Annotated in this window: 802 protein-coding genes, 6 tRNA genes, 1 other RNA gene, 3 pseudogenes and 2 riboswitches; of the genes and pseudogenes, 422 read left to right on the forward strand and 390 right to left on the reverse strand. The window is 61.9% G+C overall.

The annotated features are described in order from the left end of the window. Positions 1 to 79 precede the first annotated feature (79 nt). Entirely contained in the window at positions 80 to 1,642 is a 1,563-nt protein-coding gene (locus BLS41_RS01315; RefSeq protein ID WP_074762589.1) for a DHA2 family efflux MFS transporter permease subunit, read from the forward strand. Between the two features lie 101 nt (positions 1,643 to 1,743). Here BLS41_RS01315 and BLS41_RS01320 read toward each other — a convergent pair whose 3' ends face one another. The 4 genes from BLS41_RS01320 to ada all read right to left on the reverse strand — a co-directional run bounded on the left by BLS41_RS01320 (position 1,744) and on the right by ada (position 6,505). Next, positions 1,744 to 2,262: a hypothetical protein gene (locus tag BLS41_RS01320; RefSeq protein ID WP_074762590.1), complete on the reverse strand. Its 519-nt coding sequence runs from the start codon at positions 2,260 to 2,262 to the stop codon at positions 1,744 to 1,746. 208 nt (positions 2,263 to 2,470) lie between these two features. Continuing rightward, complete coding sequence (gene gshA / locus BLS41_RS01325; protein WP_074766195.1) at positions 2,471 to 4,087, reverse strand: glutamate--cysteine ligase; 1,617 nt, start codon at positions 4,085 to 4,087, stop codon at positions 2,471 to 2,473. A 319-nt stretch (positions 4,088 to 4,406) separates the two neighbouring features. Next, positions 4,407 to 5,324, reverse strand: a complete 918-nt coding sequence (locus BLS41_RS01330) for a DNA-3-methyladenine glycosylase family protein (protein WP_074762591.1) — start codon at positions 5,322 to 5,324, stop codon at positions 4,407 to 4,409. Then, positions 5,321 to 6,505 (reverse strand): bifunctional DNA-binding transcriptional regulator/O6-methylguanine-DNA methyltransferase Ada, encoded by a 1,185-nt coding sequence (ada, locus tag BLS41_RS01335; protein ID WP_074766197.1) that lies wholly within the window; start codon positions 6,503 to 6,505, stop codon positions 5,321 to 5,323. The genes BLS41_RS01330 and ada overlap by 4 nt, the downstream gene beginning before the upstream one ends. Before the next feature lie 424 nt (positions 6,506 to 6,929). Between ada and BLS41_RS01340 the strand changes: the two genes are divergently transcribed. Further along, positions 6,930 to 7,355: a VOC family protein gene (locus BLS41_RS01340; protein ID WP_074762592.1), complete on the forward strand. Its 426-nt coding sequence runs from the start codon at positions 6,930 to 6,932 to the stop codon at positions 7,353 to 7,355. A gap of 9 nt (positions 7,356 to 7,364) precedes the next feature. Here the strand turns inward: BLS41_RS01340 and BLS41_RS01345 are convergent, their stop codons facing one another. Both BLS41_RS01345 and BLS41_RS01350 read right to left on the reverse strand, forming a co-directional pair. Then, positions 7,365 to 7,919, reverse strand: coding sequence for a YaeQ family protein (locus BLS41_RS01345; RefSeq protein WP_074762593.1), 555 nt, complete (start codon positions 7,917 to 7,919; stop codon positions 7,365 to 7,367). Between the two features lie 143 nt (positions 7,920 to 8,062). Continuing rightward, positions 8,063 to 9,040: a LysR family transcriptional regulator gene (locus tag BLS41_RS01350; RefSeq protein ID WP_074762594.1), complete on the reverse strand. Its 978-nt coding sequence runs from the start codon at positions 9,038 to 9,040 to the stop codon at positions 8,063 to 8,065. Positions 9,041 to 9,226: 186 nt separating this feature from the next. Here BLS41_RS01350 and BLS41_RS01355 point away from each other — a divergent pair, with 186 nt between their 5' ends. The 4 genes from BLS41_RS01355 to araH all read left to right on the forward strand — a co-directional run bounded on the left by BLS41_RS01355 (position 9,227) and on the right by araH (position 14,799). Continuing rightward, the gene (locus tag BLS41_RS01355; protein WP_074762595.1) at positions 9,227 to 10,675 is read left to right on the forward strand and encodes an aldehyde dehydrogenase family protein; all 1,449 of its coding nucleotides are present in this window, start codon (positions 9,227 to 9,229) and stop codon (positions 10,673 to 10,675) included. Positions 10,676 to 11,005: 330 nt separating this feature from the next. Next, on the forward strand, positions 11,006 to 12,010 hold the full coding sequence (locus tag BLS41_RS01360) for an arabinose ABC transporter substrate-binding protein (RefSeq protein ID WP_074762596.1): 1,005 nt from the start codon (positions 11,006 to 11,008) through the stop codon (positions 12,008 to 12,010). Between the two features lie 130 nt (positions 12,011 to 12,140). Continuing rightward, the gene (gene araG, locus BLS41_RS01365) at positions 12,141 to 13,715 is read left to right on the forward strand and encodes an L-arabinose ABC transporter ATP-binding protein AraG (protein ID WP_074762597.1); all 1,575 of its coding nucleotides are present in this window, start codon (positions 12,141 to 12,143) and stop codon (positions 13,713 to 13,715) included. A gap of 79 nt (positions 13,716 to 13,794) precedes the next feature. Further along, a complete protein-coding gene (gene araH, locus BLS41_RS01370) occupies positions 13,795 to 14,799 on the forward strand; it encodes an L-arabinose ABC transporter permease AraH (protein WP_074762598.1) in 1,005 nt (334 codons plus the stop codon). A 255-nt stretch (positions 14,800 to 15,054) separates the two neighbouring features. Here araH and sap1 read toward each other — a convergent pair whose 3' ends face one another. After that, positions 15,055 to 15,393: a surface attachment protein Sap1 gene (sap1, locus tag BLS41_RS01375; RefSeq protein WP_074762599.1), complete on the reverse strand. Its 339-nt coding sequence runs from the start codon at positions 15,391 to 15,393 to the stop codon at positions 15,055 to 15,057. A gap of 534 nt (positions 15,394 to 15,927) precedes the next feature. Here sap1 and BLS41_RS01380 point away from each other — a divergent pair. Both BLS41_RS01380 and BLS41_RS38215 read left to right on the forward strand, forming a co-directional pair. Next, positions 15,928 to 16,107 (forward strand): hypothetical protein, encoded by a 180-nt coding sequence (locus BLS41_RS01380; protein WP_074766199.1) that lies wholly within the window; start codon positions 15,928 to 15,930, stop codon positions 16,105 to 16,107. Between the two features lie 197 nt (positions 16,108 to 16,304). Next, positions 16,305 to 16,493, forward strand: coding sequence for a hypothetical protein (locus BLS41_RS38215; RefSeq protein WP_143026196.1), 189 nt, complete (start codon positions 16,305 to 16,307; stop codon positions 16,491 to 16,493). A gap of 152 nt (positions 16,494 to 16,645) precedes the next feature. Here the strand turns inward: BLS41_RS38215 and BLS41_RS01390 are convergent, their stop codons facing one another. Both BLS41_RS01390 and BLS41_RS01395 read right to left on the reverse strand, forming a co-directional pair. Continuing rightward, a complete protein-coding gene (locus BLS41_RS01390; protein ID WP_074766201.1) occupies positions 16,646 to 17,071 on the reverse strand; it encodes an HIT family protein in 426 nt (141 codons plus the stop codon). 89 nt (positions 17,072 to 17,160) lie between these two features. Continuing rightward, positions 17,161 to 18,096: a GlxA family transcriptional regulator gene (locus tag BLS41_RS01395; RefSeq protein WP_074762601.1), complete on the reverse strand. Its 936-nt coding sequence runs from the start codon at positions 18,094 to 18,096 to the stop codon at positions 17,161 to 17,163. A gap of 176 nt (positions 18,097 to 18,272) precedes the next feature. Between BLS41_RS01395 and BLS41_RS01400 the strand changes: the two genes are divergently transcribed. Continuing rightward, complete coding sequence (locus BLS41_RS01400; protein ID WP_074762602.1) at positions 18,273 to 19,082, forward strand: SDR family NAD(P)-dependent oxidoreductase; 810 nt, start codon at positions 18,273 to 18,275, stop codon at positions 19,080 to 19,082. 131 nt (positions 19,083 to 19,213) lie between these two features. Here BLS41_RS01400 and BLS41_RS01405 read toward each other — a convergent pair whose 3' ends face one another. From BLS41_RS01405 to BLS41_RS01435, 7 genes are read right to left on the reverse strand one after another with little or no spacing between them, the layout of a single operon-like run. Continuing rightward, entirely contained in the window at positions 19,214 to 20,332 is a 1,119-nt protein-coding gene (locus BLS41_RS01405) for a diguanylate cyclase (protein WP_074762603.1), read from the reverse strand. A gap of 60 nt (positions 20,333 to 20,392) precedes the next feature. After that, a complete protein-coding gene (locus BLS41_RS01410; RefSeq protein WP_074762604.1) occupies positions 20,393 to 21,412 on the reverse strand; it encodes a chemotaxis response regulator protein-glutamate methylesterase in 1,020 nt (339 codons plus the stop codon). 4 nt (positions 21,413 to 21,416) lie between these two features. Next, on the reverse strand, positions 21,417 to 23,861 hold the full coding sequence (locus BLS41_RS01415) for a hybrid sensor histidine kinase/response regulator (protein ID WP_074762605.1): 2,445 nt from the start codon (positions 23,859 to 23,861) through the stop codon (positions 21,417 to 21,419). Continuing rightward, the gene (locus BLS41_RS01420) at positions 23,858 to 24,526 is read right to left on the reverse strand and encodes a chemotaxis protein CheW (protein WP_074762606.1); all 669 of its coding nucleotides are present in this window, start codon (positions 24,524 to 24,526) and stop codon (positions 23,858 to 23,860) included. Before BLS41_RS01420 ends, BLS41_RS01415 begins: the two co-directional genes overlap by 4 nt. Before the next feature lie 7 nt (positions 24,527 to 24,533). Next, positions 24,534 to 25,982 (reverse strand): CheR family methyltransferase, encoded by a 1,449-nt coding sequence (locus BLS41_RS01425; RefSeq protein ID WP_074762607.1) that lies wholly within the window; start codon positions 25,980 to 25,982, stop codon positions 24,534 to 24,536. Beyond that, positions 25,979 to 26,443 carry a chemotaxis protein CheW gene (locus tag BLS41_RS01430; RefSeq protein ID WP_074762608.1) on the reverse strand — a complete coding sequence of 155 codons (465 nt, stop codon included), beginning with the start codon at positions 26,441 to 26,443 and terminating at the stop codon, positions 25,979 to 25,981. The genes BLS41_RS01425 and BLS41_RS01430 overlap by 4 nt, the downstream gene beginning before the upstream one ends. Before the next feature lie 57 nt (positions 26,444 to 26,500). Next, positions 26,501 to 28,126 (reverse strand): methyl-accepting chemotaxis protein, encoded by a 1,626-nt coding sequence (locus tag BLS41_RS01435; protein WP_074766205.1) that lies wholly within the window; start codon positions 28,124 to 28,126, stop codon positions 26,501 to 26,503. Between the two features lie 294 nt (positions 28,127 to 28,420). Between BLS41_RS01435 and BLS41_RS01440 the strand changes: the two genes are divergently transcribed. After that, entirely contained in the window at positions 28,421 to 28,765 is a 345-nt protein-coding gene (locus tag BLS41_RS01440) for an ecotin precursor (RefSeq protein WP_074762609.1), read from the forward strand. 69 nt (positions 28,766 to 28,834) lie between these two features. Here the strand turns inward: BLS41_RS01440 and BLS41_RS38870 are convergent, their stop codons facing one another. The 3 genes from BLS41_RS38870 to mnmE all read right to left on the reverse strand — a co-directional run bounded on the left by BLS41_RS38870 (position 28,835) and on the right by mnmE (position 31,998). Continuing rightward, complete coding sequence (locus tag BLS41_RS38870) at positions 28,835 to 28,996, reverse strand: hypothetical protein (protein ID WP_171910180.1); 162 nt, start codon at positions 28,994 to 28,996, stop codon at positions 28,835 to 28,837. Positions 28,997 to 29,240: 244 nt separating this feature from the next. Next, the gene (locus tag BLS41_RS01445) at positions 29,241 to 30,428 is read right to left on the reverse strand and encodes a tyrosine-type recombinase/integrase (RefSeq protein ID WP_074762610.1); all 1,188 of its coding nucleotides are present in this window, start codon (positions 30,426 to 30,428) and stop codon (positions 29,241 to 29,243) included. 175 nt (positions 30,429 to 30,603) lie between these two features. Further along, positions 30,604 to 31,998 carry a tRNA uridine-5-carboxymethylaminomethyl(34) synthesis GTPase MnmE gene (gene mnmE / locus BLS41_RS01450; RefSeq protein ID WP_074762611.1) on the reverse strand — a complete coding sequence of 465 codons (1,395 nt, stop codon included), beginning with the start codon at positions 31,996 to 31,998 and terminating at the stop codon, positions 30,604 to 30,606. A 367-nt stretch (positions 31,999 to 32,365) separates the two neighbouring features. Between mnmE and BLS41_RS01455 the strand changes: the two genes are divergently transcribed. Next, positions 32,366 to 32,770: a transcriptional regulator gene (locus BLS41_RS01455; RefSeq protein ID WP_074762612.1), complete on the forward strand. Its 405-nt coding sequence runs from the start codon at positions 32,366 to 32,368 to the stop codon at positions 32,768 to 32,770. Between the two features lie 196 nt (positions 32,771 to 32,966). On the opposite strand, the gene yidC is transcribed toward BLS41_RS01455, so the two are convergent. The 4 genes from yidC to rpmH all read right to left on the reverse strand — a co-directional run bounded on the left by yidC (position 32,967) and on the right by rpmH (position 35,638). Beyond that, positions 32,967 to 34,628 (reverse strand): membrane protein insertase YidC, encoded by a 1,662-nt coding sequence (gene yidC / locus BLS41_RS01460; RefSeq protein WP_074762613.1) that lies wholly within the window; start codon positions 34,626 to 34,628, stop codon positions 32,967 to 32,969. Between the two features lie 30 nt (positions 34,629 to 34,658). Beyond that, complete coding sequence (gene yidD / locus BLS41_RS01465; protein WP_006050604.1) at positions 34,659 to 34,889, reverse strand: membrane protein insertion efficiency factor YidD; 231 nt, start codon at positions 34,887 to 34,889, stop codon at positions 34,659 to 34,661. A 115-nt stretch (positions 34,890 to 35,004) separates the two neighbouring features. After that, positions 35,005 to 35,484 carry a ribonuclease P protein component gene (rnpA, locus tag BLS41_RS01470; protein WP_074766207.1) on the reverse strand — a complete coding sequence of 160 codons (480 nt, stop codon included), beginning with the start codon at positions 35,482 to 35,484 and terminating at the stop codon, positions 35,005 to 35,007. 19 nt (positions 35,485 to 35,503) lie between these two features. Continuing rightward, entirely contained in the window at positions 35,504 to 35,638 is a 135-nt protein-coding gene (gene rpmH, locus BLS41_RS01475; RefSeq protein WP_004198824.1) for a 50S ribosomal protein L34, read from the reverse strand. A 384-nt stretch (positions 35,639 to 36,022) separates the two neighbouring features. Here rpmH and dnaA point away from each other — a divergent pair, with 384 nt between their 5' ends. The 3 genes from dnaA (at position 36,023) to gyrB (ending at position 41,509) form a co-directional block, all read left to right on the forward strand. Beyond that, positions 36,023 to 37,600, forward strand: a complete 1,578-nt coding sequence (dnaA, locus tag BLS41_RS01480; protein WP_216350599.1) for a chromosomal replication initiator protein DnaA — start codon at positions 36,023 to 36,025, stop codon at positions 37,598 to 37,600. Between the two features lie 220 nt (positions 37,601 to 37,820). Next, a complete protein-coding gene (gene dnaN / locus BLS41_RS01485; protein ID WP_074762615.1) occupies positions 37,821 to 38,924 on the forward strand; it encodes a DNA polymerase III subunit beta in 1,104 nt (367 codons plus the stop codon). 113 nt (positions 38,925 to 39,037) lie between these two features. Then, entirely contained in the window at positions 39,038 to 41,509 is a 2,472-nt protein-coding gene (gyrB, locus tag BLS41_RS01490; protein WP_074762616.1) for a DNA topoisomerase (ATP-hydrolyzing) subunit B, read from the forward strand. 301 nt (positions 41,510 to 41,810) lie between these two features. Here gyrB and BLS41_RS39485 read toward each other — a convergent pair whose 3' ends face one another. Next, on the reverse strand, positions 41,811 to 42,191 hold the full coding sequence (locus BLS41_RS39485; RefSeq protein ID WP_253189597.1) for a lysozyme inhibitor LprI family protein: 381 nt from the start codon (positions 42,189 to 42,191) through the stop codon (positions 41,811 to 41,813). Between the two features lies 1 nt (position 42,192). Then, positions 42,193 to 42,630: a hypothetical protein gene (locus BLS41_RS39490; protein WP_253189598.1), complete on the reverse strand. Its 438-nt coding sequence runs from the start codon at positions 42,628 to 42,630 to the stop codon at positions 42,193 to 42,195. A gap of 236 nt (positions 42,631 to 42,866) precedes the next feature. Here BLS41_RS39490 and tnpA point away from each other — a divergent pair, with 236 nt between their 5' ends. The 10 genes from tnpA (at position 42,867) to BLS41_RS01545 (ending at position 55,872) form a co-directional block, all read left to right on the forward strand. After that, positions 42,867 to 43,241, forward strand: a complete 375-nt coding sequence (gene tnpA, locus BLS41_RS01500) for an IS66-like element accessory protein TnpA (protein WP_083379920.1) — start codon at positions 42,867 to 42,869, stop codon at positions 43,239 to 43,241. Continuing rightward, complete coding sequence (gene tnpB, locus BLS41_RS01505) at positions 43,238 to 43,576, forward strand: IS66 family insertion sequence element accessory protein TnpB (protein WP_074762618.1); 339 nt, start codon at positions 43,238 to 43,240, stop codon at positions 43,574 to 43,576. Before tnpA ends, tnpB begins: the two co-directional genes overlap by 4 nt. A 63-nt stretch (positions 43,577 to 43,639) precedes the next feature. Continuing rightward, positions 43,640 to 45,220, forward strand: coding sequence for an IS66 family transposase (tnpC, locus tag BLS41_RS01510; RefSeq protein WP_074762619.1), 1,581 nt, complete (start codon positions 43,640 to 43,642; stop codon positions 45,218 to 45,220). 606 nt (positions 45,221 to 45,826) lie between these two features. Beyond that, positions 45,827 to 48,319: a type VI secretion system Vgr family protein gene (locus BLS41_RS01515; protein WP_074762620.1), complete on the forward strand. Its 2,493-nt coding sequence runs from the start codon at positions 45,827 to 45,829 to the stop codon at positions 48,317 to 48,319. A gap of 16 nt (positions 48,320 to 48,335) precedes the next feature. After that, on the forward strand, positions 48,336 to 49,226 hold the full coding sequence (locus BLS41_RS01520; RefSeq protein WP_074762621.1) for a DUF4123 domain-containing protein: 891 nt from the start codon (positions 48,336 to 48,338) through the stop codon (positions 49,224 to 49,226). Further along, positions 49,223 to 51,793 carry a T6SS effector BTH_I2691 family protein gene (locus BLS41_RS01525; protein WP_074762622.1) on the forward strand — a complete coding sequence of 857 codons (2,571 nt, stop codon included), beginning with the start codon at positions 49,223 to 49,225 and terminating at the stop codon, positions 51,791 to 51,793. The genes BLS41_RS01520 and BLS41_RS01525 overlap by 4 nt, the downstream gene beginning before the upstream one ends. Before the next feature lie 3 nt (positions 51,794 to 51,796). Then, the gene (locus BLS41_RS01530) at positions 51,797 to 52,894 is read left to right on the forward strand and encodes a DUF6708 domain-containing protein (RefSeq protein ID WP_074762623.1); all 1,098 of its coding nucleotides are present in this window, start codon (positions 51,797 to 51,799) and stop codon (positions 52,892 to 52,894) included. A 196-nt stretch (positions 52,895 to 53,090) separates the two neighbouring features. Then, positions 53,091 to 53,621 (forward strand): hypothetical protein, encoded by a 531-nt coding sequence (locus BLS41_RS01535; RefSeq protein WP_074762624.1) that lies wholly within the window; start codon positions 53,091 to 53,093, stop codon positions 53,619 to 53,621. A 68-nt stretch (positions 53,622 to 53,689) separates the two neighbouring features. Further along, complete coding sequence (locus tag BLS41_RS01540; RefSeq protein ID WP_074762625.1) at positions 53,690 to 53,947, forward strand: PAAR domain-containing protein; 258 nt, start codon at positions 53,690 to 53,692, stop codon at positions 53,945 to 53,947. Positions 53,948 to 54,387: 440 nt separating this feature from the next. Continuing rightward, the gene (locus tag BLS41_RS01545; RefSeq protein WP_143026198.1) at positions 54,388 to 55,872 is read left to right on the forward strand and encodes a hypothetical protein; all 1,485 of its coding nucleotides are present in this window, start codon (positions 54,388 to 54,390) and stop codon (positions 55,870 to 55,872) included. Positions 55,873 to 56,788: 916 nt separating this feature from the next. On the opposite strand, the gene BLS41_RS40060 is transcribed toward BLS41_RS01545, so the two are convergent. Next, a complete protein-coding gene (locus tag BLS41_RS40060; RefSeq protein ID WP_074762627.1) occupies positions 56,789 to 56,974 on the reverse strand; it encodes an ElyC/SanA/YdcF family protein in 186 nt (61 codons plus the stop codon). Between BLS41_RS40060 and BLS41_RS01555 the strand changes: the two genes are divergently transcribed. Next, entirely contained in the window at positions 56,973 to 57,485 is a 513-nt protein-coding gene (locus BLS41_RS01555; protein ID WP_253189599.1) for a hypothetical protein, read from the forward strand. The two genes, BLS41_RS40060 and BLS41_RS01555, sit on opposite strands and share 2 nt — an antisense overlap. Before the next feature lie 470 nt (positions 57,486 to 57,955). Here BLS41_RS01555 and BLS41_RS01560 read toward each other — a convergent pair whose 3' ends face one another. The 18 genes and pseudogenes from BLS41_RS01560 to BLS41_RS01645 form a co-directional block, all read right to left on the reverse strand. Next, positions 57,956 to 58,243: a PAAR domain-containing protein gene (locus BLS41_RS01560; RefSeq protein ID WP_074762628.1), complete on the reverse strand. Its 288-nt coding sequence runs from the start codon at positions 58,241 to 58,243 to the stop codon at positions 57,956 to 57,958. 93 nt (positions 58,244 to 58,336) lie between these two features. Further along, positions 58,337 to 59,356 (reverse strand): hypothetical protein, encoded by a 1,020-nt coding sequence (locus tag BLS41_RS38225; protein WP_143026199.1) that lies wholly within the window; start codon positions 59,354 to 59,356, stop codon positions 58,337 to 58,339. A gap of 33 nt (positions 59,357 to 59,389) precedes the next feature. Beyond that, positions 59,390 to 59,914, reverse strand: coding sequence for a hypothetical protein (locus tag BLS41_RS01570; protein WP_143026200.1), 525 nt, complete (start codon positions 59,912 to 59,914; stop codon positions 59,390 to 59,392). Between the two features lie 30 nt (positions 59,915 to 59,944). Further along, positions 59,945 to 61,597, reverse strand: a complete 1,653-nt coding sequence (locus BLS41_RS01575) for a hypothetical protein (RefSeq protein ID WP_143026201.1) — start codon at positions 61,595 to 61,597, stop codon at positions 59,945 to 59,947. A 98-nt stretch (positions 61,598 to 61,695) separates the two neighbouring features. Beyond that, the gene (locus BLS41_RS01580; protein ID WP_074762632.1) at positions 61,696 to 62,241 is read right to left on the reverse strand and encodes a hypothetical protein; all 546 of its coding nucleotides are present in this window, start codon (positions 62,239 to 62,241) and stop codon (positions 61,696 to 61,698) included. Positions 62,242 to 62,633: 392 nt separating this feature from the next. After that, entirely contained in the window at positions 62,634 to 63,239 is a 606-nt protein-coding gene (locus BLS41_RS01585; RefSeq protein ID WP_074762633.1) for a DUF6708 domain-containing protein, read from the reverse strand. A gap of 20 nt (positions 63,240 to 63,259) precedes the next feature. Then, positions 63,260 to 63,595: a hypothetical protein gene (locus BLS41_RS01590; protein WP_074762634.1), complete on the reverse strand. Its 336-nt coding sequence runs from the start codon at positions 63,593 to 63,595 to the stop codon at positions 63,260 to 63,262. A 4-nt stretch (positions 63,596 to 63,599) separates the two neighbouring features. Then, entirely contained in the window at positions 63,600 to 64,139 is a 540-nt protein-coding gene (locus BLS41_RS01595) for a hypothetical protein (RefSeq protein ID WP_074762635.1), read from the reverse strand. A 359-nt stretch (positions 64,140 to 64,498) separates the two neighbouring features. Next, positions 64,499 to 65,215: an immunity 52 family protein gene (locus tag BLS41_RS01600; protein WP_253189600.1), complete on the reverse strand. Its 717-nt coding sequence runs from the start codon at positions 65,213 to 65,215 to the stop codon at positions 64,499 to 64,501. A gap of 20 nt (positions 65,216 to 65,235) precedes the next feature. Continuing rightward, on the reverse strand, positions 65,236 to 65,823 hold the full coding sequence (locus tag BLS41_RS01605) for a restriction endonuclease fold toxin 5 domain-containing protein (protein WP_074762636.1): 588 nt from the start codon (positions 65,821 to 65,823) through the stop codon (positions 65,236 to 65,238). After that, positions 65,823 to 66,173, reverse strand: a complete 351-nt coding sequence (locus BLS41_RS01610; protein ID WP_074762637.1) for a hypothetical protein — start codon at positions 66,171 to 66,173, stop codon at positions 65,823 to 65,825. Before BLS41_RS01610 ends, BLS41_RS01605 begins: the two co-directional genes overlap by 1 nt. Next, positions 66,166 to 66,713 (reverse strand): annotated as a pseudogene (locus BLS41_RS40065) (DUF4123 domain-containing protein). The gene BLS41_RS01610 and the pseudogene BLS41_RS40065 overlap by 8 nt, the downstream one beginning before the upstream one ends. Further along, on the reverse strand, positions 66,662 to 67,057 hold the full coding sequence (locus BLS41_RS01620; protein WP_074762638.1) for a PAAR domain-containing protein: 396 nt from the start codon (positions 67,055 to 67,057) through the stop codon (positions 66,662 to 66,664). The pseudogene BLS41_RS40065 and the gene BLS41_RS01620 overlap by 52 nt, the downstream one beginning before the upstream one ends. A gap of 53 nt (positions 67,058 to 67,110) precedes the next feature. Beyond that, positions 67,111 to 68,073, reverse strand: coding sequence for a DUF3592 domain-containing protein (locus BLS41_RS01625; protein WP_083379923.1), 963 nt, complete (start codon positions 68,071 to 68,073; stop codon positions 67,111 to 67,113). Positions 68,074 to 68,102: 29 nt separating this feature from the next. Beyond that, the gene (locus BLS41_RS01630) at positions 68,103 to 69,179 is read right to left on the reverse strand and encodes a formylglycine-generating enzyme family protein (protein WP_074762640.1); all 1,077 of its coding nucleotides are present in this window, start codon (positions 69,177 to 69,179) and stop codon (positions 68,103 to 68,105) included. Between the two features lie 42 nt (positions 69,180 to 69,221). Further along, entirely contained in the window at positions 69,222 to 71,309 is a 2,088-nt protein-coding gene (locus BLS41_RS01635) for a hypothetical protein (RefSeq protein ID WP_074762641.1), read from the reverse strand. A gap of 33 nt (positions 71,310 to 71,342) precedes the next feature. After that, entirely contained in the window at positions 71,343 to 74,039 is a 2,697-nt protein-coding gene (locus tag BLS41_RS01640) for a type VI secretion system Vgr family protein (protein WP_074762642.1), read from the reverse strand. A gap of 773 nt (positions 74,040 to 74,812) precedes the next feature. Continuing rightward, positions 74,813 to 75,679 (reverse strand): AraC family transcriptional regulator, encoded by an 867-nt coding sequence (locus tag BLS41_RS01645; RefSeq protein WP_074762643.1) that lies wholly within the window; start codon positions 75,677 to 75,679, stop codon positions 74,813 to 74,815. A 261-nt stretch (positions 75,680 to 75,940) separates the two neighbouring features. Here BLS41_RS01645 and eat point away from each other — a divergent pair, with 261 nt between their 5' ends. The 3 genes from eat to eutC are packed head-to-tail and all read left to right on the forward strand — an operon-like array spanning position 75,941 to position 79,584. Beyond that, the gene (eat, locus tag BLS41_RS01650; RefSeq protein WP_074762644.1) at positions 75,941 to 77,344 is read left to right on the forward strand and encodes an ethanolamine permease; all 1,404 of its coding nucleotides are present in this window, start codon (positions 75,941 to 75,943) and stop codon (positions 77,342 to 77,344) included. A gap of 48 nt (positions 77,345 to 77,392) precedes the next feature. Further along, entirely contained in the window at positions 77,393 to 78,787 is a 1,395-nt protein-coding gene (locus BLS41_RS01655) for an ethanolamine ammonia-lyase subunit EutB (RefSeq protein ID WP_074762645.1), read from the forward strand. Next, the gene (eutC, locus tag BLS41_RS01660) at positions 78,784 to 79,584 is read left to right on the forward strand and encodes an ethanolamine ammonia-lyase subunit EutC (protein WP_074762646.1); all 801 of its coding nucleotides are present in this window, start codon (positions 78,784 to 78,786) and stop codon (positions 79,582 to 79,584) included. The genes BLS41_RS01655 and eutC overlap by 4 nt, the downstream gene beginning before the upstream one ends. 21 nt (positions 79,585 to 79,605) lie before the next feature. Here eutC and BLS41_RS01665 read toward each other — a convergent pair whose 3' ends face one another. Together BLS41_RS01665 and adh are read right to left on the reverse strand one after the other, a co-directional pair. Further along, positions 79,606 to 80,001 (reverse strand): DUF779 domain-containing protein, encoded by a 396-nt coding sequence (locus BLS41_RS01665; RefSeq protein WP_074762647.1) that lies wholly within the window; start codon positions 79,999 to 80,001, stop codon positions 79,606 to 79,608. 86 nt (positions 80,002 to 80,087) lie between these two features. Further along, a complete protein-coding gene (adh, locus tag BLS41_RS01670) occupies positions 80,088 to 81,608 on the reverse strand; it encodes an aldehyde dehydrogenase (RefSeq protein ID WP_074762648.1) in 1,521 nt (506 codons plus the stop codon). A 327-nt stretch (positions 81,609 to 81,935) separates the two neighbouring features. On the opposite strand from adh, the gene BLS41_RS01675 reads away from it, so the two are divergent. After that, a complete protein-coding gene (locus tag BLS41_RS01675; protein WP_074762649.1) occupies positions 81,936 to 82,964 on the forward strand; it encodes a helix-turn-helix domain-containing protein in 1,029 nt (342 codons plus the stop codon). A 61-nt stretch (positions 82,965 to 83,025) separates the two neighbouring features. Here the strand turns inward: BLS41_RS01675 and BLS41_RS01680 are convergent, their stop codons facing one another. Beyond that, positions 83,026 to 85,434, reverse strand: a complete 2,409-nt coding sequence (locus BLS41_RS01680) for a heavy metal translocating P-type ATPase (RefSeq protein ID WP_253189601.1) — start codon at positions 85,432 to 85,434, stop codon at positions 83,026 to 83,028. 91 nt (positions 85,435 to 85,525) lie between these two features. Between BLS41_RS01680 and cadR the strand changes: the two genes are divergently transcribed. From cadR to BLS41_RS01715, 6 genes are all read left to right on the forward strand, one after another. Continuing rightward, on the forward strand, positions 85,526 to 85,957 hold the full coding sequence (gene cadR / locus BLS41_RS01690; protein ID WP_074762652.1) for a Cd(II)/Pb(II)-responsive transcriptional regulator: 432 nt from the start codon (positions 85,526 to 85,528) through the stop codon (positions 85,955 to 85,957). A gap of 99 nt (positions 85,958 to 86,056) precedes the next feature. Next, positions 86,057 to 86,257, forward strand: coding sequence for a hypothetical protein (locus BLS41_RS01695; RefSeq protein ID WP_074762653.1), 201 nt, complete (start codon positions 86,057 to 86,059; stop codon positions 86,255 to 86,257). Positions 86,258 to 86,308: 51 nt separating this feature from the next. Then, positions 86,309 to 87,712, forward strand: a complete 1,404-nt coding sequence (gene dbpA, locus BLS41_RS01700; RefSeq protein ID WP_074762654.1) for an ATP-dependent RNA helicase DbpA — start codon at positions 86,309 to 86,311, stop codon at positions 87,710 to 87,712. 317 nt (positions 87,713 to 88,029) lie between these two features. Then, positions 88,030 to 89,184: a pyridoxal phosphate-dependent aminotransferase gene (locus BLS41_RS01705; protein WP_074762655.1), complete on the forward strand. Its 1,155-nt coding sequence runs from the start codon at positions 88,030 to 88,032 to the stop codon at positions 89,182 to 89,184. A 76-nt stretch (positions 89,185 to 89,260) separates the two neighbouring features. Continuing rightward, positions 89,261 to 90,055 carry an ABC transporter substrate-binding protein gene (locus tag BLS41_RS01710; RefSeq protein WP_074762656.1) on the forward strand — a complete coding sequence of 265 codons (795 nt, stop codon included), beginning with the start codon at positions 89,261 to 89,263 and terminating at the stop codon, positions 90,053 to 90,055. A gap of 95 nt (positions 90,056 to 90,150) precedes the next feature. Continuing rightward, positions 90,151 to 91,011 (forward strand): helix-turn-helix transcriptional regulator, encoded by an 861-nt coding sequence (locus tag BLS41_RS01715; RefSeq protein WP_074762657.1) that lies wholly within the window; start codon positions 90,151 to 90,153, stop codon positions 91,009 to 91,011. Here BLS41_RS01715 and BLS41_RS01720 read toward each other — a convergent pair whose 3' ends face one another. The 4 genes from BLS41_RS01720 to BLS41_RS01735 all read right to left on the reverse strand — a co-directional run bounded on the left by BLS41_RS01720 (position 91,012) and on the right by BLS41_RS01735 (position 94,729). Then, complete coding sequence (locus tag BLS41_RS01720) at positions 91,012 to 91,599, reverse strand: LysE family translocator (protein WP_074762658.1); 588 nt, start codon at positions 91,597 to 91,599, stop codon at positions 91,012 to 91,014. It abuts the gene before it with no gap. A gap of 164 nt (positions 91,600 to 91,763) precedes the next feature. Next, positions 91,764 to 92,858, reverse strand: a complete 1,095-nt coding sequence (gene serC / locus BLS41_RS01725; RefSeq protein ID WP_074762659.1) for a 3-phosphoserine/phosphohydroxythreonine transaminase — start codon at positions 92,856 to 92,858, stop codon at positions 91,764 to 91,766. After that, complete coding sequence (locus BLS41_RS01730; RefSeq protein ID WP_074762660.1) at positions 92,855 to 94,126, reverse strand: ATP-grasp domain-containing protein; 1,272 nt, start codon at positions 94,124 to 94,126, stop codon at positions 92,855 to 92,857. The genes serC and BLS41_RS01730 overlap by 4 nt, the downstream gene beginning before the upstream one ends. A 527-nt stretch (positions 94,127 to 94,653) precedes the next feature. Beyond that, positions 94,654 to 94,729: transfer RNA gene (locus BLS41_RS01735), tRNA-Lys, on the reverse strand. A gap of 204 nt (positions 94,730 to 94,933) precedes the next feature. Here BLS41_RS01735 and BLS41_RS01740 point away from each other — a divergent pair. Together BLS41_RS01740 and BLS41_RS01745 are read left to right on the forward strand one after the other, a co-directional pair. Then, positions 94,934 to 95,338 carry a PaaI family thioesterase gene (locus BLS41_RS01740; RefSeq protein WP_074762661.1) on the forward strand — a complete coding sequence of 135 codons (405 nt, stop codon included), beginning with the start codon at positions 94,934 to 94,936 and terminating at the stop codon, positions 95,336 to 95,338. A 50-nt stretch (positions 95,339 to 95,388) separates the two neighbouring features. After that, positions 95,389 to 96,264, forward strand: coding sequence for a patatin-like phospholipase family protein (locus BLS41_RS01745; protein WP_074762662.1), 876 nt, complete (start codon positions 95,389 to 95,391; stop codon positions 96,262 to 96,264). 165 nt (positions 96,265 to 96,429) lie between these two features. Here BLS41_RS01745 and BLS41_RS01750 read toward each other — a convergent pair whose 3' ends face one another. Beyond that, positions 96,430 to 97,443, reverse strand: coding sequence for a D-2-hydroxyacid dehydrogenase family protein (locus BLS41_RS01750; RefSeq protein WP_074762663.1), 1,014 nt, complete (start codon positions 97,441 to 97,443; stop codon positions 96,430 to 96,432). Between the two features lie 377 nt (positions 97,444 to 97,820). On the opposite strand from BLS41_RS01750, the gene BLS41_RS01755 reads away from it, so the two are divergent. Together BLS41_RS01755 and BLS41_RS01760 are read left to right on the forward strand one after the other, a co-directional pair. Beyond that, the gene (locus BLS41_RS01755; protein ID WP_074762664.1) at positions 97,821 to 99,677 is read left to right on the forward strand and encodes a phosphoenolpyruvate carboxykinase (GTP); all 1,857 of its coding nucleotides are present in this window, start codon (positions 97,821 to 97,823) and stop codon (positions 99,675 to 99,677) included. A gap of 343 nt (positions 99,678 to 100,020) precedes the next feature. Then, positions 100,021 to 101,121, forward strand: coding sequence for a LysR family transcriptional regulator (locus tag BLS41_RS01760; RefSeq protein ID WP_074762665.1), 1,101 nt, complete (start codon positions 100,021 to 100,023; stop codon positions 101,119 to 101,121). A gap of 144 nt (positions 101,122 to 101,265) precedes the next feature. Here the strand turns inward: BLS41_RS01760 and BLS41_RS01765 are convergent, their stop codons facing one another. From BLS41_RS01765 to dprA, 3 genes are all read right to left on the reverse strand, one after another. Beyond that, entirely contained in the window at positions 101,266 to 103,956 is a 2,691-nt protein-coding gene (locus tag BLS41_RS01765) for a DNA topoisomerase III (RefSeq protein ID WP_074762666.1), read from the reverse strand. 265 nt (positions 103,957 to 104,221) lie between these two features. Next, the gene (locus BLS41_RS01770) at positions 104,222 to 104,599 is read right to left on the reverse strand and encodes a thioredoxin family protein (protein ID WP_074762667.1); all 378 of its coding nucleotides are present in this window, start codon (positions 104,597 to 104,599) and stop codon (positions 104,222 to 104,224) included. A gap of 71 nt (positions 104,600 to 104,670) precedes the next feature. Next, positions 104,671 to 105,948: a DNA-processing protein DprA gene (dprA, locus tag BLS41_RS01775; RefSeq protein ID WP_074762668.1), complete on the reverse strand. Its 1,278-nt coding sequence runs from the start codon at positions 105,946 to 105,948 to the stop codon at positions 104,671 to 104,673. Between the two features lie 243 nt (positions 105,949 to 106,191). On the opposite strand from dprA, the gene def reads away from it, so the two are divergent. From def to BLS41_RS01845, 14 genes are all read left to right on the forward strand, one after another. Next, entirely contained in the window at positions 106,192 to 106,695 is a 504-nt protein-coding gene (gene def / locus BLS41_RS01780; protein WP_074762669.1) for a peptide deformylase, read from the forward strand. 31 nt (positions 106,696 to 106,726) lie between these two features. Further along, positions 106,727 to 107,716, forward strand: a complete 990-nt coding sequence (fmt, locus tag BLS41_RS01785; protein ID WP_074762670.1) for a methionyl-tRNA formyltransferase — start codon at positions 106,727 to 106,729, stop codon at positions 107,714 to 107,716. 113 nt (positions 107,717 to 107,829) lie between these two features. Further along, on the forward strand, positions 107,830 to 108,483 hold the full coding sequence (locus BLS41_RS01790; protein WP_074762671.1) for a LysE family translocator: 654 nt from the start codon (positions 107,830 to 107,832) through the stop codon (positions 108,481 to 108,483). A 105-nt stretch (positions 108,484 to 108,588) separates the two neighbouring features. Beyond that, positions 108,589 to 109,446 carry a zinc metalloprotease HtpX gene (gene htpX / locus BLS41_RS01795; RefSeq protein ID WP_074762672.1) on the forward strand — a complete coding sequence of 286 codons (858 nt, stop codon included), beginning with the start codon at positions 108,589 to 108,591 and terminating at the stop codon, positions 109,444 to 109,446. 227 nt (positions 109,447 to 109,673) lie between these two features. Then, on the forward strand, positions 109,674 to 111,113 hold the full coding sequence (gene rsmB, locus BLS41_RS01800; RefSeq protein WP_074762673.1) for a 16S rRNA (cytosine(967)-C(5))-methyltransferase RsmB: 1,440 nt from the start codon (positions 109,674 to 109,676) through the stop codon (positions 111,111 to 111,113). Beyond that, positions 111,110 to 111,709 carry a DUF4390 domain-containing protein gene (locus BLS41_RS01805; RefSeq protein WP_074762674.1) on the forward strand — a complete coding sequence of 200 codons (600 nt, stop codon included), beginning with the start codon at positions 111,110 to 111,112 and terminating at the stop codon, positions 111,707 to 111,709. The genes rsmB and BLS41_RS01805 overlap by 4 nt, the downstream gene beginning before the upstream one ends. Then, positions 111,699 to 114,119 carry a sensor histidine kinase gene (locus tag BLS41_RS01810; protein WP_074762675.1) on the forward strand — a complete coding sequence of 807 codons (2,421 nt, stop codon included), beginning with the start codon at positions 111,699 to 111,701 and terminating at the stop codon, positions 114,117 to 114,119. Before BLS41_RS01805 ends, BLS41_RS01810 begins: the two co-directional genes overlap by 11 nt. Continuing rightward, entirely contained in the window at positions 114,120 to 114,809 is a 690-nt protein-coding gene (gene esaR, locus BLS41_RS01815; RefSeq protein ID WP_074762676.1) for a response regulator transcription factor EsaR, read from the forward strand. It begins immediately after the preceding gene. Positions 114,810 to 114,904: 95 nt separating this feature from the next. After that, a tRNA-Phe gene (locus tag BLS41_RS01820) sits at positions 114,905 to 114,980 on the forward strand. A 392-nt stretch (positions 114,981 to 115,372) separates the two neighbouring features. Continuing rightward, positions 115,373 to 116,107 (forward strand): 7-cyano-7-deazaguanine synthase QueC, encoded by a 735-nt coding sequence (gene queC, locus BLS41_RS01825; RefSeq protein ID WP_074762677.1) that lies wholly within the window; start codon positions 115,373 to 115,375, stop codon positions 116,105 to 116,107. Between the two features lie 89 nt (positions 116,108 to 116,196). Then, positions 116,197 to 116,829: a 7-carboxy-7-deazaguanine synthase gene (queE, locus tag BLS41_RS01830; RefSeq protein WP_074762678.1), complete on the forward strand. Its 633-nt coding sequence runs from the start codon at positions 116,197 to 116,199 to the stop codon at positions 116,827 to 116,829. Positions 116,830 to 116,838: 9 nt separating this feature from the next. After that, positions 116,839 to 117,282 (forward strand): 6-carboxytetrahydropterin synthase QueD, encoded by a 444-nt coding sequence (queD, locus tag BLS41_RS01835; RefSeq protein ID WP_143026272.1) that lies wholly within the window; start codon positions 116,839 to 116,841, stop codon positions 117,280 to 117,282. 206 nt (positions 117,283 to 117,488) lie between these two features. Further along, the gene (locus BLS41_RS01840) at positions 117,489 to 118,271 is read left to right on the forward strand and encodes an HpcH/HpaI aldolase family protein (protein ID WP_074762680.1); all 783 of its coding nucleotides are present in this window, start codon (positions 117,489 to 117,491) and stop codon (positions 118,269 to 118,271) included. Further along, on the forward strand, positions 118,268 to 118,981 hold the full coding sequence (locus tag BLS41_RS01845) for a tetratricopeptide repeat protein (RefSeq protein WP_074762681.1): 714 nt from the start codon (positions 118,268 to 118,270) through the stop codon (positions 118,979 to 118,981). The genes BLS41_RS01840 and BLS41_RS01845 overlap by 4 nt, the downstream gene beginning before the upstream one ends. A gap of 64 nt (positions 118,982 to 119,045) precedes the next feature. Here BLS41_RS01845 and rodA read toward each other — a convergent pair whose 3' ends face one another. From rodA to BLS41_RS01870, 5 genes are all read right to left on the reverse strand, one after another. Further along, a complete protein-coding gene (rodA, locus tag BLS41_RS01850) occupies positions 119,046 to 120,194 on the reverse strand; it encodes a rod shape-determining protein RodA (RefSeq protein ID WP_074762682.1) in 1,149 nt (382 codons plus the stop codon). Between the two features lie 10 nt (positions 120,195 to 120,204). Then, entirely contained in the window at positions 120,205 to 122,529 is a 2,325-nt protein-coding gene (gene mrdA, locus BLS41_RS01855; protein ID WP_074762683.1) for a penicillin-binding protein 2, read from the reverse strand. Positions 122,530 to 122,683: 154 nt separating this feature from the next. Continuing rightward, positions 122,684 to 123,196 carry a rod shape-determining protein MreD gene (mreD, locus tag BLS41_RS01860; RefSeq protein WP_074762684.1) on the reverse strand — a complete coding sequence of 171 codons (513 nt, stop codon included), beginning with the start codon at positions 123,194 to 123,196 and terminating at the stop codon, positions 122,684 to 122,686. Next, entirely contained in the window at positions 123,193 to 124,317 is a 1,125-nt protein-coding gene (mreC, locus tag BLS41_RS01865; RefSeq protein ID WP_074762685.1) for a rod shape-determining protein MreC, read from the reverse strand. The genes mreD and mreC overlap by 4 nt, the downstream gene beginning before the upstream one ends. A 153-nt stretch (positions 124,318 to 124,470) precedes the next feature. Continuing rightward, entirely contained in the window at positions 124,471 to 125,514 is a 1,044-nt protein-coding gene (locus BLS41_RS01870; protein WP_004189550.1) for a rod shape-determining protein, read from the reverse strand. 379 nt (positions 125,515 to 125,893) lie between these two features. Between BLS41_RS01870 and gatC the strand changes: the two genes are divergently transcribed. The 5 genes from gatC to BLS41_RS01895 all read left to right on the forward strand — a co-directional run bounded on the left by gatC (position 125,894) and on the right by BLS41_RS01895 (position 131,226). Beyond that, positions 125,894 to 126,193, forward strand: coding sequence for an Asp-tRNA(Asn)/Glu-tRNA(Gln) amidotransferase subunit GatC (gene gatC, locus BLS41_RS01875; RefSeq protein ID WP_074762686.1), 300 nt, complete (start codon positions 125,894 to 125,896; stop codon positions 126,191 to 126,193). A gap of 203 nt (positions 126,194 to 126,396) precedes the next feature. Then, the gene (gene gatA, locus BLS41_RS01880) at positions 126,397 to 127,884 is read left to right on the forward strand and encodes an Asp-tRNA(Asn)/Glu-tRNA(Gln) amidotransferase subunit GatA (protein WP_074762687.1); all 1,488 of its coding nucleotides are present in this window, start codon (positions 126,397 to 126,399) and stop codon (positions 127,882 to 127,884) included. 5 nt (positions 127,885 to 127,889) lie between these two features. Then, complete coding sequence (gene gatB / locus BLS41_RS01885) at positions 127,890 to 129,368, forward strand: Asp-tRNA(Asn)/Glu-tRNA(Gln) amidotransferase subunit GatB (protein ID WP_074762688.1); 1,479 nt, start codon at positions 127,890 to 127,892, stop codon at positions 129,366 to 129,368. 187 nt (positions 129,369 to 129,555) lie between these two features. Continuing rightward, positions 129,556 to 130,395: a PPK2 family polyphosphate kinase gene (locus tag BLS41_RS01890; protein ID WP_074762689.1), complete on the forward strand. Its 840-nt coding sequence runs from the start codon at positions 129,556 to 129,558 to the stop codon at positions 130,393 to 130,395. A gap of 51 nt (positions 130,396 to 130,446) precedes the next feature. After that, positions 130,447 to 131,226: an exodeoxyribonuclease III gene (locus BLS41_RS01895; protein WP_074762690.1), complete on the forward strand. Its 780-nt coding sequence runs from the start codon at positions 130,447 to 130,449 to the stop codon at positions 131,224 to 131,226. A gap of 27 nt (positions 131,227 to 131,253) precedes the next feature. On the opposite strand, the gene BLS41_RS01900 is transcribed toward BLS41_RS01895, so the two are convergent. The 7 genes from BLS41_RS01900 to argB all read right to left on the reverse strand — a co-directional run bounded on the left by BLS41_RS01900 (position 131,254) and on the right by argB (position 138,602). Continuing rightward, positions 131,254 to 132,489, reverse strand: coding sequence for a M48 family metallopeptidase (locus BLS41_RS01900; RefSeq protein ID WP_074766214.1), 1,236 nt, complete (start codon positions 132,487 to 132,489; stop codon positions 131,254 to 131,256). Positions 132,490 to 132,524: 35 nt separating this feature from the next. Next, positions 132,525 to 133,919, reverse strand: a complete 1,395-nt coding sequence (locus BLS41_RS01905) for an AmpG family muropeptide MFS transporter (protein WP_074762691.1) — start codon at positions 133,917 to 133,919, stop codon at positions 132,525 to 132,527. A 14-nt stretch (positions 133,920 to 133,933) separates the two neighbouring features. After that, positions 133,934 to 134,542: a methionine biosynthesis protein MetW gene (gene metW, locus BLS41_RS01910; protein ID WP_074762692.1), complete on the reverse strand. Its 609-nt coding sequence runs from the start codon at positions 134,540 to 134,542 to the stop codon at positions 133,934 to 133,936. After that, a complete protein-coding gene (gene metX / locus BLS41_RS01915) occupies positions 134,539 to 135,684 on the reverse strand; it encodes a homoserine O-succinyltransferase MetX (RefSeq protein WP_074762693.1) in 1,146 nt (381 codons plus the stop codon). The genes metW and metX overlap by 4 nt, the downstream gene beginning before the upstream one ends. 306 nt (positions 135,685 to 135,990) lie before the next feature. Continuing rightward, positions 135,991 to 136,680 (reverse strand): nucleoid occlusion factor SlmA, encoded by a 690-nt coding sequence (gene slmA / locus BLS41_RS01925; protein WP_074762694.1) that lies wholly within the window; start codon positions 136,678 to 136,680, stop codon positions 135,991 to 135,993. Further along, positions 136,647 to 137,450: a pyrimidine 5'-nucleotidase gene (locus tag BLS41_RS01930; protein ID WP_074762695.1), complete on the reverse strand. Its 804-nt coding sequence runs from the start codon at positions 137,448 to 137,450 to the stop codon at positions 136,647 to 136,649. The genes slmA and BLS41_RS01930 overlap by 34 nt, the downstream gene beginning before the upstream one ends. A 252-nt stretch (positions 137,451 to 137,702) precedes the next feature. Then, positions 137,703 to 138,602, reverse strand: coding sequence for an acetylglutamate kinase (gene argB / locus BLS41_RS01935; protein WP_074762696.1), 900 nt, complete (start codon positions 138,600 to 138,602; stop codon positions 137,703 to 137,705). Between the two features lie 260 nt (positions 138,603 to 138,862). Here argB and BLS41_RS01940 point away from each other — a divergent pair, with 260 nt between their 5' ends. Beyond that, positions 138,863 to 139,099 carry a cysteine-rich CWC family protein gene (locus BLS41_RS01940; protein ID WP_074762697.1) on the forward strand — a complete coding sequence of 79 codons (237 nt, stop codon included), beginning with the start codon at positions 138,863 to 138,865 and terminating at the stop codon, positions 139,097 to 139,099. Between the two features lie 68 nt (positions 139,100 to 139,167). On the opposite strand, the gene BLS41_RS01945 is transcribed toward BLS41_RS01940, so the two are convergent. After that, a complete protein-coding gene (locus BLS41_RS01945) occupies positions 139,168 to 140,805 on the reverse strand; it encodes a tetratricopeptide repeat protein (protein WP_074762698.1) in 1,638 nt (545 codons plus the stop codon). A gap of 124 nt (positions 140,806 to 140,929) precedes the next feature. Between BLS41_RS01945 and BLS41_RS01950 the strand changes: the two genes are divergently transcribed. Both BLS41_RS01950 and BLS41_RS01955 read left to right on the forward strand, forming a co-directional pair. After that, on the forward strand, positions 140,930 to 142,240 hold the full coding sequence (locus tag BLS41_RS01950) for an ATP-binding protein (RefSeq protein WP_074762699.1): 1,311 nt from the start codon (positions 140,930 to 140,932) through the stop codon (positions 142,238 to 142,240). Further along, entirely contained in the window at positions 142,237 to 142,779 is a 543-nt protein-coding gene (locus BLS41_RS01955) for a response regulator transcription factor (RefSeq protein ID WP_074762700.1), read from the forward strand. The genes BLS41_RS01950 and BLS41_RS01955 overlap by 4 nt, the downstream gene beginning before the upstream one ends. Positions 142,780 to 142,881: 102 nt before the next feature. On the opposite strand, the gene hslU is transcribed toward BLS41_RS01955, so the two are convergent. From hslU to BLS41_RS02000, 9 genes are all read right to left on the reverse strand, one after another. Next, entirely contained in the window at positions 142,882 to 144,231 is a 1,350-nt protein-coding gene (gene hslU, locus BLS41_RS01960) for an ATP-dependent protease ATPase subunit HslU (RefSeq protein WP_074762701.1), read from the reverse strand. A gap of 9 nt (positions 144,232 to 144,240) precedes the next feature. Next, positions 144,241 to 144,777, reverse strand: a complete 537-nt coding sequence (gene hslV, locus BLS41_RS01965) for an ATP-dependent protease subunit HslV (protein ID WP_074762702.1) — start codon at positions 144,775 to 144,777, stop codon at positions 144,241 to 144,243. A gap of 458 nt (positions 144,778 to 145,235) precedes the next feature. Further along, positions 145,236 to 145,655, reverse strand: a complete 420-nt coding sequence (gene dksA / locus BLS41_RS01970) for an RNA polymerase-binding protein DksA (protein WP_012431412.1) — start codon at positions 145,653 to 145,655, stop codon at positions 145,236 to 145,238. A 764-nt stretch (positions 145,656 to 146,419) separates the two neighbouring features. Further along, positions 146,420 to 147,523, reverse strand: a complete 1,104-nt coding sequence (locus BLS41_RS01975) for a CobW family GTP-binding protein (protein ID WP_074762703.1) — start codon at positions 147,521 to 147,523, stop codon at positions 146,420 to 146,422. A 190-nt stretch (positions 147,524 to 147,713) separates the two neighbouring features. Continuing rightward, complete coding sequence (locus tag BLS41_RS01980) at positions 147,714 to 148,916, reverse strand: class I SAM-dependent rRNA methyltransferase (protein ID WP_074762704.1); 1,203 nt, start codon at positions 148,914 to 148,916, stop codon at positions 147,714 to 147,716. Between the two features lie 118 nt (positions 148,917 to 149,034). Further along, positions 149,035 to 149,961 (reverse strand): tyrosine recombinase XerC, encoded by a 927-nt coding sequence (xerC, locus tag BLS41_RS01985; RefSeq protein WP_074762705.1) that lies wholly within the window; start codon positions 149,959 to 149,961, stop codon positions 149,035 to 149,037. 40 nt (positions 149,962 to 150,001) lie between these two features. After that, positions 150,002 to 150,724 carry a DUF484 family protein gene (locus BLS41_RS01990; protein WP_074762706.1) on the reverse strand — a complete coding sequence of 241 codons (723 nt, stop codon included), beginning with the start codon at positions 150,722 to 150,724 and terminating at the stop codon, positions 150,002 to 150,004. A gap of 152 nt (positions 150,725 to 150,876) precedes the next feature. After that, entirely contained in the window at positions 150,877 to 151,740 is an 864-nt protein-coding gene (gene dapF / locus BLS41_RS01995; RefSeq protein ID WP_074762707.1) for a diaminopimelate epimerase, read from the reverse strand. Between the two features lie 113 nt (positions 151,741 to 151,853). Further along, entirely contained in the window at positions 151,854 to 152,738 is an 885-nt protein-coding gene (locus tag BLS41_RS02000) for a lipid A biosynthesis lauroyl acyltransferase (RefSeq protein WP_074762708.1), read from the reverse strand. Between the two features lie 287 nt (positions 152,739 to 153,025). Between BLS41_RS02000 and metK the strand changes: the two genes are divergently transcribed. Further along, positions 153,026 to 154,216: a methionine adenosyltransferase gene (gene metK / locus BLS41_RS02005; RefSeq protein WP_074762709.1), complete on the forward strand. Its 1,191-nt coding sequence runs from the start codon at positions 153,026 to 153,028 to the stop codon at positions 154,214 to 154,216. A 255-nt stretch (positions 154,217 to 154,471) separates the two neighbouring features. Here the strand turns inward: metK and BLS41_RS02010 are convergent, their stop codons facing one another. Beyond that, positions 154,472 to 154,840 (reverse strand): hypothetical protein, encoded by a 369-nt coding sequence (locus tag BLS41_RS02010; protein WP_074766216.1) that lies wholly within the window; start codon positions 154,838 to 154,840, stop codon positions 154,472 to 154,474. On the opposite strand from BLS41_RS02010, the gene BLS41_RS38235 reads away from it, so the two are divergent. Next, entirely contained in the window at positions 154,839 to 155,183 is a 345-nt protein-coding gene (locus BLS41_RS38235) for a hypothetical protein (protein ID WP_143026204.1), read from the forward strand. The two genes, BLS41_RS02010 and BLS41_RS38235, sit on opposite strands and share 2 nt — an antisense overlap. A gap of 129 nt (positions 155,184 to 155,312) precedes the next feature. After that, on the forward strand, positions 155,313 to 156,074 hold the full coding sequence (locus BLS41_RS02015; protein ID WP_074762710.1) for a phytanoyl-CoA dioxygenase family protein: 762 nt from the start codon (positions 155,313 to 155,315) through the stop codon (positions 156,072 to 156,074). An 87-nt stretch (positions 156,075 to 156,161) separates the two neighbouring features. Here the strand turns inward: BLS41_RS02015 and BLS41_RS02020 are convergent, their stop codons facing one another. Next, a complete protein-coding gene (locus tag BLS41_RS02020; protein ID WP_074762711.1) occupies positions 156,162 to 156,368 on the reverse strand; it encodes a DUF3185 family protein in 207 nt (68 codons plus the stop codon). A 230-nt stretch (positions 156,369 to 156,598) separates the two neighbouring features. Between BLS41_RS02020 and mgrA the strand changes: the two genes are divergently transcribed. Then, a complete protein-coding gene (gene mgrA, locus BLS41_RS02025) occupies positions 156,599 to 157,642 on the forward strand; it encodes an L-glyceraldehyde 3-phosphate reductase (RefSeq protein WP_074762712.1) in 1,044 nt (347 codons plus the stop codon). A 63-nt stretch (positions 157,643 to 157,705) separates the two neighbouring features. Here mgrA and BLS41_RS02030 read toward each other — a convergent pair whose 3' ends face one another. The 5 genes from BLS41_RS02030 to BLS41_RS02050 all read right to left on the reverse strand — a co-directional run bounded on the left by BLS41_RS02030 (position 157,706) and on the right by BLS41_RS02050 (position 165,919). Continuing rightward, a complete protein-coding gene (locus tag BLS41_RS02030) occupies positions 157,706 to 157,891 on the reverse strand; it encodes a hypothetical protein (RefSeq protein ID WP_074762713.1) in 186 nt (61 codons plus the stop codon). 279 nt (positions 157,892 to 158,170) lie between these two features. After that, positions 158,171 to 159,382, reverse strand: a complete 1,212-nt coding sequence (locus BLS41_RS02035) for an MFS transporter (protein ID WP_253189602.1) — start codon at positions 159,380 to 159,382, stop codon at positions 158,171 to 158,173. Positions 159,383 to 159,841: 459 nt separating this feature from the next. Then, positions 159,842 to 161,392: an efflux transporter outer membrane subunit gene (locus BLS41_RS02040; RefSeq protein ID WP_143026205.1), complete on the reverse strand. Its 1,551-nt coding sequence runs from the start codon at positions 161,390 to 161,392 to the stop codon at positions 159,842 to 159,844. After that, positions 161,389 to 162,651, reverse strand: a complete 1,263-nt coding sequence (locus BLS41_RS02045) for an efflux RND transporter periplasmic adaptor subunit (protein WP_074762715.1) — start codon at positions 162,649 to 162,651, stop codon at positions 161,389 to 161,391. Before BLS41_RS02045 ends, BLS41_RS02040 begins: the two co-directional genes overlap by 4 nt. Positions 162,652 to 162,736: 85 nt before the next feature. Next, a complete protein-coding gene (locus tag BLS41_RS02050) occupies positions 162,737 to 165,919 on the reverse strand; it encodes an efflux RND transporter permease subunit (RefSeq protein WP_074762716.1) in 3,183 nt (1,060 codons plus the stop codon). 394 nt (positions 165,920 to 166,313) lie between these two features. On the opposite strand from BLS41_RS02050, the gene BLS41_RS02055 reads away from it, so the two are divergent. Together BLS41_RS02055 and BLS41_RS02060 are read left to right on the forward strand one after the other, a co-directional pair. Next, positions 166,314 to 166,526 carry a hypothetical protein gene (locus BLS41_RS02055; protein WP_074762717.1) on the forward strand — a complete coding sequence of 71 codons (213 nt, stop codon included), beginning with the start codon at positions 166,314 to 166,316 and terminating at the stop codon, positions 166,524 to 166,526. A gap of 140 nt (positions 166,527 to 166,666) precedes the next feature. After that, a complete protein-coding gene (locus tag BLS41_RS02060) occupies positions 166,667 to 167,695 on the forward strand; it encodes a serine/threonine protein kinase (RefSeq protein WP_074766219.1) in 1,029 nt (342 codons plus the stop codon). Between the two features lie 43 nt (positions 167,696 to 167,738). On the opposite strand, the gene BLS41_RS02065 is transcribed toward BLS41_RS02060, so the two are convergent. Beyond that, positions 167,739 to 169,640, reverse strand: coding sequence for a DUF3857 domain-containing transglutaminase family protein (locus tag BLS41_RS02065; RefSeq protein WP_074762718.1), 1,902 nt, complete (start codon positions 169,638 to 169,640; stop codon positions 167,739 to 167,741). 325 nt (positions 169,641 to 169,965) lie between these two features. Between BLS41_RS02065 and BLS41_RS02070 the strand changes: the two genes are divergently transcribed. Then, the gene (locus BLS41_RS02070) at positions 169,966 to 170,724 is read left to right on the forward strand and encodes a PepSY-associated TM helix domain-containing protein (RefSeq protein ID WP_074762719.1); all 759 of its coding nucleotides are present in this window, start codon (positions 169,966 to 169,968) and stop codon (positions 170,722 to 170,724) included. 64 nt (positions 170,725 to 170,788) lie between these two features. Here the strand turns inward: BLS41_RS02070 and BLS41_RS02075 are convergent, their stop codons facing one another. From BLS41_RS02075 to BLS41_RS02105, 7 genes are all read right to left on the reverse strand, one after another. Then, positions 170,789 to 171,811, reverse strand: coding sequence for an XdhC family protein (locus tag BLS41_RS02075; protein ID WP_074762720.1), 1,023 nt, complete (start codon positions 171,809 to 171,811; stop codon positions 170,789 to 170,791). Further along, positions 171,784 to 172,371 carry an SRPBCC family protein gene (locus BLS41_RS02080; RefSeq protein WP_074762721.1) on the reverse strand — a complete coding sequence of 196 codons (588 nt, stop codon included), beginning with the start codon at positions 172,369 to 172,371 and terminating at the stop codon, positions 171,784 to 171,786. Before BLS41_RS02080 ends, BLS41_RS02075 begins: the two co-directional genes overlap by 28 nt. After that, the gene (locus BLS41_RS02085) at positions 172,362 to 173,624 is read right to left on the reverse strand and encodes a vWA domain-containing protein (RefSeq protein ID WP_074762722.1); all 1,263 of its coding nucleotides are present in this window, start codon (positions 173,622 to 173,624) and stop codon (positions 172,362 to 172,364) included. Before BLS41_RS02085 ends, BLS41_RS02080 begins: the two co-directional genes overlap by 10 nt. After that, on the reverse strand, positions 173,621 to 174,520 hold the full coding sequence (locus tag BLS41_RS02090; RefSeq protein ID WP_074762723.1) for an AAA family ATPase: 900 nt from the start codon (positions 174,518 to 174,520) through the stop codon (positions 173,621 to 173,623). The genes BLS41_RS02085 and BLS41_RS02090 overlap by 4 nt, the downstream gene beginning before the upstream one ends. A 144-nt stretch (positions 174,521 to 174,664) precedes the next feature. Then, positions 174,665 to 175,462: an FAD binding domain-containing protein gene (locus BLS41_RS02095; RefSeq protein ID WP_074762724.1), complete on the reverse strand. Its 798-nt coding sequence runs from the start codon at positions 175,460 to 175,462 to the stop codon at positions 174,665 to 174,667. Positions 175,463 to 175,483: 21 nt separating this feature from the next. Further along, positions 175,484 to 177,880 carry a xanthine dehydrogenase family protein molybdopterin-binding subunit gene (locus BLS41_RS02100; protein ID WP_074762725.1) on the reverse strand — a complete coding sequence of 799 codons (2,397 nt, stop codon included), beginning with the start codon at positions 177,878 to 177,880 and terminating at the stop codon, positions 175,484 to 175,486. A 10-nt stretch (positions 177,881 to 177,890) separates the two neighbouring features. After that, entirely contained in the window at positions 177,891 to 178,466 is a 576-nt protein-coding gene (locus tag BLS41_RS02105) for a (2Fe-2S)-binding protein (RefSeq protein WP_074762726.1), read from the reverse strand. Positions 178,467 to 179,112: 646 nt separating this feature from the next. Here BLS41_RS02105 and BLS41_RS38245 point away from each other — a divergent pair. Together BLS41_RS38245 and BLS41_RS02115 are read left to right on the forward strand one after the other, a co-directional pair. Beyond that, positions 179,113 to 179,721 (forward strand): PAAR domain-containing protein, encoded by a 609-nt coding sequence (locus tag BLS41_RS38245; RefSeq protein WP_253189603.1) that lies wholly within the window; start codon positions 179,113 to 179,115, stop codon positions 179,719 to 179,721. 2 nt (positions 179,722 to 179,723) lie between these two features. After that, positions 179,724 to 180,335, forward strand: a complete 612-nt coding sequence (locus BLS41_RS02115; RefSeq protein WP_074766223.1) for a type VI secretion system amidase effector protein Tae4 — start codon at positions 179,724 to 179,726, stop codon at positions 180,333 to 180,335. 541 nt (positions 180,336 to 180,876) lie between these two features. On the opposite strand, the gene BLS41_RS02120 is transcribed toward BLS41_RS02115, so the two are convergent. The 9 genes from BLS41_RS02120 to BLS41_RS02165 form a co-directional block, all read right to left on the reverse strand. Further along, positions 180,877 to 182,268, reverse strand: coding sequence for a branched-chain amino acid transporter BcaP (locus BLS41_RS02120; protein WP_074762727.1), 1,392 nt, complete (start codon positions 182,266 to 182,268; stop codon positions 180,877 to 180,879). Between the two features lie 302 nt (positions 182,269 to 182,570). After that, positions 182,571 to 183,227, reverse strand: a complete 657-nt coding sequence (rqpR, locus tag BLS41_RS02125; protein ID WP_074762728.1) for a response regulator transcription factor RqpR — start codon at positions 183,225 to 183,227, stop codon at positions 182,571 to 182,573. A 10-nt stretch (positions 183,228 to 183,237) separates the two neighbouring features. Next, positions 183,238 to 184,083: a sensor histidine kinase gene (locus BLS41_RS02130; protein ID WP_074762729.1), complete on the reverse strand. Its 846-nt coding sequence runs from the start codon at positions 184,081 to 184,083 to the stop codon at positions 183,238 to 183,240. 437 nt (positions 184,084 to 184,520) lie between these two features. After that, positions 184,521 to 185,291: a ferredoxin--NADP reductase gene (locus BLS41_RS02135; RefSeq protein WP_074762730.1), complete on the reverse strand. Its 771-nt coding sequence runs from the start codon at positions 185,289 to 185,291 to the stop codon at positions 184,521 to 184,523. Positions 185,292 to 186,037: 746 nt separating this feature from the next. Further along, on the reverse strand, positions 186,038 to 186,997 hold the full coding sequence (locus BLS41_RS02145; RefSeq protein ID WP_074762731.1) for an ABC transporter permease: 960 nt from the start codon (positions 186,995 to 186,997) through the stop codon (positions 186,038 to 186,040). A gap of 30 nt (positions 186,998 to 187,027) precedes the next feature. Then, positions 187,028 to 188,065 (reverse strand): ABC transporter permease, encoded by a 1,038-nt coding sequence (locus BLS41_RS02150; protein WP_074762732.1) that lies wholly within the window; start codon positions 188,063 to 188,065, stop codon positions 187,028 to 187,030. Beyond that, positions 188,055 to 189,629 carry a sugar ABC transporter ATP-binding protein gene (locus BLS41_RS02155; RefSeq protein WP_253189657.1) on the reverse strand — a complete coding sequence of 525 codons (1,575 nt, stop codon included), beginning with the start codon at positions 189,627 to 189,629 and terminating at the stop codon, positions 188,055 to 188,057. The genes BLS41_RS02150 and BLS41_RS02155 overlap by 11 nt, the downstream gene beginning before the upstream one ends. 322 nt (positions 189,630 to 189,951) lie before the next feature. After that, positions 189,952 to 190,971, reverse strand: a complete 1,020-nt coding sequence (locus BLS41_RS02160) for an ABC transporter substrate-binding protein (protein WP_074762734.1) — start codon at positions 190,969 to 190,971, stop codon at positions 189,952 to 189,954. Between the two features lie 113 nt (positions 190,972 to 191,084). Further along, positions 191,085 to 192,137, reverse strand: a complete 1,053-nt coding sequence (locus BLS41_RS02165) for a LacI family DNA-binding transcriptional regulator (RefSeq protein ID WP_074762735.1) — start codon at positions 192,135 to 192,137, stop codon at positions 191,085 to 191,087. Between the two features lie 337 nt (positions 192,138 to 192,474). Between BLS41_RS02165 and BLS41_RS02170 the strand changes: the two genes are divergently transcribed. Continuing rightward, the gene (locus tag BLS41_RS02170; RefSeq protein ID WP_074766225.1) at positions 192,475 to 193,458 is read left to right on the forward strand and encodes an aldose 1-epimerase; all 984 of its coding nucleotides are present in this window, start codon (positions 192,475 to 192,477) and stop codon (positions 193,456 to 193,458) included. A gap of 83 nt (positions 193,459 to 193,541) precedes the next feature. On the opposite strand, the gene BLS41_RS02175 is transcribed toward BLS41_RS02170, so the two are convergent. Then, on the reverse strand, positions 193,542 to 194,339 hold the full coding sequence (locus BLS41_RS02175) for an endonuclease/exonuclease/phosphatase family protein (RefSeq protein WP_074762736.1): 798 nt from the start codon (positions 194,337 to 194,339) through the stop codon (positions 193,542 to 193,544). 90 nt (positions 194,340 to 194,429) lie between these two features. Further along, positions 194,430 to 194,975, reverse strand: coding sequence for a hypothetical protein (locus BLS41_RS02180; RefSeq protein ID WP_074762737.1), 546 nt, complete (start codon positions 194,973 to 194,975; stop codon positions 194,430 to 194,432). A 305-nt stretch (positions 194,976 to 195,280) separates the two neighbouring features. Here BLS41_RS02180 and BLS41_RS02185 point away from each other — a divergent pair, with 305 nt between their 5' ends. The 4 genes from BLS41_RS02185 (at position 195,281) to BLS41_RS02200 (ending at position 199,208) form a co-directional block, all read left to right on the forward strand. Further along, complete coding sequence (locus tag BLS41_RS02185; RefSeq protein WP_074762738.1) at positions 195,281 to 196,258, forward strand: AAA family ATPase; 978 nt, start codon at positions 195,281 to 195,283, stop codon at positions 196,256 to 196,258. A gap of 267 nt (positions 196,259 to 196,525) precedes the next feature. Then, positions 196,526 to 196,960 carry a DUF4148 domain-containing protein gene (locus BLS41_RS02190; RefSeq protein ID WP_074762739.1) on the forward strand — a complete coding sequence of 145 codons (435 nt, stop codon included), beginning with the start codon at positions 196,526 to 196,528 and terminating at the stop codon, positions 196,958 to 196,960. A gap of 373 nt (positions 196,961 to 197,333) precedes the next feature. Next, on the forward strand, positions 197,334 to 198,440 hold the full coding sequence (locus tag BLS41_RS02195; RefSeq protein WP_074762740.1) for an NAD(P)/FAD-dependent oxidoreductase: 1,107 nt from the start codon (positions 197,334 to 197,336) through the stop codon (positions 198,438 to 198,440). Positions 198,441 to 198,896: 456 nt separating this feature from the next. After that, positions 198,897 to 199,208 carry a high-potential iron-sulfur protein gene (locus BLS41_RS02200; protein ID WP_074762741.1) on the forward strand — a complete coding sequence of 104 codons (312 nt, stop codon included), beginning with the start codon at positions 198,897 to 198,899 and terminating at the stop codon, positions 199,206 to 199,208. A gap of 457 nt (positions 199,209 to 199,665) precedes the next feature. Here BLS41_RS02200 and BLS41_RS02205 read toward each other — a convergent pair whose 3' ends face one another. Both BLS41_RS02205 and BLS41_RS02210 read right to left on the reverse strand, forming a co-directional pair. Continuing rightward, positions 199,666 to 201,192 (reverse strand): amidase, encoded by a 1,527-nt coding sequence (locus tag BLS41_RS02205; protein ID WP_074762742.1) that lies wholly within the window; start codon positions 201,190 to 201,192, stop codon positions 199,666 to 199,668. Positions 201,193 to 201,451: 259 nt separating this feature from the next. Next, positions 201,452 to 202,150 carry a dienelactone hydrolase family protein gene (locus tag BLS41_RS02210; RefSeq protein ID WP_074762743.1) on the reverse strand — a complete coding sequence of 233 codons (699 nt, stop codon included), beginning with the start codon at positions 202,148 to 202,150 and terminating at the stop codon, positions 201,452 to 201,454. Between the two features lie 285 nt (positions 202,151 to 202,435). Between BLS41_RS02210 and BLS41_RS02215 the strand changes: the two genes are divergently transcribed. From BLS41_RS02215 to BLS41_RS02225, 3 genes are all read left to right on the forward strand, one after another. Further along, a complete protein-coding gene (locus BLS41_RS02215) occupies positions 202,436 to 203,539 on the forward strand; it encodes an NAD(P)H-dependent flavin oxidoreductase (RefSeq protein WP_074762744.1) in 1,104 nt (367 codons plus the stop codon). 491 nt (positions 203,540 to 204,030) lie between these two features. Then, positions 204,031 to 205,176 carry a branched-chain amino acid ABC transporter substrate-binding protein gene (locus BLS41_RS02220; protein ID WP_074762745.1) on the forward strand — a complete coding sequence of 382 codons (1,146 nt, stop codon included), beginning with the start codon at positions 204,031 to 204,033 and terminating at the stop codon, positions 205,174 to 205,176. A 141-nt stretch (positions 205,177 to 205,317) separates the two neighbouring features. Further along, entirely contained in the window at positions 205,318 to 206,334 is a 1,017-nt protein-coding gene (locus tag BLS41_RS02225) for a cupin-like domain-containing protein (protein WP_074762746.1), read from the forward strand. Between the two features lie 136 nt (positions 206,335 to 206,470). Here BLS41_RS02225 and BLS41_RS02230 read toward each other — a convergent pair whose 3' ends face one another. Continuing rightward, positions 206,471 to 207,988 carry a collagen-like triple helix repeat-containing protein gene (locus BLS41_RS02230; RefSeq protein WP_074762747.1) on the reverse strand — a complete coding sequence of 506 codons (1,518 nt, stop codon included), beginning with the start codon at positions 207,986 to 207,988 and terminating at the stop codon, positions 206,471 to 206,473. A 258-nt stretch (positions 207,989 to 208,246) separates the two neighbouring features. After that, positions 208,247 to 209,458 (reverse strand): MFS transporter, encoded by a 1,212-nt coding sequence (locus BLS41_RS02235; protein ID WP_074762748.1) that lies wholly within the window; start codon positions 209,456 to 209,458, stop codon positions 208,247 to 208,249. 203 nt (positions 209,459 to 209,661) lie between these two features. On the opposite strand from BLS41_RS02235, the gene BLS41_RS02240 reads away from it, so the two are divergent. From BLS41_RS02240 to BLS41_RS02250, 3 genes are all read left to right on the forward strand, one after another. After that, the gene (locus BLS41_RS02240; protein ID WP_074762749.1) at positions 209,662 to 210,324 is read left to right on the forward strand and encodes a HugZ family pyridoxamine 5'-phosphate oxidase; all 663 of its coding nucleotides are present in this window, start codon (positions 209,662 to 209,664) and stop codon (positions 210,322 to 210,324) included. A gap of 396 nt (positions 210,325 to 210,720) precedes the next feature. After that, complete coding sequence (locus BLS41_RS02245; protein WP_074762750.1) at positions 210,721 to 211,026, forward strand: H-NS histone family protein; 306 nt, start codon at positions 210,721 to 210,723, stop codon at positions 211,024 to 211,026. A 282-nt stretch (positions 211,027 to 211,308) separates the two neighbouring features. Continuing rightward, positions 211,309 to 212,538, forward strand: a complete 1,230-nt coding sequence (locus tag BLS41_RS02250; RefSeq protein ID WP_074762751.1) for a cation diffusion facilitator family transporter — start codon at positions 211,309 to 211,311, stop codon at positions 212,536 to 212,538. Positions 212,539 to 212,612: 74 nt separating this feature from the next. On the opposite strand, the gene BLS41_RS02255 is transcribed toward BLS41_RS02250, so the two are convergent. The 3 genes from BLS41_RS02255 to BLS41_RS02265 all read right to left on the reverse strand — a co-directional run bounded on the left by BLS41_RS02255 (position 212,613) and on the right by BLS41_RS02265 (position 214,432). Next, positions 212,613 to 213,071 (reverse strand): Lrp/AsnC family transcriptional regulator, encoded by a 459-nt coding sequence (locus tag BLS41_RS02255; RefSeq protein WP_012431468.1) that lies wholly within the window; start codon positions 213,069 to 213,071, stop codon positions 212,613 to 212,615. 90 nt (positions 213,072 to 213,161) lie between these two features. Then, the gene (locus BLS41_RS02260) at positions 213,162 to 213,791 is read right to left on the reverse strand and encodes a 3'-5' exonuclease family protein (RefSeq protein ID WP_074762752.1); all 630 of its coding nucleotides are present in this window, start codon (positions 213,789 to 213,791) and stop codon (positions 213,162 to 213,164) included. Further along, positions 213,788 to 214,432: an MBL fold metallo-hydrolase gene (locus BLS41_RS02265; protein WP_074762753.1), complete on the reverse strand. Its 645-nt coding sequence runs from the start codon at positions 214,430 to 214,432 to the stop codon at positions 213,788 to 213,790. The genes BLS41_RS02260 and BLS41_RS02265 overlap by 4 nt, the downstream gene beginning before the upstream one ends. Before the next feature lie 638 nt (positions 214,433 to 215,070). On the opposite strand from BLS41_RS02265, the gene BLS41_RS02275 reads away from it, so the two are divergent. Beyond that, a complete protein-coding gene (locus BLS41_RS02275; protein WP_429250632.1) occupies positions 215,071 to 215,682 on the forward strand; it encodes a septal ring lytic transglycosylase RlpA family protein in 612 nt (203 codons plus the stop codon). A gap of 116 nt (positions 215,683 to 215,798) precedes the next feature. Here BLS41_RS02275 and rsmI read toward each other — a convergent pair whose 3' ends face one another. After that, positions 215,799 to 216,677: a 16S rRNA (cytidine(1402)-2'-O)-methyltransferase gene (rsmI, locus tag BLS41_RS02280; RefSeq protein ID WP_074762756.1), complete on the reverse strand. Its 879-nt coding sequence runs from the start codon at positions 216,675 to 216,677 to the stop codon at positions 215,799 to 215,801. A gap of 556 nt (positions 216,678 to 217,233) precedes the next feature. Between rsmI and BLS41_RS02285 the strand changes: the two genes are divergently transcribed. From BLS41_RS02285 to BLS41_RS02315, 6 genes are all read left to right on the forward strand, one after another. Beyond that, positions 217,234 to 217,638, forward strand: a complete 405-nt coding sequence (locus BLS41_RS02285) for a YraN family protein (RefSeq protein ID WP_074766227.1) — start codon at positions 217,234 to 217,236, stop codon at positions 217,636 to 217,638. 275 nt (positions 217,639 to 217,913) lie between these two features. Beyond that, positions 217,914 to 218,501, forward strand: coding sequence for a phosphoheptose isomerase (locus tag BLS41_RS02290; RefSeq protein ID WP_074762757.1), 588 nt, complete (start codon positions 217,914 to 217,916; stop codon positions 218,499 to 218,501). A 26-nt stretch (positions 218,502 to 218,527) separates the two neighbouring features. After that, positions 218,528 to 219,322, forward strand: a complete 795-nt coding sequence (locus tag BLS41_RS02295) for a BON domain-containing protein (RefSeq protein WP_074762758.1) — start codon at positions 218,528 to 218,530, stop codon at positions 219,320 to 219,322. Positions 219,323 to 219,354: 32 nt separating this feature from the next. Next, a complete protein-coding gene (locus BLS41_RS02300; protein WP_253189658.1) occupies positions 219,355 to 219,654 on the forward strand; it encodes a c-type cytochrome in 300 nt (99 codons plus the stop codon). A gap of 76 nt (positions 219,655 to 219,730) precedes the next feature. Beyond that, a tRNA-Ala gene (locus BLS41_RS02305) sits at positions 219,731 to 219,806 on the forward strand. Between the two features lie 570 nt (positions 219,807 to 220,376). Continuing rightward, positions 220,377 to 221,294, forward strand: coding sequence for a replication initiator protein A (locus BLS41_RS02315; RefSeq protein ID WP_074762761.1), 918 nt, complete (start codon positions 220,377 to 220,379; stop codon positions 221,292 to 221,294). Between the two features lie 500 nt (positions 221,295 to 221,794). On the opposite strand, the gene BLS41_RS02320 is transcribed toward BLS41_RS02315, so the two are convergent. Next, positions 221,795 to 222,658: a hypothetical protein gene (locus tag BLS41_RS02320; protein WP_143026208.1), complete on the reverse strand. Its 864-nt coding sequence runs from the start codon at positions 222,656 to 222,658 to the stop codon at positions 221,795 to 221,797. Positions 222,659 to 223,003: 345 nt separating this feature from the next. Between BLS41_RS02320 and BLS41_RS40070 the strand changes: the two genes are divergently transcribed. From BLS41_RS40070 to BLS41_RS40275, 3 genes are all read left to right on the forward strand, one after another. Next, complete coding sequence (locus BLS41_RS40070) at positions 223,004 to 223,303, forward strand: TraK family protein (protein WP_171910185.1); 300 nt, start codon at positions 223,004 to 223,006, stop codon at positions 223,301 to 223,303. 331 nt (positions 223,304 to 223,634) lie between these two features. Beyond that, a complete protein-coding gene (gene traJ / locus BLS41_RS02335) occupies positions 223,635 to 223,988 on the forward strand; it encodes a conjugal transfer transcriptional regulator TraJ (protein WP_074762765.1) in 354 nt (117 codons plus the stop codon). Between the two features lie 461 nt (positions 223,989 to 224,449). Continuing rightward, the gene (locus BLS41_RS40275; RefSeq protein WP_074762766.1) at positions 224,450 to 224,638 is read left to right on the forward strand and encodes a plasmid mobilization protein; all 189 of its coding nucleotides are present in this window, start codon (positions 224,450 to 224,452) and stop codon (positions 224,636 to 224,638) included. 437 nt (positions 224,639 to 225,075) lie between these two features. Here BLS41_RS40275 and BLS41_RS02345 read toward each other — a convergent pair whose 3' ends face one another. Then, positions 225,076 to 225,411 carry an HVO_A0114 family putative DNA-binding protein gene (locus tag BLS41_RS02345; RefSeq protein WP_074762767.1) on the reverse strand — a complete coding sequence of 112 codons (336 nt, stop codon included), beginning with the start codon at positions 225,409 to 225,411 and terminating at the stop codon, positions 225,076 to 225,078. 1,434 nt (positions 225,412 to 226,845) lie between these two features. Here BLS41_RS02345 and BLS41_RS38255 point away from each other — a divergent pair. From BLS41_RS38255 to BLS41_RS02360, 3 genes are read left to right on the forward strand one after another with little or no spacing between them, the layout of a single operon-like run. Continuing rightward, the gene (locus BLS41_RS38255; RefSeq protein ID WP_143026209.1) at positions 226,846 to 227,298 is read left to right on the forward strand and encodes a hypothetical protein; all 453 of its coding nucleotides are present in this window, start codon (positions 226,846 to 226,848) and stop codon (positions 227,296 to 227,298) included. Continuing rightward, positions 227,295 to 227,885: a hypothetical protein gene (locus BLS41_RS02355; RefSeq protein ID WP_074762768.1), complete on the forward strand. Its 591-nt coding sequence runs from the start codon at positions 227,295 to 227,297 to the stop codon at positions 227,883 to 227,885. Before BLS41_RS38255 ends, BLS41_RS02355 begins: the two co-directional genes overlap by 4 nt. Positions 227,886 to 227,929: 44 nt before the next feature. Beyond that, complete coding sequence (locus BLS41_RS02360) at positions 227,930 to 228,355, forward strand: hypothetical protein (protein ID WP_074762769.1); 426 nt, start codon at positions 227,930 to 227,932, stop codon at positions 228,353 to 228,355. A 552-nt stretch (positions 228,356 to 228,907) separates the two neighbouring features. On the opposite strand, the gene BLS41_RS02365 is transcribed toward BLS41_RS02360, so the two are convergent. The 3 genes from BLS41_RS02365 to BLS41_RS02375 form a co-directional block, all read right to left on the reverse strand. Continuing rightward, complete coding sequence (locus BLS41_RS02365) at positions 228,908 to 229,174, reverse strand: hypothetical protein (RefSeq protein WP_074762770.1); 267 nt, start codon at positions 229,172 to 229,174, stop codon at positions 228,908 to 228,910. Positions 229,175 to 229,380: 206 nt separating this feature from the next. After that, complete coding sequence (locus tag BLS41_RS02370) at positions 229,381 to 229,812, reverse strand: hypothetical protein (protein ID WP_143026211.1); 432 nt, start codon at positions 229,810 to 229,812, stop codon at positions 229,381 to 229,383. A 93-nt stretch (positions 229,813 to 229,905) separates the two neighbouring features. Continuing rightward, positions 229,906 to 230,541 (reverse strand): hypothetical protein, encoded by a 636-nt coding sequence (locus tag BLS41_RS02375; RefSeq protein WP_074762772.1) that lies wholly within the window; start codon positions 230,539 to 230,541, stop codon positions 229,906 to 229,908. A gap of 168 nt (positions 230,542 to 230,709) precedes the next feature. On the opposite strand from BLS41_RS02375, the gene BLS41_RS02380 reads away from it, so the two are divergent. From BLS41_RS02380 to BLS41_RS02435, 12 genes and pseudogenes are all read left to right on the forward strand, one after another. After that, complete coding sequence (locus BLS41_RS02380) at positions 230,710 to 231,291, forward strand: hypothetical protein (RefSeq protein WP_143026212.1); 582 nt, start codon at positions 230,710 to 230,712, stop codon at positions 231,289 to 231,291. Positions 231,292 to 231,381: 90 nt separating this feature from the next. After that, complete coding sequence (locus tag BLS41_RS02385; protein WP_074762774.1) at positions 231,382 to 231,657, forward strand: hypothetical protein; 276 nt, start codon at positions 231,382 to 231,384, stop codon at positions 231,655 to 231,657. Beyond that, positions 231,650 to 232,180 (forward strand): hypothetical protein, encoded by a 531-nt coding sequence (locus BLS41_RS02390; protein ID WP_074762775.1) that lies wholly within the window; start codon positions 231,650 to 231,652, stop codon positions 232,178 to 232,180. The genes BLS41_RS02385 and BLS41_RS02390 overlap by 8 nt, the downstream gene beginning before the upstream one ends. A 51-nt stretch (positions 232,181 to 232,231) precedes the next feature. Continuing rightward, positions 232,232 to 232,468 carry a hypothetical protein gene (locus tag BLS41_RS02395; protein WP_074762776.1) on the forward strand — a complete coding sequence of 79 codons (237 nt, stop codon included), beginning with the start codon at positions 232,232 to 232,234 and terminating at the stop codon, positions 232,466 to 232,468. Further along, a pseudogene (locus BLS41_RS02400) lies at positions 232,465 to 233,419 on the forward strand (tyrosine-type recombinase/integrase). The gene BLS41_RS02395 and the pseudogene BLS41_RS02400 overlap by 4 nt, the downstream one beginning before the upstream one ends. Before the next feature lie 215 nt (positions 233,420 to 233,634). Next, positions 233,635 to 234,006, forward strand: coding sequence for a hypothetical protein (locus BLS41_RS02405; RefSeq protein ID WP_253189604.1), 372 nt, complete (start codon positions 233,635 to 233,637; stop codon positions 234,004 to 234,006). A gap of 360 nt (positions 234,007 to 234,366) precedes the next feature. Then, positions 234,367 to 234,978, forward strand: coding sequence for a recombinase family protein (locus BLS41_RS02410; protein WP_074762777.1), 612 nt, complete (start codon positions 234,367 to 234,369; stop codon positions 234,976 to 234,978). 145 nt (positions 234,979 to 235,123) lie between these two features. Beyond that, on the forward strand, positions 235,124 to 238,363 hold the full coding sequence (locus BLS41_RS02415) for a helicase-related protein (protein ID WP_074762778.1): 3,240 nt from the start codon (positions 235,124 to 235,126) through the stop codon (positions 238,361 to 238,363). Further along, positions 238,360 to 240,153 carry a GmrSD restriction endonuclease domain-containing protein gene (locus tag BLS41_RS02420; RefSeq protein ID WP_074762779.1) on the forward strand — a complete coding sequence of 598 codons (1,794 nt, stop codon included), beginning with the start codon at positions 238,360 to 238,362 and terminating at the stop codon, positions 240,151 to 240,153. The genes BLS41_RS02415 and BLS41_RS02420 overlap by 4 nt, the downstream gene beginning before the upstream one ends. Then, a complete protein-coding gene (locus tag BLS41_RS02425; protein WP_074762780.1) occupies positions 240,150 to 240,947 on the forward strand; it encodes a DUF4391 domain-containing protein in 798 nt (265 codons plus the stop codon). The genes BLS41_RS02420 and BLS41_RS02425 overlap by 4 nt, the downstream gene beginning before the upstream one ends. A 26-nt stretch (positions 240,948 to 240,973) precedes the next feature. Further along, positions 240,974 to 243,025, forward strand: a complete 2,052-nt coding sequence (locus BLS41_RS02430; protein ID WP_074766233.1) for a site-specific DNA-methyltransferase — start codon at positions 240,974 to 240,976, stop codon at positions 243,023 to 243,025. Between the two features lie 10 nt (positions 243,026 to 243,035). Continuing rightward, a complete protein-coding gene (locus BLS41_RS02435) occupies positions 243,036 to 246,029 on the forward strand; it encodes a type III restriction-modification system endonuclease (RefSeq protein ID WP_074762781.1) in 2,994 nt (997 codons plus the stop codon). A gap of 246 nt (positions 246,030 to 246,275) precedes the next feature. On the opposite strand, the gene BLS41_RS02440 is transcribed toward BLS41_RS02435, so the two are convergent. Continuing rightward, positions 246,276 to 247,406, reverse strand: coding sequence for a site-specific integrase (locus tag BLS41_RS02440; protein WP_074762782.1), 1,131 nt, complete (start codon positions 247,404 to 247,406; stop codon positions 246,276 to 246,278). A 313-nt stretch (positions 247,407 to 247,719) separates the two neighbouring features. Beyond that, complete coding sequence (locus tag BLS41_RS02445) at positions 247,720 to 249,432, reverse strand: methyl-accepting chemotaxis protein (protein WP_436971992.1); 1,713 nt, start codon at positions 249,430 to 249,432, stop codon at positions 247,720 to 247,722. Positions 249,433 to 249,890: 458 nt separating this feature from the next. On the opposite strand from BLS41_RS02445, the gene BLS41_RS02450 reads away from it, so the two are divergent. The 4 genes from BLS41_RS02450 to BLS41_RS02465 all read left to right on the forward strand — a co-directional run bounded on the left by BLS41_RS02450 (position 249,891) and on the right by BLS41_RS02465 (position 255,787). Further along, positions 249,891 to 250,592: an NAD(P)H-binding protein gene (locus tag BLS41_RS02450; protein WP_074762784.1), complete on the forward strand. Its 702-nt coding sequence runs from the start codon at positions 249,891 to 249,893 to the stop codon at positions 250,590 to 250,592. 181 nt (positions 250,593 to 250,773) lie between these two features. Then, positions 250,774 to 252,327 carry a sensor domain-containing diguanylate cyclase gene (locus tag BLS41_RS02455; RefSeq protein ID WP_074762785.1) on the forward strand — a complete coding sequence of 518 codons (1,554 nt, stop codon included), beginning with the start codon at positions 250,774 to 250,776 and terminating at the stop codon, positions 252,325 to 252,327. A 437-nt stretch (positions 252,328 to 252,764) separates the two neighbouring features. Continuing rightward, a complete protein-coding gene (locus BLS41_RS02460) occupies positions 252,765 to 254,330 on the forward strand; it encodes a methyl-accepting chemotaxis protein (RefSeq protein ID WP_074762786.1) in 1,566 nt (521 codons plus the stop codon). A 149-nt stretch (positions 254,331 to 254,479) separates the two neighbouring features. Then, positions 254,480 to 255,787, forward strand: a complete 1,308-nt coding sequence (locus tag BLS41_RS02465; protein ID WP_074762787.1) for a solute carrier family 23 protein — start codon at positions 254,480 to 254,482, stop codon at positions 255,785 to 255,787. Positions 255,788 to 255,892: 105 nt separating this feature from the next. Here BLS41_RS02465 and BLS41_RS02470 read toward each other — a convergent pair whose 3' ends face one another. Continuing rightward, positions 255,893 to 257,548 (reverse strand): Na+/H+ antiporter, encoded by a 1,656-nt coding sequence (locus BLS41_RS02470; RefSeq protein ID WP_074762788.1) that lies wholly within the window; start codon positions 257,546 to 257,548, stop codon positions 255,893 to 255,895. Between the two features lie 408 nt (positions 257,549 to 257,956). Here BLS41_RS02470 and BLS41_RS02475 point away from each other — a divergent pair, with 408 nt between their 5' ends. Both BLS41_RS02475 and BLS41_RS02480 read left to right on the forward strand, forming a co-directional pair. Next, positions 257,957 to 259,234: an EAL domain-containing protein gene (locus tag BLS41_RS02475; RefSeq protein ID WP_074762789.1), complete on the forward strand. Its 1,278-nt coding sequence runs from the start codon at positions 257,957 to 257,959 to the stop codon at positions 259,232 to 259,234. A 35-nt stretch (positions 259,235 to 259,269) separates the two neighbouring features. Then, complete coding sequence (locus BLS41_RS02480) at positions 259,270 to 259,971, forward strand: copper homeostasis protein CutC (protein WP_074762790.1); 702 nt, start codon at positions 259,270 to 259,272, stop codon at positions 259,969 to 259,971. Between the two features lie 103 nt (positions 259,972 to 260,074). Here the strand turns inward: BLS41_RS02480 and BLS41_RS02485 are convergent, their stop codons facing one another. From BLS41_RS02485 to BLS41_RS02525, 9 genes are all read right to left on the reverse strand, one after another. Then, complete coding sequence (locus tag BLS41_RS02485) at positions 260,075 to 263,662, reverse strand: indolepyruvate ferredoxin oxidoreductase family protein (RefSeq protein ID WP_074762791.1); 3,588 nt, start codon at positions 263,660 to 263,662, stop codon at positions 260,075 to 260,077. A 247-nt stretch (positions 263,663 to 263,909) separates the two neighbouring features. Then, positions 263,910 to 264,896, reverse strand: coding sequence for an ion channel (locus BLS41_RS02490; protein WP_074762792.1), 987 nt, complete (start codon positions 264,894 to 264,896; stop codon positions 263,910 to 263,912). Positions 264,897 to 265,127: 231 nt separating this feature from the next. Continuing rightward, entirely contained in the window at positions 265,128 to 265,373 is a 246-nt protein-coding gene (locus BLS41_RS02495) for a hypothetical protein (protein ID WP_074762793.1), read from the reverse strand. Between the two features lie 60 nt (positions 265,374 to 265,433). Beyond that, entirely contained in the window at positions 265,434 to 265,664 is a 231-nt protein-coding gene (locus BLS41_RS02500) for a hypothetical protein (protein WP_074762794.1), read from the reverse strand. Positions 265,665 to 265,793: 129 nt separating this feature from the next. Beyond that, entirely contained in the window at positions 265,794 to 266,702 is a 909-nt protein-coding gene (locus BLS41_RS02505; RefSeq protein ID WP_074762795.1) for a carbohydrate kinase family protein, read from the reverse strand. Further along, the gene (locus tag BLS41_RS02510) at positions 266,699 to 267,982 is read right to left on the reverse strand and encodes an AGE family epimerase/isomerase (RefSeq protein WP_074762796.1); all 1,284 of its coding nucleotides are present in this window, start codon (positions 267,980 to 267,982) and stop codon (positions 266,699 to 266,701) included. The genes BLS41_RS02505 and BLS41_RS02510 overlap by 4 nt, the downstream gene beginning before the upstream one ends. Continuing rightward, positions 267,979 to 268,965: a LacI family DNA-binding transcriptional regulator gene (locus tag BLS41_RS02515; protein ID WP_074762797.1), complete on the reverse strand. Its 987-nt coding sequence runs from the start codon at positions 268,963 to 268,965 to the stop codon at positions 267,979 to 267,981. The genes BLS41_RS02510 and BLS41_RS02515 overlap by 4 nt, the downstream gene beginning before the upstream one ends. Before the next feature lie 213 nt (positions 268,966 to 269,178). Further along, positions 269,179 to 271,026: an EAL domain-containing protein gene (locus BLS41_RS02520; RefSeq protein WP_074762798.1), complete on the reverse strand. Its 1,848-nt coding sequence runs from the start codon at positions 271,024 to 271,026 to the stop codon at positions 269,179 to 269,181. Between the two features lie 272 nt (positions 271,027 to 271,298). Further along, positions 271,299 to 272,327: a bile acid:sodium symporter family protein gene (locus tag BLS41_RS02525; protein WP_074762799.1), complete on the reverse strand. Its 1,029-nt coding sequence runs from the start codon at positions 272,325 to 272,327 to the stop codon at positions 271,299 to 271,301. Between the two features lie 575 nt (positions 272,328 to 272,902). Between BLS41_RS02525 and BLS41_RS02530 the strand changes: the two genes are divergently transcribed. From BLS41_RS02530 to BLS41_RS02540, 3 genes are all read left to right on the forward strand, one after another. Then, a complete protein-coding gene (locus BLS41_RS02530) occupies positions 272,903 to 273,505 on the forward strand; it encodes a hypothetical protein (protein WP_436971993.1) in 603 nt (200 codons plus the stop codon). Between the two features lie 614 nt (positions 273,506 to 274,119). Then, positions 274,120 to 275,205, forward strand: a complete 1,086-nt coding sequence (locus BLS41_RS02535) for a porin (RefSeq protein WP_074762800.1) — start codon at positions 274,120 to 274,122, stop codon at positions 275,203 to 275,205. Positions 275,206 to 275,414: 209 nt separating this feature from the next. Next, entirely contained in the window at positions 275,415 to 276,347 is a 933-nt protein-coding gene (locus tag BLS41_RS02540; protein ID WP_074762801.1) for a LysR family transcriptional regulator, read from the forward strand. 192 nt (positions 276,348 to 276,539) lie between these two features. On the opposite strand, the gene BLS41_RS02545 is transcribed toward BLS41_RS02540, so the two are convergent. Next, positions 276,540 to 277,499, reverse strand: a complete 960-nt coding sequence (locus tag BLS41_RS02545) for an NAD(P)H-dependent flavin oxidoreductase (RefSeq protein WP_074762802.1) — start codon at positions 277,497 to 277,499, stop codon at positions 276,540 to 276,542. Between the two features lie 353 nt (positions 277,500 to 277,852). Here BLS41_RS02545 and BLS41_RS02550 point away from each other — a divergent pair, with 353 nt between their 5' ends. Then, the gene (locus BLS41_RS02550) at positions 277,853 to 278,743 is read left to right on the forward strand and encodes an alpha/beta fold hydrolase (protein WP_074762803.1); all 891 of its coding nucleotides are present in this window, start codon (positions 277,853 to 277,855) and stop codon (positions 278,741 to 278,743) included. A 287-nt stretch (positions 278,744 to 279,030) separates the two neighbouring features. Here the strand turns inward: BLS41_RS02550 and BLS41_RS02555 are convergent, their stop codons facing one another. The 6 genes from BLS41_RS02555 to BLS41_RS02580 are packed head-to-tail and all read right to left on the reverse strand — an operon-like array spanning position 279,031 to position 283,192. After that, a complete protein-coding gene (locus BLS41_RS02555; RefSeq protein WP_074762804.1) occupies positions 279,031 to 279,951 on the reverse strand; it encodes an MBL fold metallo-hydrolase in 921 nt (306 codons plus the stop codon). After that, on the reverse strand, positions 279,948 to 280,424 hold the full coding sequence (locus BLS41_RS02560) for a MaoC family dehydratase (RefSeq protein WP_074762805.1): 477 nt from the start codon (positions 280,422 to 280,424) through the stop codon (positions 279,948 to 279,950). The genes BLS41_RS02555 and BLS41_RS02560 overlap by 4 nt, the downstream gene beginning before the upstream one ends. Next, a complete protein-coding gene (locus tag BLS41_RS02565) occupies positions 280,421 to 280,663 on the reverse strand; it encodes a DUF1289 domain-containing protein (protein WP_074762806.1) in 243 nt (80 codons plus the stop codon). The genes BLS41_RS02560 and BLS41_RS02565 overlap by 4 nt, the downstream gene beginning before the upstream one ends. A gap of 31 nt (positions 280,664 to 280,694) precedes the next feature. Then, on the reverse strand, positions 280,695 to 281,216 hold the full coding sequence (locus BLS41_RS02570) for a YbaK/EbsC family protein (RefSeq protein ID WP_074762807.1): 522 nt from the start codon (positions 281,214 to 281,216) through the stop codon (positions 280,695 to 280,697). 52 nt (positions 281,217 to 281,268) lie between these two features. Further along, positions 281,269 to 282,195 carry a hydroxymethylglutaryl-CoA lyase gene (locus tag BLS41_RS02575; protein ID WP_074762808.1) on the reverse strand — a complete coding sequence of 309 codons (927 nt, stop codon included), beginning with the start codon at positions 282,193 to 282,195 and terminating at the stop codon, positions 281,269 to 281,271. Between the two features lie 55 nt (positions 282,196 to 282,250). Continuing rightward, the gene (locus BLS41_RS02580; RefSeq protein WP_074762809.1) at positions 282,251 to 283,192 is read right to left on the reverse strand and encodes a 2-hydroxyacid dehydrogenase; all 942 of its coding nucleotides are present in this window, start codon (positions 283,190 to 283,192) and stop codon (positions 282,251 to 282,253) included. Between the two features lie 326 nt (positions 283,193 to 283,518). Between BLS41_RS02580 and BLS41_RS02585 the strand changes: the two genes are divergently transcribed. Then, positions 283,519 to 284,121 (forward strand): RBBP9/YdeN family alpha/beta hydrolase, encoded by a 603-nt coding sequence (locus tag BLS41_RS02585; protein WP_074762810.1) that lies wholly within the window; start codon positions 283,519 to 283,521, stop codon positions 284,119 to 284,121. Positions 284,122 to 284,270: 149 nt separating this feature from the next. After that, positions 284,271 to 285,296 carry a sulfate ABC transporter substrate-binding protein gene (locus tag BLS41_RS02590; RefSeq protein WP_074762811.1) on the forward strand — a complete coding sequence of 342 codons (1,026 nt, stop codon included), beginning with the start codon at positions 284,271 to 284,273 and terminating at the stop codon, positions 285,294 to 285,296. A gap of 117 nt (positions 285,297 to 285,413) precedes the next feature. Here BLS41_RS02590 and bioB read toward each other — a convergent pair whose 3' ends face one another. The 11 genes from bioB to BLS41_RS02645 all read right to left on the reverse strand — a co-directional run bounded on the left by bioB (position 285,414) and on the right by BLS41_RS02645 (position 298,940). Continuing rightward, positions 285,414 to 286,502, reverse strand: coding sequence for a biotin synthase BioB (bioB, locus tag BLS41_RS02595; RefSeq protein ID WP_074762812.1), 1,089 nt, complete (start codon positions 286,500 to 286,502; stop codon positions 285,414 to 285,416). Between the two features lie 35 nt (positions 286,503 to 286,537). Continuing rightward, positions 286,538 to 287,284, reverse strand: a complete 747-nt coding sequence (gene bioD, locus BLS41_RS02600) for a dethiobiotin synthase (protein WP_436971972.1) — start codon at positions 287,282 to 287,284, stop codon at positions 286,538 to 286,540. A 23-nt stretch (positions 287,285 to 287,307) separates the two neighbouring features. After that, positions 287,308 to 288,492: an 8-amino-7-oxononanoate synthase gene (gene bioF, locus BLS41_RS02605; protein WP_074762813.1), complete on the reverse strand. Its 1,185-nt coding sequence runs from the start codon at positions 288,490 to 288,492 to the stop codon at positions 287,308 to 287,310. Continuing rightward, complete coding sequence (gene bioA, locus BLS41_RS02610) at positions 288,492 to 289,853, reverse strand: adenosylmethionine--8-amino-7-oxononanoate transaminase (RefSeq protein WP_074762814.1); 1,362 nt, start codon at positions 289,851 to 289,853, stop codon at positions 288,492 to 288,494. Before bioA ends, bioF begins: the two co-directional genes overlap by 1 nt. Positions 289,854 to 291,225: 1,372 nt before the next feature. Next, positions 291,226 to 292,548 (reverse strand): dienelactone hydrolase family protein, encoded by a 1,323-nt coding sequence (locus BLS41_RS02615; RefSeq protein ID WP_074762815.1) that lies wholly within the window; start codon positions 292,546 to 292,548, stop codon positions 291,226 to 291,228. Between the two features lie 636 nt (positions 292,549 to 293,184). Further along, entirely contained in the window at positions 293,185 to 293,634 is a 450-nt protein-coding gene (locus BLS41_RS02620; protein ID WP_074762816.1) for a YchJ family protein, read from the reverse strand. 61 nt (positions 293,635 to 293,695) lie between these two features. After that, positions 293,696 to 294,373 (reverse strand): SDR family oxidoreductase, encoded by a 678-nt coding sequence (locus BLS41_RS02625; RefSeq protein WP_074762817.1) that lies wholly within the window; start codon positions 294,371 to 294,373, stop codon positions 293,696 to 293,698. Positions 294,374 to 294,427: 54 nt separating this feature from the next. Then, positions 294,428 to 295,636, reverse strand: coding sequence for an acetyl-CoA C-acetyltransferase (locus BLS41_RS02630; RefSeq protein WP_074762818.1), 1,209 nt, complete (start codon positions 295,634 to 295,636; stop codon positions 294,428 to 294,430). Then, positions 295,629 to 296,405, reverse strand: coding sequence for a carbonate dehydratase (gene can, locus BLS41_RS02635; protein WP_074762819.1), 777 nt, complete (start codon positions 296,403 to 296,405; stop codon positions 295,629 to 295,631). The genes BLS41_RS02630 and can overlap by 8 nt, the downstream gene beginning before the upstream one ends. Before the next feature lie 90 nt (positions 296,406 to 296,495). Further along, positions 296,496 to 298,307, reverse strand: a complete 1,812-nt coding sequence (gene aceK, locus BLS41_RS02640; RefSeq protein ID WP_074762820.1) for a bifunctional isocitrate dehydrogenase kinase/phosphatase — start codon at positions 298,305 to 298,307, stop codon at positions 296,496 to 296,498. A 219-nt stretch (positions 298,308 to 298,526) separates the two neighbouring features. Further along, complete coding sequence (locus BLS41_RS02645; RefSeq protein ID WP_074762821.1) at positions 298,527 to 298,940, reverse strand: MerR family transcriptional regulator; 414 nt, start codon at positions 298,938 to 298,940, stop codon at positions 298,527 to 298,529. Between the two features lie 203 nt (positions 298,941 to 299,143). On the opposite strand from BLS41_RS02645, the gene BLS41_RS02650 reads away from it, so the two are divergent. Further along, positions 299,144 to 300,217, forward strand: coding sequence for an MBL fold metallo-hydrolase (locus tag BLS41_RS02650; protein ID WP_074762822.1), 1,074 nt, complete (start codon positions 299,144 to 299,146; stop codon positions 300,215 to 300,217). 95 nt (positions 300,218 to 300,312) lie between these two features. Here BLS41_RS02650 and BLS41_RS02655 read toward each other — a convergent pair whose 3' ends face one another. From BLS41_RS02655 to argS, 5 genes are all read right to left on the reverse strand, one after another. Beyond that, positions 300,313 to 301,899, reverse strand: a complete 1,587-nt coding sequence (locus BLS41_RS02655) for an ABC transporter substrate-binding protein (protein ID WP_074762823.1) — start codon at positions 301,897 to 301,899, stop codon at positions 300,313 to 300,315. A gap of 425 nt (positions 301,900 to 302,324) precedes the next feature. Next, positions 302,325 to 303,098, reverse strand: a complete 774-nt coding sequence (locus BLS41_RS02660; RefSeq protein ID WP_074762824.1) for an SDR family oxidoreductase — start codon at positions 303,096 to 303,098, stop codon at positions 302,325 to 302,327. A gap of 15 nt (positions 303,099 to 303,113) precedes the next feature. Continuing rightward, the gene (locus BLS41_RS02665; RefSeq protein WP_074762825.1) at positions 303,114 to 303,752 is read right to left on the reverse strand and encodes a thiol:disulfide interchange protein DsbA/DsbL; all 639 of its coding nucleotides are present in this window, start codon (positions 303,750 to 303,752) and stop codon (positions 303,114 to 303,116) included. 155 nt (positions 303,753 to 303,907) lie between these two features. Then, positions 303,908 to 304,732: an SPOR domain-containing protein gene (locus BLS41_RS02670; RefSeq protein ID WP_074762826.1), complete on the reverse strand. Its 825-nt coding sequence runs from the start codon at positions 304,730 to 304,732 to the stop codon at positions 303,908 to 303,910. Between the two features lie 61 nt (positions 304,733 to 304,793). Then, positions 304,794 to 306,584, reverse strand: coding sequence for an arginine--tRNA ligase (gene argS / locus BLS41_RS02675; protein WP_074762827.1), 1,791 nt, complete (start codon positions 306,582 to 306,584; stop codon positions 304,794 to 304,796). 517 nt (positions 306,585 to 307,101) lie between these two features. Between argS and BLS41_RS02680 the strand changes: the two genes are divergently transcribed. Then, the gene (locus BLS41_RS02680; protein ID WP_074762828.1) at positions 307,102 to 307,428 is read left to right on the forward strand and encodes a DUF1840 domain-containing protein; all 327 of its coding nucleotides are present in this window, start codon (positions 307,102 to 307,104) and stop codon (positions 307,426 to 307,428) included. 125 nt (positions 307,429 to 307,553) lie between these two features. On the opposite strand, the gene BLS41_RS02685 is transcribed toward BLS41_RS02680, so the two are convergent. The 7 genes from BLS41_RS02685 to BLS41_RS02715 form a co-directional block, all read right to left on the reverse strand. Beyond that, positions 307,554 to 307,763 (reverse strand): acid-shock protein, encoded by a 210-nt coding sequence (locus BLS41_RS02685; protein WP_074762829.1) that lies wholly within the window; start codon positions 307,761 to 307,763, stop codon positions 307,554 to 307,556. Between the two features lie 155 nt (positions 307,764 to 307,918). Beyond that, positions 307,919 to 310,636: a methionine synthase gene (gene metH / locus BLS41_RS02690; RefSeq protein WP_074762830.1), complete on the reverse strand. Its 2,718-nt coding sequence runs from the start codon at positions 310,634 to 310,636 to the stop codon at positions 307,919 to 307,921. A 156-nt stretch (positions 310,637 to 310,792) separates the two neighbouring features. Then, positions 310,793 to 311,863, reverse strand: coding sequence for a homocysteine S-methyltransferase family protein (locus BLS41_RS02695; protein WP_074762831.1), 1,071 nt, complete (start codon positions 311,861 to 311,863; stop codon positions 310,793 to 310,795). 283 nt (positions 311,864 to 312,146) lie between these two features. After that, entirely contained in the window at positions 312,147 to 312,404 is a 258-nt protein-coding gene (locus BLS41_RS02700) for a BTH_I0359 family protein (protein WP_074762832.1), read from the reverse strand. 119 nt (positions 312,405 to 312,523) lie between these two features. Continuing rightward, positions 312,524 to 313,312 (reverse strand): alpha/beta fold hydrolase, encoded by a 789-nt coding sequence (locus BLS41_RS02705; RefSeq protein WP_074762833.1) that lies wholly within the window; start codon positions 313,310 to 313,312, stop codon positions 312,524 to 312,526. A gap of 190 nt (positions 313,313 to 313,502) precedes the next feature. Next, a complete protein-coding gene (locus BLS41_RS02710; protein ID WP_074762834.1) occupies positions 313,503 to 314,837 on the reverse strand; it encodes a DUF3108 domain-containing protein in 1,335 nt (444 codons plus the stop codon). Positions 314,838 to 314,983: 146 nt separating this feature from the next. Next, positions 314,984 to 315,883 carry an IclR family transcriptional regulator gene (locus BLS41_RS02715; RefSeq protein WP_074762835.1) on the reverse strand — a complete coding sequence of 300 codons (900 nt, stop codon included), beginning with the start codon at positions 315,881 to 315,883 and terminating at the stop codon, positions 314,984 to 314,986. 145 nt (positions 315,884 to 316,028) lie between these two features. On the opposite strand from BLS41_RS02715, the gene BLS41_RS02720 reads away from it, so the two are divergent. From BLS41_RS02720 to rfaE2, 6 genes are all read left to right on the forward strand, one after another. After that, positions 316,029 to 317,012, forward strand: a complete 984-nt coding sequence (locus BLS41_RS02720; protein ID WP_074762836.1) for a fumarylacetoacetate hydrolase family protein — start codon at positions 316,029 to 316,031, stop codon at positions 317,010 to 317,012. Between the two features lie 309 nt (positions 317,013 to 317,321). Then, entirely contained in the window at positions 317,322 to 318,569 is a 1,248-nt protein-coding gene (locus tag BLS41_RS02725; protein ID WP_074762837.1) for an ABC transporter substrate-binding protein, read from the forward strand. A 65-nt stretch (positions 318,570 to 318,634) separates the two neighbouring features. Beyond that, positions 318,635 to 319,546 carry an enoyl-CoA hydratase/isomerase family protein gene (locus BLS41_RS02730; protein ID WP_074762838.1) on the forward strand — a complete coding sequence of 304 codons (912 nt, stop codon included), beginning with the start codon at positions 318,635 to 318,637 and terminating at the stop codon, positions 319,544 to 319,546. 142 nt (positions 319,547 to 319,688) lie between these two features. Next, the gene (locus BLS41_RS02735; RefSeq protein ID WP_074762839.1) at positions 319,689 to 320,450 is read left to right on the forward strand and encodes a PhaM family polyhydroxyalkanoate granule multifunctional regulatory protein; all 762 of its coding nucleotides are present in this window, start codon (positions 319,689 to 319,691) and stop codon (positions 320,448 to 320,450) included. 555 nt (positions 320,451 to 321,005) lie between these two features. Continuing rightward, complete coding sequence (locus tag BLS41_RS02740) at positions 321,006 to 321,878, forward strand: ferritin family protein (RefSeq protein WP_074762840.1); 873 nt, start codon at positions 321,006 to 321,008, stop codon at positions 321,876 to 321,878. A gap of 171 nt (positions 321,879 to 322,049) precedes the next feature. After that, positions 322,050 to 322,532 (forward strand): D-glycero-beta-D-manno-heptose 1-phosphate adenylyltransferase, encoded by a 483-nt coding sequence (gene rfaE2 / locus BLS41_RS02745; protein ID WP_074762841.1) that lies wholly within the window; start codon positions 322,050 to 322,052, stop codon positions 322,530 to 322,532. Between the two features lie 64 nt (positions 322,533 to 322,596). Here the strand turns inward: rfaE2 and BLS41_RS02750 are convergent, their stop codons facing one another. The 3 genes from BLS41_RS02750 to BLS41_RS02760 all read right to left on the reverse strand — a co-directional run bounded on the left by BLS41_RS02750 (position 322,597) and on the right by BLS41_RS02760 (position 324,647). Next, the gene (locus BLS41_RS02750; protein WP_074762842.1) at positions 322,597 to 322,836 is read right to left on the reverse strand and encodes a hypothetical protein; all 240 of its coding nucleotides are present in this window, start codon (positions 322,834 to 322,836) and stop codon (positions 322,597 to 322,599) included. 63 nt (positions 322,837 to 322,899) lie between these two features. Further along, entirely contained in the window at positions 322,900 to 323,724 is an 825-nt protein-coding gene (locus tag BLS41_RS02755) for a type III pantothenate kinase (RefSeq protein WP_074762843.1), read from the reverse strand. Beyond that, entirely contained in the window at positions 323,721 to 324,647 is a 927-nt protein-coding gene (locus tag BLS41_RS02760; RefSeq protein WP_074762844.1) for a biotin--[acetyl-CoA-carboxylase] ligase, read from the reverse strand. The genes BLS41_RS02755 and BLS41_RS02760 overlap by 4 nt, the downstream gene beginning before the upstream one ends. Positions 324,648 to 324,753: 106 nt before the next feature. On the opposite strand from BLS41_RS02760, the gene BLS41_RS02765 reads away from it, so the two are divergent. The 10 genes from BLS41_RS02765 to BLS41_RS02810 all read left to right on the forward strand — a co-directional run bounded on the left by BLS41_RS02765 (position 324,754) and on the right by BLS41_RS02810 (position 333,554). Further along, positions 324,754 to 325,887: an MlaE family ABC transporter permease gene (locus tag BLS41_RS02765; RefSeq protein WP_074762845.1), complete on the forward strand. Its 1,134-nt coding sequence runs from the start codon at positions 324,754 to 324,756 to the stop codon at positions 325,885 to 325,887. Next, positions 325,884 to 326,762, forward strand: coding sequence for an ABC transporter ATP-binding protein (locus tag BLS41_RS02770; protein ID WP_074762846.1), 879 nt, complete (start codon positions 325,884 to 325,886; stop codon positions 326,760 to 326,762). Before BLS41_RS02765 ends, BLS41_RS02770 begins: the two co-directional genes overlap by 4 nt. Before the next feature lie 16 nt (positions 326,763 to 326,778). Beyond that, a complete protein-coding gene (locus tag BLS41_RS02775) occupies positions 326,779 to 327,741 on the forward strand; it encodes an MlaD family protein (RefSeq protein WP_074762847.1) in 963 nt (320 codons plus the stop codon). A gap of 76 nt (positions 327,742 to 327,817) precedes the next feature. Further along, complete coding sequence (locus tag BLS41_RS02780; RefSeq protein ID WP_074762848.1) at positions 327,818 to 328,444, forward strand: ABC-type transport auxiliary lipoprotein family protein; 627 nt, start codon at positions 327,818 to 327,820, stop codon at positions 328,442 to 328,444. Between the two features lie 31 nt (positions 328,445 to 328,475). Further along, complete coding sequence (locus BLS41_RS02785; protein ID WP_074762849.1) at positions 328,476 to 329,633, forward strand: VanZ family protein; 1,158 nt, start codon at positions 328,476 to 328,478, stop codon at positions 329,631 to 329,633. A gap of 171 nt (positions 329,634 to 329,804) precedes the next feature. Next, positions 329,805 to 330,128, forward strand: coding sequence for a (2Fe-2S) ferredoxin domain-containing protein (locus BLS41_RS02790; protein WP_074762850.1), 324 nt, complete (start codon positions 329,805 to 329,807; stop codon positions 330,126 to 330,128). Between the two features lie 9 nt (positions 330,129 to 330,137). Then, on the forward strand, positions 330,138 to 330,782 hold the full coding sequence (locus tag BLS41_RS02795) for an alpha/beta hydrolase (RefSeq protein WP_074762851.1): 645 nt from the start codon (positions 330,138 to 330,140) through the stop codon (positions 330,780 to 330,782). Positions 330,783 to 331,101: 319 nt separating this feature from the next. After that, positions 331,102 to 332,331 (forward strand): D-alanyl-D-alanine carboxypeptidase family protein, encoded by a 1,230-nt coding sequence (locus BLS41_RS02800; RefSeq protein ID WP_074766239.1) that lies wholly within the window; start codon positions 331,102 to 331,104, stop codon positions 332,329 to 332,331. Between the two features lie 13 nt (positions 332,332 to 332,344). After that, positions 332,345 to 333,313, forward strand: coding sequence for a D-amino acid aminotransferase (locus BLS41_RS02805; RefSeq protein WP_074762852.1), 969 nt, complete (start codon positions 332,345 to 332,347; stop codon positions 333,311 to 333,313). Beyond that, on the forward strand, positions 333,276 to 333,554 hold the full coding sequence (locus BLS41_RS02810) for a DUF493 family protein (RefSeq protein WP_074762853.1): 279 nt from the start codon (positions 333,276 to 333,278) through the stop codon (positions 333,552 to 333,554). Before BLS41_RS02805 ends, BLS41_RS02810 begins: the two co-directional genes overlap by 38 nt. Positions 333,555 to 333,564: 10 nt before the next feature. Here the strand turns inward: BLS41_RS02810 and BLS41_RS02815 are convergent, their stop codons facing one another. Beyond that, on the reverse strand, positions 333,565 to 334,533 hold the full coding sequence (locus tag BLS41_RS02815; protein ID WP_074762854.1) for a transcriptional regulator GcvA: 969 nt from the start codon (positions 334,531 to 334,533) through the stop codon (positions 333,565 to 333,567). A 98-nt stretch (positions 334,534 to 334,631) separates the two neighbouring features. Here BLS41_RS02815 and BLS41_RS02820 point away from each other — a divergent pair, with 98 nt between their 5' ends. From BLS41_RS02820 to lipA, 3 genes are all read left to right on the forward strand, one after another. Further along, entirely contained in the window at positions 334,632 to 334,958 is a 327-nt protein-coding gene (locus BLS41_RS02820; protein WP_074762855.1) for a DUF2917 domain-containing protein, read from the forward strand. Between the two features lie 309 nt (positions 334,959 to 335,267). Further along, positions 335,268 to 335,993 carry a lipoyl(octanoyl) transferase LipB gene (lipB, locus tag BLS41_RS02825; protein ID WP_074762856.1) on the forward strand — a complete coding sequence of 242 codons (726 nt, stop codon included), beginning with the start codon at positions 335,268 to 335,270 and terminating at the stop codon, positions 335,991 to 335,993. A 13-nt stretch (positions 335,994 to 336,006) separates the two neighbouring features. Beyond that, positions 336,007 to 337,014, forward strand: a complete 1,008-nt coding sequence (gene lipA / locus BLS41_RS02830; protein ID WP_074762857.1) for a lipoyl synthase — start codon at positions 336,007 to 336,009, stop codon at positions 337,012 to 337,014. Between the two features lie 255 nt (positions 337,015 to 337,269). On the opposite strand, the gene BLS41_RS02835 is transcribed toward lipA, so the two are convergent. Beyond that, positions 337,270 to 338,040, reverse strand: coding sequence for a DeoR/GlpR family DNA-binding transcription regulator (locus BLS41_RS02835; protein ID WP_074762858.1), 771 nt, complete (start codon positions 338,038 to 338,040; stop codon positions 337,270 to 337,272). 408 nt (positions 338,041 to 338,448) lie between these two features. Here BLS41_RS02835 and ugpQ point away from each other — a divergent pair, with 408 nt between their 5' ends. From ugpQ to BLS41_RS02880, 8 genes are all read left to right on the forward strand, one after another. Continuing rightward, positions 338,449 to 339,219: a glycerophosphodiester phosphodiesterase gene (ugpQ, locus tag BLS41_RS02845; protein ID WP_074762860.1), complete on the forward strand. Its 771-nt coding sequence runs from the start codon at positions 338,449 to 338,451 to the stop codon at positions 339,217 to 339,219. A 72-nt stretch (positions 339,220 to 339,291) separates the two neighbouring features. After that, positions 339,292 to 340,404 carry an ABC transporter substrate-binding protein gene (locus tag BLS41_RS02850; RefSeq protein ID WP_074762861.1) on the forward strand — a complete coding sequence of 371 codons (1,113 nt, stop codon included), beginning with the start codon at positions 339,292 to 339,294 and terminating at the stop codon, positions 340,402 to 340,404. A gap of 88 nt (positions 340,405 to 340,492) precedes the next feature. After that, positions 340,493 to 341,431, forward strand: a complete 939-nt coding sequence (locus BLS41_RS02855; protein WP_074762862.1) for an ABC transporter permease — start codon at positions 340,493 to 340,495, stop codon at positions 341,429 to 341,431. After that, positions 341,428 to 342,219, forward strand: coding sequence for an ABC transporter permease (locus BLS41_RS02860; RefSeq protein ID WP_074762863.1), 792 nt, complete (start codon positions 341,428 to 341,430; stop codon positions 342,217 to 342,219). The genes BLS41_RS02855 and BLS41_RS02860 overlap by 4 nt, the downstream gene beginning before the upstream one ends. A gap of 19 nt (positions 342,220 to 342,238) precedes the next feature. Beyond that, on the forward strand, positions 342,239 to 343,309 hold the full coding sequence (locus BLS41_RS02865; RefSeq protein WP_074762864.1) for an ABC transporter ATP-binding protein: 1,071 nt from the start codon (positions 342,239 to 342,241) through the stop codon (positions 343,307 to 343,309). A 363-nt stretch (positions 343,310 to 343,672) separates the two neighbouring features. Beyond that, on the forward strand, positions 343,673 to 344,953 hold the full coding sequence (locus BLS41_RS02870; protein WP_074762865.1) for a dicarboxylate/amino acid:cation symporter: 1,281 nt from the start codon (positions 343,673 to 343,675) through the stop codon (positions 344,951 to 344,953). A gap of 36 nt (positions 344,954 to 344,989) precedes the next feature. Beyond that, complete coding sequence (locus BLS41_RS02875; protein ID WP_074762866.1) at positions 344,990 to 346,990, forward strand: sensor histidine kinase; 2,001 nt, start codon at positions 344,990 to 344,992, stop codon at positions 346,988 to 346,990. A 23-nt stretch (positions 346,991 to 347,013) separates the two neighbouring features. Next, positions 347,014 to 348,363 (forward strand): sigma-54-dependent transcriptional regulator, encoded by a 1,350-nt coding sequence (locus BLS41_RS02880; RefSeq protein WP_074766241.1) that lies wholly within the window; start codon positions 347,014 to 347,016, stop codon positions 348,361 to 348,363. A 79-nt stretch (positions 348,364 to 348,442) separates the two neighbouring features. On the opposite strand, the gene BLS41_RS02885 is transcribed toward BLS41_RS02880, so the two are convergent. Then, entirely contained in the window at positions 348,443 to 348,973 is a 531-nt protein-coding gene (locus tag BLS41_RS02885; protein WP_074762867.1) for a peroxiredoxin family protein, read from the reverse strand. Positions 348,974 to 349,309: 336 nt separating this feature from the next. Here BLS41_RS02885 and BLS41_RS02890 point away from each other — a divergent pair, with 336 nt between their 5' ends. Next, complete coding sequence (locus BLS41_RS02890) at positions 349,310 to 349,840, forward strand: hypothetical protein (protein ID WP_074762868.1); 531 nt, start codon at positions 349,310 to 349,312, stop codon at positions 349,838 to 349,840. Between the two features lie 332 nt (positions 349,841 to 350,172). Here BLS41_RS02890 and BLS41_RS02895 read toward each other — a convergent pair whose 3' ends face one another. Then, complete coding sequence (locus tag BLS41_RS02895) at positions 350,173 to 351,777, reverse strand: YifB family Mg chelatase-like AAA ATPase (protein WP_074762869.1); 1,605 nt, start codon at positions 351,775 to 351,777, stop codon at positions 350,173 to 350,175. A 120-nt stretch (positions 351,778 to 351,897) separates the two neighbouring features. After that, positions 351,898 to 352,158 (reverse strand): accessory factor UbiK family protein, encoded by a 261-nt coding sequence (locus tag BLS41_RS02900; protein WP_074762870.1) that lies wholly within the window; start codon positions 352,156 to 352,158, stop codon positions 351,898 to 351,900. 397 nt (positions 352,159 to 352,555) lie between these two features. Between BLS41_RS02900 and BLS41_RS02905 the strand changes: the two genes are divergently transcribed. From BLS41_RS02905 to ptsP (BLS41_RS02935), 7 genes are all read left to right on the forward strand, one after another. Continuing rightward, on the forward strand, positions 352,556 to 352,894 hold the full coding sequence (locus BLS41_RS02905; RefSeq protein ID WP_006048089.1) for a P-II family nitrogen regulator: 339 nt from the start codon (positions 352,556 to 352,558) through the stop codon (positions 352,892 to 352,894). A gap of 44 nt (positions 352,895 to 352,938) precedes the next feature. Next, complete coding sequence (locus tag BLS41_RS02910) at positions 352,939 to 354,426, forward strand: ammonium transporter (RefSeq protein WP_074762871.1); 1,488 nt, start codon at positions 352,939 to 352,941, stop codon at positions 354,424 to 354,426. Between the two features lie 246 nt (positions 354,427 to 354,672). Then, positions 354,673 to 355,962: a glutamate--cysteine ligase gene (gene gshA / locus BLS41_RS02915; RefSeq protein ID WP_074762872.1), complete on the forward strand. Its 1,290-nt coding sequence runs from the start codon at positions 354,673 to 354,675 to the stop codon at positions 355,960 to 355,962. A gap of 102 nt (positions 355,963 to 356,064) precedes the next feature. Next, positions 356,065 to 357,021, forward strand: coding sequence for a glutathione synthase (gene gshB / locus BLS41_RS02920; RefSeq protein ID WP_074762873.1), 957 nt, complete (start codon positions 356,065 to 356,067; stop codon positions 357,019 to 357,021). Positions 357,022 to 357,393: 372 nt separating this feature from the next. Further along, the gene (locus BLS41_RS02925; RefSeq protein WP_074762874.1) at positions 357,394 to 357,921 is read left to right on the forward strand and encodes a PTS sugar transporter subunit IIA; all 528 of its coding nucleotides are present in this window, start codon (positions 357,394 to 357,396) and stop codon (positions 357,919 to 357,921) included. Positions 357,922 to 358,050: 129 nt separating this feature from the next. Beyond that, positions 358,051 to 358,320, forward strand: coding sequence for an HPr family phosphocarrier protein (locus BLS41_RS02930; protein WP_074762875.1), 270 nt, complete (start codon positions 358,051 to 358,053; stop codon positions 358,318 to 358,320). 310 nt (positions 358,321 to 358,630) lie between these two features. Continuing rightward, positions 358,631 to 360,376 carry a phosphoenolpyruvate--protein phosphotransferase gene (gene ptsP, locus BLS41_RS02935; RefSeq protein ID WP_074762876.1) on the forward strand — a complete coding sequence of 582 codons (1,746 nt, stop codon included), beginning with the start codon at positions 358,631 to 358,633 and terminating at the stop codon, positions 360,374 to 360,376. A gap of 84 nt (positions 360,377 to 360,460) precedes the next feature. Here ptsP (BLS41_RS02935) and BLS41_RS02940 read toward each other — a convergent pair whose 3' ends face one another. The 3 genes from BLS41_RS02940 to gpmA form a co-directional block, all read right to left on the reverse strand. After that, positions 360,461 to 361,219, reverse strand: a complete 759-nt coding sequence (locus BLS41_RS02940; protein WP_074762877.1) for a HesA/MoeB/ThiF family protein — start codon at positions 361,217 to 361,219, stop codon at positions 360,461 to 360,463. 163 nt (positions 361,220 to 361,382) lie between these two features. Continuing rightward, positions 361,383 to 362,957, reverse strand: a complete 1,575-nt coding sequence (locus tag BLS41_RS02945) for a S41 family peptidase (RefSeq protein WP_074762878.1) — start codon at positions 362,955 to 362,957, stop codon at positions 361,383 to 361,385. 316 nt (positions 362,958 to 363,273) lie between these two features. Further along, the gene (gene gpmA, locus BLS41_RS02950) at positions 363,274 to 364,020 is read right to left on the reverse strand and encodes a 2,3-diphosphoglycerate-dependent phosphoglycerate mutase (RefSeq protein WP_074762879.1); all 747 of its coding nucleotides are present in this window, start codon (positions 364,018 to 364,020) and stop codon (positions 363,274 to 363,276) included. Positions 364,021 to 364,157: 137 nt separating this feature from the next. On the opposite strand from gpmA, the gene BLS41_RS02955 reads away from it, so the two are divergent. The 5 genes from BLS41_RS02955 to BLS41_RS02975 all read left to right on the forward strand — a co-directional run bounded on the left by BLS41_RS02955 (position 364,158) and on the right by BLS41_RS02975 (position 367,133). Then, on the forward strand, positions 364,158 to 364,583 hold the full coding sequence (locus tag BLS41_RS02955) for a rhodanese-like domain-containing protein (RefSeq protein ID WP_074766243.1): 426 nt from the start codon (positions 364,158 to 364,160) through the stop codon (positions 364,581 to 364,583). Then, positions 364,580 to 364,840 carry a glutaredoxin 3 gene (gene grxC, locus BLS41_RS02960; protein WP_028199035.1) on the forward strand — a complete coding sequence of 87 codons (261 nt, stop codon included), beginning with the start codon at positions 364,580 to 364,582 and terminating at the stop codon, positions 364,838 to 364,840. Before BLS41_RS02955 ends, grxC begins: the two co-directional genes overlap by 4 nt. A 175-nt stretch (positions 364,841 to 365,015) precedes the next feature. Beyond that, complete coding sequence (gene secB, locus BLS41_RS02965; protein ID WP_074762880.1) at positions 365,016 to 365,486, forward strand: protein-export chaperone SecB; 471 nt, start codon at positions 365,016 to 365,018, stop codon at positions 365,484 to 365,486. Between the two features lie 22 nt (positions 365,487 to 365,508). After that, positions 365,509 to 366,507: an NAD(P)H-dependent glycerol-3-phosphate dehydrogenase gene (locus BLS41_RS02970; RefSeq protein WP_074762881.1), complete on the forward strand. Its 999-nt coding sequence runs from the start codon at positions 365,509 to 365,511 to the stop codon at positions 366,505 to 366,507. 101 nt (positions 366,508 to 366,608) lie between these two features. Continuing rightward, a complete protein-coding gene (locus BLS41_RS02975) occupies positions 366,609 to 367,133 on the forward strand; it encodes an O-acetyl-ADP-ribose deacetylase (protein WP_074762882.1) in 525 nt (174 codons plus the stop codon). 31 nt (positions 367,134 to 367,164) lie between these two features. Here BLS41_RS02975 and trmL read toward each other — a convergent pair whose 3' ends face one another. Further along, positions 367,165 to 367,635, reverse strand: coding sequence for a tRNA (uridine(34)/cytosine(34)/5-carboxymethylaminomethyluridine(34)-2'-O)-methyltransferase TrmL (gene trmL, locus BLS41_RS02980; RefSeq protein ID WP_074762883.1), 471 nt, complete (start codon positions 367,633 to 367,635; stop codon positions 367,165 to 367,167). 18 nt (positions 367,636 to 367,653) lie between these two features. Further along, positions 367,654 to 368,373, reverse strand: coding sequence for a ComF family protein (locus BLS41_RS02985; RefSeq protein ID WP_171910187.1), 720 nt, complete (start codon positions 368,371 to 368,373; stop codon positions 367,654 to 367,656). 166 nt (positions 368,374 to 368,539) lie between these two features. On the opposite strand from BLS41_RS02985, the gene BLS41_RS02990 reads away from it, so the two are divergent. The 8 genes from BLS41_RS02990 (at position 368,540) to BLS41_RS03020 (ending at position 375,874) form a co-directional block, all read left to right on the forward strand. After that, the gene (locus BLS41_RS02990; RefSeq protein ID WP_074762885.1) at positions 368,540 to 369,508 is read left to right on the forward strand and encodes a methyltransferase domain-containing protein; all 969 of its coding nucleotides are present in this window, start codon (positions 368,540 to 368,542) and stop codon (positions 369,506 to 369,508) included. Between the two features lie 302 nt (positions 369,509 to 369,810). Beyond that, positions 369,811 to 370,287 carry a DUF2244 domain-containing protein gene (locus BLS41_RS02995; protein ID WP_074766245.1) on the forward strand — a complete coding sequence of 159 codons (477 nt, stop codon included), beginning with the start codon at positions 369,811 to 369,813 and terminating at the stop codon, positions 370,285 to 370,287. 64 nt (positions 370,288 to 370,351) lie between these two features. After that, positions 370,352 to 371,992, forward strand: a complete 1,641-nt coding sequence (gene coxB, locus BLS41_RS03000; protein ID WP_074762886.1) for a cytochrome c oxidase subunit II — start codon at positions 370,352 to 370,354, stop codon at positions 371,990 to 371,992. Positions 371,993 to 372,035: 43 nt separating this feature from the next. Beyond that, complete coding sequence (ctaD, locus tag BLS41_RS03005; protein ID WP_074762887.1) at positions 372,036 to 373,649, forward strand: cytochrome c oxidase subunit I; 1,614 nt, start codon at positions 372,036 to 372,038, stop codon at positions 373,647 to 373,649. Between the two features lie 143 nt (positions 373,650 to 373,792). Then, complete coding sequence (locus BLS41_RS39340) at positions 373,793 to 373,927, forward strand: cytochrome oxidase small assembly protein (RefSeq protein WP_216350600.1); 135 nt, start codon at positions 373,793 to 373,795, stop codon at positions 373,925 to 373,927. Between the two features lie 72 nt (positions 373,928 to 373,999). Then, a complete protein-coding gene (locus BLS41_RS03010) occupies positions 374,000 to 374,623 on the forward strand; it encodes a cytochrome c oxidase assembly protein (RefSeq protein ID WP_074762888.1) in 624 nt (207 codons plus the stop codon). A 35-nt stretch (positions 374,624 to 374,658) separates the two neighbouring features. Beyond that, on the forward strand, positions 374,659 to 374,868 hold the full coding sequence (locus BLS41_RS03015; protein ID WP_074762889.1) for a DUF2970 domain-containing protein: 210 nt from the start codon (positions 374,659 to 374,661) through the stop codon (positions 374,866 to 374,868). Positions 374,869 to 375,016: 148 nt separating this feature from the next. After that, on the forward strand, positions 375,017 to 375,874 hold the full coding sequence (locus BLS41_RS03020; RefSeq protein ID WP_074762890.1) for a cytochrome c oxidase subunit 3: 858 nt from the start codon (positions 375,017 to 375,019) through the stop codon (positions 375,872 to 375,874). Between the two features lie 275 nt (positions 375,875 to 376,149). Here the strand turns inward: BLS41_RS03020 and BLS41_RS03025 are convergent, their stop codons facing one another. Next, the gene (locus BLS41_RS03025) at positions 376,150 to 376,359 is read right to left on the reverse strand and encodes a twin transmembrane helix small protein (protein WP_007179452.1); all 210 of its coding nucleotides are present in this window, start codon (positions 376,357 to 376,359) and stop codon (positions 376,150 to 376,152) included. A 111-nt stretch (positions 376,360 to 376,470) separates the two neighbouring features. Here BLS41_RS03025 and BLS41_RS03030 point away from each other — a divergent pair, with 111 nt between their 5' ends. From BLS41_RS03030 to BLS41_RS03050, 5 genes are all read left to right on the forward strand, one after another. After that, positions 376,471 to 377,199 carry an SURF1 family protein gene (locus BLS41_RS03030; RefSeq protein WP_074762891.1) on the forward strand — a complete coding sequence of 243 codons (729 nt, stop codon included), beginning with the start codon at positions 376,471 to 376,473 and terminating at the stop codon, positions 377,197 to 377,199. An 82-nt stretch (positions 377,200 to 377,281) separates the two neighbouring features. Further along, on the forward strand, positions 377,282 to 377,944 hold the full coding sequence (locus BLS41_RS03035) for an SCO family protein (RefSeq protein ID WP_074762892.1): 663 nt from the start codon (positions 377,282 to 377,284) through the stop codon (positions 377,942 to 377,944). Positions 377,945 to 377,966: 22 nt separating this feature from the next. Further along, on the forward strand, positions 377,967 to 379,076 hold the full coding sequence (locus tag BLS41_RS03040; protein ID WP_074762893.1) for a COX15/CtaA family protein: 1,110 nt from the start codon (positions 377,967 to 377,969) through the stop codon (positions 379,074 to 379,076). Between the two features lie 5 nt (positions 379,077 to 379,081). Continuing rightward, positions 379,082 to 379,987 carry a heme o synthase gene (cyoE, locus tag BLS41_RS03045; protein ID WP_074762894.1) on the forward strand — a complete coding sequence of 302 codons (906 nt, stop codon included), beginning with the start codon at positions 379,082 to 379,084 and terminating at the stop codon, positions 379,985 to 379,987. Between the two features lie 4 nt (positions 379,988 to 379,991). Further along, complete coding sequence (locus tag BLS41_RS03050) at positions 379,992 to 380,609, forward strand: SCO family protein (protein WP_074762895.1); 618 nt, start codon at positions 379,992 to 379,994, stop codon at positions 380,607 to 380,609. A gap of 72 nt (positions 380,610 to 380,681) precedes the next feature. Here the strand turns inward: BLS41_RS03050 and BLS41_RS03055 are convergent, their stop codons facing one another. After that, positions 380,682 to 380,972 (reverse strand): YciI family protein, encoded by a 291-nt coding sequence (locus BLS41_RS03055; RefSeq protein ID WP_074762896.1) that lies wholly within the window; start codon positions 380,970 to 380,972, stop codon positions 380,682 to 380,684. Between the two features lie 279 nt (positions 380,973 to 381,251). On the opposite strand from BLS41_RS03055, the gene BLS41_RS03060 reads away from it, so the two are divergent. Continuing rightward, positions 381,252 to 382,064 (forward strand): MetQ/NlpA family ABC transporter substrate-binding protein, encoded by an 813-nt coding sequence (locus BLS41_RS03060; RefSeq protein ID WP_074762897.1) that lies wholly within the window; start codon positions 381,252 to 381,254, stop codon positions 382,062 to 382,064. 63 nt (positions 382,065 to 382,127) lie between these two features. Here BLS41_RS03060 and BLS41_RS03065 read toward each other — a convergent pair whose 3' ends face one another. Next, positions 382,128 to 383,054, reverse strand: coding sequence for a bifunctional helix-turn-helix transcriptional regulator/GNAT family N-acetyltransferase (locus tag BLS41_RS03065; RefSeq protein ID WP_074762898.1), 927 nt, complete (start codon positions 383,052 to 383,054; stop codon positions 382,128 to 382,130). A 382-nt stretch (positions 383,055 to 383,436) separates the two neighbouring features. On the opposite strand from BLS41_RS03065, the gene BLS41_RS03070 reads away from it, so the two are divergent. The 5 genes from BLS41_RS03070 to nagE all read left to right on the forward strand — a co-directional run bounded on the left by BLS41_RS03070 (position 383,437) and on the right by nagE (position 390,836). Further along, positions 383,437 to 384,171 carry a GntR family transcriptional regulator gene (locus tag BLS41_RS03070; RefSeq protein WP_074762899.1) on the forward strand — a complete coding sequence of 245 codons (735 nt, stop codon included), beginning with the start codon at positions 383,437 to 383,439 and terminating at the stop codon, positions 384,169 to 384,171. A gap of 86 nt (positions 384,172 to 384,257) precedes the next feature. Beyond that, positions 384,258 to 385,361 carry an N-acetylglucosamine-6-phosphate deacetylase gene (gene nagA / locus BLS41_RS03075; RefSeq protein WP_074762900.1) on the forward strand — a complete coding sequence of 368 codons (1,104 nt, stop codon included), beginning with the start codon at positions 384,258 to 384,260 and terminating at the stop codon, positions 385,359 to 385,361. Next, a complete protein-coding gene (locus tag BLS41_RS03080) occupies positions 385,354 to 386,361 on the forward strand; it encodes an SIS domain-containing protein (RefSeq protein ID WP_074762901.1) in 1,008 nt (335 codons plus the stop codon). Before nagA ends, BLS41_RS03080 begins: the two co-directional genes overlap by 8 nt. Before the next feature lie 11 nt (positions 386,362 to 386,372). Then, positions 386,373 to 388,970 (forward strand): phosphoenolpyruvate--protein phosphotransferase, encoded by a 2,598-nt coding sequence (ptsP, locus tag BLS41_RS03085; RefSeq protein WP_074762902.1) that lies wholly within the window; start codon positions 386,373 to 386,375, stop codon positions 388,968 to 388,970. An 87-nt stretch (positions 388,971 to 389,057) separates the two neighbouring features. Further along, entirely contained in the window at positions 389,058 to 390,836 is a 1,779-nt protein-coding gene (nagE, locus tag BLS41_RS03090) for an N-acetylglucosamine-specific PTS transporter subunit IIBC (RefSeq protein ID WP_074762903.1), read from the forward strand. Positions 390,837 to 390,934: 98 nt separating this feature from the next. Here the strand turns inward: nagE and cydX are convergent, their stop codons facing one another. The 5 genes from cydX to rpoH form a co-directional block, all read right to left on the reverse strand. Further along, on the reverse strand, positions 390,935 to 391,054 hold the full coding sequence (cydX, locus tag BLS41_RS03095) for a cytochrome bd-I oxidase subunit CydX (RefSeq protein ID WP_074762904.1): 120 nt from the start codon (positions 391,052 to 391,054) through the stop codon (positions 390,935 to 390,937). A 28-nt stretch (positions 391,055 to 391,082) separates the two neighbouring features. Next, positions 391,083 to 392,219, reverse strand: coding sequence for a cytochrome d ubiquinol oxidase subunit II (cydB, locus tag BLS41_RS03100; protein WP_074762905.1), 1,137 nt, complete (start codon positions 392,217 to 392,219; stop codon positions 391,083 to 391,085). 38 nt (positions 392,220 to 392,257) lie between these two features. Then, complete coding sequence (locus BLS41_RS03105; RefSeq protein ID WP_074762906.1) at positions 392,258 to 393,853, reverse strand: cytochrome ubiquinol oxidase subunit I; 1,596 nt, start codon at positions 393,851 to 393,853, stop codon at positions 392,258 to 392,260. Then, positions 393,843 to 394,103, reverse strand: coding sequence for a cytochrome oxidase putative small subunit CydP (cydP, locus tag BLS41_RS03110; protein WP_074762907.1), 261 nt, complete (start codon positions 394,101 to 394,103; stop codon positions 393,843 to 393,845). The genes BLS41_RS03105 and cydP overlap by 11 nt, the downstream gene beginning before the upstream one ends. Positions 394,104 to 394,463: 360 nt before the next feature. After that, on the reverse strand, positions 394,464 to 395,399 hold the full coding sequence (gene rpoH, locus BLS41_RS03115) for an RNA polymerase sigma factor RpoH (RefSeq protein ID WP_074762908.1): 936 nt from the start codon (positions 395,397 to 395,399) through the stop codon (positions 394,464 to 394,466). A gap of 410 nt (positions 395,400 to 395,809) precedes the next feature. On the opposite strand from rpoH, the gene BLS41_RS03120 reads away from it, so the two are divergent. Together BLS41_RS03120 and BLS41_RS03125 are read left to right on the forward strand one after the other, a co-directional pair. Further along, complete coding sequence (locus BLS41_RS03120) at positions 395,810 to 396,325, forward strand: acyloxyacyl hydrolase (protein WP_074762909.1); 516 nt, start codon at positions 395,810 to 395,812, stop codon at positions 396,323 to 396,325. Between the two features lie 43 nt (positions 396,326 to 396,368). After that, a complete protein-coding gene (locus tag BLS41_RS03125; protein WP_074762910.1) occupies positions 396,369 to 396,752 on the forward strand; it encodes a nuclear transport factor 2 family protein in 384 nt (127 codons plus the stop codon). A 145-nt stretch (positions 396,753 to 396,897) separates the two neighbouring features. Here BLS41_RS03125 and ybiB read toward each other — a convergent pair whose 3' ends face one another. Continuing rightward, positions 396,898 to 397,875 (reverse strand): DNA-binding protein YbiB, encoded by a 978-nt coding sequence (gene ybiB, locus BLS41_RS03130; RefSeq protein WP_074762911.1) that lies wholly within the window; start codon positions 397,873 to 397,875, stop codon positions 396,898 to 396,900. Between the two features lie 309 nt (positions 397,876 to 398,184). On the opposite strand from ybiB, the gene BLS41_RS03135 reads away from it, so the two are divergent. Continuing rightward, entirely contained in the window at positions 398,185 to 398,883 is a 699-nt protein-coding gene (locus tag BLS41_RS03135; protein WP_074762912.1) for a fumarylacetoacetate hydrolase family protein, read from the forward strand. 29 nt (positions 398,884 to 398,912) lie between these two features. Then, positions 398,913 to 399,557 (forward strand): maleylacetoacetate isomerase, encoded by a 645-nt coding sequence (gene maiA, locus BLS41_RS03140; protein ID WP_074762913.1) that lies wholly within the window; start codon positions 398,913 to 398,915, stop codon positions 399,555 to 399,557. 100 nt (positions 399,558 to 399,657) lie between these two features. Here maiA and ftsY read toward each other — a convergent pair whose 3' ends face one another. After that, positions 399,658 to 400,797 carry a signal recognition particle-docking protein FtsY gene (gene ftsY, locus BLS41_RS03145; RefSeq protein WP_074762914.1) on the reverse strand — a complete coding sequence of 380 codons (1,140 nt, stop codon included), beginning with the start codon at positions 400,795 to 400,797 and terminating at the stop codon, positions 399,658 to 399,660. 241 nt (positions 400,798 to 401,038) lie between these two features. On the opposite strand from ftsY, the gene rsmD reads away from it, so the two are divergent. The 3 genes from rsmD (at position 401,039) to BLS41_RS03160 (ending at position 402,602) form a co-directional block, all read left to right on the forward strand. After that, positions 401,039 to 401,653 (forward strand): 16S rRNA (guanine(966)-N(2))-methyltransferase RsmD, encoded by a 615-nt coding sequence (gene rsmD / locus BLS41_RS03150; protein WP_074762915.1) that lies wholly within the window; start codon positions 401,039 to 401,041, stop codon positions 401,651 to 401,653. Between the two features lie 112 nt (positions 401,654 to 401,765). After that, positions 401,766 to 402,281, forward strand: coding sequence for a pantetheine-phosphate adenylyltransferase (coaD, locus tag BLS41_RS03155; RefSeq protein ID WP_074762916.1), 516 nt, complete (start codon positions 401,766 to 401,768; stop codon positions 402,279 to 402,281). Between the two features lie 63 nt (positions 402,282 to 402,344). Further along, complete coding sequence (locus BLS41_RS03160) at positions 402,345 to 402,602, forward strand: YfhL family 4Fe-4S dicluster ferredoxin (protein ID WP_074762917.1); 258 nt, start codon at positions 402,345 to 402,347, stop codon at positions 402,600 to 402,602. Positions 402,603 to 402,685: 83 nt separating this feature from the next. On the opposite strand, the gene hisC is transcribed toward BLS41_RS03160, so the two are convergent. From hisC to BLS41_RS03200, 8 genes are all read right to left on the reverse strand, one after another. After that, positions 402,686 to 403,756, reverse strand: coding sequence for a histidinol-phosphate transaminase (gene hisC / locus BLS41_RS03165; RefSeq protein WP_074762918.1), 1,071 nt, complete (start codon positions 403,754 to 403,756; stop codon positions 402,686 to 402,688). Between the two features lie 54 nt (positions 403,757 to 403,810). Then, positions 403,811 to 404,413 carry an aminoacyl-tRNA hydrolase gene (gene pth / locus BLS41_RS03170; RefSeq protein WP_074762919.1) on the reverse strand — a complete coding sequence of 201 codons (603 nt, stop codon included), beginning with the start codon at positions 404,411 to 404,413 and terminating at the stop codon, positions 403,811 to 403,813. A gap of 150 nt (positions 404,414 to 404,563) precedes the next feature. Next, positions 404,564 to 405,184: a 50S ribosomal protein L25/general stress protein Ctc gene (locus BLS41_RS03175; protein ID WP_074762920.1), complete on the reverse strand. Its 621-nt coding sequence runs from the start codon at positions 405,182 to 405,184 to the stop codon at positions 404,564 to 404,566. A 163-nt stretch (positions 405,185 to 405,347) separates the two neighbouring features. Next, positions 405,348 to 406,304, reverse strand: a complete 957-nt coding sequence (locus BLS41_RS03180) for a ribose-phosphate pyrophosphokinase (RefSeq protein ID WP_006048037.1) — start codon at positions 406,302 to 406,304, stop codon at positions 405,348 to 405,350. 47 nt (positions 406,305 to 406,351) lie between these two features. Then, a tRNA-Gln gene (locus BLS41_RS03185) sits at positions 406,352 to 406,428 on the reverse strand. Between the two features lie 52 nt (positions 406,429 to 406,480). Then, positions 406,481 to 407,362 carry a 4-(cytidine 5'-diphospho)-2-C-methyl-D-erythritol kinase gene (ispE, locus tag BLS41_RS03190; protein ID WP_074762921.1) on the reverse strand — a complete coding sequence of 294 codons (882 nt, stop codon included), beginning with the start codon at positions 407,360 to 407,362 and terminating at the stop codon, positions 406,481 to 406,483. Positions 407,363 to 407,436: 74 nt separating this feature from the next. Further along, complete coding sequence (gene lolB, locus BLS41_RS03195; RefSeq protein WP_074762922.1) at positions 407,437 to 408,069, reverse strand: lipoprotein insertase outer membrane protein LolB; 633 nt, start codon at positions 408,067 to 408,069, stop codon at positions 407,437 to 407,439. Then, positions 408,069 to 409,910: a tetratricopeptide repeat protein gene (locus BLS41_RS03200; protein WP_074762923.1), complete on the reverse strand. Its 1,842-nt coding sequence runs from the start codon at positions 409,908 to 409,910 to the stop codon at positions 408,069 to 408,071. Before BLS41_RS03200 ends, lolB begins: the two co-directional genes overlap by 1 nt. Before the next feature lie 87 nt (positions 409,911 to 409,997). Here BLS41_RS03200 and mutM point away from each other — a divergent pair, with 87 nt between their 5' ends. Both mutM and mutY read left to right on the forward strand, forming a co-directional pair. After that, the gene (mutM, locus tag BLS41_RS03205; RefSeq protein WP_074762924.1) at positions 409,998 to 410,828 is read left to right on the forward strand and encodes a bifunctional DNA-formamidopyrimidine glycosylase/DNA-(apurinic or apyrimidinic site) lyase; all 831 of its coding nucleotides are present in this window, start codon (positions 409,998 to 410,000) and stop codon (positions 410,826 to 410,828) included. 7 nt (positions 410,829 to 410,835) lie between these two features. Continuing rightward, on the forward strand, positions 410,836 to 411,975 hold the full coding sequence (gene mutY / locus BLS41_RS03210) for an A/G-specific adenine glycosylase (protein ID WP_171910188.1): 1,140 nt from the start codon (positions 410,836 to 410,838) through the stop codon (positions 411,973 to 411,975). 5 nt (positions 411,976 to 411,980) lie between these two features. Here mutY and BLS41_RS03215 read toward each other — a convergent pair whose 3' ends face one another. The 11 genes from BLS41_RS03215 to kdsD form a co-directional block, all read right to left on the reverse strand. Then, positions 411,981 to 412,616 (reverse strand): LON peptidase substrate-binding domain-containing protein, encoded by a 636-nt coding sequence (locus BLS41_RS03215; protein ID WP_074762926.1) that lies wholly within the window; start codon positions 412,614 to 412,616, stop codon positions 411,981 to 411,983. A gap of 39 nt (positions 412,617 to 412,655) precedes the next feature. Then, positions 412,656 to 413,549: an RNase adapter RapZ gene (gene rapZ / locus BLS41_RS03220; protein WP_074762927.1), complete on the reverse strand. Its 894-nt coding sequence runs from the start codon at positions 413,547 to 413,549 to the stop codon at positions 412,656 to 412,658. Positions 413,550 to 413,646: 97 nt separating this feature from the next. After that, positions 413,647 to 414,615 carry an HPr(Ser) kinase/phosphatase gene (gene hprK / locus BLS41_RS03225; RefSeq protein WP_074762928.1) on the reverse strand — a complete coding sequence of 323 codons (969 nt, stop codon included), beginning with the start codon at positions 414,613 to 414,615 and terminating at the stop codon, positions 413,647 to 413,649. 142 nt (positions 414,616 to 414,757) lie between these two features. Next, positions 414,758 to 415,273 (reverse strand): PTS IIA-like nitrogen regulatory protein PtsN, encoded by a 516-nt coding sequence (ptsN, locus tag BLS41_RS03230; RefSeq protein WP_074762929.1) that lies wholly within the window; start codon positions 415,271 to 415,273, stop codon positions 414,758 to 414,760. Positions 415,274 to 415,550: 277 nt separating this feature from the next. Continuing rightward, positions 415,551 to 415,907, reverse strand: coding sequence for a ribosome hibernation-promoting factor, HPF/YfiA family (gene hpf, locus BLS41_RS03235; RefSeq protein WP_042328814.1), 357 nt, complete (start codon positions 415,905 to 415,907; stop codon positions 415,551 to 415,553). Between the two features lie 170 nt (positions 415,908 to 416,077). Continuing rightward, positions 416,078 to 417,595: an RNA polymerase factor sigma-54 gene (locus BLS41_RS03240; RefSeq protein WP_074762930.1), complete on the reverse strand. Its 1,518-nt coding sequence runs from the start codon at positions 417,593 to 417,595 to the stop codon at positions 416,078 to 416,080. Positions 417,596 to 417,792: 197 nt separating this feature from the next. Further along, a complete protein-coding gene (gene lptB, locus BLS41_RS03245) occupies positions 417,793 to 418,578 on the reverse strand; it encodes an LPS export ABC transporter ATP-binding protein (protein ID WP_074762931.1) in 786 nt (261 codons plus the stop codon). Further along, positions 418,575 to 419,246, reverse strand: a complete 672-nt coding sequence (lptA, locus tag BLS41_RS03250; RefSeq protein ID WP_074762932.1) for a lipopolysaccharide transport periplasmic protein LptA — start codon at positions 419,244 to 419,246, stop codon at positions 418,575 to 418,577. The genes lptB and lptA overlap by 4 nt, the downstream gene beginning before the upstream one ends. A 29-nt stretch (positions 419,247 to 419,275) precedes the next feature. Beyond that, on the reverse strand, positions 419,276 to 419,875 hold the full coding sequence (gene lptC / locus BLS41_RS03255; RefSeq protein ID WP_074762933.1) for an LPS export ABC transporter periplasmic protein LptC: 600 nt from the start codon (positions 419,873 to 419,875) through the stop codon (positions 419,276 to 419,278). Next, positions 419,872 to 420,432, reverse strand: coding sequence for a KdsC family phosphatase (locus BLS41_RS03260; RefSeq protein WP_074762934.1), 561 nt, complete (start codon positions 420,430 to 420,432; stop codon positions 419,872 to 419,874). Before BLS41_RS03260 ends, lptC begins: the two co-directional genes overlap by 4 nt. Continuing rightward, on the reverse strand, positions 420,432 to 421,415 hold the full coding sequence (gene kdsD, locus BLS41_RS03265; protein ID WP_074762935.1) for an arabinose 5-phosphate isomerase KdsD: 984 nt from the start codon (positions 421,413 to 421,415) through the stop codon (positions 420,432 to 420,434). Before kdsD ends, BLS41_RS03260 begins: the two co-directional genes overlap by 1 nt. Before the next feature lie 160 nt (positions 421,416 to 421,575). Between kdsD and BLS41_RS03270 the strand changes: the two genes are divergently transcribed. From BLS41_RS03270 to purU, 5 genes are all read left to right on the forward strand, one after another. Then, positions 421,576 to 423,579 carry a monovalent cation:proton antiporter family protein gene (locus tag BLS41_RS03270; RefSeq protein WP_074762936.1) on the forward strand — a complete coding sequence of 668 codons (2,004 nt, stop codon included), beginning with the start codon at positions 421,576 to 421,578 and terminating at the stop codon, positions 423,577 to 423,579. Positions 423,580 to 423,701: 122 nt separating this feature from the next. After that, on the forward strand, positions 423,702 to 424,268 hold the full coding sequence (locus BLS41_RS03275) for an adenine phosphoribosyltransferase (protein ID WP_074762937.1): 567 nt from the start codon (positions 423,702 to 423,704) through the stop codon (positions 424,266 to 424,268). 39 nt (positions 424,269 to 424,307) lie between these two features. Then, entirely contained in the window at positions 424,308 to 424,922 is a 615-nt protein-coding gene (locus tag BLS41_RS03280; RefSeq protein WP_074762938.1) for a LysE family translocator, read from the forward strand. 37 nt (positions 424,923 to 424,959) lie between these two features. Continuing rightward, positions 424,960 to 425,829, forward strand: a complete 870-nt coding sequence (locus BLS41_RS03285) for an NUDIX hydrolase (protein WP_074762939.1) — start codon at positions 424,960 to 424,962, stop codon at positions 425,827 to 425,829. 131 nt (positions 425,830 to 425,960) lie between these two features. Further along, positions 425,961 to 426,830: a formyltetrahydrofolate deformylase gene (purU, locus tag BLS41_RS03290; protein WP_074762940.1), complete on the forward strand. Its 870-nt coding sequence runs from the start codon at positions 425,961 to 425,963 to the stop codon at positions 426,828 to 426,830. Between the two features lie 131 nt (positions 426,831 to 426,961). On the opposite strand, the gene BLS41_RS03295 is transcribed toward purU, so the two are convergent. The 3 genes from BLS41_RS03295 to uvrA all read right to left on the reverse strand — a co-directional run bounded on the left by BLS41_RS03295 (position 426,962) and on the right by uvrA (position 432,428). Beyond that, positions 426,962 to 428,188, reverse strand: a complete 1,227-nt coding sequence (locus BLS41_RS03295; RefSeq protein ID WP_074762941.1) for a PepSY-associated TM helix domain-containing protein — start codon at positions 428,186 to 428,188, stop codon at positions 426,962 to 426,964. Between the two features lie 246 nt (positions 428,189 to 428,434). Beyond that, a complete protein-coding gene (locus tag BLS41_RS03300; RefSeq protein WP_074762942.1) occupies positions 428,435 to 429,520 on the reverse strand; it encodes an AI-2E family transporter in 1,086 nt (361 codons plus the stop codon). Positions 429,521 to 429,554: 34 nt separating this feature from the next. Further along, on the reverse strand, positions 429,555 to 432,428 hold the full coding sequence (gene uvrA, locus BLS41_RS03305; protein WP_074762943.1) for an excinuclease ABC subunit UvrA: 2,874 nt from the start codon (positions 432,426 to 432,428) through the stop codon (positions 429,555 to 429,557). A gap of 362 nt (positions 432,429 to 432,790) precedes the next feature. Here uvrA and BLS41_RS03310 point away from each other — a divergent pair, with 362 nt between their 5' ends. Both BLS41_RS03310 and BLS41_RS03315 read left to right on the forward strand, forming a co-directional pair. Beyond that, complete coding sequence (locus BLS41_RS03310; RefSeq protein ID WP_074762944.1) at positions 432,791 to 433,984, forward strand: MFS transporter; 1,194 nt, start codon at positions 432,791 to 432,793, stop codon at positions 433,982 to 433,984. 178 nt (positions 433,985 to 434,162) lie between these two features. Further along, on the forward strand, positions 434,163 to 434,696 hold the full coding sequence (locus BLS41_RS03315; protein ID WP_074762945.1) for a single-stranded DNA-binding protein: 534 nt from the start codon (positions 434,163 to 434,165) through the stop codon (positions 434,694 to 434,696). A gap of 94 nt (positions 434,697 to 434,790) precedes the next feature. Here BLS41_RS03315 and BLS41_RS03320 read toward each other — a convergent pair whose 3' ends face one another. Further along, entirely contained in the window at positions 434,791 to 435,591 is an 801-nt protein-coding gene (locus BLS41_RS03320) for a bestrophin-like domain (RefSeq protein WP_074762946.1), read from the reverse strand. A gap of 303 nt (positions 435,592 to 435,894) precedes the next feature. Here BLS41_RS03320 and BLS41_RS03325 point away from each other — a divergent pair, with 303 nt between their 5' ends. After that, the gene (locus BLS41_RS03325; RefSeq protein ID WP_074762947.1) at positions 435,895 to 437,547 is read left to right on the forward strand and encodes a methyl-accepting chemotaxis protein; all 1,653 of its coding nucleotides are present in this window, start codon (positions 435,895 to 435,897) and stop codon (positions 437,545 to 437,547) included. Between the two features lie 103 nt (positions 437,548 to 437,650). On the opposite strand, the gene BLS41_RS03330 is transcribed toward BLS41_RS03325, so the two are convergent. From BLS41_RS03330 to BLS41_RS03355, 7 genes are all read right to left on the reverse strand, one after another. Further along, on the reverse strand, positions 437,651 to 438,460 hold the full coding sequence (locus BLS41_RS03330; RefSeq protein ID WP_074762948.1) for a c-type cytochrome: 810 nt from the start codon (positions 438,458 to 438,460) through the stop codon (positions 437,651 to 437,653). Then, positions 438,457 to 440,082, reverse strand: coding sequence for a b(o/a)3-type cytochrome-c oxidase subunit 1 (locus BLS41_RS03335; protein ID WP_074762949.1), 1,626 nt, complete (start codon positions 440,080 to 440,082; stop codon positions 438,457 to 438,459). The genes BLS41_RS03330 and BLS41_RS03335 overlap by 4 nt, the downstream gene beginning before the upstream one ends. Beyond that, positions 440,069 to 440,641, reverse strand: coding sequence for a cupredoxin domain-containing protein (locus tag BLS41_RS03340; RefSeq protein WP_074762950.1), 573 nt, complete (start codon positions 440,639 to 440,641; stop codon positions 440,069 to 440,071). Before BLS41_RS03340 ends, BLS41_RS03335 begins: the two co-directional genes overlap by 14 nt. 2 nt (positions 440,642 to 440,643) lie before the next feature. Next, a complete protein-coding gene (locus tag BLS41_RS38880) occupies positions 440,644 to 440,817 on the reverse strand; it encodes a hypothetical protein (RefSeq protein ID WP_171910189.1) in 174 nt (57 codons plus the stop codon). Positions 440,818 to 440,865: 48 nt separating this feature from the next. Further along, positions 440,866 to 442,179, reverse strand: a complete 1,314-nt coding sequence (locus BLS41_RS03345) for a c-type cytochrome (RefSeq protein WP_074762951.1) — start codon at positions 442,177 to 442,179, stop codon at positions 440,866 to 440,868. Next, complete coding sequence (locus BLS41_RS03350) at positions 442,176 to 442,892, reverse strand: c-type cytochrome (RefSeq protein ID WP_074766247.1); 717 nt, start codon at positions 442,890 to 442,892, stop codon at positions 442,176 to 442,178. The genes BLS41_RS03345 and BLS41_RS03350 overlap by 4 nt, the downstream gene beginning before the upstream one ends. Before the next feature lie 500 nt (positions 442,893 to 443,392). Further along, a complete protein-coding gene (locus BLS41_RS03355; protein WP_074762952.1) occupies positions 443,393 to 444,280 on the reverse strand; it encodes a LysR family transcriptional regulator in 888 nt (295 codons plus the stop codon). A 99-nt stretch (positions 444,281 to 444,379) separates the two neighbouring features. Between BLS41_RS03355 and BLS41_RS03360 the strand changes: the two genes are divergently transcribed. The 7 genes from BLS41_RS03360 (at position 444,380) to BLS41_RS03390 (ending at position 455,083) form a co-directional block, all read left to right on the forward strand. Beyond that, positions 444,380 to 445,705, forward strand: a complete 1,326-nt coding sequence (locus BLS41_RS03360; RefSeq protein WP_074762953.1) for an MFS transporter — start codon at positions 444,380 to 444,382, stop codon at positions 445,703 to 445,705. Positions 445,706 to 445,948: 243 nt separating this feature from the next. Further along, the gene (locus BLS41_RS03365) at positions 445,949 to 446,638 is read left to right on the forward strand and encodes a response regulator (protein WP_074766249.1); all 690 of its coding nucleotides are present in this window, start codon (positions 445,949 to 445,951) and stop codon (positions 446,636 to 446,638) included. Between the two features lie 108 nt (positions 446,639 to 446,746). After that, positions 446,747 to 447,391: a response regulator gene (locus BLS41_RS03370; protein ID WP_074762955.1), complete on the forward strand. Its 645-nt coding sequence runs from the start codon at positions 446,747 to 446,749 to the stop codon at positions 447,389 to 447,391. Positions 447,392 to 447,634: 243 nt separating this feature from the next. Next, the gene (gene aqpZ, locus BLS41_RS03375; protein WP_074762956.1) at positions 447,635 to 448,381 is read left to right on the forward strand and encodes an aquaporin Z; all 747 of its coding nucleotides are present in this window, start codon (positions 447,635 to 447,637) and stop codon (positions 448,379 to 448,381) included. A gap of 58 nt (positions 448,382 to 448,439) precedes the next feature. Beyond that, positions 448,440 to 452,894, forward strand: coding sequence for a transporter substrate-binding domain-containing protein (locus BLS41_RS03380; RefSeq protein ID WP_074766251.1), 4,455 nt, complete (start codon positions 448,440 to 448,442; stop codon positions 452,892 to 452,894). Between the two features lie 649 nt (positions 452,895 to 453,543). Continuing rightward, positions 453,544 to 453,978 carry a CHRD domain-containing protein gene (locus tag BLS41_RS03385; protein ID WP_074762957.1) on the forward strand — a complete coding sequence of 145 codons (435 nt, stop codon included), beginning with the start codon at positions 453,544 to 453,546 and terminating at the stop codon, positions 453,976 to 453,978. A gap of 118 nt (positions 453,979 to 454,096) precedes the next feature. Further along, entirely contained in the window at positions 454,097 to 455,083 is a 987-nt protein-coding gene (locus tag BLS41_RS03390) for an alpha/beta hydrolase (RefSeq protein WP_074762959.1), read from the forward strand. On the opposite strand, the gene BLS41_RS03395 is transcribed toward BLS41_RS03390, so the two are convergent. After that, complete coding sequence (locus BLS41_RS03395) at positions 455,053 to 455,892, reverse strand: EcsC family protein (protein WP_074762960.1); 840 nt, start codon at positions 455,890 to 455,892, stop codon at positions 455,053 to 455,055. The genes BLS41_RS03390 and BLS41_RS03395 overlap by 31 nt on opposite strands. A gap of 139 nt (positions 455,893 to 456,031) precedes the next feature. On the opposite strand from BLS41_RS03395, the gene BLS41_RS03400 reads away from it, so the two are divergent. Further along, entirely contained in the window at positions 456,032 to 457,627 is a 1,596-nt protein-coding gene (locus BLS41_RS03400; protein ID WP_074762961.1) for an MDR family MFS transporter, read from the forward strand. A gap of 31 nt (positions 457,628 to 457,658) precedes the next feature. Continuing rightward, complete coding sequence (locus BLS41_RS03405; protein ID WP_074762963.1) at positions 457,659 to 458,120, forward strand: MarR family winged helix-turn-helix transcriptional regulator; 462 nt, start codon at positions 457,659 to 457,661, stop codon at positions 458,118 to 458,120. A gap of 129 nt (positions 458,121 to 458,249) precedes the next feature. Here the strand turns inward: BLS41_RS03405 and BLS41_RS03410 are convergent, their stop codons facing one another. Further along, positions 458,250 to 459,527 carry an amino acid deaminase gene (locus tag BLS41_RS03410; RefSeq protein ID WP_074762964.1) on the reverse strand — a complete coding sequence of 426 codons (1,278 nt, stop codon included), beginning with the start codon at positions 459,525 to 459,527 and terminating at the stop codon, positions 458,250 to 458,252. Positions 459,528 to 459,684: 157 nt separating this feature from the next. Here BLS41_RS03410 and BLS41_RS03415 point away from each other — a divergent pair, with 157 nt between their 5' ends. From BLS41_RS03415 to BLS41_RS03425, 3 genes are all read left to right on the forward strand, one after another. Beyond that, positions 459,685 to 460,575: a MurR/RpiR family transcriptional regulator gene (locus BLS41_RS03415; RefSeq protein ID WP_074762965.1), complete on the forward strand. Its 891-nt coding sequence runs from the start codon at positions 459,685 to 459,687 to the stop codon at positions 460,573 to 460,575. A gap of 4 nt (positions 460,576 to 460,579) precedes the next feature. Continuing rightward, complete coding sequence (locus tag BLS41_RS03420) at positions 460,580 to 462,061, forward strand: N-acyl-D-amino-acid deacylase family protein (RefSeq protein ID WP_074762967.1); 1,482 nt, start codon at positions 460,580 to 460,582, stop codon at positions 462,059 to 462,061. A 76-nt stretch (positions 462,062 to 462,137) separates the two neighbouring features. Continuing rightward, entirely contained in the window at positions 462,138 to 462,524 is a 387-nt protein-coding gene (locus tag BLS41_RS03425; RefSeq protein ID WP_062126077.1) for a RidA family protein, read from the forward strand. A 75-nt stretch (positions 462,525 to 462,599) separates the two neighbouring features. Here the strand turns inward: BLS41_RS03425 and queF are convergent, their stop codons facing one another. The 3 genes from queF to ilvA are packed head-to-tail and all read right to left on the reverse strand — an operon-like array spanning position 462,600 to position 465,924. After that, positions 462,600 to 463,424 carry an NADPH-dependent 7-cyano-7-deazaguanine reductase QueF gene (queF, locus tag BLS41_RS03430; RefSeq protein WP_074762969.1) on the reverse strand — a complete coding sequence of 275 codons (825 nt, stop codon included), beginning with the start codon at positions 463,422 to 463,424 and terminating at the stop codon, positions 462,600 to 462,602. Continuing rightward, complete coding sequence (locus BLS41_RS03435; protein ID WP_074762971.1) at positions 463,421 to 464,323, reverse strand: 5'-nucleotidase; 903 nt, start codon at positions 464,321 to 464,323, stop codon at positions 463,421 to 463,423. The genes queF and BLS41_RS03435 overlap by 4 nt, the downstream gene beginning before the upstream one ends. A gap of 32 nt (positions 464,324 to 464,355) precedes the next feature. Further along, the gene (gene ilvA, locus BLS41_RS03440) at positions 464,356 to 465,924 is read right to left on the reverse strand and encodes a threonine ammonia-lyase, biosynthetic (RefSeq protein WP_074762973.1); all 1,569 of its coding nucleotides are present in this window, start codon (positions 465,922 to 465,924) and stop codon (positions 464,356 to 464,358) included. A gap of 589 nt (positions 465,925 to 466,513) precedes the next feature. Here ilvA and BLS41_RS03445 point away from each other — a divergent pair. From BLS41_RS03445 to BLS41_RS03535, 19 genes are all read left to right on the forward strand, one after another. Further along, positions 466,514 to 470,608 carry a DUF3683 domain-containing protein gene (locus BLS41_RS03445; RefSeq protein WP_074762975.1) on the forward strand — a complete coding sequence of 1,365 codons (4,095 nt, stop codon included), beginning with the start codon at positions 466,514 to 466,516 and terminating at the stop codon, positions 470,606 to 470,608. Positions 470,609 to 470,642: 34 nt separating this feature from the next. Further along, positions 470,643 to 471,071 (forward strand): HIT family protein, encoded by a 429-nt coding sequence (locus tag BLS41_RS03450; protein WP_074766253.1) that lies wholly within the window; start codon positions 470,643 to 470,645, stop codon positions 471,069 to 471,071. An 87-nt stretch (positions 471,072 to 471,158) separates the two neighbouring features. Then, on the forward strand, positions 471,159 to 471,572 hold the full coding sequence (locus BLS41_RS03455) for a gamma-butyrobetaine hydroxylase family protein (RefSeq protein ID WP_074762977.1): 414 nt from the start codon (positions 471,159 to 471,161) through the stop codon (positions 471,570 to 471,572). Positions 471,573 to 471,639: 67 nt separating this feature from the next. Further along, complete coding sequence (gene ubiE, locus BLS41_RS03460) at positions 471,640 to 472,371, forward strand: bifunctional demethylmenaquinone methyltransferase/2-methoxy-6-polyprenyl-1,4-benzoquinol methylase UbiE (RefSeq protein ID WP_074762979.1); 732 nt, start codon at positions 471,640 to 471,642, stop codon at positions 472,369 to 472,371. Between the two features lie 38 nt (positions 472,372 to 472,409). After that, positions 472,410 to 473,402, forward strand: coding sequence for a Tim44 domain-containing protein (locus BLS41_RS03465; protein WP_074762980.1), 993 nt, complete (start codon positions 472,410 to 472,412; stop codon positions 473,400 to 473,402). A 153-nt stretch (positions 473,403 to 473,555) separates the two neighbouring features. Continuing rightward, on the forward strand, positions 473,556 to 474,200 hold the full coding sequence (locus BLS41_RS03470) for a ubiquinone biosynthesis accessory factor UbiJ (RefSeq protein ID WP_074762982.1): 645 nt from the start codon (positions 473,556 to 473,558) through the stop codon (positions 474,198 to 474,200). A 15-nt stretch (positions 474,201 to 474,215) separates the two neighbouring features. Then, entirely contained in the window at positions 474,216 to 475,793 is a 1,578-nt protein-coding gene (ubiB, locus tag BLS41_RS03475; protein ID WP_074762983.1) for a ubiquinone biosynthesis regulatory protein kinase UbiB, read from the forward strand. 176 nt (positions 475,794 to 475,969) lie between these two features. Next, entirely contained in the window at positions 475,970 to 476,593 is a 624-nt protein-coding gene (locus tag BLS41_RS03480) for a class I SAM-dependent methyltransferase (protein WP_074762985.1), read from the forward strand. A gap of 208 nt (positions 476,594 to 476,801) precedes the next feature. Beyond that, complete coding sequence (locus BLS41_RS03485) at positions 476,802 to 477,215, forward strand: FmdB family zinc ribbon protein (RefSeq protein WP_074762987.1); 414 nt, start codon at positions 476,802 to 476,804, stop codon at positions 477,213 to 477,215. 73 nt (positions 477,216 to 477,288) lie between these two features. Beyond that, positions 477,289 to 477,942 (forward strand): DUF502 domain-containing protein, encoded by a 654-nt coding sequence (locus BLS41_RS03490; RefSeq protein WP_074762989.1) that lies wholly within the window; start codon positions 477,289 to 477,291, stop codon positions 477,940 to 477,942. Positions 477,943 to 478,029: 87 nt separating this feature from the next. Continuing rightward, on the forward strand, positions 478,030 to 479,829 hold the full coding sequence (gene aspS / locus BLS41_RS03495; RefSeq protein WP_074762990.1) for an aspartate--tRNA ligase: 1,800 nt from the start codon (positions 478,030 to 478,032) through the stop codon (positions 479,827 to 479,829). 193 nt (positions 479,830 to 480,022) lie between these two features. Further along, positions 480,023 to 480,526 (forward strand): dihydroneopterin triphosphate diphosphatase, encoded by a 504-nt coding sequence (gene nudB, locus BLS41_RS03500; RefSeq protein ID WP_074762992.1) that lies wholly within the window; start codon positions 480,023 to 480,025, stop codon positions 480,524 to 480,526. Continuing rightward, positions 480,523 to 481,782, forward strand: coding sequence for a cardiolipin synthase ClsB (gene clsB / locus BLS41_RS03505; RefSeq protein WP_074762994.1), 1,260 nt, complete (start codon positions 480,523 to 480,525; stop codon positions 481,780 to 481,782). Before nudB ends, clsB begins: the two co-directional genes overlap by 4 nt. A gap of 274 nt (positions 481,783 to 482,056) precedes the next feature. Continuing rightward, the gene (locus tag BLS41_RS03510) at positions 482,057 to 483,634 is read left to right on the forward strand and encodes a tetratricopeptide repeat protein (protein ID WP_074762996.1); all 1,578 of its coding nucleotides are present in this window, start codon (positions 482,057 to 482,059) and stop codon (positions 483,632 to 483,634) included. 249 nt (positions 483,635 to 483,883) lie between these two features. Further along, entirely contained in the window at positions 483,884 to 484,483 is a 600-nt protein-coding gene (locus BLS41_RS03515; RefSeq protein WP_074762998.1) for a TetR/AcrR family transcriptional regulator, read from the forward strand. A 101-nt stretch (positions 484,484 to 484,584) separates the two neighbouring features. Beyond that, entirely contained in the window at positions 484,585 to 486,372 is a 1,788-nt protein-coding gene (locus BLS41_RS03520; protein ID WP_074762999.1) for an acyl-CoA dehydrogenase C-terminal domain-containing protein, read from the forward strand. Between the two features lie 145 nt (positions 486,373 to 486,517). Beyond that, positions 486,518 to 488,953 carry a 3-hydroxyacyl-CoA dehydrogenase/enoyl-CoA hydratase family protein gene (locus BLS41_RS03525; RefSeq protein WP_074763001.1) on the forward strand — a complete coding sequence of 812 codons (2,436 nt, stop codon included), beginning with the start codon at positions 486,518 to 486,520 and terminating at the stop codon, positions 488,951 to 488,953. Positions 488,954 to 489,089: 136 nt separating this feature from the next. Then, positions 489,090 to 490,289 (forward strand): acetyl-CoA C-acyltransferase, encoded by a 1,200-nt coding sequence (locus BLS41_RS03530; RefSeq protein ID WP_074763003.1) that lies wholly within the window; start codon positions 489,090 to 489,092, stop codon positions 490,287 to 490,289. Positions 490,290 to 490,420: 131 nt separating this feature from the next. Then, complete coding sequence (locus BLS41_RS03535; RefSeq protein WP_074763005.1) at positions 490,421 to 491,191, forward strand: enoyl-CoA hydratase; 771 nt, start codon at positions 490,421 to 490,423, stop codon at positions 491,189 to 491,191. A 60-nt stretch (positions 491,192 to 491,251) separates the two neighbouring features. Here the strand turns inward: BLS41_RS03535 and fdhD are convergent, their stop codons facing one another. After that, entirely contained in the window at positions 491,252 to 492,088 is an 837-nt protein-coding gene (fdhD, locus tag BLS41_RS03540) for a formate dehydrogenase accessory sulfurtransferase FdhD (protein WP_074763006.1), read from the reverse strand. A gap of 130 nt (positions 492,089 to 492,218) precedes the next feature. Here fdhD and BLS41_RS03545 point away from each other — a divergent pair, with 130 nt between their 5' ends. Next, on the forward strand, positions 492,219 to 492,695 hold the full coding sequence (locus tag BLS41_RS03545) for a nitrate reductase associated protein (RefSeq protein ID WP_074763008.1): 477 nt from the start codon (positions 492,219 to 492,221) through the stop codon (positions 492,693 to 492,695). Between the two features lie 434 nt (positions 492,696 to 493,129). Next, positions 493,130 to 496,240 (forward strand): sensor domain-containing protein, encoded by a 3,111-nt coding sequence (locus BLS41_RS03550; protein WP_074763009.1) that lies wholly within the window; start codon positions 493,130 to 493,132, stop codon positions 496,238 to 496,240. A gap of 86 nt (positions 496,241 to 496,326) precedes the next feature. Here the strand turns inward: BLS41_RS03550 and BLS41_RS03555 are convergent, their stop codons facing one another. After that, entirely contained in the window at positions 496,327 to 496,941 is a 615-nt protein-coding gene (locus BLS41_RS03555; protein WP_074763011.1) for a glutathione S-transferase, read from the reverse strand. A 160-nt stretch (positions 496,942 to 497,101) separates the two neighbouring features. On the opposite strand from BLS41_RS03555, the gene BLS41_RS03560 reads away from it, so the two are divergent. After that, the gene (locus BLS41_RS03560) at positions 497,102 to 498,043 is read left to right on the forward strand and encodes a LysR substrate-binding domain-containing protein (RefSeq protein ID WP_074763013.1); all 942 of its coding nucleotides are present in this window, start codon (positions 497,102 to 497,104) and stop codon (positions 498,041 to 498,043) included. A gap of 217 nt (positions 498,044 to 498,260) precedes the next feature. Further along, positions 498,261 to 498,590, forward strand: a complete 330-nt coding sequence (locus BLS41_RS03565) for a DUF4148 domain-containing protein (protein WP_074763015.1) — start codon at positions 498,261 to 498,263, stop codon at positions 498,588 to 498,590. 220 nt (positions 498,591 to 498,810) lie between these two features. Here the strand turns inward: BLS41_RS03565 and BLS41_RS03575 are convergent, their stop codons facing one another. Then, positions 498,811 to 499,203 (reverse strand): acyl-CoA thioesterase, encoded by a 393-nt coding sequence (locus tag BLS41_RS03575; protein WP_074763019.1) that lies wholly within the window; start codon positions 499,201 to 499,203, stop codon positions 498,811 to 498,813. A 307-nt stretch (positions 499,204 to 499,510) separates the two neighbouring features. Between BLS41_RS03575 and BLS41_RS03585 the strand changes: the two genes are divergently transcribed. Then, positions 499,511 to 501,400 carry an ABCB family ABC transporter ATP-binding protein/permease gene (locus BLS41_RS03585; protein WP_074763023.1) on the forward strand — a complete coding sequence of 630 codons (1,890 nt, stop codon included), beginning with the start codon at positions 499,511 to 499,513 and terminating at the stop codon, positions 501,398 to 501,400. 93 nt (positions 501,401 to 501,493) lie between these two features. Here BLS41_RS03585 and murU read toward each other — a convergent pair whose 3' ends face one another. Both murU and BLS41_RS03595 read right to left on the reverse strand, forming a co-directional pair. Continuing rightward, the gene (gene murU / locus BLS41_RS03590) at positions 501,494 to 502,201 is read right to left on the reverse strand and encodes an N-acetylmuramate alpha-1-phosphate uridylyltransferase MurU (RefSeq protein WP_074763025.1); all 708 of its coding nucleotides are present in this window, start codon (positions 502,199 to 502,201) and stop codon (positions 501,494 to 501,496) included. 9 nt (positions 502,202 to 502,210) lie between these two features. Next, a complete protein-coding gene (locus BLS41_RS03595; protein WP_074763026.1) occupies positions 502,211 to 503,290 on the reverse strand; it encodes an aminoglycoside phosphotransferase family protein in 1,080 nt (359 codons plus the stop codon). Positions 503,291 to 503,513: 223 nt separating this feature from the next. Here BLS41_RS03595 and BLS41_RS03600 point away from each other — a divergent pair, with 223 nt between their 5' ends. The 4 genes from BLS41_RS03600 to rsmA all read left to right on the forward strand — a co-directional run bounded on the left by BLS41_RS03600 (position 503,514) and on the right by rsmA (position 509,415). Continuing rightward, complete coding sequence (locus BLS41_RS03600; RefSeq protein ID WP_074763028.1) at positions 503,514 to 505,886, forward strand: LPS-assembly protein LptD; 2,373 nt, start codon at positions 503,514 to 503,516, stop codon at positions 505,884 to 505,886. A gap of 73 nt (positions 505,887 to 505,959) precedes the next feature. Further along, positions 505,960 to 507,351 carry a peptidylprolyl isomerase gene (locus BLS41_RS03605; protein ID WP_074763030.1) on the forward strand — a complete coding sequence of 464 codons (1,392 nt, stop codon included), beginning with the start codon at positions 505,960 to 505,962 and terminating at the stop codon, positions 507,349 to 507,351. A gap of 13 nt (positions 507,352 to 507,364) precedes the next feature. Beyond that, complete coding sequence (gene pdxA, locus BLS41_RS03610; RefSeq protein WP_074763032.1) at positions 507,365 to 508,375, forward strand: 4-hydroxythreonine-4-phosphate dehydrogenase PdxA; 1,011 nt, start codon at positions 507,365 to 507,367, stop codon at positions 508,373 to 508,375. 209 nt (positions 508,376 to 508,584) lie between these two features. Beyond that, the gene (rsmA, locus tag BLS41_RS03615) at positions 508,585 to 509,415 is read left to right on the forward strand and encodes a 16S rRNA (adenine(1518)-N(6)/adenine(1519)-N(6))-dimethyltransferase RsmA (protein WP_074766255.1); all 831 of its coding nucleotides are present in this window, start codon (positions 508,585 to 508,587) and stop codon (positions 509,413 to 509,415) included. Between the two features lie 91 nt (positions 509,416 to 509,506). On the opposite strand, the gene BLS41_RS03620 is transcribed toward rsmA, so the two are convergent. Then, a complete protein-coding gene (locus tag BLS41_RS03620) occupies positions 509,507 to 510,433 on the reverse strand; it encodes a DMT family transporter (protein WP_074763034.1) in 927 nt (308 codons plus the stop codon). A 551-nt stretch (positions 510,434 to 510,984) separates the two neighbouring features. On the opposite strand from BLS41_RS03620, the gene BLS41_RS03625 reads away from it, so the two are divergent. The 3 genes from BLS41_RS03625 to BLS41_RS03635 all read left to right on the forward strand — a co-directional run bounded on the left by BLS41_RS03625 (position 510,985) and on the right by BLS41_RS03635 (position 513,004). After that, positions 510,985 to 512,106: a porin gene (locus BLS41_RS03625; protein ID WP_074763036.1), complete on the forward strand. Its 1,122-nt coding sequence runs from the start codon at positions 510,985 to 510,987 to the stop codon at positions 512,104 to 512,106. Positions 512,107 to 512,193: 87 nt separating this feature from the next. Then, on the forward strand, positions 512,194 to 512,580 hold the full coding sequence (gene gloA / locus BLS41_RS03630) for a lactoylglutathione lyase (protein WP_074763037.1): 387 nt from the start codon (positions 512,194 to 512,196) through the stop codon (positions 512,578 to 512,580). 25 nt (positions 512,581 to 512,605) lie between these two features. Further along, complete coding sequence (locus tag BLS41_RS03635; protein WP_074763039.1) at positions 512,606 to 513,004, forward strand: nuclear transport factor 2 family protein; 399 nt, start codon at positions 512,606 to 512,608, stop codon at positions 513,002 to 513,004. 138 nt (positions 513,005 to 513,142) lie between these two features. Here BLS41_RS03635 and BLS41_RS03640 read toward each other — a convergent pair whose 3' ends face one another. From BLS41_RS03640 to BLS41_RS03675, 8 genes are all read right to left on the reverse strand, one after another. Then, a complete protein-coding gene (locus tag BLS41_RS03640) occupies positions 513,143 to 514,039 on the reverse strand; it encodes a M48 family metallopeptidase (protein WP_074766257.1) in 897 nt (298 codons plus the stop codon). Between the two features lie 42 nt (positions 514,040 to 514,081). Then, on the reverse strand, positions 514,082 to 514,840 hold the full coding sequence (locus BLS41_RS03645; RefSeq protein ID WP_074763041.1) for a lysophospholipid acyltransferase family protein: 759 nt from the start codon (positions 514,838 to 514,840) through the stop codon (positions 514,082 to 514,084). A 49-nt stretch (positions 514,841 to 514,889) separates the two neighbouring features. Then, positions 514,890 to 515,444, reverse strand: a complete 555-nt coding sequence (gmhB, locus tag BLS41_RS03650; protein ID WP_074763043.1) for a D-glycero-beta-D-manno-heptose 1,7-bisphosphate 7-phosphatase — start codon at positions 515,442 to 515,444, stop codon at positions 514,890 to 514,892. A gap of 10 nt (positions 515,445 to 515,454) precedes the next feature. After that, positions 515,455 to 517,554, reverse strand: coding sequence for a glycine--tRNA ligase subunit beta (gene glyS, locus BLS41_RS03655; protein ID WP_074763045.1), 2,100 nt, complete (start codon positions 517,552 to 517,554; stop codon positions 515,455 to 515,457). A 15-nt stretch (positions 517,555 to 517,569) separates the two neighbouring features. Then, the gene (gene glyQ / locus BLS41_RS03660; protein WP_074763047.1) at positions 517,570 to 518,577 is read right to left on the reverse strand and encodes a glycine--tRNA ligase subunit alpha; all 1,008 of its coding nucleotides are present in this window, start codon (positions 518,575 to 518,577) and stop codon (positions 517,570 to 517,572) included. Between the two features lie 198 nt (positions 518,578 to 518,775). Then, positions 518,776 to 520,386 carry an FMN-binding glutamate synthase family protein gene (locus BLS41_RS03665; RefSeq protein WP_074763049.1) on the reverse strand — a complete coding sequence of 537 codons (1,611 nt, stop codon included), beginning with the start codon at positions 520,384 to 520,386 and terminating at the stop codon, positions 518,776 to 518,778. A 261-nt stretch (positions 520,387 to 520,647) separates the two neighbouring features. Beyond that, complete coding sequence (mnmA, locus tag BLS41_RS03670) at positions 520,648 to 521,790, reverse strand: tRNA 2-thiouridine(34) synthase MnmA (RefSeq protein ID WP_074763051.1); 1,143 nt, start codon at positions 521,788 to 521,790, stop codon at positions 520,648 to 520,650. Positions 521,791 to 521,849: 59 nt separating this feature from the next. After that, positions 521,850 to 522,329: an NUDIX hydrolase gene (locus BLS41_RS03675; protein ID WP_074763053.1), complete on the reverse strand. Its 480-nt coding sequence runs from the start codon at positions 522,327 to 522,329 to the stop codon at positions 521,850 to 521,852. A 210-nt stretch (positions 522,330 to 522,539) separates the two neighbouring features. Here BLS41_RS03675 and BLS41_RS03680 point away from each other — a divergent pair, with 210 nt between their 5' ends. The 3 genes from BLS41_RS03680 (at position 522,540) to BLS41_RS03690 (ending at position 525,570) form a co-directional block, all read left to right on the forward strand. Beyond that, complete coding sequence (locus BLS41_RS03680; RefSeq protein WP_074763054.1) at positions 522,540 to 523,682, forward strand: Re/Si-specific NAD(P)(+) transhydrogenase subunit alpha; 1,143 nt, start codon at positions 522,540 to 522,542, stop codon at positions 523,680 to 523,682. A 101-nt stretch (positions 523,683 to 523,783) separates the two neighbouring features. After that, a complete protein-coding gene (locus tag BLS41_RS03685; RefSeq protein ID WP_074763055.1) occupies positions 523,784 to 524,116 on the forward strand; it encodes an NAD(P) transhydrogenase subunit alpha part 2 in 333 nt (110 codons plus the stop codon). Then, entirely contained in the window at positions 524,116 to 525,570 is a 1,455-nt protein-coding gene (locus BLS41_RS03690) for an NAD(P)(+) transhydrogenase (Re/Si-specific) subunit beta (RefSeq protein WP_074763056.1), read from the forward strand. The genes BLS41_RS03685 and BLS41_RS03690 overlap by 1 nt, the downstream gene beginning before the upstream one ends. Positions 525,571 to 525,722: 152 nt before the next feature. Here BLS41_RS03690 and BLS41_RS03695 read toward each other — a convergent pair whose 3' ends face one another. The 8 genes from BLS41_RS03695 to BLS41_RS03730 form a co-directional block, all read right to left on the reverse strand. Beyond that, a complete protein-coding gene (locus BLS41_RS03695; RefSeq protein WP_074763057.1) occupies positions 525,723 to 526,463 on the reverse strand; it encodes a helix-turn-helix transcriptional regulator in 741 nt (246 codons plus the stop codon). Positions 526,464 to 526,644: 181 nt separating this feature from the next. Next, positions 526,645 to 527,028 (reverse strand): VOC family protein, encoded by a 384-nt coding sequence (locus BLS41_RS03700; RefSeq protein WP_074763058.1) that lies wholly within the window; start codon positions 527,026 to 527,028, stop codon positions 526,645 to 526,647. 199 nt (positions 527,029 to 527,227) lie between these two features. After that, positions 527,228 to 528,520: a THUMP domain-containing class I SAM-dependent RNA methyltransferase gene (locus BLS41_RS03705; RefSeq protein WP_074763059.1), complete on the reverse strand. Its 1,293-nt coding sequence runs from the start codon at positions 528,518 to 528,520 to the stop codon at positions 527,228 to 527,230. A gap of 220 nt (positions 528,521 to 528,740) precedes the next feature. Further along, entirely contained in the window at positions 528,741 to 530,894 is a 2,154-nt protein-coding gene (locus tag BLS41_RS03710) for a site-specific recombinase (protein ID WP_074763060.1), read from the reverse strand. Position 530,895: 1 nt separating this feature from the next. Next, entirely contained in the window at positions 530,896 to 531,642 is a 747-nt protein-coding gene (locus BLS41_RS03715) for a PqiC family protein (protein ID WP_074763061.1), read from the reverse strand. Then, the gene (locus tag BLS41_RS03720; RefSeq protein ID WP_074763062.1) at positions 531,639 to 533,300 is read right to left on the reverse strand and encodes a PqiB family protein; all 1,662 of its coding nucleotides are present in this window, start codon (positions 533,298 to 533,300) and stop codon (positions 531,639 to 531,641) included. Before BLS41_RS03720 ends, BLS41_RS03715 begins: the two co-directional genes overlap by 4 nt. Continuing rightward, positions 533,293 to 533,943: a paraquat-inducible protein A gene (locus BLS41_RS03725; protein ID WP_074763063.1), complete on the reverse strand. Its 651-nt coding sequence runs from the start codon at positions 533,941 to 533,943 to the stop codon at positions 533,293 to 533,295. Before BLS41_RS03725 ends, BLS41_RS03720 begins: the two co-directional genes overlap by 8 nt. Before the next feature lie 7 nt (positions 533,944 to 533,950). Further along, positions 533,951 to 534,742 (reverse strand): paraquat-inducible protein A, encoded by a 792-nt coding sequence (locus BLS41_RS03730; RefSeq protein ID WP_074763064.1) that lies wholly within the window; start codon positions 534,740 to 534,742, stop codon positions 533,951 to 533,953. A gap of 424 nt (positions 534,743 to 535,166) precedes the next feature. Between BLS41_RS03730 and BLS41_RS03735 the strand changes: the two genes are divergently transcribed. From BLS41_RS03735 to BLS41_RS03750, 4 genes are all read left to right on the forward strand, one after another. Then, positions 535,167 to 535,727, forward strand: coding sequence for a cytochrome b (locus BLS41_RS03735; protein WP_074763065.1), 561 nt, complete (start codon positions 535,167 to 535,169; stop codon positions 535,725 to 535,727). A gap of 10 nt (positions 535,728 to 535,737) precedes the next feature. Further along, positions 535,738 to 536,298, forward strand: a complete 561-nt coding sequence (locus tag BLS41_RS03740) for a YceI family protein (protein ID WP_074763066.1) — start codon at positions 535,738 to 535,740, stop codon at positions 536,296 to 536,298. Positions 536,299 to 536,379: 81 nt separating this feature from the next. After that, on the forward strand, positions 536,380 to 536,946 hold the full coding sequence (locus BLS41_RS03745) for a YceI family protein (RefSeq protein WP_074766260.1): 567 nt from the start codon (positions 536,380 to 536,382) through the stop codon (positions 536,944 to 536,946). Positions 536,947 to 537,256: 310 nt separating this feature from the next. Then, positions 537,257 to 538,534 carry an MFS transporter gene (locus BLS41_RS03750; RefSeq protein WP_074766262.1) on the forward strand — a complete coding sequence of 426 codons (1,278 nt, stop codon included), beginning with the start codon at positions 537,257 to 537,259 and terminating at the stop codon, positions 538,532 to 538,534. Positions 538,535 to 538,639: 105 nt separating this feature from the next. Here BLS41_RS03750 and secF read toward each other — a convergent pair whose 3' ends face one another. The 5 genes from secF to queA form a co-directional block, all read right to left on the reverse strand. Beyond that, complete coding sequence (gene secF, locus BLS41_RS03755) at positions 538,640 to 539,590, reverse strand: protein translocase subunit SecF (RefSeq protein ID WP_074763067.1); 951 nt, start codon at positions 539,588 to 539,590, stop codon at positions 538,640 to 538,642. A gap of 18 nt (positions 539,591 to 539,608) precedes the next feature. Continuing rightward, positions 539,609 to 541,696, reverse strand: coding sequence for a protein translocase subunit SecD (gene secD / locus BLS41_RS03760; RefSeq protein WP_074763068.1), 2,088 nt, complete (start codon positions 541,694 to 541,696; stop codon positions 539,609 to 539,611). 115 nt (positions 541,697 to 541,811) lie between these two features. Beyond that, a complete protein-coding gene (gene yajC / locus BLS41_RS03765; protein ID WP_007179286.1) occupies positions 541,812 to 542,141 on the reverse strand; it encodes a preprotein translocase subunit YajC in 330 nt (109 codons plus the stop codon). A 198-nt stretch (positions 542,142 to 542,339) separates the two neighbouring features. Further along, the gene (gene tgt, locus BLS41_RS03770) at positions 542,340 to 543,554 is read right to left on the reverse strand and encodes a tRNA guanosine(34) transglycosylase Tgt (RefSeq protein ID WP_074763069.1); all 1,215 of its coding nucleotides are present in this window, start codon (positions 543,552 to 543,554) and stop codon (positions 542,340 to 542,342) included. Positions 543,555 to 543,684: 130 nt separating this feature from the next. Continuing rightward, positions 543,685 to 544,740 (reverse strand): tRNA preQ1(34) S-adenosylmethionine ribosyltransferase-isomerase QueA, encoded by a 1,056-nt coding sequence (gene queA / locus BLS41_RS03775; RefSeq protein ID WP_074763070.1) that lies wholly within the window; start codon positions 544,738 to 544,740, stop codon positions 543,685 to 543,687. A 148-nt stretch (positions 544,741 to 544,888) separates the two neighbouring features. On the opposite strand from queA, the gene recG reads away from it, so the two are divergent. The 8 genes from recG to ubiA all read left to right on the forward strand — a co-directional run bounded on the left by recG (position 544,889) and on the right by ubiA (position 554,565). Beyond that, complete coding sequence (recG, locus tag BLS41_RS03780) at positions 544,889 to 547,288, forward strand: ATP-dependent DNA helicase RecG (RefSeq protein ID WP_074763071.1); 2,400 nt, start codon at positions 544,889 to 544,891, stop codon at positions 547,286 to 547,288. 127 nt (positions 547,289 to 547,415) lie between these two features. After that, complete coding sequence (locus tag BLS41_RS03785; protein ID WP_074763072.1) at positions 547,416 to 548,375, forward strand: LysR substrate-binding domain-containing protein; 960 nt, start codon at positions 547,416 to 547,418, stop codon at positions 548,373 to 548,375. 226 nt (positions 548,376 to 548,601) lie between these two features. Beyond that, complete coding sequence (locus BLS41_RS38885; protein WP_171910190.1) at positions 548,602 to 548,742, forward strand: hypothetical protein; 141 nt, start codon at positions 548,602 to 548,604, stop codon at positions 548,740 to 548,742. Between the two features lie 92 nt (positions 548,743 to 548,834). Continuing rightward, positions 548,835 to 550,289 carry a catalase gene (locus tag BLS41_RS03790; protein ID WP_074763073.1) on the forward strand — a complete coding sequence of 485 codons (1,455 nt, stop codon included), beginning with the start codon at positions 548,835 to 548,837 and terminating at the stop codon, positions 550,287 to 550,289. A gap of 12 nt (positions 550,290 to 550,301) precedes the next feature. Next, positions 550,302 to 550,529 carry a hypothetical protein gene (locus BLS41_RS03795; RefSeq protein ID WP_074763074.1) on the forward strand — a complete coding sequence of 76 codons (228 nt, stop codon included), beginning with the start codon at positions 550,302 to 550,304 and terminating at the stop codon, positions 550,527 to 550,529. Between the two features lie 152 nt (positions 550,530 to 550,681). Then, entirely contained in the window at positions 550,682 to 551,182 is a 501-nt protein-coding gene (locus tag BLS41_RS03800) for a Dps family protein (RefSeq protein WP_074766264.1), read from the forward strand. A gap of 371 nt (positions 551,183 to 551,553) precedes the next feature. Then, on the forward strand, positions 551,554 to 553,413 hold the full coding sequence (gene ilvD / locus BLS41_RS03805) for a dihydroxy-acid dehydratase (RefSeq protein ID WP_074763075.1): 1,860 nt from the start codon (positions 551,554 to 551,556) through the stop codon (positions 553,411 to 553,413). A gap of 288 nt (positions 553,414 to 553,701) precedes the next feature. Next, the gene (ubiA, locus tag BLS41_RS03810; protein ID WP_074763076.1) at positions 553,702 to 554,565 is read left to right on the forward strand and encodes a 4-hydroxybenzoate octaprenyltransferase; all 864 of its coding nucleotides are present in this window, start codon (positions 553,702 to 553,704) and stop codon (positions 554,563 to 554,565) included. A gap of 313 nt (positions 554,566 to 554,878) precedes the next feature. Here the strand turns inward: ubiA and proC are convergent, their stop codons facing one another. The 6 genes from proC to BLS41_RS03840 all read right to left on the reverse strand — a co-directional run bounded on the left by proC (position 554,879) and on the right by BLS41_RS03840 (position 561,968). Next, on the reverse strand, positions 554,879 to 555,694 hold the full coding sequence (gene proC / locus BLS41_RS03815) for a pyrroline-5-carboxylate reductase (RefSeq protein ID WP_074763077.1): 816 nt from the start codon (positions 555,692 to 555,694) through the stop codon (positions 554,879 to 554,881). Between the two features lie 57 nt (positions 555,695 to 555,751). Continuing rightward, the gene (locus BLS41_RS03820) at positions 555,752 to 556,450 is read right to left on the reverse strand and encodes a YggS family pyridoxal phosphate-dependent enzyme (RefSeq protein ID WP_074763078.1); all 699 of its coding nucleotides are present in this window, start codon (positions 556,448 to 556,450) and stop codon (positions 555,752 to 555,754) included. A 39-nt stretch (positions 556,451 to 556,489) separates the two neighbouring features. After that, positions 556,490 to 557,716: a glycolate oxidase subunit GlcF gene (glcF, locus tag BLS41_RS03825; protein ID WP_074763079.1), complete on the reverse strand. Its 1,227-nt coding sequence runs from the start codon at positions 557,714 to 557,716 to the stop codon at positions 556,490 to 556,492. Positions 557,717 to 557,724: 8 nt separating this feature from the next. Beyond that, on the reverse strand, positions 557,725 to 558,813 hold the full coding sequence (glcE, locus tag BLS41_RS03830; RefSeq protein WP_074763080.1) for a glycolate oxidase subunit GlcE: 1,089 nt from the start codon (positions 558,811 to 558,813) through the stop codon (positions 557,725 to 557,727). A 139-nt stretch (positions 558,814 to 558,952) separates the two neighbouring features. Beyond that, positions 558,953 to 560,446, reverse strand: a complete 1,494-nt coding sequence (locus BLS41_RS03835; RefSeq protein WP_074763081.1) for an FAD-linked oxidase C-terminal domain-containing protein — start codon at positions 560,444 to 560,446, stop codon at positions 558,953 to 558,955. Positions 560,447 to 560,552: 106 nt separating this feature from the next. Beyond that, on the reverse strand, positions 560,553 to 561,968 hold the full coding sequence (locus BLS41_RS03840; protein ID WP_074763082.1) for an FAD-linked oxidase C-terminal domain-containing protein: 1,416 nt from the start codon (positions 561,966 to 561,968) through the stop codon (positions 560,553 to 560,555). Positions 561,969 to 562,223: 255 nt separating this feature from the next. Here BLS41_RS03840 and BLS41_RS03845 point away from each other — a divergent pair, with 255 nt between their 5' ends. After that, positions 562,224 to 562,787 carry a cob(I)yrinic acid a,c-diamide adenosyltransferase gene (locus BLS41_RS03845; RefSeq protein WP_074763083.1) on the forward strand — a complete coding sequence of 188 codons (564 nt, stop codon included), beginning with the start codon at positions 562,224 to 562,226 and terminating at the stop codon, positions 562,785 to 562,787. Between the two features lie 9 nt (positions 562,788 to 562,796). Here the strand turns inward: BLS41_RS03845 and BLS41_RS03850 are convergent, their stop codons facing one another. From BLS41_RS03850 to BLS41_RS03880, 6 genes are all read right to left on the reverse strand, one after another. Further along, positions 562,797 to 563,129: a helix-turn-helix domain-containing protein gene (locus BLS41_RS03850; protein WP_074763084.1), complete on the reverse strand. Its 333-nt coding sequence runs from the start codon at positions 563,127 to 563,129 to the stop codon at positions 562,797 to 562,799. After that, entirely contained in the window at positions 563,126 to 563,470 is a 345-nt protein-coding gene (locus BLS41_RS03855) for a type II toxin-antitoxin system RelE/ParE family toxin (protein WP_074763085.1), read from the reverse strand. Before BLS41_RS03855 ends, BLS41_RS03850 begins: the two co-directional genes overlap by 4 nt. 225 nt (positions 563,471 to 563,695) lie before the next feature. Continuing rightward, entirely contained in the window at positions 563,696 to 564,769 is a 1,074-nt protein-coding gene (gene aroG / locus BLS41_RS03860) for a 3-deoxy-7-phosphoheptulonate synthase AroG (RefSeq protein ID WP_074763086.1), read from the reverse strand. Between the two features lie 373 nt (positions 564,770 to 565,142). Beyond that, positions 565,143 to 566,609, reverse strand: coding sequence for a metalloprotease TldD (gene tldD, locus BLS41_RS03870; protein ID WP_074763087.1), 1,467 nt, complete (start codon positions 566,607 to 566,609; stop codon positions 565,143 to 565,145). A gap of 85 nt (positions 566,610 to 566,694) precedes the next feature. After that, positions 566,695 to 567,558, reverse strand: a complete 864-nt coding sequence (locus tag BLS41_RS03875; protein ID WP_074763088.1) for a carbon-nitrogen hydrolase family protein — start codon at positions 567,556 to 567,558, stop codon at positions 566,695 to 566,697. Between the two features lie 149 nt (positions 567,559 to 567,707). Beyond that, complete coding sequence (locus tag BLS41_RS03880; RefSeq protein WP_074763089.1) at positions 567,708 to 571,925, reverse strand: YhdP family protein; 4,218 nt, start codon at positions 571,923 to 571,925, stop codon at positions 567,708 to 567,710. Positions 571,926 to 572,111: 186 nt separating this feature from the next. Between BLS41_RS03880 and glnE the strand changes: the two genes are divergently transcribed. Beyond that, complete coding sequence (gene glnE, locus BLS41_RS03885; RefSeq protein WP_074763090.1) at positions 572,112 to 574,904, forward strand: bifunctional [glutamate--ammonia ligase]-adenylyl-L-tyrosine phosphorylase/[glutamate--ammonia-ligase] adenylyltransferase; 2,793 nt, start codon at positions 572,112 to 572,114, stop codon at positions 574,902 to 574,904. Between the two features lie 213 nt (positions 574,905 to 575,117). Here glnE and recN read toward each other — a convergent pair whose 3' ends face one another. Both recN and BLS41_RS03895 read right to left on the reverse strand, forming a co-directional pair. Beyond that, positions 575,118 to 576,788, reverse strand: coding sequence for a DNA repair protein RecN (recN, locus tag BLS41_RS03890; protein WP_074763091.1), 1,671 nt, complete (start codon positions 576,786 to 576,788; stop codon positions 575,118 to 575,120). Positions 576,789 to 576,869: 81 nt separating this feature from the next. Further along, on the reverse strand, positions 576,870 to 577,772 hold the full coding sequence (locus tag BLS41_RS03895) for an NAD kinase (RefSeq protein WP_074763092.1): 903 nt from the start codon (positions 577,770 to 577,772) through the stop codon (positions 576,870 to 576,872). Positions 577,773 to 577,982: 210 nt separating this feature from the next. Between BLS41_RS03895 and hrcA the strand changes: the two genes are divergently transcribed. The 3 genes from hrcA to BLS41_RS03910 all read left to right on the forward strand — a co-directional run bounded on the left by hrcA (position 577,983) and on the right by BLS41_RS03910 (position 580,665). Next, on the forward strand, positions 577,983 to 579,002 hold the full coding sequence (gene hrcA / locus BLS41_RS03900) for a heat-inducible transcriptional repressor HrcA (RefSeq protein WP_011486855.1): 1,020 nt from the start codon (positions 577,983 to 577,985) through the stop codon (positions 579,000 to 579,002). A 176-nt stretch (positions 579,003 to 579,178) separates the two neighbouring features. Then, a complete protein-coding gene (gene hemH, locus BLS41_RS03905) occupies positions 579,179 to 580,258 on the forward strand; it encodes a ferrochelatase (protein ID WP_074763093.1) in 1,080 nt (359 codons plus the stop codon). After that, entirely contained in the window at positions 580,258 to 580,665 is a 408-nt protein-coding gene (locus BLS41_RS03910; RefSeq protein WP_074763094.1) for an RNA-binding S4 domain-containing protein, read from the forward strand. The genes hemH and BLS41_RS03910 overlap by 1 nt, the downstream gene beginning before the upstream one ends. Here BLS41_RS03910 and BLS41_RS38890 read toward each other — a convergent pair. Then, positions 580,637 to 580,798, reverse strand: coding sequence for a hypothetical protein (locus BLS41_RS38890; protein WP_171910191.1), 162 nt, complete (start codon positions 580,796 to 580,798; stop codon positions 580,637 to 580,639). The two genes, BLS41_RS03910 and BLS41_RS38890, sit on opposite strands and share 29 nt — an antisense overlap. Positions 580,799 to 581,182: 384 nt before the next feature. Here BLS41_RS38890 and grpE point away from each other — a divergent pair, with 384 nt between their 5' ends. From grpE to pabB, 5 genes are all read left to right on the forward strand, one after another. Then, entirely contained in the window at positions 581,183 to 581,767 is a 585-nt protein-coding gene (gene grpE, locus BLS41_RS03915; RefSeq protein WP_074763095.1) for a nucleotide exchange factor GrpE, read from the forward strand. A gap of 55 nt (positions 581,768 to 581,822) precedes the next feature. Continuing rightward, on the forward strand, positions 581,823 to 582,263 hold the full coding sequence (locus tag BLS41_RS03920) for a thioredoxin family protein (protein ID WP_074763096.1): 441 nt from the start codon (positions 581,823 to 581,825) through the stop codon (positions 582,261 to 582,263). Positions 582,264 to 582,416: 153 nt separating this feature from the next. Next, complete coding sequence (dnaK, locus tag BLS41_RS03925) at positions 582,417 to 584,369, forward strand: molecular chaperone DnaK (protein WP_074763097.1); 1,953 nt, start codon at positions 582,417 to 582,419, stop codon at positions 584,367 to 584,369. Between the two features lie 269 nt (positions 584,370 to 584,638). Further along, positions 584,639 to 585,781, forward strand: a complete 1,143-nt coding sequence (gene dnaJ / locus BLS41_RS03930; protein WP_074763098.1) for a molecular chaperone DnaJ — start codon at positions 584,639 to 584,641, stop codon at positions 585,779 to 585,781. 26 nt (positions 585,782 to 585,807) lie between these two features. Then, positions 585,808 to 587,709: an aminodeoxychorismate synthase component I gene (gene pabB / locus BLS41_RS03935; protein ID WP_074763099.1), complete on the forward strand. Its 1,902-nt coding sequence runs from the start codon at positions 585,808 to 585,810 to the stop codon at positions 587,707 to 587,709. A 134-nt stretch (positions 587,710 to 587,843) separates the two neighbouring features. On the opposite strand, the gene BLS41_RS39930 is transcribed toward pabB, so the two are convergent. From BLS41_RS39930 to BLS41_RS03970, 8 genes are all read right to left on the reverse strand, one after another. Then, positions 587,844 to 587,978: a hypothetical protein gene (locus BLS41_RS39930; RefSeq protein WP_290439516.1), complete on the reverse strand. Its 135-nt coding sequence runs from the start codon at positions 587,976 to 587,978 to the stop codon at positions 587,844 to 587,846. A 170-nt stretch (positions 587,979 to 588,148) separates the two neighbouring features. Beyond that, positions 588,149 to 588,964 (reverse strand): 3-methyl-2-oxobutanoate hydroxymethyltransferase, encoded by an 816-nt coding sequence (gene panB, locus BLS41_RS03940; RefSeq protein ID WP_074763100.1) that lies wholly within the window; start codon positions 588,962 to 588,964, stop codon positions 588,149 to 588,151. A gap of 36 nt (positions 588,965 to 589,000) precedes the next feature. Next, complete coding sequence (locus tag BLS41_RS03945) at positions 589,001 to 589,681, reverse strand: deoxynucleoside kinase (RefSeq protein ID WP_074763101.1); 681 nt, start codon at positions 589,679 to 589,681, stop codon at positions 589,001 to 589,003. Continuing rightward, a complete protein-coding gene (gene folK / locus BLS41_RS03950) occupies positions 589,678 to 590,223 on the reverse strand; it encodes a 2-amino-4-hydroxy-6-hydroxymethyldihydropteridine diphosphokinase (RefSeq protein WP_074763102.1) in 546 nt (181 codons plus the stop codon). The genes BLS41_RS03945 and folK overlap by 4 nt, the downstream gene beginning before the upstream one ends. 49 nt (positions 590,224 to 590,272) lie before the next feature. Then, positions 590,273 to 591,883, reverse strand: coding sequence for a polynucleotide adenylyltransferase PcnB (pcnB, locus tag BLS41_RS03955; protein WP_074763103.1), 1,611 nt, complete (start codon positions 591,881 to 591,883; stop codon positions 590,273 to 590,275). Beyond that, a complete protein-coding gene (locus tag BLS41_RS03960) occupies positions 591,880 to 592,566 on the reverse strand; it encodes a histidinol-phosphatase (RefSeq protein ID WP_074763104.1) in 687 nt (228 codons plus the stop codon). The genes pcnB and BLS41_RS03960 overlap by 4 nt, the downstream gene beginning before the upstream one ends. Continuing rightward, positions 592,559 to 593,341 (reverse strand): DnaA regulatory inactivator Hda, encoded by a 783-nt coding sequence (hda, locus tag BLS41_RS03965; protein ID WP_074763105.1) that lies wholly within the window; start codon positions 593,339 to 593,341, stop codon positions 592,559 to 592,561. Before hda ends, BLS41_RS03960 begins: the two co-directional genes overlap by 8 nt. 72 nt (positions 593,342 to 593,413) lie before the next feature. After that, positions 593,414 to 594,490, reverse strand: a complete 1,077-nt coding sequence (locus BLS41_RS03970; RefSeq protein ID WP_074766265.1) for an AI-2E family transporter — start codon at positions 594,488 to 594,490, stop codon at positions 593,414 to 593,416. Between the two features lie 100 nt (positions 594,491 to 594,590). Here BLS41_RS03970 and purM point away from each other — a divergent pair, with 100 nt between their 5' ends. Then, a complete protein-coding gene (gene purM / locus BLS41_RS03975; RefSeq protein WP_074763106.1) occupies positions 594,591 to 595,649 on the forward strand; it encodes a phosphoribosylformylglycinamidine cyclo-ligase in 1,059 nt (352 codons plus the stop codon). A gap of 100 nt (positions 595,650 to 595,749) precedes the next feature. On the opposite strand, the gene miaA is transcribed toward purM, so the two are convergent. Then, positions 595,750 to 596,709 (reverse strand): tRNA (adenosine(37)-N6)-dimethylallyltransferase MiaA, encoded by a 960-nt coding sequence (gene miaA, locus BLS41_RS03980; RefSeq protein WP_074763107.1) that lies wholly within the window; start codon positions 596,707 to 596,709, stop codon positions 595,750 to 595,752. Positions 596,710 to 596,730: 21 nt separating this feature from the next. After that, complete coding sequence (gene mutL, locus BLS41_RS03985; protein ID WP_074766267.1) at positions 596,731 to 598,833, reverse strand: DNA mismatch repair endonuclease MutL; 2,103 nt, start codon at positions 598,831 to 598,833, stop codon at positions 596,731 to 596,733. 232 nt (positions 598,834 to 599,065) lie between these two features. Here mutL and BLS41_RS03990 point away from each other — a divergent pair, with 232 nt between their 5' ends. Further along, positions 599,066 to 599,737 (forward strand): VTT domain-containing protein, encoded by a 672-nt coding sequence (locus tag BLS41_RS03990; RefSeq protein WP_074763108.1) that lies wholly within the window; start codon positions 599,066 to 599,068, stop codon positions 599,735 to 599,737. A gap of 194 nt (positions 599,738 to 599,931) precedes the next feature. Here the strand turns inward: BLS41_RS03990 and BLS41_RS03995 are convergent, their stop codons facing one another. Both BLS41_RS03995 and BLS41_RS04000 read right to left on the reverse strand, forming a co-directional pair. Then, entirely contained in the window at positions 599,932 to 600,744 is an 813-nt protein-coding gene (locus tag BLS41_RS03995) for a mechanosensitive ion channel family protein (RefSeq protein WP_074763109.1), read from the reverse strand. Positions 600,745 to 601,036: 292 nt separating this feature from the next. Next, on the reverse strand, positions 601,037 to 601,477 hold the full coding sequence (locus BLS41_RS04000) for a hypothetical protein (protein WP_366486123.1): 441 nt from the start codon (positions 601,475 to 601,477) through the stop codon (positions 601,037 to 601,039). Positions 601,478 to 601,857: 380 nt separating this feature from the next. On the opposite strand from BLS41_RS04000, the gene BLS41_RS04005 reads away from it, so the two are divergent. Then, complete coding sequence (locus BLS41_RS04005) at positions 601,858 to 602,937, forward strand: lactonase family protein (RefSeq protein WP_074763110.1); 1,080 nt, start codon at positions 601,858 to 601,860, stop codon at positions 602,935 to 602,937. A 119-nt stretch (positions 602,938 to 603,056) separates the two neighbouring features. On the opposite strand, the gene BLS41_RS04010 is transcribed toward BLS41_RS04005, so the two are convergent. From BLS41_RS04010 to ydfG, 10 genes are all read right to left on the reverse strand, one after another. Further along, entirely contained in the window at positions 603,057 to 605,168 is a 2,112-nt protein-coding gene (locus tag BLS41_RS04010) for an arabinofuranosidase catalytic domain-containing protein (RefSeq protein WP_366486124.1), read from the reverse strand. 1,006 nt (positions 605,169 to 606,174) lie between these two features. After that, a tRNA-Lys gene (locus BLS41_RS04015) sits at positions 606,175 to 606,250 on the reverse strand. 180 nt (positions 606,251 to 606,430) lie between these two features. Continuing rightward, on the reverse strand, positions 606,431 to 607,180 hold the full coding sequence (ybgF, locus tag BLS41_RS04020) for a tol-pal system protein YbgF (RefSeq protein ID WP_074763112.1): 750 nt from the start codon (positions 607,178 to 607,180) through the stop codon (positions 606,431 to 606,433). A gap of 20 nt (positions 607,181 to 607,200) precedes the next feature. Beyond that, a complete protein-coding gene (pal, locus tag BLS41_RS04025) occupies positions 607,201 to 607,710 on the reverse strand; it encodes a peptidoglycan-associated lipoprotein Pal (protein ID WP_074763113.1) in 510 nt (169 codons plus the stop codon). A 33-nt stretch (positions 607,711 to 607,743) separates the two neighbouring features. Beyond that, on the reverse strand, positions 607,744 to 609,036 hold the full coding sequence (tolB, locus tag BLS41_RS04030; protein WP_074763114.1) for a Tol-Pal system beta propeller repeat protein TolB: 1,293 nt from the start codon (positions 609,034 to 609,036) through the stop codon (positions 607,744 to 607,746). A 140-nt stretch (positions 609,037 to 609,176) separates the two neighbouring features. Beyond that, positions 609,177 to 610,211: a cell envelope integrity protein TolA gene (gene tolA, locus BLS41_RS04035; protein ID WP_074763115.1), complete on the reverse strand. Its 1,035-nt coding sequence runs from the start codon at positions 610,209 to 610,211 to the stop codon at positions 609,177 to 609,179. Continuing rightward, a complete protein-coding gene (gene tolR, locus BLS41_RS04040) occupies positions 610,208 to 610,654 on the reverse strand; it encodes a protein TolR (RefSeq protein WP_074763116.1) in 447 nt (148 codons plus the stop codon). Before tolR ends, tolA begins: the two co-directional genes overlap by 4 nt. Before the next feature lie 10 nt (positions 610,655 to 610,664). Next, the gene (gene tolQ, locus BLS41_RS04045) at positions 610,665 to 611,342 is read right to left on the reverse strand and encodes a protein TolQ (RefSeq protein WP_012431821.1); all 678 of its coding nucleotides are present in this window, start codon (positions 611,340 to 611,342) and stop codon (positions 610,665 to 610,667) included. Between the two features lie 156 nt (positions 611,343 to 611,498). Continuing rightward, complete coding sequence (ybgC, locus tag BLS41_RS04050) at positions 611,499 to 611,975, reverse strand: tol-pal system-associated acyl-CoA thioesterase (RefSeq protein WP_074763117.1); 477 nt, start codon at positions 611,973 to 611,975, stop codon at positions 611,499 to 611,501. 58 nt (positions 611,976 to 612,033) lie between these two features. Further along, the gene (ydfG, locus tag BLS41_RS04055; protein ID WP_074763118.1) at positions 612,034 to 612,780 is read right to left on the reverse strand and encodes a bifunctional NADP-dependent 3-hydroxy acid dehydrogenase/3-hydroxypropionate dehydrogenase YdfG; all 747 of its coding nucleotides are present in this window, start codon (positions 612,778 to 612,780) and stop codon (positions 612,034 to 612,036) included. Between the two features lie 238 nt (positions 612,781 to 613,018). Next, a riboswitch (ZMP/ZTP riboswitch) is annotated at positions 613,019 to 613,127 on the forward strand. A 166-nt stretch (positions 613,128 to 613,293) separates the two neighbouring features. Between ydfG and glyA the strand changes: the two genes are divergently transcribed. The 7 genes from glyA to BLS41_RS04090 all read left to right on the forward strand — a co-directional run bounded on the left by glyA (position 613,294) and on the right by BLS41_RS04090 (position 618,093). Then, positions 613,294 to 614,541, forward strand: coding sequence for a serine hydroxymethyltransferase (glyA, locus tag BLS41_RS04060; protein WP_074763119.1), 1,248 nt, complete (start codon positions 613,294 to 613,296; stop codon positions 614,539 to 614,541). A 6-nt stretch (positions 614,542 to 614,547) separates the two neighbouring features. After that, positions 614,548 to 615,030: a transcriptional regulator NrdR gene (gene nrdR / locus BLS41_RS04065; RefSeq protein WP_042328342.1), complete on the forward strand. Its 483-nt coding sequence runs from the start codon at positions 614,548 to 614,550 to the stop codon at positions 615,028 to 615,030. A 204-nt stretch (positions 615,031 to 615,234) separates the two neighbouring features. After that, complete coding sequence (locus tag BLS41_RS04070) at positions 615,235 to 615,795, forward strand: GspH/FimT family pseudopilin (protein WP_143026214.1); 561 nt, start codon at positions 615,235 to 615,237, stop codon at positions 615,793 to 615,795. Continuing rightward, positions 615,792 to 616,238, forward strand: a complete 447-nt coding sequence (locus tag BLS41_RS04075) for a type IV pilus modification PilV family protein (RefSeq protein WP_074763121.1) — start codon at positions 615,792 to 615,794, stop codon at positions 616,236 to 616,238. Before BLS41_RS04070 ends, BLS41_RS04075 begins: the two co-directional genes overlap by 4 nt. After that, a complete protein-coding gene (locus BLS41_RS04080) occupies positions 616,235 to 617,044 on the forward strand; it encodes a PilW family protein (protein WP_074766271.1) in 810 nt (269 codons plus the stop codon). Before BLS41_RS04075 ends, BLS41_RS04080 begins: the two co-directional genes overlap by 4 nt. A gap of 158 nt (positions 617,045 to 617,202) precedes the next feature. Continuing rightward, positions 617,203 to 617,646, forward strand: a complete 444-nt coding sequence (locus tag BLS41_RS04085) for a pilus assembly PilX family protein (RefSeq protein WP_436971994.1) — start codon at positions 617,203 to 617,205, stop codon at positions 617,644 to 617,646. 9 nt (positions 617,647 to 617,655) lie between these two features. Next, complete coding sequence (locus tag BLS41_RS04090) at positions 617,656 to 618,093, forward strand: type IV pilin protein (protein ID WP_074763122.1); 438 nt, start codon at positions 617,656 to 617,658, stop codon at positions 618,091 to 618,093. 68 nt (positions 618,094 to 618,161) lie between these two features. Here the strand turns inward: BLS41_RS04090 and BLS41_RS04095 are convergent, their stop codons facing one another. The 3 genes from BLS41_RS04095 to BLS41_RS04105 form a co-directional block, all read right to left on the reverse strand. Continuing rightward, positions 618,162 to 618,659, reverse strand: coding sequence for a DUF3318 domain-containing protein (locus BLS41_RS04095; protein WP_074763123.1), 498 nt, complete (start codon positions 618,657 to 618,659; stop codon positions 618,162 to 618,164). A 132-nt stretch (positions 618,660 to 618,791) separates the two neighbouring features. Continuing rightward, positions 618,792 to 619,178, reverse strand: a complete 387-nt coding sequence (locus tag BLS41_RS04100; protein ID WP_074763124.1) for a phage holin family protein — start codon at positions 619,176 to 619,178, stop codon at positions 618,792 to 618,794. A gap of 155 nt (positions 619,179 to 619,333) precedes the next feature. Then, positions 619,334 to 619,636: an ElaB/YgaM/YqjD family protein gene (locus BLS41_RS04105; RefSeq protein ID WP_028198798.1), complete on the reverse strand. Its 303-nt coding sequence runs from the start codon at positions 619,634 to 619,636 to the stop codon at positions 619,334 to 619,336. Positions 619,637 to 619,978: 342 nt separating this feature from the next. Between BLS41_RS04105 and BLS41_RS04110 the strand changes: the two genes are divergently transcribed. After that, on the forward strand, positions 619,979 to 620,617 hold the full coding sequence (locus tag BLS41_RS04110) for a peroxiredoxin (protein ID WP_074763125.1): 639 nt from the start codon (positions 619,979 to 619,981) through the stop codon (positions 620,615 to 620,617). Positions 620,618 to 620,767: 150 nt separating this feature from the next. On the opposite strand, the gene BLS41_RS04115 is transcribed toward BLS41_RS04110, so the two are convergent. Beyond that, positions 620,768 to 621,958 carry an acyl-CoA dehydrogenase gene (locus BLS41_RS04115; protein ID WP_074763126.1) on the reverse strand — a complete coding sequence of 397 codons (1,191 nt, stop codon included), beginning with the start codon at positions 621,956 to 621,958 and terminating at the stop codon, positions 620,768 to 620,770. Between the two features lie 93 nt (positions 621,959 to 622,051). Here BLS41_RS04115 and BLS41_RS04120 point away from each other — a divergent pair, with 93 nt between their 5' ends. Beyond that, complete coding sequence (locus BLS41_RS04120) at positions 622,052 to 622,837, forward strand: IclR family transcriptional regulator (protein WP_074763127.1); 786 nt, start codon at positions 622,052 to 622,054, stop codon at positions 622,835 to 622,837. Positions 622,838 to 623,082: 245 nt separating this feature from the next. Here BLS41_RS04120 and BLS41_RS04125 read toward each other — a convergent pair whose 3' ends face one another. Continuing rightward, positions 623,083 to 623,916 carry an EAL domain-containing protein gene (locus BLS41_RS04125; RefSeq protein WP_074766275.1) on the reverse strand — a complete coding sequence of 278 codons (834 nt, stop codon included), beginning with the start codon at positions 623,914 to 623,916 and terminating at the stop codon, positions 623,083 to 623,085. Between the two features lie 401 nt (positions 623,917 to 624,317). On the opposite strand from BLS41_RS04125, the gene BLS41_RS04130 reads away from it, so the two are divergent. From BLS41_RS04130 to fahA, 3 genes are read left to right on the forward strand one after another with little or no spacing between them, the layout of a single operon-like run. Next, positions 624,318 to 625,697, forward strand: a complete 1,380-nt coding sequence (locus BLS41_RS04130) for an MFS transporter (RefSeq protein WP_074763128.1) — start codon at positions 624,318 to 624,320, stop codon at positions 625,695 to 625,697. A 36-nt stretch (positions 625,698 to 625,733) separates the two neighbouring features. Next, positions 625,734 to 627,092 carry a homogentisate 1,2-dioxygenase gene (gene hmgA / locus BLS41_RS04135; RefSeq protein WP_074763129.1) on the forward strand — a complete coding sequence of 453 codons (1,359 nt, stop codon included), beginning with the start codon at positions 625,734 to 625,736 and terminating at the stop codon, positions 627,090 to 627,092. Beyond that, complete coding sequence (fahA, locus tag BLS41_RS04140) at positions 627,089 to 628,405, forward strand: fumarylacetoacetase (RefSeq protein ID WP_074763130.1); 1,317 nt, start codon at positions 627,089 to 627,091, stop codon at positions 628,403 to 628,405. Before hmgA ends, fahA begins: the two co-directional genes overlap by 4 nt. A 133-nt stretch (positions 628,406 to 628,538) precedes the next feature. Here fahA and BLS41_RS04145 read toward each other — a convergent pair whose 3' ends face one another. The 3 genes from BLS41_RS04145 to BLS41_RS04155 all read right to left on the reverse strand — a co-directional run bounded on the left by BLS41_RS04145 (position 628,539) and on the right by BLS41_RS04155 (position 632,082). Further along, positions 628,539 to 629,699 carry an MFS transporter gene (locus BLS41_RS04145; protein WP_083379926.1) on the reverse strand — a complete coding sequence of 387 codons (1,161 nt, stop codon included), beginning with the start codon at positions 629,697 to 629,699 and terminating at the stop codon, positions 628,539 to 628,541. Positions 629,700 to 629,866: 167 nt separating this feature from the next. Beyond that, a complete protein-coding gene (locus BLS41_RS04150; protein WP_074763132.1) occupies positions 629,867 to 631,033 on the reverse strand; it encodes an MFS transporter in 1,167 nt (388 codons plus the stop codon). Positions 631,034 to 631,254: 221 nt separating this feature from the next. Then, entirely contained in the window at positions 631,255 to 632,082 is an 828-nt protein-coding gene (locus BLS41_RS04155; protein WP_074763133.1) for a crotonase/enoyl-CoA hydratase family protein, read from the reverse strand. 93 nt (positions 632,083 to 632,175) lie between these two features. On the opposite strand from BLS41_RS04155, the gene BLS41_RS04160 reads away from it, so the two are divergent. Next, entirely contained in the window at positions 632,176 to 632,793 is a 618-nt protein-coding gene (locus BLS41_RS04160; RefSeq protein WP_074763134.1) for a plasmid fertility inhibition factor family protein, read from the forward strand. A 49-nt stretch (positions 632,794 to 632,842) separates the two neighbouring features. Here the strand turns inward: BLS41_RS04160 and BLS41_RS04165 are convergent, their stop codons facing one another. Further along, positions 632,843 to 633,847 carry a 2-hydroxyacid dehydrogenase gene (locus tag BLS41_RS04165; RefSeq protein WP_074763135.1) on the reverse strand — a complete coding sequence of 335 codons (1,005 nt, stop codon included), beginning with the start codon at positions 633,845 to 633,847 and terminating at the stop codon, positions 632,843 to 632,845. Between the two features lie 616 nt (positions 633,848 to 634,463). On the opposite strand from BLS41_RS04165, the gene aspT (BLS41_RS04170) reads away from it, so the two are divergent. From aspT (BLS41_RS04170) to BLS41_RS04205, 8 genes are all read left to right on the forward strand, one after another. Next, positions 634,464 to 636,146, forward strand: a complete 1,683-nt coding sequence (gene aspT, locus BLS41_RS04170) for an aspartate-alanine antiporter (protein WP_074763136.1) — start codon at positions 634,464 to 634,466, stop codon at positions 636,144 to 636,146. A gap of 150 nt (positions 636,147 to 636,296) precedes the next feature. Continuing rightward, entirely contained in the window at positions 636,297 to 637,979 is a 1,683-nt protein-coding gene (gene aspT, locus BLS41_RS04175; protein WP_074763137.1) for an aspartate-alanine antiporter, read from the forward strand. Between the two features lie 90 nt (positions 637,980 to 638,069). Then, entirely contained in the window at positions 638,070 to 639,734 is a 1,665-nt protein-coding gene (locus tag BLS41_RS04180; protein WP_074763138.1) for a bifunctional aspartate transaminase/aspartate 4-decarboxylase, read from the forward strand. 147 nt (positions 639,735 to 639,881) lie between these two features. Further along, complete coding sequence (locus BLS41_RS04185; RefSeq protein ID WP_074763139.1) at positions 639,882 to 641,105, forward strand: pyridoxal-phosphate-dependent aminotransferase family protein; 1,224 nt, start codon at positions 639,882 to 639,884, stop codon at positions 641,103 to 641,105. A gap of 494 nt (positions 641,106 to 641,599) precedes the next feature. Continuing rightward, the gene (locus tag BLS41_RS04190) at positions 641,600 to 642,790 is read left to right on the forward strand and encodes a carboxylate--amine ligase (protein ID WP_253189611.1); all 1,191 of its coding nucleotides are present in this window, start codon (positions 641,600 to 641,602) and stop codon (positions 642,788 to 642,790) included. Between the two features lie 93 nt (positions 642,791 to 642,883). Next, entirely contained in the window at positions 642,884 to 644,137 is a 1,254-nt protein-coding gene (locus tag BLS41_RS04195; RefSeq protein WP_074763140.1) for an FAD-dependent oxidoreductase, read from the forward strand. Between the two features lie 119 nt (positions 644,138 to 644,256). After that, on the forward strand, positions 644,257 to 645,141 hold the full coding sequence (locus BLS41_RS04200) for a polysaccharide deacetylase family protein (RefSeq protein ID WP_074763141.1): 885 nt from the start codon (positions 644,257 to 644,259) through the stop codon (positions 645,139 to 645,141). 165 nt (positions 645,142 to 645,306) lie between these two features. Beyond that, positions 645,307 to 646,527: a glycosyltransferase gene (locus BLS41_RS04205; protein WP_253189612.1), complete on the forward strand. Its 1,221-nt coding sequence runs from the start codon at positions 645,307 to 645,309 to the stop codon at positions 646,525 to 646,527. Positions 646,528 to 646,941: 414 nt separating this feature from the next. Here BLS41_RS04205 and BLS41_RS04210 read toward each other — a convergent pair whose 3' ends face one another. After that, complete coding sequence (locus BLS41_RS04210; RefSeq protein ID WP_074763143.1) at positions 646,942 to 647,367, reverse strand: hypothetical protein; 426 nt, start codon at positions 647,365 to 647,367, stop codon at positions 646,942 to 646,944. A gap of 363 nt (positions 647,368 to 647,730) precedes the next feature. Here BLS41_RS04210 and BLS41_RS04215 point away from each other — a divergent pair, with 363 nt between their 5' ends. The 6 genes from BLS41_RS04215 to BLS41_RS04240 all read left to right on the forward strand — a co-directional run bounded on the left by BLS41_RS04215 (position 647,731) and on the right by BLS41_RS04240 (position 656,635). Continuing rightward, positions 647,731 to 649,944 (forward strand): GNVR domain-containing protein, encoded by a 2,214-nt coding sequence (locus tag BLS41_RS04215; RefSeq protein ID WP_074763144.1) that lies wholly within the window; start codon positions 647,731 to 647,733, stop codon positions 649,942 to 649,944. A gap of 140 nt (positions 649,945 to 650,084) precedes the next feature. Beyond that, on the forward strand, positions 650,085 to 651,185 hold the full coding sequence (locus BLS41_RS04220; RefSeq protein WP_074763145.1) for a glycosyltransferase: 1,101 nt from the start codon (positions 650,085 to 650,087) through the stop codon (positions 651,183 to 651,185). A gap of 6 nt (positions 651,186 to 651,191) precedes the next feature. Next, entirely contained in the window at positions 651,192 to 652,388 is a 1,197-nt protein-coding gene (locus BLS41_RS04225) for an O-antigen ligase family protein (RefSeq protein WP_074763146.1), read from the forward strand. A 135-nt stretch (positions 652,389 to 652,523) separates the two neighbouring features. Beyond that, positions 652,524 to 653,417 (forward strand): glycosyltransferase family 2 protein, encoded by an 894-nt coding sequence (locus BLS41_RS04230; protein WP_074763147.1) that lies wholly within the window; start codon positions 652,524 to 652,526, stop codon positions 653,415 to 653,417. Positions 653,418 to 653,448: 31 nt separating this feature from the next. Continuing rightward, complete coding sequence (locus BLS41_RS04235; RefSeq protein ID WP_253189613.1) at positions 653,449 to 655,260, forward strand: hypothetical protein; 1,812 nt, start codon at positions 653,449 to 653,451, stop codon at positions 655,258 to 655,260. Between the two features lie 79 nt (positions 655,261 to 655,339). After that, positions 655,340 to 656,635: an oligosaccharide flippase family protein gene (locus tag BLS41_RS04240; RefSeq protein WP_074763148.1), complete on the forward strand. Its 1,296-nt coding sequence runs from the start codon at positions 655,340 to 655,342 to the stop codon at positions 656,633 to 656,635. Between the two features lie 71 nt (positions 656,636 to 656,706). Here BLS41_RS04240 and BLS41_RS04245 read toward each other — a convergent pair whose 3' ends face one another. Next, positions 656,707 to 657,918, reverse strand: coding sequence for an MFS transporter (locus tag BLS41_RS04245; RefSeq protein ID WP_074763149.1), 1,212 nt, complete (start codon positions 657,916 to 657,918; stop codon positions 656,707 to 656,709). 414 nt (positions 657,919 to 658,332) lie between these two features. Between BLS41_RS04245 and xdhA the strand changes: the two genes are divergently transcribed. Genes xdhA through xdhC form a run of 3 tightly spaced genes read left to right on the forward strand, consistent with a single transcriptional unit; the run spans position 658,333 to position 662,878 of the window. After that, positions 658,333 to 659,862 carry a xanthine dehydrogenase small subunit gene (gene xdhA, locus BLS41_RS04250; RefSeq protein ID WP_074763150.1) on the forward strand — a complete coding sequence of 510 codons (1,530 nt, stop codon included), beginning with the start codon at positions 658,333 to 658,335 and terminating at the stop codon, positions 659,860 to 659,862. A 38-nt stretch (positions 659,863 to 659,900) separates the two neighbouring features. Continuing rightward, entirely contained in the window at positions 659,901 to 662,279 is a 2,379-nt protein-coding gene (gene xdhB / locus BLS41_RS04255) for a xanthine dehydrogenase molybdopterin binding subunit (protein ID WP_074763151.1), read from the forward strand. A 32-nt stretch (positions 662,280 to 662,311) separates the two neighbouring features. Beyond that, the gene (gene xdhC / locus BLS41_RS04260) at positions 662,312 to 662,878 is read left to right on the forward strand and encodes a xanthine dehydrogenase accessory protein XdhC (protein ID WP_083379977.1); all 567 of its coding nucleotides are present in this window, start codon (positions 662,312 to 662,314) and stop codon (positions 662,876 to 662,878) included. Positions 662,879 to 663,117: 239 nt separating this feature from the next. Here the strand turns inward: xdhC and BLS41_RS04265 are convergent, their stop codons facing one another. From BLS41_RS04265 to BLS41_RS04275, 3 genes are all read right to left on the reverse strand, one after another. Further along, entirely contained in the window at positions 663,118 to 664,101 is a 984-nt protein-coding gene (locus BLS41_RS04265; protein WP_074766280.1) for a LysR substrate-binding domain-containing protein, read from the reverse strand. Between the two features lie 336 nt (positions 664,102 to 664,437). Then, positions 664,438 to 665,091, reverse strand: coding sequence for a 2-hydroxychromene-2-carboxylate isomerase (locus tag BLS41_RS04270; protein WP_074763153.1), 654 nt, complete (start codon positions 665,089 to 665,091; stop codon positions 664,438 to 664,440). 93 nt (positions 665,092 to 665,184) lie between these two features. Beyond that, entirely contained in the window at positions 665,185 to 666,801 is a 1,617-nt protein-coding gene (locus BLS41_RS04275) for a TAXI family TRAP transporter solute-binding subunit (RefSeq protein ID WP_074763154.1), read from the reverse strand. 690 nt (positions 666,802 to 667,491) lie between these two features. Here BLS41_RS04275 and BLS41_RS04280 point away from each other — a divergent pair. Both BLS41_RS04280 and BLS41_RS04285 read left to right on the forward strand, forming a co-directional pair. Next, the gene (locus BLS41_RS04280) at positions 667,492 to 667,839 is read left to right on the forward strand and encodes a BON domain-containing protein (RefSeq protein ID WP_074763155.1); all 348 of its coding nucleotides are present in this window, start codon (positions 667,492 to 667,494) and stop codon (positions 667,837 to 667,839) included. Between the two features lie 331 nt (positions 667,840 to 668,170). Continuing rightward, on the forward strand, positions 668,171 to 668,419 hold the full coding sequence (locus BLS41_RS04285) for a hypothetical protein (protein ID WP_074763156.1): 249 nt from the start codon (positions 668,171 to 668,173) through the stop codon (positions 668,417 to 668,419). A gap of 127 nt (positions 668,420 to 668,546) precedes the next feature. On the opposite strand, the gene BLS41_RS04290 is transcribed toward BLS41_RS04285, so the two are convergent. Then, positions 668,547 to 669,335, reverse strand: coding sequence for a sulfite exporter TauE/SafE family protein (locus tag BLS41_RS04290; protein ID WP_074763157.1), 789 nt, complete (start codon positions 669,333 to 669,335; stop codon positions 668,547 to 668,549). A gap of 303 nt (positions 669,336 to 669,638) precedes the next feature. Continuing rightward, complete coding sequence (locus tag BLS41_RS04295; protein ID WP_074763158.1) at positions 669,639 to 670,280, reverse strand: LysE family translocator; 642 nt, start codon at positions 670,278 to 670,280, stop codon at positions 669,639 to 669,641. Positions 670,281 to 670,613: 333 nt separating this feature from the next. Here BLS41_RS04295 and BLS41_RS04300 point away from each other — a divergent pair, with 333 nt between their 5' ends. The 4 genes from BLS41_RS04300 to BLS41_RS04315 all read left to right on the forward strand — a co-directional run bounded on the left by BLS41_RS04300 (position 670,614) and on the right by BLS41_RS04315 (position 675,615). Next, positions 670,614 to 671,507, forward strand: coding sequence for a LysR family transcriptional regulator (locus BLS41_RS04300; protein ID WP_074763159.1), 894 nt, complete (start codon positions 670,614 to 670,616; stop codon positions 671,505 to 671,507). A gap of 302 nt (positions 671,508 to 671,809) precedes the next feature. Beyond that, a complete protein-coding gene (locus tag BLS41_RS04305; protein ID WP_074763160.1) occupies positions 671,810 to 672,790 on the forward strand; it encodes a hydroxymethylglutaryl-CoA lyase in 981 nt (326 codons plus the stop codon). Next, positions 672,787 to 674,010 (forward strand): CaiB/BaiF CoA transferase family protein, encoded by a 1,224-nt coding sequence (locus BLS41_RS04310; protein ID WP_074763161.1) that lies wholly within the window; start codon positions 672,787 to 672,789, stop codon positions 674,008 to 674,010. Before BLS41_RS04305 ends, BLS41_RS04310 begins: the two co-directional genes overlap by 4 nt. Before the next feature lie 117 nt (positions 674,011 to 674,127). Further along, on the forward strand, positions 674,128 to 675,615 hold the full coding sequence (locus BLS41_RS04315) for an MFS transporter (RefSeq protein WP_074763162.1): 1,488 nt from the start codon (positions 674,128 to 674,130) through the stop codon (positions 675,613 to 675,615). Positions 675,616 to 675,713: 98 nt separating this feature from the next. Here BLS41_RS04315 and BLS41_RS38895 read toward each other — a convergent pair whose 3' ends face one another. Then, complete coding sequence (locus BLS41_RS38895) at positions 675,714 to 675,854, reverse strand: hypothetical protein (protein WP_171910192.1); 141 nt, start codon at positions 675,852 to 675,854, stop codon at positions 675,714 to 675,716. A gap of 227 nt (positions 675,855 to 676,081) precedes the next feature. After that, positions 676,082 to 678,031 (reverse strand): hypothetical protein, encoded by a 1,950-nt coding sequence (locus BLS41_RS04320; protein WP_074763163.1) that lies wholly within the window; start codon positions 678,029 to 678,031, stop codon positions 676,082 to 676,084. Between the two features lie 896 nt (positions 678,032 to 678,927). Here BLS41_RS04320 and BLS41_RS04325 point away from each other — a divergent pair. Beyond that, positions 678,928 to 680,013: a glycosyltransferase family 4 protein gene (locus BLS41_RS04325; RefSeq protein WP_074763164.1), complete on the forward strand. Its 1,086-nt coding sequence runs from the start codon at positions 678,928 to 678,930 to the stop codon at positions 680,011 to 680,013. A gap of 48 nt (positions 680,014 to 680,061) precedes the next feature. Here BLS41_RS04325 and BLS41_RS04330 read toward each other — a convergent pair whose 3' ends face one another. The 4 genes from BLS41_RS04330 to BLS41_RS04340 all read right to left on the reverse strand — a co-directional run bounded on the left by BLS41_RS04330 (position 680,062) and on the right by BLS41_RS04340 (position 685,540). After that, a complete protein-coding gene (locus BLS41_RS04330) occupies positions 680,062 to 682,413 on the reverse strand; it encodes an RICIN domain-containing protein (RefSeq protein WP_253189614.1) in 2,352 nt (783 codons plus the stop codon). Positions 682,414 to 682,587: 174 nt separating this feature from the next. After that, a complete protein-coding gene (locus tag BLS41_RS04335) occupies positions 682,588 to 683,040 on the reverse strand; it encodes a GDP-mannose mannosyl hydrolase (protein ID WP_074763166.1) in 453 nt (150 codons plus the stop codon). 49 nt (positions 683,041 to 683,089) lie between these two features. Next, on the reverse strand, positions 683,090 to 683,236 hold the full coding sequence (locus BLS41_RS38900) for a hypothetical protein (RefSeq protein WP_171910193.1): 147 nt from the start codon (positions 683,234 to 683,236) through the stop codon (positions 683,090 to 683,092). A gap of 111 nt (positions 683,237 to 683,347) precedes the next feature. Next, complete coding sequence (locus tag BLS41_RS04340; RefSeq protein WP_143026215.1) at positions 683,348 to 685,540, reverse strand: hypothetical protein; 2,193 nt, start codon at positions 685,538 to 685,540, stop codon at positions 683,348 to 683,350. A gap of 885 nt (positions 685,541 to 686,425) precedes the next feature. Here BLS41_RS04340 and BLS41_RS04345 point away from each other — a divergent pair. The 9 genes from BLS41_RS04345 to BLS41_RS04385 all read left to right on the forward strand — a co-directional run bounded on the left by BLS41_RS04345 (position 686,426) and on the right by BLS41_RS04385 (position 698,886). Next, entirely contained in the window at positions 686,426 to 687,415 is a 990-nt protein-coding gene (locus BLS41_RS04345; RefSeq protein ID WP_074763168.1) for a helix-turn-helix domain-containing protein, read from the forward strand. Positions 687,416 to 687,503: 88 nt separating this feature from the next. Beyond that, positions 687,504 to 689,087, forward strand: a complete 1,584-nt coding sequence (locus BLS41_RS04350; RefSeq protein WP_074763169.1) for a sugar phosphate nucleotidyltransferase — start codon at positions 687,504 to 687,506, stop codon at positions 689,085 to 689,087. 61 nt (positions 689,088 to 689,148) lie between these two features. Further along, the gene (locus BLS41_RS04355; protein WP_074763170.1) at positions 689,149 to 690,534 is read left to right on the forward strand and encodes an undecaprenyl-phosphate glucose phosphotransferase; all 1,386 of its coding nucleotides are present in this window, start codon (positions 689,149 to 689,151) and stop codon (positions 690,532 to 690,534) included. A gap of 71 nt (positions 690,535 to 690,605) precedes the next feature. Next, positions 690,606 to 691,745 (forward strand): polysaccharide biosynthesis/export family protein, encoded by a 1,140-nt coding sequence (locus BLS41_RS04360; protein WP_083379927.1) that lies wholly within the window; start codon positions 690,606 to 690,608, stop codon positions 691,743 to 691,745. A gap of 58 nt (positions 691,746 to 691,803) precedes the next feature. Next, a complete protein-coding gene (locus BLS41_RS04365) occupies positions 691,804 to 694,038 on the forward strand; it encodes a polysaccharide biosynthesis tyrosine autokinase (protein WP_074763172.1) in 2,235 nt (744 codons plus the stop codon). A gap of 85 nt (positions 694,039 to 694,123) precedes the next feature. Then, the gene (gene gmd / locus BLS41_RS04370) at positions 694,124 to 695,242 is read left to right on the forward strand and encodes a GDP-mannose 4,6-dehydratase (RefSeq protein WP_074763173.1); all 1,119 of its coding nucleotides are present in this window, start codon (positions 694,124 to 694,126) and stop codon (positions 695,240 to 695,242) included. A 4-nt stretch (positions 695,243 to 695,246) separates the two neighbouring features. Next, a complete protein-coding gene (locus tag BLS41_RS04375) occupies positions 695,247 to 696,194 on the forward strand; it encodes a GDP-L-fucose synthase family protein (RefSeq protein ID WP_074763174.1) in 948 nt (315 codons plus the stop codon). Between the two features lie 160 nt (positions 696,195 to 696,354). Next, positions 696,355 to 697,497: a glycosyltransferase family 4 protein gene (locus tag BLS41_RS04380; RefSeq protein WP_074763175.1), complete on the forward strand. Its 1,143-nt coding sequence runs from the start codon at positions 696,355 to 696,357 to the stop codon at positions 697,495 to 697,497. Positions 697,498 to 697,554: 57 nt separating this feature from the next. Then, positions 697,555 to 698,886, forward strand: coding sequence for a glycosyltransferase WbuB (locus BLS41_RS04385; RefSeq protein WP_074763176.1), 1,332 nt, complete (start codon positions 697,555 to 697,557; stop codon positions 698,884 to 698,886). Between the two features lie 29 nt (positions 698,887 to 698,915). Here the strand turns inward: BLS41_RS04385 and BLS41_RS04390 are convergent, their stop codons facing one another. Next, positions 698,916 to 699,413, reverse strand: coding sequence for a hypothetical protein (locus BLS41_RS04390; protein ID WP_074763177.1), 498 nt, complete (start codon positions 699,411 to 699,413; stop codon positions 698,916 to 698,918). A 184-nt stretch (positions 699,414 to 699,597) separates the two neighbouring features. On the opposite strand from BLS41_RS04390, the gene BLS41_RS04395 reads away from it, so the two are divergent. After that, entirely contained in the window at positions 699,598 to 700,248 is a 651-nt protein-coding gene (locus tag BLS41_RS04395; RefSeq protein WP_074763178.1) for an LbetaH domain-containing protein, read from the forward strand. Between the two features lie 225 nt (positions 700,249 to 700,473). Then, entirely contained in the window at positions 700,474 to 702,210 is a 1,737-nt protein-coding gene (locus tag BLS41_RS04400) for an FAD-dependent oxidoreductase (RefSeq protein ID WP_074763179.1), read from the forward strand. Positions 702,211 to 702,328: 118 nt separating this feature from the next. Here the strand turns inward: BLS41_RS04400 and BLS41_RS04405 are convergent, their stop codons facing one another. Together BLS41_RS04405 and BLS41_RS04410 are read right to left on the reverse strand one after the other, a co-directional pair. Then, positions 702,329 to 703,543 (reverse strand): glycosyltransferase, encoded by a 1,215-nt coding sequence (locus BLS41_RS04405; protein WP_074763180.1) that lies wholly within the window; start codon positions 703,541 to 703,543, stop codon positions 702,329 to 702,331. After that, positions 703,540 to 705,051 (reverse strand): hypothetical protein, encoded by a 1,512-nt coding sequence (locus tag BLS41_RS04410; RefSeq protein WP_074763181.1) that lies wholly within the window; start codon positions 705,049 to 705,051, stop codon positions 703,540 to 703,542. Before BLS41_RS04410 ends, BLS41_RS04405 begins: the two co-directional genes overlap by 4 nt. A 283-nt stretch (positions 705,052 to 705,334) precedes the next feature. On the opposite strand from BLS41_RS04410, the gene BLS41_RS04415 reads away from it, so the two are divergent. Beyond that, entirely contained in the window at positions 705,335 to 706,498 is a 1,164-nt protein-coding gene (locus BLS41_RS04415) for an acyltransferase family protein (RefSeq protein ID WP_074763182.1), read from the forward strand. Between the two features lie 102 nt (positions 706,499 to 706,600). Here BLS41_RS04415 and BLS41_RS04420 read toward each other — a convergent pair whose 3' ends face one another. Further along, on the reverse strand, positions 706,601 to 707,788 hold the full coding sequence (locus tag BLS41_RS04420; protein WP_074763183.1) for a glycosyltransferase: 1,188 nt from the start codon (positions 707,786 to 707,788) through the stop codon (positions 706,601 to 706,603). A gap of 349 nt (positions 707,789 to 708,137) precedes the next feature. Between BLS41_RS04420 and BLS41_RS04425 the strand changes: the two genes are divergently transcribed. Together BLS41_RS04425 and BLS41_RS04430 are read left to right on the forward strand one after the other, a co-directional pair. Beyond that, positions 708,138 to 709,391, forward strand: coding sequence for an oligosaccharide flippase family protein (locus tag BLS41_RS04425; protein ID WP_074763184.1), 1,254 nt, complete (start codon positions 708,138 to 708,140; stop codon positions 709,389 to 709,391). Beyond that, complete coding sequence (locus BLS41_RS04430) at positions 709,391 to 710,464, forward strand: glycosyltransferase (RefSeq protein ID WP_074766282.1); 1,074 nt, start codon at positions 709,391 to 709,393, stop codon at positions 710,462 to 710,464. Before BLS41_RS04425 ends, BLS41_RS04430 begins: the two co-directional genes overlap by 1 nt. Positions 710,465 to 710,568: 104 nt before the next feature. Here BLS41_RS04430 and BLS41_RS04435 read toward each other — a convergent pair whose 3' ends face one another. Next, positions 710,569 to 711,024, reverse strand: a complete 456-nt coding sequence (locus BLS41_RS04435; RefSeq protein WP_074763185.1) for a hypothetical protein — start codon at positions 711,022 to 711,024, stop codon at positions 710,569 to 710,571. On the opposite strand from BLS41_RS04435, the gene BLS41_RS04440 reads away from it, so the two are divergent. Then, positions 710,999 to 711,964, forward strand: a complete 966-nt coding sequence (locus BLS41_RS04440) for a hypothetical protein (RefSeq protein ID WP_143026216.1) — start codon at positions 710,999 to 711,001, stop codon at positions 711,962 to 711,964. The two genes, BLS41_RS04435 and BLS41_RS04440, sit on opposite strands and share 26 nt — an antisense overlap. A gap of 375 nt (positions 711,965 to 712,339) precedes the next feature. On the opposite strand, the gene BLS41_RS04445 is transcribed toward BLS41_RS04440, so the two are convergent. Next, complete coding sequence (locus BLS41_RS04445) at positions 712,340 to 712,954, reverse strand: hypothetical protein (protein ID WP_074763187.1); 615 nt, start codon at positions 712,952 to 712,954, stop codon at positions 712,340 to 712,342. A 281-nt stretch (positions 712,955 to 713,235) separates the two neighbouring features. On the opposite strand from BLS41_RS04445, the gene BLS41_RS04450 reads away from it, so the two are divergent. From BLS41_RS04450 to BLS41_RS04475, 6 genes are all read left to right on the forward strand, one after another. Next, on the forward strand, positions 713,236 to 713,634 hold the full coding sequence (locus BLS41_RS04450) for a hypothetical protein (protein ID WP_253189615.1): 399 nt from the start codon (positions 713,236 to 713,238) through the stop codon (positions 713,632 to 713,634). A 398-nt stretch (positions 713,635 to 714,032) separates the two neighbouring features. Beyond that, the gene (groES, locus tag BLS41_RS04455) at positions 714,033 to 714,323 is read left to right on the forward strand and encodes a co-chaperone GroES (RefSeq protein WP_007178996.1); all 291 of its coding nucleotides are present in this window, start codon (positions 714,033 to 714,035) and stop codon (positions 714,321 to 714,323) included. Between the two features lie 54 nt (positions 714,324 to 714,377). After that, positions 714,378 to 716,018, forward strand: a complete 1,641-nt coding sequence (groL, locus tag BLS41_RS04460) for a chaperonin GroEL (RefSeq protein WP_074763188.1) — start codon at positions 714,378 to 714,380, stop codon at positions 716,016 to 716,018. A gap of 469 nt (positions 716,019 to 716,487) precedes the next feature. Next, positions 716,488 to 718,017 (forward strand): asparagine synthase (glutamine-hydrolyzing), encoded by a 1,530-nt coding sequence (gene asnB / locus BLS41_RS04465; RefSeq protein WP_074763189.1) that lies wholly within the window; start codon positions 716,488 to 716,490, stop codon positions 718,015 to 718,017. Continuing rightward, a complete protein-coding gene (locus BLS41_RS04470) occupies positions 718,011 to 718,427 on the forward strand; it encodes an FAD synthase family protein (RefSeq protein ID WP_074763190.1) in 417 nt (138 codons plus the stop codon). Before asnB ends, BLS41_RS04470 begins: the two co-directional genes overlap by 7 nt. Positions 718,428 to 718,560: 133 nt before the next feature. Next, positions 718,561 to 720,003, forward strand: coding sequence for a CDP-glycerol glycerophosphotransferase family protein (locus BLS41_RS04475; RefSeq protein ID WP_074763191.1), 1,443 nt, complete (start codon positions 718,561 to 718,563; stop codon positions 720,001 to 720,003). A gap of 169 nt (positions 720,004 to 720,172) precedes the next feature. Here the strand turns inward: BLS41_RS04475 and BLS41_RS04480 are convergent, their stop codons facing one another. Beyond that, positions 720,173 to 721,033, reverse strand: a complete 861-nt coding sequence (locus BLS41_RS04480; protein ID WP_074763192.1) for a hydroxymethylpyrimidine/phosphomethylpyrimidine kinase — start codon at positions 721,031 to 721,033, stop codon at positions 720,173 to 720,175. A 288-nt stretch (positions 721,034 to 721,321) separates the two neighbouring features. On the opposite strand from BLS41_RS04480, the gene BLS41_RS04485 reads away from it, so the two are divergent. From BLS41_RS04485 to BLS41_RS04525, 9 genes are all read left to right on the forward strand, one after another. Beyond that, the gene (locus BLS41_RS04485; RefSeq protein WP_006047743.1) at positions 721,322 to 721,492 is read left to right on the forward strand and encodes a rubredoxin; all 171 of its coding nucleotides are present in this window, start codon (positions 721,322 to 721,324) and stop codon (positions 721,490 to 721,492) included. Between the two features lie 335 nt (positions 721,493 to 721,827). Further along, complete coding sequence (locus BLS41_RS04490) at positions 721,828 to 723,249, forward strand: FimL-related protein (RefSeq protein WP_074763193.1); 1,422 nt, start codon at positions 721,828 to 721,830, stop codon at positions 723,247 to 723,249. A 231-nt stretch (positions 723,250 to 723,480) separates the two neighbouring features. Next, positions 723,481 to 724,059, forward strand: a complete 579-nt coding sequence (locus BLS41_RS04495; RefSeq protein WP_074763194.1) for a YqgE/AlgH family protein — start codon at positions 723,481 to 723,483, stop codon at positions 724,057 to 724,059. Further along, positions 724,056 to 724,496 carry a Holliday junction resolvase RuvX gene (ruvX, locus tag BLS41_RS04500; protein WP_074763195.1) on the forward strand — a complete coding sequence of 147 codons (441 nt, stop codon included), beginning with the start codon at positions 724,056 to 724,058 and terminating at the stop codon, positions 724,494 to 724,496. Before BLS41_RS04495 ends, ruvX begins: the two co-directional genes overlap by 4 nt. After that, on the forward strand, positions 724,483 to 725,010 hold the full coding sequence (gene pyrR / locus BLS41_RS04505; protein ID WP_074763196.1) for a bifunctional pyr operon transcriptional regulator/uracil phosphoribosyltransferase PyrR: 528 nt from the start codon (positions 724,483 to 724,485) through the stop codon (positions 725,008 to 725,010). Before ruvX ends, pyrR begins: the two co-directional genes overlap by 14 nt. 252 nt (positions 725,011 to 725,262) lie before the next feature. After that, positions 725,263 to 726,288 (forward strand): aspartate carbamoyltransferase catalytic subunit, encoded by a 1,026-nt coding sequence (locus BLS41_RS04510; protein ID WP_074763197.1) that lies wholly within the window; start codon positions 725,263 to 725,265, stop codon positions 726,286 to 726,288. Positions 726,289 to 726,494: 206 nt separating this feature from the next. Then, complete coding sequence (locus tag BLS41_RS04515; protein WP_074763198.1) at positions 726,495 to 727,775, forward strand: dihydroorotase; 1,281 nt, start codon at positions 726,495 to 726,497, stop codon at positions 727,773 to 727,775. A gap of 61 nt (positions 727,776 to 727,836) precedes the next feature. Then, the gene (locus tag BLS41_RS04520) at positions 727,837 to 728,616 is read left to right on the forward strand and encodes a lysophospholipid acyltransferase family protein (protein WP_074763199.1); all 780 of its coding nucleotides are present in this window, start codon (positions 727,837 to 727,839) and stop codon (positions 728,614 to 728,616) included. 36 nt (positions 728,617 to 728,652) lie between these two features. Beyond that, positions 728,653 to 729,489, forward strand: a complete 837-nt coding sequence (locus tag BLS41_RS04525; protein WP_253189616.1) for a 2OG-Fe(II) oxygenase — start codon at positions 728,653 to 728,655, stop codon at positions 729,487 to 729,489. A 47-nt stretch (positions 729,490 to 729,536) separates the two neighbouring features. On the opposite strand, the gene BLS41_RS04530 is transcribed toward BLS41_RS04525, so the two are convergent. Continuing rightward, a complete protein-coding gene (locus BLS41_RS04530) occupies positions 729,537 to 730,412 on the reverse strand; it encodes a symmetrical bis(5'-nucleosyl)-tetraphosphatase (RefSeq protein WP_074763201.1) in 876 nt (291 codons plus the stop codon). A gap of 203 nt (positions 730,413 to 730,615) precedes the next feature. Here BLS41_RS04530 and BLS41_RS04535 point away from each other — a divergent pair, with 203 nt between their 5' ends. From BLS41_RS04535 to BLS41_RS04620, 18 genes are all read left to right on the forward strand, one after another. After that, complete coding sequence (locus BLS41_RS04535) at positions 730,616 to 731,527, forward strand: GDP-mannose 4,6-dehydratase (protein ID WP_074766287.1); 912 nt, start codon at positions 730,616 to 730,618, stop codon at positions 731,525 to 731,527. A gap of 437 nt (positions 731,528 to 731,964) precedes the next feature. Further along, positions 731,965 to 733,026 (forward strand): dTDP-glucose 4,6-dehydratase, encoded by a 1,062-nt coding sequence (gene rfbB / locus BLS41_RS04540; RefSeq protein WP_074763202.1) that lies wholly within the window; start codon positions 731,965 to 731,967, stop codon positions 733,024 to 733,026. Positions 733,027 to 733,036: 10 nt separating this feature from the next. Further along, positions 733,037 to 733,930: a glucose-1-phosphate thymidylyltransferase RfbA gene (rfbA, locus tag BLS41_RS04545; RefSeq protein WP_074763203.1), complete on the forward strand. Its 894-nt coding sequence runs from the start codon at positions 733,037 to 733,039 to the stop codon at positions 733,928 to 733,930. Then, positions 733,915 to 734,466 carry a dTDP-4-dehydrorhamnose 3,5-epimerase gene (rfbC, locus tag BLS41_RS04550; RefSeq protein WP_074763204.1) on the forward strand — a complete coding sequence of 184 codons (552 nt, stop codon included), beginning with the start codon at positions 733,915 to 733,917 and terminating at the stop codon, positions 734,464 to 734,466. Before rfbA ends, rfbC begins: the two co-directional genes overlap by 16 nt. 12 nt (positions 734,467 to 734,478) lie before the next feature. After that, a complete protein-coding gene (rfbD, locus tag BLS41_RS04555) occupies positions 734,479 to 735,405 on the forward strand; it encodes a dTDP-4-dehydrorhamnose reductase (protein ID WP_074763205.1) in 927 nt (308 codons plus the stop codon). A gap of 311 nt (positions 735,406 to 735,716) precedes the next feature. After that, positions 735,717 to 737,132: a mannose-1-phosphate guanylyltransferase/mannose-6-phosphate isomerase gene (locus BLS41_RS04560; RefSeq protein WP_074763206.1), complete on the forward strand. Its 1,416-nt coding sequence runs from the start codon at positions 735,717 to 735,719 to the stop codon at positions 737,130 to 737,132. Position 737,133: 1 nt separating this feature from the next. After that, positions 737,134 to 737,952: an ABC transporter permease gene (locus BLS41_RS04565; protein WP_074763207.1), complete on the forward strand. Its 819-nt coding sequence runs from the start codon at positions 737,134 to 737,136 to the stop codon at positions 737,950 to 737,952. Between the two features lie 4 nt (positions 737,953 to 737,956). Continuing rightward, a complete protein-coding gene (locus tag BLS41_RS04570; RefSeq protein WP_074763208.1) occupies positions 737,957 to 738,733 on the forward strand; it encodes an ABC transporter ATP-binding protein in 777 nt (258 codons plus the stop codon). A gap of 288 nt (positions 738,734 to 739,021) precedes the next feature. Beyond that, entirely contained in the window at positions 739,022 to 740,404 is a 1,383-nt protein-coding gene (locus BLS41_RS04575) for a phenylacetate--CoA ligase family protein (protein ID WP_074763209.1), read from the forward strand. After that, complete coding sequence (locus tag BLS41_RS04580) at positions 740,401 to 741,984, forward strand: polysaccharide deacetylase family protein (RefSeq protein ID WP_074763210.1); 1,584 nt, start codon at positions 740,401 to 740,403, stop codon at positions 741,982 to 741,984. The genes BLS41_RS04575 and BLS41_RS04580 overlap by 4 nt, the downstream gene beginning before the upstream one ends. After that, on the forward strand, positions 741,981 to 743,102 hold the full coding sequence (gene wecB, locus BLS41_RS04585; protein WP_074763211.1) for a non-hydrolyzing UDP-N-acetylglucosamine 2-epimerase: 1,122 nt from the start codon (positions 741,981 to 741,983) through the stop codon (positions 743,100 to 743,102). The genes BLS41_RS04580 and wecB overlap by 4 nt, the downstream gene beginning before the upstream one ends. Further along, positions 743,095 to 744,372, forward strand: coding sequence for a glycosyltransferase (locus tag BLS41_RS04590; protein WP_074763212.1), 1,278 nt, complete (start codon positions 743,095 to 743,097; stop codon positions 744,370 to 744,372). The genes wecB and BLS41_RS04590 overlap by 8 nt, the downstream gene beginning before the upstream one ends. 10 nt (positions 744,373 to 744,382) lie before the next feature. Next, the gene (locus BLS41_RS04595; protein ID WP_074763213.1) at positions 744,383 to 745,513 is read left to right on the forward strand and encodes a glycosyltransferase; all 1,131 of its coding nucleotides are present in this window, start codon (positions 744,383 to 744,385) and stop codon (positions 745,511 to 745,513) included. Between the two features lie 286 nt (positions 745,514 to 745,799). Next, a complete protein-coding gene (locus BLS41_RS04600) occupies positions 745,800 to 747,224 on the forward strand; it encodes a UbiA family prenyltransferase (protein ID WP_074763214.1) in 1,425 nt (474 codons plus the stop codon). Positions 747,225 to 747,227: 3 nt separating this feature from the next. Continuing rightward, positions 747,228 to 748,544 (forward strand): FAD-binding oxidoreductase, encoded by a 1,317-nt coding sequence (locus tag BLS41_RS04605; protein WP_074763215.1) that lies wholly within the window; start codon positions 747,228 to 747,230, stop codon positions 748,542 to 748,544. Next, positions 748,541 to 749,281: an SDR family oxidoreductase gene (locus tag BLS41_RS04610; protein WP_074763216.1), complete on the forward strand. Its 741-nt coding sequence runs from the start codon at positions 748,541 to 748,543 to the stop codon at positions 749,279 to 749,281. Before BLS41_RS04605 ends, BLS41_RS04610 begins: the two co-directional genes overlap by 4 nt. 142 nt (positions 749,282 to 749,423) lie before the next feature. After that, entirely contained in the window at positions 749,424 to 749,843 is a 420-nt protein-coding gene (locus tag BLS41_RS04615) for a GtrA family protein (protein ID WP_436971973.1), read from the forward strand. Between the two features lie 235 nt (positions 749,844 to 750,078). Next, a complete protein-coding gene (locus BLS41_RS04620) occupies positions 750,079 to 751,257 on the forward strand; it encodes a hypothetical protein (RefSeq protein WP_074763218.1) in 1,179 nt (392 codons plus the stop codon). 48 nt (positions 751,258 to 751,305) lie between these two features. Here the strand turns inward: BLS41_RS04620 and BLS41_RS04625 are convergent, their stop codons facing one another. From BLS41_RS04625 to BLS41_RS04670, 10 genes are all read right to left on the reverse strand, one after another. Then, positions 751,306 to 752,946: a hypothetical protein gene (locus BLS41_RS04625; protein WP_074763219.1), complete on the reverse strand. Its 1,641-nt coding sequence runs from the start codon at positions 752,944 to 752,946 to the stop codon at positions 751,306 to 751,308. A gap of 280 nt (positions 752,947 to 753,226) precedes the next feature. Next, positions 753,227 to 754,414, reverse strand: a complete 1,188-nt coding sequence (locus tag BLS41_RS04630) for a class I SAM-dependent methyltransferase (protein WP_074763220.1) — start codon at positions 754,412 to 754,414, stop codon at positions 753,227 to 753,229. A gap of 509 nt (positions 754,415 to 754,923) precedes the next feature. Beyond that, positions 754,924 to 755,802: a hypothetical protein gene (locus tag BLS41_RS04635; protein ID WP_074763221.1), complete on the reverse strand. Its 879-nt coding sequence runs from the start codon at positions 755,800 to 755,802 to the stop codon at positions 754,924 to 754,926. Continuing rightward, positions 755,799 to 756,392 carry a histidine phosphatase family protein gene (locus BLS41_RS04640; RefSeq protein WP_074763222.1) on the reverse strand — a complete coding sequence of 198 codons (594 nt, stop codon included), beginning with the start codon at positions 756,390 to 756,392 and terminating at the stop codon, positions 755,799 to 755,801. Before BLS41_RS04640 ends, BLS41_RS04635 begins: the two co-directional genes overlap by 4 nt. A 15-nt stretch (positions 756,393 to 756,407) precedes the next feature. Further along, the gene (locus BLS41_RS04645) at positions 756,408 to 757,463 is read right to left on the reverse strand and encodes a glycosyltransferase family protein (protein WP_074763223.1); all 1,056 of its coding nucleotides are present in this window, start codon (positions 757,461 to 757,463) and stop codon (positions 756,408 to 756,410) included. A 1-nt stretch (position 757,464) separates the two neighbouring features. Next, the gene (locus BLS41_RS04650) at positions 757,465 to 758,448 is read right to left on the reverse strand and encodes a glycosyltransferase family 4 protein (protein WP_074763224.1); all 984 of its coding nucleotides are present in this window, start codon (positions 758,446 to 758,448) and stop codon (positions 757,465 to 757,467) included. Continuing rightward, positions 758,435 to 759,508 (reverse strand): glycosyltransferase family 4 protein, encoded by a 1,074-nt coding sequence (locus BLS41_RS04655; RefSeq protein ID WP_074763225.1) that lies wholly within the window; start codon positions 759,506 to 759,508, stop codon positions 758,435 to 758,437. Before BLS41_RS04655 ends, BLS41_RS04650 begins: the two co-directional genes overlap by 14 nt. Continuing rightward, a complete protein-coding gene (locus tag BLS41_RS04660; RefSeq protein ID WP_253189618.1) occupies positions 759,505 to 762,576 on the reverse strand; it encodes a glycosyltransferase family 4 protein in 3,072 nt (1,023 codons plus the stop codon). Before BLS41_RS04660 ends, BLS41_RS04655 begins: the two co-directional genes overlap by 4 nt. A gap of 97 nt (positions 762,577 to 762,673) precedes the next feature. Further along, the gene (locus BLS41_RS04665) at positions 762,674 to 764,842 is read right to left on the reverse strand and encodes a glycosyltransferase family 2 protein (protein ID WP_074763227.1); all 2,169 of its coding nucleotides are present in this window, start codon (positions 764,840 to 764,842) and stop codon (positions 762,674 to 762,676) included. Continuing rightward, positions 764,839 to 765,822: a glycosyltransferase gene (locus tag BLS41_RS04670; RefSeq protein ID WP_074763228.1), complete on the reverse strand. Its 984-nt coding sequence runs from the start codon at positions 765,820 to 765,822 to the stop codon at positions 764,839 to 764,841. The genes BLS41_RS04665 and BLS41_RS04670 overlap by 4 nt, the downstream gene beginning before the upstream one ends. Positions 765,823 to 766,501: 679 nt before the next feature. Here BLS41_RS04670 and BLS41_RS04675 point away from each other — a divergent pair. The 4 genes from BLS41_RS04675 (at position 766,502) to BLS41_RS04690 (ending at position 771,489) form a co-directional block, all read left to right on the forward strand. Continuing rightward, positions 766,502 to 767,461, forward strand: coding sequence for a UDP-glucose 4-epimerase family protein (locus BLS41_RS04675; RefSeq protein ID WP_074763229.1), 960 nt, complete (start codon positions 766,502 to 766,504; stop codon positions 767,459 to 767,461). A gap of 41 nt (positions 767,462 to 767,502) precedes the next feature. After that, a complete protein-coding gene (locus tag BLS41_RS04680; RefSeq protein WP_074763230.1) occupies positions 767,503 to 768,525 on the forward strand; it encodes an MraY family glycosyltransferase in 1,023 nt (340 codons plus the stop codon). Positions 768,526 to 768,536: 11 nt separating this feature from the next. Beyond that, complete coding sequence (locus tag BLS41_RS04685; protein ID WP_074763231.1) at positions 768,537 to 770,414, forward strand: polysaccharide biosynthesis protein; 1,878 nt, start codon at positions 768,537 to 768,539, stop codon at positions 770,412 to 770,414. Between the two features lie 454 nt (positions 770,415 to 770,868). Then, the gene (locus BLS41_RS04690; protein ID WP_171910196.1) at positions 770,869 to 771,489 is read left to right on the forward strand and encodes a class I SAM-dependent methyltransferase; all 621 of its coding nucleotides are present in this window, start codon (positions 770,869 to 770,871) and stop codon (positions 771,487 to 771,489) included. 447 nt (positions 771,490 to 771,936) lie between these two features. Here the strand turns inward: BLS41_RS04690 and BLS41_RS04695 are convergent, their stop codons facing one another. After that, positions 771,937 to 773,217, reverse strand: coding sequence for a hypothetical protein (locus BLS41_RS04695; RefSeq protein WP_143026217.1), 1,281 nt, complete (start codon positions 773,215 to 773,217; stop codon positions 771,937 to 771,939). A gap of 912 nt (positions 773,218 to 774,129) precedes the next feature. On the opposite strand from BLS41_RS04695, the gene BLS41_RS04705 reads away from it, so the two are divergent. Next, complete coding sequence (locus BLS41_RS04705; RefSeq protein WP_074763235.1) at positions 774,130 to 775,692, forward strand: glycoside hydrolase family 32 protein; 1,563 nt, start codon at positions 774,130 to 774,132, stop codon at positions 775,690 to 775,692. Positions 775,693 to 775,787: 95 nt separating this feature from the next. On the opposite strand, the gene BLS41_RS04710 is transcribed toward BLS41_RS04705, so the two are convergent. Next, positions 775,788 to 776,027 carry a hypothetical protein gene (locus BLS41_RS04710; protein WP_143026218.1) on the reverse strand — a complete coding sequence of 80 codons (240 nt, stop codon included), beginning with the start codon at positions 776,025 to 776,027 and terminating at the stop codon, positions 775,788 to 775,790. A 223-nt stretch (positions 776,028 to 776,250) separates the two neighbouring features. Next, positions 776,251 to 777,351, reverse strand: coding sequence for an MraY family glycosyltransferase (locus tag BLS41_RS04715; protein ID WP_074763237.1), 1,101 nt, complete (start codon positions 777,349 to 777,351; stop codon positions 776,251 to 776,253). A 285-nt stretch (positions 777,352 to 777,636) separates the two neighbouring features. Here BLS41_RS04715 and BLS41_RS04720 point away from each other — a divergent pair, with 285 nt between their 5' ends. Together BLS41_RS04720 and BLS41_RS04725 are read left to right on the forward strand one after the other, a co-directional pair. Next, positions 777,637 to 779,205, forward strand: a complete 1,569-nt coding sequence (locus tag BLS41_RS04720) for a methyl-accepting chemotaxis protein (RefSeq protein WP_074763238.1) — start codon at positions 777,637 to 777,639, stop codon at positions 779,203 to 779,205. A 298-nt stretch (positions 779,206 to 779,503) separates the two neighbouring features. Next, positions 779,504 to 781,045 (forward strand): hypothetical protein, encoded by a 1,542-nt coding sequence (locus BLS41_RS04725; protein ID WP_074763239.1) that lies wholly within the window; start codon positions 779,504 to 779,506, stop codon positions 781,043 to 781,045. Positions 781,046 to 781,116: 71 nt separating this feature from the next. Here the strand turns inward: BLS41_RS04725 and galE are convergent, their stop codons facing one another. From galE to BLS41_RS04750, 5 genes are all read right to left on the reverse strand, one after another. Continuing rightward, positions 781,117 to 782,139 carry a UDP-glucose 4-epimerase GalE gene (gene galE, locus BLS41_RS04730; protein ID WP_074763240.1) on the reverse strand — a complete coding sequence of 341 codons (1,023 nt, stop codon included), beginning with the start codon at positions 782,137 to 782,139 and terminating at the stop codon, positions 781,117 to 781,119. A gap of 13 nt (positions 782,140 to 782,152) precedes the next feature. Further along, positions 782,153 to 783,301: a glycosyltransferase family 4 protein gene (locus BLS41_RS04735; protein ID WP_074763241.1), complete on the reverse strand. Its 1,149-nt coding sequence runs from the start codon at positions 783,299 to 783,301 to the stop codon at positions 782,153 to 782,155. A 70-nt stretch (positions 783,302 to 783,371) separates the two neighbouring features. Beyond that, positions 783,372 to 784,202: a glycosyltransferase gene (locus tag BLS41_RS04740; RefSeq protein WP_074763242.1), complete on the reverse strand. Its 831-nt coding sequence runs from the start codon at positions 784,200 to 784,202 to the stop codon at positions 783,372 to 783,374. Beyond that, entirely contained in the window at positions 784,199 to 785,461 is a 1,263-nt protein-coding gene (locus BLS41_RS04745; protein ID WP_074763243.1) for an oligosaccharide flippase family protein, read from the reverse strand. The genes BLS41_RS04740 and BLS41_RS04745 overlap by 4 nt, the downstream gene beginning before the upstream one ends. 144 nt (positions 785,462 to 785,605) lie before the next feature. Continuing rightward, positions 785,606 to 785,797: a hypothetical protein gene (locus BLS41_RS04750; RefSeq protein WP_074763244.1), complete on the reverse strand. Its 192-nt coding sequence runs from the start codon at positions 785,795 to 785,797 to the stop codon at positions 785,606 to 785,608. On the opposite strand from BLS41_RS04750, the gene BLS41_RS04755 reads away from it, so the two are divergent. The 4 genes from BLS41_RS04755 (at position 785,796) to waaA (ending at position 790,828) form a co-directional block, all read left to right on the forward strand. After that, on the forward strand, positions 785,796 to 787,190 hold the full coding sequence (locus BLS41_RS04755; protein WP_074763245.1) for a phosphomannomutase/phosphoglucomutase: 1,395 nt from the start codon (positions 785,796 to 785,798) through the stop codon (positions 787,188 to 787,190). The two genes, BLS41_RS04750 and BLS41_RS04755, sit on opposite strands and share 2 nt — an antisense overlap. Positions 787,191 to 787,448: 258 nt before the next feature. After that, positions 787,449 to 788,450 carry a lipopolysaccharide heptosyltransferase I gene (gene waaC, locus BLS41_RS04760; protein ID WP_074763246.1) on the forward strand — a complete coding sequence of 334 codons (1,002 nt, stop codon included), beginning with the start codon at positions 787,449 to 787,451 and terminating at the stop codon, positions 788,448 to 788,450. A gap of 58 nt (positions 788,451 to 788,508) precedes the next feature. Further along, complete coding sequence (locus BLS41_RS04765; protein WP_074763247.1) at positions 788,509 to 789,393, forward strand: Kdo hydroxylase KdoO; 885 nt, start codon at positions 788,509 to 788,511, stop codon at positions 789,391 to 789,393. Positions 789,394 to 789,514: 121 nt separating this feature from the next. Further along, entirely contained in the window at positions 789,515 to 790,828 is a 1,314-nt protein-coding gene (waaA, locus tag BLS41_RS04770) for a lipid IV(A) 3-deoxy-D-manno-octulosonic acid transferase (RefSeq protein ID WP_074763248.1), read from the forward strand. Positions 790,829 to 790,942: 114 nt separating this feature from the next. Here the strand turns inward: waaA and ureG are convergent, their stop codons facing one another. From ureG to BLS41_RS04840, 14 genes and pseudogenes are all read right to left on the reverse strand, one after another. Continuing rightward, complete coding sequence (ureG, locus tag BLS41_RS04775; protein ID WP_074763249.1) at positions 790,943 to 791,587, reverse strand: urease accessory protein UreG; 645 nt, start codon at positions 791,585 to 791,587, stop codon at positions 790,943 to 790,945. A gap of 11 nt (positions 791,588 to 791,598) precedes the next feature. Further along, positions 791,599 to 792,279 (reverse strand): urease accessory protein UreF, encoded by a 681-nt coding sequence (locus BLS41_RS04780; RefSeq protein WP_074763250.1) that lies wholly within the window; start codon positions 792,277 to 792,279, stop codon positions 791,599 to 791,601. Continuing rightward, on the reverse strand, positions 792,266 to 792,964 hold the full coding sequence (gene ureE / locus BLS41_RS04785) for an urease accessory protein UreE (protein WP_074763251.1): 699 nt from the start codon (positions 792,962 to 792,964) through the stop codon (positions 792,266 to 792,268). The genes BLS41_RS04780 and ureE overlap by 14 nt, the downstream gene beginning before the upstream one ends. A gap of 2 nt (positions 792,965 to 792,966) precedes the next feature. After that, the gene (gene ureC / locus BLS41_RS04790; RefSeq protein ID WP_074763252.1) at positions 792,967 to 794,673 is read right to left on the reverse strand and encodes an urease subunit alpha; all 1,707 of its coding nucleotides are present in this window, start codon (positions 794,671 to 794,673) and stop codon (positions 792,967 to 792,969) included. Between the two features lie 49 nt (positions 794,674 to 794,722). Then, on the reverse strand, positions 794,723 to 795,028 hold the full coding sequence (locus BLS41_RS04795) for an urease subunit beta (RefSeq protein WP_074763253.1): 306 nt from the start codon (positions 795,026 to 795,028) through the stop codon (positions 794,723 to 794,725). Between the two features lie 33 nt (positions 795,029 to 795,061). Further along, positions 795,062 to 795,364, reverse strand: a complete 303-nt coding sequence (ureA, locus tag BLS41_RS04800) for an urease subunit gamma (RefSeq protein WP_011487082.1) — start codon at positions 795,362 to 795,364, stop codon at positions 795,062 to 795,064. 215 nt (positions 795,365 to 795,579) lie between these two features. Then, positions 795,580 to 796,392, reverse strand: coding sequence for a transporter substrate-binding domain-containing protein (locus BLS41_RS04805; RefSeq protein WP_074763254.1), 813 nt, complete (start codon positions 796,390 to 796,392; stop codon positions 795,580 to 795,582). A 334-nt stretch (positions 796,393 to 796,726) separates the two neighbouring features. Continuing rightward, positions 796,727 to 797,608 (reverse strand): urease accessory protein UreD, encoded by an 882-nt coding sequence (locus tag BLS41_RS04810; protein WP_074763255.1) that lies wholly within the window; start codon positions 797,606 to 797,608, stop codon positions 796,727 to 796,729. A gap of 146 nt (positions 797,609 to 797,754) precedes the next feature. Continuing rightward, positions 797,755 to 798,447, reverse strand: coding sequence for an urea ABC transporter ATP-binding subunit UrtE (gene urtE, locus BLS41_RS04815; RefSeq protein ID WP_020065119.1), 693 nt, complete (start codon positions 798,445 to 798,447; stop codon positions 797,755 to 797,757). A gap of 61 nt (positions 798,448 to 798,508) precedes the next feature. Beyond that, entirely contained in the window at positions 798,509 to 799,372 is an 864-nt protein-coding gene (gene urtD / locus BLS41_RS04820; RefSeq protein ID WP_074763256.1) for an urea ABC transporter ATP-binding protein UrtD, read from the reverse strand. Further along, positions 799,369 to 800,553 (reverse strand): urea ABC transporter permease subunit UrtC, encoded by a 1,185-nt coding sequence (gene urtC / locus BLS41_RS04825; RefSeq protein WP_074763257.1) that lies wholly within the window; start codon positions 800,551 to 800,553, stop codon positions 799,369 to 799,371. Before urtC ends, urtD begins: the two co-directional genes overlap by 4 nt. 1 nt (position 800,554) lies before the next feature. Then, positions 800,555 to 802,204, reverse strand: a complete 1,650-nt coding sequence (gene urtB / locus BLS41_RS04830) for an urea ABC transporter permease subunit UrtB (protein WP_074763258.1) — start codon at positions 802,202 to 802,204, stop codon at positions 800,555 to 800,557. A 282-nt stretch (positions 802,205 to 802,486) separates the two neighbouring features. After that, positions 802,487 to 803,788, reverse strand: coding sequence for an urea ABC transporter substrate-binding protein (urtA, locus tag BLS41_RS04835; RefSeq protein WP_074763259.1), 1,302 nt, complete (start codon positions 803,786 to 803,788; stop codon positions 802,487 to 802,489). A gap of 550 nt (positions 803,789 to 804,338) precedes the next feature. After that, positions 804,339 to 805,436: pseudogene (locus BLS41_RS04840) on the reverse strand (DUF3443 family protein); the annotation flags it as partial. A 64-nt stretch (positions 805,437 to 805,500) separates the two neighbouring features. On the opposite strand from BLS41_RS04840, the gene BLS41_RS39500 reads away from it, so the two are divergent. After that, the gene (locus BLS41_RS39500; protein WP_253189684.1) at positions 805,501 to 805,815 is read left to right on the forward strand and encodes a hypothetical protein; all 315 of its coding nucleotides are present in this window, start codon (positions 805,501 to 805,503) and stop codon (positions 805,813 to 805,815) included. Positions 805,816 to 805,870: 55 nt separating this feature from the next. Here BLS41_RS39500 and BLS41_RS04845 read toward each other — a convergent pair whose 3' ends face one another. The 5 genes from BLS41_RS04845 to BLS41_RS04865 form a co-directional block, all read right to left on the reverse strand. Then, positions 805,871 to 806,323, reverse strand: a complete 453-nt coding sequence (locus tag BLS41_RS04845) for a DUF2844 domain-containing protein (RefSeq protein ID WP_074763261.1) — start codon at positions 806,321 to 806,323, stop codon at positions 805,871 to 805,873. A gap of 207 nt (positions 806,324 to 806,530) precedes the next feature. Then, on the reverse strand, positions 806,531 to 807,829 hold the full coding sequence (locus tag BLS41_RS04850) for a DUF3443 domain-containing protein (protein WP_074763262.1): 1,299 nt from the start codon (positions 807,827 to 807,829) through the stop codon (positions 806,531 to 806,533). A 56-nt stretch (positions 807,830 to 807,885) separates the two neighbouring features. Then, entirely contained in the window at positions 807,886 to 808,359 is a 474-nt protein-coding gene (locus BLS41_RS04855) for a DUF2844 domain-containing protein (RefSeq protein WP_074763263.1), read from the reverse strand. Positions 808,360 to 808,741: 382 nt separating this feature from the next. Next, positions 808,742 to 809,065, reverse strand: coding sequence for a rhodanese-like domain-containing protein (locus tag BLS41_RS04860; RefSeq protein WP_074763264.1), 324 nt, complete (start codon positions 809,063 to 809,065; stop codon positions 808,742 to 808,744). Positions 809,066 to 809,119: 54 nt separating this feature from the next. Then, positions 809,120 to 809,773 (reverse strand): protein-L-isoaspartate O-methyltransferase family protein, encoded by a 654-nt coding sequence (locus tag BLS41_RS04865; protein ID WP_074763265.1) that lies wholly within the window; start codon positions 809,771 to 809,773, stop codon positions 809,120 to 809,122. A gap of 457 nt (positions 809,774 to 810,230) precedes the next feature. Here BLS41_RS04865 and BLS41_RS04870 point away from each other — a divergent pair, with 457 nt between their 5' ends. The 6 genes from BLS41_RS04870 (at position 810,231) to BLS41_RS04895 (ending at position 817,201) form a co-directional block, all read left to right on the forward strand. Next, positions 810,231 to 811,307, forward strand: coding sequence for a LacI family DNA-binding transcriptional regulator (locus BLS41_RS04870; protein WP_074763266.1), 1,077 nt, complete (start codon positions 810,231 to 810,233; stop codon positions 811,305 to 811,307). Positions 811,308 to 811,309: 2 nt separating this feature from the next. Further along, positions 811,310 to 812,797, forward strand: a complete 1,488-nt coding sequence (locus tag BLS41_RS04875; RefSeq protein WP_074763267.1) for a sugar ABC transporter ATP-binding protein — start codon at positions 811,310 to 811,312, stop codon at positions 812,795 to 812,797. Further along, a complete protein-coding gene (locus BLS41_RS04880; RefSeq protein ID WP_074763268.1) occupies positions 812,778 to 813,791 on the forward strand; it encodes an ABC transporter permease in 1,014 nt (337 codons plus the stop codon). Before BLS41_RS04875 ends, BLS41_RS04880 begins: the two co-directional genes overlap by 20 nt. Positions 813,792 to 813,888: 97 nt before the next feature. After that, entirely contained in the window at positions 813,889 to 814,851 is a 963-nt protein-coding gene (locus BLS41_RS04885) for a substrate-binding domain-containing protein (protein WP_074763269.1), read from the forward strand. A gap of 86 nt (positions 814,852 to 814,937) precedes the next feature. Next, positions 814,938 to 815,987 carry a sugar phosphate isomerase/epimerase family protein gene (locus BLS41_RS04890; RefSeq protein ID WP_074763270.1) on the forward strand — a complete coding sequence of 350 codons (1,050 nt, stop codon included), beginning with the start codon at positions 814,938 to 814,940 and terminating at the stop codon, positions 815,985 to 815,987. Between the two features lie 62 nt (positions 815,988 to 816,049). After that, entirely contained in the window at positions 816,050 to 817,201 is a 1,152-nt protein-coding gene (locus BLS41_RS04895; protein WP_074763271.1) for a Gfo/Idh/MocA family protein, read from the forward strand. A gap of 46 nt (positions 817,202 to 817,247) precedes the next feature. Here the strand turns inward: BLS41_RS04895 and BLS41_RS04900 are convergent, their stop codons facing one another. The 3 genes from BLS41_RS04900 to BLS41_RS04910 all read right to left on the reverse strand — a co-directional run bounded on the left by BLS41_RS04900 (position 817,248) and on the right by BLS41_RS04910 (position 819,782). Beyond that, positions 817,248 to 817,508: a hypothetical protein gene (locus BLS41_RS04900; protein WP_074763272.1), complete on the reverse strand. Its 261-nt coding sequence runs from the start codon at positions 817,506 to 817,508 to the stop codon at positions 817,248 to 817,250. A gap of 125 nt (positions 817,509 to 817,633) precedes the next feature. Continuing rightward, on the reverse strand, positions 817,634 to 818,794 hold the full coding sequence (locus tag BLS41_RS04905; protein WP_074763273.1) for an ABC transporter substrate-binding protein: 1,161 nt from the start codon (positions 818,792 to 818,794) through the stop codon (positions 817,634 to 817,636). Positions 818,795 to 818,840: 46 nt separating this feature from the next. Continuing rightward, positions 818,841 to 819,782, reverse strand: a complete 942-nt coding sequence (locus tag BLS41_RS04910; protein WP_042327765.1) for a CysB family HTH-type transcriptional regulator — start codon at positions 819,780 to 819,782, stop codon at positions 818,841 to 818,843. A 218-nt stretch (positions 819,783 to 820,000) separates the two neighbouring features. Between BLS41_RS04910 and BLS41_RS04915 the strand changes: the two genes are divergently transcribed. From BLS41_RS04915 to cobA, 6 genes are all read left to right on the forward strand, one after another. Further along, complete coding sequence (locus tag BLS41_RS04915) at positions 820,001 to 821,680, forward strand: nitrite/sulfite reductase (RefSeq protein ID WP_074763274.1); 1,680 nt, start codon at positions 820,001 to 820,003, stop codon at positions 821,678 to 821,680. A gap of 22 nt (positions 821,681 to 821,702) precedes the next feature. Then, on the forward strand, positions 821,703 to 822,245 hold the full coding sequence (locus BLS41_RS04920; RefSeq protein WP_074763275.1) for a DUF934 domain-containing protein: 543 nt from the start codon (positions 821,703 to 821,705) through the stop codon (positions 822,243 to 822,245). Next, positions 822,242 to 823,000, forward strand: coding sequence for a phosphoadenylyl-sulfate reductase (locus BLS41_RS04925; RefSeq protein ID WP_074763276.1), 759 nt, complete (start codon positions 822,242 to 822,244; stop codon positions 822,998 to 823,000). The genes BLS41_RS04920 and BLS41_RS04925 overlap by 4 nt, the downstream gene beginning before the upstream one ends. A gap of 143 nt (positions 823,001 to 823,143) precedes the next feature. Then, complete coding sequence (gene cysD / locus BLS41_RS04930; RefSeq protein ID WP_074763277.1) at positions 823,144 to 824,106, forward strand: sulfate adenylyltransferase subunit CysD; 963 nt, start codon at positions 823,144 to 823,146, stop codon at positions 824,104 to 824,106. 25 nt (positions 824,107 to 824,131) lie between these two features. After that, positions 824,132 to 825,448, forward strand: coding sequence for a sulfate adenylyltransferase subunit 1 (locus tag BLS41_RS04935; protein ID WP_074766289.1), 1,317 nt, complete (start codon positions 824,132 to 824,134; stop codon positions 825,446 to 825,448). A gap of 73 nt (positions 825,449 to 825,521) precedes the next feature. Beyond that, positions 825,522 to 826,277, forward strand: a complete 756-nt coding sequence (gene cobA / locus BLS41_RS04940; protein WP_074763278.1) for a uroporphyrinogen-III C-methyltransferase — start codon at positions 825,522 to 825,524, stop codon at positions 826,275 to 826,277. A gap of 28 nt (positions 826,278 to 826,305) precedes the next feature. On the opposite strand, the gene BLS41_RS04945 is transcribed toward cobA, so the two are convergent. Continuing rightward, a complete protein-coding gene (locus BLS41_RS04945; protein ID WP_074763279.1) occupies positions 826,306 to 827,331 on the reverse strand; it encodes an AraC family transcriptional regulator in 1,026 nt (341 codons plus the stop codon). Between the two features lie 133 nt (positions 827,332 to 827,464). Here BLS41_RS04945 and BLS41_RS04950 point away from each other — a divergent pair, with 133 nt between their 5' ends. The 4 genes from BLS41_RS04950 to BLS41_RS04965 all read left to right on the forward strand — a co-directional run bounded on the left by BLS41_RS04950 (position 827,465) and on the right by BLS41_RS04965 (position 831,390). Beyond that, the gene (locus BLS41_RS04950) at positions 827,465 to 828,397 is read left to right on the forward strand and encodes a 3,5-dioxohexanoate:acetyl-CoA acetone transferase (RefSeq protein ID WP_074763280.1); all 933 of its coding nucleotides are present in this window, start codon (positions 827,465 to 827,467) and stop codon (positions 828,395 to 828,397) included. Between the two features lie 78 nt (positions 828,398 to 828,475). Next, positions 828,476 to 829,819 (forward strand): MFS transporter, encoded by a 1,344-nt coding sequence (locus tag BLS41_RS04955; RefSeq protein WP_074763281.1) that lies wholly within the window; start codon positions 828,476 to 828,478, stop codon positions 829,817 to 829,819. Positions 829,820 to 829,841: 22 nt separating this feature from the next. Further along, positions 829,842 to 830,582 carry a 3-oxoacyl-ACP reductase FabG gene (gene fabG / locus BLS41_RS04960; RefSeq protein ID WP_074763282.1) on the forward strand — a complete coding sequence of 247 codons (741 nt, stop codon included), beginning with the start codon at positions 829,842 to 829,844 and terminating at the stop codon, positions 830,580 to 830,582. A gap of 16 nt (positions 830,583 to 830,598) precedes the next feature. Beyond that, positions 830,599 to 831,390 (forward strand): SDR family oxidoreductase, encoded by a 792-nt coding sequence (locus BLS41_RS04965; protein ID WP_074763283.1) that lies wholly within the window; start codon positions 830,599 to 830,601, stop codon positions 831,388 to 831,390. A gap of 78 nt (positions 831,391 to 831,468) precedes the next feature. Here BLS41_RS04965 and BLS41_RS04970 read toward each other — a convergent pair whose 3' ends face one another. From BLS41_RS04970 to lptF, 3 genes are read right to left on the reverse strand one after another with little or no spacing between them, the layout of a single operon-like run. Beyond that, positions 831,469 to 831,852 (reverse strand): sirohydrochlorin chelatase, encoded by a 384-nt coding sequence (locus BLS41_RS04970; RefSeq protein ID WP_074763284.1) that lies wholly within the window; start codon positions 831,850 to 831,852, stop codon positions 831,469 to 831,471. 11 nt (positions 831,853 to 831,863) lie between these two features. Beyond that, positions 831,864 to 833,012, reverse strand: coding sequence for an LPS export ABC transporter permease LptG (gene lptG, locus BLS41_RS04975; protein ID WP_074763285.1), 1,149 nt, complete (start codon positions 833,010 to 833,012; stop codon positions 831,864 to 831,866). 3 nt (positions 833,013 to 833,015) lie between these two features. Beyond that, positions 833,016 to 834,110 carry an LPS export ABC transporter permease LptF gene (gene lptF, locus BLS41_RS04980; RefSeq protein ID WP_074763286.1) on the reverse strand — a complete coding sequence of 365 codons (1,095 nt, stop codon included), beginning with the start codon at positions 834,108 to 834,110 and terminating at the stop codon, positions 833,016 to 833,018. A 137-nt stretch (positions 834,111 to 834,247) separates the two neighbouring features. Here lptF and BLS41_RS04985 point away from each other — a divergent pair, with 137 nt between their 5' ends. The 3 genes from BLS41_RS04985 (at position 834,248) to BLS41_RS04995 (ending at position 837,000) form a co-directional block, all read left to right on the forward strand. After that, positions 834,248 to 835,771 carry a leucyl aminopeptidase gene (locus BLS41_RS04985; protein ID WP_074763287.1) on the forward strand — a complete coding sequence of 508 codons (1,524 nt, stop codon included), beginning with the start codon at positions 834,248 to 834,250 and terminating at the stop codon, positions 835,769 to 835,771. 76 nt (positions 835,772 to 835,847) lie between these two features. Beyond that, positions 835,848 to 836,264, forward strand: coding sequence for a DNA polymerase III subunit chi (locus BLS41_RS04990; protein WP_074763288.1), 417 nt, complete (start codon positions 835,848 to 835,850; stop codon positions 836,262 to 836,264). 109 nt (positions 836,265 to 836,373) lie between these two features. Next, a complete protein-coding gene (locus BLS41_RS04995; RefSeq protein WP_074763289.1) occupies positions 836,374 to 837,000 on the forward strand; it encodes a DUF2486 family protein in 627 nt (208 codons plus the stop codon). Between the two features lie 65 nt (positions 837,001 to 837,065). Here BLS41_RS04995 and BLS41_RS05000 read toward each other — a convergent pair whose 3' ends face one another. Both BLS41_RS05000 and ilvD (BLS41_RS05005) read right to left on the reverse strand, forming a co-directional pair. Next, a complete protein-coding gene (locus tag BLS41_RS05000; protein ID WP_074763290.1) occupies positions 837,066 to 837,404 on the reverse strand; it encodes a c-type cytochrome in 339 nt (112 codons plus the stop codon). Positions 837,405 to 837,527: 123 nt separating this feature from the next. After that, entirely contained in the window at positions 837,528 to 839,201 is a 1,674-nt protein-coding gene (ilvD, locus tag BLS41_RS05005; protein ID WP_074763291.1) for a dihydroxy-acid dehydratase, read from the reverse strand. 252 nt (positions 839,202 to 839,453) lie between these two features. Between ilvD (BLS41_RS05005) and BLS41_RS05010 the strand changes: the two genes are divergently transcribed. Beyond that, the gene (locus tag BLS41_RS05010) at positions 839,454 to 840,437 is read left to right on the forward strand and encodes a LysR family transcriptional regulator (protein WP_074763292.1); all 984 of its coding nucleotides are present in this window, start codon (positions 839,454 to 839,456) and stop codon (positions 840,435 to 840,437) included. Between the two features lie 142 nt (positions 840,438 to 840,579). Continuing rightward, positions 840,580 to 841,485 carry a prolipoprotein diacylglyceryl transferase gene (lgt, locus tag BLS41_RS05015; protein WP_074763293.1) on the forward strand — a complete coding sequence of 302 codons (906 nt, stop codon included), beginning with the start codon at positions 840,580 to 840,582 and terminating at the stop codon, positions 841,483 to 841,485. A gap of 113 nt (positions 841,486 to 841,598) precedes the next feature. Here lgt and BLS41_RS05020 read toward each other — a convergent pair whose 3' ends face one another. The 5 genes from BLS41_RS05020 to BLS41_RS05040 form a co-directional block, all read right to left on the reverse strand. Beyond that, positions 841,599 to 842,330: an SIMPL domain-containing protein gene (locus BLS41_RS05020; protein WP_074763294.1), complete on the reverse strand. Its 732-nt coding sequence runs from the start codon at positions 842,328 to 842,330 to the stop codon at positions 841,599 to 841,601. A 191-nt stretch (positions 842,331 to 842,521) separates the two neighbouring features. Then, positions 842,522 to 842,980, reverse strand: a complete 459-nt coding sequence (locus BLS41_RS05025) for an EVE domain-containing protein (RefSeq protein WP_074763295.1) — start codon at positions 842,978 to 842,980, stop codon at positions 842,522 to 842,524. Positions 842,981 to 843,110: 130 nt separating this feature from the next. Next, a non-coding RNA gene (gene ssrS / locus BLS41_RS05030) (6S RNA) lies at positions 843,111 to 843,292 on the reverse strand. A gap of 95 nt (positions 843,293 to 843,387) precedes the next feature. After that, entirely contained in the window at positions 843,388 to 843,702 is a 315-nt protein-coding gene (locus BLS41_RS05035) for a cell division protein ZapA (RefSeq protein WP_074763296.1), read from the reverse strand. Beyond that, on the reverse strand, positions 843,699 to 844,055 hold the full coding sequence (locus BLS41_RS05040; protein WP_074763297.1) for an ATPase: 357 nt from the start codon (positions 844,053 to 844,055) through the stop codon (positions 843,699 to 843,701). Before BLS41_RS05040 ends, BLS41_RS05035 begins: the two co-directional genes overlap by 4 nt. Positions 844,056 to 844,261: 206 nt before the next feature. Beyond that, positions 844,262 to 844,518: riboswitch (cobalamin riboswitch) on the forward strand. Positions 844,519 to 844,609: 91 nt separating this feature from the next. Between BLS41_RS05040 and BLS41_RS05045 the strand changes: the two genes are divergently transcribed. Genes BLS41_RS05045 through cobC form a run of 6 tightly spaced genes read left to right on the forward strand, consistent with a single transcriptional unit; the run spans position 844,610 to position 850,988 of the window. Beyond that, entirely contained in the window at positions 844,610 to 846,565 is a 1,956-nt protein-coding gene (locus BLS41_RS05045; protein WP_074763298.1) for a TonB-dependent receptor domain-containing protein, read from the forward strand. Positions 846,566 to 846,592: 27 nt separating this feature from the next. After that, the gene (locus BLS41_RS05050) at positions 846,593 to 847,654 is read left to right on the forward strand and encodes a FecCD family ABC transporter permease (RefSeq protein WP_074763299.1); all 1,062 of its coding nucleotides are present in this window, start codon (positions 846,593 to 846,595) and stop codon (positions 847,652 to 847,654) included. After that, positions 847,654 to 848,493, forward strand: coding sequence for an ABC transporter ATP-binding protein (locus tag BLS41_RS05055; RefSeq protein ID WP_436971974.1), 840 nt, complete (start codon positions 847,654 to 847,656; stop codon positions 848,491 to 848,493). Before BLS41_RS05050 ends, BLS41_RS05055 begins: the two co-directional genes overlap by 1 nt. A gap of 34 nt (positions 848,494 to 848,527) precedes the next feature. Further along, complete coding sequence (cobT, locus tag BLS41_RS05060; protein ID WP_074763300.1) at positions 848,528 to 849,589, forward strand: nicotinate-nucleotide--dimethylbenzimidazole phosphoribosyltransferase; 1,062 nt, start codon at positions 848,528 to 848,530, stop codon at positions 849,587 to 849,589. 47 nt (positions 849,590 to 849,636) lie between these two features. After that, positions 849,637 to 850,413 carry an adenosylcobinamide-GDP ribazoletransferase gene (locus BLS41_RS05065; RefSeq protein WP_074763301.1) on the forward strand — a complete coding sequence of 259 codons (777 nt, stop codon included), beginning with the start codon at positions 849,637 to 849,639 and terminating at the stop codon, positions 850,411 to 850,413. Then, the gene (gene cobC / locus BLS41_RS05070) at positions 850,398 to 850,988 is read left to right on the forward strand and encodes an alpha-ribazole phosphatase (RefSeq protein WP_074763302.1); all 591 of its coding nucleotides are present in this window, start codon (positions 850,398 to 850,400) and stop codon (positions 850,986 to 850,988) included. The genes BLS41_RS05065 and cobC overlap by 16 nt, the downstream gene beginning before the upstream one ends. 30 nt (positions 850,989 to 851,018) lie before the next feature. Here cobC and BLS41_RS05075 read toward each other — a convergent pair whose 3' ends face one another. The 4 genes from BLS41_RS05075 to cobU all read right to left on the reverse strand — a co-directional run bounded on the left by BLS41_RS05075 (position 851,019) and on the right by cobU (position 854,576). After that, positions 851,019 to 851,948 carry a cobalamin-binding protein gene (locus tag BLS41_RS05075; protein WP_074763303.1) on the reverse strand — a complete coding sequence of 310 codons (930 nt, stop codon included), beginning with the start codon at positions 851,946 to 851,948 and terminating at the stop codon, positions 851,019 to 851,021. A 69-nt stretch (positions 851,949 to 852,017) separates the two neighbouring features. After that, positions 852,018 to 853,082, reverse strand: coding sequence for a threonine-phosphate decarboxylase CobD (gene cobD / locus BLS41_RS05080; protein WP_074763304.1), 1,065 nt, complete (start codon positions 853,080 to 853,082; stop codon positions 852,018 to 852,020). 4 nt (positions 853,083 to 853,086) lie between these two features. After that, on the reverse strand, positions 853,087 to 854,022 hold the full coding sequence (gene cbiB / locus BLS41_RS05085) for an adenosylcobinamide-phosphate synthase CbiB (RefSeq protein ID WP_074763305.1): 936 nt from the start codon (positions 854,020 to 854,022) through the stop codon (positions 853,087 to 853,089). Beyond that, entirely contained in the window at positions 854,022 to 854,576 is a 555-nt protein-coding gene (gene cobU, locus BLS41_RS05090) for a bifunctional adenosylcobinamide kinase/adenosylcobinamide-phosphate guanylyltransferase (protein ID WP_074763306.1), read from the reverse strand. Before cobU ends, cbiB begins: the two co-directional genes overlap by 1 nt. A 170-nt stretch (positions 854,577 to 854,746) precedes the next feature. On the opposite strand from cobU, the gene BLS41_RS05095 reads away from it, so the two are divergent. Both BLS41_RS05095 and BLS41_RS05100 read left to right on the forward strand, forming a co-directional pair. After that, entirely contained in the window at positions 854,747 to 856,198 is a 1,452-nt protein-coding gene (locus tag BLS41_RS05095) for a cobyric acid synthase (RefSeq protein ID WP_253189662.1), read from the forward strand. Positions 856,199 to 856,347: 149 nt separating this feature from the next. Further along, the gene (locus tag BLS41_RS05100) at positions 856,348 to 856,764 is read left to right on the forward strand and encodes a DoxX family protein (RefSeq protein ID WP_074763308.1); all 417 of its coding nucleotides are present in this window, start codon (positions 856,348 to 856,350) and stop codon (positions 856,762 to 856,764) included. 233 nt (positions 856,765 to 856,997) lie between these two features. Here BLS41_RS05100 and BLS41_RS05105 read toward each other — a convergent pair whose 3' ends face one another. Further along, on the reverse strand, positions 856,998 to 857,417 hold the full coding sequence (locus tag BLS41_RS05105; protein WP_074766293.1) for a PaaI family thioesterase: 420 nt from the start codon (positions 857,415 to 857,417) through the stop codon (positions 856,998 to 857,000). 232 nt (positions 857,418 to 857,649) lie between these two features. Between BLS41_RS05105 and BLS41_RS05110 the strand changes: the two genes are divergently transcribed. Continuing rightward, positions 857,650 to 858,291, forward strand: coding sequence for a ParA family protein (locus tag BLS41_RS05110; protein ID WP_074763309.1), 642 nt, complete (start codon positions 857,650 to 857,652; stop codon positions 858,289 to 858,291). Positions 858,292 to 858,692: 401 nt separating this feature from the next. On the opposite strand, the gene panD is transcribed toward BLS41_RS05110, so the two are convergent. From panD to BLS41_RS05130, 4 genes are all read right to left on the reverse strand, one after another. After that, positions 858,693 to 859,079, reverse strand: a complete 387-nt coding sequence (gene panD, locus BLS41_RS05115) for an aspartate 1-decarboxylase (protein WP_012432059.1) — start codon at positions 859,077 to 859,079, stop codon at positions 858,693 to 858,695. Positions 859,080 to 859,133: 54 nt separating this feature from the next. After that, positions 859,134 to 859,967, reverse strand: coding sequence for a pantoate--beta-alanine ligase (gene panC, locus BLS41_RS05120; protein ID WP_074763310.1), 834 nt, complete (start codon positions 859,965 to 859,967; stop codon positions 859,134 to 859,136). Between the two features lie 219 nt (positions 859,968 to 860,186). Beyond that, positions 860,187 to 861,062 carry a segregation and condensation protein A gene (locus tag BLS41_RS05125; protein ID WP_074763311.1) on the reverse strand — a complete coding sequence of 292 codons (876 nt, stop codon included), beginning with the start codon at positions 861,060 to 861,062 and terminating at the stop codon, positions 860,187 to 860,189. Between the two features lie 5 nt (positions 861,063 to 861,067). Continuing rightward, the gene (locus BLS41_RS05130; protein ID WP_074763312.1) at positions 861,068 to 861,253 is read right to left on the reverse strand and encodes a DUF3460 family protein; all 186 of its coding nucleotides are present in this window, start codon (positions 861,251 to 861,253) and stop codon (positions 861,068 to 861,070) included. A 234-nt stretch (positions 861,254 to 861,487) separates the two neighbouring features. On the opposite strand from BLS41_RS05130, the gene BLS41_RS05135 reads away from it, so the two are divergent. Together BLS41_RS05135 and BLS41_RS05140 are read left to right on the forward strand one after the other, a co-directional pair. Beyond that, positions 861,488 to 863,332: an autotransporter assembly complex protein TamA gene (locus BLS41_RS05135; RefSeq protein ID WP_074763313.1), complete on the forward strand. Its 1,845-nt coding sequence runs from the start codon at positions 861,488 to 861,490 to the stop codon at positions 863,330 to 863,332. Between the two features lie 40 nt (positions 863,333 to 863,372). Then, positions 863,373 to 867,788, forward strand: coding sequence for a translocation/assembly module TamB domain-containing protein (locus BLS41_RS05140; protein ID WP_074763314.1), 4,416 nt, complete (start codon positions 863,373 to 863,375; stop codon positions 867,786 to 867,788). Positions 867,789 to 867,926: 138 nt separating this feature from the next. On the opposite strand, the gene metG is transcribed toward BLS41_RS05140, so the two are convergent. Together metG and BLS41_RS05150 are read right to left on the reverse strand one after the other, a co-directional pair. Beyond that, positions 867,927 to 870,065 (reverse strand): methionine--tRNA ligase, encoded by a 2,139-nt coding sequence (metG, locus tag BLS41_RS05145; protein ID WP_074763315.1) that lies wholly within the window; start codon positions 870,063 to 870,065, stop codon positions 867,927 to 867,929. A gap of 400 nt (positions 870,066 to 870,465) precedes the next feature. After that, positions 870,466 to 871,119, reverse strand: coding sequence for a YiaD family glycine zipper/OmpA-like lipoprotein (locus tag BLS41_RS05150; protein WP_074763316.1), 654 nt, complete (start codon positions 871,117 to 871,119; stop codon positions 870,466 to 870,468). 338 nt (positions 871,120 to 871,457) lie between these two features. On the opposite strand from BLS41_RS05150, the gene apbC reads away from it, so the two are divergent. The 5 genes from apbC to BLS41_RS05175 all read left to right on the forward strand — a co-directional run bounded on the left by apbC (position 871,458) and on the right by BLS41_RS05175 (position 877,114). Then, positions 871,458 to 872,546, forward strand: coding sequence for an iron-sulfur cluster carrier protein ApbC (gene apbC / locus BLS41_RS05155; RefSeq protein ID WP_074763317.1), 1,089 nt, complete (start codon positions 871,458 to 871,460; stop codon positions 872,544 to 872,546). A gap of 120 nt (positions 872,547 to 872,666) precedes the next feature. Beyond that, positions 872,667 to 873,200, forward strand: coding sequence for a superoxide dismutase family protein (locus BLS41_RS05160; RefSeq protein ID WP_074763318.1), 534 nt, complete (start codon positions 872,667 to 872,669; stop codon positions 873,198 to 873,200). 273 nt (positions 873,201 to 873,473) lie between these two features. Next, positions 873,474 to 874,043: a dCTP deaminase gene (gene dcd / locus BLS41_RS05165; protein WP_074763319.1), complete on the forward strand. Its 570-nt coding sequence runs from the start codon at positions 873,474 to 873,476 to the stop codon at positions 874,041 to 874,043. A gap of 87 nt (positions 874,044 to 874,130) precedes the next feature. Then, complete coding sequence (locus BLS41_RS05170) at positions 874,131 to 876,416, forward strand: arginine/lysine/ornithine decarboxylase (RefSeq protein ID WP_074763320.1); 2,286 nt, start codon at positions 874,131 to 874,133, stop codon at positions 876,414 to 876,416. Positions 876,417 to 876,418: 2 nt separating this feature from the next. After that, a complete protein-coding gene (locus BLS41_RS05175; RefSeq protein ID WP_074766296.1) occupies positions 876,419 to 877,114 on the forward strand; it encodes a lysozyme inhibitor LprI family protein in 696 nt (231 codons plus the stop codon). 45 nt (positions 877,115 to 877,159) lie between these two features. Here the strand turns inward: BLS41_RS05175 and BLS41_RS05180 are convergent, their stop codons facing one another. The 4 genes from BLS41_RS05180 to zwf all read right to left on the reverse strand — a co-directional run bounded on the left by BLS41_RS05180 (position 877,160) and on the right by zwf (position 882,552). Continuing rightward, entirely contained in the window at positions 877,160 to 878,086 is a 927-nt protein-coding gene (locus BLS41_RS05180) for a bestrophin family protein (protein WP_074763321.1), read from the reverse strand. Between the two features lie 187 nt (positions 878,087 to 878,273). Beyond that, complete coding sequence (locus BLS41_RS05185) at positions 878,274 to 880,190, reverse strand: bifunctional transcriptional regulator/glucokinase (protein ID WP_074763322.1); 1,917 nt, start codon at positions 880,188 to 880,190, stop codon at positions 878,274 to 878,276. Then, a complete protein-coding gene (gene pgl, locus BLS41_RS05190; protein WP_074763323.1) occupies positions 880,168 to 880,899 on the reverse strand; it encodes a 6-phosphogluconolactonase in 732 nt (243 codons plus the stop codon). Before pgl ends, BLS41_RS05185 begins: the two co-directional genes overlap by 23 nt. Positions 880,900 to 881,088: 189 nt before the next feature. Beyond that, a complete protein-coding gene (gene zwf / locus BLS41_RS05195) occupies positions 881,089 to 882,552 on the reverse strand; it encodes a glucose-6-phosphate dehydrogenase (protein ID WP_074763324.1) in 1,464 nt (487 codons plus the stop codon). 575 nt (positions 882,553 to 883,127) lie between these two features. Here zwf and BLS41_RS05200 point away from each other — a divergent pair. From BLS41_RS05200 to BLS41_RS05215, 4 genes are all read left to right on the forward strand, one after another. Continuing rightward, a complete protein-coding gene (locus BLS41_RS05200; protein ID WP_074763325.1) occupies positions 883,128 to 884,375 on the forward strand; it encodes an ABC transporter substrate-binding protein in 1,248 nt (415 codons plus the stop codon). Between the two features lie 211 nt (positions 884,376 to 884,586). Then, positions 884,587 to 885,525 (forward strand): carbohydrate ABC transporter permease, encoded by a 939-nt coding sequence (locus BLS41_RS05205; RefSeq protein ID WP_074763326.1) that lies wholly within the window; start codon positions 884,587 to 884,589, stop codon positions 885,523 to 885,525. Further along, positions 885,515 to 886,372 (forward strand): carbohydrate ABC transporter permease, encoded by an 858-nt coding sequence (locus BLS41_RS05210; RefSeq protein WP_074763327.1) that lies wholly within the window; start codon positions 885,515 to 885,517, stop codon positions 886,370 to 886,372. The genes BLS41_RS05205 and BLS41_RS05210 overlap by 11 nt, the downstream gene beginning before the upstream one ends. Before the next feature lie 108 nt (positions 886,373 to 886,480). Beyond that, positions 886,481 to 887,596 carry an ABC transporter ATP-binding protein gene (locus tag BLS41_RS05215; RefSeq protein ID WP_074763328.1) on the forward strand — a complete coding sequence of 372 codons (1,116 nt, stop codon included), beginning with the start codon at positions 886,481 to 886,483 and terminating at the stop codon, positions 887,594 to 887,596. Positions 887,597 to 887,714: 118 nt separating this feature from the next. Here the strand turns inward: BLS41_RS05215 and BLS41_RS05220 are convergent, their stop codons facing one another. From BLS41_RS05220 to trxB, 4 genes are all read right to left on the reverse strand, one after another. Beyond that, positions 887,715 to 888,632: a LysR family transcriptional regulator gene (locus BLS41_RS05220; protein WP_074763329.1), complete on the reverse strand. Its 918-nt coding sequence runs from the start codon at positions 888,630 to 888,632 to the stop codon at positions 887,715 to 887,717. A gap of 109 nt (positions 888,633 to 888,741) precedes the next feature. Beyond that, positions 888,742 to 889,401 (reverse strand): glutathione S-transferase family protein, encoded by a 660-nt coding sequence (locus BLS41_RS05225; protein WP_074766298.1) that lies wholly within the window; start codon positions 889,399 to 889,401, stop codon positions 888,742 to 888,744. A gap of 109 nt (positions 889,402 to 889,510) precedes the next feature. Beyond that, a complete protein-coding gene (locus tag BLS41_RS05230) occupies positions 889,511 to 890,269 on the reverse strand; it encodes a Smr/MutS family protein (protein WP_074763330.1) in 759 nt (252 codons plus the stop codon). A 401-nt stretch (positions 890,270 to 890,670) separates the two neighbouring features. Beyond that, a complete protein-coding gene (gene trxB, locus BLS41_RS05235) occupies positions 890,671 to 891,672 on the reverse strand; it encodes a thioredoxin-disulfide reductase (protein ID WP_074763331.1) in 1,002 nt (333 codons plus the stop codon). A 380-nt stretch (positions 891,673 to 892,052) separates the two neighbouring features. Between trxB and BLS41_RS05240 the strand changes: the two genes are divergently transcribed. Beyond that, on the forward strand, positions 892,053 to 894,362 hold the full coding sequence (locus BLS41_RS05240; protein WP_074763332.1) for a DNA translocase FtsK: 2,310 nt from the start codon (positions 892,053 to 892,055) through the stop codon (positions 894,360 to 894,362). Between the two features lie 320 nt (positions 894,363 to 894,682). Continuing rightward, positions 894,683 to 895,417 carry an outer membrane lipoprotein chaperone LolA gene (gene lolA, locus BLS41_RS05245; RefSeq protein ID WP_074763333.1) on the forward strand — a complete coding sequence of 245 codons (735 nt, stop codon included), beginning with the start codon at positions 894,683 to 894,685 and terminating at the stop codon, positions 895,415 to 895,417. A 212-nt stretch (positions 895,418 to 895,629) separates the two neighbouring features. Here the strand turns inward: lolA and cytX are convergent, their stop codons facing one another. Further along, positions 895,630 to 896,946, reverse strand: coding sequence for a putative hydroxymethylpyrimidine transporter CytX (gene cytX, locus BLS41_RS05250; RefSeq protein WP_074763334.1), 1,317 nt, complete (start codon positions 896,944 to 896,946; stop codon positions 895,630 to 895,632). 376 nt (positions 896,947 to 897,322) lie between these two features. On the opposite strand from cytX, the gene BLS41_RS05255 reads away from it, so the two are divergent. The 7 genes from BLS41_RS05255 to BLS41_RS05285 all read left to right on the forward strand — a co-directional run bounded on the left by BLS41_RS05255 (position 897,323) and on the right by BLS41_RS05285 (position 904,472). Next, complete coding sequence (locus tag BLS41_RS05255; RefSeq protein WP_074763335.1) at positions 897,323 to 898,636, forward strand: replication-associated recombination protein A; 1,314 nt, start codon at positions 897,323 to 897,325, stop codon at positions 898,634 to 898,636. A gap of 148 nt (positions 898,637 to 898,784) precedes the next feature. Then, positions 898,785 to 900,080 (forward strand): serine--tRNA ligase, encoded by a 1,296-nt coding sequence (gene serS, locus BLS41_RS05260; protein WP_074763336.1) that lies wholly within the window; start codon positions 898,785 to 898,787, stop codon positions 900,078 to 900,080. Positions 900,081 to 900,264: 184 nt separating this feature from the next. Further along, positions 900,265 to 900,355 (forward strand) — tRNA-Ser (locus tag BLS41_RS05265). 211 nt (positions 900,356 to 900,566) lie between these two features. Further along, complete coding sequence (locus BLS41_RS05270) at positions 900,567 to 901,871, forward strand: NAD(P)/FAD-dependent oxidoreductase (RefSeq protein ID WP_074763337.1); 1,305 nt, start codon at positions 900,567 to 900,569, stop codon at positions 901,869 to 901,871. Further along, positions 901,856 to 902,725: a DUF1365 domain-containing protein gene (locus BLS41_RS05275; RefSeq protein ID WP_143026219.1), complete on the forward strand. Its 870-nt coding sequence runs from the start codon at positions 901,856 to 901,858 to the stop codon at positions 902,723 to 902,725. Before BLS41_RS05270 ends, BLS41_RS05275 begins: the two co-directional genes overlap by 16 nt. A gap of 12 nt (positions 902,726 to 902,737) precedes the next feature. Then, positions 902,738 to 903,949 (forward strand): SAM-dependent methyltransferase, encoded by a 1,212-nt coding sequence (locus BLS41_RS05280; RefSeq protein ID WP_074763339.1) that lies wholly within the window; start codon positions 902,738 to 902,740, stop codon positions 903,947 to 903,949. A 1-nt stretch (position 903,950) separates the two neighbouring features. Next, on the forward strand, positions 903,951 to 904,472 hold the full coding sequence (locus tag BLS41_RS05285; RefSeq protein WP_074763340.1) for a chalcone isomerase family protein: 522 nt from the start codon (positions 903,951 to 903,953) through the stop codon (positions 904,470 to 904,472). A 19-nt stretch (positions 904,473 to 904,491) separates the two neighbouring features. On the opposite strand, the gene BLS41_RS05290 is transcribed toward BLS41_RS05285, so the two are convergent. From BLS41_RS05290 to BLS41_RS05300, 3 genes are all read right to left on the reverse strand, one after another. Next, positions 904,492 to 905,553, reverse strand: a complete 1,062-nt coding sequence (locus tag BLS41_RS05290; protein WP_074763341.1) for an alpha/beta hydrolase — start codon at positions 905,551 to 905,553, stop codon at positions 904,492 to 904,494. An 83-nt stretch (positions 905,554 to 905,636) separates the two neighbouring features. Then, positions 905,637 to 906,941, reverse strand: a complete 1,305-nt coding sequence (locus BLS41_RS05295) for an Nramp family divalent metal transporter (protein WP_074763342.1) — start codon at positions 906,939 to 906,941, stop codon at positions 905,637 to 905,639. A 126-nt stretch (positions 906,942 to 907,067) separates the two neighbouring features. Further along, positions 907,068 to 908,045: a ferritin-like domain-containing protein gene (locus BLS41_RS05300; RefSeq protein WP_074763343.1), complete on the reverse strand. Its 978-nt coding sequence runs from the start codon at positions 908,043 to 908,045 to the stop codon at positions 907,068 to 907,070. A 573-nt stretch (positions 908,046 to 908,618) separates the two neighbouring features. Between BLS41_RS05300 and map the strand changes: the two genes are divergently transcribed. The 6 genes from map (at position 908,619) to BLS41_RS05330 (ending at position 913,188) form a co-directional block, all read left to right on the forward strand. Further along, complete coding sequence (map, locus tag BLS41_RS05305) at positions 908,619 to 909,404, forward strand: type I methionyl aminopeptidase (RefSeq protein ID WP_074763344.1); 786 nt, start codon at positions 908,619 to 908,621, stop codon at positions 909,402 to 909,404. Positions 909,405 to 909,654: 250 nt separating this feature from the next. After that, on the forward strand, positions 909,655 to 910,188 hold the full coding sequence (locus BLS41_RS05310; protein WP_074763345.1) for a GNAT family N-acetyltransferase: 534 nt from the start codon (positions 909,655 to 909,657) through the stop codon (positions 910,186 to 910,188). A gap of 268 nt (positions 910,189 to 910,456) precedes the next feature. Continuing rightward, a complete protein-coding gene (minC, locus tag BLS41_RS05315) occupies positions 910,457 to 911,308 on the forward strand; it encodes a septum site-determining protein MinC (protein ID WP_074763346.1) in 852 nt (283 codons plus the stop codon). 104 nt (positions 911,309 to 911,412) lie between these two features. Next, complete coding sequence (minD, locus tag BLS41_RS05320) at positions 911,413 to 912,228, forward strand: septum site-determining protein MinD (RefSeq protein WP_007175863.1); 816 nt, start codon at positions 911,413 to 911,415, stop codon at positions 912,226 to 912,228. Positions 912,229 to 912,242: 14 nt separating this feature from the next. Beyond that, positions 912,243 to 912,497, forward strand: a complete 255-nt coding sequence (gene minE, locus BLS41_RS05325) for a cell division topological specificity factor MinE (RefSeq protein WP_074763347.1) — start codon at positions 912,243 to 912,245, stop codon at positions 912,495 to 912,497. Between the two features lie 379 nt (positions 912,498 to 912,876). Continuing rightward, the gene (locus BLS41_RS05330; RefSeq protein WP_074763348.1) at positions 912,877 to 913,188 is read left to right on the forward strand and encodes a YXWGXW repeat-containing protein; all 312 of its coding nucleotides are present in this window, start codon (positions 912,877 to 912,879) and stop codon (positions 913,186 to 913,188) included. A gap of 230 nt (positions 913,189 to 913,418) precedes the next feature. Here BLS41_RS05330 and BLS41_RS05335 read toward each other — a convergent pair whose 3' ends face one another. Next, the gene (locus tag BLS41_RS05335; protein WP_253189622.1) at positions 913,419 to 914,939 is read right to left on the reverse strand and encodes a chloride channel protein; all 1,521 of its coding nucleotides are present in this window, start codon (positions 914,937 to 914,939) and stop codon (positions 913,419 to 913,421) included. 258 nt (positions 914,940 to 915,197) lie between these two features. Here BLS41_RS05335 and waaC (BLS41_RS05340) point away from each other — a divergent pair, with 258 nt between their 5' ends. Both waaC (BLS41_RS05340) and BLS41_RS39935 read left to right on the forward strand, forming a co-directional pair. Next, positions 915,198 to 916,202 (forward strand): lipopolysaccharide heptosyltransferase I, encoded by a 1,005-nt coding sequence (gene waaC, locus BLS41_RS05340; RefSeq protein WP_074763349.1) that lies wholly within the window; start codon positions 915,198 to 915,200, stop codon positions 916,200 to 916,202. A 630-nt stretch (positions 916,203 to 916,832) separates the two neighbouring features. Next, a complete protein-coding gene (locus tag BLS41_RS39935; RefSeq protein ID WP_268960452.1) occupies positions 916,833 to 916,967 on the forward strand; it encodes a hypothetical protein in 135 nt (44 codons plus the stop codon). A gap of 27 nt (positions 916,968 to 916,994) precedes the next feature. Here the strand turns inward: BLS41_RS39935 and BLS41_RS05345 are convergent, their stop codons facing one another. From BLS41_RS05345 to BLS41_RS05365, 5 genes are all read right to left on the reverse strand, one after another. Beyond that, positions 916,995 to 917,174 carry a hypothetical protein gene (locus BLS41_RS05345; RefSeq protein ID WP_074763350.1) on the reverse strand — a complete coding sequence of 60 codons (180 nt, stop codon included), beginning with the start codon at positions 917,172 to 917,174 and terminating at the stop codon, positions 916,995 to 916,997. Positions 917,175 to 917,410: 236 nt separating this feature from the next. Further along, positions 917,411 to 918,718 (reverse strand): MFS transporter, encoded by a 1,308-nt coding sequence (locus tag BLS41_RS05350; RefSeq protein WP_074763351.1) that lies wholly within the window; start codon positions 918,716 to 918,718, stop codon positions 917,411 to 917,413. A gap of 594 nt (positions 918,719 to 919,312) precedes the next feature. Beyond that, positions 919,313 to 919,846: an energy transducer TonB family protein gene (locus tag BLS41_RS05355; protein ID WP_074763352.1), complete on the reverse strand. Its 534-nt coding sequence runs from the start codon at positions 919,844 to 919,846 to the stop codon at positions 919,313 to 919,315. Positions 919,847 to 920,203: 357 nt separating this feature from the next. Further along, on the reverse strand, positions 920,204 to 921,610 hold the full coding sequence (gene argH / locus BLS41_RS05360; RefSeq protein WP_074766300.1) for an argininosuccinate lyase: 1,407 nt from the start codon (positions 921,608 to 921,610) through the stop codon (positions 920,204 to 920,206). Positions 921,611 to 921,759: 149 nt separating this feature from the next. Then, positions 921,760 to 922,584: a helix-turn-helix transcriptional regulator gene (locus tag BLS41_RS05365; protein WP_074763353.1), complete on the reverse strand. Its 825-nt coding sequence runs from the start codon at positions 922,582 to 922,584 to the stop codon at positions 921,760 to 921,762. Between the last annotated feature and the right edge of the window lie 162 nt (positions 922,585 to 922,746).

Raw genomic sequence — 922,746 nt, forward strand, 5'->3', positions numbered from 1 at the left:
TGATCCGGCATGTAAGCACGCCATTCGTCAGGCGTGAGAAGACTGCCGTGACAAGCTTTCCCGATTGAGGAGAAAAAATATGGATGCCACGGCTTCCGCTGCCACGCTGCCCGCCGCCGAACCTGCGCCGCTAAAGGGCGGAGCGCTCGCGTTACTTACCGTCGGCCTGGCCCTGGGCACCTTCATGGAGGTGCTCGATACGTCGATTGCGAACGTCGCCGTGCCGACCATTTCCGGCAGCCTCGGCGTCGCGACCAGTCAGGGCACGTGGGTCATCTCGTCGTATTCGGTGGCGTCGGCGATTGCCGTGCCGTTGACCGGCTGGCTCGCGCGGCGGGTCGGCGAGGCAAAGCTGTTCACGCTCTCCGTGCTGCTTTTCACGATCGCGTCGGCGATGTGCGGTTTCGCGCAAAACTTCGAATCGCTGATCGGGTTCCGGCTTCTGCAAGGGCTCGTTTCCGGGCCGATGGTGCCGCTTTCGCAGACTATTCTGATGCGCTCCTATCCGCCGGAGAAACGCGGCCTTGCGCTCGGGCTCTGGGCGATGACCGTGATCTGCGCGCCGATCTTCGGTCCCGTGATGGGCGGGTACATCACCGATAACTACACGTGGCCGTGGATTTTCTATATCAACGTGCCGATCGGCGTGTTCTCGGCGGTGTGCGCGTACATCCTGCTGCGCGGCCGCGAGACGAAAACCAGCAAGCAGCGTATCGACGCAGTTGGCCTTGCGCTGCTCGTGATCGGCGTGTCGTGCCTGCAGATGATGCTCGACCTCGGCAAGGACCGCGACTGGTTCAACTCGACGTTCATCGTCACGCTCGCGGTGATCGCGGTGGTGTCGATTGCGTTCCTGCTGGTTTGGGAAACGACGGACAAGGAGCCGATTGTCGATCTCTCGCTGTTCAAGGACCGCAATTTCGCGCTCGGCGTGGTGATCATTTCGTTCGGCTTCATGGCGTTCTTCGGGTCGGTCGTGATCTTCCCGTTATGGCTTCAAACCGTGATGGGCTACACGCCGTGGCTCGCAGGGCTGGCGACCGCGCCGGTCGGTTTGCTCGCGCTGGTGCTGTCGCCGATGATCGGCAAGAACATGCATCGGCTGAATTTGCGGATCGTGGCGAGCTTCGCGTTCATCGTGTTTGCGTTCGTGTCGTTCTGGAACTCGACTTTCACGCTCGACGTGCCGTTCAATCACGTGATCTGGCCGCGTCTCATACAAGGGATCGGCGTGGCCTGCTTCTTCGTGCCGATGACGACCATCACGCTTTCAAGCGTGTCGGACGAGCGGCTGGCGAGTGCGTCGGGTTTGTCGAACTTCTTCCGGACGTTGTCGGGTGCAATCGGCACGGCGATCAGTACGACATTCTGGGAGAACGACACGATCCACCATCACGCGATACTGACCGAGTCGGTCAATGTGTATTCGGCGAACACCAACGCGTATAAGGATGCACTGGCAAGCCTCGGTCTTTCCGGCGACGGCCTCACCGCGCAGTTGAATCAGACCGTGACCGCCCAGGCTTACATGCTGGCGACCAACGACTTCTTCCGCATTTCCTGCGCGGCGTTTCTGGTGCTTGCGGTGCTGGTCTGGATCACGAAGCCGCGCAAGGGAGCGGGGCCTTCGATGGGGCATTGATACGCTAATGCGTTTGATGCGCGTGATGCATCAACGCGTGAAGAAGACAGGCGCGCACAAGTGAGATTTTTCCTCACATGTTGCGCGCCTTTTCCATTGCGTTATTGCGACATTGCCTCGCCGTTCGCCGCCGGAATCGACTGACCTTGCGAAGCATCCGGGTGCGCAGCCGCCGCCGGAGATTGGGACGGCGTCGTGCCGCTCTGCGGCGTGTTCGCCCCCGCTGCGGTTCCTCGCACGAATTCCTTGAAGTCCGCGCCCGCTTCCCACGGGTTCGGCTTGCAGCCCATCGACCCGTCGCAATGAGCAGCAAAGCCGATGGTCGCTGTGCCATCGGGATTCGCGGTACGCGTGATCTGATACGCGAGCGCGCGCTTGCCGCCGTCCGGTCCGGCAGTCTGGATCAGCGAACTTGTAGACGATTCGATCTTGTACTTCGAATGGCTCTCGACCCAAGTTTGCGCGCGTTGCCACCAGAGATCGCATTGGGCGCTATTCGAGCAAGTCAACGGTGTGGTCGCGACCTGCATGACGTCCGGATTGACCTGCCCTTGCGTCGAACACCCGGCCGCCGCCGTACCGAGAACACACAGCGCGGCCAGTAGAGTTTTGTTTATCACGTTCAGCCCTCCCCTCGATGGAGCGTTTCGTATCAGTTTGGACCGTGGCATCGGTAGGGTGTTTCATCTGGATCAGAGAAACGTCGCAGCGCGCGGAGAATTTGCCGATCGCATTCAGACTCCGTCGCGTCGCGATGTAGACGTTACCTGCGTGCAATAAAAAAGCGGCCACCCGGGCCGCTTTTTCCTTACTTCATCCACTCGTTTTTCAGACGCTGAACCGGTTCAACGTATAGGCACGATAAGCCGCGACGAATGCGTCGAATGAACCGACTTCTTCGCGCTCAAGTTTGGCCTGTTCATCGAGCGACTGAGTGGCGAGATCGCTGAACGCTTTCGCCTGCTCTGCATCCAGCGGACGCTCGCGGAAATACGCAGCGTGCGCTTCACTCTGTTCGAGACCGAACGCGAGGAAACTCTGCTGCTTGTCGCGCATGGTTTGCAGCACACGCGCCGATGGCGTCAGCGACGCGTCCGCGAGCTTCGCGCGTTGAACCTGCACCGAGCGCGCGTGCGCATCGCCACCTTGCAACGCGTCGAGCGCGGCTGCGGCCGCTTCGATCTTGACCAGCAACTCGTTCGCCCAGTCGAGCATCGCAACCGGTTGACCGTCGCGCACCAGTTCGAGGCCCGGCTTGCGGCCTTCCATCGTCACGCGACCGAAGTTCTGGTTGGCTTCCGCGTAGGCATCGGGCGGCAACGGCGCGCTGTCGTCGAGTGCGCAAACCAGCAGATAGGCGTCGAGAAAGCGCGACGTCTCCAGCGAAATGCCGCTCGGCTCGAACGGGTCGATATCCATGCAGCGCACTTCGACGTATTGCACGCCGCGCGCGGCCAGCGCATGCAGCGGTCGCTCGCCCGGATGCGTGACGCGCTTCGGACGAATCGTCGAGTAGAACTCGTTTTCGATCTGCAACACGTTGGTGTTGATCTGCACCCATTCGCCGTCGCGCTGCGTGCCGATCTGCTCGTACGCGGGATACGGCTGGCTCACGGCTTTAGCGAGCGCGTCGAGATAGCCCGGCAGCGTGTCGTAGTCGGCATGCAGCGCGGCTTGCGCGGTGGTGTTCGAGTAGCCGAGATCGCTCATGCGCAGGCTGGTCGCGTACGGGCGATACAGCGTGTCGGCGTCGAACGTTTCCAGCGTGTGCTTGCGATCGCGCAGGAAGCGCCGATCCAGCGCCGGCGATGCGCCGAACAGATACATCAGCAGCCAGTTCGTGCGGCGGAAATTGCGGATCAGCGCGAGGTAACGTTCGGACTGGAAATCGACCGCGTTCGCCGTGGATGGCTGATCGGCGTGCAGCACGCGCCAGACTTCTTCGTTCAGCGAATAGTTGTAGTGAATGCCCGCGATGCACTGCATCGTGCGGCCGTAGCGCAGTGCGAGGCCGATGCGATACACGTACTTCAGCTTGCCGATGTTCGAGTCGCCGTAATTCGCGATGGGGATGCCGTCGTCGGTATCGGGCAGCAGTCCCGGCATCGAGTTGTTCCACAGGATCTCGTCGCCGAGATTCGCGTAAACAAAGCGGTGCAGCGTATCGAGTTTGTCGAGCGTGATCGCGACGTCGTGTTCGGCCGGCGTGATCAGTTCGAGCAGGGCTTCTGAATAGTCGGTAGTCAGCGACGGATGCGTGAGCGCCGACCCCAGCGCACGCGGATGCGGCGTCAACGCGAGCTGCCCCTCATGCGTAACGCGCAGGCTTTCCTTCTCGATGCCGCGCAGGCCACGCGTCAGCGCATCGCGCTGCGGGCCTGAGGTCAGCACGGACAGGCGGTGCAGAAACGCGTCGGTCGTGCGGGAAGATGTGGTGTTTGGCATTGATGCGAGTCGGGCGTTGTCGGCCGCCATGTGCCGCGTGACTGCGTGCGGCAGCACTGCGCGGTTGACAACGTTCGGCGGAATTTTCAGTAGCGGGCACTTTAACATCTCGCTACGACGCCTGCTTGAGGCCGCTTCGGCCGCCTGTCCAGGCCCGCCAGTCAGCGATTCCGCCTGCTTTTTCAGACGAACCGGCCACGTTGCACGTTGTCGCTATCGTCACCACTCTACTCGTCGGCCGGTCCTCGCGCGATTCGCGTTTGTCCCTGAAAAACACTCTCTGCTCAAGCCGCAATCCGGTCGTTGGATTGACCGTGTATCAGCCGCCGCGCGCCGCGCCCGCACGGTCCGCGACTTCGTTCCACAGATGCATCGCTGCATACGCGCGCCACGGCCGCCACGCGTCGGTGCGCGCGCGCTGCTGCGTGGGCCGCACGAGCGACGGATCGCGCGCGGCGATCGACTGCATCAGCACGAGATCCCATGCCGGCCAGGCGTCGGCGTCGCGCCATGCGCGCATCGCGACATATTCGACGGTCCATGGGCCGATGCCGGGCAGCGCGAGCAGGGCCGCACGTAAACTGTCCGCATCGACGACGTTGCTGTCGACCGGCACGTCGCCGGTTGCGACCGCATGCGCGAATCCCTGCAACGCTGCCACACGTTTCCCCGGCATGCCGATCTGCGCGAGATCGACGGCGGCCAACGCGGCTGGCGTCGGAAAACGCCACGCGGTGCTTTCATGCGGATGTCCGTCGATACGCTCGCCCGCGCGCTGCACGAGGCGTCCGATGATCGTGGTTGCCGCCTTCACGCTGACCTGCTGGCCGACGATCGCGCGCACCACCAGTTCGAAGCCCGACCACGCGCCCGGCACACGCAGGCCGGGCACCGCTTCGACCAGCGGCGCGAGCCACGGATCGGCGGAAAGTTCGGCACCGATCTTTTTCGGATCGGCGCGCAGGTCGAACATCCTTGCAATCGGGACGGCGAGTGCGTCGGCGTGACGGCTCACCGGCCCTTCGATGCTCGCCACCACACACCGTTTTCGCGGATGCCGCCGCACGCTCAGCGTGCCGCTGTCGCCGGCCCAGTCGATGGCTCGGCGATACGCGCCGTCTTCGACGGCTTCGACGCCGGGCGTCGCGCGTCCGCCGAAAAAGCGCAGCAGGCGCGGCCAGTCGAACGGGGCTTTGAAGGGCAGTTCCAGGGTTGCGACGTCGTCAAGCGTACTCACGCGGCGTGATCCAGTTTGGTGGTGGGAGGAAGTTTTTGATCGTCGGAGCGCGACTTCCGGGCGCGGTCGTTTGGGCGTGGCGCAGCGCCGCCCGCATGCTGCGCCTCGTTGTCGAGCAGCGCGGCCTTGCGCGGCAAGCCCCAGCGATAACCCGCCAGCGCCCCGCCTTTCTGCACGACACGATGACACGGAATCGCCAGCGCGACCGGATTCGTCGCACAGGCCGTCGCCACGGCGCGCACGGCACGCGGCGAGCCGATCGTTTCGGCGATCTGCGAATAACTGCGCGTTTCGCCGTACGGAATGCGCCGCAGCGCGTCCCACACGCGTTGCCGGAACGAGGTGGCGGCGATATCCAGCGGCAGGTCGAAGTCCTGACGCGTGCCGCGCAGATACGCGTCGATCTGCGCGATGAACGGCGCAAGCTGTTGGGCGTCGTCCAACACCTCTGCATTGGCGAACTCACCGCGCAATTCGTCGATCAGCGGAGTTTTCTCGTCGCCGAAACCGATTTTGCAGATGCCTTTGCCGGTGGCCGCGACCAGCACGAAGCCAAGCGCGGTCGGCGCAATCGCATAGCGCACCGTCAGCCCCGCGCCCTTGCGACGATACGCGGACGGCGCCATGCCCAGTTCGGCGGGGGCGCTGTCGTACATCCGCGACGGCGAGCCGAAACCGGCGTCGAGCGTGGCGCGCGTGACGTCGGCACCGCTGCGAAGCGCGTCGCGCAACGCGGCGCCCCGTTGCGCCGCCTGATACTGACGCGGCGACACGCCAACGACGCGCTTGAACAGACGCTGCAGATGGAACGGGCTGACATGCACGGCGTCGCTCAATTGCGCGAGCGTGAGGCGCTGCTGCGGATCGGCATCCAGCGCGGTGCACGCGCGCTTCACGATTTCGAGTTCGCGCGGCAGACCGCCCGGCTGGCAGCGCTTGCAGTCGCGGAAACCAGCGGCGCGGGCGGCGTCGGCATCGGTGAAAAAAGCCACGTTCTCGCGACGCGGCTGACGCGACGCGCAAGACGGACGGCAGAACACGCCAGTCGTCTTGACTGCGTAGAAGAATGCGCCGTCGGCCTGCTGCTCGCGACGCGTGACGGCGGCCCAGCGCTCGTCGTCGGAAGTCCAGGCGGTGACGGGCTCGGTGTCAGTGTCGATGAAATCGGTGATGCCGTTCATGATGGTTTCCGATAGACGGTCGAGGTCGATGCTCACCAATTTACGCGGTAAGCCAACACACTACGCCCCGGTTCTTGCTCTGTCATTCCGCGCTTCGTATCGACGGAAAGCCCCGTTGGGCGGGCCTCTTTGTCAAACCTTGTCAAAAACTGCGACAATTTGGCCCAATATCGGGTTTTCCCTTAAAAAGTTATTGCGTCGCACCAACCCCATGTGTATATTAGGAACTGTCTCCTCCATGTCTCCTCCTGATATGGATTCAGCCCGCTCCACATCGAGCGGGCTTTTTTTCGTCTGTAGTTTCCGCATTTCACCGATTGATCCGGCCCTTCTGACCGTTTCAACTCGCGCGCCCGTGCAGCGCCGCCCAATCTTCTACACTGGCAATTCCATCCGTTCTGCGAAATAGCGAAGGGCGTGCGCCATGAAAATCCACATTCGCGAGATCGATCACGTTGTCATCCGGGCCACGGACGTCGCGGCCATGGCGCGTTTCTATTGCGATGTCCTCGGATGCAGCATCGAAAAAGAGCAGCGCGATCTGGGCCTGACGCAATTGCGCGCCGGCCGCTCGCTGATCGATTTGCTGCAGGTCGGCGCGAAGCTCGACCACGCCGAAAACGGCGTGCCCGGCGCGGGGCGGAATATGGATCACGTGTGTTTGCGCGTCGAATCGTTCGACGCCGACGCGCTGAAAGCGCATCTCGCCGCGCACGGCGCCCGACTGGGCGAACAAGGCGTGCGCTACGGAGCGGACGGTTTTGGGCCGTCGCTGTATCTGTTCGACCCCGAGGGCAATATGGTCGAACTGAAGGGGCCGCCGGAAGCGGCCCGCGTGACGTCGATCTGAGCGATCAGATCACGCGTTGGCGGGTTCCTTCAACACCGTCCACTCGATCTTCACCGCGTCCGCGTCGGCGCTGCCGAGCCAGGCTTCGCCGTCCTGCACCGTGCATTGCAGACGCATCGTGCGTTCTGCCAGCGAGCCGAGCGACGCAGCGATGTCCTCGCCGAGCGACCACACCGTCACGTTGCGCATGCGCTCAACCTTGCTGCGCACGCCTTGCCACCAGATGTCCGAAGTCCGGCCGCCATAAGCGATCACGATTACTTCATTCGAGCGTCCGCTCGCCTTCGCAATCCGCCGTTCGTCCGGCTGACCGACTTCGATCCACGTTTCGATCGCGCCGGTCAGGTCCTTCTGCCACAAATCGGGCTCGTCGACATCCGACAAACCTTTGCAGAATTCGAGGCGTTCCTGCGCGAACAGCGCGAACGCGGCGACGCGGACCATCATCCGTTCGTCGGTTTCGGAGGGATGGCGGGCGATCGTCAGCGAATGGTCGGCGTAATAGTGCCGGTCCATGTTGGCGATCTGCAGTTCCGCCTTGTAAATCGTCGATTTGAGAGCCATGCCGTTACTAAACCAGGCGCTCGCTCCACCGGAGCGAACAGAAAAAGAATCGTCGACGGCGCGTTGCCGTTTTCCGTGTTTGTTGTACATCGCTGGTTCCTCCCCGAGCCGTTAAGCGGCCGTCATACGTGGGAAGGAAGCATTTATCGCGCCACTGCCGCCTCGGAGGGGGTGCCGTAGACCTCGGCGGCGGCTTCCCGCAAGGCATCGAGCACGACGGAGGCCGCCGGCGAAAGCAGATGCGACTGGCGCGTGATGATACCGAATGTATCCATCCTGCACGGTAAATCGATCAGAATACGCTTCAGCACTCCGTACTGTTGGTACTGACGCGCCACTTCGTCAGGTAAAACCGCCAACATGTCGCTTTGAAGAAGGAGGCTCGAAATCGCCAGAAAATTGTTCGTATTGACCACGTTTTGCGGCGGATTCAGCCCGATTTGCGAAAACACCAGATCAAAGCGATGGCGCAGAACGCTGCCCGGCGGGTGCAAAACCCAGCTTGCGTTGACGATTCCGCGCAGTGTCAAACCTGTCTCATTTTCGAGAGGATGGCCGGGCCGCGCGACCACGCAGAGCGGTTCGTCGGCGAGCGGTTCGTAGCGAACCTCGGCCTTGAACTGGTTTTGCCGCTCCAAAACCCGGCCGATCATGATGTCGAGTTCGCCTTCCGCGAGCCGCGGCAGCATCACATCCGAGGTTTCGACCTCGGTCCAGATCTGCAATTGTGGATAACGTTCTTTCACGCTGGCGATCGCGCGCGGCACCATCGTCGCGGCCGCGGCGGCAATCACGCCGATCCGCACCTGCCCGGCGAGCCCGGCGCGCAGCGCGGAGATTTCATCGTGTGCGTGGCTCAGGTTCGACAGCACCATGCGCGCGTGCCGGATCATCACTTCGCCATATAACGTGGCGTGCATACCGTGCGGCGTCCGGTCGAACAGGCTGACCTCCAGCATGTCCTCCAGTTCTTTCAGCAGACGCGACGCAGCCGGCTGCGTCATGCCGAGCACGTCGGCGGCCCGCCGCACGTTGCCCTCCTCTTCCATTGCCGCCAACAGCAGCAACTGGCGCGTCTTGAGCCGCGCCCGCACGAACCAGTTCGAATAGCTACGCGTCATGCATGTCTCCGAGCTTTTTTGGTGAACGGTTTAACGCCGATCCGCCGGAAGCTTTATCCCGGTCAGGCTCCATGATGCCATACCAGAATTGATATCTGGATGGCCTAAAAAGGGATTGGAAAGTTATTGGGGCCGCTCATACCATTCGTGGACTTTCCGAGCTTCCCACATGCCCCCATTCCGTCGATGAACCGCGATCCACTCGTTCCGCTGGTTGCCAGTCCGTTTCGCCATTACATCAATGGCGGATGGGAGACGGGCGCGACCACGGGCGTGTCGTTCAATCCGTCGGATCTGGACGAGCCGGTCGGCGAGTACGTTCGCGCCGACGTGCGCCAGACCGATGCGGCCATCGAAGCCGCGCACGCGGCGTTTCGCGAGTGGTCGCTGGCGTCGGCGCAGCGTCGCGCGGATGCGCTCGACGCCATCGGCACAGAAATGCTGGCGCGGCGCGACGAACTCGGCCGGCTGCTCGCGCGCGAGGTCGGCAAAACGCTGCCCGAGGCCACCGCCGAGGCGACCCGCGCGGGGCAGATTTTCAAGCAGTTCGCGGCTGAAGCGTTGCGGGCGTTCGCCGAACCGGTGGCGTCGGCGCGTGCCGATATCGAGATCGACGTGACGCGCGAACCGCTTGGCGTAGTCGGCATCATCACGCCGTGGAGCGCGCCGCTGGCGATTGCCGCAGCGAAGATCGGCGCTGCGATCGCTCACGGCAATTGCGTGGTGTTCAAACCGGCTGAATCGGCGCCGGCCTGCGCGGCGGCGCTGGCGTCGATCGTCAGCCGCGCGGGTTTGCCCGCCGGCGTGTTCAATCTCGTGATGGGCAGCGGCCGGCAGGTCGGCAAACGGATCGTCGCGAATCCGCTGGTCGCGGCGATCAGCCTGACCGGATCGGCGGAAACCGGCTCGCGCGTGCTGCAAGTCGCCGCCGCTCGCCAGGCACGTGTGCAACTCGAGATGGGCGGCAAGAATCCGTTCGTCGTGCTGGCCGACGCCGATCTCGACGGCGCCGTCGATGCCGCGCTGAACGGCGCCTATGGCTCGGCCGGTCAACGCAGCACGGCATCGGCGCGGCTGATCGTCGAACGCGCGGTGTTCGAGCCGTTTGTCGCGGCGTTGCAGGCAAAACTCGCCAGGCTTTCCGTCGATCACGCGTTGAAGCACGGCACCGATATCGGCCCGGTCGCCAACGCCGCGCAACTGGAGCGTCACCTCGACTACGTGAAGATCGGCCAGCAGGAAGGCGCGCAACTGTTGCACGGCGGCGTTCAGCTGGAGCGCGCGACGCGTGGTTACTTCTTCGAACCGGCGCTGTTCGTCGGCGAACCTGAACACCGCATTGCGCGGGAAGAGATTTTCGGGCCGCTCGCCGTCGTGCTGCGCGCGGACGATTACGAGCACGCGCTGCATCTGGCGAACGACACCACCTACGGCCTTTGCGCGGGAATCTGCACGCGCTCGCTCAGCCGCGCGCGGCATTTTCGCCGTCATGCGCAAAGCGGCCTGGTGACGATCAATCTGCCGACGACCGCCGTCGAACATCACGCGCCGGGTGGCGGCCGCAAGGCCTCGGCGTACGGCGCGACCGACGCGGCCTTCTGGACGGCCGTGAAAACGGCCTACGTGGCGGGCTGATCGTGACGCGTGCTGTCTGCGCCGCCCGCGCCGTCCGTGTCGCCATTCGCGTTGCCGCGCACGGCGTCGTTGCCTGCCAGGCGACGCGGCCCGGCGCCGATTTACTGCTTGCCGCGCGACGTGACACGAGAAACGCCACGCCGCGCGTCGCTTACCCACGCTCCGGCTAACACCGCCGGGCATGGCCCCCGCTGCGAAAAATGAAATCAAAGCAGCTTTTCAACCTCAGCAACCACGATGTATGCGACGGGAGCAAGTGATTTGCGTGAGACAGGGGCAACCCGCCGATCGACCGCAAAAGCGCCGATTCCAGATCAACAGGAGACAGAAATGACCAGCAAGCTTCGCCGTTTGACCCTTACCGCCATCGCGGCCGCCGCCCTCGCCGCTCCGTTTGCCGCGCAGCTTTCCGCCCACGCGGATCAGCCGCTCAAAGTCGGCTTCCTCGTGAAGATGCCGGAACAGGCGTGGTTCATCAACGAACAGAAAGCCGCGACGGCGCTCGGCCAGAAGGACGGCTTCACGGTCGTCAACATCGGCACGCCGGATGGCGAAAAAGTGCTGGCCGCGATCGACAACCTCGGCGCACAAGGCGCGCAAGGCTTCGTGATCTGCGCACCCGACGTACGTCTCGGACCGGCGATTCAGGCGCGTGCGAAACGCTACAACATGAAGTTCGTCACCGTCGACGATCAGCTGGTCGACTCCACCGGCAAGCCGCTCGCGAACGTGCCGCATCTGGGCATGTCTGCGTTCAAGATCGGCAATCAGGTCGGCACGGCGATCTCCGAGGAAATGAAGCGTCGCGGCTGGAAGCCTGAAGAAGTCGGCGCGCTGCGCATCACGAACTACGAACTGCCGACCGCGAAACTGCGCACCGACGGCGCAACGCAAACGCTGCTGGCCGGCGGCTTCAAGAAGGAAAACATTTTCGACGCGCCGCAAAAGACGACCGATGACGAAGGCGGCTTCAACGCATCGTCGCCGGTGCTCGCGCAGCATCCGAACATCAAGAAGTGGGTGATCTTCGCGCTCAACGAAGAAAGCGTGCTGGGCGGCGTGCGCGCGACCGAGCAGCTGCACATTCCGGCAGCGGACGTGATCGGCGTCGGCATCAACGGTGCGGGCGAAGCGTTCGCCGAGTTCCAGAAGAAGGAACCGACGGGCTTCTACGGCACGATCGCCGTCAGCTCGACGAACCACGGCAAGGACAGCACGGAAAACCTGGTCGAGTGGATCAAGGCCGGCAAGCAGCCGCCCGCCGATACGCAAACCACCGGCAAGCTGATGGTGCGCAGCAACTGGCAGGACGTTCGCAAGGAACTCGGTATTTAAGCGGGCCATCAGCGGAAATAAGCAGGATAGCGAAGCAAGACGGCGGAGCCTGACTCCGCAAGTTGCGGGCCGTGCGCGCGTGGAGGCGCAAGCGGCCCGCAAAGTTGTTCACCAGCTTGAGGTTTTTCCAATGATGTCCTCACACACAGAGTCTTCCGGCGACGCATCGGTGTCGGCTTCGGCGGCCGCATTGGCGCCCTCGCCTGCGTTCGAGTCCGGCGCGGAACCGTATCTGCAACTCGACGGCATCACCGTGCGTTTTCCCGGCGTGCTCGCGCTCGATCAGGTTTCGCTGGAAGTGCGGCGCGGCGAAGTCCATGGTCTGATGGGCGAAAACGGCGCGGGCAAGTCGACCTTGCTGAAGGTGCTGTCCGGCGTGAATCAGCCGGCGGCCGGCACGTTGTCGCTGGGCGGCGTCGAACAGCAATTCACGACGACCAAGGCCGCCATCGAGGCGGGCGTCGCGATCATCTATCAGGAACTGCACCTGGTGCCGGAATTGACCGTTGCCGAGAACCTGATGCTCGGCGCGCTGCCCAACCGCTTCGGCGTACTCGACGAAAAGGCGCTGGTGTCGCGCGCGATGCGCGAACTGGAACGGCTCGGCGAAAAGATCGATCCGTCGCAGCAGGTGAAGAATCTGTCGATCGGACAGCGGCAGATGATCGAAATCGGCAAGGCGCTGATGCGCGACGCGCGCGTGATTGCATTCGACGAACCGACGAGTTCGCTGTCGTCGCGCGAAACCACGCAGTTGTTCCGGATCATTCGCGCGTTGCGGGCCGAGGGGCGCGCGATCATTTACGTCACGCACCGGATGGAAGAAGTCTACGAACTGTGCGACCGCGTGACGGTGTTTCGCGACGGCCGCCGCATCGATACGTTCGAAGCAGGCGCGGGACTCGACCGCGAGCGTCTGATTAGCTGCATGGTGGGCCGCTCGATTGCGGACGTGTACGGCTATCGCTCGCGAGAACTCGGCGACGTGCAACTCGCCGTCAAGGACCTGATGGGACGCGGCTTGCGCGAACCGGCTTCGTTTTCGGCGCGCAAGGGCGAGATCGTCGGCTTTTTTGGGCTGGTCGGCGCGGGCCGGTCCGAATTGATGAAGCTGATCTACGGCGCGGTCAAACCGGCTGCCGGCGAGATCACGCTCAAAGGCAAACCGGTGCGCTTCTCGACCCCGCGCGATGCGGTGCGTGCGGGCGTCGCGCTGTGTCCGGAAGATCGCAAGCAGGAAGGCATTGTGTCGATCGCGTCGGTGTCGGACAACCTCAACATCAGTTGCCGCCGCCACTTCAGCCGCTTCAACGTGCTCAACGGCCGCAAGGAAGCGCAGACCGCGAAGGAGTTCATCGCCAAGCTCGCGATCAAGACGCGTAACGGCGACACGCCGATCGGCACGCTGTCGGGCGGCAATCAGCAGAAAGTGATTCTGTCGCGCTGGCTCGCCGAAGAGATCGACGTGTTCCTGATGGACGAACCGACGCGCGGCATCGACGTCGGCGCGCGCAGCGAAATTTACGGGCTGCTGTATGGGCTGGCCGAAGCGGGCCGCACGGTGATCGTCGTGTCGAGCGATCTGGCCGAGGTGATCGGCGTGGCGGATCGCGTGATCGTGATGAAGGAAGGCTGCATCGTCGGCGATCTGCCGAAAGCGCAAGCCACGCCCGATGCGCTGATCAAGCTCGCCCTGCCCCGCTGACCTCGCTACACATTCGACACAACACAACACGACTCAGGCCAAAGCAATTGAATCGCGCCATTGAAATGGAATAAACATCATGAATACACCTTCGACCGATTCCTCGACCCCAGCGGTCGCGTCTGCCGGCATAAGCGCGCGCGCGGCGCGCACGTGGGATCTGATCAACAAGTCCGGCATTGTGATGGTGTTCATCATCCTGTTCGCGGTGCTGTCGTTCACCGTGCCGGACTTTCTCAGCTCGCGCAATATTCAGGGCTTGCTGCTTTCCGTCACGCTGATCGGCTCGATCTCCGTCACGATGATGTTCGTGCTCGCGCTGGGCGAAGTCGATTTGTCGGTGGCGTCGATCGTCGCGTTCGCGGGCGTGGTGGCGTCCACGTTGATCACCGCGACGCATAGCGTGCTGCTCGGTGTCGCAGCCGGCGTGCTGGCCGGGGGCGCGGTCGGTCTCTTCAACGGCGTGCTGGTCGCGCGCTACAAGATCAACTCGCTGATCGTCACGCTCGCGATGATGGAGGTCGTACGCGGCCTCGCGTTCATCACGTCGAACGGCGACGCGGTGATGATTTCCGAAGAGCGTTTCTTCGACCTCGGCGGCGGCTCGTTCCTCGGCATTTCGTATCCGATCTGGAGCAACATCGTCGGCTTCGTGCTGTTCGGCTTTCTGCTGAAGAAGACCGTGTTCGGCAAGAACGTGCTGGCCGTCGGCGGCAATAGCGAAGCGGCGTTGCTCGCGGGTTTGCCGGTGACGCGCATCAAGATCACGGTGTTCGTGCTGCAGGGTCTCGTGACCGGCTTCGCGGGCGTGATGCTCGCCTCGCGGATGAGCCTCGGCGACCCGAAGACCTCGGTCGGTCTCGAACTCGGCGTGATTTCCGCGTGCGTGCTGGGCGGCGTCTCGCTGACCGGCGGTGTCGCGACGATTTCGGGCGTGCTGGTCGGCGTGCTGATCATGGGTTCGGTGCAGGACGCAATGAGCCTGCTGAACGTGCCGACCTTTTATCAATACCTGATTCGTGGCGGCATTCTGCTGCTGGCGGTGCTGTTCGACCAGTTCCGCCGCAGCAAGCGCGTGCATTGAGGTTTTAGCCGGTTATCAGTTGTTCCTGCGCTTTTGCGAGAAGGCGTCTGCCGATATGGATTGCAATCAATCCATATCGGCTTTTTTATGTGCCTGGCTCACGTGTTAAAAACAAAAACGGCCGGGCATTTTTTAATGCCTGGCCGCTTCTTGAAACTCACAGGTTCACACGTCCGCCACTTTATAAAAAGTCAGGCGAATTACGCACGCAAAACCGCATTCCAGGGTTAATCGCCCCGAATTACCGCAGTCGGCTTATTGCTTGATAAAGCGATCGTTTGCCCACAGGCCTTCGGTATCGCTATTGCCGGAATTTACGAATTCAACGTCGTGTCCGACGACGCGAATCACGCGGAAACTCGAATCGGCAGGCGTCGATACGCACTGATATCCGGAGAAGAATTCCTGCATCTTCTGCTGTTCGCCGGCTTGTGCGTGCTGGTCAGCGGCGTCGAGTTTATCTTTCGACAGACACCCGTACGCATTAGCCTTGAATTGAATAGTTTGCTGCGGCTTGACCATGACGTCTTGCGCCTGAACGGTCGCGGCAGCCAAACCCGCAATAGCGAAAACAACGGCGATTCGTGCTTTCATATTTTCCTCCGGTGCGGGGCCGATACTCAGGTTAGCTATGTATTTAACTTTAACGTTGAACCCGCATCTAGCACTTTAGGAGAATGAGAAAGAACGACAAGCACATCTTGTGTGCGGTCGCAACAGTGGCGAATTGTCGCAGCATGCGTGATGGGTGCTTAAACCTTGAGCAGCCGCTTGAATCTTCCTGATTGAAACGGATAACTAAAAAATCGTCGGATCGCGCTGCTTTAACCCGTAAAGCTTTGCGCTGCGTATTGGCGTAAACGAGAATCGCCAATTAAGTGATTTAATACATTCGAAGCACTTGATTTGTGCGTCGCACACAAAGTCATTCAGCCGACTAATAGAAAAATGCGAAATAACGGTTTACGTGCAGGACATAAACGGTGCCAGCCAGGCGGGCAGGATCGTGCGAGCTTGAAGCGAAGTCCTGTTATCGCGGACAACCCAACGCACTTCTAAGCCCCCGGCGCTGTGCGGGCATGTGCGGTGCTCTACAATAAAATCATGCTCCTGCGATCGGAGGCCACCGTGATCGAGCAACTGATATTGGGCATTTTTCTGATCATTCCGCTGCTTATCGTCGCGTTTCTTTTCTCCGACGAGTTGTGGCAGGAACACCGCCATCTCCACGATATGAGGCCGCTACACGTCAGACCGCGGCGGATCGACTGGCGGCATCCGTTACGCCGCTCCCGCGAGCGTCACTGAGCCGTCAATCTCTATCGATTCATCTCCTGTTCCGCATGCTGCACTGCATGAAAAGGGCCGCTATCTTAAAATGGCGGCCCTTTGAACAGGAGTTCTCGTGCGCAAATTGATGTCATTGATGCTGCTGGCCGTCACAGCAAGCGCCTTCGTGCCGACCGCAGCCGAAGCGCGTACCGTGTGCCAGCGCGTATGGATGCATGGCCGTCTGGTCACGCGTTGCCACCATGTGCCGCCGCATCACCACCACCATTACCGTCGTCCGCCGCCGCCGCCGCATCACCATGGTCCGGGGCCGTATCATCGGTAAAAGAATTGAGAACCCGCTGCGTGCGGGTTTTTTTATGGGCATCCGCCAACAAAAAAGCCTGCCGTTTCCGGCAGGCTGAAAAAAGAGATCCACACTCAATGCCTTGCGGGTACAAGGCAAATTCCAGTCTAGTCGCCCAACGCGTGCTGCTGGTTTCAATGGCCTTTACAGTTGTTACGGCGCGTGACTACATTCGGCCAACGCGTCGGATCGAAGGGTTGTCGAAAGCCGTCAATCCGCGCGCCAATGCGAGCGAATGCGCTTGGCGAGCGCTTCGAGCGTGTCCGCATCGGCGGCGTCGCGCGCATGCATTTTCAGCGGCTGGCCCTCCCAACGCGGGATCACGTGAAAGTGAACGTGCGGCACCGTTTGTCCCGCCGCCGCACCGTTGAACTGACCGATGAACACGCCGTCCGGGCGCAACGCCGCGCGAACCGCAATCGCGAGTTTCTGCGTCATGCGCATGCACGCCGTCAACGACGCATCCGACAGCTCGAAAATCTGCGCCGCCTTTTCCTTCGGCACGACCAGCAGATGACCGTCGGCCTGCGGCATCAGGTCCATGAAGGCGAGGGCGGCGTCGGTCTCGGCTACTTTGATGCACGGCAGTTCGCCACGCAAAATCCTTGCGAAGGGATTGCTGTCGTCGTAAGTCATCGGGCTTCCTTTGCGGGTGCAGGTTACGAATTGCGGGTGGATGTCGATTTCGGAGATCACGCGTTCGGCTTCATTGTCCACCACATCTGTTACGGCGCGCGGGCTGCGCGTTTAATTGCTTGAGGCGGCTGGCCGTACGCGCGCAAAAAGGCGCGGCGCATCCGTTCGGTATCGACAAAACCGGTGTCCGCCGCGACCGCTTCCATCGAGTGACGACCGGCTTCGAGCATCGTGCGCGCGGCCTCGACCCGCAACGCCTCGATCGCTTTCGCGGGCGACTGCCGCGTCTCGTCGCGAAACGCGCGGCTGAATTGACGTGGACTCAGATGCGCAACGCCCGCCAGTTGCTCGACCGTCAGCGGCTCGCGCAGATTGTTTTTCGCATACGACAGCGCGTTCTGGATGCGGTCGGATTTCGGCTCGAGATCCAGCATCGCCGAAAACTGCGACTGACCGCCCGCGCGCCGGTGATACACCACGAGCTTTTTGGCGATAGTGCGGGAAATATCCGCGCCGAGATCGCTTTCGACCAGCGCCAGGCATAAGTCGATGCAGGCCGTCATGCCGGCGGAAGTCCACACCGAACCGTCGACGATAAAAATGCGGTCGTCGTCGACCCGCGTGTCGGGAAAGCGCTGCTGCAAATCGCGTGAGTACGCCCAATGGGTGGTTGCGTGGCGGCCGTCGAGAATTCCCGCTTCGGCCAGCACGAAAGCGCCCGTGCAGATGCTGGCGGTTCGGCGCGACGCGGCGAGCGCGTCGTTCAGAAAACTCAGCAAGCCCGGCGAAGACGGCGCAATTTCCATTGCGCCGGTGACCACCACGGTGTCATACGCCGGATCGCCGAATTGGCGCGACGCGATTTCGACGCCTGAGGAACTGCGCACCATCCCGCCGAGCTCGGAGATGATCTCGACCTCGTACACCGGCTCGCCGAGTTCGCGATTCGCCAGTTCGAATATCGACACCGCCACCATGTCCAGGATCTGGAAGCCAGGAAAAACGACCACTCCCACGTGTTTCATCGTGGCGTCCTAAAAAGAGGTAAATACGACATTTGAGACAAGAGGCTACGTGCCTAGACTTGCTTCGTCAACAGCGCCAAACCAGATGGAACGGCGCGGCGGCACAGGTTTTCCCATTCACTTGATGGACGAAGCAGGCAGCGGCATATGGCTCGCCGCCCGCATGGAGAATTGAGATGGCAACGCAAGCAGGCAAGGGAACGGCAGTGGTGACAGGCGCATCGTCGGGCATCGGCGCGGTGTATGCGGATCGCCTCGCACGACGTGGTTACGACCTGATTCTGGTCGCCCGGGATGTCAATCGTCTAAACGAGCTGGCTGGGCGTCTGACGAAGGAGACGGGGCGTCACGTGGAGTCGATCGGCGCCGACCTGACCGTGAAAGCCGACGTGCGCCGCATCGAGGCACGGTTGCGCGAAGATCGCGCAATCACGCTGCTGGTCAACAACGCGGGCGTCGGCGCGACGGCGTCGCTTATCGACTCGAACGTGGACGAGCTCGAAAAGATGATCGATCTGAACGTGACATCGCTCACCCGTCTGACGGCGGCGGCCGTGCCTGGCTTCGTCGAGCGGGGTAACGGCGCGGTGATCAACATTTCGTCGATAGTGGCGCTGTCGCCGGAAATGCTGAACGGCACTTACAGCGGCACGAAGGCTTACGTGCTGAATCTGACGCAGTCGCTGCATCACGAAGTCGGCGGCAAGGGCGTGCAATTGCAGGCGGTGTTGCCGGGCGCGACCAGCACGGCTTTCTGGGATCGGGCAGGCCTGGCTGTCGAACATCTGCCGGCACAGATCGTGATGACCGCGGAGGACATGGTGGACGCCGCGCTCGCCGGATTCGACCAGGGTGAACTGGTGACGATCCCATCACTGCCCGATGCCGCCGACTGGGAGCGCCTGAACGATGCGCGTCAACGCTTGCAGCCGAATCTGTCGCATAAGGAGCCGGCGGCGCGTTACGCGGAAGCGAAGGCGGCTTGAACGGGGTTTATCTGTAAAAAAACGCGCCCGGCAATCTCGCCGGGCGCGTTTTCAGTTGCGCTCTACCTGTAGCAAGCGACAAGTGACAGACGACAAAGCGCAAGTGACAAGCGACAGATGACGCGCAGCACTCAACCCGTCACGGCCACCTGATTTTTTCCGTCCCGCTTCGCCCGATACAGCGCGATGTCAGCGGCTTCGATCAGCGTCGTCACCGGGTCTGTCAGGGACGGCACCAAAGTCGCCGCGCCGATGCTGATCGTGACGATCCCGCTGGCAGACACCGAATGCGGAATCCCCAGCCCCTCGATGGCGAGGCGGATCTTTTCGGCCAGCAAACGCAAGCCGCCCGACGACGTCCCCGGAATCACGACCGCGAACTCCTCGCCGCCGAAGCGCGCGGCGAGATCGGGCGAACGTCCCAGGCACGATTCGATCGTCTGGGCGACGCGTTTGAGCACTTCGTCGCCCGCCACGTGGCCGTAGGTGTCGTTGTAGGCCTTGAAGTTATCCACATCGATCATCAGGAAGCCGAGGCCCGACTTGTCGCGCATGCCGCGACGCCATTCGGCCGACAGATACTGGTCGAGATAACGCCGGTTCGACAGCCCCGTCAAACCGTCCGAATGCGTGAGCCGCTGCAATTCCAGATTGGTCGCGAGCAATTGCTGTTGCGACTGGCGCAGCGCCTGATACGCCTCGTCGCGCTGCAACAGGTTCAGGTACGAGCGCGAGTGATAGCGAATCCGCGCGATCAGTTCGATCCGGTCCGGCAGCTTCACCAGGTAATCGTTCGCGCCCGCCGCGAACGCCGCGCTTTTCACCAGCGGTTCTTCCTTGGTCGACAGCACGATGATCGGAATGTCGCGCGTGGCCGGATTCTGCCGATACTGCCGCACCAGCGTCAGGCCGTCCGTGCCCGGCATCACCAGGTCTTGCAGGATCACGGTCGCGCGCGTTTCCTCGGCGATCATCACCGCGTCTTCGGGCGACGCGCAGTAATGAAAATCGACGCTCGCTTCATCGGCCAGCGCCTGGCGGATCGCCTCGGCGATGATCGCCTGGTCGTCGACCAGCAACACCATGATCGGACACTCGGCAGCCGGCGGATTGCCGAGGATGCGCGCGAGCGCGTCGTCGACGGCGAGATTGGACGCATCCGCCCCGTCCAGCACCGGTGCCTGCGCAGTCGCGTCGTGTCGGGCGAGTTTTGGCGCGGCGGTGTTCTGTTTCGGTTCAGGAGTGTCCATGGTGTTCTGCCAGAATAAATGTCAATGAATCGCGGCGCATTTGCAGGGACCGGTGTGTGCCTATCGCGCGCCGACCGCAGCCGCCAGCGCGGCGGCGATGCGGGGCAACGGAAGAATCGCGGCGGCGGCGTCGAGCGCGGCGGCCGCCTTCGGCATGCCGTACACCGCGCAGGTCGCCTCGTCCTGCGCGATCGTGTGATAGCCCTTGGTCCGCATGGCCTTGAGTCCGATTGCGCCGTCGCGTCCCATGCCGGTCAGCAGCACGCCGAATGCGCGCGCGGGCCAACGGGCCACCACGCTGTGAAAAAACACATCGACGGAAGGACGATACGGCGTTTCTTCCGGCACACGCGTGTAGCCCAGAACCGAGGGCAACTTCAGATGCAGATGGTCGTCGGTGGCGGCGAGCAGCACGACGCCTGCTTGCGGACGGTCACCCTCGACGGCGATGCGCACCGGCAACGCCGACTGCTGATTCAGCCAGTCCGCCATGCCTGCGGCGAACGCAGCGTCGACATGCTGCACGATGACGGTCGCTGCCGGGAAATCTTTCGGCAAGCCGGCGAGCAGCGTGGCGAGCGCGGCCGGCCCGCCCGCCGACGCGCCGATCGCCACCAGCGGCGTATCGCGCGTCGTCGTCGTGTTCGAGCCAGCCGCACCGGCTGCCGCGCCGGGCGTATGGCGCTCCCTGACCAGCGCACCGATCCGGTCGATTTTCGCGATCAGCGTCGCGATGCTCTTGTGCGCATCGGGGCCGCTGAGCGAGGGCGTATCGACGGCGTCGAGCGCGCCCGCGCCCATCGCTTCGTAGACCCGCCACGCGTTCGCGCCCACGTCGACGGTGACGATCAGGATCGCGCACGGCGCGCGCGCCATGATGCGGCGGGTGGCCTCGATCCCGTCAACATTCGGCATGACGAGGTCCATCAGCACGATGTCGGGCCGTTGCGCCGTGCAGAAGTCGACCGCCTGCTGGCCGTCCTGCGCGACCCACAGCACGTCGTAATCGTGGCGCGCGGCGAGCGCCCGTCGCAGCGCCTCGACGGCGAGCGGCATGTCGTTGACGATTCCGATCTTCATTGATTTACCCGTAGGCCTCGCCGATCAAATCACGCACGGCATCGAGCAGTGCTTCGTCATGAAAGCTGCCTTTCGCGAGATAGTAATCCGCGCCCGCATCCAGCCCGGCGCGGCGGTCCTCTTCGCGATCCTTGTACGAGACGATCATCACCGGCAGCGCCTGCAATTGCGGATCGCGTTTGATGAGCGTGACGAGTTCGATGCCGTCCATGCGCGGCATGTCGATATCGGTAATGACGAGGTCGAAGCGCTCGCCGCGCACGGCGTTCCAGCCGTCCATGCCGTCGACGGCGATCGTCACGTCGTAGCCGCGCGTGGCCAGCAGCTTGCGTTCGAGTTCGCGCACGGTGAGCGAGTCGTCGACCACCAGCACGCGGCGGGTCGCGCGCTGGGTCACGTGCGCGCCGCTGTGTTGCGCGTGCCGGAGGTCGCCGCCGGCCACCAGTTTTTCGACCGACCGCAGCCAGTCGTCGACATCGGCGATCAGCACCGGGTCGCCGTTTTCCATCAGCGCGCCGGCGGTGATGTTGCGGATCTTGCCCAGACGCGGGTCGAGCGGCTGCACGACCAGCATCCGCTCGCCGAGAAAACGGTCGACCACGACGCCGTAGGTCTGCGGTCCGTCGCCGATCACGATCATGCAGACGGTGCCGGTGTCGTCCACGGGCGGCGCGGTGTCGAGAATCTGATGCGCGGTGACGACGCCGATGCGCCGCCCCGAAAACGCAATGTGCTGATGGCCTTCGAGCAATTCAATTTCCGCGCGGCTCACCTGCAGCGTGCGGTTCACGTGCGCGAGCGGCACCGCGTACGGCTCGCCCGCGACTTCGATCAGCAGACTGCGGATCACCGACAGCGTCAGCGGCAACTGCAATTGCACGCGCGTGCCGAGTCCCGGCTCGTGCGTGATGCGGACCGTGCCGCGCACGCGTTTGACGACGTCGTGAACCGCGTCGAGTCCGACGCCGCGGCCGGACACGTCGGTTACCTGATCGCGCAATGAGAAGCCCGGCAGGAAGAGGAATTCGAGCAATTCGGCTTCGGACAGCCGCGCGGCGGTTTCATCGCTCGCGAGTTTTTTGCGAACGATCGATGCCCGCAACACGTCGAGATCGATGCCCGCGCCATCGTCGGATACGGTGATCAGCAATGCACCGGCCGTGTGACGCGCGTCGAGCGTGAGCGTGCCTTCCTCCGGCTTGCCGCGCGCGGCGCGCACGGCGGGCGCTTCGATGCCGTGATCGAGCGCGTTGCGCAGCATGTGGCCGAGCGGCGCTTCGAGCAGATCGAGGATGTCGCGGTCGACCTGGGTCGATTCGCCGACCAGTTGCCAGCGCACTTTCTTGCCGAGCGAGCGCGCGACGTCGCGGACCATCCGCGCGAGTCCGCTGGTGCCGTCGCCGAACGGGCGCATCCGGCATTGCAGCGCGGCGTCGTAAAGCTGTTGCGACAGATGCGTCGAGCGGCGATCGAAGCTCTCCAGATCGGCGAGACGATCGGCCAGCAGATGCTGCGATTCGGCGGTGAGGCGGCGCACTTCTTCGAGCGCGGCCTGGGCGCGCGGGTCGAGCTTCAGGTCCGCGAGCGTTTCGTGGAGCTGGTCGAGCGCACGGGTGCTGTCGCGCTGCACGCGTTTGACCCGCAGCATCGATTGCGCGAAGGGTTTGAGCCAGCGCGATTCGACCAGCGATTCGCCCGACAGCGACAGCAGGCGGTCGAGGTTGTCGGCACGCACGCGGAGCATGCGGCCGGGTTCGGAGGTGGTGGCGGCTGCGTTGCTGCTTCCGGTCACAACGGGCGATGTGGCTGTTTCGTTTGCAGGCGAAGGTGAAGGCGCTGGTGCGGCTTCCGCGCGCAAGGCTTCTGCCAGCAGATTGAAGGCGGCGTCTGGATCGGCGTTGCTCGAAGCGGGAGTCGCAACAGAAGCCGTAGCCGCGCTGCCGGCCGCAGCACCCGGCGTTTCAACAGCCACACTCGGCGCAGGCACTGGAGCAGGCGTCGAAGTCACCTCCGCAACCGTCCTCGCTATCACCTCACGCCGCGAAGGCGCGCCATGCGGCGGCACATTCTTCATCCGCGCCTGCAACGCGGCCACGCATGCGCCGACCGCCTCACGCGCCGATTCATCTTCATCGTTGCCAAGCCGCGCGACGATATCGACGCCGCGCAGCAACTCGTCGATCCACGCGGCATCGAGCAACGCTCGACCTTCCTGCGCGGCGACGAAGCAATCTTCCATCGCGTGCGCCAGATCGACGCCGACCGGCACGCCGACGATCCGCGCCGCGCCCTTCAGCGAATGCGCGGCCCGCATGCATGCTTCGAGCGCGGTGGCGTCGTTCGGCGTGCGGTCGATCACCAGCAGGCCGTCGTTGAGCACGCGCGCCTGAGTCCGCGCTTCTTCGCGGAACAGGTCGATCAGCGACGGGCGGCGCGGGTCGTCCGTCATCCCAGACTCCGGTTCAAGGTGTCAAACAGCGCGTCGGCGTCGAGCAGGCCGACGCTCATGCCGCGCCACGGCGCAACCGCGCGTGTGTGCGCGGCGGCCGCTTGCGACAACGTGGCGGGCGGCGCGCAGAAAGTGGCCGACGTCAACCGATGCACACCGTCGACCTGATCGACGGGAAACACCGCATGTTCTTCGTCGCGCGATACCACCAGCAGGCGCGGCAAATCGTGTCGCGCGCGACCTTCCGGTGCGGCGGCGTCGGGCTCGAATCCAAGCAGGCGAGCGAGCGACAGGCACACCAGCAATTCGCCCTGCACGTTGACCACGCCTAGCACCGCGCGATGCTGCCGGTGCGGCAACGTGTGAATCGGCCGCGTCTGCACGATGCGTTTGAAGATCGACGTGGGCAGCGCGAGCCATTCATCGCCGATACGGAAAACGAGGAACGAGTCGCTCGCTCCTTGCGCATTGTGGGGAGCACGCGGCTCAGGACTGCGGCTATCGTGCTGCGAAAGATCGACCAGCGGAATCGGCCGTTCGAGCAGTTTGGCCGCAGCCGTTTCGAACACCGGGCAATTCAGGCAGCGCACGTATTCGTCGAGCCGTTCGCACGACGAATCGCCGCGCACGCCGATGCGGTTCCAGCAATCGTCGACGGCGATCATGCGCTCTTCAATCACGCGACACCCCTTGTGCGCGCGACGCGCGTTGCATCAGCAGACGCGCACCGGCGCGGTCGCCTTCGAGTTCGAGCAGCGTCGCCAGATGCGCGAGCGCCTCGGTGTGCTGCGGGTCGAGATAAAGCGCCTTGCGATACTGGCCGCGCGCGAGATTCGTGTCGCCGTTCGCGTCGGCGAGAACACCGAGCAGGTAGAACGCATCGGCGTGCGGCGGATGCTGTTCGAGATACACGTTGACCGCGCTCGCGGCTTCGGCGAGACGGCCCGCATCGGCGAGCGCGTGTGCGGCGTCGAGCGTGTCGCGGGCGGCGTTGGTCGGTGCGGTGACGGCGGGCGCGGGTGAGCCGTACGCGTGCGCAGAGAGCGTTTTGCCCGAGTTCAGCGGTGCGGAGCCGTTCAGCGAAGACGAGCGGGGTGTCGCGCCACTGGCGGGCTGGGCAAACTGCGTCACACCTTCGAACGCCGTTCGCGCGACTGGATCGGGCCACGCAAAAGGCTCGGCCGAAAAAACCTGCGCGGGCGCGAGCGCGGGCACCGTCGAATGCGTCATCGCGAGTGCGGCGGCGCCCGCGAGCGGCGCGGCGTGCCAGCTACTCAATGGCGTGTCAGCCGATACCGCGCGATGAAACGCGAACGCCAGCGGAATCTTCGCGGACTGCATGCCGTGGCGTACCAGCAGGCCGGTTTCCGCCGGACCGACGAACAGCGTGCCGTTTTCGGCCAGCACGCTATTGAGCGCCTGCAATGCCGTGTGCTGCGTTTCGCGGTCGAAATAGATCAGCACGTTGCGGCAGAACACGAAGTCGTAGACGCCAAGCGCCGACGCATCGAGCTGCATCAGATTCGCGCGCGAAAATCGCACCGTGTCGACGATGCGCGGCGCGAGCCGCCAGCCGTCTTCGATACGCGTGAAATGCGCGTCGCGAAACGCAAACGCATTGCCGCGAAACGAATTGCGGCCGTAGATCGCGCGCTGCGCTAGTGCGAGCGAGCGCTCGCTGATATCCATCGCGTCGATACGAAACTGCGTGCCGTCGATACCCGCGTCGAGCAGGGTCATCGCAATCGTGTACGGTTCTTCGCCGGTGGAGCAGGGCAGACTCAGAATGCGCAGCGGCAGCCCGGCGGCGCGTCCGTGCAGGCGTTCGCGCGCGAGCTTCACGAGCGCCTTGAACGCGTCGGCGTCGCGGAAAAACCACGTTTCCGGTACGACGACCGTTTCTATCAGCGCCTGCACCATCGACGGCGATATTTGCGTGGCTTCCCAGTAGTCGGCGAGGGTGCCGTCGGCGTGACCGTCCGCGCGCCACGCGGCGGCGCGTTGATCGACCGCGCGCTCGATCGCGCTATGGCCCAGCGACGCCGCATCCAGCCCCATCGTCCGATGCAGCAGTTCGGCGAAACGCCGGTAAAGCGGCCCGTTGTCGTGGTGCGCGTTCATGCGTGCGCCTCGGGAAACAGCAGCGCTTTTACATCGTCGGGCAGCAAATGCTCGACGCGAATCCATTGCACCAGACCACCTGCTTCACTCGCGACGGGGCCGAGATAACGCGCGTTCGGCATGTCCAGACCGGTTGCCTGAAACGCGTCGGCGTCGAGCCGGATCGTGCGTGTCGCGCCTTCCAGCAGCAACGCGAGCATCCGCACCTGTCCGGCATGCGGATAGCGAACCAGCACCACCCGCGTCGACATCAACTGTGCGGCGGGACGGCCCAGCGCAAGCGCCGGCAGATCGATCACCGGCAGCGGCGTGCCGTCGTGATCGAGCACGCCCGCGACCCACGACGGCGCGCCGGGAATCGTCTTCGGCGGCGACTGCGGCGTGAGCGGCATCAGACGCTCCACCTGCGTCGCGTCGATGACGTAGCGTTCGCTATCGAGCGTGAAGAGGATAAAAAGCATCGGCGTGTGGGCGGGCGGTAGGTGGACTGGCTTTGACGGGCGCGCGGTCGCGCACCGTCAGGCCACGACCTTGAAACGCGACACGCCCGTGCGCAGACTGTTGGCGACGTGCGTCAGGTCGTCGATCGCCTGGGTCGACTGACGCAGCGATTCCGCCGTCTGCTGCGCGGCCTCCGACAGTTGCGTCAGCGCCTGCGTGATCTGCTCCGCGCCGGTGGCCTGCGTCTGCATGCCATCGTTGACCATCGAGAAGCGTGGTGCCAGTTGCTGCACCTGCTGGATGATCTGCGTGAGATGGCCGCCGACGTTCTGCACGTCGAGCATGCCGCGCCGCACTTCCTCGGAGAACTTGTCCATGCCCATCACGCCCGCGGCCACAGCCGACTGGATCTCCTTGACCATCTGTTCGATGTCGTAGGTCGCGACGGCGGTCTGATCGGCGAGGCGGCGAATTTCGGTGGCCACCACTGCGAAACCGCGTCCGTATTCACCGGCCTTTTCGGCTTCGATCGCCGCATTCAGCGACAGCAGGTTGGTCTGATCCGCGACCTTGGTGATGGTCGCGACCACCTGGTTGATGTTGCTGGCCTTCTCGTTGAGGATCGCGAGCTTCGCGTTGACCGACCCGGCCGCTTCCATCACGAGGCGCATGGTTTCTTCCATGCGCGCGAGACCCGCGTGCCCGGTGCCCGCGAGCGCCGCCGACTGGCCCGCCACTTCCGACACTTCGTTCATCGTGCGCAGCAGGTCGCGCGAAGTCGCAAAAATTTCACGCGAGGTTGCACCGATTTCGGTCGTCGTCGCGGCGGTTTCGTTCGCGGTGGCCTGCTGTTCGCGCGACGTCGCGGCGATTTCCGTCACCGACGTCGTTACCTGCACCGCCGACTTCTGCGCCTGGCCGACCAGCGCGGTGATTTCGTCGGTCATGCGGTTGAAGCCCGCTTCGAGCGCACCGATTTCATCCGCGCGATTCAGGTGCAGGCGCTGCGTGAGATCGCCCGTGCGCATCACGTCGACGACCTGCAACACCTTGGCCATCGGCGTCGTGACCGCGCGCAGCAGCCAGTAGCCGGCCAGCACGGCCGCGAGCGCGGCGAGCAGCAGCATCACGAGCAACACGACGCGGGTCGTCTCGACCGACTTACGGATGCTTTCGGCAGCCTGGTCCGCGTAACCCTTGTTGTTGTCGACCAGCTTGCGCATCGAGATCCGGCCGGTTTCCCAGACAGGCGTCAGCTGCGCGTTGAAAATGCGCGCGGCGTTGTCTTTCGAGGCGGGCAGGTTGCTCAGCAACGCGTTCTGGATCGGCAGATATTGCGCGTGCTGCTGACGGAAATCGTTGAAAAGATCCCGGTCGACGTCGCGGAAAATCGTCGCGCCGTAGTCGCTGAGAAGCTTCTGAAGGGTCTGCTGGGTCTCCTGCAAACGCGTGGTGTCGCGCTTCACGGAGTCAGGGTCCGCATCGACATAGATCAGCCGCTGCGTGACGCTGTAGTTCTCGAACCAGGCCGCGCGCATCGCGGTGGCGTAGTAGAGGCCGGGCATCGAGTCCTGCTGCTGACTCTTTGCGTCGTGATCGATACCGCCGAGTTGTTCGAAAGTGACGATTGCCATTGCCAGCATCACGATCAGTACGATCCCGAAGCTGCACAGAATCCGTTGCCGGATGGTCCATTGTTTCACGCGCACGCCCCTTACTTTTTTTGGCTTTGTCTCGATCCCAGTGTGTTGCTACCGGTCTGCGCTGGGATCAGGATCGGAAAGCTCTGCGGGTCGTCAGATTTGTCCGACGGGTTATGCGGCGAATTTTACATTGATCGGGGGATTGTTTGAGCCTGACTAATTGCCGGTAGACGAACACGCCTGGCAGGCTGACGGAGTGCGGTTACACCGTAATGTCCGGTTACCACTTGCAGCATCTATTTCTATGTACTCCCTTCACAATTCCTTTCATGCCTGAACGGCGTGGAGATGAACATGAAAAAGATCGCAGTGGCGTTGGTGATGGTCGGGAGTCTGAGCGTGGCGGGGCAAGCGTCGGCTCATGGCAATGGCGGCGACGTGGTCGGCGCGCTGATTGGCGGTGCCGTGCTGGGCGCGGTGGTTTCGTCGGCGTTGGCGCCAGCGCCGGTGGTCGCTTACCAGCAACCGGTCTACGCGCAGCCGGTTTATGCACAACCGGTGTATCAGCAGGCGCCGGTTTACCCGGGGCCGCCGCCGGGATACTGCTATGACCAGTACCAGCGCGCGTACGTCGCGTGCGGTGCGCCGCCACCCGGGCAGTACGGCTATGCGCAACCGCAGCCTCAACCGGGCTGGTAAGCGCCTTCGAGCACTACAGTTAAAAAGGCCGTCGCATCGCGCGACGGCCTTTTGTTTTATACGCGCCGCTCAGTGACGGTGATGCAGCCATTCTGCATAGTGCGTGTCGAGCCAGCGCTCAAGCCGTGGCGGCTTGGTGGTGTGTCGATAGTGGGACGATGCCCAGATTGCTACGCCGACCAGCAGCATCACAGCGGGCCCGAGCAAATAAGCGATCAACGATTCAGACATCGGAGCCTCCATAACGACGTGCATCGATGCTTCAGTTTAGGCGATCAAATCGGGGAAGGATGGGTGTGTTGCAGCGGGTTTCGAGGCGTTGGGGTTATTATTTTTATAACCTGATGAGTTGGCTGTTTTCCAAGGCGGGATGAGGGTATCGCATCTATATTGCCTGCTTGTGTACCATAATCCGCATGTTTGACCACAGGGGTGCACCTAGCCACTGACACGCCGATCCCGTTTTTAAACGCGCTCACCGTTTGCTGTCAGCCGCGATCTGCATGTCGACAAAATCCGCCCAACGCTGAGCAATGCGACGTTTTTCCGCCGCCGTCTGCTGATCCTCTTCCTGCGACGCGCCGCTCGACGCCGGATCGGGCTTATCGGATTCCTGCGCCATCGTTCGCAAATGCGTGGACGCCGTGCGCCGAAAGTCATGCAGAACAAAATGTTCCACCTCCAGCCCAAGCGCCTTGACCGCCTGATTCAGCGTGCTTCGGGCAATCGGCCGGTCGTCGCCCCTGACGCTCGGGAACACGAAATTCCTGCTAGCCCTGGCGTGATGAAGCTCACGCAGCATCGACACGGCCTGGCGCGACAGATAGACATGCTGATCCCGGTCCGCGTTGAGCCGCGCGGCGGGAATGGTCCAGCGCGCGTCGTCCAGATCGAACTCGGCCCAGCGTGCTTCGACCAGGTCCGACTTTCGTACCATCGTCAGAACCAGCAGATGCAGCGCCAGCTTCAGCGGCCGACGAATGCTCGATGCGTCGATTGAGCGGAGCAGCGTGCCGATTTCTTCGCCGGACAGCACGCGAGTGCGGCTGTCGAAAGTGGCGATGGAACGCGCCGACACGACATCCGCGGGATTGCCGGACGCGAGTTGCCGCGCGATCAGATACTCGTAAAGGCGTTTGACGACGTTGCGCGTATGCAGCGCCATTTTTGGCGAGCCACGGCTCTTGATGCTCTCGCAGATCGCGACGATGTCATCGGGCGTGACCGCGTTGATCGGCTTGCTGCCGATGGCGGGCAACACGTCCTTATCGAGCGCGCGGCGGGTGGTGCGCCGATATTCGGCCGATTTGCCCGACATCGCCGTCGACAGATACAGCTCGGCGGCCTCGCGCAGCACGTCCGCCTTGCTTTCCGCGCCGCGGTCGCGCCGTGCGGTCGCCACCGGCGAGACGCCCTGGTCGACCATTTCCGCGTACTTCTGCGCCTTGGCTCGCGCGACGCGCAGCGAGATCATCCGGTAATCGCCGATGGTGGCGAGCGGCTGACGTTTGCCGTTCAGCGTGTAGCGGAAGCGCCAGATTTTGGTGCCGGTCGTCATGACCTCGATGACGAGGCCGTTGCCGTCGGCGACACAGTAGCGGGTGGCGCGAGGTTCGAGCGCGCGAATCTGGGATTCGGTGAGGGGTACGGCCAGGCGGGGCATGCGTTTGGATCGTTAAGGCGGAACAGTGCGGATTTTAAGCCTTTCACACGACTGTGTACCAAAGACTTTAAGCTTTTTGGGTCAACCGGAGTTCGCTATGGGGTAGCAGGCGGCCGACCCTTTACGCTAGAAACCTCAGTGAATTGAGGGCGTAAGGCGATAAGGCGTCTAGCCGTCACTTGCCAATACAGAATCTGCTGAAAATCACTCCGAGTAGATCGTCGGAACTGAATTCCCCGGTAATCGAGTTCAACTGATCCTGCGCCAGCCGCAATTCTTCAGCGAACAGATCCAGTGCCTGCGAGTTCTGATCGGCATGCGCGGCGGCTGTCGCCAGATGTTCCTGCGCGGCCCGCAAAGCAATCAGATGACGCTCGCGCGCGAGATAAACGCTCTCCGCGCCCGCCTGCCAGCCGGCGATCCGCAGCAATTCGTCGCGCAACAACGCGACGCCGTCGCCCTGTTTCGCCGACAAACGCACTTCGCTGAGATCGCGATCCGCGTCGAGCGCTTGAGTCGCCGGTGCCTGGCCGGTCAGATCGGTCTTGTTCATCACACGCACCACCGGCACTCCGCCGGGGAAGCGGCCAGCGATGGTTTCGTCGTCAGCCGTCATGCCGGTGCGGGCGTCGAGCAGATGCAGCACCACGTCCGCGCGCTCGATCTCGTTCCACGTGCGCGCGATGCCGATCTTTTCCACCTCGTCTTCGGTATCGCGCAGACCGGCGGTGTCGATTACGTGCAGCGGAATGCCTTCGATCTGGATGGTCTGCGCGACCTTGTCGCGCGTCGTGCCGGCGATCGGCGTGACGATTGCCAACTCCGCGCCGGCCAGCGCGTTCAGCAGCGACGACTTGCCGACGTTCGGCTGTCCCGCCAGCACCACCGACAACCCCTCGCGCAGCAACGCCCCCTGCCGCGCTTCGCTCAGCACGTGCGCGAGACGCTCGCGGATGCGCGCGAGCTTGCCGCGCGCGTCCGCGGCTTCGAGGAAGTCGATTTCCTCTTCCGGGAAATCGAGCGTCGCTTCGACCAGCATCCGCAGCGTGATCACTTCTTCGACCAGCGCGTGAATGTCTCGTGAGAACGCGCCGTCGAGCGAACGGCCCGCCGAGCGCGCGGCGGCTTCGGTGCTCGCCTCGATCAGATCGGCAACGGCTTCGGCTTGCGCCAGATCCAGCTTGTCGTTCAGAAAAGCGCGGCGAGTGAATTCGCCCGGCTCGGCCAGACGCAGACCGAATTCGCGACCCGCGTCGATGCAGCGTTGCAGCACGAGTTGCAGGACGACCGGGCCGCCGTGGCCTTGCAGTTCGAGCACGTGTTCGCCGGTGTACGAATGCGGCGCCGGGAAGTAGAGCGCGATGCCGCGGTCGAGCGCGCTGCCGCTGGCGTCGAGAAACGGCACATAGCTCGCGTGACGCGGCGCGAGCGCCTGGCCGGTTAGCGTCTGCATCAGCGGCTGGGCTGCTGCCTCGCCCGCCCGGCCGAACGAAATCCGCACGACACCGATGCCTCCACGGCCGGGCGCGGTGGCAATGGCGACGATCGGATCGGAATCGGTGGTGAGCATGGGAACGTGGCAAAAAGCGGGAAGAGGGAAGGGCCGGCACAGATGGCGCGGCGAGGCATTGTAACGCGGGTGCATTCGACGGCCGCTGCGCTCCACAGAGGACTACGTCGCTTGGCCAGTATTTCGCATGACCTAAGATTTATCTCAATCAAGCTACGATTGTTATCTGCACACCTAGGAATATTTAAGATAGGTTAAGACACGCGTCGCCCGAAAACGCCCGCCAGATAAAGAAAAGATGAAAAAAATCAAATCTGGCAGAACGCTTTGTCCACCTGGGACGGCAAGCTAAATCTATCTCAAATACGCTAAAACGAAGCTTGGTCAGTTGTCAACTGGTTAGACACTCAATTGCACAATCTGGCTCATGCCGACCACCAAAGAAAAAGCAGCCTTCGCCAAAAGGTTGAAGGAATCGCTAGAGCCGCTGAAGATTCGCGGCGGGACCAAGCTCGCCACCGAGTTCAATCGCCGATATCGCGGCGAGCGTCCGGTTACACCGCAAACCGCGCACAAATGGCTCACCGGTACGACGATTCCGATGCCGGACAAGTTGCGCACGCTGGCCGAATGGCTGGGTGTCAAAGAGCATTGGCTTCACTACGGATCGCCGCCTGCGGAAAACAACCGGGGAATGGCGCGTGGAGAGAAGTATCCGCCGACACCCGAAACCATCGAACTTGCTTCGAAGATTGCGTCGCTCAATCCGAAAGACCGTTCTCTGGTCGAAGAAATGATTGTGCGCTTTTACGGCGACGACACGGAGGAGTGATTGGGCGGCGCTTTCCGAGCGCTACGCCTTATCTTTCTGAAGACCAGGGCGAGCGCCTCCAGAGCCGCTTCAGGACGACCCCAAAGCAATAAAAAAAGCCGCTCGGTTCGCACCGGGCGGCTTTTTGCATCTGCACTGCAAGCTGGCTTTCAGCTTCGACGGAGAAGGGCGTTTCGCCCTCTCCATCGTTCGAACATCAAGCCGCTTTCGGCGTCTTCGGCTTACCCATCATTCGCGTGATGTAGTACTGCTGCGCGATCGACAACACGTTGTTCACCACGTAGTACAGCACCAGACCGGCCGGGAAGAAGAAGAACATGACCGAGAACGCGATCGGCATGAACATCATCATCTTGGCTTGAACCGGGTCCGGCGGCGTCGGGTTCAGCTTGGTCTGCAGGAACATCGAGACGGCCATCAGCACCGGCAGGATGAAGAACGGGTCTTGCTGCGACAGATCGTGAATCCACAGAATCCACGGTGCGCCGCGCATTTCCACCGACGACAGCAGCACCCAGTACAGCGAGATGAACACCGGAATCTGAATCACGACCGGCAGACAGCCGCCGAACGGATTGACCTTCTCGGTCTTGTACAGCTCCATCAGCGCGGCGTTCATCTTCTGCGGATCGCCCTTGAAGCGTTCGCGCAGCGCCGTCATCCGCGGCGTGATCGCCTTCATGCGCGCCATCGACTTGTAGCTCGCAGCCGACAGCGGGAAGAACACGGCCTTGATCAGCAGCGTGAGCAGCACGATCGACCAGCCCCAGTTGCCGACATAGCTATGAATCTTCTCGAGCAGCCAGAACAGCGGCTTCGCGATGATCGTGACCCAGCCGTAGTCCTTGACCAGTTCCAGGCCCGGCGCGATGCCTTCGAGCATGCGCTCTTCTTCCGGACCCGCGAACAGGCGTGCCGACACGGTGGTCGTCTGGCCCGGCGCGATGGTCGGCAGCGGCTGCTTCACACCCACGCGATACAGCGACGGATCGATTTTCTCGACGTAGATGTCGCGCTTCACGCCATGTTCAGGAATCCACGCCGACGCGAAGTAATGCTGGACCATCGCGATCCAGCCGTTGTCGGCCGAGGTCGCGTAATCCTGCTTGTTCTTGTCGATGTCGCCGAACGTCATCTTCTGGAAGTGATGCTGGTCGGTGTAGACAGCCGGCCCGATGAACGTGTGCGAGAAGCGCGGCGTTTCCACCGGCTGGTCGTCGCGCACCAGTTCCATATAGACCGACGGCGTCACCGGCGTGCTGCCGACGTTCTGGATCTTCGTCTCGACACCGATCACGTAGCTGCCGCGCGTGAACGTGTAGGTCTTGATGACCTTCACGCCACCCCTTTCCGGCGACTCGAAGCTGAGGCTGAACGACTTTTCGTCGCCCGTCAGCTCGGTCTGCTGATTCGGCATCAGCGTGAAAATGTCGTTGTGGTTCGGGAAATCGCCGCCGAGCAGGCCCGTGCGCGCCAGATACGTGTGGTTGTTCGTACGGTCGAACAGCGTGATCACGAGATCCGGCGTCTTGCCGTCGCCCTGCTTGACGAGCGACAGCTTCGACAGCGTACCGCCGCGCGTGTCGATCTCACCGCTATAGACGTCGGTGCTGAACTTGACGAGTTGCGACTGCGTGGCCGCCGGCGCATTGCCGGGAGCGGCTGCGTTGGTGGCCGGCAGATCGGCGGGCTGGGTTCCAGGCGTCGTCGTTCCCGGTGCGGCGCTACCAGTCGTGCTGGTCGGCGTGGCGCTCGGGAAGAACATCGACTGGCGTCCATGGTCGCGTTGCCAGTTGTCGAACAGCATGACCGCTGACATGAAAAAGATGACCCATAGGACGGTGCGTTTGATATCCATGCGTTGTCTCAGTGTCGATGGAACGGCGCGTCAGCGCTTTTCAGAAGTGGGAGGCGGGACGAGATCGATGCCGCCCGCGGAAAACGGGTGGCAGCGGCAAATACGCCTGGCGGCGAGATAAGTCCCGCGCGCGGCGCCATGATACTGGATTGCTTCGCGCGCGTAATCAGAGCAGGAAGGGTAAAAACGGCACCGGTTGCCGAGCATTGGGCTCACGGCAAGCTTGTAAAAACGCAATAAAGCGATGAGTACCGTTTGCATGGCTGGTGCGGCCGGACTGCGCCGCGCAACGTGGAGTACCGGGTGACGCCCGCCTGGCAAGGCTGCCGAAGCTGCTTGGGCTTCAGGAGCCGCAAAACGGGCGGTCACTTGAGCGTCATTCCGACTTGGGCGCTTCCGCGGGCGGCGCCTCACGACGGGTAATTTCGCGCGCTGCCTTGTCGAGCAACGCCTCGATTTCGCTACGGCACAGCGCCTTCAAAGACGGCGACGAGGCGCTCGGCAAAGCCTTCTTGTCGAAACGCGTGTGCAAACGCAGCAGCACATCCCAACCGCCGAGTTCCGCACGACGCAGCCGGAAGGCTTCACGCGCGATTCGGCGTACCAGATTACGCGTGGCCGCGCGCGGCGCATACTTCTTGCCGATCACGAGACCTAAGCGAGCGTCATTGCCGGTGGGCCGGCCGTACACCACGAAGTGCGGCGTGCGGCGCCACGGGTGCAAACGAAAAACGGATGAAAATTCATCCGTTTTCAGCAGCCTTGCGGCTTTGGGGAAGGCGGCTTGCGCTGGCAACGGAACCGAGCCCGGTTGCTGCGCCCCAGCCGCTCCCGCATCACCGCGGGCTTCGGTCACAGCGCGCAATCTGCTCGCCTTAGATGGCGAGGCGCTTGCGGCCCTTCGCGCGACGTGCGTTGATGACCTTGCGGCCACCTGCGGTCTTCATGCGAACGCGGAAGCCGTGGGTGCGCTTGCGACGGGTAACGGAAGGTTGGTAAGTACGTTTCATGTTGCTCTCACTTGATCGAAAAAAAACCGCGCGATCATCGCTGAAAGCGCAATGGCCGGAGGTTTACTGAAATTGGTTTTCGCGGAACCCGCTATTTAAACTGGTTTTCCGTTGGCCGTCAATAGTTTAGCCTGGTTCAGCCGAGCCCTGGGCCTGGTTCGGTAGGTGATCCGTCCCTGTGGATAACTCCCTTGCGGGTCCGTTTACGCGTTAGAATCTCGCCTTACTTCCCAAAAATCCTGCACGCCGCTCCGGCTCGCTTGCCCCGCAAACCCTTGTGGCACAAGCGCCTGGAGCCGTTACGCCTGGCTGCTCAGGGCCTTGTTGCGCGCACGCAACGGGGGCAGCGGCGACCGCCGTGCACACCATAACGACAGCAACTCGATGAACGATTTCTGGCAACACTGTTCCGCATTGCTGGAGCGTGAGCTTACGCCCCAGCAGTATGTGACGTGGATCAAACCGTTGGCCCCGGTCGCCTTCGACGCCGCTGCGAACACACTCAGCATCGCCGCGCCGAACCGCTTCAAACTCGACTGGGTCAAGAGCCAGTTCTCCGGCCGCATTTCCGATATGGCCCGCGATTTCTGGCAGGCCCCGGTCGACGTGCAATTCGTCCTGGACCCGAAAGCCGGCATGCGCGCCCCCGCGGCTGCGGCGCCGGCCCAGGCTCGCCCTGCGTCGTCCGCGCCGATGGGCAGCCATGCTGGCGGCGGTGCCGCCGTGGACGCAGCCGTCGGCGCCGTGCAGGCCGCACAGATCGCACGCGCCAATCAGGCAATGTCCGCGCAGAACGCGAACGCCCGCGCGGCAGCCGAAGACGCCGCCGACCTCGATCTCCCGAGCCTCGACGCGAACGAAGCTGCGGCTGCGCGACGCACGTGGCGGCCGGGCCAGAGCGCCGGCTCATCCAATAGCGGCGAAAACGACTCGATGTACGAGCGCTCGAAGCTGAACCCGGTTCTCACGTTCGATAACTTCGTGACCGGTAAGGCCAACCAGCTGGCGCGCGCCGCGGCGATCCAGGTCGCTGACAACCCCGGCATCTCGTATAACCCGCTGTTCCTGTATGGCGGCGTGGGCCTGGGCAAGACCCACCTGATTCACGCTATCGGCAATCAGCTTCTGATGGACAAGGCGGGTGCGCGCATCCGCTATATCCACGCGGAACAGTATGTGTCCGACGTGGTGAAGGCTTATCAGCGAAAGGCGTTCGACGAGTTCAAGCGCTATTACCACTCGCTCGACCTGCTGCTGATCGACGATATTCAGTTCTTCTCCGGCAAGTCGCGTACGCAAGAGGAATTCTTCTACGCGTTCGAGGCGCTGGTTGCGAACAAGGCGCAGGTGATCATCACCAGCGACACGTATCCGAAGGAAATTTCGGGTATCGACGACCGCCTGATCTCGCGCTTCGACTCCGGCCTGACGGTCGCGATCGAGCCGCCCGAACTGGAAATGCGCGTCGCGATTCTGATGCGCAAGGCACAGTCGGAGTTCGTGAGCCTGAATGAAGACGTCGCGTTCTTCGTCGCCAAGCATCTGCGCTCGAACGTGCGCGAGCTGGAAGGCGCGCTGCGCAAGATCCTCGCGTATTCGAAGTTCCACGGCCGCGAAATCACGATCGAACTGACCAAAGAAGCGCTGAAAGACCTGCTAACGGTGCAGAACCGGCAGATTTCGGTCGAAAACATCCAGAAGACCGTGGCTGACTTCTACAGCATCAAGGTCGCGGACATGTATTCGAAGAAGCGTCCAGCGAACATCGCGCGGCCGCGTCAGATCGCGATGTATCTGGCCAAGGAGCTGACCCAGAAGAGCTTGCCGGAAATCGGCGAGTTGTTCGGCGGGCGCGACCACACCACCGTGCTGCACGCAGTTCGCAAAATTGCCGACGAGCGCAGCAAGGACGCGCAACTGAACCACGAATTGCACGTGCTGGAGCAGACCCTGAAGGGCTAAACGGCCGCGATGGAAAAATCGACCTGTTTATTTCCAAACTCGCCCCCATTTTAGTGAGGCGGTTCTGTTTTCAGGCACAATACAGGTTTAACCGCCCGGCGGCCGCGGGCGGATTTCACGCCGTGACAGGCGCTGCATTGCGCCGGCGGGGAGCCACGGCTGCATGCTGGAACGCTTACCTGGCAAGGCGCGCAGGCCGTCATATCAACGAAGGAACTCTATGCAACTGGTCAAGACCGAACGCGATAACCTCCTCAGGCCGCTGCAAACTGTGAGCGGCATCGTCGAACGCCGCCATACGTTGCCGATCCTCGCCAATTTGCTGATTACCAAGAACGGCCCTGACGTGTCGTTCCTGTCGACCGACCTCGAGTTGCAGATCACCACGCGTGCCGATTTCGGCGTGGGCGCTGAAACGGTCGCGACCACGGTGGCAGCACGCAAGCTCCTCGACATTCTGCGCGCCATGCCCGACGGGCAGGTCACGCTCACGCTGAACGACAAGCGTTTGACCGTGCAATCCGGCAAGAGCCGTTTTGCGCTGCAAACCCTCGCAGCAGACGAATTCCCGACCGTCGCGCAAGCCAAAGACTACGGCGCGAGCCTCGTGGCTCCGCAAAAGACATTCCGCCAGTTGCTCGGCATGGTCCATTTTTCGATGGCCCAGCAGGACATTCGCTACTACCTGAACGGCATGCTGCTGGTGGTAGACGGCGACCAGCTGATGGCGGTCGCGACAGACGGCCACCGTCTGGCGTTTTCGTCGATGAAGATTGAAGGCTCGTTCCCGCGTCAGGAAGTCATCATTCCGCGCAAGACAATCCTGGAATTGCAGCGTCTGCTCGAAGATATCGACGACACGCTGAAAATCGACATCGCGCAAACGCAGGTGAAGTTCACATTCGGCCAGGTCGAACTGGTGTCGAAGCTGGTCGAGGGCAAGTTCCCCGACTTCCAGCGCGTGATTCCGAAGTCGCACAAGAACCAGTTCCTGATTGGCCGCGAAGAACTGCAGCGCTCGCTGCAACGCGCGGCAATTCTGACGTCGGACAAATTCAAGGGCGTGCGCTGCATCATCGAGCCGGGCCAGTTGAAGATCATGTCGACCAACGCCGACCAGGAAGAGGCGCAGGAAGAACTGGAAATCGCTTACACCGGCGACAGCGTCGATATCGGGTTCAACGTCACGTATCTGCTCGACGTGCTCGCGAACCTGAAGGTCGACATGTTGCAAGTGAGCCTCGGCGACGCCAGCTCCAGCGCGCTGATCACGATTCCCGAGAACGACGAATTCAAATACGTTGTGATGCCGATGCGCATCTAACGCGTCCAATACCGAGAACACACCAAGGGGCGCAGCGCCCCTTTGGCGTTTTTATGGTGTTTTGAAAAGTCCCGAGCAGCAACCAAGCAGCAACGCAGAACCGGAAAAAATCCATGACTGAAACGAACAATACGCAACCCGACAACAGCTACGGCGCCTCGTCCATTCAGATCCTCGAAGGTCTGGAGGCTGTGCGCAAGCGGCCGGGGATGTACATCGGGGATACATCGGATGGCACCGGTTTGCACCACCTCGTGTTCGAAGTGCTCGACAACTCGATCGACGAAGCACTGGCAGGCCACTGCAACGACATCCAGGTGATCATTCACGCGGACAATTCCATCTCGATCACCGACAACGGCCGAGGTGTGCCGACCGGCCTGAAGATGGACGACAAGCACGACCCGAAGCGCAGCGCCGCTGAAATCGTGATGACCGAGTTGCACGCCGGCGGCAAGTTCGACCAGAACAGCTACAAGGTGTCCGGCGGTCTGCACGGTGTGGGCGTGTCGTGCGTGAACGCGCTGTCCGCGTGGCTGCGTTTGACCATTCGCCGCGACGGCAAGAAGCACTTCATGGAATTCCACCGTGGCGTGCCGCAAAACCGCGTGATCGAAGAGATCGACGGCGTGGCTGTTTCGCCGATCCAGATCACCGGCGACACCGAGAATCGCGGCACCGAAGTGCACTTTCTTGCCGACGAGACGATTTTCGGCAACATCGAATATCACTACGACATTCTGGCCAAGCGCATTCGCGAGCTGTCGTTCCTGAATAACGGCGTGCGCATCAAGCTGACCGACCAGCGCACCGGCAAGGAAGAAGATTTCGCGTTCGTGGGCGGCGTGAAGGGCTTTGTCGAGTACATCAACAAGAACAAGTCTGTGCTGCACCCGAACATTTTCCACATCAGCGGCGAGAAAGACGGCGTGGGCGTGGAAGTGGCCATGCAGTGGAACGACAGCTACAACGAAAACGTGCTGTGCTTCACGAACAATATTCCGCAGCGCGATGGCGGCACTCACCTGACCGGGTTGCGTGCGGCGATGACGCGCGTGTTGAACAAGTACATCAACGATCACGAAGTCGCCAAGAAGGCGAAGGTCGAGACGTCTGGCGACGATATGCGCGAAGGGTTGTCGTGCGTGCTGTCGGTGAAGGTGCCGGAGCCGAAATTCAGCGCGCAGACGAAGGACAAACTGGTGTCGTCGGAAGTGCGTGCGCCGGTGGAAGACGTGGTCGCGAAGGCACTCGAAGAATTCCTGCTGGAAACGCCGAACGACGCGAAGATCATTTGCAGCAAGATCGTCGATGCAGCGCGCGCGCGCGACGCGGCTCGAAAGGCGCGGGAAATGACGCGCCGGAAGGGTGTGCTCGACGGCGTTGGCTTGCCGGGTAAGCTGGCGGATTGCCAGGAGAAAGATCCGGCGAAGTCCGAAATTTATATCGTCGAGGGTGACTCGGCAGGCGGCTCGGCGAAGCAGGGGCGCGACCGGAAGTTTCAGGCGATTTTGCCGCTGCGCGGCAAGGTGCTGAACGTCGAGAAAGCGCGTTATGACAAGCTGCTTTCTTCGGAGCAGATCGTCACGCTGATTACGGCTTTGGGTTGTGGCATCGGCAAGGAAGACTACAACCTCGAGAAGCTGCGTTATCACCGCATCATCATCATGACCGATGCTGACGTCGACGGCGCGCACATCCGCACGCTGCTGCTGACGTTCTTCTATCGTCAGATGCCGGAGATGATCGAGCGTGGGTATATCTATATCGCGCAACCGCCGCTGTTCAAGATCAAGGCAGGTAAGGACGAGCGGTATCTGAAGGATGAGGCTGAAGTTAATGCGCACATTCTGAAGCTCGCGCTGCAGGGTTCGGAACTGGTTTCGTCCGATGGCGCTACGCCGATTACCGGCGATGCATTGGGCGAGCTGGCTCGGGCTTATTTGCTGGCTCAAGGCGTTGTTAACCGGTTGAGCCGGTTGTATGACGCTGGGGCGCTTGAGGCAGTGATGGATGGGGTTGTGATCGACCTTTCTAGCGAAGCTGCGGCTGAAACGTCGGCGATTGCCCTGGAAGCGAAGCTGCGCGACGATCCGTTGAAGCCTGAAGTCAAGGTCACGACGATGTATGACCCGGTGCGTGAATTGCGCTCGCTGCGTGTTGCGCGGACTCATCACGGTAATCAGAAAATCTCGGTGCTGGATCAGGATTTCCAACTCACTGCTGATTATCAACAGCTGATCAATACCGCTAATACGTTTAAGGGCTTGATTCAGACTGGCGCCGTTATTAAACGTGGTGAGCGGAGTATGGCTGTCACCGACTTCAAGAGCGCGATGAAGTGGCTGCTGGCTGATGCTGAGCGCAATGTCTCGAAGCAGCGCTATAAGGGCTTGGGTGAGATGAACCCCGGTCAGCTTTGGGAGACGACGATGGATCCGACCGTGCGTCGCTTGCTTCGTGTGCAGATCGAGGATGCTATTGCGGCTGATGGCATCTTTACGACGCTCATGGGGGATGATGTGGAGCCGCGGCGTGCTTTCATTGAGTCGAATGCTTTGAGGGCGGGGAATATTGATGTTTGAGGCTGTTGTGTAGGTTGTCAGAGATAGTGAAAAACGAGTCACTGAGATGAAAAAAATTTCTCAGTGTTCGTGAAAAATTAGGATCTTCGTTGTAGCCCGGTCGACTGCCAATGTCTTCCGGGCTATTTTATTTTCTGGTATCGAAAATCCCACCTTATTAAAGGATGCGAGATTTAATACATCGAATATTGCACATTGCACCAGTGAAAATGATCAAGCGACGGGGATGTTTAAATTTGTCCCTCTTCTGGATTTGCAAATTTGTTTTGCACGCTGTCACCATCGCAGCCGCACGGCAGGGTCAATCGCCCTCCTGATTCGAGTCGTCGTCCGGGTAGGACGGATCGGCGGTCGCAATCTTGCCCTTTATATACTGGATGCGCGCACGATATGCGTTCAGCAGGCATGCGTTGTCGTTACACGAGTTCCGCACTTTCCTGATCCAGTTGATCTGGTCCAGCCGAACAGGGTCCTGATACGAAATCTCCTTTGAATCGGTCAGCAGCATCGCGACGTAACCACGATTGACTGTCGTGTCCAACTTGACCAGTTCGGGATCTTTGCAGATGAGGTGCTCGACATTCGTGTCGGCTTTCTTGCAATCGAAACTCTGTTCGGCATTCACGGGCGCGTGCGCCTGACGTTCGTACAGATAAGCCCAGGACCCATCTAGCAGCACCATTTCATCCGGCGACCTTGTAAATCATCGCCGAGCGCAACCCGACGCACAGCGGCGCGTCTGCTTCGCCGAGGATGTACGTATCAGTCAGCGCATCGCCTTTCGCATGGAACTTGGTGTTCAGGAAAGCATTGAATTTATCTCGCGAGCCGAAGGAGTGGGAGATGACTGGGTCGACATAGAAGTTCATCCTCTTGTCCACCCTCACGCTGCAATTGTGGCCCGTATAGTGAAATACGAACGTGCTGTTATCGAAGGTAAGGAATCCAGCCGTCAGCGGATTGACCGGAAATGGGAGGTCATGTGAGTCGCGGCCCTGCTCGAATTGCGCAGCACCCGTCATTCGATACGTGTCTTGAGCGGCTGCATGGAGCGGCAACAGAAGTGTCGCAATCAGAAGGAATAGGCACTGCTTAAGTTTCTTCATGGCGAAAATAGACATCGATCGTTCAGTGATTTGAATTGTAAGTGCCCAGGCAGAACATATCGTGCTCTCGTTCCCGCCGGGTTGAGAGTTTGACCGAATGCATCTGGCGCGTAGACGGCGCGTTTTACTAAAGTACGCAATGCAGTCCTTTGTAAGCGCCCGGTCATCTCATCTTGAGTTGCGCTGAAAGTCGTGGGAGCATCGTGTGCACTTAAATAGGTGGACACGTGAACACTATTGAAGAAGGAGTAGTGCCTGGCCGTCGACGACGCCGGCGCTACAGTATCGAGTTCAAGGCTCAGGTTGTGGCAGCTTGCCAGGGGCCGGGGGTGTCGCTCGCGGCTATCGCGTTGCACCACAAGCTGAACGCCAATCTGCTTCGACGCTGGGTCGAGCAGGCCGAAACGAACGATTGTGTGCTTGTGGCCCGTAGCGACCTGACAGCGCCCCCATCAGCGGCGCGGACACCGACACCGGAATTTGTACCGCTGCCACTTGAGATGCGAAACACGCGTACAGCTGAGATTCGCGTCGAGGTGCGTCGCGCGGACCTGTCGATAACGGTGAGCTGGCCAACCTCAGAGGCAGCGCAATGCGCCGCCTGGCTGCGCGAGTGGCTCGCATGATCCGTATTGATCAGGTGTGGCTGGCAGTTGACCCGCTGGACATGCGGGCCGGATTCGATACGGCACTGGGTCGGGTGATCAACGTGTTCGGCGCCGCGCATCCACACCATGCGTACCTGTTCGCCAACCGGCGGGCCAACCGCCTGAAGGTCCTGGTTCACGATGGGATTGGCATCTGGCTGGCCGCGCGACGGCTGAATGAGGGCCAATTCGTCTGGCCGCGCGCCGGTAGCGAGCCCAGGCAATACGCGCTCACGCAGGAACAGCTCGAAGGTCTGGTAGTGGGTTTGCCGTGGCAGCGCATCGGCGCGAACGGTGTGATCCGTGTCATTTGAAGACGCCAGGGACGTAAACAGTCGCGCTTTCGCGCTCTCCGGGGTTCTGGCAGACTCGTCTGCATGGACCTGCCAGCCGACCTCAATGCTCTTAGCCCGGAACAGTTGCGTGCGCTCGCCACACAATTGATTGCGCGCGTCGAAGACAGGGACCGGGAGATCGAGGAGAAGACCCGCGAGGTCGGTGAGAAAGAGCGGGAGCTACGCTACCGGCAGACCCGGATCGACCAGTTGACCCACGAGATATCGATTCTCAGACGTTATCAGTTCGGCAAGCGCAGCGAGCAGGTCAGCCGCGATCAGATGAATCTGCTGGATGAGGCGATTGACGCGGATCTCGCCGCCATTGAAGTTGAGCTCGAGCAACTTCAGCCACAAGACACCACCGGGCCGCTACCCCAACAGCCGAAGCGTGCCGCGCTGCCGGCGCAATTGCCACGCACAGAGATTCGCCACGAACCGCAGAGCACCGTATGCCAGTGTGGCTGCGAGCGAGTGCGCATCGGCGAAGACATCAGCGAGAAGCTGGACTACACGCCGGGCGTGTTCACCGTGGAGCGGCATATCCGTGGGAAGTGGGTGTGCAGACACTGCGAAACACTGATTCAGGCTGCGGTGCCAGCGCACGTCATCGACAAGGGCATCCCGACCGCGGGACTGCTGGCGTCAGTGCTGGTTGCCAAGTACGCCGACCACCTTCCGCTGTACCGTCAGGAGCAGATCTTTGGGCGAGCAGGCGTCGCGATTCCGCGCTCGACATTGGGCGCATGGGTCGGCACGTGCGGCGTGCAGCTAGAACCGCTGGTCGACGCGCTGCACCAGGAAATCCTGCAGCAGGGTGTGCTGCATGCGGATGAGACGCCGGTACAGATGCTCAGTCCGGGCAAAGGCAAGACACATCGCGCGTATCTGTGGGCATATACGCCGACGCATTACAGTGAACTGCGCGCCGTGGTCTACGACTTCGCCGACAGCCGTGCAGGCGAACATGCCCGCGCGTTCCTCGCTGGCTGGCAAGGCAAACTGGTATGCGACGACTACAGTGGGTACAAGGCTGGATTCCAGCAGGGCATCACTGAAATCGGATGTGCGGCGCACGCGAGACGCAAGTTCTTCGATCTGCACACTAATCACAGCAGTCAGATCGCCGCGCAGGCGCTGCCGTTCTTCGCTGCGCTTTACGACATCGAGCGTGATGCCGTAACACTGCAAGCTGAGGAACGCTACACCCTCCGGCAAAGTCGGGCCAAACCGGTTTGCGACGCACTTCACGAATGGATGACGGCGCAGCGCAAGCTGGTGTCGGAAGGCTCGGCAATTGCCAAAGCGCTGGATTACAGTCTTAAACGATGGGATGCGCTGACCCGCTATCTCGATGATGGTCACGTGCCTATCGACAATAACTGGGTTGAGAACCAGATACGCCCTTGGGCTATTGGCAGGTCGAACTGGTTGTTCGCTGGTTCACTTCGAGCCGGAAAACGAGCCGCAGCCATCATGAGTCTGCTACGTTCAGCGCAACTGAATGGGCACGAACCACACGCCTATCTGAAAGACGTCCTCACACAGCTGCCAACCCACAGGGCCAGCGATATCGCGACATTACTGCCTCATCGCTGGCAACCAGCGGACCCTGTTCGATAATTCAATTCGTCAAGGCGGGTTTGCCGGTCGCTTACAGTCCTTTGCCAAATCGGGCTCAACTGTTGCGTAAGGACTGACGGTACAAAAAAGAAAACTACCGAGGAAGCCATCGTTGATTAGGAGCAGCGTCACATAAGTCGCCAGAAGAACTGCAACGATAGTTGTGCCATACCGCCACCCGCAAAAGAGTTCAACACATCGCCTGATTGCGCACTCCTCGATATCTGCGAGCCTGAATTTGCTGAATGTTCGCGAGCAGTTCAAGGAGCAATCGAGCCTGGCAGCTCGTCAAACGAACTCACCAATCATTGTTCATGCACTTTCCGCGTCGGTTAATCGCGCCTATTCATGCACACCAATTGCCCGTTATTAACTGCTGTTTTCAGTGTGATAGCGCCAACCGCAATCCTTTCAGTATTAACGGAAAATTTCCCGTTTAAATTTAAAACGGTAAAAAATCCCATTATGCCGCATGCATCAATTAAAGGAATTTCTTTCCTCTTTAATCGATTGACCATTCTGGCTGGCTTGATTTGATACCTTTTCGTCTGAAGAGTCGTTAAAATCGCTTGGCGCCGATTTGGGCAGAATAAAAAAGGAATCGCCGTGTCGAATCTTGCTCAGGATTTCAAGGCTCTGCTGGGGGGCAGGCAGCAGGGGCGTATTCTCACGATGTCATTTCCGCATAACGATGCCCCCGCGCAGGTCTTGCTCGCGAACCGGCTCGAAGGCACGGAAGCTCTGTCGCGCGATTTTGAGTTCACGGTCGAGATCCTCTCCGATAATGCTGCGCTTGCACTGAAGGATTTCATCGGCAAACTGCTCAGCGTCCAACTCGTTCGGGGGGATGGATCGTTACGCTATTTCAGTGGCTACGTGTTTGCTTTCCGTCACGTTAAAACCGATGGTGGTGTCGCATATTATGAGGCTCAGATCGGTCCGTGGCTGCAATATCTGAAACTCCGTCGCAATAGTCGCCTCTTTCTCGACCAGAATCTCCATACCCAGGCGACGACGCTGCTCAGTGATTACGGTGTCCTGCCTGCCTGGGACTGGCATGTACATGGCGAAGATCCGTCCATGACAATGGCCTGCCAGTACAACGAGGACGATCATAACTATCTGAGTCGCCGCTGGGAAACAGCGGGTTATCTGTACTGGTACGAACACACGAGCGGCGGCCACAAGCTGGTGGTAACCGACGCGTCAGTGGACGCAGTGCAGATTGACGGTCCAAGCGCCGAAGTCCGTTTTCAGAGCGAAGCCGGATCGCAGGAAGAAGATGGCATCGCAAACTGGGCGCCAGTGCGCCAGATGATGCCGACGCAGGTCGCGCTCTCCAGGTTTGACTTCAAGAACCCCCGGCCAGCTACGGTTGATATGCCGACGGTCAACAAGCAGGGAAGCGTTCCGCAACTCGAGGATTACCAGTATGCCGGCGCGTATGGATTCAAGCCCGGGCAGGATGGCAACGATGTCGCGCGCCGCAGGATGGAGGAAATTGAGGCAGCGGCCAAACACTTCGACGGAGAGGGCAACAGCCGCTATGCGATGCCCGGGCGCTGGTTCCGCCTGACGGACCACTACGGCAGCGCCGTTTCAGGCGACGCAAGCAAAAGCGAGTTCCTCATTGTCTCCGTGCGCCATGTGGCGTCGAACAACTACCTCCAGGGCACGGAGACGGCTGCGGAATACAGCAATGAACTCACATGCATCCGCCGCAGCATTCCCTGGCGCCCGGGTCGGGGCTATAACAGCGTCGACACCCGCATCCTGGCCCCCCAGACAGCGACCGTTGTCGGCCCCACTGGACAAAGCGTCTACGCAGACCAGTATGGCCGTTGCAAGCTCCAGTTCCACTGGGATCGGGACGCGAAGGGCGACGAAACCAGTTCGACCTGGGTGCGCGTGGCTTCGTCCTGGAGCGGCGGTGAGCAAGGGGGCGCCGCTCCGCCAAGAATTGGATCGGAGGTGATAGTCCAGTGGCTCGAGGGCAATCCGGACCGGCCTATCGTTACGGGTCGCGTCGCCAACGAGAAGAACATGCCCTCATGGCAGCTACCGTCCCAGAGCGCGCTGATGGGATTCCGCTCGCGGGAACTGGACGGAGCGAGCGGCAACACCGCCGGCGGCCGCAGCAATCATCTCCTGTTTGACGACACGGCCCAGCAGATACAAACGCAGTTACGCAGCGACCACCAGAACAGCCAACTCTCGCTCGGCTACGTTACCCGTATCGAAAACACCGCGGGTCGCCAGGACGCGCGTGGAGAAGGGTTCGAATTGCGCACGGACGCTGTCGGTGCGATCCGCTCCGGCAAGGGCATGCTTATCAGCACCGATCCTCGTCCGCAGGCCAAATCGCATCTGTCGGACGTGAGCGAGCCTGTCGATCGACTCGGGAAGGCGCAGACCCTGCATGGGCAGTTGGGCAAGCTTGCACAGCAATATCAGGCACAGGATAGTGGAGCGGACCAGTCGAGCGTCGCCGACGTCCTGAAGACCCAGAACGATGCCATCAAAGGCAGTGGTGGGACCGTGAGTGGCAGCGGAAGCAGCAACGGCGGTTCATTTCCCGAACTCAATGATCCCTACGTCGTTGTTGCCAGCCCTGCTGGGGTTGCCATCACCACGCCTGGGTCGTCCCATCTTGCGAGCGGGCAGCATGTGGCGCTGACATCTGGCGAGGACGTTTCGATCGCCGCGGGTAAGTCATTGCTCGCGAGCGTGTCGGAGAAGTTTTCCCTGTTCGTGCACAAGCTTGGCATCAAGCTGATTGCTGCTAGCGGCAAGGTGCAGGTGCATGCGGAGAACGACGAACTTGAGCTACTGGCTAAAAAAGTCGTCAGCCTGATCAGCACGACTGACTGGATCAACATCACCGCGAAACAGGGGATCAAGCTGACTGCGGGTAACAGCCAGTTTGTTATCAGCGCGGACGGGTTGAACGGGTTTACGCCCGGCAGCAACCTGATTCACGCCGGTAGCCACGGCACGATGGGCCCGCAAAGCGTTCCGGCGCAATTCCCAGGCGTAGATCTCTGCTCTTCGTTGTCGAGCGGCGCGGCTCAAGCCGGCAACGCTTCAATCGCCCTGTAGTCCTCGAATGAACAGAATGACTTCACCGATGTTGCCCGTTCCCGAAGTCTCGACCCCGTTGGAGCGTGGTTTTTTGCTGATCGAGCCAGCGACGCTCGTGCATGTGCCTGACCTGAGGCGATTCGGCATGCGTGCGTGCACGCCGCGCGTCCTTGCGCATCGCGAGGAACTGATGCCGAGACTCCTTGATGTCGAATCTCTCGCAGCGGATATGCGTGAAACAGTAACCGGCTACTGGCTGGATGAAATCGAGACCGAACGGCCGCCGGTCGTGTGCGCCTGGATCGACAGCGACGCCGATGTCGACACGCTCGCGGAACACATCGCCCGCTATCTGGTTGGTCCGGGCACAAATGGCCAGTCGGTTTTCTGGCGGTACTACGACCCGCGGGTACTGAGCCTGACGCTGGCAATCTTCGACGCCGCGCAGCGGCACGCGCTGCTCGGTCCAATCAAAAACTGGCAGTTCGCGTGGGCGGGCCATCGCTGGAGCGTACCAGGACCTGGCGTGTCGTCGGACGCACTCGAAGGCTATGTTCCGGCGTGGCCGCGTCCCGAACAGTGGCCCCGCGTCGACCGCAGCGATGTCGCTGTACGCGTCCTGAATCGGCTCGCAGCGATGCCCATTGAAGAGGTGGAACGGTTGCCGGGCAAATTTGACCGGACTTTCTGCGATGTCGTCCAGCGCGGCGTAACGATGGGGGTTGACGATCTCGCGGATTACACGTGGCATTGCCTGCGATATGGCGCGGCATTCGAGCAGCATCCGGCGATCGTTAGCGCGTGGACGGCGCTCAGCCGCCACGATACCACTTGGCCCGACGTGAAGGCGCGCCTCACGCCTGGCGATTTCCAGCATTTTGAACAGGCTTCCCGCTCGCAGACGGCGGAGAGGATCAAAACATGACAGTTTCTTGCCCACTGTGCGATCGAAAATCGCTCCTGATCTATCCTGTCCGCTACGCAGTTGCGTGCCCGCTCGGGGCAGCTAAAGCCCCATCGCTGTCGGGCAACTTCAAAATCGACGCCCGCGCTCCGCAGTCTGTGGCGACTGCTCGATACACGCTGCGCTCACTGCGCCCTGGCTACCTCTACACCTATGACGAGAAGCGTCAGCGCTTGCGGGCGTACATGGTCCTTGAGGACGGAATCATGTGGAGTTTCCCGCCCGGGATACGGCCGCCGCCGGGCGACGCGGAGCAGGAACTGACACGAGGCTGCGCGATGGCCGGCGACCTCAAATTCGAGTCGCTCGGCCGTTGCATTGACGTCGAACATACTCCTGGTGTGGACGAGGCGACGAATTTGTGGATGGGCTGGTCTAACGTGCAGTGGACCAAGTCACTCGTCGAGAAGGTCTCGGATGCGACCTGGCGCAAGCTGCACATGCAGTGCATCAACGTGCCGGCGATGCTGGCGGGAAGTGCGACCGACACTGGCGAGTTTCAGGCGTCGCATGCGAAGGTCGCGCACTTTGCGATGGACGAAAAGGCGATGAAGGACGCTTTCGGCTTTAGCAACCGGGCACCGCAAGACGAGATCAAATTGCGCCAACGTAATCTGGTAAAGCGCATCGGAGACGCGATGGCTCAATCTCCGATCAAGAAGGGGTTTGTCGTGGCGGTCAACGATCCGGTCGCCGTTACGAACGACCTAGCAGAACTGACGGTCCCGAATCTGAACAACGGCTTTGACCAGGTTATCTACTGGAAGTGGATGTCAGCGCAACTCCTCGAGCGGGCGGAGTCGGGTATTCGGGGGAGCGCGCGCACGATGACCGGCATGTCGTATGGGATATCGAAGACGATCACGGATGCTAACGTGCTCAATGCGAAGGCAGGCGTTGAGCAGGCGCCAGACGCAGTAGGGCTCTTCAGGTTTCTCTACAACGCGGCCAAGACGGGAAGCTTTGATCAGGCGTTGAAACAGGACGAGCAAAACATAAACGACATTCCCGGCGCACAAACGAGATCGGAGAACGAGGCGTGGGAAGACGCAACGACCAAGATCGGGCCAGATGGCAAGCCTACGAGCGTGCTGGACGAAAAGGCATTAGCGAATTTCAAAACGGAATACCAGAATGCCCTGACCGCGTTTAAACCCAAATGGCAACCGCTTGTTCAGGCTCACGCGGACTGGTTAAAGTCGCAATTGCTGGCCGAATGGATGGCTGGTGTGAGCGACGTGAAGGACATCCGCAGCGGCTTTGCCTACAGCGAATCCTGTGCACAGGCGATTGGCGTCGCCGCGGGCACAGAGGATTGCAAAAAGGTGCTCGACGATTGGCTGAGCAGCACCCAGGCGTCAAACATTCGTAATGTGTACGCACGTGCGTTGATGTTCAATCAGGACGACCTGATAAAGGCGGCGGACTCACAGGTACATGGCTCGGATATCCAGTACGAGAATTTCCTGAATATCTACAAGGAAGCTTTCAAGCGTGTCGAAAAAAATGCCACTGCATCTGCGCTGCGTGACAGGCTTGTTGTAACCACGGCCAATTACATCGTTGCGACTCTTACCAAGGGAACGCGAGGCGCAGCCTGGGGATTCACAATGATCCGGCTGTCGTTGCACGCGGGTGTACGCGTGACGCCATCGCAGGTCAGCAAAGTCGCGATGCGCACTTGGTTGCTGGCTCAGGCAAAGGAACTGGGCGTGCAACTGGATGGCGACCGAACCGAACAACGCGCTTCCGCAACACAGGTCGCCAAACAGGTTGTTAAGGGGACACCTCCCTCCAATCCCGATGTAGTGGCCTACGAGCTGGACACGGACGCACTGGTTAGCTCAGGAAGGCTCGACGCTAGCGAGGTCAGTAGTATCAAGATCGCCGGAGTGGAAACCACACGGAAGTGGTTGGGATCGTCAGCTCCAGTAGAGTTCCATCAAGGCGTGGCGACAGTCATCTTCCAGATGGCGACGTTGACCTTCGCCGCCAAGGACTTCTTGGGCAGTGATGAATTTAACAAGACCGATACCTCGATAAAACTACTAGCGTGCATCGTGTCGATTTTAGGGAATATTGTCGAGACCGCATCGGAGACCGTACGCAGCGGTCCAGCTCATCCGCTTGCAGCCTATATTACGAAGCAATGGGCGGGTGCGAGCGAATGGGCTGAAGTAGGCGCCAAGGTCGGCCGTGGGATGGGGGCTGCGGCAGGCATTGGGCTAGCCTTGATCGACATTTTTAAAAACATGCCGGAATCTGTTCGCAACAAAGAGTACGGTCTTGGTTTTTTGTACTTCTTAAGCGGATCGCTCGGGGCTTACCTCGCAATTGGCGCGTATTTGCAGGTTATTCCGGGCTTCTGGATTGCATTCGTTGCTTCGATACTCGTTGGCATCGCCATTGCCGTTTTCAAGGCATCGGAAATGAAAGACTGGATCTCGCGTTGCAAGTTCAGTGCAGGTGAGCACTACCCCACGCTCGAAGCTGAAGTTCGCGCGTTTACGTCGGCCGCTGGAAGCTAAGCCATGGACGAGCGATTGATGAAGAAGTGCATCGGCCAGCCTGTGCCCGAGTGGGATATGGCACACAGGTTGCCGATCAACCGACCTGTCGGTCCAGAGGTTCAGGATTTCGGGGCGACCTTTTGTATCAACTCCACGTTCATGGATGTGACGGAGCCGTCATACCTGGACAAGCAATGGGTGCTGGCAGGGGCCGCGCTAGCCTGCGCGGGTATGGCTATCGGCCCATACGGTTATGTGATTTCTCATGCCGAACCAGGGCCGGCGTTCTGGATGTTCGCTTTCGACTGCCTGGCTCTTCTAGTTGTCGCGGCGTTCGGCTCGTTGGTGTGGAAAATTGCGCGAGGCCTGGTATTTGGTCTGAAGTACCGGCCGATTCGTTTCCACCGCAGTGAAGCCAGGCTCTACGCAATTCGTACACGGCGGTACTTCGTCAAGCCTGGCGACGGCGATGTCGTATGGGAAGCTCCGTGGACCAGCGATTCGATCTTCTGTCTGCACCGCGAGGAAACGCCATTCGGGACGGTATTTCACATCCGGCACTATACGGTCGATGCCAAAGGCAACGTCGTCCGGGCGTTCTCGATCGGCCGGGAGTGGACTGGCAAGGCACAGGTTGAGATGGCCTTGGCGCAGTGGAATTACTGGTGCAGGTACATGAGCGACGGGCCGAGTCGCTTGCCGAAGCCTATGCTGTTCCACACCCAGCGCGAAACGCTGCGAGAGTCGTTCCTGTTTTCAATGTATGGCTTCGGAATGCGTGCCCCCGCGTTTTTGCGCATTATCATGATGCCGCAGATCCTGCTGTTCACAGGATTGCGGGCTCTCGCAAACGTAACCAACCGTGCCCCGGTCTGGCCAGCCGACGTTGAAAAAATCAGTTCGATTGCGCAGAACGACCCCTATGCAGAGCCGCGCCACAAAACCCCGGTCGGCTGGGGAGACACCGTGCTGGCCCAGCAACGCGGCGACTATCCAGAGAACCCGAAGGCGCGGGCTGAAGACTGGACTGGTGAAGCCGATGGCAAGGTACACGCGGTAGTCTGGCTCGCGAATCCGGCCGCTCTTGTGGCAAGGTCCGCTGTGCGAGGGGCGCAATGAAAGATGAAGCAGTGAGCGGCCGATACGGTTTCTCGCCAATGCGACGCGTCGGGACACGGTGTGTCCGGACGCTGTGCGGCGGAGCCAGACGATCCGTATGCGCAGCCACGCACGGGAACCCACTGTTAGTGGGAAGAACTGTGTTGGCGAAAAGGCGGGGCGACTACCCGGTCAATCCAAGGGTGCGAGTCCGAAGATGAAGAATGAAAACGGACGAAGCATGATGCAAACAAGCTTTAAACCAGTACGCAATAGCTTCGCCACTGACGCTATCGCTGCTCTATTTATCGCACTTGCTTTGCTCACCGGCTGCACCCGAAGCAACGCTTCGACAGACGATGTTGTCGAGGCGGCCGTCAGATCAGCGCTGCCCAATGAAAAGGCTATCAAGTTCGACGGATTGTACGAAACCACTCCCGATTTGTACGGATCCAGCGAAACACCGAATTACAAGCGCAGGTTCACCTGCGGGTACGTTACCTATACGAATGAGGCCGGGAAATCCATCAGGGCGCGCTTCATCTATCTTTCTCATTCAGACGATCCGTCGCAGGCCGGTCAAAATTTTCTCAGCGTAGAGAAGCCCGAAATAAACTATGGGATTCGCGATGAAGAAAATGGCGGTAAATATGTGACTTCATTCGAACTGACTGGATGGAATCGATCGTGTACCGATGCCGGGCATCCCAAGACTTTCAGCGGCGTTGCTCCAGAAAGCATTGAATAAAATGGATCTGCGTCGGGGTTGGTTTCATTCGGCCGGCGACGCGACAAATGAGCAATGTGAGGCCAGAAATGAAAGACGAAGCTGGGCGTGGCGTGATCCGCTTGAACGACAAGACGACACACGGTGGGCATGTGACGACCGCCAGCGATAACTTCAAGGTACTGGATGTGCCCGTCGCACTCGAAGGCGACAAAACCTGGTGTCCGCAGTGTCAGGGCACCTATGCCATCTTGCCGAAGGACAGCACGCGCAAACATCTCGGCAAAGCGGTCGCCTATCACGGGGACCCAACCGAGTGCGGTGCGACGTTGATCGCGTCGCTGTAAAATCAGCTTGTTGTTTCTGGATCGCGCTGTTCAATTGCAGCGAGGACTCGCGTGAGCGGACTGGCGATGGGCTCGAGACATCCGACGCTGTAGTCGTGAGTAGGCGTGGGTGATTTCATGGTGAAAACGCCGATCGGCAAACCGGCGCCTGGGTTGGGCTCGGCGCACCGTTGCCAGTCGGTTGTCGGGTGGCGCCAGCATGCAGGAGCGGGAATGGTCTTCGCATCAACTCGACCGGCACGCCGGTAACTGAATCTTTGTTCATTTTGAAGCAGGGTTTCATGGCGGCAGCCATGGAACGCGGGCTTTTCCCATCGTGCAAACGCAAGCCGATTTTCAGACGCTCGGGCTGCGAAACATCTGTTACCGCGGTCACTTGGGTCGGCGTCCAGTCCTTTATATGCCGACGCGTACCAACTATCCGAGGAAAACCAAGCCCGATGTCTAAGTCAAAACGATTGCGCCTGATCTACGGCGTAACTCTTTCATTGATCCCCCTCGCATTTCTCCTACTGCTCGCCCGGGGCAGCGAGGATTGGGGCGGCACGACGCCGCCGGACAAGTTGTTGAGCACCACGTCAATTGAGGGGCAGACGCCTGACTTTTGCGCACCGCTGATTCGCACGCCACACGCTACATGGCTGTTGACGTCTCAAAAGGACGACAACGCGATGCCGACATGGAAGGTTGATCCGTCGACCCTTGCGCTGGACACGCTGTTGCCACCAGCGAAAAAGAAAGCTAAAGCCGACGACGATTCACAGATATCCCAGTACTTGCCGAAGAGCTCGAACTGGACCACCCTGATTTCGAAGCTCGATGCAAAGGGCGTGTTCCTGCCGGTCGCCATTGTTCCGGACATGACGTGCTTGAGCGCTACGCCTGATGGCACGACGGTGTATGCGCTGACCGGGCTCGGCGTTCCTCAGGGGCTGGCGATCGGCGACTCGAATCAGAAAACCCGGCAGACAGCAGTATTCCGGACCGATGATCAGGGCGTGCATTGGACGTGGCTGAAGAACGGCTTTTTCCCGGAGGCGGCACAGTGGGGGGAGAATTTGCGGCCGTCTTTCTATAACAGTCGTGAAGTGTGGGCCTGGACAGAGTTCGACGACCTCACGCTGCCTGGTGAGGTCCTCAGCGAGGGTGGCACTCCGTTGCAGTCGGTTCTGCGTCTGTATTACTCCGCTGATGGAGGCGCGAGCGCGCAGCAGGTGAAGGCAAACGCGCCGATCGCCATGAGCCGCGACGAGGCGGTCAAGCAGTTCCCTGCCGATGCAGAAGCGGATAGCAGCGGCGCCAATGACAAAACAACCGGCTTTGTTGTGCAGGTGAGCGACGACCGCGCGATCGCGTGGCTGTCGCAGTCGTTCTATTACGGCATTGCCGGTGACCATCTGGCGAAACTGTACGCCGTACTCGATCAAATGGAGTTGCGGCGTGAAGGGCAAACCTGGGTCATGGGGCCCCCGAAACGCACGGCGAGCGCGAACCTGAAAAGCGTGACGCGCACGCCTGATGGCCAGATATATGGCGTGATGGCGCGCTCAAGAGCCAATGACGTCGTCGCGCGGTTCGATCAGGCTTCGCGCGCCTGGATACCATTGGCGTCTACGCCCAATTCCTTCTCACCGCTGCCGGCCGAGATCACTGTCGACGATCTATGGGCGAGCAACAAACACCTCGTTATCAGTCTGAGCTCGATTTACTTCGTGCCACGCCTTCTCTATCCGTTCGGCTACGACAACGCCACTATCCACGGTGGAGCGGATTATTACTCGGACGACGGTGGTCGGCACTGGACGCACCTGAAGGTTCCGGCGGGCATTCTTGCGTTTGATCCACGCACGGACGAACTCCTGGCGTCGCCGTTTGAAAACTGGCAGTCGACAGCGCCGATTCACGCTTATCAGTTGGGAAAATAGCGGGTGGCAAAGGCATTTGATAAGTTAATTTCTGCGACGCGACGTCCATTCGCGCCGCTGTCATCGGCACCTGTAAATTGATACACCGTCGGCAATGAGGAATTGATACACCTCGACGAAGGGATAATGGCCGCTTTGAGCGGCGATGATCTCGTACGAGAGATACACTTACGTGTCCGGCATCGTGACGAGCACGCCAGTTCGATTGCGCCCGCGCCTGGTTTTCGTGGTAGTCGGCGTCGACGTTCCCGCTGACACGCCGCGGCCGAGCAGTACCGTTGATGAGGACCCGCAAAAGGGAATGAAACGGTTGCCGCAAACAGGACAAAGTCGGGCCGATTTGATGATAGCGCTTCACGCTGATATCACAAGAGGGTTCGTCATGCCCGGGGCGAATCAGCCTTCGGAGTCTCCAGGCGGCGGCCCGCCCGGGACGATCTCCCCGCTTTCTACGGACGCTGGTTTGTTTTCGTGGCTCGAGCCGCATTCCGGCCCGCCTAGGCCAGTGATGAAGTCGTCATCAATCAAGGGTCGCATCCAAACGCTACTACTTCGGCGCGAAAGTAGGCCAGTCGCGAGAACTCCGTCGCACCCGACACGACGTCTTTGTCGCAGCTTCGCGTAAGTCTTTGTTTTTTTGTATGCGCAGTCGCATTAACTGTGGCGCCCTACGGTAGGGGTAGACGCATAACCTGAGAATTTGAGACCCATAAGTTGAAAAACTTATGGGTCTTTTCAATTGGCTGCGTGGATTTATCGAATTGAGTCGGTGACGGTGGAGGAATTGAGGATATCGTTGCAGCAACTTTTGGGCAGCACTGCATGTCGCTGTTACCGTCCCGCAGGATCATCCCAAAAATCAACTCTGAGACAGCACCAGATAATCGCAGGGGTCTCCCGGATAGCCAAGTAAGTATCACGGTTCAAAAAAACCAGAGTAGCTTCGGGCCACATAACTAAATCCAAATCCCTTTAAGGTAGTCACTACCCGCGGTACATGAAAATACTGCGTGACAACGAGAGCACTCTTCAGATGGTACGTTTTCATATAGGCGCTTGCGTTTCTAGCAGTGTCCCATGTTTCAAGACCCATGCTATCCATGACTATTTTGGGCGGAACGAATCCGACTTTTTGGGAGATGAATTTGTTCAAGTTGTCATTGATCGGACTGTTTTTGTCGTTTTGCTGTGCGGGATCCTATGCACAGACTGATGGTGGGGATCATGAGTCCATTCAGACTGCTGCTGGCACGCTGTCTATCGTGAAAGTGGAGCACATAAAAGCAGACGGCGTTACCTTTAATGCCTCGTTGGACGGTGCAAAATTCGACCAGCTTTATGGATCTCGCTATACCTACTACACAGATTCCGCCGGAGCGGACAGCCCAGCTACGCGCGTAGTGGTCCAGGACTTCATTGGCGGATTCTCCGATACTTCCTCTGTGTCCTTATATGATTTCAGAAGAAAACCACCGGTTGCTTTGCCGATCAGTGGCAAGCTCGATGTGGATGACGTTCGTTGGACCGACAGCGCCGTATTGCTGAGTGCGAATGGCAAGTGGTATTCGTTCTCCCGCAATAAACTGTCGCGTTCACATGATCGCTGGAAATAATCCTTGTGGAACGAATCAGCAGTACCGGATTAACATCTCGAGCCACGGTGATTGCGTCTACGTGTTCGACGCGCAGTCGATTGTCGGACCTGTATTTAGCCGAGCGCGATGGCGCTGCTCCGGAACTCATCGACGGGTTCAACAGCCACGATTCCCACTGCCGATTTGTGTTCGGACACACCGGCGCGTTCATGGCAATAGCACCCAGGATCGCAGGGTGGCAGAGTTGGTGCGACTGACCTCCGACCTCCTGCCGAGTCGAGGCTGACAAGCTGTTTCAGCGTCAGCCTTGGGGAGGCTTCGCGATGCATCGACCGGAGGTAGGTGAGTTGCCCCACGGGACGTAAGCGAGTGGACTATTCATAGATGTCCCGCAGTTCACGCGCGTTGCTTTCCTTGAACGGCATCCTTGCATGTTTCTTTGACAACTCACCGTCCGCCGCCTTACAAACTTTGATTGATGGCAATCATCATGTGCCCACCGACATTGACTGTTGCGAAGCAACGAGCTTCGGTGGCGGTTCACACTTGCAGATGCAAAGATCGTCGCTCAAAGCGGCATGCCGGCCATCGGGCGAGGTCATCGCTTGACGCGGACCATCGCATTTGATTTTTCCCGTGGTATTGCAAGCCGGACATTGCACGTCATCGCCTTCGTGAGCGACATCCCGGCCTTCGAGCCGGATCGTCGTTGGGATGGCGACTACCGTTCCGTTAGCGGTGCTCTTGTCGCCGTTAAGGATTAAAAAGCGTTTCATAAAAAGATGGCGTGTTCTTTTCTTGGTTAGCTCACCGATGGTCTCGCCCGAGGAAGAGAAATCAAGATATGTCCACTCGGTTAGCGCTACCCCTCATGGCTTGATCGCTATTTGGTCGGCTCTAATCCACCGAAGCAAATGTTTGCCAGAAGCACCGACATAGTCCACGTATGCCCAGCCGGATGGCGACTGCTTCAATACCGTCACTACATCGTCCCGGACCAGATAGGCCCGGCTCACCTGTGCATCATCCGGTGCCATATATAGCGTTGCTTTTGTCGCAGATATCGTAGCCGCGCGATGTTCGCCTTCCCCGACTGCGGGCGCTGGCGTACTGGCAGCATCACCATATGCATTTGAAAACGCGGCGTCGATCAGACGCGCATCATTGTGCGCGCCTGCCGTATGCAGGGCTGCCGCAATCTTTTGATAGCTCTCGCGATTCGCAGGCGACGGCGGATCGCAACGAAGAAGATTGTCGGCGCCGGAGTCGTCGTCAATGACTAACCGTGCCGGCTGACCTGCATTGACAACGCGCAGCAGTCGGCTTACCGACGGACGGTCGCGCTTCAGCATCACGTTGGAGTCTTCGTCCTTGCCCCACTGAGCGGGCTGGCCCGCCTGCCAGCCTGCTCCGCATATCTCACCGGTTTGATCGGCAGTGATACATCCCGTGCGTATCTCAATGACGGAACAGTATTCCCGACTTAATACGGACTCCGCCTGTCCTGGTCCCGACGAGACCGTCCCCGATTCAACTCGCCCAATAACGACGTATTGTCCAGACGGTGAGATATCGGTCTCGCTTGGCGGTTCAATTTCTGTACCGCCCGCGTTCGATTTGCCGGCTCCAGGCAACAGGCTGAACGTCGCTCCGTTTGGGAAATGAAAGACCGCTTGCCGCCAGGTACGCTCGGGTAATGGTGCTTGAGGGTTCGAAGCGCTGCTATAGAAAATGGCTGCGCCGCCCGGCAAAGCGAACCGAAATGTGGACGATGGCTCCGCAACAAATACTGTCACGGCAGCACCGCAGGTAAGCAGTAGGGCCGATGCAATCACTGCACCGACGCGAACAGCACGCGCGCCGGAAAAGCCAATTCGAAACCGCGACATACTTACGTCCATAATTTTGAAGTTACGTTTTTTTCAAGATGGCATTCCCAAGGCCTGGACCAGATGCTGATATCGCACGGGCGCGACCGACACGCCGTTGACCTGCGCCATAGAGCGCGATGGCCCATAATCCTGCAGGATACTGGTTTCGTACGCAGACCTGTTCGCCCCCCACTCTGCGGGATTGCGGGGCACCTGCGGATTGTGCTGAAAGAAGCGATCCAACGACGTTTTCATACTGACTGGCGTTGCCCGGGGCCAATTGACGTCCTGATCCAGAACGGTCGCGCGACCCAGTGGCGATTGCAAATAGTCCTTGATCTGATAAGCGTATCCACTGGGACTCTTACCAATCGCTTGATTCAGACGATCAACGAAGTCCTTGACTTGCAGTTCCTGGTATAACGGCGACGACACGGCGTGAGCCATCGAGGCCACCGGTGGACATTGGACCGGCTTGCCAAATGTGTCGATTGAGCAGTCGCGTCGCAATGCGTTGAAAAGCTCATCGCCGATGATGCGAGCGCCGTTCGTAAATGTCGGATGTGCGTACCCCAACGCTGCGTCCTGGCCCGAACCGGTGACAGTTCAACCGCAGTTGGAAAAATACCGCTGATACTCGGCTGGATGCGCGTCTCGAAAACACGCGATCTGGGTCGCCAACTCGCCTTGGCTCGCCTGGCCACGAATGGTCTTCTGCATTGCCCCCGCGCTGATGATGGCAATGTCGATTGCCTGGACCGTATCCACCTTGCCTTCATTCTGCGACATGGCGCGCAGAATCTTCTCTTCGGTTTCGCTCAATGTCCCATTTGCACGCATCGTCGCCAACGCTGGACAATCGCCCAACGAGATCGAACCCGAATGCTGCGGTCCATACCAATACGTGTGGGCGTCCTTTTTGAAACGGGTTCCGGTAACGGGCATGCAGCAGCCGCAAGCACAGGCGTCGGGATCAAAGAAATTCCCTACGATGCCGACCGGGTGTAAGTGATAGACACTTGGTGAGGACACGGGATTCAATGCCGCCGCGCACGCATCCCACATCTGCAAGAGCTTGATTCGCTCTTTCTCTATTTTCCAGTACGGTAGACCATCGTGCATGAAGGGGTCGAGCGCATCCCATTTGCTCATCGGGCCGCCCCATTCGCTCTCGTATTTCACGACCAGATGATCGACGAGGTTTGCACGCCATTTCAGGTTCAAAGCGGTAAGCAGATTCTGGCCGCCGACCTTGCCTTGTGCTTGGTCTTTCGGCGTCAGGATCTCATCCAGTTTTGCGATCAGCGCATCGCTTTTTGCCGCGTTGAAGCTGGCTTCGAAAGCCGTCTTTTCGTCTGCCGTTGCGTTATCGCCTTTGAGGTAAAGAAAACGCTTGTAGAGATCGGCGGTCGTCAGATTCGAAGACAACAGTTCGAAACCGGCCCGCGCCCACTTGTTCTGGAGCGAGACATCCGGCTGCCCGGATCCGCAAACGAAGCCGTTGACCGTATTCATCGTGGCGTCACCTGCGTCGACTTCGTACCAGGTTTGCTTCTTGTCGTCCACGTGCTCAGTCAAACCAGCGAGATTGACGATGCGCGTGTAATCGCTTGTTCTAGACGGCGCTGCTGACAACGACAAAGGAAAGGAATTCCACGCACGCCGCGTGCTTTGGCTCGCCAACTCGCTACGTGCAATCCAGTAATTTGTTGTGCTGGCGGTCCCGGACGCCCTGGTCTGCACCTTCGTCCACATTCCCGTCTGCGGCGCGTCGGTCGCGAGCGTCACGGTAGTGTTCGCCGGTAGAGTCAAATCACCATCGGTCTTATAGCTGTACAGATTTGCGCCCTTCGACAGCACTAGTTGAGTCTTCGGTTCTCGCGTCAATTGCGCTGCACGTGTCCGGCTGCGCGCAAGGAATGCGTCTCCCAATGAATGAGTTTGCGGTTCCCGCAAATTGGCGTAGGACCAGGTCGGAGGGCTCTTGACCTTGTCAGCCTCGCGATTCATCCGGGCGAGTACATCGCTCTGGTAAGAGTCTTGCCATGCCGCTGACACGGCAACCCCACCATTGCCACTTAGCGCAGCGAGAATGGGCACCCATGCCTTGAGCCAGTTGAAGAACGTGCGGCGTCGAGCTTTCGGTGCTGCGCTTTGCAACGAGTCGATGCTGTCGGGCAGGCCGAGGAACCGGCACTGCTCCAATCGGCCCTCGACAACGTGCAGTGACGACAAGCCGTCTTTCCCCTGAATTTTCATATGCTGGGTCTTATGATTGACCGTCTATTTTCGGGTTGATCCATTGGCTTTGAAGCTCGCAACGCCGTCTGTTTTCCAGCCTGATCGTGATTCGGCACCTAGTCACGTCCTGCCTCGGTAACGCCACGCCAGCGCATCATCTTGCCCCACGCAGTTGCAAAAAGGTTTGCTGCGCCACCCAATACGACGAGTCCAACCAGGCCGTTCACCCAGTAGGAAGAAACCAGCCAGGGCAAGCATCGAGTGACTACGCCTAGCCCCTGAGAGATAGCGATCATCACACCCGTGCCGACGACCCAGCCTCCCAGCAACCAGCGCGCTCTGCGATTCATGACAGACGCGACATCCAGGTGATAGCACACTCTTGCGAAGTAGTAGGTGAGGACCGCGGACAGAATTGTCAGGAAGACGCTTGTATCCGTGAAATCATCGGTGAGAGTAACGGTACTCCATCGCTGCGAAGGTGTGCCGGCCTCTCCCAGCAGAATGGGCTGAGTGACCGGGTGATTAAAATGAATCCAGGTGGCGATGCCAAGGTGTTCAACGACAGATGCGAGGAGTCTTTGGCAAAACAGCCCGAATAAGATGGCGAGGGCGCCAGCCAGGTAAAAGCGCAATCGCTCGTGACGAACGGGTCGGTCCATGTGTCCAGTAGCTGGTTTGTTTCGTTCGGAGAGGTCAATTCCTTTCCGTCGTTGCGTTGCGCGTCCGGCAACCGTGGGCGAGACAGCCCCTGCACCAGTGCCAATTCCGTATGCGGATCGAGATCGGCCTTCTGACGAGTGCGGACGATGACGAGCATCCGCTCATCGGCCATGGCCCGCAGCGGCTGCGAATCGGCATGAAGCCACCGCAGTTCACCGTCGACCCTTGCTCTTCCAGAAGGAAACGCAGACGGCCCTGACTCGCCAGAACGGTGACTGCCACCCAATAGTGTTCGACTGTTCTTTCGATTAAGAACGTACCCCGACAGCGATTATCAGATACCCGCTGCGATTGAGTGTCGGGAACGATGTGACGTTACGACACGAGTTGCTTACGCGCCCGCGTCCTGCCCGACGGGCTGCCCTTTACATTCACCGCTTACGCTTTCGGGCCAAACTGGCTCGCGGCTGGTCACCTGTCCGATGTAGTGAAGCAGGGCGGTCAGTAACGCGAACGGCCGGACAATCCACATCAGAAGCGTCATAGGGCTGTTTCCTTCTGCAATCACATTCCGGTCCGTGCGCGTTACGAGTCTGTACGAGTTCGTGGGCGATACAGCTGTCGGCACAAATTCGAGATAGGGGAGCGAGACTGGTCCGTCGTTAATGTAGCGGCGGAAATATTCGAACTGGTCATTGAGAGTCGCGACAATCGAACCGCCGCTGTCCGTTGATTCATCCGATAGCGTCGTGACCCGGCTCCCGACCGAGAACGATTGCGTGACATTCTGACTCTCGTCCAGCACGTGACATCGAATATTGAAACTCGTTGTCCGCGAGACGGCGTCCTCGTCGCGCCGTTGCACGTAGAAGAACGCCTTTTCCCTGGGAACCGCAATGACGCCTTTCGAGCCTGCGACACGATAGGCGTAGACCATTCGGATTTGTCGATTGAATCGAATCGGAAAACGCCGCCACGTGAAGTTTTCTTTTTGCATCCCCCGTAGCCCTGGAAGCACTACGCCGAAACCGAAAAGGGCCAGTCGCCCCATGAACAATCGAGCAAAAGCGAGTTCCGTCGGGCCAACATTGGTGGGATATCCGTCAGGCAGTAGATGCCTCCACCTAGCACGAGCAGCCCTGCAATAACGACCGCCAGGAACCCATACGAAAACATGCCGCGCTGTTGAAATGCGACGTTCGTACTCTCGAGAAATACTTCATTCATCGAGAATACCGAAAAATCATCGCGCGGCTTCTCGCTAGCAGTCGTGTCGATCTTGAGCTGACGCAGCTTCTCGTCATCGGCTAACGAGCGGTTCAATTTCACCCACACCATGCCATCCCATGCCATTTGATTACGCTCCAAGTCCGTAATAGGCCTCCTGTTCTTCCTCGAACGAAGTGAATCGGTCGGCCTTCTTGTTGGTCCCGAAATAGCTCCGACCGAGGAATTCCTTAAGCTCTGATTCCTTAAAAAACATGATGACGAGGCTGATGGCTATCAGAAGAAGAGTCAATGGAAGAACGGAGGCAGCAAACAGTTCGGTCGTGACGCAGAAAAGCAGTGCAAGGCTGAAGCCGGCGGAGGCCGCCGTACGCGATGGCCAACCAACATGGCCCTCACGCCACTGCGAAACCATGTTGGAGATGTCCCAGCCCACACCGACCAATGCGCCGGGCACTGCGAGATAGCGACCGGCTTTCAGAAGTCCTTCCGCCGCATCTTTCGTCAGAAATCCTGGCAAGCGTAAAGGTGTCTTGATGGCAGCTTCCACAGTTCTCCCAGCGAACGCTGCCCCGCCTGCCGCCATGCCGACGATCGACGCCCAGAACTTGGACTTGGCTTCAAGGCTATTAAAGTGCGTTGCCTTTTCTGCTGGCGTCACCGGCACCACGTGCTACCCCAGGCGATGCGCCCATATCCGTTCCACACCCGGAAGATTCGGGGTCGGACTACGTGGTATCAGCAAAGCGCGAACAAATTGTATGCGGATATGGGATATACAACTTTGCGCGCTACAGGCAGTATGTGAAATAGCTAGCGATCCTATGCATTCGAGATAACGAATTGGCTTCGTTCACTTTTCATAGTATTTGCCGGTCCCGAAACAGTATCAAGAACTGGTTCTGCAGCGCCTTAGAACCGACAAATGACGACGGCTAGTTCGTTCAAAAATAACGCGGCGATTGCAGACCATAATCCCCCTGCTGCATTTGGATTGCTCGATAAGCGCGGACGTAACATCCGGCAGACTTAAAGTTCCGTAAATAGCGGAAGAAGATCCTGATCGACCAAACGAATCTCGATTGAATTAGCAACCCTTACATGTTCAGGATTTGCAGCGGAGAAAGGCTCGTCAATTACGCTGACTATAATTGTTCCTTTCTGTTGTTTGCCCTCCATTACGGGGATCAAATCACGTGCTTCGGGTACCTCAGCGGTCGTGAGCACGCGTGGGAGATACAGCATCCATCCCGCTCCGGGCCGATTCTCAAAGACTTTTTGTTCAGAAAAATACTTGAACGAGCCCACCTGAACGCTGGAAGCAGGCCAGATACGGGTCGCCTCAGCGACTATGTCGGCAACGGCCTCATGATTCGTAAATGCCATGACGCCTTTTGTGCGCAGCCTTAATGAGCACAAACTGCCAACGCCGAGAAGATCCGTAAAAACCGCCCCTCCCTTCCCCTCAATCCCATTCCACACACCAAGTGAGCGTGTCCCCGGATAGGTGGATGCTTCGGCATTTGCCATTGCAATGGCGGCTGTAGTCGGTCCGGTGACGTCGAAGGCGCGATTGAGCATTGAAGCTTTTTCAGTGGCTGCGGGTGGGTACCACTGATCGATGGGTAGCTGTGTCCGTTGCAAAGCGATGGCAAATTGCCACAACCAGCCATACTCGGTTTCAATTGAGGGCAGCTCTGGCTGAGGCAGTCGAAAATTCAATTCCAGATTCAGGCTAAAAGTCATGTTCTCAATCGATTCCAAATTTACTGCAGGGGTCGAAGCTCTGTACGAATGAGCGGCGCCGTGCTTTGAAAGAGTTGCGTGAAGTACCGATAGCTCATCGGCTGCATGAAGTACCAGTGTAGCTGGGTTGGTGGATTCGAAATTGCGACAGTATTCTGGGCGAGTGCCTGGGTCTGCATTTTTCGAACGCCGAATACTTCATAAAACATCTTCGGCTCGCCCGTATCACCATCAAAAAACTGATCATATTTCGCCTTCGCCTCTTCCAACTGGCACAGCGATGTCCGAAAACCGTCGAAATCGAGCCCGCTGAAATTCCATTCTGTCCCTGCTGCAAATCCCGTCACCTGAGCCTGATACGCGCGTGAGGTATCCGACATGTTCCAGTTGCGCGTCACGCGATTACCCGCATCCGGTGGACATTTCTTGCACGGCTCATCCGTCTTCGGCATGGTGCGCACGACCGGCTGCGTCTTGCTTTCGTCTTCAGCATGATCGCCTGGAAGTGCGAGTATCGCGGCCGTAGCGGTGCCCCCTACTAGTGCGGAGAATGCTTCTGCGAGCACCGCGCCTGCGGCCTCGACAAGCGGAATAGCCAATACAACCATCACGGTTTCCCCTGTGCACGGTCTATGAGCTTACGTCGTGCTACCGCAAGCACATCCTCGAATCGCTCCTCGACTGGACGCCCCGGTTTGGCAAGCCACGCGGCTATGGCAGGTTTGCGATAGAACTCAGGAACATCGGCCTCGACGTAAAGGAACTCAAACAGACCTTTGTCCTGCCGAAAACCTATTTTCTTTGCATCTTTGTACGCTCGAACCAACCTGTCCAGTAGACTCGGATCATCGGCAAACCGCGGACTATCGCGCACAATGTCATCACGAATCGCTGCGACAAAATTGCGTTCATCGCTTGCACACAATGCCGCCCATTGATCTTCAGTCAGTTCAAGCATGATGAGATACCTGAAAGCGTTTGCCATCGAGCAGGCCGTGCCATTCGTCTATGTCGCCGAAATAGCTGCAGCGTGCGTGGTTGTCCAGCGCATTGAACAGAGGCACGAAAACGCGCGGATCCCAGAACCGGACCAGTGCGATCTTGCCGCTGGGAAGTTTCATGTCGAGTTTGCGCTGAAGCGTTGCCACGGCGATTCGATGTCCTGAGTCGTGAAGAGCCACATGACGCCAGGACGCACCTGCTCGAGTTCTTCGAGCGAAGCGAGCGCAGCCGCTTCCGGCTCAGTGAGATCGATGACCCACGGCCCCGCGTCTGAAAGCGGTTCGTCCTGCGTGCCGGCAAATAGTGCATGAATAGCGCCCCAGTGCCGCTTGATCCGAGTGCCAACGTGCCGTTCGTACTGGAGACCATCGACAAGGGCATAAGCGCGCAGTTGAGGAGTAGCGATTTGCAAACGCTCGATCCGTTCGGCGAGAGGTTTCGGTATCACGAACGCACCACCGTAGAAGCACCCGTTTCGGCCGCGTGCGCAAGGCACTCCCGGCAGATGGTCGGAGCGACTGCGGCAATCGCAGGGTCCGCAGCAGCAGGAGCGTCCGCCATCGACTCTGGGACGTTTCCCGTCGTTACCGATTGCGCCGCGATCAATACCGCGCCGCAAGCCGTCTTGTCGCCATGAAAGGCAAGCGGGACACCTTCAATCGTCATCGCCGGGTTCTGCGTCGTCACGATCGGGAAGGTGCCTTTGCATTTCGGGCATTGCACGAGGTCTCCAAGGCGTGCGGCGCGCCGGCCGCCATCACCGACACCGGTCGTTGCCGATGCGGAAATAATTTTTCCGCCGTGGGACGTCGTATCGCCTTCACATGCAATTGAACTCATACGTCACCTGTTCTGAATCTTGATAGAAAAATGCATCATATTGAGCGGGCTGATCATTTTTCTGACGCCCCTTGCGCGCTGTTCGATGACGAAGCACGTTTGCGACTACGCCCACTGAAATCGATCGTGCTGACAAAGAACACCCCCATGGCAAAGAATGGCAGCCCGATAGCGAAGAGAATCGCGGCAAGGCCCCAGTGTTCCCAAAAACTGTCGATCATTGCCCGTTCGGGTGTGTCTTCGTCGTACAGAACGTCCACTACCTCGCCTTCGCGCAGATCGTTGTGCCGCGACGAGGAACCTTGAACAAATGTGATCTGCCTTCCGGTATTCGTCCTGAACACGACAACTGCTGAATAGAGATACGAATGCGGCTTGTAGTGCGGTTCGATTTCGATCTGATTGACCACATGGCCTTGTGCGTGTCTGAAGCTCGCGATGATCCGCCGTTCATGCATTACCGCTGCGGCGCTCCCCATCAGAAAAGCGGCGCCGATCACAATCGGAATCAGGCAGACCATCAGGTTTTGCCGGTTACGTTTCCGTTTGCGCTGCGCATGGGAAAGCGCCTTACGCGACCGCGCGCTCGGACAATCGGTCTTGTAAAACGCCAATCCAATGCCTGAAAACACCGCGCCCAACACAGCCACGACCGCGACCGGAAACCAGCGCTGACCAAAGTCGTCGATGATCACTGACCGGCCCGGTGCCGACGGATCGTAGAAAACGCGCAGCGGCTGACCAATGTCGTATGCGGGTTGGGTCGACGACGTCCCTCCGGTCACTTCTTCATGGCGCCCGTCGGTCGTTGTGAACGCCACCACAGGCTGGTACGAACGCCACGCTCGACCATCCTGATCGAAACGTACGACGGTGCCCTCGACTCGCGTCATGCCGTGCGTAGCCACGAGAGAAGACGCCATCCATATCAGCGCGAACGTGAGCGCGCCCAAGCCGATCACCAGCATAAAAAGGGTGCTCTTGCTGAGCGCTGAGGCTTCCGGCAAGTTAGTCATTTCCTTGCCTGCGCAGTCTCGTTCGCGGTTCACTGGCCAAGGGCGACGGGCTGGTTTAGTACGCAGCGAAAGCCAACGTCGGACTTCGCGCTATCCGGCGCAAGGCCGCTACGGTCTATGACGAGATGAATCCGGCTATCGGTTGCGTAACGGATGCTTCGAAGCACACCATTAGCAGGGCCACGCGGATCATGCTGCGGGCTGTGGCTATAGTAGTTCTTGTCGAACCAGTCATATGTCCATTCCTTGCCGTAGCCGAACACGTCCGAGATACCCTGCCGGTTGTCTCCGTACGTTCCTACCGGGCGGCTGAAAGCCGGCTCCGGGCTTGTTCCTTTGCCCTTCGCGGTGATGATGTCGTCCATTTGCGTTACGTCGTACTTCCCATCGCTAACAGATACCTCGGTACTCGGAATCACCCACTTTTCGCCACGTGATCGAGCGGCATATTCCCATTGCGCTTCGGTCGGCAAATCGAGCGGCAAACCGGCAATCTTGCCGGCCCATTGACAGAAATCCCGCGACTGCTGCCATGTGACAAACGCGGCGGGGAAGTCAGGAAATCTGAATTGCAGGTCATAGGCCTCGTTGATACCGACGGGTGGCAGATGATTTGCACGTGTATAGAGATCGAAATCGGCAAACGTGACCCGGTGTTTCAGGATCGAATAGCTATCCACGGTAACGTTATGTGCCGGTGCGGCGCCTTCATTCGCCGAGTAGGGCAGTTTTTCCTTCGATAACTCCGGACCGAAATCTCCCATCAGGAATTCACCGCCATCGACGAAGACGAACTCCTTCCGGAGCCTGTTCTTGAGTGCTGTCAGTTCGTCGCCGCTGGGTGACGGCAGCGTTTTGAAATAGTTATCGAGAATACTAACGGTGTCATCGTACGGTTTCCCATGCCCCCAGTTCAGAACAAGACTGATGTGTTCCCAGACGCTCTTCGACGGCGACGGAGTAGTGATCTCGCGAATGAGACGTTCTTTGTCAGCAGGCGCATTCACGTCGACTTTGTCTGCGAAAGCGGCGTGCGAGATGAAGAGTGAGACAGTAGCCAACACCTTGAACGACTTTCCCCAGGCACGATTAGACAAGTGACTCATGCGGCAAAACTCCTTTGCTCTTTGTTAGACGGATTTTGCCGTTCAAGCCATCTGGGTGTCGGAACCGGCGGTTTGTGTCGGATTAAGCCAGGCGACATTTGTTCCTTCCTGCATTGCGTACGCCGGTGTGTCGTTAAACGCAAACCGGAAGCCAGGTGCCGGCGCGTCGCGCGGGCGATCCTCTAGCATAGCCAGTTGGTCCATTCCGATAATTTTCCCAATCTCGGCACGTGCATACGCAGGATCGCCCTGCTGGCTAAAATCCGGCGATGTTGACTGGTAGACGTTCTTTACCTCATTTTTTACCTGAGCAGCGGCAATAACCCGGCTAATTGCAGACGCCGCTTCCGTTCGAAGTTCGTCGAACTGATCACCAATTGACTTCAGCGCGTAGAGCAAGTAGCCCTTCACTTCCGCCAGGCTATTCAGCAACGAGTCGTGGGCGTTATGAATGGCCTCAATAAACTGCTTGGGCTTGGTACGTACAAACTCCTGCAATGCCATGACTATCTCGCGCTCCTGCTGGCCGACATAGTTTCCGATTTCCCGGCCCGTTACCAGGGCGAGCGTGCACATTGCACAGAATGTCTTGAACGCGGTGTCCGCGAAGTATTTCAGATTTTTGTCGCCTGCAAACGCAATCTGGGTCTTGGCCCACCACGCGAATTCGGCCATATAGACAACGTCGACCACGGCTTCGACTTCGCCTTTCAAGCCAACACCCACGCATAATCCCGCCTTCATCAGGATTCTGAACTTGCCGTCGTAAGTGATGTGAAATGCTGCCTGTGCTCCGGCCCCAGCCTGACCGCTTACACCAGGCTTAACGGATGCGAACGCCGTCCATTTGACCTTCTCTTCCGGACGTCGCCACTGGAAGGCGCCTTCGATCGACGCTTCAGCCTCGACACCGGCAAACGCCTTAAGGTCCGCGCCTATGTCTTCCTTAACCTCGACTTTGGTTACGTCAACCTTGGTCGCCTGCATCTGCGCGAGGTTTCTCTTAACGCGCGTCCCCTTCACTTGCTGAGTCTTGCCGTCCCGGCCCAGCTTGAATTCGACGCCACCCTCCGCAAGGAGACTCGCTCCGCACGATGCCTCAGCTTTCATCGTCGTCGATATGCGAAAGAATCCCAAGTTGGTGTCCGGTGTGTGCGACCATGAATAGCCGCCTGAGCTATCTTGAGTCGGCGCAGGAATCCACAGTTCGAGCCCGGCTTTCGATGGCAGGAAGAACATAGCTTTCAGATTGCCGTCCGCGAGGACAGCGCCTACTTCGCCCTTACCTTTCGCCGAAACCGCTACTTCCCCGCGGAGGTGTAGAGCGTCGTCAAAAGATTTGACGGTGCTTTCGGCGCTGGCGGTGGCTCCTGCCCCGGCGAAAAGCCGCAGTAATTGCGCTCCACCAGAAAATTCACTCATCGCCGCTGGATCGTCCGGGGACTTGAAGTTGGCGTTCTTGTTGAAAGCTGCTGTTAATTGGGGAGCCCAGTCACAACCAAAGGGCGATGTTTTCCATTCATGGTATTTGGTTTTCTTGAACGCCTCGTTGAGCTTTTCTGAAATCTTGTCGTGGTCGAGCTCATACTTGCCAGTCGTTGCGTTTTTGACGAGAAACGACTTGAGTTGAGGTTTATCAGAGTCGAGTTTGTATCGCCGGAAGTGGCTCGCGACCTTGGACGAGCGAACGTACGTAAAGCGCTGACCAACATAGCCATCCTTTCCGGACTTCATTTTTTTCAATGGAAGGAGTTCCCACACGCCGTCTTTGTTAAACGCCGGCGTTTCCTCCAATTCCTTGTGGACGGCTTCGGTCGCTGCCTCTTCCTTTTGAATGGCAGTCTTCAGGTTCGCCTCGAGCTGCGGCCGCAGAGACACATTGGATTGCTGATCAAGCCAGTTTGCATGCGCAATACCGAGTTGTTGGCGCGCTTCGATCAAACCCTCAGCAAGCTTGCTCATTAGAGCAATTTCCTCGGCCACCGGCCCGACAGACTCGACCGGGCATTCAAAAATTTCGGTGGTGTCGGGGTAGAAGAAGTAGAGGGGGGACTGCGTCGCCTTCGCATCCGCCGTGCTTCCTTCGTCACCGTTGGTACAGCTTAGCCCCGCGACTTTCTGGTCACTCATGATCTCAACTCACCCGTCGTGTTGTTGTCGGTTTTATGCCTGATCATCTTCATGGAACATTTTCAGATTCTGTTCCCTAGTGCCTGTGAAGACCCGCACCGTCTTACCTTCGGCGTCGGTAATGCCACGTGCCAGAATCTGACCGTCGCTACCCTCAATACGATACGGCGCGAGTGGCATTACATTGCCAGTCGTCTCGTCCTTGAGGACGAACTGTTGATCGTTGACGACAGACTTTGGCAGCGCGGGCGGCTGTCCGTCGTATCGTGTCGGTCCCGTGAACGAATGTTCCGAACCTTTGATGTCTATCTGGCCAGGTGCATGTACCTGAATGTTCCCGCCACTGATCCTGATATATGCGCCACCTGATGTGAGCAGGATTTCCTTTTCCGCACTGAGCTGGATCGCATCGGTTGATGATGAAATCTTGATGCCCTTGCTCGCCAGCAAATCGATACCATCGGTCTGAGCCTGAATTTCGAGCTTGCCCCGCGCCGCGATCAACTTCATACCGAGCTTGTACGCAAACAGACTAATCCTGTCGACGGCATTGGCGACGAGGCTTTTTCCGGTGGCGATATTCATATCGCTATTGGCCGACATTGTGGTGTTCTCACCGGCGTGAATGTGAACGCTCGTGGGCGTGGTAATCCCCACCCCTTTGGGCGAAGCAAGCAGCAGCACGGGATCACTAAAGCCGTTCGCCGTACCTGAGCCGCCTGAGGCATCCTGCCCCGGACTTGCAGTCCCCGCCGTCGCCCCGCCGTACCCGGATTGCGTGGCACTGGTGAAAGTCTTCAGCGAATCGATCGCTTGCATGTCGGCCGCGCCATGCTGTTTCGCCGTATCCGATGTGGCGCTCAATAGCTGCTGGCCAGCGGATAGCTGACTGCGTGCTTCGCTGGCGTCGAGCTGATCACCATTGGCGGCGGCCCGGCCAAAGGTGCTGATGTAGAGGCCCTTCTGCGAACGGATTGCCCCGTAGGCATCGGTGGCAAGTTCGAAGCCGGTCCCGCGGAACTGGCCGCGTTGGTTATCGCTCTGGGAGACGAGATAGCCTAGATTAAGCTGTGCCGCGGTCTGGGTGCTGTACAGCTGGACACGATTCTGAGCGGTCGTGTCGTCGAGAACGAGCTGGTTATAGCCGGACCCTTTGTGTTCTTTGGACTTATAGCCAGAGAGTTGGCCTTGGGTATGCCACTGCGGAGTACTCGCGCTGTTGTACACCCGCCCGGTGATCAGAGGGCGATCCGGGTCGCCATCCACATAGGTTATGACCACTTCCTGGCCGATACGTGGCGTAAACACACCGCCCCAGTTGTTGCCGGCATTCGGATAGGAAACGCGAACCCAACAGGAAGCTTTTTCATCACCACTGTTCAGCCGATCCCAATGCATGCGTACTTTCACGCGGTTTAGCTGATCAGTGAATACTTCCTCACCGGACGGCCCGACAACTGTGGCCGTTTGCGTCGGCATCACAGGCTTGCGATGATCGAATGGACTACGGAACGGCACGGTTCGACGTTGCGTTTCGACGGTCGCCATGAAAAAACCCGTGCTGCCGTCGCTCGGCTGGGTTGCGGCTGCAGGCTGGGCTGCCCCGAAGCTCGCACGCATCGCGTCCACCTTCGCTTGTAAGCTATGGGGAAACTCGACGCGGCTGCGCGATACCGGCAAATTATTCTCGATTACCCATTCGATCGACAGCACGGCAAATTGCCGCTCCTGTACATTGCCGCTGTCATGACCGGGATGGTCTGTTAGTTCAAACCATTGTCCCGCATCAAGCTGACGCAGCGCGCCTGTGCCGTGAAAACGCTTGGCGCGCGACTCCCATTCCTCCATCCGGATTTTGGATAATGCGTCGCCCCGGTCTTGCGTAAGATACGTATACGCGCCGGAATACTCGTAAATTTCAGCCTGTGACGGTAGTGATCCCTGATTCCCGATAGTAGGAATATTGGTGCCCTTTGCATAAAGCGGCGATTTATAGTCGAACGTGCTGGTTACGATCGAGGTGCTCTGCAAGGTTCTGGTCCCCGACCATTGGACCAGCGCATCGGCTTCGCTATTCGTGCCTGCGCGATAGAACTCGACCGTTTGTGGAGATGCTGGTTTGAAAGAGTCGAGATTATCGGTAACGACGAGTTTGTGCGATTGGCCGTCGTTAGACTGTTCAAAATAGCCGTACCAGCCCTCCGCCTCCATCAGCCGATTAACGAAATTCCAGTCATCTTCATATTGAACACAGAATGATCGCGGCTGCACCGGCTTGCTGAGTGCAAAACGAAAGGCACCTTGCGCTTGTGGATGCTGATTGAATACCTCAGTGATGATTTCGTCGACCGTAACATCCTGCCATATGCGCGCATCACGGCGGAACCGAAGAAAATGCAGCCAGCAGGCAAAACTGATCTGATAACTGGTGAGGCCTCCATCTGAACCTAATCGCCGAGCAGTATGAACAAATCCATGCATTGGACGATAAGATTTGTCTGTTTGCTGTAACCAAAGCGTAACGGGTTGCGCAATCAGTTGTTTTAATTCAATGTTTTCGTCTGCGGATGCTACGTCGATAGTAAACGAGTAATCGCGGCCCACCCGGCTGCTCCCAACTACCCGTTGCACCAGCACAGTATTGGAGCCGAGCGGCGTATCCAGTTTTACCAGACGCTCATTCTGGAAAATGCCCGAATGAATCTGATCGATTAAGTCAGCTGCCCCCATTTTTCTTGCGCTCCGTCGCTGTCGTTCTTTGTTTGTCGCCGACCGATTTTAAGTCTGATGATAAAAATGGTAAACAGTGTGCCTGGATATTTGCTTTTTTTAATTTGACGAACAAATTTTCGGAAATAAATTCTCAAATCAAAGTTTGAATTAAATCAGATTGCGAAATTTTTTCCGTAGTGAGCTATTTGATTGGTATTTTTAATGCAAAACGAATAACTCTCGTTGAGCGTAACTCGGACCTTGCTCAAAAAAAATAGACACGCGCATCAAACTAGCGTTTGTTACGCCACGAATGCTTCGGCAAAGTCATCTCATTTGGTTGGCAAATTAGCGAGGGCGCTTTTTTTCCTGGTCCAATTGGCCGGATTCAGACCCAAGCGACGCCGCACTCTTCCACAGCCCCGAAGGTTATCCACACCCCCCTCTGGATAACTTTTGTACAAGCCCCCTGGCAGCTTGTGGGCGAAACTTTGATAACAACGCCGGTTAACCAGGTCATCAAAAAGTTGTCCCTGGCTCCGTGTTCCTATCCGCGTTAACTCCGCAGGCTTATGGTTTACGCAGCCCCTTGATACGTAAACGAAGTTCCAAGTTATCCACAGCCAGAGGCGAGGCTTGTTAACTATTACTACGTATACGTATACAAAGAATATAAAAACCAGAGAAGCAGGCAGAGCACCTGCATCACAAGCGCGCATCAAGCATGCAGACCGGCAACGTAAACGTCATCCGTAAACATCGGACCACGTATACCCAGCCCATCAAACCCGTCACTTCAACGGTAAACATATCTCCGTCACCAGATCCGCCGGCGCCGTGTCCTTCGGACTATTCAAATACTCTTCAAACACCGGCGCATCCGCCGCTTCACGACCGGACTGCACAAGCCACGTTCCATACAACCACTCATACGCTGCCCGCATATCGCTATAAGGACCTTTGTGCCGCAACACCGCATATTCCCCGCCTCGCACGGAAGTCGCCAAAACCGGCGCTTTCGCCGTCACCGCCGCCAACACCCGCTGCGGCAACAAAACCCCTGCCTTCGACCGCAACGCATTTTCATCAACCACACCGGGATCATCTAGATAAATCCCGATCATCCGCATTTCCGCCTCCAGCAGATTATGTCGGGCCAGCCAGCCGAACAAAGCATCAAACGCCTTGCCGATCTGCATATACGGTCCAATGTGATCCACCGTTAAAAGCGTAAACGGCTCGACAGAACGGATATCCACTTCGCGCATCGTCATTTGATCGTCTCCTGAGAGTGCCGGACGGAACCGGCTATGCGTACCTCGCTTGCGATACTGCGCCGGCGGCACGCCGAACACCGCACGAAAAGTACGGGAAAAAGACTGCAGACTGCTGTAACCGGAGCGCTCGGCAATCTCGGCAATCGACATCGAACCGTTCGCCAGATGTCCCGCCGCGTGATGCAACCTCAGCCGGCGCACAGTCGTGGCGACCGTCTCGCCATACATCGCCTGATAAATCCGATGCCAGTGATACGGCGACAAACACGCGATTTCCGCCAGATGATCGATGTCGAGCGGCTCATCGAGATGATCGTAAATATGGTCGAGCACACGTGCCAACCGCGTTTCATAGCGGGCCCGGCTACTGGAATCATCCATGACAGAGCGGAGAGGAATAACGAAAACCAAAAGTACCACGTCCCCGTTTACCAAATCCTGCGGAGTTAACCCGCTACCGAATCCGCGTAAACGCGATAACAGTGACCCGGTAAACAAACGCCATCCACCGCAAAACTTTGCCGAATTTCGATAACACCCTCGAATAATGGCTCCCTACCATCGGCTGAAGCCTGTCTGTCAGCCCACGCGTAAACGTCGCGAACCGACGCTACGCACCAACGCCAACCTCGGGAGCCTCCGATGAAACCAGAGTCCAGCAGTCAGCCCATCGGCAAAATCGTGCATCACGAGCTCAAGCAGACGCTTGGCACATGGCAGTTATGGGGTATTGCAGTCGGCCTCGTCATCTCGGGCGAATACTTCGGCTGGAGCTATGGCTGGGCGAGTGCGGGCACCCTCGGCTTCGTTATCACGGCGATCTTCATTGCCGCGATGTACACGACCTTCATCTTCAGTTTTACCGAACTCACCACGTCGATCCCACACGCAGGCGGCCCGTTCGCGTACGCGCGCCAGGCGTTCGGCCCGACCGGCGGCTATCTCGCGGGCGCCGCGACGCTCGTCGAATTCGTGTTCGCGCCACCGGCGATCGCGCTCGCCATCGGCGCCTATCTGCACGTGCAATTCCCCGGCCTCGAACCGAAGCACGCGGCAATGGGCGCGTATCTCGTCTTCATGGCGTTGAACATCGTCGGCGTGCAGATTGCCGCGGCGTTCGAGTTGTGCGTGACGTTGCTCGCGATTTTCGAACTACTGGTTTTTATGGGCGTCGTGTCGCCTGGTTTCCGCTGGTCGAACTTCACAACCGGTGGCTGGTCGGGCGCGAATACCTTCAGCATGGGTTCGTTCCACGGCATGTTCGCGGCGATTCCGTTCGCCATCTGGTTTTTCCTCGCGATCGAAGGTGTCGCGATGGCCGCCGAAGAAGCCAAAAATCCGAAGCGCTCGATTCCGATCGCCTATGTCACCGGCATTCTGACGCTGGTCGTGCTCGCCATTGGCGTGATGGTGTTTGCCGGCGCGGCTGGCGACTGGACCAAGCTCTCGAACATCAACGACCCGCTGCCGCAAGCAATGAAATTCATCGTCGGCGAACATAGCGGGTGGATGCATATGCTCGTGTGGCTCGGCCTGTTTGGTCTCGTCGCGTCGTTTCACGGCATCATCCTCGGCTATTCGCGACAGATCTTCGCGCTGGCTCGTGCGGGTTATCTGCCGGAGTGGCTTTCGAAGGTGCATCCGCGTTTCAAGACGCCGCATCGCGCGATTCTCGCGGGCGGCGTGGTCGGCATTGCCGCGATTTATAGCGATGAGTTGATCCAGTTCGGCGGCCAGACGCTGACGGCGAACATCGTGACGATGTCGGTTTTTGGCGCTATCGTGATGTATATCATCAGCATGTTGTCGCTGTTCAAGCTGCGCCGTACTGCGCCGAACATGGAGCGTCCGTTCCGCGCGCCGCTGTTTCCGTTGTTTCCGGCGTTCGCGCTGGTGGCCGCGGTGATCTGTCTGGCGACGATGGTCTACTTCAATTTTCTGGTGGCGATCGTGTTTGCAATCTTTCTCGCGCTGGGCTACGTCTACTTCCTCGCGACGCGCCATCAACGCGATGCGGCGCCGTCGGATGCATTGCTGGAAGAGTGACATAGCGGATCGAGCCGCTGCGCGAGCAGCGGCGATGGAGTCGTAATCATGAGCTACACCGAGTCGATCGGCAGTCGAACGTACCGGTTTGCCGATCTGAAAACGCTGATGGCGAAAGCCAGTCCGCAACGTTCCGGCGACCAGCTCGCGGGCGTCGCGGCAGCCAGCGAAGAAGAACGGGTCGCTGCAAAAATGTCGCTGGCGCAGGTGCCGTTGCGCACGTTCCTTAACGAGGCGCTGATCCCGTACGAAAGCGACGAGGTCACGCGTCTCGTGATCGACGGGCACTCGCCGCAAGCGTTCGCCGAGATCGCGCATCTCACGGTCGGCGATTTTCGCAACTGGCTGCTGAGCAGCACGACCGATGCCGACGCGCTCACGCGCATCGCTGCCGGGCTCACGCCGGAGATGGTCGCGGCGGTGTCGAAGCTGATGCGCAATCAGGATCTGATCGCGGCTGCGCGCAAGCGTCCGGTGATCACGCGGTTTCGCAACACGGTCGGTTTGCCCGGCCGCATGTCGGTGCGTCTGCAACCGAATCATCCGACCGACGACGTCAAAGGCATCGCTGCATCGATGCTCGACGGTCTGATGTACGGCTGCGGCGACGCGATGATCGGCATCAACCCGGCCAGCGACAATCTCGCGGCCATCACGAAGCTGCTGGTGATGATCGACGACTTCCGTCAGCGCTACCAGGTGCCGACGCAATCGTGCGTTCTCACGCACGTCACCAATACGATTGCGGCAATCGAGAAGGGCGCGCCGGTCGATCTGGTGTTTCAATCGATCGCGGGAACGGAGAAAGCGAACGCAGGCTTCGGCATTTCGCTCGCTCTGTTGCAGGAGGCGTACGAAGCGGGCTTATCGCTGAAACGAGGGACTGTCGGCAACAATCTGATGTACTTCGAAACGGGGCAGGGCAGTGCGTTGTCTGCAGACGCGCATTTCGGCGTCGATCAGCAAACGTGCGAAGTGCGCGCGTATGCCGTCGCGCGCAAGTTCAATCCGTTTCTGGTCAACACAGTGGTCGGCTTTATCGGACCCGAGTACCTGTACGACGGCAAGCAGATCACGCGCGCAGGTCTCGAAGATCACTTCTGCGGCAAGCTGCTCGGCGTGCCGATGGGTTGCGATATCTGCTACACCAACCATGCCGAAGCGGATCAGGACGACATGGACAACCTGCTCACGTTGCTCGGCGTAGCAGGCATCAATTTCATCATGGGCATTCCGGGCGCGGACGACGTGATGCTCAACTATCAAAGCACGTCGTTCCACGACGCGCTTTATGTGCGCGACGTTCTCGGTTTACGCCGTGCGCCGGAATTCGAAGAATGGCTTGAGTCGATGCAGATCACCGACGCGCGCGGCGCGTTGCTGAGCGCATCGCCGCAACAGCCGCTGCTCGAAGGCGCACGCGACTGGATGGGAATTGCATGAGCGACTTCCTCGAAAAGAATCCGTGGAATGCGTTGCGGCAGTTCACTAATGCACGCATTGCATTGGGCCGCGCGGGCAGCAGTTTGCCGACTGCGCCGTTGCTGGCGTTCAACCTGTCGCATGCGCAGGCGCGCGACGCCGTGCATCATCCTCTAGATACCGGGGCGTTGCATCAGCAGTTGCGGGAACAGGGCTTCACGTCGCTGGACGCGCATAGCGCAGCGCCGGATCGCGAGCACTACCTGAGGCGTCCCGATCTGGGTCGCCGTTTATCGGAGGAGAGTCGTGCAGAACTTGTGCAGGTCGCTGCAGAACCGAGCGACGTAGTGTTCGTCATCGGCGATGGTCTGTCGGCGTTCGCTGCGTCAAAGCAATCCATTCCGCTACTACAGGCCGTATGCCCGCAATTGAAGGATTGGAAGATCGGGCCCGTAGTCGTCGCGCGTCAGGCGCGGGTCGCGTTAGGCGATGAAATCGGAGAATTGCTGAACGCAAAATTGGTGGTGATGCTGATCGGCGAGCGGCCAGGTTTAAGTTCGCCCGATAGCCTCGGCATCTACCTGACTTACGCGCCAAAGGTAGGTTGCAGCGACGCGCAACGCAATTGCATATCGAACGTGCGTCCCGAAGGACTCGACTATCCGTTGGCCGCGCACAAGCTGCACTACCTGCTGACCAACGGCCGACGCCTCGGGCTCACCGGCGTCGGTCTGAAAGACGACAGCGACGCGCAGCAGCTTGCAGGCACAAGCACCGCGCCCGCCGTGAGTGACGACTCAAATCCGGGCGCAGCGTAATACACCGTCGCATACCTTCGATTACGCGTCCGCTTTCTCCACAGGATGCGTTTCGAGCCACGCGTTCTCGTCGTCTTCGAACAACCTGGAGCGCGTCAAAAACCGCAGACCGCTGGGACGCTCCAACGAAAACATCCCGCCATTTCCCGGCACCGCGTCGATGATCAACTGCGTGTGCTGCCAGTACTCGAATTGCGATTCGCTCATGTAAAACGGCACGCCAGCAATGAAGCCGAGTTTCACGTCGGAGCCACCGACCATGAACTCGTTCTTCGGAAACATCATCGGGGCGCTGCCGTCGCAGCATCCACCGGATTGATGGAATATCACGTCCCCATGTTCGGCGCGTAATTTGTCGATCAACTCGATGGCGGCAGGCGTCGCGATTACGCGCGCGACTTTCTTTTCATCGGTCATCACATGCCCTCGCTGAAAAAGAGCGGGCCGCGTCATGCGGCCCGCCCGAACCGACTCGTTAATGCAGGGTTACATCAGGACGACTTTCAGAAAAACCCGAGCGGCTTGTCGCTATAGCTGACCAGCAGGTTCTTGGTCTGCTGATAGTGGTCGAGCATCATCTTGTGATTTTCACGTCCGATGCCCGACTGCTTGTAGCCGCCAAACGCCGCATGCGCCGGATACGCGTGATAGCAATTGGTCCATACGCGGCCAGCCTGAACTTCACGGCCGAAGCGATACGCGCGCGTGCCGTCGCGAGTCCACACGCCGGCGCCCAGGCCGTACAGCGTGTCGTTGGCGATTTCGAGTGCTTCTTCTTCGTTCTTGAAAGTCGTCACCGACACGACTGGCCCGAAGATTTCCTCCTGGAAAATGCGCATCTTGTTGTGGCCGCGGAACACGGTCGGCTTCACGTAGTAGCCTTTGCTCAACTCGCCGTCGAGCGTATTGCGTTCACCGCCAATCAGACATTCGGCGCCTTCCTGTTTGCCGAGATCGACATACGAGAGGATTTTTTCAAGCTGTTCCTGCGACGCCTGCGCGCCGATCATCGTCTTGCTGTCGAGCGGATGCCCTTGCGTAATCGCGGCGACGCGCTTCAGCGCACGTTCCATGAAGCGGTCGTAGATCTTTTCTTCGATCAGCACGCGCGACGGACACGTGCACACTTCGCCCTGGTTCAGCGCAAACATCGTGAAGCCTTCGAGCGCCTTGTCGAAGAAGCTGTCGTCTTCGTTCATCACGTCGGCAAAGAAAATGTTCGGGCTCTTGCCGCCGAGTTCGAGCGTCACCGGAATGATGTTCTGGCTCGCGTACTGCATGATCAGACGGCCCGTCGTGGTCTCGCCGGTAAACGCGATCTTGGCGATGCGTTTGTTCGACGCGAGCGGCTTACCTGCTTCGAGACCGAAGCCGTTCACCACGTTGATCACGCCGGGAGGCAGCAGGTCGTGTATCAGTTCGAGCAATACGAGGATCGACGCGGGTGTTTGTTCCGCTGGCTTGAGCACGACGCAATTGCCGGCTGCGAGTGCGGGTGCAAGCTTCCACACGGCCATCAGAATCGGGAAATTCCAGGGGATGATCTGGCCGACCACGCCTAGCGGCTCATGAAAGTGATACGCGACGGTGTCGTGATCGATCTCGGAGATACCGCCTTCCTGCGCACGCACGGCGCCGGCGAAATAGCGGAAGTGATCGATGGCGAGCGGAATGTCGGCGGCCATCGTTTCGCGCAGCGGCTTGCCGTTGTCAATCGTTTCGGCGACCGCGATGCGTTGCAGGTTCGCTTCCATCCGGTCGGCGATGCGGTTCAGGATGTTCGCGCGCTCTGCGACGGACGTTTTGCCCCACGCTACTTTCGCTTTGTGCGCGGCGTCGAGTGCGAGTTCGATATCGGCTTCACGCGAACGGGGAATCGACGTGAACGGCTCGCCGGTAATCGGCGACACATTGTCGAAGTACTCGCCGCCCACCGGCTTGACCCATTCGCCGCCGATGAAATTCGCATACTGCTTCTTGTACGGGAATTCGGTGGTCAGAAACTGCATCTCTGCATGATTCATCTGTGTGCTCCTCACATGTTTGAATGGGCTATATACGGCGAGATATTTCGCTCGACCGTGACCGGCTAGAGCTAGAAGCGTGCCAATGCACCGCACTAGTGATCCGTGCACGTGGAGAAGGCACATTTGTGCAATTGCGCGCATCGTCGTGTTCAATCCCTTGGCGATGGTGCGCTGCGTTTCTGAGCAATCTGGGAAAGGGTGTTCAGGAATTGAGCAGGGCGCGGCGAGTGTGGTGGCATTTCAAACAGGAAAGGCTGCGAGCGGGTTCGGCATGGGAATTGCCTTCTATTGCGGCTTGTTATTCCCTTTCTGCGCCCATCTCGTATGACGATTGATGCCCGAGACGATCGCCTGACACATTCCGCGCCGAGCCCGCAACCAAGCTTCTGCGTGCAGACACACGTCGCCTACGACGCCGACGAGCAGGCGCGCAATCTTCACGGCTGGAACCAGACTTACGACCAGTTGACCGCGGGCTGCTTCGTCGGCGGTCTGACGGAGCTGTGCGTCGACGATATGCAGGTGTTCGTCGAAACGACGAGCCACACGCTGCGGCAAACCTGTGAGGTGCAGAAAGACGCGTACTGGTTCGGCATTCCGACCTGCCCGTTGGGCACGGGCCGAATCGATGCGCAAATTATTTCCGCCGACGCTCTGGCGTTTCGTCCGGGCGGCGTCGAGTTCGAACTACTGACGTCCGCGGGGTATGAGATTTTCGGCGTGGTGGTAACGGGTGAAGCATTGCGTCGTTATGCAGCGGATATCGAGGGCGTGAGCCTCGACGAGCATCTGCCGAACGCGCAGGTCGTGTCGATCGGTGCGGAGCGCAAGGAGCAGTTGTGCGCGTCGCTGCGCCAGTTGCTAGGTGGCGGTGCGGCGAGCGATGCGCCTTTGACTTCAACGGCGCGTAGCAACTTGCAGGCATCGGTACTGGCGTCGCTGTTCGACGTCGGCGCGTTGTCGGCGTGCGAAGGCGTTGCGATGCCCGCACGTCCGCGTCGTCAGTCTATTGTTTGGGAGGCGCGCGACTATGTGCTAGCCAATCGGGACCGCGCGATCAACGTGCCCGAATTGTGCGAACGGCTGCACGTGAGCCGTCGAACCTTGCAGTACTGCTTTCAGGACGTGCTCAACATGGCGCCGGCCACGTATCTGCGCGCGATCCGTTTGAATGGCGCGCGCCGCGATCTGTCGAATGCCGCGCGCGAATCGCGCTCCGTGCAGGACGTGGCGGCGGCGTGGGGCTTCTGGCATCTGAGCCAGTTTGCAACCGATTATCGGAAGATGTTCGGCGTGCGGCCTTCGGAGACGTTGAAGGCGGCGGCGGGTCGTCTGGCTGAATTCGCTCACTAGCCGCGCGTGGCGCAGCTAGCAGGCGAGCATTAAAACGGTCACACCGGAATCGCTGCGCAATTCATTTGCGCAGCAAACGCAAGCCATTACCGACGACCAGCAAGCTCGCGCCGACATCGGCGAATACTGCCATCCACATCGTGCCGAGACCCATCAGCGTCAGCACGAGAAACACGCTCTTGATGCCGAGCGCCAATGCGATGTTCTGCACCAGCACCGCATGCGTCGCCTTCGATAAACGGATGAACGACGGAATCTTGCGCAGGTCGTCGTCCATCAACGCGACGTCGGCGGTTTCGATAGCGGTGTCGGTGCCCATCGCGCCCATCGCGAAGCCGATGTCGGCGCGTGCCAACGCGGGGGCGTCGTTGATGCCGTCGCCGACCATGCCCACGGTCGCGCCATTCGCTGACCACTGCGCGACCGCGTTCAACTTGTCTTCCGGCAACTGATTGCCGCGCGCTTCGTCGATGCCGACCTGTTGCGCGATGGCGGTTGCGGTGTGCGGGTTATCGCCGGTGAGCATGGCCGTGCTCACACCGAGCCGTTGCAACTCGGCAATCGCAGCGCGGCTCGTTTCCTTCACCGTGTCGGCGACGGCGAACAGCGCGAGCACGTGTTCGGCGTCGGCCAGCATCACGACAGTTTTGCCCCGCTGTTCGAGCGAATCGAGACGCGCTTCGAGCGACGCGGAACAGCGCCCCAATTCTTCGATCAGCCGATGATTGCCGAGCCAATACGATGTGCCTTCGATCTCGCCACGCACGCCGCGTCCGGCGAGTGCTTCGAAAGCATCGACCGGGAGTTGGCCGACGTTTTCGGCTTTAGCCGCTACAGCAATCGCCATCGACACCGGATGATCCGAACGCCCGGCGAGACTCGCGGCGAGCGTACGATAACGAAGCGCGTCGCCTTCAATCTTTGCAACGGCGATCAACTCGAACTCTGTCTGCACCGGCTTGCCGTGCGTGAGCGTGCCGGTTTTATCGAGCGCGAGGCGGGTCAGCTTGCGGCCTTGCTCCAGATAAGCGCCGCCCTTGATCAGAATGCCCTTGCGCGCGGCCGCAGCCAGCCCGCTGACGATTGTCACGGGCGTTGAGATCACCAGCGCGCACGGACACGCGATCACCAGCATCACCAGCGCCTTGTAGACCCACTCGTGCCACAGTCCGCCGAATAGCAGCGGCGGCACGACCGCGACCGCAAGCGCGATCGCGAACACGATCGGCGTATAGACCCGCGCGAATTGATCGACGAAACGTTGCGTGGGGGCCTTGGTGCCCTGCGCCTCTTCGACGGCGTGGATGATCCGCGCAAGCGTCGTGTTGCTCGCCGCAGCCGTAACGCGGTAGTCGAGCGAACCCGCCTGGTTGATCGTGCCGGCGAACACCGCGTCGCCTACCGTTTTGTCGACCGGCAGGCTTTCACCGGTGATCGGCGCCTGATCCACGCTCGAACGGCCCGCGATTATTTCCCCATCCAAAGCGATCCGCTCGCCCGGTTTCACGCGAACCACTGCGCCCAATCCGATCGCGGCGAGATCGGTGAGCTGCCAGCCGCCGTCGGGTTGCTGCACGCTGGCCTGTTCGGGCGTGAGCTGCATCAATCCCTGGATCGCGTTGCGGGCGCGGTCGAGCGACTTCGCCTCGATCAGTTCGGCGACCGTGAAGAGCACCATCACCATCGCGGCTTCCGGCCATTGACGCAGGATCAGCGCGCCAGTGACGGCAATGCTCATCAGCGCGTTGATGTTCAGATTGCCGTTGCGGATCGCGAGCCAGCCCTTGCGGTACGTCGTGAGGCCGCAGGAGGCGATTGCGAGGATCGCAAGCAGCGCAGACACCCAGGCGGGTGCGCCGAGCCAGCCAGCAGCCTCTGACGCCGCCGCAGCGACGCCAGCGAGCGCAAGCGGCCACCAAGGTTTGACGGGCGCTTGCGGAATGGCGGCCGATTGGCCGTCCTGACCGGCATCCGCGAGTTCGGGCGTGAAGTCGAGCGAACGGAGCGCGGCGAGGATCGTGTCGAGCGCGTCGGGTGCGTGGACGACGGTCAGCACGCGCTGCATCAGGTTGAAGTCCATGCTGCGAACTTGCGGCATGCGGCTGAATTTCTTGCGGATCAGCGCTTCTTCGGTCGGGCAATCCATCTGCATGATGCGGATGGCGGTACGCATATCGCTGCCGACGGCTTCGGAGCGCGGCAGGCGCACGGGTGTGACGATGGCAGGCGCGGCGGCGCAGCAGGCTGCGTCGTCGTGGCTGTGCGCGTGATCAGGTCCGCCGCCATGGTCGTGATTACACCCATGCCCGGCTTCGTGCCCGTGATCGTGCCCCGACTCCGGCTCATGCGCATGCTCGTGCGCATGGTGCCCGCAGCCGCCCACATCCTGTTCCAAAGCCTCCGCAGCCGTGCCCGCGGGCTTTTCGCGGGCTTCCAGACGCTCTTCTTCGGGATGGCTAACGTGACGCATAGTGGCTTCCTGGGTCGATTTGTGGTCTAGTAAACACCTTGAAGCCACTACAAGGTCAAGGTCGCCTTCAAGACCATCACCCGGAGGGCTCATGAAAATCGGCGAACTGGCGAAAATCGCCCATTGCACGACCGAAACCATCCGTTTCTACGAAAAAGAGGGCCTGTTGCCCGAAGCGGAGCGTACCGAGGCCAATTACCGCAGTTACTCGGCGAAACACGTCGAACGGCTGCGATTCATCCGTAATTGCCGCGCGCTCGACATGACTCACGACGAAATCCGCGCTTTGCTGCGTCTGACCGACGCACCGGCAAACGGCTGCGGCGGCATCAACGCGCTGATCGAAGAACACATCGCGCACGTCGACACCCGCATCAACGAACTGAAGCAGCTGAAAACGCAGCTCACCACGCTGCGCGAGCAATGCCACGGCGAACAGAGCGTCGAAGACTGCGGCATCGTGCACGGTCTGACCGACATGGATGTCAGCGCGCCGCGGGTGCGGCACACGCATCTGGGTTGAAAAAGCTTCCCGTAGTCCGGCAGCAGTGACCTTATTTATGGCCGGGCGGTTCATCGCCGACCCGCCCGATCAACCATCGAATCAAGCTGGAGAATCAACGTGTTTACCTGCAGAAATCAGTCCTGCGACGCGCAGTGGGAAATGTCGGACGTCGTCATCAAGAACGAAGGACAAGGGCTCCTGTTCCGTTGCCCGATGTGCGGCGCGCGCAATTACGTCGAACGCTTCGAAGGCGAAGACGGCGAGGTGCTGTACGAGCAGCTCGAAGGCCGTCCCGCCGACGGTCCGATGGCCGAATAATCCGCAGCCTTCGTTGCCTCAGCCGCTTAGCCCATATCGAGCCATCATCTTATGAACAGTCCCACTCCCGCCGGCGCGCCGTTTAGCGAACTGGCGCTGCCGCCCGCGACTCTCGCGAATCTGTCGCAACTCGGCTATGTCGAAATGACGCCGATTCAGGCGGCGAGCTTGCCGATCGCGCTCGCCGGCCACGATCTGATCGCCCAGGCGAAAACCGGCAGCGGCAAGACCGCGGCGTTTTCACTGGCACTGCTCGCGCGTCTCGACGTGCGCAACTTCGCTGTTCAGGCGATGGTGCTGTGCCCGACGCGCGAACTCGCCGATCAGGTCACTCAGGAAATCCGCCGCCTCGCGCGCGCGGAAGAAAACGTCAAGGTGCTGACGCTGTGCGGCGGCACACCGATGCGTCCGCAAACCGCGAGCCTCGAACACGGCGCGCACATCGTGGTCGGCACGCCGGGCCGCATCATGGATCACCTCGAGCGCGGCAGCTTGCCGCTGCAATCGCTGAACACGCTGGTGCTCGACGAAGCCGACCGCATGCTCGACATGGGTTTCTTCGACGACATCGCGACGGTGGTCAAACAGTGTCCGAAAGAACGTCAGACGCTGCTGTTCTCGGCGACGTACCCGGAAGGTATCGTCAAACTGAGCCAGCAGTTTTTGCGCAACCCGAAGGAAGTGAAGCTCGCCGAGCGGCACGACAACACCAAGATCCGTCAGCGCTTCTATGAAGTCGAAGAAGACGGCCGCCTGCATGCGGTTGGATTGCTGCTGAATCACTACCGTCCGGTGAGCACGCTCGCGTTCTGCAACACCAAGCAGCAGTGCCGCGATCTGCTCGACGTGCTGCGCGCGCAGGGTTTTCACGCGCTCGCGCTGCATGGCGAACTGGATCAGCGTGAACGCGATCAGGTGCTGATCCAGTTCGCAAACCGTAGCTGCTCGGTGCTGGTCGCGACCGACGTCGCCGCGCGCGGTCTCGACATCGCGCAACTCGAAGCCGTGATCAATGTCGACGTGACGCCGGACCCGGAAGTGCACGTGCACCGGATCGGCCGCACGGGCCGCGCCGATCAGGAAGGCTGGGCGCTGAGCCTCGCGAGCATGAACGAAATGGGCCGCGTCGGCAGTCTCGAGCAGGCGCAGAAGCGTGAAGTCGAATGGCACAAGCTGTCCGAACTCACGGCGGCGAGCAACGAGCGCCTGCTTCCGCCCATGGAGACGCTGCAGATTCTCGGCGGCCGCAAGGAAAAGATCCGTCCCGGCGACGTACTCGGCGCGCTGACCGGCGACGCGGGTTTTGCCGGTTCGCAGATCGGCAAGATCAACGTGACCGAGATGTCGACCTATGTGGCCGTGGAGCGCAGCATCGCGCGCGAAGCAGTGCGCAAGCTCAGCGCCGGCAAGGTGAAGGGCAAGAAGGTCAGAGTCCGCCTGATGGACGACGCCTGACACTTGACGCTTGACAAGAGCCGGCTGCACTGCCGTAGCCGGCCCTTCATACCGCTTCGTGCATCACATTACGTCATACCTCTGCTGTTCTCCGCGTACTTCGCGCGACCTTGTTTCTCCCCCCAAAGCCCGATCTGAGTAGCGTTGTCCGCAATGGCGCGTCTTTACGCGAGCCATGACATAAACGCATGCCGCGCATGACAAAGTTTCGATTGTGAGCGTTCTTTGGCTGATGCCTAATCACTCCACCGGGATGGATCGCCGCGCCGTTGGCCGTCCGCGAATCCCCTGCTGGATGGAGAAAGGGAGAAAGCCTTATGCAGAGCGCCACGCAAGCCCGCTCGAAACTGCCCGATGTGGGTACGACGATTTTTACCGTGATTGGTCAACTGGCCGCGCAACATGACGCGCTGAACCTGTCGCAAGGCGCGCCGAATTTCGCGCCGGACGCGAAGCTGGTCGACGGTGTCGCTCAGGCCATGCGCGACGGTCACAATCAGTACTCGCCGATGGCCGGCATCATGGCGTTGCGCGAAGCGCTCGCCGACAAAGTCGAGACGCTGTACGGCGTGCGCTACGACCCAGCTAGCGAAGTGACCGTGATCGCCAGCGCGAGCGAAGGGCTGTATTCGACGATCAGCGCGTTAGTGCATCCCGGCGACGAAGTGATCTACTTCGAACCTTCGTTCGATAGCTACGGCCCGATCGTCCGTTTGCAGGGCGCGACGCCGGTGGCGATCAAACTCTCGCTGAGCGATTTTCGCGTGAACTGGGACGAGGTCGCGGCCGCGATCACGCCGAAGACGCGCATGATCATCATCAACACGCCGCACAATCCGACCGCGACCGTGTTCAGCGAAGACGATATTGCGCGGCTCAAAGCGATCACGCGGAACACCGATATCGTGATTCTCGCCGACGAAGTTTACGAGCACGTGGTGTTCGACGGCGCGAAGCATCAGAGCATGGCATGCCATTCCGAACTCGCTGAACGGAGCGTGATCGTGTCGTCGTTCGGCAAGTCGTATCACGTCACGGGCTGGCGTGTGGGTTACTGCCTCGCGCCCGCTGCATTGATGGACGAGATTCGCAAAGTCCATCAATTCATGGTGTTTTCCGCCGATACCCCGATGCAGTACGCGTTCGTCGATGCATTGGCCAATCGCGAAAGCTATCTCGGGCTTTCCGCGTTTTATCAGCAGAAGCGGGATTTGCTCGCGCATGCATTGCGCGAGTCGCGCTTCGAGTTGTTGCCGAGCGAAGGCAGTTTCTTCATGCTCGCGCGTTTTCGCGGCTTCTCCGACGAGAGCGATAGCGATTTCGTGCTGCGCCTGATTCGCGATGCGCGTGTCGCGACGATTCCTTTGTCGGCGTTTTATAGTGACGGCACCGATTCCGGTCTGATCCGCCTGAGCTTCTCGAAGGACGACGCGACGTTGATCGAAGGTGCGCGGCGTTTGTGCGAGATCTGATCGCTGCGTCGTGGCGTCAATTGCTTTTTCAGCGTGGGCGCCGAGAACACAATCGTAGAGAAAAAGGGACCTGTTTATGAAGTTGCTCAAGCCGCTATTGGCATTGGCCTGCGCATTTGCATCGTTCGCCACCGCATCCGCCGCGAGCGCTGCCGACACCTCGACGCTACGTTTCGGGCTCGAAGCGCAGTATCCGCCGTTTGAGTCAAAGGGCGCGAACGGTCAATTGCAGGGGCTCGATATCGACGTCGGCAATGCGGTCTGCGCCGCTGCGCATATGACGTGCAAGTGGGTCGAAACCTCATTCGACGGTTTGATTCCGGCGCTGCAAGGCCGCAAGTTCGACGCAATCAATTCGGCGATGAACGCGACCGAACAGCGTCGCCAGGCGATTGATTTCACCACGGTCGTGTATCGCGTACCGTCGCAGTTGATCGCACGGCGCGACAGCGGCCTGCTGCCGACGACTGCATCGCTCAAGGGCAAACGCGTGGGCGTGTTGCAGGGATCGATTCAGGAAACCTTCGCGAAAACGCATTGGGAATCGGCGGCCGTCACCATCGTCCCGTATCAGGATCAGAACCAGGTTTATACCGATCTCCAGGCCGGCCGCCTCGATGCCACGCTCGTTCTCGCGCCCGCAGGACAAACGGGTTTTCTGTCGAAGCCCGACGGCAAGGACTATGCATTTGTCGGCCAGCCGGTGCGCGACGACAAGATTCTCGGCAGCGGTATCGCGTACGGAATTCGCAAGGGCGATACGGCGCTGCGTAATCAGTTGAATGCGGCGATCGCGAAAGTGCAGGCCGACGGCACCGTGAAAACGCTGGCGGCGAAGTATCTCGGCGATATCGACGTGAGCGCCAAATAAGCTCATACGCGTGTGCTTGTTGACGATGCATTTGACGGCTAGGATACGTAGGCTTCGCTACGGCGAGGTCTACGTAACAACCGGAGAGCGCGTAAATGAGCGACGCAGCGACAACGGCAACACCAGCCGCAACTCACGCGAACAATGCTTCGGCGCCGAAGTTCTGGCGCAGTGACGCACTGCCGTTCATCGAAGCGCGTTCCATCGAAGATGGCCGCTCAGTCTGCTACGCCAGGCACTCGCACGAAACGTTTTCGATCGGCGCTGTTATCGGCGGACGCAGCGTCTATGTGAATCGTCACGCACATGAGTGGATCGGCGCGGGTGCTGTCGTCATGATGAATCCCGACGACGTGCACGCATGCAATCCCGTCGCCGACGAGCGCTGGTCGTATCTGATGCTGCATGTCGATGTAGCGTGGCTCACGAAACTGCAACACGAACTGGGGTTCAGCGAGAATCACGCGTTTCGCGCGTTTTCTCAAACCATGTCGCTGGACCCGACGTTATTCGATGGCTTGAGCAAGCTACACGCGATTCTCGTCGACGCCGACGCTGAGTCGCTGCGCAAGCAAGGCGCGGCGATTACATTCTTCTCGGAAGTGCAGCAGAAACTGAATCCCGCGTCGTCGAAGCCGTATTACGACGCAAGCCATCAACTCACGCGAGCCGCAGAATTCATCGCTGAAAACTGCACGCAGGCGCTAAAACTCGAAGACGTTTGCAAGGCCGCGGATTTGTCCGCGTCGCATCTGATTCGTGCTTTCAAACAACGCTACGGAATGACGCCGCACGCGTATCTGATCAACCGCCGTATTCAATACAGCCGCGCGCAACTCAGACGCGGCCGTCTGATCGCCGACGTCGCGCTTGACGCCGGTTTCGCCGATCAGGCGCATTTGCAGCGCACGTTCAAACGGCTGGTTGCTGCGACGCCAGGGCAGTATCGCAGTTGATCACGCGATCAGCAGATACAACGCGCTCGCCGCGAGCAGCGCTGCCATCACGCGATTGAATAGCTGCACCCGTTTCGGGTCTTGCAAGTATTTGCGCAGAAACGTGCCGGCATAAGCCCAGCTCGCAATCGATAAATAGCAGACCACGAAATACACCACCGCGAATTGCCAGACGAGGCCGCCGTCGCCTCCGGCTGCATACGCACCCATGCCGGCTAGCGACGCAAGCCATGCCTTCGGATTCAGCCATTGCATCGCTGCGCCATAAGCGAAGGAGGGTCCGCGGGACGGTTTGTCGGCGCCGAGTTGACCGTTGTCGACGGCGAGTTTGTAGGCCATGTAAAGCAGAAACGCGACGCCCGCCCATTTGACCGTGTCGATCAGATTCGGAAAATAGAGAAGCAACTCGTGCAGACCGAGTCCGATGAGCAGAAGCAATACCGTGAAGCCAACCGTTGCGCCGCTGACGTGCCGCATGCTCGCGGCGAGCCCGTGCTGCGCACCCGCGCTCAGTGCGACGACATTCACCGGGCCCGGTGTGATCGAACTGGCCAGCGCGAACGCGGCCATGGAAAGTAAAACGGTCATCTGATGCCTCGATACGTAAGCGCGCAGGAATGGCGACGCTCAACGGTATCGGGCAACGGCGGCGGCGTATTGAAGGAAATTGCTGTTTGATCCGCTGCATGCGGGGCAGCAGGTCGAAAAAAAAGCCCGATCGCAGGATCGGGCTTTTTCTTTTGCCGGAGGCTTCAGGCGTGTTGCAGACTGAATTCGGCCAACGCGTTCACCAACGTGGTCACCGCTTCTTCAGTCACCGCGTTATACAGCGACGCACGCAGACCGCCGATCGAACGATGCCCTTCCAGTCCGATGATGCCCTGTTCACGAGCGGCATTGATGAACTCTTCGCCAAGCCGTTCATCGCGGAACTTGAAGGCGACGTTCATCTGCGAGCGCCAGCGCGGGTCCGCGTGGATGGTCACGACTTCGCTCAACGCGTCGAGCGTGTCATACAGATGCTGCGACTTGCGCTCGTTGATCTGCTGCATCGCGTGCAGGCCGCCGATGTCGTCGCGCAGCCAGCGCGTGATCAACGTCAGCACGTAGATCGCAAAAACCGGCGGCGTGTTGTAGTTCGAACCGTGCGTCACGTGCGTGCGGAAATCGAGAATAGCCGGCAGACTGTCCGGCACGCGCTCGAGCAGCGAACGCTTCACGATCGCGACCGTGACGCCCGCCGGACCGAGATTCTTCTGCGCGTGCGCATAGATCATCGAGTAGGCGTCGGGCTGGATTGGCTTCGACAGAAAATCGGACGACATGTCCGCGATCAACGGCACGCGCGGCGTCTTTTCGTAGACGGGAAATTGCAGCCCTTCGACCGTTTCGTTCGTCACGTAATGCAGATACGCGGCGGAGTCGTCGATAGCCAGTTGTTCCAGATCGGTCAGTTGCCGATAGCCGGTCGCGTGGCCGTCCCACGCAATTTTGCGCTCCGTGACCTTCGCGGCCTCCGAGGTCGCGCGGCCGCTCCAGTAACCCGACGTCACGTACTCGGGCGGCGCGAAGCCTTTGCCCGCGAAGTTCATCGGGATCATCGCGAATTGCAGGCTGCTGCCGCCTTGCTGGAACGTGATCGCGTACTCGTCCGAGATGCCGAGCAACGTGCGCAGATTGTTTTCTGCTTCGTCCAGAATCGCGCGGAACCAGTCCGAACGATGGCTCATGCCGAGTATCGACACGCCGGTGTCCGGCAGCGCGGTAATCGCGATGCGCGTTTGCTCCAGCACCGATTCAGGAAGGGCTCCGGGACCACCGGAAAAATTCAATGCATTGGACTTCACTGCGCCTCCGAGGCCGTCGGTTGAACTGTGTTTGCACTCGCAGCGGCGCTGCGCAGCATCTGATGAAATGCGTCGGAAACCCGGCGAATTTGCGGCAATTTGTACGGGTAGGCGCTGGCGTCATCCATGTCGTGAATCACCATGCCCGTCGCGATTTCGAAGATCAGCAGGCGGCCGTCGCTGGTTTCCGCGCAATCGAATCCGACGTAATCGAGGCCGGTCAATTCGCTGATGCTGCGAAACGCGTCGCGGTGGCGCACAGCGAAATCGTCGTCGAACGTTCTCATGATTTGCGCTTCTTCTTCGCGCCGGTCCGCATTCGCTAGCATTTCTGCGTATGGGTAGTGGACCATCCAGTCCTTCGAAATGCCCATATGGCACACGAACGGCTTGCCGTCGATGATCACGATCCGGTACTTGCGGAATAGACCATCGGCGCTGCTGTAGTCGATGAACGGCGCCATGTAGTATTCGCCGGCGTCGGACTCGGCCAGGTAGGCTGTGAGGTCCTGCGCGTCGGATACTTTTGCGAGGCCTTGTCCCGCGTGCGATCCGCGCGGCCGGATGATGAACGGATAGCCGGTGCCGAGCACTTCGCTCAAGTCGAAGGTTCCGGACGCCGCCTGATCGACCTGCTCGCGCGACAGACGCACCGTGCGCGCCATGCAGATGCTGGGGACTGCGCCCAGCAATTCATACGCGGCGTCGCGGGTCGTCTTCGCGACGTGTTCGGAGCGGTTCAGCACGCGGCGGTCGGTGCCGTTGGTCAACGCGGCGATTTGTGCGTGAACCGCGACGGTTTCATCCGACGCACAGGCCGCGACGAACACCACGTCGTGCGGCGGCAAGACGGTATTCGACGGCGAGTGTGAGTCGACGTAAAGCGCTTCGATTTGCAGATCGGCGTTCTCGACCAGGCACTCGAACGGCGTGTTCGCCATCAGATCACCGGGCGCTTTCAGAACCAGCACTCTCACTGGAGCTTGAGCGGTCTGCACATTTTTCAGGCGGAACCGCCGCGTGATTTGCAGTGCCTGCTGCTGGACGGCAAGCGCCGCCGCCTTCTCGTATTTCATTTCCAGCACGAGCGACAAATCGAGCAGCGCGTAGGGATCGTCGTGTTGCCTGACGTGTTCGAGCAGGCCTTCGCCGAGCGGCGTCAGATCGCTTCCGGCGGTGGCGGCGCGAAGCAGCGTCGCCAGTCCGAGCGGCTGATAGAGCCACGGATGAGCGGCATCGCCGGTTAATTCAGTTTGAACGGTAGTCATGAAGGGCGCGTTTCAGTGGAGCACTACCCAAGGCGTAAGACGGCATCTGGTGGCATCGCTCTTACGTGGAGTTCACTCGGGTTATTGACGGTGAGCGATCGGTCCGGCTGTTGCTGCTTCACCTTCCGCAGAGATCGCGACGGTGCGCGACGTGTCGATTGCACGGGACAGTCGGGCCGGGTTCGCGCGTCGCGTTGCAATTGCCATACAGTTTTCCTTCGATTAAGACGTCTGGATTCGTGTATCGACAAAGAGTCCGCCACGTCGCATTGAACCCACGGTACGAGCCCATCATACGAGCGCGCGGCGGAAGCAAATGGGGGAAAAGAGGGGCTATTGACTGCTTAATCCCGAGACTTTGGGATGAGAGATTTTTGGGCTTCGAGCTGAGGTGAAGCGGGGGAGGTGCGGTTTCTTCGACGTGATGTGCTGTATCAGGCCGTACGCGTATGGGCAAATCGATTTGCCGGCGAGCGCTGAAAAGCAAAAAGCCCGGTCAGCTTTCGCTAACCGGGCTTCAAAATGCTTGGTGGGGCGTGAGTGACTCGAACACTCGACCTACGGATTAAGAGTCCGCTGCTCTACCAACTGAGCTAACGCCCCCAACAGAAACGAGATTATGCAGTAACTTCCTCGCCTTGCCAAGTCCCTTTCGCAGATTTCTTAAAAATATTTGCGTTGACGGGTTCGAGGGCTCCCTCGACCGCCGTGACGCCATGGAGAAGGCGCGGGCTTCGCCGTCCCGGTATTATGTCGCGGACACCATGCCGCTCGAAGCGTCGCGCGGCATTCGACCGGGGGCCCGCCATGGACGACAAAGAGATCAACGAGCTGCTCGACCGTATTCTTGCCCCATGGGTCCGCGCGCTGACGCTGACCCCGGTCAAGGTCGATGAAGAGAGCGCTACGTTACGCCTGCCGTTTTCCGGTGGCCTGCGTCATTCGGGCGGCGTGATTTGCGGGCAGGTGTTCATGGCCGCCGCCGACACGGCGATGATCGTCGCCATTTCCGCTGCGCTCGGCGGCTTCAAGCCGATGAGCACGGTGTCGCAAAACATTAATTTCATGCGTGCTGTCCGCAAGGGCGACGTGCTGATCACCGCACGCGTGCTGCGCATGGGCCGCAATCTGGTGTTCGGCGAGGTCGAATTATTCGACGAAGGCGGCCACATGGCCGTGCACGCGACCACGACTTACGCGCTGGTCGACTGAGACCGGCCACACCGCGTCAGAAAGCACTCAGAGGAAAAGGAAAAATCAGGATGTTCGATCAGGTCGTATTCGCGGGCGGGGGCAATCGCTGCTGGTGGCAGGCAGGTTTCTGGGACGTCGTGCAGCCGGAGCTGAAAATCCGTCCGCGCGTCATCACCGGCATTTCGGCCGGCGCCGCCACCGCGTGCATGCTCTACACGCGCGATTCCGACTGGGTCATGCGCTACTACGAAGACGCGCTGCGCCACAACACGCGCAACGCGTACTGGGGCAATCTGCTGCGCGGAGAATCGGTGTTTCCGCACTACCGCATTTACCGGCAGGCGCTGCTCGATATCTACGGCGAGAAATTTTCGACGCTCGCCGATGCGCCGGAAATCCGCATCGGCGTGTCGCACCTGCCGCGCTGGCTTGGCGCGCGCAGCGCGGTCGCGGCGGGTCTGATCGCGTACAACATCGAAAAATATGTACGCAAGACGCTGCATCCAACCTTGGGTCAGTCGCTCGGTTTTCATCCGGAATTCGTGCGCGCGCAGGATTGCGCGAGCGTCGAGGATCTCGCGGATCTGATCCTGCAGTCGTCGAGTACGCCGCCTTTCACGCCGGTTCTGCGACGCAACGGGCGTCCGGTACTGGACGGCGGAATGGTCGACAACGTGCCGGTCGGCGCGCTCGACGCCGATGCGCCCGGCAACGTGCTGGTGATGGTCACGCGTATTTATCCGCGGCCGCAGATGTTTGTCGTGCCGCACGGCGTGCAGCAACGACTGTATGTGCAGCCGTCGCGCAAGGTGCCGATTTCGAGCTGGGATTACACGAGCCCTTCGCAGATGGCGCACGCGTATAACCTGGGGCGTGTCGACGGCGAGGCTTTTCTGGAGCGCATGCCGGATCTGCTGGAAGCGGGGGCACACGAGGCGCGGTGAGGGGCGTGGCGGCGAGCAGGCCCGCTAGACAAACGCTGAATGCTGCGTGTGTGCTGAAAAAATAGACCTCGCCGCGTGGCACCTGTCGAGCGTGCCAGCGCGGCCAAAGCCAATACGTAACGGTCAAAACGGTCAACGCTCGACGCGCACCCGCCCCGCAAAAAACTACCGCCGACGCCCGCCCTGCAACGCCTCGGGATTCGCCACGCTGGTCGTATCGCCAGAATCGAACGCCAGAATGTTGTTGAAAGCCGCGGTGAAATACAACTCGTAGCTCTCGCGTTCCACATAGCCGATGTGCGGTGTGCAGATCACGTTTTCCATCCGAAGCAGGCTGTAGCCCTGCAGGATCGGCTCGCTTTCATACACGTCGATGGCGACCATCCCCGGACGGTTGTGCGACAGCGCATTCACCAGCGCGTTTTCGTCGAGCAGTTCGGCCCGGCTTGTGTTCACGAGCAGCGCGGTCGGCTTCATCCGCATCAGGTCTTCCTGCTTGACGATGCCACGCGTGTCGTCATGCAGACGCAGATGCAGCGACAGCACGTCGCTCTGTTCGAACAACTCTTCACGGCTTTCGGCCACGCCATAACCATCGGCGCGAGCCGCTTCACGCGAATGCTCGCGGCCCCAGATCAGCACGTTCATGCCGAACGCCTTGCCGTATCCCGCGACCAGACGGCCGATCTTGCCGTAACCCCAGATGCCCAGCGTCTGACCGCGCAAAACCTGCCCCAAACCGAAGTTCGGCGGAAGCGCCGACGTCTTCAGACCGGATTGCTGCCAGGCCCCTTGCTTAAGGTTTGCCACGTATTGCGGAATGCGCCGCTGCGCCGCCATGATGAGAGCCCACGTCAGTTCGGCGGGTGCGATCGGCGAGCCAGTGCCTTCCAGCACGGCGATACCGCGTTCGGTACAAGCCGCCAGATCGATATGGCCGGCGACTTTGCCGGTCTGGCTGATCATGCGCAAACGCGGCAGTTTGTCGAGCAGTTGCGAGTTGATACGGGTACGTTCGCGAATCAGGACAAGCGCGTCGACTTCGGAAAGACGGCTCGCCAGCTGGCCGAGACCGCGCACGGTGTTGTTGAAAACTTTGACTTCATGGTCGGCCAGCAATTGAAAGCAATCGAGCTTACGAACGGCGTCCTGATAATCGTCGAGGATGGCAATCTTCATGGTATGTGTCTTGCGGCGCACCGTGACGGTGCGGAACGGAGTGTTATGCTGACTGTCCCACCATGTGACCCAGGTCACATGCCGGTCTGGCTGGATGCCTTACCGTAGAAGCTGCTGCGAAGAACGGCAGCGCCACGTTAAAGCTGATTGACATCGTTTTTAACAGTTTGTTGCGTGTTGAGGCAAGCCGCTTTACAGACGGTTGCAGAAGCCCCGTCAGCAGGCGTCTCCGCCCGACAAGCTGGTTGGCCCAGGTTGACCTGCGCAATTATGCGTCGAGTGGTGGAAACATCGGCGCGAAGAATTGAAATGCCTCTCGCATGCAGCGTCGCCGGGCTTGTACCGTTTTTCTATTGCTACAAAACGGAGACAGGTCGATGAATCATCCCTCATTCGAAGGACAGCCCGCTATCGAGGCGCCCGCGTGGGTCAAACACCGAAAACTGATCGACTGGGTTCAGCGGGTTGCCGCCAGAACCAAGCCGGACAGCATCGTCTGGTGTGACGGCTCGCAGGAGGAATACGACCGCCTGTGCGCACAGATGGTCGCGGCGGGCACCCTCAGGAAGCTCAATCCCACGAAACGTCCCAATTCTTATCTGGCATGGTCCGATCCATCCGACGTCGCGCGCGTCGAGGATCGCACGTTCATCTGCTCGCAACGCGCGGAAGATGCCGGCCCCACCAACAACTGGGTCGCCCCGGCCGAAATGCGCACTACGCTCGACGGTCTGTTCGAAGGCGCAATGCGCGGCCGCACGATGTACGTGGTGCCATTCTCGATGGGCCCGCTCGGCTCGCCGATCGCGCACATCGGCGTCGAATTGAGCGACAGCCCGTATGTGGTCACCAACATGCGCATCATGACGCGCATGGGTCGCAAGGTGTACGACGTGCTGGGCGAAGACGGCGAGTTCGTGCCCTGCGTCCACTCGGTCGGCGCGCCGCTTTCGGCGGGGGAGCAGGACGTCGCGTGGCCGTGCAACAAAACCAAGTACATCGTCCATTTCCCTGAATCGCGTGAAATCTGGAGCTACGGTTCGGGCTACGGCGGCAACGCGTTACTCGGCAAAAAATGTTTCGCGCTACGGATCGCGTCGACGATGGGCCGCGACGAAGGCTGGCTCGCCGAACACATGCTGATTCTCGGCGTGACGTCGCCGGAAGGGCGCAAGCATCATGTGGCGGCGGCGTTTCCGTCGGCGTGCGGCAAGACCAACTTCGCGATGCTGATTCCGCCGGAAGGTCTGAACGGCTGGAAAATCTCCACGATCGGCGACGATATCGCGTGGATCAAACCGGCTCAGGACGGCCGTCTGTACGCGATCAACCCCGAGGCCGGTTATTTCGGCGTTGCGCCGGGCACCAGCGAAAAGACCAACTTCAACGCGATGGCCACGCTGAAGGAAAACGTGATCTTCACGAACGTCGCGCTGACCGACGACGGCGACGTCTGGTGGGAGGGCATGACCGACGAGCCGCCCGCGCATCTGATCGACTGGCAAGGCAAGGACTGGACGCCGGCCAGCTCGAAGGAAAGCGGTCGCAAGGCGGCGCATCCGAACGCGCGCTTCACGGCGCCCGCGTCGCAATGTCCGTCGATCGACGCCGATTGGGAAAACCCGGCAGGTGTCGCGATCGATGCGTTCATTTTCGGCGGTCGCCGTTCGACCACCGTGCCGCTCGTCACCGAGGCGCGCAACTGGGTTGAAGGCGTCTACATGGCCGCGACCATGGGCTCGGAAACGACCGCTGCCGCTGCCGGCCAGCAGGGCGTGGTGCGCCGCGACCCGTTCGCGATGCTGCCGTTCTGCGGCTACAACATGAGCGACTACTTCGGCCACTGGCTGAAAACCGGCGAACGTCTGGAACAACTGAACGCGAAGCTGCCGAAAATCTTCTGCGTGAACTGGTTCCGTAAGGGCGCGGACGGCAAGTTCGTGTGGCCGGGTTTCGGCGAGAACATGCGCGTGTTGAGCTGGATGGTTGGCCGGATCGAAGGCACGACGCGAGGCGAGGAGCATACGTTCGGCGTGTCGCCGCACTATGACGACATCGACTGGCGCGGCTTGAATTTCAGCCGTGAGCAATTCGAGCAGGTCATTTCCGTCGATGACGCAGCGTGGCGCGACGAACTCGCGCTGCACGCCGACCTTTTTGACACATTGCAACAAGGGCTCCCGCCCGCGTTGCAGCAGACCAAACGCTCGCTCGAAGAGAAGCTCGCCGTCTAGCTACGTGAGTATTCACTCTCCTGAAAAGACCGCCTTCGGGCGGTTTTTTATTTGTGATCGATCCCCGAATAGCGATTTTTTCTGAATCCGCAATGCCGGAATGACCTTTGCATCTATTCGCACAAAAAAGACAGTTCAAGGTGCGGTGCAGCAGATTGTTTCTTTTTTCGGATCAATCGACGGTCATGCCCCACATTGGGGAGCAGAGTCGCACGAAAATTGACAATATTTCGGCTGTTGTGGGCAACTTATGCACGATTTCGCGAGTCGTAGGAGAATTCCAAGTTCGCTTCACTGGTTTTCACTAATTGTCAGGAAGCTGTAACACGGCAGGAGTTGTCCTATGGATCATTTGCAGTCGATGCGAGTTTTCGTCAAAGTGGCGGATCTCGGCAGTTTTGCCCGCGCTGCGAGCGCGATGGATATTTCCAACGCAGTTGCCACCCGTCACGTAGCCGACCTCGAAGGGCGTCTTGGTACGCGGCTGCTCAATCGCACAACCCGCAGCTTGTCTCTGACCGAATCGGGTCAGGTGTATCTCGAGCGTGCGCGCCAGATTCTCGACGAACTGGAAGACGTCGAACAGATGGTGGTCGCGCGCAATCATGAACCCGTCGGCACGTTGCGAATCGTCGCGCCGGTGGTGTTCGGGCTGCATAACCTCGCACCCGTACTTCAAACGTACGCGGAGCGCTATCCGAAAGTTATTCCCGATGTCACGCTGGTCGACCGGCAGGTCGATCTGGTCGAAGAAGGTTTCGACGTTGGCGTGGTGATCGCGCGGCAAATGCGCAGCGCGAGCATTGTCACGCGGCGTCTCACCACCGGTTGCATGACAGTGTGTGCAACGCCGGCTTATCTCGAGAAGCACGGCACGCCGACGCGTCCCGAGCATTTGCTGGAGCATCCGTGCCTGAGTCTGCCCTCTGAGTATTGGGGCGACGAACGTGTGTTCACGGGACCGGAAGGCGAAGTGCGTGTGCGTCCGTCTAACGTGATCGTCGCGAACAATACGGAAATGCTGCGGCAGTTTGCGTTGCTCGGCATGGGCATCGCGATTTTGCCGAGCTATCTGATTGGCCGTGATATGACGCGCGGGCGCCTCGTGCGTCTGCTCGGCGATTACCGCTTGCCGCAGGTCGAGATCAACATTGCGTATCCGAGCCGCCGTCACTTGCCGGCGAAGGTGCGCACGTTCATCGACCATCTGGTCGAGCATTTCAGCCAGACGCCGAACAGTCTGCTTGGCGAACAGTGGATCAAGGACGGGCTGGAGCGTCACACGACGTCGTCGTTTGATTCCGCCGACTCTTCGATGCCGCCGGAAGCATTCGACGGTGCTGAGCCGCTGTCGCGGCTGCTGGACAGCGAGTTGTCGCCGGTGTCGTCGAACCTGGCGAAGACGACGAATCGTCCTCGGCCGACGGCGTTGTCGCCGCTCTGAAAGATGGTTTAGCCGGCATGTGTCGCTGGTGAAAAAAAGGCGCAGTCACGTTAAGTGACTGCGCCTTTTTTTTGGCCATTGCGGAAGAGCGATTCAAGCAACGGGCTGGAAACAACCTGCGTTCCAGCCGTCACCGGCTCCCGATCAGGAGCCTGTTTTACGCGCTACCGCTTTCTTCGCAGGTGCTTTCTTGGCGGCAGCGGTTTTGGTCGCAGGCGCCTTCTTGGCCGCGGCCGTTTTCTTCGCCGCCACCTTCTTTGCCGGCGCTGTCTTCACGGCTACTGCTGTGCCTTCGTCGTCGGAGTCCGACTCCGCTTCCGGTGCAGCTTTGGCAGCCGACTTGGCCGCCGCAGTCTTGGCGGCAGTCTTCGCCGACGGTTCCTTCTTCTCGAACTCGAAGCCGACCTTGCCGTCGGGCTGCCGGACGAGGAACGCCTTGAAGTTGCGACCGGTGCGCGACGACTTGAAGTTGGTCAGCAGATCCGTGCGGCCCTCTTCGAGCAACTTCGCCATCTGCTCGCGGGCAATTTCCTGCTGCAAGATCACCTTGCCCGAACGGAAATCGCAAGTCTTCGGGTTGGCAACCGAGTTCTCGCAGACGTAGCTCATGCCGTGCTCGAACACGCGGCCCTTGCACTTCGGACACGCGCCGACCGGCTGCTGGTCGGAGAAATCAGGCGGTTCGCCGTCTTCGCCGCCCGCATCCTGACCGAAGTCGAATTCGAGCTTGTAGTTCTTGATTTCGTCGTCGAGCGACAGCTTCAGGATTGCCGAGAACGGACGGCCCATCTTGCTGCGGAAACCCGACAGCGGTCCGATCGTCTTGTTCTGCAACAGCTCTTCGACTTCCGGGATTTCGAACTGACGGCCGCCCGGAATCTTCGAGATCGAGAACTCGCATTTCGAGCACGCGAAACGCCGGTAGTTTTCCTTTACCTGACCGCCGCAATTCGGACAAGGTGTCTGCAACGTCGCGTAATCACCCGGGATCGTGTCCGAATCGTATTCCTTCGCGCGCTTGACGATGGTCTGCGTCATGCGGGCGATTTCCTGCATGAACGCGTCGCGCGGCAGGTTGCCGCGTTCCATTTGCGAGAGCTTGTATTCCCACTCGCCGGTCAATTCCGGTGCGGTCAGTTCCTTCACGCCGAGGCCGCGCAATAGCGTCATCAGCTGGAATGCCTTGGCGGTCGGAATCAGATCGCGGCCTTCGCGGATCAGATATTTCTCACCCAGCAGACCTTCAATGATGGCGGCGCGTGTAGCCGGCGTGCCGAGACCCTTGGCGGCCATTGCTTCGCGCAATTCGTCATCTTCGACGAGCTTGCCCGCGCCTTCCATCGCCGACAGCAACGTCGCCTCGTTGTAGCGTGCGGGCGGCTTCGTCACCAGTTGCTGGGCGGCGATCTTGTCGGTCTTGACCTTCTCGTCCTTCTGCACCGGGACGAGGTTCGCGTCTTCACCGCTGATTTCGCGGCCATAGACCTGCAGCCAGCCCGGTTCGACCAGCACCTTGCCTTCGGTCTTGAAATGATGACCGACCACTTCGGTGATCCGCGTGGTCACGCGATATTCGGCGGCCGGGAAGAACACCGACAGGAAGCGCTTCACGACCAGGTCGTAAAGCTTCTGCTCGGGCTCTGACAAATTCTTCGGCGCCTGCGCCGTCGGAATAATTGCGAAGTGGTCGCTGATCTTCGAGTTATCGAAGATGCGCTTGTTCGGCTTCACCCAGCCCTTGTCGAGCACCTGCTTCGCAAACGGCAGGTAGTTGTTGCTCTCCTTGAGCATGCCGAGCGTGTCCTTGACCGTATCCATATAGTCTTCCGGCAGCGCGCGAGCGTCGGTCCGGGGATAGGTCAACACCTTGTGCTTTTCGTACAGCGCCTGGGCAAGACCGAGCGTGTTCTTCGCCGAGAAGCCGAAGCGGCCATTGGCCTCGCGCTGAAGGCTGGTCAGGTCGAACAGTGCCGGCGACAGTTGCGTGGACGGCTTCGATTCTTCCGTCACGGTGCCGATCTGGCCGCGGCAGGCAGCGACGATCGTCTCGGCGGCAGGGAGCGCCCACAGACGCGAATCACGCTTTTCCGGATCGAACTCGTCGCGCTTGAATTTCGGGTCGAACCAGCGGCCTTCGTAGAAACCGTGCGCGCAGACGAACTCCGCCTTCACTTCCCAGTAATCGCGCGGCACGAAGCGGCGAATCTTTTCTTCGCGTTCGACGACGATAGACAGCGTCGGCGTCTGTACGCGCCCGACCGTGGTCAGGAAGAAGCCGCCGCCCTTGCTGTTGAACGCGGTCATTGCCCGCGTGCCGTTGATGCCGACCAGCCAGTCCGCTTCGGAGCGGCAGCGCGCGGCATCCGCGAGCGGTTGCATTTCTTCGTCGCTACGCAGACGTGCGAAGCCGTCACGGATCGCGCCGGCCGTCATCGATTGCAGCCACAGACGCTGTACCGGCTGTTTGGCTTTTGCGTGCTGCGCGATCAGGCGGAAAATCAGCTCGCCTTCGCGCCCCGCGTCGCATGCGTTGATCAGACGATCGACGTCTTTACGCTTGAGCAGCTTCGTCAGCACCTTCAGGCGCGACTCGCTCTTGGCGATCGGATTCAGATCGAAATGTGGCGGAATGACGGGCAGGTTGGCGAAGCTCCACTTGCCGCGCTTGACTTCGTAGTCTTCGGGCGCGGCAATTTCCAGCAAGTGGCCGACTGCCGAGGAAAGGACGTAGTCGTCGCTTTCGTAGTATTCGTCATGCTTGGTAAAGCCGCCCAAAGCGCGCGCGATGTCGTTCGCGACGGAAGGCTTTTCGGCGATGATCAGTGCTTTGGACATGACTCGATGTGAGGTTGGTAGATCCGGGTTGATGGCCTTGAGTGCGCTTTTGCTAGCGCGACCCTCGTTTGCGACCTTTGCGACCCATTAACGACCGCTTTATAGCACACGGCGCGAAGGCGGCGTGTCAAGTGCCATAAAATGCGCGCCATCATAATTGCGCGCTCTGTCATTGGGCAAGCAGCGTCAGACGTGCCGCGCGCTGTCTTGCGTAACGCTTCCGGCACCCTTTGCCGTCAAGCGCGGACGTCCGCTGATGGTTGCTCTAGGCAACCGTGAGCGCGGGCCGCAGCTTGGGCGCGCCGCTGACGCCGGGCACGGCCGTCAGGTCCGACAACATCCGTTCAACAATCGACGCCTGTGGCAAAACCGTACCGAAAAAACGTGTCGTGACCGAGTCTTCTATCAGGATGGTCGGGAAGTTCTCCACATCCAGATCGTCGAAGCGGTCTGCATGGTTTTCAATGTCGATCCATGCGAAACAGATATCCGGATGCCGGTCGGCCAGCTTGTCAAACGCGTCCCGGTATTCACGGCAGGTTCCGCACCATTCCGCGCACAGGCAGGCAACGAACAGTGTGTCGGGTTCGTTGACGCGCTCGGCAATCCGGTCTTGATCGGTGTCGAGGTTCAGCGCGGGCATGGGACGTTTTCCTTGGATACTTTGTTCAGGTGCTTTGGCGCGAATGTAGCACGGCCGATCCGGAACGGCGGTCAACCCTTATCGGCGCCAGCCTGTTTCGGGCTCGTGCGGACGAAGCGGCCGCCGGGCAGCACGGCCACCTGGCCGGCCAGTTCGAGTTGAAGCAGGGTGGTTTGCAAGGTCGAGTCCTCCATCTCGGTGCGGGCGGCCAGAATTTCAAGCGTGGCGGGGGAGTGGCCGAGCGCGATGAGGAGGCGGTGGGCCTCGGAATTGAGGGTATGGGCGGGCGCTTGAGGCCCGGATTCTTCCTCCTGCGCAGCGACGCACACGTGCGAGGCCGCCAGCCCACCCTGAATGCCTGCCGACGCGGATGCAGCAACCGGACGCTGCGATTCAGGGGTATCCCAAGGCAGCGTTTTCTGCGAAGTTCGCGCTGCGTTGACAGTCGGCCGACGTGCAAAGCCAAGTTCTTCGAGCACCTCGTCGGGCGTTTCCACCAGCCTCGCCCCCTGCTTGATGATCCGGTGACAGCCGCGCGACAGCGGCGCGTGAATTGACCCGGGCAACGCGAAAATATCGCGCCCCATTTCATTGGCAAGCCTGGCGGTGATCAGCGAGCCGGAGCGCATCGCGGCCTCGACCATCACGACACCGCTGACGAGCCCTGCGATCAGCCGGTTACGCTGCGGGAAATTGGCGGCGCGCGCCGGAGTGCCCAGCGGCCATTCCGACAGGATCGCCCCCTGCACAGCAATTTGCCGCGCCAGAGCGTGATGCGCGGCGGGATACACGAGATCAGCGCCGGTGCCGATCACCGCCACCGTGCCGCCGATGCCTTCAAGACCGCCCCGATGCGCCGCGCCGTCAATGCCGAGCGCCAGCCCCGACACGACGGTGACGCCCGCCGCGGACAATTCGCGCGCAAACCGCTCTGCATCTTCGACGCCTTGTGGCGTCGCGCTGCGACTGCCCACCAGCGCGACCGCCCGGTTGTGCAACAGATCGAGCCGGCCCTTTATATATAGCAGCGGGGGCGGATCGGGCATGGTCAGCAACGCGGGCGGGTACGCGGGATCATCTAGCGTCACGACCTGATTGCCGGGTTGCTCCGTCCACGAGATCACCGCGTCGAGCTGAGCGTCGAATTCGGGGGGTGTGGGAGCCAGTACGGCGCGTGCCGCAGCTTCGCCGGCGATTGCCGCCAGCGTCGCCTGAGTCTGGTTAAAAATCGCTTCAGGCAGACCCAGGGCGCCGAGCAGCAGACGCAGTGCGGCGGGCTTAAGCCCCGGTGCAAGCGACAGCCGCAGCCAGGCGGCAAGTTCGACAGAGGTTGCGGGGAGGGTGTGCATTGCGGGTCGCTCCTCTTGCAGGGCCTGCGGGCAGGCGGGCGCCATGCTAAAATTTTCATCATCCGAAATAACTGCGGCGCCGCGCCCACCCGCGCGGGCTCGTCGTTTAGCGCAAGTGGCGCGTTGAATCGAACCGGTTCGACAGCATCTATCCTCGGCGTATTGCGACGGGCTCACAACCTGGCCGAACGGCCAACGCGAGCCTTCTCCCGGTCAGCGGCGCCCAAAAATACACTCAAGATCATGGCTTTACTGAATATCCTCAATTACCCGGACAAACGGCTTCACAAGATTGCGAAGCCGGTCGAGAAGGTCAACGACCGCATCCGCCGTCTCGTCGCGGACATGGCCGAAACCATGTATGCCGCGCCCGGCGTCGGCCTCGCCGCGACCCAGGTCGACGTGCATGAGCGCGTGATCGTGATCGACGTGTCGGACACGCACAAAGAGTTGCTCGCGTTCATCAACCCGGAAATCATCTGGTCGAGCGACGAGAAGAAGCTGAACGAAGAGGGCTGCCTGTCGGTGCCGGGCATTTACGACAACGTCGAGCGCGCCGAGAAAGTGCGCGTGCGCGCGTTGAACGAGAAGGGCGAAACCTTCGAGCTGGACTGCGAGGGGCTGCTCGCCGTGTGCATTCAGCACGAAATGGATCACCTGATGGGCCGCGTGTTCGTCGAATACCTGTCGTCGCTGAAACAAACGCGCATCCGCAGCAAGATGAAGAAGCTCGCCCACGCGATGTAATGCGCGGCCACCTCGTCTACTGTTCCCATTCATGAGCCATTCGTTGCGCGTCATTTTTGCCGGTACGCCGGAGTTCGCCGCGGCCGCGCTGGCCGCGATTCACGGTGCCGGTTTTCCGGTGCCGCTCGTGCTGACCCAGCCCGACCGGCCCGCCGGACGCGGCATGAAATTGCAGGCAAGCCCGGTCAAGCGTTATGCGCAGGAGCACGGTCTCGCCGTTGCTCAGCCGACTTCGCTGCGCCGCGCCGGTAAATTTCCCGAGGAAGCCGCAGCGGCAATCGACCAGCTGCGCGCCACGCCGCACGACGTGATGGTGGTGGCTGCCTACGGCCTGATCCTGCCGCAGGAAGTGCTCGACATTCCGCCGCTCGGTTGCATCAACATTCACGCTTCGTTGTTGCCGCGCTGGCGCGGCGCCGCGCCGATTCATCGCGCGATCGAAGCGGGCGACGCCGAAACCGGCATCACGCTGATGCAGATGGATATCGGCCTCGACACCGGCGCAATGATCTCCGAAATCCGCACCCCCATTTCCGCCGACGACACCACCGCGACCCTGCACGACCGTCTCGCGCAAGACGGCGCGAAGCTGATTGTCGACGCGCTGCTCGAACTCGAGCGCAGCGGCAAGCTGGCGTCGACCCCGCAGCCTGCGGACGGCGTGACGTACGCGGAAAAAATCGGCAAGCACGAGGCCGCACTCGACTGGCGCAAGCCGGCCGAGGTCCTAGGGCGCCAGGTTCGCGCGTTCGACCCGTTCCCCGGCGGCGTGGGCACGCTCGAAGATGGCAGTTCGATCAAGATCTGGGCTGCTGCGCCGATCAAGGCTGCGGGCAGCAGCGGCGCGCCTGGAACGATCGCCGAGGTTGGCGCGGAAGGCGTTGTAGTGAACTGCGGCGAAGGTGCGTTGCGTCTCACGCAATTGCAGAAACCCGGCGGCAAGCGCCTGCCCGTGCGCGAATTTCTTGCTGGCTCCACGTTGGCTGCCGGACAGCGCTTTCAACTTCCCGAAGCAAATTAACAGCTTTGCGCTGTTACGAACATCGCCCGTCCGGACGATGTTCGCTGCGCCCGCCGCATGGCCTGCCGCGCGTTAGAATCCTTCATGCAACAGCTTATGTTTCGAGGATTCCAATGTTCGGCATCACCCATTTCGAGTTTTTCATCGTCGCGGTATTTCTTCTGAACGTGACGCCCGGCCCCGACACGGCCTATATCGTCGGACGCAGCGTCGCTCAGGGGCGCGGTGCGGGCATGATGTCGGCACTGGGCATCTCAGCGGGTTGCTGCGTGCACTCGCTGGCCTGCGCATTCGGTTTGACCGCGCTGCTGGCTGCATCGACCACGGCGTTCAGCGTCATCAAATTCGTCGGCGCAATTTATCTGATGTATCTCGGCGTGCGGCTGATTTTCGCCAAACCGTCGGCAGACGACGCAAACACGGCGACAGCGGGCGAAGCGCGCGCGGCCGGCGCACCCAAGTCGCTCAGGCAGCTTTTCCTGCAAGGCTTCTGGACCAATGTGCTAAACCCGAAGGTCGTGCTCTTCTTTGTGTCGTTCTTTCCGCAATTCGTCACGACCGGCAGCGATCATAAAACCTTCGCGTTCCTCACTCTCGGCGCGGTGTTCGTATTGATGAGCATGATCTGGAACAGCTTTGTCGCGTGGATCGCGGGTAGTGTGACGCAGCGCTTCTCCGGCAAGCCGTCGATGAAGAAGTGGCTGGATCGCGGTGTCGGCAGTGCGTTCGTCGGACTGGGTATCAAGCTCGCCACTGCATCAAGATGATTGAATTTTCTCTACCCGCCCATATCTAACAGTTCGCTTACAATCGGGCGACGCGATCACGCGGCGCAGAGATGAAGCCCGCACTTAGGGTAAGGAGTAGCAAACATGTTTAATTGGGTCAAAACCGCGATGTTGATGGCCGCGATCACGGCCCTTTTCATCGTGATTGGCGGGATGATCGGCGGGTCGCGCGGCATGATGATCGCGCTCGTGATCGCCCTCGGGATGAATTTCTTCTCATACTGGTTTTCGGACAAGATGGTTCTGCGCATGTACAACGCGCAGGAAGTCGACGAAAACAGCGCACCGCAGTTTTATCGCATGGTGCGCGAGCTGGCCACGCGCGCTAATTTGCCGATGCCGCGCGTGTATCTGATCAACGAAGACGCGCCGAACGCGTTTGCCACGGGGCGCAATCCGGAGCATGCGGCGGTTGCCGCTACCACCGGCATTTTGCGCGTGCTGTCCGAGCGCGAAATGCGCGGCGTGATGGCCCACGAACTGGCGCACGTGAAGCATCGCGACATCCTGATCTCTACTGTTTCGGCGACCATGGCCGGTGCGATTTCCGCGCTGGCGAATTTTGCGATGTTCTTCGGTAGCCGTGATGAAAACGGCCGTCCGTCGAATCCGATTGCCAGTATCGCTGTCGCGTTGCTGGCGCCGATCGCCGGTGCGTTGATCCAGATGGCGATTTCGCGTGCACGTGAGTTCGAAGCTGACCGTGGCGGCGCGCAGATTTCGGGCGACCCGCAAGCGCTTGCTTCGGCGCTCGACAAGATCCATCGTTACGCGAGCGGTATTCCTTTCCCTGTGGCCGAGCAGCATCCGGCCACCGCGCAGATGATGATCATGAATCCGCTGTCGGGCGGTGGCATCGCGAATCTTTTCTCGACGCACCCGGCCACGGAAGAGCGCGTCGCCCGTTTGATGGAAATGGCGCGCACGGGGCGCTTCGATTAAGCAGTCGCGCTTCAAAACGTTTCACAAAAAATTCACGACACGCTTCCACGGCGCTAGCGTGAAGCAAAAAAGGCGAGCCTTCCGGCTCGCCTTTTTTTCGGGCAACAAGGTTTGCGCGTGAACAAAGCCATTGCCGCAGTCCGCCAGCGGCGGCTCCCGCCCTGCGCCACGCTACAATGCACGCTGATTGCGCTGCGCGCACCGCGCGGCCTGCACTTGTTTCTTTCATGACACCAAAGCCTTCTTCGCGTTCAGCTTCTTCTGCAGCGCGCCCGCGCGAATTCCGTTTGTCGGTGTTGCATCTTGCGCCCGAGTCGCTGGGCTTTGCGCTCGACAGCGCTGGTCAGGCGATCGGCGCCGTGCGTCTCGGCGCAGCGTTGCCGGCTGCGCTGCAATCGGTCTTCGTGTCCGCGCCTGAGGGCACCGTTGCTGCCGCGCGCGGGGCGGTGCAGGACATCGCGTATCGCACGATGCGCCGTCTCGCTACTGCTGAATGGCTGATCGCAAAGCTGGTGAAGAAGGCGCCGCCGCCGCACGTCGGTCACGTGCTCGCCTGCTCGCTCGCGTTGCTGATCGACGACGAAGCCAACGCCGCTTATGCGCCGTTCACCGTGGTCGATCAGGCGGTCAGCGCGATTGCCGCTCGCCGCGAATTCTCGTTCGCCAAGGGACTTGTCAACGCGGTGCTGCGCAATTTCCTGCGCGAGCGTGAGACGCTGCTGAACGCTGCACAAGCCGACGAAGTCGCGCACTGGAACTACCCAGCGTGGTGGATCGACGCCGTGAAGCGCGCGTGGCCCGACACGTGGCAGGCGGTGCTCACAACCGGCAATACGCAAGGCCCGCTCACCTTGCGCGTGAACGCCCGTCACTCGACCGTCGACGCGTATCTGCAAGTTCTGCAAAATCATCAGATTGCCGCGAGCCGTATCGGTGATTACGCCGTCAAGCTCGACACGCCGATCCCGGTGGACCGCATCCCCGGCTTCAGCGACGGTGTGGTCTCGGTGCAGGACGCCGGTGCGCAACTCGCCGCGCAACTGCTCGGCGTGCGCGACGGCATGCGCGTGCTCGATGCGTGCGCGGCGCCCGGCGGCAAGACCGGTCATCTGCTGGAACTGGCGAATCTTCAGCTCGTGGCGCTCGAAAGCGATGCATCGCGTGCAAGGCGGATCGGCGAAAATTTGCGGCGGCTAAAGCTCGATGCTGAAGTGCGGATCGGCGACGCGGGCACGCCGTCGAAATGGCACGACGACACCGACCAGCCGTTCGACCGCATCCTCGCCGACGTTCCGTGTTCGGCATCGGGCATCGTGCGGCGTCACCCGGATATTCGCTGGCTGCGCCGCGCATCCGATATTCCCGCGCTGGTCGCCGAACAGCGCCGCATACTCGAAGCGCTCTGGCCGCTCGTGAAACCAGGCGGTGAATTGCTTTACGTTACGTGTTCGATCTTCCCCGAAGAAGGCGAGTTGCAGGCGCAGTGGTTTGGAAACAAGTATCAGGATGCGGTACGATTGGACGCGCCGGGACAACTGCTGCCATCAGTCGCTCGCGCGCCCGCCGAGACCTCGGCCGGTTCCGATGCCGGACAATCCGCTGAAAACAGCGCCGGTGCGAACTCAGACCACGACGGATTTTTCTACGCGCGCTTCCAGAAACGGTGACCATCAAACGCTTCTTCCCGCTTCGGCTCGCTGCCGTGCTCTGGATTGCGCTGGCCGTATGGCTGGCAGCACCGGGCGTGGCGCATGCCGACTCGATCGCGGTGCAGCGGGCGTCGCTGCAGGCTGACAGCAGCGGCTGGAGTCTCGACGCGCGTTTCGACTTCGACCTGAACAGCAATCTCGAAGACGCGGTCAACAAGGGCATCCCCCTCTACTTCACGACCGACTTCGAACTAAGCCGGCCGCGCTGGTACTGGTTCGACGAGCAACCGGTGAGCGTGTCGCAAAGCATTCGCCTGTCGTTCCAGCCGCTGACGCGCGAATACCGCGTGTCGAGCGTGTCGTCGGGCGGGTTGCAGCTTGGTTTCAGCACACTCAAAGACGCGCTCGCGGTGATCAAGCATGTCACGTCCTGGCATGTGATCGACCGCAATCAGGTGCAGACCGGTGAGACCTATACCGCGTCGGTGCGCATGCAACTCGACATCGCGCTGATGCCCAAGCCGTTCCAGATCGACGCGGTGAACAACCGCGACTGGAACCTCGCCTCCGAATGGAAGCGCTTCACCTTCACGGCGGCCGAACGTGCTAAATAAAGTGCGCTCATCCACAACCAGCGTCAGCAGCCTCGTCGTGCGAGTGCTGGTGTCGACGGTCGCGGTCACGGCCGTGCTGCTGCTCGTGCTGCTCGCCGCGGCCAGCGCCAATACCGAATTCTTCGACCGCTATTACCAGTGGCTGTACGCCGCCAACGTCGCGGTTGCGATGATCTTTTTGCTGGTCGTGGTGACGCTGGTCGTCATCATTATTGCGAGGTTGCGCAAGGGCAAGTTCGGCACGCGACTATTGGCGAAGCTCGCGTTCTTCATGGCGCTGGTCGGTGTGGTGCCGGGCGGCATCATCTACATCGTCTCGTATCAGTTCGTGTCGCGTAGTATCGAGTCGTGGTTCGACGTGAACGTCGAAACCGCGCTCACGTCCGGCCTGAATCTCGGGCGCGGCATGCTCGACGCGTCGCTGTCCGATCTGCAAACCAAGGGCCGCCTGATGTCCGAGCAGCTCGCCAGCGCGGACGCGGCCGGTACCACGCTGACGCTGCTGCGCTTGCGCGATCAGTTCGGCGTGCAGGATGCGACGATCGTCGAGCCTACGCGCAGCATGTCCGGCGCGACGCCCGAGATGCACGTGGTGGCGCAGGCATCGAGCAATTACGCGACGCTCGTGCCGAACGACCTGCCCACTCCGCTGATGATCGATCAGGCGCGCGGTCGCGGCTATGCGGCGATCGAGGGAGAGGTGGACGGCGATCCGAACGCACACGGCGGCAAAGGCGCATTGCGTCTGCGGATCGTGCAGCGTATTCCCGATTCGAATGCCGCGCTATTGCAGCCTGTCGAGCGCTTCCTGCAACTCACGCAGCCAGTGTCGCCAACGCTCGCGCGTAATGCCGACGCGGTTCAGCGCGCGTATCGCGAGTATCAGGAAAAGGCGTTGGGCCGCACCGGTCTGCGCAAGATGTACATCGGCACGCTGACGCTCGCGCTGTTCCTCGCCACCTTCATCGCGATGATGCTTGCGCTCGCGCTCGGCAATCAGCTTGCGCGGCCGCTGTTCCTGCTCGCGCAGGGCACCAAGGAAATTACCGAGGGCGACTACACGCCGAAGCGCGAAATCAAGTCGCGCGACGAATTGGGTTTTCTCACGCAGTCGTTCAACGCGATGACGCGGCAGTTGTCGGAAGCACGCGCGGCGGTTGAGAACAATCGCATCGCGCTTGAGCATTCGAAGGCGTATCTGGAGAGTATTCTCGCGAATCTGACCGCCGGCGTGTTCGTGTTCGACCGGCAGTTCAGACTAACCACGGCGAATCGCGGCGCCGAGCGGATTTTCCGTCAGCCGTTCCAGGCGGTGCTGGGTTCGTCGCTCGATCAGATTGGCGTGTTGAGCGAATTTGGCGGGATGGTGCGCAAGGCGTTTGCCGATCGCGAAGCGGCGAGCGGCGACGGCCACGACGATCGCGGACATTGGCAGCAGCAGTTCTCGGTCGGCGTGCCGGGCGAAACCGATCCGCTCACGCTGCTTGTGCGCGGCGCGCGGCTCGTGTCCGCGACCGACCGCGATGCCGAAGACATGCAGACCTCCGGCTACGTCGTGGTGTTCGACGATATCTCCGACGTGATTTCCGCGCAGCGTTCGATTGCGTGGGGCGAAGTCGCGCGGCGGCTCGCGCACGAGATCAAGAATCCTCTCACGCCGATTCAGCTTTCCGCCGAGCGTCTGCAGATGAAACTCGCCGACAAGCTCACGCCCACCGACGCCGATTTTCTGAAGCGCGGCGCGACCACGATCGTGAACCAGGTCGCGGCAATGAAGCAGATGGTCGACAATTTCCGCGACTACGCGCGCACGCCTCCGGCAGTGCTCGCGCATCTGCAGCTGAACGACCTGGTCAGCGAAGTGCTCACGTTGTACGGTATCGAAGAGGGTAAGGGCGCGATTCAGGTCGAGCTCGCGGCATTGCCGGCGATTCGTGGCGACGCGACGCAATTGCGTCAGGTTATCCACAACCTGCTGCAAAACGCACAGGATGCGGTGGCCGATGTCGAGCATCCACGTGTGTTGCTCGAGACGAGGACAGTAGAATACGGTGACCCCGACGCGGAAGGCAAAGTCCGCGTCGCGGTGCGTCTGACCGTGTCGGATAACGGACCGGGGTTCCCCGCGCGCATCCTCACACGCGCATTCGAACCTTACGTGACGACCAAGGCCAAAGGTACGGGCCTGGGACTTGCGATGGTCAAGAAGATCGTCGACGAGCATGGCGCGCGCATCGACATTCGCAATCGCCTGAAGGCGGGCGACGTGATCGAAGGCGCGCAAATATCGATTCTCTTCCTTCAACTGGCAGACGATGCCGCGGCGCCTGGTTCATCGGGCCCGCGTCCGGCGCACGTCGGTGCGTCGCAGGGAAAGACAAAAGCAACAGTGCAGACAAGGGCAGCGTAAATGGCAACCATCCTGGTGGTAGATGATGAAATGGGCATCCGGGAATTGCTCTCGGAGATCCTGAGCGACGAAGGGCATGTCGTGGAGGCCGCTGAAAATGCGCAGGAAGCGCGCGACTTCCGCTTGCGTCAGGCACCGGACCTGGTGCTGCTCGACATCTGGATGCCGGACACCGACGGCGTGACTTTGCTCAAGGAGTGGGCCGCGCAAGGTCAGTTGACGATGCCGGTGATCATGATGTCCGGTCACGCAACGATCGACACGGCAGTTGAAGCGACCAAGATCGGCGCACTCAATTTCCTCGAGAAGCCGATTGCGTTGCAGAAGCTGCTGAAGGCCGTCGAGCAGGGTCTCGCGCGCGGCAATGCGGCGGCCGCTCCCGGCGGCGCGGCAGCTAAGCCGGTGATGCCGGTGAGTTCGTCGGCGGTGGCGTCGGCGGCTGCGTTGCCGATGTTGTCGACCGACGGCATGGGCAGTGGTGCGCTGGCTGCGCAAACCGCGTCGATCTCATTCGACATTCCGTTGCGCGATGCACGCGACGCGTTCGAGCGCGCTTACTTCGAATATCACCTCGCGCGCGAAAACGGCAGCATGACGCGCGTCGCTGAAAAGACGGGGCTTGAGCGTACTCACCTGTATCGCAAGCTCAAGCAACTCGGCGTCGATCTCGGCAAGAACAAAGGCGAGTAAAGCTCACGGGGTGCGGACGAAACCCTCCCCGAAAGATTTTTTTGGGAAGGGGCTTGCCAGACCGCTGACCCCTTGTTATGATTTCGTTCTTCGTTGGCCCGGTAGCTCAGTTGGTAGAGCAGCGGATTGAAAATCCGCGTGTCGTTGGTTCGATTCCGACCCAGGCCACCAGGATTCGGCCCCAGGAACTCGCAAGATTCCTGGGGCTTTTCCTTTTCTGACGGGTAATGACGGGCATCCAATGGCTTCGGCATTGCGGGCGCGATGCAACGGGCCGCGCTCGGCGGTATTCAGCATCGCGTGATAAAATCGCGCCAGTTCAAGGACTTGCACGCAAGTGTGCCGCCTGATCGGCGATTGAGCGCAGCGCGGCATGCGCTGCCACCCGCCCCGAACCCTTCGCCCGACGATTAACGGTATAAGCGCCCAGCGACTCTGCATGCGGAAGGCGCGGCCTATACTGCTTTGGGCCGGCAGCAGTGCCGGCACGCGTCGCGCCGCGTTGCTTGCATGGCGCACCTCGCGCAGCGCGACGTGGCACTCATCATTCACGGAGTTTCACGGTGATCCGCAACGACGCTAAACGTAGCGCTCTGGTGCTGTTTTCCGGCGGCCAGGATTCCGCCACGTGCCTCGCCTGGGCGCTCGAACGTTATGAAACGGTCGAAACGCTCGGCTTCGATTACGGCCAGCGACATCGCGTCGAACTCGAATGTCGCGAAGGTTTCCGTCAGGCTGTGACGCGCGCATTTCCGGCTTGGGCCGACCGTCTCGGCGAAGATCACATGATCGACCTGTCGGTGCTTGGCTCCATCAGCGATACGGCGATGACGCGCGAGATTGAGATCGAAGCAACGGCCAACGGCTTGCCGAACACGTTCGTGCCAGGCCGCAATCTGATGTTCATGACCATCGCGGCAGCCATCGCTTTCCGGCGCGGTCTGCAGGTGCTGGTTGGCGGAATGTGTGAGACGGATTTTTCGGGCTACCCCGATTGCCGCGACGACACGATGAAGGCATTGCAGGTCGCGCTGAATCTCGGCATGGACACGCGCTTCCTGCTCGAAACGCCGCTCATGTGGCTCGACAAGGCCGATACGTGGCGTCTCGCGCATCAATTGGGCGGTGACGAACTGGTTGAGCTGGTACGCGTCGAGACGCATACCTGTTACGTCGGTGAACGCGCTGAGTTGCATTCGTGGGGCTTTGGTTGTGGCGAGTGTCCGGCGTGCCGCTTGCGCAAGCGCGGCTACGAAGCGTATCTGGCTGGTGAGAACGTCACCGAGTCGCCGCTCTGATCGCGCAGTAAGTTGAACCGCGCGGCGCGACGGTTCAACGACTCGTCGGATCACGCAAAAATTTTCAGGAACAGAAGGCAGGAAGCAGCATGACTTACGCGGTCAAGGAAATCTTCTACACGTTGCAAGGCGAGGGCGCGAATGCCGGGCGTCCGGCTGTGTTCTGCCGCTTCGCCGGCTGCAATCTGTGGTCGGGCCGCGAAGAAGATCGTGCCGAGGCCGTGTGCCGTTTTTGCGATACCGATTTTGTCGGCACCGACGGTGAGAACGGCGGCAAGTACCGCACCGCCGAAGACCTCGTGGCGATGATCGCGTCGCTCTGGCCGGAAGGCGAGGGTGAGCGTTTCGTCGTCTGCACGGGCGGCGAGCCGATGCTCCAGATCGATCAGCCGCTGGTCGATGCGTTGCATGCCGCCGGCTTTGAAATCGCCATTGAAACTAACGGCTCGATGCCGGTGCTGGAAACGATCGACTGGATCTGCGTGAGCCCGAAGGCCGACGCGCCGCTCGTCGTGACTAAAGGCAACGAACTGAAGGTCGTGATTCCGCAGGACAACCAGCGTTTGTCCGAGTATGCGAAGCTCGACTTCGAGTATTTCCTCGTCCAGCCGATGGACGGCCCGTCGCGCGACATCAACACGAAGCTCGCGATCGACTGGTGCAAACGCCATCCGCAATGGCGCCTGTCGATGCAGACCCACAAGTATCTGAACATTCCCTGATTTGCCGTGCTGACGATTACCCGAAAACTCGAATTCGACGCGGGCCACCGCATCCCCGATCACCGTAGCCAGTGCCGCAATCTGCACGGCCATCGTTATGTGCTCGAAATCACGCTGCAAGGCGATCTGGTCGACACCGAAGGCGCGCCCGATCGCGGCATGGTGATGGACTTCGCCGACGTGAAGTCGCTCGCCAACGAGCACCTGGTCGACAAGTGGGATCACGCGTTTCTGGTCTACGAAGGCGACGCACAGGTGCGCGGCTTTCTGGAGACGATGGCCGGTCACAAGACGGTCGTGCTGGACCGCATCCCGACGGTCGAAAATCTTGCCGCCGTCGCGTTCGACCTCCTCGCAAGCGTGTACGACGCTCACTACGGCGTGAACATGCGTCTGCAGAAGCTGCGTCTGTACGAGACGCCGAATTGCTGGGCCGACGTCGTCCGCGATTAAACCCAGGGTCGGAGCACCGACCCAACCTCCGCGTTTTTGTCACGGTATGATCGCTTCGATAACCAAACGGAGCGAGACATGCCGGTCACCGCATTGCGTCGCAGCAGGCAACCGGGACATCGGCGTCCCGGTTTTTGCCGAACCTCACAGGTCAGCCAGTTTTCCCGCCGCGCAGGCGAGCGGCCCGCTCATCAAGGAGCGCGCCGATGAGCACCTTCACCAATCCCCTCAAGCAACGTCTGACGGAAACCGATCCGCTGTTCGGCTTGTGGCTGTCGCTCGGTAGCGACGCCGCCGCCGAAGCGCTTGCGCACGCCGGTTTCGACTGGCTGCTGATCGACATGGAGCACGCACCGAACGACAGCGTCGACGTCGCGTCGCAATTGCGCGCGATCGCCGCCGCGCATCTGCCGAGCGAGCCGGTGGTGCGCGTGCCCGCAAGCGAAGGCTGGCTCGTCAAGCGTGTGCTCGATGCCGGCGCGCGCACGCTGATGTTCCCCAACATCGAATCCGCCGATGAAGCCGCGCACGCCGTGCGGCTCACACAATATCCGACCGCCGAGGCGCGCGACGGTCAGCGCGGTGTCGCCGGCGTGGTCCGCGCGTCGGGCTATGGAATGCGGCGCGATTACGTGCAGACGGCCAACGCGCAGATCGCGACGATCGTGCAGATCGAGTCGGCGCGCGGCTTGCAGGAGGTCGAGAAGATCGCCGCGACGCCGGGCGTCGATTGCCTGTTCGTCGGACCCGCCGATCTGGCCGCGAGCCTCGGTCATCTTGGCGATGCGAAGCACGCCGACGTGCAGGCGGCGATGGCGCGCATCGTCAGCGCTGCTGATAAGGCCGGCATTGCCACCGGCATTTTTGCGATGGATGTCGCGAGTGCAAAGCAGCATCGCGACGCCGGATTCCGTTTTATCGCTCTGGCCGCCGACGTCATGTGGATGTTGCGCGCAACCCGCCAGGCGCTGCAGGAGGTGAGGTCATGAAGGGGATGGTGCAGGGCGTCGCATTGCGTGTCGCGGTCGCGACAGCATTGCTGGCGGGTGCGGCAGTAAATGGATCGGCGTATGCGCAGGACCGGGTCGCGAAGTCGAATGACCCGCAGACGCAAACTGCGGTCGCCGACTACAACGCCGGCAATCTGGGCGCGGCGCTGACTGAGTTCCGTCAGGCCGCGGAGCGCGGCAGCCGGCTCGCCGAGTTCAATTACGCGATGATGCTGCTCAACGGCGAGGGCACGGCCGCGAACGTCGAGGAAGGCAAGAAGTGGCTGCGCAAGGCCGCCGACGCCAACATGTCGCACGCTCAATATGTGTACGGCAAGATGTACGACGATGGCGAGTTCGTCGGGCGCGATCCGGTGGAGGCGCACCGCTGGTTCCTGAAGGCGGCCGAGCAGGGCCATGTGCAGGCAGAGCTTGCGCTTGCCAACCAGTTCCTCGACGGACGCGGTACCGGGCGCGACAACCAGCAGGCGTTCGTCTGGTACAAGAAGGCGGCGCAGGGCGGCGACATGACCGCGCAATACGTGACCGGCTCGTTCTACGAGCGCGGCGGCGATGGCGTCGACAAGAACCTGAACGTCGCGCGCGCGTATTACGCGGCGGCGGCGGCGCAGGGTGATCCGGCGGCGCGCTTGAAGTATCAGCAACTCAGCGCGCAATTGCGGGATCAGAAGGAAGTCAAACCGCAGTAAACGCAAAAGGGGCGCTTCCTGACATGGAGCGCCCCTTTGCGTGTGGTTCTGCCGATAAACCGCGCTAACTCTGCATCAACCGCTTCTGTCGCGCGACGCTCATGATCAGCCCGATCGCAACCCCCAGCGTGGTCAACGCGGTGCCGCCGTAACTCATGAACGGCAAGGGCACGCCGACCACCGGCAAGATCCCGCTCACCATGCCGATGTTGACGAACGCGTAGGTGAAGAACGCCATCGTCAGCGAGCCGGCCAGTAATCGCCCGAACAGGGTTGCGCCATTGGCCGCGATATACAAGCCCCGCGCTATCAGTAGCATGTAGAGCGTGAGCAGCACGACCCCGCCGGCCAGTCCAAACTCCTCGGAGAACACCGCGAAAATAAAGTCAGTGTGCTTCTCGGGGATGAACTCCAGATGCGCCTGCGTGCCCTTCAGCCAGCCTTTGCCCAGCGGACCACCCGAGCCGATCGCAATCACCGCCTGGATCGTGTGGAAGCCCTTGCCGAGCGGATCGGAAGTCGGATCGAGCAGCGTACAGATCCGGTGCTTCTGATAGTCGTGCATCAGCGGCCATTGCACTTCGGGCTGACAGATCTTGTCCTGGAACGTGGCGATGGCAGCGACGGCGATCACGCCTGCAACCAGCACCGGCACGATCAGCTTGAAACTCAAACCCGCGAAGTAAATCACGAAGAGACCGGCCGCGAAGACCAGCACGGCGGTTCCGAGGTCGGGCTGCTTCGCGATCAACGCGACCGGCACGATGAGAATCACGAAGCCGACCAGATAGTCGTACCAGCGCATCACGCCTTCGCGTCGCTGGTAGTACCAGGCGAGCATCAACGGCGTGGCGATCTTCAGGATTTCAGACGGCTGGATCACCACGCCGACATTGATCCAGCGCTTGGCGCCTTTTCGCGTCAGTCCGAATGCCGCGACCGCTATCAGTAGCGCGATCCCGAATGTATAGAGCGGGACCGCGAAGCGCATCAGCGTGGTGGGTGGCACATTGGCGAGCGCCCACATCAGCACGAACGTCAGCAGAATGTTGCGCAACTGGTCTTCCACGCGGCCCGGCACGTCCAGGCTCGCGCTGTACAGCGTGACAATGCCCACGCACAGCAGCAAAAACACGATCAGTGCGAGCGGACGGTCGAAGCCCGCGAACATCTTCTTCAGGCGGTCGATCCAGGCGCGCTTGTCGAATTGCATGCCTTTCTCCTTACTCGTCTATGCCGCCGGAAACCGGCTGGCGTGGCGACGCGGCGTGCACGTCGTCATCCCGTGAAGGAGCGGTGGCCGTAGGCGCGGGCTCGCTGGCAGGACGGGGTTTATGCGGTGCGCCGGATTTACGCGACGCAGAATTTTTTGCAGTGGAAGAAGCGGACACCGCCGCAGATGCACCCGCCGCGCCCGCTTTGGCAGCCGACGCCGCGACCGGTGCGGAAGCCGGATTCGCTCCCGAAGCCGCACCCGCCGCAGCAGCGGAAGCGCCCACCGCCGCCGACGCCGCGCCGGGAATCGGCAATGCGGTGAAACCCGCCGCGATCCTGACCGGCTGCGGTTCCTGAGGCGCAGGCGCATCGCCGACTTCAGGCGCGGACGCGTCCTGAGTCGCAGACGCCGCCGCTGCCACAGCCGCCGCTTCAGCACCCGGCTTGTTCTTGTCGACGAGGTAGTAGTCGAGCACCTTGCGCGCGATCGGCCCCGCCGATTCCGCGCCCCAGCCGCCATTTTCAACGATCAGCGCGACGGCGATTTTCGGGTTGTCCACCGGAGCGAAGGCGGTGAAAAGTGCGTGGTCGCGCAGATGCTCGGCGATGGCATGACCTTTGTAGTTGGCGCCTTGCAGCGAGTACACCTGCGCCGTTCCGGTCTTGCCGGCCGCCTGATACTGCGCGCCGATAAACAGTTTGGCCGCCGTGCCGTTCGATATCACGCCTTCCATCGCATGCTTGATGATGTCGATGTCCGACTGTTTGACGTCGATCTTGTCGCTCGGCGCGCGCACGACCGCGCGGGTGTCTTTGGTGATCGGGTTTTCGATGTCGCGCACCAGGTGCGGCTTCATCACGACGCCGTTGTTCGCAAGCGTGGCGACGGCGTGAGCGAGCTGCAGAATCGTGAACGAGTTGTAGCCCTGGCCGATGCCCAGGCTGATCGTTTCGCCTTCGTACCAGCGTTGCTGTTCGGGGCGGCGGTAGGCTTTGCGCTTCCATTCCGTCGACGGCAGGATGCCCTTGGCCTCGCCCGCGATGTCGATGCCGGTGATCTGGCCGAAACCCCACGGCTTCATGAAATTGGCGATGTTGTTCACGCCGAGATCGTGCGCGAGCATGTAGAAATACGTGTCGTTCGACACCACGATCGCGCGGTTCATGTCGACCCAGCCCTGGCCCGAGCGCACGTCGTTGCGGAACGTATGGCCGCCGAACGTGTAGAAGCCCGGGTCCTGGAAGCCCCAGCCGGGCGTGCGCTTATGCAGTGTCAGCGCGGCCAGCGCCATGAACGGCTTGTACGTCGAACCCGGCGGATACGTGCCGTGCAGCGGACGGTTCAGCAGCGGGTGGTCCGGTGAGTTGTTCAGGTCGTCCCAGGTCTGCTGATCGATCCCATCGACGAAAGAATTCGGATCAAAGCTCGGCGCCGACACGAACGCGAGCACGTCGCCGGTGGACGGCTCGATCGCCACCAGCGCGCCGCGACGGCCCGCGAATGCCTGCTCGGCGACCTGCTGCAAGCCGATATCGAGCGACAGCACGAGGTTGTTGCCCGGCGTCGCCTGCGTGCGCGACAGCGTGCGCACAGGGCGGCCGCCGGCGGTCACTTCGACTTCCTCGAAACCGGTCTGGCCGTGCAGTTCCGTCTCGTAACTCTGCTCGACCCCGATCTTGCCGATGTAGTCGGTGCCCTTGTAGTTGTTCGCGTCCAGGCGCGGATCGTAGTGATCCGGATCGCTGTCGTTCTGGTCGCTGGCGTCGTCGATCCGGTCCTGATCGCGCTGCGAAATCCGGCCGATGTAGCCGATCACGTGCGCCGCAGTCGGCCCGAGCGGATATTGGCGGAACAACCGCGCGCGCACTTCGACGCCGGGGAAACGGAAGCGCTGCGCGGTGAAGCGCGCGACTTCGTCGTCGGTGAGGCGGGTGCGAATCGGCAGACTTTCGAAGTTCTTCGAGTCTTCCTGCAGCTTCTTGAAACGGCGACGGTCGCGCGCGTCGATCGACACGACCGTCGCCAGATTGTCGATCACGTTTTCGAGCGAGTCGTTCAGCTTGGACGGCGTGATTTCGAGCGTGTAGGCCGAGTAGTTTTTCGCCAGCACCACGCCGTTACGGTCGGTGATGATGCCGCGGTTCGGCACGATCGGCGCGACGGAAATGCGGTTTTCGTCGGCCTGCAGCGAGTATTTGCTGTAGTGCCAGACCTGCAGGAACAGGAAACGGAAGCCGATCAGCCCGAAGCAGACGAACACGAACAGACCCGCCGCCGCGACGCGCAGGCGGAATTTCGAGAGCTGTTGCTGGGTGTCCTTGAATTCGGTCATGCGATTCTGCAAAAGGCCGGACGACGGCCATCATGAGTGTGCGCCCAATCCGGCCGGAACCGGGAGGCATGAACAGCGATGCGCGTCGGGCGGGCCGGCGAGGCGGGTTCCGTTCGGGTGAAGCAACGGAACGGCCGGCGGGCCCGATGCGGGATCAAATTGGCCGCGTGTCGTCCGGATCGGCCGGGCGGCGTTGCGGCATCAGCAACAGCACGCTGGCGATCGGCCACAGCGCAGCTTCGACGAAACCGTCGATCAGATAACCCCAGCCCGGAAACGCCGCGCCCGTCAGCAGACGGATCACGAACGGCACCAGTTGCGCGACGACCAGCAGCGGCATGACCGCGAAAGTCTGCACGCCAAGCGACATCCACAGCACGCGGCGGTGGATCGTAATCGCGCCATACGACAACAGCGTATACGCCAATGCGTGCTCGCCGAGCAGGCTGGCGTTGTGGACATCCATCAGCAAACCGAGGAAAAACGCGATGCCCATGCCGACTTTGCGCGGCTGGTGCACGTTCCAGAACAGCAGCACGAGGGCCACAAAATCCGGCACGCCGACGAGGCGTCCCCACGGCATCAGATTCAGCAGGAACGCCGCGGCGAGGCTGAACGAAATGAAGTACGGATTGACCGGCTGCAGAATATATTGCGGACGGTTCATGGGTTAGCCCCCGGCGTGGCTTGCGGCGCCGCGTTTTTCTGCGGGGCCGGTTTCTTTTGGGCGGCGGATTTCTTCTCCGCGGCGGCGGCTTTGGCCGGCGCTTTTTCCGCGGACTTCGCCGGTGCGGCTTTTTCGGGCACGGCCTTTTCACCGGCCGCTTTTTCGCCCGGCTTCGCGGCGGATTTGTCGGCTGCTGCCGGCTTGCCGTCCGCTGCCTTGGCGCCTTTTTTCTTCGCTTCTTTCGCGGCCGTGGCGGCGTCGGGTTCTTCGGCCGGACGCGGCGGCACGTTGTTCACGTAGTGCAGCACCAGCAACTCGCGCGCGCCGCGTACCGGTGCAACGGGCAGACAGATCACGCGGGCAAAAGCCGTGTCGGCCTGCTTGTCGACGCGTACCACCTTGGCGACCGGCAAGCCCGGCGGATACACGCCGTCGAGTCCGCTCGTGACGAGTTCGTCGCCGGTTTGAACGTCGGCGCTGATCGGCACGAAGCGCAGATCGAGCGTATCGCCCTTCGGCGTGCCGTAAATCACACTCCGCAAACCAGTTCGCACGATCTGCACCGGCACGGCCTGGTCTTTGTCGGTGAGCAGCGTGACTTCGGCCTGCAGCGGAAACACCCGCGTGACCTGGCCAATCACGCCGTCTTCGTTGACGACCGGCGAACCGTTCTGGATGCCTTGTTGCGCACCACGCCCGATCACCACCTTCTGCGTGAACGGATCGCGTGTGTCGTACTGGATTTCGGCGGGCAGCGATTCCGTGGTCGAGCGCTGCGACAGTTGCAGCAACGCGCGCAAATGGGCGTTTTCTGCGGCAAGCTCGGCGGCCGTATTGGCCTGCTGCGAGAGCTGCAGATCTTTGGTGTGCAGTTTTTCGTTTTCGCTGCGCAGTGTCGCGCTGGTCACGGCCAGATCGGCGGCGCCCATGAAGATATCGCGCGGCACGAGCGCCGCGCGTTGCAACGGATAAAGACCCGCGCCGAGCACGCCACGAACGATTTCGAGCGTTTGAAAACGTGCATCGGAGATCAGCAACGCCACCGCCAGCACGACGAAAAACACGAGCCGTGCGAGTGCGGATGGGCCTTGCTTGAACAGGGGCGGCGGACTGTATTCCATGGTCGGCGCCGGGGGCGTGAGCAGTGGTGTGAGACGGCGGCGCGCGAGGGACGCGCGCTCAGCGCGCGGCGGCTGGTTGGCCCAGCCAATGACAAACCGGCCCACATGGGGCGGTTTGCCAGATCCGCGCTACTGACATGGAGACGGGCTCGCTTACTCGTACGAGAAGATGCTGCCCAGCTTGTCCATGCGTTCGAGCGCCATGCCCGAACCGCGCACGACGCAGGTCAGCGGGTCTTCGGCGACGAGCACCGGCAGGCCGGTTTCTTCGGCGAGCAGGCGGTCGAGGTCGCGCAGCAGTGCGCCACCGCCGGTGAGCATCATGCCGCGTTCGGCGATGTCCGCGCCGAGTTCCGGCGGCGTTTGCTCGAGCGCGATCTTCACCGACGACACGATCTGGTTCAGCGGATCGGTGAGGGCTTCGAGAATTTCGTTGCTGGAGATCGTGAAGCTGCGCGGAATGCCTTCCGACAGATTGCGGCCCTTCACTTCCATTTCCTTGACTTCGGAACCCGGGAACGCCGAGCCGATTTCCTTCTTGATGGCTTCGGCGGTTTGCTCGCCGATCAGCATGCCGTAGTTGCGGCGGATGTAGTTGACGATAGCTTCGTCGAACTTGTCGCCACCGACGCGCACCGAGCCCTTGTACACGATACCGCCGAGCGAGATCACGCCGACTTCCGTCGTGCCGCCGCCGATGTCGACGACCATCGAGCCGGTTGCTTCGGACACCGGCAGACCTGCGCCGATAGCAGCAGCCATCGGTTCTTCAATCAGGTAGACCTGCGAAGCGCCCGCACCGTGCGCGGCTTCCTTGATTGCGCGACGCTCGACCTGGGTCGAACCGCACGGCACGCAGATGATGATGCGCGGCGACGGCGAGAACATACGCGATTCGTGGGCAGTCTTGATGAACTGCTTGATCATCTGTTCGGTGACGGTGAAGTCGGCGATCACGCCGTCTTTCATCGGGCGGATTGCCTCGATGTTGCCCGGCACCTTGCCAAGCATCTGCTTGGCTTCCTTACCGACTGCCTGGATAGTTTTCTTGCCGTTGGGACCGCCTTCCTGGCGGATCGAAACGACCGACGGTTCGTCGAGAACGATACCCTTGCCACGCATGTAGATGAGCGTGTTGGCAGTGCCAAGGTCAATTGCCAGATCGTTGGAGAAGTAGCTGCGAAGAAAACCGAACATTCAAAATCCTGTCTCGCTGGGGGCCGGGCCTCGCAACGTATGCGTAGGGTGGCAGCGGAAAATTTAACAGCTTCAACCGGGCGGACGCTGCGCCACTGGCACTTGAAACTGCAGGGGAGTCTACCGGAGGCCGTTGCAAAGCCAAGTCGGAAAATTCCGAACTATCTTTGGGAATTGTTCAGAAAGGACTTGGTAAGTCGGTCCGGGTTTGGGTCGAACGCGTAATGATACCTTATAATTTTGGATGATTTAAAGGAAACGGGTGGCAGTTTTTGCCCCCGCTGACCCCTTTTTCCAAGTTGTTTCATTACGTCGTAACTTCCTGTCGCAGCGCGGGTTTTTCGTACTGCGGCGGTCCACCACAATTTCCGGTGACTGCATGGCTCTGACCTTGACCGATGTTAAACGCATCGCGCATCTCGCACGGCTCGAACTGGCCGACGCCGACGCTGAGCACACGCGTGCCCAGCTCAACGACTTTTTCGGGCTCGTCGAGCAGATGCAGGCGGTCGATACCACTGGCATCGCTCCGCTTGCCCATCCGATCGAGCAGATCGAAGACGTCGCGCTGCGTCTGCGTAACGACGCCGTGACCGAAACGGTCGAACGTGAAGCCTTCCAGCGCCCGGCGCCGGCCGTACAAGACGGCCTGTACCTTGTGCCGAAGGTGATCGAGTAAGACCCGCGTAGCAAGATCGGCGCGCCTCGCGAGTGAGCGGGCAGCATGTTTTCGGCGCAAGGTCGTCAGAAGGCAGGCTGCATTCCGCGAAAGACGCTTGCGGGCCCGCCGTCTCCGGCTTCCTCGGCTCGGCTTGCCGGCGGGCAGCCGAACGCCTCCACGGCAGCGTCACCGCGCTGCCGCGCTTTCCAGGATAAAACGCAATGCATGAAAAAAGTCTGACCGAGCTGCGCGCCGCACTGGCGGCCAAGGAATTCTCCGCAGTCGAACTGGCGCAGCATTACCTCAAGCGGATCGACGCAGCCAATAGCCTGAACGCGTTCATCCAGGTCGATTCCGAACTGACGCTCGCGCAAGCCAAAGCCTCCGACGCGCTGCTGCACACCGGCCACGCGGGTCCGCTGGTCGGCCTGCCGATCGCGCACAAAGACGTGTTCGTGACGAAGGGCTGGCGTTCCACGGCCGGCTCGAAGATGTTGTCGAACTACGAAAGTCCGTTCGACGCGACCGTGGTCGCGCGTTTGCAGAACGCCGGCATGGTCTGCGTGGGCAAGACCAATATGGACGAGTTCGCGATGGGTTCGTCCAACGAGAATTCGTACTTTGGTCCGGTGCAGAATCCGTGGGACATCAAGGCGGTGCCGGGCGGTTCGTCGGGTGGCTCGGCGGCGGCAGTGGCTGCGCGTCTCGCGCCCGCCGCGACCGGCACGGACACCGGCGGCTCGATCCGTCAGCCCGCGTCGTTCTCCGGCATCACCGGGATCAAGCCGACGTATGGCCGCGTGTCGCGTTACGGGATGATCGCGTTCGCTTCGTCGCTGGATCAGGGCGGTCCGATGGCGCAAAGCGCCGCCGACTGCGCGACGCTGCTCAACGCAATGGCAGGCTTCGACGAGCGCGATTCCACCAGCCTCGTGCGCGACGACGAAGACTACACGCGTTACCTCGGCAAGCAATGGAAAGAAGGCGACGCCAGCAAGCCGCTCGCCGGTTTGCGCATCGGCCTGCCGAAGGAATATTTCGGCGCAGGTCTAGCCGACGACGTCCGCGCTTCGATCGACGCAGCATTGAAGCAATACGAAGCGCTCGGCGCCACGCTGGTCGACGTCTCGCTGCCGAAAACCGAACTGTCGATCCCGGTCTACTACGTGATCGCGCCGGCGGAGGCGTCGTCGAACCTGTCGCGTTTCGACGGCGTGCGCTTCGGCCATCGCGCCGCTGAGTACCGCGATCTGCTGGACATGTACAAGAAGTCGCGTGCCGAAGGGTTCGGCCCGGAAGTGAAGCGCCGCATCATGGTCGGCGCGTACGTGCTGTCGCACGGCTACTACGACGCGTACTACCTGCAGGCGCAGAAAATCCGCCGCATCATCGCGCAGGATTTCCAGGAAGCGTTCAAGCAGTGCGACGTGATCATGGGGCCGGTCGCGCCGTCGGTGGCGTGGGACCTCGGCGCCAAGGGCGACGATCCGGTGCAGATGTATCTGGCCGACATCTACACGCTGTCCGTGAGCCTCGCCGGTTTGCCGGGCATGAGCGTGCCGTGCGGTTTCGGCGCGGGCGCGAATGCGCAGCGTCCGGTGGGTCTGCAGATCATCGGCAACTATTTCAATGAAGCCCGGATGCTGCAGGTGGCCGACGCGTTCCAGCGCGCGACCGACTGGCACCGCAAAGCACCGGCAGGAGTGTGAGCACCATGGCAACACAATGGGAAGTCGTGATCGGTCTCGAGACCCACGCGCAACTGTCGACGAAATCGAAGATTTTCTCCGGCGCCGCCACGCAATTCGGCGCAGAGCCGAATACGCAAGCCTGTCCGGTCGATCTGGCGTTGCCGGGCACGTTGCCGGTGATGAACCGCGGCGCGGTTGAACGCGCGATCGAATTCGGTCTCGCGATCGGCGCCACCGTCGCGCCGCGCAGCATCTTCGCGCGCAAGAATTATTTCTACCCCGATCTGCCGAAGGGCTACCAGATCAGCCAGTACGAAATTCCGGTCGTGCAGGGCGGCCAGGTGACCATTCAGGTTCCGGCCAACGAAAAAGCGGGCAAGGAAGCGTACGAAAAGGTCGTCAACCTGACGCGCGCCCACCTCGAAGAAGACGCGGGCAAGTCGCTGCACGAAGACTTCGCGGGCATGACCGGCATCGACCTGAATCGCGCGGGCACGCCGCTGCTCGAAATCGTCACCGAGCCGGAAATGCGCAGCGCGGCCGAAGCGGTCGCTTACGCGAAGACGCTGCACACGCTCGTCACGTGGCTCGGCATCTGCGACGGCAACATGCAGGAAGGCTCGTTCCGTTGCGACGCAAACGTGTCGGTGCGTCCGGTCGGTCAGGCTGAATTCGGCACGCGTGCCGAGATCAAGAACCTGAACTCGTTCCGCTTCCTCGAAGAAGCGATCCAGTACGAAGTGCGTCGTCAGATCGAGTTGATCGAAGACGGCGGCACGGTGGTTCAGGAAACGCGTCTGTACGATCCGGACAAGCGCGAAACGCGCTCGATGCGCAGCAAGGAAGACGCGCACGATTACCGCTATTTCCCCGATCCCGATCTAATGCCGCTCGTGATCGACGCGGCGTGGATCGAGCGCGTGAAGAGCGGGATGACGGAACTGCCGGTGGCGATTCAACAGCGCTTCGTGTCGCAATACGGCCTGACGCCGTACGACGCGAACGTGCTGACGTCGAGCAAGGCGATGGCCGCGTACTACGAAGCGGTGGTCGTCAAGGTCGGTCCGTCGAACGCGAAGGTCGCGGCTAACTGGCTGATGGGCGAAGTGTCGTCGCAACTGAATCGTGAAGGGCTGGAGATCGACGCGTCGCCGGTGTCGTCCGCGCAACTCGCGTTGCTGTTGCAGCGCATTGCCGACAGCACGATCTCGAACAAGATCGCCAAGGAAATTTTCCTCGCGATCTGGGAAGAGAAGGCCACCGACGAAGCCGCCGCCGACCGCATCATCGAAGCGAAGGGTCTCAAGCAGATTTCGGATACCGGCGCGCTCGAAGCGATCCTCGACGAAGTGCTTGCCGCGAACCAGAAGTCGGTCGAGGAATTCCGCGCGGGCAAGGAAAAGGCGTTCAACGCGCTGATCGGCCAGGCGATGAAGGCGACCAAGGGCAAGGCCAATCCGGCGCAGGTGAACGAACTGCTGAAGAAGAAGCTGTCGTCCTGATCCTGACGGAAAGAAGTACGGTTCAGGCGCACAGGCTGTCACGTCAAAGCGCCTGAACCACAGTAAGCCGCAGTAACACAGCATGCAAGACGGGCTGTTGCCGGAAACGAAAGTGGGGCAACGGCCCGTTTCATTTGGCGGGCCCGTTTTTGCGCCCGCGCAAAAACGCAGATCACGGAGTGTGTGGATGGCGAAGCGACCCGAACTCGACGATTTCCGCGTGCCGTATTTCGACGACGGCAAGAAAAACAACAAGTTCTCGCTCGACCCTTTCGACCCGGCGGCGAAGCCGTTTTCGACCGGCTCGAAAGATTCGGACCGCGCGCGTCTGTCCGAGATCGGAGCGCAACTCGACAATCTGCAGGAGCGTCTGCATGCGCAGCGCAAGCGTCGCGTGTTGCTGGTGCTGCAAGGTATGGACACGAGCGGCAAGGACGGCACGATCCGCGCGGTGTTTCACGAAGTGGATCCGCTCGGTTTGCGCATCGTGCCGTTCAAGGCGCCGACACCTGTCGAACTCGCGCACGACTTTCTGTGGCGCGTGCATTCGCAGGCACCCGCTGCCGGCGAGTTGACCATCTTCAACCGTAGCCACTACGAAGATCTGCTGGTGCCGACTGTGCTCGGCGAACTCGATGCGAATGCATTCGAGCAACGCTGCTGCCACATTCGCCAGTTTGAGGAAATGCTGGCGTATAGCGGCACGACCATCATCAAGTGCATGCTGCACATTTCGAAAGACGAGCAGCGCAAGCGTCTGCAGTCGCGTATCGACGATCCGACCAAGCACTGGAAATTCGACGTCTCCGATCTCGACGCGCGCAAGCAGTGGGACAAATATCAGGCGGCGTATCGCGACGCGCTGGCCGCGACATCGACGGATTACGCGCCGTGGTACGTGATTCCCGCCGACTCGAAAACGCACCGCAACGTGATGGTCGCCGAGCTGCTGCTGCGCGAGCTCGAAGGCATGAAGCTCGAATATCCGCCCGCGAAAGAATCGCTGAAGGGCGTCAAGGTCGAGTGACCTTGCCCTTCGACATATCGCTATCGAAACGAATCGACATAAAGGAACGACATGTTGCGTGTGATTACCGCCAACCTGAACGGCATCCGCTCAGCGGCAAAGAAAGGCTTTTTCGACTGGTTCGGCGAACAGAAAGCCGACGTGCTGTGCGTGCAGGAAATCAAATGCTCGCAGGACGACATGACGCCGGAATTCATGGCACCGCACAATTTCACCGGCTATTTCCAGCATGCGGTGAAGAAGGGTTATAGCGGCGCGGGCGTGTACACACGTCATGAACCGGATGAAGTGATCATCGGTTTCGGCAGCGAAGAATTCGATCCGGAAGGGCGCTATGTCGAACTGCGCTTCGGCAAGCTGTCGGTGATTTCGGTGTATGTGCCGTCGGGATCGAGCGGCGAAGAGCGTCAGCAGGCCAAGTTCCGTTTCATGGACGAGTTCATGCCGCATCTGACCGAACTGGCGAAGGACCGTGAAGTGATCGTGTGTGGCGACGTGAACATCGTCCACAAGGAAATCGACATCAAGAACTGGAAGAGCAACCAGAAGAACTCGGGTTGCCTGCCGGAAGAGCGCGCGTGGCTCGACACGCTGTTCGACGACGTGGGTTATGTCGACGTGTTCCGCACGCTCGATCAGCGGCCGGAGCAGTACACGTGGTGGAGCAATCGCGGTCAGGCGTATGCGAAGAACGTCGGGTGGCGGATCGATTACCAGATCGCGACGCCGGGCATCGCGGGCAAGGCGAAGCGCACCGACGTGTTCCGCGATATCAAGTTCAGCGACCATGCGCCGCTGACCGTCGATTACGACCACAAGGTCAAGAAGTAAGCACCTCGCGGCCCGCGTCGCTGAATCTCAGTCGCGGGCCGTCTTGCGGCGGGGGCGGCCCATGCCGGCGTAGTCCGGCAACGCATCCACCGATTTGCCGATCGCTTTCGCGTACAGCGGCAACATATCCGGCAGGCGCTTGATGATGTCCGCACGCCGCGCCGGCGTGTACGGATGCACGTAAATGAAGCCCCGGTCGCGATCGCCGCGCGTGGCGTCGGCGAGCTTGTCCCACAGCGTGACGGCGGCGCGCGGATCGAAGCCCGCGCGCGACGCGATATCGCTGCCGATCACGTCGGCTTCCGTCTCGTCCGTATTCTCATATTTCATTTCCAGCAGCCGCGAGCCGATGCCTAGCGGCGCCGCGCCGAGATCGGCGAGTCCGAACAGTTGCGGGATCGTGCCCGACGAATCGAGCTGGCTGGACTGAAGCTGGCCGAGCCGCTCGCGAGCGTGCTCGCGCAACGCGTGCGCGATTTCGTGGCCGATCAGCATGCCGAGTTCGTTATCGTTCAGACGCACCCGATCGAGCAGCCCGCTATACACGACGATCTTGCCGCCCGGTAGGCAGTACATGCGGATATCGGTGGAGCGCACGACCGCCACGTCCCACTTCCAGTTTTTGGCCCGCTCGTTCCACTTCAGCGAGTACGGGATCATCTTGGAGACGATCGAGCTGACACGGACGACGTGTGCGTCTGCGTCGCCATACAGGCTTTTCGCGTGCTCGGCGCCGTAAGTGATCTGGCTGAATTCCTCGGCGGCCTGGCCTTCGAGTACCGGCGAAGGAATCAGGTTGCGGAACACCATGTAGCCGCCGTAACGCAGTTGCGTGTTCGGCGTGGTGTACGGCGGCGGGGACGCGGGCGCGCTCGCTGCGGCGGCCGGGGGCGTCGAAGTCGCTGACGGCGTTCTGGCGGTGGCCGGCGCTGGCGAAGATTGCGCAGACGAGGTTGACGTGGCGGCTGGCGCCGTGGCATTGGCCGGGCTGGAGCCGCTATTCGCCGCCGATGCCCCTGCCCCCGATGTCGCGTTTTCAGCGCTTGCTGCGACCGCTGCCGATTTTGCTGACGGCGCTGCTGCGCTGCCATTCGAGGTCGTCGCCGATGACGGCGCGCTCGCGTTAGCGTTAGGGTTGGCGGCAGGCATTGCCGTCGCGTACGCGCTCGACGGCAATGCGGACCACGCGACGCTCGCGCTGCCGACCGCCCACGCCGCATACAGCGCTGCACGGCGGGCTTTAAACCGCGTCGTTCGAGACATGCGCACGCGACGTGTACGCGTTGAATGCAGCGCCTTCACGACCGGGCTCTCCACGGTGCGATACGCAGCAGAAGCAGCATGCCCGGCACCGCCAGCGCGGTACACACGAGGAAGTAGTCGAACCAGCCGATCTGCGCGACCACGTAGCCGCTCGCTGCCGATGCCAACGTACGCGGCACCGAAGCCAGGCTGGTGAAGAGCGCGAACTGGGTAGCCGTGTAGCGCGGATCGGTGGTGCTGGCGATATACGCGGTGAATGCCGCCATCGTCAGGCCGGTGGCGAAGGTTTCGAGGCCGTAGACGAGCGCGAGCGCGACTGAACGCGGTTCGAGCTGCACGGCCCAGTCGATGCCAAACAACGCGAGCAGCTTCGTCGTTCCCTGACTGATCCCGACGGCAATGTCGTAAATCGCCGCGAGACCGGGCGATGCGGGGCCGAGATGCGCGAGCCACGCAAAACCGAGCGTCGACACCATTTGCAGCACGCCGAAAATCCACAGCCCCTTGCCGATGCCAATTTTCATCAGCCAGATTCCGCCGACAATCCCGCCCGCCAGACTCGCGCCGAAAGCCGTGGTCTTCGCAATCACGCCGATCTGCGTACGCGAAAAACCGATGTCGAGGAAAAACGACGTGGATAGCGTGGTCGCCATCGTATCGCCGAGCTTGTACAGGAAGATGAAGCCGAGCACGAACAACGCGCCGCGCCATCCGTCGCGCTGAATGAATTCGCGGAACGGCAGCACGATCGCGTCGCGCAGATTCTTGGGCGGCGTGCCATGCACTTCGGGTTCGTTGACGACCAGCGTCATGATCATGCCCGGCAACATGAACGCGGCCGTCACGATGAACACGGTGGTCCACGGCAAATGGTCGGACAGAATCAGCGCGAGCGAACCGGGCACCAGCGCCGCGATCTTGTACGCGTTCACGTGTACCGCGTTGCCGAGCCCTTGCTGCGTATCGCTAAGCAACTCGCGCCGGTAGGCGTCGATCACGATGTCCTGACTCGCGCCAAAAAACGCGACCAGCGCGGTCAAAGCCGCGACCGTCCAGATCGAATCGCGCGGCGAAACGAAGCCCAATGCCGCAATCGCGCCGGCGACGAGAATCTGCGTGACCAGCATCCAGCCGCGCCGTCTGCCCGGACGCCAGCCCGGAAAGCGCGGCACGTAGCGGTCCATCAGCGGGGCCCAGACGAATTTCCAGGTGTACGGGAATTGAATCAGCGCAAAGAGGCCGATTTCCTTCAGATTGACGCCTTCGGAGCGTAGCCAGGCCTGCACCAGGTAGACGAGCGTGAACAGCGGCAATCCCGACGTAAAGCCGAGAAAGACGCAGATCAGCATGCGCGTATTCAAAAACGCGCGCCAGCCGGGATGTTCTTCGTGAGCGGAAAGTGCAGGCGCCTCTTGCGGCGGGTTCGACATGTGGTTTGCTTGCGTTAGCTTTTCTTGACGCGATAGACCGCAAGACTACCACGCCAGTTCACGCCCCATCGCACCACCTGCCCGTCGTGCAGCACGACCCGGTCGAGAATTTCGATGCCGACTTCGGGCGCGAGCGCTTCGAAATCTTCAATCGTCAGAACACGAACGTTCGGCGTGTTGTGCCACTGGAACGGCAACGACTTCGACACCGGCATCCGGCCTTGCAACACCGAGAGCCGGTGCGCCCAATAACCGAAATTCGGAAACGACACGATGCATTCCTTGCCCACCCGCACCGTCTCGCGCAGGATCGCCGCGGTCTGATGAATGGTTTGCAGCGTTTGCGACAGAATCGCGAAATCGAAGCTGCCGTCTTCGAACAGACGCAGCCCGTCTTCCAGATTCTGCTGGATCACGTTGACGCCGTTTTGCGTCGACGCCAGCACGCCCGCATCGTTGATTTCGATGCCGTAGCCCTGCACGTCCAGTTCTTCGGTCAAGAGCGACAGCAGCGAGCCGTCGCCGCAGCCGAGATCCAGCACGGTGGCGCGCGGTTCGACCCAGCGGGCGATCGCGCGAAAGTCCGGGCGCAGCGCCAGGTAATCGAGTGCTCGCTGGTTCATGCGTTCACCTCGTTCGAAATGCGTTCGTAATAGGCGCGCATCAGGTTGTGATAGCGCGCGTCGTCGAGCAGGAAGGCGTCGTGGCCATGCGGCGCGTCGATTTCCGCGTACGTGACCGTGCGCTTGTGATCGAGCAGCGCCTTCACCAGTTCGCGCGAACGGGCCGGCGCGAAACGCCAGTCGGTGGTGAAACTGGCGATCAGATATTTCGCCGTGGTGTGCGCGACCGCCTTGGTCAAGTCGCCTTCGAAGTCCTTGGCGGGATCGAAATAATCGAGCGCGCGGGTGATCAGCAGATACGTATTCGCGTCGAAGTAATCGGCGAATTTGTCGCCCTGATAGCGCAGATACGACTCCACTTCGAACTCGACGTCGAAGTTGAAGTTGTACTTGTCCAGCGCACCTTCCGCGCGACGCAGCGAGCGGCCGAATTTCTCGGCCATGTCGTCGTCCGACAGATAGGTGATGTGGCCGATCATGCGCGCGACCCGCAAGCCGCGCTTCGGCTTCACGTTGTGCGCGTAGTAGTTGCCGCCGTGGAAGTCGGGGTCCGACAGGATCGCCGAGCGCGCGACCTCGTTGAACGCGATGTTTTGCGCCGACAGCTTCGGGGTGGACGCCACCACGATGCAATGCGCAACGCGTTCCGGATACATCATGCTCCACGCGAGCGCCTGCATGCCGCCGAGACTGCCGCCCATGACCGCCGCGAAACGGGTGATGCCGAATTCATCGGCGACGCGCGCCTGGGCGTTGACCCAGTCCTCGACCGTCACGACGGGAAAAGCCGCGCCGTACGGGAGGCCGGTGGCCGGATCGACGCTCATCGGGCCGGTCGAGCCGAAGCACGAGCCGAGGTTGTTCACGCCGATCACGAAGAACTTGTCGGTGTCGAGTGGCTTGCCGGGGCCGACCATGTTGTCCCACCAGCCGACGTCTTTCGGGTTGTCCGCGTAGACGCCCGCCACGTGATGCGACGCGTTGAGCGCGTGGCACACCAGCACGGCATTGCTGCGCGCGGCGTTGAGCGTGCCGTAGGTCTCGACCATCAGGTCGTAACCGGCGAGCGAGCTACCGTTCTGCAACTGCAGCGGCTCGGAAAAATGCATTTTTTGGGGAGCGACGATACCGATCGATTCCATTCATTCCGCCATTTAACAAAAACTGGGCGGCTAGATGGCGTCGGCGAGGCACGGAGGAAAGACTGTGTGCGCGGCTGACGACCTCTTTAGCCGCATTTATAGTGAATCGCGGGAGGTTTCCCACGATTCGCGCGCCCGCAATCGAGTCAGCAAATCGGCGCGTAATCAGGTATTCAGCAGGTATTCAGGGTGTTCCGGCTGACGGCGCCATGTGTTTCGGGCAACGCAGTCAGGCGCAAAGTATAGCGGAAAATCTCGCGCCACAGCGTCGTGAACGCCCGCCTGGCATGCTGCAAGCCGGGTGGATTACTGAAGAATCAGCAGCAGTTGCGCGTCGGCGTGTTCGACGGGCTGGCGGACGAAACCGCTGCGCACATAACGATGCCAGCGTCCGATGATGTAGCTCAGCAGCAGGCTCGCACGGATCGCGGGATCGTAGCCGGCGGGGAGCGGAACGGCGTTCGCGCTTTCGCCCGGATGGGCGTTCGCTTCTGTCTGCGCGAGCCGCAAGCACTGTTTCAACGACGCTTCAACGCGCTCGAGCATCTGATTGACGCGCTCGGTCAGCCGTTCATGCTCGCCGACCAGCGCCTCGCACGTCAGCACACGCGTCATGCCAGGATTCTTCGCAGGAAAATTGAGCAGCATCAACGCAATGGAGCGGGCTTGAAGCACGCCGTTGCTTTCTTTGTCCGCGATCTGATTGATCAGGCCGAACAGCGTTTGCTCGATAAATTCGATCAGCCCTTCGAACATCTGCGCCTTGCTGGCGAAGTGGCGGTACAGCGCAGCTTCCGATACGCCGAGCCGGGCGGCGAGCGCTGCCGTGGTGATTTTTTCGCTTTTCGGCGCTTCGAGCATCGCGGCGAGCGTTTGGAGAATGTGCACGCGACGCTCGCCCGGCTTCAGGCGCTGTGCACGCGGTGCGGCGGGCGCAGCGTGCGATGTGGGTTCGTGTTCGGCTAAGGCTTCGTCAGGCTTGTCGATCGGCTGCATGGCTGTCGTCCCGGCTGCTTTCCCTTCAATCGAACCGAGCGGGTGCCCAGTCGAAGCGATTTTAACGAACGAATGGTCCGGTCGACATAGTGCGGACGGCCAGTGCCCGGCAGGCGCGTCGGGGTGCCGTCCGCGTGCGGTTTGCGCGGCAGATGGCCGGTTATCCACACGGTGCGGATGCCCAGGCGCCGGTAGTTTTTCAGATGTGAGCGCGTGTCTTCGACGAGGATCGCGTCTTTCAGCGACACGTGCGCGTCGCGCATGGCCCGGCGCAGCATCGCATGGTCGGGCTTGGCGCGCCAGAAACGGCGGTCGCGCATGTGCTCGATCGCGATCACCTGTTCAAACAGACGTTCGATGCGCAGTTCGGCAAGCACCGCACGCGCGTACTTTTCCGGCGCGTTGGTCAGCACGATCTTGCGGCCCGGCAGCGCGGCGACGAGGCGCGCGACGCCGCGTTCGTAGCGGATCATCGAGCCGAGATCGGGGAAGTCGTGCACGACTTTCAGAAAATCGTTACCGTCGACCGGATGATGACGCGTCAGACCGAGCAGCGCCGCGCCGTAGCGCTGGGTGTAGCCGCTGCGCAGACGGTTCGCTTCGTCGATATCGACTTGCAGCGTGTCGATGATGTACTGCGTCATTCCCTGATTGATGGCCGGGAAGATGGCGTGCGAAGCGCGATGCAGCGTGTTGTCGAGATCGAATAGCCAGACCGGGCTGCCACCCGCGATATGCGGACGACGGCGGCGGGAAGTCGGAGTGCGCATGATGGGAAAGCGTCGTTCAGACGTGAGCAGTCGCTGCAATTAGCGAACCGGAAAGGTTCGGCGAGCAGGCGGCGACAGAAGAAGGGGATGTGTACCGGCGCGCGGTGAAGGCGCGGGGCGGGCGGTTGCGTTGGCGGGAGTTTGCGTACGTAGCGCACCCGGTGCACAGGGCGTGCGACGCGGCAACGCAACCGCATGGCACATAGGACACGCCGTGGCGGCGTGCCCTATGTGCCGGGTTTGATGCAGGAATCAATGTGAGCGGATCATCGTGCCGAACGGCTGTTCGGTGAGAATTTCCAGCAGCAACGAGTGCTCGATACGGCCGTCGATGATGTGCACCGAGCGCACGCCGCTCTTGGCAGCATCTAGTGCCGACGAGATTTTCGGCAGCATGCCGCCGGAAATCGTGCCGTCGGCAAACAGCCCGTCGATTTCGCGTGCCGACAGATCGGTCAGCAGATTGCCTTCCTTGTCCATCACGCCGGGGATGTTGGTCATCATCACGAGCTTTTCGGCGTTCAGCACGACCGCCAGCTTGCCCGCGACCAGATCCGCGTTGATGTTGTACGACAGACCGTCTTCGCCGAAACCGATTGGCGAGATGACCGGGATGAACGCGTCGTCCTGCAACGCTTTCACGACCGCCGGGTTGATCGCCTCGACTTCGCCAACCTGGCCGATGTCGACGTACTGGCCCGGGTTGTCGCGATCCGGCATCAGCATCTTGCGTGCGTGGATCAGCGCGCCGTCCTTGCCCGTCAGGCCGACTGCATGGCCGCCGAAATGGTTGATGAGCGTGACGATGTCCTGCTGCACTTCGCCGCCGAGCACCCATTCGACGACTTCCATCGTCTCTTCGTCGGTGACGCGCATGCCCTGGATGAACGTGCCCTGTTTGCCGATTTTCTTCAGCGCCTGGTCGATTTGCGGACCGCCGCCGTGCACGATGACCGGATTGATACCGACCAGCTTCAGCAGGATCACGTCGCGCGCGAAGCCTTGCTTCAGGCGCTCCTCGGTCATGGCGTTGCCGCCGTATTTGATGACCACGGTCTTACCGTGATACTGGCGAATGTAGGGCAGCGCCTCGGCCAGAATTTCAGCCTTCAGGGTGGGCGCGATCTGCGAAAGGTCGGGAAGCTCGGACATGGCGGCGGGCTCAGGCAGGAACAGTTAAAACAGGCGGAATTGTACAGGACTGGCGCGCTGCAACAGGGTTTTCGATACGTGCGCCGGCACCGGACGGCACAGGCTTTGCGCACCGCGCAATCGCGGGCCGCAGTGCCAGCCGACGATCGAGCGTACCGCGCTTGCATGACGCTTGTGAATTAGCCGAACGGACGATTCACGCGGGCTGGCCAGTCGTGGCATCATTTCCCGACCGATCCCCCGGCGCTTCACCGCTTGTTATGAAACCGTCCGCTTCCCGCTCTGAAAGCAGCGTGCGCTGCCCGCGCTGCGGCAACTCGTTCGATTGCGGCAGGCATGCGCAGCCGTTCGACTGCTGGTGCCGCGAGATGCTGTCGTTGCCAGCCGACCGGCTCGATCCTGCCATCAAGTGCGTGTGCCCGGAGTGCCTGGCTGCGGAGATTGCAAAGGCGGCGGCTCAGTCAGGACCTGGAACTGGCAGTAACGAAGGTCTGTGAGGTTTCCGGACAGAAAAGCCGCGCAACCGCGTCGCTGCTTCAACGAAATGAAATGAACGCTCCAGCGTCTATTTGGACCGGTGTTTTTCCGCGAGTGAACCCAGATCGCGGGCAACGGCCTCCAGAACCGGCTCCCATTGGGCGAACTGCGGCTGCCGGTAAAGCGTCGCGCCCGGATACCACGGGCTGTCGGTACGATCGAGCAACCAGACCCAGTGCGGATTGACGTCGAGCAGCACCCAGGTGCGCTGGCCGAGCGCGCCGCTCAAATGCGCGACCGACGTGCAAACCGTAATGACGAGATCGAGGGCGCTGATAAACGCGGCGGTGTCGTCGAAGCTTGCGAATTCGGCGGTGTAGTCAGCCAGCGGCAGGCCGGCTGCTTGTGCCGTGGCGACGTCTGCGGTCGCGCCAGGCTGCAATGAATAGAACGCTACGTTTCGCAGACCACCGAAATGCGCGGCATAGCGCTCCAGGTCGACACGCCGGAACGGATTGCGTTGATGCCCCAGGCTGCCGGTCCACGTCAGACCGACTTTCAGTCGCGGCTCCTGCTCAAGCCGTTTTTTCCACGATGCGCTGGCTGCGGTGTCTGCGAAGAGATACGGCGAGGCGGCCGGGATGGTGTCTTCGCGCGTGTCGAATATCCACGGCAGGCTGAGCAACGGGATTTCGTAGTCGAATGGCGGTAGCGCATCGACGCCGCCGCCCGCCGAGTAGTTATCCACCTGGCTACCGAGACTGCGCGGCAGCAACGCCCCGAGTTGCGGAAACGAATTCCAGATAACGCGGCCGCCGTCGTCGTGAACGCGCTTTGCCAGCATCGGGATATAGCGGCAGAACTGCAATACGTCGCCCATGCCTTGTTCGCCCCACACCAGCAGCGTTTTTCCGGCGAGCGATTCGCCGCGCCACACCGGCGCGGGCATGGCAGGACGGTGTCCCTCCAGTTCACTCGAGCCGTCCCAGCGTGCTTCGTGCAGCGGCCAGCCTTCAGCGTAATTTCCGCGCATGAGTTCCAGCATGGCGAGATTGGAGCGCATGCTGGGGTCGCCGGGGGCCAGCGAATGGGCCGTTGCCGCTGCTTGCACCGCGTCTTCCCAGCGTTGCGCTTCACGGAGCGTCAGCGCATAGTTGTTCAGCGCCAACGCGTTGTCAGGAGCGCATTGCACGGCGCGTGCGCCGGCCTCGAGTGAGCGCGGCAAATCGAGTTTCGTGCGGTACACGTTCGCGAGATTGATCCAGCTTTCACTCTCATTGGGCGAGTCGCGCACTGCGTCTTTCAGTAGCGCTATCTGTTCGTCCCTGTCTGCGCCGGTGAGCATCAGTGCGCAGGCGAGGTTGTTGCGCAGCAGCTGCAGCGTCGGCTTGATGGCGAGCGCGCGGCGATACGGTGCGATGGCTTCGCCATGGCGATTCGCCAGCTGCAACGCGTAGCCGTAACGGAAATGTGAAATGGCGCGATGCGGATCGAGTTGCGCAATAATGGCGGCGAGTTCCACTGCCTCGCCATGGCGCTGTTGCTGGAGCAGGTTGGTCAGCAGCAATTCGAGCGAAGCGTCGTCGAGTGGATGCAGTTTGGCCGCGGCTTCGAGACAACTGGCTTCCGTTTGCGCAGTGCCGCTTTCGCGGGCCTCGGCCGCACGGCGCAGAAAAGTGAGGAACGCTGATGAGGCCTGAGCCTCGGTCTCGGAGTTAGTTTGCATGGGGCGGGGCGCCGTGGAAGAAGCGGTGACCAGAACCGGTCAGTGCGAGGCTGTTGCTATCGGTATGTTAGTAGCAGTGAGGCTGCAAGAAAATGGGACGGATCCGAACAGGTAAACTGAATTGATGCATCGAATAACCAACACCGGCCGGGTCAACCTGGGTCATCTGTTCTGGCTGCGCAGCCTTGCCATTATCGGCCAGCTGATGACGATCGCCGCCGTGCAGACTTTTATCGGCGTGCATTTGCCGTTGCCGGCCATGCTGCTCGTGATCTCGCTCGAAGTACTGTTCAATGCGATCACATGGTGGCGCGTGTCGCAACAGCGGCCCGAGTCGAACATGGAATTGTTCGGCCAGATCTGGGTCGATCTGGGCGCGTTGTCCGCTTTGCTGTTTCTCTCGGGCGGCACCACTAATCCGTTCGTTTCGCTTTATCTCCCGTCGCTTGCAATTGCCGCCGCCGTGCTGCCGTGGTACCTGATGGCATGGCTTGCCGCGTTTGCCGTCGCCTGCTATGCGGTGCTCGGTTTCGAATCCGTGCCGCTCAATCTGGACAACCCGGCGAACCTGTTCGACTACTATCGCGCCGGGATGTGGGTCAACTTCATGGTCAGTGTCGGGCTGATTGCGTGGTTCGTCGCGCGCATGTCGCGGGCTCTGCGGCTACGTGACGCAGCGCTCGGAGAGGCGCAGCAGCGCTTGCTGCACGACGAACGGGCGGTCGCGCTGGGCGTGCAGGCTGCGACCGTCGCACACGAAATCGGTACGCCTCTGTCTACAATCGCGATGCTGTCCGAAGAATTGCGCGACGCCGCGCGCACCGACGAAGGGCTCGCGCCCTACACCGCCGACCTCGAACTGCTCGAACAGCAAATGTCGTTGTGCACGTCGGCGCTTGCGCGTTTGCGCAGCCGCGCGTCGACGACCACGAACCGGCAACTGATCGGCGAGTGGCTCGAATCGTTTGGCGAACAGTGGCGTCTGCGCCATCCGCACGTGAAGTTCGAACAGATCGGCGTGCCGCCTGCCGATGTCAGCCTTGACGATACCGTAGCCGTCAGTCAGATTCTGACGATCCTGCTCGACAACGCCGCGCGCGCCAGCCGCGATCACGTGACGTTATCCTGCGAGCTTGCGCCGCACGGTGACCAGATCGTGTTCGAGGTCTGCGATGCGGGGCCCGGCATTCCGGCCACGTTGCGCGGCTCGCTCGGCGCGATGCCGGTGGACAGCACCCAGGGCGGTCACGGCGTGGGCCTTTACCTGGCATTTTCGGCGGCGAAACGTCTGAGAGGATCGATCGAATTGACCGATGTCAGCACGATCAAGCCGCGAGGCACGCGCGCGGTCCTGAAGCTTCCACTCGCCGGACACAAATTTACGGGCGCAGGCCGTCAAGGTGCTGCGCCATCCAACACGGAGAAACAGGCATGAGCGAAAAGAATTTTCTGGTGATCGACGACGATGAGGTGTTCTCCGGCATCCTCGCTCGCGGTCTGACGCGGCGCGGTTACACGGTGAGCGAAGCGCACAACGCCGACGAGGCGATCAAGCTGGCGAACCAGCAGAAGTTCACGCAGATCACGGTGGATTTGCACCTTGGCAATGACTCCGGTTTGACGCTGGTCGCGCCGTTGCGCGATTTGCAGCCCGACGCGCGCATGCTGGTGCTGACCGGCTATGCGAGCATCGCGACGGCAGTGCAGGCAGTCAAAGACGGCGCGGACAATTACCTCGCGAAGCCGGCAAACGTCGAAACGATTTTGTCCGCATTGCAAAGCGAAGCGAGCGCGCTGCAGGCGGAAGAGGCGATCGAGCATCCCACGCCGCTGTCGGTCGCGCGTCTGGAATGGGAGCATATTCAGCGCGTGCTGGCCGAGCACGGCGGCAATATTTCGGCGACTGCGCGAGCATTGAACATGCATCGCCGGACCTTGCAGCGCAAGCTGGCGAAGCGGCCGGTCAAACAATAAGCCGTCGTTGCGACCGTAGCGTCAATGCCATGAAAAAACGGGCTGCCTTATAAAAAGGCAGCCCGTTTTTTATGCTTCAAAGTTTGGATCTACGTCAGGCGATCACAGCACGTAACGCGACAGATCTTCGTCCTCGGCAACTTCGTTCAGCGCGCGATCCACGTAAGCCGCGTCGATCTGCAGCTTGTGACCCGAGTGATTGCCTGCCGAGAACGACACTTCTTCAAGTAGTTTCTCGATCACCGTGTACAGACGCCGTGCGCCGATGTTCTCGGTCTTCTCGTTGACTGCGTACGCGATTTCGGCGAGGCGGCGAATGCCGTCGTCGGCGAATTCGAGGTGCACGTCTTCGGTCGCGAGCAATGCCTGGTATTGCTTGACGAGGCTTGCATCCGTGGATACGAGGATCGATTCGAAGTCGTTCACCGACAGCGAATCGAGTTCGACGCGAATCGGGAAACGCCCCTGCAATTCGGGAATCAGATCGCTCGGCTTGGCCAGATGAAACGCGCCGCTCGCGATGAACAGAATGTGGTCGGTCTTCACCATGCCGTACTTGGTGTTGATCGTCGTGCCTTCGACCAGCGGCAGCAGATCGCGCTGCACGCCCTGACGCGACACTTCACCACCGCCGCTGCCTTCACTGCGCGACGCGATCTTGTCGATTTCGTCGAGAAACACGATGCCGTTCTGCTCGACGTTCTGGACGGCCTTGGTTTTCACCTCTTCGTCGTTGAGCATCTTGCCCGCTTCTTCGTCGGTGAGAAGCTTCAGCGCTTCCTTCACCTTCAGCTTGCGGCGCGTTTTCTTGCCGCCGCCGATGTTCGCGAACATCGAGCGAATCTGCTCGGTCATGTCTTCCATGCCCGGAGGACCCATGATGTCCATGCTGGCTTGCGGCTGTTCGACGTCAAGCTCGATTTCCTTGTCGTCGAGCAGGCCTTCACGCAGACGCTTGCGGAAAGTCTGACGCGTGCTGCCGCTTTCGTCGGCGGTGTCGGTGGCGCTCGAACTTGCACCGAAGCCGACCGCGCGCGCGCTCGGCAGCAGAATATCGAGGATGCGGTCTTCGGCCAGATCGCCCGCCTTGGTCCGCACTTTGCGCATTTCGGTTTCGCGGGTCTGCTTGACCGAGATTTCGATCAGATCGCGCACGATGCTGTCCACGTCGCGACCCACGTAGCCCACTTCGGTGAACTTGGTCGCTTCGATCTTGATGAACGGCGCGTCGGCAAGCTTCGCCAGGCGTCGCGCGATTTCGGTTTTGCCGACGCCGGTCGGTCCGATCATCAGAATGTTTTTCGGCGTGATTTCCTGGCGCAGCGGGTCTTCGACCTGCTGACGGCGCCAGCGGTTACGCAGCGCGACGGCCACGGCCTTCTTCGCGCGGCCCTGGCCGATGATGTGTTTGTCGAGTTCAGAGACGATCTCTGCAGGGGTCATTGTGCTCATCGTGGGTCCTTACTCGATCGTCTCAATGACGCGGTTGTGGTTCGTGTAGATACACATGTCGCCGGCAATCTCCAGCGACTTCTCCACGATTTCGCGGGGCGACAGTTCCGTGTTCTGGGCCAGCGCAATCGCCGCGGCTTGCGCATACGAACCACCCGAACCGATTGCGCAGATGCCGCCTTCGGGGTCGAGCACGTCGCCGTTGCCGGTGATGACGAGGGTGGTGGTGGCGTCGGCGGTAATCAGCATGGCTTCCAGACGGCGCAGCATGCGGTCGGTGCGCCAGTCTTTCGCGAGTTCGACGGCGGCGCGCGTGAGGTTGCCCTGGTGTTTTTCCAGCTTCGCTTCGAAGCGGTCGAGCAGCGAGAAGGCGTCGGCCGTGCCGCCGGCGAAGCCGACCAGCACCTTGCCGTTATAGATGCGCCGGACTTTCCTCGCACCGCCCTTCATGACGATGTTGCCCAGTGTCACCTGGCCGTCGCCGCCGAGCGCGACCTTGTCGCCGCGGCGCACGGAGACGATCGTCGTGCCGTGAAATTGCTCCATATGCGTTCCTCTTTGCAAAACGGGTAGGACGCAGCAGCGCGGTGCGCTACCGCATGAATCCTGAAAGCGGACGGCGCGCGACATTGAAAGCAGGCACTCAGGTCGGCGCGCTCGTGCAGCGCATGTCCGATTTATTTTAGGGCGTACGCGGTCATATCAAGAGCCGCCAGAAGGCATAAGACAAAAAACAGGTGATTGAGAACGGAAGAGGGGAGTGACGCAAATCGGAACGTGCGTCGGAGTGGTGTTCGAGATCGCGTGCGCGGAATCGCGCGAGGAAAGCCGCGTGCAGCAGTGAGTACCCGCTTACGTGGCAGGTCGCGTCGCATCGCGCGAAGCCGCATTTCCCAATGGGCGGCAACCGCTGTCGCACAAAAGAAAAAAGGCGCACGGAGCACCGTGCGCCTCTCGACGAAGCAGCGTGTCAGGGCGCGGAGCCGAAGCCGCGCCGGTGGCGATCAGTCGCCGAACAGCTTCTGGCGCAGTTCGCGGCGTTCCTGCGCTTCGAGCGACAGGGTGGCAGTGGGACGTGCGAGCAAACGCGGAATGCCGATCGGCTCGCCGGTTTCTTCGCACCAGCCGTAGTCGCCGGAATCGATCCGCGCGATGGATTGCTGCACCTTCTTCAGCAGCTTGCGCTCGCGGTCGCGCGTGCGCAGTTCGAGCGCATGCTCTTCCTCGATCGTCGCGCGGTCGGCCGGGTCGGGCACGATCACCGTTTCGCGAAGATTTTCGGTCGTTTGGCCGGCATTGCGGAGAATGTCCGCCTGCAGTTGTTCGAGCTTGTTCTTGAAGAAGGCGAGCTGATCCTCATTCATGTAATCCTTGTCGCTCATCTTCAGGATTTCGGCTTCGGTCAAGAGTCGTTTCGTCGTCATCTGGCTTACTTCTTCAATGTGAGGCAAAACTCTTACATAGTGCCCGCACTTTCGTATTGCCCGCAAAGGCGCCTTGAGGACGCGAAAGCGCAGGCGGGCACGGACGGTGGACTGTCGTGACGCCGAAGCGCCTGGCGCCCACACGCCGGGCGTCGCAACGCCAATGCGGGGCCGAACTCCTCTGGAAACCGATTCTCAAATGCTCCTGAGGTATTGCTTGCCGGCAGCGACCTTTTCAGGCTGTGCCAGCCGGCATTGTCGGCGTGATTTCCGGACAAGATTTTCCGGCGCCGCTTCAGGCCCGGCGCGGCATACGCGCATACCGGGCAATTCGTTGTCATTCTCCAGTGGGCACGTATTGTAACTGAATCACAATCCCGCACCGCATCTGGTGAAAATCCCCTTGCGGCGCACTGATATCCCGAAAATATAACGCGCGTTGAGCCAAAAAGCGATGGTAGTGCACGCTTTAATGCAACAGGGTTTTCACGCGTTTTTCACACATGCGATCTTTAAGGGACCGTTCGGCCACTCACGCACGTATTTAGCAGATGATTAACGCCATCTGCGATTTATTTTGCGTCGATACCGATGTCGTGGGAATTAGCATATTGCGTGCCGCCCGGTAGATGCGACACGGTGGATCTGCTTTTCCGGTTAAGGCGGTTCGGCGAATCACGAGGGGTGCAAAAAGCACAAACAGTGCAAAAGATGCCACCCGCAACGCGCCGAACGCGCTAACCCATTCACTTATGCGAGCCCGCTCAGGCGAGGCAGGCGTCCAGACCGTCGGTGATCAGGTCTTGCGGCAGTTCGATGCCGATAAACACCATCTTGTTGGTCTTTTTCTCGATCGGCTGCCATTTGGCGGCCAGATCGCTGCCCATCATCTGATGTACGCCCTGGAACACGACCTTGCGATCCACGCCCTTCATATACAGCACGCCCTTGTAGCGCAGCAGGCGTTCACCGTAAATCTGCAGGATGCCGCCGAGGAAGTCTTCGAGCTTGTTCGGATCGAACGGGCGGTCGTTGCGGTACACGAACGACTTGATCTTGTCGTCGTGATGCGCGTGATGGTGATGTCCGTGGTCGTGGCCTTCGTGGTCGCACTTGCCGTGGTCGTGATCGCAATTTTCGTGATCGTGCCCGGCGTGATCCGCGTGCGTATGGCCGTGCTCGTCATGCGCGTGAGCGTGGCTGTGTGCGTGTTCGTCCTCGACGAGGAAGTCCGGATCGATTTCGAGCTTCGAATTCAGGTTGAAACCGCGCAGGTCGAAGATTTCCTTGATGTCCGCTTCGCCGAAATTGACGGTCTTGACCGCGGCGCGCGGGTTCATGTGAAGCAGGCGGTGACGCAGGTCGTCTACGTGCTTTTCGTCGACCAGATCGGCCTTCGTGATGAACAGGCGATCGGCGAAACCGACCTGGCGCTGTACCACTTCGTGCTCGTCGAGCTGATGGTTCGCATGCTTCGCGTCGACCAGCGTGATGATCGCGTCGAGCAGGTATTCGCTGGCGATCTGGTCGTCCATGAAGAAGGTCTGCGCGACCGGGCCCGGATTGGCAAGGCCGGTCGTTTCGATCACGACGCGGTCGAAATCGACCAGACCCGAGACCTTTTGCGATGCCAGATCGCCGAGCACGCGCGACAGGTCGCCGCGAATCGTGCAGCAGATGCAGCCGTTGCTCATCTGGATGATCTGCTCGCTCGTGTCCTGCACGAGAATTTCGTTGTCGATGTTCTCTTCGCCGAACTCGTTCTCGATCACGGCGATCTTCATGCCGTGCTTTTCATTCAGGATGCGCTTGAGCAGGGTCGTTTTGCCGCTGCCGAGAAAGCCGGTCAGGATGGTGACTGGGATCATGTTGGTCGCCTGTATGTACGTGAAACGGTGCGTAATTGGGTGAATTCGCGGTCGGTAAGCGGGCGCGGCAGCCTCGCGGCGCGCAGCCCTGTCCAGCCGGTTATTGAAACATATCTGCCGGGCCTGCGCTGGCGAGCCGCAATGCGCGACGCCATCGGCGGCCTGAAATAGCCATAGGAACTATGGGCGATCAGGCGATTTGCAACAGCAGGCCCTTGAGGTATTCGCCTTCCGGGAAAGCCGTCAACAGCGGATGATCCACACCCGCGCCGAGGCGCTTCAGAATGCGGGCGTCGACGCGGGCGTCGGCAGCCGCGCTGGAGACGATCTTCTGGAACAACTCCGAGTCGATCGCGCCGGAGCACGAGTAGGTGAACAGCAAGCCGCCCGGGCGCAGCAGTTTCAGGCCGGTCAGGTTGATGTCTTTATAAGCACGTGACGCGCGGTCCACGTGTTCTTTCGACGGTGCGAATTTCGGCGGATCGAGCACGATCAGGTCGAAACGCTCGCCTTCGTCGTACAGACGGCGCAGCGTCTTGAACGCGTCGGCGTCGAGCCACGTGGCGCGTTCGGCGTCGAAGCCGTTGGCCGCGACGTTCTGCTGGGCCAACGTCAGAGCTTCACCCGATGAATCGACCGAAACCACGCGCTTGGCGCCGCCCTTCAGCGCCGCCAGCGAGAAACCGCCGGTGTAGCAGAAGCAGTTCAGCACCTCGCGATCCTGCGCGAGTTGTTGCACCAGCAGGCGGTTGTCGCGCTGATCGACGTAGAAGCCGGTCTTATGGCCGTTGAGCACGTCGACGTGATAGCGCACGCCGTTTTCGCTAGCGATCAGCTTGTCCGACGGCGGTTCGCCCGCCAGCACGCCGGTGATCTGCTCAAGCCCTTCCTTCTGGCGGATCGACACGTCCGAGCGCTCGTAGACGTTCGGGCAACCGGTCGCGCCGACCAGCGCCGCGACGATCGCTTCCTTCCACGCTTCGACGCCCGTCGCCATGAACTGGCAGACCAGCTGGCTGCGCTGACCTTCGTCTTCGGCGACGTAGTGATCGACGATCAGGCCGGGCAGGCCGTCCGCTTCGCCGAAAATCAGCCGCACTGCGCCGGTGTCGTGGACCATCGTCTGACGATGTGCGAGCGCGCGCTGCACGCGGCGCTTGAAGAACGCGTGGTCGATCGGCTCGCTTTCGTCGAAGCTCCACACGCGGGCGCGGATCTGCGAATGCGGGCTGTAGGCGGCGCGTGCGAGGAAGCGGCCGTCGTGCGCGCGCACCAGCACGGTCGCGCCGGGCGCGGGATTGCCGTCGACGCGGTCGATCGCGTTGGCATAGACCCACGGGTGGCGGCGCAGCAGCGACTTTTCTTTCGACGGTTTGAGCGTAACGGTATTCATCAGGATGTCAGCAGGGCAATGAGCGGTGAACGATTAACCAGGTGGCGGGGTGGCCGGATGGCAAAACGCTCACGGCGGGGACAGCGAAAAGGGGACGACAAAACCGCAAAAAGCGGCGTCAGTCGCGTTTTTTGGCGCGCGGATGCGCCTGATCGTAGACCTTGGCGAGATGCTGGAAATCGAGCCCGGTATAAACCTGCGTCGCGGTGATGCTGGCGTGGCCGAGCAACTCCTGAACGGCGCGCAGATCGCCGCTCGACTGCAGCACGTGCGTGGCGAACGAATGCCGCAACACGTGCGGATGCACGTTGGCGGGAATGCCGGCAGCCAGCGCCGCGCGCTTCACGCGGTCTCGCACGACATTCGGCGACAGCCGGTTGCCGCGCGCCGACAGAAAGAGCGGATGCGGATCGTGCTTCACCATCTGGTCGCGCACCGCGAGCCAGGCTCGCAAAGCTTCCAGCGCCTTGCTGCCGACCGGCACGAGGCGGCGTCGGTTGCCCTTGCCGAGCACTTCGACTTCGGCGGAATCCAGCTTGAGCCAGCCGGCGGAGCGGTAGCCGTCGGCGTCGGTGTACCGCGCGTCGAGACCGACCAGTTCCGCGAGACGCAGCCCGGACGAGTAGAACAGTTCGAGGATCGCATCATCGCGCAAACCTTCCGCCGATTCAGGGCGCGGGCTGTCCATCAGGCGCGCGGTGTCGTCGACGGAGAGGGCTTTGGGCAGCGTCTTGGCCTGCTTCGGCGCGCGCACGGCGGCGACGGGGTTGGCCGGCAGATCGATGCGGCCGGCGAGCCAGCGATAAAACGCGCGCCACGCCGACAACCGGTGGCTGATCGAGCGAGCCGTCAGTCCGCCCGCGTGCGCTCGCGATACGGCGCCGCGAATGTCCACGGCGGTGAGGCTTTCCAGCGGCCGGCCTTTGGCCAGCAACCGGAGTTCTTCGAGTTCGTGCGCGTAGCCGCGCAGCGTATGCGCCGACAGCCGCCGCTCATGTTCGAGATTCGACAGATAAGCGGCGATCGGGTCGGCGGCGTCGGTCACGGTGGGCTTGGGCGGCGGCTGGCGCGGGATGATCGCAGGATCAGCGCGGCAAAAGGCGGCTCAGCGCGGCGCTGGCCAGCGCGCCGATCTGCGTCAGGAAGTCGGTGGCCATGCCGTCGTGGAAGCGGCGTGCGTCCGCCGAGCCCATCACCAGCAAGCCGAACGTGGGCGCGTCTTCCTTGCCTTCGGGGTCGCGCAGCGCAAGCAGTGCGATCGATTCGGTGACGTGCGGCTGATCGGCTGCGCCGTTGCCGGAGGCGTTTTCATCGCTCGCTGCGTTCGCTGCCGGCATCAGCCATTGCGCGGCTTCGAAGCCCGTGTTCGCGCCGCAATACGGCGACGTGAGGCTGCTCGCGAAAATGCGCACTTCCTCGCCGGTATGACGTGCGAAATCGGCCTGTGCGTAAGGCTCGGCGACATCCCACACGCGCAGTGCCGCTTGCGGCACGTCGAAGATTTCGCGCAAGCCGGTGGCGATGGTGCGCGGCAATGCGTACGGATCGCGCTCGCCCAGCACGCGAATGGTCCAACGGTTGAATTTCGACGCGATGCTGTCGTTCTCGTGACCGTAGCGCAGCAATTCGGCCAGGCGCCGTTCGAGATGCTTGTTCTTGTCGCGCAGCATTTCCATCTGCCGCTCCTGCAGCGACACCGCGGCTTTGCCATGCGGGTTCGCAAGCCGGATAGTCGCGAGCATTTCCGCGTGGTCGGCGAAGAATTCGGGGGTGGCGAGCAGGTAGTCGGCGACTTCGCGATCGTTCATGGTTTCGGCTAAAGGACTACGGGACGCCGCCTGAGGCGGCGCATCGGTCAATCAGTTCAGGCGGCCGTTAATCGTCGATGACGCGCGTCGATGAGACGCTACCTGCTTCGATAATCGGCCAGCCAGTCATTCAATCCGCTCGATCGGGCCGGTCAGTCGGCCAGCTCGATTTCGGCCGAGAAGACGGTCGCGGCGGGGCCGGCCATCAGCAACGGCTCGTTTTCCTTCGCGCTGTCCCACGTGATGGTGAGCTTGCCGCCGTGCGTGTGCACCAGCACCGGCGCATCCAGCAGACCGCGACGGATGCCCGCGGCCACCGCCGCACACGCGCCCGTGCCGCAGGCCAGCGTCTCGCCCGCGCCACGTTCGTAGACGCGCAGCTTGACCTCGCTACGGCCGACGATCTGCATGAAGCCCGCGTTCACCCGCTGCGGAAAGCGCGCATGCTTCTCGATCACCGGACCTTCGACCAGCACCGGGAATGCCTCGACGTCGTCGACGATCTGCACCGCGTGCGGATTGCCCATCGACACCACTGAAATCCAGCGGGTCGTGCCGTTCACGTCGAGCGGCCAGAGCGTGTCCGCGCCTTCGCGGCGGCCCACGATCCCTTTGGTGGCGAACGGCACGCGTTCCGGTTCGAACACCGGCGCGCCCATGTCGACCAGCACTTCGCCGTTTTCCTGCATGGTCAGCGTGATGGTGCCGTTCTGCACCTGCACGCGCACTGTGCGTTGATCGGTGAGGCCGTTGTCGCGCACGAACTTGACGAAGCAGCGCGCGCCGTTGCCGCAATGCTCGACTTCGCCACCGTCGCAATTGAAGATGCGGTACCTGAAATCGACGCCTTCAATGGTGGGCTTTTCGACCAGCAGAAGCTGGTCGGCGCCGACGCCGAAATGCCGGTCCGCGAGCGCGCGCACCTGCGCCGGCGTCAGGTTGACCGGTTGGGTGTAGCCGTCGAGCACGACAAAGTCGTTGCCCGCGCCGTGCATTTTGGTGAATTTCAATTTCATCGCGCTATTGTAAGTGACGCGCCCGCGGGTGCGCCGAACGCCGCATTATTTCCGCGTTCGGGCGCTTTTTTCGCGGACTCGGTGGATTACGTTGGGCGTGCCGGTCGTGCCGATCAATAAACGCTCGGGTCGCCTGGCGGCCGGGTCTTGAAGCGCTTGTGCACCCAGTAATACTGCTCGGGAATCAAAGGAATCTGTTCTTCGAGAAACGCGTTCATTCGACGTGCGTCCGCGTCGTCGTCGCCGGTCGGATAGTTGTCCCACGGCTTGAACACCTTCAGCCGATAACCCTTGTAGTTCGGCAGCACCTCGCCGATGAACGGCACGACCTGCGCATGCCCGACCTTCGCGAGACGTCCCACGGCGGTCAGCGTGCAGGTCGGCACACCGAAAAAGGGCACGAAGGTGGAATTGCGCGCGCCGTAATCCATGTCCGCGCCGAGCATCACCGGTTTGCGTTCGCGCAGCCAGCGCAGCACGATGCGCGCGCTGTCGGCGCGGCTCGCCATATCCGCGCCGAAACGCGCCCGCGCCGCTTTGGCGACTTCGTCGAGTTCATGGTTCGACATCGGCTGATAAAGCGAACCGCACTGGCGCTTGAGCGAGTAATTCAGAAAGATCGAGCCAGCCTCGATGCCCACAAAGTGAAAGCCGAGCAGCAGCGTAGGCGGCATATCCGGGTCCGTCAGATCGATTTCGCTGTCCACCTGGACCAGCTTCTCGAGCTTTTTCGCGGAGCCGAACCACTGCACGCTGCGCTCCAGATAGCTGCGGATCGCGTGGCGAAAATGCTTCTGCGCGACGTCTTCGCGGCGCTCGTCGCTCCATTCCGGGAAGCACAACTTCAGATTGATATGAACGATGCGCTTGCGCCGGCTCGGAATCTGATAGAGCAGCCAGCCGAGGCCGTCACCGAGACGGGCGATGAACCCGTACGGCAGCAGCGCGAAAAGTTTTAGCAACCCGATCGCGAGCTTCACCCCATATCGGCTCAGCATGCGGCCTCCGAAAAGGAGGGGTGACACGTAACGGGTTTCAGGAAAGCGGAAAAGTTGTCGTAATACCGCACTCGTGGACACTCTGTGACAATCAATGGAAGTCGCTATAATAAGGGCTTCGCCGAGTTAATAGACAACTTGCGGGGCGAAGCTGGCAGGTGCGATCCACGTGTTAATCGTGTGAAAAGCGCCGGTCGGTCAGGTAATCCGCTAAAGCGTCGCCGCTTCAGACTCCCGAAGCTGGCTACGTGAAACTCAACCGTAACCACACAACAGGAGTCTGCAACGTGGCAAACGACTATCTCTTCACTTCCGAATCCGTCTCCGAAGGCCATCCCGACAAAGTCGCGGACCAGATTTCGGACGCCATTCTCGACGCCATCCTCGCGCAGGACAAATATTCGCGTGTCGCAGCCGAAACGCTGTGCAACACGGGTCTCGTCGTGCTGGCCGGTGAAATCACCACGACCGCGAACGTCGATTACATCCAGGTCGCGCGCAACACGATCAAGCGCATCGGCTACGACAACACCGACTACGGCATCGACTACCGCGGCTGCGCGGTGCTCGTCGCGTACGACAAGCAATCGCCGGACATCGCCCAGGGCGTGGACCGCGCGCACGACAACAACCTCGATCAAGGCGCTGGCGACCAGGGCCTGATGTTCGGCTATGCGTGTGAAGAAACGCCGGAACTGATGCCGTTGCCGATCCACCTGTCGCACCGTCTGGTCGAGCGTCAGGCGAATCTGCGCCGTGACGGCCGTTTGCCGTGGCTGCGCCCGGATGCGAAGTCGCAGGTCACCGTGCGTTACGTCGACGGCAAGCCGCATTCGATCGACACCGTCGTGCTGTCCACGCAGCATTCGCCGGACATCGATCTGAACACGCTGCGCGAAGCTGTGATCGAAGAAGTCATCAAGCCGACGTTGCCGGCTGACCTGATCAAGGGCGACATCAAGTTCCTGGTGAACCCGACCGGCCGTTTCGTGATTGGCGGTCCGCAAGGCGACTGCGGTCTGACGGGCCGCAAGATCATCGTCGATACGTACGGCGGTGCTGCTCCGCACGGCGGCGGCGCGTTCTCGGGCAAGGACCCGTCGAAGGTCGACCGTTCGGCGGCTTACGCCGGCCGTTACGTCGCGAAGAACATCGTGGCCGCTGGTCTGGCTTCGCGCTGCCTGATTCAGGTTTCGTACGCGATCGGCGTGGCTCAGCCGACCTCGGTCATGGTCAACACGTTCGGCACGGGCCGCGTGTCGGATGCGACGATCACGCGTCTGGTGCAGGAGCATTTCGACCTGCGTCCGAAGGGCATCATCCAGATGCTGGACCTGCTGCGTCCGATCTACGAGAAGAGCGCTGCGTATGGCCACTTCGGCCGCGAAGAGCCGGAATTCACGTGGGAAGCCACCGACAAGGCTCTGGCACTCGCCGAAGCCGCCGGCACGGAACCGGTTGCCGCGCTGGCTGAATAAGCGCTAGCCGCACACGTTTCAGAAGCGAAAAACCCCGCACGGCGAAAGCCGTGCGGGGTTTTTTGTTGCCGGTTGCGTTGCGCTGAACAGCAGCGAGATGAAAGCGCGGTTTCCGTCCGAACTGCGCAAGCCAGGGTGCTCGCTTAAGCGCACCTGGATCATGCTGGTTACAGCCAATACCTGCATCGCGCTGTTTGCCGTCCAGGTCGCGCCAACGCTATTGCATCGCGTTGAAAAGCTGCTTTAACGATTCGCTCAGCGGCTCGAAAACGCGAACGCGAACCAGCCCGTGCTGCCGTTCGTCGACATCCGGCGCGGCTTGCGGCTCGTGTTCTTCGGCGCGGCGATGGCAATGCGCTTCTTCAGCGACAGATGCAGCGGCGTCGGTTTGCGCAGCAGCGTGCGAAGTGAAAAGCGTCGCGAACTGCCCTGCAATCGCAATGCGGAGAAGAATGTGTGGAACCACGTGCGAATGCCGTCGACGGCTTTCGCATCGCGCCACTGTTCGCCTAATGCGCGGGTGCGCGTGGCGTGGTGACGCAGCGCGCGCATCACATGACGGCGCGCAGGACGCGCCGCTTTCAGCGCGGCGCGGGTAAGACGGGTGCTCAGAAGAGTATGCATGGCTTCACAAGTGGGCAATGTGTCGCGCGACGGAAAGTGCGCCATTAGCAGCACCAAATGTGCCAATAACGGCGTCGCGATAAACGGCACGAATGCCCGGAATTCGACTGAAAAAAGCGCGGAGGCCGACGGCTCGGGCCTTGACGGCCGGTGCACGGTGCAAAAACGCGGGAGTGACGATCAACATGCGTGCAGGCTACACGCGATTCGTGACGCCAGAAAGTCGGTTTTTACCCTGCGAATACGGGTTTTTACCGGGTTGATCGCAGCGCATACCGGATCGATCGCGCCCTTTGCGGTCGATTATCGTGCGTGTTTGCCCATTCAACGTGCCACCCAATAAATCGCGACGCGTGAAAGTAGTGCGTAAGGCGGTAAGGTCATCGCGACTCGCGGCACGGTGAAACTGCGCGCACCGCCATCGCGCCCGTTTTACAATCGAGCATCAGTTAGTGAACAGTAACGGAACACCATGTCACTTCATTCGAAGAAAGAGCAGATTCATACGTTGCGGGAGCAGGGTTTTGTCGTCGTGCCCGGATTGGTGTCACCCGAGCGCTGCGAAGAACTGAAGCAGATTGCGCAGCAGCAGTTGGTCGAAGCCGCCACGCCGATCGAGTTCGAAGCGGATCTGCAATATCCGGGCGCGCCGTCTTCGAAGCATGCGCCTGGCGGACATACGGTGCGGCGTTTGCTCGACGCATATGGCCGTCACCCGGCGTTTGCGCAATGGGCGACCGCGCCGGAAATCCGCGGCTGGATGGAACTGTATTTCGGTGAAGAGCCGCGTCTGTCGCGTGCGCATCACAACTGCATGATGACCAAGCACCCGGCGTACGGCAGCCTGACCGGCTGGCATCGCGATGTGCGTTACTGGTCGTTCGAGCGGGACGATCTGGTGTCGGTGTGGCTCGCGGTAGGTTCCGAAACCGTCGACAACGGCGCTCTGTGGCTGGTGCCGAAATCGCACAACGCTCCGTTCACATCGGATCGTTTCGATGAAGCCAAGTTTTTCCGTTCGGATCTGGAAGAAAATCAGGCGTGGATTCGCAGTGCCGTGTCGCCCGAACTCAAAGCCGGCGACGTGGTGTTTTTCCACTGCAACACGCTGCATTCAGCGGGCAAGAATCTCAGCGATCAGGTGAAGTTTTCGCTCGTGTACACCTATCACGGTGCGAGCAATGTGCCGTTGCCGGGAACCCGGTCGGCGGCGAAGCCTGAGGTGGCGTTTTAATTTGCCGATTCCGGCAGCGGCGCTTGAATGTGTTTAATCAGCATTCGAACAGACAGACCACCAGGCGCCGCGCCAATCACGAATCCATTACCGCTTGCGTCCGGACAACGCCATGCCGGTGATTCCCGCAAGCGTCGCCACCACGCCACCCACGATCAGCATGATCGCCTTGTTGCTCGGCGAACCGGTGAAAAAGCGCGCGACGTCGCTGCTCACCGAATTGAACGCCTGCCCGCCGAAATACAACAACACGATACCGCCGACAATCAGCGCGATCGAAATCGCTTTCGTCATCTGATGCTCTCCCTTGACTTTGATCGGCCAAAGTTTAGGGGAGCGGTCAGCAATCGTCCATCCCGCATACTGGGCGCATGCACGTCTCGCTTCGATTGGCTAACATAGCGGTCTGCCTGCCGCTTTACCTCGATAAAACAGACAACAGATCGCAGCAGAACGCCTCCGCAGCACGCGATTGCCTCACGCCCGCAATGACCGGGTGACTTCCACCAACAAGGACACAAGCAATGGCTTACGAAGCAGCTTCAGAACGCTATTCGGACATGCAGTACCGCGTCTGCGGCAAATCGGGTCTCAAACTGCCGGCGCTCTCGCTCGGCCTGTGGCACAACTTCGGCGACACCACGCCGATCTCCACGCAGCGCGACATCCTGCGCACGGCCTTCGATCTCGGCATCACGCACTTCGACCTCGCGAACAACTACGGCCCTCCGTACGGCAGTGCGGAAACGAATTTCGGCCGCCTGTTCAAGGACGACTTCAAGCCGTATCGCGATGAACTGCTGATCTCGTCGAAGGCGGGTTGGGATATGTGGCCGGGTCCGTACGGCCAGGGCGGCGGTTCGCGCAAGTACGTGCTCGCGAGTCTCGACCAGAGCCTGCAACGCATGGGCCTCGACTACGTCGACATTTTCTATTCGCATCGTTTCGATGCGGACACGCCGCTCGAAGAAACCGCCGGCGCATTGGCGACTGCGGTTCAGCAGGGCAAGGCTCTGTACATCGGCATTTCGTCGTACTCGGCAGCGAAGACGCTCGAAATGACGAAGCTGCTCGCCGAATACAAGGTGCCGATGTTGATTCATCAACCGGCGTACAACATGCTCAACCGCTGGATCGAGCATGAGTTGCTCGATACGCTGGAGCAGGTCGGCGCGGGTTCGATCGCGTTCACGCCGCTCGCGCAAGGTCTCTTGACCGGCAAGTATCTGAACGGCGTGCCGGACGACGCGCGCGTCAACAAGCCGGGTGGCGGCTCGCTGAAGCAGGAGCATTTGAGCCCGCAAAATATCGAGCACGTGCGCAAGCTGAACGACATCGCCCAGCGTCGCGGACAAAGCCTCGCGCAGATGGCGCTTGCGTGGGCGCTGCGCGATCCACGCGTGACGTCGGTGCTGATCGGTGCGAGCCGTGCTGAACAGGTGCGCGAGAACGTCGGCGCGCTGAAGAACCTCGCGTTTTCGAAGGACGAACTCGCCGAGATCGATCGCTATGCGACCGAAGGTGGAATCAACCTCTGGGAAAAGCCGTCCACGGATCAGGCGATCTGATCCGCGAAACGTCACCCCGTCAGTAGAAAAGCCGCCCGTGAGGCGGCTTTTTTTGCGCTGTCGCTAGACCAGTGCGGGCAATCCTTCGACCAGCGCGACCGCGCACATCACGCCGATCAGCGCGCCAACGACCCGCAGCGCGTTGTGCCGCAATTCCGTCTTGCAGGGAAGCGCGCCGACAAACAGCGCACCGGCCAGCGCCATCGGAATCACCAGGATGAAATCGCCGATCGTGAAGTAGGTCGTCATGGTTGTCTCCTTATGTATTACTGGCGAAGGCGGCGGCTCCTTTCATGGAGTCATGTATCGCCAAAGCTCAGTTTGAGTATAGGAGACAGTTTGACCAACATAACGACGCCCGGCGGCGTTTCGACAGCTATTCGCAAGCTGCTGAAACCAGAGCCATCAAGGCTCGCCGAGATTGGCGCGGCGCAGCAAAACGCGAAGAAAAAATGAAGCGTTTGCTTACGTCGTCCTTACTTTTTGATCGTATTTCATGCGATACGGATTACAACGTGACTCGCGCGATCACCTCGCGATTTGTTCGCGTCCGCGTAACCGGGTCGCCGCAACAATGCCGATAACGAGCAGCGTGCCGACCAATCCGGCGACGCCGTTCCAGCCGTGATTTGCCCACACATGACCGCCGTACGAACCGATCAGGCTCGACCCGGTGTAATACGCGAGCAGATACAGCGCGGCCGCCTGGCCTTTCGCTTCTTTCGCGAGGCGACCGACCCAGCCGCTCGCCACCGAGTGTCCGGCGAAAAAGCCGAACGTCACGCAGGCAATGCCGGCTGTGATCGCGGCCAGCGGATGGAGCAGCGTGAGCGCGAGACCGAGCACCATCAGCAGCAGGCTGGCGGTGAGCACACGCGCGCGGCCGAACGTGTCGGCCATGCGTCCCGACCACGGCGATGCAACCACGCCCGTCAGATACACGACGAAGATCGCGCCGATTTCCGTTTGACTCAACTGGTACGGCGGCGCGAGCAGCCGGTAACCGATGTAGTTGTACAGCGTGACAAAGCTGCCCATCAGCACGAAGCCTTGCAGGAACAGCAGCGGCAGGCCGGGTCGCGTGAATTGCTTGAGCAGCGCCGTGCGGTGATGCGCGAAGCCGAGCCCGCGGCGCGGCACGAAATGGCGTGACGGCGGCAGCAGCGCGCGAAAAGCGAGCATCGACAGAAGACCGAGCACGCCGATCGTGCCGATCGCGACGCGCCACGAGAACAGATCCGCGACCACGCCGGTGATCACGCGACCGGCCATGCCGCCGATTGCAGTGCCGCCGACGTAGAGGCCCATCGCGAGCCCGAGGCCGTCGGGATGCACTTCCTCGGCGAGGTAGGCCATCGCGACGGCGGGCACACCGCCGAGCGCGAGGCCTTCGAGCGTGCGCAGCACCAGCAGTTGATGCCATTGCGGCGCGATCGACACGCAGATCGTCAGCACCGCGGAGACGGTGAGCGAGAGCGTCATCAGCTTGTGACGGCTCCATCCTTCCGAAACGAAACCGGCGACAAAAATGGCGAGCGCGAGTGCAGCGGTGCTGAACGACAGCGACAGGCTGGACTGCGCGGGCGTCACGTTGAACGTCGCGGAGAACGCGGGCAGCAACGGCTGTACGCAGTAAAGCAGCGAGAATGTGGCGTATCCGGCGAACAGCAGCGCGATGCTGGCGCGCCAGTAGGCTCGCGAACCGCGTTCCAGGTAGGGGATATCAGCGACGTCGGACAAGGCGGAGGCGGTGAAGGAAGCAGACGAAGTGGGAGCAGCCGATGAAGCAGTCCGGTGGGATTCCGGCGAGGGGGTCACAAAAAAATCTCCTGGGAGGAAGCGAAGTCTTCGAAGGAGTTAACGATACGCTGAAAAGAACGATTGGGTTGGCGGGGCGGGCAGCGGGGATAGATGAGAGGGGGGAGGCAAGGGCGAAGGGCGAAGGGCGAAGGGCGAAAACCGGAGAGCGAGAGCACAAGGCGCAAGGCACAAGGCACAAGGCACACGGCGAGATAGCGCGGGGCCAAGTCGGCTTGTCGTGAAGCGCGAGGGGGCGTTGTTCACGCACGCACGAAGCGAAATAGCGACGGATTAAGCGGCATTGCTAATGCGTTCAGTCCAGCGCGGGAGCGTGGAAGCACCAAAAAAGCCACGTCACTCGCCTCAGCACCTTTCCCCTCGCCCGCAAAAAAACGCCGCTCAACCGTGCGCCGCCCCGGCCCCCGCCCCCGCCCCCGTATCGCTCGCGCTCGCAGGCGCCGGCGGATGCACGATCTGCTCATCAGTCGGCAGATCTGACACGTTCCAGCCGCCGCCCAATGCCTTCACCAGCGCGACGCTCGCAGCCATCCGCCGACGCGCGATCGACACCGCATTGCGCTCATTCGTCAGAGCCGTAGTCTGCGCGACGACCACATCCAGATAGGTAATCGCGCCGTTCTTATAGCGGTCCGACACGACCGCCAGCGACCGTTGCGCGGCGCTTACCGCGTCGTCCTGCGCGCTGGCTTCCTGTTCGAGCACACGCAGCGCGGCGAGATTGTCCTCGACCTCGCCGAAGGCCGTGAGCACCGTTTGACGGTATTGCGCGACGCTTTCGTCGTAGTGCGCGCGCGCCTGTTCTTTCACGGATGCGCGTCCGCCGAAATCCAGCAGCGTGCCCGCGAGCGCCGGTCCGAGCGACCACAAGCGGCTCGGCGCGAGCAGCCACTGGCTGTAGTTGGTCGCTTCGAGTCCGTCCGTCACCGACAGCACGAGGCTCGGGAAAAACGCCGCCGTCGCCACGCCGATCTGTGCGTTCATATCGGCAACCTGTCTTTCCGCCGCTGCAATGTCGGGCCGTCGCTCAAGCAACGTGGACGGCACGCCCGCTGCCGCCACCACCGGCACGGCCGTGAGCGGCGCAACCGGCAACGAGAAAGTGGAAGGCGACTGGCCGATCAGGATCGCGATCGCGTGTTCGAGCTGCGCGCGCTGCACGCCGAGATCGAGTGCCTGTGCCTGCGTGGTTTTGAGTTGCGTTTGCGCCTGCGCGACGTCGGCGTCGGTGGCGATGCCGCCCGCGTAACGATGCTGCGTCAGATCGAGCGCTTCGCTGTAGGCCTTGAGCGTGTCGTCGAGAAGCTGGCGCTCCTGATCGAGTCCGCGTAGCTCGAAGTAGTCGGTGGCGAGTTCGGCCTGCATCGACAGAAGCACGGCCTGGGCGTCGGCGGCACTGGCTTGCGCCTGGGCTTTCGCGCCTTCGACGCTGCGCGACACGCGACCCCACAGGTCAGGTTCCCACGACGCGTCCGCTTGTACGAGGTAGTCGTTCAGCGTGAGGCCAGCGGTCGATTTGTGCAGCACGTTCTCCGACGACCGTGCCCGCGAATAGTTGCCATTTGCGCTGACGACCGGGAAGAAGCTCGACCGGTATTGCGCGACGGTCGCGCGGGCGGCGCGAAAGCGCGCTTCGGCCGACTGCACGTTCTGGTTGGCGGTGGCGACCTGCTGTTCGAGCGAATCGAGCGATGGGTCTGCGTAGATGTTCCACCAGGCGCCGCGCGTGAGCGTATCGGCGGGCTGCGCAGGTTGCCAGCCGCTGCCCGCGAGTTCCTTGTAGGTGGCGGCCGTGGTGGTGGGCGGCTTCACGTAGTCGGGGCCGACGGTACAGGCGGTGAGCGCGAACACAAGCGCAGCGACTGACCAAACTCGCGTATAAGCGCGCCCGCGTGACCGTGTGGATTCGCCGCGTGAGACCAGCGCGTTCATGACGACGCCTCCGCTTTCCCTTCGCCGCCTGGCGCTGCGGAAGCACCAGAAGCACCCTTCGCGTTATCCGCCTTGCGCGGTGCAATCCGCACCGCCGCTCCGTCGACGATCGAATCCTGCGGATTCAGAATCACCTGTTCGTTGCCTTGCAAACCCGACGCAATCGCCACACGTGTGCCGAAGTCCGTTCCCAGCGATACCGGCAACAACCTCACCTTGTGATCGGCGTCCACGGTCGCGACCTTCACGCCATCCGGGCGAAACAGAAATGCGTTGCCCGGTAGCGTGAACGGCGCCTCGCCTGTGCCCAACGCAAAATGCACCTGCGCATACGCACCCGGCAGCAATTCGCCGCTGCGATTGTCGACATCGACTTCGACCAGCATCGTGCGTTGTTGCGCATCGACTGCGCCCGCCGTACGCGCCACCGTCCCCGGATAATGCTTCGATGGCGTTTCCGTCAGCGTCAAAAACGCGCTCTGCTGCGCGCGGATTTGCTGTGCGTATGCCTGCGGCACGTTCACATACACTCGCAGACGATCCGCCTGCGCAACATGAAACAGTTCCTTCGTCGGACCGCCCGCGCTGCCCGCGTCGATCAGCGCGCCGACATCGACATTGCGCGCGGTCACCGTGCCGTCGAACGGCGCGTAGACCTTCTGGAACGATTGCGTTTTTTCGAGTCGCGCAACGTTGAAGCGCGCGGCGTCGAGCGTGGCTTTTTTCGCCAGCATGTCGCCAACTTTTTCCTCGGTTTCCTGCTTCGATACCGACTTGCTTTTCAGCATGTCGGTCCAGCGATCGGCGGTGCTTTTCGCCAGCGCGTAATTGGCCTCGGCATTCGCGAGATCCGCGCGGGCGGCGCGCAACTGATCGTCCACTTCGGGCGTGTCGATTTCCGCGAGCAACTGGCCGCTCTTCACATGTGCGCCGATATCGGCGTACCACTTCTTCAGATAGCCGCTGGTGCGTGCATAGATCGGCGTGTCGAGAAAAGCCTGCACATTGCCGGGCAAAACAAGATCGAGCCCAACCGACGACTTCTGCGGCCGCACCACTTCGACGCTCAACTGGCTCGCATGCTCCGCATCGCGTTCGAGCGCGGCGTGCGCATCGTGACGCGACCAGATGCCTTGCGCGGCGAGCGCAATCACGGCCAACGCCACCGCGACGGCAATTGCGCGAGTGCGCTTCGTTTTTGCGGGACGGTGCGCAGTATCGGTATCGGAACTGGAACCGTCCGGACGTTTTGCTTCCATCAGACTTCCCCTGTGAAGATGCGTGGGCAGTCGGCGCTGCCTCTTGTGTAGCGTGTCATTGCGATGGCGATGGCGTTAGTCGGCTTCATGGTTTCTGCACCACGTGTTCGGCCGCGCGCAGACGCCGCGCCGCGAGCCGTTTGTAGATCATCGAGAACACCACCGGCACGAAGATCAGCGTCGCCAGCGTGCCGACCGTCAGACCGCCGATCACCGCGCGCCCGAGCGGCGCGTTCTGCTCGCCACCTTCGCCGAGACCGATCGCCATCGGCACCATGCCGATGATCATCGCGAGCGCGGTCATCAGCACCGGACGGAAACGCGTGAAGCCTGCTTCGATTGCCGCGCGCGTGGCGTCGCCGTGTTCGAGTAACTGCTCGCGCGCGAAGCTGATCACGAGAATCGCGTTGGCCGTGGCGATACCGATACACATGATCGCGCCGGTCAGCGCGGGAATCGACAGCGTGGTGTGCGTGAGAAACAGCATCCACACGATGCCCGCGAGCGCACCCGGCAGCGCGGTGATGATGATGAACGGATCGAGCCACGACTGGAAATTCACGACGATCAGCAGATACACCAGCAGGATCGCGAACACGAGCCCGGCGAACAGACCCGAGAACGAATCGTTCATGGTCTGCACCTGGCCGCGCACTTCGATAGTCGATGTTTTCGGCAGCTCCGCCTTCGAGTCGTCGATGATCTTGCGGATATCGTCCGAGACGCCGCCGAGATCGCGACCGTCGGCGGTGCCGTAAATATCGATCGTGGTCTGCGCGTTGTAGTGGTTGATCGTTGCATTGCCGGCTTCGCGCTTCATCGTCGCGAGCGAGCCAAGAATGTTGCTGCGACCGTTCGCGTTCAACGGAATATTCGCGAGCGATTGCAGCGAATCGATCGTGTATTGCGGCGCTTCCGTGATCACGTTATAGCTCACGCCATTGCGCGGATTGAGCCAGAACGTCGGCGTGGTTTGCTGGCTGCCCGACAGCGTGATCAGCAGATTGCTCGCGATGTCGTGTTGCGAGAAACCGGCTTGCTGTGCGCGCGTGCGGTCCACGTCGATGAAAATACGCGGCAAATCCGCAGGCTGCTGGATGCGGGCATCGGCGAGACCCGGCACTGCGCGCAGACGGTTCAGCAACTTCGCAGCAAACACGCGATTGCCCGCGACATCGCGGCCCACGATCTGAATATCGATCGGCGACGGCATGCCGAAATTCAGCGTCTGACTGACGATATCCGCCGGTAGAAACGCGAACTGCACGCCGGGAAATTCGTCGGTGAGCGTGCGCCGCAGCGTGCGAACGTAATCGGCGCTCGGATGATGATCGGGATTGAGCGTGATGAGCACGTCCGCATCCGACGTGCCGATCGTGCCGGTGCTGCCGTACGAAAGATTGATACCCGACACCGGCAAACCGATATTGTCGATGATCGAATGCAACTCGCCCGCAGGGATCAACTGACGAATGCGCGTATCGACCCGATCGGTCATGACCGCTGTTTCTTCCACACGCATGCCGGTTTTCGCACGCAGATGCAGCGCGATGGTGCCTGCATCGACGGCCGGGAAAAAGTCGCGACCGATAAACGGCACGAGCAGCATCGACGCGCCACAGCAAACCAGAAACAGCGTAACGAAAAGACCCGGCCGCGCAACGCGTGCTTCGAGGAACACGCGATAACGGTCGCGCAAACGCGAGAAGCCGCGCTCGAATGCATAGTGAACCCGCATGAACGGATTGCGCGTTTGCACAGACCCGTGATGCGCGGTCGTCGCCACATGGTGATGGCGTAGCAGGTATTTCGCGAGCGTCGGCACGAGCGTACGTGAGAAGAAATACGACGCCAGCATCGCGAACACCACGGCTTCCGCGAGCGGAATGAACAGATAGTGCGCGACGCCCGTCAGCATGAACATCGGCACGAACACGATGCAGATGGACAGCGTCGACACCAGCGTCGGAATCGCAATCTGATGCGCGCCGTCGAGAATCGCCTGCTCGAGATTTTTGCCCTGTTCCAGTTGATGGCTGATGTTTTCGATCGCGACGGTCGCATCGTCCACCAGAATCCCGACCGCGAGCGCGAGGCCGCCGAGCGTCATGATGTTGATGGTTTCGCCGAGCATCGAGAGCGCGATGATCGATGTGATCATCGACAGAGGAATCGACACGGCGATGATTAGCGTTGCGCGCCAGTTGCCGAGGAACAACAGAATCATCAGACCTGTCAGGCACGCGGCGATCAACGCTTCGCGCAATACGCCCTGCACGGAAGCACGCACGAATAGCGATTGATCGGCAACGGGGTCGATATTTAGCGACTCGGGCACGAGATTGCGCAGCGTTGGCATCATCGATTTGATGCGGTCGACGATTTCCAGTGTGGACGTATTGCCGCTTTTGTTAATCGTGAGCAGCGCCGCGCGTTGGCCGTTCACGCGCACGATATTGGTTTGCGGCTGGAAGCCGTCGCGAACATGCGCGACATCGCGAATATAAACGGTGCCGTTCGCGGTGGATCTGATCGGAATATTGTTGAGGCCGGCGAGCGAATCCGGGCTGCCGTTCATTTCCACCGAGTATTCAGTCGAGCCGATTTTCGCGGTGCCCGACGGCAGAATCAGGTTCTGCGCGGTGACCGCGTTGACCACATCGAGCGGCGACAGATTGCGCTCCTGCAATTTGCGCGAATCGATATCGACCATGATCTGCCGCTGCTTGCCGCCATACGGCAATGGCACCGACGCGCCGGGCACGGTGGCGAGTTGCGTCTTCAGAAAATTATTGCCGAAGTCGAACAGCTCCTGCTCGGTCAGCGACGCCGACGACAACGCGAGCCGCAAGATCGGCACCGTCGACGCGTTATAGCGCAGGATATTCGGCGGCGTGATGCCAGGCGGCAGCGAGCGCAATTGCGTTTGCGACAGCGCGGTGACCTGAGCCAGCGCTTCGTCGATATTCGCGTGCGGCTGGAAAAAAATCTTGATGACGGCGATGCCGTTCAGCGAAGTCGATTCCGTATGTTCAATATCATTGACGGTGGTCGCGAGGCCGCGCTCGTAATTGAGCACGATGCGCTTTTCCATTTCGTCGGCGGGCAGACCGTTATACGACCAGATTACCGAGAGCACCGGTATATCGATGTTCGGGAAAATGTCGGTGGGCGTACGAAGAATGGTCAGCGGCCCGACGATCAGAAGTAGCAGGGCCAGGACGACAAAGGTATAGGGGCGCCGAAGCGCGAGTCGAACAATCCACATGACTAGCGCAATCGATAAATGCCGATGACAGCGAGCTTACGCGGCCCGCAAACGTTGCAAATAAGCTGGACGTTGTGCACGTTTTTGATATCTCCCCCCGGGTGGGTTTATGATTGTCTCGTTACGACGCGTTAAGCCGAGATGATGGTTTGAGCGAGCCGTAATTGGAATAGGGCGAAACGACGGGTGAAGCGGTTTTTACCTGCATTTTTGATATTTTCGTTTGCACTTTCCAAAGTCCCTTAAAACGGGAACAATGACTTTCAACCTCTCACGCGTATCACGCGCAGCAGATTGGGTGCGTAAGCAACGTTATCGACGGAGCGACGCTTTTATCATCACCTTGACCGGCGCGAAATCATAAAGCCGGCTACGGGAGAAACGGGGAAACATCATGCAAATCGGTTCCATTGTCCGATCGGTGCACATCGCCGTGCCGCAAGGCGCGCGCGGAATTGTCATGCGCATTCTGGGCGACATGGCCATGGTTGCGTGGTACGCGGGCGAGCCCGGTACGTCGCAGCACCTGAATACTGAACCCTTTTTTCTCGAAGACCTGATCGATACGGGCGAGCAGGTGCGTCCGTCCAGCGCGCAGATACATTGATCGTGCTGTGAGTTTCGCTACGTGCGCGCGATGTTAAGCGTGTTGTAAGTCACGCTGAAGTCGCCGTGTCATTCGTATGTTCAACCGCAACGTGAGCCGTGGCCCTCGTCTTTGACGGCGGCGCGGCGCACAATGCGGGCATGAACGACGACATTTCCGATCCTCAGGACGGCGCCACTAGCGCCGCGCCTTTCGCCCGGCTCCAGCCGGAAATCGTGCTCGACGCGCTCGACAGCGTGCTCAGCACGGCAGGCGTGCGCACCGATGGCCGCATGCTGCCGCTCAACAGCTACGAGAACCGTGTGTACCAGGTGGGCGTCGAAGACGGTCCGCCGGTTGTCGCGAAGTTCTATCGTCCGGAGCGTTGGAGCGATGCCGCGATTCTCGAAGAGCACGCGTTCGTCGCCGACCTCGCCGCGCGCGAGATTCCGGCAGTGCCCGCGCGCGTACTTGATGGCCGCACGCTGCATACGTTCGACGGCTACCGCTTTTCGATCTTCGAGCGACGCGGCGGTCGCGCGCCGGACCTCGACCGTAGCGACACGCTCGAATGGCTTGGGCGGTTTATCGGCCGCATTCACGCGGTTGGTCAGACGCAAAATTACGCCGAACGTCCTACGCTCGACATCAACACCTTCGGCTACGAGCCGCGCGACTTTTTGCTCGCGCAGCGTTTCGTCCCCGACGACGTTCGCACTGCATGGGAAACCGTTGTGAATCTCGCGCTCGAAGGTGTGGAGCGCGCGTTCGAGCGTGCCGGCGAAATTCGCATGCTGCGAATGCACGGCGATTGTCATCCGAGCAATGTGTTGTGGACCGATGCCGGCCCGCATTTCGTCGACTTCGACGATAGCCGGATGGGTCCGGCCGTGCAGGATTTGTGGCTATTGCTACCGGGCGAGCGTGCCGAGGCATCGCGTGCGCTGGCCGATCTGCTCGCCGGATACGAAGATTTCTGCGAATTCGAGCCGCGCGAACTCTATCTGGTCGAAGCGTTGCGCACACTGCGGCTGGTTCACTATCAGGCGTGGCTTGCGCGCCGCTGGGACGACCCCGCGTTTCCCGCAGCGTTTCCGTGGTTCAACACGCAGCGCTACTGGGAAGACCGCATCCTCGAAATGCGCGAGCAACTCGGCGCCATGCAGGAAGGGCCGCTCTGGCCGGTTTGAACCCTGCGATTCGAGTTTCGAGTGTGGCGGCGTGCAATACGCTTCAAGGCGCCTGCGACGCCACACTCGATGACTCCACCAGCGTCGACTTCACAATCACCTCGGCGCGCACGTCTCGCCCGATCGCCTCGATCGCCGGACGCATCTGCGCGAAATCGTCGGGCGAGCACACGTCGCTATCGAAATGCGTGGTGCCGTCGCGAGTCATCGTCACCACGTTGCTCGACGGATCGAATGCGTATTGCGACTGGAAATCGACGAAGCGGTCTTGTGCGCGCTTCGCCTCCGGCATATCGAGCACATGGAAGTTGGCAGGCAACTCGATGCGCGCATGTTCGTGCAGCGACAGGTTGTGGCAAACGAACGGCTGCGTGCGCCGCCGCTCGCCGAGCCAGTAACGCGTATCCGCTTCGACGCCGCCGGCGAGACTCGTCAGCGCGCGAATCGACGCCGCCGCGCCGGGCACGACCAGACTCTCCAGCGTGCCTTTCATCGTGATCGTCAGCGGGCCGTCGGCCACGTTCAGATCGTTGGTGCTGAGCGTGGCCGTGCCGCGCAGGTTCGCGCCGCGCAACTCGGCCTGAATCGACTCCTCGCGCTGCGACGGTGTCTGCATGCGCAATCGCGCACGCGCCTGTTCCGCGAACGGGCCGTTGTCTTCCAGCCTGTACGTGAAGCTCGCCGAGCCGTCGGGATCGACCTTGATCGACAGATCGGTGCTGCGTTTCATCAGCGCGGTAGCGGGCGTATTGGCGAGCACGCCGTCGCCGACGAGCACGGTCGGGCGGTTCATATCGGTGGAAGGCAGAAAGCCGAATTCGACATTCGATGCGGTCGAATCGGCGTATTGCTGCAAGTCCGGCAGCCACGTGATGACGTGATTGATGACGCCGTAACCCGGCACGCTCGGCAGCGTGTAGATCGTGCCGCTGCTGATCAGCGCGGGCTCGTTGCGCACGCCGACCGCGTCGAGCAGCGCACCGTACAGCGCGACGTGATCCTTGCAGTCGCCATAACGATTCGCGAGGATCGCGCTCGCGCTGTGCGGCACGACCGCGCCGCGCCCGACGTTGATCGCCACGTAGCGCACATTGCGGCGGACCCAGTCGTACAGCGTTTTCGCCTTGTCGCGCGGCGTGCGGTCGTGCGCGGTGAGTTGCTGCGCGAGCCTCGTGATTGCCGGATCGTGCGCGCCCGGGTCCGCAGCCGATTCGCGATAGGTCGCGGCGAAGGCGGCGTAGTCGGGAAAGGTCGACACCATCAGCCGGTCGCCATACGACACGTACGCAATCGAGCCATTCTCCAGCCGACTGAAATGCGCCTTGTCGTAGCGGAATTCGTAACGCGTGCGGCCGTTCAGTGTGACCGGTGATTGCGCGGTGAAACCCCTGGCGTCGGCATAAAGCGGCTTGCCGGCGGGCAGGTCGTAGATCAGACGGAAGTTGTGGGTCGGCGCAAGATCGGGCGGCGTGAAGTCGCTGAATTCGCCGGGCACGATCGGCTGCTTCTGCGTCTTGCGATACGCCAGATGCACGCGCGCGCCCGGTTCGACCGCCGGGAACACGATCACCTTTTCCTGGATGTCCTGGAACATCGGCGCGTCGAACGAACGGGCCTCCTGTACGTCGCGGATCTGGTCGGGCTGCACCTCGTGACGCACGCCGTCGGCGGTCGTCGTGTACGCCTCGAGAATCTGCACGTCCGCCATGTTCCGGTTGAACCAGACGTATTGCTGCGCCACCCGCGCGACGCCGGCCTCGCTGTTCACGCGCAGCGTCAGGGAATCGAGCTTGGAATACGAACCGTCGGCGTTGACGGTGAAGGTTTGCGTCTCGCCTTCGTTGGTATACGGATCGTCGAGTTTATCTGCGACGCTCGCGCTCGCGACGTGGATGCCGGCAAGCCAGCCAACTGAAACGACGCAAAGCACGGAAAAGAATCGCATGGCAGGCAGGTATCCGAACGCGCAACGTTGACGGGATCTGGAGCTAGAGTCGGGTTGCGCCGCGAGCTTGTCAAGCGCCTGCAACACGTTGCGATTGAGCAAAGCGGGTAAATGTGTAATGATAGTCGTTCTCAATTGAAAGGCATCGCCAGCTTCGGTCACATTTCTCCTCCTCTGTGACCGCCAGCCAGCCTTTCGATCAGGACGACCTGGACCGCAAGCCGGGTCGTCCGCCTTCTGACACTTTCCCTCACCGCTGCCGTATGAGCGCGCGCCTCCCCCAGTGTGCCGTCGACGGATCGAGCTGATGCCGCCTGGAGCCTGGATGAACGCCCCCGTTTCAATCGATGCAAAGTCCGCTGCCGGCCAGCGCACGCAATCCACCGCCCATACCGAATACACCGCCCATCAGCCGCCGCGCACGCATCATCTGATGGATGACGCCGAGCAGGCGGCGCGGCGTCAGCGTTCGCGCCGCTCGAATTTCATCAAGTGGCTGCGTAAGGTGCATGGCTGGGTCGGCTTGTGGGGCGCGGTGCTGGGTTTGATGTTCGGCGCGACCGGGTTCCTGCTGAACCATCGGGCCGGGCCGCTGAAAGTGTCGACGGGCGAGCCGATCGTCGAGGAAATGCAGATTCCCGTGCCGCAAAAACCGCTGCATTCGCCGATGGATCTGGCGAAGTGGCTCAAAGCCGAATTGAAGCTGGACGGCAAGCCGGGACGCGCGCGGCGCGAGCCGGCGCATCCGGTCGCGTGGGGCGATCACAGCGCGATGCAGCCGGAGTTCTGGCAGGTCGGCATCATGGGCCCGTCGCAGAACGTGCAGGCGGAGTACTGGGTGGGCAATGGCTTTGTCGCGGTAAAACGCACGCACAACAGCTTTCTCGCGACGATGAACAATCTGCACAAGGGCGCGGGTTTGAGTGTCGGCTGGGTGCTGCTGATCGATACGATCGCCGGCAGTCTGATCCTGCTTTCGCTGACCGGCGTGCTGCTATGGACCGAGTTGAACAAGCGCCGCGTGGTGGGCGTGGTGCTGGTGGGCGGGTCGATTGTCGCGACCGTGGTGTGCGCGTTGATGTGAGCGCTTGGTGTGGCGGCGAGCGTTGGGCGTTAGCGGTTGCCGGTTGCCGGAAAACGCCCCGCGTTCAAACGCTGCAGGCTGCACCGCCCGAAGCCGCGACTTCCCGAGCCGCCTTCGCACCTTCAACCTGAAGCAGCGTCGGCAGCGACACGCCGTTCTTCGCCGCCGTCACCTCGGCGAGTATCGAAACGGCAATTTCAGGCGGCGTCCGGCTGCCGATATAAATGCCAACCGGTCCATGCAAACGGGCCAACTCCGTCTCGTTCAGGTCGAACTCTTTTAGCCGCTCGCGCCGCGCCTGGTTATTCCTTCGTGAACCCAGCGCGCCGACATAGAACGCGGGCGTTTTCAACGCTTCCATCAAAGCGAGATCGTCGAGCTTCGGATCGTGCGTAAGCGCGATCACCGCGCAGCGTTCGTCGAGTTTCATGTCGATCACGGTATCGTCCGGCATGGTCCGAACGATCTTCGTGCCGGGGATATGCCACTCCTCCGTGTACTCCTCGCGCGGATCGCACACGGTGACCTGATAGTCGAGTCCCACTGCGATCTGGCACAGATAGCGCGACAACTGCCCCGCGCCGATCACCAGCATCCGGTAGCGCGGACCGTGGATGGTCAGCAGACGCTCGCCGTCGAAATGCACGCCGTCCGTCGCGAGCGCCGCATCGAGCCGGACCGCACCGGTACTCATTTCGACCTGACGCGCGACCAGACGCCCGTCCTCTACCGCACGGCACAATTCGGCGATGCCGCTTTGCAGCGTCAACGGTTCCAATGCAAGCTGGATCGTGCCGCCGCACGGCAGGCCGAAACGATGCGCTTCCTCCGCGGTGATGCCGTACTTCACCGCCTCCGGGCGCGTCTGTTCGATTCCCCGTTGCCGCACGCGGTCGATCAGATCGTCTTCGATGCAGCCGCCCGACACTGAGCCGACCACGAGCCCGTCGTCGCGGACCGCGAGCATTGCGCCCTCGGGACGCGGCGACGAGCCCCACGTCTTCACGACCGTCACCAGTAGCGCGCGATGTCCTTCCTCCAGCCAGCGTGCGCTGGACTTCAGGACTTCGAGATCCACGCTGTCCATGATTTCTTCCTCTTGGTTGGGTCTGCGTCGGCGTCGGTGCCGTCGTTCGATTGCGTGTCCTGCGTGGCGGCATCGACGGCGGATGCTTCTTCGATCGCATCAGCCGACGCGCCATCCTCTCCCGCAACATGCGCGCCAAATCGCTTGAAGAATTCGCCGGCGATCTTGCGCGCCGCGCCGTCTACCAGCCGCGAGCCGATTTGCGCCAGCTTGCCGCCGACTTGCGCGCTTGCCGTATAGCTTAACTTCGTTGCGTTTTCGCCGTCGGCTTCGAGCGCGACCCGCGCGTTGCCTTTGGCGAAACCCGCAGCGCCACCCTGGCCTTCGAACACGATACTGTAGGTGTTCGGCGCGTCGATGTCGGTCAGTTGCATGCGTCCCTTGAAACGGGCCTTGACCGGGCCGACCGCGGCGCTCAGCGCGACCAGATACGCGTTCTCGCCGTCCGCTTCGATGCTTTCGCAACCGGGGATGCAGGCGCGCAGCACCTCGGTGTCGTTCAATGCATCCCATGTTTGCTGCTGCGAAACTGGCAGCGTGTGAGTTTCGGTCAATTCCATGACGTTGCTCCCGAGGTAGCTTTGGCGGCAAGCGCGGGGCGAGGCGCGCGCGTGAGTTGCGCGAGATCGCGGCCGAACGCTGCCAGGCTGTCCAGATTGTGAACCGGACGATGCGCATCGACATACGGCAGGATCGCCTGCACGCCACGCGCCTTCGGAGAAAAGCCGCTAAACCGCAGCAGCGGATTGAGCCAGACAATGCGATGCGCGAAGCGTCGCAGGCGGGCCATTTCGGTATCGAGTACGTCGATGGCTTCGTGATCGAGGCCATCGGTGACGAGCAGCACGGTCGCACGTCCGGTCAGCACGCGCCGCGCCCAGCGCCGGTTGAATTCCGCGAGTGCCGCACCGATGCGCGTGCCGCCCGACCAGTCGACCACCTGATCGGTGAGCGTCGCAATCGCCACATCGGGATCGCGTTCGCGCAGCGCGCGCGTCGCGTTGGTGAGCCGCGTGCCGAACAGAAACACCTGCAGGCGTTCGCGCGATTGCAGCAGCGCGTGGCAAAAATAAAGCACCGCGCGCGAGTAGCTGCTCATCGAACCGGAGATGTCGAGCAGCAACACGAGCGGCGGTTTGCGTTCGACCACCGCGCGATATTTCCATACCGTCCAGTCGCCGCCCGCGCGCACCGCGTGCCGGGCACTCGCGCGCAAATCGGCATGCGTGCCATGCGATGACGCTTTCAGGCGACGCGTCGGCTCGGTGGCGAGCGGCAGACGCTGGCCACGAATCAGGTGACGCAAGCTGCGCCATTCATCGGCGGAAAGGGTGTCGAAATCTCGGTGACGCAAGCGCTCTTCCGCGCTGAACGTGACGTGCGCGTGCAACTCGTGCTGCTCGGTCTGCTGCGGCGTTCTGGTGTGCGGCGACGGCGGCGCGCGGACGGCGAGGGCATCGGCGAGACGGTTGTTGCGTTTGGGCGGCGGCAGGCCGTCGCGAACTTTTGGTAGCAGCAGCGCGCGCAGTTTGCCTTCCCAATCCGGGTCGCGCCAGAACAGCGCGAACGCGGCGTTGAAGAGTTCGCGCTCGTCGGGCGCGCAGACTAGCGAGGCGGCGAGCGCGGCGCGCACGTCGTCGCGCCGGCTGAGGTCGATCCAGTGCAGAGCGGCGAGGGCATCGACGGCCTGGGCGGGCGACATCGGCAAGCCCGCGCCGCGCAGCACGCGCACGAAGTGAACGACGTTGCGCGCGAGTGTTGGAGTTTGGTCTGGCGTCTCAACCGTTGCGCCTGAAGGGGATTGCCTGGTCATGCTGACGATCCCGGTGCGGGCGCGAGACACTGCGCAATCTGCGCGGCATCGACGCGCGCCAGATCGTCCTGATACTTGAGCAGCACACCCAGCGTGTTCTGCACCGATTGCGGATCGAGTTCCGTCACCGACAGCGCTTCCAGCGCGCGGCACCAGTCGATCGTCTCGGCAATGCCGGGCGCTTTGAACAGATCCATGCCGCGCAGCCGGTGCACGAAATCGACCGCCCGCCGCTGCAATTCCGCCGATGTCTGCGGCGCGCGAGCCGCGACGATCTCCAGTTCCCGATCCCGCTCGGGATAGCCGATCCATTGATACAGACAGCGGCGCTTCAACGCGTCGTGCACTTCGCGCGTGCGGTTCGAGGTCATCACGACGAGCGGCGGTTGCGCTGCGCGCACGGTGCCGTATTCAGGAATCGACACCTGGAAGTCCGACAGCAGTTCGAGCAGGAACGCTTCGAACGGCTCGTCGGCTCGATCGATTTCGTCGATCAGCAGCACGCGCCTCGCGCCGGGATGGTTTTCATCGGGCATCAACGCTTGCAGTAGCGGACGCTTCAGCAAAAATTCGCCGCGATACAGCGTGTCGTTATCGGGCCGCTCGCCGGCGGCTTCCGCGAGACGCAGCGCCATGATCTGACGCGGATAGTCCCACTCGTACAGCGCGCTCGCCGTATCGAGTCCCTCATAGCATTGCAGACGCAGCATCGTGGTGCCGAGCATTCCCGCTGCGGCTTTCGCGAGTTCGGTTTTGCCGACGCCCGGCTCGCCTTCGACGAACAACGGCCGCTCCATCCGCAGCGCGAGATAGAGCGCGGTCGCGAGTTCGCGGCTGGCGAAATAACGTTGCGCGGCGAGTTGCGCGAGGGTGTCGTCGATTGAAGCGGGTTGCATGGCGGTCCTGAATCTGCGCGCCTGATTGACGCCCGACTGGCATCTAAGTGACGCCGATGAAGCCTGACAAACGGGCGAGCTGCGATAAAACGAGAACGGGGCTGACGTGCCGAAATAAAAGCACGCCAGCCTGTTCGACGATCGCTAGCCGTTCGCCTTCGCCACCGCTCGCGCGGCGAGCACCGGGATCAGGTGCGCGCGATAGTCGGCGCTAGCGTGCATGTCGGTGTTCAGATTCGCCGCCGACACACTCACTCCGCGCGCGGCCTCCGGCGTGAAATTCGCCGACAGCGCGCTCTCCAGCTCCGGCACACGAAACACCGACGCCGCCGCGCCCGTCACCGCCACTCGCACGCCGCTCGCGAACTTCGCGACGAACACGCCGACCAGCGCGAAGTGCGACGCGGGATTGCGGAATTTCTCGTAGGCCGCACGCTCGGGCACCGGAAACTCGACCGCGACGATCAACTCGTCCGGCTCCAGCGCGGTTTCGTACATGCCGACGAAAAAGTCCGCCGATGCAATCCGCCGACGCTCGGTGACGATGGTCGCGTCCAGTGCCATCGCCGCCGCCGGGTAGCACGCGGCCGGATCGTTGTTTGCCAGCGAGCCACCGATCGTGCCCAGCGCTCGCACCTGACGGTCGCCGATGTGCGCGGCGAGATCGGCGAGGCCGGGCGATACGCGACGCAATTCCGCGTGCTCCGCGACATCCGCGTGGCAGACGGCGGCGCCGATCGTCACCGTGCTGGCATCCACGCTGATCGATTTGAGCGCGGGAATGCGCGTCACGTCGACCAGTTGCGACGGTTGTGCGAGACGCAGCCGCATCGTGGGCAGCAGGCTCTGGCCGCCGGCCAGGAATTTCGCGTCGCTGTCGGCGGTGAGGATGGCGGCGGCCGCTTTGGGATCCGTCGCGCGTTGATACTCGAATGAATACATGTCGATTCTCCGCTCAGGATCTCAATGGGGTTGCGCGTTGCCTTGCTTCGCCGCGTGAATCGCGGACCACACGCGATGCGGCGTCGCGGGCATCTGCAGATCGGTCACGCCGAGCGGCGCAAGCGCATCGATGATCGCGTTGATCACCGCCGGCGGCGAGCCGATCGCGCCGGCCTCGCCGCAGCCCTTCACGCCGAGCGGATTGTGCGTGCACGGCGTGCCCTTCGCGGTCTCGACGGTGAAGTCGGGCAGATCGGACGCGTGCGGCATCGCGTAATCCATGTACGAGCCGGACAGCAACTGGCCGCTGTCGTTGTCGTACACGCAGCGCTCCAGCATCGCCTGGCCGATGCCCTGCGCGAGCCCGCCGTGCACCTGTCCTTCGACGATCATCGGATTGATCACGTTGCCGAAATCGTCCACGGCGGTGAACTGCTGGATGCGGCACACGCCGGTATCCGGATCGACTTCGACCTCGCAGATGTACGCCCCGGACGGATAGGTGAAGTTGGTCGGATCGTAGAACGCGCTTTCTTCGAGACCGGGTTCGAGCACGTCGAGCGGATAGTTGTGCGGCACGTACGCCGCGAGCGAAATGTCGGCGAATGCTTTCGTGCGATCGGTGCCCGCGACGCGGAACACGCCGTCCTTGAACTCGATATCTTCGGCCGCCGCTTCCAGCAGATGCGCGGCGATTTTCTTCGCCTTCGTTTCGATCTTGTCGAGCGCCTTCATGATCGCCGAGCCGCCGACCGCAATCGAGCGCGAGCCATACGTCCCCATGCCGAACGGAATCCGCCCCGTGTCGCCGTGGACGATCTCGACGCTTTCCAGCGCGATGCCGAGCCGGTCGGCGACCACCTGCGCAAAGGTCGTTTCGTGTCCCTGGCCATGACTGTGCGAACCGGTGAACACGGTGACGGAACCGGTCGGGTGCACGCGAATCTGTCCGACTTCGAAGAGGCCCGCCCGCGCGCCCAACGCGCCGGCGATATTCGACGGCGCGAGGCCGCATGCCTCGATGTAGCACGAGTAGCCGAGGCCGCGCAGCTTGCCGTTCTTGGCGGATTCCTGTTGGCGGGCAGCGAAGCCTTTGACGTCTGCGAGTTCGAGCGAACGCGCGAGGATCGTCTCGTAGTCGCCGGTGTCGTAAGTGAGGCCGACCGGCGTCGCGTACGGAAAATCGCGGATGAAATTGCGGCGGCGAATCTCGGCCGGATCGAGCTTCATTTCGCGCGCGGCGGTTTCGACCAGACGCTCGACGACGTAGGTCGCTTCGGGACGGCCCGCGCCTCGGTAGGCATCGACGGGAACGGTGTGGGTGAAGACCGCTTTCACTTCGGCGTAGATCGCGGGCGTCGCGTACTGGCCCGCGAGCAGCGTCGCGTACAGGATGGTCGGCACGCTCGACGCGAACGTGGACAGATACGCGCCCATGTTCGCGATGGTGTGGATGCGCATGGCGAGGAACTTGCCGTCGGCGTCCATCGCGAGTTCGGCTTTCGTCACATGATCGCGGCCGTGCGCGTCGGACACGAACGCTTCCGAGCGCTCGGCTGTCCATTTCACCGGACGGCGGATTTTCTTCGACGCCCAGGTGAGCGCGACGTCCTCTGCATACAGAAAGATCTTCGAACCGAAGCCGCCGCCAACGTCCGGCGCGATGATGCGCAATTTCGACTCCGGCAGCGACAGCACGAACGCGGCCATCAACAGACGCTCCACGTGCGGGTTCTGATTCGCGACGTAGACCGTGTAGCTGTCGTCCTGCGGCGAGTAACTCGCGTTGACCGCGCGCGGTTCGATCGCGTTCGGCACCAGCCGGTTGTTGACGATGTCGAGTGTGGTGACGTGGGCGGCTTTGGCGAATGCGGCGTCGGTGGCGGCTTTGTCGCCGTGGCCCCAGTTGTAGCAGACGTTGTCGGGCACTTCGTCGTGGACCGCGGGCTGGCCCGCATCGGCTGCATGCGCTGTGTCGACGACGGCGGGCAGCACGTCGTAATCCACGTCGATCAGTTCGGCGGCGTCTTTCGCGGCCTTGATCGAATCGGCGATCACGAGCGCGACCTGGTCGCCGACGTGGCGCACTTTCGTATGCGCGATGACCGGGTGCGGCGGCTCGTTCATCGGCTTGCCGTCAGTGCTGTGGATCAACCAGCCACAAGGCAATCCGCCGACGTTTTCAGCGGCCATGTCCGCGCCGGTGAAGATCGCGATCACGCCGGGCGACTGCTTTGCCGCCGCGATGTCGATGCTGTTGATCTTCGCGTGCGCATGCGGCGAGCGCAGGAACACCGCGTAGGTTTGCTGCGGCAGGACGATGTCGTCGGTGTACTGGCCGTTGCCGGTCAGAAACCGATAGTCTTCCTTACGTTCGACCGAGGCGCCGATCAGATGGGGGGTGTCGGGTGCGTTCATCGTCGGCTCCTCAGGCGGTGACTGGCGCGGTGGCCGATGCGCTGGCTGCGTTCGCTGTATTCGCATGGGCGGCGGTGTCGGTGTCGGCGCTGGTCGCGGCGGTGGCCGCGTTGCCGGCGGACTTCATGCCTGCTGCGCCTTCGAGGACTGCCTTGACGATGTTGTGATAGCCCGTACAGCGGCACAGGTTGCCGTCGAGCTGTGCGCGGACGTCGTCGCCGGTGAGGTCGGGCTGGCGTTGCACGAGCGAGACCGCGCTCATCACCATGCCGGGCGTACAGAAGCCGCACTGGAGACCGTGACAGTGTTTGAACGCTGCTTGCATCGGATGCAGGGTGCCGTTCTGCGCGAGCCCTTCGATGGTGGTGATTGCCGCGCCTTCGGCTTGTACCGCGAGGATGTTGCAGGATTTGATCGCGCGGCCGTTCAGGTGGACTGTGCAGGCGCCGCATTGAGCCGTGTCGCAGCCGATGTGCGTGCCGGTGAGGCGTAGCTGGTCGCGCAGGAACTGGACAAGCAGGGTGCCGGGTTCGATAGACGCGGTGACTGGCGCGCCGTTCACCGTCAGACTGATGCTGATCGCCATGAAGTTGTCTCCTGATGGGGTGAGACCGGACCTTCGGGTTTTGGCTGCTTTTTCGTCGTTTCTGGCTTTGCTTTGTTGGTCTGCTGTGCTTCGGGTCCGGTGTTGGGGGACTGCTGCTTTTTTCTTACGGGTGTGCCGAAAAGTAAAGCACAAATTGGACGGGGGCGCTATGAGGGGAAGTTTTTTGCGCGGGGCGCTGGGGGTGGGTGTGGTCTTTGGGTGTTGGCCTTTCCTTGTGATCGCGGTGGTCTATTGGCGTTGCCCCTGTGCGGGGCGGCACTCACTTTCTTTGCCGCCGCAAAGAAAGTAAGCAAAGAAAGCGGGCTCACACCGCTAGCTCATAAGTGGGTCCCCTGGCTTGGAGGGGGCAGTGGTGCATCTGGAATCGGTGCGCTCGCACACTCAGCGTTGATGACAAGGCAGTCGTCCGCTCTCACACCGCACTGCGTGCGTCGCGGTGGGTTTGCTTGGGAAACCGGGGTTTAGATCCAACAAACGGGTGGATTCAAGGGTGGATTTTCTGTCCCTATTTTCATATTTATCCTATTTTTATCTGCCCCGGCTTTGTCGAGGATTGACGGGGGTTGGATTTTACGGCGCGGCCAAGTGAAGTAGCTCGAGTGACCACACGAGTGGAATGTTGGGGATGTTGCGCTGGCTCCCGTTCACGTTAGGAAATCACATCAACAGAGGAGCGTTCATGCATAGAGCAATGATCCGGCACGGTGATCCAACGACAACTGGTGGTTTTGTAATGGCCTTTAGTTCCACCACGTTCGACGATGGACGACGGATTGCCCTTCATGGCGACGAGGCAACTTGCGGCATCTGTCAGGGAGTCTTCAAGATATTCGGCAGTGGAACCGATGCGACAGAAAACGGAAGGGCAACTGTTTTACATGGTGATCCGGTCATCTGTCCGTGCGGTAAGAACAAGGTGTTCGTCGTCAGCGATCCGGGCTGTCATGTCGAAATAGAAACCGGCGTGGCGCGACCAGGCGGCGCTGCATCGGCGGCGCGATCCGCGATGGCAGCTGGTGCATCTATCGCGCGCTACGACGAGCAAGTTTGTCCCGCAATTCAGGGGGAGGGGGCGCTCAACGGCTATCCGTATTTCATCGAGACGACCGACGGCCGCATGTTCTTAGGACGAATCGAGGGAAGTGGTCCGCTGCCTCGGATCGAAACGGACATAGCCGACACGTACACGGTCTATTGGGGCGACGAAGCTCTTGCAAGACAGAATGGATGCTGAAGATGCCAAACAAGAAAACAGTTGTCCAGACTAATACGACGCAGAACTCAATCAAGGAAGTGCGACTAAAGGCTCTGACTTTCCACGAGCTGTGGGACAACTACGTCACGGGCGATCCCTATGACGATCCGAGCGGCCAATACAGCAATCAGTGTGCAATTCGCATGAGTGCTACATTCCATCGAGTTGGCATAGAGATGAAATCATTTTCGCAAAAACTGATTGCGCCTATGCCCGGCAAGCCCACCCTTGGCCGGATTATTCTCGATGGTAAGCCGACCGCAACGCGGGCCTTCGAGTTAGCCGAATGGCTCAAACTTGGTCCAATCGCGGGTCTCGCTGAACCTCAAGACATTGCGGGTCCCGGATGGCGGGACAAGGTAACAGGCCGTACGGGAATGATATTTTTCTTTGGCTACTGGCAACAGGACGGCGACTCCATCAATGATTTGAGCGGCGGTCATATTGATTTGTGGAATGGTTCGAGATTGACCAACAACGGGATTCTCGGCGTCGCAGAAAATTTTCTTCGATTCAGGCTGAACCGCCCCACCGGCCCCGGCTTTTCGGACTTAAGCAAGTCGAAACAGATTTTGTTCTGGGAAATGAAATGAAGCGGGTATGGGGCAGTTTGCTTGCCGTAGCAATCGGGTTTGCGGTGGCATTGCGCCTGGGGGATTCGGCCAGGTGGAATCCATGGCCCGAAAAGTCTTATCACGGATGTTATGAGATTGACGCTTGTAACGTCCCTTGGTGGCTTATCGCAGTTTTCGTTTTATGGCTCGTGGGTCCGCCCGTGATCTATGGGTGCGTCGCCTATGTCGGCATCGGCCGAAAATGGTCGGCTATGCGCTGGCTCGTTACCGGGTCAACTCTACTTTTGGGAACGATAACCTTCTACATATCCTGGTATGCCTACCGAGCATTTATTTGAGTGCGGCAGGGGCAAGAATGATCCTGGCAGTCACGCTTGCGACCGCGGCGTTACGACTGTATTGAGAGGACGTGTAGATGTAAGTCGTGAGGAAGATGTGCAGAGGAGCTAAGAAGCTAAGCGCCGCCCCAGATAGGGGCAGCACTAATAAACCACCGCGAGATCAAGACAAAGCTGATATTTTCGCAACACCCTCCTCAGGGCCGTAAGCAACTTTCCGGTCACCCCGCCAACTTCGAATTCCGCCGCGAATACCCGAAATAAATCACCATCCCGATCACCAGCCAGATACCAAAAGCCGCCCACGTCACACGCTGAAGATTCAGCATAAGAAAGAGACAGGACGCAACAGCGAGCACCGGCACAACCGGCACGCCAGGGCACTTAAAAGCGCGTGGCAAATCCGGATGCGTTTTCCGCAAAACCAGCACGGCAATCGACACCATCGAAAACGCTGCCAGCGTCCCGATATTGATCAGCTCAGCCAGCACATTCAACGGCACGAGCGCGCCGATCAGGCCGAAGAAAATCCCCACGAGCCAGGTCGTGAAAAACGGCGTCGCGAATTTCGGGTGCAGGCGCGAAAGCCGCTCCGGCAGAAGCCCGTCACGCGACATCGCGAAGATCACGCGCGTCTGTCCGTAAGCCATCACGAGAATCACGGTCAACATGCCGAGCACGGCGCCGAGATCGATAAAGCCCGCCACCCAGGTTTGCCCCGCCTGCTGCAACGCATAAGAAACCGGATGCGAAATGCCCGCGAACTTCGCCGACGGCACGATCCCCGTCACCACCGCCGCGACCGCGACGTACAACACAGCGCACACGCCAAGCGAAGCAATAATCCCGATCGGCAGATCGCGTTTCGGATTCTTCACCTCTTCCGACGCCGATGACACCGCATCGAATCCGATAAACGCGAAGAACATCACCGCTGCCGCGCCGAATACGCCGTTCCAGCCGTTCGGCATGAACGGATGCCAGTTGGCCGGCGTCACGTGAAACACGCCCACGCCGATCACCAGCAACACCACCGTCACCTTGATCGCGACCATGATGTTGTTGATCCGCGCGGATTCGCGAATGCCGACCGACAACAACGCGGTAATCGCCATCATCACCAGGAATGCGGGCAGGTTGAACAGCGTGTGCTGTCCAGCCACCGCGCCGGGCGCGGCGCTCAACGCAACCGGCAAAGAAACGCCGAAGCCCGACAGCAACGATTGCAGATAGCCCGACCAGCCGACCGATACCGCCGACGTCGCCAGCCCGTATTCAAGCATCAGATCCCAGCCGATGATCCACGCGGCCAACTCGCCGAGCGTCGCGTACGAATACGTATAAATGGATCCGGCGACCGGAATCGTCGACGCGAATTCCGCGTAGGCAAGCGCGGCGAAACCGCACGCGATCGCCGCGATGATGAACGACAGCATCAGCGCCGGGCCGGCCTGAACGGCGCCCGTGCCGGTCAGCACGAAAATGCCGGTGCCGATAATGGCGCCGACACCGAGGAAGGTCAGATCGAGTGCGCCGAGCGCTTTCTTGAGGCCGGCGTTCTGAGCGCTCGACGCGATCATGTGCTCGACGCTTTTTGTTCGAAACAGGGACATTGGCGTGGGTCTCCAGTGGTGCACGCGTGTTGCGCGCCGAATGTCGGGGAAACCCACGATTTTAACGGATGCGAAGCACTGCACTATTTTGGGACGTACCGCACGGGTTGTACCGGCCGGGCGGAAACTCCCGGCGGTAGGGGCATCGGGCGCGACGTTCGTCCGCCGAACGCAAAACGGCAGCAAAGCTTTCGCGCGATGCGGGATAAATGGGGAGGGAATCTCTCCGTTGCAAACTCGCCGTGTGAGCGGCGAGTTATTCAGCAGACGTAGGACAAATGCAGAGGCAAAAGCGCAGGCGTTCAGCCCGCCATTGCCGGATTCAGATCGACGAGCCGGTTGCTCATCACGTAGAAGGTCAACTCGGCGTTGTTGCGCAGCTTCATTTTCTCGAGCAGCCGCGTGCGATACACGCTAACCGTCTTCACCGATAGCGACAGCGTCGCCGCAATATCGGTCAGCCGCTTGCCGGACGCGAGCATGCACAGCGTCTGATATTCGCGATCGGAGAGCTTTTCGTGCGGCAACTGTTCGCCGTCGAAGGAAACGTAGTCGGCGAGCGCTTCGGCCATCGCCGGGCTCACGTATTTGCGGCCGGCCGCGACCTGCTGGATCGCGCAGATCATCTGCGCGGCATCGACCGTTTTCGACAGATAACCCGACGCGCCCGCCTTCAGCGCGCGCACCGCGTATTGATCCTCGCGATACATCGAGAACATCAGCACGGCCACGCGCGGCGCTTTGCGCTTCAGGCGCTTCAGCACTTCGACGCCGTTCATGTCGGGCAGACCGATGTCGAGCAGCACGACGTCGTAAGTCTGATTGCCGACGGCTTCGAGCGCCTCGGTACCGCTTTGCGCCTCGGTGACTTCACGCGCCACACCACGGTCGATCAGCAATTGACGCACGCCCTGGCGGACCACGGCGTGATCTTCGGCGATCAGAATGCGCAGGCTCATGACCGGTCGCTCACGATTGCAGCGCGTGCCGTTCGGCGCGCGGCGCTTGCGCCAGCATCGCGTCCCACGCAAAGCGTGCGCGCACGAGCGTACCGCGCGATGGGGAGCCGCTTGCGTCACCGCGTCGGGCGCTGACGCGCAACGTGCCGTCGAACGCGGCGCAGCGTGCCTGCATGCCGCTCAGGCCGAAATGCCCGCGCTGGTTGCCTGCATGGCGAGCCAGTCCGATGCCGTCGTCGCTGACGAGCAGCGTGAGGTGCTGGCGGCTGGTTTCGATCCGCACATCGGCCGATTCGGCGCGCGCGTGCTTCGCAATATTGTTCAGCGCTTCCTGGGCGACACGGAATACGGCCAGCGCGGCGTCGGCGGGCAGGCGCGTGAGGCGCACGTCGGCGGCGCAGACGAAACTCGTGCGCAAGTGCGTGCGGGTCGAGAAGTCGCCGGTCCAGTGCGCGAGTGCGCCCACAATCCCTGCTTCGAGCGACGGCGCATGGAGTTCCGCCACCGCCTGTTGGCTCGCGGCGCACGCGGCGTCGAGCGAACGGCCGGCGACGGCGAGTGCGGCCGCGCATTGCGACGGCGCGTCGGCGGGCAGCCAGGTTTCGACACCGGCCAGCGCAAAGCGCATCGCGGTCAGTTCGGCGCCCACGCCGTCGTGCAGTTCGCGCGCCACATGGCGGCAAGCGGCTTCACGCGCCTGAACCAGTTCCGCCGACAGTTCGCTGACCCGTGCGCGCAGCCGTGCAAGTTCGCGTTCGACCGACGACGACGGCGCGGCAACGTCCGCGTCGAAGCCGTCACGCGTCGGCGACGAAGGGGGCTGGGTGTTGAACGGGACGACAGTCAGCGTATCCATAATGTTTCCTGATCAGGAAGCGATGTGGACAGCAAAGCAGGGGCGCAACGGCTGCGCGAAGACGAAAGAACGCATGCGAGTCTCTAGCCTCCAGATACGACCGTCTGACGGAATTCCGTGACGGACAAAACGCTATGGTGAGAGGTAACGAAATTTACATTCAGTAACAAGCTAGCTGGTTGCTAGAAGACTTGTCAAATCGTCTGATTGTGCGGCGCGATGATATCTCAAAAAAAGAAAAAATGCAGGCCCATCAAGGCTTAGAGCTTGCTTTTCATGCAATGGTTGATGATTTTAAACAACGCATTTGTAGGAAGAATACCGACATTGAATGTTAAATGTCGGTTGTGTCATTTGTAACCTGGCCAATAAAAAAAGGAGCCAGAAGGCTCCTTTTTTTGATTCCGCGACATGGTGTCGCGCGTTAGCAACGTGGCTTAGCCGACGAATGCTTTTTCGACAACATAGTGACCCGGCGAATTGTTGCTGCCTTCCTCGAAACCGAGGTCGTCGAGCAGTTTGCGGGTGTCGCGCAGCATGTGCGGGCTGCCGCAAAGCATCACGCGGTCGTTTTCGAGCGAGAAGCCCGGCACGCCGAGGTCGGCGAACAGCTTTTCGGTTTCGATCAGCTCGGTGATGCGGCCGCGGTTCTGGAACGCTTCGCGTGTGACCGTCGGGTAATACAGCAGCTTTTCCTGGACCAGTTCGCCGAGGTGCTCGTGCGCCGGCAGGTGGTCGGTGATGTATTCCTTGTACGCGAGTTCGTCGACGAAACGGCAGGTGTGCGTGAGCACTACGCGCTCGTAACGGTCGTAAATGTCCGGATCTTTAATGATCGACATGAACGGCGCGAGGCCCGTGCCCGTGGACAGCAGCCACAGCGTCTTGCCCGGCAGCAGGTTGTCGGCCATCAGCGTGCCGACCGGCTTCTTGCCGATCAGGACTTCGTCGCCGACCTTCAGGTGCTGCAGACGCGACGTAAGCGGACCGTCCTGCACCTTGATGCTCAGGAATTCGAGATGTTCTTCGTAGTTCGCACTGGCGAGGCTATAAGCGCGGATCAGCGGCTTGCCGTCGACTTCGAGGCCCACCATCGTGAACTGGCCGTTTTCGAAACGGAACCCCGGGTCGCGCGTGCAGGTGAAGCTGAAAAGCGTATCGGTCCAGTGATGGACGCTCAGGACGGTTTGTGAATTCAGGTTGCTCATGGCTTCTTGGATAGTGCGAAAACAAAGGCGGCCAGTCGTTGGAGCCGGCCGGCACGGCAAGGGCGATGCTGCGCTAACCCGTGGTCGGGAGTCACGCGCAATCCGCTATTTTACCGCGCTCGCTGGCTGGAGGCTTGCGACGCGGCGATTGAGCGTGTGATGCGGGTTGCCGGACCTGGAAGCGGCGGCGCCGGCTAGCGATTCAGGCGGGCGTCGCGAAGTACATCGGCGGGAGTGCTGCCGCGCTTCAGCAGGGGTACGGCGATCGGCGAAAACCGCGCTGGGCGGTTGCGATCGGCTGCCTGGCAGACGCCGTAAAGGCACGCCGCGTGGGCAACATTTTCAGGATGATACCGAAACGCGGCGTGCACTGCAGCATTGACCCTGCTGATAAAACTGGCAAATGGGAATGCGGTGCGGGGTGGCGGGGGAGTGCGGGGCGGTGGCGCGGCGAGGGATTCGGAAGGCGGAGGAGTCGATTTTTGGTACACAGAAGCTAGTTCGGCTTGATGAAGGTTTCTCAAATACGCCGTTGATAACGGATTTTTAGCGATCTCTTATCCGTTCACTCTGAGATGTATAAAGCGTGCTGACATGTGACAAGAGACAGATGGCAAATGCGACGCACACGGTTGTCTGCCGATTTGTGGAAGCCAAGGCGGCAAACAGAACCTTGCCGCCTCGACTCAAACACTTTCACTGCATTTCACGCGTCTGGCGAAATTCAAGCGAGCTAAACCAACCCGTCAAGCCGCCGCAACCACCCGCTTCTTGCCGCGCTGCTTCAACACCCGAGCCTGCAACACGATCACCAGCAGCAGGAACACGCCGCGAATCACCGACTGCCAGTAAGCCGACAAGCTGATAAACCCCAGTCCGTTCTCGAAGTTCAGCAGGTTGAACACAAGCCCGAGCAGCAGCACGCCGGCAATCGTCATCGCGACCGAACCTTCGCCGCCGGTCAGCAGCGTGCCGCCCAGCACCACCGCCGAAATCGCGAACAGCTCCCAGCCGACGCCCTCGTTCGGCTGCCCCGCGCCAAATTGCGCGGCGAGGATCACGCCCGCCATGCCCGCCAGCAAACCGCTCACCGCGTAAGCCAGCACCAGAGTCCGGTCGACGTTCAAGCCCATCAGCCGCGCCGCTTCCTCGCTGCCGCCGATCGCGAGCGAATGTCGTCCGAAACGCGTGCTGCGCAGTGCCAGCCAGCCGGCCACCGCCGCGACGACCGCGACGATCCCGGGAATCGGCAGGCCGAACAGATCGCCTTGTCCGAAGTTGCCGAAATTCGAGTCCGACGCGATCGACACCGCGTCGTTCTTGCCCAGCAGCAGCGCGACGCCGTGCGCGCCGAGACTGGTCGCGAGCGTCACGATAAATGGCAGGATCTTGAGCCGCGTGATGATCAGCCCGTTGAGCACGCCGACCGCGAGTCCTGCAACGCAGCCCGCTACGACCGCGGCCAGGCCGCCGTACGGGCTCGCCAGTGCCGCGACGACGCTCGCCAGAGCCGCCACCGTGCCGACCGACAGATCGATACCGCCGGTAATGATCACGAACGCCATGCCGATGGAGATCAGCGCGAACATCGAGTTGTAGCGCCAGAATGACGTGATGTTGTACGCCGAGCCGAAATGGTCATAGCGCACGAGGCCGAAGATAACCAGCGCGGCCAGCGCAACCAGGATAGGAAGATTCTTTTTCATCGCATCGAGTCCAGAAGTGTCCTTGAGGCGTCAGCGCGAGCGCCGCTGCACATAAACCGCCGCGACGATGATGCCGGCCTTCACCACGAGTGCCGCCGCATCGGGAATGCCGTGCGCGAGCAGCGTGTAACGCAGCAACTGGATGATCAGCGCGCCGATCAGCGTGCCGCCGATATACGCCTTGCCGCCCGTCAACGCCGTGCCGCCAACCGCCACCGCTGCAATCGCATCGAGTTCGACGCCGAGGCCGACCACGTTCGCATCGGACGACGAATTCACCGAGATCGAGATCAGCCCGGCCAGACCCGCCAAAGCCGCGCACAACGTGTACGCGATCAGCTTGATGGTGGCAGTCGGCACGCCGCACAGATACGCGGCCTTTTCGTTGCCGCCGGTGATCAGCAGGTATTGGCCGAACAGCGTCTTGCGAACCACCCACACGAACAGCGCGACCAGCGCCAGCATCAGCAGAACCTGGAAGGGCACGCCCGCGACCTTGCCGAGCGCGATCCACTGGAATGCGGGCGTGTTGAACGCCTGCAGGCTGCCGTCGGTGACGACCTGCGCGATCCCGCGTCCGGCGATGAACAGCACCAGCGTTGCGACAATCGGCTGAACGGCCAGCCTCGTCACCAGAAAGCCGTTAAACACGCCGCACAGCGCCGCGGCCAGCACCGGCAGCACGAAGGCGAGCGCGATCCCGCCGGGCCCCGCGATGTTCAGGAACAGCATCGGCGCGAGCGCACCGGAGATCGCCATCGACGCGCCCACCGACAGATCGATCCCGCCTGTCGCCACCACCAGCGTCATGCCGATGCCGACGATCACGATCGTCACCACCTGCGTCATGTTGACGTTGAAGGTTTGCAGCGACCAGAAGTGCGGCGTGAAGATCAGGTTGAACAGCACCATCGCGAGCAACACGATGACTTCGCGCTGCATCGCGAGATGCCGCCATTTCTGCACCGTGCTCGACGATTTGGTGCGGGTCGCGCTGGCCGGCGACGAACCGCTGTCGACCTGGCGCCCTTCGGGTTGCAGTGTTTCGGTATGCAGCTTAAGCGCCATGACGGTCGCCCTCCAACGCGTCTTCGATATGGGCGGCGTTTGCCGTTTGCGCGGCTTCGGCCAGTTGCGAATGACCTTCGCTGCCGTACGCGATCGCGTCCATGATCGTGGTCTCGCTCATGTCGGCGCCATTCAGTTCGGCGACCGTGCGGCCGTCGCGGATCACCACCGCGCGGTCGGCCACGGCGGTCAACTCTTCGAGTTCGGACGCGGACAGCAGCACCGCGAGTCCGGCGTCGCGCAATTCGCGGACGATCTTCGCCACGTCCGCTTTCGCGCCGACGTCGATACCGCGCGTCGGTTCATCGAGCAGCAGCAGCGACGGTTCGGCGGCGAGCCAGCGCGCCAGCAAAACCTTCTGCTGATTGCCGCCCGACAGTTCGCGGATCGGTTGATCGGCGGAACGCAGTTTGATGCCGAGCGACGTGATGAAACGGTCGACAATCGCCTGCTGTTTCTTCACATCGACGACGCCGTTTTTCGCCAGCGTGCGCAGACAAACCAGCGTGAGGTTGTCGCGCACCGACAGTTCGGGGACGATGCCTTCGCCCTTGCGGTCTTCGGTGAGATAGGCGAGGCCGCGCGCGATCGCGTCTTGCGGCGACTTCAGCGCGACCGCTTCGCCGCCGATCGACAGCGAGCCTTGCTCGAGCGGATCGGCGCCGAACATCAGCCGCATGGTTTCGGTGCGGCCCGAGCCGAGCAGACCGGCGAGACCGACTGCCTCGCCTGCATGCACGGCGAGCGACACGTCGTTCACTTTCGGATGCGCGCTCAGGTTGGCGGCGGCAATCGCCTGCTTGCCGCGTCGCGCGAGGTTCGCTTCGCGCGACGCGGTGTCTTCCTGCACGACGGCGGCGAGCGTGCGGCCGAGCATCGTCGTGACGAGTTGCAGCTTGTCCATCTCGGCCATCGTGCTTTGCGCGACCGTCTGACCGTCGCGCATCACCGTGACGCGGTCACACAGTGCGTAAAGCTCGTCGAGCCGGTGCGACACGAAGATCACCGCGCGGCCGTCGTCGCGCAGCTTGCGCACCACGGTGAACAACAGTTCCACTTCGCGTTCGTCGAGCGACGACGTGGACTCGTCCATGATGACCATCTTCGCGTCCGACGACACCGCGCGCGCCAGCGCCACCATCTGCTGGATCGCGGTCGAATAGCGGCCAACCGGTTTCTTCACGTCGATCTGCAAACCGAATGATTCGAGCAAAGCGCTGGCGCGTTGCTGCACCGCGCGCCAGTCGATCAGACCGTAACGGCGCGGCTCGCGTCCGAGAAAAATGTTTTCCGCGACCGAGCGAAACGGCACCAGGTTGATCTCCTGATAAATCGTGCTGATGCCCGCTTCACGCGCCTGCTTCGGCGTGCGGAAATCGACTTCGCGGCCCTCGAAGCGTACGCTGCCCGACCCGCGTCGATATGCGCCGGTCAGGATCTTGATCATCGTGGATTTGCCCGCGCCGTTCTGGCCGATCAGCGCGTGAACTTCGCCTGCTGCGACGCTCAGATTCGCGCCACGCAAAGCGGGTACGCCGCCGAAGCTGATGCCGATATCCTGCATCTCGAGCAGCGGCGAACGGTTAAGGGGGGAGTGTGGCGTCTGCGTGCCGGATTCCGTCACGGGGTGTCCTCCTGATGCGGTGCTGCGTGTGCTGCACGGGCAAATTGCCGTGCACGTCCGGACTCGATGCAGGGGCGTCTCAGATCGTCGTCGGATCGTGAGTCGGATCATGTTACGCCGCATAAAAGCGAAGCGACGGTCCGTGCAATCACGGGCGCGTCGCTTCGAACCCTTCCCGTCACCCGCTTCCCGAGGAGACGGTTGTCAAAGCGGGTGACTTTCCTGCTGCAACGCTTCTCTACAGCTGATCGTGGCTAGTCGATCAATAGCCGTACTGCATGTTCTGCTGGACGTTGTCCTTGTCGTAGAACTTGTCGGACACCTTGACCCACGTCGGGATCTTTTCACCCTTCGCATAACGCTGGGCGACGTCGCAGGCGAGCGGGCCGAAGAACGGGCTCGACTGCACGCTCGCGCCGAGTTCGCCGGCGGCGATGGCGTCCATGCCGCCCTTGGTGCCGTCGATCGTCACGACCTGGATGTCCTTGCCCGGCTGCTTGCCCGCAGCCTTGATCGCGGCGATCGCACCGAGCGCCATTTCGTCGTTATGTGCGTAGACCGCGGTCACGTCCGGGTGTGCCTGCAACAGCGTTTCCATCACCTGACGACCCTTGTCGCGTGCGAAGTCGCCGCTTTGCGAAGCGATGATCGTCATGCCGGGATTCTTCGCGACGACTTCGTCGAAGCCCTTCTTGCGATCGTTCGCCGCCGACGCGCCGGTCGTGCCTTCCAGTTCGATGATCTTCGCCTTGCCGCCGGTCGCTTTCACGAGCCAGTCGGCTGCGCGATGGCCCTGATCGATGAAGTCCGAGCCGATGAACGTGATGTAGTCGCGGCCCGCCTTCGCCACCGACTGATCGACGTCACGGTCGACCAGGATCACCGGAATGCCGGCCTTCTTGGCTTGCAGAACGATCGGTGCGAGCGGCTTTTCTTCGCGCGGCGGGAACACCAGCAGATCGACGTGCTGCGCGATCATGCTCTGGATGTCCGAGACCTGTTTGGAGTTTGAGCCGTTGGCGTCGGTCATCACGACCTGCCAGCCGCACTTCGCGGCGACGTCCTTGAACGACTTGGTTTCCGCGAGACGCCACGGGTTGTTGCTTTCGGTCTGCGCGAAGCCGACCTTCAGCGGGGTCTTGGTCGCCAGTTTGGGCAATCCGTCGTCGGCGTGCGCGGTGGCGACGCCGAGACCGATTGCGAGTGCCAGCAGCGAACCTGCCAGCGGACGAATCTGATGCTTGCGCGCGAGTTTGCGCGACTGCGTATTGAGCGACGCCATGTCTTCCTCCAGTACCTGGTGAGGTAGGTGTGTATTTGCTTTTTGTGTTTCTTTGCCGGCCGCGTTTTCTGCTGACCGGACGTGCCGATTATTCCACCCGGAATTATTATCGGTCAATCACTAATAATATTAATTATTGGCTTTTTTGCCTCGGTAATTACCCTGACCGACGCGCGTTCGACCAGCGGACCATCGAGCTTGACCATCCGGTGACGCACCGGCGCACCGGCCGACCGGTTGTGTTCTTCCTGCAGCAGGGTTTCGACGGCCCAGCGCCCCAGTTCATAGTTCGGGAGCACGACGGTCGATAGCGGCGGGTGCGTGTGACGGGCGATTTCCTGGTCGTCGTAACCGAGCACCGACACGTCTTCGGGCACGCGCAAGCCGAGTTGCTTCAGCGCTTCGATTGCGCCGATCGCGGTCAGGTCGTTCGCGCAGAAAATCGCGGTGGGCGGGTTGGCTTCGCGCATCAGCGAGAGCGTCAGTTCGAAGCCGAGGCCGGAACTCCAGTCGCCGTCGCGCACGAGTTCCGGTGCGTAAGGCAGGTCGGCGGTGGCGAGCGCGGTGCGATAGCCTTTGAGACGATCTTTCGACGCATCCTGCCAGGGTTCGCCGTTGATAAACCCGATCCGTCGATGCCCCGATTGCAGCAGGTAATCGGTCGCGAGATGACCGCCCGCAGCCTCCGCCGGAACGACCGACGAAAACCCGCCGTCGCCCGTGTAGCAGTTCAGCAGCACGGTCGGAATCTGCGACAGCGCGGCGGGCGGCGTCACCTTGCGCGTGTAGACCGTCGCGTAGATCACGCCGAACACGTGCGGATTCGCGAGCACCGTGTCGAGCACCTGCTTCTCGATGTCGGCGTTGCCGTGCGTCGAGTAGACCGCCAGCATTTTGCCGGCCGCATAAGCGGCGTCGCGTGCACCGTCGGCATTTACCACGGGATGCGGGCTGGTGGAAATTTCATCGGCGAGATAGACGATCAGATTGCGTTCGTCGGTCGATGTCGCGACCGGTTCGCGCAGCGACAGCCGGTAGCCGAGATCGTGCGCGGCCTTCAGCACCTTGTTGCGGGTGGCCTCGGAGAACTTCGCGCCGGTCGCGTTGTTCAGGACCAGCGAGACAGTGGATTGCGACACGCCAGTGAGTTTGGCGATGTCGGTCATGGTCGGACGGCGTTGAGTCGATTTTTTCATTGTGCGGGCCGCGCGGTAGCGGCGCAAAAGCGGGAGCATGCCGTAGGCATCGTGATGGTGACGGTACCACTAATAATATGCGCGCGGCAACGCGCGCTAACCCGCCATTTGGGACTTTTCTGCACACGTGGATAGGCCCGGTAAGACAAATTTATTACTAATAATATTGACCAATGTGCTTTGGCGTGCGATTCTCGGTCGCGCGGACTTCGAAGGTCCGTCGGCTGCGCGCTGTGTGCGGCACGCAAAAGGAGACACCGATGCGCGTATTTGCCGCCATCCGCCCGAGGCCACGCCTCTTCTGACCATGCGCGACGTTTCCTTGAATTCAATTCAACCGATTGCCACCGACCTCGCGTGGCTCGACGATCCCGTGATTGCAGCCGGGCTCGTCACGCTGAAGGCCGGCGCGTTGCGGGCCGTGCTCGCTCCCGAAGTGGGCGGCGCGCTCGCGGCTTTTTACGAAGTCACACCCGATGGTCCGCTGCACTGGCTGCGGCCCGCCGCACCGGAAGCATTCGCCGAGCGCGATCCGCTGAAGATGGCGAGTTTTCCGCTGTTCCCGTATTGCAACCGGATTCGCGACGCGCGTTTCGAGTTCGACGGCGCGACTATCGACCTGAGCGGCAACGACCTGCGTTTCGCGCATGCGCTGCATGGGAACGCGTGGAGGCATCCGTGGCAGGTGGGCGCGCGCACGGAGCGCGCGGTGGAGCTGCATTTCGAGCACGAGCCGGACGTGCGCGAGCCGGGCGACTGGCCGTTCCGTTACCGGGCGCAGCAGCGCATCGAGTTGCGTGACGGGGCGCTGGTTATCACGATGTCCGCGCAGAACCTGGCTGAAGGGCCTATGCCGTTTGGGATGGGGCATCACCCGTACTATCCGCGCACCGCGCAGACGCGAGTGCATGCGAACGTGCAGGCGATGTGGCATGCCGACGCCGACGTGCTGCCGACGCATCTCGGTCCGCATCCCGCAGTCGACGCGTTGCGCGAAGGCATGTCCGCCGACGCATTCAACCTCGACAACAATTTCGCCAACTGGACGCGCGAGGCGGTGATTGCGTGGCCCGACGAACACCGTCAACTGACGATGACCGCCGATGCGCCGTTCGATCACATGGTGGTATTCGCGCCGGCCAACGATCCGCAACTGTGCGTGGAGCCGGTGACGAACACGACGGATTCATTCAACACGGCGGGTCAGCGGGAACAGGTGGGCGGCTGTGTGTTGCAGCCGGGCGAGGAGATTGCCGCGACCTTGAAGTGGACACCGCAGCGGGCGGCGTAGTCGAGCGGTTTTTGTCGCTCGTTTGACAAGAAAAAGAGGCGGCCTGTGAAACTGGCCGCCTCTTTGCATTTAAAAGCCCTCGCTCACTCCACCCGCAAGCGCGCCATATAGGGCAAATGATCCGACAGCCACGCGGTTTCCTGCGTCGGCTGGATCCACTCGACGGGCTGCATGCCGCGCACGAACATCTTGTCGAGCGCGAGCGCCGGTGAAAACGCCGGGAACGTGCGGCCCGATTCGCCCAGCAACGTCGCCACTTCCTGCAAACCGTGCTCGCGAAACAGCGGCACCGAATCGTTGCGCCAGTCGTTGAAATCGCCGGCCAGCACGAGCGGTCCTTCCGGCGCTTCCTTTTCGATCCAGTTGGCGATCCAGTGCATTTGCCGCAAACGTGCCGGGCGTGTGAGCGCGAGGTGCGCGCACAACAGCGTGACCGAATGACCGCCGAACGTCGCGCGCGCGACCAGCAAACCACGCTTCTCGAAGCGATGCGCGGAGATGTCCCAACGTCCGCCGAGATCGAGCGGATGCGGCGACAAAATGGCATTGCCATGCCGCCACGACGGTTTGAACACGTTCGGTCCGAGCGCGACTTCGAGTTCCAGCGCGCGGGCAATTTCCGTGGCCTGGCAGTGCCAGACATCGTTCAACGGATCGCCGATGGGCGCGCCGAAACTGCTGGCCAGCACCGGCGACGGCATGCGCCGCGCCATCGCTTCCTGCAGGAAATAGGCGTCGGCGTGAGTCGACTGGACCCAGCGCTGCATCGCCTGCCACGCCTGAAAACCTAATGGTGTACGGCCTTTGTGCAGGTTCCAGCTCACCGCGACGAAATCGTTCGGCGCAAGGTTCTCGCGGATCAATTCTTCTGGGTTTCGCATGCCGCGTTATCCACGTGTTCTGTTTTGAGGGCTTGATTTACGCGCGCCTGGTCAGCCTCGTAGTGACCGGTTCGGCGCGCGGCGTTCATGTCACTTTGCATTGCTGTTGCCGTTGCTGCCGTTGTTGCCATTGCCGGCGGCGTTGCTGCTGCTGTCGGCGAGATTCGCACGCACGCGATAGACCAGGTTCGGATTCTTGTCGACAATCGTCCAGCTTGCCCACTGCCCCGGCGCCACCATCAAGCCAGGGTGACTCGCGTTCACCTGACGCGGCTGCGGCGGCAACTTGCAGCCGGTGTCGGTTTGCTGCGCGGTGCTGTCTTCGAGCGTTTCCTGTGCGTCGATTGAAAGCATCACTTCGTTCGCGTCGGCCCGCAGCGGCGACACCGTCAACGTGCGCGACAGATCGATGCTGCCGCCCGGCTGATCCTTACAGCCGACGTTATGCTGCACGACCTTGTGATGCGTATCCGTACGCGCCTGGCCGACGGTGGTGGTGCCGTCGAACGCGTCGATCTGCTGACCGTCGCGCATCACCTGCAACTGCCATTGCACGACCTGCGGCTCCGGCCGTTGTTGCGCGTTTGCAAGCAACGAAGTGCCGAGCAGCACGGCCACGATACTGGTTTTCCACATAGAAGGAATCTCCGGTCACTGCGCCGGCCCGAGGCGTCAAAGGGCCATCTTACCCCTGATGGGGACAACGATTTTCTGACACGTCAAACGGGGCCGGGTTCAGCAACAATCCATTTCAGATAAGGACACTTCCGGGCGAAAACAACCTGGCGCGCGCAGGGAAGCGGGCAGTCGTCATGGTCGCGCCGTTAGCAGCAGAGCCATGAGACTGCTGGCTTGCAAGGGAATATGTCGTCGATACACTGGACTTGAAACGGTGCCCATCAAGCGCCGCCACAAGCAGGACCAGCCAGACGGGGTAAGCGATGACAACAGCAATGGTCAAACAGGAAATCGCCGTGGCGTCTTTCAGCCGTGTGTACGACCTCGATCAGGTCGAAACCGCGCTGAACGATCTGGGCGAGGGCGCGAACGACGCACTCCGCGCAACCTACGAGAAGATGCTGAAAACCGGCAACCTGCGCTTTTGCGTGAAGCCGAACCGGATGCCGTCGATCGACGATCTGATCGACGCGCTGCCGAATTTTTCAGCGCCGCTCGACGACATCCGCAAGCAGGTCGCGCTGTGTCTCGAAACCGAAGACCGGCTCGAACTGATGCCGATCCTGCTGCTCGGCGATCCCGGCATCGGCAAGACGCATTTCGCCAAGCAACTGGCGCGTCTTCTCGGCACCGCTTACCAGTACGTGGCAATGAGTTCGCTGACGGCCGGCTGGATTCTGTCCGGCGCGTCGTCGCAATGGAAAAACGCGAAGCCGGGCAAGGTGTTCGATGCGCTCGTGAACGGCAGTTACGCGAACCCCGTGATTGCCGTCGATGAAATCGACAAGGCGACCGGCGACTCGCAATACGATCCGCTCGGCGCGCTGTACGCGCTGCTGGAACATGACACGGCGCAGACGTTCATCGACGAATTCGCGGAGATACCGATCAACGCGGGCAATGTGATCTGGATCGCGACGGCAAACGACGAGCGCTCGATCCCCGAGCCGATCCTGAACCGGATGAACGTGTACGAGATTCCGTCGCCGGACCGCGACGGCGCGCGGCGTATCGCGCAGGCGATCTACGACGAAATCCGCTCGGCGCATAACTGGGGTCTGCGTTTTCCCGAAACGCTCGGCGACGACGCGCTCGACGCGCTGATCAAGGCCTCGCCGCGAGAAATGCGTCGCGCAATGCTGAATGGATTTGGCTCGGCGCGGATCGCCGGACGCGACCAGATTGAATCTGGCGATATCCGCCTGGACTATGGAAATCGTCGAAAACCGATTGGTTTTTGAGGTTTTTTGCCCGTTTTTCGCAGAAAAGCCGCCTTCGGGCGGCTTTTTTTCGGCCGAAAACCGGCTATCTCTGCTGGAAGCTAAATGAATGCCACAGCAATTGTTGCTAATTTTGAGATACTAAGTTGAAATCAATCGGTCTAGTTTTTCGATAGTCGGGGAATACACTGAGCACCAACGAATGACGGCAAGCGCAACGAAGCGAAACGTCACTCCCGAATGCACAGAAAGCACAGAACCCGAATTCAACGACTATTGGAAACCATCATGAGAACCGCTTCCTTCGCTTTGCTTTTCTCCGCTGCTATCGCTGCACCGGCTTTCGCTAGCGGTTATGGTCCGGCCACGTCGTATCGCCCGGAAGTCGCGAGCTACACGCAACCGAGCGGCGTAACCCGCGCTGAGGTGAAGGCTGATGTGGTGCGCGCCCGCGCTGCCGGCGAACTGAATCAGAACCCGTACGCGCCGATTTCCGCCGACAGCGTTAGCGCCGCGCCCGGCAATGGTCCGAAGACGCGTGCGGAGGTCAAGGCCGAGTTGGCCCAAGCGCGCGCCAACGGTGAGTTGAACGTGAATCCGAATGCGCCGGCTTATGTGCAGGAGCTCGCGGTTGGCGGCTATTCGGTGCCGCGTGCTCAGGCGCGACCGCGGACGGTGGCGGCTGTTGCTGCGTCGAACCGAGTAGTGACGACGCAAAACTGAATCTGGAAGACCGGCCGTTCCAGCCTGATACGGTCTGTCCCGCCTCACGCCTGACACCTCAAGCCTGGCTCCGCGCACCGTCCCAAAAGCGGTACACGAAGAAACCGCCCAGGAAGCAAGCGTTAGCACTTTCGACGGCGTACACTGAATCAGTCCAACCGATGCGCGCCAGACGCGCCCAACATCGAATGCCCGCAGCCGTTCAGACTGCGGGCATTTCTGTCTGCGCGTCGTCGTACAATTTTGCGCAGCGGTTGTGCAAGGGCAGGTGCGTGTGGCATCGAGCAGTTTGCAATATTCGAGCGTCGCATCCTGTCTTCTTCTTATTGGCTGAACGAGGCAGCGCGCGGTGAAGTTAGCCGCGTCAAGGGACATGGATCAAATCGAATGTGTTGTGATCGGCGCAGGCGTGGTCGGTCTCGCCGTGGCGCGCGCGCTGGCGGCGCGGGGACGCGAAGTGATCGTGCTGGAAGCCGCCGAGGCGATCGGCGTCGGCACCAGTTCGCGCAATAGCGAAGTCATCCACGCGGGCATCTACTATCCGCGCGGCTCGCTGAAGGCGGCGCTCTGCGTGCGCGGCCGCGAAATGCTCTACGACTACTGCGTCGAGCACAACGTACCGCATTCGCGGTGCGGCAAGCTGCTGGTCGCCACCTCGCGTAATCAGATTCCTCAGCTCGAAAGCATCATGGGCAAAGGGCGCGACAACGGCGTGCTCGACCTGATGCGAATCACCGGCGACCAGGCGCAGGAACTCGAACCCGAACTCGAGTGCGTCGAAGCGGTGTTCTCGCCGCAGACCGGCATTGTCGACAGTCACCAGTTCATGCTGGCGCTTCAGGGCGATGCCGAGCGCGACGGCGCAGTGTGCGCGTTTCACGCGCCGGTCGAAGCGATCGAAGCGAGTAACGGGCGCTTCATCATCGAGGTTGGCGGCGATGCGCCGACAACGATCAGCGCCGCGTGCGTGATCAACAGTGCCGGGTTGTACGCGAACAAGCTCGCGCGCAAGATTCGCGGGCTCGATGCGCGTCACGTGCCGCCGCTGTATCTGGCGCGCGGCAACTACTTCGGCATCTCGGGGCGAGCGCCTTTCAGCCGCCTGATTTATCCGATGCCGAACGAGGCCGGCCTGGGGGTGCATCTGACGATCGATCTCGGCGGCCAGGCGCGTTTCGGTCCCGATGTCGAATGGGTCGACGCGATTAATTACGATGTCGACCCGCATCGCGCGGACTCTTTTTATTCGGCGATTCGCGCGTACTGGCCCGCGCTGCCTGACAACGCGTTGCAGCCTGCGTATGCGGGTATTCGTCCGAAGCTTTCGGGGCCTGGCGAGCCGGCAGCCGATTTCGTGATTCAGGGACCGGCCGCGCATGGCGTGCGGGGGCTCGTCAATCTGTTCGGTATCGAGTCGCCGGGTTTGACTGCGTCGCTCGCGATTGCGCAACGGGTTTGCGAGTTGAGCGGACGGGCGTAGTTAATGCGCGATACGGCACGGGATCAAAGCGCGAGTTGAGCGGCTCGCGCCAGCCATTCCCGGTTTGGCGCTTACGCTCGCTCACCGCTCACCGCTCACCGCTCACCGCTCACCGCTCACCGCTCACCGCTCACCGCTCACCGCTTACCGCTTACCGCTTACCGCTTACCGCTTACCGCTTACCGCTCACCGTTCACCGTTCGCCACCCGCCACCCGCCACCCGCCACCCGCCACCCGCCACTCACGCTATCCCGCTCCGTACCCACCTCGCTATTCGCTTTCACTCTCGCAGACCACAAAACCGCCGGGCACCCACACTCGCCGCTTTCGCTCCGACTAACTACCAATTCGGTTATCTCCAGCATTTGGGCCGTCACGCGCGACGGCTTCATTGCTATCCTTGGGGACCGCTGTCGAAGAACGGCGATCGGTTCACTAAACAAAGCGAGTCCCCCATGAAATCATCCCGTCGTACGTTTCTGATTACGAGTATTGGTTTGGCATCCACGTTTGCGCTGTCGCGCCAGGCTTTCGCTGATGCTCCGAAGGTCGCCGAGACCGATCCGACCGCACAGGCGCTCGGCTACAAGGCAGACGCGAGCAAGGTCGACAAGGCGAAATTCGCCAAATACGCAGCCGGCCAGGACTGCGGCAACTGCAGCTTCTACCAGGCGAAAGCCACCGACCCCTACGGCAATTGCCCGATGTTCGCGGGCAAGCAGGTCGCGAGCAAGGGTTGGTGCAGCGCATACAACAAGAAGAGCTGATCGGCGGTTCGAGCGGCGTCGCTTGCCGCGGGTATCGTGCCGCTCGCGTGTGCATCGGACAGCGGCGGGTCGCCCCTCATGCCGGCGCGGGCTCTTCGTCTTCAAACCATCCCGTGGACGTGTGCCGCGTGCGACGCACCCTGGGTGCACGCCCGGCACTCGATTCTGAAGGCGTTATCCGCCGCACGCGGACGACGCCTTTTGTCGCTTGAAAACCGAGTGTGCGCGACGCTCGGCGAGTTCTTCAGAAGTCATGGCCGGGAAGTGTGGTGCGGACTCGCATCGACTCATCGCGCTCATGGTGACGAATGACGGACTCGTCCGCTATCTGTCGACTTTCGCGGTCAAGCAACCGAAGCCGCCTGTATTCCGTGCCACAGATCACGTCGATCCCGATACGCAGCGCAAGCCTGCGTGAGCGATTGCATCGTGTGAATCGTTCACGCCGACTCGACCACTAACTCCGCGCCTTCATCAACGGAGGACGTTTGTCGAACCACGGACGCGCGGCTTCGAGTTGCGCCGCGAGCCGTAACAACGTTGCCTCTCCACCAATGCGCGCCGCGAACTGCACCCCGACCGGCAACCCACGCGCATTCCAGTAAAGCGGCACCGACATCGCCGGCTGGCCGCTCAGATTGAACACCTCCGTGCAGCCCGCCCACGCAAACGCCTTGTTCGACGCTTCGGTGAGCAGCTTTTTCATCAGCGCTTCGAGCGGCATCGCGGTCACGGCGCGCATCTGCATGCGTTCCGCCGACGTGGGTTGCATCTCGCCAATCTTGATCGGCGCCGACGCGAGCGTCGCACACAGCACGACGTCGAACCGGTTCAGCAGATCGCTCAGATGGTCTGTAATTCGACGCTGTTCTTCGAGCGCGGCGGGCAGTCCGCGCTCGCCGAGTTTGCGTCCGACATGCGCCATCGCCCAGGTCGAGATTTCGAATTCACTGCGCTGCGGTTTGTGTCCGGTGATGCGCTCGGCGTTCAGCACGAGGTCTTCCGCCGTGACCGACCACAGCGTCAAAAACGCATGACGTACCGCCGCAAAATCGATACCGAGCGACACCGGCTCGATGTTATGGCCGAGCGAACTCGCGAGTTGCGCGGCGTCTTCGAGCGCGGCGCGCGAGTCTGCGGATAACGACGGCGCGAGCATCGCGTCGGTCACGTACGCGATGTTCAGCGGTTTGCAAGGCTCGCGGCTCGCGCCGAGAAAAGTACCGGGCGCGCCGAGCGGACGATCAGCATTGCCCGCAAGGAGATCGAGCAGCAACGCGCTGTCGCGCACACTGCGCGAGATCGCATGATCGATGCCGAGGTCGCCCGCGCCTGGCGGCGTTGCGCGCGGCACGCGTCCACGGGATGGTTTGAGGCCGAACAGTCCGCAGCACGACGCCGGAATGCGGATCGAACCGCCGCCGTCGGATGCGTGCGCGAGCGGCACGATACCCGCGGCAACGGCTGCCGCAGCGCCGCCGCTCGAACCGCCCGGCGTATGGTCCAGATTCCATGGATTGCGGCACGCGCCAAACAGTTCGGGCTCCGTATAAGGCATCTGGCCGAGTTCGGGCGTGCTGGTCTTGCCGAAGATATTCAACCCCGCTGCTTTGGCCAGCGCGACCACGGGCGCATCTTCGGCGGGAACGAAATGGCGGTAGTGACGGCTACCCATCGACATGCGCAGTCCCGCGACGGGAGCGCCGAGATCCTTGATCAGATAGGGCACGCCGGCGAGCGCGCTTTGCGTGATCGTGCTATCAGCAGCATGCTCGCCGTTCGAACGAGCCGTGCGATTCGCGTCGTCGCGTGACGCCCGTTGACGGGCTGCGTCGTAGTCTTTCAGCACAATCGCGTTGATCGCGGGATTGACGGCTTCAGTGCGCGAAATCGCGATGTCGATCAATTCGCGTGCGCTGGCCTGGCGGGTTCGCACGAGTTCGGCGAGGCCGATGGCATCATGGGCGAGATAGTCTGATTGCACGGCGGATGGGCCCTCGTTATCGAGTTTGTCGAGTGTTGGATCAGCCGCTTTTTCCTGCGCGCGATGGGTTGGCCTGAGTCGTTTTCACGTCGCCATATTCGACTGCCGCGCATGGAAAAAGACGGCGTGCCGTGTTGCCGGCACACCGTCTTCGAGAGACTACCCGAGATAGGCGCGAGTGAGTGATTCGCGCATTCGATTCGCGCGTTCGATTGGCGCGGATCAAAGCGCCATTCAAACGCGTCAATTCAACCGCGAATTACATACGCTCGCCGAGGAAAGTCAGTGTACGGCCATGCGCCAATGCGGCGGCGCGCTGGTTATACGACGCGCGGTCCGAGCAATTGAAACCGTGATCGGCGTTCGGATAAATGTTGAACTCGACATCGGTGCGGCCTGCGAAGCGTTCCTGAATCTGACCGACGTCCGACACGGGAATATGCGCGTCGAGTTCACCGTAGTGGAACTGCATCGGCACCTTGATGTTCGGCACCAGATCGAGCTGGTTCTGGATGCCGCCGCCGTAATAAGCGACCGCGCCGTCGACCGAACCTTGCGCCGCCGCCAGATACGCGAGCCGTCCGCCGAAGCAGTAGCCGATGGCCGCGACCTTGCCCGTCACTTCCGGCATCGCGCGCAATGCGGCGGCGGCGGAGCCGATATCGGCGACGGCTTCATCGACCTTGAGCTTTTGCATCAGTTCGATGCCCTTGTCGCGATCCGCGCCGTTGTACGTCAATTCGACGCGCGGCTGCACGCGCCAGAACACGTCCGGCGCGAGCGCAATGTAGCCGTCTTGCGCGTATTGATCGGCGACCGAACGGATGTGGCTGTTCACGCCGAAGATTTCCTGAATGATGATGACGGCCGGTCCCTTGCCGCCTTTAGGCAGCGCCAGGTAGCCGCCGAAACTGTCGTCGCCGGCGGGGATGTCGATCCATCGGGAAGTCGTGCTCATACTGTTCTCCATAGCCCGCACGATGCCGCGCGGAGTCGGTCTTGATGAAACGCCGGAGGCCGGAATGCCTGAAGCGGGCGCTTAGTTTGCCATCAAAAGAACGGCCTTGCAGTGGCCCCGGAAGCGCGCTGAAACGCAGCGTGGGCGTGCCTTTTGCCGATACGAATCTCGTAAGGCGATTGAAACGTTCTCGATAATTCATTTCTCTGCCGAGGGGCGTCTCGGTAGAGTCGGGAATAGTGGCGCGTGCTGATTGCGCGCGTATTAACCGGATAGGAGCGATTCATGAGCGAAGGCAATTTTGTGACGCCGTTTGCCGAGCGTTTTCAGATGCGGGTTCCCGTAATACAGGCGCCGATGGCGGGCGGCGCGACCACGCCGGCGATGGTGGCCGCCGCGTCGAACGCGGGCGGCTTCGGTTTTCTGGCGGGCGCGGCGCTGTCGCCCGAGAAAATTGCGAGCGAAGTCGCGGCGATTCGCGCGCTGACGGATCGCCCGTTCGGCGTGAATCTGTTCGTGCTCGATCCGGCCTCGCCCGATGAAGCGACCGTGCGCGGCGCGCTCGAAGCGATCGATCCGTTGCGCGCCGATCTCGGCTTGCCGCCGGGTCAGCCGCTCGAACGCTACGCGCCGGATTTCCGCGCGCAACTGGAGATGCTGATCGAATTGCGCGTGCCGGTGGCGAGCTTCACATTCGGTCTGCTTTCCGCCGATGACGTCGCCCGCCTGCATGCCAACGGTCTATATGTAATAGGCACCGCGACGCACGTTGCCGAAGGCCTCGCCTGGCGCGACGCGGGCGCCGATGCGATCGTCGCGCAGGGCGCGGAAGCGGGCGGCCATCGCGGCACGTTTATCGGCGCATTCGAAGACGCGCTGATCGGGACCATGACGCTCGTGCCGCAACTCGTCGACGCAACGGATCTGCCGGTGCTGGCTGCGGGCGGCATCATGGACGGCCGGGGCATCGTCGCGGCGCTGTCGCTGGGCGCGCAGGCGGCGGTCATCGGCACGGCGTTTCTCACCTGCGAAGAGAGCGCTATCCCGCAGGCATGGAAAACCCGGGTGCGTAATATGTCCGACACGTCGACCACGGTCACCCGCGCGATCACGGGCCGTCATGCACGCGGTATCCGTAATCCGTTGATGCAACGTCTGAGCGAAGCTGCTGAAAAGACCGCGCCGTATCCGGTGCAGAACGCGTTGACGCAGGAACTGCGTCAAACTGCTGGCCGCGCGCAAAACAGCGACTACCTCTCGTTATGGTCGGGCCAGGGCGCGCCATTGGGTCGCGCGCGCCGCGAAGCTTTGAGTGCCGCCGAATTGATGGCCCAACTCGAACAGGAATGGCTTGCGGCAACGGCCAGAATTGCCGCGTTCAAACGTTGATTTCGCATGACTCGGGCGCGTCGCGCGGCTGCGTGCGGTGCGCCTCATTTTTAAGCACGAAAGCGTTTCGAATCATGAGTCGTTTAACCCGTGTTTAACCCATGTTTTGGCCGTCTTTAACCGTCTTTAAAGCCAGGTTCAACCCTCCAGAAAAGCATGTCAACGTGCTGTCAGAGGAATTCCTCACATAGCGGAAACCCGCATGGGCTGGTGCTTTCCAGCCTTTTCTCCTGACCGGCGCGAGCCACTGTTGGATAAACGCTATTAGTGTTCATCCCACTTTCTCAAAAAAGCCCCACAAATTAATTTGATCACCTACACTTGCGCGCAAGTACGGTTTGCCGCCTGCCACAAACAGCCCGGCAGATTTACTGGCCAAGTGCATGAACGATGCAACCGGCGTGATCGTCCACGGGACTGAGCGACACGTGTTGGGGAAGCGGGGGCACAGGGCGATTACGTTGTTTTTGGGACCGAAACTGGAGACTTACATGAACATCAAGATTCAAAAGCTGTTGCCGATCAGCGCTGCGGCGATGCTCTTCGCAACGTTGGCAACATCGGCAGCAGCCGACACGGTCGTCAAGATCGGTCACGTTGCGCCGTTGACCGGCGGTATCGCTCACCTGGGTAAAGACAACGAAAACGGCGCGCGCCTGGCAGTTGAGGAAATCAACGCCAAGGGCCTGACGATCGGTGGCCAGAAAATCACGCTGCAACTCGATCCGCAAGACGATGCAGCCGACCCGCGCACGGCAACTCAGGTCGCGCAGAAACTGGTCGACGATAAGGTCGTCGCAGTGGTCGGTCACCTGAACTCGGGCACGTCGATTCCGGCTTCGAAGATCTATAGCGATGCAGGCATCGTGCAGATCTCGCCGTCGGCAACGAACCCGGCCTACACGCAGCAAGGTTTCAAGACGACGTACCGCGTCGTCGCGACCGATGCGCAACAAGGTCCGGCACTGGCTAACTACGCAGCGAAGGGTCTGAAAGTGAAGAGCGTCGCGATCGTCGACGACTCGACCGCTTACGGCCAGGGTCTCGCGAACGAATTCGAAAAGACCGCCAAGTCGCTGGGCCTGAACGTGATGTCGCATGACGCGACGAACGACAAGGCTGTCGACTTCCGCGCGATTCTGACGAAGATCAAGGGCGAAAACCCGGACGCGATCATGTACGGCGGCATGGACGCTACCGGCGGCCCGTTCGCGAAGCAAGCCAAGCAGCTTGGCCTGCGCGCGAAGGTGCTGGCAGGTGACGGCGTCTGTACCGACAAGCTGTCGGATCTGGCTGGCGACGCAACCGACAACATCGTCTGCTCGGAAGCCGGTATGGCGCTCGAGAAGATGGCTGGCGGCCCGGCGTTCCTCGCCAAGTATCAGAAGCGTTTCGGTCAGCCGATCCAGATTTACGCACCGTTCACGTATGACGCTGTGTACATCATCGTCGACGCTATGAAGCGTGCAAACTCGACCGATCCGGCGAAGATTCTCGCAGCCATGCCGGCAACGGACTACAAGGGTGTGATCGGCGAAACCACGTTCGACTCGAAGGGCGACCTTCAGCACGGCGTGATCTCGCTGTACAACTACAAGGCAGGCAAGAAGACGCTGCTCGACGTAGTGAAGATGTAAATTTTGTTTAGTCGAAGGCGGCAATCTGGCTGCTTTCGATTAACGGATTAAAAAGGCACGCGCGCTGAAAAGCCCGCGTGCCTTTTCTTTTGTGCGCGCGCAGACGAGACTGTCGGCTCGAACAAACGCGAGGGGAATGCAGTGACCACGATCACCCGTTCAATCGACGACGAATGGCGGCGCTGGATCGCCGAAAATCTGCTGCTGGACGCAGCGCCGCCCGCATTGCATGGCGCGCTGGTCAGCCACGGTTTCGATCCGGCCGAGGCCACGCGGGAAATCGAGGCGGTACTCGCGAGTCCTTATTTTCACGGTGCGACACGTTTGCGCAATCGTTTGCGAAAGCGCGAATGGATTTTGTCGGTGTATGGCGAGTTGAGCCGGATGCGTGCGTCGGGCGGCATGATCGAACGTCGCGAACGACTGTCGCGCGATGAGTTTTTTGAGCAGTACTACTTCCAGAACCGGCCGGTGATTATCACCGGCGCATTCGATTTCTGGCCGGCACGTACGCGGTGGAATTTCGACTATTTGCGCGAGCGTTGCGGCGATTGCGAAGTCGAGGTGCAATTCGGCCGCGAGTCGGATGCGAATTACGAAATCAATCAGCCGCAACACAAGCGGATGATGCGCTTCGCCGATTATGTCGATCTCGTTGCGCACAGCGCTCCGACTAACGACTTCTACATGACAGCGAATAACACGTCGCACAATCGCGCGGCGTTGGCGGCATTGTGGACGGACGTGCCGGTCATTACCGAATATCTCGATAAGGATTCGCCCGACACCGGTTTCTTCTGGATGGGGCCGCCGGGAACCCGAACGCCGTTTCACCACGATCTGACCAATAACTTCATGGCGCAGGTGATCGGCCGCAAACGGATCAAACTCGTGCCTTTATCGGACACCGCGCATATGGCGAATCATCTGCACTGTTATTCGCAGGTGGACGGCGCGGCGATCGACTACGAACGTTTTCCGTCGATGCGAAATGCGCAGTTGGTCGAATGCACGCTGTCGCCAGGCGAATTGCTGTTTCTGCCGATTGGCTGGTGGCATTACGTCGAAGGGCTGGAAGCGTCCGTCACGATGACGTACACCAATTTTCTGCGCAGTAACGACTTCTCGCGCCGCTACGACACCTATCACGAACTATGAAGCGTGCGTGAAAGCGCGAATCGTTTAGCCGCTTTAAAACTCTCAACAAAAAAAAGGCGAGCCGGTTGCCCGGCTCGCCGCTCCCCTATAGCGCTTGTTAATGCCGCGCCTTTATTTGCCGTCGTTATACAAAGCGTTATTTCTTCGTCGTCAGATTGGTGAGACCGCCGAGCAGGCCGCCGCCGGAGGTCGTGCCGCTGGTGCCGCCAGTACCGCTCGTCGTCGCGAGGGCGCCGGTCAGCGTGCCCGTGACGGTGGTCAGCAAGCCGGTGATCGGCGCGAGCGGATTGGCGGCCGTGCTGCCGCTGCCGGTTCCCGTGGCCGAGCCGAGTGCGCCGGTCAGTGAAGACACCGCCGATGTCACCGGTGCCAGCGGATTGCTGCTGCCGCCGGCCGCGCCGCTCAATGCGCCGGTGACCGTGCCCAGCACGTTGGTGAGCGGTGCGAGCGGACTACTGCCCGACGTGCCGCCGCCAAGGCTGGTCAGACTGCCGGTCAACGTGGTGACCACGCCGGTGATCGGCGCGAGCGGGCCACCGGACGTGCCGCCGCCCGACAGGCCGCCGCTCAACGTGCCGGGCAACGCGGTGAGGATGCTGGTCAGCGGTGCAAGCGGATTACCCGATGTGCCGCCGCTGCCGCCCGGATTCAGCAGACCCGTCAGACCGCTGAGCGGACTCGTGCCTGCCGTGCCGCCGGAGGTCAGCAGAGCGCCGGCTGACGTCACCGTGTCGCCGAGTTTGGTCACTACGTTGCCGAGGTTCTGGCCGATCGCGTTGTTGGTGGCGCTGCCGAGCTTGCTGCCGGCGCTGTCGAGGCCATGGCCGATGGTCGACAGCAGGCCGTTCAGCGGCGAGCCGAGACCGGTCGTGTCGCCGACGGTTTGGGTCGTTTGCGCGAGTGTGGCCGTGATCGGCGTGATGGCGGTGCTGAGTGTCTGCGTGACTTGCTGGATCGGGCCGGTCGTCAGTTGTGAGGTGAGTTGCGTGCCCACGCCGCTGACGGTGGTGCCGAGTGTCGAGACGACGGTGCCGAGCGGCGTGGTCAGCGGGCTGAGCGCCGCCGTCGGGCCGCTGCCGAGACTGGTCACGAGCTGGCCGGCGCTGTTCACGGCCTTGCCTGCATCGTTGACGAGATTGCCGCTGCTCGCGAGCGTCGTGCCGAGCGGATCGCTGGAGTTGCCGAGCTGGCCGAGGCCGTTGGCCGCGCCGGTGCCGAGCGCGGTGACGCCGTTACCGAGATTCGATACGACGCTGCCGAGTGCGGTGGTGGTCGCCTGATTCGCGCCGGGGATCGCGGTGAGACCGATCTGGTTGCCGATCGCGGACACGGTCTGACCCGTCGCGGTGACGACGTTGCCGGTGTTTTGAACGACCACGCCGATTGGGTTGGCGCTGGTTGGGGTTGGCGTTGGCGTTGGCGTTGGTGTCGGTGTGGGTGTCGGCGTTGGCGTCGGTGTCGGTGTCGGTGTCGGTGTCGGTGTTGGCGTGGGAGTCGGAGTCGGCGTAGCCGTCCCACCGCCCGTACCCGTCCCACCGCCCGCACCCGAGCTGCTTCCCACGCCAGGTTTCGTCAGCGTGCTTCCGCACCCTGTCAGGACGATCATCGACGTCACGCATAAGGCGATCGCCGTCAGTTTGAATGTGCGCTGCATGGTCTGCTCCCCGTAATCTGAAGATTGTTGGGGTAGCTAACTGCAAGGCCTATGCCATTTGTGTTTTCAGCGAAATCGCGCGCCACAAACCATATAAATCAACGGGTTGTGGGGAGGTGGGCACGGCGGGGAAGGCAGGAATACAGCGATGTGTCGGGGGAACACATCCGCGTGCCGCCCATGCGTAACGTAACGTAAGGCGGCACGTCTTCATAAGCAGGAGAGGCGAAGCGGATCAAGCGTCGCCGTGTCCTGTCGTCAGATTTTCAGGCGACGCAGCACCCTGGGACCCACCATCGCAATCGCCGCGGAACAGACCGCGACGACCGACAGGCCAATCGTCAGATTGGTCAACTGCGTCACCGCGCCGATGATCACCGGCCCCAACAACAGCCCGAAGTACGCGAGCCCCGCGACGTGCGCGAGGCCTTCTGCCGCGTGGACGCCTTTCACATTCGCCGCCGCCGCGAACAGCACCGGCATCATGTTCGCGAGCCCGAGTCCGAGCAGCGCGAAACCCACGAGCGCCGCGACCGGATTAGGCAGCAGCAGCGCGTCGACCATGCCCGCGCAGGCGAGCGTGGCGCTCATCATCACCAGTTGCGGGGCGCCGAAACGGGCGCGCACGGCGTCGCCGGCGAACCGCGCGGCCGCCATGCCGCCCGAGAACGCCGCATATGCCGCACTGGCCATCGCGGGCGTGGCCAGCACGACGTCGCGCATATAGACCGTGGCCCAGTCGTACATTGCGCCTTCCGCGATCAGGGCGACGAGCGCCATCGTGCCGAGCGCCCACAAGGCCGGCGAGCGCCAGCGGCTCGCGCGCGGCGTCGCGGAGTCGGGATGCTCGGCGTGCGGCACATGCGGCAAGACGGACGGACAAGCCGCCACCAGCACCAACGCGCTCACCGTGGCAGCCAGCGCGAGATGGACGGCGGGCGGCATGCCGCGCGACAGCAAGGCGCCGCCGACCGCCGCGCCGAACATCCCGCCCAGGCTGAACATGCCATGCAACGACGACATGATCGGCTTGCCCACGGCTTTTTCGACGGCGCTCGCTTCGGCGTTCATCGCGACGTCGAGCGTTGCCATGCCCGCACCGAACACGGCGAGCGTGACCAGCAGCATCCAGTACGCGGGCACGATCAGGATCAGCGCCGCGCAGACGGCCATCACCAGGCCGCCGGTCAGACAGGCGCGGCGTGTGCCGACCCGGGCAATCCAGGAAGCGTTCGTCACCATCGCGCCGATCGAGCCGCCGGCCACGGCGAGCAGCGCGAACGACAGCATTGCCGCGTTCAGATGGAAGCGGTCGCGCACTGTCGGCACGTGGACCCCCCACGACGCGTACATCATCCCCGCGATAAAAAACACCGCCATCGTGGCGAACCGGGCGCGCTGCCGCTCGGTGTCGGACAGGTCGCGGTGAGCGGCGGGTAAGGCGGCGATGTCGGAAGAGTGGTCGGGCACTGAGATCTCTGGAGGAATGTCGTCAGAAAGCGGGTTGAAAGCGGATTTCCGATTTTATCGAAGCGTGCTGTCTTATGCTTGGAAGGCCGGGGCCGATATGGGTGGCTATTGGGCTATTGGCGATCATCCGGCTCGAACGTGACAGACAGCGGACTTGCGCTGTCGGTTTTTGTGATCCGCTTCATCCATCGAGGTACGCGCACTTGAACATTCCTTCTCACGCACCGTTGAATCTGCTGCATACGGCCGCTGTCGGCACGCTCGCGACGCACGCGCGCCAGCCCGAAGGCTTTCCCTATCCGACCGTGCTGCCATTCGCACCCGACGCGCGGCATCGCCCGACCATTCTGGTGAGCCGGCTCGCCGAGCACACGCACAACCTGCATGCCGACCCGCGCGCCGGTTTTCTGGCCGTCGACGCTCCAGACGGTGATGTGCTGAGCAGCCAGCGCGTCACCTTGCTGGGCAGGTTCGAACCGGTCGATTCCACTCCCGAAGTCGTGCAACGCTATCTGCGTTATCACCCCGAAGCCGAGCGCTACCTCGTTCTCGGCGACTTTACGTTCTGGACGATGCGGGTCGAACGGCTGCGATATATCGGTGGATTCGGTGCAATGGGCTGGCTTGGCGGCGACGAACTCGACCCCTTGCCACCGCTTGCTCACGATGAAGAGAATGCGCTGATCGCGCAATTCGGCAATCAGGCAAACCGCACTGGCGGTTTTCAACTGTTCGGCGTGGATAGATATGGGATCGATCTGAAACAGAACGGCGCGCGTATCCGCTTTCCATTCGACGAACCTCGTCTCGATAATGAAACCTTGCATGCCACGCTAGAAGTTTGCATGCAGCGCTACGCGAATTAGATTGGTTGGGACATCCGAAAAAACACTTGATCGGCTATAAAGGCTTACGGCTGTGGGTCGCAATATGATCCGATAATTCATGTGAAAGTTCTCACGCCATGAAATGTTTCCGCGAAATGCTTACGTTAAATTTCATTTTTTGATAATTAATCCCATAAATACCACCGGCAACAGAGATTTTCAGCAGAGTATGAAATCAGCTATTTGAAAGGGAGTCTTCAGGTTCTGGGTGGAATGGAAAGTTTTTGAAACGAAGATAGATTAATTTTTCACGGACGCTTTTGCGGATTTTCTATTTTGTGTTAATCTCGCCATCAAATTCCGAGGCATGAACATCTTCAAAGGGCAAGCTGGCTTAAGACTGGCAGTCATTTATCCAAACAATCAAGGGCACCTATGTCTTCCTACAAGGAACTACTCGCTCAGCGCGAAAAGCTCGAAAAGCAGATCGAAGAAGCGAAGTCGCGTGAATACGCAGAAGTGTTGAATGAGATCAAGCAGAAAATGGCCGATTACGGCATTACGCTGGCTGAACTCGGTGGTGGCCGCGCAGCGAAAGGCGCTGTTAAAGCTGGTCGTCCGCGTGCAGGCGTCGCACCGAAGTATCGCGACCCGGAGAGCGGCAGCACATGGTCGGGCCGTGGCAAGCCGCCGCGTTGGATCGCAGGTCTTGATCGCGAAAGTTTCCTGATCGAGAAGTAAAGTCTGACGGTATTAGCTAGGCTTCAGGTAATACATAGGGTGTCAATCGGCTGCGCTTAACGCGCGCTGTCGGAGTCTAAGAAAAACCGCGTACCGCTCAGGGCGCGGTTTTTTTATTGCGCCGACAAATCGCATTTTGTCGCAAGTACTTCAGGTAACTGGAACACGAATACTTTTCGTTTCGATAAGCGGATGATTTAAAAGGATTTTTTAAGGCCTTTCGAGTGTGGGTCGAAGCCCGCCGGGTAGAATGAAGCAATTGAACTTTTACCGGTTTCCCAGATGCTTTCCGCCACTGCCGCCCAATCTGCCGAGAAACATCACGTTGCGCGCAAAAGCACTTTTGCGAGTATCGCGCTCAACACGGTTCTGATGGCGTTACAAATCGTCGTTGGAACGTTTGCGCACTCACAGGCATTGATTGCCGATGGCGTCCATTCTCTTGCCGATCTGATTTCCGATTTTGTCGTGCTGATTGCCAATCGCCATAGCGGCGCAAAGCCCGACGCCGATCACAATTACGGACACAGCCGTTATGAAACAGTCGCTTCGCTATTTTTAGGCGCTTTGCTGATTGCGGTCGGCGTCGGTATGTTATGGCGCGCTGGAACGCGTTTGGCCGATTTGCAAAGTATTCCGGCGGTTCATATCAGCGCGGCTGTCGTCGCGGTACTGGTTCTGATTTCCAAAGAGAGTCTGTTTCGCTACATGTTGCGTGAAGCGCAACGCGTGCGTTCGGCCATGCTGATTGCAAATGCGTGGCATGCGCGCTCTGATGCGGCGTCATCGCTCGTGGTCGCGATTGGGATTATCGGCAGCATGGCGGGCGTGCGTCTGCTTGATCCGATTGCCGCGGCGATTGTGGGATTTATGGTCGCGCGCATGGGTTGGATGTTCGGCTGGGACGCATTGCAGGATCTCTCCGACCGCGCACTCGACGAAGCCGCCACCGCCGACATGCGCGCGCTATTGCTCGCGACGCCTGGCGTGCGCGGTCTGCACGAAATGCGAACTCGCAAAACAGGAGATTTCGCGCTGGTCGACGCGCATATTCTGGTTGATCCGCTGATCTCGGTATCGGAAGGGCATTACATCGCCGAGTTGGCGCGCTTGCGCGTGCTGACCGACAACCGGGTGCTCGACGCGCTGATTCACGTCGACCCGGAGAACGATGCAATAGCGCGTCCGCCGGTCGATTTGCCGCCTCGCGAGCGGGTGGTCGCGGAAGTCAATGCTGCGTTAGCCGCGAGCGGTGTGCAGGCTGCGTCGGTGAATATTCACTACCTGAGCAGCGGACTCGATGTGGAGGTGGTGTTGCCGGCGTCTTTCCGGGCTTCGGATGGTGGCGCGCAAAACGTGACGTCGATGGTTGATCTGGACGCGCTCAAGCGACGTCTGGGCGTCCGAAGGTTGAGCGTGTTGCAGGAACTGGATGTATCCGCGCCGGAAAGCTCTCAAGCCAGGAAAGCGTGGCCTGCTGGAAAAGCCGTCGGCCCCATAAAGACCGCATAGCCGTTGGTATCCATATCGCTCGCCCAATTCCCAAACGGCCTGACCATTAACGCGACGCGTACCGCCTCACACTCTCAAAGCGGCAACTGCGTATCAAACTTGATTTCGCGCAGCACGACGCTCGTACGAACCTGCGCGACGGCGGGAATCTTGAAGATGCGTTCGTGCAGAAAGCTGTCGTACGCCTTGATGTCCGGCGCGACGATTTTGAGGATGTAATCCGACTCGCCGGTCGTGCTGTAGCACTCGGTCACTTCGGGGCAGGTGGCAATCTCCCGCTCGAACTGTTCGACGCCGCCTTCGGTGTGCCGCGTGAGATGAATATGCGCGAGTGCGCAGACGTGCAGCCCCAGTTTTTCACGATCGAGCAGCGCCGTGTAGCGCTGGATCACCCCCGACTGTTCCATGTCCTTGATGCGCCGCCAGCAGGGAGTGCTCGACAGGCCGACCTGGTCGGAAATTTCTTGCACCGATCGGCGTGCGTCGAGCTGCAAAAGGCGCAGGATTTTTTGTGAGAACGTATCGAGTGTCAACTGCGCCTCCGTTTGCGTCGCCGTATCAACGCATGGTAGAGGGCGCGAAAACGAAACGCAATGCAAACCGGCTCTCGCGAGGGAGTTTGCCTAATTTGCCGGTTCCTCGGCGGCGTTTTGTCCTAAGCCGTCCCCATCTTTTGCAGCAGCGAGAAGGGTTGCCTGATTCGCGCGCAACTCTTTCAGCATGTTGCAGAAAAGCGCGCCCTGTTCGATCGCGTCATCCAGCGCGACGTGCGTGTGCGGGTGATCGTCGAACCACTGCTTCGGAAAGCGCGGTTTGATGTTCTTGCGATACGGCAGCCCGGTCATCGCGAAGGCGAGCGTCTTGATGTCGAGCGCCGACCACGAGAATGGGCAGCGTCCGACAAAACGCATCATGTACCAGAACATGTAGGTGAAATCGAAGCCCGCCGGCATCGCGACGAAAACCGGTTTGCCCGGCAGCGCTTCGACCCAGTCGACGTAGGCCGTCAACGCGGCTTCGGGTGTCCGCAAATCTTTGCGGCACGCTTCCCACGCGTCGGGCTGAGTCTTCCACCAGGCTTCCTGCACGGGATGCGGCTTCGCGCCGTCGAGCAGTTCGAGATTCGCGGAGAAGGTCGAGATCAGCCGCTTGTCTTCCGTGTACGCAGCGGACGCGAAACTGAGCATCGAATGCGGGCCGGGGATCGGGCCGTCTGCTTCGACATCGGTGCTGACATAGATTTCGCTGCTCATGCTTGCACCCCGTCGGCGACGTAAGGATTAGTGCGACGCTCGGCGCCGAATGTCGAGGTAGGACCGTGGCCCGGCACGAACGTGACGTCGTCGCCGAGCGGCCAGAGTTTTTCGCGGATCGACCGCACGAGGTCGGCGTGATTGCCGCGCGGGAAATCCGTGCGGCCGATCGAGCCGGCGAACAGCACGTCGCCCACCAGCGCGAGCCGATGCTCGCGGCTGAAGAACACCACGTGGCCCGGCGTATGTCCGGGGCAGTGGTAAACCTCGAGGGTTTCGTCGCCGAATTGCACGGTGTCGCCGTTTTGCAGCCAGCGATCCGGCTCGAACGCGTCGGCGGCCGGAAAGCCGAAGCGCGTGCTCTGATCCGGCAGCTTGTCGAGCCAGAAACGCTCGTCTTCATGCGGACCTTCGATCGGCACGCCGTAGTGCGCGGCCAGCGTCTTCGCTCCCGCACAGTGATCGATGTGTCCGTGCGTCAAAAAAACTTTTTCGACCGTCACGTTCTGACGCGCGATTTCGCCCTGGATGACGTCGAGGTCGCCGCCCGGATCGACGACAGCCGCACGTCCGGTTGCTCCGCAAACGAGCAGCGAACTGTTCTGCTGGAACGGCGTGACGGGGATCAAAGTGACTTTCATGGGTGACGGCGCCGCTGGAAAAAGCTTGATTGTACCGGCGTCCTGCCGGTGTCTCCCGGTTGTCATGGCGGCTCAAAAACAGCGCTTGCACCGGTCGATCTTTGCGTTAAATGTGAAGATTGGCCAAGGTTTACAGTCGGTTACCGTCTCGATTTTTTGTTTTAGGTATAATGGTGGTCATGTACAGGTAACTGTGCTGCCACAAGGCGATGCGTCCCCATCACAAATGGGAGCGCGGATCGCCACTCAAGTATGGGCTGTCGCGTTTGTCGACGGCCATCAAGTATCGAAGCTTTTCGATGCACACGTCTTGCCCAGCCAGGCGCCGCGCGCCTGCAACGGACTTAACTGCCGTGACGCTGGGTGGGGCCTACGCCGCCGTTCCTGTGCGCTGAGTTCCGCGCGCAAGAACGTGTTTGCCACGTTCGATGGCGGCATGTGGGGTCTGGTCAGGCTGCCGGGGACAGGTTGCGCCAGACGTGAAAATTAACCGTGCGGTAGCGGCTGAATGAGCCGCATCCGGGCTTTGACGTACTGCGCTTGTCAGCGCGGCGCGTTGTCGTCCATTGCCGCCGGAGTCGCAGGCAACACGCATAACTTTTCGCGTGATGCGGCTCGACAATTTGATTGCACGTCTTATGAAAACTCGGTTAACCCGCAGTCTGGGGACTGTTTTTGCCTTTTTTGTACTGGCCGGCTGTGCTACGCCGCCAGGCGCCACGGACACGTCAGCAAACGACGTGCCGCGCAGCACGAAAAACGCACAGGCAGCTTCTTTCGGACCGCAATCCTTCGGTAGCGCGCCGGCTTCGAGTACGGCCGATAAGGCTGCTCAGGGCACCTCGCTGGCGAATGCCCAGCCTCTGACTGATGAAGGTTCGGATGTGTCGGACTTTCACCAGACAGGTCGCGCCTCCTGGTACGGCCGTGGCTTCCATGGCCGCCGTACCGCGAATGGCGAACGCTACGACATGCATGCGCTGACCGCCGCGCATCGCACGTTGCCGCTCGGCTCCTATGTTCGTGTGACGAATCCGGCCACGTCGCGCTCGGTCGTCGTGCGCATCAACGACCGCGGGCCGTATGCGCGCGGTCGCGTGATCGATCTGTCGATGGCTGCCGCAGCCGCGCTCAACATGCGCCATGCGGGCACTGCACGGGTCCAGATCGAAGGTCTGACGCAGCAGGAAGCGCGCGCGGAGATGAACGAAACGCTGGCATCGAACTCGGGTTCGAGCGCCGACAAGTAATCCGCTGACATCGACGAGGGCGTCTGACGCGCTCTTGCCGCTGCACATGGCGCAGATTGCCGTGCACACATAAAAAAAGCCGCGTGATTACGCGGCTTTTTTTCGTCTACTTTCTTTCAGTCTTCTTCTTTTTTCAGCGATAACGCGCGCGTGTAGAGCGCGTTGCGCGATGCCCCCGTGATGGCCGCGGCGACTTTTGCCGCGCTGCTCACCGTCAACTCTTCCAGCAGGATATTCAGTAGGGCGTCGTGGTCGTTCTCGCCAGCGGCTTCCGGCGACGCGCCTTCCACGACCAGCACGAATTCGCCGCGTTGGCGGTTCGGATCGGCCGCGAGCCATGCTGGCCCTTCGGCCAGGGTGCCCTGGTGTAGCGCTTCGTGTAACTTCGTCAATTCCCGTGCGATCAGCAGACGACGCTCGCCACCGAACGCATCGGCCAGTGCCTGCACCGTTTCGACGATCCGGTGCGGAGCTTCGTAAAACACCATCGCGTGAGGATGTTGCGCGAGCGATTGCAGCGTGGTGGCGCGGGCCTTGGATTTCGGTGGCAGGAAGCCGAGGAACGAGAACGTGGCGACCCAGTCACCCGCCGCGCTCAATGCCGTTGCAAGTGCGCTCGCGCCGGGCAGCGGGATGACCGGGAAGCCCGCTTCACGCACCGCATCGACGAGTTTCGCGCCGGGGTCCGAGATACCGGGCGTGCCCGCGTCGGACACATAGGCGACGCGCTCGCCTGCTTGCAGGTGCTCGATCAGGCGCAGCGCGGCGGCGCGTTCGTTGTGCTGATGCACGGCCACGAGCGGCTTCGAGATGCCGTAGCGCGCGAGCAGTTGGCCGGTGTTGCGGGTGTCTTCGGCGGCGATGCGGTCCACCAGTCCGAGTACATGCAAAGCGCGCAGCGTGACGTCGGCGACATTGCCGATCGGCGTGGCCACCACATACAGCGCGGCGGCGGGATATTGCTGCCCTTGCGCGAGTTCGGAGAGAGGAGTCATGAGGCAGAAGACGCAAACGGACGTAAGGAGGCCGACATTGTGCCACGCGAGGGATGGGTGTTATGAACGGGGTTCGGGGGCGGAGGGCAAGGGTGTGGACGACGGTTGCCCCGGTGAATCGACGATGCCGACAGCCGGTGGGCGGGAAAGGGCTGGGATGGAAGGGGCTGAGCGGAAAAGGGCTGGACGGGGAGCCGCCGGGCTGGAAACGCCTGCGGGGGAAACGACAGGACAGGAAATGCCCGCAATAAAAATGGCGGCGAAGAAAGCGACCGGGCAGGAGGCAGTTGTGCGGGAGACGGCAGGGCAGGAAATGTCCGCGATGAAAACGGTGGCGAAGAAAGCGACCGCGCTGGCAACGACCGCAAAGGCGGCAAGCGAGCAACAAACGACCGCAAAGGAAATAAGCACGCAGGCAACCACTGTGCTGGAAACGATCGCAAAGAAATCCATCGAGCGGAAGCTTCTCGCCCAGAAACCTGGCGCGCAGGGAGCCGCGCCACAACGAACGACAACAACAAAATCAACCGCCTCAAAGTCGACCGCTACCCGTCCAATCGCCAAAGCGCCCGCTCCCGACAACTTTTCCACGCCCCCCGGGTCCAAACTCGTCGGCTCGGCTTTTGAAACACGTGCCCAAGAATTTCTGCAGCGCCAGCGTCTGCATTTCATCGCGCGCAATGTGTCGTGCCGGGGCGGCGAGATCGACCTTGTGATGCGGGATCGCGACGGCTCGCTGGTCTTCGTCGAAGTCCGCGCGCGTAGGCAGCGTCAATATGGCGGCGCGGCGGCGAGCATCGGTTGGGTCAAGAAGCAGCGCATCGTGCGCGCGGCGCAGCACTATCTCGCCACGCATAGCCGCTTCTCACGCGATCAACCCGCGTGCCGATTCGACGTGATTGCGTTCGAAGCCGGCCGGCTAGTGTGGTTGCGCGATGCGTTTCGCGCCGATGAAGTCTGACGCGGTGCGCGGGTATCGTCCGTGAGTGCGATAAACTTGCGCTCGCGTGCGGGCCTTGGGGCAGCGCCGATAACCATGCGGCAATGCTGGGCCGGTGCAAAAACGGCGCAAAAAACCGGTGTGCAGAGCAGCGTATTTCACGATGCATTCGCGCTGACGTATTGCGCAGCGTTGTATGTCGCTGGCCGGTTTTATCGGCGTGACGCAACTTCGCAATATGACTTCACAACAGGACCGCGCAGTGCGGTCCATTCGCGGTAGAAGATAGAGACTCGATGTCAGTCGAACGTATTCAACAACACTTCCGCGACAGCGCGGCAGTCAAACTCGAAGCCCTGGAATCCCTGTCGATGCCGATCGCCGCAGCGATCGACACGATGTTTGGCGCGCTCGCCAACGGCAACCGCATTCTCGCGTGCGGCAACGGCGGCTCGGCCGCCGACGCACAACATTTCGCCGCCGAACTGATCGGCCGGTTCGAACGCGAGCGGCCAGGCTTGCCGGCTATTGCACTGAGCACCGACACGTCCGTGCTCACCGCCATCGCCAACGACTATTCGTTCGAGCAGATTTATTCGAAGCAGGTGTGGGCACTCGGCCAGCCCGGCGACGTGTTGCTGGCGATCACCACGTCCGGCAATTCCGCGAACGTGCTTGCCGCGATCGAAGCCGCGCACGAGCGCGAAATGATCGTGGTCGCGCTGACCGGCAAGGGCGGCGGACGTATGCAGGACGTATTGAGCGATACCGACATCCACGTATGCGTGCCGTCGGATCGCACCGCGCGCATCCAGGAAGTGCACCTGTTGACCATCCACTGTCTATGCGACGGCATCGATGCCATGTTGCTGGGCGAAGACTGAGATTGATTCCGAAGGAGAGCTAGTTGATGAGCGTATTCCGCGTCAAGAAGACACTGGTGAGAACCGTGCTGGTGGTTGGGTTCGCGGCGGGGCTGTCCGCAACGTTGCAGGGATGCTTTCTCGCCGTCGCGGGCGCGGCGGGCGGCAGCGCGCTGGTGGCGACCGACCGGCGCACGCTCGGCGCGCAGACCGAGGATCGCGAGTTGCAGGTGAAGGCGCTCTCGCAGATCAGCCAGAATCTGCCGGATTCCGCGCATGTGAACGTTGCGGTGTTCAATCGCCGCGTGCTGCTGACCGGCGAGGTGGCGGGCGAGGGCTCGAAGCAACGCGCGGAGAGCATCGTGCGTGGCTTGAATAACGTGAATACCATCGTCAACGAACTGGCGATCATGCCGGCCAGTTCGTTCTCGTCGCGCACCAACGACACGTACCTCGAAACGCGCGTGAAGACCGCGCTGATCGCCGAGAAGAACATCTCGGCGAACAACTTCAAGGTGGTGGCCGAGCGCGGTTCGGTGTACCTGATGGGCCTCGTCACGATGGATGAAGGCAATCGCGGTGCGGATGTCGCGAGCCGGGTGCCGGGTGTGACGCAGGTCGTGAAGGTGTTCCAGTACATTCAGCCGCAGGAAGCCGCAGCGGCGGCAACGGCGGCGGCCACGGCGCCGGTGGCCGCTTCGCAGCCGGATACGAGCGAGCCGACGGTTGGCGCGATACCGGATTCATCGGTGAGCGCGCGGCCTCTGGATCAGCAGGCGCCCGCGCCGGTTAGCAATTCGAACTCGGTGCATCCGGGGAATCCGAAGGCGACGTCGCCATGAAGCGTGTCGGCTTTATCGTGAGCGCTGCGGTGATGCTTGTTGTTGCAACCTCGGCTTATGCCGCCGATGCGCCGCGCGGGCAGAGCATCGCCAACGCAAATGCGTGCATGGGATGTCACGCGGTGGATCGCAAGCTGGTGGGGCCATCGTTCCAGCAGATCGCCGCGAAGTACAAGGGCGATGCACAGGCGCCGACGAAACTGGCGCGTAAGGTGAAGGACGGCGGCTCCGGCGTGTGGGGCATGATTCCGATGCCGGCGCATCAGTCGATGAGTGATGCGGACATTCGTACAGTGGTGGATTGGGTGCTTGCGGGGGCGCCTGGGAAGTAGCGGGTTTTTAAGGGTTTTGCCGGGTTTTTGGGCGGGGGAAAATGGAAAATCGCTGTGCTAGAATTATTTGCACGTCGGGGGGGTAGCTCAGCTGGGAGAGCGTCGCGTTCGCAATGCGAAGGTCGGGAGTTCGATCCTCCTCCTCTCCACCAAGTTTTTCTTTAGAAACAACGCACTACGTCTTGCGATGTAGTGCGTTGTTTTGCTTTTTGAAGCAGAATTCTGCACTTGAGGTGTGGGGAATTTGTGGCAGAGGCTCGGGTACGCGTGGTGCCGGCGAAGGTGTAAAAAATTTGTTCGGAAAAGACCGTGAGCTAAATGTCTCGACCGACGAATCTTGCATGCATCAGCAAACCACTGCGGCCATGTGCATGAATTGAACATGGCCCAAACCGGCCACTATTCATGCAAGCTCTGATCACAGTCGACCAGCTTTCCCACTTTCTGCGTAAGTCTGTCGCAAGTATTCGCAGCGACGCCACGCGCAATCCGACCGCACTTCCCCCCATTTGCCGAATCCCTGGCACCAAACGCCTGCTGTGGCGGATCGAGGATGTCGAGAGTTGGCTCGCTAGTCATGTAACGGGCAACACGGCTTCGCGAGAGGAATCGATGTCAGGTCAGGAGCCTCGCCGGGGGCGGCCCACCAAAGCGGAACAGCTTGCAAAACAAAAGCGGCTTTCCGAGCGAGAGCACTCTGACATGCGGTCGCGAACGAGGGCTTGAAGTTGCAGCCTCGTGACTATGCTGCGCCGGAGAAGGAGCCGACGGACCTACGCGCACAGCGAGACTTTTTTATCGCCGACCGTCTTGGGTGCGCACTGAAGGCCGATATTGCGAGCATGGAGGTGCCGATCTTTTCACTCTCCACGCGACGCGACTTGTCCATTGGTCATTGGGAGAGCCAAGACGGCACTCGCCGCGTTACGGTAACTCCAAGCGTACTTGGCCGCGCAACGCAACATGACAAGGACGTGCTCATCTACCTGACTTCCCAGCTCGTTGCTGGTGCCGACCGTCAGCAGGCGGGCGTCGACAATCGTAAGATTCGCTTTACTGCATACGATTTCCTCAAGACGACGGGCAGAGGGACCAGCGGTGCCGAATATAAGGCCCTTGCAACGTCGCTGGATCGACTGCATGGAACATCGATAAAAACGAACATCGCAACAGGTGGTGTACGAATCGAAGACACCTTTAATCTCATAGAGCGATGGACGACTGTATCGAGGTGCGACCGACCCGAGACGATGTCAGCTCTTGAAGTGGTACTGTCGGATTGGCTGGTCAACGCCATTCGCTCATTTGAGGTGCTCACGTTGCATAAGGCATATTTTTCCCTCAGAAAGCCTCTGGAGCGACGACTATACGAACTAGCTCGCAAGCACTGCGGTCATCAGCCTACCGCACAAATCGGACTCGACCTTCTGCGACGAAAGGCTGGGAGCAAGGCGACCCTGAAGGAATTTCGCCGGATGCTGCGAGAGATCGTGTTGGCTGACTCGCTACCCGAATATCGATTGTTTCTCAATATGCGGGATACGGTCACCATTTACACGAGGGACAACCGTAAGCTTGCACGAGCTGTCTTAGGCAAAGTCACCGACCTAGGATCTATCGTGTTATCGCCCACCGAGTGAGAAACTGGCTTGCAAGGGACGCGTGTTATTGCCCACCAAAGGCTGTGGATAGATGCGTGTTTTCTCCCACCGCCGGATCGTGGGTTCACACACTGATCCAGGAGACGTCTTCCCGCTGGATGTGGCATTTGCGCCCGGTCGCGTTGGTCTAACGCGCGCGCGCGATTCTTTAACTTTTAGATTCTTTAACGAGTCGACGCGGACTCGATTGTGGATTGTTCGACTCGGCACAGTCGGCTCATAGTTGTTTGCGACACAGCGTCGAGTCGAACAAGTGACCAATGCAAAGTGGACACGTGACAGATGACCTATGGAGCGGGTGACAGATGGGCTATAGAAGTTGACGGCTGGCCGTTGAGCATTTCACCGAGTCGGCGGGGGAGCTCAAGATGACCTATTGTGAAAGCTGTGTCGAAGGCGGTTTTACCCGCCCGGCATTGCGTCGCGGGGATTGACTGGTCTGCCCGATACGACGCCTCACGCCAACCTTTCCGGAGCCGCTATGGCGTGATAAGAGCGAGTTCCACTTTCTGCTCCTCGGAGCAAAACTCCCTCGGATTCAACACATACGCTTGAACGTCACTCGTGTCGATTGCAGTGCGATACGATGGCTCACGTTTCAACCGATCGAGCTCCGTTGCGACCAGCTCGCTGTTGAGTTCATCGTACAGGCTGAAATTTGCGAACGCGCTGAGCGAGCGTAGATGCCAGCGAACTTCGGGAGCGTCTAGGCATATGCGGACGCATCGATAAGCCCCGGCGCCGCCGGTTTTGGCTAGTCTATTGACACTTTGGTGCAACCGATACATCGCAATGGATTCGGTGAGATCACGCAGTTCTAACTCAGGCCCATACATCAAATGGCGGGCTAGCAACGAAGCCTCGAAGTTATGCAGGGATTCCTCGAAAGGTAAGCCGGAACCAGCGAATAATTCTGGATCTGCGTCCGGCTTCGGAAGAGGCGATTGATACACGCTCGCGCCACAGATCGACCATAAGTCCTCTGGTGGTCCCCATAATGCCTCCCAAAGCCGCTCCGGACCGCTCCAGTGATTGCTGTAAATGTCGGGAAGCAATCTCGCTAGGTAACTAAGCGTGGCCTTCGACAGAGGGGATTCTCCTTTCGCGAATGGGTACCACTTCTTCTGATCCTCCGTCGCCTTCAACTGTCCGCTCTTTGCATTGGCGTCGCTGCCTGATTTGGGGATGTGCGTCCAAGTCGCCGTTTGCGCGTCGAACCACCGACCGAACTGGTTCGGGTTTGCCGAGCCGGAACGCCGTATCGCTTCCCACATGAAAGTGACCGCCATCAAACGGCGTCTACGTAATTCCTCTGTCTTAGTAGGTTGATCAACGGTCGACATTTGAGCGTCTCGGTGGTGTAAAAAAAAAGGAAAGTTCCTACCGGGAAGTTTAACTCTATCTTGCCAATAATCATCCGAATAGGACGTGATTATCCATTTTAGGCAAAGCATGGAAACAACACTTGAACTCCTGCAAGCACGGTATGGGGCAGTGATGACGTTGGAACAACTGGCACAGACGTTAAGCAGGAAACCTGAAGGACTCCGCATGGCTCTACTCAGCTCGAACGAAGCATGGGCCGTGTCTTTGAACGCCAGCAAACGCTATATCGGGCGGCGAATGTACTTTTCGACTGAACTCGTTGCCGAACTCTTGTCGGGTCGTAGAATTAGCGGGGAGACTGAGTGACATCCCAGACATTGTCGGAGCGAATCGCCGCGAAGATGCTAGCTAATTCGAATTCCCCTCGCCAACACGCAAACCGTGCGCATTTTCTCGCTTTACGGGCGCAAATCCGATCGGCATTGGATGATGGATGGTCAATGCTAGCGATATACAAAACGTTGCATTCTGATGGAGCGGTTCAATTCAGTTATCAAGCGTTCCGCCGCTACGTCAAGGAGCTGGCTCGCGAGGAAAGTGTCGAGGTCAATGCGGACGTATCGCCTCGATCGCCCAAGGACTTGTCGCAGAGGATGCGATGAACCCACGCTGATAACACGCGACGCGCCAACGATGTAATGTCGAAAAAAAATCAAGACAAATGCGTGCAATACCTGTCGCAGCAGTACGTAGCCGTACAGCCACTGTTCAATTTTCACTACGTCCTTTGTATTACGCGCATGTTGTGGCTGCATCTCGATCGCCCATGGAATATTTATTGATATGAAGCCGGGCAAGACAGGTGGTGTAGGCCTACGCGGTTGCGCGTAGGCCTACACCACTATCGCCATATTCGCGCTTTGCACTCGACGTCGATCTTAGTCTGTGAAGCTGGTCGACGACCTCAGACAAAAATCAATTTGGACGCCAAAAATGAACGACCTTCCGCGGAGAAATTTCCAACCTATTCGCGTCTGGTGCCTGCCGGAGGAAAAGGCACAGATTGAGGCGAACGCTCGCGTTGCTGGCTTGAGCGTCTCTCGATATCTGCGTAATGTTGGTATGGGCTACAAGATCAAAGGAGTGATCGACGCCAATCTCGTTAGAGATCTCGCGAAAATAAATGGAGATCAGGGGCGTCTGGGCGGTTTGCTGAAGCTGTGGTTGACCAACAGCGAGAAGCTTGGAAGCGAAGACCCCGATCGCATGCGCCGTGTCATTCACGGGGTCCTCGAACGGATTAATACAACGCAGAGTGCAATGCTCGACCTTGCCCGCAAGGCATGAAAAAGGTTTAGCCGCTAAATTATTTCAACTGGGCAAGGCGCTCACGTCTGACGAGCAAGTATTGGGAAGGCAGGTTCGGAAAAAATGAGGAGAATAGTAGCCGCGCTCCAATCAAAATTTCGTAAGCGATGCTTTGAAATTAGCACAAACGCCAAAAGCAGAATTTCGGGTGTCTTCTGGAGATAGTCTGCAGATTTATCGATTTCGTATCTACAAAATACTAACAGTTTCCTGCTGATGTATTACCTCGTTTCGGCGGTGTTCTGAAAATTTCTTGGGCAGTTTCAGGCACTTCCGATAACTTCGCGATGAAATGCCGGGCAAGATAGGTGATGCAGGCCTACGCGCAAGCGCGCAGGCCCCCCATCACATTCCCTCGTTCGCGCTTCGCGCTCAACTACGGGTCTTGCTCTGCTAGGCCAGTCGGCTACCGCCGATAACAGTCGAAATTGGCGTTCACGATGGAGGACGTGCTGACTAGAAACCACCAACCGATTTGCAGCGGGCCTCTGCTGGAGCAGAAGTCGTGGATTGAGGCGACCGCTCGCGATGCTGGCCTGAGCGTGTCTCGGTATCTGCGCAGTGTCGGTACGGGCTACAAGATCGATGCCATGCCGAAACTCGTGAGGGAGTGGAGATCAGGAATTTAGCCGCTAAACGCGAGTGAGCCGCGACGAAATTTAGCCGCTAAATCTTCTCAACCGCGCAAGGTGTTCAGCACCGAAGAGGAAGCAATCAAGAAGCAGCTTTTTGAGGAGTTGGTGGCAAGGTTGGGGCAAGCGGTAGATGCCGGCCGCGTAAGCAATCGCAAGCGGCAAACCCGTCGACGACTAGCTGAGCGTATCCGTGAAGAACGAAAGGCGCTGCAGTGATCGGTCCTCGGGTCTTCATAAAGAAACGGCTGCGGTCGAAGCATGCTAGCGTTCGTGTCCCGCCAAAGCGGGTCGTCATACGAAGAAAGGTGCTGAAGAAGTAGCGCCTTTGTGACAGACGCGCGAACCGGGTGCTGAACACCAGAGCCGTTTGTCGTCCTCCATCTGAGGTTTGCTAGGGAGCCAATCTCACAGCAAATGGGGCGCATGCCCCCCTATATCAGCATGAAATCCACGTGCATGTTGTCGTACGGAAATACGACGGTGCCGTCGGCTTGCCGCTCGAGTATCCCGACGTTTAGCAGAGCCTGAACATCCTGACGGATCGCCCGCACGTTGCGGTCTGCGCGGCGCGCAAGCTCATGAAGGGATTGCGGCCCGGCCGCGGTCATCAACTTCATGATCGCCCAGCGTCCGGGTGTGAGTGTCTCAAGCAGCAAATCTATTGACGCGAAAGTAACGCGTGCGCCTTGAGACTCGCCTTTCATGGCGGCGACGACCCGCGCCGAAAAAACGTCTCGAGTATCAACGCTCAAAGTAACGGTGCGCATGACGATCCTCCGTCAGTGTTTCGGGGGCAGCGGTCAGTGTAGCGTGCCGTCAAGGGCAAAAGGCTGACGCGAATTATATCGACGTTCATATGCAGCACCGGTGCCTATGGATGAGCCACCGCGAGAATGGTGGCAAGGCGCAAGCGATGCCGATGTGCGCCGATCCACAGGGGAAGCTGTTCTGGATGATCGCACTTGGTAACGGAACGACTGAGCGTTACTCCCCTGCCGCAGGCGAGCGCCTACGCCACGGTCTGGCGTCGCGTAGCCGCGGCTAACATCGCGACGAAGATCGGAAACCACACGTTCCTTGCTACCGGCATCACAACGGCTTCAGCCTGGCCGAGGCGGGGCGGGATCATCTGTAGCTATGACGGTGTCCTGTGATGCGATCAATTGGTCCATGATGGCTTTCGCGAGATGTCACAACTGCGTCTCGGTCTCGGGCAGAGCCTGAGCGTTCCGTGATGAACGGCAGACTTCGGATGGGAGCGAGCAACACTGCGACACCAAGTTCTGGGAGCGGGGCGATTCTCCTTCGCGAGCCGTGCGCAAAAGGTTCATGATGAATTCCGAACTGGCCGCCGAATTGGCCGACGAGGCACAACTGAAGAACGCTATACGCGAGTTGCGCAGGCTCCGAAAAGAAAGCGGGCCCCTTAATCGTGCATGGTCAGATACACGTCTCACCAGACAGCGCTACGAGCGAGAATACGCGTTCGCGGTCAAGCAACTACGGGAACGGGAGAATCAAATCATGGATAAATTATGGCCCTATCTCGCTAAGATCGAGCAGCTAGAGAAACAGGTGAGGAAGTTGGATCGAAAGATGCGGAAAGCGCATTCCGGCTCGAAAACTAATCCGACCAGACGGCAGCGAGCTCCATGATGAAGCTCGCTGTCCTATCGCGTGCTCGAAGCAGATGAGCTGCTTGGAGAAGCGCTGGCGAGCACAAAAGACGGCAGCGTGAGCAGACCGAGGGCAGACCTTAACAGGCAGCACACCGGTTTCCCTGGGCGGCATCGAAGGTCAAACCGGTACCGCTGGCGTGCGTCATCTGATCGGCGATAGCAACCTAATTTGTACCGGGAGCAGCGTTGCAAAAGAGATTTTGCGCAGCGTGCGTACGGAGCATGAGCGAATTTCCGCATTCACGATTTGCGTAGCACCTTCGCATCATGGCTTGTGATGGACGGAGTTTCGCTGTATGTAGTGAAAAGGATCTGTTGGGGAATTCGTTGGTTTCGGTCACAGAGCGGTCCGCCCATCTTTCGCCAGCACAGGGAGAGCGGCGGGGGATACCTTGAGGTCGCCAATCGGTTTTCAGGCCGTCGACTTGGAGGTATTGTTCGACGTGTTTCGACACGGTGCTCTTGTATGTCAGGGCGAACAGTGATAAGTTGCGGAAAAATATTATCTAAATGGGGCGCTTGGTGAGCGGAAAGACGTTTGCACATAATTATGCGATACAGGTACAGGCTGCGGTAAATAACGAGTGTACTTGTCCTCCGACTAATGCTCTTCCCATTAAGGAAGATGTGACCGTCTTTCGTTGGACATTTAATCCGCTCACGAACCAAAGTTTCGTTCCGCAAGGGGTCTCAAGTCCGACCATTTTGAATAAAAAGAGTTGCGAGAAGAAATGTGCCTATTTCTCGCTATCTTTTTATAAATCGGAGCTAGAGTCTCGGTCCGCATGGAAATATATCAAAAAGAATGTGCCAAATTTCCATCAAATCGTGGGCGATGCGGTCGCCAAGGGGCATTTGGAGGCTGGCGATGGTTTGCTTACGCCAGTTGATAAAAAGGGACACGTGGAGCTGCACGAGGATGTTGGAAACATTCCTTGGCAACAGCGATTTACGATTATTGGAACACTGCCATGAGGAAGCTCGAGGGAAAAACGGGCGGCGTCCTTACATACAAAAATATAGAGTGGGTTTGCGATATTCTCGAATATGAAATACCTCTGCTGTCTTTTTATAAGTTAGGGCGAAAACTTCTTTTCTGTTTGTGGGTGGAAAGGGAGAAGAGCAATGATAGATATCTGCTTTTTGATGTCTCCGCCGCGAATCTTGCTTCTTATTTCTCGGCTGATCTTTCGTTGCTGGAGATTATCGAAAATTCTACCCGAATAATTGCATTTGAGAGTAATGGAAAAGGTAGAAAAAATCTCCGGTTTGTGAAGTTTGAGAAGCTTTTTGACGATTATCGTCCGGCAGAGGATTCATATTTCGATCCCGCTTACGCTACTGATGACGCTGTCGAGTTGGCGAAGGAAAAGCAGGGGGATTATTATATTAATATCGATGGCGAATGGTATCTTGAAGACTGGTCGGATGTGACGCATGTTTACAAGCAAGTTTATGCGTTTAATCATTCGATTCGAAATATAGATGCTCCGCATGTCGCTAAAGTTCAATCTGGAATAAATAGTCTTCCTTTTAGGGGGGGTACAGCGTTGTTAATGTGATCAATTCGATGCAAGAGTCAATCCCGGCGACAGGACGCGTCCGGGTGGACTCGATTAGCTACGCGTCTCCGGGTCATATTGGCCTGAAGGTGGATGTTGCCGTTGCTAAAGACGTTGAAAGAGTGATGAAAGCTGTTTCGGGCGATGACGACTTCGAGGGTTTGAGAACCGTTTTTCGAGAGTGCCATAGTTTCCTCGTCGACAACGGACTTGCGACGTTGAGTTCCAGTGAATTCAACAAAGGTTACGCCTTGTACGAGGAGCTGACGGCGTCACTTCGTCAGTTCGCGGTCGAGCTATTAGAGCGCACGGGTCACGGTGCGGACATCAAGAAGATGGTGTCGGACGACTTTGCATTGCCGTTAGTGAAGACGCTGCTCGCGTACGTACGGCGAATCATGCGTCTGCGTCGGTATCTGGACGATGGCCTGATCACGAAGTTTGGCGGAAAACCGATCGAGAAAACATAGCAGTGAGTGAACGAACTGGAAGGAAATTGGATGGGCTGGTGATTTGTGGCTCGGGCGTTCGTAAACTCGCCGTCTGAAATGGCTCTCGTTGCGTTGTTGTTTTGACACCGACGTGAGAGCTAGTTGACGCGTGAAAATAGGGCTGCGAGATGTGCGTGCGCATTGTAGAGTGCGAATCGCGGCCCTCGAGGGCCGCGATTCGTTCTAGAGCAATCATTGTCGACCACTTCGCGGGAAAAAGTCCGCGGTAGCTAGGCCCATTAACTAGGCGGCCATCGCAATCGAATAGCGTACTGCGTGGCCGTGTACATCAGACGTTATGTCAAAGCGTGATTTGCCGAAATGCCGAGTTAGTTAACTCTTGAAGGCGCTCGAGCTTGATCACCGAAGTAGGAGGGGGCGCTCCTCAGAAAGTTAGCCCCCTCGGACGATACTGGTACATTACTCCCGCTGGCTTCACCAAGCAGTTTCCAGCGTCTAGAAGACTCAACGTATCGGCAACTCGCCAACGTCCACACCGTGCGTCGGTATGGACTGCCGGTCCAGGCGGCACTACTTGCCGTTCTTTCGTGCGTTCTTACGCAACTGGCTGATCCGCGCCTCACTCAGCCCTAGATAGTCTGCCGCGCCTTTGTTAGACCCGAGCGAGTTGGCAAGGTCATCTGCAAAGCGGGCCTTTCCATTTGCAGTGTGTCCGTTGTAAGTGGCCTTCGCCACCGCGCGAGTCACTTCTGCCTCCCTACGGATCGCCTGCGCTGCTGTCGCCAATCCAAATGCAACGACTTTCTCAAGCGCCTCAAGTTCCGGGTTTGTCGCCATTTGCGTTGCTCCGAAGTTTGAAAATGTGTTGTAGGGCAATGGGCGCCCTGTCCTGTGGCAGCCAGCGTATCGCCAAACGGCACGAACACCATTTGACACATCAATAGCGCCGTTGCAGAGAAGTCGCAGTGAGCCACATCATCCGCCTGGCAGCCATGCAAGAAAGTTTAGCATATTGATTCTTTAAATTTTAGTTAGCTAAAAAATCAAAAGTCTACCGGTTGCCAATTGACGGGCGAACTCATGACCTGACTAATCCGACCTTGGGTCACGTTGTACGTTCTAGCGACATCCCTGCCAGAAATGCCGTTGGAGATGTCAAACTTAATGGCAAGTTTCCGCAAGACGATTAGGTTCTTCTGCAGAACATCGAAATGCCTAGCTTGGTGCTCCATCAGAAGAGGAACGAAGGAAGGAGCTGGAAGCATTGCAACACTTTGTGCCCTTCCGTGTGCCTGAGCCATCGCCTCATGCACGATTGCCGTTGACTCCCGGATCTGTTGCATGATGTCGAACATCATCTGGTACTCATTCGGATCCATCTCAACAAAGTCCTTTAGCGAGATAAATTTTTTTGTATCAACTTTGGATGTCCAGCGTACGAAGAGCCTGCCCGCCATCTTTCCATGAGCGTTCATGGAAAGATGGCGAAAACCGAGTGGTATGGGAAGTGCGCTGCGGCACCACTCAGGAGCCACCAGAGCTAGAAGAGACGCTGGCGTAACGCGAGCCTACTCCGCCTGGATCCGGTCGAAGATTTTCTGGCCATCCGGTGCGCCCGACATTGTCCTCAGAAAGACGACATTGCGGTCGAGGATCGTCCGGACCTCCGCGGCAGACAGGGGCTCCTCCAGCACCTTGAAGTCCGATAGAACCTGATAGTGGCATTCATCGGCGTTGCCCTCGTATTCGGCCTTCAGTGTCTCGCCTGTGCCCTTGCCGTACGCCACAATGCCTTTGCCGTTCTCGTAGAGAAACACCACATCGTTTTTCTGGATACGGTCGATGTTGAGTTTCCAGTCTCCGTAGAACGCCGCCGCGATCCCTTCTTTCAGCATGCGCTGGTGACTTTCAATGCTATGCCGCTTGTTGGTGTTGAGGATATGAAAACGTGGCGCGCCATTCGTTTCGGAAGCATCGGCGTCGCGGTTAAGCCGTTCGCTTTCGTTGAGCTGCTCAATCGCTTCAATGGCCTGCTGGATGCCTGCCCGCATCAGTTGACGCATGGCTTCCTGCCTCGTCAGCGAGCACTGTTCGGCGAACTCCTCGATGAATGACTGTTCCTCCGGGGCGAGCCGGATGGTGCTGGCGATCAGTTCTTTCTTAGCGCTCTGTGCGCGCCGGATGATGTCGGTCAACTCGCTCATGGTTTCTTGTTCTCGTATGGCTGAAGTGACACCATCATATCTATGAATTGAAAAAGATTCAAATTTAAATCAAAAAAGAACTCAATGTAATTCACATTTGATGTGACTTATGAAGTCGTGTTGTTGTGTGTGATAGTGTTTTTTATCAAATATATATAGAGAGAGACCATGGCAACGGAATCGAATGAAACCAAGGGAAGCACGCGTGACGTTGTGTTGCCTGGAACAGTGACTGATCTCGTCAAGGCGGTACGAGAGATCTTGGGACTGGCAAAAGATTTACGAGAGTTCGCGGGTTGGGGCATCGATGCGTTGGACAAAGGGCATCGTCGACGGGCGGCAAAAAGCGTTGATGCATTGACATTTGGTCCGGATCTGACCCGGCGTCCGCTAGAACGCATTGCCGCGGGACAGGGCACGGCAGACGACTATGAGCTGATCGCGAGGCGGCTGGGCGAATCTGCTGGCACCGTTGAGGAGAGCGTCGCGCGGTTGGAAAGGTATCGCGACAGGCTGCGCGAAGCCTATGGGCTTGCGGCGGCCAACAAGCTGACGGATGTCCTGCGAGGTTATCGCGGCAAGCTGACGTTACGCGACGCGCTGATGTTGATGGTCGACGATTTCCGGGGCGATTTGTCTTCAACGGAGGCTCTGCAATACCAAGCCCAACATATATTGATCTCAATTGACCAATTGAACGCCGATCTCATTCAGCTGCACGACCTCATCATAGAACCAGCGCGCCCATGACGGCTCACACAGCTCTAATTCCTTCCATACCTTCTACCCCAGTGATGGGATTGAGGGTCGTTGACTCATGAAACAACCACGCGAGGTCATATGGGCACGACAGCCACACTGGACACCTGTGAATCGGCGGACGGCACCACGTCATGGCGGCTGTATGAAGAGCTCTTCGAGTCGGGCGCGGTCTATCTCGAACTAAAGGGGGTGCCGGTCGAGCTGGAAGTCACCGCGCAGGCACAGACCTGCCTCGTGGTGCGCCTGCCGCTCGACCTGGCCAGGCGGCTGGCCACCGCGAACGTCACGCCGGTCCAGTGGGACGAGATCGCGAAAAATCGCACCCTTGGAAAGGGGGGCACGCACAGTGAATGATCTTCAGGATCCGTTGACCGGCGACGCGGAACGTCATTACCTGCACTCCGTGCTGCGCGAAAGGATCGTCGAACACGCATTTGTGGGCGACGCGCTGCGCCGGCTGTGGCAGCGCGGCGTCACCGACGTCGAGGTAATGCGCTCCGAGTTCGACGCGGGCGGCTATGACCTGGTGATGAGTTATCGCCAGACTGTCCGCCACATCCAGTTCAACGTGATGGTGGCCGGGGGCAAACGGGCGAGCGTCACGGCGAGCCTGAAGCTGATGGACAAACCCAGCGGCTGCATCCTCTGGATCGTGGTCACCGATGCGCTGGAGTTCCACTCCTTCCTGTGGTTCGGCAATGCACCCGGCGAGCCGCTGCCCGACCTCCGGACACTGAAGACCGCGACCCACACAAAAGCCAATGCAGAAGGCATGAAGCGGGAGCGACCCGGCCAGCGGACCGTGCCGCGGAGCGCCTTCACGCCGCTCGCGTCACTGGATGACGTGCTCGAGTGGCTTTTTGGGCGGCTGCCATGAGTCACTGCCCGGAGCCAGACAGCGTCACCACGCACCATCAAGGGAAGCACGATGCTTGAATATCAGGACAGGGTTATCCAGGAAGTCGCCGCCTGCACCTGCGACCGGTGCCAGAAACGCATGATGCCGGACGATTACGATTCCGGCTGGCATGAGCGCGTGTCGCTGTCGTTCCGCGGCGGCTTCGGGTCCATTTTTGGCGATGGTAATGAGGTTAGCGTCGATCTCTGCCAGCAGTGCGTCAAAGATACGCTTGGCGCCTGGCTGCGGATCACGCCCCAGTCATGAACCAGCTCATCATCCCGGGTGGCATGACCCCGCCCGCACTGGTCATTGCGGCGGGCGAGCGGGCTCGCATCCGCTTCTTGGAATTCTTTACAGCGGCGATCCGCAACTCGCACACGCGCCGCGCTTATGCACGGGCAGCCAGTAACTTCCTGACGTGGTGCGCCGACGCCGGCGTGATGTCGATTGATGCGGTGCAGCCGCTGCACGTCGCCACGTGGATCGAAATGCAGACGCAGACGTCCTCGGCACCCACCGTCAAGCAGCAGCTCGCGGCGATCCGCCACCTGTTCGACTGGCTCGTCACGGGGCAGGTCGTTCCGCACAATCCGGCCGCGTCAGTACGCGGCCCCAGCCACACCACAAAGAAGGGCAAGACGCCGGCGCTGGATGCGACCGAAGCGCGCCACCTGCTCGACAGCATCGATGTGACCACGCCGATTGGCCTGCGCGACCGGGCGCTGATTGCGCTGATGGTGTTTTCGTTCGCGCGCGTCGGCGCCGCGCTGGCGATGCGCGTCGACGATGTCTATGTGCAGCAGCGCCGCCTGTGGGTGCGGCTGCGCGAGAAGGGTGGCAAGGAACACGAGATGCCCTGTCACCACACACTGGAAACTTACCTGCACGAATATCTAGAACAGACGGGCCTGCGTGATGAACCGAAAAGTCTGCTGTTCCGCACGATCGCACGCGGCACCGCGCAGCTGAGCGCGCGAGCGCTGCCGCAGGCGAACGCGTATGCGATGGTGCGACGGCGCGCGCTCGCGGCCGGCATTGCTACAGCGATCGGCAATCACGTTCCGCGCGACCGGTATCACCGCCTATCTGGAAAACGGCGGCACGCTCGAGAACGCCGCGGCGATGGCCAACCACGCATCAATGCGCACCACGCAGCTGTATGACCGGCGCCGCGCCGACATCAGCCTGGATGAAGTCGAGCGGATTCGCCTATAGCGAATACTTGGCTCTCCGACCCGGTTGGTGACGCACCTCGGTCACGAAGATCTGGTGTGCCTCGATCCGAGATGCAGACGAATACAGTAGCGAGTGTCAGCATTTTGGGTGCGGTGATAAATAGCGTGCCTTCTGTCGGGTGATGAGCGATAGCTCAGATAGGAGGCTACTGCGTTCGCGACGCCGAAGATGCGGAGTTCGACGATCTTTTCTCCATGAAAGTACGGCCCATGACCATAAGTCCCGAATTGGCCGAAGAACTGCGGCGAATGGCCCTTATCAAGGCTGATCAGCGACAACAGAAAGCCATTTGGCTGGAATTGCGCGAGCTGCGCGCTAAGCTACGCCCGATCGATCGCGCGTGGTCCGATACGCGGCTCGCCCTTCAACGATACGAATCGGATTACAAGTATGTGGTGCCGAAGCTTAAGGAGCGGGAGGCCCAGCTTCTGGATGAGATGCATCCGTTCCTTCAGCAAATTGACGCGCTGGAGAAGGAGGCGAGGCGGCTGGATCGCAAGATACGCAAAGCGCAGCGAGCTAGTGAGCGCGCGTCGGCGGGTTTGGACAAATCGAGCAAGCCCTGAAACCCGGGTTGCGACTGATGCATCAAGGTCTGCATATGCGGCGCATCAGCCGCTACCCGTGCGCAGCTGCTTTCCAGCGTCGGGCGGGGCTTTCTTCCGTGTTGCCATGCTCATCTCATTTATTAGTCGTGCCCTCATTAATTTGGGCGATCCATCGTATTAGCAACAATGAATATTTTCAAGGGAAGCTTGGTTGCTTGAGACGGGTAACGAGCTGGAGTGTTCTTATCCCAGTGTGTTGAGCAATAGTCAAGAAAACGGTGGTTTCCCGAACACCGATAATCCTCATGCGAATGCCTGTTGGAAAAGTGGTCAGACTGTTAAAATTCTCGTCAATCTTTCAGCGTCCGGAAATTGTCAATGAATCAACGGATTGGCTATGCCCGAGTTTCGACCGATGACCAGAACCTGGACTTGCAGCGCGATGCGCTGAACCTCGCAGGAGTTCAGTGCATCTACGAAGAGATGGCGAGCGGGAAGGCTGGTGGCCGCCAGGAGCTTGACCACTGTCTGAAGGCATTGCGCGCGGGTGACACCCTCGTTGTGTGGCGACTGGACCGGCTTGGTCGCAGCTTGCCCGATTTGGTACGAATCGTCGCCGAGCTGGAAGAGAAGACTATCGGCTTCGTGAGCATCACCGAAAAGATCGAGACCTCCAGCGCGGCCGGCAAGCTGGTCTTCCATGTCTTCGCCGCCTTGGCGGAGTTCGAGCGCAACCTGATTCGCGAACGCACTCAGGCAGGTCTTGCAGCAGCGCGCGCGCGAGGCCGGGCTGGAGGTCGAAAGCCGAAGCTGGATCCGCGCCAAATAAAAGAGATCAAGCGGCTGATGTCCGACCCGACTATCCCGGTCAACCAGATCGCGCAACGCTACAAGGTCTCACGGACAACCATTTACAAGGTAGCACCCCGTAGCCAAGCGCTGGCTGTTGGTACGCAGGCAGACGCAAGCGGGACTGAGCTGCACCGGTGAAGGTGTCCCATGAACGCAGTAGAAATCGTATCAGCAGTCTCAGAGCTGGCGACGCCCGTCCCTTCTGTAATTTTTTTTCGATGCTGCTGCGGATTTGAACTCGCATCAGGCCGAAGGTGCTCTACATCAGCGGGGATTAATAGTCGTGAAACTGATAAATAACAGTGGCTTAGATCGCGTCATTGATCTGATGCGCCCACATCTTGGGCCGGGGCAGCAATTTGGTTGCGTAACACCGTTGTTCTCGTTGTTCGCTTTCGCTGAACTACGCGACGCTCTCGCCAAGTTGGAACGGGTACAGCTCATCCTTCCCCCTGCTGATGACGGACTTGACTTCCTTGGCGGCGAGGGCGACCGGGCTGCGCGGAATCGGCTGCATGCCCGTTGGCTGGCCAACCAGTGCGCCAAGTGGCTCAATGGCCGCGTTGAACTGCGCCGCGCGCATGGCCGTGTGCCGCAGGGCGCTGCTGTCATGCGCGCACCAGACGGCACGCCTGATCAGGTAGTGATGGGTTCGTTCGCGTTCAGTACAGATGGCTTGGGCCTGACACCCGGCAACCCCCTGAATCTGATCCAGGCGTCTGAATCAGCCGACGAGGCAGCACAGCTCGCCCGCTGGTTTGATCAGCAATGGTCCACGCTGCAGGTGCAGCCTGACATGAGGGCGGCCCTGATCGAAGTTCTGCAGGGCATGGGGCAGCACCACGCGCCGTTCACGATTTACGCCCTGATCTTGAATCACCTATTCGGGAATCGTGGCGAAGAGATGGACGAGGAGCGTATCGTCAAATCGGCCACCGGTATTCGCAACACCGTCGTTTGGAAGAAACTGTTCAAGTTTCAGCGCGACGGTGTTATTGGCGCCATTGACAAGCTGGCACGCTTCGGGGGGTGCATCATTGCCGACAGTGTAGGTTTGGGGAAAACCTTCGAGGCGCTGGCCGTCATCAAGTATCACGAGCTGCGAAACGACCGCGTGTTGGTGCTGGCGCCCAAGCGTCTGCGCGACAACTGGACGCTCTACAAGGCCAACGACAAACGCAATGTGCTCGCGGCCGATCGGTTCAACTACGACGTACTCAACCATACCGACTTGTCGCGCGACGGTGGCCACTCCGGCGATATTGACCTGCACCATGTGAACTGGGGCAACTACGACCTTGTGGTCATCGACGAGAGTCACAACTTCCGCAACAAAAAGTCGCCGCGCCAAGGCACCGAGACCCGGTACGACCGGCTTATGCGTAAGATTATCAAAGAAGGCGTCAAGACCCGCGTGCTGATGTTGTCGGCCACGCCAGTTAACAACCGCCTGGCTGATCTGAAAAATCAAATCGCCTTTGTCACCGAGGGCGACGACACCGCATTGGTTGAGCACGGCATCGACAGCATCGAGCAGACCACGCGCAAAGCGCAAACCCAGTTCAACCGCTGGCTGGACATGGACGAGGCCGAGCGCACGCCCGGCCACCTGGTCGAGATGTTGGGCTTTGATTATTTCACGCTGCTGGATCACCTAACCATCGCGCGTTCGCGCCGACATGTAGAGAAGTATTACGGCACGGCCGAGACCGGCAAATTCCCGGGCCGCCTGCCGCCTATAAACATCAAGGCCGACGTGGATCTGGCAGGCCAATTCCGCGCCATCAAGGACATCAACCTTGAAATCAGGCGCCTAAACCTAGCCAGCTACGCGCCGCTGCGCTACGTGCTACCGCACAAGCAGGCCGCCTACGACGCCAAATACAGCACCGAAATCCGGGGCGGCGAGAGCTTCTTCCGCCAGGCTGACCGCGAAGAGAGCCTGATCCATCTGCTGCGAGTCAACGTGCTCAAGCGCATGGAGAGCGCTGTGTCCTCGTTCTCGCTGACCGTGCAGCGGCAACTCAAAGACGTTGAAGCTGTGCTGGCCCACATCGAGAATCATGCAGAGGGCGTCGAGGAAATCGACATCGCCGACGTGGACATCGACGACCCTGCATTCGAATCACTGCTGGTAGGGCGCAAGGTTAAGGTGTTGCTCAGCGATGTGGACCTGATCCGGTGGAAGCAAGACCTCATCGAAGACCGCAATCGCCTGGCCACGCTGCTGGCCGCAGCCCAACAGGTAGACGCGGCGCGCGACGCCAAGCTGGCCAAACTGCGCGATATGATCGAGCAGAAGTGCCGCGCGCCCATAAACGTCGGCAACCGCAAGATAATCGTCTTCACCGCGTTCTCTGACACGGCGCAATACCTGTACGCCAACCTCGCGCCGTGGGCCAAGTCCGTACTTGGTGTGGATGCTGGATTGATTACCGGCAGTGCCGGCATCCAGACCACCTTACCCGGCTTGCGCAAGAGCATGAGCAGCGTGCTGTCGGCCTTCGCGCCGCGTGCCAAGGAGCGGCCAGCAGACATGGCGGCAGAGGGGGAAATCGACTTGCTCATCGCCACAGACTGCATCTCCGAAGGTCAGAACCTGCAGGACTGCGACTGGCTGATTAACTACGATATCCACTGGAATCCGGTGCGGATCATCCAGCGCTTCGGTCGTATCGACCGTATCGGCTCGCCTAACCGGAACATCCAGTTGGTGAACTTCTGGCCCAATATGGAACTGGAGGAATACATCGGCCTGGAACAGCGGGTAAGCGGGCGCATGGTGTTGCTTGATGTCTCGGCCACGGGAGAGGAAAACCTCATCGAGCAGCAGTCGGGCAACCAGATGAACGACCTGGAGTACCGGCGCAAGCAGTTGCTCAAGCTGCAGGACACGGTCATCGACATGGAAGACCTGAGCAATGGCGTGTCCATCACCGACCTGACGCTGACCGACTTCCGCATCGATTTGGCGCAGTACCTCAAGGAACAACCCGGCCACCTCGACAGCTTGCCGCTCGGCACCTACGCCGTCACCACCAGTATCGATGCCGACATTCCCCCAGGCGTCATCTTCTGCCTGCGAGCCGAAGGAGCAGTGGCCGCCAAAATGGGCAACAGTGGGCAGCACTCCGACTACCCCCTGGCGCCGATCTATCTGGCTCATGTCGGCGATGACGGCACCGTGCTCCTGCCGTACCCTCAGGCCAAGCGGATTCTCGACCGGCTCAAGCGTCTTGCCCTCGGGCGCGAGCTGCCTGACGACGCCGCCTGCGTGAGCTTCGATAGGGGCACGCGGCAGGGTGAGGACATGCGCCATGCCCAGAAGCTATTAGCTGCAGCCGTGGCGTCTGTGGTGGGCAGGAACGAGGAGCGGGCGGTAGCCAGCTTGTTTTCGCCCGGTGGCACCCACGCCATGAAGGGTGAATTCGCCGGCAGCAATGATTTCGAGGTGGCTGCCTTTTTGGTGGTGCTTCCAGACGGAGGCCAAACGATCTTGCCAAACACAAAGGGAGCCTTATGAGTTTCAGGACTGCCGAGCCAGCATTGAAGGACGTGCTCGATGACATTGCCAAGGGCAATACTCAATTGCCGGACTTCCAGCGCGGGTGGGTTTGGGATGACAACCACATCAAGTCTTTGATCGCCAGCCTATCACTGTCGTACCCCATTGGGGCTGTGATGTTCCTCGAAGCCGGTGGGGTACCCTTCAAGCCACGGCTCTTTGAGGGCGTAGCGCTTCAGCCAGCACCGAAGCCCAAAACGTTTGTGCTGGATGGCCAGCAGAGGCTGACCTCGATGTACCTGGCTTTACGCAGTGGCCAGCCTGTCAAGACACGTACCGAGAAGGGCGCCGAAATACGCCGGGTCTATTTCCTTGACATGGTCAAATGCCTTGATCCTGACGCCGATCGTGAGGATGCCGTCGTTTCCGTGCCCGAAAGCCTGCAAGTCACATCCGATTTCGGACGCAAAGTCGATCTGGACATCAGTACGAGCGCAGCGCAGTTCGAGAAACGCATGTTCCCGGTATCGCTGTTGTTTGACATTCAGGGTTTCATGACTTGGGAGAGCGGTTTCAGCGCGCACTTCCAATTCGGCGCTGAGGCCATGCAATTCATGCAGCAGTTCCGTAATGAGATTTGGCTTCGCTTCCAGCAGTTCAAAGTACCAGCCATTGAGTTGACCCAAGACACCCCGCGTGAGGCTGTTTGCCAAGTATTCGAAAAGGTCAATACTGGTGGGGTAACGCTGACAGTCTTCGAGCTGATGACAGCGACCTTTGCGGCGGACGTCGGCGAGTTCAATTTACGGGAAGACTGGGAAGCGCGCCTAGAGCGCCTCACGGCCAAGCACGATGTACTGAATGCAGTGGACGGCACAAGCTTCCTGACGGCAGTCACGTTGCTGACCAGCTACCGGCGTCACCTCGAAAAGCAGACCGCCGTGTCCTGCAAACGCGCCGATGTTCTCAGACTCTCATTATTAGAGTTCAAAGCGTTACAGACCTCGCTTGAAGCAGGCTTCAAGCGGGCTGCAGAGCTGCTGGCAGAAGAAAAGATATTCGACGTACGCAGCCTACCTTATGCGACGCAGTTGATCCCATTGTCCGCGATCTGCGCTCAGTTGGGGGACAGAGCCACACAGCACGGCGTCAAACAGAAGCTGCTTCGATGGTACTGGTCAGGGGTAATGGGTGAGCTGTATGGCGGAGCCAACGAGACCCGCTTTGCGATGGACATGCAGGATGTGGTCGCGTGGGTCGACGGTGGGCCGGAACCTCGAACGGTCCGCGACGCCAACTTTGCCCCCGCGCGCTTGTTGTCGTTGCAGAGCCGGTTGGCTGCTGCCTACAAGGGCCTTGCAGCCCTGCTGATGAAGCATGGCGGCCGTGACTTCGTTAGCGGCACCCCCATTGACCTGAACTCGTACTTCAACAACGCAATTGACATACACCACATCTTTCCCCGCGCTTGGTGCGAGAAGCAGACCCTTCCAAGGGAAAAGTGGAATAGCGTGATCAACAAGGCACCCTTGGCGGCAGGTACCAACCGATTCATCAGCGGCGACGCGCCGAGTGTGTATCTCGCGCGCATTCAGAAGGCCAAGCAAGTTGATCCGACCAGCCTTGATGACTTCTTGACCTCTCACGTCATTCCAGTGCCGCAACTTCATGCTGACGACTTTGACGGCTTCATTCGCTTGCGCGCCGTTGCATTGCTGAATCTCATCGAGCAGGCCACTGGCAAGGCCGTCCCGGGCCGTGACAGCGAGGAAACAATGAAGGCGTTCGGTGGCGCTCTGGCTGTATGAGCGACACGCTGACCCAAATGCTCATCGGTGCCTTGGGGCTGCCAGCTAGTTGCCGTGTGGACCAGCGCGTCCCGAAGAAGATGCTTGTCGAGAACGGTGCACCAACGAGTGCCGACAAGCGCCTGATCAACGACAGTATCGAAGAGATCCAGTGGGTTGCGGCGTTGAAGCCCAACACCGTGGGTGTGACCGAGTATCGCGACGACGAGCGCGAATACCTTGAGGTGGCGGTGCTATGCGTCACCGCGCGCCATGCGCCCTTGGTCGATGGTGCAGGCGCGATAAAGAAGCCAGTCAACATCACGCGTTTGGCCGAGCTGGTGCATCGCGCCGTGCCTTACCCCGTGCTATTGCTACTGGCCGCACCGCAGTGCCTGAACCTGTCGCTAGCACATAAGCGCTGGGCGCAGAACGAGGCCGGCAAGGTAGTGCTGGAAGGCGAACTGGTCACGGTAGAGTTCTCGCCTGATCTGACAGCTGAACACGCCTTTGTGCAGGCCCTTGGTTTGGCCTGTCAGCCTCAGGCAAGCTTGCTGGCCCTGTATCAGGGCTGGATGGACTGCCTGACGGCTTGGCAGGCGGCGCTTTACACCGGGACTTTTACGATGGATGGTACGGCCGCGCAAGCAGCCGCGCGCCGTGAGGCCCTGCGCACATGCCAACGGCTCGAGCTGGAGGGTGCGCGCCTGCGTGTGCTCGCGGCTAAGGAGAAGCAGATGGCCAAGCAAGTGGAACTGAATCTGCGCTTGAAGCGCATCAACGCTGAGCTCGTATTGGCGCGCGAACAACTTTGAAGACGATGAACATGACAGAGATGCAGATGCAAAAACTAGAGGCAGGCAGTCCGGAAGCTAAGTCTTCGGACTTGGTGGCAGGCAACATTGAGCAGCTCAAGGCCTTGTTCCCGGAACTGATCACCGAAGGCACCCACGGGGTGGCTGTGAACTTGGACGTGCTTAAGGCACTGGTGGGCGACCAGACCGCCGCCGATGCCGAAGAGAAGTACGGCCTGAATTGGCACGGCAAGCGACGGGCTCGCCAAGTGGCGCTGACGCCCAGCACTGGCACGCTGCGTCCGTTCCCAAGCGAAAGCGTCTCGTGGGACACCACGCAGAACCTGTTCATCGAAGGCGATAATCTTGAAGTGCTGAAGCTTCTGCAAAAGAGCTATGCGGGCAAGGTCAAGCTGATTTACATCGATCCGCCGTACAACACGGGTAAGGACTTCGTGTATCGGGATAACTTCCACGATAACGTAAAGAATTACTTGGAATTAACAGGGCAAATCGAGAGTGATCAGAAAATCAGCTCCAATACAGAAACAAGTGGCCGTTTTCACACCGCGTGGTTGAATATGTTTCTTCCGAGGCTAAAGCTGGCGCGCGATTTGTTGCGTAAAGATGGGGTTATTTTCATCAGCATTAACGACAAGGAACTTGCCAACCTCAGATGCCTTGGCAACGAAATATTCGGCGAAGAGAATTTTATCGCAAGCCTGGTTTGGGAGAAGGGCAGAAAAAATGACGCTCGACGCTTTTCCGTCGGGCATGAGTATGTCGTTGGATACGCCAGAGATCTAAGTCATATAGAGGAGATTTTGCCTCCTTGGCGTGAGCCTAAAGAGGGAGTTGCAGAGATCATTGACGAATATCTCCGACTGAAAAGTATTCACGGCTCCTCATATGAAAGAATCTCGGAAGGGTTGGTGGCGTTTTATCGCGAACTATCGGTCGATGAACCATCAAAAAAATATTCACGTTCGAGGTTCGTTGATGCTCGGGGGATCTGGCGCGACAACAATATTTCTTGGCCTGGCGGCGGTGGGCCAAAATATGTACTTGAACATCCCGTAACAAAGCAACCGTGCAAAATACCGGATGATGGTTGGCGCTTCGTTGAGGAAACGATGAAGCGAAAAATTGAGGATGGTTATGTGCAATTCAGGGAGGATCATACAAAGTCGCCTTTCTTGAAATCATATCTCTATATTGATGATCCTTCAGGAGGGTCAGAGGAGGATGTCGCCGGTGAAAAGCTCCAAGTAATGGGGAGCGTATTCTATAGACATTCCCAGCCATCAACTGATGTGATGAAAGAAATTCTGGGCGAAAAGGTTTTTGATAACCCTAAAGATCATATGATACTTGCGCGATTGATTCGTTATTGCACAGGTCCAGAAGATTTGATTTTGGACTTTTTTGCAGGATCGGGATCGACCGGACACGGGGTATGGGAGCTTAACGCGCACGAAGGTGGAAGTAGAAGATTTTGTTTGATTCAACTCCCTGAGCGCCTTGATGCGGAAAATGCAGATCAAAAGCTTGCGGAGAAATTTTGTGAACAAATCGGGCGCCCCAAGACAATCGCCGAGATAACCAAGGAGCGCTTGCGACGCGCAGCGCACCAGCTCAAATCGAAATACCCCAAATTCTCGGGGGATACAGGGTTTCGTGTTTTCAAGCTCGACCAATCAAACATTCGTCCCTGGAACCCTAGCGCAGATGATCTTGGGGAAACGCTTCTTAGCCACCAAGAACACCTGTTGGAGGGGCGCTCTGAATCAGATATCTTGTATGAACTGCTGATCAAGCTCGGCCTTGATCTGTGCGTGCCCATTGCTACCCGGAAGCTCGGCGGCAAGGTTGTTCATTCGGTCGGGGGCGGTGTCCTCATGGCCTGCCTAGCCGTATCCATCGTTGACGCCGAAGTAGAGACCGTGGCCAAGGGCATCATTGACTGGCACAGCGAACTGGCACCCGCCGGGGAAACGACTTGCGTGTTCCGTGACAGCGCATTTGCTGACGACGTGGCCAAGACCAACATGGCGGCGATCCTGGAGCAGAACGGCATCCAGAACGTGCGTAGTCTGTGAGGGCCGGCCGATGAAACTCCACTTCGAACCGAACCTTGATTACCAGCTCCAGGCGATTGAAGCCGTCTGCGACCTGTTCCGTGGACAGGAGGTATGCCGCACCGAATTCACGGTGATGATGAAGCTGCCCGACCAGCAACTGACGCTGGGCGTGGCCGAGACCGACCTTGGCGTTGGCAACCGGCTGACGCTGCTGGATGATCAGCTTTTGCAGAACCTGCGTGACGTGCAATTGCGCGGTGGCCTGGCGCCGTCCAGTGTGCTGGCCTCGGGCGACTTCACAGTGGAAATGGAGACAGGTACGGGCAAGACCTACGTCTACCTGCGCACGATCTTCGAGCTGAACAAGCGCTACGGCTTCACCAAGTTTGTCATCGTCGTACCCTCGGTTGCAATCAAGGAGGGTGTCTACAAGTCGCTGCAGATTACCGAAGACCACTTCAAGGGCATATATGCCGGGGTACCGGTGGACTTCTTTCTGTACGATTCCAACAAGCTGGGGCAGGTGCGCAACTTTGCCACCAGTTCGAACATTCAGGTGATGGTAGTAACGGTCGGCGCCATCAACAAAAAGGATGTCAACAACCTCTATAAGGACAGCGAGAAGACCGGCGGCGAGAAGCCCATCGACCTTATCAAGGCCACGCGCCCCATCGTCATCGTGGATGAGCCACAGAGCGTGGACGGCGGCCTGACCGGTGCCGGCAAGACCGCGCTGGACGCGATGAACCCGCTGTGCACGCTGCGCTATTCGGCTACGCATGCCGACAAGTACCACATGGTGTTCCGGCTCGATGCGCTAGACGCCTACGAACGCAAGCTGGTCAAGCAGATCGAGGTGGCGGCGGCCACTATCGAGGACGCGCACAACAAGGCCTTCGTGCGGCTGGTGTCGGTCAGCAACAAGCGCGGCTCCATCAGCGCGAAGGTAGAGCTGGACGTCAAAACGGCCACGGGTGTGAAGCGGCAGGAGGTGGCGGTGACCGACGGCGACGACCTGCAGCAGACCACCAAGCGTGACATCTATGGCGACTTCCGCGTCGGCGAAATCAACACGGCCAAGAGCGAAGAATTTCTGGAACTGCGCTACCCCGGTGGCGAAATCTTTTTGGCCATTGGCCAGGCCTATGGCGATGTCGATGCGCTGGCGGTGCAGCGTGAGATGATTCGCCGCACCATCCGCGAACACTTGGAAAAGGAGAAGGTGCTTCGCCCGAAGGGCATCAAGGTGTTGTCGCTGTTCTTCATTGACGCCGTGGAGCGTTACCGTCGGTACGATGCAGAGGGGAACGCAGCGAAGGGCGATTACGCTCGTGTCTTTGAGGATGAGTACCGGCGCGCGGCCAAGCTGCCGGCCTACCAGAGCCTGTTTGCCGAAGTGGATTTGGCTCATGCCGCAGAGGAGGTGCATAACGGCTACTTCTCCATCGACAAGAAGGGAGGCTGGTCAGATACAGCCGAGAACAACGCCGGAAACCGTGAGAACGCCGAGCGGGCCTACAACCTGATCATGAGGGACAAGGAAAAGCTACTCGACTTCGATACGTCGCTGAAATTCATCTTCTCGCACTCGGCGCTGAAGGAGGGCTGGGACAATCCGAACGTGTTCCAGATTTGCACCCTGCGGGAAATGGGCTCCGAGCGCGAGCGTCGGCAAACCATCGGCCGGGGCTTGCGATTGTGCGTGGATCAGAAGGGCGAACGTGTGCGCGGCTTCGAGGTGAACCGCCTGACGGTAATCGCGACCGAGTCATACGAGCAGTTCGCCGAGAACTTGCAAAAGGAAATTGAGGCCGACACTGGTATCCGCTTCGGCGTGCTGGAACCGCACCAGTTTGCCGCCGTCGCCGTCAAGGCGGCCGATGGTACGCTGACGCCGCTGGGCGTGGAACAGTCCAAGGCGCTGTGGGATCACCTGAAAGCGGCTGGGCACGTTGATGGCAAGGGTAAGGTCCAGGACTCGCTGAAGTTGGCCCTGAAGAACGGCACCTTGGCGCTGCCGGAGGCCTTCGAGGCGCAGCACGACCAGATTGCTGAAGTTCTGCGCAAGGTATCCGGCCGGCTGGAAGTGAAGAATGCCGACGAGCGCAGGGATGTGCCGCTACGCAAAGGCAAGGACGGTAAAGCTGTCTATCTTTCCGACGAATTCAAGGCGCTGTGGGATCGCATCAAGCATCAAACCACTTATCGCGTGCAGTTCGATAACGCCAAGTTGTTGGATGATTGCATCGCTGGTCTGAAGAAGGCCCCAGCCATTGCCAAGGCGAGACTGCAATGGCGCAAGGCCGACATTGCCATTGGCAAGGCCGGTGTGGAGGCTGCCGAGAAGGAAGGCGCAGCCACCGTTGTCCTGGACGAGACAGACATCGAGTTGCCGGACCTGCTGACCGATTTGCAGGACCGCACTCAATTGACGCGCCGTAGCATCATCACCATCCTGACCGATAGCGGCCGTATGGATGATTTCAAGCGCAACCCGCAGCAGTTTATCGAGCAGACGGCGGAGATCATCAACCGCTGCAAGCGTCTGGCGCTGGTGGACGGCATCAAGTACCAGAAGATTGGCGACGACCATTTCTACGCCCAGGAGCTGTTCGCCAAGGACGAGCTGACGGGCTACCTGCGCAACATGCTGTTGGACACGAGACGATCCATCTACGAGCACGTTATCTACGACTCGGATACCGAACGTAAATTCGCCGAAGCACTGGAAACGAACAATGGCGTGGTGCTTTACGCCAAGCTGCCAAGCTGGTTCAAGGTGCCCACCCCGCTGGGACCATACAACCCGGATTGGGCCATCCTGTTCGACCAGGATGGCACGCAGCGCTTGTATTTCGTCGTGGAGACCAAGAGCAGTCTGTTCACCGATGACATGCGCAGCAAGGAGGACGCCAAAATGGAGTGCGGCAAGGCGCACTTTGCAGCGCTGGGAGGGACCGAAAATCCTGCCCGTTATCTCGTGGCGACGTCGTTTGGCGATGTGCTTAAGACGATGGAATGACATCGTCTTCTTTCTCCACGTATCAGCCCAGCTTCGGTACAGGTATCAGTGTCAATGGTATTTTCATCGTGCGGTGGACTGTTTCAGGCGAAATGCCGTACCCGTGCTGGGATTTTCTGATTTATTGATAATCGAGTGGGAATCGGCAGACTTCTGAGGGGGTCGCTTAAGCCATCTTGACGCCCGAAGGAGAGGGCGTCTGGGGGGCATTTCTGGGGGCATGACGCCTGCAAGCTGCTATTGGAGTTACGACAGTTTCTTTGCTAGGTCCTCGGCTCGTGGGTGGTAGTAACGCATTAACATGCGAGGATCTTTGTGGCCCGTTATCTTTGTCAGTTCGTGCATGGGGAAGATCGACGCTAACCGGGAAGTCGCCTCGTGTCGCAAGTCGTGAAAGCGAAGATTGGTCAAGAACTTACCATCTGGCTTCAGTTTGGCCGCCCTGCATTCATCGACGTAAATCTTGCGGGCGCGCGCCACAGCGCGCTCGAAGGCTCTGGTAACTGCGTCGCTGCGAATCTCGAATATGCGATCTGTGTTCTCTTCGCCGCCGTCAGACGTATTATCCTTGACGTCATTCCGCGCATCTTGCAGCGTCTGAAGTACGGAAACAGCGCGCGAAGACAAAGGTACGTCACGGGCGTCTCCGTTCTTCGTCGACGGTAGGTGTGCGACGCGGCGATCGAGGTCCACATTAGCCCACAACAGGGAGACGATCTCGCCCCGACGCATTGCTGTTTCGACGGCCAACCAGATGATGGACGGTAGCAGCGCCGAGCTGCTAGCCCTTGCTACGCGTTCAAGCTCGCCGTCTTGCGCGCAGCGTTCGGACTGGGGTTCGTCTCCGCTTAGCGTACCGATAGGTGCGTCGCTGACAGCAATGCGCCGTGTGCGCGCGTTGTTGGGCTGCGGCTTTCGCACTAGCTCGACAGGATTTGAAAGGCTTTCCATGCCCCATTCTTTGCGAGCAATGTTAAACACATGCGACAGGACCGCTAAGCGTCGCAGCACTGTCGCAGGCTTGTACTCCTTCAGCCATTCGTCCCGGAGCTTCGCTACGTCTGCGCTGCGGATCGTGGCTAGCGGTCGCCTCGCTAGGTCAACCGCCTTGTAGCTCTTTAGGACGGAAATTTCCTGCGCTGCTCCTCTTTTTGATAGCGATACTTCTTCCTCATAGCGGTTCACCGCCTCATAGAGCGTTGTCGCTTCGGCCTCACTGCGGCTGACCCATACGCCGCGCGACATCTCCGATTCGATCATGTTGGCCCAAGCTTCTGCCTCGGCCTTGGTTGTAAACGTTTGGCTTTGCGCTGGATAGCCGCGTCGGCGGACCTGTGCTTCCCATTGGTACTGCCCACGCTTGCGGATGGTTGGCATTTCTCGATTCTTGAGCTGAGTGTGGCAATATTGTGGCAAATAATCGAGAATGAGGATATAGGCATTGATTTTATTGAAGAGACTTTTACATTCGCAATGCGAAGGTCGGGAGTTCGATCCTCCTCCTCCCACCACGGAACTCACAAAACACAAAAACCGGCTAAAAGCCGGTTTTTGTGTTTTAGAACCAAGCGTTTCGGCCCAGCGTATTCTTTCTGTCGAGGGCTTAAACCGATCACGCCTAAAAAAGCACCGCTCCACAATCGCCGCCCACACAAGCACGGCGCATCCCTACAACAATAAAAAACCAACCTCAAAACCGATCCCACCCGTCATCCGCATTAGCGCCTGTCGTCGCTGCCCCCGCGAGCGCCGGCACAGCCCCCGAACTCACCCGCACAGCTTTCCGCGCGAGCACCGGCGCACGCGTAGCCACAGCTACTGGTACCCCCCCACGCCCCACCGCATCATACGAACCACCACCAGCCGCAGCCGCAGCCGCAGCCCCCACCCCCCCCTCAACCACCCGAAAAAACCCCACCACCTCATTCAACTGCACCCCCTGATCCTCCATCGACCGCGAAGCCGCTGCCGCCTCCTCGACCAGCGCCGCATTCTGCTGCGTCACGTTGTCCATCTGCGTGATCGCGATGTTCACCTGTTCGATCCCGCGACTCTGCTCGCTCGAAGCCGCCGCGATCTCCGCCATGATGTCCGTCACTCGCGACACAGCCAGCGTCACTTCGCTCATCGTCTTGCCAGCTTCACTCGCGAGCGCCGAGCCATCGCGAATCTTGCCCACCGAGTTCGCGATCAGATCCTTGATCTCCTTCGCCGCACTCGACGATCGCTGAGCCAGACTTCTCACCTCGCTCGCGACCACCGCAAAACCACGACCCTGTTCGCCCGCCCGAGCCGCTTCAACCGCCGCGTTCAACGCCAGAATATTCGTCTGGAAAGCAATCCCTTCAATGATCCCCGTGATATCCGCGATCTTGGTCGAGCTCTCGCTGATCTCCTGCATCGTGCCGACCACCTGACCGACGACCAGACTGCCTTTCTGCGCCACCGACGAAGCATTCGCGGCCAGCGTGCTGCCTTGCTGCGCGTTGTCGGCGTTCTGCTTCACGGTCGACGTCAGTTCCTCCATGCTCGACGCCGTTTCCTGCAACGAAGCCGCCTGCTGCTCGGTGCGCTGGCTCAAATCCATATTGCCGGCGGCAATCTCGCGTGCGGCACCGGCAATACTCGCGCTGCTGTCGCGCACCCGCGAGACGATCGCGGTCAGGCGCTCGTTCATCTCACGCAATGCACCCAGCAGCTTGCCGGTTTCGTCATTGCTATCGACGACGATGCGCGTGCGCAAATCGCCTTGCGACACGGTCCGCGCGACGTCGATCGCGAGACGCATCGGCCCCGTCACCGAGCGCGTAATCAGCACGCACGCGCCAATCGCGAGCATGACGGCGATCGCGCAGAAGGCGATCAGCAGATTGCGCTGGTTCTCGTAATGCATCGCGTATTCGTTGATCAACTGTTCCTGACGGCTATGCGTGTAGTCGGCATACGCGTCGGTCGCGCGCACCAGTGCGGCGAGCAGCGGCCGGCACTGGTTGTCCATCTTGACGATCGCTTCGTCGCGCCGGTTGGTCAGCGCGAGGTTGACGATGTCTGTCGCGACGGGGCCGTAAGACGCCTCCACGCGATTGATCTCGGCGGCAAGGCTGCGCGCCTTCTCGGACGTATCGGTCGCGCCCGTCAACATGTCGTTGAGCTTTTTCAGATTGGTTTGCACGTCTTCGTGCGCGCGCAGCACGTCGGCCTTTTCGAGGGCGACGTCTTGCGGTGTCGTCACGAGCACGAGATTGCGCGCGGCGATCGCGCGGCGGTCGACGGCGGTCCGAATTTGCGCCGCAACCTCCGCGCGCGCGTTGATGCCGTGGACAAAACTGGTGAACCCATCCGTCGAATCGCTAAGCGCCTTCAATGAAAGGCCGGAAACCGCGACGACGATGACAGACAGCATGCCGAAACCGGCAATCAGTTTGCTTTTGATTGTGAGATGCTTAAAAGTCACGATTTTCTTCTCCAATAACGAAACGTGAAAAGCGTTCGTATGGACTCTCAGGTCCGGGCAGGGAGCGTCTATGTGAACGCCGAAGAATTGGCGAACCTGCGCTGTTTATCCCTCGGTCCGGCAAGGTGCCGTATTCAATGCGCACCTGTGCCGGCCAAATGGGTATCCCATCTACCGGATATCGGACTATTCGAGACAGGACTTAAGCCAGATCGGGTAAATCTCTATGACATTGCACAAGATGAATGGAGAAAAACGATTTTGGTAGAAATTTGCACGTTTTTAGGCACATGATGAAAACTTGCGTTTGTCACTTTATTCAGCGTTTGCATGAGAAATGGCTCAATCTCACGCTTGACGCATGAATTTGAGCGCCGCCGGCCGGACGCGATCACGGAGTCAACAAAATGAAAGTTCTGATATTCGGCGCGACAGGGATGGTCGGCCAGGGTGTGCTGCGCGAATGTCTGCGGGCGCCCGATGTCGAGGCGGTGCAGACGGTCGGCCGCACGGCCAGTGGGCAGCTCGATCCGCGCCTCGTCGAAATGGTCCACGCGGACCTGATGGACTACCGGAATGTGGAAGCGCAACTCGCCGGGTTTGATGCGTGCTTCTTCTGCCTGGGCGTTTCGTCGGCGGGGATGAGCGAGGCGGACTACGCGCGCCTCACTTATGACCTCACGCTGGCCGCCGCGCAAACGCTCTCCCGCCTCAACCCGCAGATGACCTTCGTCTATGTCTCCGGTGCGGGCACCGACAGCACCGAGCACGGCCGCAGCATGTGGGCGCGAGTGAAAGGCCGCACGGAGAACGCGCTGCAACGGCTGCCGTTCAAAGCCGTGTATCTGTTCCGTCCCGGCGTGATCCAGCCGTTGAACGGCGCACGGTCGAAAACCCGCTCGTACCGGTTGTTCTACACGCTGACCAAACCGTTCCTGTCGACGTTGCGCGCGATGTTCCCCAACCACATTCTGAGTACGGAAGACATCGGCCAGGCGATGCTGGCGGTCGCGCGTCACGGCGCCAGCAAAGCGGTGCTCGAAACCGCCGACATCCGCGCGCTGAGTCGTGAGTCATCCTCTGCGCCTGTGGGGCTGCACGCGGGTTAGGGCTCAGACGCACCGAGCGCACCGAGCGTCACAACCGTCGGGCAAAGGCCGCAAAACCGGGTCTGTTCGATCAATCGACGCGTGGGCGCGTCTGTTACGCTAACGTTTCACTTGCCGTGCCTTCGCTGCGCGGCCCACTTTTTCACGCGCGAAAGTCCGCGCATGCCAGATCGAATAGTCCATGGTGACGCGTCGACCGAACATCGTGATTGCGATCAGTATCGTGCTAGCGGGCGCGATCCTCGCCATTGCCGTGTGGGTGCTGGCGCAGATGCGCGACGACGCATTGCGCCGCGCTCAGGACTCCGTCTTCAATGTGTCGCTGCTGATCGAGAAGGACGTCTCGCGCAATCTCGAGATCTTCGATCTGTCGTTGCGTGCGGTCATGGAAGGTCTGAAGCAGCCGGGCCTGATGGAACTGAAGCCGGAAATCCGTCAGATGGTGCTGTTCGACGGCTCGGCCGGCGCGCGGGACTTGGGGTCGCTCTTCGTGTTCGACGAGAACGGTAACGTTGTCTTCGACTCGCAAGCCTCGCCGCCGCGCAAATTCAATGTCGCCGATCGCGATTACTTCAAGGTGCAGCGCGATTCACCGAACGTGGGCCTGTATATCAGCCATCCATTCATGCCGAAGGCGCGCAACAGGGAAATCAGCATCGCGTTGAGCCGGCGCATCTCGCGGCCGGACGGCAGCTTTGGCGGCGTGGTGGTCGGCACGATACGGCTGGCGTATTTTCATCATCTGTTCGACGGCATGAACCTCGGTCCCGGCGGATCGATGGCGTTGATGCTGCGCGACGGCACGATGCTGATGCGGCGTCCTTACGATCCGAAAGTTGTCGGCATCAGTCTGGCCGGCACCGCGAACTATTCGCGCTTCGTCAATCAGCCGAGCGGGGACTTCTTCGGCACGGCGTCGATTGACGGCGTGGAGCGCTGGTACGCATTCCGCCATATCGACATGTATCCACTGATTCTCGATGTCGCGTTATCCACGCACGATATCTACGCCCAGTGGAGGCACCGCGCGTGGATCATCGGCTCGCTGATCGCCGCGCTCGACGCGACGATCATCGCGCTCGCGTTTCTGTTTTCGCAGCAGTTGCACCGCCGCCGCGCAGCCGAAGACGAACTGCGCGAACTGGCGCGCACCGACGGGCTGACCGGCCTGAATAATCGCCGCACGTTCGAAGAGCATCTCGACGCGGAATGGCGGCGCGCGCAGCGCAGCGGGTGGCCGCTGTCGATGCTGCTGATCGACGTCGACAGTTTCAAGGGTTTCAACGATCTGTACGGCCACTCGGCAGGCGACGAAGCGTTGATCACGGTGGCGCGCAGCATTGCGCAGAGCGTGCGGCGTCCGGGCGATACCGCGGCGCGCTACGGTGGCGAAGAGTTCGCCGTGTTGTTGCCGGATACGGACGAAGCCGGGGCGGCGTGCATCGCCGAGCGGATTCGCGCTGTCGTGCAGGCGCGCGAGCTGCGTCATGTGGCGAGTTCGCATCACGTGCTGACGGTGAGCATTGGCGTGGCGACCGCGCAGGGTCAGGTAATCGCGACGAGCCGTGAGCTGGTCAATGCTGCTGACCGCGCTCTGTACGACGCCAAGGATGCGGGCCGTAATCGCGTGGTGCGTTATGGCCAGGCGGAAAATGCGTCGAATGCGGATGCCGGTCATTCGCCGGATACGCAACCTGATTCCGCGCCGGAAACGGCAATGCGAAGCGACACCTGAAGCGACCTGAAGCGATCGATTGACTTCGCCATTCCGTTCGCGGCGCGCGCGAGCGGAGCGTCCAGCGAAAGGGCAAAAAAATGTCCACGTTGGGGAAACTGAGCGAAAGTCGGAGAGGTTCAACAAGATTGCAAACAACGTCGCCTACGCTTTTTATCGCGTGATGCAGCGGCGAGTCTAAGGTGCCTTCCGGCGCCGTAAATATCAGACAGATTCGAGTCGACGCGCACCTCACGCGATCCACGTCGATGCCCGGCATTCGCGCTCGACGCCTTACATCATCCTGTCCTCGTTATTCCCGCCATAGGTCGCTTCAGGTCCGCTGATCGCGGCCGTAAAGGAGTGGGGCGCGTAGCCACGTATCCGATAAATCGCGAAATGTTCGCGGTTGCGTGGCGGCCCGAGCGACCCGCCGTCGCGATTTGAAGGATGCCGAGATGAAGTGGTTCGACCGCATGACTGTATTCAGGAAACTGCTGCTGGCGTTCGCCGTGGTGATCGGCTTTTGCGTGGTGATCGGCGGGATGTCGCTGAGCAAGCTGTCGTCGATGCACGCGATTACCGACGCCATCTGCGACAAGCACATGGACGGTCTCTACTGGATGGAAGAGGCGAACCGCCACAAGATCGATTCGGATCTCGCCGCCGCGAATCTAGGCTATGCCACCGATGACGCCGGTCGTCAGAAGTTGAAGGACGGCATCGTCGGATCGTTGAAGGACATGCACGCCGCTTACGACTCGTATCGCGCGTCAATCGCGACCGCCAAAGGCCGGGCGATGTTCGACGACGTGATGAGCAAATCGGCCGTATGGGAGAGCATCGTGCATCAGCAGATCGGGCTGGAGCCGATTCCCGCCGGTGTCGATAACGCCGAACTGGTGCGCCGCGCGATTGCGTCGAGCGAGGCATTGCGCGACCGCATTACCGCGTTGATCGACTATCGCCGTCAGCAAGCCAACGACGCGCAGCAGGAAGCGACCGCCGATTATCAGCACATGGTGATCGTGATGAGCGTGCTGGTGCTCGCCGCAATTGTCGCGGGCACGTTGCTCGCGGCGGTGATCGCGCGGCGTCTCGCGCGGCAACTCGGCGGCGAGCCGGGTTACGCGATGCACATCGCTAACCGTATCGCGGACGGCGATCTGAGCGTGCGCGTCGACACTCGCGCGGGCGACTCCGACAGCATGCTGTTCGCGCTCTCCAACATGCGCGAGCGGCTGGCCGGGATCGTGTCGGGCATCAGCGAATCGAGCGAATCGATCCTGCTGGCGTCGGGCGAGATCGCGCAGGGCAACACCGATCTGTCGCAACGCACCGAGGAACAGGCCGCCGCGTTGCAGCAGACCGCGTCGAGCATGCAGGAACTGACGTCGACGGTGAAGATGAACGCCGAGAACGCGCAGCAGGCGGGCGGCGTTGCGCACGGCGCGTCGGAAGTGGCGGTGCGCGGCAGCGGCCTGGTCGGCGACGTGGTCGACACCATGCGCGAACTGGCGGCGGGCTCGAAGCGGATGACGGACATCATCGCGGTGATCGAAGGGATCGCGTTTCAGACCAACATTCTCGCGTTGAACGCGGCGGTCGAGGCGGCGCGCGCGGGCGAGCAGGGGCGCGGCTTTGCGGTGGTCGCGGGCGAAGTGCGTTCGCTCGCTCAGCGCAGCGCGGTGTCGGCGAAGGAAATCAAGGAACTGATCGAAAGTTCGACTGCACGCGTGGGCAGCGGCGCCGAACTCGCCGAGCGGGCCGGTCAGACAATGGCCGAAGTCACACATGCAGTGAAGCGCGTGACCGACATCATGGGCGAGATTTCGTCGGCGTCGCACGAACAGAGCACCGGCATCGAGGAGGTGAACCGCGCGGTCGCGCAGATGGACGACGTGACCCAGCAGAACGCGGCGCTGGTCGAGCAGGCGGCGGCTGCGGCGGCGTCGATGGCGGATCAGGCGAGACAGTTGCAGGCGGCGGTGACGGTGTTTTCGCTGGAGCCGAAGCGCGGGTGAAAGTCGTCAGTGCGTGGGGGCGGCGCCCCCTCGTTTTGCCGCGCTTGCCACGTCCCATGGCACTCCGTACACTCGCGCCTAATTCCTGAGCAGCGGTTTTTTCGCCGCCGTTCAGCACAAAACACGCCGAATAGAGGAGAACCCCCGCCATGGCCGATTCGTACTTCCCACGCTGGCGCCGCCAGCCTGCCGCTGCCGAGGGCAGTATCGTCGGCACCGACGAACGCCTTGCCTGGCCGCAAATGTTCGCCATGGGCATCCAGCACGTCGTCGCGATGTTCGGTTCGACCGTGCTCGCGCCGTTGCTGATGGGCTTCGATCCGAACCTGTGTATTTTCATGTCCGGTATCGGCACGCTGCTGTTCTTCGTGCTGGTCGGCGGACGGGTGCCGAGCTATCTCGGTTCGAGCTTCGCGTTCATCGGTCTGGTGATCGCGGTGACGGGCTACGGCGGGCACGGTCCGAATCTGAACATTCCGGTGGCGCTGGGCGGGATCATCGCGTGCGGCGTCGTGTACGCGATCATCGGGCTGATCGTGTCGGCGGTCGGTACGCGCTGGATCGAAACGCTGATGCCGCCGGTCGTCACCGGCGCGATCGTCTGCGTGATCGGCCTGAATCTCGCGCCGATCGCGGTGCATGGCGTGAGCGGCAGCAACTTCGATTCGTGGATGGCGCTGGTCACCGTGCTGTGCGTGAGCGCGGTCGCGGTGTTCGCGCGCGGCATGATGCAGCGTCTGCTCATCCTGATCGGCCTGCTGATGGCGTATGTGATTTACGCGATCGTCACGAACGGACTTGGCATGGGCAAACCGATCGATTTCGCGATCGTCGCCAACGCTGCGTGGTTCGGCTTGCCGCACTTTACGTCACCGGTGTTCGACCCGAAGGCGATGGCGTTGCTCGCGCCGATCGCGGTCATCCTCGTCGCGGAAAATCTCGGCCACATCAAGGCGGTCAGCGCGATGACCGGCCAGAACCTGGACCGCTACGTCGGCCGCGCGTTTCTCGGCGACGGCCTCGCGACCATCGTTTCCGGCTTTGCGGGCGGCACGGGCGTGACGACGTACGCGGAAAATATCGGCGTGATGGCCGTGACCAAGATCTACTCGACGCTGGTGTTCGTGATTGCCGCCGTGATCGCACTGGTGCTCGGCTTCTCGCCGAAATTCGGCGCGGTGATCCAGACGATTCCGGGTCCGGTGCTGGGCGGTGTGTCGATTGTGGTGTTCGGCCTGATCGCGGTGACGGGCGCGCGTATCTGGGTCGTCAACAAAGTCGACTTCTCGGACAACCGCAATCTGATCGTCGCCGCCGTGACGCTGGTGCTGGGCGCAGGGGACTTTTCGCTGAAGCTCGGCGGCTTTGGTCTGGGCGGGATCGGCACCGCGACGTTTGGCGCGATCATCCTCTACGCGCTGTTGAGAAAACGCTCGGCGCAAGGGCCGGTGGCCTGATTTTTTGCCCTCGCAATAAGCGGGGGCAGTGGGTGGCGGCTAGTGGTTCCTTTCCCGTTGCCGGGGCCAGGGAAACGGAAGCCGCCACCCGTACCGCAAAAAGCGTTACTTCCTCCGCGCCGTCAGCGCCGTCTCCGACAAATCCACTTCGCGCATCAGCTTGTTCAACGTCTCATCGTTGATGTCCTGGCTATTGCGCAGCGCCAGCAACGCCTTGCGCTCGGCACGCATCGCCGCCAGCTTCATCCTGAACTCGAGCGCGTCGGCGCGGCGTGCCATTTCCCTCGGCTCTTTTTCTTCGTCGAGCGTGGCGAGGCGCCGCCGGTAGAGGTCCATCACGCGCGCGGTGACATCCGCCGCATACGCCGACTCCGATTCATCCAGATTCGCGCATTCGGTATCGTGCACTTCGTCGACTGCGCGAATCGCGGCTTGCGCGGCGGCCGTGCGCGCGAGCGCTTCCTCGGCGGCGTGCGGATCCTTGCCCCGCCGCCAGCCGTTCAACAACACCGGCAACGCGCCGACCGCCACCAGCAGCGACAGCAGAATCACGCCCGATGCGATGAAAATCGCCAGATCGCGACCAGGTAGCGGCGTGCCGTTCGGCAGCAGCTCCGGCAGCGACAGCACGCCCGCAAGCGTCACCGCGCCGCGCACCCCGGCTACCGTCGTGACCGACACCATCCTCAAGCCGGGGACCGCGTTCGACACCCCTTGTTTCGCCGCGCCACGGCTCGCGAAATAGCGCAGCAGCCAGACCCACACGAAGCGCATCGCGTAGAGCGCGAGCGCCACCGCCGCGATGTAGCCGATCAGCAGACCGACTTGCGCGTTACTGGTTTCGTGCGCGTCGAGCAGCGCGCGGCCCAGAATGTGCGGAAACTGCAGCCCCAGCAGAATGAACACCATCCCGTTGAAGACGAACTCGATCATCGTCCACGTGCTGCTTGCACGAACTCGCGACGACACCGGGCCTTCGGTCACGACGCTCGTGTAGTTCATCGTCATGCCCGCAGCCACGGCGGACAGAATGCCCGACAGCCCGAGGCGTTCCGCGATCAGATACGCGGCGAACGGAATCAGCAGCGTCATTACGACGCCGGGTGCGGGATCGCCCTCTTCGGTGAGACTGAAAAAATGCGCCGACACGAAGCTGAACAGCCAGCTCACCGCCGCGCCCACGGCCAGCCCGCCCACCGCGATGACCACGAAACTGATCGACGCGTCGCGCAGCGAAAACACGCCGGTCATCGCAGCGGCGATGGCGAACTTCAGCGCGACGAGACCCGACGCGTCGTTCATCAACGCTTCGCCTTCGAGGATGTGCATCAGCCGCCCAGGAATGCGGTCCTTGCCGACGATGCCCGACAGCGCCACGGCATCGGTCGGCGACAACACCGCCGCGAGCGCGAATGCGACCGGCAGCGAAATGGCCGGCACCAGTGCATGCACGAAGTAGCCGACCACCAGCACCGTCATGAACACCAAGCCGAGCGCGAGCATCAGGATCGCGCGGCGGGCCATGAAGAATTCGCGCTTGGGAATGCGCCAGCCATCCGCGAACAGCAATGGCGGAATGAACAGCAACATGAAGATTTCAGGATTGAAGCTGACGTGCAGGTCGAGCCTCGGCCACGCGAGCAATGCGCCGATGGCGATTTGCACGAGAGGCAGCGGCAGCTTGAACGGCAACGAGCGCGTCAGGACGCCGGAGCCCGCGACGGCGAGCAGAAGAATCAATACGGTGAAGACTATTTCCATCGGTCTATTTCTACGGATATAACGAATGTTTCCTCGGAGATTTTCGACGATGCCGCCGCGTAGCGTTCACGAGGGGCAAGGCCGCAGTTTAGCCCGAGCACGAGAAAGGCTATTGTCAGCCGCGCATTGCGCGCTCGAGGTTGGCGGCGAAGGCCGGCAGCAAAGCGCTTCAGAACGCGTCAAATCGGGCAACTGAAAGCCCGCGCACCGCAACGGTGCGCGCTACGCCCACGCTCGGCGCACGAACCTTTCCGCCGGTGCAATCTTCGGTCGAAACTGATTTGGAATGTGCGTCAGCGTGCGCATGGAGCTTGCTTAAGCAGTAACGATGACGCACATTTGAGAAACGGTGCCGAGGTTGTTCGCCTCCGCGTTCGGACCGGGCCGGCTCTTGCGTGAGAGGACTGCATGACGATTGCGCAACAGGATAGAACGGCCAGCGTGCCGCATGGTTTCGATGTCGAAGTGACGTCGGGGCTTCAACGTTTTTCAGCGCAGCATGGCGAGCTGACGCTATCGAGCGTGTTTCAGCCGATTTTCAGCCTGTCGCATATGCGGGCGGTCGGCTACGAAGGTTTGCTGCGCGCGCACGACTCGCTCGACCGCCCCGTGTCTCCGCTCGACGTGTTCGGCGAGGCCGCGCGTGTCGGCGACGTGCTGCAGGTGGACCGGCTTGCGCAGACACTGCATCTGGAAAACTTCAAGGTGCTCGGTGCCGAGCGTGAGTGGCTGTTTCTGAACGTGCATCCGGGCGCGCTCACCGATCCGTATCTGTCCGCCGCGTTGCTGGCGACGCTGCGGCGGCTCGATTTGCCGCCGCGCCGGATCGTGCTCGAAGTGCTGGAACAACGTGCCGAAGACCTGGAGCGTCTCGCCGATGCGGTGCGTCAGTTCCGCGAGCGCGGCTTCCTGATCGCGCTCGACGATTTCGGCGCGGGGCATTCGAACGTCGAGCGGATCTGGCAACTGAATCCCGACATCGTCAAACTCGACCGGGTGATGCTGTCGCACGCCGCGCATCGTGCGGATATGGCGACGATCCTGCCGGGCCTCGTTGCGTTGCTGCACGAGGCGGGCAAGCTGGTGTTGATCGAAGGCGTGGAAACGGAGCACGAAGCGCAGATGGCGCTCGCCTGCAACGCCGACTTCGTGCAGGGCTTTTTCTTCGGCAGACCGAACCCCGGTGCCGCCGATGCCGTGCACGCGACTGCCTGCATCAGCGAACTCACCGAGCGTTATCGCGATCTGGCCGAAGCGCGCGAGCGCCGCAGCGCGAGTCGTCTGGCGCCGTATTTGCGGGCCTTCGAGCGCGCGGCCGAGCGGCTTGCCGCAGGTGAGCCGCTCGAAGAGGTGTGCTGGAATTTTCTCGCGCTCGATCACGCGGCGCGCTGTTTTCTGCTCGATGCGAAGGGCAAGCAGGCGGGCCGCAACGTCGTGTTGCGAGCCGACCGGGCCGCGCACGAAACGCGCTTTTTGCCGCTCGCCGATGCACAAGGCGCGAACTGGCTGCGTCGGCCGTATTTCCGCGATGCGATCAATGCGCCGGAACGTGTGCATGTGACGCGGCCTTATCTGTCGATCAACGAGGCGTTGCCGTGTGTGACGTTGTCGGTGGCGACGCGGGTCGGCGATCAGACTTGCGTGCTGTGCGGCGACATCGACTGGATGGATGAAGAGCGGTTCTGAGATGATGTCGTTTTTAACGACCGTCTGCCGCGCTCATGTCCATCCTGCTCGAAGTCATTGCCACGACCGTTGCCGATGCGCGTCTCGCCGCGCAAGCCGGCGCTGACCGGATCGAACTTGTCACCGCGATGGGCGAGGGCGGTCTGACGCCGAGCGTCGGCCTGATCGAAGCGGTGGTCGCGGCCGTCGAGATACCGGTGAATGTGATCGTGCGGCCGCATAGCCGCTCGTTCACTTACGACTCCGACGACTACGCCGTCATGCTGCGCGACGTTCGGGCCGTGAGAGCGGCGGGTGCGAACGGTATCGTGATCGGCATGTTGAATGGCGATGGCGAGATTGACCGGGATGGACTCGAACGTGCGATCGATGCCGCCGACGGACTCGCCATCACCTTCCATCGTGCATTCGATGAAACGCGTGATCTTCAAAAAGCGCTGGACGTGTTGCTTGGTTTCGATGCGGTGACGAATGTGCTGACGTCGGGCGGGCAAGCTTCGGTGCTGAACGCCGAGGACACGATTCGCGAATTGGTGCAGCAGGCTCGCGGGTCGCATTGCACGGTGCTCGCGGGTGCGGGTTTGACGGTCGATGCAATCGAGGGCTTCGTGACGCGAACGAAAGTCGACGCGGTGCATTTCGGTTCGGGTGTTCGCGTGGGAGGGAGCGGGCTTGCGGCGGTGGATATTGCGAAAGTCGCACAGGTGCGGACGTTTTTGAATAACGCAATCGAATAGCTAACTTGCCGTGCAACGTGCAACGCGTAACTAAAAAGCCGCTTCGAATAAATTCGAAGCGGCTTTTTTTCACAGCTGGCAATGCACGTCACCCGCAAGTCACTTACTTCGCTACAACCACCGGAATCCCCCGCAACTGCCCAGCGCCCTTCATCTCCTCCAGCGACTTCCTGACGGACTCGCCCGTCGCTGCGTCGATCAGCAAGCGTGCCGCCAGTTCACGCTCGCCGCGCTTCACACCCGCCAGATTCGCCAGCTTCACATGACCGTAACCGCGTACACGCGCATGCAGATCGGCAAGCTTCGCCACGTCTTCCAGGTTATTCGCGTCGAGCTTCGCGAGCGCACGCTGCAGCGTGGTTTCGTAATCGCCGGCGAGTTCGCGCTCCATCTTGCGCTCCAGTGTGCGGCCAAACGGATCGAGCACCGTGCCGCGCAGACCGCGCCATTTCGCCAGCATGCCGAGCACCGGCCACATCCATTTACCGAAGGTTTTCTTGACCGGATTGACGCCGGGTTGCGCGCGGCTCAGCGTAGGCGGCGCGAGGTTGAACTTGATGCCGAAGTCCTTGCCCGCGACGCCTTCGAATTGCGCTTCGAGTGCTTCACGGAAGGCCGCATCCGTATGCAGACGCGCGACTTCGTATTCGTCCTTCACCGCAAGCAGCCGATAAAACGTCGTAGCCACCGCGCGCGCCACGCGTTCGCTTTGAGCATCGACTGAATGTTCAGCGCGGCGCGCCGCATCGACCAGCGCGCGATAACGCTTCACATACGCAGCGCCGCCGTAAATTTGCAGACGCCCTTCGCGATGCGCGATCAGTTCATCGAGCGTATCGACGCGAATGCCGGGCTTGGCAAGATGCCGCGCCTGCCACAGCGATTCGAGCGCAGCCGGATCGTGCGCCGCCATCCGGCCGATCGAAAACGCCAGTTGGTTCATCGTCACCGCGACGTTGTTCAATTCGATCGCGCGCATCATCGCCGCGAACGAAACCGGGACGAGGCCGAGTTGCCACGCGTAGCCGAGCATCAGAATATTCGCGCCGATCGTATCGCCGAGAAAACGGGTGGCGAGTGCCTGAGCGTCGCAAGTGGACATGCGCTCCGGTCCCGCCGCGTGGCGCATCTTGTCGATTAGCGCGCCGGCGTGCAGCGTCGCGTCCGGGTTCGTCACGAAGGTCGCGTTCGGAATCGCGTGCGTGTTGACGACGATTCGGGTGCGGCCGTGACGCACCGTTTGCAACGCATCGGCGCTGGCGCCGACCACCATGTCACAGGCGAGCAGCACGTCGGCCTGTTGCGTGTCGATACGCACCTGGTTCAGCCATTCGTCGCGCGCGGCGAAGCGCACGAACGACAACACCGAGCCGCCTTTTTGAGCAAAGCCCATGAAGTCGAGCACCGACGCGCTCTTGCCTTCCAGATGCGCAGCCATGCTGATCAACGCGCCGACTGTCACCACGCCCGTGCCGCCGACGCCCGTCACCAGGATGTCGTACGGTGCGGCGTCCAGATGCGTCGCGGGAATCGGCAATGCTTCGACGTGGGCGGCGAGCGCTTGCGGATCGAATGCGACGCCTGCGGCTTTTTTCAGCTTGCCGCCTTCGACGGTGACGAAGCTCGGGCAGAAGCCGTTCACGCACGAGTAGTCTTTGTTGCACGACGACTGATCGATCCTGCGCTTGCGACCCAATGCCGTTTCAACCGGTTCCACCGACAGACAATTCGACTGCACGCCGCAATCGCCGCATCCTTCGCATACCTCTTCATTGATAAAGAGACGTTTGTCGGGATCGGGAAACTCGCCTTTTTTCCGGCGACGACGTTTTTCCGCCGCGCACGTCTGGTCGTAAATCAGCACGGTGACGCCGTCGGTGTCGCGCAATTCGCGCTGCACGGCATCCATTTCGCTGCGGTGATGGAACGTGGTGCCCTTCGGAAACTGATCGTGATGGCCGTCGTATTTTTCCGGTTCATCGCTGACCACGACGAAGCGCGATACGCCTTCCGCTTCCACCTGACGCGCGATCTGCGGCACCGAGATGCTGCCGTCCACCGGCTGGCCGCCGGTCATCGCGACTGCATCGTTATAGAGAATCTTGTAGGTGATGGTCGCTTTCGCGGCGACCGCCTGGCGGATCGCGAGAATGCCCGAGTGAAAGTAGGTGCCGTCGCCGAGATTCTGGAATACGTGACGCGTTTTCGTGAACATCGAATGCGATGCCCAGTCCACGCCTTCGCCGCCCATCTGAATCAGGCCGGTGGTGTCGCGCTCCATCCACGAGGCCATGAAGTGGCAGCCGATGCCTGCCTGCGCGATCGAACCGTCGGGTACTTTCGTCGACGTATTGTGCGGACACCCCGAGCAGAAATACGGCGTACGTTTCACGCTATCCGCTTCGTTCGACAGAATTTGCGGTGCGACCAGATCGACCACGCGCTCGCGCCGGTCGAGTGCGGGTTTGTGCCTGGCGAGCCACGTCGCGAACACCGGCAGAATGCGCGACGGCCGCAATTCGCCGAGCGACGACAGCAGCATCGTGCCGTCCTCTGCATTCTTGCCGACGATAACCGGACGCGTGCCTTGCGTGCGGTTGTACAGATAGTCCTTGATCTGCTGCTCGATGACCGGACCTTTTTCCTCGATCACCAGCACTTCGGACAAGCCGGAAACGAACGCATCGATCCGAGTCATTTCGAGCGGAAACGACAGGCCGACTTTATAGATGCGCACACCGGCGGCATCCAGATCGGCGACGGTCAGATCGAGCCGGCGCAGCGTCTCCATCAGATCCAGATGCGCCTTGCCGCACGTGACGATCCCCACGTTCGCATGCGGACTCGGCGCGATCCATTTGTCGATGCTGTTCACGCGCGCAAAGTGCCGTACGGCGTCGAGCTTCGCGTGCATCCGCGATTCGATGGTGAGACTCGGCAGATCGGGCCAGCGGTTGTGCAAGCCACCGGCTGGCGCGGCGAAATCGTGCGGCGCGGCCCATTCGGTTTGCAGCGCGTCGAGATCGACGGTCGAGCCTGATTCGACCGTTTCGGAAATTGCCTTGTAGCCGACCCACGCGCCCGAGAAACGCGACAACTCCCAGCCATACAGGCCGAATTCGAGCATGTCCGCGATATTCGACGGATTCACCACCGGCATGTGCCACGCCATCATCGCGAAGTCGCTTTGATGCGGCATCGACGACGACACACAGCCATGGTCGTCGCCCGCCACGACCAGCACGCCCCCATGCGGCGACGAGCCGTACGCGTTGCCGTGCTTCAGCGCATCGCCCGCGCGATCCACGCCCGGGCCTTTGCCGTACCACATCGCGAACACGCCTTCGACGGTGCGCTCCGGGTCCGATTCCACCCGCTGCGTACCGAGTACGGCGGTGCCGCCGAGTTCTTCGTTGATCGCGGGCAGGAAGCGGATTTCACTCGCGGTGAGCAGTTTCTTCGCTTTCCACAACTGCTGATCGACCATGCCGAGCGGCGAGCCCCGATAGCCGCTGATAAACCCGGCGGTGTTCATCCCACGCGCCTTGTCGAGCGCGCGCTGCATCAACGCGAGACGTACCAGTGCCTGCGTGCCGGTCAGGAAGATGCGGCCGCGCGCGGCGGTGAGGTTGTCGGACAGCTTGTAATCGGCCAGTGCGGGCGTGCCGTCGATGGGCAGGCGAGCGGTCATGGGTGAGTCTCCGTTGTTATGGCATCCGCAGCGCTGGTTGGGGACCACGAGGTGACGCTGCGGAAGAGACTCTATTTTTTAGCGCCGATTAGAGTGATTTATTCCTACTTTGATGGACGGCAAGCGAATACGCGCGAAGAGCCGCGCGTTTTAATGAAGTTTTGAGGTGGATTTGCCATGCGGAGGCGGCCTTCGGGTATGCCCTGGGACCCTGCATACCGTTGCGCGCGGCTTCGGAAAACGCGATCTATCGCGCTGCCGCTTGCGTCTCGACGTCCGCTGCAAGAGGTGCTGCATCGAGCGGCAGGATCTCGTCGAAATGTGCGTAATCGATATGGCTCACGCCGTCGCGCTCGCTCATGATGTCAGCGAAACGGTGATGCCAGTAAATCTGCTCGCACGCCCACAAGTGGCGAGCCTGCATGGTTTGCGACGTCGATTCGTCGACCCCTTCGAGCGTGAGCAGCAGCGTCGTATCGCGCGCTTTCAGCGTCTCGGCGTTTTCGCCGAACAGCGGACTGTTTTCGTCGATCACATGCATCACCAGCCAGCCGAGTTTGAACACTGGATGCTGATCGCGCACGAGCGTCAGGTCGTAGAGCTTGCGCATCGGGAAGCCTTCAATGGAGGTTTCCTGACGCATGATCCGCAGCCTCGCGCGCGCTTCGGCGATCACGTTCTGACGCGCGTTGGCGGCGCGCACCATCAGCGTCATGCGGCCGTCGAGCGGCCGCACGACCGCATAGCGGGCAAACACGATCTTCGCGTGCGGCCGCGAAAAGCGCGCGAAAATCAGCCCGGTCGCCAACGCAATGCCCGACATGCCGACGAAGATTTCCAGCGTGGCGATCCAGTGCGCGTAGATGGTCGCCGGATGCATGTCGCCATAACCGACGGTCGCCAGCGTCTCGACGCTGAAGAAGAAGGCGCCGCCGAAGCCCTTCGGAAACTGATTCGCAATCGATCCGTCGCCGAGCATGTAAAGCGTGGCGAAGGCGGTGTTGAGCAGCAGGAACAGCACCGCGAGCGACACGAAAAATATCGGCCAGCGAACCACCAGCGCGCGGTGATAAAGGTCCTGCCACAGTGGCGTCGGCATGCCGTGTTCGATGACCGTGCGATCGTCCAGACGCAATTCGCGGCTGCCGCGTGCGCGACGCTTTTGCGCGTCGGTGCTCGCTTCGGCGTCGCCGGTTGCGAATCCGGAAGGACGGTCTTGTGGTTCAGTGGCCATCGCGTGCTCGTGGAAAAGAAAACGCGCAAAGCGTAGCACGCCGGTTTGCGCGTGGAAGCGGATTTTCGGCGGGCTCAGGCGTGAAAAATGAGCGGTGAAAACGGCATCTGTGCAGCCGTGGTTGCAGCCTGATTCGAGCCTGTACTTTGAGTCGAAAACACTGCGCGTAAAGCAGGCGGCGGGTCAGCGTCCGCGTAGCGAGGCAAACCGGATCAGACCGAAGCGCAGTCGTTACGGAAACGCTCGCGGCTTCGGAATGCCCGCGCCATGTTCGATATCGACGACCGCCTGCTGGTGCGCCGCCGCTACAGCTTCGGCTTCGTCGCCATAGCCGCCGTCGCCGCCGATCGTCGTCCACGATTTGACGGCTTTCTCGCGATGACGGATTTCGTACTCCGCGTCCCAGCGCGCGCCGTTCAGTTCGATGGGGCGGACGTGTATCGAGTACACGCCGTAGAGGAAGAGTTGTTCAGCCATGGTTGCCTCCGGCCGATGTGTGCAAGGCGGCGCCGCGCGGCAAACGCAGCGCCTGCGCGTCTACAGTTCGATTTCCCCGAGGATGCGGTGCGCGAGCGCCTTGGCTTCTTCCAGCGCTTCTTCCGGTGTCGACGAGGTGGCTTCTACTTCGTATTGCGTAGTTTCCTGATCGGAGCCGGAGTCGCCGTCGTCGCGCGAGAGGGTGACCACGCCCTGCCAACTATCCGCGCCGACCTGTCTGATCGACGCGGTGGCCGTGTAGATGCCTTTGGTGTAGGTGATGTCGTCCATAACGTCGCTCCGTCTTCCAAAGGTTTCGGTTTTTCATCGTAGCACGATGATGGAGCTTCGTTTTCCCGCCATGCGGCGGTGGGCGGCGCTCCTGTCGCATGACAATGCGCGCCGCACATGGCACCCGAATTACAGCAGCGCGACCACTTCGTCGAGCGACGGCGCATGCGCGCCCGAATGGCGGCAGGCCGCAGCTCCTGCCGCCAGCGCGAAGCCGAGATGCTCGGACCAGCCGCGTTGCGGCGCGGTCATCAGGCTGAACAGCAAGCCGCCGATCGACGCGTCGCCGGCACCGACGGTGTCGACCACTTCGACGCGCGGCGGACGTGCTTCGATCACCGCCGCACCGTCGATCAGCATCGCCGATTCCGGTCCGCGCGTGACCATCACGACCGCGGCCGGGTTCATCGCGCGCAATTGGGCGAGCGCGGCGGCTTCGTCGTCGGTCTTGAACAGCAGGCGCAAGTCTTCGTCGGATACCTTGATCAGATCAGCCAGCGCGGCCATTTTGCGGAGCGTCGGCTCGTAACCGTGTTCCATCAGATTGCGGTAGTTCGGATCGAAGCTGATCTTCACGCCACGCGAACGCAACTCGGCAGCCAACGCGGCCAGCGTATCGCCGAGCGGCTGACGCACGAGGCTGATGCAACCGAAGTGCGCCCACTTCACATGCGCCATCCAGCCAGCCGGCAGCTTCGCGGGATCGAACGCGAGATCGGCGCCGTTTTCGCCCATGAAAAAGTACGCCGGCGGATGGGTCTGATGAACGATCGCCAGCAAAGGCGGCCGCTCGACGCGCTGCAAAAAGCGCATGTCGAGACCGGCGGCGACGCTCGCGTTCCACAAGTCGTCGGAGAAATTGTCGACGCCGAGCGAGCCCGCGCTCGCGGTTGGCAAGCCGAGCCGCGCGACGCAGCGCGCGACGTTCCAGCCCGCACCGCCCGGGTGCGACAGCCATTGCGACGCGCCGGTCCGGACGAGATCGGTGAGGATGTCGCCCGCCGAAACGAAGAGGGGAAACTCTGGGGTCGCGCTCATTGTGCTTTCTCCACGGACTCAGAAGAAGTGGCCGCGCCGTCGGGCAACGCGTGAGCGAGCACTTCGTAGCACGCGCCCATCGTGTGATAGTCGGTCTTGCCGGCCGGGCTCTTTTCGTCGCTGTACTTGCGGTTGTCGCAGGTGAGGATGCGATACCACGCGCCGTACTGGTGATCGACGAAATGCGTCCAGCTATAGCGCCAGATCTCGTCGTACCAGTCCCAGAAACGCTCATTGCCGGTGCGCTTGCCGAGCAGCGCGGCGGTCGCGAAAGTCTCGGCCTGGACCCAGAAATACTTGTCGTGATCGCAGACGGTGCCGTCCGGGCCGAAGCCGTAATAGAGGCCGCCGTGGTTTTCGTCCCACGCGTGCGTCATCGCGGCGTCGAACAGTTCGATCGCGCGCGGCAACAGCCACGGCAGCGGCCGGAAGCGTTCGAGAATCAGCAGCAGCTTCGCCCATTCCGTCTGATGTCCCGGCTGGAAACCCCACGGGCGGAAGATGTTCGAGCTGTCTTCTTCGTTGTAATGCCAGTCGACCGACCAGTCCGCGTAAAAGTGCTCCCACACCAGACCCTGCGACAGCTTCGCCTGACGCAGCGTGATGTTCGACGCGACCCGCTCGGCGCGGTCCAGATAAACGAGATGGCCGGTCGCTTCGTGCGCGGCCAGCAGCGCCTCGGTGGTGTGCATGTTCGCGTTTTGCCCGCGATACGAACTGACCCGCCATTCGGGCGATGCTTCATCGGCATAGAGACCGGCGGCGGCGTCCCAGAAGCGGTGTTCCATCAGCTCGAAGGTCGCGCCGATCATCGGCTTCGCTTCTTCGATGCCGGCCATCGCCGCATGCGAATACGCGAGCAGCACGAACGCGAGGCCATAGCAATGACGCGTGGCGTCGAGCGTGCGCTTATGGCCGTCGCGCCATTCGAGTTCCCAGTCGTAACCTTCGTGCTGCGCGTCCCAATGCGCGTCGCGCAGAAAGCGCAAACCGTGACGCGCGTATTCGAGGTGCTTCGGGTCGCCGAACTGGCGATACGCCATCGCGTAATTGAACACGTAACGGCAGCTGCTCACCAGGTGGCGCGTGGTTCTGTCGTAGATCGAACCGTCGTCGCGGAAGAAATGGTAGAAGCCGCCGCTCGGGTCGAACACGTTCGGCGCGTAGAAATTCAGCGTGTCCTCGACATGCGAGAGCAGAAAGTCGCGGCTGCGGAAACTCTCGACAGGCGGCACCGCAGCGGCGTTGTTAGCAGGATGAAGCGGATCGGATTGCGTCATGGCGTTTTCACCAGCGTACTGGCGCGGGCAATGAGTTGAACGGGCAAGCGGACTTCCAGCTCGGCGGGCGCTTCTTCAAGCAGTAGTTCGACGCCGCGCCGGCCGAGCGCTTCCTTGTCGACGGAGAGCGTCGAAAGCGGCGGTGTGGCATGCGCGGCGGCAGGGATATCGTCGAAACCGATGATCGCGATGTCTTCGGGCACGCGCAAGCCGCGCGCGTGGCAAACGCGCAGCGCGGCGAGCGCGGCGGCGTCGTTATAGGCAAATACAGCGTCGGGGCGCGGGCCGGGTGCATCGAGCAGCCGATGCATCGCGCGCGCCGCGCCGGTGTCGGGGTCGAGGCCTGCGTCGATCGTCAGTTCCAGCGACGGGTCGAACAGCAGCCCCGCTTCGAAAAACGCCTTGCGGTAGCCGAGCGCGCGCTGCGCGATGCTGAAGTGCGCGAGCGACCCGCCGATAAACGCAATGCGCTTGCGTCCCTGTTCGAACAGGTGCCGCATGGCCAGCATCGCACCCGCGACATTGTCGAGATTCACCGAGCGCAGGCCGGGCGCCCACAGGTCGATCAGCACCAGCGGGCGCTGCATGGCGACCAGCGTGGTCAGCGTTTCCGGTTCGACGAACCCGGCGATGGCGACCGCGTCCGGCGCGTGCAGGCGCATCTGCTGGATCACGTCTTCGGTCGGGCCAGCGGTCAGCACCGACGGCACGATGCCGCGCTCGCGGCAGGCGTCTTCCACGCCGTGCAGCACGTGCGAAAAGAACGGGCTGGCCGCGAAGTTATTGTGCTGACGATGCAGCAGGAAGGTCAGTCGACGGATGCGCGGGCGCAATTGCGCCGCGTCGTAGCCAAGTTGGCGCGCGGTTTCGACGACGCGCTCGCGGGTGGCTTCGGAGAGCCCGGGCTGATTCTTCAAGGCCCGGGAGACGGTGCCGATCGACACGCTGGCCGCTCGGGCGACATCGCGGATGGTTGTGGCCATCGAATGAAGCGGCACGCCAAGGTGCGGCCGCGGGGTGTTGGGGTTCGGGCGATTGTATAGTAAAACGCTGCTAAAACTGCCCGCCCAAGGTGCCGAAGACACCCGGAAATACCCGTAGATGTTGACGCTGGCTCGGAATATGCTGTTTAGTAAAACAAGCTAAACACGTTGCTCGCGTGACCGAAGCCTGGCCTCGATCCTGGCCTTGCTCAATCAGGCATCCAGCGGCGCAGCTTCACGCTGTCCCTTCAACAACACCGCGCTTTCGTCGGCGTCGATCAGCACTAAACCGCTGCTCTCGTGTTTGGCGCGCCGCTTCGCCACCGCGGCGATCGACGCGATCTGTTCGCTGTTGTATGGCGTGACGTCGCTTGCCGGTTCGACGCGCACACAGCCAATCGCCATCGTCACAAAGCCGAAGAAGGTCGGATTGCCGCGCCGGTCTTCTCCGTGGATGCCGCCGGCAAGCCGGTCCGCCGGCGCGTAAAAGCGCTGCGCGCCTTCGTTGAACAGATGGATCGCGCGCAACACGCGCTCGCGCCAGTCGTCGCTCTGGAACAGGATCAGGAAGTCGTCGCCGCCTACGTGTCCGAGGAAGTCGCGGGTCGGCTCGCACACGTCGGCGAGCACGGCGGCGGCGAGTTTCAGCACTTCGTCGCCTTGCCAGTAGCCGTATTGGTCGTTGAACGGCTTGAAGTGGTTCAGATCCACGTAGCACGCATGGAAACCGGCCTGGTTGTCCAGTAGCCGCGCAATGTGCGAACTGATCGGGATATTGCCCGGCAGAAAGGTCAGCGGATTCGCGTAGCGCGCCGCTTCGAGACGGACTTCGGTGACCGCGCGCACCAGGCTTTCGCCCGTGCCGAGGCCCGCGTATTTGCCGTTCTCGGTAATCACGAAGCCGTCCGCGAGATAGCGCTGATCGTCGCTGGCGAGAAGCCGCGCCATCTGCTCGACCGTCATCGATTTCTCGATCAGGACCGGCGACGCATTCGCAAACTGCATGCACGGCTTCTTGCCGAACAGCTCGCGGTGATACGGCAGCGCATAGCGGTCCATGAAACTGCGCCGGTTGATCAGCGCGACCGGTTCGTCGCTTTCGATCACCGCCACCGCGTGCAGTTCGGGCAGGCGATTGAACAGGTCGAGCACGTTGTTATTGGTCGCGTGACGCGGCAGCGCGGGCGCGTGGACCAGCATCCTCTCCGACGCCATGCCGCCCGACGGCGACGCGCTGCTGACCGCGCGCGTGGTCTCCGGGAACACGGCGATGTGCCCGGCGCGCATCGCGTCGCGGGCCGCTTCGCTCACCTTGAGCGCAGGTTGCGCGTGCGGACGGCCGAAGAAAAAGCCTTGCCCGTAGCCGATCCCCATGTCGCGCACCACGATCAGATCCGCTTCGTTCTCGATGCCCTCGGCCACCAGCTGCGCGCCGCTCGCTTTCGCGAAGTGCTGCATCGCGCGGACGGCCTCGAACTTGAGCGGATCGCTGGCGATGTCGTGAATGAAGAAGCGGTCGATTTTCACGACGTCCGGTTGCAGCCGTACCCACAGATTCATGCTGGCGTTCGCGGTGCCGTAGTCGTCGAGCGCGAATTGCGCGCCGGTATCGCGCAACGCCGCGACGACCGGCGCGAAGTCGGCCATGTCGGGAATCGCACTTTGCTCGGTCAACTCGATCACGATCCGCTGCGGATCGATGCCGCAATCGCGCAGCAGCGCCAGAGTGTCTTCGCGTGCGGCGGCCAGCTGGCGGATCGCGCCCGCGCTGAAATTGAGGAACAGCTTGCCGGCGGTATCGAGTTTCGCGAACGTTTCGATACAGGTGCGCGCGGCAGCGCGCTCCAGTTCGATCGCGCAACCTTCGGCCAGCGCCTGCGAAAACAGCGCGAACGGCGCTTCGAGCGGTGTGCCCGCCGGGCCGCGAATCAAGCCTTCGTAGCCGAGGATCGCCCCGTCTTCGAACTCCACGATCGGCTGGAACACGGCGGACAGCTCACGCCGGGCGATCAACTCCTCGATGCGCGGCGCAGCGGATCGGGAGGGCGAACGAGGTTGCATGGCAGGAGGGCGTAGCGATCGATCTACGGCTTATCGGCGATTCCAGTTTCGAAGTTAAGTGAATTTTTAATGAAATTAAGCACTGTTGTGGTGCTTCGGAGCATTTCTGAGATGCGGTCGGCGGCCGATTGAGAAACGTCTTATGCCATCAGGCTGAGGCGACAGCGCGGGCGTTTGGGCGTGAAATAACAAAAAAGCCGCACGAGGCGGCTTTCTTCACATGACGCTCAGGGAGGGCGCTTATGAACGTTCTGTTTGCATTGCGCGCGTATTTACCGACGCGCGACGGCGGCAGCAGCCCGCTCGCGCGAGGCGGGGTGAGTCTCGCCGCTGATATCGCGCGCGCCCCAGCGCTGCGCGAGCGCGGCGCACACCATCAGCTGGATCTGGTGGAACAGCATCAGCGGCAACACGACGGCGCCCACCGCGTGCGAGGCGAAGATGACCTTGGCCATCGGCACGCCGGCCGCGAGGCTCTTCTTCGAGCCGCAGAAAATGATGGTGATCTGATCGGCGCGGTTGAAGCCGAGCCGCTTGCTGACGAAGATCGTCAGGCCCAGCGCCAGCGCGAGCAGCACGGCGCACACCACCAGCAGACCGCCGAGCGCGGACAGCGGAATCTGATGCCACAAGCCTTCGTTCACCGCCTCGCTGAACGCGCCGTACACCACCAGCAGGATCGAACCCTGGTCGACGAACTTCAGCACGCCGCGATTGCGCTCGATCCACTTGCCGATGAGCGGACGCAGCAGTTGACCGGCTACGAACGGCACCAGCAGTTGCAGCACGATGTTGCCCACCGTATGCCACGGCGAAGCGCCGCCGCCGGCAGCCTGATTGGTAACGACGACGCTGACGAGCGCGGGAGTGATGAAGATGCCGAGCAGGCTGGACGCGGACGCGCTACATACCGCCGCCGGCACGTTGCCTTTGGCGATGGAAGTAAACGCGATAGACGACTGGACAGTCGACGGCAGCGTGCAGAGGAAGAGGACCCCCGCATAGAGCGCCGGCGTGACAAGTGGCGAAAGGATCGGTTTAAGCGCGAAGCCGAGCAGCGGAAAGAGCGCGAACGTGCTGAGAAGTACGACCAGATGGAGCCGCCAGTGCGTCGCGCCCGCAACGATCGCTTCGCGTGAGAGCTTGGCACCGTGCAGAAAGAACAGCAGGCCGACCGCCACGTTCGTCACCCAGTTGAAGCCGATGGCGGCCTGCCCGTGAACCGGCAGCAGGCTGGCGAGGATCACGGTGCCAACCAGGCACAGCGTGAAGTTATCGGGAAGCAGTTTCGGGCGAGCCATGTCGGAATCTCGATTCGGTGATGCGCACTGGCGCGGAAGGGGCGCGTAACAGCGCCACCTTAGGCTATGGGAAACGGCTATTGTTGTTGAAAATCGATTGAAAAAGCAAATTCATTTGCCGAATCGATTAATGAATGTTGTGCATTAAGAATGTCGTGTTAGCAGGACTTGATGGAATGCTTCGGGCCGTCTTTCAGTATTGGTCAGGGTGTCGGATTGGTCCATCCTGTTTTGACAATCGGAAGCAAAAGTGGTGGCTGGAAGAAGCGCCGATTCGTCATACGCGAGAGCGTTTCGCAGGGTGCCGAAAAGCCCTGCCGCCAAGCTGTTCCGATGCGTTCGCGCAAGTGCTGTGTCGCACAAAAACGTCGCAGTAACAAGGTGTTACATCCAGGGAGGAGGCCTAACACTTTTTGGCTCGACACCCTCCGCCGACGCCCATAAATTACGGTTCAAAGGCCGTCGGGATACCACGCACCGCGAATCGAACGCGTTGTTCGTAGCGTCCCAGAACAAGTCCGTTGCAGCTCGAACGGCGGACTTCAGGCAAGTCTTCGGGCGTGAGAGTCACCAAGGTGGACGGGTTGTCGAGAACGAAGCACTGGGCGCTGGGCGCGGTTATTGCCGTGTTGTGCTCGTTCGTCCATGCAAAAGGACCGGGCGTGCCGCACGGCGGCGGTGGTTTTTCCGGTATGCATTCGGGTGCTTCCCCGGGTGCTTCCTATTCGCATGCGCCGGATCGCTCCATGCGTGCGGACATGCGCGGCGGCGGTAACGTCCGTTACTCGGGTGCGCCTGCAGCAAGATCAGGCCGATATCAGGCGGCTGATCGCAATGCACGAGCATCGCGTGGCGCCGCAAACTATGCCAGCGACAGGTATGCCGACGGTTTTCACGGTGCCAATGGTTTTGGTGTCTATAGTCCCAGCGTGCGCGGCCTCACCACACCGTCCCATTATCCCGATGACGGCCGTGGCCGCATGCAGTACGCCGGCGCAATTACGCAGGTTAGCGCCGAGTCCCGCTCGGTGCCGCGACCGCCTCCCAATGCGCCCATGCGCTCCGGTTCGATTCGCGCCGACGTCGCCCGCTATAACGAAGAGCGTGGTGCTTCACGTGTGATGCAGCGTCAGAGTGACGATCCGCGTCAGCCGGAAGGGTCGCCGTACCGTAACTAGTAGTTCAAGCGGGTTCTCCGCAGACCTGTATTTAACTTCATCAATTCAGATAGCTGACCGGTACGATTACTGCGCGATAATTTCGCGCGTCCTGTTTCCTGTTCGCCGCCTCTGCTGCAAAAATTCAAGCTGCAATCCTCGCTCGATCGGCTCGTTTTTGCCGCGTCGCTCAGCTTTCCGCGCTCGTCCGCTTTAATCCGCCACTAATCCCGCCGCTCAATGTGACGTTTCGACGCCACACTTTTTTGAAAACGCTCGGCAGTCATACCCTTCCCGTCGTCAAATCTCACCCGTTCTGCGGCAGTGCGTCATTCGTATGTCATCAGATGTCTGAAAGCGCCGCGTAGCTTGGCCTCCAGGCCATTTTGCGCGATGCAGCGAATTCGATCGCGACGCCGTGCGGATGACGAAGACTGCAGCTGTAGCAGGTCGATAAGCGACAAAACTAATCAGACCGATATACCCGCAATAACCAACGATATTTTTGTCCATAAAAATGGTCCGCAAAGATGGTCCCGCCCAGCTTGGTTCGACGATCGAACGGACAACAACAAAAGTTCACGCGAGCTCCCTTTCGCACAGCCACACCTTTTTTGACAAAGACAGGAGAACCCATGAAAACAAGCAACAGCAGTGCGCTGAAGACCATCCTCAAGGCAACCGCGTGTGCCGCTCTGCTGGCCAGTGCATCGTCTGCTTTTGCGCAATCGAGCGTGCAGCTTTACGGTCAGGTCGACGAATGGGTCGGCTCGCAAAAATTCCCCGGCGGAAAAAGCGCAGCAGTGGTGTCCGGCGGCGGTATGTCGACGTCGTACTGGGGCTTGAAGGGTTCTGAAGATCTGGGTAACGGCTACAAGGCGATTTTCGCGCTGGAAGGCTTCTTCCTCGCGCAGAACGGCCAGTACGGCCGCTTCACCGGCGACACGATGTTTTCGCGTAACGCGTACGTGGGCATCGAATCGCCGTACGGTACGATCACCGCCGGCCGTCTGACGACGCCGCTGTTCGTGTCGACGATTCTGTTCAACCCGTTCGTCGACTCGTATGTGTTCTCGCCGATGATTTACCACACGTACCTCGGCCTCGGCACGTTCCCGACGTACTCGACGGACCAGGGCGTGACCGGCGACTCGGGCTGGAGCAACGCGGTGCAGTACTCGTCGCCGAACTTCAACGGTTTGAGCGCGACGGCAATGTACGCACTTGGCAACACGACCGAAAACGGCGCGAAGAAGTGGAGCGGCCAGGTGCTGTACTTCCACGGCCCGTTTGCGGCGACGGCGGTGTACCAGTACGTGAACTTCAACAACACGCCGGGCGACCTGGGCAGCTTCGACACGTCGGGCGTGCCGGGCCTGAAGAGCCAGAGCGTCGGCCAAGTCGGTGTCTCGTACGACCTGAAGTTCGTCAAGCTCTACGGTCAGTACATGTACACGTACAACGACCAGCAGGTCACGAGCTGGCACGTGAACACGGGACAAGGCGGCGTGACGGTGCCGTTCGGCCCGGGCTCGATCATGGCGTCGTACGCGTATTCGCGTAACGGCGGCGGTTCGAACCAGACGCGTCAGACGGCGGCAGCGGGTTACGACTACCCGCTCTCGAAGCGCACGGACGTCTACGCGGCTTATCTGTACGACCACATCACCGGCCAGTCGAGCGGCAATACGTACGGCGTCGGTCTGCGCGCGAAATTCTAAACGCGTCGATCCTGCCAGGTGGCGTCTGCTTGCAGACGCCACCTGGCGGTTGGTCAATCAGCACAATTAGCATCCTCCTTTCAAAAGCCCGCCTTCTTCCGAAGGCGGGCTTTTGCGCTTCTGGAACTGACCCAGTGCGAGGTTTGCCGACCATCTTTTGATAAACGCGGCAAAATGTCGTCGATTAATTCCTGAAGCGAGCGATTGAGATGGATACCCTCGTCAGCATGAAAGTGTTCCGCCATGTGGTCGAAGTCGGCAGTTTTGTCGGCGCGGCCGAGCGGATGGAGATGTCGGCGGCGATGGCGAGCAAGCACGTGATGCATCTCGAACAGCAACTCGGCGCGCGTCTGCTGAACCGCACCACGCGGCGCGTCGCTCCGACCGAGGCGGGGCGCGAATACTACGAGCGGCTGAGCCAGGCGCTCACCGAGCTCGACGAAGCGGGTCAGGTGGTCGGCGCGGCGAGCGTCGTGCCGCAGGGGCGCTTACGGGTGTCGTCGCTGTCGGCGTTCGGCTTGAGCTATGTGATGGCGGCGGTCGGCGACTACGCCGCGCAATATCCGCAAGTCACCGTCGATATGACCTTGTCCGACCGCGTGGTCGAACTGATCGACGAGGGTTTTGATGTCGCGATCCGGGCTTCGCCGAGCGGGCTGAAGTCGTCGTCGCTGATCGCGCGGCAGATCGCGACGGCGCATCTCGTGCTGTGCGCGTCGCCCGCGTATTTGCGACGGCACGGCACGCCGAAGAGCGTCGCCGATCTCGCGCGCCACAACTATTTGCAGTACGCAGGCGTGTCGGTGCCTGAAATCGCGACCGGCGAGACCTCGCCGCGTGTGCGTCTGTCGGGCAATCTGATCGTCAATCATCTGGAGGCGCAGCGCGTGCTCGTGCTGCAGGGCGCGGGTATCGCGATGCTCGGCACCGAGGTGATCGGCCCGGATCTGGCCGAGGGTCGCCTCGTGCCGCTGCTGGTGGACGAAGTGCCGCCACGCGAGCTGCCGATTCACGTGGTGTATGCAAGCCGGCGGCATTTGTCGGCGAAGGTGCGTTCGTTCGTCGACTTTCTCGCTGAGCGGTTCACGAACGAGTCGCTGTGGCCGTCGCTTGAGCAGATCAGGGAGTTGGCGGTGGGGTAGCGGGGTGTTGCGGGCGGCTTGTATTCGACGCCTCGCAGCCAGTCATTGCTGGCGGGTGCAACTGGCGAAGGACTTAGCCTGTCGCCGAGCGTCTGCGGGAATTTTTTAAGCCGAGGTTCGACCTGATCTTAATGAACCCCGGCATCTCACCCAACCAACAACCCCATCAGGTGAGCACTCAGTCATCGCCCCTTAGCGCGCAATTCCCAGCCGCGCCTTCGCGTCGTCATATTCCTTCTTCAGACGCTGCACCAGTTCACCCACGCTCGGCACGTCGTCCATCAGACCGACGCCCTGGCCTGCGCCCCAGATGTCTTTCCACGCCTTCGCCTTGTCGCTGGCGAAGTTCATCGCACTCTTGTCCGACTCCGGCAGCGCGTCCGGGTCCAGCCCCGCGTTCACGATGCTTTCGCGGATGTAGTTGCCGTGCACGCCGGTGAACAGGTTCGTGTAGATGATGTCCGACGCGTTGGAATTGACGATCGCCTGCTTGTAGCTCTCGACCGCGTGCGCTTCCTGGGTCGCGATAAAACGCGTGCCCATGTAGGCGAGGTCCGCGCCCATTGCCTGCGCGGCGAGAATCGAGCCGCCGTTGGCGATCGAGCCGGACAACACGATCGGGCCGTCGAACATGCGCCGCACTTCGCCGACCAGCGCGAACGGCGAGGTCGTGCCCGCGTGGCCGCCCGCGCCGGACGCCACCAGGATCAGACCGTCGACGCCCGCTTCGAGCGCCTTCTGCGCGTGGCGCAGGTTGATCACGTCGTGCAGCACGATGCCGCCGTAGCTGTGCACCGCGTCGACGATTTCACGCGCGGGCGCGCGCAGGCTCGTGATGAAAATCGGCACCTTGTGTTCGACGCACACGCGCACGTCGTGCTCGAGCCGAGTATTCGACTGATGGACGATCTGGTTGACCGCAATCGGCCCGATGATCGCGTCGGGATGGGCGGCCTTGTGTTCGGCGAGTTGTGCCTGGATCTGCGTGAGCCATTCGTCGAGCAGTTCTGCGGGGCGCGCGTTCAGCGCCGGGAACGAACCGACGATCCCGGCCTTACATTGGGCCAACACGAGTTCGGGATAGCTGACGATGAACATCGGCGAAGCGACGACCGGCAACGCTAGGTTTTGCAGAACGGCGGGCAATGCCATAGTGCGAGTCTCCTGATTTGGACGAACCGGCGCGACGTTGAGCGCCCGGCGTTTGATGAGTTTAGCGGCACATGGAACGGCGCATATGGCGGCGCAGCCAGCGTGCAGTTCGCCGCGACTGACCGGCGTTCACACTGCCTTCACGACCACGCTTCCAGATGCAAAACCATGTCCGTCCGAAAATTTAAGAACGGTCGTTCGATTATAGGCGAAGCGTGACGCGTGCGCCGTGCGGCATCGTTTGGAACAGTTGGAAGGAGAGTTCAGTTTCTACGTTTGCGTGGGTTACCCCACTGGTGCGGACAGATTGCGCTTTTACAATGCTCGAACTCCCAAACGACAAGAGAGACGCCATGGCCTTCGAGAATTTCACGCCCTTTCGCGTCGCCGTGGGCGATGTCGACATTTTCGGAGTGAAGGGAGGCGCGGGGCCGCCATTGCTGCTGCTGCACGGTCATCCGCAGTCGCATCTGATCTGGCAGCGCTGCGCCGCTCGGCTGGCTGCGCACTTCACCGTGATCGCGACCGATCTGCGCGGTTACGGCGCGTCGGGCAAACCGGCCAGCGACGCCACGCACATGCCGTATTCCAAGCGCACGATGGCCGCCGATCAGGTCGCGGTGATGCGCCATTTCGGCTTCGATAAATTCCTCGTGTGCGCGCACGATCGCGGTGCGCGCGTCGCTCACCGGATGGCGCTCGATCATGCCGACGCCGTCGAGCGTCTGATGCTGCTCGACATCGCACCGACGCTGGCGATGTACGAAGCCACCGACCGCACGTTCGCGACGCACTATTTCCACTGGTTCTTCCTGATTCAACCCGAGCCGCTGCCCGAAACACTGATCGGCGCAAACCCGGCCGCTTACGTCGATGCGGTGATGGGCGGCCGTCACGCGGGACTCGCGCCGTTCGAACCCGCGTCACTCGACGCCTATCGCGCCGCGCTCGCGCAACCCGGCGCGGTGCATGCGATGTGCGAAGACTATCGCGCGTCGGCGAGCATCGATCTCGAGCACGACCGTGCCGATATCGAACGCGGTAACAAGATTGGTTGTCCGCTGCGCGTGCTGTGGGGCGATAAAGGCGTGATCGAAAAGTGCTTCGATGCGCTTGCCGAATGGCGTCGTGTGGCGCGCGACGTCAGTGGGCGTTCGCTGTCATGCGGGCATTACATACCCGAAGAGGCGTCGGACGAACTGGTTGCGGAGATGCTGTCTTTCTTCGAAGCAGTCGAGCAGTAAGTACCGAACGATGATACGGATTACGGAATAAATAAAAGGAGATCATTGTTCATATGAGCGGAGCAATGATCGTGACTCTGGCGACAGGAGACCTGCTGACAGAGGTGTCTGCGGATCTAAAACATAGCGTCAACATTCTGTAGGGAAATCACCGATGCGGTCCAAAAACCCGCGCGCGTATCATCCGTACAGACGCTGATCACGTCCGACAGAATTTCCGCCGCTCGCCTTGATGGTCGAGCGGCTTTCTTTTTGTGCCGACGGTTTTGTGCCGCCGCGCGAAGTCTTCACCGTTCACGCGCAAGAACCCGCGCACCGTCTATCTCCAGCGGCCCATTCTTCGCCGCAAGTTCATCGACAATATCCGCTATCAGCGCAGGCCATTGGTCTCGCGGCTTGAGTATCGATGCCGCGGCGCGCATGACGTCGGCGTCGTCGAGAAGCTCTTGCAGTTCGTCGAAACTCATTGCGCGGACGTCGAGCAGCTTGAATACGATCAACACCTTCAGCGCATTTTTCGCGTTGCGCGCGGGATCGGCACGCAACCATGCGAGCCGCGAAAACGCTCTTTCAAGCGCATGTTCGACATTCGTGAACGGTGCGCCATGACCGGGAATCACCACGCGCACATCCAGTTCCGCTATGGCTTCGAGCACGGCCTGCTGTTCAGCGAAACCGCTTTCGCCTTCCAGTTCAGGAAAGATCACGCCGAAGCCGTTTTCCCATAACGCGTCCGCGCTGATCAGGATGCATTCGTCCGCGCAATAAAGCATCAGCGAATGCGGGTCGTGACCGGGTGCGCCGAGCACTTGCCAATCGAGTGCGCCGAGCCGCAACGACGCGCCCGGTGCAATGGTGCCGTTGAAGGTGAAGCGGTCGCAGGTCTGGCCGGTCGCGCGAAATGTCAAACGTGCTTCGTCCCAGGCGCGAACGTTGCCGGCTTCCGATTCGGGGATCAACGTGCGGCACGGCCACGTTGCCTGCAATAGCGCGTTGCCGCCGCAGTGATCCGAATGAAGATGTGTGTTCACGATCAGATCGAGCGGTCGCGCGCCCAGTGTCTGCCGCACCAGCGCGAGCGTTTGCGGCGCGTGTGTCGCATAGCCTGTGTCGACGAGTGCCGTGCAATTTGCGTCGGTCAGCAGCACATTGTTCGACGACAGCCAGCCCCGTTCAAAAACGCGGATCGATTCCGGCAGCGCGATCATTGCGCGCCCATTTGCGCATCGACACGCGTGGACGCAGCTTCAGGTTTCGGCATCACCAGAATGGTCGACGTGCCGGTCAGCATCGTGTCGCCGCGTTGATTCACGACAGTGCCTTCAAGATGCGCGAGATCGCCGTTCAGGCTCGCCTTCCAGTGCGCGTCGCGCACGCGCCAGGTCATGGTTAGCGTGTCGTTCGCGTGAACCGCTTTTTTTAGCTTGATGTCGAACTCCAGGCCGAGCGGCTGCGCGTAAGTCGAAAAATGCGTGGCCAGCAGTGCCATGAAATGCGCGGTGGGCTGCGTGCCCGATGCAATCAATCCGCCGAAGCGGCTTTGCGCGGCATAGGCGTCGTCGTGATGCAGCGGGTTGAGGTCGTTGACGAGCGTGGCGAACGACTTCACCGAATCGGCCGATAACTCCAGCGTCGAACTGAAGCTCTCGCCAATCGTGACGATGCGTGGCGCGGCGGTCATTGCGGGCCTTTCGGTTGTTGCGCGTGCGTGGCCATGAACTGCGCGTGGCGCACTTCGATCTCGTCCCAGACCGCGCGTTTTTTATCGTCGTCGAATAGCGACCAGCCGGCGATTTCCTCGATGGTGCGCAGACACCCTTCGCACCATCCGGTCGACGCATCCATCCTGCACACGCTGATGCACGGCGACAGCACGGAGCCGTCGTCGTCCTCGTTATCGTTGCGCTCGCTGGGGGTCATCTCGTTAGCCTGTTACCCGTTCGGTTCCCCGTCACGCCGTTTCGCGCAGCGCCACGTCGACCACCGGCGCGCCCGTCAGCGTGACCAGTTCCTGCGCCGTCAGATTGAACACCGCATGCGGATGACCGGCGGCAGCCCACAGGCTGTCGAGCGCGAGCAGATCGGCGTCGATCAACGTAACGGGTTCGGTCGCGTGCCCGATCGGGCACACACCGCCAATCGCATAGCCCGTTTTTTCGCGGACAAACTTCGCGTCCGCCCGGCCGATCTCGCCGACGTGCGCGGCCACTTTCTTCTCATCCACGCGATTCGCGCCGCTGGCGACCACCAGTACCGGCGCATCGTCTTCACGGCGGCGAAACAGAATCGACTTGGCGATCTGCGCCACCGAGCAGCCGAGTCCGGCGGCGGCTTCGGCGGAAGTCTTGCCGGTCTCCGGCAGCATCACGATCCGGCCGGCGTGACCGCGTTCGCGCAGCAATTGCGCGACACGGCGAGCCGCGTCGGGTAGCGCGGTGAGATCGTCGGATTCGAGAGACGCGTAATCAGTCATCGTTTCAGGTCCTGATTGAGTGAGCGTGTTGCACAAAAAATTCGACGGAACGTCAGACGCAGTTCGCCGCTTCGCTGCGCGCCTTCGCGAGCAGCGCTTTACCGGCGCGCGACACGTTCGGGCGTCCGATCGACGTCGAAATGAAATCGCCGATCGCAACGACTTGCGCGAGGTCGATACCGGTCTCGATGCCGAGTCCGTTCATCAGATACAGCACGTCTTCGGTCGCGACATTGCCGGTCGCGCCCTTCGCATACGGACAGCCGCCGAGCCCCGCCACCGAAGCGTGATAAATCTCGATGCCTTCCTGCAACGCCGCGTAGATGTTCGCGAGCGCCTGGCCGTACGTATCGTGGAAATGGCCCGACAGACGCTCGCGCGCAAACACTCGGGTCACGGCGTCGAACACTTCGCGCGTGCGCTTCGGCGTGCCGACGCCAATCGTATCGGCGATATCGATTTCATCGCAGCCGAGCGCAGCGAAGCGTTCGACCACGTCCACCACCGACGCCACCGGCACCTCGCCCTGATACGGGCAGCCGAGCGCGCACGACACGCTGCCGCGAATCCGTATGCCATGTTCCTTCGCCGCCTGCGCAACCGGCGCGAAGCGGTCGATGCTTTCCGCGATGCTGCAATTGATGTTCTTCTGCGAAAACGCTTCGCTGGCCGCGCCGAAGATCACGATCTCGTCGGCACGCGCGGCGAGTGCGCCTTCGAAGCCACGCAGGTTCGGCGTCAGCACCGAGTAGATCGTGCCCGGACGACGCGCGATACCGGCCATCACGTCGGCGCCGTCGGCCATTTGCGGCACCCATTTCGGCGACACGAACGACGCTGCCTCGACATTGCGAATACCCGCCGCCGACAGACGGTCGATCAACTCGACCTTGGTCGCGGTGGGCACGAATTCTTTCTCGTTCTGCAGCCCGTCACGCGGACCGACTTCGACGATTTTCACTTGCTGTGGGAAGGTCATGTTCTGTCTCCTGCCGCGGTGGCGGCGCTTTTTCAGTCTGATTCCAAGGTGCCGGTCAGTATCCGCGTTCCAGATTCACCACGCCGCTCACGGCTTCACCGCGCATCAGCGCGTTGATTTTTCGCGCGACCTGCTCGACGCTTTCGCTGCGCAATGTCAGCGCGGAGACGTGCGGCGTGATCGTGATACGCGCTTCGCGCCAGAACGGATGATCGGGCGGCAACGGTTCTTCGTGGAACACGTCGAGCGTGGCGGCGCTTAGTTGGCCGCTTGCCAATGCATCGAGCAGATCCGCTTCGACCAGGTGCCCACCGCGCGCGACGTTGATCAGATACGCGCCGTGAGCGAGCTTCGCGAACACCTGTGCGTTCAGCACGCCGCGCGTGTCCGATGTATGCGGCAGCAGGTTCACGAGTACTTTCACGCCGTCGAGAAACGCGTCGAATTGCGCTTCGCCGGCGAAGGTCGTGATGCCGTCCACCTGCCTGGCGCTGCGGCTGTAGCCGCGCACCGGCATGCCGAACGACGCGACGGTTTGCGCAACGTGCGCGCCGAGTACGCCGAGTCCAAGCACTCCGACCGTAAAGCTGTCTCGCGGATGCGGTTCGAGCGCCTGCCAGCGGCGTTCGGCCTGCAGCGTCTGATATTCGTCGAATCGACGCAGATAGCGCAGCACCGCGTGCGCCACATACTCGGCCATTTGCGATGCCATGCCGCCATCTTCGAGACGGATCAATTGCGCGTTGCGCGGCAACGTGCCGGGATGGTCATGTTCGAGCGCGAGGATTGCGTCGACGCCCGCGCCGAGATTGAAGATCGCGCGCAAGTCGTCGCGGCCGGCCAGCATTTCATGCGGTGGCCGCCACACGACCGCGAAGTCGGCCGGCGCGGTATCGCCCGGTTGCCATTCGCGCAATTCGGCCTCGGGCAGCGCGCGGGCGAAATCGTGCAGCCACCCGGCAGCGTCGGCATGCGGCATGTAGAAGAGGATTTTCATACGGTCCTGGAGATGCCAGCGTTGCCCGGACGGATCGCGTCCGCGTCACGATACGACGGCTGCGCTGGTTCCGACGGCGCTTGCGGCATGAAGGCTCCTTCGTCGATGGAAGCTTCATTCTACTTTTTCGACGCCGATCGCGCGCGATTGCGAACGGACGTGCGGAACGGCGGCGCGCGCGCCAGTTGGGCACGCTGGTCCGATTTGCCACGGCGGCTACGGTGGTTGGCCGCATTTGCCCCATAACCAAAGCACAAAAACTTGGTTCATCCCCGAGGCTCGGCGCGTGACAATCATTTCCCGGATTCCCGCAGCGAGGCACCGACATGCTTTCATGCACCAAATCGACATGGCCGCCGCGACTCGTCACCGTTCCCGGCCTGCACGGCAGTGAAGGCGCGCATTGGCAGACATGGCTGGAGCGTCAGTTCGCGCGTTCGCTGCGCGTCGAGCAGGCCGATTGGGATGCACCCGATGTCGCGCAATGGGCCCAGTCGTTGCGCGATCTGCTCGCGCGCGAGCGCGGGCCGTTCGTGCTGGCCGCGCATAGCTTCGGCTGCCTGGCGACCGCGCATGCGTTGGCGCAGTCGTCGTATGCGAACGATGTCGTCGGCGTGCTGTTCGTCGCGCCCGCGAGTCCGCAGAAATTCGCGTTTGCCGGACCTTTCGAGGCGCGGCGTCTCGGCGTGCCGTCGATTCTGATCGGCAGCGAAACCGATCCGTGGATGTCGCTGGCCGGTTCGCGCGAACTTGCGCAGCGCTTCGGCAGCGCGTTCGTGAATCTCGGCGATGCAGGGCATATCAACACGGCAGCCGGTTATGGTCCGTGGCCGCGCGCAAAATATTTCATCGATACGCTCGTGCATTGCGCTGCACCGCTGCGCTTTCGCGAAGACACATTCGAGGTCGCGCAGCACGCGTTCGTTTGAACGAAATCGGTGGGCATTGCGGCGCATTGAAAACCTGTCAAAAGACGCGCCGGGACCGCGGCCGAGCTGGTAAGCAATCCGTTAGAATCCCGCTTCACGCTGCATATTCGTGCGGCGACCGGTTTTTATCATCGAAAGGCGGGGACAAGATGGCAGGCAAGACGGGGACTTCGCGCTGGCTCGCAGCCGGCATGACGGCAATCACGCTCGCGTTGGGAACGCTGTCGACGGCACACGCCGACACGTCGTTGCTCAACGTGTCGTACGACGTGACGCGCGAGTTGTACAAAGACATCAACGCCGGTTTTGTCACGGCCTACAAACAGAAGAGCGGCGAGACCGTGTCGATCCGCCAGTCGCATGGCGCGTCGAGCGCGCAGGCGCTGTCGGTGCTGCAAGGACTGCAGGCCGACGTCGTGACGATGAACCAGCCTAACGACATCGACCTGCTCGCGGAAAAGGGGCAACTGGTGCCGGCCAACTGGCGCGCGCGTCTGCCGGACGACAGCGCGCCGTACACCACGACGATGGTGTTCCTCGTGCGCAAGGGCAACCCGAAGCACATCAAGGACTGGGACGACCTCGCGAAGCCGGGCGTGCAGGTGGTGATCGCGAATCCGAAGACGTCGGGCAATGGGCGCTATGCGTATCTCGCCGCGTGGGGTTTCCGCAAGCAGCACGGCGGCACCGATGCGCAGGCGCTCGACTTCGAAAAGGCGATCTTCAAGAACGTGCCGGTGCTCGATACGGGCGGTCGTGGCGCGACGACTACGTTCACGCAACGCGGTATCGGCGACGTGCTGGTGACGTTCGAAAACGAAGTCTCGCTGATCGACACGGGCGTGGGCGCGGGCAACTTCGAGGCGGTGTATCCGTCGGTGAGTTTGCTGGCGGCACCGCCGGTGACGATCGTCGACAAGGTGGTCGACAAGCGCGGCACGCGCAAGGAAGCGCAGGCGTATCTGGACTATCTGTGGTCGCCGGCCGCGCAGGAAATCATCGCGCAGCATCATCTGCGTCCGCGTGACAAGAACGTGCTGGCCAAACATGCCGCCGAGTTCAAGTCGATCAAAACCTTCACCGTCGAAGAGATGTTCGGTAGCTGGCAAAAAGCGCAGCAAACTCATTTCTCCGATGGCGGCACGTTCGACCAGATCATCGTCGACAAGAAGTAAGCCGGGAGTTTGATTTTGATGTGAGAAGGGCCGCGTGTCGTGAGACACGCGGCCCTTTTTTATTCATGCATTCACGCGAGCGTTTTACTGCCCGCGTTGCCGTTCAATGCTCAATACTCAGTTCGGCGCGGCGTGCTTGTCGCAGCCATGCTCGCAACCGCTTTGATCCAGCGGCATCTGCTGCGACGCTTCGGCGCGAATGCCGAGGCGTTCGAGCAGTTTGCGATCGGCTTCAGCTTGCGGATTGCTGGTGGTCAGCAACTGATCGCCGTAGAAAATCGAGTTCGCGCCGGCGAGGAAGCACAACGCCTGCAACGCTTCGTCCATCTGCTCGCGACCGGCCGACAGACGCACCATCGCCTTCGGCATCGTGATACGCGCAACCGCGATCGTGCGCACGAATTCGAACGGATCGATGGCTTCCGTGCCGGTCAACGGCGTGCCTTCGACCTGAACCAGATTGTTGATAGGCACCGATTCCGGATATGGCTCCATGTTCGCCAGTTGCGTGATCAGACCGGCGCGCTCACGACGCGATTCGCCCAAGCCCACAATCCCGCCGCAGCACACGTTGATACCCGCATCGCGCACACGTTCGAGCGTGTCGAGACGGTCCTGATACGTGCGTGTCGAAATGATCTGACCGTAGAACTCCGGCGACGTATCGAGGTTGTGGTTGTAGTAGTCGAGGCCCGCGTCGCGCAGCGCTTGCGCCTGGTGCGTTTCGAGCATGCCGAGCGTCACGCAGGTTTCGAGGCCCATCGCCTTCACGCCGCGAATCATGTCCTTGATCGGTTCGAGATGACGGTCCTTCGGATTGCGCCATGCAGCGCCCATGCAGAAGCGCGTCGCGCCGTTTTCTTTCGCGACCTTCGCGGCGGCGAGCACTTCGTCGACCGGCATCAGCTTGTCGGCGGCGAGGCCGGTGTCGTGATGCACCGATTGCGGACAATACGCGCAGTCTTCCTCGCAACCGCCGGTCTTGATCGACAGCAGCGTCGACAGTTGCACGGTGTTCGCGTCGAAATGTTCGCGGTGGGTTTGCTGGGCGCGGAACATCAGGTCGTTGAACGGCAGTTCGTACAGCGCGACGATATCGGCGACGCGCCAGCGCGCGACCTGCTTTGCTTCGGCGGCTGCCGCGTTGGCGTTGTTGTTCGCTGCGGCTGCATCGGCTGCCGTCGGGGTGATGTTCAGATGCGTCATAGGGCAATCCTCTTGGATAGATGGGATGTTTAGGATCAGCGTTGCGCGTTGGTCTGTGTTTCAGACTGCAATGCGCGCAACGTCTGCAAAAGACGGTTGATATCGAGTTGGTCGGCCGCGAGTTCGGGCGATGCCGGGCTCAGGTGCGGCACGATGCCGAGCAGCGGCGCGTCGTGTTCGCGCGCGAGATGCTCGCGGATCGACGCGATGTTTTCGTCGGGGAACGTCATGTCGGGATCGACGCGATTCGCGACCCAGCCCGCGAGCGTCAGGCCGCGTGAAGCGATGGCTTCGGCGGTCAACAGCGCATGGCTGATGCAGCCGAGGCGCATGCCGACCACCAGCACGACTGGCAGCTTCAGCGCGACGGCGAGATCGGCGGTGTCTTGCGTCGCCGTCAACGGCACGCGAAATCCGCCGACGCCTTCGACCACGACGATGTCCGCGCGCTGCACAGCTTGCGCATGGCAATCGACGATATGGTCGACGTCGAAGGTCACGTTTTCCAGCGCGGCGGCGATATGCGGCGCTGCGGGTTCCTTCAGCAGATACGGCGTGCGCATGTCCGGCGGCAGCAACACGTTCGACGCGGCGTCCAGTTGATCCGCGTCCTCGTTGTGCAGCACGCCGTCCAGTTCGAACGCGCCGGCGGCGATCGGTTTCATCGCGGCGGCTTGCAGGCCTTCGCGGACAAATCCGCGCAACAGGGCCGACGAAACGAAGGTCTTGCCGATTTCCGTATCGGTACCGGTGACGAATAAAGAGAGTGCGTTTTTGTTCATACCGTTGATGCTTTTAAGACCGTTCATACCGGTTGCGCAGCGACTTGCTGCAAGCCGGCTTCGAGCCGGTCGAGATCCGCGTGCGAGTGCGCCGCCGACAGCGAAATGCGCAAACGCGACGTGCCGGACGGCACCGTGGGCGGACGAATGGCGGGCACCCACAGCCCCGCGCGATCGAGCGTGGCCGCGATGTCGAGCGTCGCATCGTTGGCACCGATGATCAGCGGTTGCACGGCAGTGTGCGAATCGACGGGAATCCACGGGGTGGCTTTCAGCATCGCGCGCGTGCGCTCGATCAATTGCTGAAGATGCGCACGCCGTTCGTCGCCTTCCTCGCCGCCGATAATCCGCAAGCTCGCCGACACCGCGTGCGCCGCAGCGGGCACCGACGCCGTCGTGAAGATGTACGGACGCGCGCGCTGCACCAGCCATTCGATCACGGTCTCGTGCGCGGTAACGAACGCGCCCGAGACGCCCGCGGCCTTGCCGAGCGTGCCGATCGAAATGAGATTCGGCGAACGCAACGCGGCCTGCGCAACCGCGCCCCGTCCTTGCGGACCGAGCACGCCGAAGCCGTGCGCATCGTCGACGATCAGCCACGCGCCGTGCTGTTCCGCGAGTTCCAGCAGACGCGGCAGCGGCGCGATATCGCCATCCATGCTGAACACGGTATCGGAGACGATCACTTTTACTTCGGCGTCCGACGCGTCGAGCATCGCGCTCAACGCGTCCATATCGCAGTGCGGATAGATCTGCACGTCCGCGCGCGACAGACGCGCTCCGTCGATCAGCGACGCGTGATTCAGCGCATCGGAAAAGAGCGTCGTGCCGCGGCCCGCGAGCGCGGTGAGCGTCGCGAGATTCGCCATATAGCCGGTGCTGAAGTAGAGCGCGCGCGGGTTGTCGACGAAGCCGCCGGTGAACTCCGCGAGGTCGTCTTCGAGTTGTGCGTGCGAGCGCGAGTGGCCGCCGAGCAGGTGCGAGCCGCCGCTGCCCGCGCCATAGCGCCGCGCGCCTTCGGCGATGGCTTCGATCAGCAACGGATGCGCGGCCAGGCCGAGATAGTCGTTACTGGCGAAGCCGATCATCTCGCGGCCGTCGACGGTCATGTGCGCGGCGCACGGCGTGTCGGCAGTGCGGCGGCGACGGCGCAGCCCGCGTTCGTCGATCTCTTTCAGACCTTGCGCGAGGGTGTCTAGCAGATGCATCAGCGCACCTCCGCGAGTGTGGCTTCGAAGGTGTCACGCGTGCGCGAGGCGAGCAGCGCGAGTTCTTCGTCATCGAGGATGTACGGCGGCATCAGGTACACCGTGGTGCCGATCGGGCGCAGCAGCAGTTCGCGTTGCAGCGCGTTTTCGAAGAAGCGGCGCGAGAAAGTTTTCGCGTGCTGCGCGTCGTCGATCACGGCGTCGAACGCGAAGATCGTGCCGCAGTTGCGCAGATTGCGCACTTGCTTGTGATGGGCGAGAGGCGCGAGCGCGGCTTTCAGTTTCGCGGATTTCTGCGCGTTGACGGCGAGCACGTTGTCGCTCGCGAACAGGTCGAGCGTGGCCAGCGCTGCACGGCAGGCGAGCGGATTGCCGGTGTACGAGTGCGAATGCAGGAAGCCGCGCGCGGTGTCGTCGTGATAGAAGGCCGCGTAGATTTCATCGCGCGACAACACGATCGACAGCGGCAGATAACCGCCGCTAATCCCTTTCGACAGACACAGAAAATCCGGCCAGATGCCTGCTTGTTCGCACGCGAAAAAAGTGCCGGTGCGGCCGCAGCCGACCGCGATTTCGTCGGCGATCAGATGCACGCTGTACTCGTCGCACAGCGCGCGCAGGCCGGCGATGTACGACGGATCGTGCATCGCCATGCCGGCCGCGCATTGCACGAGCGGCTCGACGATCAGCGCGGCGATTTTCGTTGCGCGTGAGTCGAACAGCGCGCGAACGTGGTCGAGCGCGCGGCGGGCGACGTCGGCGGCGGATTCGCCGGGTTGCGCGAGGCGAGCGTCGGGGGACGCGACGACGTGCGCGTTGCGGATCAGCGGGTCGTACGCGTCTTTGAACAGCGCGACGTCGGTGACGCCGAGCGCGCCGATGGTCTCGCCGTGGTAGCTGTTGGCGATGCAGACGAATTCCTGCTTATCCGCGAAACCGCGATTGCGCCATGAGTGGAAGCTCATTTTCAGCGCGATCTCGACGGCGGACGCGCCATCCGACGCGAAGAACGCATGGCCGAGCGTGTTGCCGGTGAGCGCGTGCAGGCGCTCCGCGAGTTCGATGGCCGGCTCGTGCGTGCAGCCGGCGAGCATCGCGTGTTCGAGGGTGTCGAGCTGATCTTTCAGCGCCGCGTTGATGCGCGGATTCGCGTGGCCGAACAGGTTGACCCACCAGGAGCTGATTGCATCCAGATAACGGTGGTTGGCGCGATCGTAGAGCCACGCGCCCTGTCCGCGCGCGACGGGGATCAGCGGCAGACGTTCGTGGTGCTTCATCTGGGTGCAGGGGTGCCATACGGCACGCAGGCTGCGGGCGACCCAATCTTCCGGGGCGACGGATTGTGCTGCTGAGTTTTCCAAAGGGGTACTCCAACGGTGCTTTTTTGCCGCGTTTTTTGCCGCTGCGCGGGGGCTTTTTAGGGCCCTGTCAGGGACGATGCGCCTGGTTTTTGCGCGCGGCGCGCGGCTTTTGGCGGGCGTGCGGGGTCGAGATTAGCGGTTTATTTGGGGTTCTGCACTAGCTGTTGGAGGGGCTGTTTTCCATGCTGGGCGGGGGTTTGGCGATGTTTGGGGCAGGTGCGTTCAGTTCGGGTGGGAAGGTCGCTGATGGGCGGAGTTAGCGACGGCAAAGTGGTTGGACCTTATGGGGGAGGTTTGGGCCCTGCGGGCCGGCTTTTGGGGTTTTTGGTTTTTTTGGGGGTGTTGGTCTGTTTTTGTTTTTTGGGCTAGGGGGTGGGTTCTTTGCGGTGTTGGCTTTTTTGTGGCCACGGTGGTTTATTGGCGTTGCCGTTGTGGTCTTGGCTGTGTTGGCCTTTCCTTGCTTTCACGGTGGTCTATTAGCACTGCCCCTGTGCGGGGCGGGGGTTGAGCTTTTGTTGGCTGCGCCCTTTGGCGGTGTTCTTCGGGGTGTTGGCCTTTCCTTGATGTCACGGTGGTCTATTAGCGTTGCCCCTGTGCGGGGCGGCACTCACTTTCTTTGCCGCCGCAAAGAAAGTAAGCAAAGAAAGCGGGCTCACACCGCTAACCATTAAGCGGGTCCCCTGGCTTGGAGGGGGCAGTGGTGCATCTGGAATCGGTGCTCCCGCGCACTCCGCGTTCGTGACAAGGCAGTCATTCGCTCCCACTCCGCACTACGTGCGTCGCGGTGGGGTCTGCTTGGGAAACCAGCGGTTTTTGTTCCGCTGCCGAGGGACCGTTGCCCCGCATTCGTGATGACATGCAATGGAGCAATGCGAACACGCCAGAACGCTGAGGGAGAAGAAGCAGCAAGTCTTCTCCGCACTAAAGGCAACTAACTGACCGCACGCGTCGAACGGCCCGATTGGCGTGCGGTGCACGGTAGCTGGTGAAGTGCGGGAAGGGGGGAGGATTGATGCGGGAATTGCTACGCGGTTGTTTGCGACCGGACGATAGAAGTATTGTGGGCGCCAGGGATATCGATTGGTTTGATGAACGACCGCGACGGCGCGCGGAGCGTCGCCGGAAGAATGACTGCTGTGTCACTGACGTGGAGTGTGCGGGGGCACCGATTCCAGATGTACCACCGCCCCCTCCAAGCCAGGGGACCCGCTTAAGAGCTAGCGGTGTGAGCCCGCTTTCTTTGCTTACTTTCTTTGCGGCGGCAAAGAAAGTAAGTGCCGCCCCGCACAGGGGCAGAGCTAATAGACCACCGTGACATCAAGGAAAGGCCAACACCTTAGGAGCACACCCAAAACCAAGCGCCCCGCGCAACCTAGTTCCGACTAGCAATAGCCCGCTGCCCTTCATCGGCAGCAGCAGAATCAGCACCCCGACCGCCGCCATCCGCCGTCTGCGAAGACTCCTTCCCCCAGACCACCGAATTATCCACCGCATACAACCGGCAAGGCACAGCACTCTGCTTCTGGCAATTCGCCACCGCCACGGACATCGGATCGTCCCCGCCTTCAGCCCACGACCACGCCCCCGAATCCGACACGGCAAACGCGCGGCTCGGATACTGATGCAGGAAGTTCCGATATCCCGCGCGACCCGCTTCGTCGACATACGGCACGGCGTCGACCGCATCGACCGCAGCAAAGCCGCTCGCGCTCGGCAGCGACGGATCGGACACCTGATACCGCACGCCCGTCGGCATGCCTACCCGCGCCAGAAACGCCTCGACAGCCGGCCACCACACATGCACGCCATCCCGATCGCCGACCAGGCGGTGCGCGTCGTTCTTGTAGCTGCCGTAATCGACCATCTTCGCGCTCGCACCGTGCGCGCCAAACGCGGCGTACATGCCCGCGACCAGCGGCGCATTCCAGACCGAATCGTTATCGCCGTACATCCACAGCGACGGCACCGTGGTCTTCTCGCCGTAAGCGCCAAACGCGCGCGTCAGATTGCCCTGCCAGTCGGTACACGCATCCTGCCGCAAACCGCCCGAGAAATTGATCAGTGCCCGCACGCCGGGCGCGGCTTCGGTGCCGTAGGCCATCGTCGCCAAACCGCCGTGCGATGTGCCGGCGACGACGATATGCGTCGCATCCACGTAAGGCTGCTTCGACATGTAGCTGATCGTTGCCGCCACGTCGCCGGCCTGACCGAGGCCATTGCGTTCGACGTCGCAGCCATCCTGTTCATACGCGCCGTCGGAATGGCCGAAGCCCTGGCGGTTCGGTGCGACCACCACATAGCCACGACGGACGAATTCGCGTGCGAACGGCAGCGGATCGCTGCGTTCCTGCGTACGCGGATCGCCAGGAATCTTGCCGTGGTTGAACACGATCATCGGAAACGGGCCTGGGCCGTCCGGTTTGTAGATCGTGGTTTCGAGCGTGATCGTGCCGTCGGCATCGACCGGCACGCGGATGATCTTTTCGTTGAGGCTGGCCGTGGGCAGATAGACGTCGTCGAGCGCGATACGCGGCACGTGTGCGCGTGTCAGCGGACCCGGCTGGTTGTCGGCGAGCGAAGCGGTGCGCGCATCGGCGAGAGAGGCGGCGAGCGGATCGGCATGCGCGACTGCGACAGCGCACGTAGCCGCTGCACAGATCACCACACACTTCGTCAGAACCTTGCTGAACACCATTGACGCACCCACCTCTAAAACCTGCCCTGAACACCGTGCGCCGTTCGCCGGAATATTGCTGACGTTTTCCTTTCGTCCGCATTTTCGACAAACAAAAACACACTCGCGTACGGAGTGCGCTATGCGCACGCACGCTAATCGAGATCGCACGGGATGAACCCAAACGGCCGACGCGACCCCACGCGCCGATGATGAGCGCCACCTTGCTGCCTGGGACCGCCGCCGAACCCACACTCTCTGGTGAACGGCAGGACCCCCTGCGCATTTTGCGGAGCCGCTATGGAGCGCCTCTCGCAATGTGACGTCATGAAGCTACGGCCTCATCCTGGCACGACAATTTTGTTTTGTGCAATCAAGGAGAACCCGCGACGAAAAATTTGCCGCAAGCTTTTTCATTCGATGAGCCTACGGGCCAGCAGGGCGCGGCGGTGATTGGCTGCACGAAGTAATCGAAGGAAAGGTGCTGGCTGTGGTGTCGAGCCAACACGAAAAAAGGCCCTGATATCAGGGCCTTATGTGAATGCAGAAGGAAGGGTCAGGGTCGTTGCGGGACGCGCGGCGCTAACGAACAAGGCGCAATGCGATCAGCTTGTCGAACGAAATATTTGGAAACGCTCGCAGAGGCGGTCGTCGCGATTATTCGCTGACGTCGCCGTCGACATAGAGCCAGCGTCCGTCGTCGCCGCGTACAAAGCGGCTCAACTCGTGCAGCCGGTGCGCGCGGCCGCCCACCTTGTATCGTGCGACGAATTCGACGGTCGCATGCCGGTCGTCGGTCTCGGCGAATGCCTTGATCTGCAGTCCGAGCCAGCGCGGCGCATCGGGGGCGGCGGGGTCTGCGTCGAGATCGGCGGGGCAGGTGTGGGGCGCCCACGTGGCCCGCAGATAATTCGTTGCCCCGACAACATACGCGCTGTAACGCGAGCGCATCAGTTCGAGCGCGCGAGGTGCGGTTTCGCCGCCGTCAATGTAGCGGCCGCAACATTGCGCGAAGCGGGGCGCTTTGGCCCCGTTGCGCTGATCGGGCGCGGCGCCGCCGCAGGGACAATCGGATGGTCGTTGCATCGACAACAGTTGCTTATTCATTGGACTTTTAGCGAGGATCGCGAACGATCGGAGTTTCCACTGCAAGCGCCGCAGCGCGCTTTTACCAGTCGAGCGGCGTGCCGTCGTATTGATAGAAACGGCCGTTGAACGCATCGCGCGATGCAGCGGCCTGTGCGAGCACATCACGCATGCCGGTAACACTGCGCGCGGGATCGATCGCTGCCTGTGCGCCGCCCATGTCGGTGCGCACCCAGCCCGGATGCAACGACACGCACGTTGCGCGCTGTGCGTCGAGCGAGGCCAGCTTCAGCGCGTCGTTCAACGCCGCCTTGCTCGCGCGATACAGCCAGCCGGTCGTGCCGCTCGTATCGCTGATGCTGCCCATCTTGCTCGAAATCACCGCGAATACGCCGCCCGCGTCTTCGACCAGCGGCAGCAGGATCGGCATCAACTGCATCGGACCGCGCACGTTGGTGCGCATCACGTGATCGAAGTCTTCGGCCGTAACTGTTTCGATGCCTTCGGTTTTCGGACCGTACACGCCCGATACGATGATCGCCGTATCGAGCCGCTCACCGTCGAGCTTCCAGCCGAGCGCGGCGATGTCCTGAGGTTCGGTCACGTCGACTTCGAAAGTCTCCGCGCCGAGTTCTTTCAATGCATCGAGCGCTGCGCCGTCGCGCGCGGTGGCGAGCACGCGCCAGCCGCTCTTTTTGTATTGCCGTACGAATTCCTGGCCGATGCCCCGCGATGCACCGACGATCAACACTGTCTTCATCGAATACCTCAATCTGTTTAAAAGTGCGGTTTGAAAAGCACCGCGAATAGCGTGTTAAACCAGTTCGATACCCATTGCCGTGGCTTCGCCGCCGCCGATGCACAACGTCGCCACCCCGCGCTTCAGTCCGCGTTTTTTCAGCGCGCCGATCAGCGTCACGAGAATGCGCGCGCCCGATGCGCCAATCGGATGGCCGAGTGCGCAAGCGCCGCCGTTCACGTTGACCTTGTCGTGCGGCAGACGGTGTTCCTTCATCGCTGCCATCGTCACGACGGCGAACGCTTCGTTGACTTCATACAGATCGACTTCATCGGCACGCCAGCCGTTTTTCTCGAACAGCTTGCGAATCGCGCCGATCGGCGCGGTGGTGAACTTCGCCGGTTCCTGCGCGAAAGTCGAATGGCCGACCACGCGCGCAATCGGCTCGACGCCGAGCCGCTTCGCCGTCGATTCGCGCATCATCACGAGCGCCGCTGCGCCGTCTGAAATCGATGACGAATTGGCCGCCGTCACGGTACCGGTTTTGCTGAACGCGGGCTTCAGCGTCGGGATCTTGTCGAGGTTGGCCTTGAACGGCTGTTCGTCGCGATCGATGCTGACTTCGCCTTTGCGGCTCGCCACTTTCACCGGCGCGATTTCCCATGCGAACGAGCCGTCTTCGTTTGCACGTTTTGCGCGATTCAGCGACTCGACCGCGAACGCGTCCTGCGCCTCGCGCGTGAAGTCGAACGACGATGCGCATTCCTCGGCGAAGGTGCCCATCAGGCGGCCTTTTTCGTACGCGTCTTCGAGGCCGTCGTAGAACATATGGTCGATCACCTGGCCATGTCCCATACGCATGCCGCCACGCGCCTTCGGCAACAGGTAAGGCGCATTCGTCATGCTCTCCATGCCGCCCGCGACGATCACGTCGACCGAACCTGCTGCGAGCATGTCGTGCGCGAACATCGCCGCGCGCATGCCGGAGCCGCACATCTTGTTGACCGTCGTGCTGCCCGTGCTCAACGGCAAGCCCGCACCGAGCGCCGCCTGACGCGCGGGCGCCTGGCCGAGGCCGGCGGGCAGCACGCAACCCATCACCACTTCATCGATCTGCTCGGGCTTCAGCCCCGCGCGCTGGACGGCGGCTTCGATCGCGGCCGAGCCTAGCTGAGGCGCGGTGAGCGCGGCGAAGTCGCCCTGAAACGCGGCCATCGGCGTGCGTGCCACACCGACGATGACAATCGGATCAACCTGGTTTGCATTCATGTTTGTCTCACTCATGTTTTAGCTCCTTGATCACACCTTCGACGATAGCCGGCACGTCGCCCAGTTGCGCGGCATCGGCCGCGACCATGTCGTTGTCCGTTTTGTGCGCGCCGGTCGCCGACACTGCCGCGACGCACTCCCTGTACGTCGATTCGAGCGACGCGGCGTCGCCGACCGTCATGCCGAGATTGCGCACCTTGCCGTCGTGCACGCCATACGCCCAGCCGTGCACGGTCAATTCCTGGCCGCGCGCCCACGCATCGTTGACGATGGTCGTGCGGCACACGTTCATCACCTGCTCAATCGTATTCAGTTCGACCAGGCGCCGATGACGCACTTCACCAATCGGCCACTCCTCGATCAGCGCCGCGTGCTTGCTGCGCACGTCCTGCACGTGAGCGAGCCAGTTATCCGCGAGACCCACGCGGCGGCCGTGAAGTGCTGCTGCCACGCCCGAGCAGCCGTAGTGGCCGACCACCATGATGTGCTTGACCTTCAACAGATCGACCGCGAACTGGATCACCGACAGACAGTTCAGATCGGTATGCACAACCACGTTCGCGATGTTTCTGTGCACGAACACTTCGCCCGGCGGCAGGCCGATGATCTGGTTCGCGGGCACGCGCGAATCGGAGCAGCCGATCCACAGATATTCGGGCGCCTGCTGATGCGCGAGACGCGAGAAGAACTCGGGATCTTCGGACAACTTGCGCGTGACCCATGCGTCGTTGTTCTCGAAAAGATGCGCGAGCGGATGGGAAGAATTGGATGCGTTCGTGGTCATTTTGCGTCTTGTGGTTGATCGACCGGCCGACGCGTTCAGGCGATTCAGGCGGTCGAAGTCGTTACATAAGGTTCGGGCGATGCACGCGTGTCACGCGGCTCGCATGTTGCGTTCGTCGTCAGCGGGGGCGGGTGCGAAACGCTCGGGATATCGCACGCAAAAACGCACGCTGTTGTCGTACGGAAAAAAGTCGGGCAGTTCGCCTTTCAATAGATGATCCTTGTGCCGCTGCCACAGCGCAGGATCGAAAAAGTCCGCGTGATGCTGCATGAAGGCGCGGCGCACGCGCGGGTCGCCGAGCAGAAAAGTGCCATACGTCTCCGGGAAAATGTCGTGCGGGCCAACCGAATACCACGGCTCGCCCGAGAGTTCGTCTTCCTCGTTACGTGGCGCAGGCACCGCACGCACGTTGCAATCGGTCAGATATTCGATCTCGTCGTAGTCGTAAAACACGACCCGGCCATGACGTGTCACGCCGAAATTCTTGTACAGCATGTCGCCGGGAAAGATGTTCGCCTGCATCAGTTCTTTCACTGCATTGCCGTACTCGCTGATGCCGCGGTCCACGTCTTCGTCGCTGCCGTTTTGCAGGAACAGATTGAGCGGCACCATGCGCCGTTCGATATACAGATGCCGGATCACCAGGTTGTCGCCGTCGTATTCGATCAGCGACGGCACTTCCTTTTCAAGCTCGCGCACCAGCGCTTCGTCGAGCCGCGAAACGGGCAACGCGACGCTCGAATATTCGAGCGTGTCGGCCATGCGACCTAAGCGGTCGTGTCGTTTGACGAGCTGATATTTCGCCTGAATCTGCGCGCGCGTGGTTTCTTTCGGCGGCGGAAAGTTGTCTTTGATCAGCTTGAAAACGTACGGAAAGGAGGGCAGCGTGAACACCAGCATCACTAGCCCCTTGATGCCGGGCGCGATGATAAAACGGTCGCTCGAATGCGACAGGTGATGCAGAAGATCGCGATAGAACAGATTCTTGCCCTGCTTCTGCAAACCCACCGACGTATAGATTTCCGCCTTCGGTTTGCCAGGCATGATCGTGCCGAGAAATTCGACATACGCGGATGGCACTTCCATATCCACGAGAAAATACGAATGCGAAAAGCCGAAGATGATCAGCAACTGGTCGCGCTTGAGCAACACGGTGTCGAGTGCGAGCACGCCGGGTTTCACATGACGCAGCGGCACCGCAAACGGCAGCAGCGAATCGCCATTGATAATTCGCCCGACGATGTACGCCGATTTGTTCCGGTAAAACAGCGACGACAGCACGTGAATCTGGAAGTTAGGCGCTTCGTCAAACGCGCCGAACGCTTCGTGAATGGCCTGCATCACGCAGCCGACATCGCGTGTCAAATCTTCGAACGGAGGCTCGAGCTGGAAGTTGGTGACGATCCGTTCAAGCGTCGCGCGCAACCCGTCTTTTCCCGGGTAATACGCGCGATAAGTCGGTTTCGCCGCGGGTTCGTCGTTCTCGATATAGTCGGTCGAAATGGCCGGCCGCACGAAAATGAAATCGTTGTTGAAATACGAGCGGTGCAGGATCTTGCAGCACACCGAATTGAAAAACGTTTCCGCGCATTCGGGCTGGCGGTGCGTGGTCAATAAACCAATGTAGTGCAGCTTGATCTGCTGCCAGACTTCGTTGTCGATGTTCTCGGCGTCGTATTCGTCTTCGAGCAGAACAACGCATTCGGCAACGCGTTCGTCATACGAAGTAATGCGATCACGCGCGAGCTTTTGCAGAGCGTGCCAGTCGGCCGTTTCGAACAGCGTTTTGGCGTGAATCGCGGCGTCGCGGAAAATACGGTAATGCCGGTCGAATCCTTCGAGCATCGTCTGGGCGACGTCGAAGCCGATTTGCGACGACAGCAGTTTGGGGAAGTGATTCATGTCGACCGTGCATTCGTCTCATGTCGTGAAGACACCCGTGATTGTATCGTCCGGGTGGGCCCGCGACGCATCGCGCCGCTCGACTCACGCGCGCGCGCCTTGTGAGCGTTAGCAGGCGTTCGCCGACTTTCAGACTAACTTCGCTCAATGCTTCGGTTCGACATGCAATGAGCGGTGCAATTCCAGCGAAAAATATTTTCCAGTACGCGTTTCCTGAGGCTATTCGTTCACGCCGAGCTTGCTATCGCGTGCCCCGCTTTCAAGCAGCGCGCGCGCCTGCGCTTCATATTGCAGGAGATCTTCGAGCGTGGCGTCGAGGTCTTCGCGCTGACGTTCGAGCACTTCACGATGACGCGCCACCGTCGAAAGGAACGCCTGCAATTGCGGCACGGTGTCGGTCGGCGACTCGTACACGTCCAGCAGATCGCGGATTTCCGACAGCGTGAAACCGAGCCGCTTGCCGCGCAGCGTGAGCTTCAAACGCGTTCGATCGCGGCCGGAATAAACGCGCCGCAAGCCGCTCGATCCTTCGCGGCTCGGCGCGAGTAAACCCTGATCTTCGTAGAAACGGATAGCGCGCGGTGTGACGTCGAATTCCCGCGCGAGCTCGGTGATCGTGTATTGCGTGTTCATCGGGGCATCCCGTGGCCGGGCAGAAAGTCGGATTGAACGATAGAATCTAGACGTTTACGTTATCGTCAACCTGAGTTGAAATCAACCACTGCTGCACCCACGGCGTAATAGCGCGAAAACGCAGGGCAAAACGCGCCACAACCACGCTGACCGGCATCGCACACCTCGCCATGCCGGACAGCCGACGGAGGAAGACATCCCCAATGAATGCACTCGAACATCAACTCCAATATCCGTTCAACGACACCTTGCCTGAACCCGGTCACGCGATGCAGGTCGCGCCCGGCGTGTTCTGGCTGCGCATGCCGCTGCCTTTCGCACTCGACCACATCAATCTGTGGCTGCTGCGTGACGAGATCGACGGCAAGCAGGGTTGGACGGTGGTGGACTGCGGCATTACGTCGGACACGATCAGGCAGAACTGGGAGACCGTGTTCGACTCGGTGCTCGACGGTCTGCCGGTGCTGCGTGTGATCGTCACGCATTGCCATCCGGATCACATCGGCCTCGCGCACTGGGTGTGTACGGGCGGCGACAAAAAGCGCTGGGACGCGCGCCTGTGGATGACGCTAGGCGAGTACATGCAGGCTCGCGTGATGGCCGCCGGGGACGGCTCCAATGCGGGCGGCGAGGCAGCGGCGCGGCACTTCGCGCGGCATGGTCTGAACGACGAGGAATCGCTCGAGAAGCTGCGTAATCGCAAGAGCTACTACTCGAGCCTCGTTCCGGCGATTCCGGGTCAGTACCGCCGTCTGCGCGAAGCCGACGGCGTGACGATCGGCGGCAAGACCTGGCGCGTGGTGACGGGCTTCGGCCATTCGCCCGAGCACTGCGCGTTGTATTGCGAAGAGACCGGCGTACTGATTTCCGGCGACATGGTGCTGCCGCGCATTTCGACCAACGTGTCGGTGTTCGACATCGAGCCGGAAGGCACGCCGCTCGCGCTGTATCTGGAATCGCTAGGACGCTACGAGACGATGCCGGAAGACACGCTCGTGCTGCCGTCGCATGGCAAGCCGTTTCGCGGCGTGCGCACGCGTATTCGTCAGTTGCGCGAGCATCACGATGCGCGGCTGGCCGAAGTGCGCGAAGCCTGCGCGCAGAAACCGCAAAGCGCCGCCGACATCGTGCCGCTGATGTTCAAGCGCCAACTCGATATCCATCAGATGACGTTCGCGCTTGGCGAAGCGCTCGCGCATTTGCATCTGCTGTGGCTCGCGGGTGAGTTGAAGCGCACGCAGGACGCGGACGGAGTGATTCGTTTCGCGCCGGCCTGATTCACGTCAGTGCATTGATGCGGCAATAAAAAAAGCCCGGTTGTGCAAACCGGGCTTTCTTCTGTGTACCTTCGCGCCTTCGGGCGAGCGCTGCTTTACTGCACCGACACCGCCCCAAAGTTCACGCGACCAAACGGACTGACGTGATACCCGCTCACGTTCGTGCGCGTAATCGCCGACGCGGTCGGGTAACCGAGCGGAATCCACAGCGCCTGATCGTGAATGATCTGCTGCGCCTGCTCATACGCCTTCGTACGTTTGGCGATATCCGGCGTCGCCTTGCCGTCGGCAATCAGCTTGTCCAGATCCTGATCGCAGAAACGCGCGAAGTTGATGCCCGACTTCACCGCGTTGCAGCTGAATAGCGGCGACAGGTAATTGTCCGGGTCGCCGTTGTCGCCGGCCCAGCCCATGAACAGCGAGTCGTGCTGCCCCTGCTTGGCCTGCTTGATCAGCTCGCCCCATTCGATCACCTTCACGTCCGCCTTCACGCCGATCTTCGCGAAGTCCGCTTGCAGCAATTCGGCGCCCGCTTTCGGATTCGGATTCAGCACGCTGCCGTTCGGACGCACCCAGATCGTCGTCTCGAAGCCGTTCGGATAACCCGCATCGGCGAGCAGCTTTTTCGCCTTCGCCGGATCGTACGGCCACGGCTTCACCGACTTGTTGTAGCTCCACGTATTCGGCGGATACGGGTTCGTGGCCGGGGTCGCGGTGTTGTCGAACACGGTCTTCAGATAGGTGGTGCGGTCGAACGCCATGTTCAGCGCGGCACGCACTTTCTGATTGTCGAGCGGCTTCTTCTGCGTGTTCAACGCGACGAACGCGGTCATGAACGCAGGCGTTTGCACGATCGCGAGCGACTTGTCGTTCTTCGCGTCGGCGAGATCCTGCGGTTTCGGCGACAACGCGATCTGGCATTCGCCCGCCTTCACCTTTTGCGCGCGCACCGTGGCGTCCGGCGTGATCGCGTAGATCAGGCGGTCGATCTTCGGCTTCGGCCCCCAGTAGCCCGGATTCACGTCATAGCGGATCACGGCGTCTTTCGTGTAGCTCTTCAGCGTGAACGGTCCGGTGCCGATCGGCTTCGCGTTCAGATCGACCTGCTTGCCCGCCTTCAGCAACTGGTCGGCATACTCAGCCGAATAGATCGATGCAAAACCCATGGTCAGGATCGACACGAAAGTTGCATCCGGCGAGTTCAGTTCGAACTTCACCGTGTTGTCGTCGACCTTGGTGATCGACTTGATGAGCTTTGGCAAGCCCATCGACTGCGCATGCGGGAAGCCGCTTGCGCCCGCCACCTTGTGCCACGGATTGTTCTCGTCGAGCATGCGTTCGAACGTGAACACGACGTCGTCGGCATTCAGCGCGCGGGTGGGCTTGAAGTAGTCGGTGGTCTGGAACTGCACGTTCGGCCGCAGATGGAACGTGTATGAGAGGCCATCCGCGCTTGCTTCCCATTTGTCGGCCAGCGCCGGGACGACTTTCTTCGCGGCTTCGTCGTACGAGACCAGCGAATTGAAGATCACGTCCGCCGATGCGTTGGTCGTGACGAGCGAATTGAACTGCACCACATCGAAGCCGTCGGGGCTCGACTCGGTACAGACGGTCAGCGGTTTGGCGAGCACGAGCGCGGGGGCCGTGAACAGTACGGCGGCTGCGAGCAGTTTGAAGCGCATAGGTTCTCCCATAACGAGCGCAGTCAGGCAGTGCGTCTGGTTGTGTGTGTAGCGGTGACGAGGGACGAGGTTGGGCGTCGTCCTGATTGTGATACGTTTCCGGCGCTGGCGCATGGCTCGGGTGACGCAGGCCATGCGTGTGGCGGCCTTCGCGAAAGCTTATCGAAGGGTGATTATGGCGACAACAATTTAATCCACATATCCATATGGGCTCGCGGACGCGGTGGCGCTGTTGCGCGCGTAGACGCGACGGCGGCTGATTGCGGCGGTGCGTAGCCGGAGCGGATGTGTGGCTGTTCGCTATCTGGCTCGCAGCGAAACAGCGCGTGATCGGCGTTGGTTAGCCGGTTGCGTGAACGTAGACAGTCGGGAGAGTAGGGCGAAGAGCGCGACGAACCGAACGGCGTCGCGCGGACCAGCAAGCGCTATTCCGCAGCCACGCGCGGCTTGCGCGGCGCGCGTTCGAACGCGCGATCGTAGAGCCAGCGCGGCAGCACATGCAGCAGCATTGCGACGATACGCATCTGCCATGGAAACACCGCGAACGCCGTTTGACGCTCGATCGCGCGCGTCGCTCTGGCGGCGAAACGGTCGGCGTCCATCAGGAACGGCATGGTGTACGGATTGTGCTCGGTCATCGGCGTGCGGATATAGCCGGGGGCAATCGTGACCACGCCCACGCCGAGCGGCCGCATTTCGACGCGCAATGCCTCGAGATACTTGAGCGCCGCCGATTTCGACGCGCTATATGCGCCCGACCCCGGCAAGCCCCGCACGCTCGCGACGCTGGCAATGCCGACCAGCGTGCCGCGTTTAGCCGCGACCATCGCGGCCGCGAACGGCTCGAACGTGGCGACCATGCCGAAGTAATTGATGTCCATCACTTCGCGAAACGCACGCAGATCGCCGTGCCCGGTGACCGCGCCGCGACTGATGCCCGCATTGGCGATCACCACGTCGGGCAAGCCGTGCTGCGCGATGAACTGCGCAGCCGCATCGGCGAGCGCTTCGGCGTCGCGGACGTCGACGGAATAGATCGAAACAGTGTTCTGGGGATGGGACTGCTGGAACGCGGCGAGCGCTTCGCCGCGGCGGGCAACGAGGCCGAGAATCGCGCCGCGCGCCGCGTAGTCGGCGGCGAGCGCGAGGCCAATGCCACTCGACGCGCCGGTAATGAAAACCTTCAGCGGTGAACTCATTCCGGCGCCCCGTCTTTACATCTTCTTCGCGCGGATTTGCGAGACCAGGTAGTCGAGCACCTGGATCGTGCCCGGCAGGCTGTCGGTCGCGGCCGGACCCGTTTCATACTTGCCTTGCACCGCGAGCGTCGGCACGCCGTCGATCTTGTAGTCGTCGAGCAGCTTCTTGTCCTTCTGCAACGCGCTTTGCGTCGAGAACGAGTTGTACGCTTCCATGTACTTCTTCGGATCGACGCCGTTCTTCGCGAGGAATTTGGCCTGATCTTCCGGCGTCAGCAGATAGTTCTTGTTGACGTGGATTTCGTTGAACACCTTCGGCGTCAGTTCCTGAGCGACGCCCAGCGCGTCGAGCGCATGGTACATCTTCGAATGCGGAATGAAGTCGTCGCGGAACGCCACCGGCACGCGCTTGAACACGACGTCGGGAGCCTGCTTCTTCACCCATGCTTCGAGGTACGGGTTGAATTCGTTGCAGTGCGGGCAGCCGTACCAGAAGAATTCGGTGACTTCGATCTTGCCCGCCGGCACGTCGGTCGGCTGCGGCGACGCCAGCACGGTGTAGTCCTTGCCCGACACCGGCGCGGACGGCGATGCATGCGCCGTAGCGGCGATCAGGCCCAGCGAGAGAAACAGAATGCTCAGCAGCTTTTTCATGTTGTGTGATCCAGGTTGGCAATAAAGCGGTGGCGCCACGCAAATGTCCGTCACCGCTTCTCAGAGTCAGACGATGTTCTATCGCCCATCGGGCTGTGACCCGCGCGGCTCGCCGATAGTTCGGCTGGCTGCGCGCGCCAAGGTTTACCGTTTATTTATTGTTTGGTGAAGCGGATGACCGCCGTATCGACACCAGCATCCGACAGACGCTGACGATTCGAATTCATGTCCTCGAATTTCGAGAACGGTCCGATACGCACGCGATAGTACGTCACGCCGCCTGCATCGCGCTGGGTGACCTTCGATTCGAAGCCTTGGAACGCAAGACGCGCGCGTTGCTGTTCGGCGTCGGCGGCAGTCTTGTACGCGCCTACTTGCAGGAAGTAGCCGGTGTTCGCATCGCCCGGAGCCGGTGCGGCCGCCGCAGCCGAACCCGGCTTGGCGTTGCTATTGGCGTTAGCCGTGGTGGTGGTCTTCGGTGCGGAACCTGCCGCGGTGGCAGCCGGTGCGCTCGATGCCTGCGGCTTCTTCACAGGAGCCGGAGCGTTGGCCGTTTCGTTGCCGTTATCCAGCGAAGGCTTCGGCGCGACAGCCGTGCCGTTTGCATTGCCGGCCGACGGCGGCACTTCGATGATCTGCGGCTCTTCCGCGATACCCGACTGGGTTTGCGAATTGGTTTGACCCGGCGCGGTGTTCGGCGGCGCCGGTTGCGCGGCTTGCGGCACCGGCTGGCCCGGCGTCTTGCCTTGCAGCGGACGGTTCGGATCGTATTGCGTGTTGCCCGCGTTGGAGTCTGACGCCGCGGGCGGCGCGACCTTCGACACGAACGGCGTAGGTGCCCGGGTGATATACAGCGCCACCACTACCGCGATCGCCAGGCCGACGATCAGGCCCAGCACGATGCCGAGAAAAGTGCCCCCGGTTTGCTTCGATTGCTTTGTTGTGCGGCGTGGTTTTGCCATCGTACGAATCACCTGCAAAAAGAATCCTGGAACGGCCGCCGATTATAGCGACGGCCGCATGCATGTTGCGCCGGAGGACTTACATCTTGGCGGGAGCGGAGACGCCGATCGTCGCGAGACCGTTGGCCAGCACCTGACGCGTGGCCGCGAGCAGCGCCACGCGTGCATTGCGCTCGGCTGCATCGTCGACCAGCACACGCTCGGCCCGGTCATTGTAGAACGAGTGGAATTCCCCGGCGAGGTCGCGCAGATAGAACGCGACCGCGTGCGGCGCGAGTTCGTCGGCGGCATGTTGCAGCATGTCCGGGAATTCGGCGAGCTTGTTCAGCAGAGCCATCGCGCGTTCGCTGGTGAGCGGCGACACGTCCACGCTCGCGAGCGTGCTTTCGTCCGTGCTGTAGCGTGCCTTGCATTCGGCGATCACCGAGCAGATGCGCGCGTGTGCGTATTGCACGTAATGGACCGGATTTTCGTCGTTCTGCTTCAGCGCGAGGTCGATGTCGAACACGAATTCCGTATCCGCCTTGCGCGAGATCAGGAAGAAGCGCACCGCATCACGGCCGCGGCGAATGGTTTCTTCGTCGATCAGATCGACCGCTGCTTCCTGCCCCGGCGTTGCGCCACCCGACCATTCGATCAGATCGCGCACCGTCACGTAGCTGCCCGCGCGCTTGGAGATTTTCACCTCTTCGCCGTTACGCATGACCGTGACCATCTTGTGCAGGATGTAGTCAGGATAGCCCTTCGGAATGCCGATGCCGAGACCTTGCAGGCCGGCGCGCACGCGCGCGATCGTGCCGTGGTGGTCCGAGCCCTGAATGTTGATGACCTTGGTGAAGCCGCGTTCCCACTTGGCGACGTGATACGCGACGTCCGGCACGAAGTACGTGTAGGTGCCGTCTTTCTTGCGCATCACGCGGTCTTTGTCGTCGCCGTCGTCGGTGGTGCGCAGCCAGAGGGCGTCGTCCTGTTCGTAGGTCTTGCCCGCGGCGACCAGCGCGTTGACGGTTTTCTCGACGCGGCCTTCGGTGTACAGCGACGACTCCAGATAGTACTGGTCGAACTTCACGCCGAACGCCTGCAAGTCCATGTCCTGTTCGCGGCGCAGATACGCCACGGCGAAGCGGCGGATCGCTTCGAGATTCTCGACATCGCGCGCACCGGTGACGGGCTCGCCGTCGCTGGCGGCCACGGTCGCGCCGTCCAGATAGTCCTTCGCGATGTCGGCGATGTACTCACCGTTGTATGCCGACGCCGGCCAGCCTTCGTCACCGGGGGCGAGTCCACGGGCGCGCGCCTGAGTGGACTGCGCGAGCGTGTGAATCTGCACGCCGGCGTCGTTGTAATAGAACTCGCGATGCACGTCCCAGCCTTGCGAGGTCAGCACGTTGGCGAGCGCGTCGCCGAGTGCGGCCTGGCGGCCATGGCCGACGTGCAGCGGACCGGTCGGGTTCGCCGACACGAATTCGATCAGCACATGTTTGCCGGCGTCGCGCTGCGAGCGGCCGAACTTGTCCTGCTCGGCGAACACGGCGGCGATCACTGCCTGCTTGGCGGCGGCGGCGAGGCGCAGGTTGATGAAGCCGGGGCCAGCCACTTCAGCCGCGTCGATCAGGCCTTTGGCCTGCGGCTGCGCGAGCAGCGCGTCGACGATCTGCTGGGCCAGCTGGCGCGGATTCGCGCGCAGCGGTTTGGCGAGCTGCATCGCCACATTGCACGCGACGTCGCCGTGCGCGGCGACCTTGGGTCGTTCGAGCGTGATGGTGGGCGACACAAAAGCGGCTTCGGTCGCGCCTTGCGTGGCTTCTGCGACCTGCTTCACCGTGTCGGCGAGCAGTGTTTCGAGGGTATGTTTATGTGCGGGCAGCATGCTTGTTGCGAGTCCAGTGAGGCAATCCGGTGATGCGGGAGAGGCGGCGGCCGTGCGTCGGGCGTTTAGCGTCGGGCACGGCCGGTTCGTCAGAAGCGTGGAAAGCGGCGTTGCATTTGTCGCGGCTCAATCTGGCCGCCCTCGGCGCTCAGAGCAACCGGGCCGGTCCGTCAGGCACGTTGCCTGCAACGCGGTCAGGCGATGCATCGAGCGAGGCAGGGCAAAGTGCGATGGCGTTGGCTGCTGCAGTTAGCCCTCAGGCAGCATCCGGGCAGACTCGGCCACGATGCCTGTAGTCGAGTCGTCCAGCCACGCACTTCTGCGCTTTGCCCCGCGCGGTGCGTTGCAGCGCGCTTTTCCGTTCAGACGGATTTTAGCAGGTGCTAATATGTTCAATGAGATGCCCAGCAAGGGCCGTGGCCGCCAAACCTGTGTGGCGAGTCAACGTAGTGCGCGCCGGCAGCCGCTTTTTTAGCCGCCCGCGCGTCAGATCCGACATAACGAAAAGGGAACAGTCATGCTGATTACTTTCAAATGCCGCGCTTGCCCAGACGTGATGATGCTTGAGAATCTGGCACAGTATCTGGTCGGCATTGTCGGCAAACGCCTTGGAGAACGCGGCGTCATTACTCACGACGAAGCGGGCGAAGCCATCACCAAACTCGAAGCTGCCATCACCTTCGACAAGCAGGAACGCGCCGAGCACGACGGCCATTTCCACGAAGGCGAAGAGGGCCACGAGCATCACGAGATTCCGCCGGGGCTGGCGCAGCGCGCGTATCCGTTTCTCGACATGCTGCGGGCCGCGCAGAAGGAAAACGCGGATATCGTGTGGGGTTTGTGATCGGGCGTAATGCCTGATCGCGGAGCTTGCCGAAGCGCCTCCCCGCTGCACCAATAAAAAGAGCCCGCTGAACGCGGGCTCTTTGTCATTCGAAGGTCCGCATCCGGCGGACCTTGCTGCGCGGCTTACTGGCTGGCGGCGTCTGCCGGAGCGGCGGCGGGGGCCGACGCGCCTTTCTTCACTTTCTTCTTTTTCGGCTTCTTGACGTGTTTCACGGTCGGCGGCGAATACGAACTGACCGCGCTCGCGGCGCCCGGCGCGGCCGGCTGGGCCAGCGCGACCGAGGTGCCCAAGGCCAGTGAAACAGCAGTCAATAACAGCGTCAGCTTCTTCATACGATTTTCTCCGTTGACGATTGCAAATTAATAAGCCGACGCGTTGTGCTCGCGCCTGGCGGGATAAAACCGGTTCAGTCTACAAAGACGAAAATTACGCTGCCGCAAATATTCAGTCTTTCAGACCCGATATAGTGGGTTTCCCGCCACAAGGCTTACAGCAAAGGCGCCAACGCCCGTTCGGCGTCCGCTTTCGACAGCGACATGCGCTGTGCAAAGTCTTCGACCTGATCCTGGCCGATCTTGCCGACCGAGAAATACGTGCTGTCCGGATGCGCCAGATAGAAGCCCGACACGCTGGCCGCCGGCAGCATCGCCAGCGATTCGGTCACGCTCATGCCGATTTCGGTGGCTTGCAGCACGTCGAACATGTCGCGCTTGACCAGATGGTCCGGGCACGCCGGATAGCCCGGTGCCGGGCGGATGCCGTGATATTTCTCGGCGATGAGGTCGTCGTTGGACAGGTTTTCAGCGTTCGCATAGCCCCACAGGTCGCGCCGCACGCGAGCGTGCATCGCTTCGGCGAAGGCTTCCGCGAAACGGTCGGCGAGCGCTTTCAGCATGATCGCGCTGTAGTCGTCGTGGTCCTTTTCGAACTGCTTTTCCTTCACGTCGACGCCCAGACCTGCCGTGACCGCGAACATGCCGATGTAGTCGGCTACGCCCGATTCTTTCGGCGCGATGAAGTCGGCGAGCGACCGGTTCGGCCGCATCACGCCGTCCACCACCGGCCGCACGCTTTGCTGACGCAGATTGCGCCATGTGAGTGCGACTTCGGTGCGCGATTCGTCTGTGTAGATTTCGATGTCGTCGTCGTTCACCGTGTTGGCGGGCAGCAGCGCGATCACGCCGTTGGCCTGCAGCCAGCGGCCCTGGATCAGACGCGCGAGCATCGATTTGCCGTCCGAAAACACGCGACGCGCCGATTCGCCGACGATCTCGTCGTTCAGGATGGCCGGATACGGGCCCGCCAGGTCCCACGTCTGGAAGAACGGACCCCAGTCGATATAGTTTGCGAGGTCGCTCAGGTCATAGTTCTTGAACACGCGCCGGCCGATGAACTTCGGCTTGACCGGCTGGTAGCCCGACCAGTCGACCTTGGCCTTGTTCGCGCGCGCTTCGGCGAGCGTGACCATCGGCTGCGCTTTCTTGTTCGCGTGCTGATCGCGGATGCGGTCGTAGTCGGCCTTGAGGTCGTCGACATATTTCGCCGCGCCTTCGTCGGACAGCAGGCTCGACGCCACCGACACCGAACGCGACGCGTCCGGCACGTACACCACCGGTCCTTCGTAATGCGGCGCGATCTTCACGGCGGTGTGCACGCGCGAGGTCGTTGCGCCGCCGATCAGCAGCGGAATCTTCTTGACGCGGAAATAGTCGTCGCGCTGCATTTCCGACGCGACGTAGGCCATCTCTTCGAGACTCGGCGTGATCAGGCCCGACAGCCCGATGATGTCCGCGCCTTCGACCTTCGCCTTCGCGAGAATGTCGTTGCACGAGACCATCACGCCCATGTTGACGACTTCGAAGTTATTGCACTGAAGCACCACCGAAACGATGTTCTTGCCGATATCGTGCACGTCGCCCTTGACGGTCGCGATGACGATCTTGCCCTTCGCGCGCACGTCCGCGCCGGCTTCGGCCATCAGCTTCTTTTCTTCTTCGATGAACGGAATCAGATGCGCGACGGCCTGCTTCATCACGCGCGCCGATTTCACCACCTGCGGCAGGAACATCTTGCCCTGGCCGAACAGATCGCCGACCACGTTCATGCCGTCCATCAGCGGACCTTCGATCACGTTGATCGGACGGCCACCTTCGGCCGCGATCCTCGCGCGCACTTCTTCAGTGTCTTCGACGATGAAGGTCGTGATGCCCGACACGAGCGCGTGCGCGAGACGCTTTTCGACCGGCTGGTTGCGCCACTCGAGATTCTCTTCTTTCTTCGCCGCGCCGGTTTTGAACTTGTCGGCGATTTCGAGCAGGCGGTCGGTCGCGTCGTCGCGACGGTTCAGCACCACGTCTTCGACGCGGTCGCGCAACTCCGGGTCGAGCTCGGCATACACGCCGAGCTGACCCGCGTTGACGATGCCCATGTCCATGCCCGCCTGGATTGCGTAGTACAGGAACACGGTGTGGATCGCCTCGCGCACCGGATCGTTGCCGCGAAACGAGAACGACACGTTCGACACGCCGCCGCTCACCTTCGCGTACGGCAGGTTCTGCTTGATCCAGCGGGTGGCTTCGATGAAGTCGACCGCGTAGTTGTTGTGCTCCTCGATACCCGTGGCGACCGCGAAGATGTTCGGGTCGAACACGATGTCTTCCGGCGGGAAGCCCACTTCGTTCACGAGGAAGTCATACGAGCGTTTGCAGATCTGCGTCTTGCGCTCGAAAGTGTCGGCCTGGCCTTGTTCGTCGAACGCCATGACCACGGCAGCCGCGCCGTAACGGCGAATCAGGTTCGCGTGATGACGGAACGCTTCTTCGCCTTCCTTCAGCGAGATCGAGTTGACGATCGCCTTGCCTTGCACGCACTTCAGACCCGCTTCGATCACTTCCCACTTCGACGAGTCGATCATGATCGGCACGCGCGCGATGTCCGGCTCCGACGCGATCAGATTCATGAAGCGCACCATCGCCGCTTTCGAATCGAGCATCGCCTCGTCCATGTTGACGTCGATCACCTGCGCGCCGTTTTCGACCTGCTGGCGTGCGACCGCGATCGCGTCGTCGAACTGGTCGTTCAGGATCATTCGCGCGAACGCTTTCGAGCCGGTCACGTTGGTGCGTTCACCGACGTTGATGAAGAGCGTCCCGGACGTGACGTTGAACGGCTCGAGGCCGGAAAGGCGCATGGTGTGATCGGTCATGGCGTATATGCGAATCGATGGCTTGCGTTTTAGGTGCGGCGGGGATGCATCTTTGTTTGCTGCTGGTGCGGCTGCTTCTGCTGCGGTTGTTGCTGTTGCTGTTGCCACGACACGGCTGGAGGCACGCGTGAGCGCGACCTCGTGCCGTGTCGTCGATCAGGCCGCGTCGCGATACTGGGTCGGCCACTGGCGCGGCTTGATGTCGGCCAGCGCCTTGGCGATTGCCTCGATATGCTCCGGCGTCGTACCGCAGCAACCGCCGGCGATATTGACCAGACCGGCTTGCGCGAACTCCTTCAGCAAGCCCGACGTATCGGCCGGCAATTCGTCGAAGCCCGTATCGCTCATCGGATTCGGCAAACCGGCGTTCGGATAGCACGACACGTAGGTGTCGCACAGCTTCGCCAGTTCGGCGACGTACGGGCGCATCAGCGCCGCGCCCAGCGCGCAGTTCAGGCCGAACGTGAGCGGTTTCGCATGACGCAGCGAGTTCCAGAACGCCTCGACGGTCTGACCCGACAGAATGCGGCCCGACGCGTCGGTGACGGTGCCCGAGATCATGATAGGCAGACGCTCGCCGGTGTCTTCGAACAATTCGTCCAGTGCGAACAGCGCGGCTTTTGCATTGAGCGTGTCGAAAATCGTTTCGACGAGGAACAGGTCGCAGCCGCCGTCGAGCAGCGCTTTGGCCTGCTCGTAGTAGGCGGCGCGCAGTTCGTCGAACGTGACGTTACGCGCGCCCGGATCGTTGACGTCCGGCGAGATGCTTGCGGTTTTCGGCGTCGGTCCGATCGCGCCCGCGACGAAGCGCGGCTTGGTCGGCGTCGAATACTTGTCGCAGGCGGCGCGCGCGAGCTTTGCCGATTCGATGTTCATCTCGACTGCAAGCGCTTCCATTCCGTAGTCGGCCTGGGCGACCGTAGTCGCGCCAAACGTATTCGTTTCGATGATGTCCGCGCCCGCTGCGAGATATTGCTCGTGAATCTCGGCAATGATCTGCGGCTGGGTGATCGACAGCAACTCGTTGTTGCCTTTGATGTCGCGCCCGTAGTCCTTGAACCGCTCGCCGCGATAACGCGCTTCGTCGAGCTTGTAGCGCTGGATCATCGTGCCCATCGCGCCGTCCAGGATCAGGATGCGCGACTTGAGCAGCGCGGGAAGCGCCGCGCCGCGCGTGTAGGCGGCTTCGGAGCGGACTGGCTTGGCGGTTTGAGCGGGCTGGGTCATGGCGGACAAGGGCTTGCGCCGGCTTTTTCAGGAAACCTGTCATTGTAGCCGTTGCCGGGACGATTCGCCCGGCGCGGGCGGGCCGTGCTGTAGGGACTCTCGACGCCGGCTTCGCCTGATCCGGCTTGAACGACGCGAAACGGCCGCAGAAAAGAAAACGGCCCGGCAGGCGGGAAGCCTGCTGAGCCGTTCGATTCCTGCTGACCGCCTTATAAAGGCCGCCGGTTATGCCGGACGGCGCGGTCGATAGGTGTCGCCAAAAACGTTAAGCCGAACCCTGAGATCAGTGAAGGATCACTGGTTGATGCATCAGGCTGTCGAACTGGCCGAGAAACTCGTCTACTTCATCCAGCGACGGTTCCTCTTCGATCAGCTTTTGCACATGCTCGCGAAAACGTGCCGCCATCGCACCGTCGATGTAGATTTCGCGCTGCATATTCTTGTCCACGATCTCATACCCACCCGACTTCATCGCCAGCAGACCTTCCTGCGGCGGAAACTCTACGACACAATAATTGGGGCTGTTGTAGATCATTTGCATGGCGACACTCCTTATTTCCGTTGGCTCCTGGCCGTTCCTGCACCATAAATGGAGCGTGTGGTGTGGAATTCAAGGGGTGGGTCCGGGGATGACGCTTGTGAAGCTTCCGAACCTACCGGTTAGACCGGCCTTTCAAGAAACGTTTCAAGCAGTGCAGCAAAACGGTGAGATTGCTCGATGGGGGCAAGATGGGCAGCATCGAGAAGTTCGAACTGTGCGCCTTCGATGGCGTCTGCTATTGCCTGCGTGGTAGCAGGTGGTGTGCCCGAGTCGTGGCGCCCCGCCACGGTCAGGGTTGGGCAACGAATGTTTCCCAGCTTACTGCGTACATCGAATTCGCGCAGGGCTTCGCACGCCATTGCGTATCCTTCTGGCAACGTCTGCACCAATACTTCACGAATTGGCTCGACAGCTTCGGGATGCGCAGCCTGGAAACCGGGCGTCAGCCAGCGGCTCAACGTGTTCGGTGTAAGCGCTGCCATTCCGTCCGAACGTGCGGCATGCGCGCGTTGATCCCACGTGCTGCGGCCTTCGGGGGCGGTGCCTGGCGTGCTGTCGGCGATCGTCAACGTGTCGACTCGCTGGGGGTGGTCCAGGGCGAATTGCTGCGCGATCATGCCGCCCATCGACATGCCGACAAGATGCGTCGTGGGTGCGCCGAGTGCGTCGAGCAGCGCGGCGAGATCGTTTGACAGATCGCCGACACTGAACGGTTTGGCCGAAGCCGCCGTCTGGCCATGACCGCGCACGTCGTAACGCAGCACGGTGTAATCGTCGCGGAAATAGCCGGCGAGTTGATCCCATACGGATAAATCGCCGCCGAGTTGATGGATGAACGTCAGCCAGGGGCCGCCGCCCTCGTTGCTCAACACGTAGCGCGTTTCGATGCCGTCGATGTTCACTTGCATGCGGGCTCCTTGAAGGGATCGCAGTGGAAGATCCGTTTGCGCGCGCTGCATCTCGTGATCCGCCTTCATATCATCACAAGGCTGATTGATATACGCAGCATTCGCGCGAACGGTTGCAACAGACGTGCGAGTCGTGAGCGTCGCGGAAGTTTCGGCGATCTTCAGAGGCCTTATTCGGATTCTGCAGACGCTAAGGCTTGGGGTTGCCGGAGTCGGTTGGAGCGGGGGCGGCCGCAGGGGCCGCATCGACCGTAGCTGCCTGGGGAGTGGCAGGTGACATGCCGGCAGAATCCGCCGGCATGGCGGATGCGGCGTCCTTGCCGGTTTCATTTGCCCCTTCTTTGCCGTTGTCATTGGCACCGGCACCAGCACCAGCACCAGCACGGCCATCCGACGAACCCGTCTCGTCGATGTTCAATTTGCCGCGCCATACCAGTTCGAACTGCGTGCCATTCGGTTCCGTTTGAACGATGCGCGCGGGCAGCCAGCCGAGCGACGGTGCAAGCCACACGTCGATGCGTCGCAGGTCGCCGTCATGCCGGGGCAGGCGTTTGAAATGACGCGTTTCCAGATAGCCCTGGTCGGTGCGGATGGTTTCGTCGCCAATCGTCTCGACCGGCCAGTTTTCGCCGCTATTGTTGTCGACCACGAAGAACTGTCGCGTCACGCCCGGCTTATACGCGGACGGATCGCCGCGCACCAGGCTCGCGAGCTGCATCACCATGCTGAAGCGGTCTTGCGCGCCGTCGGTCAGCGGCAGCGTGTCCGGGGTCCGCGTAAAGCCGATTTTCTTGTCCGTGCGATTGAAGATCGCGATGTCTTCCGCGCGACGACCGCGTTTCTCGCTGTACTGGTCCGGCGCGAGGCCGAAGGCATCAATACGGCCGCGGCTCGAGTAGACGAATGGACCGACGAAAGGCAGCGGCACGGACACGATCATTTCGTAGCCTTTCGCGTTGCTGGTCCAGTGGATCGTACCGGGCGCATTGCGCACGCCGTTATAAAACGTGTCGTACTGCATTTCAGCCGATGGCGGAACGGAAAACTTCACGCCGGACGACGCCTGGGGCGCGCTAGCCGCAACGGGTGCGCTTGCGGCTCCCGTACTGGCGTTGGCGCCCGGGTTAGCGGTGTTGGCCGTTCCCGCAGCACTGGCTGCGTCCGATGCTGCCGTTGCCGGCTGCGCCTGCTTTTCCTCGTGTGCAGGCTGAAGCGCGGTCAGTACATGCTCGCGCGGCGGACTTGCAGCCGCTTTGCGCGCAGGAGCCGGCGCCGGTTGCACAGCAGCGGCGGGTTTGCTCTCGACACGCTCGGGTGTCAGCAGTTTGACCTGCACCGGCACGTGCTCGTTATCCGGCGGATTCAGCGACGCCCGATTGTGCTCGAACCATTGTGCGGCGATCCAGTGCACGACGACCACGGTCGCCAGCACAGCGGCCCAACGCCACGCGCGCGAACCGCGCCCTGACTCGCCGGGCGGCGGGCTATCGGAGCGGGAGCGGCGGGGGGCGGAGGCTGCGGCCATCGGCGAGTGAATGTGTATTGGAGAACGTGGTCTGGACGGGAGCGAATACGAGAAGCACGACAAGCGATCAAACGAACCGGTTCGACCGTCACGCCGCAAACGATGTTCCTCGAACTCCGGCGATCCCCGGCCTCAAAAGCCTTACATCACCTGTCTTCGCAGCGGGGCGTCGCACTATACCCCAGCTCGTACGACAGCTTTTGCGCGCATTCCCGCAAAGCCAGATCGATCTCACCGCCCCAGCGAATATCGAATGCGCCTTCGTGTCCCAGCGCGACGAGACCCATCGCAAGCTCGCCCGTCGAATCGAACACGGGCATGCAGAACGCGTGAATGGTCGGCAGCAACATACCTTCGACGCGCGCCGCTTCGTGCTCGCGCACCTGGGCGAGCACTTTGCCGACCTCATCATGCGTGCGTGGTCCGTTCATATGCGCCGACCGGCGTGAATCCGTCAGTTCCCGTTCGAGCATCGCGGCCGTCTTGCTTGCGGGCAAATACGCGGCGAACAGCAGGCCGGTCGCGGAACTGAGCAGCGGCATCACATCGCCGAGTTTCAGCGACGCCTTCGCGGGATGACTCGACTCCATCCAGTGGACCATGGTCGGCCCCTGATTGCCCCATACCGCGATACCCACGGTGAGATCGAGCCGGTCGCGCAATTCGGCAAGCGCGATGCGCGCGAGTTTCACGCCGTCGACGCGTGCGAGCCGCGCGAGTCCCAATTGCAGCGCAAAGCCGCCGAGTTCATAGCGGCCCGACAGCGGATCTTGCGACACGACGCCAAGCCGCAGAAAGCTCACCAGATAACGGTGCGCCTTCGCCGGACTCATCCCCGCGCGCTGCGCGAGATCGCGCAGCATCATCGCGCGAGGTTCGTGGGTCAGCACGTCGAGCAACCTGAACCCGACCTCGATCGACTGAATGCCCGAACGCAGCTTCTCTTCGCCGGAGTCGGCGCTGTCGTCGTCGGCTTCGGGGGCGTCGAGCGGTTCAGCGGAGTCGGTATCGGTACGGATCGCGCCGGAGCGGGCAGTTGGAGGCATGAGCGAGGCGCAGCAAGCGCGTTCAGAAGCAGTGAAAGAAGTGAATGACGACGCGCCCGCCGAAAACCCTCTCCCACTTGGGCCGCGCCGATTCACCATCGTAGAATAGATTCCCTCCATCGTCACTAACACGGTTCACTCCCCTATGAAACTTGCCACGCTGAAGGACGGCACGCGCGACGGCCAACTGATCGTCGTGTCCCGCGACCTGCATACCGCGGCCATCGCCGACGCGATCGCGCCCACCATGCAGCGCGTGCTCGACGACTGGGCCTTCTACGCGCCGCAATTGCACGACCTGTACGACGCGCTCAACCAGGGCCGCGCGCGCAACACCTTCGCGTTCGACGCGCGGGAGTGCATGGCGCCGCTGCCGCGCGCATTCCAGTGGGCCGACGGCTCGTCGTACGTGAATCATGTGGAACTCGTGCGACGTGCGCGCGGCGCGGAAATGCCGCCCGAGTTCTGGACCGATCCGCTGATGTACCAGGGCGGCAGCGACGACTTCATCGGACCGAAAGACGACGTGCTGTGCGCATCCGAAGCGTTCGGTATCGACTTCGAAGCGGAAGTCGCCGTGATCACCGGCGACGTGGCGATGGGCGCGACGCCCGACCAGGCGCTGAGAAGCGTGCGCCTGATCACGCTGTGCAACGACGTGTCGCTGCGCAACCTGATCCCCGCCGAACTCGCGAAGGGCTTCGGCTTTTTCCAGAGCAAGCCGGCCACGTCGTTTGCGCCGGTCGCGGTGACGCCCGATGAACTCGGCGAACACTGGCGCGAAGGCCGCGTGCATCGTCCGATGATCGTGCATTGGAACAACAAGAAAGTCGGCCAGCCGGATGCCGGCACCGACATGGTGTTTCACTTCGGCCAACTGATCTCGCACGCCGCGAAAACGCGCAACCTGCGCACGGGCGCGATCGTCGGCTCGGGCACGGTGTCGAACAAGGACGCGAAACGCGGCTACTGCTGTATCGCCGAGAAGCGCTGCCTCGAAACCATCGAGCACGGTGCGCCCCAAACCGAGTTCATGAAGTTCGGCGATACGGTGAAGATCGAAATGTTCGACGAAGCGGGCAAATCGATTTTCGGTTCGATCGATCAGAGCATCGCGCCGCTGGATTGAAGCATCAGGGACGTGCGGAGCGCGGCATGAGACTGCGCCCGTATGTGCCGAAGCCGGCAGAAGCGAAGGGTTTCGCCCGATGCCGTTGGCATTGCGCGCCGCTACACTGACTGGCGCAGCGCGATAGAGGGGTGATTGGAGGCCTGCGCTGAGCTTGCGCGTAAGACCCGGCCTCACGCAGTGAAGCCTGCAAATCACGCAGGGGCGGGGCAAGAGAAACATGGCTTGAACCACGGCCACACAACAAGCAATGCTCAAGCAGCGCATCGGCAGCAGATCAAAACGAAAAACCGACGTGAGGAGACAGGCATGCCGCGATTTGAACGATCCACCGAACCGGGAAAGCGGCGCGCTCGCGCGTCGCATGTGAAGCAAAGCGCATCGGACGCCCGGTTCGCAAAACGTGCCGCCGCGTTGGGCATTTCGCTCGCGGGCGCTCTGGCTGGCGCATTACCCGCTGTCGCACTTGCCCAGGTCAAGATCGGCCTCGTGCTCTCGTTGACCGGACCCGCTGCGTCGCTTGGCATTCCCGCTCGCGACACAGTCGCGCTGCTGCCCAAACAGATCGGCGGCCAGACGGTCGAATACATCGTGCTCGACGACGCGTCCGATACCACGCAAGCCGTGCAGGACACCAAGAAGCTGATCTCCGAAAATCACGTCGACGCGATCATCGGTTCGTCGATCACGCCGAATTCGCTCGCGATGATCGACGTGGTCGCAGAAGGTGGGACGCCGATGATCTCGCTGGCGTCGTCCGCGAAAATCATCGAGCCGGTGGATGCAAAACGTCACTGGGTATTCAAGACGCCGCAGACCGACGCGATGATGGCGTCCGCGATCGCCGAACACGCGAGCACGCACAACGTCAAAACCATCGCGTTCATCGGTCAGGCCGACGCGCTCGGCGAGACCTTCTACGCCGAGGTCGCCAAGTTTGCGAAACTGCATCACATCGACATGGTGGCGAGCGAGCGCTTCAATCGCACGGACCCGAGCGTCACCGGCCAGGTTCTGAAGATTCTCGCGACGCATCCCGACGCGGTGGTGGTCGGCGCGGCCGGCACACCCGCCGCGCTGCCGCCGAAGACGCTTCGCGAGCGTGGCTATAAGGGCTTGATCTATCACAATCATGGCGTCGGCAATAACGACTTCCTGCGCGTATGCGGCGCCGATTGCAACGGCACGTTCCTGCCCGCAAGTCCGGTGCTGGTCGCCGCGCAATTGCCCGCGGATCATCCAGCGAAACGGCTCGCGCTCGACTACATCGCGCGTTTCGAAGCGCAGCATGGAGCGGGTAGCGTGTCGGCGTTCGGTTCATATACGTGGGACGCGGGCGTGCTGCTCAATCATGCGGTGCCGATTGCGGCGAAAGCGGGCGCGCCCGGCACGCCAGAGTTTCGCCGCGCATTGCGCGACGCGCTCGAAACAACCCAGGGTCTCGCGGATACCAACGGCGTCGTCAACATGAGCGCCACCGATCACCTCGGCCTCGATCAACGGGCGCGCGTGATGGTCGAAATCAGCAACGGGAAGTGGGTTTATCAGCCGCGTTAAAAAAACGTTAGTGGACGGCTCTCGACCCCGGTTCAACAGTTTCAGCGACACACGGATTGCTCATCATGTCTCACGCACCCTCTTCTTCTGCGCCGCATGGCAACGACGCGTATTACGCGCGCTATCAATCGCTTCAGTTGCACCGGCATCCGCACGGCGTGCTCGAAGTCGTGATGAACGGCGAGGGCGCGAACAAAAGCGGCCTCGCCACCGCCAACGCGCGCATGCATTTCGAACTCGCCGAAATCTGGCGCGACATCGACCGCGATCCCGACACGCGCGTCGCGATCATTCGTGGCGAAGGTAAAGGTTTTTCGGCGGGTGGCGATCTGCAACTGGTCGAAGACATGGCGACCGATTTCGACGTGCGCGCCCGCGTGTGGCGTGAGGCGCGCGACCTGGTCTACAACGTGATCAACTGCAGCAAACCGATCGTCTCGGCGATGCACGGCCCTGCGGTCGGCGCGGGGCTTGTCGCCGGATTGCTTGCAGACATCTCGATTGCAACGAAGACAGCGCGAATCATCGACGGTCATACGCGGCTCGGCGTAGCCGCCGGCGATCATGCGGCGATCGTCTGGCCGCTTTTGTGCGGCATGGCAAAAGCGAAGTACTACCTGCTGCTGTGCGAACCGGTGAGCGGCGAAGAGGCGGAACGTATCGGCCTCGTGTCGCTCGCCGTCGACGAAAACGATTTGCTGCCCAAAGCATTCGAGGTCGCGCAGAAGCTGGCCAACGGCTCGCAAACGGCGATTCGCTGGACCAAATACGCACTGAACAACTGGCTGCGCTCGGCGGGCCCCGCGTTCGATACCTCACTCGCGCTGGAATTCATGGGCTTTGCGGGCCCGGACGTTCGCGAAGGCGTGAACTCGCTGCGCGAACGTCGCGCACCCGATTTCGGCGCCGCCGACCCCTGGCGCGACGCGCCGCAAACGCCGTCCGCAGGCGACTCGGCGAGTGGCGAGCGGTCCTGATTGCGCGTGTCGCACGGTATGATTGAAGTGGACCCAGATCGAAGCCAGGCCGGGTCTGGCTCGACATCGAGCAGAACCCGAACCTGAATCAGACGCGCGCGGGACGGCGCTCACCTTCCCCTTATGCAGCGAGGCGACAAGCATGACCGACACGACTAATTCCACGCCGCCGTTTCCCGGCTTTCCTGGTTTTCCGCCCGCTGAAATGCTCGAACGCATGTGGGGCATGATGCGGATGTCGCCGTTCGGCTCGGCCTTTCCCGGTGCGCAATCTGGCGGCAATCTCGGCCCCTCGCTGTCGATGATGTCGGACATGATGGCGCCGCTCACCAATGTCGAGGAACTCGACAAGCGCATCACCGACATGCGCGCGGTCGAGCAATGGCTCAAGCTGAATCTGAGCATGTTGCAGTCGGCGATCCAGGCGCTCGAAGTGCAACGCGCGACGCTCGCCACGTTGCGTGCGTTTGGCGCTTTCGCGCAGTCGTCGATGTCGCAACCGGCTGCGGCCAATGCGCCGAGTCCTGCTCCGGCCACGGGCTGGCCGCATCCGGCGGCGCCTGCTGCTGAAACTGCTGCGCAGAGCGCGTCCGCATCTGAATCGACCGAAAACGACGAGGACGAAACGCCCGCCACGCCGCCATTCGACGCGTCTGCGTGGTGGAATCTGCTGCAATCGCAGTTCAATCAGATCGCGCAGTTCGCGGTGGCGCAGCCCGCAGCGGCGGCTGCGGCGGCAACGGACTCGGCGGCGAACGCATCCGCAGCGGGCGGAGCGGCAGAGGAGCCGCCAGGCGAACCGGCGGCAAACGCGGAACCCGCAGCCAAACGGCCGACGGCAAAACGCGCGGCTTCATCGACCAAACGTAGCGCTAGCGCGTCAACCGCGAAAAAGTCTATTTAAGGGCAGGAATTAAAGGCGGTTCGGCAAGCCATGCAACGCGCGAAAAGTCCGTTGGGCCGACGTGACACAGAACGACAAAATCGCCGTCTGTCATGGTTTTGCCGTGAATTGTCCGCGACACTTGGCCCACTGCTCGCTTCATTGAGAAATGTCAATCGGGCGGCTCCTATAGGGCGGGTTCAGTAAAGGCCGCGTGCTATCATTGTGTAAGCTTTATTTGGCTTTTGGGCGTGCGCTGACAAGAACCAATCCAGCCGCCCTGTATCATTCGCCGCCGGTAACACCGGCGCAGGGCTGGACGGTGCGGTTTTCATCGCAGACTGGCTCGACCTCAGGCATAGGGTATCCCTCACCCACGGTTGGCCGCATCGCGCGTAACTTACGGTTAGGCGCGCTTGCGCAAACGCCCGGACTTCTTTGCTGCCTGGTGCATCTAGGCAGTGGATTACCGCGTAAAATCGAATGTTTGGCCGACGCAAGGTATGTTTCGTGCGTCGTCAGTCAAGTGCTAAACGTAGCAGACACACACAGTATGCGCAGAACAGGGGTGGGACTATGAACACCATGCTTTATCCGGAACTTTATAAATCGCTCGAATCCGTTCGATGGGACATGGAGAAAGACATTCCCTGGGACAAGTTCGATGCATCGCTATTGACCGACGAGCAGGCTGCGACGATCAAGATGAATGCGATCACCGAATGGTCGGCGTTGCCCGCCACGGAAATGTTTCTGCGTGACAACCATCACGACAGCGATTTCTCCGCGTTCATGAGCGTGTGGTTCTTCGAAGAACAGAAACATTCGCTGGTGCTGATGGAATATCTGCGCCGCTTCAAGCCGGAAATGTGCCCGACCGAAGAAGAGCTGCACGCTGTGCGCTTCGAGTTCGATCCGGCGCCGCCGCTCGAAACGCTGATGCTGCATTTCTGCGGCGAAATCCGTCTGAATCACTGGTATCGCCGTGCGGCAGAATGGCACACCGAGCCGGTCATCAAACAGATCTACGAAACCATTTCGCGCGACGAAGCGCGTCATGGCGGCGCGTATCTGCGCTACATGAAGAAGGCGATGTCGCAAACCGGCGACATCGCGCGCGCTGCATTCGCGAAGATCGGCGTGCTGATGGCGTCGGCGCGTCGCACTGAGAAGCCGTTGCATCCCACGAATCTGCACGTGAATCAGGCACTGTTCCCGCGCGACACGATCCAGTCGCGTCTGCCCGATCCGGAATGGCTCGAGCGCTGGCTCGACGAACAGATCCGTTTCGACGACGGCTGGGAAAAGAAGGTGGTCGAACGCATTCTGCACAACCTGTCCATTCTGTTCGAGCGCACGTTCAACACCGCGCAGGAACTGAACCGTTACCGCAAGGAAGTGGTCGCGCGTTTGCAGGCCGAACAGAAGTCGAGCGAACAGCCGGCTTGATGTGTTCGGGTTCGTAATCCGGGGCGCGGGTTGCTTAGCTTCCACGCTCCCGCTGCGAACAGAATCAAGGTTTTGAGAACGGTCCGACAGGCGCGAGCTTGCCGGACCGTTTTGCTTGATACCGTCCACGCTGTATCGTGACGGCCACTTCTACTTATTTCTCACTCCGTCATGGCCGCAATTTTCGAACGCAAGATTCTTTCGCGCGATGCATTGGCGACGCTGCGCCCCACGCTCGACGCCCCTGTCGTGTTCACCAACGGCGTGTTCGACATCCTGCATCGCGGGCACGTGACGTATCTCGCCGATGCGAAGGCGCTCGGCGCATGTCTGATTGTCGGCGTGAATAGCGATGCTTCGGTGCGCATGCTCGGCAAGGGCGACGACCGGCCGATCAACAACGAAGCCGACCGGATGGCGCTGCTGGCCGCGCTGGAAAGCGTCGACTACGTGGTGTGCTTCGGCGAGAAAACGCCGGTCGATCTGATCTCGGCGCTGCGCCCGGATGTGCTCGTCAAAGGCGGCGATTACGATATGGATGCGTTGCCCGAATCCGCGATTGTGCGTGGGTGGGGCGGCAAGGCGCTGGCGATTCCGTTCGAGCATGATCGCTCGACCACGGCGCTGTTGAAGAAAGTGCGGACGCAGGGCTGAAGGCCGCCGCTTACGTTGTGCAACGAGCCTGAACGCGGTCAGGCTCCGCGAGTGCCACGGGCTTTTACTGCGCCAACTCCGACGCCGCGATCGGCACCGCAGGCGCCGGTCCGCCGACAACCGGTTGATCGGCCGCTTCGGCAGCCGTGACCGGCTGCACTTTCAACCACTCCGAATTCACCTGCCGGTTCAGATGATTCGGCTCGCGTCCGCCCGCCGTGGGCGACGGGCCGAAAACGCCGCGCACCGCGACGAATGCCAGCACGTTGGCAAGAAACAGGATGGCGATCGGCCAGCGAAGCATTGTGGGTTTTCCCAGTCCAAAAAAGTTGAGCCGCCGCTATCTATCCCGATAGCGGGGCGCGATTCAGGCGTCGTGATCCTGCGCGTGCGCGGCGGCAATCAGCGCCAGGCCGGACAGCACCAGCGAATCGTGGCGAGTATGCGGCACTTTGAGCGCGCTCGCCACTTCATCCACGGCACCGCCGCTGACTACCAGACGCACCGAAACCTGCCATTCATCCTGCAGGTCGCGCCACATCCGCTCGATCAAACCGGCCTGCGCGAGCGTGCAACCCGCCGATAGCGAACGCGGCGTGTCGGTTGCGAAAAACGGCCCGCGGCGCGGCGACTCAGATGCGCCCGACGTGCCCGCAGTGCCGAGCAGACCGCGCGCCGCGCTGGCGTCGAGCGTCGGCAGTTGCGCAGTGTGCTCGCCGAGCGAGCGCATCATCAAGGTCCAGCCGGGCGCGATCAGGCCGCCGACGAAACAGCCGTCCGCGCGCAATGCTTCGAGCGTGGTCGCGGTGCCGAACGTCGCAATCAGCAGATGCTCGCCCGGAAACGCCGCGTGCGCGCCGATCATGCCGGCCCAGCGATCGCTGCCGAGCGCGTGCGGCGTGGTGTAACTGTTGGTCACGCCGCATTGCTGGGCGCGCGCGCGGATCGTCGTGAGCGGCAGTTGCGGCCAGCGCGCGTCGAGCAACGCAGCGATGCGCGCCGCGACCTGTTCGCCCGCGACATTCGAGAGCCACGCGCCACACGGCATCGGCAGATTCGACCAGGCGGGACGATCGTCGCCGCCATGCGTCAGCGCGCCGGACGCGAGTTGCGCGCCGTCCGCGTAGACCATCGCCCATTTGATCCGGCTATTGCCCGCATCGATCAGCAGATAAGGCGCGCCGCTCGTCATGCAGCACCGTCGGCCAGACGCAGCGAAACATCGCCGGTAGCGATCGTCTGACGGCCGGTGGCCGTGTCGAGCAGCAATTGACCGCGCTCGTCGACACCCGCCGCCACGCCGCGCGCGAGTTCTTCACCTTGTTCCAGCAGCACGACTTCGCGGCCCGCGTATGCATGCACCGCGTTCCAGCGAGCCTGGAACGGCGCGAAGCCTTCCGCGCCGAAGCGCTGCAGCGCGGGTTCGAGCGCGTTGAGTTCGGCGGCGAGCGTGTCGGTGAGGTTGGCGTTCGGCAGCGCGCGTTGCAACGCGGTCGGCACCGTGCCGCGCGCCTGCGGGGGCGCGGCGGCGTTCAGCGCGCCGACTTTGGCCGCGAGTTCGTCCGCGCCCTTCACATTGGTGCCGATGCCGATCACGACGGCGCTCGCGTCGTCGGTGCTCCACGCAGTTTCGATCAGGACGCCGGCCAGCTTGTCGCCTTCGAGCAGCACGTCGTTCGGCCATTTCAGCGCGATCTGACCGGGACCGGCGACCGGCAGCGAGCGCAAGCCGTCGACCAGCGCGACGCCCACGGCAAGGCTCAGGCCCGCCAGTCCTTCGAGCGGACGTGGCAGCACGCACGCGACCGAAAACAGCAGCGCATTGCCCGGCTCCGCATACCACGGACGACCGCGCCGTCCACGCCCGGCGGTTTGCAGATACGCGACCCGCACGATCGGCCGCGGCAGTGCATTCGCTTTACGCGGCAGCGCCTTGACGCGCGCCATCAGGTCGGCGTTGGTCGAGCCGGTTTCCTCGACGATTTCGATCGGCCAGTCGTGCGCGTGCGCGCCGAACAGCGCGACGGCGCGTCCACGGTCGATACGCCAGTCGGCGCCGTTGTCAGCGGAAGCAGCGGCTGCCGCGCCTGGGGAGGGAGTCTTGGAAGCATTCATGGCTCATATTGTAGCGACAGCCAACCCTATGGGGTTTAGAGCACGGCCCATCCGCCGCGCCTTCGTTACAATGGCCCCTAATCCGATAACCAGATTCTCGCGATCCTTGAACTACGACACTCCGCCCGGCCTTGAAGTCGCGGCAGGCAGCCAAGGCAAGATCGTCCGGCTCTCGGGCCAGTGGACGGCGCTCGCGCTCGCCCGCGACAAGGCCACCGGGCACGTGATTCCGCAGTTGCGCTCGCTGGCCGGCGCCCAGGGCATCGGTGCGTGGGACCTGTCGCGCATCACGCGGATGGACCACGTCGGCGGACAGGCACTGTGGCGCGTGTGGGGCCACAAGATGCCCCCGGACACCGAACTCACCGATACGCAGCGCGACATTTTCGAGCGCATCGCGTTGCTCGACACGGTGCGCGAAAAAGCCGAACCGGTCGTCAAGTTCGATCCGTTCACGCGTCTCGGTCTCGCGATCTTCTCGTTCTTCGAACACCTGTACGGCGGCGTGAGCATGCTCGGGCGCGTGGTGCTCGATCTGTTCGCGATCCTGCGCAATCCGAAAATCACGCCGTGGACCGAAATCTCGGCGAACGTGTACAACGCCGGCGCCCGCGCGTTGCCGATCACCGCGCTGGTCGCGTTTCTGATCGGCATCGTGCTCAGCTATCTGTCGGCGCAGCAATTGCGGCTCTTCGGTGCGAACCAGTTCATCGTCAACATTCTCGGGCTGGCGGTGATTCGCGAACTCGGGCCCGTGCTCTCGGCGATTCTGGTGGCGGGGCGTTCGGGCTCGGCGATCACCGCGCAAATCGGCGTGATGCGCGTGACCGAAGAACTCGATGCAATGCGCGTGATGGGCATCCCGCACGGCCTGCGGCTGATCCTGCCGCGCGTGCTTGCGCTGGGCGTGGCGATGCCGTTGCTGGTGATGTGGACCAACGTCATCGCGTTGACCGGCGGTGCGCTCGCAGCCAAGGTGGTGCTCGGCATCGACATGAGCTTTTTCGCGCGCGCGCTGCCGGGCGTGGTGCCGGTCGCGAATCTTTGGATCGGCCTGGGCAAGGGCGTCGCGTTCGGCATGCTGATCGCGATCGTCGGCTGTCACTTCGGTTTCCGTATCAAGGCCAATTCGCAGAGTCTCGGCGAAGGCACGACGACCTCGGTGGTGACCTCGATCACCATCGTGATTCTCGCGGACGCGGTGTTCGCAATCCTCTTCCAGAATGTGGGGCTAGGATGATCGCGCCACTCACTCAGGCCGTACGCGGCCAGCCGATGCCGTGCATCGCCGAGCCGGTGATCGAAGTCAACGACATCACCAAGCGCTACGGGCGCAACATCGTGCATCAGCATCTGAGTCTGGACGTGCGGCGCGGCGAGATCATGTCGATCGTCGGCGGTTCGGGTTCGGGCAAGACCACGCTGGTGCGGCAGATTCTCGGTCTCGAGAGTCCGTCGTCCGGCACCATCAAACTGTTCGGCGAAGACCTCTCGACCATCTCGCCGGAAACCGCGCTGCTGATGCGCAGCCGCTCCGGCATGCTGTTCCAGCGTGGCGCGCTGTTCTCGTCGCTGTCGGTGTTCGACAACATCGCGCAGCCGGTGCGCGAACTCGGCAAGGTGCCCGAAGACCTGCTGCGCGACATCGTGATGCTCAAGCTCGAAATGGTCGGACTGCCTTGCAAACACGCATCGAAGATGCCGTCGGCGCTGTCGGGCGGCATGGTCAAGCGGGTCGGCATTGCGCGCGCCATCGCGCTCGAACCCGAGTTGCTGTTCCTCGACGAACCGACGGCCGGCCTCGATCCGCAGGCGTCCGATGAATTCGTCGAACTGATCTCGGCGCTGCATCGCGCGCTGGGATTGACGGTGGTGATGGTCACGCACGACCTCGACACGATGATCGCGCTGTCCACCCGCGTCGCCGTGCTGGCCGACCGCAAGGTGCTGGTCGCCGCGCCGGTCGAAGAGGCGGCGGGTGTCGACCATCCGTTTATCCGCGAATATTTTCTCGGCCTGCGCGGGCGGCGCGCGTTGCAGGCGCTGCCGCCGGAGCGGCGCGCGAAGTTGCCGCGTGCCGCGCTAGAGACGGCATCGTCCGAATTGCCGCTGTGAACCTGGGAACCTGACAATGGAAAACAAAGCACACGCCTTCTGGGCCGGGCTCTTTACGGTCGTCCTGCTGGTGGCCATTGCGCTGGCGGCATTTTTGTTCAACGTCGACCGCTCCGTGCGGGTGCCGTACGATCTGATTGCGCGCACCAACGTTACGGGGCTGTTCGCCGACGCGGCGGTGCGCTATCGCGGCCTCGACGTGGGCAAGGTGCAGTCGATCAAATTCGATCCGGATCATCCGGGGCAGATTCTGGTCCGCATTCTCGTCGATACGCACGCGCCGATCACTCATTCCACGTTCGGCAGCCTTGGCTTCCAGGGCGTGACGGGCATCGCCTTTATTCAACTGGACGACAATGGGCGCGACCTGCGGCCGCTGCCTTCGTCGATCCACGATGTCGCGCAGTTGCCGATGCGTCCCGGCTTGCTCGACCAGTTGCAGCAACGCGGCGACATCCTGCTGCGCAAGCTCGAAAAAGTCACCGACGACGTGAACAATATGCTGTCGCCGGAAATGGTCGCGCAGTTGCACGGCACGGCGGCCAGTATCCAGAAGGCGGCCGACGGCATCACCACGCTGACCCAGCAGATTTCGCCGGCCACCGGCAAGCTGCCCGCGACGATCGATCAACTCGATCGCACGCTCGCGTCGACCAATCAGCTCATTACCAGCCTGAACCGGCCGGATGGTCCGTTCGAGATGAATCTGAATAAGGTCGGCACGGCCGCGCAACAGGCCGGCGACGCGTTGGCGCAGATGAACGTGTCGGTGCAGGACCTGTCGGCGCGAGTCGGTTACGACACGCTGCCGCGCGTCAATTCGCTCGCCGACGACGTGCGCACGGCGGTTCGCTCGGTCGACCGCGCGGCGGACACGTTGAGCACCAACCCGCGTAGCCTGCTGTTTGGCGCTCCGCGCCCGGCGCCGGGTCCGGGCGAAGCGGGCTTCACGTGGCCGGCCGCGCACACGGCTCACTGAATCACTGAATCACTGAATCACTGAATCACCGAATCACCGAATCACTGAATTTGAAGTTCGAACAAAGGAAGATCCCATGTCACGCTCGATTAACCGATTGTTGTCCACGAGCGCCGCGCTGGCGGTGATGCTCGCGTTCGGCGTGCTGGCCGCCGGTTGCGCGGGCACGCCGGCCGCGCTCGCGGACATTCGCTATGACTTCGGACCGCCGAATCCGGCGGCGTCGGCGGGCACGTTGCCGGCGGTGAAGGTGCTCGACGTGACCGCGCCCGAGACGCTCGAATCCGACCGGCTGGTGTATCGCCTCAGCTACGCCGACGCGCAGCAGACTGCGTCGTACGCGAACAGCCACTGGACCATGATGCCGTCGCAATTGCTGACCCAGCGTTTGCGTAACGCGCTCAGTTCGCGCGGCACGGTGCTGACGGGTTCCGATGGCGTAGCCGCGCCGGTGTTGCGGGTCGATCTGAGCGAGTTCGAGCAGGTGTTCGACAGCCAGGCGGAAAGTCACGCCGCGATCACCGCGCGAGTCACGCTGACACAAAGCGGCAAGGTGCTGGGCCAGCGCACGTTCATCGCGCGCGCCCCGGCGAGTTCCGCCGATGCCGCTGGCGGCGCGCAATCGCTAGCCGCCGCCAGCGATGACCTCGTGTCGCAAATCGGCGCGTGGCTTGGCGTGCAGGCGCTGGTCGCCGCCCAATGACGGGCTGGCAGCGCACGCAACGGAGCGCTGCATGAGCGAACGACCCTGGCTGCGCCGGCCCTCGGCGCTGGCCCGGCAGGCGCTGCTGCTGTACGCCGCGCTGATCGTGTACGGTTCGTGGTATCCGTTTTCCGGCTGGCGCTCGCTCGGTCTCGCGCCGTTTGCCTATCTGTCCGATCCCATGCCGCAGTATCTGACGGCGTTCGACGTCGTCACCAACGTGCTCGGCTATATGCCGTTCGGCGCGCTGGTCGTGCTCGCGGTTTATCCGCGCTGGCGGGGCACGCTGGCGGTTGCGCTGGCGTTCGTGCTCGGCGGCATGCTGTCGGGCGTGATGGAAGCCGTGCAGACCTATCTGCCCACTCGCGTTGCCTCCAATCTCGATCTGGCCGCGAACGCGCTCGGCGCGTTGCTCGGTGCGGCGATGATGTCGCCTGCAACCGGCGCGCTGCTCGATCGCGGTCTGTTGCGACGCCTGCGGCTGCTGTGGTTCGAGCGCGACCGGCCCGCGCTGGCGTGCCTCGTGGCCGCATGGCCGTTTGCGACGATGTATCCCGCGCCGCGTCTGTTCGGGCTCGGCAACTGGCCGCGCGCGTTGTGGCTGCGTTTCGATTCGACCACGCAAGATGCGCTGCTCGCGTGGACGCCGCCGGGCTGGCACGTCGGCGCGTGGCCGGCGCTGGTCGCCGCATGGTTGCCCGACGACACGTGGGAAGCCGTCATCACCACGCTCAATCTGTTCGCCGCGCTGATGCTGGCTTCGTTGCCGGTCAGGCGTCATGCGCCGCGCGTGCGTCTGCTGATCCTTTTTATTCTGACCACCTTGTGCGTGAAAGCGGGCGCGACGTTCCTGCAATCGCAATCAGGCCTCGCATTCGATTGGGCGACCCCGGGCGCGCTGATGGGGCTGCTGGGCGGAACCGTTCTTGCGCTTCTGGCCTTGCCCTTGCGGCGCAGAGCACGCGGGCTGCTGGCTGGCGTCGCGCTGACGGTCGCGCTGGTGTTCGTCAACCTGCTGCCGGTGAATCCGTATTTCGATGTCGTGCTCGCCGACTGGCGGCAGGGGCGTTATCTGCACTTCAACGGACTCGCGCACTGGCTCGCGTGGATCTGGCCTTATGCGGCGCTGGTGTGGATGGCGTACGTGGCCGAGCAGGCGTGGCTGAAGCGGCGCACAAAGCGGCCGTGAGTGCCGGTGAGTGCCGATCAGCGCTCACCGAAGCGCTCGCGAGCGGACTTTTCACCCACCTTCGCGCGGCCGACGCCGCTTGACCCCGCTCGCTATAATCGTTCGCACAACCGGCACGGCACCGTGCTTACAACGGCATTCCCCCACTCTTACACTCTCGCCCAAGACACCATGGACTCCTTCTACAAGTACCACGTCTTTTTCTGTCTCAATCAGCGGGACCCCGGCGCCGAGCGCCCGAGTTGCGCGAACTGCAACGCGCAGGAACTGCAGGAGTACGCGAAAAAGCGCGTGAAGAAACTCGGTCTCGCCGGCCCCGGCCAGGTGCGCATCAACAAGGCGGGGTGTCTGGATCGCTGCGAATTGGGACCGGCACTGGTCGTGTATCCGGAAGGCGTCTGGTACACCTACGTCGACGAAACCGATATCGATGAAATCGTCGACTCGCACCTTGCAAACGGCAAGATCGTCGAGCGTCTGAAAATCGATCAATAAGCCTCGAATATGAACGTTCATACGAAGAAGTATCTGATTGACGGCCCGGTCGGCAAGATCGAGGTCGCGCTGGATCTGCCCGACGAAATGCGCGAAAACGGCGCCGCGCCGCGCGGCATCGCGCTGGTCGCGCATCCGCATCCGCTGTTCGGCGGCACTATGGACAACAAGGTCGCGCAGACGCTCGCGCGCACGCTGACCGGCCTGAACTACGTGGTGTACCGGTCGAATTTTCGCGGCGTCGGTCAGACCGAAGGCGAGCACGACGCGGGCATCGGCGAGCGCGACGATCTGCGCGCCGTGCTCGATCACATGCGCGCCGAAGCCGGGCAGGGCGATCTGCCGCTCGTGCTTGCGGGCTTCTCGTTCGGCACCTTCGTGTTGTCGCACGTCGCCGCGAAGTTGCGCGAAGAAGGCGCGGCAATCGAGCGGATGGTGTTTGTCGGCACGGCGGCGAGCCGCTGGGAAGTCGCGCCGGTTCCGGAAAACACGCTCGTCATTCACGGCGAAACCGACGACACCGTGCCCATTCAATCCGTCTACGACTGGGCGCGGCCGCAGGAATTACCGGTGGTCGTGATTCCGGGGGCAGAACACTTTCTGCATCGCAAGCTGCACGTGCTGAAACGGATCATCGTCGATGCATGGCGTTAAGCCGTGCTCCGCGCGCGTTTTTCACGCTACAGGCCTGTAAAAACCAGACTTTATCGGTATGGCCCCAGCAAAGTTGGCGGAAATGCGCGCGTATAATGAGCGCTCTTTTTTGGGCGCAGCCCCGCCTGTCCGGCAGTTCGCGCGACGCGTAGTCTTATCTCGCGCGCAGCGGTGACGGATGCAGGGCGAACTGCGCGAACCGATCGCGTCGCCGGAAGTCCAAAGGGCGCCGCGCCGTTTTACGGCCAGACGCTCGCCGACCGGCTCTTCCAAACAATGCGCCCTGCGCGCGATGTATTTTTCCGCACGAATCGACCCTATGCGTTTCTCCACCACCGGCCGCACGTCAATCCCGTCAGTTATTTCCTCCGCTCCCCACAAGCTTAGCCGCGCCGTCACCCTCGGCGCCGTGTTGACGGCAACCCTTGCCGCCAGCACCGCTTTTGCGCAAGTGCCGCCGCCCGCGGTCAACGCGCGTTCGTGGGTTCTGGTCGACGCCACCAGCAACCAGGTGCTCGCGTCCGGCAATGCCGACGAGCGCGTCGAACCGGCCTCGCTGACCAAGCTGATGACCGCGTATCTCGTCTTCGAAGCACTGCAGACGAAGAAGATCACGATGGACCAGGCCGTGATGCCGAGCGAAGCGGTGCGTCGCGTGAAGACCGACGAATCGCGCATGTTCATCGAGGCGAACAAGCCGGTGACCGTGCACGACCTCGTGTACGGCATGATCATCCAGTCGGGTAACGACGCGGCGATCGCGCTGGCCGAACTGGTCGGCGGCAGCGAGTCGCAGTTCGTCGTGATGATGAACAACGAAGCGCAGAAGCTCGGCATGAAGCACACCCACTTCGCCGACGTGAACGGCATGCCCGACCCGCAGCACTACACGTCGGCGGGCGATCTGGCGATCCTGTCGGCGCGTCTGATTCGCGACTTCCCTGACTACTACAACATCTTCTCGGTCAAGGAATTCAAGTACAACAACATCAAGCAGCCGAACCGCAACCGTCTGCTGTGGATCGACCCGACCGTCGACGGCCTGAAGACCGGCCACACGCAAGCCGCCGGCTACTGCCTGATCGCGAGCGCAAAGCGTCCGCTGCCGGGCGCGACCGACGCGTCGCGCCGTCTCGTCTCGGTGATGATGGGCGAGACCAAGGAACACGACCGTGTGCAGGACAGCCTGAAGATGCTGAACTACGGCTACACCGCGTACGACACGGTGCGTCTGTACAAGGCGGGTCAGGTGGTCGGCACGCCGCGCGTGTACAAGGGTTCGCAGGACAGCGTGCAGATCGGCGTGAAGAGCGACCAGTACATCACCGTGCCGAAGGGCATGGCCGACAAGGTGAAGCCGCAGATCGACCAGGTCGACACGCTGATCGCGCCGATCGCGAACGGTCAGCAGGTCGGCACGGCGAAGCTGATCGCCGACGGCAAGGTGCTCGCGCAGTTCCCGGTGGTGGCGTTGCAGGCTGTGCCGCAAGCGGGCGTGGTCGGCCGCGTGTGGGATTCGCTGATGCTGATGTTCAACAAGAAGAAATAAGAGCCGGTTCGCAATGTCCGCAGCAGTTTCTGATGTGTCGCCAGATCCGATCGTTTATCTGAATGGCGAGTTGGTGCCGTTGTCCGAAGCGCGCGTGCCGGTTCTCGACCGCGGCTTTATTTTCGGCGACGGCATTTACGAAGTCGCGCCGCTGTATGCGCTCGAAGGCGGCCGCACGGCGTTCCGATTGCCGCAGCATCTGGCGCGGCTGGCCCGTTCGGTCGACAAGATCGGCATCGTCAATCCGTTTAGCGACGCCGGCTGGCGCGAGCTGATCGGCCGCGTGGTCGACGCGAACGAGGCCGACGGCAGTTTGTCCGCCGGCCAGGACGCAATTGCCTATATTCAGGTGACCCGCGGTGTCGCGAAGCGCGGCCACGCGTTCCCGGCCGGCATTCAGCCGACCGTGTTCGTGATGGTCACGCCGCTCAATCTGCCGGACGCCGCGCAGCGCGCGAAAGGCGTGCGTTGCGTGAGCGCCGAAGATCGCCGCTGGCTCAATTGCGATATCAAGTCGGTGTCGCTGCTGGGCAACGTGCTGATGGCGCAATTCGCCGCCGAAAACGACGCGTTCGAGACGATCCAGTTCCGCGACGGCATGCTGACCGAAGGATCGTCGTCGAATGTGTGGATGGTGAAGGACGGCGTGCTGTCGGCGCCGCCGCGCAGCAACAAGATTCTCGAAGGGATTCGCTACGGGCTGATCGAAGAACTCACGGCCGAGTGCGGCGTCCGCTTCGAAGCACGTGAAATTGCCGAAGCAGAGCTGCGTGCCGCCGACGAGATCATCGTCAGTTCGGCGACCAAAGAAGTGCTGCCGGTCACGCAACTCGACGGCCAGCCGGTCGGCGAGGGCAAGCCGGGCGCGGTCTTTGCGGCGTTGTACGCGGCGTATCAGCGAGCCAAGGTTAAGGAAGCGCAGCAAGCGCAGCAAGGAGCAACGAATGAATCAGCCGAACAACCCGAACGACTCACTGTTTGATTTTCCCTGCGATTTCCCGATCAAGATCATGGGCAAATCGCATCCGGAATTCGCCGAAACGATCGTGACGGTGGTCCGTCAGTTCGATAACGAAGTCGATGCATCGCGTGTGGAAACGCGTCCGTCCAGCGGCGGCAATTACACCGGCCTGACGGTCACCGTGCGCGCCACGAGCCGCGCGCATCTCGACGACATTTATCGCGCGCTGACCGGCCATCCGATGGTCAAAGTGGTGATGTAAAGCCTATGTATTACGGCGTGACGCGCAATGCGTCCGCCGACAGACCGGCGCCTGCCGAGGGACCTACCTCGCAGGCCCGGTCGAACAGTTTCTTGAAGCGCCCCACCTCGTCGAACACCCAGTCGTGAAACGCCTTGACCCGCGCGGTTTCGATCATTTGCGGCGGGCAGATGAAGTAGTACTGCCACGGGCTCGGGCCATCCACGTCGAATAAGCGCACCAGACGGCCCGCCGCGATTTCGTGCATGGCCAGCGAGCGGCGCGTGAGCGCGACCCCCTGGCCGTCGATGGCCGCCTGCAACAGATTCGACGAATCCTGATAAAGCACGCCGCGCTTCGGCTCCGGCCAGTCGGTGAGACCGGCGGCGTCGAACCACGGACGCCACAATTCGTCGTCGGAACGCAGTAGCGGGACTTTGGCGAGATCGGCCGGAACTTGCGGCAGTTTTCCGCCGTTGAAATTCGGCGAGCACGCCGGGAAGAAAATCTCCTCCAGCAGCAATTCCGCGTGCAGCCCCGAATATTTGCCGAAACCGAAGCGGATGGCCACGTCGACGTCGTCGCGCGCAAAGTCTGTCAGCGCATTGGTGGACAACAGTTCCAGATCCCATTGCGGATGCGCCTCGATGAAGCTGCCGATGCGCGGCGTCACCCAGCGCGCCGCGAACGACGACAGCATCGACACCACCAGCCGCCGCTCGCGGTCGCCAGCGCGGATTTCGCGAGTGGCATCGGCGAGCGCCATCAGCGCGGTGCGCACGTGCGTGGCATAGCGACGGCCGGTTTCGGTGAGCCGCACGCGCTTGCCGTCGCGCGCGAATAGCGACACGCCAAGCTCGGCTTCGAGCGCGCGAATCTGGTGGCTGACCGCGCCGTGCGTGACGAATAGCTCGTCGGCGGCGCGCGAAAAGCTTTCGTGCCGGGCGGCGGCTTCGAACGCCTTGATCGCGTTCAATGCGGGGAGTTGCCGGAGGTCCATCGCAATATTTCTCACATAGAGGTGAAAATAGATCGTTTTGCGTAAGTCCTTGCTACGCCTACGATTGTAGCCATCAAACGATTTTTGGCGAGGGCATCATGCGAGAAATTTCCTCTAGTATCGCCTTTGAAATTCGCACAGGCGAAACGCTTCCGTTGAAGGTGGCGCGCAGTACCAAACTGGTGGTGCATGGCGGCGCGGTCTGGGTGACGCGCAGCGACGACATTCACGATTACTGGCTGCAACCGGGACATACGTTGCGGTTGCGGCGCGGCGAACGGCTGTGGTTGAGTGGCGAGGGCGTCGTCCCGGCGAAGATCGCGTTTTCTGTGCCGACGCGCTGCGACGAGCGCGCGTTGAACTGGCTCGCGCGGGTCGGCGAACGAATGGTGGCGCGGATGCGCGGAGGGTGGCGCACGGTTTGAGCATTCCCAGCGGGGCGGTTGGTAGGGGATGAGCGCGGCAGGGGCGAGAACACGGCGACGGCGACTTCAAGCGCCTCGCCTTGCCCGTGTCTGCTGTGTCTGCACCTGCATCTACACCGAGGCCAACGCCAACGGCTCTGACCTCGATCCGCACTTCTTGCGCAGCAGACGACGCCCCCGTATCAAGCCGGATTGCCAGCGCATCACGCGCCAAGCTAGGTCCAGCTTGGCTTTGCAGCGATTCGGCCAACAACGTGCTCACCTTCGCCCCCGGCGAAAATTCCCACTTTTCGGTAAACTAGCGGGATTATGTCCGCCACTCCGGTTTCACCGTCTCCCTCGTCCGCCACGGCGCCGCTAACGCTGCGCTGGTTGCGCAACGAACCCTACGAAGCCAGTTTCGAAGCGATGCGCGCGTTCACCGACTCGCGTACCGCCGACACCCCCGACGAAATCTGGCTTGTCGAGCATCCCCCCGTCTTCACGCTAGGCCAGGCCGGCGATCCGGCGCACCTGCTGGCCGCCGACAGCGGCATTCCGCTGGTCAAAGTCGACCGTGGCGGGCAGATCACGTATCACGGTCCCGGACAGGTGGTCGCCTACCTGCTGCTCGATCTACGCCGACGCAAGCTGATGGTGCGCGAGATGGTCACGCGAATCGAGCAGGCCGTGATCGACACCCTGGCGGCGTATAATCTCGCCGGAGAACGCAAGGCGGGCGCCCCCGGTATCTACGTGGCGCCCGGGCCGGACGCCGGGTTGCACGCTGGCGCCAAGATTGCGGCGCTGGGTCTGAAAATCCGCAACGGCTGTAGTTATCACGGCGCGAGCCTGAACGTGAAGATGGATCTGCGGCCGTTCCTGGCCATCAATCCATGCGGCTACGCAGGGCTCGAAACGGTCGATATGGCAACGCTGGGTGTTGTCGCCGGCTGGGAAGACGTGGCCCGTACCTTTGCAGCATGCCTCACCGCAAACCTCGACGGCAGTCCCGCGGCCGTCGCCCAACCACAGGCCGGTGCGCTCACCGCCTGACTGGACCGAACGAATGACTGACGTTACCGCGAACCTCGCAACTTCTTCCTCGCCCGACAGCGCGCCGGCTTCCGCCGCTGCCTACGACGCCACCGCGAAGCAGAAGGCGCAAGCCAAAACTGCCCGTATCCCGATCAAGATCATCCCGATTGAAAAGCTGAAGAAGCCCGACTGGATTCGCGTGAAAGCGGCCACGGGAAATTCGCGTTTCTACGAGATCAAGCAGATTCTGCGCGAACACAATCTGCACACGGTGTGTGAAGAAGCGAGCTGCCCGAATATCGGCGAATGCTTCGGCAAGGGCACCGCCACGTTCATGATCATGGGCGACAAGTGCACGCGCCGCTGCCCGTTCTGCGACGTCGGCCACGGCCGTCCCGATCCGCTCGACGTGGACGAACCCGGCAACCTCGCCCGCACCATTGCTGCGTTGAAGCTGAAGTACGTGGTGATCACCAGCGTCGACCGTGACGATTTGCGTGACGGTGGCGCGGCTCACTTCGTCGAATGTATTCGTCAGACGCGCGAGTTGTCGCCGGAAACGCGTATTGAGATTCTGACGCCGGACTTCCGCGGCCGTCTCGACCGCGCGCTCGGCATTCTGAACGCCGCACCGCCCGACGTGATGAACCACAATCTGGAAACGGTGCCGCGTCTGTACAAGGAAGCGCGCCCGGGTTCGGACTACGCGCACTCGCTGAAGCTGCTGAAGGACTTCAAGGCGCTGCATCCTGACGTCGCGACCAAGTCGGGCATCATGGTCGGCCTCGGCGAAACCGAAGAAGAAATTTTGCAGGTGATGCGCGATCTGCGTGAACACAATGTGGACATGCTGACCATCGGCCAGTATCTGCAGCCGTCGGAACACCATCTGCCGGTGCGCTCGTACGTGCACCCGGACACGTTCAAGATGTACGAGGAAGAAGCGTACAAGATGGGCTTCACGCACGCGGCTGTCGGCGCAATGGTTCGTTCGAGCTATCACGCTGATTTGCAGGCGCATGGGGCTGGCGTGGTCTGAGCGACTTCCGATTCGCGATGATCGATGCTGTTGAAAAAAGCCCGCGAAAGCGGGCTTTTTTATGCGTGCGACGATTCGGTTGAATGCGCTTCACGGGAAAAATCGCATTAACTCCACGAACTCTCTCTCCGCTTCAAATGCTCCTGCGGATTCGCCCCAGCGTCTTCCTGAAGATCGAGGTGAACGTGCCTGTGTTTTGTTAGCCCAGCCCGGTATGTGAGGCACAAGCTCTCCCGCCTCAGTTCAAGCTCACCCTCAAGCCAGCACAACCTCGTCGAGCTTCTTTTTCAGCGCGGCAAAATCGGCGGCTTCGGCCGCCTTTTTATTCGTGACGAGCACATCGATCCTCTCGACCGGGCAATACGAAATGCGGCTGCGCTGGCCGATCTTGCTGTAGTCGGCGAGGATCGCCACGCGATCCGCGTTGGCGACCATCGCGCGCGCGACCTCGGTTTCCGCGTGGTCGTAACTGGTCGCGCCATGCCGGTGATCGATGCCGACCGGCGACAGCAGCGCGAGATCCGCGCGATAGCGGTGGATATCGAGCACGGTCGTCGCGCCTGTGGTCGCCATCGTTCGATCGCTGATCGAACCGCCCAGCAGAATGACTTCGTTAGCCGCATCGGCCTGGTCGATCACGCCGCGCATTTTCAACGCGACATCGATTGAATTCGTGACGACGGTCAGGTTCGCCAGTTTCGCCAGCTCTTCGGCGAGCGCCGCCGTGGTGGTGCCCGCATCGACGAAAAGCGTCTGGCCGCTCGCGATCAAACCGACGGCGGCCTTGGCAATCGCCGTCTTGGCTTTGACGCGCATGTGCGCGCGTTCGGCGATCGGCGCTTCGTCGGCGGGCTTGATCGCACCGCCATGCACGCGGCGCAGCTCACCGAGCGCTTCGAGATCGAGCAGATCGCGCCGCACCGTCTCGCGCGACACGCCGAGATCCGTCATGATCCGCTCGGTCGACACACGTTGCAGCGTGGACAGCAACGCGCGAATTCTCTGATGACGGTCTTCCTGCCACATGCATTGTCCCTCGCTGAGTGTGCGCGTCTAGCTGTTCGTATTCATAGCCGCATCGTGGACACGGATGTGTGTCCGAACGATGTCAGGCAAGCTTTTCAGGCTGGATTGTGTTGTATTTTTTTGGCACCTTGCAACTTTGTGCGTTTCATTTTAGCCTTCGCAAATTGAAACGTCGCGCCTGTTCTGTTGCGCGGCAAGGTGTGCCGTCAGTGCGGCCGGCGTCGTCAGCTTCGTCATCCTGACAATGGTCTTGCAACGTCCGCGCATCAAAACGCGCGATACTACGCGCGGGTCTCGCACGTGAAATCCGAAGCCTGAATCGCTATGCATCACGGTCGCGCCGACGTGTCGGCGGCCGCAAACGTGTCGAGAGCAAAACCAACCGCTTTATCTGGAAGGTGACGGGACGTGGCAAACGGGATTGATCACTGGCCTTATCCGCGACTGGTCGCGCATCGTTGCGGCGGCACGCTCGCGCCGGAGAACACGCTGGCCGGCTTTGACGCATGCGTGCGTTACGGCTACCGGATGGTCGAATTCGACGCCAAGCTTTCCGCCGACAACGAACTCTTTCTACTTCACGACGATACACTCGATCGCACCACCAACGGCCACGGCGCAGCCGCCGATCACACATGGCAACAGCTTGCCGCGCTCGACGCAGGCGCGTGGCGTGGTCAGCAATTCGACGGCACGCGTCTGCCGACACTTGCCGACGCGGCGCAGCGTTGCAAGCGCGACGGCATTGCCGCCAACATCGAAATCAAACCGTGTCCGGGTCGCGATGTAATCACCGGGACGCTGGTCGCGCAACACGCGTCGACGTTGTGGCAGGAACAAACGCCGTCGTTGCTCTCTTCGTTTTCATTCGACGCACTGGCCGCCGCGCGCGATGCCGCGCCGTCACTGCAACGCGGCATGCTGTTCGAAGAAGTGCCGGCCGACTGGCTGCGCATCGTGCGTGAACTGGACTGCGTGTCCTTGCATGCGAGCCACCGCTATCTGAGCGAGCCGCTGATCGCGCAGATTCACGCAGAGGGATTGCGCGTGCTCGCGTACACGGTGAACGACCCGGCGCGCGCGCAACTGCTCGCGCAATGGGGTGTCGACATGATCTGCACGGATCGCATCGATATCTTGCCGCACGATATGTTCTCCGCGCCGGTCGATTCTGTCTGAGCGAAGCAAGCGCGGTTGTTCGAATTAGAAATTTTCCAAACGTAGCAATTTCGGCAAAGGATGGGGAAGACTATGAACCGCACCGCGTTAGCTCGCATACTTTCGATGTCGGCCGTTGCGGGCGTCGCCGCCGCTGGTGTCAGCAGCGCATCGGCGGCGCCGCTCGACGCGCTGATCGCCGCGGCGAAGCAGGAGGGCCAGCTCAGCGTGATCGCGTTGCCGCACGACTGGTGCAACTACGGGCAACTGATCCCGGGCTTCGAGAAGAAGTACGGCATCAAGGTGAACGAACTGAATCCGGATGCGGGTTCCGGCGACGAGATCGAAGCGATCAAGGCGAACAAGGGCAACAAGGGGCCGCAAGCGCCTGACGTGATCGACGTGGGCTTGTCGTTCGGTCCGACCGCGAAGGCCGAAGGTCTGCTGCAACCGTACAAGGTCGCGACGTGGAACTCGATTCCGAAGGAATCGAAAGATGCGGACGGTTACTGGTACGGCGACTATTACGGCGTGCTCGCATTCGAAGTGAACGCCGACATGATCGACAAGGCGCCCGCCGACTGGAGCGATCTGCTGAAGCCCGACTACAAGAACGCGGTGTCGCTGGCGGGCGATCCGCGCACGGCGAATCAGGCGATCCAGGCGGTGTACGCAGCCGGTATCTCGCAAGCCAAAGGCAACGCGACCCAGGCCGATAAAGCCGGCCTCAAATACTTCGCCGATCTGAACAAGAGCGGCAACTTCGTTCCGGTGATCGGCAAGGCGGCCTCGCTTGCGCAGGGCACCACGCCGATCATCGTGCGTTGGGACTACAACGCGCTCGCCGACCGCGACACGCTGAAGGGCAATCCGAAAGTGCAGGTCGTGATTCCAAAGACGGGCGTGGTCGCGGGCGTGTACGTGCAGGCGATCAGCGCCTACGCACCGCATCCGAATGCAGCGAAGCTGTGGATGGAATACCTGTACTCGGACGAAGGCCAGATCGGCTGGCTGACCGGCTATTGCCATCCGATGCGCTACAACGAACTCGTCGCGGGCAAGAAAGTGCCGCAGGCGTTGCTCGACAAGTTGCCGCCGCCGTCGTCGTACAAGAACGTGGTGTTCCCGACGCTGTCGCAGCAGGACGCGTACAAGGACACGATCACGAAGCAGTGGGACGCGACCGTCGGCGCGAACGTCAAGTAAGCGACATCGCAGGGTTCAACCGTAGCGTGCGCGCCGCTGATTCCGAGCGGCGCGCATTGCATTTGCCAGATTGCTGCAAGGGTGAGCTATGAGCGCTTCATCGGATGGCGGGTCGGTGCAGCCGGAACTGCTGGTGCCGACCGTGCCGGGTCCGGCGCCTCGCGTCGATGGTCCGGGGCGCGCGTCGCCGTTACTTGCGTGGATCGGCGTCGTGCCGTTCTTCGTCTTCGCGCTGATGTTCCTGATTCTGCCGACCGGCTTCCTGATGATCGGCGCGTTCCAGGATGCGCAAGGCCACTTCACGCTCGCGAATCTGCGCGATCTGCTGGAACCGAGCATCCTCGACGCGTACTGGATCAGCTTCAAGGTCAGTGCCGCATCCGCATTCGGCGGCGCGGTGCTCGGTTCGCTGCTCGCGTGGGCGGTGGTGCAGGGCAAGCTGCCCGGCTGGATTCGCCCTACGCTGATGACGTTTTCCGGCGTCGCGTCGAACTTCGCCGGCGTACCGCTCGCGTTTGCTTTCATCTGCACGTTGGGACGCGTCGGGCTCGTGACGGTTCTGCTGAAAAAGTACCTCGGTTTCAATCTGTACTCGACCGGCTTCAGCATTCTCAGTTTCACCGGCCTCACGATCACCTACCTGTACTTCCAGATTCCGTTGATGGTGCTGATGGTCACGCCCGCGCTCGACGGCCTGAAGCGCGAATGGCGCGAAGCGTGCGATTGCCTCGGCGGCACGGCGTTTCAATACTGGCGCCATGTCGCGCTGCCGGTGCTGATGCCGAGCATTCTCGGCGCGGCGTTGCTGCTGTTCGCCAATTCGTTCGGCGCGGTCGCCACCGCTTATGCGTTGACGGGCAGCTCGCTGAACATCGTGCCGATCCTGTTGTTCGCGCAGATTCGCGGCGACGTGATGCACAACCCGAACCTCGGTTACGCGCTTGCATTGGGGATGGTGGTTGTCACCGGTCTGTCGAATGGCGGCTATATCTGGCTGCGTTCGCGCGCGGAAAGGGGGCGTCGATGAAAAGCCAGTCGCGCGTGGGCGCGTGGACCGCGGTGATCGTCGGCTCGCTGTATTTTCTGATTCCGCTGATCGCCACTTTCGAATTCAGCCTGCGGATGAAGCGCGGCGTGTATAGCTTCGAGGCTTACCGCGTCGTGCTGGCCGATCCGCGTTTTCAGGCCTCGTTCGGCTACTCGATTCTGATCGCCATCCTGACGATCGTGATCGGCATCCTGCTGGTGGTGCCGACGGCGTACTGGGTGCAGTTGCGTCTGCCGAAGCTGCGGCCGGTCGTCGAATTCATCACGCTGTTGCCGCTGGTGGTGCCGGCCATCGTGATCGTGTTCGGCTATCTGCGCATTTACAACAGCAGTTCGATTCTGCCGCTCACCGGCAACGAACGCGCGACCGATCTGCTGCTCGTGTTCGGCTACGTGACGCTCTCGCTGCCGTATATGTACCGCGCCGTCGATGCGGGTCTGCGTGCCGTCGATGTGCGTTCGCTGACCGAGGCCGCCGAATGTCTCGGCGCGAACTGGCCGACCATTCTGTTCAAGGTGATTTTCCCGAATATCCGCTCGGGCATTCTGTCGGGCGCGTTTCTCACCTTTGCGGTGGTGATCGGCGAATTCACGATTGCCAGCTTGCTCGACCGGCCCGCGTTCGGCCCGTATCTGCAATTGATCGGCGCGAATCGCGCGTATGAGCCGTCGGCGCTCGCGATCATTGCGTTCGCGATTACGTGGGCGTCGATGGGATTGATTCAGGTATTCGGCTCGGCTCGCGCGTTGAGCGGACAAAAAGTTTGACGGACTGAGACAGCAAACCATGGCATTCCTCGAGATCGAGAATCTGCACAAGACGTTCGGCGCGAACACGGCGCTGCATCACTTCGACATGCAGATCGAGCGCGGCGAGTTCATCACGTTCCTCGGACCCTCCGGCTGCGGCAAGACGACGGTGTTGCGCATGATCGCGGGCTTCGAAACGCCGACGCGCGGCATCATCCGTCTCGCCGACAAGGACGTTACGCACTTGCGCACGCGGCAACGCAAAGTCGGCATGGTGTTTCAGTCGTATGCGCTGTTTCCGAACATGACGGTGGCCGAAAACATCGGCTTCGGACTGAAGATCGCGCGTCACACTCAGGCGGAAATCGGCAAGCGCGTTCAGGAGATGCTCGACCTCATTAAACTGCCGCAACTCGGCGAGCGTTATCCGTGGCAACTGTCGGGCGGCCAGCAGCAGCGCGTGGCGCTGGCGCGCGCGCTGGCCGGCAAGCCGCAGGTGTTGCTGCTCGACGAGCCGCTCTCCGCGCTCGACGCCAAAATCCGCATCTCGCTGCGCCAGGATATTCGCGCGTTGCAGCGCGAACTCGGCATCACGTCGATTTTCGTCACGCACGATCAGGAAGAGGCGCTGTCCATTTCCGACCGGATCGTCGTGATGAATGAAGGGCGGGTCGAACAGATCGGCTCGCCATCGGAGATTTACAACTATCCGCGCACCCGGTTTGTCGCGTCGTTCGTCGGCACGTTGAATATTCTGGCGGGACACGTGGTCGATCCGGCGAGCGGCAAGATGGTCGTCGACGGTCAGGAGTTGACTACGACGCAGCAACTGCCGGCGGACGATGCGGGCAAGAAGCGCCTGCTCGCGCTGCGCCCCGAGGCGATCGTTCTGGAGCCTGCCGCGCCGGGTCGCAACACGTTAAACGCGACCGTCGAAGAAGTGAATTTTCTCGGCGCGGTGGTGCGCATCAGAACGCGCATCAAAGACGCAGTGATTTCGCTCGACGTGTTCAACGATCCGAATCGCGGTTTGCCGGAACGGGGGCAGCCTGTGTCGCTCGGTTTCTCGCACGAGAATCTGCTGGTGCTGGAAGAGGGCGCGGTTTAAACCCGCTCAAAAGTGCTTGGGGTTTTCCCGTAGACCGCGCCGCAGGCAATTCCGGATTCCCCGACAGCCCTTGTCCGGATTTCCGGAATCCCGGACGCCTTGCGCGTTTATAAGATAAAAAATCAATAAAAATCAACGTGTTAAGGCAATATTAAAGCTGGCATCGACCTTGCGAAATAGATAACGCGGCCGCAACGGTCCGACAACTAAAGCAAGGAGACAACGATGTCTGATTTCCCTTCCCGGTATTTCTGAATTCGTCGTCTTGTCGCGGCCTGATGCCGTGCACGAGCGTGACGACTATTCGTTCGCGAGATGCGCAAGCTGGCAGGCCTTGAGCTCATCCCCCTAGCAGGAACCATCGTGAAGAAACCTATCCACAAAGTGCTGTACGTCCAGGTGATCGTGGCGATCATCATCGGTATCGCGCTCGGGCATTTCTACCCGAGCCTCGCCGTCGATATGAAGCCGCTCGGCGACGGCTTCATCAAGCTGATCAAGATGGTGATCGGACCGATCATCTTCTGCACGGTGGTGACGGGCATTGCCGGCATGGAAGACATGAAGAAGGTCGGGCGCGTCGGCGGCAAGGCGCTGCTGTACTTCGAAATCGTGTCGAGCTTCGCACTGGTGCTCGGCCTGGCTGCTACGCACCTGCTGCGTCCGGGCGCGGGCTTCAACATCGACCCGGCCACGCTCGACAGCAAGGCAGTCGCGTCGTACGCCGCCAAGGCGCACGGCCAGACCACGGTCGACTTCCTGATGCACATCATCCCGGACACGCTTTCTTCGGCGTTCGCGCAAGGTGAAATCCTGCAGATCCTGCTAATCGCGCTGCTGTTCGGCGCGGTGCTCGCCACTGCGGGCGAGAAGGGCAAGGTCGTGACGAACTTTATCGAAGGGCTGTCGCACATCCTGTTCGGCATTGTGCGCATCATCACGAAGCTGGCGCCGATCGGCGCGTTCGGCGCGATGGCGTTCACCATCGGCAAGTACGGCATCGGCTCGCTGCTGCCGATGCTCAAGCTGATCGGCACGTTCTATCTGACGTCGATCGTGTTCGTGGTGGTCGTGCTCGGCCTCATCGCGCGCGCGGTGGGCTTCAACATCCTGCGCTTCGTGGCGTACATCAAGGAAGAGATGCTGATCGTGCTCGGCACGAGCTCGTCCGAAGCCGCGCTGCCGCAACTGATGCTGAAGCTCGAAAAGCTCGGCTGCTCGCGCTCGGTGGTGGGTCTCGTGGTGCCGACCGGTTACTCGTTCAACCTCGACGGCACCAACATCTACATGACGATGGCCGTGCTGTTCATCGCGCAGGCAACCAACACCGACCTCACGTGGACGCAACAGCTCACGCTGCTCGCGGTGACGATGCTGACCTCGAAGGGCGCAAGCGGCGTGACCGGCGCGGGCTTCATCACGCTGGCCGCGACGCTGGCCGTGGTGCCGACCATTCCGCTGTCGGGCATGGTGCTGATTCTCGGTATCGACCGCTTCATGAGCGAATGCCGCGCGCTGACCAACATCGTCGGCAACGGCGTGGCGACGGTCGTGGTGTCGGCATGGGAAAAGGAACTGGACCGCAACAAGCTGAATGCCGCGTTGCGCGGTGAGGTCGCGGTCAAAGAGCCGGCTGGCGTTTAAGCCGCTCACGTCTTCTCATACAGCGGACACCTGCGTATGAAACCGGTGTCCGCAAGCCAGTCCCAGCCGCCGTCGGCAATGGAAGCTCAAGCCGACGGCGCGTCGCCTTATGCCACAATGTCCGATCCTCATCGATCGGATATTGCCAACGTGACCCGCCGCCTGTTGATCCTCTTCGCGCTCGTTGCCGGGCTCGCGGCGGCGTGTGGACTCACCTACAGCATCGCGTGGAAAAGCGGTGTCGACACGTTGCGGCGCAACGCCGCCGTGCGGGCCGACCGTACTGCCAGCGCGCTGAAAAGCACGCTTGAGCGCTATGAGTCGCTGCCGTATCTGCTGGGCGAACATCCGATCGTGCAGGACGTGCTGATCGATCCCAGTCCGGCCAACGTCAAGCGCGCCAATCTCTATCTCGAAGACCTAAACCTGCACGCGCGGGCCACGGTCACCTACATTATTTCGTTCGAAGGCTACTGTGTCGCTGCCAGCAACTGGCGCGGTCCGGGCAGCTTTGTCGGCGCGAGCTATCAATTCCGGCCGTATTTTCTCGATGCGGTGAACGGCGGCGTGGGCCGCTTTTTCGGCATCGGCACGATTTCGCAGGCGCCGGGCTACTACATCTCGCAGCCAGTGCGGCGCGACGGCAAGATTGTCGGCGTGGCGGTCGTCAAGCTCGATCTGGAATGGTTTCAGGGTGTCGACGCAAGCGAACCGCTTCTCGTCACCGACGACCACGGCGTGATCTTTCTATCGTCGGTGCCGGCGTGGAAATATCACACGATCCGTCCGCTGTCGGGACCGGTCGCCGATTCGATCTATCAGGCGCGCCAATATGCGCAGCAACCGATTGCGCCGCTACCGGTGTCGATCGAGCGCACGCTCGAAGGCAACGCGCAGATCGTGCGGATTGGCGGCGGCCGTTATGCGCCGCGCTACCTCGCGTCGCGCCGCAGCATGGGCGAGCCGGACTGGCATCTGATCACGATGTCGCCGGTCGATCCCGTCGACGCCGATGCGCGCAAGGCGACCATCGTCACGGGCTTCGGTTACGTGTCGCTCGTGTTGCTCGCGTTCTACTGGCGCATGCGCCGCGCCCGCGTGCGCGAGGTGATGCGCAGCCGCGCGCTGCTGCAAAAGGCGTATGCGGAACTGAACCGGCGCGTCGCCGAGCGCACCGCCGATCTGTCCGAAGCGAACGAACAGTTGCAGAGGGAAGTCGCCGAACGCACGCGCGCCGAGCAGGAACTGCGCGCCGCGCACGACGAACTGATCCAGGCGAGCAAGCTCGCCGCGCTCGGTCAGATGGCGGCGGGCATCACGCATGAGTTGAATCAGCCGCTGGCCGCGCTACGCAGTTTTTCGGACAACACGCGTGTGTTGCTCGAACGCGGCGATCAGGCGTCGGCGCGCGAGAATCTCGAAGCGATCGCGTCGCTCACCGAGCGCATGGGCAAGATCACCAATCAACTGAAGCTGTTCGTCGGGCGGGCGCGGCCGCGCAGTGCGCGCGCGCCGATCATGCGGGCGTTGCGCAACGTCGTGGGCTTGCTGCAAAAGCGCTTGCAGGGTGTCGAACTCGGCTACGCGCTGCTCGACGCGGACAGCGGCACGCGCACGCCGCTCAGCCTCGCCGACGACCATCCCGAACTGATCGCCCATTGCGACGATCTGCGGCTCGAACAGGTGCTGATCAACCTGCTTGGCAATGCACTCGACGCAACCTCGGGGATGAACCCGCCGCGCATCGTCATCGGGATCGAAGTCGGTGAAACAAGCCTGTCGTTCGTGGTGAGCGACAACGGCCCCGGCATTCCCGACGACGTGCTGCCGCGTCTGTTCGAGCCGTTCTTTACGACCAAGGAAATGGGCCAGGGACTGGGCCTCGGGCTCGCAATTTCGTCGTCGATTGCGCGCGATTGTGGCGGCACGCTGGTGGCGCGCAACGCGCCGGACGGCGGTGCATCATTCGTGTTGACGCTGCGCCGCGCGCGCGTGCAGACGAGCCACACTACGGACCCGCTCACCACGGGCTCCTGAATCGGAATCAGATGGAAAACGACATGAACCACGGCCTGCAGGTGCTGTATATCGAAGACGACGAACTGGTGCGCCGCGCCAGCGTCCAGAGTTTGCAACTGGCGGGCTTCGAAGTGATCGGTCACGCGTCGGTGGAATCGGCGGCGAAGATGATCAGCGCGGATTTCTGCGGCGTGATTGTCAGCGACATCCGCCTGCCCGGCGCGAGCGGTCTCGATCTGCTGGCGCAATGCCACGAACGCGCGCCCGACGTGCCGGTGATTCTGGTGACGGGTCACGGCGATATTTCGATGGCGGTTCAGGCGATGCGCGACGGCGCGTATGACTTCATCGAGAAGCCGTTCGCGTCCGAGCGTCTGATCGAAACAGTGAGGCGCGCGCTGGAGCGGCGCAAGCTGGTGCTCGAAAACACGGCGCTGCGGCGTGAACTGGCCGAACAGAATACGGTGGCGCCGCGGATCATCGGCCGCAGTCCGGCGATCGAGCAGGTGCGCCGGTTGATCGCCAACGTCGCGCCGACCGACGCGTCCGTGCTGATCAACGGCGACACGGGCGCGGGCAAGGAGTTGATCGCCCGCAGTCTGCACGAATTGTCGCCGCGTCGCGACAAGCCGTTTATCGCAGTGAACTGCGGCGCGTTGCCGGAGCCGATGTTCGAATCGGAGATGTTCGGCTACGAGCCGGGCGCGTTCACCGGCGCCGCGAAACGCCGGATCGGCAAGCTCGAACATGCGTCGGGCGGTACGCTGTTTCTCGATGAAATCGAGAGCATGCCGCTCGCGTTGCAGGTCAAGCTGCTGCGCGTGCTGCAGGACGGCGTGCTGGAGCGCCTTGGCTCCAATCAGCCGATTCGCGTGAATTGCCGCGTGGTGGCTGCGGCCAAGGGTGACATGGCCGAGCATGTCGCGGACGGATCTTTCCGGCGCGACCTGCTGTATCGGCTGAACGTGGTGACGATTGCGCTGCCGCCATTGGGCGAGCGTCGCGAGGACATCGTGCCGCTGTTCGAACATTTTCTGCTGGATGCGGCGGTGCGCTATCAGCGTCCCGCGCCGATCCTCACCGACCGGCAGCGGGCGAGCCTGATGCAGCGCGACTGGCCGGGCAACGTGCGCGAGTTGCGCAATGCCGCCGATCGCTTCGTGCTAGGCATCGCCGAGGACCCCGTCATGTCTTTCGCCGCCGACGAAGCGGCCGCGCAACCGCTGAAGGAGCGTATCGAGCAATTCGAACGCGCGATGATCGCGGAGGCATTGGAGCAGGCGGGCGGAGCGGTCGCGGTCGCAGCGGACCGGCTACAACTCGGCAAGGCCACGCTCTACGAGAAGATCAAGCGATATGGCCTGGCGGCCAAAGGGGAAGGGGAGCGGTGAGGAGCGAATCGCGCCGGCGCATTATTGCGATGCCGGCGCGTTTGATTCAGGTATCAGATGTAGCGACGATGCCGCGCGTTCAGGCTGCTTTCAGCGCTTTTTCCAGCAGCTGGTCGAGTTCCGCGAATTCCGGCTCGCCCACGTAGCGCTTCAGAATCTTGCCGTCCTTGTCGACGAGGAACGTGGTCGGCGTGAGCTGGACGTTGCCGAACTGCTTGGCGGCCGAGCCGTCGTCCATCGCAACCTTGAACGGCAACTGACGCGTTTGCGTGTAATTGGCCACGTACATCGGCGCGTCGTAGTTCATCGCGACCGCGACGAATTCCAGACCCTGGCCCTTGAAGCGGTTATAGGTCTGGACCATCTGCGGCATTTCCTTCATGCAGGTGTCGCAGTTGGTCGCCCAGAAGTTGACGAGGTAGACCTTGCCCTTGAGGTCGGCGGTCGAAACCTTCTGGCCCGACAGCAGCGTGAAAGTCGCGTCCGGCACACGTTGCTGGCCGGCAAACGCGAAATAGCCGGCAACGGCGAGTGCAATCGCCACGGCAGCCACGATGACGTAGCGAAGCGGGCTGGTTCGCTTGACGGCGGTAGACGGGTTGGAGCTCATGAACGGGAACCTCGAGAGTCGCGCGGAGCGCGCGGGACAGTGGTCGGTTGTGGGCTTTCGGCCCGGTGCTTGACAACTGCGCCATTGTAGCTCCATTCACCACGACGACGCAGGAGCGCGGGCGGGAGCGGATAATGGGGCTTCATGTTCCCGTCAGTCCGATCTTCTGTCCCTATGTCCCGATTCGATTTTGGCGTTTATCGTTTGATCGTCCGTGTGGTGCGTCGTCGCTTTCCGGCTAAAGGTGGTTCGCGGCTTGCGCAGGCCCACGCCCGGTTTTCCAGTTCAGCATCGGCTTTCGCTAGCAACCCGTCTGCAAAACCGCAACTTCGGGCCATGCTTCGCACGACGGCCTGCGCGCTGGTGCTCGGCGCCGCGCTGACCGCCTGTTCGCCGACCTTCGACTGGCGAACCATCATGAACAACGATAACGGCTACACCGTCGATCTTCCCGCGAAGCCGAGCAGCGACCAGCGGGCTGTACAGATCGACGGAAAGCCCATGCAGATGGCAATGCAGACTGCCGAAGCCGGCAACGCCGTGTTCGCAGTCGGCACCGTGATGCTGCCCGACGACGCCGATGCCACCCAACGTGCCGCACTCGAATTCCTGCGCGACGGCCTCGCCCGCAATCTGAGCGCCGCGCCAGCCGCGCATGACGTGCAAATTCCGTTAGCCGCGGGCGGTAAGGTGCCCGGTCTGGAAATGCAGCTAAGCGGCGAGGCTGGAGCGCAGCACGAAACGCGCACCATCTATGCCCGACTGGTGGCGCACGGTCACCACGTCTATCAGGCCGCGATCATCGCCGCCAAACCGCTCCCTCAAGAGCAGGTCGATCAATTTTTTTCGTCGTTTCAACTGTATTGAAGCGGTACTTTTGCCCGGTTCAGCGCACTTTTAAATGAGTTAACTCAGTGAAAGTTTCTTCGTAACATCGTGCGCTAATCCCCGGTTTACGTTGAAGTTTTTCCTATCCACACGTTACCTGTGGATAACTCTGTTGAGAACTCTGCCAGATTTGCCGCAAAAGCCCATCCCGTGGGCATTCTGTCAGACGCGAGTTACGCAAGGTCTTTGAAAAAAACCAATGAAATCAACGGTTTTCTGGAGGGCCTTTCAATGCGCCTTTCAGTTGTTTCTAAATCTAACGAAGGCTTGAACTTGTGCATAAGTCAAGTCTTGACAGCGACTTTTTCTCTTTATACCGAGCCAAAAGCTCGCCGATACTGAATCGCCTCCGCAATCTGCGCGGCGCTCGGCATGGTGGCGCCCGCGAGGTCGGCGATAGTCCGCGCGACTTTCAGCACGCGATAGTAGGCTCGCGCAGACCAGCCAAAACGCTCGCCCGCTTCGCGTAGCAGCGCCTCGCCTGCGGCGTCCGGGCGACAGACGTCGTCCACCTGACGTCCGCCCAATTCGCGGTTGGTCATGCCTTGCCGGTTGATCTGACGTTCGCGTGCAGCGGCGACGCGTTGTGCAATTGGCGCGCTTGCTTCACCGGCCACGGCGGCGCGGGCCGACAGTTCCGCGGGCGTGAGCGCGGGAATTTCCAGCTGGATATCGATCCGGTCAAGCAGTGGGCCGGATAGCTTGCGCAGGTATCGCGCAGCGACGTCCGGCGTGCAGCGACAGCGGCCGCCAGGATCGCCCCGCCATCCGCATGGGCACGGATTCATCGCGGCGATCAGCTGGCACGCTGCCGGGAAGTCTGCCTGCAGCGCCGCTCGCGAAATGGTGATTCGGCCGGCTTCAAGAGGTTCACGAAGGGTCTCCAGCGCGTTCCGGTCGAATTCCGGGATTTCGTCCAAAAACAAAACGCCCAGATGAGCCAAAGTGATCTCGCCGGGCTGCGGTGGATTGCGTCCCCCGACCAGCGCCGCCGCACTCGACGAATGATGCGGCGAGCGAAACGGTCGTTGCCGCCATTGAGCTGGTGAGAAGCCCGCCCGGCTGGCCGACAGCAACGCGGCGGAACTGAGCGCTTCGTCGTCGGTCATGGGCGGAAGCAGACCAGGCAGCCGCGCGGCGAGCATCGACTTGCCCGCGCCGGGCGGCCCGATCAACAGCACGTGATGTCCACCGGCTGCCGCGACCTCCAGCGCCCGGCGAGCCGCGCGTTGGCCGATCACATCGGCCATGTCGGGAATGAGGGCCGGTGTGATTCCGGCCAGGTCGGGTGCGGCTACGGGGTAAAGCCGCGCGTCGGGCGCGTCTGCCAGATGGGCGCATAGTGACGGCAGATCCGCCGCGCCATAAACATCGACGCCGGGCACCAGGGCCGCTTCCGCTGCGCTGGCTGCAGGCAGGTAGAGCTGCGGAGTGCGCTCCGTCGGCATCTGGCCCGTCAGGGGCTCGCCACACGACGAAATCGTAGGGGAAGATGCCGGGCAGCCAGACGAACCGCCGCCGCTGCGCGCGGTCCCGCAAGCCATCGCGAACGCTCCGCGCATTGGCCGAAGCGCACCAGTCAACGACAGCTCGCCCGCAAATTCTCGATGCAGCAGCGATTCAGCGGGGATTTGCCCGCTCGCCGCGAGAATGCCGAGCGCGATCGGCAGATCGAAACGACCGGACTCTTTAGGTAAATCGGCGGGAGCCAGATTGACGGTTATTCGTCTGACGGGGAAATCGAAGCTGCAATTCTGCAGCGCCGCGCGCACGCGCTCGCGGCTTTCGCGTACTTCCAGATCGGGAAGGCCGACGATCGAAAAAGAGGGTAATCCGTTGGCGAGGTGGACCTCGACGGTTACTTCGGGCGCGCGGCCAGAGGCCGGCGCGCGACTGCGCACCACGGCAAGCGACATGTTTTCTCCCGTCGGACCGCGTGCCAAGGCGCGCGCGAGTCCCCTAAAACGCTGATGACGTCACGGCTCGCTTGCCTGTGATGTGCAGCACTACGCAGCCACGCGGCTGCGGCTGAAGCGTTAAGGCGTTTGGGTTGCCGTGACGGGCAACTTCTGTTCGAGCTCGGCGACACGGCGCTCCAGCTCTTCCAGACGGGCGCGCGTACGTACCAGCACCTGCGTCTGCGTATCGAATTCTTCGCGCGTGACCAGATCGAGTTTCGAGAAGCCCTGCGACAGCATGGCTTTGACGTTGCGTTCGACATCTTTGGCCGGCGAGTTCTTGAACAGCTCGCTCATGCGAGCCTGAAAATCGTTAAAAACGTCGTTCGGTTGTTTCATGGTGTTCCCCTTGGTGCACAAAAAATGTGCATGTTTCGTTACGTCTGTGCTTTGTTACGGCGAATGGGCTGTCTTGGTGCGTGCCCTGTTGAGTGCCGCCGCCGCATGAGCGCCTTTGGTGCGCGGCCATGCGTTGAAAACCTTCGAACACTCTAGCAACGATCCATACGCCGCGCCACCGTCCCCCGCCCGCGTTGGCCATCCGGCCAGGGCGGTTTGCGCCCCTTCTCAAAGACGCGCGGTGCGCAGTCTGACACAACATGGCATGCGAGTTGCTGTTACTGCCCCGCGCGCCCTGTCGGGAGCTTTTTACCGGCAGGCGAACGAGGCCACGCGAACGGGTTACGGGTACGCAAACGGGTTAGCAACGGGTTTAGCAAACTAAGCGAGGGATTTCATGAAACTCATTACCGCAATCATCAAGCCGTTCAAGCTCGATGAGGCGCGCGAAGCCTTGTCGGCCATCGGCGTCTCGGGCATCACGGTGACGGAAGTCAAGGGTTTTGGCCGTCAGAAAGGCCACACGGAGTTGTATCGGGGTGCTGAGTATGTGGTCGATTTTCTGCCGAAGGTGAAGATCGAGGCGGCTGTCTCGGACGACATCGTCGACCAGGCGATCGAGGCGCTCGAACGCGCGGCACGCACGGGCAAGATCGGCGACGGCAAGATTTTCGTCACGCCGATCGAGCAGGTGATTCGGATTCGCACCGGGGAGACCGGCGCGGACGCTCTGTAATACGAAAAGATAGCGACACAGATAGCGATAAGAGGAAACGAAAGATGCGCAAATTATTGATGTCCTTGCTGATGGCCGGTTCGCTGCTCGCGGGCGGTATCGGCGCTGCCCTCGCGGACGACGCGTCGGCTCCCGCAGCCGCTTCGGCGCCTGCCGACACGACGGCCAGCGCGCCGGCACCGGACGCTTCGGCACCGGCCGCCGCACCCGCAGCGTCGGCACCGGATGCGACCGCTTCCGCTCCGGCTGATGCATCGGCCGCGGCTGCTGCCGCACCGGCTGCTCCGACCGCGCCGTTCTCGGTCGATTCGTCGAAGATCAATTCGGGCGACACCGCCTGGATGCTGACCTCCACCGCGCTCGTGCTGTTCATGACGATCCCGGGTCTGGCGCTGTTCTACGGCGGCATGGTCCGCAAAAAGAGCGTGCTGGCGATCCTGATGCAAAGCTTCGCGATCACCTGCCTGGTGTCGATCATCTGGGTGGTGATCGGCTACACGCTGGCCTTCACGCCGGGTAACTCGTTCATCGGCGGCTTCTCGCGCTTCTTCATGGCGGGCATGAACTACATCAAGGGCGATAAGGCCACTACGCTGACCGTCAGCCACCTGGCCCCGACGATCCCGGAAACGGTCTATGTCGTTTATCAGATGACGTTTGCGATCATCACCCCGGCACTGATCACGGGCGCGTTTGCCGACCGTATGAAGTTCTCGGCGATGCTCGTGTTCATGACGCTGTGGTCGATCATCGTCTACTCGCCGATCGCGCACATGGTCTGGGAACCGACCGGCTGGCTGGCTACGGCAGGCATCCTCGACTTCGCGGGCGGCACGGTGGTGCACATCAACGCCGGTATCGCGGCGCTGGTCTGCGCGCTGGTGCTCGGCAAGCGTGTCGGCTACGGCAAGGAAGCCATGGCGCCGCACAACCTGACGCTCACGCTGATCGGTGGCGCGATGCTGTGGGTAGGCTGGTTCGGCTTCAACGCGGGTTCGGCAGTGGCGGCTGACGGCCGTGCCGGTTTCGCGATGTTCGCAACGCAAGTGGCAACCGCAGCAGCAGCACTCGCATGGATGTTCGCTGAATGGGCGTCCAAGGGTAAGCCGTCGGTGCTCGGTATCGTGTCGGGCGCAGTGGCAGGTCTGGTGGCAATCACGCCGGCTTCGGGCTTCGTCGGTATGACGGGTTCGCTGGTGATCGGTATCGTTGCAGGCGTGGTCTGCTACTGGTCGGCAACGTGGCTCAAGCACAAGCTCGGTTACGACGACTCGCTCGACGCGTTCGGCGTGCACTGCATCGGCGGTATCGTGGGTGCGCTGCTGACGGGTGTGTTCGCGGTGAAGGACATCGGCGGCGCGGACGGCAGCATCGTTCTGCAAGCCAAGGGCGTGCTGACGACGCTGATCTACAGCGGCGTGGTGAGCTACATCCTGCTGAAGGTCATCGACATGGTGATGGGCATTCGCGTGACGGAAGAACAGGAACGCGAAGGTCTGGACGTGAGCCTGCACGGCGAACACGTCGAATAAAGCATCGACCTGAAGTCTCCGCGGGCCCGTGCTCCCGGGCTCGCCGGATTACGAACAAGCGCAGCGATTTTGGCCCGCCTTCATGGCGGGCTTTTTTCTTGCTGGCACTCCTGGAAACAGTAGATTTCCCTGCCTATCATCCCAATAGCGAGAATGCATTCGCGTCCGCTTGCGATTGGAGAAACCGTCCCCAAATGGACAAAGCATTGGCTTTACAATCTTTTTTCTCCAGTCTGCGAGTGATCAATGGTTCCGCACCTAGTTACGGCGTTAAACGGCCCGCTGCTCGATCTTGAGCGGAAGATCCTCGACGCTACGCCCGCAATCGAACGCTGGTTCCGGCTCGAATGGCAGGAGCACACGCCGCCGTTCTACTGTTCCGTCGACCTGCGCAACGCGGGCTTCAAGCTCGCGCCGGTCGACACCAATCTATTCCCCGGCGCATTCAACAATCTGCCGCAGGAAGTGCTGCCGCTCGCGGTGCAGGCCGCGATGGCGTCGATCGAAAAGATCTGTCCCGACGCGAAAAACCTGCTGGTGATTCCCGAGCGCCACACGCGCAACGCCTTTTACCTCGAAAACGTCGCCCGGCTGGCCGCGATCATGCGCCAGGCGGGCCTGAACGTGCGTTTCGGCACGCTCGACGAAAGCATCAACGGACCGGTGACCATCGCATTGTCCGATGGTCAGAAGCTGGTGCTCGAGCCGCTCGAGCGCTCGCAGCGGCGCCTCGGCCTGAAGAATTTCGACCCGTGTTCGATTCTGCTGAACAACGATCTGTCTGGCGGCATCCCGCCGATTCTCGAAAATCTGCACGAGCAGTATCTGCTGCCGCCGCTACATGCAGGCTGGGCGGTTCGCCGTAAATCGACGCATTTCTCGTGTTATGACGACGTTGCGAAGAAGTTCGCGAAAATGGTCGAAATCGATCCGTGGATGATCAATCCTTACTTCGCGCACGTCGAAGGGGTCGATTTCCAGGAGCGTATCGGCGAAGAAGCGCTGGCCGATGCGATCGACGGCGTGCTGAAGAAGATCGCGAAGAAGTATCGCGAGTACGGCATCTCCGAGAAACCGTATGTCGTCATCAAGTCCGATGCGGGTACCTACGGCATGGGCGTGATGACGGTGCACGACGCGTCCGAAGTGGCCGCGCTCACCAAGCGCGAACGCGCGAAGATGGCGGCGACCAAAGACGGTCTCGAAGTGCACGACGTGATCGTGCAGGAAGGCGTGTACACGTTCGAGCGCATCGGCGAGGAAGTGGCCGAGCCGGTCGTCTACATGATCGACCGTTACGTGGTCGGCGGTTTCTACCGCGTGCACGGCAGCCGCGAGCGCGATCAGAATCTGAACGCGCCCGGCATGCACTTCGTGCCGCTCGGCTTCGAACATACGGCCTTGCCCGACGCGCACGCCAAGCCGGGCGCGGCGCCGCCGAACCGCTTCTACATGTACGGCGTGGTGGCCCGTCTGGGGCTGCTGGCCGCATCGGTCGAACTGGAAAAGACCGACCCGGAAGCGATCCAGGTCTAAGCCATCCTGAATGAGCGATGGCGGCATGCGTGCCGCCATCGTCATTTTCAACGACTATATTTACGAACAATGCCAAGCCCGTCAGGGCGCACCGGGAGCTTCATGGATATTCTTTTCATCGCCGATCCGCTCACGCAATTCAAGATCTACAAAGATTCGACTTACGCGATGATGGCCGAAGCGGCACGCCGCGGGCATGTGGTGTACACGTGCGAGCCGAAGCATCTGGCGTGGACGGGCGGCGACGTCGAAGCGAACGTGCAGCGTTTTGCGATTGTCGGCGACGTGACCGATCTGCATCGCGACGTCTGGTATGCCGCCGATCCCGCCGCGCCGCGCTCGCTGAAAAGCTTCAGCGCCGTGGTGATGCGTAAAGACCCGCCGTTCGACATGGAATACGTGACGTCGACGTGGCTGCTGGAAATGGCCGAACGCGGCGGTGCACGCATTTTCAACAAGCCGCAGGCGATTCGCGATCATTCGGAAAAGCTCGCAATCGGCGAATTTGCGCAGTTCGTCACGCCCACGCTGGTCACGCGCGACGCAACGCGTCTGCGGGCGTTCCACGAAGAACACGGCGACGTGATCCTCAAGCCGCTCGACGGCATGGGCGGCATGGGCGTGTTTCGCGTGAAAGCCGACGGCATGAACCTCGGTTCGATCATCGAAATGCTGAGTCACGACGGCGCGCGTTCGGTAATGGCGCAGAAATTCATCCCCGAGATCAAGGATGGAGATAAGCGCATTCTGTTGATTGGCGGTGAAGCGGTACCGTATTCGCTCGCGCGGATTCCTCAGGGGAATGAGGTGCGCGGGAATCTGGCTGCCGGCGGGTTGGGTGTTGCGCGACCGCTGACCGAGCACGATCGCAAGATCGCCGACACGCTTGCACCGGTGCTCGCCGCGCGCGGTCTGCTGCTGGTCGGACTCGATGCCATCGGCGACTGGCTGACCGAAGTCAACGTGACGAGCCCGACGTGTTTCCGCGAAATCATGGATCAGACCGGCTTCGACGTAGCAGCCATGTTCATCGACGCGCTGGAGCGTGCGGCAGCCTGACGAAAGCGGCATGATGCCGCCATCGCCGCGCCCTTGAATGCACGTGGCGACCCCCAAACTGGGTAGTAAATCCGCATCACGCGCGACACCGGATTTGGCGCGAAAATGAGCCTGCTACAATGCCCGCTCTTTCGCGCCAAGCCGGTTCAACAGCTTCCATGAGAGGCTTTCGACGTGGATTGGCGGACTATGCACGAGCAGTTCCGCAGGCAACTTCGGCAGGCAAGGCATGCAGTCCCGAGCCATGCTTCGCGAGCCGCTCGTCAAATGGTGCGTTCCAGCTCTCGTGACTGACGGCCGGTCGAGGGCGCTTGGGGAACGGGTTTCGTCCCGCTCCACAGTTCGGGGCCGTTATTTTGCAGTAAGGCTGACATGGCAGGCATTCTGATCATTGCGCACGCTCCGTTCGCCACCGCGTTGCGCGATTGTATTTCGCATATCTATGGTGGCTTGCCGGCTCGGATCGGCGTGATCGACGTTTCGCCGGATTGCGACCCTGTCCAGATGGTCGCGTTCGCGAATTCGGAAATCGAGCGCCTCAAGGAAGAAAACGGCGCGCTGGTGCTGACCGATATGTTTGGTGCGACACCGGCGAATATCGCAGGGCGCCTCGCCACCACGCCGAATGTGCGCGTGCTGTGCGGCGTCAATCTGCCGATGCTGGTGCGCGCAGTCTGTTATCGCGCGACGCCGCTCGACACCTTGGTCGACAAGGCGCTTGCAGGTGCGACCAAGGGCGTGCATGCCATCGGACCCGCTACGCCAGCGCCTGTCGCGCCCGCTGCGGCTTCCGGCGACTGCCTGCCCGCGCTACCGCCAGAGGCTGCCGCCGACACCTGTGTGCCGGCACTCCCCGAGGGCGCCGACCTGACACAAAAGGCAGACTCGGCAGGTTTATAGACAACTCGCGAGTCAGTCCTGGCGAAGCAGTCCGCAGATCGACCGACGCTTCGGGCCACGCTTCAAACGCAATGCAACTGGTTTGCAGTTTCATCTTCCACAACCTACTTACCCGCGCTTCGGACCATCATGCTGCAACAGGAAACGACTATTGTGAACAAGCTGGGGCTGCACGCGCGCGCGTCGGCCAAGTTGACGCAACTCGCGGGCAACTTCCAGGCTGAAATCTGGATGAGCCGCAATGGCCGCCGTATCAATGCGAAGAGCATCATGGGAGTGATGATGCTGGCAGCGGGTATCGGCAGCACCGTGTTGATCGAAACAGAAGGCGCCGACGAAAAAGACGCGATGGACGCATTGCTGAAACTGATTGCCGATAAATTCGGCGAGGGCCAGTGATCAGCGCGCACTCGTCGCGATGAGCGCTAACGCCGCGGTTGTCCGCGGCGTTTTTTTTAGCGCGTGACAATGCGCAGACGAAAGTCGCTGAGGTCGCAGTGAAGTGAAAAGTTGTTCGCGCGTAACTGCATGATTCGTGTTGGCGGAACGCAAGCATACGGACGTACGAGCCATGACGATGACGATAATTCGTGCTGCACTGCACACAGCCCCGGCCTACTTGCAAAGGACGCGGAATTTATAATGAACAACACAGTCTGAGAGCATTGCAGCGGTTTGCCGCGGCATCACACAACTAGAGGAGGTGCGCGTGTCCTTCACGCTGCATGGAATTCCCGTGTCACGCGGTATCGCCATCGGGCGGGCCTATCTGATCGCCCCGGCAGCACTTGACGTAGACCACTATCTGATCGAACCGGCCCAGATCGAAGGGGAGGTCGAACGCTTTCGCGCGGCCCAGCAACATGTACATCGGGAGCTGGACACGCTGCGCGCCGATCTCGCAGCAGATGCGCCGAGCGAGATGGGCGCGTTCATCAACGTTCATTCAATGATCCTGAACGATGCAATGCTCGTTCAGGAAACCATCGACCTGATCCGCACGCGCCGCTACAACGTGGAGTGGGCGCTCACGGAGCAGCTCGAACGCCTGTCGCGCCATTTCGACGATATCGAAGACGAATATCTGCGTGAGCGGAAAGCCGACATCGAGCAGGTGGTGGAGCGCGTGCTGAAGGCACTCGCTGGGGCGTCGACGGCGCTCGATGGCGTACACGGCACGTGCGACGAAATGATCGTGGTCGCGCACGACATCGCGCCGGCCGACATGATGCAGTTCAAGACGCAGACGTTCCAGGGCTTCGTCACGGATCTCGGCGGACGCACGTCGCACACGGCAATCGTCGCGCGCAGTCTCGGCATTCCGGCGGCGGTCGGCGTGCAGCACGCGAGCGCGTTGATCCGCCAGGACGATCTGATCATCGTCGATGGCGATCATGGAATTGTGATCGTCGATCCCGCGCCGATCGTGCTCGAAGAGTATTCGTATCGGCAGAGCGAAAAGGCGCTGGAGCAGCGCAAGCTTCAGCGCCTCAAATTTTCGCCGACGCAAACGCTGTGCGGCACGCGCATCGAACTGTGCGCGAACATCGAGTTGCCGGAAGACGCACGCGCGGCGGTCGATTCGGGCGCGACCGGCGTAGGCCTGTTCCGCACCGAGTTCCTGTTCATGAATCACAAGGACCGTCTGCCGGAAGAGGAGGAGCAATTCGCCGCGTATCGCCGGGCGGCCGAGTTGATGAACGGTCTGCCGGTCACGATTCGCACGATCGACGTCGGCGCCGACAAGCCGCTCGATTCGATGAGCAGCGGCGATGGTTACGAAACTGCCGCGAACCCTGCGCTGGGGCTGCGGGCGATTCGCTGGAGCCTCTCCGAGCCGCAGATGTTCCTGACGCAGTTGCGCGCGATTCTGCGCGCATCGGTGTTCGGCACGGTGAAGATTCTGATTCCGATGCTTGCGCATGCGCAGGAAATCGACCAGACGCTCGATCTGATCCGCGAAGCCAAGCGTCAACTGGACGACGCCGGCATCGCGTACGATCCGAACGTTCAGGTCGGCGCGATGATCGAGATTCCGGCGGCTGCCATCGCGTTGCCGTTGTTCCTGAAGCGGCTCGATTTTCTGTCGATCGGCACGAACGATCTGATCCAGTACACGCTGGCAATCGATCGCGCGGATAACTCTGTCGCGCATCTGTACGATCCGCTGCATCCGGCCGTGCTGCATCTGATCGCGTTCACGCTGCGTGAAGCGAAGCGCGCGGGCGTGCCGGTGTCGGTCTGCGGCGAGATGGCGGGTGATCCGGCGTTGACGCGTCTGTTGCTCGGCATGGGCCTCACCGAGTTTTCGATGCATCCGAGCCAGATCCTGGTGGTCAAGCAGGAGGTGCTGCGCTCGCATCTGAAGACGCTGGAGAAGCCGGTGGCCGATGTGCTGGCTTCGTTCGAACCGGAAGAGGTGCAGGCAGCATTGAAGCTGGTGTCGCTGGCTTGATGGCTCGCTGGTTTCGCTGCCTGAAATGACAAACGCCGCACATGTGCGGCGTTTGTCATTTAGCGTCCAGAAGAAACAGGTTCATCAATCGTGATGCTTCGATCCGCATACCGGGCAATCCGGCTGACGCGCAATGCGCATCGTGTTCCATTCCATGCGTAACGAATCGAGCATGGTCAACCGGCCGACCAGAGGCGTACCGATTGCGCCGATCACCTTGAGCGCTTCAGCCGCCTGCATCGATCCGATGATGCCGACCGTCGGTGCGAACACGCCCATGGTCGAGCACGCGACTTCCTCGAACGGCTGGTCTTCGGGAAACACGCACGCGTAGCACGGCGACGCCTGATCGCGGAAATCGAACGTGCTGATCTGGCCGTCGAAGCGCAACGCCGCGCCCGACACGAGCGGCACGCTGTGCTTCACGCACGCACGGTTGATCGCATGACGCGTTGCGAAGTTATCGGTGCAATCGAGCACGACCGTCGCGTTCGGCACTTCGCGATCGAGCCAGGCATCGTCGACACGCTCGGCCACCGCGTTCACCACGACTTCAGGATTGATCTGCGCGATCGCGTCGCGGCCGGACTCCACCTTCTTGCGCCCAACCGACGCGCTCACATGAAGGATCTGCCGTTGCAGATTGGTCAGATCGACGGTATCGGCATCGACCAGCGTCAGCTTGCCGACGCCTGCCGCCGCGAGATACATGGCGGCTGGCGAACCCAAGCCGCCTGCGCCGACGATGATCGCGTGAGCATCGATAAAACGCTGCTGCGCTTCTATGCCGATTTCATCGACGAGGATGTGGCGGGAGTAGCGGAGGAGTTGATCGTCATTCATGGCGGAGCGCGTGAGTGTGTCGCGCGATGGACGGCAAACCGGAGGTCTGCAGCGCGCGTTTCGTGTTGTTATTTTAATCGCGCAGAGGGTGGGATCGCTGAGGGTGATACTGCGTGTCTGCGCCGCAAGAGTTGCGGCGCAGACACGCTGACAGGCTTGCTGCTTACTTACCTTGCGTTGCCGGAGCCGAGGCCGGCGCCGTGCCCGATGCGCCCGGAACCGGCTGCGTCGGCTTCACTGCGACCGGCGCGGACGCCGAAGTTTCCGGCTTGTTCTGCGCGAGACGGCGCTCGGACAGCGACTTCGATTCCTGCACCGGCTTGCCTTCGAGCTTGTTCAGACCTTGCTGCATCATGAAGTCGTCGGCCGAACCGAATTCAACCGGCTTGCGATCACGATCTTTCTGACGCTGTTCCGGCGTCTTCTTGTCGTTCGCTTCTTCGAGCAGGCGCAGTTGGTCCATACGGTCCTGTTCGCGCTGTTCCGCTTCCTTCTTCTCGTTCGGATCTTGCGTGTTCGCAAGGTGATTCGAGTAGTCGACTTCACGGGTCACGAGTGCGTCGTCCGGATCGCCGTCTGCGTATTGATCGACCGCGACGTCAGGACGGATGCCCTTGTTCTGGATCGAACGGCCGCTCGGCGTGTAGTAGTACGCCGTGGTCAGACGCAGCGCGGTGTCGGCGGTCATCGGGCGGACGGTTTGCACCGAGCCCTTGCCGAACGTGGTCTTGCCGACGATCAGCGCACGGCGTTGATCCTGCAGCGCGCCAGCGACGATTTCCGACGCCGATGCCGAGTAGGCGTTGGTCAGCACGACCATCGGCACGGTCTTGAAGATTGCCGGGACGTCTTTCAGCGGATCGCTGTCGAAAGATTGCAGACGGTAGTTGTCGTACGTGTCGCGGTAGACCTGCTTCGAGTCCGGAATCTGACCGTTGGTCGACACCACCACCGAGTTCGGCGGCAGGAACGCGCCTGCTACGCCGACCGCGCTTTGCAGCAGACCGCCGCCGTTGTTACGCAGATCGAGGATCAGTCCCTTCAGGTTCGGCGACTGGCGCGCGATGTCTTGCAGCTTCGCTGCGAGATCCGGCACGGTGCGTTCCTGGAAGCTGGTGATACGGACATACGCGTAGCCCGGTGCGAGCACCTTGCCCTTGACCGACTGCACCTTGATGATGGCGCGCGTGACGGTGAGCGGGAACGTGCGGTCGTCGGTCTTGCGGAAGATCGTAAGCGTGACCTTGGTGCCCGGATCGCCGCGCATCTGCTTGACCGCCTGGTCGAGCGTCATGCCGCGAACCGGCTTGTCGTTGATACGCGTGATCAGGTCGCCCGGACGGATGCCTGCGCGGAACGCGGGCGTGTCTTCGATCGGCGAAATCACCTTGATCAGGCCGTCTTCCGACGAAATTTCGATGCCGAGACCTGCGAAGCGACCCTTGGTCTGCTCCTGCAGTTCTTCGTAATCGGTCTTGTCGAGGTACGACGAGTGCGGGTCGAGGCTCGACACCATGCCCTTGATTGCGGCGGTGAGGAGCTTTTTATCGTCGACCGGTTCGACGTATTCATGTTTGATCTGCCCGAACACTTCGGCGAAGAGCCTGAGCTGGTCTAGCGGCAGCGGTGCGGTGGCACTGGCGGGCTGCTGTGCCGAAGCGGAAAGTTGCAGGGTGGCAAATGCCCCGGTAGCAAGGCCCACGGCAATCAGGCCGATATTTTTCAGGTTCTTTCGCATAGAGTCTGTTGCGGTCGGAAGCGCGTGGCAGCGTCGTTAGAGATTTGGACGGACAAGTATAACTGCACACTCGCCCAGTCAGGGCGCGGCGCAGGCAATCGTGATTCGACAGCATGCTACGGGCCTGGTTCGTGGGATCAGGCTCGCGATTGCAAAGAATGGTGCGGTAGCGCGCGCAGGATGGCGGAGCCCGCCTGCGTGCCCGATGTCAGCCGCTCTTGCTGGTCTTCGCAAAACTGTATTTCCGAACGGCCGGTGCTGGTGGCCGTGGCTCTTTGGTGGTTTCAGCGAAGGGCCACAGCCGGGTACGTTGGACTTAGCCCGCTTTGCCCTGCTTCGCGACGGCGGCTTGCGCCTTCGCGATCGCGTCCTGGTCGCCGAGGTAGTAATGCGTGATCGGCTTCAGGTTTTCGTCGAGTTCATAGACGAGCGGCACGCCATTCGGAATATTCAGGCCGACGATGTCGTCGTCGGAAATATTGTCGAGGTACTTGACCAGCGCGCGGATCGAATTGCCGTGCGCGGCTATCACGACTTTGCGGCCCGACTTGATGGCCGGCGCGATCGACTCGTTCCACAGCGGCAGCACGCGCGCCACGGTGTCTTTCAGGCACTCGGTGAGCGGCAGCTGCTCGCGCGGCACCTTGGCGTAACGCGGATCGCTGTACGGCGCGCGCTCGTCGGTCGGCTCGAGGGCCGGCGGCGGCGTGTCGTAGCTACGGCGCCAGACCAGCACCTGTTCGTCGCCGAACTTCGCGGCCGTTTCCGCCTTGTTCAGACCCGACAGCGCGCCGTAGTGACGTTCGTTCAGACGCCACGAATGCACTACCGGCAGATACATCAGATCCATTTTGTCCTGCACGTGCCACAGCGTGCGGATCGCGCGCTTGAGCACCGACGTGTACGCGATGTCGAACGAATAGCCGGATTCCTTCAACAGCACGCCTGCCTGCTGCGCTTCGCTGTTGCCCTGTTCCGTGAGGTCGACGTCGACCCAGCCCGTGAAGCGGTTTTCCTTGTTCCACGTCGATTCGCCGTGGCGGATGAGAACGAGTTTGTACATGAGATTGCCGGTCGGTAGTGAGGAAGCGGTCAAGCGCTGCGGAGGTCCTCTAGAGGAGCGCCGCCATCGCGTCAGACGGTTATTTTATAATGGGTCGATTGCCCTTTTCGATTTCTCTCTTTTTCGGCGGATTTTCCGTGAAGTTTTTCACTGATTACACAAACCTTGTACTGATCGCGATCGTCCTCATCTCCGGTGGGTTGCTGCTGTGGCCGACGATCAGCCGGCGCGGCCGTGGTGGCCTGTCGGCCGCTGAAGCCACGCAACTGATCAACCGGCGCAATGCGGCGGTTATCGACCTGCGTCCCGCCGCCGACTACGCCAAAGGGCATCTGCCCGCGGCACGGCACCTTGAATTCGCTGAATTGCAGGCGAAAGTCGCGCAACTCGTGAAGAACAAGAGCAACCCGGTGCTGCTGGTGTGCCAGACCGGCCAGCAGTCGAACAAGGCAGCGCGTATCGTGCAGGATGCAGGGTATGCGGAAGTCCATGTTCTCGAAGGCGGTGTCGACGCCTGGACGAAAGCCGGTATGCCGGTTGTGAAACAAGGAGCAGCCAAGTGAACAAAGTGATCATGTACAGCACCCAGGTGTGCCCGTATTGCCAGATGGCCGAACGTCTTTTAAAGTCGCGCGGCGTCGAGCACGTTGAAAAGGTACTGATCGACAAGGACCCGGCCCGTCGCGAAGAAATGATGACCCGGACCGGTCGTCGCACGGTGCCGCAGGTGTTCATCGGCGAGACGCATGTCGGCGGTTACGATGATCTTTCCGCGCTCGATCGCGCGGGCGGTCTGATGCCGCTGCTCGAAGCCGCCTGAACCCGCTGTCCGAAGTCGTGCGCCCGCGGGCGTGCGATCGGGCGGCTTAAGCAGGCGGGTGACACACAAGCCGCCGCAATGTCGTCCCAACGGGGCGCACTATGCGGTGCAACGATCTGGCGGCCCATGCAGTCATGGGTCGCTGCCATGCATATCAATCAGGAATCACTCAATCATGTCCGACGAGAATAACCAGCCGTTCTTCAACATTCAGCGCATCTATTTGAAGGACATGTCGCTCGAGCAGCCGAATTCGCCGGGCATCTTCCTCGAGCAGGAAATGCCGTCGGTCGAAGTCGAAGTCGACGTGAAGGCCGAGCGTCTCGCCGACACCGTGTTCGAAATCCTCGTCACGGGCACGGTCACGGCCAAGGTGTCGGACAAGGTTGCATTCCTGATCGAAGCCAAGCAAGCCGGCATTTTCGACATCCGCAACATCCCGGCTGAGCAGATCGACCCGCTGGTCGGCATTGCCTGCCCGACGATCCTGTTCCCGTACCTGCGCTCGAACATCGCCGACGCGATCACCCGCGCTGGTTTCCCGCCGATCCACCTGGCCGAAATCAACTTCCAGGCACTGTACGAGCAACGCCTCGCGCAGATGGGCAGCCAGGAAGGCGCGGCGCAGAACGGCGTCACGCACTAACGTGTCGCAGGCAGTGCCGGCTATGAAGGTTGCTGTCCTCGGCGCCGGTGCATGGGGCACGGCCCTCGCCGGGCACCTGGCCCTACGGCACGACACGCTGTTGTGGGCGCGCGAGTCCGCGCTCATCGACGATCTCCGCGCTTCGAACGAAAACGCCCGCTATCTGGCGGGCGTTGCTTTGCCGCCCGCGCTTCGCTACGAAGCGGACCTGCTCGCAGCGCTCGACCACGCGCTCGCCGACGACGCGTTGTGCGTCGTGGCAACGCCCGTGGCCGGTCTGCGCGGTCTGTTCCGGGCGATGCGCGACGCGGGCAAGGTGCCGGCGCATATCGTGTGGCTGTGCAAGGGGTTCGAAGCCGAGTCGCAGTTGTTGCCGCATCAGGTGGTCGCGGCGGAATTGCCGGCGCATAGCAGTAACGGCGTGCTGTCCGGCCCGAGCTTCGCGCGCGAAGTCGGGCAGCGTCTGCCGGTTGCGTTGACGATCGCGAGCGCGTCCGCTGCGTGCCGCGAGCATACGGTTGCCGCGTTTCATCACGACGCGATGCGCATCTATACCGGCGACGACGTCGTCGGCGTGGAAGTGGGCGGTGCAGTGAAGAACGTGCTGGCCATTGCAACGGGCATCGCCGATGGACTCGGCCTCGGTCTGAATGCGCGTGCGGCGTTGATCACGCGCGGGTTGGCCGAAATGTCGCGCCTCGGCGTGACGCTCGGCGGACGGGCGGAGACGTTCACCGGTTTGACCGGTCTGGGCGATCTGATCCTGACCGCAACCGGCGATCTGTCGCGCAATCGTACGGTGGGCATGCAACTCGCCACTGGCCGTACGCTCGACGATATTCTCGGCGCGCTCGGTCACGTTGCCGAAGGCGTGCGTTGTGCGCAGGCGGTTCTCGCGATTGCGCGTGCTCATGCAATCGAGATGCCGATCACGCAGGCGGTTTGCGCCGTGCTGTTCGACGGCGTAGCGCCTCGCGACGCCGTCAGCGCCCTGCTGCGGCGCGATTCCAAAGCTGAATAAGCGTTGTCTTTCAGCCGTTTAGCGTGGTTCGACGCTGAACGGCTGCTCAATTTCGCGGTCCACGTTTTTATCGATGCTTCGGATCGGCGAGGTTTCCCATCATGTTCAGGTTCAACGGATGCACGCTGGAAGCATGCGTGGTCGACATCACGACGCTTGCTGTGGACGCGATCGTCAACGCGGCGAACACGTCTTTATTAGGTGGAGGAGGCGTGGACGGCGCGATTCATCGCGCGGCGGGAAAGGAGTTGCTGCGCGAATGCGAAACGCTGGGCGGCTGTGCGACCGGCGACGCGAAACTCACCGGCGGCTATCGCTTGCCCGCCAGGCACGTGATCCACGCAGTTGGCCCGGTGTGGCGGGGCGGCGCGCACGGCGAGGCTGAATTACTGGCCTCCTGCTATCGCCGGTCGCTGGAAATCGCGCAGCAGGCGCAGTGCACGAGCATCGCGTTTCCCGCGATCAGTTGCGGGATCTACCATTTCCCCGCCGACCAGGCCGTGCAAATCGCGCTCAATACCGTGCTCGGGACGCTCCCGCGCACGCCGCAAATTGAACGAGTGGTGTTCGCCTGTTTCGACGACGCCATGTTCGCGCGCTATGAAGCGGCATTGAATCAGCGCTGAAAGCGGCACCTGACGCCGCCTTTACGCGATCTCAAGCGCCGCCGTCGAAGCCCGTCTGGCGCCACGCTTCGAACACCACGATTGCCACCGTATTCGACAGATTCAGGCTGCGGTTGCCGGGTCGCATCGGCAGACGGACGCGTTGTTCGCCCGCGAACTGGTCGAGCACCGAGTCAGGCAGGCCGCGCGTTTCGGCGCCGAACACAAACCAGTCGCCCGACTGGAAAGCATGCTCGTGAAAACGGCCCGAGCCGCGCGTCGTGAACGCGAACATGCGCGACGGATCAGGCGTCTCCTTGGCGACGAACGCTGCCCAATCGGCATGCACATTCATTTGCGCATATTCGTGATAGTCGAGGCCGGCGCGGCGCAGCTTGGCATCGTCGAGCGGAAAGCCGAGCGGCTCGATCAGATGCAAACGCGCGCCCGTATTGGCGCACAGGCGAATCACGTTGCCGGTGTTCGGCGGAATTTCCGGTTCTACGAGAACGACATTGAACATAGCGAGATCAGTAGGAGACTAGTTTTTTGGAGTGCGCAGCGCGACGAAGTTCGTGACCCGTCGTGCGCCAGCTGCTTTGAGCGTGTGGGCGAGCGCTTCGAGTGTGGCGCCGGTCGTCATGACGTCGTCCACAATACCAACGTGCAGACCGCGCACCGGTTTAGCGACCCGGAACGCGCGCCCCACGTTCTGCCGACGCGCGTCGTGATCGAGCCGTGACTGCGGTGCCGTGTCGAGCACCCGTTGCAGCAAGGTTGCATCGCTTCGTACTCGCAGCGCGCGAGCCAGCGGTTTCGCGATCTGCCAGGCCTGGTTGTAACCGCGCTCGGTGAGGCGTCGGCGAGCCAGGGGCACGGGTGCGATCACGTCGGGCCAGTCGGTTGAGTCATCCGCCGCGTCTTGTGCGAGCCGCGCGAGGCGTCGTGCGAATTCGTCGGCGAGCATCAGCCGGGCGCGGAATTTCAGACCGACGGCCAGCGTGTCCAATGGCGGACGGTAATCGGCGAGGGCAAAACTCGCGTCGAACGGCGGCGGCGCATCGCTGCAATCCCCGCAGCGAAACGAAGCGCGGCTCGAACGACCTGTGCGGCCCGCGCGACGCGAGGACGCCAGCGGCACCGCGCACACCGTGCAGCGCGAGCGCGCTTCGTTCCAGTAGGCTTCGTCACAGCCACCACACAACACGTTATGCGACAAATTGCCACATAACGCGCAGAGATTCGGTAAAGCGATTTGCACAACCTGGGGCCATACCGAATGCCAACTGCTCGCGAAACGCGAGAAGCTGCTAGCGAAAGACGAAGAAGAGGGGCGGAATGGCACGTGTGGGCGACCGCGAGGGCCGTTCGGCTGAATGCAAATAAGCGAACGAGTATACTTCGTGCTCTACGCCAGCACGACACCCATGTCCCCAACTCCCGCTCAATCTGGCCGTCCGGCCTATGATTCCCGGCGCCTCCGGCGTATTTTCGACCGTCGCGCCGAGACTTTCGGCGACGTCGCATTCCTGCCGCGCGAAATTGCGCAACGCATGCGCGAGCGTCTCGACTTCATCAAGGTCGCGCCGACGAGCGTGCTCGACGCCGGTTGCGGCGCGGGCGAAGACATCCCCGCACTGCGCGAACGCTTTCCCGAGGCACCGGTGTTCGGCACCGATCTGTCGCGCGGGATGCTCGCACGAGCGTTACACCATGACTCCGGCGACACCAGCTGGCGGCGCTTTTTGCCGGCATCGCTCGGCAAGGCGCTCGGCGCGCGTGGTCCGCGATTCGCGCAAGCCGACTTTTCCGCGTTGCCGTTTGCGGGCGGCGCGTTCGAGTTCATCTGGTCGAATCTCGCGTTGCATTGGCACTCGCGGCCCGATCTCGTGTTCCCCGAGTGGCAACGTGTACTCAAGGTGAATGGTCTGCTGATGTTCAGCACGCTCGGCCCGGACACGCTCAAGGAGCTGCGCGGCGCCTATGCTGAAGTAGAGGCGGCTCACGGTGCGGCATCGCGCAAGCATGTGATCGATTTCGTCGATATGCACGACCTCGGCGATATGCTGGTCGAAAGCGGCTTCGAAATTCCGGTGATGGACCAGGAGACGATCACGATCACGTACAAGTCGCCCGAGTCGCTGCTTGCCGATGTGCGGCGCTGGGGCGCTTATCCGTTCGAACGTGACACGGCGTCGGCTGCCCCGGCGGCGCGCCGGTTGCACAAGGCTTTGCTGGCTGCACTGGAAGCGCGTCGTCGCGCCGACGGCACCATCGCGCTGACTTTCGAAGTGATTTACGGACACGCGTGGAAGGCCGTTCCGAGGACTACCGCGGAAGGGCACGGCATCGTTCGAATCGAGGACATTGGCAGGGGTTCACAGAGGAATCGTTGACGCGGAAAGAGGGCATCTGTTATGTCTGAAATTTCCGCTTCAAAAAGACCCGCAAAAGACCCGTGAAAATGGCGGAAAGGCTTGTCCTGTCGGGCTTTCGGGCCAATCGGGGCTTGCTTGTGGATGCTCTGGATCGCGCCTATAATGCGTCAGTTTGTCGCCCGGAGTTCCCACATCAGGCGCGGCAGACCGAGGCGCAGGGCTGCAACATGAAGTGAAGCTGAAGTGACGCGGTATGGTTCATGCGGCCAGATTTCTGGCAGCAAGGAATGGCCGAAGGCGGTGATTCGCAGGAGGCAGCGTTGGGCGCATCAGATCATCTGTTGGCAGATTCTGAGCCGGTCCTCAAAGACTGGACGATGAAACGCAACTGCTCGATCTCGCCCCGGCAGTTCATCTGTCTCTACGTGTCACTTGCGTTGTTCTCGCTGGCAATTGCATTCATGCTGGTTCTGGTCGGCGCCTGGCTGGTGCTGCCGTTCACCGGAATCGAATTGCTGGCGGTCGGTATCGCCTTTGCCATCTATGCGCGTCATGCTGTGGATTACGAGCGGATCCGGCTGTATCCGAATCGGCTCGTGATAGAGCAGGTCAGTGCCGAGCAGCTTACGCAGTTCGAATTCAATCCGTGCTGGGTGCGGATCGAGCCGGGCGCAACGCCGCGTGACCACATCAAACTGGTTTCGCGCGGCCAGACGATCATGATCGGGCAACATCTCGCGCAGTATCGGCGCGCGCAGTTCGCAGACGAATTGCGTATATGGCTCGCACGTTGTTAGACGTGCCAGGCACGAAGCGTTCAACCGGAATGCGAGAAAGCTGCCAGCGGGGTCGAGAGTTTGAATGGAAAATTTGGGTAAGGAAGCTATGAAAACAATCAAGCGAGCGCTCATGGGCGTGCTGGCGACAAGCGGACTGCTTTTCGCCGGAGCTGCCCTGGCAGTAGGTGATGCTCCTGGCGGCCCTGCCGTCAACGCCATCAACCTTCAGCCGCCTGCGTCAAAAATCGCTGAGGAGCTATTCAGCCTGCATATGTTCATGCTGGCGCTTTGCACGGTGATTTTTGTCGGCGTGTTCGCCGTGATGTTTTATTCGGTCTTTGCGCACCGCAAATCGAAAGGCCATAAAGCTTCGAATTTCCACGAAAGCACCACGGTCGAAATTATCTGGACGATCGTGCCGTTCGTGATCGTCGTCTTGATGGCGCTGCCCGCCACCAAGACCGTCGTCGCGATGAAGGACACCTCGAACGCCGACCTCACCATCAAGGTCACCGGCTATCAGTGGAAATGGGGTTACGACTACGTGAAGGGCCCGGGCGAGGGCATCGGCTTCCTGTCCACGCTGGCTACGCCGCGTGCGCAAACCGACGGTCATGAACCGATCGGCACGCTGTATCTGCAGGAAGTCGACAATCCGCTGGTCGTCCCGGTCGACAAGAAAATCCGCATCATCACCACTGCGAACGACGTGGTCCACTCCTGGTACGTGCCGGCATTCGGCGTGAAGCAGGACGCGATTCCGGGCTTCGTGCGCGATACGTGGTTCAAGGCTAACCGGGTCGGCACATTCCGCGGCTTCTGTACGGAACTCTGCGGCAAGGAACACGCGTTCATGCCGGTCGTAGTCGAAGTGCTGTCCGCAGACGACTACGCGAAGTGGGTGGACGTGCAGAAGAAGAAAATGGCCGCAGGCCAGGACGATCCGAACAAGACCTACACGTTGGCAGAGTTGATGGAGCGAGGCGGCAAGGTGTATGCAGCGAACTGCGCGGTGTGCCACCAGCCGACCGGCAAGGGCGCGGGCGAATTCCCGGCGCTCGACGGCAGCAAGATTGCCAACGGCCCGATCGCCCAGCACGTCAGCCTCGTGCTGAAGGGCAAGAACGCAATGCCTTCGTGGGCGCCGACGCTGAACGACGTCGAAATCGCTTCGGTGATCACGTACGAACGTAATTCGTGGGGTAACCACACCGGCGACATTCTCCAGCCGAAGCAGGTCGCGGATGCCCGTAACGGCAAGCTGCCCGAAGGCGGCGACCATCTCGCCGACGCGGGCGCGGCGGCGGCTGCGAGCGGTGCGGCTGCAGGCGCAAGCGGCGCAGAAGCGGCATCGGCCGCGCCGGCAGCCGCGGCACCTGCATCCGATAACGCAGCGGCGCCGCAGGCCGACCTGCCGGCGAGCGTCTACTTCGACACGGGCAAGAGCACGCTGCCGGCTGACGCGAAAGCGGCAGTCGACGCAGCCGCGGCCTACGCGAAAGCGCATCCGGACGCGAAATTCACGTTGTCGGGCTACACCGACGCCACCGGTTCCGCCGAGCTCAACGCGAAGCTCGCGAAGACCCGTGCCGAAGCCGTGCGCGACGCGCTCAAGGCAGCCGGCATCGCAGAAGACAAAATTATTTTAAAGAAACCGGAAACGGTCACTGGCGGCAGCGACGCAAAAGCAGCACGACGCGTTCAGATCGACGCGGCTGCCTGACGTATTCACGGAAAGCACGCAGTATTCGCTTTAGGAGATTGTCATGTCTAGCATCGGACACGATGTAACCGCGGGCCACGAGCACGTGCACGGCGACCATGCACACGAACTGCCGCATGGCTGGCGTCGTTGGCTGTTTGCAACCAATCACAAAGACATCGGTACGCTGTACCTGATCTTCTCGTTCACCATGTTCCTGTCCGGGGGCGTGATGGCGCTGGGGATCCGTGCCGAACTGTTCGAACCGGGCCTGCAGATCATGCGTCCCGAGTTCTTCAACCAGTTGACCACCATGCACGGCCTGATCATGGTGTTCGGCGCGATCATGCCGGCGTTCGTCGGCTTCGCGAACTGGATGGTGCCGTTGCAGATCGGCGCGTCGGACATGGCTTTCGCGCGGATGAACAACTTCAGCTTCTGGCTGCTGCCGGTGGCGGCGGTGTTGCTGGTCGGTTCGTTCTTCGCACCGGGCGGCGCGACCGCTGCGGGCTGGACGCTCTATGCTCCGTTGTCCACGCAAATGGGCCCGGGCATGGACTTCGCGATTTTCGCGGTCCACTTGATGGGTGCTTCGTCGATCATGGGCGGCATCAACATCGTCGTGACGATTCTGAACATGCGCGCCCCCGGCCTCACGCTGATGAAGATGCCGATGTTCGTGTGGACGTGGCTGATCACCGCATATCTGCTAATCGCGGTGATGCCGGTTCTGGCGGGCGCGATCACGATGGTGCTGTTCGATCGCCACTTCGGCACGTCGTTCTTCAACGCGGCAGGCGGCGGCGACCCGGTGATGTACCAGCACATCTTCTGGTTCTTCGGGCACCCCGAGGTCTACATCATGATCTTGCCGGCGTTCGGGATCGTGTCGCAAGTGATCCCGGCGTTCTCGCGCAAGCCGCTGTTCGGCTATAGCTCGATGGTGTACGCAACGTCGTCGATCGCGATCCTGTCGTTCATGGTCTGGGCGCACCACATGTTCGCGACCGGCATGCCGGTGACGGGCCAGCTGTTCTTCATGTACGCGACGATGCTGATCGCCGTGCCGACCGGCGTGAAGGTGTTCAACTGGGTCGCGACGATGTGGCGCGGTTCGCTCAGCTTTGAAACCCCGATGCTGTTCGCCGTCGGCTTCCTGATCGTGTTCACGTTCGGCGGTCTGTCGGGCCTGATGCTGGCGATGGCGCCGCTCGACATCCAGTATCACGGAACCTATTTCGTGGTCGCGCACTTCCACTACGTGCTGGTGGCGGGGTCGCTGTTCGCGCTCTTCTCCGGCTGGTACTACTGGGCGCCGAAGTGGACCGGCTGGATGTACAACGAAACGCGCGGCAAGATCCACTTCTGGGCGTCGATGTTCTTCTTCAACCTCGCGTTCCTGCCGATGCACTTCGTCGGTCTCGCCGGCATGCCGCGTCGTTACGCCGACTACCCGGCGCAGTTCACCGACTGGAATCAGGTTATTTCGATCGGCGCGTTCGGCTTCGGTCTGGCGCAGGTCTACTTCCTGTTCGCGGTTGCACTGCCGGCCTACCGTGGCGGCGGCGAGCTCGAAGAGGCGGGCGACAAGCCGTGGGACGGCGCAACGGGCCTCGAATGGACCGTGCCGAGCCCGGCTCCGTTCCACACGTTCGAACATCCGCCGACCGTCGAATAAGCGGTTGGATTCTGGCGGGAGGCCTGGCTCTGGCGGCATCGTCTGGATGCAGCGAGTCGAACCAGGCTTCCACCAGCAGGCGGTGGCGCTCCAGTTACGAACCGGCGCATCCGCCAGTCACAAAAGCATTCAGAAAGTCGAGCATGACGCGCAATCCACAGGAAAGACGTACGCCGGAACAGATTCGCGCGGGCAACAGGCGGATTGGGTTGGTGATGTTTGTGATCGCGGCGATTTTTTTCGCGAGCGTCATCATCAAGCAGCGCTGGTTCACCTGAGGTTCGCCCGGCGGTTGGTTTAGCAGCAGCCTCACCGCTGAAATCTGGTTAGCAGGTTTGTTGAGGATTCAGATGTCGACGCAACCGCCGGCTCAGGCCGACCGCTCTTTCAACCGTGTGATGCTGATCAAGCTGTTCATCGTCGCGGCGATGATGTTCGGCTTCGGGTTCGCGCTGGTGCCGATGTATCGGGCGATCTGCCAGATTACCGGGATCAACAACCTCGTTCAGCGCGATGCCACGGTGCGCGAGGCAAAGAATACGCAGGTCGACATGAGCCGCACGATTTCAATCGAATTCGATGCGAACGCACGCGGCCCGCTCGGTTTCAAGCCGGAACAGCGCAGCATGGACGTGCATCCGGGCGAAGTGACGACAGTGATGTACGAGGTCAGCAACGAACAGGCGCGCACGATCCAGGCGCAAGCCATTCCGAGCTATGCGCCGAAGCAGGCCACCGAGTACTTCAGAAAGATCGAGTGTTTCTGCTTTACGCAGCAGACGTTGACGGCGAACCAGACCAGACGCTTGCCGGTCGTGTTCGTGGTCGATCCGAAGTTGCCGAAGGACGTGAAGACGATCACGTTGTCGTACACGTTTTTCGAACTGAACACGCCGGCAGCGGCGACGGCCGGCAGCGCGGCGCCCACTGCCAGCACGACGAATCCGGCGGCGGCTTCCGCCAATCCCGCGTGACGGCAGCGGCCGTCGGCGAATGAAGACGAGACGAGATGAGCGATAACGGCGGCAGTCCGCGCAAAAGCAGTTTTGGTCAGTCGATGCGTGCCGTGTTCTGGTCGTTTTTTGGCGTGCGCAAGCGCCGCGATCTGGAAGCGGACGCCACGCAACTGAATCCGCTGCATGTGGTTGCTGCTGCGTTGATCACTGCGGCAATTTTCATTGGCGTGCTGATTCTGGTCGTGCGCGCGGTGGTCGGTTAAAGCGGCGCGCGTGCAGGCGACGTAGTGATGAGAGCCAAGGGCGGAGACAGCGGGCCCACGAATTAGAGAGAAGCGATGCGGTATCGACGCGTCGCCGAGGACACAGCCGGACATTCCGGAACAACTGGACTGAAGTGGAGAATCAAGAATGAGCGGTCAAAACGAGAGCCCGTACTATTTCGTACCGCATCCGTCGCGGCATCCGATCAGCGCCGCTATCGGGTTGCTGGTCATGCTCGGATCGCTTGCGGCCTGGATCAACGAACACGACTGGGCGCCGATTGGCGTCGTGGCCGGCTTGTTGTGGCTGCTCTTCACGCTGTGGCACTGGTTCGGCGACGCGATTGCCGAATCGGAAGGCGGCATGTACGGCAAGAATGTCGACAAGTCGTACCGCTGGAGCATGAGCTGGTTCATCTTCTCCGAAGTGATGTTCTTCGGTGCGTTCTTCGGCGCGTTGTTCTATGCGCGTGAAATTGCGCTGCATCAACTGGGCAGTCTCGATTACAAGCTGATCTGGCCTGATTTCTCGGCGGTCTGGCCGAACAACGGACCGGCTGCGCTGGTGTCGCAATACAAGTCGATGCAGCCGTGGCCGGTGCCGACCATCAACACGGCGTTGCTTCTTTCGTCGGGCGCGACGTTGACGGTGTCGCACCATGCGCTGCGCGAGAATCATCGCAAGAAAGCGATCATCTGGCTGGCGGCTACGCTCGTGCTGGGCGTGTGCTTTCTGTTCCTGCAGGGCTTCGAATATTTTCACGCGTACAACGAACTGAATCTGACGCTGGCTTCGGGCGTGTACGGTTCGACGTTCTTCCTGCTGACGGGTTTCCACGGTTTCCACGTGTTTCTCGGCGGCACGATGCTGGCGGTGGTGCTGGCACGGCTGATTCGCGGTCACTTCACGGCCGAGCATCACTTTGCGTTCGAAGGCGCCGCCTGGTACTGGCACTTTGTGGACGTCGTGTGGCTTGGGCTGTACGTCGTCGTGTACTGGCTGTAACGCAATCTGGTTTGCGCTGACCGGTTATCCGGAGTGTGCAGGCCGTTCGCGCAACGCCGCTCGCGGCGAGCGCAAGCAGTAGGTAACGATCAAAGCAGCGCCGCCCTCGACCCTGTCAGGGCGGCGTTTTGTTTGGCGGATTGGAGGGCGGGTGTCGACGGTGAGCAATGTTGCCACGCGCTCGAGACAGCAGACGCAGCGGTAAATCAGTTGCAGTCTTGATCGCTCGCGAGCAGCCGGCAATGGCCGGCCGACGCGAGAGTTGATCGCCGGACTCAGCGTCCGTACGGAATACCGGTGGACTGAATCCAGCCCATCCAATGCGCGAAGAGGATGAACAGGAACAGCGAGATCGACAGACCCACCCGCGTGGCGAGCGACCAGACCATCCGTTTGGTTTTGCCCTTGTCATGCATCATGAAATACAGCGCCGACACCATGCTGGCGATGATCAGGACGAAGGCAATGGGAACGAGAATGTGCATGGAGCTAGCTGAAACCAGAAAGCGCAGAGGCAAGACGTTTATTATCGCACCGCATGCGGGCGTTTGCCGCAGGTTCCAGGCGTCGACGCCAGCACCGCTGGAGCGCGTTCAATGAAGATTCGCCTGATCCCCGCGTTGCTGATTCTGCTGGTGATCGTCGTGACCGTGCGCCTCGGTTTCTGGCAGCGCGACCGTGCGCATCAGAAGGAAGCGCTTGAGGCGCATATCACGCAGTTCGAGAATGCACCCGCGCAGCCGTTGGGCAGCGCACCGGTCGAATTGAAAGACATCGAGTTTCATCGGGTGAAGGCGCGCGGCACGTTTGTCGCGGATAAGGTCGTCTACCTGGATAATCGTCCGTATAACGATCAGCCCGGCTTTTACGTCGTGATGCCTTTTAAACTGGCCGACGGCGGTTACGTGCTGGTCAATCGCGGCTGGCTGCCGCGCAATATGAGCAATCGCGAAACCATCGCGCCCTATACGACGCCACCGGGCGAAGTCGAGATCGAGGGTATCGTGCGCGCCGACGCGTCACGCGCTTTCGAGTTGGGGCAGGGCGGCTCGGCCGCGCATCAGTTGATCCGCCAGAATCTGGATACCGCCGCGTACGCAGCGGAAACCGGGCTGCCGCTGCACCCGTTCGTGATCCAGCAATTGAGCGACGACGGCGACCAACTGGTGCGCGACTGGCCCGCACCGGATAACGGCGTCGAGCGAAATTACGGCTACATGTTCCAGTGGTGGGGCATGGCGGCGGCGGCTCTGGTTTTCGGCCTGTACGCCGCGCGCCGCGCCGCCAGAAAAGAGCAGACGCAAGAGCACGCGCCGGGCGCGTAATGCAGCACGTATGCGGTGTGCCGGCCGGTCTGCCCTGCGCAGAAGGCGATCCCACCGCGCAATCACTGAAAGAGGTCCTGTAGTGTCGACGCAATCTCCCCGTTCGCCGCAAGCCCGCAAACCCGCCGCGCCGGAAGCGATGCCCGGCCAGCCCAACGGCCCCGGCTCCTGGAAAAGTGGCCGCTGGATTCTGCTGCTGCTGGTGATCATCGGCGCCGCGCCGATTGTCGTGTCGTATTTCACGTACTACGTCATCAAACCAACCGGCGGCAGCACGAGTTACGGCACGCTGGTCGAGCCGCAACGGCCGATTCCCGACTCGCTCGTGGTCACCGGTGAAGACGGCAAACCGCTGAAGCTCGACACCTTGCGCGGCCGTTGGCTGATGATCTCCGTCGACAGCAGTTCGTGCGACAAAGCCTGCGTCACGAAGCTCTATTTCATGCGGCAAATCCGCGCAGCTCAGGGGCCGGAACGCGAGCGCGTCGTAGAAGTGTGGTTGCGCACCGATGCAGACAAGGTCGCAGACGTGATACAAACCGCCTATCCCGAAACCAGCATGCTGGTCGCCGACCCGGCGCAGGTGTCGGCGTGGCTGCCCACCGATAAGGGCACCAAAGTGACCGACCACCTCTATCTGGTCGATCCGAACGGCAATCTGATGATGCGTTTTCCGAAAGATCCGAACCCGAGCAAGATCAAGGGTGACGTGACGAAGCTGCTCAAATGGTCGAGCATCGGCTGATGTCGCAAACAGGGTAAGAAAGATGTTCGTACTGCAACTGGCTTTGATCGGCCTGTGTATCGCGTTGTTGCCGCTGTCCTACGTGTGGGTCAAGGCCGACGACAACAAATTCCGCAAGCTGGTCTGGCTGACCACCTTCCTCACGCTCGATCTGGTGATGTTCGGCGGCTTCACGCGCCTCACCGATTCCGGGCTCGGCTGTCCGGACTGGCCGGGCTGTTACGGCACGTCGTCGCCATTTATCGCGCATGCGGCAATCACGGCTGCGCATCAGTTGATGCCCACCGGGCCGGTCAGCATGTCGAAGGCGTGGATCGAGATGATCCACCGTTACTTCGCGATGGCGATCGGCGTGCTGATCATCGCGCAGACCATCATTGCGTGGACTGCGCGGATCAGGCGCCGTCCGTTGCACGTGTCGCCGTGGTGGCCGACCTCGCTGTTGCTGCTGATTCTGGTGCAGGGCGCGTTCGGCGCATGGACCGTGACGATGAAGCTGCAGCCGATCATTGTGACCACCCACCTGCTGCTCGGTCTTGCGCTGCTCGGCACGCTCGGCTGGCTCGCAGCGCGGCTCACGCCGTTGCCCGCATTCGAGCCGGAAATCGCGCGATGGCGCGTCGCGGCGCTCGCGGGTCTGATTCTGCTGATCGCGCAAATCGCGCTGGGCGGCTGGGTCAGCACGAACTACGCGGTGCTCGCGTGCACCGACTTCCCGACCTGCAACGGCCAATGGATTCCGCCGATGGACTTCGCGCATGGCTTCCATCTGTGGCGCGCGCTCGGCATGACCGGTGACGGCGACATGATCACCCAGGACGCGCTGGTCGCGATCCACTGGACGCACCGCACCTTCGCGATCGTCGTGGTGGCTTATCTGGCGTGGCTCGCGCTGAAGCTGCGCCGCTTCGAATCGCTGCGGCGGCCGGCGAGCGGCGTGCTGCTGGTGGTGATCATCCAGTTCGTCACCGGGCTGTCGAATATCGTCCTGCAATGGCCGTTGCCGATTGCGGTCGCCCACAACGGTGGCGCCGCGATCCTGCTGCTTTTGCTCGTTATGTTAAACTTTCGGATCGCTTATAGCCGTCCCGGCCGCGCCTCGCTCCCTGCGCGCGACGCCGCGCCAGCGTGACCTCCATGGACAGCACAACACTCTCCCAAACACCCGGTAGCCGGGTCTCCCAGTACATCGCCCTGACGAAGCCGCGCGTCACGCATCTCGCCGTGTTCTGCGCCGTCATCGGCATGTTTCTTTCGACGCCCGGCATGGTGCCGTGGACCGTTCTGATCGGCGGTACGGTCGGTATCTGGCTGCTCGCGGGTGCCGCGTTCGCCATCAATTGCCTGGTTGAACAGAAAATCGACGCGAAAATGCGTCGCACGTCGTGGCGTCCGTCGGCCCGCGGCGAGATCACTACCGCGCAGATTCTGCTGTTTTCTGCGGTGCTCGGCGGCATTGGCATGTACACGCTGTATCGCTTCGCCAATCCGCTGACCATGTGGCTCACCATTGCCACTTTCGTCGGTTATGCGGTGATCTACACGCTGTTGCTGAAACCGGCTACGCCGCAGAACATCGTGATCGGCGGTGCATCGGGCGCGATGCCGCCCGCGCTCGGCTGGGCCGCAGTCACCGGTCACGTGCCAGGCGACGCATGGATTCTCGTGCTGATCATCTTCGTGTGGACGCCGCCGCATTTCTGGGCGCTCGCGCTGTATCGCCGCAAAGACTACGAAAACGCCGGTCTGCCGATGCTGCCGAATACGCACGGCGAGAAGTACACGCGTCTGCATATCCTGCTGTATTCGTTGATCCTGTACGCAGTCACGCTGATGCCGTTTATCTCCGGCATGAGCGGGGTCGTGTATCTGGTTTCCGCCGTGCTGCTGGGCGCCGTGTTCCTCGCCTATGCGTGGAAGATCTATCGGGAATATTCGGACGATCTGGCGCGCAGAATGTTTCGTTACTCGATCGTCTATCTGTCGCTGCTGTTTGCCGCGCTGCTGATCGACCACTATGCGCGTGCCCTGATCGGCGCGTAATACCATGCTCAAAAATCGCTTCGCGCGCGTGGCGCGTGCTGCTGTAGTGGCTTGCGCGCTCGGCGGCGCGTTGCTGGTGGCGGGCTGCGGCAAGCAGCCGCCGGCCTTCACCAATCTCGACATCACCGGCAATACGCAGTTCGGCAGCAATTTCTCGCTGCCCGACACGTCTGGAAAAATCCATACGCTGGCGGATTACAAGGGCAAAGTCGTCGTGCTGTTCTTCGGCTACACGCATTGCCCCGATGTTTGCCCGACCACGATGGCGGAGTTGTCGCAGGCGTTGCAGCAACTCGGTCCTGAAGACGCCAAGCGCGTTCAGGTGCTGTTCGTCACCGTCGATCCCGAGCGCGATACGCCTGAATTGCTCGCGCAATACGTGCCGGCGTTTAACCCGACTTTTGTCGGCTTGAGACCCGCCGATCAGGCGCAACTCACGAAGATCACCAAGGACTTCCGCGTCTACTACGCGAAGGTGCCAGGCAAGACGCCCGACAGCTACACGATGGACCACACGGCCGCGAGCTATGTGTTCGATACGGACGGCAAGCTGCGTCTGTTCGCGCGCGACGGTCAGGGCGCGACGCCGTGGGTGCACGATTTCAAGCTGCTGCTCGACTGATATTGCAGGGGCAAATGAAATGGGCGCGTGATTTGATCACGCGCCCATTTTCAATTCAGGTCGCGGTAATTCTCAGTCCGGTATCGGCAGATTCAGACCCGGCGCGAGACGCGTGGTCTTGAACTCCGTCACGTCGTAGTGCGCGAGCTTCTGCACGACGAACGGATCGGTGGCGAGAATTGCGTCCAGTTTGTCCCGCTCGATGCGCACCGCCAGGATAATGCCGCCGTCGCGCGGCAGTTTCGGGCCTGCGGCCACGAAAATACCTGCTTCGAAGTATTTGGTCAGGAACGCGCGATGCGCGTCCAGCGCATCGTCGATACGGTCGAGCGGGGCGGTATAGGTGACGTTGATGACGTACATAGGCGTTCTCGAAAGCAATGGACTGAGCCGCTCACAGGCGCGGCCACGGTTTTCAATTATCGGTCAGACGCCGCCTGATTGCGTGCGCGGCGAGAGTGCAACGACGCGCGCCGCCCAACCCGCATACCCATATGCGATCGGGGTATTTCCCATCCCGCCGGGCATATGAGACCATTTAGGGCTCAGTTGGCGGAGCGCTCGCCTTGCAGCGAATCGCCGCCGGCTTCCACCAGAATCTGACATCGATCAGAGCATCAACCAGAAACAGCGAGAAACACCATGCAGCGCAGAAACATTCTTAAAGCCCTCTCGGCAGTGATCGCCGGTGCGGCGATCTTCACCAGCTTCGGCGCGCACGCCGACGACAAAGTCATCAAGGTCGGCACCATCGGCGGCCCGGATGCGCAGATCTGGGAAGTCGTCACCAAAGTGGCGAAGCGCGAAGGCCTGAACGTGAAGGTCATCGAATTCAACGATTACGTGCAGCCGAACGCCGCGCTCGACGCAGGCGATCTGGACGCAAACAGCTTCCAGCACCAGCCGTACCTCGACAGCCAGATCAAGCAGCGCGGCTACAAGCTCGTCAACGCAGGTCTCACGTACATTTCGCCGCTCGGCGTCTACTCGAAGAAGATGAAGTCGGTGAAGGACCTGCCGCAAGGCGCAAAGGTCGCTGTGCCGAACGATCCGTCGAATGAAAACCGTGCGCTGCTGTTGTTGCAGTCGCTGGGTCTGATCAAGCTGAACGCGGGTGCGGGTACGGGCGGCAATAACGCGACCCCGCTCGATATCGCGGAAAATCCGAAGAAGATCAAGTTCGTCGAACTCGACGCAGCGCAATTGCCGCGCACGCTGGCTGATGTCGACGCTGCCGTGATCAACACGAACTTTGCGCTTGCAGCTGGCCTGCAACCGACCAAAGACGCGATTGCGCTCGAAGACATCCACAGCCCGTACGCGAACCTGATCGCTGTGCGCGCTCAGGATAAGGACAAGCCGTGGGTCAAGAAGCTGGTCGCCGCTTACCAGTCGGAAGACGTGCGCCAGTTCATCAAGACGCAGTTCAAGGGTTCGATGGTCCCGTCGTTCTAAGCGACGCGTGACCGGGTGCAGGCTCGCGCGGCTTCATGTTCGCGCCGGGCCTGCGCTTCAACGCTACAAATCCAGCTCCCACCTTTCGACCGTCAGGTCCTTGCCGAAACGGCGCTCAGCCGCTGTGCCGGCCAGCCGGAAACCGGCGCGCTCGCAGAGCCGGCGCGGTTCGCCCAGCATGCTGGCCGTGGTCAACGTGAGTTTTGTGTAACCCACGCGCCGCGCGAATCGCACGCATTCGCTGACCAGTTGCGTGCCGATCCCGAGCCGCTGCACGTCCGGCTCGACCCACAGCAAGCGCATGCCTGCCACCGTCGTCGATACCGCTACGACGCACACCGAACCCACCACCATGCCGTCCTGTTCGGCAATCCAGCACGTCTCGCGTAGTGGATCGTTGCGCTGCGTGTAATCGGCGACCACTTTCGCGAGCAATCCCTCGAACGAGCGGTCCCAGCCGTATTCCGCCGCGAACCACTGCGCCTGCCGATGCACCAGCCATCCGCATTCGCCCGCGCGCGGCTGACGCAGCGTAATCAGTTCGTGTTTGGGTTTGCCGCCGAGGATTCGCTCGATCAATCTCATCGCCGTGATCAACCGTTCCTGCGTGAGCGCCGTCAGGTCGTCGAGCAGCGCGCACACCTCTTCGATTGCAGCCGTGTCGAGCGGCGCATAGGCCGCGTGACCGATGTCGGTCAGGGCGATTAGCGACTGCCGCGCGTCCAGGTCGGACGGACGGCGCGTAATCAGATTGCGTCGCTCGAAACTGGTCAGCAGACGGCTGAGATAACCGCTATCGAGACCGAGCGCCCGCCCCAGCACGGAAGCTGTCTGCGCACGTCCGCGATACAGCTCGTGCAGCACGCGCACTTCCGTTAGTGAGAATTCGCTTTTTGCGAGGTGCTCATGCAGAGCCCCGATGTGCTGCGTATAGAAACGGTTGAAATGGCGGACGGCCTGAGCACGTCGCAGCGCCTCGGAATCGGTCAAAGGCTGCTCCCCGGGGAATTGTTATGGCTTGGTACACACAACTATATTTGAACGTAACTCTTTGACAAAGCCAGCCACGCAAAGCGCGCGGCGTTACTGGGCTGTGCTGGTATTGAAGAGGTATTAATCGTGCTGCCGGATTCGATAGCGACAGCCCTCGTGAAGCGCTCACAGGTATCTTTCAATAGCCCGAATACGGGTAAATCCTTATCTCGAAAAAGGCTGCCCAGAAGCGCTTTCAAACCTCCAGAAGCCTTATCTGGTAAGGCTTTGCACGCTCCGATACCACCATGGAACCACTCGATTGACTGGTATTATGTTGGTTATATAATGGGCTCTCATTTTTCGTAGGCCGGTCTCTTTACAGCAGCCCCGGAGCCCCATGGAAACTCGCTGGTCCGCATTGATGCCCGACGCTCGCAACGTCACGCCGCTGTATTTGCAGCTGGCGCGCAATCTGGCGACGGCGATCCACTGTGGCGTGTGGTCGGCGGGTGAGGCACTGCCGTCGGAGCGCACGCTGTCGGACGCCATCGGCGTGTCGCGCATCACCGCGCGCAAGGCTATCGAGCTGCTGGTCGAACAGGGTTTGATCCGGCGGGCGCGGGGCGCGGGCAGCTTCATCACGCCGCGTGTCGAAGATCCGCTATCGCGGCTCACCGGCTTCACGAAGAAAATGCAGCAACGCGGTTTCCAGCCGGATTCGGTCTGGCTCGAGCGCGATATCCGCGCCGCCAACCGTGACGAACTGGTGCATCTCGGGCTGTCGCCCGGCGCGGCGGTGGCGAGTCTGCGGCGGCTGCGCCGCGCGGACGGCATCGTCATGGCGGTCGAGCATTCGGCGCTGCCGGCGGCGATCGTGCCCGATCCGCAGGCCATCGGCGTATCGCTTTACAGCTATCTGGAGCAGCGCGGGGCCGCCGTGGTACGCGCGTTGCAACACTTCCGGGCGGTCAACGCGTCGAGCGAAATCGCCTCGCTGATGGATATCGAACCGCGCACCGCGCTGCTTGTCATTACCCGTATCGGCTATAGCGCCGATCAGCGCGCAATCGAGCTAACCGACACGTATTGCCGCGACGACTACTACGACTTCGTCGCTGAATTGCGCACCTGAAAGCCGGCCACGCGGCCGGCCGCCCGATGCGGCGCCAGCGGGCGCGATTCAGTCACACCCCGTATTACGCCTCACCAGAGAGACTCATGCTGACCGGAAACATACTCACCACCGATGGGTGGATTCACGGCACGCTCGAATACGAAAACGGCCGCATCACGGCGCTGACAGGCAATCCCGTCGATCCGTCGACGAACGACGCGCCGTACATCCTGCCCGGCTTCATCGATCTGCACGTGCATGGCGGCGGCGGTTCCGACGTGATGGAAGCGGGCGACGCGATCGAAGTGATCGCCCGCACGCATGCGCGTTTCGGCACGACGAGCCTGCTCGCGACCACCATGACCGCGCCGCGCGACGAACTGATGAACGTGGTCGCCGGACTCGGCAACAACGCGAAGGCGCGCACGCCGGGCGGCGCGCGCGTGCTCGGCGTCCACCTGGAAGGGCCGTACATCAACCCCGGCAAGCTCGGCGCGCAGCCGGACGCGGCGGTCTCGGCGGTGATGGACGAGGTGCTGAAGTATCTGTCGATCGCGCCGATCCGCGTGGTTACGCTGGCACCGGAAATCGCCGGTCACATGGAGATCATCTCCGCGATGGCCGCGCGCGGCGTGCGCGTGCAACTGGGCCACTCGCTCGGCACCTACGACGACGCCGTCGCCGCGCTGAAGCACGGCGCGTGCGGTTTCACGCACCTGTTCAACGCGATGTCGCCGCTGCATCACCGCAATCCAGGACTCGTCGGCGCGGCGCTCGCGCACGCCGAATTCGCAGAAATCATTCCCGATCTGCTGCACGTCCATCCGGGCGCGATCCGCGCCGCGTTGCGCGCGATTCCGCGTCTGTACGTGGTGACGGACAGCACGTCGGCCACCGGCATGCCCGACGGCGAATACCGCCTCGGCAGCCAGCATGTGACGAAGTGCCTGGGGGGAGTGCGACTCGCCGACGGCACGCTCGCCGGCAGCACGCTGACGATGGATCAGGCGCTGCGCAATCTCGTCTCGATCGGCTTGCCGATCGCCGATGTATCAAACCGTTTGTCGCGCTACGCCGCCGACTATCTCGGCATCGAAGACCGCGGCCGTATCGCGCGCGGTGCGTGGGCCGATCTGGTCGTGTTCGATCGTGAACTGGCGTTGACCGCGACTTACGTCGAAGGAGAAGCAATTGTCGAATATGCTTAAAGAGGCGCTGGCGTCCGCAGAAACGGTCGCCGCGCAACTCTCGGACACCTCGCATGTCGAGGCTCTCGCCGCGAAGCTGGCCGAACAGCCGCGCCATGTCGCGCTGACGGTCGCGCGCGGCAGCTCGGACCACGCCGCGAGCTACTTCGCGAGCCTGACGATGAGCCGCATCGGCGTGCCGGTCGCGTCGCTGCCGATGTCGGTCGCGACGTTGCAGCAAGCGCCGTTGCAGGTGCGCGATCAGCTCGCGCTGGCGTTCTCGCAATCGGGCAAGAGCCCGGATCTGATCGGCACGATGCAGGCGTTGCGCAACGCGGGCGCGCTGACCGTGGCTGCCGTGAACGCGCCGGGTTCGCCTCTGGCCGATGCCTGCGAATGGCAATTGCCTCTGGTCGCCGGCCCGGAATTGAGCGTCGCGGCCACCAAGAGCTACATCGCGATGCTGTCGATTTCCGCGCAACTGGTCGCGCATTGGCAGAAAGACGCCGACCTGCTCGGCGCATTGAAGACGCTGCCCGATGCGCTGCAAAGCGCGGGCAAGCTCGACTGGTCGAAGGCCGTGGAAGAACTGCGCGGCGTTGAACGCATGATCGTGATCGGCCGCGGGCTCGGTCTCGCGATTGCGCAGGAAGCCGCGCTGAAACTGAAGGAAACCTCCGGCATTCAGGCCGAAGCGTTTTCAAGCGCGGAAGTGCGCCATGGTCCGATGGAACTGATCGACCGTGATTACCCGTTGCTGGTTTTCGCACCGCGCGGCCCCGAACAGGCAGGCCTGCTGCAACTCGCGCGCGACATGCAGGCGCGCGGCGCACGCGTGCTGCTCGCCGCACCGGACGACGTGCCCGAAGCGACGTTGCCGCTTGCCACCACCGCTCATGCGGCGCTCGATCCGATCGCCGCGATCCTGTCCTTTTACGTGATGGCCGCCGGCCTTGCCGCCGCTCGCGGACGCAATCCCGATGCGCCGCGCCATCTCAACAAAGTCACCGAAACTCACTGACGAGAAATCAGATGCGACGTGTCGAGGAGTCCCGCTTGAAGAGCCATTCTGAAGGCCACATTGTTTTGCTGGCGCCGCTGACCGGCCCAGTCGTGCCGCTCGCGCAGGTGCCCGACCCGGTGTTTTCGGGCGGCATGTTCGGCGACGGCATCGGTGTCGATCCGCTCGAAGGGCGGCTGGTCGCGCCGTGCGACGGCACCGTTACCCATCTCGCGCGCACCGGTCACGCGGTCACGCTCGCGACTGCGGAAGGCGCCGAGATCCTGCTGCATATCGGTATCGACACGGTCGAACTGAACGGCAAGGGTTTTGCGCCGATGATCGAGCAGGGCGCGCAAGTGCGTGCCGGCGACGTGCTGATCGAGTTCGATCAGGATCAGGTCGCGCTGAACGCGCCGAGCCTGGTGTCGGTGATCGCGATTGCGAATTCGGATGCGTTCGAGATCGTCGAGCGCGTGGAAGGCGGCATCGTGAAGGCGGGTGAAACGCCGCTGCTGGTGCTGCGTGCACGCGCCGGCGAAGCCGCCGACGCGTCGCGTCAACTGAGCGCCACGAAGGTGATGGACGAAGCTCGTCGCCAGGTCACGCTGATTCACGCGGGCGGTCTGCACGCTCGTCCTGCGGCGCGGGCGCGTGAAGCCGCGCGCGGTTTCGAGGCGCGCGTCGAAGTGCGCTACGAAGGGCGCAAGGCGGCGATCGAAAGCGTGGTCGGCCTGCTCGGTCTCGGCGCGGGCGAGGGCGCGACGGTCGAGTTGCTCGGCGTCGGTCCGCAAGCTCAGGCCGCGATCGATGCGATCGCGCACGAATTGACGCGTGAAGCGCACGGTGAAGTCGAACAGGCAAAGCCCGCGCGCCAGGCATCGTCGCCGGTGACCCTGGCCGCGGCCAGTTCCGCAGGCGAGCCGCTCGCACCGAACACGCTTGCTGGCGTTTGCGCGTCGCCGGGCGTCGCGGTCGGCAAGCTGGTTCGCTGGGACGACGCGGACATCGATCCGCCGGAGCAGGCGGCGGGTACGTCGGCGGCGGAAAGCCGTTTGCTCGACAAGGCCATCGCCACCGTCGACGCGGACCTCGACACGGTCGTGCGCGATGCGTCGCAACGCGGCGCGGTGGGCGAGGCGGGCATTTTCGCGGTGCATCGCGTGTTGCTCGAAGACCCGACGCTGCTCGACGCTGCGCGCGATCTGATCAGCCTCGGCAAGAGCGCGGGCTTTGCGTGGCGCGAAGCGATCCGCGCACAGATCGGCATCCTGAATAAAGTGGAAGACGCGTTGCTCGCGGAACGCGCCGCCGATCTGCGCGACATCGACAAACGCGTGCTGCGCGCGCTTGGTTATACAAATGCGTCGGCTCGCACGCTGCCGGACGAAGCCGTGCTCGCGGCGGAAGAATTCACGCCGTCCGATCTGTCGTCGCTGGATCGTTCGCGGGTGACCGCGTTGGTGATGGCGCGCGGCGGTGCCACGTCGCACGCCGCGATTCTCGCGCGCCAGGCTGGCATTCCCGCGCTGGTCGCCGTGGGCGATGCATTGCATGCGATTCCCGCCGGTACACAGGTTGTGGTGAACGCCACCGCCGGCCGTCTGGAATTCGCACCGACCGAAGTCGATGTCGAACGGGCGCGCGTGGAGCGCAGCCGTCTCGCCGACGTGCGCGAAGCAAATCGCCGCACGTCGCAGCAGGCGGCCGTCACTTCGGATGGCCGCGCGATCGAAGTCGCCGCGAACATCGCCACGCTCGACGACGCGAAAACCGCCGTCGACAACGGTGCCGATGCAGTGGGCCTGTTGCGCACCGAACTGCTGTTCATCCACCGCGCGTCTGCGCCGACCGTCGACGAACATCGGCAGAGTTATCAGGGCATTGTCGAAGCGCTGAACGGCCGCACCGCGATCATCCGCACGCTCGATGTCGGCGCCGACAAGGAAGTCGATTACCTGACGCTGCCGCCTGAACCGAACCCTGCGCTCGGCCTGCGCGGCATCCGTCTCGCTCAGGTGCGCCCGGACCTGCTCGACGATCAGCTGCGCGGCCTGCTTGCCGTGCAGCCGCTCGGCGCGGTGCGCATTCTTCTGCCGATGGTCACCGATGTCGGCGAACTGATCCGCATCCGCAAACGGATCGACGAACTGGCGCGCGAGTCGGGCCGCACTGAGCGAATCGAAGTCGGCGTGATGATCGAAGTGCCGTCGGCGGCCTTGCTTGCCGATCAACTCGCGCAACACGCGGATTTCCTGTCGATCGGCACCAACGATCTGACGCAATACACGCTCGCGATGGACCGCTGCCAGGCCGATCTCGCTGCGCAAGCCGATGGTTTGCACCCGGCCGTTCTGCGCCTGATCGCGGCCACCGTGCAGGGCGCGGAAAAGCACGGCAAATGGGTCGGCGTTTGCGGCGCGCTCGCGGGCGATCCGCTTGCGATGCCGTTGCTCGTCGGCCTCGGCGTGACCGAACTGTCGGTCGATCCGGTGTCGGTGCCGGGCGCGAAAGCGCGCGTGCGCAACCTCGATTATCAACTGTGCCGTCAACGCGCCCAGGATGCGCTGGCGCTCGAATCGGCGCAGGCGGTAAGAGCAGCAAGCCGCGAAACCTGGCCGCTGGACTGAACCCCACACAGTCCGCAGCGGGCTTCGCTGGATGAGTACCCATAGCTACAACATTTAACGACCACGAGACAAGGATTGGAGATATCAATGGATGGGAATCCGTTTCTGAAGATTCAGCGCCTGGGACGCGCGCTGATGCTGCCGATTGCGGTGCTGCCGGTCGCCGGCCTGCTGCTGCGCCTCGGTCAGCCCGATGTGTTCAACATCAAGATGATCGCCGACGCGGGCGGCGCGATTTTCGACAATCTGCCGCTGCTGTTTGCAATCGGCGTGGCAGTGGGTTTCGCGAAGGACAACAACGGCGTCGCGGGTCTCGCGGGCGCGATCGGCTATCTGGTCCAGATCGCGGTGATGAAGGACATCAACGACAAGCTGAACATGGGCGTGTTGTCCGGGATCGTGGCGGGTATCGTCGCGGGCTTGCTGTACAACAAGTACAAGGACATCAAGCTGCCCGATTACCTCGCGTTCTTCGGAGGGAAACGCTTCGTGCCGATTGTCACGGGGGTGGTCTGTCTGATACTCGGCATTGTGTTCGGCTACGTGTGGCAGCCGGTGCAGACCGTGATCGACACGGCTGGCCACTGGCTGACGACGGCGGGCGCGCTCGGCGCATTCGTGTTCGGCGTGCTGAACCGTCTGCTGCTGGTCACGGGTCTGCATCACATTCTCAATTCGCTGACGTGGTTCGTATTCGGCACCTTCACGCCGCCGGGCGGCGCTGCGGTGACGGGCGACCTGCACCGCTTCTTCGCGGGCGATCCGACTGCCGGAACCTTCATGACCGGCTTCTTCCCGGTGATGATGTTCGGCCTGCCGGCCGCGTGTCTCGCGATGTACCACGAAGCACCGAAAGAACGTCGCGCGATGGTGTTCGGCCTGCTGGCGTCGATGGCACTGACGTCGTTCCTGACCGGCGTGACCGAGCCGATCGAATTCAGCTTCATGTTCCTCGCACCGGTGCTGTACGTGATCCATGCGCTGCTGACGGGCCTGTCGCTCGCCATCTGCTCGGCGCTCGGCATTCACCTCGGCTTCACGTTCTCGGCCGGCGCAATCGACTACGTGCTGAACTACGGTCTGTCGACCAAGGGCTGGTGGGCGATTCCGATCGGTATCGTGTACTCGGTGGTGTACTACGGGCTGTTCCGCTTCTTCATCCGCAAGTTCAATATGGCGACGCCGGGCCGCGAACCCGCTGCTGCCGACGAACAGGTCGATTCGTTCTCGGCTGGCGGTTTTGTGTCGCCGGTGGCAGGCGCTGCGGTGCCGCGTGCGCAGCGTTATATCGCGGCGCTGGGTGGCGCGGCGAATCTGTCAGTGGTGGATGCGTGCACGACGCGTCTGCGTTTGTCGGTGGTTGATCCGAACAAGGTGTCCGAAAGCGAACTGAAGACGATCGGCGCGCGGGGCGTGCTCAAGCGCGGCGCGACGGCAGTGCAGGTGATCATCGGACCGGAAGCGGACATCATCGCCGATGAAATTCGCACGGTGATGGCGCAGGGTGGTGGTGAGGCAGCGAAGCCTGCGGTTGCTGCGGCTCCGGCCGCTGCTGCATCGGCGCCGGTAACCCATGCGGCGGAAGGCAATCACGGCGGTCCGCTCGACCCGGACCCGCTGCGCTGGCTCGCGGTGTTCGGCGGCGCGGGTAACGTGGTATCGCTGGATGCGGTGGCGTCGACGCGTCTGCGTGTCGTCGTGCGCGATCCGTCGGCGGTGGATCGTCAGCGTCTGGCTTCGCTCGATACCGCGTGGGTGTCGGCGGATACGTTCCACATCGTCGTCGGCGACTCGGCGCGACGCTACGCCGACACGCTCGCGACTCGCATGTCGCAAACCGGCGGCGCAACGCCTCTGCCTGCATGACGTAACGCGTAGTTGCATGAAATAAAAAAGCGGCACCTTGATTCGATTCAAGGTGCCGCTTTTGCATTCACCGTCAAACTTCTTCCGGTGACTACGCTTTAACGTTTATCGGATTGCCTGGCGTCGATCCACGCCCCGCGCGATTCGAGCCACAGCACGTTGATAATGCCGAACGAAAGCGCCACGCCAATCCCGAGAATCCAGCTGAAATACCACATCGCAAACTCCTGTTAGGCGCAATGCCGTTCAATACATCGAATGGTGATTTTCTTTGAGCGCGGCGGCGGTCACTTTGCCGCGCATCACGCGATATACCCAACTCGTGTAAATCAGAATGAGCGGCAGGAAAATAATCACGGCGACCAGCATGATTTGCAGCGTCATGCGGCTCGACGTGGAATCCCACATGGTCAGGCTGCTGCGTCCATCGAGCGACGACGGCATGATGAACGGAAACATCGAGAAGCCGGCCGTCAGAATCACGCCGATCACCATCAGCGAGGTCGACAGGAACGCGCTCTTTTCGAAGCGCGAACGCGCGAGCAACATTGCCAGCACGCCGCCGACCACACCGGCCAAAGGCGCGACCACCATCCACGGATAATTCGCGTAATTGGTGAGCCACAAGCCGGGCGCGCCGATCACGGTTTTCATCAACGGATTGGCGACCGCGTCGAGCGGCGGCGCGTCGACGATCTGATAGCCGCCGATCATCGTCGCGACCAGTGCGCCGGCAATCAGGAACAGCACGACGGCGCACAGCGCGGCAATGCGCAGCGCCAGCGACGCGCGCTCGGCGACGATACCGTCCGACTTGATTCTCACGAAAGCCGCGCCGTGCGCAGTCAGCATCGACACACTGACCAGTCCGCACAACACCGCGAACGGATTCAACAAGCCGAAGAAACCGCCGTGATACGTGACGCGCAGATCGGTATCGAACGAGAACGGCACGCCTTGCAGCAGGTTGCCGAACGCGACGCCGAACACCAGCGCAGGCACGAAGCCGCCGACGAACAAACCCCAGTCCCACGCAGTGCGCCAGCGCGGATTCTCGCGTTTGCCGCGATAGTCGAAGCCGACGGGACGGAAAAACAGCGCGAATAGAATCAGCAGCATCGCGAAATAAAAGCCAGAGAACGACGCCGCGTACGCCAGCGGCCATGCAGCGAACATCGCGCCACCCGCGGTGACAAGCCAGACCTGATTGCCCTCCCACGTTGCCCCGACCGTGTTCACGACGATGCGCCGTTCGGCATCGGTCTTCGCGATGAAGGGCAGCAGGATCGCGGCGCCCATGTCGAAGCCGTCGGTGAGCGCGAAGCCGATCAGCAGCACGCCGATCAACACCCACCAGATCAATTTGAGGGTTGCGTAATCCATGATTATTTTTCCCTTGAAGCGCAGTAGCGAGCGGCGAATCAGACGGCCGAGTTGGTCGGCAGCGGCTGATTCAGCGGCTGTTCGGTTTCATGGTGATAACGGCCCGTGTGCAGCGACGAAGGCCCGAGCCGCGCGTACTTGAACATCAGCATGATTTCGATGATGAACAGCACCGTGTAGAACAGCACGAAGCCCGCGATGCTCAGATACAGATCGCGCGGCGTCAGACTCGACGCGGCGAGATTGGTCGGCAGAATGCCCGCGATACTCCACGGCTGACGCCCCATTTCCGCGACGATCCAGCCGAACTCGGCCGCGAGCCACGGCAACGGAATCGCCCACACGGCCCAGCGCAGGAACCAGCGGCGCTTCTCCAGCAACAACGTGCGTTGCGCGCAGAACCAGAACGCCAGCACGAACGTGGCGAGGAACAGCAGGCCAAGGCCGACCATCAGGCGGAACGAGAAGAACAGCGGCAACACCGGCGGAATGGTTCGTTCGGCAGCCTGAGCAATCTGATCCGGCGTGGCGTCGGTGACGTTCGCGGTGAACGGTTTGAGCAGCAGCCCGTAACCGAGGTAGTCCTTGTGATTTTCAAAGTCGGCTTTGGCTTCGTCGGTCGCATCGCCCTGCTTCAGCTTTTGCAGCGCGGCGTACGCCACCATGCCTTCCTTGATACGCGCCTCGTTACGCGTGATCAGATCTTTCAGACCGATCACGGGTTCATCGAGCGAACGGGTGGCGATGATACCGAGCGCGTACGGCACGCGAATCGCGTAATCGGTGCGCTGTTCCTTCTGATTCGGAATGCCGAATACCGTGAACGACGCGGGCGCGGGCCGGGTCTCCCATTCGGACTCGATGGCGGCGAGTTTCACTTTCTGGACTTCGCCGGTGGTGTAACCCGATTCGTCGCCGAGAATGATCACGCACAACGTGGAAGCCAGTCCGAAACCCGCGGCAATCGCAAACGAACGCAGCGCGAACTCGGTGTCGCGGCGCTTCAGCAGATACCACGACGACACGCCGAGCACGAACATCGCAGCCGTCACATAACCCGCCGACACCGTGTGCACGAACTTGACCTGCGCGACCGGGTTGAACAGCACGGAGAAGATGCTGTCGAGTTCCATCCGCATGGTCTGATAGTTGAAGGTTGCGCCGACCGGGTTGTTCATCCAGCCGTTGGCGACCAGAATCCACAGCGCCGACAGATTCGAGCCGAGCGCGACGAAGAACGTGACGATCAGGTGCTGCACTCTCGACAGCCGTTTCCAGCCGAAGAAGAACAGGCCGACGAAGGTCGATTCGAGGAAGAACGCCATCAAACCTTCGACGGCGAGCGGCACGCCGAAGATGTCGCCAACGTAATGCGAGTAATACGCCCAGTTGGTGCCGAACTGAAACTCGAGCGTGAGGCCGGTGGCGACCCCCATTGCAAAGTTAATGCCGAAGAGCTTGCCCCAGAACTGGGTCATGTCTTTATAAATCTGTTTGCCGGTCATCACATAAACCGATTCCATGATGACGAGCAGCCACGACAACCCAAGCGTGAGCGGTACGAACAGAAAGTGATAGAGCGCCGTGATGGCGAACTGGAGGCGCGACAGTTCTACGACTTCGCTAACGGGCATGTTGATCACCTTGAGACGGATGCGAGGCAGGCACGGACAACAATGCCTGTGCGACTTGTTCTGGCGGCATGCTCATATGCACCGCCTGCGGATGATTGAAAAATGTGTATTTGAGCGCCATCAGCAGAACGAACTTGATGGCGAGAACAATGGCTACGTCCCGAGCCATTGTTGGCCCGCGTACCCACCGGGTGAACCGCTGACGCCAGCGTGAACGGCGGGTAGTGCTGCGATTGAGGGCTATGGTCATGATCGGTCGAATCGACTTCACACCGGTTGTACCGGCTGGACCCAGACCGTTTTGGAGATCTGGATAGTGCACCCCGATTTTAGGAGCGGAACATGGCGCTCCATTCGCCAGCGGCGCGGCATTGTGTCGCGAAATTTGCCGCGTTTAATCAGTATTGCAACGTGGTTTGTGATACGTCAAGAAAGCCTTTGAACGTCGGGGCTGGTCTTGCGTCGATGAGGGGGGAGTGCGCGACCCGTTGAGTGAGTCGTTGTAGCGGGCGAAAAAAAGCCCCGCCATCTTGCGAGAGCGGGGCTTTTACGGCCATTCAGCAGTTGATTGCTACACCGGGGCGAACCGGCATGCGTCAGACTTCAGACGTTACGCGTATTCGGTCAGCGCACCGCGCATTTTCTTCATTGCGCTAGCTTCGATCTGCCGGATACGTTCGGCCGACACGCCGAACTCGTCGGCCAGTTCGTGCAGCGTCGAGCCGCCCGAACCGTCGTCTTCCACCTTCAGCCAGCGTGCCTCGATGATGCGGCGGCTGCGGGCGTCCAGTGCATCCAGCGCACTTGCGATACCGTCGCTTTGTAGCTTGTCGCGCTGACGCGAAGCCAGCACGGCGGTCGGTTCGCTATGCGAATCGGCGAGATAGGCGATCGGCGCGTACGACTCTTCGCCGTCTTCGACCTGGCCTTCCAGCGCGATGTCGCCGCCGGACAAGCGCGTTTCCATTTCGGAAACCTCTTCGCGCTTCACGTTCAGCTCTTTAGCCAGATCGTCGATCTGGTCCGGCGTGAACGCGCCCAAGCCCTGCTTGTGGCTGCGCAGGTTGAAGAACAGTTTGCGTTGCGCCTTGGTGGTGGCGACCTTCACCATACGCCAGTTGCGCAGAATGTATTCGTGGATCTCAGCCTTGATCCAGTGCATGGCGTACGACACGAGCCGCACGTTCTGCTCCGGGTCGAAGCGCTTCACGGCCTTCATCAGGCCGATGTTGCCTTCCTGGATCAGGTCGGCATGCGGCAGCCCGTAACCCAGATAGTTGCGCGCAATCGACACGACCAGCCGCAGGTGCGACAGGACGAGTTTGCGCGCGGACTGCAGGTTCTCCTGCTCGCGAAATTCGGTGGCGTACTGGCGTTCTTCCGCCGGCGTCAGCATCGGAATCCGATTAACGGCCTGGATGTAGGCGTCGATATTGCCCAGTTGACCGGGCAGCATAGAGGAATGCGAGAGCGCCAGTGCACCTGCCGAAGCGGCCTTAGCCGACGACGGGCTCAGAGTACTCGGAAGGGTCATTGCATGGCTCACGTAAAAAACTCCTTTGGAATCAGACAAAAGCGTATTCAGTAAACGACTCCAGCGATGGATGTTAGCACTCTGATTTACCGAGTGCTAATACTTAGAGCGCGTAGGGTCATCCAAGTTCCGTGAATTCCTATTGAAATTCAGATTTCAATAGCCATCATACGCGCTTGTTACCTGCCCTGTGCAGTGCGTAGGATTTACCGGATTTTGCGCTGTGGCTCTCATTAATGGCTTGAGTTTTCTCTATTTGAAGTCAGTAATTGCGAGAGTTTTGATTTATTCATACGATTCATCTAAAACTGATAGTCGTTAGAATACGCAAAAGAGAAGTGCATTAATAAACGTCTGCGAGTGCGGGTGTTAGATGGACAACAAAAAATAATGCTTTTCGCGATCTGGCTCTAAAAGGCGCGATGGTTGCCTGGCTGCTGGGAGCGTCCGGGCTGGCTTCAGCAGACCAGTTCGGCGTACAGATGGGCGCAGGCGTCGGCGACCGGCATATCAAGAAGTTGGACCTCGGCCTCGCGTGGGACCCGAATCTGACGTGGTGGTACATCGGCGACTGGCACTTCTCGCTGATCGGCGAAGCGCACGCGTCCTGGTGGCACACTAACGAAGGCGACGTGCACGGCAACGTCGGCGAGATAGGGGTCACGCCGGTGATCCGCTTCATCAGGAGTTCGGGGATGGTGCGGCCTTATATCGAAGTGGGCGCCGGTGTCCGCCTGCTGTCGACCACACGCATTTCTTCGACCTTCTCGGTCGCCACCGCGTTCCAGTTCGCCGACATGGCCGGCGTCGGCCTGCAGTTCGGCGGCCACCAGCAGTATCTGGCCGGCTACCGCTTCCAGCATATTTCCAACGGCGGTATCAAAGAGCCCAATCCTGGTATAAATTTCAGCCAGCTATATTTGCAATATAACTTTTGACGACCGTGGCCCCGTTCGGCCTACCGGTGCAAGGGGCTGAGCAATGGCGGCAAAGTTAATCGAAGCGATTCGCGGGCTCGAACGAGAGCGATTTCGCGCGATGGTCGACGGCGACGGGCAATCGCTCGACACGCTCCTCGCGGACAACGTGAGTTACGTTCACACGAACGGCAAGCGTGAGACGAAGCGGCAGTTCATCGACGGGATTACGGGCGGGCGCCGCCGTTATCGGCAGATCGAAGTGCAGTCGCAGGACGTGCTGCCCGTGGGACCCGAGACGTGCGTCGTCACGGGTCGGGCGCTGATCGAGATGGAGGCGAATAGCGGCGCGCTGCTGTTTCCGATTGCGTACACCGCCATTCATACGCAGGAAGACGGGCAATGGCGGTTGATTGCGTGGCAGGCCACGCGATGCGCGCTGGAGTGAGTTACGTGCGGGTCCGTGTGCGGACAGTTTCCCGGAACAGTGTGTCGTGTTGACTCAAGCTGCTGGAGCTTCGGAAGCGCGGCGCAAGATCAATTCGCGGACTCGCTGAATGAGTTTGCTCCAACGAACCAAACTCACTCCCGCCTCAAGCCGCAATCTTCGCTACATCCACAATCAACTCGACCTGTCGCTCGATCGCGCTCGGCACAGGCGCTTCGCCGCGCAGCACCGCGCTGATCCACGCGGCGGTGGTCTGCGCATCGCGCGCCTCGGGCAACTCGACCTCGGGCGCATCCGGCGACGAGCGCTCGTGCGGCACGCGCGTTTCGCACACGCCATCGTGCAACCAGTCGACCTGCACTTGTCGCCGCGTATCCGCGACCGCCTCGCCTTCGGTGCCGCGCGCGAGCAACGCACCGCCGGCCGCCGCATCCGGATGCGTGTTGAACAGTTGCGTGAGACTGTCGCGATACGGCGGATGCGTGTAGTTCACCAGACGCAGCCCGGCCGGCGCGAACGGCTGAAGAATCTTCACGAGCGTATGCGTCGAATTGCGCACCCCCATCCGTCGACGCAAGCCGAGAAGCCGCGCGAGCTTCGGCGCGAGCACGTCGATCGAGGCGAACGCGAGACGGCGCTCGGCGAGGCCATCTTCGATATCGGCGTGCGACTGCGCGTGCGGAATCTGCAGATGCGTGAAAATTTCCGCGCTCGTCACGCGGCCCGGATCTTCGGTTACGCCATGCACCAGCACCGGCACGCCTTCGCGCGCCAGCAGTAGCGCGAGTAGCGGAACCAGATTCGGCTGCTTACGCGCGCCGTTATACGACGGAATTGACACGGGCCGGAATTCGCCGTGCGGCAGATGAACCGCCTCGAACGACGCATGCGCGCCCGCCAGCATCGCGGCGAGTTCGTCGGCGGTCTCACCCTTCACGCGATACGCGAGCAGCACCGCGCCGAGTTCGAGTTCGCCTACCCGGCCGTCGAGCATCGCCGTGTACAACTCGCGGGTGTCGTCGGCGGTCAGCGCGCGGGCGCCGTTCGGGCCACGGCCGATTTCCTTGATGAAGCGGGCGCAGGGGAAGGGGGTGTCGTGGGCGGTATCGGCGGAATCGGTCATCGGGCGCAAATGGGACGTGGTGACGGCCCGCTTTCGAACGGTTCGCCACGGTATTCAAGGGACGTTACAGGGGACGTTATTGGGTGTGAGTATCGCATCTATGGCGATCCCGCGAGACGGCCGCCTGGCAGCGCAGGCGTTGAAGGCGTACTTGACGGGCGTTTCGTACGGGCACCGTAAGCCCTTCGTACTGGCTTCGTAGGGCGCCTGCGCAAGCTTGCCGGCCTGCCGCGCATCGTGCTTTGCAGCGCGTTAAACTCGATGTTTTATCGCCGCGTCGGCGGCCTCAATCGAAGAATGGAGAACGGGATGAGTTATGTATTCGCACCCGCACCGCAGGTGGCGGTGCCGGTCGTGGGATCCAGCGAGCAATTCGCGGTGCGCCGCATCTACTGCGTCGGGCGCAATTACGAAGCCCACGCGCGCGAGATGGGACACGATCCCGACCGCGAGCCGCCGTTCTTCTTCAGCAAGCCCGCCGACGCTGTGGTCTACGTCGCGCCCGGCGAGACCGGCGAGTTTCCGTATCCGTCGCTGACGAAAAACGTCCACTTCGAAATGGAAATGGTCGCGGCAATCGGCAAGGGCGGCAAGGACATCGCGGCTGAAAGCGCGCTCGATCACGTCTACGGTTACGCGCTCGGTCTCGATATGACGCGCCGCGATCTGCAGGGCGAGGCGAAGAAAATGGGCCGTCCGTGGGACACCGCGAAGGGCTTCGATCACTCGGCGCCGATCGGTCCGATTCATCCGGCGGCGACGGTTGGCCATATCGGCAAGGGTTCGATCTGGCTGTCGGTGAACGGCGAGGACAAGCAGCGCTCGGACGTGTCGCAACTGATCTGGTCGGTGGCCGAGACGGTCGCGTATCTGTCGACGTTGTTCGAACTGCAACCCGGCGACCTGATTTTCACCGGCACGCCCGAGGGCGTTGGCGCGGTCGTGAAGGGCGATCTGATGAAGGGCGGTGTGGACGGGCTCGGCGAGTTCAGCGTGCGCGTCGTCTGATGAGTTCAGGCGTGGAGGAGACAGACAACATGAAGCTCTACAGTTACTTCCGGAGCTCGGCGTCCTATCGGGTGCGCATTGCGCTGAACCTGAAAAATCTGCCGTACGACTACGTGCCCGTGCATCTCGTGCGCGACGGCGGCGAGCAGCTCAAGCCCGAATATCGCAAGGTGAATGGGGACGGCATCGTGCCGACTTTGGTCGACGGACACGAGGTGATGCCGCAGTCGCTCGCGATCATCGAGTATCTGGACGAAACCCATCCCGAGCCGCCGCTGTTGCCGGGTACGCCGGCCGACCGCGCATATGTGCGCTCAGTGGCGTTGCAGGTGGCGTGCGAGATTCATCCGGTCAACAATCTGCGCGTGCTGAAGTATCTGAAGCACACGTTGCGGGTCGACGACGACGCGAAAGACGCGTGGTATCGCCATTGGATCGAAGCGGGTTTCACGACGCTGGATGCTCACCTGGCAGGCAGCGCACGTACCGGCAAACTGTGCTTCGGCGATACGCCGACGCTCGCCGACGCGTGCCTGATCCCGCAGGTGTTCAACGCGCAGCGCTTCAAGGTGGACACGGCGAAGTTTCCGACCATCCAGCGCATTTACGACCACGCGATGCAGATCGATGCGTTTGCCCGTGCGGCGCCTGGTGTGCAGCCGGATACTGAGTGATGTGATGGCCGGTAGTGTGGCCTGAACGCAAAAGGGGCACTCCGTGGAGTGCCCCTTTTTTCATGTGCTTCTATCGGAGAATGCGGCGCTGCCCGCTGGTTCAACCGCCCAGCAGCGCGTCCGAAAACTCTTCCGCACTGAACGGCTGCAAATCTTCGACCTTCTCGCCGACGCCGATGAAATACACCGGAATCGGGCGCTGTCGCGCTATCGCGGCGAGAATCCCGCCCTTTGCCGTGCCGTCGAGCTTGGTGACGATCAGGCCGGTGAGGCCGAGCGCGTCGTCGAACGCTTTGACCTGCGCGAGCGCGTTCTGGCCGGTATTCGCGTCGATCACCAGCAGCACCTCGTGCGGCGCGCCGTCGTGCGCTTTGCCGATCACGCGCTTCACCTTGCGCAACTCTTCCATCAGATGCAGCTGCGTGGGCAGGCGTCCGGCCGTGTCGGCCATCATCACGTCGATCTTGCGCGCACGCGCCGCACCGACCGCGTCGAAAATCACCGCAGCCGGATCGCCGCTTTCCTGCGACACCACCGTCACATTGTTGCGCTGACCCCAGATCGCCAGCTGCTCGCGCGCGGCGGCGCGGAACGTGTCGCCCGCGGCCAGCAGCACCGACTGGTTAAAGCTTTGCAGATGCTTGGCAAGTTTGCCGATGCTGGTCGTTTTGCCCGCGCCGTTCACGCCCGCGATCATCATGACGAGCGGCTGCGCGCGGCCGAGCATCAGCGATTTTTCGAGCGGTTTGAGCAGGTCGATGAGCAGCGTGCGGAGCGCGGCCTTGACCTGTTGCGGATCGGTGAGCCGTTCGGTACGCACCTTCTCGCGTAACGATTCGAGCAGGAACTCCGTGGCTTCGACGCCCGCGTCCGACATCAGCAGCGCGGTTTCGAGTTCTTCGTAAAGCTCCTCGTCGATCTTCGTGCCGACGAAAATACCGGTCAGACTCGAACTGGTTTTCGACAGACCGGTTTTCAGACGAGTCAGCCACGAGCGCTTGGCGCTGGCGTCCTGCGCGGGCGCCGGGACGATTTCGACGGTCTCTACGGTTTCGAGCGCGGGCTCGTCGAACCCGGGTTCCGGCTCGATGACAGCCGGAGCAGCCGGAGCGGGCGTGTCGACGCGCACCGGCGCTTCGACGGCTAGCTCGGGCGTCGAGCCTTCAGGCGCCGTCTGCGACTCGTCTGCCGCGGTATCGGACTCTTTCGAACCCTTGAATCGTTTGAAAAAGCTGAACATGATCTGGCGTGGTGAGAGCGCGCGCCGATGCGCGCAGCCGGTACGAACCGGCGGAAGCGGCAGGCAGCGTTGCGTTTGCGGGATGCAAGGCGCTGGAAGCCGCACATTTTATCAGGCGCGCCGCCGACCGTCGTATCGGCCGAACGGCCAGGCTGGACGCCGGCTGCCCCTGTGGTAACGTTGGCGCTCCGGCTCGCACATATCTGCGGTGCGAGCGCCTTCATAAAGTAATCGAAACTGCATGCCCCGTTCAGCACCCTCACGCGCCCATGGCGCTTCGTCCAAAGGCGGTAAGCCGCACGCGATCCGCATTATCGGCGGCGACTGGAAGCGCACTCCGCTGCCTGTTCTCGACCTCGACGGCTTGCGCCCTACGCCCGACCGCGTCCGCGAAACCTTGTTCAACTGGCTCGGCCAGAATCTGGACGGCCAGCGCTGCCTCGATCTGTTCGCCGGCAGCGGCGCATTGGGCTTCGAAGCCGCGTCGCGCGGCGCGGCGCGGGTTCTGATGGTGGAGCGCAATGCGCGCGCCGCCAGCCAGCTGCGCGCCAACCAGGAACGCCTCGCTGCGCGCACGATCGAAATTGCCGAAGCCGACGGTTTGCGCCTCGCCGCGAGTCTCGCGCCCGGTTCGTTCGACGTCGTGTTCCTCGACCCACCGTTCGACGGCGATCTGCTCGGCAAAGCGCTCGCTCTGGTCGTGCCGCTCGTCGCCGCAGAAGGCTTCCTTTACGTGGAAGCAGCCGAGGCGCTCGAACTCGACGGGAACGAGTCGCTGGCCGGATGGGAGATCGTGCGGCAAGGCAAAGCCGGCGCTGTCCACTTCCATTTGCTGCAGCGCGAAAATAAGGAATAATGCGCGTTCCAAAATAAGCGCCGGGCGGTTTATAGTCACGCGCGCAGTCGGTGCCAAATGCGTCGCGTGGACGCTTTGACGTGGCCCTTTGTCTGAAGAGAGGAGAAGTCTCATGGTAGTCGCCGTGTACCCGGGCACGTTCGACCCGCTGACGCGCGGTCACGAAGACCTCGTTCGGCGCGCGTCGAGCATTTTCGACACGCTGGTAGTGGGTGTGGCCGACAGCCGCAACAAGAAACCGTTCTTCACGCTGAAAGAGCGCCTCGATATCGCTCATGAAGTGCTCGGGCATTATCCGAACGTTCAGGTGATGAGTTTCAAAGGCCTGCTGAAGGATTTTGTGCGTAGCAACAATGCGCGGGTGATTGTGCGCGGTCTACGTGCAGTATCGGACTTCGAATATGAGTTCCAGATGGCGGGGATGAACCGCTATTTGTTGCCCGACGTCGAAACCATGTTCATGACGCCGTCCGACCAGTACCAGTTCATTTCGGGCACGATCGTGCGAGAAATCGCGCAGTTGGGCGGCGATGTCAGCAAGTTCGTGTTTCCGTCGGTCGAAAAATGGCTGAAGGAGAAGGTTGCTGCGCTCGATCCGAATAGCGACGCTTCGGCGGCGCAGGTGTAACCGGCATAAACTGTCGGTTTGACGGATTAAAGTCGGCTTCGGCCGGCGTGAAGTGAGAGAAGCATGGCCTTGATGATTACCGACGAGTGCATCAATTGCGACGTATGCGAGCCTGAGTGCCCGAACGACGCAATTTCGATGGGCCCGGAAATCTATGTGATTGACCCGAAGAAATGTACCGAGTGCGTCGGCCATTTCGACGAGCCGCAGTGTATTCAGGTGTGTCCGGTCGAATGTATTCCACGCGACCCGGAACATCTCGAAACACCCGACGGCCTGATGGCGAAATATCACGCGCTGCAGGCAGAGAAGGGCGAATAACTTTTTGCGGCTTTAAACGATCGTGATGGATAAAAAATGGCGAGGCCTTGGTGGCCTCGCCATTTTTTTGTAGCGGCGTCTGCTTAGGCGCTGAAAATCTCACGCAGCGCATTGAGCAGAATCTCGCATTCGGCATCGGTGCCGACCGAAATCCGCAGATGCTGGTCGATCCGCGGCGCCTTGAAATGGCGCACGATAATCTCCCGCTCCCGGAGACGCCGCAAGAGCATCGCCGCGTCATGCGCCGGATGGCGCGCGAACAGCAGATTCGCCGCCGACGGCACCACATCGAATCCCAGCGCAGTCAGCCCGGACGCCAACCGCTCGCGGCTGGCAATTACCTTGGCGCAACTGTCGCGGAACCATGCATCGTCCTCGTAAGCGGCGGTGGCGGCTGCTTGCGCCAGCCGGTCGAGCGGGTAGGAATTAAAGCTGTCCTTCACGCGGTTCAGCGCGTCGATCAGCTCGACATTACCGAACGCGAAGCCAACGCGCATGCCGGCCAGCGAGCGCGACTTCGATACCGTCTGAACTACCAGCAGATTCGGATGGCGATCGATCAGCGTAATCGCCGATTCAGCGCCGAAATCCACATAGGCTTCGTCGATTACCACGACTGAATCGGTATTTTTCTGCAGTAGACGCTCGATATCGGCGAGCGGCAAAGGCCGGCCGGTCGGCGCGTTCGGGTTCGGGAACAGCACGCCGCCGTTCGGCGCGGCGTAGTCGTCGACATTGATCGCAAAACTGTCGTTAAGCGGAATTGTCCGGTATTCGACTTCGAAGAGCCGCGCGTAGGTCGGATAAAAGCTGTACGTGATGTCCGGAAACAGCAGCGGTTTGTCGTGCTTGAGCAGGGCCTCGAACGTGAGCGCCAGCACTTCGTCCGAGCCGTTGCCCGCGAATACCTGATCTGCGCGAATGCCGTGATAAGCGGCCACCGTTTCGCGCAACTTGCGCGCGGTCGGATCGGGATAGCGACGCAGCGACTCGCCGGCCTCGCCCAATTCGCGCCGGATCGCGTCGAGCACGCGCGGCGACGGCGGATACGGATTCTCGTTGGTATTCAGCTTCACCGGGTGCGCGAGCACGGGCTGCTCGCCCGGCACATACGGCGTCAGACGGTGAACGATGTCACTCCAATAGCGGCTCAAGCGATTCTCCTGTCGATACGGTAACGGCGGCGGTCCATCAACGAGCGGTGCAATTCAGGGATTGCGATGCAACTGCATCATCGCGCGCTCGAGTTCGCCCTTGATAACCTGCGGCATCACAGCGAGCGCACGCTCGACCGATGCGTCAATCACTTCCTGCTCTTCACGTCGCGGCGGCTTCAGCACGTAATTGGCGACGTCCGGCTTCGCGCCGGCCCGAGCGCTCTCAGGAATCAGGTCACGCGGATGACCGATGCCGATCCGCAGCCGCCAATACTGCTGTGACGAAAGATGGGCGGTAATGTCCTTCAAGCCATTATGGCCGCCGCTTCCACCGCCGAGCTTCAGCTTGACGCTGCCCGGTGGCATATCGAGCTCGTCGTGCGCGACGAGAATCTCATCGGGAAGAATCTTGAAAAACTGCGCCACCGCGACGACCGATTGACCTGAGCGGTTCATATAAGTCTGCGGTTCCAGCAGATGCACTTCTTCGCCGTGCAGCCGCGCTTTCGCATAAAAACCGTGGAAACGCCGCTCGTCGCGCAGCGTCGTTCCGGCTTCGCGGGCCAGTTGATCGACCAGCCAGAAGCCGGCGTTATGGCGCGTCGCGGTGTATTCGGCGCCCGGATTGCCGAGCCCGACGATCAGCTTGATCATGATTGCGTAGGTCCGTCTGGCTCGACGCGCAAGCGCGGCCGGGCCGAAAAAAACCGAAAAAAAACCCGCCGGGGAGAACCTCGGCGGGTCACATCGACCGTTTCATTGAAACGGATCGAGAGGATTGCTTGCTCTGAACCTGACAGGTTCTTAAGCAGCCGGTGCGTCGCCTTCGGCAGCAGCAGCGGCGTCGCCTTCAGCGATTGCGCCAGCCGGGATCGTTGCAGCAGCGACGACCGGGTTTTCTGCTTCGACGTGAGCAACCAGCGAAACGCCAGCCGGCAGTGCGATGTCTTTAGCGTGAACCGATTGACCCGCTTCGATCTTCGCCAGGTCGACTTCGATGAATTCCGGCAGTGCCGACGGCAGGCACTCGACTTCCAGTTCATTGACGACGTGCGAGATCACCGCGCTCGACAGCTTGACTGCCGGGTTCGATTCCTGGTTCATGAAGTGCAGCGGCACCTTGGTGTGCAGCTTCTTCGATGCGTCGACACGTTGGAAGTCCACGTGCAGCACGAGCTGACGGAACGGGTGGTATTGCACGTCGCGCAGCAGAACCTGTTGCGACTTGCCAGCCACTTCCAACTCGAGGATCGACGAGTGGAAAACTTCTTTCTTCAGCGCGTGCCAAAGGGCGTTGTGGTCCAGTTCGACCAATTGCGTGTCAGCACCAGCGCCATATACGATGCCCGGGGTCTTGCCCGAGTTACGCAGGCGGCGGCTCGCACCCGTACCTTGCAAAGAACGCTCGAAAGCGACTACTTTCATGTTGAATCTCCAATGCACTGCCCGCGACCAGGCAGTAAAAACGGGGCCTCCAAGCCATTACGGCTGAGGCCCCAGAGCTGCGGCACGAACCTTCGTTCGCTCGCGCCGATTGTGCAAAAACGCAGCGGTCGCCTGTGGCAACACGCTGCGTCTTCGCAAATACTTAACTTTCAGCGAACAGCGACATCACCGAATCGCCGCGACGAATGCGCGAGAACGTTTCGGCAAGCAGGCCGGCGCTGGTCAGCGAACGGATCTTTGCGCACGAGCGGGCTTCTTCGCCGAGCGGGATCGTGTCCGTGACAACGAGTTCGTCGAGTGCGGAAGCTGCGATACGCTCGCCTGCGCCGCCCGACAGAACCGGGTGAGTAGCGTAAGCGAAAACCTGCTTCGCGCCGCGTTCCTTCAACACCTGAGCTGCCTTGCAGAGCGTGCCGGCGGTGTCGACCATGTCGTCCATGATCACGCAGGTGCGGCCTTCGACTTCACCGATGATGTTCATGACTTCTGCAACGTTCGCTTTCGGACGACGCTTGTCGATGATCGCGAGATCGCAGTTCAGCTGCTTCGCCAATGCCCGGGCACGCACCACGCCGCCGACGTCCGGCGAAACGACCAGCAGGTTCTCGTAGTTCTGCTTGCGCAGATCGCCGAGCAGCACGGGCGTAGCGTAGATATTGTCGACCGGGATGTCGAAGAAGCCTTGAATCTGGTCGGCGTGCAGATCCATCGTGATGATCCGCTCGACGCCGGCGATTTCCAGCATGTTCGCCACGATCTTCGCCGAAATGGCGACGCGCGCTGAACGCGGGCGACGATCTTGACGGGCATAACCGAAGTAGGGGATGGCAGCAGTGATCCGGCCGGCGGATGCGCGCTTGAGCGCATCGACCATGATCATCAGTTCCATCAGATTGTCATTCGCCGGCGCGCACGTGGATTGCAGGACGAAGACGTCCTTACCACGCACGTTTTCCTGAATCTCGACCTGGATTTCACCGTCCGAGAAACGGCTAACCATTGCTTTGCCGAGGGGAATACCGAGGATTTTGACGACTTCCTGTGCAAGCGCGGGATTCGCGTTGCCAGTAAAAACCATCAGGCCGTCATGGCTGCTCATCATGCACCTGCTTCAGGCTGGGGGGCGAGGGGAAATGCGAGAAATTTTGGCAGGGGAGAAAGGATTCGAACCTTTGCATGCCGGAATCAAAATCCGGTGCCTTAACCAGCTTGGCGACTCCCCTACACTAACTTTGAGCTCCGCCGAACGTGGAGTTTCGTTCGACGATGCAAAACTTATGACGCGAAAGTAAAGAGTGGATGTTGATCGAGACCTTGTGCCACTGCGCTGTTCCATTCGCCGGGCAGTTTGGCTTGCGCCGCTTCTGCTTCAGCTTTACTACGAAACGCTGCAAAAACACTTGCACCTGATCCAGACATCCGCGCTGGCGCGATACTTTCAAACCATCGCAACACTTGCGCTACTTCCGCGTATTTTCCTACGACAACCTGCTGCATGTCATTGCGGCCAAAACTTTCTGGCCAATCAGTGTTGCAGCTAAGTCCTGCAGGAAAGTCCGTAATTGTGAGGGGTTTCGAATCTCTTGTCAACGATTTTTCGGAGAAAATCGCTGCAGTCGGAACCTGCACCCTCGGCGTTACTACCAGAAAGTGACGCGGCGGCAATTGTACAACGTCTAAAGTCTCTCCGACACCCTGCGCAAACGCGTTTTTCCCAAAAACAAAGAAGGGTACGTCTGCGCCGAGCGTTAGCGCCAACTCCTGCAATTCCTGGCGCGGCACATTGAGTTTCCACAGGCGATTCAGCGCGAGCAAGGTAGTTGCCGCGTCGGAGCTGCCGCCGCCGAGACCGCCGCCCATCGGCAGACGCTTCTCAATTTCAATGTCGACGCCTTCGTTCGAACCCGTGTGATTTTTCAAAAGCGTTGCTGCGCGCACGGTGAGGTCATGCTCTGCCGGCACGCCCGCGATTTCGGTGCTACGCGTGATAAGGCCGTCGTCGCGTCGCGTGAAATGCAGCGTGTCGCCCCAGTCGAGCAACTGGAAAACCGTTTGCAGCGTGTGATAACCATCCGGCCGGCGGCCGGTGATGTGCAGGAAGAGGTTGATTTTCGCTGGCGCGAGGCAATCGCGCAGCGAGTCGGTGGTTTCAATCATGAGTCGAGGCTACATGCGCCAACTGGCGCAGAAAAGGCGGCAAGGTTGTGCCAGCAGACGCGGGCTGCTGAGTGTTACTGATCCAGCACGAGCTTGATGTCGAGCGGCGGCTCGGCGCGGCTCAGGTTCAGACGTTTCACGCCAGTGGCCGGTGCGTCGGCATAGGCGAGATAGTCGATCGTCCAGCCGTCCTGCGTGATCTGCTTCAGCCGCGACGGCTGCTCCGGATCCTTCTCGGTCTTCGCGCGCGACGTAGGCGCCGGCGAAGGTTGCAGCCAGTAGCGTAGTCCTTCCACCGGCAGCGCGAAACCCAGCGCATTCTGCATCAGCGTGGAGACGTTATCTGCGGTGAGCGGCTGGCGGTTGGGCAATTCGAGCGTGGCCGATGCCGGCGACGAAGTCACGATCGCCAACGTCTGCCCAAGCGGGTTACGCAACTGGATGGTGACGGTGTCGCCCGTTTCCTGCCACGCAAAATTACCGTAAGCATTGCGCTGCGTGCCGTTCTGATCGTTGTACTGGACCGCGAACCGGCCCTGATAGGAGCGGGTGGTTTGCGCGGTGACCGAGGTCGCCGCATTCGACGTGGACGGCCCCTGCGGCTTCACCGACGCACAACCGGCCAGCGCGACAACCGCCGCCGCCGCGAATCCGAGTGCCGCGCCGCGCGGCGCCCGGGGAAAGGAAATCAAACGGGAAAGATGCATCAAAGATCGTTCACCTGAAGACGTTGCAACGTTTTAACCAGCGTGTCGTTATCCGGCTCAAGCTTGCGCGCCTCGCGGAAAGCCGCGCGCGCCTGATCCTGATCGCCGCTTTTCCAGAGCACTTCGCCGAGGTGTGCGCCAATTTCGGCGTTCGGCTGCATGTCGTACGCTTTGCGCAGCAGCTTGATCGCATCGGTCGTGTCGCCCATCCGGTACTTGACCCAGCCGACGCTGTCCATGATGAACGCGTCGTTCGGAGCCAGCGACGATGCCTTCTCGACCAGTTTGTCCGCTTCCGGCAGGCGCTGATTGCGGTCGGCAAGCGAATAGCCAAGCGCGTTGTACGCCTGCGGATTGTCCGGCTGCGTCTGGATCAGCTTGCGCAACTGGGCTTCCATCACGTCGTAATGACCGTTCTTTTCGGCGGCCATTGCGTAGTCGTAAGCGAGATCGGGGTCGTCGGGGAAAGCGGCCGTGGCTTGTTGCAGCCGCGACTCCGCTTCCGGGTAACGCTTCGCGTCGAACAGGATCGCCGCATCGGTACGGGCGATCAGCGCGAGATCGCGTGCGTCCGGCGTCTGCAATTCGGCGAGCAGCTTACGCGCGTCGTCGGTCTTGCCCTGCTTCGCGAGCAGTTGCGCGCGCGTGATCTGCGCCGGCACATATTGCTGGCTCGACGGCGAAATCTTGTTCAGCCAGTCGCTCGCCGCCGCTTCGTTTTTCTGTTCCAGCGATAGTTGCGCGAGGTAGATATACGCCTGACCCGCATCTGCACCCGGCGTTTTCTCAGCCTGCGTTGCGTATTGCGTCAGATAAGTCTGCGCGGCGCTGAAATCCTTCTGCTGAATCTTGATCAGCGCGAGCGCCATCAGCGGCGTGAGGTCGTTCGCGTTGGCCTTGTGCATGATCTCGAACTGCTTCTGCGCGTCGTCCAGACGGTCGCTGGCGAGATACATCTGCGCCAGCGCGAGACGCGCGTCATGCGATTTCGGGTTGGCCTGCACGTACTTTTCGAGCGATGCAATGCCTTCCTTGCGCTCTTCCGGGCCCATTTGCGACAGCGTGAGCGCCGCCGGCAAATAGTCGGGCTTGAGCGTGAGCGCCTGTTCGAGCGACTTGCGCGCACCCGGCGCGTCGTCGGACAGAATCTGCTGACGCGCGATGGCCAGTTGCGCTTCCGGCCGGTTCATGTCGTTCTTCAGCAAGTCTTGCAGCACGTGCAGACCGCCAATCCGGTTCGGACCGCGCGAAAGCAGAAGCTGTAGCGCGAGGATCGCGCTGCCGCGATTCTCCGCGGGTACGCGTGCGAGTTCGCGTGCGAGGATCGGGCTGGCGTCGTCGGGCTTGCCGGACAGCACGAGCAGCGACGCGTCGAGTTGCGCGGCGCGCTCCGAACTCGGCGCATACTGCTGCCACAATTGCGCGGCAGCCAATGCGTCTGACGGGCTTTGCGCGGCCAGCGCGATTTCGGTGGCGCGTTGCGCCATGCGCGGATCGTGCGTGTCGCGTGCAAGGGCTAGATAGGTTTGATAGGCCGGTGCCGGCTGGTCGCGTTGCAACGCGACTTCGGCGGCAAGCACCTGGAATACGATCTGGCTCGACAGCGACACGTCAGGCAGGGATTTCTGATCTTCCGCCGATGCCGGCCCCAGCGGGTCAGGCAACGTGACCGAGGTGTCGTCCGAGTCGGGAGACGGGTCCTGCGCGTGCGCGGGTACGGCAGCCAGCGCCCAAACGGCAAGCGCTGCTGCGCCGAGCATACGGCGAGCGGACACGGCGTGCGGAACTCGGGATGCGCTAGCCGGGCGCTTCGAAAACAGCTTCACGAAGGACAGGTTCATGGAAATCCGTTCAATGTTTCGGACGATTGTAACGCGCTCGCTACAATAAGCGCACAACCACTCACGCAAGTTGCAGACCAGTCAGAGATGCCAGAGTTGCCAGAAGTTGAGGTTACCCGAAGGGGAATCGAACCGTATGTGTCCGGGCGCAAGGTTGAACGCGTCGATGTGCGTACGCCCGCATTGCGCTGGCCGATTCCGGCCGACCTTGCGAAAACCTTGCGCGGCCACGTCGTGCGGAAAGTGGAGCGGCGCGGCAAGTATCTGCTGTTCGAGATCGATGCTGGCTGGTTCATTGTGCATCTTGGCATGACCGGCACGCTGCGGGTGCTGCGTCACGTGCCGCATCCGCCGGAGGCTGCGAAACACGATCACGTCGACTGGATTTTCGACGACTTCATTTTGCGCTATCGCGACCCGCGCCGCTTTGGCGCGGTGTTGTGGCATCCGCGGGAAGCGGGCGACATCCTCGAACATCCGCTGCTCGCGAGTCTCGGTGTCGAGCCGTTTTCGCCCGCGTTTTCCGGCGCGCTGATGCATCGGCTCACGCGCGGCCGCAAGGTGTCGGTGAAACAGGCGTTGCTGGCAGGGGAAATCGTCGTGGGCGTCGGCAATATTTATGCGTCGGAGAGCCTGTTTCGCGCGGGCATCCGGCCGACCACCGCCGCGGGCCGCGTTTCGCTGGTGCGCTACGATCTGCTGGCCGACGCCGTGCGCGTGACGCTCGCCGCCGCGATCGAGAAGGGCGGCAGCACGCTGCGCGATTTCGTCGGCAGCGATGGCGAAAGCGGTTACTTCCAGCTCGACTATTTCGTCTATGATCGCGCGGGGCTGCCGTGCCGCGTGTGTGGAACGCCGATCAAACAGATCGTGCAGGGGCAGCGCTCCACGTATTTCTGTCCCACCTGTCAGCGCTAAATCTTCAATGCCTTCTCGCATAACTCCGCGTTCAACGTCGCGTTCGGTGTCGCCTAACGCGTCTGAGGCGCCTGCATTTCCCTCCATGCCCGATTTTTCCGCGCGGCTGATCGCGTGGCAGCGCGTGCACGGCCGTCACGATTTGCCGTGGCAGAACACGCGCGATCCGTATCGCATCTGGCTGTCGGAGATCATGCTTCAGCAGACGCAGGTGTCGACGGTGATTCCGTACTACGCGAAATTTCTCTCGCGTTTTCCGGATGTCGCGGCGCTCGCCGCCGCGCCTTCCGATGACGTGATGGCTTTGTGGGCCGGCCTCGGCTACTACACCCGCGCGCGCAATCTGCATCGTTGCGCGCAGGTCGTGGTCGAGCAGCATGGCGGCGCGTTTCCGGCATCGGTCGAAGAACTCGCGGAGTTGCCCGGCATTGGCCGTTCCACGGCAGCGGCGATCGCGTCGTTCGCGTTCGGTGCGCGCGCGACAATTCTCGACGGCAACGTGAAGCGGGTGCTCGCGCGCGTCTTCGGAGTGGAAGGTTTTCCGGGCGAAAAGAAGGTCGAAAATGCGATGTGGACGTTGGCGGAATCGCTGCTGCCTTCGAATGCATCGGACGCCGAAGTCAGTTCGTACACGCAAGGTCTGATGGATCTCGGCGCGACGTTGTGCGTGCGCGGCAAGCCGGATTGCCTGCGTTGTCCGTTCGCACCGGATTGCGTCGCCAACGTTACGGGGCGTCAGCGTGTATTGCCGACATCGCGTCCGAAGAAACTCGTGCCGACCCGTCGAACGTGGATGCTGGTGCTGCGCGACGGCAATGCGGTGATGCTGGAAAAGCGTCCGCCGTCGGGAATCTGGGGCGGTCTGTGGAGTCTGCCCGAGGCTCCTGATGAAGCCTCACTCGCCGAGCGAGCACGCAGTTTGGGTGGAGACGGCGCGGTCTCGGCACTCGCGCCGTTCACTCACGTATTCACGCACTTCAAGCTGGATATTGAGCCGCGGCTCGCAGAACTGGACGGCAGCGTTGGCGTGCTGTCCGCACTAGGCGACGCGGACACCGCGTGGGTCGCGCTCAGCGATCTCGATTCTTTCGGCGTGCCCGCACCCGTGCGCAAGCTGCTGGACAGCTTGCATGGCTCGCTGATCTGATTAATTCACAGCAACTGATGCTGCTGCATGTAATGATGAACTACGTCGATCCGCGCGCCGGCGTCCTGTAGTTCCATCAGTTTTTGTCGGGCGCGTAACGCAATCGGCAGCACTTCGGCAAGCCGGTTCGACACCCACGACGGATCGTCGAGCCTGAAAGGCTCCGCGAACGGCAAGCTGTCCGGGTCCCGTTCGCGGATCGTCGAGATGATCCGCTCGAGCACTTCCGCGCACGCGCCGAATTTGGCGAGCAACTCGTTGCCTTCGAGCGGCGCGTCTTCGCCAAGCGGCTCTGCCATCCCCACCAGCAGGCCGCTGCTTTCCACGCGATGCGAGAGCAGCCGGAAACGCTTCGTGCCTCGCGCGCGAATCAGCAGCATGCCGAATGCTTCGACGTCGCACTCTTCGATTTCAGCGAGACAGCCGATCGCCTCGGGCACTGAAGGCTCTTCTTCGCGCGCCACTTCCGCGCCGCTTTTTAGCATGCAGACGCCAAACGGCGTCTTTTCGCGCAGACATTCGCGCGCCATGTCGAGATAGCGCGCCTCGAAGATTTTGAGTGGCAGGAGGCCGTCGGGAAACAGCACCGTATGCAGCGGAAACAGCGGCACATCGGCAAGCACAGTAGAAGTAGAAGACATGGCGCAACGCTTCGAGTTGAGGCCGCGCGATGCGGCCGGTTAAGCCACTAACTTCGATGATTCGTCGGCATCAACCGGCGCATCGCGGTGCCGCACAATCACATTCGCCGATGCTGCGAGACGCGCGGCAAGCGTCTCCGCGATGAACACAGAACGGTGCTGACCACCGGTACAGCCGATCGCGACGGTCAGGTAACTGCGGTTGTCGTCGCGGAAATGCGGCAGCCATTTGGCAAGAAACTTTTCGATGTCGTCGATCATTTCATGCACGACCGGCAACGCATCGAGAAAATCCATTACCGGTTTGTCGAGGCCGGTGAGCGGCCGCAATTCATGATCGTAGTACGGGTTCGGCAGCGTGCGTACGTCGAAAACAAAATCGGCGTCGAGCGGCACGCCGCGCTTGAATCCGAACGATTCGAACATCAGCACGAGCCCCGCATCTTCCTGCTCGATGAAGCGCTTGACCCACGCGCGCAACACGTTCGCGCGCAGATTGCTGGTATCGATCTGATGGCCGAACTCGGCGAGACCCGCCACCAGTTCGCGTTCGCGCTCGATGGCTTCCGCGAGCGACGTGAGCAGGCCGACATCGGCGTCATGCGCAGTGGAGCCGGACAACGGATGACGGCGGCGGGTTTCGGAAAAGCGTTGAATCAGCGACTGCGTACTCGCGCTCAGGAAGAGCACACGTACGTCGTGGGAGCGTGAAAGGTCGCGGATCATGGCGGGCATTTCGTCGAGCGATGCGCTCGATCGCGCGTCGATCGCGACCGCGAGGCGTTCCTGCTTGTCTTCGGCGAGATACGTGGCGAGTTGCGGCAGAAAACGCGGCGGCAGGTTGTCGACGCAGTAATAGCCTGCGTCTTCAAGCGCGTTCAGGGCAACTGACTTGCCGGAGCCGGATATACCGGTGATCAGGATTATGCGCATGGCGTCGTCGAAACAGTACGTTTCATCATAGCATCTGGTCCCTATGCGCGTCCCTGCGGCCAGATGTCCGCCGCAGGCGTTTCACGGGTCGCGAAAATCAGATCAGTTTGCCGGGAAACTGGCTGTCGGGGTCTTGCATGGCGAGACGCTGGCGATCCATGAAATCGCGCAACGTATCGATACCGCGCAGTTGCAGGATCGTGTTGCGCACGGCCGCTTCGACCAGCACCGCAAGGTTGCGGCCCGCGGCCACCTGGATCGTGACCTTGCTGATCGGCAGGCCGAGCACGTCGACGGTCTGGCTCTCCAGCGGCAGGCGCTGGAATTCGCCATCGGGACGGCGCACCAACTGCACGATCAGCTTCAATTTCATTTTCCGCCGAACGGCCGTTTCACCAAAAATCGTCTTGATGTCGAGCAGGCCGAGACCGCGCACTTCGAGCAGATTTTGCAGCAGAGGCGGGCAGCGCCCTTCGACGAAGTCGGGGCCGAGGCGCACGAAATCCACCGCGTCGTCGGCAACGAGGCCGTGACCACGGCTGATCAGCTCCAGGCCCAACTCGCTCTTGCCGAGCCCTGAGTCGCCGGTGAGCAGCACACCCATCCCGAGGATGTCGAGAAACACGCCGTGCAGCGTGGCGCGCGGCGCCAGAATGCGCGACATGTACAGACGCAGGCTGTCGATTACCGCGGCAGCGGACATTGGCGTGGTGAACAGCGGCGTGGATGAACGCGTGCAGCGCAGCACCAGTTCCGGCGGCGCCGCGACGCCGCCGGCCACCACCAGAAACGGCGGTTCCAGCGCGATCAGCTCGGCCATGTGGCGCGAGCGGTCGTCGTCGGCCTGACGTGTGTAGTAGTCGATTTCGGCGTCGCCGAGCACCTGGATCCGGTTCGGGTGGATCAGGTTCAAGTGGCCGACAAGGTCGGCGCTCGACGTGGCATTGGCGACCGATTCCGAAGAAAAGCCGCGCTCCCAGCCTTCATGCCCCGTCAGCCAGCTGAGTTTCAGCATGGCGGCGTTGTCGTCGAAAATGCTTTGGGCGTTGATGCTGGACGTGTCCATGAGTCAGTGACTCCAGTGTGGGCCGCGTACCGGGCAGAGAAGCGGCCGCGCTAACGCGCGCCGCGAGCCTCGCCAGGCGACACCCGCATGCGGATGGAAATAACGCATGCGAATAATCGGCGTGCGGATAACCGCCGATGCATCAAGGTTGCCACTGAGTAAGCAGGCGATGCAATGCTTCGCGGTCTTCTTCCGTGTGCAGGCGCTCGCGGGCGTCGCGATCCGACAGCAACTGGGCGATTTCCGAAAGGATTTCGAGGTGTTGCTGAGTGGCCTGTTCGGGCACGAGCAGGAAGATCAGCAATGAGACGGGCTGGCCGTCGGGCGACTCGAAGGGGATAGGTTCGGCAAGACGGACGAACGCGGCGAGCGGCTGCTTCAAGCCTTTGATCCGGCCGTGCGGAATCGCGACGCCTTCGCCCAGCCCCGTCGATCCGAGGCGCTCGCGCGCGAACAGATTGTCAGTGACCGTGCTACGGGCGATGCCGTTCTGGTTCTCGAAGATCAGGCCCGCTTGCTCGAACACGCGTTTCTTGCTGGTGACCGACAGTCCGACGACGACGTTCTCGAGGGGAAGAAATTTGGCTAAACGATTCATGTTGACAGGCGAAAACGTGGCCTGGGTTCTCCTCGCTGGGGCGTTTGAGTGGCGTTCCATTCGTTCGATGCTCGCGAAGACGTACGTTGGAGTCCAGAAGCACAGGACTCCGGCAGACCGACTTCCGTATGAGCTAGCGTGACCCCGATGGTAACCGGAACATTATAGAACAGGGTAGCTACGGATGGTGCGGCGCGCCATCCATGCGTGGTGGGTTTTTAACGGTTTAGTCCAAAAGCCGTATTGCCACGCAAAAAAGGCGTTCCTGAAACGAAAAACCGCCCGATTCCGGGCGGTTTGGCAAGTACGGAAAATGAGGAAAAACCTCTAATTTTCCTTATTGCGGCGGGACGTCGAGTTGCGGCGCCGGTTGATACTTGATCGCATCGTGCTGATGACCTTGCAGACGATCTTTATGGCGTATCACCTGCCGGTCGAGCTTGTCGATCATCAGATCGATCGCAGCGTAGAGATCGCTGTCACAGCTCTCGACGAAGATGTCCTTGCCTTTCAGATGGAGGTTGATTTCAACCTTTTGACGCTTGTCCTTTTCCTTGTGGTTGTCGACCGAGAGGACCACACTGCCGTCGATTACCTGATCGAAATGTCTTAGCACCCTATCCAGTTTGGTGATCACGTATTCGCGCAACGCAGGCGTTACTTCGAGGTGGTGTCCACTGATCTGCAGATTCATAGTGCTTCTCCAAGCTAGTGGCCGCTTGATCCGCACGATGACAGGTGTCCGGTCGATCTGTCGGCTTGCCTGAGTCGCCCCCCGGTGACTGACTTCTGGCAGGTCGCATCGGCCGGCCTGTCCGCCAACTGCGGAGCGGCCGGTAAATGCCCGCCACGGAAGGCGACGGGCTATAGAGACTTGCGCAGGTTGACTGCCGGAATCTTGAGAGCTTCACGATACTTCGCTACGGTACGCCGTGCGACCACGAAGCCCTGTTCCGCCAGCAGTTCGGCTATGCGGCTGTCTGAGAGAGGCGATTTCGGGTTTTCCGCTCCTATCAGTTGCTTGATGAGCGCGCGAATGGCCGTTGAAGACGCCGCGCCGCCCGTGTCGGTCGAAACGTGTGAGCCGAAGAAGTACTTAAACTCCAGCGTCCCAAAAGGGGTCAGCATATATTTGCCGGTTGTCACACGCGAGACAGTTGATTCGTGTAGGCCCAGCGTATCAGCAATTTCCCGCAAAACCAAGGGGCGCATGGCAATTTCGCCGTGCACAAAAAAGCTCTTCTGACGCTCGACAATGGCTTGCGCGACCCTCAGGATCGTCTCGAAACGCTGCTGGATATTCTTGATCAGCCAGCGGGCTTCCTGCAGTTGCTGGCGCAACGATCCGCTGCCCGGATCGCCCCGGTTATTGCGCAGAATGTTCGCGTACAGATGGTTGATGCGCAGCTTCGGCACCACTTCGGGATTCAGTTCTGCCTGCCAGCCTTGAGCCGTTTTGCGCACCATGATGTCAGGTACGACATAGTCAGCTTCGGCCTTGCCGTAGGCGGCGCCCGGAAACGGTTCGAGCGAGCGGATCAACACATGCGCGTCGCGCAGGTCGTCGTCGCTGGCCTTCAGGTGTTTGCGCAGACGCGTGAAATCGCGTGCCGCGAGCAGTTCCAGATAGTGCGCAACGATGTCGAGCGCGAGCGTTCGCGTGGGCGACGTATCGAGCCGCAACAGTTGCAGCCTCAGGCACTCCGACGCTGAACGCGCGCCCACGCCCGCCGGATCGAAGCTGTGCAGAAGCGCCAGCGCGGCGTTCAGTTCGTCGACATCGACTTCGAGTTCTTCGGGCAGATCGGACAGCACTTCTTCGAGCGTGGCGGCAAGATAGCCGTCGTCGTCGAGCGATTCGATCAGGAAAGTGATCAGCGCCCGGTCGCGTTGACCCGCCTGGGTCACGCGCAGTTGCGCCATCAGGTGATCGCGCAGCGAGGTGCTCGATTCGTGGATTTGCAGCGGCGGCATGTCGTCGTCGTCGGACGCGTTGCCGGAACGGCCGTAGTCGTCGAGATTCCACTGCGACGCGTCGCCGTTGCTGTCGCCGGAGAGGCCGTTGTATTCGTCGACACCCTGCGGCTCGCCGTTCTCGGCGCGCTCGTTGCTGCTGGTGGACGAAGACGATCCGTTGCCGCCCATCTGGTCGGACGGCACGGAAGAATTGGGTGCCTGCGCGATCAGCGAGCCGTCGGCCGCCACGCGCAATGGGCTCGCAATCCAGTCGTCCTCGTTTTCGAGGAGCGGATTCTGCGAGATCGCCATCGCGACTTCCTGCTGCAATTCGAGCGTAGACAGCTGTAGCAGCCGGATGGACTGCTGCAGTTGCGGGGTCAGCGCAAGATGCTGCGATAGGCGGAGTTGGAGGCTGGCTTTCATGGCAAATTGAGATTCATTGTAAAGAGTTTGCCACGACCGCGATACATTGCGGAATTCGCAATTACGCGCGCGCCCGTTTTCGGCGGCACCAGGCGCAGAACGGCCCAGGTCAAAAGTGCTGATGTGCGGTTGCCGCAAAAATAGTGCGGCAAGGGTTCGCGGAGACGCCCTCACGTCGTCCGCAATCCCTTGTGTGCTTACATGCGGAAGTGCTCGCCCAGGTAGACGCGCCGCACGCTTTCGTTTTCGATGATTTCGTTCGGCGCACCGGCGGCCAGCACGCTGCCGTCGCTGATGATGTACGCGTGATCGCAGATGCCGAGCGTCTCGCGCACGTTGTGGTCGGTGATCAGCACGCCGATATTGCGCTGCTTCAGAAACTTGACGATCTTCTGGATTTCCAGCACCGCGATCGGGTCGACGCCCGCGAACGGTTCGTCGAGCAGAATGAAGCTCGGATTGGTGGCCAGCGCGCGTGCAATTTCAACCCGCCGACGCTCGCCGCCCGACAACGACAGCGCCGGATTCTCGCGCAAATGCCCGATCTGCAACTCGTCGAGCAGGGCTTCGGTGCGGCTCGTGATGGTGTCCTTGCTAAGCCGCTTGCCGTTCTCTTCGTGCTGCAATTCAAGCACGGCGCGAATGTTTTCTTCGACGGTGAGCTTGCGGAACACCGACGCTTCCTGCGGCAGATACGACAGGCCGAGCGAAGCGCGCTTGTGGATAGGCAGCAGGCTGATCGATTTGCCGTCGAGGTCGATTTCGCCGGCATCGAGCGGCACGAGGCCGACGATCATGTAGAACGACGTCGTCTTGCCGGCGCCGTTCGGGCCGAGCAGGCCGACCACTTCGCCGCTTTTCACGTCGAGCGACACGTCTTTGACGACCGTGCGCGAACCGTAACGCTTCTTCAGATTACGCACGACCAGCGAACTGCTGGTGCCGGCCGGCTTGCGATTGGGGAGGGACGCGGAGGAGCTCACTGAGTCGGCGCTCCCTGGATCGTGGTGGACGGCACGAGCGTGGCCGACGCGCCGGTCAGCGGCGCGGCGCCGCCATTGCGCGGCGACAGCATCGCGCGCACGCGGCCGGTCGGGTTGCCCGGGCCGGCGACGTCCTTGCCAGCCTTCGCGGTATAGAAGTCGTTCTGGCCGTCGTACGTGACGACGCTGCCGTGCACCTGATCCATCACCGTCGACAAACCTTGCAGGCGTCGGACCGTGGCGTTCGTGGTGAGCGTAGTCAGATCCTGCTTGCCGTCGTAGTCGATACGAACGGCCGTGCCTTCGATGTATTCGTCGAGACCTTCGCGTTTCTGCCGGAAATACGACAGATTGCCGCCGGTGGACGTACCGGTTGCGTACTGATAACCCTGCGGGTCTTGCGTCACTTCGACGCGATCGGCCCTGATCACGATCGTGCCTTTGGTGGCGACTACGTGGCCGGTGAAGATGTTGACCTGCTTGAGGTCGTCGTAAGTCATGTTGTCCGCTTCGATGTTGAGCGGCTTGTCCTTATCGGCGCGATCCGCGTGCGCGAGCGGCGCGAAGCCGGCCAGCGGCAACGCGACGATCAGCGCAGCGAGTCCGGCGCGGCACGCGGACAGGGTGCGCGTGCGGCCGGTATCAAAACGGGGGAACGATTCGTTCATGCAGTCACGCCTGGAATGGATTACCCGGGTTACTTGGGCGAGCTGCCGCCGGCGTCGGACGCGGCGATCGCGCCTCTTACGTTGCCGAACAGCTGCATCACCCGGGTGACGTTGTTGTAGTTCATGCCGCTGGCAGTCATCACCGACATGCCGCGCTGAAGTTTAACCGGCTTTTCAGTCTCGATCACATCGTCGTTGACCAGCACCCTAAAATGCTGTGAATCCGCTTGCATCTGCGGATCGCCGCCGCCGGGCGCACGCAGGATGCGCGCGTTGTCGTACAGGTCGACGATCGATGCGTCGGCGTTCACCTTGCCGGTGTCGCCGGTCGCGGTGACGATCGGCTTGCCGGGCTGGAACGCACGCATGGCCGGTTTGACCAGATCGCTCAGTTCGTCGTCTTCGTAATGAATCAGCGACTGGGCGGTCAGCCGGTATTGCGTCGAGCCCGACTGATCGAGTTCGGAAACCGAGAAATTGTCGGCGAAATAGTCCGGCGTGTGTTCTTTCGGACGCACCACGCCTTCGTTCTGCCGCGGCAGCGTGGCTTGCAGCAGCCACCACGTGATACCGGCGAGCGCAGCCATCGCGACCAGCGGGATCAGGGAAGTCAGGCGAAACTGGTTCATCCGACGAGGCCTCGCTGTTCGCCGCTGCACGCAGCCGCCAGCAGCGCTTCATATTTGTGCTGCGCGCGCAACAGCGTATCGACGACTTCGCGCGCCGCGCCGTGGCCGCCGCGCGCCTCGCTGACCCAATGGGCCCGCGCGATCACTTCAGGATGCGAGTTGGCCGGAGCCGCCGCGAAGCCGACCTTCAGCATCACGGCAAGATCGACCCAGTCGTCACCCATGTAGCCGCATTCTTCGGCCGTCAAGCCAGTTTTCTGCAAGAGGTCCGCAAACGCCTGAGGTTTGTCCTGAATGCCCTGATAAACGTGCGTGACGTTCATCTCTTTCGCCCGCGCCGCGACGATGCCCGACTTGCGCCCGGTGATGATCGCGGTGTCGATGCCGGCTTCGCGCAGCAGCTTCATGCCGTGGCCGTCCATCGAATGGAAGCCCTTCATCGTGTCGCCTTCCGCCGTGAACAGCAGGCCGCCGTCGGTCAGTACACCGTCGACGTCGAAAATCATCAGCTTCACGCGGCTGGCGCGTTCGGTTGCCGTAGCAGGGGCGATGGCCATCAGATCACCTTCTTCGAGAACAGGTCGTGCATGTTGAGTGCGCCGATCAGCTTGCCCGCTTCATCGACGACCAGCATCTGATTGATACGGTGACGCTCCATCAGTTCAACGGCTTCGACCGCGAGCTGGTCCGGACCGATGGTGCGCGGGCCGGCCGTCATGACCGAAGCAATCGACAACTGGCGGAAATCGCCGTCGCGTTCGAGCACGCGGCGCAAGTCGCCGTCGGTGAAGATGCCGGTGACGCGCTCGTCGCTATCGACGATCGCGGTCATGCCCATGCGCTTGGCGGTCAACTGGAACAGCGCGTCGCGCACGGTTGCTTCAGGCGTGACCTTCGGCACCTGGTCGCCGGTGCGCATCACGTCGCGAACGTAGGTAAGCAGGCGCCGGCCGAGCGCGCCGCCAGGATGCGAGCGCGCGAAGTCGTCGCGTCCGAAACCGCGTGCGTCGAGCACCGCGACCGCGAGCGCGTCGCCGAGCGCAAGCGCGGCGGTGGTGCTGGCGGTGGGCGCGAGATTCATCGGGCAGGCTTCTTTCGACACTGCGGAATTCAGATGAACGTCGGCCAGTTGTGCGAGACTCGACGACGGGCGTCCGGTCATCGCGATCAGCTTCGCGCCGATCCGCTTGATGAGCGGCAGGATCGCCACGAGTTCTTCGGTTTCACCGGAATTGGACAGCGCGAGGAACACGTCGTCGGACGTGACCATGCCGAGGTCGCCATGACTGGCTTCCGCAGGATGCACGAAGAACGCCGGTGTGCCGGTGCTGGCCAGCGTGGCCGCGAGCTTGCGCGCCACATGGCCGGATTTGCCGATGCCGGAGACGACCACGCGCCCACGGCAACCCAGGATGAAGTCGATCGCCCCGACGAAACCATCGTCGAGTTGATCGCGAAGCGCGCGCACGGCGTCCGCTTCGATGTCGAGCACGTCACGAGCGAGCGCGAGTGCCCGGTCGCCATTGATTTTCGCTATCATTCGCGAAGTATAGCAAAGGCGCCTGTTCGCCGCGCCGGGCCTGCTGTGCCAAGCCGCTGCCTTTATCAGCCTTTTTACTGGCCCCTCAACCTTGTCGCACGGCGTTTTCGTGCGCGGTTCCGCTGACGAACGAGGACGCTTTACCCATGCGTTTTTGCCGATGATCTCCCCGCTCGAAATGACGCTGTTCCTGCTGCTGGCATCGGTGGCGGGCGTGGTGATATTTCGCTTTCTGAATCTTCCACCGATGCTCGGCTATCTGACGGTCGGCATCGTCGTCGGGCCGCATGCGTTTGGTCTGATCCCGGATTCGGTTGGCGCGCAGAATCTGGCCGAGTTCGGCGTCGTGTTCCTGATGTTCTCGATCGGGCTGGAGTTTTCGCTTGCGAAACTGCGCTCCATGCGCCGGCTCGTGTTCGGCCTCGGCCTGCTGCAGGTGATTGGCACGATCGCGGTCGCGGTGACGCTCGGCTTCGTGCTGGAGCGCTGGGTGCATATCACGTGGCAGGCGAGCGTGGCGCTGGGCGGCGCGCTCGCCATGTCGTCGACGGCGATTGTCAGCAAGATGCTCGCGGAGCGGCTCGAAATCGAAACGGAGCATGGGCGCAACATTTTCGGCGTGCTGCTGTTCCAGGATCTGGCGGTGGTGCCTCTGTTGATCATCATCGCGGCGCTCGGCGGCCGCTCGGACGATCTGGTCAGCGCGCTCGGCATCGCGGCGATCAAGATCGTCGTCGCACTGGCGCTGCTGCTGATCGTCGGTCAGCGCTTCATGACGCGCTGGTTCAACGTGGTCGCGCGGCGCCGCTCGCAGGAACTGTTCATTCTCAATCTGCTGCTGGTGACGCTGGGCGCCGCGTTCATCACCGATAAATTCGGCTTGTCGCTGGCGCTCGGCGCGTTTATCGCGGGCATGCTGATCGCCGAAACGCCGTACCGGCATCAGGTGGAAGAAGACATCAAGCCGTTTCGCGACGTGCTGCTCGGGCTGTTCTTCGTCACCACCGGCATGCTGCTGAATCCGCGCGTGATCTGGGAGCATCCGCTGATCGTGCTCGGCTTCCTGATCGGCCCGATCGTGTTGAAGGCGGTGATGATTACCGGCCTGTCGCGTCTGTTCGGCGCGTCGCCGGGCGTCGCGATGCGCACCGGCATCGGTCTCGCGCAAGCGGGCGAGTTCGGCTTCGTGCTGCTGAATCTGATTCTCGACCGCCACCTGGTCGACGCCACGTTGTTGCAGGCGATTCTCGCGGCAATGCTGCTGTCCATGCTCGCCGCGCCGTTCATGATCCAGAACGCGGACCGGATCGTGCTACGTCTGTCTTCAACTGAATGGATGATGCAGTCGTTGCAGATGACGCGTATCGCCACGCAAAGCCTGAAGCAGAGTGGTCACGTGATCATTTGCGGTTACGGTCGTGCCGGGCAGAATCTGGCGCGCATGCTGGAACACGAAGGTTTGTCGTACGTAGCGCTGGATCTCGACCCCGACCGCGTCGCGGCAGCCGCGGCGGCGGGCGAGTCGGTCGTGTTCGGCGATGCCGGGCGGCGCGAGTCGCTGCTCGCCGCCGGTATTCACCGCGCGGCGACGATCGCGATTACCTATGCGAACACGCCGTCGGCATTGCGCGTGCTGCACAACATCCACGAGCTGGAGCCGACGTTGCCGGTGATCGTGCGTACCGTCGACGACGCCGATCTGGAAAAGCTGCTGGCCGCCGGCGCGACCGAGGTGATTCCGGAAATCGTCGAGGGCAGTCTGATGCTGGCATCGCACACGCTGGTGGTGATGGGCGTGCCGATGCGGCGCGTGGTGCGCCGGGTCGAGGAAATGCGCGACGAGCGCTATGCGCTGCTGCGCGGCTATTTCCATGGCGCCGACGACGTGGACGACGACGACGGTCACGAACAGGTGCGGCTACAATCGGTGCCGGTCGACGCAAACGCGGACGCGGTGGGCCGCACGCTGGCGGACCTCGGGCTGTTCGACGTGGGCGTGGAGGTGACAGCGATCCGCCGGCACGGCATTCGCGGCGTCGAGCCGGACCCGTCCACCAAACTGCGCGCGAGCGACATCGTGGTGCTGCGCGGTCTGCCCGAACAACTTGCGGAAGCCGAGGAACGGCTGTCGAAACACCGTCGCGCGGGCGCTGCCGCCGCGTGATTCACGCAGGCAGATTGATGCAGCAGGGGCTGGTGCCCCAAGGCGGCGCTGCGCACGCAGACCGCTGCTGATCCAGTTTTTCATCGTTTCATCGGACCTCTTCAGGTCCATCCGGAGACATCATGTCCAACGCGCTCGTGAGCGCGCCGCTCGATGCGGCCGACTACATCAAAAGCCATATTCGTACGGTGCCTGACTGGCCGCAGCCGGGTGTGCAATTCCGCGATATCACGCCGCTGTTGCAGGAGGCGAAGTCGCTGCGCATTCTGACCGACCTGTTCGTGCAGCGCTATATCGAGGCGAAGCTCGACTACGTGGCGGGCCTGGATGCGCGCGGTTTCATCATCGGGCCGATTCTCGCGCATGAACTGAACATCGGCTTCATTCCGATCCGCAAGGCGGGCAAGCTGCCGTACAAGCGGCTCTCGCAATCGTACGAACTCGAATACGGCACCGCGACCGTCGAGATTCACGAAGATGCGTGCAAGCCGGGCGACCGCGTGCTCATCATCGACGATCTGATCGCGACCGGCGGCACGATGATGGCCGGCAAGATTCTGCTCGAGCGGCTCGGCGCGGTGGTGGTCGAGGGCGCAGCGATTGTCGATCTGCCCGAACTCGGCGGCTCGAAGCTGCTGCGCGAAGGCGGTCTTGAACTCTACACGGCGACCTCTTTCGACGGCCATTGAGCGCGGCGCTTCCGGCTTCACATCAAGAAGGTAACGACGATGCCCAACTTCCTGCTGTTTCTGGCGACCTCGATTGCGATCACGGTCGCGCCCGGCCCGGACAACCTGCAAGTGCTCGCGCGAGGCATTTCGCAAGGACGCGCGGCGGGACTTGTCGCCGCGCTCGGTTTCGCCGCCGGCATCACATTTCACACGACGCTCGCGGCGCTCGGCGTGGCGGCGTTGCTGCGTTCGTCGCCGCTCGCGTTCGAGGCGATCAAGCTGGCCGGCGCCGCGTATCTGATCTGGATCGGCATCAAGGCGCTGCGCAGCCAGGGGCTCGCGACCGCGCATGAACGCGCCGCGCAGCCGCTCGCCACGGTGTTCCGCCAGAGCGTGCTCGGCAATCTGCTGAATCCGAAGGTGACGTTGTTCTTCGTCGTGTTCCTGCCGCAGTTCGTGCAGCCGCATGGCGCACAGGGCGTCACACTGCAGATGCTCGAACTCGGCGCGCTGTTCATGTTGCAGACCCTGGTGGTGTTTTCGCTGTTCGGCGTGTGCGCGGGGATGATCGGCGGCTGGCTCAAGCGTCGGCCGCGCGTGGGCGTGTGGCTCGACCGCCTCGCCGGGGCGACGTTTATCGCCATTGGAATTCGCGTCGCGCTGCGCGACTGACGTGATCGCATCACCGCAGACAGTTCGGAGTTTTCAGATGACTTTGCCTTGCATCACCGCCGCGCGCCGCTTCGACGCCGCGCTTCATCGGCCGTTCCGGATCGGCGCCGAACAGGTCGGCTGGATTCGCTCGGGCGATGTGCCGTTGCTCGCGCGCTGGCCCGACGTGTTCGACATCGGCGGCGCGGGCGTGACGCTGGCAGCCGCGTTCAATACAGTCGATTTGCGCAGCGCGGCGCTGGGTTCGGTGATCGGCGCGCTCGCCGCCGAAGGCCTCATTCCGGGCTGGCGCAACGAGACTTACGCGATCCGCAATGCGTTCGACGCCGCGCCGCTCGCGTACATCGAACGCGCGGCGTCGCGCTTCTTCGGCACGATGACCTACGCGGTGCATCTGAACGGCGTCGTAGAATATGCGGATGGCGGGGCGGCCTATGGCGGCGGGCCCCCGCAATTGTGGATCGCGCGCCGCAGCGACACCAAGGCCACCGACCCCGGCATGCTCGACAACGTGGTCGCGGGCGGGATCGGCTGGGGCTTCGGCGTCGAAGCGACGATCATCAAGGAATGCTGGGAAGAAGCCGGTATTCCCGAGGAAATCGCTGCGCGTGCCGTCGCGGGCCGTACCGCGTATGTGTTGCAATCGCTGCCGGAAGGCACGCAGGCCGAGCAGATTTTCATCTACGACCTCGCGTTGCCCGCCGATTTCGCGCCGCGCAATCAGGACGGCGAAGTGGGTGAGCACCGGCTTGCGCGTATCGATGAAGTGGCGCGCTGGATCGAGGAAGGCGCCATGACCGTGGACGCAAGTCTCGCCACGCTGGATTGCCTGCTGCGCCGCCGCTGGATCGATGAAGAGGCGTGTGCGGGAATCGATGCGTTGTTTGCGCCGCCGGCGCCTGATTGAGCATCGGCTGGCTCTGGCGCAAAATCAGCCGCTCATCGGTAGGCACCGCCGCACACCGCATAACGAAACACGCTGCAACGAGCAGTACAGACTGAACAAACCACGCAATGAAGAAGGGAGTCACCCAGGTCATGTCGACCGATCACAGCTTTATTCTCAAACTGTCGTGCGCCGACCGGCCCGGCATCGTGCACGCCGTGTCGGGCTTTCTGTTCGAGCGTGGCAGCAACATTCTCGACTCCGCGCAGTTCGGCGATAGCGGCACTGGCGAATTCTTCATGCGCGTGCATTTTCAGCAGGTCGGCGGTGATCCGGGACTGGATGCGCTGCGCGCGTCGTTCGGGACGCTGGCCGAGCAGTTCGGCATGCGTTGGGAGATGCACGACGCGTCGGTCAAACCGCGCGTGGTGATCATGGTGTCGAAGATCGGGCATTGCCTGAACGATCTGCTGTTCCGTTTCCGCACGGGCCAGCTTGGGATCGAGATCGCAGCGATCATCTCGAACCACAAGGAGTTCTACCAGCTTGCCGCGAGCTACGACATTCCGTTCCATCACTTCCCGCTGCTGGGCGGTACGCCCGACGCGAAGGCCGCGCAGGAAGCGCGCGTGCTCGAAGTGATCGACGAACATCAGGCGGACCTGGTGGTGCTCGCGCGCTACATGCAGATCCTTTCGCCGAAGCTGTGCGAAGCGCTCGCGGGCCGCGCGATCAACATTCACCACTCGTTCCTGCCGAGCTTCAAGGGCGCGAAGCCGTATTACCAGGCGTTCGACCGTGGCGTGAAGCTGATCGGCGCGACCGCTCACTACGTGACGACCGATCTCGACGAAGGTCCGATCATCGAGCAGGAAGTGGAGCGGGTCGATCACAGCATGACGCCGGAGCAACTGACGGCAATTGGCCGCGATGTGGAGTGCGTGACCCTGGCGCGTGCGGTGAAGTGGCACGTCGAGCATCGCGTCGTGTTGAACGGTAGCAAGACGGTGGTGTTCCGCTAAGCGACGTTCAATCGCCGCGCTTCGAAAGCCCGCTGGCATGGTCCATCCAGCACCATGCCAGCCGCTGCAAGCGTGCGCCGGTTCATGCCGGCGCAAAACCTCTGATCGACCTTCCAGAATTTCCAGACCGTCTAGGACCGCGCCGCCGATCGGCCCGCATCGCGTCCAGCATTCGCGTTTTGCGCCGAGCGGCGGCGCGCATTCATCTTCTTCAGCCAGATCAGCAGACCCGTCGCACTCAGCACGGCGACCGCGATACCCACGGCGCTGATCAGAATCCGTCCGCCAAGACCGAGGATGCGCCCCGAATGCAGCGGGAATTGCACCTGCAGGAACACATCCCCGGCCGAACCCTTTCCGGGAATCTGCTTGCTGAGCAGCTTGCCGGTGGCCGAATCCCAATACATCCACGGATTGCCGAGGCCCATATCGCCGTGGTCGTTGCCCGGCGTGTAGTAACCCACGCCGTACGCGTGCAGGAATTGCACGTAGTAGAGGCCGCCCGGGGGCACGTGCAAGTTCTGCGCACGGCCAGCCTGTTCGGCCAGTTCGACGATGCGCTCGCGGCTCAGCACCTGATCGCCCGGTTGCGGCGCTCGCAGGATTTCAGGGTTGTTGAGCGGGTCGGGCGTGAGCGTCGACAGCTTCGACACGATCGGCCGAACCACGGGCGCGGCGAGATTCATTGAGATCGACGTCAGCGCGACGATCATCAGCAGACCCCAGATCCACACGCCGCCCGAGCGATGCAGGTCGAATGTGAGCGCGTAGCCGCCGCGCTTCAAACGAAACGCAAACGACTTGCGCCACGCCTTGAAGCTCGGAAACGACAGCCACAGCGCGATCACGCTATCGAGCAGCCAGACGATGCCGACGATCCCCATCAGCCAGGTGCCGATATCGATGCCGCTGGTGAACGGCAATTGCAGCGTGTAATGCAGCTTGTAGATGAACGGCAGCAGGTTCAGCCGCGACAGCGACACGGCGCCCCACAGGCGGCGTCCCTGAATGTCGCCGGTGACCGGATCGACGGCAATCTGGTCGAAATCGAGCGCGTACGGCTGCTGGGTCGCGGGATCGGTGCGCGGCAGCACCATCATCTGCAATGCCCGGCCGGGTTCGACCGCGAGCGGCAAAAACGTCACCTGCAGACGCGGATCGGCGGCTTCCACGTGGCGCGCGAGTTCCAGCGCCGACTGTGTGGGTCCGGCCGTGCGCGCGTTGAAGAACGACGGGTTTAGCGCTGCATCGAGTTCATGATCCCACGCGATGATCGCGCCGGTCAGGCCGGCTACGAACAGAAACAACGCGGTCAAGACGCCGAACCATCGGTGCAGACGGACGAGCTGGCGTCTCATGCGCGAGCCGGCAGGGCAGGGCGGAAATACGGACGGGAGGTCACGATCGCAGGCTTAATGTAAACGGGAATTATTCGCATCTTATGGGTTGATGCGAACTACTGCAAGTTTCCCGCCAATTGGCCGAAGCTAAAGGAGCAAGCGAAGGGGCAAGCGGGGCACTGACGCCTTGTCCGCTTGAATTGCGGTGCTAAATCGAGACAGCATCCAGCTTGCCGTCCCGATTTGCCAGGATGTGTTTGGGGGTCACACCAGCCGCAAGTAGATCAGTTCGCGCTTGATATACGCGTAGAAAATCGGCGCAGCAACCACGCCGGGAATGCCGAACGCGGCTTCCATCACGAGCATCGCGATCAGCAACTCCCACGCGCGCGCTTCGATCTGGCCGCCGACAATGCGCGCGTTCAGGAAGTATTCGAGCTTGTGAATCAGGATCAGGAACGCGAGCGACATGACCGCCGCCGGAAAGCTGACCGACAGCGCGACCGCGACGATGATCGTGTTCGACATCAGATTGCCGATCACCGGCAGCAGCCCGAGGATGAACGTGACCAGCACCAGCGTTTTCGACAGCGGCAGCCGGTCGTGAAAGATCGGCAGGATCACCAGCAGGAAGATGGCGGTGAACACCGCGTTGATCGCGGAAATCTTGACCTGGGCGAACACGATGCGGCGGAACGCATCGGCGAAACGCGTCACGCGCGTGACGAAGGCCGTGGACAGCGGCAGCCGGTGCATCTGCTTCTGCGCGCCGACCGCGATAATCGCACCGATGATCATGCCGATCAGAATATGCGTGAAGCCGCGCGCCGCCGTCGTGCCGCTTTGCTGCAGCATGTTGGCGTGCGTGTGCATCAACTCTTCGGCTTTGGCCTTCATCTGCTCGGTATCGACCGGCAAAGAATTGGCGATGAACTGCGGAATCCGGCCGCGTGCCTCGTGGATCAACTGCATGGCCTGGTCGAGCAGGTTCTGCACGCTCGGCACGTCGTTCTCGAAATGCTCGATGATGCCGAGCGTGAGACCGGTAAGTGCGCCCACGATCACGGTCGACAGAATCACCACGGCCAGCCAGCGCGCGCGCTTGCTCGACATGTGGCGCTCGATGCGCGGCGCGATGGTGTGGACGAGCTGAAACACCAGCAGCCCGGCGAGCAATGCGCCGAGCAGCTTCAGTTCGATCACCCCCCACATGCCCACCAACATCAGAACGTAACTGCCGATTTCGACTGCCGACAACTTCGGCAGGCTCATGTCGCTAGTCAGCCTGACCGGGCGTGGGCGTAGGTCCTGCACCTGCCCGTCGTCGCGCGCCTGATTCCGCTTGGCCATGGCTTCTTCCGTCTCCAACCCGTGATGTGCAGCGTTACTTTTTACTGGCCGACCGCTTCAGCAGCGGCGCCAGATACTTGCCGGTAAAGCTTGCTTTCGACTTCGCCACCTGCTCCGGCGTTCCTTGGGCGATGATTTGCCCGCCGCCCGCACCGCCTTCCGGACCGAGGTCGATAACCCAGTCGGCCGTTTTGATTACATCGAGATTATGCTCGATGATCACCACAGTATTACCTTGATCACGCAACCGATGGATCACTTCCAGCAGCAGCGCGATGTCGTGAAAGTGCAGACCGGTGGTCGGTTCGTCGAGGATGTATAGCGTGCGACCCGTGTCGCGCTTGCTCAGTTCCAGCGAGAGTTTGACGCGCTGCGCTTCGCCACCTGACAGCGTGGTCGCCGACTGGCCCAGGCGGATATAGCCCAGACCCACGTCCAGCAAGGTTTTCAGCTTGCGCGCGACGACCGGAACCGGCTTGAAGAACTCATGCGCGGCCTCGACCGTCAGGTCGAGCACTTCGCTGATGTTCTTGCCTTTGTACTGGACGTCGAGCGTTTCGCGGTTGTAGCGCTTGCCGTGGCAGACGTCGCAAGGCACATACACGTCCGGCAAAAAGTGCATCTCGACCTTCAGCACGCCGTCGCCCTGGCAGGACTCGCAGCGCCCGCCCTTCACGTTGAACGAGAAACGGCCCGCTTCGTAACCGCGCTCCTTGGCGGCGGGAACGCCCGCGAACAGTTCGCGAATCGGCGTGAAGAGGCCGGTGTAGGTCGCCGGGTTGGAACGCGGCGTACGGCCGATCGGCGACTGGTCGACGTTGATCACCTTGTCGAAGTGCTCGAGCCCTTCGATCGATTCAAACGGCGCCGGCTCGGTGGACGAGCCGTACAGATGCTGCGCGACCGCGTGATACAGCGTGTCGTTGATCAGCGTCGACTTGCCCGAACCGGACACGCCGGTCACGCACGTAAGCAGCCCGACCGGCAGATCCAGCGACGCATGCTGCAGATTGTTGCCATAGGCCTCGATGATCCGCAGACGTCGTTCGTCCGGCGCTTTGCGCTCGTCCGGGAATTCGATGTTGCGCGCGCCGGACATGTACTGCCCGGTCATCGACGCCGCGTTCGCCTGGACCTGCTTCGGCGTGCCCTCGGCGATCACCATGCCGCCGTGTTCGCCCGCGCCGGGGCCCATGTCGACCACGTAGTCGGCCATGCGGATCATGTCTTCGTCGTGCTCGACGACGATCACCGAGTTGCCGAGATCGCGCAGATGCTTGAGCGTGGCGATCAGCCGGTCGTTGTCGCGCTGATGCAGACCGATCGACGGTTCGTCCAGCACGTACATCACGCCGGTGAGCCCGGAGCCGATCTGCGACGCGAGCCGGATGCGCTGCGCCTCGCCGCCCGACAGTGTTTCTGCACTGCGTTCGAGCGACAGGTAATCGAGCCCGACGTTATTCAGGAACATCAGACGCGCGACGATTTCCTTCACGACCTTGTCGGCGATCTCGCGTTTCGAGCCTTCGAGCCGCAGCGTCTGGAAATAGCCGAGCGCGTCGCGCAACGGCCAGCCGCTGATTTCGAAGATGCCGCGCGCGTCTTCGTCGTGGCCGATCCGCACGAAGCGCGCTTCGCGGCGCAACCGCGTGCCGGCGCAAGCCGGGCACGCCTGGTTGTTCTGATACTTGGCGAGTTCTTCGCGCACCGCGACCGAATCGGTCTCGCGATAACGCCGCTCCAGATTCGGGATGATCCCTTCGAACACATGCTCGCGTACCGATGTGCGGCCGCGTTCGTTGATGTACGAGAACGGGATTTCCTGCTTGCCCGAGCCGAACAGCAGAATCTTGCGGACCTTCTCCGGCAGGTCTTCGACGGCGGTGTCGATGTCGAACTCATAGAACGCCGCGAGACTTTGCAGCATCTGGAAGTAGAACTGGTTGCGCCGGTCCCAGCCCTTCACCGCGCCCGCCGCGAGCGACAGCGACGGATGCGCGACCACCCGCTTCGGATCGAAGAACGTGATCTGGCCGAGGCCGTCGCACTCCGGGCACGCGCCCATCGGGTTGTTGAACGAGAAAAGGCGCGGCTCCAGTTCCTGCAACGAATACGAGCAGATCGGGCACGCGAACTTCGAGCTGAACAGCTTCTCCTTGTCCGTATCCATCTCGAGCGCGATCGCGCGGCCGTCGGCGAGACGCAATGCCGTTTCGAACGACTCGGCGAGCCGCTGCTTCATGTCCGGCCGCACTTTCAGACGGTCGATCACCACGTCGATCGTGTGCTTGTCGTTCTTCTTCAGCTTCGGCAGCGAGTCGACTTCATAGATCTTCGCGACGCCTTCGTTGGCCGTACCGCCGCCCGAGCGCACCCGAAAACGGATGAAGCCCTGCGCCTGCATTTCCTCGAACAGCTCGACGTGCTCGCCTTTGCGATCGGCCACGACCGGCGCGAGGATCATCAGCCGGGTTTCTTCGGGCAATGCGAGCGCGGCGTCGACCATCTGCGAGACGCTTTGCGCTTCGAGCGGAATCTCGTGGTCGGGGCAGTAAGGTGTACCGACACGTGCGAATAATAGTCGCAGGTAGTCGTGAATTTCGGTGACGGTGCCGACCGTGGAACGCGGATTATGCGACGTCGCTTTCTGTTCGATCGAGATGGCCGGCGACAGACCTTCGATCAGGTCGACGTCCGGTTTTTCCATCAGTTGCAGGAACTGGCGCGCATAGGCGGAAAGGCTTTCGACATAGCGCCGCTGCCCTTCCGCGTAGAGCGTGTCGAACGCGAGCGACGATTTTCCCGAGCCGGAAAGGCCCGTGATGACGACGAGCTTGTGACGGGGTAAATCGAGGTTGACGTTCTTCAGGTTGTGGGTGCGAGCCCCACGAATACGGATTTGTTCCACGGATTTATTCCATGAACTGGCGGAAAGAGGAAGGGGCTAAACCTGCTACTATAACGACTTTTCGAGACCGCCGTTACGGCTTCCTGACAGCTGGAATCAGGCATAAGGCAAGCTGTAAGGCAGCGGTTCAGCGCCGCGGGAAAGAGGTCTAACTGGGGCCGTTTTCCGCGAGTACAAGGCACCCCCAGGCACCGCGACGCACCGCAAGGCGCAAGTGGGAATGCAACAGGGCCGCAGGTTTCCACGCCGCGCCGTTCGCATCCCGCCGTCACGCCGTCGTTGTGGTCAGCCGCCGGTTGCGGCCGTCCAGCGGGCCGACTGTCTGCGGTGCGCAACCCAGCTCATTCAAAGAAACGTTCCCGATGTCCAATCCGTCCGCTACATCCACACGCATGAGCGCGCCTGAAATGCGCGCGACCGTGTCGCTTGCCGCTATCTTCGCGCTGCGCATGCTCGGCCTGTTCATGATCATGCCGGTGTTCTCGATCTACGCGAAATCCATTCCGGGCGGCGACAACGTGCTGCTGGTCGGTATCGCGCTAGGCGCGTACGGCGTGACGCAGTCCATGCTCTACATCTTCTACGGCTGGGTGTCCGACAAGATCGGCCGCAAGCCGGTCATTGCCACGGGCCTGCTGATCTTCGCGATTGGCAGCTTCGTCGCGGCGGGCGCGCACGACATGACGTGGATCATCGTGGGCCGGGTGATTCAGGGGATGGGCGCGGTGTCCTCCGCCGTGATCGCGTTTATCGCCGACCTGACCGCCGAAGAACATCGCACCAAGGCGATGGCAATGGTGGGCGGCAGTATTGGCGTGTCGTTCGCGGTGGCGATTGTCGGTGCGCCGATCGTGTTCCAGTGGGTCGGCATGAGCGGCCTGTTCACGCTGGTCGGCATCTTCTCGATTCTGGCGATCGGCCTCGTGCTGTGGGTCGTACCCGATGCGCCGAAGCCGGTGCACGTACGCGCGCCGTTCCGGGAAGTGCTGCATAACGTCGAACTGCTGCGTCTGAATTTCGGCGTGCTGGTGCTGCATGCCACGCAAACCGCGCTGTTCCTCGTCGTGCCGCGCATTCTCGAAGGCGGCGGTCTGCCGGTCGCGTCGCACTGGAAGGTGTATTTGCCGGTCATGGGCCTGTCGTTCGTGATGATGGTTCCGGCGATCATCGTCGCCGAAAAGCGCGGCAAGATGAAGGCCGTGCTGCTGTCCGCGATCGGTCTTATCCTGATCGGCCAGTTGTTATTGGGCGTCGCTCCGCATACGATTCTGAGTGTGGCGGCGATCCTTTTTGTGTACTTTCTCGGCTTCAATATTCTCGAAGCTTCGCAGCCTTCGCTGGTGTCGAAGCTGGCTCCCGGAACCCGCAAGGGCGCGGCCGCCGGCGTGTACAACACCACGCAGTCGATCGGTCTTGCGCTGGGCGGAATGATCGGCGGATGGCTGCTTAAAGTGGATGGTCAAAGCGCTGTGTTCTTTACGTGTTCGGGGCTCGTCTTTTGCTGGCTTATAATCGCCGCAAAGATGAAACAGCCGCCGCGCAAGGTCAGTACGTAACACGCGAAGCTTCGCGACAAATCGCGAAGCTCGCGGCGCACTCGGGGGCACATCCCGACATCACCCAGAACTCACCCGGCGGCGGGCAGAGGCGTTATTCCCGGCTCGGCCCGTCAGCCATGAGACGCGAAAACGCGCATTGCCGCGCCGCCCGCAACGGAATCAACAGGAGAAACTCATGGCATCCGTGAACAAGGTCATTCTCGTCGGCAATCTCGGAGCCGATCCGGAAGTCCGTTATCTTCCGAGCGGCGACGCAGTGGCGAACATCCGCCTTGCGACGACGGACCGGTACAAGGACAAGGCGTCCGGCGAAATGAAGGAAGCGACTGAATGGCACCGTGTGTCGTTCTTCGGCCGTCTGGCGGAAATCGTTTCCGAATATCTGAAGAAAGGCTCGTCGGTCTATCTGGAAGGGCGCATCCGCACCCGCAAGTGGCAGGCGCAGGACGGCACCGACCGTTACTCGACCGAAATCGTCGCCGAGCAGATGCAAATGCTGGGTGGCCGTGGCGGCTCGATGGGCGGTGGCGGCGACGAAGGCGGCTACAGCCGTGGCGAGCCGTCGGAGCGTAGCGGCGGCGGTGGTGGTGGCCGTGCGATGTCAGGTGGCGGTGCTCCGCGTGGCGGCAATGCTGGCGGCGGTGCAAGCCGTCCGAGCGCGCCGGCTGGCGGTGGCTTCGATGAAATGGACGACGATATTCCGTTCTAATCGAAGCGCTCACGCTGCATCGACGCACAAAAAACCCACGCAATCGCGTGGGTTTTTTTATGGCCGATCATGATCGGCATAGCATTCCGGCATTTCACCGCCGCAAATGCGTCAACGCGTCCCGCATCGACGCACTAGAAACCACAATCGGCCCCGTGAACGGCGTATCCAGATCCACGATCACATAGATCGCCGAAGCAATCGACACTGCTCCTAGCGAGATCGTCACCAGCGCCAGCGCATTGCGCGGCGTAATCAGCCCGAAGCTCAGAAAGATCACGCACAGCCAGAACGTCAGTGTCCGGAAAAACGGCTGCGAGATCGAACTGTGCGCCTCTTCCAGAATCTTCCAGCGCGCGTCGACGACTCGCCGGTATTGCGTCAACGCGTCGTCGAGCGCGCGTTGTTGCAGCGGATCGCTCGTGTGCAATCGCCGCAACTCCGTTCCGACCGCGGTCAGCATGTCGCCCAGCCGGAAGTTCTCCAGAGTCTGCGTGCCGCTCGACGGACCGAGGTCTTTCGGATAATCACCGGTCGGCAGCGGTTCGGTCGGCCATGTCGACGCGATGGCCGCCGCCGTGTACTGGCGCAGCAGGCGACGCGCTTCGCCGGTTGCGTCGCCGAATGCCCGCAACGTGGTGTCGAATTCGATCAGATCGGCGGAATACGTGCGTAAATCGTTCGACGCGGTATCGAAACCGGCCTTCGCGGACGCCGTCATCAACCCGAGCACCAGCGCGGCGAACGTCACCAGCATGCCGATCACCAGCTGGATCAGCTGCACGGTTTCATGCGCCTTGTGCTCTTCGGGCAAAAGCGGGCGTACCCACACGCCCACGCCGGTGGCGATCAGCAAAAGCGCGAAAACGAGTAGAGCGGAACCGACTTCCGACATAGACATGCTCCGAAAAACGTCTGCTTCGCCACTGTCCATCAACTGCGTTCGAACGAAAACCGGGATAGTCCCGTAAGGCGGCGGTCGGCGTGAACGCCAGTCTGGACGGGCAAATGTTGATCTGCGGCAACGATCTGCCTTACCAACCATAAAGTTTCCGGTAATCCCGCCGTAGTCCCTCAATGTGGTGGTCGCTTAAATTTTAGACACAAGTTGCGGACCGGGCCGAAGGGTTTGGGCGCAGCACGCATGGCCGAGGCTATTGCAAATGTGCGGTCAGGCAGCCCAATGGAGACATGCCCGATGTTGAGAAATCTGTCGATTCGTACCTGCCTCACCCTGATGATCCTGCTGTTCGGCGTCGCGTTACTGCTGGGCGCCGCAGCGGGATTGCTGTCACTGCGTTCGAGCAACGCGTCGTTGCAGCAGATGTACACGGTGGACACCCCCGCCGTCGCCGATCTCGAAGGAAGTTCCGGGCAACTGCTGCGCCTGCGCCTTGCGCTGGCGACGTATGCGTCGCTGGTCGAACTGAACGATCAGGATGGCGCTAGCGCCGTGCTCAAGCGTTTCGATGTCTACCAGAAAGCGTCCGACGACCGCCTTGCCCACTATGTGAGCCGCGCGAGCGCCGATGCCGATGAACAGCGTCTGATCAAGGACATGCAGGACAAGCGCGACACCTTCCTGCGCGAAGGCGTGGCGCCGGCCCTGACCGCGCTCAAATCCGGCGACAAGAACGCATTCCAGCAATTGCAGGCGCACAAGCTGCCGTCGCTGTACAGCGCGTACGAGAAGGCGATGCTCTCGCTCGAACAACTCCAACTCGATCACGGCGCGCAGCGCTATCAGGACGCGCAGGATCTGTTCTACGTGATCTGTGTTGCGGTCGCGATCGGCATGGTGGTGTCGCTGCTCGCTTCGTGGATCGGCCGCGCGGTGTTGATGCGCGCGATCGTCAGTCCGGTCGATGCGACCATCGCGCAATTCCAGCGCATTGCCAACGGCGACCTGACGAGCCAGATTACCGTGACCAGTAACAACGAAATGGGCCGTCTCGCGGCTGCGTTACGCACCATGCAGGAGTCGCTGATCGCGACCGTGAGCGCGGTCCGTCAAGGCACCGAATCGATCGATACCGGCGTGAGCGAGATCGCAGCCGGTAATACGGATCTGTCGCAACGCACCGAAGAGCAGGCGGCATCGCTCGAAGAAACGGCGGCGAGCATCGAGCAGCTGACCTCCACGGTCAAGCAGACGGCGGAAAACGCGAAGCAGGCGAGTTCGCTCGCACAGGGCGCATCGAGCCTCGCCGCGCAGGGCGGTGAGTTGACCGAGCAGGTGGTGGGCACGATGCATGGCATCGTCGACGACTCGCGGCGCATGGCGGACATCATCGGCGTGATCGAAGGGATCGCGTTTCAGACCAATATCCTCGCGCTCAACGCGGCGGTCGAGGCGGCACGCGCAGGCGAGCAGGGGCGCGGTTTCGCGGTGGTCGCGAGCGAAGTGCGCTCGCTCGCGCAGCGCAGCGCAGCCGCGGCCAAAGAGATCAAAGGCTTGATCGACGCGTCGACGGCGCGCGTGCAGGCCGGCTCGCAACTGGTCGAACGCTCGGGGTCGACCATGACCGAGATCGTCAACTCCATCGCTCGCGTAAGTTCGATCATGGGCGAGATTGCTGCGGCCGCGACCGAGCAGAGTACCGGTATCGATCAGGTCAACCTCGCCGTCGCACAAATGGATGAGGTGACGCAGCAGAATGCTGCGCTGGTCGAACAGGCTGCTGCGGCTGCGAGTTCGCTGGAAGACCAGGCGCGCCGGTTGTCCGCGGCCGTGGCGGTGTTCCAGACGGGCAATGGCAGTGCCGGATTGGCTGCACAGTCGGGTGGCCGGCGTGGCGGAGCGGGCCTCAAACCGGCGCTGCGCGACGCAGCCGGGTACGCAACAGCCTGAAGCAAAAGACGCCGCGGTCGGCTCACGCATGAGCCTCGCGGCGCTTCTTTCATCGATGGATCGGGATCAGAGACGGCACGCGCCGCAAAGAACCACACACCCGTTACCGCATCTGCGCGTAGTAATTCGCCAGCCCGTCGATCTCGGCGGGCGTCAATTGCCGCGCCACGTTCCGCATCTGCTCGTTGATGTCGTTGTGCCGCGCGCCGGAAGCGAACGCGCGCATCTGCGCCGCGAGATAAACCTCAGACTGTCCGCCTAACCACGGCGCCGCGCCTTTCCGGTCGAGTTGCCCGTGACACGCCGCGCACGGCGCGATATTGCGCTCGGGATCGCCCTGCATCGCGAGCTTCACGGCGTTCGCATCGGGTTCGTCGCCGCGCGGCAGAACTTCGGCTGCGGGCGGTCTCGGCAGCGACGCGTAATAAGCGGCGAGATCCTCCAGATTCTGATTGCTGCGCCCCGCGATGATCGCCTGCATGACCGCGCTTTGCCGCAGACCGTTCTGGTAATCGCGCAATTCCTTGTAGATCACGTCGGGGTACTGTCCCGCCAACGCCGGAGCGGTGACCGGCGGCGTGCCGGTCACGCCGTGACACATCGAGCAGTTTTGCGTCGCGATGGTCGCGCCGCGTCCGATCGAATCCGCGGTGGGATGGATCCATGGCGAAGGCGGCAACACGACCACTTCGCTCGGCACCGGTGCGTTTCCACTCGAACCGTTGTACCAACTCGACGGCACGCCCGCCGCGCCGCAAATCGTCGCCCACAGACTGCGATCGCCGAATGCGCTGCTCGCCGACGGCAGCCAGATAAAGCCGATCAGAATCCCCACGACGGCAATCGCAATCGTGCCGCCCACGCTCCACGTGAACCACGGGTTACGCAAGCTGAAGACGCGTTCTTCGCTCATCGCTGCGCTCCGATGATGACGGCCGGCACGGAAGTTTGCGGCAGCCTGAGCAACTGCACGATCGGCACGCTGTAGTTGACGACCGTGAGGCCGATCATCAGCGCAACCCACAAGCCGAAGCTGTTGAGCGCGGCGGGCACGCGGTCCACCGGATGCGCGGCGGTCGCAAAGCGGAACTCTTGCGCCTCGATTGCCGGACCGAATTGCGATTTCGCGAGGATATAGATGAACAGCACGCCGGACGCGACCAGCACCAATCCGCCGACCGCCGACATCCCAACCCAGAAGCCCTGATCCTGCATGCCCGACATGTTGTAGTCGTAATAGGCCATGCGACGCGGCGCGCCGAGCAGGCCGACGTAATGCCACGGCAGCGTCACGACCATCATGCCGATGAACCACAGCCACAATTGCGTACGGACCAGCTTCGCCGAGAAGATCGCGCGGCCGGTGAGTTGCGGCCACAGTTCGTACGCGATCGCGAAATACATGATCACGATCGCGCCGCCGAAGATCAGGTGGAAGTGCCCGGTCACCCACTGCGTGTTGTGCACCGTCGAGTTCAGCTGATAGCTCATGTTGATGAGCCCGCCCGCGCCGCCGAAGCCCAGCATCACGAACGAAAATGCGATCACCAGCATCATCGGGTTTTGCCACGGTAGCGCGGTGAGCCAGCCGAACGCACCTTTGCCGCCACGCAACCGCCCCGCGATTTCGACGGACGCGCAGATCGTGAACACCGTCAGCAGCGTCGGCACCGACACCATGCCTGTGAATACCGCGTGCAGGAACTTGAAGCCGGAGCCGACCTGCGGATCGGCGAACAGATGGTGGATGCCGATCGGCATCGCGAACACGAGGAACAGGATGAACGACACGCGCGCCATCGAATCGCTATACAGCCTTCCGCCGATCGCGCGCGGCACCAGCGTGTAGTACGCGATATACGCGGGAATCAGCCAGAAGTAGACGATCGCGTGCAGTGTCCACGAGAACAGGATGCGCGAGAGACCGGCGTCGATGGTGTGCGTGAGGCCGAACGCGACCGGCAGGATCTGGAACAGAATCTCCAGCGCCGCGCCCACGGCGGTCCACGCCCACAGATACGCACCCGCCACGTTCGCGAACATCGCGAGCGGCACGGGCTTGCCGGGGTTCGAGCGCTTCCACACGCGCAGATTCACGTGCATCAGCGCGACCCAGATCCACGAGCCGACCACCACCAATACCACGCCGAGGTAGTAGAACGGACTGCCGATCATCGGCGGATAGAAGGTGTAGAGCACCGAAGCCTTGCCGAGCGCGACCGGCACCATCGCCATTACCGCGCCGACCAGCAGCAGATAAAACGCGGCCCACGCCCATTTGAGACCGACCAGACGCTGCGCGAGCGCCAGTTCGACGATCGCGTAACCGAAGCCCATCGACACCAGCGTCGGCATCACGTACGCCATCACCGAACCGTGCGCGGTAACTGAGCGGTAATACAACTCGGGGTCGCCGATCCACGGCACCAGCGGGCTGCGCACCAGCATCTGCCAGGCGCCGAGGAACAGCGCGATCAGAAACGCGATGAAGGCGAGCCAGAAATGGGCGAGAACGAGTCGCTTAGCGTGGAACACAGCTCAGCCTCCGTGATTGTCGGGCCATCGCGAAGAAGGTGGCTTTGTCGATCACCTTCACGTGCGCCCACATCGTCTGATGGCCGAAGCCGCAGAATTCGTGGCACGGCATGTTGTGATCGGCGGGATGGTCGAACTGCGTGTTCAGCGTCGCGACGTAGCCGGGCACGACCATCGTGTTGATGTTCGTATCGGTGACGAGCAGGCCGTGCACGACGTCGGCGCTGGTGGTGCGGATCGTGATCGGCGTATCGGCGGGCACCAGCAGGCATTGCGGCGTGAACGAGTACTGCTGCGCGATGAAACGCACCATCACCGAGCCGTCGGGCTGCACCGCGCTGCCCAGGTTGTCTTCGACGAATTCGCCGGACAGTTGCAGCCGCGACGGGTCGATCGTCTCGACACGCGACGGAGGCATCATCGCCCAATGCAGGCCGGAAAAGACGATCACGGCCAGCATCAGCACGATCAGCCCGACCGCGAAAATCGCCCAGCGCCGTTCGGCGCGTAGTGCGACCGAGTGGCCGCTATCCGGTTGATGATTCGATTCGGTCGACATGGTCAGTGGATTACGCCGCGCGGCAGAAACGCGAAGAAGTAGAAGGCGAACCAGATCGCCATGACGATCACCGTCGCGACCCCGGCGACGGCAATCGCGCCATGCGGGCCGGACGCGACGACGCGTTCCACTTCGTCATCGGTGGGCGGCGCGCCGGGGGTGTCGTTCGGTCTCATGTCGGTTGGTTCTCCAGAGCAGCGGTTCAGCGGTTCGGTACGCGTGACTCAATGCAGCGGCGCGTTGCGCAATTCGTTGACCTGGCGCGCGTCCACCGGCTGGCCATGATTGCCCCACGCGGTGCGGATGTACGTGACCACCGCAGCCGCTTCGGTGTCGTTCAGTTCCTGCGCGAACGGCGGCATGCCGTACGGTTCGGGATTGCGCATCGTGCCGGGCGGGAATCCGCCGTTCAGCACGATACGGATCGGATTGACCGCCGAGTCCATTTCAATCGACTGATTACCCGCGAGCGGCGGGTAATGCTGCAGATGTCCTTCGCCGTTTGCGCCGTGGCAGAGCGCGCATTTGTCGGCGTAAATTTTTGCGCCGAGCGCGAACACGTTGGTATTGGTCGGCGCGCTCGGCCCCGACTTGCGACCGCTGTTGTCCGGCAGGCTTTTCAGATAGATCGCCATCGCGCGGATGTCTTCGTCGGTCAGGTATTGCAGGCTGTGATAGGTGACTTCGGCCATCGGGCCGTACACCGCGCCGCGATCGGAAATGCCCGCCTGCAACAGGTCGACGATGTCCTTGATGCTCCAGTCGCCGAGACCGCCGTCCTTATTCGACGTGAGCGACGGCGCGTACCAGTTCTGCACCGGAATCAGACCGCCCGCGAACTGATCGCGCTTGGACGAGCCGCCGAGCATGTTGATTTTCGTGTGACACATCGTGCAGTGTCCGAGCCCTTCGACCAGATACGCCCCGCGATTCCATTCGACCGATTTGTTCGGATCCGGCTTGAATTCGCCCTCGCGGAAATACAGCGTGCGCCAGCCGTATAGCAGGTCGCGCTGGTTGTACGGGAAGCGCAGCGTGTGCTTGCGGTTGGCCTCACGCACTGGCTCGACGGTCTTCAGGAAAGCGAAGATCGCGTCCGAGTCTTCGCGCGTGACCTTCGTGTATTGCGCGATCGGCATGGCCGGGTAGATCAGCTCGCCGTTCGGTTTGCGGCCGGTGCGCATCATCTTGAAGAACGCTTCCTGGCTCCACGAGCCGATGCCGTATTGCACGTCCGGCGTGATGTTCGGCGAATACAGCGTGCCGAACGGCGTTTCCATCGCGAGACCGCCCGCGAACAGCCTGCCGCGCGGCGCGGTGTGGCAGGCGATGCAGTCACCCGCGCGCGCCAGATATTCGCCGCGTTTGACGATTTCGGGACGGGTGTCGGCCTGCACGCCCGACGCGGCAGCGGGTGTTGCCGAGGCGGCTTCGGCAGCGTGACTTTGGGCTAAAAACGGCGCAGGCAGCGAATGCAGAAGCATGGCGCCGCCGCCCAGGATCAAACCGGCCATCAGCAGGCGAAATGTCGGCTTCATTGCGGTTGACTCCCGCATGCAAGAGGCAGCGGCCCAGCGGCCGACGCTGCGGGACGCGGGTCGTCCGGACGCGGCTGGCGCGCGAGCCAGCTCGACACGGCGGTGATGTCCTTGTCGCTCAGCTTGACCGCGATCGAATGCATGCAGTCGGGTGCGAGCGCGTGACGCGTGCCCGAGCGCCAGGTGCCCATCTGTCCGGCGATATAGCTCGCGTGCAAGCCGAGCAGGCCGGGAATGCCGGGCTGCGTGCCTGTCATCCGCGCGCCGTGACAAGCGATACACGCCGGGATCTTGCGCGCCGGGTCGCCGTGCATGACGAGCCGCTCGCCAGCGGCGAGCGTGGCTGCCGGAACGTCGCTGTTATCGGGAGCGGGATACGGCGGTTGCAGATCGGCGAAATACTGGCTGATCTTGCGTAGATAGTCGTCGGGCAGGAAGGCGAGCAGGTAGCCCATCGGCGGATAAGTCCGGCCGCCGTCACGAAACGCGCTGAGCTGATTGAACAGATAGTCGGCTGGTTTGCCGGCAATGCGCGGGAAGTAGTCGTTGTTCAGCCCCTGGCCTTGCACCCCGTGACACGACGTGCACGCACGAATGCGCTCGTCCATTGCCGAGGGCATCGCGCCGGAGGCGTCCGTGGCCGCCAATGCCGCGCCGCTCCACATGACGTAAAGCACGAGCAAAACCGAAGATCCGATAGTTCTACGCTGCACGCCAGGCCTCGTTGGGGAACGTTCTTTTTTATCGATTTGATTCTCACGCATTCGCGCGCGGATTCACTCAGAAATCTCGCGGGCGAATGTATGTCGGGCTGTCGGTCTTTTATAGCAACTGCATAACAGCGAATCAGAACGGACTTATTCCGGAACGCGAAGTGTTAATGCATGAACTGTGACGGCACTATGTCGAGACAGCTATTTCTGGTGCGCTTTAGCTTCGACTTTGGGTGCGACTTTAGTACGGCGATGCAATTGCATTTTCAAACACAATGATCTGCCTGAATGCGCCGAGGGGCGGCGGCTTTCGGGCTGCGGCGAATAACGCTTGAAACGAATCTGAAACGTCCGGCAGCGAGTGTCAGGTTGCAGCAATTTATGCGGTGCGTCAACAGCAAAACAAAGGCCGGTTGATTGTGTGCCGCAACAATCATAGGAGGTGATTTGCGCGCTTTCAACTCGCCATTGCGCACCAACTGATATGGATCATTGGATGCTCAGGCAAACAATTGCATTAACGCGGTTCGCGCATTGCTGACAAGTTCGCTTTCGCCGATTCGCCCTGGCAGCAAATGAAACTCGACCGCCGGCAATGCGGGCAGTCCGATGCTCGAAGGACACGCGACCACGCCGCCGCCAATCGACGATTCGTTCAGGCAGGAAATGCCGAGTCCAGCCTTCAACGCCAGTTGCAAACCCGCGACGCCGGACGCGGAATGTGACACCACGTAGGGCACTTTGTGTTCGTCGAGCAGTTTGACGACAAAGCGCTGCAACTGACACGTCGACGGCAGCAAGACCAGAGGATAGGGCGTGGGGGGACCCGACGAGGTGTCGGCGGCGCTGACCCATAGCAGTTTCTCGCGCCGCACCACGGTGCTTTGCGCACCGCTGCGCCGGCCAGCGGCGCGCGGCTTGCCGGTGCCGAGCCGCAATGAAAGGCCGATGTCGAACCACGCGTCGTCGGCCGCACTGCTGTCGATGGACGCGCTCGGCATCACCGTGACATGCAGCTTCAATCGCGGATGCTGTTCGGAAAACGTTTTCAGAATCCGTGCGATGTCGTGCGGACGGTAATAGTCGGTGATCGCGATGCGCAACTCGCCGTCGAGCGAACGGCCTTGCAGGTCTTCGAACGCCGCTTCGCTCATCGCGAGAATGCGCCGCGCGTGGTCGAGCAGGCGGTTGCCAGCGGGCGTCGCGCACACGCCCTGTTTGCTGCGCACGAACAACGGCTGGCCCGCGCGTTCTTCAAGTTTTTTCAGCTGCTCGCTCACCGACGATTGCGACAGAAAAACACGCTCCGCGCCCGCTGAAACGCTGCCCGATTCGGCGACGGCGACGAAGGTCCGCAACTGTGTGAAGTCGAATCCGCGTTGATTCATGATTCGGTATATCCGATGGATGTTATCTATATTTCCGGCTTTTCCGATGGAATGCCCAACCGTAGGATACCTCCAGAATCTTTGCAATTGGAGCGAGTCATGGGAAATGAGGCAATGGCGATTGCGGTGGCTGCACAAAAGCGTTCGGCGGCGCATCGATGGAAGGTGCTCGGGGTCGGCTTTGCCGCGAACGCGAGTTTTTCGGCGGCATTTTCGGGAATTCCAACGACGGCGGTTTTTCTGCGCGCGGGCTATCACCTGGACAATGGCGGTTTAGGGCTCGTGCTCGGCATGCTCGGTCTCGGTATTTCGGTCAGCGAGTTGCCTTGGGGGTTGCTGACCGATCGCTGGGGCGACCGTCGGGTGCTGCTGCTCGGGCTGCTGTCGACCGCTGCCGCGCTTGTCGGCCTCGCACTGTTCGTGGTGCCGGGCGACGCGCATGTGCCGAGTGTGACGGTGCTTGCGCTGGGACTTCTGCTGGTCGGCCTGCTCGGCGGCAGTGTCAACGGATCCAGCGGCCGGGCTGTGATGGCGTGGTTTCGCGAGGGGGAGCGCGGGCTCGCGATGAGCATCCGGCAGACGGCAGTGCCTGCGGGCGGCGGACTGGGCGCACTGGTGCTGCCGGCGCTTGCGTCGAGATTCGGCTTTGCGAGCGCTTATGGCGCGCTGGCGCTTGCGTGCGCGATCACAGCGGCGTTTGCGTGGCGCTGGTTGCATGAACCGTCGCACGTCGATTCGGACGACGCGATCCGCTCACTTGCGGCGCAAGGCGCGACTGTATCGGCGGCTATGCCGAAGCAGGTCTCGCCGTTGCGCGATATCGGCATCTGGCGCGTCGCGCTCGGCGCGGGCGCGTTGTGCGTGCCGCAACTTGCCGTGCTCACTTTCGGGACAGTGTTCCTGCACGACTTCAGCCGGGCCGGCGTGCTGGCGATCAGCGTGACGATGGCGGCCGTGCAGACGGGCGCGGCGATCGCGCGAGTCTGGAGCGGCGGCTGGACTGACCGGCGCCGCAATCGACGGGCATATATGCGCGCGTGCAGCCTGCTGACGGCCGTCCTGTTCGCCGTGTTAGCTCTCGTGACCGGCGTCGTGGGCATGCATCACATCACGATGACCGCGCTGCTCGCGGTGCTGATCGTGCTGGGGGGCGTGAGCGCGTCGGCGTGGCACGGCGTCGCCTTCACCGAACTCGCGACGCTGGCCGGCACGAGTCGCGCGGGCACGGCGCTGGCAATTGGCAACACGTGTGTTTTTCTCACGTTGTTTCTGACTCCGCTGGCGATCCCGCCGCTGTTGTCGATTGGATCGTGGCCGATGGTTTGGGCGGTGGCCAGCGCCTGTGCGTTGCTCGCGTTGCCCATTTTTCCGCGCGCGATCCGGGCGCGTGAGGCACAAGCGGCGCGAGCCTGTGATGCAATCTGACGCTTAATCGGATTTGCACTTTCCGGCATAAAAAATAAATGGGTGTTCGAATAATCCACGTAATAAGCTGGCGAAAGAGATTTTCTATATTTGAATCGCATATCTAAGTAATTTGTCATTCAGAATTATTCGCTCCCGTTTCGGATCGATCCGATATTTATCGCCGGAAAAATATCTGACCATGGAGGTGGAACTGGTCGTGCCGGATAGCCTGGAAAAGTCAGGCAGGGAGAAGAAGAAATGATGAGCGACACCACAGAGACAGGCAAACCCGTTCGGGCGATCATCGCTGACGACCATCCATTGGTTCTGCTGGCGATCAACAATCTGATGAACGGCTACCCGGACATCGAGGTTGTCGGCCGCGCAGCAGACACCACCGACCTCTTCACGGAGATCGAACGCAACCCCTGCGATCTGGTGCTCATGGACCTCTACATGCCGGGTTCGTCGGAAAGTCACGGGCTGGAGGCCATCAGGCAATTCAAGACGCGTTATCCGAAGGTCGCGCTCGTCATCCTCACCATGGAGACCGAGGCGACTGCGCTGCAAAAAGTGATTTCTCTCGGCGTCGACGGTTTGGTGAGCAAGCGCGACCGGATCGATCTGATCCACGTGGCAATCGTCATGGCAATGGCCCGCGAATGCTATATCGGCCCCGCAATTCGTGCGCAGATTGCCGACGCCAACGTGACCCAGCGACTCGATTTCGTCCATACCATGTTGTCGCGCCGCGAGCTCGAGGTGTTCACACAATACGCATCAGGGTTTGGCGTCAGCGAGATCGCCGGGCGTCTCGGGCGCAGCGTCAAAACGATTAGTGCACAGAAATGCGCGGCAATGCGCAAGTTGTCATTACAGAGCGACGCGGAGTTGTTCCGTTTCGCCGTCGAGCACGGCGTGGTGTCCGACGCGCAAGCGCCAGGTCGTTGACGAACCGGCGACGCGTCGCATGCGTGGCGCGTCGAATATAAAAAGTATTGGCATTGCCCGGGGAAGCACGTCGCGTGCTGGGCATGACAATCGAAAAGACAGCTAAAAATGACACACAAGATACGCGTCGCCGTGGCCGACGATCATCACTGCGTTCGTGCCGGCATCCGGTACCTGCTGCAGGACAACCCGAATATCGAGGTCGTCGGTGAGGCATCCGACACGCATGGTCTGGCGGTACTGCTGGATGCTCACCCGTGCGACGTTGTCGTCTCGGATATCGGCATGCCGGGAATCGACGGCGCGAGCAACTCGGTGTCGTTCCTGCGCCGCGTGTTGCGAGGCGGGCCGCGTCCTAACGTCATTGTGCTGACCATGAATTGTCATCCGCCTATGCTCGGCGGCCTGCTGAACATAGGTGTGACTGGAATCGTCAGTAAGCGTGACGCCGTGTCGGCTTTGATCGACGCGATCGAGGCCGTCGTTGCCGGTGAGATTTATCTGTCGGAGCAAGCGAGTATCGCGATCGGGAGCGCTGATCCGGAGCCACAGCTCCGCGCCGGCGTGCTCAGCGCACGTGAGTGGGAGGTGTTCCAGCTCTACGTGCAGGGCATGGCGGTGAGCAGGATTGCGGCGCGTTTGCAGCGTAGCGGCAAGACTATTAGTACGCAAAAGCGCAGTGCAATGCGCAAGCTCGGATTGGAAACAGACTCTGAACTGATCGAATACGCCCGGCAAATCGGCCTGGCCTGACAGAGGGCAGGTGGTGCGCTGTCCGAAAATCGTTCTGATGACGAAGGAATTTAAGAGTTTTCCCATTGGTACGTCGAGGTTCCCCTTCGATAATTCTGAATTCATTGAGACTGCATTGCTCGATTGCCGGATGGCAAAGGTGTTCTGCGATCCTGAGTGATAGAGCGCGAGAATATTCAGGGTGGATGCCTTAGTGCAATTGTGCGGCGCCGTCTGCCTCGTACACAGAAAATGGGAGGGGCGATGGTTGCGTTAGGTAAGCGTTTGTGTGGCGAAGGAATCGGGACTGCGTGGATCGTGTTCGTCGGCTGTGGCAGTTCCGTGCTGGACACCCGTGCAGTTTTGCAGGGCTATGGCGGACTGGAGATGTCGCTAGCATTTGGTCTCGCATTTATCACGGCCAGTTATGCGTTCGGAAAGACCTCGGGCGCGCATTTCAATCCTGCTGTCACCGTCGGTTTTACTGTTGCACAACGTTTTCCCGTTAAGGATCTGCTGCCCTATATCGTCGCGCAAACTCTCGGCGCGATTGCGGCTGCTGCGTTACTCCTCTACATCGCGAACGGGCGCCCAGGTTTCGATTTAGGTGCGAGCGAATTCGCGGCTAACGGTTTTGGCGAACATTCTCCTGCCGACTATCCAATGCATTCGGCGTTGGTCGTCGAATTTGTGCTGTCTTTCGCGTTTGTCATTGCGAGCCTGTCGATTGTTGGCCGTGAAAAGCTGGCGTCGATTGCTCCGCTGGTCGTCGGCGCGTGCTTGACGCTTGCTTATCTGGTATCGATTCCGGTTACCAACGGTTCGATTAATCCCGCCCGCTCCACGGCTCAGGCGCTGTTTGTCGGCAATTGGGCGCTGGACCAACTGTGGCTGTTCTGGGCTGCACCATTGGCGGCTGGCATCGTCGCCGGGGTCCTGTTTCCCTTCCTGAAAGAAAGCTCCGATTCGTCACGCGTCGCGCTTGCGGATGGTCAGGGGGATATCGCGTGAGTTGATCCCGGTGACAAATGTTCTGTTCATTCGCCGTTTTCTCCAGCGTATCGCTTTGATGCCAGCGCTCAAACGCACGGCGTTGTGTCTGCTCGCGGCGCCCTTATTGCTGGCCGTGCAAATGACGTCTGCCGCGCAGACACCTGGGGTTCAACCAAGTTCTCCAGCCGTCCACGCTTTTCCTGAAAAATTGACTGTCGGTGTACTCGCCGGCGGGTGGATGCCGTTCGACGTGTTGCAGGACAATCGGCTCAGTGGCGTCAGCGGTGACTATTTGCGCGCGCTGGTCGGACAAAACGTCGTTATCGAAACCAGGACGTTTGCGGATATGCCGCAACTATTTGCGGCTGCCTGCGCCGGTCGAGTCGACATCGTGATGAGCCTTGCCCGCACTCCCGAGCGCGAACGTTGCATCAACTTCACTGCGCCTTATTTCCACTCGACGGTCTCGGCGGTTGTGCGCAGGAATGGCGAGCAGTACGCCGGCGTAGCTCAGCTCGCCGAAGCGCGCATTGCCGTCGAGCGAGGTTTTGCTCTTGAACGTTCGATCCGCGACGGCTTTCCGCGCGCGGAGATCGACACGTTTGCCTCCACGCGCGCGGCGCTCGCCGCAGTAGTCCGTGGCGGCGCCGACGCTTATCTCGGTTTTACGCCGGTCGTCCAGTACGAATTGGGTACTGAGGAATTCCGAGATCTGCGGGTTGCGTTCGAAGAAGCGGGCCGAACGTCCGACTTACGCTTTGGCGTGCCGCGCGGCAACACGTTGCTGCGAGATCAACTGAACCAGGCGCTTGCGTCGATGAACCCTGCCGACAGCGCTGCGATCCGCTTGCGCTGGTTGTCCGGCAATTTCGACTCGGAGCCGGAAACCGGCACTCCTCGCCTCGATCTGAGCTTGCAGGAAAAAGCGTGGCTTCGCTCGCTGCCGCCATTGAAAGTCGGCTTCGACAGTAACGGACCGCCGTTCAGCTATGTCGACGAGATGGGCCGTCCCGCTGGCATCGCCGCCGACTATCTGGCGTATCTGAGCCGGAGCCTCGGCGTGGCGTTCAACCGCGCGCGCACGTCCGACTGGGCCTCCACGATCGACGCCTTTCAGCGCGGCGACCTCGCCATTCTCGCCACTGCGTCCAACAACGGCCCGCATCTCAAGAATGCGGAGCATACGCAGGTGTACGAAAGCTATCCGATGGTGATCGTTGGGCGCGCGGGGGAACCGGCCGCGCGGTCGCTGGAGGATTTCGCATCGCGCCGGGTCGTTATTCCATCGCATGTCGCCGGTTCGGGTTCGCTGGCGCTCGAAGCTATTCCGGCCGACCACATCGTCGTCGCGCCAAGTCTCGACGACGCGCTGCGAATGCTCAAGTCCGGTGAAGCGGATGTGGTGGTGGGAAATGTGGCCGCGGTCGACCCTCTCCTCAGAACGCGTTATGCCAATGTGCTCAAGATACTTGGCACGATCGACGAGTTCGATTCGCTCGATTTCGCCGTGCGCTCCGATCTGGCTCCGCTTGCGGGACTGATCGATCGCGCGTTGCAAGCCATGCCGGCTTCGGAAAAGCAGCGCATCCGCCAGAAATGGGTGACGGCCCCTGCGCCGGACAATGGAATCTGGAGCGTGACAGCAGTGCGGCTGCTGCCGGTGCTGATCGGTATCGGCGTGGCGTTGCTGGTTACGTTGCGCGCATATTTGTTGTTGCAACGTGAAGTCCGGCTTCGCAAGGAAACCGAACGCGAGCTCGCACTGCAGCTCAACTTCCAGGAAACCATGATGGAGACCGTGCCGTATCCGCTCGTTGCAAAGGGGCTGGATGGACGCTACATGGCGATCAACCGGGCCTACGAGGAAGCGTGCGGAATGAGCCGCGAGGAAGTGATGGGACGCACCTCGCAGGAGGTGCTGACTTGGGGCGAAGCTAACAGCCGCGTTCTGGACGACGTAACGCGCGACATACTGAAAGGCGGCTACATCGCGCAGGTGGAATTGCAATTCGAGACACGGGAGGGGGAGTCACGGCACGGTCTGTTCTGGACCAGCGTGTGCAACGGTAGTGACGGCAAACCGGCGTACATCCTCGGAACCATGATCGACATCACCAATATCCGGCGCACCGAAATGCTCGCGCGTGAAACCGAACGGCGTCTTTTCGACGTGACTCGCTCATTGCCTGCCGTGGTGTTCCAGATGCAGCGCACGTTGGACGGTGTGTATTCGTTTCCGTTTATCAGTGGCGACACGCGACTTCTGTCGGGCAGCAGTGGCGAAGTCCAGACTACGCCGTTCGGCGAAGACGCGCCGTCAACCAGCCGCGATCTTGTCGATTTCCATCGGGTATCTGAGCAGGACCGGCCATTCGTGCTGGCTGAGTTGGAGCGTTCAGCTAGCGGCGAAACGCCTGTGCATATGGAGTTTCGTCTCAATGGCGAGCTTTCGCCCAGGTGGGTGCGCGCCGAACTGGTTCCGCGTCGCGAGGCGGATGGTCGCGTCGTATGGAGCGGCTACTGGGTGGATGCGAGCGTGGAGCGGGCCCGTTCCGAGGAGCTTGCACGAGCGCGTGACGTGGCGGAAGCGGCATCACGCGCCAAAGACGATTTTTTCGCCATGATGAGTCACGAAATCCGTACGCCGATGAACGGCGTTCTGGGTCTTGTCGAAGTGCTGGAACGCACGCCGCTGAATACGGATCAGGGCGAAATGCTGGGCATGATCCACGAGTCGGCGGGCGCTTTGTTGCAGATACTCGACGACTTGCTCGATTACTCGAAAATCGACGCGGGCCGGCTGACGCTCGAAGCCGAGCCGATCGACATACGTGAACTGGTCGACAATGCTGTCGGTCTCCTCGCGGGCCGCGCGCATGAGAAGGGGCTGAAGGTGCGAGTGGGCATCGCGTCGGAAGTCGCGGCGGTGTTGCGCGGCGACAGCGTTCGTCTTCGGCAGATTCTGTTTAACCTGCTCGGCAACGCAATCAAGTTCACGCCACAGGGCGAAGTTGAAGTGGCGGTGTCGGTTGTTGCTCAGAACGGCGATGCCCAGACGCTCGAAATGATCGTTGAGGACACCGGCATCGGCATCGCGTCGGAAGTTCAGGCGAGTCTGTTCGAGCCGTTCGTCCAGGCGGAATCGTCCACTACACGCCGCTTTGGTGGTACGGGTCTTGGTTTGACAATCTGCCGCAAGCTGATCGATCTGATGAGCGGCACGCTCACGCTACGCAGCGAAGTCGGCAAGGGCACTCGCATGATCGTGCGGCTGACCATGCCCGTAGAAGCGCAGCGCTACCACGTGAGCGGTTTGCGCGGAAAGCGTGGAGTCGTGCTGACCAACGACTCGCATGTCGGCCTGGCGCTGATGAACTTCGGGCATGCGCTCGGACTTCAGTTGCACAGTTTGACGCCCGACGCTGGTGAATTGCGCGATCGCGCTGCCTTGTCAGAAATCGATTTGCTGTTCGTCAGTGAAGACGTGACGTTGCCCGCGAACGTCGGCTTGGGTACACGTGTTATTTGCCTGACCGAGAAACCGAAGCCGTCCGGTTATCGCATTCTCGACAATAGGGTGCGTGTCAGCATTAATCCGATTTCGTGGCGCGGCCTCGGTGCCGCGTGCGCCGCCGCTATGACCGGGCTGCCGTCTATTGCGCCGCGTTTGGCGAGCGTTTCGCGCACGCCGGAAGGTGTCACGACGCCGCCGGACCGTGAACAGGCCATCGCCAGCGGTCGGCTGATTCTCGTCGCGGAAGATCACCCGGTTAATCAGGAGTTGATCCGTCACCAACTGGCGTTGCTCGGTTTTGCTTGCGACCTGACAAACGACGGCGTAGAAGCATTGGCCGCATTGGAGCACGCGAGCTACGGATGTCTGATCACGGATTGCCATATGCCGAACATGTCTGGCTATGAGCTGACGAGGCGGATTCGCGAAGGGGAGCGGGCAGGCGCGCATCGTCTGCCGATTCTGGGCATCACGGCGAACACCGCGCCTGAAGACCTGAATCTCTGTAGGGAGGCAGGAATGGACGACTGCCTTATCAAACCGACCCGGCTCGCCACGTTACGCGATTATCTGAGTCGCTGGTTCGGCACCGATAGCGCCAGACAAATCGCGCCTGCGGAGGCCGTCGCGGCGTCGGAACCTGTCAGGCCGGTTGCTTATGGCGAAGCCGAGCCGTTTGTCCCCGTGGACCTTAGCCATATGACGCAATTGTGGGGCAGCGAATCGACCGTCAAGGCGTTGCTTGACGCGTTTGTTTCGTCCGTGAGGGAGGATATACAGTCGCTGTCGCCGTTGCTCGAGATCGTCGAGATTCACCTTTTGCGCGAGTGGCTTCATCGTGTGGCGGGGGCTGCCAGCGTGTTGCAATATCCGCCATTGCTCAATGCAATTGACGGATATCGTCGCGACATTGCCGTCAACCCTACAGAGCAGGTGCGCAGCGACGGGCTGGCGTTGATCCGCAAATGCAATGCGATGCTGGATGGCATCGAGCAGCAGGCGGCATTGCTCGCGTAGGTTTTTGTTGCACGAGGAGGGGGCGACTACTGGCGTGTTTCGAGCGCGATTGCTAGATAGACGCGCACGTCGCCCGAAAAAAGTAAAACTGTAAGGCGAAAAAAAACGCGGCCGAAGCCGCGTTAAAGATTTGGAGACTTCCCTCGATGAAGGAGTCACTTCTCGCAGGCCGAAGCATAACCGGGATAGCCCGGTTGATTCACTACAAAATCCGCAATTAACTGTTTGAGGAAATCGATTAAAACGGCAATGCCGCGTCGATCGTCGTCATTGGATTCTGCAGTCAAACAATGTGTTTGGGCTGATTTGACGTCACTCAACCAGATCTATTTCTGTTGGCAGACGCGTTTAAATACGTAGCTCGTAGGCCTTGGTTCTATCAAAATCTTTGACCAGATTGATAGCCACAAGCGCCAACGTCGTCGTAAGTCAACGTATCGCTGACCGGCACGGACAACTGCAAGTCCAGCGCTTCGCCAGGCACAACCCGCGCAAAAAGAACACTCGCGCCCGCTATATCCCGCGTCCCAATGGTCAACCTTCCATGGTCCCTTTCTGAACATCCGCAAAGCTTTTGCACTAGTATGTGGTGGCTTCGCACGCGGCCGAAAAGTCGGTGCGGCGATGCATCAAAAGTCTGGAGAAGACCATGCTTACGCTGCGAAAACTGAATCTGGCTGTGGTGTTGTGGGCGTTGGCGTCCGGCGTCGCCTTCGCTGATACCGTGGCCCTGAAGGCCGATCTCGAACCGTCAAGCGAAGTGCCGCCGCGCGTCAGCCACGGGCACGGCATGCTGAACGCCACGTTCGATACATCGACGAAATCGCTGCAATGGACCGTCACTTATGAAGGATTGAGCGGTCCGGCCACCGCCGCCCACTTTCACGGTCCGGCGCCAGTCGGCCAGAACGCGAAGGTCCAGGTGCCGATCGACAAAGGCGCGCTTGCCAGTCCGATCAAGGGATCAACGGCGCTCACCGAGCAGCAGGTTACCGATCTGATGGCCGGGCAGTGGTACTTCAACGTGCACACCGCGCAGAACCCGATGGGTGAAATCCGCGGACAGGTGTTGCCCGCAAACTGAACGTCGGCGTAGCCGAATCCAAGGCGGGCGAACATTTTTGAGATTAGAACCCGCCGTCGATCGACGCGGCCTGGAACACACGTACCATGACGGGACCCTACAGAAGGAGCCTGTCCCGATGAGTTGGCAAAGTGCACTCGCATGCTGGTATTTGCGTCGGCAGTTCCGACCGGAAACGCTCAAGCCGCGCATCAACGTCGAGCGGGCGCGTGCGTTGACGGCGAAGCGCGTCTGGTCGCCGCGCGTGCCTCGAGACTGGCGGTTGCGCGAGCTATATGGCGCGAACGACATGCCTTTGCGCGGCGAGTGGCTCGAACCCGCAACTAACGCGACGTCACCCGAGGCCGGCCCGACCGTGCTGTACTGTCACGGCGGCGGCTATTACTTCTGTTCACCGCGTACGCATCGCTCGATAGTGTTCGGACTGGCGACGCGTGCGCATGCGTCGATCTTTTCCCTCGAATACCGGCTTGCGCCCGAGCATCGTTTCCCAGCGGCACTCAATGATGCGACCGCCGCCTATCGTCGACTGCTCGCCGACGGCATCGCGCCCGAGTCGATCGTGATTGCCGGTGATTCGGCCGGCGGCGGTCTCGCGCTCGCCGCGTTGGTCGCGCTAAGAGACGCAGGTGATCCGCTGCCGGCCGGCGGCTTGCTGTTCTCGCCGTGGACCGATCTCGCCGCGACCGGCGCCAGCCTCAGCACCAATGACAGCGTCGATCCCATGTTCTGCGGTGCCGCGATCAAACGTGCCACGGAGGTTTATCTCGGTGATGCTTCGCCCGCGGACCCCTACGCTTCGCCCCTCTACGCTGACCTGCACGGCTTGCCGCCGCTTTTCCTGATGGCGGGTAGCACGGAAGTGCTGCTCGACGACTCGCAGCGTGTCGCCGATAACGCACGCGCGGCGGGTGTCGATTGCGAGCTTGAGGTGTGGAAGAAAATGCCGCATGTGTGGCCGATGTTCGCGCCGTTCATCCCGGAGGCGAACCGCGCGCTCGATCACGCGGCTGCTTTCGTGCGACGCGCGACGAGCCGCGCCATGAAGGCCACCAACCCCACCAACGCCGCCACTCAACCGTCGAGCGTGACGTCCAGCGTCTGATAGACGGCCTCGATGGTGGGCTGGCCATATTGCCGTTCCAGCCGTCGCACGGTGAAGTGTCCGTGCGCAACCTGCTGGAAGTGGTCGATGAAAACCGTGTTGACCATCGCGCCGAGCACCGCGCCGATCGCCGGAATCGACTTGGCGGCGATCTGCTCGCTCACCTGCACCGAAAAGCGCGCAGCAATCGCGTTCAGCAGCCGCAACAAGGCCGCCGAGCCGTGCGCGCTGAAGCCCTTGGTCGCGATCTCCGAAGACGCCTTCGATACCGCCTGCGCCAGCGCGCCCCGCATGATGAAGTAGCCGAGATCGGCGTCGTCGTCTTCGCTCGACGTGCCGCCCATGCCGAGCACCGTCAGACATTGCAGCTGCGTTTCGATCGACGTCAGATCCTCGCCCTCGCTGCGCGCAATATCGCAGATCGAGCGGAACATCAGCGTGGTGGTGACCGGCAATTCGACGGGCAGCGCGAATAGCCCGAATGCGCCGCCGGCCGCCCCGGTGGTCGCCACCGCGAATTTGTGCAGCAAATTGCTCGGCCGGTCGGGCACGATGAGTGGCGTAGCATCGCGGCGACCCAGCGTACGCAGCGCGATCGACAAACATTTGCGCAGCGCCAGTTCGGTCGCATCGGTGACCTTGGCGTTGGCGAAGGCCGGAATACGCGACATCAGCTTTTCGATCGGCGCGCCGACGATGCTCGCCAATTTCATCGCAAGCGCGGGGCTTTCGAGTTGATGTTTTGCGCGTTTTAGCGCTTTGAGATCCTCGTCGGATAACGATGATGTGGTCAGCGAACTCGGTTGCATGGGCCTCCCTGGCGTCATGTCATGTGCTTTCTTCAGTCGATTGCCACCGCCGCGAAGGCAGGTGGCACGTCCCGCTTAGAGCGTCGCAGCATGGTATGATTCCCGATCATTTGACGAGTCAACTGTTGCTCTATCAAAAATGGCTGTCCATACCGCGGCTCACCACTCGAGTGGGCAAGTCTTACCGTTCCGTGAATCCTTGCTGGCGATGCTCGGCATCTCCTTCGTCACGATGCTGGTCGCGCTCGATCAGACCGTGGTCGGCACCGCGCTGCCCACCATCGTGTCGGAACTCAGGGGCTTCGAACTCTACGCGTGGGTTGCCACGTCGTATCTGCTGACCTCCGTCATTACCGTGCCGATTTTCGGCCGACTCGGCGATTACTACGGGCGCAAACCGTTCGTGATCGCGTCGATCGTCGTGTTCACGGCAGCGTCGGTGCTGTGCGGCGTCGCCAACAACATGCTGTTTCTCGTGCTTGCGCGCGGCTTGCAGGGCATCGGCGGCGGGATGCTGGTCGGCACCGCGTTCGCGTGCATTCCCGATCTGTTTCCCGATTCGGTCGTGCGTCTGCGCTGGCAGGTGCTGATGAGTTCGGCGTTCGGGATCGCCAATGCCGTGGGGCCGTCGCTCGGCGGTTTTCTCACGCAGTATTACGGATGGCGCTCGGTTTTCTACGTGAATCTGCCGGTTGGTTTGCTGTCGCTGTTTTTCGTGTGGCGTTTTCTGCCGCATCTGCGACACGTCGAGCATAAGGGCAAGATGCGGCTTGATTGGCCCGGCGCGTTGCTGATCGCCGTCGCGCTTGGTTCGCTGCAACTGTTCGTCGAGATGCTGCCGAAACAAGGCTCGACGCTTATCGCGTTCGGGCTGCTCGGCTTGAGCATCGTATCGGCCTATGCGCTGTGGCAGTGGGAAAAACGCTGCCCAACCGCGATTCTTCCCGTCGACATGTTCCGCAATCGCAGCCTTTCGGCGCTGTTTCTGCTCGCCGTGCTCGGCGGCTTCACGATGTTCTCGATGCTGTTCTACGCGCCGCTGCTGTTCCAGGGCGGCTTCGGCATGTCGCCGAAAGAAGCGGGGCTCGTGATCACGCCGCTGGTCGTGTTCATCACGATCGGCAGCATTGCCAACGGGCGCATCGTGTCGCGCGTGCGTAATCCGAATCTGATGCTGTATGTCGGCTTTGCGCTGATCGCGTTGTCGTGCCTCGGGATCGTGGTCGCGACGCGTTCCATGTCGCAATGGGTGCTGATGTCGTTCATGGTGCTCGGCGGCCTCGGGCTCGGCTTCGTGATGCCGAACCTGACCATCTTCGCGCAGCAGACGGCGGGCCGCGAGCACCTCGGCATCGCCACGGCGCTGCTGCAGTCGCTGCGGATGATTGGCGGCATGATCGGCACGGCGCTCACCGGCACGCTGATCAGCCATATGTACGCGAGCGGCGTGCGCAGCGCGCTGGAAAGCGCGAACGCATCGCACTGGTTCAGCGATCTCGGCGATCCGCAAATCCTGATCAATCAGGGCGCGCAAACCGCGCTGGTCGACCAGTTGACGCACGCGGGCCATAACGGCGCAATGCTGCTCGAAAGCGCGCGCGAATCGCTGGTGGCCGCGATTCATCTGGGGCTCGCGATGGCGGCGATCATCGCGGTGGTGTCGGTGTGGCAAAGCCGCCGCGTGCCGCCGATCAAGCTCCAACGCAAGCTCGAACCCGTGATTCACGCGGACTGATTTTTTAGACTGACGGTTTTACAGATACATCATGGAAGAACAGGATCGCGTCGCTGTCATGCAGCAATTCGGCAGGACTTATCGGGCGTTCATGTCGGCATTCGAGGCGCACGTCGGCCATCCGTTGCCGCGCTGGCGCATTCTGCTGGCGCTGCACGATCAGGCGGGCGAGGAGATGTCGCAGAAGCGTCTGGTCGAGCGCCTGCGTGTCGATCCCGGCGCGCTGACGCGTCAGTTGAAGACGCTGGAAGGATTGGGCTGGATCGTGCGCAGCATGGATGAGCGCGATAACCGCGTGACCAACGTGCGTCTGACGGAAGCGGGGCAATCGGCGACTGAAGCCAGCTTGCCGCGTCGCAATGCGTTTTTGCACGACACGATGACCGCATTGCCGGACGATGCGATGGGCGCATTGTCGGGCGCGCTGAAGCTGCTCGAGGTGAGGATCGGGGAAGTGGCGGCGACGGCGGGTGCGCGCGGCGCGGAGGAGTGAGGTGCTGCTGATTGCTCGCGGTGTTCAACTGGGTTTGAAGCCCAGCTATCTTCGCCGGGCAATCTCACGAACCATGAACCACGAACAGCGCGCCTTGTTGCCGCAACAAGACGCGCCGTCCGCGAAAAATCAGAAGAACGTTTCGATCACTTCAGTCACCCGATATTCCGGGTCGACCACCAGCAGCTGACGCCACTTGTCGAACGTCAGACACGGATGCGAGATGTCGAACGCAATCATGTCGCCCACCTTCAGATCGGCGCCCGCGGGAATCCGCAGATACGCGTGCTGATCCATCATGCCGAAAATCTCCCAGCCTTCGTTCGATGCGATATCGCGCGGCGCGTCGTTACCCGGACGGTAATGACGCGACGGTTCCGGCATGCCTGCGTCGAAAGCGGCGTCGCGCTTGCCGAGACCGATGATCGCGCGATCCGGCTCGGGAATGGACTGCACGTACGCCCACAACTGCAGCGCGGGCAACAGGCCTTCGCCCATTTTCTTCGCCACCGGATTGCGCGCGAAAATATCGGTTTGCGCCTTGCGATACACGCCGACGTCGTGCGTCAGATAGCAGCCGGGCCGCAGCACGATTTCGACCTTGCCGGTCTCCGACGCCTTCACGAATTCTTCCGCGACCACGTCGTACCACGCTGATCCCGCGCCCGACAGCACGGCGGGCGTGCGCGCGAAACGGCCTTGCTCGACCAGATCGCGCGTAATCGCGACCGCGCTTTGCAGGAAGTCGCGCACTTCGTGCTCTTCCTTCAACACACCTTCATACAACTCGACGCCAGCGAGCTTCAGGATCTCGGGATAGCGGGCAATCGCTTCGAGCACCGCATTGCGCTGCGCTTCGTCGCGCACGCCAGTGCGGCCGCCCGGCACGCCGAGTTCGAGCAGCACCTGCAGCGGTTTCTTCACCGACGTGAAGAACTCGCCCAACTGTTCGACGCCTTCGACCGAATCGACGAGACAGAAGAATTCGAAGTCGTGGTCGCTCAGCAACTCTGCGATCATCATCATGTTGTGACGGCCGACCAGCTGGTTAGCCATCAGGATTCGCGACACGCCGCCGTGATACGCCGCCCGCACCTGATGCGCGGTGGCCAGCGTGATACCCCACGCGCCGGTTTCAAGCTGCTTGCGAAACAGTTGCGGCGCCATCGTGGTTTTGCCGTGCGGCGCGAGCTTGACGCCGTATTCCGCGACGAACGCCTGCATCCATTTCAGGTTGTGTTCCACCCGATCCGCATACAGCACGGCAGCCGGCAGGCTGACGTCCTCGTTCAGCAGATTCCACTCAAGACGCGCGGCATCCGTCAGCTGGATGCTGGTGCCCGGAACGATGCCCAAGCCCTTGCTATAAGGATCAATCGTTGCGCCCTGATAGTTTGTAACTTTCATGTCTCCAAGCTCCATCGTCCGGTTAAATTGAATCGAAGTTGACTTTACCATGTTACCGAAAGTACGATGTTCGGTGAAATGTTATTTAGTACCACGTTTGGTGCAACCGTCGTCGCGAGGTTCTTTGCCAGCCTCGCACGACACCCCACAGTCTGCAATGAACTCAACCGCCGAACCGCTGGCTTTCGACATCGTCGCGCGCATCGCCGAATGCGCGCCGGAACTGCGCTCGGCCGAACGCAAAGTTGCCGCGCTGATCCTCGACGACCTCACCGGCGCGTCGCGCGCGAGCATCGGTGCGCTGGCACAGCAGGCGGAAGTCAGCGTGGCGACCGTCACGCGCTTTGCCAAAGCCGTGGGTTGCCGCGACGTGCGCGAGTTGAAACTGCGGCTCGCGCAGGCGGCGGCGGTCGGTCAGCGCTTCCTGCAACCGGGCGGTCCCAGCGACGCACCGGAGCCGATCGCTACTCGCGTATTCGACGAACTGCAAACCGCGCTCGCGCATAACCATCAATTGCTGCGGCAGGCGCCGCTCGGCGATGCGGCCGCCGCATTGCGCGAAGCCAGAATGATCTACGTGTTCGGCATGGGCGGCGGTTCGACCGCGCTCGCCGACGAAATGCGCTTCCGCCTCGTGCGCCTCGGGCGGCCCGTCGCGACCTATCAGGACGGCTTGCTGCAACGTATGGTCGCGAGCACCGTGTCGCGTGAATGCGTGGTGATCGCGCTGTCCACCACCGGGCGCGTGCCCGAGATGGTCGAGAACTGCAAGATCGCGCGCAGCTACGGCGCGACCGTGATTGCACTGACCGCGCCGGCGTCGCCGCTCGCGCGCCTGGCCGATTGGGTGATCCCGATCGTCGCCTTCGAAACCGATTTCATTTACAAGCCGTCGTCATCGCGCTACGCCATGATGATGGCGCTCGATGTGCTCGTCACCGAACTTGCCGTCAGCCAGGGCGACGAGAGCCGCGAATTGCTGCGCCGCATGAAGCACGCGCTCGACACGCACCGCGGCGGCGGCGATCGACAACCGTTAGGAGACTGAATCCATGCATTCGCATCCCGAAGCCGCCGACACGCTGATTGTCGGCGCGCAACTGTACGACGGTACGGGCGCGCCGCCTGTCGAGCGCGACGTGGCGATCCGCGACGGCCGCATCGCCGCGATCGGCAATCTGTCGAACTGGCTCGCCGAAGAAGTGATCGAGGCCAATGGCCGCGCGCTGGCGCCGGGCTTTATCGACGTCCACACGCACGACGACACGCACGTGATCCGCTCGCCGCAAATGCTGCCGAAAATCACCCAGGGCGTGACGACGGTGATCGTCGGCAATTGCGGGATCAGCGCGTCGCCGGTTTCGCTGAAGGGCGATCCGCCCGATCCGATGAACCTGCTCGGCGAGCGCGACGCGTTCCAGTACCCGACCTTCGCCGCTTATGTCGATGCGGTGAATAAAGCGCGTCCGGCGGTGAATGTCGGCGCGCTGATCGGTCATACGGCGTTGCGCAATAACCAGATGGACCGGCTCGACCGCGCGGCAACGCCGCAGGAAATCGACGGCATGCGCGCGCAGCTCGAAGAGGCGTTGGCAAACGGCGCATTGGGTTTGAGTTCGGGCCTCGCGTACGGCTCGGCGTTCGCTGCGCCGACCGAAGAAGTAATGGCGCTCGCCGAACCGCTCGCCGCAGCCGGCGCGTTGTACACGACGCACATGCGCACCGAGTTCGACGCGATTCTCGACGCCATGGACGAAGCGTTCCGCGTCGGTCGTCACGCGCATGTGCCGGTGGTGATCTCGCATCTGAAGTGCGCGGGTCCGTCGAACTGGGGGCGCAGCGAGGAAGTGCTGAAGTCGATCGAAGGCGCGCGGCGTCTGCAGCCGATCGGTTGCGACTGCTATCCGTACAACCGCAGTTCGTCGACGCTGGACCTGAAGCAGGTCACGGGCGATATCGACATTACGATTACCTGGTCCGAGCCGCATCCCGAGATGGCGGGCAAGCTCGTGAAGGAGATCGCGGCGGAGTGGGGCGTCACGCAGCAGGAAGCGGGCAAACGCCTGCAGCCTGCGGGCGCGGTGTACCACAACATGTCCGAAGACGACGTGCGGCGCATCCTCTCGCATCCGGCGACGATGGTCGGCTCGGATGGCTTGCCGAACGATCCGTTGCCGCATCCGCGTTTGTGGGGCGCGTTTCCGCGCGTGCTCGGCCATTACGCGCGCGACGCCGGTTTGCTGCCGCTCGAAGAAGCGGTGCGCAAGATGACGGGTTTGTCGGCGCGTCGTTTTGGCCTTGCACAACGCGGCGAAATCCACATCGGCTATCACGCCGACCTGGTGTTGTTCGACCCGGCCAAAGTGCGCGACGCGGCGACGTTCGAGAAGCCGCAGCAAGCCGCAGACGGCATCGACGCAGTGTGGGTGAACGGCGTGCTGTCGTATCGCGACGGCGAAGTGACGGGCGAGCGCGCCGGGCATTTCGTGGCGCGCGGCGCGGCGTCGAAGGGTGACGCGCGCGGCGCGTTCTGATTTTATTCAACCGATTGATGGCGGTGCGCGCAGCGACGGTGTCGAACGCGCGCCCAACTTTTTAAGGAGCATGAAGATGAAGCGATATGGCGTGGAAGGCGGAAAGGGCACGGGCGGTCAGGTGATGCCGTTTGCGCGTGCGGTCGAAGCGGACGGCTGGCTGTTCGTGTCGGGCCAGACGCCGATGGAAAACGGCGAAGTGATCAACGGCGGCATCGTCGAGCAATCGCACAAGGCGATCCAGAACGTGTTCGCGATCCTGAAGGAAGCCGGTTACGGCGCGGAGCATGTGGTCCGCTGCGGCGTGTGGCTGGACGATCCGCGCGATTTCGCGTCGTTCAACAAGGTGTTCCGCGAGTACTTCGGCGAGAATCCGCCGGCGCGCGCTTGCGTGGTGTCGTCGATGGTGATCGACTGCCGCGTCGAAGTGGATTGCGTGGCTTACAAGAAGCCGGCGGCTTAAGGCTTAAGGCTTAAGGCTTAAGGCTTCTGATTCGCCGCAGGGTTGATCGCAACCTCTGCGGCGAGTCGGGCTGCTTTACTGTCGGGCCAGGCGCATGTTGTCCGGCATCGGCAGGTTGTAGTTCGTGCGGAACGGGTTGATGTCGAGTCCGCCGCGCCGCGTATAGCGCGCATACACCGCGAGCTTCACCGGCTTGCAGACCTTCATCAGGTCGATAAAAATCCGCTCGACGCATTGCTCGTGAAAGCCGGTGTGATTCCGGTACGAGATGATGTAGCGCAGCAAGCCCGCGTGATCGATTTGCGGACCCACGTAGTGAATCTGTACGGTGCCCCAATCGGGCTGACCCGTCACCGGGCAATTCGATTTCAGCAGATTCGAAAACAGCGTTTCCTCGACCGGCGATTCATCGTGCGCGGCGCTCAGCAGCGACGCGTCCGGGTGATAAACGTCGGTGTCCAGATCCAGCCGATCCAGCGACAGGCCTTCGAATTCTTCCATTTGCAGCTTGCCGAATTCATACGGCGCGGTCAGATGAACCGACACGGTGGCGCCGCACGACGCGGACACGTCGCGCTTGATCGTGTCGCGCACCGCATCCATCGATTCGAACGACGTCTGCGCAAACGAGCCCAGATAAAGCTTGAACGACTTCGACTCGACGATATTCGGCGAGTCGGCCGGCACGAAGAACGTGGCGACCGCGATTTGCGGTTTGCCGCGCGCGTTCAGCCACGACAACTCGTAAGCGTTCCAGATGTCCGTGCCGAAAAACGGCAACTGCGCGCCGATGCCGATCGCCTCGCGCGCGTTCTTGCGCGCGATCGGGAACAGCAACGACGCGTCGTATTGTTCGGTGTAAGTGGATGCCTTACCCAGCGGTGATTGTTCGGGTGTCATGATGCGTTCACGATGCCACTCAGCACGTGCCCGGTCGCCGTCACGACGCGGGCCGATTCGCAATGGCCAATTTGGTCGTCGAAGAAAAAGTCGGGCTCGAACTCGCGCAGAAATGCGCTCTTGTCGAGGCCGCCGAGGAACATCGCTTCGTCGATTTCGATGTTCCACGCCATTAAAGTGCGGATCGCGCGCTCGTGGGCGGGCGCCGAACGGGCCGTGACCAATGCCGTACGAATATGCATCGGCGCGGCTTCGTCCGCGAGTTTTTGCAGCCGATGCAGCGCTTCGAGCAAGGGCTTCAACGGGCCGTCCGCGAGCGGCAAATTGCGGTTGTGAATCTCGTGGCCGACGAATGCTCGCAGGCCGTCTTTCTGGAAAACGCGTTCGGCTTCGTCGGAAAACAGCACCGCGTCGCCGTCGAACGCAATCCGGATTTCGTCCGGATATTTACTCGCCATTTTCGCCGATTCGGGCAACACGCGCGCGGCCGGGAATCCGGCGGCCAATGCATCGCGCACATCGTCCTGATTCGCGGACAGAAACAGCGACGCGTTCAGCGGCTTCAGATAGCCGAACGGTGCGCGTCCGCGCGTGAACACGCCGCGCTCGATCGCGAGACCGTGCTCGCGGCACGAGTGAAACGCGCGCAGTCCGCTGATCGGATCGCTGCGCGACAGGATCACCACTTCGACGCGGTGGCCGCCGGCATTCAACGCCAACAGCTTGCGGATCAGCGGAAACGCGACGCCCGGTTTGGCGGGCACGGTCAGCCGGTCGCGCTGCAGCGCTTCGTACGCATGCAGATCGCCTTCCTCGTACACGCGGTTCTCTTCCTCGAAGTCGAACAGCGCGCGCGACGAGATTGCCACTACCAGTTTGTCGACGAGCGAGAGAGCCATCTGCGGGTTTTAGTCCTGTCGGTTCGGATTGTTCAGGCGAGGAACAGGCGATAAACCGGGTTCTTCGTCTCTTCCCAGTACGGATAGCCGAGCGTCGTAAGGAATTTGTCGAACCCGTCGTTCTCGGTCATCGGCACCTGGATGCCGACGAGGATCGAGCTGTAGTCCGCGCCCTGGTTGCGGTAATGAAACAGGCTGATGTTCCAGTTCGGCGCCATCGACGACAGGAATTTCATCAGCGCGCCCGGCCGTTCGGGAAACTCGAAACGGAACAGGCGTTCGTCGTGCGCCAACGGCGAGCGCCCACCGACCATGTAGCGGATGTGCTGCTTCGACAGTTCGTCGAACGTGAGGTCGACGGTGGCGAAGCCGTGCGTTTCGAATGCGCCTGCTATCTGCACGGACTCACTGCGGTTTTTCGTTTGCACGCCGACGAAGATATGCGCGGAGTTCGCATCCGCGATGCGGTAGTTGAATTCGGTGACACTGCGCGTGCCGACCAGCTCGCAGAAGCGCCGGAAGCTGCCGCGTTCTTCGGGGATCGTCACCGCGAACACGGCTTCGCGTGCTTCACCGACTTCGGCACGCTCGGCCACGAAACGCATGCGGTCGAAGTTCATGTTCGCGCCGGACGTGATCGCGATCAGCGTCTGGTTTTCGATGCCTTCTCTTTCCGCGTACTGCTTGGCACCTGCTACCGCCAGTGAGCCGGCTGGTTCAAGCACGCTGCGCGTGTCCTGGAACACGTCCTTGATCGCCGCGCACAATGCATCGGTGTTCACGAGCAGCACATCGTCGAGATATTCGCTGCATAGACGGAAGGTTTCTTCGCCGACCAGCTTCACGGCCGTGCCGTCCGAGAAAAGGCCCACTTCGTTCAGCGTGACGCGTTCACCGGCTTTCAGCGACGCGGCCATCGCGCACGAATCGTCGGTCTGCACGCCAATCACCTTGATCTCCGGGCGCACCGATTTCACGTATGCCGCGACGCCCGCCGCCAGACCGCCGCCGCCAATCGGCACGAAGATCGCGTGAATCGGACCTTGATGCTGGCTTAGAATTTCCATCGCCACTGTGCCTTGGCCTGCAATCACGTACGGGTCATCGAACGGATGCACGAACGTCAGGCCGCGTTCTTCCTGGAGCTTCACCGCATGGCCGTAGGCGTCGCTATACGACTCGCCGAACTGCACGACTTCGACCGTTGCGCCGCCATGCGCGCGCACCGCATCGACCTTCACTTGCGGCGTGGTGGTGGGCACCACGATGATCGCCTTCACGCCCATGCGAGCCGCCGACAACGCCACGCCCTGCGCATGATTGCCCGCCGATGCGGTAATCACGCCACGCTGCAACGCATCCGCCGGAATATGCGCCATCTTGTTGTACGCGCCGCGCAGCTTGAACGAGAACACCGGCTGGTTATCCTCGCGCTTCAGATACACCGGATTACGCAGCCGCGCCGACAGATTCGGCGCATGTTCGAGTTCGGTCTCGCGGGCCACGTCGTAGACGCGCGCGGTCAGGGTCTTTTTCAGGTAGTCGTGGGAAGCCATGCGGGTGGCGCGGTGCGCTTTGTGAGACGGGAAAGCGTCAATGATAGCGCCAACGGTGCGGGCTCTGGCCTTTGGCGTCTGCGGGAAAGCCGGGGCGACGTCGCATCTGGACTGCTTTTACGTACCGCTGAGGCTGCGTTCGGGCTTCAGCGAGGTTGTGTCGAAAGCGGCTCGAACCTGCGTGGAAAACAGGCGGAACCGCAGCCGAACACGGCCCCAAAATCCCCACCCGACCATCCGGTCGATAAATTCTCCGCATGCCCGAACACAGCCAATTCTTTCCCGATTCTTTCCAAAAACGCGCAAACTCCCGTCCCACCTCCGATTTCACCCGTCAACGCGTGGCGGAATCATGCGGTAGAATTCCGTTTTGGAATAAGGATCGGAAGATGCACTGGCAGCCTCAGATCGCCCACTTGATGCCCGTCCCGCGTGAGTCCTGCCCCGCGGCGGAGCGTCTCGTCCGCCACGCACGATCGTGTAGCTGTATCTGAGCGCCGCGAAGAGACCGATGCGATCAGGCCGTCGGTTGTGCTTCGCTCCCCAAGAAGATTTCCAGCATTGCGCCCCACGCGCATTGTCATCCGACGCCTCCCAGTGAGCGCGCCCGGTTGACCTACAGAGTCGTCCAAACATGAACGCACCTCAAGTTTTCGATCCGCACGGTGCCGCCGCTGCGGTGGCCGCTGATCCCGAAGCGCGTCTGCGCGAAATTCCCTATAACTACACGTCGTTTTCCGACCGCGAAATCGTCATCCGTCTGCTAGGCAACGATGCCTGGGACGCGCTGGCCGAATTGCGCGCGGAACGCCGCACCGGTCGCTCGGCGCGGATGCTGTACGAAGTGCTGGGCGATATCTGGGTCGTGCGCCGCAATCCGTATCTGCAGGACGACCTGCTCGACAATCCGAAACGCCGCGCGATGCTGATCGAAGCGCTGCATCACCGGTTGTCGGAGATTGAAAAGCGCCGTCGCGCCGACCTGGTCCAGCATGGCGATGAAGCCGGTATCGACCGTGCTGCCCGCGTCGAAACGCTGGTGCAGGCCGCGCGCCGCGCCGTCGACGAGTTCGCGAGCGAGTTCCAGAAGACCTACGACCTGCGCCGCCGCGCGACCAAGGTTCTGGGCAAGGTCACCGAAAAAGACAACATCAAGTTCGACGGTTTGTCCCGCGTGTCGCACGTGACCGATGCGACCGATTGGCGCGTCGAGTACCCGTTCGTCGTGCTCACGCCGGACACCGAAGTTGAAATCGCCGGCATGATCAAGGCGTGTTTCGAACTCGGTCTGACCGTGATCCCGCGCGGAGGCGGCACGGGCTACACCGGCGGTGCGGTGCCGCTCACGCCGTTCTCGGCCGTCATCAATACTGAGAAGCTTGAACAGCTCGGCGCGGTCGAAATGACCGAATTGCCGGGCGTCGACCGCAAAGTCGCGACGATTTTCTCGGGCGCGGGCGTCGTGACGCGTCGCGTGACCGAAGCGGCCGAGCAGGCCGGTTTCGTGTTCGCGGTCGATCCGACCTCGCTCGATGCGTCCTGCGTCGGCGGCAATGTGGCGATGAACGCAGGCGGCAAGAAGGCCGTGCTGTGGGGCACGGCGCTCGACAATCTCGCCTGGTGGCGGATGGTCGACCCGGAAGGGAACTGGCTCGAAGTCACGCGCCTCGACCACAACATGGGCAAGATTCACGACATCGAAGTTGCGCGGTTCGAGCTGAACTGGTTCGACGGCAACTATGCGCCGGGCGAGAAGCTGATGCGCACCGAGTCGCTCGACATCAAGGGCCGCGTGTTCCGCAAGGAAGGCCTCGGCAAGGACGTCACCGACAAATTCCTCGCCGGCCTGCCCGGTGTGCAGAAGGAAGGTTGCGACGGGCTGATCACGTCCGCGCGCTGGGTGCTGCACAAAATGCCTGCGCATACCCGCACCGTCTGCCTCGAATTCTTCGGCCAGGCGCGCGAAGCGATTCCGAGCATCGTCGAAATCAAGGATTACCTGTTCGAGACGTCGCGCCAGGGCGGCGCGATTCTCGCTGGTCTGGAGCATCTGGACGAGCGCTATCTGCGCGCAGTCGGCTACGCGACCAAGAGCAAGCGCAACGCGTTTCCGAAGATGGTGCTGATCGGCGACATCGTTGGCGACGACGCGGATGCGGTTGCACAAGCCACGTCGGAAGTCGTGCGCATGGCTAACGGCAAGAGCGGCGAAGGCTTCGTCGCGGTCAATGCCGAGGCGCGCAAGCGCTTCTGGCTCGACCGCAGCCGCACGGCCGCGATCGCCAAGCACACCAACGCGTTCAAGATCAACGAAGACGTGGTGATCCCGCTCGACCGCATGGGCGAGTACACGGACGGCATCGAGCGGATCAACATCGAACTGTCGATCAAGAACAAGCTGCAACTGGTCGACGCACTCGAAGCGTTCTTCCAGGGCGGCAAGCTGCCGCTCGGCAAGAGCGACGACGCGAACGAAATTCCGAGCGCCGAACTGCTCGAAGATCGCGTCCAGCAAGCGCTCGATCTGCTAAAACGCGTGCGTACGCGCTGGGAATTCCTGCGCGACAAGCTCGATCTGTCGTTGCGCGAGGCGCAGCACTATCTGGTCGGTCTCGGCTACGAAGCGCTGGCGGAAAAGTTCGCCGATCGCGTGGATACCCAGGCCGACGCTCGCGTGTTCGACCTGACGCAGGACCGCACGATCCGCGTGTCGTGGAAGCAGGAAATCCGCGCCGAATTGCGCCAGATTTTCAATGGCGGCGAATTCAAGCCGATCCTCGAGGAAGCGCAGGCGATCCACAAGCAGGTGTTGCGCGGCCGTGTGTTCGTCGCGCTGCACATGCACGCGGGCGACGGCAACGTTCACACGAACCTGCCGGTCAACTCCGACAACTACGAGATGCTGCAGGACGCCCACACGGCGGTCGCGCGCATCATGAAGCTGGCGCGTTCGCTCGACGGCGTGATTTCCGGCGAGCACGGCATCGGCATCACCAAGCTCGAATTCCTGACCGACGACGAGATCGCGGAATTCCGCCAGTACAAGCAGCGCGTCGATCCGCATGGCCGTTTCAACGCAGGCAAGCTGCTCGAAGGCGCGGATCTGCGTAACGCCTACACGCCGAGCTTCGGGCTGATGGGCTATGAATCGCTGATCATGCAGCAGTCCGACATCGGCGCGATTTCCGAGTCGATCAAGGACTGTCTGCGTTGCGGCAAGTGCAAGCCGGTCTGCGCGACGCACGTGCCGCGCGCGAACCTGCTGTACAGCCCGCGCAACAAGATTCTCGCGACCTCGCTGCTGGTCGAAGCGTTCCTGTACGAAGAGCAGACGCGCCGCGGCGTGTCGATCAAGCACTGGGACGAGTTCAACGACGTCGCCGATCACTGCACCGTCTGTCACAAATGCGTGACGCCGTGCCCGGTGAAGATCGACTTCGGCGACGTGACGATGAACATGCGCAACCTGCTGCGCAAGATGGGCAAAAAGAAATTCAACCCGGGCAACGCGGCGGGCATGTTCTTCCTGAACGCGACGAATCCGCAGACCATCAACCTCGCCCGTACGGCGATGATGGGCGTCGGCTACAAGGCGCAGCGCCTCGGCAACGAAGTGCTGAAGAAGTTCACGAAGAAGCAGACGGCGCACCCGCCCGCATCGGTCGGCAAGCCGCCGGTCACGCAGCAGGTGATCCACTTCATGAACAAGAAGATGCCGGGCAATCTGCCGAAGAAAACCGCGCGCGCATTGCTCGATATCGAAGACAACAAGATTGTCCCGATCATCCGCAATCCGAAGACGACCACGGCCGACACGGAAGCGGTGTTCTACTTCCCGGGCTGCGGCTCCGAGCGTCTGTTCTCGCAAGTCGGTCTCGCCACCCAGGCGATGCTGTGGGAAGCGGGCGTGCAAACCGTGCTGCCGCCGGGTTACCTGTGCTGCGGCTATCCACAGCGCGGCTCGGGTCAGTTCGACAAGGCCGAGCAGATCGTCACGGATAACCGCGTGCTGTTCCACCGCGTCGCCAATACGCTGAACTACCTCGACATCAAGACGGTGGTGGTGTCGTGCGGCACGTGTTACGACCAGCTCGCCGGTTATGAATTCGAGAAGATTTTCCCGGGTTGCCGGATTATCGACATCCACGAATTCCTGCTGGAGAAGGGCATCAAGCTCGAAGGCGTGAACGGCGTCCGCTACATGTACCACGACCCGTGCCACTCCCCGATCAAGACGATCGACCCGGTCAAACTGGTCAATCAGCTGATGGGCTCGGAAAACGACGGCTACAAGATCGAGAAGAACGATCGGTGCTGCGGCGAATCCGGCACCCTGGCGGTGACGCGTCCGGACATCTCGACGCAGGTCCGCTTCCGCAAGGAAGAGGAAATGCGCAAGGGTGCGGCCAAGCTGCGCGGTATTCCGCTGGTCGCCGAGGCCGGCGCGAACGCGATCAATACGGCCAATGCGTCAGCCGGTTCGGCGGGCGCGCCGGAGGGCTCCGTGCTGAAGGCCGGCGACGGTCCGCAGCCGAAGGGCGCGACCGACGTGAAGATCCTGACGAGCTGCCCGTCCTGCCTGCAAGGCCTGTCGCGCTACAACGAAGACGCGGGCACCGAGGCGGACTACATCGTCGTCGAGATGGCGCGTCACGTGCTGGGCGAAGACTGGATGGCGGACTACGTCCAGCGGGCGAACAATGGCGGAATCGAGCGCGTGCTGGTTTAATGGCACGACTGACGATTTTTGCCTGAGGACGACGATGGACTGCGTTTTTTGTCGTGAAGACGGCGGCGATGTGCTGTGGCAGGACGACACCCTGCGTGTCGTTCTCGCCGACGAACACGATTACCCGGGCTTCTGCCGGGTGATCTGGAATCAGCACGTTGCCGAATTTTCCGATCTCGCCGCGAGCGATCGCGATCGCGTGATGCAGGCCGTGTACGCGGTCGAACGCGCGATCCGGCGCATTCTTCAGCCGGTCAAGGTGAACCTGGCTAGCCTCGGCAACCAGGTGCCGCACGTGCATTGGCACGTCATTCCGCGTTTTTCGAACGACGCACATTTTCCGCTGCCCATCTGGGCGCCGCGCCAGCGCACGGTGTCCGAAGCGATGCTGTCGTCGCGCCGCGCGCAAGCCACATTGCTGCGCGAAGCGGTGCGGCAGGAAATCGAACAGGCTCTTGGCTGAGCACGGCCAGACTCGCCGCTTCACACTTCGCGTGGCGGAAGTGGCGAAAAAACTGCCGCGGCCCGGCAATTTCTTACGAGGCTCATCATGAGCGGATTGACCCCTCAGACTCCAGTACCGACCGGAATGGTCGTGCATTCGAAATCGCGCGTACTCGAATTGCAGTATGCGAACGGCGAATCATATCGGCTGCCGTTCGAACTGCTGCGTGTTTATTCGCCGTCGGCGGAAGTGCAGGGCCATGGCCCGGGCCAGGAAACTTTGCAAACCGGTAAGCGGGAAGTGACGATCACGATGATCGAAGGCGTCGGCAACTACGCCGTTCAGCCGACTTTCTCGGACGGGCACGCTTCTGGCATCTATTCGTGGGACCTTCTGCACGACATGGCCCTGCGGCAGGACGAACTCTGGCGCGATTATCTCGCCAGGCTTGAGGCGGCCGGTGTCGACCGCGATACGCCGATGGTGCCAACTGGCGCTGCGCACGGGCACTGTCACTGATACGATTCGCCCCGAACGCCGCACTGACGCGGCGCAACATTTCAGAATACGCGAAAGGACGAGCGCGATGAGCAAAACCCACTTCGGCTTTCAATCGGTCGACGAACAGGACAAGGCGCAAAAGGTGGCGGGCGTATTCCACTCGGTCGCCTCCAACTACGACTTGATGAACGACCTGATGTCGGGCGGATTGCACCGGGCGTGGAAGATGTTCACGATCGCCCAGGCTAACGTGCGGCCGGGCTTCAAGGTGCTCGACATCGCCGGGGGCACGGGCGATCTGTCGAAAGCCTTCGCGAAACGCGCGGGCGAAACCGGCGAGGTCTGGCATACCGACATCAACGAATCGATGCTGCGCGTGGGCCGCGACCGTCTGCTGGACAAGGGCGTGATCACCCCGGCGCTGCTGTGCGACGCCGAGAAAATTCCCTTCCCGGACAACTACTTCGATGTGGTGACCGTGGCATTCGGCCTGCGCAACATGACGCACAAGGATGTCGCGCTTGCGGAAATGCGTCGCGTGCTGAAGCCAGCCGGGCGTCTGCTGGTGCTGGAATTTTCGAAGGTGTGGGATCCGCTCAAAAAGGTCTACGACGTCTATTCTTTTAAGGTGTTGCCGTGGCTCGGCGAACGCTTTGCGAAAGACGCCGAGAGCTACCAGTACCTCGCGGAATCGATTCGTATGCATCCGGATCAGGAAACTTTAAAAACAATGATGGAACAAGCAGGTCTCGACGGCGTCAAATATTACAATTTGTCAGCTGGCGTGGTAGCTTTACATGTGGGGACCAAATACTAGGGTTCCTAACCCATCGATTTTTAAAGGAAAGTACGAAAATGTCCGATTCAAATGTGTTATCTCCCCGTAAGGTTGGGCGCTCGCTGGTGAGAAGAATCGGACTGATCGCGGTGGTCGGTCTGATCATGGCCGGCTCGCTCGCTTCGCTCGATGCGGAAGCGCGCCGCATGGGCGGTGGCCGTAGTCTCGGCCGTCAGTCGAATACCGTTCAGCAGCAACAGTCGGCGCCGTCGCAGCCTTCCCAAAGCAATCAGGCCATGCAGCAGCGTGCGCAGCCATCTACTACACCGACTCCGCCCGCCGCGCCTAACCGTTCGCGCTGGCTCGGGCCGATCGCGGGTCTTGCCGCCGGTCTCGGTATCGCCGCGCTGCTGTCGCACTTTGGTATGGGCGAAGCGTTCGCCGGCATGATGGCGAACGTCATCATTCTTGCGGTGATCGCGATGGTCGTGATCTGGCTGATCCGCCGCTTTACGGGCCGCAAGCGCGATTCGGCGCAACCGGCTTACGCGGGCGCGTCGCCCTCGCTGAATGCGGGCAACACCGGCTATAAGCCGATGGAACCGCGCTACAGCGCGCCGCCGTCGGGCTCGTACCTCGAACCGCAAGGCAATCCGCTGACCACGCCGTCCATCAATCCGATGCCCGTCGTGCCGGCCGGCTTCGATTCCGAGGCGTTCCTGCGCAACGCGAAGGTGTATTTCGTGCGCTTGCAAGCCGCATGGGACGTCGGCAACGTGGAAGACATCCGCGAATTCACTACGCCGGAAATGTTCGCCGAAGTGCGTGTCGATCTGGCTTCGCGTGGTTCGGAATCCAATCAGACGGACGTGGTTCAACTGAACGCCGAGTTGCTGGGCGTCGAAGAACGCGCGACCGAATACTTCGCGAGCGTGCGCTTCTCCGGCCTGATTCGAGAAGCGCCGGGTGCGGCGGCTGAGCCGTTCGTCGAGGTCTGGAATCTGTCGAAGGCGAACCGCGCTGGCGAAGGCTGGCTGCTTGCGGGCATCCAGCAGGTGGCGCAGCACTGAGCCGTCGGCGAGGCAACGCACAGGTGGCGCGCGTTGCCCTGACCGGATACCCAACGTTGGCCGTTCGGCTGAGCAAGCCGCGAAGCGAACGGACGTTACAATAGGAACCCGCGCGAGCACCTCGTTCGCGCGGGTTTTTTCTTGCCACTTTCGATGACCCTCGCCGCCAAGCCCTTCGCTGCTGCTGTCAATCATCTGCTCGCCCGCGAATCGTGGGCTCGTGAGCGCCTCGTCCCTTATGCGGGCAAGACTGCCCGGCTGTCGTGTCCACCGGTCGTGCTGACGCTGCTCGTACAGCCGGACGGCTATCTGGGCGCGGTTTCCGAATCCGATACGCACCAGTACGACGTGACCATCTCGGTGGCGTCGGACGCGTTGCCGGCCTTTGTGCAAGGCGGCCAGGCCGCCGTGATGAAGCACGTGAAGTTAGAGGGCGACGCCGAGTTCGCCACCGTGATCGCGAAGCTCGCCGAGCATTTGCGCTGGGAGCCGGAAGAAGACCTGTCGAAGCTGATCGGCGACGGTCCGGCATGGCGGGTTGCGTCGGTCGTGCGAACGGTCGGCGAACATGTGCAACGCACCGGTCGCAATCTGCTCGACACGGCCGCCGAATATCTGCTCGACGAGAATCCGCAACTGGTGCGGCGTACCGCGCTTGAAGATTTCAACGTCGAACTGGCCCGCGCGCGCGATGCATTGGCGCGCGTGGAAAAACGCATCGAGCGTCTTGAACAGAAGGTCGAAGCCCGCGGCGCAGATGCGCCGGGCGGCGCCGCCACGTCGCGCGGCACGCGCTAGTCACCGGGCACTACTATGCGTTTTCTGCGTTTCCTCAAGATTTTTTTCACGGTCATCCGGTTCGGTCTCGACGAGATGATGCTGAGCCGCGTCAACGACCGGCGCGTGCGTTTGCTGCTGCGTATCACCACCATCGGCCGAAAGTTTGACGCGCCCCCGGGCGTGCGTTTGCGGCTCGCGCTCGAAAGCCTCGGCCCGATCTTCGTCAAGTTTGGCCAGGTGTTGTCTACGCGGCGCGATCTGTTGCCAGTGGATATCGCCAACGAACTGGCGAAGCTTCAGGACCAGGTTCCGCCGTTCGATTCGGCGGTGGCAATCGGGCTGGTCGAGAAGTCGCTCGGCGCTCCCGTCGACGTGTTATTCGACGACTTCGAGCGTGTGCCGGTGGCGAGCGCGTCGATCGCGCAGGTCCACTTCGCGAAGGTGAAGGCCGGCCAGCACGCGGGTAAGGCGGTCGCGGTTAAGGTGCTGCGCCCGAACATGCTGCCCGTGATCGACTCTGACCTTGCGTTGCTGCGCGACATCGCCGTGTGGGCCGAGCGGTTGTGGGCCGACGGCAAGCGACTGAAACCGCGCGAAGTGGTCGCCGAATTCGACAAATATCTGCACGACGAACTCGACCTGATGCGCGAGGCCGCCAACGGTAGCCAGTTGCGGCGTAACTTTGCCGGGCTCGATCTGCTGCTGGTGCCGGAAATGTATTGGGAGTTCTGCACGCCCACGGTGCTGGTGATGGAGCGCATGGTCGGCGTGCCGATCAGCCAGGTCGAGACGCTGCGCGCGGCGGGCGTCGACATTCCGAAACTGGCGCGCGAAGGCGTCGAGATTTTCTTTACCCAGGTGTTCCGCGACGGCTTTTTTCACGCCGATATGCACCCGGGCAACATTCAGGTGAGTCTCGATCCGGCGCATTTCGGCCGCTATATTGCGCTGGATTTCGGCATCATCGGCGCGTTGTCTGACTTCGATAAGAACTATCTCGCGCAGAACTTCCTCGCGTTCTTCAAGCGCGACTATCACCGCGTCGCCACGTTGCATCTGGAGTCGGGCTGGGTGCCGCCCACCACCCGCGTCGAAGAACTCGAGAGCGCGATTCGCGCGGTGTGCGAGCCGTATTTCGATCGCGCGCTGAAGGATATTTCGTTGGGGCAGGTGCTGATGCGGCTGTTCTCGACGTCGCGCCGCTTCAACGTCGAAATTCAGCCGCAACTCGTGCTGCTGCAAAAAACCATGTTGAACGTGGAAGGCCTAGGGCGCTCGCTCGATCCTGAACTGGATCTGTGGAAAACGGCCAAGCCTTATCTCGAACGCTGGATGAACGAGCAGATCGGCCTGCGCGGCTGGTACGAGCGTCTGAAGATCGAAGCGCCGCAGTGGAGCAAGACGCTGCCGCAGTTGCCGCGCCTGATTCATCACGTGCTGGCGGAGCGTCACGACAACACGCGCGGCGCGAACGACGAGATGATTCGCCAGATTCTGCTCGAGCAGAAACGCACCAACCGGTTGCTGCAAGGCTTGCTGATGTTCGGTGTGGCGGTCGGTGTTGGGGCGGTGCTGGCGCGGGTGGTGCTGGCGCTGGCTTATGGCGGTTGATCGACGGCTTTTGATTTCAGCGTCCGAATCCTGCGATCGATTTTCGCATCTGACGCAGGCGCCTGATTTCACGTCCGACGCGGGATCGCATTTCCGGCAAGTGAGCCGGTGGCGGATTACCGCGTCCATTCCGGCACCCCAATCCGGCGATTGACGGCAAAACTGCGAGGCTTTCCATGAGCGACCCGACCCGCGCTTCCGCGCCTGACTTTGCGACCCGCGATCCCAACTCCCCAGCTTTCTGGGACGAGCGTTTCGAGCGCGGATTCATGCCGTGGGATCAGGCTGGAGTGCAATCGGCATTCCGCTCGTTCGCCGAGCGCCACAGCGGCGCACCCGTGTTGATTCCGGGATGCGGCAGCGCCTACGAAGCGGTCCTGCTCGCCGGACAAGGCAACCCCGTCCGGGCAATCGACTTCTCGCCGGCCGCCGTCGCGGCGGCGCAACAGCAGTTGGGCGAGCAACATGCGAACCTGGTGGAGCAGGCGGATTTCTTCACCTACGAGCCGCCTTTCACGCTCGCGTGGATTTACGAGCGCGCGTTTCTCTGCGCATTGCCGCTGGCTCGCCGCACCGACTACGCGCAACGGATGGCCGATTTGTTGCCCGCCGGCGCGTTGCTCGCGGGTTTCTATTTCATCGGCGCGACGCCCAAGGGGCCGCCGTTCGGGATCGAGCGCGCGGAGCTGGACGCGTTGCTCACACCGTACTTCGAGTTGATCGAAGACGAAGCGGTGAACGACTCGATCGCCGTTTTTGCAGGACGTGAGCGCTGGCTCACCTGGCGTCGTCGCGGATAGGAGCACAGGTGAGCACCGCCGGGCACGAGCGCAAGCGCCAAAGTGCCGTCGCCCGAGAATCTGCACTTGATTCACACACAGCCGCCCCAATTTGCGTGAACGGCGGCTGCGTCGACCATTGGTTCCTGAATTCCGGGGAACCCATAGTGTTTGCGGCTATAATTCAAGGCTTTGCAAGCGTTTACAAGATTTCAGTAGGGAAAAGATCATGCCGATCTACGCTTATCGTTGCGAGTCATGCGGTTTCGGGAAGGACGTGCTTCAGAAGATGAGCGACCCCCAGTTGACGCAGTGTCCCGAGTGCGGGAAAGACACCTTTCGCAAGCAGGTCACTGCTGCCGGTTTCCAGTTGAAGGGCTCCGGCTGGTATGTAACCGATTTCCGCGGCGGCAATGGCGGCACCAGCGCGCCAGCCAAGCCCGACGCAAATGGCGGTTCGAACGGCGCAAATGCCGGTTCGGGCGAGAATGCAGCGGCTGCCAATAACGGCGCCGCGAAATCCGACACGGGCTCGGCGAGCAGCACGGCCGCAACCGGTTCCTCGAGCGCAGCCGCAACGCCGGCCGCATCTGCTGCCGCACCGGCCGCTTCGGCGAGTTCGAGCGGTTCCGGCAGCGCCTAGTGGGACTGCCGCCTTCAGGCGGCGCACACACAGCGCGTAGAGCTTCGGCTCGCGCGGCTTTCTGGCGGTACACATGACGACGAAAAAAACGACGCTCAAATCGGTGTTCCTGACTGGCCTGCTGGTGCTGGTGCCTCTGGCTATCACACTGTGGGTGCTCGGTCTGATCATCGGCACGATGGACCAGACGCTGTTGCTGCTGCCCACTTCGTGGCAGCCGGAACGGGCTATCGGCTATCGGCTGCCCGGGCTCGGCGCCGTGCTCACGCTGGCGTTTATCTTTGTCGTCGGGCTGTTGACGCAGAACTTCATTGGGCAGAAGCTCGTGAAGTGGTGGGAATTGCTGGTCGCTCACATTCCGGTGGTCGGCCCGATCTACACCAGCGTCAAACAGGTGTCCGACACCTTGCTGTCGAGCAGCGGCAACGCGTTCCGCAAAGCGCTGCTGATCGAATACCCGCGCCGCGGCTCCTATACGATTGCGTTTCTGACCGGCATTCCGGGCGGCGACGTGGTCAACCACCTGAAAGAAGATTACGTCAGCGTGTATGTGCCGACTACGCCGAACCCAACGTCCGGCTTCTTCCTGATGGTGCCCAAGAGCGAAGTGATCGAACTCGACATGACAGTCGACGCCGCGCTCAAGTACATCGTCTCGATGGGCGTCGTGGCGCCGTCCGCGCCTCCGGCGCCGGTGCGCCGCACGACAGTCGAGCCTCCGCTGTAATGCCGGCGCGCAAGTTTCACGCAGTGTTTCACCGGGTGTTTCACTGCAGCGCGCCGATCAACCAATGCATAACGAAAGACAAACATCATGTCGATGAGAACTGAATACTGCGGTCTGGTGACCGAAGAACGTCTGGGCCAAACCGTCTCGCTGTGCGGCTGGGTGAGCCGCCGCCGCGACCATGGCGGCGTCATCTTCATCGACCTGCGCGATCGTGAAGGCCTCGTTCAGGTCGTCTGCGACCCCGACCGCGCAGAAATGTTCAAGGCCGCCGAAGGCGTGCGCAACGAGTTCTGCCTGCAGATCAAGGGTGTCGTGCGCAGCCGTCCGGAAGGCACGACCAACGCCGCATTGAAGAGCGGCAAGATCGAAGTGCTGTGCCACGAACTGATCGTGCTGAACGCATCGGTCACGCCGCCGTTCCAGCTCGACGACGACAACCTGTCGGAAACCACGCGCCTCACGCATCGTGTGCTCGACCTGCGCCGTCCGCAGATGCAGCACAACCTGCGTCTGCGTTACCGCGTGTCGATCGAAGCGCGTAAGTACCTCGACTCGCTCGGCTTCATCGACATCGAAACGCCGATGCTGACCAAGAGCACGCCGGAAGGCGCGCGCGACTACCTCGTGCCGTCGCGTACGAACCCGGGTCAGTTCTTCGCGCTGCCGCAGTCGCCGCAACTGTTCAAGCAGTTGCTGATGGTCGCGAACTTCGATCGCTACTACCAGATCGTCAAGTGCTTCCGTGACGAAGACCTGCGCGCCGACCGTCAGCCGGAATTCACGCAGATCGACTGCGAAACCTCGTTTCTGTCGGAACAGGAAATTCGCGATCTGTTCGAAGACATGATTCGTCACGTGTTCAAGGAAACGATCGGCGTTTCGCTGGACGAAAAATTCCCGGTCATGCTGTATTCGGAAGCGATGCGCCGCTTCGGTTCGGATAAGCCCGACCTGCGCGTGAAGCTCGAATTCACTGACCTGACCGACGCGGTCAAGGACGTCGACTTCAAGGTGTTCAGCACGCCGGCCAACACGAAAGACGGCCGCGTCGCGGCCATCCGCGTGCCGAAGGGCGGCGAGCTGTCGCGTGGCGATATCGACAGCTACACGGAATTCGTGCGCATCTACGGCGCGAAGGGTCTCGCGTGGATCAAGGTCAACGAAGTGGCGAAGGGCCGTGACGGTCTGCAAAGCCCGATCGTCAAGAACCTGCACGACGAAGCGGTCAAGGCGATCATCGAGCGCACCGGCGCGCAAGACGGCGATATCATTTTCTTCGCGGCAGATCGCGCGAAGGTGGTGAACGACAGCCTCGGCGCACTGCGTCTGAAGATCGGTCATTCGGAGTTCGGCAAGGCCAACGGTCTGGTCGAAACCGGCTGGAAGCCGCTGTGGGTGATCGACTTCCCGATGTTCGAATACGACGAGGAAGACAACCGCTACGTGGCCGCGCATCACCCGTTCACGAGCCCGAAGGACGAGCACCTCGAGTATCTGGAAACGGACCCGGCGCGCTGCCTCGCGAAGGCCTACGACATGGTGCTGAACGGCTGGGAAATCGGCGGTGGTTCGGTGCGTATTCACCGTGAAGAAGTGCAGAGCAAGGTGTTCCGTGCGCTCAAGATCAACGCGGAAGAAGCGCAGGCCAAGTTCGGCTTCCTGCTCGACGCGCTGCAATACGGCGCGCCGCCGCACGGTGGTATCGCGTTTGGTCTGGACCGCATCGTCACGATGATGGCCGGCGCCGACTCGATCCGCGACGTGATCGCGTTCCCGAAGACGCAACGCGCACAGTGTCTGCTGACGCAGGCGCCGAGCGAAGTCGACGAGCGTCAGTTGCGCGAGTTGCACATCCGCGTGCGTACGCCGGAACCGAAGGCGTAATGGCTTGAATTCACTGGCTTCATGCCATTGACTGCTGTCTTAAAACGACAGCAAAGCACCCGAAAAAGGCGCAGGAGGAAACTCCCGGCGCCTTTTTCTTTTTTTGCGTTACAGTCGAAGCAACTGCTTTCGAGCGTTTATTCGACCCTCCGCCGACATGTACCGCGCATAGGTTGCGCCCAGCTTTTACACCATGCCGAAACCGCCGAAAATTCCACAATCTGTCCTCGTCGTTATTCATACGCCCGCGCTCGACGTGCTGCTGATCGAGCGCGCCGACCATCCGGGGTTCTGGCAGTCGGTGACCGGCTCAAAAGATGCGCTCGATGAACCGCTCGCCGAAACGGCGGCGCGCGAAGTCGCCGAAGAAACGGGCATTGTGGTGGGCAGCGGTCTCGTACCGCCGGGCGCGTTGTTCGACTGGCAATATTCGATCGAATACGAGATCTATCCGGAGTTCCGGCATCGCTATGCCGAAGGCGTGATCCATAACACCGAACACTGGTTCAGCGTGCAGGTGCCGGAGCAACTCGAGGTGACGCTCGCACCGCGCGAGCACACCGCGTTTATGTGGCTGCCTTATGAAGAGGCGGCGTCGCGCTGCTTTTCATCGTCGAATGCGGATGCGATTCTGCAGTTGCCCAAGCGACTCGGCGCGCGTCTGTCTGGCGGGTTTTCCGCGGAGCGCAGCCGGTGAGCTCGGGCGGCGCAGGCCGTTTTGCCCGTTTGCGTCATGCGCTGCTCGGCCGCCGTTACTGGCAACGTTATCGCTTCACCAGCGACAACGATGTCAAGCTGCTGCGTTCCGGCGACGAGTTTTTCAGCGCGCTGATCGAACGGATCGACGAAGCGCAGCACGACGTCGTACTCGAAACCTACATCTTCTGCTACGACAAGGCCGGGCAAGCGGTGAGCGCGGCGTTGCTGCGCGCGGCCTCGCGCGGCGTGAAAGTGCGCGTGATTACCGACGGCATCGGCACCGCGCGTTTGACGATGTTCAACGAATGGCCGCTGGCCGGCATCGACCATCGCATTTACAACCCGCATCTGTTTGGACGTTTCGGATTTTCGCGCACGCATCGCAAGCTCGCGGTGGTCGACGACCAGTTTGCGTATTGCGGCGGCATCAATATCGTCGACGACTACGAGAACAACGGCGAGACGCTGCCGTTCCGGCGCTGGGATTTCGCGGTCGAGTTGCATGGGCCGGTGGTCGCCGACGTGCGGCAGGCGTTCGAGGTGCAGTGGCGACGGATCCGGCTCGGGCATCGGCCGATCGAGTCGCTGGAACCGGATCTCGGCACGCAGACGTCGGCATCGCTCGGCAGTTTGCGTCGTCGTCGCCGGCGCCGTAACGAGGAGTTGTGGGCGGGCGGTCAGCCGTGCGTCGCGTTTGTCGCGCGGGACAACCTGATCAACCGTCGCGCGATCGAAAAGGCGTATCTCGCCGCGATTGGCCAGGCGCGTCATGAGGTGCTGCTCGCCAATCCGTATTTCATGCCGGGGCGCAAACTGCGGCGCGCGCTGGTGTTCGCGGCGCGGCGCGGGGTGGTGGTGAAGCTGATCATCGGGCGCAAGGAATTCAAGGCGCTGGATTACGCGGTGCCGTTCCTGTATCACGCGTTGCTGCGGGCCGGCGTGCAGATCGCCGAGTATGAGAAGACGCTGCTGCACGGCAAGGTCGCGGTCGTGGATTCGAACTGGGGGACGGTCGGCTCGTCGAACCTGGATGCGTTGAGCCTGATGCTCAACAACGAGGCGAACGTGGTGCTCGTGAACGACCCGGCGATCGACGGTTTGCGCGACGCGATCCTCGGCGCATTCAAGGACTCGCGACGGATCGACGAAGCGCGATACGAAGCGCGGCCGGCGGGCGAGCGGGCGCTGAACTGGGTTGCTTATACGACCTACCGCGTGGCGATGAAGCTGTTGACGGTTGGCGGGTACGACTAGCAGAGGGCGGAGCTTTACGAGCCGATTTCCGCACGACGGCGAAATCACACAAAGGCCAATACCTACGTCGGGAACACGGTCAAGCCTTTCCCAACATCATTGCAGACCTTTCCTAAAGGTCCTTTCCCAACCCCAAACCATAATCACCGCTCGCCAGGGGTCGAGCGTCCGGCACAACGACCTCTCCACATCAAGCAGCGTTTGCCGGTGGCACTGCATCGCGCACCGTGAGCGCCGCAGCGAACCGGCCTGTCATGGAGGCTCGTCCGTTCATATGCCCGCTCATCCCCGCGTTCCATCCGACAACAGCAGCACATCGACTCTCCACGAGCAGGCCATCGCCGCGTATCAGGCCGGTCAGCACGACACCGTCCAGGCGCTCGCTGGGCAAATCCTGACGCTGGATAGCCAGCATACCGGCGCGATGCATCTGAATGGCCTGCTGGCGCTTGCCGCCGACCAGCCGCAACTTGCGCAGGCCTGGCTCGATCGGGCCATCCAGATCGGCCCGGAACCGATCCTGTACAACACGCTCTACGCCATCCACCTCAAATTGGGCGATCACGCCGGCGCCATCGGAAGCTTGCGCAAAGGACTCGCGCTACAACCGGATTTCGTCGCCCTCCACTACAACCTGGCGTTGACGCTGCAACATCTCGACTGTCCTGAAGACGCCGCGATCAGTTACCGTCGGACGCTCGAACTCGATCCCGATCACTCCGCCGCGCACAACAACCTCGGCCGCGTCTTCGCGGACCTGGGCGATACGCAAAAAGCCGAGCATCACTACCGCCGCGCGCTCGAACTCGCGCCGGCGAATCTCGTCGCGCGAAACAACCTCGCGATGGTGCTGCTCGCCACCGGCCGTTATCAGGAAGCGTGGCCTTATTTCGAGGACCGCTGGGTCAGCTTCCGTCACGCCGACGGAAGCCCCGCGCGTGTGCCTTTTCAGGCGCCGCTGCCGAGGTGGTTGAGTGACACGCGGTCCACGATCAGTGAAGCCGGGACCAAGCGTATTCCCGGCGAACGCCTGCTGGTACTCGACGAGCAAGGCTACGGCGACAGTCTGCAATTCGTGCGTTACCTGCCGATCGCGCTCGAACGCTTTGCGCTGGTCGGCTATGTGTGCCCACCGCCGCTGCGTCGTCTGTACGAAGAGTCGTTGTGTTTGCGCTGGCCCGGCCTCGTGCTGCTCGACGAAACGCCGTCCGGTCCGGGCAACTGGGACCAATACTGCCCGCTGATGTCCTTGCCGATGGCATTCGACACGCAACTCGCGACCATCCCCGCGAATACGCCTTACCTCTACGCAGATTCCGCGCGTGCCGCCGCCTGGCGTTCACGGCTCGACGCGTTGCCGGATTCGCATATGCCGCGCGTCGGCGTGGTGTGGGCGGGCGGCCATTCGGGCATCGCGGTGGACCGGCGGCGCAGCCTCGCGGCCGCTCAAATCGCGCCGCTGCTCGCGCTGAATCAGATTCACTGGATCAGCCTGCAAAAGACCGACGATCCCGCCAAGCTCGCTGATCCGGCCAGCCACGCGCGTCTCACGGACTGGACCGCCGACCTCGCCGATTTCGCAGATACCGCCGCGCTGATCGCGAACCTCGATCTGGTAGTTTCCGTCGATACGTCGGTCGCGCACCTCGCCGCGGCCATGGGCAAACCGGTCTGGCTGCTCAACCGTTTCGCGGGTTGCTGGCGCTGGCTGCGAGGCCGCGACGACAGTCCGTGGTATCCCAGCCTGCGTCTTTTCACGCAAACCCAGCGCGGCAACTGGGACGAGGTGCTAACACGGGTAGGCGCGTCACTCCAGCAGCGTTTTCCCCAGCAAAACCCACGCCCCTTCTAGATTCCAACTCGCTGCTGCATCATGTCAGCCGGCAGCGACAATCCGTCAAAACAGATTGGCCGATCTGCAACAATTGTCTAACGACAAAGGCCTCTAAAAAATCTGATTCCTCTGATTGACGGATGTCGCAAAATTGGGACTCGGTTAGAAACCGGTTTCTAATAAAGTCCTTGTTTCGCGGACGGCAGCACTCAATAATAGTACGGCCGTTCGATTTTCTTTCGGTCTCATTAGAACGGTAAAACAGCTATGCGAAAAGGCGAACAAACACGAGTCGCGATTCTTGAAGCGGCACTCGATCTGGCAAGCCGCGACGGACTGGAAGGTCTGACGATCGGCCTGCTGGCCGAGCGCATGCAGATGAGCAAGAGTGGTGTGTTCGCGCATTTCGGGTCGCGCGAAGATTTGCAGGTCGAAGTCGTGCGCGAATATCACCGTCGTTTTGAAGAAGAGGTGTTTTTCCCGAGTTTGCGCGAGCCTCGTGGCTTGCCGCGTTTGCGCGCCATGATTTCACGCTGGATCGAGAAACGCATTCAGGAAGTGACCACTGGGTGCATCTATATCAGCGGCGCGGTCGAATACGACGACCGTGCAGACAGCCAGGTGCGTGAGCAACTGGTGTCGAGCGTGACGATCTGGCGAGCGGCGCTCAATCGCGCGATTTCGCAGGCAATGGAAGAAGGGCATCTGCGCGCCGACACCGATCCGCAGTTGATGCTGTTCGAACTGTATAGCTTCACGCTCGGTCTGCATCATGACGCACGTTTCCTGCACTTGCCGGACGCCGTGCGCCTCACGTGGGCCGCGCTGGAAAAATTGATTGTTTCGTATCAAAGCGAAAGCCGTTAGCAGCGTCGTCGGGAACCTACACGGATTCGGCGGCATAGAAAGTTCCGATCCACGGACTCAGCTAACAGCCTGGCTTCTTGTCAAACTTGGGAGAGAGAGTCATGGGACAGTACGCCGCGCCGCTGCGCGACATGCAATTCGTGTTGCACGAACTGCTTAACGTCGAAGCCGAAATCAAGCAGATGCCAAAGCACGCTGATCTCGACGCCGACACGATCAACGCCGTGCTCGAAGAAGCTGGCAAGTTCTGCTCCGAAGTGCTGTTCCCGCTCAACCATAGCGGTGACCAGGAAGGCTGCACGTACGTCGGCGACGGCGTCGTGACCACGCCGAAGGGCTTCAAGGAAGCGTATCAGCAGTATGTGGAAGCCGGCTGGCCCGCCTTGGGCTGCGACCCGGAATACGGTGGCCAGGGCCTGCCCGCATTCGTCAACAACGCGCTGTACGAGATGCTGAACTCGGCCAACCAGGCGTGGACGATGTACCCCGGTTTGTCGCACGGCGCGTACGAATGTCTGCACGCGCACGGCACGCCCGAGTTGCAGAAAGCGTATCTGCCGAAGCTGGTGGCGGGTGTCTGGACCGGCACGATGTGTCTGACCGAGCCGCATTGCGGCACCGACCTCGGCATCCTGCGCACCAAGGCCGAACCGAATAGCGACGGCTCGTACGCGATCAGCGGCACGAAGATTTTCATCTCCAGCGGCGAACACGATCTCGCTGAAAATATCGTTCACCTGGTGCTCGCGCGTCTGCCGGGCGCACCGAACGGTACGAAGGGCATTTCGCTGTTCATCGTGCCGAAGTTCGTCCCGAACGAAGCGGGCGAGCCGGGCGAGCGCAACGGCGTGAAGTGCGGTTCCATCGAACACAAGATGGGCATTCACGGCAACGCAACCTGCGTGATCAATCTCGACAACGCGAAGGGCTGGCTCGTCGGCGAGCCGAACAAGGGCCTCAACGCGATGTTCGTGATGATGAATGCCGCGCGTCTGGGCGTCGGCATGCAGAGCCTGGGTCTGACGGAAGTCGCGTATCAGAACTCGCTCACGTACGCGAAAGAGCGTCTGCAAATGCGTTCGCTGACCGGCCCGAAGGCACCGGAAAAAGCCGCCGATCCGATCATCGTGCACCCCGACGTGCGCCGCATGCTGCTCACGCAAAAGGCCTATGCCGAAGGCGCGCGCGCGTTCTCGTACTGGTCCGCGCTGCATATCGACAAAGAGTTGTCGCACGCCGACGAATCGGCGCGTAAGGAAGCCGCCGACCTCGTCGCGCTGCTCACGCCGATCCTGAAAGCGTTCCTGTCGGACAACGCGTTCGAAGGCACCAATCACGCGATGCAGATTTACGGCGGCCACGGCTTCATCGCCGAGTGGGGCATGGAGCAGTACGTGCGCGACGCGCGTATCAACATGATCTACGAAGGCACCAACGCGATTCAGGCGCTCGACCTGCTGGGCCGCAAGATCCTCGGCGACATGGGCGCGAAGATGAAGAAGTTCGGCAAGCTGGTGACGGATTTCGTCGAAGCTGAAGGCATCAAGCCGGAAATGCAGGAGTTCGTGAACCCGCTCGCGGACATCGGCGACAAGGTGCAGAAGCTGACGATGGAAATCGGCATGAAGGCCATGCAGAACCCGGACGAAGTCGGCGCCGCTGCCGTGCCGTATCTGCGTACCGTTGGCCATCTCGTTTTCTCGTACTTCTGGGCCCGCATGGCACGCATCGCGCTGGACAAGGAAGCATCGGGCGATCCGTTCTACAAGGCGAAGCTCGCCACCGCACGTTTCTACTTCGCGAAGCTGCTGCCGGAAACGGCAATGACGATCCGTCAGGCACGCGCGGGTTCGAAGTCGATGATGGACGTCGAAGAGTCGCTGTTCTAAGCGAACGCACAACATCGAGGCAGACGCCGCGCGCGACAAAGCGGCGGCGTCTGGTTTCAGTCAGCCTCAAAGCCAGCCTCAAGACACACATCGCGAAGCGTTCAAGAAGCTTCGCGACATCCGCATAACTCCCCGGAGGAACGACGTGAGCAATCTGATCATTCGCAAGGTAGCCGTGCTCGGCGCCGGCGTGATGGGCGCGCAGATCGCCGCGCACCTGATCAACGCCAAGGTGCCCGTACTGCTGTTCGATCTGCCCGCTAAAGAAGGCCCGAAGAACGCGATCGCGCTGAAGGCGATCGAGAATCTGAAGAAGCTGTCGCCCGCGCCGTTCGGCGTGAAGGACGACGCGCAATACATCCAGCCCGCCAATTACGACGACGACATCGCGAAGCTCGCCGAGTGCGACGTCGTGATCGAAGCGATCGCCGAACGGATGGACTGGAAGCACGACCTGTACAAGAAGGTCGCGCCGCACCTCGCACCGAACGCGATTTTCGCGACCAACACGTCGGGTCTGTCGATCACGGCGCTGTCCGAAGGTTTCCCGGATGAACTGAAGGCGCGCTTTTGCGGCGTGCACTTCTTCAATCCGCCGCGCTACATGCATCTGGTCGAACTGATCCCGACCGCGACGACGCGCCCCGAGATTCTCGATCAGCTCGAATCGTTCCTGACGAGCGTGGTCGGCAAGGGCGTCGTGCGTGCAAAAGACACGCCGAACTTCATCGCTAACCGTGTCGGTATTTTCTCGATCCTCGCCGTCATTACCGAAGCCGCGAAGTTTGGTCTGCGTTTCGACGAAGTGGACGACCTGACCGGCTCGCGTCTGGGTCGCGCGAAATCGGCGACGTTCCGTACCGCCGACGTGGTCGGTCTCGACACGATGGCGCACGTCATCAAGACGATGCAGGACACGCTGAAGGACGACCCGTTCTTCCCGGTCTACGAAACGCCGGCTGTGCTGGCCGAACTGGTGAAGAAGGGCGCGCTCGGTCAGAAGACCGGCGGTGGCTTCTACAAGAAGGAAGGCAAGGCGATCAAGGTGCTCGACCCGAAGACGGGCGAGTACGTCGATGGCGGCGCGAAGGCGGACGAGCTGGTTGGCCGCATCCTGAAACGTCCGGCGGCAGAGCGTCTGAAGCTGCTGCGCGAATCGGAGCATCCGCAGGCGCAGTTCCTGTGGGCGATTTTCCGCGACGTGTATCACTACATCGGCGTGCATCTGGAATCGATCGCCGACAACGCGCGTGACGTCGATCTGGCTATCCGCTGGGGCTTCGGCTGGAACGAAGGTCCGTTCGAAGGCTGGCAGACGGCGGGCTGGAAGCAGGTCGCGGAATGGGTGCAGGAAGACATCGCGGCGGGCAAGGCGCTGTCGAACGTGCCGTTGCCGTCGTGGGTGCTCGAAGGCGTGGTCGCCGAGAAGGGCGGCGTGCATACGAACGAAGGTTCGTGGTCACCCGCTTCGAAGTCGTTCGTGCCGCGCTCGTCGCTGTCCGTCTACGACAAACAGGTGTTCCGCGCGCCGCTGGTCGGCGAGACGTCGGCCGATCCGAAAACCTACGGCAAGACGCTGTTCGAAACCGACGCCGTGCGTGCATGGGTCGACGATCGCGCGGGCGAGAACGACGTGCTGATCGTGTCGTTCAAAAGCAAGATGAACACGATCGGACCGTCGGTGATCGACGGTCTGACGCAAGCCATCGAACTGGCCGAGAAGGATTACAAGGGCCTCGTCGTGTGGCAGCCGACTTCGCTGAAGCTCGGCACGCCGGGCGGTCCGTTCTCGGCAGGCGCCAACCTCGAAGAGGCGATGCCCGCGTTCATGATGGGCGGCGCTAAGGGCATCGAGCCGTTCGTGAAGAAGTTCCAGCAAGGCATGTTGCGCGTGAAGTACGCAAGCGTGCCGGTGATCTCGGCAGTGTCGGGCATTGCGCTCGGCGGCGGCTGCGAACTGGCGTTGCATAGCGCGAAGCGGGTCGCGCACATCGAGAGCTATATGGGTCTCGTCGAAGTCGGCGTGGGTCTGGTGCCGGCGGGCGGCGGTCTGAAGGAAGCGGCGCTGCGCGCAGCGGAAGCCGCGACGCAAGTCGGCGCGACGACCGATCTGCTGAAGTTCGTGCAGAAGTCGTTTGAGAATGCAGCGATGGCGAAGGTGTCGGCTTCCGCACTCGACGCGCGCACGATGGGTTATCTGAAGCCGTCGGACACGATCGTGTTCAACGTGTTCGAACTGCTCGACGTCGCGAAGAAGGAAGCGCGTGCGCTGACCGCGGCGGGTTACCGTCCGCCGCTGCGCGTGACGCAGGTGCCGGTGGCTGGCCGCTCGGCGATTTCGACGATCAAGGCGTCGCTCGTGAACATGCGCGATGGCCGCTTCATCAGCGAGCACGATTACCTGATCGCCGGCCGGATCGCGGAAGCAGTGTGCGGCGGCGATGTGGAAGCGGGCAGCCTCGTCGACGAAGAATGGCTGCTGCAACTGGAGCGTCGTGCGTTTGTCGATCTGCTGGGTACGCAGAAGACGCAGGAACGGATCATGGGCATGCTGCAGACCGGCAAGCCGGTACGTAACTAAAGCGCGGAACGAACGCGATAAAACTGCATGGGGTGGGAGTAAGCGCTAAAGCGCTAACTCCCACCGACCGCGAAAAGACTGCATGGGGTGGGAATAAGCGCTAAAGCGCTAACTCCCACCGACAAAGGAGCCAAACATGGCAAAGCAATTGCAAGATGCATACATCGTCGCCGCGAGCCGTACGCCGATCGGCAAGGCGCCGCGCGGGATGTTCAAGAACACGCGCCCCGACGAACTGCTGGTGCACGCAATCAAATCGGCCGTCGCACAAGTGCCGGGCCTCGACACCAAAGTGATCGAAGACGCGATCATCGGCTGCGCGATTCCGGAAGCGGAACAAGGCCTGAACGTCGCGCGCATGGGCGCGCTGCTCGCCGGCCTGCCGAACACGGTCGGCGGCGTCACGGTCAACCGTTTCTGCGCATCGGGCCTCACGGCGCTCGCCATGGCCGCTGACCGCATCCGCGTCGGCGAGTCGGACGCGATGATCGCCGGCGGCTGCGAATCGATGAGCATGGTGCCGATGATGGGCAACAAGCCGTCGCTGTCGCCGCATATTTTCGATCGCAATGAAGACGTGGGCATCGCGTACGGCATGGGCCTGACGGCCGAGAAAGTCGCCGAGCGCTGGAAGATCAGCCGCGAAGCACAAGACGCGTTCTCGGTCGAATCGCACCGCCGCGCCATCGCCGCGCAGCAAGCGGGCGAGTTCAACGACGAAATCGCCGCGTACACGATCACCGAACGCTTCCCCGACCTCGCCACCGGCGAAGTCCGCGTGAAGACGCGCGAAGTGTCGCTCGACGAAGGCCCGCGCGCGGAAACGACGCTCGAAGGCCTCGCCAAGCTTCGCACGGTGTTCGCGAACAAGGGCTCGGTCACGGCGGGCAACAGCTCGCAGACGTCGGACGGCGCGGGCGCGCTGATCGTCGTGTCGGAGAAGATGCTGAAGGAATTCAACCTGACGCCGCTCGCACGTTTCGTCAGCTTCGCCGTGCGCGGCGTGCCGCCGGAAATCATGGGCATTGGTCCCAAGGAAGCGATTCCGGCTGCGTTGAAGGCCGCCGGTCTGAAGCTGGACGACCTCGACTGGATCGAACTGAACGAAGCATTCGCTGCGCAATCGCTGGCGGTGATTCAGGACCTCGGTCTCGATCCGTCGAAGATCAACCCGCTGGGCGGTGCGATCGCTCTCGGCCACCCGCTCGGCGCGACGGGCGCGATTCGTGCGTCGACGGTGGTGCACGGTCTGCGTCGCCGTAACTACAAGTACGGCATGGTGACGATGTGCGTCGGCACGGGCATGGGCGCGGCGGGCATTATCGAGCGTCTGTAATTGTTCACCCCAGGTTCTCGCCATCACGAGTGACGAACCCGATGAACGGTTCGCAGGCTGCCAGGCTTGCGAACCGTTTTTACATTTGCATCCACAGGAATTCCCAGCAGGACTACGAGGAGATGAAGGAGATGACGATGGATATCCTGGTCGAGCGCGCCGACGGCGTGTTGACGATTGCCTTCAACCGGCCCGGCAAGAAAAACGCGATCACGGCCGCGATGTACCAGACGATGGCCGACGCGATGGTCGAAGCGCACGGCGACGCGTCGGTGCGCGCGATCCTGATTCGCGGCAGCGCAGGCATTTTCAGCGCGGGCAACGATCTCGAAGATTTCATGAAGACGCCGCCGATGGGCGAGAACGCACCCGTGTTCCAGTTCCTGCGCGCGCTCGTGTCGGCGGAAAAACCGGTGGTGGCGGCGGTCGCGGGTCCGGCTGTGGGCATCGGCACGACCTTGCTGCTGCATTGCGATCTCGTCTACGCGGGCGACAACGCGAGTTTTTCGCTGCCGTTCACGCAACTCGGACTGTGCCCCGAAGCGGCGTCGAGCCTGCTGTTGCAGCGGGTCGGCGGTTATCAGGCGGCGGCGGAAAAATTGCTGCTCGGCGAAGCATTCGATGCCGCCGAAGCGCAGCGCATGGGCTTCGTGAATCGCGTGTTGCCGGCCGGCGAGGTCGATGCGTTTGCCGCTTCGCAGGCTGCGAAGCTCGCAGCGCTGCCCGCGTCGTCGTTGCGCGTGACGAAGAGTCTGATGAAGCGCGCCAGCCAGCAGGAATTGCAGACGCAGATGTCGGAAGAAGCCGTGCATTTCGGCAAGATGCTGCTCGCGCCGGAAGCGCGCGAGGCGTTCAAGGCGTTCTTCGAGAAGCGCAAGCCGGATTTCCGGCAATTCGACTGATCGATTGGATGGCCAGGAGCGTCCGGTTCTGCGCTGGACGCTTCGCTTCAACGCTTCATTTCACCGCTGCGGCTGCAAGGTGTCGTAGTCGACGTAGCCGTTTTCGCGGCAGAAGCTCACCAGCCGCACGCCCGCGTTGCGGGCAATCGTAATCGCCAGCGACGACGGCGCCGAAATCGTCGCGACCATCGGCACATCGACGCGCGCAGCCTTGCGCACCAGCTCATAACTCGCGCGGCTCGACAGAAACACGAAGCCGTCGCGCGTATCCTCACGATCGAGCACGAGCTGGCCGATCAGCTTGTCGAGCGCATTATGACGGCCGACATCCTCGAACGCGTAACGGATCGCGCCTGACGCGTCGCACCATGCCGCCGCGTGCAGGCCACCGGTGAGTTTGGTCAGCGCCTGATGCGCGGGCAGTTCACGCGCGGCGCGTGCAATCGCATCGGGTGCGAGCCGCTGCAAAAAGCCGGTGTCGGGCACCCGCTCCGGTTTCAGATCCAGCAGATCGATACTTTCGATGCCGCACACGCCGCAGCCCGTGCGCCCCGCGAGCGCCCGGCGCTTCTCCTTCAGCGCGACGAAAGCCTGCTGCACCACCTGCAAGTGCACTTCGGCGTGCGGCAATTCTCCGTCGTCGTGTAATTCGACTTCAATATCCTGAATGTCGCTGCCGCGTTCGACGATCCCTTCCGAGATCGCGAAACCTACCGCGAACGCTTCCAGATCGCGCGGCGTGCACATCATCACCGCATGCGAAATGCCGTTGAAGACGAGCGCGACCGGCCATTCCTGGCCGACGTGATCGGTGACGGATTCGACCGCCGCGCCGCGATGCCGGTGCACCTGGCGCTCCACTGCGCCGGGTTGTCCGGCGGTGTCCAGTTCGTTCAAGCTGCTTTACTCCTTTGGATGCCGCACGCGCGCAGGCGGTTGCCGTAGCGGGCCGCCGTCGCGCGAATAAGGTTCTAAAATACCTCAAGCTGGGCTTGCACGCTGCCCGCCATCCACGAGGAATACTGTCATGGGACTCAACGAAGCGCCGCTTCTGTTCAACTTCGAGGTCGAGTCTTCGGAGAATTTCACTTATATCCCGATGTCGGTGCGTTTCAATCTCGACCGCTTCGGGCTGCGTATTTCGCTGGATCAGTGGCAGTCGCTGCCGCTCGAAGACCGTAAGCTGCTGGCGCGTTTTCCCGTCGACGAAGACGCGCAGATCGAGCCGAATTTCGATCATGCGCTGTTCGAAATGCTGCGCACCCACGCGAATGTCGAGCCGGACTGGTTCACGCCGGAGGAGTCGCCCGCGTGGCGCCGCACCGACAGCGTGCCGGACGGTGTGACGCGGCAGGCGGAACTGGCGGGGCTGGCGAGTCCGAGCGTCGACCGCTGGGCGGAGCTGGAGCCGTTCAAGCGCTACGTGCTGGCGAAGCTGTCGCGCAAGCCGGAGGCCAACCACGACTTCATCCCGGCGATGAAGGAGTTTGGCGCGGCGGAGTAAGCGGGGCCGTTCAGTCAGCATCGCCAGATATTGGCGCTTAAGCCGCCAGTCCGCAGATATCGCCGCGGTCGTCTAAACCTGACCGACTGTTTCGCGCTGTCGTCTGCCGGTCACGGAGCGTGCTTCGACATCTCGTGCAGCCTGCCGACGCATTCGTCCCGCTTCTTCCGACTGTCATACGTTTGCCGCGAGACGTCGATATAAACGCGTCGCACAACGAACCTCAAGCGCAAACGTTGTCGCCGAAACCTGGCGTGAAGCCGCACCGCACAACGCCTCTCCAGCGCTCATTTTTTTCATCCTCACACCCTCAACCCTGCCAGAGCCCTGCCGTTATTCATGGGTTGGCGCGTAAAAAGACTCCAATCGATGCGGCCCGACGCACCGAAAGCGACACGCGCTCCCGCACTCGGAACGATTGACGTTCGGAACCCATGACTCTTTTCTTATCGAAGCGGCTGCTGATCAACATCGCGGTCGTCGTCGCCGCGGTCGGTGCGAACGCGTTCGTCGCCTACACGCAGATTTGCGGTCAACGCGACGCCGACACGCGCATGCTGCGGTCGATGAGCGTGCGCCAGAATCTCGACGCCTATCACGCGGCGCTCGACGACGGCCTCGCCGCGCTCAGCCGTTTCGAAGCGTCGGACAAGTCCGAGCCGGTCAGCGCGGCCGCCGCGATGACCAGCCGGCTTACCGATCTGGAGCGTCATCTGGGCGACTCGTTGAGCGACGAACCCGCCGCGCTGGCCGCGCTGTCGGCGCTAGCCAAAGACAGCCACGCGCTCGAACACGATATCGAAGACGCGCTGCTGAGAGACCCCAGCGTCGGCGCGCAGGCGTCGCACGCGTGGGCCGCGTCGACCTACACACATCTGAGCATCGGACTCGATCGCGTCGAAGCCGGGCTGGCCGCGCTGCGCAAAGAGGAAAACCGCGCGTTGCAGGCGTCGTTGGCGGCGTCGGCGAACGAGACGCAGCGCGCGATGTTCGTGCTGATCGTGACGATGCTGGCGGGCAGCGTGCTGCTGTTCGTGACCTTCGGCGCGCGCGACAAGAGCGCGCGCGAAAAGCTGCGGACGCTGCGCGCGGTCGGCCGCAACGACGAACGTTTTCGCGGACTGTTCGCCGATCATCCGGTGCCGATGTATATCTTCGACCGCGAGACGCTGCGCTTTCTGGCCGTCAACGCGGCGGCGGTCCAGCAATACGGTTATTCGGAGAGCGAATTCCTCAATATGTCGATTCGCGCGATCCGCTCGCACGGCGAGATTTCGCGTCTCGAATCGCATCTGCAGCGCAGCGACGCGCTCGGCTATGGCCGCACGATGGCGGGCATCTGGCATCACAAGCGCAAGGACGGTTCGTCGATCAGCGTCGACGTGTCGTATCACGCGCTCGATTTCATCGGACGCGCGGCGCTGTTCGTGCTGGCCGTCGACGTGACCGACCAGATCAACGCGGAAGCCGAAGCACAGCGTTCGAACCAGATGCTCGAAGCGGTGATCGACAACATCCCGCAGCGTATTTTCTGGAAGGACGAGGAGTCGCGTTATCTCGGCTGCAACATGGCGTTTGCCCGCGATGCGGGGCTCGCGTATCCCGAGCAGGTGGTCGGCAAGAGCGACGCCGATCTGCCATGGCGCGCATTCTCCGAGATGCTGCACAAGCACGACAAGGAGGTGATGAGCACCTCGATGCCGAAGATGAATTTCGAAGTCGACTTCGTGATCGACGGCGTGCATCGCACCACGATTACCAGCAAGCTGCCGTTCACCGACGGCGACGGCCGCGTGATCGGCGTGCTCGGTTCGTACACGGACATCACCGAGCGCAAGCGCGCCGATCTCGCGCTGCGTCTGCAAAGCCGCGCGCTCGACGCCAGCGTCAACGCGATTCTGATTACCGCGCCGTCGCCGACCGGCAATCTGATCGAGTATGTGAACCCGGCTTTCATGCGCATCACCGGCTACGATCCCGCCGAGGTGATCGGCCACGATTGCCGCGTCTTGCAGCGCGACGACCGCGAGCAGGAAGGCGTCGCGCTGATCCGCCAGGCGCTGGCGGCGAACCGCGAGGTGAGCGCGGTGGTGCGCAACTATCGCAAGGACGGCGCGCTGTTCTGGAATCAGCTGTTCATCGCTCCGGTGCCGAACGCGGAAGGCATGATTACGCATCACATCGGCGTGATCAACGACGTGACCGACCTGATGCGCTATCAGGAGCAACTCGAATATCAGGCCAATTACGATAGCCTCACGCGTCTGCCGAACCGGAACCTGCTGCGCGACCGGCTGGAGCATTCGCTGATCGTCGCGCAACGGCATCACTCTGGCGTCGCGGTCGTATTCCTCGATCTGGACGGCTTCAAGAACGTCAACGACAGCCTCGGACACAGCGTCGGCGACCGGCTGCTGGCGGTGGTCGCCGAGCGGCTCGCGCGCTGTTCGCGGACCAGCGACACGGTCGCGCGTCACGGCGGCGACGAGTTCGTGATCGTGATGACCGATACCGTCGACGAACAATCGCTGATCGCGTGGATGGAGCGCGTACGCGCGTCGATTGCCGAACCCGTGTGGCTCGACGGCACCGAGCTTTATGTCGGCTGCAGCATGGGCGCGAGCCTGTTCCCGCAAGACGGCGACGATGCCGAAACGCTGATGAAAAAGGCCGATCTCGCGATGTATCGCGCGAAGGACATGGGCCGCAACACGTTCCAGTTCTATCAGCCGGAGATGAACGCGAGCGCCGGAGCGCGGCTGAATCTCGAACGGCGTTTGCGGCGCGCGCTGCGCGACAACGAGTTCCTGCTGCATTACCAGCCGCAGGTGGACATCGAGACCGGGCAGATTGTCGGCACCGAGGCGCTGGTGCGCTGGCTCGACCCGGAAGTCGGGCTGGTGCCGCCGTCGTCGTTTATTCCGATGGCCGAGGAAAGCGGGTTGATCGGGCCGCTGACCGAATGGGTGCTGCGCGAGGCGTGCCGGCAGAACAAGGCTTGGCAGGACGAAGGGCTGCCGTCGGCGCGCGTGTCGGTGAATCTGTCGGCGCGGGTGTTCCAGCAGCGCGATATCGCGAGGCTGGTGATGCAGGTGCTCGACGAGACCGGACTCGAACCGCAATATCTCGAACTCGAACTGACCGAAAGCGCGATCATGCGCAACGCCGAGGAAGCGGTGTCGATGCTCAACGAGTTGCACGCGCTGGGCATCGGTCTTGCCATCGACGATTTCGGCACCGGTTATTCGAGCCTCAGCTATCTGAAACGCTTCCCGGTGGACCGGTTGAAGATCGACCGGTCGTTCGTGTCGGATATCGGTGTCTCGGGTGACGACGAGACGATCACGTCCGCGATCATCGCGCTCGCGCATTCGCTGAAGTTGCAGGTGATTGCCGAGGGCGTGGAAACGTCCGCGCAACTCGACTTCCTGAGAGAGCGCGCGTGCGATGAAATGCAGGGCTTCTATTTCGCGAAGCCGTTGTCGACGGATGCGATTGCGCAGTTGATGCAGGGTGGCGTGGGGATGGAGTTGGAGACGGCGTAGGGGGCGTGGGGCTGTTGCCCCTGGATTGGCCTTCGCCCCTCCACCGCCTGCCCCTTGCAACTGTTGGGCTCATCGCCCCCTCGCCGTTACTTCGCCGGTGTCTCCACAAACACCGGTAACGCCTCCGCCAACGCCGAAAACGCCTGCAAATGCGGATGCTCCGCCTTGTCGACGATCTCCGGCAACATCATCTGGGTGAAATCCCACGCTACCGCCACGGTGACGTCCGCTGCATCGAACTGTTCCTGCCGGGTTGGCAACGTCGCCGCCGCGACTTCGCGTTCGAGTTCCGCGTAAGCGGCGAGCAGCTGCGTGCGCACCCGCTGGACCCATGGCTCGTGCTGCTTCTCCGCCGGCCGCAGATTGCGCTCGTAGACGATCTGCACCGTCTTCTCGCAGGCGGCCAGCGCGAGGCCGGTCAGGCGGGCGGCACGCAGCGCGTCGTCGGGACGGGTGGGGAACAGGCGCGGCTCCGGCCCGGCGAGCGTCGCCAGATATTGAAGAATCACCGTCGAATCCATCACGCAGCGGCCGTCTCCGGCGACCAGCGTCGGCGCCTTGACGACCGGGTTGATCTTCGCGAACTGGTCGTAGGTGCTGAACACCGAGACCGACTCGTGCTCGAAGTCGAGTTTCATCAGTTTGAGACAGATAGCGACTCGCCGGACGTACGGCGAGTCGAGCATTCCGATCAGTTTCATGTCCATTCCGTTAGAAGTTCTATCATTGTGCGTCCGGGCCTGATGCAACGAGGCACTGGTCCGACAGGCATGGGCCGTCACGCATTCACCCGATAGATTAAGCATCTCCGGGCATCAAAAAAAGCGACAATTACCGACGATCTCCGTCAGAATTTCTTACATGAAGCCGATTCCGCCACTTACCGCGCTCCGCTGTTTCGAGGCCGTCGCCCGTTTGGGCGGCGTGACCCCGGCGGCGCGCGAGTTGCATGTCACTCACTCGGCGGTCAGTCAGCAGATCAAGGTGCTCGAAGACGTGATGGGCGTCGTGCTGTTCATCCGCGAGGCGCGCGGGCTCAGGCTGACCGAAGAAGGGCGGCTTTACGCGCTCGACATTCGCGCGGCGCTGCGCGACATCACGCAGGCTACCCGCCGCGCGCAGGCACGTCCGCATGAAAGCGAACTGGTGATCTCGACTTTGCCGTCGTTCGCGCAGCACTGGCTGGTGCCGCGGCTGGCGAGTTTTCGGGACGCGCATCCGTACTATCGGGTCCGGCTGCTCACCAGTCTGCAGATCGAGGATTTCCGCCAGGGCGTCAGCGATATCGGCATTCGCATGGGGCAGGGACATTGGCCCGACGTCGCGCAACAAAAGCTGTTCGACGACGACATGGTCGTCGTCGCCGCCCCACATTTCGCGCTTGGGCCGAATGGCCGCCTGCCCGTCACCGCCGGGGACGTGCTCGCCTGTCCGCTGATCTCCAGCCCCGACGCGCCTTGGGCCGACTGGTGCCGGGCGGCGCAGGTGGCCGAACCGGCGGCGCAGAGCGTGGTGTTGTCCGCGAACGACTCGAATATCGTGATCGGCGCGGTACGGGCGGGGCAGGGTGTTGCGCTCGAACGACGCAGCCTGGTCGCGCACGCATTAGCGCAACGCGAACTGGTGCAGATCACCGATATCTGCGTGCCTTATCCCTACCCGTATTGGCTCGTATGGCGGCAGCGCGAAATTCTCGACGCCCGTCAGGCGCATTTTGCACAGTGGATCGAAGGACAAGTTGATGCTTATTTGCGCGGCGGCGGCGCTTTACCGGCCCATCCTGCGACGCTCCGAACGGCGTAGCTGGTGCTTCGCGCAGGCAAAAGCAATTTGCTCATGAATTTCAGTCGTATATATTCGTGGTTCCCATTTCAAAGCTGGCTGGGAAACACGAAGAAACACGAAGCACCGATTCAGGCAGCGTTTCGCCCGTCCGTTCGAGCGTCATTTTCGCTGCTCATACCCGGTTCCGGGCGCTGCGTTGTCGACTGACTATCCGCCAAACCGACTGGAGAGAACAATGTCGTCTTCACCTGCAAAGAAACTGGCTGTGCTGTTGACATCGGTTGTACTAAGCGTGGCAGCCGCCGCGCCTGCGTTTGCACAAAGCGGCGGCGGAGGAGGAGGCCCGGCTGGCGATAATTCCGACGCGGCGAAAGCGGACACCGGAACGCGGCCGCACACCACGAAGGCGGAGCGCAAAGCTGCGCACAAACAAGCGCGAGCGAAGAAAAACGCCGAGTTGAAGAAGCTGGAGGCGAACGGCTATAACCCGGCGGCCAAAGATCCGAATTATCCGAACAATATCCAGAAGGCCGAGAAGAAAGCAGGAGAAGGTGCGAGCCAGTAAGCGGGGGGCTATCCGCTTGTGAAGCTTGTGTGGGCTGCAGAACCGCGAACGCTACCTTCGAAGCAACGAAGCAACGAAGCAACGAAGCAACGAAGCAACGAAGCAACGAAGCAACGAAGCAACGAAGGTCAACGCATGAAGCAAAACGAGGCGCGAAAGCGCCTCGTTTTTTTATTTGTGCATCGGCCGCGGCAGCAAGCGCGGCTTTAGCGGCAGAAACTCAATCCAGCACCGGCAACGCGCGCGGACGACGGTCGCTGTCGGTTGCGACATAAGTCAGCATCGCTTCGGTGACCTTCACGACGTCTTCGGTCAGGCTCATGCGCTGCGCGTAGACCTCGACGGCCACCGTCACCGACGTATTGCCCGTCTTGACGATATCTGCGTAAAAGCTCAGCAGATCGCCGACGAACACCGGCTGCTTGAACACGAACGAATTGACCGCGATGGTCGCCACCCGCCCGTTCGCGCGACGGCTTGCCGGAATCGAGCCGGCAATATCCACTTGCGCCATGATCCAGCCGCCGAACACGTCGCCGTGGACATTCGCGTCCGACGGTTGCGGCACGACGCGCAGCGCGCAAGACTTTTGCGGGAGTTGAGGATCGGACATCGGGGGCACCCTTGAAAAACGTGTTTGGCCTGGTCGGCTCGACTGGCAGGCGGGGATTTCACGACAACGGCAGCCATCAACGGTGCAACGCGACGTGTACGGCACGAACCGCGCGGCCACGCTGCGGCCAGCGGCCGGACAGCCCGTGAAAAGCGGCGCCAGCCAGCTTCTGCGACAATAGAAAGATCAGGAATTGTACGGGAAAGCGCCCAGCCAGGTCGCGCGGGAACGCAGTGTGCCAGTCGGCACGCGGCGCTCGGCGCACCGCTGCGAACTCCGGCATTTCCACTTTCCCCAGCCGATCCCCATGCGCCGCACGCCTTCGTCCGAACCCTCGCCGATTTCCACCCAGCCTCGCAACGACTGGCAGACCATTCTGTCGCTGCTGCCGTATCTCGCCACCTATAAATGGCGTGTCGGCTTCGCGCTGAGCTGCCTGATCGGCGCGAAGGTCGCCAATCTCGGCGTGCCGATCGTGATGAAGAAGATCGTCGACGGCCTCGCGTCGGTGCAGCATCTGACGGCGCTCGGCCGCGCGCACGACGCGCCCGGCATCGTGCTGCTGGGCGGCGTCGGCCTGCTGGTGGTCGCGTATGCGGTGGTGCGGCTGTCCACGTCGCTGTTCACCGAATTGCGCGAGATACTGTTTTCGAAAGTGACCGAAAGCGCGGTGCGTCAACTGGCGCTGAAGGTGTTTCGTCATTTGCATGCGCTGTCGTTGCGGTTTCATCTCGAACGGCAAACGGGCGGCATGTCGCGCGATATAGAGCGCGGCACGCGCGGCATCACGCAACTCATTTCATATTCGCTGTACAGCATTCTGCCGACGCTCGTCGAAGTCGGTCTCGTGCTCGGCTTTTTCGTCGTCAAGTACGAAGCGTATTACGCGGTCGTCACGTTTATCGCGCTGACCGTGTACATCGTTTTCACGGTGAAGGTCACCGAGTGGCGCACGCATTTTCGTCGCACGATGAACGACCTCGATTCGAAAGCGAATTCGCGCGCGATCGATTCGCTGCTCAACTACGAGACCGTGAAGTACTTCGGCAATGAGGAGTGGGAGGCGAGCCGCTACGACGAAAATCTCAAGCGTTATCGCACGGCGGCGATCAAGTCGCAGCGTTCGTTGTCGGCGTTGAATTTCGGGCAGCAGGCGATTATCGGCACGGGCCTCGTGTTCATTCTGTGGCGCGCCACGCAGGGTGTGATGGCCGGGCGCCTCACGCTCGGCGACCTGGTGCTGATCAACACGTTCATGTTGCAGCTTTATATTCCGCTGAATTTTCTCGGCGTCGTGTATCGCGAACTGAAGCAGAGTCTGACCGACATGGATCGCATGTTCACGCTGCTCGGCGCCAGCCAGGAAGTGCCCGATCTCGAGAATGCGCCCGCGTTGCAGGTGAGCGGTGCGCAGGTGCGTTTCGAGCACGTGAATTTCGCGTATGAACCCGCGCGTCAGATTCTGCACGACGTGAGCTTCACGATTGCCGCGGGCACGACGACGGCGGTCGTCGGTCATAGCGGCTCGGGTAAATCGACGCTCGCGCGGCTGATGTTCCGCTTCTACGATCTGGACCGCGCAACCGGCGGTGCGATTACGATCGACGGTCAGGATATTCGTGACGTCACGCAGGATTCGCTGCGCGCGTCGATCGGCATCGTGCCGCAGGACACGGTGCTGTTCAACGATTCGATCTACTACAACATCGCTTACGGCCGGCCGTCGGCGACACGCGACGAAGTGATCGCGGCGGCGCGGGCCGCGCATATCCACGAGTTCATCGAAGGGTTGCCGAAGGGGTACGAAACGCCGGTCGGCGAGCGCGGTTTGAAGTTGTCCGGCGGCGAAAAGCAGCGCGTGGCGATTGCGCGAACCATCCTGAAGAATCCGCCGATCCTGTTATTCGACGAAGCCACGTCCGCGCTCGATTCGCGTTCCGAGCGCGCGATCCAGCACGAACTCGATCAGATCGCACGCGAGCGGACGACGCTGATCATCGCGCACCGGTTGTCGACGGTGGTGCACGCGCAGCAGATCATCGTGATGGACAAGGGGCGGATCGTCGAACGCGGCACGCATGCCGAGTTGCTGCGCGCGAACGGACTGTTCGCGCAGATGTGGGCGTTGCAGCAGCAACGCACGGAGCAGTCGCCGGAGCCGATGGAAGCGGTCGGCGCGGGGGCGGGTGGGCAGTGAGGGGGCTCGGCTCGGCGTGCTTGCCGGCAGGCGGGCGGGCGAAGTAGCGGCTGAAACGCGTCCCCGAGTTGTCGCGCTCGCGGGCTTTCGCGTTCAGCGCGCCTTCAGCCGCTGATCCAGCTCCTGCAATTGCCCCGGCGTCCCGACGTTCTCCCATAAGCCTTCATACAACTCGCCGCTCGCGAGTCCGCGCCCGATCGTGTCGCGGTAATACGGCGACAGTGCGCGACGCGTGCCGCGCGGCAGATCGCGGAACATGCGCGTGTCGTAAAGCCCGATGCTGCCGAAAGTCAGACGCGGCTGCGCATCCAGAGACAGAACGCCGTCGACCAGACCAAAATCGCCATTCGGATGAAACACCGGATTCGGCACCATCACCAGATGCATGCCCGGCTCGTCGAGCGCCTTCAGCCGGTCGGCATGGCCATGCAGCGTGGCGTAATCGAAATCGGCGTACACGTCGCCCGCGACTGCGAGAAACACCTCGCTCGCGCCGTCGTCTTCCAGCAGCGGCAGCGCCTGCACGATGCCGCCCGCCGTTTCCAACGCCTCACCTTCGGCCGAGTAACGCAATTCGACCTGCCAGCGCGAGCCCTCACCGAGCGTCGACTCGATCTTGTCGCCGAGCCACGCGTGGTTGATCACAATGGTTTGAAAACCGGCCTGCGCGAGCCGTTCGATCTGCCACACGATCAGCGGCTTACCGCCCGCTTCGAGCAAGGGCTTCGGGCACGCGTCGGTCAGCGGACGCATCCGTTCGCCGCGACCCGCGGCAAAAATCATCGCTTTCTTCAAGGACATGGTGAACGGTCAGAACGTGTAGCCGACTTCATTCGCGCGGCCTTCGAGTTCGTCGAGCAGCTTCGCGAACGGACGCAGCGGCGCGTAGCGTTCCGCCACCTTGCGCGCATAGCCGATGAAACGCGGCAGATCGTTCATGTAGTGGGGCTTGCTGTCGCGGTAGTTGATCCGGCAGAACAGGCCGAGCACCTTGATGTGCCGTTGCAGCCCCATCCACTCGAGCTGACGGTAAAACTCGCCGAAATCGGGATCGACCGGCAGCCCCGCTTTCTTTGCCCGTTCCCAGTAATACACGAAGCAGTCGAGTTCGAACTCCTCGTCCCAGCCGATGAACGCATCGCGCAGCAGCGACGCGACGTCGTAGGTAATCGGGCCGTACACCGCGTCCTGGAAGTCGAGCACGCCGGGATTCAGCGGATTCGGCTGTGACGCGATCATCAGGTTGCGCGGCATGAAATCGCGCAGCATGAACACTTGCGGTTGCGCGCGGGCGCTCGCGATCAGCAGCGCGAAGGTGCGGTCGAGCAGCCCACGGGTTTTGTCGTCGACCTCGCGCCCCAGATGGCGGCCGATGAACCACTCCGGCAGCAATTCCATCTCGCGGCGCAGGAACGCTTCGTCGAACGCCGGCAGCACGCCTTCGCGCGACGTGAGTTGCCAGCGGATCAGCGCGTCGAGCGCGTCGCGCATCAGCGTGCGGGCGCGGCGCGGATCGTCGCCGGTTTGCGCTTCGGTCAGCGCGCCGAGGTACGAATCCGTGCCGAGATCGGTCACGAGCATGAGCCCGGCGTCGAAATCGACCTCCAGCACGCGCGGCACATGTACGCCCGCCGCGTCGAGCAATTGGGCGACCTGCACAAATTCGCGGCACTTTTCGGGCGGCGGGGCGTCGACGGCGATCAGCGAACCGCTGTTTTCGCCTTCCGCTGCCTTACCGGCGACACGGAAATAGCGCCGGAAACTGGCGTCGGATGATGCCGGAGCAAGCGTGTCGAGTTCGAGCGCATAGCGCGCCGCATGGCCTTTCAGCCAGGTCTTGAGCAGTTGCAGGCGGGAGTCGGAAGTGTCTTGGGAGGGAGGCAGCGTCATGTAAACCGGCGGCAAATTCTTAGGGGCAACGTCTTGCCATATAATACCCCACGACTTTTTTGACGCGACTCACGCTGGCTTTTTGCGCGTTCCGCTTCACCGCCCGCCTCATCGTTCGACAGATTGTAAATATTGATGTGCAGCCGACTGTCACGGTCGGGATGTGCAGGCGGTGGATCGTGACTGCAAAAGCTGACGGACGGGCCGATTCGCCAAACGATACATGCCGCCTAGACAGCTTTCCCAAACGACTCCCTCTTGTGCTGCCGCGCCGCGCAAAAGGCGGCTCGTCGCGGCGTTGATCGCCGTTCCGGGCCTGATGCCCGCGCTTGCGCACGCCCAGCTGGTGGGAGAAGCCGCGCAGCCGCAATCCATTTACGAGCCTTGGGGCATGCGGCTAGCGCCGCAGCTCGAGGATCATCCATTGCAGGCCGGCCAGACGCCGGCCACATTCGTTCTCGGCGACACCGCCAGCGGCACGATCGACCAGGACCTGGCGGCGAAGGGTTCGGCCGAAGTGCGCCGCGGCACCACCGTGATCAAGGCCGACGCGCTGCATTACGATCAGGACACGGACATGGCCGATGCTTACGGCAATGTTCACGTCCTCAACAGCGGCAACTCGTTCATCGGCCCCGACGCGCATTTGCGGGTGGATTCGACCGAAGGCTTCATGACTTCGCCGAAATACCACTTCACGCTGACAGGCGGCTCGGGCAGCGCCGAACGCGTCGATCTGCTCGACTCCGAGCGCTCGGTGTTCACGAAGGGCACCTACACGGCCTGCTCGTGCGAGACAAACCCGGCCTGGTACATCAAGGGCAGCGAGTTCGATTTCGACACCGGCGCGGACGAAGGCGTCGCGTACAACAGCGTGCTGTTCTTCCAGGGCGTGCCGGTGTTCGCGTCGCCGTGGCTGTCGTTCCCACTGTCGGGCGAGCGGCGCAGCGGGCTGTTGCCGCCGACGTTCTCGCTGAGTTCGACCAACGGCTTCGAGCTGTCGGTGCCGTATTACTTCAACATCGCGCCGAATCGCGATCTGACGCTCACGCCGCGTCTGATCTCCAAGCGTGGTGTGCAGTTGCAGAGCACGTTCCGCTATCTGTCGCCCACCTATTCGGGTTCGATCACCGGCGAGTTCCTGCCTGACGACCACCTGACCCATACCAACCGGTACGCGCTGTACATCCAGCACAACCAGAATTTCGGTAACGGGTTCGGCGGCTACATCTACTACAACAAGGTCTCGGACAACACGTATCCGGAAGACCTGTCGTCGTCGGTGAATCAGTTCATGAACGGCACCCAGCTCCTGTATCAGCAGGAAGCCGGGTTGACCTACAACAACGGCCCGTGGTCGGTGCTCGCGCGTGAACAGCACTGGCAGACGCTGACGCCGTCGATCGCGCCGTATGGCCGCGAGCCGCAGTTGAACGTGAAGTACGCGAAGTACAACATCGGCGGCTTCGACTTCGGCGCCGAGGCCGACTACACGAATTTCCGGATTACCACGGCGGATCTGAGCGAAGGTCAGCGGGTGATGTTCAACCCGTACCTGTCGTATTCGGTGGTCGGGCCGGGCTATTTCGTCACGCCGAAGGTGCAATGGCACTTCGCGTCGTACAACCTGAACAACATCGGCACCGACCTGAGCGGCGTGCCGAACGCGCAGAAGAACTTCACCGAGTCGATTCCGACGCTGAGTTTCGACACCGGCCTGACGTTCGAGCGTTCGGTGAGGATTTTCGGCGCGGACTATATCCAGACGCTGGAACCGCGCCTGTACTACGTGTACACGCCGTACCGCAATCAGGAAAACGCGCCGCTGTTCGACACCGCCGACTCCGACTTCGGACTGGCGGAGATTTTCACGCCGAACACGTTCGTCGGTAACGACCGCATCGCCGACGCGAACCGTCTGACGGCCGGCATCACCACGCGCTTCATCAACCCGGCTACCGGCGATGAGCGGGCGCGTTTCGTGATCGCGCAGCAGTACTATTTCCAGGACCAGCGCGTCACACTGGAGCCGAGCCAGACCAGCACGCAGGCCACCCATTCGGACCTGATCGCGGGCGCGTCGGTCAAGCTCGGGGCCGGTTTCGCTTCGGAAACGGCGTTCCAATATAATGCCGACAACAACGAGTTGATCAAGACGAGCGTCGGCTTCGGCTTCAGTCCGGCCACCGGCAAGGTGATCAACGTCGGTTATCGCTACACGCGCGCGAACACCACGCTGGACAACGAGCCGATCAACCAGATTCTGGTGTCGGGCCAATGGCCGCTCAGCCACCGGGTGTACGGCGTAGCGCGTTTCAATTACGACCTGGGCGGGCACCGGATCGTCGACGGCCTGATCGGTATGCAGTACGACGCCGATTGCTGGACGCTCGGCGCGGGGATCCAGCGCTACGCGAACGGGCTGAACACGTCGGGGCAGAATCAGTCGAGCACGCGGTTCCTCGCGCAGCTGACGTTCAAGGGCTTGTCGAGTGTCGACAACGGGCTGATGACCGCGTTCCGCAACGGCGTGGCCGGCTATACGCCGTTGCCGCCGCCGCCTCCGCCGGAATCACGTTTCACCAATTACGAATGACGAATGACGCTGCGCGATCATTCATGGCATGCGAAAAGACGGGCCAGGCGCGCCCGACATCATTGGAGTATCTGTGGCAATCATGAAAAAGCTTCGCTTGGCAACGCTTGCGGCCGGTCTGGTCGCCGCAGCGTCTTTCCTGTCGGTTGCGCCGGTTCAAGCTCAGGCGCTGCCCGGCACTAACGGTAGCAGCGGCAACCTCGGCAATGACGGCCAGACGGTCGACACCATTGCCGCAGTCGTCAACAACGGTGTCATTACGCGGCGTGAACTCGACGAGCGCATGGGCCTGATCACGCGCCGGCTGAATCAGCAGAACGCGCCGGTCCCGCCGGTCGATCAGTTGCGTCAGCAGGTGCTCAACCAGATGGTGCTGGAGCGCATCCAGTTGCAGAAGGCGAAAGACGATGGCATCACCGTCGACGACGCCGCCGTGCAGAAAACGCTCGAGCGTCTGGCGCAGGCGAACAACATGTCGCTTGAAATCTATCGTGCGCGGATCGAGGCGCAAGGGGTGCCTTGGACCACGTTCACCAGCGACGCGCGTACCGAACTGACGCTGTCGCGTCTGCGTGAAAAGGAAGTGGACAGCAAGATCACGGTGTCGGACGGCGAAGTGGCGAACTACATCGCCAGTCAGCGTGGCCCGAATGCGGGTGCGACGAGCGACCTGCATATCCAGCACATCTTCACCAAGGCGCCGTTGAACGCGTCTGAAACCGATATCGAAGCTGCGCAGAAAAAGGCCCAGGCTTTGCTGGCCGAAGCCAAGGGCGGCGCCAATTTCCAAAAGCTCGCGAAGTCGAATTCGCAGGCTCCGGATGCGTCGAAAAACAGCGGCGATCTGGGTTTCCTGGCACCGTCCAAGCTGCCGCCTGAATTCGTGAAGGCTGCGTCGGCGTTGCGTCCGGGCGAGATCAATCCCGATCTGATCCGCACCAGCGACGGTTTCGAAATCGTGCGCCTCGTCGAGCGTCGCGTGGGTCAGGGCAATAGCTCCGACGCGCCGAAGCTCACGCAAACGCACGTGCGCCACATCCTGTTGCGTGTCGGCGACGGCATGTCGGAACCGCAAGCGCGTCAGAAGCTGCTCGACATCAAGAGCCAGCTGGCAGCAGGCGGCGACTTCGAGAAGTTCGCCCGCACGTACTCGCAGGACGGTTCGGCGTCGCAAGGCGGCGATCTCGGCTGGATCAGCCCGGGCGAAACGGTGCCGGAATTCGAGCGCGCAATGAACAATTTGCAGGACGGTCAGGTCAGCGACCCGGTTCGCAGCGAATACGGTTATCACCTGATTCAGGTGCTGGGCCGCCGCGAAGCAGAAGGCTCGGTTTCGCAGCAGATGGATCTGGCGCGTCAGGCAATCGGTCAGCGCAAGGCGGAGCAGGCTTACGCCGACTGGCTGCGTGAACTGCGCGACACGGCCTACGTGGAAGTGAAGCCCACGCTGTCGAGCGCCCGTTAAGCGTATCGCCATCATGACAAGCGCCGCCAAGCCCTCCAGCCTGCCCTTGCAGATCGCGATCACGACCGGCGAACCTGCCGGCGTCGGCCCCGAACTGACGGCGCAGGCACTGGCCGGCGCAGCGGCGCACTGGCCCAACGCGCAATTCACCGTGCTGGGCGACGCCAACCTGCTCGCCGAACGCGCGCAAGCCGTGGGCGTCGATTGGACTGCGCTGGTGGCGGACGGCAAGCGCGTGCGCGTGCAGCATACGGCGCTCGGCGCGCCGTCGGTGGCGGGCAAGCTGAACGCCGCCAATGGCCGCTACGTGCTCGATCTGCTCGATAGCGCGATCGACGGCGCGGTGGCTGGCACCTTCGACGCGATCGTTACCGCGCCGCTGCAAAAAAGCACGATCAACGACGCTGGTGTGCCGTTCACCGGCCACACCGAATATCTGGCCGAGCGCACCCACACGCCGCGTGTGGTGATGATGCTGGCCGGCACCGGCAAGCGGCCGCTGCGCGTGGCGCTCGCGACCACGCATCTGCCGCTGAAGGACGTTTCCGCTGCGTTGACGATCGAGAGCATTCTCGAGACGCTTGCGATCGTCGATCGCGATTTGCGCAATCACTTCGGCTTGCCCGCGCCGCGTATCCTCGTGACGGGGTTGAACCCGCACGCGGGCGAAAACGGTTACCTGGGGCGCGAGGAAATCGACGTCATTTCGCCGGCGCTCAAGCGCGCGAACGATCAGGGTATCGACGCGCGTGGTCCGTATCCGGCTGATACGCTGTTTCAACCGCGTTATCTGGAACAGGCCGACTGCGTGCTGGCCATGTTCCACGACCAGGGCCTGCCGGTGTTGAAATACGCGACGTTTGGCGAAGGCATCAACATCACGCTCGGCTTGCCGATCATCCGCACGTCGGTCGATCACGGCACCGCGCTCGATCTCGCCGGCACTGGCCGCGCCGATTCGGGCAGCCTGATCGCCGCGATCGACACGGCGGTGTCGATGGCGCAACATCGTCGCACCAGCTGATTAAACGCGGCGAACCGGTTTTCGCGCGGTTCGTGTTGAAGTTGTTGGACATGTGAAGTGGTGCGTGAACGATGCCGCGCCGTTGCCTGATCCACGACGCGATAACATACCGCGACACGATGCGCAGCCTGCGCGGTCCGCGCAGCCGAATTCGGCGCGCCACGCGCATTCTTTTCTTTAAGCAGTTTTCTTTCTTAGCGTTTTCTTCGATGTCCACCAGCAGACAGCAACAGGGCCGGCACCAGGGTCATATCGCGCGCAAGCGTTTCGGTCAGAATTTTCTGGTCGACATGGGCGTGATCGATTCGATCGTCGACGTGATCCGGCCGCAACGCGGCGAGCGCATGGTCGAAATCGGACCGGGGCTCGGCGCGCTCACCGCGCCGCTGATCGAGCGCCTCGCTACGCCCGAAACGCCGTTGCACGCGGTCGAACTGGACCGCGATCTGATCGGGCGTCTCAAGACGAAGTTCGGCGATCTGCTCGAACTGCATGCGGGCGACGCGCTCGCATTCGACTTCGGTTCGCTGGCCGCACCTGGCGACAAGGCGTCGCTGCGTATTGTCGGCAATCTGCCGTACAACATTTCGAGCCCGCTGCTGTTTCACCTGACGTCGTTCGCGGATCGCGTGATCGATCAGCATTTCATGCTGCAAAACGAAGTGGTCGACCGGATGGTTGCCGAGCCGGGCACCAAGGCGTTCAGCCGTCTTTCGGTGATGCTGCAATACCGCTATGTGATCGACAAGCAGCTCGATGTGCCGCCGGAGTCGTTCAATCCGCCGCCGAAGGTCGATTCCGCGATCGTGCGGATGATCCCGTACGAATTGCACGAGTTGGCGCCCGTGAACGAGCGGGTGCTCGGCACGGTGGTGACGGCGGCGTTCTCGCAGCGTCGCAAGATGTTGCGCAACACGCTCGCGGAATTTCGCGATTCGGTGGATTTCGACGCGATCGGCTTCGATCTGCAACGCCGCGCGGAAGACGTGCCGGTTTCCGAGTACGTACGTGTCGCGCAGATCGTGGCGGAGAAGAAGTAGCGGGGTTTTGAGTTCGGTTGTGCTGCGGCGTCAACGTCGCAGCCTGAGGCCAGTGTTGGTTTGGCAGGGCCCCGAGCCCCTGCCTAAGCCCTCAGCGTCTGGTAGGCGCATTGACCAGCGCGATCCCGGTCAGCACCAGCACGGCAGCCATCAGAAAGCGCAAGCTGAACGACTCACCGAGCAGCAGCACGCCGAACGTCACGCCGAACAGTGGCGTCAGAAACGAAAACACCGACAGACGCGACGCGATATAGCGCGTCAGCAGCCAGAACCACACCAGATAGCTGACGAACGCCACCACCACCGCCTGATACGCGAGACTGGCCAACGCCAGCGGCGTCACGGTTTCCACGCGAACCTGGCCGAGCCCGAGCGCCAGCGCTAACAACACCACCGCCGACACCGTCAATTGATACAGCAGCGTCTTGCTCGCGCTCGATTGAGCGAGGCGCGTTGCACGCACCACCACGGTCGTCGCGGCCCATGCGATGCCGGCCAGTACGCCGAGCGCGTCCCCGGCCCCGCCCGAGAGCGTCGAGCCGCGCGCGGGGTGCCCATGCAGGAAGCCGTCGGCGAATGCCAGCGACATCCCCGCGAACGCGACGAAGATGCCGATCCACTGAACTCGCCGCATCCGTTCGCCGTCGACGAACCAGTGCAGGCCCAGCGCCGTAAAGCACGGTGCCGTGTATAGAAAAACCGCCATGCGCGACGCGCTGGTGAGCGTCAGTCCGAGAAAGATGCAGACGAACTCGGCGGCGAACAGCATGCCCGCGAGCAGGCCCGCACCCAGCGTGCCGTCGTCGCGAAACAGCGGCGTGCCGCGCGAGCGCGCCCAACCCCACACCAGCACGGCCGCAATCGCGGAGCGCAAGCCCGCTTGGAACACCGGCGGCAGCGCCGCGTTCGTGCTCTTGATCGCCACTTGCTGCAGTCCCCAGATCGCGCACAGGCCGACCATCAACAGGATCGCGAAACTATCCGGGGCGCGGCGTGCGGGTAGGGCGGTGGTGCTCATGGGCCGATGGGTGGTGTAGTGGCGAGATCGGTGAGGGGACGGAGCGATTGACAGTATCCGATGCGGCACCGAATCGCACTAGTCGGTCGAACGGCTAATTGCCTGATGCAGCGGTTTCGAGGCGGTAAATGGGCCGCTGGTCTGCATCGAACGCGTCAAATGGGGCAATCGCGGCGGCGGGTAATCGGCTTTTTACGAACCCCTCCAGCGCGAAACCGCCACCGCAACTCACACGATAACAAACCGGCTCCATCCGCAAAACGAAGCCCGTATCTCCTACGCGTGCTTCCCATCGCCCGCAAGCTTTTTTGCCTTCTTAGTTGCGAACCTGGCAACACCCGCGCAACACGTCCCCTGACTAATTTCTTGGCACCGCCGTTTCGCGCTAAGGTGCGAACTCAAGCGCTTCATCAGGAAATTCGTACGGACTGCGTGATAGCCGGATCAAAGCAGCGCCACGCGTCCAATGCAGGAACGCACGAGCAGCACAGCACGCTGCCGCCGCCGACGAACCCGGTCCGCGCCCAGCGGAGCCGGTACGAGGAGACGAGATGAGAAACCTGAGCAGGTGGCTGGCAACCGTCGTGCCGGTGACGTTGGCGTCGTTGAACGGTCAGGCCGCGCACGCGCAGTCCAGTGTGACGCTCTACGGTGTCGTCGACGAAAGTGTTCGCTATCTGACCAACGTGAACAAAGCGGGCGATTCGTCGATCGGACTCGGCGTGGGCGGCCTCACGCAAAGCCGCTGGGGCCTGAAAGGCGTCGAGGACCTGGGCGGCGGATGGTCGACCTTCTTCAAACTCGAAAACCGCTTTTACATCAACAGTGGACAAAGCGATCCCACGCTGCCGTTCTTCAACGAAGCGCAAGTGGGTGTGCGCTCGAATTCGTTCGGCCAGGTGATCCTCGGGCGGCAGTACAACGTGATGATCGAAGGCATCACGATCGGCGGCTACGGCAGCAATCTTTGGATTCCGTACGATTTCAGCTTCCAGCCTGAAGTCACGATGACCGGCGGCATCTGGACCAGCAACCAGGTGCAGTATCAGGCGAAATACAACGGCTTCAATTTCGCGGCGGGTTACGCGTTCGGCGGCAATGCGGGCAATTCGTACGGCAGCCAGGTCGGCGCGGCCGCCGCTTATGCGCCTGCGGGCGGTCCGTTCAGCATCGGCGGCGCGTACGAGGAATCGAAGGATTCACTCAACGGCGCGGCATTGAAAGCGTGGACGTTCGGCGGTTCGTACACGTGGAATCACACGCGCTTGTCGGCGGGCTATATCGTCAATCAGCGCGATGCGGGCTTTTCCAATTTCGCGGACGGACCGTTTTCCGCGCCCGTGCTGGCCGCGCTCAAATACACCGATTTCGCGCGACGCCGGATGATCATGGGCGGCATCACGCAGCAGGTCGGCAACGCGTGGCACTTCGCCGCCAACGTGTGGCGCACGCTGCAGGACGGCACGACCGCCGAGAAGGACGGCTCGGCGTGGCAGTATCAACTGGTTGCCGACTACAACCTGTCAAAGCGCACCGACGTCTATCTGGAAGGCGATTACTCGCTGTACCGGGGCGATCTGATCGGCGCGCAACTGCAAGGCATCAACGGGATCGGGCTCGCACAGAAAAGTACGCAACTCGGCCTGATGGCGGGGCTGCGGCATCAGTTCTGAGCGCCCGGAAAACTGCGCCGCGCCCTGCAGCGCCGCGTGATTCCGGGTACATTGACGGTCTCGTTTTCACGTAACAGGGAGTGCACAATGCGCCTGCTTCATACCATGCTCCGGGTCGGCGACCTGGACCGCTCAATTGCCTTCTACACCGAATTGCTCGGCATGAAACTGCTGCGCCGCGAAGACTATCCGGACGGCAAATTCACGCTGGCGTTCGTCGGCTACACCGATGAACGCGACGGCACCGTGCTTGAACTGACGCACAACTGGGACACGCCTTCGTACGAACTCGGCAGCGGGTTCGGCCACCTCGCGGTGGAAGTCGAAGACGCCTATGCTGCGTGCGACAAGATCAAGGCGCAAGGCGGCACGGTCGTGCGCGAAGCCGGCCCGATGAAACACGGCACCACCGTGATTGCTTTCGTCACCGACCCGGACGGCTACAAGATCGAGTTCATCCAGAAGAAAAAGTAACCGGACGGCGGAGCAGGCTCAAACAATGAACAACGATAATCCCTACTTCAAAGAACTCGACGACATTCACGTTGAAATTCAGGCATTGTTCGACGGCTCCGCGGACGATGGCGCGCTGCAGCGAATCGTGGCGCGCTTCGCGCCGCAATTCACGCTGGTGATGCCGTCCGGCGCCGCTCTCGATCACGCCGGCTTGCGTGAGACTTTCGCGAAGTTGCGCGGCGCGCGCCCCGGCTCGCAGATCACGATTCGCGACATGGAGATCGTCGCGGAGTATCCGTCGGGCGCGGTGGTGAAGTACCGCGAGTATCAGCGCGACAACACGGGCAATGCGAACGTGCGGCGCTCGACGGCGGTGCTGGATCTCGACGCGCAGGGCAAGGTGACGTGGCGTCATCTGCAGGAAACGTTCTGCGCGGAATGAGCGTTGAACGCCGCTGCCGGTCGTCAGGACCGGTCAGGATTGGCGGATAGCGGCTAGCCGCTGCGTTAACGCAAACCCGCAAACCCGCAAACCGGCGCTTCTTGCTGAAGCGCCGGCTTTACAAACAGGAAGCGCAGATCAGAGCGTCGGCAGCAATTCCGGCGGATGCGACTTCAACGTCTGCCGCGCCTCGCGGAATTCCGGAAAAATCGATTCGACCGTTTGCCAGAAGCGCGGACTGTGATTCATCTCACGCAGATGCGCGAGTTCGTGCGCGACGACGTAATCGATAATGGACAGCGGAAAATGAATCAGTCGCCAGTTCAGGCGAATCTTGCCGTCACTCGAACAACTGCCCCAGCGCGTAGCCGCTGACGAAAGCGCATACGCGCGATAGTTCACGCCCAGCTTTTCCGAATAAATGGCGAGACGTTCGCCGAACAGCCGCTTGGCTTCGCCTTGCAGCCAGCCTTGCACGCGGTCCTTGATCTGCTGCGGATCGGCCTGCAACGGTAACGGCACCTGCAACGCCGCGTCTTTTGCGTTGAACGCCAGCATGCCCTGCGGCGCGCCGAGTGTCACCCGCACCGGCTGACCGAGATACGGCACCTCGGCGCCGTCTTTCCAGTCGACTTTCGGCAATGCGCGTTGTTCGACACGCGTTTGCCATTCGATCAGTTTCGTGAAAATCCAGCGCTGCTTTTCGGTGATCGCGGTTTCGATATCGGCGAGCGTGACCCAGCGTGGTGCAGTGATGGTCAAACCGGTGCTGTCGATTGCAAAACCAATCGAGCGACGCGCCGAGCGTTTCAACGCGTAGTGCAGCGTGCGTGAGCCGATGGTCACGCTGCGCAGCTTGCTGCCGTCGGGTGCGAGCAGTACGGCTGGCCGTTGCTCGACCGGTGAACCCGTTGAAGACAAAGGCGCAGACGGTGACGGAGACGACGACGTCGACCCCGGCTCGGCGAAGAGCGGGAGATCGAGCTGCCGGTTATCGAGCGCCGCAGCGGGCTGCGACGTGGGAGACTTCTGCATCGGATTCGCTTCGCGCAATACGCCTTCGAGGGCGTGGGCGCGTCAGATTGGTGCGGCGGCGGAATCGCTTTCCGCCGCGCGATACGCAGTGGGATCGATACGGCGCATTTCAGCTTCGATCCACTGTTCGACGCGCGTGTTCACTTCGTCGGGCGTGAGCCCCGTCGTCTCAATCGGCTTGCCGATGGACACTGTGACTATACCCGCATATTTGAGAAACGAGTTGCGCGGCCATACGCGTCCGGCGTTGTGCGCGATCGGCACGACCGGTGCGCCGGTTGCGATCGCGAAGCGCGCACCGCCGGTTTTGTATTTGCCTTTCTTGCCAGTGGGCGTACGCGTGCCTTCCGGAAACATGATGACCCAGGCGCCTTCCGCCATCCGCGCCTTGCCTTGCTTGATGACGGAATCGAACGCGTACTTGCCTTCCTTGCGATCGATATGAACCATCTTCAGCATGCCGAGCGCCCAGCCGAAGAACGGCACGTACAACAATTCGCGCTTGAACACGTAGCACAACGGCTTCGGCATCAACGCGGGGAACGCGAGCGTTTCCCACGCGGATTGATGCTTCGACAACAGCACCGCCGGACCATCGGGCAGGTTCTCGAAGCCCTCGATCCGGTAGCGGATACCGTTGAGCCAGCGCACCGTATTCAGCGTCGCGCGACACCAGCCGGCAGCCATCCAGTAACGATTGTCGGCGCGCATGAACGGGAACGCGATGAAGCATGCGGTCGCGTAAGGCACCGTGAACAGCACGAAGTAAATCAGCAGCAGGAACGAACGAATGAAGCGCATCGGCGTGGTCTTTGAGGGGTGGGGACGCGCGTGACGGGGGTGACGCGCGTCACTCCTGGGCGTTGGCGAGGAAGTCGAGCGCGAACGCTCGCAGGTCGTCGTGAACGATCGTGCCTTCAGGCAGGTTGCCGTTTGCAAGTGTCTTGCGGCCCTTGCCCGTGAGCACCAGATGAGTCGGATGGCCGAGCGCCGCGCCCGCTTGCAGATCGCGGATCGCGTCGCCGACGACCGGCGTATTGGCCGGTTCGACTTCGAAACGTTCGTTGATCATCTTCAGCATGCCGGGCTTCGGCTTGCGGCATTCGCAGTGATCTTCCGCCGTATGCGGGCAGAAAAACACCGCGTCGATGCGCCCGCCGACTGCCGCCGCCATGCGATGCATTTTCAGATGCATCGCGTTGAGCGCGTTCATGTCGAACAGCCCACGGCCGATGCCCGACTGGTTGGTCGCGATCGCCACGCGATAACCGGCCTGGTTCAGCCGGGCGATTGCTTCGAGTGAACCGGGCAGGGCGACCCATTCGTCCGGCGACTTGATGAACGCGTCGGAGTCGACGTTCACCACGCCGTCGCGGTCGAGGATCACCACTTTTTTGGTCGGCATGGCGCGGGGCTCAGGCAGCGAGTCGGGAAATGTCGGCGACGCAGTTCATCTGCTGATGCAGTGCGCCGAGCAACGCCAGACGGTTAGCGCGCAACGCCGGATCTTCGGCGTTGACCATCACGTCGTTGAAGAACGTGTCGACCGGTTCACGCAACGCGGCGAGCGCGGTGAGCGCGCCCGTGTAGTCGCGTGCGGCGAGTTGCGTCTGCACGCGCGGCGCGACCTGTTCGAGCTGCGCATGCAATGCCTTTTCCGCCGATTCGATCAGCAGCGTGACCTGCACGCCACCGGTCGCGCCGCCTTCCGACTTCTTCAGGATGTTCGAGATGCGCTTGTTGGCCGCCGCGAGCGATGCCGCTTCGGCCAGCGTCGCGAACTCGCGCACAGCGTCGAGACGCGCGACGATGTCGTCGAGACGGGTCGGGTTCAGTGCCAGCACCGCGTCGATTTCACCGGCCGCGTAGCCACGCTCGCGCAGCAGACCGCGCAGGCGGTCCATGCTGAATTCGTAGATGGCTTGCGTCGAATCGGCGACATTCGGCACTGCGGCGAATTGCGCGTAAGCGGCGCGCAGCAGTTCGACGAAGTCGACCGGCAGTTGCTTCTCGACGAGGATACGCAGCACGCCGAGCGCATGACGGCGCAGCGCGAACGGGTCTTTCTCGCCGGTGGGTTGCAGGCCGATGCCCCAGATGCCGACCAGCGTTTCGAGCTTGTCGGCCAGCGCGACGACCGTGCCGGTCGCGGTGGCGGGCAACGCGTCGCCCGAGAAACGCGGCTGATAGTGTTCCGAACACGCGAGCGCGACTTCTTCCGGCTCGCCATCGTGGCGCGCGTAGTACGTGCCCATCGTGCCTTGCAGCTCTGGGAATTCGCCGACCATGTCGGTGATCAGGTCGGCCTTGGCGAGACGCGCGGCACGCGTGGCGAGCGCCACGTCTGCACCGGTCATCTGCGCGACGGCGCCCGCCAGCGCTTCGACGCGCTCGACGCGTTGCAGCGCCGACCCCAGCTTGTTGTGATACACGACGTTCGCGAGCAGCGGCACGCGCTCGGCGAGCGGCTTCTTCTTGTCCTGCTCGAAGAAGAACTTCGCGTCGGCCAGACGCGGGCGCACCACACGTTCATTGCCTTCGACGATATCGCCCGGCGTCGACGTTTCGATGTTCGACACGATCAGGAAGCGCGAGCGCAGCTTGCCGCTTGCATCGGTCAGCGCGAAATATTTCTGGTTCGTCTGCATCGTGAGGATCAGGCATTCCTGCGGCACCTGCAGGAACTCGTCCTCGAAATTGCACGAGTAGACCACCGGCCATTCGACCAGCGATGTCACTTCGTCGAGCAGCGATTCGGGCATCACCACCTGGTCGCCATTGGCTTGCGCGAGCAGATGCGTGCGGATCGTTTCCTTGCGGTCGACGAAATTCGCGACCACGCGGCCTTTGTGCATCAGCGTTTCAGCGTACGCGTCCGCGTGCTGGATCGCCACGAGGCCGTCAGACAGGAAGCGATGGCCGAGCGTGGTGTCGTCCGCGTCGATGCCCAGTGCGCTGACCGGCACGACCTCGTCGCCGTGCAATGCGGTCAGACGCTGCACCGGACGCACGAACTGCACATTCGTGCCGTCCGGACGCTGATAGGTCATGACCTTCGGAATCGGCAGCTTGGTGAGCGTTTCGTTGAGCGCTTCCTGCAGGCCGTCGGCGAGCGTCGCGCCCGGCGCGGCATAGCGCAGGAAGAACGCTTCGGCTTTACCGTCCTGCGCGCGCTCCAGATCGTTCACCGAGAAATCGGGGAAGCCGAGCGCCGCGAGTTTCTTCGCGAGCGGTGCGGTGGGTTGACCGTCCTTGTCGAGTGCGACGGAAACCGGCAGCACTTTTTCGCGCACGTGTTTTTCCGGCGCAACTGCGCGGACGTTTTTGATCGTGACCGCGAGACGGCGCGGCGTTGCGTAACGTTCGAACGACACGTCGCCGTCGATCAGGTCGCGCGCCGCGAGGCGCTGCGCAATGCCTTCGGCGAATGCATCGCCGAGACGCGCGAGCGCTTTCGGCGGCAGTTCTTCGGTGAGCAGCTCGACGAGCAGGGTAGCTTGATGGGGTTGAGTCATGAGGTGATGTTCTCGTCAGTCCGGGTCGATCTTGCGTTCGACTTTCAGCGGCGGCGCCCAGGCGGGCATCGCGGCATCTTGCGCGTCGGTGGTGAGGCCGGGCACACCGTGCACCGGATTGCCGAGCATCGGGAAACCGAGCTTTTCACGCGACTCGTAGTAAGCCTGCGCGACCAGGCGAGACAGCGCGCGAATCCGGCCGATATAGGCCGCGCGTTCCGTGACCGAAATCGCGCCGCGTGCGTCGAGCAGGTTGAACGTATGACCAGCCTTCAGAACCAGTTCGTAGGCGGGCAGCGCGATCTGTGCTTCGATCATGCGCTTCGCTTCGGCTTCGTAGCTGTTGAAGAACGTGAACAGCAGGTCGACGTTCGCGTGCTCGAAGTTGTACGTGGACTGTTCGACTTCGTTCTGGTGATACACGTCGCCGTAAGTCAGACGACGGATTTCCGGGCCGTTCGGGCCTTGCTCTTCCCACTCGGTCCACACCAGGTCGTAGACGTTTTCGACCTTCTGCAGATACATGGCGAGGCGTTCGAGGCCGTAGGTGATTTCGCCGAGCACCGGCTTGCAGTCGAGACCGCCGACTTGCTGGAAGTATGTGAATTGCGTCACTTCCATGCCGTTCAGCCACACTTCCCAGCCGAGACCCCACGCGCCGAGCGTCGGGTTTTCCCAGTCGTCTTCGACGAAACGCACGTCGTTCTGCTTCAGGTCGAAGCCGAGTGCTTCGAGCGAGCCGAGGTACAGGTCGAGGATATTTTCCGGCGCCGGCTTGAGCACCACCTGGTACTGGTAGTAATGCTGCAGACGGTTCGGGTTCTCGCCATAACGGCCGTCTTTCGGACGACGCGACGGCTGCACATAAGCGGCGCGCCACGGCTCGGGGCCAATGGCGCGCAGGAACGTATGAACATGGGACGTGCCAGCGCCGACTTCCATGTCGATCGGCTGGAGCAACGCGCAACCCTGCTTGTCCCAATAGGACTGCAGTGTCAGGATGATTTGCTGAAACGTGAGCATGAAGTGCCTTTCGGGCAGTGGGCCGACCCGTAAGCGCCGAAGCGCTCGGGATGGCCGTGGAGCGAAGTGCTAAACCGTAGATTTTAACGGAAAGGGAAGGGGGTGTCCGTTTTGCGGGGTCGGACGCGAACGTGTGCGGTTTTTGATCGACAAGGGGCCGCATGGTGCGGCCCCCGGCTCATCGGTCGCGGCGTGCGGTCAGGTCGCCGCCAACTCCACCTTCGGCGAAAACGAATCGCTTTGCGCGACCGGCCAGTACTTCTCGAACAGCGAATAACGATATTTGTTGTTCAGCAGATCGTTCGGTTCCAGATACTTCAGCAGTTCCGACATCAACCGCACTTCATGCGACGACACGCGCCGCACGATGTGATGCGCGCGCAATTCCGCCGGATGCTTCAATCCGGCAGCCTGAATGATTTCCTTCAGCGCGTGCAGCGTGTTGTGGTGGAAGTTGAACACGCGGTCGGCCTTGTCCGGCACGACCAGCGCGCGCTGACGCACCGGATCCTGAGTCGCGACGCCGGTTGGGCAGCGTCCGGTGTGGCAGGTTTGCGCCTGGATGCAGCCCACCGCGAACATGAAGCCGCGCGCCGCGTTGACCCAGTCGGCGCCGATCGCGAGCGTCTTTGTGATATCGAACGCGGTGATCATCTTGCCGCTCGCGCCGATCCGGATACGCTGACGCAGGCCGATCCCGACCAGCGTGTTGTGGACCAGCAGCAGCCCTTCCTGCAACGGTACGCCGACGTGATCGGTGAATTCCAGCGGCGCGGCGCCGGTGCCGCCTTCCGCGCCATCCACGACGATGAAGTCCGGCAGGATGCCGGTTTCCAGCATCGCCTTCGCAATGCCGAAGAACTCCCACGGATGTCCGATACACAGCTTGAAGCCGGTCGGCTTGCCGCCCGACAGCGTGCGCAGGCGATCGACGAATTCGAGCAGCCCGCGCGGCGTCGAAAACTCGGAGTGCGTGGCGGGCGAGATGCAGTCGCGGCCCATCGGCACGCCGCGCGTTTCCGCGATTTCCGGCGTGATCTTCGCGGCGGGCAGCACGCCGCCGTGACCGGGCTTCGCACCCTGCGACAGCTTCACTTCGATCATCTTCACTTGCGGCTCGGCGGCCTGCTTCGCGAATTTTTCCCCGCTGAAGGTGCCGTCGTCGTTGCGGCAGCCGAAGTAGCCCGACGCGATTTCCCAGATGATGTCGCCGCCATGTTCGCGGTGATATTTCGACATCGAGCCTTCGCCGGTGTCGTGTGCGAAGTTGCCTTTTTTCGCGCCGAGATTCAGCGCCATGATCGCGTTCGCCGACAGCGAGCCGAAGCTCATCGCCGACACATTGAAGATCGACATCGAATACGGTTGCGCGCGATCGGGGCCGACGACGACACGGAAGTCGTGGTTATCGAGCGTGGTCGGTGCGAGCGAGTGGCTGATCCATTCGTGCGCGACGGCTTTGACATCGAGTTCGGTGCCGTACGGGCGGCTGTCCACGTCATTCTTTGCACGCTGATAAACGATGCTGCGCTGAACGCGCGAGAAAGGTTTTTCGTCGGTATCGTTTTCAACGAAATACTGGCGGATTTCCGGTCGAATAAATTCGAACATGAAACGGAAATGGCCCCACAGCGGATAGTTGCGCAGAATCGCGTGACGTTGCTGGGTGAGATCGAACACGCCGAGCGCGACGAGCGCGAGCGGCACGATCACGCACAGCCACGAAAGATGATGATTGACGGCGAGCACCGCGCAGACGGCCAGCAGCGCAACTGCGCACCACATGGCCAGATAACGTCGAGAAAACATGGGGACTCCAGTGCAGTGAAGATCGTCACGGCGGGATCGTCGACGCTGTCGGCACAGACGGAATCCACCGCGCGGGAAAACTGGCGACTGCTTGTTATGGTGAAGCTGCCCTCGACCAGGAGCGCCGGGGCGTGGGTGCGGCGCGAAGAAAATACGCCAGGTTGAAAACGAAACGCTTGAACGCAAAAAAGGAAACTGCGGCGGCGAACGTGACCAGACCTCACGATTCGCTGCCGCTGCCGCTGCCGCTGCCGCTGCCGCTTAGCGCCCGCCCAGCAGCGCCGCTTTTTGCGGCTGACGCGCGACCGGCTGCCCCGTCACCGCATGTTCGATAATGCCGCCGCCCAGGCACACGTCGCCATCGTAGAGCACGGCCGATTGCCCTGGTGTGACAGCCCACTGCGCGGCGTCGAAAGTCAGTTCGAAGAGGCCTTCGCTGGCCGCCGTGTTGAACGTGCACGGCGCATCCGCCTGGCGGTAACGCGTTTTCGCGCCGCACGCGAAGCCGTCCGCCGGCGGTTCGCCCGCGACCCAGCTTGTGTTGCCCGCGCTCAGCGTGTGGCTCAGCAGCCACGAGTGATCGTGCCCTTGCGCGACGTACAGCGTGTTCGACGGAATGTCTTTGCCGGCCACAAACCACGGTTCGCCGCTGCCTTCCTTGCTGCCGCCGAGGCCGATGCCCTTGCGCTGACCGAACGTGTAGAACGCGAGTCCGATGTGTTCGCCGACGAACTTGCCGTCGGTGGTTTTCATCGGGCCGGGTTGGGTCGGCAAATAGCGGTTCAGGAAGTCGCGGAACGGCCGTTCGCCGATAAAGCAGATGCCGGTCGAGTCCTTCTTTTTTGCATTCGGCAAAGCGATCTGTTCGGCGATTTCACGCACCTTGGTCTTCGGAATCTCGCCGAGCGGGAACAGCGTTTTCGACAACTGCGCCTGATTCAGCCGATGCAGGAAGTACGACTGATCCTTCGTATGATCGAACGCTTTCAGCAGTTCGAAGCGGCCATTGTTCTCGCGCACGCGCGCATAGTGGCCGGTCGCGATGGTTTCCGCGCCGAGCGACATTGCGTGATCGAGGAAGGCCTTGAACTTGATTTCGGCGTTGCACAGCACGTCCGGATTCGGCGTGCGGCCGGCCGAGTATTCGCGCAGGAATTCGGCGAACACGCGGTCCTTGTATTCGGACGCGAAATTGACCGCTTCGACGTCGATACCGATCAGATCCGCCACCGACACCACGTCGATCCAGTCCTGCCGCGTCGAGCAGTATTCGCTGTCGTCGTCGTCTTCCCAGTTTTTCATGAACAGGCCGACCACGTCGTAGCCCTGTTCTTTCAGCAGCCACGCGGTAACCGACGAATCGACGCCGCCCGACATGCCTACTACGACTTTCTGCTTGCTCATAAGGTGCTCACTGGGTGCTGCATCACTGCATGGATCGTGGGGATGGCCGCTCGTGACGGCTACCTTTTTTGCCCGACCGAATGCGTATGCACGAAGTCGAGCGGGAAACGCCGGCCTGCGAGGTAATCGTCGATGCACTGCATGACGAGCGGCGTGCGATGCCGTTCGGGACACGCGCGCAGTTCGTCGGCGCTCATCCACAACGTACGGACGATATCGGGGTCGAGTGCGCGCGCCGCGTCGGGTTCGCCGCTCGCGCCGCAATAGGTGAAGCGCAAATACGTGACGCCCTCACTGCCGGGACGCTCGAAATGGGTCATGTACATGCCGACCAGCGCCTCGGGCGCGAACGGATGGGCCGTTTCTTCGAGCGTTTCGCGGATCACCGCGTCCAGCAGCGATTCGCCCGCCTCCAGGTGGCCGGCGGGCTGGTTCAGGCGCAAGCCGTCGACGGTATGTTCCTCGACGACGAGGAAGCGCCCGTCACGCTCGACAATCGCCGCCACAGTGACGTGCGGCAGCCAGGTTTCCGGTTTCATGGGTGCGCATTTTACCGTTTATAGGCCGGGGCTGCCGGGAAGCGGGTTGGGCGTCGCGATGCCCCTCGCATCCGCCGAAGCCCCCGTATTGTCCCCGGTTTTGGCGAACAGACGGTTTCGGTTAAAGTGGGGCGTTAGCCGTTGCACTTGCAAGCCGGCGTGCCTCGTCGGCGGAACTGTCGTCAAACAGGAAGTCGAGGAGGAACAACGATGCACATCGGAGTGCCAGCCGAGACGCGCGCGCACGAAACCCGTGTCGCCGCGACGCCTGAAACGGTCAAGAAATACGTGGGCCAGGGTCATCGGGTCACGATCCAGAGCGGCGCCGGTACCGGTGCAAGCTTTCCTGACGACGCCTTTACAGCCGCCGGCGCGGAAATCGTCGACGCGGCAAGTGCTTTCGGCGCCGATCTCGTCCTCAAAGTCCAGTCCCCGACCGATTCCGAACTGCCGCTGCTAAAACGCGGCGCTGTCCTGGTCGGCATGCTCGACCCGTTCAATACCGAAAATTCCGCAAAACTCGCCGCAGCGGGCGTCACCGCGTTCGCGCTGGAAGCCGCGCCGCGCACCACGCGCGCGCAGAGCCTCGACGTGTTGTCGTCGCAGGCAAATATCGCCGGGTACAAGGCGGTGTTGCTGGCGGCGACGCTGTATCCCCGCTTCATGCCGATGCTGATGACCGCCGCCGGCACCGTCAAAGCCGCGCGCGTGCTGATTCTCGGCGCGGGCGTCGCCGGCTTGCAGGCGATCGCGACGGCCAAGCGCCTGGGCGCGGTGATCGAGGCGTCGGACGTGCGTCCGGCAGTGAAAGAGCAGATCGAATCGCTCGGCGCGAAGTTTCTCGACGTGCCTTACGAAACCGATGAGGAGCGCGAAGCCGCGCAGGGCGTCGGCGGCTACGCTCGGCCGATGCCGCCGTCGTGGCTCACGCGGCAGTCGGAGCTGGTCCACGAGCGGGCCAAACAGGCCGACGTGGTGATCTCCACCGCGCTGATCCCCGGGCGCGCTGCACCCACGCTGATTTCCGTCGACACCGTGCAGGCGATGAAACCCGGCTCTGTGCTGGTCGATCTCGCCGCCGGACGCGGTGCGGAATACGAAGGCCGGCGCGGCGGCAATTGCCCGCTCACCGAAGCGGACCAGGTGGTGACCAGACATGGCGTGCAGATCGTCGGCTATACGAATCTGGCGTCGATGGTGCCTGCCGACGCGTCGTCTTTATATGCGCGCAACCTGCTCGACTTCCTCAAGCTGATCATCACGAAGGAAGGCACGTTGAACATCGATCTCGCGGACGACATCGTCGCGGCCACGCTGCTGGCCCGCGACGGCGAAGTCACGCGCAAGGGCTGAGCAACAGTGATGCATGGGACCGGCGCAGGTGCGTTGCAAAGTCGAACGCGAACCCGCTAACTCCGGTCGACCGCTATAAATTGCATGGGAGGAGAGTGGCAATGGAAGTCATCAACCACACCGTCATCAACCTGATCATCTTCGTGCTGGCTATTTACGTCGGCTACCACGTCGTCTGGAACGTCACGCCCGCGCTGCACACGCCGCTGATGGCCGTGACCAATGCGATTTCGGCGATCGTGATCGTCGGCGCGATGCTCGCTGCGGGTCTCACGCTCGGCACGCCCGGCAAGTTCTTCGGCACGCTCGCGGTCGCGCTCGCGGCGGTCAACGTGTTCGGCGGTTTTCTCGTCACGCGGCGAATGCTGGAGATGTTCCGCAAAAAAGAACCGAAGAAGCTCATCGCCGATAAGACCGCCAAGGAGAACGCGTAATGAGCCTGAACGTCGTCACGCTGCTTTATCTGGTCGCGTCGGTCTGCTTCATTCAGGCGCTTAAGGGGCTCTCTAATCCGAAGACGGCGCGCGTCGGCAATACCTTCGGCATGGTCGGGATGGCGATTGCGATTCTCACGACCATCGCGCTGATCATCAAGGAAGCCAACGCGCTCGGTTCGAACCTCGGGCTTGGACTCGGCCTGCTGCTGGTCGCATTGGTGGTCGGCGGCGCGGTCGGCTCGTTCGTCGCCGCGCGCGTCGAGATGACCAAGATGCCGGAACTGGTCGCGGCCATGCACTCGCTGATCGGTCTCGCAGCCGTGTGCATTGCCTATGCGGTGGTCTCGGAACCGGCCGCATTCGGCCTCGTCGATCCCGAGTATCCGGTGCCGGGCTTCCTGCCGTTCGGTAACCGCATCGAACTGTTCATCGGCACCTTCGTCGGCGCGATTACGTTTTCGGGCTCGGTGATCGCGTTCGGCAAGCTGTCGGGCAAATACAAGTTCCGGCTGTTTCAAGGCGCGCCGGTCGTGTACAGCGGGCAGCATCTGATCAACCTGATGCTCGCCATCGCAATGCTCGGCTTCGGCGTGATCTTCTTTCTCACGCAGTCGTGGCTGCCGTTCATCATCATGACGATCATCGCGTTCGTGCTCGGCGTGCTGATCATCATCCCGATCGGCGGCGCGGATATGCCGGTCGTCGTGTCGATGCTGAATTCGTATTCGGGCTGGGCGGCGGCGGGCATCGGCTTCTCGCTGAACAATCCGATGCTGATCATTGCGGGCTCGCTGGTCGGCTCGTCGGGCGCGATCCTGTCGTACATCATGTGCCGCGCGATGAACCGCTCGTTCTTCAACGTGATTCTCGGCGGCTTCGGCAACGAAGCGGGCGCGGCGGCCGCAGGCGGATCGGCGGAACAGCGTCCGGTCAAATCCGGTTCCGCCGACGACGCGTCGTTCATGCTCGGCAACGCCGAAACCGTGGTGATCGTGCCGGGCTACGGGCTCGCCGTGGCACGTGCACAACATGCGCTGAAGGAGTTGACCGACAAGCTGGTCGAGAAGGGCATCGAGGTGAAGTACGCGATTCACCCGGTGGCCGGACGCATGCCCGGCCACATGAACGTGCTGCTCGCCGAAGCCGAGGTGCCGTACGACATGGTGTTCGAGATGGACGACATCAACGGCGAGTTCGGCCAGGTGGACGTGGTGCTGGTGCTCGGCGCGAACGACGTGGTGAATCCGGCGGCGAAGAACGATCCGAAGTCGCCGATTGCGGGCATGCCGATCATCGAGGCCTATAAGGCGCGCACGGTCATCGTGAACAAGCGCTCGATGGCGGCGGGTTATGCCGGGCTCGACAACGATCTGTTCTACATGGACAAGACGATGATGGTGTTCGGCGATGCGAAGAAGGTGATCGAAGACATGGTGAAGGCGGTGGAGTGAGCGGAGGGAAATCGCGGGCTGCGTGATTGCGGCTCGCGATTTTTGCGATGCGGAGCGGGGCGCGAGGGCGAGCCCAGAGATCGCGGCGGGCCGGGCTCCTGCGATGTATTTCCGCTAGCTTAGACCAGGCTACTGAACCGAAAAACCGCTGCTCACCGCGGCTTCGCATTCACATGCCGCAACAGATCAGCGAGCCGTCTGCCTTCCTGATCCGGGTACTGCTCCAGCACCCGCAAATCGCGCATCTTCTCCAGCGAAAAGTTGCGGAAATCGCCGCGCAATTCGCACCATGAGCCGAGCGTCCAGCGTGCGCCCCAGTAGGCGAGCGCGAGCGGCCAGACGCGCCGCTCGGTCGCCGCGTGATTCGCATCGACGTACGCGAAACTCACCACGTGGCGTGCGTCGATCGCGCGATGCAGCGTGTCCAGTTGCGCGGAAAACGCTTCCTTGATGTGAAACGACGGCGCGAAGATCGCCAGCTTGTCGATGGTCGCGCGCTTGTCGGCAGGCATTGCCGATGCGATCTTCGCAAGCGCCCCGCGCGCGCCGCTCGCGAAATCCGCGCCGCCCCACGATTCGAGCATGCGTGCGCCTGCGGCCAGCGCGGCGAGTTCATCGACGGTGAAGGTAAGCGGCGGCAGGCTCGCCGCGCGGCTCAGCCGGTAGCCGATGCCGGCCTCGCCCTCGATCGGCACGCCCGACAGTTGCAGATCGCGGACATCGCGATAAACCGTGCGCAGCGAGATGTTCAGCCAGTCCGCGAGTTGCTGCGCGGTGGTCAGGCGGCGTCCGCGCAGCAGTTCGGCAATCTGGAACAGGCGGTCGGCGCGGCGCGTCATCGTGGGCGTCTTGTAAAAAAGGACGGGAACGGTCCCGCGATGATAGCGCCGCATGGTGCGCTCCGGTCAAGGGTCGCTGGGGCGGGGGCTTTGTCATGCCGGCCTCATCGGGCGCTGTGTCACGTCGCTCCACGGCTCGGTGCGTTACAGGTCCGGTACTGCACTGCACGCCCGCAGCCATGCACAGGCGAAGGCTCACGCAAGCACCGCCCGCCGCCGCAAACCGCCACGCATTTCACCCTTTAGTCAGCGAATGCAGCCCGACGCGATTGCCTTCCGTATCGGTAAAAAACGCGATGTAGCCGATATCCTGCGGCAACTGGATCACCGGCCCGTCGGTCTTGCCGCCGGCTTTTTCGATACGGGCGAGGACGGCGTCGACATTCGGCTGCGCAGTCAGATAAACGCAGACGCCGCCGCTGGCGGGCTTCATCGACGGATTGTGGACGATTGCGCCGCCGGTGGCCGGGTCGTCGTAGCTGAACACGGCAATCGGCTGATCGCCGAATTGCTGGCGATTGAGTTTGACGTCGAGCGCGGTTTCGTAGAAGCGGACGGCGCGATCGAAGTCGACGGAAGGAATTTCGAACCAGGCAATGACTTTCGATGATGCGGACATGACACTCTCCCTGCAAGGTGGACGGCGGGTAAGCCGCGAAAATCGCCGGATGGCGTGAAGAGGAGTGTGCAGGGGGGCTACTGACAGCGTGGTGTCAGCAGGGTGAGTGGGCATCAGACGAAAAAAAACCGCAGAGCCAAAAGCCCCACGGTTTTCATTGCATCGACAAAACCAGCACGTGCGCAAGAAGCGCTTGGCTTTACTCCGCCGGCGTATCGTTCTGCGGCCGCTGACGCACGCTGCCCGCGATCAGATCGAAGCGGAACAACCGGCATTCCAGCGCGCCGTTGAACAGCGGCGTTTTCGTCGATTCGCGCAAACGCAACTGCCCCGGCAACTTACGATCCGACGTCAGAATGAACGCGTGCCAACCGGTGAAGCGCTGCTTCAACGCGTCGCCGAGCAACTTGAAAAACTCGCTGTCCGGCGCTTCTTCCTGAATGCGGTGGAAGCTGTCGTCGTCGCGATTCTCACGATTGCCGCGACCTTCGCGAATCTCGCCGCGCGCATTGCGCCCGCGCACTTCGATCCGCTCGCCATACGGCGGATTCGCCACGAGAATGCCCGCGTCCGAACCCGGCGGCGTCATGCCGCGCGCGTCGACCTGCTTCAGCGGAATGTTCGGCAAGCCGGCGCGCTGGAAGTTGGCGCGCGCCTTGTCGAGCATGTCGCCGGAAATATCACTGCCGAAAATCTGCAGATCGGCACGCGAAGTGCGCGCTGCGTGTCTGGCGTCCAGCGCGGCGCCCTTCAGCGCCTGCCAGGTTTTCGTTTCGAATTGCTTGAAGCGCTCGAAGCCGAACATCCGGTCCGCGCCCGGCGCAATGTTCAGCGCGACCTGCGCGGCTTCCGCGAGGAACGTTCCGCTGCCGCACATCGGGTCATACAGCGGCGTGCCGGCGGTCCAGCCGGTCAGACGCAGGATGCCTGCGGCGAGGTTCTCGCGCAGCGGCGCCGCGCCCTTGTCGAGACGCCAGCCGCGCTTGAACAGCGGATCGCCCGAGGTGTCGAGATAGAGCGTGCAATCGGTCGCGGTCAGGAAGGCGAACACGCGGACATCGGGGTTGCCGGTGTCGATGCTCGGCCGCGCGCCGCTGACTTCGCGCAGACGGTCGCAGATCGCGTCTTTCACACGCAGTGTCGTGAATTCGAGGCTGCGCAGCGGCGACTTGATCGCGGTGACGTCCACCCGCAGCGTTTCGTTCGCCGAGAACCACTGTTCCCAGCGCTGTTCGACGGCGAGCGCGTAAATATCCTGTTCGTTGCGATACGGCCGATGCGCGATTTTCAGCAGCACACGGCTCGCGAGACGCGAATGCAGGTTGGCGGCCATGCCGGCGGCCCAGCCTCCGCGGAAATGCACGCCGCCCGGCACCTGCGCGCCGGCGATGAATTGTGCGCCGTTCAGATGTTTGGCGGCAATTTCGGCGAGTTCGGTCGCGAGCGAGGCTTCAAGGCCGCGAGGGCAAGGGAGGAAGAAATCGAAGGACATTGAGGTTGCCGGAAGGCGTTAGATAAGGCGCTATTGTACGCGGTCGAGGTGGCGCGCCATGGGGGATTGCGTGGAGGGCCGCGCAAGCAGTGCGGCGCGGCGCATGCCGATCGGGACCGGCGACGCCGCGGGCGCGTTCCACGCTTGAGCTTCATGGCTGCGCACGAGCACAACGCAGCGGCCCCGTTCATTCGTTAGAGCCGCCGCGCCCGGGTTTGCCTTACCGCGCTTCGCGCTCCGCTTTCGCCGGCCACACCAGTTCCAGCGGATGCCGGAACACCCGCTGCCAGATCGCACCGCGCAGCGAGCGCACCGCATTGCGCCGCAGATCGCGCGATTTCACCGCCATGTAGAACGCGAGCGCGAAACTCACGGCGACGTTGAGAATCGCCATGCTGCCGACACCCGCCACCGCCCACCACAACTCCGGCAGCTTCAGCGCCCCCTTGCCGAGCACGCCGAGCGCGACGCCGATCGAACCGGCGCTGAGCGTCACGTGACGCACTTCGAACGAGAAGGCGAAGGCGGTCAGGATCGCGGGCACGAGTCCGAGCATCAGGCCGAGCGTGATATTGCCGACGACCCCTGCCACGTTCGCCCGGCAAAAGTGTGCGATCCGGTCGGCCCCCGCTGCGCCGAGCGTGATCCGCAGACGGCGGTTGTAGGCGAGCGCATCGGCGACGCGATGCAACACGAACCAGTTGTCCGCCCAGCCCGCGAGCAGACTCGACGACCACAGCAGTACGCCGGTCAACGCGGCGTAGAACGGCGTCGGTCCCCAAAGCGAGAACGAGTGCAGTGTGGCGTGCGCTTTTTCCGGCGAAATGATGTCGGCATGAAACAGCGCATGCCACAGCAACTGCACGCCGAGACACACGGGAAACACCAGCAGAACGTTGCCGAGCACGGCGGCGGCTTGCGTGCGCATCAGCGCGGTCACCGAACTCACGAAACTGTCGACACCCGCAGGTGTGCCCACGCCGTCGAGTTCGCGAGCGAGGGTGGGTGCGGTCATCGCCGGCTGCTTGGTGGCGAGCGAGAAGTGCAGGAAGTGCATCAGCAGGAAGCTGGCCGCGTAGTTGATGCCGGCCAGCAGTCCTTCGAACATCGCGTGGAAATGCGCGCCGGTAATCGCGAACTTCACGCAGACCGTGACGACGGTGACGAGTCCGCCGCCGGCCGCCATCCGCAGCATCTTCAGATACTCGGCGCGGTCGCGGGCGATGTAGTGCTCGCCGGTATCCGCGCTGTATTCGACGACCTTGCGCGCGAGCAGCGAAAAGTTGCTGCGCATCAGGTGCGCGACGCTCTGGCTCGCATGATTCGCGTTGACGAGTTCGGCGGTCAGACGTGCGCTCGCATGCGGATCGTCGTGCGCCATCCAAGCATTCAGCAGATGCTCGGCGCGCACGATCCGCATGCGCATCCGTTCGACCTGGAACACGATGTCGACGCTCACGCCGTTGCGGTACAGGTGCGCGAAGACTTTGTCGGTGGCGCCACGGCATTCGTCGAGCAGCAGGCGCAGGTAGTTCACTTCGCGCAGCAGCTGATCCTGCGGACCACCGGCCGCGAACGCGTGATGCGCGGCTTCGACGGCGAGCATCGCGCGCGTGAGGCGGTAGAACGGCTGCTTTTCCATCGCCACGCGGACGTCGCTGGCGTCGCTCACGTCGTGCGAGTCGTGCACGTTGTCGCCACTGTCGTGACCGGCGCGCGTGCCGCCCAGGCGGCTGCGCACCGTTTGCGACAACCCCGTCGAACTGATCTGGCAGGTCAGGTTGTGCAGCGCGGCCAGCAGGTCGAGCGAAAACGGCGTGGCGTCGCGCTGCTCGTCGCCGTCGGCGGCGTAGTCGAACAGCGCGTGAATGCGTATCAGCAGATCGGTGGGCAGCGCGGCGATCCATTCGGCGTCGCGCTCCGAGCTGAACATCAGTGTGACGATCGCGGTGAGGTCGCGGCGGTTCGGCGCGGGCGGGATCAGCGACGCTTCGAGGCGCTCGAACAACGCGCCGAAGAAGCCCGAATGCACCGGCATGCCGGCGTCGCAGAGCAGCGAGAGGCCGTCGCTTTCACGCAGCAGCCTGCGCAGAATGCCGGCGACGTTCGCTTTCCACGCGGGATTGCGGTCCAGCACATGGAGCAGGTAACGGATGCGCGTATGCGGCGGGGTCGATTGAGATGGCGTGTTTTCAGCGGCGGCGGGTTGCACCGCGCGGCCCCGGCGAATCCAGTGCGCCAGTTCGATCAGCCATTCGCTGCGTTCGGGGTAGGGCGCGGTGCGGTCGGCGATCGCCAGCAACGCATCGAGCTGGTGACCGCCGTCGCGTGAAGCACGCCATTTCTTGATGAATCGTTTGATCGAATCGAACACTTCAGGCGCCAGTGCCCGTGCTGCCGGCTGCCGACGGACACGCCGGCACGATCACGTTCGCCTTGGCCGAAGACGAAGAAGACGAAGACGCCTGTGAATTCACCGCCGCCATCGCCTTCACCGCCGACGCAACCTGCACGGAAATCTGCTGCAACGCCTGCCGATGACCATCGACCAGCGCGTCATACCCGCCGCTGACCGGCTGATTGACCACACTGCGGCACGTCATCACTGCGTTGCTGCTGACCGAACGCACGCTCCACACCGCGTCGATCAACGCGTGCGAGCCGGGCCACGACTCGAAGCGCTGCACGTTCATGCTGACCCGATACACCGGCGTCGCATTCGGATGAGCCGTGCCGTACACGTCGATGGTGCCGAGCTGCTGCGTCAGGTCGGTCGACAACGCACGCCGGATTTCGTCGCCGGGCAGCGACGCCCAGCGCTCCTCTTCGAGCACCCGGACCTGGGTCGGGCCGGTTTGCACGACCAGCTGATTCTTCGCGACTTGCGGCGGCACGTCGATCGGCGCGACTTCGATCATCCATGCCGGAGCGGCCGAGGTTCGGGCCGTGGCGAGCGGAGCCGGGGCTGCGGCGGACGCCGACGCGCCGTCCGCGCCCAGCGTGTAAAAGCGGCTCGCCGGCGACGAACACGCGGCCATGGCGACCAGCGCGGCCAACGCGCCGGCATACACAGCGCCGCGGACGAGCCCGCGCGGCGGGCGGGGGGGCCGGGCAAACATCATGGTTTATCTCCTGATTTACCGCGCAACAGCGATTCGGGATGACGCTCGAGGTAATCCGACAGCGCGTTCAGCGACTGCAACGTGCGCGTCAATTCCTGCAACGCCTGATGAACATCCGACTGCAACGGCGAGTCCTGCTGCAACGTCGCCTGTGCCGAGCCGAAGGTCTGCTTGGCCGCCGCGAGCGTGTCGCGGGCTTCCGGCACGACTTCCTTGTCGAGCCGCTTGAACAGGCCGTCGGCGTTCTTCAGCGCGCTGTTCAGGTTGTCGCCGATCTGATCGAACGGAACCTTGTCGAGCTTCTTCGCGATATCGGCGACCTGCACCTGCAACTCGTCGAGCGTGTTCGGAATGGTCGGCAATTCGAGCGGATCGCTGGCGACATCAACCGTAGCTGGCGGCGCCTTCGGGAAGATATCCAGCGCGACGTACAACTGGCTCGTCAACAGATTGCCGGTGCGCAACTGCCCGCGCAGACCATGCTTGACGAGCGCCTGCAACAGGCTCTGGCCCGCCAGGCTGCCCGGCTGCGGCGCAGTCTCGCGGAAGCGCTTGCCGAGGCGGTCGGGGTAGATGTTCATCGTCACCGGCATCGTGAAGCTGCGCGTCTTCGGGTCGTAGTCGATGCCGATGTTGGTCACCTGGCCGAGCACGATGCCGCGGAAATCGACCGTTGCGCCGATCGACAGCCCGCGCAGCGACTGGTTGAAGTTCATCACCACGCGCAGCGGCACGCCGTCCGGCTCGCGCATCGCGTCCGATTCGTCCGAGCCGAGGCGGAACGTCATGTTGTTCGGCGCCTGCGCGCCGACGCCCTGACCCGGCGGCGACTGGAACGACAGACCGCCGACGATCACCGTCGCGAGCGATTGCGTGTTCAGCTTGAAGCCGCTCGAATCCAGCCGCAGATCGACGCCGCTCGCGTGCCACCAGCGCGAGTTGGTGCCTACGTACTGGTCGAACGGCGCGGACACGAACACTTGCATGGTCACGCCGGTGCCGTCCTTATCCAGTGAGAAGCCGACCACCTGGCCGACCTGCACGCGCCGATAGAAGATCGGCGAGCCGATGTCGATCGAGCCGAGCGAGTCGCCGTGCAGGATGAACTGATGGCCCTTCTGGTCGCCGGTAATGGGCGGCGGCGTTTCGAGGCCGACGAAGTTTTTCTCGGAATCGGTCGAACGGCCCGCGTCGGTGCCGATGTAAGCGCCGGAAAGCAACGTGGTCAAACCCGACACGCCGCTCGCGCCGACCCGTGGCCGCACCACCCAGAAGCGCGAATCCTTGACCGCAAAGTGTTCGCCTTCCTTGGTCAGTTGCACTTCGACGAGAACGTGCGACAGGTCTTTCGACAGCGTGATGGTCTTCACCGAGCCGACCGTCACGTCCTTGTACTTGACCTGGGTCTTGCCGGGTTCGAGACCTTCGGCGCTGATGAAACTGATCGTGATGGTCGGGCCTTTTTCCGTGACCGATTTGATCACGAGCGCGATGCCGATCAGCGCGGCGATCAGCGGAATCACCCAGACGAGCGACGGCAGCCAGCGGCTGCGCGGCTCGATCTCGGGGTCCGGCAATTGCGGCGGCAGCTTCGGTCCGTTCGAATCGCTGCGCGGCGCATCGCTGGAAGCGGGCGTCGGTCCTTGCGGGCTAGTCATGGTGAAGATCCTGAGGTTTTTGAGTACTGCCTTCCACGTGGTCCCAGATAAGGCGTGGATCGAATTGCATGGATGCCAGCATGGTCAGAATCACCACCGAACCGAAGGCGATCGCCCCCGGCCCGGCGGTAATCACGGCAAGCGATTTGAAGCGCACCAGCGCCACGGTCAGCGTGACGACGAACACGTCGAGCATCGACCAGCGGCCGATCCGCTCGACCATCCGGTACAGCGTGGTGCGCTGGTCGGGCCGCCAGCGCGAGCGGCGCTGCGCGGTGACGGTGAGCAGCACGAGCACGGAGAGCTTGAGCATCGGCACCATGATGCTGGCGACAAACACGATGATCGCGAGCGGCCAGTCGCCCGAGGTCCAGAAATACACGACGCCGCTCATGATGGTGTCGTCTTCGGAACCGAGCAGCGACGCCGTGTGCATGACCGGCAACAGATTCGCCGGAATATACAGCAGTGCGGCGGCGATCAGCAGCGCCCATGTGCGCATCAGGCTGTCGGGGTTGCGCGAGTGAAGCTGCGCGCCGCAGCGGGTGCAGTGCTGCGGCGTGATGGAGCGGATGCGCGGTTCGACGCGTCCGCACGCGTGGCAGGAAACGAGGCCCGCGCGCCGGGCAGTGACGTATTTCATCGCGATGTCATCCCTGATGAGGCGCGGGCGGCACGCCGCCCGGCGCAGCGGGTTTCGCGTCCGGCTGAGCGGCGGTTTGCGTCGTCGGCGGCAGATCGTGCGGCAGATCGTGCGGTGCAGGCGGCCCGGCGACCGAGCCGACGGCGACCGCCGCGCTGTCCGCCGAAGTGCGCGGCAATGGCCGCTGACTGCGATCGCCGAGTTCGTCGGCGAGATCCCACAGCACGCGCGGATCGAACGTGACGACCACCGCGAACATCAGCGTCAGCACCCCGAACGCGAACAGCGCCGCTTCCGGGATCACGCGCGCGAGGCTGATCATCTTCACGATGGTGATCAGCACGCCGAGCATGAACACTTCGATCATTCCCCACGGCCGCACGAACTGGATCGCGCGCAGCACCCGGTTGAACGCGGGCGGCACATAACCCGCGCGCAGCGGGATCAGCACGTAAAGCAGTGCAAGCAGTTCGGTGAGCGGGAAGAGGATGGTCGAGCAGAACACCATCACGGCGACGATCTGCATGTCCTCGTCCCACAGCGCGATCAGCGCGCCGAACAAGGTAGTTTGCGAGGTGATGCCGTTTGTTTCGAGTTCGACGATCGGGAAGCCCTGGGCGATCAGAAAGGTGATCAGCGCGGCCAGCGTCATCGCGCAGATGGCGTCGAGCTTGCGCGCCACGCCGCGATAGAGCGTCGCTCCGCAGCGCGGACAGCGCGCGGACACGCGCCCCACAAGCCGTGGCTTGCGGAACAGCGTATCGCACTCATGGCACGCGATCAGGTTGTCATGTTCCATACGGCAGAAGGGCAAACGACGTGAGGAGAAGCGTGCAAGGCCGGTTTTTATACGGGTCGGACGAAAGTGTGGAGCAATAGTACCAAACGCGGCTTCCAGGCCGCACCGGGCCTTGCTCCGCGCGCGGACGAACGGATCTTATACCGTGCGCAAGTACCGGACGACATGGCTCTGACAACCTCCGTCCCTAATTGTTCAGCCGCCGCCTGCTCCCTTTGCAAAATTCGGACCAGCCCGTCTCCATCAGAGTGCAGCCAGCTTTTTGCGCTTGCGGTAGCATGGCGCCCTTGACGTGTACCGCAGCGCGCCGCAGCAGACCTATGCCCGCTTCCGAGCCGCCGATGCCTCGTGCATCGACGTTGGAAACCAGGGAATAGCAGGGCAAGTTGCGTCGTTAACCTCTCTTAGCTTGCGTTGATCAGTCATGGCACTCAATCCTTCATTTGGCGGCAGGGAGTCGTACACGCGCACGGCCATTGCATTTCACTGGCTGATCGCGCTGCTGATCGTCTGCGGCTTCGCGCTCGGCTGGGTGATGACCGACATCCCCGGCTTCACGCCCACCAAGCTGCGCTACTTTTCCTGGCATAAATGGATCGGCGTGACCGTCTTCGCGCTCGCGATCCTGCGCATTCTGTGGCGCGCGACTCACACCGCCCCGCCGATGCCGCGCCGCATGCCCATGTGGCAGCGCGGCGCCGCGCATCTCGTGCATCTGCTGTTGTATGTGCTGATGGTCGCGATTCCCGCCTCGGGTTACCTGTATAGCTCGGCGGCCAATGTGCCGGTGGTCTACCTCGGGCTGATTCCGCTGCCGCGTCTGATCGCTCCGGACCCGCATCTCAAGGAATTGCTGAAAACCGTTCATATCACGCTGAATTACACGTTGCTCGTGCTGGTCGCGCTGCATGTGCTGGCGGCGCTCAAGCATCAATGGCTGGATCGCGACGGCCTGCTGTCGCGCATGCTCCCTTTCCTCAAGTAAAAGGATCCCCATGAAGGTCTCGTTTTATCGCTATATGCTCGCCGCGTTCGCCGCGGCCTCGCTGACCGCAGCCGGCAGCGCGCTGGCTCAGGTCGATGTCGCGAAGAGTTCCGTGACGGCGACCTCGAAGCAGATGAACGTGCCGGTGGAAGGCAAGTTCAAGAAATTCACCGCGCAGATCAAGTTCGATCCGGCGAAGCCCGCCGACGGCAGCGCGCAGTTGACCATCGACGTGGGCAGCTACGATCTCGGCGACGAAAGCTACAACGACCAGGTGCGTGGCAAGGACTGGTTCGACGCGAAGACTTTCCCGAACGCGACGTTCGTGTCGAGTGCGATTGCGGCGGCGGGCGGCAACCAGTTCAAGGTGACGGGCAAGCTGACCATCAAGGGCAAATCGCAGACGGTGACCGTGCCGGTCACGGTGACGCAGCAGGGCGGCACGCAAACCTTCGACGGTTCATTGCCGATCAGGCGTTTGCAATTCGATATCGGTACGGGCGAGTGGAAAGACACGTCGGTGGTCGCCGACGATGTGGTGATCAAGTTTCATATCGTTTCAAGCAAGTGACGTTCGTGAAGTCGTGACACTCGCCGCGCGGTTCGGCGAGGCTTTTTTACAGATACCCAGGAGCATGAATTGAAGACATCCCTGTTGATCGCGGTTGGCGCGCTGGCTTCTTCGTTGTCGCTCGGCGCGTTTGCCGCCGACACTTACCAGCTCGACCCGACCCACACGTATCCGAGTTTCGAGGCGGATCACTTCGGCGGCCTGTCGGTGTGGCGCGGCAAGTTCACGAAAAGCTCCGGCACGGTGACGCTCGACCGCGCAGCCAAAACCGGCTCCGTGGATGTGACCGTCGATCCCGCTTCGGTCGACACCGGCAATGCCAAACTCGATGAGCATCTGAAGACGGATGCGTTCTTCGACGTCGCCAAATATCCGTCTGTGACTTACAAGGGCACCGATATCAAGTTCGATGGCGACAAGCCGGTCGAAGTGATCGGCAATCTGACGATTCGCGGCGTGACGAAGCCGGTGAATCTGAAGATCGAATCGTTCAAGTGCATGCAGCATCCGATGCTCAAGCGTGAAGTGTGCGGCGTGGAAGCAAGCGCGCAATTCAATCGCGCCGATTTCGGTATGGATTTCGGTGTGAAATACGGTTTCAGCATGGAAACGAAGCTGCATATCCAGACTGAAGGAATCAAGCAGTAAGCGCTTCTTTTCTGCTTCTGCATGACGGCTTTTAATACCGTTATCGAATAGCGCAGCGCATTGCGCCGCAACACAAAACCGCTTCATCCGCATTCGCGATGAAGCGGTTTTTTATTGCCTGTGCGGCCTGATAACGCAAATTAAAGCCGTATGCGGCAGTGCTTTCAATTTGCCACTCGCATTGGATTAATTTTCAAGTTAAATAGAGCGCTGAAGCCGAACCGGTTATGCGCGTATCCGGTTCGGACAAAGTCGGGTTATCAGAGGAAAGGCCCGCATCAAAAATATGGCGCGCAAACTGGAGATCTCGATGAACGCAACGACAGCAACAAGCATCGCGGGGAGCCGACAGAATTCATGGCGGGCAGTAGTCGCCGCGTCGATCGGCAATGCGCTGGAATGGTTCGACCTGGTGGTGTACGGCTTCTTCGCAGTGATCATCTCGAAGCTGTTTTTTCCGGCCGGCAACGACACGGTCTCGCTGCTGCTGACGCTCGGCACCTTCGGCGTGTCGTTCTTCATGCGGCCGCTCGGGGCGATCGTGATTGGCGCGTACGCCGATCGCGCCGGACGCAAAGCTGCGCTCACACTGTCGATCCTGCTGATGATGAGCGGCACGCTGATCATCGCCATCTTGCCGACCTACCAGAGCATCGGCCTTGCCGCGCCAGTGATCCTCGTGATTGCGCGTTTGATGCAGGGCTTCTCGGCGGGCGGCGAATTCGGCAGCGCGACCGCCTTTCTCGCGGAACACGTGCCGGGGCGGCGCAGCTTCTTCGCGAGCTGGCAGGTGGCGAGCCAGGGGCTGACCACGCTGCTGGCGGCGGGCTTCGGTGTGTTGCTCACCGGCCAGTTGTCGCCGGAACAGATGACCACCTGGGGCTGGCGTGTGCCGTTCTTTTTCGGTCTGCTGATCGGGCCGGTCGCCTGGTACATTCGCACGAAGCTCGACGAGACGCCCGAGTTTCTCGCGGCGGAAACGACGGACACGCCGCTGCGCGACACCTTTGCGAGCCAGAAGCTGCGGCTCCTGATTGCGATCGGCGTGGTGGTGCTGGGGACCGTATCGACCTATCTCGTGCTGTTCATGCCGACTTATGGCGTGAAGCAACTGGGGCTGGCGCCGTCGGTGGCGTTCTCGGCGATTGCGCTGACCGGTGTGATCCAGATGGTGTTCTCGCCAGTGGTCGGGCATCTGTCGGACCGGCGCGGGCGGACGACGATCATGCTCGGCTCGGCAGTGCTGCTGCTCGTGCTGATCAATCCGGCCTTCGTGTATCTGGTCGCGCATCCGACCTTTGGCACGCTGATCGCGTTGCAGATCGTATTCGGCTTTCTGATGACCGGTTACTTCGCCGCGTTGCCGGGCCTGCTGTCGGAGATGTTCCCGGTGCAGACGCGCACGACCGGCATGTCGCTCGCCTATAACATCGCGGTGACGATTTTCGGCGGCTTCGGGCCGTTTATCATCGCGTGGCTGATCAGTGTGACGGGATCGAAGGCCGCGCCGAGTTACTACATGATTTTTGCGGCGCTGGTGAGTCTGGTGGCGTTGATCGCCGCGCGGCGCAAGCTGGGTTTCCGTTGACTGTTATCTTGAGAGTCTTGAAAGCGCGGCTGTAAAACGCGGCTGTAAAAGCAGAAGGCCGGTTCTTTCGAACCGGCCTTCTGCTTTGCACCGTCTATCTAAAAATCAGACTTGCGCGCCCGCATTCGGGTCGTTCGGATCAGCCCGGTCTTTCTTGTCCTTCAGCAGATCTTCGCGCTTCACGCCGAGCCACATGGCCAGCGCCGCAGCGACGAACACCGACGAATAGATACCGAACAGAATACCGACCGTCAGCGCCAGAGCGAAGTAGTGCAGCGTCGGACCGCCGAACAGGAACATCGACAGCACCATCATTTGCGTACAACCGTGCGTGATGATGGTTCGCGACATCGTGCTGGTGATCGCGTGGTTGATGACTTCGGCCACGGTCATCTTGCGTTCGCGACGGAAGGTCTCACGAATCCGGTCGAAAATAACGACCGATTCGTTCACCGAGTAGCCGAGCACGGCAAGCACCGCAGCCAGCACCGACAACGAGAACTCCCACTGGAAGAATGCGAAGAAACCGAGAATGATCACCACGTCGTGCAGGTTGGCGATCACGCCGGCTACTGCGTACTTCCATTCGAAGCGGAACGACAGGTAAATCACGATACCGATCACCACGCAGGCGAGCGCCATCAGGCCGTCGGTGGCGAGTTCCTTGCCGACCTGCGGGCCGACGAACTCGACGCGCTGCAACTGCACCTCAGGCGTGTCGGCCTTCAGCGCGCCCATCACCTGGTCGCTCTGTTGCGCGGACGTGAAGCCCTGCTTGAGCGGCAGACGGATCAGCACGTCGCGCGAGGTGCCGAAGTTCTGCACCTGAGCGTCGGCGTAACCGAGTTTGGCCAGCGTGTTGCGCACCGGATCGAGCGGCGCGGTGCCCGGATATTGCACCTCGACAACCGTACCGCCGGTGAATTCCACCGACAGATGCAGCCCGCGATGCGCGAGGAAAAACACAGCAGCAAGGAACGTCAGCAGCGAAATCACGTTGAAAATCAACGCACGCTGCATGAACGGAATGTCTTTGCGAAAACGGAAAAATTCCATGGTCTTGTTCTCCGGGACTCAGCGGGATGAACCCGGTTTCTGCGGCGTGCTCGACGAACCTTGCGTCGAACCCGACGTCTGGTCCGACGTGCCCGGCGCATTGCGGCGACGCACGGTCGGCTTGCCGCCGCGCGCCTGCTCGATGGCTTGCTGCGCCTTCGACTTGCCCTTGGTCACCGCGGCGACTGCCTGTGCGGTGTCGGTGGCGGCATCGTCGTTACCGAGGTAAGCGTTCGAGCCTGCGGGTGCCGTTTCCGGACGCCATACCTGACCGATCGCCAGCGACTTCAGCTTTTTCTTGCCGCCGTACCAGAGGTTGACGAGGCCACGCGAGAAGAACACCGCCGAGAACATCGACGTCAGAATGCCGATACAGTGAACCATCGCGAAGCCGCGCACCGGGCCGGAGCCGAACGCGAGCAGCGCGAGGCCGGCGATCAGCGTCGTCACGTTCGAGTCGAGAATCGTTGCCCATGCATGCGCGTAGCCGTTCTGGATAGCCAGTTGCGGCGGCGCGCCGTGGCGCAGTTCTTCACGCACCCGTTCGTTGATCAGCACGTTCGCGTCGATCGCCATACCGAGCGCGAGCGCGATAGCGGCGATACCCGGCAGTGTGAGCGTGGCCTGCAGCATCGACAGCACCGCGACCAGCAGCAAGAGGTTCACCGACAGACCGATCACCGAGATCACGCCGAACAGCATGTAGTACGCGATCATGAAGACGGCGATCGCTACGAAGCCCCACACGACCGAATGGAAGCCCTTGTTGATGTTGTCCGCCCCGAGGCTCGGGCCGATCGTGCGTTCTTCGATGATTTCCATCGGTGCCGCGAGCGAACCGGCGCGCAGCAGCAGCGCGAGGTCGGCGGCGGCTTGCGGGTTAGGCTGGCCGGTAATCTGGAAGCGGTCGCCCAGTTCCGACTGGATGGTCGCCACCGTCAGCACTTCGCCCTTGCCCTTTTCGAACAGCACCATCGCCATCGGCTTGCCGATGTTGTCGCGCGACACGCTCGCCACCGCACGGCCACCGGCCGAGTCGAGGCGAATGTTGACCGACGGACGCTGATGTTCGTCGAAGCCTGCCGACGCGTCGATAATCCGGTCGCCGGTGAAGATCACCTGCTTGCGCAGCATGACGGGCGCCTGATTGCCTTGCGTGAACAGTTCGTCGCCCGGCGGAACCGGGTCGTTCGGGTTCGGATGCAGATTGTTCGGATCGGCGAGGCGCGCTTCGAGCGTGGCCGTGCGGCCGATGATGTCCTTCGCCTTCGCCGTGTCCTGCACGCCCGGCAGTTCGACCACGATGCGGTCGGCGCCTTGCTGCTGGATCACCGGCTCGGCGACGCCGAGTTCGTTCACGCGGTTATGCAGCGTGGTGATGTTCTGCTTGAGCGCGGCGTCCTGCACGGCGCGCTGCACGGCCGGCGTGAACGTGCCGACCAGTTGCAGACCACCGTCCTGACCCGGCTGCGTCGCCCACTGGAGTTCGCTGATGCCGCGGCCGAGCAGCTTGAGCGCTGCGTCCGCCGTGGCCTGATCCGCCACGTTGACCACCACCGACTGGTTCACGCGATTCACGCCGCCGTCGCGGACATTGTTGTCACGCAGCAGCGTGCGCACGTCCGATGCGTCCGAATCGAGCTTCTTGTTCAGCGCGCCTGCCATGTCGACTTGCAGCAGGAAGTGGACACCGCCGCGCAGGTCGAGACCGAGGTACATCGGCAGAGCGTGCAGCGCGGTCAGCCAGTTCGGCGACGCGCTTTGCAGGTTCAGTGCGACGACATATTGCGGATCGGTCGGGTCGGCGTTCAGCGATTTTTGCAGCAGGTCCTTCACGCGCAATTGCGTGTCGGTGTCCGGCAGACGCACGCGGATGTTCGCGTTGGTCGACGAGTTGTCGAACGTGACGCCGTCCGGCTTGATCTGATTGGCGGCGAGCGCGGCTTCGACCGAAGCCAGCGTGGTCGAGTCGAGCCTGACCGTTGCCTTGCCGCTCGACACCTGCACCGCCGGCGCTTCGCCGAACAGGTTGGGCAGCGTGTACACGAGACCGATGACCAGAGCCACCAGCATCACGGCGTATTTCCAGAGGGGGTAACGATTCATGAGTGGTCCAACGGGAAGGTTGGCTTGGAAGCGATGCGTCCGGCGATGAGCGCGGGCGATTCAGCAGATTTGCGTGAATCGCCGCGAGGCCGCGCCGGACGCGAGAGAGCCGGCCTTACAGCGACTTGATCGTGCCCTTCGGGAGAATCGTCGTGACCGACGCTTTTTGCACGGTGATTTCCGTGCCTTCCGAGATTTCGACGCCGACGTAAGCCTCACCCACCTTGGTGACCTTGCCCACGATGCCGCCGTTCGTCACCACTTCGTCGCCCTTGGCCATGGCTGCGAGCATGTTGCGGTGCTCTTTCTGGCGCTTCATTTGCGGGCGAATCATGATGAAGTACAGCACGCCGAACATCAGGATCAGCGGCAGGAAGCTCATCAGGTTCGATTCAATGCCACCTGTTGCTGTGCCTTGGGCAAAGGCATTGGAAATGAACGACACGTTGGTCTCTCCGTTATCAGTCAAACGATCAAAAAAATCAGCCGATTATTCTACCACCGGCCAGTTAGGCGTCGGGACGGCGAATCGGCTTTGCGATCAACCGTTTAAAGCCTTTTTCGCCCGACGACGAAAGTAAATTGTAAGGTTTTCTTCGGCAGCGACAGCGGATTCTTCTGTGGAATCCGCCGTCGAGCCGCGTCAGGGCGCCTGTTCGACGCCTCGCGCGCGGTTTTCGTGGAAGCGTTTGCGGAACGGCTCGAACATTTTTGCGTCGATCGAATCGCGCATTTCCTGCATCAGTTCGAGGTAGTAGTGCAGGTTGTGGATCGTGTTCAGCTGGGCACCCAGGATTTCCCCTACCCGATGCAGGTGGTGCAGATAACCGCGCGTGAAATTGCGGCAGGTGTAGCAGCCGCATTGTTCGTCAAGCGGGCGCAGCGAATTCTTGTGCACGGCGTTACGGATCTTGATGTCGCCGAAACGGGTGAACAGCCAGCCGTTGCGCGCGTTGCGGGTCGGCATCACGCAGTCGAACATGTCGACGCCGGCGGCTACGCCCGCCACCAGGTCTTCCGGCGTGCCCACGCCCATCAGGTAGTGCGGCTTGTCGGCGGGCAGCTTCGGGCCGATGTGGTTCAGCACGCGCATCATGTCTTCCTTCGGCTCGCCGACCGACAGACCGCCGATCGCGAGACCGTGGAAATCCTTCTCCGCGAGACCCGCCAGCGACTCGTCGCGCAGGTCTTCGAACATGCCGCCCTGGACGATGCCGAACAGCGCGTTCGGGTTGCCGAGGCGCTTGAACTCGTCGATCGAACGCTGCGCCCAGCGCATCGACATGCGCATCGAATCGGCCGCTTCCTGATGCGAGGTCGGCACGTTATTGGTCGCGTACGGCGTGCATTCGTCGAACTGCATGACGATGTCCGAGTTCAGCACTTTCTGGATCTGCATCGACACTTCGGGCGACAGGAACAGCTTGTCGCCGTTGATCGGCGATGCAAACGTGACGCCATCCTCGGTGATCTTGCGCAGATCGCCAAGCGAAAACACCTGAAAACCGCCGGAGTCGGTCAGGATCGGCTTATTCCAGCCCATGAAGCGGTGCAGACCGCCGTGCGCCTCGATGGTTTCGAGACCGGGGCGCAGCCACAGGTGGAATGTGTTGCCGAGAATGATCTGCGCGTGCATCTCGTGAAGCTCGCGCGGCTGGACGGCTTTCACCGTGCCGTAGGTGCCGACCGGCATGAAGATCGGCGTTTCGACCACGCCGTGATTCAGCGTGACGCGGCCACGGCGCGCCTGGCCGTCGGTGCCGAGCAGTTCGAATTTGAGGCCGTTTTCGGGGCGCACGTGGTCGCCGAGATACGCGCCGTGGTCGGCGCGCGTGCTGCTGATGTGACCGTCGGTCATCTAAAAAACTCCTGTGCTACCGGAGAACAGTCCGGCGCAAATGTTGAAACGCCGCCGGAAGGATCGCGGCGGCTGGGGAACTGCAAAAACTTGAAAAACAGCGCGGTTGGCGCGCGGGCGGCGTTGGCGTTCAGTCGTCGCGGCGCGTCAGCAGCATCGCGTCGCCGTAACTGAAAAAGCGGTAACGCTGCTCGATCGCGTGACGATACGCGGCGCGGATCGTTTCCACGCCCGCGAACGCTGAAACCAGCATCAGCAACGTCGATTTCGGCAGATGGAAATTCGTCACCAGCCGGTCGACCACGCGGAATTTATACCCCGGCGTGATGAAAATATCGGTTTCGGTGCTGGCCGCGCCCAGCGGACGGCCGGCGGCGTCGGCATCGCGCGCGGCGGCTTCGAGCGCGCGCATCGAGGTCGTGCCCACCGCGATCACGCGATTGCCGCGCGCTTTGGTCGCGGCAATCTTGTCGGCCAGCGACTGCGGCAGGTGATACCACTCGCTGTGCATCTTGTGTTCGTCGAGATTCTCGACCCGCACCGGCTGGAACGTGCCCGCGCCGACGTGCAGCGTGAGCGTCGCGCGCTCCACGCCGTGGGCGTCGAGTTTCGCGAGCAGCGCTTCGTCGAAATGCAGGCCGGCCGTGGGCGCCGCGACTGCGCCTGGATTCTGCGCGAACACGGTCTGGTAGCGGGTTTCGTCGGTCGAATCGGGATCGTGCTCGATGTACGGCGGCAGCGGCAGACGGCCGAACTGCTCGATCAGCGTCAGGCAGTCGTCGGGGAAATGCAGCGTGTAGAACGGCTCGACGCGCTCGCCGAGCGTGACGTCGAAGGCGTCGGCCAGACGGATCGTCGTGCCCGGCTGCGGGCTCTTGCTCGCGCGGATCTGCGCGAGCGCGGTGCGCTCGCCGGTCAGGCGCTCTACCAGCACTTCGACCTTGCCGCCACTGGCCTTCTGGCCGAGGAAGCGCGCCTTCAGGACTTTGGTATCGTTGAAGACCAGCAGATCGCCGGGCGCGATGCACTCGGGCAGCTCGGCAAAGCGGCGGTCGATCAGACGCGCGGTGTCGGCGGAAACGGAGTTGTCCACCTCGAGCAGACGGCTGGCGCTGCGCTCGGGCAGCGCAACTTGCGCGATCAGCTCGGGTGGCAGATCGAAATCGAAATCGGAAAGCGTAAGCATGCGAACGACTGGATGCGAATTGAGACTGAATTGAGCCGAAGCCTAAGCCGGGCGGCTATGATTGCGGGACGCTGAACAGCCCGCGAGCCCGCGCGCTGTATGGCGTGCGAACCCTTTGACAGCCGATATTGTACTTGCGAAGCAGCCCATGCCTTTGTCCGACCGCCGATTGCCCTCCGCTAACGATGAACCGGGCGCCGAACCGAAGCGCCGCGTCGCACGGAAGGGTGAGGCGGTTGAGGTGGCGGTGGCCGCCGGTTTGACGGCGCACAGGCGCGGGGGCACGTCCGCGGACGGCCAGCCTGATATCGAGCCGGAGGCGAACCCAGGCGACACGTCAGTTGACGCATTGAGTCATGCATCGAGCCATTCGTCGGGTGAAGCATCGAGCAAGGTCCCGCCAAACGAATTCGGCGACAAGCCAGCAGGCAGTTCCGCTGGCCGCTCGACCTCGAAGTCCTCCAGCAAATCCGCCGCCAAGGCTCCCGTCAAAACCGTCGACAAGCTCGCCAAGCTCGGCCTCACCCGCGACATCGATCTCGTGCTGCATCTGCCGATGCGCTACGAGGACGAAACCTCGCTGACGCCGATCGGACACCTGCTGCCAGGCGGCATTTCACAAACCGAAGGCGTGGTGTTCGACAACGAGATCGCGTATCGCCCGCGCCGTCAGTTGCTGGTGAAACTGCACGACGACGCCGGCGACGAACTCGTGCTGCGCTTCCTGAATTTCTACGGCTCGCAGGTCAAGCAGATGGCAATCGGCGCGCGGCTGCGGGTGCGCGGCGACGTGCGCGGCGGTTTCTTCGGCATGGAGATGGTCCACCCGGCCGTGCGCGTCGTCGATGAAGACACGCCGCTGCCGCAGGCGCTGACGCCGGTCTATCCGAGCACCGCAGGCGTGACGCAGGCGTATCTGCGTAAATCGATCGATAACGCGCTGTCGCGCACGTCGTTGCCGGAACTGCTGCCCGAGTCGATCGCGCGAACTTACATGCAGCCGCTCGGCGTGCCGTCGCTGATGGACGCCGTGCGCACGCTGCATCATCCGGGCGTGCAGTCCGACGAGACTGCGTTGATCGACGGCACGCATCCGGCGTGGGTGCGCATCAAGTTCGAAGAGTTGCTCGCGCAGCAGATGTCGTTGAAGCGCGCGCATGACGAGCGCCGCACGCGCGCCGCGCCGGCCATGCCGCGCCGCAAGCTGGGCGACGAAGCGGCGCTGGTCGCGCGTCTGTTGAAGGCGTTGCCGTTTGCGTTGACGAAGGCGCAGGAGCGCGTCGGCGGAGAAATTGCGCTCGATCTGACACAGCCGCATCCGATGCAGCGTCTGCTGCAAGGTGACGTCGGTAGCGGCAAGACGATCGTGGCCGCGCTGGCCGCCGCGCAGGCGATCGACGCCGGTTACCAGGCCGCGCTGATGGCGCCGACCGAAATCCTCGCCGAACAGCACGCGCGCAAATTGCGCGGCTGGCTGGAACCGCTCGGTGTGAGCGTCGCGTGGCTGGCGGGCAGCCTGAAGACCAAAGAAAAGCGCGCCGCAATCGAAGCCGCCGCGCTCGGCACTGCGCAACTCGTGATCGGCACGCACGCGATCATTCAGGACGCGGTGGAGTTCGCGCGCCTCGGGCTCGTGATCGTCGACGAACAGCACCGTTTCGGCGTCGCGCAGCGGCTCGCGTTGCGCGCGAAGGCGCAGAACGCCGCCGATGGCGCGCGCGACTTCCAGCCGCATCAACTGATGATGTCCGCGACGCCGATTCCGCGCACGCTCGCGATGACCTATTACGCCGACCTCGACGTATCGACCATCGACGAGTTGCCGCCCGGCCGCACGCCGATCCTGACCAAGCTCGTGTCCGACGCGCGCCGCGAAGAGGTGATCAGCCGCGTGCGCGAGGCCGCGCTGACGGGGCGTCAGGTGTACTGGGTGTGTCCGCTGATCGAGGAGAGCGAGACCTTGCAGTTGCAGACCGCGGTCGAGACTTACGAGACGCTGGTCGCGGCGCTCCCGGAACTGAAGGTCGGCCTCGTGCATGGACGCCTTGCGCCCGCCGAGAAAGCCGCCGTGATGGACGCGTTCACGCGCAACGAAGTGCAGTTGCTGGTCGCGACGACGGTGATCGAAGTGGGCGTCGACGTGCCGAACGCATCGCTGATGGTGATCGAACATGCCGAGCGCTTCGGCCTCGCGCAGTTGCACCAGTTGCGCGGACGGGTGGGGCGAGGCAGCGCGGCATCGGTATGCGTGCTGCTCTACACCGGCCCGCTGTCGATGACCGCCCGGGCACGTCTGCAAACCATGCGCGAAACCGCCGACGGCTTCGAGATCGCCCGCCGCGATCTGGAAATTCGCGGCCCCGGTGAGTTCCTGGGCGCGCGGCAATCGGGCGCGGCCATGCTGCGTTTCGCCGATCTCGAAAACGATCAATGGCTGATCGAACCGGCGCGCGAGGCGGCTGCGGCTCTCCTCGAAAAATATCCCGAGGTGGTGATCCAGCATCTGGCGCGCTGGCTCGGTGCGCGTGAGCAGTATCTGAAGGCATGAAAGCGGCCCGCGCGCCTTGCTACGACAAGGCGTGCGGGCCGATGCGCCCGAAACCAGAGGTTGGCGAACCGACCCTATCGGTGTATAACTAGAACCTATCGAATTCACAACACTGATTGGTCCCCGAATGACGCTCACCGAATTGAAATACATCGTTGCGGTTGCCCGCGAGCGGCACTTTGGCCGGGCTGCCGAAGCGTGTTTCGTCAGCCAGCCGACCCTGTCGGTGGCGATCAAGAAGCTCGAAGACGAACTCAACGTGCAGATTTTCGAGCGCGGCACCAGTGAAGTCAGCGTCACGCCCATCGGTGAACAGATCGTCACGCAAGCTCAGCGCGTGCTGGAGCAGACGCTGGCCATCAAGGAAATCGCGAAGCAGGGCAAAGATCCGCTGGTCGGACCGTTGCGGCTCGGCGTGATCTACACGATCGGACCGTACCTGCTGCCCACGCTCGTCAAGCAGATGATCAAGCGCGTCCCGCAGATGCCGCTGATGCTGCAGGAAAATTACACGCTCAAGCTGATCGAACTGCTCAAGCAGGGCGAAATCGACGTCGCCATCATGGCGCTGCCGTTTCCCGAAACCGGGCTGATGCTGCGTCCGCTGTACGACGAGCCGTTTGTCGTCGCGTTGCCGTCGGGTCATGCGTGGGAAAACCGCCCGAAAATCGACGCCGACGATCTGAAGCAGGAAACCATGCTGCTGCTCGGAAGCGGTCACTGCTTCCGCGATCACGTGCTGGGTGTGTGCCCTGAACTGATGCGTTTTTCGCAGAACGCGGACGGTATCCAGAAGACGTTCGAGGGTTCGTCGCTCGAGACGATTCGCCATATGGTCGCGAGCGGCGTTGGAATTACCGTGCTGCCGCGCATGTCGGTGCATGAGGTTAAGCCGCACGCAGGCGGTATCGACGCCGGTCTGCTCAGCTACGTCGCGTTCGACGAGCCCGTGCCGGATCGCCGCGTGGTGCTCGCGTGGCGCAAGAGCTTCACGCGGATGCCTGCTATCGATGCGATTTGCGACGCGATCAGTGCGTGCGATCTGCCGGGCGTCAAGAAGCTGGACCTGCCCGTCGCCGTCAACTGATTCGGTGACTGTTCTGGCAATGCCTTCAGCGCTTGCCATCGGCAATAGTTCGGGCTGACCGCACGTTCCTTGCGCAGTCAGCCCGAAAAAAGTTGCCCACCAAACAGGCAACAGCCCCGCCCTATCGAATAGATAAAATTAATCAAACACGATTATTCGATAGCATTGTTATAGTTTCCTCCATGGATCGCCCGATCCCAAGTCTCACAAGACACCGGAGGAACTCATGACGCAACCGAACCCGCAGCAAATCCAGGCTCTCGCCGCTCAGTCGGTCCGCGCAACCGCCCGCGGATTCAGCGCGTCGATCAGGGGCGTGCGTACCGTCGCGATGTCCTTGCTGGTTGACCGGGCTCTGTCCGCGTAAAGCCGCTGAACGGCAACCCCGGGCAACGCCGGCATCAGGTGCCGCGCCTCTCTCCCCAATCTCATCCGATAAAAATCAAGCAGGAGTACCGCATGTCCGAACAGAAGCTCACCAACGCCGCTGGCGCACCCGTCGCCGATAACCAGAATTCGATGACCGCAGGCGTGCGCGGTCCGGTCGTTCTGCAAGATGTCTGGCTGCTCGAAAAGCTCGCCCATTTCGACCGCGAAGTGATTCCCGAGCGCCGCGTTCACGCGAAGGGTGCGGGCGCGTTCGGCACACTGAAGGTCACGCACGACATCTCGCGCTACACGAAAGCCAAAGTGTTCGCCGAAGTCGGCAAGGAAACGCCGCTTTTCATGCGCTTTTCGACGGTGGCGGGTGAGCGAGGCGCAGCCGACGCCGAGCGCGACGTGCGCGGCTTCTCGATCAAGTTCTACACGGAAGAGGGCAACTGGGACGTGGTCGGCAACAACACGCCGGTGTTCTTCATTCGCGATCCGCTGAAGTTTCCGGACTTCATCCACACGCAAAAGCGCGACCCGTACACCAACATGCGCAGCAACGTCGCTGCGTGGGATTTCTGGTCGCGTCACCCTGAATCGCTGCATCAGGTGACGATTCTGATGAGCGACCGCGGCATTCCGCAGAATTTCCGGCAGATGCACGGTTTCGGCTCGCACACGTACTCGTTCATCAACGCGAGCAACGAGCGCTTCTGGGTGAAATTCCACTTCAAGTCGATGCAGGGCATCGAGAATTTCACCGATGCCGAAGCCGCCCAGGTCGTCGCGCAGGACCGTGAAAGCGCGCAGCGCGATCTGCTCGGCAACATCGACGCGGGCAATTTTCCGAAGTGGCGTTTTGCGATTCAGATCATGCCGGAAGCGGATGCCGCGACGTATCGCTTCAATCCGTTCGACATCACTAAGGTGTGGTCGCAGAAAGACTATCCGCTGATCGACGTCGGCACAATCGAGTTGAATCGCAACGCGCAAAACTATTTCGCGGATGTCGAGCAGGCTGCGTTCACGCCCGCCAATGTCGTACCGGGAATCGGCTTTTCGCCGGACCGCCTGTTGCAAGGCCGCCTGTTCTCGTACGGCGATACGCAGCGTTATCGCCTCGGCATCAACCACCATCAGATCCCGGTGAATGCGTCGCGGGTGGCCAATCCGCATTCGTTCCATCGCGATGGCGGCATGCGTGTGGATGGCAATCTCGGCGGCAACGTGAACTACGAGCCGAACCGTTTCGGCGACTTCGCTCAGGACGCGAGCGCGTCGGAACCGCCGCTCGCGGCAGGCACGGTGGATCGCTACGACCATCGCGCGGACGACGATTACTACACGCAGCCGGGCATGCTGTTCGCGCTGTTCGACGACGCGCAACGTGAGCGTCTGTTCGGCAATATCGCGCGCCATATCGATGGCGTGCCGCAGGACATCGTCGCGCGGCAGATCGAGCATTTCCGCCGCGCCGACCCGGCTTATGCGGAGGGTGTCATCGCCGCACTGGCCCGGTTGCAGGAAGGCCGCACGAAGTAAAGCACTGAAGCAATGCAGCAAGGCGGGGCGCAGCGGCGTCCCGCCGGTATCGATACGAACCTGAGTACGCGGAGCACGTTCATGATCCAGATGATGATGGCCACAATCGGCGCGCCGGCCGCACGCGGCGCACAACAGCGTCACGCGTTGACATGGCGCAAGGCGATGGGATTCGCGATCGTCGCGAGCGGGCTGGCGGTGGTCGTCATGCAGGCGCTGCAACACGCGCTGGGCGGGTGATTGCAGCCGCACCGCGAATGCGGCAAGCGACCACGGTGCGCGCGAACGCCACGGATTTCAGGCTAAACTGTCGATCGTTCGATGTGTCAGGTTCGCTTTACGCAAACCGTCATTTTGCCGACCGGTTCGTATCACTCTTCAAAGGAGTCATCATGGCCAAGAAAGAAGCCACAGTCGCAGCCGTACAGCACGTCAATATCGGAATCAGCGACAAGGATCGCAAGAAGATCGCAGAAGGTCTGTCGCGTCTGCTCGCCGACACCTACACGTTGTATCTGAAGACCCACAACTTCCACTGGAACGTGACGGGTCCGATGTTCAACACGTTGCACCTGATGTTCGAAACGCAATACAACGAACTGGCGCTCGCGGTCGACTCGATCGCTGAACGTATCCGCGCGCTGGGCGTGCATGCGCCGGGCAGCTACAAGGAATTCGCGAAGCTGTCGTCGATCCCGGAAGCGGACGGCGTGCCGGCTGCCGAAGAAATGATCCGCCAGCTGGTGGAAGGTCAGGAAGCCGTGGTGCGTACCGCACGCGCGATTTTCCCGTCGACGGAAGCAGCGAACGACGAACCGACCGCCGACCTGCTGACGCAACGCATGCAAACGCACGAAAAGACCGCGTGGATGCTGCGCTCGATGCTCGCTTGAGATCGATCGCCGATCGACCGTTTTGCCCGGCCAGCATTTGAATGCCGGGGCGAAAAGTCGAAAAAACCTCCCTTCGCGGGAGGTTTTTTTTCGCGTGCGCGATTTTGCTCGCCACACTGTGGCGCTCCTGACAATGTGCCGTCGGGCGGCGTAGCCTGCATTGAAACTGGCGCCAAACCGGTCCCGAACGCATCGTCGTGACGCATTTCGCAGCTAACTCACTCCCGCCGCCCTGAGCAACACACCCCTACTGCCTGTGGGATAATCGCGGTTTGCCCAGAGCGCGGCTCACAAGGTTGTTCGCACGGGCGCACGAGGGCCTTTATTCCCACGGCCCGCTTCCTTACTGCGATATTTCTCCCACAACCACAATGCCCGTATACCGTTCCAGAACCACTACCGCCGGCCGCAACATGGCAGGGGCACGCTCGCTGTGGCGCGCCACCGGCATGAAAGACGAAGATTTTTCGAAGCCGATCATCGCGGTCGTCAATTCGTTCACCCAGTTCGTGCCCGGTCACGTTCACCTGAAAGACCTCGGCCAGCTCGTCGCGCGCGAAATCGAAGCTGCGGGTGGCGTCGCCAAGGAATTCAACACCATTGCCGTCGACGACGGCATCGCCATGGGCCACGACGGCATGCTGTATTCGCTGCCGAGCCGCGACATCATCGCGGATTCGGTCGAATACATGGTCAACGCGCACTGCGCGGACGCGATGGTGTGCATCTCCAATTGCGACAAGATCACCCCGGGCATGCTGATCGCGGCGATGCGCCTGAACATTCCGGTGATCTTCGTGTCCGGCGGCCCGATGGAAGCCGGCAAGACGAAGCTCGCGAATCCGGTCACGAAGACGCTCGAATTCAAGAAGCTCGACCTCGTCGACGCGATGGTGATTGCAGCGGATTCGTCGTATTCCGACGCCGACGTGGCCGAAGTGGAACGCTCGGCATGCCCGACCTGCGGTTCGTGCTCGGGCATGTTCACGGCCAACTCGATGAACTGCCTGACCGAAGCGCTGGGTCTGTCGCTGCCGGGTAACGGCACGGTGGTCGCCACGCACGCCGACCGCGAGCAACTGTTCAAGCGCGCTGGCCGCCGTATCGTCGAACTGGCTCGCCAGTACTACGAAGAGGAAGTGGAAAGCATCCTGCCGCGCGCAGTGGGCTTCAAGGCGTTCGAAAACGCAATGACGCTCGACATCGCGATGGGCGGTTCCACCAACACCATCCTGCACTTGCTGGCGATTGCACGCGAAGCCGAAATCGACTTCACGATGGACGACATCGACCGTCTGTCGCGTATCGTGCCGCAGTTGTGCAAGGTCGCGCCGAACACGAACAAGTACCACATCGAAGACGTGCATCGCGCGGGCGGCATCATGGCGATCCTCGGCGAGCTGGATCGTGCGGGCAAGCTGCACACCGACGTGCCGACCGTGCACGCGCCGACGCTGAAAGACGCGCTGGATCAGTGGGACATCGTCCGTACGCAGGACGAAGCCGTGCGCACGTTCTATATGGCGGGACCGGCAGGAATTCCGACGCAGGTCGCGTTCAGCCAGAACACGCGCTGGCCGAGCCTCGATACGGATCGCGCCGAAGGCTGCATCCGTTCGTACGAGCACGCGTTCTCGAAGGAAGGCGGCCTGGCCGTGCTGACCGGCAACATCGCGCTGGATGGCTGCGTGGTGAAAACCGCGGGCGTCGACGAAAGCATTCTGGTGTTCGAAGGCACGGCTCACGTGACCGAGTCGCAGGATGAAGCGGTCGAGAACATCCTGAACGACAAGGTCAAGGCCGGCGATGTCGTGATCGTCCGCTACGAAGGCCCGAAGGGCGGCCCCGGCATGCAGGAAATGCTTTACCCGACGAGCTACATCAAGTCGAAGGGTCTGGGCAAAGCCTGTGCGCTGCTGACGGACGGCCGTTTCTCCGGCGGTACGTCGGGTCTGTCGATCGGTCACTGCTCGCCGGAAGCGGCAGCGGGCGGCGCGATTGGTCTGGTGCGCGACGGCGACAAGATCCGCATCGACATTCCGAACCGTACGATCGACGTGCTGCTGTCCGACGAGGAACTCGCGCGTCGTCGCGAAGAGCAGAACGCGAAGGGCTGGAAGCCGGCGAAGGTGCGTCCGCGTAAGGTGTCGGCGGCGCTGAAGGCGTATGCGAAGCTGGTGATGTCCGCGGATAAGGGCGCGGTGCGCGACCTGTCGCTGCTGGACGATTGATACGGCGGCGGCCTTTTTTAGCCTGTGTCTGCTGATGAAGCCGCCCTTCGGGGCGGCTTTTTTTATTGGCGCTGGGGGTAGGGCGTTTGAGCGCGGCTGGTTTTTGGGTGGTGTGCTGAGCCAGCACGCCATGCCGAATTGCGCCGCCGGGTGGGCCCACGGCTGGCTACGCTAGGCGTGACCGAGCTAAGCCGAATCGAGCCAACCCCTCCCGCGCACGCCAAAGCTCCCCGCACTCCGCATCCCGTAAAATAGCCGGACCCTCTTTGCACTCCACCGACTCCGCCCATGTTCGCCCGACTTCCCCTGTATTTGCGGCTCGTCCGCATGGACAAGCCGATCGGCAGCCTGCTGCTGCTGTGGCCGACGCTCAACGCGCTGTGGATCGCGTCCGACGGGCATCCGTCGTGGCCGCTGCTGGTGATTTTCACGGTGGGCACGGTGCTGATGCGCTCGGCGGGCTGCGCGATCAACGATTACGCGGATCGCGATTTCGACCGCTACGTCAAGCGCACCGAAAATCGGCCGATCACGTCGGGCAAGATCAAGGCATGGGAAGCCGTGGCGCTGGCGGCAGGCTTGTCGTTGCTGGCATTTCTGCTGATTCTGCCGCTGAATACGCTGACCAAGGAGTTGTCGGTCGCGGCACTGTTTGTCGCCGGCTCGTATCCGTTCACCAAGCGCTTCCTCGCCATTCCGCAGGCCTATCTGGGCATTGCTTTCGGCTTCGGCATTCCGATGGCGTTCGCGGCGATCCAGGATCACGTGCCGATACTCGCTTGGGTGATGTTGCTCGCCAACGTATTCTGGTCGGTCGCGTACGACACCGAATACGCGATGGTCGATCGCGACGACGACATCAAGATCGGCATTCGCACGTCCGCGCTGACGTTCGGCCGCTTCGACGTCGCGGCGATCATGCTGTGCTACGCGGCGACGCTGGGCATTTACGTCGGCATCGGCGTGATGCTGGGGTTCGGCGTGCTGTACTGGCTGGGATGGGCGGTGGCCGTGGGCTGCGCGATCTATCACTACACGCTGATTCGGAACCGCGACCGGATGGCGTGTTTCGCGGCGTTCCGGCATAACAACTGGCTCGGCGGCGCGCTGTTTGTCGGGATTGCCGCGCATTATGCGGTGGCTGCGATTTGAGACAGGTGAGCGCCGATTGCTGCATTTTTTCGGCAGTCGCCGCGGTCTTGATTTGAAGCAGGGCGGCGCTTGTCAACGCGGGGTACGCGAGAGGTGAAGCGCAAAACACGCCTTCGACAGATTTTGCCGCTGGCCTGGCTTCCCGCATGCGCCGGGGTGGCAAGCACGCCAGCCAGTCATCCACGGCGGCTCGATGGGAGCGTAGTCCCCACTCGAGCCAAAGCTCCGCGTTCGGTTGCGTAGCTGTATTTCCCGCCGCCCCTTCATCGCAAGACGATGAAGGGGCGCGGATGAACGTCCTCAGTCCCGGCGCTTACTGCTTACCAAACTCCTCGCCCATTTCCTTCGCGCGCGCATCGGCAGCGAGCACGCCACGCACGATCGCATCCTTGATCGCGCTGGCGTCGAACGATGCCAGTGCCGCCGCCGTCGTGCCGCCCTTCGACGTCACGCGTTCACGCAGCAGGCTCGGCGGTTCGTCGGAATTCGCGGCCAGTTGCGCGGCGCCGGTGAAGGTCGCGACAGCCAGCGCGCGGCCCTGTGCTTCGTCCATGCCGAGCTGGCGCGCGGCTTCCTGCAGCGCCTCGATGAAATAGAACACGTAGGCCGGTCCGCTGCCCGAGATCGCGGTGACGGCGTCGATCTTCGCTTCGTCGTCGAACCAGACCGTTTCGCCGACCGCACCCAGCACTTGCGACGCGAGCGCGCGGCCCGCTTCGTCGACGCTCGCGGTCGCGACCAGCCCGGTTACGCCCATGCCGATCAGAGCGGGCGTGTTCGGCATCACGCGGACAATGCGGGCGTGGCCGTTCAGCCAGCGCGACATGTCGTCCATGCGAATGCCCGCGACGATGCTCACCACCAGTTGCGACGCATTCAGATGCGGTGCAATTGATTCGGCGACGGCTTTCAGGATTTGCGGCTTGACCGCCAGCACGACCGCGTCATACGCGGCGAGCGCCTCGTCCGCCGCTGCGCCGGTGCGCACACCGAACTGATCTTCATTGCGCTTGCGCGCGTCTTCGTTGGGATCGATCGCGTAGAGGTCGGCGGGCGCGACGCCACGCTTGATGAGGCCGCCGATCAACGCCGCGGCCATGTTGCCACCGCCGATAAAAGCAATTTTCATGATGTTCCGGATGAGGTTTCGTGAAGCGCCCCGGAGGCCGCGAAGGCCTGCCAAGGGTCAGTTAGAGTAATCTCGCGCGCCGAAAATCGCGGTGCCGACCCGCACGATCGTCGCGCCTTCCAGTACGGCTGCTTCGAGGTCGCTCGACATGCCCATCGACAGCGTGTCGAGTTCGAGCCCGTCGTCGCGCAGACGCTCGAACAACTCGCGCAGCGCACGATGCGGCGCGCGTTGTTCTTCGATGCCGCCGCCAGGCTCGGGAATCGACATCAGTCCGCGCAGAGTCAGCTTCGGCAACGCGGCGATCGCCTGTGCGACTTCGACCGCCTCGGCAATGCTCACGCCGCTTTTCGACGCCTCGCCGCTCACGTTCACCTGCAGGCACACGTTCAGCGGCGGCAGATTATCGGGACGCTGCTCCGACAGCCGCTGCGCAATTTTCAGCCGATCGACCGAATGCACCCAATCGAAATTCTCGGCAACCGGCCGCGTCTTGTTCGATTGCAGCGGCCCGATGAAATGCCATTCGAGCGACGCGCGCAGATCGGCGAGCGTCTCGATCTTGGTCAGCGATTCCTGCACGTAGTTTTCGCCGAATGCACGCTGACCACAGGCATGCGCGGCGCGAACGTCTTCGGCGGGGAAGGTCTTGGAGACCGCGAGCAACGTGACCGAACGCGCATCGCGTCCGGCCGCCTGCGCGGCCACGGCGATGCGCTGCTGCACCGCTGCGAGATTGTGAATCAGATCGGGCATGGAACGGAACCGGTAGTCCAGCGAAAGGCAATGACTGGATTATACGGACAGCATGTGCTCGACCAATTCGATCCAATGCGCGACCGGCGTTCCCGTGCCGCTTTGCAAATGTGCAATGCAGCCGACGTTCGCCGACACGATGACCTGCGGTTCCTGCGCCTGCAGGCGCTCCAGCTTCTGATCGCGAAGTGCGTACGACAACCTGGGCTGCGTCAGCGAATACGTGCCCGCCGAGCCGCAGCATAGATGACTGTCGGCGGGCAGGCGCACTTCGAGGCCGAGCGCGGCCAGCAGATGTTCGACCTTGCCGCGAACCTGCTGACCATGCTGCAACGTGCAGGGCGGATGAAAGGCGACCGTGTGAACCGAGCGGCGGCGCGTTTGCGCGACCAGCGCTTCTTCGAACTCGGGCAGGATCTCCGAGATATCACGGGTCAATTCGACAATACGGCGCGCCTTTTCCGCGTAAGCCGGGTCGTGGCGCAGCAGGTGCGCGTATTCCTTGACCGTCGCGCCGCAGCCCGACGCGTTCATCACGATCGCTTCGGCACCCTGCTCGACAAACGGCCACCATGCGTCGATGTTCGCGCGCAGGTCGTCGAGCGCGTCGTCGTTGTAGCCGAGATGCAGGCGGATCGCGCCGCAGCAGCCGGCATCGGGCGCGATCACGGTTTCGACGCCGAGTGCGTCGAGCACCCGCGCGGTCGCGATGTTGACGTTCGGCATCATCGACGGTTGCACGCAACCCGCCAGCATCAGCATTTTTCGCGGATGTTTCGCGGTCGGCCATTCGAGCGGACGCTGACGCGCGGGCACCTTGTCGCGCAATTTCTTGGGCAGAAGCGGGCGGAAACGCTGACCGAGTTTCATGGTCGGCGTGAAGATCGCGCTGTTCGGCACGACGCTCGCGAGCAGGCGGCGTGTGAGCCGCTGCCCGAGCGGACGCGTCACTTTTTCTTCGGTGATCTTGCGGCCGATTTCCACCAGCCGCCCATATTGCACGCCGGACGGGCAGGTCGTTTCGCAATTGCGGCAAGTCAGGCAACGGTCGAGGTGAACCTGCGTGCTACGCGTGACCGGCGCGCCTTCCACCATCTGCTTGATCAGATAGATGCGCCCACGCGGGCCGTCGAGTTCGTCGCCGAGCAACTGGTAGGTCGGGCAGGTGGCCGTACAGAAACCGCAGTGCACGCAATTGCGCAGGATGGCGTCGGCTTCGTCGCCATCGGGCGTGTTGCGAATGAAGTCCGCGAGGTTGGTTTGCATCGCGTCGCTCAGAAGTCGGAGTAGAGACGGCCGCGATTGAAGATGCGGGCCGGGTCGAAAGCGTTTTTCAGGCCGCGATGGATTTTCATCAGCGGGGCGGGCAGTGGGGTGAACACGCCGGCGCTGCGGTCGTAGCCGTGGCCGGTGCGGAAAATCGTGGCATGGCCGCCAGCCTGTTTCGCGCTGATGCGCACGGTTTGCGCGTCGGTGTCGGTGATCCACCAGCGCTGACCGCCGCCCCATTCCATCAGTTGCGCGCCGGGCAGTTGCAGCGGTTCCGTAATCGACGGCAATGCAAGACGCCAGAGCGCGGCCTTCGGCGGGATGCCCGAGAAAAACGAGTCGGTCTGCTCGCGCAAGCCGGTCCAGAAACGTTCCGCTTCGACAGCATCGACCACTTCGCCGCCGAGCGACGTACGCGCCGACTTCACCGCCGCTTCGGCGCCGGCCAGCCGCACGACGAGCGTGCCGTGACGCCACGCACTAGCGGTAATTGGCAACGGTCGGCCGCCCCATTCGTTGAGCTTGCGGACGGCATCGGTGCCGTTCATGTCGAACTTGATGGTGGCTTCGGCCTGCGGCAACGGCAGCACCTTCACCGACAATTCGAGGATCAGGCCGAGCGTGCCGAGCGAGCCGGCCAGCAGACGCGAGACGTCATAGCCGGCGACGTTCTTCACGACCTGTCCGCCGAAATGCAGTTTCTGGCCTTGCCCGTTCATAACGACCGCGCCGAGCACGAAGTCGCGCGCCGCGCCCGCAGCGGGGCGGCGCGGACCGGAAATGCCGGCCGCGATGCAGCCGCCCAACGTGGCCTGCGGGCCGAAATGCGGCGGCTCGAACGCGAACATCTGGTGGTGCTCGGCGAGTGCGGCTTCGATCTCCAGCAGCGGCGTGCCCGCCCGCGCGGTGATGACGAGTTCCGCCGGGTCGTACGCGATGATGCCGCGATAAGCGCGCGTGTCGAGGATGTCACCTTCCAGCGCCTGGCCGTACCAGTCTTTGGTGCCGCCGCCGCGGATGCGCAACGCGCGTCCTTCGGCGCTGGCCGAACGCACGCGTTCCGACCATACGGCGACGATGTCGTCCTCTTCCATGGTGTCCTGCTTCGTTGTGTTTCGATCGATTGTACCTGGCAGGGGCCCGCTGACAACCAGGAGCGGACCCGCATCGGGTAATCAGGGTGGCAGGGCTTAAGACCCGCCACCGAAGCAGTTTTACGTTTCTTTCGCCGTCTTAAAAGCGCGGCAATTCCGGGTGCGGCAGCAAGCCGCCACGCACGTGCATCTTGCCGTACTCCGCGCACCGCGCTCGCGTGGGAATGCCTTTGTCGGGGTTGAGTAGGCCCGGTGAGTCGAAGGCTCGCTTGACGGCGTGAAAGGTGTCGCGCTCTTCGGGCGAAAACTGCACGCACATCGAATTGATCTTTTCGATGCCGACGCCATGCTCGCCCGTTACCGTGCCACCCAGTTCCACGCATGCTTCGAGGATGTCGGAACCGAACGCCTCGGCCCGGTGCCACTCGTCCTGGTCGTTGCCATTGAAGAGAATGAGCGGATGCATGTTGCCGTCGCCCGCATGGAACACGTTGATGCAGCGCAGGCTGTAGCGCTTCTCCATTTCTTCGATACGTGCGAGAAGCGGCCCGATACTGCGGCGCGGCACGGTGCCGTCCATGCAGTAGTAGTCGGGTGAGATGCGGCCGGCGGCCGGAAAGGCGTTCTTGCGGCCGGACCAGAAGCGCAACCGTTCGGCCTCCGAGCGTGAAATCTGGATGCGGGTTGCGCCCTGTTCGCGCAGCACTGCCGTCATGCGCACGATTTCGTCGGCGACTTCTTCGGGCGTGCCGTCCGATTCGCACAGCAGGATCGCCGCCGCGTCGAGGTCGTAACCCGCGTTGACGAACTCTTCGACCGCGCGCGTGGCCGGTTTGTCCATCATTTCGAGGCCCGCCGGAATGATGCCCGCCGCGATAATGCCTGCCACCGCATCGCCGCCTTTCACGACGTCGTCGAAACTGGCCATGATGACCTGCGCCATTTGCGGTTTCGGGATCAGCTTGACGGTGACCTCGGTGACGATCGCGAACATGCCTTCGCTGCCGATCAGCACCGCCAGCAGATCGAGGCCGGGCGAGTCGGGCGCGAGCGAGCCGAACTCGACGATCTCGCCTTCCATTGTCACCGCGCGGACGCGCAGCACGTTGTGCACGGTGAGGCCGTACTTCAGGCAATGCACGCCGCCCGAGTTCTCCGATACGTTGCCACCGATCGTGCAGGCGATCTGCGACGAAGGGTCGGGCGCGTAGTAAAGGCCATATGGCGCGGCTGCTTCAGAAATGGACAGATTGCGCACGCCCGGCTGCACGGTGGCGGTTCGCGCATACGAGTCGACTTCGACGATTTTTCTGAAGCGTGCAAGCGACACCACCACGCCATGACGGATCGGCATGGCGCCGCCCGACAAGCCGGTGCCCGCACCACGCGGCACGATCGGCACTTCGAGACGATGGCAGATCTGCACAATGCGTTGCACTTGCGATTCCGTTTCCGGCAACGCAACCGCAAGCGGCAGACGCCGGTACGCAGCGAGCCCGTCGCATTCATAAGCGACGGTATCTTCTTCGCGGTACAGCAGACAGTGGGTCGGCAATACGGCCATCAGCGCCTGTACGACTTCGCGCTGGCGCTGGGCGAGTACTTCAGCCGTCAGTTCAGCGGGTGCGTTCATGTGACTTGTCTCCTCCAGCTTTGACTGATCGTGCTTGTCGGGTTGGCGCGGACGTTTTTGATCAACGCCCCGCGCGCCATGCAATATCTCGCAGTACCTCGATACCTCAGGCCGCCCAGGCGAAAATCTTTCCCGGATTCATCAGGTTATGTGGATCGAGCGCGTGCTTGATCGAGCGCATCGTATCCACCGCGACGTCGCCGTGTTCTTCGAGCAGGAAGCCCATCTTGTGAAGGCCGACACCGTGCTCGCCGGTACACGTGCCGTCCATGCGCAGCGCGCGCTGCACGATGCGGTGGTTGAGCCGCTCGGCTTCGACGAGTTCTTCCGGCTGGTTGGGATCGATCAGGATTGCGACGTGGAAATTGCCGTCGCCGACGTGGCCGACGATCGGGCAGGGCAGCGGTGACGCGTTCAGATCCTGCTCGGTTTCCATCACGCACTCGGCGAGGCGCGAGATCGGCACGCAGACGTCCGTGGTGACTGCGCGGCAACCGGGCTTCAACTGGATCATCGCGAAATAGGCGTTGTGACGCGCATTCCACAGCCGGCTGCGGTCTTCCGGCCGGGTCGCCCACTCGAAATCTTCGCCGGAATTTTGGGCGGCGATTTCCTGTACCAGTTCGGCCTGTTCCTTGACGCCGGCCTCCGTGCCGTGAAATTCGAAGAACAGCGTGGGCGCTTCACGAAGCGTCAGATTCGAATGGCGATTGATCGAGCGGATCGCGAGCGAGTCGACGAATTCGACGCGCGCAATCGGCACACCCATCTGGATTGTCTCGATGACGGAGCGCACTGCATCGCCCATCGACGGAAATGCGCAGATGGCGGCCGACACCGCTTCCGGTTGCGGATAAAGGCGCACGGTGATTTCCGTGATGACGCCGAGCGTGCCTTCCGAACCGACAAAGAGACGCGTGAGGTCGTAACCCGCCGACGATTTGCGCGCCCGCGTGCCGGTTTTGATCACGCGGCCGTCTGCCAGAACCACGGTGAGGCCGAGCACGTTCTCCCGCATCGTGCCGTAGCGCACGGCATTCGTGCCCGACGCGCGCGTGGCCGCCATGCCGCCGATGCTCGCATCCGCGCCGGGGTCGATCGGGAAGAAGAGGCCGGTGTCGCGCAGCGCTTCATTCAACTGCTTGCGGGAAATGCCCGGCTCGACGGTGACGGTCAGGTCTTCGGCGTTAATCGACAGGACCCGGTTCATTTCGGACAGATCGATCGACACGCCGCCTTGCACGGCCAGCAAATGCCCTTCGAGAGATGAACCGTTGCCGTATGGAATGATCGGTACGTTGTGCTGGCCGCACAGCTTGACGACGGTTTGCACGTCTTCGGTGTTGCGTGCGAACACGACGGCGTCGGGCAGTTGGGGATCGAACGGCGATTCGTCGCGGCCATGGTGCGCGCGAACGGCCTCGGCGGTTGACACGCGCTCACCGAAAGCGGCTTGGAGCGCGCCCAGCAACTCGGCGGGAAACGGCCGGCGCAGCGGGGCCGGCGGCACGGGATGGTTCACGCTTGTCTCCTGATCTTTGGGGCAATGCTGTTTGCAGCAGGTGTTTCATTTTACGCCGATCGCCCGTGAACCGGCGTCGGGGCCGGCTCGCGCTCCTATAATGGCGGCGACCTCACGATGCGCGCAATATGGATAAACGCGGTGACCGACCTGGCCGTTTCAGACTACGTACGGCGGTGATTTGCGGTGTTTTCTTTTAAAGCCTACTTGAACTGTATTGCATGGCCGCATCGTTACTGAATGCAGGGAGAAATGATGGGTAACCGTTTGAGCAAGATCGCCACCCGTACCGGTGATGACGGCACCACCGGTCTCGGCGACGGCCGCCGCGTACGCAAGGACAGTGCGCGCATTGCCGCGATTGGCGATGTGGATGAACTCAATTCGAACCTCGGCGTGCTGCTGTGTGAAAACCTGCCGGACAACGTGCGCGCGGCGCTGGTCGCGATCCAGCATGACCTGTTCGATCTTGGCGGCGAGCTTTGCATTCCCGGCCACACGATGATTACCGGCGAGCACCTTGCCCGACTGGACAGTTGGCTTGCCGATTACAACGCTGCACTGCCGCCACTGAAGGAGTTCATTTTGCCGGGCGGGTCGCGCGCTGCCGCGCTTGCTCACGTTTGCCGCACGGTTTGCCGTCGCGCCGAACGGGCGATTGTCGCGCTCGGTGAAAACGAGACTGGGGACGAGACGATCAACGCAGCGCCGCGCCAATATGTAAATCGGCTGTCGGACCTGCTGTTCGTGCTCGCGCGCGTGCTCAATCGTGTGGACGGCGGCACCGATGTACTTTGGCAGCACGACCGCACAGCGTAGGTCCGGCTGTTACCCAATCGCCAGAGTGACCGGCTTGCCGATCCGGCTCATCATTTCCACCAGTGTGTCGATGGTGAACTTCGTGGTTTTCTTGTTGACCACGTCGGACACGCGTGGGCGCGACACCATCAGAATCTCGGCCGCCTCGGCCTGCTTCAGATGATGCTGTTCGATCCAGCTCGACAGCTCGGTCATGAGTTGCTCCTTGAGCAGTCGCGTGTCGTTGATCTGTTTCTGCGACGCGGCATACAGACGCTTCGCCTCGTCGGGTGAAAAGCCCAGTTCGGTGAACAGATTCGCACCAGGCTTTGTCACGTGACGAATTTTTGTGTCGGTCGTCATTGTTCAGTTTTCCTATCAGTGATGATCGCGCGGTACCGCATCTCGGCAATCTTTTTATCGAGCGGACCCAGCTTTTGCGTTTTCTTCTGGAAGCAGTGCAGGACGTAGAGCGCTTCGACGAACTTCGTCACATACATCACGCGAAAAATGCCTTCGGATTCCCGAATGCGAATTTCGCGCGTTCCTGCGCCAATAGAATCGAACGGCTTCCAGTCGTCAGGGTCGAGACCTGCCTGAATCTTGCGAAGCTGAAACCCTGCGCGACGCCGTGGTTCTTCGGGAAATGCAAGTAAATCGCGAAAGCTGGAGCCTAGCCAGCGTATTTCTTTTTCATGCTCCATAGCCGCCTTTCGTGTACAAAATATTATACGTAACGTACCGCCCGGTCAAGTAGCATCCGACTTGGAAGTGACCCGGCGGATGAGTTGTTACGGTACAGAGGCCGCTCGCGAAGCACCATTCGTCCGTTCGGCTAATGCAAGCACAGAAAACAAAAAGCCCGGCCCGAATGAGCCGGGCTTTCTACGGTCTACGAAGCGGTTGCCGATGCAGCCGCTCAAGCGTTTTTAGTTGCCGCTGCCGCGCGCAACACGGCGTTGCTTGACCGATTCCGCGAGACCCTCCAGCACTGCAACGCTTTCATCCCAGCCGATGCACGCGTCCGTGACGCTCTGGCCGTACGTCAGCGCGCAGCCTTCCTGCAAGTCCTGACGCCCCGCCACCAGGTGCGATTCCACCATCACGCCGACAATCCGTTCGTCGCCCGAAGCAATTTGACGGCCGATATCCGCGCACACCGGAATCTGGTTCTCATGCTTCTTCGAGCTATTCGCGTGACTCGCGTCGATCATCAGACGCGCCGCGAGACCGGCCTTGCCGATGTCCGCGCAGGCCGCGTTCACGCTGTCCGCGTCGTAGTTCGGCGTCTTGCCGCCGCGCAGAATGATGTGGCAGTCCTCGTTGCCCGCCGTCGACACGATCGCCGAGTGGCCACCCTTCGTCACCGACAGGAAATGGTGCGGCTGCGATGCGGCCTTGATGGCGTCGACGGCGATCTTCACGTTGCCGTCCGTACCGTTCTTGAAGCCGACCGGGCACGACAGGCCCGACGCGAGTTCGCGGTGCACCTGCGACTCGGTGGTCCGTGCGCCGATCGCGCCCCACGAAATCAGATCGGCGATGTATTGCGGGCTGATCATGTCGAGGTATTCGGTGCCCGCCGGCAGGCCGAGTTCGTTGATGCGCAACAGCAGTTCGCGCGCGGCGCGCAGGCCGTCGTTGATCTTGAAGCTGCCGTCCATGTGCGGATCGTTGATGAGACCCTTCCAGCCCACAGTAGTACGCGGCTTTTCGAAGTACACGCGCATCACGATTTCGAGTTCGCCGGCGAAGCGCTTGCGTTGCTCGATCAGGCGGCCCGCGTATTCCATCGCCGCTTTCGGATCGTGAATCGAGCACGGCCCGATGATGACGATCAGGCGGTCTTCCATGCCGTGCAGGATCCGGTGCATCGCATTGCGCGAGTTGTAGATCACGTTGGACACCGTTTCATCGCAGGCGAATTCGCGGATCAGATGAGCGGGGGGCGTGAGTTCTTTCAATTCGCGAATACGGACATCGTCGGTGTTGTGCGGGGGCATGTTGTTCTCCTGAATCAGTTCTTAGCGTGTTCGCCTGCGTAGCGGCAGACGGCAATCAAAAAGTGTTCAACGACTAAATTTCAGATACGGTTCAAATGAATGGGGCGAAAAAAAACCGCCAGACTTAGCTGGCGGTTTTTCGGGAATTCTTGGTGTTTCGTGCACTAACACCCCTCTCGATCCGCCAGCGGTCTGAGATAGCCAAAAAAGTAAAAATAAAACTTGGCGGACATGGCGAAATAGGTCGCTGGTCAAAAAGGGTGAGTGACTTTATACCCCGCTGAGGCTCGGGTGACAAGCTGCAGTGGGTAAAAATGCGGAAAATCCGCATACTTCGCGCTTTCTGTGCGCGAAGTATGCATTTGCTGCAAAATCAGGCAGTGCCGCCAACCGTCATCCGGTCGATACGCAGCGTGGGTTGGCCGACGCCCACCGGCACGCTTTGGCCTTCCTTGCCGCACACGCCAACGCCCGAATCGAGCTTCATGTCGTTGCCGATCATGCTGACGTATTTCAGCGATTCCGGGCCGCTGCCGATTAGCGTCGCGCCCTTCACCGGATACGTGATCTTGCCGTTTTCGATCATGTACGCCTCGGACGCCGAGAACACGAACTTGCCGTTCGTGATGTCGACCTGGCCGCCGCCGAAATTCACCGCGTACAAGCCGTTCTTCACCGACTCGATGATTTCCTGCGGGTCCTTGTCGCCGTTGAGCATGTACGTATTGGTCATGCGCGGCATCGGCAATGCAGCGTACGACTCGCGGCGCGCGTTGCCCGTGACCGGCATCTTCATCAGACGCGCGTTCAGCGTGTCCTGGATGTAGCCCTTCAGGATGCCGTCTTCGATCAGCGTCGTGCACTGGGTCGGGTTGCCTTCGTCGTCGATATTGAGCGAGCCGCGGCGATTCGGCAGCGTGCCGTCGTCGACCACCGTCACGCCCTTGGCTGCAACCTGTTCGCCGATCCGTCCCGCGAACGCCGACGAGCCCTTGCGATTGAAGTCGCCTTCCAGACCGTGGCCGATCGCTTCGTGCAGCAGCACGCCGGGCCAGCCCGGTCCGAGTACGACGGTCATCGCGCCGGCCGGAGCCGGACGCGCGTCGAGGTTCACCAGCGCCGCATGCACTGCGTCGTCGACGTAACGCGACAGCACTTCGTCGGTGAAATAGCCGTAGTCGAAGCGGCCGCCGCCGCCGCCGCTGCCGATCTCGCGGCGGCCGTTCTGTTCGGCGATCACGGTGACCGACACGCGCACCAGCGGTCGGATGTCGGCCGCGAAGCCGCCGTCGCTGCGCGCGACCAGCACCACGTCGTATTCACCGGCGAGGCCCGCCATCACTTGCTGGATGCGCGGATCGCGGCCGCGCGCCATCTTTTCGATGCGTTCGAGCAGCTTGACCTTGGCGGTCGCGTCGAGCGAGTGGAGCGGATCGGACGGCAGGTACAGATCGCGCCCGGCAATGCCGGTCAGCGACGAGGCCGCCTTGATCTTCTGCTTGCCGCCGCCCGCCTTGGCGATCGAGCGCGTGGCGAGGGCCGCCTGACGGATCGCTTCGGGCGACAGGTCGTCCGAATACGCGAAGGCCGTGCGGTCGCCCGACACGGCACGCACGCCGACGCCCTGGTCGATGCTGAAGCTGCCCGATTTCACGATGCCTTCTTCGAGACTCCACGCTTCGCTGCGCGTGTACTGGAAGTACAGGTCGGCGTAGTCGATCTTGTGCGTGAAGATTTCGGCGAGCGTGCGGGTGAGCAGGGATTCGTCGAGACCGTAGGGCGTCAGGAGGATGTCCTTGGCGGTGGCGAGATTACGGATACCGGGTTCGATGATGTTCATGCGAAGTATGTTCTGCTCGATACGGAGGATTCGGTTAGCGCCCGGTCGCTATATGCGTGACGGGCGCCGCAGTTTCAATGTCGTTTCAGCTCAGCACGCGATGACGCCACGCGGGCAGGCTCTGTCGCACCTCGTCGATGCGCGCACGGTCAAGATTGCCGGCGACCACGCCGGCCCCTTCGTCGCGCACTGCAACGATCTCGCCCCACGGGTCGATCAGCATGCTGTGGCCCCACGTGCGGCGGCCGTTTTCATGTTGGCCGCCTTGCGCGGCGGCCAGCACGTAACACTGGTTTTCAACCGCCCGCGCGCGCAGCAGCAACTCCCAATGCGCGCGGCCGGTGGTGTAAGTGAACGCGGACGGCACCACGATCAGCGCGCAGTCGCCCATGCGCCGGTACAACTCGGGGAAGCGCAAATCGTAGCAGACCGACAGCCCGACCCGTCCGAACGGCGCCTCGAAGCTGCGGACCTCGTCGCCGGGACGGATGGTGCGCGCCTCGTCGAACGATTCCTGGCCTTTTTCGAAGTTGAACAGGTGGATCTTGTCGTAGCGCGCGACTTCGTTGCCCTGCGGGTCGAACACCAGCGTGGTGTTCAGCACGCGCGACGGTTCCGGTGCCGTGACCGGCAAGGTGCCGCCGATCACCCAGACCTTGTGCCGGCGCGCGGCATCGGCGAGAAAACGCTGGATCGGGCCGTCCTGCCAGGGCTCGCGCACGGCCAGCTTGTCCGTGTCCTTGAAACCCATGAAGCAGAAGTATTCGGGCAGCAGCACGAGTTGCGCGCCGTCGGCGGCGGCTTCGGCGATCAGGCGTTCCGCGTCGGCCAGATTGCGTTCGCGATCCGGCGTGCTCACCATCTGCAATGCGGCGACACGGAAGCTGCTGGCAGGAGAGCCGCTGGACCCCGCGGTGGATGAAAGTGGAGAGACGTGTGTTTCGCTCATGAGCGTTTCGAAAAACTCCCGGCAAGGCGGTGGCGCGGACTGCGGGCGCCACTTACGTCGTTGATGTCGTTCAGGACTGGCTGGGACCGCTGGGGCCGTACCGACTTTTTGAGACCGGCCCGACGCGCAGGCAAAGGGCCAGATAAAGTTCAGTTCGCTTCCACGGTCGAAGCGGGAGCGTCCATCTTACCGCGATCGCTCTTCACCCGCTCGACGTGCGGCTTCGCCCACGAACCGGTGATCGCATAGTCGCGCGCGAACATGTGCGACACCGAGTGCGACAGCGCCAGATCGGCCACCAGCGCACCCAGCCCGAACAGCGGATTGATCACCGTCGCGGCGATTACGCCCGCCCCAGCGCTGACAGTAGGGACGAGATGCACATGCAGATCCTGGGTTTCCTGCGCGAGATCGATCGATCCCTTCATCTCGGCGCGCGCCGGGGCGGTCACCAGTTTGAAGTTGTCCGTGCGGCCGATGCCGTCGTGAATCTGCGCGGTGCCGCTCACCTGCTTGAACGGCAGACCTTCGCCGATCACGTCGCGGAAATCGAGCGTGACGACGCGCGCCAGGCTTTGCAGACTCAGCACGCCCAGCAGCGTAGCCACACCTTGATCGATCTTCAGGATCTGGCCGTGACGCAGATCGACGGCGAGATTGCCGTTGAGCGTCGGATAGTCGATCGCGGTCGGGCCGCCGCGCCATACCATGCGGCCGGCCAGCGAACCTTCGCCGGCCTTGATCGTGCGCGGCTTGCCGAACTGTTCGAGCAACGCGCCCGCGTCCTTGATATCGAGCTTGAAATCGAACACCGTGCGGCGCTGGGCGGCTTCGTCGGCGGAATTGTCCGCGCCGGTCGAGGTGCGCCAGTTCGCGGTCGCGGTCAGCTTCGCGGCGGCGTTGGTGACGTCGAGCTTGTCGAGTTGCCAGACCGGCACGCCGTCTTCGGTGAAATTGTGCGCGTTGACTTCGAGCTTGCCGATGTTGCGGTCGCGCACGATCAGCTCGTTCACGATCAGATCGATCGACGGCATGTTCTGCGCGGGCGCCGACATCGCCGGGCCGAGCAGATCCTTGTCGGCCACCGATGGAATCACCACGCGGGCAAAGCGCGCCTGCAACTCGCCGGGCGACTCGCGGGTCGCGCCCGGTAGCCACGACACATGGCCGGACACCTGGTTCGACGCGATGTTCGCCTGCCACTGGCGATCCGCATGCGACGCGCCGACGATCACGTTGTCCCAGTGGCGTTTGAGCAGCGTCAGCGTGTCGATGTGCAGCGCGAAGCGGCTGGGCAGAAATTGCGCGACGGCCGGGTTCGGCGTAGCGGCGGTAGCGGGCGCGGTGGCGGTAGCGGACGTGACGGGCGCGGTGGCGGGGGTGTCGCGGTTGCGCATCTGCGTGACGAGCGCGCGCCATGCGTCGGCGTCAAACTCGGGTATGTCGATATTGGCGACTACCCCTTGCGACGGCAGATCCGCTGGCTTATTAACGCCGATCGCGCCGCGCACGACTGTCGGCGCGGCTTTCGGCTGATAGCGCAGCACATAGGTCGCGGCGATCGGCCCGAAGGTCAGGTCGGCGCGTTCCAGACCCGCTTCGCCGGGAGCCGGCGACGGGTTGACCGCGAAGTGCAGCGGCATGGCCGTGCCGAGCGGTTTGTCGAACGGCGCGGGGAAGTCGAGCCCGAGGCCGGTGAGGTCGGAATTCGCCGTCACTTCCGGCAACTGCCCTTTCGCGCCGCGCACGTTCAACGCGTACGGCGCGCTGCCGCTCATGCGCATCAGCACCTGCGCAGCGGGGCCATGCAGATTGAGGCCGCGTGCGGCATCGACGGCGATATGGCCGTTCAGGTTCAGCGCGTACGTGCCGTTCTGCCGGAAGCCGCCGTTCGCGTGCACGTCGCCGCCGAGGAACTGCCCGGAGAGCCGGTCGACCTCCGCCGTATGCTCGGTGAACTTCACGCGGCCGTTCAGTTGCGATAGCGGCGGCACGTTGTCTACGCTCAGCCGGTTGTTCAGGAAGCCCACCGCGCCTTCCACGCCGATGTGCGGTTTCGGCGTACGCGGAATGGTCAGTTTCAGCGCGAGCGACGCCGGTCCCTCGGCGCGAATCTTCTCGGTCTGGTGTTTGGCCATGATGCCGAGCGAGCTGTCGTTCACGTAATCGAGCATGTCGGCGAGCGGCCCGCGCCCGTTGCCCTGGATGATGAGGTTCGACGCCTTGGTGCCCAGGTCGTCGATCTTGCCGTTGACGCCGGTGAGCGCGACCCGCTTGTAACGTCCACGGTCGATATCGAAGCGCATCACGTTCTGCTTGAGTTCGAACACGCCGTCGATGTCGTCGAGCGGCGGCCACACGTTCGGCGTGCCGTTGCGCATGTTGCGCGGCGGGTAGGGCGACGGGTCGAACTTGCCGCCTTTGAACGGCGCATAGACGCGGAAAATCCCGGCGCTGGGGTCGCGCGCGTACGGGAACTTGGTCAGGTCGCCGTGTATTTCGATCGTCGCGCCATGCGACATGCCGGCCTGCAGGCCGTGGCTCAGATAGATACGCAGCTTCTCGCTGATGCTGGTCGGCAGATAGCGGTAAATGCGCGTGACCTGCGCGCGCTGGAAGTCGGCTTTGAGGTCGAGCGAGCCGCGTCCGTGGCCCGGATTGCTGTAGTCGGCGGAGGCAGTGGCCGCGACGTCCGCGTTCGACACGCCGAAGTCGGCCAGCTTCACCGTGAACGCCGGACGGTTTTCGCCCGGCGCTTTGGTACCCATGGTCCAGTCGGCGCGGCCATGCAGACGGTCGAGCTTCAGGCGCGGATCGTCGAATACGCCCGGCAGCGTGATGGCCACGTTGGAGGTGTCGAGAATCGCGGTGCCGTGGTTTTCGTCGGCATCGACGCTGCCCCACAGATTTTCGATCCCGGGGATGCCCGCGCGCGGGTGATTCAGCGGCGTCAACCCGGGCGGTGGCTCCTGGGCGGCCACGCTGATGCCTTGCAGATCGCCCTTGAAACGATAGCGCTCGATCGGCTCCGCGCCGGTCGGCCGATGATCGCTGCCCGCCTCGCCGGACTCCGGCTTGCCGCGTTCCACTTCGATCACATAGTTGGCAACGAGTCCGCGTGGATTGAAGCGCACGAGGCTGTTCAGCAGGGGTTTAGGCAACGGCAGCGCGCGGCTGAATTCCGCGAGAATGCCCAGATCGACGCGATCGCCGCTGACGCTGAGCAGTTGTCCGTGCTGCTGCGAGGCCATCCGGTAACGCCCGTTCAGCGTCGCGAACGCGAGCGTGCGGGTGAGCGGAGTGCCGTCGTCGAGCGGCGGCTGGCCGAGTTCGGCGCGCAGATTTTTTAGTTGCAACTGATAGTCGTCGCCATCGGCTTCGACGCGCCACGAGAAGTGAGCGACGGGCAGCAGCAGCTTCGGTTGCGTCGGACGAACGCGCAGCGCCACGTCCATGCCGGTGAGTTGCCCGCTCGCCGCCTTCATGCGGCCATCGGAGAAATCAATCCAGATAGCGTTGCCGATGCGCCCCGCGTAGGTCTCGATCGGGAAGTTGACGTAACGCGCGAGGGTCGGCAGATCGACGGGACCGGTCGAGACATACGCCTGCCCGGTCCAGTTGACCGGCTTGCCGATCGCGGAGAGCGGCGCGTGCCGGAAGTTCGTGCGGAAATCGATCGGACCGTGCAGCACCTGGCCGTCCGGCGGCGCCTGCAGCGCGAGCCGGTGGTCGTAGCCGTCGTTGAGAATCGCAATGCGGATGTCGCGCAGCGCGAGTTCGGGCGCGTCGTGCTGCGCATCGCGCCAGCGCAGTACGCCGCCGCGCAGCACGATGGCCTGCTGACGCAACAGCCAGGTGGACAAGGTGTCGTTGCCGCTATGCCGGGTCGGCACCGGCACGCCCGCCACCGACATCACGCCGTCGCTGCTGCGCGACACCAGCACGTCCGGCTGATCGACGATCAGGCTCGACAACGCCGGATGAAACTGCCACAGCGACTTCCACGACAGCGTGGCGGTGGCGTGCGGGATGGTCAGCGCGGGCCGCCCTTCGTGATCGCGAATCACCAGGTTGGTAACGTCGAGCCCCGGCTGAAATCCGCTCCAGTAAGGCGCGAGCTTGCCGATAGTGAATTGCGTGCGCAGCTTTTCGGAAACTGCTGCCTCGATGCGCGGCCGGAACGAATCGACGCGCGGCAGCACGACATAGCGCAAGCCGAGGAACAGCCCCGTTGCAATAAAGTAGAGGACCAGCGCGAGCGCCAGTGCCACGCGAAAAATCCGACGCAGCACGATGTGGTCGCTTCCGCTCACAGGCCGGACCTGCCCGGTTACGTGCGGGTCGGCGGATTCGTTTCGCTCGGACATGCTGCGGCGGGTGGGCGTATGGTAGTTTTGCGAATTAACGACGAAATGTAACACACGAGAAAGCGTCGGCGGACTTCCGGCAAACCCTGTCTGCATGCCGCGTCGCCGCTTGCAGAGCCGTCAACTTTCCGTCGTGTTACAGCGAACTGAATAACGCTAACAAGCAACGAGCGAGCCCGACCCCTGATGACCGACGCCACTCTCCTGAGTTCCAGCTATTCCCACTACGCCGCGCGTGCTGTGGCAGCCCGTCCGCAACTCGTTGCGCATGTCACGGCGCTGGCGTCGGCGCCATTGAGCCGCGAGCGTATCGACGCGCGTTTCGATGCGTTGTGTACGGAAGCGGCGGGCGCGGCTGGTACGCCATTGAGCGAGGACGCGCTCAAACGGGCGTTGCGCCAGTTGCGCACCGAAGTGTTCTGCGCGGTGATGGAGCGCGACCTGGCGGGCGAAGCCGACATCGCCGAAGTCACCGGCGCGATGACCGATCTCGCGGAGACGACGATCCAGCGCTCGCTCGCGGTGTTGTCGGCGGAACTCGAAGCGCTTTACGGCGAGCCGCGCGGACCGCAAGGCGAGCGGCTCGCGCTCGGCGTGGTGGGCATGGGCAAGCTGGGCGGGCGCGAGTTGAACGTGTCGTCGGATATCGATCTGATCTTCGTCTATGAAGAAGACGGCGAGACGGCCGGCGGCCAGCGCTCGCCGATCGCCACGCAGGACTTTTTTACGCGACTCGGTAAGCGGCTCATCGGCGCGCTCGCCGAAGTCACCGCCGATGGTTACGTGTTCCGCGTCGATATGCGTCTGCGGCCGAACGGCGATTCGGGGCCGCTGGTGTGCAGTCTCGGCATGCTCGAAGAATATTTCTACGTGCAGGGCCGCGAATGGGAGCGTTATGCGTGGATCAAGGGGCGGCTGGTGTCCGAAGGCGCGAGTCCTGCCGCGCAACGCTTGCAGAAACAACTCGACGCGATCGTCACGCCGTTCGTCTACCGCCGTTATCTCGACTTCGGCGTGATCAGCGCGATTCGCGCGCTGCATCTGCAGATCCGCCAGGAAGCGCAGCGCCGCGCGTCGATGCGTCCCGACAAGGCCGACGACATCAAGCTCGGGCGCGGTGGTATCCGCGAAATCGAATTCAGCGCGCAGGTTTTTCAACTGATTCGCGGCGGCCAGGATGCGGGTTTCCGCGTGCGTCCGACGCTCGCCGTGTTGCGGCACGCAGCCACGCATGGGCTGCTGGACCCGTCGGTGTGCGTGAAGCTGTCGCAGGCTTACCGGTTCCTGCGCGAACTCGAACATCGTCTGCAATACCGTAACGACGCTCAGACGCACGCGATGCCGGTCGATCCCGACGAGCGCATTGCGCTGGCGCAAGCGATGGGTTGCGACTACGTGACCTTGATGACCCGGCTCGACGCGCATCGCGAATTCGTCGAGCAGCAGTTCGACCAGATTTTCGCCGACAAGGTGAGCGGCCGCGACGGCTGCGGCGCGCCGGAAGACGGCGCGGCCGCGTGGGTCTGGAGCAGCGCGCTCGCCGACGACAGCGCCGACGAAGCATTGCGCGCGCGCCTCGTCGAACTGGGTGTAGCCGAGCCAGGCGATTTGCTGTCGCGGCTGCGTGCGGTCTGGCAGTCGTCGCGTTACACGGGGCTTGCCGAGCGGAGCCGGCAACGCTTCGACATCGTCGCGCAACGGGCGCTGGAAGCCGCGCGCACGCTGGAGCCGGAGGCGCGGCGCGGCAATACGATCATGCGGTTTTTCGATCTGCTCGAAGCGGTCAGCCGGCGCGGCGCTTATCTGGCGCTGCTGACCGAGTATCCGCAGGCGCTGCATCAGGTGCTGTCGGTGCTGGGCGGCTCGCGCTGGGCGGCGGGTTATCTGATCCGCCATCCGCAATTGCTCGATGAACTGCTCGATGAAGAGGCGATCAACAGCCCGTTCGACTGGCCCGAATTCAAGCGTACGCTGCGCTTGCGCCTCGCGGCCGCCGACGGCGTCGAACAGCAGATGGACCTGCTGCGCCACGCTCACCAGGCCGAGGTGTTCCGCATTCTGCTAATCGACCTTGCGGGCAAGCTGAGCGTCGAGCATGTGAGCGACCGGCTGTCCGAGCTCGCCGACGCCGTGCTCGACGTGACGCTCGAAGCGGTCTGGAAACAGTTGCCGAAGCGCCATCGCGAGGTGCCGCGCTTCGCGGTGATTGCGTACGGCAAGCTGGGCGGCAAGGAACTGGGCTATGCGTCCGATCTCGACGTGATCTTCCTGTACGACGATCCCGACGATGTCGCCGCCGATGTCTACGCCACTTACGCCCGTCGCCTGATCACATGGCTGACCATGGCGACCGGCGCGGGCACCCTGTTCGATGTCGACTTGCGGTTGCGGCCGAACGGCGAGTCGGGGCTGCTCGTCACCGATCTGGACGCGTTCCGCCGCTACCAGTTGCGCGAGGGCGATGCCGCCAACACCGCGTGGGTGTGGGAGCACCAGGCGCTGAGCCGCGCGCGCTTCTGTGCCGGCGATGTCGACATCGGCGCGAAATTCGAGGCGATCCGCGAACGGGTGCTGACCACGCCGCGCGAGGCCGAGCCGCTCGCCAAGGAGATCGTGGAGATGCGCGCGCGGGTCGAGGCGGGGCATCCGAACCATACGCCTGGCCTGTTCGATCTGAAGCACGATCGCGGCGGCATGGTGGATATCGAATTCACCGTGCAGTACTGGGTGTTGCTGCATGCGGCGAGCGATCCCGAGCTGATCCGCAATACCGGGAATATCGCGTTGCTGCGCGAGGTGTCGCGCTTCGGGCTGATGAGCGAGGCGGAGGCGGAGACGGTGGGCGCCGCGTATCGGACGTATCGCAAGTTGCAGCACAAGCTGCGGCTGGACGGGATGGAGAAGGCGCGGGTCGATCCCGGGTTGGTGACGACCGAGCGTGAGGTGGTGCTGGGGTTGTGGAGGCGGGTGTTTGGGTGAGGAGGTGCTGCCTGCTGATTGGGCGGTGGCCGGGCCTTTGCGACGGATTTTTCGTGAGACGTGATGCGCGGAGGGCGGCTACGAATCTCGGCTGGCGTGTTGCCTTTCCACTCTAGAGACAGACCGGGACTTCATATGCTGTCCCGGTCTCGTGCTGGTTCTAACTCGTGCAATCGCTCACGCAGGCTGCGGGGCGCTCAGGCTGTCCACTAGCTAAGCCGCCAGCATTTCCTTCGCGTGCTTGCGCGTGGTCGCGGTGATTTCCAGACCGCCCAGCATCCGCGCGACTTCTTCGACGCGGCTCGCCTTGTCGAGCGAAATCACGCTGCTCACCGTACCGCCCTTGCCATTACCCGCTTTCGCGACCTGAAAATGATGGTCGCCGCGCGCGGCTACTTGCGGCAGGTGGGTCACGCACAACACCTGGCGCGCTTGCCCAAGCTGATGCAACAACCGTCCCACCACTTCGGCGACGCCGCCGCCGATGCCGGTATCCACTTCGTCGAAAATCAGCGTGGGTGTCGGGCTTGCCGCGCTGGCAATGACCGCAAGCGCGAGGCTGATCCGCGCCAGTTCGCCGCCCGACGCAACCTTTGCCAACGGCCGCAGCGGCACCCCCGCATGACCGGCGACGCGGAACTCGACCTGCTCCAACCCGTGCGCGCCGCCTTCGGGCAGCGGCACCAGCGCGACTTCGAAGCTGCCGCCTTTCATCGACAGTTCCTGCATGCCGGTGGTGACCGCCGCGCCTAGCGCGTTGCCCGCTTTGGCTCGTGCCTTCGACAGTTTCCTGGCTTCGGTCAGGAAGGCTTCTTTAGCCTTGGCTTCTGCTGCGTGCAGGCTGTCGAGATCTGCCGCGGCGTCGAGCGCGGCCAGTTGCGCGCGGCGAGCCTGATGTTCTTCGGGCAGCGTTTCCGGCTGAAGGCGGAACTTGCGTGCCGCCGAGTGCAATGCATCAAGGCGTTTGTCGACCTGCGCGAGCCGGTCCGGATCGAGTTCGAGCCGCTGCGCGTAATGACTCAGCGAATACGCGGCTTCCTGCAACTGGATTTCAGCGGGTTCGAGCGCGGCCAGCACGTCGTTCAATGCCGGATCGATTTCCGCAAGATCGCGCACCTTCGACACGATCGAGGCCAGATGCGTGATCATCGCCTCGTCCGATTCCGACAGCGCGCCGAGCGCCCCTTGCACGCCATCGATCAGATTCGCCGAATGCGACAGCCGCCGATGCTCAGCGTTGACCTCTTCCCATTCGCCCGGCTGCGGCGAGAGTTTGTCCAGTTCGGTGAGCTGCCAGGCGAGCCGTTCGCGTTCCAGTTGCAACTCGCGGTCGCGGGTCTTTGCGTGCTCGACCGCCTGCACCTTCTCGCGCCACATGCGCCACGCCCGCGTAACGGTCGCGGCGGTGTCGGAAAGCCCGGCGTGCGTGTCGAACAGTTCGCGTTGCGCGTCCGGGCGCATTAGCAACTGGTGCGCATGCTGGCCGTGAATGTCCACCAGCATTTCGCCGACTTCGCGCAACTGCGCGAGCGTCGCCGCCGTTCCGTTGATGAAAGCCCGCGAGCGGCCGTTCGCATCGATTACGCGCCGCAACATGACGGTGCCACCGTGATGGCCGTCGTCGGCGGCCGGCCCGAGTGCCTGTTCGTCGAGCCATTGCTCGACCTGAGCATGGGTTTCGAATTCGGCCGTGATGTCGGCGCGGGTCTCGCCGGTGCGCACGACGTTCGCGTCGGCGCGTGCACCGAGCGCGAGTGCCAGCGCGTCGATCAGGATCGACTTGCCGGCGCCGGTTTCGCCGGAGAAAACAGTAAAGCCGCCGTCGAATTCGAGATCGAGCGCGGCGACGATGACGAAGTCGCGTATCGAGAGGTGGCGAAGCATGGAGGTCGTCTGATGAGCTTGAAATTCAGGTTCCGGCAGCGGCGACTACGATGGCGTTGGTGTCCAGCGTTGCTTCGCCGCTCAGGGCTTGGTGTCTTCTTCGTGCGACGGGTATTCGTTCCAGTGCAGCTTTTTGCGCAGCGTGGCGTAGTGGCTATAGCCGACCGGATGAAGCATGGGCACCGTATGGCGTGAGCGGCGCACCTCGATCGTGTCGCCCAATTCGAGCGACGTGAACGACTGCATGTCGAAATTGACGTTCACTTCACGCCCGGACACGATCTGGATGCTGACCTTCGAGTCGTCCGGCAGCACGATGGGGCGGTTCGACAGCGCATGCGGCGCGATCGGCACCAGCACGATGCCCTGCAATTGCGGATGCAGAATCGGCCCTTGCGACGACAGCGCGTAAGCGGTCGAGCCGGTCGGCGTGGCGACGATCAGGCCGTCCGAGCGCTGGTTGTACATGAAGCGGCCGTCCACCGACACATGCAGTTCCGCCATACCGGAGAAGCCGCTGCGGTTGACCACGACGTCGTTGAAGGCCAGCGCGTGATAGATCGGCGTGCCGTCGCGCATGATTCGCGCTTCGAGCAGCACACGTTCTTCGCGCTCGAATTTGCCGGCCAGCATTTGCGGCACGATCTCGCGCATGTCGGAGATCGGGATGTCTGTAATGAAGCCCAGCCGCCCGTGGTTGATGCCGATGAGCGGCGTGCGGTACGGCGCGAGCTGGCGGCCGATGCCGAGCATCGTGCCGTCGCCGCCCAGCACCACGGCCACGTCGGCGCGCGCGCCGATTTCGGCAGGGCGGAGCGCCGGATAGTCGGTGATGCCGATTTCGGCCGCGGTGTCGGCTTCGAATACGACTTCGAAGCCGCGCTTTGCGATGCACGAGGCGAGCGCGGTCAGCGGCTCACCGATGCCCGGCGTATTGTTGCGCCCGACGAGCGCGACGGTCTTGAACTGGCTGGTCACTTGCATGCCGGCATTACACCATAGGTAGGGCCTGAAAAGAACCGCTGACAGACGCGGTAGCGAGCCGGCTCGCACGGGCTGTCAGCGCATCTCGCGATTATCGTTAGAATGGTGAAGCCTTGATGACATGCACGCCGGCAACAGCCTGCATATTCGTCAGGAGTGGGCGCGGTTGGCGCTCGCCGTCGTCGCGTCATTGAGCTAAAATTTTCCCTCATGCTAGATCCTCGCGCACAAACCCTCCTAAAAACGCTGATTGAGCGCTACATCGCCGAAGGTCAGCCGGTCGGCTCGCGCACGTTGTCACGTTATTCGGGCCTCGAACTGAGCCCGGCCACGATCCGCAACGTGATGTCCGATCTCGAGGACCTGGGGCTCGTGATCAGCCCGCACACTTCCGCAGGCCGCATTCCCACGCCGCGTGGCTATCGTCTCTTTGTCGACACCATGCTGACGGTCGAATCCGCGGCCGACGAAGAAGCCGTGATGCGCACCGTCAAAACCACGCTGCAGGCTGGCGAGCCGCAAAAGATTGTCGCGGCGGCGGCCAGCGTGCTGTCCAACCTGTCCCAGTTCGCCGGCGTGGTGCTGACGCCTCGCCGCAGCCACGTGTTCAAGCAGATCGAATTCATGCGTTTGTCCGACAAACGCATTCTGTTGATCATCGTGACGCCCGAGGGCGACGTGCAGAACCGCATTATGGCCACCCAGCGCGACTTTTCGCCGTCGCAACTGGTCGAGGCCTCCAATTACATCAACGCACATTTCGCGGGCCTGTCGTTCGACGATGTGCGCCGCCGTCTGCGTGAAGAAATCGACGAGCTGCGCGGCGACATGACCACGCTGATGCACGCCGCCGTCACCGCGAGCACCGACGAGGCCGACACCGGCGAGACCGTGCTGATTTCCGGCGAGCGCAATCTGCTCGAAGTCGCCGATCTTTCGTCTGACATGGCGCGACTGCGCAAGCTGTTCGATGTGTTCGATCAAAAAACCAGTCTCCTTCAGTTACTCGACGTGTCGAGTCACGCGGCGGGCGTGCAGATTTTCATCGGCGGCGAGTCGAATCTCGTGCCGATCGAAGAAATGAGCGTGGTCACCGCGCCGTACGAAGTGAACGGCAAGATCGTCGGCACGCTCGGCGTGATCGGGCCGACTCGCATGGCCTACAACCGCGTGATTCCGATTGTCGACATCACCGCGCGGTTGCTCTCGCTGACGCTCAGCCAGCAGTAACCATCGCGGTTCCAACCCGAGGCCCGAAGCCGTGCCGCAAATAATGCGCGAGCCGGCGCCGCTTGCCAATCGGCCGAATAGCCAGGGGTGCCTGGGGCGGCGGGCACGAACCGCGCCGCTATAATGAATCTCTCCTGAATCCGACTCGCCGCCTCAAGCGGTGACCCCTGCTGCCTATGCGCTTCGACCTCGAGCGGCCCTCACAGAACGCCACGTCACATCGTGTCGCCGTGCTGCTGATCAATCTCGGCACGCCCGACGCGCCGACGCCGCGCGCGGTCCGACGCTATCTCGCGCAGTTCCTGTCTGATCCAAGGGTGGTCGAGATCCCCGCGCTGCTCTGGCAGATCATCCTCCGGATGCTGATTTTGCCGTTCCGCAGCCGCAGCTCGGCGAAGAAATACGCGGCAGTCTGGATGCCGGAAGGCTCGCCGCTGCGTGTCTACACGGAAAAGCAGGTGGAGGGTTTGCGCCACCTGCTGCACTTGAACGACTACACCGTGCTGGTCGACTACGCGATGCGCTACGGCACACCGGGCATCCCCGCAATGCTGAACCAGTTGAAGCTGGCGGGCGTCGAGCGCGTGCTGCTGATGCCGATGTATCCGCAATATTCATCGTCGACCACGGCCACGGCTTTCGACGACGCCTTCTCGGCGATGAAGCGCATGCGCAATCAGCCGGAAGTCCGCACGGTGCGCCAGTACGCCGATCATCCCGCGTACATTGCCGCGTTGGCTGCGCAGGTGCATCAATATTGGCATCAGCATGGCCGGCCCGACTTTGCGGCAGGCGACAAGCTGGTGCTGAGTTTTCACGGCGTGCCCAAGCGCACGCTCGATCTGGGCGACCCCTACCATGAACAATGTCAGCAGACTGGCGCGTTGCTGATGCAGGCGCTCGAACTGACGCCGGTGGAATGCCGTATCACCTTCCAGTCGCGTTTCGGCAAAGCCGAATGGCTGCAGCCGTACACGGCGCCTACGCTTAAGGAGTTGGGCGCGGCAGGTGTGCGACGCGCCGACGTTTTTTGCCCGGGTTTCACCGCCGACTGTCTTGAAACGATTGAAGAAATCGGCATGGAAGTGCGCGACGAGTTTCTGCACGCGGGCGGCAAGGAGTTTCACCGGATTGCCTGCGTGAACGCATCACAGCCGTGGATCGCCGCGCTTGGTGAAATCGTCGCGCAGAATCTGCAGGGCTGGCCGGTGCAGACGGTGCCTGTGCCGCACACCAGCGGCAGTGGAGCAAGCTGATGAACTACCAGATATCTACGGAAGCGGGCGCGAAGCTACGCATAGACAAATGGCTTTGGGCTGCGCGCTTTTTCAAGACTCGTTCGCTCGCGGCGGACGCGGTCGACAAAGGTCATGTGCGGATCGGCGGCGCCAGCGTCAAACCGGCGAAGGACGTGCGGGTCGGCGACCTGGTCGAGATCGAAATCGAGCGGATTGTGTGGCAGGTGGAAGTGCTGGGAGTGTGCGATGTGCGTGGTCCTGCTAGCGTCGCGCAAACGCTTTACGCTGAGACCGAAGAGAGCAAGGTAAAACGGCAGGTGGAGCAGGAGCGGCGCAAGACGTATCGCGAACCGGCCGCCGCTTTGCACGGCCGGCCGACCAAGCGCGACCGGCGCACTATCGACAGATTTTCTGGTGGGGATTGAACAACTGCTCGATGGTCGCGTGCACACCGCCGTATTCCGTGGTGTGATCGTTGACCGCCCCGGACATGCAGATTGTGGTGGTGCCCGCAATCAGAACCAATGCGACCACCCCGATTGCAAAGGTCAGTTTCACGGTGCCCCCTTGGGAAGATTCTTTATTGAAACGGGCGAATCAGGTGGAAATTCAATAAACGCAAAGAGCCGGTAAGGTAGACGTCAGATTAGGGTTAACGTGTCTTTTCCGATGCTTTAATGGAGCATAGGTCACTTGCCGGCTTCCCTCAATCTCTATCTGATTGCGCCGCAATAATGGTTGTAACGGCGGATTTCGACTGAATCCCGCTAGTGTGAAAAGAGCGGGCAGACCCGCTTGAAATGGGTCTTTCCGGCCCCATCTGCCGTTTCGTTATGCGAATGTACGTCGGACGATGTGTCGCGATTTTGCAACGCACAAATCGCACTATGTTCACGTATCGCCGCCACTGTTGGCTTTTACTTTTTAACGACTTTCAGCGACATGGAAAACACGCAAGAGAACCCGACGAGCCCGAATCCCACGCCCGCCGACGAAACCACGCGCCAGGCCGCGGAGGCTGCGGCATCCCAGCAGGACGCGGCTGCTAACGCCGGTGAGCCGGCGCCGGAAAGCGCTGAGCAGATCGCGCTGGCCGAAGCTCAGGCGAAGATCGCCGAATTGCAGGAAAGCTTCCTGCGCGCGAAGGCGGAGACCGAAAACGTGCGCCGCCGTGCTCAGGAAGACGTCGCCAAGGCCCATAAATTCGCGATCGAGAGTTTCGCCGAGCATCTGCTGCCGGTGGTCGACAGCCTCGAAGCCGCGGTCGCTCACTCGTCCGACGATCTGCAGAAAGTGCGCGAAGGCGTCGAACTTACGCTGCGCCAATTGAGCGGCGCGCTGGAAAAGGGCCGCGTCGTCGCCCTGAATCCGGTCGGCGAGAAGTTCGACCCGCATCGCCACCAGGCTATTTCGATGGTGCCGGCCGATCAGGAGCCGAACACTGTCGTGGCCGTGCTGCAAAAAGGCTTTGTGATTGCCGACCGCGTGCTGCGTCCGGCACTCGTCACCGTCGCGGCGCCGAAGTAAGCACGTAGCGTCCTGTAGACGCTTCTGCAGCAAATCTCGCCCGGCAGGTGCAGCCATGGCCAATATTCCCGTCGACGCCACCGCGTTCGCCGCCTTCGACATGCAGGAACTCAGTGCCGACTCGTTCGACGCTGCCCTTGCAGGAGCCGGGGATGATCTGGCCGTGGTGTTTTTCTGGGGTCTCGACTGCTTCAATTGCGAGATCGCCAAGAAAGCCATGCTGGCACAACCGGACGCGATTCGTGCGCTCGGCCTCAGGTGGTTTCACAGCAATGTCTACGAGCACCGCGAACTGGGCCGGCGCTTCATGCTTCACGGCGTCCCCACGTGGTTCTTCTTTTATCGCGGCAAGCGGCTTGGCCGGGCAACCGGCTGGCACGGTCTTGGGCAGTTTCAGGCAGCGGTAGCGGCCGCGCGGGAAAAGATTCAGGGCATCGACGCCGCAGGCAGCATCCATGCCGATAGCGCGGATTCGGGCAAAAGTTCGACCGATTGAAAAAAATTAAAGACCGCATCGTAAAAGAGGTCTTGAAAACGATGCGGACGCACTTATGTTGAGTGCAGGTAGGAATTCAGAGCGGATCGCCTTGCCGCCAGATGGGCAAACAGGGCGATTCCCGCAGCGATCAAAGTCAGGAGAACAGTAAAAATGGGCAAAATCATCGGTATCGACCTCGGCACGACCAACTCGTGCGTGGCGATCATGGAAGGCAACTCGGTCAAGGTCATCGAGAATTCGGAAGGTGCACGCACCACGCCGTCGATCATCGCTTACATGGAAGACGGCGAAATTCTCGTCGGCGCACCGGCGAAGCGTCAGTCGGTCACGAACCCGAAGAACACGCTGTACGCGGTCAAACGCCTGATCGGCCGCCGCTTCGAAGAAAAAGAAGTGCAGAAAGACATCGCTCTGATGCCGTACAAGATCATGAAGGCCGACAACGGCGACGCATGGATCGAAGTGCGCGATCAGAAGCTGGCACCGCCGCAAATCTCGGCGGAAACGCTGCGCAAGATGAAGAAGACCGCTGAAGATTACCTCGGCGAGCCGGTCACCGAAGCTGTGATTACGGTTCCCGCGTACTTCAACGACAGCCAGCGTCAGGCAACCAAGGACGCAGGCCGCATCGCCGGTCTGGAAGTCAAGCGCATCATCAACGAACCGACCGCAGCTGCGCTGGCCTTCGGCCTGGACAAAGCTGAAAAGGGCGACCGCAAGATCGCGGTGTATGACCTGGGCGGCGGTACGTTCGACGTATCGATCATCGAAATCGCCGACGTCGACGGTGAAATGCAGTTCGAAGTGCTCTCCACGAACGGCGATACGTTCCTGGGCGGTGAAGACTTCGACCAGCGCATCATCGATTACATCATTGGCGAATTCAAGAAAGAGCAGGGCGTCGATCTGTCGAAGGACGTGCTCGCATTGCAACGCCTGAAGGAATCGGCTGAAAAGGCAAAGATCGAGCTGTCGTCGAGCCAGCAGACCGAAATCAATCTGCCGTACATCACCGCAGACGCGTCGGGTCCGAAGCACTTGAACCTGAAAATCACGCGCGCCAAGCTGGAAGCGCTGGTTGAAGAACTCATCGAACGCACCATCGAGCCGTGCCGCGTTGCTATCAAGGACGCAGGCGTGAAGGTCGGCGAAATCGACGATGTGATTCTGGTCGGCGGTATGACCCGCATGCCGAAGGTGCAGGAAAAGGTTAAGGAATTCTTCGGTAAGGATCCGCGCCGTGACGTGAACCCGGACGAAGCCGTGGCCGTTGGCGCAGCGATCCAGGGTCAGGTTCTGTCGGGCGACCGCAAGGACGTTCTGCTGCTCGACGTGACCCCGCTGTCGCTCGGCATTGAAACTCTCGGCGGCGTGATGACGAAGATGATCAACAAGAACACCACGATCCCGACCAAGCACGCACAGGTCTATTCGACGGCTGACGACAACCAGGGCGCCGTGACGATCAAGGTGTTCCAGGGCGAACGCGAAATGGCAGCAGGCAACAAGCTGCTCGGCGAGTTCAACCTCGAAGGCATTCCGCCGGCACCGCGCGGCACGCCGCAGATCGAAGTGAGCTTCGACATCGACGCGAACGGCATCTTGCACGTCGGCGCGAAAGACAAGGCGACCGGCAAGGAAAACCGCATCACGATCAAGGCAAACTCGGGTCTGTCCGAAGCCGAAATCGAGAAGATGGTGAAGGACGCCGAAGCGAACGCTGAAGAAGATCACAAGCTGCGTGAACTGGCCGATGCCCGCAACCAGGGCGACGCGCTGGTCCACAGCACGAAGAAGGCGCTCACGGAATACGGCGACAAGCTGGAAGCCGCCGAGAAGGAAGCGATCGAAACCGCGCTGAAGGACCTCGAAGAAACGCTGAAGAGCGGTTCGGCTGACAAGGCGGCGATCGAAGCGAAGATCGAAGTCGTGGCAACCGCCTCGCAGAAGATGGGCGAGAAGATGTACGCCGACATGCAGGCAGCGCAAGGCGCCGAAGCAGCGGCAGCGGGCGCGGCAGGTCCGGGCGTGTCGGCTGGTGGCGCAAGCCAGCAGCAGGACGACGTGGTCGACGCCGACTTCAAGGAAGTGAAGAAGGACTAAAGCCAGGTCGCATTCAGACCGTAAAGCCGCACACGGCAACGTGTGCGGCCCGGCTGCACAAGCAGCGCCCCACCAGGGCAACACGCAACGTGCAAGAGCGGTTATCTCGCCTGGCGAGCCTTTTGGGGCTCTCCGGGCACATTTGTTTTATGGAGGGCGTTGTTTCGAGCCGGGTCAAAGCGGCGAAAAACGGCGGCCGGACGAGTCGTAAGACTCCAGCATTCAAGAGGAGCCACCGCGTCGCATTGCGCGAGTGGCGTTGAACCGATATGGCGAAACGGGATTACTACGAGGTTCTGGGCGTCGCAAAGAACGCGAGCGACGACGAAATCAAGAAGGCTTATCGCAAGATGGCGATGAAGCACCACCCCGACCGCAATCCGGGCAACAAGGATGCGGAAGAGCATTTCAAAGAGGCGAAGGAAGCCTATGAAATGCTGTCGGACTCGCAAAAGCGTGCCGCGTACGACCAGTACGGTCACGCGGGCGTCGATCCGAACATGGGTGCGGGTGGCGCGCAGGGCTTCGGCGGTTTTGCCGATGCGTTCGGTGATATTTTCGGCGACATCTTCGGCCAGGCGGCCGGCGGTGCAGCACGGGGCGGTGGTGGACGCGCGGGCCCGCAGGTGTATCGCGGCGCCGATCTGCGCTACAGCATGGAAATCACGCTGGAACAGGCCGCTCACGGCTACGACACGCAAATTCGCGTGCCGAGCTGGGTGTCGTGCGAAATCTGCCACGGTTCGGGTGCGAAGCCCGGCACCAAGCCCGAAACCTGCCCGACCTGTAGCGGCGCGGGCCAGGTGCGCATGTCGCAAGGCTTTTTCAGCATCCAGCAGACTTGCCCGAAGTGCCACGGCACCGGTACCTACATCCCCGACCCGTGCGGCCATTGCCATGGCGCAGGCAAGGTGAAGGAAACCAAGACGCTGGAAGTGAAGATCCCCGCAGGTATCGACGACGGCATGCGTATCCGTTCGGCCGGTAACGGCGAGCCGGGTATCAACGGCGGTCCGTCGGGCGACCTGTACGTCGAGATTCATATCAAGCAGCACTCGGTCTTCGAGCGCGACGGCGACGACCTGCATTGCCAGATGCCGATTCCGTTCACCACTGCGGCGCTCGGCGGCGAAATCGAAGTGCCGACTCTCGCGGGCCGCGCGAGCTTCACGGTGCCGGAAGGTACGCAGTCGGGCAAGACGTTCCGCCTGCGTGGCAAGGGTATCAAGGGGCTGCGTTCGAGCATTGCCGGCGATCTGTACGTTCACGTTCAGGTCGAAACGCCGGTCAAGCTCACCGAGTCGCAGCGCGAATTGCTGCAACAGTTCGAGAAAGCGCTGGTGGAAGGCGGCTCGCGGCATAGCCCGCAGAGCAAGAGCTGGTTCGATCGGGTGAAGAGCTTCTTCGATTAATGGCGGTTTGAAGTTTGGCGGTAAGCATGACGGCAGATGAGTGCGGCGCAGTTTTCGCGCTGCTCGACGATTGCGACGCGACGGCGGCGCGCCGGTCGAGTCGTCTGTACACGGGTTTTGTGCACGAACGGGTTTGCGCGGACGCCGCGCAACTCGACAGCGTGTGTGAGACCGTGGCGGCCGATACCCGGCATGGTTTGCACGCCGTCGTGCTGGCCGACTATGAGTTTGGCCGGACCCTGCTCGATCTGGAGCGGCTTCGGTCTTCGAAAACGCAGCGTGGTGATGCCACGCTGCGTTTTTTATTGTTCGAACGATGTGAAAAGCAGTCGCGTGAAGAGGTCGATACGTGGCTTGCGGCGCTCGATGGCGCAGCGGCCGAGCCGTCGGTAGCGGGCACGGCGAACGTGCGCGCGAGCGTCGATCGCGCGCAGTTCGGCGCGGCAATCGACGCGATTCACGTGGCTTTGCGGGCGGGCGATTCGTATCAGGTCAACTACACGTATCGGCTCGATTTCGACGTGTTTGGCTCGCCAATCGCGCTTTATCGGCGATTGAGGGCGCGGCAGCCGGTGCCGTTCGGCGCGCTTATCGCGTTACCGGGCGATAACTGGGTGGTGTCGTGTTCGCCGGAGCTTTTCATTGAAAAGCAGGGCGCAAAGCTGCGCGCGCGGCCAATGAAAGGCACCGCATCGCGCTCGGCCGATCCCGTCGAAGATCGGCGCGCGGCGGAGTTTCTCGCGAACGATCCAAAGAACCGCGCTGAAAACGTGATGATCGTCGACCTGTTGCGCAACGATCTGTCGCGGGTTGCGCAGACGGGCTCGGTCAAGGTGCCGGCGCTGTTTTCGGTGGAACCGTATGCGTCGGTCTGGCAGATGACGTCGACCGTCGATGCCGTACTGCTACCTGACACCTCCTTCGCCGGAATCCTTAGAGCGCTGTTTCCTTGCGGCTCGATCACTGGTGCACCGAAGTATCGAACGATGCAACTGATCGACGAACTGGAGAGCACGCCGCGCAGTCTTTACACCGGCGCAATCGGGTGGCTCGACGCGGTGGCGCCATCGGCGGGACAGGATGCGGCGTGCGGCGATTTCTGCCTGTCGGTCGCGATCCGCACTTTGACGTTAAGCCGTAGTCCACAAACCGGCGCGCTGCGAGGCACGATGGGTGTCGGCGCGGGCATCGTTCTCGACAGCGTGGCCGCCGATGAATATGCGGAGTGTCAATTGAAAGCGAGCTTCCTGATCGGCGCGGAGCCTGGCTTCGATCTGTTCGAAACGATGTACGCGACGCGGGAAGAGGGCGTACGCCATCTGTCGCGACATCTGAAGCGGCTGTCGTCGAGCGCCTCGGCGCTAGGCTTCAAACTCGCCGACGAAGTCACTCTTCGCGCGCAAATCGCGGCGAAGTGCGCGGCGTTGCCGTCGCAAGCCGCGCACCGGATGCGGCTCGCGCTGAGCAAGAACGGCACGCTTCAGATCACCGCCGCCGAATTGTCGCCACTAACGGCGTCAGCGGATGCACCGATCGGCGTTCTGCTCGCAAACGAACAGGATTTCCACGCAACGCAAGCCGGCGATCCACTGCTGCTTCACAAAACCACTCGCCGCGCCGAATACGATCGGGGCTGGCGCGAGGCCGAAGCTAAAGGCGCATTCGATACGCTCTTCTTCAACGAACGAGGCGAGTTGACCGAAGGCGGTCGGTCGAACGTGTTTGTGAAGCTGGACGGGCGCTGGTGGACGCCGCCGCTCGCGTCGGGCGTGTTGCCCGGCGTGATGCGCAGCGTGCTGCTGGATGAGGATGCCGACGGCTTGCAGGCGGCTGAACGCGTGCTGACACGCGCCGATTTACGGAATGCCGAAGCGCTGATGCTCTGCAATGCGCTGCGAGGGGCGATGCCGGCGCGGGTTGTGGGCTGAAAAAAGCGGGAACGAGAGGCCGCCGGAGTGCTGGCGGCGATACTCACCATCGCACGCAACACGCGGCAGCGATTCAACTGCATGGCTCCCTACTCGTGGCACATCTGGTCAAAGCTGGCGCCAGTACAATCGCCTCAACCACGCCCCCCATGCAGCACCCGGCTCATCCAGTTCCCCAAGCGCTTATGCCACGCAGAATGATGCACGTCATGCGGTACTTCGGCATGCTCGCGGATTCCTGCGACGTCGATCAGGCAGAACGGGCTCATGGCGATCTCTCCTCGTCTTAGGTTCATGGCAACACGGCTCGCGGAAGAGCCGCATTGCCACATAAACGAAGGTAGACCACCGGTTTTGCAGCCAATGTAGGATGGACCTCACAACGGCCGAAAAAAAGCCCGTCTGGTCCTATCCGCTACGGCTCAGTAAGAGAAAAAACTCAGAACGTATGTTCGGTTCCTGGGAACGAACCATCCTTTACTGCACGCACGTACGCTTCCACGCCCGCCAGAATGCTCGGCTGTCCCTGCATGAAATCCTTCACGAAACGCGGGCGCTTGCCGGGGAAAATACCCAGCATGTCGTGCAGCACCAGCACCTGACCCGAGCAATCCAGACCCGCACCGATCCCGATCGTCGGAATCCGCAACTGCTTCGTGACTTCGCTCGCGAGTTGCGACGGAATCGCTTCCATCACGATCAATTGCGTGCCAGCCGCTTCCACCGCGAGCGCGTCTCGCAACACCTGACTCGCGCCTGCTTCGGTCTTGCCCTGCACCTTGAAGCCGCCGAATGCGTGCACGGACTGCGGCGTGAGGCCGATGTGCGCGCACACCGGAACCGCGCGCTCAACCAGAAAACGCACGGTGTCAGCGAGCCATTCGCCGCCTTCGAGCTTCACCATTTGCGCGCCCGCGCGCATCAACTCCACCGAGCTACGGAACGCGTCTTCCGGCGTGCCGTATGTGCCGAACGGCAGATCGGCGACGATCAGCGCCGACGGCCGCGCGCGCGCCACGCTCGCCGTGTGATACGCGATGTCGGCGAGCGTCACCGGCAGCGTCGTCGTCTGACCTTGCAGCACGTTGCCGAGCGAATCGCCGATCAACAGCGTATCGACGCCCGCTCGATCCAGCAGCGACGCAAAGCTCGCGTCGTAACAGGTGAGCATCGCGATTTTTTCGCCTGCGTCGCGCATTGCCTGCAGCTTCGGCACGGTGATCGCGCTCCGGCTTGCTTCCTGCAAATAAGTCATGGGTCAATCCATTGGAAAAAAAGCTGGCCGCGCCGCTTACAGCGACGTGCCCTTGGCAAAGAATTCCTTGCGGCCGCGCATCGTTTCGATGCGCTCGGCGAGTAGCGCAAGGTCCGCGTCCGAGTCGAGCGGATTCAGATGTTCAGCGTTGACCGTCAGCACGGGCGTGCGGTCGTAGTGGTAGAAGAATTCGTTGTACGCGTCGCAGAGTGCGCGCAGGTAGGCGTCGGAAATCTGCAATTCCATCGGCACGGCGCGCTTCTGGATGCGCGCGAACAGCACTTCAGGGCTGGCTTGCAAATAGACCACGAAATCCGGCGCGGGCGCGCTGACTTCGATCTGGGCCGCGAGCGCGCGATACAACTGCCACTCGTCTTCCGGCAACGTGAGACGCGCGAAGATGTCGTTCTTCTGCGTCATGAAATCGGCGATGAGCGGCGTGCCCAAGCCTTGCGCGGCGTTCACTTCCTGCGTCTGCTGAACGCGCTGCAATGCGAAGTGCAATTGCGTGGGCAGCGCATAACGCGCGGTGTCGCGATAAAAACGCTCGAGAAAAGGATTGTCTTGCGGACGCTCGAACAATTCCTGCATCGACCAGCGTTGAGCGAGACGACGCGCGAGCGAAGTCTTGCCGACGCCGATCGGGCCTTCAATCGCGAGATAGCCGAACGGTGGCCGCAGTTGCGGCGCCGTGACCGTGAGCGGCGGCGAATTCATTCGCAGCGCCCTTTTTCGGTTGCACCGTTAGCGCTCAATGCATTGAGCATAGGACACTGACACGGCCCCTTCACTTTCTCGATACGTTGATCGCTGACGCCACCGAGCAGCGCCTCGGCACGGCCGTGTTGCGGAATGACCAGCGCCGAGTCGATCTCGACCAGCGGCACCAGCACAAAAGCGCGCTCGGCCATACGGGGATGCGGCACGATCAGATCGGGTTCGTCGATCGATTGCTCGCCGTACAGCAGGATGTCCAGATCGAGCGTGCGCGGTGCATTGCGAAACGGCCGCTCGCGCCCGAACTGATGCTCGATCTTCTGGCATAGCGCCAGCAGATGCCGCACGGGGAGTGTCGTATCAACCTTCACGACGCAGTTGAAATAGTCGTCACCGCCCGCGTCGATCGGGGCAGTGCGATACAGGCTCGACTTGGCGAGCACGGAGATGGTGTGCTGTTGTGCGAGGCACACCACTGCGTCTTTCAGGGTCTGGCGCGCGTCCCCGAGATTCGCGCCGAGGCCGAGATAAGCAACCGTCATGGCATAACTTCCTGCAACTATCGTTCGACGGCTTCAGCTAAACGCTGTGTCAGTCTTCGTGCGAGCCGTCGTGGCCCGCGTCGTCGTCTGAGCGTTCGGCTGGCGTGCCGCCCTCCATTCCCTCGCCCGGCTTGCGGCCTTTGGCGCCACTGCTGCGCCGCCGTCGTTTTCGTGGGCTCCGGTCCTTCCCGCCTTGCGTGAGCAATGTCTCGCGCGCGGCAATGTCTCCTTCGATGAACTCCGTCCACCACGTACCGACCGCCTCGTCGAGTTCGCCCGATTCGCAGCGCAACAGGAGGAAATCATACCCCGCTCTAAATCTTTGGTGTTCCAGCAGCTTCAGCGCGCTTCTTCCCGAGCGTTTCTCGAGGCGCAACTGCAGGCCCCAGATCTCGCGCATATCCGACGAGAAGCGCTTGTGGATCGCGAGTTTCTCGGTTTGCATGTCGAGAACTTCGTCCATCGCGCGATGCAAAGCGGGTACTGGATACTCGCCGTTCGCTTCGAATTTCTGCCAGCGCTGCTGCACGTCGTGCCACAGCAGGGTCGCGAACAGGAAGCCCGGCGACACCGGTTTGCCCGCGCGCACGCGAGCATCGGTATTGCTCAGCGCAAGCGTAATGAATTTTTCGCCGATGGGTTGTTCGAGCACCACGTCGAGCAACGGCAACAGGCCATGATGCAGACCTTCCTGACGCAGACGCTTCAGGCACGCAAGCGCGTGGCCGGACAGCATCAGCTTGAGCATCTCGTCGAACAGACGCGCGGCGGGCACGTTGTTGATCAGATCGGCCATTTCGACGATCGGCGCACGGGTGTTGTCTTCGATCTCGAAGTCGAGCTTCGCGGCGAAACGCACGACGCGCAGCATGCGCACCGGATCTTCGCGATAACGCGTGGCCGGGTCGCCGATCATGCGCAGCAGACGCTCGCGCATGTCGGCCATGCCGTTGTGATAGTCCAGCACGGTTTGGGTGGCCGGATCGTAGTACATCGCGTTGATCGTGAAGTCGCGGCGTGTGGCGTCTTCGTGCTGCTCGCCCCACACGTTGTCGCGCAGCACGCGGCCGCTCGCGTCCACCGCGTGCGTGCGGCGGTCGAGTTCGTCGCGCTTCAGGCGGCGTGCCGGCGGCGCATCGGCTGCGGGCGGATCGACCAGCGCCCGGAACGTCGAGGTCTCGATGATCTCCTGCCCGAACTGCACGTGCACGATCTGAAACCGGCGACCGATGATGCGTGCGCGGCGGAACAGCTTCTGTACCTGCTCGGGCGTGGCGTCGGTGGCGACGTCGAAGTCTTTTGGCTTGATGCCGAGCAGCAGATCGCGCACTGCACCGCCGACGATAAACGCCCGGTGCCCCGCCTGTTGCAGCCCTTCGGTAACGCGAATTGCGTTGCGCGAGATCAGCGCCTGGTCGATCCGATGCACGTCGTGCGGAATGATGACCGGCACATCCGGGTCGCGCACAGCTTTGGCGGTGGAAGCGCCGCCAGCGGTGGTACGGGCGGGTTTGCGGCGCGCCTTGCTAGCGCCGCCCGTGGTCGATGCCGAACGCACGCGTGCGCTACCGGTTTCGTCTGCTTCGGCTTGGGCGGGTTGGGCGTCTTCAGCGGGCGCCGTATCCTGGCCGAATAGCTTGCGGATAAGTTTTTTGATCACGAGGGTTGAAAGAGTTCGAGGATGCGCCAGCCTTTGGCTTGCGCATGGGCACGCAATGTGTCGTCCGGATTGGTCGCGATGGGGTCGGTGACTTTTTCGAGCAACGGGATGTCGTTGTGCGAGTCGCTATAGAAATAGCTGTGCTCGAAATCGCTCCAGCTTTTGCCGAGTGAAGCAAGCCACGCTTCGGTGCGGACGATCTTGCCTTCCTTGTAGCTCGGCGTGCCCGTGGGGCGGCCGGTGTACGGCGAATGCGGTTCGCCGTCGACGGTTTCCACCTCGCACGCGATCAGCGCATTGACGCCGAACGCCTGCGCGATAGGACGCGTGATGAATTCGTTGGTGGCGGTGACCACGCAGCACAGGTCGCCAGCTTCGCGGTGCTGCTTCACGAGTTCCAGCGCGACCGGGAAGATGGCCGGCGTGATCACTTCGTGCATGTACTTTGCGTGAAGCTCGGCCAGTTCCGCGCGCGTGTACTTCGCGAGCGGCGTGAGCATGGCGATCAGATAGGCGTGAATGTCGAGCTTGCCGGCCTTGTAGTCGGCGAAAAAGCGATCGTTTTCACGGGCGAAATTTTCGGCGTCGACCATGCCTTGTTTCACCATGAAGCGGCCCCATTCGTGGTCGCTGTCGGTGGGAATGAGCGTGTGGTCGAGATCGAAGAGTGCGAGGTTAGCCATGGGGGCCTATTTTACTTGAAGCGGATGAAGCGGCGTGTGAACCCGCGACCGCACCGGTGGACGAACCGCCAGCGGGGCCCGGCGCGCCGCGCTGTTCTTCCAGCATGATGCGCAAAAGCGGCAGTGTGACCGCGCGTTTCTGTTCGAGCGAGAAGCGGTCGAGCGCGTCGAGCAGCGCCATCAGACTCGGCATGTCACGGCGAAAATGCGTGAGCAGGTAGGCGGGGACGTCGTCGGCGAGCATCAGGCCGCGCTCGCGTGCCGCCAGTTTCAGCACCGCCGCCTTGCCTTCGTCGGGCAGCGGCGCGAGATGGAACACGAGTCCCCAGCCGAGGCGCGTGCGCAGATCTTCGCGCACGCTCATGCCGATCGGCGGCGCGTTGCCCGCGGCGACCAGCGCGCTGGTGGGATGCGCGCGCACTTCGTTGAACAGGTTGAACATGGCGATCTGCTGCGCGGCGGAGAGCGCATCGCAATCGTCGATTGCATACAGCGCGACGCGCGGGTCGAAGCTGAACGCGGCGAGGCTGCTCTGCGGACCGGCAAAGCGCGCATGTCCCGGCGACGCTTCGTGCACCAGCGCCTGCAACAGATGCGTGCGGCCGCTGCCGGACTCGCCCCAGATGTAGAACGAGCGATCGGCGACCGGTCCGGCGGCGAGCGCGTTGTCGAGCTCGCGCAGGCGCGTGACCAGCTCGGCGTTCGCGCCTGCGAAGAAATTGTCGAATGTCGATGGCGGCGGGGTGCCGAGATCGAGCGTCAGTTGACGAAGCACAGTAAGTTAATGCCGAAAATGAGGCTAAGGCCGCGTCGGCCCTCAAGCGGGCCTAGAACAGTCAAAGAGCAGTCAGTTGTTGTAAAGCGTGCTCGCCAGGTAGCTCTGGCGCAACTCGCGGATCGCGACCGACAGGATTGCGCTGAACGGCAGCGCAAGCAGCACGCCGAAAAAGCCGAACAGTTGCCCGAACGCCAGCAACGCGAAAATCACTGCGAGCGGGTGCAGCCCGATCCGCTCGCCGACGAGTCGCGGCGTCAGATAAAAGCTCTCCACGAGCTGCGCGAAGCCGTAAATCAGCGCGACCGCGCCGAAACCGTACCAGTTGCCGAACTGTAACAGCGCCGCGATCAGCGCCAGCACCAGGCCCGTTGCAAACCCGAGGTACGGGATAAACACCGCCAGCCCCGTAAATATGCCGACCGGCAACGCAATCTCGAACCCGGCGACGCTCAGCGCAATCGCGTAGTATGCCGCCAGGATGACCATCACGAGAACTTCGCCGCGCAGGTATTGCGACAACATCTCGTCCATGTCGCGCGCCAGTTGCTGCGTTTTATCGAGCCAGCGGCGCGGAATCAGCCTCTGAATGCGCGCCAGCATGCGGTTCCAGTCGTACAGCAGATAGAACAGCACGAGCGGCACCGTGACCAGATTCGCGATCAGCGCGAGCATCAGGTTGCTGCTGGTGCGGATCGACGTCCACGCGTACAGCGCGACGGTTTGCGCGCTGCCTTCAAGCTGCGTCATCACGAATTCGCGGATCTTGACGAAATCGAGCGAATCGCCGAGGCCCAGCATGGCCAGCTTGGGCTGGAGCCACGCGCTCGCATGCGCGAGCAGCACGGGCACCTGCTGGCGCAACAGCGGCCCCTTTTTCTGGATGACGGCGAGCACCAGCAAGACGAGCACGCTCATCATCAGCGTGAAAAACAGGATCATCGCGAGCGCTGCGAGGCCGCGCGGTATGCGCCGGCGTTCCATCCACGACACGCCCGGCTGCAGAATGTACGCGAGAATCGCGCCGAGCAGAAATGGCGTGAGCACCGGGCTCAGCAGCCAGAGCAGCACGCAGATACATAGTGCAATGACCAGCCAGATCAGCGCACGGCGCTGCATCGGCATCAGAATCGAGGAATTTTGTTGCAAGTTTGTTTCCCTGGTGTCGTCGGAACCGGATGAATCAAATTCCAGCCAGCCGGCCAGCATCGGGTAAAATCGCATTTTACCGACCTTCTCGCTCTTCCCCATGAATCAACCGAAATCCGCCGCCCCTGACGCCCAAGGTTTGTCGTATCGCGACGCCGGCGTGGACATCGACGCCGGCGACGCCCTTGTCGACGCGATCAAGCCCTTTGCCAAAAAGACGATGCGCGACGGCGTGCTGGGTGGCATCGGCGGTTTCGGCGCGCTGTTCGAAGTGCCGAAGAAATACCGCGAGCCGGTACTCGTATCGGGCACCGACGGCGTGGGCACCAAGCTGCGCCTCGCGTTTGAACTGAACAAACACGACACCGTCGGCCAGGATCTGGTGGCGATGAGCGTGAACGACATTCTGGTGCAAGGCGCCGAGCCGCTGTTCTTCCTCGACTACTTCGCGTGCGGCAAGCTGGACGTCGCCACGGCGGCCACGGTCGTGAAGGGTATCGCTTACGGCTGCGAACTGTCGGGTTGCGCGCTGATCGGCGGCGAAACGGCGGAAATGCCGGGCATGTACCCGGACGGCGAGTACGATCTGGCCGGTTTCGCGGTCGGTGCGGTCGAAAAGAGCGAGATTATCGACGGCAGCACGATTGCCCCGGGCGACGTGGTGCTGGGTCTGGCATCGAGCGGTATCCATTCGAACGGTTTTTCGCTGGTGCGCAAGATTATCGAGCGTGCCAAGCCTGATCTGAACGCCGATTTCGACGGCCGTTCGCTGGCCGACGCGCTGATGGCGCCGACGCATATTTACGTGAAGCCGTTGCTGGCGCTGCGTCAGCAGATCGCGATCAAGGGCATGGCGCACATCACGGGCGGCGGTCTGGTCGAAAACATTCCGCGCGTGCTGCGCGAAGGTCTGACGGCTGAGCTGGATCATCGCGCATGGCCGCTGCCGCCGCTGTTCTCGTGGCTGCAAAAGCACGGCGGCGTCGCCGATGCGGAAATGCATCGCGTGTTCAACTGCGGCATCGGCATGGCAGTGGTGGTGTCGGCGGAAGACGCTGAAACGGCTATCGGTCTGCTGTCGGCGGCGGGCGAACTGGTCTGGAAAATCGGCTCGATTCGCGAAAGCGCGGCCGGTGAAGCTCAGACGGTTGTGATCTAAAGGCGGGGCTCCCGCGCGGCGGCTGGCTTGTAAAGGCAGGCGCCGTGCGGGTTGGTAGTTCAGGAATTCGTCGTATCGAAGCTCCCGGTCAGGGAAAGCTTCAAACCAGCGTTTCAACCACTTCAAGTACCCGCGCAGTCGCGTGCGGATCGCAGCAATCGACCACCACTCGCTCCGGCATGCTTCGCAGCCATGTGAGCTGGCGCTTGCACAGTTGCCTCGTAGCAAACACGCCCTTGTCCCGCATCGTCGCGTAGTCGGTCGCGCCATCCAGGTATTCCCACGCCTGCCGATAGCCGACGCAGCGCATCGACGCCATCTCGGGCGATAAATCGCCGCGTTCGCGCAACTTCACCACTTCGTCGATGAAACCGCTGTTCAGCATCGCGTCGAAGCGCTTCTCGATGCGCGCATGCAGCACGCTCCGGTCGGACGGTTCCAGCGCAATTGGGACAAATCGCCAGGCGTTCGCGGCGTCGTCCTGACGCGTGGGCGCGGCGAGCAGAGTCGACATAGCCTGGCCTGTCAGCATGAACACTTCGAGCGCGCGCTGAATGCGCTGCGAATCGTTGGGGGCCAAACGTGCAGCCGTGATCGGATCGACGGACTCGAGCCGCGCGTGCATTGCCGGCCAGCCGTCGCGGGCCGCGTCGGCGTCGAGTGTGGCGCGCGTGTCGGGATCGGCTGAGGGCAGGTCGTTCAGGCCTTGCGTGAGCGCCTTGTAATACAACATGGTTCCGCCGACCAGCAGCGGCAGCCGTCCGCGTGCATGGATTTCGGCGGTCAGCCGCAACGTGTCCGCGCGAAATTGCGCCGCCGAATAGGCATCGGTCGGATCGACGATATCGATCAGATGATGCGGCGCCACCGCGCGTTCGTCGGCGGTGGGCTTCGCGGTGCCGATATCCATCTCGCGATAAACCAGCGCCGAATCGACACTGATGATTTCCACCGGACGACGCGCGGCCAGCGCCAGCGCGGCCGCGGTCTTGCCGGATGCGGTCGGGCCGAGCAGGCAGGGGATCGGCGTGGGCGCGTCGGAAGAAGGACGTAATGTCATGGGCAAACCGGATGCAGCACGTTATTGCCCACGCATGAACAGCCGATCGAGATCGGACAGCGTCAACTGATACCACGTCGGACGCCCGTGATTGCATTGGTCGGCGCGCTCGGTCGCTTCCATCTGACGCAGCAGCGCGTTCATTTCATCGAGCGTGAGGCGGCGATTCGCGCGCACCGCGTGGTGGCACGCGAGCGTGCCGAGCAGTTCGTGCTGACGCTCGGTCAACACGCGCGAGCCGCCGAACGCGTGCAGATCGGACAGCACCGCGCGCGCGAGCGCCTGCAGATCGGCGTCTTTCAGCAACGCGGGCACCGCGCGGATCGCCAGCGTGGTCGGCGACAGAACGGCGAGGTCGAAGCCGAGCGCGTCGAGCGTGTCGCGTTCTTCTTCCACGGTGCCGATTTCGATCGGATCGGCGGGCATCGTCTGCGGAATCAGCAGAGGCTGCACGGCGATTGCGCGATCGGCGAGCGCGTTCTTGAACTGCTCGTACAGAATGCGCTCGTGCGCGGCATGCATGTCCACGATGACGAGCCCGTGTGCGTTCTGCGCGAGCACGTAAATGCCGTGGATCTGGCCGAGCGCGAAGCCGAGCGGCTGCTCGTCGTGAGCGTTGAACGAGGGCGACGTGTAAGGCGCCGATGCGTTATACGGGGATGAATTTTCAGCGGCGGAGTCGCGTGCTTCGAAAAGCGTGGCGCCCTCGGCGGTGCCCGACTGTGTGTCTTTGCGGCCAAAGAGTGCGTCGTAAAACGCCAGCGGTTGTGCGACCGGCAACGTGCCTTGGGTCATACGCGCCTGGCGCATCCACGTGTTGCCGGGTTGCGATGAGCTTCCGAAGCCGCTGCCGGAGTTGCCACCCGAGCCGCCGAAGCCGCCGCCCGAGCCACCAAAGCCACCACCCACTGGCGAACCAAAGCCGCTACCGCCCACGCCCGCGCCACCCAACGGCGTCGCACCAAACGAAGCCGGGCTGCCGGCCGGCGCTTCCAGGTGCGCCGCGTGTCCACCCGACGTCGTTTCCGGTGATGCGCCCGCATGCCGCGCCAACGCGCGCTGCACCGCATGGAATACGAACTGGTGGATCGAGCGCGAATCGCGAAACCGCACTTCGATCTTCGACGGATGCACGTTCACATCGACGCCCTCAGGCGGCAGATCGAGAAACAGCACATACGACGGATATCGATCGCCATGCAGCACGTCTTCATAAGCGGCGCGCACCGCGTGGGTGAGCAGCTTGTCGCGCACGAAGCGGCCATTGACGAAGAAATACTGCTGGTCGGCGCGGCCCCGGCTCGCGGTCGGCAGACCCGCGCAGCCATAAACAGCCAGCGGACCCGCGGATTCATCGAGCGGCAAATGGGCAGTCGCGAACGTCTCGCCGAGAATCTTCGCGACGCGCACCGGCGGTTCGCTCGCATTCCAGTGTTCGACCGCCTTGCCGTTATGCAGCACCGAAATCGCGACGTCCGGCCGCGCGAGTGCCGCGCGGCGAATCTGTTCAAGACAGTGGCCGAGTTCGGTCTGTTCGCTCTTCAGGAATTTGCGGCGCGCGGGCGTGTTGAAGTACAACTCGCGCACTTCGATCGTCGTGCCCTGGGTGCCGGCCGCCGGGCTCAGCACGCCGGTTTGCGCGTCCACGCGCACGGCATGCGGCGCGTCGGCGGTGCGGCTGGTGATCGTCATTTCCGCGACCGACGCAATCGAGGCCAGCGCTTCTCCGCGAAACCCGAGCGTGGCAACCGCTTCGAGTTCGGCGAGCGAGCGGATCTTGCTGGTCGCGTGACGCATCAACGCTAACGCGAGTTCGTTTTCCGGAATGCCGCAGCCGTCGTCGGTGATTGAGATCCGTTTGACGCCGCCTTCGTCGAGCAGAATGCGCAGCGTCTGCGCGCCCGCGTCGAGCGCGTTTTCCAGCAACTCCTTGACGACGGAAGCCGGCCGCTCGACCACTTCGCCGGCGGCGATCTGGCTGATCAGTTGATCGGGGAGCGGCTGGATCGCGCGTAACGGGCGCGGCGTTCTGGCAGAAGCCGCGGCAGACGAGGCATCAGAAGCTGCAGCGGACACTGGGGCCGCAGCGGCGGAGCCGACGGGCGTTTCGGAAAATTCGGACATGGCGAAATTATAACGATTCGTCACGACGTGCCGGGGAGCGCACTCAATGGCCGCAGATTTTTAATCGCGGCCGGGCACTTTCGGTATCATGACGCGGTCAATTTCGGGCGGCGAGCATGCGCTCGTTGCTATCTGCCGCTATCGTTCGCAAGTCTGCCGCGCATGGCTGTATTTCGCGGGCTGTATTCCACGATTACCCCCGTTTTCACAACGCTCAACAGAGGACGCCCCCTTGGACACGTTGCTACATTTCGTCAATCTTGTCTTGCATATCGACAAGTTCCTCGGGGACTTCATTCACGTGTACGGCGCCTGGGTCTACGCCGTGCTGTTCCTGATCGTATTCGCCGAGACGGGCCTGGTCGTTCTGCCGTTTCTGCCTGGCGATTCGCTGCTGTTCATCGGCGGCGCGTTCTGCGCGACCGGTGAGATGAACCTCGGCGCGTTGATCCTGTTGCTGCTGATCGCAGCGGTCGCGGGCAATACCGTCAACTACATGATCGGCCGGGCTATCGGACCGCGGGTGTTCAATTCGCACATCCCTTTTCTCGAACGTTTTCTCGACCGCAAAGCGCTGCAGAAGACGCACAACTTCTACGAGAAGCACGGCGGCAAGACGATCGTGCTCGCGCGCTTCATTCCGGTAGTGCGGACTTTCGCGCCGTTCGTGGCGGGCGCGTCGGAGATGACGGTCAGCCGGTTCCAGTTGTTCAACATCATCGGCGCGCTGTTGTGGGTGCTGCTGCTCGTGTTGCTCGGCTACTTCTTCGGCAACATTCCGTTCATTCGCCAGTATCTGAATGTGATCGTGCTGGTGGGTATCGGCGCGGCCATCGTGCCGGTTCTGCTCGGCGCGTTGTGGAAGATGTTGCGCAAGGGCGACGCGAAGGCAGGCAGCCGCTAAAGCGCTATTGCGGAGATGCGTCAGGGCTGCATGAATGGCGCTGACGAACAAAAGGCGTCGCGAGATTCGCGACGCCTTTTTTCATTTTGCGTTGGTCGATAGTTGCGGTCTGGAATCAGCGGCGCATGCGGGTGTTGCCAAAGATCTCTTAACTAGCCACTAACAGCCCGCCGCCGCGAATAAGCTCATCGCGCTCAGGTAATCGCGCGCGGTGCGAGCGGCGTCTCCGGCGTCGGATAACCGGCTTCCTTGAAGGTCTGGACAATCGTCCGGTTCGTGTCGAAATAGACCTGCCAGTAATGTTCGTTGGCCGTATAAGGACGCACGCATAGCAGCGGCCCTTCCGGCGTGAAGCTCAACACTTCGATGTCGGGAGCGGGATCGGTGGCGACGTTCGGAATCTGCGAAACCGCCGCCTTCAACCGGTTCATCGCATCGGTGGGATCGACGCCGTTGGCGATCTTCGCGGTCAGTTCCACGCGACGTACCGGCAGCACGCTGAAGTTCGAGATCGTGTCTGAAAAGATCTTGTTGTTGCCGACGATGGTCGTCACGTTGTCCGGCGTCACGATCGTGGTGCCGAACAGACCCAACTCCGAAACCGTACCGGTGACGCCGCCCGCGGTGACGAAATCGCCGACCTTGAACGGCCGCAGCACCTGCATGAAGATGCCCGCCGCGAAGTGGGCGAGCAGACCGCCCCAGGCGGTGCCGATCGCGAGACCTAGACCGGCGAGCAGCGCAGCGAACGAGGTTGTCTGTACGCCGAACACCTGCAGGATCGCGAGGATCAGCAGGAGGTTCAGCAAGGCGCCGAGAATCGAGCCGAGGTAATGAGCCAGCGTGGGATCGACGCGGCCGTTGCGCGCGAGCACCTTGCGCAGCAAACCGGTGATCAGGCCGATAACCCAGCGGCCGACAATCCACAGGACAATTGCCCCGAGAACCTTGGTGCCGAGGTCGACGCCCCGGGTCATGATGAACACGCGTACGGTATCGAGATCCAAGATGTCCCTCGTTGGGTAAGTTGCCTTCGACTGATTGAACGACGGTGGCGCAATACAGCGGCAAATGCCCGGCGAGGGGCGCAAGCGGTAACTCTCGGTCTTCGGGAGTTATAGGCGACGGCGCGCGCATGTGCAAGGACCGTTCCAGACCGCGAGGAGGGCGGCCTGGCGGGAATGGCAAGTGTTCTGGCGGTTGTCTGTTCGGGCGAGCGGCGCGCGCGTCTTTCGAATGTGAGGCGTCTTTCCGGCGCTGAATCTTGTGGCGTGTGGCGCAAGCTGCACGGCGCTCGTCCTACCTATGCAGATGCGACTCCGAATACTGCGATGTGCTGATCGCAACCGGCTTGTCGGCGCTAACCTGCCGCGGCCGCGCACGGCGGGCGACGTAACTCCACACGACGGCGGCAGCAATCGCGAGTCCATACGCGCAGGCTCGTTCGACGAACGCATCGGGCGAGCTGAACTGGCCGTAGCGGCTTTGTGAATCCGCGAACACGACGAAGGTCAGCGCTGCATCGAGAAGAAGCGCGAACAGCGCGAGCGTGACGAACACGTGAGAGCCATTGACCGGCCGCCCCGGCGCGAACCGGTTATACAGATGACACGCAATCCGAACGATCACAAGCAGCGCGAGGTTCGAGACGAGATCGAGCAGGAAATGGGTCATATCGATTGATTGAATATGCAGGGCCGCGGCATGGCCGAAGCGTTTGCTCGCGCGATGTCTCAGCATGCCTGGCTGGATCGGCGGCGATCATTGCATATCTTTCTATCTCGATAAATGGCGAGCTTGGGCGTCCGTTGTATGTCGTCCGTGATGCTGAGTCTGATGCGGGAAATGGCTGACTGGTATCGGCGAAACGGCGGTAGGCAGCGTGAGAAAATGCGGTCTTGTTCGTGAGGAATGCGATAGGGCTTGAAGTGTTCGGCGAGGTGTTGACGGCTTATCGATCCTCACTCGATGTGATTGTCGAACTCGCCGGATGTCAGCGCGACCAAACCGGTCGATGACAGTCGCCATTCAGGAACGCAATTTCGTGTGGGCACGCGTAGCGTAATATTTCGCAGCGTGGGCGCCGATACAGCACGCCCATATCAATCGAGGAGACAGACGTGACTCAGCAGCAAACCGCAGCGGCAATCCTGGCAGTCGGCACATACACCCTGAAAATGCCCCATGTAGATGGCAAGGGGAGAGGCATTTATCTGCTGGGCTTCGATCCGTCGACGGGCCGTCTCAGTGAACTCGCTGTGGAAGAAGCGGTGAATCCGTCGTATCTGACGTTGTCGGCGGATCGAAGCAGGCTGTACGCGGTCCGCGAGGTCAACGCCGAAGACAACCCGGGCGTCAGCACCTACGAACTCGACGCGGCAAATCACACGCTGACACTGTTGCACGACACGCCCACGCAAGGCGTCTGGCCGTGTCACGTCTCGGTGGATAACGACCGCTCGCTGCTGCTGGTATCGAACTATCTGACTGGCGAAGTGCTGTCGTATTTGCTCGATGCGAACGGCGTGCCGTCAGGCGAGCCGGTCGTGCTGACCCGTGACGGCACGGGGCCGGACAGCGATCGTCAGGACGGCCCGCATGCTCATTGCGCGCGGGTCGGCCCGGATCGTCGCCATGTCTATCTGGCCGACCTTGGTGTGGATGCGGTCGTGCGTCATCCGTTGAATGGCGCGAACGTGAATCCGGTTGCCGATCAGACGGTCATGGCGGCGCCGGGCGCGGGGCCGCGTCACCTGCTGTTCACTGACAGCGGCGCTTACATGCTGGTCAATTACGAAATGTCGTCGACTGTGCGGATGTACCGGCTCGACGGCGACGACGTGTCGCTCGTCAGCGAAGTGTCGAGTCTGCCGCAAGATTTCGCCGGGAATAGCGGCGCGGGCGGCATGCGCCTGCATCCGTCGGGACGCTTCGTCTATGTCGGCAATCGCGGACACGATTCGATCTTCGGCGCGCGTGTCGACGAAACGACCGGTTCGTTGACGCCGATCGGCACGTGGAGTCTCGGTGGCCGCACGCCGCGCGATCTGGCCGTCTCGCCCGATGGCAAATACCTGCTGGCGGCATCGCAGGACGAGGCGTTCATCCGCGTATTCTCGATCGACGCGCAGACTGGCGAACTCAACTTCACGGGTTACGACTATCCGGTTTCGAGCGCGGTGTGCCTCGAATTCCTTTGAGCCGATTCACTCGGTAAGCCGGAAAGTGGACCGCAGTCTCAACCGCAATGGCAAATAAAAAGACGGGCGGTTTCCCCGCCCGTCTTTCCGTGTGTCGGCAAGTCAGTCCTTGACGTTTATCACGTCCCCATAGACGGCATCGAAAGGCTCGGGCAGAAATGCGTCGCCGCCAGCCCTTGCGCCTGTTGCGAGCGGACGCCCGCCGCACTCGACGTCGGCGGATCGATGAAGACTTGCGCGTTGTTCGCTCCAGCCGGTGCAGTGAACGTCATCGTCACCTTCCACCAGTTGCCCGACTTCACCGCGGTCAGCGAGGTCGGCTTGCCCGAACCCCACGTACCTTGCACGATCGCGCCCGTGTTCGTGTTGAGCACCCACGGAACTTCCGCGCCGTTCGGACCATCGGTCTGAACCGAGCCGCCCGGGAACACCGTTGCGTTGGTCGTCGCGAGGACGTAGTCGGTGAAGGTGTAGCTCTGGCCGCCTTGCACGCGGATCGTTTCGTCGATGTTGGCGATCGAGTTGCCGTTCGCGTTCGTCAACGTTGCCGCGTACGTGCTGGTTCCCGAGATGTCCGTCGCGACCGCTGCCGTGGCGCCGTTCGCTTGCGTCCACGCATTCGACGATGCCAGGCTCAGCGGCGAGTTGATCAGGTTATTCGCCGAACAGGCGGCCGCCGTCTTGTCGGTCGTCGGGCCGTAGAAGTTCGCGATGCTCGCCTGGATCGCATCGTCCGTTGCGTTCGATGTCGATTTGGCGATCACCGCGCCTTCGAAGAACTGGATCGGCGCTGCGCTGCCGTCGCCACCTTCGCCGAGCGACAGACCACCTTGCCATTGTCCGTTGAACGCATGGCCTGCATCGTTGAAGAAGTTATACGCTTCGGGCGGCGCCTGATCGAAGACCGGCGTGAGGACACTTTGCGATGCATCGCCGCTCTTCACGGCAAAGAGATTGGACTGCGTCACCGGCGAGTATTTCGACAGCACCGTCACGAAGTTCGCGTTGGCGGGCTGTTGCGGACCGTACAGATAGACGCCCGCTTCCGCGTCGACGCCCGGCCAGTTCACGCCCTTGCAGCTCCCCGAGCTGAGCGGCGAGACGCCGGTATAGCCGTCGCAATAGCCGAACACGGCGGCGTTGCCGCTCGAGAAGGCCAGGCCGAACATTTCACCTTCGATCTCGCCCTTCGCATAGGTGCTGGGATCGGCACTGTCTTCCATGTTGCCGTAGGTGCCGCAGCAGCCGGACGCCGGGCCGTACTGCGCGCCCGCCACCATGTATTCCGCGATTTCGGAGTCGCCGATCGACTGGTTCACCGTGCCGATGCGGTTGCGATAAGCCTGTCCGCCGACTGTGCCCAACGCTGGAATCTGCACGCCCTGGCCCAGCGTCATGTAGCTCAGCGCAGCCTGTCCGCCGGAGAGCGCAGGCAAGTCGTTACCGATGGTCAAAGCGAGAGTCGGCGATTGGGTGGTCAGCATGGGAGCCGTGTGGACCTGAACGGTCAACGTGCCGCTGGTGCCCGGCAGCGTGATGGTGGCGAAGCCGTTGAGGACCGGCACTGTCATCGTCGATGTGGTGGAACCCGGAGCGCCGGTCGTGACGACCAGTGATTCGGTGCCGTCCGAATTGAGTTTGAGCGTGGCGGGCACGTTGCCGAAAGCGCCGCCCTTCAGCGGCGCGACCAGATCTATCTGGTCGTAGATATCGGAGACCGTGCAGGTCGTGTTGTTGCAGAACGTGTTGACGCTGTTCACGTTGGCCGAGCCGAGCAGCTTATTGTCGGCGCCGCTGGGCAAGGTGCTGGCCGTGTATGCGTAGACGTCCTGCGTGGCTTTATCGGATGCGCGTTGGACCTGGAACAGGGGGCCGGTGTAGTTCTTCGTCAGCAGTCGCGTCACGCTGTGTGCAGCGACGCAGGCGGTGCCGGCGTCGGATGCGGCATCGCAGGGGAGAGCAGGGGGGGCTGCGGCGTCGGTGTCTGGCGGGGTCGCTGTGCCTGTTCCTGTGCCGGAGGTGTCCGACGTCGATGTCGACGAACCGCTGCCGGATGGCGTAGATGGCTGCGACGTGCTGCTGTTTTGCGACTGGGATGACGCGGGGTTGGAGTCGCCATTACACGCGGCGAGCAGGATTGGCAGCATCAGTAAAGCGGAAAGTAAGCCGGTTCTTCTTGACTTCATCATCTCCTCCTTATTGCTCGGACATTCTTGAGATGCCCGGTGCATGTTAGGACAGCGGAATAAATTGGATGCCTGTATCGATGACTATTGCTGACTCGAGTGCGTGCTGCGGGGTAATGCCGGTTTGGGTCTGTTCCGTTTTTGTTTCGTTTGCCTTTGTTCCGGCGGCTGAAGCGGCTAGTTGTCGTCGTCGGGAGCGTCGGCGCTGCTCTTCTGTTACGGGACTACTGTCGGTGGGCGGGAAGTTGCGCTCGCATACGTTTGCGTTGGCGGCTGAGTCGAGTGTTCAGATGTGAGTGTTTGGCACAACGGGAGAAGGTTGAAGCTCGGCGCGGCTTGCAATTGTCGTCTCCAATTGTTGTTGTGCAGCAACCGGCGATTGGGTTCGTTCGGTTGTTAATATTATTAATCAATAATATCGCTTCATTTATTAGGGAGATACCCTGGGACACAGCGAGGGCGAAGTGCGGTTGTGGCGCGCTCTGTTAAAGGTGATGCTGGCTGGTGCTGAGTGGAATTTGGAGATGGAGAATTTATGCTTAATATTTGTTTTTATTATTTGTACAGATACGCGGGTGATGTGGCGGGATTGGATGCTTAGGTGCTGATGTTGTGGCCTCGCGGGCGACCTGGTTTCTTACTCGCTCGGAGTCGCAGCTGGGAGTTTGTGGCTGGGGTAATGCGAGCCTCTCAACGGACAATCCGACGCCGCCACGCTTCCACTGCGATGTAGGCTCGCCTCGCGCGCTCCGGGTCATGCAGAGAGTCGAGAGTTATTTCGTGAACGAGGTGTTGAAGGTCGTGCGGACATTTGTCGGCGTGCGTTGCGCGTGTCCAGGCGAACTGCGACGAATGTCGAGTGGAGTTGACGGCCTTAAACGATGTAGCGCAGCGTCGCGAAGCAGACGGGGCTAACAAGCATTGCCTATGTTGAGCGCATTTCGCGCAGAACCCAACATCGCGATCGGGCTACGTTATAGGCGAGAGGAAAATTCCACGCGGAAATAGAAAAGGGCTTGCGACGCTGACGCGTGCAAGCCCTTCGTATCTTTGGTAGGCCGTACGGGATTCGAACCTGTGACCAACGGATTAAAAGTCCGCTGCTCTACCAGCTGAGCTAACGACCCAAAAGAGAAGCGAGATTATATCGATAGCCTTTGGAGGCTGTCAACCCTTTGGCTGAACATTAACTATCGATACTTCAAACAATGAAAAACCCGAGGTATGTTTACCCCGGGCTCTTCAGCGAGAGGCGCGCGTGACTATAGCTTCGGACACTGCGCGTTACTGCAACTACCCAACCGCAACTACTTGATCTGCGACAGCTTGCTCTGCGCTGTCTGTGCGACATCCGAGCCGCTGTACTGTGCGACGATCTGCTCCAGCGTCTTCTTGGCCGCAGCCTTCTGACCTTGCTCGAGCTGATTGTTCGCAATCGCCAGCAATGCTTCCGGCGCACGCGGATGCTGCGGATACTTCGCCACCACACCCTGCCAGGTCGCCGTCGAGCCCTTGTAATCGCGCAGTGCATACAGCGCGTTGCCGAGCCAGTATTGCGCGGTCGGCTGATAAGGACTGTCCGGATACTTGGAGATGAAGCTGCGGAACGACGCCGCCGCATTCTTGAAGTCGCCGCTGCGGAACTGCTGCGAAGCCGCATTGAACGAATCGGTTTCGCCCGGCTGCACCTGGCCCTGAACGCCATCCACCGTCTGTTGCTGCGGCTCGAATTTCTTCAGGCGCGTGTCCAGATCGGTGTAGTAGTCCTTCTGCTGCTTTTGCAGCGTGGTGAGCTGGTTGCCCATGTCCTCGTTCTGCCCACGCAACGTCGCGACCTGCTGATTCAGCTGATCGAGACGGTTGGACTGATCGAGGATCGTGCGCTGTGCGGCCGACAGCTGGCTCGACAAACTATCGGTCTTCGAACGCAGATCAAGAATGGCCTGACGGGCCTGATCATCGTCGAAGATGCCTGCATGTGCGGGCACAGCCGCGAAGGCCGTGCCTGCGACACAGGCCGCTGCCGCAAACCGCGGCCAGGAGAAACGATGCGTCATTCGGCTCATCACCCGTTGACTTACTGTTGATACACGAGGTCGGCGCGGCGGTTTTGTGCCCACGACGATTCGTCATGACCGTCAGCTTGCGGCTTTTCCTTGCCGAGGCTCACAGCTTCCATTTGCGAGTCAGCAACGCCCATCAGCGACAGCGAACGGCGAACAGCTTCAGCACGCTTCTGGCCGAGTGCCAGGTTGTACTCGCTCGTGCCGCGTTCGTCGGTGTTGCCCTGGATCAGGACGTGACGTTGCGGGTGGCTCTTCAGGTATTGCGCGTGTTGTTGCAGCAGCGACTGGTAGTCGTCCTTCACCGAGTAGCTGTCGAAATCGAAATAGATGCTGCGCTTGGCGAGCGGGCTATTCGGGTCGTTCAGCGGGTCGACGTTGACCTGTGCGACATCGGTCGGGTTCGGTTGCGTCGAAACTGCACCGCCCTTGTTAGCATTTTCGTCGAGCTTGACGCCCGAGTGACATGCAGCCAGCGCGCCGACCATCAATACAGCAAATACGAAACGAAGTTTGGACATCATTTTGGTTACTCTCCTTGTGTTATTGCATCAACGTTATTGCATAAACGGGCCCCAGGACGGCTCGCGCACGCTGCCGCCCTGAACGGACAGGACCTGCCGAGTGCGACCGTCGGTCGATACTGCGGCCAACACGCCACGGCCGTTCACCTGTGTGGCGTAAAGAATGTACTGACCGTTCGCCGCGAAGCTCGGCGATTCGTCATGTGTCGTGTCCGTCAGGCCTGTGGCTGTGTTGCCCTGCAGGTCCTGGATATAAAGTTTGAACCCGCCGCCGACGCGCGAGATATAAGCGAGCTGCTTGCCGTCCGGGCTCACGCGCGGGCTGGTGTTGTAGCTGCCCGTGAACGTGACGCGTTGCGCAGGACCTGCGCTTTCGCCCTGGATCGACATCTTGTAGATCTGCGGTGCACCGCCACGGTCGCTCGTGAAATAGATCGACTGACCGTCGGGAGAGTAGGTCGGCTCGGTGTCGATCGAGCTGCCTTGCGTGAGTCGGCGCAAGCCGCTGCCGTCCGCATTGACGGCGAAAATCTGTGTGTTGCCGGTGCGCGAAAGCGCGACGGCCAGCGTGCGTCCATCCGGCGACCACGCCGGCGCGCTGTTATTGCCCTTCTGATCCGACACGACCACACGACGGCCCGTAGGCAGATCGTGGATGTAGACGATCGGCTTCTTCTTTTCAAACGAAACGTAAGCGACCTTGGTGCCGTCCGGCGACCACGCCGGCGAGATGATCGGCTCGGGGCTCGACAGCGCGATGTGCGCGTCCTGACCGTCCGAGTCCGAGATTTGCAGCTGATAACGGCCGCCCGTCTTGATCACATACGACAGACGCGTGGCGAACACACCGCGACCGCCCATCAGCTTCGCGTAGATGTAATCGGCGACCTTGTGCGCGCTCATGCGCAAACCGCTTGCCGGGCTCACCAGTACGAGGCCGCCGAGGCTTTCGCCCTTGACGGTGTCGTACAGCTTGAAGCGCACTTCGTATTGACCGTTCGGCAGGCGGTTCACGCTGCCCGACACGAACGCATTCGCGCCCTTGGCTTTCCAACTGCCGAGGTCGACGGAATCGGTTTCCGACACTGGCGTGGAGCCCGCGTCGATGTTCGTGAATTTTCCGCTGCGCTCCAGATCCTGACGCACGATCGTGCTGACCTGCTGCGGCGAATTCGCCTCATTGGCGAAATTCGCCGTGGCGATTGGAAACTGGGTGGACCCGACGCCCGTCACGAGTACGTTGAGTTGTGCGTTGGCTGCACCGCCAACGGCGATCAGGCACGACGCTACAAGTGTCCGCAGGCCTAGCTTGGTCATCAAACTCATGCTGTATGGTTTCCCCAAAAAACGGTTTTACTAACACTTCACGACAGCAGACAGACCCGAAAAGAACTAATTCGTTCCCGAGCGCGCCCCGCGAACGGGGCACCATATCTGCCGTCAACTGACAGTCAAACTTGCTGCAATCAACCTGCCGGGCGCAACGTGATCAGGAAACTCGTCGGCGTTTTGCCGTTGATATCCTGAGGCATCGGATCGGTCCGGTGGACGGCCCGCAATGCGGCGTCATCCCATGCTGCATTGCCGCTGCTGCGCGAGATGCTTGCGTCCAGCAAGGTGCCGGTCGGCGAGCAGCGTACGGAGATGACAGTTTCAAGACCAGCCGTTTCGCCGCCCCACGAGATGTTCGGGCGAACCGCGCGACGCACCTTGTCTGCGTAACCCGGCGATGTCGCCGTGCCGCCTGAACCGCTACCCGTGCCGCTCTTCGCCAGGCCGTTGCCGCTCGAGCTGTCGCCCGCGCCACCCATCATCTGGGCGAGACGTGCGCGCCGCTCTGCATCCATCTTCTTCGCTTGCGCCGCAGCATCTGCCTGCGCTTTGGCCTTCGCTGCCTTCTGCGCATCAGCTTTCTTCTGCGCGTCGGCTTCGGCCTGCTTTTGCTGCTGTTCCTTCAGTTGTTCCTGCTGCTGTTCTTTAAGCTGCTGCTGCTTTTGCTGCTCGGCCAGTTGCTGCTGTTTCAGCTTCTCGGCCTGTTGCTGCTGTTGTTGCTGTTGCTGCTTCAGTTTCGCTGCCGCGGCCTTTTGCGCTGCGAGCTGTGCAGCCTGATCGGCGGCCAGTTGCTGCTGACGCTTCGCATCGGCTTCCTGCTGAGCCTGCAGTTTCTGCTGGCGCTGCTGTTCAGCCAGTTGCGCCTGACGAGCCGCTTCCTGTTGCTGGCGTTTCTTTTCCTGCAACGCGATATCGGCCTGTTCGTCGGGCACCGGCGGGGCAGGGGCGACCGGCGCGGGCGGCGGCGGAACGGGATGCGGGATCGCCGTGTCGGGCACCTCGGTCCACAACTCCGCTTCCGCGCCTGCGGGCGTGCTGTTTTGCCACTGAATGCCGTGGTACAGGAAGAACCCGAGCAGCGCGTGCATCACCAGAGCGAACGCAAAGGCTCGCCCGGTGCCGCGTTCACGCGGTGGCTGGAGCGGGTATTCGGAATTCTTGCGGATCATTGCGATTTGACGAGCAATCCAACGCGCTTGACGCCCTGGCCTTTCAGCTCGGACATCACGTTCATCACGACTTCGTACTTGACGGTCTTGTCGGCGGCAATCACAACCGGCTGGTCAGGATGCGATGCCGCCCGGTCGGCGATAAAGCCGTTCAGATCCGCCTTCGTCATGTTTTCCTGCTGCTGCGCGCCGGAGTCGTCCTTGTATTTGACGCTCATGTTGCCGTCGGCGCGAATGTTCACGATGACGGGCGGCGTTTGCTGTTGCGGCGCGGCACCACCGACGGTCGGCAGATTGACGATCGACGGGGCGACCAGCGGCGCGGTCACCATGAAGATCACGAGCAGCACGAGCATCACGTCGATGTACGGCACGACGTTGATGTCGGCCATCGCGCGGCGCTGACGCGAGCCGCGCATGCTGGAGGAACGAGAGCCTGCCATCGTGGACTCCTTACTGTGCCTGGCGCTGCAGAATGTTCGAGAATTCTTCGATGAAGGTCTCGAAACGGATCGCCAGACGGTCGATGTCGTGCGCGTAGCGGTTGTAAGCCACGACAGCCGGAATGGCCGCGAACAGGCCGATCGCGGTGGCCGTCAACGCTTCGGCGATGCCTGGCGCGACGTTCGCGAGCGTGGCCTGCTGGACGTTGGCGAGGCCGCGGAACGCGTTCATGATCCCCCAGACCGTACCGAACAGACCGATGTACGGGCTGACCGAGCCGACCGACGCGAGGAACGCGAGATTGGCTTCGAGCACGTCCATCTCACGCTGGAACGCGGCACGCATCGCGCGCCGTGCACCGTCGAGAATTGCGCCTGAATCGTTCAGACGCTTTTCTTTGCCTTTCAGGAATTCGCGCATGCCGGATTCGAAAATTCGTTCCAGCGCGCCGATGGTATGGCGGTTGTTCGCAGCACTTTGATAAAGCGCCTGCAGGTCGCCGCCCGACCAGAAATCGCGTTCGAAGCGTTCAGTTTGCGCCCGCGCCCGGCGGATCGCAAACCACTTGCGGAAGATGAAAGTCCACGACAGCAGCGACAGCAACAGCAGCAGGGCCATGACGGCCTGCGCCAGCAGGCTCGCGTTGAGTACTAATGAAACGATCGACAGATCTTGTGTAGTGTTCATAAAGGTTCGTTTTAACGTCCCGGGAAGGGGGCGTCCGGCTGCAAGGTCACTCGAAGCTTGCCGTGAGCAAAACGGAAGCATCGGCGATATCGCAAGCCGAACCATGCTTGGTGTTGCTTGATCGATGCGAGTTCACTGGCCCCGTATCAACGGAGTTCAGGTGTGATTCGTTGACACGCCGCCGCCGACTTCCGGTCCGCGCCGCAAAGCAGCGAGAACCGGCGGAGGAATCGCGGTCGGGCGAAGCGCGATACGGTCGACACAGCCAATCCGGATTGTCCCTTTAGCAAGCAGCGTGCCGTCACGCCACGCTTCCTGCGTGAAATCCACCGAAGCTCGGCCAAGACGCTCGATCCGGCTGACAATTTTGACGATATCGTCAAGCCTGGCCGGCGCCCGATAGTCGACCGCAGTATTGCTGACAATGAAAATTGCGCCAGTTTCATCCGCCAGCCGGGCCTGGTCGACACCGCACGCGCGTAGCCATTCGGTACGCGCCCGTTCAAAAAATTTCAGGTAATTTGCGTAAAACACGATGCCGCCGGCGTCGGTATCTTCGTAGTACACGCGGATAGGCCACGTGTAGCCGATTTCCGTGCCAGGCTGGCTGGTCGAAATATTCATGCGGCGCATTTTACCGGAACGCACACCCCCGGGTCTGTTTCAAAGTGTGCGCCCCGTCTGGCGGGCTTTAGCCGCGATGAATAGACAATCCGGCGAACGATTGAGCCACCGGCATCAGCTCGATCGTGTTGATATTCACGTGTGCCGGACGAGTGGCGATCCAGTAAACGGAGTCGGCGATATCTTCCGCCGTCAGCGGCTGAACGTTTTCGTAGACCTTGCCGGCTTTTTCGTCGTCGCCGCGATAACGCACGTTCGAGAATTCGGTGCCTCCGCACAAGCCCGGTTCGATGTCGGTGACGCGCAGTGCCGTGCCGGCCAGATCGGCGCGCAGGTTCAGGCTGAACTGGCGCACGAAGGCTTTGGTGGCGCCGTAAACGTTGCCGCCCGCGTACGGCCAGCGGCCCGCCACAGAACCCAGGTTGAAAACGTGCCCGCGATTGCGTTCGACCATGCCCGGCAGCAGCGCATGCGTGACTTGCACGAGGCCTGTGCAGTTGGTCTCGATCATGGTGTTCCACTCGTCGAGGCTCGCCTTTTGAGCAGGTTCGGTGCCGAGAGCGAGGCCCGCGTTGTTGACGAGGACGTCGATTGCAGCGAAATCGGCCGGCAGCGATGCCGGGACCGCTTCGACAGCGGCGCGGTCGCGCACGTCGAGTTCATAGGGCAGAAGTGCGTCGCCGAGTTCGTCGGCGAGGGCTTGCAGGCGGTCTTTGCGGCGAGCGGTGGCGACGACGCGATGGCCGCCCTTGACGAAGGCGCGAGCGATAGCAGCGCCGAATCCCGCGGACGCTCCGGTTACAAACACGATCATTGCAGTTTCCTGGTCGGTGAGAAGCAAAGGTCCCAAGCCTACTTCCAATGCGGCGCTGCGGCAAGGTTGAACCAGCCGTATAAGAGGCTCTGGCACGGGCACGCAGCGGAATCGCGGGCCATTTTCGTCCGATGTTTGCGCGCTGCACGGAAGGATGCGGCGGGGTGTCTTTCCAGGGGGCGCCGCCGCACCCGTGAGCCGGTTGCCTATTCGATCCTCTTCCAATAAACTAACGCGCTCGACCCTGCGTGACTGGCGATAGAACCGATTCAACCAATCGGATTCAAGGTGGAACAACCCACCGTGAAGCGCGGGGTGCCGTTTTGCCGTTCGCCTGGGCAGCCGTGATCCGCGCGCATTTATCTGCGCTGACGGTGGCTGTCCTGCCTCGCGTGTGCGGCGACTCTCCAATCGCCACGTCAGGGCTGGCCCAGCCGCCAGCAGCGCTGCGTACCCTCTACGCAAAGTTCGGCGCACGATCCGGTCAACCTGAACACACTCAACGGAATCCGTATGTTTGACAGAGCCCAAAGCACCATCGCCAACGTCGATCCTGAACTCTGGAAGGTCATCGAGCAGGAAAACCGCCGTCAGGAAGAGCACATCGAACTGATCGCGTCGGAAAATTACACGAGCCCGGCCGTGATGGCTGCGCAAGGCTCGCAACTCACCAACAAGTACGCCGAAGGCTACCCGGGCAAGCGCTACTACGGCGGCTGCGAATACGTCGACATCGCCGAGCAGCTGGCGATCGACCGCGTCAAGCAACTGTTCGGCGCCGAAGCTGCCAACGTGCAGCCGAATTCGGGTTCGCAGGCTAACCAGGGCGTGTTCTTCGCGATGCTCAAGCCGGGCGACACGATCATGGGCATGAGCCTCGCCCACGGCGGTCACCTGACGCACGGTTCGCCGGTCAACATGTCGGGCAAGTGGTTCAACGTGGTCAGCTACGGCCTGAACGAAGCGGAAGACATCGACTACGAAGCGGCTGAGAAGCTGGCTCAGGAACACAAGCCGAAGCTGATCGTGGCGGGCGCGTCCGCGTTTGCGTTGCGCATCGATTTCGAACGCCTGTCGAAGATCGCCAAGTCGGTTGGCGCGTACTTCATGGTCGACATGGCGCACTATGCCGGCCTGATCGCAGCGGGCGTCTACCCGAATCCGGTGCCGTTCGCCGACTTCGTCACCACCACCACGCACAAGAGCCTGCGCGGCCCGCGCGGCGGCGTGATCCTGATGAAGGCGGAGTTCGAGAAGCAGATCAACTCGGCAATCTTCCCGGGCATTCAGGGCGGCCCGCTGATGCACGTGATCGCCGGTAAGGCTGTCGCGTTCAAGGAAGCGCTGTCGCCGGAATTCAAGGAATATCAGCAACAAGTGGTCGAAAACGCACGCGTGCTGGCGGAAACGCTGGTTAAACGCGGTCTGCGTATCGTGTCGGGTCGCACCGAAAGCCACGTCATGCTGGTCGATCTGCGCGCGAAGAAAATTACCGGCAAGGCAGCGGAAGCGGCCCTCGGTGCAGCGCACATCACCGTCAACAAGAACGCAATCCCGAACGACCCGGAAAAGCCGTTCGTGACGAGCGGCGTGCGTCTCGGCTCGCCGGCCATGACCACGCGCGGTTTTGGCGTGAAGGAAGCCGAGCAGGTCGGTAACCTGATTGCCGACGTTCTGGACAACCCGGAAGACACCGCTACGATCGACCGTGTGCGTGCTCAGGTTGCCGAGCTGACCCAGCGTTTCCCGGTCTACCGTTAAGCCGTTATGCATTGTCCCTTCTGCCGTCACGCCGATACGCAGGTTGTCGATTCGCGCGTATCCGAAGACGGCGCGACGATTCGCCGGCGCCGCCGCTGCCCGGCCTGCGACAAACGTTTCACGACGTATGAGCGGGTTGAGCTGGCGCTGCCGTCGGTCGTCAAGAAGGACGGCAGCCGTACGGAATTCGACCGCCGCAAGATTGTCGCGAGCATGCAACTGGCGCTGCGCAAGCGCCCGGTTGCAGCAGACGCGATCGACGCGGCGGTTGCCCGCATCGAGTATCAATTGCTCGGTAGCGGTGAGCGCGAGGTGCGCAGCGAGCGCCTCGGCGAGCTCGTGATGAACGAGTTGCGCGCTCTCGACACGATTGCCTACGTTCGTTTTGCTTCCGTTTACCGGCGCTTTGAAGACGTCTCCGAATTTGAAGACGTGATCGAAGAATTTCGCCGCGCCTCTTCTCCTCCCAAGCCTGCTCGCAAGCGCTGATTGCTGTTGCGCATCGCTTCGCAAGCGAGCGTCCGTCGTTCTTCGCCTTGTTTCGCGCATCTACATCTCCTGCTGCCGTTATGGTCCGTCGCGTGAATTTTTGCGCGGAATAGCGTCCTGGTGCCACCTGGCCATTCGGCCGATGGTTGAGCCTTCTCCGAATTGCTAGATTGGCCGTATTCTTCGAAACGATCAGGGGTGCAGATGAAATACGACGCCGTTTACCGGCCGTCTGCCGGCGGCTTCACGCTTGTCGAAACGCTGGCCGTGCTTGCGTTGCTGGCGGTGATCGCGGTCCTGGCGACGCCATCGTTCGTCGCGTGGCATGTCCGCGATCAGGTCGATGCGCGCACAAGGGCGCTGGCCTCGACTCTCGCTTTTGCGCGCAGCGAGGCGCTGCGTCGGGGCTCACGTGTCATTGTTTGCAGGATCGATTCGGCGCGACGTTGCCTGAGCACGGGGCAGCCCTGCGTGAGCGGTGTTGCCGACTGGTCGTGCGGATGGGCCGTTTTTGCCGACCGCGCGGGCACGCTTTCACTACTGCGGGCGCAACCGCTGCTCGCGGCAGTAAGCATCGTCGGGGTACAGACAAATCTGACATTTACGCCGCCTGCCGGCCAATTGATTGGCACCTTCCGTAGTTTTGATATCGCACCGGCTGCGTCGTCGAAAGCGACACAAGGGGCCAAGTGGCGACGCTGTGTCCACATCGCGGCAGGTGGTCGCGCAAGGATTTCCGAAGGTGCTTGCGGAGCGGCGTCATGATGCGATATCCGTTCAACCCGCGACCACGTTGTCGCGCATCAAAGTCCACTGGCAGCTCGCTGATCGAAGTCATGCTGGCCGTTGCGTTGATGGCAATCACAGCGCTCGGACTTATCGCCGGGCAATTGTGGACCGCTCGCGAAGCCCGCGCGATGGCAATGCGCGAGCAGGCGGCATGGATCGCCGATTCTGTGGCCGAGGCAATGCGTACGCCAGCATTGGCTGATTCCGCCACGCGGCAATGGAACTCACAGGCCACTACGCTCTTACCGCATGGGGAAGCTTCGTCAGGCGACAGCGCGGGCGTGGCCATCGCGCGAGTCACGTGGACATCCGTCAAGGACATGCCGGCAAACGGTGACGTAATCGACAAACCGGAGTCCTGTGGTGGCGCCGATGTCCCTGCCGGCACCTCATGCGTCGCGCTGGCGTTGATCCGATGACTTCGCGCAAATCCGGCTCTCACGGTCAAACGCTGATCGAGTTGCTGATTGCAATGGCCTTGGGACTCGTTGTGACGGCAGGCGCCGTGTCGCTCTACTCAAGTCAGCGCGCTGCGTTCGAGCGTGCGAGCAACGCCACGACAATTCGCGAAGCCGGGTTGACCGCCTTGTCGCTGATCGGCCAGCAAGTGCAAATGGCCGGCTTCGTTCCCGCGGATGCCGCAAGTTATAGCGGCCCGCCGCCGTTGTCCGGATGCTCCGGCGGTCGTCCAACGGGGGCTGACGACAGTCTTGCCTGCACGACCTTGACCAGCCGGTCGGACGGCGTCGCGGTTCGATATGTGGGGGATCCGGTGTCCACGTGGCCATCCTCAGCCGGCAACGTCACCGATTGCCTTGGACAAGCGGTGACAGGCGACGGTGCGGCGTTTGGGGAGCAGGGTGCGCTGGTGGTCAACCGGTACTTTGCCAGCGTCAGCACGTCGACCGGCGAGCCTGAACTCTATTGCGAAGGCAGCGGCAAGGTGGGCTCTGCGCAACCTCTGGTGGAGGGCGTCGAGCGCATACGGGTCAGATACTGGCTAGCCAGCGCGTTGAGCGCAGTAGACGCATCAGCGGTAGCCGTCGATCAATGGACAAACGTCGTGGCCGTCGATCTTTGCGTGCTCGTTCGTGGTTCACCGCAGGGTCAGCGGTCACGTTATGTCGATTGCGACGGCGTGAGTGTCCTCGGCACCGATTTGCGTCCACGGCAGGCGTTCTCGCGGCGAGTGGCGTTGCGTAATCACCCGGAGGGTTTTCTGTGACCGACCGATCAAAAAATTCCGGGCTATGCCGCGAGCGCGAGAAAACTTCACCAGGTTGCGATGTGCTGTCACGTATTCGAGGTCTCGGCGGCACCGGTCGCGCTCGGCGTGTTCTCCAGCGCGGTGTCGTGCTGCCAATCGTTCTGCTGATCTCAACCATGATGCTGACCACGTCGGCGGTATGGTTCGAAACATCGTTGGCGGCAGCGCGCTCGGCCAGCAATGTGCGTGACTATTTGCAGGCCTTCCACGCCGCAGATTCAGCGCTGATTGCCTGCACCCGCACTGTCGTTGCTGCGGTTGCAGAAGCGGTCCAGGCACCGCCGGTTGCGTCCGTCGAGCCGACTCAATGGAAACTCAAAAGTGCATTCGAGGCTGGAGCAGTCACGCCCGTCGCGCAATGGCCAGGCTCGCAGCGGGCGCCGCAATGTTTGATAGAGACGTGGCGCCTCGCCAATCGCGTTGATGCTCAAGCGTATTTGCTGACTTCACGCGGGTTCGGGCGTAGCGACGACTCGCAAGTGTGGCTGCAGATGGAGTTGGTGATTGATGGCGGAGCGATCGAGCGTCATTGGCGGCGCGTCGCGGCCAGGCCGTTTTGAGGGAGAGTTATGAAAGCGCCAAACACGTCCGCGTTCACGTTGCTCGAATTGATGATCACGCTGGCGATAGCCGCCACCCTGGCTGTGTTCGCGGTGCCCGCGTATCGCAGCCATATAGCGCGAACGCATCGCATCGACGCAGCTTCGGCGTTATATCGGGCAGCGCAATTTATCGAGGGGGCGGCAAGTGACGGTGTCCCGACATTGCCACCGGGACTGGACCAGGCGCCGCAATTCGGAGTGTCGATTTATCGCTTGCGCGTGCTGCCCGCCGATGACACAAACGGTGGCTATTCGATCGAGGCAACGCCGGCGGAATCGGGCCCGATGCGTGACGACGCCTGCGGGACTTTCACACTCGACGCGACCGGCCTGCGAGGCAATAGAGGTTCGGAAAACGAAGGCGGTTCTATGCCGGCGAGCGGCGAGTGCTGGAATACAACCTGACGACAGAGCGTGCGACAGATAACCGCTCAATTGCCCCAACAAACTATCGACTCCTAATCAGGAACCCTTCAATACCCGCCATCCACTGATTCTTCTTTAGCCCGAGGAGAAGCAGCCGCCCCGGCAGGTGCCGCCGACTCGCGCTTCATCTGCTGCCAGATCCGATACGCTTCCCACGCGGCGAGCCCGAGGCTGCCCCATTTGAGTGCCGGCTTTGCACCGGCCGCGACCGTGGCACGCAATGGCTTGGCAAGCAACATCGAAGCAATCGAGCTAACAAACGGATATTGCTTAAGCAAAGCGCCAATGGTTCCAGCGTTGATAAAGCTCGCCTTTTCGCCGCTGCGGGTCCGTACTCCACCAAAGCCCGGCACGATAAATTTGAGCCAGCTGAAATGCGTAACCGCCTGTCGCAATTCGATGGTCGCCTGAGCGAGCTCCATTCGCTCGACATCCGCGCGCACCAGCAGCAACTCCTTGCGCAACGCACGCAGATGCGGCGCGCTCAGATCCTTCGCCTGATGGCGCTTGTTACGGAAGGCGGTGTCGGAATGGCTTTGGCTCATGGCGTATCGACGGCAGTGGAGGTGAGGTGGGACGGCCGTTCGACGTCAGTCAGGTCGAACAGAACAGCAAAGGCGAAGCAGCTTCACAACCGCAACTCAGCGCGCACCTGCACACTGGCTGAACCTTACGCTTCAAGGTTTGCGAAATACGTCGCGATCTTTCTCGAACTCGGCAACCGTGGCTTCGAACACCATAGGCGCATTGCGCAAGCCGCTGCGCGCTTTCAGCGCACAAGCGAGTCCCGCGATGGCATAAACGAGGGTGATGCCGGCAAGCGACTGCCACCGGTAGGTGTCCCAGAATGAAATCGCGATGAGTGCAGTCAGCGCGATGAGCGCCATCGTGGCGAGCATCATGGCTGCCAGGCCAAGGAACAGCACGCCGAGCAGACGGTCTTTTTCTTCGGCGAGTTCAATGCCGACCAGTTCGAGCCGTGTCTGCAGTATGGCAAATACGGAACCGATAATGCGGCGCAACGGACTAGGTTCTCCGCGCTGCGAATGTGTTTCGATGGTCATGGCGTCATGGCTGTGGGCGTTGCGCGTGAAGGCCTGCCTGGCGCGAGCGCGCGCCAGGAAAAGCAGACCGGCCAGGCATGCGCCGGTCTACCCGATTCGCTGGTGCGCCGGACGAAAACCCGACCGACGACCTCATCAATATTGCTTGCGATGTCTTACTTGCGATTGATCAGCAGACCCAGCAGCACGCCCGCGCCCGCAGCGATGCCGATGGACGCCCACGGATGCTCATGCACGTAGTCGTCGGTAGCGCGAGCGGCTTTCTTGCCTTTCTCGACCACCACGACCTGCACGTCAGCGGCCTTTTCCTTAGCCTGCTTCAGGCGCGTCAGCGCCGTTTCACGCAGTTCCGAAGCGCGCTCGCCAGTGGCGCTCGCGGCCTGTTTCAGCAGATCCTCAGCGTCCGCGAGGACGGTTTTGATATCCGACATCAATCTCTCCTTGTTGACTTCCGACATTGACAACTCCCCTTCGTCTCACGGCCACGCGTGAATCGTAACCAAAGAAACGTTTGCTGGCGAGCGCCGTGCCCGGTTGATTCGAGGAACGCACGAACTGTTCCCGACGCAGCAAAACCATAGAAATGCAGTTTGGAAGGTCAATCTTCCCAAAGTATGCGTAGCATGGAGTTGATCTGTCCCGCAAAGTTTCCACTAAATCGGTGAAAATTACAAAAACGCATAAAGTAGTGACGCGATGTTCGTTCGCCATGTACTGTCGTTGCCATATGCTTTATGTTTGCGGGGCGTTGCGGGCAACAGCCCGCGCGGGAAATCCGACTACCTTTAAGGAGATGCACAATGAGTCTACGTCTTGGCGATATCGCGCCGGATTTCGAGCAGGAATCGAGTGTTGGTCATATCAGGTTTCATGAGTGGCTGGGCGATAGTTGGGGCGTGCTGTTCTCGCACCCCGCCGACTTCACGCCGGTCTGCACGACCGAACTCGGCCTCACAGCGAAGCTGGCCGGCGAGTTCGAAAAGCGCAATGTGAAGACGATCGCGTTGTCGGTCGACAGCGCCGAGTCGCATAAGGAATGGATCAAGGACATCAACGAGACGCAGGCCGCGAACGTTGGCTTCCCGATTCTCGCTGACGGCGACCGCAAGGTGGCCGAGCTGTACGACATGATTCACCCGAACGCCAACGAGACGCTGACGGTCCGCTCGTTGTTCGTGATCGACCCGAAGAAGAAGGTGCGTCTGATCATCACGTATCCGGCCAGCACCGGCCGCAACTTCGACGAAGTGCTGCGCGTGATCGACTCGCTGCAACTCACCGACAACCATTCCGTCGCGACGCCGGGCAACTGGAAGCAGGGCGACGACGTGGTGATCGTCCCGTCGCTGAAGGACGAAGAAGTGATCAAGCAGAAGTTCCCGAAGGGCTACAAGGCATTGCGTCCGTACCTGCGCATGACGCCGCAGCCGAACAAGTAAGCGGCTAATGAATCGCGCGGGTCATGCGGCTCGCGAGGTTCATCAAGCGCATCGCTAGTTGCAATATGGCGCTGCAAACAAAGAAGGCCGGTTCAACATTGAACCGGCCTTCTTTTTTCAATCGAACTTCAGAACAGCATCAGCGAAAAATCAGAAGAACGCCTGGATGCCCGTCTGCGCGCGCCCGAGAATCAGCGCGTGAATGTCGTGCGTGCCTTCGTACGTATTCACGACTTCCAGATTCACCAGATGCCGCGCAATCCCGAACTCGTCCGAAATACCGTTGCCGCCGAGCATGTCGCGCGCGAGTCGCGCAATGTCCAGCGCCTTGCCGCATGAATTGCGCTTCATGATCGACGTGATCTCGACCGCCGCCGTGCCTTCGTCCTTCATGCGGCCGAGGCGCAGCACGCCTTGCAGGCCGAGCGTGATTTCAGTTTGCATGTCGGCGAGTTTCTTCTGGATCAACTGGTTTGCGGCGAGCGGCCGGCCGAACTGCTTGCGATCGAGCACGTACTGACGCGCGGTGTGCCAGCACGACTCGGCCGCGCCGAGCGCACCCCACGCGATCCCGTAGCGCGCCGAGTTCAGACACGTGAACGGGCCGCGCAAACCGCTGACGTCCGGGAAACGGTTTTCTTCCGGCACGAACACGTCGTCGAGCACGATCTCGCCGGTGATCGACGCACGCAAACCGACCTTGCTATGAATGGTCGGCGCCGACAGCCCCTTCCAGCCCTTCTCGAGAATGAAGCCGCGGATCGAATCCTTGCCGTCTTCCTCGAGCTTCGCCCACACGACGAACACGTCGGCGATCGGCGAATTGGTGATCCACATTTTCGAGCCCGACAGCGAGTAGCCGCCGTCCACTTTCTTCGCGCGCGTGATCATGCTGCCCGGATCGGAGCCGTGGTTCGGTTCCGTCAGACCGAAGCAGCCGATCCATTCGCCGCTGGCGAGCTTCGGCAGGTACTTCTGCTTTTGCGCGTCAGAGCCGAATTCGTTGATCGGCACCATCACGAGCGACGACTGCACGGACATCATCGACCGGTAGCCGGAATCGACGCGCTCCACCTCGCGCGCGATCAAACCGTATGCGACGTAGTTCAGACCGGGGCCGCCGTATTGCTCGGGGATGGTCGGGCCGAGCAGGCCGAGTTCGCCCATTTCACGGAAGATTTCGATGTCAGTCTTCTCGTGGCGGAACGCTTCGAGCACGCGCGGTTGCAGCTTGTCCTGCGCGTAAGCGGCGGCGGCGTCGCGCACCATGCGTTCGTCTTCGGTGAGCTGCTGATCCAGCAGCAACGGGTCTTCCCAGTGAAACTGCGCGGCCTCGGCCATGACGTATCTCCTGATTCTTGCTTGATCCATGCTTGACTTGTGTTCCGCTATGCGAAACAATGTTTTGCAAACGACACCCGAGTGTATCACCCGATGACGCCAGCATCCACTCCCCCTGAACCGCTCGACGAGCGCAAATTCGTCGTCGCCCTCGCGCGCGGGCTGGACTTGTTGCGCGCGTTCAAGCCGGGCGAAACAATGCTCGGCAACCGCGATTTCGTCGAACGAACGGGGTTGCCGAAGGCGACCGTCAACCGGCTCGCCTATACGCTAACCGTCCTCGGCTATCTGCGGCTCGATGAAACGCTCGGCAAATATGCGCTCGACGCGGGCGTGCTATCGCTGGGTTTTGCGCTGCTATCAGGTACGGACACGTTGGAACTCGCGCGCCCGCACATGCGCACGTTCGCGCGCGAGGTGGGCGCGGCGGTATCGCTCGGTTGCCGCGACGGGCTCGACATGATTTATCTGGAGACGATCCGCAGCGAGACCGCACTGACGCTCGGGCTCGCATCCGGCTCGAAACTGTCGATGCTGACCAGCTCGATGGGACGCGCGTATCTGGCCGTGCAGCCGCCCGACGTGCAAGCGGCGTTGCTGATCGACTTGAAGAAGGCGGCGGGCAAGGTAGGCGCGGCGCTGGTCGCCGATGCCGAAGCGGAAATCGCCGCGTTCGCTAGCGAGCGTTGCTGCTATTCGTTCCGCGCATGGCACGACGATGTGAATGCGGTGGCCGTGCCATTTCGCGAGCCGCGCGAAGGGCGCTGGCTGGTGCTGAGTTGCAGCGGACCGGCATCGTCGATGGGAGAGGAGGTGTTTCGTGACAGTGTTGCGCCGAGATTGAAGGCGCTCGCGCGGCGACTGGGCGATACGGGTTGAGGCGCGAACGTGCCTGACTGAAACCCGTGGCGTAACGTGGGGAAAAAAGACGATTGGCACATGAGACGCCCACTGCATGCCGACAGCAGATGCTACTAACGGTGAATCGGGAGGGCGCTACCTGCGATAAAAGCCGGGATACTCCCGCACGTAGATAGTCCTGGCTCAACCGTGGCAACAGATAACGCATCTATTCGCCTCATCGATGAGCCCAAGCCGCACATCGCCTCGCAATCTCACCCCAATCAAACCGCCCGATCGTGATAATGCGCGGTGAACAACGGCCCCTGCACAAACCGCACGTCGTACTGCTGCAACGCGAGGAACTGCGCTTCGTCCATCACGCGATTGAAAATCAGCGGAATCTTCAAACGGCTCGCATAGCCGACTAGCGGTTTCACCGTCGCATCGCGCAACGCGATGGCGGCGTCCATCTTGATGAAGTCGAGCCGCGCCGCTTCCGATACCGACAGAATCTGCCCCGCGTTCGACAGATTGCCCGCCACCTTGAAACCGTAGTGCTGATAGCTCCTGGTCAGATAGCCGAGAAAGGTCTTGTGCGCGACCGCCGCAGCCGGCAACTCGATCACCACTCGCGACGGGTTCAATCCGAACGACACCAGCACGGTCGAAAAATGCCGTCCGTGGTCGTACTTCACACTCTTCAGCAAACGCTCGTGCACGCGCAGAAACAGCAGCCCATGCCGTTGCGCGCCGAAGAAATTGATCGCATGCAACGCCCGTGACATGCGGTCGAGCGCGACCAGTTCCTGATCGTCGCCGATCCGGTCGAACGGATCGAACACGTCGAACGGCGCGGAGTCCAGCCGATGCGTGACGGCCTGGAAGCCGAGTTCATCGCCGAAACGATCCACGCCCTCCGCGCCCGACGACAGCGACTGCGCCAATGCATGCACGCTGATGTCGAAGATCGGCTCATAGGAACTGGCCAGTTCGAGGTCCCTGAAGCGCGCCAGAGCGATGTCGCCGTGCTCCCCTTGTCCCATCGTCAGATGTTCGCCGAGAAACGGGTGGCCGGCGGAGCGCTTGATGAGATCGGGGATGGTCGGCGGAATCATGGAATAAAAGAATGAGCAGGATAAATGCGCAGTCGCGCGGCGACGCGACTCGATTGCCGCATCCATTGATGGTAGCAGTCCGCAAAGCGCGGTCATGAACAAAATGCTCATAACGTTATCCGCCGAACGCTTGTGGGCGCGGCTCGCGGCGCTTTGGTCCGGGGTGGTTCAGGGTATACGTTAGTTTCACTATTCGTAATTCGTTTTACTATGTGTAACTCGCGACGCCGTTGCGAATGAGATTCAACGGATGCGGAGAGTGGAACGGCGGGTGGTTTGCCCGAACGCATCTCGCACGTGCGGCGGACCGCGCCCCACCCGCGAGATGCGCCCCAAGCCGCACCGGCCCATCGAGCCGCACGGCCGCCCAACCAGTCCGCCCAGGATCAGGAGACAGCTTCATGAACGCCAACCCGGCCGCGGCCGCCAACGGCCCGCATGCCACCAACGTGCTCGACGTCGAGCACGTGCTTCGCGACACCCATCAGCCGGCATTCCAGATGATGCTGTTCGCGCTCTGCGGGCTGTGCCTGCTGATCGACGGCTTCGACGCGCAGGCGATGGGCTACGTCGCGCCGAGCGTGATTGGCGAATGGCACGTGTCGAAGGCGGCGTTGGGGCCGGTGTTCAGCGCCAGCCTGTTCGGCATGCTGCTCGGCGCGTTGGGCCTGTCGGTGCTGGCCGACCGGATCGGGCGTCGGCCGGTGTTGATCGGTGCGACGTTTTTCTTTGCGCTGTCCATGCTCGCGACACCGCTCGTGTCGACGATTCCCGCGTTGATCACACTGCGCTTCATCACCGGTCTCGGACTCGGCTGCATCATGCCGAACGCGATGGCGCTGGTCGGCGAGTTCTCGACCCCCGCGCATCGCGTCAAGCGGATGATGCTCGTGTCGTGCGGCTTCACGCTGGGCGCGGCGCTCGGCGGCTTCGTTAGCGCCGCGCTGATCCCGGCGTACGGCTGGCGCGCGGTGTTCTGGGTCGGCGGCACGGTGCCGTTGCTGCTCGCGTTCGCGATGCTTGCCGCGTTGCCCGAGTCGCTGCAATTTCTCGTGCTCAAGGGACGCAGCGCACAAGCGTTGCGCTGGCTTGCGAAGTTCAACCCCGCGCTGCCGATCGACTCGAACACGCGTCTCGTCGTGCGGGAAAAGGGCAACGGCGGCGCGCCCGTCGCCGAACTGTTCCGCGCAGGACGCGGCCCGGTGACGGCGATTCTGTGGGCGATCAGCTTCATGAACCTGATCGATCTGTACTTCCTGTCGAACTGGCTGCCGACCGTCATGCGCGACGCCGGTTATTCGGCGGGCACGGCGGTGATCGTCGGCACGGTTTTGCAGACGGGCGGCGTGGTCGGCACGCTGCTGCTGGGCTGGTTTATCGAGCGCTTCGGTTTCGTGCGCGTGCTGTTTGTGTGTTTCATCGGCGCGGCGCTGGCGGTCGGCGCGATCGGATCGGTTGCGCATGCGTTGCCGTGGCTGCTGATCGTCGTGTTCGCGGGCGGCTTCTGCGTGGTCGGCGGACAACCGGCGGTCAACGCGCTGGCCGGCCACTTTTATCCGACCACGCTGCGCTCGACCGGCATCGGCTGGAGCCTCGGTATCGGGCGGATCGGCTCGGTGATCGGGCCGCTCGTCGGCGGTCAGCTGATTGCGATGAACTGGTCGAACGCCGCGCTGTTTCAGGCCGCCGCCGCGCCGGTGCTGTGCTCCGCGCTGCTGGTGATCGCGCTGGCCGGTTTGACGCGGCTGCGTGGACGTCCGTCCGGAACGCAGTCCGCGTGACGCGAAAAAGAGTCGAGTATCAACGGAGAACCTTGCATGGATACCCCAACACGTAAAGCGGCCACAACCGCGCCCGCAACGAGTTCGCGACTCGAGATCGAGCCGGGCTATCAGTCGGGATTCACTAACGAATTCGCGACCGAAGCGTTGCCCGGCGCGTTGCCCGAAGGCCGTAATTCGCCGCAACGCGCAGCCTACGGGCTGTACGCTGAGCAGATTTCTGGCACCGCGTTCACCGCGCCGCGCGGACACAACCGCCGCTCGTGGCTGTACCGGATTCGTCCGGCGGCCGTGCATATGCCGTTCACCCCATTGCCTTCGGACCGGCTAGTCGCGAACTTCGCCGAGGTGCCTCCGACGCCGCCGAATCAGCTTCGCTGGGACGCGTTGCCGATGCCGGCCGACGCCACCGATTTCATCGACGGCTGGGTGACGATGGCGGGCAACGGCTCGGCGGAATCGATGAACGGCTGCGCGATTCATCTGTACGCGGCGAACCGTTCGATGCAGGACCGCTTCTTCTACAGCGCCGATGGCGAACTGCTGATCGTGCCGCAGGAAGGGCGCCTCGATATTGCGACCGAAATGGGCCGGCTCGAAGTCGGGCCGTTCGAAATCGCGGTGATCCCGCGCGGCGTGCGCTTCTCGGTGAGCCTGCCGGACGACACCGCGCGCGGCTATATCTGCGAGAACTTTGGGGCGTTGCTGCGCTTGCCGGATCTCGGTCCGATCGGCTCGAACGGCCTGGCGAATCCGCGCGATTTCCTCACGCCGCACGCCGCGTACGAAGACCGCGAGGGCGACTTCGAACTCGTCGCGAAGCTGAACGGCAATCTGTGGCGTGCGGACATCGGCCATTCGCCGCTCGACGTAGTTGCGTGGCACGGCAACTACGCGCCGTACAAGTACGACCTGCGGCGCTTCAACACGATCGGCTCGATCAGCTTCGATCATCCCGACCCGTCGATATTTCTGGTGCTGCAATCGCAAAGCGACACGCCGGGCGTCGATACGATCGACTTCGTGATTTTCCCGCCGCGCTGGCTCGCTGCCGAAGATACGTTCCGGCCGCCGTGGTTCCATCGCAATGTCGCGAGCGAATTCATGGGGCTGGTGCACGGCGTGTACGACGCGAAGGCCGAGGGCTTCGTGCCGGGCGGCGCGAGTCTGCATAACTGCATGACGGGTCACGGCCCGGACGCCGACACGTTCGAAAAAGCGTCGCACGGCGATACGTCGGTGCCGAAGAAAGTCGGCGACACGATGGCGTTCATGTTCGAAACGCGCACGCTGATCAAGCCGACCCGTTTCGCACTCGAAACCGCGCAGTTGCAGGCGCATTACTACGAGTGCTGGCAAGGTCTCAAGAAACATTTCAACCCGGAGCAACGATGAACGCATTGAGCGATCTTCAGGCGACGCTCGATCCGTCGCGCAGGAGCTGGGTCGAGTCGGCCAACGATTCGACCAACGATTTTTCGATTCAGAATCTGCCGTTCGGTGTTTTTAGCGACAGGCAGAACGACGCGCGTCGCGTGGGCGTGGCGATTGGCGACCAGATCGTCGATCTCGCCGCGTTGCAGACGGCAGGGTTGCTGAAACTGTCGCTGTCGTCGTCGACATCGAAGGCGGATGTTTTTGCGCGCGATACGTTGAACGATTTCATCGCGCTGGGTCGCGATACGTGGCGCAGCGTGCGGGTTCAATTGAGCACGCTTCTGGCTCGCGACACCGCAACACTGCGCGACGACGCTGCGTTGCGCGCGAAAGTCCTCGTGCGTCAGGCCGACGCGAAGCTGCATCTGCCCGTGCAGATTCCCGGCTACACCGATTTCTATTCGTCGAAGGAACACGCAACGAACGTCGGCTCCATGTTCCGCGATCCGAAGAATGCGCTGCTGCCGAACTGGTCGGAGATGCCGATCGGCTACAACGGGCGGGCGTCGTCGGTGGTGGTGAGCGGAACGCCGGTGCGTCGGCCGAACGGTCAGTTGAAGCTGCCGGATCAGGAACGCCCGGTGTTCGGCGCGTGCCGCAAGCTCGATATCGAACTGGAAACCGGCTTCGTGATCGGCGCGGGCAACGCACTGGGCGAGCCGGTGGCGTGCGCGGATGCCGAGGCGCATATCTTCGGCATGGTGCTGCTGAACGACTGGAGCGCGCGCGATATCCAGCAATGGGAATACGTGCCGCTCGGCCCGTTCAACGCGAAGACGTTCGCGACCACGATCTCGCCGTGGATCGTCACGCTCGACGCGCTCGAACCGTTCCGCGTCGCGCAGCCGGTGCAGGAGCCTCAGCCGCTCGCGTATCTGCGTCACGAGGGCCAGCACGCGTTCGATATCAGACTGGAAGTGACGCTGCGTCCGCGCGAGGCGAAGCAGGCGAGCACGATTGCGCGGACCAACTTCAGGCACATGTACTGGACGATGGCACAGCAACTCGCGCATCACACGGTGTCGGGCTGCAATACGCGCGTGGGCGATCTGATGGGGTCGGGCACGATCAGCGGGCCGACGGAGGATTCGTTCGGCAGCCTGCTGGAACTGACATGGAACGGCAAGAAGCCGCTGGAGTTGCGCGAAGGCGGCACGCGCAGTTTCATCGAAGACGGCGACGAACTGACGCTGGCGGGCTGGTGTCAGGGCGACGGATATCGCGTGGGATTCGGCTTGTGTGCAGGCGAGATTTTGCCCGCGCTGAAGTGACGATCAAGCCGCGTTGAACCGGCGCGGCGCTAAAAAAGGGGAGATCGGCTTACACGCCGATCTCCCCTTTTTTATGCAGTGGCAACTCGCGTCTGCGCATCCGCGCGCGTGCCCAATCCGTCGAGCCGAACGATCAGCCCGCGATCTCCGTGAAGCCGCGCCGCTTTTCCCACCACACTGCAACCAGAAACGCGAGCGCCGCCACCAGCAGCACGCCGACCATCGCGTCGTTGCCCACCCGCTTCATCAACGCACCGGCCACCAGCGGACCACCGAAGCTCGCCGCGCTCCACGATGCACCCACCAGCGAACTCGCCGACACCAGCGCGACGCCGCGAAAGCGCTCGCCGCACGCGACCAGCGACAACGTATAGATCGCGCCCGCCGCCGCGCCGAGCACATACAGCAGCGGCCAGCACAACCACGGCGAGCGGACCGCCCACGGCAGCAGCGGCAACAGCGCGACGACCACGATCCCGCATCCGGTATGCACCCGCTCTCGCCCCAGCCGGTCCGCGAGCCAGCCGATCGGAAACTGCATCGTCGTATCGCCGAGCAGCAACGCCGACGCGAACAGCACGGCCACCTCGCTCGCGATGCCGTGCGACATCGCGAACAGCGGCAGCAGCGACAGCGCAATCGTGTCGAACAGCGCGAAGAAGCCCGTGCCAATGACGAGCGCGGGCATCTGCGGCAACACGCGACGCCAGCCGCCGTGTGCTGCGTGTTCATCGTCGTGGGCGTGCGGAGTCGTGCGGATCGTCGCGAGCATCGGTAATGCCAGCAGAAAAATTGCGCCGCACAGCAGAAAACGCTCATGCGTGAATCCGGCGATCTGGCTCACCAGCACCGGCCCCGACATCTGGAATAGCGTGAAGTTGGTCGCGTAGATCGCGATGACGCGGCCGCGCGAAGCGTCGTCGGCCAACTGGTTGACCCAGGCTTCGCCGATCGTGAACAGCAACATTAACGCCGCGCCGCACAACAGACGCAACACGGCCCATAGCCAGAGGTTCGCCGAGAGTTGCATCAACGCGGTGGCGAACGCGACCACCAATACCGCGCCGACAATCACCTGACGGCCACCGAAGCGTGCCGCGATCCATCCGGCCAGCGGCACGATGATGAGACCGCCGCCCGCTTGCGCCGCCGTCAGCAGGCCGACGACGTCGGTGCCGTAACCGGCTTGCGTCAACGCGAGGGACGTGAGGGGAAGCGTCGCGCCGCTGCCGAGTCCGACGACGGCGACACTGAGGATCAGAGCGAGGAAATCGCGGGTGAAGATGACTTTCATCGGGCGGGATGCTACTACGGGCGCCACGCATTGGCACCTGTCGTGTCGGACGGGGCGCCCGCAGGACGTTGCGGCGACGCGTGTGCATGATGCGTGCCGGCAACGATTGAAGAGAAGAAACTGAACGGGCGCGAAAACCGCGCCCGCATCGTGCAACCAGTTCGAGATTAACCCGCCACCGCCATCCGCTGCGCGCGCCGGTCGATCGACACCGACCACAGCGTCAGCAGCAACGCGCCAATCGATGTCGCCACGCCGACCCACGGCAGCGTGGTCAGCGGTGCGCCCGCACCGATCGCCATACCGCCGAGCCACGCGCCGGTCGCGTTGCCGAGGTTGAACGCGCCCTGGTTCAGCGTCGAAGCCAGATTCGGCGCGTGACTTGCACGGTCGACGATCAGCATTTGCAGTGGCGGCACGATCGCGAAGGCAAGAATGCCCCACACGAAAATCGTGATCATCGCGGGAATCTCGGCGTGCATCGTGCCCGCGAAAATCGTCAGGATCACGACGATCGCCAGCAGGAACGCAACCAGCGATGGCATCAGCCGCCAGTCGGCCAGCTTGCCGCCGAGCGTGCTGCCGACCGTCAGGCCGAGACCGAACAGCAACAGCACCATCGTGACCGCGTGCGGCGTGAAGCCGGTCACGTCTTCGAGAATCGGGGTGATGTAGGTGAAGGTCGAAAAGAGACTGGCCGACGCGAGCACGCTAATGCCGAGCACCATCAGCACCTGCGGGTTCTTCAACACACTGAATTCGCGGACGAGACTTGCTTTCTCCATCTCGATCTTCGCGGGCAGACACACGGCCAGCGCCGCCGCGGCGACGATGCCGATACCGGTCACGGCCCAGAACGTCGCGCGCCAGCCGACCGCCTGGCCGAGCGCGGTGCCGAGCGGCACACCCAGCACGTTGGCGAGCGTCAGGCCGGTGAACATCAGCGCAATGGCTTGCGCGCGGCGGTTCGGCGCGACCAGCCCCGCAGCCACGACCGAGCCGATCCCGAAGAACGCGCCATGGCAGAACGCCGTGACGATGCGCGCGGCCATCAGCACCGCGTAACCTGGCGCCACCGCGCACAGCAGGTTGCCGACGATGAACACGCCGATCAGGCTCATCAGCGCTTTCTTGCGCGGCATGTTGGCGACCGCGATCGCGACGATGGGCGCGCCGATCGTCACGCCGAGCGCATAGGCCGACACCAGCATCCCCGCAGCGGGAATCGAAACGGACAGATCGCGCGCGACATCGGGCAGCAGCCCCATGATCACGAATTCGGTGGTACCGATTCCAAACGCGGCGACGGCAAGGGCTAGCAGGGGTAAAGGCATGGTGGCGGAGCGTGAATCAGCACGACGGGAGCGCCGTGCGGCCGACGCGCGTTTTCGGGGCGAAAACGCCTGCGCCGGGCAGGGATAAAGCAGTAGGGGATTCTACCTAAGACAAAACGACGCGGCTGATCCGTAAGGCAATTGTTGTTTTTTGCTGAAAACTGGACGGGGCGCGCGTGTCTTGAGGCGGCGCTTCGAACCCTAAAGCGAAAGTGGAATGCTCAGCGTTTCGTGAGCGGGCCCGCCTGCAACGGATCGCCGTGACGGCCCGCACCTCCGGCAAAATTCGCCGCCCCGGCGACGCCTTCGTCGAACACCGCCCGATAGCCGCCCGCGCCTTCGCGACGCAGTGCTTCGGCGAGGTCGTCGAGCGTGCTGTTCTCCAACGCGGAGCGGCGATCGGCGAGCAGTGCCGTCTGCGGAAACGCGGCCAACTCCGCAGCCAGTTGCTCGGCTGCGGCGCGGACAGAGCCTTTCGGCACGACGCGGTTTGCGAGCCCGAAGTCGAGCGCTTCCTGCGCACTCACCGCGCGTCCGGTGAGAATCAGATCGAGCGCTCGCGACAGTCCGATCAGACGAGGCAGCCGGATCGTGCCGCCGTCGATCAGCGGAATCCCGACGCGCCGGCAGAACACGCCCAGCACCGCATCGTCTTCGACCACCCGCAGGTCGCACATCGCGGCCAACTCCAGCCCGCCCGCGACGGCATAGCCGGCGATCGCCGCGATCACCGGTTTGCTGAAACTCATCCGCGTGGGACCCATCGGGCCGGGGCCGCTGCCATCGGCGTGCAGTTCATTGCGGCGGGTGTCGTCGGATAGCGCGCTCAGATCCGCGCCCGCGCAAAACGTGCCGCCCGCGCCGAACAGCACCGCCGCGCGCCACGCGGGCTCCGCCTCGAAGCGGCTGAACGCGTCGCTCAACGCCTGCGCAACCGGACGGTCCACCGCATTACGTCGCGCCGGACGCTCAAGGACGATCGTCGCCACGCCGTTATCCTCGTTAGGTTCAATGCGTACGTATTCACTGAAATTTTGGGTGGTTATCATCGTTGAACCCGTGGAGGTCGGTACCCGCGAGCGCGCTTATCCCGCGTGCTCGCGCGAGGTGCCGATGCAGAGTAATTAATAGAGTGGCTCGTCATGCTTCTTTCACACTCGGCTCGTAGCGTTAGCGCTCTATTCACACGCTGGCGTTTTTTCGCCGGCTTATCGAGCCTGCCTTTGCCCTTGTCCAATTCATCGCCAACCGGTGCGCCGGGATGTGCTGAAACCGTCTGGCTCGTGCCGCTGCACGAACATCCATGGTACGACCACGTGCGCCTGAAACGCGTCTTCGTCACCGACGGCACGCGGCACCAGGTCGTGCTGGTCGACGTGCGCAAACTGCTCGCCTGTGCGGATCGCGATAACACCGACTACGTGCTGCGGCCCGTCGCCGAATGGCATTCGGGCAAGGTGCGCGGCATTCGCGAGTTTCTCGATCCGGACAGCCCGCGCGTGCCGCAGATGCCCTACGTGACGATCTCGACGCGTCGCGCTTCGGGTCTGCTCGGCTGGCTCGGTCTGGAGCGCGAAGGGGTGGTGGCGTTTCGCAATGGCCAGCATCGCGCGCGTTATCTCGCCGATGCCGGCGCGCGCTGGTGTCCGGTGGAAGTGCACGAGCGCGAGGCGGGCTTGCTGCGCGAAATGTGCGGCGCCGCAGACGACGCCCGCACGGCGATTCGCGCTGTCTCATTGAGCAAGGAAGGCGGCGTTTAAGCAGCCGCTCCTGCTGTTACCGAACCGGAAACCGAGGCGCTCGCAGCGCTTACGCGTGGCTCGCCGCAAGCACCGTATTGCGCGGCGTGCCACCTTGCCAGGCCGCGACGTTGTCGAGCGTGGTCTGCGCAATCTCGTTCATCGCCTCGCGCGTGAAAAACGCCTGGTGCGCGGTGACGATCACATTCGGGAACATCAGCAGGCGCGCGAGCACGTCGTCCTGGAGCGGCAGATTCGAATGATCTTCGAAGAAGATGCCGCCTTCTTCCTCATACACGTCCAGACCGAGATTGCCGAGCTGACCGTCTTTTAGCGCGCCGATCAGCGCGTTGGCTTCGACGAGTCCGCCGCGCCCCGTGTTGACCAGCATCGCGCCGCGCTTCATCTTGGCGAGCGCAGGTCCGTTGATCAGATGGTACGTGGACGGCAACAGCGGGCAGTGCAGGCTCACCACATCCGATTCGGCGAGCAGCGTGTCGAGCGGCACGTAGCGTGCGCCGAGCGCGAGCAGATCGTCGGCGGGCGTGCCGGGATCGTGCGCGAGCACCTGCATGCCGAAGCCCGCCATGATCCGTCCGAACACGCGCCCGATCATGCCGGTGCCGACCACGCCCACGGTCTTGCCATGCAGATCGAATCCCAGCAGCCCATGCAACGAGAAATCGCCCTCACGCGTGCGCGCGACCGCACGCGGCAAGCGCCGGTTCAACGCGAGAATCAGCCCGACCGCGTGCTCGGCTACCGCATGCGGCGAATAGGCCGGCACACGCACGACGGGAATCCCAAGACGCTCGGCGGCGGCCAGATCGACGTGATTGAAACCCGCCGAGCGCAGCGCGATCAGGCGCGTGCCGCCTGCATGGAGTTGCTCCAGCACGGTGGCGTCGACATGATCGTTGACGAATGGGCAGACCACTTCATAACCGTGCGCGAGGATCGCCGTTTCGCTATCGAGATGCGACTCCTGGAAATGCAGTTCGTAACCGTGGGAGGCGTTGGTTTCGGTGAACGTGTCGATGTCGTACTGACGGCTGCTGAAGAGGATCATGCGCATGACGGGCTCCGGAGAAGACCCGCCGCTTTCGAAGCCGCGCATTAGTCACACGGCAAAAGGGCAGGTCAGTGCAGTTCGTTGAACCTGGTGCAGTACTCGGTGCGGTTTGGCGATTCAGTATAAGGCACTCATTGCGCGGACTACTGCATGGCGCAGAGCAGCATAAATCGCGTTGGCCTTAAGTGTGGACCTTTACCGAAGCTCGTGTTTCGTGAAGTCGCCGGCTTGTAATGAAAATCATATTGACAGTCGTCCCGATCTACAATATTTATTAAAAGCAGTCTAAAACGCACGTTTAGTGGTACTGCAAGAAACCGGCCAACTGAAGATTATGTCTTTTTCACGGCGTCAGACAACTTCGCGAGGAAATAGTGATTGTCGAGCTAGCGGAAACTTATCCCGGTTCCGGTTTCGTCACTGCGGCGCGGCGTAATTTTCCGTACGTCTTTCGCCTATTCCCCTCTGCCATTGGCTTTCGGCTCGCCGACTCCCGATATACGGTTTAACGAACGTTTGAAAGAATTGTCCGGCTATATAGGTCGGAATGGATTCACTCGTTTTATAGCGCGATTTTTTTTCAGCTATCTACTAACAAGACGTCAATCGGCGAGCCAACATGATCGGTGAATTGCTGAGATCGCAACCGGAGATCGCACTCTTTGCGAGCCTTGCAATTGGCTATTTCATTGGATCGTTTCGCGTCGGGCCGATTCAGCTAGGCGGCGTGTGCGGCACGCTGATCGTGTCGCTGCTATTGGGGCAAACCGGCGCGCGCCTCGCGCCTGATCTCAAGAACATTGCGTTCGCGCTTTTCATCTTCGCGCTCGGCTTCACCGGCGGCCCGCAGTTCTTCGCCAACATTGGGCGCGGCTGGCGGTATGGCCTGTTGTCGGTGGTCGAGATCGTGTCGGTGCTGGTGCTGATCATGATCGCCGTGTTCGTGATGCGGCTCGACGCCGGGACCGCAGCTGGTCTGCTGGCGGGCGCGGCGACGGAGTCGGCGGTGATCGGCACGGCTTCGGAAGCGATTGGAAAGCTCGGCCTCGGCAGCACGGAGACGTTGCGTTTGCAGGCCAACATCGTGACTGCGTACAGCGTGAGCTACCTGTTCGGCCTGATCACCATCGTGCTCTTTACCAGCCAGTTCGCGCCGCTGTTGTTGCGTATCGACCTGCGCGAAGAGGCCGAGCGCGTGTGGCGCAAGCTCGGCGGCGACGGCGCGTTCGGCGAGGGCCAGCAAGCCGCGGCGCCCGCGCTGGTGGGACGCGCGTTTCGCGTCGGCGCGACGGCCGGCACCACGATTCAGGCCTTGGAGCAGCAGTACGGTTTCAATCTCACCGTCGAGCGCGTGCAGCGTGCAGGCGCAATGGTTCAGGCCGATCCGCAATTGCAACTCACCGCCGACGACCTGATTCTCGTGGCCGGACGGCGCGAAGCGGTGGTCGCCGCGTCGGCGGGATTCGGCGAAGAAGTGGACGGCTCGACCTTCGGCGAGGTGATCGCCGAAAAGCTCGATGTCGTGATGACGCGCGGCGACCTGCATGGCCGGACCATCGCCCAGGTACGCGAGCAGGCGAAGCCGGAAAACGGACGCGGGGTCTACATCGCGGCCGTCACGCGGCTGGAAACCACGGTGCCCGCGCTGCCCGGCACCGAACTCAATCGCGGCGACGTGCTGACGCTGGTCGGCGCGAAAGCCGATGTCGAACGCGGCGCGAAGCGCCTCGGCTATATCCTGCCGCCCACTCTTAAAACCGACTTCATCTATCTCGCGCTCGGCGTGCTGGTGGGCATGGCAATCGGCCGGCTCGGCGGACGCATCGGCGGCGTGTCGATCGCGCTCGGCACGGGCGGCGGCTGTCTGCTGTCGGGGCTGCTGTTCGGCTGGATCCGCTCGCGTTATCCGCTGATCGGGTCGCTGCCTTCGGCGGCCGCGCAGATTCTGAAGGACTTCGGTCTCGCCACGTTTATCGCGGCGGTCGGGTTGTCGGCGGGACCGGACGCGATCAAGCTCGTGCGCGAATACGGTTTGGCGCTGCCGGTGGCGGGCATTCTGATGGTGCTCGTGCCGGGGCTGCTGTCGCTGTGGATCGGCCACAAATTTCTCAAGCTCGAAGCGCCGATGCTGCTCGGCGCGATTGCCGGCCAGCAATGCAGCACGCCGGCGATCAGCGCGCTGGTTGGCGTGACCGGCAATTCGACCCCGGTGATCGGCTACACGATCACCTACGCACTCTCGAACATCCTGTTGCCGTTGATGGGACCCGTGGTCGTCGGACTCGCCGGCAAGTTCGGCTAGTCCGGTTCGTCGGCCTGTCTGCGCATGTGCGGTGCGCAGACGGAAACGGCATGTCGTACACAACGCAAACGCGGGACGCGAAACCTCGCCGCACCGCCGTCTCAAGCACTACCCAGTACTCAGTATCGCCAACTATTCAGCGAGGGCACGATGGACTGGTTACATGACATCTTTCACAAATCACCCGAGATCGCGTTGTTTCTGTCGCTGGCGATCGGCTACTTCATCGGGCAGATCAACTTCGGCAAATTCCAGCTAGGCGGCGTGGGCGGTTCGTTGCTGGCGGCGGTGGTGGTGAGCCAGGTGGGCGTGACGATCGACAACGGCGTGAAGTCGGTGATGTTCGCCGTGTTCATCTACGCGGTCGGCTACGACTCCGGTCCTGGCTTTTTCAACTCGCTCAATCGCAAGACGCTGCGGGAAATCGCGATGGCGGTGTTTCTTGCCGTCTCGGCGCTGGTCACCGTGGTGATCTGCGCGAAGCTGTTCCATCTGAACAAGGGGCTGGCAGCCGGGCTCGCGGGCGGCGCGCTGACGCAGTCGGCGATTATCGGCACGGCGGGCGACGCCATCGCGCGGCTCGGCTTGCCGGCGGATCAGGTGAAGTCGTTGCAATCGGACGTGGCGATTGCGTACGCGGTGACCTACGTGTTCGGCTCGCTCGGGGCGATTATCGTCTGCGTGAATATCCTGCCGAAGTTCATGGGGCAGGGCTTGCGGGAGGCGGCGATCGATGCCGAGCGCGATCTCGCGTCGGGCGCGTCGTCTAACGCGCCGGGGCAGATATCCGCGCTGCCCGAGCTGGTGGGGCGCGTGTACAAGATCGACGTCAGCGCGGGCAAAACCGTGAAGGCCGTCGAGACCCAGCATCAGGACGGCCTGACGATCGAGCGCGTCAAACGTGACGGCCAGGTGCTCGACCCGACGCCCGATCTCGTCCTGCAACTGAACGACATCGTGCTGGTAGTGGGACGCCGCGAGGCGGTCGTCGCGTTCGGTGCGAACGGCAGCGAGGTGGCCGATTCCGAGGGTATCGGCATCGTCATGCAGACACGCGACGGCGTGTTCACGCGCAAAGGCATGAATCACACGACGATCGCCGCCGCGCGCCAGGTCGTGGATCGCGATATGCGCCACGGCGTCTACTTGCAGAACATCACGCGCGCCGGTCAGCCTCTGCCGATCCTGCCGGAAACCAAGCTCGAACATGGCGACGTGATCACCTTCTACGGCTCGCCGAAAGACACCAAGCGCGCCGTCGACGCAGCAGGCTACGAGTTGCCCCGCACGATCAAAACCGACTTCATCTACATGGGCGTCGGCCTCGTGCTGGGTCTGCTGATCGGCCTGATCGTGATCAACGTGGGCGGCATTCCGTTGACGCTCGGTTCGGGCGGCGGCTGTCTGCTGGCCGGTCTGCTGTTCGGCTGGATGCGCGGCAAGCATCCGATGTACGGCGTGATGCCGTCCGCCGCGTCGCGACTGTTGCAGGACTTCGGTCTTGCGGCATTCGTGGTGGTGGTCGGCCTCAACTCGGGATTGCAGGCGGTCGTGACGGTCAAGCAACTTGGCATCACGATCTTCCTGCTCGGCGTGTTCGTCACGTTGTTCCCGCTGCTGCTGACCATGCTGTTCGGCCGCTACGTCCTCAAGTACAACAATGCGGCGATTCTGGCCGGCGCACTGTCGGGCTCGCGCAGTGCGAACCCGGCGTTCGGCGGCGTGCTTGACAAAGCCGAAAGCGCGGTGCCGACCGTGCCGTTCGCGATCACCTATGCAATCGCAAACGTCGCGCTGACGCTGTTGGGGCCGCTTGTGGTCGGGCTCGTGTAGCGCCTGGTCAACCCTCTCTCTCACGCCGGCCGCAAGCGGTGCGACCGTCGCGGCACCGGCGTCTTTCATCTGCTTATTGGAGAACGCATCATGGCAAAGGATAAGGGCGACAAGAAGCACGCGGACATGGCGCAACCCGGTCTCTCCGCGCTCAGCCCGTTCGAACTGAAAGACGAACTGATCAAGGCCGCTGGCGGCGGCGCGGTGGAGCGGCCCGCCAATGCGTCGATGCTGAACGCCGGGCGCGGCAATCCGAATTTTCTCGCGACGATCCCGCGTCACGGCTTCTGGCAACTGGGGCTTTTTGCGATGCGCGAGTCCGAGCGCTCGTTCGCGTATATGCCGGAAGGCGTCGGCGGTTTCCCGAAGCGCGAAGGATTGACGGAGCGTTTCGACCTGTTCCTGCGCGAGAACAAGGGCGTGCCCGGGATCGACTTTCTGCGCGGCGCGATCTCGTACGTGCGCGATCAACTCGGTTACTCCGGGACCGACTTCCTGTACGAAATGTGCGAGGGCATTCTCGCGTCGAACTATCCGGTGCCGGACCGGATGCTCAAGATATCCGAGTTGATCGTCGGACAGTATTTGCGCAAGGAGATGATCGGCGATCATCCGTTTGTCGGCGAATTCGACGTGTTCGCGGTGGAAGGCGGCACGGCGGCGATGACGTACATCTTCAACACGATGCGTGAGAATCACCTGATCAAACCGGGCGACACGATCGCGCTCGGCATGCCGATTTTCACGCCGTATATCGAGATTCCGCGTCTGAACGACTATCAGTTGAACGTGGTGAATCTCGAAGCCGATGTCGCCAGTGGCTGGCAGTATTCGAAGAAGGAACTCGACAAGCTGCGCGATCCGAAGGTGAAGGCGTTCTTCCTCGTGAACCCGAGCAACCCGCCGTCGGTGAAGATGAACGACGAGAGCCTCGCGTACATCGCCGAGATCGTCAAGGAACGCCCCGATCTGATTCTGCTGACCGACGACGTGTACGGCACCTTCGCCGACGACTTCGTTTCGCTGTTCGCGCTCGCGCCGAAGAACACGATTCTCGTGTACTCGTATTCGAAATATTTCGGCGCGACCGGCTGGCGTCTGGGCACGATCGCGACGCATCGCGACAACGTGCTCGACAAGCTGATCGCCGAATTGCCGAAGGACGCGAAGAAGCAGTTGCACGAGCGTTACGAGTCGATCACGACCGAGCCGGACAAGCTGAAGTTCATCGACCGCCTGGTGGCCGACAGCCGCACCGTCGCCCTGAATCACACGGCGGGGCTATCGACGCCGCAGCAGGTGCAGATGGTGCTGTTCTCCCTGTTCTCGCTGATGGACACGCCGGACGCCTACAAGAACGCGCTGAAGCGCCTGATCCGCAAACGCAAGCAGGCGCTCTACGAAGAGGTGGGCATTTCGTTCGAGGACGACGATCCGAATCAGGTCGACTACTACACGATTCTCGACATCGAGTTTCTCGGCGAGAGGATGTTCGGGCGCGAGTTCGTCGAGTGGCTTTATAAAAACACCGAGCCGTCCGAACTGCTGTTCCGACTGGCGCGTGAAGCGCGCGTCGTGCTGCTGCCGGGGCGTGGCTTCGGTACCCAGCATCCGTCGGGCCGGGTGTCGCTCGCCAATCTGAACGAGTCCGACTATCGGCAGATCGGACGCGCGCTGCGCAAGCTGATCGAGGACTATGTTGAGCAATTCAACGCGGCAACCGGCAAGAAGCTCGATAAAACCGCTGTGAAATAACGGCGCATTCCGCTGCGCGAACCGACAAGCATAGTCAAAAAACTTGCGCAATCGCGCGGATCGGTGAATGATCGGACGAGTGGCCTCACCGGCATCACGCTGGTGAGGCCATTCGTTCCTTAGCGTTCTGACATTCACGTACCGATCATGCCGACTCCCTCATCCCATACTGTTGCATCCGCAGTGCCCTGTCCGGTTGTCGAATCGCTCGACGCCATCCTCCCCGAAGAGCCGCTACTGATGATGGGCGCCGGCCCCGTGCCGATTCCCGCGGCTGTCGCCAAAGCCAACACGATCGTCATCAATCACCTGGGCGCGACGATGGTCAAGGTGATCGGCCAGGTGAAGACGATGGCGCGCTACGTCTTCCAGACGCAATCGAAATGGGTGCTGGGCGTGGCGGGACCGGGATCGGGCGCGATGGAAATGGCGATCTCCAATCTCGCGTGGGAAGGCACGCGCGTGCTGTGCATCAAGAACGGCTTCTTCAGCGACCGGATGGGCGAGATGGGCCGCCGCGTCGGCGCAAAGGTCAGCACGCTCGAAGTGGACGACCGCACGGTGGCGAGCCTTGACCAGATCGCCGAGGCGATCCGCCGCGAGCGTCCCGAGATCGTGACCGTGGTGCAGGGCGAGACGTCGAATACGGTGTGGAACTACCACCTGAAAGATATCGCCGCTCTGGCGAAAGCAGCCGGCGCACTGGTGATCGTCGATGCCGTGTGCACATTGAGCACGATGCCGCTCGAAATGGACGCGTGGGGTATCGACGCGGTGATTACGGGCGGGCAGAAGGGCTTGTCGTCGATTCCCGGTGTCTCGCTGATCGCGTTCTCCGACGCCGCCTGGGCGCGCGTCAAGGGACGCACCGCGCCGAATGCGCATTGGTGTCTCGATGCGTCGCTCGCGGAAAACTTCTGGCATAACGCCGGCTATCACTACACGGCGCCGGTGTCGGGCGTGCTGGCCTTGCACGAAGCGCTGCGGCTGGTGTGCTCCGAGACGCTCGAAAAGCGCTTTGCGCGTCATTTGAAGTGCTCGCTGGCGCTGCAGCAGGGCGTGACCGCGCTGGGCTTGCAGTTGTACGCACCGGAGCCGTGCCGCCTGAATTCGGTGGTCGGAATCGAAGTGCCGGCGGGGTTGACTCCGGCGGATGTCTGTTCGCATATCTCGCGGCAGCATCAGGTGGAAATCTCGGGCTCGTTCGGTTTGCCGATTGTCCGCATCGGGCAGATGGGCGAGCAATGCCGCGAACACAATCTCTTCCGCACCGTGCACGCGCTCGGCCGGACGATGGTGGATCTCGGCGTGAAAGTGGATCTGCCCGCCGGCGTCGCGGCACTCGAACGCGGTCTTTCCGAAGGCAAATAGACTCGTCCGGCGCGCGGCGCTTGAAAGCGCCGCGCGCTTTCGTCTGCAGAAGCAAGGTTGTTCGCAAAAATTGCCGACGGCAGCACGGTCCTGTTCATGAAACCGGTGCCTGCCGTACTCTCGCGCCCATTTGCGGCGCCGATCAAGTGATTGTTACTGGTAAGAGGAAATTTCATTCCTCAGTTTTTACCGACCTCTGTGCGGCGCCGCACGGATTGCCTTAAGCCCCAGTCGTAGAGTCTGTTTCACGCGGGGGCTTCCAAAGGCTTGTGCTGCGTTGCGGCGAAATAAATAGCGTTTTAAACGCGGCGTGTGTCTCGATGCGCCAACCTGCACTCATGCAGGCATTTCGTCCCCACGTCACAGCTTGAACACCACGCATCCTTCTGTGAGGCGGCTAACGGTTTTCCGTCCCGCTTCGATTGTCCGTCGCCGGCGTTCTGAGGATGTGGGTGACGGCCTGCACACATACGAAGGTTAGAGGAATCGAGACTATGACGAGCGCATACGGTTCTGAGCAACTGGCTGGGGTCATCGTCGGCGCGCAACTCAACGGACTCGGCGTGGCGCGATCGCTTGCGCCGGCAGGCGTCCCGATCATCGCGGTCGATACGAGAAATACCAGTGCGGGACTGTGGAGCCGCCACGTTAGCGGCTATTTCATCAAGAGCTTTATCGGCAAGAGCTTTGCCGACGACATGATCGAGCTGGGCAAAAAATTCAGCCGCCCGCCCGTGCTTATATTGACCGACGAAGATGCGGTGCACGCGGTTTCCGAGAATCGCGATGCGCTGTCTCACTGGTTTCGCTTCCGTTTGCCGGTGGACGACACGGTCAAGATGTTGTCGAACAAAGCGAGATTTCACGATTTTGCGCAGCAGCATAATTTCCCGGTTCCTCGTTCCGTGATTCTGGAACGGCCTGCCGACATCGAATATCTGTCGGAGCTGCGCTACCCATGCGTGCTCAAACCGGAAGACAAGCGCAACGTACTCAGAGGAGACAAGGAGCGGGCCGTTCGCGTCGACTCGTTGCACGAGGCGCGCGAACGGGCTCTCGCCATGCTGAACTCGCCGGGCGGCATCATCGCGCAGGAATGGATCGAAGGACCCGACAGCAATATCCATTTCACGCTGTTTTATCGCGGTGACGGCGGCAACGTGGTCAGCGTGTTCACCGGTCGCAAGGTGCTCAGTTCGCCGCCCGGAATAGGGAATACGGCCATCTGCATCGCCGCGCCCGAAGCGCGCGCCGCACTCGAGCCGATGACGTTGGCGTTTGCCGAGCAGGCCGGTTTCGACGGCATGGGCAGCATCGAATACAAATGGGACGACAACCACCGGCGCTTCGTGATGGTTGAGCCGACCGTCGGCCGGACCGACTGGCAGGAAGAAATCGCGACGCTCAGCGGCGTGAATATTCCGCTTTCCGCGTACCGGCACGAAGTGGGATTGCCGCCGATTCCCGACAGACCGAGCCGGGTACCGGTAGCGTGGCGAGCGTCTTTTACCGACCACGTGCCGCCCGATGTCCTGCCCGAGAGCACCCGGATCGTGGACGGCTATTTCCGCTGGCAGGATCCGTTTCCCGCGCTGCAATTCTATTGTCTGCTGAGTCCGCTGCGACGCATGAAGCGTCGCTGGCTGGCGATCAGGGAAGTCGACTCACGGCACGTAAAGGCTTAAGTAGACGGGTTTTGCAACATTTCGCGGCATGCGGGCGGGGCGTCCCGAATGAGTTTTGCGGCCGTGAATGCTGTTCCTGGAAGGAGATGATCAATGTCCTTGACCGACACCGCAATCATTGGCGCGGGGCCCTATGGGTCGTCACTGGCTGCACACCTGAAGGCCGCGGGCGTCGCCCATCAGGTTCTCGGCAAGCCGATGCAGGCGTGGCGCGACCTGATGCCGCCCGGCATGATGCTGCGCTCCGAAGCGTTCGCGTCGAGCCTTCACGCGCCGCGAGCGGGATTCAGTCTGGAAGACTATTGCCGTCTCAAGCATCTGCCGTATGAGCCGATGGGCATGGCGCTGCCGCTGGAGACATTCGTCGAGTACGGACAATGGTTTCAGCAGAATCTTGTCGGTGAAATCCAGTCGGTCGATGTCGCGGGATTGAAGCGTGTCGACGGACAATTTCATTTGTCGCTGAGCGATGGCCGCTCCCTCGTCGCACGCAAGGTGGTCGTGGCGCTCGGACTCAAAGGCTTTGCGCAGACTCCGCCCGCGTTGCAGGGGCTGCCCGAACGCTACGCTACCCACTCGGAAATCTACGGACCGCTCGGTTGGGCGCGCGGCAAGGACGTCGTGATCGTCGGTGGCGGTCAGTCGGCGCTGGGGTTGTCCGCGTTGCTGAACGAGCAGGGCTCGCGCGTTCACGTGCTGATGCGCGAATCCGGCGTGGTATGGCACAACCGGCCACGCATGGGGCGTCATCTTCTGTCGAGAATAAAAGGCCCTGACGCTGGACTCGGGCGCGGCTGGCGCTCGCTGTTCCTGTCCGAATGTCCGCAGCTGTTTCATATGCTCGACAACGGCTGGCGCAAGCTGATCATGGAGAAATCGTACGGCGCGTCCGGTGCGTGGTGGCTGCACGATCGTGTGGTCGACAAAGTGCAAATCTCGTTCAATGCCGTGGTGCGATCCGCTTCGATCGAAAACGAACGGGTCGTGCTACGTGTGACGAAAGGCAACGACGAGTCGATCGTCAGCGCCGATCACGTTATTGCCGCGACCGGTTTCAGGACGGATATGAGGCAGCACACATTTCTTTCAAAAGAAATCGTGGACACTATCTCCGTCAATGGCGGGATGCCGGAACTCACGTCCCACTACGAGACACGGGTTCCTGGTCTCTATGTAATCGGACCGGCTTCGGCGCACAGCTTCGGGCCGGTCATGCGGTTTGTCTACGGCACCAAGCACGCGTCGCCTACGGTGGCGCGGCATATTGCAGGTTCGTTGAAGGCGGGCGCGCGCGAAACGATGTGGTCCGCGGCCGACGCCCCCATGCCCGAGCGAACCGGCGAATGATGCTGCGGTATTTGCGCTAATTGCGCACAGTGCGTGGTTGCCGAAGTACCAGACCATAACGAGACCAGGCGTAATCATGGCGGCACCAGGATCTCCGGGTACTCGGAGTGGAGGGCAATATGAAACGGGGTAAAGCACTAGTCAAGGAGATGCTCGCGGGCCTCGTCATCGTGACGGGATTGGCGCGGCTCACACGCGCATGGCTATGGCGCGATCGCGTCGCAGTGCTGCTATATCACGACCCCGATCCGCAGACGCTCGACCGGCATCTCACCTATCTTCGCAAGATCTGCGATCTCGTGCCGCTGACTGAGGCCACCGCGCCCAGCACCGGCCGCCGCCGCGCAGCCATCACGCTCGACGACGGACACGCGGGCAACGCAGCGCTGCTGCCCATCTTCATCAAGCACAACGTTCGGCCGACCATCTTTCTATGCAGCCGCATTGTCGGGCGTCCGCGCGCGCATTGGTGGCTGCATCCCGGTTCGGTGCAAGCCGGTCACGAACGCCTCAAGCGGATGACGAATGCCGAGCGTCTCGCCGAGCTGGAAGCGAACGGCTATCAGCAGGACGCCGACAATCATCCGACGGGCCTGAGCGTCGAACAGATGGAAGCGATGCGCCCGTACGTCGATTTTCAGGCTCATACGCGTTTTCATCCTGTGCTGACGCGTTGCAACTACACGGAAGCCGCTACCGAAATCGGCGAAAGCAAGCATGAGATCGAAGCGCTGCTGAGCGATTCGTGCGAACACTTTGCTTATCCCAACGGCAATTACGGCGAGCGTGAAGTGGCGCTCGTGCGGGCGGCGGGCTTCAAAAGCGCGCGCACCTGCGACATCGGCTGGTGCGATCAGAATAGCGACCCGTACCGGCTGCCGACGATCATCGTCGACGACTCCGCATCGATCACCCGCTTCGCCGCGCAATTGACCGGCATACCGCTTTTCCTTCGCTATATGAGAGAAGGCGGCGGCTGGAACGGCCGTTTTCCTCAATTCTGATCAGTCGCGGCTGTCGTGCCGCAGTGCGTGCGCTGGCAGACATTGCCGCCAGATGCGACTCGCTAATATCGTCAGGACATTCGATTCCAACCGTTCACGCCGTGTGTGGCGTGAACGGTTGACCGCTTCAGAAAGGGGATAAACATGCAGCGCTGCAGAGTTTTAGTGATTAACGATTATGCGAAAATGGGCGGCGCGGAGGTCGTTTATCAACAATCCGCAGACCTGCTGGCGACTTTGCCGAATGTCGACGTCGAGCGTTTCGACGATCTGCGCTATTCGATCGGCAAGACCAAGTGGGAACGTTCGTGGAATCTCAACGCCGCGCGCGCGCTCGAAGAAGCCATTCTCGAATTCCGGCCGCACCGGATCATGCTGCACAACTACCATAACGCGCTGTCGCCCTCTGTATTGAGCGTGATTGCCCGTTATAAGCGCAAGCTCGGCTATCGCGCTTATCACACGTGCCACGATTACCACCTCGTCTATTACAACCCGGCGCTGCAGTATTTCGACAATGGCCGCCCGGTCATTTTTCCGATCGAGGCTTTGCGCACGCGCGCGTCGTACCTGCGTCGGCCCACGCCTAAAGGTCACGTGCACGATCTGCTGACGAAGGTGTACTGGCACGCGTTGCGCGCGGCCTATCAGCCGGCGCGCGTATTCGACAAGATTCTCTGTCCTAGCGCCTTCATGGAAGAAGCGCTGCATCGCAGCGGGATCAACAATACGGCGCTCGTGCTGAATCCTTCGTCGGTGCCTTTGGCGCTGCCGCCATTGACCGCTTACGGCAAGGAGAGCTTCAACATTGCGTTCGTCGGCCGGATTTCGCAGGAGAAGGGCCTTGCGCAATTCATCGAACTGGCCGATGGGGAGAACTTCGAACGTATCGACTCGATTGGTGTTTATGGCGACGGCCCGGATCGCGCGGCTATCGAGCAACGTTTTGCGTCGCTGATTCAACGCGGAAAACTGATTTTCTTCGGCAGCCTGCCGCAAGAAAAACTGTTCCCGGAGATGCGTCGCTTTGCCGACGCGGTCGTCGTGCCGTCGGTGGGCGCGGAGAATGCGCCACTGGTCATTATCGAAGCTGCCATGCTCGGCATGCCCGCGCTTGTTCACGATGGCGGAAGCATGGCGGTGACCGCCGACTCCGTGGGCAACAAGATCAAATTCCTCTCGAAGCCGGAGAGCCTGCGCTCCGCGCTCGATCAACTGGCGATGCATCTGGCGGAGCCGCAACGCAAGTACGAACTCGGTGAATACCTGCCGGAACGTTACGTGCAGCGACTCGCCGAGATCATGCACATCGGCGAAGATGCGACGCCTTCCGTGCGCCACGGGTCGATGAACCAGTTCGCGGACAAGCTGAGCGCCGCGCAGTGAGCGCAGCGGCAAAGTCGGGGAACGGCAGACACATTTGATCGGATGAGTCGGTTTGATGACAGCACAATCGTCTGATTCAAGCCAGTGCGTCAATCGGATTTTGTGTGCGCTGCCGAACGTTCCATTGACTGCCGCACTGACTACTATGTCCCACGAGAATTGTTAATTATTGCGAGCGATCCTGAAGCTGACGATAGTCAGCTTCGTATTGTCAATGGATCGGCGACGTGTGAGAGACGCAGAAAAACGCTACATGTAAGGCATGAACGCTCGACTGGAACGAAGAGACAGACCAGACGCGGTTCATTGGGATCTCATTGCCGGCACGCCGGATTAGCGGTGGCCGCATCGGCAATGCGGCCACCCGCTGGCGACAAGAGCTGGATCCGGCTTTCCCCTCCTTCTGCGCAATAACTAGCGCACGCCATAGGGACTTGCCGCATTGGGATCCGCGTAGGTCTGTTCCGAACTCCATTGATCATTGCCGTACAACGCATCCGATGCCTTCACGGCAGTCTTGCTGGAAGTTTGCTGGACACGCGGGAGTTTGCGTTTAACACCATTGACTGACGAATTCATGCGAATGGGCGGCGGAAGATAGCTACCGTTCGCGTTCGGCGATAAGGCCGTGTCGGCGCCATAGGCATTTTTTACGTTGTCGGGGCGCGGGGTCATGGCTTCGAGCTGCGCCTGACGTTTGACGTACGGCGCCGCGTAGCGTGGCACCGTGGCGCGCGGGTCGGGCTTTACCGGCTTCGTTTCCGTTTGAGCCGACGCGCCCTGAGCGGCCAGAGATAACGCCAGAGATAAAAGCAGGGCAGGTACGAGGAGCTTTTTCATTTTCGGTCCGGCTGCATGCAGTTGAGTAATTGATCTCTCATTCGAACAGCCGGAAGCGGGCAAATGCGCAACTAGCGGGAACCGGTCGAATGAGAATGTTTCGTCATCCATATTAAAGCTTTTGATTGGATGTTAGGAAACTGACGAGAAATAGCATAGGCGGTATGACACAAAACTGATGATGTGGCGTGTTTCATCCACGCCGTACGGACCTGTCGACGGTTTTTTCAATTAAATCGACGGGGAGGTGCGCAATCCCACATCGGATTTCCACCGATTTGCCGATGATGTAACCGAGGCGACCAATTTTATTACTGGCTTCACGGGGTTTCACAGCAAATCGTCGACTAACGGAGAACGAGCATGAACCGAAACAGCGCACCGGTCGATAGTAGGGAATCAGACGAATATCGCCCGGCGCGGTTAGCCAATTATCTCGACGCGCTCTATGACAGCCGCAAGATGATTGCAATCACGACGGCCGTGGCGCTCGTCATCGGTACGGGATATGCGGTTTTCTCGCAGCCCGTGTACCGCGCGGACGTTCTCGTGCAGGTCGAACAGAACACGAATACGTCGACCAAGAACGTGGTGGGTGATGTCTCCGCGATGTTCGATGTCAAGACGGCGGCGTCCGGCGAATCTCAGGTGCTCGGCTCGCGCATGGTGGTAGGTCGCGCGGTCGACAAGCTGAATCTGTTCATCGAAGCCACGCCGCGTTATTTCCCGCTGATCGGACGCTGGCTTGGCCGGCATTCCGAAAACCTGTCGACGCCCGGACCGCACGGCTATGTGTTCGGCAACGAAAGCATCAACGTCCCGACGTTCGACGTGCCGGAAGAACTTTACGACCGCCCTTTCGTATTGAGAATGGGTGAGGGCGATCAGTACCAGATCCAGTACGGCAAGATCAAATTGCGCGGCACGGTCGGCGAAATGCTGAACGCGACGACGCCTTACGGCCCGCTCGCGCTGATGGTCGCGAAGATCGACGCAAAGCCGGGCGCCACGTTCGAGCTGCGGCGCTTCTCCGCTCTGGCGACCACGGAGAAACTGCGTAGCCAGTTGTCGATTGCTGAAAAGGGCAAGGAGTCCGACATTATCGGTGTGTCGCTCGAAGGCAGCGATCCGAAGAAAGTCGCGGCAATTCTCGGCGCGATTGCCAACGAGTACGTCAGCCAGAACGTCAAGCGTAAATCGGAAGAAGCAGAGCGTTCGATCCAGTTCCTCGAAATGCAATTGCCGACGTTGAAACAGCAATTGTCGGATTCGGAAACGCGCTTCAATAACTTCCGCGCCAAACACGGCACGATCGATCTCGGTGAAGAAGCGACCGGCCTGCTGCAACTGTCGGTTGCTTCGCAGACGCGCCGTGCCGAACTCGAACAGAAGCGCAAGGAGTTGCTCTCGCGCTTTACCGAGCAGCATCCGGCGGTTCAGTCGATCGACGCGCAATTGGCGGCCGCGCAACAGGAAGCCTCGCAACTCGCCAACCGGACGGAAGCGTTGCCGCCGCTCGAACAGAACGTCTTGCGTTTGCAACGTGACGTGCAGGTCGGCACCGAACTCGATTCGTCGTTGAGCAACACGCTGGAGCAACTGAAACTGATTCGCGCGGGCAAGGTCGGCAATGTCCGGGTGGTCGACGGCGCGGTGCCCCCTGATTCGCCGGTGCGGCCGAAGCCGCTGCTGGTCATTCTCGCGGCGGCAATGATCGGGCTGTTTGCCGGTTGCATTGCAGCGCTCGCGCGTCAACGTCTGTTCGACGCAATCGACGATCCGTACGAAGTCGAATTGCGCACCGACCTGCCGGTGTACGCGAGCGTTCCGTTCAGCCGCCAGGAAGAAAAATTCGCGACCAACCGTTTGCGCTCCGATTCGAAGAGCCTCGTGCTGGCCGGCGAAGCGGCGATCGATCCGGCAATCGAAAGTCTGCGCGGCTTCCGCACAGCACTTGAATTCACGATGATGCGCGCCCGCAATCGCATCGTGCTGATCACGGGCCCGACCCCCGGCATCGGTAAATCGTTCGTCTCGCTAAATCTTGCCGCAGTGGTCGGCGCATCGGGCAAGCGTGTGTTGCTGGTCGATTCGGACATGCGCCGCGGCCTGTTGCATCGCCACCTGGGTGGCGATCGCGGCCCCGGCTTGTCGGACCTGATCGAAGGCACGTCGCGCCCCGACGAAGTGATCCGCGCGACCCGTTTCCCGGGTGTCGATTTCCTTGCGAGCGGTCGTCAGGTTGCAAGCCCGAGCGACGTGCTGTCGAGCACGAAACTCGAAGCGATGCTCACGCGCATTGCGTCGGGCTACGACGTCGTGCTGCTCGATGGGCCGCCGGTTCTGTCGGCTGCGGATGCGCTGCGTCTTGCCTGCGTCGCGGGCACCACGTTCCTCGTTGCCCGTCAGGGGACCACTGGCGTCGGCGAGTTGCGTGAGTCCGCCCGGCAACTGGAGAAGATCGGTCTGCCGGTTCGCGGGGTGATCGTCAACGGTCTGCGTTCGCGGCCGGGACGCTACAGCTACGGCTACGGACGCTACCGCTACGCGAATTACATCTACAAGCCATACCAATGACAAAGCCGGACCACCGGCTCACGCGGCAATCGATACGAAGCCGTGAAGCGGGCACTTGTGCCTGATTCGAACACGCTAGTCGAAGGCGGCATTCAGCAGCGAGCGCTGAATGTCTGCCGGCGACGCAAGGGGTTATTCGGATGAAACAGTTATTTATCACGTCTTTTCTGCCTCAGAAAAACGCGCCGCAAGCGGGCCATCGTCTGGCTTACGAACATCTGCTCCAGATCAGCGCGGAATCCGAGGTCGACGTGGTGCTTATTTCACGTCTTCCGGTTGAAGAAAAGGACATCGAATTCCGGGCGCACGTGGGCGAGGTTCACATCAGATATGTGAAGACGCTCGACCTGATTCCTCCGTTTCTCGCGGACCCCTTTCATTTCGCGCCGCGTTTCTTTACGAGGCACACCAAGGCGATCAGCAATTTCATTTGCGATCTGATCGAAAAGAATCAGTACGACACGGTACGGCTGGAGTTCTCGCAGTGCTTTTCGTATGTGATCGATCTGCGCCGCCGGTTCGGCAACCGTATCAAGATCGTGCTCGGCATGCACGACGTACTGCTTCAGGTGGTGCTGCGACTCAAGAGTATTGAAGGGCGCATGTTCCTGAAACAGACGTTCGAATTCGAACAACGTCTGCTGAAACTGGCGGACAAGGTACTGGTGCTGTCGAATAAGGATGCGCAACTCGTGCAGGGACTTTATCCCGGCGTTAATTCGCTGGAAGTCATTCCGATTGCGATGCCCGCGTTCCTGAAAGATCTCCGGCGTTCGAAAGACACCGTTAAGAAAGGAAACATCCTGTTCTGGGGTGCGATGAAGCGCAGGGAAAACGAAGAAGCGGTGCTGAACTTCGTTGAAACGATTTTCCTGCCGCTGCGTCGGCGCGGCCTTCCACTCAAGCTGTTCGTGGTGGGTTCCGATCCTGGCGAACGCGTGAAGCGCCTCGCGAGCGACGACATCTGCGTGACCGGTTTCGTCGAAGATCCGCGTAAATATTTCGAAGCGGCGGATATTGGCGTGGTGCCTCTTTTGTCGGGTGCGGGCATCAAGCTCAAAACACTGGAAATGCTCGCGGCCCAACTGCCGGTCGTGTCGACGCCATTGGGCGCAGAAGGCATTGAGCGCGACGGCAATCTGCTCAACGTCTGCGAGATCGACCAGTTTGCCGATGTCGTCGAACGAATCTATCTGGGCGGCATGCAGGACGTCGTCGCCCCCGAAGCCCTCCAGGCGTAAAACGACATGCTCGCAACGATCGTCTATTTGCTCGCAGTCGTGCTCTGCTCGATTCGCGGAGTGCTGGAGTACGCGATAGGAAAGAATGCGGCGTATCTCGTGCAGGTCGGCGGCATCGTCGTTCTGCTGATGTGGTACGTGTCGCCTTCGGCATTGAGTTCCTATTTCCGGCGCGAAGGGGTGGGCTCGTTCTGGCTGGTGGTGGGACTGATCTTCTCGATCGTTCTTTCCATCGTAATCACGCTTGCGCAGACGGGTGAAATTGGCGGTTCCTACCTGTTCCTGTTCGTCTTCACCATCTTCATTTATTTCTATTCGATCTCGAACTACAAGAAGCGCTTTATACGGCCCGGGGTCGCGTACGCCGGACTGGTGCTGGTGGGGCTGATGCAGGGCGGGGTTGCATTCCTGCAGCAGCGCAGCGCATTTCCGATCGAGTTGCCGGGCTGGACTTACGGCTTCGACAATCTGCGCAGCCCGTCTCTAACAGGCAGCTATCTGCATTACCCGCTATTCGTTGCACTGATTGCGTCGCTGTGCGGAGTCGACTACCTGGTGTCGAAGAGAAAGTTGTCGGCGATTGCCTGCCTGGTGCTGTCCGCGTGCATCTTCTCGGCACTGTCCCGAAGCGGAATGCTGATCATCCTGGCCACATTTGGATTTGCATTTATCCGCGAGCCGGCGCGCTTCGTTTCCAAACACGCCAAGCTGATCATTGTCGCGGGATTAGCCAGCGCGGCGATGGTCGTGCTCGGCGGAGCGAACGGAGGCGACAGCATTCTGAGCACCGGCACGCAACGGGTGACCGGCGCAACCAACCTCGAGTCGGATGGCAACGACGGCCGCACGGAAGCCTGGGACAAGGCCAAGTCGCTCGCTTCGCCGATCAACGTGATTGCCGGTTCGTACTTTGGCCTTATCACGAACTCGGCGTCGGATTCGCTGAAACAGCAATACGGCATTGTCGAGTCGAGTCTGCTTCAACAACTACTGAACATCGGCTTGCTGGGAAGCATCTTCTACTTCGGCATGCTCATATCGATTACGAAACTGGTTAGTCAGGAAAGCAAATTATCGGTTTGCATATGGGCTGCCCTGTTTCAAACGCTTTTCTATCAGTCGATAGAAGTAATTCCTTTTGTATTCATCCTGATGACGCTGCCGGTTTTCGATTTCTCAGGTGTATCACGTCGAGCGCAATAGCTGCGTTCGTCCGTAGTTGCCTGAATGGAATTGCTGTCTTACCGCGCGCTGAGCGCGGCGCTTTTCACCAAAGTGAAAGTGCAGTCCGGTCATTGGAATTCCTGAGTAATGCCTGATGTCTTGCGGGAGGTAAGTATGAGCTTAGTCGGAACGTTTAGCGTGATCATCGTGAACTACAACACGCCAGCGTTAGTGAGGAATTGTGTGCAGTCCGTGCTGGATTCGTCGATTGCCAGCCACGAAGATATCGTCGTCGTAGATAACGCTTCAACGGATAATTCCTTCGCGGTTCTGAAGCAGACATTGCCGCCGGGCGTGCGGCTCGTGCGGGCATCGCTGAATCGCGGCTTCGCGGCGGGCGTCAACTTCGGCATGGTCGGATGCGTGCGGGACCTGGTGCTCGTGCTGAATCCCGATACGTACTTCGTCGATCCGTCGCTGGAAAAAGTCGTGGCGCTGTTGAGGAACGAGAGCGATGTCGGCCTGGTCGGTCTCGATCTGATCTATCCCGACGGCGAGCGCCAATTCTCCGCACGGCGTTTCTATTCGTTGCTCGACATTCTGAGCAGACGTCTGCCGCTGGGTAAGCTCGAAGCGTTCAAGCGCCGCATCGACCATCATCTGATGCGCGAAGCGTGGAAAGACGGCACGCCGTTCGAAGCCGACTGGGTCGTGGGCACGGGCTTCATCGTTCGCCGCAGCCTGTGGGCGGATCTCGGCGGCATGGACGAGCACTTCTTCCTGTATATGGAAGACGTCGATATCTGCGCACGCATCTGGCAAGCCGGGTATCGCGTGGTCTGCGTGCCGGGCGCACGGTTGACTCACGAACATCAACGGGCTTCCGCGTCGGGTTTCCTGAGCAAGGCCGGCCGGCGGCACATGAATAGCCTCTGGCGCTTCAGCCGCAAATATCGCGTGCCGCTTTTTACGCCGCCAGGCGTGAACGGATTGATGCGCGGCAGCAAGCCCCGGCCCGCCGTGCTCGATACGCTGCCGACACCGGAGCAGCCGCAGACCGCGGATTGACGGTCGAGCGGTGAGAAAAGGAGAAGAAGGTATGCCAGGGGGCGAAGGGGTGAAGACCCGGCGGCAGGCGATAAAAAGTTTCCTGCTCGGCGGCTTGGCGGGGGCCGGCGCAGCGATAGCCGACACGCGTCTCGTCAGCGCATCGACCAATGCGCCAGGCGGACGGAATGCACTGACCGGCGCAAACGCAGCGCCCGTAATGACCGATCATCTGTCGGGCAGCGACGCGCTGAGCATTGCTCGCGACGGCGTGGCCCACGACGTGAAAATCCAGCGAGTCGCCGCGTATGTGCAAGGCCATCCGTTCCCGGATCCGGCCGCGCCCAGCTATCTGAAAACGCTCAGCGACATCGTCGCGGGACAGGAAATCAGCGTTGCGCGCTTTGTCGATCCGCGAAGATTCGCGGCGATCCAGAGCGGCACGTCCGACTACGATTGCGGCGACGATCTGAGAGCGGCATTGCAGAGCGGCGCACGCGGACTTTATCTGCCGCGCGGCATCTGGCGATATAAAGGCGACCTGATTACCGCGGTCGGCCAGCGATTGCGCGGCGACGGCGGCGGCGAATACGTGGTGATTACCGGTGTCGAATCGGGCGCGACGGTTCTGGAGCGGCAGGATGCGGGCAAAGGTGCGACGGCGGCGGCTCTGAATCTGAATGAATCCGCGACTGTCGAACATATTCAGGTACGGCCCGCTCATCACGCGCTGGTGATTTATCACATGGCCAATTATCCGGCCCGCACGGGTAATACGCCGATCGGAATTCACATGAAGACGGCCAGCTCCGCGCGCCATTGCACCGTCATCGGATTCCCGCGCTCCGGTTTCGAACTGGGCACCGTGGCAACGCTCGAGCGCTGCTACGCGTACATGTGCGACCGCGGTTTCTATTCGAACACGATGACCGACGGCTCGCTGATCAATTGCATCGGCATGTTCTGTCACACGGCCGGTGCCGATCTGGTCGACAACTTCTGGCAGGTGATCGGCGGACGATGGGAATGGAATGCGCGCCATGGCGTGATCATGGGCGCGGAGTCGGTTGTCACTGGCGCGGTATTCGACCGCAACGGATTTGCGGGCCTGTGCATGCAGAGCGGCCATTGGGGCAAGACGGTCACCGGCAATTACTTTTCGCGGAACGGCTGCGGCGGCAACGGCTCGCTGGGCCGCTGGAATTTCTCGAAGCCGGGGCACGTTTCGTATCTCGACGTACCTCCTGGCCGAAGCTGTCAGATTCAGATCGATTATCAGCAGGGCGCGACGATTGTCGGCAACCGGTTTCGCCCCGGCAAAGACGACTCGAACGACGGCTGCGACGGCCCGCAATACGTGTACGGCAGCACGACGCCTTCGGGCAGCACGCCGCTGAATGGCATCGTGATTCATTCGAATCACGGCGACCGCGCGGGCGATTCGATCCCCGGTTTCAACAAGGATTATCCCGGCGGTGGCGCGATTGCGGGCGGCAAGGATGCCGACCTGGTTCATCGGATGAATCTCGGTGTCGGATTTGAACAGGGCGGTGTGGCGTCGCCGCTGCATTGCGGCGACCAGACCGTGTCGGGCGCGGTCGCGCAGACCCAGATCAACGTGCTGCGCCGTTCGTCCGGTCGTGTGATGGTGCGCGCGGTCACGGAAGCGCATGCGTCGCTCGCCGAGATCCTGTTCGCGACCAACGGCACCGACAGCGGTTACAAAACAGTGGTCAACAATCTGCTTGGAAATGCGGTGAAAAGCGCTGTGCTTTCCGCGAATCCGTCCGAGGATCGCTATAACAGAATTGACATTGCACTGAACGAGCCGTGCTTCGTGTCCTATTCTGTTTTTTCAACTTGAGAAGCGACACGCGGGTGCCGATAGAAATGAAACTATTCGAGCGGATTGGCGTGACGAGGATCTGGAAACGGGACGAATTGTGTCGACGAGAAACGTAATCATTGCTCTCTATTCGGTCTACGCGCTCAATTATGTGCTGCCGTTGGTCACGTTGCCGTATTTGTCCCACGTACTTGGGCCAGCCGGGCTGGGTGTAATCGGCTACGCGCAGTCGATTGCGCAGATCCTGCTGGTGGTCGTCGATTTCGGTTTTGGGCTGAGCAGCGCCCGTAAGGTCGCCGTCAACATCGAACAGCCGGAAGTCGTGAACCGGATTTACTGGTCGACCACGATCGGCCGCGCGATTCTCGGCGTGCTCTGCACGATCGTGCTGGTCGGCTGGACCTTTGCCGGTCACATGACGTCGCAGGAGCGGGGCGCGGCGCTGCTCGGCTCGCTGGTGATCTGGGGCGGTGTCGTCGTGCCGGGGTGCTTCTACGAAGGCACGCAGCGGCTGCCGATTCTCGCGGGCACCTTGCTGGCGACCCGCATCGCGTGTCTGATTCCGTTGTTCCTGTTCGTCAAAGGTCACGACGACGTCGTTCTGGCGGCGGCGCTGCAATATGCGCCGATGTTCGTCTGCGGCTTGATCCTGACTGCGCATCTGATGTGGAAGCGCGAGATCCTGCTGAATTTCCGCGTGAGTTTCGCCGACGTGATCGCCGAAGCAAAAGACGCGTATCACATCTTCCTCGGCTCGGCGCTCACGTCGGTGTACATGTACGCGAACGTCATCATGCTGCGGATGATCAGCGGCCCCGGCGCGGTCGGCTATTACGTCGCGGCCGAGCGCCTCACCAACGCGCTGAAAGCGTGTACGGCGCCCGCGATCCAGGCGTTCTTTCCGAAAATCTGCGTCGCGTATGAGAACGGCGACCGCGAGTATGTGCACAAGGTCAACCGTGGCTTCATGCTGGCGTTTGCCGCCTCGGCGATCCTGATTCTGGTCGGCTTCACCGTGCTGGGCGAATGGTTCGTCGGCCGGTTTCTCGGCGAGGCATTCGGCGAGACCTTCCGGATTCTGCGAATTCTCGTGTTCGTCCCGGCGATTGTCGGCATGACCACCACGCAGGTGATGCTCACGATCATCGCGTCGGGCAATCAGTCTTTGCTGAAGCGAATTTATGTCTACGGCGCGTTGTTTCACCTGATTCAGGCGCCGATTTCGATTTATCTGTGGGGTGGTGTCGGCACCGCCTGCTCGGTCGCCGCGACCGAACTGTTCATGCTGATTGGCGTGTACCGCGTGTCGGCGAGAATCAACCACGGGCAGATCGCGGTGAGGGCGCAGTCGCAGCAGCCGATCAAGGCAGAGATGGCGACAGAGGCCGATTGAAGGCGGCATCGATTGAGCCGCCGTCCGCGCGCGAGCCGGTGAGGTTTCGCGCGCGGTGAATGCCGGTGCGCTTACAGCGCAGCGGGCATGTTCGTCATTTTCGCGTGACGCAGATACAGCACGGTGGACAAACCCACCGCCGCCGCAGCGGCAATCGCCGCAAACAGAAACACCGAGCCATAGCCGAATTCACCGGCGATATACCCGGCGAGCGGCCCGGTAATCCCCAGCGACAAATCGAGAAACACCGAATACGCGGACAATGCCGCGCCGCGGCTGGCGGGCGGCACCAGCCCGACCGCTTCGACGCCGAGCGCCGGAAATACCAGCGCGAAGCCGAAGCCGGTCAGCGCCGCGCCGGCCAGTGCGATATGCGGCTCGGGCGCGAGCCACAGCATCAGCAGACCCGCGCATTCGAACGTGAACGAAGCAATCGCGACGCGAAAGCCGCCGTAGGTCTTGATCGTGTTGGCGAACAGCAGGCGCGCGCCGATGAACAGCGTGCCGAACACCGTCAGCGACAACGCCGCGTTCGGCCAGTTTTTCGCCGCGTAGAACAGCGTGATGAAAGTGGCGATCGAACCGAAGCCGGCCGAGCCGAGCGCGAGGCCGATACCATGCGGCAACACGCGCGTGAACACGCTGCGATACGACATCCGCTCGCCATGGACGATCGGCACCGGCGCAATCGGACGAGCCAGGTAGAAGCCGAGCGCCGCGAGCAGGATCACCAGAATGCCCAGCGCCGCAAAACCGACCGAGTGTGAAATCGCGACGCCGAGCGGCGCGCCGATGGCCAGCGCGCCGTAAGTGGCGATGCCGTTCCACGAGATCACGCGGGCGTTATGGTGAACGCCGACCCGGCCGATGCCCCATAGAATCGCGCCCGTGCCGCACAGGCTTTCGCCGAAACCCAGCACCAGCCGGCTCAGCACCAGCAGCGTGAGGCTCACCACCGGCCAGCGTCCGCACAGCACGGCGAGCAGCAGCAGAACCCCGCTTGCGCCGCAACCCATCAGGCCGATCGACACCGTGCGCTTCGGCCCGAGCGTATCCGCCGAACGGCCGGCTAGCGGGCGCGATGCGAGCGTCGCCAGATACTGGACGCTGATCGCCGCGCCTGCGAGCACGACGCTAAAACCGAGGTCGCCGTGGACGTAGCCCGGCAGCACCGCGAGCGGAATGCCGATGGTCAGGTAGCAAAGAAACGTGAAAAAAACGACCGGAATGATCTGCAGGGTCGTCGCAAATTCGCTGCGAGGTGGCGCGGAGTCGGTGGACATGGGGAAAACGAGACTTGAAAACGGCGGGAAGCCGTGATTTTCCCATGGAACCGATTCTCTTGCAGGGTTTGCTTAATTTTTAATCCCACCAATCAGGATTTTTGGACTCTTATAGTGGGGAGTTTTGCGCGGCAAAACCTCTTCTATTGACCCGCGATCTCCCGCGAACTTGCAAAAAACGCTTATCCAGGCTGGCCGTCAATCTGTAAAAAATTAAAAAATACGGCAAAAATTCCATTTCGACATAAGCTCATCGGCTTCCAAATCTATCTCGATATCGTTTTGCGGATATGTCCCGCATGCGATCCGAGCTATGGGTTGGTTTTATTGACGGTGATAATTTTCGAATCGTCACCGCAGCACGTCCGCCCATCCGCATTCCGCACGGACACAGAACAAACGAGAGTAAGAGACATGACTGAGCCGATTCGCTTCTACCACCGCAACGCGATCCGCGAGATCAAGGACGCGCCCGTCACCCGCACGGTGCTCCAGTATCTGCGCGAAGACGCGCATTGCACCGGCACCAAGGAAGGCTGCGCCGAAGGCGACTGCGGCGCGTGCACGGTCGTGCTCGGCGAGCGCAACGCGGCGGGCGGGGTCGACTTCAAGGCGGTCAACGCGTGCATCCAGTTCGTGCCGACGCTCGACGGCAAGGCTTTGTTCACCGTCGAGGACTTGCGTCAGCCGGATGGCTCGCTGCATCCGGTGCAGGAAGCGATGGTCGAATGCCATGGGTCGCAGTGCGGTTTCTGCACGCCCGGTTTCATCATGTCGATGTGGTCGCTGTACGAAAAGCACGGCCACGAACAGAGCTGCGCGAACAAAACCGTGCCGTCGCGTGAAGCGATCGGCAACGCGTTGACCGGCAACCTGTGCCGCTGCACCGGTTATCGGCCGATCGTCGATGCGGCCGTGCGCATGTTCGAAGCGCCGGCTCCGAAAGCGCCGGTCAATGTTGCAGCCCTGGCCGATAAGCTCGCCACGCTCGAACGCAAGGACACGTTTCACTACCAGCACGCGGGCCAGCAGTTCGCCGCGCCGCGTACCGTCGACGCCCTCGCGAAGCTCAAGCAGGCCGAGCCCGGCGCGCGCATTCTCGCGGGCAGCACGGACATCGGCTTGTGGGTCACGAAGCTGATGCGCGAGTTGGGCAACATCGTCTATGTCGGGCAGATCGCGGAATTGCAGAAGCTCGAAACCGGCGATGACTGGATCGAGATCGGCGCGGGCGTGAGCGTCGAAAAAGCGTATGCGGAAATCGCGAAGCAGTACCCGGAACTTAACGAAATGTGGCAACGCTTCGCGTCGCTGCCGATCCGCAATGCGGGCACGCTCGGCGGCAATATCGCCAACGGTTCGCCGATCGGCGATTCGATGCCTGGCCTGATCGCGCTGGGAGCGCGCGTGATCGTGCGCGGCGGCGAGATCGAGCGCGAGATGCCGCTCGAAGACCTGTACCTCGCGTATCAGAAGAAGGATATGGCCGAGCACGAGTTCGTCGTCGGACTCAAGGTGCCGACGCGCACCGGCGCGCGCCAGAACCTGCAATTCCGTACTTACAAGCTGTCGAAGCGCTTCGACTCCGATATCTCGGCGGTGTGCGCCGCGTTCTCGTTTATCGCCGACGGCAACGTGATCCGCGAGCCGCGCATTGCGTTCGGCGGCATGGCCGCGACATCCAAACGCGCGACGCACGCCGAAGCCGTGCTGCGTGACGCCGAGTGGCACGAAGCCACCGCGCAGGCCGCGATGATCGCGCTCGGCAACGACTACGCGCCGCTGTCCGACATGCGCGCGACCAGCAACTATCGTCTTGAGGCCGCGAAGAACACGCTGTACCGCTTCTGGCTCGAAACGCGTCCGAACAATCCGCTGCCGAAAAGCGCGCTCGACGTGCGCGCGGTTGCCGCGGCGTGCGCGCCTGCTGGCGTGAGCGTCTGAGTCGCGCCGCGCATTCGAAGCCTACGGAGAACAACACAATGAATCAGCAAGCCGAACCGTTCCTCAAAGACCTGAAGGAGCTTGACGACTTCACGCAGGTCCACGTCTCGCGTCCGCACGAATCCGCGCATCTGCATGTGAGCGGCCGCGCCACTTATACCGACGACATCCCGACGCTCGCCGGCACGCTGCACGCCGCGCTCGGTCTGTCGACGAAACCTCACGCGAAGATCGTGTCGATGGCGCTCGACAAGGTGCGCGCGACGCCCGGCGTCGTCGCGATCTTCACCGCGGACGATATTCCCGGCGTCAACGACGTGGGCCCGATCATCCACGGCGACGATCCGATTCTCGCGGACGGCGTCGTGCAATACGTCGGTCAGCCGATTTTTATCGTGGTCGCGACGTCGCACGAAACGGCACGCCTTGCTGCGCGCCGCGCTGAGATCGTCTACGAAGAATTGCCCGCGATCCTGACCGCGCAGCAGGCGCGTGCGGCGAACCAGCACGTCTTGCCGCCGATGAAACTCGCGCGCGGTGAAGCCGGTACGAAGATCGCGCGCGCCGCGCATCGCGAGGCCGGTGAAATGCTGCTCGGCGGGCAGGAGCAGTTCTATCTGGAAGGGCAGATTTCGTACGCGGTGCCGAAGGACGACGACGGCATGCACGTCTACTGTTCGACGCAGCATCCGACCGAAATGCAGCACATGGTCGCGCATGCGTTGGGCGTGGCGTCGCATAACGTGCTGATCGAATGCCGGCGGATGGGCGGCGGCTTCGGCGGCAAGGAATCGCAATCGGGGTTGTTCGCGTGCTGCGCCGCGCTGGCTGCATGGAAGCTGCTGTGCCCGGTGAAACTGCGTCCGGACCGCGACGACGACATGATGGTCACCGGCAAGCGTCACGATTTTCACTACACGTATGAAGTCGGTTACGACGACCAGGGCGTGATCGACGGCGTGACGGTGGACATGACGTCGCGCTGCGGTTTTTCCGCCGACCTGTCCGGTCCCGTGATGACCCGCGCGCTGTGCCACTTCGACAACGCGTACTGGCTGTCCGACGTGACGATCGATGGCTTCTGCGGCAAGACCAACACGCAGTCGAACACGGCGTTTCGTGGTTTCGGCGGACCGCAAGGCGCGTTCGCGATCGAATACATCATGGACAACGTCGCGCGCTCGGTCGGCGAAGATGCGCTCGACGTGCGCCGCCGCAATCTGTATGGCAAGACCGAGCGCAACCAGACGCCGTATGGCCAGATTGTCGAAGACAACGTGATTCACGAACTGATCGACGAACTCGAGGCGACCAGCGAATATCGCGCGCGCCGCGCGGCGATCAACGAATTCAATGCGAACAACGAAGTGCTGAAGAAAGGGCTGGCGCTGACGCCGGTCAAGTTCGGCATTGCGTTCAACGTGACGCACTTCAACCAGGCCGGCGCGCTCGTCCACATCTATACCGACGGCTCGGTGCTCGTGAATCACGGCGGCACCGAGATGGGCCAGGGCTTGAACACGAAGGTCGCGCAGGTCGTCGCGCACGAACTGGGCGTCGGCTTCAACCGCATTCGCGTGACCGCGACGGACACCAGCAAGATCGCCAATACGTCGGCGACGGCGGCATCGACGGGTTCTGATTTGAATGGCAAGGCCGCTCAGGATGCCGCGCGCCAGTTGCGCGAGCGTCTGTCCGCGTTTGCCGCCGAGCGTTTCGGCGCGGGCAATGTGAGCGCGTCGGAAGTGCGTTTTCTGCATGACCGCGTGGTGGTAGGCGAAGTGATCGTGCCGTTCGAAGAGGTGATCGCGAAGGCGTATGTCGCGCGAGTCCAGTTGTGGTCGGACGGCTTTTACGCGACGCCGAAACTCTACTGGGATCAGTCGAAGCTGCAAGGCCGGCCGTTCTACTACTACTCGTACGGTGCGGCCGTGTCGGAAGTGGTGATCGACACGCTGACCGGCGAAATGCGCGTGCTGCGCGCGGACGCGTTGCATGACGTGGGCGCATCGCTGAATCCCGCGCTCGACGTGGGTCAGGTGGAAGGTGCGTTCATCCAGGGTATGGGCTGGCTCACGACCGAGGAGTTGTGGTGGAACGCGGGCGGCAAGCTGATGACGCATGCGCCGTCCACGTACAAGATTCCGACCGTCAACGATACGCCGCCGGACTTCCGCGTCAGGCTGTTCAAGAACCGCAATGCCGAGGACAGCATCCATCGTTCGAAGGCGACTGGCGAGCCGCCGTTGCTGCTGCCGTTCTCGGTGTTCTTTGCGGTGCGCGATGCGGTGTCGGCGGTGGGCGACCACAAGGTCAATCCGCCGCTGAACGCACCGGCCACCAGCGAGGAAATTCTCAAGGCGGTCGGCGCGGTGCGGGCTGCAACCGTCGAGTCGCGTAACGTGGCGCGCGTTTAACAGCCGGTTCGGCATTGATGGGAATGATCGACATGAACGTTTCTTCGTCCATCCAGATCGGCCGGCGCAGCGCCGTCCAGTTGCCGCGTCCGGCGCCGATGCACATCGTGCTGTTCGGCGCGGGTCACGTCGGGCACGCACTCGTAACGCTGCTCGGCAGCTTGCCGTGCGTGGTCCAGTGGGTCGACGAGCGCGACGAACTGTTTCCCGACGAGACGCCGCCCAACGTGCAGATCGAGGCCACCGACACGCCCGATGTCATCGTCGATACCGCGCCTGCGGGAGCGTATTTTCTGGTGATGACGCATAACCACGCGCTCGATTTTTCGCTCGCCGCACGCATCATGCGACGCCGCGATTTCACGTACTTCGGGATGATCGGCTCGAAGACGAAGCGGGTGAAATTCGAGCGACGATTGCTGGAGCGTGGCGTCGAACTGGACCGGCTCGTCGAGATGACGTGTCCGATCGGCGTGGGCGGTATCGTCGATAAAGCGCCGTCGGCGATTGCGGTTGCGGTGTGCGCGGAGTTATTGCAGATCCGCAGCCGGCAGATGGCGGCGCAGGTCGCGATACAGAAGCTTTGCGCGACGGTTTGAGGGGGAACTTTCGCGCTTGAAAAAGTGAGCGGAGTGGGGCGGCGCGCGGAGGTTGAGCGAGTGGTTGGCGTGGTATGCGATATAACGCGCCGGATACGCCGCGCGAGACGTGACGCTTGACGCTGGCCGCGCGTGAATGCGACGCGCTTGCTCCTGAAGCCCACATGGCATGAACGTGCGCGCGTCGCGCTTTTACCGCCGGCTTCACTTCAGGAGCCGCGTCGCCCGCGGCAGACTCGTCAACTCTCCTCAGCGGCCACCACCTTCCTGCGCTCAGGCCGCTTTGCGCGCCGTACTTTCCGCGCGACCAGTTCATCCGACACCTGGGACATCAGCGCCCGCAGCCAGCCCACATCGCTCGGCCGGTCAGGATGCGGATGCCACATCTGATAACACTTGATCCGCGGAAACGCGATCGGCACTTCGACGATCGCGAGCGGCAGCATGTTCGCGTAGTGAGCCGCGAACCGGCGCGTAGTCGTGAAGATCAGATCCGATTGCAGCAATGTCTGCGGTACGAGTCCGAAGTACGGCAGCGTGGCGACGATGCGCCGCTCGGCGCGCGCGCGTGCAAAACCCGTATCGATAGCCCCGCCGCGCGCGCCGCTATACGGCGTCGGCGCGAGATGCGGCGCGGCGAGATACGCCTCGCGCGTCATCGGCACGCGGGTGAGCGGGTGATCGGCGCGCATCAGACAGACGACCGTATCCGCGAACAGATCGCTGCGCTCGAAACGCGGATCGGGCTTCGGCCAGTTGCCGATCACGAGATCGAGTTCACCGGCGTCGAGCGCGGCGGAGTGATCGAGCAACGGTCCGAGCGATTCGATCTCGAGCCGCGCATGCGGCGCCGCTTCGCGAAAGTGCGCGATGACGGTCGGCATGAAGAAGTCGTTCAGATAATCCGGCGCGGCCACGCGGAACGTGCGGCGCGAGCGGCCCGGATCGAAGTCGCCGTGCGGCGTCGCGACGAAATCGACTTCGCGCAGCACGCGTTGCGCGGACGCCAGCAGTGACTCGCCATATTCGGTCGGCACCATGCCCGACTTGCCGCGCACGAGGATGGGGTCGTTCAGCGTCTCGCGCAGTTTGCGCAGCGCGGTGCTGATCGCGGGCTGAGTCTGGTTCAGACGCAGCGCGGTCTGCGTGACGCTGCGCTCGACCAGCAGCGTGCGCAGTACGCGCACGAGCCAGATGTCGAGAGAGGCGGCGGTGTCATCCATGGTCAGGGCGAGGCGGTGCAGGCGGATCAGGCCGGTGAAGCGTCGAACGAAGCCGCCTGCGGGACGGCCCGCGTACGGGGCGCAAAAGTTTATAACCTTAGGCCCGTTTGCGGTGTAGCGGCATAGCGGCGACGGTATGCCCAGCATCAGCGGGACTGTTTCGCTGCGATTGCGCGGGCGCAGGGCAGGGCGTGCGGAACCGCGTGCGTCATGTTTTGCGCTCGGGCGACCTGACGCGATGTTGCATGCCGCCGACCGTCTACCTGATTACCTCGAACCCGCCGCGTGACTCCTTGAAAACAGCAGCCCGGCTGAAACCGCGCGCAACGATCCAATTCAGGTCGTCGGCTCGAGTGACCCCGGCGGCAACGAACTCACCCGCTTCACTTCCCGCGATTCGAGCCAGTTCGGCGTACGCGCGCAGTACAGCACCATCGGCAGCGCGTCTTCCCCCCAGAACAACTGTTCGTTCAGACGAAAGGTCGGCACGCCATACACGCCCAGGCCGATTGCATCGGTCGTATTACGCTGTAATTGCGCCTTCACGGCTTCGCTTTTGATCAGATCAGGACCGTCCGCCACGCCGACGCGTTCGCAGAGTTCGGCGAACGCGGCATCGCTGGACGGATCGCGGCCTTCGCGCCAGATAAAGCGGAAAATCTCCCGCACAAACTGGATGTCGTTATTCGCGGCGGCGGTGGCGAGCAGCAGCGGCTTCATCGAATCGAACGGATGCGACGGCGGCATCTTGTACGGAATGCCGAGTTGCTCCGCGCGGAACAGCGCGTGGCGGTACATGAAGATGCGTTTGGCGGGCACGCTGTAGGCCGGCTGTTGCCCCCAATGCTTATACAGATCGTTCAGCACCACCGGTGTGAACGCGTAGTCGAAGCCGGGCCATTTGTCGTGCTGCTCGAGCAACAGATAAGTAAACGGCGAGACAAAGTCGTAAAACCACAGCGGTTGCGTGGCGTCGATGCCAACGGTCATAAATGTCTCCCGGATTGCCTGCTTCGGACGGTGTGTCTGTCATACCGTCGAAATTGTAATGATCTTACGCGGTGCGGTCGTGGCTTGCACCGGTCAATATGCTTTCGGGTTGGGGGTGCCGGAGGTATCGGCGATTGCGCCGCCGTCGCCCGCTTCGTTCGCTTTGCGCGCCTCGTTCGTGGCTGGCGCCGCTGGCTCGGCGACTTCCTGTGCGGGTTGGCGGGGCGTGCCGGGTGTCCCGGTTCCGTGCCCGGGATTGGGATGAGGATTCGCGCCGGTGTCCTGCGGATGGTGCGGCCGATTGGGCGTGCCAATGTCGTCGCTGTCGTCGCTGCTTTCAGAACCCTCGTCCGCATCGTCCGTCTGCATCTCGCGCGCTTGCGTGAGCCGCCGGCGCACGAAGCCGATATGTTCGCGCAGCACATAAAACTGATCCGCGTACGCAAGCGGCATCTTCAGCCCGTTGACGGAGTCCTCGATCGCGTCGAGCCGTTCGATCAGCGACGCGCGCTCGGCCGCCGAGTGTTCGCTGAGCGCGCTGCGCTCGATCGCGATCAGCGAGCCGTACCAGCGGTAAATCCGCGACTTGACCCGCCATGCGTACAGCCCCGGCACGATCCGCAATGCCGGGATCAGCAACACGATCAGCGGGACGACGACCACCAGCAGCCGGTCGGCGAGGCTCGCGATCCAGAACGGCAGCGTCCGGTAGAGGAAGCTCTTGCCCGACTTGTAATAGCGCGCGGCGTCGTCGCTGATCGGGAAATCGTGTGACAGCGGCGCGGGGAATTCGCCCGCGCGCTGCATGATGCTGGCCCCGCCGTGCACCTCGCGCGCGGCCTCGATCAGCAGATCCGACAGCGCGGGATGCAGCGAGTCGCGCGCGACCAGTTCGGCGGTCGGCGCGACCATGTTGATCGACGCCGACGGCAGATTCTTGCCGAGGTCGAACGCGCCCATCGGCATCCTGAGCTGGGTCAGGTAAGGGAAGCGGCGCGTGTACGCGTCGGCCTGCGAGAAGTCGTAAAAACGCACGTTCGGCGTGCGGTACAGCTTGCCCATCACGGCCGGTTGCGCCGAATCGCCCGCGAGGAAGGCCGCGTCGACCTTGCCGGAGACCAGCGCTTCGGCGGCGTCGTCGCCCGACAGCGGCAACAGTCTGGTCGGGCCGCCCGGCACGATACCGTTGGCTTTGAGCAACGCCAGAGCCAGTTCGCGCGTGCCGCTGCCCTCGGCGCCGACGGCCAGCCGCTGACCCTTGAATTCGGAGAGCCACATGACCGGCGGCCCGTGATAGAAAATCGCCAGCGGCACATAGGCGACGCTGCCGAGCGACATCAGCCCTTTGACCGGCGCGCCCGGCGAGATGCCGTCCTGCACGAAGCCGACATCGACCTTTGCGGCCGGGTCCGAAAGCCGTTTGAGATTTTCCACCGAGCCTTCCGACGACAGCACGGTCAGCGTGATGCGGTTGCGCGCCAGGATGGTCTTGTACTTCTGCGCGGCGTTCCAGAAGGTACTGCCTTCGGGGCCGGCGCTGATGGTGAGCGTGTTCGGCGGCGCGGGCTGGATGAGCCGCACGGCGACCCAGATCGCGACGATGACGAGCAGCAGGATCGGCCCGAACGACACCGCCAGATCGCGCCAGGAGATCGCGACGAAGCGGGCGACGAGTCGGGGAGGGCTTTTGCGGCCGGTGGCTGGCTTCATCGGATGACGTGACGGCGACGGTCGAAAGTGAACGGGGACAGCGTTGTACGGTGCGGAAAGCGGGTGAATCCGGCGATGCGGGCATGGCAGGCCTGGGTGGCAGCCGGAGCGCCAGCGCGCGTCGCGCCGATGGTACCTGAGATTCACGCGCTGGCGGAACGCAGCGCGGCGGCTGGCGCCGACAAACCCGTAACAAAACGTGAACGCTGGATGAATGCCGGGTGAACGGCGGGTGAACATCGTATGACGCTGTTGCGGATGCCGTAGCCGCCACTTCAAAGCCGCCCGCGCCACACCCGGACACCGTATGCAACAGCCGTCCACGCCAGCCACCCGCCATCCCGCAGGCGACTAAACCCTTTGCGCTTCAGGCTCGCCTGGATTAAATTGGCAGCGCTGCCGCGAACCAACGTTTGCGCGGCGCGACCCGGCACGACACACAAGAACCGGGCGCGTCGACAGACTTCGCGGCTTGCGGGTTTCCTCGCCGTCCGACATGCCCGCCATCGCATGCGGAAAACGGCAGACGGCAGCCCGCCTCTCCAGCCTCTCGCACATCGTGTTGCAGCCATGTCGGCCGCCGCCGCGCCGCGTCGCGTTTTGTCGCGTCGCGCCGGAAGCGGTCGCCGGGAGTCGTAGCCAAGCCGCTAATACATGCGGTCCAATGTGAAACTAAGGAGCAGAGAAACTATGAAATCGGTCGGTTTTCTGAAAACGCTGGGTTCGGTTGTAGCGATGGTGGTGGCGTGCAACGTGTACGCGCAGGCAAGCGATGCACCGGCCACGGTTTCCCCGGCGGCGTCCAACGTCAAGGCCGGCAAGCGGGCGAATAACCAGCTGGGCCGCAAGGTGCGCGCCGCCCTCACGAAAACGCAGGGCCTCGACGTGTCGAATATCGCCGTGCGCGCTCGCGGCGGTGCAGTGACGCTGACGGGCACGGTGCCCGACCAAGGCCAGATCGACTCCGCCGGTACGGCCGCCAAGGGTGTTGCAGGCGTGTCGTCGGTATCGAACAAGCTGACGGTCATGCAACAGTAATCGGTCTGTTATGAGCATGCGGCACGAATCGGTGCTGCATCCGGCAGACGCTGACCGCGAACCGCGCATCGGGATGGTGCGAGGTGGTGGAGCCGGCTAGAAACCGGAAGGCGCCATCTTGATGCAGGTTTGCAAGCCAGGCTTCGGCAACTCGCCGAAGCTTTTTTTTCGTCCTTTATTTTTCGACGCGAGGCTTTTTTGAAACGGGGATGATGGGCTGACGCCGTTGCGCCCCGGCCTTTAGCGCTGCGACGGCCCGTCCGTGCGCTGTGACACATTGTTGACGTGTGCCGAGGCGTACTGTGGATGCATGGGAACCGGAGCGAACGTCATGGGAACCACGCTTTTGCGCTATACCGATCTGCCGATCGGCGATCGGGCGGCTTTCGAACTGGTCTGCGCGCGGCACGGTTTCACGCCGGTGCATTTCGACATCAGTGCGTGCGCGACGTCCGGCGAGCCTGCGCACGAGCGGCTCGTCACGGTGCGACGCGGCGGTTGGGCGCAGTCTTATCGAGACCGGCACGGGCAATGGATACGGCAGTTCGAGGCGGATCTGACCTGCCGGTTTTTCAAGTAGGCGGCGGGTGGTGAGAGGCGAACGCGCATCGTCGTCGATGTGCGCGCTCGTGCTCATGCTTGCATCAGTGCATCCGGCCGCTGTATGGCCATAACCCACGCCGGAGAAGCGGTTCGCGACCCGAGTCTCAGGCCAGCACCAGCCGCGCGCCGACCAGCGTCAGCGTGGCGGCCAGCAGATTGCGCAGCAGCGCATCCGGCGCGCGCGACGACAGATAGCTGCCGACCGCGATACCCGGCAACGATCCCACCAGCAGCGACAGCAGCATCGACCAGTCGATCGAACCCAGCAGCCAGTGCCCCGCGCCCGCCAGCAGCGTGAGCGGCACCGCATGCGCAATGTCCGAGCCGACGATGCGCGTGGTCGGCAGCAGCGGATACAGCAGCAGCAACACCGTCACGCCGATCGCGCCCGCGCCCACCGAAGTCAGCGAAACCAGCACGCCGAGCACCGCGCCCGTCAGCATGGTCAGCGCCAGCGTGCGGCCCTGTTTCGGCACGCGCTGCCGGCGTGCGCCGAGCGCCGCGAGCTTCGGACGAAATACCAGCGCCACCGCCGTGACCAGCAATGCCGCGCCGAGCACGATCTGGATCAGGCGGCTCGCGCCGGGCGTGTCCATTCCATAGCGATGCAGCAGGATCAGCGTGATCGTGGCCGCCGGGACGCTGCCGGCGGCGAGGCGCAGCGTGATCTGCCAGTCGACCGAACCTTTCAGGCCGTGCACGAGCGTGCCGGTCGCCTTGGTCGCCGCCGCATACAGCAGGTCGGTGCCCACGGCGGTGGCCGGATGCACGTTGAACAGCAGGACCAGGATCGGTGTCATCAACGAGCCGCCGCCGACGCCCGTCAGTCCGACCAGGAAGCCGACGAACAGGCCGGAGACGGAGTACAGCAGATCGATGTGGGGAAGTGCCATTGAGCGGACCGTCGACGGTCGGGTGGAGTTGAACGGAGTGCGCGCATTGCACGCAGCGGACTGATCGGCGGGCGGGCTGCCAGAGCTTTTGGGGCCGAGGTGCTTGCGTCTGCCTGCGCGGTCGGCCGGAGTGCGGCGGGGAGGTCGCGGCCAGCGCGCCACAGGCCCGCTGCGATGCGGCGAAAGCCGCTATTGTCGCAAAACTGCCGCGCTTGCGTACAACACACGCTCAACCGGGGCCGCGCGCGCTGTGCCGCCCACTACCGGTTTCTGCCGATGTCGGCCGTGCGCGGCCCGTTCCGCTCAAAGCGCGCGGCGGATTTCGACGACGCCGAATGCGGCCAGCGTGAAGCCGACGATCCGGTCGATGGCGACCCGCAGCCTGCTGCCGATCGCGTGCCGCGCAAGCGACACCACGGTCACGAGGAAGCACCACCACGCGATCGATCCGCAGAACACGCCGCCGACCGTGGTCAGCGCGATCGTCGACGAGAACGCGCCGCGCGGCGCGAGCGTCGTGAACAGCGCGGCGAACATGATGACGGTCTGCGGATTGGTCAGCGTGAGCAGCAGCGAACTCGCATAGGCGCGCAGCGCGCCGGCGCGGCCGACCTGCGAGAGCTTGCCGTCACCGTTGCCATTGGTGGTGTCGGTGGCGGGCTTTTGCAGCAGCGTGCGCACCCCGAGATACAGCAGGAACAGACCGGCGATCAGATGCAATGGACGGTCGTACGCGAGCATGAACTGCGAGATACCGACCAGACCGAGCGCGGCGATCAAACCGTAGACGGCATCACCGGTTGCAATCCCGAAGCCGATTGCCAGGCCCGCGCGCGGGCCGCCGGTCAGCGTTCGGCGGATGCACAGCATGCCCATCGGACCGACCGGCGCGGCGATCGCCAGGCCGACGCCCGCAGCGGTGAAGAACAGACTGGTGGTGGACATGGAAGGCCCTTGACTGGTTGTTATCGGGTGAGGTGGCGCTTGGCTGTCAGTGCCGTTTGCTACGAAGACGGGCTCGGGCCGCTGGCAAGCCTCCCAGCATAGCCACACCGAAAAACCCGGACAAGACCGGGCAATGCCGGAGAAGCTTCGTTTGACTGTAGGGCGAGAGATGACAGAAGGCGCGGAATATGAGTAATAGAAGCCCCGGCACGAAGACGCCCCCGCACGAACCGGCCCGCCCAGCCAGCGAGCCGTGGATACCCTAAGCCGGGCTCCGTCACCGCGTCACTCGGGCATAATTTTCCACTTCTATTTTCCGAGACGCGCCCGCTCATGTGGCAGATCGATCAGATGTCACTGCGCTTGTTCATCGCCGTGTGCGAGGAAGGCACGATTGCGCGCGCGGCCGAGCGGGAGTTCATCGCGCCGTCGGCGGTCAGCAAGCGGCTCGCCGATCTCGAAGCGCTGGTCGACGTCGCGTTGCTGTCGCGCAGCCAGCGCGGCGTGCGCGCGACCGCCGCCGGCGAAGCGCTGCTGCGGCACGCGCGGCTCATCATGCGCGGTCACGAACGCCTGCAGGCCGAACTCAGCGAATACGCGGCCGGCGCACGCGGTCATGTGCGGGTGCTGGCGAACGTGTCGTCGATGGTGGAGTTTCTGCCCGAGGCATTGTCGGTGTTTCTGAAGGCGCATCCGCAGATTCGCGTGGATGTCGAGGAGCGCGTGAGCGGGGAAATCGTCCGCGGCCTGGAAGAAGGCGTCGCCGATCTCGGCATCTGCCGCGACGTCGTGCCGATGGGCAGCCTCGATGTCATTCCATATCGCGCCGATCATCTCGCGCTGATCGTGCCGCGCGCACATCCGCTGGCAGGCGAGGTCTCGGTCGGTTTCGCCGAGACGCTGGCTTTCGATCATCTCGGGCTGGCGTCGAATGCGTCGGTGAATGCGTTGATGCAGCGCATCGCCGTCGAGAAGGGCAGCGAACTCAACTACCGCACTTACGTGTCGACCTTCGACGCCGCTTACCGTTTCATCCAGGCCGGACTCGCGGTGGCGATCCTGCCGCGCGAAGCGCTGCCCCGTCATGCCGCCGACGAATACGGCATCGTCGCGGTGCCGTTGCGCGAAGCGTGGGCCGAGCGGCGCTTCGTGATCTGCATGCGCGACCGCAGCGCGCTGACGCTCGCGGCGTCGCATCTGCTCGATCATTTGCTCAAGGTAGCTTGAGTGTGGACGGCTCGCCGAAAGACGCATCTCCGGCTGCGCCAGCGCGCCTTGCTGCGTGACGTATCGACGCTTTGACACGCGGCTTGCCCGCGCCCCGGCGCTGCAATCACCCCCTGACAAGCCCTTAAGGGTTTCCCCTTCGCTCCCGGAAACGGCCGCCGCGTCGGCGTGAGCGGCCATCGCGAGCGGCGATGGAGTGCGTCGTCAACGCAGACTTTTCGACACGCCTGCGCACGGGCACGCTGTCACCCAATGCTTCATTTCCCGCCTCCCCGGCCGGATTCCAGATTGGGACTACAACCATGAGTGACACCCACGAACGCGTCGTCGTGACCGAGGTCGGCATGCGCGACGGCCTGCAAAGCATCGCCCGCACGATGCCCACCGAGTTCAAGCGACGCTGGATCGACGCCGCCTATGCAGCGGGCGTGCGGCATATGGAAGTCGCGTCGTTCGTGCCGGCGAAATTGCTGCCGCAAATGGCCGATGCCGACGAAATCATCGCCCACGCGCTGACGTACGACGACCTGATCGTGACCGCTTTGGTGCCGAACCTGAAGGGCGCGCAGCGTGCGCTCGACGCAGGCGTGCACCGGATCGTCGCGCCGGTGTCGGTGAGCGCCGCGCATAGTCTCGCCAATGTGCGCAAGACGCCCGCTGAAATGATCGACGCGTTTGCCGGGATGCGCGATCTGATAGACAGCGCAGCGGCGCAAGGCGCGCGACGCGTCGAGTTGATCGCCGGGTTATCGACGGTGTTCGGCTGCACGCTGCAAGGCGCGGTGCCTTACGCGGACATCGCGGCCATCGCACGGGACGCCGTCGAGGCGGGCGCCGATGTCATCGCGCTCGGCGACACCACCGGCGAGGCGACGCCGCGCCAGGTCCGCGAGATCATCGAACTGGTGCGCGACGTGGCCGGCGACACGCTGCGCTCGCTGCATTTTCACGACACGCGCGGCCTCGGCCTCGCCAACACGGTGATCGCGCTGCAACACGGGATTCGCGAATTCGACGCGTCGCTGGCAGGGCTCGGCGGTTGCCCGCATGCGCCGGGCGCGACCGGCAACGTCAATACCGAAGACCTCGTGTTCATGCTCGACAGCATGGGCTACGACACGGGCATCGATCTCACCCGCCTCATCGCATCGCGCGACGTGCTCGCCGAAGCATTGCCCGGCGAACCGTTGTACGGCTATCTCGCACGCGCCGGTTTGCCGAAGCAGTTCGCCGCTGCCGGCGGTCGTCGTCTCGAACCTTCTCTTTCGCAGGTGCTGCAATGAATACTTTTCCGTCCACGCCGGAGCAACCGGCGTTGCCGCTCGCGGGCATCCGCGTGATCGAGTTGTCGCATATGGTGATGGGCCCGACCTGCGGGATGATTCTCGGCGACCTCGGCGCGGAAGTGATCAAGGTCGAGCCGCCGCGCGGCGATGGAACGCGTCGGCTGCTCGGTACGGGCGCGGGCTTTTTCCGCACCTTCAATCGAAACAAGAAGAGCGTCGCGCTCGATCTCGATAGCGAAGCGGGCCTGGCCGCGTTGCACAAACTCGTCGATACCGCCGACGTGTTCGTCGAAAACTTCAAGCCGGGCCGCATGGCGAGCCTCGGTCTGGATTACGCGACGCTGCGCGCGCGCAATCCAGAACTGATCTACGTGTCGCACAAGGGCTTTCTCAACGGTCCTTACGAACACCGTCTCGCGCTCGACGAAGTCGTGCAGATGATGGCGGGCCTCGCCTACATGACGGGGCCGGTGGGGCGTCCGCTGCGCGCGGGCAGTTCGGTCAACGACATCATGGGCGGCATGTTCGGCGCGATCGGCGTGCTCGCCGCGTTGCACGAGCGGCACGCGAGCGGACGCGGCAAGGAAGTGCAGAGCGCGCTGTTCGAGAACTGCGTGCTGCTGTCCGCGCAACATATGCAGCAGTTTGCCGCGACGGGTGTGCCCGCGGCACCGATGCCCGAGCGGATCAGCGCGTGGGCGGTGTATGACGTGTTCACGCTCGCGCACGGCGAGCAGATGTTTATCGCCGCTACAGGCGACGGTCAATGGCGCGCGCTGTGCGCGATTCTCGAGCGTGGCGATCTGCTTGCCGATCCGCGTCTCGCGACCAACAACGATCGCGTGCTGGCGCGAGAGTGGTTGCTGAAAACATTGGGCGAGACGCTGAACCGGTTCGAAGGCGCGGCACTCGTGCCGTTGTTCGAGCGCGATCATATTCCGTTCGCGTCGATCACCAAACCCGAGGAACTGTTCGACGATCCGCATCTGAACGAAAGCGGTGGCCTCGCTCGTCTGACGCTCGACGACGGCAGCGAAACCGCCATGCCGCTGCTGCCGATTTCGATGGATGGTGCGCGTTTGCAGCCGCGCCGGCCGATTGCGAAGATCGGCGAGCACACGGCGGAGGTGCTGCGCGGATTGGGCTATGACGAGGAGCAGGTTGCGGCGTTGGGCGGTGAGGTGAGAGGGACGCGGGTGCCGCGCGAGGCGGCTTGATAAGAGACGTGTCGCGCACGGTTTCATGACGCTTATCCGGCAGCAGACCGGAATGCTCACGCGGCTTTGAATGGGATTGGAGTGGGCGCTAAAGCGCTCAAGACATGGAGACGGACGATGAAATCGTCGAATCAAACGGTGTATGCAGCAGTCGCCGACACCGGCAGTCTAGGCGGCTTGCCAGCAGGCACCAGCGCCGCAACATCGCCAGGCGCGCGCGCCGATGAAATCGCGCTGGGCGGCGCGCGCATTTCCGCGCGACTCGACCGCCTGCCCGCCACACGGTCGATCTGGAAGCTCGTCATGTTGCTGAGCCTCGGCCTCTTCTTCGAACTGTATGACCTGATGTTCTCCGGCTATATCGCGCCTGGACTCGTGCGCAGCGGCATCCTCACCGCGACCACGCATGGTCTGTTCGGCACCAGCGGCGTAGCGAGCTTCATCGCGGCGCTATTCGCGGGCCTGTTTATCGGCACGGCGGCGTGCGGCTTTCTCGCCGACCGCTTCGGCCGCCGCGCGATCTTCACCTGGTCGCTGCTGTGGTACACAGCGGCCAACATCATCATGGCGTTCCAGGACACCGCGCTCGGGCTGAATCTGTGGCGCTTCATTGCGGGCATCGGCATTGGTGTCGAGATCGTGACGATCGGCACCTACATCTCCGAACTCGTGCCGAAGCACATACGTGGCCGTGCGTCAGCGTGCTCGCAGGCAGTGGGATTCTGCGCGGTGCCGATCGTCGCGTTCATGTCTTACCTGCTGGTGCCGCATCGCTTCTTCGGTCTCGATGGATGGCGTCTGGTCGTGCTGACCGGCGTGGCCGGCGCCGTCGTCGTGTGGTGGATTCGTCTGCGCTTGCCGGAAAGCCCGCGCTGGCTCGCGCAAAAAGGCCGTATCGACGAAGCCGATGCGGTGATGAAGCGTCTCGAAGCGCGTGTCGAACGCGAATACGGACGACCGTTGCCGGAGCCGTCATTACCGGAACCGGTGCGGGCCCGTGCAGCGTTCCGCGATTTGCTGGTGCCTCCGTATCGCAAGCGCACGCTGATGCTGATCATCTTTCACGTATTCCAGACGATGGGTTATTACGGCTTCGCGAACTGGATTCCGACGCTGCTGATCAAGCAGGGCATCACGGTCACGACGAGCCTGATGTACGCGAGCATCATCGCGATTGCTGCGCCGTTGGGGCCGCTGCTGGGCATGCTGATCGCCGACCGTTTCGAACGCAAGACGGTGATCATCTGTATGGCAGGGGTGAACGTGGTGTGCGGGCTGGCATTCAGCCAGGCGCGCGAGACGGTGCTGCTCGTGAGTCTGGGCGTGTGCCTCGTGCTGGCGGGCAACATCATTTCGTACAGCTATCACGCGTATCAGGCAGAGTTGTTTCCGACCAGTATTCGTGCCCGGGCAGTAGGCTTCGTTTATTCGTGGAGCCGCATTTCGGCGATGTTTTCCGCGTTCGTCATTGCAGGATGTTTGAGCCGTTTTGGCGTGAACGGCGTATTCGTTTTTATTTCCGGCGCAATGGTCGTGGTGATGGTCGCCATTGGAATGCTGGGACCGCGAACGCGCGATGTCGCTCTGGAAGATATTTCGAAATAACGCGCCGCAACAGGCACTCCCGGAAAGACGCCGGATATAAAAAAGGCCCGCTGAAAACAGCGGGCCGATTCGTTTTAATGCTTCGCCTGATGCGTCGTTCAATGCTTCTTTTGCGTCGCCGATACAGTCTGTGCTACGCGAATGGGCGGCGCGCCCGATGGCGAAGTAGCCGGTTGCGGCTTCTTTTCCTGCTTCGGCTTCTTGACTTCGCGGTTGCTGCGCATTTGACCTTTTGCCATGATGGGCTCCCAATAGGCATTTCCGGCGGTTTTCGCTCCACAAGGGAGCGGTGCCGTCAGTGTGCGCTGAATCCGCTTTTGTTGTTGGTGTTTTTGCCTCCATTGGCGCTCATCCTGTGCAACGGGCATAAAAAAACGTCAACCGGCCCGGGAGCCAGCTGACGTTTCTGTTTTCGTCATGAAGATGACACCGCCAATTGCCGCGTCCCTTCAATCATGCAATTGACTTACATGCCGACGTATCCAACCGGCACCGTCGAATTCGCCTGCGCCACCGACGCGTTGTTCGACACCACATACACCGGCGATTCCGTCAGGTTCAGCGTCAACGTTCCGTTGGTGTAATTCGCGCTGCTCGCATTGCCCATCATGTCGACCACCTTCACGGTGCCGCTCGTGCCGGGTGCATCGACTGCGAGGCTGTACGACACGCTGTACGTCGAACTGAAACCGGTTGCCGCGCTCCACACGTTGTTGCTGTGCGCCCACAGCGCGGTGATTACCGCGCCGTTGCCGACCTGCTGGAACGCGTATGCATAGACACCGTCAGGCGTGCCATTCACCGGACCGAGCGTGGTGGTGCCGTCGAGCGTATGCGTCATTGCGCTGATCGCCATCGCGACCGGCTTCGGGCTGATGTTCGTCGCACCGAATGCGCCTTGCGCGTCGTTCAGATCGAAGAACGTGCCGTAGCCCACTTCGCCCGGGTAATCCGCGCCGTAGAACACGTAGGTCTGATTCGCGCCTTCACCGAGCGTGATGATGTGCATGCGCGCGGCCACCGCGGCCTGCGCATACAACACGTTCGCCGTCGGATAGTTCGGACCGTACGCGCTGCCGAGGTCGTAACTGATGCCCGCTTCCGTCGAGAACAGTTTCATGCCGGTGCGATAGTCGGTCGCCATTTCAGCGCGCAGGTTGCGCATCTGACCGCGCAGCGAACCATCTGCGGTGGATGGATCGCTGTCGTAACGCTCGGGCGGATGCGACGGCGACGTGCCCGCGTCGTAGTAACCATGCGTGGCCACCGCGTCGATATATTGGCCGAAGCCGAGCGACGCCAGGCGCTTCAGATGCGACGTGGTCAGGCTCGGGAATGCATCGGCCGGACCCATCACGACCGCGTGCGGATCGGTCGAATGAATGCCCTGATAAACCGCCTTGTACAGCGCGACGAAGTTGGCGTCGGTGTCGGCCCACATCTGGTTCGGCTCCCACGTCACCTGATAGTAGTTCGACGACTGGCTCGGGAAATACGTCGCGCGAATCGTGTTCGATTCGGTGCCGACGCGTGCCATGTAGTTCTGGTAGTACGACAGATCCGACGGCGGATTGGTGTCGTCCTGGAACGCACCGCTCGCGCTCGCCCACGCGGGAATGCCGTCGAGGCGGATCAGGCGCATCACGCTGCCCGACTTGTAGAACGGATCGAGGTTATCGGCGGAAGGGTTGAACGTGTTCGGACCGTTCGGCTCCATGCTCGACAGTTGACGGTCGTCGATCGTCGACGAAATGCCGAGTGCCGCGAGCAGCGGGCCGTTGTCGTTTGCTCCCTGCATGCCGAAGCGATGCTGCTCCTGGCGCGCGTACGTGACAGCGGGAATCACGCTCGACAGATCCGGCGTGACGCCGAACGTCGCGATGCCGACCGGACGCGTGCCCGCTTGCGGCAACTGGCCGCCGTTTTGCGCAAGCGTGCCGGTGGCCGCGAAATAACCGGCGAGCGTCGATGTGCAGTTGAACGTGATCGCCTTCGCGCCGCTCGCTACCGGTGTGCTGCCGCTGGCCGCGACTTTGCCGAGCGTGTCGGTGACGGCCCAGTTCAGCGTGTCGGCGCTCGACACGTTGGTGTTGAAGACGAGATTGAAGTTGCTGCCGTTCGCGAAGATGCGCGTGCCGTCGGTGCTCGGGGTATCGGCGGAAATCGTCGCGCTGCCCGAGCCTGCCGCCGTTGAGGGCGACGTGCAGGTCAGTGCTGCCGCCGTGGTGCCGGCTGCATTCTGCGTGGTGGAGCTGGTGCTGGTGCCGCTGCTGTTGGCGCCCGCGGCCGCCGAACTGGTCGCGCTACCGTTGGCCTGGGTCGCCGCGGTGCTGCCGGCACTGTCACCGCCGCCACCGCCGCCGCATCCGGCGAGCGCGAGGGACAGGATCGAAAGTACGAGAAGTTGCGATTTCATCAATCTGTAAGCGATGCTTTAGCTGGACGTTCGTCTGTCGGGTCGTCTGTCTGAACGGGCGAAGAGCGCGTACAGAGCGCGCAAAAAACGCGGCAGAAGACGGGACAGGCGAATGTCGGGTTCATCTGCAAGCCAGCCGACGACGAAGCGCTGACACTGGCGTCCTGGACACACAACCGTCGGGTTGCGTGAAGGGCGATGTCTTCCGTGAATGCCGGCCTCTCGTCCACATTGATTTCGTCTGCAAAATTCAGGACGTGCAAATCCCTGCCGCGAGATGCGACGGGTTTGGCGGAATCGGACGACCGGGGAAGGTACGACGAAAACAACCGCTGGGCTTAACGAATAGCGAAGTCTTTACGAATACGGTGCGTTTAATCGCCCCGTTCGCCGGATTTTTACTGGTTCGTAAGCAGGCAGGTAATTAACAGGAAGAATCGACCGCAACGATACGCATTAGTCGGCTTAAAAGAAGTAACGAGTCGTTACGTATGAACAAATCAACAGTACTTATTGCATTAATCCGACAAAAGAATGAATAAGCGCGAAGCTGTCTTTATCCGCCAGCAATGTTTATTCGGGAATGAGATTCGCACCGATTCCCGACTACCGGAAAACGGCCGTAGAAACGCTGAAATGGGCGCTAGCGCTCATTGGGGAGCCGAAGGAACCTTGGGGTTGGCGTAAAAGTGCTGGACCTTCGGTGTAACGTTTCCTCGCGACTCTGAATTCGCAGCGGAACAGTCGCGGTTTCAGGGGGCACGTGACACGCTTCGCCGCGCGAGGCGCGTCACATAAACGAAGATGGGATGCCGACGTTACATGGGGAATTCCGATAACGGGGGCGGCTTGTCCATTCGCTGCGCAAAAAAGGCGGTTATCCAGAGAGATAAATCGTGAGGATTCTTCAACTGGTTCACGCACCGCGGTTGTCCGGGGCAGAGGTACTCGTCAAGGGTGTGGCGATTCAGCACCAACGCGCTGGCCATGAGGTGTGCATTGCATCGCTGTTGCCGCAACAGGATGACTTCGTCGACATTCGCGCCGAATTGCAGGCGGCGGGTGTGACGTGCCTGTTCCCTAAAGTGCATTACGGCCGCATCGGCAAACTGCTGCATCTGTACCGGGTGGTGCGACAATTCCGGCCCGACTTCATCGTGGCGCATGCGACGCTGGCCGCGCTGTATGTGCGGCTGTTGCCGGTTCATACGCCGATTGCGTGGGTCATGCATTCGGGCGTCAACGACTTCGAGAACGGCGCACTGAAGCAGGCCGAGCGTTTGTTGTCGCGTCGGGCTCGGGCGATCATCGGCGTATCGCAACAGAATATCGACGACTACCTGCGCGAGATCGGCAAGCATCCGTCGATGATCGTGATTCCCAATGGCGTCGATGCGTCGCTATTCGCCGAAGACCACAGCAAAGCGACGCCCGCGCTCGAAGTGCCGCCGAAGCAGATCGTGCAGATCGGCCGCTATATCGAAGGCAAAAGCCAGCTGGACACGATTCGTGCATTCCAACGCGTTCTCGAGATTCAGCCCGACGCGCGTCTGATGTTTTGCGGTGTTGTCGAAGACCTCGACTATCACGCGGCGGTAGTAGCGCTGGTGCGTCAGTTCGGACTGGAGAGCAGGGTGACGGTGGGCGGTCCACGTTCCGATGTGGCCGCGATCCTGCGTTCGTCGCGCGTGTTCGCGATGCCTTCGCGTTTTGAAGCGCAGAGCATCGGTTTTCTCGAAGCGCTGGCGTCGGGCATTCCTGTGGTGGCCAACCGGATTCCGTCGTTCGGTTTCGCGACTGCATTTGCGGGCGTGAGTCTCGTCGATACGACCGACCCCGACGCGTACGGACGCGCTTTGCTGAATGCGCTCGACACGCCGCGCGCCAATCGTCAACTGGCCGGCTATACGCTGCACGACACTGCCGACCGCTATATGTCGATCGCGCGGAAATTCGCACAGAATCTGCAGGTGTCGGCCTGACCTTTTCTCCTGCCTGCTCCTGTTTGGCCCTGCTTCGACCGGCTCGCGTTATTGCGCGAGCCGGTCGATTCGCATGGTCTCCGAGAACAGGCCGGGTAGCCGGCCCAAGTCCTGAGGCGCGCTCAATGTGAGGCCGTTTTCCGCCGGATAGCGGAACAGCGACGGTGCACCGCCGGTGAAATAGAAGTCCCCCAGCGTTGCATCGATCCGCCGGTACAGCACCAGCGCCGTGCCGCTTTTATCGCGTACGTAAGCAGGAAACACATCGGACCACGACATGCCTTTCAACGACGTTGTCTCGACCGGCGCACTGGCCGCGCCGTTCATGTCGACGGTGGCGACGTCGATCATCGCGTCGTCGTTGGTGGCGTCGAAATGCGGGGTCAGCAGGATCAGCGAGTCGCTGTTCTTATCGTGTACCGTGCCCGCCGCGACCTTCACGAAATCAGGGATGAAGTTCGCCGGCAAAATCTGACGCTCGCCTACGGTCATGCGCGTGCCTTCGCTGGCGATTCGCGTGAGCGCGAGACGCCCGTCCACGCTCTCCACGGCAACCAGCGACGCGCGCGACCCCGCCGTCTGAAGCGCTAGCAGACGCGCATTCTGCTGCACACCTTTGGCCTGCGCGACAAGCGCGGGCGCGGACCCGGCGAGTCCCTGCGCTTGCGGCGATGCCAGCCACAAATCGAGCCCGCTATCGGCCCGCTTCTGCGCGATCAGCACGCTGGCCCGCCGCATCCCGGTGAAATCCGCCGCCACGTATTGCTGCGTCAGATCGGGCCGGAACGCGTTGCCGGTCTGCAACCATAGGCGAGGCCGTTCGAAGCCCGTACCGGTGCTGTGGAGCAGCCAGAAGGCGGTTCCCCCCTGCCTGGCCGTGACGACCATCAGATCGGCCTTGCCGTCGCCGTCGAAATCGCCGAGCAGGAAGCGTGCGCTGTCGAAGCACAGCGAGTCGGGGTTGCAACTGGGCGTGGTCGTGGCGACCGGATCGAAGCGCACGTTGCTCGCATACCAGAGCACCGGCTGCGCCGCTTTCGCCAGCGAGGCCGTGTACACGTTGAAGCCCGGACCGTCATGCTGACGCTGTACATACACCGCGGATTGCTCGCCCGTACCCGCGACATCGCCGACCATCAGCGTAGCGAGCCGCAGGTCGTTCGCCTGATTGTGCTGCGTGGCGCTCCACCGGTAGCGAGTGGTGAGGGCCGTGCAACCGCGCATCGACAGCTTGCCGTCGTTTTCGCCGAGGCAATGCCGCTGCGGCGTGTAGACGAGGCCGAAGTCCCAGGGCGTCCAGCGTTGCGCGATGTCCCACTGGTCGCAGGTTTCGGAGACGAGGAAGCCGTCGCGTTCGGCGATGCATTGCGACGTGGCGACGCTGACGAGCGCGGCATTACGCGTGTTGCCGGGATAAACGGTGAGCGGGTCCCATCGCCATTGCTGCGCAGACGAACCGTTGCACGCGGCCAGCGCCGGCGCCTGGCCCGCGCCGGTCGAAGTCACGCAGCGATTCGACGCTGCGTTGAACAGCTGCACCGGGCGCGAGACGAAATCGGCCACGCGGCGATCGGTGCGATCCGCGAACGCGTAACGGCGCGCCACCCAGTTGCCGTCCCATTGAAACTCGCCGAACACATGCGACGATTCGCTGCCGTCGATCGAGAAATAACTCGCGACGATATCGCGCTTGCGCTGCACTTCAGCGGGGGCGAGATTGGCGGGCCAGCCGCCGGTCGGGTAAGTGACGTGATAGACGATCGGCACGCTTTTGCCGAGCGTCTGCGCAACATGACGCGTAATGCGTGCGGCGTAAATGTGATCGGGATGCTCGATGAACGGCACGGTGTCGGGATTGAGCGTGTAGATCTGCGTGGCCTGCGCGAGTATCACCTTCAGCGTCGCAGAGAGCGCGTCGCGATCGTATTTCATGCGCACGGTGCCGTCCGCATTCATCGGGTATGTGGAGAGCGTCGCGTGCTGTTCCCATAGCAGACCGAGCGGCACGCGACCGCCGCGTACGGCGCCGCCCGGCAGACGCAATTCCAGTAGACGTACCTGAGGTTTGGCCTTCAGCACCATCTGATGAACGAGCCGCCCGCCGAGCGTGATATTCGACTCGATCCACTCGTCGGCCACGCCCGCCATGCGCGCATAGGCGAGCCGCGAGGCGCGTTCGCGGGTGAGCACATACGCAAAGTCGGCACCGTTGGCGCCGCCGATCAGATGGACCGTGGTGATGCACCAGCCCGCGTCGAGCCGCTCGCTGATTGCCGGGTCGACGAACAGCAGGTCGTCGTCGAGGTGAGCGACCACGGTGACCAGGGTGCCGGCGTTGCAGGTGGCTGCCCGCGCGGGAGCCGCAAACCCGGCGCAGAACAGCAGCGCGAGAAGCGCCATGGATGAATCGCGAACGAATCTGGCTACCAGTAATCGCATGGTGATTCGATGCCCTGTTGGAGGGCTCGATCATACTTCAGTTGATTAGGCTGGCGCGTTGGCGAACTCACAGTCGGCGTTATATTCCGCGCTGCGATACGTGATCGGCCACACACGACAAGCAACCAGCGGGCGTTAGCGGAAATAAGCCTTGGTGTTCTCGTGGACGTCGCTGCGAGCGAGCAATTCCGTCGGCGAAAGCCACAGATAGTCGCTGTGCTGATCGGGCCGTCCTAGAGGCGTAGTGCCGGGCAGCGGCAACGCATACGCGAGCACGACGTAGTGAGTCGATACGTCCGGCTCGTTCGCGAAGTTATCGCTGTAGTGATGTTCGAAGACACCATCGAATCTCGCGGCCGAGCGCGTCAGGTTCGCGAGGCCCAACTCGGCGTCGGCGATGCGCGCGAATGCCGAGTCGAGCGTTTCGTCCTTGAGAATGCGTCCGCCCGGCACGAACCAGGTGCCGCGCGCGGGACGATTGCGGCGGCGTCCAACGAGAATGCGCCCGTGCGCATCGCTGACGATCAGATCGATCGAAACAAGCGGCGTGAGGCGCACAACGTCGAGGAAATCGATCTGGCTCAGCATGCAGGCTCCGGTGAGGGTGGATCGGCGTGGAGCGGTGGGTTTGCGCACGCTAGCCGCGATGATCGTCGTCATTGCGCGTGAGCCGGTCGGACGCGCTCGCCAGCAGGAGGGCAAGCAGAACCGCACCGATCGCCACGAAAAGTAACGCCCCGACCATCCCGGCAAAAATCAGCATTGCCCATGCAAAGCCGTTCATAGTGCGGCTCCAGCGTTGTTATGCATGCTAGCCCCGTCCCCGTCTTCAGTTATGTTCGCCAGCCAGCGCTGGCACTGTTTTCGCACTCGAGTTCAGTTGCGGCGCCCGCTGCTAGCGCGCCACATATCCTTCGGGTGTCGTCACCGCGTTTTTGAATACATCGGCATTGCCTGACACCACGTAGACAGGCGCGGGCGACAGCTTCAGATTCGCCACCCCGTCGCGATACGCAAGCGTGCTCGCGTTGCCCATCATGTCGAAGACGGTGACCTCGCCCGACGAGCCCGGTGCATCGACCCTAAGCGGGTAATTCACGTTCGCGCTCGCGTCGAAGCCGGCTTTCGCATTCCATTTATCGTTGTCGTGGGTCCATAGCGCGGTCACGATCTTGCCGTTGCCGAATCTGCGAAACGCGTAAGCGTAGACACCGTCAGGCAGATTCTTCAGTGGCCCCAGCGTATTCGTTCCGTCGACGATTCGCGTCATTGCCGCTACCGCGAGCGCGGCCGGTTTTGGGCTGATGTGTGTCGGTCCGTATGCGCCGTCCGGATGATCGAGTTCGAAGAAGATGCCGTAGCCCGGCGCGGCGTCCGGCATGTCGGCGAGATAGAACACGTAGGTCATGTCGGCGCCTTCGCCGAGCAGGATCAGATGCGTGCGCGCGACGACCGCCGCCTGCGCATACAGCACGTTGGCGCCCGGATAGTTCTTGCCGTACTTTTCGCCGATGTCGTAGCTGATGCCGGTCTCCGTCACGAATAACGGAGCGCCCGGTTTCAGGTATTGGCGTAGTTCGTGACGCAGCGCGCGCATCGAAGCGGGTAGCGCGCCGGACACGGTGCCTTTATTGCCGGTATCGGCGACACGCTCGGGAGGATGCGACGGCGACGTGCCGATGTCGTAATAGCCGTGGACGCTCATCCCGTCCATATATTTGCCGATGCCTAGCGGACCGAGTCGGCGCATCCACGTCACGTTGCCCTGCACCGACGAATACGTCAGACCCATCACCACCGCATGCGGATCGGTCTGATGGATGCCTTCCCACACCGCCTTGTACATCGCGATGAAATTGGCGTCGCCGTCGCGCCACGGCAATCCGCCGTCCGCGTCCGGCTCCCACGTCACCTGGTAATAGTTGTCACGCTGTTTGGGGAAATACGTCGTACGAACCCGGTTCGATTCGGTGCCGACTTTCGCCATGTACTCCTTCATTTGCGCGAGCGAGGTGGGCGCGTAGCTGTGCGTTTCCTTACCGGTCGGGCTCGCCCATGCCGGAATGCCGTCGAGCTGGATCAGCCGCAAGATGTCGCCGGAGCGGAAGAAGGGCGTGAGCTGTTTCGTGGCGGGGTCGAAGGTGCCGGGCTTTTTCGGCTCTTCCATATACCAGTTGCGATTGTCGTTGACCCACGACAGACCGAGCGCTGTATATACCGGACGATAACCGTCGCCATCGCAACAGTGCTGGCCGGGTGCGAGATATGCGCTGCCCTGTCCGCCGAATCGATGCAAGTCGTCATAGGGAAAGCGCACGGCTGGCAAAGCGGATGACGTGTCCGGCAGCACGCCGAACGTGGCGATGCCGGTGGGACGCGTGCCGCGCGATTCGAGTTGCCCGCGCGCGCGTTCGAGCGATGCGGAGACCGCGAAATAACCGGCCACCGTCGACGCGCAACTGAGCGTGGATTGCAGCGCGCCCGCCGCCACCGGAAAGCTGCCGCTCGCGCGCACCACATTCCACGCATCGCGGATCTGCCAGTTGAGCGTGTCGTTTTGCGTGGGACGTGTGGTGAAAATCAGCGCGAACGGTTTGGTCGTGGTGAAGAGTCGCGTACCGTCGCTGGGCGTGTCGGCTTCGAGCAGATCGCCGTTCGCCGTTGCGCGTACTTGCGATGCAGGCGCGGAGCAGCGCAGACCCTGGCCTGCCGGCATCGGCAGATTGGCGGGCATGGTGTCGATCTTCTTTGCAGCGGTCGCGGCGGGTTCTTCATTCGCAGCGGTTTGCGCCACGGCGCAGCGTTTTTCGACACCGGGCGCAGGATCGCCGAACACACCGTTGTTGCACGCAGCAGTGTTCGAAAATGTTTTAACGACATGCTGTTCCACCGTCCCATACAACACGTCGCGCGTGCCGTTGAACTGACACGTGCCGTATTCCGCTGCACATGGGGTCCACTGTCTGCCGTCGACGGTGATGTCGGCATTGCTCGTACCTTTCGTTGCCGAGGCCGCAGCACCGGCTGCTTCGCATTGACCGGTCATCATCAGACCGGTCACGATGAACGCAGCCGCGAGAGCCGACATCTTCAGCCTCCGGCTGCGTATCGCCAACCTGCCGGTCAACGTTCGCAGAGCGCATTGTGCGCGTGCATTCAACATGGTCCACCCCGTCGTTTTTTTTACCCGCTTTCCCGTGACGACACCTTCTGTATTGCGTCGTCATGTTGCCGGATCATTAGGTCAGAACAGCCGCCATTCGTGTTTGCGGCGATCTGTTGCGGAAACCGCATAGTGCATTTCCGCAACCCGCTGGCGGAAACTACCCAGTGCTTACCCGGCACATTCGGCCATCGGCCCGCCTATTGGGAGCGGTCCAAAGTTGTCTTATAACCGTGTTTCACGACTGAAACATTAATCGCCGTGTTTATATTGCTGATATCCAATAACAACTAATTAAATAATTCCGCGCTGCGCCAATGTGCTTATATTAGATGATGGTTTTGCTCATTGCATCTCCATTATTTGTATCATCGGAAGAAATTCCAATGTCACGCCAATCGGCAATTGATGCCTCGTGCGGGCCGGTATTTCGGGTTCGGCCGCTCTGTAGAGAAAAAAGTCACTGAAAATAAGCACTCAAACAGGCGGATCAAATAGTAAGCCCAAGGTTTTCGAGTGGTGATGTAGTGTGCGGCAGCGTACGCAAACAGTTTTCCGTCTGCATTAACATTTCGCGGAATGCTGATTCTTTCATATGTGGAATCGGCGATTAATTTAATGAAAAGGCCAGGAATCCGGAACGTTTCCGAAATTCACTGGCCGGCCGGCAAGCCATCGCGCCAACATGTCTGCGAATTCGGTCATGGCGGTGAAATGCTTGAATGGCCGTCTCTATGATGCACCGCACAGAGTTGGCCGCCTGTGTCCGTTAAGCTGAAAGTGGAACTGCTTTCTGATGCGAGGATAACCATGACCTGTGCGAGTCTCGAGTCTGCAATGCTGCGCTGGGTGCACGCGCCGAACAAGGGTATGCGTCGCATCGCGATACTGATGTTCAACGATTGCTCGTTGCAAGGCGCGGGTGTTGTCGCCGAGGTTTTCCAGGCCGCCAATGAAATGGCGGCGGCCGGATCGGGAAGCTGGTTGTACGACGTATCGTTTTTATCCGCCGACGGCGGCATGGTGATGTCGTCGTCCGGTTTGCGTGTGTGGACAGACGGACTCGACGCCCGGCATTACGGTGGCTTCGACGCGCTGTATGTGGCCGGCGGCAAAGGCGCGGCAGCGGCCGCGAGCGACGAACGGCTGATCGCGTGGCTGCGCCGCGTGCGCCGTAACACCGGCATGATCCGGCCGATCGCCGAAGGTCGCGCGTTGCTCGAAACGGCCTATGTGCCCGAGCGCAACGAAAGCAGCGAGTTTCATCCGCAGACAAATGGAAATGGCGCGCGGCTTCCTGAACATGCGGCCGATGCAAGCGACCGCCTCGAATCGATGCGAAGCGCGCTGGCGATGATCAAGCGCGACCTGGGCGGCGCCACGGCGCGAACCGTGGCCGAGCGTCTGCTGGCCGATTCGTGCTCGAATCTCGCGCCGTTGCTAGGCGAAGACGGCGCGCTGAGTCCCGGCGACAAGGTGCGCGCGGCGGCTCGCTGGCTTCAGGAAAATTGCCAGCAGGCCATTTCGATTGCAGACGCCGCGCAGTTCGCGGCGATGAGCGAGCGCAACTTTCTGCGTCGCTTCAAGATGGAAATGGGCATTACGCCGTCGAGTTTTCTGCTGCACGAACGCCTCGCGGTGACGTGCAGCCTGTTGACCGAATCGGAATTGCCGGTCGACAAGATTGCCCGCCGCACCGGCATGGGCAACGGGGACAGGCTTGCGAAAGTATTCCGCAAGCGGATGAGAATCTCCCCCACCGAATTCAGGATTCAAAGCCGCCGCATGGTCGGCGAATAAAGCACACGGGGTAGCCCGGCGGTCAAGCGCGAAGCACGGCGTCGGGGAAATGTTTCCTTAGACTTTTGAGAATTATAAGGATTCCGATATGTCGATTCAGGGAGCTGTAAGCACCACAGCCGTGGACCAGGGCGATGTGGGTGCGGGGGCAGCTAGTGCGCGTTGCACACACATTGTCCCGGTGATCCTCGCAGGAGGATCAGGCACGCGGCTGTGGCCCGTGTCGCGCGAAAACTACCCGAAGCAACTGATCGACGTGGTCGGCTCCGACTCGCTGCTGCAAGCGACGGCGCGCCGTATGGACGGCTTTCCCGCCGGCTGGAGCGTGGACGCTTCGCCGATCGTCGTATGCGGTGAGGAACATCGCTTCGTCATTGCTGAACAACTTCACGAAAACGGCCTCGACGCTCGTCTTGTAGTGGAACCCGCGCGTCGCGACACGGCACCGGCACTGACGCTGGCGGCGTCGGTTGCAGGTGCGGACGGCGCCGATGCGATTCTCGTCGTGATGCCCGCCGACCATTCGATCGCCGATGTATCCGCGTTGCAGGCCGCACTGGAACGTGCCGCGCGTTACGCGGAACAGGGCGCGATTGCGACGCTCGGCGTGCCGCCCACGCGTCCCGATACGGGCTTTGGCTATATCCGCATTGGGAATGAGTTGGCCGACGGCGGTCACGCAATCGACGGCTTCGTCGAAAAGCCCGCTGAAGAACTTGCGATGCAGTACGTCGCGGCCGGAACGTACTGGTGGAACGCGGGCATTTTTATCGTGCGCGCCAGCGTGTGGCTCGATACGTTGAAGCGTCTGCAACCCGACATGCACGCCGCGTGCGAACGCGCATTCGTCGGTGGAAAAACGGAAGGCATGGTGTTTCGTCCGTTGGCCGAGGCGTTTCTCGGTGTACAGGGCGACTCGATCGATTACGCGGTGATGGAGCATCTGACCAACAAGTCGGATGCCGATCCGGCGAGCGAGGTGGATGCCCCGGACACGATCAGCGACCCATTGGCGAATGCCGTGACGGCAGCCGGTGTCGTCGTCAGGCTCGATGCGGGCTGGTCCGATCTCGGTTCGTGGGACGCCGTGTGGGCCGCGATGGACAAGGACGCCAACGGCAACGCCGGACGCGGACGGGTGGCCTTCGAAGGCGCGGTATCGAGTTACGCACATTCGGAAGGACGGCTGGTGGCCTGCGTCGGCACGACCAACGTCGTGGTGGTCGAAACCGCCGACGCCGTGCTGGTCGTCGACCGTTCGCGCGTTCAGGAAGTGAAAGGGCTGGTGTCGCGCATCAAGGCGCAACACGCGCCCGAAGCCGACGCGCATCGCAAGGTGCGCCGCCCGTGGGGTTTTTACGATTCGATCGACCGGGGCGAGCGTTTTCAGGTCAAGCGGATCGTCGTGACGCCGGGCGCGCAACTGTCGCTGCAACTGCATCACCACCGCGCGGAACATTGGGTCGTGGTGTGCGGCACGGCGCTCGTCACACGCGGCGAAGAGCAGTTCCTGCTGAGTGAAAACGAATCGACCTACATTCCGCTCGGCATCAAGCACCGGCTGGAAAACCCCGGCAAGGTGCCGCTCGAAATCATCGAAATCCAGTCGGGCTCCTATCTGGGCGAAGACGACATTGTGAGGTTCAACGACAACTACGGCCGCTGCTCCTAAACAGCACGCCGGATTCATCGCGGACAAGAACGTCAGGAACGGCAAGAACGAGGTAAGCAAAATGCGCAGGTTTCAGGATTTGCTCGCGCGAGTTTTCGATGTCGCGTTGGTGTTGGCGGGGGCGACGGTGGCGTCGCAGATCCGCTTTGATTACCTCGCTCAATCCGGGTTCTATTGGGCGCTCGTGATGTTTTCGGCCGCGTTTGCGCTGGCTATTTTCCCGGCCTTCGGTGTCTACGAATCGTGGCGTGGCCGTTCCAAGCTGGCGCTCGCGGGTCAGGTGTCGCTCGCGTGGTTGATGGTGCAGGGCAGTGCGCTCGTGCTGATGTATTCGCTGCATCGGGCCGATCTCGTTTCGCGGTTGTGGTTCTCGTACTGGACGGCAAGCACAGGCGGCTTTCTGATCGCTTACCGGTTGATCACGCATGCGGTGCTCGGCCGCGCTCGCGGCGCCGGCATGAATCTGCATCAGGTGGCGATCGTGGGGAGTGGCTCGCAGTGCAACGCAATCATTCGTCGTATCGAATCGACACCGACGGCAGGCTTTCACGCAACCGCCGTCTACAACACGCGGCCCGACGAATCGACGGTGACGAATTCACGCGTGCCGGTATTCGAAAGTGTGGATGCGCTAGCCAATTACATCCGCACGAATGACGTGCATGAATTGTGGCTGATGCTCTCGCTTACCGAGGAGCCGCTGATCTGCTCGCTGATCGGCGAATTCCGCGACGATCTGGTGAACATCCGCTTCATGCCCGACGTGCGCAGTCATGCGCTGTTCGAAGGCAGCGGCGTGATCGATCTGCTCGGCGTGCCGGCGATCAATCTGGTGGCCTCGCCGCTGTCGGCCAGCTCGATGCTGAAGAAAGAGATCTTCGACCGGCTGTTCGCCGCGACTGCACTGATTGCACTCGCACCGCTGATGCTCGGCATCGCCGTCGCGGTGAAGCTGTCGTCGCGCGGCCCGATTCTCTTCAGACAGAAGCGCAAGGGAGCGGACGGCCGGGTCTTCACGATCTACAAATTCCGCTCGATGCGTCTGCATACCGAAGCGAAAGGCACGCTCAGCCAGGCCACGCGTCACGATAAACGCGTCACGAAAGTGGGCGCATTCCTGCGCCGCACGAGCCTCGACGAGCTGCCGCAATTTTTCAACGTATTGCTGGGCGACATGTCGGTCGTCGGACCGCGTCCCCATGCACTCGAGCACGACGACCTCTATCAGAAAGTGGTCGCGGGCTACATCAATCGCTATCGCATCAAGCCGGGCATTACGGGATGGGCACAGATCAACGGCTTTCGTGGCGAGACTGACCGCATAGAGAAGATGGAACGTCGTGTCGAACATGACCTGTACTACCTGGGCCATTGGTCGTTCGGACTCGACATGCGGATTATCGGCGCGACGATCGTCGCAGGACTGGTGCATCGAAACGCTTACTAAGTAGTTAAAAACACGTCCAGCACGCTTCTCCCCCGAGAACGTTCGCTGTGGCGCTAGGAGGAAGGAACATCATGAGCTCACTTGGGTTACGCACGGGAAGTCTCCTGGTCTTCACCACGGCCGCACTGCTTTCCGGATGCGGGATCGCTCCGGGCCAGCGGATGATCACGCCGGCGGCGGTACAGGACACTGGGGGTGATTTCAGCACCGAAGCGTCGCAGCAACAGCAGATTCCGATCACGGACATCAACCTGTCGCTGCTGCGCAAGATGAACGCGGACAACGCGTCGGCGGCAGTTCCGTCGAAGACGCTTGGCCTGTTCGGCAAACCGGTGGCCTACAAGGCCGGTCCCGGCGACGTTCTGCAGATCGTCGTCTGGGATCACCCGGAACTGGCCGCCGCGCTCGGCCAGCCGCCGCAAAACTCGAAGACGTCGGACGCGATGCCCGGCTTCCTCGTCGACGAAAACGGCGACGTCCAGTTTCCGTATGCCGGCACGCTGCACGTGGCAGGCAAGGACTCCGCCCAGATCCAGAAAGAGCTGCATAGCCGTTTGAGCAAGGTTTATCAGAAGCCGGAAGTGACGGTGCGGATCGCGTCGTTCCGCGCGTCGCAGGTTTATCTCGACGGCGAAGTACGCACGCCGGGCGCGCAGTCGGTCAACGACATTCCGATGTCGCTGACGATGGCGATCAACCAGGGCGGCGGCTTTACCGCGAATGCCGATCGCAGCCGCGTGGAACTGGTCCGCAACGGCGTCAACTATCCGATCAACGTTGACGACCTGATCAAGCGCGGCCGCAATCCGTCGGACATTTATCTGCAACCGGGCGACCTGGTGCGCGTGGCGGCTCGTGAAGACAGCGGCGTGTATGTAATGGGCGAAGTCAACAAGCCCGCCACGATCCTGCCGATGCGCAACGGCTCGATGACGCTTTCTCAAGCCATCTCGGACAGCGGCAGCTTCGACTCGAACACGGCGGCGGCACGTCAGTTGTTCGTGATCCGCAATTCGACCAGCGAATCGCCGCAGATCTATCACCTCGACGCGACCTCGCCGGTCTCGATGATTCTCGCGAATCAGTTCGAGCTTCAGCCGAAAGACGTCGTGTATGTCGGACAAGGTGGTCTGGTCCGCTTCAACCGTGTGCTGAACCTGCTGCTGCCGGCGATCAACGCGGCTGTGACGGGCGCGGTGCTCGCGAAGTAACAGCCGTGCAACGCAACACGTGAAACTTGAACCGCCGGGCTTTGTTGGGTGAAGAAAAATGGCCATCAACTTCGAAAACCGTTACACCGACGTGTCCGGACCGGACGAGCTTCATTTGTCGGACTATCTCCGCACGATAGTGCGCGGTTGGCGCACCGTTCTGATGGTGACGCTGATCGCGCTTGCACTGGGGTGCGCTTACGCGTTCCTCGCGCCGCCGACGTACCGGGCGGACGTGCTGTTTCACGTCGAAGACAAGACGGCCAATGCCAATGGGAACGGCAAGGATTCCTTGCCGCCGCTCACCGGCATGTTCGACACCAAGCCGTCCACGGCGGCCGAGATCGAGTTGCTGAAGTCGCGGCTCGTCACGGAAGAAACCGTGCGCAATCTGCACCTCGACATCTCGGCATCGCCGCGCTATTTCCCCGTGATCGGCGGGATGATCGCGGGGCTGGTGAACGGGCAGTGGGGATTCAGATTGCCGCAGTTCATCAACCTGTCCGGCTTCGCCTGGGGTGACGAGGCGATTTCGGTGTCGCGCTTCGATACGTCGAAGGAAATGTACGACACCACCTTCACGCTGGTGGCGGGCGCCGACGGCACCTATGTGCTGCGTGATCGCAACGGTATCGCGATTCTCTCCGGCAAGGTGGGCGAGACCGTCGAAACCGATACTGCCGATGGTCCGATCACGCTGCACGTCGACAAGCTGGTCGGTGCACCTGGCTCGCGTTTCGAATTGCAACGCGCGTCGACGCTGAGCACGGTGGATCGTCTGCAGAAGGCGCTGGTCGTGCAGGAAACCACGCTGCAATCGGGCGTGATCCGCACGAGCCTCGAAGGCGGCGACCCGGCGTTGACGGCAGCGATCGTCAACAGCATGGCGCGTGAATTCGTGCGCCAGGACGTGGCGAGCCGTTCGACCGAAGCCGAGCACATGCTGGCGTTCCTCGATCAGCAACTGCCGGGTTTGCGCAAGGAACTCGACGACGCCGAGCAACGCTACAACAAGTTCCGCAACACGCATGGCACGGTCGATCTCGGCGAAGAAAGCCGCCTGCTGCTGCAACAGATCGTCGACAGCAAGACCAAGCTGCTCGATCTGCAACAGCAACGCGCGGAGATGATTCAGCGCTTTACGCCGAGCCACCCGGCCGTCGCCGCACTGGATGCGCAGATCGCCGCCTTGCAGGGCGCGCAGGCCAACATGAACCGCAGCGTAGCCGTGATGCCGGACACCGAGCAGACCGCTCTGCGTCTGCTGCGCGACGTGCATGTGAATACCGAGCTTTACACGAACCTGCTCAACAGCGCACAGCAACTGCGAGTAGCGAAAGCCGGTCAGGTGGGCAGCGTGCGCGTGGTCGATTTCGCCGAAACGCCTGACGAACCGGTGCGCCCGAAACGCGTGCTGGCGATCCTGATCGCGCTCGGCGGCGGTCTCGTGATCGGCATCATGCTGACCTTCTTCAAGCGCGCAATGTACGGCGGCGTCGAACGCCCGGACGAACTCGAAGCAATGCTCGGCGTGCCGGTGTTCGCGGTGGTGCCGCGCAGCCAGACGCAATTGCGTCTGCAGGAAAACGTGATGCTGCGCCGCCGTGGCCTGCATGTGCTGGCCCAGCAGGCACCGGAAGACATCGCCGTGGAAGGCGTGCGCAATCTGCGCACCTCGCTGCAACTCTCACTCGATCACGCCGAGAACAACGTCGTGATGATTACCGGTTCGCGGCCCGATAGCGGCAAGTCGTTCCTGTCGGTGAATCTGTCGGCTCTGGTGGCGTCGGCGAACAAACGCGTGCTGATTATCGACGGCGATATGCGGCGCGGCGACGTTCACTCGCACTTTGGTATCGCGCATCAACCCGGTTTGTCGGATGTGCTGAGCGGCGGCGATCTGGCGTCGATGATCCAGCGCGACGTGCTGCCTGGCCTCGACGTGCTCGCCAAAGGCACGCTGCCTTCGCATCCCGCCGAGTTGCTGATGAGCAAACGTTTCGAAACGATGCTCGAAGAACTGAAGCCGCAATACGACCTCGTGATCGTCGATACACCGCCGGTGCTCGCGGTCACGGATTCGACGCTGATCGGCAAATATGCGGGCACGACGTTGCTGGTGGTGCGCCACGGCCGTCATCCGCTGAACGAAGTGGCCGAAACGGCGAAGCGTCTGCGTACCGGCGGCGTCGGTATCAGGGGCGTGCTGCTCACCGACGTGCCGCAGGAAGGCGCGTTCCTCGGCTCGGGTTATCAAGGGGGGTACTACGGTTACGACAGCATCGCGGGTTGAGTGGACATCGAAAGGCCACCCAATCGCGATGTGGCGTTCGCACGGCAGGAATGGGTATCGCAAAGCTTAACGAGGAGAAGGCTTCATGAAACGCAAGGTCGCGCTGATCACCGGCATTACTGGACAGGACGGGTCGTACCTCGCTGAGCTGCTGCTCGCCAAAGGTTACGACGTACACGGCATCAAACGCAGGTCATCCCTGTTCAATACAGACCGGATCGATCACCTCTATCGCGATCCACACGACCCGGACCAGCGGCTCTTTCTGCACCACGCGGATCTGACCGATTCGACCAGCATCCTGCGCGTGATTCAACGCGTGGAGCCCGACGAAATCTATAACCTCGCGGCGCAGAGCCACGTGGCGGTGTCGTTCGAGGAACCGGAATACACGGCGAATGCGGATGGCCTCGGCGCGCTGCGGATTCTCGAAGCGATCCGTATTCTCGGCTTGCAGCACAAGACGCGCTTCTATCAGGCGTCGACGTCCGAGCTATACGGGCTCGTGCAGCAGGTGCCGCAATCGGAGACTACGCCGTTTTATCCGCGTAGCCCGTATGCAGTCGCGAAGCTGTTCGCGTACTGGACCACAGTCAATTATCGCGAAGCGTATGGGCTTTATGCGTGCAACGGGATTCTGTTCAATCACGAATCGCCGGTGCGGGGCGAAACGTTCGTCACGCGCAAGATCACGCGCGCGGTGGCGCGTATCGCGGTCGGCATGCAGAAGACGCTGTATCTCGGCAATCTGTCCGCATTGCGCGACTGGGGCCATGCACGCGACTACGTGGAAATGCAATGGCGCATGCTGCAACAGGATCTGCCTGAAGATTATGTGATCGCCACCGGCGTGCAGTACAGCGTGCGTCAGTTCGTCCAGCACGCGGCCGCCGAACTCGGCGTGACGGTGCGTTTCGAAGGCACCGGCGTGGATGAAATCGGCATCGTCGAAAAGGTCGAAGGACGCGAGATCAAGATGTCGCCGGGCGATGTGATCGTACGTGTCGATCCGCGCTATTTCCGGCCCGCCGAAGTCGAAACGCTGCTCGGCGATCCTTCGAAAGCGCACGCGAAACTCGGCTGGCAACCGACGACATCGTTTGCGTCGCTCGTTAAAGAAATGGTGCGCGCCGATTATCAGATTGCACGACGTGACGCGCTCGTCACGCTTGCCGGATTCACGGCGCTCGAACATCACGAGTAACGCGATGAACAAACACTCACGCATTTTTGTCGCGGGGCACCGCGGCATGGTGGGCTCGGCGCTGGTCCGCCGTCTGGTTGCCGAGGGCTACACCAATGTGGTCACGCGCACGCGAGCCGAACTCGATCTCACCGATCAGAAGGCCGTGAACGGCTTTTTCGACAGCGAGCAGATCGACGTGGTGTTGCTCGCGGCCGCACGCGTCGGCGGCATTTTTGCGAACGCGTCGCAGCCGGGCGAGTTTATCTACGAAAACCTGGTGATCGAAACCAACGTGATTCACGCTGCGTATCGGGCGAAAGTAGAGCGATTGGTGTTTTTCGGTTCGTCCTGCATTTACCCGAAGCAATGTCCGCAGCCGATTCGCGAAGAGTATCTGCTGACGTCGCCGCTGGAGCCGACCAACGACGCGTATGCGATCGCGAAAATCGCCGGTGTGATGCTCTGCAATGCGTACAACCGCGAATACGGCACGCAGTATGTGTCGCTGATGCCGACCAATCTGTACGGTCCGAACGACAACTACGATCTGAACAGCAGCCACGTGTTGCCTGCGCTGCTGCGCAAGGCGCACGAGGCGAGAGAAAGCGGCGCCGCCACGTTGACCGTGTGGGGGTCGGGTACGCCGCGCCGCGAGTTCCTGCATGTCGACGATCTCGCGGCGGCCACGTTGTTCGTGCTCGAACATAACGTGACGGAAGGGCTGTTCAATGTCGGCGTAGGCGAGGATCTGTCGATTCGCGAACTGGCCGAATGCATCTGCAAGGTGGTGGGTTTCGAGGGCGAACTCGTGTTCGACGCGTCCAAACCCGACGGCACGCCGCGGAAATTGCTCGACGTCTCGCGTCTGAAGGAAATGGGCTGGCACGCGACGACCGGTCTGGAGGCGGGCATTGCCGCCACCTATCGCGACTTCATCGAAACGCATTCGAGTTCGACGGCCACGGCTTGACAGGTTTGAAGCTGGGTCTGAAGCGAGACCCGATACGCTTCGCGCACAACCCGGAACCGCGAGGCGCGGCACCGGACGAGAGAACGAATACCAGTAGTGGCGTGCGGGCGTGACACGCGCCAGGCACGCAGGGACGATTTTTCGAGGAGCGGCATACAAAATGACAGCGTCAGTCACGATCTTCCATAACGTCGTATGGTCGCGCCACAAAGGTGTCGTCTTTTCTGCGCTGCATAACATTTCGGCATCCGGAGCAATCCGGTATTCGATGGTGCAGATCGCGGATACCGAGCACGACCGCGTCGGCTTTTCCGAGGTGGATTATTCGTTCCACCGCTATCCGATGCAGAAGCTGTTCGACGGCTGCTATGAAGATGTGCCGACGATGAAGATGATCGTCCGGCTCACATGGGAGGTGCTGAAGGCCAAATCCGATCTGATCGTATTGCCCGGTTATCACCGTCCCGAGTATTGGGCGATGCTCCTGGCGTGCATCGTGACCGGCAAGCGGCGTGCGGTATTTTGCGACTCCACCGCGCGCGACCGGCCGAAGAAGCTGATCACGTCGATTCCGAAAAGAGTGTTCTTTTCGCTGTGCGACGGCTATTTCGGTTTCGGCGAACGCAGCCGCGAATATCTGCTGTCGCTTGGCGCGAAACGCGAAAAGATTTTCGTGCCCTGCCAGGCCGCTGCATTGCCGGGGTCGTTCTCGCCGGAGCGCGCGCTGGTCGAGCGGGTCGCTGCGCGAGCCGGCGATCCGCCGGTGTTCCTGTTCGTGGGACGTCTGTCGGAAGAGAAGGGCATCGGCACGCTGATCGACGCGTTCGCGGGCCTGCGCAAGCGTATTCCGGCTGCGCGTTTGCGCATCGTCGGCACGGGTCCGATGGCCGATGCGTTGCACGCGAAGGTCGCCGAACTGGAGCTGGGCGACTCGGTGACGTTCGTGGGCAGTCTGCAGGACGAGCCGCTGACGCAGGAGTATTACCACGCGACCTGTCTGGTCCTGCCGAGTTATAGCGAACCGTGGGGGCTCGTAGTGAACGAGGCGCTCGCGCACGGTTGCCCGGCGGTGGTCAGCGAGAGTTGCGGCTGCGTGCCCGAGTTGGTGATCGACGGCGTGAGCGGGTATGCGTTCACTGCCGGCGACGTACCCGCTCTGCAGCGCACGATGCTCAAGGCGATGGAGGCATTCGCCGACGCCAGCGGTACCGCGCATCGCTGCATGGATGTGATTCGCCGCTTCGATCCCCCGTCTGCGGCCGCGAATATCGCTCGCGGCTGCGCATTGATGTTGAGCGACTGACACACAAGTTACGGCAGTGCCGACCCCGCGAAGACCACAAACGTTCTGGCAGCCACAATGAAGATTCTGATCTACGGCATCAACTACGCGCCGGAACTGACGGGGACGGGTAAGTACACGGCGGAAATGGCTGTGCTGCTCGCGAGCCGGGGTCACGAAGTCCGGGTGGTATGCGCACCGCCTTACTATCCCGAATGGCGCGTCGCGGCGGGTTTTGCCGCGTGGCGTTACCGGCGCGAGACACGCGACGGCGTGACGCTGTGGCGCGCGCCGCTGTGGGTGCCGTCGAATCCGACCGGCATCAAGCGGATACTGCATCTCGCGAGTTTTGCGGTGAGTTCGTTGCCCTTGCTCGCGCGCCACGCGCTGTGGCGTCCCGACGCGGTCATGATGATCGCTCCTACGTTGATGTGCGCGCCCGCGACGTTGGCGCTCGCGCGCGTCACGCGGGCCAGCGCGTGGCTGCATATTCAGGACTATGAAATCGATGCGGCATTCGAACTCGGCCTGCTGAAAAGTTCGCGTGGTGCTCGCGTGGCGCGCTGGATAGAAAGCGCGTTATTGCGGCGCTTCGATGCGGTTTCGTCGATCACGCGGCAGATGAGCGCCCGCGCTACCGCGAAGGGTGTGTTGCCCGCGCGCGTCGTGTGTCTGCCGAACTGGGTGGATTCTTCGAGCATCTTTCCGTTGCCGCGCGCGAGCGAATATCGCCAGCAGCTCGGCATCCCGGAAGGCCAGAAGGTCGTGCTGTATTCCGGGAACATGGGCGCGAAACAGGGCATCGAAACACTCGCGGATGCCGCCGCACTGCTCGCCGCGCGCACCGACGTGACTTTCGTTTTCTGCGGTAGCGGTGCTGCAAAAGAGAGTTTGCTCGCGCGTTGTGCGGGCTTGCAGAACTGCATCTTCATTCCGCTGCAACCGGCGGAGCGCCTGAACGAACTGCTCAATCTCGCCGATATCCACGTGCTGCCGCAACGCGGCGATGCTGCCGATCTCGTCATGCCGTCCAAACTCACGGGCATGTTCGCCAGCGGTCGCGCGACCGTGGCGATGGCGCGTCGCGGCACGGCCTTGCATGAGGCAGTGAGCCCGCGCGGTGTGGTGGTGCCACCCGACAACGTCAAGGCGCTGGTGGCCGCGATCAACGTGCTGGCGAGCGATGCGGAGCGGCGTGCGGCGCTTGGCCGTGCCGCGCGTCATTACGCGGAGAGCACGTTGTCGCCGGAGTCGACGATTCAGACCTTTGAGGAAAAGCTGGCGACGGTGTTTCGTCAGGCAGGCGTGAGGCGGGTGAAGACAGGTGCCGCGTATTTCAGTCAGCGGCCTTCCACTGTCGTAGCCAGGCCGAGCAAGCCGGCTACCGCGGAGGAAGCCGCGCCGGATTGATCCGGTACGCGGCCATCATGACGGCAACCTCACCAGGGCGAACGATAGACCGTGCGCTTACTCGCGTACGGATCGGCGTAAGCGTTTCTTGCGGCGCCTTCGGGTGTGAGGCCATCGGCTGCATTCGGACGGCCTGGCTGACCCGCTACGCGCATCGCGCCATTCGCTGCGCCGGGTGCTTTGCGTTGACCTTTGCCGACGGCCGGGCGAGCGGCTTGCGCTGCCTGGCCGTCCCCATTCATCGTCATGCGCTGTTGGTCGGGAATTGCCGTGCGTTGTGCGTCGCCGAGACTAAGTTGCGGGGTGTCGCCGTCGCCGTAGTCGCGCGGTGCGCCGAGCAGCGATTGCTCCTTGACGCGATTTTTCGCGAGCCGGTCGGCCGGAGCCTGCATCGCGACGCCGTTATCGTTAGCGGCGGGTGCAACGGCGGGCGCTGCGTTTTGCGCGAGCGCCGGCGTGGCGCAGGCGGCGCATGTGGCGATGACCACGCATATCGAGCTAGCAGTGTGGCGGATCGAATGATTCATGTTGCCTCCAGGGAGATGCAGTCGTGTTGAAGCTATCGTGCGCCAGGCTTCACGCGCGTAGCCGCCAAAACGCTTGCCTGCACAGCCAGTGTGAAAAGTGCCGGAAGTACCCGAAAGATAATGGAAGGGAGCCGACGATGATGCAAGCGCATGCATACCATCGGTCGCGCATCGGAGAAAGATGATGGGCAAGATCGCCGACGATCCGCGAATCGCATATAGGCCGCCAGTCGAAGATGCGCATGAAGTTGAAAATGCGCATGAGAACGCGCAGGACGATGACCGTGTCATCGATCTGAGTCTCGCGGGGAAGGGAAATTACGAGGCGAAGCGCGGTGCGTTTATCGAGCTTCTCTGGTTCGTGATCGAAGCGTGTGTGATCAATAACAAACTGCTGCCGTTGTCCTTCGTGCGCGTGGCGTTGTTACGTCTGTTTGGCGCAAAGATCGGTACAGGTTGCCGTTTTGTGCATCCGTTGCGGGTGAAGGCGCCGTGGAATCTCGAGGTCGGCGACAAGTGCTGGTTCGGCGTCGACGTGTGGATCTATAACCAGACGCTGATTCGCATCGGCTCCAACGTGTGTATTTCGCAGGGCACGTTCCTCACCGCCGGATCTCACGACATGAGCACGACGATGGATCTGCGGGTCGCGCCGATCGTCATCGAGGACGGTGTGTGGATTACTTCGAAGTGCGTCGTTCAAATGGGCGTGACCATCGGTCGTTCTGCTGTAGTGACACCTTTGTCCGTCGTGCATCGCTCGCTCGAAGCTGAGGGTGTGTATGGCGGAAATCCTTGCAGGTTCATACGGAAACGTTTCGACTCCGTGGTGTGAACCGCAGACATAGAACCGCAGCGTCGATACGCTGGGGAGGCCAAGGTCGTGATCGTCGGGATTCGGTTGGCCGCCGCTGGAACCGTATGCGCCTGATGCGCTACGTCACCGGCGAAGCCCGCGAGATATTCGGTCGCGACGGGTTCGTTGTCTGCTTCTGCTTGCTGCTGTTGGGCGAAGTTAGCGACGTATCCGAAAATGCATCACGAAGATGGGGAGCAGCGGATGTTCATCGATACTCGTACTGTCGAACAAAACACCGTCGTTGAAACGACGGTCTGCATCATCGGGGGAGGTGTGGCCGGCATTACGCTGGCGCTGGAAATGTCGCGGGCGGGCGTGGACTCGTGCATTCTCGAGAGCGGCGGTTTCGGTCCCGACGACGAAACCCGCGACCTCTATCGCGGCGAAAACGTGGGCCTGCCCTATACCTTCGCCGACGGTTCGCGCAGCCGTTATTTTGGCGGCAGCAGCAATTGCTGGGGCGGGTGGTGCCGCCCACTCGATCCATGGGATTTTGAAAAGCGCGACTGGATTCCCCATAGCGGCTGGCCGTTCGGACTCGACGAACTCGCGCCGTACTATGCGCGCACGCATGAACTGCTGAAGCTGGGTCCGCAGAATTTCGATCCTGCTTACTGGGAGCGTGAGATTGGCCGCCGCGACGTGCGTCGCATGCCGCTTGCAACCGGCGATATGCGCGACACGGTGGCGCAGTTCAGCCCGCCTGTGCGTTTTGGCAAAGCGTATCGCGACGAGTTGTCGCGTTCGAAGCGGGTGCGGGTGTTCCTTCATGCCAACGCGCTCAATATCGACGCCGACGCGCAGGGCACGACAATCACCAAAGTGCGGGTTGGAACCATCAGCGGACGCAGGCTTTCGGTGCAAGCCAGGATTTTCGTGCTGGCAACGGGCGGCATCGAAAACGCCCGCATGCTGCTCGCGTCGAACGACGTGCAGAAGCAGGGGCTCGGCAATGCCAACGATCTGGTCGGCCGCTACTTCATGGATCATCCGCGGATGATGTCGGGCAAGGTGCGTTTCCGCCCGGGCAATGCGCGCAACAAGCTGTACGACATCAAGTATCACTATCAGAACGCGGCGGTGTCGGCGCACGGTACGAAGATCTCGTCGCAGTTCGCGCCGAAACAGGAAATGATGGAGCGCGAGCAACTGCTGAATTCGCGCGCGTGGCTGTATTCGAAGTGGTACGGCGAAGGCAGTGCGGGCTCCGAGGCGTTGATCCATTGCAAGGAAGCGCTGATGCAGAAAGATCAGCCCGGCCGCAGCCTGAAGCGGGATATCTCGACGATGATCGCGCACCCGCTGCATACGGTGGGCTATGGTCTGACGCGACTCCTGCAATGGCCCGCGCTGATCACCGACGTGACCTTGCAGGCGATCGTCGAAGCGGTTCCCGACCCGGATAGCCGGGTGACCTTATCGACCGATCAGCGCGATCGTCTTGGCATACCGCGCGTCAAGGTGGAGTGGCGTCTGGGCGATCAGGTGAAACGCACCTTCGACAAAACGTTCGCGCTGCTCGCCACCGAGCTGCAGATGGCGAATATCGCCGACGTCGAACTCGATGCGCCGCTCGAAGGCCGTCCGTGGCCCGCGAAGCTGGAAGGCACCTGGCATCATATGGGCACGACACGTATGCACGATTCGCCGCGCGAAGGGGTGGTCGATCGGGATTGCAAGGTGCACGGCATCAGCAATCTGTACGTGGGCGGCAGCTCGGTGTTTCCGACTGTCGGCGCGAACTTCCCGACTATCACGATCGCCGCGCTGTCGTTGCGTCTTGCCGGTCACCTGGTGCGGCAACTCGACGTGCCGGATATCGTCGACCGCAAGCGCACCGACGCCGCGAATAGTTCGACCATCGTGGCGGGACAGCCGCAGGTCGATACGCGGCCCATCGCTGCATCGACGTTGACGCCGTTAATGAAGGAGCGGTGAGTTGAAAGCGTGATGGGAGAAAACGATAACGGCGCGCATCGAGCGCGCCGTTATCGTTTGGAGGGGCGGTTGAGTGAAGCGCCGAAAGCGCGCGCGTAATGGTGTTTCAGCGGGTGCTTTAGCGGCTCTGCTGGGTCGCCTCGCGCAGCGTGGCCAGCGTGCCTGCCTCAGTACTACGGGCTTCGCCTTTCGTTTCCAGCAGCGCGGTCAGCTCGCTCACCATCGTCTCGACCCGGAACCGCGCATTGAACGTGCGAGTCGCCTGCGCACGCATGGCTTCGCGCGCGGAATCGTCGAGTTCGAGCCAGCGCACCAGATTCTTTTCCGTTCCATCGACCGTGTCGGCAGCCACCAGCCCCGCGCCGTCTTCATCGATTTCGCGCCATACGTTGACCTTATCGGAGATCAACGCCGGCAGTCCGCAGCCGAGCGCCTCGGCCACCGCGACACCGAAATTTTCCTGATGCGAGGGCAGCGCGAACACATCGCTCGCATGAAACGCGCCCCACTTGAGTTCGCCCTGCAGCATGCCCGGCAAACTCAAACGATGCGCGATGCCGGCCGCTTGCGCCTGCGCGCGCAGCGTCGCGACCCAGCCGGTTTCGTCGGGACCGGCAATCACGAGATGCAGCGCGGGGTCGCGTCCGGCCACGCGCGCAAATGCGTCGATCAGCAGATCGCAGCCTTTCTTTGCGTGAACGCGGCCGAGAAACAGCACGATGCGTTTGCCGCGCAAACTGGGGATCGCATTCAGAAAAGCTTCGCGTGCGGATACGGCGTCGAGCGCCGGCACGGTGGTGCCGAACGGCACGATCCGTTCATTCGCGCGATACAGCCAGAACGACTGCCGCGCGCGCGTGCGCTCCTCCTCCGTCGTGAAGATCACCGCGCGCGCGTCGCGCAGCACGCGATATTCGGCCCACGGCCAGTACAGCCACTTCTTCAGATGCTTGAGCGGATACGCTTCCTTGAACCACGGGTCGAGCATGCCATGCACGTACACGTAATACGGCACGTTGCTGTTGTGCAGCGCTTTCCATGCAGCAAAGCCATGGTATTGCCACAGACCGTGAACGATCACCGCATCGAAACGCTGCGCGTTTTCGGCGATCCACGGCGCGAAACGCTCGCAATAGCTATAGCGGTTTTTCGCCGGACCGAACGCATGAACCGGAAACGGAAACGCTGACACATGGGCGTCGGCAGGGGCGTCGCAACTCGCCACTTCGATTTCGTGTCCGGCTTCCTGCATGGCCAGGCCGCTGCGGCGCACGCCTTCAACCGGGCCGCCGCCGCGTGGATCGACACTGGGGAGCAGGTGCAGTATTTTCATCGGACGATAGTCGGTCGGTTGGAGCGTGGCGGCGGCGCTGCACGCGTGAGCAGCGCACCGAACTGCTTGGTGTCAGACGAAGACGACGACGTCGCCGCTGGCTTGCCTTGAGACACGCCGAGCGCCGAAGGGAGATCCGCGCGTCCTGTTCCAGGCTGAATGCGGTGCGGCAAATCCGGCATCATCGCGACCGGACGTCCGCGCGGCGCCCTCGGCGTGCGTGAGGAGCGAGCTGGCAGTGCGCGCTGCAAACGGCCGTGGGTGGCGATCATCAGACCCAGCGCAACGCCGAAGATCAGCCCTGAAAAACGCGGCCCCAGCGGATTGCCGCCGATCGTCGTGGCCGGCAACGCAGCGAACAGCATGATCGCGCGTCCGAGCACCGGCAACATGGGCGCGTCGGGTACGACCGTGCGCCAGTATCGATAGGAAAACACGCAGATGCCGAGCGCGGCCAAGGTGGCGAGCGGCATGCTGATGCCGAACAGCAAGCCGCCTGCGAAGAACTGATAGACCCAGAAGTTGTGGCCCGCGGCCCATTCGTTGATCGCATAAAAGTCTTTCTCGCTGAACTGACCGGCGAGGTCCGGCAGATACAGCGGCGAGTAGCGATAGTAGTGACCATAACCTTCGCCGAACAGCAGCGTTTCAGGCGACTGGGTTACCTGGTCATACTGATTACGCATTTCCGCGAGACGGGTGATCGTGGTCGGGTCCTTGCCCGACGCGGTTTCTTCAGACGCGAAGATGCGTTGGGTCCAGTGTTCGGCGACGGTCGGAAACGCGAGCGCCGCGACCCCCGCCATGCCGGCCAGCACGGCGCCGATCAGCAGGCTGCGGGTCATCGCGCGGCCGAGGTGCCGGATCGACGGTGCACTAAGCAATACCGCGAGCAGGAACAGCAGGACAGTGCCCACCAGCAGGCTGCGGGTCACGCTCAACAGTTCCACGAGGATGGTGCTTGCGAACACCGCGACCGTGAACACGGAGAAGCGTCGCGCCACGACGAATTCATGCAGCAGCACGGCCTGCAATCCGAGCAGCGTGACGGAGATAATGCGAAAGCGCACGTCTTCGAGATCGCCGCCGGTCGCCATCCCGTAGACGAAAGTGAAACCCGCGCTGATCAGATTCGCGACGAACAGCGCGCGTTCGAACTGCGAGATTCTGTATTCGCTCCACGGGCGGCAGGCGACCAGATAACCGAGCATGAACAGCACGAACGGCAGCAGCGTACGCAGATAATTGCCGACGTCGTTATCCTGAACCAGCTGGGCGACGATGCTGCCGAACACGCACAACATCATGCTGACGGTGACGACCGTACGCAGCCGCGCGCGTTCGTGAAAGCGCGGCGCGATGAGCAGCAGTGCGAGCCCTGCCGCCATCGACGGAATTACCAGCCCGAATTGTGCAAAGTGGCCCGTGGTTGCGTCGGTCGCTTTATAGTCGAACGCGAGCGGGATTAAAAAAATCCATATCCAGGGCGTTGCAAACTGGTGGCGCATTGCTGATTCCTCCCCGTTGCCATGATGGTGCCGTCGGTCTGGCGCGGACGGTCTCGCAGTGAATCATTGTGCGGAGAATATTTTGGTCCGTTAGTTACCCTGACCGCATTCGTCGCCGATTACCTGGGTTCTGGCGACGCAGGAAAGGGCATCCTCTGCAAGACGCGCGCACACTTGAGCAGGTTGTCGGTCAATGCCTTGAAGTTGGCGCGCACGACGGCGTGCTGCCACCGACTATGCGAAAAGGGCCATGCGCCTGCGATAAGCGACAGGGGAGAACAACATGAAGTTATTCGGCGGAACGGGGGCGACTAAAACGCCAAAAATTGCGGGTCGCGCGATCGAACTCGACTTCGTACGCGGTATCGCGATCATCATGGTGATGGGCTATCACTTTCACGCGGTTCACACCGGCAACTTCCTTATTCAGATCATTGAATATCCGCTGAAGAGTTTTGGGCGAGAAGGGGTCAACCTGTTCTTCACGCTCAGCGGTTTTCTGGTGGGTGGCCTGCTGCTTCGACAATACGCCGAAACCGGTCAGGTCGATGCGCGGCGTTTCATCATCCGGCGGATTTTCCGTATCTGGCCCGCGTATTACGTGCTGATCATCTTCCATATGCTGGCTGGACGGCATCCTTGGAATACGTTTCTTGTGCAGAATCTCACGCACTTGCAGAACTACCTGGGTACGTCGATTACGCAGACATGGAGTCTCGCGGTCGAAGAACATTTCTATCTGGTATTGCCCGCGTTGCTGCTGCTGTTCGCGCGCTGGAAATTGGGCGCATGGACGATCGTCAGCGTGCTCACTGCGATTTGCGCGGTGGTGCTCACGGCGCGCTGCTTCGCGGTGGCGGGCGGTGACCTTGAAGGGACTTTCGCCTACACACAATATCGGATCGACAGCCTGCTGGTCGGCGTCATTCTCTCGGCAATCTACTGGATGAAGCCGGGTATCTATCATCGCTTCGCGAGCCGCAAATGGACGCTGGTCGGCTGCGTCGCGCTGCTGTGTGCGTGGCTCGCGTTCGCGACGCCGCATGTCGCGCTCGATCAGAGCATCGGCTATACGATCCAGGCGCTTGGCTTCGGCGCGTTGATCGTGTTCGTACTCGAATACTCGGGGTCGTTGCGGACTTCCTGGGTGTATCGCGGAGTCGCATGGATCGGCCTTTATTCGTACGGTATTTACTTGTGGCATTCGCTGGCGCTCGCACCCGGCGACATGATCATTCGCAAGACGACCGCACTTGGCTTGCCGCCGAGCGTGATCTGGATCGTGGCGCTCTCCGCGCAATTCGTCATCGCAATCGGGCTTGGGTATGTGACGACGCGCGCGGTTGAATATCCGTTCCTGAAGATGCGCAACGCGCTGTTCCCGGAAAAACGCAGCAGTTCCGTGCGCAGCGAGGAAGTGCCGGTGGCGGGCGGGCAGCTCTCCTGAAATAGAAGGCTCAATAAAAACGGCGTCTATCGTGTAACGATGGACGCCGTTTTCAATTGGAGCGCAGCAGCATGGTGGGTCACGGAAAACCGCGTTAAGTACCTACGCCATCTGCTGCAGCAAAGTCTGCTTGAACTGCCCCAGCGTATGCCGTGAAAGAAGGTCTTCTCGCGCAGACGGCACGGTTTGCGGCGCATGCGGCCACGATGTCATGGTCTCGGTAATCGCCTTGCCGATCGACGCCGAACTGAGGTCGCTCAGGATCGGCCCCAATTCGCAACGCCGGCTGAACCAGCCGATCAAGCCATCTTCGGTTGCGATCACCGGCTTGCCGAAGCGATACGCCTGCACCAGCACGCCGCTCATTCCGTAATGACCTTTGTAACCCAACCATACCGCGTCGCACGCGGAGAACAGGTCGCGTTCGACATCGTTGGAGATGAAGTCGTCGAGTACCAGCGGCGCACGCGTGAGACTACGCACGTGGTTGCGCATGTAGTGACGCGTACTGGCATCCTGCTCGCCCGCGACGATTAACGTAGGCGCATGCTCCATACGCGTGAGTGCATGAACGAGTTCGTAAATACCCTTGCGTTCGGTAATCGAGCCGTACACCAGCAGGTAGCGCTGATCGGGTGAAAGACCGAGACGCTGGCGGGCGAGTGCCGGGTTTTCCGCTTTCTCATCGGGAAACGGATCGGCCACATAAGCGACGTTCGCGCTGTGTTTCGACGCGTGATGCGCGGCCCATTCGGGCAGCGTAGGGTCGATGGTCAGCAGCGTGCGCAAACCGGTGGTACGAATTGCGCGCTTGAACAGCAGTGCCTTGATCGCGTTGAGCACAGGGCGGTCCGGCGCCTTGATGCCGACCTTGTGATGATGAAAGGTCGAGCGCATCGTGATACCGATCCACGGCGTCGCGCCGAACGGCGAGCCGAGAAACGGCAGGCCGTAGAAGAAGTAATCGGCGTACGGCACGACTACCAGACGGATCGACTGCGTGCGGCTGATGATCGAATACACGCGTTTGAAATACCGGTGAAAACGCGCGTACTGGTTATTGCGCAAGCGATTACCGCCCGGTTCTTCGGGATCGACAAAAGCGATCTGCTGATCCGGCAGATTCGCCGCGCTGATCTGCCGCGCGAGCTTGTGGTCTTCGTTGTCGGGCTCGGTCACGAGCATGCAGGGATAGCCGGCTTCCGCGCAGGCCTGCATGGTCCATTCGACATAGCGCCAGCGATGCCCGGTCAGGTTGGGTTCAACAATCAGGACGTAGTCTTGTTCCATCGCGTAGGCAGCCGTTTACGTTATGACGTTATGCAGAAAAGCACCCCGGCGCCGGTCGATTTCCGGCGCTGACGGGGCAACGTTAGCATTGCCAAAGGGCATGGAATCGATAACTTGACCCGCTCTGTGGTTCACCGTACCAGCCCGCCGTGGCTTCGGCTGAACTGGGCTAGCTGATGGCGGTTGTCGCCGATTCTCTCGCGGTAAGGTCGTGCATGGTGTTCGATGAAAAACCTTGCCAGCTTGCTGGTTCAAACTAATTAATTGTGCGCCGGCGGCGTTTGCAGCGATCTGTTAATTCGCTGTGCGTGGCCGACCAGATGGCGCAACGATTCGACGGAGAGACAGCTTGCGGGCGATCAGGCTTCCGGCGTTCTCGATAGCGGGCAGTTTCGGCGCGAGTGCGGCAACATGGGTACTCCTGCAACAGTTCGCCGTGCGTGGACTTGTGGCGATCAAGTTTCTTGCTATCGGCCGGATGCTCGGGCCGGCGGCAATCGGCAGTGTCAGCGTGGCGTTGCTCGCAGTGGCGATTGCCGAGGCGCTCTCCGATACGGGACTCGCGCAGGCGGTGATTCAGGGTGAGCATCCGCCGACACGGCCGCAACTCGGCGCGGTGTGGACGACGTTGACCGCGCGCGGCGTGCTCATTTCGTTGCTGCTGGTGGCGCTCGCGCCGCTGTTGAGCAGCCAGTTCCATCTCGACGGGTCGCTGGTGCTGATCCAGCTTGCCGCGTTGCTGCCGCTGTTGCGCGGGATTGCGTCGCCGGCGTATTACGTCGTGCAGCGCGAACGGCGGTTTCAGCATATTGCGGGCGTCGAAATCGCGGCGTCGTTTCTCGACTGTTCGGCGGGGTTGCTGCTCGCCTATTTCGGCGCGGGCGCTGCCTCGGTGCTGATCGGCCTCGTCGCCGGTGAAACCCTGAAAAGCACGCTGACCTGGGTGACGATGAAACCCCGTCCGCCGATTCGCGCGGTGTGGTCGGGCATTGGTCACTACGTCGGTTTCAGCCGCTGGATCTGGGCCAGCAGTGTGATCAATCTGCTGCTCAATCAGTTCGACAAGGTGGTGGTTGGCAAACTGCTCGGACCGGCGCAACTCGGTAGCTATCAGATGTCGTCGCGACTCGCGCAGATGCTGCTCGCCGACGCTGCGATCGCGATGTCGCAATACCTTTTCCCGACATTCGCGGCGCATCATCGGAGGAGTCCGCAGGCCGCCGCGCGGGTCATCAGGATTTACCTGCTGCTGGTTGCGATCGGACTCGCGGCATTCGTCGTCGTACTCAGGCTGATCGCCGAGCCGCTGTTCTCGCTGATTCTCGGCGCGGCGTGGTTGCCCGCCGTGCCGCTGTTCCGCATTCTCGTGATCAATATGGCGATTGGCGCGTTGATCGCGGTACTCGTCGCTTATCTGCGCGCGGTCGGCGATGCGAAGGCGACGGTGCATGCGTCCGCGATTCAGGTGGTCGTGTTGCTGGCAAGCGCGCCTCCCGCCGTGCACTACTGGGGCGTGACCGGCATCGCCTGGTCGATGACGCTGGGTCTCGGCTGCGCCGCAGCGTGGATGCTGTTCAGGACGCTCACTGCAAGGACGCAATGATGCGGGTTTTTCATCTGGTTCTCGCACCCCGTCTGTCGGGCGCCGAGGTTCTCGCAAAGGATCTCGCGCTCGATCAATGCGCCGAAGGTATGGCCGTGGGCGTTGCGTCGTTGCTGCCCGCTCATGCCGACTTTGGGGCGTTGCAGGACGAGTTGCAACGTCACGGCGTGGAGTGCTGGTTTCCACGCCGGCGGCATCGCGCGTTGATCAAGCTGTGGAATCTCTTCGTCGCGGTGCGGCGGTTTCGCCCGGACGTGATCTTCGCGCATGCGACCATCCCGTCGTTTTACGCGCGTGCGTTGCCGCTGCGCGTGCCGGTGGTGTACGTGATGCATTCGGCGACCAACGACTTCGAGCGGCCGTTATTCCGGCGCGTCGAACATATTCTGTCGGGACGCGCGCGGGTCGTGATCGGCGTGTCGGAGCAGGGCGTGACGGATTACGTGCAGGCCATCGGCCCGCATCCATCGATGACGGTCGTACCCAACGGCGTCGACCTCGCGCGTTTTTCATTTACCGATGGCAGCGGGCGCGATGGCGCGGCGCCGCAGGTCGTGCAGATCGGCCGGTATGCAGCGGTGAAGAATCAGTTGCTGACCGTGCGGGCGTTTCGCGAGGTGCTCCGGGAAGTGAGCGACGCGCATCTCGTGTTGTACGGCGTGGTCGAAGATCCCGACTATCAGCGCGAGGTGATCGCGCTCGCGAAAGAGTTGGGCATTGCGGAGCGCGTCGAAGTGGCCGGTCCGCGTACCGATGTCGCGACGGTGCTGTCGGAGTCGAACGTATTCGTCATGCCTTCGCGTTCCGAGGCGCACAGTGTCGCGTTTCTGGAGGCGCTGGCGTCGGGCGTGCCGATCGTCGCGAGCAAGATTCCGGCGTTTGCGTTCGCGAACGGATTCCCCGGTGTGCAACTGGTCGATACCGACAACGTGCAGAGTTATGCCGACGCCGTTGTCGTCGCACTCGGGCAGGCGCGGGCGCAACGGTCGCTGGCCGGTCTTACGCTCAGGGATACCGCCGACCGCTATCGGGCGATTGCGCGGCAGGTCAGCCTGGCGATTTCAGCGCGTTAGCAACGGACTTCTGGTCCGGTCCCGGCTGTCCCTGTCATGAACCCGGGCAGCGACGCGCTATCGCGTGGTCTGCGATAGCGTGCGCCGTTTTCCTGATTGATTCATCAATGATGAGCGAGGATATCGCGCGTATCCGGCTGTGGTTCGGGCTGAGGCTCGACCGTCGGCTGGTCGATGGGGAAAGCGGTCTCGTGCATCGCGCGCGTGACCAGATGCCGTGCTTCCTTGCTGCCCGAATCGATCTGCAACGCCTCGCCGGCATTGCGCGATACGCACGTCCACCGCCCGATATATCCACAGCCTCGCGCGAGGCTCAGCAACGCGTCGCGCTCCTCTTCGCGGGTACGGACGGTCGCGCGCAGATTCAGCGCGTCGCGATTGCGCGGCTCTGCGGCGATTGCCGCGGCGAGTTGCGACTTTGCCCCCGACAGGTTGTTCGCCTGCAGTTTGGCGCGGGCGGTCTTGAGATAGCGCGAGATGTCCGGGCGTGGTTTATCCGGGACGGTGTCGGCGAGGTTCGTGGAGGCGCGTTTCGTGTCGGTTGGTGGTGTCAGCGACACTTTGCGCGAGGTTGGTGCGGTGGACGCTTTTGAAGCGGGCGTGGGCGCGGAGGTTGGTGCGGACGCCAACGTCGACGCTGGGGTTGACGTTGTTGTCGATTTTGGCGAAGGCGCTGGCATGGAGATCGGCTTGGATGCCAGCGTCGAAGCTGCTGTTGAAACCTGCGGCGATGTCGACTTTGCGGACGGCGTGGGTGCTGAAATCGCCGTGGACGCTAACGTCGAGGTTGGGGTTGACCTTTCCGCTGGCGCTGGCATGGAAATCGGCCTGGACGCCAGCGTCGAAGCTGCTGTTGAAATCCGCGGTGACGTCGATGTTGCGGACGGCGCCAACGTGGCGATCGGCGTGGATGCCAACGTCGAAGCCCTGGTTGAAACCTGCGGCGATGTCGACTTTGCGGACAGCGCCAACTCGGAGATTGACGTGAACGCTGGCGTCGACATCAAGGTTGAATTTTGCGCAGTCGTTGAATTTGCACGCCGAGGCGGTGCGGATATCGGCTTGGACGCCAGCGTCGAAGTCGGGGTTGAAATCGGCATTGCTGGAGAGGGCGGCGTCGGCGCGAGGATTGGTGTAGACGCCAACGTCGAGGCCGTCGGCACTGACTTTATTGGCGCCGCAGCGGCAGTCGTCACAGCCGCCATCGACGCCGACTTCAAACCATCCGCAGGCAGTGAAGCAGCCAGCGTCGTCACCAAAGGCGCACGCGCTGCCGCGGCCGGTTGCGCCGCGACATCCGCAGCCTTCTGGGCCACATTTGCCGCCGGTTTCCCGGCCACCGCCATCGACGCTTTCCCGTCTTGCGCCTTCGTCACCGCTCCGGACACCGCGACGGGCTCGCCCACGTTCGACTCGTTGCTATGGATAAACCCAAGATATACCGCCGACGTCACCGCCAGAATCGACGCGCTCAACGCCACGGGCATCCGCATTCGCTGATACAGGGTTCTCGTGAGTTGGGCTTCTTCGATGTCTTCATAACGAAGCGCCAGCGAACGCGACAACGGCCGCCATGTGTTGCGCGCCGGCCTGGTGGCGGGCAGCACCGTCTGGTACGGATTCCCAGGGGCACGCAGGGCAGACGACGCGGCAGTGCGCAGATTCAGCGCCCCGACAGGACGCGCATGGCACGCGGGACAAGGCAGGAAGCGGCCTATCAACTGCGCGCCGCAGTGTCCACATAGCCAGGAATCGAAGGATTCGGAAGTGATTTCACTAGACATGGCGATGTCGCTGACGGACGTCGAATGCCGGCATCCGGGTCAGCCCAGAGTCAAAGGGAACAAGGCACTGCAACGAGGCTCACCGCCTTCGTTACTGTGTGACGACGTAACCCCGCGCCTGCATGCACGCACCGTAGGCGGCCCAATATTGGGTCATCGGCGGCTCGGGTGCGGGCAGCGGCGGCAGCTTGACGCTGGACGCCGCGTTCGCCTGCAACGCGCCGCTCGCCGCTGCGTCCGATGCGCTGATGTCCGCGCCGCTTGCCGATGTCGCAGCGGTCGCGGTGGTGCCTGCGCCGTTGCCCGCAGTCGCCGCGTCCGTTGCTTTTGTCGACGAAGCGCCTGTACCTGCCGCAGCCGTAGCCGTCGTGCCCGTCGCCTGGACCCCCGACGCGCTCGCGTCAGGCGTGGCGGCCGGCATGCTCGCGCTCATCGGCGCGGCCGAGAAAGTGCTCGGCGGTAACGGCGGCCGAGCTGGAACGCCGGTCGACGAAGTTTGAGTCGCGGGCGGCTTGCGCGGTGGAATCTGCGATTCGCGCCTGATATCGACCTTGGTCTTTTTGTTCGCCTCCGCGTAGCACATCGCGTTGTCGATGCCGCGCTGATAGGCGCTTTGACTTCGGATGGGATAGGTGAGCGGTTGCCATGCATAGGCAGCATTGCTCAACACAATCAACGTTAATGCAGTGTATGTTTTAAATTCCATCGCAGTCGCTCCCGCAGCGATGTTTCGCCCATTAGGGCAACGGCCTTTCGCGGTGTTTTCTGTTGATTGCTGAGCGCGCCGTCAATTGGCGCGCGATGCCGCGAAGGCTCCTTACTTGAGCGTAACACCGGGTATTGGCGGCACAGTCGCCCGGATAGCGGGCGAAAACGCCATCCTGCTGTCAAATCAGGACAAACGCGCGCGAAATGGCGGAAAACGACGTGAGAGACAGGGCAATCCCTGGAGGGCGTCGGGAGCAGTCAGGCAGTCTGGAGGCGATCATGAGAAAGAGGCCGTGCTATTGCCGTAGAACGCTCTTGGCGGTGACGTCCGCGTTGTTTCTGTCGGCGATGCTGCCTGTTTCGGGCGCGTTGGGTGCGGAAGCCGCCGACGCCAAAGCAGAAGCCGCCGGGGAGCGCGCTCATTTTGCCCAGGCGTTCTGCCAGGCGTCGCCCGAACGCGTGGCTGCCTACAAGGCGCGACTGAAAGACCGGCTGTCCGATGCCGATGACTTCGACCGGCACTGGCAACTGGGATGGAGCCGCGCTGGCCGGCAAGTCCGGGACATGAGTTCTTTGCGCGACAGCAATCCCGAGGAATTCGCGTCGCGAATCAAGGTCAACTGCGAACGGCTCAAGTGGATGGCGGAAAATTCGCTGCGAGCGCGTCCGCAGAAATGAGGGCAGGGGCGGATTGGGCGGCGGGCATTCTTCATTCGTTTCGACCGGTAATCTGGCGAAACCTGGTGCTTGCCCGGATAAACCGCCTGTTTCCAGGGAGGTCAGGCTATTTGCCGCTAATCGGTGTCGGACCGCGGGCTGGCGATTGTGAATCGGTAGATGTTTGTTTTTAAACGAATATTTTTTGAATTCGACGAATTTTCCAGCGCCGCGAGATGTCTTTTCGAGTAAATCGCACCGTCTATCCCTCCCCCGAACCGCCATCCCCTTCTTGAATTTGTCACCACCCGTCCATATAATTGGCACTCACTGCACGAGAGTGCTAACAACATCGCCGGTTGGCTCAGCCAGCCGGGTTTTCTCAGCGTTCTTCAGTCTCAATCAAGAGAGGAGTATGTATGAACCTTCGTCCTTTGCATGATCGCGTGATCGTCAAACGTCTGGATCAAGAAACCAAGACCGCGTCGGGCATCGTGATCCCCGAAGCCGCAGCAGAAAAGCCGGATCAAGGCGAAATTCTGGCAGTCGGCCCGGGCAAGCGCGACGACAAGGGTGCACAAATCGCACTCGACGTGAAGGTTGGTGACCGCGTCCTGTTCGGCAAGTACGCAGGCCAGACCGTCAAGGTCGACGGCAACGAACTGCTCGTGATGCGCGAAGAAGACATCATGGCCGTGGTGCAGAAGTAAGCGCAAAGCCGCTACTTTTCCCGGTCATATCCCAAGAATTCAAGGAGTTAGAAGATGGCAGCTAAAGACGTCGTATTCGGTGATTCCGCCCGTGCCAAGATGGTCGAAGGCGTGAACATTCTCGCGAACGCTGTGAAGGTCACGCTGGGTCCGAAGGGCCGCAACGTTGTCCTGGAACGCAGCTTCGGCGGCCCGACGGTCACCAAGGACGGTGTGTCGGTCGCAAAAGAGATCGAACTGAAAGACAAGCTCCAGAACATGGGCGCGCAAATGGTCAAGGAAGTTGCTTCCAAGACCAGCGACAACGCAGGTGACGGCACCACGACCGCTACGGTCCTGGCTCAGTCGATCGTCCGCGAAGGCATGAAGTACGTTGCATCGGGCATGAACCCGATGGACCTGAAGCGCGGTATCGACAAGGCTGTTGCAGCTGCAATCGAAGAACTGCGCAAGATCAGCAAGCCGTGCACGACCAACAAGGAAATCGCTCAAGTCGGTTCGATCTCGGCAAACAGCGACTCGTCGATCGGCGACCGCATTGCTGAAGCCATGGACAAGGTTGGTAAGGAAGGCGTCATCACCGTCGAAGACGGCAAGTCGCTGCAAGACGAGCTGGACGTTGTCGAAGGTATGCAATTCGACCGCGGCTACCTGTCGCCGTACTTCATCAACAACCCGGACAAGCAGGTTGCTGTGCTCGACAACCCGTTCGTGCTGCTGCACGACAAGAAGGTGTCGAACATTCGTGACCTCCTCCCGGTACTCGAACAGGTCGCTAAGGCTGGCCGTCCGCTGCTGATCATCGCAGAAGACGTCGAAGGCGAAGCACTGGCAACGCTGGTTGTGAACAACATTCGCGGCATTCTGAAGACGGTTGCTGTCAAGGCTCCGGGCTTCGGCGATCGCCGTAAGGCAATGCTGGAAGACATCGCGATCCTGACCGGCGGTCAAGTCATCGCTGAAGAAACCGGCCTGACGCTCGAAAAGGCAACGCTGGCTGAACTGGGTCAAGCGAAGCGTATCGAAGTGGGCAAGGAAAACACGACGATCATCGACGGCGCTGGCGAAGCAGCAAACATCGAAGCACGTGTGAAGCAGGTTCGCACGCAAATCGAAGAAGCTACGTCGGACTACGACCGTGAAAAGCTGCAGGAACGCGTTGCCAAGCTGGCAGGCGGCGTTGCAGTGATCAAGGTCGGTGCTGCGACCGAAGTCGAAATGAAGGAAAAGAAGGCACGTGTCGAAGACGCACTGCACGCAACGCGCGCAGCTGTGGAAGAAGGCATCGTTGCTGGCGGCGGCGTTGCGCTGATCCGCGCACGCACGGCTATCACGAACCTGAAGGGCGCTAACGCCGATCAAGACGCAGGTATCAAGATCGTGCTGCGCGCGATGGAAGAGCCGCTGCGTCAGATCGTCACGAACGGTGGCGAAGAAGCCAGCGTCGTGGTGGCAGCTGTTGCAGCTGGCACGGGCAACTACGGCTACAACGCAGCGACCGGCGAGTACGTCGACCTGGTCGACGCAGGTGTCGTGGACCCGACGAAGGTCACGCGCACGGCTCTGCAAAACGCAGCATCGGTGGCAGGTCTCCTGCTGACGACCGACGCAGCTGTTTGCGAACTGCCGAAGGAAGATGCTCCGATGGGCGGCGGTATGCCCGGCGGCATGGGCGGCATGGGCATGGACATGTAATTCTTCCGGGCCCCGGTTTTGGGGCTTGGTGGAGCGACGTGGGGACGCGTGCCGCAAGGTGCGTTGCCCTGAAAAAAACCCGCAGATTCTGCGGGTTTTTTTTCGTCCATCCATTCTGAAAATGCCCCTTTTTATCTCGAGGTCGCAGGAGTTGTGGAGGAATGACCGAAGTTTCTTTCAAAGGTGTAATCAATTGTTACAGTATCGGGCTTTAAGAATCTGCACGATCCGAATATCTTCTTATCTTTGATTTTTTCATCATACAGACATGATTTCACGGGTCGACTTCGCCGTTACCTCTTCGGGTGTCGCTGCGGGCGTCGCGGATTTATTTCCAAGCTTAATTTGTGAAATTTTTTCGAGTGATTTGTATCGGGTGACGAAAGCGTCTTCAGGTTGAAGGCTCAGGCTAGTGCGAGAACTGACAGATTCAGTTGCATTGGTTTAGAGAGAGAGTGTAGAGGCCGATGTGTGTGGATTAATTTTTTTGCAGCAAAATACAAAACAACTCATTACTCGTGAGCGGTTTGAAGAATCATTGAGCGCTCAGGCGTGGCGCGGACCGGATGCCCAGCGCGTAGTGGTTTGCGGCGGCGGGCAAGTTCTCCTGGGGCACAACCGGCTATCGATTATCGACCCCGGCGCGCGTTCGGATCAGCCGATGCGTTCGGGATGCGGTCGTTACGTCATTGTGTTCAATGGCGAGATCTATAACCATCTTGAATTGCGTGAAACGCTTGGCGTCGATTTTAGAACAGCATCGGATACCGAGACGATTATCGAGGGATTCGCCCGGCAAGGCATCGATTTTATTCGCCGCCTCGACGGCATGTTTGCGCTCGTCATTTACGACACCGAGCGTAGACACTGGATTGCTGCGCGTGATCCATTCGGCATTAAGCCATTGTTCATTCATCGCTCGGAAGATTCTGTTGTTGTTGGATCCGAAGCGGCTGTGATTGCAGGACTTGTTCATGCAAGCCCATGCCGCGAGGCGATTCAGGAGTGGCAACTGGTCCGGCGTCCGATTCCGGGTAGCTCGTTTTTTCGCGGAATCGAAGAAGTGAAGCCGGGAACGGTGATCGACAGTTCGGGCGCGACCATGCAGTATTGGACGCGGACTCCTTGTCCAGTGCCGTTTTCAAATAGTGAGTTTCAACAGCTTCTGACGGCTTCGGTTCGTGGTCACGAATTCAGCGACGTCTCGAATGTCGCTCTGCTGAGTGGCGGCCTCGACAGTGCGGTTATCACCGCGCTGTCGTCCGTCAGACGGGCTTATACGGTGGGACTCGATGGAAATAACGAATTCGTCGGCGCAAGCGAAACGGCTGGTGCACTGAAGCGCGAATTGACGATTCAAAGCGTATCGTCAGAAGAACTCGTTCAAACTTGGAAGAAGTTGACCCGGCTTCGCGGGGAACCGCTCTCCGTTCCCAATGAGGGGTTGATCTATCTTGCCTGCAAGTCGATGAGAGACGACGAGAAAGTCGTCCTGACCGGCGAGGGCGCCGATGAATTGCTGTTTGGGTACGACGGAATATATCGCTGGTCGATGCTTGGCGAGTGGGGGGGAGTGAAGGCGTTTCTCGACAGATATGGCTATTCCGATACGGTCGAACCAACCGACCGGCTTATCGAATATATCGAAACGATGCGGGCGGGCAAGACCCTTACCGAATTCGTGGAAGATTTTTTCTACGACTTTCATTTACCTGGGCTACTTCGGAGAATGGATTTCGCTTGTATGGCGGCTTCGAAGGAAGCTCGCGTTCCGTTCGTTAATAAGTCGCTAATCAATTTCATGTACCGGCGAGCCGCTGATACTAAAATAAACTCGTCAGGGTCGAAAGTACCATTGAGAGAATTTGCAAAAAAACTGAATTTGACAGGCGCCCTGAGTCGAAGGAAGGTGGGCTTTAGCGCCAGCTTCAGTGATATCGACAGAAAAAAAGAATATGCCTTTTTCCAGAAGCTCGTGCTTGAGGAGTTGAAATGGTAATCGGATACACAACAGGCGTATTTGATCTGTTTCACGTCGGCCATATTAATTTGCTGCGAAACGCGAAATCTATGTGCGATCGCCTGGTGGTAGGCGTGACCGTTGACGAACTTGTTTCGTACAAAAATAAACGGGCCGTCATTTCTTTCGACGAGCGGATCGAAATCGTCAGGGCCTGTCGATACGTGGATCTCGCTGTCCCCCAAGATACGATGGACAAGGTAGATGCATTTCATCGATACAAATTTACCATGATGTTCGTGGGCGACGATTGGTATAAAAACGATCGATGGAAAGATTATGAGGCCGATCTTTCAAATCACGGCGTTGAAGTTATTTATTTTCCATATACAAAGTCGACGTCTTCGACGCTTATTAACGACACGTTGCGAAGACTGAGAGAGCATTGAACGCGAATGTGCAGATCGACTGCACAATTTCATGCGCGGCCGCGTGGCGGAATGTCACTTCGCGGCCCGCGCGAGCTTGAGTCGACGTCTCACCCCAGAACACCAGCAGCAAACACACGTGGATTGCCATCTTATGAAATTTTCAGAGCAGAAATTCGATATTTTCGATGAAGAGCATTATCTGCAGAATAATCCCGATGTGCAGGAAGCCTGGCTGCGTGGCGAGATTGTGAGTGGGTTGGCGCATTATGCGAAATTTGGAGAAAATGAAGGGCGGAGTGCATCACCGAAGCAGGTTCGATTAAGCCAGATCGTGGGGGACATGACGCTTCGGAACAAACAGGATGAAATCAGAAAAATCTGTGAGAATTTTTCTTATGTCTCGAAATACAAGAAAAAGAAAAAGACCGTCATTTTTTATACTCCACGATATTTCGAAGGTAATCTGAAATATACGTTTATGGAAATGATGGCCAGGATCGAGCGTGAGAATCTTGATCTGGCGTGTTTTTTTCTGACACTGAATCTGGATACTTTCAATCTTCTGAGCGCGTTGGATCTTCCAGTGCTTCTCTGGAAGGGTACAGGCTCGGACATCGCCGGACGCTTACTAGATGCAGCAGTCATCGTGGACGATGGTTTTTTTATAGATGGACCGCCAAACCCTCCACTCCTTTACGCTTATCTATCGGGCGCAAAGCGGGTCAATCTTTGGCATGGAACTCCATTGCGCAAGATTCTCCTGCAGAAGCTTCAGGGAAATAGAAATATCGACCTTCATTATTCGATCATTTTGAAGGCTGCGGTTAATAACAATGTTTTCTGTGGGGCCGCAGCGGGAGATTGCGATCTCTTTGGGGAGGCCATGTCCATCGATGAGTTCTTTGTCACCGGCTATGCGAGAAATGACCTGTTTTATCGGGAAATCACCAAGCATGATCTCGTTAATGTCGATGAACGTGCGTACGCGATGGTACGTGAGAAAAATGGTGAGAAGGTCGCCTGGTATGCGCCAACGTGGCGCGAGGGGCGGCCCGAATGGGTCAGGGAAATCGAGCTAGGCAAGCTTGCTGCGCGGCTAAAGCATCGGGGTATTCGGCTTTTCGTGAATTTGCATCCGTTTGAAATGCCCGCGCAGAGGGCATATTTGCAAGGTATCCCGGACCTCACATTGATCGAGGATAATACGGACATTTATCCAGTTCTGAAATACGTGGATATTATGATCACGGATTATTCATCTATCGTTTTTGATTATCTTCATACTGGTAAGCCGGTTATCTATTTCCGACCTGATCATGAATTGTATTTGTCGGGTAATAGGGCGTTGATTGCAGAGCGGATAGACCGGATTCCCGTTCCTACCGTGTATGACGCCCAAACCTGCGCAGATACGGTGATCGACGCATTGAGCGACGACTCCTATCCCGCAAAGTTGGCGGATGAAGTGAAACGGGCTCATCACTATCAGGACGCCGGTGGGTCGCGCCGATGTGCTTCCGTTGTGCTTAAAACGGTAGAGGATGTCGTGTCCAGTCAATCGACAAAACGTCCGCTATTCATCGAGACGGCTTGATTGCCAGAAAAGTGGATGCGCGTTGAGGCTGATTTTCGCGCAGCCAGAGTTTGAAGCTGGCCCGCGTTTGCTTGCCAGCTTACGAACCCTTATTCCAGTATCTCCAAGGAATGGTCAATCGGTCCGTCGGAGCGGATCCCATGTCACCAAGCCAGCCAAACGAAACCGCTCAGTGTCGAGCCTCACCCGGCGTCGCATCCTTCCCAGCGCCCAGCGGCGTGTCTTCCTCGCTGCTGCGAGCCCAGAAAAACCGGTCGGGCATATACGCGCCCATTCCAGGCCGAAACGCGTTGCGCATCGCCTGATACAGATATTCCTGGGCTTCACGAACGGCTTCGGCGGGATCCTGCCCGTTGGCCAGCAACGCGGCAATCGCGGAGCCAAGCGTGTCGGTCAGGCCCATGATCCGGTGGCTGCCGCGGTCCCACATGTCCTGCCTCAACTGGCCGTCTTCGCTGAACAGCGTGTTGACGAGGCGGTGCGTGCCCGTTTCCGTCGACAGAATGTATTCGCAGCCCTGTGACAGCAGATGCGAGATCGCTGCGTCGAGGCTCGGCGCTTCGGCGTCGCCATCCGGCTGCGCGAGCGCGAGCAGCGTGGCCGAATCGGCGACCAGCAGCGTGGTTTGCGGCGCGAGCAGGTCGGCGATCGCTTCGCGCAATTCGTCGGCGGCAAGAACGTGTTCGTCGTCAAGCGTGAAGTCGGGCGCGAGGATCAGCGGAATGTCGTCGTAGTCGGCGACCACTTCGGCGATCGCGCTCACCACTTCGGCGCGCGTGCAGGCGCCGACCTTGAACGCGGCGATAGGCATGTCTTCGAGCAGCATCCGCGCCTGGGTGGCGACGACTTCGGGGTCGAGCCCGGTGACTTCGTCGCAGCTAGCCGAGTCGCGCACGGTGTAGCCGGTGAGCACGGAAACCCCGTGACAGCCCATGCTGGCAAGGGTCATCAGGTCGGCTTGAAGGCCGGAGCCGCCGGTGGGATCGGAGAGGCCGAAGGTGAGGACGATCGGAGGCGTGTCGCTGGGCATGAAGGTTGACAAAAAGGAGCAGGATTTTGGCGCAGACAGTGCGCAATCGACTCAATTATGCGGCCTAAACCGTCGCCAGGGCGTTTTTTCATACACTTTGCCGCCTGGCAGCAAACAGCCGGCCGCCCGCGCGGTGCGCGGTGCGGTCAACCGATGCCAGCCGACGCAGATCGCATCGCCGAACGCCATGCCCTCGGCGGTTGCACCATTCTGATTGCTAGGCATTGGGGCGGCAACACGGTACCATCATGGCTCCCGTTTCCACGGACTCTACGACGCGACACAAGAATGGAATATCAAAGCTGGATGTGCCTGATTTGCGGCTGGATTTACGACGAAGAAGCCGGTTTGCCGGACGAAGGCATTGCGCCGGGCACGCGTTGGGAAGACGTTCCCATTAACTGGACTTGCCCGGAGTGTGGTGCGCGCAAGGAAGACTTCGAGATGGTCCAGATCTGAAGTCGGTCGCTTGCCGGGCATTTGCCGGCCGGTGTCGTCGTTCGCGTCTATAGCGCGCGGCTGCGGCAGCGACCGGTCCGGTGATGTGTGCTGCGAGCGGGCCCGGAAGTCGATCGGCAACGCTCGTGAGTGCGGCGGCCACGCCCGGAAATTCTCCCCGATGCGTTCGTCCAGCGCGCCATCCGCCGTGCAGTTTCAGAATGCGGTGCGGAACATCGTCGGTTGCGCCGTGTCGCAACGGTAGTCTGTCATTGTCCTGTCGCCGGTTCGCGCGTTAGCCGATCAGTCTGCGCGCGGCGCGAGGCGACGGCCCGTCAGCTTCGTGTCGCCTGCCCATGACCTCTCGATCCGCTGCACCCGTTTCCTTCGATGCCCTTCCAAATCCGCGCGGCGGCTCCGTCCGTCCGGCGGAGCTTGCGCTGGCGGAGGCATTGCTGGCGTTCGAACAGCAACACGAGAGCACGTCGGCGCTGCTGCGCGCGTCTCATGCATTACGTGGTGCCGGCTGGCTGAGCGCACAGCGTTTCGCCGACGCGCTGGTGCGGCTTTCGCCGCTAGCAGCGGGCGATCCCGCCGATGCGCAGCCCGTGCGCCCGGTGTTCGGCGCGGCGCTGCGCGATTTCCGTGCGGCGCTCGAACGTCACAATTTGCGCGAGCTGTCCTGCTCGCCCACGCTGTTCGACCACTACCGGTCGCTGGGCGTGCATCTTTCCGAGCACACGCCCGGTTCCGCCGTCGCTTTCGAAGACCTCGCGCTGACCGCTCGCCCGGTGCCTCCGGTGTCGTTTCACGCCCAATCCGCCGATCAGCTGGCTCATTTGCGGGCCCGCTACGAACGCGCGCTGCTGCCCGTGCTGCGTTCGCAAGCCGGCACGGGGAGTGCGGTTGCGCTGGCCGTCACGAATGCCGCGCTCGACGAACTGGACGTGGTCTTCACCGACCTCTCCGGCCCGGACCCCTACGATTTCTGGCGTCTCGCGAAAGCCTGCGCAACCGCGCTCCGGGTGAGCGGCCGTGCAACCGGCGACACCGACGCGCGACGTTTCTACGCCCGCTGCAATCTGGCGCTGGCCGATCATGCGCGCGGCATGGAGCGCGCGCCGCGTTCGCTGGTTCGGGCGACGCTCGCGCTACTGTGGCGCGACTATGCGCTGTTCGGCGCGGCCGCTGAAGACGCCGACCAGGTCGAGGTGCTGCACGACTATGGTTTGACGGTCGACTGGCACGTCGCGGGTACGCAATCGTCGGAAATGCTGTGGGAGGCGGGCGCGCTCGAAGCGCAGTCGATCAGCGCCGCGCGCACTTCATTGACGCGCGATCTGGGCGTGCTGACGGTGAACGCGAACGCCTACGAGGACTTCCTGCAAACCGCCGACGCTGCGATCGCCGCGCTTGCCGAGCACGCCCGTGCGGCCGATCAGCCGGAAAAGGCCGACCCGAGCGAGGCGCTGCAAGCGGGCGACGCCGCTTACCGGCTCGGCTCGGCCGCGTGCGCGTTGGGCCTGGGTCACGTGGCGCTGCTGGCCGACGCGCTGGGGTTGGCATGGCGCCGCCGGGCGCATGCCGGCGTTTCGACCCCGGCCGTGCGCGCGCATGTGATCGTCGAAGCGCCGGCCGCGAGTGCGCTCGAGCAGGCCGCCGAGGCGTTGCGCGCAATGCTGCACAAGGTCGCCGCAGGCGTGGCTCCGCCTGCCGGCGGCGTCACTCAGGCCGCGATGACCACGCTGACACGGGCGATCGAACAGGGCGGCGCGTGAGCGATCGCCGTGCGGCACGGTGCGCTGCTTCTGCGCTCGACAGGAATGCGCCCGTAGCCCATATCGGCGGAGGCGCCGCAACTCCTCGCCCGTGCCTTAGCCACGGCCCTCGTGCGTGATAAAGTGCAACCTGATTGGCCGTCGATGGCTCGCGGTACGCTTCATGGCACACATCGCGGTTCCACGCTCAAAGCCCCGCCATCCTGCATCGTCTTTGCTAAAATCCGAACTATGTCCAAGAGTACCGATCGCATCAATCTGACCAACCAGTTCCTGATCGCCATGCCGAACATGGCCGATCCGACGTTTTCAGGAACGGTGGTCTACCTTTGCGATCACAGTGAGCGCGGCGCGCTCGGCCTCGTGATCAACCGGCCGACCGACATCGACCTGCAAGCGCTCTTCAGTCGCATCGACCTCAAGCTCGAAATCGAACCCCTTCTCCATGTGCCCGTGTATTTCGGCGGCCCGGTGCAAACCGAGCGCGGCTTCGTGCTGCACGACCCGAAAAGCGGCGATCCGTACACGTCGTCCATGTCGGTGCCTGGCGGTCTGGAAATGACCACCTCGAAAGACGTGCTCGAAGCCGTCGCGAGCGGCACCGGTCCCGAACGCTTCCTGCTCACGCTCGGCCACGCCGGCTGGGGTGCGGGTCAGCTCGAAGAAGAGATTTCGAAGAACGGCTGGCTCACGGTTGAAGCCGACCCGAAAATCATCTTCGACGTACCCGCTGAAGAGCGTCTCGAAGCCGCGCTCGCGCTGCTCGGCATCAACCTGTCGATGCTGTCGGGCGAAGCGGGTCACGCATGAGCCTGTCGGCCGGACGTGAGGCGACGCTGCTTGCGTTCGACTACGGTGAAAAACGCATCGGCGTGGCGGTCGGCAATTCGCTCACGCGCAGCGCGCGGCCGCTCGTCATCGTGCAGAACCGCAGCCGCGAATACCGCTTCGAAGAGGTCGGCAAACTGATCGCCGAATGGAAGCCGGACGCGCTGGTGGTCGGCTTGCCGATGCACCCGGACGGTACGCCGCACGAAATGACCCAACTGGCGAAACGCTTCGGCAATCAGCTGAACGGACGCTTCAATCTGCCTGTCACGTGGATCGACGAACGTTATTCGTCGGTCGAGGCGAAGGCGGAGATTCGCGCCGGCAACGGCCGCGCCGACATGCTCGACGCCGAAGCCGCCAGCATCATCCTCCAGCAATATCTTGACGGACTTTCCGACGATCATGAGTTCTCTTGACGCCGAAGCGCTTTATCGCGCGTTGCTCGATCAGATTCGCACGGTGTACGGCGATCAGCCCGCCACGCAAGGCATTGTGCTCGCCGGCATTCACAGCGGCGGCGCGTGGCTCGCCGCGCGGCTCGCGCACGACCTGCAGTTGCCGGATTTCGGCGTGGTGAACGTTGCGCTGCATCGCGACGACTACGCGAAAAAAGGTTTGCATTCGCAGGCCAGCCCGACCTCGCTGCCGTTTTCCGTAGACGGCGCACGCATCGTGCTGGTCGACGACGTGCTGTACACCGGCCGCACGATTCGCGCGGCGCTCAACGAGCTGTATGACTATGGCCGTCCGGCATCGGTCGAACTGGCCGTGCTCGCCGATCGTGGCGGCCGCGAGTTGCCGGTGGCGGCGCGCTTTGTCGGCGGCTCGGTGAATGTGCCGGCTGACGCCACGCTCGTGCTGGCCCGCGAAGAGGGCAGTGCGCAAGGTGACGCGCGTTTCACGTTTCATACCGAAGCACGCGTCGACTGAGCGGCGTGCGTCCTGCGCACTGCGCTAGTCACGCCAACGCCGCGCGCCGGAATCGCACAAACATTCGCAGAAAAATTGCATAAAAGCCGCGAGAGAAGGCCGCAAGGCACTCGCGCGACACAGCAACAGCATCAAAGCCGACCCCCGCGTTCCACGCAAAGGCCGGCGCAAAATCGCCACACCTCGTCACACGCAGTCAGCATCCGCATCGACATCGATCACGTTGAAGCCCGTATTTGAAGCAGGTACACCATGAACACCGCCACCCAGGCTCCCAGCGATTCCGCCGATAGCGCCACCGAGCGCTTCCGTTACGGCTTCCTGAAGGGCAACCCGCAGCTCACGAAAAACGGCGAGCTGAAACATCTTTTGTCGATCGAGGGCTTGCCCAAGGCGATCGTCAATCACATTCTCGATACCGCCGACCAGTTCGTCAGCGTGACCGACCGGGAAGTGAAGAAGGTGCCGCTGTTGCGCGGCAAGTCGGTGTTCAACCTGTTCTTCGAGAACTCGACGCGCACCCGCACCACCTTCGAAATCGCCGCAACGCGTCTTTCCGCCGACGTGCTGAATCTGAACATCAACGCGTCGTCGACCAGCAAGGGTGAGTCGCTGCTCGACACGATCAACAACCTGTCGGCGATGCATGCCGATATGTTCGTCGTGCGTCACGCGTCGAGCGGCGCGCCGTACCTGATCGCGCAGCATTGCGCGCCGCACGTGCACGTGATCAACGCGGGCGACGGCCGTCATGCGCACCCCACGCAGGGGCTGCTCGACATGTACACGATCCGTCACTACAAGAAGGATTTCACGAAGCTGCGGGTGGCAATCGTCGGCGACATTCTGCATTCGCGGGTCGCGCGCTCGGACATTCACGCGCTGACCACGCTTGGCGTGCCGGAAGTGCGCGCGATCGGGCCGCGCACGTTGCTGCCGGGCGGTCTCGAACAGATGGGCGTGCGGGTGTTCCACAATCTCGACGAAGGTCTGAAGGACGTCGACGTGATCATCATGCTGCGTCTGCAGAACGAGCGGATGAGCGGCGCGTTGCTGCCGTCGGCGCAGGAGTACTTCAAGAGCTGGGGTTTGACGCCGGAGCGCCTTGCGCTCGCCGCGCCCGACGCCATCGTGATGCACCCGGGCCCGATGAATCGCGGCGTCGAAATCGACTCGCAGGTCGCGGACGGTCCGCAATCGGTGATCCTGAATCAGGTCACGTTCGGTATCGCGGTGCGGATGGCGGTGATGGGCATTGTCGCGGGCAATCACGACTGATTGCGGTGAAAAAGCGTGAACCGTTGCGATGCAGCGCGATGCAACAAGCAGGGCAGCAGCACGCTTCGTCACGCATACCGTCACGGCAAAAGCAGCAACAACGCCGACGGACACGCGGCACATAACACGTAACACGTAACGCAAAAACTTGGTTGAACGCCGGGTGAAAACCCAGGCTGAACAGCAGCTAATCAACAAGGCAGCGCATGAAGATTCATATTCAAGGCGGCACGCTGATCGATCCGGCAGCGGGCACCGAACAGCAGCAGGACATTTTTATCGCGGCAGGCAAGATCGTCGCGCTCGGCCAGGCGCCGGCCGACTTCCACGCAGCGAAGACGATCGACGCCACGGGCTTGCACATCGCGCCGGGTCTGGTCGACCTGTCCGCGCGCTTGCGCGAGCCGGGCTACGAACACAAGGCGACGCTCGAATCCGAAATGGCGGCCGCGCTCGCGGGCGGCGTGACGAGCCTCGTGTGTCCGCCGGACACCGATCCGACGCTCGATGAACCGGGCCTCGTCGAGATGCTCAAGTTCCGCGCGCGCAATCTGAACCAGGCGCACGTGTATCCGCTCGGCGCATTGACGGTTGGTCTCAAAGGCCAGGTCATCACCGAGATGGTCGAGTTGACCGAAGCCGGCTGCATCGGCTTCTCGCAGGCCGACGTGCCCGTAGTTGACACGCAGGTGCTGATGCGCGCGCTGCAATACGCGAAAACTTACGGCTACACCGTGTGGCTGCGTCCCGTGGACGCGTATCTCGGCAAGGGCGGCGTCGCCGCAAGCGGCCCGCTGGCTTCGCGGATGGGCCTGTCGGGCGTGCCGGTGTCGGCGGAAACGATCGCGCTGCACACCATCTTCGAACTCGTGCGCGTGACTGGCGCGCGCGTGCATCTGTCGCATGTGTCGTCGGCGGCGGGCATCGAGTTGATGCGCGCGGCCAAGGCCGAGGGCTTGCCGGTTTCGTGCGATGTCACCGTGAACCACGTGCATCTGATCGACCTCGACATCGGTTATTTCGATGCGCAGTTCCGGCTCGATCCGCCGCTGCGTCAGCAGCGCGATCGCGAAGCGATCCGCGCAGGTCTCGTCGACGGCACGATCGACGCAATCTGCTCCGATCACACGCCGGTCGACGACGACGAAAAGCTGCTGCCGTTCGCCGAAGCCACGCCGGGCGCGACTGGTCTGGAGCTGTTCCTGTCGCTGACGGTGAAGTGGGCCGACGAAGCGGGCGTGCCGCTCGCGAAGGCGCTGAACCGCATCACCGCGTCACCGGCAGACGTGCTGAATCTGAACGCGGCCGGCCGCATCGCAGTGGGCAGCGTCGCCGACCTCTGCGTATTCGACCGCAACGCGCATTGGCGCGTCGAGCCGCGTGCATTGAAGAGCCAGGGGCACAACACGCCGTTCCTCGGTTACGAATTGCCGGCGCGGGTGCGCGCGACCATCGTGTCGGGTCACGTCGCGTTCGAGCAGCGCTGATATCCGCGGCCTTGCACTCACTCTCACTCCGCTCATCGGCTAGTTACGGAAAGCTCCAACAATGAAGCTAGCGTTACGCAAGGTCCGTCTCGTCACGCATCTGCTGCACGGCATGTGGGTCGTGGCGACGCGCTTTCCGAAGGCCTCCGCTGAACAGCGTCACGCGCTCAACCGCGCGTGGTCGCTGAAAATGCTGCGGCTGTGCGGCATGCAACTCGTCGTGCATAACGACAGCGCGCGGCTCGACCGTGGCGCGCTGGTCGTCGCCAATCACATCTCGTGGATCGACATCTACGTGATCAACGCGTGGCGGCCGACGCCGTTCGTCTCGAAGGCCGAGATCCGGCAATGGCCGGTGGTCGGCTGGCTCGCGCAGCAGCTGGACACCGTGTTCATTCAGCGCGAAAAACGCAGTGATGCGAAACGGATCATGCACGAGTTGTCCGACCGGCTGGCAGCGGGCGAGTTGATGTGTGTGTTTCCCGAAGGCACGACGTCCAGCGGACTCGCGCTGTTGCCGTTTCACGCGAATATGTTCCAGGCGGCCGTGTCGGCGGCGGCGCCGGTGCAGCCCGTCTGCATCATGTATGAAGACGCGCAGGGCCGGCAGTCCACCGCGCCGGCGTATATCGACGACCTGTCGCTCGCCGATTCGTTGAATCTTCTGCTGCAGGGCGGCCCGCTGACCGCGCACGTCTACGTGTGCGAGCCGCTTGCGCCTGGCGCCGACCGGCGCACGCTGGCTGCGCAATCGGAAGAAATGATAGGTGCCGCACTTTCGACGCTGCAAAATCGACGCACTATCGCACCACAGGGCCGCGCTGCGGCCACTCTTGTCTGATGAAAAAGTATCTTCACGTCAGCCTAAAGGTGCGAAATGGATGCAATGAAATTGCAGCGGACCGACATTGGCCAATTCATCGCCGCTCGACTACGCGACAATCTGGATGCCGCGTGCCAGCAATGGCAGGATAGCGCGCCCGTCAATCATTTCTTCATCGACGACATTCTCCCGGAAGAGCTGGCTACGACGATCCGGCGCGGTTTCCCCGACGCCTCGACGATGATGCTGCGCAAAAGCCTGCGCGAACTGAAATACGTGTCGGCGCAAATGAACGAGCATGCGCCGATTCTCGAAGAAGTGATCTTTGCGTTTCAGGAGCCGGAAGTGGTGGATCTCGTCACGCAGATCACCCGCCTCAACTCGCTCTACCCGGACGAGCATCTGTACGCAGGCGGTATTTCGATGATGGGGCGCGGGCACTTCCTGAATCCGCATCTCGACAATTCGCACGACAAGGATCGCCAGCGTTATCGCGTGCTGAATCTGCTGTATTACGTGTCGCCGAACTGGCGCGCGGAGAACGGCGGCAATCTCGAAGTGTGGCCGCAGGGTCCGAAGGCCGAGCCGGTCACGATCGTCGCGAAATTCAACCGGCTCGCGGTGATGGTGACGAACCAGCATTCATGGCACTCTGTCTCGCCGAACGTGAGCGACGAGCCGCGCTGCTGCGTGTCGAACTATTACTTCTCCGACCACCCGGCAGGCGACGCCGACTACTTTCACCCCACCTCGTTTCGCGGACGCCCCGAGCAGCCGGTTCGCGACGTCATGCTACGAGCCGACGCGACCGCGCGCGGCCTCGTGCGCAAGGTGTTCCCGAAGGGCGTTGTCGAGAACAAGCACGTGTACCACAAGGAAGGCAAGGAGTAAGCGGGCAGAAACGCCGCTGTTTGCAGAGGCGCATAACGGAGCCGCGTTTATTCCTCCGACGCCCCCGGTATCCGGCAACTGACGCAGTCGACCTGCGTCAGCGTGCGTTCCGCGGGATTCTTCGTCAGCGTCACAGCCGACAATTTCTCACCCCAAACGCAGCCTGAATCTAGTCCGATCAGGTTGTCGCGCAACGTCAAACCCAGCGCGGCCCAGTGGCCGAACACGACCGTGATGTCTGCGGTCTTGCGCGACGGCACGTCGAACCACGGCATGCAACCCGCCGGCGCCGAATTGAGGCTGCCGCTGCTGCTGAAATCCATGGCGCCGTCTGCGTTGCAGAAGCGCACGCGCGTCAACGCGCTGCACGTTACACGCAGCCGGTCGATGCCTTTCAGGCTCGACTTCCACCGGTTCGGCTCGTTGCCGTACAACCCCGCCAGCGTTTCCTTCCAGTTCGGCGCGCGTAGCGCCCGCTGCAGATCTTCGGCGAGTTCCATCGTCAGATTCGCGTCCCATTGCGGCAACACGCCCGCATGCACCATCAGCATGCCGTTCTCGAAGTGCGCAAGCGGCCGGTGACGAACCCACTCAAGCAGATCGGCGGCATCGGGCGCGGCGAGAATTTCGTCGATCGTGTCGCCTTTCTTCGACTTGCGAATGCCCGCCGACACCGACAGCAGATGCAGATCGTGATTACCCAGTACCGGCACTGCGCGCTCACCCAACGCGATCACGTCGCGTAACGTGGCGAGCGATTCGGAACCACGGTTGATCAGATCGCCCGCGAACCACAGTGGCGTGCCTTCGGGCGGCGCGGCCTTGGCCAGCAATTGCTGGAACGGCTGGCGGCAGCCTTGCAGATCGCCGAACGCAAGCGGGACCAGAGGGGAGGGGGCGCTGGAAGTGGAGGAGGGTGTCATCAGGTGAGTCGGAGCAGTTCGATACTCGCGGTGACGCACGAGGCGTGCCGCATTGGGCGGTGCAACATGCTAGCGTGACATAATAGCTGGTTTGAAGGACCGATATCGCGCCACGCGGCCCCCGGGGCTGCAAGCGGGCAGAAGAACGCGGACCACGCGCGATATTGCACTACAACAGGATGACATCCGTGAAAAAGGAAAACATGTCTGCGCCGGCATCGACGCAACCTGTTCGCACGCTCGTCACCGGTGCGAACGGTTTCACTGGCCGCTATCTGGTCGACAAGCTGCTGGGCCGCGGCCACACCGTCATCGAGACGGTGGGCGGCCGCAACGAGCCCGAAACGCCCACCCGAATGCGGCTCGACATCACGTCGCCGGATGATTGCCGGCGCGTGATCGAAACCGTGCGGCCCGACTACATCGTGCATCTGGCCGCGATCAGTTTCGTGGGCCACAACGACCCGCTCGACTTCTATCGCGTGAACGTGATCGGCACGCTGAATCTCCTGGAAGCGTGTGCATCGGTCGGCCATACGCCGCGCAAGCTGCTGATTGCGAGCAGTGCGAACGTGTACGGCAACGTGACGAGCGACGCGATCGACGAAAGCTTCCCGGTCACGCCGGTCAATCACTACGCGGCCAGCAAGGCGGCCATGGAAACGATGGTGCGCACCTGGTTCGACCGGTTGCCCATCCTGATCGTACGACCGTTCAATTACACCGGCCGCGGCCAGGCGTCGAACTTCCTTGTGCCGAAGATCGTCGAGCATTTCGCGCGACGTGAGCCGTCCATCGAACTGGGCAACATCGACGTCGCACGCGATTTTTCGGACGTGCGCTACGTGGCCGATGCGTACGAAGCGCTGCTCGATTCCGAAGCGGCTGCCGAGACCGTGAATGTATGCACCGGCACGCCTTATACCTTGCGCGACATTCTCGCCAAGGCGAGCGATCTGACGGGCCATGAACTGGAAGTTCGCGTGAACCCGGCATTCGTCCGACAAACCGATGTGAAAATGCTCGCTGGATCGCCGGCCAAGCTGCGCTCGCTGGTGCCCGCCGTCGAGGCCATCCCGTTCGAGGACACGCTGCGCTGGATGCTCGTGGCCTGACAGGGCGCGGGCAGTCAATTGGACCTGCGTTTCCCTGCTTTTCAGCCCTCCGCGATGCGCCTGTTCATGCGGCGCATGCGCGCGGGCGGCTTTCTACTCCTTTTGCACATTGCGTTTGCGAGCACCCCGCAGACCCGTTAATGAATCGGCGGCCCCGTCTCTGTGCGCCCTCCCACCCGTAAAGGCAATTGTCAGAAAAAGCCGCCGGGTTGGTTCGATACCAAACTTGTCAAGCTGTTTCAAGTTGTTAGGGTTATGGTTTTTAATCCGGGCCGCTTTATAATCGGGGCATCATAAGATAGGCGTCTGGGCGTCCGCGTGCAATGCGTGCGGCGCCCCGACTACGCACAGGAATCGGACTCCGGACCGGCGCAGCGCGGGGTAGGCAGATCGGTGAATCGATTCCACACCCGCCACTCACATCACAAGGGAATTTCATGATCCTGGTAACGGGCGGTGCCGGCTTTATCGGCGCTAATTTCGTGCTCGACTGGCTCAATGCCTCGGACGAAGCGGTGCTGAATGTAGACAAGCTGACCTATGCCGGCAACCTGGGTACGCTCAAGTCGCAACAGGCCAATCCCAAACACATTTTTGTCCGCGCAGATATCTGCGACCGCGCCGCGCTCGACGCACTGTTCGCCGAGCACAAGCCGCGCGCGGTGCTGCACTTCGCGGCCGAGAGTCACGTCGACCGCTCCATTCACGGCCCGGCCGATTTCGTGCAGACCAACGTGGTCGGCACTTTCACGCTGCTCGAAGCGACCCGCAATTACTGGAACGCGCTGGGCGACGCCGACAAGGCCGCGTTCCGCTTCCTGCACGTGTCGACCGACGAAGTGTTCGGCTCGCTGTCCGCTACCGATCCGCAGTTCTCCGAAACCACGCCGTATGCGCCGAACAGTCCTTACTCGGCGACCAAGGCGGGTTCCGATCATCTGGTGCGCGCGTACCATCACACGTACGGCCTGCCGGTACTCACCACGAACTGCTCGAACAACTACGGTCCGTACCAGTTCCCCGAAAAGCTGATCCCGCTGATGATCGCCAACGCGCTCGCGGGCAAGCCGCTGCCGGTATACGGCGACGGTCAGAACGTGCGCGACTGGCTGTATGTCGGCGACCATTGCAGTGCGATCCGCGAAGTGCTCGCGCGTGGCACGCCGGGCGAGACGTACAACGTGGGCGGCTGGAACGAGAAGAAGAATCTCGACGTCGTGCATACGCTGTGCGACCTGCTCGACCAGTTGCGCCCGAAGGCGAATGCGTCGTACCGCGACCAGATCACGTACGTGAAGGATCGTCCGGGCCACGACCGCCGCTACGCCATCGACGCACGCAAGCTCGAACGCGAACTCGGCTGGCTGCCAGCGGAAACGTTCGAGACGGGTCTCGCGAAGACGGTCCAGTGGTACCTGGACAATCAGGCATGGTCCGACGAAGTGGCTTCGGGTGACTATCGGAAGTGGGTTGAGACCAACTACGCGCAGCGCGCGTAAAGGCACGGTAATGGCGCGCAAAGGCATCATTCTCGCGGGCGGGTCGGGCACCCGTCTGTATCCGATCACGCATGTCGTCTCCAAGCAGTTGCTGCCGGTGTACGACAAGCCGATGATTTACTACCCGCTGTCCACATTGATGGTGGCAGGTATTCGCGACGTGCTGATCATCTCCACGCCGCAGGACACGCCGCGTTTCGAGGCGATGCTCGGCGACGGCAGCCAGTGGGGCATGAACATCCAGTACGCCGTTCAGCCTTCGCCGGACGGGCTCGCGCAGGCGTTCATCATCGGTCGCGAATTTGTCGGCAATGATCCGTCGGCGCTGATTCTCGGCGACAACATTTTCTACGGCCACGATCTCGCGAAGCAGCTCGAGCATGCAAGCGCGCAACCCGAAGGCGCCACCGTGTTCGCGTATCACGTGCACGATCCGGAGCGTTACGGTGTGGTCGAATTCGACAAGCAGTTCCGCGCGTTGTCGATTGAAGAGAAGCCGGTCAAGCCGCGTTCGAATTACGCGGTTACGGGTCTCTACTTCTACGACAAGCAGGTGTGCGATATCGCGGCGGACATCAAGCCGTCGCCGCGCGGCGAACTCGAAATTACCGATGTCAACTCGCGTTATCTCGCGGATGCGGCGCTCAATGTCGAGATCATGGGGCGCGGCTATGCGTGGCTCGATACCGGCACGCACGATTCGCTGATCGAAGCGGCCACCTTCATCGCGACGCTGCAGAAGCGTCAGGGTCTGGTCGTCGCGTGTCCGGAAGAGATCGCGTACCGGCAAAGCTGGATCGACGGCGAGCAACTGCTGGCGCTGGCCAAGCCGCTCGCGAAGAATGCCTACGGGCAGTACCTCCAAAACATTCTGACGGATCACGTTGCATGGCCATCCAAGTAACCGCTACGGCGCTGCCGGAAGTCAAGATCATCGAGCCGAAGGTGTTCGGCGACGCGCGCGGCTTTTTCTTCGAGAGCTTTAACGCGGCCGAGTTTGCCGAGAAGGTCGAGCCGGGCGTCGAGTTCCTGCAGGACAACCATTCGCGTTCGGCGAAAGGCGTGCTGCGCGGTCTGCATTATCAGATCCAGCATGCGCAGGGCAAGCTGGTGCGCGTGGTCGAAGGCGACGTGTTCGACGTGGCAGTGGATATCCGCAAAAGCTCGCCGAATTTCGGCAAGTGGGTGGGTGTGCATCTGTCGGTCGAGAATCATCGGCAACTGTGGGTGCCGCCTGGTTTTGCACACGGATTCGTCGTGTTGTCGGAGTCCGCACAGTTTCTGTACAAGACCACCGACTACTGGTTTCCCGAGCACGAGCGCAGCATCGTCTGGAACGATCCCGCCATCGGTATCGAATGGCCGATCGACTTCGAGCCGTTGCTGGCCGCGAAGGATGCGGCGGGCAAGCTGCTCGCCGATGCTGAAGTCTTCGCATAAGGAGCGGGCCGTATGAGCGTACGTGAAGCCACGCAGACGATTCTCGTCACCGGTGTGAACGGTCAGGTGGGCTATGAACTTGCGCGCACGCTGCAAGGGCTCGGCAACGTGGTCGCAGTGGATCGGTCGGTGATGGATCTCTCGGATCTGGATCAGGTCCGGGCGGTGGTCCGCGACGTGCGTCCCACGCTGATCGTCAATCCCGCTGCTTACACCGCGGTCGACAAGGCCGAACAGGAAAGCGATCTCGCCATGCGCATCAACGGCGAAGCGCCGGGCGTCCTCGCCGAAGAGGGGAAGAAGCTGGGCGCGGCGTTGATCCACTATTCGACCGACTACGTGTTCAACGGCGAGAAAGAAGGGGCGTACGTCGAAGACGATCGCACTGATCCGCAAAACGTCTACGGCCGCAGCAAGCTGGCGGGCGAGCAGGCGATTGCGGCGAGCGGCGCGAATCATCTGGTGCTGCGTACCAGCTGGGTGTACGGCACGCGCGGCAAGAATTTTCTGCTCACCATGCTGCGGCTCGGCGCCGACCGGCCCGAGTTGAAAGTCGTCGCCGACCAGTTCGGCGCGCCCACCTGGTGCAATACGATCGCCACGCTCACCGCGCATCTGGCCGCCCAATCTTTTGCCGCCGAAGACAGCGCCAAATGGTGGAGCGAGCGTTCGGGCGTCTATCACCTGTGCGCCGGCGATGCGACCTCCTGGCACGGTTTCGCGTCGGCGATTTTCGAACTCGCCGATCTGCAGAACAAGCCGAACGCGCTGCCCATTCCGGCGTCCGACTATCCGACGCCGGCCAAACGCCCGTCCAACTCCAGGATGTCGAACGACAAACTGGCGCGGGTATTCGGGCTCGCCGCACCGCACTGGCGCGATGCGTTGAAGCTGTGTCTGACGGACGGCTTTCCGAAGTCGCCGGCTGCGCGCCCCTGAAACCGCATGTCGACGGGCGGCGCTTATCGGAAGTCGATAACTGCTGCGTGCTTCTCACCACCTTTGCCATGGCGTTTCGCGGCCTTAACTGCCTGACGGGAGTGAAAGGGGGTAGAGGTAGAATATCGTCGAAGGCAACGACGCGCCGGCCCATTCATCGGGTGCGGCGCGTTAGCGTTCAGCACGCGCACATGGCCGTACGGCCTGCTGTTTTGTTGAGTCATGCCGAACATCAACGTGTACGCGGCGACGTCGATTGGCATCGAGGTAACGTCGATGTGGCGTAATAAATACCGTACCGAGGGGACTCTGTGAGTTTGTTACCGATCATCCTGTGTGGCGGCGCTGGGTCAAGACTCTGGCCCGTCTCGCGCGAGTTGCACCCGAAGCCGTTCATCCGACTCGCGGATGGCGAAAGCCTGCTGCAAAAGGCTTTCCTGCGCGCGGTGGCGTTGCCCGGCGTGAAGGAAGTGCTGACGGTAACCAATCGCGATCTGTTCTTCAAAACCGAAGACGATTTCCGCGAAGTGAATGCGAAAGGCCATCGCACTTCGTTCATCCTCGAACCGTTCGGCCGCAACACCGCCGCGGCGGTAGCGACGTCGGCCTTGCATACGGCGAAAGTGCACGGCGACGATACGGTCATGCTGGTGCTCGCCGCCGATCATCTGATCGCCGACCAGCAGGCTTTCGCCACAGCGGTCGAAGCCGCGACGAAGCTCGCGCAGGCAGGTAAGGTCGTGACTTTCGGCGTGCATCCCGAAACGCCTGAAACGGGCTACGGCTACATCGAGGCCGACGGCGACAAGGTCGTGCGCTTCGTCGAAAAACCTTCGCTCGACAAGGCTCGCGAATATCTCGCATCGGGCCGCTTCGTGTGGAATTCGGGCATGTTCTGCTTCACGGCGGGCACGATCCTGAAGGAAATGCGGCAGCACTGCCCGGAGATTCTCGACGCCGCCTCAGTGTGCATGGAGAAGTCCCCCTCCGCCGAAGGGAAGGACGGCGCGCAGGTGCGTCTCGAACCCGGCTGTTTCGGCGCGGTGCCGGAACTCTCGTTCGATTACGCGGTGATGGAGAAGTGCCAGCAGGCGGCCGTGGTGCGCTGCGATATCGGCTGGACCGATGTGGGCTCGTGGACCGCGCTCAGCGATCTCTCGCCGGCCGACGCGAGCGGCAACCGCGTGGAAGGCGAGGCGCTGCTGGTCGACGTGAACAACTGCTACCTGCGTGGCGGCTCGCGAATGATCGGCGCAGTGGGCATCGACAACCTGATCGTGATCGACACGCCCGACGCGTTGCTCGTCGCGAACAAGGACCGGGCGCAGGACGTGAAGCAGATCTTTGCCGAACTGAAGTTGCGCGGTCACGATACCTACAAGGTGCATCGCACGGTGCATCGGCCGTGGGGCACGTATTCGGTGCTCGAAGAAGGTCCGCGCTTCAAGATCAAGCGCATCGAGGTCAAGCCGGGTGGGAGCCTCAGCCTGCAGATGCATCATCACCGGAACGAGCATTGGGTGGTGGTCAGCGGCATGGCGAAGGTCGTCAACGGCGAACAGGAATTCTTCGTGTCAACCAATCAGTCGACCTATATTCCTGCAGGTCACAAACACCGCCTCGAAAATCCGGGTGTAGTCGAGCTTGTGATGATCGAAGTGCAGAGCGGCGAGTATCTGGGCGAAGACGATATCGTCCGCTTTGAAGACATTTACGGACGTACTTGAGATGGATATCAGTTTTACCAACAATACCGAAGACCTGACGCGTCACACCGAGAAAGACGACCTGATCGTCGGTATGAAGTCGGTGCGGGTCTGGGGCACGCTCGGCTGGCACGACATCCGTCAGCGCTATCGCCGGTCGGTGCTCGGGCCGTTCTGGTTCACGCTGAGCACGATCATCATGGTCGCCGTGCTCGGCGCGTTGTACTCCACATTGCTACATCAGGAAATCTCCGACTACCTGCCGTATCTCGCGGTAGGTCTGGTCGTGTGGGCGTACCTGGCATCGGTCGCCAATGAAGGATGCATGGCGTTTATCGGCGCGGCCTATCTGATCAAACAGATCCGTCTGCCGCTCACCGTGCATGTCTGCCGGATCGCGTGGCGCAACTTCGTGATCCTGCTGCACAGCCTGCCGGTGGTCGTGGTGCTGCTGCTCGCCTTCGGACATTGGCCGGGCTGGGAGTTTGTGCTGGTGCCGTTCGCGCTGTTCATCCTGCTGCTGCACGGCGTGTGGCTCGGCGTCACGCTCGGCGTGCTGTGCGCGCGTTTTCGCGACATTCCGCCGATCGTCACCAATCTGATCCAGGTCGTGTTCTTCTTCACGCCGGTCATGTGGTCGCCGGAAATTCTGAAAGACCGCGCGTGGGTTGCCGAATACAACCCGCTGTATCACCTGATCGAAACGGTGCGCGCGCCGCTCACAGGCCGTCCGACTCATTGGGAGTCGTGGGCCTGGTCGATCGGCTTGTTGATCGTCGGTTTTGCGTTCTCGCAATTCCTGATGAAACGTTTCCGTAATCGCGTTCCTTACTGGCTTTGATATTGTGAGTTCTTCATCGATTGTCGCTCGTAACATCTCCGTCGAATTTCCGATTTACGAGAACTCCCACCGCTCGCTGAAAAAGGCGGTGCTCAATCTCACGACGGGTGGCCGGATCGGCCAGGACGCGGGTCGCCATGCGATCGTCAAGGCGATCGACGACCTCAGCTTCAGCTTTACCGAAGGCGAACGCATCGGTCTGATCGGCCATAACGGTTCGGGCAAGACCACGTTGCTGCGCACGCTGTCGGGCGTGTACGCGCCGGTGCGCGGCGAGCTGAAGGTGCAGGGCAAGATCGCGTCGCTGCTCGACGTGTCGATGGGTCTCGACCCCGACGCCACCGGCTTCGAAAACATCTATCTGCGCGGCATTCTCGACGGTTTGAAGCCGGCGCGAATCCGCAGCAAGATCGACGAAATCGCCGATTTCAGCGAACTCGGCGATTACCTGAATCTGCCGGTCCGCACGTATTCGAGCGGGATGATGCTGCGCCTCGCGTTCGCGATTTCGACCAGCGTCGAAGCCGATATCCTGATCATGGACGAATGGCTGAGCGTCGGCGACGCGGAGTTCGCCGTGAAGGCGGCCAAGCGTCTCGAAGGGCTGGTCGGCAAGGCGGCATTGCTGGTGGTGGCGTCGCACGATCCGAAGCTGGTGGCGCGCGTGTGCACCCGCAAGATTTCGATGGAACACGGCAAAGTGGTGGCGGACGAGCCCGTGAGCCCGCCGGAGAAGAACGACGAGCCGCTGATCAGCCGCGGCGCGGGATTGCCGCATTGAGATCGCGTCTGCGGCCTGGTGGGCGCGAGGGCACGCTGGCAGCGTGCCTCGATGCGTAAGCTGCGCCCCGCGCGGTCTTCATCCCAGGCACGCGTCGGCACGTGCCGCGCACGTATCGACACTCACCGGTGTTTCGTGGGACGTGAGGCCCAGCACCATCGTACCGCCGCGGCGCTCGCGAAAGCCGTCGCGGCGCAACCGGCAAAAACCGGACAGACATAACCCACAAGCGCACTTCAGAAGCGCGGCATAGAGGCGCAAACCAACGCGCAACAAGGTTCGAATTTCATGCGAGCAAATCACCCCTTTCTTCGATACTCCGAATCCGTGCTGGTGCGTCAGCCGTTTCGCACCTTAAAGGGATTCGCCGGCGGCTATATCGCCTATCCGATTGCGGAGAGCCGGGAAAAGCGCATTGTGCGTCCGAAGATTCGAGAGCTGCGCGAGCACTACACGCTGCCTGTGCCGCACCGCAAACGCATTGCGCGGGAGCGGCTCGCGGGCATGCTCGAGTTCGCCGGTGCAAACGTGCCTTATTACCGCGATCTTTTTCAGGCGCGGCAGTTCGATCCTTCAAAGGTCAGGCAGGACCCGCGTTACCTCGAAGAACTGCCGTATCTGACCAAGGACATCATCCGCGAACAGGGGCCGCGTCTGCTGTCGGTGCCGCTCGAGGCGGCCCCGCATCACGCGTGCAAGACCGGCGGCTCGACGGGTCTGTCCACCACGATTTACTACGACCAGGAAGGCGCGGATTACTCGTCGGCGGTGACCAGCTACTGTCGTGAGCGGATCGGCAAGCTGCGGCATCGTTCGGAGCTTCACTTTGCGTGCCGTTTCCCGGATCAGGCGATTCCGCAGTGGCCGTCGCGCGAAGACTTCAAATGCTTTGCGATGAACCGCAGCAACATTTTCTTCGACCGGATCGACGATCAGGGTCTCGAGGAAATGTGGCGCACGTTGAAGCGCCGCAAGCCGTATCTCGCGCACTCGCATCCGTCCACCATGTACGCGCTCGCGTGCTACGTGCAGCGCAAGTACGGCGGCGGCAAGGCGTTCCAGGTGTTCGAATCGAGCGGCGAACTGCTCGAGCCGCATGCACGCGAAATGATCGCGTCGGCACTGCGCTGCCGCGTGATCGACCGTTACGGCCTCGCCGAACTCGGCGTGATGGCCTATGAACTCGACGGTCACGAAGGCGGTTTCCAGATTCTCGAATCCGAGGGCTGGCCGGAAAGCCGCGTGTCGGAGAATCATGCCGACGGCGCGCACGAACTCGTCTTCACCGGTTTCCGCAACCGGCTGATGCCGCTGATCCGCTACGCAACGGGCGACCTCGCGCGCGTGCAGGAAACGCTGAAGGGCTTCTTCCTGACCGACGTGGTCGGGCGCATTCACGATGTCGTGCCGATCAACGGCGTCGCGCATCCTACGCACCATATCCAGGACATGCTGGATCATCGCGTCGGTGGCATTCAGGAATTCCAGATCGATTTGCGGACGTCGCCGCCTACCTTGCGGATCGTGCTGGAGCCTGCCGCCAGCGCTGAAGAGACAACCGCGAAGCTGCGCCATTTCTGGCAGGACGCGTTCACGATCGCGTATGTCGGACATGACGACTTCGTGCGGGTCGGCAGCCGGGCAAAATTTAGACATGTGGTGACGGCATGATTGGTGTTCTGTATCCCGATACGTCGGCTGAGGCCGCACAATATGTGCTCGCGGCCGTTCAACGCTCGGTCAGCGCAACCCAGGCGCAGCCGGTTTCGCGCAGCATGCTGCGCTCGCATGCGCCTGACGTGATCGTCGCGGTCAACGTGCCCGACGGTTGGAGCGCGGACCTGATCGCATGGCTCGACGGCGGCCCGCGCAAGCTGGTGGTCTTCGGGCCCATGCCGCGCGCGCTTGCGAGCCATTTGGGTTATCAGCCGGAGTACGCCGAACTGCCGCCAGCGCTGGTCGCGGCGAGCCGAAGCGCGGCGGCGCCGTCGTACGAATCGCGCGGGAGCGCGGCGGTGGTTCATTACGGCGAACTGGCGCGCACGCTCGGCGGCCAGCCATGGCAACGTCCGTTCGAACGTTTCGATTTCACCGACGAATGGAACAACCTCGGCTACGGCGCGATTCGTTGCGACGGCTCGATCTGGTCGATCGGGCAAGTGGCGCAGGTGCCCGCCGAAGCGGAGCTAGCGTCGGTCGTCGTGAATGGCGAGCGGCAATTCGCCTACGCCGCGTTGTGGGACGTCGACGCGCTGAGCGTGCTGTGGTTCAACCGTGCAGTTGGACCCTGCGATTCGTTCGAATGGCGCCTTGTCGAGCAATTCCTGTCGGGATATCGCGCCGACGCGATGCCGTGCCAACCGGTGCTGAGCGAATTGCCCTGGGGTTACGACGCGGCGATCACGTCGCGGCTCGATTGCGACGAAGATATCGAATCGGCGCGGCCGTTGTGGCAAACGTATCAACGGCTGGGCGTGCCGTTCACGCTCGCGGTTCACACGCAGAACCTGAATCGCGCCGATCAGCACAGCATCTTGCGCGAACTGCTGGCTGACCGGCAACAGGGCGCGGTGCTGTCGCACACGGCCACGCATGCGCCGAACTGGGGTGGCAGCTACGACAACGCGTTCGCGGAAGGGCGCCAGTCGGCGGAACTGCTCGAGGCGGTGACGGGCGTGCCGGTGCGCTATGCGGTGTCGCCGTTTCACCAGTCGCCGTCGTACGCCATGCGCGGTCTCGCAGATGGTGGTTACCTCGGTTGCGTCGGCGGAATCATCCGTAACGATCCCGAGTTTCTGACCGCGCGTGGCGGCGCGCTGGCGGGCCTGCCCGCAGGCTTCGTCGGACATAGTCAGCAGTGCATGTTGCATGGCGAATGCATGCTTGCCGAAGGCGATCCGCTTGCCGTTTTCAAGCAGGCCTTCGACTACGCGTACGCGACCAACACGCTGTTCGGCTATCTCGATCATCCGTTCTCGGAGCGCTACGCGTACGGCTGGAAAGACGAAGCGTCGCGGATCGACGCGCACGAGCAGTTCATCGCGTATATCCGCAGCCGGGCGCAAAAGCCGCTCTTCATGCACGAAGACGCCGCGCTCGATTTCATCAGATTCAGATCGCTCACGCAGATCGTCGAACAGGACGGCGCGTTCCGCGTCCTGACGCCGTCTGGCGAAGCGAAGCCGCTCACGCTCGGCGTCGAATTCCGTGGCGCTCACATGCAGGTCGAAGCGGGGAAACCGTTGCAATGAAAGTCATGGTGGTGATGGGCACGCGGCCCGAGGTGATCAAGCTGGCGCCGGTGGTGCGGGCCTTGCGCGCCGAATTCGACACGGTCGTTTGCGCGAGCGGGCAGCACAAGGACATGGCTGCGCAGGCGCTCGAATTCTTCGGCATCGAACCGGATATCACGCTCGAAACGATGAGCGCGGGGCAATCGCTGAATGCGTTGTCGTCGCGCCTGATCGCCGCGCTCGATCACGCGATGGACGACGTGCGTCCCGACTGGGTGATCGTGCAGGGCGACACGACCACCGCGTTTTGCGCGGGTCTCGCGGCGTTTCATCGGGGTATTCGCGTAGGCCATGTTGAAGCGGGTCTGCGTACCGGCGACCTCGCCAGTCCGTTTCCTGAAGAGGCGAATCGCAGCCTGCTGAGCCGCATTACGACGCTGCATTTCGCGCCGACCGAACTGGCGCGCTGCAATCTGCTGAGCGAAGGCGTGGCAGCGGACAAGATCGTCGTGACCGGCAACACGGTGGTGGATGCCATTGCCGCAGTACGCGAAAGCTGGCACGCGAATCCGCCGAAAAGTCCGTTGCCCGAATGGCATGGCGCGCAGAAGGAGCATGTGCTCGTCACCTGCCATCGGCGTGAAAATTTCGGCGACGTCTTGCAGGACATTTGCCGCGTACTCCGCGATTTGTGTCAGCGTTACAGCGATTATCGCTGGGTGTTTCCGGTGCATCTGAATCCGGCCGTGCGCGCGCCGGTGCATCGTGAACTCGATGGCATCGCCAATCTTTCGCTGATCGAGCCGGTCGACTATCCGACCAGTCTCTATCTGATCAGCGGCAGCGCCGTGGTGGTCAGCGATTCGGGCGGCATTCAGGAAGAAGCGCCGACCTTCGGCGTGCCGGTCGTCGTGATGCGCAATCACACGGAACGCCGCGAAGGCGTCGACGCCGGTTTCGCGACACTCGCGGGCCAGGCGGCGGCGAATATCGAAAGCGCGGTCAGCGGCTGGCTCGACGATCCGGCGCGTCGCGCGGCATTGCGCAATCGCGCGAATCCGTACGGCGACGGCCTGGCTTCGCAACGTATCGTCGAGAGCCTCGCAGGCCGCCCGGTCGAGGTGTTCATTGGTTGATGCGCAAGTTGATGCACAGGCGAAGAGCGCTGTGCTGGCCGCGCAAGACTGCGTGCTGTTCTCGACCGCCGACTGGGACGAGCCGTACTGGACCAACAAGCAACACACCGCGAGTATCCTGGCCGCGCGCGGCTGGCGCGTCCTGTACGTGGAGAGCGTCGGTTTCCGCTCGCCGAAAGTGGGCAGCGGACGCGACTGGAAGCGCCTGTGGCGTCGCCTGTGGCGCGGCGTTCAGTCGCTCGTGCTGGGGCCGCCGCGTCGCGCGGACAACATCTGGGTGCTGTCGCCGCTAATGGTGCCCGCCGGGCATCATCTGCCGTTCGTCAGCGCGTTGAACCAGGCGCTGCTGCGCTTTTCGGTGACGCGCTTCGCGAGGTCGCAGCGCTTTAACAAGCCGGTGGTCTGGACTTATCACCCGTACATGCTCGATTCGATTGCAACGCTGCCGCGCGGGCCGCTCGTGTATCACTGCGTCGACGATATCGCCGAGATTCCGGGCGTCGACGTGGTGGCGTTTCGCACCGCGCAACAGGCGTTGGTCGAGCGCTGCGAAGCCGTGTTCACGACTGCGATGTCGCTGAAGGACGTGTGCTTGCCGTTCAACCCCAATACGCATTTCTTCGGCAACGTCGTCGACGATACGCACTTCGGCCTCGCGCATACGGGAGACACCGCCGCCGCGCTGCCCGCCGAACTCGCCGCGATTCCCGAGCCGCGGCTCGTCTATCACGGCGTGCTGTCGGACTTCAAGGTCGATTTCCCGCTGCTGTTGCAGACAGCGAAGGCACGGCCGCACTGGCAATGGGTGATCATCGGCGAGGAGCGTGAAGGGCAGCGCAGCGAACTGTTTGCAGAACTGTCGCGCTTGCCGAATGTGCATCGGCTGGGCTATCGCCCTTACGAGGTTTTGCCGCAGTATTTGCGCGGCATGCAGGTCGGCGTATTGCCGACTTTGCTGAACGACTACACCCGCTCGATGTTTCCGATGAAGTTCTATGAATACCTCGCGGCCGGCCTGCCGGTCGTGGCGACGCCGCTCGACTTCGCGAAAGAACCGCGCGCGGGTCTCGAAGTGGGCGGCGACGCCGGCGCGTTCATCGCGGCGATCGAAAAGCAGCTGGCCCGCGGCAAGCTGAGCGCGGACGAAGCGCGCGACGCCGTCGGCGAAAACACGTGGGAGGCGCGGCTCGACAAGATGCTGGCGATCACCTTCCGTCGCACCGATCCGGGCGGGACCGGCAAGCCGGCCTCGCTGGACGCACTGGCCTGAGCGCTGACGCATGAAAGTTCTTCACGTTTATCGAACCTATTTCCCCGACCCGCCCGGTGGGCTGCAGGAAGCCATCCGGCAGATCAGCCTGTCCACGCGGGCATGCGGCGTCGATCCGCGAATCTTCACGTTGTCGCCCAATCCGGCGCCGCGCGATGTGCGCTACCCGGAGGGTGTCGTCACGCGCTCGCGCTCGTGGGCCGCGCCGGCTTCGTGCGACCTCGGCGGCTTCGAGTCGCTGCGGCATTACCGCGCCGAGGCCGAACAGGCCGACGTGCTGCATTTTCACTTTCCATGGCCGTTCGCAGACGTATTGCATCTGCTTGGCCGGGTGAAAAAGCCGGCAGTGATGACCTATCACTCCGATGTAGTGCGTCAGCGTGCGCTCGGCTACGTTTACGGCCCGTTGATGCGTGCTACCTTGCGTTCGATGTCGGCGGTGGTCGCGACTTCGGGTGTCTATGCACAAAGCAGCACCGTGCTTGCGAATGTCGTCGATCCGCAGCGACTGAAATCGATTCCGCTGGGCATCATCGACTACCGGGACGATCCGCAACTTGGCCATGCGGCGCCGGGCTGCCTGGATCGCCTGAAGCTCGACGGCAAGCCCTATGTGCTGGCGCTCGGCGTGCTGAGGTACTACAAGGGGCTGCATACGCTGATCGAGGCGGCGCCGTCGATTGCATCGACGATCGTCATCGCGGGCTCGGGCCCGGAAATGGAACGTCTGACCGAACTGGCGAAGACCGTCGGCGCGACAAATGTCGTGTTCGCGGGCCAGGTGTCGCACGAGGAAAAAATCGCGTTGCTGCGCGGCTGCCGCGCGCTGGTGATGCCTTCGCACTTGCGCTCGGAAGCGTTCGGCATGGTGCTGGTCGAAGCGGAAATGTTCGGCAAGCCGATGGTCTGCTGCGAGATGGGCTCGGGCACTTCGTATGTCAACGAACACGGCGTGACCGGCTTCGTGGTGCCGCCTGAATCGCCGGTGCAGTTCGCGGCGGCGGTCAACCAGCTTGTCCAGAATGAGCCGCTTGCACTGAAAATGGGCGCGGCGGCGCGCGAGCGCTATGAGCGGCTTTTTTCCGGGCCGGCGCTGGGCAATGCGTACCGGCGGCTTTACGAAGAGGTGTTGGCGGGCTAAAGGATCGGCTGCGGATGTGGGGTTGCGCCCATTTTGGCGTGCCCATGTGCTGGTACCATCTTGGCAAACGCATCGATTCGGTTGTGCCGGAAGTGCGTCTGACTCGTGGTACTTCGGCGAGTTGTCAGGATTTTTCCCGAAATAATAAAGAGCAGCGTCGGAATCACCCGTGACGTGAGAGCGTTGCGGAGCGTGGTCGCCTATTCGCCCGTGCCAGACTTTGTCGGAAATATTACACGGCTACGATCCATAATTTCCTCATTTCCTCATTTCCACGGCTACGTGAATGTTCAGTAGACCCCTCGTTGTCGACCTGGATGGAACGCTCATTCGCTCGGATGTTCTGATCGAGTGTGGGTTCGCGTTCGTCAAATCCGCGCCGCATCGCTTTTACGAGCCCTTGCTGTGGCTGGCACAAGGCGGCAAGCCCAACCTCAAGGCGCGTCTCGCCGACGCGACCCAGATCGACGTGAGCGCGTTGCCGTATGACGCCGCCGTGCTCGAATGGCTGAAAGAGGAGCGCACGGCGGGACGCAGCCTGGTCCTCGCGACCGCAACGCATGAGCGCTATGCGAACGCGATTTCGGAGCACCTCGGGCTGTTCGACCAGACCTTCGCGACGCATAGCGATGTCAATTTGTCCGCGCATCGCAAGCGCGACAAGCTGGTCGCGGAATTCGGCGAGAAAGGCTTCGATTACGCGGGCAATTCCCACGACGACGTCGCGGTCTGGGCCGCGGCCGATCGCGCCTATGTGGTCAACCCATCGGCGGGCGTAGAGCGGGCGGCGCGCAAGCAGGGTAACGTCGAGCGCGTCATCGATGCGCGTCCGGCCTGGGCGCGCACCTGGGCCAAGTCGCTACGGCTGCATCAGTGGCTGAAGAACCTGCTGATCTTCCTGCCGCTGCTGGCCGCGCATCAGGCGTCGGACCCGGCGCTGGTGCTGGCGGCGCTGGTGGCGTTTCTGTCGTTCGGCATGTGTGCGTCGAGCGTGTATCTGCTGAACGATCTGCTCGATCTCGAAGACGACCGGCATCATCCGACAAAACGGCGCCGTCCGCTCGCGTCCGGCGCGTTGCCGTTGCTGTGGGGCACCGCGCTATTTCCCGTATTGCTCGTGCTGGGACTCGTGTTGGGTTGGGTATTCCTGCCGCCGCCGTTCACGGTGGTGCTGCTCGGATACTACGCACTCACGCTCGCGTATTCGATGTATCTGAAGCGGCGCGTGATGATCGACGTGGTGGTGCTCGCGCTGCTGTACACCACGCGTATCGTCGCGGGGAGCGCCGCGATCGACGCGCGGCTGACCTTCTGGCTGCTCGCGTTCTCGATGTTCATCTTCCTGAGTCTCGCGTTCGTCAAACGCTATGCGGAACTGCATTCGTTGCAGGCGCGCGGGCAGGTCAAGACGCGCGGCCGGGGCTATGTATCGAGCGATCTGCCGTTGATCTCGTCACTCGGCGCGGCGTCGGGCTACCTCTCCGTGCTGGTGCTCGCGCTGTACATTCAGGACGGCAACACGACGAGTCTGTACCGCCATCCGCAATTGATCTGGATTGCGTGTCCGCTGCTGCTGTACTGGGTGAGCCGCACGTGGCTGATCGCGCATCGCGGCGCGATGCACGACGACCCGATTATCTTCGCCGCGAAAGACCGGAGTAGCTGGCTGGTCATCGCGCTGTGCGGCCTGGTGTTCTGGGCGGCGATCTAGGCGATGGCGACAGTTCAGTCCTGGGGGCGTTACCCTTATTTTCCGCAAGACGCGCATCCGGTTGCGTGGCGCGATTCGGCCGCCGACGTCTGGCGTCGCGCGATCGGCGACGCGCAGACGACGCTCGCATTCGGCAACGGACGCAGCTATGGCGACAGTTGTCTTGCGGCATCGGGGAGCGTCGTGCAGATGCTGCCGCTGGACCGCTTCATGTCGTTCGACGGACAAACCGGCGTGTTGCGCGCGGAGGCGGGTGTCACGCTCGGCCAGATTCTCGACCTTGCGATTCCACGCGGCTGGATGTTGCCGGTCACGCCAGGAACGAAGTACGCCACGCTGGCCGGCGCTATCGCCAACGACGTGCATGGCAAGAACCATCACGTACGCGGTACGTTCGGGCGTCACGTGCGCCGGTTTTCCCTGACGCGCAGCGACGGCACGCAATTCGAATGCACGCCGGATTCGCAACCCGAGTTCTTCGCCGCGACGATCGGCGGCCTGGGTTTGACCGGACTGATCACGTGGGCCGAGATTCAGCTGATGCCGGTCCGATCGAGTTCGCTCGATGTAACCAGTATTCGCTTTGCCAACCTCGACGAGTTCTTTACGCTGTCCGAACAGTTCGACGCTCAACATGAGTACAGCGTCGCATGGGTCGACTGTTCGAGCCGGGGTGCGTCGTTGGGTCGTGGCGTCTTCATGGTGGGCGATCACGCGAACGACGATCAGTTGAACGTTGCGCGCCGCAAGAAGCGCACGGTGCCGTTCACACTGCCGATTCCGGTGTTCAACCGGCTGACTTTGCGTGCTTTCAACGAACTGTATTATCGGCGCCAGACGCAGCGGGAAGTTCGCACGAAGGTCGACTGCGAATCGTACTTTTATCCGCTCGACGCCCTGCTCGAATGGAACCGTATTTACGGACGCAACGGCTTCCAGCAATACCAGTGCGTGATACCGCCAGCGGCGGCCTACGACGCAACGCGTGAGATTCTCGACACGATTTCGCGTAGCGGCACCGGGTCGATTCTTGCGGTGTTGAAGCGCTGCGGCGATATCCAGTCGCCGGGGCTGATGTCTTTTCCGCGCGAGGGCACGTCGCTCGCGCTTGATTTTCCCCAGCGCGACGCATCGAACCGCTCGCTGTTCTCGCGGCTCGATGCCATCGTGCGCGGGGGCGGCGGCCGCCTTTATCCGGCCAAAGACGCCCATATGTCCGGCGCGGATTTCCGTGCCGCGTATCCGCAATGGGAACAGATTGAAGCACTGCGCGATCCGGCCATGCTGTCGCGCTTTTGGGAACGAACCACTCGAGTATGAAAAACATCGTTATCGTCGGCGCCACATCGGCCATCGCCATCGCTTGCGCGCGTCAGTGGGCTACTCAGGGGGCGCGACTTTTTCTGATTGCGCGGAATCAGGACCGCCTGGAACAGGTGGCCGCCGATCTGGTCGCGCGCGGCGCTGCCGCTGTGCTGTGCCAGCAACTCGACGTCGACCGGCTCGACGAACACGAAGCCGTCGTGCAGCGTTGCTCGGCCGAGTTGGGCGCACTGGATATCGTGCTCGTCGCGCCCGGCACGTTGCCGGACCAGCAGGTATGTCAGGACGACGTGAGCGTCGCCGTGCGCGAGTTCAATACCAACGCAGTGTCGATCATCGCGTTGCTGACGCGCTTTGCGAATATCGTCGAGCAGCAGCGGAGCGGCACGATCGCGGTGATTTCGTCGGTGGCGGGCGACCGTGGGCGTCAGTCGAATTATCTGTATGGCAGTGCGAAGGCCGCGCTGTCCACGTTCTGCGACGGCTTGCGTGCACGTCTGTTCAAGGTCGGCGCGCATGTCGTGACGATCAAGCCCGGCTTTGTCGCCACGCCGATGACCGCCGGATTGCCGCTTCCTGGCCCGCTGGTGGCGACGCCCGACAAGGTGGGCGGCGACATCGTGCGGGCGGTCGAGAAGGGCAAGGATGTGATTTATACGCCGTGGTTCTGGTGGGGCATCATGCTGATCATCCGCTCGATTCCCGGCCGCGTGTTCAAACGGCTTTCGTTGTAAGCGCTGGAATGGACCCGCACGCGTTGGCATCCGGTCCTTAGTCCCTGGTGCCGGTCCCGTTGCCGCACTGTGAACCGTTCTAGCCGTCTGCCGCAGACAATGTGCGCGGGCGATTCCTCTCACTGACTACGGTGCTTCATTTGTGAACTCCCCCGCAACGCCTTTGAGTTCGACCCGTCTCGTTACTCTCTACACCCTTTTTGCCGGGATCTCGATTCTTGCGAACATCGGACTTCAGAAGCTGTTCCTGATCGTGTATGCGGGACCGTACGGTGTGCCGTTGTCGGTGTTCGTCGGGACGGGCGGCGGCCTCGTGGTGAAATTCCTGCTCGACAAGATCTGGATCTTCCGATACCAGCATCGGGACCTGTCGCACGGAATCCAGAGCTTCATGCTTTATACCGTGATGGGCCTGGCCACGACCGTGATTTTCTGGGGCTTCGAGTTTGGTGCCGACGCAATTTTCCATTCGGAAGCTGCACGCTTTACCGGCGGCGCGATTGGGCTTGCGATTGGTTATGTGGTCAAGTACCGGCTGGACAAGAAATTCGTGTTTGCCTGATTCGGGCGAATACGCAGAGAGCCAGGGCGTCATCACAGTACTTTTCAGAGAACGCACTGCTACGCGTTCGCGTAAATCCGCCGAGTGAAAGCGTCGTTTTCACGGATATGCTTTGAGTTTCGCCGGCTACCCATGGTGAAAAAAGAGCGACGCCACGGGCACAGGTCCATCTCGGACGAGCTTGCCGAATGACCGATAAGTCAGATCCGGTTTGAAAAGATGAGTGAACTGATCAATGAATCGCGAAAATCGTTATTTATTTCCGCTGCTGATTTTTGTTTGTGCGCTATTGCTCTTGTGGTATCGGGCACCGACGCGCATCGAGCATGGCTACCTCTGGGCGGAAGATGCCGCCATATTCATCACCCAGGCCTACGATGCCGGGCGCCATTCGTTCTTTCTGTCTTATTCCGGGTACTGGCATTTCGTCCCCCGGCTCGTCGCGTGGCTTCAGATGAGGACCACGCCTCTCACGGCGGCACCCTATTTTTTCGTGTGGGCGTGCGTACTGATTACTGCGCTCACCAGTGCCTATATCGCTTACGCATTCCGCCGTTTCTCGCGTCCGGTAGCCGGGCTTTTCGCCCTTGCTCCACTACTCGTGCCGCAGACCGGCGAATGTTTGCTGAACGTCACGAATATTCAATGGATACTGTTTCCCGCACTACTGGTTTTGCTGTGGGAGAACCTGTTCAATCCACCTGAATCGGGATACATCATTCGCGGGCTCGCTGCAGCCGCAATTTCGCTCACCGGGCCTTTTGGCATCATTGCGCTGGGCCCCGTCACTATAGCGGGCGCTTATGCATTGCGCAGCGGACGTTTGTCACGTCGCCAGTTTGGATTCTTTCTGCTCTATCTGCTTGGCGTTCTTGGGCAAATCTACGCGGTGAAAACGAGCGCGGCGCCCCCGCTCGAATTTGGCGCTCGTCCCTATCTGTTGCGTTACAGCGCGCGCCTGCTGCGCGAGGTATTCACCGATCTTCTGCCTTTGCCCGATAGCGTTCCTACCATTGCCGGTCTGATTCTGGCTATTCCGCTGGTATTCGTGGTGGCCAGATCGCGTGCGCGCGGCACCTGTCTGCTGCTTGCATCGATGGCGGGCCTCATCTGGCTGTTAGGCGCCGGCCGATCGAATCCTTACCTCGACCATATGATGTGGTACGGCTTTGGTGCCCGTTATATTTATCCGGCGCTAATGTTCTTCTTCTGGGCAGCGCTGCTTTCGTTCGAGACAGCGACCTCGACAACGTCGCGCTATGTAGCCGGCGGATTGATCGTGGTGATCTTGCTGTCGAGCGCTGCGCGATTTCAGGCGCAGGAGTGGCCGAGAACGGAAATCACACGTAGCAGCACCGGCTATGTGATGAAGGTGGCGCCGAACTGGACGGCGCAGATTCCGGACCGACATTGAGGTTCTGCTTAGTGCCCGAAAAATAGAGGCCACGCATGATTAATGAAATCACTGCGTGAAATCCGGGACCTTTGCGAGCAGGCAGAATTTGCCATCCAGATAGGCATATGCCGGACCGAAATCCGCTTTACCCGTAAAGCCGGACCAACCTGCGTCGAGTGGCGCGCCCGCAATATGTTGCGCCACATCCGCGCGACTCATGCCCGAGACGCCATAACCGATCGTGCGTCCTGACGAATCGGTCACCACGACAAGCACGGCGTCTTGTCGGGACTTTTTCGGGGCAACCCAGCCGAATACCTGATGACCCGATTCGGCCTGGATCGCGCTCTCGAAAGTACCGCTGCACAGCGAGTCGTCCCGTCGCAACGGGTCGTACCTCACGACGCCGGCGTCGTGCAGCCAGCCAGCCGAATAAGGTCCAATGTTTTCGGTGCTCGCGTACCTGGTGAACTCCATATAAAGCGTATGCATGGATGTCGGATAGACATAGTTATCGAAATTCGGCTGATCGAGTTCGATCTTCGGCCCGAGAACAGCCAGCCTCGCGTTGAACAGATTGGGCTTGAACGCGGCTTCACGTTGCACCGGAGCAAAGATGAGCAGCAGCACAAGCGGCGCGTACCCGATAAAGCGCAGCGATGTTTTCTCCTTCACCAGATCGACGATCAGCAGAACCGTGAACAGATAGTAGAGAAGCGGCAGAATCACGTAACGTCCGCTGAACGCGCTAGCGAGTCCCAATACCCAGCGGCCGTTCGCGGCCGCGAGGATGGATACGACGCAAAACGCGGCGCCTCCAATCAGGAAAGCGCGATAACGGGTGACCTCCTGTCCAAACACTGTTCTGGCGCACGCGCCAATCCCGGCAATCAGTGCGAGCGCCCCGACCACTTCGCACGCATTGAAATCGTTGACGACTCGAATGAAGGGTGAGCCGGCTAGCAGTAGCGCGAATCGAAGACTTGCGAATCGGATCTGCGCAACCTCCGGATCGACGGGATACACGGGCATCACATACTTGTACATATAGGCCGCGACCGCGATTGCACCGACGACCACAACCGTCACGATCTCTTTGCGCGGCCTGCGCAGAATCAACGCTTGAAGTACGAGCACGGGGAATACGAAGACGCCGTTTGCTGCGCAAAGCTCGGCGAGTACGGCGAGCAATAGCGCGGTGCGGACCCGAGCAGACCGGTTGCCCGCGCGCGTGAATTCCGCGCTTGCCCAAATCGCGAACAGAATGACACCCGTGTTCTGAACGTTGAACGGGAAGGTGTAGTTGTCGCCGTTGCACCACGAAAACACCATGCCGACAGTCGCTGCGGCAGCGACCACCCAACGTGCTCCGGAAAGCTCGATTCGCGCAGCAATGACAACGGTAGTGAGGGCAGCGAAGCACAGACCGACGACCGTCGTGAAGATACTCCAGCCGCCGAACCATCTGATGTCAGCCAGGAAAATCAGACGCGGGATCACGATGCGGTGGTTGACGTGAAGCTCCCAGAAAACCTTCCAGTCACCGCGACGAATGCTCTGGTCAAATCCGATGACCCCGTCCCATTGATCCTGCGTGGGAATGGACAGGAAATGATTGAATACACCCACGAGGGTCGTGACGCAGATATAGACCGCTAAAGCGACCGCAACGATAGCCGGAATGGCCGAACCCGCTCTGATTTTCATTTTTCCGACGCGTCGATAGTTGTGCCCATCGCTCCATCGACAGGCCGCATTACTATGCCAGCATCTTTTGACGGCGGTCAAACGCAGTGCCGTCAAGCTTCGCGCTAGTTGGCTCTACGTATCACTGCGATGAGAATCAACGCGGCGTTGCCTGATGCTGACTGTTGCGATCGCGCGCCGACCTGGGCTGCGTGTATCCCGGACTCGCGTTAGAGTTTTTCGGTGGATCATACCGAGCGCGACGTAAGGGAAAGTGCGTGCCGGTACGCGCGCGTTGCTCTCACTTCGATTCGGCAACAACGGTGCGATCGGGCGAGGGTGTTGGCGAGGGCGTCGTCGTCGTCGTTGTCGCGGTCGAAGGACGAATCTGCCGCCCTTCACGCCACCCGTAGTGCCGGTAGTGACTTACCGGGTCCACCTCCGCCTCGCGTACATCGGGGTTGGCGGCAAGATAATCGACCGGGTCGAAATCTGGCGGGAACGCGATCGGCTCCAGCGCATCCAGATCGTATTTCTGTCCGGATACGCGCGTGGCAGGTGCTGTTCCGGTTGCCTCGGCGGTCATCTCTTTGAGTTTGCGATGCACCCGCCAGAAGGGTACGCCGGGGGCTGCATCGTGCGCCGCTTCCTCCATGCGCCGCCAGCTCTCGGCGATGTATTCCCGATCGCGTGAACGTCGCAGCACCACGGAAAATTCGATTTCGTTTCGCGCTGTGTCGCGGAACCCCTCGCACGCGTAGTCGAGCAGATTCATCCCGCACAGATCCTTGATGAGCCTGGCGAACGTCCGCGGTGTAAAAACCCAGCAATGCACATCGTGGTAAGTGCCGTTCTCGAACGAATCGCGCGCAAGATGCAGCGCGCCTTCCCAGGTGTGATGCAGTCTGCAGGGCGTGGTGCCGATGCGCCTTTGCCATGCGTCGAGCGCATTGACATCGACCGCGTTCAGGCAGAAGTCGAGAATGGAATAGGGATGAGGAACCCGCGCGCGTTCGATATAGCTCGCCAGAACTTCGGGCAAGCCGCTCTCGCGGCGGAAATAGTCGAACGTAAAACGGCGGTCGGGCACCACGAGCCGGACTTCGCCGGTCGGCTTGAGCACGGCGGCGAGTTCGCGCAGCCAGGTGACGAGATCGGGAACATGCTCGACCACGTGTGACGCAACCACATAATCGACGTACCGGCCATTAATCGCCTCGTGCAGAGAGTTTTGGCCCCAGATCGCATCGACGTCGACGATTTCGTTCACCGCGACATTAGGATCGTCTTTATATTTTTGCTGGAGATGCGGGGTATCGGCATGATCGACGTAGATGATCGAACCGCCATCACTTCGTCTAACAAGCGGCCAGCAGAGCGCGCCAATTTCAACGCCTACGCTGTTCTGAATATTCAATCCGCGCAACAAGCGGTATCGACGCTTGTCCCGATAGCTGAGTGCTTCGAGACCATCGTCTTCGTTCCTCATATTGCCTCCCAAGGTAATGTGAATCCTTTGGTCGCGCTCTCAGAGCGGACTGAGTGCGCATCGGCTGGCCAATTTATTGATTTGTCTCTTCTGTGCGGATAGCCGCTAAGTCGCGCCACTTTTTGGCGCGCGACGAATAGGGCTCGGGCACTAGATCACATACTGCGCAGAACGCGGATGTTCTGTTTTTTCCGATCACCTGAAACACCTGACGCGCGTTAGCGGATGAACAAAAACAGGCTTCACCTTAGCATTAATGGCGTGGCGCTGTTAATCGTCTGCCGCATTTTGCTGCATGGAAATCAGGAGTCTGGAAACTAATCGGCATTCGAATTTATTAATCAGACAATTACAGTTCACATACCAAGTTGAATAAAATCGCAATTCGTGTAATTAAATGCATGGTGCGAACTTCAATTGCGTCGAAATACGGTTTCATTCAAATGCGGATGTGTCCGAGCGCGTTGCGCTCGAAGTCCGCCAGGTATAACGCGAATGTCTGAAGTGGCTCAATCCAGCCGGACAGGCTGACCGGTATGCGGGTGCGGCCGCGACGCATAGAAGTCGAAGAAATGCTTCTGCCATAGCGCGCAAACCATATCCATCTGCTCGATCAGCAAGGGCGAGAAGGTTGCCGAAGCGTCGGCTTCATCGACTTTGGTCCGCATACGATCGAACAGGAGTTTCTCGAAGTCGTTGATGCAGTAGTCCCGCCGCTCCTGGTCATCGAATGGGTACGCAGCGCATGCCAGATCCGCGCGCTGCGAAATATACGTGCTAAACAGCCGCTCGATAATGAACGGCAGAAACGGCGCCGGATCGGTATGGGTCGTGTCGGTCATCACCGCGACCGCCGCTGCGTGGGCGGGATTGGCGTCGAGAAAGTCGGCAATGGGAAGTAACACGCCCCCCACATAGTCTTGCCAGAAGCGCCGCGAGCCGACCCAGAAATTGCAGTAGAGCAACGACTGCGGGCCATTTCTCGCGGCGTGCTGAATCGACAGGTCGACGCCGCTAGCATCCAGCAGCGCCTGCGCCGCTTTCTTCAAGCCAGGGTGCGCGTGCTCGCCCTGCATCCAGACGTTGTACGACCAATAGGCCAGTTGCGGAAACGGATTGATGAAGCAAACATCCGCATTCGAATGACGTTGCACGAATTCGAGGAACCGTGCTCCCGACATCTTGGCCTTGAGCGTGAACTTCGGCGAGAAGAGTCCGGTGAAGTTGTGTTGCAGATGATCGCCGTTGCGATACATATCAACCAGTATCTTGAACTCGCGCCACTGCGGCCGCGAATTGTCAGCCATCACCCACGGCAGAAATTCCGTACATGTGAGGGTCTGATCTGCCGCGTAGATCGGCTCGTATATCGCAACGGTTTTACTCATACGTGACCTGCGCGTTCCATGCAGTAGCGGTTCAGGTCGGCACGCCACGTCAGATACGTGAACGAAGCGTTCGGGACGGTAAAGCTCGGGTAGTGCGTTTCGATAGGTACGCCGAGAAGGTGTTGCAGCATGACGCTGATCGGGCCGCCATGTGCAACCACGGTGAGCAACCCTGCGTTCGCGCTTTGAGGCCGGATCTCGCTGTCGACCCATTGCTGTACCCGGTGTGCCATGTCCAGGTGCGACTCGCCTTCTTCATACCGATTGCGGATGTCGCGGTTGAAGTCGGGAAACGCCGCGTTGAAATCGGCTTCGAGCCAGGAGCCGTAGATGCCCGGATGTGTTTCGGCCAGTCTCGCGTCGAACTTGATGGGTTGCGTGTCGCCGAAAACCAGTTCGGCGGTTTGCCGCGCTCGCGCCCACGGACTGCAATAAATCTGCGAAGGCCTGAACGCAAAACGTTCGAGCGTAGCGGCGAGATTGACCGATTGAGTTTTGCCCAACTCGGTCAGGCCGTCTTTGTCGGTTGAAATCAGCAGGCGCTTTTCATTGGCGACTGATTGCCCGTGTCTGATCAGTAGGAGATCCATATCGGTATATCCGCTTTAGCTTTCGTTGTTGCCGGTGATGAGTTCGAGGAACGTTTGCGCCGGTTCCGCGAGGCCGAATCGCCGATGCGTGTCCGCATGCGCCTCGAGCCGCAACGTATTGCGCAACTGCGCATCCTGATAAAGCCGTTCCATGGCATTGGCCCAGTCTTCGGTCGTGTTGTTGACCAGCAGACCGGTCTTGCCGTCAGTCACCGCCTCTTCGTACACCGGCGACTGCGAGTAGATGCCCGGAATGCCCAGGCTGCCGTAGTCGATGTACTTGATGCACGATTTGCAACTGTTGAAGAACAGCGCATCGGGATCTTCACGGCCGCCGAGCGGCACGATCGAAAACATATAGCCTTCGTCGCGAATCGCCGCTTTATAAGCAGAGTTCTCGAGAAAACCTTTGGAAACCAGACGCGGAATTCGCGTCATTTCCGGGAACCCGTCGCCCCAGAATTCGAGCACGACTTCCTGATGGCGTTCGAGGAACTCGACCACGACCTTGAAGAACTCCTTTCGGAACTGGACGAGCTTGATGCCGTCCGTGTTGGAGAACAGGACCTTGGGCGGCGTTGCTTCGCGCCAGTCTTCCGGAGCGGAGGGAACCGACTGATGATCGAAGCCGTTCGGAATCACGACCACCGACGGCCTGAGGCGCCGCAATCTGTTCTGCAGCGTCTGATTCGAAACCGTCGCGATCGACGCCTGCCGGATCAGCCACGTGATATTGGCCAGCAAGTCGTCGTTCAGATCGGTGACGCTGTACATCGGCAGATCGATGATCCAGTCGTCCATGTCGTAAATCGTGCGCAGGCCCAGGTCATTGGCCATGCGCATGACGTCGGTGGCACGATTGGACGTGTGCTTGTTGAAGAGCACGGCATCGAAGCGGCGCAGCTGCCCGACGGTCACGTCGCTTTCGACAATCTGCTCCCATTCGAGCATCCCGTTGTGTGCCATGTAGTTCAGCAACGGGCCAAAGCGGGCCGCGATCGAGCGCGACATCAAGCGGTCATGCGATAGCGAAATTCGCTGGACAACAAGTAGACGGGGAGGCTTCCGCATGTCAGAGACTTTCCCGTGCAAGAAGGGCGGCGATCTGAGGTCCAATGATGGATGCTGAGTGTTGTGACATCACGCGTTCGTAAGTTGCTGCTATTTTCGCGTCGCGGTCGGCGTCGGTGAGCGCGTGCCTGATTGCCGAGGCCAGTTCGCTGACCGAGTCGGTCGGCGCGTACCAGACGTCGCTGGCGAAGTGTTCCCGCTGCCATGCGCCGTCCGACATGACGAGCGGCTTCTGCATGATCGCGGCCTCCAGGCTCGACCGGCCGGGCGGGTCGATGCTCGGTTCGACCATCACGCTGCAGTTGGCGATGATCGAGCGCAGCAGCGCGCTACACGGCTGCACGAACGGAAGAAACGTGATGCCGGGATGCGCTTCGGCAACGCATTGCCGGAAGTAGTCGTCGTCGCGCGCGCCTCCGACGAACAAACCGTCCACGCCGATCTCATTCAGCGCGCGGATGGTTTGCAGCTGATTCTTGATCGGCTCGATCAACCCGAGACCGAGTGCGAATTCCGTGCTGTTCGACACGGTTGACAGCAGATCGAGATCGGGCTGCGCGAGGAAGCGGTTCGAGACGCAGGTGGGCAACACCTCGATTTTGTCCTCGGGTACCTGAATGTATTGCGTGAAATTCTCGAGTTCGGCGCGCGACTTGAACAGCAGCTTGTGCGCGATCCGCGTCATTTCCTGGATTCGCTCGACTTCGCTGGCCGGCACCGGGCCGAGCCACCAAACGTTCGGCCAGAGGAAGATGCGCTTGTTCCTGACGGCTGCTTCGCGCAGGATCGCGTGTCCGTCCGAGTTGACGGAAAAATGGATCACGCCGTCGTAAAAATTCAGCGGGCGACTGCCGATTCCGTAGATGTCGATATGCACGCCCGACGCTTTCAGGATTTCCGCCACCTGTACCAGCTCCGACTCGCCGCCGCCGCTGACGGCAAACGCGGTGCTGTACGTGGTGAGAATGAATTTAAGCCCGGACATGCACATCTCCACTGGGTACTCTTTCCAAAACGCTTTGCCAGATGCTGTCCCTCGTACGTTGGAGGATCTCATCGGCTTTCTCTACATACCGGTTGTTCGACGGATTCGTCCTCTCGAGCTCGTCGAGTCTCGCGCAAATGACGTCGGCCCAGGCGGCGGCGTCTGCTTCGGCGGCAAGCACGCTGTCCGGCGGGCAAATCTCCTCGGTTGCCGTGCCGCCGCGCACGAAGACCGGCATGCCGACATGCATTGCTTCCAGCGCCGGCACACAGAACCCTTCATGCCGGCTCAGCGACAACAGCGCGCTGGCTCGGTCGAATGCAGCGGACAGATCCGCGTCGTCGACCATGCCGGTAAAGTCGATACGCTCCAGCACGCCGAGTGCCCGGGCCCGGTTGAGAAGGAATTTCGTGTAGTCGTAGTTCGGCACGCTGCCAACGACCGACAGCGATACGTTGATATCGCGCTTGACCAGATTCGCCAGCACGTCGATCGCGTCTTCGATGCGCTTGTGCGGCACCACGCGTCCCACCATCAGCAGATTGATGTCGCGGCTCGCACACGCTGCCTGCGTTTGCCCTTCGGCGAACGCAGGCATGTCGGCGAAGACGGGAGGGATGACCACGACCGACGTCGTGCTCACTCCGGCCGGCAGGCAGTTCGCGCTAAAGCGCGAATTGGCGACGACCGTGTCGAACGCTGCGAGCCTGGGCAATTGCCCGATAGCCTGTTCGCAGAGGTCCGCCGTGCGCGGCTCGAACTCGCGTAACAGTTCAGGCGACGTAATGCCGTGGAAATAGCAGACCTTGCGGCAACGCAGCGCGAGCAGTGTATCGAGATTCGGATCGAAAATCGAATAGCTCAGGAGCAGCGTGTCCTCTTCGCGCAGGTCGGCGTACAACGCCTCGATATCGTTGATGGCTCGACTTGCCACGTCGAAATGCCGTGCGTAGATCTGGACTTCCCAGCCGAGACGTTCGGCCATTCGTGCGATGCCGAGGCAGTGGTTGCCCACTGCGTCGCCGGAGAAAATATCCGGAGCGCAAATTCGCAATGTCATGTGGATGGCACCCCTGTAATTTCCGAGAGGCGCCGCTGATACGCGCGGGCAACGGCCTCGACGGAGTAATCGCGCTGGATGCGCGCGTTGCCTGCTTGCGCGATCTGTTTGCGCGCCGGTGTGTCTTCTATCATGCGTTTGAGTTGTTGCGCCGCGATCGACACGTCCGGATCGCACCAGTACTGGCCTTCCGAAAACAGGTAGTCGCCGGGGCGTAGCGGCACGAGTTCGCCGTCCACCAGGAACGCGGTGTCCGGATCGCAGAAATCGACGTTGCCGGAGAAGTTGGTCGCGACGACCGGCTGCCCGAGCGCCATGGCTTCAGCGATCACGCGCCCAAACCCTTCACTGCGATGCAGCGAAATGTACGCGTCGCAGCAGGCCATGAAGTCGATCGTGTCCTGGCGGCTCAGCCGTTCCGACACGATGTGCATGCGGCTGTCGTTCGACGCGAGGGAGAGTACTTCGCGCCACACCGGGTCTTCGTCGCGCACGTTCATCGCCTTGATGACAAGGCCGACGCCAGACGAGCTTTCGCCGAACGCTTCCTTGAACGCGCGCACGCCGGCGAGCGGATTCTTCCGGCTCAGCCACGAGTTGCCGTCGAACATCAGATAGAACAGGAACTCGCCGGACGGCAGCCCGAAACGCGCACGTTCGGGATTCTGCGGCGCGGGCACTTCCACCGCCATTGGCATGTGATGCACCGGCGTGTCGCCCAGTCGCCGGTACACGCTCTGCACGAATCTGCTCTGCGCCCAGATCTCGTCGACCATCTCATGCACCTTGCCGAACGCGCTGGGCCAGTGAGGCAATTCCCACGGCCATGCGCCGATCTTGTGAGTGGGCGCGTCGATCAGCTTGCGGCCGCCTTCCAGCGCGAGTCGCACCATTTCCGGCGCGGGCAGGCAGATGAGACTGATGCCGTATTTGAGGTCGTCGCTCAGCAGATGGTCGACGGAGTTGTCCAGCTTTGCCGGTCCGGACATTGGCGCGGTGATCAGCACGACCGGAGTCGACGTAAGCTGGAACACGCGCGCGGCCATCCGAGCGTCTTCGCCGAGGCCGAGCACGCCCTGCGGGAAGCCGATCACGTTCACGCCGAACTCGTACCCATGTTCGACATTGGCGTGATAGCAGGCCGGCGCGGATACATTCGATCCTGCGGCGCTGTCCTCGCGTTGCACCCTGAGCTTGCCGAGCAGCGGATATTCGTGGTTGCCGAACACGTTCCACCATTTCGCGAGTTCTTCACGGCCGGTGTCGGTCGCGAGGTCGAATGCGACGTGCAGATCGGGGCGGTCGTTCGCGATCAGCGTGAGGAACAGCGGCAGTGGCGACGCGTGGTCGGGCCGGTCGTCGTCGAGGGTGGCCAGTTCGTCGGCGAGGCTCCTGGCCGACCACTTGACCGCGTGATAAGCGTTCTGGCCAGTATCTTCCCACCACTGCAGATAACTCACGCGCGCGCTGAAGTTGTCGAGATCGAACGCCGCCTGCAGACCGGGTTGTTCGTTGTGGATCAACGTCAGGAAACGCGGGAGGCGCGGCAGCTTGCCGTCCTTGCCGGGTTCCGTGTCGAAGAGGGCGGCAGGCAATGCCGCAGTCACCCAATGGATAGTCGGGTATTGGGGCTGCCCATGTTCGACCCACCACGACAGAAGGTTGAGGCGGCCGATAAAGCTGTTTTGCGGACAAAGCGCCTGCAAATCCGGCCGCTCGTCGAGGATCGCCTGAAGAAAACGCGGCACGGGCAGCCAGTCGGGGTGCGTGCCCCAGTCCATCTCGAACAGCGGTCCGGGCACACCCGCCGGTACCCACTTGATTGCGGGGTAGTCGTGCTTGCCGTGTTCGTCCCACCAGCGCAGATAGCCGAGGCGCGTGCCGAAGCAGTTCATGTCGTACGCGGCCTGAAGGTCAGGGCGTTCGTCCCAGATCAGACGCAGGAAGCAGGGCAGGAGCGGCAGTTCGCAGCGCTCACCCGGTTCCATTTCGAAAAGATCGGCGGGCAGCGGCGTGGCTTCCCAACGGATAGCCGGATACTGCTGCTGCCCATGCTCGATCCACCAGGACAGGGCATTCAGGCGGCCGATGAAGTTTTCCCCGGCGCCGGCGGCACGCAAGTCGTCGCGCTCGTTCAGGATCAGCCCGAGGAAACGCGGTATGGGCAGCCGGTTTGGGCGCGCGGCCCATTCCATCTCGAACAGCGACGCCGGCGGGACCGGCGGCACCCATTTTATCGCCCGATACTGCTGTTGGCCGTGCTCCAGCCACCAAGACAGGCAGCCCAACCGTCCGGTGAAGCTGTCCAGCACGAACGCACTTTGCAGATCGGGCCGCTCGGCAATAAGCAGCGCGATGAAGTGCGGAATGTACGGGCGATCTTCACGGAGCTCACCCTCCGGCTCGAGCATCGCTCCGCTGACCGGCGGCGGCGACCAGACGAAACGCGTATATTCGCGATAACCGTGCTCTTGCCACCAGCTCAGGCAGGCGAGGCGTCCGATAAATGAATTCAGGTCAAACGCGCTGCGCAGATCGGGCCGCTCGGTTGCAATGAGGGCGAGAAAACGCGGAAACGGCAACGCCCCCGCGTCGACCGGCTCCAGCAGCCTCGGCGGCACGACGGGCGGTATCCATGCCACGCGTGGACACGCTTCCTGGCCGTGCACTTCCCACCAGTCGACGCAGTTCAGATAGCCCGTCAGCGTGCCGAGGTCGAACGCCCGCGAAAGATCGTCGCGACTGCCGACGATCATCTTGATCAGCCACGGCAATTGCAAATCGGCCTCTTCGAGCACTGTTTGCATGTCGAGCAGCGTTTCCGTCAGATGCCGCGTGTCGAGCACGCTCGGCGCGGTGGAACCGAGCCAGAAGGTCAATGCGCGCGGATGCCGCGCGATCAGCGACTCGTTATCCAGTTGATGCAGATATTCGAGGTCCTGCGGACGCAACCCCCAGAAAAAGTCCGGGTACGTTTCGCGGGCGGTCATCTCCCACCAGAAGTACAGCGTGATCCGGTCGTCGAGCACGCGCGAGTCGAAGCGCGCGAGATCGGCTCTGAATTTCATCAGAAAGTAGATCGCGCTTGGCAAGCTGAAAAGCTCGCCCGGCGACGGGTGGCGGTACTCAGCCAGCCACTCTGTTTTTTTCGTCTCCAACACCAGATTAACCAAGGTCTGCAATCCTCGAAGGCCATGCAAAAGAGAAGTCGTCGGCGGTCAGCGTCAGGTTAGGCGAGTAGTACGGATCGTTCATGATCAGCTCGCCCCAACGTTGCCTGACCAGCTCGGACTCGCGGTTGAAACGCTCGATTTTCTCGGGCGTGTCTTCCGCGCCGCGCGTGGCCGACTCATGGTGATAAAGCTCCGCATACGGGGTCCATACGTTGCGGTAGCCTGCCTGGCGCACGCGCAGGCAAAAATCGATGTCGTTATACGCGACGTGCAGTTGCTCGTCGAGACCGCCGACCTGTTTGTAGATGGATTGACGGATCAGCAGGCATGCGGCCGTTACCGCACTCATCGTGTTGCGCAGGCGCGCGCGCGCGAAATAGCCCGCCACGGTGTTCGGGAAGTGCTTGTGCGCGTGGCTCGCAATGCCGCCGACACCCAGCACGACCCCGCCGTGCTGGATCGTGTCGTCGGGATACAGCAGCTTCGCGCCCACCGCGCCGACCTTGGGCTGCAGCGCCACCGAAACCATTTCTTCGAGCCAGTCTGCAGTGATGACTTCGATGTCGTTGTTCAGCAGACAGACGAAATCGGCGGTGCTCACGAGCGCGACCCGGTTGTTCAGCGCTGAAAAATTGAACGGCGAGTCGTCGCGCACGACCGTGATGCGCCCGTCGTCTTGCAGGCGCGCGAACAGATCGAGCGTTTCCTGCCGGATCGAGCCGTTGTCGATAATCGTGATGCGGAAATTCGGGTAGCTCGATTTCTTGCGGATCGACTCGACGCATTGTTCGACGAGGTCCGCCGAGTCGCGCGTCGGGATAATGATCTCAACCGACGGCAATACGTCCGGCAACGCGTACACGACCTTGTTGAACGCGTCGGTGCCTGGAGCATGGACCGTGTGCGCGTGGATGTTGTTGCGCTGCAAGTGTTCGTCGAGCGCGCGCAGCGCGGCGATATGTGCGTAGGGCTTGGCGTCGTGACCGGCGGCGGTGCTCGCGGGAATCATGCGCCAGTGATACAGCGCGCGCGGCACGTGATGGACCGTATGCTGCTCGGCACGGTCGATCACGCGCAGCGCGAGGTCATAGTCTTGCGAGCCTTCGAAGCCCTTGCGGAAGCCGCCGACCTCTCTCATGACCGAGGTCCTGTAGACCCCGAGGTGCGAGATCATGTTCTGGCCGAGGAACAGGTCATAGTTGAAGTCGCACTTGAAGTACGGGGCGGAGCGCTCGCCTTTTTCCGAAATCTTGTCTTCGTCGCTGTAGATCAGCGCCGCATCCGGGTGATGGTTGATCACCTCGACCACGCAGTAGAGCGCGAGCGGGTGCAATTCGTCGTCGTGATCGAGCAGGCCGACGAATTCGCCCGCCGCCAGTTCCAGCGCCGTGTTGCTCGACTCGCTGATGTGTCCGTTCGTGGTCCGGTAAGCCACCTTGATGCGCGGGTCTTTCGCGACGTAGCTGTCCAGCACGGCCTTGACTTCGCTTTTTTTCGAGCAGTCATCGGCAATGCAGAGTTCCCAGTTCTCGTAGACCTGGTCCATCACCGAGCCGATCACCTTGTGCAGCCATTTCTCCGGCGTGTTGAAGGTCGGCATGACAATGCTGACGAGCGGCTGGTGCTGCCACGTTTTCGAGCGCTTGCGCAATTGCGGATAAAGCGACGCCGGCGGTTCGTGCGAGTCGATCCATTCCTGGTAGCTCTGGCCGACCGTGGGGGCGGCCGCCGGTTGTGCGCCGCCGCGCCACGCCGCCATGCGGCGCGCGCGTTCGAGCAACTCCGGCGGGCACTCGCCGTCGGCGAGCACGTCGATCTTCAGATTGCTGATCGAGAACAGGCCCGGGCGCGCGATCGGGTCGAGCCTCAACCGACCGACGAGTTTCGGGAACGCCACCACCTGATCGACCTTGCCGCTGCTGTCGACCGCAAGGCCGATGGTCGTGTGCTCGGACATGCCCGCGCCCGCGTCGAAATAGATCATGCAGGGCGACGCCGGCATGTCCTCCTTCGACAGCTCGAACGAAATGCGCGCGGCGTGGCCGGACAGCGCCTCCCAACCCACCAGTTCGAACTGGGGGTCGCTGTTCATCGCCTTCCACATAAAGGCGAGATTCGATGAAGGCTCGACGTTATTCAGAGGGCGAAGATCGAAGGTCATTTTGTCAGCAGGGCATCGTAGAGGTCTTTCAGAGGTGACAGAACGGATTGCCATGTGAGGTCGCGTGCCGTGCTCGCCGACGTGCCTGCGGACGCGGCACGCGGTTGTGCGAGGGCGTCGCGAATCGACTGAACAATGCTGTCGACGTCAAACGGGTCCAGGTAGGCAACATGCTGCGCGAAATATTCTTCGGTAGAGCCAACTTTCGTTACCGCGATGCGCGCGCCGGCCGCATGCGCTTCGAGCGCGGCAAGGCCCGGTGTTTCGAGCGTGCTGGGCAGAACGAACGCTTCGCAGGCTGCGTAGGCGGAACGAAGCGCCAGCGAGTCGTGCGCGAGCGTTCCCGCGTAGATCAACTGGTCGCCGCCTTCGGCGAAACACGCCTGCGCGTATTCCGGGTCGCGTTGATGGCCGATCAGCACGAGCTTGAGCCCGGGGAACCACTTCATTGCCCGGATCAGCGCCAGCTGGTTCTTGCGCGGCTCGATATTGCCTACGTTGAGGACGAAGCGATCCTGAATGCCGGATTCGTCGCGGAACAGTTCGGGCGCGACTGGTTCATAAAAGCTCTGTTCGACGCCGTTGAGCACGCTGACGAACTTCGCGCGCGGCAGGTCGAAGATGCGCGCGAGCGTGTCGCACTCGATCTCCGAATTCGCCACCACCCGGTCGGCCAGCGAGAACTGATGGTGGATCTCGCCGATCGGATAAAGGTGCTTCGTTTCCTCCGTCACCCAGAGACTAGACGAAACGACCAGCGGCAAGCCTAACTGTTTAACAAAGTTACAGAAGTGCACCGAGCCGCCGACGCAGGAAAAGAAGTGAACCACGTCGTGTTCGAGGAATCGTGGATTCCACTGATCGAACAGTGTGACGTCCACGCCATGCGCGGGCAGATGCTTGCGATAGGCAAGCAGCTGGATTTCTCCACCGCCGGGGGTGTGGAAGGCCATGGGGTAGGTGGCGAACAGCACTTTCATGGGTGTGGGCTCTCATTGCTCAAACGTTTCTTTTCTTCAGATCAACGCGTCTTTCGTTGCGCGCCGCTTAGGGATGACGCCGCCGACGGCGCCAACCGACCGGCTCAAACTATGCGGGACGGCAAACCATGAGAGGCGCAAGCGCGCCGGGACCACCAGGTTTCGGGAGATTCGCCCGGGATCCGACCCCGAAGGGGCGCGGCGGGCGTCGCGCGGTCAGGCCGGCTTGCCCGAGCGCGGACCGCGAGGGGCTTGCGCCGTTCAGGGCCGGACAGGCGTGTGCTGTTGTCGAGCACGTCGGATCGAAACCGCGAGTTCCACATGCGCGAATATGTTTGAAATGTTACGAAGTGTACGGACTGCGCGCCAGCGACGCCCGTCCGTTTTATCATCACGGCCCGAGGCCGCTGCCGCGCTTTGAGTTCCGCTTTCGTTCTGCTAGACGCCAAACTATTCTAGCGCCTAACCATAACGGGTAGTGGGCCGTAGTGGAAGCGCCCCGCATACAATAGGTTCCCCGTCATACTTCCTGAAAAGCACCGTCGATGCCAGATTGTATCGTGTCTCATCCGCCTTTCCTGTCACGTTCAGGCAGGGAAAGTTCTGACGGCGCGTGCTCGTTCTTCGCGTCCCGGAAAGCAGGTGCGCGCCTGGCCGCAAGCCTCGCCGGAGTGCGTTCATGACCCTGCGCGTGCTGGTCACGGGTGCGAACGGCTTCGTCGGCAGGGCGGTGTCGAGGGTTTTGCTGCAGCGCGGCGACAGCGTGGTCGGCGCTGTGCGCCATGCGCAAACCGCCGCTGACGGCGTGCGCGAATGGCTGCTCGACGTCGACGACTTCAAGGGCATCGAACAACGCTGGCCGGTCGCCATGCAATGCGACGCGGTGATCCACTGCGCGGCCCGTGTTCACCTGATGAATGACACCTCGGCCGACCCGCTCGCGGCCTATCGCGGCACCAATGTCGAAGGTGCATTGCGAGTCGCCGCTGCGGCCCGCCGGGTTGGCGCGCGCCGGTTCGTTTTCGTGAGCAGCATCAAGGCGGTGGGCGAAAGCAGCGCGGGCGCGCCCATCAAGGAAACGGATGTGGCCGGGCCGACCGATCCCTATGGAATTTCCAAGCTTGAAGCCGAGCGCGCGTTGCTCGCCTACGGCCGCGAGTCGGGGCTGGAGATCGTGATCGTCCGGCCGCCTCTGGTCTACGGGCCGGGCGTGCGCGCCAACTTTCTGCAACTGATGAGCGCCATTGCCAAAGGCGTGCCGCTGCCGCTCGGCGCGATTTCGGCGCGCCGCAGTCTCGTCTTCGTCGATAACCTCGCGGACGCGCTGGTGCATTGCACCACCGACCCGCGCGCCGTCGGCCAGACCTTCCACGTGACCGACGGCCGCGACCTGAGCGTCGCCGAACTGGCGCGAGCGCTAGCCCGGCAGCTGCATGTGCCCGCGCGCCTGATCCCCGTGCCGGTGGGCATGCTGCGCCTCGCTGGCCGCGTGACCGGCCGTTCGGCGCAAGTCGACCGCCTGATCGGCGAGTTGCGCCTCGATTCGTCCCATCTATGCGAATGTCTTGGCTGGTATCCGCCTCATACGGTCGAACATGGCCTGCTCGAGACCGCCGCCTGGTATCGTTCCACGCATTGACGCCATTGATCTCTCACTGAACCGCACAGAAACTGCCATCGATGCCGATTGCGTCACTCCTTGCCTATCCCGCTGTTCATCTGCTCCTGTGGGGCGCTGTCGCGCTGGTCGCGTGCGCGGCGATTCTGTGGGCGCTGCTCCGCAGCGGTCTTGCGTGGCGCCTCGCCACCGACATCCCCAACGACCGCTCGCTGCATACCCGGCCTACCCCGCGCGTCGGCGGCTGGGGGATCGTGCCGGCTTCTGCGATCCTGATCTGGCTGATGGCCCCGGCGCTGTGGCTGCCCGCGCTGGCTGCCGCGCTGCTGGCCGCGTTATCGCAGATCGACGACCGTCGCGGCTTGCCCGCGCGCGTGCGCTTCGGCGGACATGCGGCGGCGGTGGCGGCGCTGATCGCCGTCTATCCGGCCAATGTGCCGTGGTGGGCGCTGGCCGCCATGGCGGTTTTACTTGTCTGGCTGGTCAATTTGTACAATTTCATGGACGGCTCGGACGGCCTTGCCGGTGGCATGGCGCTGTTCGGCTTCGGCGGCTACGCGATTGCCGCCTGCGTGTCGTCTCATCCGGATTTGCCGCTTGCGCTGGCCAGCACGATTGTCGCCGGAGCCGCAGCGGGCTTTCTTCTGTTTAATTTCCACCCGGCGCGTGTCTTTCTCGGCGATGCCGGTTCGATCCCGCTCGGCTTTCTCGCTGGCGCGCTCGGCTATCTGGGCTGGCGCGAGGGCGTCTGGCCCGTGTGGTTTCCGGCGATCAGCTTCGCGCCGTTCATCGGCGATGCGTCGGTCACGCTCCTCAAACGCCTGCTGCGCGGCGAAAAATTTTGGCGAGCGCACCGCGAACACTACTATCAAAGACTGGTGCAGTCGGGCTTCGGGCATGCATCGACGGCACGGGTTTGGTATTTGTTTATGGTAGTGGGCATAATGCTTGCTATTAGCGCATTACAGTTTGAGATCCTGTATCAATGGCTGGTTGTCGTCGCGTGGGCTGCTGTGCTCGTTGTCGCCGGACTGTGCATTGATCGCCACTGGCGGCGCCATGTCTCCCGTTCCGGGCAATCCTGAGGTTCTGCGCAATGAAAAGATTTAAAGCCCGATGGCTTTCGTTCAGTGCGTTTGCGTTCGATCTGTGCGCAGTGGCCATGACCTGGATGCTGGCCTACGTGATCCGTTTCAACGGTCCCGTGCCGAGTCTGTTCTGGGCTAGCGGTCTGCATGCACTCGTGTGGGTGATGCTGATCTACGCCGTGATGTTCCGCAGTTACGGCCTTTATCGGGGCATGTGGGTCTTTGCGAGCCTGCCCGATCTCGTGCGTATCGCGAAGGCGATCGGCGTCGGTGCGCTGGTGGTGATGATCGGCTCGGCGCTGCTGCAGCCCGCCCCCGTCGTACCTCGCTCGGTGCTGATCGTCTCACCCATGCTGCTGTTTCTCGCGATGGGCGGCTCGCGTGCGCTGTATCGCGCTGCCAAGGAGTTCTACCGCTACGGCGGTCTCGTCGGACAAGGCAAGCCCGTACTCGTGCTCGGCGCAGGCAATGCCGGCGCGAATCTCGTGCGCGAATTGAAGCGCTCGGGCGAATGGCGCCTGGCCGGTCTGCTCGACGACGATCCGGTCAAACAGGGCCGCGAGATCTACGGCTACCGGGTGCTCGGTGCGATCAACGATCTGCAGAAAATCACCGCCGAACTCAAAGTCGAACATGTGATCATCGCGGTGCCTTCGGCGTCGGTCGAAACGCACCGGCGCATCGCCACGCTGTGCGTGCGCGCGGGTGTCCGCGCGATGACGCTGCCGGCGCTCACGCCGCTCACACAAGGCCAGGCGTTTCTGTCGCGGGTTCGTCAGATCGATCTCGAAGACCTGCTGGGCCGCGATCCGGTGACGGTCGACACGGACCACGTCGAAGCGCTGCTGAAAAAACGCGTAGTCATGGTGACTGGCGCGGGCGGTTCGATCGGCTCCGAATTGTGCCGGCAGATTCTGCGCTTCGGGCCGGTGCAACTGGTGGCGTTCGACATCTCCGAATTTTCCATCTACAAGCTGAACGAAGAACTGCGCGACAAATTCCCAGAAGTGTCGGTCGTACCGATCATTGGAGATGCTAAGGATTCGTTGTTGCTCGACCAGGTTTTGAGCCGCTACTGTCCGCACATCGTATTTCATGCTGCGGCCTATAAGCATGTGCCTTTGATGGAGCAGATCAATACCTGGCAGGCGGTGCGCAATAACGTGCTTGGCACGTATCGCGTGGCGCGCGCCGCAATTCGACACGACGTCGCTCATTTCGTGCTGATTTCGACGGACAAGGCTGTCAATCCTACCAACGTGATGGGAGCCAGCAAGCGTCTGGCGGAAATGGCCTGTTCCGCGCTTCAGCAGAGCGGCGGGCGTACGCAGTTCGAAACGGTACGCTTCGGCAATGTACTTGGCAGTGCCGGCAGCGTCATTCCGAAGTTTCAGGAGCAAATTGCACGCGGCGGTCCAGTGACCGTGACGCACCCGGAAATTACCCGTTTCTTCATGACCATTCCAGAAGCCTCGCAGCTTGTGCTGCAGGCATCGAGCATGGGACACGGCGGTGAGATCTTCATCCTCGACATGGGCAAGCCTGTGCGTATCGCCGATCTCGCACATGACCTGATCCGGCTATACGGATTTTCCGAAGAACAGATTCGCGTCGTATTCACCGGTTTGCGCCCCGGCGAAAAGCTGTATGAAGAGTTGCTGGCCGACGATGAAGCGACCACGCGCACGCCACATCCCAAACTGCGGATTGCGAAAGCGCGCGAAATTCCCGAAAGCTTTATCGACAATCTGCTGCCATGGTTGATGCAGCATCGTGTTCCGACCGACGAGGAGGTGCGCCGCGACCTTCGTCGTTGGGTACCCGAATATCAGCCCTCGTCGGCGCCTGCGTTGCACAGCGTCGCGTCTGTAACACGCGCTTCGTGAAGCTGGCGAGTGCGGTTCGTTGCGTGTGAGTGGTGGCGGGCGATCGAAAAAATGCCCGCTTTAGCGATTGGACTAACGCTGCACAATTTAATAAGTTTTTGGAATTGCTGCGCTAAACTGGCTTAACCGCAACCAACCGCGATGGAGAGGCATGAGCATTCCGACGACCTACGAGGCCTGGATAGATGCGCTGAACCAGATGCACCTCGACAATTTTCTTGGGGCAGAGGTACGAAGAGTTGGAAAGGTCTGCGGAAGTTAGTGAGTCCGCATTATTCGAATCGCTAAGAACGTTTCCGGTCGATGTGGTCGGAGCGCTTCTGATGAATATCCCCAGAAAGTACGTGGCACTGAGGAAGTATCTGCCAAGTATGGCGACTCCGGAAGTTCAGAGACACTGGACGGGGGATGCTGGCCTTTCTCTTCTGCTGCAAAGTTGTGCGTTCGTGCGTTCGTGCGCTCGGTTCGCGAAGGGTTCCATTTATATACCGGTCGCCCGCTCAATGGCGAGCCGGTGTTGGATTACGGGTGCGGCTGGGGACGCTTGCTTCGGTTGATGCTTGCGGTGACGGGACCCGAGAATTTGTTTGGCTGCGATCCTTGGGATAAATCGCTCGAGGCTTGCGACGGCAATCATGTACGCGCGAACATCGCGCTATCGGACTACCTGCCGACTGATCTTCCGTTTCCGGGCAAAAAGTTTTCTCTCATCTACGCGTTTTCTGTCTTCACGCATTTGTCCGAGCGAGCGGCGACCGCAGCGCTTTCCGCCTGTCGTAAGCACATTGCCGACGACGGCATGATGGCGATCACAGTCCGCCCGGCTGCCTACTGGGATTGCGACCCGGCTGTCGTGGCGGCCCGAAAGAGCGCAGCCCTCAAGCTCGAGCACGAGCGAAAGGGCCTTGCGTTTCTCCCGCATGACCGGGAAGCGATCGACGGCGATATCACTTACGGCGATGCGTCGCTGTCGATTGAATTCATCGAGCGTCGTTGGCGGGATTGGAAGGTCGTCGGCACCGACCGGCTCCTGTTGGATAAGATGCAGACAATCGTGTTCCTGACGCCGCGATAACGATTGCCAACTCAAACGCCAAAGTTGGGCAGCGCAAATACCACCTTGGTGTCGCTGGGTCCGTATCGAAACATGCCTGTTGTCACTGCCCAATTCTTGGTGCTCGTCCCTCTAGCGGAGGGCTGAATTGCTTGCAGGCAGGCGGCTTGCAGAGGTACGACCGCTCACCATTATCATGAGGCGTAAAACCGGAGATTTGAAGAGCGGTAGTCCGGTTGGAGGGTGGGGCGCCGGAAGAGCAGTGGCTTCGAGCGGGGGAGTGAGAAGACCGGGGATCGTGTTTTCGACGAAGCAGACTGGAACTGAGCGACATTCCCCGGCGATGATTGGTGAGGTACGCCGGGATAGGTGTTTGGGCAATGACAAGATCTGGATTCGAGGGCGCGCGCCACCGGATTTGAAGGTAACGGAAATCCTGATCGACGCGTCCGTAAGAATCGCTATTGCTCAGCGAGAGCCGCCATACAATGTCGCGCCGTCTGCTCTGAATGCAGTGATTCCATTCGCTACATCAGAGCGGTTTTGGGGTGTGTCGATGGTGAAGTCATTTACGTAGGTGTCAGCCAACACTTTCGCATCAGTACCGGCTTGAAGCGCCTGGACGATTTGGGTCTGGTGTTCGCCAGCACTGTTTACCACGCTATAGCGCCATTGAGCATTTTCGATGAAGGCAATGTAGAACATCGCGGCTAGCGCAATGCCAACGAGTGAACTCGCACGATCTGGCAACCACTTCGAAACAATTAACCAAGAGCACACTGGAATAAACACGGACATCAATCCGTAGTGCATTCCAAGTACGTTGTTCCATTCTCCCTGAGCTTTTGACCGCCCCACCGCTACGGATATCATGACCATTAACGATGCGAGTGCGGCAATAGCCAGTACATAATCATCAAGTGTAAGACTGCGGCTTTTGAGTTTTTGAGCCATGAACGCAAGCATGCCGGTTAACAGAAGTGAGACGGTAAGGAATGCGAAAAAAGTGTTCTGGAAAGACAATACCCCCATAGATGCAGGTACCAAGCTGTATATGTACCGGATGAACACCCGCGAATTAATTCCGCCGACTGAAGAAGCAGCTGACGGCACCCATTTGACCCAGATCAGCGCGCCGATCGCAAGAACGACCGCGAACATCGCGATCGCAGGGACGTTTCGCGGCGTAGTTCTGGGGTAGAACAGCCACACGAGCATGCCGATGCTCTCCGTGATGGCAAATAGAACGCCGTTCATCCCGCAGAGAGAAGCCGCCAGAAGCGCAAGGGCGGCGCCTGAGAGAAAGCCGTTTTTCGCTTTTTGCGTGTAGTGGAACGAGAAATAGATGAACAGCGTCATGAAAAACACTGAGGATAGAAACTGAAACTGGAAGCCCCACAGGCTGTATCCGACGCCGTAGTGCAGGAGCGCGAACGGGATAATCAGATCGCCGACTCGCAGATAGCCGCGGTAAGACTTCGCTACATATAGAAGCATTGCCGAGGTAGCAACGCCCATCAGGTAATTGACGGCAACGAGATATCGGAAATCGAACCCTGCCGCGCGAAGAATAAAAAAATTTGATAGTTTCTGGATCGGAATACGATGGTCGACGTGTTGCGCGAAAGCCCACGTTATCCAGTTGTGCAGCGAGGTGAATTTAAGAGGAAGCGCGTAGATCCAGTCATCGGCGTAGGCGTACGTACGGGCGGAAGCCTGGAAGGATCTGGGTGAAGAACTCGACCGCAATCATTGTTACGACTGCAGCGAATAGAAGTTTCATCGGTCTGGTCCGCTTCAGAGCCAGCTCTTGTTTGACAAATAGCGTTTCCACGCCAGCCAAAACCGCCAGGATCAAGATGCAGATTGCAGTAAAGTCAGCAAAATTAAAGGACATTTTTTTGCCCGAAAATTTCTGAGTGCCAAGCCCGACCGATATTTTTGATGACGCCCTGCAGATGGCGCGTGCAACGCGCGCAGTTGTCGAACAATTGTATAACCCGAGCAAAGAGGTGTGTAGCCCGGCCATTGCGGCGCTTGCTATTTCGCATTTCCGCGCGCGATGAAGTAATTTTTTCCAGCTACCGTGCCTTCAATGTGCTCTTATTGCCTTTTGTAGTTTTAACGGTTTGGCAATGCATCTCTCGGTAATCCTCAATTTGAAGGGCGGATCTCTTCTGATTGTCGGTACTTAAACGATTGTGACGAGGAGCTGACGGACAGCATGAACCGAGCTTCTATACGTTTGTGTCACGGCCTCACTTCCGAAACAATTTATCGATGGATCTCGGATAGTTCGCGGTTTGGGAAGCTCAATCGCGCGGCAGCGGTTTTTTGAAAATGTCCAGCCAGTTGTGTGTCGCGTCTCGCGCGTTTTGGCACCGTTTTTCGTTCCCGGTTTCACAGTTGACCGCCACGGCTTCGCAACTTTTTGACACGGCGCTAACGGAGCGTCTTTCCCGGTGAAAAAACACTGAGATAGGTGCTCAGTTCAATGGGGCGACAAGAATTCTGCTCAGGTGATGAGCCAGCGAAGACTTCTGATCAGCACGACAGAGGAGCCGGGCGTCAGGGTGCGGATAGTAAAAATCGACATCTGCTATGATCGCGACGCCAAATACACCCTGATAGTGACGCGTCGCGTCAGCAAGAAGACGTCGCATGAAAAAACTGCTAGCAATCGCGTTCCTTGGTCTAAGCCTTTTCTCCAGTATTACTCCGGCCGCCCAAGATCGACCTGACTATCACTTCACCCCTCACAGCGGGTGGATAAACGACCCCAACGGCCTTATTGAAAGCGGCGGTGTCTATCACCTCTTCTATCAATTCTATGACGGTGGCTGGGCGCTAAAGGACGGTAGATTTAAGAGCAGCACCGAATGGGGCCCTATGCATTGGGGACACGCCACGAGTACTGATCTGGTTCATTGGCATCAAATGCCAATCGCCCTTTACCCGGATAAGAAAATCGGCACGAGTGAGGTCCAGGGGATGATCTTCTCCGGGAGTGTTGTGCTGGATCGCGACAACACAAGTGGGCTGGGTTCCAAACAACGACCTCCCATGGTTGCTGTCTACACAGAGGCTGATACTTTCGGACCGGGCAGCGGCCAACGGCAGGCAATTGCCTACAGCGTAGACAACGGAACCGTCTGGAAGAAATACGCAGGGAATCCTGTACTTCCTTATAACAACACGGAGACATTCCGGGACCCGCAAGTGTTCTGGTTTGGCGCCGCGAACAAATGGGTTATGGTTATCTCATGCGGCGATCGCGTTTGTTTCTACAATTCGCCGGATTTGAAGCACTGGGCAGAAGTCGGAGACTTTGGAAAGGCCGAAGTGGGCGTCGGCGTTCCGTGGGAGTGTCCCGATTTGTTTCCGCTTCAAGTCACTCACGATGGGAAAACGGAAACCAAATGGGTACTTGTCGTCAGTGTGCAACATGGCGCACCCACCGGGTCGTTCGGGACTCGATATTTCGTGGGCGACTTCGACGGAAAGACATTTAAAAATTCGGCGCTACCATCCGACGTCAAGTGGCTCGACTACGGAAGCGACTATTACGCAGGCCGTACCTGGACTCCATCTCGAAGCGACCTCAAACACCGTATCGCTCTCGGATGGATGGCGAACTGGAGCTACGCGAAGACACTTCCGACAACCCGATATCGCGGATCAATGACCGTTCCCCGAGAGTTGTCGCTTCAGTACGATGGATCAGGGTACTACCTCGCGCAACGACCAGTCCCGTCTGTGCAGAAGAGGCTCAATTCACACAAAATCGATGTCAGGATCGATGACAGTCATAAATCCCAATCCATCACGACTGGGACCGTTGCTCAAATTAACGTTGACTTCAAAATCACTCCGGGCAGCAACAAGCTTGAGTTCGAGCTTTTCAAGACCGGTCAGCAACAGGTATCGATAGCGTACGACGTCACGAAGTCAGAGATTTCCGTTGACCGGCGTAACTACGCGGGCTACAGGTTCAAGACTGACGACAGCCCACAAAGCGCACATGTCGTCCCCCAAAACGGTCATCTGACGATTCAGGCACTGTTGGATCGGAACTCGGTGGAACTGTTCGTCAACGATGGACGAGTCACGTTCACAAACTTGATTTATCCAGAAGACACGTTGACACAAACATCGGTGATCTCCGCGACTGGAAGTCGTCTGCCTGTGTCACCCGCGCAGAAATCGAGTGCTCTGGCACCCTGACATCGGCGAGCCGCGACCCGCTTGCGGATCTGGAGCATGTCAGTTTTCAGGCAGACGTGATGGACGTAACTGAGCCGCGTCTCCGCTCGATGCGATTAATAATCGCCCGTCATGCTTTGCGGTATGAAGCCCAGGTGGCAGGCAGCGGCACCGCATTTCGCAGCAGCGCAAGGCTGTGTTGCCGGACGCTTGTAAAGCCGCGAGCGCGTCAGCTTGACAGGATGCCAATGCAATGCCGGATTGATTCGCGTCACCGTACGCAAAAGACGGATGATCACGGCAGGATCGAGGACACCGCATCGATCAAGGTCCGGCATTGATGTGCGAAGTTCCATGGAGGCGTCGTGCTGAGTTGCCGTTTCAAGTATCCGCACCTGAGACGGCATGTGTAGGACGTCGGGCTCGTGCACCTCGACAGCAATTTTCAGAGAGCGCGCACCTCATGCGCCAGATGGTGGCCGCCCCGCCACCGATGCGTTCAGCGTGAAAATATGAAGGCTATCGGAGATAGTTTGTCGTAAAGAGCATGCCGCGGGCTGTCCGCGAATCCTATGATAATTACCGCTTCGTCTTCCGCACCACCATCCACCGTGGGGACTTGAAGCGCACGATGCTCATGTAAAGCCACACATAAGTCGCCGCGAACACCACCACGAAGCAGAACAGATGCAGCGTATGCCGCCAGAACAACGTCGCCGGCACGACTGCGATCAGACACAGCAGCCACAAATACGGCGACGTCAGCGAGTTGCGGCGCGTCAGTTCGCGCGCGGTGCGCGTGCCGACCGCCCAGCGCATCAGCCGCTTGTAGACCAGCATGTGCAGATGCACGCCGTCGGGAATGCCCGGCGACATCCCGCGAATGAATTTTTTGCGGTAGATCGAGAAGCACGTCTCGAAGATCGGGTACATGAACAGCAGCACCGGATACCACGCCGACACGTCGCGGTTGCGCATCACCAGCATGATCGACAGCTCGGCGAGCATGAAGCCGATGAAGTACGCGCCGCCGTCGCCGAGAAAGATCAGCCCCGCCGGGAAATTCCAGATGAAGAATCCGAGCACCGCGCCCATCATCATGAACGACGCGGACAGCACGATCGGATCGGACACCTGGAACGCCACGTAAGCAAGCGACGCGAACATCATGAACGCGACCATCGACGCAAGACCGTTGAAGCCGTCGATGATGTTGATCGCATTCGCGAGCGCCGCCACCGCCAGAACCGTGACCACGAACGAGATTGCCGCGTACGAGAGCAGGAAGTCGAGCGGCGGCACGCTGATGCGCGTGACCGCGATATCGAGGAACCAGAACGCGAGCGCGGCAGCCGCCATCGTGCAGACGAGACGCGCGAGCGGCGACACGCGCTTGGTCAGGTCTTCGACGAGGCCGGAGCCGAACGCCGGCATGCCGCACGCGATCAGCCCGAGAATGCCGCCCGACACGGCCGGATACGCGTGATGCAACTGCACGGCCGACACGATCAGCCCGAGCAGAATCCCCGTTCCGCCGATACGCGGCACCGGATGCACGTGAAATTTCTGGACGCCGGCCAGATCGGTGTCGGTGGAGAATTTTTCATGCAGATGCGCATAGCGCACGATCAACAGCGTGATCAGCAGTGAAACGAGAAAGCCGAGCGCAAAACTAAGCATGAAAGTGGGCCTGAGCGAAGACGCCGAATTATACAAACGAAACCGCTGACGCCCAGAAAGCGGCGAGTTGCAGCGCGCGCCATCGAATGCGCGGGATATCCCAGATAGTGAAGCTGGAACTGCCTGAAAAGCCGCGCCAGTTATGGATTTCACCTATGCAGGCGGAGTCCGGCGAGGTCGTTAATCTGGATGCGGCGAAGTGTAAGTTATGCACAACAAGACCAGGTACGCACACGGCCGCTGCTTTGCCGCAGTTCTATAAGACGTTCCGGAGAGAGAGACCCCATGCTTAACAACATCACCATTCGTGGCGGATTGACGCTGGTCATCAGCGTTTTCGTCGCGTTCCTTCTAACCGTGATCGGCGTCGGTTACGGTGCGCTCAAGCTTGCCAATGGCAGCCTCGATGCCACGCAGCGCAATGCCGCCGCGCTCTCGCATCTGAAGGCGAGTTCCGAGAAGCTGTTGCAGGTGCAGCTTGCGCTGGGCACGTATCAGACGCTGTTCAGCGTCGGCAAGCAGACCGACGACCTGTTGCCGGCCGCGCACAAGGTGCTGGTCGAATCGAACAACGATTTCCGCAACTACATGGCCGGCCCGTTTGCCAGCGACGAAGAACGCAAGCTCGCGCAAAGCGTCGAGCAAGCCCGCTCGGCACTCGTCGATAAGGCGATCGAGCCGGAGTTCAAGGCGCTCACCGATTTCGACTTCAATACATTCCGCAATATTCAGGGTGATACGGCGAACAGCTTCTACGCGACCTATGCGAAAGCCATCGGCGCACTCGAACGCGCGCAGATCGACACACAGCATCAGCAGTCCATCACCGCTGCGGGTCACTTCCAGTTCGCGACGCTGCTGTTCGCGGTGGTCGGCGTGATCGCGCTCGTGATTGGCGTGGTGGCACGGATCGCGTTGTCGGCCGCGCTGATCAAGCCGGTCAACGCGACCGTCAAGCATTTCGAGCGGATCGCGTCGGGCGATCTGACGAGCACGATCAAGGTCAAATCGCGTAACGAAATGGGCCAGTTGCTCGGCGCGCTGACGACGATGCGCGACGGCCTCGTCCAGACGGTCGCGAAGGTGCGCGGCAGCACGAGCGCGATTACCCAGGGCGCGAACGAAATCGCGGCGGGCAATGCGGACCTGTCCGCGCGTACCGAGCAGCAGGCGGCGGCGCTTCAGCAGACGGCGGCGAGCATGGAGCAACTGTCGGCGACGGTGAAGCAGAACGCGGACAACGCGAAGCAGGCCAACCGTCTCGCGCACGGTGCGCTGGACACGGTGACGCGCGGCGGCACGGTGGTGTCGCGCGTGACCGAAACGATGGACCGGATCAGCGAATCGTCGCGCAAGGTGACGGAGATCATCGGCATGATCGAGGGGATCGCGTTTCAGACCAACATTCTCGCGCTGAACGCGGCGGTCGAAGCCGCGCGCGCTGGCGAGCAGGGGCGTGGTTTCGCGGTAGTGGCGTCGGAAGTGCGCAGCCTCGCACAGCGTTCGGGCGCGGCGGCCAAGGAGATCAAGGAGCTGATCGGCGAATCGGCGTCGAAGGTCGAAGAGGGCGCGTCGCTCGTATCCGCCGCGCAGAAGACGATTCACGAAGCGATGAGCGCGGTCGAACGCGTGACCGGCGTGATGAGCGAAATCGAGGCATCGGCACTGGAGCAGAGCGACGGCATCGAACAGGTCAACAAGGCCGTCTCGCAGATCGACGAGGTGACACAGCACAACGCGGCGTTGGTGGAGCAGGCTGCTGCGGCCGCGAAGACGCTGGAAGAGCATGCGGTTGCACTGCGCGATGCGGTGTCGGTGTTCCAGCTCGATGCAAGCGATGCGATGGTGGCCTGAACGGGCCATTGAGAAGCTGCGCCGCTGCGGCGGCGCATCCATGACATGGGCCGCGTTTGGCCACGTTTGCCCGCGTTTGCCCAATTTCGCCCGCGCAGCCGGCTAGAGGCTGGCGGGCCGAACGCGACCTGCACGCGACTCAAACGCAACGTCGTCACCGCGCGTTCAGCACAATCCCCACCCGGTTCGCACTCACCGCTACTTTAGAATCCTGTTTTCCATAGCCGCCTTCGCTCGCCGCCGATACACCGGCGCCGCATCACAGCGAGGTGCGATAAGAAACGAAAACAGGTGGTCCATGCTGAAAAAGTGGCTGGCTTTTTGCGCCCCGGTGCTTTGCATCGCGCTGTTCATCATCGTGTTCGGGCGGACTTATGCGTCGGTCCCGCTTCACGAGATTGGGGATTTCGCAGCCAACTCGTTGCTGGTGCAGGATGCGCGGCATCTGCACCTTCTCGTCGGCCACTATTCGCGGGTCGGCTTCAATCATCCCGGTCCCGCGCTTCTGTATGTGCTGGCGGCCGGGGAGTCGATATTTTTCGATCTGACCCATTTGACCGTCTCGCCATTTGCCGGTCAGATTTATGCGGTGGCGCTGCTTTCCGGCTTCTGGATCGTTGCCATCGGCACGCTGTTACGGCGGATGCAAGGCTCGCTCGCGAGCGCTGTGATCACGACCGCGCTGTTTGCCGGCGTCACCGGCTACCTCAATTTCCAGGCATTCGCGGGACCGTGGTTTCCGCATATGTACTACTTCGCGTTTGCCGCTTTCACCGTGGCGGTCGCTTCGTTGATCATGGGGCGCGCGGATGGCCTCGTGCTGCTCGCCGTGAGTCTCGGCTTCCTGTTGAACGGACATGTATCGTTTGTCGGCGTGACGGCGGTGATGCTTGTCTGTGCGCTCATCGCGAATGCGTTGTTGGGGACGAAGGCGAATGCGCAAGGCACATGGGTACTGAGCCGCGCCTATCTCACGCGGAACTGGCGGATCGTCGCCGTCTCGGTGGCGATCGTGGCGTTGTTTCTTTTGCCGCTTGCCATCCAGACGGTTCTGCACTTTCCTGGCCCGGTCGCCGATTACGCCACGTTCGCGCATGCGCATCATGCAAACCGCCCCGCAGATGCCGCGCGCTTTGCGGGCCTCTTCTGGAATAACGGCCTGTTTGGCATCCTGTTCGGCGCGGTGGTTTGCGCGGTGCTGGTCACGAACAATCCCGCGCGAGACAGCGAAGGCCGCGTCGCCCCCGAGCGGGCCTTGGCGCTGGCACTGGCGAGCGCGACAGCCGGCTTCCTCTTCTATGCCGTATTCGGCGTCGACGATCTATCTCTGACTTACGTCGGCATTTTTTATTACGCGATTCCCGCGCTCGCGCTGACGTTGTTGCTCAAGCGCCTGGTGGACAACGTGACGGTCGCGAACACGCGCGTCGCGGCGGTCGTCTGCGTTCTCGCGTGTGCGTTCACCGCGCTGCGCATTCATCAGATTCCCGAAAACGTCGCGCAATACGACGAGCCGCAAATTCCCGCCGCGTACGCAGCCATCAACAAGCTGGCAGGCGGAGCAAACAGGCTCGTCTTCGATCTCGACGGCTCGGCGCAATGGGAGAGGCTGTGGCCGACGCTGGTCGGTGTGGAAGCGTATGCGCGACGCCAAGGCAGCACGCCGTTCTGTATCGCGGATAACTGGCAGCTTCTGTTCACGAAGGCCGCGCGTTGCACGCCGGATCAGATCCGCAATGCCAGCGGTCGCTTTCTGGTGTCGGCGGTGCCGAAAGAGGGATTGGTCAGCGCCGCGAACGTCGCGGGCCTGTATTTTTATCCGCGTGAGGCGGTGAAGTAAAACCGTCGTGACAGCACCGGGCACTGGAGCGCACTCAGCGTGCGCTCCAGTGCCCGTGCCTTTTCAGCCAATCACGCAAAGCCGCGCGGATTGCTCGACTGCCAGCGCCAGTGATCCGCGCACATCCGCTCGATGCCGTACTGCGCACGCCAGCCAATGATCTTCTCCGCGGCCGCCGGATCGGCGAAACACGACGCGACATCACCCGGACGGCGCGCCACGATCTCGTAAGGCACCGGCTTGCCCGACGCCTTCTCGAACGAACGCACGACATCCAGCACGCTGTAGCCCTGACCCGTGCCGAGATTCACCACGAAGCTCGCATCGCGTTTGACCAGCGCGTCGAGCGCGGCAAGGTGCCCGCGCGCCAGATCGACCACGTGGATGTAGTCGCGCACGCCGGTGCCGTCGGGCGTTTCATAATCGCCGCCGAACACGCGCAGCTTTTCAAGCTTGCCGACCGCCACCTGTGCGACATACGGCATCAGGTTGTTCGGAATGCCCGCCGGATCTTCGCCGATCAAACCGCTCTCGTGCGCGCCGACTGGATTGAAGTAGCGCAGCGTGGCGATTCGCCACGACGGATCGGCGAGTTCCAGATCGCGCAACACCTGCTCGGCGATCAGCTTCGACTGCCCGTACGGATTGGTGGCCGACAGCGGGAACGATTCGTCGATCGGCGAGCTTTTCGGCACGCCATAGACCGTTGCCGACGAACTGAACACGAACTGCTTCACGTTGCGATCGCGCATTACGCCGAGCAGCGCCAGCAGGCTGCCGACGTTGTTGCTGTAGTACTCGATCGGCTTTGCGACCGACTCGCCGACCGCCTTCAACGCGGCGAAGTGAATCGCGCCGGTGATCGGGTGCGCGTCGAAAATGCGGTTGAGCGCGGCTTCGTCGCGTGCATCTTCTTGGTAGAAGGTCACGGCGCGGCCGGTGATCTGTTCCACGCGCCGCAGCGATTCGCGGTTACTGTTCACGAGATTGTCGATTACCACGACGTCATAGCCGCCGTTGAGCAATTCGACACAGGTGTGCGAGCCGATGAAACCCGCGCCACCCGTTACCAGAATCGTGCCCTTCGTGGTCATGCTGTTTGCTCCGTTAAAGTAAAACGCCCGTCATTTTCTGCACCAGGTCTTTATACGTTTCGACGACGACCCGTTCGTCGAATTCTTCCGCGACTTTCTGTCGGCCGCGTTCTGCCATTGCACGGCGCTCGGCGCCGCTCATGTCGAGCATTTGCGCAAGACGCGAAGCAAGACTCTCCGCGTTGCGCACTTCACACAGCAATCCGTTGACGCCTTCGGCCACCACCTCGCGGCAGCCGGGCACGTCGGTCGTGACAATCGGACGGCCCATCGCCGACGCTTCCATCAGCGTACGCGGCACGCCTTCACGATACGACGGCAGCACGATGCAGTCGGCATCGGCGATAAAAGGCCGCACGTCGTGCGCCTCGCCAAGATAGTCGATGACACCTTCGCGTTCCCACGCGGCCACTTCGTCGCGCGTGATGGCGCTGGGGTTGTCGACGCCGACCGGCCCGAGCAACTGGAAGCGCGCATGCGGGTAACGTTCGCGCAGCCGCCGCGCCGCTTCCACGTATTCGCCGACGCCCTTGTCCCACAAGAGCCGCCCGATCAGCACGAAGCGGAAATCAGCGCGCTCGGGCAGCGGCGTGAACGCGAACTGTTCGAGATCGACACCCTCGCCGTGCAACAGACGCGCACGCTCAGGATGCACCAACAAATTTCCGTCGACAAACGCCGCCTGATCGTCGCGATTCAGAAACCAGACCTCGCGCGGGAAACGGAACGCAAAACGATACAGTTTTTTCGCGACCTCTGCGGCGCGGCTCTGCTGGATGAACACGTAGCCGAGCCCCGTCGTGACCGCCACCGACTGCACGCCCGCCAGCTTCGCCGCGATCGAGCCGTAAATATTCGGCTTGATCGTGTAGTGAAACACGACATGCGGACGGATTGCCCGATATTGACGGTACAGCGAGTACAGCGTGTGAAGGTCGTCGCGCGGACTCGTGCCTTTCGAGGCAACCGGCAATTCGATGCAGCGGCAACCCATCGCGGTGAGCAGCTCGAACGTGCGGTCGCGCGGCGCGAGCACCGTCACGTCGACACCGCGTCCGACCAGCATGCGGATCAGCCCTTGCCGATACGTATAGATTGCCCACGCGGTGTTACAGACGAGTGTAATGCGCAGTGCGGGCGTCGACTTCAGGGCAGGCTTCATGCGGAACGGGACCGGCGGTTAGGCGAAAAATGAGTGGAGTGTGAAGCGGGTGATGCTTGAGATACATGCGCTAGCGGCTCGCTCGCGGCGCGAGCATCACGCGTTTGACCCGCTGCAACGCGCGATACGGCGTCACCAGATGCAGCAGGTTCTTCGCGAGCCCGAGCCAGTCGTACAGATTCGCGACGTTGAAGTAGCGCAGTTGCAAACGCAGCGTCGACATGATCTGACGCCGCCGCCTGGTCGCGCTGATGCCGCCTTCGTTCAGTTCGTAGTAGAGCCCGAGTTCCGGCAGATTCGCGCAATCGTAGCTTTCCATCAGACGCACAAACAGATCGAGGTCTTCGGCGGAACGATACTCCGCGCGGTAGTTGCCGACTGTGCGCACGGCCTCGATACGCAGCATCATCGAAGGATGCGCGAGGCATGAACGCATAAAGCGCATGCGGCGAATCGCGGCCGGTTCGGCGGGCGGCGTCAGCATGAAAAGCGGCTCGCCCGCGCGCGTGACGACCTGCGTCCACATGCCGAGCCCGGCCACGTGCGGATGCAGTTCCATAAACACGCGCTGCTTCGCGAGCCGCTGTGGCACGCTGCGGTCGCCCGCGTCGATTCGCGCGGCATAGCGGAAACCGCGCTGCGCGAGCGCGTCGATACCGGTTTGCAACGCACGTTCGATGCCGCCGTTCTGCGGCATGCGCAGCACATCGATTTTCATATTGCCGATGGACGGCGCGACGATCGGCGGCGTGCTGCCGTCGTCGACGATCAGTACGTGCACCAACGCACTTTCATCGAAAGAGGCGAGCGTAAGATCGACATCGGCTTGCCCGTTGTACGCGGGCATGAGTACGGCAACATCGTCGAGCGATATTTGCGCGGTGGCGGATGCAGTCGTCATGAGCGCAATTTGAAACGGATGTAATAAAGATTAACCGACGCCGCCGCCAGATAGCCCACCGCGAGCCCGACCAGCGCGCCGTAAGCCCCGAGCCGTGGGATTGTCAGCAGATTGACCGCGAACGCGACGGCCAGCGCGAACAGCCACTTGGCCAGCAGGACGAATTTCGCCTGGTACTTCAACACGATAAGATTGCCGATCGCTTCGATGCCGGCAGGCACGGACAGCCACACGGCCCAGCGGAAGATCTCGATCGCGCCTTCGAAGTCCGGCCCGAACACGCGTCGAATGATCAGGCCGGCCAGCAGGTCCAGCACGATCGCGCCGCTCACCATCAACACGGCGGTCATCGCGGTGAGGCGCCACATGTTGCGGCGCAGTTGCGCGGCGTCCTGCACGCGGTAGACGAAAGCGGGTGCGATGGTTTGCGCGAGCATCAACGCGAGCGTGATCCAGTTTTCGTTCAACTGCTGCGCGGCGGAATAGCGGCCGAGGTCCGCGAAACTGATCGCGCGTTCGAGCATCAGGCGGTCGAGTTTCAGGAACAGATACATACAGATCAGGCCGAGCCAGAACACGGTGCCGGCGCTGGCGAAATGTTTGAACAGAGAGCGGTCGAGATGCCAGCCGAGTTGACCGCCGTGTCGCCGGATGAAATAGATCAGCAGCACGGCGCCGATGGCGGCGGATTCGAGCGCCCACAGCCAGCCGAAGCGTGCGGGCGTAGCCGCCGCGCGCACCAGCAGATAGACGCAGGCCGCCTTGAGCACGGCGGTGCTCATGCTGGTCAGCAACTGCGGCTTGCTGTACGTCATGCTTTGCAGCCACGCGTTGATCACGCCGACGAACGGTTCGCGAAACAGCATGGTCACCGCGAGGCCGGCGAGCATCGCGCCGACCAGCGGATCGAAGAAGTGCAGGGCGATGCCGAGCCACGTGAGCAGCAGCGCCGCAACAGACACCGAAAAGCGCAACGCGAAAGCGCTGCCGAGCACGGTGCCGAGTTGTGCGGGCGGCCGGTTGACGATGGTCGGTACGAGGATTTCGGCGCCGCACACCCAGGTGATCGGCGAGAGCACCAGCAGCAGCGTATTGGCGTATTGCCATTTGCCGAATACGTCGGCTCCGAAGTAACGCGCCAGCATCCCGCTGATCACGATCGCCACGCCGATCTGCGTGAGCCTTTCGAGGCCCAGCCAGACGATGTTCGTAAAGGCGCGTGTGACGTCGGGATTGGCGAAGCGTTTGAGCGTCAGCATCCGTTCGCCGCCCGGTCCGCCGGCAGGGTCTGGGCGGTGCGCTGTGCGGTGCAATACACAGCGGCAGTTTGCGCGTTTGCCCACCTGGCCGACTGTCGCGGCAACTTAACAAAAGGAGGGCGTCTAAGCATTAGAATGGCGCTATCAGGCAGTCCGAAAAGCGCAATTATAAGTTGGAACCGGATCGCTTCCGGCAAGGGCGTATCGCAGGGTTTTATCGGCAGTTTTCAGCTCTGGTTTCATCGTGAGTTTCGTCATAAGTCTCAGCGCGATTTTTACCGATTCAATCCCGGTGCGCCGGTCAAAATTTTCCATTGCACGCAAGTGAGCCAACATGATCTCCAAATCCATTTTCAAGGCGTATGACATTCGTGGCGTAATCGGCAAGACGCTCGACGCCGACGCCGCGCGGTCCATCGGTCGCGCGTTTGGCAGCGAAGTGCGGGCGCAAGGCGGCGACGCGGTGGTGGTCGCGCGCGACGGCCGTCTGTCGGGTCCCGAGCTGATTCAGGCGTTGTCCGACGGTCTGCGTGCGGCCGGTGTCGACGTGGTCAACGTCGGCATGGTGCCGACGCCGGTCGGCTACTTCGCGGCCAGCGTGCCGTTGCAGCTGGATGGCGGCGAACGCCGTGTCGATTCGTGCATCGTCGTGACGGGCAGCCACAATCCGCCCGACTACAACGGCTTCAAGATGGTGCTGCGCGGCGCGGCCATTTACGGCGAACAGATTCTCGCGCTGCATCAGCGCATCGTCGATGAAAACTTCAGCGACGGTAGCGGCACGTACACCGAATACGACATCGAAGACGCCTATCTCGACCGCATCACGAGCGACATCAAGCTCGCGCGCCCGATCAAGATCGTCGTCGATACCGGCAACGGCGTCGCCGGCGGCCTCGCGCCGAAGCTGTTCAAAAAGCTCGGCTGCGAACTGGTCGAACTGTTCACCGAGATCGACGGCAACTTCCCGAACCATCACCCGGACCCGGCTCACCCGGAAAACCTCCAGGACGTGATCCGCGCGTTGAAGGAAACCGACGCTGAAATCGGCTTCGCGTTCGACGGCGACGGCGACCGCCTGGGCGTCGTCACCAAAGACGGTCAGATCATCTACCCGGACCGTCAGCTGATGCTGTTCGCCGAAGAAGTGCTGTCGCGCAACAAGGGCGCGCAGATCATTTACGACGTGAAGTGCACGCGCAACCTGGCCAAATGGGTAAAGGACAAGGGCGGCGAACCGCTGATGTGGAAGACCGGCCACTCGCTCGTGAAGGCGAAGCTGCGTGAAACCGGCGCGCCGCTGGCGGGCGAAATGAGCGGCCACGTGTTCTTCAAGGACCGCTGGTACGGTTTCGACGACGGCCTGTACACGGGCGCGCGTCTGCTCGAAATCCTCACGCGTGTCGAAGACCCGAGCAAGCTGCTGAACTCGCTGCCGAACTCGAATTCCACGCCGGAACTGCAACTGAAGCTCGAAGAAGGCGAAAACTTCGAACTGATCGCGCGTCTGCAGCAGAACGCCCAATTCACCGGCGCGGACAGCGTGCTGAAGATCGACGGTCTGCGCGTCGAGTACCCGGACGGCTTCGGTCTCGCGCGTTCGTCGAACACCACGCCGGTCGTGGTGATGCGTTTCGAAGCCGACAGCGACGAAGCGCTCAAGCGCATCCAGGAAGACTTCCGCCGCGTGATTCTCGCGGAGAAAGCGGACGCGAAGCTGCCGTTCTAAACGTTATCAACGTTCAGGCGTTTCAGCACCGACTGCGCGGTTCGGGTTGAGCCGCCGTCATAGCCGAACGCGGCGCGGGTTTCACTTACCGCGCCGCGTTTTTTCATGTGAATCACATACGACGCGTTAAAATTGCGGTCCTCGTGAAAAAACGCCGGGATATCCCGGGTTTTTCATCCTTAAGGAGCCTGGCGCGAAGCGCGCGGGCTGGGAACTCTTTCAACGCATCTTCGGGCCGGATAGCCGGTTTTCCCTCTCTTGAGCGTGCAAAAGATACTGATCGTGAGGGTGTCGTCACTGGGCGACGTCGTTCACAACATGCCGGTGATCGCCGATATCCGACGCCGCCATCCCGATGCCCAGATCGACTGGCTCGTCGAAGAAAGCTTCGTCGGCCTCGTGCAACTCGTCACGGGCGTGCATCGCGCGATTCCCGTTTCGCTGCGGCGTTGGCGCAAGCGCATTCTGTCGGCGGCGAACTGGCGCGAGATCGGCGCATTCCGCCGTGCGCTCGCTGCCGAGAACTACGATCTCGTGATCGACTGCCAGGGCTTGATCAAGACCGCGTGGGTCGCGAGCATGGCGCGCGGGCCGGTGGTCGGCCTCGCGAATCGCACCGACGGCGCGGGCTTCGAATGGCCGGTGCGTTTCTTCTACGACCGGCGCGTGCCGATCGAGCCGCGCACGCACGTGGTCGAACGCACGCGGCAACTGGTGGCGGCGGCGCTGAACGACCCGCAGCCGCAACCCACCGACGAGATCGACTTCGGTCTCGACACCGGGCGCGCGGCGCTGGCGTTGTCGGAGGCGAATCTGAACCTGCCGGTGCCTTATGTGGTGTTCGTGCATGCCACGTCGCGCGCCGACAAGCAGTGGCCCGATACCGCGTGGATCGAACTCGGACAGTCGCTGGTTCGGCGCGGGGCGTCGATCGTGTTGCCGTGGGGCAGCGAAGAAGAGCGCGCGACCAGCGAGCGGCTCGCGAAGGAATTCGGCGCGGCGGCCATCGTGCCGCCAAAGCTGTCGCTGCCCGCGGTGGTCGGCCTGATCGAAGGCGCGGCCGCGACCGTCGGAGTTGACACAGGTCTGGTTCACATCGCCGCAGCGCTGAAGCGGCCCACGGTCGAGTTGTACAATTTCTCGACCGCGTGGCGCACCGGCGGTTACTGGTCGCCGAACGTCGTCAATCTCGGCTCGGCCGGGCAGTCGCCTACGCTGCAACAGGTCAAGTCGGCGCTGGCCGGTTTCGGCCTGCTGTAAAACGACAACATCCGCCGGCGCGCTTCGCCTTACGCTCCATCCGTTCTCAAGGGCGACCATGAACGAAACCCAGATCATCGAAGTAGCGAACGCCGACTGGCACGGACAGCACCTGTCCGTGCCGCGCGAGACGCTGCTCGCCGGCGTCGAACGCGGCAAAGTGCTGTACTTCCCGAATCTGCGTTTTGCGATCGAAGGCGGCGAAACCGCGCTGCTCGATCCGAAACTGGCCGATCCGAATCGCAAGAACATCAGTCTCGAACCGAATGGCGGCGCGTTGCATGGCGTGGCGGGCGACGCGGTGACGCAGTCGGCGGTGCGTGCGTTGATCGCGCGTTATCAGTCCAATGCGCGCACGCTGGTCGACGGACTTTTCCCCGAATACAACGGCAAGTTGCGAGTCGCGCCGACGAGCCTGCGGCTGCATCAGGTCGAGACGCGCGAAACCTCGTGGCGCAAAGACGATAGCCGTCTGCACGTGGATGCTTTCCCGTCGCGGCCCAACTACGGCGAGCGCATTCTGCGCGTGTTCACCAACGTCAATCCGCATGGCGCGCCGCGTGTATGGCGCGTGGGCGAGCCGTTCGAAGACATGGCCAAACGCTTCCTGCCGCGCATCAAGCCGCAAATGCCCGGCTCCGCGTGGCTGCTGAATCTGCTGCACGTGACCAAATCGCCGCGCAGCGAATACGACCATCTGATGCTGAATCTGCACGACGGCATGAAGGCCGATCTCGACTATCAGAAGTCGAGTCCGCAAGAAACCATGCCGTTTCCGCCGGGCTGCGTGTGGGTGTGTTTCTCCGATCAGACGTCGCATGCGGTGATGTCCGGCCAGTTCATGCTGGAGCAGACCTTCTTCCTGCCGGTCAAGGCGATGGCGCAGCCCGAGTGCGCGCCGCTTGGCATTCTCGAGCGCCTGAAGGGCAGGGCGCTGGTTTGAGCGCCGCGGTCTTTGGAGCGGGTGGGCGGAGCGGGTCGGCGGCTACGGCGTTGGCATTGGCATTGGCATGGGCTGCATCGGCGGCGCGTGCGGTTAAGCGCTTCAACCACGTGGAGCGCTCATGCTGAGGATGATTTACAACGCGCTCTGGTGGCTGATCGCGCCGATTGCGGTGCTGCGTCTGTTGATCCGTTCGCGCAAGGAGCGCGGCTATCGCGAGCATATCGGCGAGCGCTTCGGTTATTCGCGCGGCCGCTTGCCGGAAGACAACGCACCGCTGATCTGGGTGCATGCGGTATCGGTCGGCGAGACTCGGGCCGCGCAGCCGCTGATCGACGCGTTGCTGAAGGCTCGTCCCGACGCGCGCATTCTGCTGACTCACATGACCCCGAGCGGCCGTGCAACCGGCACGGAGATCTTCGGCGATCGCGTATTGCGCTGCTACGTGCCGTACGACATGCCGCATGCGGTGCGGCGCTTTTTGCGCGCATGGCGGCCGTCGCTCGGTCTGGTGATGGAAACCGAAGTGTGGCCGACGCTGATCGACGAATGCCGTCGCGCGGATGTGCCGCTCGTGCTGACCAATGCGCGGATGTCGGCGCGTTCTTTCAGGCGAGCGGCGAAGTTTGGCGGCGCGACCAAAGACGTGTTCGGCGGCTTTGCGCGTGTGCTCGCGCAGAGTCCATCGGATGCGGAGCGCTTGACCTCGCTCGGCGCGCGCAATGTCGCGGTGCTCGGCAATCTCAAGTTCGATATGAGTACGCCGCCGGAGCTGGTCGCACGCGGCCATGCATGGCGCGCGGCGATTGGCGCGCGGCCGGTGTGGGTCGCGGCGAGCACGCGCGAAGGCGAAGAGGAGCTGGTGTTGCAGGCGTTCGCCGCGCTCAACGTCGACGATGCGCTGCTGATTCTGGTGCCGCGCCATCCGCAGCGGTTTAACGAAGTCGCGGCGCTGGCCGGCAAGGCGGGGCTGCGCGTGGAGCGTCGCTCGAACTGGGCGCCGGATGCGAAGGTGGCGTCGGCGGCGGTGACGTCGACTGGCGGCGTGCCCGCTTTGCCCGCCGACGTGAACGTGATGTTAGGCGACTCGATGGGCGAGTTGGGCGCTTACTACGCGGCGTCGGATCTGGCGTTTATCGGCGGGAGTCTGTTGCCGCTGGGCGGGCAGAATCTGATCGAGGCGTGCGCGGTGGGCGTGCCGGTGCTGATCGGGCCGCACGTGTTCAATTTCACCCAGGCGACGGCGGATGCGGTCGCGGCGGGCGCGGCGCTACAGGTTCAGGACCCCGCCGATCTGGCGCGTGCGTTGCGCGAACTGTTCGGCGACAAGGCGCGGCGGCTGGCAATGGGTGGCGCGGCTTCGGCGTTCGCCGCGCGTCATCGCGGCGCGACGGCGCGGACGGTGGACGTGTTGATGGCGGTGTTGCCGGAGTGAGGATGGAAGGGCGAAGGGGCGCGATATCAGCGCCCCTTTGGTCATACACGGCAGCCAGGATCGCTACCGCTGCCTTCGGCAACACGGGCGCAATCAAGCGCCCACGACCTCACCTCACACCTTCAACAATCCCTTCTTCTCGATAAACTTCACCACCTCGGCGAGGCCATCGAGCGCCTTCAGATTCGTCATCACGAAAGGCCGCTCGCCGCGCATTTTCTTCGCGTCTGAGGCCATCACATCGAGATTCGCGCCGACCATCGGCGCGAGGTCCGTCTTGTTGATCACCAGCAGATCCGACTTCGTAATGCCGGGGCCGCCCTTGCGCGGAATCTTCTCGCCGCCCGCGACGTCGATCACGTAAATCGTCAGATCCGACAGTTCCGGGCTGAACGTCGCCGCGAGGTTATCGCCGCCCGATTCGATGAACACGATATCGGCATCCGGAAACCGCGTCAGCATGCGGTCGACCGCTTCGAGGTTGATCGACGCGTCTTCACGAATCGCCGTATGCGGACAGCCGCCCGTTTCGACGCCCATGATCCGCTCAGCGGGCAACGCACCCGCCACGGTCAGCAGACGCTGGTCTTCTTTCGTATAGATGTCGTTGGTGATCGCGACGAGGTCGTACTGATCGCGCATCGCCTTGCAGAGCATTTCGAGCAGCGTGGTCTTGCCCGAGCCGACCGGTCCGCCGACGCCCACGCGCAGCGGCGGCAGCTTTTTCGTACGTGAGGCGGGATGATGAGGTGCGTTCATGATGGATCGATTTATGAGCGAAAAAGCCGCGAATATTGCGACTCGTGGCGCGCCGACAGAATGCCGAGTTGCGGCGCGAAAGTGTTGATGTTGGCCGGCGGCGTAGCCAACGCGCGCGTGACGGCGGCGTCGATCGGTCCGCGCAAGGCGACGATGATCCGCTGCCCCGCGAGTTGTCCCAGAGGCACGGCCTTCAACGCGGCTGCCGCCTGGTTTTCCACCCAGCTGAACGCGTAGGCGGCGAGGGTGGCGTCGGTGGCGGCGTCGTGTGCGTAGGCGGCGAAAGCGAACGCGGTGGGCTGTGCGAGCGGCGTCATCGACGCGAGTGTCGCGCGTCGGTCCGCGTCGCCCCATTCGAGCGATGCACACAGTTGCCGCAGCGACCAGCCCATCTGTTCGGTCTCACGCCGCAATTCCGCCGACTCGCGGCTCGCGAGGAATTCGCGGTTGGCTTCGGCGAGACCTGCTGCGTCGTGCGAGCGCCAGCGTTCCATTTGGTGCGCGAGAAACGGCAACTCGCCGCGTGCGAGCACGTCGGTGAGGCCGCTCGCGATCCAGTCGCGAGCGGAATCGGCGTCGGTGATCAGTTGCGCTTCGATGGCTGCTTCGAGACCTTGCGAGTAGCTGAACGCGCCGATCGGCAGCGCCGGCGACGCGAGATGCAGCAGTGCAGTGAGTTCAGCGATGCGCATGGTGGTGATGCGCGTGGCCGCAGGATTCGTCGTGGACGTGGCCGTCGTGTTTGTGGTCGCCATGCTCGTGCGAATGAGCTTTCCCATGCTCTTGCGAATGCTCATGGTGCGCGTGGCCGCAAGACTCGTCGTGGACATGGTCGCCATGGTCATGCGAGTGCCCATGCCCGTGATGCTCACCAAACACCTGCTGCGCGAGCGCATAGTCTTCGGCGAAGGTCTCGTCGTGACCGTGCTTATGACCGCCGCCGTAAGCGCCGGATTCCGGCTGGAATGGCATCGACACCTGATCGACTGTCGCGCCGATTCGCTTGAGCATATCGGCCAGCACCGGGTCGTATTCGAGCTTCAGATAATCTGTGCCGACTTCGACCGGCGTGTGCCGGTTGCCGAGGTGATACGCGGCGCGCGTCAGCGTCAGCGCATCTTTCGCGCGCACGACCAGCACAGCTTCCGCCGCGGCGACCACACGCACGAGGCCGCCGTCGTCCGCCACCAGAACATCGCCGTCGCGCAGCACCGTACCGCGCGGCAACAGCAGCGCGACTTCTTCGCCGCTGTCGAGCGTGGCGGCGAGCCGGCTTTTACGGCGCTCGTCGAAAGCGAGCGTCAAGCTCGGCGCCCGCTTCACCAGAACCGGCGCGAGCTTCAGATGCGGCGCCAGCAATTTGTCGAGAGTACGCATGCTCAGAACAGGAAGTAGCGTTGCGCCATCGGCAGAACGGTGGCGGGTTCGCAGGTCAGCAGTTGCCCATCGGCGATCACCTGGTACGTCTCGGGATCGACGCTGATAGCAGGACGCCACGCATTGTGAATCATGTCCGCCTTCGAGATATTGCGGCAATTTTTTACCGCGACGATGCGCTTGCTCAAGCCATAACGTTCGGCCACGCCCGCATCGGCGGCCATTTGCGACACGAAGGTCAGCGACGTGCGCCCCAATGCGCCGCCGCGCGTCGCGAACATCTCGCGATAATGCACCGGCTGCGGCGTCGGAATCGACGCGTTCGGGTCGCCCATCTGCGCCATCGCGATCATGCCGCCCTTCAGGATCAGCGACGGCTTGATGCCGAAAAATGCCGGTTCCCAGAACACCAGATCGGCCCACTTGCCCGGCTCGATCGAGCCGACTTCATGCGCGATGCCGTGCGTGATGGCGGGGTTGATCGTGTACTTCGCAACATAGCGTTTCGCGCGGAAATTGTCGTGACGCGCGCTGTCTTCGGGCAGCGCACCGCGTTGCACCTTCATCTTGTGAGCGGTTTGCCACGTGCGAATAATCACTTCGCCGACCCGGCCCATCGCCTGCGAATCCGACGACAGCATCGACAGCGCGCCGAGGTCGTGCAGGATATCTTCGGCGGCAATTGTTTCGCGGCGAATCCGCGATTCGGCGAACGCGATGTCTTCCGCAATCGACGGGTCCAGGTGATGGCACACCATCAGCATGTCGAGATGCTCTTCAAGCGTGTTGATCGTGTACGGCCGCGTCGGATTGGTCGACGACGGCAACACGTTCGACTCGCCGCACACCTTGATGATGTCCGGCGCGTGACCGCCGCCCGCGCCTTCGGTGTGATACGTGTGGATCGTGCGGCCCTTGAACGCGGCCACGGTCGCTTCGACAAAACCCGCTTCGTTCAGCGTGTCCGTGTGAATCGCGACCTGGGTGTCGGTGTCGTCGGCGACGCTGAGGCAGTTGTCGATCGCGGCGGGCGTCGTGCCCCAGTCTTCGTGCAGCTTCAGGCCGATGGCCCCCGCCGCGATCTGCTCCAGCGCCGGTTGCGGCTGGCTCACATTGCCCTTGCCGAGAAAGCCGAGATTCATCGGATAACCGTCGGCCGCCTGCAGCATGCGTTCCATATGCCACGGGCCCGGCGTGCAGGTCGTCGCATTAGTGCCGGTCGCCGGGCCGGTGCCGCCGCCGAGCATCGTCGTCACGCCGCTCGCGAGCGCTTCTTCGATCTGCTGCGGACTGATGAAGTGAATGTGCGTATCGATGCCGCCCGCCGTCACGATCAGCCCTTCGCCCGCGATCACTTCTGTCGATGCGCCGATCGCAATCGTCACGTTCGGCTGGATGTCGGGATTGCCCGCCTTGCCGATCGCGGCGATGCGGCCGTTCTTGATGCCGATGTCGGCCTTGACGATGCCCCAGTGATCGAGAATCACCGCGTTCGTCACGACCGTATCGACCACGTCGGCGTGCACGCGTTGCGACTGGCCCATGCCGTCGCGAATCACCTTGCCGCCGCCGAATTTCACTTCTTCACCGTAGGTTGTGAAGTCGCGCTCGACTTCGATCAGCAACTCGGTATCGGCGAGGCGCACACGGTCGCCGGTGGTGGGGCCGAACATCTCCGCGTATGCGCGGCGGCCAATGCGTAATGTCATGGTATGGGTCCGAAGTAAGCAGGGCAGGCAGCGGAGCGCGTGGCGCGCATCACAGCTTGCCCATTACCTTGCCGTTGAAGCCGTAGACGATGCGGTCGCCCGCCAGTTCGACCAGCTCGACCGTGCGTTCCTGGCCGGGCTCGAAGCGCACGGCGGTGCCCGCCGCGATGTTCAGCCGGAAGCCGCGCGCCGCTTCGCGATCGAACGACAGCGCGTCGTTCACTTCGTAGAAGTGGTAGTGCGAGCCGATCTGCACCGGCCGGTCGCCGGTATTCGATACGACCACCGTGACGGTCGCGCGGCCCACGTTGAGTTCGTGTTCGCCGTCGTCGGTGAGGAGTTCGCCGGGGATCATGGAGCGTGCCTTGGTTCTTGGATGATTGCGTGATCAGGGAATTGGGTGATGGACGGTGACGAGCTTGGTGCCGTCCGGGAACGTGGCTTCCACCTGAATGTCGGGGATCATCTCCGGCACGCCTTCCATCACGTCGTCGCGCGTGAGCAGTGTGGTGCCGTAGTGCATGACCTCGGCGACGGTCTTGCCATCGCGCGCGGCTTCCATCAGCGCCGCGGTGATGAAGGCGATAGCTTCCGGGTAGTTCAGTTTGAGGCCGCGGGCGCGGCGCCTTTCGGCGAGTAGCGCGGCGGTGAAGATCAGCAGCTTGTCCTTCTCGCGAGGTGTCAGCTTCATCGAATGGTTGCGTTCAGTGGTGACGTCTTGAAGACGGTCGTTGCGCCAGCTCCGCACGGAACGGGCAACGACAATGTTAGGCACGGCGCGTGACGGCTGTCATCACGTGCTGGCACAGGATGACGGGATGAGTCCGCGACACGCGCGATGCCGGATGGGCCAGCCACGGTATCAAGTCCGCCTAACAGCGTGCTTACAAAATAGCATGACGGGCGTTACAGATCGGCGGGTAGCGGTGCGCCGAACCATTTCTTCGACATCGTGTTGAGCGTGCCGTCCTGGCGGGCCTGCGCAATCGCGGCATTCACTTTCTGCTGCAGACGCGACTCGCTCTTGTTCATACCGACGAAACACGGCGAATTCTTGATGACGAACTTCGGCTCCGGGCGGCGCGGCGGATTCTTCGCGATGATCGCGGCCGCGACGATGTTGCCGGCGGCGATCAACTGCACCTGGCCAGACAGGAACGCGGCGATGGTCGCGTTGTTGTCCTCGAAACGTTTGATGGTCGCGTTCGGCGCCATTTGCGTGAGACCGATTTCCTCGAGCGCGCCGCGCGTCGCGCCGACGGTTTTGCCCGTCAGGTCGGCGGGGCCGGTGACCTTGATGTCGGCGGGGCCGAACACGCCCTGGTAGTAAGGCGCATACGCGGTCGAAAAGTCGATCACCTTCTCGCGCTCGGGCGTCTTGCCGAGCGACGAGATCACCAGATCGACCTTGCCGGTCTGTAGATACGGAATGCGGTTCGCGCTGTTGACCGGCACGAGTTCGAGCTTCACGTTCATCGACTTCGCGAGGAACGCGGCGGTGTCGATGTCATAGCCCTGCGGCTTCATGTCGGGGCCGACCGAGCCGAACGGCGGATAGTCTTCCGGCACCGCCACTTTCAGCACGCCGGCCTTGGCGATGTTGTCGAGCGTATCGGCGTGAGCGGCGATGGCGTGAAAGGCGAGGTGCGCGATCACAGGCACGGACAGTAGCGCGACGAGAAACGCGCGACGCAACGAGCGAGGAGTGGTTCGTTTCATGTTGTGTGAGCGGTGGAAGTGACGAGCCGGTGGCTGCCGTCAGGATGCGGCAGCATCTTCGTAAAATTATGCAAAGGATGTGCCATGGCGGTGCGAGGGCGGTCTGGCGGGGTTCTACGAGAGTAGTGCACCAGATCGAGGCGTGTGGATGGGCCGATTTGGTGCGGTGGCCATGCGACTCGGGCGACGGGGCCGTTCAGTCGATTTGTTTCAGTCGACTCGCGCGCCCGGATTCGGGTAACGCGCGTACGTAAACCCATTGAGCGTTTTTGATGCGACCAGTTTTGAACGGGCCGTTTTCATTTTTTTTGCCGCGCCGTAGCTCGAGATTGGCTCAAGTCGACCAGATCCGCAACGGCACCGCCTCGACACCATGCACGACCGGGCGGAGTTGAAGCCAGCACCGCGTCAACGCGTTTTGCAGCGTCTCCATCGAACGCGAAACTGCGCGCACCAGCAGCACGCCGTTCGTCACGCAGCTTGCGGCGGCGCGTAGCGAGTCGTCGAACGGTAGTTGCGCGGTTAGCGATTCGGCGAGCGCGTCGTCGCACGCGGGGCCGACTGCCCACAGCGTCCCGTAGGCGGGGAACCCGGCCAGGCCTTGGGCCGCGTCGCGCAACGCATCGTTCGCGTCGAGGCTCGCGCGCTCGAACCACAGCAATTCGCCGCGCGCACCGACGATCCGCGACACGGCATTCAGGCGCCCCTCCGACCACCGTTCGCCAGCCGCCTGCCGCCCAAGCTGCGTCGCGTCCCATCCCAACGCGGTAGCGCCTTCAGCCAGCGTCAGCGAAAAATCCAGATGCGCATTCGCGTGATCGAAAACGATGTTGTTCTGCGGCAGCCAGTCGAGCTTCGCGTGCTCGCCGACCCGCACCGCAATCTGCTGATGCGCGGCGCGTCCGTTGGACTTGTACCACTTGGTCGCGCCCGGCGTCGTCACCACAGCATGCGCGCCCGCGCCGACATCCACCTGAATATCGAGTTGATCACCACCCGCGACCCCGCCCGGCGGATGCACGATCACCGCATGGCAGATTGCATGGCCTTCGGGATAAAGCGGCCGCTGCACGCGCAACGGCCCGTCGTGCAGCCGATGCACGAGCGTCGTCCGCTCATTCTGTTTGACGAAGCCGAGTTCGAGGCGCGCGGGCCAGGGCGAATGTGCGGCGGGCTGCGCGGTGGCGAGCGTGACGTGATTTTCGTGAAGCGACATGCGTGCGTGGGAATGGGCGTGCGATCGACGCGTTAAGACCTGGACAAACGCTGCGTTAGCGAAGCGGGCCGACGTGGCGCGGCGCAATCCAGGGTCGGGGTTGCGCCGAGAATAGCACGCAGCGTAGGCGTGATTGCGAGTAACCCTTATACGGCGATCAACGCGCGCACGCCGTCCGCGTCCATGTTGGCGCCTTCGCCGCCCGCGACGATTTCGCCGCGGCTCATCACCCAGTAGCGGTCGGCAATATCTTTGGCGAAGTCGTAATACTGCTCGACCAGCAGCACCGTCATGCCCATTTCCTCGACCAGTTGACGCAGCGTGCGGCCGATGTCCTGAATGATCGACGGCTGAATCCCTTCGGTCGGCTCGTCGAGAATCAGCAGTTGCGGATCGCTCATCAGCGCGCGGCCAATCGCGAGCTGTTGCTGCTGACCACCGGACAGATCGCCGCCGCGACGGCTGCGCATGTCCTTCAGCACCGGAAACAGTTCGTAGATGCGATCGGGGATTTTCTTCGGCGCTTTCTTGCTCGCCGCGCCGACCAGCAGATTTTCCTCGACGGTCAGGCGCGGAAAAATATCGCGGCCTTGCGGCACGTACGCGAGACCTTTTTCGACGCGCGAGTACGTCGGCAGCTTCGTGATCGGCGCACCGCGCCAGGCGATCGAGCCGCTCTTCGTCTGCACGACGCCCATCAGGCAGCGCAGCAGCGTGGTCTTGCCGACGCCGTTGCGGCCGAGCAGAACGGTGAGCTTGCCGTCGGGCACGGTGAGCTTCACATCGCGGAGGATGTGGCTGCCGCCGTAATACTGGTTCAGGTTTTCAACTTCTAGCATGTGCGTTCGACCCTTTGTTTCAGCGGCTTTTCGATGATCTATGCGGGCGGCAATGTTGCGATCAGCGACCCAGATACGACTCGATCACCGTCTCGTCCTTCTTCACTTCGTCCAGTGTGCCGTGCGCGAGCACGCGTCCTTCGGCCATCACCGTGACCTTGCCTTTATCGCCGGACAAAGCCGCCACGAACTCCATGTCGTGCTCGACCACCATCATCGAGCACGTGCCGCGCAAGTGATTGAGCAACTCGGCAAGCTGCATGGTTTCGTCGTCGGTCATGCCGGCGGCGGGTTCGTCGAGCAGCAGCAGCGCGGGTTGCTGCATCAGCAGCATGCCGATTTCGAGGCGCTGCTTCTGGCCGTGCGACAGCTCGCCTGCAAGCCGCCGCGCTTCGCTTTCCAGCCCGATCAGCAGCAGCGTTTCTTCGATACGCGCCTGTGCGTCGCGATCCAGCCGTGCGCGCAGCGACGCCCACCAGCCCTTGTCGGTTTTCATCGCCAGTTCGAGGTTTTCCCACACGGGATGCTGCTCGAACACGGTCGGCTTCTGGAACTTGCGCCCAATCCCGGCACGCGCGATCGACGGCTCGTTCATCCGCGTCAGATCGATCGACTGCCCGAGATAAACCTTGCCGGAATCCGGCGAGGTCTTGCCGGTGATGACATCCATCATCGTCGTCTTGCCCGCGCCGTTCGGACCGATGATGCAGCGCAGCTCGCCGGCGTCGATGTTCAGCGTCAGCGCGTTCAGCGCGCGGAAACCGTCGAAACTCACGGTCACGTCTTCGAGATACAGGATCGTGCCGTGCGAAACGTCGATCTCGCCCGGTATCACCGCGCGACTCATGCTCGCGACGCCGCTCAACGAATAGTCGGAAGGTGCTTCGGGTAAGTCGAGATCGGGGACCATCGGGTTCTGGTTCATGAGCGGTCCTTCTTGCGCGAGACGAGTTCGATCAGTCCCATGATGCCGTTGGGCAGCAGCAGCGGAACCAGCACGAAAATCAGACCGAGGAAGAACAGCCAGTATTCAGGGAAATTCGCTGTGAAAAAGCTCTTCGCACCGTTCACCGCGAACGCGCCGATGATCGGCCCGATCAGCGTGCCGCGTCCGCCGACGGCGACCCAGATCGCCATTTCGATCGAGTTGCCCGGCGACATCTCGCCCGGGTTGATGATGCCGACCTGCGGCACGTACAACGCACCCGCGATGCCGCACAACACGGCCGACACGGTCCACACGAACAGCTTGTAAGCGAGCGGGCTGTAGCCGAGGAACATCAGCCGCGTTTCGCCGTCGCGCACGGCGGTCGTCACGCGGCCGAGCTTCGATGTGACGATGGCGCGCGCGCCGAGAAACGCGAGGATCAGCACCGCGAAGGTGATCAGCAGCAGGGCAGTGCGCGTGCCCGGATGCGTGATCGGAAAGCCGCCGATCCGCTTGAAGTCGGTGAAGCCGTTATTGCCGCCGAAGCCCGTTTCGTTGCGATAGAACAGCAGCATCGCGGCGAAGGTCATGGCCTGCGTGATGATCGACAGATACACGCCCTTCACGCGCGAACGGAACGTGAAGAAGCCGAACACCCACGCGACCACAGCCGGCACCAGCACGACCAGCAGCAGCGCATAGCCGAGGTGCTGCGTGCCCTGCCAGTACCACGGCAACTGATGCCAGTCGAGAAACACCATGAAGTCCGGCAGATCGCTGCCGTACTTGCCGTCGTGACCGATCGAGCGCATCAGGTACATGCCGATCGCGTAGCCGCCGAGCGCGAAGAACAGCGCGTGTCCCAGACTCAGGATGCCGCAATAGCCCCACACCAGATCGAGCGCGAGCGCGGCGATCGCGTAGCACATGAACTTGCCGGTGATCGTCGTTGCGTACGCGGACAGATGGAACGCGCTGGTTTCCGGCAGGACCAGGGTGGCGAACGGCACGCCGAGACCGAACACGATGATCAGCGCGATCAGCGCGAGCCACGCGCGCCGCGACAGCAAGGCGGGACGCGGCGGCAGACCGAGCGCGAAGCCCGCGCCCGCGTCGCGTGCGTTGGTGCCCGCGTTGCCCGTCGCGCCGACGTGAGCCGAAGAAGTTGCAGATGTCATCTCATGCCTCCGCGCTACGGCCCTTGAGGGCGAACATGCCCTGCGGACGCTTCTGGATGAACAGCACGATCAGCACCAGCACCGCGATTTTCGCGAGCACGGCGCCCCAGAACGGTTCGATGGCCTTGCTGACAAGTCCAAGCCCGAAGCCGCCGATCACCGTCCCGGCCAGTTGACCGACACCGCCGAGCACCACCGCCATGAACGAATCGATGATGTAGCTCTGGCCGAGGTCCGGTCCGACGTTACCGATCTGCGACAGTGCGCAGCCGCCCAACCCGGCGATGCCCGCACCGAACGCGAACGCATACGAATCGACCCGCGCGGTTTTCACGCCGACGCAGGCCGCCATCCGGCGGTTCTGCGTGACGGCGCGCACGAACAGGCCGAGCCGCGTCTTCGTCAGCACGGCCCATGCGATGCCGACCACGATCAGCGAAAACGCGAGAATCGCGAGGCGGTTGTACGGCAGGATCAGATTCGGCAAGACGGTGACGCCGCCGCTCATCCACGACGGGTTGATCACCTGTACGTTCTGCGCGCCGAACAGCATCCGCGTCGCTTGAATCAGGATCAGGCTGACGCCGAAGGTGGTCAGCAGCGTTTCGAGCGGACGCCCGTACAGATGCTTCAACACCAGCCGTTCGAGCACGATGCCGACCAGCCCCGCCGCCGCGAACGAAGCCGGCACCGCGAGCAGCGGATACCAGTCGAACGCGCCGGGCGCGAAGCGCTGAAACAGGTTCTGCACGACGTAGGTGGCGTACGCGCCGATCATCAGGAATTCGCCGTGCGCCATGTTGATCACGCCGATCAGCCCGTACGTGATCGCAAGGCCGAGCGCCGCGAGCAGCAGCACGCTGCCGAGCGACAGGCCCGCGAACAGCGTGCCGGCAATCTGGCTGCGTCGCTGGATCGCGTCGAGTTCGTCGATACCGCTTTGCGCGGCGGCGCGCACACGGTCGTCCGCTTCGTTGAAGGTGCCGTCCGGTTTCTTCGCGACCAGCGGCCGCAACAGTTCGTTCATGTCCAGATCGTGCCGCGCGGACACCAGTTGCACGGCTTCGAGACGCTTCGCCGGATCGGCGTCGTGCAACGCGGTCATCGCCCACAGCGTGTCCAGACGCTTCTTCAGCGCCGGATCGGTTTCCTTTGCACGGGCCGCGTCGACCAGCGGCTTGATCGACGGATCGGGGTTTTGCAGCAGCGACGCGATCGCGGCGGCGCGTGTCGCGGCGTCCGGCGAGTCGAGTTGCAGACCCGACAATGCGCCCGAGACTTTCGAGCGCAGCAGGTTGTTCAGCGTGACCGGCTGCGCGTCGCCCGCGGCGACGGTCTTGCCGGTGACGGCGTCTTTCGCGGTGTCGCCGTCCTGCAGCAGCACGGCGCCGGAATCGGTTGCGAGCGCGCTGTCTTCGGACAACGCCTTCAGCACCGCCAGCGATTCCTTGTCGTGATTGGCGATCAGCTTGTCGATTGCCGCGGATTTCGCGTCGAAGTCGTCGCTGGCGAGCGGCGCGACATCGGCGGGCGTCAGCGCAAAGGCGGCGAGCGGCGAGCCCGCGAGCAGCACGATCGCCGCGCTGCCGATACTGCGGCGCGCGAACCGGCGAACGGTTCGTCGTGCGGAGGTGAGGATTGAAAACGCCATGGTGGCCTTTGAAGATGAACCGGCTTTGGCGGCGCGGCTCGAGACTTGCAGCGAGCCTCACATCGAAACTCGCAACATGCTCAAGCCGCTGCCGCGCCGTGGGTTGCTGATTGCGCCTGACTGCGCCAAACCCCATTCACGGTATTGCCGACGACGCGCGCTTTGCGTTCGTCGTTCGCATCGTCGTTCGCATCGTCGTTATTTCGTAGCGGCTCGCTGCACGGCGAGGCAAGCGGCAAAGAGCCCTGCCTATGCAGCGAGCCGCCGCCGCGCGTCGTGCGGTCAGACGATGCGCGAACGCGTGCGCTTCAGGAACGACGGGATCGAGCTGACCACGTCCGGCTTGCTCGAATTGCCGGCGATGAACGGGCTCCACGGCTGCGCGCGCACGGCGGTCTTGGTCCGCCATACGACGTTGAACTGACCGTCGGCACGCACTTCGCCGATCATCACCGGCTTGTGCAGATGGTGGTTGCCGTCCATCGTCAGCGTGAAGCCCGACGGTGCCGCGAAGGTCTGGCCGATCATCGCGACGCGCACCTTGTCCACATCCGCGCTCTTCGCTTTTTCAACGGCCTGCTTCCACATGTGGATGCCGACGAAGGTCGCTTCCATCGGGTCGTTGGTCACGCGCTTGTCGCCGCCCGGCAGGTTGTTGTCCTTCACCCACTTCGCGAACATCGCCTTGAACTTGGTGTTCTCAGGATTGCGCACCGACATGAAGTAGTTCCATGCGGCGAGGTTGCCGACCAGCGGCTTCGTATCGATACCGCGCAGTTCTTCTTCGCCGACCGAGAACGCGACGACCGGCACGTCGGACGCCTTCAGCCCCTGGTTGCCCAGTTCCTTGTAGAACGGCACGTTCGAGTCGCCGTTCACCGTCGAGATCACCGCGGTCTTGCCGCCTTGCGAGAAGGTCTTGATGTTGGCGACGATGGTCTGATAGTCGCTATGGCCGAACGGCGTGTAGACCTCCTGGATGTCGGCCTCCTGCACGCCTTTCGACTTGAGGAACGCGCGCAGGATCTTGTTGGTCGTGCGCGGGTACACATAGTCGGTGCCCAGCAGGAAGTAGCGCTTGGCGCCGCCGCCTTCCGCGCTCATCAGATATTCGGTTGCGGGAATCGCCTGCTGATTCGGCGCTGCACCCGTGTAGAACACGTTGCGCGACATTTCTTCGCCTTCGTACTGCACCGGATAGAACAGCAGGCCGTTCAGTTCCTCGAACACCGGCAGCACCGACTTGCGCGACACCGAGGTCCAGCAGCCGAACACCACGGCGCACTTTTCCTGCGTGATCAGTTGACGCGCCTTTTCGGCGAACAGCGGCCAGTTCGACGCCGGGTCCACTACCACTGGCTGAATCTGACGGCCCATCACGCCACCGCTCTTGTTGATCTCCGCGATGGTCATCAACGCGGTGTCTTTCAGCGACGTTTCGGAAATAGCCATCGTGCCCGACAGCGAATGCAGAATCCCGACCTTGATCGGACCGCTGTCCTGCGCGTTCGCAAACGGCACTTGACCCGCCAGCGCCAGCGCGCCCGACATCGAACCGAACTTCAACAGACTGCGACGTTTCATGTGCTTCCCCTTGCCATTTGATGGTGACTGTTTATGGGCGTCGATTTCAGCCAGCAGGGCTTATCCCGCATGACTTGCCGCTTGTGTACTGCAAATGACATGCCATGCAGTAATTTCGACCCGATCTGCGCGTTCTGCGTGCTGCGGCGCGGGTGGCGCGTCGGCAAGTTATGCGTAATGTGGCGCAAGGCTGGTGCATGCCCGACAGTCGCGCCTCGTTGAGGTGCGTTTCGCGCCGCGACGAAGCGCGGCTATCCGCCAGCGGTCTGCGCCGGTGCATGGCCGCGTTCACTTTGTGCATGGGTGGTGCTTTGCCTGGACTGGAAGGCCGCTCACTTCACGCGAGGAGACACGACATGAGCGAGCGCGTGGGCGTCAGTCCATCGCGGATGGCGACGGTGTTCGAAAACGTGACTCACACCGCTCGTTGCACACGACAGGCATTTGACTATGCGGACTTGAGCGACCGGTTTGATCGCGCGGAAAAAAGGCCGGCTGCTTTGCAGCGCCGGCCTTTTGTTTTGACATGGTGTCGGTGCGTCTTTTCAGACTATTTGAATGCCACGAACGGCCCGGTCTGCGTACCCGCCCTGGCGCCGCTCAACACCGTGTACACGTCGCGGCCGAAGAAGAACGGCAGGCCCCAGAGGAAGCCGCCGTAATAGGGCGCGGCGAGGCTGTCGTAGGCGGCGTAACCGTTCGCCTGCAAGTTGAAGCCATGGCTGACCCTGAACGGCACCGTCGCCGACGAGCCGGTCCCGCTCGATGCACTCAGAATCGCCGACAGGTTGAGTGTCGTGGCCGGAATATACAGGCCGTTGCTTTGAGGAATCGTCGAGTCGGGGAAGTAGTAGACGTTGGTCCCGCTGTCGAGCCAGCCTTGCAGCGAGCTGCCGTTGTAGCTCGTGGTGAAGTTGCCGTTTGCATTCAGTTGCAGCACGGTGGCGCTCGACGGCAGCGCGTTGTTCTGCCGCGTGCCGACGCCGAAGATCAGTTCGCCCGTGGCGCTTGCCTGGCCTCCAGCCGGTAACGCGGGCAGACGGATGATCGTGCCGTTGTTGTCCGACGTGAAGTTGGCGACCGGATTCATCACCTGCGTGTCGAGCGGAACGCGTGTTCCCGTGCACGACGTCGAGGAGGTGCAGTAGTAGTACGCGGCCGGCAGCGGCGTCAGTGCCGCTGCGGGGGTATCGCGCGCCAACGGGCCGATGCCCAGCACACCGTTCGCACCGAGAGCGGCCACGGTGTTGAGATCCGAACCGCCGCGTTGCAGGCAATCCGATGGTGTCGCGTACTTGCCGTCGGCGATCACCTGGATCGGCATGTTGCCCGAGGTCTTGCCGCCGATCGTCACGTCCGCACGCCGGATGGATCCCCATGTATAGCCGGAGCCGAACGTCGCGCATTGGGCGATCGGCGCGCTGTCCGTGGGGTCGTCGGTGGCGCCGGTTTGCGCCGGCAGGCTGCTGGCCAAAGCCGCGCCCAGTGCGCTGCTGTTCACGCGCACGCCGACGGAGCCCGTGTCGAGCTGCATGTGATCGACCGTCGCGCATTGCGTGCCGCCCTGTCCTCCGGGGATGCATATCGTGACGGTGACGTACGGTATGTTCGGAAAGTTGCCGGTCCAGCGTTCGACGGTGATGGGGGTGGTGTTGGTTGTGGGGGTTGGTGTGGGGGGCGGCGTTGGAGTCGGAGTCGGAGTCGGAGTGGGAGTGGGAGTCGAAGCCGAAGCCGAAGCCGAAGCCGAAGCCGAAGCCGAAGCCGAAGCCGAAGCCGAAGTCGAAGTCGAAGTCGAAGTCGAAGTCGAAGTCGAAGTCGAAGTCGAAGTCGAAGTCGAAGTCGAAGTCGAAGTCGAAGTTGGCGTTGGAGTCGGGGTCGGTGTCGGTGTCGGTGTCGGTGTCGGCGCAGGCGTATTCACTTCCCCCACTTGCCCATCATCGTTATTCGCCGCATTCCCGCCGTTGTCATCGCTGCCACCGCCGCCACACGCCGACAGTGCCACGCCAGCCGTCAGGAGCGCGCAGTAAAGGCTCCTGTTCAGAGTCTTCATGGTGTTTGTGCTGAGTGAGTCCACGCGCCGCTTCATTGCAGATCCTTGACTTGAACGTTGGCGGGAACGAGGCGCGGCAAATACGCCTTGCCGAAGAAGTACCCGGCATGACCTGCCGACTCGATATGGAAATCGCCGTCATGCCGGACTAGCGGACCGGTGCCGCGCGGGCGTCCGCCGTTTGAATTCGCGAAGTTGGGAAAGTAGCTGCCGAGCAGCGCGGTCATGTCCGGGCGCACCGGGCCTTGCCAGCTGACCGCAAACACGACGTTGCTGGGAAGCACGTATTCGCGGATCGTCACGCCGTCGCTGCCGGTTGCCTCGCGCACCGTGTAGGACGCAGCCGCCGTTGCCGCAGCAGGCTGGAGTAGCGACCGCGCCACGGCGGCCGCATGTGTATTCGCGCCTGGCGCGCTGCCCAGCATCGCGTGTGAGGCGAGCGGGCACAGCGCCGTTAATGCCAGCGCGATCTTCACCAATCTCATTTTTATTGCTCCAGAAAACAGGTCGGAGCATGGTGCCCGCAGACCCTTATTGGGATTGCGGGAAGTTTCTGAACGGCGTGTGGGAAAGGCCGTAAAAGGCCGTGAAGAGGGATAAAACGATGCGCGCAACCAGGCACGCGCAACACGATGGACACCGGACAGGCGTCGCTAGCAAACAGCGCCCGCCCGTGCCATCTGCGTAAAACATCAGAACGCCACAAATGGTCCCGTCCGTTGGCCAATCTTCGCGTAGCTGATCACGGTGTAGACCTCGCGGCCGTAGAAGAACGGCAGGCCCCACAGGAACATGTTGTTGTTCGAGCTGGCGAAGTACGCGCCGATCGTATCGAAAGCGGCGTAGCCGGTGGCGGCCAGAACCCTCGCGTTTTCGATGGAAAACGGCACCGCCAGCGGCGTGCCTGTGCCGTCCGTGGCCTCCATCGTTGCATACAGATTCAGCGTGCTCGACGGTATGTACCAGCTATATGGAAAAGCGCCGGCGGTCGGAATCGTCTCGTCCTGGAAACCATAGCCATTGGTGCCGCTGTCGATTGCACTGCGGTTCATCACACGCCCCTGATATTGCGTCGTGAAGGTGCCGTACTTATCGACGGCCAGTACCGTGGCGTTGGCCGGCAGCATGTTGTTCTGCTGGGTGGAGACGCCGAACACCAGTTGACCGTCCACGCTCGCCCGTCCGCCGGCCGGCAACGCGGGCAGGCGAATGACCGTGCCGTTGTTGTCGCTGGTGAACATGAAGACGGGGTTCGTCACCTCCTTGCTCTCTTCCATGCGAGTGCTGATGCAGTTGTTGCGAGACAGGCAATAGTAGTAAAGGCCCGGCACCGCCGTGGTCAGCGCATCCAGCGAGTCGCCCGTGAAATTATCGATGCCGACAATGCCGTTGGCGCCCATCGCAGCGACGCTGCCCAGATCGGCGCCGCCGTACGACACGCAGTCGGCCGGCGTCGCATATGCGCCATCCGCAATCACCTGAATCGGCAGATTATTCGCAGTCTTCTTGCCGATCAGGATGTCGGCCCGCTTGATCGCACCCCACGTGTAGCCCGACGCAAACGGCATGCATTGGGCGATCGGCGATGTGCCGAGTTTGTCATCGGTCGCGCCGGCTTGCGTGAGCAGCAGTGGCGCGAGCGACGGTATCGCCCACGCGCCGATGCGCACACCTGTCGAGCCGGTGTCGACCAGCATGTTGTCGACGGTCACGCATTGGGTCGGATTGCGCTTGCCGGGTATGCAGACCTTGATCGACACGAACAGCGTATTGATGTTGCCCATTGAACTGTTGACCTGCACCGGCACCACGTTGTCGCCCGTGGCCGGGACGGTGACTGTGGGCGTGCTCGGGTTGTTCGGGCTGATGCTCCAGTCGGGGCTGGCGTCCCAGCCGATATCGGTGCTGCTCGCGCTGCCGCCGCCGCATGCAGCGAGCGTGATTGTCGCGAGCACCGCAACGAGCCAGCCGGTTTTCTTCGATGTATTCATTGTTGTTTTCCTTGACCTGGCGTGTGCAGGCATTGGCTCGCGCACGTGTGCCGGTGCTATTTCAGATCGCCTGGCCGGACGCCCACGGGGAATTCATGGAGCAGCCATGCCATGCCGGAAAAGCGGCCGAGCCGCCCGGTCGATTCGATGCGGAAGGCGTCGTCGCCGTCGACGAGCGGACCGGTGCCGCGCGCACGGCTTTGCGCGACGTTCACGTAGTTGGGGAAGTAGTTGCCGAGCAAGGCCGTCATGTTTGGACGGATCGGTCCGTCCCACGTGACCGCGAACACCACGTTGCTGGGCAGCACGTATTCGTTGATCGTGACGCCGTTGGCATCGACCGATTGGTGCATCGAATAGGGCGCTGCCGATTGCGTCGCCTGCGTCGTTGTCGAGGCGGACTGCGGCGTGGCGAGCCGCACGACCGGGGTGGGCGCGCCGGTGTTTGGGGCGCCGCCCAGACTCGCGTATGAAATCAGCGGGGACACGGCTAGCGCTGTGGCCAATATCGCGATCTTCGAAAATCTCATCACATGGCTCCAAAAAATATCGGAGCATGTTGCCTGTCCGACGCTTAGGAAACCGTGAGAAATTTCTGACGTTCACGCGCGAAGCGGCGTAATAAAAAGCGGGCTGCGGCTTAGGGTAGAGGGTGCGACGAGGTGGAACGCGGGTGGGGTTAGCCTGGCAACGAGCGTATGAGCGAGCGCAGGAGAAAAATATAAAAGCACTCACGCTGTGGTGAGTGCTTTGGCGGTCCGCATTGCACGGACGCGCTGGATAAAAGACTTCGTATTGCCGACTTCAGCGACGAGCCGGCTGGCGCCATGTTGCTCACCAAGGCGGCAGTCAAACTTCAGCGGAGCGGGTGGCCGTCAGAGCCGATACCCGCTGCCGCGAGTTCACGCTGAATCAATAAATCGGAACCGCCGGATCGACCTGACGCGACCACGCATCGATCCCGCCTTGCAGATTGAACACGTTGGTGTGGCCACGCGACTCCAGAAACATCGCGACCTGCGCGCTGCGCGCACCGTGGTGGCACACACAAACAATTTGCGCGTCGTCGTCGAGTTCTTCGCTGCGAGCGGGAATTTCACGCATCGGAATCGACACTGCGCCGGCGATCGACGCCGTCTGGATTTCCCAGGGTTCGCGCACATCGAGCAGTACGGGGGCGGGACGCGAGGTGTCGGCGAGCCATTCGGCGAGTGCCGGAGCGGTCAGATTTTGCATCAGTGGGACATCCAGTCAGATGACGGCCGCAGCGCGGCCGCCAGGATCTAAAACTCAGAACTTGAAACGCGGCGGCTGCACGGCGTTGGTCAACGGCTCGACATAGGTTTCGAACACGTCGGCGATGCGGAACTGCTTGTCGTCGATGCGCGTGATGATTTGCGCCTTCATGACCGGCGCAGTGCCGACGAATGCCGCGAGGCGGCCGCCAATCTTCAGATGCTCGAGGATTTCCTGCGGCAGCACCGGCAGCCCGCCCGACACGCAGATCACGTCGTACGGTGCCACGCCGGCCCAGCCGCGCGATGCGTCGCCGGTGGCGACTTCGGCGTTCAGCACGCCGTTGGCGATCAGGTTGTTGCGCGCCAGTTCCGCCAGTTCCGGTTCGATGTCGACCGTCAGCACGTGTTGCGAGCGGTGTGCGAGCAACGCCGCCATGTAGCCCGAGCCTGCGCCGATTTCGAGCACGCTTTCGTGTTTCTTCACCGCCAGTTCCTGGAGCACGCGGGCTTCGACGCGCGGCGCCAGCATATGCTGACCGGCCGGCAGCGGCACTTCGAAGTCGACGAAGGCCAGATCGCGGTAGACGGCGGGGACGAAATTCTCACGCTTGACGATCGAGAGCAGATTCAGCACGTCCTGGTCGAGCACTTCCCAGGGGCGGATCTGCTGTTCGATCATGTTGAAACGCGCTTGCTCGATGTTCATGATGGATTCGGCGGTTTGGTTTGCGGGTGGGCGGTTTGGCCAATGATTTTTTGCCGCTGGCGAGCGGCCGTTCCGGGCAGTCTGCCTGGCAGACCTGGCCACGAGACGATGCTGGATACAAGCCTCGCCAGGGTAACTGCGGGATTGTACCAAATGGCGGTGTCGATCCGCTCGCTGGCGGGCAACCGGACGCGAGTGTCTGCTCTGTGCGCCGTGCCCAATTTCGACGCTTCTTCGTTCTTCTTCCGCTTTCTCGCTGCGTTTGGCCGCGCCTGGCCTGTGCGCGAAGCGGGCGCTTGCGTCGCGTTTTTGCCACCGGTTTGTGCCATCCGCCCAACGCCGCCGCGGTTGTCCTGCCGTGCGTCGTCCCCCGTATTAATCCCTAGCGAACAGTCCTTGCGATTCCCGCTTTCATCGCCCAAGAATGTAATCGATTACATTTGCGAGGCGAGTCCACTTGTCCAGAACGTCGTCCAAAGCGGTTCCCGCGGAGGCTTCCGGGGTGCCTGTCCAGCCTGAAATCCGCTCATTGAGCGGGACCGGGAGCCTGTCGATTGCGGGTGTCGCGGAGCAGGCGGGGGTCTCGGTGGCGACGGTTTCGCGCGTGCTCAACGGCCACGAAAACGTGCGGCCCGCCACGCGCGACAAAGTGCTCGCCGCCGTCGACGCCAGCGGCTATCGCGTCAACGAACTCGCGCGCAATCTGCGCACCGCCGAAAGCCGCCTGCTGCTGACCATGGTTCCGGACGTGGGCAATCCGTTTTACGCGGAGATCGTGCGCGGCATCGACAGCGTCGCGCGTCAGCACGGCTACTTCATGCTGCTATGCGACACCGGCGCGGACCCGGGCCGCGAACGCAGCTACTTCGACCTGCTGCGCCGCCGCCGTGCCGACGGCGCGATCTGTCTCGATCCGGCGACGATCCAGCAGGCCCTTGGCGAGGCCTCGCATGCGCTGCCGTGGGTCGCGTGCTGCGAGTTCGATCCGTCGGTACGGGTGCCGTATGTCGGCATCGACAATTACCGCGCCGCAGGCGACGCCGTGCGGCATCTGCTCGCACGCGGCCACCGGCGCGTCGGCCTGATCAATTCCGATGTCGATTACCTGTACGCGCGCCAGCGTCAGCAGGGCTATCTGGACGCATTGACCGATGCGGGCATTGCCCCCGACCCTGCGTGGCGTATGAACCTGAACAGTCTCGACTACGAAGCGGGCGCGTCGGCGGCGGTGACGTTGACGCAGCAGACGCACGCGCCTAGTGCGATCTTCGCGGTGTCCGACACGCTGGCGATCGGCGTGATCCACGGTTTGCGCAGCGTCGGCAAGCGGGTGCCGGACGACGTCGCCGTGGTCGGCTTCGACGACATCTCGCTCGCCGCGCAAATCGATCCGCCGCTCACAACCATCGCGCAACCGATGCGCGAACTCGGAGAGACGGCCGCGCGTCTGCTGTTGCAGCGGCTCGCGAATCCATTGGCGAACGTGCCAGGCGTGCTGTTGCCGCACCGGCTCGTGATTCGCGGGAGCGCATGAACATGAGCCTCGCGATCCGTTTCGACGACATCCGCAAAGACTTCGGCCCGGTGCGCGTGCTGCACGGCGTGAGTTTCGAACTGGCGCCGGGGCGCATCTACGGTTTGCTCGGCGAAAACGGCGCGGGTAAATCGACGTTGATGAAGATTCTCGCCGGTTACGAAACCGCGACGTCGGGCACGCTGCTGGTCGACGGCCACCCGCAGCAGTTCATCGGTTCGCGCGATGCCGAGGCGCAAGGCATCGTGCTGATCCACCAGGAGTTCAATCTCGCCGAGCATCTGACGATCGCGCAGAACATGTATCTCGGCCACGAAAAGCGGCGCGGCTGGTTCGTCGACGACACCGCGATGCGCGCCGAGGCCGCGCGTTATCTCGCGCAGGTGGGCCTCGAAAAAGCGCCCGACACGAAGGTGCGCGAACTGATCGTCGCGGAAAAGCAGATGGTGGAAATCGCGAAAGCGCTGTCGCGCCGCGCGCGTCTCCTGATCATGGACGAACCGACTGCCACGCTCACGCCGTCCGAAACCGAGCGGCTGTTCACGTTGATGGCGAAGCTGAAAGCCGATGGTGTGACCATCGTCTACATCTCGCACAAGCTCGACGAAGTGGAGCGCATCACCGACGAAGTGATCGTGATGCGCGACGGCCGTTTCGTCGCTCGCAACGAAACGGCGGGGTTGGCGCGCCAGCAGATGGCGAATCTGATGGTCGGCCGCGAGCTGTCCGACATGTTCCCCGACAAGCTCACTGTCCCCGCCGATGCGCCGCTCGCGCTAAAAGTGACCGGACTCGCGGTGCCGGATTGGGTCGACGACCTCAGCTTCGATGTGCGCGCGGGCGAAGTGCTCGGCTTCGCGGGCCTCGTTGGCGCGGGCCGCACGGAAGCGTTCGAAGCGATCATCGGCTTGCGCAAGCGCACGCAAGGGCAAATCGAAATAGCAGGCCGTCCCGCCGATCTGAACAACCCGCGCGACGCGATGCGCCACGGCCTCACGTATCTCAGCGAAGACCGCAAAGGCAAGGGTCTGCACGTGAACCTGAGCCTGCAGGACAACGTCACGCTGATGACGCTCGAACGCTACGCGCATCCCTTGCTCGATATGAAAGCGGGACGTGAAGCATTAACGAAAGCCGTCAGCGAATTCGGCATTCGCACCGGCGACCTGTCGAGCCGCGCGCGCATGCTGTCGGGCGGCAATCAGCAGAAGCTCGCGCTCGCCAAGTTCCTGCAGCCCGATCCGAACGTGATCGTGCTCGACGAGCCGACGCGCGGCGTCGATGTCGGCGCGAAACGCGACATCTATTTTCTGATCCATCGTCTCGCCGCGCAGGGCCGCGCGGTGATCGTCATTTCATCCGAACTGATCGAGCTGATCGGCTTGTGCCACCGCGTCGCCGTGATGCGCGCGGGGCGTCTGCAAGCCACGTTGACGCTCGATCATCTGACCGAAGAGGAGTTGATCGCTCATGCGACCGGCACCCACTGAAGCCGTGCAATCCGGCCGCGCGCTGCGTGTCGCGCATCGACTGTATGCGTTGGGGCCGCTCGTCGGGCTGATCCTGTTGTGCGTGATCGGCACGCTGCTGAACCGCGATTTCGCCACCGTCGACAACATGATGAACGTGCTCACGCGCACGTCGTTCATCGGCATCATCGCAGTGGGGATGACCTTCGTGATCATCTCGGGCGGCATCGATCTGTCGGTCGGATCGATGGCCGCGCTAATCGCGGGCAGCATGATCTGGCTGATGAACGGGCTGGCTGCGGGCGCCGCCGGGCACGCGCTCGCGCCGCTTGCGATTCTGGCGATCGGGATCGCCGCCGCGCTTCTGCTCGGCGGACTGTTCGGCTGCGCGCACGGCCTGCTGATTACAAAAGGACGCATCGAGCCGTTCATCGTCACGCTGGGGACGCTGGGCATCTTTCGCGCGGTGTTGACGTGGCTCGCCGACGGCGGCGCGCTGACGCTCGATAATTCGTTATCCGATCTTTATGGACCGGTGTATTACGCGAGCCTGTTCGGTGTACCGGTACCGATCTGGGTGTTTCTCGTGGTCGCGGCAGGCGGCGCGTTGATCCTCAATCGCACGGCATTCGGACGGCACGTGCAGGCGATCGGTTCGAACGAACAGGTCGCGCGCTATGCGGCGATTCGCGTCGATACCGTGAAGATCGTCACGTACGTGCTGCTCGGAATCTGCGTGGGCGTCGCCACGGTGTTGTACGTGCCGCGCCTCGGTTCGGCCACGCCGACCACGGGCCTTCTGTGGGAACTCGAAGCGATCGCCTCGGTGGTGGTCGGCGGCACCGCGCTCAAAGGCGGCGAAGGGCGCGTGATCGGCACTGTGATCGGCGCGATCCTGCTGTCGGTGATCGCCAATATTCTGAATCTGACCAGCATCATCAGCGTGTATCTGAACGCGGCGGTGCAGGGCGTGGTGATTATTTTCGTCGCGTTCGTGCAGCGCGGACGGCGATAGCTTCAAGTTGCAACAACGGCGGCAGTAATAGCAACAGCAGCAAAGGCAGGTCCGAAAAATCGGGGCGCACGAAAGCCTCACTATTGGAGACACAACCATGAAGCACGTCATTCGAGCGGTCGGCGCCGGCATGCTGGCGTTGGGGATACTGGGTACGGCAGGCGTCGCGCGTGCCGATGACAAAGTCACGCTGGGCGTCGCGATTCCGACTGCCGATCACGGCTTCACGGGCGGCATCGTGTGGTGGGCGAACAAGGCGAAAGCCGATCTCGAGAAAGAGCATCCCGATCTGAAGGTGATCGTGAAAACCGCTGCCGGCGCGCCCGAACAGGCGAACCAGTTGCAGGATCTGGTGACGGTCAACAAGATCAACGCGCTGGTGATTTTCCCGTTCGAATCGGCGTCGCTCACGCAGCCGGTCGCGCAGGTGAAGAAGAAAGGCGTGTACGTGACGGTGGTCGATCGCGGCCTGACCGACACCAGCGCGCAGGATGCCTACGTCGCGGGCGACAACACCGCATTCGGCAAGATTCCCGCCGAGTTTCTCGCGAAGGAGTTGGGCGGAAAGGGCAACATCGTCGCGCTGCGCGGCATTCCGACGACGCTCGATAACGAGCGCTGGACCGCGTTCACCAACGTGATCAAGAACTATCCGGAGATGAAGATTCTCGACGCGAAGTACGCGAACTGGAATCGCGACGACGCGTTCAAGACGATGCAGGATTACCTGACGCGCTTCAAGCACATCGACGCCGTCTGGGCGGCCGACGACGACATGGCGGTCGGCGTGATCAAGGCGATCGATCAGGCCAAACGCAGCGACATCAAGATCGTGTTCGGTGGCGCGGGCTCGAAGGGCATGGTGAAGAACGTGATGGACGGCGCGCCGATGATCAAGGCCGACGTGTCGTACTCGCCGAAATTCATCTACGACGCAATCAAGCTGACCGCCGAAGCGCGTCTGAAGGGCGAAAAGCTGCCGGCCACGACGATCATTCCGTCGGTGCTGATCACGAAGGAAAACGCGCAGCAGTTCTATTTCCCGGACTCGCCGTTCTGATGTTCCGGCCATGAGTATCCGGGTGCGCTCGCCGCGTTTCGGTCGCAAAGGCGCTGCGGGCGCGCCATCGTTCGAGGAACCGCACGATGAAAACCATCAAGGGACCGGCGATTTTCCTCGCTCAGTTCATGGGCGACGAAGTGCCGTTCGACAACCTCGCGCATCTCGCGGGCTGGGCAGCGGGTCTCGGCTTCAAGGGCATTCAGGTGCCGTGCGACCCGCGCCTGATCGATCTTGGCGAGGCCGCCGCGAGTCAGACGTATTGCGACGAATTGCGCGAGACCGCCGACCGGGCGGGTGTCGAGATCACCGAGTTGTCGACGCATCTGCAAGGTCAACTGGTCGCGGTGCATCCCGCGTATGACACGTTGTTCGACGGCTTTGCAGCGCCGCATGTGCGCGGCGATTCCGCTGCGCGCACGCAATGGGCCATCGATCAGCTGAAGCTCGCGGCGAAAGCATCGCAGCGATTGGGTCTGAATGCGCACGTGACGTTTTCGGGTGCGTTGGCGTGGCCTTATCTTTATCCGTGGCCGCAACGTCCGGCGGGTCTCGTGGAAGCCGCATTCGACGAACTCGCGCGCCGCTGGACCCCGATTCTCGATGCGTTCGACGAAGCCGGCGTAGACGTGTGCTACGAATTGCACCCGGGCGAAGACCTGCACGACGGCGTGACATTCGAGCGTTTTCTCGACGCGGTGAAGCAGCATCCGCGCGCCAATATCCTGTACGACCCGAGCCATTTCGTCCTGCAGCAACTCGACTATCTCGCGTTCATCGACATCTATCACGAGCGCATCAAGGCGTTTCATGTGAAAGATGCCGAGTTCCGGCCGAGCGGCAAGCAGGGTGTGTATGGCGGCTACAGCGGATGGGTCGAACGCGCGGGCCGCTTCCGCTCGCTCGGCGATGGACAGATCGATTTCGGCGCGATCTTCTCGAAGATGGCGCAATTCGATTTTCCCGGCTGGGCCGTGCTCGAATGGGAATGCGCGCTGAAGCATCCGCACGACGGTGCGCGCGAAGGCGCCGAGTTTATCCGGCGGCACATCATCCGCGTGGCCGAGCATGCGTTCGACGATTTCGCGGGCAGCGGTGTCGATGCCGCTCAGTTGAAACGCGTGCTCGGCATTTGATCTCCGCTTGCAGCGGTTAAACAGGCGCCATTAGCAGAAGCATTAGCAGGAGCATGAAAGCAATGCCAGACAGAAAGCTCAGGCTGGGGATGGTCGGCGGCGGGCAGGGCGCATTTATCGGCGCGGTGCATCGGATCGCGGCGCGGCTCGACGATCGTTTCGAACTGGTGGCGGGCGCGTTGTCGTCCGATCCGCAGCGCGCGCAGGCGAGTGCCGACGAAGCCGGAATCGCGCGAAGCTACACGGACTGGCGCGAGATGGCGCGCGCCGAAGCCGCGCGCGACGACGGTATCGACGCGGTTGCGATCGTCACGCCGAATCATTTGCATGCGCCGGTCGCGACCGCGTTTCTCGAGGCCGGCATTCATGTCGTGTGCGACAAGCCGCTCGCCATTTCGCTGGCCGAAGGCGAGGCGCTTGCGAGGCTCGCTCGCGAGAAGAACAGACTTTTTGCGCTGACGCATACGTATTCCGGCTATCCGATGGTGCGTCACGCGCGCGAGTTGATCGAGCGCGGCGAACTGGGCGAGATACGCGTGGTGCAGATCGAATACGCGCAGGACTGGCTCGCCGAACCGGTCGAAGCGAGCGGCACGAACAAACAGGCGGGCTGGCGAACCGACCCGTCATTAGCGGGCCCGGCGGGCTGTCTGGGCGATATCGGCACGCACGCGTATCACCTGGCCGCCTTCGTCACCGGGATGAAGCCGCAGACGCTCGCCGCGGAGTTGCACACGTTCGTGCCCGGACGGCGCATCGACGATCACGTGCAGGCGATGCTGCGCTATGCGAACGGCGCGCGCGGCATGTTGTGGGCGAGCCAGGTGGCGAGCGGCGCGGAGAATGCGCTGCGTCTGCGGGTATATGGAACGAAGGCGGGTATCGCTTTCGATCAGGAGAATCCGAACGAATTGTGGTTCACGCCGCTTGGCGGTTCGGCGCAACGGCTGATGCGCGGTCGCGTGAACAGTGCGATTGCCGCGCACGCGACACGCGTGCCGCCGGGGCATCCCGAGGGCTATCTGGAAGCGTTCGCGCAGTTGTACAAGGACGCGGCGTTGCAGATCGAAGCGCTGGACGAGGGCCGAGCCCTACCGCCGGAAAGCCGGTTGCTGACGACAGTGGACGACGGTGTGGACGGTTTGCGCTTTATCGACGCCGTGCTGGCAAGCAGCGCGGCCGATGGGCAATGGCAGGAGATTGCGAACGCGTGAGTGCGGTGCGGATTCGGGCTTAAGCGTGAGCGTGTCTGAGGGCGGGTCAACCGCCCTTGCTCTTCCTGATCTGCTCTTCGAACGCGATATCGAGCTTGCTCGCCTTACGCGGTTTCTGCGGACCGAATGCATCGACGAACTTGACGAAGTCGTCGAGTGTCAGCGGATCGGAGACTTTCTTGTCGACGCCGCTCGATTTGTCGACGAGGTAAAAAAGACCGCCTGACAGGCTGATCGCTGCGAACTGCGGATTGGCGCTACGCGTCTTCAGGCGTTCGACGGCGTGGATGGCTCGGGTAGTGCGCATGATATGGAGTGCGGCTCAGGTAAAGATTGCTACTTTAACAATTTCGCCGACGCCGCGCGTTACAACGGCAACATCACGATCATGGCGGCGCCTCCTCGCGTAGCGACGAGGCGCCGCGTTCGCGATTACTGGCTCAGATAAACGAACTTGCCGTTTTTAATGATCCCCATCACGCTGGCTCGCTGATCGAGACCCACGTGATCCTTCGCGCTGGTGCTGACCACGCCGTTCGGCACGACGAGTTCATGCGCGTGCTCGAGTTCATCGCGCAACGCGACGCGGAACGCAGGCGTGCCAGGCTGCGCAGTCTTCAACGCGCGCGCCACCGCATCCTGCAAGCGCGGATAAACGCCCGCTGCATCGCCTGCGAATTGCGTCACGCTGCCCGCGCCGTACTTCGCCTCGTACTCGTTGGCGAACGCAAGCGCCGCCTTTTTCGCCGGATGATCCGCCGGCAACGTGCGCGCGACGACCACCGGCTGCGTCGGGAACAGCGTGCCTTCCACGTCCTTGCCGCCGAGCTTGATGAACTCCGGCGTCGCAATGCCGTGCGTCTGATAAATCGGGCCTTTATAGCCGCGCTCGATCAGCGTGCGCTGCGGCAACACAGTCGGCGTGCCTGCACCGGCGATCAGGATCGCGTCGGGCTTTGCTGACATCACCTTCAGCACCTGGCCGGTGACGCTCGCGTCGGTGCGGTTATAGCGCTCGGTCGCCACCAGTTGAATATGGCGCAGCGCCGCGAACTTGCTGAATTCGTTGAGCCAGCTTTCGCCGTAACCGTCTGCGAAACCGATGAAGCCCACCGTCTTCACGTTGTGGTTCGACATGTAGCGCGTCATCACGTCGGCCATCGCGCTGTCGGTCTGCGCCATCTTGTAAGCCCAGACCTTCTTGCCTTCCTGCGGCTCGACGACGCTGGCCGAACCGATCAGCGTAATCATCGGCGTCTGGCTTTCAGCCACCGGATCGAGCGCGGCCATCGCGGCCGGCGTGATGTTCGGGCCGACGATCACGTCGACATGATCCTCGTTGATCAGCTTGCGGATGTTGCGCACGGCCGCGCCCGGGTCCGACGCGTCGTCGAGGAAGATGTAATCGGCTTTCTGACCGGCGATCGTCGCGGGCCACATCAGCATTGCGTTCTTGCTGGTGATGCCGATCACGGCCGCCGGGCCGGTGCTCGACAGATCGATGCCGACCTTGATGTCGGCGTGTGCTGCGGTGGCGAGCAACAGCGCGCCGAGAGCGGCCAGGCCGCGAAGTCTGTTGTTATGCGACGTCATCGAGAGGGTCTCCGTTGCGGGAAGCGTGCTGCTTTTAAAGCCGTTGTCAAAGCTCGTAAGTTTCGTGTTCGCCCTTCAGCGCCTGTTCGATCAGCTTGCGGTTCATGCTCGGCGACAGCAGCTCGACGAGCGTGTACACGTAACTCCGCAGGTACGCGCCCTGTTTCAGCGCCACCCGCGTCACATTGCTGCCGAACAGATGCCCGACCGGCATCGCCCGCAGATGACGGTCGCGCTCGGCATTGAACGCGATATCCGCCATGATGCCGACGCCCAGACCCAATTCCACGTAGGTCTTGATCACGTCGGCGTCGATCGCCTCCAGCACGATGTCCGGATGCAGCCCGCGCAGCCGGAACGCCTCGTTGATCTTGGTGCGGCCGGCAAACGCGTTGTCGTACGTAATCAGCGGATATTGGGTCAGATCATCCAGCGACAAAAGTTTGCGGTCCAGCAAAGGATGATCGGGCTGCATCACCGCGATGTGGTGCCACTGGAAGCAGGGCAGCGACACCAGTTCCTTATAGTTGGCGATGGCCTCGGTGGCGATCGCGAGATCGGCCTGATCGTGCAGCACCATTTCCGCGACCTGGGTCGGGCTGCCTTGCAGAATTGAAAGGTGAACCTTCGGAAAGCGCTTCTTGAATTCGGCGATCGCGGCCGGAAGTGAGTAGCGGGCCTGCGTGTGGGTCGCGGCGATCACGAGATTGCCCTGATCCTGCGCCGCGTAGTCCTTGCCGACCCGCTTGAGGCTCTCGACCTCCTGCAGGATTTTCTCGACCGATTGCAATATGATGCGTCCCGGCTCGGTGAGCGAGCGTACGCGTTTGCCGTGCCGGGTGAAGATTTCGACGCCCAGCTCGTCTTCCAGCTCGATGATCGCCTTCGAGACGCCCGGCTGGCTTGTAAACAGCGCCTTGGCTGCTTCGGTCAGATTGAAATTCTGACGAACGGCCTCGCGGACGAAGCGGAATTGGTGCAGGTTCATATATAACCTCTCCGCATATAAAAAGAATTTTTTAGTCGTTTGAAATATAAGGCGAGTTTATTACGATCTGTCCATCTTTTTCAATATGGATATCTGTATTTGTCATAAGCAAATGAGAGATGGGTCTAAACGCTCGTTTGCGGTTGCTGACTAAGACAGAATTCAAGGCGCGGCGGAACGCGACCGCCGTGTGTCACGCAAAAAATTGGGGTCCCCGAATGTACCAATACGATCAGTACGACCAGACCATCGTCGATGAACGGGTCGCGCAATACGCCGATCAGGTTCGCCGCCGCTTGTCGGGCGAATTGAGCGAAGAGGAGTTTCGTCCGCTGCGTCTGCAGAACGGCCTGTACTATCAGCGCCACGCTTACATGCACCGCATCGCGATTCCTTACGGCAATCTGCGCAGCGACCAGATGCGCGTGCTCGCGCAAATCGCGCGCGAACACGATCGCGGCTACGGCCACTTCTCGACGCGCTCGAACATCCAGTACAACTGGATCAAGCTCGAAGAAACGCCGGAAATCCTGCGCAAGCTCGCCGCCGTGCAGATGCACGGCATTCAGACCTCGGGCAATTGCATCCGCAACATCACCGCCGACCAGTTCGCGGGCGTCGCACCGGATGAAGTGGTCGATCCGCGTCCGTGGGCGGAAATCCTGCGTCAATGGTCGACTTTCCACCCGGAATTCGCGTGGCTGCCGCGTAAGTTCAAGATCGCCGTGTCGGGTTCGAAAGAAGACCGCGCGGCCGTGCAGATTCACGACATGGGCGTGTATCTGAAGAAGAACGAGCAGGGCGAGCTGGTTGCCGACATTCTGGCCGGCGGCGGCATGGGCCGTACGCCGATCATCGGCGCGATCATCCGCCGCGATCTGCCTTGGCAGCATCTGTTGACGTATTGCGAAGCCGTGCTGCGTGTGTACAACCGCTACGGCCGCCGCGACAACATGTACAAGGCGCGCATCAAGATTCTCGTGAAGGCGCTGAGCCCGGAGAAATTCTCGGCGCAGGTCGAAGAAGAATGGCAGCACCTGAAGGACGGCCCGGCGACGCTGACGCAAACCGAAGTGGATCGCGTGGTGCAGTACTTCCAGCCGCCGGTCTACGACAAGCTGCCGGACACCGACGCGTCGTTCGAAAAGCATCTGCTGGAAAACCGTGCGTTCGCGCGCTGGGTCGAGCGTAACGTGCGTCCGCACAAGGTCGAGGGCTATTCGTCGGTCACGCTGTCGTTGAAGCCGACCACGATCGCCCCGGGCGACGCAACCGACACGCAGATGGAAGCGGTCGCCGATTGGGCCGACGAGTATTCGCTCGGTGAAATCCGCGTGTCGCACGAACAGAACCTGATTCTCGCGAACGTCAAGAAGCGCGACCTGTTTGCGCTGTGGGAAAAGGCGAAGTCGCAAGGTTTCGCGACGCCGAATATCGGCTTGCTGACCGACATCATCGCGTGCCCGGGCGGCGATTTCTGCTCGCTGGCCAACGCGAAGTCGATTCCGATCGCGCTCGCGATTCAGGAGCGTTTCAACGATCTCGACTACGTGTACGACCTCGGCGATGTGTCGCTGAACATCTCGGGTTGCATCAACGCGTGCGGTCACCACCACATCGGCAACATCGGCATTCTGGGCGTCGATAAGGACGGCTCGGAGTGGTATCAGGTGACGCTCGGCGGCGAACAGGGTTCGGGCGCGACTGGCGCACACCTTGGCCGTGTGATCGGCCCGTCGTTCTCGGCGGAAGAAATGCCGGACGTGATGAGCAAAGTGATCGATACGTTCGTTGAAAACCGCCACGAAGGCGAGCGCTTCATCGAAACGTACAACCGCATCGGCATGGCCCCGTTCAAGGAACGTGTGTACGCCTCGCGTCAACCGGCTCACGCGTAACCGCGAAAAGGATACTGAACAGATGGCTTCTATCATCAAGAATCGCGCGATCGTCAACGATGACTGGACGGTCGTGCGCCCGGCAGAAGACGGCTCGCTGCCGGCAGTGAACGACTTGCCCGCAGGCAAGGTGCTGGTGCCGCTCGCATTGTGGCAGGCGGAACGCGACGCGCTGGCCGCATCGCGCGGCGCGGCGGAAATCGGCGTGTGGCTCGCGCCGGACAGCGAACCGGCGGATATCGTCGCCGACTTCGACAAGATCGCGCTGATCGGCGTGGACTTCCCGGTGTTCCGCGACGGCCGCGGCTATAGCATCGGCCGCCTGCTGCGCGAACGCTATGGCTACAAGGGCGAACTGCGCGCGATCGGCGACGTGCTGCGCGACCAGATCACGTTCATGTTCCGCTGCGGTTTCGACGCGTATGCACTGCGTGAAGACAAAGACTTCGAAGACGCGCTGAAAGCGTTCGACGAATTCAGCTTCAACTATCAAGGCGCGGTGGATAACCCGTCGCCGCTGTTCCGCCGCCGTGAAGCGGGCGAACTCGGCAAGGTTTCAGCATGAGCGAAGTTCAATCGCTCACGCCGGAACTTGCTGCGAAGGTCGAGCGCCTCGATGCGCTGCTCGACTCGATCGCCGCGCGTCACGCGAACGTGAAGCTCGCCAGCAGCCTCGCAGCGGAAGACATGCTGCTCACGCACGCGATCCTGTCGCGCGGCGTGAAGATCGGCATCTTCTCGCTGAACACGGGGCGTCTGCATGCGGAAACCGTGGGCATGCTTGATCGCGTGAAAGAGCGTTATGGCTACGAGATCGAACAGTTCCATCCGCAAGCTGCCGCCGTCGACGAATACGTCGCGTCGCATGGTCTGAACGCGTTTTATGAAAGCGTCGATCTGCGCAAGCGTTGCTGCGAAATCCGCAAGGTCGAGCCGCTGAACCGCGCGCTGTCTGATGTGAGCGCATGGGTGACCGGTCAGCGTCGCGAGCAGTCGGTCACGCGTGCCGAACTGCATGCGGAAGAACTTGATGCAGCGCGCAATATCGCCAAGTTCAATCCGCTGACGGACTGGACCGAAGCCGAAGTTTGGGATTACCTTAAGGCTTTCGACGTGCCGGTCAATCCGCTGCACGCACGCGGCTACCCGAGCATTGGCTGCGAACCGTGTACGCGCGCTATCCGTCCCGGTGAAGATAGCCGGGCAGGGCGCTGGTGGTGGGAGTCGCGCGATACGAAGGAATGCGGGCTGCACATCACGACCATCACGCCGATTGCCACTGAACGCAGCGAAAACGTCTCGGCCTTGAAGTTTCAGTAATTGAGCCCTTGGCTTTTACCTGGAACGCCGCAAGTAAAGAAGCAAATGCGGCCGCAAGCGTCGACGGCAGTACAGATACCGATTTGAATACTTCCGCTCCGGCAAGCAACCGCTTGTCGGGCGAATCAACGAAGGACCCAGATATGAGCACCACGCTCGATTCCGCTGTCAACGCTCCGCTTGCCAATACGGCAAACCGGATGGATCACCTCGATTGGCTCGAAGCCGAGTCGATTCACATCCTGCGCGAACTGGTCGCCGAATGCAGCAAGCCCGCGCTGCTGTTTTCGGGCGGCAAGGATTCGGTCGTGGTATTGCACCTCGCGCTGAAGGCGTTCGGTATCGGCGCAAATCGCAAGACCGTGCTGCCGTTCCCGCTCGTGCATATCGACACCGGCCACAACTACGACGAAGTGATCGACTTCCGCGACCGTCGCGCGCAAGAGATCGGCGCTGAACTGGTGGTGGGTCACGTTGAAGATTCGATCAAGCGCGGCACGGTGCGTCTGCGTCGCGAAACGGATTCGCGCAATGCTGCGCAAGCTGTGACGTTGCTCGAAACGATCGAACAGCATGGCTATACCGCGCTGATCGGCGGCGCGCGCCGCGACGAAGAAAAGGCCCGTGCGAAAGAACGGATCTTCTCGTTCCGCGACGAGTTCGGCCAGTGGGATCCGAAGGCACAACGCCCGGAATTGTGGAGCCTGTACAACGCGCGTCTGCATAACGGCGAACACCTGCGCGTGTTCCCGATTTCGAACTGGACCGAACTGGACGTGTGGCAGTACATCGCTCGCGAAAAGCTCGAACTGCCGTCGATCTACTACGCGCATCAACGCGAAATCGTGCGCCGTAACGGCCTGCTCGTGCCGGTCACGCCGCTCACGCCGATGCGTGAAGGCGAGACCAGCGAGAACGCGCTGGTGCGTTTCCGTACCGTCGGCGACATCAGCTGCACGTGCCCGGTGGAAAGCGACGCGGACAATCTCGAGAAGATCATCGCCGAAACGGCCGTGACCGAGATCACGGAACGCGGCGCGACGCGGATGGACGACCAGGTCTCCGAAGCCGCGATGGAACAGCGTAAGAAGCAAGGTTATTTCTAAGCACACGTACGAGGGTATGACAATCATGAGCAGTATTCATCAACCAGAAGACCTCGGCGTGCTGCGTTTTATCACTGCGGGTAGCGTCGACGATGGCAAGAGCACGTTGATCGGCCGCCTGCTGTACGACAGCAAGGCCGTGTTGAGCGATCAGCTCTCGGCTCTGTCGCGCGCGAAGAACAAGCGTACCGTCGGCGACGAAATCGACCTGTCGCTGCTGACCGACGGCCTCGAAGCCGAACGCGAGCAAGGCATCACGATCGACGTCGCGTACCGTTATTTCGCGACGGCCAAGCGCAAGTTCATCATCGCCGATACGCCGGGTCACGAGCAGTACACCCGCAACATGGTGACGGGCGCATCGACCGCGCACGCCGCGATCATTCTCGTCGACGCGACGCGCGTGACGTTCGTCGACGGCGTTGCGCAATTGCTGCCGCAAACCAAGCGCCACAGCGCGATCGTCAAGCTGCTCGGTCTGCAGCACGCAATCGTCGCGATCAACAAGATGGATCTGGTCGACTACAGCGAGCAACGCTTCAACGAGATTCGCGACGCGTATGTCGAACTCGCGCGCCAGCTTGGTCTGAACGATGTGCGCTTCGTGCCGGTGTCGGCGCTGAAGGGCGACAACATCGTGACCGCCAGCGAAAGCATGCCGTGGTACGCGGGCGAGCCGCTGCTGGACCTGCTCGAAGCGCTGCCGGTGGAAATCCCGACGGGCCAGGCGCTGCGTTTCCCGGTGCAATGGGTCGCGCGTCAGGACGGCAGCCAGGCCGACGATTTCCGCGGCTACATGGGCCGTATCGAAGCGGGTGAAGTGAAGCTCGGCGACACGATCGTCGTGTTGCCGGCTAACCGTGAAGCGACCGTGGCCGAAATCATCGCGCCGGTGGTCGGCGGTACTGCGGCAGTGGATCGCGCGTTCGCCGGTCAAACCGTGACGATCCGTCTCGCGGAAGACGTCGACGTGTCGCGCGGCGATACCTTCGTGCTGCGCGAAGCCGCACCGGAACCGGCGAAGAAGCTCGAAGCCGATCTGTGCTGGTTCGACGACACGCCGCTGTCGACGCAACGAAAGTATCTGTTGAAGCAGACCACCAACACGGTGTTCGCGCGCATCGGCGCGATCAAGGAAGTGCTCGACGTGCATACGCTGTCGCAAGCAACCGATCGCAAGGAACTGGCGATGAACGACATCGGCCGCGTGGCGCTGACGTTGCAGAAGCCGCTGGTGTGCGACGTGTACGACTCGCATCAGGGCACGGGCGCATTCGTGCTGATCGACGAAGCGACGCATCACACCGTCGCGGCCGGGATGATCCGGGCGTTTTCGGCGTAAGCGTCGGCGGGCGAGGGGCGCATGGCGATGCTTTGATGCGTCGCGTTGCGCCCCAACCAACAGGTTGATTCAAATGGGTAAGGTTTATCTGATCGGCGCGGGGCCAGGCGCTGCGGACCTGATTACGGTGCGCGGCGCGCGTCTTCTAGCTACTGCCGATGTCGTGCTGCACGACGCGCTGGTCGAACCGGCCATGCTCGATTACGCGCCTACACATGCGCGCCGGATTGCGGTGGGCAAGCGCTGCGGGCAGTTGTCGACAGCACAGCAGTTCATCAACAAGCAAATCGTCGACGCAGCTCTGGAGCACGAAGTCGTAGTGCGTCTGAAGGGCGGCGACCCGATGCTGTTCGGTCGCGCTGACGAAGAAATGCGCGCGCTCGAAGCGGCCGGTATCGAATACGAAGTGGTTCCCGGAATCACCGCTGCGCTGGCGAGCGCGGCGTCGTTGAAACGTTCGCTGACGTTGCGCGGCGTATCGCGCAGTGTCGCGCTGGCTACCTTCAGCCGCGCGCCTGGGTCCGATGAAATTCGCGAACAGGTGAACGCGGATTCGCTCGTGTTTTACATGGGCCGCGATAGTGGTGTCGAGATTGCGCAGCAATTGATCGACGCGGGCAAGCCGGTTTCGACGCCGGTCGCAATCGTCGAGGCTTGCAGCACGGCACGCGAACGCATGCTCACGCTGACACTCGAAGAACTCGCTGCGGGCGACGCGCAGCGCTGGGTCGATGCATCGCAGCCGAGCCTGCTGATGATCGGCGACGCGTTTGCCGAGCGTCAGCTCAACTTGGTTCGTGCAGCAGACGGGATGCTGGTCGCCGCCTGAGTCATCCTTCGCGCGATGGGCGGCGCAATCAACCCCGCAATTCTCCCGGTCCTTTCCCCGTCCACCGCTTCAGCGCCCGCCGGAAATTCGCCGGATCGCTGAAGCCGAGCAGCATCGCGATATCGTCGGTGCTCATCTTCGTGGTCTTCAGATATTCAACCGCCAGCGAGCAGCGCACGTCGTCGACAATTGCGACGAACGACGTGCCTTCGCTCTCCAGTCGCCGCCGCAACGTGCGGCTCGTCATCTTCAATGCTTGCGCGGCTTCTTCCATGCCCGGGAATTCGCCCGGCTTGCGCATCAGCATCTGATACACCTCTCCCGATACACCGACCGAAGTCTTCGCCTGCCCGATCAGCCGGTCGCAGGTTTCCTGCAATAGCGTGGCCGTGAGCCGGTGCGCGAGTTGCGGCTTCTGTTCGAGGATGCTGCTGTCGTAATGAAGCTCGCATTGCGGCTGATCGAAATAGCACGGACAGCCGAGATACTCGCTATAAATCTCCGCATGCGCGGGCGCAGGATACGAAAAGCAGGCTTTGGTCGGCGGACAGCTTCGACCCGCCACGTCCTGAAGATGCGTGACGTGCTGCATGAACTGCTGCTCCAGCAGGAACTGGCGCAATTCGACCGATGGACTGGAGATGAACGCGTCGGGAAAGGTCCAGATGCCTTCGTCCGGATATTCAGTCCATTCGATCGTGAGCGTGGGCGTCGCGAGCTGATGGTACTTCACGCCCAGCCGGAAGTAGTCGCGCAGCGACAGGCACGACATCAGCGCATAGCCGTACATTCCGTACGCGGACAGATGCAGCCGCGAGCCGGTGATGAACGGCGTGGCCGGACTGCACGACAGCAGAATCGCGTTACGGCAGATGGCCAGGTATTGCCGCACCGAGGTTAGCGCCGCCGCATCGTTGAGCCGCGTGGCATCCACGCCGCTGCCTTTCAGGCAGTCTTCGGGCGCAATACCCTGTTCGCCGAGCACTTCGACCAGCGCGGCGATCTTGTACGGCGCGTAAATGCGCTCGTTCTGCAACGGCAACTTCGACGGCATCGCTTCACCTCAGATTGTCCCGGAACAACATCTGCGTGTCCGAAAATGACCTTACGAGGCGGATCGTATCCCACTAACATCGGTATCACAACAGACAGTCCATTCATGGATCGCCGCCGATAAGGAGACACCCTTGCCGAACCGAAAAGTCATCATTTCCTGCGCAGTGACCGGCGCGACGCATACGCCGTCGATGTCCGAATACCTTCCTCTCACGCCGGCGCAGATCGCCGCCCAGTCGATCGAAGCGGCCGAAGCCGGCGCCGCGATCCTGCATCTGCACGCCCGCAATCCCGCCGACGGCAAACCGACACCGTCGCCCGACGTGTTCCGGCAATTCGTGCCCGCGATCGTCGAGGCCACCGACGCGGTCATCAACATCACGACCGGCGGCAGCACGCGCATGACGCTCGCCGACCGGCTCGCCTATCCGCGCCTCGCGAAGCCCGAGATGTGCTCGCTGAACATGGGCTCGATGAACTTCTCGATCCATCCGATCGCCGCGCGCATGCCGTCGTGGCGCTATGACTGGGAGAAGGATTACATCGAAGGGATGGAGGACACGATCTTCCGCAATACCTTCAAGGACATCAAAAGCATCCTGCTCGAACTGGGCGAAACCGGCACGCGTTTCGAGTTCGAATGCTATGACGTCGGGCATCTGTACAACCTCGCGCATTTCGTCGACCAGGGCTTGATCAAGCCGCCGTTCTTCATTCAATCGGTGTTCGGCATTCTCGGCGGACTCGGCGCGGACCCCGAGAACATGACGGTGATGCGTTCCACTGCCGACCGCTTATTCGGCCGCGAAAATTACCAGTTCTCGATTCTCGGCGCGGGCCGTCATCAGATGGCGTTCGTGACGATGGGCGCGATCATGGGCGGCAACGTGCGCGTCGGCCTCGAAGACAGCGTGTACCTGTCCAAAGGCGTGAAGGCGGAAAGCAACGCGCAGCAGGTGCGCAAGATTCGCCGCATTCTCGAAGAACTATCGTTTGAGATTGCGACCCCGGCCGAAGCGCGACAGATGCTCGGCCTCAAAGGCGCGGACAAGGTGAGCTTCTGAGCCAGGCCCGCTGATCCGGCCACGCCGGTAAAACCCAACCAATAAAAACAACAACACACCCTTTCAGGTGGAGACATCATGACAACCCAGACAGCCGGCCCCGCCGGCAACGCGCTGCATCGCATCGCGACGCATAAGGCCATGCTGAGACTGATCCCGCTGATGTGCGCGATCTATTTCATGTCGTATCTCGACCGCACCAACGTGTCGCTCGCGAAGGCGCGGCTCGCCGCCGATCTCGGTATCAGCGCCGCCGCGTACGGTCTCGGCGCGGGCATCTTCTTCATCGGCTATGCGCTGCTCGAGGTGCCGAGCAACCTGGTCGCGCACCGGGTCGGGCCGCGTCGCTGGATCGCGCGAATCGCGGTCACGTGGGGCGCGCTCTCCGTCTCGATGATGTTCGTGCAGGGCGAGTGGTCGTTCTATACGATTCGCGTGCTGCTCGGCATCGCCGAGGCGGGTCTTTTCCCCGCGCTGATGTACATGGTGACGATGTGGTTCGCGCCGCAGGATCGCTCGGTGGCGGTGGGCTGGATCTACACGGCGCCCGCGCTGGCGCTGGTGATCGGCAACCCGCTGGGCGGCGCGTTCATGCAGATGGACGGGCTGGGCGGTCTGCACGGCTGGCAGTGGCTGTTCCTGCTCGAAGGCCTGCCGACCATCTTCGTGGGCGTATTCCTGTGGTTCAAACTGCCGGAAAAGCCGTCCGACGCACGCTGGCTATCCGCTGCCGAAGCGCAGGCGCTCGAAGCGCGCGCGGTGCCGGATGCCGCGCATCCCGGCATGTTCTCGCAAGACTGGCTCGCCGCGCTGAAGCGTCCGGCCACCGTGCTGATCGGCCTTATCTACTTTCTGAACCAGGTCGCTTTCGTCGGGCTCGTGTTCTTCACGCCCGCGATGATCCAGCAGATGCACGTGAAGTCGCCGCTGATGATCGGCGTGCTGTCGAGCAGTGTCGGGATTGGCTTTCTGCTCGGCGTGCTGGTGCTGCCGCGGATTCATCGCCGGGTGACGAACGATTGCCTCTATCTCGGCGTGCTGACCACCGGGCTGGTGATCAGCGCGATCCTGTTCGTCTCGTCGAGCGTGCTGTCGATGCAACTCCTGCTGTTCGTCGTGACCGCGTTCTTCGCGGGCGGCGTGCTGCCGCTCTACTGGGCAATCGCGATGAAGCGTCTGCACGGCATCCAGGCCGCGGCGGGGCTCGCGTTCATCAATACGATCGGGCTGATCGGCGGCTTTGTCGGACCATATCTGTTCGGTCTCGCGGAGAGCGCGTCGGGCCACAGCGCGTCGGGGCTGTCGGTGGTCGTGGGCGCGTCGATTCTCGGTCTGATTCTGGTGCCTCTGCTCGCGAAGGCGATTCAGTCAGAAGGGCGCGAGGCGAGTGCTGCCGAGCCGCTGTTGAACACCCGGCCATAACTTCCAATTACGGGAACAAACAATGAGATTGAATGGAAAGGTCGCGATCGTGACGGGCGCGGGGCAGGGCATTGGCGCTGCGACCGCACTCAAATTCGCGAAAGAAGGTGCGCGCGTCGCGGTGTGCGACATGAATCATGACGCGGTGTCTCATGTCGTGGCCGCGTGTCACGCAGCCGGTGCGGAAGCGCTCGGCTTCACGCTCGACGTGACGAACCGCGCGGCGGTCGACGACATGGTCGGCGCTACCCGCGAGCGCTTCCGTCAGATCGACGTGCTGGTGAACAACGCGGGCATCACACGAGACGCGCGTCTGCAAAAGATGACGCTTCAGCAATTCGACGACGTGATCGACGTGAACCTGCGCGGCGTGTTTCATGCGGCCCAGGCGGTCGTCGACACGATGATCGCGCAAGGCTCGGGCGTGATCCTGAATGCGAGTTCTGTGGTCGGCATCTACGGCAACTACGGACAGACCAACTATGCGGCGGCGAAGTTCGGCGTGATCGGCTTTACGAAGACGTGGAGCCGCGAATTGGGACCCAAGGGCATTCGCGTCAACGCGATTGCGCCAGGCTTTATCGACACGCCGATTCTCGCGACCGTGCCGCAGGACGTGCTCGCGAAAATGCGCGAGCAGGTGCCGCTGCGCCGTCTTGGCACGCCGGAAGAGATCGCCAATATCTACGCCTTTCTCGCGAGCGACGAAGCGAGTTATATCAACGGCGCCGTGATCGAAGCATCCGGCGGTATGACGCTCTAAACATTCGAGGACCTGCATGAAAACCATCGACCTTCTCAGACCCACTCCCGGACTGCGCGTGCTGATCTCGGGCGCCGCAGCGGGCATCGGCGCGGCGATCGCGCAGGCGTTTCTGGACGTCGGCGCGAACGTCTATATCTGCGATGTCGACCCTGCCGCGATCGATCGCGCGAAAACCGCGCATCCGCAATTGCATGTCGGCGTCGCGGACGTATCGGACTGCGCGCAGGTGGACCGCATCATCGATGACGCGCGTGCGAAGCTCGGCGGTCTCGACCTGCTGATCAACAACGCGGGGATTGCCGGGCCGACCGGCGCGGTCGAGAACCTCGACCCGGCTCAGTGGGAACGCACCATCGCGACGAACCTGAACAGCCAGTTCTATTTTCTGCGCAAGGCCGTGCCGGTGCTGAAGGAGACGTCGGCCAACCCGGGCATCATCGCGATGGCGTCGGTCGCGGGACGCCTCGGCTACGCGTTTCGCACGCCGTACGCAGCGAGCAAGTGGGCGATTGTCGGCATGGTCAAATCGCTGGCGATCGAGCTTGGGCCGAACAACGTCCGCGTGAATGCGATCTTGCCGGGCGTTGTCGAAGGTGAACGAATGGATCGCGTGATTGCCGCGCGCGCCGAGTCGCTCGGAATCGGCTTCGAGCAGATGAAGGGCGAATACCTGGAGAAAATTTCGCTGCGGCGGATGGTGACCGTGCACGACGTCGCGGCGATGGCGCTATTCCTGGCGTCGCCGGCGGGGCAGAACATCTCGGGTCAGGCGATTAGCGTCGACGGGAATGTCGAGTATCTTTGAGCGGTGAAGGTTGGCCGCTGCGGGAGAGCGCCTGGAGGGTGGGGCGCTTTCGCTTTCGCCGGCAGCGGTCTGCGAGCGTTATCCCGCCTGGCGCAGGCAATACTGCGCGACTGCATCGAGAACCGCTTCGTCCTCGCCGACCGCCACCGCGCAGTCGATCCGCACGTCCGGCTGCGCGTCGCGACAGCGCTCGATCAGTTCGGGCAGATCTTTCCTGATATGGCCGCCTTGCCCGAAGAACACGGGCACGACGGTAATCGCATCACAACCTTGGGCGGCGAGTTGGCCGACCGCCGTGGGCAGGTTCGGCTCCATCAACTCGAGGAAGGCCAGCGAGACGGGACCGGCTGTATCGTCCGCCGCGCGCAGCGCCTGCAGCTTCGCCGCGAGCCGCTCGAACGGCTCGCGCCAGCGCGGATCCCTCGCGCCATGGCCAAACAGAATCAGCCCGTGCGTAGCCATTGCATCCGCTCCTAATGGCGATCAACCCACTTCAACCCGACCAACCCGAGCACCAGATAAACCAGCCCCGGCGTCGCCGCGGTCAAAGGCGCAGGCCACGTGTTCAGCGTGCCGATATGCGAGAACAGCGTATTGAACAGCTGGAAGCTCATGCCGAGCATGATGCCGCCGAACACCTTCACGCCCACCACGCCAGCGCGCGTATGCAGATACGCAAACGGAAGCGACAGAACCAGCATCACGAACACCGCAAACGGATACAGCACCTTGCGCCACAGCGCGATTTCATAGCGCTGCGTGTCCTGATGATTCTCGGTCAAATGCTGGATGTAGCGGAACAGGTTAAACATCGACATCCGGTCCGGCGACACCAGCAGCACCGACAGAATCTGCGGCGTCAGTTCCGAGCGCAGCGAATATTCGGGTAACGTCACCTGTTGCGCGCGATACACCGGATTCAGCGCATCGGCAGGCGTGCCCGGAGGAGGGGGCACGTCGATCAGTTGCGTGTCGGTCACGTCGGTCAATTGCCAGTGACCCGGCGGCTGGTACTTGCCGCTCTTCGCAATCCGCACATTCGACAGACGGAACTTCGAATCGAATTCGTAAATCCGCACGTTACTGATCGTCGCGTCCGGCTTCAGTTCGCCGACGTTCACGAAGCGCGTGACCTGCTCGCCATCCGCGCGCGCGGTGAGCGTGTCTTTCACCCACACGCCCGACTGGAAGTTGCTTGACACCGACGAGCCCAACGCTTCGAGCCGCACGCGTTCCGACAGTTGATCCGTGTACGGACCGACCACTTCGCCGATCAGATACGTCAGAAATACCAGCGGAATGCCGATTTTCATTAGCGAGCGCAGCGCCTGATTCGTCGCGAGACCGGAGACGCGGAAAATCGTGTACTCGGAATTCGCCGCCATCTGCGCGAACACGTAGATCGCGCTGATCAGCGCGGCGACCGGAATGATTTCGTAGAAGCGCGACGGCGTTTGCAACGCGACCCGCAGCACCGCGTACTGGAACTTGTAGTTGCCGTGGCCGACCGAATTCAGTTCGTTGATCAGGTCGAAGAAGAAGAACAGACCCGAAAACGCAAACAGGATGAAGATGAAGGTGAGGTAGATCTGACGCGCGAAATACCTTTCATAGATGCGCATCGGTCAGGCTCCCGAACGGCTAAACATGGCGCGCGTGAAGAGCGGCCGGTTGCGCACGCGCAGCCAGAAAATGAACGCGACGATCGCCGCGACGATGACGTGCAGGATCACGAGCCCCACGCCGAACGACATCTTGCCCTGCTCGATCCACGACTGCACCACGTTCAGCAAATTCGAATACGTCAGATAGATCAGCACGGCCATCACCAGATTGATGGTGCGGCTGCGCCGAGGGTTCTGGTGCGCTAGCGGAATGGCCAGCAGCATCAGGTTGATCGCGATCAGCGGCAGACCCGCGCGCCACGCGAATTCGGCGAGGTTGTCATTGGTCGGATTGCGCAGCAGCGCGAGCGTGGGTGTACCGGTTGTGGTCGGCGTATTGACCACCGGCTGGCTCTGGATCTTCACGCCATAGCGCTCGAATTCCATGATCCGGAAGTCGGGATGCCCAGGTTCGCCGTCGTAACGCCGGCCGTTTTCAAGCACGACGAATCGGTCGCCGTTCTTATGCGTTTCGGTATGGCCGTTCTTCGACACCACCACGTTGACCTTGCCGTTCTCGGTGCTGGTCACGAACACGTTCTCGACGTGCCCCTGGTCGGGCGACATCTTCTCGATGAAGAACACCCGGTGGCTGGTAGCCGACTCGCGGAACTGGCCCGGCGCGAGCAGCGAAACCTCGTCGCGCTGCTGGAAGCGCGCGCGGATCAGCTTGCTCTGCTGGTTCGACCACGGCCAGCCGACGAACACGAAAAAGCAGATGAGGATGATGATCGGCGTGGCAAAAATACCGATCGGCTTGATGAACTGCGTAAGGCTGACGCCCGACGACAGCCAGACGACCATCTCGGAGTCTTTGTACCAGCGGGTGAGGACGAACAGGATCGACACGAACAGGGTCGCGACAAGCATGATCGCCAGGTAGCCGATCACGGTCAGGCCGATGAGGACCAGCACGTCGCGCGGGTCGATCTCACCCGAGGCCGCGAAGCCGACGATGCGAATCATCATCGTCGTCAGCACGAGCGTGAGGAGAACCATGAACACGGCACCAGCCGTATACGCGAGTTCGCGCTGGAGGGAGCGTTCGAAGATCATTATTGATGGCGAGAGGGGGCGCTCTCGGTGACGCGGGGGTTGCTTCCCGTCACGTCTCCGGTGCAGCCGCCGCGGGAAAAATAGCGGATAATTGCGGCTTTCATCCTAAGCCCAGATTTTATCCGAGGACAAGCGCGATGGACTTTAGCATAAAAGCCTGTGATTGGACCAAAGGCTCGTCAAACGGTTTCCTGACCGGGAAATCGGATTGCATCGTCATTGGTGTGTTCGAGTCGCAAACGCTCTCGGGCGCAGCGCTTGAGATCGACGAGGCCACCCGTGGCCTGTTGACGCGCATCATCAAGGCCGGCGATATGGATGGCAAAGCCGGCACCACGCTGTTCCTGCACGAGGTCTCGGGCATCGGCGCATCGCGCGTGCTGCTGGTCGGCCTCGGCAAACAGGACGCTTTCAGTCAGAAAGCCTACGGCGACGCCGTGCGGTCCGCCTGGCGCGCGCTGCTGCCCACCAAGGTCGTGCAGGTCACGTTCACGCTGGCGCAATTGCCGGTGCTGGAACGCACGGCCGACTGGGGCGTGCGCGCCGCCATCCTCGCGCTGCGCGAGCTGACCTACAAGTTCACGCAGATGAAGTCCAAGCCGGACACCACGGCGCGCGCGTTGAAGCGCATCGTCTTCAGCGTCAACACGGGCGACGAGAAAGCCGCCAAGCTGGCCGCGAAGCAGGGTGCCGCGCTCGCCAACGGCATGGACCTGACGCGCGACCTCGGCAATCTGCCGAGCAATGTCTGCACGCCGACCTACCTCGCGAACACCGCGAAGAAACTCGCTAAAGACTGGAAGCTGAAAGTCGAAGTGCTCGGCGAGAAGCAATGCGAAGCGCTGAAAATGGGCTCGTTCCTGTCGGTCACGGCGGGATCGGTCGAGCCGGCGCAGTTCATCGTGCTGCAATACCAGGGCGGCGCCGCGAAGGCCGCGCCGGTGGTGCTGGTCGGCAAGGGCGTCACGTTCGACACCGGCGGCATCTCGCTGAAGCCGGGCGAGGGCATGGACGAGATGAAGTACGACATGTGCGGCGCCGGTTCGGTGCTGGGCACGTTGCGCGCGGTCGCCGAAATGGGGCTGAAGATCAACGTCGTCGGCATCATTCCGGCGGTGGAAAACATGCCGTCCGCCACCGCCACCAAGCCGGGCGACATCGTCACCAGCATGAAGGGCTTGACGATCGAAGTGCTGAACACCGACGCCGAAGGCCGTCTGATCCTGTGCGACGCACTGACGTACGCCGAGCGCTTCAAGCCGGCTGCGGTGATCGACATCGCCACGCTCACGGGCGCGTGCATCATCGCGCTGGGTCACCACAACAGCGGCCTGTTCTCGAAAGACGACGCGCTGGCGGGCGAGTTGCTCGACGCATCGCGTGAAGCTTTGGACCCGGCCTGGCGCCTGCCGCTCGACGACGAGTACCAGGACCAGCTCAAGTCGAATTTCGCCGATATCGCGAACATCGGCGGCCGTCCGGCGGGCAGCGTGACGGCGGCGTGCTTCCTGTCGCGCTTCACCGAAGCGTATCCGTGGGCGCATCTGGACATCGCCGGCACCGCGTGGAAGAGCGGCGCGGCGAAGGGCGCTACCGGCCGTCCGGTGCCGCTGCTCGCGCAGTTCCTGATCGACCGGGCCGCTGACGGTCGCGCTGCATAATGACGCAATGCAGTAAGCCTGCGGGCGGCGTGGTAACAGCAGTCGCGCAGCGCACGCAGAACGTAGGGAGCCGCCGATGACGAGAATCGATTTCCACTCGAACGTCGGCGACTCGCTGCTGTATGCGTGCCGTCTGATCCGCAAGGCGTATCTGGCCGGCCAGCCGACCATCGTGCTGGCCGAACCCGAGCGCCTGCGGGTATTCGACGAACAGTTGTGGACCTTCTCTCCGCTCGACTTCGTCCCGCATTGCATGGCGGGCACGCCGCTCGCCGCGCAAACTCCCATCGTACTGACCACGAATCTCGACGACGTGCCGCATCATCAGGTGCTGCTCAATCTCGGCGCAACGGTGCCGGCGCAGTTCGCGCGCTTCGAAAGATTGCTGGAAGTGGTCGGTAACGCACACGACGAACTCGTTGCAGGCCGCGAGCGGTATCGCTTCTATCGCGATCGCGGCTATGCTTTGAACAACTACAAGCAGGGCAGCTAGGATTCGTTCCGCCGCATTGCGCAGGGTTCGTGGCATCAGGTGTCGCGAGTCCGATGTGCATGCGCAGTTGCTCTGCTTCGGCTTCGACTAGAACACGGAGGAGAACCCCATGTCCGATCCCAACGACAATTCGATCCCGGTTTTGCACGAGATTCTCGTGCCGGGCCAGGTGCGTTCGCCGTCGGGCGGGGCGGTGCCGCCGGCGCTTGAGCCGGACGTGCCGAGAGAGCCGAGCTTCAAGGCCGAACCCGTGCTCGCACCTCGGCCGTCGCATGCAGACGAGCCTGTTCTGGCGACGCAGCCCGTGCTTGCCGAAGAAGAAACGCTCGCGCCTGAGCCGGTGATCGCGCCGCAAGCCGCGCATCCTGCTGTGGTGCATAACAATGGCGCGCCTGCGTCGTCGGCCGGTGTTTTCGATCGCGCCGAGCCTGTTGCACCGGTCGAGGCCGGCTCGATCGTGCCGCCCGATATCGCCCACGAAACGGTAGCGCTTTCGCAGCCGGATCTGGACGCTGAAGTCATCGCCGAGCGTCTGCGTGGACGCTTTGCGGGTTTTCTGACGGGCGAGGGACGCGGCATCATCGAAGCGCGTTGCCGTGATGCGTTGCAGGAGCACACTACGTTGCTCGTCAGCCAGATCACGCGTGAAGTCGCGCTGACTCTGGAAACCGAACTGAGCGGCTGGGTGAGGGAAGCGGTCGAAGAAGAAATCGCGCGGCGCTCGGGCCGAGGCTGATGAAGAAAGCCCGGAGAAGCGAGTCTGAATGAAGCAGGAACGGCGTCTTTAACAGGACGCCGTTTTCATTTGAGCGTCAACACCCAGCTTGCCAGCGCGGCCGCCTGATCGGGCGTGAGTTGCGTATTCGCGGGCATCGGCACCGGTCCCCACACGCCCGCGCTGCCATCCAGAATCTTGTGCTTCAGATAAACCGGCGCGTCGTCGCGTCCGGCATATTTCATCGCGACATCGTGCAGCGCCGGTCCCATGAAAGAGCGTGTGACGGAGTGGCAGCTCATGCAGTTCTGTTGCTGGGCCAGCGCGAGGCCCGCGGCTTCGGCGTGCACAGGTGAACTGTTGACGCTCAACGCCGCGCCCAATAAAGCCGATGCTGCGAACGCTGCATACGACGTGCTTTTCATTATGGTCTCCGTCGGGGCGGGGGCCCGACTTGTGGTGCAAGCATTATAAAAGGAAAGGGGCGCACGGTTTTCCGTGCGCCCCTTTGCGCTTCGATGCGGCCGGCTTCGGCCGCGTGGCTGGCACTAACCCGTTACCGCTCCCTTGTTGGCAGGCAATGCCAGCGCCGAATATTTCGCCAGCACGCCGCGTGTGTAGCGCGGTTTCGGTTGCTGCCATGCAGCACGGCGGCGTTGCAATTCGGCGTCGTCGATATTGAGTTGCAGCAGGAGCTTGTGCGCGTCGATCGTGATCGAGTCGCCTTCCTGCACGAACGCAATCGTCCCGCCGACGAATGCTTCCGGCGCGACGTGGCCGACCACCATACCCCACGTGCCGCCCGAAAAACGGCCATCGGTGATGAGGCCGACGCTTTCACCCAAACCCTTGCCGATGATCGCCGAGGTCGGCGCGAGCATCTCCGGCATGCCGGGGCCGCCTTTCGGACCGAGGTAGCGCAGCACGACCACGTCGCCCGCAACGATCTTGTCGGACAGAATCGCGTCCATCGCGCTTTGCTCGTCGTCGAACACGCGAGCCGGGCCGGTGATCACCGGGTTCTTCAGGCCGGTGATCTTGGCGACCGCGCCATCTTCCGCGAGATTGCCCTTGAGGATCGCGAGATGGCCTTCCTTGTACAGCGCTTTGTCTATCGGAAAAATCACCTTCTGATCGGCGCGCGGTCTGGACGGCACGTCCTTCAGTTCTTCGGCGAGCGTCTTGCCGGTGATCGTGATGCAGTCGCCGTGCAGCATGCCCGCGTCGAGCAGGAGCTTCATGACCTGCGGGATGCCGCCCGCCTTGTGCAGATCGGTGGCGACGTACTGGCCGGACGGCTTCAGATCGCAGATCACCGGCACCTTCTTGCGCATGCGCTCGAAGTCCTCGATGCTCCATTCCACCTCGGCCGCATGCGCAATCGCCAGATAGTGGAGCACGGCGTTGGTCGATCCGCCGGTCGCCATGATCAGCGCAACGGCGTTTTCGATCGACTTCTTCGTGATGATGTCGCGCGGCTTGAGGTCCTGTTTGACCGCCTCGACCAGCACGCGCGCGGATTCCGCGGCCGAGTCGACCTTTTCCTGGTCGGGATTGGCCATCGTCGATGAATACAGCAGCGACATGCCGAGCGCCTCGAACGACGAACTCATCGTGTTGGCGGTGTACATGCCGCCGCACGATCCCGTCGACGGGCACGCGTTCTTCTCGACGCCCTCGAAGTCTTCCTGCGACATCCGGCCCGCCGTGAATTCGCCGACCGCCTCGAACGACGACACGATGGTCAGATCGACGCCCTTCCAGTTGCCGGGCCGGATCGTGCCGCCGTACACGTAGATGCCGGGCACGTTCATCCGCGCGAGGCCGATCATGCCGCCGGGCATGTTTTTGTCGCAGCCGCCGATCACGACGACGCCGTCCATCCACTGGCCTTGCACGCAGGTTTCGATGCAGTCGGCGATCACTTCGCGCGACACCAGCGAGTACTTCATGCCTTCGGTGCCCATCGACATGCCGTCCGAAATCGTCGGCGTGCCGAAAATCTGCGGATTCGCGTCGGCGCCCTTGACCGCGACGACGGCGGCGTCGGCGAGACGCTGCAAGCCCGCGTTGCACGGCGTGATGGTCGAGTGGCCGTTGGCGATGCCGATCATCGGCTTGTCGAAATCTTCCTTCTGATAGCCGAGCGCGTAGTACATCGAGCGATTCGGCGAGCGCGCGACGCCCTGCGTGATGTTTTTCGAACGACGGTTGTATGCCATGGGGCCTCCAATCGATTTTGTTTTGAGCCGGGCTGCGTGGGTGGAACGCGGCGGCGGGTATTTGCGAGGTGATGCGGCCGGGTCTTTCCCGGCCGGGGCTGCGATGACGGTGTTGCGGCAGCGTCGGCCGCTTGCGTCGCCGGCGCGTCAATTCAGTGTAGTAGCTCCGACGCGCCATCCAAGGATGCAGTTTCGGGAAACGCGCGTCCAATATATTATTCAGGTGCTATTAGGTCGTAAAATATATTAATCATGCTGCCTGCCATCCCGGATCTGCGCCAGTTGCGCTATTTCGTCACTGTTGCCGAAGAGCGGCACTTCGGGCGTGCCGCCGTGCGTCTTTCGATGACGCAGCCGCCTTTGTCGCAAGCCATCCGGGCGTTGGAGGAGACGTTGGGCGTGGAGCTGTTCGAACGCACCAAGCGTTCGGTCAAGCTCACGCGGGTGGGCGCCGATCTGTTGCCCGAGGTGCAGCGGCTGCTCGCAGACGCCGAAGGGCTGCGGCCGCTCGCGCAGAGCCTTGCACGCGGGGAGGCGGGCGGGTTGTCGCTGGCCTTCGTTTCCACCGCCGATTACGGCTTGCTGCCGCCTTTGCTGCGCGACTTCGGCGTGCGTCATCCGCGAGTGCGGCTTGAACTGACCGAGGCGACCAGCGACGTGCAGGTGGATGAACTGGTGGCGGGGCGCATCGACGCCGGTCTGGTGATCGCGCCGCTGCCGCCGCGTCATGCCGCGCAGCTTTCGTGGCTGCCGATCGCGCGTGAGCCGCTGGTGATCGCGATGTCGACGGAAGCTTCCGCGCGGCTGGGCGGTGCGCACGGCGCCTTCGGAGACCCGCACGCCGGGTGGCTCGATGCGCCGGTCAGCCTGCTCGACGTGGCCGATACGCCGCTCGTGATCTTCCCCAGACGTCTGGCGCCTGGCTTTTATGACATCATTATGGATTGCTACGGCGTGGCGGGCGTCGCACCCAGGATCGGCCAGGAGGCCATCCAGATGCAGACGATCGTCAGCCTGGTGTCCGCCGGAATGGGCGTCGCACTCGTGCCGCAATCGTTGCGTAACCTGCGCCGCACGGGGGTGGTGTACCGGCCGCTCGCGGAGTCGGTGCCGGTGATCGAGACGGGGCTGGTGTGGCGCACGGACGAGGTGAGTCCGGTGCTGGCGGGCTTCATCGAGATCGTGCGGGCTTACGCTGCTACCGTCGCACCGGAGGCCGCCGCGTTGCGTGTCTAGCGGCGTTGCCGCGAACGCATCGCGCGCTGGACCGTCAAATGCATGCGCCGGATGCCATGCGGGCCGCTGCCCGTTACCGTTATCCGCTGCCGAATTGCTTTAGTAACTCCGCTTCTGAACCTGAACTGCCCATAACAACACGATGCTCATTCATCCGAATTTCGACCCCATTGCCATTCATCTGGGGCCGCTCGCAGTGCGCTGGTATGGACTGATGTACCTCGTCGCGTTCATCGCGGCGATCGTCGTCGGACGGCTGCGTCTGCGTTTGCCGTATGTCGCCGCGCAAGGCTGGACCGCGAAAGATATCGACGACATGCTGTTTTACGGCGTGCTCGGCACCATCCTCGGCGGCCGTCTCGGCTATGTGCTGTTCTATAAGGCGAGCTTTTATTTCGCGCATCCGCTCGACATCTTCAAGGTATGGCAGGGCGGCATGTCGTTTCACGGCGGCTTCCTCGGCGTGACCATCGCGATGGTGCTGTTCGCGTATCAACGCAAGCGCTCGTGGCTGCAGGTCACCGACTTTGTTGCGCCGATGGTGCCCACCGGGCTCGCCGCAGGACGTCTCGGCAACTTCATCAACGGTGAGTTGTGGGGACGCGTGACCGATCCGTCCGCGCCTTGGGCGATGCTGTTTCCAGGCGCCGCACCGGACGACGCCGCGTGGCTTTCCGCGCATCCGCAACTGGCCGCGCAATGGCATCTGAACGAAGTGTTCGCGCAATATCACATGCTGCCGCGGCATCCGTCGGAACTGTATGAGATCGCGCTCGAAGGCATTGCGCTGTTCTTCGTGCTGATTTTCTTTTCGCGCAAACCGAAGCCGATGGGCTCGATTTCCGCGGTGTTCCTGATTGGCTACGGCCTCGCTCGCTTCACGGTTGAGTTTGCGCGTGAACCGGACGACTTCCTCGGGCTGCTCGCCATGGGTCTTTCCATGGGTCAATGGCTGTCTCTGCCGATGATTCTCGTGGGCATCGGCCTGCTCGTGTGGTCGTATAAGCGTGCGCGGCGGCAACCGGCACAGGCCGTGAGCGCAAGCTGATCTGATTTGATCTGATCGCTACGGGTTGCCCGTAGCGAATGCTTAAAGACAAACGCCACGGCATGCCGTGGCGTTTGTCATTTCAACCGGACTATCGAGCGCGATACAGCGCGTTACTTCATCTGCACCGAGCCCGACACGTTGACCGTTACTGTCGACGTACCGCCTTCGAGCGGCATCGGCGCTGCGGCTTTCGCGTCTGCGCCCATGGCGCGCGCGCTCATCATCATCATGGGACGCGGCATCACGCCGCCATGATTGACGCTGACCTCGCGGATCGAATATCCACTGAATCCAAACGCCTGTGCCGACGATGCGGCCTGCTCGCGGAACGACCTGATCGCCTCGCCCGTGAGCTTCTGCTCGGCGGCGCGTTGCGCTTCCGGCGACAGCGAGAACTGCACGTTGCCGACCTGCATGATCGATGCCATTTGCCCCGCGAGTTTTGACGCCGCCGCGAAGTCGTGCGATTCGAGCACGACCTCCGTGCGGCCGCGCCACGCAGAAATGCGTCCATCACGATCGGTGGACGGGAAGATCGAGAACGAACCGGTGTGAGCCGTCACACCGCTCACGCCGCGCGCTTTCTGCAGCGCCGAATCGGCACGTTGATTCAGCGTGGACGTGAGCGCCGACGGATCGCTCGCTTCCTGCTCGTAAAACAGCGTGATATCGACTACGTCCTGCTGAATTTCCGCGCTAGCTTGTGCATTCAGCGACAGCACGCCCGAAGGCTGAGCTTGCATGACGCCTTGCGCGCGCGTGAGGGTCGGGGTCAGCGTAAGCGCGACGGGTGCGGAGCAGATAAGCGCGAGTGCGACTGCCCGTGCGGTGTTTTTTGTCATTGCTCGACTCCTTGCTTGAACAGGTTGATGCACGATTGGCACGAACGGCGTGCGACAAATGGCACGCTGTTTGCCAGTCCCTCTGTGCGTCCGTTAGGCGCTTGTAACCTGAGCTTGGTTCCCTGATCTCACTTTGCTTTAATCGTCGCGACCCGGTTTTACATCGACGTCGAACAGGCTTCACGCGAGTCTTAAACAAGCCGCTTCGTGATGAAGCGCCACTCGGCTTCGGTCACCGGCGTGATCGACAAACGGTTGCCCTTGGCGAGCACGCGCATGTCCTGCAATTCTTCGTGCTCACGCAAAGTTGCGAGCGGAATCAGCGGAATTTTCTTTTTGAATACGACGTCGACGAGCAACCAGCGCGGCGTTTCCTGCGACGACTTTTCGTCGTAGTACGGGCTCTTCCTGTCGAACTGTGTCGGGTCCGGGTAGGCAGTGGACGAGACCTCCGCGAGCCCCGCGATGCCGGGTTGAGGACAGCTCGAGTGATAGAACAGCACGCCGTCGCCGACCTGCATCATGTCGCGCATGAAATTGCGCGCCTGATAATTGCGCACGCCGGTCCACGGTAACGTGTGGTGCGGTGCGTTGGCGAGATGGTCGATGCTCGCTTCGTCCGGTTCGGACTTCATTAGCCAGTAGCGCATGAATCGAATTGAACGTGGTTGACGTTAAGGGCTTGACGGCACGAACGAAAAACGCGAACGGAGAAAACGTACGTGAAACCGGAGCCCAAAGAAAAACGGCATCGAACCGAAGTCCGATGCCGTTCTAGATAAGGTCCCCGCCTTAGCCGCTAGGCCGGCATCCTGAACCGGGGGTTCAGAATTGGTCGCAGTTAGCAACACTTCGGGTACATCAGACAGAGTGACGCGCACACCCGTGCTACAAATTTCCGCAACCGTGCACATGGCATTGGTTCAAGGAATATATGACCTTGGCGAACCAGGCAGGGAAGCTAAACCGATGAAGCTTAAACGATTGAACTCAAACGTTTGCCGAGATTGACTCACCTTCGTTTGAATCCGCAGTGGATCTCAGGACCGACTGCTACTTACTGCATGTTGTACTGCTGAATCACAGTACCCAGTTGTTCGTTCATTTGATGCATTGTACGCCGGATTTCCTCTGCAGGAAATGCTTCTCCGTGTCTAACGCTCGATTGGAGCCTAAGCAGTTCCGATGCCAGCGACAGCGCAGCCATGACGGCAATGCGATCCGTGCCGCGCACGTTGCTGTTATTGCGGATCTTCGACATTTCGGCGTCGACGCGAGCAACCGCTTCAAGCAGTGCGCCTTCCGTTTCCGGCGAGCACGCGAGGCGATAGGGCACGTCGAGAATCGATACTTCGATCTGCTTGGTGGTCATGCATTTTCTCCGTGGCGGGTCACTTCGCTCTCCGCTTCGACAGCGTGCTGAGCAGGCTCGAGCAGATCGAGCTGGTTATCCGGCTCGCTGTTCGCGCGGGCCCGCGGCAGTTTCTCGAGAATTGCATTCAGGCGCACCTGAGCGTCGTCGATTTTCGCGGACAGCGCATCGCGTTCGGCCTGCAATGCGTCGCGCTCTTCGCGCAACAGTGCAAGTTCCGTGCGCGTAGCTTCTGCTTCGGCGCGTGATTGGGCGAGCTGATCTTCGAGCGCGATTCGCGCTTCATTGTGGCGTTGGCTGATCGCGATCAGCTTGCCGATATTCTGTGAAAGTGATTCGAGTTCGGTGAGCATGTGCTGCGTCCTCTAAAGACATTGCATTTTAGCGCGGAATATCGCAGGTTCCGACAATTGTCTCGTTTCGAGACGTAACAACATTGCTTTATGCAGGCTTTTATCGACCTTATGATGAAAAACACCTCGCCGGTCGGACAATATTCTGCATTTAACAGAACGGCTTGCGATGGTGCAACCGTTCTTGACGCACTTCGAGGCCGCTCCTAAACTTGCCGCACTCTGGTGCCCGCGCGCTTTTCAACAGTGCGCAGTTAAACGGGAAGCAGGGCGCATGTTCCGTGAACCGGAACGCGCTAACCTGCGCTGCCCCCGCAACGGTAAGCGACCGCATTCGTCATGCAGGTCGATCCTGATCGCGTGTTTGAAGCTCAACATGTGAGTGTGCCACTGCGCGTTACGCGTGGGAAGGTGGGATCGATGTGTCGCCAGCCCGGATACCGGCCAGAGGGAGAGGCACGTCCCCCGCGAAAATGTTAAATACGGGGGTGCCTCGTTACGCATCGGCCTGCGGGGAAGCGGGCCGCGCACGCTATCCACAGGAATGCCATCCCATGTTGTCCCCCATCGCTCGCGCGGTGCTGCTCGCGTTTGCGAGCCTGCCGCTCGTCGTGCATGCGCAGAGTGCTGCATCGCCATCTTCGTCCACGTCCGCTTCGGATGCTGCAGATTCTGCTGCCGCTGCTACGTCTGAATCGGCGTCGTCATCATCGTCATCGGGCGATGTGTCCGCTGCAGATGATTCGTCCACGCTATTGTCGCCCGTCGTCGTGACCGCGGGGCGCACGCCGCAACCGCTCGCGGACACGATTCCGCAGACCACGTTATTCGATCAGCAGGATCTCGCCGACACCACCGCCACCGACTTGCCCGGTCTGTTGCAACTCGCGCCGGGTGCGCAAATCTCGCGGACAGGTGGCCCTGGTTCGACGGCGAGCCTGTTCTTGCGCGGCGCGTCGTCGACGCAATCGCTGTTGCTGATCGACGGCGTGCGGGTGGATTCCGTGAGTCTCGGTTCGGCGCAAATCTCGCAGATCCCGCTCGATCAGATCGACCGCGTCGAAGTCGTGAACGGCAACGTGTCCGCGTTATACGGCTCGGGTGCGATCGGCGGGGTGGTGCAGGTGTTCACGAAAGACGGCGGCGATCATCCGCCGCGCTTCAATTTTTCGGTGGGCTACGGCAGCTATCACACGCAGACCCAGCAGATGGGCGTGAACGGCGCACTCGACAAAGACGGCAACACGACCTTCAGCATCTCGCTCGCGCGCTCGAAAGACGACGGCTTTTCGTCGCTCAACCCCGCCCAGGCGCCGGGCGCGAATCCGAATGCGAACGGCTATCTGAACGAGAGCATCTCGGCTTCGTTGCGTCACAAGTTCAACGACCAATGGGACGCGGGCGTCACGTTCTTCCAGTCGAACGGCAACAACAGTTACGACAACGCGTACGGCGAGCCGACCGATCTGAACAATCTGTACAGCAAGGTGCGCCAGGCGTCGGTCTTCGCGAACGGCAAGCTGACCGACTGGTGGACCACGCATTTCATCGTGTCTGAAGGCGACGACCGCAGTGTGTCGAACACCAACGGCATCTATAACGGCCGCTTCGACACCGACAATCGTCAGTACACGTGGCAGAACGATTTTGCATTGGCCGCTCAACAGAAACTTCAGGTCGGCTACGAACATCTCGATCAGACGCTCGAATCGGACACCTTTGCCGCGCCCGACCGTCACGTCGATTCGGGTTTCGTCGGCTATACGGGACGCTTCGGGCGCAACCAGATTCAGGCGAACGTACGGCACGACCAGTATTCCGATTTCGGCGGAGCGAACAGTTACTATCTCGGCTACGGTTTCGACATCACCGGGAACTGGAAGGCAACCGCAAGCTATTCGGATTCGTTCCGCGCCCCGAGTTTCGACGATCTGTACTATCCGTACAGCGGCAATCCGTCGATCAAACCGGAGCGCAGTCATTCGATCGAAGCCGCGTTGCAGTACGCATCGAATGCGCTTGGCGTGATGCGCCTGAGCGCATTCCAGACCCGCTATTCGAATCTGATCGACTATCCCGAAGTGTCGCCCGGCATCTATCTGGCCGAGAATGTCGGCCGTGCGAAGGTGCAGGGGCTCGAAGGCTCGTGGAGCGGACATGTCGGCAAGACGGACGTGCGTGCCTCGTTGACGCTGCAAAATCCCGTCGACCTCGACAACGATGTCGACCTCGTGCGGCGCGCGCGGCGCTTCGGCTCGCTGGCGGTGAATCGCAGCATTGCAGGGTGGCGCGTGGGCGGCGAATGGATCGTGAGCGGCGCGCGTAGCGACAGCAGCGGCGATCTGGGCGGCTATGGCATCGTCAATCTGTCGGCGCGCTACAACATCACGAAAGCGTGGTACGTCACCGCGCAAATCGACAATCTGTTGAACAAGGACTATGAAACGGCCTACTCGTATAACTCGCCGCGACGCGGTGCGTATGTCACGATCGGTTGGCAGCAGCAGTGACGCGCGCGCTGCGTTGAGATCACGCGGATGAATCGTCCTCCGGTTTCGATGCCCGCTGCCGTGCGCGTGATGAGCGCGAGGCGCGCGGCCGCGATCTGGCTCGCGCTCGCCTGCGTCGCGCTGGCGGTGCTGCTCGCGTCGCTCGCATTGGGCAGCGTGTCGCTCGCACCGGGACGCGTGTTGTCGGCGTTGCTGCCGTCGCATGCGTTCACGGCGTCGCCGGTCGAGTCGGGCGACCTTGCTGGCGAGATCGTCCGCACGCTGCGTTTGCCGCGCGCGCTGGCCGGTTTTGCGTGCGGCGCATTGCTCGCATTGGCGGGCGCGTTGTTGCAGGTGCTGTTGCGCAACCCGTTGGCCGAGCCGTACATATTGGGCGTATCGGGCGGCGCGGCGACCTTTGCGCTGCTCGCGATGATCGCCGGTTGCGCGTGGTGGATCGTTGACGCCGGTGCATTCGCTGGCGCGTTCGTGTCGATTTTGCTGGTGCTCGGTCTCGCTCGCCGCGAGTTGTGGCGCGGCGAACCGCAAGACACGTCGCCGCGTTTGCTGCTGACAGGCGCGGTGATCGCGGCTGGGTGGGGCGCGCTGATCACGCTGCTGCTCAACCTCGCACCCGACAGCCGTCTGCGCGGCATGCTGTTCTGGCTGACCGGCGACCTCAACGGCGGCGCGATGCCGTGGACCGCGCTCGTGGCGCTGGTCGTCGCGCTGCTGGTCATCGTGCCGGTCGCGCCGCGTCTGAATGTTCTGTTGCGTGGCGATGCCGCCGCGCAAGCGCTCGGCGTCGCGGTGATGCCGCTGCGTTTGCGCGTGTATCTGGTGGCGTCGCTCGCGGCTGCTGCAGCAGTGACGACCGCGGGCACCATCGGCTTCGTCGGACTCGTGGTGCCGCATATGCTGCGACTCGCGTTCGGCAACGATCAGCGCATGTTGTTACCGGCCGCCGCGCTCGGCGGCGGCGTCGCGGTGATGGGCGCGGACCTGATCGCGCGCACGGTGATCGCGCCCGCGCAATTGCCGGTCGGCGTGATTACGTCGATCATCGGTGTACCCATTTTTCTGTGGATGCTGCTGCGCAGGCGCCGATGATGCAAGCTCGCGATAACTCTCAGCAACACGCGCTCAGCGCGCAAGGCGTGACCTTGCGCGCCGGTTCGCGTATCTTGCTCGACGCGTTCACGCACACGTTTTATCCCGGCGAAATCTGGTGTGTCGCGGGACCGAACGGCGCGGGCAAGACGACGTTGTTGTCGACGCTCGCGGGTTTGCGGCAGGCGTCGGCGGGACAGGTCGAACTGGACGGCATACGTTTGCGCGACTGGCAGCCGCTGCCGCTCGCGCAGCGGCGCGCATTGATGCCGCAAAGCGCACCCGACGCATTCAGCGCGAGCGTGCTCGACATCGTCACACTGAACCGCTTCCCGCATCTGAACGGCTGGGGCTGGGAGCGTGACGCCGATCGCGATGCGGCGCATGCTGCGCTCGATCTGCTGGGGTTGGCCGCGTTCGCCGCGCGCGACGTGCTTTCATTGTCGGGCGGCGAGCGTCAACGGGTGGCGCTCGCGGCGGTGTTATGTCAGGACGCGCCGTTGTTACTGCTCGACGAACCGCTGTCACATCTCGATCTGCATCATCAGATCGACTGCCTGGAAGCGCTGACGGCCTGGGCGCGCGAACCGCGTCGTACCGTGATGTTTTCGTGTCACGATCTGAATCTCGCGCGCCGTTTCGCGACGCATGCGCTGCTGCTCGATGGAGAAGGGCGCGCATTTGCCGGACCGGTGCATGACGTGCTCACGCCCGAATTGACCAGCCGTGCATTCGGCTATCCGCTGATCCTGATTCGCGACGGTGAGCACGAGGCGCTGATTCCCGCGCCGCGTGTTCGTCACGAATCGAATGCCGCTAATGACACAGCAGCAAATTAACCGTTTCATCCAAAACATACTTCAGAAGACGCTTATGACTTCCTTGCCACGCCCGACCGGTTTGCCCGAAGTCCCGCCGCTCGATCAAACGTTGCGCGCCGAGTTGCAGCACATCATCGATACCAAGACGAAGCCGCCGGGCAGCCTCGGCCGGCTTGAGGCGCTTGCCCGTCAGATGGGCCTGATCCAGCGCACCACGCATCCCACGGTGCAGCGTCCCGCGATGATCGTCTTCGCGGGCGATCACGGCATTGCTGCCGAAGGCGTGAGCCCGTATCCGCAAGCAGTCACCGCGCAGATGGCGGCGAACTTTCTCGCGGGCGGGGCGGCGATCAATGCGTTGAGCCGCGTCGCAGGAATCGAACTCGAAGTGGTCAACGCGGGCATTGCCACGCCGTTGCCGTCGACGAACGGACTTGTCGACATTCCGATTGCGGGCGGCACGCGCAACTTCGCGCGCGAACCCGCGATGACCGACGCGCAGGCGCTCGCGGCGATGCAGGCGGGCGCTGAGCGGGTACGGCACCACGCGGCGCTCGGCACCAACGTGATCGGTTTCGGCGAGATGGGCATCGCGAATACGTCGGCGGCTGCGTGTCTGATGAGCCGCTTGTGCAACGTGCCGGTCGACGAGTGCGTCGGTCGCGGCACGGGTCTCGACAACGCGGGCCTCGCGAAGAAGCGCAACGTGCTGGCGGCGGCGCTCGCGCGCCACATCAGCGTGACGAATCCGCTGGAGGTGCTGGCCACGTTCGGCGGCTTCGAAATCGCGATGATGGCGGGCGCGTACCTCGCTGCCGCCGAAGCGCGTATGACGATTCTGGTCGACGGTTTCATCGCGACTTCCGCGTTGCTGGTCGCCGATGCGCTTGCGCCGAACCTGCGTGAATACTGCGTGTTCGCGCATGCGTCGAACGAGGCGGGACACCGCCGCATGCTCGATCATTTAGGCGCGCAGCCGCTGTTGTCGCTCGATCTGCGTCTCGGTGAAGGTACCGGCGCGGCGCTCGCGGTGCCGCTGTTGCGCGCGGCGACGGCGTTCATCAACGAGATGGCGAGCTTCGATTCGGCCGGTGTCGAAAATCGCGACGCGTGAGTTGATCCAACGAATCGAACAGATATTGCCCTGCTCATGAATCTGCTATGAACCCGCTCGCGGAATTGCGCTACTTCTTCACGGCGCTCGGCTATTTCACGCGAGTGCCCGTGCCGCGCTGGGTCGGTTTCGAGCCGCATTATCTGAATGCGGCCGCGCGCTATTTTCCATTTGTCGGTGTATTGATCGGCGGGTTGAGCGCGCTGGTTTATCTGGCTGCGCTGCATGTGTTTCCGGCGGCCGTCGCGGTGCTGCTGTCGATGGCCGCGTCGCTGCTGGTGACGGGCGCGTTTCACGAAGACGGTCTCGCCGATTGTGTCGATGCGTTCGGTGGCGCCTATACGCGCGAAGACGTGTTGCGAATCATGCATGATTCGCGCATCGGTGCTTTCGGCGCCATCGCGCTAATCGTCGCGCTCGCGTTGAAGTGGCAGACGCTCGCGGTGTTGCCGCCGTGGCGCGCGGCAAGTCTGATGATTGCCGCGCATGCTGCGAGCCGCACTGTTGCAATCAGCTATCTGGCCACACTCGACTACGTGCGCGCCGAAGGCAAGGCGAAACCGGTGGCGCAGCGTTTGAGCGGCCCCGCTATGCTGTGCGCGGCGGTGTTCGGTTTGCCGTGGCTGCTGTGGCCGAACGGCGTGGGCTCGCCGGACTGGCGCTTCGCGGCAGCGGCGTTCGCGGTATTGCTGGTGCTTCGTTTTCTGATGGGCCGTTATTTCGTCAGACGCATCGGCGGTTATACCGGCGACTGTCTCGGCTTCGCGCAGCAGATTTTCGAATTGAGCATTTACCTGGTGGGGCTTGCATGGATATCGTCCTGATTCGCCATCCCGCCGTCGCGCTCGATGCGGGCGTGTGTTACGGCCATAGCGACGTGGCGCTCGCCGAAGACGCGAAGGTGGCGTCGAGCGCGCTTGCGTTGCGGCTCGCCACGTTGCAGGTGCCTGCGCCACGCGTACTGATCTCGAGTCCGCTCACGCGTTGCTACGCGCTGGCCGTTGAAATCGCGAACGACTTCGGCTGCGTGCTGAGTCAGGACGATCGTCTGAAGGAAATGGATTTCGGCGATTGGGAAACGCAGCGTTGGGACGAGATCGATCGTGCGTTGCTCGACGACTGGGCGTCCAACTTCGAGCACGCGCGCGAGCATGGCGGCGAGAGCGTCGCGCAGTTCGTCGCGCGGGTTCGGGCGTGGCTCGACGCGTTTGCGCAGACGCGCGAGTTGTCACCCGCTTATGTGGTCACGCACGCAGGGGTGATGCGGGCGATTGCGTCGATCGTGCTGGACGTGCCGCTCGAACGTTGTCTGCGCTGGTCGCTAGATATGGCCAGCATGGTCTGGTTGCGCAGGGACGACGAGACGCAGCAATGGACGCTGGTGCGATGGAACGCGTGACTTGGGTGCGTCAAGGTCAGGCTCACCGAATTACTGAGCCGGCTTTCTATGTGAGCGCGCAATCTCCAGGTCATCGCAAAGCTGTTGCGCGCCTTGAGCGATGCGCGGTGCGGGCCGGTTGATCAGATCGCCGTCGATAGCGAAGAGGTTGTTGTTCGCCACGGCGGTCAATCCGGGCCATGCGCGCCATGTACCGAGTTGCGGCAACATCGTGTCCGGCTGGGTCGCGCCTTGGGCAGCCGTGACGATCGCTTCCGGATTCGCGGCGAGCACCGCCTCGGTCGATACCGTCGGTGCCAGCGGTTGAAGTGCAGCGAACACATTGCGGCCGCCGCATAACGCGATCACGTCGCTGATCATGTGCTCGCCATTGAGCGTCATCAACGGTTTATCCCACACCTGGTAGAACACACTGACCGGCGGCCGGTTCGCGTACTGCGCGCGCAGGCGGGCAATGTTCTGCCGATAAGCCGTCGCAGCTGCATCTGCTGTCGATGACGTGCCGAGCAGTTGCCCGAGTTTCGTCAGCGAAACGGCGACGTCGTCGAGACGATGCGGCTCGCTGAAGAACAGCGGAATGTGCAACCCGCGCAGCCGATCCAGTTGACGCTGCGCATTGCCGTGCCGCCATACCACGATCAGATCGGGCTTCAACGCGATGATGCGTTCGAGGTCCAGCGCCTTGTTATCGCCGACACGCGGCAACAGTTTTGCTTCGGGCGGATAGTCGCTGTACGACACGGCCCCGACCATTTTTGCGCCGCCGCCCGCCGCATACAGCAATTCGGTGACGTGCGGCGCGAGGCTGATCACGCGTTGCGCGGCGGCGGGCAGTGTGACGGTTGCGCCGGTGTCGTCGGTGACGGTGATGGCCGCGTGAGCTTGCAGCGCGAGGAGGCACGCCGACGCGGCGAAGGCAATGTGTTTGAGTGGGGCGCTAAGGCGGTTAGGCTGGTTCATCAGGCGAGAAGAGGGGCGGCGCGTTGTCGGGCTTTTCAAATCGGGAATTCGCGTAGTCGCAATCACGCATCAACGCGCTTGCATGCGATCAATCGTGCGTACCGCGTCGCTCAGACATTCTTCGAGGCGCATCCATTCCTGTTCGCTCGCGGGCAAGCCAAACCGCACACTGCCCGTCGATGTAAAAAGCCGCGTCCATACCCCGCGTCTCGCGAGCGCTTCATGCAAAGCGGCAGCGCGCACATCGTCGGTCCATGCAAAAAGTGGCGTGCTGTGTGTGCTGAAACCGTGCTCGCGCAATGAGCGTACGAGTCGCGCGCTTTCGCTGACCAGGTGCGTGCGCATTTGCGCTTGCCAGGCTTCATCGGCGAATGCGGCTTTGACTGCGTGACGTGCGGGACCGCTGACCGTCCACGCGCCCAGCGTCTTGCGCAACGTGTCGAGCAACGCGGGCGCAGCGAGGACAAAACCCGCACGCACGCCCGCCAGGCCGAAGAATTTCCCCGGCGAGCGCAACACGATCAGTCCGTCGAGATGCGTGCGCCCCGCGAGCGACTCCGCAGGCATCGTATCGGCGAAAGCTTCGTCGACCAGCAGCGTGCCGCCGCGCGCGCTCAATTGCGCATGCCAGTGCAGCAGCTTGTCCGCGTTCAGATACGCGGCGCTCGGATTGTTCGGATTGACGATGACGACATGCGTGAGCGCGTCCGGCAAGTCGTGCCAAGCTACATCCAGTGGCGCAACTTCGTGGCCGGCCCGCGAAAACGCGGGTGCATATTCGCTATACGTGAGCGATGCAATGCCGACCCGGGAACGCGGCAACAAGGTCGGCAGCGTGCGAATCGCCGCCTGACTTCCGGCGACAGGCAACACATGTGCGGCATCGGGCGCGCCGTAGTAACGCGCGGCGCAGGCGGCGAAATCGTCACCGTCGTCGGGTAGACGACGCCATGCATCGGCAGGAACGGGCGGCACCGGGTAGCCGTGCGGATTGATCCCCGTCGACAGATCGAGCCACTGTGCGTACGGAATGCCATAACGCGCAGCGGCCTCATGCAGATTGCCGCCATGAACGATCGCTTCGGTATTCGCGCTGCTCACGCGCGCTGCCGGATCAGATGTTCCATCAACCATACGATCAACCCTGAAAAGGCACGCTCAGCAGCGCCAGCACGATCAGTACCGCGAGCCACAGAATGACCGTGCGCTCAACCAGCGCCAGGGCGGAGGTCACGTGGCTCGCCTTTGCGGGATGTCCGAAGCCGAGCGTCGGCCGATGTTCGAGTTCGCCGTGATAAACCGCCGGTCCGCCGATCAACACATTCAGACTGCCCGCGCCAGACGACATCACCGGACCCGCATTCGGACTATCCCAGCGCGGCGCCTGCTCGCGCCAGCAACGCAACGCGGTGAGCGTGTCGCCGAGCAGCGCGTAACTCGCGGCGGTCAGACGCGCGGGGATCCAGTTGAGCACGTCGTCCAGACGCGCGGCGGCCCAGCCAAAGCGCAGATAACGCGGCGTGCGATAACCCCACATTGCGTCGAGCGTGTTGGCGAGCCGGAAGCCGAGCGCGCCCGGACCGCCCGCGATGGCGAACCAGAACAGCGCACCGAAAATCGCGTCGTTACCGTTTTCAAGCGCCGATTCGACGGCGGCGCGCGACAACGCGGCTTCATCGGAAGTCGTCGTATCGCGCGAGACGATTCGCGCGGTCAACTGACGCGCCTGGTCGAGATCGCGCTGCTTCAATGCCTGCGCGATCGGCGCAATGTGATCGTGCAGGCTGCGTGCGCCGAGCGCGAACCAGAGCAGCGCGATGTGCAGCGCGCAGGCCGCGAAAAACGGAAGCACGCTCACCAGCCACCACGCGATCAGCACTGGCGGCATCACCGCGAGCGACCACGCGAGCAGCCCCTTGAGCCGCAAACGCCGCCCGGTGTTGTAGCGTTTTTCCAGACGCATCGCCCAGTTGCCGAAGCCCACCAGCGGATGCGCGGTACGCGGTTCGCCGAGCCAACGGTCGACGGCCACGCCCAGAGTCGCGAGTGTCGCGACGAGAGGAAGCGTCAGCATCACGCGTGGCCTGCTGATTTGAGCGTGAGCGGCAGGCCCGCGACCATCATCGTGGCCGTGGTGCTCAACGCGGCGATGCGCTGGTTGAGCCGCCCGAGTTCGTCGACGTAAAGACGCGTGGCCGCGCCCATCGGCACCACGCCCAGACCAATTTCGTTGCTCACCACGATGACCTTGCCTTGCGCACCGACGAGCGCTGTTTCGAGCGCGGCGACCCGCGCGTGATATTGATCGAGCGGCGCGGTTTCGCCTTCGGGCGGACAGAGCACATTGGCGAGCCACAACGTCAGGCAGTCGATCAGGATGCACTGGCCGGGCGCGTCGTTTTGCGTGACGGCGTCCGCGAGATCGACGCCCGCTTCGACCAGGCGCCAGTGCGCCGGACGACGCTCGCGATGATGCGCGATGCGCGCGCTGAATTCGGCGTCGCCGACGACGGCCGCCGTGGCGATATACGTAACGGGGAGGGCGCTGGCGGCGGCAAGCTGCTCGGCATGCACGCTCTTGCCCGAGCGCGCGCCGCCTAGAACGAAGGTGAGGTCGCGGGGAGTCATCGCGAGATTGTACCGGCGTACGTGGTGTGCGAACTGCGGAGCGGCCTCGCGCGATGGGATAATGCCGGGTGTTTTTTCCTCGCCGGACCTGACTTCACGTGACCACCCATTCCCCTTCGACCGCGTCTGACGATATCCCCGTGTCTACTCCTGTGCCGCGCGGCACGCTGATGATTCAGGGCACCACGTCCGATGCGGGCAAGAGCACGCTGGTCGCCGGTTTGTGCCGGCTCGCGCGGCGTGCCGGCGTGCGGGTCGCGCCGTTCAAGCCGCAGAACATGGCGCTGAACAGCGCAGTGACAGTGGACGGCGGCGAGATCGGCCGCGCCCAGGCGTTGCAGGCGGTGGCCGCGGGCATCGCCGCGCATACCGATCTGAATCCGGTGCTGCTGAAGCCGACCAGCGATCGCGGCGCGCAGGTGGTCATCCACGGCAAGGCGCGAATGAATCTCGACGCCCGCGCGTATCACGACTACAAACCCGTCGCGTTCGAAGCGGTGCTGGAGTCGTATGCGCGTCTGCAGGCGGCGTACGACACGATCTTTGTCGAAGGCGCGGGCAGTCCGGCCGAAATCAATCTGCGTGACCGCGACATCGCCAACATGGGTTTCGCGGAAGCGGTCGACTGCCCGGTCGTGCTGGTCGCCGACATCGATCGCGGCGGCGTGTTCGCGCATCTGACCGGCACGCTCGCGTGTCTGTCGGCGAGCGAGCAGGCGCGGGTGCGCGGCTTCATCATCAACCGGTTTCGCGGCGATGTGAGTCTGCTGAAGCCTGGCCTCGACTGGCTTGAAGCGAAAACCGGCAAACCGGTGATCGGCGTTGTGCCGTATCTGCATGGCCTCACGCTCGATGCCGAAGACATGCTGCCGCCCGAGTTGCGCGCGGCGCACAGCGGCGACGCAGGACGGATGTTGCGGGTGGTCGTGCCGGTGCTGCCGCACATCAGCAATCACACGGATTTCGATGCGTTGCGCGCGCATCCGCAAGTCGATTTTCATTACGTGAGAAGTGGCACGCCGCCGCCTCCGGCTGATCTGATCATCCTGCCGGGGTCGAAAAACGTGCGCGGCGATCTGGCGTTTCTGCGCGAGCAGGGCTGGGATGCGGTGCTACAACGGCATTTGCGCTACGGCGGTCGCGTGATCGGCATCTGCGGCGGGATGCAGATGCTGGGGTGCGAAGTGGCCGATCCGTATGGGGTCGAGGGTGCGCCGGGGGCGTCGGCGGGACTCGGCTGGCTCGATTATTCGACGGTGCTCACGAAAGAAAAGACGCTGAAGAACGTGACCGGGCGGCTGGCGTTGCCAGGATCGCCGGAGGTCGCGGGCTACGAGATTCACATGGGCGAGACTCGGGGCGCGGCGCTTGATGCGCCCGCGTTGCAACTCGACGGTGCGCATCCCGACGGCGCGATTTCCGCCGATGGTCAAATTCTCTCCACTTACGTGCACGGCCTGTTCGACACGCCGGCCGCGTGCGCCGCGTTGCTGGCGTGGGCCGGACTCAGCGACGCTGAGAAGATCGACTATCCGGCGTTGCGCGAGGCGTCGCTGGATCGGCTCGCGGATACGCTCGCCGAGCATCTCGATCTGACGAAGCTTTTTGCGGCGGTGGGTTGATCGACATCAAGCTGAGTGATTGCGGAGATTGATTCTTGAGAGGAAACAATCAAAGCGCCGGCGATGGTTTTTCACTCCGTATGGTTCGAATAGAGTTCTGACATCGACGGTCGATTGCCGGCCGTCCTCTCTCTTGAGAAGGAAATGTCATGAACTCGAACCGTTCCGCCGATCTGGCCGCCACACTGCTTCGCGTCGCCTTGGGCGTGCTTTATCTCGCTCACAGTCTGCAAAAGATCTTCGTTTTCACGCTGCCGGGTACGGCGCAGTTTTTCGTTTCCCTTGGTTTGCCGGGATGGCTTGGCTATGTGACGGCGTTCGTCGAATTGATCGGCGGTATCGCGCTTTTGCTGGGCGTGCAGGTCCGCTGGGTGGCGCTGGTGCTGCTGCCGTTCATGCTCGGAGCAATGTCGGCGCATTTGCATAACGGCTGGGGTTTTGCGTCGACGAACGGCGGCTGGGAATATCCGGCGTTCTGGGCCGTGACGCTGGTGGTGCAGGCGCTGCTGGGCGGCGGAGTGCTGGCGGCAAGCAGCGTGAATGCGCCGCGCGCGGCGGCGGCTTGATGGTGAGGTGATGATTGGGGGATGTCGCCGGGGCCGGGAGTTTGGGCTGATGTTGCGAAGCCAGGGCCGAAGTTCAGGCTTAAGCCCAGGCCCAGGCCCAAGCCAGAGTCGGAGCCGAAGCCCCCCGCATTCCCGAACAACAAAAACAAAAAGCACGCGCCGTCAGGCCGCGTGCTTTTTTCAATCACTTCCGCTCGCCGCATCAACCGCCTGCCGCGCCGCGCTCCCTCGCATCAATACAACACGATCTGCGTGCAGCGAAACAGCGCCATCGTCTTGCCGTTCGGATCGGTAACCGTCGCGTCCCACACCTGCGTGCTGCGTCCCAGATGCACGCCCTTGGCGACCGCGCGGATCGTGCCCGCCGTCGCCGTCCCGAGGAAATTGCTCTTCAACTCGACGGTCGTGAAATTGCGAGCCGTTTCAGGCAGATGCGCGAGGCATGCATAGCCGCAGGCGGTATCCGCGAGACCGATTACCGTCGCCGCGTGCAGAAAACCGTTCGGCGCGAGCAATTCGTCGCGCACCGTCAATTCCGCGGTCAGAACGCCTTGTTCCAGCGACAGCACATGCACGCCCAGCAGACCAGGCAGCTTGCCCCGCTGGCGTTCGTGCAGACGTTCGATCGTGTATTCCGGGCGCAGTTGGCTCATGAGATTCGGGTCCTTGTTGGGAAAACCGGCAGGATGGCGCGGCCGATTAGCCATCTGGGGGCTTCGACCGCGGTGCATTTTCGATATTATCAACGGCTGGACCGGCGGGCGAATCCGAAAAGCGGCATCTGGGGATACGAAACAGGCGGAAACCTGAACCCGTCGACACAAGTCTGAGCGATAAGCGCGGCAAACCGGCTGGCGGCGACCAGCCTTCTTTCCGGGAGAATTCATGACGGTGATTGTGGTGGCGAATCCGAAGGGCGGCGTGGGTAAAAGCACGCTATCGACCAATCTGGCCGGCTATTTCGCCGCGTCCGGCGAATGGGTCGCGCTGGCGGACCTGGACAAGCAGCAGTCCGCTCACGCATGGCTGGCGTTGCGCCCTGACACGCTGCCAGCCATCGAGCACTGGGAGGTCAACCAGGACACGCCGGTCAAGCCGCCGAAGGGCCTGGAGCACGCGGTCATCGACACCCCGGCCGGCTTGCACGGCAATCGCCTCGGCATCGCGCTGGATCTGGCCGACAAGGTAATCGTGCCGCTGCAGCCGTCCATGTTCGATATTCTCGCCACGCAGGAATTTCTCGAGCGGCTGGCGAAGGAAAAGGCGGTCAGGAAGGGGGCGATCGAAGTCGGCGTGGTCGGCATGCGCGTCGATGCGCGCACGCGCTCGGCGGAGCAACTGCATCGTTTTGTCGAAGGTCTGAAGTTGCCGGTGCTGGGTTTCCTGCGCGATACGCAGAACTATGTGCAACTGGCCGCCCACGGGCTGACCTTGTGGGACGTCGCTAAAAGCCGCGTGGAGAAGGATCTGGAGCAGTGGCAGCCGATCATCGAATGGACGAACGGCAGCGGGGCGAAGAAGGCTTGATGTGGAAGCGGGCGATCAAGCCCGCGACGGTGGCTGTTCACCGCTGGGTTTTGCGCGTGTGAAGCGGGACGGGCATCCTGCCCGCTCGGCTTGCACCGGAGTGCGGTGTAACACGCCGCCCGGCATTGGAAGCGCGGCAAGCGCAATCGCCGCATTGAATGACCAGACGTTCTCGAAAAGAGTGCGGTGCTGAGCGCGTAAGGCGATCTCTTTGCCGGGCCGCGAGCAGAATTTGCAGAATGTGCGCAACGAAACCGGCTCGCCAAGCAGGCATCTACTCGACACCAACGGCGTGGGCCTTGCAACATGACAATCAGCCGGCCGGCCGGCCGGCCAGTTAGCCAGTTGGCGAGCAGGCCGCGCCGGGCAAAAGCCGCGCGGCCTCAACCCACGTCTGCCGCTCAGGTCCAGTTCTGCGTCGGCACGTGATCGCGGCTGCCCTTGATCTTGTTGTTGTCGTCGACGAAAACCAGGTCCGGCTTCCAGCCCGCCTTCAGTTCGGCTTCGTCGACCACCGCGAACGCCGCGATGATCACCAGGTCGCCCAACTGCGCGCGCCGCGCCGCCGACCCGTTCAGCGAAATCATGCCGCTGCCGCGCTCGCCCTTGATCGCGTAGGTCGAGAAACGCTCGCCATTGTTGATATTCCAGATGTCGATCCGCTCGTTTTCGACGATGTTCGCCGCTTCGAGCAAGTCTTCGTCGATCGCGCACGAGCCTTCGTAGTGCAGCTCGCAGTGCGTGACCGCGACGCGGTGGATCTTCGACTTCAGCATGTTGCGTTGCATGACCAAATCCTGTGTAGCTTCTATTTTTTGCGATGTCCGCGTGATGGGACGACTTCAGATTTCGAGGTTGTCGATCAGACGCGTCGCGCCGAGCTTCGCGGCGGCCAGCACGACCAGTTCCGCGTTCGTGTCCTGCGCGCCCGGCGCCAGCAGATTCGAGCGCTTGCGCACCGCGATGTAGTCGGGCTGCCAGCCGCGCGCGGCCAGCGCGGCCATGGCCGCCTGTTCGATTTTTGCGAAATCGCGTTCACCGCCGAGCACCGCTTCGCGCACGCGATTCAGTTCGGCCGCCAGCACCGGCGCTTCGGCGCGCTCTGCGGCCTGCAGATAGCGGTTGCGCGAGCTGAGCGCGAGGCCGTCTGCGTCACGCACGGTTTCGGCGGCGATGATGTCGGTCGGCAGCGCGAACTGGTGGCACATGCGGCGCACGATCATCAATTGCTGGTAATCCTTCTTGCCGAACACCGCGACGCGCGGCTGCACGCACGACATCAGCTTCATCACGACCGTACACACGCCCTGGAAGAACCCGGGCCGGAATTCGCCTTCGAGGATGTCGCCCAGATCGTGCGGCGGATGCACGCGGTACTCCTGCGGCTCCGGGTACAGATCCTTCTCGGTCGGCGCGAACAGCACGTAGACGCCTTCCTTCTGGAGCTTGTCGATATCGGCTTCCATCGTGCGCGGATATTTGTCGAAATCCTCGTTCGGTCCGAATTGCAGACGGTTGACGAAGATGCTCGCGACCACCGGATCGCCGTGCTGACGCGCGAGGCGCATCAGCGACAGATGGCCCTCGTGCAGGTTGCCCATGGTCGGCACGAAGGCCGTGCGATTCTGACCGCGCAACTGGTCGCGCAATTCATGGATTGAGCTGATGACTTTCATGATTGGACAGGGATTCCCTCGCGCGGCGCGCGACTCGGTTGGCGCAGGGGCCGGCGCATGATGCGGGCCGCCGCCTCACTGGTAATGACGGGTTCGAAGCGCGGGATTGTAGTGGATTTGTGTGCAGGACGCACCGGAACGAGGCACAAACGGACGCGTAAATAGGACAAAGGCGACGCGAAGGCGACGCCGCCCTGCCTTTTCATACAACGAACCGCTTCAGGCCGGCAAATACGCAAGGCGCACATAGATGGGCGCGAACGGCTCTGCCTGGGTGATTTCGACCAGCGACTCGCGGCACAACTCGAGCACGGCGATGAAATTCACCACGACGACCGGCACGCCACGGGTCGTGTCGAACAGGTCGGAGAATTCGATGAAGCGCGCGTTCTGCAACTGCCGCAGGATCGAACTCATATGCTCGCGCACCGACAGTTCTTCACGCGAAATCTTGTGATGCTGGACCAGCTTCGCGCGCTTGATCACGTCGGCCCACGCCGCGCGCAGGTCTTCGCTGTCCACGTCGGGAAAGCGCGGCGTGATGCTCTGCTCGATATAGACCTCGGCGCGCAGAAAATCGCGGCCGAGTTGCGGCAACTGGTCGATACGCTGCGCGGCGAGCTTCATCTGCTCGTATTCGAGCAGGCGGCGCACCAGTTCCGCACGCGGATCTTCGGCTTCTTCGCCGCTGTCCGCCTTCCTGACCGGCAGCAGCATGCGCGACTTGATTTCGATCAGCATCGCGGCCATCAGCAGATATTCGGACGCGAGTTCGAGATTGGTCTGGCGCAACTGGTCGACGTAACCGAGGTACTGCACCGTGACGTCCGCCATCGGAATGTCGAGCACGTTGAAGTTCTGCTTGCGGATCAGGTACAGCAGCAGATCCAGCGGTCCTTCAAACGTTTCGAGAAAAACTTCGAGTGCGTCGGGCGGGATGTACAGGTCGGTCGGCAGCTTGAACAGCGGTTCGCCATACAGGCGTGCGAACGCAATGCCGTCGACGATGTCGGGCGTCGAATCGGTGGTGGGCGCGGCCAGCGCAGCGTCGGCGGGGGCCGGCGCCGGGCCGTGTGCCTCGTCGGCGTGACTCACGCGAGTCAGAAGTTCTGGTAGTACGAGTAAGGCGTCTGTTCCACGCGCGAGGCTTTCTGCTCGGCGCGTTCGTCCAGATCGATCGGCTGTTTGTCCCACAGCAGCGCGCGGCCGCGGCGTTGCTCGGCTTCAAGATTCGGTTTCTGTTGCTTGAGCTGGTTCAGGAACTGGGTGATGTCCGATTGATACATGGCTCGACGTCCGTGGTGGGTGAGATGGCGGCTGCCCGGCGGAAAGCCGAAGCGCGGCACCGTTAATCCTGAATTTTACCGCATGCGCCGCGCGCGGTCGAAAAACGCCGGCAGCGGTCAGTTTTGAGATCTCGCGGCCCCCGCCGATGTGGTCAAATAGCATGCCTCGCCCGCCGCCGAGCGGCGCGGGACAGGCGTTCGTAAGCATTCTTCAACTATCACTGGAGGTCCTGTTTGGCGGTAGGTGCGATCGACAGGCCGCGTAGGCGGCCCAGCCAGGCCGGGCCGGAGCGCGGGCGTGCAACGCCTGTCCGGCGCTGGCTGCGCGCGTGGTTCGCCTTCGCCATGCTCATGCTGATGTTGTCCGGCCACAGCGCCCACGCCGCTCGCGCGGCCCGCACGACTCCCAGCTACAAGGTCGACGTGGTCGCCACGCCGCGCTCGCTGCGCAAGCTGCTCGAAGCGCATCTGGACATCGCGCGGTTCGCCAAACGGCCCAACATCAGCGACGACCAGTTTTCCTTCCTGATTACCGCCACCCCGCAGCAGGTGCGCGACCTCGCCGCCACGCAGGGTTATTTTTCGCCGATCGTGCGCACCGACGTGCAAACCGTCGACGACACGAGGCGCGTGACGGTAAGTGTCGAGCCCGGACCGCAAACCGTGGTCACGTCGGTGTCGGTGTCGTTTCGCGGCGCGGTCATCACCGAAGATCCCGAGCAGGAAAACGCTACGCGCGCGGCGTTTTCGCTGCACGAAGGCGATCCGTTCTCACAAGGCGACTGGGACGACGCGAAAAACGCGGCGCTCAGAACCCTGCAGTCGCGCCGCTATCTGGCCGCGAAGATCTATCACTCCGAGGCGCTGGTCGATCCGCGCACGCACGAGGCGAAGCTCTCGGTCACCTACGAAAGCGGCCCGACCTTCACGATGGGCAAGCTCGACGTATCCGGTACGCGGCGTTACCCCGAGTTCATCGTGCACAACGTCAATCCGATTTCGCCCGGCGATGTCTACGACACGCGGCGGGTGGCCGAATTGCAGCGCCAGTTGCAGAACACGCCGTACTTCGCGAGCGTCGCGATTGATCTCGACAACGACCCAACCAAACCGCTCGACACACCGGTTCACGTGAAAGTCTCCGAGTTTCCGTACAACAGTATTCGCGGCGGGGTCGGTTATTCGACCGACAACGGTCCACTGGTGCAGGGCGCCTATTCGTATCTGAATACGTTCGGCAAGGCGTGGCCGTTCACGGTCGAAGGCCGCGCCGATCAGACCCAGCAATACGGGCAAATTCAGCTTTCCATGCCGCCGGGGCCGCGCGCGTGGACCAATAGCGTGCTGGCGTCGTACACGACGACGGACGTCTCCGATACGCGCATTTACAGCATTCGCGGCGGCGTGCAGCGCTCACGCACGTCGCAATTTCTCGATTACAGCTACTCGCTGCTGTACTACCAGGACCGGCTCGATCAGAACGCGATTGCGCCGACCACGAGCCGCGCGCTGGTGCCGTCGTGGTCGTGGACCCGGCGCGACACCGACGATCCGCTGTTCCCGCGCCGGGGCAACCTGATCCACGCCGAGGCGGGTTTCGCGATCAAGGGCGTGCTGACCGACCAGACCTTCATTCGCGGCTACGCGCGCGGCCAGCAGTATCTGCCGATCGGCAAGGACGACATCGTGGTGATCCGCGCCGAATTCGGCGGCGTGTTCACGAGCGGCCCGTCGAGCGGCGTACCGGCGTCGTTGCTGTTCCGCGCGGGCGGCTCGAACTCGGTGCGCGGCTACGGCTTCCAGAGCATCGGTAACAACGTCGACGGCTCGATTCTGCCCACCAAGTACCTCGTCACGGGCGCAGCCGAATACCAGCACTGGTTCTCGCACGACTGGGGCGCGGCCGCGTTCTTCGATATCGGCACCGCCACCGACACCTGGGGCGAAAAAGTCTTCTACCCGGGCGTCGGCCTGGGGGCGCGCTGGCGCAGCCCGGTCGGCCCGGTCAATGTCGATATCGCTTACGGGATCCGCAACAGGAGCGTACGGCCGTACCTGACGCTGGGCATTGCCTTCTGATGAAAACCTGCTTCCACCTCAGCTTCCACCTCACCCACGCATGACTACGGACGTTTCCGATCAACCTTCCGCGCAGCCGGCCGGCGATCCGCCCTCGGGGCAGCCGCCGTCCGATACGCCGCCGCCCGGCGGCAAGCCTGGCCGCTGGCTGCTGAAGACGTTCGCGTGGACGGTCGTCGTGCTGGTGCTGCTGGTCGCGCTGGCCGTGGGGCTGCTGTATGGCGCGCTGACCACCGAGCGCGGCACCGCTTATGCGTGGCAGGCCGCAGTCAGACTGCTCGGCGGCAAGCTGGGCGGCACGCTCGAAGGCGGCACGCTCGCGACCGGCGTGCGCCTGCGCGACGTGCGCTGGCGCAGTCTCGACGGCAGCGGCACCGATATCCAGATCGACCGGGTGGCGGGGCGCTGGGCGCTCGCGCGCGATCCATGGCGTTTCACGGTCGACTATCTGCACGTCGGCACGGTCGATGCGCGAGTCGGCGCATCGTCGTCGAGCAGCAGCGAGCCGATGACCTTGCCGAAAGAGTTGCGCTTGCCGCTGCAACTCGACATCCGCGATGTTCGGCTCGACAGTCTGCTGCTGCATCAGGGCGCGTCGACCACCGAACTGTCGCATTTCGCGTTTCATGGACGCAGCGACGGGCGCCATCACGAAGCCGCCATCGAGCGGCTGGATACGCCGTTCGGCGCGGTGACGGCGTCGGCGAAACTCGACGGCGTGCAGCCGTTTCCGCTGACCGGCGAGGTCGCGTACTCAGGCAAGGTCAACAACGAGGCGGTGCAGGTCGGCGGCCATCTGAGCGGGTCGCTCGAGCAGCTGGTCGCCGAACTCGATGCGACCGGCATGAAGCTCGCGGGCCACGCACGGGTCGAGGCGACGCCGTTCGGCGCGGTGCCGCTGCAACGCGCCACGCTGACTTTCGATCACATCAATCCGCAGGCTTTCGCGCCAGGTGCGCCGCTGGCCGATCTGGCCGTGCGCGCGGAACTCGCGCCGGTTTCGCAAGACGGCGCGGACACGGTTGTGCTGGGGGCGAGTGGGGCGGTGGCGGCGAGTGCGGCTAGTGCAGCGGGCGCGGCAAGCGGCGTGGCTACGGCGACGCGCACGAGCACACCGGCGAGCACGGCAGTCGCCAGCACCGCAAGCACCGCAAGCGCTGACGCGGCAAGCACCACCCAACCCGTCGCAAAACACGGCGGAAAATCCGCGCATCCGAGCGCAGCGCCCTTCGCCGTCACAGGCCACATCTCGATCGTCAATTCCCGGCCGGGCGCCATCGACCAGAACCTGCTGCCGCTCATCAACGCCAACGCCGACGTGCGGCTCGACGCTCAGGCGCAGCGCATCTCGAACCTGAACGTGCGCCTCGTCAGAACCGCCACGGTCACCGGCAGCGGCGCACTGACCGGCCGGCGCGGGCAACTCGACCTGCGGGTCGCCGGACTCGACCTGAACGCGCTCCAGGCAACCGTGCGGCCCACGCAGCTTTCCGGTCCGATCGGCGTCCGTCTGAACGACGACATTCAAAGTCTCACGCTCGATCTCGCCGATCCGCGTGCCGCCTTGCGCCTGCAGGGCAAGGTGACCTTCGATCCCGCGCGAATCAGCTTCAACGACGTGCGCGTCACGTCCGGCAGCGGCCGTATCGACCTGTCCGGCGCACTGAAGCACGACGCGAATTCCACCTACAACCTGAAAGCGCAACTCACCAACTTCGATCCGCTGACACTCGCGTCGCAAATGCCGTCGCGCGCGCCGGCGACGGGGCCGGTGCCCGCCGTCAAGAGCGTCCAGCAACGGCGTAACGAGCGTGCCGCCGCGCAGGTGGGCAGCACGGCCGGCGCGAAAAGCGCGGCGCCGGGTGATCAGGCGGCCGCCGCCGTGAAAAACACCGCCAGGGCGGCCGTGCAGACCGAGGTGGTTCAACGCAAAACGCCGCCGCCCACGAACACCGCGAAACGTGGCGCGGCCATCGCGCGCAAGATCGAAGCGCGGGTGAACGGCACGCTGTCCGCGGCGGGCATGCTCGGGCCGGTGTTCACCACCAAGGCCGAATTCAAGCTCGGCCCAAGTTCCTACGACAACCTGCCGTTGACCGGTGGCGGCACGATCCAGCTGGCCGGCACGCGCATTCTGCCGAGCCGCGCGAACCTGTCGGTGGCGGGCAATCAGGTCGATCTGCAAGGCAGCTTTGGCGCGGCGGGCGACCGGCTGCGGTTCCGCGTCGACGCTCCGCAGCTCGAACGGCTCGGCTTCGGCCTCGCGGGCCTGGTCGACGCCGACGGCGACGTTACCGGCTCGTTCGCGCATCCGAACGTCACGCTGAATTACAAGGCGGATAGCGTGGTGTTCGGCAGCAATCGCGTCGGCCATGCGGAAGGCCGCGCCGAATTGCGCGACGGCGCAAACGGCGCGCTCGCCTTCACCACCGACGCGAAGAACGTCAGCGCGGGCGGCGTCGATCTGACCACGCTCACGGCCAAGCTGGCGGGCACGCGCGCGAACCACACGTTCGAGGCCGCAGCGACTGGCAAGCTACAGGACCGGCCGCTTGATCTGTCGGTGGCGGCGAACGGCAAGCTGACCGAAGCGCGCGACGGCACGCGTTGGGACGGCACCGTCACGCATCTGCAGAACAAGGGTTTGCCGACGGTGAATCTCGACACGCCGTTGACCGTGAGCGCGGCGCCGAACAGGCTCACGCTCGGCCCCACGCGCCTGACGCTCGAAGGCGCGGTGCTGGCGCTGAAATCGTTCGCGTTCGACCACGGCAAGATCCAGTCGGCTGGCAATCTGACCGGCGTGTCGGTTGCGCGTCTGCAGGAGTTGCGGCACGAGATCACCGGCGAGGCGCCGGTGGTCAAAACCGACCTCGTGTTCGACGGCGACTGGGACTTTTCGCTCGGCGCGACCGCCAGCGGCCACATCCAGTTGAAGCGGCGCGAGGGCGACGTGACGGTCGAAATTGGCCGGGGCCTCGCGTCGATGGGCATTTCCGACATGACCGCGCGCGCCGAATTCAGCGGCGGCAACCGGCTCAATGCCACGCTGCATGCGCAGGCCAGCCGGATCGGCGTGATCGATGCCGACGCCCATACCACGCTGATCTCGCGCGACGGCCTGCTGACCTTCAACGAAGAGGGCGCGTTGTCGGGCAATGTGAACGCCAATGTGCCGTCGCTGAAAACGACCGGTGGCCTGTTCGGCCCGAGCTATCTGCTGGACGGACACCTCGCACTTAAGCTCGCGCTCGGCGGCACGGTCGCCAAGCCGAGCCTGACGGGCGCGCTGACCGGCGACGGCCTGTCGGCAACGATGGTCGACCAGGGCGTGCAGCTGAAAGATGGCGTCGTGCGGATCGCGCTGTCGCAGAATCTGGTGGACTTCCAGCAAGTCGAGTTTCATGGCGCGAGCGGCACGCTGCGCGCCACCGGCCGCGTGCGTCTGGACGGCGCGGAGCCGGACCTGACCGCGAGCATCGTCGCAGACAAGCTCGAACTGTTCGCCGCGCCCGACCGCAATCTGTCGCTGACGGGCAGCGCGAGCGTATCAAACGGCGGGGCGGAGCGCGGCATGGCGATCAACGGCAAATTCGTCGTCGATCACGCGTTGTTCGATCTGCCGGAGCAGGCCGCGCCCAGTCTCGGCGACGACGTCGTGATCATTCGCCCGGATGGCACCCGTTCGGGCGGCCGGCCACGGCCGGTGGCGGGCAGCAATCAGCCGGTCGGGGCATTCGCGCCGCGCGCCAACATCGACATCAGTCTCGGCGACAATTTCCGTTTCCGCGGACAAGGCGCCGACCTCGGGCTGACCGGCACGATCACCGCGATGAGCGCGCCGAACCTGCCGCTGCGCGCGGTCGGCAACGTGCGCGTCACGCAGGGTTCGACCTACACGGCGTTCGGCCGCAAGCTGGCTATCGAGAACGGCTTCTTCACGTTCAACGGGCCGGTGGCGAATCCGGGCATCAACATTCTGGCGATGCGCCGCAACCAGCAGGTCGAAGCCGGAGTTCAGGTGACGGGCACGGTGCAGTTGCCGGTGGCGCGGCTGGTGTCGGAGCCGAACGTGCCGGATAACGAAAAGCTTTCGTGGCTGCTGTTCGGGCACGGCACGGATCAGGGTAATAACCTCGGTCAGCAGAGCACGATGACGACGGCGCTCGCGCTGCTCGGCAGTGCGACCGGCAAGCGGATCGCACAGACGGTCGGGCTCGACGAGTTTTCGGTCGGCCGAAGCGAGGTCGGGTTGACCGATCCGCAGGTGGTGATGGTGTCGAAGGCGATCAACGAGTGGCTCGTGATCGGTTACGAGCAGGGCCTGCAGTCGGCGAGCAATGCGATCAAGGCGACCATCAATCTGACGCGGTACTGGTCGGTCGTGGCTTACGGCGGCACGTTCTATGGAGCGGACGTACTGTACACGCGGCGTTTCGACCGGATCAGATGGTGATGGGCGCGGCTAGTCTGCTAACCGTATAGGAATAAAAAAACGGCACGCTTTGAAAGCGTGCCGTTTTTCTTGTGTGGTTTGAACCAGAAGTGCCCGAAGCAGAATCCGCCTCGGACACCGCCAGCGCAAGCGCGAGCGTTACTTCACGCGCATGCCCGGCTTCGCGCCGCTATCCGGCTCGAGCACGTACAGACCCGGTTCGGCTTTCTCGTCGGTAGCCGATGCCGCCAGCACCATGCCTTCGGACATGCCGAACTTCATCTTGCGCGGTGCGAGGTTCGCAACCATCACCGTGAGCTTGCCGATCAACTGCTCCGGCTGATAAGCCGACTTGATGCCCGAGAACACGTTGCGCGTTTTCTCTTCGCCCACGTCGAGCGTGAGTTGCAGCAGCTTGTCCGAGCCTTCCACGGCCTTGCAGTCGACGATCTTCGCGATGCGCAGATCGACCTTCGCGAAGTCGTCGATCGAGATCACGCCAGGGGTTTCGTCCTTATCTGCGGCGGCGGCTTTTGCAGCGGCCTTCGACTTGCCCTTCGCGTCGGCTGGAGCCGCCGCGTCCGGCGTGGCTTGCAGCGAGTCGCGATTGGCCGCCAGCAGTGCTTCGATCTGCTTCGGATCGACGCGCGTCATCAGATGCTTGTACGCATTGATCGGGCGAGCCGAACTCAACGGCTCATTGACGTCGGCCCACACCAGCGGCTCGATGCCGAGGAACGCTTCGACGGCTTCGGCGACCTTCGGCAGCACCGGCTTCAGCGCCAGCGACAGCAAGCGGAACGCCTCGACGCTCACGCTGCAGGTTTCATGCAGCGCGACGGCATTCGCCGGGTCTTTTGCCTGATCCCACGGTTTTGCCGTGTCGACGTAGGCGTTGACCGCGTCGGCGAGATCCATGGTCTGACGCAACGCGCGGTTGTACTCGCGCGCTTCGTAATTCGCGGCAATTTGCGGAATCGCGGCGCGCAACGTAGCGAGCAGCGGATGCTGCATCGCGCTGTCCTGCACACGGCCTTCGAAACGCTTGATCAGGAAACCGGCGGCGCGGCTCGCGATGTTCACGTATTTGCCGACCAGATCGCTGTTCACACGCGCCTGGAAGTCGTCGAGGTTCAGGTCGAGGTCTTCCATCGTGCTGTTCAGCTTGGCCGCGAAGTAGTAGCGCAGCCATTCCGGGTTCAGGCCTGTCTCGATCACGCTTTGCGCGGTGATGAAGGTGCCGCGCGACTTCGACATCTTCGCGCCGTCGACGGTCAGGAAGCCGTGCGCGAACACATTGGTCGGCGTGCGATGACCCGAGAATTCGAGCATGGCCGGCCAGAACAGCGTGTGGAAATACAGAATGTCCTTGCCGATGAAGTGATATTGCTCGGCCGTCGACCCCTTGCGGACCCACGCGTCGAAATCGAGACCGCGCTTTTCGGCAAGGTTCTTGAAGCTCGCGTAGTAGCCGACCGGCGCGTCGAGCCACACGTAGAAATACTTGCCGGGCGCGCCGGGAATTTCGAAGCCGAAGTACGGCGCGTCGCGCGAGATGTCCCAGTCGGCGAGCTTGGCTTCGCCGGCGTCGCCGAGCCATTCGCGCATCTTGTTGGTGGCTTCGGGTTGCGCAAGGCCGCCAACCCACGCGCGCAGGAAATTCTCGCAGCGCGGATCGGACAGGCGGAAGAAGTAGTGCGTCGAGGTCTTGCGAACCGGCGTGGCGCCCGAGACGACCGAGTACGGATTGACCAGATCGGTCGGCAGATAAGTCGAGCCGCACACTTCGCAGCTGTCGCCGTATTGATCTTTCGCGCCGCATTTCGGGCATTGACCCTTGATGAAGCGGTCCGGCAGGAACATTTCCTTGACCGGGTCATACGCCTGTTCGATATCGCGCGCCTCGATCAGACCCGCTTCCTTCAGCGCCAGATAGACGTTTTCGCTGAGAACGCGGTTCTCGTCGGAATCGGTCGAATAATAATTGTCGAACGAAATGCCGAAGCTATCGAAGTCGCGCTTGTGTTCCTGCCACACGCGGTCGATCAGCTGTTTCGGCGTCAGACCTTCCTTTTCCGCGCGCAGCATGATCGGCGTGCCGTGCGTGTCGTCGGCGCCCACGTAGTAGACCTCGTGTCCGTGCATTCGCAACGTCCGGACCCAGATGTCCGTCTGGATATATTCGACCAGATGGCCAATATGGATTTGCCCGTTCGCATACGGAAGGGCCGACGTGACGAGAACCTGGCGACGGCCTGACGGCGCGCCTGCGGAGAGATCGGTTGCGGGTGCTGACATAAGGATGGTGGGAGCCTGCGGTGGGACGAAACATTGATTCTAGCAGGGCGGGCACGTCGCGCGGGTCGGGCGGCGTGGGGCGCAGCCGGGCTATGGCGAATGGGGAGGGCGTACAGCGGGACGTACAGCAGGGCGTGTGGCAAAGGCACACAAACCGAGCGCCCAAAAAAAACCGGGGTTATTAACCCCGGAGCAACAACGACAAGAGGAGAATGGTGACGCGGCGGCTTCGCCAGCCACGTACCGTAAAGACAGACCGCAGATTTTCGGCAGAGTTCGAAATTTTTTCGTCGTCGTGCGAGATTTTCTTTCTGCAGCTTTTTACGCAGCCTCTACGTTTAGCCGCGCGCCGGACGGAACAACCCGGCGCGCGGCTGCATCATTCCCGAAAGTCCTGTGTTTATTGCGTGCTGTGCTGAGCCGTTGCGCGCAGATAGATTTCCACGCGACGGTTGGCCGCACGGCCGGCTTCGGTGTTGTTGTCGGCGATCGGCTGGTTCTGGCCCATGCCTTGTGCCGACAGGCGTTGCGGCGCGACGCCGCGTTGCCCCAGGTAACCCGTCACGCTTTCCGCGCGATTGACGGACAGAGTCTGGTTATACGCCGGCGAGCCCGTGCTGTCGGTATGGCCGACCACTTGCGCGATCACTTCCGGGTTCTGCTGCAGCGTTTGCACCAGTTGATCCAGCACCGGCGCGAACGACGGCTTGATTGCGTAGCTGCTGGTGTCGAACGTGACTGAGCTCGGGATGTTCAGCTTGAGCGAGCCGTCCGGCTGCTCCGTGATCTGCGTGCCGGTGCCCTTGGTGGCGCCCGACAGGCGGTTGTGAATGTTCTGCCAGTTGTAGCCGGTGATGCCGCCCACCGCCGCGCCGACGCCCGCGCCGATCGCCGCGCCCTTGCCGCCGCCGAAGATTGCGCCCAGCGCCGCGCCCGTACCGGCGCCCACGCCCGTGCCGACCGCCGTGTTCGTACCCTGTTGGGTCGCGCAGCCTGCCAGCAGCGAGCCGGCAACTGCGAAAATAGCCAGGCGAGTCATGATTTTTGCATTCATTTTCGGTTCCTCTTGAGTGACGCGAATAAAGCAGCGGTAGCGATCAATTTATCTGGTGAACATGACGGTAGTAAAGCCGCGTTGCCCACATGGCGGGAAAACTGCACCGTCTTCAATTCCGGTCCGACAGTCGAGAAGGGTCTTCCGGCACCGCCCGACGCCTGATACTACAATAACGGGTGAAGTGCCTCGCGATGCGACCCCATGGCTTTCCGCCTGCCCGAAGGGTGCTACGCGAGCCGTGTTTCCGCAATGCTGTCTAACAATTTCTTTCAAATTCCGGCGCGTGGCCGGGACTTCGATTCCGCCGCGCCGCACGTGTTCCCCACGGAGTGTCAATGAGTATCGATCGGGCTTTGGTCGACGCTGCCCTCGCGGCCGTCGCCGACCCCAACACCGGCTCGCCGTACGCGGCCGCCAAAAACATCCGGAACGTAGCCGTGGAGGGCGACACCGTCAGCCTCCAGATCGTGCTCGGCTATCCGGCCAAACGCCAGTTCGAAGCGATCCGCACGCAGTTCGCCGACGCGTTGCGCGCCGTGCCGGGCGTCGCGAAAGCGCGCATCGACGTGTCCACGCAGATCGCCGCCCATACCGTTCAGCGCGGAGTGAAACTCTTGCCGAACGTGAAAAACATCGTCGCCGTGGCATCCGGCAAGGGCGGTGTCGGCAAGAGCACGACCGCGGTGAATCTGGCGCTCGCGCTGGCGAGCGAAGGCGCGTCGGTCGGCATTCTCGACGCGGACATTTACGGCCCGTCGCTGCCAATGATGCTCGGCATCGAAGGCCGTCCCGAATCGCCCGACGACAAGTCGATGAACCCGATGACCGGCCACGGCGTGCAGGCCAATTCGATTGGCTTCCTGATCGAGCAGGACAACCCGATGGTGTGGCGCGGCCCGATGGCGACCTCGGCATTGGAGCAACTGCTTCGGCAGACCAACTGGCACGACCTCGACTATCTGATCGTCGACATGCCGCCGGGCACCGGCGACATTCAGCTGACCTTGTCGCAGCGCGTGCCGGTCACGGGCGCGGTGATCGTCACGACGCCGCAGGACATCGCGCTGCTCGACGCGAAGAAGGGCCTCAAGATGTTCGAGAAAGTCGGCATTCCGATCCTCGGCATCGTCGAGAACATGGGCATGCATATCTGCTCGAACTGCGGCCACGAAGAGCACATTTTCGGCGCGGGCGGCGGCGAGCGGATGGGTAAGGAGTACGGCGTCGACGTGCTCGGCAGCCTGCCGCTCGACATCGCTATCCGCGAGCAGGCCGACTCGGGTACGCCCACGGTCGTTGCTGATCCGGATGGCCGTATCGCGGAGATCTACCGGTCGATCGCGCGCAAGGTGGCGATCCATATTGCAGAACGCTCGCGCGACATGACATCGAAGTTTCCGAACATCGTTGTGCAGAACACCTGATCCGTCGTTCGGACAAGGGGCCAAGGCGTCTTTTTGCGCCTGGTCTCGCGGTATCATGTCGACTTCAAAGGTTCGGTCCGGCGGCCGCAGGGGCGGCCGCCAGGCCGGCAAGAGGATCGCATGGGAAAACGAATCGACGGGCAGGCAGTGCATGCGTTCATTGTTCTGGCTGTCAGCTGTGTGCTGCTCTCAGGCTGCAGCACATTCCTGAGACCACAGGAAAAGCGCGCTGACGCGCAATTGCTGCCCACCGTGGGCAATCAGGCGCGCGGCCTCGTGACGTTTATCGAGCGCTCGGACGGCGTGCAGGTTACCTACAATCTCGGGGGCTTGCCGCCCAACAGCGATCACGCGTTGCAGGTTCACGAGCGCGGCGACTGCAATGCCGCCGACGGCTCCAGCACGGGCCAGGTGTTCTCGCCGGCCGCCGAGCGTCTGAAGGCGGGCGCGCGGGTCGAGGGGGACCTCGGCAACATTCACGCAGACGACAACGGCGTGGCAACCGGCTTCATCGTCGCGCCGGACGTTTCGCTCGACGGTATTCGCTCGGTCTTGCAGCGCGCCGTCGTGCTGCATCGCGACGCAACCGACCCGTATGCGTATCCGCAACTCGGCGCAGGTCCCGCGATTGCGTGCGGCATGATTCGTCAATAAGCGCTGGCCAGCGGCAAGTCCAGTATGAACGGCGAGTTCTGAAGGGGGCACAGCGCCCATCTGACATTGCCCGCAGCACCATTCCCATGATCGCGTAAAATAAGCGCCTTTCATCCGGATGCCTGCCGGTCAATCCGGCCGCAGACGCCGGCGCACCGGCCTGACGCCGCAGCGCAACCGCCAGGGCGCGCTTCGAAAGTCGCCCGGGCTTCCGGGTTGTTATCCGCGGTTATCCGTCACACATCTGTCATTCAAGTCGAGCAGCGTTCACCTATGACCATCAAATCCGACAAGTGGATCCGGCGCATGGCCGAGTCGCACAAGATGATCGAGCCGTTTGCGCCCGATCAGGTCCGCGTTTCCGAAGACGGCCGGAAGATTGTCAGCTATGGCACGTCGAGCTACGGCTACGACATTCGCTGCGCCGACGAATTCAAGATCTTCACCAACATCAACTCGACCATCGTCGATCCGAAGAACTTTGACGAGAAGTCGTTTGTCGACTTCAAGGGCGATGTCTGCATCATCCCGCCGAATTCGTTCGCGCTGGCCCGCACCGTCGAATACTTCCGCATTCCGCGCACGGTGCTGACCGTGTGTCTGGGCAAGTCCACGTACGCGCGTTGCGGGATCATCGTCAACGTGACGCCGTTCGAGCCGGAATGGGAAGGTCACGTCACGCTCGAATTCTCGAATACGACACCTTTGCCTGCGAAAATCTACGCGAACGAAGGCGTCGCGCAGGTGCTGTTTTTCGAAAGCGACGAAATTTGTGAGACGTCGTACGCGGATCGCGGCGGCAAATATCAAGGCCAGCACGGCGTCACGTTGCCCAGGACGTGACGTCCGCAGCGTACTGACCCACCAGCTACACCGGGTGACCGCTGCAATTTACAGAATGCAGCGGTCGTTCTTTTTGGAGAATCGCCCATGAAGTTTCGTTTTCCCGTCGTCATCATCGACGAAGATTTCCGCTCCGAGAATATCTCGGGTTCCGGCATCCGGGCTTTGGCCGAAGCTATCGAGAAAGAAGGCGCGGAAGTGCTCGGGTTGACGAGCTACGGCGACCTGGCCTCGTTCGCGCAGCAGTCGAGCCGGGCATCGTGCTTTATCCTGTCGATCGACGACGACGAACTGCTGCCGTACGTCGATAACGTGGTGGTGGAAGGCGAGACGCCCGAACTGGCCGCCGCGATCATCGCGTTGCGCGCGTTCGTGGCCGAAGTGCGCCGCCGCAACGCCGACATTCCGATCTTCCTGTACGGCGAAACGCGCACGTCGCGCCATCTGCCGAACGACATCCTGCGCGAACTGCATGGTTTCATCCACATGTTCGAGGACACGCCGGAGTTCGTCGCGCGCCACATCATCCGCGAGACCAAGGTGTATCTGGATTCGCTCGCGCCGCCGTTCTTCAAGGAACTGGTGCAGTACGCGGACGAAGGTTCGTACTCGTGGCACTGCCCGGGTCACTCGGGCGGCGTCGCGTTCCTGAAGAGCCCGCTCGGCCAGATGTTCCACCAGTTCTTCGGCGAGAACATGCTGCGCGCCGACGTCTGCAATGCCGTCGACGAACTCGGCCAACTGCTTGACCACACGGGTCCGGTCGCCGCTTCCGAGCGCAACGCCGCGCGCATTTTCAGCGCCGACCACGTGTTCTTCGTCACCAACGGCACGTCCACGTCGAACAAGATCGTCTGGCACGGCACGGTTGCGCCGGGCGACATCGTGCTGGTGGACCGCAACTGCCACAAGTCGATCCTGCACGCGATCACGATGACCGGCGCGATTCCGGTGTTCCTCACGCCGACGCGCAACAACTTCGGCATCATCGGCCCGATTCCGCGCAGCGAATTCGAGCCGGAAAACATCAAGAAGAAGATTCTCGCGAACCCGTTCGCACGCGAAGCGCTGGCGAAGAATCCGGACCTGAAGCCGCGCATTCTGACGATCACGCAAAGCACGTACGACGGCGTGATCTACAACGTCGAAATGATCAAGGAGATGTTGGGCGACTGGCTCGACACGCTGCACTTCGACGAAGCGTGGCTGCCGCACGCCGAATTCCACGAGTTCTATCAGGACATGCACGCGATTGGCGCGGGCCGTCCGCGGATCGGCGCGCTGGTGTTCGCGACGCACTCCACACACAAGCTGCTGGCCGGCATCTCGCAGGCATCGCAGATCGTCGTGCAGGATTCGAAGAACAGCCGCTTCGACAAGCACCGCTTCAATGAAGCGTACCTGATGCACACGTCCACCAGCCCGCAGTACGCGATCATCGCGTCGTGCGACGTGGCCGCGGCGATGATGGAGTCGCCGGGAGGCCCGGCGCTGGTCGAGGAGTCGATTGCCGAGGCGCTCGATTTCCGCCGGGCGATGAGCAAGGTCGACGCCGAATACGGCGACGAGTGGTTCTTCAAGGTGTGGGGTCCCGACACGTTCGCCGAGGAAGGTATCGGCTCGCGCGAAGACTGGATGCTGCGCCCGGACGACGCGTGGCACGGCTTCGGCTCGCTGGCCGAAGGCTTCAACATGCTCGACCCGATCAAGGCGACCATCGTCACGCCGGGTCTGGACATGGACGGCGGCTTCGGCGAGACCGGCATTCCGGCCGCGATCGTCACGAAGTACCTGGCCGAGCACGGCATCATCGTCGAGAAGACGGGGCTGTATTCGTTCTTCATCATGTTCACGATCGGCATCACGAAGGGTCGCTGGAACTCGATGGTGACCGAGTTGCAACAGTTCAAGGACGACTACGACAACAACCAGCCGCTGTGGCGCGTGTTGCCCGAGTTCGTCCAGCATCACCCGATGTACGAGCGCGTCGGCCTGCGCGATCTGTGTCAGCAGATCCACAGCGTCTATCGTGCCAACGACATCGCGCGTCTGACGACCGAGATGTACCTGTCGAGCATGGAACCGGCGATGAAGCCGTCCGATGCGTTCGCGAAGCTCGCGCACCGCGAGATCGACCGGGTGCCGATCGACGAACTCGAAGGCCGTGTCACGTCGATCCTGTTGACGCCGTATCCGCCGGGCATCCCGCTGCTGATTCCGGGCGAGCGCTTCAACAAGACTATCGTCAACTATCTGCGTTTCGCTCGCGAGTTCAACGAGCGCTTCCCGGGCTTCCATACGGATATCCACGGGCTGGTTGGCGAAACGATCAACGGGCGCATCGAATATTTCGTCGATTGCGTTCGCGGCTGACGATGCGGGCTGTGAAGTCCCTGTTGTGTGCGCTGACGGTCGTGTCGGCGGCGTGGATTGGCGGGGTGTCGGCGGCACATGCCGAAGTCGCCGCCGCCGATCCGATCGACGCGTCGATGCGCTCGTGTCTCGCGCGCAGCGACATGTCGACGACGACGGGGCAGGTGCAGTGCATGGACAACGCGCGGATCGGCTGGAAGGCCGCGCTGGACAGCGCGTGGCAGCAGCTTCAGACGAAGTTGCCGCCCGCGCGCCGCAAGTTGTGGGAAAAGAGCCAGGCAAGCTGGCTGGCTTCGCGCGACGCCGAGCAGCAGTTGCTAGCCGCCGTGTTCGTCACGACGCGCGGCTCGATGTATGTGCTGGCGGAAGCCGACATGCAGTTGCAGCCGGTGCGCGACCGCGCGCTCGCGCTGCGCACGGCGGTGGCTCAGGCGGGTAGTCCGCCGCCGCGCCGTCCGCGTGCGTGTAGTGCGGATGCGCACTGCGAGCACGCGATGTTCGATCTGAACCGTTATTACCGCCGCCTGCAGTCGAAGATGCCTGCGCATTCGCGTCCTGCACTGGTGCGGGCGCAGCGGGCGTGGACCGCGTATCTGAACGCGGCGACAGCGGTAATCGACGAACGCGGCCGGATCGACATCATCGGCGCGCGGGTGGCGACGCTCAAGCGTCTGTCGGAAACGGTCGGGAACGACTGAGCGCCGTTCCCGTTCCTGCCTGAATCCTCAAGCTCGAATTCGCAATCAATCGAGCTGATAATCCTCGGACCGTCGTCCTGGTACGGCCAGTGACGGCTCGCCGCGCAGATCGCGGGTGGCGTCTTCGATCATCGCGGACATCGTGTTCAGCGCGAGGTCGTTGTCGTCGGTGCCGAACGGCTCTTCGATCTGCGACGCGATCGCTTCGTGCGCCATGAACGTGTACGCGACAAATACCGCGAACACTGGCGTGAAAATGCCGATGCTGTCCACCAGCCCGAACGGCAGCGACGCGCAGAAGAAATACACGGTGCGGTGAATCATCACCGAATACGCGAACGGCAGCGGCGTCGACGCGATGCGCTCGCATCCGCCGATCACATCGGAAAGCCCGTTCAGATTGCGATCGATCGCATTCACCGCCATCGGCTCGAACGCACCGGCGCGCGCTTGCCGTTGCACCCATTCGCCGAGAAACAGCAGCAGCGTCGCAGGCTTGTAACGCGACGCCATCACGCGCTCGGTGAGCGCGGCGGGCACACGTGCGGCGAGGTCGTCGCGCGGATCACCGCGCCGGAGTTGATGCCGCAGTGCATGAGGCAACCCGCTCAGCGCGGCGAAAAACTCGTCGAGATCTTCTTTGGGAATTTGCCGCGACGGCAGCGTCAGTACCTGACGCGTCAGCGAGCGCGATTCGTTCAGCAGTTGACCCCACAGTTTGCGCGCTTCCCACCAGCGGTCGTAGCTGGCGTTATTGCGGAAGCCGAGAAAGACCGCGAGCGCGATGCCGATCAGCGAGAAGGGCGCGGTGGTGTTCAGGTTGAGCGAGATGGGCAGCAGATGATCGTGCGCGGCTACGGCGACGATCGAGATGCAGAAAATCAGGAAGAGCCGCGGGAGCAACTGCGGCAGGACCGAGCCCCGCCACGCGAGCAGCATGCGGAACCAATGGAGATGCGGACGGATGATCATTGGGTTGAGCGGCGAGTCGTAAGCGAGAGAGTGCTTATTATCGCTTTTTGTCCGCGCCGCGCGGATCGGCGCGTGCAGCCGCCAACCTTACGCGGCCTGTCGGAGCAGGCTCGCAAAACGACGAACGGCCCGCGCCGCACGCATCTCGTCGATGCAGCGGGCGCGGGCCGTTCAGTCGAACAGCCGCTTAGTCGCGCGCCGACGAAGCTGCGCCGTGGCTCAGCCAGTCGAGCACGGCTGTGGCGTCGTCATCGGCGCCTTCACGTGCTTTCGCGACGGTCTCGGCGACATCCGCGCTAGGTACCGCGCGACGAATCGCCACACCGACCGCGAGAATGTCGATCATCACCAGATGCAGGATGCGCGAGATCATCGACAACTGCGATTCGCGAATCTCGATGTGATCGGTTTCGAGCGCGACGGTGGCACGTTTGGCCAACGGCGTATTGCTCGACGTGATCGCGATCACCTTCGCGCCGGCCTGCATCGCGACATCGAGCACGCGCAGCAACTCGGGCGCGCGGCCCGACTTCGAGACCGCCACAATCACGTCGCCCTTACCGAGCAAGGCCGCCGACGCCGCCTGCATGTACAGGTCGCCATAGGCAATGGTCGGAATGCCGAAGCGGAAGAACTTGTAGTGCGCGTCCTGCGCGACGATGTTCGAATTGCCGAGGCCGTAGAACTCGATGCGCCGCGCGCCGTTCAACAGATCGATCGCGCGTTCGACATGCTCGAAGTTCAGGTGCTCGCGCAACTGCAGGATCGCCGACACGGTGTTGTCGAGCACCTTCGCGCCGAAGTCGGTCGCGGTGTCGCCGAGATGCACCTGGCTGTGGCTGACCGGAATCGTGCCCGTCAGACCCGTAGCGAGCTTCAGCTTGAAATCCGACAGGCCCTGGCAGCCGAGCGAACGGCAGAAGCGGATCACCGTCGGCTGACTCACGTCGGCCTTGCGCGCGATGTCGACGATCGGATCGTTGATGATCGAACGCGGATGATTCAGTGCGAGATCGGCGACGCGGCGCTCGGCTGGCGTCAGCGCATCGCGCATCTGACGAATGCGCTCGAATACCGCCGACGAACTGCCGCCCGCGCGATTCGACAACTGCTCGGCGAGAATCGCCGAGACGCCGAGGAACGCCGGATATTCAGCGGTAATCACGTAGGTCGGCACGTTCTGCAGATACGCCTCGAAGCGGCCTTTCGCCTCGAAGCGCTTGCGGAACGACGAACGCGCGAAGAACTCGCCGAGTCGCGGCACGACGCCGCCGCCGATGTAGATGCCGCCCAGCGCGCCGAGCGTCACCGCGATATTGCCCGCAAAGGTGCCGAGAATGCCGCAGAACACATCGACCGATTCGGCCGCCAGCGGCTCGCCTTCCAGCGCGCGCTTGACGATCTCGATCGTGTCGACGTTCGACGCCACGCGCTTCTTGTCGCGGCCCGCAAGCGCGCGATAGATCACTTCAATGCCGGGGCCCGCCGCCACACGTTCAAACGACACATGCGACCACTTCTTGCGCGCGTATTGCAGCACGATGTCTTCGCGTTCGTCGGCCGGCGCGAAGGTGGCGTGACCGCCTTCGCTGCCGAGCGCGATCCAGCGGTCGTCGGCGGGAATCAGGCCGGACACGCCCATGCCGGTGCCGGGGCCGAGCAGGCCGATCACGCTATTCGGACGACGTGCGCCGCCGCCCACCTGCACGCGCTGCGCGTCGGTGAGACCGGGCAGCGCCATTGCCAGCGCGGTGAAGTCGTTCACCACCAGCAGCGTGTCGAAACCGAGCGCGCGGCGCGTGGCTTCGATCGAAAAGCTCCAGTCGTGATTCGTCATGCTCACCTGATCGCCGTCGACCGGGTTCGCAATCGCAATCGCCGCGTGATTCACGCGGCCGATCTTGTTGTCCTTCAGATACTTCTTGATAACGTCGGCAACACCCGGATAGCTCGCGCACGGATAGACCTGCACCGAGCCGATTTCGCCCGGGCCGGTTTCCAGCGCGAAACGCGCGTTGGTGCCGCCGATGTCGGCCAGCAGCCTGGGTCCATCGGCGTGCTGGCCCGCGCCAGGCACTGCCTTAGTTTGCACACCAGTAGACATCGAGTCTCACTCCCTTGTCGTTTGCCAACTGCGAGATGGCATTTTTTTGTAGCGAAGCGGTGGCGGCGTTCAGCACGTCCATCTTTCGCGGTCCAGCGATCAGCAAAAACAGATGCTTCACTTCTTTCAATGCGGAGAGCGACCAGCTCACGCGCGCATGCGGCGCGGCGCCGGGATGCACGGCGACGAAGCGTTCGGTCGTCGTGATCGCGTGATCCCATTCGGGCGAGTCGGCGAAGATCGACGCCGTGTGGCCGTCTTCGCCCATGCCGAGAATCGCGACGTCCGGCACTGCGCCAAAACGCGGGTCGGCGTTCAGCGCGGCGACATGCGCGTTCAGATCCTGGGTGGTGTCGACCAGCGGCCAGTACACGGTATTCGCGGCCGCATTCTGCAACAGCGTGCCGTGCACGAGTTGCGAGTTGCTCGCGCTGTCCGTCTCCGGCACCCAGCGATCATCGACCAGCGTCACGGCAATGTGCGGCCAGTCGAAAGCTTGCGTGGATAACGTTTGCAGGAACGGACGCGGACTGCTGCCGCCGGACACTGCAAGCAGGGCCGGACGGACGGCAGCGGTGGTCGTGCCGGTAGTGGACGTGCCGGTAGCGGCCGCCTGAGCGGCGAGCGACGCATGTAACGCGTCGCCAACCGCCTTCGCCAGCGCGTCGGATTGGGCGCGTTGGTCGTCGAAAGCGTGAAGCTGGATCACTTCTCCTCCGTGCTGCTTTCTTGTTGGATCTGCGGAATCTGCCGGATTTCTTTCGCGCGATGCCCGCAGGGCGGGGTGCCTCGTGAGCGCTTGCGCGATACCGGCGCGATTCCGTTCAGTTCGTCGGTGGGTCTTGCTGACGCCGCGGCGGGTTCAACCGGTAGGTCGGGCCCGTTGCGGCGCCTTCAATCAATTCTCTTCTTCGAGCCAGCAGGTGCCGTGCTGCGCGAGCATCGCGCTGGCGGCCGCCGGCCCCCAGGTGCCCGAAGCGTAAGGCTTGGGCGCCTTGTTCGACGCCTTCCAGTCGTTCAGGATCGGCTCGACCCAGCGCCATGCCGCTTCCTGCTCGTCGCGGCGCACGAACAGCGCGAGGCGTCCGTTGATCACGTCGAGCAGCAGACGTTGATACGCCTCCATTTGCCCTTCGCGGAAGAACTGGTCGAACGCGAGATCGAGGTGGACGCTCGCGAGGTTCATGCCTTCGCCGGGCTGCTTCGCGAGGCAGTAGAGGCGAATGGTTTCATTCGGCTGCAAGCGGATCACGAGACGGTTCGCACCGGCGCGCAACGCGGAAGCGCCCAGCGCCGAATGCGGCACCGCACGAAAATTCACGACGATTTCGGCGACGCGATCGGCGAGGCGCTTGCCGGTGCGCAGGAAAAACGGCACGCCTGCCCAACGCCAGTTTTCGATCTCGACCTTCAACGCGACGAAGGTTTCAGTGGTGCTGTCCGGCTTCACGCCGGGCTCGGTCGCATACGCCGGAACCGGCGTGCCGCGAATGCCGCCCGCATGATACTGACCGCGCACCGCGACCTTGCCGATCTCGTTCGGATCGATCGGTTTCAGCGCGCGCAGCACGCGCAGCTTTTCGTCGCGGACCGAGTCCGAATCCATCGAGTGCGGCGGTTCCATCGCGACGATCGAAAGCAGTTGCAGCAAATGGTTCTGCACCATGTCGCGCAATGCGCCGGTGTTGTCGTAGAAGTCGCCGCGCGCTTCGACGCCGAGTTCTTCGGCAATCGTAATCTGGATGCTCTCGACCCATTCGCGACGCCACAACGGTTCGAACAGCGCATTGCCGAAGCGCAGCGCGAGCAGGTTCTGCACCGGCTCTTTACCGAGGTAGTGGTCGATCCGGTAGATCTGTTCTTCGGCGAAGATCTTGCCGACCGCATCGTTGATCGCATTCGACGATTTGAGGTCGTAACCGAGCGGCTTTTCCAGCACGATGCGCGCGTTTTCGTTCAGTCCGACCGACGCCAGCGCATGACAGATCGGCACGAACAGCGACGGACCCGTGGCCAGATAGAACACGCGGATGCCAGGCAAATCCTGAATGGCGTCGCGCAAATGCGTGAAGTCTTCGGGATTGCCGAGATCGATCTTCACGAACTCGATACGCGTGAGGAAACTCGCCCACGCCGCTTCATCCAGACCCTTCTTCGACACATGCGGTTTGACGTGTTCGTTCACCCACTGCAGGTATTCGTCGCGATTCGCTGCATGCCGCGCCACGGCGACGATCTTGCCGCTGTCGGCGAGCATGCCGCCTGCACGATGTGCTTCAAACAGTGCCGGCAGGATCTTGCGCATCGACAGATCGCCGGTTCCGCCGAAGAGAACGAAGGTGAAGCTTGAATCGGTTTGCATGAGTCTCCGTCGATGTCCTGGGGTCGCCGCGCTGAGCGCTTGATGTTCGCGCATGGTTCGCGCAATGTCCAAAAAGGCGACCGTAGTCCGATAAAATATTTTTTGACACTGAATTGTAGTTTAACTACAATCCAAATCAAGAGGTAGCGCTAATTCGATGAAAAAAGCGTGCGATGTTATGCAAGATGCGCGTTTTCCCGAATCGGCGAGCGTCCCTGCATGTTAACGGACATTATGTGTCGGCACGTGCCAGCATGCCCCCGGCGGCCCTTACGGAATGCCAGGGCATCGACCGGCCGGCAAGGGTGGTTGCCCGAATTGACGTGCAAGGCACCTCGAGTCTGCCGCGCCCAACGCGGGCAGGCAAAAATCAAAAGAGGAGACAAACAGTTGCATCCCGAACCACTCATCTCTTGAGCTTCTAGCGGCCGGACATCGGTCCGCCGGCACATGCCTCGCGCATGCGCCCGACCATGCTCGATCGCCCAGTGTTTTGCCTGTTTGAACCAACCACAGCACCCTGGCGACATCAGGGGCCATTTGTTTTTTGTTCAGGTGTCTGGAGGAGATAAGCAATGAAATTTCGCGCGATCATGGGCGCTTTGTGCGCCGCAGGTCTGATGTGTGGCGTCTCGGCTGTGCAAGCCGCCGAGTCGATCGAAGTGTTGCACTGGTGGACTTCGGGCGGCGAATCGAAAGCCGTCGGCGTCCTCAAGGACGACATGACGAAGCAGGGTTACACGTGGAAGGACTTCGCGGTTGCAGGTGGCGCGGGCGCGGCTGCCATGACGGCACTCAAGACGCAGGTCATCTCGGGCAATGCACCGAGCGCAGCGCAGATCAAGGGTCCGCTGATCCAGGACTGGGCTTCGCAAGGCGTGCTGGTGCCGATCGACGCAGCAGCAGGCGACTGGAAGAAGAACCTGCCGCCGGAAATCGACAAGATCATGCACGCAGACGGTCACTACGTTGCAGCACCGTTCTCGGTGCACCGCGTGAACTGGCTGTACATCAACAAGGCAGCGCTGGACAAGGCAGGCGGCAAGGCGCCGACCACGTGGCCTGAGTTCTTCGCCGTGGCCGACAAGATGAAGGCCGCCGGCATCCAGCCGATCGCGATGGGTGGTCAACCGTGGCAAGACCTGACGCTGTGGGAAGACGTCGTGCTGTCGCAAGGCGCGGGCTTCTACAAGAAGGCGCTGGTCGACCTCGACGAAAAGACGCTGACGTCGGATCAGATGGTTCAGGTGTTCGACACGGTCCGCAAGATCCAGGGTTACTTCGACACGGGCCGCACGGGCCGTGACTGGAACCTGGCTACCGCCATGGTCATCAACGGCAAGGCCGGTATGCAGTTCATGGGCGACTGGGCGAAGGGCGAATTCGCCAACGCCGGCAAGAAGTCGGGCTCGGACTACATCTGCGCTGCGGTTCCGGGCACGGAAAAGTCGTACACGTTCAACGTCGATTCGTTCGTGTTCTTCCAGCAGAAGGGTGCGAAGGCGGCCACGCCGGGTCAACTGGCGCTCGCGAAGACCATCATGACGCCGGAATTCCAGGAGCAGTTCAGCCTGAACAAGGGTTCGATCCCGGTTCGTCTGGGCGTGCCGATGGACAAGTTCGACGACTGCGCGAAGAAGTCGTACGCGGATGAACAGGTCGCGATCAAGTCGGGCGGCTATGTGCCTTCGCTGGCACACGGCATGGCTCAACCGGATGCAGCAGCCGGCGCAATCTCCGACGTGGTCACGAAGTTCATGAACTCGCAGGAAGATTCGAAGACGGCAGTTGCCGCTCTCGCGAAGGCAGCGAAGACCAAGTAAGTGAAGTAAGCGAAGCAGCGCGTCCGGCGGTTTCCCGAAAGGGAAGTGTCGGGCGCGTTCTTCAAGCCGCTGGTGCATTGGCCGTATCTGTGTGCTGGCTGTGCAGCAGCGGCTTCACCCCTGGTTTCATAGAGTCACATCCTTGCCGTCAAGGCATTGCGCCATTCGCGCGCGAGAGCCCCGGCGGTACAGTTTCAGCAGGAGTCGAGTAGTGACTGCTTCTATCAGCGGAAACGGGAAAACGGCCACCGTCACCCGCCGCACGTCGCCCATGGCGGCCCTTGCCGATCGCTGGATTCCGAAGCTGGTGCTCGCACCCAGCGTCGTGATCAGCCTGATCTTCGTGTATGGCTTTATCGCAATCACCGGTTATCTGTCGCTGTCCAATTCGCGACTGATGCCTCGCTACGAATTCGCCGGTCTCGACCGCTATCGGGAACTGTTCGACAACGACGTGTTCTGGACGTCCGCGGCGAATCTCGGCTGGTTCGGCATTCCGTTCATCGGTATCTGTATCGGCCTGGGCCTGTTCCTCGCCATCCTGCTCGATCAGCAGATCCGCAACGAAGGCGCTTTGCGCGCCGTGTTCCTTTACCCGATGGCGCTGTCGTTCATCGTCACGGGTACGGCGTGGCAGTGGATCATGACGCCGAGCGTCGGCCTCGAAAAGGTGTTCCACGACTGGGGCTGGACGAGCTTCTCGTTCGGCTGGCTCGGCGACCCGGACAAGGCGATTTTCTGCGTCGTGATTGCGGCCGTGTGGCAGTCAACCGGCTTCGTGATGGCGCTGTTCCTCGCGGGCCTGCGCGGTGTCGACGGCGAGATCTTCAAGGCGGCCCAGATGGACGGCGCGAATCTGCCCACCATCTACCGCAAGATTGTGATTCCGAGCATGCGCCCGGTGTTCTTCTCCGTGCTGCTGATTCTTTGCCACATCACCATCAAGACGTTCGACCTGGTTGTCGCGTTGACCGCGGGCGGTCCGGGTACGTCGTCGTCGCTGCCGGCTATTTTCATGTACACGTTTTCGTTCAATCGCGGGCAGCTCGGCGTCGGCGCGGCTTCGTCGATGATGATGCTCGCCACCGTTGTGGCCGTGCTCGTGCCGCTGATGTATCTGGAATCGAGGAGCACCCGCAATGCAGCCTAAGATGACGATCAGCCGTGCCGTCATTTACGCGGCCCTGTTCCTGTTCGCCCTGTATTTCCTGTTCCCACTTTACGTGATGCTGTCGACGTCGTTCAAGGACATCGACCAGCTGCGCACCGGCAACCTGCTCACGCCGCCGACCCACTGGACCTTCGACCCGTGGATCAAGGCATGGAGCGGCGCCTGTACGGGCGTGCGTTGCGACGGCATGCAGCCGTTCTTCATGAACTCGGTGCGGATGGTGATTCCCGCCGTGCTGATCTCGTCGATCGTCGGCGCGTTCAACGGTTATGTGCTCACGCACTGGCGTTTCCGTGGCGCGGACCCGATCTTCACGATGCTGCTGGTCGGCTGTTTCATTCCGTTCCAGGCCATCCTGCTGCCGATGGCGCGCTTCGAAGGTTTCCTCGGTCTGTCGAACACGACGTCCGGTCTCGTGCTGGTGCACGTGATCTACGGTATCGCGTTCACGACGATGTTCTTCCGCAACTTCTACGTCAGCATTCCGGCTGAACTCGTGAAGGCTGCGCGGATCGACGGTGCGGGTTTCTTCACGATTTTCACGAAGATCCTGCTGCCGGTATCGCTGCCGATTTTCATGGTGTGCCTGATCTGGCAATTCACGCAGATCTGGAATGACTTCCTGTTCGGGATTGTGTTCTCCGGCGTCGATTCGATGCCGATCACGGTGGCACTGAACAACCTCGTGAACACCTCGACCGGCGTGAAGGAATACAACGTGGACATGGCCGGCGCGATCATCGCCGCACTGCCGACCCTGCTGGTGTACATCATCGCCGGACGCTATTTCGTGCGCGGCCTGACAGCGGGCGCAGTCAAGGGCTAAAGCGCATTCGAGCCAAACCATCCGGGCGCGACGGCGCGTCACTGAACAGCGCCGCCGCCACCTAACAAGACGTTTTCAGGCAGTACCAGAGACAAGAGGATTCACAGCATGGCAAGCCTTTCCATCCGTGACGTGTACAAAACTTACCCGAACGGGGTGCCGGTTCTGAAGGGTGTCAATATCGACATCGAAGACGGCCAGTTCCTGATTCTGGTCGGCGGCTCGGGCTGCGGTAAGTCGACGCTGCTCAACATGATCGCCGGCCTCGAGACCGTGACCAAGGGCGAGATCCAGATCGACGGCAAGACGGTGAACAACCTGTCGCCGAAAGATCGCGATATCGCGATGGTGTTCCAGTCGTACGCGCTGTATCCGTCGATGACGGTGCGCGAGAACATCTCGTTTGGCCTGAACATCCGCAAGGTGCCGAAGCAGGAACAGGCGCAGATCGTCGACCGCGTGTCGAACACGTTGCAGATCACGCATCTGCTGGATCGCAAGCCGGGCCAGCTGTCCGGCGGTCAGCGTCAGCGCGTGGCAATGGGCCGTGCGCTCGCACGTGACCCGGTGATGTTCCTGTTCGACGAACCGCTGTCGAACCTCGACGCGAAGCTGCGTATCGAGATGCGTTCGGAAATCAAGCTGCTGCATCAGCGCCTCGGCACGACCATCGTCTACGTGACGCACGATCAGATCGAAGCGATGACGCTCGGTGACCGTATCGCGGTGATGAAAGACGGCGTCGTTCAGCAGTTCGGCCCGCCGCAGGAAATCTACGACTCGCCGTCGAATCTGTTCGTGGCGGGCTTCATCGGCGCGCCGCCGATGAACTTCATCCAGGGCAAGCTCGTCGAGCAGGGCTCGGGTGTCGGCATCGAACTGGACACGGGCGTGGCGCGCAAGGTGCTGAATCTGCCGTTCGAATCGTCGAAGGTGAAGTCGCATGTGGGCCGCGAAGTAATTCTCGGCCTGCGTCCGGAGCGGATTACCGACGCGCGCGGCGCACACGGCGACGACTCGAAGCTGCAACCGGTCGAAGTGAAGGTCGACGTGATCGAGCCGACCGGCCCGGACACGCTGGTGTTCGCGCAGGTCAACGGCAAGCGCGTGGTGAGCCGCGTGCACCCGGCTTCGAACCCGCAACCGCTGACGAACACGACGCTGCTGTTCGATACGTCGAAGGCGGTGCTGTTCGATCCGACGAACGAAGAGCGGATTGCGTAAGCGCTGAAGCATCGCATCGACGTTGAGTTCGATGCTTCATGAAAAAGCCCCATGCGTTTTGCGACGCGATGGGGCTTTTTTTATGGCGTGGCGCTGTGTGGCGTTGTGTGCCGCAGCTTCACGCGTCCGCGATTCGCAGATCTGGATTGTTGCGCGCCAGCTCGCTCACCCAGTCGATAAACGCGCGCAGCCGCGAACTCAGATTGCGGCGGTGCGCGTAGAGAATCGAAAGCGGCGTGCCGGGGCTCGTGTAGTTCGTGAGAATTTCGGTGAGCGCGCCTTGTTCGATCAGCTCGGCGACCATGAAGCGCGACGGCTGGATGATGCCGTGCCCGAGCGCGGCCGCGCCGATGTAGACCGAGCCGTCGTTCACCGCCAGCACGCTTTTCAGCGTGACTTTCGCGATCTCGCCGTCCACTTCGTATTCGAACGGGAAGGTCTTGCCGCTGCGCGCGGACACGTAGTTCACCGCGCGATGTTCGGCGAGTTCGTCGAGCGTGGTCGGCGTGCCGTATTTCTGCAGATACGCGGGCGACGCGCACGTGACGATCCGCGCCTGGCCGATGCGTCGCGCGACGAGGCTCGATTCCTCCGGCGTGCCCATGCGGATCACGCAGTCCACGCCGTCCTGAATCAGGTCGATGTTGCGATCCGCGAGACCGAGGCGTACGTCGATCTCCGGGTATTGGCGGTAGAAATCGTCGAGCGCGGGCAGCAGCAGCGCGCGGGCGAGCGTGCCGGACGTATCCACGCGGATCGTGCCGGCCGGGTTTTCGCGCTTGTTCGACAGCGACGATTCGGCGTCGGCGACTTCGGCGAGGATGCTCACGCAGCGCTCGTAGAACGCGGCGCCGTCTTCGGTGACGCTCACCTGGCGTGTCGAGCGATTCAGCAGACGTACGCCGACATGCTCTTCCAGCGCCTGAATCGTCCGGCTGACTTTGGCGCGCGGCAGGTCGAGCGATTCGGATACCTTGGTGAAGCTGTTCGCTTCGACCACACGCGTGAATATCTCCATCGCTTCGAAACGGTCCATGTTTTGCCTTAAGGGTGACGGGCGGAAGTGCCTTTCGACGTGAAGTTTATAGGGTGGAAAAATTGTTGTCGCGATGGGGTGCGCGTTCGGCGTTGCTTCGCGCGAATGCTCAGTCCCGGTCGGGTGCGCCGAGCGGAAACAGCGGGCGATACGGCCGCGCTTCATCGACTGCCCGCGCGAACGACGGCCTCGCCAGCAAGCGCTTGCGGTAAGAGCGCACGTGCGCGAATTGCTCGCCGATCGCATGCGTCCAGTCGGCGTAGAACAGAAACGGTCCGGCCCCGCAGTCGGCGAGGCTGAACGAATCGCCTGCGGCCCATTTGCGTGTTGCCATCACGTTGTCGAGCCAGCCGTACGCGGTATCGAGCATGGCGCGGGCGTCGGCCACCGCGCGCGGGTCGCGCTCGGCTTCGGGGCGCATGCTGTCGTAGACGATTTTTTGCTGCGGCGTCGAAATGTAGTTGTCGAAGAAACGGTCCATGCTGCGCACTTCGAGCGCGGTACGGGCGTCGGCGGGGATAAGTGCTACGGGGCCGGCGTGATACAGCCCGAGATATTCGATGATGATGCTCGCCTCGACCACCGTTCTGCTGCCGTCCAGCAGAACCGGGAAGCGCCTGATCGGCCAGAGTTCGGCGAATTCGGCCATGACTTGCGGGTCGTCGTGCGCGAGCAGGCGCAACTCGAACGGCGTGCCGTTTTCGTAGAGCGCGGTCAGGACCTTCTGGCAGTACGAGGAAAACGGGTGGGCATAGAGCTTCAGGGTCATCGCGATCACCTTTGACGGTTGCGGGCGCGTTGCGGCGCGGTGACGGCCCGGGAGGCCGTTCATGTCACGACGAATGAGCCTGCCCGGAATCGACAGTCAGCGGGTTCAGTCAGGGCCGCGTATGAGCCGGCGCCGCCCCCGGCTGCAACAGCACGACCACCGCGCCCGCGCCGCCGTCGTGCGGGCGTGCCTGACAGAACGCGATGACTTCGGATTTCTGCACCAGCCACGCGCGCACCTTGCCCTTCAGCACCGGCTCCTTGCCGATCGACCCGAGGCCCTTGCCATGGATCACGCGCAAACAGCGCAAGCCGCGCTTCACCGATTCGCGGATAAATTCCGCCAGCGCTTCACGCGCTTCGTCGCGCCGCATGCCGTGCAGATCGATTTGCGCCTGCACGATCCAGTCGCCGCGCCGCAGTTTCCGAACGACTTCCTGGCTCACGCCGGGGCGGCAGTAGGACAAGGTTTCGTCGGTGTCGAGCAGGACTTCGGGATCGTATTCGTCCGAGATCGCTTCGTGCAGGACCGCTTCTTCGTCGAGCCGCGTTTGCACGGGCAGCGGCGGCGGGGGATTGCGCGGCAGGCTCGCGCGCGGCGGGACGGCCAGCGGCGCGACGGAGCCGATTTCACGGCGAAACAGGTCCGCATCCGCCGATGCCTCGCGCTGCGCCGCCACGGCTGCCGCGCGGTCGCGTTCGCGCCGTTGCGTGTCGACCTTCAACGCATCGCGCAACGCGCCGAGGCCCGCGAGACCGGCCGCCGGTTCGATCTTCGGTTTGACGGCGGGAGTGGAGGCCTCGGGCGCGGGCCTGGCGACGGTGCGCGCGCGTTTCGGTTCGCTGGGATGGGGTTGATTCTTCGGCATATCGGTAATACACGCAGAAAGGTAGATCGAACGCGGGGTGCTGGTGGAGGGCCGGGGCCTGGCGCGTCGTGTGGTCGCTGCAGGAGACCGCGTCACACTGCGCCGCGCGAGCCAGGCTAGTTGTAGACCGCAGACCGCAGACCGCAGACCGCAGACCGCAGACCGCAGACCGCAGACCGCAGACCGCAGACCGCAGACCTCAGACCGCAGACCTCACCCGCAACCACAGGCCGCAATCACAAGCCGCAACCGTAGGCGACGACCCGCGACTACACACGCAAAAAAGGCCGCAAGCTTTTCAGCCGCGGCCTTCTGTCAAACCGGCGGCCGGGCTAAACCCAACCGCCATTTTACCGTCGCGCCTGCCGTTGCAGGCCGGGGCGCACCGTCAATCCCGCCGATTAACGCTCGGCTTCCTGGCTCATCGCATGCTCGCCGGCCATCTCGTTGATGGTTTCCAGATAGCGTTGCGCGTCGAGCGCGGCCATACAGCCCGTGCCCGCGCTGGTGATCGCCTGGCGATACACGTGGTCCTGCACGTCGCCCGCAGCGAACACGCCCGGAACGCTGGTCGCGGTCGCGAAACCGTTCAGGCCGCCCTTGGTGATGATGTAGCCGTTCTTCATCTCCACCTGGCCTTCGAAAATGTCCGTATTCGGCTTGTGGCCGATCGCGACGAACAGGCCTTGCAACGCGATGTCGGTCGTTTCGCCGGTTTGCGTGTGCTTGATACGCAGACCCGTCACGCCGGATTGATCGCCGGTCACTTCGTCGAGCGTGTGGTTCCACTTGATCTCGACGACGCCTTCCTTTTCCTTCGCCAGCAGACGGTCGATCAGGATCGGCTCGGCGCGGAACTTGTCGCGGCGATGAATGACCGTGACCTTCTTCGCGATGCCCGACAGGTAGAGCGCTTCTTCCACCGCGGTATTGCCGCCGCCGATCACGGCCACATGTTGCTGCTTGTAGAAGAAGCCGTCGCAGGTGGCGCAAGCCGACACGCCCTTGCCCATGAACGCTTCTTCGGACGGCAGGCCGAGGTACTGCGCCGATGCGCCGGTCGAGATGATCAGCGAGTCGCAGGTGTATTCGCCCGAATCGCCGATCAGGCGGATCGGCTTTTCATCCAGCTTGGCCGTATGAATATGGTCGAAGATGATTTCGGTGTTGAAGCGCTCGGCGTGCTCCAGAAAGCGCGTCATCAGCTCCGGGCCTTGCACGCCGTTGGCGTCGGCCGGCCAGTTTTCGACGTCGGTCGTGGTCATCAGCTGGCCGCCCTGGGCCATACCGGTAATGAGTACCGGCGACAGATTGGCGCGCGCCGCGTAGACCGCTGCCGTGTAGCCGGCGGGGCCCGAACCGAGAATCAGAACCTTGGCGTGTTTCGTGGAAGTTGCTGGCATGATCGAATCCTTATACGGCGCCCGGCTCGCCCATGCGATGCCGTGCGACTTGAGCTGAAACTGTAGATGGGTATCAGACCGGCATTATAAAGGGCGGGGCGCCGGGCTGCTCCATGAAGCTTTCCGATCGCGGCGATAGCGTGGCGGTGGCCTGCCGACGCTGTTTCGTGGCCGGTGTGTGTGGCCAATCGGCCAAGTTACCGTCATTTACAGCCTTGCGCGAGACACTGCGTTTACAATAGGCCGGATCGAAGTTCCCAGCAGCCTGAAGCGGGCTCAAAGCCACGCCGGGCGAGGCTCCGACCGTGTTTGCGGTTGGCGCCCGGCTGGCAGGCGGTTAGCAGAAACGCCGGGAATCGGCACCACACGCAACAGGATCAATGGCAAAAGCTCCCTATTCCGCGAGCGCGCAGGCGTTGCCGCACCGCATGTCGCGCCTTCTGACCGAAATCCGCTGGCTACTGCAGGTGGCGCTCGGCGTTTTCCTGCTGATGGCGCTCGTCAGTTACAGCCGCAACGACCCGAGCTGGACCAATTCCGCGCAGACCGACCATATCGCCAACTGGGCGGGCCGCTTCGGCGCGCGCACCTCGGACATCATGCTGCTGCTGTTCGGTCTGTCCACCTACTGGTGGGTCGTGCTGCTCGGCCGTCACATTTCCGCCAACTACCGCCGCATCACCCGTCACGAAGACGGTGAGGACGACGCGCCGCGCGGTGTCGGCTGGCTCGCCGACGCATTCGCGTTCGCGCTCGTGCTGCTGTCGTGCAGCGGCATCGAGGCGCTGCGCATGTGGTCGCTGAAGGTGCAGTTGCCGGGCGTCAAGGGCGGCGTGGTCGGCGACGCGGTCGCGCGCGGGGTGTCGCATGCGCTGGGGTTCACGGGCGGCACGCTCGCACTGTTGATCGCGCTCGCCATCGGCCTGTCGCTGTATTTCCGTTTCTCGTGGCTGTCGGTGTCGGAGAAGGTCGGCGAGTCGATCATTTCCGCGGTGACGTTCGCCAAGCTGCGCCGTGAAGCCGGCCGCGACCGCAAGCTCGGCGAAGCGGCGGCGGTCAAGCGCGAAGGCAAGGTCGAGAAGGGCCGCGTGCGAATCGAAGAACACGAACCGGTCGTGATCGTTCCGCCGGTCGTCACGCCTGTCAAATCGGAGCGCGTCGAGAAAGAACGGCAGGTGCCGTTGTTCACCGATCTGCCGGGCGATTCCACGCTCCCGCCCATCTCGCTGCTCGACGCCGCGCCCGCCGCGCAGGAAACCATTTCCGCCGACACGCTGGAATTCACGTCGCGTCTGATCGAGAAAAAGCTCAAGGACTTCGGCGTCGACGTGAGCGTGGTCGCCGCGTATCCGGGGCCGGTCGTCACGCGTTACGAAATCGAACCGGCTACCGGCGTGAAGGGCAGCCAGATTGTAGGTCTGGCGAAAGACCTCGCGCGCTCGCTGTCGCTGGTGTCGATCCGCGTGGTCGAGACCATTCCGGGCAAGAATTTCATGGCGCTGGAATTGCCCAATCAGCGTCGCCAGACGGTGAGCCTGTCGGAGATTCTCGGCTCGGCCGTGTACGCGGATGCCGCGTCGCCGCTCACCATGGGGCTGGGCAAGGACATCGGCGGCAAACCGGTGTGCGCCGACCTCGCGAAAATGCCTCACCTGCTGGTGGCGGGCACGACCGGTTCGGGCAAGTCGGTGGGTATCAACGCGATGATCCTGTCGCTGCTCTACAAGGCGAGCGCCGACCAGGTCCGCATGATCCTGATCGATCCGAAGATGCTCGAAATGAGCGTCTATGAAGGCATTCCGCATCTGCTGTGTCCGGTGGTGACCGATATGCGCCAGGCCGGTCACGCGCTGAACTGGGCGGTCGCCGAAATGGAGCGCCGCTACAAGCTGATGAGCAAGCTCGGCGTGCGTAACCTCGCCGGCTACAACAACAAGATCGACGAAGCGGCCAAGCGCGAAGAGAAGCTGCCGAATCCGTTCAGCCTCACGCCGGACGACCCGGAGCCGCTCGCGCGTCTGCCGAACATCGTGATCGTGATCGACGAACTGGCCGACCTGATGATGGTGGTCGGCAAGAAGGTCGAGGAACTGATCGCGCGTATCGCGCAGAAGGCCCGCGCGGCGGGGCTGCATCTGATTCTCGCCACGCAGCGTCCGTCGGTCGATGTGATCACCGGGCTGATCAAGGCCAATGTGCCGACGCGAATGGCCTTCCAGGTGTCGTCGAAGATCGACTCGCGCACGATTCTCGACCAGCAGGGCGCGGAATCGCTGCTGGGCATGGGCGACATGCTGTATCTGCCGCCGGGCAGCGGCATGCCGGTGCGGGTGCACGGCGCGTTCGTATCGGACGAGGAAGTGCACCGCGTCGTCGACAAACTGAAGGAACAGGGCGAGCCGAACTATATCGAGGGCATTCTCGAAGGCGGCGTGACGGGCGAGGGCGACGAAGGCGCGGCCGGGGGAACCGGAGGCGCCGACGCCGAGTCGGACCCGTTGTACGACCAGGCGGTCGACGTGGTGCTGAAGAACCGCCGCGCGTCGATCTCGCTGGTGCAGCGGCATTTGCGCATCGGCTATAACCGGGCCGCGCGTTTGCTCGAGCAGATGGAAAACTCGGGCGTGGTGTCGGCCATGTCGTCGAACGGGAATCGCGAGATTCTCGCGCCGGCACGGGAAGCGGAATAGGTCTTTGGCCTTCGTTTCGCTGCGAGGCTGGCGGCGCAGCGAAGCGGCGGGTGGCGGCTTTGCGTGTCTCGCCGTTGCGGGCACAGATCGCGCAGCGAGAGAGCACGGTAAAACCGCCTATAAGGCCCGCTTAAGGGCCGCCGCCTAAGCTGTCGAGCAAGGCCGGTGTCTGAGCCATCGGTCGCACAGGCTAGCCGCGAACCAGCCGCGGGCCAGGTCACGAGCCGCCAGACAGCCACTCGAGCGCAGCCTTAAGGCAGTCGCTCCTCTGAGCGTCCACCGCGACCGTTTAACGAATTCAATTCAAGGGAGAAAACTACATGCAGCTTTTCGCGCAGAAGCACGCTCGACCGCGTGTTCAATCCATCAGCCTTGGCCAGCTTCTTCGGACGCTGGTGCGCAGCGCCGGCAGCGTGGCGATCGGTGCGTCGGTGCTGTTCGCGTCGCAGGCATTCGCAAGCGGCACCGAACAGTTGAAGGCGTTCGTCGCGCAGGTCCATTCGGCGCGCGGCACCTTCGTGCAGCAGGAAGTCCGCGCGCCGAGCAAAGCGCAGGGCGCGAGCGGCGCGCTGTCCACGTCGGGTATCAACAAGACGGGCACGTCGAGCGGCACGTTCACGTTCGCGCGTCCCGGCAAGTTCATCTGGCAATACGAGAAGCCCTATGCGCAACTGTTGCAGGCGGACGGCGACAAGCTCTACGTGTACGACAAGGACCTGAATCAGGTGACGGTGCGCAGTCTTGGCGGCGCGCTCGGCGCGAGCCCGGCGGCGATCCTGTTCGGCAGCAACGACCTGGACAAGAACTTTACGCTGCGTGACGCGGGCGTGAAGGCCGGTATCGACTGGCTCGAATTGACGCCGAAAGCGAAGGACACGCAGTTCCAGACCGTCGGCATTGGCTTCAAGGACGGCAATCTCGAAGCAATGGAATTGCACGACGTGTTCGGCAATGTCACGTTGCTGACGTTCTCGAATATCCAGAAGAACCCGCCGCTGCCGGCCGATGCGTTCAAGTTCACGGTGCCGAAGGGCGCGGATGTGATCAACGGATAAGCAGCGCGCTGCTTTTGTGTGACCGGGAAAACCGCGCTTTCAGGCGCGGTTTTTTTGCGCCTCTTATTGTTGACGGCGTACCCGGCGCGCTGTTCGTTCATGCTCGAAGACACCATGAAGTGCGCGCTTCAAGCGGCCGCGTCAAAATAAGAAAAGGCCTGCAAATGCAGGCCTTTTTCACTCCAACGTCCGTCAGACTACAACGCCAAAACTCACGCGTACGCCGCCTTGCGCGTCGACACGAACGCGAGATAACACAGCGCGCCGATCACGAGCGACGGCAGCGTCGCGCCGAGATTCGGCAGCCACTGGTTGATCACCTGGTACGAGGCAATCCCGATCGCCCAAGCGATGAACGCGCTCAGGTGCCAGCCGCCCGAGAAGCCATAACGTCCGCGCACATCGGCGAGCGCCGCAGCTTCGATACGGCGTTTGCGCACGATGAAGTGATCCATCAGCACCACGCCGAACAGCGGAGCGAACACCGAGCCGATCAGCAGCAAAAAGTTTTGATACTTCGCCATCGGGATCAACAGCGCGATCAGCGTGCACAGCGCGCCGAATGCCGCCGACAGCATCGGCACACTACCGCGCGTCCAGAACGTGCCGGTCGACACGGCAGCAGAGTGAATATCGGCGAACGCGTTGTCGATTTCGTCGATCAGGATCAGCAGCAGCGCAAGGCCGCCGCCCGCTTGCGCGAGCGCGCCGGTCAGCAGCGCGTCGCCGCCGCCTGCGGCGAGGCCGTAGATCGCGCCGAGCGCGTAGAACCAGATGTTCGCGATGCCATAGCCGAGCAGCGTGCCGCGGAAGGTTTCGCCGGGGCGTTTGCCGAAGCGCGTGTAATCGGCGATCAGCGGCAGCCACGACAGCGGCATGGCCACGACCAGATCGATTGCACCGCCGAACGACATGTCGCCCGTACCCGGACGGCGCATCAATTCAGCCAGATCGTGCTTCGCGAGCAGATTCCACGTGAGCCACGCGGCGCCCGCGAGCAGCAGCCAGATGCCCCACGTGCGCAGAAAACGCCGCACGAACGACAGCGGGCCGCTGATGGCGAGCAAGGTTGCGAGCAGACCGAAGACGACGGTCCAGATCAGCGGCATCGAGAGGCCGAACGACTGCTTGGCGAGTGCGTCGGCGGAATCGCGCATCACGATCACTTCGAACGAACCCCAGCCGACCAGTTGCACCGCGTTCAGCACGGACGGGATCGACGCGCCGCGCACGCCGAGCGTGGGACGCAGCGACGACATCGCCGCGAGCCCGGTGTCCGTGCCGATCACGCCGACCAGCGCCAGCAGCACGACGCCGATCACGCTGCCGATTACGATCGCCAGCAGCGCATGCGGCAACGACAGCCCCGGCACCAGCAGCGCGCCCGCCTGCGCGACCAGCAGGCCGATGCCGAGCGAAAACCAGAGCGCGAATGCGTCGCCGGTACGGAACGCGCGACGCGCGTCGGGCACCGGCGTGAGCGGCGCGTAGGTGGAACCGGCGTCGCCGGCGAGAGGATCTTGTGCCATCTGGTCTTGTCCCTGTTGCTGTTTGTGTTGCTGTTGCTTGCTAGGTTGAATGCTACGTGTTCTGTGTCTCGATACTGCCGGTCCCGGCGACCCGCGCCGATACCGCCGCGCGGCGTTGCAGCCGGGGCTGTTTGCCTTTCAACAGGCTTGTCCTGTCGTCGAAATCCGCGTGAAATTCCAACGGAATTTCGCCCGGAATGGCTGATCAGAACCTTGCCGAATCGTCCGGCCGCGCCTTGCCGCCTTCGCCCGGCGGCCGTCGCTGTCATAATGCAGGACGTTGCCCGCGCCTCGTGGCGCCGCTTTGAGCTCATCCGGCAGCACGCCGCCATCGTACGGACCGCGTCCGGAAAGCCGAGATTATCCCCAAAACGTCATGTTTGAAGAAACCCGTGCCAATGTTCCGCTCGCCGAACGCCTGCGGCCCCGCAATATCGACGAAGTGATCGGCCAGAAGCATCTGCTCGGCCCGAACAAGCCGCTGCGGGTTGCGTTCGAATCCGGCGAAGCGCATTCGATGATCCTCTGGGGCCCGCCGGGCGTCGGCAAAACCACGCTCGCGCGGCTCATGGCCGACGCGTTTCACGCCGAGTTCATCGCGTTGTCGGCGGTGCTGTCGGGCGTGAAGGATATCCGCGAAGCCGTCGAAACCGCGCAGATTCATCGCGCGAACGGGCACCAGACGCTGGTCTTCGTCGACGAAGTGCATCGTTTCAACAAGAGCCAGCAGGACGCGTTCTTGCCGCACGTCGAGTCGGGGCTGTTCGTGTTCGTCGGCGCGACGACTGAGAATCCGTCGTTCGAAGTGAACAGCGCGTTGCTGTCGCGAGCGGCCGTCTACGTGCTGAAAAGCCTGACCGACGACGAGCAGCGCGAATTGCTCGACCGTGCGCAGCAGGAACTCGGCGGCCTCACGTTCACCGACGAAGCGCGCGACGCGCTGATCGGCTCCGCCGACGGCGACGGCCGCAAGCTGCTGAACAACCTCGAAATCGTCGCGCGCGCGGCTGCGCAGCAGAAGACCACCGAGATCGACGGCCCATTACTCGGCAGTGCGCTCGCGGAAAACCTGCGCCGCTTCGACAAAGGCGGCGACGCATTTTACGATCAGATCAGCGCGCTGCATAAATCGGTCCGCGGCAGCAGCCCGGACGGCGCGCTGTACTGGTTCTGCCGGATGCTCGACGGCGGCGCGGACCCGCGTTATCTCGCGCGCCGTATCGTGCGGATGGCGTGGGAAGACATCGGTCTCGCCGACCCGCGCGCCGCGCGCATCGCGCTCGACGCCGCCGAAACCTACGAGCGCCTCGGCACGCCGGAAGGCGAGCTGGCGCTGGCGCAGGCGATCATCTATCTGGCGGTCGCGCCGAAGTCGAACGCCGGTTACAACGCGTATAACGAAGCGCGGCGTTTTGTCGGCAAGGATCAGTCGCGCGGCGTGCCGGTGCATCTGCGAAACGCGCCGACCAAGCTGATGAAGGAACTCGGCTACGGTCACGAATACCGCTATGCGCACGACGAGCCCGATGCGTATGCCGCCGGTGAGACCTATCTGCCGGAGAACATGCGCGATCCGCACTGGTACGAGCCGACGCCGCGCGGGCTCGAAGGCAAGATCGGCGACAAGATGGCGCGTCTCGCCGAGCTGGACGCGCAATGGCGCAGCGCGAACAAGCCGAAAAAAGGCTGAGCCATTCGAGCGCGTCACGCGGCGCACCTTCGGGCAGCGCTGTGCATAACGTGTCGGCAATCCGCACACGTCCACGATCTAACGCACCGGCCGCCCGCGCCGGTGCGCTAAAATCCCTCCTTCATACAACGAATACCCGTCCCATCCCATGCTCGACATCCAGTTGCTGCGCAAAGACCTCGACGGCGTCGCCAAACGCCTCGCCGACCGCGGCTATACCCTCGACGTCGCGGCTTTCACCGCGCTCGAAGCGGAACGCCGCGATACCCAGACCCGTACCGAAGAAATGCAGGCACGCCGCAACAGCCTGTCGAAGCAGATCGGCGCGATGAAGGGGCGGGGCGAAGACACGTCGGCGGTGATGGCCGAAGTCGGCGGTATCGGCGACGAAATGAAGGCGTCGGCGGCAAAGCTCGACGATATCCAGAAGCGTCTGTCGGACCTGCTGCTCGGCGTGCCGAATCTTGCGCACGAAGGCGTGCCGGTCGGCACCGACGAGTCGGGCAATGTGGAAGTGCGCCGCTGGGGCACGCCGCGTCAGTTCGATTTCGAGGTGAAGGATCACGTCGATGTCGGCGCGCCGCTCGGTCTCGATTTCGAAACGGGCGCGAAGCTGTCGGGCGCGCGCTTCACGATGTTGCGCGGCCAGATTGCGCGGCTGCATCGCGCGCTCGCGCAATTCATGATCGACACGCATACGCTGCACCACGGCTATACCGAGGTGTACACGCCGTATATCGTGAATCCGGAAATTCTGTACGGCACCGGCCAGTTGCCGAAATTCGCCGACGACATGTTCCGCGTCGAGAAGGGCGGTGACGAGAACACGGTCACGCAGTACCTGATCTCCACGTCGGAAATTTCGCTGACGAACACGGTGCGCGACAGCATCGTCGAAGCGGACGCGCTGCCGATCAAGCTGACCGCACATTCGCCGTGCTTCCGCTCGGAAGCGGGTTCGTATGGCCGCGACACGCGTGGCCTGATCCGTCAGCATCAGTTCGACAAGGTCGAGATGGTGCAGATCGTCGCGCCGGAAGCGTCGTATGCCGCGCTGGAAGAAATGGTCGGCCATGCGGAGACGATTCTGCAGAAGCTGGAACTGCCGTATCGCGTGATCACGCTATGTACCGGCGACATGGGCTTCTCGGCAGCGAAGACTTACGACATCGAAGTGTGGGTGCCTGCGCAGAACACGTTCCGCGAGATTTCGAGCTGTTCGAACACCGAGTCGTTCCAGGCTCGCCGGATGCAGGCGCGTTTCCGCAATGCGCAGGGCAAGCCGGAACTGCTGCATACGCTGAACGGGTCGGGTCTGGCTGTCGGCCGTACGCTGGTCGCGGTGCTGGAGAACTTCCAGAACGCGGATGGCTCGGTGACCGTGCCGGCGGCATTGCGGCCTTACCTCGGCGGCATCGAGAAGCTGGAAGTGCCGGCTGCGTGATCGATGCAAGGGCCGCGACTTGCGTGAGCGTGGCGGTCCCGCCGTGACCCATTTCCAGGTTTCTTCAAAAATTTTCGACGAAGGGCTTGGAAAAGAGAAATGAGTGTTCTATAATCTTTCTCTCTCAAGCAACGACCCGCTTGAATCTGACGAAGTAGCTTACCGGCTACGAGTTGGAAAAACCGGAAAGGTGGCAGAGTGGTCGAATGTACCTGACTCGAAATCAGGCGTACGGTTTTCCCGTACCGTGGGTTCGAATCCCACCCTTTCCGCCAAATTAAAAAACCCCGCAGAGCGAAAGTTCTGCGGGGTTTTTGCTTTGTGGTCCGGCTCTTTGGCGACTGTTTGTTGCCGCAGCTCGCTAGAGCTTTCCGTCACCGTCCTGCTGCATCCATTTTCGTCGCCGCTGCGTAATTCCCCTCAAGGACGCGCACGCCTCGCCAAACCCACAAACTAACCGCGCGACCCCAAACGGGAGACGCGCTCATGCATCATCAATCCGTATCTCCGCCTCAACTTCCGCGCGGCTCGCGGGTCGCGGTCATCGGCGCGGGCATCTCGGGTTTGGCCAGCGCCTATCTGCTGGCCCGCGAGCATCAGGTCACGCTGTTCGAATCGGCGGATTACGCGGGCGGCCATACCAATACCGTCGACGTCACACTCGACGGTCACACGCATCCCGTCGACACCGGCTTCCTCGTCTTCAACGACCGCACCTATCCGAACCTGATCGCGCTGTTCGGCGAGCTCGGCGTGCAGTCGCATCCGAGCGACATGACCTTCTCGGTCTCGCTCGACGAAGGCCGTCTCGAATGGGCCGGCACCAGTCTGAACACGGTTTTCGCGCAGCGAAGCAACCTGTTTTCGCCGACCTTCATCGGCATGTTGCGCGACATCATGCGTTTTAACGGCAGCGCCGAGCAGAACCTCGAACTGGCGACGCAATCGCGCGCGTCGATGGGCGAACTGCTGACGGCGGGCGGCTACGGCGGCGCGTTCCAGCGCCACTATCTGCTGCCGATGGCCGCCGCGATCTGGTCGAGCGCGACCGCCGACATCCTCGCGTTCCCGGCCACCACCTTCCTGCGCTTCTGCCTGAATCACGCGCTGTTGCAGGTGAACCGGCGGCCGCAATGGCGGACCGTGCTCGGCGGCGGACGTGAGTATGTGAAACGCATTGTCGGCACGCTCGACGATGTCCGGATCGGCACGCCGGTGCGTGGCGTGCGACGCGACGACGAGGGCGTCAGCGTCTATACCGACGACGGCACCGAGCGCTTCGACGCGCTGGTGCTCGCCACGCACGCGCCGACCACGCTGCGTCTGCTGGAAGACGCCGGTGAGGATGAGCGCAGCGTGCTCGGCGCCGTGCGTTATCAGCCGAACGTTGCTGTGCTGCATACGGATACGTCGCTGCTGCCGCGTCGTCAGCGGGTGTGGTCGGCGTGGAATTACCTGGGGCGGCAGGGTGTCGACGGCACGCGGCCGGTGTGCGTCAGCTATCTGGTCAATCAGTTGCAGCCGTTGCCGTTCAGCACGCCGCTAGTCATCACGCTCAATCCGGTGACGCCGCCCGCGCCGGGCACCGAGTTGCGCCGCTTTCACTACGACCACCCGCTGTTCGATCTCGCCGCGATCGACGCGCAGCATCGTCTGCCGTCGCTGCAAGGCCAGCGGCGGACATGGTTCGCGGGCGCGTGGACGGGTTACGGTTTTCACGAGGACGGTCTGAAATCGGCGCTGCGCGTGGCCGCCGATTTCAACGCGGCACCGACATGGGCGCAACTATGACGCCGGCCGACGCTAACGCAGCCGTCAGCGCAACGCCCGACGCCTGGCTCCTGACCGGCCAGGTCATGCACGAACGCGTGCGCCCGGCGCATCACCGGTTCACGTACCCCGTGTTCTACGTGCGCTGCGACCTGGACCGTCTCGATTCGCTCGACAGCGGCTGGTTCGGTATCGACCGCTGGCGTCCGTTGAGTCTGTATCGGCGCGATCACGGCCCACGCGACGGCAGCGAACTCGCTACGTGGATGCGCGAACAACTTTCCGCAGCAGGCATCGGCGAAGCGGACGGCAAGATCTGGCTGCAGGCCTTCCCGCGCGTGTTCGGCTACGCGTTCAACCCGATCAGCTTCTGGTTTTGCCACGACCGCAACGGACAACTCCGCGCGCTGCTCGCCGAGGTGCGCAACACCTTCGGCGCGCGCCACAGCTATCTGCTCAGCGCAGAAAACAACGCGCCGATCACCGTCGACACCCCGCTCGAATGCCGGAAAGTGCTGCACGTCTCGCCGTTTTGTCGCGTGGAAGGAAGCTATACGTTTCGCGTGAAGGAGGGGGCTGACCGCTCGTCCGTCGCGATCGATTACCACGACGCGGACGGTCTGCTGATCCGCACTGCGTTGTCCGGCCGCCTGACGCCGCTCACTCGCGCGAGCGCATTCGCCGCGCTGATCCGCCAGCCGCTGCTGAGTGTTGGCGTCGTCGTGAGAATTCATTGGCAGGCGGTGCGGCTTGCTCTCAAAAAAACACCGTTCTACGGCAAACATCCCGCGCCGGGCCGCAGCACCGACGCATCCACCGACCCCGTCGCAGCCGCCCGGACTTCCGCCGCTGCGCAGCCCGTTTCGTCCGATTGAGGAGCTTCAGCCATGGCGCTTTCAAGAACCCTTAGCGGCCTTCAGACCGTCCCCGCGTCAGGCCGCCTGTTTCTTTCGCTGCTCGAACGGATCAAGGTCGGGCACCTGGTGCTCGTCACGCCGGACGGCCAGCCGCGCGTGTTCGGCGATCCGCACGCGGCGCCCGGCGCGCGTCTTGAACTGCGCGACTGGCGTGCGTGCGGTGCGATTCTGCGCAAGGGCGACATCGGTTTCGCCGATGCGTGGCGCTCGTTCTGGGTCGATACGCCCGACCTCGCCGCGTTGCTGCGCGTCGCGATCCGCAACGAGCGTGCGCTGCAACGTACCGTGTACGGCGGCTGGCTCGCGCAACTCTGGTACGGGCTGCGGCATCGGCTGAGGTCGAATACGCGCTCGGGCAGCCGGCGCAATATTCACGCGCATTACGATATCGGCAACGCGTTTTACGCCCAGTGGCTCGACCCGACGTTCACGTATTCGAGCGCGGTGTTCGACGGCAATTTTCATCAGTCGCTTGAGGATGCGCAGCACGCGAAATATCAACGCATCATCGATACGCTCGGTTTGCGCGCGGGCATGCAGGTGCTTGAAATCGGTTGCGGGTGGGGCGGTTTTGCGATGCATGCGGCGCGCCAGGGCATCCATGTGCATGGCGTGACGATCTCGCCAGCGCAACTCGAATTCGCGCAGCGACGCGTGAACGAAGCGGGTCTGGCTGAGCGCGTGCAACTCGAATTGCGCGACTACCGGACCTTGACGGGGCAGTACGACGGCATCGTGTCGATCGAAATGTTCGAGGCGGTCGGCGAGAAATTCTGGCCGACGTACTTCGAAATCGTACGCGAACGTCTGCGGCCCGGTGCCCGCGCGCTGGTGCAAACCATCACGATCAACGACTCGCATTTCGCCGCCTATCGCGCGACGAGCGACTTTATCCGCGAGTTTATTTTTCCGGGCGGCATGCTGCCGAGCCCGCAACGTTTCGTCGATGCCGCGCGGCGCGGCAAGCTGGTCGCGTGTACTTCGCTGCAGTTCGGCCGCGACTACGCGGAGACGTTGCGCCGTTGGCGCAGCGCGTTCGAAACGCAACTCGACACGATCCGCACGCAAGGCTTCGACGAAATTTTCGTGCGCACGTGGCGGCTTTATCTGGCCTACTGCGAAGCGGGTTTCGATGAAGGACGCACAGACGTGATGCAGTTTCTTCTCGCGAAGGCCGACTGACATGCGCGCGCTCGCGGCTCTCGCGCTGATGCTCGCGACGTTGTCGGCGAGCCCGGCGTGGGCGGATTGGCATGACGACGTGCAGTCCGCGAAACTGGTCGGCGAAGGCGATTTCAGCGTGTTCGGTTTCAGGCTGTATCGCGCGCAGATGTGGAGCGAGCGCGTGCCGGTCGATTACGGCGAGCGCTTCGCGCTGCACATCGTCTACGTGAAAAGCATCCGGCGCGAGCGGCTGGCGGACACGGGCATCAACGAAATCAAACGGATCGCCGACGCGCCGATTCCCGCGCAAACGTTGGAGCGCTGGCGCGCGAACATGCTTCAGGCGTTCGTCGATGTCGCGCCTGGCGATCAGCTCAGCGCGGTTTATCTGCCGGACAAAGGCGTGCGGTTTTACGCGGGCGAGCGCATGACAGGCGAGTTCGACGATCCCGCTTTCGCGCGGGCGTTCTTCGGTATCTGGCTCGATCCCGCGACGCGCGCGCCAGCCTTGCGCAAGCAATTGCTGGGGACGGTGCAGTGAGGTTGCGGGCGCTTGCGGCTTATTCGTGACGGCCGGGCGCGCTTTGCCTCGGGCAATCCGCATCCTGCGTCGATGCCGAGGTTTGTGCGGTGTCTGCAGCGGCAGTAGCAGTAGCAGCTTTTGCGCGCCGCCGAATCTGATACACGTTGCTTGCCGTGCTTGCCGTGCCTGATGAGGACGACGGAGGCATCTTCAGTTCAAGCGCATCCCGGCACACCGTCGCGTCGATAAACGCGCTGACGTCGTCGAGCACCGGCGCGAATCCGCGTAACGGGCCCGCAATCGCTCCCACCAGCAGCGCATGCCCGACTCGCGGATAGTGCTTCACCTCCACGTCCCGATCTCCCGCTGCGTGCAGCCTGGCGGCGAGGCGGTCGGTGTTGCCTGGATCGACTGTGGTGTCGCGCTGACCCGCAGCGATGAAAACCGGCGGCTCGTCGCCTTCGACAAAATTGATCGGCTGACTCGCGGCGCGCAATGCGGGCGGGAAGATCTGTTCGAGCGTGGCGTCGTGCAGTGGCAGGAAGTCGTACGGACCGGCCAGCCCGATTACGCCGCTCAGGTCGCTTTTGCTCATCTGCTGCGCCGCGAGGTAGCGGCCGTCGGTGGCGAGCAGCATCGCGATGTGCGCGCCAGCGGAATGGCCCATCAGAAAGATTCGCGACGGATCGCCGCCGGTTTCGGCCGCGTGATCGCGCGCCCAGCGCACGGCGGCGGCCGCGTCATCGACGAAACCGGGGAACGCGGTATCAGGCCATGTCCGGTAGTCGGGCACCACGGCGACATATCCGCGCGACGCCAGCGCTGCGCCGACGAACAGGTAACTGCTGCGCGAGCCGTTTTGCCAGCTTCCGCCATAGAAGAACACGACGATGGGACGTCCATGTGCCCCGGCCGGCGGCGCACCGGCTGCCGGGGTGTAGACGTCTAGTTGCTGGCGAGGGGCGGTGCCGTAGGGCAGGCCGCTTTCCACGTGGAAACTCTTGTGCGACACGGCGGCATTGAGCACGCCCGCCGCGCTGCAACCGCCAAGCGCGGCGAGGGCGAGAGCGGCGGTCACGGTGAGCAGGCGTCGAGGCATGAGGGGCGATCGTCCGAAAAAGTTCGTTCGATCAATGTACGCGGTGGCTTGGGGAATGGATGCAGGGGCGGTTATCCGCCCATTCATCCGCTGATGTTCATCACCTGCCAAAGCAGAACCCCGTTCAGGCCGACCACCACCAGCGCGCCGGTCGCGGCTGCAATGGTCGTCGAGCGCCGGTTCCGGTAACGGCCCATCAGCTTCCCGCTCGATGTGAACCACACCAGCGCGATCATCGGCAACGGCAGCGCGATACTCAGCACGACCTGGCTCAGCACCAGCGCGCGCGTTGCATCGACACCGAGCGCGACCACGATAAACGCGGGCACCATCGTAACCAGCCGCCGCGCCCACACGGGCATATGAAAGCCGACGAAACCCTGCATGATCATCTGCCCGGCCATCGTGCCCACCACCGAACTCGACACCCCCGACGCAATCAACGCCGCCAGAAAGAGGCCCGCCGCCGCGCCGCCGAGCAGCGGCGTGAGCGTACGCCACGCGGTTTCGATGCTCGCGATCTCCGCGTGTCCGGCGTGAAACGCGCCCGACGCCATGATCACCATCGCCATGTTGATGAGCCCGGCGACCCCCAGCGCAACCACCACTTCGATATTCGAAAACCGCAGCAGCTTCGCGCATTCGCCGTCGTTGCGGGGTTTCACGCGATGCTGGGTCAGCCCCGAATGCAGGAACAGCACATGCGGCATCACGGTCGCGCCGATGATGCCGACGGAAATGGTCAGCGCGTTGCGATCGGGCATCGACGGCGTGAACGTGTGCTTCGCCACGGCCGCCCAATGCACCGGCGCAATCAGCAATTCCGCGAGATACGACAGCCCGATTACGCCGACGAGCGCCGCAATCGCCAGTTCGAGCGGCCGGAAGCCGCGCTTCTCGAATTGCAGCAGCCCGTAGGTGACGGCGGCGGTGATCAGCATGCTCGGCATCATCGGCAAACGCGTGAGCAACGACACGCCGATCGCGCCGCCGACGAATTCGGCGAGATCGGTCGCCATCGCCGCGATTTCGCTGACGCCCCACATCGCGAACACGCAACGGCGCGGTAGCGACGCGCGGCATAGCTCGGCGAGATTGCGGCCGGTCACGAGCCCGAGTTTCGCGGACAACGACTGGAACAGCATCGCGACCACGTTCGCCACCGCGACCACCCACAGCAGCGAGTAGCCGTAGCTCGCGCCCGCCTGGATGTTGGTCGCGAAGTTGCCGGGGTCCATGTACGCGATCGACGCCACCACTGCGGGCCCCGCGAATGGCAGGATCGCCCGCAGGCCGCGCCGCCTTCCCGCCAGCGTCTCGCGGATATCGAAGCAGGTTTGCTCGCTGAGGGTCTGCGGCCCTACGGCCTGGCTGACTGCTTCGTTCATCGCGGCTCCTGTTCGTCGTCCGGCGTGCGGGGCAATAACGGTGAAGCCCGGCGAACGGGGACGCGCGATTGCGATAGCGGTCGCGGCGTCCCGTTGCCGGTGAGGCTGGTGCTCACAGCATGCGCGTCACGCGCTCATGTTGAGCGTCCCGTTCACGCCGTTCGGGAAGAAGCCGCCTTTGGTCGCGATCGAACTCGTCAGATAGACGATGTTGAGCACGTTGCCGTAGCCACGGCTGAACGCGAGTCCGTTGCTGTCGAGCGGCACGATGTTCGACGTGCCGGCCGTGGCGCCGGTGATGCCCTGATCGTCGTGGCCGTTCTGATCGAGGCTGTTGCGCGCGGCCGAGATCGCATTGGCCGCCGTGACGAGACTCGTCATGTCGATCCCTTTCGAGTACAGCACGGTGCGTACCAGCCCCGCGTGATACGCCTCGGCCGCGAGAATGCCGGCCGCCGCTTCGAGAAACGTCTTGTTGGTGATGAGCGGCGAAGCGCCTTTGTAAGCGGTGACGCCGACGTCTTCGAAGATGAACGCGCCGAGCAGGAAGTTGTTGTCGCTCTCGTACGGATTGAACGCGACGCCTGCGCCGACGAGTCCCGCCGCGCGCGCGGCATTCGAGAACGCGCCGTTAGGATTGGTGCCGCCGATATCGATCGACGGCATCGCGACCGCTGCCGACCCGAGCGCGCTGCGCAGGAATGCTACGTGCTCGCGTTCGTCGTTGGCGATCTCGTTGGCGTAGGCCTTGACCACTGCGTCCTGAAACGGAACCTGCTGGCCGGGAATCACCGTGCCCGCCGTGCCGACGCCCGCCGTCATGCTGGCGGCCAGTCCCGAGCCGGTCGTTGCGTACGTGTAGAACTGCGATTCGAGGTACTCCAGATTCAGCGCGAAGTTGAGAATTTCAGCGTCGGTCGGTGCGCTGGCCGCCGACACGCTCGAACCGGACCCGCCGCCGCACGCGCTGATCAACGTGCCGCCGACCAGACCCAGGCCCAGGCCGCCGGCGTTGCGGAAAAATTGCCGGCGCTGCAGGCGGCGCTCGACGCGACGATCGAATGCATCGATCAGGGATGCTGATTTATTGCTGGATTCCGACATGGTTCTGCTCCTCCGATGGTTCACTGCGGACGCTGCCCGCTCGCGTGCTCGAACGCAAAAACGCGGACGCAATGAGGCCCCGGTTCTTCTGAGAAGAACTAAGTATTAGACGGAGAAGAAGAGAGTCCTCACCCGCCTTTACGGAGCGAATCTGCGACTAGATGCAAACCTCACAAAAGATTTCCTGGTGCATTCGCAACATGTGCCGCTTGCGCTAATCCGGCGGGCAGAAACCTGACGTTCCGTTGAGAGTTTTTAAGATGCTGGATAGTGCCGCGTTAAAACGGCCGATCGCCCGTTCACGTCGCTCAGCCCGTTTTGCGGAGGATTCGCCGCGATCCTCTGTACAATTGCCCGATCGACCGCCCGCTGAAGTACGAAATTGCCGCATCACCCAGGCGACAAGTGCAAAGCGGGCGCTGCATGACAGGGCGCCCCCACCTACCTGTATGAGCTTGCGCTTATGACATGTATCAGGACCCGCATTTGCACCGGCGCTCGTCGCGCTCATCGCATCTGCCGTCCCGCGCCCTTTGAAACATCGAACCCATCCGACTTAAATCGACTGAATTCATGGCCATTACCTACAAGACTCCCGACGACATCGCCAAACTGCGCATTTCGGGCCGCCTCGCGGCCGACGTGCTGGCAATGATTGGCGAGCACGTCAAGGCCGGTGTCTCCACCGACGAGCTCGACGCGCTGTGCAACGACTACATCGTCAACACGCAAAAGTCGATTCCGGCCAATGTCGGTTATCTGGGCTTTCCGAAGACGGTTTGCACGTCGGTGAACTCGGTGGTGTGCCACGGCATTCCGAACCGCGCCGAGATCCTGAAAGACGGCGACATCGTCAATATCGACGTCGCGATCATCAAGGACGGCTATTTCGGCGACACCAGCCGCATGTATTGCGTCGGTCAGCCGAGCACGGTGGCGCGTCAGCTGATCGACACGACCTACGAGGCGATGCTTGCCGGTATCCGCGAGGTGAAGCCGGGCGCGACGCTCGGCGATGTCGGCTATGCGATCCAGAAAGTGGCGCAGCGCGATGGCTTTTCGATCGTGCGCGATTATTGCGGGCACGGCATCGGCAAGGTCTATCACGAAGATCCGCAGGTGCTGCACTACGGCCAGCCGGGGCAAGGCGTGCGTCTGAAGCCGGGCATGGTCTTCACGATCGAGCCGATGGTCAACGCAGGCCGCGCCGGCACGTCGGTGCAACGCGATGGCTGGACGGTGGTGACCAAGGACCGCTCGCTGTCCGCGCAATGGGAGCACATGATCGCCGTCACCGACGACGGTTATGAACTGCTGACGCCGTGGCCGGATGGCACCGGCAGCTACGAAGCACCTTGAGTAAAGATTGAGCACAGTGAGCGCGCCGCGCATCGGGTCGATGCGCAACGCGTTCACGCAGCAAGTCCAGCAGCATGGTCACGCGGCATTGCGCCGCCCGCGTCTGATGCCCGACGCGTGAAAAGTGCCCAGTTTTTGCGCGTTTCGTGCCGATACTTCGCGCGGCGGCTGAATCCAGTCAAGAATGAATTGACTCGCGCGCCGGTTCGGTTAAAGCTACGCCTTAGGGTTTCAAGGGGTTTTCGTCTGCATGATTCCGTCATTGACCGTTCGCCGTATTGCCGCTGAACAGGGCACCGTTTTTCGCGAACTTCGCACCGCGTCGCTGAGGGAGGCACCCTACGCCTTCGGCGCGACGCTCGAAGACGCGTTGTCGGCGGAGGCCGCCAGTTTCGACGTGACCGCCGCCGAGCACGCGGTTTCGTTTTCCGTCAGCACTTTCATTCTTTACACCGAGGGTCATCCGGCCGGACTGATCGAAGCGCATTTCGACGACTCGGCAGCGCGCCGCGCGTTTGTCTGCGAGTTGTGGGTGGCGCCCGCGGTGCGTCATCTGCGGGGCGGCGAGTTGCTGGTCGATACCGCCGGCGCGTGGCTGGCAGGCGAAGGCGCGGACGAAATCTACGCGTGGGTCGCCGACGCCAACCGTAACGCCATGCGCTTCTACGAGGCGCTCGGTTTCGGTCCGACCGGCGAGCACCGGCGCGTCGAGCGTGCGCCCGAGCAGGTCGAAAGCCTGCTCGTACGGCATGTGCCGGTTACGTCCCAGGTGCATCAGCAGTGATCTCCGCGAGCGGCGCGTCAGTCTGCCGCTCGATTCCCTTCCATGTCTGCACAGCGTTCGTAGCCGGGCGCGTGGGTCGCTTGCCGGTCCACACATTCGCTCGATCGACGGCGCCTGGCCAGGCCTCGCGGTCAGGCTGTTGGCCGCTACGCGGCGCGAGCAGGCGGTGCGTGAGCACGCGGCCGTCGAGCGCATTTTTTCTCCCGGCAAAAAAGCTCGCTGTGCGCGTGGACGCCTGTAAAATACGCAAAATTTTTTGCCGAACGCTATGTCGCCCAAGAAATCGCCCTTTTTCGAACTCCGCAGTGGCGCTGTCGATACGCTCCTGTTCGTGGTCAAGACAACCGACCTCGATGCAATGCGTGCCGAGCTGACCCGGCGCTTCGAGGCGACCCCCGAATTCTTCGCTAACGACGTCGTCGCGATCGACGTGCGGCGCCTCGCCGTGAACGAACGCGTGTCGCTCGCCGACATCGCGCAACTGCTGGACAGCGTGCGCATGCGGCCGGTCGGCGTGGTCGCGAACGCGCAGCAGGGATGGGCGGCCGAGTCGGCGCTACCGCTGCTCGAGGCGCGCGACCGTCGTGGCGCCAGCGGAAAATCCGCTGATGAAGAGGGCGCTGCGGCCAACGCGAGCGCCGCCGCCAGTGCCAGCGCGAGCGCTACGCCCGCTGCGGCCCAGGCAAGCTTGCTTCCGCCCGACATGCCCGCTTCTGCATCCGCGAGCGCTTCCGCCGCCGTCGAACCCACGCCTGCTGCCGAGCCCGTGCGGCTCGCCACGTCGTCGCAAACGATGGTGGTCGACAAGCCGCTGCGCTCCGGTCAGCGCATCTACGCGAAGGGCGACCTGGTCGTGCTCGGTCTTGTGAGCTACGGCGCGGAAGTGATCGCCGAGGGCAACATCCATATTTATGCGCCGCTGCGCGGCCGGGCATTGGCCGGCGTGCAGGGCAATCACGACGCGCGCATTTTCTGCACGTGTCTCGAGCCGGAACTCATTTCGATTGCGGGCATCTATCGAACGACGGAGAACCCGCTGCCGTCCGACGTGCTCGGCAAGCCTGTGCAGATCTGGCTCGAAGAAGAAAAGCTGATGATCGAACCGCTGCGGCTCACGTAACGCCTGCGAAGTGCGCGCGGCGCTGAATGAATCCGGCGCGCGGCGTTTCACGGCAAATATGGCCGCACATAATTGACGATATTGACGAACACAAGGTAAGGGTAATGGCAAAAATCATTGTGGTGACTTCGGGCAAGGGTGGCGTGGGCAAGACGACCACGAGCGCGAGTTTTGCATCAGCCCTCGCATTGCGGGGCAGCAAAACCGCCGTGATCGACTTCGACGTCGGCCTGCGCAATCTCGACCTCATCATGGGCTGCGAGCGCCGTGTGGTGTACGACCTGATCAACGTGATCCAGGGCGAAGCCAATCTGAATCAGGCGCTGATCAAGGACAAGAAGTGCGAGAACCTGTTCATCCTGCCGGCCTCGCAGACGCGCGATAAAGACGCGCTCACGATGGAAGGCGTCGAGAAGGTCATCAACGACCTGATCGCGATGGACTTCGAATACATCGTTTGCGATTCGCCAGCAGGTATCGAATCGGGCGCATTGCTCGCGATGCATTTCGCCGACGAAGCGCTGATCGTGACCAATCCGGAAGTGTCGTCGGTGCGCGACTCGGATCGCATCCTGGGCATTCTGTCGTCGAAGACCAAGCGCGCGATCGAAGGCAAGGAGCCGATCAAGGAGCATCTGCTGATCACCCGCTACAACCCGAAGCGTGTGAGCGAAGGCGAAATGCTGTCGCTCACCGACATCCAGGAAATTTTGCGCATCGATCTGATCGGCGTGATTCCTGAGTCGGAAGCGGTGCTGCATGCGTCGAACCAGGGCCTGCCGGCCGTGCACCTCGACGGCACCGATGTGGCCGAAGCCTATAAGGACGTCGTGTCGCGTTTCCTCGGCGAGCAGAAGTCGCTTCGCTTTACCGATTACCAGAAGCCCGGGCTGCTGCAGCGCCTCTTCGGCACCAAGTAAGGAGAGCGCACGTCATGTCGATTCTTTCGTTTTTGCTGGGCGAGAAAAAGAAGTCCGCGTCGATAGCGAAGGAACGCCTGCAGTTGATCATTGCGCATGAGCGCGCCGGCGGTCATCCGCCAGCCGATTATCTGCCTGCGTTGCAACGCGAACTGGTAGCCGTGATTTCCAAGTACGTGAAGATTTCCGATGACGATATTCGGGTGAGTCTCGAACGTCAGGACGATCTGGAAGTGCTCGAGGTCAAGATCGAGATACCTCAGGCTTGAGTGATCGAGCCGGCTGGGTTGTTGCAGCCGGTTTGTCTGATGGACCGCGCCGCGCGGTGTTGCGTTGGAATGACGTGATGCTGCGCGGCGTGTGAGTTTTTGGGGTTGGGTTTTTGCGTGCGAGCATGCACGCAGCTCCGGTTGCTTTTGCTTTCGCCGTTGAACGGCCTGTTTCGCCTCAGTTATTTCCCGCAGTTCATTTCCCTCGTTGCCCCTTTCTTCGTGGTGTTTCCACGATGCATCCGTCTGCGCTCTCCACGCGTCGAAATAATCCGTTGCACTTGCGCATGGGCGGTTACACGGCCAAGGTCAGCCAGTTCGTCACCTCGCGCATTAAACGGATAACGCCGCTTATGGTGTTCATCCAAAGAGGGAAACCATGAACAAGACCTTTCGCTTGCTGCTTGCCAATACCGTTCTGATTGCTGCCGGCGTCGCTGCCGTTGCGTCCGCGTCGGCTGAAGAAGTGGTGGTGATCGCGCCGTCGGCCCCGCCGCCCGTACGTTACGAAGCCGTGCCCGCAGCGCGTGTGGGCTACGTCTGGGATCACGGTCATTGGCGTTGGGATCACGGCCGCTATGTGTGGGCTGCGGGACACTGGCAGGCCGAGCGCGTCGGTTATCACTGGGTGCCGGGGCATTGGGTCTCGCATGGCCCGAACTATCACTGGGTCCAGGGCCACTGGGCGTAACGCGTTCAGGACGGTAGCGCGCAGGGTGGGCGGCATCGCTTGATGCGTTCACCCTGCGCTTCGATGTGGATGGTTGACGACACCGGCGCGGTGCAGCGTGCGCCAGCGTCTTCGGGGAAATAAGTGATGAAAAAGAATCTGCTTCTAATCGCCGTGCTGGCTGTCATGCTGGCCGGCTGCGTTGTGTACCCGGCGCGGCCTTTGTATGTGCATGTGCCGAGGGTCGTCGTTTATTGACGCGGGGCGTCGGGATCTTTCGAAGTAGATGGCTCGCCGTCGACATGGTCCGGTGCCTGTTCGAGAGCCTCCGTATCGACGTCACGGGTGGACGCTTCGACTTCGGTCGCGACAACATCGTGCGGTTGATTCTCCGCCGCGTCAGCCTCTGATTTCTCCGCCGCAGGAACCTCGACCTCCGGCACTTCCGGCACCGGTGCAGGCGCGGGTTGCGGCAACGGCGCCATATACCGCTCGGCCAGCGACTCATACAACGGCGGCGAAAAAAAGCGCGACACCCGGCTCGCGATCAACGCCGTGGCCATCAGCGAAATCACTAGCGCGTGACCGTCGATCATCTCCATCACGATCACGAACGACGTAATCGGCGACTGCGTGACGGCGGCCAGATAGCCGACCATCGCAAGCGCGATCAGCATCGGCAGTTGCATCGAGCCGAACACCATGTGCAGCAGATTGCCGAAGCCCGCACCGATCGCCAGCGACGGCGCGAAAATCCCGCCGGGAATGCCGGGCAGGTACGAGCCGATCATCGAGATCATCTTCAGGAACGGGTAGAACAGCGACAACTGTTCGTGTCCGTCGAGCAGGCCGCGCGCTTCCGCGTAACCGCTGCCGAACGTCGTGCCGCCCGAAATGAGCCCGACCAGAGCAATCGTGAAGCCGCACAGCGCGGCGAATGCGACCGGCCGCTTGCCGTGCAACTGACGCAGCGGCGCGGGAATCCAGCGTGCGGTATTGAGCAGCAGCCAGCCGAACACGCCGCCCGCGATACCGGTGACGATGGCCGTGAGAAGCACCGCGACCGCCAGCAGATCCGGGAAATGCACGCCGATCTGGATCGTGCCGAAATACGTGTAGTTGCCGTTCAGCCCGAGCGCAATCACGCCCGCGATGATGATCGCCGTAATCAGCACGCCGCTTGCGCGCGCTTCGAAGCTGCGCGTCAATTCCTCGATGGCGAACACGATCCCGGCAAGCGGCGTGTTGAACGCGGCGGACAAACCCGCAGCCGCGCCGGCCAGCACCAGTTGCCGTTCGATCAGCGCGTTCGAACGCGGGTACAGCCGCCGCAGATTGAACATCAGCGCCGCGCCTACCTGCACGGTCGGACCCTCGCGACCAATCGTGAAGCCGCCCAGAATCGCCAGGAACGACACGGCGATCTTGCCGAACAGAATCCTGAACGACAGCAGCCGCGAGCCGTATTCGCCCGTTTTCGAATGGAGAGTCGCGATGACCTGTGGAATGCCGCTGCCCTCCGCGCCGCGAAAGAAGGTTCGCGTCAGCCAGACGGCGAGCGCGGCGACCGCGGGCGTGATGATCAACGGAGCCCAGACGTGGCGTTGCTGCACCATGCGGAACTCGCCGTAGCCCCAATCGATCAGCCGGGCATACAGCACGGCCACCAGACCCACCGCGATCGCGCCGAGCCAGAAGATGCCGTACTGCCGCCAGAGTCGCTTCGCGCGGCGTAAAAGAACAGAAGGGCGTAGGGAGAACGGACTGGACATGACGAGGAGTCTGGCGGCAAAGGGCCAGTATAAGTCGACCGGCGTCGCTCAAAGGCCACTTAAGCCGAATGAAAATGGTTGTTATAAATATGAAAGAAAAGTGAATTGAGATGAGGATGAAAAACCGATTCAGGCTATTCGTGCCGGGCCTGTAACGTCCCGTTATTAAACATGGCGTGGGCCGCCTTGGCATCCGAAGGGCCGAAATTCAAACGTCAGCTAAAATAGTTCGATGTTCGAATAACCAACAGGTCCTCAATGAAGCGAGTCCTTATCGTCAAGGTCACTTCGCTCGGCGATATCGTGCAGGCGTTACCCGTCGTTGCCGATATCAAGCGCGCTCACCCCGGCGTGCAGGTGGACTGGGCCGCTGACGAAGCGTTCGCCGAAATGGTGCATTGGTGCGAGAGCGTCGACCGCGTGCTGTGCGCGCCGTTGCGGCGCTTCAAGAAGGCGCGTCGCTGGAGTGATTTCAAGGCGATTGCGGCGTCTATTGCCGAATTGCGCGCGTATCGCTACGACTACATCGTCGACATTCACGGTGTGTACAAGAGCGCGATCATCGCGTTTCTGGCGCGCTCGTCACGGCGCATCGGGTATCAGTCGCAGGATCTCGGTGAGCGCGGCGCCGCGTTCGCGTACACGGGGCGGTTCGGCCCACGTCCCAAATGCGATGCATGGCATGGCATGCGTATCAGCACCGGCGAAGCGTTGGGGTACGAAGTCGAAGGCCCGCCTGTCTACAATCTGCGCTTGCCCGACGCCACCACTCAACCATTCAGGTTCGGAAGCGAACCGGTCGCGGCGTTTTTTCATGCGACGTCGAAAGACGACAAAAAGTGGCCGCTGGAGCGTTGGATCGACATCGGCCTCGAACTCGGCCGGCGCGGCTTCAAGGTCGTGTTGCCGTGGGGTTCGGATGGCGAGCGCGCAGCAGCCGAACAGATCGCGGCCAAAGTGCCGGGTTCGACCGTTCTGCCGAAGATGAGCGTGACCGAAATCGCGCAGATGATCGACGCGTGCTCGTTGGTGGTCGGCACCGACACCGGTTTCGTTCACCTAGCCCATGCGCTGCAAAAGCGCACGGTGATGATCTTCGTGGCGACTTCGCCGGATCATTGCGGGATCGAGTCCCCGTACCGCTCCATTTCGATCGGCGACGGTCGTTCGGTGCCCACGGTCAGTGCGGCCATCGACGCGATCAACCACGTTTTCACCGAACCGCATGCGCTCGTGGAGTCGCACGGCGGCGCCGCCGCCTGACGCGAACGGCGTGGGCGGCCACCATCGTTTGAGCAAAAGAAAAGAGGCGTGACGCGCAGGCTGCCCAATGCTCCGGGCTCTGCTCGTAACGCCTCCGAAAAACGCCCGCGTCGGGGAACAGCGGGCGGAGAGGAAATCGTGGTCAGCAAAGCGTAATGCCTGCGCAAGGGGCTGCGAGATCCTGCCCGTTGTGCCGGGCGCGCATTCCGCAGTTGGTTTGCGCGGTCGCGGCGATGTGTCTGGTCAAAGCGCCGCGCATTACACGCCTGTTAAATCTGTCGCTTTTCGTTGAGTCTCTGCTTCACGAAGCCGCGCCGCCATCGTCGGGCCGACCAAACCGTTGAAGCCTGCGTAGGCCCGAATCCGGCGACTGCCGTCATCATCCCGATACGCGCACGTGCTGCCAGCAGGCTGTTTGCCCGAAAGACACGCTCAAGCCAGTATAGGCGGCGTTTTTCGCGGATGTTAGTTCGTCGTTTGCGTAGCCGGGATGCGCAACTTTTTCGCGCGGGTCCTGTAACACCCCGGTGATCTTCCCTTACAAATAGCAACGTTCGCAGCGGGCGATGTCGTGTTCAATCGGGTCATTCGGGGTTTGGCTCGAATGAATCTGACTCGATGGAGAACAACATGAAACGCTTGATCCTGACTCTCGCAGCAGGCACGCTCCTCGCAACCGCGCTCGGCGGCTGCATCGTCGCCCCGGCGCCCGGTTACTACGGCGGTGGCGGCTACTACCACCACGGCGGCTATTACTATCGATAAGCTTTCCGCCTGATCGTTAATCGCCCGTCAGGCCAGCAGCATTTCGAACGCGACTACCGCAGCAATGGCAGCCGCGTTCGCAGCCAACGCCTCAACGACGATTCCCTTCCACGTCGCCGGACGAAAGCGCAACGCCAGCAGTAGCGAGCAGAGTAACGCCAGCGCAATGATCATCACGACGTCTGCGTTGTTGAGATGGATGTTCATTCGAGCCTCCCTGCTTGCCTTAGGGTTATTAAAGTCGAGTATAGGCAAGTCAAAAAGACGCGCAAGTCCAGGGGATTTACTCAGAAAGGCGAGGGGTCACGCGGGGGATCCAGACGGGTGCCGGGGGCTTAAAGCCGCCGGCCCGACACCGCCGCAGCGTAAAACCTTCGCGCCGGGCAGTGTCGAAATACAGACAATCTCATGCTGCTATCAGCGCACTTATGCGGTGCGCATGATCACATCAACCGTGCGTTGCGGGTTTCGCGCATGCAGAGTACGCCGATCAGGCTGACGGCGGCAGCCACCGACACATACGCGCCCACCCACGGCAGCCCGCCATGCGCGGCCAGCACCTGCGCGATGTACGGCGCGACCGATGCACCCAGAATCCCGCCGAGGTTGTACGACACGCCCGCGCCGGTGTAGCGCACGTTGGTCGGGAACAGTTCGGGCAGCAGCGCGCCCATCGGCGCGAAGGTCACGCCCATCAGGAACAGCTGGATCACGAGGAACAGCAGCACGGCGGGCGTTTCGCCGCTGCCGAGCAACGGCGCCATAGTGAAGCCCGACAAAATCGCCGCGATGATGCCGACGATCAGCACCGGCTTGCGCCCAAAGCGATCGCTGGCCCAGGCCGACATCGGCGTGGCGAGCGCCATGAACACCACGGCGATACACAGCAGGCCGAGGAACGTCGGCCGCGGAATATGCAGGACGGACACGCCGTACGACAGCGAGAACGTGGTCGCGTTATAGAACAGCGTGTAGCAGACCACCATGGCGAGCGCGCCGAGGATGGTCGGCAGCCAGTGTTGCGACAGCAGCGTCGCGATCGGCACCTTGACGCGTTCCTTGCGCTCGATCGCGGCCTGGAATGCCGGCGTTTCGGCGATTTTCAGGCGCACGTACAGGCCCAGCGCGACCAGCACCGAGCTGACGAGGAACGGCACGCGCCATCCCCAGGTGCGGAATTGCTCGTCGGAGAGCGACAGGGCGAGTGCGAAGAACAGTCCGTTCGATGCCAGAAAGCCAATCGATGGCCCAAGTTGCGGGAACATGCCGAACCAGCCGCGCTTGCCGGCCGGCGCGTTTTCGGTGGCGAGCAGCGCCGCGCCGCCCCATTCGCCGCCGAGGCCGATCCCCTGGCCGAAGCGCAGCACGCACAGCAGGATCGGCGCGAGGCTGCCGATCGAGTCGTAGCCCGGCACGAAGCCGATCAGCGTGGTGGAGACGCCCATTACCAGCAGCGACGCCACCAGCGTCGACTTGCGGCCAATCCGGTCGCCGAAGTGACCGAACAGGAACGAGCCGATCGGACGCGCGACGAACGCGATGCCGAACGTGACGAACGCCGACAGCGCTTGTGCCGTCGCCGAGCCGTGCGGGAAAAACACCGGTCCGATCACGAGCGCGGCGGCGGTCGCGTAGACGTAGAAATCGTAGAACTCGATCGCGGTGCCGATAAAGCTCGCGAAGATGATCCGCGCGCTACTGTTCTGCCCGCTCGAATTGGGCTGAGCCGCGGAAATCGGCGAAGTGGACATGCAAGGTCTCCATCTATCGTGATGCCGCCGTGCGCCGTGCGCCGTGCGCCATGCGTCGAAACGGACGGCGCGGCAGGGCGGCATCTTTGTTTAAATTCGTGCGTCCGGCGGCGCTTGCGGGCTTGCTGTGAAGCCCTGCGAGGCGTCGGTGACGGCGCAATGGTGCAATAGCTTACAACGGCCGGCGTCGTCGTTCGCGCGCGAAACGGTCATGCCAGGGGAATAACCAGGTGGTTTGCGTCCCGCGGGCGGGCAACGACGGTGTCGGCGCGGCGCGATATACGAGGCATGGGCTGTATCGGCCCTGGTATGCATCGCGAATAGGCAGACGACGCTCGCGGATGACGAGGCGGCGCTGCAAATCGGCTGCGCACCGCGCCAGCGGGTGTGCGGGCGGCGCGAGCCAGGCCGGATGACTCCGGCGCGGGGAATCGGAAAATTATAGCGAGCGCGGACGGCGCGCAGCAATGGCGGCGTAAGGTTGGTCGAGAGCGGGTGTCATCAGTGGCATGCTGCGCGCAGATCGCAGATCGCAGACCGCCGACCGCCGACCGCCGACCGCAGACCGCCGACCGCCGACCGCCGTCATCAACCTCAGTTGAAGTTCTGCGCCTGCGGCGAAGCCAACTCGCGCAACTGGAATTTGCCGTCGTCGTTGAACAGCCAGTCTTCGAAGAGTTCGAGCTGACCGCGTCCGTTGAGCAGCTTGCCGGGCGGCTGCGGCAGCGGCGACGCGCGGCGCAGCGTGGCGAGCGCGGTGCTTTCGGCTTCGTCGTCGCCATTCGTGCGATAGACCGACGAGGTCACCACATGCCCATTCCGATCGACGACGAACGACACCACCACCAGCGAGCGCAGCATCGCCTGCGGGGTGCCGTGCAACACATAAGACGGATTGCGCTCGACGATGCGCCGTGCGACCGCATCACGATATTGATCGAGCGTCGCGCTGTTGACGGCGGCCACCGGCGTGTTCACGGTCTCGTGTTGCGGCAGCGTGACGGTGCAGCCCGCAATCATGGTTGCTGTGGCCGCCGTCAGCACCGCGAACATCGTCCCGCGTGTCAGTGATAACGGCACGCGGAAGCAACTGGAAAGGCGGCGAAGGTGACGCGTGCGGATAGGCATCGTCGACGAGAAAACCCGGTGAGTGACTGATTCGATGGTAGTCAAAATCCGCCTGGATGCAATTAGCGTTCGCCCGCTTTTTGCTCCGCTCGCCGTGTTGTAATGCCTTGAAATATGAGCACAATTGGTCTGCGGCGAAAACAGGCCTACACTCGGATGGCCTCTTTCGGGAGGCATCGGTGGAAGTCCTATTTGGCCCGCTTCGTGCGGGCTTTCTTTTTTGCGCGACGCGTTGCGCGTGCCGCTCCGGCTGCGCAATAAAAAAGGCGAACTCGAAAATGAGTTCGCCTTTCACCTGCCTTTAACCGGCAACGAGCGAGCCGTTAGAGGCAAGCCCGCCGCAAGATAAAGCGTGCGTTATTTCAACGCCGCGCGCGCAGCGTTCACTGCTGCCAGCACCTGCTCCGGCGCCGTACCGCCCGGATGATTGCGGCTTGCCACCGAACCTTCCAGCGTCAGATACGAGAACACGTCGTCGCCGATCAGATGCGCGACGTTCGGCAGTTCCGAGCGCATTTCTTCGAGCGTCAGATCTGCCAGATCGCAGCCGCGATCCGCGCAGACGCGCACGGCGAGCGCCACCGCTTCGTGTGCATCGCGGAACGGCAAGCCGCGCTTGACCAGGTAGTCAGCGAGGTCGGTTGCGGTCGAGAAACCCTGCAACGCAGCGTCGCGCATCGCTTGCGGCTTCACCGAGATACCGGCGACCATTTCAGCGAAGATGCGCAACGTGTCGGCGACCGTATCGACGGTATCGAACAGCGGTTCCTTGTCTTCCTGATTGTCCTTGTTGTACGCGAGCGGCTGGCCTTTCATCAGCGTGAGCAGCGCAATCAGATGGCCGTTCACGCGACCGGTCTTGCCGCGCGCGAGTTCGGGCACGTCCGGGTTCTTCTTCTGCGGCATGATCGACGAGCCGGTGCAGAAGCGGTCAGCCAGATCGATGAAGCCGACGCGCGGGCTCATCCACAGCACGAGTTCTTCGGAGAAGCGCGACACGTGCGTCATGACGAGCGCCGACGCCGCCGTGAATTCGATCGCGAAGTCGCGATCGGAGACAGCATCCAGCGAGTTCGCGCAGATACCGTCGAAACCGAGCGTCTTCGCCACGGCGTGACGATCGATCGGATAGCTGGTGCCCGCGAGTGCAGCCGCGCCCAGCGGCAGACGATTCACGCGCTTGCGGCAGTCGATCATGCGCTCGGCGTCGCGCGAGAACATTTCGACGTAGGCCATCAGGTGATGACCGAACGTGACCGGCTGCGCGACCTGCAAGTGCGTGAAGCCCGGCATGATGGTCGATGCGTTCTTTTCCGCCATGTCGAGCAGCGCGGTGCGCAACTCGGTCAGCAGGCCGCCGATCCGGTCGATCTCGCCGCGCAGCCACAGGCGGATGTCGGTGGCGACCTGGTCGTTACGCGAGCGGCCCGTGTGCAGACGCTTGCCCGCGTCGCCGATCAGCGCGGTCAGACGCGCTTCGATGTTCAGGTGGACGTCTTCCAGATCGAGTTGCCACTCGAACTCGCCTCGCTCAATCTCGCCCTTGATCTGCGCCATGCCGCGCTGGATGGCGGCGAGGTCGTCGGCGGCGATGATCTTCTGCGCGGCCAGCATCGAGGCGTGCGCGAGCGACCCTTCGATATCGACGAGCGCCAGACGCTTGTCGAAGAAAACCGACGACGTGTAGCGTTTGACGAGCTCCGACATCGGCTCCGAGAAGCGAGCCGACCAGGCTTCGCCTTTTTTGTGCAGTTGGGACGTCATGGTGTTGGGCAGTTGAGCAGTGAGGAGGCTGGCGGCGCGAATGCACGTCATATGCCGTGCAAGGATGCCGCCGAAGCGAGGAAAGACAGGGATTTTAACACTGGCCGGAGGGCTTAAAGCCGCCGCCGGCCACGTGGCCGCCTGCGTTGTTATTCGCGCACCAGCACCACCAGCTTCAGGTCTTCGCGATGCGCGGGCTTGAACGTGATCTGATCGTAGACAAGGCGGCCATCGCGCGGATGGTTGAACTCGCGCCGTCCGCCTTCGCGGCCGCCGACATCCTGCGACGCCCAGAAGCGCGTGAACGCGTCGCTGGCGGCGGTCAGCGAGTCGATCAGCGCGCGCGTGGGCGCGTCGGTCAGATGACGGATCGAATCGGCGCGGAATTCGGCGGCGAGCCGCCGCGCGCGGATTTCCCAGTCGACGATCAACTCGCGCGCGGCCGGTTCGGTGAACGTGTAGCGCAGCAGGTTGCGGTCGTGCGTGCCGTCGAGCCAGCCGACGAACAGGTCGGCCGCGCGCTCGTTCCACGCCAGCGCATTCCACTGCCGATCGAGCACGTAGGCAGGCGCGTTCACCAGTTGCACGGTTTCGAGCAGCGTGGCGGGGGCGTCGGCGGCGGTCGGGTCCGGCTCGGCGGGGTCGCGCTGGGCGGCCAGTTCGAACAGATAGGCTCGCTCGGCGCGCGACAGTTGCAGCGCGACGGCAATTCTTGCGAGCGCGTCGGCGGATGCGGAGACCGGGCGGCCTTGCTCGATCCACGTGTACCAGGTCGGGCTCACGCCGCAAAGCTGCGCGACTTCCTCGCGCCGCAAGCCCGGCGTGCGGCGGCGCGGACCGGGCGGCAGGCCGACCGCTTGCGGCGACAGCCGTTCGCGATGCGCGCGGATAAAGTCGCCGAGCGCGCGGGCGGGCGTGGCATCGAGCGGCGGTGGATGGTCGCTGGAAGAATCGGCGGGAGACTGCGTGGTCATGCTGTTTTAGTGGTGGCGCACTTAGGGGGTAATAGAGATACCAGAATAATTGCTTAACTTGTACTGGTACCCGGCGACCTCTATTGTAGCGGCTGGAACGGCAAAAAAGCCTTCCAGCGTGACTTGCGCAGCTAACTGCGCCCAAAATCGCCCATCTAACCG

It is taken from the genome of Paraburkholderia fungorum, from assembly GCF_900099835.1.
Classification (GTDB): Bacteria; Pseudomonadota; Gammaproteobacteria; order Burkholderiales; family Burkholderiaceae; genus Paraburkholderia; species Paraburkholderia fungorum_A.

Bases quoted from the DNA above. Each gene is read 5' to 3' on its own strand.
- BLS41_RS01315 (WP_074762589.1), top strand. From the start codon at position 80: ATGGATGCCACGGCTTCCGCTGCCACGCTGCCCGCCGCCGAACCTGCG.
- gshA (WP_074766195.1), bottom strand. From the start codon at position 4,087: ATGCCAAACACCACATCTTCCCGCACGACCGACGCGTTTCTGCACCGC.
- ada (WP_074766197.1), bottom strand. From the start codon at position 6,505: ATGAACGGCATCACCGATTTCATCGACACTGACACCGAGCCCGTCACC.
- BLS41_RS01340 (WP_074762592.1), top strand. From the start codon at position 6,930: ATGAAAATCCACATTCGCGAGATCGATCACGTTGTCATCCGGGCCACG.
- BLS41_RS01345 (WP_074762593.1), bottom strand. From the start codon at position 7,919: ATGGCTCTCAAATCGACGATTTACAAGGCGGAACTGCAGATCGCCAAC.
- BLS41_RS01350 (WP_074762594.1), bottom strand. From the start codon at position 9,040: ATGACGCGTAGCTATTCGAACTGGTTCGTGCGGGCGCGGCTCAAGACG.
- BLS41_RS01355 (WP_074762595.1), top strand. From the start codon at position 9,227: ATGAACCGCGATCCACTCGTTCCGCTGGTTGCCAGTCCGTTTCGCCAT.
- BLS41_RS01360 (WP_074762596.1), top strand. From the start codon at position 11,006: ATGACCAGCAAGCTTCGCCGTTTGACCCTTACCGCCATCGCGGCCGCC.
- araG (WP_074762597.1), top strand. From the start codon at position 12,141: ATGATGTCCTCACACACAGAGTCTTCCGGCGACGCATCGGTGTCGGCT.
- araH (WP_074762598.1), top strand. From the start codon at position 13,795: ATGAATACACCTTCGACCGATTCCTCGACCCCAGCGGTCGCGTCTGCC.
- sap1 (WP_074762599.1), bottom strand. From the start codon at position 15,393: ATGAAAGCACGAATCGCCGTTGTTTTCGCTATTGCGGGTTTGGCTGCC.
- BLS41_RS38215 (WP_143026196.1), top strand. From the start codon at position 16,305: ATGGCCGTCTGGTCACGCGTTGCCACCATGTGCCGCCGCATCACCACC.
- BLS41_RS01390 (WP_074766201.1), bottom strand. From the start codon at position 17,071: ATGACTTACGACGACAGCAATCCCTTCGCAAGGATTTTGCGTGGCGAA.
- BLS41_RS01395 (WP_074762601.1), bottom strand. From the start codon at position 18,096: ATGAAACACGTGGGAGTGGTCGTTTTTCCTGGCTTCCAGATCCTGGAC.
- BLS41_RS01400 (WP_074762602.1), top strand. From the start codon at position 18,273: ATGGCAACGCAAGCAGGCAAGGGAACGGCAGTGGTGACAGGCGCATCG.
- BLS41_RS01405 (WP_074762603.1), bottom strand. From the start codon at position 20,332: ATGGACACTCCTGAACCGAAACAGAACACCGCCGCGCCAAAACTCGCC.
- BLS41_RS01410 (WP_074762604.1), bottom strand. From the start codon at position 21,412: ATGAAGATCGGAATCGTCAACGACATGCCGCTCGCCGTCGAGGCGCTG.
- BLS41_RS01415 (WP_074762605.1), bottom strand. From the start codon at position 23,861: ATGACGGACGACCCGCGCCGCCCGTCGCTGATCGACCTGTTCCGCGAA.
- BLS41_RS01420 (WP_074762606.1), bottom strand. From the start codon at position 24,526: ATGATCGCCGTCGACGATTGCTGGAACCGCATCGGCGTGCGCGGCGAT.
- BLS41_RS01425 (WP_074762607.1), bottom strand. From the start codon at position 25,982: ATGAACGCGCACCACGACAACGGGCCGCTTTACCGGCGTTTCGCCGAA.
- BLS41_RS01430 (WP_074762608.1), bottom strand. From the start codon at position 26,443: ATGCTTTTTATCCTCTTCACGCTCGATAGCGAACGCTACGTCATCGAC.
- BLS41_RS01440 (WP_074762609.1), top strand. From the start codon at position 28,421: ATGAAAAAGATCGCAGTGGCGTTGGTGATGGTCGGGAGTCTGAGCGTG.
- BLS41_RS38870 (WP_171910180.1), bottom strand. From the start codon at position 28,996: ATGTCTGAATCGTTGATCGCTTATTTGCTCGGGCCCGCTGTGATGCTG.
- BLS41_RS01445 (WP_074762610.1), bottom strand. From the start codon at position 30,428: ATGCCCCGCCTGGCCGTACCCCTCACCGAATCCCAGATTCGCGCGCTC.
- mnmE (WP_074762611.1), bottom strand. From the start codon at position 31,998: ATGCTCACCACCGATTCCGATCCGATCGTCGCCATTGCCACCGCGCCC.
- BLS41_RS01455 (WP_074762612.1), top strand. From the start codon at position 32,366: ATGCCGACCACCAAAGAAAAAGCAGCCTTCGCCAAAAGGTTGAAGGAA.
- yidC (WP_074762613.1), bottom strand. From the start codon at position 34,628: ATGGATATCAAACGCACCGTCCTATGGGTCATCTTTTTCATGTCAGCG.
- yidD (WP_006050604.1), bottom strand. From the start codon at position 34,889: ATGCAAACGGTACTCATCGCTTTATTGCGTTTTTACAAGCTTGCCGTG.
- rpmH (WP_004198824.1), bottom strand. From the start codon at position 35,638: ATGAAACGTACTTACCAACCTTCCGTTACCCGTCGCAAGCGCACCCAC.
- dnaA (WP_216350599.1), top strand. From the start codon at position 36,023: ATGAACGATTTCTGGCAACACTGTTCCGCATTGCTGGAGCGTGAGCTT.
- dnaN (WP_074762615.1), top strand. From the start codon at position 37,821: ATGCAACTGGTCAAGACCGAACGCGATAACCTCCTCAGGCCGCTGCAA.
- gyrB (WP_074762616.1), top strand. From the start codon at position 39,038: ATGACTGAAACGAACAATACGCAACCCGACAACAGCTACGGCGCCTCG.
- BLS41_RS39485 (WP_253189597.1), bottom strand. From the start codon at position 42,191: ATGGTGCTGCTAGATGGGTCCTGGGCTTATCTGTACGAACGTCAGGCG.
- BLS41_RS39490 (WP_253189598.1), bottom strand. From the start codon at position 42,630: ATGTCTATTTTCGCCATGAAGAAACTTAAGCAGTGCCTATTCCTTCTG.
- tnpB (WP_074762618.1), top strand. From the start codon at position 43,238: ATGATCCGTATTGATCAGGTGTGGCTGGCAGTTGACCCGCTGGACATG.
- tnpC (WP_074762619.1), top strand. From the start codon at position 43,640: ATGGACCTGCCAGCCGACCTCAATGCTCTTAGCCCGGAACAGTTGCGT.
- BLS41_RS01520 (WP_074762621.1), top strand. From the start codon at position 48,336: ATGACTTCACCGATGTTGCCCGTTCCCGAAGTCTCGACCCCGTTGGAG.
- BLS41_RS01525 (WP_074762622.1), top strand. From the start codon at position 49,223: ATGACAGTTTCTTGCCCACTGTGCGATCGAAAATCGCTCCTGATCTAT.
- BLS41_RS01530 (WP_074762623.1), top strand. From the start codon at position 51,797: ATGGACGAGCGATTGATGAAGAAGTGCATCGGCCAGCCTGTGCCCGAG.
- BLS41_RS01535 (WP_074762624.1), top strand. From the start codon at position 53,091: ATGAAGAATGAAAACGGACGAAGCATGATGCAAACAAGCTTTAAACCA.
- BLS41_RS01540 (WP_074762625.1), top strand. From the start codon at position 53,690: ATGAAAGACGAAGCTGGGCGTGGCGTGATCCGCTTGAACGACAAGACG.
- BLS41_RS01545 (WP_143026198.1), top strand. From the start codon at position 54,388: ATGTCTAAGTCAAAACGATTGCGCCTGATCTACGGCGTAACTCTTTCA.
- BLS41_RS01555 (WP_253189599.1), top strand. From the start codon at position 56,973: ATGACTATTTTGGGCGGAACGAATCCGACTTTTTGGGAGATGAATTTG.
- BLS41_RS40060 (WP_074762627.1), bottom strand. From the start codon at position 56,974: ATGGATAGCATGGGTCTTGAAACATGGGACACTGCTAGAAACGCAAGC.
- BLS41_RS01560 (WP_074762628.1), bottom strand. From the start codon at position 58,243: ATGAAACGCTTTTTAATCCTTAACGGCGACAAGAGCACCGCTAACGGA.
- BLS41_RS38225 (WP_143026199.1), bottom strand. From the start codon at position 59,356: ATGTCGCGGTTTCGAATTGGCTTTTCCGGCGCGCGTGCTGTTCGCGTC.
- BLS41_RS01575 (WP_143026201.1), bottom strand. From the start codon at position 61,597: ATGAAAATTCAGGGGAAAGACGGCTTGTCGTCACTGCACGTTGTCGAG.
- BLS41_RS01580 (WP_074762632.1), bottom strand. From the start codon at position 62,241: ATGGACCGACCCGTTCGTCACGAGCGATTGCGCTTTTACCTGGCTGGC.
- BLS41_RS01585 (WP_074762633.1), bottom strand. From the start codon at position 63,239: ATGCAAAAAGAAAACTTCACGTGGCGGCGTTTTCCGATTCGATTCAAT.
- BLS41_RS01590 (WP_074762634.1), bottom strand. From the start codon at position 63,595: ATGGCATGGGATGGCATGGTGTGGGTGAAATTGAACCGCTCGTTAGCC.
- BLS41_RS01600 (WP_253189600.1), bottom strand. From the start codon at position 65,215: ATGACTTTTAGCCTGAATCTGGAATTGAATTTTCGACTGCCTCAGCCA.
- BLS41_RS01605 (WP_074762636.1), bottom strand. From the start codon at position 65,823: ATGGTTGTATTGGCTATTCCGCTTGTCGAGGCCGCAGGCGCGGTGCTC.
- BLS41_RS01610 (WP_074762637.1), bottom strand. From the start codon at position 66,173: ATGCTTGAACTGACTGAAGATCAATGGGCGGCATTGTGTGCAAGCGAT.
- BLS41_RS01620 (WP_074762638.1), bottom strand. From the start codon at position 67,057: ATGAGTTCAATTGCATGTGAAGGCGATACGACGTCCCACGGCGGAAAA.
- BLS41_RS01625 (WP_083379923.1), bottom strand. From the start codon at position 68,073: ATGACTAACTTGCCGGAAGCCTCAGCGCTCAGCAAGAGCACCCTTTTT.
- BLS41_RS01630 (WP_074762640.1), bottom strand. From the start codon at position 69,179: ATGAGTCACTTGTCTAATCGTGCCTGGGGAAAGTCGTTCAAGGTGTTG.
- BLS41_RS01635 (WP_074762641.1), bottom strand. From the start codon at position 71,309: ATGAGTGACCAGAAAGTCGCGGGGCTAAGCTGTACCAACGGTGACGAA.
- BLS41_RS01640 (WP_074762642.1), bottom strand. From the start codon at position 74,039: ATGGGGGCAGCTGACTTAATCGATCAGATTCATTCGGGCATTTTCCAG.
- BLS41_RS01645 (WP_074762643.1), bottom strand. From the start codon at position 75,679: ATGGATGATTCCAGTAGCCGGGCCCGCTATGAAACGCGGTTGGCACGT.
- eat (WP_074762644.1), top strand. From the start codon at position 75,941: ATGAAACCAGAGTCCAGCAGTCAGCCCATCGGCAAAATCGTGCATCAC.
- BLS41_RS01655 (WP_074762645.1), top strand. From the start codon at position 77,393: ATGAGCTACACCGAGTCGATCGGCAGTCGAACGTACCGGTTTGCCGAT.
- eutC (WP_074762646.1), top strand. From the start codon at position 78,784: ATGAGCGACTTCCTCGAAAAGAATCCGTGGAATGCGTTGCGGCAGTTC.
- BLS41_RS01665 (WP_074762647.1), bottom strand. From the start codon at position 80,001: ATGACCGATGAAAAGAAAGTCGCGCGCGTAATCGCGACGCCTGCCGCC.
- adh (WP_074762648.1), bottom strand. From the start codon at position 81,608: ATGAATCATGCAGAGATGCAGTTTCTGACCACCGAATTCCCGTACAAG.
- BLS41_RS01675 (WP_074762649.1), top strand. From the start codon at position 81,936: ATGACGATTGATGCCCGAGACGATCGCCTGACACATTCCGCGCCGAGC.
- BLS41_RS01680 (WP_253189601.1), bottom strand. From the start codon at position 85,434: ATGCGTCACGTTAGCCATCCCGAAGAAGAGCGTCTGGAAGCCCGCGAA.
- cadR (WP_074762652.1), top strand. From the start codon at position 85,526: ATGAAAATCGGCGAACTGGCGAAAATCGCCCATTGCACGACCGAAACC.
- dbpA (WP_074762654.1), top strand. From the start codon at position 86,309: ATGAACAGTCCCACTCCCGCCGGCGCGCCGTTTAGCGAACTGGCGCTG.
- BLS41_RS01705 (WP_074762655.1), top strand. From the start codon at position 88,030: ATGCAGAGCGCCACGCAAGCCCGCTCGAAACTGCCCGATGTGGGTACG.
- BLS41_RS01710 (WP_074762656.1), top strand. From the start codon at position 89,261: ATGAAGTTGCTCAAGCCGCTATTGGCATTGGCCTGCGCATTTGCATCG.
- BLS41_RS01715 (WP_074762657.1), top strand. From the start codon at position 90,151: ATGAGCGACGCAGCGACAACGGCAACACCAGCCGCAACTCACGCGAAC.
- BLS41_RS01720 (WP_074762658.1), bottom strand. From the start codon at position 91,599: ATGACCGTTTTACTTTCCATGGCCGCGTTCGCGCTGGCCAGTTCGATC.
- BLS41_RS01730 (WP_074762660.1), bottom strand. From the start codon at position 94,126: ATGACTACCGTTCAAACTGAATTAACCGGCGATGCCGCTCATCCGTGG.
- BLS41_RS01740 (WP_074762661.1), top strand. From the start codon at position 94,934: ATGGACGACAAAGAGATCAACGAGCTGCTCGACCGTATTCTTGCCCCA.
- BLS41_RS01745 (WP_074762662.1), top strand. From the start codon at position 95,389: ATGTTCGATCAGGTCGTATTCGCGGGCGGGGGCAATCGCTGCTGGTGG.
- BLS41_RS01750 (WP_074762663.1), bottom strand. From the start codon at position 97,443: ATGAAGATTGCCATCCTCGACGATTATCAGGACGCCGTTCGTAAGCTC.
- BLS41_RS01755 (WP_074762664.1), top strand. From the start codon at position 97,821: ATGAATCATCCCTCATTCGAAGGACAGCCCGCTATCGAGGCGCCCGCG.
- BLS41_RS01760 (WP_074762665.1), top strand. From the start codon at position 100,021: ATGGATCATTTGCAGTCGATGCGAGTTTTCGTCAAAGTGGCGGATCTC.
- BLS41_RS01765 (WP_074762666.1), bottom strand. From the start codon at position 103,956: ATGTCCAAAGCACTGATCATCGCCGAAAAGCCTTCCGTCGCGAACGAC.
- BLS41_RS01770 (WP_074762667.1), bottom strand. From the start codon at position 104,599: ATGCCCGCGCTGAACCTCGACACCGATCAAGACCGGATTGCCGAGCGC.
- dprA (WP_074762668.1), bottom strand. From the start codon at position 105,948: ATGCACACCCTCCCCGCAACCTCTGTCGAACTTGCCGCCTGGCTGCGG.
- def (WP_074762669.1), top strand. From the start codon at position 106,192: ATGGCTTTACTGAATATCCTCAATTACCCGGACAAACGGCTTCACAAG.
- fmt (WP_074762670.1), top strand. From the start codon at position 106,727: ATGAGCCATTCGTTGCGCGTCATTTTTGCCGGTACGCCGGAGTTCGCC.
- BLS41_RS01790 (WP_074762671.1), top strand. From the start codon at position 107,830: ATGTTCGGCATCACCCATTTCGAGTTTTTCATCGTCGCGGTATTTCTT.
- htpX (WP_074762672.1), top strand. From the start codon at position 108,589: ATGTTTAATTGGGTCAAAACCGCGATGTTGATGGCCGCGATCACGGCC.
- rsmB (WP_074762673.1), top strand. From the start codon at position 109,674: ATGACACCAAAGCCTTCTTCGCGTTCAGCTTCTTCTGCAGCGCGCCCG.
- esaR (WP_074762676.1), top strand. From the start codon at position 114,120: ATGGCAACCATCCTGGTGGTAGATGATGAAATGGGCATCCGGGAATTG.
- queE (WP_074762678.1), top strand. From the start codon at position 116,197: ATGACTTACGCGGTCAAGGAAATCTTCTACACGTTGCAAGGCGAGGGC.
- BLS41_RS01840 (WP_074762680.1), top strand. From the start codon at position 117,489: ATGAGCACCTTCACCAATCCCCTCAAGCAACGTCTGACGGAAACCGAT.
- BLS41_RS01845 (WP_074762681.1), top strand. From the start codon at position 118,268: ATGAAGGGGATGGTGCAGGGCGTCGCATTGCGTGTCGCGGTCGCGACA.
- rodA (WP_074762682.1), bottom strand. From the start codon at position 120,194: ATGCAATTCGACAAGCGCGCCTGGATCGACCGCCTGAAGAAGATGTTC.
- mrdA (WP_074762683.1), bottom strand. From the start codon at position 122,529: ATGACCGAATTCAAGGACACCCAGCAACAGCTCTCGAAATTCCGCCTG.
- mreD (WP_074762684.1), bottom strand. From the start codon at position 123,196: ATGAACCGTCCGCAATATATTCTGCAGCCGGTCAATCCGTACTTCATT.
- mreC (WP_074762685.1), bottom strand. From the start codon at position 124,317: ATGGAATACAGTCCGCCGCCCCTGTTCAAGCAAGGCCCATCCGCACTC.
- BLS41_RS01870 (WP_004189550.1), bottom strand. From the start codon at position 125,514: ATGTTCGGTTTTCTTCGCAGCTACTTCTCCAACGATCTGGCAATTGAC.
- gatC (WP_074762686.1), top strand. From the start codon at position 125,894: ATGGCTCTGACCTTGACCGATGTTAAACGCATCGCGCATCTCGCACGG.
- gatA (WP_074762687.1), top strand. From the start codon at position 126,397: ATGCATGAAAAAAGTCTGACCGAGCTGCGCGCCGCACTGGCGGCCAAG.
- gatB (WP_074762688.1), top strand. From the start codon at position 127,890: ATGGCAACACAATGGGAAGTCGTGATCGGTCTCGAGACCCACGCGCAA.
- BLS41_RS01890 (WP_074762689.1), top strand. From the start codon at position 129,556: ATGGCGAAGCGACCCGAACTCGACGATTTCCGCGTGCCGTATTTCGAC.
- BLS41_RS01895 (WP_074762690.1), top strand. From the start codon at position 130,447: ATGTTGCGTGTGATTACCGCCAACCTGAACGGCATCCGCTCAGCGGCA.
- BLS41_RS01900 (WP_074766214.1), bottom strand. From the start codon at position 132,489: ATGTCTCGAACGACGCGGTTTAAAGCCCGCCGTGCAGCGCTGTATGCG.
- BLS41_RS01905 (WP_074762691.1), bottom strand. From the start codon at position 133,919: ATGTCGAACCCGCCGCAAGAGGCGCCTGCACTTTCCGCTCACGAAGAA.
- metW (WP_074762692.1), bottom strand. From the start codon at position 134,542: ATGAACCAGCGAGCACTCGATTACCTGGCGCTGCGCCCGGACTTTCGC.
- metX (WP_074762693.1), bottom strand. From the start codon at position 135,684: ATGGAATCGATCGGTATCGTCGCTCCCCAAAAAATGCATTTTTCCGAG.
- slmA (WP_074762694.1), bottom strand. From the start codon at position 136,680: ATGCAGCCGATCGACAAGCCTGACGAAGCCTTAGCCGAACACGAACCC.
- BLS41_RS01930 (WP_074762695.1), bottom strand. From the start codon at position 137,450: ATGCGCACTCCGACTTCCCGCCGCCGTCGTCCGCATATCGCGGGTGGC.
- argB (WP_074762696.1), bottom strand. From the start codon at position 138,602: ATGTCCGAGCTTCCCGACCTTTCGCAGATCGCGCCCACCCTGAAGGCT.
- BLS41_RS01940 (WP_074762697.1), top strand. From the start codon at position 138,863: ATGAAACCGTCCGCTTCCCGCTCTGAAAGCAGCGTGCGCTGCCCGCGC.
- BLS41_RS01945 (WP_074762698.1), bottom strand. From the start codon at position 140,805: ATGCAAACTAACTCCGAGACCGAGGCTCAGGCCTCATCAGCGTTCCTC.
- BLS41_RS01950 (WP_074762699.1), top strand. From the start codon at position 140,930: ATGCATCGAATAACCAACACCGGCCGGGTCAACCTGGGTCATCTGTTC.
- BLS41_RS01955 (WP_074762700.1), top strand. From the start codon at position 142,237: ATGAGCGAAAAGAATTTTCTGGTGATCGACGACGATGAGGTGTTCTCC.
- hslU (WP_074762701.1), bottom strand. From the start codon at position 144,231: ATGAGCACAATGACCCCTGCAGAGATCGTCTCTGAACTCGACAAACAC.
- hslV (WP_074762702.1), bottom strand. From the start codon at position 144,777: ATGGAGCAATTTCACGGCACGACGATCGTCTCCGTGCGCCGCGGCGAC.
- dksA (WP_012431412.1), bottom strand. From the start codon at position 145,655: ATGACGACGAAACGACTCTTGACCGAAGCCGAAATCCTGAAGATGAGC.
- BLS41_RS01975 (WP_074762703.1), bottom strand. From the start codon at position 147,523: ATGATCCCAGTCACCATCCTGACCGGCTTTCTCGGCAGCGGCAAAACG.
- BLS41_RS01980 (WP_074762704.1), bottom strand. From the start codon at position 148,916: ATGAATACCGTTACGCTCAAACCGTCGAAAGAAAAGTCGCTGCTGCGC.
- BLS41_RS01990 (WP_074762706.1), bottom strand. From the start codon at position 150,724: ATGAACGATCGCGAAGTCGCCGACTACCTGCTCGCCACCCCCGAATTC.
- dapF (WP_074762707.1), bottom strand. From the start codon at position 151,740: ATGAAATTGAAATTCACCAAAATGCACGGCGCGGGCAACGACTTTGTC.
- BLS41_RS02000 (WP_074762708.1), bottom strand. From the start codon at position 152,738: ATGCTGAGCCGATATGGGGTGAAGCTCGCGATCGGGTTGCTAAAACTT.
- BLS41_RS38235 (WP_143026204.1), top strand. From the start codon at position 154,839: ATGGCTTCACAAGTGGGCAATGTGTCGCGCGACGGAAAGTGCGCCATT.
- BLS41_RS02010 (WP_074766216.1), bottom strand. From the start codon at position 154,840: ATGCATACTCTTCTGAGCACCCGTCTTACCCGCGCCGCGCTGAAAGCG.
- BLS41_RS02015 (WP_074762710.1), top strand. From the start codon at position 155,313: ATGTCACTTCATTCGAAGAAAGAGCAGATTCATACGTTGCGGGAGCAG.
- BLS41_RS02020 (WP_074762711.1), bottom strand. From the start codon at position 156,368: ATGACGAAAGCGATTTCGATCGCGCTGATTGTCGGCGGTATCGTGTTG.
- mgrA (WP_074762712.1), top strand. From the start codon at position 156,599: ATGGCTTACGAAGCAGCTTCAGAACGCTATTCGGACATGCAGTACCGC.
- BLS41_RS02030 (WP_074762713.1), bottom strand. From the start codon at position 157,891: ATGACGACCTACTTCACGATCGGCGATTTCATCCTGGTGATTCCGATG.
- BLS41_RS02040 (WP_143026205.1), bottom strand. From the start codon at position 161,392: ATGAACGCGCTGGTCTCACGCGGCGAATCCACACGGTCACGCGGGCGC.
- BLS41_RS02045 (WP_074762715.1), bottom strand. From the start codon at position 162,651: ATGGAAGCAAAACGTCCGGACGGTTCCAGTTCCGATACCGATACTGCG.
- BLS41_RS02050 (WP_074762716.1), bottom strand. From the start codon at position 165,919: ATGTGGATTGTTCGACTCGCGCTTCGGCGCCCCTATACCTTTGTCGTC.
- BLS41_RS02055 (WP_074762717.1), top strand. From the start codon at position 166,314: ATGCAAATCGGTTCCATTGTCCGATCGGTGCACATCGCCGTGCCGCAA.
- BLS41_RS02060 (WP_074766219.1), top strand. From the start codon at position 166,667: ATGAACGACGACATTTCCGATCCTCAGGACGGCGCCACTAGCGCCGCG.
- BLS41_RS02065 (WP_074762718.1), bottom strand. From the start codon at position 169,640: ATGCGATTCTTTTCCGTGCTTTGCGTCGTTTCAGTTGGCTGGCTTGCC.
- BLS41_RS02070 (WP_074762719.1), top strand. From the start codon at position 169,966: ATGAACGCCCCCGTTTCAATCGATGCAAAGTCCGCTGCCGGCCAGCGC.
- BLS41_RS02075 (WP_074762720.1), bottom strand. From the start codon at position 171,811: ATGGACAGCGTGGATCTCGAAGTCCTGAAGTCCAGCGCACGCTGGCTG.
- BLS41_RS02080 (WP_074762721.1), bottom strand. From the start codon at position 172,371: ATGGAATTGACCGAAACTCACACGCTGCCAGTTTCGCAGCAGCAAACA.
- BLS41_RS02085 (WP_074762722.1), bottom strand. From the start codon at position 173,624: ATGACCAGGCAATCCCCTTCAGGCGCAACGGTTGAGACGCCAGACCAA.
- BLS41_RS02090 (WP_074762723.1), bottom strand. From the start codon at position 174,520: ATGCAACCCGCTTCAATCGACGACACCCTCGCGCAACTCGCCGCGCAA.
- BLS41_RS02095 (WP_074762724.1), bottom strand. From the start codon at position 175,462: ATGTATTCATTCGAGTATCAACGCGCGACGGATCCCAAAGCGGCCGCC.
- BLS41_RS02100 (WP_074762725.1), bottom strand. From the start codon at position 177,880: ATGAACGCACCCGACACCCCCCATCTGATCGGCGCCTCGGTCGAACGT.
- BLS41_RS02105 (WP_074762726.1), bottom strand. From the start codon at position 178,466: ATGGCGATCAGCATCAGTCTGACGGTGAACGGCGCGCCAGTCACCGCG.
- BLS41_RS38245 (WP_253189603.1), top strand. From the start codon at position 179,113: ATGTTGCGCTGGCTCCCGTTCACGTTAGGAAATCACATCAACAGAGGA.
- BLS41_RS02115 (WP_074766223.1), top strand. From the start codon at position 179,724: ATGCCAAACAAGAAAACAGTTGTCCAGACTAATACGACGCAGAACTCA.
- BLS41_RS02120 (WP_074762727.1), bottom strand. From the start codon at position 182,268: ATGTCCCTGTTTCGAACAAAAAGCGTCGAGCACATGATCGCGTCGAGC.
- rqpR (WP_074762728.1), bottom strand. From the start codon at position 183,227: ATGAGCCTGCGCATTCTGATCGCCGAAGATCACGCCGTGGTCCGCCAG.
- BLS41_RS02130 (WP_074762729.1), bottom strand. From the start codon at position 184,083: ATGGATACGCTGACTGTCGTCCCGTTCAACACCCAGCCCCCTTCGTCG.
- BLS41_RS02135 (WP_074762730.1), bottom strand. From the start codon at position 185,291: ATGAGCAACCTGAATTCACAAACCGTCCTGAGCGTCCATCACTGGACC.
- BLS41_RS02145 (WP_074762731.1), bottom strand. From the start codon at position 186,997: ATGAAAAAGAATCTTCCTATCCTGGTTGCGCTGGCCGCGCTGGTTATC.
- BLS41_RS02150 (WP_074762732.1), bottom strand. From the start codon at position 188,065: ATGGCGCTTAAGCTGCATACCGAAACACTGCAACCCGAAGGGCGCCAG.
- BLS41_RS02155 (WP_253189657.1), bottom strand. From the start codon at position 189,629: ATGCAGGATATCGGCATCAGCTTCGGCGGCGTACCCGCTTTGCGTGGC.
- BLS41_RS02160 (WP_074762734.1), bottom strand. From the start codon at position 190,971: ATGGCGTCGCTCAATACGCAGTCGCGCAAACTCGCGCGCAAGCATCAG.
- BLS41_RS02165 (WP_074762735.1), bottom strand. From the start codon at position 192,137: ATGACCGACATCGCCAAACTCACTGGCGTGTCGCAATCCACTGTCTCG.
- BLS41_RS02170 (WP_074766225.1), top strand. From the start codon at position 192,475: ATGCGCGACGTTTCCTTGAATTCAATTCAACCGATTGCCACCGACCTC.
- BLS41_RS02175 (WP_074762736.1), bottom strand. From the start codon at position 194,339: ATGCGAAACCCAGAAGAATTGATCCGCGAGAACCTTGCGCCGAACGAT.
- BLS41_RS02180 (WP_074762737.1), bottom strand. From the start codon at position 194,975: ATGTGGAAAACCAGTATCGTGGCCGTGCTGCTCGGCACTTCGTTGCTT.
- BLS41_RS02185 (WP_074762738.1), top strand. From the start codon at position 195,281: ATGACAACAGCAATGGTCAAACAGGAAATCGCCGTGGCGTCTTTCAGC.
- BLS41_RS02190 (WP_074762739.1), top strand. From the start codon at position 196,526: ATGAGAACCGCTTCCTTCGCTTTGCTTTTCTCCGCTGCTATCGCTGCA.
- BLS41_RS02195 (WP_074762740.1), top strand. From the start codon at position 197,334: ATGGATCAAATCGAATGTGTTGTGATCGGCGCAGGCGTGGTCGGTCTC.
- BLS41_RS02200 (WP_074762741.1), top strand. From the start codon at position 198,897: ATGAAATCATCCCGTCGTACGTTTCTGATTACGAGTATTGGTTTGGCA.
- BLS41_RS02210 (WP_074762743.1), bottom strand. From the start codon at position 202,150: ATGAGCACGACTTCCCGATGGATCGACATCCCCGCCGGCGACGACAGT.
- BLS41_RS02215 (WP_074762744.1), top strand. From the start codon at position 202,436: ATGAGCGAAGGCAATTTTGTGACGCCGTTTGCCGAGCGTTTTCAGATG.
- BLS41_RS02220 (WP_074762745.1), top strand. From the start codon at position 204,031: ATGAACATCAAGATTCAAAAGCTGTTGCCGATCAGCGCTGCGGCGATG.
- BLS41_RS02230 (WP_074762747.1), bottom strand. From the start codon at position 207,988: ATGCAGCGCACATTCAAACTGACGGCGATCGCCTTATGCGTGACGTCG.
- BLS41_RS02245 (WP_074762750.1), top strand. From the start codon at position 210,721: ATGTCTTCCTACAAGGAACTACTCGCTCAGCGCGAAAAGCTCGAAAAG.
- BLS41_RS02250 (WP_074762751.1), top strand. From the start codon at position 211,309: ATGCTTTCCGCCACTGCCGCCCAATCTGCCGAGAAACATCACGTTGCG.
- BLS41_RS02260 (WP_074762752.1), bottom strand. From the start codon at position 213,791: ATGAGCAGCGAAATCTATGTCAGCACCGATGTCGAAGCAGACGGCCCG.
- BLS41_RS02265 (WP_074762753.1), bottom strand. From the start codon at position 214,432: ATGAAAGTCACTTTGATCCCCGTCACGCCGTTCCAGCAGAACAGTTCG.
- BLS41_RS02275 (WP_429250632.1), top strand. From the start codon at position 215,071: ATGAAAACTCGGTTAACCCGCAGTCTGGGGACTGTTTTTGCCTTTTTT.
- rsmI (WP_074762756.1), bottom strand. From the start codon at position 216,677: ATGACTCCTCTCTCCGAACTCGCGCAAGGGCAGCAATATCCCGCCGCC.
- BLS41_RS02290 (WP_074762757.1), top strand. From the start codon at position 217,914: ATGTCAGTCGAACGTATTCAACAACACTTCCGCGACAGCGCGGCAGTC.
- BLS41_RS02295 (WP_074762758.1), top strand. From the start codon at position 218,528: ATGAGCGTATTCCGCGTCAAGAAGACACTGGTGAGAACCGTGCTGGTG.
- BLS41_RS02300 (WP_253189658.1), top strand. From the start codon at position 219,355: ATGCTTGTTGTTGCAACCTCGGCTTATGCCGCCGATGCGCCGCGCGGG.
- BLS41_RS02320 (WP_143026208.1), bottom strand. From the start codon at position 222,658: ATGTCGACCGTTGATCAACCTACTAAGACAGAGGAATTACGTAGACGC.
- traJ (WP_074762765.1), top strand. From the start codon at position 223,635: ATGAACGACCTTCCGCGGAGAAATTTCCAACCTATTCGCGTCTGGTGC.
- BLS41_RS40275 (WP_074762766.1), top strand. From the start codon at position 224,450: ATGGAGGACGTGCTGACTAGAAACCACCAACCGATTTGCAGCGGGCCT.
- BLS41_RS02345 (WP_074762767.1), bottom strand. From the start codon at position 225,411: ATGCGCACCGTTACTTTGAGCGTTGATACTCGAGACGTTTTTTCGGCG.
- BLS41_RS02355 (WP_074762768.1), top strand. From the start codon at position 227,295: ATGAGGAAGCTCGAGGGAAAAACGGGCGGCGTCCTTACATACAAAAAT.
- BLS41_RS02365 (WP_074762770.1), bottom strand. From the start codon at position 229,174: ATGGCGACAAACCCGGAACTTGAGGCGCTTGAGAAAGTCGTTGCATTT.
- BLS41_RS02370 (WP_143026211.1), bottom strand. From the start codon at position 229,812: ATGAACGCTCATGGAAAGATGGCGGGCAGGCTCTTCGTACGCTGGACA.
- BLS41_RS02375 (WP_074762772.1), bottom strand. From the start codon at position 230,541: ATGAGCGAGTTGACCGACATCATCCGGCGCGCACAGAGCGCTAAGAAA.
- BLS41_RS02380 (WP_143026212.1), top strand. From the start codon at position 230,710: ATGGCAACGGAATCGAATGAAACCAAGGGAAGCACGCGTGACGTTGTG.
- BLS41_RS02385 (WP_074762774.1), top strand. From the start codon at position 231,382: ATGGGCACGACAGCCACACTGGACACCTGTGAATCGGCGGACGGCACC.
- BLS41_RS02395 (WP_074762776.1), top strand. From the start codon at position 232,232: ATGCTTGAATATCAGGACAGGGTTATCCAGGAAGTCGCCGCCTGCACC.
- BLS41_RS02405 (WP_253189604.1), top strand. From the start codon at position 233,635: ATGAAAGTACGGCCCATGACCATAAGTCCCGAATTGGCCGAAGAACTG.
- BLS41_RS02410 (WP_074762777.1), top strand. From the start codon at position 234,367: ATGAATCAACGGATTGGCTATGCCCGAGTTTCGACCGATGACCAGAAC.
- BLS41_RS02420 (WP_074762779.1), top strand. From the start codon at position 238,360: ATGAGTTTCAGGACTGCCGAGCCAGCATTGAAGGACGTGCTCGATGAC.
- BLS41_RS02425 (WP_074762780.1), top strand. From the start codon at position 240,150: ATGAGCGACACGCTGACCCAAATGCTCATCGGTGCCTTGGGGCTGCCA.
- BLS41_RS02430 (WP_074766233.1), top strand. From the start codon at position 240,974: ATGCAAAAACTAGAGGCAGGCAGTCCGGAAGCTAAGTCTTCGGACTTG.
- BLS41_RS02435 (WP_074762781.1), top strand. From the start codon at position 243,036: ATGAAACTCCACTTCGAACCGAACCTTGATTACCAGCTCCAGGCGATT.
- BLS41_RS02440 (WP_074762782.1), bottom strand. From the start codon at position 247,406: ATGCCAACCATCCGCAAGCGTGGGCAGTACCAATGGGAAGCACAGGTC.
- BLS41_RS02445 (WP_436971992.1), bottom strand. From the start codon at position 249,432: ATGCTGTCTGTCATCGTCGTCGCGGTTTCCGGCCTTTCATTGAAGGCG.
- BLS41_RS02450 (WP_074762784.1), top strand. From the start codon at position 249,891: ATGAAAGTTCTGATATTCGGCGCGACAGGGATGGTCGGCCAGGGTGTG.
- BLS41_RS02455 (WP_074762785.1), top strand. From the start codon at position 250,774: ATGGTGACGCGTCGACCGAACATCGTGATTGCGATCAGTATCGTGCTA.
- BLS41_RS02460 (WP_074762786.1), top strand. From the start codon at position 252,765: ATGAAGTGGTTCGACCGCATGACTGTATTCAGGAAACTGCTGCTGGCG.
- BLS41_RS02465 (WP_074762787.1), top strand. From the start codon at position 254,480: ATGGCCGATTCGTACTTCCCACGCTGGCGCCGCCAGCCTGCCGCTGCC.
- BLS41_RS02470 (WP_074762788.1), bottom strand. From the start codon at position 257,548: ATGGAAATAGTCTTCACCGTATTGATTCTTCTGCTCGCCGTCGCGGGC.
- BLS41_RS02475 (WP_074762789.1), top strand. From the start codon at position 257,957: ATGACGATTGCGCAACAGGATAGAACGGCCAGCGTGCCGCATGGTTTC.
- BLS41_RS02480 (WP_074762790.1), top strand. From the start codon at position 259,270: ATGTCCATCCTGCTCGAAGTCATTGCCACGACCGTTGCCGATGCGCGT.
- BLS41_RS02485 (WP_074762791.1), bottom strand. From the start codon at position 263,662: ATGACCGCTCGCCTGCCCATCGACGGCACGCCCGCACTGGCCGATTAC.
- BLS41_RS02490 (WP_074762792.1), bottom strand. From the start codon at position 264,896: ATGGCCACTGAACCACAAGACCGTCCTTCCGGATTCGCAACCGGCGAC.
- BLS41_RS02495 (WP_074762793.1), bottom strand. From the start codon at position 265,373: ATGGCTGAACAACTCTTCCTCTACGGCGTGTACTCGATACACGTCCGC.
- BLS41_RS02500 (WP_074762794.1), bottom strand. From the start codon at position 265,664: ATGGACGACATCACCTACACCAAAGGCATCTACACGGCCACCGCGTCG.
- BLS41_RS02505 (WP_074762795.1), bottom strand. From the start codon at position 266,702: ATGAGCGCGACCCCAGAGTTTCCCCTCTTCGTTTCGGCGGGCGACATC.
- BLS41_RS02510 (WP_074762796.1), bottom strand. From the start codon at position 267,982: ATGACGCAATCCGATCCGCTTCATCCTGCTAACAACGCCGCTGCGGTG.
- BLS41_RS02515 (WP_074762797.1), bottom strand. From the start codon at position 268,965: ATGGCCACAACCATCCGCGATGTCGCCCGAGCGGCCAGCGTGTCGATC.
- BLS41_RS02520 (WP_074762798.1), bottom strand. From the start codon at position 271,026: ATGCAACCTCGTTCGCCCTCCCGATCCGCTGCGCCGCGCATCGAGGAG.
- BLS41_RS02525 (WP_074762799.1), bottom strand. From the start codon at position 272,327: ATGGCTCGCCCGAAACTGCTTCCCGATAACTTCACGCTGTGCCTGGTT.
- BLS41_RS02535 (WP_074762800.1), top strand. From the start codon at position 274,120: ATGAAAACAAGCAACAGCAGTGCGCTGAAGACCATCCTCAAGGCAACC.
- BLS41_RS02540 (WP_074762801.1), top strand. From the start codon at position 275,415: ATGGATACCCTCGTCAGCATGAAAGTGTTCCGCCATGTGGTCGAAGTC.
- BLS41_RS02545 (WP_074762802.1), bottom strand. From the start codon at position 277,499: ATGGCATTGCCCGCCGTTCTGCAAAACCTAGCGTTGCCGGTCGTCGCT.
- BLS41_RS02550 (WP_074762803.1), top strand. From the start codon at position 277,853: ATGGCCTTCGAGAATTTCACGCCCTTTCGCGTCGCCGTGGGCGATGTC.
- BLS41_RS02555 (WP_074762804.1), bottom strand. From the start codon at position 279,951: ATGATCGCGCTGCCGGAATCGATCCGCGTTTTTGAACGGGGCTGGCTG.
- BLS41_RS02560 (WP_074762805.1), bottom strand. From the start codon at position 280,424: ATGACCGCCGCGCCACGCATCGTCACGATTGGCGAGAGCTTCAGTTCG.
- BLS41_RS02565 (WP_074762806.1), bottom strand. From the start codon at position 280,663: ATGACCCCCAGCGAGCGCAACGATAACGAGGACGACGACGGCTCCGTG.
- BLS41_RS02570 (WP_074762807.1), bottom strand. From the start codon at position 281,216: ATGACTGATTACGCGTCTCTCGAATCCGACGATCTCACCGCGCTACCC.
- BLS41_RS02575 (WP_074762808.1), bottom strand. From the start codon at position 282,195: ATGACCTTCCCACAGCAAGTGAAAATCGTCGAAGTCGGTCCGCGTGAC.
- BLS41_RS02580 (WP_074762809.1), bottom strand. From the start codon at position 283,192: ATGAAAATCCTCTTCTACATGCCGCATGCCGACGCTGCCGGGTGGCTG.
- BLS41_RS02585 (WP_074762810.1), top strand. From the start codon at position 283,519: ATGCTTTCATGCACCAAATCGACATGGCCGCCGCGACTCGTCACCGTT.
- BLS41_RS02590 (WP_074762811.1), top strand. From the start codon at position 284,271: ATGGCAGGCAAGACGGGGACTTCGCGCTGGCTCGCAGCCGGCATGACG.
- bioB (WP_074762812.1), bottom strand. From the start codon at position 286,502: ATGACGCATCTGAACATCACCCCGACGGCAGCCGATGCAGCCGCAGCG.
- bioD (WP_436971972.1), bottom strand. From the start codon at position 287,284: ATGAACAAAAACGCACTCTCTTTATTCGTCACCGGTACCGATACGGAA.
- bioF (WP_074762813.1), bottom strand. From the start codon at position 288,492: ATGCATCTGCTAGACACCCTCGCGCAAGGTCTGAAAGAGATCGACGAA.
- BLS41_RS02615 (WP_074762815.1), bottom strand. From the start codon at position 292,548: ATGGTGTTCAGCAAGGTTCTGACGAAGTGTGTGGTGATCTGTGCAGCG.
- BLS41_RS02620 (WP_074762816.1), bottom strand. From the start codon at position 293,634: ATGAATAAGCAACTGTTGTCGATGCAACGACCATCCGATTGTCCCTGC.
- BLS41_RS02625 (WP_074762817.1), bottom strand. From the start codon at position 294,373: ATGAAGACAGTGTTGATCGTCGGTGCATCGCGGGGCATCGGCCAGGAA.
- BLS41_RS02630 (WP_074762818.1), bottom strand. From the start codon at position 295,636: ATGAGTGAGACAAACATGAATGCAAACCAGGTTGATCCGATTGTCATC.
- can (WP_074762819.1), bottom strand. From the start codon at position 296,405: ATGACCACGAACGCATCCAATTCTTCCCATCCGCTCGCGCATCTTTTC.
- aceK (WP_074762820.1), bottom strand. From the start codon at position 298,307: ATGAATCACTTCCCCAAACTGCTGTCGTCGCAAATCGGCTTCGACGTC.
- BLS41_RS02645 (WP_074762821.1), bottom strand. From the start codon at position 298,940: ATGAACACGCAATACACGATCACCGAGCTCGCGCGGGAATTCGACGTC.
- BLS41_RS02650 (WP_074762822.1), top strand. From the start codon at position 299,144: ATGAATGCACTCGAACATCAACTCCAATATCCGTTCAACGACACCTTG.
- BLS41_RS02655 (WP_074762823.1), bottom strand. From the start codon at position 301,899: ATGCGCTTCAAACTGCTCGCAGCCGCCGTACTGTTCACGGCCCCCGCG.
- BLS41_RS02660 (WP_074762824.1), bottom strand. From the start codon at position 303,098: ATGAGTTCACCGCTGAAGGTTTTCATTACCGGCGCGTCGAGTGGCATT.
- BLS41_RS02665 (WP_074762825.1), bottom strand. From the start codon at position 303,752: ATGAAAAAGCTGCTGAGCATTCTGTTTCTCTCGCTGGGCCTGATCGCC.
- argS (WP_074762827.1), bottom strand. From the start codon at position 306,584: ATGCTGCCCGCACATAAACATACCCTCGAAACACTGCTCGCCGACACG.
- BLS41_RS02680 (WP_074762828.1), top strand. From the start codon at position 307,102: ATGCTGATTACTTTCAAATGCCGCGCTTGCCCAGACGTGATGATGCTT.
- BLS41_RS02685 (WP_074762829.1), bottom strand. From the start codon at position 307,763: ATGAAGAAGCTGACGCTGTTATTGACTGCTGTTTCACTGGCCTTGGGC.
- metH (WP_074762830.1), bottom strand. From the start codon at position 310,636: ATGACCGATCACACCATGCGCCTTTCCGGCCTCGAGCCGTTCAACGTC.
- BLS41_RS02695 (WP_074762831.1), bottom strand. From the start codon at position 311,863: ATGACCCAGCCCGCTCAAACCGCCAAGCCAGTCCGCTCCGAAGCCGCC.
- BLS41_RS02700 (WP_074762832.1), bottom strand. From the start codon at position 312,404: ATGCAAATGATCTACAACAGCCCCAATTATTGTGTCGTAGAGTTTCCG.
- BLS41_RS02705 (WP_074762833.1), bottom strand. From the start codon at position 313,312: ATGCAAGTGAACATCGACGGCATCGAAACGCGCTACGTGTTGAGCAAC.
- BLS41_RS02710 (WP_074762834.1), bottom strand. From the start codon at position 314,837: ATGGCCGCAGCCTCCGCCCCCCGCCGCTCCCGCTCCGATAGCCCGCCG.
- BLS41_RS02715 (WP_074762835.1), bottom strand. From the start codon at position 315,883: ATGCCTCCAACTGCCCGCTCCGGCGCGATCCGTACCGATACCGACTCC.
- BLS41_RS02720 (WP_074762836.1), top strand. From the start codon at position 316,029: ATGAAACTTGCCACGCTGAAGGACGGCACGCGCGACGGCCAACTGATC.
- BLS41_RS02725 (WP_074762837.1), top strand. From the start codon at position 317,322: ATGCCGCGATTTGAACGATCCACCGAACCGGGAAAGCGGCGCGCTCGC.
- BLS41_RS02730 (WP_074762838.1), top strand. From the start codon at position 318,635: ATGTCTCACGCACCCTCTTCTTCTGCGCCGCATGGCAACGACGCGTAT.
- BLS41_RS02735 (WP_074762839.1), top strand. From the start codon at position 319,689: ATGACCGACACGACTAATTCCACGCCGCCGTTTCCCGGCTTTCCTGGT.
- BLS41_RS02740 (WP_074762840.1), top strand. From the start codon at position 321,006: ATGAACACCATGCTTTATCCGGAACTTTATAAATCGCTCGAATCCGTT.
- rfaE2 (WP_074762841.1), top strand. From the start codon at position 322,050: ATGGCCGCAATTTTCGAACGCAAGATTCTTTCGCGCGATGCATTGGCG.
- BLS41_RS02750 (WP_074762842.1), bottom strand. From the start codon at position 322,836: ATGCTTCGCTGGCCGATCGCCATCCTGTTTCTTGCCAACGTGCTGGCA.
- BLS41_RS02755 (WP_074762843.1), bottom strand. From the start codon at position 323,724: ATGACGAGCGGCGCGCCTTATCTGCTGATCGATGCGGGCAATAGCCGG.
- BLS41_RS02760 (WP_074762844.1), bottom strand. From the start codon at position 324,647: ATGAATGCTTCCAAGACTCCCTCCCCAGGCGCGGCAGCCGCTGCTTCC.
- BLS41_RS02770 (WP_074762846.1), top strand. From the start codon at position 325,884: ATGATCGCGCCACTCACTCAGGCCGTACGCGGCCAGCCGATGCCGTGC.
- BLS41_RS02775 (WP_074762847.1), top strand. From the start codon at position 326,779: ATGGAAAACAAAGCACACGCCTTCTGGGCCGGGCTCTTTACGGTCGTC.
- BLS41_RS02780 (WP_074762848.1), top strand. From the start codon at position 327,818: ATGTCACGCTCGATTAACCGATTGTTGTCCACGAGCGCCGCGCTGGCG.
- BLS41_RS02785 (WP_074762849.1), top strand. From the start codon at position 328,476: ATGAGCGAACGACCCTGGCTGCGCCGGCCCTCGGCGCTGGCCCGGCAG.
- BLS41_RS02790 (WP_074762850.1), top strand. From the start codon at position 329,805: ATGGACTCCTTCTACAAGTACCACGTCTTTTTCTGTCTCAATCAGCGG.
- BLS41_RS02795 (WP_074762851.1), top strand. From the start codon at position 330,138: ATGAACGTTCATACGAAGAAGTATCTGATTGACGGCCCGGTCGGCAAG.
- BLS41_RS02800 (WP_074766239.1), top strand. From the start codon at position 331,102: ATGCGTTTCTCCACCACCGGCCGCACGTCAATCCCGTCAGTTATTTCC.
- BLS41_RS02805 (WP_074762852.1), top strand. From the start codon at position 332,345: ATGTCCGCAGCAGTTTCTGATGTGTCGCCAGATCCGATCGTTTATCTG.
- BLS41_RS02810 (WP_074762853.1), top strand. From the start codon at position 333,276: ATGAATCAGCCGAACAACCCGAACGACTCACTGTTTGATTTTCCCTGC.
- BLS41_RS02815 (WP_074762854.1), bottom strand. From the start codon at position 334,533: ATGGACCTCCGGCAACTCCCCGCATTGAACGCGATCAAGGCGTTCGAA.
- BLS41_RS02820 (WP_074762855.1), top strand. From the start codon at position 334,632: ATGCGAGAAATTTCCTCTAGTATCGCCTTTGAAATTCGCACAGGCGAA.
- lipB (WP_074762856.1), top strand. From the start codon at position 335,268: ATGTCCGCCACTCCGGTTTCACCGTCTCCCTCGTCCGCCACGGCGCCG.
- lipA (WP_074762857.1), top strand. From the start codon at position 336,007: ATGACTGACGTTACCGCGAACCTCGCAACTTCTTCCTCGCCCGACAGC.
- BLS41_RS02835 (WP_074762858.1), bottom strand. From the start codon at position 338,040: ATGTGGCAGGAAGACCGTCATCAGAGAATTCGCGCGTTGCTGTCCACG.
- BLS41_RS02850 (WP_074762861.1), top strand. From the start codon at position 339,292: ATGAACCGCACCGCGTTAGCTCGCATACTTTCGATGTCGGCCGTTGCG.
- BLS41_RS02855 (WP_074762862.1), top strand. From the start codon at position 340,493: ATGAGCGCTTCATCGGATGGCGGGTCGGTGCAGCCGGAACTGCTGGTG.
- BLS41_RS02860 (WP_074762863.1), top strand. From the start codon at position 341,428: ATGAAAAGCCAGTCGCGCGTGGGCGCGTGGACCGCGGTGATCGTCGGC.
- BLS41_RS02865 (WP_074762864.1), top strand. From the start codon at position 342,239: ATGGCATTCCTCGAGATCGAGAATCTGCACAAGACGTTCGGCGCGAAC.
- BLS41_RS02875 (WP_074762866.1), top strand. From the start codon at position 344,990: ATGAAACCGGTGTCCGCAAGCCAGTCCCAGCCGCCGTCGGCAATGGAA.
- BLS41_RS02880 (WP_074766241.1), top strand. From the start codon at position 347,014: ATGAACCACGGCCTGCAGGTGCTGTATATCGAAGACGACGAACTGGTG.
- BLS41_RS02885 (WP_074762867.1), bottom strand. From the start codon at position 348,973: ATGAGCTCCAACCCGTCTACCGCCGTCAAGCGAACCAGCCCGCTTCGC.
- BLS41_RS02890 (WP_074762868.1), top strand. From the start codon at position 349,310: ATGCTTCGCACGACGGCCTGCGCGCTGGTGCTCGGCGCCGCGCTGACC.
- BLS41_RS02895 (WP_074762869.1), bottom strand. From the start codon at position 351,777: ATGTCGCTTGCCGTGGTGCGCAGTCGCGCGCCGGCCTCTGGCCGCGCG.
- BLS41_RS02900 (WP_074762870.1), bottom strand. From the start codon at position 352,158: ATGAAACAACCGAACGACGTTTTTAACGATTTTCAGGCTCGCATGAGC.
- BLS41_RS02905 (WP_006048089.1), top strand. From the start codon at position 352,556: ATGAAACTCATTACCGCAATCATCAAGCCGTTCAAGCTCGATGAGGCG.
- BLS41_RS02910 (WP_074762871.1), top strand. From the start codon at position 352,939: ATGCGCAAATTATTGATGTCCTTGCTGATGGCCGGTTCGCTGCTCGCG.
- gshA (WP_074762872.1), top strand. From the start codon at position 354,673: ATGGTTCCGCACCTAGTTACGGCGTTAAACGGCCCGCTGCTCGATCTT.
- gshB (WP_074762873.1), top strand. From the start codon at position 356,065: ATGGATATTCTTTTCATCGCCGATCCGCTCACGCAATTCAAGATCTAC.
- BLS41_RS02925 (WP_074762874.1), top strand. From the start codon at position 357,394: ATGGCAGGCATTCTGATCATTGCGCACGCTCCGTTCGCCACCGCGTTG.
- BLS41_RS02930 (WP_074762875.1), top strand. From the start codon at position 358,051: ATGCTGCAACAGGAAACGACTATTGTGAACAAGCTGGGGCTGCACGCG.
- BLS41_RS02940 (WP_074762877.1), bottom strand. From the start codon at position 361,219: ATGAATGACGATCAACTCCTCCGCTACTCCCGCCACATCCTCGTCGAT.
- BLS41_RS02945 (WP_074762878.1), bottom strand. From the start codon at position 362,957: ATGCGAAAGAACCTGAAAAATATCGGCCTGATTGCCGTGGGCCTTGCT.
- gpmA (WP_074762879.1), bottom strand. From the start codon at position 364,020: ATGTACAAACTCGTTCTCATCCGCCACGGCGAATCGACGTGGAACAAG.
- secB (WP_074762880.1), top strand. From the start codon at position 365,016: ATGTCCGACGAGAATAACCAGCCGTTCTTCAACATTCAGCGCATCTAT.
- BLS41_RS02970 (WP_074762881.1), top strand. From the start codon at position 365,509: ATGAAGGTTGCTGTCCTCGGCGCCGGTGCATGGGGCACGGCCCTCGCC.
- BLS41_RS02975 (WP_074762882.1), top strand. From the start codon at position 366,609: ATGTTCAGGTTCAACGGATGCACGCTGGAAGCATGCGTGGTCGACATC.
- trmL (WP_074762883.1), bottom strand. From the start codon at position 367,635: ATGTTCAATGTCGTTCTCGTAGAACCGGAAATTCCGCCGAACACCGGC.
- BLS41_RS02990 (WP_074762885.1), top strand. From the start codon at position 368,540: ATGTCCCCAACTCCCGCTCAATCTGGCCGTCCGGCCTATGATTCCCGG.
- coxB (WP_074762886.1), top strand. From the start codon at position 370,352: ATGGAAAATTTGGGTAAGGAAGCTATGAAAACAATCAAGCGAGCGCTC.
- ctaD (WP_074762887.1), top strand. From the start codon at position 372,036: ATGTCTAGCATCGGACACGATGTAACCGCGGGCCACGAGCACGTGCAC.
- BLS41_RS39340 (WP_216350600.1), top strand. From the start codon at position 373,793: ATGACGCGCAATCCACAGGAAAGACGTACGCCGGAACAGATTCGCGCG.
- BLS41_RS03010 (WP_074762888.1), top strand. From the start codon at position 374,000: ATGTCGACGCAACCGCCGGCTCAGGCCGACCGCTCTTTCAACCGTGTG.
- BLS41_RS03015 (WP_074762889.1), top strand. From the start codon at position 374,659: ATGAGCGATAACGGCGGCAGTCCGCGCAAAAGCAGTTTTGGTCAGTCG.
- BLS41_RS03020 (WP_074762890.1), top strand. From the start codon at position 375,017: ATGAGCGGTCAAAACGAGAGCCCGTACTATTTCGTACCGCATCCGTCG.
- BLS41_RS03025 (WP_007179452.1), bottom strand. From the start codon at position 376,359: ATGCACATTCTCGTTCCCATTGCCTTCGTCCTGATCATCGCCAGCATG.
- BLS41_RS03030 (WP_074762891.1), top strand. From the start codon at position 376,471: ATGAAGATTCGCCTGATCCCCGCGTTGCTGATTCTGCTGGTGATCGTC.
- BLS41_RS03040 (WP_074762893.1), top strand. From the start codon at position 377,967: ATGTTCGTACTGCAACTGGCTTTGATCGGCCTGTGTATCGCGTTGTTG.
- cyoE (WP_074762894.1), top strand. From the start codon at position 379,082: ATGGACAGCACAACACTCTCCCAAACACCCGGTAGCCGGGTCTCCCAG.
- BLS41_RS03050 (WP_074762895.1), top strand. From the start codon at position 379,992: ATGCTCAAAAATCGCTTCGCGCGCGTGGCGCGTGCTGCTGTAGTGGCT.
- BLS41_RS03055 (WP_074762896.1), bottom strand. From the start codon at position 380,972: ATGTACGTCATCAACGTCACCTATACCGCCCCGCTCGACCGTATCGAC.
- BLS41_RS03060 (WP_074762897.1), top strand. From the start codon at position 381,252: ATGCAGCGCAGAAACATTCTTAAAGCCCTCTCGGCAGTGATCGCCGGT.
- BLS41_RS03070 (WP_074762899.1), top strand. From the start codon at position 383,437: ATGGAAACTCGCTGGTCCGCATTGATGCCCGACGCTCGCAACGTCACG.
- nagA (WP_074762900.1), top strand. From the start codon at position 384,258: ATGCTGACCGGAAACATACTCACCACCGATGGGTGGATTCACGGCACG.
- BLS41_RS03080 (WP_074762901.1), top strand. From the start codon at position 385,354: ATGCTTAAAGAGGCGCTGGCGTCCGCAGAAACGGTCGCCGCGCAACTC.
- ptsP (WP_074762902.1), top strand. From the start codon at position 386,373: ATGCGACGTGTCGAGGAGTCCCGCTTGAAGAGCCATTCTGAAGGCCAC.
- nagE (WP_074762903.1), top strand. From the start codon at position 389,058: ATGGATGGGAATCCGTTTCTGAAGATTCAGCGCCTGGGACGCGCGCTG.
- cydX (WP_074762904.1), bottom strand. From the start codon at position 391,054: ATGTGGTATTTCAGCTGGATTCTCGGGATTGGCGTGGCGCTTTCGTTC.
- cydB (WP_074762905.1), bottom strand. From the start codon at position 392,219: ATGGATTACGCAACCCTCAAATTGATCTGGTGGGTGTTGATCGGCGTG.
- BLS41_RS03105 (WP_074762906.1), bottom strand. From the start codon at position 393,853: ATGCCCGTTAGCGAAGTCGTAGAACTGTCGCGCCTCCAGTTCGCCATC.
- cydP (WP_074762907.1), bottom strand. From the start codon at position 394,103: ATGACCATAGCCCTCAATCGCAGCACTACCCGCCGTTCACGCTGGCGT.
- BLS41_RS03120 (WP_074762909.1), top strand. From the start codon at position 395,810: ATGGTTGCCTGGCTGCTGGGAGCGTCCGGGCTGGCTTCAGCAGACCAG.
- BLS41_RS03125 (WP_074762910.1), top strand. From the start codon at position 396,369: ATGGCGGCAAAGTTAATCGAAGCGATTCGCGGGCTCGAACGAGAGCGA.
- ybiB (WP_074762911.1), bottom strand. From the start codon at position 397,875: ATGACCGATTCCGCCGATACCGCCCACGACACCCCCTTCCCCTGCGCC.
- BLS41_RS03135 (WP_074762912.1), top strand. From the start codon at position 398,185: ATGAGTTATGTATTCGCACCCGCACCGCAGGTGGCGGTGCCGGTCGTG.
- maiA (WP_074762913.1), top strand. From the start codon at position 398,913: ATGAAGCTCTACAGTTACTTCCGGAGCTCGGCGTCCTATCGGGTGCGC.
- ftsY (WP_074762914.1), bottom strand. From the start codon at position 400,797: ATGTTCAGCTTTTTCAAACGATTCAAGGGTTCGAAAGAGTCCGATACC.
- rsmD (WP_074762915.1), top strand. From the start codon at position 401,039: ATGCCCCGTTCAGCACCCTCACGCGCCCATGGCGCTTCGTCCAAAGGC.
- coaD (WP_074762916.1), top strand. From the start codon at position 401,766: ATGGTAGTCGCCGTGTACCCGGGCACGTTCGACCCGCTGACGCGCGGT.
- BLS41_RS03160 (WP_074762917.1), top strand. From the start codon at position 402,345: ATGGCCTTGATGATTACCGACGAGTGCATCAATTGCGACGTATGCGAG.
- pth (WP_074762919.1), bottom strand. From the start codon at position 404,413: ATGATCAAGCTGATCGTCGGGCTCGGCAATCCGGGCGCCGAATACACC.
- BLS41_RS03175 (WP_074762920.1), bottom strand. From the start codon at position 405,184: ATGAAAGTAGTCGCTTTCGAGCGTTCTTTGCAAGGTACGGGTGCGAGC.
- BLS41_RS03180 (WP_006048037.1), bottom strand. From the start codon at position 406,304: ATGAGCAGCCATGACGGCCTGATGGTTTTTACTGGCAACGCGAATCCC.
- ispE (WP_074762921.1), bottom strand. From the start codon at position 407,362: ATGATTGAAACCACCGACTCGCTGCGCGATTGCCTCGCGCCAGCGAAA.
- lolB (WP_074762922.1), bottom strand. From the start codon at position 408,069: ATGCATCTTTCCCGTTTGATTTCCTTTCCCCGGGCGCCGCGCGGCGCG.
- BLS41_RS03200 (WP_074762923.1), bottom strand. From the start codon at position 409,910: ATGAACCTGTCCTTCGTGAAGCTGTTTTCGAAGCGCCCGGCTAGCGCA.
- mutM (WP_074762924.1), top strand. From the start codon at position 409,998: ATGCCAGAGTTGCCAGAAGTTGAGGTTACCCGAAGGGGAATCGAACCG.
- mutY (WP_171910188.1), top strand. From the start codon at position 410,836: ATGCCTTCTCGCATAACTCCGCGTTCAACGTCGCGTTCGGTGTCGCCT.
- BLS41_RS03215 (WP_074762926.1), bottom strand. From the start codon at position 412,616: ATGTCTTCTACTTCTACTGTGCTTGCCGATGTGCCGCTGTTTCCGCTG.
- rapZ (WP_074762927.1), bottom strand. From the start codon at position 413,549: ATGCGCATAATCCTGATCACCGGTATATCCGGCTCCGGCAAGTCAGTT.
- hprK (WP_074762928.1), bottom strand. From the start codon at position 414,615: ATGGACACGTCCAGCATCAACGCCCAAAGCATTTTCGACGACAACGCC.
- ptsN (WP_074762929.1), bottom strand. From the start codon at position 415,273: ATGGAACGCCACTCAAACGCCCCAGCGAGGAGAACCCAGGCCACGTTT.
- hpf (WP_042328814.1), bottom strand. From the start codon at position 415,907: ATGAATCTGCAGATCAGTGGACACCACCTCGAAGTAACGCCTGCGTTG.
- BLS41_RS03240 (WP_074762930.1), bottom strand. From the start codon at position 417,595: ATGAAAGCCAGCCTCCAACTCCGCCTATCGCAGCATCTTGCGCTGACC.
- lptA (WP_074762932.1), bottom strand. From the start codon at position 419,246: ATGAACGAATCGTTCCCCCGTTTTGATACCGGCCGCACGCGCACCCTG.
- lptC (WP_074762933.1), bottom strand. From the start codon at position 419,875: ATGAACCAGTTTCGCCTGACTTCCCTGATCCCGCTGGTCGCGATGGCT.
- BLS41_RS03260 (WP_074762934.1), bottom strand. From the start codon at position 420,432: ATGGCCATCGCCCCTGCTACGGCAACCGAACGCGCCAGCCGCGTGAAG.
- kdsD (WP_074762935.1), bottom strand. From the start codon at position 421,415: ATGATAGCGAAAATCAATGGCGACCGGGCACTCGCGCTCGCTCGTGAC.
- BLS41_RS03270 (WP_074762936.1), top strand. From the start codon at position 421,576: ATGATCTCCCCGCTCGAAATGACGCTGTTCCTGCTGCTGGCATCGGTG.
- BLS41_RS03275 (WP_074762937.1), top strand. From the start codon at position 423,702: ATGTCCAACGCGCTCGTGAGCGCGCCGCTCGATGCGGCCGACTACATC.
- BLS41_RS03280 (WP_074762938.1), top strand. From the start codon at position 424,308: ATGCCCAACTTCCTGCTGTTTCTGGCGACCTCGATTGCGATCACGGTC.
- BLS41_RS03285 (WP_074762939.1), top strand. From the start codon at position 424,960: ATGACTTTGCCTTGCATCACCGCCGCGCGCCGCTTCGACGCCGCGCTT.
- purU (WP_074762940.1), top strand. From the start codon at position 425,961: ATGTCGACCGATCACAGCTTTATTCTCAAACTGTCGTGCGCCGACCGG.
- BLS41_RS03295 (WP_074762941.1), bottom strand. From the start codon at position 428,188: ATGAGACGCCAGCTCGTCCGTCTGCACCGATGGTTCGGCGTCTTGACC.
- BLS41_RS03300 (WP_074762942.1), bottom strand. From the start codon at position 429,520: ATGGCCAAGCGGAATCAGGCGCGCGACGACGGGCAGGTGCAGGACCTA.
- BLS41_RS03310 (WP_074762944.1), top strand. From the start codon at position 432,791: ATGTCCAATCCGTCCGCTACATCCACACGCATGAGCGCGCCTGAAATG.
- BLS41_RS03315 (WP_074762945.1), top strand. From the start codon at position 434,163: ATGGCATCCGTGAACAAGGTCATTCTCGTCGGCAATCTCGGAGCCGAT.
- BLS41_RS03320 (WP_074762946.1), bottom strand. From the start codon at position 435,591: ATGTCGGAAGTCGGTTCCGCTCTACTCGTTTTCGCGCTTTTGCTGATC.
- BLS41_RS03325 (WP_074762947.1), top strand. From the start codon at position 435,895: ATGTTGAGAAATCTGTCGATTCGTACCTGCCTCACCCTGATGATCCTG.
- BLS41_RS03330 (WP_074762948.1), bottom strand. From the start codon at position 438,460: ATGAGCGAAGAACGCGTCTTCAGCTTGCGTAACCCGTGGTTCACGTGG.
- BLS41_RS03340 (WP_074762950.1), bottom strand. From the start codon at position 440,641: ATGTCGACCGAATCGAATCATCAACCGGATAGCGGCCACTCGGTCGCA.
- BLS41_RS38880 (WP_171910189.1), bottom strand. From the start codon at position 440,817: ATGAGACCGAACGACACCCCCGGCGCGCCGCCCACCGATGACGAAGTG.
- BLS41_RS03345 (WP_074762951.1), bottom strand. From the start codon at position 442,179: ATGAAGCCGACATTTCGCCTGCTGATGGCCGGTTTGATCCTGGGCGGC.
- BLS41_RS03355 (WP_074762952.1), bottom strand. From the start codon at position 444,280: ATGAATCAACGCGGATTCGACTTCACACAGTTGCGGACCTTCGTCGCC.
- BLS41_RS03360 (WP_074762953.1), top strand. From the start codon at position 444,380: ATGGGAAATGAGGCAATGGCGATTGCGGTGGCTGCACAAAAGCGTTCG.
- BLS41_RS03365 (WP_074766249.1), top strand. From the start codon at position 445,949: ATGAGCGACACCACAGAGACAGGCAAACCCGTTCGGGCGATCATCGCT.
- BLS41_RS03370 (WP_074762955.1), top strand. From the start codon at position 446,747: ATGACACACAAGATACGCGTCGCCGTGGCCGACGATCATCACTGCGTT.
- aqpZ (WP_074762956.1), top strand. From the start codon at position 447,635: ATGGTTGCGTTAGGTAAGCGTTTGTGTGGCGAAGGAATCGGGACTGCG.
- BLS41_RS03380 (WP_074766251.1), top strand. From the start codon at position 448,440: ATGCCAGCGCTCAAACGCACGGCGTTGTGTCTGCTCGCGGCGCCCTTA.
- BLS41_RS03385 (WP_074762957.1), top strand. From the start codon at position 453,544: ATGCTTACGCTGCGAAAACTGAATCTGGCTGTGGTGTTGTGGGCGTTG.
- BLS41_RS03390 (WP_074762959.1), top strand. From the start codon at position 454,097: ATGAGTTGGCAAAGTGCACTCGCATGCTGGTATTTGCGTCGGCAGTTC.
- BLS41_RS03395 (WP_074762960.1), bottom strand. From the start codon at position 455,892: ATGCAACCGAGTTCGCTGACCACATCATCGTTATCCGACGAGGATCTC.
- BLS41_RS03400 (WP_074762961.1), top strand. From the start codon at position 456,032: ATGGCTGTCCATACCGCGGCTCACCACTCGAGTGGGCAAGTCTTACCG.
- BLS41_RS03405 (WP_074762963.1), top strand. From the start codon at position 457,659: ATGGAAGAACAGGATCGCGTCGCTGTCATGCAGCAATTCGGCAGGACT.
- BLS41_RS03410 (WP_074762964.1), bottom strand. From the start codon at position 459,527: ATGAAAGTTACAAACTATCAGGGCGCAACGATTGATCCTTATAGCAAG.
- BLS41_RS03415 (WP_074762965.1), top strand. From the start codon at position 459,685: ATGAACTCAACCGCCGAACCGCTGGCTTTCGACATCGTCGCGCGCATC.
- BLS41_RS03420 (WP_074762967.1), top strand. From the start codon at position 460,580: ATGCATTCGCATCCCGAAGCCGCCGACACGCTGATTGTCGGCGCGCAA.
- BLS41_RS03425 (WP_062126077.1), top strand. From the start codon at position 462,138: ATGAAGCGATATGGCGTGGAAGGCGGAAAGGGCACGGGCGGTCAGGTG.
- queF (WP_074762969.1), bottom strand. From the start codon at position 463,424: ATGACACCCGAACAATCACCGCTGGGTAAGGCATCCACTTACACCGAA.
- BLS41_RS03435 (WP_074762971.1), bottom strand. From the start codon at position 464,323: ATGGCTCTCTCGCTCGTCGACAAACTGGTAGTGGCAATCTCGTCGCGC.
- BLS41_RS03445 (WP_074762975.1), top strand. From the start codon at position 466,514: ATGAACGCACCTCAAGTTTTCGATCCGCACGGTGCCGCCGCTGCGGTG.
- BLS41_RS03450 (WP_074766253.1), top strand. From the start codon at position 470,643: ATGGACTGCGTTTTTTGTCGTGAAGACGGCGGCGATGTGCTGTGGCAG.
- BLS41_RS03455 (WP_074762977.1), top strand. From the start codon at position 471,159: ATGAGCGGATTGACCCCTCAGACTCCAGTACCGACCGGAATGGTCGTG.
- ubiE (WP_074762979.1), top strand. From the start codon at position 471,640: ATGAGCAAAACCCACTTCGGCTTTCAATCGGTCGACGAACAGGACAAG.
- BLS41_RS03465 (WP_074762980.1), top strand. From the start codon at position 472,410: ATGTCCGATTCAAATGTGTTATCTCCCCGTAAGGTTGGGCGCTCGCTG.
- BLS41_RS03470 (WP_074762982.1), top strand. From the start codon at position 473,556: ATGACCCTCGCCGCCAAGCCCTTCGCTGCTGCTGTCAATCATCTGCTC.
- ubiB (WP_074762983.1), top strand. From the start codon at position 474,216: ATGCGTTTTCTGCGTTTCCTCAAGATTTTTTTCACGGTCATCCGGTTC.
- BLS41_RS03480 (WP_074762985.1), top strand. From the start codon at position 475,970: ATGAGCGACCCGACCCGCGCTTCCGCGCCTGACTTTGCGACCCGCGAT.
- BLS41_RS03485 (WP_074762987.1), top strand. From the start codon at position 476,802: ATGCCGATCTACGCTTATCGTTGCGAGTCATGCGGTTTCGGGAAGGAC.
- BLS41_RS03490 (WP_074762989.1), top strand. From the start codon at position 477,289: ATGACGACGAAAAAAACGACGCTCAAATCGGTGTTCCTGACTGGCCTG.
- aspS (WP_074762990.1), top strand. From the start codon at position 478,030: ATGTCGATGAGAACTGAATACTGCGGTCTGGTGACCGAAGAACGTCTG.
- nudB (WP_074762992.1), top strand. From the start codon at position 480,023: ATGCCGAAACCGCCGAAAATTCCACAATCTGTCCTCGTCGTTATTCAT.
- BLS41_RS03510 (WP_074762996.1), top strand. From the start codon at position 482,057: ATGCCCGCTCATCCCCGCGTTCCATCCGACAACAGCAGCACATCGACT.
- BLS41_RS03515 (WP_074762998.1), top strand. From the start codon at position 483,884: ATGCGAAAAGGCGAACAAACACGAGTCGCGATTCTTGAAGCGGCACTC.
- BLS41_RS03520 (WP_074762999.1), top strand. From the start codon at position 484,585: ATGGGACAGTACGCCGCGCCGCTGCGCGACATGCAATTCGTGTTGCAC.
- BLS41_RS03530 (WP_074763003.1), top strand. From the start codon at position 489,090: ATGGCAAAGCAATTGCAAGATGCATACATCGTCGCCGCGAGCCGTACG.
- BLS41_RS03535 (WP_074763005.1), top strand. From the start codon at position 490,421: ATGACGATGGATATCCTGGTCGAGCGCGCCGACGGCGTGTTGACGATT.
- BLS41_RS03545 (WP_074763008.1), top strand. From the start codon at position 492,219: ATGGGACTCAACGAAGCGCCGCTTCTGTTCAACTTCGAGGTCGAGTCT.
- BLS41_RS03550 (WP_074763009.1), top strand. From the start codon at position 493,130: ATGACTCTTTTCTTATCGAAGCGGCTGCTGATCAACATCGCGGTCGTC.
- BLS41_RS03555 (WP_074763011.1), bottom strand. From the start codon at position 496,941: ATGAAACTGATCGGAATGCTCGACTCGCCGTACGTCCGGCGAGTCGCT.
- BLS41_RS03560 (WP_074763013.1), top strand. From the start codon at position 497,102: ATGAAGCCGATTCCGCCACTTACCGCGCTCCGCTGTTTCGAGGCCGTC.
- BLS41_RS03565 (WP_074763015.1), top strand. From the start codon at position 498,261: ATGTCGTCTTCACCTGCAAAGAAACTGGCTGTGCTGTTGACATCGGTT.
- BLS41_RS03575 (WP_074763019.1), bottom strand. From the start codon at position 499,203: ATGTCCGATCCTCAACTCCCGCAAAAGTCTTGCGCGCTGCGCGTCGTG.
- BLS41_RS03585 (WP_074763023.1), top strand. From the start codon at position 499,511: ATGCGCCGCACGCCTTCGTCCGAACCCTCGCCGATTTCCACCCAGCCT.
- murU (WP_074763025.1), bottom strand. From the start codon at position 502,201: ATGTCCTTGAAGAAAGCGATGATTTTTGCCGCGGGTCGCGGCGAACGG.
- BLS41_RS03595 (WP_074763026.1), bottom strand. From the start codon at position 503,290: ATGACGCTGCCTCCCTCCCAAGACACTTCCGACTCCCGCCTGCAACTG.
- BLS41_RS03600 (WP_074763028.1), top strand. From the start codon at position 503,514: ATGCCGCCTAGACAGCTTTCCCAAACGACTCCCTCTTGTGCTGCCGCG.
- pdxA (WP_074763032.1), top strand. From the start codon at position 507,365: ATGACAAGCGCCGCCAAGCCCTCCAGCCTGCCCTTGCAGATCGCGATC.
- rsmA (WP_074766255.1), top strand. From the start codon at position 508,585: ATGTCCACCAGCAGACAGCAACAGGGCCGGCACCAGGGTCATATCGCG.
- BLS41_RS03620 (WP_074763034.1), bottom strand. From the start codon at position 510,433: ATGAGCACCACCGCCCTACCCGCACGCCGCGCCCCGGATAGTTTCGCG.
- BLS41_RS03625 (WP_074763036.1), top strand. From the start codon at position 510,985: ATGAGAAACCTGAGCAGGTGGCTGGCAACCGTCGTGCCGGTGACGTTG.
- gloA (WP_074763037.1), top strand. From the start codon at position 512,194: ATGCGCCTGCTTCATACCATGCTCCGGGTCGGCGACCTGGACCGCTCA.
- BLS41_RS03635 (WP_074763039.1), top strand. From the start codon at position 512,606: ATGAACAACGATAATCCCTACTTCAAAGAACTCGACGACATTCACGTT.
- BLS41_RS03640 (WP_074766257.1), bottom strand. From the start codon at position 514,039: ATGCAGAAGTCTCCCACGTCGCAGCCCGCTGCGGCGCTCGATAACCGG.
- BLS41_RS03645 (WP_074763041.1), bottom strand. From the start codon at position 514,840: ATGCGCTTCATTCGTTCGTTCCTGCTGCTGATTTACTTCGTGCTGTTC.
- gmhB (WP_074763043.1), bottom strand. From the start codon at position 515,444: ATGCCGACCAAAAAAGTGGTGATCCTCGACCGCGACGGCGTGGTGAAC.
- glyS (WP_074763045.1), bottom strand. From the start codon at position 517,554: ATGACTCAACCCCATCAAGCTACCCTGCTCGTCGAGCTGCTCACCGAA.
- glyQ (WP_074763047.1), bottom strand. From the start codon at position 518,577: ATGCTCACGTTTCAGCAAATCATCCTGACACTGCAGTCCTATTGGGAC.
- BLS41_RS03665 (WP_074763049.1), bottom strand. From the start codon at position 520,386: ATGTTTTCTCGACGTTATCTGGCCATGTGGTGCGCAGTTGCGCTGCTG.
- mnmA (WP_074763051.1), bottom strand. From the start codon at position 521,790: ATGAGCAAGCAGAAAGTCGTAGTAGGCATGTCGGGCGGCGTCGATTCG.
- BLS41_RS03675 (WP_074763053.1), bottom strand. From the start codon at position 522,329: ATGAAACCGGAAACCTGGCTGCCGCACGTCACTGTGGCGGCGATTGTC.
- BLS41_RS03680 (WP_074763054.1), top strand. From the start codon at position 522,540: ATGCACATCGGAGTGCCAGCCGAGACGCGCGCGCACGAAACCCGTGTC.
- BLS41_RS03685 (WP_074763055.1), top strand. From the start codon at position 523,784: ATGGAAGTCATCAACCACACCGTCATCAACCTGATCATCTTCGTGCTG.
- BLS41_RS03690 (WP_074763056.1), top strand. From the start codon at position 524,116: ATGAGCCTGAACGTCGTCACGCTGCTTTATCTGGTCGCGTCGGTCTGC.
- BLS41_RS03695 (WP_074763057.1), bottom strand. From the start codon at position 526,463: ATGCGGCGCTATCATCGCGGGACCGTTCCCGTCCTTTTTTACAAGACG.
- BLS41_RS03700 (WP_074763058.1), bottom strand. From the start codon at position 527,028: ATGTCCGCATCATCGAAAGTCATTGCCTGGTTCGAAATTCCTTCCGTC.
- BLS41_RS03705 (WP_074763059.1), bottom strand. From the start codon at position 528,520: ATGTCCTTCGATTTCTTCCTCCCTTGCCCTCGCGGCCTTGAAGCCTCG.
- BLS41_RS03715 (WP_074763061.1), bottom strand. From the start codon at position 531,642: ATGATGTTTGCCCGGCCCCCCCGCCCGCCGCGCGGGCTCGTCCGCGGC.
- BLS41_RS03720 (WP_074763062.1), bottom strand. From the start codon at position 533,300: ATGACTAGCCCGCAAGGACCGACGCCCGCTTCCAGCGATGCGCCGCGC.
- BLS41_RS03725 (WP_074763063.1), bottom strand. From the start codon at position 533,943: ATGAAATACGTCACTGCCCGGCGCGCGGGCCTCGTTTCCTGCCACGCG.
- BLS41_RS03730 (WP_074763064.1), bottom strand. From the start codon at position 534,742: ATGGAACATGACAACCTGATCGCGTGCCATGAGTGCGATACGCTGTTC.
- BLS41_RS03735 (WP_074763065.1), top strand. From the start codon at position 535,167: ATGGCACTCAATCCTTCATTTGGCGGCAGGGAGTCGTACACGCGCACG.
- BLS41_RS03740 (WP_074763066.1), top strand. From the start codon at position 535,738: ATGAAGGTCTCGTTTTATCGCTATATGCTCGCCGCGTTCGCCGCGGCC.
- BLS41_RS03750 (WP_074766262.1), top strand. From the start codon at position 537,257: ATGAACGCAACGACAGCAACAAGCATCGCGGGGAGCCGACAGAATTCA.
- secF (WP_074763067.1), bottom strand. From the start codon at position 539,590: ATGGAATTTTTCCGTTTTCGCAAAGACATTCCGTTCATGCAGCGTGCG.
- secD (WP_074763068.1), bottom strand. From the start codon at position 541,696: ATGAATCGTTACCCCCTCTGGAAATACGCCGTGATGCTGGTGGCTCTG.
- tgt (WP_074763069.1), bottom strand. From the start codon at position 543,554: ATGACCGACGGTCACATCAGCAGCACGCGCGCCGACCACGGCGCGTAT.
- queA (WP_074763070.1), bottom strand. From the start codon at position 544,740: ATGCTTACGCTTTCCGATTTCGATTTCGATCTGCCACCCGAGCTGATC.
- recG (WP_074763071.1), top strand. From the start codon at position 544,889: ATGCCTTTGTCCGACCGCCGATTGCCCTCCGCTAACGATGAACCGGGC.
- BLS41_RS03785 (WP_074763072.1), top strand. From the start codon at position 547,416: ATGACGCTCACCGAATTGAAATACATCGTTGCGGTTGCCCGCGAGCGG.
- BLS41_RS38885 (WP_171910190.1), top strand. From the start codon at position 548,602: ATGACGCAACCGAACCCGCAGCAAATCCAGGCTCTCGCCGCTCAGTCG.
- BLS41_RS03790 (WP_074763073.1), top strand. From the start codon at position 548,835: ATGTCCGAACAGAAGCTCACCAACGCCGCTGGCGCACCCGTCGCCGAT.
- BLS41_RS03795 (WP_074763074.1), top strand. From the start codon at position 550,302: ATGCAGCAAGGCGGGGCGCAGCGGCGTCCCGCCGGTATCGATACGAAC.
- BLS41_RS03800 (WP_074766264.1), top strand. From the start codon at position 550,682: ATGGCCAAGAAAGAAGCCACAGTCGCAGCCGTACAGCACGTCAATATC.
- ilvD (WP_074763075.1), top strand. From the start codon at position 551,554: ATGCCCGTATACCGTTCCAGAACCACTACCGCCGGCCGCAACATGGCA.
- ubiA (WP_074763076.1), top strand. From the start codon at position 553,702: ATGTTCGCCCGACTTCCCCTGTATTTGCGGCTCGTCCGCATGGACAAG.
- proC (WP_074763077.1), bottom strand. From the start codon at position 555,694: ATGAAAATTGCTTTTATCGGCGGTGGCAACATGGCCGCGGCGTTGATC.
- BLS41_RS03820 (WP_074763078.1), bottom strand. From the start codon at position 556,450: ATGCCCGATCTGATTCACAATCTCGCAGCGGTGCAGCAGCGCATCGCC.
- glcF (WP_074763079.1), bottom strand. From the start codon at position 557,716: ATGCAAACCAACCTCGCGGACTTCATTCGCAACACGCCCGATGGCGAC.
- glcE (WP_074763080.1), bottom strand. From the start codon at position 558,813: ATGGAAGAGGACGACATCGTCGCCGTATGGTCGGAACGCGTGCGTTCG.
- BLS41_RS03835 (WP_074763081.1), bottom strand. From the start codon at position 560,446: ATGAACGCACCCGCTGAACTGACGGCTGAAGTACTCGCCCAGCGCCAG.
- BLS41_RS03845 (WP_074763083.1), top strand. From the start codon at position 562,224: ATGGGTAACCGTTTGAGCAAGATCGCCACCCGTACCGGTGATGACGGC.
- BLS41_RS03850 (WP_074763084.1), bottom strand. From the start codon at position 563,129: ATGACGACCGACACAAAAATTCGTCACGTGACAAAGCCTGGTGCGAAT.
- BLS41_RS03855 (WP_074763085.1), bottom strand. From the start codon at position 563,470: ATGGAGCATGAAAAAGAAATACGCTGGCTAGGCTCCAGCTTTCGCGAT.
- aroG (WP_074763086.1), bottom strand. From the start codon at position 564,769: ATGCCCCCGCACAACACCGACGATGTCCGTATTCGCGAATTGAAAGAA.
- tldD (WP_074763087.1), bottom strand. From the start codon at position 566,609: ATGAACATCATCGAACCCGGTATCCGTAATCTCGCCACCGCCAAGGAC.
- BLS41_RS03875 (WP_074763088.1), bottom strand. From the start codon at position 567,558: ATGAGCGAAACACACGTCTCTCCACTTTCATCCACCGCGGGGTCCAGC.
- BLS41_RS03880 (WP_074763089.1), bottom strand. From the start codon at position 571,925: ATGTCCGAGCGAAACGAATCCGCCGACCCGCACGTAACCGGGCAGGTC.
- glnE (WP_074763090.1), top strand. From the start codon at position 572,112: ATGACCGACGCCACTCTCCTGAGTTCCAGCTATTCCCACTACGCCGCG.
- recN (WP_074763091.1), bottom strand. From the start codon at position 576,788: ATGCTTCGCCACCTCTCGATACGCGACTTCGTCATCGTCGCCGCGCTC.
- BLS41_RS03895 (WP_074763092.1), bottom strand. From the start codon at position 577,772: ATGCAAGTGACCAGCCAGTTCAAGACCGTCGCGCTCGTCGGGCGCAAC.
- hrcA (WP_011486855.1), top strand. From the start codon at position 577,983: ATGCTAGATCCTCGCGCACAAACCCTCCTAAAAACGCTGATTGAGCGC.
- hemH (WP_074763093.1), top strand. From the start codon at position 579,179: ATGCGCTTCGACCTCGAGCGGCCCTCACAGAACGCCACGTCACATCGT.
- BLS41_RS03910 (WP_074763094.1), top strand. From the start codon at position 580,258: ATGAACTACCAGATATCTACGGAAGCGGGCGCGAAGCTACGCATAGAC.
- grpE (WP_074763095.1), top strand. From the start codon at position 581,183: ATGGAAAACACGCAAGAGAACCCGACGAGCCCGAATCCCACGCCCGCC.
- BLS41_RS03920 (WP_074763096.1), top strand. From the start codon at position 581,823: ATGGCCAATATTCCCGTCGACGCCACCGCGTTCGCCGCCTTCGACATG.
- dnaK (WP_074763097.1), top strand. From the start codon at position 582,417: ATGGGCAAAATCATCGGTATCGACCTCGGCACGACCAACTCGTGCGTG.
- dnaJ (WP_074763098.1), top strand. From the start codon at position 584,639: ATGGCGAAACGGGATTACTACGAGGTTCTGGGCGTCGCAAAGAACGCG.
- pabB (WP_074763099.1), top strand. From the start codon at position 585,808: ATGACGGCAGATGAGTGCGGCGCAGTTTTCGCGCTGCTCGACGATTGC.
- BLS41_RS39930 (WP_290439516.1), bottom strand. From the start codon at position 587,978: ATGAGCCCGTTCTGCCTGATCGACGTCGCAGGAATCCGCGAGCATGCC.
- panB (WP_074763100.1), bottom strand. From the start codon at position 588,964: ATGACTTATTTGCAGGAAGCAAGCCGGAGCGCGATCACCGTGCCGAAG.
- BLS41_RS03945 (WP_074763101.1), bottom strand. From the start codon at position 589,681: ATGAATTCGCCGCCGCTCACGGTCACGGCGCCGCAACTGCGGCCACCG.
- folK (WP_074763102.1), bottom strand. From the start codon at position 590,223: ATGACGGTTGCTTATCTCGGCCTCGGCGCGAATCTCGGGGACGCGCGC.
- BLS41_RS03960 (WP_074763104.1), bottom strand. From the start codon at position 592,566: ATGGCTAACCTCGCACTCTTCGATCTCGACCACACGCTCATTCCCACC.
- purM (WP_074763106.1), top strand. From the start codon at position 594,591: ATGAATCAACCGAAATCCGCCGCCCCTGACGCCCAAGGTTTGTCGTAT.
- miaA (WP_074763107.1), bottom strand. From the start codon at position 596,709: ATGACATTACGTCCTTCTTCCGACGCGCCCACGCCGATCCCCTGCCTG.
- mutL (WP_074766267.1), bottom strand. From the start codon at position 598,833: ATGTCCGAATTTTCCGAAACGCCCGTCGGCTCCGCCGCTGCGGCCCCA.
- BLS41_RS04000 (WP_366486123.1), bottom strand. From the start codon at position 601,477: ATGCTGAGACATCGCGCGAGCAAACGCTTCGGCCATGCCGCGGCCCTG.
- BLS41_RS04010 (WP_366486124.1), bottom strand. From the start codon at position 605,168: ATGCACCGGGCATCTCAAGAATGTCCGAGCAATAAGGAGGAGATGATG.
- ybgF (WP_074763112.1), bottom strand. From the start codon at position 607,180: ATGACGCATCGTTTCTCCTGGCCGCGGTTTGCGGCAGCGGCCTGTGTC.
- pal (WP_074763113.1), bottom strand. From the start codon at position 607,710: ATGATGTCCAAACTTCGTTTCGTATTTGCTGTATTGATGGTCGGCGCG.
- tolB (WP_074763114.1), bottom strand. From the start codon at position 609,036: ATGAGTTTGATGACCAAGCTAGGCCTGCGGACACTTGTAGCGTCGTGC.
- tolA (WP_074763115.1), bottom strand. From the start codon at position 610,211: ATGATCCGCAAGAATTCCGAATACCCGCTCCAGCCACCGCGTGAACGC.
- tolR (WP_074763116.1), bottom strand. From the start codon at position 610,654: ATGGCAGGCTCTCGTTCCTCCAGCATGCGCGGCTCGCGTCAGCGCCGC.
- tolQ (WP_012431821.1), bottom strand. From the start codon at position 611,342: ATGAACACTACACAAGATCTGTCGATCGTTTCATTAGTACTCAACGCG.
- ybgC (WP_074763117.1), bottom strand. From the start codon at position 611,975: ATGCGCCGCATGAATATTTCGACCAGCCAGCCTGGCACGGAAATCGGC.
- ydfG (WP_074763118.1), bottom strand. From the start codon at position 612,780: ATGATCGTGTTTGTAACCGGAGCGTCCGCGGGATTCGGCGCTGCTATC.
- glyA (WP_074763119.1), top strand. From the start codon at position 613,294: ATGTTTGACAGAGCCCAAAGCACCATCGCCAACGTCGATCCTGAACTC.
- nrdR (WP_042328342.1), top strand. From the start codon at position 614,548: ATGCATTGTCCCTTCTGCCGTCACGCCGATACGCAGGTTGTCGATTCG.
- BLS41_RS04070 (WP_143026214.1), top strand. From the start codon at position 615,235: ATGAAATACGACGCCGTTTACCGGCCGTCTGCCGGCGGCTTCACGCTT.
- BLS41_RS04075 (WP_074763121.1), top strand. From the start codon at position 615,792: ATGATGCGATATCCGTTCAACCCGCGACCACGTTGTCGCGCATCAAAG.
- BLS41_RS04080 (WP_074766271.1), top strand. From the start codon at position 616,235: ATGACTTCGCGCAAATCCGGCTCTCACGGTCAAACGCTGATCGAGTTG.
- BLS41_RS04085 (WP_436971994.1), top strand. From the start codon at position 617,203: ATGATGCTGACCACGTCGGCGGTATGGTTCGAAACATCGTTGGCGGCA.
- BLS41_RS04090 (WP_074763122.1), top strand. From the start codon at position 617,656: ATGAAAGCGCCAAACACGTCCGCGTTCACGTTGCTCGAATTGATGATC.
- BLS41_RS04095 (WP_074763123.1), bottom strand. From the start codon at position 618,659: ATGAGCCAAAGCCATTCCGACACCGCCTTCCGTAACAAGCGCCATCAG.
- BLS41_RS04100 (WP_074763124.1), bottom strand. From the start codon at position 619,178: ATGACCATCGAAACACATTCGCAGCGCGGAGAACCTAGTCCGTTGCGC.
- BLS41_RS04105 (WP_028198798.1), bottom strand. From the start codon at position 619,636: ATGTCGGAAGTCAACAAGGAGAGATTGATGTCGGATATCAAAACCGTC.
- BLS41_RS04110 (WP_074763125.1), top strand. From the start codon at position 619,979: ATGAGTCTACGTCTTGGCGATATCGCGCCGGATTTCGAGCAGGAATCG.
- BLS41_RS04115 (WP_074763126.1), bottom strand. From the start codon at position 621,958: ATGGCCGAGGCCGCGCAGTTTCACTGGGAAGACCCGTTGCTGCTGGAT.
- BLS41_RS04120 (WP_074763127.1), top strand. From the start codon at position 622,052: ATGACGCCAGCATCCACTCCCCCTGAACCGCTCGACGAGCGCAAATTC.
- BLS41_RS04125 (WP_074766275.1), bottom strand. From the start codon at position 623,916: ATGATTCCGCCGACCATCCCCGATCTCATCAAGCGCTCCGCCGGCCAC.
- BLS41_RS04130 (WP_074763128.1), top strand. From the start codon at position 624,318: ATGAACGCCAACCCGGCCGCGGCCGCCAACGGCCCGCATGCCACCAAC.
- hmgA (WP_074763129.1), top strand. From the start codon at position 625,734: ATGGATACCCCAACACGTAAAGCGGCCACAACCGCGCCCGCAACGAGT.
- fahA (WP_074763130.1), top strand. From the start codon at position 627,089: ATGAACGCATTGAGCGATCTTCAGGCGACGCTCGATCCGTCGCGCAGG.
- BLS41_RS04145 (WP_083379926.1), bottom strand. From the start codon at position 629,699: ATGAAAGTCATCTTCACCCGCGATTTCCTCGCTCTGATCCTCAGTGTC.
- BLS41_RS04150 (WP_074763132.1), bottom strand. From the start codon at position 631,033: ATGCCTTTACCCCTGCTAGCCCTTGCCGTCGCCGCGTTTGGAATCGGT.
- BLS41_RS04155 (WP_074763133.1), bottom strand. From the start codon at position 632,082: ATGATAACCACCCAAAATTTCAGTGAATACGTACGCATTGAACCTAAC.
- BLS41_RS04160 (WP_074763134.1), top strand. From the start codon at position 632,176: ATGCTTCTTTCACACTCGGCTCGTAGCGTTAGCGCTCTATTCACACGC.
- BLS41_RS04165 (WP_074763135.1), bottom strand. From the start codon at position 633,847: ATGCGCATGATCCTCTTCAGCAGCCGTCAGTACGACATCGACACGTTC.
- aspT (WP_074763136.1), top strand. From the start codon at position 634,464: ATGATCGGTGAATTGCTGAGATCGCAACCGGAGATCGCACTCTTTGCG.
- aspT (WP_074763137.1), top strand. From the start codon at position 636,297: ATGGACTGGTTACATGACATCTTTCACAAATCACCCGAGATCGCGTTG.
- BLS41_RS04180 (WP_074763138.1), top strand. From the start codon at position 638,070: ATGGCAAAGGATAAGGGCGACAAGAAGCACGCGGACATGGCGCAACCC.
- BLS41_RS04185 (WP_074763139.1), top strand. From the start codon at position 639,882: ATGCCGACTCCCTCATCCCATACTGTTGCATCCGCAGTGCCCTGTCCG.
- BLS41_RS04190 (WP_253189611.1), top strand. From the start codon at position 641,600: ATGACGAGCGCATACGGTTCTGAGCAACTGGCTGGGGTCATCGTCGGC.
- BLS41_RS04195 (WP_074763140.1), top strand. From the start codon at position 642,884: ATGTCCTTGACCGACACCGCAATCATTGGCGCGGGGCCCTATGGGTCG.
- BLS41_RS04200 (WP_074763141.1), top strand. From the start codon at position 644,257: ATGAAACGGGGTAAAGCACTAGTCAAGGAGATGCTCGCGGGCCTCGTC.
- BLS41_RS04210 (WP_074763143.1), bottom strand. From the start codon at position 647,367: ATGAAAAAGCTCCTCGTACCTGCCCTGCTTTTATCTCTGGCGTTATCT.
- BLS41_RS04215 (WP_074763144.1), top strand. From the start codon at position 647,731: ATGAACCGAAACAGCGCACCGGTCGATAGTAGGGAATCAGACGAATAT.
- BLS41_RS04220 (WP_074763145.1), top strand. From the start codon at position 650,085: ATGAAACAGTTATTTATCACGTCTTTTCTGCCTCAGAAAAACGCGCCG.
- BLS41_RS04225 (WP_074763146.1), top strand. From the start codon at position 651,192: ATGCTCGCAACGATCGTCTATTTGCTCGCAGTCGTGCTCTGCTCGATT.
- BLS41_RS04230 (WP_074763147.1), top strand. From the start codon at position 652,524: ATGAGCTTAGTCGGAACGTTTAGCGTGATCATCGTGAACTACAACACG.
- BLS41_RS04235 (WP_253189613.1), top strand. From the start codon at position 653,449: ATGCCAGGGGGCGAAGGGGTGAAGACCCGGCGGCAGGCGATAAAAAGT.
- BLS41_RS04245 (WP_074763149.1), bottom strand. From the start codon at position 657,918: ATGTCCACCGACTCCGCGCCACCTCGCAGCGAATTTGCGACGACCCTG.
- xdhA (WP_074763150.1), top strand. From the start codon at position 658,333: ATGACTGAGCCGATTCGCTTCTACCACCGCAACGCGATCCGCGAGATC.
- xdhB (WP_074763151.1), top strand. From the start codon at position 659,901: ATGAATCAGCAAGCCGAACCGTTCCTCAAAGACCTGAAGGAGCTTGAC.
- xdhC (WP_083379977.1), top strand. From the start codon at position 662,312: ATGAACGTTTCTTCGTCCATCCAGATCGGCCGGCGCAGCGCCGTCCAG.
- BLS41_RS04265 (WP_074766280.1), bottom strand. From the start codon at position 664,101: ATGGATGACACCGCCGCCTCTCTCGACATCTGGCTCGTGCGCGTACTG.
- BLS41_RS04270 (WP_074763153.1), bottom strand. From the start codon at position 665,091: ATGACCGTTGGCATCGACGCCACGCAACCGCTGTGGTTTTACGACTTT.
- BLS41_RS04275 (WP_074763154.1), bottom strand. From the start codon at position 666,801: ATGAAGCCAGCCACCGGCCGCAAAAGCCCTCCCCGACTCGTCGCCCGC.
- BLS41_RS04280 (WP_074763155.1), top strand. From the start codon at position 667,492: ATGAAATCGGTCGGTTTTCTGAAAACGCTGGGTTCGGTTGTAGCGATG.
- BLS41_RS04285 (WP_074763156.1), top strand. From the start codon at position 668,171: ATGGGAACCACGCTTTTGCGCTATACCGATCTGCCGATCGGCGATCGG.
- BLS41_RS04290 (WP_074763157.1), bottom strand. From the start codon at position 669,335: ATGGCACTTCCCCACATCGATCTGCTGTACTCCGTCTCCGGCCTGTTC.
- BLS41_RS04295 (WP_074763158.1), bottom strand. From the start codon at position 670,280: ATGTCCACCACCAGTCTGTTCTTCACCGCTGCGGGCGTCGGCCTGGCG.
- BLS41_RS04300 (WP_074763159.1), top strand. From the start codon at position 670,614: ATGTGGCAGATCGATCAGATGTCACTGCGCTTGTTCATCGCCGTGTGC.
- BLS41_RS04305 (WP_074763160.1), top strand. From the start codon at position 671,810: ATGAGTGACACCCACGAACGCGTCGTCGTGACCGAGGTCGGCATGCGC.
- BLS41_RS04310 (WP_074763161.1), top strand. From the start codon at position 672,787: ATGAATACTTTTCCGTCCACGCCGGAGCAACCGGCGTTGCCGCTCGCG.
- BLS41_RS04315 (WP_074763162.1), top strand. From the start codon at position 674,128: ATGAAATCGTCGAATCAAACGGTGTATGCAGCAGTCGCCGACACCGGC.
- BLS41_RS38895 (WP_171910192.1), bottom strand. From the start codon at position 675,854: ATGGCAAAAGGTCAAATGCGCAGCAACCGCGAAGTCAAGAAGCCGAAG.
- BLS41_RS04320 (WP_074763163.1), bottom strand. From the start codon at position 678,031: ATGAAATCGCAACTTCTCGTACTTTCGATCCTGTCCCTCGCGCTCGCC.
- BLS41_RS04330 (WP_253189614.1), bottom strand. From the start codon at position 682,413: ATGGCGCTTCTCGCGCTGCTGTTCTGCGCCGGGTTTGCGGCTCCCGCG.
- BLS41_RS04335 (WP_074763166.1), bottom strand. From the start codon at position 683,040: ATGCTGAGCCAGATCGATTTCCTCGACGTTGTGCGCCTCACGCCGCTT.
- BLS41_RS38900 (WP_171910193.1), bottom strand. From the start codon at position 683,236: ATGAACGGCTTTGCATGGGCAATGCTGATTTTTGCCGGGATGGTCGGG.
- BLS41_RS04340 (WP_143026215.1), bottom strand. From the start codon at position 685,540: ATGTCGGCTCTCGCGGCTGCGTTCATCGTGACCGGTCTGATGATGACC.
- BLS41_RS04345 (WP_074763168.1), top strand. From the start codon at position 686,426: ATGACCTGTGCGAGTCTCGAGTCTGCAATGCTGCGCTGGGTGCACGCG.
- BLS41_RS04350 (WP_074763169.1), top strand. From the start codon at position 687,504: ATGTCGATTCAGGGAGCTGTAAGCACCACAGCCGTGGACCAGGGCGAT.
- BLS41_RS04355 (WP_074763170.1), top strand. From the start codon at position 689,149: ATGCGCAGGTTTCAGGATTTGCTCGCGCGAGTTTTCGATGTCGCGTTG.
- BLS41_RS04360 (WP_083379927.1), top strand. From the start codon at position 690,606: ATGAGCTCACTTGGGTTACGCACGGGAAGTCTCCTGGTCTTCACCACG.
- BLS41_RS04365 (WP_074763172.1), top strand. From the start codon at position 691,804: ATGGCCATCAACTTCGAAAACCGTTACACCGACGTGTCCGGACCGGAC.
- gmd (WP_074763173.1), top strand. From the start codon at position 694,124: ATGAAACGCAAGGTCGCGCTGATCACCGGCATTACTGGACAGGACGGG.
- BLS41_RS04375 (WP_074763174.1), top strand. From the start codon at position 695,247: ATGAACAAACACTCACGCATTTTTGTCGCGGGGCACCGCGGCATGGTG.
- BLS41_RS04380 (WP_074763175.1), top strand. From the start codon at position 696,355: ATGACAGCGTCAGTCACGATCTTCCATAACGTCGTATGGTCGCGCCAC.
- BLS41_RS04385 (WP_074763176.1), top strand. From the start codon at position 697,555: ATGAAGATTCTGATCTACGGCATCAACTACGCGCCGGAACTGACGGGG.
- BLS41_RS04390 (WP_074763177.1), bottom strand. From the start codon at position 699,413: ATGAATCATTCGATCCGCCACACTGCTAGCTCGATATGCGTGGTCATC.
- BLS41_RS04395 (WP_074763178.1), top strand. From the start codon at position 699,598: ATGGGCAAGATCGCCGACGATCCGCGAATCGCATATAGGCCGCCAGTC.
- BLS41_RS04400 (WP_074763179.1), top strand. From the start codon at position 700,474: ATGTTCATCGATACTCGTACTGTCGAACAAAACACCGTCGTTGAAACG.
- BLS41_RS04405 (WP_074763180.1), bottom strand. From the start codon at position 703,543: ATGAAAATACTGCACCTGCTCCCCAGTGTCGATCCACGCGGCGGCGGC.
- BLS41_RS04410 (WP_074763181.1), bottom strand. From the start codon at position 705,051: ATGCGCCACCAGTTTGCAACGCCCTGGATATGGATTTTTTTAATCCCG.
- BLS41_RS04415 (WP_074763182.1), top strand. From the start codon at position 705,335: ATGAAGTTATTCGGCGGAACGGGGGCGACTAAAACGCCAAAAATTGCG.
- BLS41_RS04420 (WP_074763183.1), bottom strand. From the start codon at position 707,788: ATGGAACAAGACTACGTCCTGATTGTTGAACCCAACCTGACCGGGCAT.
- BLS41_RS04430 (WP_074766282.1), top strand. From the start codon at position 709,391: ATGCGGGTTTTTCATCTGGTTCTCGCACCCCGTCTGTCGGGCGCCGAG.
- BLS41_RS04445 (WP_074763187.1), bottom strand. From the start codon at position 712,954: ATGGAATTTAAAACATACACTGCATTAACGTTGATTGTGTTGAGCAAT.
- BLS41_RS04450 (WP_253189615.1), top strand. From the start codon at position 713,236: ATGAGAAAGAGGCCGTGCTATTGCCGTAGAACGCTCTTGGCGGTGACG.
- groES (WP_007178996.1), top strand. From the start codon at position 714,033: ATGAACCTTCGTCCTTTGCATGATCGCGTGATCGTCAAACGTCTGGAT.
- groL (WP_074763188.1), top strand. From the start codon at position 714,378: ATGGCAGCTAAAGACGTCGTATTCGGTGATTCCGCCCGTGCCAAGATG.
- BLS41_RS04470 (WP_074763190.1), top strand. From the start codon at position 718,011: ATGGTAATCGGATACACAACAGGCGTATTTGATCTGTTTCACGTCGGC.
- BLS41_RS04475 (WP_074763191.1), top strand. From the start codon at position 718,561: ATGAAATTTTCAGAGCAGAAATTCGATATTTTCGATGAAGAGCATTAT.
- BLS41_RS04480 (WP_074763192.1), bottom strand. From the start codon at position 721,033: ATGCCCAGCGACACGCCTCCGATCGTCCTCACCTTCGGCCTCTCCGAT.
- BLS41_RS04485 (WP_006047743.1), top strand. From the start codon at position 721,322: ATGGAATATCAAAGCTGGATGTGCCTGATTTGCGGCTGGATTTACGAC.
- BLS41_RS04490 (WP_074763193.1), top strand. From the start codon at position 721,828: ATGACCTCTCGATCCGCTGCACCCGTTTCCTTCGATGCCCTTCCAAAT.
- BLS41_RS04495 (WP_074763194.1), top strand. From the start codon at position 723,481: ATGTCCAAGAGTACCGATCGCATCAATCTGACCAACCAGTTCCTGATC.
- ruvX (WP_074763195.1), top strand. From the start codon at position 724,056: ATGAGCCTGTCGGCCGGACGTGAGGCGACGCTGCTTGCGTTCGACTAC.
- pyrR (WP_074763196.1), top strand. From the start codon at position 724,483: ATGAGTTCTCTTGACGCCGAAGCGCTTTATCGCGCGTTGCTCGATCAG.
- BLS41_RS04510 (WP_074763197.1), top strand. From the start codon at position 725,263: ATGAACACCGCCACCCAGGCTCCCAGCGATTCCGCCGATAGCGCCACC.
- BLS41_RS04515 (WP_074763198.1), top strand. From the start codon at position 726,495: ATGAAGATTCATATTCAAGGCGGCACGCTGATCGATCCGGCAGCGGGC.
- BLS41_RS04520 (WP_074763199.1), top strand. From the start codon at position 727,837: ATGAAGCTAGCGTTACGCAAGGTCCGTCTCGTCACGCATCTGCTGCAC.
- BLS41_RS04525 (WP_253189616.1), top strand. From the start codon at position 728,653: ATGGATGCAATGAAATTGCAGCGGACCGACATTGGCCAATTCATCGCC.
- BLS41_RS04530 (WP_074763201.1), bottom strand. From the start codon at position 730,412: ATGACACCCTCCTCCACTTCCAGCGCCCCCTCCCCTCTGGTCCCGCTT.
- BLS41_RS04535 (WP_074766287.1), top strand. From the start codon at position 730,616: ATGTCTGCGCCGGCATCGACGCAACCTGTTCGCACGCTCGTCACCGGT.
- rfbB (WP_074763202.1), top strand. From the start codon at position 731,965: ATGATCCTGGTAACGGGCGGTGCCGGCTTTATCGGCGCTAATTTCGTG.
- rfbA (WP_074763203.1), top strand. From the start codon at position 733,037: ATGGCGCGCAAAGGCATCATTCTCGCGGGCGGGTCGGGCACCCGTCTG.
- rfbC (WP_074763204.1), top strand. From the start codon at position 733,915: ATGGCCATCCAAGTAACCGCTACGGCGCTGCCGGAAGTCAAGATCATC.
- rfbD (WP_074763205.1), top strand. From the start codon at position 734,479: ATGAGCGTACGTGAAGCCACGCAGACGATTCTCGTCACCGGTGTGAAC.
- BLS41_RS04565 (WP_074763207.1), top strand. From the start codon at position 737,134: ATGGATATCAGTTTTACCAACAATACCGAAGACCTGACGCGTCACACC.
- BLS41_RS04575 (WP_074763209.1), top strand. From the start codon at position 739,022: ATGCGAGCAAATCACCCCTTTCTTCGATACTCCGAATCCGTGCTGGTG.
- BLS41_RS04580 (WP_074763210.1), top strand. From the start codon at position 740,401: ATGATTGGTGTTCTGTATCCCGATACGTCGGCTGAGGCCGCACAATAT.
- wecB (WP_074763211.1), top strand. From the start codon at position 741,981: ATGAAAGTCATGGTGGTGATGGGCACGCGGCCCGAGGTGATCAAGCTG.
- BLS41_RS04595 (WP_074763213.1), top strand. From the start codon at position 744,383: ATGAAAGTTCTTCACGTTTATCGAACCTATTTCCCCGACCCGCCCGGT.
- BLS41_RS04600 (WP_074763214.1), top strand. From the start codon at position 745,800: ATGTTCAGTAGACCCCTCGTTGTCGACCTGGATGGAACGCTCATTCGC.
- BLS41_RS04605 (WP_074763215.1), top strand. From the start codon at position 747,228: ATGGCGACAGTTCAGTCCTGGGGGCGTTACCCTTATTTTCCGCAAGAC.
- BLS41_RS04610 (WP_074763216.1), top strand. From the start codon at position 748,541: ATGAAAAACATCGTTATCGTCGGCGCCACATCGGCCATCGCCATCGCT.
- BLS41_RS04620 (WP_074763218.1), top strand. From the start codon at position 750,079: ATGAATCGCGAAAATCGTTATTTATTTCCGCTGCTGATTTTTGTTTGT.
- BLS41_RS04625 (WP_074763219.1), bottom strand. From the start codon at position 752,946: ATGAAAATCAGAGCGGGTTCGGCCATTCCGGCTATCGTTGCGGTCGCT.
- BLS41_RS04630 (WP_074763220.1), bottom strand. From the start codon at position 754,414: ATGAGGAACGAAGACGATGGTCTCGAAGCACTCAGCTATCGGGACAAG.
- BLS41_RS04635 (WP_074763221.1), bottom strand. From the start codon at position 755,802: ATGAGTAAAACCGTTGCGATATACGAGCCGATCTACGCGGCAGATCAG.
- BLS41_RS04640 (WP_074763222.1), bottom strand. From the start codon at position 756,392: ATGGATCTCCTACTGATCAGACACGGGCAATCAGTCGCCAATGAAAAG.
- BLS41_RS04645 (WP_074763223.1), bottom strand. From the start codon at position 757,463: ATGCGGAAGCCTCCCCGTCTACTTGTTGTCCAGCGAATTTCGCTATCG.
- BLS41_RS04650 (WP_074763224.1), bottom strand. From the start codon at position 758,448: ATGTCCGGGCTTAAATTCATTCTCACCACGTACAGCACCGCGTTTGCC.
- BLS41_RS04655 (WP_074763225.1), bottom strand. From the start codon at position 759,508: ATGACATTGCGAATTTGCGCTCCGGATATTTTCTCCGGCGACGCAGTG.
- BLS41_RS04660 (WP_253189618.1), bottom strand. From the start codon at position 762,576: ATGAAATTCAGAGCCGATCTCGCGCGCTTCGACTCGCGCGTGCTCGAC.
- BLS41_RS04665 (WP_074763227.1), bottom strand. From the start codon at position 764,842: ATGACCTTCGATCTTCGCCCTCTGAATAACGTCGAGCCTTCATCGAAT.
- BLS41_RS04670 (WP_074763228.1), bottom strand. From the start codon at position 765,822: ATGAAAGTGCTGTTCGCCACCTACCCCATGGCCTTCCACACCCCCGGC.
- BLS41_RS04675 (WP_074763229.1), top strand. From the start codon at position 766,502: ATGACCCTGCGCGTGCTGGTCACGGGTGCGAACGGCTTCGTCGGCAGG.
- BLS41_RS04680 (WP_074763230.1), top strand. From the start codon at position 767,503: ATGCCGATTGCGTCACTCCTTGCCTATCCCGCTGTTCATCTGCTCCTG.
- BLS41_RS04685 (WP_074763231.1), top strand. From the start codon at position 768,537: ATGAAAAGATTTAAAGCCCGATGGCTTTCGTTCAGTGCGTTTGCGTTC.
- BLS41_RS04705 (WP_074763235.1), top strand. From the start codon at position 774,130: ATGAAAAAACTGCTAGCAATCGCGTTCCTTGGTCTAAGCCTTTTCTCC.
- BLS41_RS04710 (WP_143026218.1), bottom strand. From the start codon at position 776,027: ATGGAACTTCGCACATCAATGCCGGACCTTGATCGATGCGGTGTCCTC.
- BLS41_RS04715 (WP_074763237.1), bottom strand. From the start codon at position 777,351: ATGCTTAGTTTTGCGCTCGGCTTTCTCGTTTCACTGCTGATCACGCTG.
- BLS41_RS04720 (WP_074763238.1), top strand. From the start codon at position 777,637: ATGCTTAACAACATCACCATTCGTGGCGGATTGACGCTGGTCATCAGC.
- BLS41_RS04725 (WP_074763239.1), top strand. From the start codon at position 779,504: ATGCTGAAAAAGTGGCTGGCTTTTTGCGCCCCGGTGCTTTGCATCGCG.
- galE (WP_074763240.1), bottom strand. From the start codon at position 782,139: ATGACCACGAAGGGCACGATTCTGGTAACGGGTGGCGCGGGTTTCATC.
- BLS41_RS04735 (WP_074763241.1), bottom strand. From the start codon at position 783,301: ATGAAGCCTGCCCTGAAGTCGACGCCCGCACTGCGCATTACACTCGTC.
- BLS41_RS04740 (WP_074763242.1), bottom strand. From the start codon at position 784,202: ATGACGACTGCATCCGCCACCGCGCAAATATCGCTCGACGATGTTGCC.
- BLS41_RS04745 (WP_074763243.1), bottom strand. From the start codon at position 785,461: ATGCTGACGCTCAAACGCTTCGCCAATCCCGACGTCACACGCGCCTTT.
- BLS41_RS04755 (WP_074763245.1), top strand. From the start codon at position 785,796: ATGATCTCCAAATCCATTTTCAAGGCGTATGACATTCGTGGCGTAATC.
- BLS41_RS04750 (WP_074763244.1), bottom strand. From the start codon at position 785,797: ATGTTGGCTCACTTGCGTGCAATGGAAAATTTTGACCGGCGCACCGGG.
- BLS41_RS04765 (WP_074763247.1), top strand. From the start codon at position 788,509: ATGAACGAAACCCAGATCATCGAAGTAGCGAACGCCGACTGGCACGGA.
- waaA (WP_074763248.1), top strand. From the start codon at position 789,515: ATGCTGAGGATGATTTACAACGCGCTCTGGTGGCTGATCGCGCCGATT.
- ureG (WP_074763249.1), bottom strand. From the start codon at position 791,587: ATGAACGCACCTCATCATCCCGCCTCACGTACGAAAAAGCTGCCGCCG.
- BLS41_RS04780 (WP_074763250.1), bottom strand. From the start codon at position 792,279: ATGCGCATCGCTGAACTCACTGCACTGCTGCATCTCGCGTCGCCGGCG.
- ureE (WP_074763251.1), bottom strand. From the start codon at position 792,964: ATGCGTACTCTCGACAAATTGCTGGCGCCGCATCTGAAGCTCGCGCCG.
- ureC (WP_074763252.1), bottom strand. From the start codon at position 794,673: ATGACATTACGCATTGGCCGCCGCGCATACGCGGAGATGTTCGGCCCC.
- BLS41_RS04795 (WP_074763253.1), bottom strand. From the start codon at position 795,028: ATGATCCCCGGCGAACTCCTCACCGACGACGGCGAACACGAACTCAAC.
- ureA (WP_011487082.1), bottom strand. From the start codon at position 795,364: ATGAAGCTGACACCTCGCGAGAAGGACAAGCTGCTGATCTTCACCGCC.
- BLS41_RS04805 (WP_074763254.1), bottom strand. From the start codon at position 796,392: ATGAAACGAACCACTCCTCGCTCGTTGCGTCGCGCGTTTCTCGTCGCG.
- BLS41_RS04810 (WP_074763255.1), bottom strand. From the start codon at position 797,608: ATGTCGCTTCACGAAAATCACGTCACGCTCGCCACCGCGCAGCCCGCC.
- urtE (WP_020065119.1), bottom strand. From the start codon at position 798,447: ATGCTAGAAGTTGAAAACCTGAACCAGTATTACGGCGGCAGCCACATC.
- urtD (WP_074763256.1), bottom strand. From the start codon at position 799,372: ATGAACCAGAACCCGATGGTCCCCGATCTCGACTTACCCGAAGCACCT.
- urtC (WP_074763257.1), bottom strand. From the start codon at position 800,553: ATGACATCTGCAACTTCTTCGGCTCACGTCGGCGCGACGGGCAACGCG.
- urtB (WP_074763258.1), bottom strand. From the start codon at position 802,204: ATGGCGTTTTCAATCCTCACCTCCGCACGACGAACCGTTCGCCGGTTC.
- urtA (WP_074763259.1), bottom strand. From the start codon at position 803,788: ATGAAACGTCGCAGTCTGTTGAAGTTCGGTTCGATGTCGGGCGCGCTG.
- BLS41_RS04845 (WP_074763261.1), bottom strand. From the start codon at position 806,323: ATGAGATTGGTGAAGATCGCGCTGGCATTAACGGCGCTGTGCCCGCTC.
- BLS41_RS04850 (WP_074763262.1), bottom strand. From the start codon at position 807,829: ATGAATACATCGAAGAAAACCGGCTGGCTCGTTGCGGTGCTCGCGACA.
- BLS41_RS04855 (WP_074763263.1), bottom strand. From the start codon at position 808,359: ATGAGATTTTCGAAGATCGCGATATTGGCCACAGCGCTAGCCGTGTCC.
- BLS41_RS04860 (WP_074763264.1), bottom strand. From the start codon at position 809,065: ATGCAAAATCTGACCGCTCCGGCACTCGCCGAATGGCTCGCCGACACC.
- BLS41_RS04865 (WP_074763265.1), bottom strand. From the start codon at position 809,773: ATGAACATCGAGCAAGCGCGTTTCAACATGATCGAACAGCAGATCCGC.
- BLS41_RS04875 (WP_074763267.1), top strand. From the start codon at position 811,310: ATGAGCCTCGCGATCCGTTTCGACGACATCCGCAAAGACTTCGGCCCG.
- BLS41_RS04880 (WP_074763268.1), top strand. From the start codon at position 812,778: ATGCGACCGGCACCCACTGAAGCCGTGCAATCCGGCCGCGCGCTGCGT.
- BLS41_RS04885 (WP_074763269.1), top strand. From the start codon at position 813,889: ATGAAGCACGTCATTCGAGCGGTCGGCGCCGGCATGCTGGCGTTGGGG.
- BLS41_RS04890 (WP_074763270.1), top strand. From the start codon at position 814,938: ATGAAAACCATCAAGGGACCGGCGATTTTCCTCGCTCAGTTCATGGGC.
- BLS41_RS04895 (WP_074763271.1), top strand. From the start codon at position 816,050: ATGCCAGACAGAAAGCTCAGGCTGGGGATGGTCGGCGGCGGGCAGGGC.
- BLS41_RS04900 (WP_074763272.1), bottom strand. From the start codon at position 817,508: ATGCGCACTACCCGAGCCATCCACGCCGTCGAACGCCTGAAGACGCGT.
- BLS41_RS04905 (WP_074763273.1), bottom strand. From the start codon at position 818,794: ATGACGTCGCATAACAACAGACTTCGCGGCCTGGCCGCTCTCGGCGCG.
- BLS41_RS04910 (WP_042327765.1), bottom strand. From the start codon at position 819,782: ATGAACCTGCACCAATTCCGCTTCGTCCGCGAGGCCGTTCGTCAGAAT.
- BLS41_RS04915 (WP_074763274.1), top strand. From the start codon at position 820,001: ATGTACCAATACGATCAGTACGACCAGACCATCGTCGATGAACGGGTC.
- BLS41_RS04920 (WP_074763275.1), top strand. From the start codon at position 821,703: ATGGCTTCTATCATCAAGAATCGCGCGATCGTCAACGATGACTGGACG.
- BLS41_RS04925 (WP_074763276.1), top strand. From the start codon at position 822,242: ATGAGCGAAGTTCAATCGCTCACGCCGGAACTTGCTGCGAAGGTCGAG.
- cysD (WP_074763277.1), top strand. From the start codon at position 823,144: ATGAGCACCACGCTCGATTCCGCTGTCAACGCTCCGCTTGCCAATACG.
- BLS41_RS04935 (WP_074766289.1), top strand. From the start codon at position 824,132: ATGAGCAGTATTCATCAACCAGAAGACCTCGGCGTGCTGCGTTTTATC.
- cobA (WP_074763278.1), top strand. From the start codon at position 825,522: ATGGGTAAGGTTTATCTGATCGGCGCGGGGCCAGGCGCTGCGGACCTG.
- BLS41_RS04945 (WP_074763279.1), bottom strand. From the start codon at position 827,331: ATGCCGTCGAAGTTGCCGTTGCAGAACGAGCGCATTTACGCGCCGTAC.
- BLS41_RS04955 (WP_074763281.1), top strand. From the start codon at position 828,476: ATGACAACCCAGACAGCCGGCCCCGCCGGCAACGCGCTGCATCGCATC.
- fabG (WP_074763282.1), top strand. From the start codon at position 829,842: ATGAGATTGAATGGAAAGGTCGCGATCGTGACGGGCGCGGGGCAGGGC.
- BLS41_RS04965 (WP_074763283.1), top strand. From the start codon at position 830,599: ATGAAAACCATCGACCTTCTCAGACCCACTCCCGGACTGCGCGTGCTG.
- BLS41_RS04970 (WP_074763284.1), bottom strand. From the start codon at position 831,852: ATGGCTACGCACGGGCTGATTCTGTTTGGCCATGGCGCGAGGGATCCG.
- lptG (WP_074763285.1), bottom strand. From the start codon at position 833,012: ATGCGCATCTATGAAAGGTATTTCGCGCGTCAGATCTACCTCACCTTC.
- lptF (WP_074763286.1), bottom strand. From the start codon at position 834,110: ATGATCTTCGAACGCTCCCTCCAGCGCGAACTCGCGTATACGGCTGGT.
- BLS41_RS04985 (WP_074763287.1), top strand. From the start codon at position 834,248: ATGGACTTTAGCATAAAAGCCTGTGATTGGACCAAAGGCTCGTCAAAC.
- BLS41_RS04990 (WP_074763288.1), top strand. From the start codon at position 835,848: ATGACGAGAATCGATTTCCACTCGAACGTCGGCGACTCGCTGCTGTAT.
- BLS41_RS04995 (WP_074763289.1), top strand. From the start codon at position 836,374: ATGTCCGATCCCAACGACAATTCGATCCCGGTTTTGCACGAGATTCTC.
- BLS41_RS05000 (WP_074763290.1), bottom strand. From the start codon at position 837,404: ATGAAAAGCACGTCGTATGCAGCGTTCGCAGCATCGGCTTTATTGGGC.
- ilvD (WP_074763291.1), bottom strand. From the start codon at position 839,201: ATGGCATACAACCGTCGTTCGAAAAACATCACGCAGGGCGTCGCGCGC.
- BLS41_RS05010 (WP_074763292.1), top strand. From the start codon at position 839,454: ATGCTGCCTGCCATCCCGGATCTGCGCCAGTTGCGCTATTTCGTCACT.
- lgt (WP_074763293.1), top strand. From the start codon at position 840,580: ATGCTCATTCATCCGAATTTCGACCCCATTGCCATTCATCTGGGGCCG.
- BLS41_RS05020 (WP_074763294.1), bottom strand. From the start codon at position 842,330: ATGACAAAAAACACCGCACGGGCAGTCGCACTCGCGCTTATCTGCTCC.
- BLS41_RS05025 (WP_074763295.1), bottom strand. From the start codon at position 842,980: ATGCGCTACTGGCTAATGAAGTCCGAACCGGACGAAGCGAGCATCGAC.
- BLS41_RS05035 (WP_074763296.1), bottom strand. From the start codon at position 843,702: ATGACCACCAAGCAGATCGAAGTATCGATTCTCGACGTGCCCTATCGC.
- BLS41_RS05040 (WP_074763297.1), bottom strand. From the start codon at position 844,055: ATGCTCACCGAACTCGAATCACTTTCACAGAATATCGGCAAGCTGATC.
- BLS41_RS05045 (WP_074763298.1), top strand. From the start codon at position 844,610: ATGTTGTCCCCCATCGCTCGCGCGGTGCTGCTCGCGTTTGCGAGCCTG.
- BLS41_RS05050 (WP_074763299.1), top strand. From the start codon at position 846,593: ATGAATCGTCCTCCGGTTTCGATGCCCGCTGCCGTGCGCGTGATGAGC.
- BLS41_RS05055 (WP_436971974.1), top strand. From the start codon at position 847,654: ATGCAAGCTCGCGATAACTCTCAGCAACACGCGCTCAGCGCGCAAGGC.
- cobT (WP_074763300.1), top strand. From the start codon at position 848,528: ATGACTTCCTTGCCACGCCCGACCGGTTTGCCCGAAGTCCCGCCGCTC.
- BLS41_RS05065 (WP_074763301.1), top strand. From the start codon at position 849,637: ATGAACCCGCTCGCGGAATTGCGCTACTTCTTCACGGCGCTCGGCTAT.
- cobC (WP_074763302.1), top strand. From the start codon at position 850,398: ATGGATATCGTCCTGATTCGCCATCCCGCCGTCGCGCTCGATGCGGGC.
- BLS41_RS05075 (WP_074763303.1), bottom strand. From the start codon at position 851,948: ATGAACCAGCCTAACCGCCTTAGCGCCCCACTCAAACACATTGCCTTC.
- cobD (WP_074763304.1), bottom strand. From the start codon at position 853,082: ATGGTTGATGGAACATCTGATCCGGCAGCGCGCGTGAGCAGCGCGAAT.
- cbiB (WP_074763305.1), bottom strand. From the start codon at position 854,022: ATGCTGACGCTTCCTCTCGTCGCGACACTCGCGACTCTGGGCGTGGCC.
- cobU (WP_074763306.1), bottom strand. From the start codon at position 854,576: ATGACTCCCCGCGACCTCACCTTCGTTCTAGGCGGCGCGCGCTCGGGC.
- BLS41_RS05095 (WP_253189662.1), top strand. From the start codon at position 854,747: ATGATTCAGGGCACCACGTCCGATGCGGGCAAGAGCACGCTGGTCGCC.
- BLS41_RS05100 (WP_074763308.1), top strand. From the start codon at position 856,348: ATGAACTCGAACCGTTCCGCCGATCTGGCCGCCACACTGCTTCGCGTC.
- BLS41_RS05105 (WP_074766293.1), bottom strand. From the start codon at position 857,417: ATGAGCCAACTGCGCCCGGAATACACGATCGAACGTCTGCACGAACGC.
- BLS41_RS05110 (WP_074763309.1), top strand. From the start codon at position 857,650: ATGACGGTGATTGTGGTGGCGAATCCGAAGGGCGGCGTGGGTAAAAGC.
- panD (WP_012432059.1), bottom strand. From the start codon at position 859,079: ATGCAACGCAACATGCTGAAGTCGAAGATCCACCGCGTCGCGGTCACG.
- panC (WP_074763310.1), bottom strand. From the start codon at position 859,967: ATGAAAGTCATCAGCTCAATCCATGAATTGCGCGACCAGTTGCGCGGT.
- BLS41_RS05130 (WP_074763312.1), bottom strand. From the start codon at position 861,253: ATGTATCAATCGGACATCACCCAGTTCCTGAACCAGCTCAAGCAACAG.
- BLS41_RS05140 (WP_074763314.1), top strand. From the start codon at position 863,373: ATGACTACGGACGTTTCCGATCAACCTTCCGCGCAGCCGGCCGGCGAT.
- metG (WP_074763315.1), bottom strand. From the start codon at position 870,065: ATGTCAGCACCCGCAACCGATCTCTCCGCAGGCGCGCCGTCAGGCCGT.
- BLS41_RS05150 (WP_074763316.1), bottom strand. From the start codon at position 871,119: ATGAATGCAAAAATCATGACTCGCCTGGCTATTTTCGCAGTTGCCGGC.
- apbC (WP_074763317.1), top strand. From the start codon at position 871,458: ATGAGTATCGATCGGGCTTTGGTCGACGCTGCCCTCGCGGCCGTCGCC.
- BLS41_RS05160 (WP_074763318.1), top strand. From the start codon at position 872,667: ATGGGAAAACGAATCGACGGGCAGGCAGTGCATGCGTTCATTGTTCTG.
- dcd (WP_074763319.1), top strand. From the start codon at position 873,474: ATGACCATCAAATCCGACAAGTGGATCCGGCGCATGGCCGAGTCGCAC.
- BLS41_RS05170 (WP_074763320.1), top strand. From the start codon at position 874,131: ATGAAGTTTCGTTTTCCCGTCGTCATCATCGACGAAGATTTCCGCTCC.
- BLS41_RS05175 (WP_074766296.1), top strand. From the start codon at position 876,419: ATGCGGGCTGTGAAGTCCCTGTTGTGTGCGCTGACGGTCGTGTCGGCG.
- BLS41_RS05180 (WP_074763321.1), bottom strand. From the start codon at position 878,086: ATGATCATCCGTCCGCATCTCCATTGGTTCCGCATGCTGCTCGCGTGG.
- BLS41_RS05185 (WP_074763322.1), bottom strand. From the start codon at position 880,190: ATGTCTACTGGTGTGCAAACTAAGGCAGTGCCTGGCGCGGGCCAGCAC.
- zwf (WP_074763324.1), bottom strand. From the start codon at position 882,552: ATGCAAACCGATTCAAGCTTCACCTTCGTTCTCTTCGGCGGAACCGGC.
- BLS41_RS05200 (WP_074763325.1), top strand. From the start codon at position 883,128: ATGAAATTTCGCGCGATCATGGGCGCTTTGTGCGCCGCAGGTCTGATG.
- BLS41_RS05210 (WP_074763327.1), top strand. From the start codon at position 885,515: ATGCAGCCTAAGATGACGATCAGCCGTGCCGTCATTTACGCGGCCCTG.
- BLS41_RS05215 (WP_074763328.1), top strand. From the start codon at position 886,481: ATGGCAAGCCTTTCCATCCGTGACGTGTACAAAACTTACCCGAACGGG.
- BLS41_RS05220 (WP_074763329.1), bottom strand. From the start codon at position 888,632: ATGGACCGTTTCGAAGCGATGGAGATATTCACGCGTGTGGTCGAAGCG.
- BLS41_RS05225 (WP_074766298.1), bottom strand. From the start codon at position 889,401: ATGACCCTGAAGCTCTATGCCCACCCGTTTTCCTCGTACTGCCAGAAG.
- BLS41_RS05230 (WP_074763330.1), bottom strand. From the start codon at position 890,269: ATGCCGAAGAATCAACCCCATCCCAGCGAACCGAAACGCGCGCGCACC.
- trxB (WP_074763331.1), bottom strand. From the start codon at position 891,672: ATGCCAGCAACTTCCACGAAACACGCCAAGGTTCTGATTCTCGGTTCG.
- BLS41_RS05240 (WP_074763332.1), top strand. From the start codon at position 892,053: ATGGCAAAAGCTCCCTATTCCGCGAGCGCGCAGGCGTTGCCGCACCGC.
- lolA (WP_074763333.1), top strand. From the start codon at position 894,683: ATGCAGCTTTTCGCGCAGAAGCACGCTCGACCGCGTGTTCAATCCATC.
- cytX (WP_074763334.1), bottom strand. From the start codon at position 896,946: ATGGCACAAGATCCTCTCGCCGGCGACGCCGGTTCCACCTACGCGCCG.
- BLS41_RS05255 (WP_074763335.1), top strand. From the start codon at position 897,323: ATGTTTGAAGAAACCCGTGCCAATGTTCCGCTCGCCGAACGCCTGCGG.
- serS (WP_074763336.1), top strand. From the start codon at position 898,785: ATGCTCGACATCCAGTTGCTGCGCAAAGACCTCGACGGCGTCGCCAAA.
- BLS41_RS05270 (WP_074763337.1), top strand. From the start codon at position 900,567: ATGCATCATCAATCCGTATCTCCGCCTCAACTTCCGCGCGGCTCGCGG.
- BLS41_RS05275 (WP_143026219.1), top strand. From the start codon at position 901,856: ATGGGCGCAACTATGACGCCGGCCGACGCTAACGCAGCCGTCAGCGCA.
- BLS41_RS05280 (WP_074763339.1), top strand. From the start codon at position 902,738: ATGGCGCTTTCAAGAACCCTTAGCGGCCTTCAGACCGTCCCCGCGTCA.
- BLS41_RS05285 (WP_074763340.1), top strand. From the start codon at position 903,951: ATGCGCGCGCTCGCGGCTCTCGCGCTGATGCTCGCGACGTTGTCGGCG.
- BLS41_RS05290 (WP_074763341.1), bottom strand. From the start codon at position 905,553: ATGCCTCGACGCCTGCTCACCGTGACCGCCGCTCTCGCCCTCGCCGCG.
- BLS41_RS05295 (WP_074763342.1), bottom strand. From the start codon at position 906,941: ATGAACGAAGCAGTCAGCCAGGCCGTAGGGCCGCAGACCCTCAGCGAG.
- BLS41_RS05300 (WP_074763343.1), bottom strand. From the start codon at position 908,045: ATGTCGGAATCCAGCAATAAATCAGCATCCCTGATCGATGCATTCGAT.
- map (WP_074763344.1), top strand. From the start codon at position 908,619: ATGGCCATTACCTACAAGACTCCCGACGACATCGCCAAACTGCGCATT.
- BLS41_RS05310 (WP_074763345.1), top strand. From the start codon at position 909,655: ATGATTCCGTCATTGACCGTTCGCCGTATTGCCGCTGAACAGGGCACC.
- minC (WP_074763346.1), top strand. From the start codon at position 910,457: ATGTCGCCCAAGAAATCGCCCTTTTTCGAACTCCGCAGTGGCGCTGTC.
- minD (WP_007175863.1), top strand. From the start codon at position 911,413: ATGGCAAAAATCATTGTGGTGACTTCGGGCAAGGGTGGCGTGGGCAAG.
- minE (WP_074763347.1), top strand. From the start codon at position 912,243: ATGTCGATTCTTTCGTTTTTGCTGGGCGAGAAAAAGAAGTCCGCGTCG.
- BLS41_RS05330 (WP_074763348.1), top strand. From the start codon at position 912,877: ATGAACAAGACCTTTCGCTTGCTGCTTGCCAATACCGTTCTGATTGCT.
- BLS41_RS05335 (WP_253189622.1), bottom strand. From the start codon at position 914,939: ATGTCCAGTCCGTTCTCCCTACGCCCTTCTGTTCTTTTACGCCGCGCG.
- waaC (WP_074763349.1), top strand. From the start codon at position 915,198: ATGAAGCGAGTCCTTATCGTCAAGGTCACTTCGCTCGGCGATATCGTG.
- BLS41_RS39935 (WP_268960452.1), top strand. From the start codon at position 916,833: ATGAAACGCTTGATCCTGACTCTCGCAGCAGGCACGCTCCTCGCAACC.
- BLS41_RS05345 (WP_074763350.1), bottom strand. From the start codon at position 917,174: ATGAACATCCATCTCAACAACGCAGACGTCGTGATGATCATTGCGCTG.
- BLS41_RS05350 (WP_074763351.1), bottom strand. From the start codon at position 918,718: ATGTCCACTTCGCCGATTTCCGCGGCTCAGCCCAATTCGAGCGGGCAG.
- BLS41_RS05355 (WP_074763352.1), bottom strand. From the start codon at position 919,846: ATGCCTATCCGCACGCGTCACCTTCGCCGCCTTTCCAGTTGCTTCCGC.
- argH (WP_074766300.1), bottom strand. From the start codon at position 921,610: ATGACGTCCCAACTGCACAAAAAAGGCGAAGCCTGGTCGGCTCGCTTC.
- BLS41_RS05365 (WP_074763353.1), bottom strand. From the start codon at position 922,584: ATGACCACGCAGTCTCCCGCCGATTCTTCCAGCGACCATCCACCGCCG.